The sequence below is a fragment of the Stenotrophomonas maltophilia group sp. RY12688 genome (assembly GCF_052149045.1).
In the GTDB taxonomy this organism is placed as follows: domain Bacteria; phylum Pseudomonadota; class Gammaproteobacteria; order Xanthomonadales; family Xanthomonadaceae; genus Stenotrophomonas; species Stenotrophomonas sepilia.
In genome coordinates, this window is record NZ_CP197389.1 from 1,895,502 (window position 1) to 2,803,564 (window position 908,063).

Annotated in this window: 821 protein-coding genes, 8 tRNA genes and 10 pseudogenes (2 of these 839 cut by a window edge); 357 read left to right on the forward strand and 482 right to left on the reverse strand. The window is 66.6% G+C overall.

Annotated elements, in window-relative coordinates:
• The 10 genes from hisF to cueR all read left to right on the forward strand — a co-directional run.
• Nucleotides 1-450 carry the 3' portion of an imidazole glycerol phosphate synthase subunit HisF gene (hisF, locus tag ACS0OT_RS08995; protein WP_065184991.1) on the forward strand. 327 nt of this gene lie to the left of the window's left edge, so the window shows 450 of its 777 coding nt (coding positions 328-777); its start codon lies off the left edge, out of view; its stop codon occupies nt 448-450.
• The gene (gene hisIE, locus ACS0OT_RS09000) at nt 440-1,060 is read left to right on the forward strand and encodes a bifunctional phosphoribosyl-AMP cyclohydrolase/phosphoribosyl-ATP diphosphatase HisIE (protein WP_164230043.1); all 621 of its coding nucleotides are present in this window, start codon (nt 440-442) and stop codon (nt 1,058-1,060) included. Before hisF ends, hisIE begins: the two co-directional genes overlap by 11 nt.
• A gap of 148 nt (nt 1,061-1,208) precedes the next feature.
• Nucleotides 1,209-2,798 carry a calcineurin-like phosphoesterase C-terminal domain-containing protein gene (locus ACS0OT_RS09005; protein ID WP_065177583.1) on the forward strand — a complete coding sequence of 530 codons (1,590 nt, stop codon included), beginning with the start codon at nt 1,209-1,211 and terminating at the stop codon, nt 2,796-2,798.
• Nucleotides 2,799-2,833: 35 nt separating this feature from the next.
• Nucleotides 2,834-3,118, forward strand: a complete 285-nt coding sequence (locus tag ACS0OT_RS09010; protein WP_005409434.1) for a hypothetical protein — start codon at nt 2,834-2,836, stop codon at nt 3,116-3,118.
• A gap of 84 nt (nt 3,119-3,202) precedes the next feature.
• Complete coding sequence (locus tag ACS0OT_RS09015; protein ID WP_065197007.1) at nt 3,203-4,225, forward strand: glucokinase; 1,023 nt, start codon at nt 3,203-3,205, stop codon at nt 4,223-4,225.
• A gap of 51 nt (nt 4,226-4,276) precedes the next feature.
• On the forward strand, nt 4,277-5,275 hold the full coding sequence (locus ACS0OT_RS09020) for a N(4)-(beta-N-acetylglucosaminyl)-L-asparaginase (protein ID WP_065177585.1): 999 nt from the start codon (nt 4,277-4,279) through the stop codon (nt 5,273-5,275).
• Entirely contained in the window at nt 5,272-6,009 is a 738-nt protein-coding gene (locus ACS0OT_RS09025) for a copper homeostasis protein CutC (RefSeq protein WP_442256284.1), read from the forward strand. The genes ACS0OT_RS09020 and ACS0OT_RS09025 overlap by 4 nt, the downstream gene beginning before the upstream one ends.
• A 405-nt stretch (nt 6,010-6,414) precedes the next feature.
• Nucleotides 6,415-9,372, forward strand: coding sequence for a TonB-dependent receptor plug domain-containing protein (locus tag ACS0OT_RS09030; protein ID WP_442256286.1), 2,958 nt, complete (start codon nt 6,415-6,417; stop codon nt 9,370-9,372).
• Between the two features lie 161 nt (nt 9,373-9,533).
• Complete coding sequence (locus ACS0OT_RS09035) at nt 9,534-12,035, forward strand: heavy metal translocating P-type ATPase (protein WP_442256288.1); 2,502 nt, start codon at nt 9,534-9,536, stop codon at nt 12,033-12,035.
• Nucleotides 12,036-12,046: 11 nt separating this feature from the next.
• Entirely contained in the window at nt 12,047-12,502 is a 456-nt protein-coding gene (cueR, locus tag ACS0OT_RS09040; protein WP_111202265.1) for a Cu(I)-responsive transcriptional regulator, read from the forward strand.
• A 77-nt stretch (nt 12,503-12,579) separates the two neighbouring features.
• Here the strand turns inward: cueR and ACS0OT_RS09045 are convergent, their stop codons facing one another.
• Both ACS0OT_RS09045 and ACS0OT_RS09050 read right to left on the reverse strand, forming a co-directional pair.
• Complete coding sequence (locus ACS0OT_RS09045) at nt 12,580-12,774, reverse strand: heavy-metal-associated domain-containing protein (protein WP_049438338.1); 195 nt, start codon at nt 12,772-12,774, stop codon at nt 12,580-12,582.
• Between the two features lie 189 nt (nt 12,775-12,963).
• Nucleotides 12,964-16,038 (reverse strand): TonB-dependent receptor, encoded by a 3,075-nt coding sequence (locus ACS0OT_RS09050; RefSeq protein ID WP_235649549.1) that lies wholly within the window; start codon nt 16,036-16,038, stop codon nt 12,964-12,966.
• 1,072 nt (nt 16,039-17,110) lie between these two features.
• Here ACS0OT_RS09050 and ACS0OT_RS09055 point away from each other — a divergent pair.
• From ACS0OT_RS09055 to ACS0OT_RS09080, 6 genes are all read left to right on the forward strand, one after another.
• Nucleotides 17,111-19,576, forward strand: coding sequence for a GH92 family glycosyl hydrolase (locus ACS0OT_RS09055; RefSeq protein WP_235649550.1), 2,466 nt, complete (start codon nt 17,111-17,113; stop codon nt 19,574-19,576).
• A gap of 96 nt (nt 19,577-19,672) precedes the next feature.
• On the forward strand, nt 19,673-20,722 hold the full coding sequence (locus tag ACS0OT_RS09060) for a LacI family DNA-binding transcriptional regulator (protein ID WP_005416345.1): 1,050 nt from the start codon (nt 19,673-19,675) through the stop codon (nt 20,720-20,722).
• A 60-nt stretch (nt 20,723-20,782) separates the two neighbouring features.
• A complete protein-coding gene (gene fucP, locus ACS0OT_RS09065) occupies nt 20,783-22,096 on the forward strand; it encodes an L-fucose:H+ symporter permease (RefSeq protein ID WP_235649551.1) in 1,314 nt (437 codons plus the stop codon).
• A 7-nt stretch (nt 22,097-22,103) separates the two neighbouring features.
• Nucleotides 22,104-23,099 carry a carbohydrate kinase family protein gene (locus ACS0OT_RS09070; RefSeq protein ID WP_164093669.1) on the forward strand — a complete coding sequence of 332 codons (996 nt, stop codon included), beginning with the start codon at nt 22,104-22,106 and terminating at the stop codon, nt 23,097-23,099.
• Complete coding sequence (locus ACS0OT_RS09075; RefSeq protein ID WP_329953610.1) at nt 23,096-24,322, forward strand: AGE family epimerase/isomerase; 1,227 nt, start codon at nt 23,096-23,098, stop codon at nt 24,320-24,322. Before ACS0OT_RS09070 ends, ACS0OT_RS09075 begins: the two co-directional genes overlap by 4 nt.
• A 90-nt stretch (nt 24,323-24,412) precedes the next feature.
• The gene (locus ACS0OT_RS09080) at nt 24,413-27,031 is read left to right on the forward strand and encodes a beta-mannosidase (RefSeq protein ID WP_442256293.1); all 2,619 of its coding nucleotides are present in this window, start codon (nt 24,413-24,415) and stop codon (nt 27,029-27,031) included.
• Between the two features lie 81 nt (nt 27,032-27,112).
• Here the strand turns inward: ACS0OT_RS09080 and mtnC are convergent, their stop codons facing one another.
• From mtnC to ACS0OT_RS09105, 5 genes are all read right to left on the reverse strand, one after another.
• The gene (mtnC, locus tag ACS0OT_RS09085) at nt 27,113-27,808 is read right to left on the reverse strand and encodes an acireductone synthase (RefSeq protein WP_061479251.1); all 696 of its coding nucleotides are present in this window, start codon (nt 27,806-27,808) and stop codon (nt 27,113-27,115) included.
• A gap of 3 nt (nt 27,809-27,811) precedes the next feature.
• Complete coding sequence (locus ACS0OT_RS09090) at nt 27,812-28,369, reverse strand: 1,2-dihydroxy-3-keto-5-methylthiopentene dioxygenase (protein WP_065177596.1); 558 nt, start codon at nt 28,367-28,369, stop codon at nt 27,812-27,814.
• Nucleotides 28,370-28,461: 92 nt separating this feature from the next.
• Entirely contained in the window at nt 28,462-29,103 is a 642-nt protein-coding gene (locus ACS0OT_RS09095) for a methylthioribulose 1-phosphate dehydratase (protein ID WP_139727037.1), read from the reverse strand.
• A 553-nt stretch (nt 29,104-29,656) separates the two neighbouring features.
• Entirely contained in the window at nt 29,657-31,084 is a 1,428-nt protein-coding gene (locus ACS0OT_RS09100) for an amino acid permease (protein ID WP_005416353.1), read from the reverse strand.
• An 82-nt stretch (nt 31,085-31,166) separates the two neighbouring features.
• Nucleotides 31,167-32,642, reverse strand: a complete 1,476-nt coding sequence (locus tag ACS0OT_RS09105; RefSeq protein ID WP_005416354.1) for an amino acid permease — start codon at nt 32,640-32,642, stop codon at nt 31,167-31,169.
• A 132-nt stretch (nt 32,643-32,774) separates the two neighbouring features.
• On the opposite strand from ACS0OT_RS09105, the gene ACS0OT_RS09110 reads away from it, so the two are divergent.
• Nucleotides 32,775-33,389 (forward strand): NUDIX hydrolase, encoded by a 615-nt coding sequence (locus ACS0OT_RS09110; protein WP_081275722.1) that lies wholly within the window; start codon nt 32,775-32,777, stop codon nt 33,387-33,389.
• Nucleotides 33,389-33,781 (forward strand): hypothetical protein, encoded by a 393-nt coding sequence (locus ACS0OT_RS09115; protein ID WP_065184959.1) that lies wholly within the window; start codon nt 33,389-33,391, stop codon nt 33,779-33,781. The genes ACS0OT_RS09110 and ACS0OT_RS09115 overlap by 1 nt, the downstream gene beginning before the upstream one ends.
• A 125-nt stretch (nt 33,782-33,906) precedes the next feature.
• Here the strand turns inward: ACS0OT_RS09115 and serA are convergent, their stop codons facing one another.
• The gene (serA, locus tag ACS0OT_RS09120; protein ID WP_005416356.1) at nt 33,907-35,148 is read right to left on the reverse strand and encodes a phosphoglycerate dehydrogenase; all 1,242 of its coding nucleotides are present in this window, start codon (nt 35,146-35,148) and stop codon (nt 33,907-33,909) included.
• Nucleotides 35,149-35,317: 169 nt separating this feature from the next.
• Here serA and ACS0OT_RS09125 point away from each other — a divergent pair, with 169 nt between their 5' ends.
• The 3 genes from ACS0OT_RS09125 (at nt 35,318) to ACS0OT_RS09135 (ending at nt 38,905) form a co-directional block, all read left to right on the forward strand.
• Nucleotides 35,318-36,706 (forward strand): FAD-binding oxidoreductase, encoded by a 1,389-nt coding sequence (locus tag ACS0OT_RS09125; RefSeq protein ID WP_139727038.1) that lies wholly within the window; start codon nt 35,318-35,320, stop codon nt 36,704-36,706.
• 62 nt (nt 36,707-36,768) lie between these two features.
• On the forward strand, nt 36,769-37,068 hold the full coding sequence (locus tag ACS0OT_RS09130) for a DUF2388 domain-containing protein (protein ID WP_065196996.1): 300 nt from the start codon (nt 36,769-36,771) through the stop codon (nt 37,066-37,068).
• Nucleotides 37,069-37,108: 40 nt separating this feature from the next.
• Nucleotides 37,109-38,905: a DUF7844 domain-containing protein gene (locus tag ACS0OT_RS09135; RefSeq protein WP_139727039.1), complete on the forward strand. Its 1,797-nt coding sequence runs from the start codon at nt 37,109-37,111 to the stop codon at nt 38,903-38,905.
• Here ACS0OT_RS09135 and ACS0OT_RS09140 read toward each other — a convergent pair.
• Entirely contained in the window at nt 38,883-39,959 is a 1,077-nt protein-coding gene (locus ACS0OT_RS09140) for an ATP-binding protein (protein WP_065177603.1), read from the reverse strand. The two genes, ACS0OT_RS09135 and ACS0OT_RS09140, sit on opposite strands and share 23 nt — an antisense overlap.
• Nucleotides 39,959-40,675, reverse strand: coding sequence for a response regulator (locus tag ACS0OT_RS09145; RefSeq protein ID WP_442256298.1), 717 nt, complete (start codon nt 40,673-40,675; stop codon nt 39,959-39,961). The genes ACS0OT_RS09140 and ACS0OT_RS09145 overlap by 1 nt, the downstream gene beginning before the upstream one ends.
• A gap of 129 nt (nt 40,676-40,804) precedes the next feature.
• Here ACS0OT_RS09145 and ACS0OT_RS09150 point away from each other — a divergent pair, with 129 nt between their 5' ends.
• The 4 genes from ACS0OT_RS09150 to ACS0OT_RS09165 all read left to right on the forward strand — a co-directional run bounded on the left by ACS0OT_RS09150 (nt 40,805) and on the right by ACS0OT_RS09165 (nt 46,288).
• Nucleotides 40,805-41,953, forward strand: coding sequence for an efflux RND transporter periplasmic adaptor subunit (locus ACS0OT_RS09150; RefSeq protein ID WP_442256300.1), 1,149 nt, complete (start codon nt 40,805-40,807; stop codon nt 41,951-41,953).
• A gap of 36 nt (nt 41,954-41,989) precedes the next feature.
• Complete coding sequence (locus ACS0OT_RS09155; protein ID WP_442256301.1) at nt 41,990-45,139, forward strand: multidrug efflux RND transporter permease subunit; 3,150 nt, start codon at nt 41,990-41,992, stop codon at nt 45,137-45,139.
• Nucleotides 45,120-45,512, forward strand: a complete 393-nt coding sequence (locus ACS0OT_RS09160; protein ID WP_095378816.1) for a nuclear transport factor 2 family protein — start codon at nt 45,120-45,122, stop codon at nt 45,510-45,512. Before ACS0OT_RS09155 ends, ACS0OT_RS09160 begins: the two co-directional genes overlap by 20 nt.
• A gap of 83 nt (nt 45,513-45,595) precedes the next feature.
• Nucleotides 45,596-46,288 carry a COG3650 family protein gene (locus ACS0OT_RS09165; protein ID WP_005416365.1) on the forward strand — a complete coding sequence of 231 codons (693 nt, stop codon included), beginning with the start codon at nt 45,596-45,598 and terminating at the stop codon, nt 46,286-46,288.
• Between the two features lie 162 nt (nt 46,289-46,450).
• Here ACS0OT_RS09165 and yeiP read toward each other — a convergent pair whose 3' ends face one another.
• The 5 genes from yeiP to ACS0OT_RS09190 form a co-directional block, all read right to left on the reverse strand.
• Nucleotides 46,451-47,017 (reverse strand): elongation factor P-like protein YeiP, encoded by a 567-nt coding sequence (gene yeiP, locus ACS0OT_RS09170; RefSeq protein ID WP_005409468.1) that lies wholly within the window; start codon nt 47,015-47,017, stop codon nt 46,451-46,453.
• 48 nt (nt 47,018-47,065) lie between these two features.
• Nucleotides 47,066-47,836: an SDR family oxidoreductase gene (locus ACS0OT_RS09175; RefSeq protein WP_442256304.1), complete on the reverse strand. Its 771-nt coding sequence runs from the start codon at nt 47,834-47,836 to the stop codon at nt 47,066-47,068.
• A 100-nt stretch (nt 47,837-47,936) separates the two neighbouring features.
• Nucleotides 47,937-48,833, reverse strand: coding sequence for a hydroxymethylglutaryl-CoA lyase (locus ACS0OT_RS09180; RefSeq protein ID WP_262089632.1), 897 nt, complete (start codon nt 48,831-48,833; stop codon nt 47,937-47,939).
• The gene (locus ACS0OT_RS09185) at nt 48,830-49,231 is read right to left on the reverse strand and encodes a VOC family protein (RefSeq protein WP_005416368.1); all 402 of its coding nucleotides are present in this window, start codon (nt 49,229-49,231) and stop codon (nt 48,830-48,832) included. Before ACS0OT_RS09185 ends, ACS0OT_RS09180 begins: the two co-directional genes overlap by 4 nt.
• A 2-nt stretch (nt 49,232-49,233) precedes the next feature.
• Entirely contained in the window at nt 49,234-50,022 is a 789-nt protein-coding gene (locus ACS0OT_RS09190; protein ID WP_005416369.1) for an enoyl-CoA hydratase/isomerase family protein, read from the reverse strand.
• A 119-nt stretch (nt 50,023-50,141) separates the two neighbouring features.
• Here ACS0OT_RS09190 and ACS0OT_RS09195 point away from each other — a divergent pair, with 119 nt between their 5' ends.
• The 3 genes from ACS0OT_RS09195 to ACS0OT_RS09205 are packed head-to-tail and all read left to right on the forward strand — an operon-like array spanning nt 50,142 to nt 52,503.
• On the forward strand, nt 50,142-50,396 hold the full coding sequence (locus ACS0OT_RS09195; protein ID WP_005416370.1) for a FeoA family protein: 255 nt from the start codon (nt 50,142-50,144) through the stop codon (nt 50,394-50,396).
• The gene (feoB, locus tag ACS0OT_RS09200) at nt 50,393-52,258 is read left to right on the forward strand and encodes a ferrous iron transporter B (protein ID WP_164230309.1); all 1,866 of its coding nucleotides are present in this window, start codon (nt 50,393-50,395) and stop codon (nt 52,256-52,258) included. Before ACS0OT_RS09195 ends, feoB begins: the two co-directional genes overlap by 4 nt.
• A complete protein-coding gene (locus ACS0OT_RS09205; RefSeq protein WP_065177612.1) occupies nt 52,258-52,503 on the forward strand; it encodes a DUF6587 family protein in 246 nt (81 codons plus the stop codon). Before feoB ends, ACS0OT_RS09205 begins: the two co-directional genes overlap by 1 nt.
• A gap of 67 nt (nt 52,504-52,570) precedes the next feature.
• Here the strand turns inward: ACS0OT_RS09205 and ACS0OT_RS09210 are convergent, their stop codons facing one another.
• On the reverse strand, nt 52,571-53,032 hold the full coding sequence (locus tag ACS0OT_RS09210) for a DUF4304 domain-containing protein (RefSeq protein WP_065177640.1): 462 nt from the start codon (nt 53,030-53,032) through the stop codon (nt 52,571-52,573).
• 143 nt (nt 53,033-53,175) lie between these two features.
• Between ACS0OT_RS09210 and dapB the strand changes: the two genes are divergently transcribed.
• The 5 genes from dapB to ACS0OT_RS09235 all read left to right on the forward strand — a co-directional run bounded on the left by dapB (nt 53,176) and on the right by ACS0OT_RS09235 (nt 60,144).
• On the forward strand, nt 53,176-53,895 hold the full coding sequence (gene dapB / locus ACS0OT_RS09215; RefSeq protein WP_442256308.1) for a 4-hydroxy-tetrahydrodipicolinate reductase: 720 nt from the start codon (nt 53,176-53,178) through the stop codon (nt 53,893-53,895).
• 335 nt (nt 53,896-54,230) lie between these two features.
• Entirely contained in the window at nt 54,231-55,358 is a 1,128-nt protein-coding gene (carA, locus tag ACS0OT_RS09220) for a glutamine-hydrolyzing carbamoyl-phosphate synthase small subunit (protein ID WP_442256310.1), read from the forward strand.
• A gap of 148 nt (nt 55,359-55,506) precedes the next feature.
• Nucleotides 55,507-58,749 carry a carbamoyl-phosphate synthase large subunit gene (carB, locus tag ACS0OT_RS09225; RefSeq protein WP_065177614.1) on the forward strand — a complete coding sequence of 1,081 codons (3,243 nt, stop codon included), beginning with the start codon at nt 55,507-55,509 and terminating at the stop codon, nt 58,747-58,749.
• A gap of 8 nt (nt 58,750-58,757) precedes the next feature.
• On the forward strand, nt 58,758-59,222 hold the full coding sequence (greA, locus tag ACS0OT_RS09230) for a transcription elongation factor GreA (protein ID WP_026347191.1): 465 nt from the start codon (nt 58,758-58,760) through the stop codon (nt 59,220-59,222).
• A gap of 4 nt (nt 59,223-59,226) precedes the next feature.
• Complete coding sequence (locus ACS0OT_RS09235) at nt 59,227-60,144, forward strand: phosphoglycerate mutase (protein ID WP_065184938.1); 918 nt, start codon at nt 59,227-59,229, stop codon at nt 60,142-60,144.
• Nucleotides 60,145-60,243: 99 nt separating this feature from the next.
• Here the strand turns inward: ACS0OT_RS09235 and ACS0OT_RS09240 are convergent, their stop codons facing one another.
• The gene (locus ACS0OT_RS09240) at nt 60,244-61,284 is read right to left on the reverse strand and encodes a DUF1176 domain-containing protein (protein ID WP_065184936.1); all 1,041 of its coding nucleotides are present in this window, start codon (nt 61,282-61,284) and stop codon (nt 60,244-60,246) included.
• A gap of 158 nt (nt 61,285-61,442) precedes the next feature.
• On the opposite strand from ACS0OT_RS09240, the gene recJ reads away from it, so the two are divergent.
• The 10 genes from recJ to ACS0OT_RS09290 all read left to right on the forward strand — a co-directional run bounded on the left by recJ (nt 61,443) and on the right by ACS0OT_RS09290 (nt 77,449).
• Nucleotides 61,443-63,200, forward strand: coding sequence for a single-stranded-DNA-specific exonuclease RecJ (recJ, locus tag ACS0OT_RS09245; protein ID WP_065185237.1), 1,758 nt, complete (start codon nt 61,443-61,445; stop codon nt 63,198-63,200).
• A gap of 143 nt (nt 63,201-63,343) precedes the next feature.
• On the forward strand, nt 63,344-66,256 hold the full coding sequence (locus ACS0OT_RS09250) for a VIT domain-containing protein (protein ID WP_164093549.1): 2,913 nt from the start codon (nt 63,344-63,346) through the stop codon (nt 66,254-66,256).
• Between the two features lie 79 nt (nt 66,257-66,335).
• Nucleotides 66,336-66,587: a hypothetical protein gene (locus ACS0OT_RS09255; protein ID WP_065177618.1), complete on the forward strand. Its 252-nt coding sequence runs from the start codon at nt 66,336-66,338 to the stop codon at nt 66,585-66,587.
• Nucleotides 66,510-67,635 (forward strand): peptide chain release factor 2 gene (gene prfB / locus ACS0OT_RS09260; RefSeq protein WP_111008336.1). Its coding sequence is split into 2 segments (ribosomal slippage): nt 66,510-66,584 and nt 66,586-67,635, totalling 1,125 coding nucleotides; the frame shifts between segments, so codons are not numbered across the junction. Before ACS0OT_RS09255 ends, prfB begins: the two co-directional genes overlap by 78 nt.
• Nucleotides 67,636-67,680: 45 nt before the next feature.
• Nucleotides 67,681-68,463, forward strand: a complete 783-nt coding sequence (locus ACS0OT_RS09265) for a helix-turn-helix transcriptional regulator (protein ID WP_065177619.1) — start codon at nt 67,681-67,683, stop codon at nt 68,461-68,463.
• Nucleotides 68,464-69,179: 716 nt separating this feature from the next.
• On the forward strand, nt 69,180-70,565 hold the full coding sequence (locus ACS0OT_RS09270; RefSeq protein ID WP_262220293.1) for an NAD-dependent succinate-semialdehyde dehydrogenase: 1,386 nt from the start codon (nt 69,180-69,182) through the stop codon (nt 70,563-70,565).
• Nucleotides 70,566-70,628: 63 nt separating this feature from the next.
• Nucleotides 70,629-72,269 carry an acetolactate synthase large subunit gene (locus ACS0OT_RS09275; protein WP_442256315.1) on the forward strand — a complete coding sequence of 547 codons (1,641 nt, stop codon included), beginning with the start codon at nt 70,629-70,631 and terminating at the stop codon, nt 72,267-72,269.
• Between the two features lie 147 nt (nt 72,270-72,416).
• Complete coding sequence (gene lysS / locus ACS0OT_RS09280; protein ID WP_053499438.1) at nt 72,417-73,928, forward strand: lysine--tRNA ligase; 1,512 nt, start codon at nt 72,417-72,419, stop codon at nt 73,926-73,928.
• 204 nt (nt 73,929-74,132) lie between these two features.
• The gene (locus ACS0OT_RS09285; protein ID WP_049435901.1) at nt 74,133-75,278 is read left to right on the forward strand and encodes a response regulator; all 1,146 of its coding nucleotides are present in this window, start codon (nt 74,133-74,135) and stop codon (nt 75,276-75,278) included.
• Complete coding sequence (locus ACS0OT_RS09290; protein ID WP_164230388.1) at nt 75,275-77,449, forward strand: response regulator; 2,175 nt, start codon at nt 75,275-75,277, stop codon at nt 77,447-77,449. Before ACS0OT_RS09285 ends, ACS0OT_RS09290 begins: the two co-directional genes overlap by 4 nt.
• Nucleotides 77,450-77,519: 70 nt before the next feature.
• Here ACS0OT_RS09290 and ACS0OT_RS09295 read toward each other — a convergent pair whose 3' ends face one another.
• From ACS0OT_RS09295 to betI, 5 genes are all read right to left on the reverse strand, one after another.
• The gene (locus tag ACS0OT_RS09295; RefSeq protein ID WP_065184932.1) at nt 77,520-78,392 is read right to left on the reverse strand and encodes a crotonase/enoyl-CoA hydratase family protein; all 873 of its coding nucleotides are present in this window, start codon (nt 78,390-78,392) and stop codon (nt 77,520-77,522) included.
• A gap of 161 nt (nt 78,393-78,553) precedes the next feature.
• Complete coding sequence (locus ACS0OT_RS09300) at nt 78,554-80,230, reverse strand: long-chain fatty acid--CoA ligase (RefSeq protein ID WP_065177624.1); 1,677 nt, start codon at nt 80,228-80,230, stop codon at nt 78,554-78,556.
• Nucleotides 80,231-80,452: 222 nt separating this feature from the next.
• Entirely contained in the window at nt 80,453-82,135 is a 1,683-nt protein-coding gene (betA, locus tag ACS0OT_RS09305; RefSeq protein ID WP_005416392.1) for a choline dehydrogenase, read from the reverse strand.
• Between the two features lie 101 nt (nt 82,136-82,236).
• The gene (gene betB, locus ACS0OT_RS09310) at nt 82,237-83,709 is read right to left on the reverse strand and encodes a betaine-aldehyde dehydrogenase (protein WP_005416393.1); all 1,473 of its coding nucleotides are present in this window, start codon (nt 83,707-83,709) and stop codon (nt 82,237-82,239) included.
• A gap of 38 nt (nt 83,710-83,747) precedes the next feature.
• The gene (gene betI, locus ACS0OT_RS09315; RefSeq protein ID WP_065177626.1) at nt 83,748-84,338 is read right to left on the reverse strand and encodes a transcriptional regulator BetI; all 591 of its coding nucleotides are present in this window, start codon (nt 84,336-84,338) and stop codon (nt 83,748-83,750) included.
• Between the two features lie 170 nt (nt 84,339-84,508).
• Between betI and ACS0OT_RS09320 the strand changes: the two genes are divergently transcribed.
• Complete coding sequence (locus ACS0OT_RS09320; protein WP_065184928.1) at nt 84,509-86,059, forward strand: BCCT family transporter; 1,551 nt, start codon at nt 84,509-84,511, stop codon at nt 86,057-86,059.
• Nucleotides 86,060-86,210: 151 nt separating this feature from the next.
• Here the strand turns inward: ACS0OT_RS09320 and acnA are convergent, their stop codons facing one another.
• Nucleotides 86,211-88,964: an aconitate hydratase AcnA gene (gene acnA, locus ACS0OT_RS09325; protein ID WP_065184926.1), complete on the reverse strand. Its 2,754-nt coding sequence runs from the start codon at nt 88,962-88,964 to the stop codon at nt 86,211-86,213.
• Nucleotides 88,965-89,266: 302 nt separating this feature from the next.
• Here acnA and ACS0OT_RS09330 point away from each other — a divergent pair, with 302 nt between their 5' ends.
• From ACS0OT_RS09330 to ACS0OT_RS09345, 4 genes are all read left to right on the forward strand, one after another.
• Nucleotides 89,267-89,491 (forward strand): AbrB/MazE/SpoVT family DNA-binding domain-containing protein, encoded by a 225-nt coding sequence (locus ACS0OT_RS09330; RefSeq protein WP_005409505.1) that lies wholly within the window; start codon nt 89,267-89,269, stop codon nt 89,489-89,491.
• A gap of 6 nt (nt 89,492-89,497) precedes the next feature.
• The gene (locus ACS0OT_RS09335) at nt 89,498-89,896 is read left to right on the forward strand and encodes a type II toxin-antitoxin system VapC family toxin (protein ID WP_005416402.1); all 399 of its coding nucleotides are present in this window, start codon (nt 89,498-89,500) and stop codon (nt 89,894-89,896) included.
• 44 nt (nt 89,897-89,940) lie between these two features.
• A complete protein-coding gene (gene acnB / locus ACS0OT_RS09340; protein ID WP_065177630.1) occupies nt 89,941-92,532 on the forward strand; it encodes a bifunctional aconitate hydratase 2/2-methylisocitrate dehydratase in 2,592 nt (863 codons plus the stop codon).
• Nucleotides 92,533-92,690: 158 nt separating this feature from the next.
• On the forward strand, nt 92,691-94,439 hold the full coding sequence (locus ACS0OT_RS09345; protein WP_329953696.1) for a WG repeat-containing protein: 1,749 nt from the start codon (nt 92,691-92,693) through the stop codon (nt 94,437-94,439).
• 96 nt (nt 94,440-94,535) lie between these two features.
• On the opposite strand, the gene ACS0OT_RS09350 is transcribed toward ACS0OT_RS09345, so the two are convergent.
• The 5 genes from ACS0OT_RS09350 to ACS0OT_RS09370 form a co-directional block, all read right to left on the reverse strand.
• Nucleotides 94,536-94,907, reverse strand: coding sequence for a hypothetical protein (locus tag ACS0OT_RS09350; protein ID WP_134731698.1), 372 nt, complete (start codon nt 94,905-94,907; stop codon nt 94,536-94,538).
• A gap of 238 nt (nt 94,908-95,145) precedes the next feature.
• On the reverse strand, nt 95,146-96,219 hold the full coding sequence (locus ACS0OT_RS09355; RefSeq protein WP_005409510.1) for a protein-glutamate methylesterase/protein-glutamine glutaminase: 1,074 nt from the start codon (nt 96,217-96,219) through the stop codon (nt 95,146-95,148).
• Entirely contained in the window at nt 96,216-96,812 is a 597-nt protein-coding gene (gene cheD / locus ACS0OT_RS09360; protein WP_005409511.1) for a chemoreceptor glutamine deamidase CheD, read from the reverse strand. The genes ACS0OT_RS09355 and cheD overlap by 4 nt, the downstream gene beginning before the upstream one ends.
• Entirely contained in the window at nt 96,809-97,678 is an 870-nt protein-coding gene (locus tag ACS0OT_RS09365) for a CheR family methyltransferase (protein ID WP_049416359.1), read from the reverse strand. Before ACS0OT_RS09365 ends, cheD begins: the two co-directional genes overlap by 4 nt.
• 37 nt (nt 97,679-97,715) lie before the next feature.
• Entirely contained in the window at nt 97,716-99,998 is a 2,283-nt protein-coding gene (locus tag ACS0OT_RS09370; RefSeq protein ID WP_065197374.1) for a methyl-accepting chemotaxis protein, read from the reverse strand.
• 588 nt (nt 99,999-100,586) lie between these two features.
• Here ACS0OT_RS09370 and ACS0OT_RS09375 point away from each other — a divergent pair.
• Nucleotides 100,587-100,880 (forward strand): transposase, encoded by a 294-nt coding sequence (locus ACS0OT_RS09375; protein WP_032954795.1) that lies wholly within the window; start codon nt 100,587-100,589, stop codon nt 100,878-100,880.
• A complete protein-coding gene (locus tag ACS0OT_RS09380; RefSeq protein ID WP_065185370.1) occupies nt 100,877-101,737 on the forward strand; it encodes an IS3 family transposase in 861 nt (286 codons plus the stop codon). Before ACS0OT_RS09375 ends, ACS0OT_RS09380 begins: the two co-directional genes overlap by 4 nt.
• Before the next feature lie 249 nt (nt 101,738-101,986).
• Here the strand turns inward: ACS0OT_RS09380 and ACS0OT_RS09385 are convergent, their stop codons facing one another.
• The 58 genes from ACS0OT_RS09385 to ACS0OT_RS09670 all read right to left on the reverse strand — a co-directional run bounded on the left by ACS0OT_RS09385 (nt 101,987) and on the right by ACS0OT_RS09670 (nt 162,225).
• On the reverse strand, nt 101,987-104,365 hold the full coding sequence (locus tag ACS0OT_RS09385; RefSeq protein ID WP_095379476.1) for a methyl-accepting chemotaxis protein: 2,379 nt from the start codon (nt 104,363-104,365) through the stop codon (nt 101,987-101,989).
• A gap of 101 nt (nt 104,366-104,466) precedes the next feature.
• Nucleotides 104,467-104,850 (reverse strand): hypothetical protein, encoded by a 384-nt coding sequence (locus tag ACS0OT_RS09390; RefSeq protein ID WP_005416411.1) that lies wholly within the window; start codon nt 104,848-104,850, stop codon nt 104,467-104,469.
• Between the two features lie 136 nt (nt 104,851-104,986).
• Entirely contained in the window at nt 104,987-105,478 is a 492-nt protein-coding gene (locus ACS0OT_RS09395; RefSeq protein WP_005416412.1) for a chemotaxis protein CheW, read from the reverse strand.
• Between the two features lie 179 nt (nt 105,479-105,657).
• Nucleotides 105,658-106,431: a flagellar brake protein gene (locus ACS0OT_RS09400; protein ID WP_005416413.1), complete on the reverse strand. Its 774-nt coding sequence runs from the start codon at nt 106,429-106,431 to the stop codon at nt 105,658-105,660.
• A 160-nt stretch (nt 106,432-106,591) separates the two neighbouring features.
• Nucleotides 106,592-108,841: a methyl-accepting chemotaxis protein gene (locus tag ACS0OT_RS09405; RefSeq protein ID WP_442256323.1), complete on the reverse strand. Its 2,250-nt coding sequence runs from the start codon at nt 108,839-108,841 to the stop codon at nt 106,592-106,594.
• Nucleotides 108,842-109,212: 371 nt separating this feature from the next.
• The gene (locus ACS0OT_RS09410) at nt 109,213-111,201 is read right to left on the reverse strand and encodes a chemotaxis protein CheA (RefSeq protein ID WP_442256325.1); all 1,989 of its coding nucleotides are present in this window, start codon (nt 111,199-111,201) and stop codon (nt 109,213-109,215) included.
• A gap of 45 nt (nt 111,202-111,246) precedes the next feature.
• The gene (locus tag ACS0OT_RS09415) at nt 111,247-111,612 is read right to left on the reverse strand and encodes a response regulator (RefSeq protein WP_005409521.1); all 366 of its coding nucleotides are present in this window, start codon (nt 111,610-111,612) and stop codon (nt 111,247-111,249) included.
• On the reverse strand, nt 111,609-111,917 hold the full coding sequence (locus ACS0OT_RS09420) for an STAS domain-containing protein (protein WP_065184917.1): 309 nt from the start codon (nt 111,915-111,917) through the stop codon (nt 111,609-111,611). The genes ACS0OT_RS09415 and ACS0OT_RS09420 overlap by 4 nt, the downstream gene beginning before the upstream one ends.
• Nucleotides 111,918-112,206: 289 nt before the next feature.
• Nucleotides 112,207-113,466, reverse strand: coding sequence for a chemotaxis protein CheW (locus ACS0OT_RS09425; RefSeq protein ID WP_442256327.1), 1,260 nt, complete (start codon nt 113,464-113,466; stop codon nt 112,207-112,209).
• Nucleotides 113,463-114,245 (reverse strand): ParA family protein, encoded by a 783-nt coding sequence (locus tag ACS0OT_RS09430; protein WP_065184912.1) that lies wholly within the window; start codon nt 114,243-114,245, stop codon nt 113,463-113,465. The genes ACS0OT_RS09425 and ACS0OT_RS09430 overlap by 4 nt, the downstream gene beginning before the upstream one ends.
• Before the next feature lie 4 nt (nt 114,246-114,249).
• Nucleotides 114,250-115,266 (reverse strand): flagellar motor protein MotD, encoded by a 1,017-nt coding sequence (gene motD / locus ACS0OT_RS09435; protein ID WP_065178540.1) that lies wholly within the window; start codon nt 115,264-115,266, stop codon nt 114,250-114,252.
• Nucleotide 115,267: 1 nt separating this feature from the next.
• Nucleotides 115,268-116,008: a flagellar motor protein gene (locus ACS0OT_RS09440; protein WP_049413360.1), complete on the reverse strand. Its 741-nt coding sequence runs from the start codon at nt 116,006-116,008 to the stop codon at nt 115,268-115,270.
• Nucleotides 116,009-116,098: 90 nt separating this feature from the next.
• Nucleotides 116,099-117,958, reverse strand: coding sequence for a chemotaxis protein CheA (locus ACS0OT_RS09445; RefSeq protein ID WP_164229460.1), 1,860 nt, complete (start codon nt 117,956-117,958; stop codon nt 116,099-116,101).
• 2 nt (nt 117,959-117,960) lie between these two features.
• Nucleotides 117,961-118,566 (reverse strand): protein phosphatase CheZ, encoded by a 606-nt coding sequence (locus tag ACS0OT_RS09450; RefSeq protein WP_442256330.1) that lies wholly within the window; start codon nt 118,564-118,566, stop codon nt 117,961-117,963.
• Entirely contained in the window at nt 118,566-118,958 is a 393-nt protein-coding gene (gene cheY / locus ACS0OT_RS09455) for a chemotaxis response regulator CheY (protein WP_005413247.1), read from the reverse strand. Before cheY ends, ACS0OT_RS09450 begins: the two co-directional genes overlap by 1 nt.
• Before the next feature lie 57 nt (nt 118,959-119,015).
• The gene (locus tag ACS0OT_RS09460) at nt 119,016-119,759 is read right to left on the reverse strand and encodes an RNA polymerase sigma factor FliA (protein WP_053498623.1); all 744 of its coding nucleotides are present in this window, start codon (nt 119,757-119,759) and stop codon (nt 119,016-119,018) included.
• Nucleotides 119,756-120,643 (reverse strand): MinD/ParA family ATP-binding protein, encoded by an 888-nt coding sequence (locus ACS0OT_RS09465; protein WP_032959426.1) that lies wholly within the window; start codon nt 120,641-120,643, stop codon nt 119,756-119,758. Before ACS0OT_RS09465 ends, ACS0OT_RS09460 begins: the two co-directional genes overlap by 4 nt.
• Entirely contained in the window at nt 120,630-122,252 is a 1,623-nt protein-coding gene (gene flhF / locus ACS0OT_RS09470) for a flagellar biosynthesis protein FlhF (RefSeq protein ID WP_164093470.1), read from the reverse strand. Before flhF ends, ACS0OT_RS09465 begins: the two co-directional genes overlap by 14 nt.
• Nucleotides 122,253-122,398: 146 nt before the next feature.
• Entirely contained in the window at nt 122,399-124,459 is a 2,061-nt protein-coding gene (gene flhA / locus ACS0OT_RS09475; protein WP_171974417.1) for a flagellar biosynthesis protein FlhA, read from the reverse strand.
• Nucleotides 124,460-124,503: 44 nt separating this feature from the next.
• Entirely contained in the window at nt 124,504-125,634 is a 1,131-nt protein-coding gene (flhB, locus tag ACS0OT_RS09480) for a flagellar biosynthesis protein FlhB (protein ID WP_442256332.1), read from the reverse strand.
• Between the two features lie 204 nt (nt 125,635-125,838).
• On the reverse strand, nt 125,839-127,971 hold the full coding sequence (locus ACS0OT_RS09485) for a putative bifunctional diguanylate cyclase/phosphodiesterase (RefSeq protein WP_442256334.1): 2,133 nt from the start codon (nt 127,969-127,971) through the stop codon (nt 125,839-125,841).
• A gap of 167 nt (nt 127,972-128,138) precedes the next feature.
• Nucleotides 128,139-128,930 (reverse strand): flagellar biosynthetic protein FliR, encoded by a 792-nt coding sequence (gene fliR, locus ACS0OT_RS09490; RefSeq protein ID WP_329953620.1) that lies wholly within the window; start codon nt 128,928-128,930, stop codon nt 128,139-128,141.
• Nucleotides 128,931-128,943: 13 nt separating this feature from the next.
• Nucleotides 128,944-129,213 carry a flagellar biosynthetic protein FliQ gene (locus ACS0OT_RS09495; protein ID WP_005413254.1) on the reverse strand — a complete coding sequence of 90 codons (270 nt, stop codon included), beginning with the start codon at nt 129,211-129,213 and terminating at the stop codon, nt 128,944-128,946.
• Nucleotides 129,214-129,272: 59 nt separating this feature from the next.
• Entirely contained in the window at nt 129,273-130,052 is a 780-nt protein-coding gene (gene fliP, locus ACS0OT_RS09500) for a flagellar type III secretion system pore protein FliP (RefSeq protein ID WP_049460579.1), read from the reverse strand.
• Between the two features lies 1 nt (nt 130,053).
• A complete protein-coding gene (gene fliO / locus ACS0OT_RS09505; RefSeq protein ID WP_171956126.1) occupies nt 130,054-130,452 on the reverse strand; it encodes a flagellar biosynthetic protein FliO in 399 nt (132 codons plus the stop codon).
• Nucleotides 130,453-130,469: 17 nt separating this feature from the next.
• Complete coding sequence (gene fliN, locus ACS0OT_RS09510) at nt 130,470-130,805, reverse strand: flagellar motor switch protein FliN (protein WP_005409543.1); 336 nt, start codon at nt 130,803-130,805, stop codon at nt 130,470-130,472.
• On the reverse strand, nt 130,802-131,806 hold the full coding sequence (gene fliM, locus ACS0OT_RS09515) for a flagellar motor switch protein FliM (RefSeq protein ID WP_005416434.1): 1,005 nt from the start codon (nt 131,804-131,806) through the stop codon (nt 130,802-130,804). The genes fliN and fliM overlap by 4 nt, the downstream gene beginning before the upstream one ends.
• A gap of 10 nt (nt 131,807-131,816) precedes the next feature.
• The gene (locus tag ACS0OT_RS09520) at nt 131,817-132,332 is read right to left on the reverse strand and encodes a flagellar basal body-associated FliL family protein (RefSeq protein ID WP_005416435.1); all 516 of its coding nucleotides are present in this window, start codon (nt 132,330-132,332) and stop codon (nt 131,817-131,819) included.
• A 127-nt stretch (nt 132,333-132,459) separates the two neighbouring features.
• On the reverse strand, nt 132,460-133,626 hold the full coding sequence (locus tag ACS0OT_RS09525; protein ID WP_442256336.1) for a flagellar hook-length control protein FliK: 1,167 nt from the start codon (nt 133,624-133,626) through the stop codon (nt 132,460-132,462).
• Nucleotides 133,626-134,093 carry a flagellar export protein FliJ gene (fliJ, locus tag ACS0OT_RS09530; protein WP_005416437.1) on the reverse strand — a complete coding sequence of 156 codons (468 nt, stop codon included), beginning with the start codon at nt 134,091-134,093 and terminating at the stop codon, nt 133,626-133,628. The genes ACS0OT_RS09525 and fliJ overlap by 1 nt, the downstream gene beginning before the upstream one ends.
• Before the next feature lie 3 nt (nt 134,094-134,096).
• The gene (locus tag ACS0OT_RS09535) at nt 134,097-135,482 is read right to left on the reverse strand and encodes a FliI/YscN family ATPase (RefSeq protein WP_065178546.1); all 1,386 of its coding nucleotides are present in this window, start codon (nt 135,480-135,482) and stop codon (nt 134,097-134,099) included.
• On the reverse strand, nt 135,479-136,120 hold the full coding sequence (locus tag ACS0OT_RS09540) for a FliH/SctL family protein (RefSeq protein WP_065178547.1): 642 nt from the start codon (nt 136,118-136,120) through the stop codon (nt 135,479-135,481). The genes ACS0OT_RS09535 and ACS0OT_RS09540 overlap by 4 nt, the downstream gene beginning before the upstream one ends.
• Nucleotides 136,117-137,103, reverse strand: coding sequence for a flagellar motor switch protein FliG (gene fliG, locus ACS0OT_RS09545; RefSeq protein ID WP_024958226.1), 987 nt, complete (start codon nt 137,101-137,103; stop codon nt 136,117-136,119). The genes ACS0OT_RS09540 and fliG overlap by 4 nt, the downstream gene beginning before the upstream one ends.
• A gap of 7 nt (nt 137,104-137,110) precedes the next feature.
• Nucleotides 137,111-138,757 (reverse strand): flagellar basal-body MS-ring/collar protein FliF, encoded by a 1,647-nt coding sequence (gene fliF, locus ACS0OT_RS09550; RefSeq protein WP_442256339.1) that lies wholly within the window; start codon nt 138,755-138,757, stop codon nt 137,111-137,113.
• 13 nt (nt 138,758-138,770) lie between these two features.
• Nucleotides 138,771-139,136: a flagellar hook-basal body complex protein FliE gene (gene fliE / locus ACS0OT_RS09555; RefSeq protein WP_005416441.1), complete on the reverse strand. Its 366-nt coding sequence runs from the start codon at nt 139,134-139,136 to the stop codon at nt 138,771-138,773.
• A gap of 335 nt (nt 139,137-139,471) precedes the next feature.
• On the reverse strand, nt 139,472-139,888 hold the full coding sequence (locus ACS0OT_RS09560; RefSeq protein ID WP_049460596.1) for a hypothetical protein: 417 nt from the start codon (nt 139,886-139,888) through the stop codon (nt 139,472-139,474).
• Nucleotides 139,889-140,074: 186 nt separating this feature from the next.
• Entirely contained in the window at nt 140,075-141,580 is a 1,506-nt protein-coding gene (locus tag ACS0OT_RS09565) for a sigma-54 dependent transcriptional regulator (protein ID WP_262090554.1), read from the reverse strand.
• Complete coding sequence (locus ACS0OT_RS09570; RefSeq protein WP_005409556.1) at nt 141,577-141,954, reverse strand: response regulator; 378 nt, start codon at nt 141,952-141,954, stop codon at nt 141,577-141,579. The genes ACS0OT_RS09565 and ACS0OT_RS09570 overlap by 4 nt, the downstream gene beginning before the upstream one ends.
• 14 nt (nt 141,955-141,968) lie before the next feature.
• Nucleotides 141,969-143,378 (reverse strand): RNA polymerase factor sigma-54, encoded by a 1,410-nt coding sequence (gene rpoN / locus ACS0OT_RS09575; RefSeq protein ID WP_164093465.1) that lies wholly within the window; start codon nt 143,376-143,378, stop codon nt 141,969-141,971.
• Between the two features lie 323 nt (nt 143,379-143,701).
• On the reverse strand, nt 143,702-144,334 hold the full coding sequence (locus ACS0OT_RS09580; protein ID WP_005413261.1) for a response regulator: 633 nt from the start codon (nt 144,332-144,334) through the stop codon (nt 143,702-143,704).
• A 92-nt stretch (nt 144,335-144,426) separates the two neighbouring features.
• A complete protein-coding gene (locus ACS0OT_RS09585; protein ID WP_069138606.1) occupies nt 144,427-145,005 on the reverse strand; it encodes a PilZ domain-containing protein in 579 nt (192 codons plus the stop codon).
• The gene (locus ACS0OT_RS09590; protein WP_005416446.1) at nt 145,002-145,295 is read right to left on the reverse strand and encodes a hypothetical protein; all 294 of its coding nucleotides are present in this window, start codon (nt 145,293-145,295) and stop codon (nt 145,002-145,004) included. The genes ACS0OT_RS09585 and ACS0OT_RS09590 overlap by 4 nt, the downstream gene beginning before the upstream one ends.
• On the reverse strand, nt 145,292-145,708 hold the full coding sequence (gene fliS / locus ACS0OT_RS09595; RefSeq protein ID WP_005416447.1) for a flagellar export chaperone FliS: 417 nt from the start codon (nt 145,706-145,708) through the stop codon (nt 145,292-145,294). The genes ACS0OT_RS09590 and fliS overlap by 4 nt, the downstream gene beginning before the upstream one ends.
• A 128-nt stretch (nt 145,709-145,836) precedes the next feature.
• Entirely contained in the window at nt 145,837-147,252 is a 1,416-nt protein-coding gene (gene fliD, locus ACS0OT_RS09600) for a flagellar filament capping protein FliD (protein WP_005416448.1), read from the reverse strand.
• Between the two features lie 441 nt (nt 147,253-147,693).
• Nucleotides 147,694-148,863 (reverse strand): flagellin, encoded by a 1,170-nt coding sequence (locus tag ACS0OT_RS09605; RefSeq protein ID WP_061478706.1) that lies wholly within the window; start codon nt 148,861-148,863, stop codon nt 147,694-147,696.
• 72 nt (nt 148,864-148,935) lie between these two features.
• Entirely contained in the window at nt 148,936-150,153 is a 1,218-nt protein-coding gene (locus tag ACS0OT_RS09610) for a flagellin (protein ID WP_005416451.1), read from the reverse strand.
• A gap of 399 nt (nt 150,154-150,552) precedes the next feature.
• Nucleotides 150,553-151,755: a flagellar hook-associated protein FlgL gene (gene flgL / locus ACS0OT_RS09615; RefSeq protein WP_053496687.1), complete on the reverse strand. Its 1,203-nt coding sequence runs from the start codon at nt 151,753-151,755 to the stop codon at nt 150,553-150,555.
• Nucleotides 151,752-153,632 carry a flagellar hook-associated protein FlgK gene (gene flgK, locus ACS0OT_RS09620; RefSeq protein WP_053496686.1) on the reverse strand — a complete coding sequence of 627 codons (1,881 nt, stop codon included), beginning with the start codon at nt 153,630-153,632 and terminating at the stop codon, nt 151,752-151,754. Before flgK ends, flgL begins: the two co-directional genes overlap by 4 nt.
• A gap of 8 nt (nt 153,633-153,640) precedes the next feature.
• Nucleotides 153,641-154,840, reverse strand: coding sequence for a flagellar assembly peptidoglycan hydrolase FlgJ (gene flgJ, locus ACS0OT_RS09625; protein ID WP_329953624.1), 1,200 nt, complete (start codon nt 154,838-154,840; stop codon nt 153,641-153,643).
• Between the two features lies 1 nt (nt 154,841).
• Nucleotides 154,842-155,984 carry a flagellar basal body P-ring protein FlgI gene (locus ACS0OT_RS09630; protein ID WP_032954158.1) on the reverse strand — a complete coding sequence of 381 codons (1,143 nt, stop codon included), beginning with the start codon at nt 155,982-155,984 and terminating at the stop codon, nt 154,842-154,844.
• A 2-nt stretch (nt 155,985-155,986) separates the two neighbouring features.
• Entirely contained in the window at nt 155,987-156,679 is a 693-nt protein-coding gene (gene flgH / locus ACS0OT_RS09635; protein ID WP_005416456.1) for a flagellar basal body L-ring protein FlgH, read from the reverse strand.
• 22 nt (nt 156,680-156,701) lie between these two features.
• A complete protein-coding gene (flgG, locus tag ACS0OT_RS09640; protein ID WP_005416457.1) occupies nt 156,702-157,487 on the reverse strand; it encodes a flagellar basal-body rod protein FlgG in 786 nt (261 codons plus the stop codon).
• A gap of 103 nt (nt 157,488-157,590) precedes the next feature.
• Nucleotides 157,591-158,340 (reverse strand): flagellar basal body rod protein FlgF, encoded by a 750-nt coding sequence (locus ACS0OT_RS09645; protein WP_139727063.1) that lies wholly within the window; start codon nt 158,338-158,340, stop codon nt 157,591-157,593.
• Between the two features lie 32 nt (nt 158,341-158,372).
• Nucleotides 158,373-159,596: a flagellar hook protein FlgE gene (gene flgE / locus ACS0OT_RS09650; protein ID WP_005416459.1), complete on the reverse strand. Its 1,224-nt coding sequence runs from the start codon at nt 159,594-159,596 to the stop codon at nt 158,373-158,375.
• A 32-nt stretch (nt 159,597-159,628) separates the two neighbouring features.
• Nucleotides 159,629-160,312, reverse strand: a complete 684-nt coding sequence (locus ACS0OT_RS09655; RefSeq protein WP_262220067.1) for a flagellar hook assembly protein FlgD — start codon at nt 160,310-160,312, stop codon at nt 159,629-159,631.
• Nucleotides 160,313-160,335: 23 nt separating this feature from the next.
• Complete coding sequence (gene flgC / locus ACS0OT_RS09660; RefSeq protein ID WP_005416461.1) at nt 160,336-160,743, reverse strand: flagellar basal body rod protein FlgC; 408 nt, start codon at nt 160,741-160,743, stop codon at nt 160,336-160,338.
• A gap of 3 nt (nt 160,744-160,746) precedes the next feature.
• The gene (gene flgB / locus ACS0OT_RS09665) at nt 160,747-161,142 is read right to left on the reverse strand and encodes a flagellar basal body rod protein FlgB (RefSeq protein ID WP_005409576.1); all 396 of its coding nucleotides are present in this window, start codon (nt 161,140-161,142) and stop codon (nt 160,747-160,749) included.
• 138 nt (nt 161,143-161,280) lie between these two features.
• A complete protein-coding gene (locus ACS0OT_RS09670) occupies nt 161,281-162,225 on the reverse strand; it encodes a chemotaxis protein (protein ID WP_005416462.1) in 945 nt (314 codons plus the stop codon).
• A 263-nt stretch (nt 162,226-162,488) separates the two neighbouring features.
• On the opposite strand from ACS0OT_RS09670, the gene flgA reads away from it, so the two are divergent.
• The 4 genes from flgA (at nt 162,489) to ACS0OT_RS09690 (ending at nt 165,173) form a co-directional block, all read left to right on the forward strand.
• The gene (gene flgA / locus ACS0OT_RS09675) at nt 162,489-163,145 is read left to right on the forward strand and encodes a flagellar basal body P-ring formation chaperone FlgA (protein ID WP_005416463.1); all 657 of its coding nucleotides are present in this window, start codon (nt 162,489-162,491) and stop codon (nt 163,143-163,145) included.
• 75 nt (nt 163,146-163,220) lie between these two features.
• On the forward strand, nt 163,221-163,526 hold the full coding sequence (flgM, locus tag ACS0OT_RS09680) for a flagellar biosynthesis anti-sigma factor FlgM (RefSeq protein ID WP_005409579.1): 306 nt from the start codon (nt 163,221-163,223) through the stop codon (nt 163,524-163,526).
• Complete coding sequence (locus ACS0OT_RS09685; RefSeq protein ID WP_014037132.1) at nt 163,523-163,861, forward strand: FlgN family protein; 339 nt, start codon at nt 163,523-163,525, stop codon at nt 163,859-163,861. The genes flgM and ACS0OT_RS09685 overlap by 4 nt, the downstream gene beginning before the upstream one ends.
• A gap of 91 nt (nt 163,862-163,952) precedes the next feature.
• A complete protein-coding gene (locus ACS0OT_RS09690) occupies nt 163,953-165,173 on the forward strand; it encodes an ATP-binding protein (protein ID WP_053496680.1) in 1,221 nt (406 codons plus the stop codon).
• 92 nt (nt 165,174-165,265) lie between these two features.
• Here the strand turns inward: ACS0OT_RS09690 and ACS0OT_RS09695 are convergent, their stop codons facing one another.
• Nucleotides 165,266-167,038: an EAL domain-containing protein gene (locus ACS0OT_RS09695; protein WP_005416466.1), complete on the reverse strand. Its 1,773-nt coding sequence runs from the start codon at nt 167,036-167,038 to the stop codon at nt 165,266-165,268.
• A 3-nt stretch (nt 167,039-167,041) separates the two neighbouring features.
• Entirely contained in the window at nt 167,042-169,144 is a 2,103-nt protein-coding gene (locus ACS0OT_RS09700) for a PAS domain S-box protein (protein ID WP_442256348.1), read from the reverse strand.
• Nucleotides 169,145-169,274: 130 nt separating this feature from the next.
• On the opposite strand from ACS0OT_RS09700, the gene ACS0OT_RS09705 reads away from it, so the two are divergent.
• A complete protein-coding gene (locus ACS0OT_RS09705; protein ID WP_262220066.1) occupies nt 169,275-172,034 on the forward strand; it encodes a bifunctional diguanylate cyclase/phosphodiesterase in 2,760 nt (919 codons plus the stop codon).
• Between the two features lie 136 nt (nt 172,035-172,170).
• Here the strand turns inward: ACS0OT_RS09705 and ACS0OT_RS09710 are convergent, their stop codons facing one another.
• The 8 genes from ACS0OT_RS09710 to ACS0OT_RS09745 form a co-directional block, all read right to left on the reverse strand.
• A complete protein-coding gene (locus ACS0OT_RS09710; RefSeq protein WP_180885748.1) occupies nt 172,171-173,256 on the reverse strand; it encodes a GAD-like domain-containing protein in 1,086 nt (361 codons plus the stop codon).
• 120 nt (nt 173,257-173,376) lie between these two features.
• The gene (locus ACS0OT_RS09715) at nt 173,377-173,883 is read right to left on the reverse strand and encodes a hypothetical protein (RefSeq protein ID WP_262220064.1); all 507 of its coding nucleotides are present in this window, start codon (nt 173,881-173,883) and stop codon (nt 173,377-173,379) included.
• A gap of 67 nt (nt 173,884-173,950) precedes the next feature.
• Nucleotides 173,951-174,166, reverse strand: a complete 216-nt coding sequence (locus ACS0OT_RS09720; protein WP_033835502.1) for a hypothetical protein — start codon at nt 174,164-174,166, stop codon at nt 173,951-173,953.
• Nucleotides 174,167-174,264: 98 nt separating this feature from the next.
• Nucleotides 174,265-175,455 carry a methyl-accepting chemotaxis protein gene (locus ACS0OT_RS09725; RefSeq protein WP_005416472.1) on the reverse strand — a complete coding sequence of 397 codons (1,191 nt, stop codon included), beginning with the start codon at nt 175,453-175,455 and terminating at the stop codon, nt 174,265-174,267.
• 216 nt (nt 175,456-175,671) lie between these two features.
• The gene (gene hflD, locus ACS0OT_RS09730; RefSeq protein ID WP_005416473.1) at nt 175,672-176,286 is read right to left on the reverse strand and encodes a high frequency lysogenization protein HflD; all 615 of its coding nucleotides are present in this window, start codon (nt 176,284-176,286) and stop codon (nt 175,672-175,674) included.
• A complete protein-coding gene (gene mnmA / locus ACS0OT_RS09735) occupies nt 176,283-177,425 on the reverse strand; it encodes a tRNA 2-thiouridine(34) synthase MnmA (RefSeq protein WP_262220063.1) in 1,143 nt (380 codons plus the stop codon). The genes hflD and mnmA overlap by 4 nt, the downstream gene beginning before the upstream one ends.
• The gene (locus tag ACS0OT_RS09740) at nt 177,422-177,883 is read right to left on the reverse strand and encodes an NUDIX hydrolase (RefSeq protein ID WP_049460786.1); all 462 of its coding nucleotides are present in this window, start codon (nt 177,881-177,883) and stop codon (nt 177,422-177,424) included. Before ACS0OT_RS09740 ends, mnmA begins: the two co-directional genes overlap by 4 nt.
• Nucleotide 177,884: 1 nt before the next feature.
• Nucleotides 177,885-178,358, reverse strand: coding sequence for a hypothetical protein (locus ACS0OT_RS09745; RefSeq protein WP_005416476.1), 474 nt, complete (start codon nt 178,356-178,358; stop codon nt 177,885-177,887).
• Nucleotides 178,359-178,470: 112 nt separating this feature from the next.
• Between ACS0OT_RS09745 and clpS the strand changes: the two genes are divergently transcribed.
• Nucleotides 178,471-178,797: an ATP-dependent Clp protease adapter ClpS gene (gene clpS, locus ACS0OT_RS09750; RefSeq protein ID WP_005416477.1), complete on the forward strand. Its 327-nt coding sequence runs from the start codon at nt 178,471-178,473 to the stop codon at nt 178,795-178,797.
• Between the two features lie 138 nt (nt 178,798-178,935).
• On the opposite strand, the gene ACS0OT_RS09755 is transcribed toward clpS, so the two are convergent.
• Complete coding sequence (locus ACS0OT_RS09755) at nt 178,936-179,748, reverse strand: APH(6) family putative aminoglycoside O-phosphotransferase (RefSeq protein ID WP_139727067.1); 813 nt, start codon at nt 179,746-179,748, stop codon at nt 178,936-178,938.
• Nucleotides 179,749-179,886: 138 nt separating this feature from the next.
• On the opposite strand from ACS0OT_RS09755, the gene clpA reads away from it, so the two are divergent.
• The gene (gene clpA, locus ACS0OT_RS09760; protein ID WP_262220062.1) at nt 179,887-182,172 is read left to right on the forward strand and encodes an ATP-dependent Clp protease ATP-binding subunit ClpA; all 2,286 of its coding nucleotides are present in this window, start codon (nt 179,887-179,889) and stop codon (nt 182,170-182,172) included.
• Between the two features lie 72 nt (nt 182,173-182,244).
• Here clpA and ACS0OT_RS09765 read toward each other — a convergent pair whose 3' ends face one another.
• The 4 genes from ACS0OT_RS09765 to ACS0OT_RS09780 form a co-directional block, all read right to left on the reverse strand.
• The gene (locus tag ACS0OT_RS09765; protein ID WP_065178565.1) at nt 182,245-182,625 is read right to left on the reverse strand and encodes a hypothetical protein; all 381 of its coding nucleotides are present in this window, start codon (nt 182,623-182,625) and stop codon (nt 182,245-182,247) included.
• 202 nt (nt 182,626-182,827) lie between these two features.
• Nucleotides 182,828-183,046, reverse strand: a complete 219-nt coding sequence (gene infA / locus ACS0OT_RS09770) for a translation initiation factor IF-1 (RefSeq protein ID WP_005409596.1) — start codon at nt 183,044-183,046, stop codon at nt 182,828-182,830.
• Nucleotides 183,047-183,132: 86 nt separating this feature from the next.
• Nucleotides 183,133-183,873: a leucyl/phenylalanyl-tRNA--protein transferase gene (gene aat / locus ACS0OT_RS09775; protein ID WP_442256354.1), complete on the reverse strand. Its 741-nt coding sequence runs from the start codon at nt 183,871-183,873 to the stop codon at nt 183,133-183,135.
• Nucleotides 183,874-183,938: 65 nt separating this feature from the next.
• Complete coding sequence (locus ACS0OT_RS09780) at nt 183,939-185,063, reverse strand: GNAT family N-acetyltransferase (protein ID WP_065196735.1); 1,125 nt, start codon at nt 185,061-185,063, stop codon at nt 183,939-183,941.
• Nucleotides 185,064-185,254: 191 nt separating this feature from the next.
• Between ACS0OT_RS09780 and ACS0OT_RS09785 the strand changes: the two genes are divergently transcribed.
• Complete coding sequence (locus ACS0OT_RS09785; protein WP_262220061.1) at nt 185,255-186,763, forward strand: N-acetylmuramoyl-L-alanine amidase family protein; 1,509 nt, start codon at nt 185,255-185,257, stop codon at nt 186,761-186,763.
• A 99-nt stretch (nt 186,764-186,862) separates the two neighbouring features.
• Here ACS0OT_RS09785 and trxB read toward each other — a convergent pair whose 3' ends face one another.
• Nucleotides 186,863-187,834: a thioredoxin-disulfide reductase gene (gene trxB, locus ACS0OT_RS09790; RefSeq protein WP_005416486.1), complete on the reverse strand. Its 972-nt coding sequence runs from the start codon at nt 187,832-187,834 to the stop codon at nt 186,863-186,865.
• Nucleotides 187,835-188,067: 233 nt separating this feature from the next.
• Between trxB and ACS0OT_RS09795 the strand changes: the two genes are divergently transcribed.
• The 5 genes from ACS0OT_RS09795 to ACS0OT_RS09815 all read left to right on the forward strand — a co-directional run bounded on the left by ACS0OT_RS09795 (nt 188,068) and on the right by ACS0OT_RS09815 (nt 195,240).
• Nucleotides 188,068-190,428, forward strand: coding sequence for a DNA translocase FtsK (locus ACS0OT_RS09795; protein ID WP_005416487.1), 2,361 nt, complete (start codon nt 188,068-188,070; stop codon nt 190,426-190,428).
• A gap of 39 nt (nt 190,429-190,467) precedes the next feature.
• A complete protein-coding gene (locus tag ACS0OT_RS09800; protein ID WP_262220060.1) occupies nt 190,468-192,411 on the forward strand; it encodes a DUF3857 domain-containing protein in 1,944 nt (647 codons plus the stop codon).
• 111 nt (nt 192,412-192,522) lie between these two features.
• Nucleotides 192,523-193,161 carry an outer membrane lipoprotein chaperone LolA gene (gene lolA / locus ACS0OT_RS09805; RefSeq protein ID WP_005416489.1) on the forward strand — a complete coding sequence of 213 codons (639 nt, stop codon included), beginning with the start codon at nt 192,523-192,525 and terminating at the stop codon, nt 193,159-193,161.
• A gap of 241 nt (nt 193,162-193,402) precedes the next feature.
• A complete protein-coding gene (locus tag ACS0OT_RS09810) occupies nt 193,403-194,680 on the forward strand; it encodes a replication-associated recombination protein A (protein ID WP_227836677.1) in 1,278 nt (425 codons plus the stop codon).
• A gap of 188 nt (nt 194,681-194,868) precedes the next feature.
• Entirely contained in the window at nt 194,869-195,240 is a 372-nt protein-coding gene (locus tag ACS0OT_RS09815; RefSeq protein ID WP_026346975.1) for a DUF805 domain-containing protein, read from the forward strand.
• A gap of 73 nt (nt 195,241-195,313) precedes the next feature.
• On the opposite strand, the gene ACS0OT_RS09820 is transcribed toward ACS0OT_RS09815, so the two are convergent.
• A complete protein-coding gene (locus tag ACS0OT_RS09820) occupies nt 195,314-195,688 on the reverse strand; it encodes a hypothetical protein (RefSeq protein ID WP_005416493.1) in 375 nt (124 codons plus the stop codon).
• A 320-nt stretch (nt 195,689-196,008) separates the two neighbouring features.
• On the opposite strand from ACS0OT_RS09820, the gene ACS0OT_RS09825 reads away from it, so the two are divergent.
• From ACS0OT_RS09825 to ACS0OT_RS09865, 9 genes are all read left to right on the forward strand, one after another.
• Nucleotides 196,009-197,037: an alpha/beta hydrolase gene (locus ACS0OT_RS09825; protein WP_197599023.1), complete on the forward strand. Its 1,029-nt coding sequence runs from the start codon at nt 196,009-196,011 to the stop codon at nt 197,035-197,037.
• A 122-nt stretch (nt 197,038-197,159) separates the two neighbouring features.
• On the forward strand, nt 197,160-198,536 hold the full coding sequence (locus ACS0OT_RS09830; protein WP_139727070.1) for a YncE family protein: 1,377 nt from the start codon (nt 197,160-197,162) through the stop codon (nt 198,534-198,536).
• A gap of 51 nt (nt 198,537-198,587) precedes the next feature.
• Nucleotides 198,588-199,634, forward strand: a complete 1,047-nt coding sequence (locus tag ACS0OT_RS09835; RefSeq protein WP_262090570.1) for a heme/hemin ABC transporter substrate-binding protein — start codon at nt 198,588-198,590, stop codon at nt 199,632-199,634.
• The gene (locus ACS0OT_RS09840; protein WP_235645915.1) at nt 199,631-200,674 is read left to right on the forward strand and encodes a FecCD family ABC transporter permease; all 1,044 of its coding nucleotides are present in this window, start codon (nt 199,631-199,633) and stop codon (nt 200,672-200,674) included. The genes ACS0OT_RS09835 and ACS0OT_RS09840 overlap by 4 nt, the downstream gene beginning before the upstream one ends.
• Nucleotides 200,671-201,432 (forward strand): heme ABC transporter ATP-binding protein, encoded by a 762-nt coding sequence (locus ACS0OT_RS09845; RefSeq protein WP_262090571.1) that lies wholly within the window; start codon nt 200,671-200,673, stop codon nt 201,430-201,432. Before ACS0OT_RS09840 ends, ACS0OT_RS09845 begins: the two co-directional genes overlap by 4 nt.
• A 64-nt stretch (nt 201,433-201,496) precedes the next feature.
• Nucleotides 201,497-202,246 (forward strand): hypothetical protein, encoded by a 750-nt coding sequence (locus ACS0OT_RS09850; protein ID WP_139727073.1) that lies wholly within the window; start codon nt 201,497-201,499, stop codon nt 202,244-202,246.
• A gap of 416 nt (nt 202,247-202,662) precedes the next feature.
• Nucleotides 202,663-204,699, forward strand: a complete 2,037-nt coding sequence (fusA, locus tag ACS0OT_RS09855) for an elongation factor G (RefSeq protein WP_005416500.1) — start codon at nt 202,663-202,665, stop codon at nt 204,697-204,699.
• Nucleotides 204,700-204,952: 253 nt separating this feature from the next.
• Nucleotides 204,953-205,225, forward strand: a complete 273-nt coding sequence (locus tag ACS0OT_RS09860) for a hypothetical protein (RefSeq protein WP_005409616.1) — start codon at nt 204,953-204,955, stop codon at nt 205,223-205,225.
• A gap of 110 nt (nt 205,226-205,335) precedes the next feature.
• Nucleotides 205,336-206,091: a SapC family protein gene (locus tag ACS0OT_RS09865; protein WP_053496662.1), complete on the forward strand. Its 756-nt coding sequence runs from the start codon at nt 205,336-205,338 to the stop codon at nt 206,089-206,091.
• On the opposite strand, the gene ACS0OT_RS09870 is transcribed toward ACS0OT_RS09865, so the two are convergent.
• From ACS0OT_RS09870 to ACS0OT_RS09920, 11 genes are all read right to left on the reverse strand, one after another.
• Nucleotides 206,048-208,417 (reverse strand): ATP-binding protein, encoded by a 2,370-nt coding sequence (locus ACS0OT_RS09870; RefSeq protein WP_442256361.1) that lies wholly within the window; start codon nt 208,415-208,417, stop codon nt 206,048-206,050. The genes ACS0OT_RS09865 and ACS0OT_RS09870 overlap by 44 nt on opposite strands.
• Nucleotides 208,414-209,040, reverse strand: a complete 627-nt coding sequence (locus ACS0OT_RS09875; RefSeq protein ID WP_053496660.1) for a response regulator transcription factor — start codon at nt 209,038-209,040, stop codon at nt 208,414-208,416. The genes ACS0OT_RS09870 and ACS0OT_RS09875 overlap by 4 nt, the downstream gene beginning before the upstream one ends.
• Nucleotides 209,041-209,355: 315 nt before the next feature.
• On the reverse strand, nt 209,356-209,889 hold the full coding sequence (locus ACS0OT_RS09880) for a lipocalin family protein (RefSeq protein ID WP_005416504.1): 534 nt from the start codon (nt 209,887-209,889) through the stop codon (nt 209,356-209,358).
• Between the two features lie 8 nt (nt 209,890-209,897).
• Nucleotides 209,898-210,971, reverse strand: coding sequence for an SAM-dependent methyltransferase (locus tag ACS0OT_RS09885; protein WP_005416505.1), 1,074 nt, complete (start codon nt 210,969-210,971; stop codon nt 209,898-209,900).
• Complete coding sequence (locus ACS0OT_RS09890) at nt 210,968-211,753, reverse strand: DUF1295 domain-containing protein (RefSeq protein ID WP_139727075.1); 786 nt, start codon at nt 211,751-211,753, stop codon at nt 210,968-210,970. The genes ACS0OT_RS09885 and ACS0OT_RS09890 overlap by 4 nt, the downstream gene beginning before the upstream one ends.
• Entirely contained in the window at nt 211,750-212,295 is a 546-nt protein-coding gene (locus tag ACS0OT_RS09895; RefSeq protein ID WP_139727076.1) for a DUF2878 domain-containing protein, read from the reverse strand. Before ACS0OT_RS09895 ends, ACS0OT_RS09890 begins: the two co-directional genes overlap by 4 nt.
• A 1-nt stretch (nt 212,296) precedes the next feature.
• Nucleotides 212,297-213,556: an SAM-dependent methyltransferase gene (locus ACS0OT_RS09900; protein ID WP_164093171.1), complete on the reverse strand. Its 1,260-nt coding sequence runs from the start codon at nt 213,554-213,556 to the stop codon at nt 212,297-212,299.
• The gene (locus tag ACS0OT_RS09905; protein WP_065178582.1) at nt 213,553-214,320 is read right to left on the reverse strand and encodes a DUF1365 domain-containing protein; all 768 of its coding nucleotides are present in this window, start codon (nt 214,318-214,320) and stop codon (nt 213,553-213,555) included. The genes ACS0OT_RS09900 and ACS0OT_RS09905 overlap by 4 nt, the downstream gene beginning before the upstream one ends.
• The gene (locus tag ACS0OT_RS09910) at nt 214,317-215,594 is read right to left on the reverse strand and encodes an NAD(P)/FAD-dependent oxidoreductase (RefSeq protein ID WP_053496656.1); all 1,278 of its coding nucleotides are present in this window, start codon (nt 215,592-215,594) and stop codon (nt 214,317-214,319) included. Before ACS0OT_RS09910 ends, ACS0OT_RS09905 begins: the two co-directional genes overlap by 4 nt.
• A gap of 1 nt (nt 215,595) precedes the next feature.
• Nucleotides 215,596-216,546 (reverse strand): acyl-CoA desaturase, encoded by a 951-nt coding sequence (locus ACS0OT_RS09915; RefSeq protein WP_139727078.1) that lies wholly within the window; start codon nt 216,544-216,546, stop codon nt 215,596-215,598.
• A gap of 81 nt (nt 216,547-216,627) precedes the next feature.
• On the reverse strand, nt 216,628-217,395 hold the full coding sequence (locus tag ACS0OT_RS09920) for a hypothetical protein (protein ID WP_065178596.1): 768 nt from the start codon (nt 217,393-217,395) through the stop codon (nt 216,628-216,630).
• 131 nt (nt 217,396-217,526) lie between these two features.
• Here ACS0OT_RS09920 and ACS0OT_RS09925 point away from each other — a divergent pair, with 131 nt between their 5' ends.
• From ACS0OT_RS09925 to ACS0OT_RS09935, 3 genes are read left to right on the forward strand one after another with little or no spacing between them, the layout of a single operon-like run.
• Nucleotides 217,527-218,150: a sigma-70 family RNA polymerase sigma factor gene (locus tag ACS0OT_RS09925; RefSeq protein WP_049414756.1), complete on the forward strand. Its 624-nt coding sequence runs from the start codon at nt 217,527-217,529 to the stop codon at nt 218,148-218,150.
• Nucleotides 218,147-218,821, forward strand: a complete 675-nt coding sequence (locus tag ACS0OT_RS09930; protein WP_065178584.1) for a ChrR family anti-sigma-E factor — start codon at nt 218,147-218,149, stop codon at nt 218,819-218,821. Before ACS0OT_RS09925 ends, ACS0OT_RS09930 begins: the two co-directional genes overlap by 4 nt.
• A 13-nt stretch (nt 218,822-218,834) precedes the next feature.
• Nucleotides 218,835-219,527 carry an oxidoreductase gene (locus ACS0OT_RS09935; RefSeq protein WP_065178597.1) on the forward strand — a complete coding sequence of 231 codons (693 nt, stop codon included), beginning with the start codon at nt 218,835-218,837 and terminating at the stop codon, nt 219,525-219,527.
• A 2-nt stretch (nt 219,528-219,529) separates the two neighbouring features.
• Here the strand turns inward: ACS0OT_RS09935 and ACS0OT_RS09940 are convergent, their stop codons facing one another.
• The 4 genes from ACS0OT_RS09940 to ACS0OT_RS09955 all read right to left on the reverse strand — a co-directional run bounded on the left by ACS0OT_RS09940 (nt 219,530) and on the right by ACS0OT_RS09955 (nt 225,329).
• The gene (locus ACS0OT_RS09940) at nt 219,530-221,929 is read right to left on the reverse strand and encodes a response regulator (RefSeq protein ID WP_329888897.1); all 2,400 of its coding nucleotides are present in this window, start codon (nt 221,927-221,929) and stop codon (nt 219,530-219,532) included.
• Entirely contained in the window at nt 221,922-222,389 is a 468-nt protein-coding gene (locus ACS0OT_RS09945) for a response regulator (protein WP_005416517.1), read from the reverse strand. Before ACS0OT_RS09945 ends, ACS0OT_RS09940 begins: the two co-directional genes overlap by 8 nt.
• A complete protein-coding gene (locus ACS0OT_RS09950) occupies nt 222,386-224,626 on the reverse strand; it encodes an ATP-binding protein (RefSeq protein ID WP_329888896.1) in 2,241 nt (746 codons plus the stop codon). Before ACS0OT_RS09950 ends, ACS0OT_RS09945 begins: the two co-directional genes overlap by 4 nt.
• A 115-nt stretch (nt 224,627-224,741) precedes the next feature.
• Complete coding sequence (locus ACS0OT_RS09955; protein WP_176556917.1) at nt 224,742-225,329, reverse strand: biliverdin-producing heme oxygenase; 588 nt, start codon at nt 225,327-225,329, stop codon at nt 224,742-224,744.
• A gap of 127 nt (nt 225,330-225,456) precedes the next feature.
• Here ACS0OT_RS09955 and ACS0OT_RS09960 point away from each other — a divergent pair, with 127 nt between their 5' ends.
• Nucleotides 225,457-225,750, forward strand: coding sequence for a hypothetical protein (locus ACS0OT_RS09960; RefSeq protein WP_065178588.1), 294 nt, complete (start codon nt 225,457-225,459; stop codon nt 225,748-225,750).
• A 16-nt stretch (nt 225,751-225,766) separates the two neighbouring features.
• Here ACS0OT_RS09960 and ACS0OT_RS09965 read toward each other — a convergent pair whose 3' ends face one another.
• Together ACS0OT_RS09965 and ACS0OT_RS09970 are read right to left on the reverse strand one after the other, a co-directional pair.
• On the reverse strand, nt 225,767-226,252 hold the full coding sequence (locus tag ACS0OT_RS09965) for a TspO/MBR family protein (protein WP_065184851.1): 486 nt from the start codon (nt 226,250-226,252) through the stop codon (nt 225,767-225,769).
• 73 nt (nt 226,253-226,325) lie between these two features.
• A complete protein-coding gene (locus ACS0OT_RS09970) occupies nt 226,326-228,521 on the reverse strand; it encodes a hypothetical protein (RefSeq protein WP_139727081.1) in 2,196 nt (731 codons plus the stop codon).
• A 133-nt stretch (nt 228,522-228,654) separates the two neighbouring features.
• On the opposite strand from ACS0OT_RS09970, the gene ACS0OT_RS09975 reads away from it, so the two are divergent.
• Together ACS0OT_RS09975 and ACS0OT_RS09980 are read left to right on the forward strand one after the other, a co-directional pair.
• Nucleotides 228,655-229,134 carry a GNAT family N-acetyltransferase gene (locus ACS0OT_RS09975; RefSeq protein WP_139727082.1) on the forward strand — a complete coding sequence of 160 codons (480 nt, stop codon included), beginning with the start codon at nt 228,655-228,657 and terminating at the stop codon, nt 229,132-229,134.
• A 70-nt stretch (nt 229,135-229,204) separates the two neighbouring features.
• Nucleotides 229,205-229,525 (forward strand): hypothetical protein, encoded by a 321-nt coding sequence (locus tag ACS0OT_RS09980; protein WP_139727083.1) that lies wholly within the window; start codon nt 229,205-229,207, stop codon nt 229,523-229,525.
• Nucleotides 229,526-229,814: 289 nt separating this feature from the next.
• On the opposite strand, the gene ACS0OT_RS09985 is transcribed toward ACS0OT_RS09980, so the two are convergent.
• Nucleotides 229,815-230,270 carry a DUF3693 domain-containing protein gene (locus ACS0OT_RS09985; RefSeq protein ID WP_442256370.1) on the reverse strand — a complete coding sequence of 152 codons (456 nt, stop codon included), beginning with the start codon at nt 230,268-230,270 and terminating at the stop codon, nt 229,815-229,817.
• A gap of 166 nt (nt 230,271-230,436) precedes the next feature.
• Entirely contained in the window at nt 230,437-231,189 is a 753-nt protein-coding gene (locus ACS0OT_RS09990) for a hypothetical protein (RefSeq protein WP_164229424.1), read from the reverse strand.
• A gap of 41 nt (nt 231,190-231,230) precedes the next feature.
• Here ACS0OT_RS09990 and ACS0OT_RS09995 point away from each other — a divergent pair, with 41 nt between their 5' ends.
• The 9 genes from ACS0OT_RS09995 (at nt 231,231) to ACS0OT_RS10035 (ending at nt 236,988) form a co-directional block, all read left to right on the forward strand.
• Nucleotides 231,231-231,461, forward strand: a complete 231-nt coding sequence (locus tag ACS0OT_RS09995) for a hypothetical protein (RefSeq protein WP_164229423.1) — start codon at nt 231,231-231,233, stop codon at nt 231,459-231,461.
• A gap of 101 nt (nt 231,462-231,562) precedes the next feature.
• Nucleotides 231,563-232,618 (forward strand): replication initiation factor domain-containing protein, encoded by a 1,056-nt coding sequence (locus tag ACS0OT_RS10000; RefSeq protein WP_164229422.1) that lies wholly within the window; start codon nt 231,563-231,565, stop codon nt 232,616-232,618.
• Complete coding sequence (locus ACS0OT_RS10005; RefSeq protein ID WP_231109266.1) at nt 232,615-232,878, forward strand: G5P family DNA-binding protein; 264 nt, start codon at nt 232,615-232,617, stop codon at nt 232,876-232,878. Before ACS0OT_RS10000 ends, ACS0OT_RS10005 begins: the two co-directional genes overlap by 4 nt.
• A 3-nt stretch (nt 232,879-232,881) precedes the next feature.
• Entirely contained in the window at nt 232,882-233,085 is a 204-nt protein-coding gene (locus tag ACS0OT_RS10010; protein WP_065184837.1) for a hypothetical protein, read from the forward strand.
• A gap of 8 nt (nt 233,086-233,093) precedes the next feature.
• A complete protein-coding gene (locus ACS0OT_RS10015; RefSeq protein WP_164229421.1) occupies nt 233,094-233,324 on the forward strand; it encodes a major capsid protein in 231 nt (76 codons plus the stop codon).
• Nucleotides 233,325-233,404: 80 nt separating this feature from the next.
• A complete protein-coding gene (locus ACS0OT_RS10020) occupies nt 233,405-234,847 on the forward strand; it encodes a virulence factor TspB C-terminal domain-related protein (protein ID WP_164229420.1) in 1,443 nt (480 codons plus the stop codon).
• A 2-nt stretch (nt 234,848-234,849) separates the two neighbouring features.
• The gene (locus ACS0OT_RS10025) at nt 234,850-235,161 is read left to right on the forward strand and encodes a DUF2523 family protein (protein WP_049405310.1); all 312 of its coding nucleotides are present in this window, start codon (nt 234,850-234,852) and stop codon (nt 235,159-235,161) included.
• Between the two features lies 1 nt (nt 235,162).
• Complete coding sequence (locus ACS0OT_RS10030) at nt 235,163-236,365, forward strand: zonular occludens toxin domain-containing protein (RefSeq protein ID WP_164229419.1); 1,203 nt, start codon at nt 235,163-235,165, stop codon at nt 236,363-236,365.
• A complete protein-coding gene (locus ACS0OT_RS10035; protein WP_164229418.1) occupies nt 236,362-236,988 on the forward strand; it encodes a TraX family protein in 627 nt (208 codons plus the stop codon). Before ACS0OT_RS10030 ends, ACS0OT_RS10035 begins: the two co-directional genes overlap by 4 nt.
• 93 nt (nt 236,989-237,081) lie before the next feature.
• Here ACS0OT_RS10035 and ACS0OT_RS10040 read toward each other — a convergent pair whose 3' ends face one another.
• From ACS0OT_RS10040 to ACS0OT_RS10070, 7 genes are all read right to left on the reverse strand, one after another.
• Nucleotides 237,082-237,474: a hypothetical protein gene (locus ACS0OT_RS10040; RefSeq protein WP_164229417.1), complete on the reverse strand. Its 393-nt coding sequence runs from the start codon at nt 237,472-237,474 to the stop codon at nt 237,082-237,084.
• A gap of 219 nt (nt 237,475-237,693) precedes the next feature.
• Nucleotides 237,694-238,371, reverse strand: coding sequence for a DUF3653 domain-containing protein (locus ACS0OT_RS10045; protein ID WP_442256375.1), 678 nt, complete (start codon nt 238,369-238,371; stop codon nt 237,694-237,696).
• A 258-nt stretch (nt 238,372-238,629) separates the two neighbouring features.
• Nucleotides 238,630-239,661 (reverse strand): hypothetical protein, encoded by a 1,032-nt coding sequence (locus ACS0OT_RS10050; protein WP_442256377.1) that lies wholly within the window; start codon nt 239,659-239,661, stop codon nt 238,630-238,632.
• Nucleotides 239,658-240,290, reverse strand: a complete 633-nt coding sequence (locus tag ACS0OT_RS10055) for a Cap15 family CBASS effector (RefSeq protein WP_442256379.1) — start codon at nt 240,288-240,290, stop codon at nt 239,658-239,660. The genes ACS0OT_RS10050 and ACS0OT_RS10055 overlap by 4 nt, the downstream gene beginning before the upstream one ends.
• A gap of 481 nt (nt 240,291-240,771) precedes the next feature.
• Entirely contained in the window at nt 240,772-241,479 is a 708-nt protein-coding gene (locus ACS0OT_RS10060) for an ATP-binding protein (protein ID WP_442256380.1), read from the reverse strand.
• Between the two features lie 68 nt (nt 241,480-241,547).
• On the reverse strand, nt 241,548-242,189 hold the full coding sequence (locus ACS0OT_RS10065; protein ID WP_442256382.1) for a hypothetical protein: 642 nt from the start codon (nt 242,187-242,189) through the stop codon (nt 241,548-241,550).
• Nucleotides 242,190-242,506: 317 nt separating this feature from the next.
• Nucleotides 242,507-243,217, reverse strand: coding sequence for a hypothetical protein (locus ACS0OT_RS10070; protein ID WP_442256384.1), 711 nt, complete (start codon nt 243,215-243,217; stop codon nt 242,507-242,509).
• A 165-nt stretch (nt 243,218-243,382) separates the two neighbouring features.
• On the opposite strand from ACS0OT_RS10070, the gene ACS0OT_RS10075 reads away from it, so the two are divergent.
• From ACS0OT_RS10075 to ACS0OT_RS10085, 3 genes are all read left to right on the forward strand, one after another.
• A complete protein-coding gene (locus ACS0OT_RS10075; RefSeq protein ID WP_442256386.1) occupies nt 243,383-244,138 on the forward strand; it encodes a tetratricopeptide repeat protein in 756 nt (251 codons plus the stop codon).
• 460 nt (nt 244,139-244,598) lie between these two features.
• Nucleotides 244,599-244,955, forward strand: a complete 357-nt coding sequence (locus ACS0OT_RS10080) for a hypothetical protein (RefSeq protein WP_442256388.1) — start codon at nt 244,599-244,601, stop codon at nt 244,953-244,955.
• Nucleotides 244,956-245,426, forward strand: a complete 471-nt coding sequence (locus ACS0OT_RS10085; RefSeq protein ID WP_442256390.1) for a hypothetical protein — start codon at nt 244,956-244,958, stop codon at nt 245,424-245,426.
• Nucleotides 245,427-245,487: 61 nt separating this feature from the next.
• Here ACS0OT_RS10085 and ACS0OT_RS10090 read toward each other — a convergent pair whose 3' ends face one another.
• The 9 genes from ACS0OT_RS10090 to ACS0OT_RS10130 form a co-directional block, all read right to left on the reverse strand.
• Entirely contained in the window at nt 245,488-246,156 is a 669-nt protein-coding gene (locus ACS0OT_RS10090) for a nucleotidyltransferase family protein (protein WP_442256392.1), read from the reverse strand.
• Nucleotides 246,132-247,193, reverse strand: a complete 1,062-nt coding sequence (locus tag ACS0OT_RS10095; RefSeq protein ID WP_442256394.1) for an XdhC family protein — start codon at nt 247,191-247,193, stop codon at nt 246,132-246,134. The genes ACS0OT_RS10090 and ACS0OT_RS10095 overlap by 25 nt, the downstream gene beginning before the upstream one ends.
• 9 nt (nt 247,194-247,202) lie before the next feature.
• Nucleotides 247,203-249,407, reverse strand: coding sequence for an aldehyde oxidoreductase molybdenum-binding subunit PaoC (gene paoC / locus ACS0OT_RS10100; RefSeq protein WP_442256396.1), 2,205 nt, complete (start codon nt 249,405-249,407; stop codon nt 247,203-247,205).
• Nucleotides 249,407-250,357, reverse strand: coding sequence for an FAD binding domain-containing protein (locus tag ACS0OT_RS10105; protein WP_139727106.1), 951 nt, complete (start codon nt 250,355-250,357; stop codon nt 249,407-249,409). The genes paoC and ACS0OT_RS10105 overlap by 1 nt, the downstream gene beginning before the upstream one ends.
• The gene (gene paoA / locus ACS0OT_RS10110) at nt 250,354-251,001 is read right to left on the reverse strand and encodes an aldehyde dehydrogenase iron-sulfur subunit PaoA (RefSeq protein WP_188238594.1); all 648 of its coding nucleotides are present in this window, start codon (nt 250,999-251,001) and stop codon (nt 250,354-250,356) included. The genes ACS0OT_RS10105 and paoA overlap by 4 nt, the downstream gene beginning before the upstream one ends.
• A 309-nt stretch (nt 251,002-251,310) precedes the next feature.
• The gene (locus tag ACS0OT_RS10115) at nt 251,311-251,826 is read right to left on the reverse strand and encodes an Ohr family peroxiredoxin (RefSeq protein ID WP_065186733.1); all 516 of its coding nucleotides are present in this window, start codon (nt 251,824-251,826) and stop codon (nt 251,311-251,313) included.
• Between the two features lie 47 nt (nt 251,827-251,873).
• Entirely contained in the window at nt 251,874-252,641 is a 768-nt protein-coding gene (locus ACS0OT_RS10120; protein WP_329843740.1) for an SDR family oxidoreductase, read from the reverse strand.
• A gap of 127 nt (nt 252,642-252,768) precedes the next feature.
• Nucleotides 252,769-253,800 (reverse strand): LysR family transcriptional regulator, encoded by a 1,032-nt coding sequence (locus ACS0OT_RS10125; RefSeq protein WP_134729277.1) that lies wholly within the window; start codon nt 253,798-253,800, stop codon nt 252,769-252,771.
• Nucleotides 253,797-254,105 (reverse strand): sigma factor-like helix-turn-helix DNA-binding protein, encoded by a 309-nt coding sequence (locus tag ACS0OT_RS10130; RefSeq protein ID WP_329843741.1) that lies wholly within the window; start codon nt 254,103-254,105, stop codon nt 253,797-253,799. The genes ACS0OT_RS10125 and ACS0OT_RS10130 overlap by 4 nt, the downstream gene beginning before the upstream one ends.
• Before the next feature lie 89 nt (nt 254,106-254,194).
• Between ACS0OT_RS10130 and ACS0OT_RS10135 the strand changes: the two genes are divergently transcribed.
• The 3 genes from ACS0OT_RS10135 (at nt 254,195) to ACS0OT_RS10145 (ending at nt 256,090) form a co-directional block, all read left to right on the forward strand.
• Nucleotides 254,195-254,674, forward strand: coding sequence for a carboxymuconolactone decarboxylase family protein (locus tag ACS0OT_RS10135; protein ID WP_164093111.1), 480 nt, complete (start codon nt 254,195-254,197; stop codon nt 254,672-254,674).
• A 54-nt stretch (nt 254,675-254,728) separates the two neighbouring features.
• The gene (locus ACS0OT_RS10140) at nt 254,729-255,133 is read left to right on the forward strand and encodes a cupin domain-containing protein (protein WP_329953354.1); all 405 of its coding nucleotides are present in this window, start codon (nt 254,729-254,731) and stop codon (nt 255,131-255,133) included.
• 75 nt (nt 255,134-255,208) lie between these two features.
• Nucleotides 255,209-256,090 (forward strand): RNA polymerase sigma-70 factor, encoded by an 882-nt coding sequence (locus tag ACS0OT_RS10145; protein ID WP_442256400.1) that lies wholly within the window; start codon nt 255,209-255,211, stop codon nt 256,088-256,090.
• 112 nt (nt 256,091-256,202) lie between these two features.
• Here ACS0OT_RS10145 and ACS0OT_RS10150 read toward each other — a convergent pair whose 3' ends face one another.
• The gene (locus tag ACS0OT_RS10150; RefSeq protein WP_164230081.1) at nt 256,203-257,123 is read right to left on the reverse strand and encodes an MBL fold metallo-hydrolase; all 921 of its coding nucleotides are present in this window, start codon (nt 257,121-257,123) and stop codon (nt 256,203-256,205) included.
• A gap of 481 nt (nt 257,124-257,604) precedes the next feature.
• Between ACS0OT_RS10150 and ACS0OT_RS10155 the strand changes: the two genes are divergently transcribed.
• A complete protein-coding gene (locus ACS0OT_RS10155) occupies nt 257,605-258,558 on the forward strand; it encodes an alpha/beta fold hydrolase (RefSeq protein WP_005416558.1) in 954 nt (317 codons plus the stop codon).
• Between the two features lie 237 nt (nt 258,559-258,795).
• Nucleotides 258,796-259,107 carry a hypothetical protein gene (locus tag ACS0OT_RS10160; RefSeq protein ID WP_061478249.1) on the forward strand — a complete coding sequence of 104 codons (312 nt, stop codon included), beginning with the start codon at nt 258,796-258,798 and terminating at the stop codon, nt 259,105-259,107.
• Nucleotides 259,108-259,150: 43 nt separating this feature from the next.
• Here ACS0OT_RS10160 and ACS0OT_RS10165 read toward each other — a convergent pair whose 3' ends face one another.
• From ACS0OT_RS10165 to ACS0OT_RS10175, 3 genes are all read right to left on the reverse strand, one after another.
• On the reverse strand, nt 259,151-259,432 hold the full coding sequence (locus tag ACS0OT_RS10165; protein WP_005416560.1) for a hypothetical protein: 282 nt from the start codon (nt 259,430-259,432) through the stop codon (nt 259,151-259,153).
• Between the two features lie 281 nt (nt 259,433-259,713).
• On the reverse strand, nt 259,714-259,983 hold the full coding sequence (locus ACS0OT_RS10170; protein WP_065196287.1) for a hypothetical protein: 270 nt from the start codon (nt 259,981-259,983) through the stop codon (nt 259,714-259,716).
• 56 nt (nt 259,984-260,039) lie between these two features.
• The gene (locus ACS0OT_RS10175; protein WP_139727110.1) at nt 260,040-260,255 is read right to left on the reverse strand and encodes a hypothetical protein; all 216 of its coding nucleotides are present in this window, start codon (nt 260,253-260,255) and stop codon (nt 260,040-260,042) included.
• A 187-nt stretch (nt 260,256-260,442) separates the two neighbouring features.
• Between ACS0OT_RS10175 and ACS0OT_RS10180 the strand changes: the two genes are divergently transcribed.
• The gene (locus tag ACS0OT_RS10180; RefSeq protein ID WP_235646125.1) at nt 260,443-260,691 is read left to right on the forward strand and encodes a hypothetical protein; all 249 of its coding nucleotides are present in this window, start codon (nt 260,443-260,445) and stop codon (nt 260,689-260,691) included.
• On the opposite strand, the gene ACS0OT_RS10185 is transcribed toward ACS0OT_RS10180, so the two are convergent.
• Together ACS0OT_RS10185 and ACS0OT_RS10190 are read right to left on the reverse strand one after the other, a co-directional pair.
• Nucleotides 260,688-261,008 (reverse strand): hypothetical protein, encoded by a 321-nt coding sequence (locus ACS0OT_RS10185; protein ID WP_231109146.1) that lies wholly within the window; start codon nt 261,006-261,008, stop codon nt 260,688-260,690. The two genes, ACS0OT_RS10180 and ACS0OT_RS10185, sit on opposite strands and share 4 nt — an antisense overlap.
• 79 nt (nt 261,009-261,087) lie before the next feature.
• Nucleotides 261,088-263,739 carry an excinuclease ABC subunit A gene (locus tag ACS0OT_RS10190; RefSeq protein WP_374082840.1) on the reverse strand — a complete coding sequence of 884 codons (2,652 nt, stop codon included), beginning with the start codon at nt 263,737-263,739 and terminating at the stop codon, nt 261,088-261,090.
• Nucleotides 263,740-263,917: 178 nt separating this feature from the next.
• Between ACS0OT_RS10190 and ACS0OT_RS10195 the strand changes: the two genes are divergently transcribed.
• Entirely contained in the window at nt 263,918-264,196 is a 279-nt protein-coding gene (locus ACS0OT_RS10195; protein ID WP_139727112.1) for a hypothetical protein, read from the forward strand.
• Between the two features lie 230 nt (nt 264,197-264,426).
• Nucleotides 264,427-264,924: a YciE/YciF ferroxidase family protein gene (locus tag ACS0OT_RS10200; protein ID WP_005416567.1), complete on the forward strand. Its 498-nt coding sequence runs from the start codon at nt 264,427-264,429 to the stop codon at nt 264,922-264,924.
• A gap of 39 nt (nt 264,925-264,963) precedes the next feature.
• On the opposite strand, the gene ACS0OT_RS10205 is transcribed toward ACS0OT_RS10200, so the two are convergent.
• The 4 genes from ACS0OT_RS10205 to ACS0OT_RS10220 all read right to left on the reverse strand — a co-directional run bounded on the left by ACS0OT_RS10205 (nt 264,964) and on the right by ACS0OT_RS10220 (nt 267,589).
• Nucleotides 264,964-265,698 carry a DNA-formamidopyrimidine glycosylase family protein gene (locus ACS0OT_RS10205; protein ID WP_188238590.1) on the reverse strand — a complete coding sequence of 245 codons (735 nt, stop codon included), beginning with the start codon at nt 265,696-265,698 and terminating at the stop codon, nt 264,964-264,966.
• Nucleotides 265,691-266,458, reverse strand: coding sequence for a DUF72 domain-containing protein (locus tag ACS0OT_RS10210; RefSeq protein ID WP_188238589.1), 768 nt, complete (start codon nt 266,456-266,458; stop codon nt 265,691-265,693). Before ACS0OT_RS10210 ends, ACS0OT_RS10205 begins: the two co-directional genes overlap by 8 nt.
• Nucleotides 266,455-266,922: a BLUF domain-containing protein gene (locus ACS0OT_RS10215; protein ID WP_005416570.1), complete on the reverse strand. Its 468-nt coding sequence runs from the start codon at nt 266,920-266,922 to the stop codon at nt 266,455-266,457. Before ACS0OT_RS10215 ends, ACS0OT_RS10210 begins: the two co-directional genes overlap by 4 nt.
• Nucleotides 266,923-267,208: 286 nt before the next feature.
• Nucleotides 267,209-267,589, reverse strand: a complete 381-nt coding sequence (locus ACS0OT_RS10220; protein ID WP_229765966.1) for a hypothetical protein — start codon at nt 267,587-267,589, stop codon at nt 267,209-267,211.
• A gap of 166 nt (nt 267,590-267,755) precedes the next feature.
• On the opposite strand from ACS0OT_RS10220, the gene ACS0OT_RS10225 reads away from it, so the two are divergent.
• A complete protein-coding gene (locus ACS0OT_RS10225) occupies nt 267,756-268,133 on the forward strand; it encodes a response regulator (protein WP_032954170.1) in 378 nt (125 codons plus the stop codon).
• Between the two features lie 15 nt (nt 268,134-268,148).
• Here ACS0OT_RS10225 and ACS0OT_RS10230 read toward each other — a convergent pair whose 3' ends face one another.
• From ACS0OT_RS10230 to ACS0OT_RS10260, 7 genes are all read right to left on the reverse strand, one after another.
• Entirely contained in the window at nt 268,149-268,577 is a 429-nt protein-coding gene (locus ACS0OT_RS10230) for a BLUF domain-containing protein (RefSeq protein ID WP_005416573.1), read from the reverse strand.
• Nucleotides 268,578-268,755: 178 nt separating this feature from the next.
• Nucleotides 268,756-269,445: a glycosyltransferase gene (locus ACS0OT_RS10235; protein WP_442255781.1), complete on the reverse strand. Its 690-nt coding sequence runs from the start codon at nt 269,443-269,445 to the stop codon at nt 268,756-268,758.
• On the reverse strand, nt 269,442-270,029 hold the full coding sequence (locus ACS0OT_RS10240) for a class I SAM-dependent DNA methyltransferase (protein WP_442255782.1): 588 nt from the start codon (nt 270,027-270,029) through the stop codon (nt 269,442-269,444). The genes ACS0OT_RS10235 and ACS0OT_RS10240 overlap by 4 nt, the downstream gene beginning before the upstream one ends.
• Nucleotides 270,026-270,784, reverse strand: a complete 759-nt coding sequence (locus tag ACS0OT_RS10245; RefSeq protein WP_032954171.1) for a PIG-L deacetylase family protein — start codon at nt 270,782-270,784, stop codon at nt 270,026-270,028. The genes ACS0OT_RS10240 and ACS0OT_RS10245 overlap by 4 nt, the downstream gene beginning before the upstream one ends.
• Nucleotides 270,772-271,713: an acyl-CoA dehydrogenase gene (locus ACS0OT_RS10250; RefSeq protein ID WP_442255783.1), complete on the reverse strand. Its 942-nt coding sequence runs from the start codon at nt 271,711-271,713 to the stop codon at nt 270,772-270,774. The genes ACS0OT_RS10245 and ACS0OT_RS10250 overlap by 13 nt, the downstream gene beginning before the upstream one ends.
• Before the next feature lie 109 nt (nt 271,714-271,822).
• The gene (locus ACS0OT_RS10255; protein ID WP_065186752.1) at nt 271,823-272,320 is read right to left on the reverse strand and encodes a hypothetical protein; all 498 of its coding nucleotides are present in this window, start codon (nt 272,318-272,320) and stop codon (nt 271,823-271,825) included.
• Nucleotides 272,321-272,330: 10 nt separating this feature from the next.
• Nucleotides 272,331-273,494: a zinc-dependent alcohol dehydrogenase gene (locus ACS0OT_RS10260; RefSeq protein WP_111128454.1), complete on the reverse strand. Its 1,164-nt coding sequence runs from the start codon at nt 273,492-273,494 to the stop codon at nt 272,331-272,333.
• Nucleotides 273,495-273,642: 148 nt separating this feature from the next.
• On the opposite strand from ACS0OT_RS10260, the gene ACS0OT_RS10265 reads away from it, so the two are divergent.
• The 3 genes from ACS0OT_RS10265 to ACS0OT_RS10275 all read left to right on the forward strand — a co-directional run bounded on the left by ACS0OT_RS10265 (nt 273,643) and on the right by ACS0OT_RS10275 (nt 275,124).
• On the forward strand, nt 273,643-273,831 hold the full coding sequence (locus tag ACS0OT_RS10265; protein ID WP_005409707.1) for a hypothetical protein: 189 nt from the start codon (nt 273,643-273,645) through the stop codon (nt 273,829-273,831).
• 99 nt (nt 273,832-273,930) lie between these two features.
• Complete coding sequence (locus ACS0OT_RS10270) at nt 273,931-274,569, forward strand: DUF6766 family protein (RefSeq protein ID WP_139727116.1); 639 nt, start codon at nt 273,931-273,933, stop codon at nt 274,567-274,569.
• A gap of 3 nt (nt 274,570-274,572) precedes the next feature.
• Complete coding sequence (locus ACS0OT_RS10275; RefSeq protein ID WP_139727117.1) at nt 274,573-275,124, forward strand: cysteine hydrolase family protein; 552 nt, start codon at nt 274,573-274,575, stop codon at nt 275,122-275,124.
• Nucleotides 275,125-275,139: 15 nt separating this feature from the next.
• Here ACS0OT_RS10275 and ACS0OT_RS10280 read toward each other — a convergent pair whose 3' ends face one another.
• The 4 genes from ACS0OT_RS10280 to ACS0OT_RS10295 all read right to left on the reverse strand — a co-directional run bounded on the left by ACS0OT_RS10280 (nt 275,140) and on the right by ACS0OT_RS10295 (nt 277,743).
• On the reverse strand, nt 275,140-275,373 hold the full coding sequence (locus ACS0OT_RS10280) for a hypothetical protein (RefSeq protein ID WP_442255784.1): 234 nt from the start codon (nt 275,371-275,373) through the stop codon (nt 275,140-275,142).
• A 147-nt stretch (nt 275,374-275,520) separates the two neighbouring features.
• Entirely contained in the window at nt 275,521-275,967 is a 447-nt protein-coding gene (locus ACS0OT_RS10285) for a Rap1a/Tai family immunity protein (protein WP_231114029.1), read from the reverse strand.
• Between the two features lie 45 nt (nt 275,968-276,012).
• Nucleotides 276,013-276,699, reverse strand: a complete 687-nt coding sequence (locus ACS0OT_RS10290) for a hypothetical protein (protein ID WP_095377586.1) — start codon at nt 276,697-276,699, stop codon at nt 276,013-276,015.
• Nucleotides 276,700-276,759: 60 nt separating this feature from the next.
• Nucleotides 276,760-277,743, reverse strand: a complete 984-nt coding sequence (locus tag ACS0OT_RS10295) for a LacI family DNA-binding transcriptional regulator (RefSeq protein WP_442255785.1) — start codon at nt 277,741-277,743, stop codon at nt 276,760-276,762.
• Between the two features lie 157 nt (nt 277,744-277,900).
• Between ACS0OT_RS10295 and ptsP the strand changes: the two genes are divergently transcribed.
• The 4 genes from ptsP (at nt 277,901) to ACS0OT_RS10315 (ending at nt 284,428) form a co-directional block, all read left to right on the forward strand.
• Entirely contained in the window at nt 277,901-280,414 is a 2,514-nt protein-coding gene (ptsP, locus tag ACS0OT_RS10300; protein WP_139727118.1) for a phosphoenolpyruvate--protein phosphotransferase, read from the forward strand.
• The gene (locus tag ACS0OT_RS10305) at nt 280,411-281,367 is read left to right on the forward strand and encodes a 1-phosphofructokinase family hexose kinase (RefSeq protein WP_065186396.1); all 957 of its coding nucleotides are present in this window, start codon (nt 280,411-280,413) and stop codon (nt 281,365-281,367) included. Before ptsP ends, ACS0OT_RS10305 begins: the two co-directional genes overlap by 4 nt.
• Before the next feature lie 86 nt (nt 281,368-281,453).
• On the forward strand, nt 281,454-283,160 hold the full coding sequence (locus ACS0OT_RS10310; RefSeq protein WP_279945699.1) for a PTS fructose transporter subunit IIC: 1,707 nt from the start codon (nt 281,454-281,456) through the stop codon (nt 283,158-283,160).
• Between the two features lie 14 nt (nt 283,161-283,174).
• Nucleotides 283,175-284,428 carry a carbohydrate porin gene (locus ACS0OT_RS10315; RefSeq protein WP_442255786.1) on the forward strand — a complete coding sequence of 418 codons (1,254 nt, stop codon included), beginning with the start codon at nt 283,175-283,177 and terminating at the stop codon, nt 284,426-284,428.
• An 89-nt stretch (nt 284,429-284,517) separates the two neighbouring features.
• On the opposite strand, the gene ACS0OT_RS10320 is transcribed toward ACS0OT_RS10315, so the two are convergent.
• The 7 genes from ACS0OT_RS10320 to ACS0OT_RS10350 all read right to left on the reverse strand — a co-directional run bounded on the left by ACS0OT_RS10320 (nt 284,518) and on the right by ACS0OT_RS10350 (nt 296,548).
• Complete coding sequence (locus ACS0OT_RS10320; RefSeq protein WP_442255787.1) at nt 284,518-285,363, reverse strand: aldose epimerase family protein; 846 nt, start codon at nt 285,361-285,363, stop codon at nt 284,518-284,520.
• Nucleotides 285,353-286,390 carry a glycoside hydrolase family 43 protein gene (locus ACS0OT_RS10325; RefSeq protein ID WP_442255788.1) on the reverse strand — a complete coding sequence of 346 codons (1,038 nt, stop codon included), beginning with the start codon at nt 286,388-286,390 and terminating at the stop codon, nt 285,353-285,355. Before ACS0OT_RS10325 ends, ACS0OT_RS10320 begins: the two co-directional genes overlap by 11 nt.
• 16 nt (nt 286,391-286,406) lie before the next feature.
• The gene (locus ACS0OT_RS10330; protein WP_065196305.1) at nt 286,407-287,891 is read right to left on the reverse strand and encodes an MFS transporter; all 1,485 of its coding nucleotides are present in this window, start codon (nt 287,889-287,891) and stop codon (nt 286,407-286,409) included.
• 59 nt (nt 287,892-287,950) lie between these two features.
• Nucleotides 287,951-290,578 carry a glycoside hydrolase family 3 C-terminal domain-containing protein gene (locus tag ACS0OT_RS10335; protein WP_442256430.1) on the reverse strand — a complete coding sequence of 876 codons (2,628 nt, stop codon included), beginning with the start codon at nt 290,576-290,578 and terminating at the stop codon, nt 287,951-287,953.
• A gap of 62 nt (nt 290,579-290,640) precedes the next feature.
• Nucleotides 290,641-292,335 (reverse strand): glycoside hydrolase family 43 protein, encoded by a 1,695-nt coding sequence (locus tag ACS0OT_RS10340; RefSeq protein ID WP_442256432.1) that lies wholly within the window; start codon nt 292,333-292,335, stop codon nt 290,641-290,643.
• 53 nt (nt 292,336-292,388) lie between these two features.
• Entirely contained in the window at nt 292,389-294,377 is a 1,989-nt protein-coding gene (locus ACS0OT_RS10345; RefSeq protein WP_442255789.1) for a sialate O-acetylesterase, read from the reverse strand.
• Nucleotides 294,374-296,548 carry an alpha-glucuronidase family glycosyl hydrolase gene (locus ACS0OT_RS10350; RefSeq protein ID WP_442255790.1) on the reverse strand — a complete coding sequence of 725 codons (2,175 nt, stop codon included), beginning with the start codon at nt 296,546-296,548 and terminating at the stop codon, nt 294,374-294,376. The genes ACS0OT_RS10345 and ACS0OT_RS10350 overlap by 4 nt, the downstream gene beginning before the upstream one ends.
• A gap of 92 nt (nt 296,549-296,640) precedes the next feature.
• Here ACS0OT_RS10350 and ACS0OT_RS10355 point away from each other — a divergent pair, with 92 nt between their 5' ends.
• Nucleotides 296,641-297,699 carry a LacI family DNA-binding transcriptional regulator gene (locus ACS0OT_RS10355; protein WP_032954175.1) on the forward strand — a complete coding sequence of 353 codons (1,059 nt, stop codon included), beginning with the start codon at nt 296,641-296,643 and terminating at the stop codon, nt 297,697-297,699.
• A gap of 8 nt (nt 297,700-297,707) precedes the next feature.
• Here ACS0OT_RS10355 and ACS0OT_RS10360 read toward each other — a convergent pair whose 3' ends face one another.
• From ACS0OT_RS10360 to ACS0OT_RS10395, 8 genes are all read right to left on the reverse strand, one after another.
• Entirely contained in the window at nt 297,708-300,266 is a 2,559-nt protein-coding gene (locus tag ACS0OT_RS10360; protein WP_164093091.1) for a glycoside hydrolase family 3 protein, read from the reverse strand.
• Nucleotides 300,263-301,672 carry a sugar porter family MFS transporter gene (locus tag ACS0OT_RS10365; RefSeq protein WP_005416600.1) on the reverse strand — a complete coding sequence of 470 codons (1,410 nt, stop codon included), beginning with the start codon at nt 301,670-301,672 and terminating at the stop codon, nt 300,263-300,265. The genes ACS0OT_RS10360 and ACS0OT_RS10365 overlap by 4 nt, the downstream gene beginning before the upstream one ends.
• Before the next feature lie 31 nt (nt 301,673-301,703).
• A complete protein-coding gene (xylA, locus tag ACS0OT_RS10370) occupies nt 301,704-303,038 on the reverse strand; it encodes a xylose isomerase (RefSeq protein ID WP_065196308.1) in 1,335 nt (444 codons plus the stop codon).
• 43 nt (nt 303,039-303,081) lie between these two features.
• Complete coding sequence (gene xylB, locus ACS0OT_RS10375) at nt 303,082-304,575, reverse strand: xylulokinase (RefSeq protein WP_329953182.1); 1,494 nt, start codon at nt 304,573-304,575, stop codon at nt 303,082-303,084.
• Between the two features lie 165 nt (nt 304,576-304,740).
• Entirely contained in the window at nt 304,741-306,273 is a 1,533-nt protein-coding gene (locus tag ACS0OT_RS10380; RefSeq protein WP_329889422.1) for a tryptophan halogenase family protein, read from the reverse strand.
• Between the two features lie 12 nt (nt 306,274-306,285).
• A complete protein-coding gene (locus ACS0OT_RS10385; RefSeq protein ID WP_081275824.1) occupies nt 306,286-307,308 on the reverse strand; it encodes a cupin-like domain-containing protein in 1,023 nt (340 codons plus the stop codon).
• Nucleotides 307,309-307,311: 3 nt separating this feature from the next.
• Nucleotides 307,312-308,070 (reverse strand): SapC family protein, encoded by a 759-nt coding sequence (locus ACS0OT_RS10390; RefSeq protein WP_139727123.1) that lies wholly within the window; start codon nt 308,068-308,070, stop codon nt 307,312-307,314.
• Nucleotides 308,071-308,200: 130 nt separating this feature from the next.
• The gene (locus ACS0OT_RS10395) at nt 308,201-311,329 is read right to left on the reverse strand and encodes a TonB-dependent receptor (RefSeq protein WP_069138494.1); all 3,129 of its coding nucleotides are present in this window, start codon (nt 311,327-311,329) and stop codon (nt 308,201-308,203) included.
• A 423-nt stretch (nt 311,330-311,752) separates the two neighbouring features.
• On the opposite strand from ACS0OT_RS10395, the gene ACS0OT_RS10400 reads away from it, so the two are divergent.
• Nucleotides 311,753-312,313 carry a fasciclin domain-containing protein gene (locus tag ACS0OT_RS10400; RefSeq protein WP_139727124.1) on the forward strand — a complete coding sequence of 187 codons (561 nt, stop codon included), beginning with the start codon at nt 311,753-311,755 and terminating at the stop codon, nt 312,311-312,313.
• A 96-nt stretch (nt 312,314-312,409) separates the two neighbouring features.
• Here the strand turns inward: ACS0OT_RS10400 and ACS0OT_RS10405 are convergent, their stop codons facing one another.
• On the reverse strand, nt 312,410-312,622 hold the full coding sequence (locus ACS0OT_RS10405; protein WP_005416609.1) for a hypothetical protein: 213 nt from the start codon (nt 312,620-312,622) through the stop codon (nt 312,410-312,412).
• Nucleotides 312,623-312,728: 106 nt separating this feature from the next.
• Nucleotides 312,729-313,910, reverse strand: coding sequence for a serine hydrolase domain-containing protein (locus tag ACS0OT_RS10410; RefSeq protein WP_005416610.1), 1,182 nt, complete (start codon nt 313,908-313,910; stop codon nt 312,729-312,731).
• Nucleotides 313,911-314,208: 298 nt separating this feature from the next.
• Here ACS0OT_RS10410 and ACS0OT_RS10415 point away from each other — a divergent pair, with 298 nt between their 5' ends.
• Complete coding sequence (locus tag ACS0OT_RS10415) at nt 314,209-315,456, forward strand: arsenic transporter (protein WP_442255791.1); 1,248 nt, start codon at nt 314,209-314,211, stop codon at nt 315,454-315,456.
• A 24-nt stretch (nt 315,457-315,480) separates the two neighbouring features.
• Here the strand turns inward: ACS0OT_RS10415 and ACS0OT_RS10420 are convergent, their stop codons facing one another.
• The 5 genes from ACS0OT_RS10420 to ACS0OT_RS10440 form a co-directional block, all read right to left on the reverse strand.
• Entirely contained in the window at nt 315,481-316,914 is a 1,434-nt protein-coding gene (locus tag ACS0OT_RS10420; protein ID WP_139727126.1) for an OprO/OprP family phosphate-selective porin, read from the reverse strand.
• Nucleotides 316,915-317,046: 132 nt separating this feature from the next.
• Complete coding sequence (locus ACS0OT_RS10425; protein ID WP_005409726.1) at nt 317,047-317,823, reverse strand: ABC transporter permease; 777 nt, start codon at nt 317,821-317,823, stop codon at nt 317,047-317,049.
• Nucleotides 317,807-318,640, reverse strand: coding sequence for an ABC transporter ATP-binding protein (locus tag ACS0OT_RS10430; RefSeq protein WP_005416613.1), 834 nt, complete (start codon nt 318,638-318,640; stop codon nt 317,807-317,809). The genes ACS0OT_RS10425 and ACS0OT_RS10430 overlap by 17 nt, the downstream gene beginning before the upstream one ends.
• Nucleotides 318,641-318,654: 14 nt before the next feature.
• On the reverse strand, nt 318,655-319,713 hold the full coding sequence (locus tag ACS0OT_RS10435; protein WP_139727127.1) for an ABC transporter substrate-binding protein: 1,059 nt from the start codon (nt 319,711-319,713) through the stop codon (nt 318,655-318,657).
• A gap of 75 nt (nt 319,714-319,788) precedes the next feature.
• On the reverse strand, nt 319,789-320,910 hold the full coding sequence (locus tag ACS0OT_RS10440; RefSeq protein WP_053496568.1) for a 4-oxalomesaconate tautomerase: 1,122 nt from the start codon (nt 320,908-320,910) through the stop codon (nt 319,789-319,791).
• A gap of 109 nt (nt 320,911-321,019) precedes the next feature.
• On the opposite strand from ACS0OT_RS10440, the gene ACS0OT_RS10445 reads away from it, so the two are divergent.
• Entirely contained in the window at nt 321,020-321,922 is a 903-nt protein-coding gene (locus tag ACS0OT_RS10445) for a LysR family transcriptional regulator (RefSeq protein ID WP_053496567.1), read from the forward strand.
• A 309-nt stretch (nt 321,923-322,231) separates the two neighbouring features.
• Here the strand turns inward: ACS0OT_RS10445 and ACS0OT_RS10450 are convergent.
• The 6 genes and pseudogenes from ACS0OT_RS10450 to ACS0OT_RS10475 form a co-directional block, all read right to left on the reverse strand.
• Nucleotides 322,232-322,439: pseudogene (locus tag ACS0OT_RS10450) on the reverse strand (hypothetical protein); the annotation flags it as partial.
• 44 nt (nt 322,440-322,483) lie between these two features.
• Nucleotides 322,484-322,954 (reverse strand): hypothetical protein, encoded by a 471-nt coding sequence (locus ACS0OT_RS10455; RefSeq protein ID WP_065177789.1) that lies wholly within the window; start codon nt 322,952-322,954, stop codon nt 322,484-322,486.
• Nucleotides 322,955-323,067: 113 nt separating this feature from the next.
• Nucleotides 323,068-323,445 carry a hypothetical protein gene (locus ACS0OT_RS10460; protein ID WP_139727129.1) on the reverse strand — a complete coding sequence of 126 codons (378 nt, stop codon included), beginning with the start codon at nt 323,443-323,445 and terminating at the stop codon, nt 323,068-323,070.
• Nucleotides 323,446-323,553: 108 nt separating this feature from the next.
• On the reverse strand, nt 323,554-324,081 hold the full coding sequence (locus tag ACS0OT_RS10465) for a DUF6622 family protein (RefSeq protein WP_139727130.1): 528 nt from the start codon (nt 324,079-324,081) through the stop codon (nt 323,554-323,556).
• Between the two features lie 88 nt (nt 324,082-324,169).
• Nucleotides 324,170-325,054: a methylenetetrahydrofolate reductase gene (locus tag ACS0OT_RS10470; RefSeq protein WP_262220008.1), complete on the reverse strand. Its 885-nt coding sequence runs from the start codon at nt 325,052-325,054 to the stop codon at nt 324,170-324,172.
• The gene (locus ACS0OT_RS10475) at nt 325,054-325,968 is read right to left on the reverse strand and encodes a LysR family transcriptional regulator (protein WP_188218354.1); all 915 of its coding nucleotides are present in this window, start codon (nt 325,966-325,968) and stop codon (nt 325,054-325,056) included. Before ACS0OT_RS10475 ends, ACS0OT_RS10470 begins: the two co-directional genes overlap by 1 nt.
• A 75-nt stretch (nt 325,969-326,043) precedes the next feature.
• Between ACS0OT_RS10475 and msuE the strand changes: the two genes are divergently transcribed.
• From msuE to ACS0OT_RS10490, 3 genes are read left to right on the forward strand one after another with little or no spacing between them, the layout of a single operon-like run.
• Nucleotides 326,044-326,637 (forward strand): FMN reductase, encoded by a 594-nt coding sequence (gene msuE / locus ACS0OT_RS10480; RefSeq protein WP_065177785.1) that lies wholly within the window; start codon nt 326,044-326,046, stop codon nt 326,635-326,637.
• 55 nt (nt 326,638-326,692) lie between these two features.
• Complete coding sequence (locus tag ACS0OT_RS10485; RefSeq protein WP_329843757.1) at nt 326,693-327,670, forward strand: DUF1852 domain-containing protein; 978 nt, start codon at nt 326,693-326,695, stop codon at nt 327,668-327,670.
• Between the two features lie 39 nt (nt 327,671-327,709).
• Nucleotides 327,710-328,744 carry a methionine synthase gene (locus ACS0OT_RS10490; RefSeq protein WP_442255792.1) on the forward strand — a complete coding sequence of 345 codons (1,035 nt, stop codon included), beginning with the start codon at nt 327,710-327,712 and terminating at the stop codon, nt 328,742-328,744.
• Here the strand turns inward: ACS0OT_RS10490 and ACS0OT_RS10495 are convergent.
• The 4 genes and pseudogenes from ACS0OT_RS10495 to ACS0OT_RS10510 form a co-directional block, all read right to left on the reverse strand.
• Entirely contained in the window at nt 328,701-329,336 is a 636-nt protein-coding gene (locus tag ACS0OT_RS10495; RefSeq protein WP_329953344.1) for a hypothetical protein, read from the reverse strand. The two genes, ACS0OT_RS10490 and ACS0OT_RS10495, sit on opposite strands and share 44 nt — an antisense overlap.
• A 78-nt stretch (nt 329,337-329,414) precedes the next feature.
• A complete protein-coding gene (locus ACS0OT_RS10500; RefSeq protein WP_164229174.1) occupies nt 329,415-330,218 on the reverse strand; it encodes a S1 family peptidase in 804 nt (267 codons plus the stop codon).
• A gap of 173 nt (nt 330,219-330,391) precedes the next feature.
• Entirely contained in the window at nt 330,392-331,000 is a 609-nt protein-coding gene (locus ACS0OT_RS10505) for a hypothetical protein (protein ID WP_138951294.1), read from the reverse strand.
• A 165-nt stretch (nt 331,001-331,165) separates the two neighbouring features.
• Nucleotides 331,166-331,330, reverse strand: a pseudogene (locus ACS0OT_RS10510) (PHB depolymerase esterase); the annotation flags it as partial.
• A gap of 215 nt (nt 331,331-331,545) precedes the next feature.
• Between ACS0OT_RS10510 and ACS0OT_RS10515 the strand changes: the two are divergent.
• Both ACS0OT_RS10515 and ACS0OT_RS10520 read left to right on the forward strand, forming a co-directional pair.
• Nucleotides 331,546-332,502 carry an NUDIX domain-containing protein gene (locus tag ACS0OT_RS10515; protein WP_329843758.1) on the forward strand — a complete coding sequence of 319 codons (957 nt, stop codon included), beginning with the start codon at nt 331,546-331,548 and terminating at the stop codon, nt 332,500-332,502.
• 49 nt (nt 332,503-332,551) lie between these two features.
• Nucleotides 332,552-334,396 carry a hypothetical protein gene (locus ACS0OT_RS10520; protein ID WP_442255793.1) on the forward strand — a complete coding sequence of 615 codons (1,845 nt, stop codon included), beginning with the start codon at nt 332,552-332,554 and terminating at the stop codon, nt 334,394-334,396.
• A 144-nt stretch (nt 334,397-334,540) separates the two neighbouring features.
• Here ACS0OT_RS10520 and ACS0OT_RS10525 read toward each other — a convergent pair whose 3' ends face one another.
• Nucleotides 334,541-336,115, reverse strand: a complete 1,575-nt coding sequence (locus ACS0OT_RS10525; protein ID WP_065186424.1) for a S15 peptidase family protein — start codon at nt 336,113-336,115, stop codon at nt 334,541-334,543.
• 159 nt (nt 336,116-336,274) lie between these two features.
• Between ACS0OT_RS10525 and ACS0OT_RS10530 the strand changes: the two genes are divergently transcribed.
• Both ACS0OT_RS10530 and ACS0OT_RS10535 read left to right on the forward strand, forming a co-directional pair.
• On the forward strand, nt 336,275-337,288 hold the full coding sequence (locus tag ACS0OT_RS10530; protein ID WP_065186425.1) for a DUF4034 domain-containing protein: 1,014 nt from the start codon (nt 336,275-336,277) through the stop codon (nt 337,286-337,288).
• A gap of 311 nt (nt 337,289-337,599) precedes the next feature.
• Nucleotides 337,600-338,340 (forward strand): DNA/RNA non-specific endonuclease, encoded by a 741-nt coding sequence (locus ACS0OT_RS10535; protein ID WP_442255794.1) that lies wholly within the window; start codon nt 337,600-337,602, stop codon nt 338,338-338,340.
• A gap of 16 nt (nt 338,341-338,356) precedes the next feature.
• On the opposite strand, the gene ACS0OT_RS10540 is transcribed toward ACS0OT_RS10535, so the two are convergent.
• Nucleotides 338,357-338,827: a hypothetical protein gene (locus ACS0OT_RS10540; protein ID WP_235649622.1), complete on the reverse strand. Its 471-nt coding sequence runs from the start codon at nt 338,825-338,827 to the stop codon at nt 338,357-338,359.
• A 131-nt stretch (nt 338,828-338,958) separates the two neighbouring features.
• Here ACS0OT_RS10540 and ACS0OT_RS10545 point away from each other — a divergent pair, with 131 nt between their 5' ends.
• Entirely contained in the window at nt 338,959-339,654 is a 696-nt protein-coding gene (locus ACS0OT_RS10545; protein WP_005416634.1) for an HAD family hydrolase, read from the forward strand.
• Nucleotides 339,655-339,661: 7 nt separating this feature from the next.
• Here ACS0OT_RS10545 and ACS0OT_RS10550 read toward each other — a convergent pair whose 3' ends face one another.
• The 4 genes from ACS0OT_RS10550 to ACS0OT_RS10565 are packed head-to-tail and all read right to left on the reverse strand — an operon-like array spanning nt 339,662 to nt 341,709.
• The gene (locus ACS0OT_RS10550) at nt 339,662-339,892 is read right to left on the reverse strand and encodes a hypothetical protein (RefSeq protein WP_235649623.1); all 231 of its coding nucleotides are present in this window, start codon (nt 339,890-339,892) and stop codon (nt 339,662-339,664) included.
• Entirely contained in the window at nt 339,889-340,314 is a 426-nt protein-coding gene (locus ACS0OT_RS10555) for a VOC family protein (protein WP_235649624.1), read from the reverse strand. Before ACS0OT_RS10555 ends, ACS0OT_RS10550 begins: the two co-directional genes overlap by 4 nt.
• 10 nt (nt 340,315-340,324) lie before the next feature.
• Complete coding sequence (locus ACS0OT_RS10560) at nt 340,325-340,786, reverse strand: helix-turn-helix domain-containing protein (protein ID WP_065196323.1); 462 nt, start codon at nt 340,784-340,786, stop codon at nt 340,325-340,327.
• Nucleotides 340,783-341,709, reverse strand: a complete 927-nt coding sequence (locus tag ACS0OT_RS10565) for a LysR substrate-binding domain-containing protein (protein ID WP_442255795.1) — start codon at nt 341,707-341,709, stop codon at nt 340,783-340,785. The genes ACS0OT_RS10560 and ACS0OT_RS10565 overlap by 4 nt, the downstream gene beginning before the upstream one ends.
• Nucleotides 341,710-341,800: 91 nt before the next feature.
• Here ACS0OT_RS10565 and ACS0OT_RS10570 point away from each other — a divergent pair, with 91 nt between their 5' ends.
• Both ACS0OT_RS10570 and ACS0OT_RS10575 read left to right on the forward strand, forming a co-directional pair.
• Entirely contained in the window at nt 341,801-342,841 is a 1,041-nt protein-coding gene (locus ACS0OT_RS10570) for a hypothetical protein (protein ID WP_442255796.1), read from the forward strand.
• Entirely contained in the window at nt 342,838-343,719 is an 882-nt protein-coding gene (locus ACS0OT_RS10575) for a TolB family protein (protein ID WP_065177771.1), read from the forward strand. Before ACS0OT_RS10570 ends, ACS0OT_RS10575 begins: the two co-directional genes overlap by 4 nt.
• Before the next feature lie 7 nt (nt 343,720-343,726).
• Here ACS0OT_RS10575 and ACS0OT_RS10580 read toward each other — a convergent pair whose 3' ends face one another.
• Nucleotides 343,727-345,082: a sigma-54 interaction domain-containing protein gene (locus ACS0OT_RS10580; protein ID WP_235649628.1), complete on the reverse strand. Its 1,356-nt coding sequence runs from the start codon at nt 345,080-345,082 to the stop codon at nt 343,727-343,729.
• 397 nt (nt 345,083-345,479) lie between these two features.
• Between ACS0OT_RS10580 and ACS0OT_RS10585 the strand changes: the two genes are divergently transcribed.
• From ACS0OT_RS10585 to ACS0OT_RS10655, 15 genes are all read left to right on the forward strand, one after another.
• The gene (locus ACS0OT_RS10585; protein ID WP_065177769.1) at nt 345,480-346,010 is read left to right on the forward strand and encodes a hypothetical protein; all 531 of its coding nucleotides are present in this window, start codon (nt 345,480-345,482) and stop codon (nt 346,008-346,010) included.
• Entirely contained in the window at nt 346,007-346,624 is a 618-nt protein-coding gene (locus ACS0OT_RS10590) for a hypothetical protein (RefSeq protein WP_353088299.1), read from the forward strand. Before ACS0OT_RS10585 ends, ACS0OT_RS10590 begins: the two co-directional genes overlap by 4 nt.
• Before the next feature lie 43 nt (nt 346,625-346,667).
• Entirely contained in the window at nt 346,668-347,984 is a 1,317-nt protein-coding gene (locus ACS0OT_RS10595; RefSeq protein ID WP_235649630.1) for an adhesin, read from the forward strand.
• Nucleotides 347,985-348,083: 99 nt separating this feature from the next.
• On the forward strand, nt 348,084-348,788 hold the full coding sequence (locus ACS0OT_RS10600; RefSeq protein ID WP_005416645.1) for a C39 family peptidase: 705 nt from the start codon (nt 348,084-348,086) through the stop codon (nt 348,786-348,788).
• 13 nt (nt 348,789-348,801) lie between these two features.
• Nucleotides 348,802-349,551, forward strand: a complete 750-nt coding sequence (locus ACS0OT_RS10605; RefSeq protein ID WP_262219995.1) for a hypothetical protein — start codon at nt 348,802-348,804, stop codon at nt 349,549-349,551.
• 49 nt (nt 349,552-349,600) lie between these two features.
• A complete protein-coding gene (locus ACS0OT_RS10610) occupies nt 349,601-350,905 on the forward strand; it encodes a transporter (protein WP_442255797.1) in 1,305 nt (434 codons plus the stop codon).
• A gap of 300 nt (nt 350,906-351,205) precedes the next feature.
• Nucleotides 351,206-351,496, forward strand: coding sequence for a RebB family R body protein (locus ACS0OT_RS10615; protein WP_005416648.1), 291 nt, complete (start codon nt 351,206-351,208; stop codon nt 351,494-351,496).
• Between the two features lie 43 nt (nt 351,497-351,539).
• Entirely contained in the window at nt 351,540-351,809 is a 270-nt protein-coding gene (locus ACS0OT_RS10620; protein WP_005416649.1) for a RebB family R body protein, read from the forward strand.
• A gap of 26 nt (nt 351,810-351,835) precedes the next feature.
• Complete coding sequence (locus tag ACS0OT_RS10625; protein ID WP_005416650.1) at nt 351,836-352,102, forward strand: RebB family R body protein; 267 nt, start codon at nt 351,836-351,838, stop codon at nt 352,100-352,102.
• Between the two features lie 60 nt (nt 352,103-352,162).
• The gene (locus tag ACS0OT_RS10630) at nt 352,163-352,435 is read left to right on the forward strand and encodes a RebB family R body protein (protein ID WP_005416651.1); all 273 of its coding nucleotides are present in this window, start codon (nt 352,163-352,165) and stop codon (nt 352,433-352,435) included.
• 70 nt (nt 352,436-352,505) lie between these two features.
• Complete coding sequence (locus ACS0OT_RS10635) at nt 352,506-352,742, forward strand: RebB family R body protein (RefSeq protein ID WP_005416652.1); 237 nt, start codon at nt 352,506-352,508, stop codon at nt 352,740-352,742.
• Nucleotides 352,739-353,323 (forward strand): RebB family R body protein, encoded by a 585-nt coding sequence (locus ACS0OT_RS10640; protein ID WP_329843772.1) that lies wholly within the window; start codon nt 352,739-352,741, stop codon nt 353,321-353,323. The genes ACS0OT_RS10635 and ACS0OT_RS10640 overlap by 4 nt, the downstream gene beginning before the upstream one ends.
• A gap of 47 nt (nt 353,324-353,370) precedes the next feature.
• Nucleotides 353,371-353,718 carry a hypothetical protein gene (locus tag ACS0OT_RS10645; RefSeq protein ID WP_005416654.1) on the forward strand — a complete coding sequence of 116 codons (348 nt, stop codon included), beginning with the start codon at nt 353,371-353,373 and terminating at the stop codon, nt 353,716-353,718.
• 20 nt (nt 353,719-353,738) lie between these two features.
• Nucleotides 353,739-354,818: a hypothetical protein gene (locus ACS0OT_RS10650; RefSeq protein WP_442255798.1), complete on the forward strand. Its 1,080-nt coding sequence runs from the start codon at nt 353,739-353,741 to the stop codon at nt 354,816-354,818.
• 206 nt (nt 354,819-355,024) lie between these two features.
• The gene (locus ACS0OT_RS10655) at nt 355,025-355,261 is read left to right on the forward strand and encodes a hypothetical protein (protein WP_065177762.1); all 237 of its coding nucleotides are present in this window, start codon (nt 355,025-355,027) and stop codon (nt 355,259-355,261) included.
• A 59-nt stretch (nt 355,262-355,320) separates the two neighbouring features.
• Here the strand turns inward: ACS0OT_RS10655 and ACS0OT_RS10660 are convergent, their stop codons facing one another.
• Entirely contained in the window at nt 355,321-356,814 is a 1,494-nt protein-coding gene (locus tag ACS0OT_RS10660; RefSeq protein ID WP_329953335.1) for a helix-turn-helix domain-containing protein, read from the reverse strand.
• Between the two features lie 667 nt (nt 356,815-357,481).
• Between ACS0OT_RS10660 and ACS0OT_RS10665 the strand changes: the two genes are divergently transcribed.
• The 8 genes from ACS0OT_RS10665 (at nt 357,482) to ACS0OT_RS10700 (ending at nt 365,001) form a co-directional block, all read left to right on the forward strand.
• Nucleotides 357,482-357,766 (forward strand): CD225/dispanin family protein, encoded by a 285-nt coding sequence (locus tag ACS0OT_RS10665; protein WP_329888856.1) that lies wholly within the window; start codon nt 357,482-357,484, stop codon nt 357,764-357,766.
• A gap of 132 nt (nt 357,767-357,898) precedes the next feature.
• Nucleotides 357,899-359,038: an SPFH domain-containing protein gene (locus tag ACS0OT_RS10670; protein WP_065196336.1), complete on the forward strand. Its 1,140-nt coding sequence runs from the start codon at nt 357,899-357,901 to the stop codon at nt 359,036-359,038.
• Nucleotides 359,039-359,058: 20 nt separating this feature from the next.
• Nucleotides 359,059-360,411 (forward strand): TFIIB-type zinc ribbon-containing protein, encoded by a 1,353-nt coding sequence (locus tag ACS0OT_RS10675; RefSeq protein WP_442255799.1) that lies wholly within the window; start codon nt 359,059-359,061, stop codon nt 360,409-360,411.
• Entirely contained in the window at nt 360,408-360,665 is a 258-nt protein-coding gene (locus ACS0OT_RS10680; RefSeq protein ID WP_005416661.1) for a hypothetical protein, read from the forward strand. Before ACS0OT_RS10675 ends, ACS0OT_RS10680 begins: the two co-directional genes overlap by 4 nt.
• Nucleotides 360,666-360,854: 189 nt before the next feature.
• Nucleotides 360,855-361,439 carry an AprI/Inh family metalloprotease inhibitor gene (locus tag ACS0OT_RS10685; RefSeq protein WP_095377544.1) on the forward strand — a complete coding sequence of 195 codons (585 nt, stop codon included), beginning with the start codon at nt 360,855-360,857 and terminating at the stop codon, nt 361,437-361,439.
• A gap of 69 nt (nt 361,440-361,508) precedes the next feature.
• Nucleotides 361,509-362,468 carry a cation diffusion facilitator family transporter gene (locus ACS0OT_RS10690; protein WP_095377543.1) on the forward strand — a complete coding sequence of 320 codons (960 nt, stop codon included), beginning with the start codon at nt 361,509-361,511 and terminating at the stop codon, nt 362,466-362,468.
• Between the two features lie 72 nt (nt 362,469-362,540).
• Nucleotides 362,541-363,167 (forward strand): DNA-3-methyladenine glycosylase, encoded by a 627-nt coding sequence (locus ACS0OT_RS10695; RefSeq protein ID WP_095377542.1) that lies wholly within the window; start codon nt 362,541-362,543, stop codon nt 363,165-363,167.
• Between the two features lie 115 nt (nt 363,168-363,282).
• A complete protein-coding gene (locus tag ACS0OT_RS10700) occupies nt 363,283-365,001 on the forward strand; it encodes a sensor domain-containing diguanylate cyclase (RefSeq protein WP_164092848.1) in 1,719 nt (572 codons plus the stop codon).
• On the opposite strand, the gene xth is transcribed toward ACS0OT_RS10700, so the two are convergent.
• The 3 genes from xth to ACS0OT_RS10715 form a co-directional block, all read right to left on the reverse strand.
• Nucleotides 365,002-365,793, reverse strand: coding sequence for an exodeoxyribonuclease III (gene xth, locus ACS0OT_RS10705; protein WP_442255800.1), 792 nt, complete (start codon nt 365,791-365,793; stop codon nt 365,002-365,004).
• 223 nt (nt 365,794-366,016) lie between these two features.
• The gene (locus tag ACS0OT_RS10710; protein ID WP_164092835.1) at nt 366,017-367,960 is read right to left on the reverse strand and encodes a MacB family efflux pump subunit; all 1,944 of its coding nucleotides are present in this window, start codon (nt 367,958-367,960) and stop codon (nt 366,017-366,019) included.
• Between the two features lie 2 nt (nt 367,961-367,962).
• Nucleotides 367,963-369,144, reverse strand: coding sequence for an efflux RND transporter periplasmic adaptor subunit (locus ACS0OT_RS10715; protein WP_065196346.1), 1,182 nt, complete (start codon nt 369,142-369,144; stop codon nt 367,963-367,965).
• A 237-nt stretch (nt 369,145-369,381) separates the two neighbouring features.
• Here ACS0OT_RS10715 and ACS0OT_RS10720 point away from each other — a divergent pair, with 237 nt between their 5' ends.
• The 4 genes from ACS0OT_RS10720 (at nt 369,382) to ACS0OT_RS10735 (ending at nt 372,904) form a co-directional block, all read left to right on the forward strand.
• A complete protein-coding gene (locus ACS0OT_RS10720; RefSeq protein ID WP_239499487.1) occupies nt 369,382-369,948 on the forward strand; it encodes a hypothetical protein in 567 nt (188 codons plus the stop codon).
• Between the two features lie 41 nt (nt 369,949-369,989).
• Nucleotides 369,990-370,706: a response regulator gene (locus ACS0OT_RS10725; RefSeq protein WP_032954218.1), complete on the forward strand. Its 717-nt coding sequence runs from the start codon at nt 369,990-369,992 to the stop codon at nt 370,704-370,706.
• Between the two features lie 3 nt (nt 370,707-370,709).
• Entirely contained in the window at nt 370,710-371,786 is a 1,077-nt protein-coding gene (locus ACS0OT_RS10730; protein WP_005416672.1) for an ATP-binding protein, read from the forward strand.
• A 191-nt stretch (nt 371,787-371,977) separates the two neighbouring features.
• Nucleotides 371,978-372,904: an ABC transporter six-transmembrane domain-containing protein gene (locus ACS0OT_RS10735; protein WP_065186450.1), complete on the forward strand. Its 927-nt coding sequence runs from the start codon at nt 371,978-371,980 to the stop codon at nt 372,902-372,904.
• Between the two features lie 128 nt (nt 372,905-373,032).
• Here the strand turns inward: ACS0OT_RS10735 and ACS0OT_RS10740 are convergent, their stop codons facing one another.
• The 3 genes from ACS0OT_RS10740 to ACS0OT_RS10750 form a co-directional block, all read right to left on the reverse strand.
• Nucleotides 373,033-374,145: a DNA glycosylase AlkZ-like family protein gene (locus ACS0OT_RS10740; RefSeq protein WP_329953330.1), complete on the reverse strand. Its 1,113-nt coding sequence runs from the start codon at nt 374,143-374,145 to the stop codon at nt 373,033-373,035.
• A 71-nt stretch (nt 374,146-374,216) separates the two neighbouring features.
• On the reverse strand, nt 374,217-374,843 hold the full coding sequence (gene lepB / locus ACS0OT_RS10745; RefSeq protein ID WP_139727150.1) for a signal peptidase I: 627 nt from the start codon (nt 374,841-374,843) through the stop codon (nt 374,217-374,219).
• 139 nt (nt 374,844-374,982) lie between these two features.
• Complete coding sequence (locus ACS0OT_RS10750) at nt 374,983-375,576, reverse strand: TetR/AcrR family transcriptional regulator (protein WP_139727151.1); 594 nt, start codon at nt 375,574-375,576, stop codon at nt 374,983-374,985.
• Nucleotides 375,577-375,830: 254 nt separating this feature from the next.
• Between ACS0OT_RS10750 and ACS0OT_RS10755 the strand changes: the two genes are divergently transcribed.
• A complete protein-coding gene (locus tag ACS0OT_RS10755; protein ID WP_111200970.1) occupies nt 375,831-378,026 on the forward strand; it encodes a TonB-dependent receptor in 2,196 nt (731 codons plus the stop codon).
• Between the two features lie 121 nt (nt 378,027-378,147).
• Here ACS0OT_RS10755 and ACS0OT_RS10760 read toward each other — a convergent pair whose 3' ends face one another.
• Nucleotides 378,148-381,495 (reverse strand): autotransporter outer membrane beta-barrel domain-containing protein, encoded by a 3,348-nt coding sequence (locus ACS0OT_RS10760; RefSeq protein WP_442255801.1) that lies wholly within the window; start codon nt 381,493-381,495, stop codon nt 378,148-378,150.
• Between the two features lie 191 nt (nt 381,496-381,686).
• Nucleotides 381,687-384,449 (reverse strand): autotransporter family protein, encoded by a 2,763-nt coding sequence (locus tag ACS0OT_RS10765; protein WP_442255802.1) that lies wholly within the window; start codon nt 384,447-384,449, stop codon nt 381,687-381,689.
• Nucleotides 384,450-384,738: 289 nt separating this feature from the next.
• Here ACS0OT_RS10765 and ACS0OT_RS10770 point away from each other — a divergent pair, with 289 nt between their 5' ends.
• Nucleotides 384,739-386,127 (forward strand): NUDIX domain-containing protein, encoded by a 1,389-nt coding sequence (locus tag ACS0OT_RS10770; RefSeq protein ID WP_139727154.1) that lies wholly within the window; start codon nt 384,739-384,741, stop codon nt 386,125-386,127.
• Between the two features lie 79 nt (nt 386,128-386,206).
• Here the strand turns inward: ACS0OT_RS10770 and ACS0OT_RS10775 are convergent, their stop codons facing one another.
• Nucleotides 386,207-386,578 (reverse strand): hypothetical protein, encoded by a 372-nt coding sequence (locus ACS0OT_RS10775; RefSeq protein ID WP_069138447.1) that lies wholly within the window; start codon nt 386,576-386,578, stop codon nt 386,207-386,209.
• A gap of 460 nt (nt 386,579-387,038) precedes the next feature.
• Nucleotides 387,039-387,704: a TraX family protein gene (locus tag ACS0OT_RS10780; protein ID WP_139727156.1), complete on the reverse strand. Its 666-nt coding sequence runs from the start codon at nt 387,702-387,704 to the stop codon at nt 387,039-387,041.
• 114 nt (nt 387,705-387,818) lie between these two features.
• Here ACS0OT_RS10780 and pip point away from each other — a divergent pair, with 114 nt between their 5' ends.
• The 8 genes from pip (at nt 387,819) to ACS0OT_RS10820 (ending at nt 395,899) form a co-directional block, all read left to right on the forward strand.
• Nucleotides 387,819-388,766 (forward strand): prolyl aminopeptidase, encoded by a 948-nt coding sequence (pip, locus tag ACS0OT_RS10785; RefSeq protein ID WP_065177733.1) that lies wholly within the window; start codon nt 387,819-387,821, stop codon nt 388,764-388,766.
• A gap of 206 nt (nt 388,767-388,972) precedes the next feature.
• A complete protein-coding gene (locus tag ACS0OT_RS10790; RefSeq protein WP_065177732.1) occupies nt 388,973-389,272 on the forward strand; it encodes a hypothetical protein in 300 nt (99 codons plus the stop codon).
• Between the two features lie 293 nt (nt 389,273-389,565).
• A complete protein-coding gene (locus tag ACS0OT_RS10795; RefSeq protein WP_005416698.1) occupies nt 389,566-389,865 on the forward strand; it encodes a hypothetical protein in 300 nt (99 codons plus the stop codon).
• Between the two features lie 64 nt (nt 389,866-389,929).
• Nucleotides 389,930-392,689 (forward strand): magnesium-translocating P-type ATPase, encoded by a 2,760-nt coding sequence (mgtA, locus tag ACS0OT_RS10800; RefSeq protein WP_164092827.1) that lies wholly within the window; start codon nt 389,930-389,932, stop codon nt 392,687-392,689.
• A gap of 31 nt (nt 392,690-392,720) precedes the next feature.
• Nucleotides 392,721-393,458: an MgtC/SapB family protein gene (locus ACS0OT_RS10805; RefSeq protein WP_065177730.1), complete on the forward strand. Its 738-nt coding sequence runs from the start codon at nt 392,721-392,723 to the stop codon at nt 393,456-393,458.
• 239 nt (nt 393,459-393,697) lie between these two features.
• A complete protein-coding gene (locus ACS0OT_RS10810; protein WP_164092826.1) occupies nt 393,698-394,753 on the forward strand; it encodes a sensor histidine kinase in 1,056 nt (351 codons plus the stop codon).
• The gene (locus ACS0OT_RS10815; protein WP_065186490.1) at nt 394,746-395,387 is read left to right on the forward strand and encodes a response regulator transcription factor; all 642 of its coding nucleotides are present in this window, start codon (nt 394,746-394,748) and stop codon (nt 395,385-395,387) included. The genes ACS0OT_RS10810 and ACS0OT_RS10815 overlap by 8 nt, the downstream gene beginning before the upstream one ends.
• A complete protein-coding gene (locus tag ACS0OT_RS10820) occupies nt 395,384-395,899 on the forward strand; it encodes a DUF1697 domain-containing protein (protein WP_235649203.1) in 516 nt (171 codons plus the stop codon). The genes ACS0OT_RS10815 and ACS0OT_RS10820 overlap by 4 nt, the downstream gene beginning before the upstream one ends.
• Here the strand turns inward: ACS0OT_RS10820 and ACS0OT_RS10825 are convergent.
• A complete protein-coding gene (locus ACS0OT_RS10825) occupies nt 395,896-396,288 on the reverse strand; it encodes a DUF3224 domain-containing protein (RefSeq protein WP_065177726.1) in 393 nt (130 codons plus the stop codon). The genes ACS0OT_RS10820 and ACS0OT_RS10825 overlap by 4 nt on opposite strands.
• A gap of 31 nt (nt 396,289-396,319) precedes the next feature.
• A complete protein-coding gene (locus ACS0OT_RS10830; RefSeq protein WP_329953813.1) occupies nt 396,320-396,754 on the reverse strand; it encodes an EamA family transporter in 435 nt (144 codons plus the stop codon).
• Between the two features lie 303 nt (nt 396,755-397,057).
• Here ACS0OT_RS10830 and ACS0OT_RS10835 point away from each other — a divergent pair, with 303 nt between their 5' ends.
• Genes ACS0OT_RS10835 through ACS0OT_RS10845 form a run of 3 tightly spaced genes read left to right on the forward strand, consistent with a single transcriptional unit; the run spans nt 397,058 to nt 401,205 of the window.
• A complete protein-coding gene (locus tag ACS0OT_RS10835) occupies nt 397,058-398,254 on the forward strand; it encodes a cell surface protein (RefSeq protein WP_139727160.1) in 1,197 nt (398 codons plus the stop codon).
• A gap of 13 nt (nt 398,255-398,267) precedes the next feature.
• Nucleotides 398,268-399,755 carry a DUF6384 family protein gene (locus tag ACS0OT_RS10840; RefSeq protein ID WP_188238646.1) on the forward strand — a complete coding sequence of 496 codons (1,488 nt, stop codon included), beginning with the start codon at nt 398,268-398,270 and terminating at the stop codon, nt 399,753-399,755.
• A 16-nt stretch (nt 399,756-399,771) separates the two neighbouring features.
• Nucleotides 399,772-401,205, forward strand: a complete 1,434-nt coding sequence (locus ACS0OT_RS10845) for a hypothetical protein (RefSeq protein WP_262090700.1) — start codon at nt 399,772-399,774, stop codon at nt 401,203-401,205.
• On the opposite strand, the gene ACS0OT_RS10850 is transcribed toward ACS0OT_RS10845, so the two are convergent.
• Together ACS0OT_RS10850 and ACS0OT_RS10855 are read right to left on the reverse strand one after the other, a co-directional pair.
• Nucleotides 401,202-402,380, reverse strand: a complete 1,179-nt coding sequence (locus ACS0OT_RS10850) for a low temperature requirement protein A (protein WP_139727163.1) — start codon at nt 402,378-402,380, stop codon at nt 401,202-401,204. The two genes, ACS0OT_RS10845 and ACS0OT_RS10850, sit on opposite strands and share 4 nt — an antisense overlap.
• A 9-nt stretch (nt 402,381-402,389) precedes the next feature.
• Nucleotides 402,390-402,656 carry a hypothetical protein gene (locus ACS0OT_RS10855; protein ID WP_005416705.1) on the reverse strand — a complete coding sequence of 89 codons (267 nt, stop codon included), beginning with the start codon at nt 402,654-402,656 and terminating at the stop codon, nt 402,390-402,392.
• Between the two features lie 203 nt (nt 402,657-402,859).
• Between ACS0OT_RS10855 and blaL1 the strand changes: the two genes are divergently transcribed.
• The gene (gene blaL1 / locus ACS0OT_RS10860; protein ID WP_065186493.1) at nt 402,860-403,729 is read left to right on the forward strand and encodes a L1 family subclass B3 metallo-beta-lactamase; all 870 of its coding nucleotides are present in this window, start codon (nt 402,860-402,862) and stop codon (nt 403,727-403,729) included.
• Between the two features lie 116 nt (nt 403,730-403,845).
• Here blaL1 and ACS0OT_RS10865 read toward each other — a convergent pair whose 3' ends face one another.
• Together ACS0OT_RS10865 and ACS0OT_RS10870 are read right to left on the reverse strand one after the other, a co-directional pair.
• Nucleotides 403,846-404,385: a DUF411 domain-containing protein gene (locus ACS0OT_RS10865; RefSeq protein WP_081275831.1), complete on the reverse strand. Its 540-nt coding sequence runs from the start codon at nt 404,383-404,385 to the stop codon at nt 403,846-403,848.
• A gap of 481 nt (nt 404,386-404,866) precedes the next feature.
• Complete coding sequence (locus tag ACS0OT_RS10870; protein WP_065186494.1) at nt 404,867-407,152, reverse strand: FdhF/YdeP family oxidoreductase; 2,286 nt, start codon at nt 407,150-407,152, stop codon at nt 404,867-404,869.
• Between the two features lie 244 nt (nt 407,153-407,396).
• Here ACS0OT_RS10870 and fdhD point away from each other — a divergent pair, with 244 nt between their 5' ends.
• The gene (gene fdhD / locus ACS0OT_RS10875; RefSeq protein ID WP_139727164.1) at nt 407,397-408,236 is read left to right on the forward strand and encodes a formate dehydrogenase accessory sulfurtransferase FdhD; all 840 of its coding nucleotides are present in this window, start codon (nt 407,397-407,399) and stop codon (nt 408,234-408,236) included.
• A 204-nt stretch (nt 408,237-408,440) separates the two neighbouring features.
• A complete protein-coding gene (locus tag ACS0OT_RS10880) occupies nt 408,441-409,439 on the forward strand; it encodes a TraB/GumN family protein (RefSeq protein ID WP_442255803.1) in 999 nt (332 codons plus the stop codon).
• Nucleotides 409,440-409,495: 56 nt separating this feature from the next.
• Here ACS0OT_RS10880 and ACS0OT_RS10885 read toward each other — a convergent pair whose 3' ends face one another.
• Nucleotides 409,496-410,032, reverse strand: coding sequence for a carboxymuconolactone decarboxylase family protein (locus ACS0OT_RS10885; RefSeq protein ID WP_065177715.1), 537 nt, complete (start codon nt 410,030-410,032; stop codon nt 409,496-409,498).
• Nucleotides 410,033-410,138: 106 nt separating this feature from the next.
• Between ACS0OT_RS10885 and ACS0OT_RS10890 the strand changes: the two genes are divergently transcribed.
• Nucleotides 410,139-411,020 carry an AraC family transcriptional regulator gene (locus ACS0OT_RS10890; protein ID WP_139727165.1) on the forward strand — a complete coding sequence of 294 codons (882 nt, stop codon included), beginning with the start codon at nt 410,139-410,141 and terminating at the stop codon, nt 411,018-411,020.
• Nucleotides 411,021-411,271: 251 nt separating this feature from the next.
• On the opposite strand, the gene ACS0OT_RS10895 is transcribed toward ACS0OT_RS10890, so the two are convergent.
• The 8 genes from ACS0OT_RS10895 to ACS0OT_RS10930 all read right to left on the reverse strand — a co-directional run bounded on the left by ACS0OT_RS10895 (nt 411,272) and on the right by ACS0OT_RS10930 (nt 417,895).
• Nucleotides 411,272-411,829 (reverse strand): TetR/AcrR family transcriptional regulator, encoded by a 558-nt coding sequence (locus tag ACS0OT_RS10895; RefSeq protein ID WP_065177713.1) that lies wholly within the window; start codon nt 411,827-411,829, stop codon nt 411,272-411,274.
• A 4-nt stretch (nt 411,830-411,833) separates the two neighbouring features.
• Nucleotides 411,834-413,366, reverse strand: coding sequence for an MFS transporter (locus ACS0OT_RS10900; RefSeq protein ID WP_262090707.1), 1,533 nt, complete (start codon nt 413,364-413,366; stop codon nt 411,834-411,836).
• A 150-nt stretch (nt 413,367-413,516) separates the two neighbouring features.
• Complete coding sequence (locus ACS0OT_RS10905; protein ID WP_329953595.1) at nt 413,517-414,260, reverse strand: hypothetical protein; 744 nt, start codon at nt 414,258-414,260, stop codon at nt 413,517-413,519.
• Nucleotides 414,260-414,880, reverse strand: coding sequence for a DUF3299 domain-containing protein (locus ACS0OT_RS10910; protein ID WP_235649212.1), 621 nt, complete (start codon nt 414,878-414,880; stop codon nt 414,260-414,262). The genes ACS0OT_RS10905 and ACS0OT_RS10910 overlap by 1 nt, the downstream gene beginning before the upstream one ends.
• A complete protein-coding gene (locus tag ACS0OT_RS10915; protein WP_065177709.1) occupies nt 414,870-415,421 on the reverse strand; it encodes a DUF3299 domain-containing protein in 552 nt (183 codons plus the stop codon). Before ACS0OT_RS10915 ends, ACS0OT_RS10910 begins: the two co-directional genes overlap by 11 nt.
• A gap of 2 nt (nt 415,422-415,423) precedes the next feature.
• On the reverse strand, nt 415,424-416,677 hold the full coding sequence (locus ACS0OT_RS10920) for an ABC transporter permease (protein WP_442255804.1): 1,254 nt from the start codon (nt 416,675-416,677) through the stop codon (nt 415,424-415,426).
• The gene (locus ACS0OT_RS10925) at nt 416,670-417,365 is read right to left on the reverse strand and encodes an ATP-binding cassette domain-containing protein (protein ID WP_329953597.1); all 696 of its coding nucleotides are present in this window, start codon (nt 417,363-417,365) and stop codon (nt 416,670-416,672) included. The genes ACS0OT_RS10920 and ACS0OT_RS10925 overlap by 8 nt, the downstream gene beginning before the upstream one ends.
• Nucleotides 417,362-417,895: a ZrgA family zinc uptake protein gene (locus ACS0OT_RS10930; RefSeq protein ID WP_329953598.1), complete on the reverse strand. Its 534-nt coding sequence runs from the start codon at nt 417,893-417,895 to the stop codon at nt 417,362-417,364. The genes ACS0OT_RS10925 and ACS0OT_RS10930 overlap by 4 nt, the downstream gene beginning before the upstream one ends.
• Nucleotides 417,896-417,927: 32 nt before the next feature.
• On the opposite strand from ACS0OT_RS10930, the gene ACS0OT_RS10935 reads away from it, so the two are divergent.
• A complete protein-coding gene (locus ACS0OT_RS10935) occupies nt 417,928-418,401 on the forward strand; it encodes a MerC domain-containing protein (protein ID WP_164229112.1) in 474 nt (157 codons plus the stop codon).
• A gap of 175 nt (nt 418,402-418,576) precedes the next feature.
• On the opposite strand, the gene ACS0OT_RS10940 is transcribed toward ACS0OT_RS10935, so the two are convergent.
• Entirely contained in the window at nt 418,577-419,479 is a 903-nt protein-coding gene (locus ACS0OT_RS10940) for a LysR family transcriptional regulator (protein ID WP_005416723.1), read from the reverse strand.
• 117 nt (nt 419,480-419,596) lie between these two features.
• On the opposite strand from ACS0OT_RS10940, the gene dkgB reads away from it, so the two are divergent.
• From dkgB to ACS0OT_RS10960, 4 genes are read left to right on the forward strand one after another with little or no spacing between them, the layout of a single operon-like run.
• On the forward strand, nt 419,597-420,400 hold the full coding sequence (gene dkgB / locus ACS0OT_RS10945) for a 2,5-didehydrogluconate reductase DkgB (RefSeq protein WP_065177705.1): 804 nt from the start codon (nt 419,597-419,599) through the stop codon (nt 420,398-420,400).
• A gap of 11 nt (nt 420,401-420,411) precedes the next feature.
• The gene (locus ACS0OT_RS10950; protein ID WP_329953599.1) at nt 420,412-421,386 is read left to right on the forward strand and encodes a TIGR03571 family LLM class oxidoreductase; all 975 of its coding nucleotides are present in this window, start codon (nt 420,412-420,414) and stop codon (nt 421,384-421,386) included.
• 19 nt (nt 421,387-421,405) lie between these two features.
• Nucleotides 421,406-422,344 carry a cyclase family protein gene (locus ACS0OT_RS10955; protein WP_442255805.1) on the forward strand — a complete coding sequence of 313 codons (939 nt, stop codon included), beginning with the start codon at nt 421,406-421,408 and terminating at the stop codon, nt 422,342-422,344.
• On the forward strand, nt 422,341-422,664 hold the full coding sequence (locus tag ACS0OT_RS10960; protein WP_065177703.1) for a MoaF-related domain-containing protein: 324 nt from the start codon (nt 422,341-422,343) through the stop codon (nt 422,662-422,664). Before ACS0OT_RS10955 ends, ACS0OT_RS10960 begins: the two co-directional genes overlap by 4 nt.
• A gap of 19 nt (nt 422,665-422,683) precedes the next feature.
• Here ACS0OT_RS10960 and ACS0OT_RS10965 read toward each other — a convergent pair whose 3' ends face one another.
• Entirely contained in the window at nt 422,684-423,637 is a 954-nt protein-coding gene (locus ACS0OT_RS10965; RefSeq protein WP_164229105.1) for a LysR family transcriptional regulator, read from the reverse strand.
• A 106-nt stretch (nt 423,638-423,743) separates the two neighbouring features.
• Here ACS0OT_RS10965 and ACS0OT_RS10970 point away from each other — a divergent pair, with 106 nt between their 5' ends.
• A complete protein-coding gene (locus ACS0OT_RS10970) occupies nt 423,744-424,487 on the forward strand; it encodes an SDR family oxidoreductase (protein WP_329953600.1) in 744 nt (247 codons plus the stop codon).
• A gap of 165 nt (nt 424,488-424,652) precedes the next feature.
• On the opposite strand, the gene ACS0OT_RS10975 is transcribed toward ACS0OT_RS10970, so the two are convergent.
• From ACS0OT_RS10975 to ACS0OT_RS10985, 3 genes are read right to left on the reverse strand one after another with little or no spacing between them, the layout of a single operon-like run.
• Nucleotides 424,653-427,730, reverse strand: a complete 3,078-nt coding sequence (locus tag ACS0OT_RS10975; protein WP_188238534.1) for an efflux RND transporter permease subunit — start codon at nt 427,728-427,730, stop codon at nt 424,653-424,655.
• Entirely contained in the window at nt 427,727-428,899 is a 1,173-nt protein-coding gene (locus ACS0OT_RS10980; protein ID WP_329888942.1) for an efflux RND transporter periplasmic adaptor subunit, read from the reverse strand. The genes ACS0OT_RS10975 and ACS0OT_RS10980 overlap by 4 nt, the downstream gene beginning before the upstream one ends.
• A complete protein-coding gene (locus tag ACS0OT_RS10985; protein ID WP_065177698.1) occupies nt 428,896-430,143 on the reverse strand; it encodes a TolC family protein in 1,248 nt (415 codons plus the stop codon). The genes ACS0OT_RS10980 and ACS0OT_RS10985 overlap by 4 nt, the downstream gene beginning before the upstream one ends.
• A gap of 62 nt (nt 430,144-430,205) precedes the next feature.
• Between ACS0OT_RS10985 and ACS0OT_RS10990 the strand changes: the two genes are divergently transcribed.
• A complete protein-coding gene (locus ACS0OT_RS10990; protein WP_065177697.1) occupies nt 430,206-430,880 on the forward strand; it encodes a response regulator in 675 nt (224 codons plus the stop codon).
• Entirely contained in the window at nt 430,873-432,246 is a 1,374-nt protein-coding gene (locus tag ACS0OT_RS10995; RefSeq protein WP_065177696.1) for a sensor histidine kinase, read from the forward strand. The genes ACS0OT_RS10990 and ACS0OT_RS10995 overlap by 8 nt, the downstream gene beginning before the upstream one ends.
• Nucleotides 432,247-432,389: 143 nt before the next feature.
• Here the strand turns inward: ACS0OT_RS10995 and ACS0OT_RS11000 are convergent, their stop codons facing one another.
• Nucleotides 432,390-434,741, reverse strand: coding sequence for a GH92 family glycosyl hydrolase (locus ACS0OT_RS11000; protein ID WP_329953603.1), 2,352 nt, complete (start codon nt 434,739-434,741; stop codon nt 432,390-432,392).
• Between the two features lie 461 nt (nt 434,742-435,202).
• Here ACS0OT_RS11000 and ACS0OT_RS11005 point away from each other — a divergent pair, with 461 nt between their 5' ends.
• On the forward strand, nt 435,203-435,448 hold the full coding sequence (locus tag ACS0OT_RS11005; RefSeq protein ID WP_188238532.1) for a hypothetical protein: 246 nt from the start codon (nt 435,203-435,205) through the stop codon (nt 435,446-435,448).
• A gap of 59 nt (nt 435,449-435,507) precedes the next feature.
• Here ACS0OT_RS11005 and ACS0OT_RS11010 read toward each other — a convergent pair whose 3' ends face one another.
• Nucleotides 435,508-435,831: a thioredoxin family protein gene (locus tag ACS0OT_RS11010; RefSeq protein WP_442255806.1), complete on the reverse strand. Its 324-nt coding sequence runs from the start codon at nt 435,829-435,831 to the stop codon at nt 435,508-435,510.
• A gap of 5 nt (nt 435,832-435,836) precedes the next feature.
• Nucleotides 435,837-436,253, reverse strand: coding sequence for a host attachment family protein (locus ACS0OT_RS11015; protein ID WP_065177692.1), 417 nt, complete (start codon nt 436,251-436,253; stop codon nt 435,837-435,839).
• A gap of 568 nt (nt 436,254-436,821) precedes the next feature.
• Between ACS0OT_RS11015 and proP the strand changes: the two genes are divergently transcribed.
• A complete protein-coding gene (gene proP / locus ACS0OT_RS11020; protein WP_188238530.1) occupies nt 436,822-438,309 on the forward strand; it encodes a glycine betaine/L-proline transporter ProP in 1,488 nt (495 codons plus the stop codon).
• Between the two features lie 84 nt (nt 438,310-438,393).
• Here proP and ACS0OT_RS11025 read toward each other — a convergent pair whose 3' ends face one another.
• From ACS0OT_RS11025 to ACS0OT_RS11070, 10 genes are all read right to left on the reverse strand, one after another.
• The gene (locus ACS0OT_RS11025; RefSeq protein WP_069138412.1) at nt 438,394-439,011 is read right to left on the reverse strand and encodes a hypothetical protein; all 618 of its coding nucleotides are present in this window, start codon (nt 439,009-439,011) and stop codon (nt 438,394-438,396) included.
• A gap of 63 nt (nt 439,012-439,074) precedes the next feature.
• Nucleotides 439,075-439,701: an AAA family ATPase gene (locus ACS0OT_RS11030; protein ID WP_065177689.1), complete on the reverse strand. Its 627-nt coding sequence runs from the start codon at nt 439,699-439,701 to the stop codon at nt 439,075-439,077.
• Between the two features lie 3 nt (nt 439,702-439,704).
• On the reverse strand, nt 439,705-440,046 hold the full coding sequence (locus tag ACS0OT_RS11035; protein ID WP_065177688.1) for a type II toxin-antitoxin system prevent-host-death family antitoxin: 342 nt from the start codon (nt 440,044-440,046) through the stop codon (nt 439,705-439,707).
• Nucleotides 440,047-440,116: 70 nt separating this feature from the next.
• Entirely contained in the window at nt 440,117-441,703 is a 1,587-nt protein-coding gene (locus ACS0OT_RS11040; protein WP_065196385.1) for a sensor histidine kinase, read from the reverse strand.
• A 9-nt stretch (nt 441,704-441,712) separates the two neighbouring features.
• Nucleotides 441,713-442,117: a response regulator gene (locus tag ACS0OT_RS11045; RefSeq protein WP_005416747.1), complete on the reverse strand. Its 405-nt coding sequence runs from the start codon at nt 442,115-442,117 to the stop codon at nt 441,713-441,715.
• 136 nt (nt 442,118-442,253) lie between these two features.
• Entirely contained in the window at nt 442,254-443,708 is a 1,455-nt protein-coding gene (locus ACS0OT_RS11050) for a surface lipoprotein assembly modifier (RefSeq protein WP_442255807.1), read from the reverse strand.
• Between the two features lie 90 nt (nt 443,709-443,798).
• Nucleotides 443,799-444,563 carry a Slam-dependent surface lipoprotein gene (locus ACS0OT_RS11055; RefSeq protein WP_442255808.1) on the reverse strand — a complete coding sequence of 255 codons (765 nt, stop codon included), beginning with the start codon at nt 444,561-444,563 and terminating at the stop codon, nt 443,799-443,801.
• Nucleotides 444,564-444,615: 52 nt separating this feature from the next.
• Nucleotides 444,616-447,738 (reverse strand): TonB-dependent receptor domain-containing protein, encoded by a 3,123-nt coding sequence (locus tag ACS0OT_RS11060; RefSeq protein WP_442255809.1) that lies wholly within the window; start codon nt 447,736-447,738, stop codon nt 444,616-444,618.
• A 182-nt stretch (nt 447,739-447,920) separates the two neighbouring features.
• On the reverse strand, nt 447,921-448,877 hold the full coding sequence (locus tag ACS0OT_RS11065; protein ID WP_442255810.1) for a FecR family protein: 957 nt from the start codon (nt 448,875-448,877) through the stop codon (nt 447,921-447,923).
• A gap of 82 nt (nt 448,878-448,959) precedes the next feature.
• Nucleotides 448,960-449,463, reverse strand: a complete 504-nt coding sequence (locus tag ACS0OT_RS11070) for an RNA polymerase sigma factor (protein WP_065177682.1) — start codon at nt 449,461-449,463, stop codon at nt 448,960-448,962.
• 321 nt (nt 449,464-449,784) lie between these two features.
• On the opposite strand from ACS0OT_RS11070, the gene ACS0OT_RS11075 reads away from it, so the two are divergent.
• Nucleotides 449,785-450,183, forward strand: coding sequence for an OsmC family protein (locus tag ACS0OT_RS11075; protein WP_065177680.1), 399 nt, complete (start codon nt 449,785-449,787; stop codon nt 450,181-450,183).
• 63 nt (nt 450,184-450,246) lie between these two features.
• On the opposite strand, the gene ACS0OT_RS11080 is transcribed toward ACS0OT_RS11075, so the two are convergent.
• From ACS0OT_RS11080 to ACS0OT_RS11105, 6 genes are all read right to left on the reverse strand, one after another.
• Nucleotides 450,247-450,576: a hypothetical protein gene (locus ACS0OT_RS11080; protein ID WP_053500994.1), complete on the reverse strand. Its 330-nt coding sequence runs from the start codon at nt 450,574-450,576 to the stop codon at nt 450,247-450,249.
• A 97-nt stretch (nt 450,577-450,673) separates the two neighbouring features.
• Nucleotides 450,674-452,419 (reverse strand): putative porin, encoded by a 1,746-nt coding sequence (locus ACS0OT_RS11085; protein WP_139727178.1) that lies wholly within the window; start codon nt 452,417-452,419, stop codon nt 450,674-450,676.
• Between the two features lie 43 nt (nt 452,420-452,462).
• A complete protein-coding gene (locus ACS0OT_RS11090; protein ID WP_065196393.1) occupies nt 452,463-453,128 on the reverse strand; it encodes a cell envelope integrity protein TolA in 666 nt (221 codons plus the stop codon).
• Nucleotides 453,129-453,167: 39 nt separating this feature from the next.
• Entirely contained in the window at nt 453,168-453,581 is a 414-nt protein-coding gene (locus ACS0OT_RS11095) for an ExbD/TolR family protein (RefSeq protein ID WP_065185671.1), read from the reverse strand.
• Between the two features lie 10 nt (nt 453,582-453,591).
• Nucleotides 453,592-455,376 carry a DUF2341 domain-containing protein gene (locus ACS0OT_RS11100; protein WP_442255811.1) on the reverse strand — a complete coding sequence of 595 codons (1,785 nt, stop codon included), beginning with the start codon at nt 455,374-455,376 and terminating at the stop codon, nt 453,592-453,594.
• A 38-nt stretch (nt 455,377-455,414) separates the two neighbouring features.
• Nucleotides 455,415-457,031, reverse strand: coding sequence for a ShlB/FhaC/HecB family hemolysin secretion/activation protein (locus tag ACS0OT_RS11105; RefSeq protein WP_442255812.1), 1,617 nt, complete (start codon nt 457,029-457,031; stop codon nt 455,415-455,417).
• A 201-nt stretch (nt 457,032-457,232) separates the two neighbouring features.
• Here ACS0OT_RS11105 and ACS0OT_RS11110 point away from each other — a divergent pair, with 201 nt between their 5' ends.
• The gene (locus ACS0OT_RS11110) at nt 457,233-457,568 is read left to right on the forward strand and encodes a hypothetical protein (RefSeq protein ID WP_053500982.1); all 336 of its coding nucleotides are present in this window, start codon (nt 457,233-457,235) and stop codon (nt 457,566-457,568) included.
• Between the two features lie 93 nt (nt 457,569-457,661).
• On the opposite strand, the gene ACS0OT_RS11115 is transcribed toward ACS0OT_RS11110, so the two are convergent.
• Nucleotides 457,662-458,138, reverse strand: a complete 477-nt coding sequence (locus tag ACS0OT_RS11115; protein ID WP_176556922.1) for a general secretion pathway protein — start codon at nt 458,136-458,138, stop codon at nt 457,662-457,664.
• Between the two features lie 103 nt (nt 458,139-458,241).
• On the opposite strand from ACS0OT_RS11115, the gene gspH reads away from it, so the two are divergent.
• From gspH to ACS0OT_RS11130, 3 genes are read left to right on the forward strand one after another with little or no spacing between them, the layout of a single operon-like run.
• On the forward strand, nt 458,242-458,688 hold the full coding sequence (gspH, locus tag ACS0OT_RS11120) for a type II secretion system minor pseudopilin GspH (protein WP_065196397.1): 447 nt from the start codon (nt 458,242-458,244) through the stop codon (nt 458,686-458,688).
• Entirely contained in the window at nt 458,685-459,047 is a 363-nt protein-coding gene (gspI, locus tag ACS0OT_RS11125; protein ID WP_005416768.1) for a type II secretion system minor pseudopilin GspI, read from the forward strand. The genes gspH and gspI overlap by 4 nt, the downstream gene beginning before the upstream one ends.
• Nucleotides 459,044-459,658, forward strand: a complete 615-nt coding sequence (locus tag ACS0OT_RS11130) for a prepilin-type N-terminal cleavage/methylation domain-containing protein (RefSeq protein ID WP_065185675.1) — start codon at nt 459,044-459,046, stop codon at nt 459,656-459,658. Before gspI ends, ACS0OT_RS11130 begins: the two co-directional genes overlap by 4 nt.
• Nucleotides 459,659-460,109: 451 nt before the next feature.
• Here the strand turns inward: ACS0OT_RS11130 and ACS0OT_RS11135 are convergent, their stop codons facing one another.
• The 15 genes from ACS0OT_RS11135 to ACS0OT_RS11205 all read right to left on the reverse strand — a co-directional run bounded on the left by ACS0OT_RS11135 (nt 460,110) and on the right by ACS0OT_RS11205 (nt 486,780).
• Nucleotides 460,110-472,493, reverse strand: coding sequence for a filamentous haemagglutinin family protein (locus ACS0OT_RS11135; RefSeq protein ID WP_442255813.1), 12,384 nt, complete (start codon nt 472,491-472,493; stop codon nt 460,110-460,112).
• Nucleotides 472,494-472,692: 199 nt separating this feature from the next.
• On the reverse strand, nt 472,693-473,868 hold the full coding sequence (locus ACS0OT_RS11140) for a substrate-binding domain-containing protein (RefSeq protein ID WP_235649225.1): 1,176 nt from the start codon (nt 473,866-473,868) through the stop codon (nt 472,693-472,695).
• Between the two features lie 270 nt (nt 473,869-474,138).
• The gene (gspF, locus tag ACS0OT_RS11145; RefSeq protein WP_065177670.1) at nt 474,139-475,338 is read right to left on the reverse strand and encodes a type II secretion system inner membrane protein GspF; all 1,200 of its coding nucleotides are present in this window, start codon (nt 475,336-475,338) and stop codon (nt 474,139-474,141) included.
• Between the two features lie 7 nt (nt 475,339-475,345).
• Nucleotides 475,346-476,779 (reverse strand): type II secretion system ATPase GspE, encoded by a 1,434-nt coding sequence (gene gspE / locus ACS0OT_RS11150; RefSeq protein WP_053499838.1) that lies wholly within the window; start codon nt 476,777-476,779, stop codon nt 475,346-475,348.
• Nucleotides 476,776-479,157: a type II secretion system secretin GspD gene (gene gspD, locus ACS0OT_RS11155; RefSeq protein WP_442255814.1), complete on the reverse strand. Its 2,382-nt coding sequence runs from the start codon at nt 479,155-479,157 to the stop codon at nt 476,776-476,778. The genes gspE and gspD overlap by 4 nt, the downstream gene beginning before the upstream one ends.
• A complete protein-coding gene (gspM, locus tag ACS0OT_RS11160) occupies nt 479,154-479,681 on the reverse strand; it encodes a type II secretion system protein GspM (RefSeq protein WP_171956491.1) in 528 nt (175 codons plus the stop codon). Before gspM ends, gspD begins: the two co-directional genes overlap by 4 nt.
• Nucleotides 479,678-480,841: a type II secretion system protein GspL gene (gene gspL, locus ACS0OT_RS11165; protein ID WP_279945784.1), complete on the reverse strand. Its 1,164-nt coding sequence runs from the start codon at nt 480,839-480,841 to the stop codon at nt 479,678-479,680. Before gspL ends, gspM begins: the two co-directional genes overlap by 4 nt.
• Nucleotides 480,838-481,743 carry a type II secretion system minor pseudopilin GspK gene (gspK, locus tag ACS0OT_RS11170; protein WP_032954238.1) on the reverse strand — a complete coding sequence of 302 codons (906 nt, stop codon included), beginning with the start codon at nt 481,741-481,743 and terminating at the stop codon, nt 480,838-480,840. The genes gspL and gspK overlap by 4 nt, the downstream gene beginning before the upstream one ends.
• 9 nt (nt 481,744-481,752) lie before the next feature.
• Nucleotides 481,753-482,190, reverse strand: a complete 438-nt coding sequence (gene gspG / locus ACS0OT_RS11175; protein ID WP_005416799.1) for a type II secretion system major pseudopilin GspG — start codon at nt 482,188-482,190, stop codon at nt 481,753-481,755.
• Nucleotides 482,191-482,250: 60 nt separating this feature from the next.
• A complete protein-coding gene (locus ACS0OT_RS11180; protein WP_442255815.1) occupies nt 482,251-482,829 on the reverse strand; it encodes a hypothetical protein in 579 nt (192 codons plus the stop codon).
• Nucleotides 482,830-482,949: 120 nt separating this feature from the next.
• The gene (locus ACS0OT_RS11185) at nt 482,950-483,501 is read right to left on the reverse strand and encodes a hypothetical protein (RefSeq protein ID WP_442255816.1); all 552 of its coding nucleotides are present in this window, start codon (nt 483,499-483,501) and stop codon (nt 482,950-482,952) included.
• 58 nt (nt 483,502-483,559) lie between these two features.
• Nucleotides 483,560-484,540, reverse strand: a complete 981-nt coding sequence (locus ACS0OT_RS11190) for a FecR family protein (RefSeq protein ID WP_095377489.1) — start codon at nt 484,538-484,540, stop codon at nt 483,560-483,562.
• 68 nt (nt 484,541-484,608) lie between these two features.
• A complete protein-coding gene (locus ACS0OT_RS11195; RefSeq protein ID WP_005416809.1) occupies nt 484,609-485,139 on the reverse strand; it encodes an RNA polymerase sigma factor in 531 nt (176 codons plus the stop codon).
• A gap of 16 nt (nt 485,140-485,155) precedes the next feature.
• Entirely contained in the window at nt 485,156-485,836 is a 681-nt protein-coding gene (locus tag ACS0OT_RS11200; RefSeq protein ID WP_329953560.1) for a TonB C-terminal domain-containing protein, read from the reverse strand.
• A 479-nt stretch (nt 485,837-486,315) separates the two neighbouring features.
• A complete protein-coding gene (locus ACS0OT_RS11205) occupies nt 486,316-486,780 on the reverse strand; it encodes an Lrp/AsnC family transcriptional regulator (protein WP_135274011.1) in 465 nt (154 codons plus the stop codon).
• 127 nt (nt 486,781-486,907) lie between these two features.
• On the opposite strand from ACS0OT_RS11205, the gene ACS0OT_RS11210 reads away from it, so the two are divergent.
• The 5 genes from ACS0OT_RS11210 to ACS0OT_RS11230 all read left to right on the forward strand — a co-directional run bounded on the left by ACS0OT_RS11210 (nt 486,908) and on the right by ACS0OT_RS11230 (nt 491,187).
• Nucleotides 486,908-487,639: an AzlC family ABC transporter permease gene (locus ACS0OT_RS11210; RefSeq protein WP_442255817.1), complete on the forward strand. Its 732-nt coding sequence runs from the start codon at nt 486,908-486,910 to the stop codon at nt 487,637-487,639.
• Entirely contained in the window at nt 487,636-487,950 is a 315-nt protein-coding gene (locus ACS0OT_RS11215) for an AzlD family protein (protein ID WP_005409898.1), read from the forward strand. The genes ACS0OT_RS11210 and ACS0OT_RS11215 overlap by 4 nt, the downstream gene beginning before the upstream one ends.
• Before the next feature lie 591 nt (nt 487,951-488,541).
• On the forward strand, nt 488,542-488,913 hold the full coding sequence (locus ACS0OT_RS11220; RefSeq protein ID WP_442255818.1) for a hypothetical protein: 372 nt from the start codon (nt 488,542-488,544) through the stop codon (nt 488,911-488,913).
• Nucleotides 488,914-489,232: 319 nt separating this feature from the next.
• Complete coding sequence (locus tag ACS0OT_RS11225) at nt 489,233-489,661, forward strand: PAS domain-containing protein (RefSeq protein ID WP_005416824.1); 429 nt, start codon at nt 489,233-489,235, stop codon at nt 489,659-489,661.
• On the forward strand, nt 489,658-491,187 hold the full coding sequence (locus ACS0OT_RS11230; RefSeq protein WP_329843816.1) for a sulfite reductase flavoprotein subunit alpha: 1,530 nt from the start codon (nt 489,658-489,660) through the stop codon (nt 491,185-491,187). The genes ACS0OT_RS11225 and ACS0OT_RS11230 overlap by 4 nt, the downstream gene beginning before the upstream one ends.
• A 138-nt stretch (nt 491,188-491,325) precedes the next feature.
• On the opposite strand, the gene ACS0OT_RS11235 is transcribed toward ACS0OT_RS11230, so the two are convergent.
• From ACS0OT_RS11235 to moaA, 19 genes are all read right to left on the reverse strand, one after another.
• Nucleotides 491,326-491,994: a sulfate/molybdate ABC transporter ATP-binding protein gene (locus ACS0OT_RS11235; RefSeq protein ID WP_065185683.1), complete on the reverse strand. Its 669-nt coding sequence runs from the start codon at nt 491,992-491,994 to the stop codon at nt 491,326-491,328.
• Nucleotides 491,984-492,667, reverse strand: a complete 684-nt coding sequence (gene modB, locus ACS0OT_RS11240; protein ID WP_065177657.1) for a molybdate ABC transporter permease subunit — start codon at nt 492,665-492,667, stop codon at nt 491,984-491,986. Before modB ends, ACS0OT_RS11235 begins: the two co-directional genes overlap by 11 nt.
• 3 nt (nt 492,668-492,670) lie before the next feature.
• Nucleotides 492,671-493,414 (reverse strand): molybdate ABC transporter substrate-binding protein, encoded by a 744-nt coding sequence (gene modA, locus ACS0OT_RS11245; protein WP_111128609.1) that lies wholly within the window; start codon nt 493,412-493,414, stop codon nt 492,671-492,673.
• A gap of 19 nt (nt 493,415-493,433) precedes the next feature.
• Nucleotides 493,434-494,210 carry a helix-turn-helix domain-containing protein gene (locus ACS0OT_RS11250; RefSeq protein ID WP_005416832.1) on the reverse strand — a complete coding sequence of 259 codons (777 nt, stop codon included), beginning with the start codon at nt 494,208-494,210 and terminating at the stop codon, nt 493,434-493,436.
• Between the two features lie 11 nt (nt 494,211-494,221).
• Nucleotides 494,222-495,436 carry a coproporphyrinogen III oxidase gene (locus ACS0OT_RS11255; RefSeq protein WP_442255819.1) on the reverse strand — a complete coding sequence of 405 codons (1,215 nt, stop codon included), beginning with the start codon at nt 495,434-495,436 and terminating at the stop codon, nt 494,222-494,224.
• A 195-nt stretch (nt 495,437-495,631) separates the two neighbouring features.
• Complete coding sequence (locus ACS0OT_RS11260) at nt 495,632-496,963, reverse strand: MFS transporter (RefSeq protein ID WP_442255820.1); 1,332 nt, start codon at nt 496,961-496,963, stop codon at nt 495,632-495,634.
• Nucleotides 496,964-496,986: 23 nt separating this feature from the next.
• Entirely contained in the window at nt 496,987-497,886 is a 900-nt protein-coding gene (locus tag ACS0OT_RS11265) for a peptidylprolyl isomerase (RefSeq protein WP_065177653.1), read from the reverse strand.
• Between the two features lie 3 nt (nt 497,887-497,889).
• Nucleotides 497,890-498,597 carry a respiratory nitrate reductase subunit gamma gene (gene narI, locus ACS0OT_RS11270; protein WP_005416840.1) on the reverse strand — a complete coding sequence of 236 codons (708 nt, stop codon included), beginning with the start codon at nt 498,595-498,597 and terminating at the stop codon, nt 497,890-497,892.
• The gene (gene narJ / locus ACS0OT_RS11275; RefSeq protein WP_005416842.1) at nt 498,594-499,274 is read right to left on the reverse strand and encodes a nitrate reductase molybdenum cofactor assembly chaperone; all 681 of its coding nucleotides are present in this window, start codon (nt 499,272-499,274) and stop codon (nt 498,594-498,596) included. Before narJ ends, narI begins: the two co-directional genes overlap by 4 nt.
• Complete coding sequence (gene narH / locus ACS0OT_RS11280) at nt 499,274-500,818, reverse strand: nitrate reductase subunit beta (RefSeq protein WP_065177652.1); 1,545 nt, start codon at nt 500,816-500,818, stop codon at nt 499,274-499,276. The genes narJ and narH overlap by 1 nt, the downstream gene beginning before the upstream one ends.
• A complete protein-coding gene (locus ACS0OT_RS11285; protein ID WP_235648679.1) occupies nt 500,818-504,561 on the reverse strand; it encodes a nitrate reductase subunit alpha in 3,744 nt (1,247 codons plus the stop codon). The genes narH and ACS0OT_RS11285 overlap by 1 nt, the downstream gene beginning before the upstream one ends.
• 72 nt (nt 504,562-504,633) lie before the next feature.
• Nucleotides 504,634-506,052 carry a NarK family nitrate/nitrite MFS transporter gene (locus ACS0OT_RS11290; RefSeq protein ID WP_053499738.1) on the reverse strand — a complete coding sequence of 473 codons (1,419 nt, stop codon included), beginning with the start codon at nt 506,050-506,052 and terminating at the stop codon, nt 504,634-504,636.
• 144 nt (nt 506,053-506,196) lie between these two features.
• The gene (locus ACS0OT_RS11295; protein WP_053499740.1) at nt 506,197-506,562 is read right to left on the reverse strand and encodes a hypothetical protein; all 366 of its coding nucleotides are present in this window, start codon (nt 506,560-506,562) and stop codon (nt 506,197-506,199) included.
• On the reverse strand, nt 506,559-507,101 hold the full coding sequence (mobA, locus tag ACS0OT_RS11300; protein ID WP_164093575.1) for a molybdenum cofactor guanylyltransferase: 543 nt from the start codon (nt 507,099-507,101) through the stop codon (nt 506,559-506,561). The genes ACS0OT_RS11295 and mobA overlap by 4 nt, the downstream gene beginning before the upstream one ends.
• Nucleotides 507,102-507,137: 36 nt before the next feature.
• Nucleotides 507,138-507,638 carry a molybdenum cofactor biosynthesis protein MoaE gene (locus ACS0OT_RS11305; protein ID WP_164093576.1) on the reverse strand — a complete coding sequence of 167 codons (501 nt, stop codon included), beginning with the start codon at nt 507,636-507,638 and terminating at the stop codon, nt 507,138-507,140.
• A 3-nt stretch (nt 507,639-507,641) separates the two neighbouring features.
• Nucleotides 507,642-507,902, reverse strand: a complete 261-nt coding sequence (locus ACS0OT_RS11310) for a MoaD/ThiS family protein (protein WP_065177647.1) — start codon at nt 507,900-507,902, stop codon at nt 507,642-507,644.
• Nucleotides 507,902-509,155: a molybdopterin molybdotransferase MoeA gene (locus tag ACS0OT_RS11315; protein WP_139727200.1), complete on the reverse strand. Its 1,254-nt coding sequence runs from the start codon at nt 509,153-509,155 to the stop codon at nt 507,902-507,904. Before ACS0OT_RS11315 ends, ACS0OT_RS11310 begins: the two co-directional genes overlap by 1 nt.
• Nucleotides 509,152-510,150, reverse strand: a complete 999-nt coding sequence (gene moaCB, locus ACS0OT_RS11320) for a bifunctional molybdenum cofactor biosynthesis protein MoaC/MoaB (RefSeq protein WP_139727203.1) — start codon at nt 510,148-510,150, stop codon at nt 509,152-509,154. Before moaCB ends, ACS0OT_RS11315 begins: the two co-directional genes overlap by 4 nt.
• Before the next feature lie 8 nt (nt 510,151-510,158).
• A complete protein-coding gene (gene moaA / locus ACS0OT_RS11325) occupies nt 510,159-511,139 on the reverse strand; it encodes a GTP 3',8-cyclase MoaA (RefSeq protein ID WP_164093577.1) in 981 nt (326 codons plus the stop codon).
• Between the two features lie 194 nt (nt 511,140-511,333).
• On the opposite strand from moaA, the gene ACS0OT_RS11330 reads away from it, so the two are divergent.
• Complete coding sequence (locus ACS0OT_RS11330; RefSeq protein WP_032954242.1) at nt 511,334-511,738, forward strand: hypothetical protein; 405 nt, start codon at nt 511,334-511,336, stop codon at nt 511,736-511,738.
• On the opposite strand, the gene ACS0OT_RS11335 is transcribed toward ACS0OT_RS11330, so the two are convergent.
• Entirely contained in the window at nt 511,732-512,061 is a 330-nt protein-coding gene (locus ACS0OT_RS11335) for a hypothetical protein (protein WP_005416862.1), read from the reverse strand. The two genes, ACS0OT_RS11330 and ACS0OT_RS11335, sit on opposite strands and share 7 nt — an antisense overlap.
• Nucleotides 512,062-512,634: 573 nt before the next feature.
• Between ACS0OT_RS11335 and ACS0OT_RS11340 the strand changes: the two genes are divergently transcribed.
• A complete protein-coding gene (locus ACS0OT_RS11340; protein ID WP_065185692.1) occupies nt 512,635-513,009 on the forward strand; it encodes a hypothetical protein in 375 nt (124 codons plus the stop codon).
• A 19-nt stretch (nt 513,010-513,028) separates the two neighbouring features.
• Here ACS0OT_RS11340 and ACS0OT_RS11345 read toward each other — a convergent pair whose 3' ends face one another.
• From ACS0OT_RS11345 to ACS0OT_RS11380, 8 genes and pseudogenes are all read right to left on the reverse strand, one after another.
• The gene (locus ACS0OT_RS11345; protein ID WP_231109062.1) at nt 513,029-513,649 is read right to left on the reverse strand and encodes a hypothetical protein; all 621 of its coding nucleotides are present in this window, start codon (nt 513,647-513,649) and stop codon (nt 513,029-513,031) included.
• Between the two features lie 10 nt (nt 513,650-513,659).
• Nucleotides 513,660-514,049 carry a hypothetical protein gene (locus tag ACS0OT_RS11350; RefSeq protein ID WP_065185693.1) on the reverse strand — a complete coding sequence of 130 codons (390 nt, stop codon included), beginning with the start codon at nt 514,047-514,049 and terminating at the stop codon, nt 513,660-513,662.
• 487 nt (nt 514,050-514,536) lie between these two features.
• Nucleotides 514,537-514,947: a hypothetical protein gene (locus ACS0OT_RS11355; RefSeq protein ID WP_235652616.1), complete on the reverse strand. Its 411-nt coding sequence runs from the start codon at nt 514,945-514,947 to the stop codon at nt 514,537-514,539.
• Between the two features lie 203 nt (nt 514,948-515,150).
• Nucleotides 515,151-515,591: a hypothetical protein gene (locus ACS0OT_RS11360; RefSeq protein ID WP_139727209.1), complete on the reverse strand. Its 441-nt coding sequence runs from the start codon at nt 515,589-515,591 to the stop codon at nt 515,151-515,153.
• A gap of 175 nt (nt 515,592-515,766) precedes the next feature.
• A pseudogene (locus ACS0OT_RS11365) lies at nt 515,767-516,283 on the reverse strand (RHS repeat-associated core domain-containing protein); the annotation flags it as partial.
• Nucleotides 516,284-516,297: 14 nt separating this feature from the next.
• On the reverse strand, nt 516,298-516,870 hold the full coding sequence (locus ACS0OT_RS11370; RefSeq protein ID WP_141750807.1) for a hypothetical protein: 573 nt from the start codon (nt 516,868-516,870) through the stop codon (nt 516,298-516,300).
• Nucleotide 516,871: 1 nt separating this feature from the next.
• Nucleotides 516,872-517,297, reverse strand: coding sequence for a hypothetical protein (locus ACS0OT_RS11375; RefSeq protein WP_204325523.1), 426 nt, complete (start codon nt 517,295-517,297; stop codon nt 516,872-516,874).
• A gap of 452 nt (nt 517,298-517,749) precedes the next feature.
• Nucleotides 517,750-518,490, reverse strand: a pseudogene (locus ACS0OT_RS11380) (RHS repeat-associated core domain-containing protein); the annotation flags it as partial.
• 577 nt (nt 518,491-519,067) lie between these two features.
• Here ACS0OT_RS11380 and ACS0OT_RS11385 point away from each other — a divergent pair.
• The gene (locus tag ACS0OT_RS11385) at nt 519,068-519,889 is read left to right on the forward strand and encodes an alpha/beta fold hydrolase (RefSeq protein ID WP_065185697.1); all 822 of its coding nucleotides are present in this window, start codon (nt 519,068-519,070) and stop codon (nt 519,887-519,889) included.
• Nucleotides 519,890-519,924: 35 nt separating this feature from the next.
• Here the strand turns inward: ACS0OT_RS11385 and ACS0OT_RS11390 are convergent, their stop codons facing one another.
• On the reverse strand, nt 519,925-520,719 hold the full coding sequence (locus ACS0OT_RS11390; RefSeq protein WP_058981714.1) for an AraC family transcriptional regulator: 795 nt from the start codon (nt 520,717-520,719) through the stop codon (nt 519,925-519,927).
• Nucleotides 520,720-520,789: 70 nt separating this feature from the next.
• Here ACS0OT_RS11390 and ACS0OT_RS11395 point away from each other — a divergent pair, with 70 nt between their 5' ends.
• From ACS0OT_RS11395 to ACS0OT_RS11440, 10 genes and pseudogenes are all read left to right on the forward strand, one after another.
• The gene (locus ACS0OT_RS11395; RefSeq protein ID WP_442255821.1) at nt 520,790-522,760 is read left to right on the forward strand and encodes an FUSC family protein; all 1,971 of its coding nucleotides are present in this window, start codon (nt 520,790-520,792) and stop codon (nt 522,758-522,760) included.
• Between the two features lie 4 nt (nt 522,761-522,764).
• A complete protein-coding gene (locus tag ACS0OT_RS11400; protein WP_005416886.1) occupies nt 522,765-522,974 on the forward strand; it encodes a DUF1656 domain-containing protein in 210 nt (69 codons plus the stop codon).
• A gap of 1 nt (nt 522,975) precedes the next feature.
• Complete coding sequence (locus ACS0OT_RS11405) at nt 522,976-523,860, forward strand: efflux RND transporter periplasmic adaptor subunit (protein ID WP_164093421.1); 885 nt, start codon at nt 522,976-522,978, stop codon at nt 523,858-523,860.
• Nucleotides 523,857-525,293, forward strand: a complete 1,437-nt coding sequence (locus ACS0OT_RS11410) for an efflux transporter outer membrane subunit (protein ID WP_164093420.1) — start codon at nt 523,857-523,859, stop codon at nt 525,291-525,293. Before ACS0OT_RS11405 ends, ACS0OT_RS11410 begins: the two co-directional genes overlap by 4 nt.
• Before the next feature lie 134 nt (nt 525,294-525,427).
• Nucleotides 525,428-525,775: an RcnB family protein gene (locus ACS0OT_RS11415; RefSeq protein WP_021204235.1), complete on the forward strand. Its 348-nt coding sequence runs from the start codon at nt 525,428-525,430 to the stop codon at nt 525,773-525,775.
• A 72-nt stretch (nt 525,776-525,847) separates the two neighbouring features.
• A pseudogene (locus tag ACS0OT_RS11420) lies at nt 525,848-526,069 on the forward strand (nuclear transport factor 2 family protein); the annotation flags it as partial.
• Nucleotides 526,070-526,186: 117 nt separating this feature from the next.
• On the forward strand, nt 526,187-526,861 hold the full coding sequence (locus tag ACS0OT_RS11425) for a response regulator transcription factor (protein ID WP_139727216.1): 675 nt from the start codon (nt 526,187-526,189) through the stop codon (nt 526,859-526,861).
• A complete protein-coding gene (locus ACS0OT_RS11430) occupies nt 526,858-528,090 on the forward strand; it encodes a HAMP domain-containing sensor histidine kinase (protein WP_164093419.1) in 1,233 nt (410 codons plus the stop codon). Before ACS0OT_RS11425 ends, ACS0OT_RS11430 begins: the two co-directional genes overlap by 4 nt.
• 59 nt (nt 528,091-528,149) lie before the next feature.
• Nucleotides 528,150-528,536 carry a diacylglycerol kinase gene (locus ACS0OT_RS11435; RefSeq protein WP_442255822.1) on the forward strand — a complete coding sequence of 129 codons (387 nt, stop codon included), beginning with the start codon at nt 528,150-528,152 and terminating at the stop codon, nt 528,534-528,536.
• A gap of 73 nt (nt 528,537-528,609) precedes the next feature.
• Entirely contained in the window at nt 528,610-530,421 is a 1,812-nt protein-coding gene (locus ACS0OT_RS11440) for a phosphoethanolamine transferase (protein WP_065185704.1), read from the forward strand.
• Here ACS0OT_RS11440 and ACS0OT_RS11445 read toward each other — a convergent pair.
• Entirely contained in the window at nt 530,325-531,248 is a 924-nt protein-coding gene (locus tag ACS0OT_RS11445) for a M14 family metallopeptidase (protein ID WP_032954249.1), read from the reverse strand. The genes ACS0OT_RS11440 and ACS0OT_RS11445 overlap by 97 nt on opposite strands.
• A gap of 146 nt (nt 531,249-531,394) precedes the next feature.
• Between ACS0OT_RS11445 and ACS0OT_RS11450 the strand changes: the two genes are divergently transcribed.
• Genes ACS0OT_RS11450 through ACS0OT_RS11465 form a run of 4 tightly spaced genes read left to right on the forward strand, consistent with a single transcriptional unit; the run spans nt 531,395 to nt 535,316 of the window.
• The gene (locus ACS0OT_RS11450) at nt 531,395-532,048 is read left to right on the forward strand and encodes a DUF3348 family protein (RefSeq protein ID WP_005416902.1); all 654 of its coding nucleotides are present in this window, start codon (nt 531,395-531,397) and stop codon (nt 532,046-532,048) included.
• Nucleotides 532,049-532,058: 10 nt separating this feature from the next.
• A complete protein-coding gene (locus ACS0OT_RS11455) occupies nt 532,059-534,323 on the forward strand; it encodes a DUF802 domain-containing protein (protein ID WP_139727220.1) in 2,265 nt (754 codons plus the stop codon).
• A complete protein-coding gene (locus tag ACS0OT_RS11460; protein WP_065179209.1) occupies nt 534,320-534,958 on the forward strand; it encodes an OmpA family protein in 639 nt (212 codons plus the stop codon). The genes ACS0OT_RS11455 and ACS0OT_RS11460 overlap by 4 nt, the downstream gene beginning before the upstream one ends.
• Entirely contained in the window at nt 534,948-535,316 is a 369-nt protein-coding gene (locus tag ACS0OT_RS11465; RefSeq protein WP_329953565.1) for a DUF2894 domain-containing protein, read from the forward strand. The genes ACS0OT_RS11460 and ACS0OT_RS11465 overlap by 11 nt, the downstream gene beginning before the upstream one ends.
• Nucleotides 535,317-535,699: 383 nt before the next feature.
• On the opposite strand, the gene ACS0OT_RS11470 is transcribed toward ACS0OT_RS11465, so the two are convergent.
• From ACS0OT_RS11470 to ACS0OT_RS11515, 10 genes are all read right to left on the reverse strand, one after another.
• Nucleotides 535,700-536,146: an REP-associated tyrosine transposase gene (locus ACS0OT_RS11470; protein WP_329953740.1), complete on the reverse strand. Its 447-nt coding sequence runs from the start codon at nt 536,144-536,146 to the stop codon at nt 535,700-535,702.
• A gap of 149 nt (nt 536,147-536,295) precedes the next feature.
• The gene (locus ACS0OT_RS11475) at nt 536,296-537,054 is read right to left on the reverse strand and encodes a 2,3-dihydro-2,3-dihydroxybenzoate dehydrogenase (protein WP_065185709.1); all 759 of its coding nucleotides are present in this window, start codon (nt 537,052-537,054) and stop codon (nt 536,296-536,298) included.
• Nucleotides 537,045-540,935 (reverse strand): non-ribosomal peptide synthetase, encoded by a 3,891-nt coding sequence (locus tag ACS0OT_RS11480; protein WP_164093416.1) that lies wholly within the window; start codon nt 540,933-540,935, stop codon nt 537,045-537,047. The genes ACS0OT_RS11475 and ACS0OT_RS11480 overlap by 10 nt, the downstream gene beginning before the upstream one ends.
• The gene (locus tag ACS0OT_RS11485) at nt 540,932-541,189 is read right to left on the reverse strand and encodes a phosphopantetheine-binding protein (RefSeq protein WP_065179204.1); all 258 of its coding nucleotides are present in this window, start codon (nt 541,187-541,189) and stop codon (nt 540,932-540,934) included. The genes ACS0OT_RS11480 and ACS0OT_RS11485 overlap by 4 nt, the downstream gene beginning before the upstream one ends.
• Nucleotides 541,189-541,821 carry an isochorismatase family protein gene (locus ACS0OT_RS11490; protein WP_139727224.1) on the reverse strand — a complete coding sequence of 211 codons (633 nt, stop codon included), beginning with the start codon at nt 541,819-541,821 and terminating at the stop codon, nt 541,189-541,191. The genes ACS0OT_RS11485 and ACS0OT_RS11490 overlap by 1 nt, the downstream gene beginning before the upstream one ends.
• Entirely contained in the window at nt 541,821-543,473 is a 1,653-nt protein-coding gene (locus ACS0OT_RS11495; RefSeq protein ID WP_139727226.1) for a (2,3-dihydroxybenzoyl)adenylate synthase, read from the reverse strand. Before ACS0OT_RS11495 ends, ACS0OT_RS11490 begins: the two co-directional genes overlap by 1 nt.
• On the reverse strand, nt 543,470-544,663 hold the full coding sequence (locus tag ACS0OT_RS11500) for an isochorismate synthase (RefSeq protein ID WP_442255823.1): 1,194 nt from the start codon (nt 544,661-544,663) through the stop codon (nt 543,470-543,472). The genes ACS0OT_RS11495 and ACS0OT_RS11500 overlap by 4 nt, the downstream gene beginning before the upstream one ends.
• On the reverse strand, nt 544,660-545,856 hold the full coding sequence (locus tag ACS0OT_RS11505) for an MFS transporter (protein WP_139727229.1): 1,197 nt from the start codon (nt 545,854-545,856) through the stop codon (nt 544,660-544,662). The genes ACS0OT_RS11500 and ACS0OT_RS11505 overlap by 4 nt, the downstream gene beginning before the upstream one ends.
• A 154-nt stretch (nt 545,857-546,010) precedes the next feature.
• Entirely contained in the window at nt 546,011-546,322 is a 312-nt protein-coding gene (locus tag ACS0OT_RS11510; RefSeq protein WP_005416915.1) for a DUF3817 domain-containing protein, read from the reverse strand.
• Nucleotides 546,323-546,499: 177 nt separating this feature from the next.
• Complete coding sequence (locus tag ACS0OT_RS11515) at nt 546,500-547,435, reverse strand: TIGR03571 family LLM class oxidoreductase (protein WP_139727231.1); 936 nt, start codon at nt 547,433-547,435, stop codon at nt 546,500-546,502.
• A gap of 66 nt (nt 547,436-547,501) precedes the next feature.
• Here ACS0OT_RS11515 and ACS0OT_RS11520 point away from each other — a divergent pair, with 66 nt between their 5' ends.
• The 5 genes from ACS0OT_RS11520 (at nt 547,502) to ACS0OT_RS11540 (ending at nt 551,565) form a co-directional block, all read left to right on the forward strand.
• A complete protein-coding gene (locus ACS0OT_RS11520) occupies nt 547,502-547,951 on the forward strand; it encodes a GNAT family N-acetyltransferase (protein WP_065185774.1) in 450 nt (149 codons plus the stop codon).
• Nucleotides 547,952-548,079: 128 nt separating this feature from the next.
• The gene (locus ACS0OT_RS11525) at nt 548,080-549,591 is read left to right on the forward strand and encodes a thioredoxin family protein (protein ID WP_442256437.1); all 1,512 of its coding nucleotides are present in this window, start codon (nt 548,080-548,082) and stop codon (nt 549,589-549,591) included.
• Between the two features lie 437 nt (nt 549,592-550,028).
• The gene (locus tag ACS0OT_RS11530; RefSeq protein ID WP_065179196.1) at nt 550,029-550,658 is read left to right on the forward strand and encodes a superoxide dismutase; all 630 of its coding nucleotides are present in this window, start codon (nt 550,029-550,031) and stop codon (nt 550,656-550,658) included.
• The gene (locus tag ACS0OT_RS11535; RefSeq protein ID WP_139727235.1) at nt 550,655-551,233 is read left to right on the forward strand and encodes a flavin reductase family protein; all 579 of its coding nucleotides are present in this window, start codon (nt 550,655-550,657) and stop codon (nt 551,231-551,233) included. The genes ACS0OT_RS11530 and ACS0OT_RS11535 overlap by 4 nt, the downstream gene beginning before the upstream one ends.
• Nucleotides 551,230-551,565, forward strand: coding sequence for a tetratricopeptide repeat protein (locus ACS0OT_RS11540; protein WP_139727237.1), 336 nt, complete (start codon nt 551,230-551,232; stop codon nt 551,563-551,565). The genes ACS0OT_RS11535 and ACS0OT_RS11540 overlap by 4 nt, the downstream gene beginning before the upstream one ends.
• Before the next feature lie 5 nt (nt 551,566-551,570).
• Here ACS0OT_RS11540 and ACS0OT_RS11545 read toward each other — a convergent pair whose 3' ends face one another.
• Complete coding sequence (locus tag ACS0OT_RS11545; RefSeq protein WP_005416924.1) at nt 551,571-552,719, reverse strand: fatty acid desaturase family protein; 1,149 nt, start codon at nt 552,717-552,719, stop codon at nt 551,571-551,573.
• Nucleotides 552,720-552,730: 11 nt separating this feature from the next.
• Nucleotides 552,731-553,801 (reverse strand): ferredoxin reductase, encoded by a 1,071-nt coding sequence (locus ACS0OT_RS11550; protein ID WP_176556924.1) that lies wholly within the window; start codon nt 553,799-553,801, stop codon nt 552,731-552,733.
• Between the two features lie 92 nt (nt 553,802-553,893).
• Between ACS0OT_RS11550 and fabR the strand changes: the two genes are divergently transcribed.
• The 3 genes from fabR to ACS0OT_RS11565 all read left to right on the forward strand — a co-directional run bounded on the left by fabR (nt 553,894) and on the right by ACS0OT_RS11565 (nt 557,525).
• Entirely contained in the window at nt 553,894-554,550 is a 657-nt protein-coding gene (gene fabR, locus ACS0OT_RS11555) for an HTH-type transcriptional repressor FabR (RefSeq protein WP_005416927.1), read from the forward strand.
• 277 nt (nt 554,551-554,827) lie between these two features.
• A complete protein-coding gene (locus ACS0OT_RS11560; RefSeq protein WP_442255824.1) occupies nt 554,828-556,987 on the forward strand; it encodes a TonB-dependent receptor plug domain-containing protein in 2,160 nt (719 codons plus the stop codon).
• Nucleotides 556,977-557,525, forward strand: coding sequence for a thioredoxin-like domain-containing protein (locus ACS0OT_RS11565; RefSeq protein WP_164093284.1), 549 nt, complete (start codon nt 556,977-556,979; stop codon nt 557,523-557,525). The genes ACS0OT_RS11560 and ACS0OT_RS11565 overlap by 11 nt, the downstream gene beginning before the upstream one ends.
• A 78-nt stretch (nt 557,526-557,603) precedes the next feature.
• Here the strand turns inward: ACS0OT_RS11565 and mntR are convergent, their stop codons facing one another.
• Complete coding sequence (gene mntR / locus ACS0OT_RS11570; protein ID WP_005416934.1) at nt 557,604-558,068, reverse strand: manganese-binding transcriptional regulator MntR; 465 nt, start codon at nt 558,066-558,068, stop codon at nt 557,604-557,606.
• Between the two features lie 117 nt (nt 558,069-558,185).
• On the opposite strand from mntR, the gene ACS0OT_RS11575 reads away from it, so the two are divergent.
• On the forward strand, nt 558,186-559,517 hold the full coding sequence (locus ACS0OT_RS11575) for an Nramp family divalent metal transporter (RefSeq protein ID WP_164093283.1): 1,332 nt from the start codon (nt 558,186-558,188) through the stop codon (nt 559,515-559,517).
• Nucleotides 559,518-559,603: 86 nt separating this feature from the next.
• Here ACS0OT_RS11575 and ACS0OT_RS11580 read toward each other — a convergent pair whose 3' ends face one another.
• From ACS0OT_RS11580 to ACS0OT_RS11595, 4 genes are all read right to left on the reverse strand, one after another.
• Nucleotides 559,604-559,930, reverse strand: a complete 327-nt coding sequence (locus tag ACS0OT_RS11580) for a thioredoxin family protein (RefSeq protein ID WP_005416939.1) — start codon at nt 559,928-559,930, stop codon at nt 559,604-559,606.
• On the reverse strand, nt 559,902-560,369 hold the full coding sequence (locus ACS0OT_RS11585; protein ID WP_080375118.1) for a flavodoxin: 468 nt from the start codon (nt 560,367-560,369) through the stop codon (nt 559,902-559,904). The genes ACS0OT_RS11580 and ACS0OT_RS11585 overlap by 29 nt, the downstream gene beginning before the upstream one ends.
• Before the next feature lie 25 nt (nt 560,370-560,394).
• Nucleotides 560,395-561,435: a ribonucleotide-diphosphate reductase subunit beta gene (locus ACS0OT_RS11590; protein ID WP_005416944.1), complete on the reverse strand. Its 1,041-nt coding sequence runs from the start codon at nt 561,433-561,435 to the stop codon at nt 560,395-560,397.
• Between the two features lie 71 nt (nt 561,436-561,506).
• On the reverse strand, nt 561,507-563,870 hold the full coding sequence (locus ACS0OT_RS11595; RefSeq protein WP_139727245.1) for a ribonucleoside-diphosphate reductase subunit alpha: 2,364 nt from the start codon (nt 563,868-563,870) through the stop codon (nt 561,507-561,509).
• 433 nt (nt 563,871-564,303) lie between these two features.
• Between ACS0OT_RS11595 and ACS0OT_RS11600 the strand changes: the two genes are divergently transcribed.
• On the forward strand, nt 564,304-565,281 hold the full coding sequence (locus tag ACS0OT_RS11600; protein WP_442255825.1) for a zinc-binding dehydrogenase: 978 nt from the start codon (nt 564,304-564,306) through the stop codon (nt 565,279-565,281).
• Between the two features lie 201 nt (nt 565,282-565,482).
• Nucleotides 565,483-568,110 carry a TonB-dependent receptor gene (locus tag ACS0OT_RS11605; RefSeq protein WP_164093282.1) on the forward strand — a complete coding sequence of 876 codons (2,628 nt, stop codon included), beginning with the start codon at nt 565,483-565,485 and terminating at the stop codon, nt 568,108-568,110.
• A 66-nt stretch (nt 568,111-568,176) separates the two neighbouring features.
• Here ACS0OT_RS11605 and betT read toward each other — a convergent pair whose 3' ends face one another.
• The 4 genes from betT to ACS0OT_RS11625 all read right to left on the reverse strand — a co-directional run bounded on the left by betT (nt 568,177) and on the right by ACS0OT_RS11625 (nt 571,506).
• Nucleotides 568,177-570,156: a choline BCCT transporter BetT gene (betT, locus tag ACS0OT_RS11610; protein WP_005416952.1), complete on the reverse strand. Its 1,980-nt coding sequence runs from the start codon at nt 570,154-570,156 to the stop codon at nt 568,177-568,179.
• Nucleotides 570,157-570,352: 196 nt separating this feature from the next.
• Nucleotides 570,353-570,733 carry a VOC family protein gene (locus ACS0OT_RS11615; protein WP_005416954.1) on the reverse strand — a complete coding sequence of 127 codons (381 nt, stop codon included), beginning with the start codon at nt 570,731-570,733 and terminating at the stop codon, nt 570,353-570,355.
• Between the two features lie 96 nt (nt 570,734-570,829).
• Nucleotides 570,830-571,153 (reverse strand): DMT family transporter, encoded by a 324-nt coding sequence (locus tag ACS0OT_RS11620; protein ID WP_065179190.1) that lies wholly within the window; start codon nt 571,151-571,153, stop codon nt 570,830-570,832.
• Nucleotides 571,153-571,506, reverse strand: coding sequence for an SMR family transporter (locus ACS0OT_RS11625; protein ID WP_005416959.1), 354 nt, complete (start codon nt 571,504-571,506; stop codon nt 571,153-571,155). Before ACS0OT_RS11625 ends, ACS0OT_RS11620 begins: the two co-directional genes overlap by 1 nt.
• Before the next feature lie 158 nt (nt 571,507-571,664).
• Between ACS0OT_RS11625 and ACS0OT_RS11630 the strand changes: the two genes are divergently transcribed.
• Nucleotides 571,665-572,516, forward strand: a complete 852-nt coding sequence (locus ACS0OT_RS11630) for a LysR family transcriptional regulator (RefSeq protein WP_005416961.1) — start codon at nt 571,665-571,667, stop codon at nt 572,514-572,516.
• Between the two features lie 33 nt (nt 572,517-572,549).
• On the opposite strand, the gene ACS0OT_RS11635 is transcribed toward ACS0OT_RS11630, so the two are convergent.
• The gene (locus ACS0OT_RS11635) at nt 572,550-573,470 is read right to left on the reverse strand and encodes a M14 family metallopeptidase (protein WP_005416963.1); all 921 of its coding nucleotides are present in this window, start codon (nt 573,468-573,470) and stop codon (nt 572,550-572,552) included.
• A 131-nt stretch (nt 573,471-573,601) separates the two neighbouring features.
• On the opposite strand from ACS0OT_RS11635, the gene ACS0OT_RS11640 reads away from it, so the two are divergent.
• From ACS0OT_RS11640 to ACS0OT_RS11650, 3 genes are all read left to right on the forward strand, one after another.
• Nucleotides 573,602-575,683 carry a TonB-dependent receptor family protein gene (locus tag ACS0OT_RS11640; RefSeq protein ID WP_139727247.1) on the forward strand — a complete coding sequence of 694 codons (2,082 nt, stop codon included), beginning with the start codon at nt 573,602-573,604 and terminating at the stop codon, nt 575,681-575,683.
• A 62-nt stretch (nt 575,684-575,745) separates the two neighbouring features.
• Nucleotides 575,746-577,518, forward strand: a complete 1,773-nt coding sequence (locus ACS0OT_RS11645; RefSeq protein ID WP_329888972.1) for a chloride channel protein — start codon at nt 575,746-575,748, stop codon at nt 577,516-577,518.
• 101 nt (nt 577,519-577,619) lie between these two features.
• Nucleotides 577,620-578,336, forward strand: a complete 717-nt coding sequence (locus tag ACS0OT_RS11650; protein ID WP_005416969.1) for an MgtC/SapB family protein — start codon at nt 577,620-577,622, stop codon at nt 578,334-578,336.
• A 1-nt stretch (nt 578,337) separates the two neighbouring features.
• Here ACS0OT_RS11650 and ACS0OT_RS11655 read toward each other — a convergent pair whose 3' ends face one another.
• Nucleotides 578,338-578,742 (reverse strand): MerR family transcriptional regulator, encoded by a 405-nt coding sequence (locus tag ACS0OT_RS11655; protein WP_005416971.1) that lies wholly within the window; start codon nt 578,740-578,742, stop codon nt 578,338-578,340.
• Between the two features lie 63 nt (nt 578,743-578,805).
• On the opposite strand from ACS0OT_RS11655, the gene ACS0OT_RS11660 reads away from it, so the two are divergent.
• Entirely contained in the window at nt 578,806-579,633 is an 828-nt protein-coding gene (locus ACS0OT_RS11660) for a class I SAM-dependent methyltransferase (RefSeq protein ID WP_005416972.1), read from the forward strand.
• 80 nt (nt 579,634-579,713) lie between these two features.
• On the opposite strand, the gene ACS0OT_RS11665 is transcribed toward ACS0OT_RS11660, so the two are convergent.
• The 4 genes from ACS0OT_RS11665 to ACS0OT_RS11680 form a co-directional block, all read right to left on the reverse strand.
• Nucleotides 579,714-579,977 carry a DUF6959 family protein gene (locus ACS0OT_RS11665; RefSeq protein WP_223224455.1) on the reverse strand — a complete coding sequence of 88 codons (264 nt, stop codon included), beginning with the start codon at nt 579,975-579,977 and terminating at the stop codon, nt 579,714-579,716.
• A 148-nt stretch (nt 579,978-580,125) separates the two neighbouring features.
• Complete coding sequence (locus ACS0OT_RS11670; RefSeq protein WP_329888973.1) at nt 580,126-580,962, reverse strand: OmpA family protein; 837 nt, start codon at nt 580,960-580,962, stop codon at nt 580,126-580,128.
• A 61-nt stretch (nt 580,963-581,023) separates the two neighbouring features.
• Nucleotides 581,024-586,405, reverse strand: a complete 5,382-nt coding sequence (locus ACS0OT_RS11675; protein ID WP_329888974.1) for an ESPR-type extended signal peptide-containing protein — start codon at nt 586,403-586,405, stop codon at nt 581,024-581,026.
• A gap of 235 nt (nt 586,406-586,640) precedes the next feature.
• Nucleotides 586,641-587,621, reverse strand: a complete 981-nt coding sequence (locus ACS0OT_RS11680; RefSeq protein WP_053500175.1) for an AraC family transcriptional regulator — start codon at nt 587,619-587,621, stop codon at nt 586,641-586,643.
• A gap of 690 nt (nt 587,622-588,311) precedes the next feature.
• On the opposite strand from ACS0OT_RS11680, the gene ACS0OT_RS11685 reads away from it, so the two are divergent.
• From ACS0OT_RS11685 to ACS0OT_RS11745, 13 genes are all read left to right on the forward strand, one after another.
• Nucleotides 588,312-588,500, forward strand: a complete 189-nt coding sequence (locus ACS0OT_RS11685) for a Flp family type IVb pilin (RefSeq protein ID WP_005416979.1) — start codon at nt 588,312-588,314, stop codon at nt 588,498-588,500.
• A gap of 89 nt (nt 588,501-588,589) precedes the next feature.
• Nucleotides 588,590-589,135, forward strand: coding sequence for an A24 family peptidase (locus tag ACS0OT_RS11690; protein WP_065185730.1), 546 nt, complete (start codon nt 588,590-588,592; stop codon nt 589,133-589,135).
• The gene (locus ACS0OT_RS11695) at nt 589,132-589,608 is read left to right on the forward strand and encodes a TadE/TadG family type IV pilus assembly protein (protein ID WP_005416981.1); all 477 of its coding nucleotides are present in this window, start codon (nt 589,132-589,134) and stop codon (nt 589,606-589,608) included. The genes ACS0OT_RS11690 and ACS0OT_RS11695 overlap by 4 nt, the downstream gene beginning before the upstream one ends.
• Nucleotides 589,609-589,633: 25 nt before the next feature.
• A complete protein-coding gene (gene cpaB, locus ACS0OT_RS11700; protein ID WP_139727253.1) occupies nt 589,634-590,668 on the forward strand; it encodes a Flp pilus assembly protein CpaB in 1,035 nt (344 codons plus the stop codon).
• Nucleotides 590,669-590,686: 18 nt separating this feature from the next.
• Nucleotides 590,687-592,045 (forward strand): type II and III secretion system protein family protein, encoded by a 1,359-nt coding sequence (locus tag ACS0OT_RS11705; RefSeq protein WP_164093279.1) that lies wholly within the window; start codon nt 590,687-590,689, stop codon nt 592,043-592,045.
• Nucleotides 592,046-592,073: 28 nt separating this feature from the next.
• Complete coding sequence (locus ACS0OT_RS11710; RefSeq protein WP_065185731.1) at nt 592,074-593,330, forward strand: AAA family ATPase; 1,257 nt, start codon at nt 592,074-592,076, stop codon at nt 593,328-593,330.
• Nucleotides 593,315-594,661 carry a CpaF family protein gene (locus ACS0OT_RS11715; protein ID WP_053500164.1) on the forward strand — a complete coding sequence of 449 codons (1,347 nt, stop codon included), beginning with the start codon at nt 593,315-593,317 and terminating at the stop codon, nt 594,659-594,661. The genes ACS0OT_RS11710 and ACS0OT_RS11715 overlap by 16 nt, the downstream gene beginning before the upstream one ends.
• A 2-nt stretch (nt 594,662-594,663) precedes the next feature.
• Entirely contained in the window at nt 594,664-595,620 is a 957-nt protein-coding gene (locus ACS0OT_RS11720) for a type II secretion system F family protein (RefSeq protein ID WP_005416988.1), read from the forward strand.
• Nucleotides 595,621-595,648: 28 nt separating this feature from the next.
• Nucleotides 595,649-596,584, forward strand: coding sequence for a type II secretion system F family protein (locus tag ACS0OT_RS11725; protein WP_005416989.1), 936 nt, complete (start codon nt 595,649-595,651; stop codon nt 596,582-596,584).
• Nucleotides 596,584-597,474 (forward strand): Flp pilus assembly protein TadD, encoded by an 891-nt coding sequence (locus ACS0OT_RS11730; protein ID WP_164229996.1) that lies wholly within the window; start codon nt 596,584-596,586, stop codon nt 597,472-597,474. Before ACS0OT_RS11725 ends, ACS0OT_RS11730 begins: the two co-directional genes overlap by 1 nt.
• Nucleotides 597,471-597,944, forward strand: a complete 474-nt coding sequence (locus tag ACS0OT_RS11735) for a DUF3613 domain-containing protein (RefSeq protein ID WP_065178480.1) — start codon at nt 597,471-597,473, stop codon at nt 597,942-597,944. Before ACS0OT_RS11730 ends, ACS0OT_RS11735 begins: the two co-directional genes overlap by 4 nt.
• An 8-nt stretch (nt 597,945-597,952) precedes the next feature.
• The gene (locus ACS0OT_RS11740) at nt 597,953-600,103 is read left to right on the forward strand and encodes a TadG family pilus assembly protein (protein ID WP_005416993.1); all 2,151 of its coding nucleotides are present in this window, start codon (nt 597,953-597,955) and stop codon (nt 600,101-600,103) included.
• A 99-nt stretch (nt 600,104-600,202) separates the two neighbouring features.
• Entirely contained in the window at nt 600,203-600,907 is a 705-nt protein-coding gene (locus ACS0OT_RS11745; RefSeq protein ID WP_032954256.1) for a DUF2968 domain-containing protein, read from the forward strand.
• Between the two features lie 74 nt (nt 600,908-600,981).
• On the opposite strand, the gene ACS0OT_RS11750 is transcribed toward ACS0OT_RS11745, so the two are convergent.
• Nucleotides 600,982-601,368 (reverse strand): hypothetical protein, encoded by a 387-nt coding sequence (locus tag ACS0OT_RS11750; RefSeq protein ID WP_005416995.1) that lies wholly within the window; start codon nt 601,366-601,368, stop codon nt 600,982-600,984.
• A 186-nt stretch (nt 601,369-601,554) separates the two neighbouring features.
• On the opposite strand from ACS0OT_RS11750, the gene ACS0OT_RS11755 reads away from it, so the two are divergent.
• Nucleotides 601,555-602,379 (forward strand): alpha/beta fold hydrolase, encoded by an 825-nt coding sequence (locus ACS0OT_RS11755; RefSeq protein ID WP_065196126.1) that lies wholly within the window; start codon nt 601,555-601,557, stop codon nt 602,377-602,379.
• A gap of 102 nt (nt 602,380-602,481) precedes the next feature.
• On the opposite strand, the gene ACS0OT_RS11760 is transcribed toward ACS0OT_RS11755, so the two are convergent.
• The 7 genes from ACS0OT_RS11760 to ACS0OT_RS11790 form a co-directional block, all read right to left on the reverse strand.
• A complete protein-coding gene (locus ACS0OT_RS11760) occupies nt 602,482-604,131 on the reverse strand; it encodes an MFS transporter (protein WP_005416997.1) in 1,650 nt (549 codons plus the stop codon).
• The gene (locus tag ACS0OT_RS11765) at nt 604,125-605,408 is read right to left on the reverse strand and encodes an alginate export family protein (RefSeq protein WP_442255826.1); all 1,284 of its coding nucleotides are present in this window, start codon (nt 605,406-605,408) and stop codon (nt 604,125-604,127) included. Before ACS0OT_RS11765 ends, ACS0OT_RS11760 begins: the two co-directional genes overlap by 7 nt.
• Nucleotides 605,387-607,234, reverse strand: coding sequence for an amidohydrolase (locus ACS0OT_RS11770; protein WP_171955791.1), 1,848 nt, complete (start codon nt 607,232-607,234; stop codon nt 605,387-605,389). Before ACS0OT_RS11770 ends, ACS0OT_RS11765 begins: the two co-directional genes overlap by 22 nt.
• Before the next feature lie 119 nt (nt 607,235-607,353).
• Complete coding sequence (locus ACS0OT_RS11775; RefSeq protein WP_005417004.1) at nt 607,354-607,779, reverse strand: DoxX family protein; 426 nt, start codon at nt 607,777-607,779, stop codon at nt 607,354-607,356.
• 2 nt (nt 607,780-607,781) lie between these two features.
• Nucleotides 607,782-608,438, reverse strand: a complete 657-nt coding sequence (locus ACS0OT_RS11780; RefSeq protein WP_005417006.1) for a hydrolase — start codon at nt 608,436-608,438, stop codon at nt 607,782-607,784.
• Nucleotides 608,435-608,878 carry a helix-turn-helix transcriptional regulator gene (locus ACS0OT_RS11785; RefSeq protein WP_050562701.1) on the reverse strand — a complete coding sequence of 148 codons (444 nt, stop codon included), beginning with the start codon at nt 608,876-608,878 and terminating at the stop codon, nt 608,435-608,437. Before ACS0OT_RS11785 ends, ACS0OT_RS11780 begins: the two co-directional genes overlap by 4 nt.
• Nucleotides 608,879-608,928: 50 nt before the next feature.
• Nucleotides 608,929-609,261 (reverse strand): hypothetical protein, encoded by a 333-nt coding sequence (locus ACS0OT_RS11790; RefSeq protein ID WP_005417009.1) that lies wholly within the window; start codon nt 609,259-609,261, stop codon nt 608,929-608,931.
• A 96-nt stretch (nt 609,262-609,357) separates the two neighbouring features.
• On the opposite strand from ACS0OT_RS11790, the gene ACS0OT_RS11795 reads away from it, so the two are divergent.
• Complete coding sequence (locus tag ACS0OT_RS11795; RefSeq protein ID WP_329889724.1) at nt 609,358-612,387, forward strand: sensor histidine kinase; 3,030 nt, start codon at nt 609,358-609,360, stop codon at nt 612,385-612,387.
• Complete coding sequence (locus ACS0OT_RS11800) at nt 612,380-613,033, forward strand: response regulator (RefSeq protein ID WP_065196123.1); 654 nt, start codon at nt 612,380-612,382, stop codon at nt 613,031-613,033. The genes ACS0OT_RS11795 and ACS0OT_RS11800 overlap by 8 nt, the downstream gene beginning before the upstream one ends.
• Nucleotides 613,034-613,632: 599 nt before the next feature.
• Here the strand turns inward: ACS0OT_RS11800 and ACS0OT_RS11805 are convergent.
• Nucleotides 613,633-614,826, reverse strand: coding sequence for an MFS transporter (locus tag ACS0OT_RS11805; RefSeq protein WP_032954258.1), 1,194 nt, complete (start codon nt 614,824-614,826; stop codon nt 613,633-613,635).
• A gap of 93 nt (nt 614,827-614,919) precedes the next feature.
• Between ACS0OT_RS11805 and ACS0OT_RS11810 the strand changes: the two genes are divergently transcribed.
• Nucleotides 614,920-615,849 carry a LysR family transcriptional regulator gene (locus ACS0OT_RS11810; protein WP_005417015.1) on the forward strand — a complete coding sequence of 310 codons (930 nt, stop codon included), beginning with the start codon at nt 614,920-614,922 and terminating at the stop codon, nt 615,847-615,849.
• Between the two features lie 93 nt (nt 615,850-615,942).
• Here ACS0OT_RS11810 and ACS0OT_RS11815 read toward each other — a convergent pair whose 3' ends face one another.
• Nucleotides 615,943-617,400: an amidohydrolase family protein gene (locus tag ACS0OT_RS11815; protein ID WP_164093505.1), complete on the reverse strand. Its 1,458-nt coding sequence runs from the start codon at nt 617,398-617,400 to the stop codon at nt 615,943-615,945.
• Nucleotides 617,401-617,454: 54 nt separating this feature from the next.
• Nucleotides 617,455-618,156 carry an ankyrin repeat domain-containing protein gene (locus tag ACS0OT_RS11820; protein ID WP_442255827.1) on the reverse strand — a complete coding sequence of 234 codons (702 nt, stop codon included), beginning with the start codon at nt 618,154-618,156 and terminating at the stop codon, nt 617,455-617,457.
• Nucleotides 618,157-618,271: 115 nt separating this feature from the next.
• On the opposite strand from ACS0OT_RS11820, the gene ACS0OT_RS11825 reads away from it, so the two are divergent.
• Nucleotides 618,272-619,153 (forward strand): LysR substrate-binding domain-containing protein, encoded by an 882-nt coding sequence (locus ACS0OT_RS11825; RefSeq protein ID WP_329888981.1) that lies wholly within the window; start codon nt 618,272-618,274, stop codon nt 619,151-619,153.
• Nucleotides 619,154-619,284: 131 nt separating this feature from the next.
• On the forward strand, nt 619,285-619,722 hold the full coding sequence (locus tag ACS0OT_RS11830) for a DUF3806 domain-containing protein (protein ID WP_005417026.1): 438 nt from the start codon (nt 619,285-619,287) through the stop codon (nt 619,720-619,722).
• A gap of 48 nt (nt 619,723-619,770) precedes the next feature.
• Here ACS0OT_RS11830 and ACS0OT_RS11835 read toward each other — a convergent pair whose 3' ends face one another.
• Complete coding sequence (locus ACS0OT_RS11835; protein ID WP_065196118.1) at nt 619,771-620,931, reverse strand: amidohydrolase family protein; 1,161 nt, start codon at nt 620,929-620,931, stop codon at nt 619,771-619,773.
• A gap of 183 nt (nt 620,932-621,114) precedes the next feature.
• Here ACS0OT_RS11835 and ACS0OT_RS11840 point away from each other — a divergent pair, with 183 nt between their 5' ends.
• The gene (locus ACS0OT_RS11840) at nt 621,115-621,756 is read left to right on the forward strand and encodes a hypothetical protein (protein WP_005417028.1); all 642 of its coding nucleotides are present in this window, start codon (nt 621,115-621,117) and stop codon (nt 621,754-621,756) included.
• Between the two features lie 78 nt (nt 621,757-621,834).
• Here ACS0OT_RS11840 and ACS0OT_RS11845 read toward each other — a convergent pair whose 3' ends face one another.
• Entirely contained in the window at nt 621,835-624,561 is a 2,727-nt protein-coding gene (locus ACS0OT_RS11845) for a TonB-dependent receptor plug domain-containing protein (protein ID WP_442255828.1), read from the reverse strand.
• 180 nt (nt 624,562-624,741) lie between these two features.
• Here ACS0OT_RS11845 and ACS0OT_RS11850 point away from each other — a divergent pair, with 180 nt between their 5' ends.
• A complete protein-coding gene (locus tag ACS0OT_RS11850; RefSeq protein ID WP_065185742.1) occupies nt 624,742-625,377 on the forward strand; it encodes a GNAT family N-acetyltransferase in 636 nt (211 codons plus the stop codon).
• Here ACS0OT_RS11850 and ACS0OT_RS11855 read toward each other — a convergent pair.
• A complete protein-coding gene (locus ACS0OT_RS11855) occupies nt 625,374-626,153 on the reverse strand; it encodes a CDP-diacylglycerol diphosphatase (protein WP_139727263.1) in 780 nt (259 codons plus the stop codon). The genes ACS0OT_RS11850 and ACS0OT_RS11855 overlap by 4 nt on opposite strands.
• 68 nt (nt 626,154-626,221) lie before the next feature.
• On the reverse strand, nt 626,222-626,881 hold the full coding sequence (locus ACS0OT_RS11860) for a hypothetical protein (protein ID WP_032954259.1): 660 nt from the start codon (nt 626,879-626,881) through the stop codon (nt 626,222-626,224).
• Between the two features lie 169 nt (nt 626,882-627,050).
• Between ACS0OT_RS11860 and ACS0OT_RS11865 the strand changes: the two genes are divergently transcribed.
• Nucleotides 627,051-627,347, forward strand: a complete 297-nt coding sequence (locus ACS0OT_RS11865) for a hypothetical protein (protein WP_005417035.1) — start codon at nt 627,051-627,053, stop codon at nt 627,345-627,347.
• Nucleotides 627,348-627,445: 98 nt separating this feature from the next.
• On the opposite strand, the gene ACS0OT_RS11870 is transcribed toward ACS0OT_RS11865, so the two are convergent.
• From ACS0OT_RS11870 to ACS0OT_RS11900, 7 genes are all read right to left on the reverse strand, one after another.
• The gene (locus ACS0OT_RS11870) at nt 627,446-628,330 is read right to left on the reverse strand and encodes a hypothetical protein (RefSeq protein WP_065178495.1); all 885 of its coding nucleotides are present in this window, start codon (nt 628,328-628,330) and stop codon (nt 627,446-627,448) included.
• 110 nt (nt 628,331-628,440) lie between these two features.
• Nucleotides 628,441-630,147 carry a D-lactate dehydrogenase gene (gene dld / locus ACS0OT_RS11875; protein ID WP_005417037.1) on the reverse strand — a complete coding sequence of 569 codons (1,707 nt, stop codon included), beginning with the start codon at nt 630,145-630,147 and terminating at the stop codon, nt 628,441-628,443.
• Complete coding sequence (gene lldD, locus ACS0OT_RS11880) at nt 630,144-631,283, reverse strand: FMN-dependent L-lactate dehydrogenase LldD (protein ID WP_065178497.1); 1,140 nt, start codon at nt 631,281-631,283, stop codon at nt 630,144-630,146. Before lldD ends, dld begins: the two co-directional genes overlap by 4 nt.
• A gap of 4 nt (nt 631,284-631,287) precedes the next feature.
• Nucleotides 631,288-632,052, reverse strand: a complete 765-nt coding sequence (gene lldR, locus ACS0OT_RS11885; protein WP_065185747.1) for a transcriptional regulator LldR — start codon at nt 632,050-632,052, stop codon at nt 631,288-631,290.
• A gap of 53 nt (nt 632,053-632,105) precedes the next feature.
• Nucleotides 632,106-633,764 carry an L-lactate permease gene (gene lldP / locus ACS0OT_RS11890; protein ID WP_053499572.1) on the reverse strand — a complete coding sequence of 553 codons (1,659 nt, stop codon included), beginning with the start codon at nt 633,762-633,764 and terminating at the stop codon, nt 632,106-632,108.
• Nucleotides 633,765-633,984: 220 nt separating this feature from the next.
• A complete protein-coding gene (locus ACS0OT_RS11895) occupies nt 633,985-634,437 on the reverse strand; it encodes an MgtC/SapB family protein (RefSeq protein ID WP_005413774.1) in 453 nt (150 codons plus the stop codon).
• 129 nt (nt 634,438-634,566) lie between these two features.
• Nucleotides 634,567-635,325, reverse strand: coding sequence for an SDR family NAD(P)-dependent oxidoreductase (locus ACS0OT_RS11900; protein ID WP_065185748.1), 759 nt, complete (start codon nt 635,323-635,325; stop codon nt 634,567-634,569).
• Nucleotides 635,326-635,645: 320 nt separating this feature from the next.
• On the opposite strand from ACS0OT_RS11900, the gene ACS0OT_RS11905 reads away from it, so the two are divergent.
• Entirely contained in the window at nt 635,646-636,599 is a 954-nt protein-coding gene (locus tag ACS0OT_RS11905; RefSeq protein WP_053499560.1) for a helix-turn-helix transcriptional regulator, read from the forward strand.
• A gap of 268 nt (nt 636,600-636,867) precedes the next feature.
• Here ACS0OT_RS11905 and ACS0OT_RS11910 read toward each other — a convergent pair whose 3' ends face one another.
• The 3 genes from ACS0OT_RS11910 to ACS0OT_RS11920 form a co-directional block, all read right to left on the reverse strand.
• Complete coding sequence (locus ACS0OT_RS11910; protein WP_164093513.1) at nt 636,868-638,778, reverse strand: CocE/NonD family hydrolase; 1,911 nt, start codon at nt 638,776-638,778, stop codon at nt 636,868-636,870.
• A gap of 222 nt (nt 638,779-639,000) precedes the next feature.
• On the reverse strand, nt 639,001-639,387 hold the full coding sequence (locus ACS0OT_RS11915; protein ID WP_005417047.1) for a DUF4440 domain-containing protein: 387 nt from the start codon (nt 639,385-639,387) through the stop codon (nt 639,001-639,003).
• Nucleotides 639,384-640,745: an MFS transporter gene (locus tag ACS0OT_RS11920; protein ID WP_139727265.1), complete on the reverse strand. Its 1,362-nt coding sequence runs from the start codon at nt 640,743-640,745 to the stop codon at nt 639,384-639,386. The genes ACS0OT_RS11915 and ACS0OT_RS11920 overlap by 4 nt, the downstream gene beginning before the upstream one ends.
• A gap of 106 nt (nt 640,746-640,851) precedes the next feature.
• Between ACS0OT_RS11920 and ACS0OT_RS11925 the strand changes: the two genes are divergently transcribed.
• Nucleotides 640,852-641,748 (forward strand): LysR family transcriptional regulator, encoded by an 897-nt coding sequence (locus ACS0OT_RS11925; protein WP_065178502.1) that lies wholly within the window; start codon nt 640,852-640,854, stop codon nt 641,746-641,748.
• A gap of 99 nt (nt 641,749-641,847) precedes the next feature.
• Here the strand turns inward: ACS0OT_RS11925 and ACS0OT_RS11930 are convergent, their stop codons facing one another.
• Nucleotides 641,848-644,643, reverse strand: a complete 2,796-nt coding sequence (locus ACS0OT_RS11930) for a beta-glucosidase family protein (protein WP_081275781.1) — start codon at nt 644,641-644,643, stop codon at nt 641,848-641,850.
• Nucleotides 644,644-644,981: 338 nt separating this feature from the next.
• Here ACS0OT_RS11930 and ACS0OT_RS11935 point away from each other — a divergent pair, with 338 nt between their 5' ends.
• Both ACS0OT_RS11935 and ACS0OT_RS11940 read left to right on the forward strand, forming a co-directional pair.
• Complete coding sequence (locus tag ACS0OT_RS11935) at nt 644,982-645,416, forward strand: VOC family protein (RefSeq protein WP_005417059.1); 435 nt, start codon at nt 644,982-644,984, stop codon at nt 645,414-645,416.
• Nucleotides 645,417-645,720: 304 nt separating this feature from the next.
• Nucleotides 645,721-646,425, forward strand: a complete 705-nt coding sequence (locus tag ACS0OT_RS11940; protein WP_065178503.1) for an AraC family transcriptional regulator — start codon at nt 645,721-645,723, stop codon at nt 646,423-646,425.
• A gap of 9 nt (nt 646,426-646,434) precedes the next feature.
• Here the strand turns inward: ACS0OT_RS11940 and ACS0OT_RS11945 are convergent, their stop codons facing one another.
• Nucleotides 646,435-647,313 (reverse strand): sterol desaturase family protein, encoded by an 879-nt coding sequence (locus tag ACS0OT_RS11945; RefSeq protein WP_442255829.1) that lies wholly within the window; start codon nt 647,311-647,313, stop codon nt 646,435-646,437.
• Between the two features lie 116 nt (nt 647,314-647,429).
• On the opposite strand from ACS0OT_RS11945, the gene ACS0OT_RS11950 reads away from it, so the two are divergent.
• The 7 genes from ACS0OT_RS11950 (at nt 647,430) to ACS0OT_RS11980 (ending at nt 656,244) form a co-directional block, all read left to right on the forward strand.
• Complete coding sequence (locus ACS0OT_RS11950; RefSeq protein WP_176556926.1) at nt 647,430-648,380, forward strand: LysR family transcriptional regulator; 951 nt, start codon at nt 647,430-647,432, stop codon at nt 648,378-648,380.
• Nucleotides 648,381-648,472: 92 nt separating this feature from the next.
• Complete coding sequence (locus ACS0OT_RS11955; RefSeq protein ID WP_053499638.1) at nt 648,473-649,123, forward strand: DsbA family oxidoreductase; 651 nt, start codon at nt 648,473-648,475, stop codon at nt 649,121-649,123.
• Nucleotides 649,124-649,159: 36 nt separating this feature from the next.
• Nucleotides 649,160-650,167, forward strand: a complete 1,008-nt coding sequence (locus tag ACS0OT_RS11960; RefSeq protein WP_065196109.1) for a cyclase family protein — start codon at nt 649,160-649,162, stop codon at nt 650,165-650,167.
• 338 nt (nt 650,168-650,505) lie between these two features.
• Nucleotides 650,506-651,120: a translesion DNA synthesis-associated protein ImuA gene (gene imuA, locus ACS0OT_RS11965; RefSeq protein WP_139727269.1), complete on the forward strand. Its 615-nt coding sequence runs from the start codon at nt 650,506-650,508 to the stop codon at nt 651,118-651,120.
• Nucleotides 651,121-651,129: 9 nt separating this feature from the next.
• Nucleotides 651,130-652,539, forward strand: a complete 1,410-nt coding sequence (locus ACS0OT_RS11970; RefSeq protein ID WP_005417086.1) for a Y-family DNA polymerase — start codon at nt 651,130-651,132, stop codon at nt 652,537-652,539.
• A 6-nt stretch (nt 652,540-652,545) separates the two neighbouring features.
• The gene (locus ACS0OT_RS11975) at nt 652,546-655,656 is read left to right on the forward strand and encodes an error-prone DNA polymerase (RefSeq protein WP_139727271.1); all 3,111 of its coding nucleotides are present in this window, start codon (nt 652,546-652,548) and stop codon (nt 655,654-655,656) included.
• Between the two features lie 81 nt (nt 655,657-655,737).
• Complete coding sequence (locus ACS0OT_RS11980) at nt 655,738-656,244, forward strand: hypothetical protein (RefSeq protein WP_005417089.1); 507 nt, start codon at nt 655,738-655,740, stop codon at nt 656,242-656,244.
• 30 nt (nt 656,245-656,274) lie between these two features.
• On the opposite strand, the gene ptsJ is transcribed toward ACS0OT_RS11980, so the two are convergent.
• Nucleotides 656,275-657,561, reverse strand: coding sequence for a MocR-like B6 salvage transcription factor PtsJ (ptsJ, locus tag ACS0OT_RS11985; RefSeq protein ID WP_053499651.1), 1,287 nt, complete (start codon nt 657,559-657,561; stop codon nt 656,275-656,277).
• 76 nt (nt 657,562-657,637) lie between these two features.
• Between ptsJ and ACS0OT_RS11990 the strand changes: the two genes are divergently transcribed.
• The 7 genes and pseudogenes from ACS0OT_RS11990 (at nt 657,638) to ACS0OT_RS12020 (ending at nt 661,155) form a co-directional block, all read left to right on the forward strand.
• Nucleotides 657,638-658,411, forward strand: coding sequence for a YggS family pyridoxal phosphate-dependent enzyme (locus ACS0OT_RS11990; RefSeq protein ID WP_065185754.1), 774 nt, complete (start codon nt 657,638-657,640; stop codon nt 658,409-658,411).
• Complete coding sequence (locus ACS0OT_RS11995; RefSeq protein WP_005417093.1) at nt 658,408-659,109, forward strand: glutamine amidotransferase; 702 nt, start codon at nt 658,408-658,410, stop codon at nt 659,107-659,109. Before ACS0OT_RS11990 ends, ACS0OT_RS11995 begins: the two co-directional genes overlap by 4 nt.
• Nucleotides 659,106-659,330 carry a hypothetical protein gene (locus ACS0OT_RS12000; protein ID WP_005417095.1) on the forward strand — a complete coding sequence of 75 codons (225 nt, stop codon included), beginning with the start codon at nt 659,106-659,108 and terminating at the stop codon, nt 659,328-659,330. The genes ACS0OT_RS11995 and ACS0OT_RS12000 overlap by 4 nt, the downstream gene beginning before the upstream one ends.
• A gap of 108 nt (nt 659,331-659,438) precedes the next feature.
• Complete coding sequence (locus ACS0OT_RS12005; protein ID WP_005417100.1) at nt 659,439-659,945, forward strand: hypothetical protein; 507 nt, start codon at nt 659,439-659,441, stop codon at nt 659,943-659,945.
• 125 nt (nt 659,946-660,070) lie between these two features.
• Nucleotides 660,071-660,277, forward strand: a pseudogene (locus tag ACS0OT_RS12010) (RNA polymerase sigma factor); the annotation flags it as partial.
• 1 nt (nt 660,278) lies between these two features.
• Nucleotides 660,279-660,449 (forward strand): annotated as a pseudogene (locus tag ACS0OT_RS12015) (ChaN family lipoprotein); the annotation flags it as partial.
• The gene (locus tag ACS0OT_RS12020) at nt 660,442-661,155 is read left to right on the forward strand and encodes an energy transducer TonB family protein (RefSeq protein WP_005417103.1); all 714 of its coding nucleotides are present in this window, start codon (nt 660,442-660,444) and stop codon (nt 661,153-661,155) included. The pseudogene ACS0OT_RS12015 and the gene ACS0OT_RS12020, both read left to right, overlap by 8 nt.
• Before the next feature lie 216 nt (nt 661,156-661,371).
• Here ACS0OT_RS12020 and ACS0OT_RS12025 read toward each other — a convergent pair whose 3' ends face one another.
• The 7 genes from ACS0OT_RS12025 to ACS0OT_RS12055 all read right to left on the reverse strand — a co-directional run bounded on the left by ACS0OT_RS12025 (nt 661,372) and on the right by ACS0OT_RS12055 (nt 670,809).
• Nucleotides 661,372-662,274: a cation diffusion facilitator family transporter gene (locus ACS0OT_RS12025; RefSeq protein WP_065178510.1), complete on the reverse strand. Its 903-nt coding sequence runs from the start codon at nt 662,272-662,274 to the stop codon at nt 661,372-661,374.
• Nucleotides 662,275-662,302: 28 nt separating this feature from the next.
• On the reverse strand, nt 662,303-664,591 hold the full coding sequence (locus tag ACS0OT_RS12030; RefSeq protein WP_164230172.1) for an Orn/Lys/Arg decarboxylase N-terminal domain-containing protein: 2,289 nt from the start codon (nt 664,589-664,591) through the stop codon (nt 662,303-662,305).
• Nucleotides 664,592-664,611: 20 nt separating this feature from the next.
• Complete coding sequence (adiC, locus tag ACS0OT_RS12035; RefSeq protein ID WP_005410068.1) at nt 664,612-665,964, reverse strand: arginine/agmatine antiporter; 1,353 nt, start codon at nt 665,962-665,964, stop codon at nt 664,612-664,614.
• 76 nt (nt 665,965-666,040) lie between these two features.
• Nucleotides 666,041-667,471, reverse strand: coding sequence for a DcaP family trimeric outer membrane transporter (locus ACS0OT_RS12040; RefSeq protein WP_139727273.1), 1,431 nt, complete (start codon nt 667,469-667,471; stop codon nt 666,041-666,043).
• Nucleotides 667,472-667,985: 514 nt separating this feature from the next.
• Nucleotides 667,986-668,825, reverse strand: a complete 840-nt coding sequence (gene dsbG / locus ACS0OT_RS12045) for a thiol:disulfide interchange protein DsbG (protein WP_139727275.1) — start codon at nt 668,823-668,825, stop codon at nt 667,986-667,988.
• A 30-nt stretch (nt 668,826-668,855) separates the two neighbouring features.
• Nucleotides 668,856-669,659: a redoxin family protein gene (locus ACS0OT_RS12050; RefSeq protein WP_032954270.1), complete on the reverse strand. Its 804-nt coding sequence runs from the start codon at nt 669,657-669,659 to the stop codon at nt 668,856-668,858.
• A gap of 82 nt (nt 669,660-669,741) precedes the next feature.
• Nucleotides 669,742-670,809, reverse strand: coding sequence for a GlxA family transcriptional regulator (locus ACS0OT_RS12055; RefSeq protein WP_005417111.1), 1,068 nt, complete (start codon nt 670,807-670,809; stop codon nt 669,742-669,744).
• Between the two features lie 186 nt (nt 670,810-670,995).
• Here ACS0OT_RS12055 and ACS0OT_RS12060 point away from each other — a divergent pair, with 186 nt between their 5' ends.
• The 7 genes from ACS0OT_RS12060 to ACS0OT_RS12090 all read left to right on the forward strand — a co-directional run bounded on the left by ACS0OT_RS12060 (nt 670,996) and on the right by ACS0OT_RS12090 (nt 672,332).
• Complete coding sequence (locus ACS0OT_RS12060) at nt 670,996-671,394, forward strand: heavy metal-responsive transcriptional regulator (protein ID WP_049415383.1); 399 nt, start codon at nt 670,996-670,998, stop codon at nt 671,392-671,394.
• A 103-nt stretch (nt 671,395-671,497) separates the two neighbouring features.
• A tRNA-Ala gene (locus ACS0OT_RS12065) sits at nt 671,498-671,573 on the forward strand.
• Between the two features lie 54 nt (nt 671,574-671,627).
• Nucleotides 671,628-671,703 (forward strand) — tRNA-Glu (locus tag ACS0OT_RS12070).
• 185 nt (nt 671,704-671,888) lie between these two features.
• Nucleotides 671,889-671,964: transfer RNA gene (locus tag ACS0OT_RS12075), tRNA-Ala, on the forward strand.
• 49 nt (nt 671,965-672,013) lie between these two features.
• Nucleotides 672,014-672,089, forward strand: a tRNA-Glu gene (locus ACS0OT_RS12080).
• Between the two features lie 44 nt (nt 672,090-672,133).
• Nucleotides 672,134-672,209: transfer RNA gene (locus tag ACS0OT_RS12085), tRNA-Ala, on the forward strand.
• A gap of 47 nt (nt 672,210-672,256) precedes the next feature.
• Nucleotides 672,257-672,332, forward strand: a tRNA-Glu gene (locus ACS0OT_RS12090).
• Nucleotides 672,333-672,427: 95 nt separating this feature from the next.
• Here the strand turns inward: ACS0OT_RS12090 and ACS0OT_RS12095 are convergent.
• Nucleotides 672,428-672,844 (reverse strand): GNAT family N-acetyltransferase, encoded by a 417-nt coding sequence (locus ACS0OT_RS12095; RefSeq protein ID WP_139727277.1) that lies wholly within the window; start codon nt 672,842-672,844, stop codon nt 672,428-672,430.
• Nucleotides 672,845-672,920: 76 nt separating this feature from the next.
• Here ACS0OT_RS12095 and ACS0OT_RS12100 point away from each other — a divergent pair, with 76 nt between their 5' ends.
• Nucleotides 672,921-673,877 carry an SOS response-associated peptidase family protein gene (locus tag ACS0OT_RS12100; protein ID WP_164230174.1) on the forward strand — a complete coding sequence of 319 codons (957 nt, stop codon included), beginning with the start codon at nt 672,921-672,923 and terminating at the stop codon, nt 673,875-673,877.
• Between the two features lie 123 nt (nt 673,878-674,000).
• On the opposite strand, the gene ACS0OT_RS12105 is transcribed toward ACS0OT_RS12100, so the two are convergent.
• Nucleotides 674,001-674,381: a response regulator gene (locus ACS0OT_RS12105; RefSeq protein ID WP_005417125.1), complete on the reverse strand. Its 381-nt coding sequence runs from the start codon at nt 674,379-674,381 to the stop codon at nt 674,001-674,003.
• A 132-nt stretch (nt 674,382-674,513) separates the two neighbouring features.
• Between ACS0OT_RS12105 and ACS0OT_RS12110 the strand changes: the two genes are divergently transcribed.
• Both ACS0OT_RS12110 and ACS0OT_RS12115 read left to right on the forward strand, forming a co-directional pair.
• Nucleotides 674,514-674,599: transfer RNA gene (locus tag ACS0OT_RS12110), tRNA-Leu, on the forward strand.
• A gap of 269 nt (nt 674,600-674,868) precedes the next feature.
• Nucleotides 674,869-675,076, forward strand: a pseudogene (locus tag ACS0OT_RS12115) (GGDEF domain-containing protein); the annotation flags it as partial.
• A 27-nt stretch (nt 675,077-675,103) separates the two neighbouring features.
• Here the strand turns inward: ACS0OT_RS12115 and ACS0OT_RS12120 are convergent.
• Nucleotides 675,104-676,930 (reverse strand): methyl-accepting chemotaxis protein, encoded by a 1,827-nt coding sequence (locus ACS0OT_RS12120; protein WP_065178516.1) that lies wholly within the window; start codon nt 676,928-676,930, stop codon nt 675,104-675,106.
• Between the two features lie 532 nt (nt 676,931-677,462).
• Between ACS0OT_RS12120 and ACS0OT_RS12125 the strand changes: the two genes are divergently transcribed.
• Nucleotides 677,463-678,551: a DUF5694 domain-containing protein gene (locus ACS0OT_RS12125; RefSeq protein WP_139727279.1), complete on the forward strand. Its 1,089-nt coding sequence runs from the start codon at nt 677,463-677,465 to the stop codon at nt 678,549-678,551.
• Between the two features lie 61 nt (nt 678,552-678,612).
• Nucleotides 678,613-678,906 carry a putative quinol monooxygenase gene (locus ACS0OT_RS12130; RefSeq protein ID WP_139727281.1) on the forward strand — a complete coding sequence of 98 codons (294 nt, stop codon included), beginning with the start codon at nt 678,613-678,615 and terminating at the stop codon, nt 678,904-678,906.
• Here the strand turns inward: ACS0OT_RS12130 and ACS0OT_RS12135 are convergent.
• The 15 genes from ACS0OT_RS12135 to ppsR form a co-directional block, all read right to left on the reverse strand.
• On the reverse strand, nt 678,848-679,150 hold the full coding sequence (locus ACS0OT_RS12135) for a hypothetical protein (protein WP_032954271.1): 303 nt from the start codon (nt 679,148-679,150) through the stop codon (nt 678,848-678,850). The genes ACS0OT_RS12130 and ACS0OT_RS12135 overlap by 59 nt on opposite strands.
• Before the next feature lie 62 nt (nt 679,151-679,212).
• Nucleotides 679,213-681,402, reverse strand: coding sequence for a PAS domain S-box protein (locus ACS0OT_RS12140; protein WP_065178518.1), 2,190 nt, complete (start codon nt 681,400-681,402; stop codon nt 679,213-679,215).
• Between the two features lie 208 nt (nt 681,403-681,610).
• A complete protein-coding gene (locus ACS0OT_RS12145; RefSeq protein WP_164093401.1) occupies nt 681,611-683,998 on the reverse strand; it encodes a Tex family protein in 2,388 nt (795 codons plus the stop codon).
• 207 nt (nt 683,999-684,205) lie between these two features.
• Nucleotides 684,206-684,421 (reverse strand): hypothetical protein, encoded by a 216-nt coding sequence (locus tag ACS0OT_RS12150; protein WP_005417149.1) that lies wholly within the window; start codon nt 684,419-684,421, stop codon nt 684,206-684,208.
• Between the two features lie 385 nt (nt 684,422-684,806).
• Nucleotides 684,807-685,211, reverse strand: a complete 405-nt coding sequence (locus ACS0OT_RS12155; RefSeq protein ID WP_088123871.1) for a hypothetical protein — start codon at nt 685,209-685,211, stop codon at nt 684,807-684,809.
• Between the two features lie 44 nt (nt 685,212-685,255).
• The gene (locus ACS0OT_RS12160; protein ID WP_194430536.1) at nt 685,256-685,414 is read right to left on the reverse strand and encodes a PspC domain-containing protein; all 159 of its coding nucleotides are present in this window, start codon (nt 685,412-685,414) and stop codon (nt 685,256-685,258) included.
• A gap of 112 nt (nt 685,415-685,526) precedes the next feature.
• Nucleotides 685,527-685,895 carry a YfeK family protein gene (locus tag ACS0OT_RS12165; RefSeq protein ID WP_139727283.1) on the reverse strand — a complete coding sequence of 123 codons (369 nt, stop codon included), beginning with the start codon at nt 685,893-685,895 and terminating at the stop codon, nt 685,527-685,529.
• Between the two features lie 33 nt (nt 685,896-685,928).
• Nucleotides 685,929-686,996, reverse strand: a complete 1,068-nt coding sequence (phaC, locus tag ACS0OT_RS12170) for a class III poly(R)-hydroxyalkanoic acid synthase subunit PhaC (protein ID WP_065196101.1) — start codon at nt 686,994-686,996, stop codon at nt 685,929-685,931.
• Nucleotides 686,993-688,042: a class III poly(R)-hydroxyalkanoic acid synthase subunit PhaE gene (gene phaE, locus ACS0OT_RS12175; RefSeq protein WP_139727285.1), complete on the reverse strand. Its 1,050-nt coding sequence runs from the start codon at nt 688,040-688,042 to the stop codon at nt 686,993-686,995. The genes phaC and phaE overlap by 4 nt, the downstream gene beginning before the upstream one ends.
• 22 nt (nt 688,043-688,064) lie before the next feature.
• Complete coding sequence (locus ACS0OT_RS12180) at nt 688,065-688,679, reverse strand: CDP-alcohol phosphatidyltransferase family protein (RefSeq protein ID WP_019660264.1); 615 nt, start codon at nt 688,677-688,679, stop codon at nt 688,065-688,067.
• Between the two features lie 529 nt (nt 688,680-689,208).
• Nucleotides 689,209-690,570, reverse strand: a complete 1,362-nt coding sequence (locus ACS0OT_RS12185) for an MATE family efflux transporter (RefSeq protein WP_065178522.1) — start codon at nt 690,568-690,570, stop codon at nt 689,209-689,211.
• 117 nt (nt 690,571-690,687) lie between these two features.
• Nucleotides 690,688-691,302, reverse strand: a complete 615-nt coding sequence (locus ACS0OT_RS12190; protein WP_032954272.1) for a DUF2239 family protein — start codon at nt 691,300-691,302, stop codon at nt 690,688-690,690.
• A gap of 143 nt (nt 691,303-691,445) precedes the next feature.
• The gene (locus ACS0OT_RS12195) at nt 691,446-691,934 is read right to left on the reverse strand and encodes an NUDIX hydrolase (protein WP_005417168.1); all 489 of its coding nucleotides are present in this window, start codon (nt 691,932-691,934) and stop codon (nt 691,446-691,448) included.
• Nucleotides 691,935-691,976: 42 nt separating this feature from the next.
• Entirely contained in the window at nt 691,977-692,486 is a 510-nt protein-coding gene (locus tag ACS0OT_RS12200) for a DUF1249 domain-containing protein (RefSeq protein WP_032954273.1), read from the reverse strand.
• A gap of 120 nt (nt 692,487-692,606) precedes the next feature.
• Nucleotides 692,607-693,428, reverse strand: coding sequence for a posphoenolpyruvate synthetase regulatory kinase/phosphorylase PpsR (gene ppsR / locus ACS0OT_RS12205; RefSeq protein ID WP_005417170.1), 822 nt, complete (start codon nt 693,426-693,428; stop codon nt 692,607-692,609).
• A 144-nt stretch (nt 693,429-693,572) separates the two neighbouring features.
• On the opposite strand from ppsR, the gene ppsA reads away from it, so the two are divergent.
• Together ppsA and ACS0OT_RS12215 are read left to right on the forward strand one after the other, a co-directional pair.
• Nucleotides 693,573-695,951, forward strand: a complete 2,379-nt coding sequence (ppsA, locus tag ACS0OT_RS12210; RefSeq protein WP_005417171.1) for a phosphoenolpyruvate synthase — start codon at nt 693,573-693,575, stop codon at nt 695,949-695,951.
• Nucleotides 695,952-696,096: 145 nt separating this feature from the next.
• Nucleotides 696,097-696,996, forward strand: coding sequence for a mechanosensitive ion channel family protein (locus tag ACS0OT_RS12215; RefSeq protein ID WP_154351034.1), 900 nt, complete (start codon nt 696,097-696,099; stop codon nt 696,994-696,996).
• Between the two features lie 129 nt (nt 696,997-697,125).
• Here the strand turns inward: ACS0OT_RS12215 and ACS0OT_RS12220 are convergent, their stop codons facing one another.
• From ACS0OT_RS12220 to tadA, 4 genes are all read right to left on the reverse strand, one after another.
• Nucleotides 697,126-698,241, reverse strand: coding sequence for an alkene reductase (locus ACS0OT_RS12220; protein ID WP_442255830.1), 1,116 nt, complete (start codon nt 698,239-698,241; stop codon nt 697,126-697,128).
• A gap of 207 nt (nt 698,242-698,448) precedes the next feature.
• Entirely contained in the window at nt 698,449-699,321 is an 873-nt protein-coding gene (locus ACS0OT_RS12225; RefSeq protein ID WP_005417175.1) for an EcsC family protein, read from the reverse strand.
• A 123-nt stretch (nt 699,322-699,444) separates the two neighbouring features.
• Entirely contained in the window at nt 699,445-700,017 is a 573-nt protein-coding gene (orn, locus tag ACS0OT_RS12230) for an oligoribonuclease (protein WP_053499815.1), read from the reverse strand.
• 75 nt (nt 700,018-700,092) lie between these two features.
• Complete coding sequence (tadA, locus tag ACS0OT_RS12235; RefSeq protein ID WP_005417177.1) at nt 700,093-700,617, reverse strand: tRNA adenosine(34) deaminase TadA; 525 nt, start codon at nt 700,615-700,617, stop codon at nt 700,093-700,095.
• 184 nt (nt 700,618-700,801) lie between these two features.
• Here tadA and ACS0OT_RS12240 point away from each other — a divergent pair, with 184 nt between their 5' ends.
• A complete protein-coding gene (locus ACS0OT_RS12240; RefSeq protein ID WP_065186149.1) occupies nt 700,802-701,239 on the forward strand; it encodes an acetyltransferase in 438 nt (145 codons plus the stop codon).
• Between the two features lie 34 nt (nt 701,240-701,273).
• Here ACS0OT_RS12240 and ACS0OT_RS12245 read toward each other — a convergent pair whose 3' ends face one another.
• Nucleotides 701,274-701,780 (reverse strand): GNAT family N-acetyltransferase, encoded by a 507-nt coding sequence (locus tag ACS0OT_RS12245; RefSeq protein ID WP_005417179.1) that lies wholly within the window; start codon nt 701,778-701,780, stop codon nt 701,274-701,276.
• A gap of 246 nt (nt 701,781-702,026) precedes the next feature.
• On the opposite strand from ACS0OT_RS12245, the gene ACS0OT_RS12250 reads away from it, so the two are divergent.
• The 3 genes from ACS0OT_RS12250 to ACS0OT_RS12260 are packed head-to-tail and all read left to right on the forward strand — an operon-like array spanning nt 702,027 to nt 704,720.
• On the forward strand, nt 702,027-702,698 hold the full coding sequence (locus tag ACS0OT_RS12250) for a hypothetical protein (protein ID WP_164093640.1): 672 nt from the start codon (nt 702,027-702,029) through the stop codon (nt 702,696-702,698).
• 43 nt (nt 702,699-702,741) lie between these two features.
• Entirely contained in the window at nt 702,742-703,395 is a 654-nt protein-coding gene (locus ACS0OT_RS12255; protein WP_065186150.1) for a hypothetical protein, read from the forward strand.
• Nucleotides 703,392-704,720, forward strand: coding sequence for an XVIPCD domain-containing protein (locus ACS0OT_RS12260; RefSeq protein ID WP_442255831.1), 1,329 nt, complete (start codon nt 703,392-703,394; stop codon nt 704,718-704,720). Before ACS0OT_RS12255 ends, ACS0OT_RS12260 begins: the two co-directional genes overlap by 4 nt.
• Nucleotides 704,721-704,772: 52 nt before the next feature.
• On the opposite strand, the gene ACS0OT_RS12265 is transcribed toward ACS0OT_RS12260, so the two are convergent.
• The 23 genes from ACS0OT_RS12265 to ACS0OT_RS12375 all read right to left on the reverse strand — a co-directional run bounded on the left by ACS0OT_RS12265 (nt 704,773) and on the right by ACS0OT_RS12375 (nt 727,972).
• Complete coding sequence (locus ACS0OT_RS12265; protein ID WP_374082868.1) at nt 704,773-706,041, reverse strand: hypothetical protein; 1,269 nt, start codon at nt 706,039-706,041, stop codon at nt 704,773-704,775.
• A gap of 97 nt (nt 706,042-706,138) precedes the next feature.
• Complete coding sequence (locus ACS0OT_RS12270) at nt 706,139-707,146, reverse strand: XVIPCD domain-containing protein (protein WP_065186153.1); 1,008 nt, start codon at nt 707,144-707,146, stop codon at nt 706,139-706,141.
• Nucleotides 707,147-707,203: 57 nt separating this feature from the next.
• Nucleotides 707,204-707,740 carry a hypothetical protein gene (locus ACS0OT_RS12275; protein WP_032954278.1) on the reverse strand — a complete coding sequence of 179 codons (537 nt, stop codon included), beginning with the start codon at nt 707,738-707,740 and terminating at the stop codon, nt 707,204-707,206.
• A gap of 799 nt (nt 707,741-708,539) precedes the next feature.
• Entirely contained in the window at nt 708,540-709,046 is a 507-nt protein-coding gene (locus tag ACS0OT_RS12280) for a DUF4189 domain-containing protein (RefSeq protein ID WP_081275803.1), read from the reverse strand.
• A gap of 662 nt (nt 709,047-709,708) precedes the next feature.
• Nucleotides 709,709-710,263, reverse strand: a complete 555-nt coding sequence (locus ACS0OT_RS12285; protein ID WP_321573200.1) for a DUF4189 domain-containing protein — start codon at nt 710,261-710,263, stop codon at nt 709,709-709,711.
• A gap of 24 nt (nt 710,264-710,287) precedes the next feature.
• On the reverse strand, nt 710,288-711,133 hold the full coding sequence (locus ACS0OT_RS12290) for a type IV secretion system protein (protein ID WP_442255832.1): 846 nt from the start codon (nt 711,131-711,133) through the stop codon (nt 710,288-710,290).
• Between the two features lie 379 nt (nt 711,134-711,512).
• Complete coding sequence (locus tag ACS0OT_RS12295) at nt 711,513-712,187, reverse strand: DUF4189 domain-containing protein (protein ID WP_329843970.1); 675 nt, start codon at nt 712,185-712,187, stop codon at nt 711,513-711,515.
• Nucleotides 712,188-712,312: 125 nt separating this feature from the next.
• The gene (locus tag ACS0OT_RS12300; RefSeq protein ID WP_231109097.1) at nt 712,313-712,549 is read right to left on the reverse strand and encodes a hypothetical protein; all 237 of its coding nucleotides are present in this window, start codon (nt 712,547-712,549) and stop codon (nt 712,313-712,315) included.
• 211 nt (nt 712,550-712,760) lie between these two features.
• Nucleotides 712,761-713,270, reverse strand: coding sequence for a DUF4189 domain-containing protein (locus ACS0OT_RS12305; RefSeq protein WP_329843972.1), 510 nt, complete (start codon nt 713,268-713,270; stop codon nt 712,761-712,763).
• A 642-nt stretch (nt 713,271-713,912) separates the two neighbouring features.
• Complete coding sequence (locus ACS0OT_RS12310; protein ID WP_353088666.1) at nt 713,913-714,467, reverse strand: DUF4189 domain-containing protein; 555 nt, start codon at nt 714,465-714,467, stop codon at nt 713,913-713,915.
• A 24-nt stretch (nt 714,468-714,491) separates the two neighbouring features.
• On the reverse strand, nt 714,492-715,664 hold the full coding sequence (locus tag ACS0OT_RS12315) for a type IV secretion system protein (RefSeq protein WP_329843973.1): 1,173 nt from the start codon (nt 715,662-715,664) through the stop codon (nt 714,492-714,494).
• A gap of 79 nt (nt 715,665-715,743) precedes the next feature.
• Nucleotides 715,744-716,541 carry a hypothetical protein gene (locus ACS0OT_RS12320; RefSeq protein ID WP_329843974.1) on the reverse strand — a complete coding sequence of 266 codons (798 nt, stop codon included), beginning with the start codon at nt 716,539-716,541 and terminating at the stop codon, nt 715,744-715,746.
• Nucleotides 716,542-716,586: 45 nt separating this feature from the next.
• Nucleotides 716,587-719,028, reverse strand: a complete 2,442-nt coding sequence (locus tag ACS0OT_RS12325) for a VirB4 family type IV secretion/conjugal transfer ATPase (RefSeq protein ID WP_329843975.1) — start codon at nt 719,026-719,028, stop codon at nt 716,587-716,589.
• An 81-nt stretch (nt 719,029-719,109) separates the two neighbouring features.
• Complete coding sequence (locus ACS0OT_RS12330) at nt 719,110-719,418, reverse strand: type IV secretion system protein VirB3 (protein WP_019660289.1); 309 nt, start codon at nt 719,416-719,418, stop codon at nt 719,110-719,112.
• Nucleotides 719,411-719,821, reverse strand: coding sequence for a TrbC/VirB2 family protein (locus ACS0OT_RS12335; RefSeq protein WP_329889486.1), 411 nt, complete (start codon nt 719,819-719,821; stop codon nt 719,411-719,413). The genes ACS0OT_RS12330 and ACS0OT_RS12335 overlap by 8 nt, the downstream gene beginning before the upstream one ends.
• 73 nt (nt 719,822-719,894) lie before the next feature.
• Nucleotides 719,895-720,878 carry a transglycosylase SLT domain-containing protein gene (locus ACS0OT_RS12340; RefSeq protein ID WP_425604521.1) on the reverse strand — a complete coding sequence of 328 codons (984 nt, stop codon included), beginning with the start codon at nt 720,876-720,878 and terminating at the stop codon, nt 719,895-719,897.
• Between the two features lie 3 nt (nt 720,879-720,881).
• Complete coding sequence (virB11, locus tag ACS0OT_RS12345) at nt 720,882-721,925, reverse strand: P-type DNA transfer ATPase VirB11 (RefSeq protein WP_021202793.1); 1,044 nt, start codon at nt 721,923-721,925, stop codon at nt 720,882-720,884.
• Between the two features lie 14 nt (nt 721,926-721,939).
• Entirely contained in the window at nt 721,940-723,211 is a 1,272-nt protein-coding gene (locus tag ACS0OT_RS12350; RefSeq protein WP_053500185.1) for a TrbI/VirB10 family protein, read from the reverse strand.
• Nucleotides 723,208-723,987, reverse strand: a complete 780-nt coding sequence (locus tag ACS0OT_RS12355) for a TrbG/VirB9 family P-type conjugative transfer protein (protein WP_014037652.1) — start codon at nt 723,985-723,987, stop codon at nt 723,208-723,210. Before ACS0OT_RS12355 ends, ACS0OT_RS12350 begins: the two co-directional genes overlap by 4 nt.
• On the reverse strand, nt 723,984-725,039 hold the full coding sequence (locus tag ACS0OT_RS12360) for a virB8 family protein (RefSeq protein WP_019660295.1): 1,056 nt from the start codon (nt 725,037-725,039) through the stop codon (nt 723,984-723,986). The genes ACS0OT_RS12355 and ACS0OT_RS12360 overlap by 4 nt, the downstream gene beginning before the upstream one ends.
• A gap of 89 nt (nt 725,040-725,128) precedes the next feature.
• The gene (locus tag ACS0OT_RS12365; protein ID WP_032954281.1) at nt 725,129-725,575 is read right to left on the reverse strand and encodes a hypothetical protein; all 447 of its coding nucleotides are present in this window, start codon (nt 725,573-725,575) and stop codon (nt 725,129-725,131) included.
• 424 nt (nt 725,576-725,999) lie between these two features.
• A complete protein-coding gene (locus tag ACS0OT_RS12370) occupies nt 726,000-727,679 on the reverse strand; it encodes a type IV secretory system conjugative DNA transfer family protein (RefSeq protein WP_061480696.1) in 1,680 nt (559 codons plus the stop codon).
• A gap of 35 nt (nt 727,680-727,714) precedes the next feature.
• Nucleotides 727,715-727,972, reverse strand: a complete 258-nt coding sequence (locus ACS0OT_RS12375) for a hypothetical protein (protein WP_005417248.1) — start codon at nt 727,970-727,972, stop codon at nt 727,715-727,717.
• Between the two features lie 130 nt (nt 727,973-728,102).
• Here ACS0OT_RS12375 and ACS0OT_RS12380 point away from each other — a divergent pair, with 130 nt between their 5' ends.
• The 6 genes and pseudogenes from ACS0OT_RS12380 (at nt 728,103) to ACS0OT_RS12405 (ending at nt 733,101) form a co-directional block, all read left to right on the forward strand.
• A complete protein-coding gene (locus ACS0OT_RS12380; RefSeq protein WP_005417250.1) occupies nt 728,103-728,522 on the forward strand; it encodes an HD domain-containing protein in 420 nt (139 codons plus the stop codon).
• A gap of 127 nt (nt 728,523-728,649) precedes the next feature.
• Entirely contained in the window at nt 728,650-729,861 is a 1,212-nt protein-coding gene (locus ACS0OT_RS12385; protein WP_005417252.1) for an MFS transporter, read from the forward strand.
• Between the two features lie 143 nt (nt 729,862-730,004).
• Nucleotides 730,005-730,274, forward strand: coding sequence for a hypothetical protein (locus ACS0OT_RS12390; RefSeq protein ID WP_005417254.1), 270 nt, complete (start codon nt 730,005-730,007; stop codon nt 730,272-730,274).
• A 124-nt stretch (nt 730,275-730,398) separates the two neighbouring features.
• Nucleotides 730,399-730,644, forward strand: coding sequence for a hypothetical protein (locus ACS0OT_RS12395; RefSeq protein ID WP_005417256.1), 246 nt, complete (start codon nt 730,399-730,401; stop codon nt 730,642-730,644).
• Between the two features lie 113 nt (nt 730,645-730,757).
• Nucleotides 730,758-731,006: a hypothetical protein gene (locus ACS0OT_RS12400; RefSeq protein WP_005417258.1), complete on the forward strand. Its 249-nt coding sequence runs from the start codon at nt 730,758-730,760 to the stop codon at nt 731,004-731,006.
• Between the two features lie 390 nt (nt 731,007-731,396).
• Nucleotides 731,397-733,101, forward strand: a pseudogene (locus ACS0OT_RS12405) (ATP-binding protein).
• A gap of 8 nt (nt 733,102-733,109) precedes the next feature.
• Here the strand turns inward: ACS0OT_RS12405 and ACS0OT_RS12410 are convergent.
• Nucleotides 733,110-734,633 carry an FAD-dependent monooxygenase gene (locus tag ACS0OT_RS12410; RefSeq protein ID WP_329888823.1) on the reverse strand — a complete coding sequence of 508 codons (1,524 nt, stop codon included), beginning with the start codon at nt 734,631-734,633 and terminating at the stop codon, nt 733,110-733,112.
• 79 nt (nt 734,634-734,712) lie between these two features.
• On the opposite strand from ACS0OT_RS12410, the gene ACS0OT_RS12415 reads away from it, so the two are divergent.
• Both ACS0OT_RS12415 and ACS0OT_RS12420 read left to right on the forward strand, forming a co-directional pair.
• Nucleotides 734,713-735,357, forward strand: a complete 645-nt coding sequence (locus ACS0OT_RS12415; RefSeq protein ID WP_065179539.1) for a TetR/AcrR family transcriptional regulator — start codon at nt 734,713-734,715, stop codon at nt 735,355-735,357.
• A gap of 72 nt (nt 735,358-735,429) precedes the next feature.
• A complete protein-coding gene (locus ACS0OT_RS12420; protein WP_442255833.1) occupies nt 735,430-737,571 on the forward strand; it encodes a TonB-dependent siderophore receptor in 2,142 nt (713 codons plus the stop codon).
• 49 nt (nt 737,572-737,620) lie between these two features.
• Here ACS0OT_RS12420 and ACS0OT_RS12425 read toward each other — a convergent pair.
• From ACS0OT_RS12425 to ACS0OT_RS12440, 4 genes and pseudogenes are all read right to left on the reverse strand, one after another.
• Nucleotides 737,621-738,943, reverse strand: a pseudogene (locus tag ACS0OT_RS12425) (Smlt3024 family type IV secretion system effector).
• 19 nt (nt 738,944-738,962) lie between these two features.
• Nucleotides 738,963-739,829: a Smlt3025 familytype IV secretion system inhibitor gene (locus ACS0OT_RS12430; RefSeq protein ID WP_065179542.1), complete on the reverse strand. Its 867-nt coding sequence runs from the start codon at nt 739,827-739,829 to the stop codon at nt 738,963-738,965.
• 76 nt (nt 739,830-739,905) lie between these two features.
• Nucleotides 739,906-740,313: a hypothetical protein gene (locus ACS0OT_RS12435; protein WP_065179543.1), complete on the reverse strand. Its 408-nt coding sequence runs from the start codon at nt 740,311-740,313 to the stop codon at nt 739,906-739,908.
• Nucleotides 740,314-740,800: 487 nt separating this feature from the next.
• Nucleotides 740,801-741,148: a winged helix-turn-helix transcriptional regulator gene (locus tag ACS0OT_RS12440; RefSeq protein ID WP_049471387.1), complete on the reverse strand. Its 348-nt coding sequence runs from the start codon at nt 741,146-741,148 to the stop codon at nt 740,801-740,803.
• A gap of 101 nt (nt 741,149-741,249) precedes the next feature.
• Here ACS0OT_RS12440 and acuI point away from each other — a divergent pair, with 101 nt between their 5' ends.
• The 3 genes from acuI (at nt 741,250) to ACS0OT_RS12455 (ending at nt 745,657) form a co-directional block, all read left to right on the forward strand.
• Entirely contained in the window at nt 741,250-742,239 is a 990-nt protein-coding gene (gene acuI, locus ACS0OT_RS12445; RefSeq protein WP_065186163.1) for an acrylyl-CoA reductase (NADPH), read from the forward strand.
• Nucleotides 742,240-742,390: 151 nt separating this feature from the next.
• Nucleotides 742,391-745,144, forward strand: a complete 2,754-nt coding sequence (locus ACS0OT_RS12450; RefSeq protein ID WP_065186164.1) for a UvrD-helicase domain-containing protein — start codon at nt 742,391-742,393, stop codon at nt 745,142-745,144.
• A 27-nt stretch (nt 745,145-745,171) separates the two neighbouring features.
• Nucleotides 745,172-745,657 carry a DUF6713 family protein gene (locus ACS0OT_RS12455; RefSeq protein WP_239499498.1) on the forward strand — a complete coding sequence of 162 codons (486 nt, stop codon included), beginning with the start codon at nt 745,172-745,174 and terminating at the stop codon, nt 745,655-745,657.
• Between the two features lie 43 nt (nt 745,658-745,700).
• Here the strand turns inward: ACS0OT_RS12455 and ACS0OT_RS12460 are convergent.
• Nucleotides 745,701-745,790 (reverse strand) — tRNA-Ser (locus ACS0OT_RS12460).
• Nucleotides 745,791-745,945: 155 nt separating this feature from the next.
• Nucleotides 745,946-746,938 (reverse strand): LysR family transcriptional regulator, encoded by a 993-nt coding sequence (locus ACS0OT_RS12465; protein WP_005410175.1) that lies wholly within the window; start codon nt 746,936-746,938, stop codon nt 745,946-745,948.
• 126 nt (nt 746,939-747,064) lie between these two features.
• Between ACS0OT_RS12465 and ACS0OT_RS12470 the strand changes: the two genes are divergently transcribed.
• The gene (locus ACS0OT_RS12470; RefSeq protein WP_061478956.1) at nt 747,065-747,652 is read left to right on the forward strand and encodes an FMN-dependent NADH-azoreductase; all 588 of its coding nucleotides are present in this window, start codon (nt 747,065-747,067) and stop codon (nt 747,650-747,652) included.
• A gap of 137 nt (nt 747,653-747,789) precedes the next feature.
• Nucleotides 747,790-748,140: a ligand-binding protein SH3 gene (locus ACS0OT_RS12475; protein WP_442255834.1), complete on the forward strand. Its 351-nt coding sequence runs from the start codon at nt 747,790-747,792 to the stop codon at nt 748,138-748,140.
• 141 nt (nt 748,141-748,281) lie between these two features.
• Here the strand turns inward: ACS0OT_RS12475 and serS are convergent, their stop codons facing one another.
• Nucleotides 748,282-749,562, reverse strand: coding sequence for a serine--tRNA ligase (gene serS, locus ACS0OT_RS12480; protein ID WP_139727319.1), 1,281 nt, complete (start codon nt 749,560-749,562; stop codon nt 748,282-748,284).
• Between the two features lie 113 nt (nt 749,563-749,675).
• On the opposite strand from serS, the gene ACS0OT_RS12485 reads away from it, so the two are divergent.
• Entirely contained in the window at nt 749,676-750,314 is a 639-nt protein-coding gene (locus ACS0OT_RS12485; protein WP_442255835.1) for an energy transducer TonB, read from the forward strand.
• 119 nt (nt 750,315-750,433) lie between these two features.
• A complete protein-coding gene (locus tag ACS0OT_RS12490) occupies nt 750,434-751,006 on the forward strand; it encodes an energy transducer TonB (RefSeq protein WP_065186166.1) in 573 nt (190 codons plus the stop codon).
• A 186-nt stretch (nt 751,007-751,192) separates the two neighbouring features.
• On the opposite strand, the gene aroA is transcribed toward ACS0OT_RS12490, so the two are convergent.
• The 4 genes from aroA to ACS0OT_RS12510 all read right to left on the reverse strand — a co-directional run bounded on the left by aroA (nt 751,193) and on the right by ACS0OT_RS12510 (nt 755,900).
• On the reverse strand, nt 751,193-752,500 hold the full coding sequence (aroA, locus tag ACS0OT_RS12495; protein ID WP_065186167.1) for a 3-phosphoshikimate 1-carboxyvinyltransferase: 1,308 nt from the start codon (nt 752,498-752,500) through the stop codon (nt 751,193-751,195).
• A gap of 76 nt (nt 752,501-752,576) precedes the next feature.
• The gene (gene pheA, locus ACS0OT_RS12500; protein ID WP_005417297.1) at nt 752,577-753,776 is read right to left on the reverse strand and encodes a prephenate dehydratase; all 1,200 of its coding nucleotides are present in this window, start codon (nt 753,774-753,776) and stop codon (nt 752,577-752,579) included.
• A gap of 51 nt (nt 753,777-753,827) precedes the next feature.
• Nucleotides 753,828-754,913 (reverse strand): 3-phosphoserine/phosphohydroxythreonine transaminase, encoded by a 1,086-nt coding sequence (gene serC / locus ACS0OT_RS12505; protein ID WP_164229468.1) that lies wholly within the window; start codon nt 754,911-754,913, stop codon nt 753,828-753,830.
• A 180-nt stretch (nt 754,914-755,093) separates the two neighbouring features.
• Nucleotides 755,094-755,900 (reverse strand): FHA domain-containing protein, encoded by an 807-nt coding sequence (locus ACS0OT_RS12510; protein ID WP_442255836.1) that lies wholly within the window; start codon nt 755,898-755,900, stop codon nt 755,094-755,096.
• Between the two features lie 125 nt (nt 755,901-756,025).
• Here ACS0OT_RS12510 and ACS0OT_RS12515 point away from each other — a divergent pair, with 125 nt between their 5' ends.
• The 3 genes from ACS0OT_RS12515 (at nt 756,026) to ACS0OT_RS12525 (ending at nt 758,115) form a co-directional block, all read left to right on the forward strand.
• The gene (locus tag ACS0OT_RS12515; RefSeq protein WP_087922984.1) at nt 756,026-756,301 is read left to right on the forward strand and encodes a polyhydroxyalkanoic acid system family protein; all 276 of its coding nucleotides are present in this window, start codon (nt 756,026-756,028) and stop codon (nt 756,299-756,301) included.
• A gap of 81 nt (nt 756,302-756,382) precedes the next feature.
• Nucleotides 756,383-756,874, forward strand: a complete 492-nt coding sequence (locus tag ACS0OT_RS12520) for a phasin family protein (protein WP_053497278.1) — start codon at nt 756,383-756,385, stop codon at nt 756,872-756,874.
• A 236-nt stretch (nt 756,875-757,110) separates the two neighbouring features.
• Entirely contained in the window at nt 757,111-758,115 is a 1,005-nt protein-coding gene (locus ACS0OT_RS12525) for a restriction endonuclease (RefSeq protein WP_164229469.1), read from the forward strand.
• A gap of 165 nt (nt 758,116-758,280) precedes the next feature.
• Here ACS0OT_RS12525 and ACS0OT_RS12530 read toward each other — a convergent pair whose 3' ends face one another.
• The 3 genes from ACS0OT_RS12530 to ACS0OT_RS12540 form a co-directional block, all read right to left on the reverse strand.
• Nucleotides 758,281-758,673 carry a type II toxin-antitoxin system HicB family antitoxin gene (locus ACS0OT_RS12530; protein ID WP_005417308.1) on the reverse strand — a complete coding sequence of 131 codons (393 nt, stop codon included), beginning with the start codon at nt 758,671-758,673 and terminating at the stop codon, nt 758,281-758,283.
• Nucleotides 758,674-758,959: 286 nt separating this feature from the next.
• Nucleotides 758,960-759,688, reverse strand: a complete 729-nt coding sequence (gene hutC, locus ACS0OT_RS12535; protein WP_065178642.1) for a histidine utilization repressor — start codon at nt 759,686-759,688, stop codon at nt 758,960-758,962.
• A 27-nt stretch (nt 759,689-759,715) separates the two neighbouring features.
• Nucleotides 759,716-761,086, reverse strand: a complete 1,371-nt coding sequence (locus ACS0OT_RS12540) for a formimidoylglutamate deiminase (RefSeq protein WP_139727323.1) — start codon at nt 761,084-761,086, stop codon at nt 759,716-759,718.
• 67 nt (nt 761,087-761,153) lie between these two features.
• Between ACS0OT_RS12540 and hutI the strand changes: the two genes are divergently transcribed.
• The 6 genes from hutI (at nt 761,154) to ACS0OT_RS12570 (ending at nt 770,337) form a co-directional block, all read left to right on the forward strand.
• Nucleotides 761,154-762,377, forward strand: a complete 1,224-nt coding sequence (gene hutI / locus ACS0OT_RS12545; RefSeq protein WP_139727324.1) for an imidazolonepropionase — start codon at nt 761,154-761,156, stop codon at nt 762,375-762,377.
• Entirely contained in the window at nt 762,374-763,915 is a 1,542-nt protein-coding gene (gene hutH / locus ACS0OT_RS12550) for a histidine ammonia-lyase (protein WP_005417317.1), read from the forward strand. Before hutI ends, hutH begins: the two co-directional genes overlap by 4 nt.
• Nucleotides 763,912-764,766, forward strand: coding sequence for an N-formylglutamate deformylase (gene hutG / locus ACS0OT_RS12555; protein ID WP_005417319.1), 855 nt, complete (start codon nt 763,912-763,914; stop codon nt 764,764-764,766). The genes hutH and hutG overlap by 4 nt, the downstream gene beginning before the upstream one ends.
• Entirely contained in the window at nt 764,763-766,430 is a 1,668-nt protein-coding gene (hutU, locus tag ACS0OT_RS12560) for a urocanate hydratase (RefSeq protein WP_065186172.1), read from the forward strand. The genes hutG and hutU overlap by 4 nt, the downstream gene beginning before the upstream one ends.
• A gap of 164 nt (nt 766,431-766,594) precedes the next feature.
• Nucleotides 766,595-768,031: a serine hydrolase domain-containing protein gene (locus tag ACS0OT_RS12565; protein ID WP_065186173.1), complete on the forward strand. Its 1,437-nt coding sequence runs from the start codon at nt 766,595-766,597 to the stop codon at nt 768,029-768,031.
• A 194-nt stretch (nt 768,032-768,225) separates the two neighbouring features.
• Nucleotides 768,226-770,337 (forward strand): TonB-dependent receptor family protein, encoded by a 2,112-nt coding sequence (locus ACS0OT_RS12570; RefSeq protein WP_164092726.1) that lies wholly within the window; start codon nt 768,226-768,228, stop codon nt 770,335-770,337.
• Between the two features lie 46 nt (nt 770,338-770,383).
• Here the strand turns inward: ACS0OT_RS12570 and ACS0OT_RS12575 are convergent, their stop codons facing one another.
• The 5 genes from ACS0OT_RS12575 to ACS0OT_RS12595 all read right to left on the reverse strand — a co-directional run bounded on the left by ACS0OT_RS12575 (nt 770,384) and on the right by ACS0OT_RS12595 (nt 773,042).
• Complete coding sequence (locus tag ACS0OT_RS12575) at nt 770,384-770,902, reverse strand: hypothetical protein (protein ID WP_164092725.1); 519 nt, start codon at nt 770,900-770,902, stop codon at nt 770,384-770,386.
• Between the two features lie 195 nt (nt 770,903-771,097).
• Nucleotides 771,098-771,877 carry a hypothetical protein gene (locus tag ACS0OT_RS12580; RefSeq protein ID WP_095377195.1) on the reverse strand — a complete coding sequence of 260 codons (780 nt, stop codon included), beginning with the start codon at nt 771,875-771,877 and terminating at the stop codon, nt 771,098-771,100.
• A gap of 153 nt (nt 771,878-772,030) precedes the next feature.
• A complete protein-coding gene (locus tag ACS0OT_RS12585; protein WP_239499502.1) occupies nt 772,031-772,282 on the reverse strand; it encodes a hypothetical protein in 252 nt (83 codons plus the stop codon).
• Nucleotides 772,283-772,284: 2 nt separating this feature from the next.
• Complete coding sequence (locus ACS0OT_RS12590; RefSeq protein ID WP_275427093.1) at nt 772,285-772,413, reverse strand: hypothetical protein; 129 nt, start codon at nt 772,411-772,413, stop codon at nt 772,285-772,287.
• Nucleotides 772,414-772,466: 53 nt separating this feature from the next.
• Nucleotides 772,467-773,042, reverse strand: a complete 576-nt coding sequence (locus ACS0OT_RS12595; RefSeq protein ID WP_005417331.1) for a TetR/AcrR family transcriptional regulator — start codon at nt 773,040-773,042, stop codon at nt 772,467-772,469.
• A gap of 69 nt (nt 773,043-773,111) precedes the next feature.
• On the opposite strand from ACS0OT_RS12595, the gene ACS0OT_RS12600 reads away from it, so the two are divergent.
• A complete protein-coding gene (locus tag ACS0OT_RS12600; RefSeq protein ID WP_012511531.1) occupies nt 773,112-773,657 on the forward strand; it encodes a thioesterase family protein in 546 nt (181 codons plus the stop codon).
• Nucleotides 773,658-773,660: 3 nt separating this feature from the next.
• Here ACS0OT_RS12600 and ACS0OT_RS12605 read toward each other — a convergent pair whose 3' ends face one another.
• From ACS0OT_RS12605 to ACS0OT_RS12615, 3 genes are all read right to left on the reverse strand, one after another.
• Nucleotides 773,661-774,383 carry a hypothetical protein gene (locus tag ACS0OT_RS12605; RefSeq protein WP_111127365.1) on the reverse strand — a complete coding sequence of 241 codons (723 nt, stop codon included), beginning with the start codon at nt 774,381-774,383 and terminating at the stop codon, nt 773,661-773,663.
• A gap of 96 nt (nt 774,384-774,479) precedes the next feature.
• The gene (locus ACS0OT_RS12610; RefSeq protein WP_164092724.1) at nt 774,480-775,262 is read right to left on the reverse strand and encodes an SGNH/GDSL hydrolase family protein; all 783 of its coding nucleotides are present in this window, start codon (nt 775,260-775,262) and stop codon (nt 774,480-774,482) included.
• A gap of 49 nt (nt 775,263-775,311) precedes the next feature.
• Nucleotides 775,312-776,277 (reverse strand): DUF2268 domain-containing putative Zn-dependent protease, encoded by a 966-nt coding sequence (locus ACS0OT_RS12615; protein ID WP_065196069.1) that lies wholly within the window; start codon nt 776,275-776,277, stop codon nt 775,312-775,314.
• Nucleotides 776,278-776,415: 138 nt separating this feature from the next.
• Here ACS0OT_RS12615 and ACS0OT_RS12620 point away from each other — a divergent pair, with 138 nt between their 5' ends.
• Nucleotides 776,416-777,399 carry a hypothetical protein gene (locus ACS0OT_RS12620; RefSeq protein WP_164092723.1) on the forward strand — a complete coding sequence of 328 codons (984 nt, stop codon included), beginning with the start codon at nt 776,416-776,418 and terminating at the stop codon, nt 777,397-777,399.
• Nucleotides 777,400-777,412: 13 nt separating this feature from the next.
• On the opposite strand, the gene ACS0OT_RS12625 is transcribed toward ACS0OT_RS12620, so the two are convergent.
• From ACS0OT_RS12625 to ACS0OT_RS12640, 4 genes are all read right to left on the reverse strand, one after another.
• Nucleotides 777,413-777,733 (reverse strand): hypothetical protein, encoded by a 321-nt coding sequence (locus ACS0OT_RS12625; RefSeq protein WP_005417358.1) that lies wholly within the window; start codon nt 777,731-777,733, stop codon nt 777,413-777,415.
• A 277-nt stretch (nt 777,734-778,010) separates the two neighbouring features.
• Nucleotides 778,011-778,775 (reverse strand): hypothetical protein, encoded by a 765-nt coding sequence (locus ACS0OT_RS12630; protein ID WP_235646232.1) that lies wholly within the window; start codon nt 778,773-778,775, stop codon nt 778,011-778,013.
• A 192-nt stretch (nt 778,776-778,967) separates the two neighbouring features.
• On the reverse strand, nt 778,968-781,430 hold the full coding sequence (locus tag ACS0OT_RS12635; protein ID WP_111127377.1) for a S9 family peptidase: 2,463 nt from the start codon (nt 781,428-781,430) through the stop codon (nt 778,968-778,970).
• A gap of 168 nt (nt 781,431-781,598) precedes the next feature.
• Nucleotides 781,599-781,928 (reverse strand): hypothetical protein, encoded by a 330-nt coding sequence (locus ACS0OT_RS12640; RefSeq protein ID WP_061480047.1) that lies wholly within the window; start codon nt 781,926-781,928, stop codon nt 781,599-781,601.
• A 239-nt stretch (nt 781,929-782,167) separates the two neighbouring features.
• Here ACS0OT_RS12640 and ACS0OT_RS12645 point away from each other — a divergent pair, with 239 nt between their 5' ends.
• Nucleotides 782,168-782,944 carry a HipA family kinase gene (locus ACS0OT_RS12645; RefSeq protein WP_065186184.1) on the forward strand — a complete coding sequence of 259 codons (777 nt, stop codon included), beginning with the start codon at nt 782,168-782,170 and terminating at the stop codon, nt 782,942-782,944.
• Nucleotides 782,922-783,329, forward strand: a complete 408-nt coding sequence (locus ACS0OT_RS12650; protein WP_061480045.1) for a DUF3037 domain-containing protein — start codon at nt 782,922-782,924, stop codon at nt 783,327-783,329. The genes ACS0OT_RS12645 and ACS0OT_RS12650 overlap by 23 nt, the downstream gene beginning before the upstream one ends.
• Nucleotides 783,330-783,623: 294 nt before the next feature.
• On the opposite strand, the gene ACS0OT_RS12655 is transcribed toward ACS0OT_RS12650, so the two are convergent.
• The 9 genes from ACS0OT_RS12655 to ligA all read right to left on the reverse strand — a co-directional run bounded on the left by ACS0OT_RS12655 (nt 783,624) and on the right by ligA (nt 796,743).
• Nucleotides 783,624-783,908 (reverse strand): hypothetical protein, encoded by a 285-nt coding sequence (locus ACS0OT_RS12655; RefSeq protein WP_442255837.1) that lies wholly within the window; start codon nt 783,906-783,908, stop codon nt 783,624-783,626.
• Nucleotides 783,909-783,955: 47 nt separating this feature from the next.
• Nucleotides 783,956-785,044 (reverse strand): lysozyme inhibitor LprI family protein, encoded by a 1,089-nt coding sequence (locus tag ACS0OT_RS12660; protein ID WP_442255838.1) that lies wholly within the window; start codon nt 785,042-785,044, stop codon nt 783,956-783,958.
• A 124-nt stretch (nt 785,045-785,168) separates the two neighbouring features.
• Entirely contained in the window at nt 785,169-787,697 is a 2,529-nt protein-coding gene (locus ACS0OT_RS12665) for a membrane-bound PQQ-dependent dehydrogenase, glucose/quinate/shikimate family (RefSeq protein WP_442255839.1), read from the reverse strand.
• A gap of 131 nt (nt 787,698-787,828) precedes the next feature.
• A complete protein-coding gene (gene gyrA, locus ACS0OT_RS12670; RefSeq protein WP_065178624.1) occupies nt 787,829-790,543 on the reverse strand; it encodes a DNA gyrase subunit A in 2,715 nt (904 codons plus the stop codon).
• A gap of 260 nt (nt 790,544-790,803) precedes the next feature.
• A complete protein-coding gene (mtnA, locus tag ACS0OT_RS12675) occupies nt 790,804-791,868 on the reverse strand; it encodes an S-methyl-5-thioribose-1-phosphate isomerase (protein ID WP_139727336.1) in 1,065 nt (354 codons plus the stop codon).
• Between the two features lie 47 nt (nt 791,869-791,915).
• Nucleotides 791,916-792,644: a DUF3011 domain-containing protein gene (locus ACS0OT_RS12680; RefSeq protein ID WP_053497330.1), complete on the reverse strand. Its 729-nt coding sequence runs from the start codon at nt 792,642-792,644 to the stop codon at nt 791,916-791,918.
• A 138-nt stretch (nt 792,645-792,782) separates the two neighbouring features.
• Nucleotides 792,783-793,739 carry an EF-P lysine aminoacylase EpmA gene (gene epmA / locus ACS0OT_RS12685; RefSeq protein ID WP_442255840.1) on the reverse strand — a complete coding sequence of 319 codons (957 nt, stop codon included), beginning with the start codon at nt 793,737-793,739 and terminating at the stop codon, nt 792,783-792,785.
• Nucleotides 793,736-794,221, reverse strand: coding sequence for a GNAT family N-acetyltransferase (locus ACS0OT_RS12690; RefSeq protein WP_053497333.1), 486 nt, complete (start codon nt 794,219-794,221; stop codon nt 793,736-793,738). The genes epmA and ACS0OT_RS12690 overlap by 4 nt, the downstream gene beginning before the upstream one ends.
• A gap of 50 nt (nt 794,222-794,271) precedes the next feature.
• Nucleotides 794,272-796,743 carry an NAD-dependent DNA ligase LigA gene (gene ligA, locus ACS0OT_RS12695; RefSeq protein WP_442256442.1) on the reverse strand — a complete coding sequence of 824 codons (2,472 nt, stop codon included), beginning with the start codon at nt 796,741-796,743 and terminating at the stop codon, nt 794,272-794,274.
• A 258-nt stretch (nt 796,744-797,001) separates the two neighbouring features.
• Between ligA and ACS0OT_RS12700 the strand changes: the two genes are divergently transcribed.
• The gene (locus tag ACS0OT_RS12700) at nt 797,002-798,126 is read left to right on the forward strand and encodes a pyridoxal phosphate-dependent aminotransferase (RefSeq protein ID WP_442255841.1); all 1,125 of its coding nucleotides are present in this window, start codon (nt 797,002-797,004) and stop codon (nt 798,124-798,126) included.
• A 186-nt stretch (nt 798,127-798,312) separates the two neighbouring features.
• Here the strand turns inward: ACS0OT_RS12700 and zipA are convergent, their stop codons facing one another.
• From zipA to ACS0OT_RS12730, 6 genes are all read right to left on the reverse strand, one after another.
• A complete protein-coding gene (gene zipA / locus ACS0OT_RS12705; protein ID WP_005417392.1) occupies nt 798,313-799,053 on the reverse strand; it encodes a cell division protein ZipA in 741 nt (246 codons plus the stop codon).
• Between the two features lie 46 nt (nt 799,054-799,099).
• On the reverse strand, nt 799,100-802,603 hold the full coding sequence (gene smc / locus ACS0OT_RS12710; protein WP_442255842.1) for a chromosome segregation protein SMC: 3,504 nt from the start codon (nt 802,601-802,603) through the stop codon (nt 799,100-799,102).
• Nucleotides 802,604-802,862: 259 nt separating this feature from the next.
• Nucleotides 802,863-803,312: a 50S ribosomal protein L9 gene (rplI, locus tag ACS0OT_RS12715; protein WP_005417398.1), complete on the reverse strand. Its 450-nt coding sequence runs from the start codon at nt 803,310-803,312 to the stop codon at nt 802,863-802,865.
• A 104-nt stretch (nt 803,313-803,416) separates the two neighbouring features.
• Entirely contained in the window at nt 803,417-803,647 is a 231-nt protein-coding gene (gene rpsR / locus ACS0OT_RS12720; RefSeq protein WP_002804494.1) for a 30S ribosomal protein S18, read from the reverse strand.
• 11 nt (nt 803,648-803,658) lie between these two features.
• Nucleotides 803,659-804,096: a 30S ribosomal protein S6 gene (rpsF, locus tag ACS0OT_RS12725; RefSeq protein ID WP_005417400.1), complete on the reverse strand. Its 438-nt coding sequence runs from the start codon at nt 804,094-804,096 to the stop codon at nt 803,659-803,661.
• A gap of 241 nt (nt 804,097-804,337) precedes the next feature.
• On the reverse strand, nt 804,338-804,676 hold the full coding sequence (locus ACS0OT_RS12730; protein ID WP_005417401.1) for a HesB/IscA family protein: 339 nt from the start codon (nt 804,674-804,676) through the stop codon (nt 804,338-804,340).
• 128 nt (nt 804,677-804,804) lie between these two features.
• Between ACS0OT_RS12730 and asnS the strand changes: the two genes are divergently transcribed.
• The 12 genes from asnS to ACS0OT_RS12790 all read left to right on the forward strand — a co-directional run bounded on the left by asnS (nt 804,805) and on the right by ACS0OT_RS12790 (nt 815,291).
• The gene (gene asnS, locus ACS0OT_RS12735; protein WP_005417402.1) at nt 804,805-806,199 is read left to right on the forward strand and encodes an asparagine--tRNA ligase; all 1,395 of its coding nucleotides are present in this window, start codon (nt 804,805-804,807) and stop codon (nt 806,197-806,199) included.
• Between the two features lie 30 nt (nt 806,200-806,229).
• Complete coding sequence (locus ACS0OT_RS12740; protein WP_005417403.1) at nt 806,230-806,529, forward strand: hypothetical protein; 300 nt, start codon at nt 806,230-806,232, stop codon at nt 806,527-806,529.
• 5 nt (nt 806,530-806,534) lie between these two features.
• The gene (locus ACS0OT_RS12745; RefSeq protein ID WP_005417404.1) at nt 806,535-806,849 is read left to right on the forward strand and encodes a hypothetical protein; all 315 of its coding nucleotides are present in this window, start codon (nt 806,535-806,537) and stop codon (nt 806,847-806,849) included.
• Nucleotides 806,850-806,856: 7 nt separating this feature from the next.
• Nucleotides 806,857-807,495 carry an FMN-binding negative transcriptional regulator gene (locus tag ACS0OT_RS12750; protein ID WP_005417405.1) on the forward strand — a complete coding sequence of 213 codons (639 nt, stop codon included), beginning with the start codon at nt 806,857-806,859 and terminating at the stop codon, nt 807,493-807,495.
• 72 nt (nt 807,496-807,567) lie between these two features.
• Entirely contained in the window at nt 807,568-808,230 is a 663-nt protein-coding gene (gene can / locus ACS0OT_RS12755; protein WP_005417406.1) for a carbonate dehydratase, read from the forward strand.
• Between the two features lie 20 nt (nt 808,231-808,250).
• A complete protein-coding gene (locus ACS0OT_RS12760) occupies nt 808,251-808,772 on the forward strand; it encodes a 3-hydroxyanthranilate 3,4-dioxygenase (protein WP_049439577.1) in 522 nt (173 codons plus the stop codon).
• A 137-nt stretch (nt 808,773-808,909) separates the two neighbouring features.
• A complete protein-coding gene (kynU, locus tag ACS0OT_RS12765) occupies nt 808,910-810,184 on the forward strand; it encodes a kynureninase (protein ID WP_065178616.1) in 1,275 nt (424 codons plus the stop codon).
• Between the two features lie 31 nt (nt 810,185-810,215).
• Nucleotides 810,216-811,583 carry an FAD-dependent oxidoreductase gene (locus ACS0OT_RS12770; RefSeq protein ID WP_111127397.1) on the forward strand — a complete coding sequence of 456 codons (1,368 nt, stop codon included), beginning with the start codon at nt 810,216-810,218 and terminating at the stop codon, nt 811,581-811,583.
• The gene (sbcB, locus tag ACS0OT_RS12775; protein WP_005417410.1) at nt 811,583-813,022 is read left to right on the forward strand and encodes an exodeoxyribonuclease I; all 1,440 of its coding nucleotides are present in this window, start codon (nt 811,583-811,585) and stop codon (nt 813,020-813,022) included. The genes ACS0OT_RS12770 and sbcB overlap by 1 nt, the downstream gene beginning before the upstream one ends.
• A complete protein-coding gene (locus tag ACS0OT_RS12780; RefSeq protein ID WP_262219823.1) occupies nt 813,019-813,705 on the forward strand; it encodes a DUF2461 domain-containing protein in 687 nt (228 codons plus the stop codon). Before sbcB ends, ACS0OT_RS12780 begins: the two co-directional genes overlap by 4 nt.
• Nucleotides 813,705-814,697, forward strand: a complete 993-nt coding sequence (locus ACS0OT_RS12785; protein ID WP_065178612.1) for an aldo/keto reductase — start codon at nt 813,705-813,707, stop codon at nt 814,695-814,697. The genes ACS0OT_RS12780 and ACS0OT_RS12785 overlap by 1 nt, the downstream gene beginning before the upstream one ends.
• A gap of 42 nt (nt 814,698-814,739) precedes the next feature.
• Nucleotides 814,740-815,291 carry a DUF2939 domain-containing protein gene (locus ACS0OT_RS12790; RefSeq protein WP_065186194.1) on the forward strand — a complete coding sequence of 184 codons (552 nt, stop codon included), beginning with the start codon at nt 814,740-814,742 and terminating at the stop codon, nt 815,289-815,291.
• Between the two features lie 117 nt (nt 815,292-815,408).
• Here ACS0OT_RS12790 and ACS0OT_RS12795 read toward each other — a convergent pair whose 3' ends face one another.
• Together ACS0OT_RS12795 and ACS0OT_RS12800 are read right to left on the reverse strand one after the other, a co-directional pair.
• Nucleotides 815,409-816,353: a 5'-nucleotidase gene (locus ACS0OT_RS12795; protein WP_005417414.1), complete on the reverse strand. Its 945-nt coding sequence runs from the start codon at nt 816,351-816,353 to the stop codon at nt 815,409-815,411.
• 47 nt (nt 816,354-816,400) lie between these two features.
• Nucleotides 816,401-817,174 carry an NAD kinase gene (locus tag ACS0OT_RS12800; protein ID WP_005417415.1) on the reverse strand — a complete coding sequence of 258 codons (774 nt, stop codon included), beginning with the start codon at nt 817,172-817,174 and terminating at the stop codon, nt 816,401-816,403.
• Nucleotides 817,175-817,666: 492 nt separating this feature from the next.
• Here ACS0OT_RS12800 and ACS0OT_RS12805 point away from each other — a divergent pair, with 492 nt between their 5' ends.
• Nucleotides 817,667-819,511, forward strand: coding sequence for a hypothetical protein (locus ACS0OT_RS12805; RefSeq protein WP_442255843.1), 1,845 nt, complete (start codon nt 817,667-817,669; stop codon nt 819,509-819,511).
• Nucleotides 819,512-819,627: 116 nt separating this feature from the next.
• Here the strand turns inward: ACS0OT_RS12805 and ACS0OT_RS12810 are convergent, their stop codons facing one another.
• Nucleotides 819,628-824,604 (reverse strand): NAD-glutamate dehydrogenase, encoded by a 4,977-nt coding sequence (locus ACS0OT_RS12810; protein ID WP_235649368.1) that lies wholly within the window; start codon nt 824,602-824,604, stop codon nt 819,628-819,630.
• Nucleotides 824,605-824,854: 250 nt separating this feature from the next.
• Between ACS0OT_RS12810 and ACS0OT_RS12815 the strand changes: the two genes are divergently transcribed.
• The 3 genes from ACS0OT_RS12815 to ACS0OT_RS12825 are packed head-to-tail and all read left to right on the forward strand — an operon-like array spanning nt 824,855 to nt 829,968.
• Entirely contained in the window at nt 824,855-825,511 is a 657-nt protein-coding gene (locus ACS0OT_RS12815) for a TetR/AcrR family transcriptional regulator (protein ID WP_005417420.1), read from the forward strand.
• Nucleotides 825,511-826,779 carry an efflux RND transporter periplasmic adaptor subunit gene (locus ACS0OT_RS12820; protein WP_262219821.1) on the forward strand — a complete coding sequence of 423 codons (1,269 nt, stop codon included), beginning with the start codon at nt 825,511-825,513 and terminating at the stop codon, nt 826,777-826,779. The genes ACS0OT_RS12815 and ACS0OT_RS12820 overlap by 1 nt, the downstream gene beginning before the upstream one ends.
• Before the next feature lie 15 nt (nt 826,780-826,794).
• Entirely contained in the window at nt 826,795-829,968 is a 3,174-nt protein-coding gene (locus ACS0OT_RS12825) for a multidrug efflux RND transporter permease subunit (protein WP_053499470.1), read from the forward strand.
• A gap of 152 nt (nt 829,969-830,120) precedes the next feature.
• Here ACS0OT_RS12825 and ACS0OT_RS12830 read toward each other — a convergent pair whose 3' ends face one another.
• Together ACS0OT_RS12830 and ACS0OT_RS12835 are read right to left on the reverse strand one after the other, a co-directional pair.
• On the reverse strand, nt 830,121-830,492 hold the full coding sequence (locus ACS0OT_RS12830; RefSeq protein WP_231109101.1) for a hypothetical protein: 372 nt from the start codon (nt 830,490-830,492) through the stop codon (nt 830,121-830,123).
• 60 nt (nt 830,493-830,552) lie between these two features.
• Nucleotides 830,553-831,701 carry an acyl-CoA dehydrogenase family protein gene (locus ACS0OT_RS12835; protein WP_005417433.1) on the reverse strand — a complete coding sequence of 383 codons (1,149 nt, stop codon included), beginning with the start codon at nt 831,699-831,701 and terminating at the stop codon, nt 830,553-830,555.
• Between the two features lie 152 nt (nt 831,702-831,853).
• Between ACS0OT_RS12835 and ACS0OT_RS12840 the strand changes: the two genes are divergently transcribed.
• The 4 genes from ACS0OT_RS12840 (at nt 831,854) to ACS0OT_RS12855 (ending at nt 837,904) form a co-directional block, all read left to right on the forward strand.
• The gene (locus tag ACS0OT_RS12840) at nt 831,854-832,783 is read left to right on the forward strand and encodes an ArsR/SmtB family transcription factor (RefSeq protein WP_049465810.1); all 930 of its coding nucleotides are present in this window, start codon (nt 831,854-831,856) and stop codon (nt 832,781-832,783) included.
• 13 nt (nt 832,784-832,796) lie between these two features.
• Nucleotides 832,797-833,888, forward strand: coding sequence for a homocysteine S-methyltransferase family protein (locus ACS0OT_RS12845; protein WP_065178607.1), 1,092 nt, complete (start codon nt 832,797-832,799; stop codon nt 833,886-833,888).
• A gap of 57 nt (nt 833,889-833,945) precedes the next feature.
• Entirely contained in the window at nt 833,946-836,630 is a 2,685-nt protein-coding gene (gene metH / locus ACS0OT_RS12850; RefSeq protein ID WP_279945922.1) for a methionine synthase, read from the forward strand.
• Nucleotides 836,631-836,716: 86 nt separating this feature from the next.
• The gene (locus ACS0OT_RS12855) at nt 836,717-837,904 is read left to right on the forward strand and encodes an MFS transporter (RefSeq protein ID WP_442255844.1); all 1,188 of its coding nucleotides are present in this window, start codon (nt 836,717-836,719) and stop codon (nt 837,902-837,904) included.
• Nucleotides 837,905-837,919: 15 nt separating this feature from the next.
• Here the strand turns inward: ACS0OT_RS12855 and ACS0OT_RS12860 are convergent, their stop codons facing one another.
• From ACS0OT_RS12860 to ACS0OT_RS12885, 6 genes are all read right to left on the reverse strand, one after another.
• Nucleotides 837,920-839,992 carry an acyltransferase family protein gene (locus tag ACS0OT_RS12860; RefSeq protein WP_164092712.1) on the reverse strand — a complete coding sequence of 691 codons (2,073 nt, stop codon included), beginning with the start codon at nt 839,990-839,992 and terminating at the stop codon, nt 837,920-837,922.
• Nucleotides 839,993-840,045: 53 nt separating this feature from the next.
• Nucleotides 840,046-840,726, reverse strand: a complete 681-nt coding sequence (locus ACS0OT_RS12865) for a DUF2058 domain-containing protein (RefSeq protein ID WP_139727353.1) — start codon at nt 840,724-840,726, stop codon at nt 840,046-840,048.
• Between the two features lie 10 nt (nt 840,727-840,736).
• Nucleotides 840,737-840,979, reverse strand: a complete 243-nt coding sequence (locus ACS0OT_RS12870; protein WP_005410256.1) for a SlyX family protein — start codon at nt 840,977-840,979, stop codon at nt 840,737-840,739.
• Nucleotides 840,972-842,321 (reverse strand): UDP-glucose dehydrogenase family protein, encoded by a 1,350-nt coding sequence (locus ACS0OT_RS12875; protein ID WP_053499456.1) that lies wholly within the window; start codon nt 842,319-842,321, stop codon nt 840,972-840,974. Before ACS0OT_RS12875 ends, ACS0OT_RS12870 begins: the two co-directional genes overlap by 8 nt.
• Before the next feature lie 23 nt (nt 842,322-842,344).
• Nucleotides 842,345-843,322, reverse strand: coding sequence for an FKBP-type peptidyl-prolyl cis-trans isomerase N-terminal domain-containing protein (locus ACS0OT_RS12880; protein ID WP_139727356.1), 978 nt, complete (start codon nt 843,320-843,322; stop codon nt 842,345-842,347).
• A gap of 96 nt (nt 843,323-843,418) precedes the next feature.
• Entirely contained in the window at nt 843,419-844,006 is a 588-nt protein-coding gene (locus ACS0OT_RS12885; RefSeq protein WP_262090939.1) for a glutathione peroxidase, read from the reverse strand.
• A 364-nt stretch (nt 844,007-844,370) separates the two neighbouring features.
• Between ACS0OT_RS12885 and ACS0OT_RS12890 the strand changes: the two genes are divergently transcribed.
• From ACS0OT_RS12890 to ACS0OT_RS12920, 7 genes are all read left to right on the forward strand, one after another.
• Nucleotides 844,371-844,607 (forward strand): hypothetical protein, encoded by a 237-nt coding sequence (locus ACS0OT_RS12890; RefSeq protein WP_032954303.1) that lies wholly within the window; start codon nt 844,371-844,373, stop codon nt 844,605-844,607.
• A 2-nt stretch (nt 844,608-844,609) separates the two neighbouring features.
• Entirely contained in the window at nt 844,610-844,969 is a 360-nt protein-coding gene (locus ACS0OT_RS12895; RefSeq protein ID WP_005417481.1) for a GntR family transcriptional regulator, read from the forward strand.
• Nucleotides 844,969-845,844 carry an ABC transporter ATP-binding protein gene (locus ACS0OT_RS12900; protein ID WP_005417484.1) on the forward strand — a complete coding sequence of 292 codons (876 nt, stop codon included), beginning with the start codon at nt 844,969-844,971 and terminating at the stop codon, nt 845,842-845,844. Before ACS0OT_RS12895 ends, ACS0OT_RS12900 begins: the two co-directional genes overlap by 1 nt.
• Nucleotides 845,841-846,869: an ABC-2 transporter permease gene (locus tag ACS0OT_RS12905; protein ID WP_065178601.1), complete on the forward strand. Its 1,029-nt coding sequence runs from the start codon at nt 845,841-845,843 to the stop codon at nt 846,867-846,869. The genes ACS0OT_RS12900 and ACS0OT_RS12905 overlap by 4 nt, the downstream gene beginning before the upstream one ends.
• A gap of 25 nt (nt 846,870-846,894) precedes the next feature.
• Nucleotides 846,895-847,782 carry a hypothetical protein gene (locus ACS0OT_RS12910; RefSeq protein ID WP_442255845.1) on the forward strand — a complete coding sequence of 296 codons (888 nt, stop codon included), beginning with the start codon at nt 846,895-846,897 and terminating at the stop codon, nt 847,780-847,782.
• 29 nt (nt 847,783-847,811) lie between these two features.
• Nucleotides 847,812-848,417 carry a hypothetical protein gene (locus tag ACS0OT_RS12915; RefSeq protein WP_065178600.1) on the forward strand — a complete coding sequence of 202 codons (606 nt, stop codon included), beginning with the start codon at nt 847,812-847,814 and terminating at the stop codon, nt 848,415-848,417.
• Between the two features lie 106 nt (nt 848,418-848,523).
• The gene (locus tag ACS0OT_RS12920) at nt 848,524-848,949 is read left to right on the forward strand and encodes a hypothetical protein (RefSeq protein ID WP_065186862.1); all 426 of its coding nucleotides are present in this window, start codon (nt 848,524-848,526) and stop codon (nt 848,947-848,949) included.
• 108 nt (nt 848,950-849,057) lie between these two features.
• Here the strand turns inward: ACS0OT_RS12920 and ACS0OT_RS12925 are convergent, their stop codons facing one another.
• Nucleotides 849,058-850,485, reverse strand: a complete 1,428-nt coding sequence (locus ACS0OT_RS12925; RefSeq protein WP_442255846.1) for a class II fumarate hydratase — start codon at nt 850,483-850,485, stop codon at nt 849,058-849,060.
• A 293-nt stretch (nt 850,486-850,778) separates the two neighbouring features.
• Here ACS0OT_RS12925 and purB point away from each other — a divergent pair, with 293 nt between their 5' ends.
• The 6 genes from purB to lpdA all read left to right on the forward strand — a co-directional run bounded on the left by purB (nt 850,779) and on the right by lpdA (nt 860,952).
• Nucleotides 850,779-852,146, forward strand: a complete 1,368-nt coding sequence (purB, locus tag ACS0OT_RS12930; RefSeq protein ID WP_065178598.1) for an adenylosuccinate lyase — start codon at nt 850,779-850,781, stop codon at nt 852,144-852,146.
• 729 nt (nt 852,147-852,875) lie between these two features.
• The gene (locus tag ACS0OT_RS12935) at nt 852,876-854,288 is read left to right on the forward strand and encodes a ribosomal protein uL16 3-hydroxylase (RefSeq protein ID WP_072168348.1); all 1,413 of its coding nucleotides are present in this window, start codon (nt 852,876-852,878) and stop codon (nt 854,286-854,288) included.
• Nucleotides 854,289-854,297: 9 nt separating this feature from the next.
• On the forward strand, nt 854,298-855,194 hold the full coding sequence (locus ACS0OT_RS12940) for a GNAT family N-acetyltransferase (protein WP_442255847.1): 897 nt from the start codon (nt 854,298-854,300) through the stop codon (nt 855,192-855,194).
• 186 nt (nt 855,195-855,380) lie between these two features.
• A complete protein-coding gene (locus tag ACS0OT_RS12945) occupies nt 855,381-858,212 on the forward strand; it encodes a 2-oxoglutarate dehydrogenase E1 component (RefSeq protein ID WP_053499858.1) in 2,832 nt (943 codons plus the stop codon).
• Between the two features lie 40 nt (nt 858,213-858,252).
• Nucleotides 858,253-859,452, forward strand: a complete 1,200-nt coding sequence (gene sucB / locus ACS0OT_RS12950) for a dihydrolipoyllysine-residue succinyltransferase (protein ID WP_053499860.1) — start codon at nt 858,253-858,255, stop codon at nt 859,450-859,452.
• Nucleotides 859,453-859,515: 63 nt separating this feature from the next.
• The gene (lpdA, locus tag ACS0OT_RS12955) at nt 859,516-860,952 is read left to right on the forward strand and encodes a dihydrolipoyl dehydrogenase (protein WP_005417523.1); all 1,437 of its coding nucleotides are present in this window, start codon (nt 859,516-859,518) and stop codon (nt 860,950-860,952) included.
• Nucleotides 860,953-861,307: 355 nt separating this feature from the next.
• Here the strand turns inward: lpdA and ACS0OT_RS12960 are convergent, their stop codons facing one another.
• The 8 genes from ACS0OT_RS12960 to ACS0OT_RS12995 all read right to left on the reverse strand — a co-directional run bounded on the left by ACS0OT_RS12960 (nt 861,308) and on the right by ACS0OT_RS12995 (nt 870,698).
• Nucleotides 861,308-861,520, reverse strand: a complete 213-nt coding sequence (locus tag ACS0OT_RS12960) for a hypothetical protein (protein WP_065178303.1) — start codon at nt 861,518-861,520, stop codon at nt 861,308-861,310.
• Between the two features lie 241 nt (nt 861,521-861,761).
• A complete protein-coding gene (locus tag ACS0OT_RS12965) occupies nt 861,762-863,192 on the reverse strand; it encodes a replicative DNA helicase (RefSeq protein ID WP_005417526.1) in 1,431 nt (476 codons plus the stop codon).
• A gap of 247 nt (nt 863,193-863,439) precedes the next feature.
• Nucleotides 863,440-864,000, reverse strand: a complete 561-nt coding sequence (locus tag ACS0OT_RS12970; protein WP_049410520.1) for an NADPH-dependent FMN reductase — start codon at nt 863,998-864,000, stop codon at nt 863,440-863,442.
• 66 nt (nt 864,001-864,066) lie between these two features.
• On the reverse strand, nt 864,067-866,010 hold the full coding sequence (gene asnB, locus ACS0OT_RS12975; protein ID WP_065196647.1) for an asparagine synthase (glutamine-hydrolyzing): 1,944 nt from the start codon (nt 866,008-866,010) through the stop codon (nt 864,067-864,069).
• Nucleotides 866,011-866,013: 3 nt separating this feature from the next.
• Nucleotides 866,014-868,293, reverse strand: a complete 2,280-nt coding sequence (locus ACS0OT_RS12980; RefSeq protein WP_442255848.1) for a transketolase C-terminal domain-containing protein — start codon at nt 868,291-868,293, stop codon at nt 866,014-866,016.
• A 61-nt stretch (nt 868,294-868,354) separates the two neighbouring features.
• Nucleotides 868,355-869,011, reverse strand: coding sequence for a glutathione S-transferase family protein (locus ACS0OT_RS12985; protein ID WP_032954328.1), 657 nt, complete (start codon nt 869,009-869,011; stop codon nt 868,355-868,357).
• A 175-nt stretch (nt 869,012-869,186) separates the two neighbouring features.
• Complete coding sequence (locus ACS0OT_RS12990) at nt 869,187-869,729, reverse strand: GNAT family N-acetyltransferase (RefSeq protein WP_005417537.1); 543 nt, start codon at nt 869,727-869,729, stop codon at nt 869,187-869,189.
• A 126-nt stretch (nt 869,730-869,855) separates the two neighbouring features.
• The gene (locus ACS0OT_RS12995) at nt 869,856-870,698 is read right to left on the reverse strand and encodes a glycine zipper 2TM domain-containing protein (RefSeq protein WP_065178309.1); all 843 of its coding nucleotides are present in this window, start codon (nt 870,696-870,698) and stop codon (nt 869,856-869,858) included.
• 163 nt (nt 870,699-870,861) lie between these two features.
• On the opposite strand from ACS0OT_RS12995, the gene ACS0OT_RS13000 reads away from it, so the two are divergent.
• Entirely contained in the window at nt 870,862-871,077 is a 216-nt protein-coding gene (locus ACS0OT_RS13000) for a DUF6116 family protein (protein WP_005417541.1), read from the forward strand.
• Entirely contained in the window at nt 871,074-871,847 is a 774-nt protein-coding gene (locus ACS0OT_RS13005; protein ID WP_138952032.1) for a TatD family hydrolase, read from the forward strand. Before ACS0OT_RS13000 ends, ACS0OT_RS13005 begins: the two co-directional genes overlap by 4 nt.
• 77 nt (nt 871,848-871,924) lie before the next feature.
• On the opposite strand, the gene ACS0OT_RS13010 is transcribed toward ACS0OT_RS13005, so the two are convergent.
• Nucleotides 871,925-872,752, reverse strand: coding sequence for a tRNA threonylcarbamoyladenosine dehydratase (locus ACS0OT_RS13010; RefSeq protein ID WP_065186068.1), 828 nt, complete (start codon nt 872,750-872,752; stop codon nt 871,925-871,927).
• A gap of 79 nt (nt 872,753-872,831) precedes the next feature.
• Between ACS0OT_RS13010 and ACS0OT_RS13015 the strand changes: the two genes are divergently transcribed.
• Both ACS0OT_RS13015 and ACS0OT_RS13020 read left to right on the forward strand, forming a co-directional pair.
• Nucleotides 872,832-873,266: a cytochrome c gene (locus tag ACS0OT_RS13015; protein WP_005417544.1), complete on the forward strand. Its 435-nt coding sequence runs from the start codon at nt 872,832-872,834 to the stop codon at nt 873,264-873,266.
• Nucleotides 873,267-873,402: 136 nt separating this feature from the next.
• Entirely contained in the window at nt 873,403-873,897 is a 495-nt protein-coding gene (locus ACS0OT_RS13020) for a glycine zipper 2TM domain-containing protein (protein ID WP_005417545.1), read from the forward strand.
• Between the two features lie 73 nt (nt 873,898-873,970).
• On the opposite strand, the gene ACS0OT_RS13025 is transcribed toward ACS0OT_RS13020, so the two are convergent.
• On the reverse strand, nt 873,971-874,180 hold the full coding sequence (locus ACS0OT_RS13025) for a cold-shock protein (RefSeq protein ID WP_005417546.1): 210 nt from the start codon (nt 874,178-874,180) through the stop codon (nt 873,971-873,973).
• 235 nt (nt 874,181-874,415) lie between these two features.
• On the opposite strand from ACS0OT_RS13025, the gene ACS0OT_RS13030 reads away from it, so the two are divergent.
• The 3 genes from ACS0OT_RS13030 to arsC all read left to right on the forward strand — a co-directional run bounded on the left by ACS0OT_RS13030 (nt 874,416) and on the right by arsC (nt 876,515).
• Nucleotides 874,416-874,901, forward strand: coding sequence for a DUF456 domain-containing protein (locus ACS0OT_RS13030; RefSeq protein WP_005417547.1), 486 nt, complete (start codon nt 874,416-874,418; stop codon nt 874,899-874,901).
• A gap of 118 nt (nt 874,902-875,019) precedes the next feature.
• The gene (locus ACS0OT_RS13035; protein ID WP_005417552.1) at nt 875,020-876,174 is read left to right on the forward strand and encodes a phospholipase A; all 1,155 of its coding nucleotides are present in this window, start codon (nt 875,020-875,022) and stop codon (nt 876,172-876,174) included.
• Nucleotides 876,174-876,515: an arsenate reductase (glutaredoxin) gene (gene arsC, locus ACS0OT_RS13040; protein ID WP_005417554.1), complete on the forward strand. Its 342-nt coding sequence runs from the start codon at nt 876,174-876,176 to the stop codon at nt 876,513-876,515. The genes ACS0OT_RS13035 and arsC overlap by 1 nt, the downstream gene beginning before the upstream one ends.
• Before the next feature lie 73 nt (nt 876,516-876,588).
• On the opposite strand, the gene ACS0OT_RS13045 is transcribed toward arsC, so the two are convergent.
• From ACS0OT_RS13045 to ACS0OT_RS13055, 3 genes are all read right to left on the reverse strand, one after another.
• The gene (locus ACS0OT_RS13045; RefSeq protein ID WP_005417555.1) at nt 876,589-877,224 is read right to left on the reverse strand and encodes a glutathione S-transferase family protein; all 636 of its coding nucleotides are present in this window, start codon (nt 877,222-877,224) and stop codon (nt 876,589-876,591) included.
• Between the two features lie 58 nt (nt 877,225-877,282).
• Nucleotides 877,283-877,621: a hypothetical protein gene (locus tag ACS0OT_RS13050; protein ID WP_005417563.1), complete on the reverse strand. Its 339-nt coding sequence runs from the start codon at nt 877,619-877,621 to the stop codon at nt 877,283-877,285.
• 122 nt (nt 877,622-877,743) lie between these two features.
• Nucleotides 877,744-879,261: a fumarate hydratase gene (locus ACS0OT_RS13055; RefSeq protein WP_005417564.1), complete on the reverse strand. Its 1,518-nt coding sequence runs from the start codon at nt 879,259-879,261 to the stop codon at nt 877,744-877,746.
• A gap of 147 nt (nt 879,262-879,408) precedes the next feature.
• Between ACS0OT_RS13055 and ACS0OT_RS13060 the strand changes: the two genes are divergently transcribed.
• From ACS0OT_RS13060 to ACS0OT_RS13075, 4 genes are all read left to right on the forward strand, one after another.
• The gene (locus ACS0OT_RS13060) at nt 879,409-880,305 is read left to right on the forward strand and encodes an RNA polymerase sigma-70 factor (RefSeq protein ID WP_065178295.1); all 897 of its coding nucleotides are present in this window, start codon (nt 879,409-879,411) and stop codon (nt 880,303-880,305) included.
• A gap of 36 nt (nt 880,306-880,341) precedes the next feature.
• Nucleotides 880,342-880,791, forward strand: coding sequence for a carboxymuconolactone decarboxylase family protein (locus ACS0OT_RS13065; RefSeq protein WP_442255849.1), 450 nt, complete (start codon nt 880,342-880,344; stop codon nt 880,789-880,791).
• 141 nt (nt 880,792-880,932) lie between these two features.
• Entirely contained in the window at nt 880,933-882,786 is a 1,854-nt protein-coding gene (locus ACS0OT_RS13070; RefSeq protein ID WP_442255850.1) for an ABC transporter ATP-binding protein, read from the forward strand.
• Nucleotides 882,787-882,866: 80 nt separating this feature from the next.
• Nucleotides 882,867-883,646, forward strand: a complete 780-nt coding sequence (locus tag ACS0OT_RS13075) for a ferredoxin--NADP reductase (RefSeq protein WP_005417572.1) — start codon at nt 882,867-882,869, stop codon at nt 883,644-883,646.
• A 76-nt stretch (nt 883,647-883,722) separates the two neighbouring features.
• On the opposite strand, the gene ACS0OT_RS13080 is transcribed toward ACS0OT_RS13075, so the two are convergent.
• Nucleotides 883,723-884,202, reverse strand: a complete 480-nt coding sequence (locus ACS0OT_RS13080) for a glutathione peroxidase (protein ID WP_065186066.1) — start codon at nt 884,200-884,202, stop codon at nt 883,723-883,725.
• 130 nt (nt 884,203-884,332) lie between these two features.
• On the opposite strand from ACS0OT_RS13080, the gene ACS0OT_RS13085 reads away from it, so the two are divergent.
• Nucleotides 884,333-886,501, forward strand: coding sequence for a M3 family metallopeptidase (locus ACS0OT_RS13085; protein ID WP_065186065.1), 2,169 nt, complete (start codon nt 884,333-884,335; stop codon nt 886,499-886,501).
• Nucleotides 886,502-886,628: 127 nt separating this feature from the next.
• Here ACS0OT_RS13085 and cfa read toward each other — a convergent pair whose 3' ends face one another.
• From cfa to ACS0OT_RS13100, 3 genes are read right to left on the reverse strand one after another with little or no spacing between them, the layout of a single operon-like run.
• On the reverse strand, nt 886,629-887,744 hold the full coding sequence (gene cfa, locus ACS0OT_RS13090; RefSeq protein WP_065186064.1) for a cyclopropane fatty acyl phospholipid synthase: 1,116 nt from the start codon (nt 887,742-887,744) through the stop codon (nt 886,629-886,631).
• A gap of 19 nt (nt 887,745-887,763) precedes the next feature.
• Complete coding sequence (locus ACS0OT_RS13095; RefSeq protein WP_005417582.1) at nt 887,764-888,645, reverse strand: DUF3298 and DUF4163 domain-containing protein; 882 nt, start codon at nt 888,643-888,645, stop codon at nt 887,764-887,766.
• Nucleotides 888,646-888,682: 37 nt separating this feature from the next.
• Nucleotides 888,683-888,985 carry a GNAT family N-acetyltransferase gene (locus tag ACS0OT_RS13100; protein WP_005417588.1) on the reverse strand — a complete coding sequence of 101 codons (303 nt, stop codon included), beginning with the start codon at nt 888,983-888,985 and terminating at the stop codon, nt 888,683-888,685.
• 208 nt (nt 888,986-889,193) lie between these two features.
• Between ACS0OT_RS13100 and ACS0OT_RS13105 the strand changes: the two genes are divergently transcribed.
• Nucleotides 889,194-889,355, forward strand: coding sequence for a hypothetical protein (locus ACS0OT_RS13105; RefSeq protein ID WP_162911592.1), 162 nt, complete (start codon nt 889,194-889,196; stop codon nt 889,353-889,355).
• A 48-nt stretch (nt 889,356-889,403) separates the two neighbouring features.
• Here ACS0OT_RS13105 and ACS0OT_RS13110 read toward each other — a convergent pair whose 3' ends face one another.
• Nucleotides 889,404-890,027, reverse strand: a complete 624-nt coding sequence (locus ACS0OT_RS13110) for a rhomboid family intramembrane serine protease (RefSeq protein WP_005417591.1) — start codon at nt 890,025-890,027, stop codon at nt 889,404-889,406.
• Nucleotides 890,028-890,034: 7 nt separating this feature from the next.
• Nucleotides 890,035-891,600, reverse strand: a complete 1,566-nt coding sequence (locus ACS0OT_RS13115) for a POT-type proton-dependent oligopeptide transporter (RefSeq protein ID WP_065186063.1) — start codon at nt 891,598-891,600, stop codon at nt 890,035-890,037.
• A gap of 162 nt (nt 891,601-891,762) precedes the next feature.
• Between ACS0OT_RS13115 and ACS0OT_RS13120 the strand changes: the two genes are divergently transcribed.
• Nucleotides 891,763-892,611: an endonuclease/exonuclease/phosphatase family protein gene (locus ACS0OT_RS13120; RefSeq protein WP_065186062.1), complete on the forward strand. Its 849-nt coding sequence runs from the start codon at nt 891,763-891,765 to the stop codon at nt 892,609-892,611.
• Between the two features lie 131 nt (nt 892,612-892,742).
• Here the strand turns inward: ACS0OT_RS13120 and ACS0OT_RS13125 are convergent, their stop codons facing one another.
• Entirely contained in the window at nt 892,743-893,354 is a 612-nt protein-coding gene (locus ACS0OT_RS13125) for a superoxide dismutase (RefSeq protein ID WP_005410310.1), read from the reverse strand.
• 219 nt (nt 893,355-893,573) lie between these two features.
• Here ACS0OT_RS13125 and ACS0OT_RS13130 point away from each other — a divergent pair, with 219 nt between their 5' ends.
• Together ACS0OT_RS13130 and ACS0OT_RS13135 are read left to right on the forward strand one after the other, a co-directional pair.
• Nucleotides 893,574-894,026, forward strand: coding sequence for a ribonuclease domain-containing protein (locus ACS0OT_RS13130; protein WP_065178290.1), 453 nt, complete (start codon nt 893,574-893,576; stop codon nt 894,024-894,026).
• Nucleotides 894,026-894,439 carry a barstar family protein gene (locus ACS0OT_RS13135; RefSeq protein ID WP_065186061.1) on the forward strand — a complete coding sequence of 138 codons (414 nt, stop codon included), beginning with the start codon at nt 894,026-894,028 and terminating at the stop codon, nt 894,437-894,439. Before ACS0OT_RS13130 ends, ACS0OT_RS13135 begins: the two co-directional genes overlap by 1 nt.
• A gap of 185 nt (nt 894,440-894,624) precedes the next feature.
• On the opposite strand, the gene ACS0OT_RS13140 is transcribed toward ACS0OT_RS13135, so the two are convergent.
• Nucleotides 894,625-896,385, reverse strand: a complete 1,761-nt coding sequence (locus ACS0OT_RS13140; RefSeq protein WP_329889471.1) for a hypothetical protein — start codon at nt 896,383-896,385, stop codon at nt 894,625-894,627.
• A 10-nt stretch (nt 896,386-896,395) separates the two neighbouring features.
• Nucleotides 896,396-896,995, reverse strand: coding sequence for an NfuA family Fe-S biogenesis protein (locus ACS0OT_RS13145; RefSeq protein WP_049417239.1), 600 nt, complete (start codon nt 896,993-896,995; stop codon nt 896,396-896,398).
• A gap of 90 nt (nt 896,996-897,085) precedes the next feature.
• Here ACS0OT_RS13145 and ACS0OT_RS13150 point away from each other — a divergent pair, with 90 nt between their 5' ends.
• The 3 genes from ACS0OT_RS13150 to zupT all read left to right on the forward strand — a co-directional run bounded on the left by ACS0OT_RS13150 (nt 897,086) and on the right by zupT (nt 898,756).
• Nucleotides 897,086-897,436 (forward strand): 4a-hydroxytetrahydrobiopterin dehydratase, encoded by a 351-nt coding sequence (locus ACS0OT_RS13150; protein WP_021203009.1) that lies wholly within the window; start codon nt 897,086-897,088, stop codon nt 897,434-897,436.
• Entirely contained in the window at nt 897,433-897,849 is a 417-nt protein-coding gene (locus ACS0OT_RS13155; RefSeq protein ID WP_065178285.1) for an energy transducer TonB, read from the forward strand. Before ACS0OT_RS13150 ends, ACS0OT_RS13155 begins: the two co-directional genes overlap by 4 nt.
• A 97-nt stretch (nt 897,850-897,946) precedes the next feature.
• Nucleotides 897,947-898,756, forward strand: coding sequence for a zinc transporter ZupT (zupT, locus tag ACS0OT_RS13160; RefSeq protein WP_065186060.1), 810 nt, complete (start codon nt 897,947-897,949; stop codon nt 898,754-898,756).
• Nucleotides 898,757-899,103: 347 nt separating this feature from the next.
• Here the strand turns inward: zupT and ACS0OT_RS13165 are convergent, their stop codons facing one another.
• On the reverse strand, nt 899,104-900,078 hold the full coding sequence (locus ACS0OT_RS13165; RefSeq protein WP_031269982.1) for an RluA family pseudouridine synthase: 975 nt from the start codon (nt 900,076-900,078) through the stop codon (nt 899,104-899,106).
• Nucleotides 900,079-900,486: 408 nt separating this feature from the next.
• On the opposite strand from ACS0OT_RS13165, the gene rne reads away from it, so the two are divergent.
• Complete coding sequence (rne, locus tag ACS0OT_RS13170) at nt 900,487-903,774, forward strand: ribonuclease E (protein ID WP_111200746.1); 3,288 nt, start codon at nt 900,487-900,489, stop codon at nt 903,772-903,774.
• A 165-nt stretch (nt 903,775-903,939) separates the two neighbouring features.
• On the opposite strand, the gene ACS0OT_RS13175 is transcribed toward rne, so the two are convergent.
• The 3 genes in view from ACS0OT_RS13175 to ACS0OT_RS13185 are tightly spaced (at most 2 nt apart) and all read right to left on the reverse strand, a layout consistent with a single transcriptional unit that may run on beyond the window.
• The gene (locus ACS0OT_RS13175) at nt 903,940-904,824 is read right to left on the reverse strand and encodes an endonuclease/exonuclease/phosphatase family protein (protein ID WP_053497851.1); all 885 of its coding nucleotides are present in this window, start codon (nt 904,822-904,824) and stop codon (nt 903,940-903,942) included.
• Between the two features lie 2 nt (nt 904,825-904,826).
• Entirely contained in the window at nt 904,827-907,994 is a 3,168-nt protein-coding gene (locus tag ACS0OT_RS13180; protein ID WP_065178281.1) for a discoidin domain-containing protein, read from the reverse strand.
• Nucleotides 907,991-908,063, reverse strand: partial view of a carbohydrate ABC transporter permease gene (locus tag ACS0OT_RS13185; protein ID WP_005417620.1) — the 3' end only. 764 nt of this gene lie beyond the right edge of the window; the window shows 73 of its 837 coding nt (coding positions 765-837); its start codon lies beyond the right edge, outside the window; it ends in the stop codon at nt 907,991-907,993. The genes ACS0OT_RS13180 and ACS0OT_RS13185 overlap by 4 nt, the downstream gene beginning before the upstream one ends.

Genomic DNA, 908,063 nt, shown 5'->3' on the forward strand with positions numbered 1-908,063 from the left:
CCGGAACTGATCACTGAACTGGCCGACGAGTTCGGCGTGCAGTGCGTGGTGGTGGGTGTCGACTCGGTACGTGAAGCGGACGGCCAGTGGCGGGTGCGCCGTTTCAGTGGCGACCCGGACAAGACCCAGGCGGTACCGCTGCGTACCCTGGACTGGATCGTCGAAGCTCAACGGCGTGGCGCTGGCGAGATCGTGCTGAACTGCATGGACAGCGACGGTGTGCGCCGTGGCTACGATGTCGTGCAGCTGCAGCAGGCGCGGGCACTGTGCCAGGTGCCACTGATCGCCTCCGGTGGCGCCGGTGCGATGGAGCACTTCGCCGAAGCCTTTGATCAGGCCGACGTCGATGGTGCGCTGGCGGCGAGCGTGTTCCACAGCGGCGCCATCGCCATTCCAGAATTGAAGCGCTACCTGCGCGGACAGCAGATCGAGGTGCGGGATGTCTATTGAAGTCAGGCCTTCGTTGGACGCATTGCAGGCACTGGACTGGGGCAAGGGTGACGGCTTGCTGCCGGCCGTGGTGCAGGATGCCGATACGCTGCAGGTGCTGATGCTGGGCTATGTCAGCGCCGAATCGCTGGCGGCCACGCTGGCCATCGGCCACATGACCTTCTTCAGCCGCAGCAAGCAGCGGTTGTGGACCAAGGGCGAGCAGTCCGGCAACGTCCTGGCGGTGCAATCGATCAGTGTCGACTGCGATGCCGACACGCTGCTGGTGACGGCACGCCCGGCGGGGCCAACCTGCCACACGGGTGCGGAGAGCTGTTTCGACCAGGCGCCGAAGGACTTCCTGGGCGGGCTGGACCAGTTGGTCGCGATGCGTGAGGCGCAGCGCCCGCCGGGCAGCTATACGACCCGCCTGTTCGAGGGCGGCATCCGCCGCATCGCACAGAAGGTGGGTGAGGAGGGGGTGGAGACCGCTCTGGCTGCGGTTGCGCAGGATGACGAGGCGCTGCTCGGTGAGGCTTCGGACCTGCTGTACCACCTGCTGGTACTGCTGCGCGCGCGCGGTCTGTCGCTGGACGATGCGCGGGCGGTGCTGGAAAAACGCCATCGTTGAAGCGTGGTAGTGCCGGCCGCTGGCCGGCAACCTCCTGATCGTCGGACATCCAAGGGTTGCCGGCCAGCGGCCGGCACTACCCGCCGGCAATGCAGCCGAGCGTGGCTCGGCTCTACAATACCGCGTCTCTTTCTGCCGGATGCCTCCCATGAAACTGCCTGCTGCCTGGCTGTGCTGCCTGTTGCTGACCTCGCCGGCCTGGGCTGCGGACACCGTGGTCACCGGCAAGGTCTATCTGGAGCGTGACGGCAAGCCGGGCCGCGGTGCGACCGATCCGGGCCTGGCCGGGGTGCAGGTCTCCAACGGCGAGACGATCGTCAAGACCGCCGCCGATGGCAGCTACAGCCTTCCGGTGCGTGACGGCCAGACCGTGTTCGTGATCAAGCCCGATGCGTATTCGTTCCCGAAGGCGACAGACGGCCTGCCTTCGTTCTGGCGCCACTTCCGCCCGAACGGCTCGCCGGCGCTGAAGTACGGCGGCATCGCCGCCACCAGCGATGTCACCCGCAACTGGGATTTCGCGCTGCAGTCGGATCGCCATGACAGCCGTCGCGGCTTCCAGATGCTGGTCTTCACCGACTCCCAGACCGCCAGCCTGAAGGACATCGGCTACTACCAGCAGTCGATCGTGTCGCCGCTGGTCGGCCAGACCAAGGCGCGCATGGGCACCACCCTGGGTGACATCGTCAACGACGATCTGACCCTGTATCCGGCAATCAACAAGGTCACCACGTCGCTGGGCGTGCCGTGGTTCCATGTGCCGGGCAATCACGACCTCGATTTCGATGCAGCCAGCGACGAGCATTCGCTGGACAGCTGGCGCAACATCTACGGCCCGGACACCTACGCGGTGGAAGAGGGCGGTGCCAGTTTCGTGTTCCTCGACGACGTGGTGTATGACCCCAACGCAAGGCCGAAGTATGTCGGTGGCCTGCGCGAAGACCAGTTCGCTTTCCTTGCCAGCTACCTGAAAGGCCTGCACAAGGACCGCCTGCTGGTGCTGGGCATGCACATCCCGCTGTTCGACGCCGCGCCGGGGCGCGAGACCTTCCGTCATGCTGACCGCCAGCGCCTGTTCGACCTGCTGAAGGACTTCCGCAACGTGCTGGTGCTCAGCGGGCACAGCCACACCCAGCAGCACGTCTACCACGGCAAGGCCGACGGCTGGAACGGTGACAAGCCGCTGCACGAATACAACGTCGGTGCCAACTGCGGCGCATTCTGGTCCGGGGTGAAGGATGCCGCCGGCGTGCCGGACAGCGCCATGAGTGATGGCACGCCAAAGGGCTACGCGTTGCTGGACGTCGCCGGCAATGGCAGCTACAAACTGCAGTACCGCGTGGCCGGCAAGCCGGCCAGCGAGCAGATCGGCCTGCATGCGCCGAAGGTGCTGCGCCAGGGGGCCTATCCGGCGTGGGGTGTCTACGCCAACGTCTACATGGGCGAGGACGCCAGCGTGGTCGAGTACCGCGTCGATGGCGGTGCCTGGCAGCCGATGAAGCAGGTCAGTCAGCCCGATCCGCGCCTGATGGTGGAGAACGTGGCTGACGATCTGGCTGACAGCCTGCGCGGCTACGACCGTTCGCCGGAGGCCACCGCGTCGCCGCACCTGTGGCGTGGCGCGCTGCCGACCGACCTGGCAGTGGGCAGTCACAAGGTCGAAGTACGCTCTACCCAGCCTGATGGTGCAGTATTCACCGCCACCACCCGCTACAGCCTGCAGACGGCACAGCCCTGATCCCCCGCATCTCCGCTCCAGCGAAAGGACCCCGCATGGATATCCGCTTCATGGCCGGCACCACGCCAGTCACCCTCAGCCGCCACTGGTTCACCGGCGCGATGCTGCTGCAGAGCGCCACCGAGAAGGTCTGGGTGCAGCATCCGCTGCATCCGGGCACCCACTTCTCGTTCTCGCTGGTACAGTCGTGGCTGCGCCACATCGCCGGCCATGAGGTGCTGGTCGAGCGCACCCGGCCGCTGTTGTTCGCCGGCTTCCGCCCGCAGCGCCTGCGCGTGCTGGTGGATGGTGTGCAGGTGGCCGAACAGGAAGGCATGTAGTCCAACCTGAACCGCCGGCGCGCTAGGCAAAGCCGCCCCGATGCCTGAGAATCGGGGCGATTCAATCGATCCAAGCAGGCCAGCGTGACCATCGCAGCAGCGTCTCCGGTTTCCACCGACTCCGCCCGCGGCGGTCTTCCGCGCAGTCTCGTTGTCGCCGATGTCGGCGGCACCTTCGCCCGTTTGGCGCTGGCTGAAACGCAAGCCGGCCAGGCACCACTGCTGGGCAGCCATCGCACCTACGCCTGCGCCGAGCACCCCAGCCTGGCCGCGATCCTGGCCGATTTCACCGCTGGCCTCGGCCAGCCGGTACAGGCCGCGGTGGTCGCCATCGCCGGCCTGCTCGATGGCGATGTGCTGATCAATTCCAACCTGCCGTGGACGGTCTCGCTGTCGGCCACGCGGGTGCAGTCCGGGCTGTATGAGCTGCAGCTGATCAATGATTTTGAAGCGGTGGCGTTGGCCATTCCCTACCTGCAGCCTGACACCCTGGTGCCGCTCAATGGCGATGCTGACCCGGCGCAGGCGTTCCCGGCGCTGGTGCTGGGCGCCGGAACCGGCCTGGGTGCAGCATTGCGCTTTGCCGACGGCGAGCGTCCGGTGCTGGCCAGCGAGATCGGCCATGCCGCGCTCGGCGCCGGCAACGCGCTGGAACTGCAGGTGCTGGACAAGCTGCTGCAGCGCTGGCCGCACGTGGACAACGAGCGCGTGCTGTCCGGCAGTGGCCTGATGAACCTGTATCCGTGCCTGTGCGAACTGCGTGGCGTCACTCCGGTGTGGAGCAGTACCGAGGCACTGATCGGTGCCGCGCGCAGCGGTGAGGATGCGCTGGCGGTGGAAACGCTGCAGGTGTTCTGTGCCTGGCTGGGCAGCCTGGCCGGCGACGCAGCGATCGCGGTGGGTGCGCGTTCGGTGTACCTGGCCGGGGGCATTTCCGCGCATGTGCAGGATTTCCTGGCCGATGGTCGCTTCCGTGAGCGCTTCCTCAACAAGGGCGTGCTGACCGAGGTGCTGCGCCAGGTGCCGGTATGGCGCGTGGAGCATGGCCAGCTGGGCGTTCTCGGCGCAGCGGTCTGGTACGCCGCACGGCAGCCCACGCACGACTGATCGGCGTGGCCGGCATCGGGCCGGCCGTGCATTGCAGACTGGGAGGGGAAGATGGTGGATCGCAGGCAGTTCCTGCAGGCCGGCGCACTGGCCGCAGGCATGGTGGCCTTGCCGGGCGTGCAGGCGCGCACGCAGGGTGGGGCCAGGGTGGTTTCGACCTGGGACTTCGGCGTGCCGGCCAACCAGGCCGCGTGGAAGGTGCTGGCGCAGGGTGGCAGCGCACTGGATGCAGTTGAAGCCGGTGCACGCTGGGCCGAGAGCGAGCTGTGCAACCCCACCGTCGGCCATTGCGGTAACCCGGATCGCGACGGGGTGCTGAGCCTGGATGCGAGCATCATGGATGGTGATGGCCGTTGTGGCGCAGTGGCCGCGCTGGTGGACATCCTGCATCCGGTGTCGGTGGCCCGCAAAGTGATGGAAAACAGCCCGCACGTGCTGCTGGTGGGCGAGGGCGCGCAGCAGTTCGCGGTGCAGCAGGGTTTTGAACGCAGGCACCTGCTGACGCCGCAGGCCGAAGCGGCCTGGCGCGAGTGGCTGAAGACCGAGAAGTACCAGCCGCAGATCAATGCTGAGCGTCGTAGTATTCCTGGCAACAGCGACAACCACGACACCATCGGCATGCTGGCGCTGGATGCCCGCGGTAAGCTGGCCGGCGCCTGCACCACCAGCGGCATGGCCTGGAAGCTGCACGGCCGGGTCGGCGACAGCCCGATCATCGGCGCCGGCCTGTATGTCGACAACGAAGTGGGCGCGGCCACTGCTTCGGGCGTGGGTGAGGAGATGATCCGCAACGCCGCCTCGTTCCTGGTGGTTGAGCTGATGCGCCAAGGGCGCTCGCCCGCGCAGGCCTGCCGCGAAGCCATCGACCGCGTGGTGCGCAAGCGCCCCGAAGCGAGCAGAACATTGCAGGTGTGCTTCCTGGCCATGAACAAGCAGGGCGAGGTGGGTGCCTACGCGTTGCACCGCGGCTTCGTCTACGCCGTGTGCGATGGACAGCGCCAGGACGACCTGCGCGACTCGCCGTCGATCTACACGAGCACTCAGGCGTGAGCACGCGGCTGACCCTGGAGATCGCTAGCAACTCGCTGGCCTCGGCGCTGGCCGCGCAGGCCGGCGGTGCCGACCGCATCGAACTGTTCGAGAACCTGGCCGAGGGTGGCACCACGCCGTCGTTTGCCACCATCGCGATTGCCCGGGAACGCCTGTCGATTCCGCTGTTCGTGCTGGTGCGCCCGCGCCCGGGTGATTTCCACTACGACGCATTGGAAACCGAACTGATGCTGCGTGACATCGCGCAGTGCCGCGCGCTCGGCTGCGATGGCGTGGTGATCGGTGCGCTGGATGTGCAGGGCGGGATCGATCTGGCGCTGTGCCGTGAACTGGTGCAGGCCGCCGGGCCGCTGCAGGTGACCTTCCATCGCGCCTTCGATGCTGCCCGCGATCTGCCGGCGGCGCTGGAGCAGGTGATCGGACTGGGTTGCCAGCGCGTGCTGACCTCGGGCGGCCAGGTCAGCGCCGAGGCCGGCGCCGATGTGCTGGCGGGTCTGGTCACCCAGGCGGCGGGACGTATCACGGTGATGGCCGGCGCCGGGCTGGGACCGGCCAACATCGCGGCCGTTGCGCGACGGAGCGGCTGCACCGAACTGCACGCCTCGGCCAAGGGCCTGCGGCGCTCGGCCATGCAGTTCCAGAACCCGGCGCTGCGCGGCCTGGACCCGGACTGGAGCCAGACCGCCACCGCCACCGTGGCCGCACTGCGGCAGGCGCTGGACGGCGCAAGGTAACCCGCTTCTCCTGTAGAGCCGAGCCAACGCTCGGCTGCGCTTTGCGACAAACGACAGCAACCGGGCACGGGCTCGGCTCTACAACGCCCCGCTGCCGCCGCACGCGACAACGCGGACAAAACCGTTCCGCGCGCGATTGTCGCGTTCGTGTCATTGTCGTGTGCGCCGTTCTCTCAGCGATGTTGCGCAACCCTTTGATTGTTCTGGATACCGGCAGCCGATAGCGGCATTCCGCCAGCGGTTGCTGCATCGCCGCATGCCCGGCGCTGTTCAGCTGTGCTTTAGTTTGGATCGATCCACAGGGGAGGGGCTGGGACGGTCGTGAACCGATCCCGGTACCCGGATCAGCCGTCGTGCTACGCCACCACCCGTCCGTGCGTCCACCCTTTCCAAGAGCAATCACCCATGGCTCAGTCCGTTCGCAAGCGTCGTCACCTGCTGTCCCAGGCACTGGTCCTGGTCCTGTTTCCCCTGGCCGCTGGTGCACAGGAAGCGGCCAGTTCGTCCACCAAGGACTTGGACGCGGTCACCGTTACCGGTTCGCGCATCAAGCGCGCCGCGGTCGAAGGTCCGGCCCCGGTCAACGTGATCACCGCGCAGCAGATCCAGAAAGAGGGCTTCGTCAGCGTGTACGACGCGCTGAAGACGCTCACCGAAGCGACCGGTACCGTCGAAGCCGCCTCGCAGTGGGGTTCGCACACGCCAAATGCCAGCGGGCTGAACCTGCGCGGGATGGGCCCGAATCGCTCGCTGCTGTTGGTCAACGGCCGTCGCGTGGCCGATTACCCGCTGCCGTATGGCGGTGAAACCAATTTCTCCAACTACGGCAACATTCCGGCCGCAGCGGTGGAACGCATCGAAGTACTGACCGGCGGCGCCTCGGCCATCTATGGTTCGGACGCGATCGCCGGCGTGGTCAACGTCATCCTCAAAACCAACTACGACGGCGACGAAGTGCGCGTGCGCGGCGGCACCTCCACCGAAGGCGGGCGCGACACCTGGGACCTGTCATGGGCCGGCGGCAGGACCGGTGACAACTGGAGCGTGACCTATGCGTTGCAGTACACCAAGCGCGATCCGTTGTTCGGCCGCGACCGCCCGCAGATGGACGATGCCGATGATGCGCCGTATGCGTCCTGGAACATGGAGCAGCGCAAGGTCGGCTTCCGTCCCACGGCCGGGCTGGCGCTGATCGATCCGACGACGGGCCAGCGCCTGGCGCCGCCCACCGGTACCTGCGAGAAGTTCGACGGTGAGTACTACACGGCCGATCGACTGGTCTACAACTACGCCGCCAACCGCATCACCAACACCGGCCGCCTGTGCGGCATGAGCGCCGACTACGCCAACTGGCTGCTGACCGGTGGTGCCGAGAACGTGTCCGGCAACCTGTATGCCACCTTCGATTTCAGCAGCGACCTGCAGGCCTGGACCAACCTGGCGGCGTACCGCTCCGAAGCGATCTGGGGCACCAATCCACCCAGCGTCTCGCTGATCGACGATGACAACGGCTACTACTGGGATGCCAACCGCAACCGCCCGATCCTGGGCGTGCGCCAGTTCACCCCGAACGAAGTCGGCGGCTTGGACACCCTGCGCAACACCAACCGCGAGCTGTCATGGGACTGGAGCGCGGGCCTGCGTGGACGCCTTGCCGACCGCTTCGACTGGAGCGCCACGGTGGGCCGTTCCTACTATCGCGTGGAAGAACGGCAGAACGTGGTCGACAAGCAGAAGTCGTACGACTACTTCCTCGGCCCGCGCCTGGGCACCACCGCCAACGGCGAGGCGATCTACGCGCTGAACGAATCGCGCTGGTGGAATCCGCTCACGCCGGACCAGTACTGGCAGATGGGTGCGGTGGCCAGGAACCGCGCGTCATCGTGGGTCAACCAGGCCTCGGCGGATATCACCGGCGAACTGTTCCAGGGCTGGGCCGGCCCGATCTCGTTCGCCGCCGTGGCCGAAGTCGCGCAGCAGGGCTATCACCTCAGCCCGGACCCGCGCGCCGGCATCGACTTCGATCTGCAGAACGTCGATCGCGGTGGCGGCGAGCGCACCCGTTACTCGGCCGGCGTCGAGTTCAAGATCCCGCTGCTGGAGAGCGTGACGGCCACCGCGGCCGCCCGCTACGACCGCTATGGCAACTACAAGGCCGATGACAGCAGTGAAACGCTGGATATCGGCAGCCAGAAGGAGACCACCTGGAACGTCGGCCTGGAATGGCGCCCGGTCGAATCGCTGCTGGTGCGTGGCTCGTACGCCACCAGTTTCCACGCGCCGGACATGCACTATCTGCTGGGCCAGCCGAGCAGTTCCGAAGTGCAGACCTATGACCGCCTGCGCTGCATCCAGAGCGGTGCCTACCTGGTCAACAACTGTGGCGTGGGCAACACCGATGTCTGGTACACCTTCGACGTGAACCGGCGTGGCACGCCGCTGCTGCGTTCGGAAACCGGCGATTCGTGGACGGTCGGCTTCGTCTGGGACGTGATGCCGAACCTGTCGGTCAGCGCCGACTACTGGGCGATCAAGCTGGAAGACATGATCGTCGATGTCGGCGCCGACGAGGTGCTGGCCAGCGAGGCCGGCTGCCTGACCGGCAAGAACATCGATGGCACGCCGTGGGCCAATCCGGCCGGTGGCGATTATTGCGCCGGCATCCTGGCCCGCGTGAACCGTGACAGCAGCGGCCGGCTGGTGTCGATCGAGCGCGGCCCGTTCAACCTGGCCAGCCGGGAAGTGCGCGGTATCGACCTGACTGCACGCTATCGCCTGGAAACCGCGCAGTGGGGCAGCTTCCAGCTGGGCCTGAACTACACCAACCAGATCTCGACCAAGGAACAGCGCTACGCCAACGACCCGAACCCGGAACGGCGCGACCGAGACCTGCGCAGCAAGCTGCGCGCGAGCCTGGCCTGGCAGCGCGGCAACTGGAACGCCAACGTCTATGCCGACCGCGTGGGTTCGGTGCCGGGCGTGCGCTATCACTGGGGCACCGATCGCCTGGACAATCCCGGCGGTTGCCTGCCGTTCGCCGACGGCTACGTGCCCAGTGACAGTCCGTCGCTGAACTGCCTGGAACCGGCACAGCTGCCGGATGGCTCGGTGAACCCGAACCCCAACGCGGGCCAGCAGACCTCGCGCTACTTCGGCCGGGTCGGGCCGTTCATCACCTGGAACGTCAACGTGGGTTACCAGGTGACCGAGCACGCCAAGGTCAATGTCTACGTCAACAACGTGTTCAATTCGGCCAGCTGGAACCACAAGGACCCGTACAAGCTGGACTATGACTTCGCCCCGACCCGGTTGCTGAGCGCGGTCGGCCGCGAGTTCGCATTGGAGTATGTGTTCACCTTCTGAGGAGACCGGCCTCCGCCGGTAGATCCACGCCATGCATGGATGCGGAAACGGAACACCGGGGGCGGCGCCCCCTTCAGGCATGCGGACAGGCTGGATTTGACCTTCCCACGATGGCAAGGTTTAGCCTGTCCGCATCCAGAAGGAAACCCGGGAATCCGATCATGAGCACGCCGCGCGCCGCTGCCGCCCCCGCCAGCCCCTCCACCATCAGCCTGCCCATCGAGGGCATGACCTGCGCCAGCTGCGTAGGCCGGGTCGAGGCAGCACTGTCCAAGGTCGAGGGCGTGGGCAGTGTCTCGGTGAACCTGGCCACCGAGCGGGCGGACATTCGTCCGTCGGGCCCGGTGGATCGCGCGGCGCTTGTCCAGGCAGTGGAGCGGGTGGGCTATGACGTGCCCGCAGCGACCACCGAACTGGCGGTCGAAGGCATGACCTGCGCTTCCTGCGTGGGCCGTGTCGAACGCGCGCTGTTGGCCGTGCCCGGCGTCAGCCAGGCCAGCGTCAACCTGGCCACCGAGCGCGCCACGGTGCGTGGCATGGCGGACGTGGCTGCGCTGGTCGCCGCGATCGACAAGGCCGGCTATGACGCGCGTGTGATCGAGGCGGGTGTGCAGTCCGATGATCAGGCTGCGGAAAAGAAGGATGCCGAGCGCGCCGAATTGAAGCGCGACCTGATCGTGGCCACCGCGCTGGCACTGCCGGTGTTCGTGCTGGAGATGGGTTCGCACCTGATTCCCGGCATGCACGAATGGGTGATGGCCACCCTCGGCATGCAGACCAGCTGGTACCTGCAGTTCGCACTGACGCTCCTAGTGCTGGCCATCCCCGGGCGCCGCTTCTACCAGAAGGGCTTCCCGGCGCTGCTGCGGTTGGCGCCGGACATGAATTCACTGGTGGCGGTGGGCACCGCCGCGGCGTTCGGTTATTCGGTGGTGGCAACCTTTGCACCGCGGCTGCTGCCGCCGGGCACGGTGAACGTCTACTACGAAGCGGCGGCGGTGATCGTCGCGCTGATCCTGCTCGGCCGCTTCCTTGAAGCTCGGGCCAAGGGCCGTACCTCCGAGGCGATCAAGCGTCTGGTCAACCTGCAGGCCAAGGTCGCCCATGTGATCCGTGACGGCCGTACCGTCGACATCCCGGTCAATGAAGTACAGAGCGGCGACGTGGTGGAAGTGCGCCCGGGCGAGCGCGTTCCGGTCGATGGCGAGGTGGTCGAGGGTCGCAGCTACATCGACGAGTCGATGATCAGCGGCGAGCCGATTCCGGTCGAGAAGCAGCCGGGAAGCAGCGTGGTCGGTGGCACGGTCAACCAGAAGGGCGCACTGACGGTGCGCGCCACGGCGGTGGGTGCGCAGACGATGCTGGCGCAGATCATCCGCATGGTCGAACAGGCGCAGGGCTCGAAGCTGCCGATCCAGGCGGTGGTCGACAAGGTGACGTTGTGGTTCGTGCCGGCGGTGATGCTGGCCGCGCTGGCGACCTTCGCGGTCTGGCTGATCTTCGGTCCATCGCCGGCGCTGAGCTTCGCGCTGGTCAATGCGGTGGCGGTGCTGATCATTGCCTGCCCGTGCGCGATGGGCCTGGCCACGCCGACCTCGATCATGGTCGGAACCGGTCGTGGCGCCGAAATGGGCGTGCTGTTCCGCAAGGGCGAAGCCCTGCAGTTGCTGAAGGACGCGCAGGTGGTGGCGGTGGACAAGACCGGCACGCTGACCGAAGGCCGCCCGCGCCTGACCGATCTGGAGATTGCCGCTGGCTTCGATCACAACAGGGTTCTGGCGGCAGTGGCCGCAGTGGAGTCGCGCTCGGAGCATCCCATCGCCCGCGCGATTGTTGATGCCGCGACCGGGCAGGGCATCGCGTTGCCGGGCATGGTCGACTTCGAATCGGTCACCGGCATGGGCGTTCGGGCCAGTGTCGAGGGTGCACGCGTGGAGGTCGGTGCCGATCGCTTCATGCGCGACCTGGGCGTGGACATCACTGCATTCGCAGCATTGGCGGCGGAACTCGGCACGCAGGGCAAGTCACCGATGTACGTGGCCATCGATGGACGCCTGGCCGCGATCATTGCGGTATCCGATCCGATCAAGCCGAGCACCCCCGCAGCGATCGCGGCGCTGCATCGGTTGGGCCTGAAGGTGGCGATGATCACCGGCGACAACGCCGGGACCGCACAGGCGATCGCGCGCCAGCTCGGCATCGATGAAGTGGTGGCCGAGGTGCTGCCGGAAGGCAAGGTCGAGGCAGTGCGTCGGCTGAAGGCCACGCATGGGCGCGTCGCCTTCGTCGGCGACGGCATCAACGATGCCCCTGCGTTGGCTGAAGCCGATGTCGGCCTGGCCATTGGTACCGGCACCGATATCGCGGTGGAGTCGGCCGACGTGGTGCTGATGTCGGGTAACCTGCAGGGCGTGCCCAATGCCATTGCGCTGTCCAAGGCGACGCTGGGCAACATCCGGCAGAACCTGTTCTGGGCGTTCGCCTACAACACCGCATTGATTCCCGTCGCTGCCGGCGTGCTGTACCCGGCCTGGGGCGTGCTGCTGTCGCCGGTGTTCGCGGCCGGTGCGATGGCGCTGTCCAGTGTGTTCGTGCTGGGCAACGCGCTGCGCCTGCGCCGCTTCCAGCCGCCGATGGCGGATGCCGCCGTTGCGACCCACTGAAGGAGAACCGCATGAACATCGGTGACGCCGCCAAGGCCTCCAGCGTGTCGGCGAAGATGATCCGCTACTACGAACAGATCGGCCTGATCCCCGCGGCCGATCGCACCGAATCGGGCTACCGGGCGTATTCGCGGGCGGACATCCATCGCCTGCGCTTCATCCGCCGCGCGCGCGATCTCGGCTTCCAGGTGGCCGAAATCAGTGACCTGCTGGGCCTGTGGAACGACACCGCGCGGCACAGTGCCGACGTCAAGCACCTGGCCGAGCAGCACATCGCCGACCTGGAACAACGCATCGAGAGCATGCGGCAGATGGCCGACACGTTGAAATCGCTGATCCGTTGCTGTGCAGGCGACGAGCGCCCTGAGTGCCCGATCCTGGAGCGGCTGGGTGAAGACGATGAGGCTCCGCTGTCGGTCGATGCAGCGAAGACCGGCGCGGTGCGGCGGCGCGCGCGCAAGCGCTGAGTTTCCATGTCGCGTACAAAAAAGCCCGCCCGGTGACAGTGCACGGGGCGGGCTTCGCTGTGGCAGAGGCCAGGGGATCAGGCAGTGCGCGGCGGGAAACCCGCATCGTTCAGCGCGGCGAACACCTGCTCCTGTGATGCGGTGGTCTGCACCTTGACCAGGCCGGTCGGCGGATCGGCCACCACACTGGCGTTCGGATCGATCTGCTGGATGGCGCGGGTCACGCTGCGCGCGCAGCCGCCGCAGGTCATGCCGTCAACATGGAATTCCATCTGTAGCTCCTTCGGTGCTCGTGAGATGAAACCAGTGTGCACCTTCCAACGATGGCAGGGTCAAGCAGGTGGCTGAACGGCGGCGCAGGCACCCATGAAAACGGCAGCCGCCTGTACCAGCGCGGCTGCCGTGGAGGACCATTCCCGCCGGGGCGGGCAAGACTGCGCCGGGCCAGGCCCGGCGCTGCCTCAGAACTTCCAGTTCACGCCGAAGTACAGCTGGCGGCCGGCGTACAGGTTGGACAGCAGGCGGGCCTGGCTGTCGTTGCCGATGTAGCTGCGCAGCTCGGACTTGGTGGCATTCAGCACGGCGGCGGTCACCGTCCAGTCCGGAGTGAGGTTGTAGGCCACGTTCAGGTCAAGCTGGCTGTAAGGCTTGGTGTAGGTGGTCATGCCATTGTTCAGGCCGCCGACCACTTCACCACGACGGTTGTACGAGGCGCGCGCCAGGAACTTGTCGTTCTCGTAGAACACCGTAACGTTGGCCTGGTTCTTGGCACTGCCGACCAGCGGCGAGGAGCCGATTTCCTCGCCATCCAGCACGATCGAGGCCAGGTTGGTGTCGTTGTAGGTGTAGTTGGCCTGCACGCCCAGTCCGAAGTCGAACGTGTACTGGCCATACAGTTCCACGCCCTGCGACACGCCATCGCGGCCGTTGGCCTGAGTCTCGTACTTCTGCACGGTGACCGACTGCCCGCCGACGTTCATCTGCTGGTCGCGCACCACCGGCACAGTGAAGTTGTCCACGTTCTTGCGGAACAGCGAAACACCTGCGACCGCGCCCGGCTTGAAGTACCACTCCAGGCCCAGGTCGAACTGGACTGCCTTGAACGGTTCCAGCGCCTTGTTGCTGCCCGAGCCGTACCAGCCGGGCGTGTCGGTGCCGCCGGTGACGCGGCGGTCGTTGGCGTACTCTTCGCTGATGTAACGCAGGCCACCGGGATAGGCGATGCTGGTGTAGCTCGGGCGCGCGACCACCTTCGATGCCGCGCCACGCAGCACCAGGTTGTCGGTGATGTCCCAGGCAATGTTGAAGCTGGGCAGCACGTCGGTATAGGTCTTTTCCAGCGACGACAGGGCATACACCTTGTCGCGCACCTGCGGATCGGGCAGGCGGACGAAGCCACCCTGGCAGCGCAGGTTCGGGTCGGCGGCCGGATCATCGCAGCTCATCGGCGCGCCGCTGGCGTTGTCGACGAAATAGTCGTTGAAGCGCTCGACCGAATCGCTGGACTGGGCGAACTGCTTGGTCCGCACCACGCGCACGCCGATGTTGCCGCGTACCCGCTCAGTGCGGAAGTTGGCCTGGAAGTAGCCGGAATGGATCTTCTCGTTGACGTCGTAGACGAAGTCTTCTTCGGTACGGTTGTGCGAGCCACCGTAGGTCTTGTTCAGGTAGTCGATGTAGGCCGGGTAGTTGATGCCCGGGAACACGTTGGCGTTGAACGCGCCGGTGATGTTGCTGATCGGGTTGGACAGGAAGAAGCCCGGTTGCGCATCGCCTGCGGTCGGATCGCAGCCGGCCTGGTAGCGATTGTTGTCATAGTCGGACGGATCCAGGCCCGGGCACACCCAATAGGTGTTGCCGGTGTTGCGGTGGACCTTGCCATCGCGGTACTTGGCGCCGAACTGGATCGAATCCAGCCAGCCGGCCTCGAACAGCTTGGTGACGTCGGCCTGGAAGTAGTTCTGCTTGACCTCGGTCTGCATCCACGACGAATCGGTCGAGCCGGTATCGACTTCGGCCACGCCCGCCATCAACTGCTGCTGCAGGTCCGGCGAGAACTGCACCGACGGCGTGCCGGTCAGGTCCCAGGCGGTGTACTGGTTGCCGGACTGCCACTGGTTGCCAACCTTGCGGCGCGGCTTGGCCGACATGCGGAAATTCATCGACGGACCACCTTCGGACCAGGTGCGGCCGCCGGTGAACGAGGCCTTCCACAGCGGGCTGATATCCCAGTCGATGGTCAGGTCGGCGGTCTGCGACAGTGCCTTTTCCTTGCTGTATCCACCGGTGAGCTGCGGAGTGGGGATGGTGCAGTCGTCCGGGCCCCAGCCACCGGGTTCCAGGCCGGCTGCCGCTGCTTCTTCCTCACTGCAGTAATAGGTCTTTCCGGCCAGCTTCTGGTACTGCGCACCCGTGACGATGCTGCCACTCGGGTCGAAATCCAGGCCGTTGAGCAGGCGGCCGCCGGCCCAGTTGCCGTCCTGGTTGTAGCGGGCCAGGTTCCACTCCGGCACCTTCAGCATGTTCTGGGTGTAGTCACCCTGCAACTCGAAGCGGAAGTAGTTCGCGGTCATCGTGACGTTGTCGACCGGCTTGAACTGGAAGGTCAGCTGGCCGCCCTTGCGCTCGCGCTTTTCTTCCTTCACCGCGAAGTTCACCGAGGTCGGCATGAAGAATTCGCTGTAGTTCTTGCCAGCCTGGTTGTTGAAGCCGGACTGGCCCCACCAGTAGTGGATGCCATCCTGCTCCAGCAGGTTGCCGTTGGCATCGCGGGCCGTGGTGCCATTGCCGTACCACTGGTAGTCCTCGGTGCTGGCTTCCATGGTGCGTGTGGTGCGCTTCTGCTGGGTCACGCCGACGAGGACGCCGAAGCGCTCATCCTTGCTGTGCCACGAGTACAGCGCGGACGCCTGCGGATCGACATCGTGGCTGGTATCGGAGGTGGTGCCCTCCAGGTTCACGTAGCCGGAGTTGGATTCCATGTCCAGCGGGCGACGGGTATGCAGGATGACCGTGCCGCCGATGCCGCCTTCGTCGATGCGTGCTTCCGGCGACTTGAACAGCTCCGCGCTGGACAACATGTTCGATGGCAGCAGGGTGTAGTTGAAGGAGCGTGTCGCTTCGTTGTTGGTCTCCGACGAGGCGACGAAGTTGCCGTTCAACTGGGTCAGGGTCAGGTCCGGCGCAAGGCCGCGCACACTGACGCTCTTGCCTTCGCCACCGCTGCGGGTGATGACCACGCCGGGCACGCGCTGCAGTGCGTCGGCCACGTTCTTGTCGGGGAACTTGCCGACGTCCTCGGCGGTGATCACCTCGACCACCGCGTTGGCGTCGCGCTTCTGCTCGAGGCTCTTTTCAATGGCGTAGCGGTAGCCGGTGACCTGGACGCTGTCCAGGGTGGTGGCGTCCTGCGCGCCGGTGGACGTGGCCTGTTGCGCGGCGGCGCCAGCCGGAATGACGGCGGCGGCCAAGGCCAGCGCGATGGCCAGCGACAATGCGTCGTGGCCGTGCGTACGTGTTGAATGCTTCATTCCCATCTCTCCCTCTCTTCTGGATTGATCCGGTGACGTGGCACGGACAACTTGAATCGATCTAATTTGAAGTGACATTACGGGTGTCGCCATGTGGGTGGCAGAGCACCGCGCGTGTGGCCTGGTACGTCCTGTTGCTGCTCCCCCAACTCCCGGCCATCGCAGTGTCGCTCTTGGATCGATCTAAGCGATGGGCGGGCGATTTTTAGCACGGGTCGCCCGTGGGCGCATGCTGCTCCGCAATATGGTACTGGCGTGGCGAAGGGATGACGGTTTGCTGAAAACAGTGAAATCGTTTTCGTGCGCAGGGGAAAGGGGCCGGCAGGGCTGCGCCCTGCACCTGCGGGTAGTGCCGGCCGCTGGCCGGCAACAGCCAAAGCCAAAGCCAAAGCGGCTCTGGGTTGTCTGTGGCTTGGCGGGGCGGTGTCGGATTGCGGGGACGCCGTAAACCCGTCCATGGGGGCTTGGCCGCGGCATCCATGCCGCGGACACCCCGCAATCCGACACCGCCCCACCTTCGACAGTTTCCCGGTGACGGTTGGATTGTCCTGGCGACGGAATGTGGAACGGCATGGGGTCAGATCCGTTTTCCGTTGGAAAACGGATCTGACCCCGATTGATTTCGTTATCCGACACAGATTCATCCACGCATGGCGTGGATCCACAGATCGCGGAAATCTGTCGAAGGCGGGGTGGGTCCGGTTGCGGGGGGCCAGATCAGTGAGCCGCATGGATGCGGCGACCGAGCTTACATGGACGTACTTGCAGCGTCCCCCGCAACCGGACCCACCCCGACTCCCCGCAGGAAACTGGCTTCTGCTGTTGCTGTTGCTGTTGCTGTTGCTCCAGCTCGTAGCAGGTGCAGGGCGCAGCCCTGCCGAACACCCCATCTCATGCTGCGCCGCAGAATGCATTCGGCTGAACCTGCATGCTCTACTTGAATCGATCTAAATTCACGGTCTGGTGGGTCGGGCGTCATTCCAGGGGGAGCTCTCTGCAGGTCAGGGCAGGGCTCAGCGGAACGGTGCCGGACGGCCCCGGCCGTCTGCCTCCGCGTCATCGACTACAGGAACCCGACATGCGTCCAGTGCCGTCCGCTCCCGCCGTCCCATTGTCCTCGCGCCCGCTGGTGCGCCTGGCCTGCCTGCTCGCGCTGTCGTCAGTGCCGGTGCTGCTGCAGGCCGCACCGGCCGCGCTGGAACGCGAGGTCAATACCTTCATCGGCAGCAAGGACGACGGCAACACGTTCCCGGGTGCGTCGGCACCGTTCGGCCTGATCCAGGTCAGTCCGATCGGCAGCCACTACTCGGGCTGGCGCTATGACGACGAGAAGATCCGCGGGTTCGGCCACTCCTTCCTGTCCGGCGCGGGTTGCTGGGAACAGGGCGGGCAGGTGTCGGTGCTGCCGGTGACCGGTTCGATCGGTCCGGGCGGCGATTTCGATACCGGCAATGCCAAGCAGTTCGACCACAAGGCCTACGCATCGACCTACACCCACGATGGCGAGGTCGGCCAGGCCGGCTACTACAAGGTGCGCCTGACCAGCTACGGCGGCATCGATGCGGAAGCCACCGCGCGCACCCGTGCCGCCGCCGAGCGCTACACCTTCAGCCAGCGCAGCGGCGATGGCCACGTGCTCGTCAATGTCGGCCAGGCCAACGAGCGCCATTCGGTGATCGGCAGCGTGGTCGATGTGGTCGGCGATCGTGTGGTGGAAGGCAAACTGGTCACCAAGAGCTTCTGTGGCGGCCACCAGTACACCACCTGGTTCCGCATCGAGTTTGACCGTCCGTTCAAGGCGCATGGCACCTGGGGTGAGGGCGGTGGCCTGCCGGGCGCGCGCCACAGCATGGAAGGCGAGCAGAAGCCGAACGGCGCCTGGCTCAGCTTCGACCTGGCCAAGGGCCAGTCGGTGACGGCGGTCAGCGCGATCTCGCACGTGGATGCCGAAGGCGCGCGCACCAACCTGCGCGCAGAAGGCATGCAGAATGGGGTGCTGCTCGGCTTCGACCGCATGCGTGCGCTGTCCCAGCAGTCCTGGCGCGAGCAGCTGGGCCGGGTGCGTGTTCAGGGCGGCACTGCCGACGACCGCGCGGTGTTCTACAGCGCGGTCTATCACGCACTGCTGCAGCCGATGACCGGCAACGACGCCGACGGCCGCTACCGCGGTTATGACGACGGTATCCACCGCGCCGATGGCTGGACCTATTACGAGTACTTCTCGCTGTGGGATACCTACCGCGCGCAGAACCAGTGGCTGGCGCTGACCCGCCCGGACGTGGCGCGCGACATCGGCCGTACCCTGCTGGCGATCGACGAACAGGTCGGTTGGCTGCCGCGCTGGGGTTATGCCAACTTCGAGACCAACATCATGACCGGCGATCCGGTCACGCCGTTCATGGTCGACCTGTGGCGCTTCGGCGCGCTCAAGGGCCGTGAATCACAGGCCTGGGATGCACTGCGCCGCAATGCCTTCGGCACGCCGCCACTGAACTCGCGCATGGCCGGACGCTCCGGCAACCCGACCTACCTGGACAAGGGCTATGTGGCCTACGACCGCGCGTTCCCGTCCAAGGGCATGGATGTCGATCCACACCATGGTGGTTCGGCCACGCTGGAGTATGCGTTGGCCGACTGCGCGCTCTCGCAGATGGCCGATGGCCTGGGCCATGCGCAGGATGCGGCGACGCTGCGTGAGCGTGGCCGCAACTGGCGCAAGGTGTGGGACCCGCAGGTGCGGGATGCCGAGACGGGTTTCACCGGCTTCCCGCGCCCGCGCACCGAGGATGGCCAGTGGTACACGCCGGCCGATGGCCACTACAGCCCGCGTTCGCACCACGGTTTCCATGAGGGCACGGCGTGGCAGTACCAGTGGCTGGCGCAGCAGGACGTGCCCGGCCTGGTCGAAGCGATGGACGGCCGCGAACAGGCCGGTCGCCGCCTGGATGCGTTCTTCGCGATGGACGCGCTGCAGGCCGATCCGCTCAATGCCGCCCGCAAGGCGTGGGTGGTGGGGCCGTACAGCTACTACAACCAGTTCCGCTACAACCCGAACAACGAGCCGGACCTGCACTCGCCGTGGCTGTACACGCTGATCGGCCAGCCGTGGAAGACCGCCGCCGTGGTGCGTGCCGCGCAGCAGTTGTTCACCAATGCCCCTAATGGCGTGACCGGCAACGATGACCTCGGCACGATGTCGGCCTGGTACCTGTTCAGCGCCATCGGCGTGTACCCGGCGGTGCCGGGCAGCGGCCAGTTCCTGCTGCACGCGCCGCGCTTCAGCAAGGTCGAAGTGGATATGGGCAATGGCCGAACCCTGCGCATCGACGCGCAGGGAGCCGATGGCCGCCGCCTGCAATACGTGCAGGGTGTGCGGGTCGACGGCCAGGCGCATGCACCGGTGTGGTTGGACTGGGACCGCCTGCAGCAGGGCCCGCGCCTGCAGTTCGCGCTCGACGCGAAGGCGCCGGAGCAGGGCTGGGGCACCGCGGTGAAGGACCTGCCGGTGTCCTGGTGCGCGGCACCGGGCAGCCAGCTGCGCTGAGCCGGACTGTGCCGTTCGCGCTGACCCAGCGAACGGCACGGCACGACACGGCCCTGATCCATTAGGCTTGAGCCTCCAGCGGAGTCCGGGAAGACGATGAACGACAACGGCAACAGTCCCAGCAAGCGCGCCGGCAAGGCGGTGACGGTGACCGACATCGCGCGCGCGATCGGCGTGTCACGGGCAACCGTGTCGCTGGTGCTGCGTGGCAGCCCGCTGGTCAACGTCGATACCCGCGCCAAGGTCGAGGCCGAACTGCGCCGCCAGCGTTACGTCTACAACCGCGCGGCGGCCAACCTGCGCCGTCGTACCTCGTCGAGCATCGCGCTGGTGATCAACGATCTCTCCAACCCGTTCTTCGCCGAGTTCGCATCGGGTGTGGACGAGGCGTTGGGCGGGCGTGGCTACGTGACCCTGCTCGGCAGCACGGGTGAATCGCCGGAGCGGCAGCAGGCGGTGCTGTCCACGCTGATGGAGCACACCCCGGCCGGCCTGATCCTGTCGCCGGCCGAGGGCAGCGATACCGCACAGCTGCGGCAGGCACTGGGTGCCAATGCCAACGTGCTGCTGTTCAACCGCGAACTGGCCGGGGCCGACTGGGACTTCCTGACCCTGGACAACCAGCACGGCGCCTATCTGGCCACGCGCCACCTGATTGAGCGCGGCCACCGCCAGATCGCGTTCTTCGGGGGCCACGCCGCATCCAGTTCCTGCCACCAGCGCCGCGCGGGTTTCCAGCAGGCGCTGGCCGAGGCCGGTCTTTCGCTGCCGCCGGGCTGGATGATCGAGTCGGCCCCGAACCGCCTGGAAGCGGCAGCGCGCACCGATGAACTCTTCGCCGACGGTCATCGGCCGAGTGCGGCGGTCTGCTACAACGACACCGTCGCGCTGGGCCTGATGCTGGGCTTGAACTCGCGCGGCATCCGTCCGGGCGGCGATTTCGCCGTCACCGGCTTCGATGATATTTCCGAGGCGGCGGTGGCCGTACCGCCGTTGACCACGCTCACCGCCGACCCGCGCGAGCGTGGCCGCCAGGCTGCGGCGCTGCTGCTGCAGCGGCTGGACGAACCCGACGCGCCGCCTCGGCGCACGGTCGCGCCGGTGCAGTTGCGCATCCGCGAAAGCAGTGCCGCACGACCGAACTGATTCCTTCCGCATACCCCTTCCACGCAACAACGACCTTCCGCGCATCGAGGCGCGTACCGCATGCCGATCTCCGCAACGCCCCGTCCATCGGGTTCTTCGGGCAACGCACCCGCCGTCACCAACGGCAAGGCGTTGGCTGTCGTGACCACGATCTTCTTCATGTGGGGCTTCCTGACCTGCCTCAATGACATCCTGATCCCGCACCTGAAGGCGGTGTTCGAACTGAACTACGCCAAGGCGATGCTGGTGCAGTTCACCTTCTTCGGTACTTACTTCCTGATGTCGCTGCCGGCGGGCCGCCTGGTGGCGGCGCTGGGCTACAAGAAGGGCATCGTGGCTGGACTGGTGATCGCCGGCATTGGCGCGCTGGGCTTCTGGCCGGCGGCCGAACTGCGCGTGTACGGCGCCTTCCTCGGTGCGTTGTTCGTACTGGCCACGGGCATTACCGTGCTGCAGGTCGCCGCCAACCCGTACGTCGCGCTGCTGGGCCCGGAACAGACCAGTTCCAGCCGCCTGACCCTGGCGCAGGCGCTGAACTCGCTGGGCACGGCCATCGCGCCGATCTTCGGCGGCATGCTGATCCTGTCCAACACTGTCAAGAGCGCTGACGACATCGCGGCGCTGCCGGCGGCCGAGCAGCTGGCCTACCGTGCCGCCGAGGCGCAGGCCGTGCAGGGACCGTACGTGGGCCTGGCCGTGGCGCTGGTGCTGCTGGCGCTGTTCGTGTTCCTGTTCCGCCTGCCGGCGCTGAGCGACGCCACCGAGCAGGCCGACCAGGGCCACCACCACAGCTACCTGGATGTGCTGCGCAAGCGCCACCTGCTGCTGGGCGTGCTGGGCATCTTCTTCTACGTCGGCGCTGAGGTGTCGATCGGCAGCTTCCTGGTCAACTACCTGTCGATGCCCAACATCGGTGGCTTCAGCGAACAGGAAGCCACGCACTACGTGTCGGCCTACTGGACGATGGCGATGATCGGCCGCTTCGCGGGTTCAGCGCTGCTGGCGCGCTTCTCGCCCAGCCGCCTGCTGGCGATCTTCGCGCTGGTCAACGTGGCGCTGCTGGTCACGACCATGCTGAGCTCCGGCAACATCGCGCTGTACTCGGTGGTGGCGATCGGCCTGTTCAACTCGATCATGTTCCCGACCATCTTCGCGCTGAGCATCGAGCGCCTGGGGCCACTGACCAACAAGGGCTCCAGCCTGCTGATCATGGCCATCGTCGGCGGTGCCGTGGTGCCGTACCTGCAGGGCGTCCTGGCCGACCACATCGGTGTGCAGGCCAGCTTCATCCTGCCGCTGCTGTGCTACGGCTACATCATTTTCTACGGACTGGTCGGCGCGCGTACGCCGGCCTCCGCAACGCAGGGAGGCTGAGTCCGGAATGGGTGGCATCGTTTGCTTCGGCGAAATTTTGATCGATCTACTAGCGCAGCCGCCGGCCTCGGCCGACACGCCGCGCGCCTTCCTGCAGTACGCCGGTGGTGCACCGGCCAACGTTGCCGTTGCGGCCGCACGGTTGGGTGCGAAGACGCAGTTCGTCGGCACGCTGGGCCGCGACATGTTCGGCGACTTCCTGGCCGACAGCCTGGTCGAGCACGGCGTGGGCACGGATTACATCGTGCGTACCGATGCGGCCAAGACCGCACTGGCCTTCGTCGCACTGGATGCCAGCGGCGAGCGCAGCTTCAGCTTCTATCGCCCGCCGGCAGCCGACCTGCTGTTCCGTGACAGCGACTTCCAGGCGGCGTGCTTCGACAGCGCACAGTGCTTCCATGTCTGTTCCAACAGCCTGACCGAAGCGGCCATCGCCGAGGCGACCTTCGCCGGCATGGATCGTGCGCGCGCGGCTGGTGCGGTGGTCAGCCTCGACCTCAATCTGCGTCCGGCGCTGTGGCCGGCGAACGAGGATCCGACACCGCGCCTGTGGCAGGCGCTGGAACGCGCCGACCTGGTCAAGCTGTCGCGCGAGGAGCTGGACTACCTGGCCGCGCCGCTGGGTGCCGATGGCGAGGCAGCGGTACTGCGGCGCCTGCTCGCTGCGCGCGCGCGCTGGGTGATCGTCACCGACGGTGCGGCCACGCTGCACTGGTACACGCGCGACAACCACGGCACGATCACAAGCTTCCGCGTGGCTACCGTCGACACCACGGCGGCTGGCGATGCTTTCGTCGGTGGCGTGCTGGTTGGGCTGCTGGAGCGCGGCGGCGCCGGTGCCGGTTTTGCCGCCTTCTGCAAGGACCCGGAGGCGATCACCGCCACGCTGCGCTTCGGTGCTGCGGTCGGTGCGCTGGCTGTTACCCGCAAGGGCGCGTTCGCCGCGATGCCCTCGCTCGATGAAGTGCAGCAGCTGCTGCAGGCCCAGGACATTACCGCATGAGCACCTCCCCCGACTTCCGTTCGCCCGCGTTCCTGCGCGCGCATATCGCCGACACGATGGCGTTCTACCACCCGCGCTGCATCGACCCGAACGGTGGCTTCTTCCACTACTTCCGTGACGACGGCAGCATCTACGACGCCAACCATCGCCATCTGGTGAGCAGCACGCGTTTCGTCTTCAACTATGCGATGGCCTACCGCGAATTCGGCAACGCCGAATACCGTGAGGCAGTCGAGCACGGCGTGCGCTACCTGCGCGAGGTGCACCGCAACCCGGCCACCGGCGGTTACGCCTGGACCCTGCGCGATGGCAAGGTCGAGGATGACATGAACCACTGCTACGGCGTGGCGTTCGTGCTGCTGGCCTACAGCTGCGCACTGAAGGCCGGTCTCGAACAGGCCCGCGCATGGATGGACGAGACCTGGCAGCTGCTGGAAGCGCGCTTCTGGGAGCCGCAGCACGGCCTCTACAAGGACGAAGCCGATGGGCAGTGGAATTTCACCGGCTACCGTGGCCAGAACGCCAACATGCACATGTGCGAGGCGATGCTGGCCGCCTTCGAGGCCAGCGGCGAACAGCGCTATGTGGAGCGCGCGCTGCAGCTGGCCGACAACATGACCCGCCGCCAGGCCGCCAAGGCCGGTGGCCTGGTGTGGGAGCACTACGATTCCAACTGGGAGATCGACTGGGACTACAACCTGGACGACCCCAAGCACCTGTTCCGCCCGTGGGGCTTCCAGCCGGGCCACCAGACCGAATGGGCCAAGCTGTTGTTGATCCTGGACCGCCATGTGCAGGTCGACTGGCTGGTGCCGACCGCGCAGCACCTGTTCGACGTGGCCTTGGCGCGCAGCTGGGACGAGGCGCGGGGTGGCCTGTACTACGGTTTCGCGCCGGAGTCGCGCCGGCAGCCGGGCATGGATGGCGCCCCGATCGGTGGCGACAGTTTCGTCTGCGACGACGACAAGTATTTCTGGGTACAGGCGGAGACGCTTGCGACCGCCGCACTGATGGCCAAGCGTACCGGCGATGACCGCTATTGGCAGTGGTACGAGCGTATCTGGGCGTATTCGTGGGAACACTTCGTCGATCACCGGTACGGCGCCTGGTTCCGCATCCTCGATGCCGACAATCGCAAGTACAGCGACGAGAAGAGCCCGGCCGGCAAGGTGGATTACCACACCATGGGTGCGTGCTACGAAGTGTTGAACGTGGTGCGTTGAGGTTGGCGCGCCGGGCATGGCCCGGCGCTGCCGTGAACTGGACTTGCAGGTAGCGCCGGACCATGCCCGGCGGAAAGACAGGAGCATCCCGTGCATCGCCTTCCCCTCGTTGTCCGCCTGCTCCTGCTGCTGATCGCGGCGTCCGCCTTCCCGGTCGCTGCCACGCCGCTGCAGGCGCAGTGGGAGTTCCGTATGCTGCCCGGCGACGCGCAGGGCGCCGCTCATCCAGGTCTGCAGCAATGGCGGGCGGCGACGGTGCCGGGCAGCGTGCACACCGACCTGCTGGCTCACGAACTGATCCGTGATCCGTATGTCGGCGCACCAGAGGCCGAACTGCAATGGATCGGCCTGGCCGCCTGGGAGTACCGCGCCCGCTTCGACGTGGATGCGGCGACGCTGGCCAAGCCCAATGCCGAGCTGCGCTTCGACGGTCTGGATACCTACGCCGACGTCAGCCTCAACGGCAAGCCGCTGTTGCGCGCGGACAACGCGCACCGGACCTGGCGCGCGCGCGTGAATGGGCGCCTGCGGGCCAGGGACAATGAACTGCAGATCGTGTTCCGTTCGCCTATCCGCACCCTGCTGCCGGGCGTGCAGGCAATGCCGCACAAAATCGCTGGCAACTACCCGTCGCCGTATGGCGATGAGCCGAAGGAGGCGATGGTCGGCAACTTCGCGCGGAAGCCGGCCTACCACTTTGGCTGGGACTGGGGGCCTCGCTATGTCACCGCCGGCGTCTGGCGCGGGGTTGACCTGCAGGCCTGGGAGGCTCACCGCCTGACCGATCTTGCGGTGCGTACAGATGCATTGAGCGCGGAGCAGGCGAAGCTGGCCGTGCTGCTGCAAGTGGAGCAGGGCGCGGCGGCGGGCTCGGCCGTGGTGAATGTGGATGTGCGCGATCCGCAGGGCCGCAACGTGGCCCAGGTGCAGCGCACGGTGCTGCTGAAGCCCGGCCAGAACAGCATCGAGGTTCCGGTTGAACTGGCCGATCCGCGGCGCTGGTGGCCAGTCGGCCACGGTGCGCAGGACCGCTACGTGGTGCAGGCCCGCCTGGACCAAGGTGGCACGCCGGAGCTGGCGCGCGAACAGCGCATCGGCCTGCGCACGGTCGAACTGCGCCGCGAGGAAGACCGCAAGGGCGGGCAGGGCTTTGCCTTCGTCATCAACGGCGTGGAGATCTTCGCCAAGGGCGCCAACGTCATTCCGTTCGATGCCTTTCCCGCTCGCGTCGATGCCGCACGTCTGCGCCAAGTGCTGACGGCCGCGCGCGACGCCAACATGAACATGCTGCGCAACTGGGGCGGCGGCTACTACGAGGACGACGCGTTCTTCGACATCGCCGACGAACTGGGCCTCCTGGTCTGGCAGGACTTCATGTTCGGCGGCGGCATGCAGCCGGGCTACGATCCGGCGTTTCGTGCCAACGTGGTGGCCGAAGCACGCGACAACGTGCGCCGTCTGCGCCATCACCCCAGCATCGTGCTGTGGTGTGGCAACAACGAGGAAGAAACCGCCTGGAAGGACTGGGGCCACGGCCGCGACCTGAAGGCGGCCAACCCGGCATTTGCGGCGAAGGTCTGGCAGGGCTACGTCGACCTGTTCGGCAACGACCTGCGCCAGGTAGTGGGCGAGGAGGGGCTGGGCGTGCCGTACTGGTCCAGCTCACCGAGCAACGACCTTGACGAGAAGGCCAACGATTCAACGCGTGGCGACAAGCACTACTGGCAGGTCTGGGGCAATCCGGCGTTGCCGGTGCAGGCCTACCTGCGCGAGACGCCGCGCTTCATGTCCGAGTACGGGCTGCAGGCGTGGCCGTCGGTGGCGACAGTGGACCAGATCGCCACCCGCGCCGAACAGCGCATCGACAGCCCGGTGATCCGCGCGCACCAGAAATTCATGGCCGGCGAGGGCAACAGCCGCCTGCTGCACTACATCGAACTGGGTTACGGCACGCCGAAGGACTTCGAGGACTTCGTCTATCTCAGCCAAGTGATGCAGGCCGATGGCATCGCACTGGCGGCGCTGCATCATCGCGCCTCGCGGCCATACACGATGGGTTCGCTGTACTGGCAGCTCAACGATGTCTGGCCCGGCGCCTCGTGGTCCAGCGTGGACTATTTCGGCCGCTGGAAGGCGCTGCACTTCGCCGCGCGGCGTTTCTTCGCGCCAGTGACGGTGGCAGCGCTGCGCGACGAGGGCAGCACGCGGGTGCGCCTGATCAATGATGGCGCCTCACTGGAAGCGCGCTGGCGTCTGCGGGTGATGGACGTGGAGGGGAAGGTGCTGCGTCGTCGCGAGGAAACGGTGACGTTGGTGGCGGCGGGTGTCACCTCGATGGGCGATTTCAGCGATGCAGAGCTGCTGGCCGGTGCCGACCCGACGCGTACGGTGGCGGTGTTCGAGTTGCTGCAGCACGGCGACGTGAGCGCGCAGCAGGTGGTCGGTTTCGTTGAGGCCAAGGACCAGCTGTTGCCGCGGCAGAAACTCAAGGCCACGTTGTCCATCGAAGGGGACCACTATCGTCTGCGGCTGGAAAGCGCGGCGTACGTGCGCGCGGCGTGGATCGACTTCGGCGCGCTGGATGTGCAGGTCGAAGACAACCTGCTGGACCTGCTGCCGGGCGAAACACGTGATATCGCGGTGCGCGGCCCGGTGGATCTGGTTACCCTGCGCGAAGCGCTGAAGGTGAAGACCCTCAACGACCGTTGAGGGGTTTCCCGCTTTGGTAGGTGCCAACCTTGGTTGGCACACCAGCAGCATGCCAACCAAGGTTGGCACCTACCATTTTGCTTACAGCTGGATCTGCTGGAAATTCTCGACCCGTTCGTGGCCGTTGGCGGCCTGGCCGGTACGCGGCATCGGGTAATCATCCAGGCGATCGATCAGGCGGGTCTGCAACCCGGCTTCGCGGGCGGCATCCAGTTCTTCCACCACATCGGACAGGAACAGGATCTCGCCGGCCGGTACGCCGATGGCCTGCACGATGCGGCGGTAGCTGTCGGCCTCGCGCTTGCCGCCGACTTCGGTATCGAACCAGCCCGACACCAGCGGGCTGAGGTCGCCGGCGTCGCTGAACCCGAAGAACAGCTTCTGCGCCGGCACCGAGCCGGAGGAGTACACGTACAGCGGCAGGCCGGAAGCGTGCCAGCCCTTCAGCACCGGCGCTACTTCCGGGTAGAAGTGCGCGGTGTAGTCGCCACGGCGGTAGCCTTCGTCCCAGATCAGCCCCTGCAGCGCCTTCAGTGCGGTGTGCTTGCGGTCCTGGTCGATCCAGCCCTGCAGCGTCTCGGCCACGAGGCTGTCCTGGCAGGCACCGCCGATCTCGGTAGCCACCGCATCCAGCCAGCGGCGGACGTCCGGCTGCTGGCCATGCTCGGCGACAAACGCGGGCAACGCCTTGCGCGCATAGGGGAACAGCACGTTCTTGACGAACGAGATGCTGCTGGTGGTGCCTTCGATGTCGGTCAGGATGACGCGGGCTTGCATGGATCAGGACGCCTGGGTGGGTACGTAACGAGGGAACTTCTGCGCGATGTCGGTGCCGGTGAAGTGACCGACCCAGCCGTCCGGCTCGGTGAAGAAGCGGATCGCCACGAAGCTGGGTTCCTCGCCCATGTCGAACCAGTGGGTGGTGCCATCGGGCACGGCGATCAGGTCGTCCTTCACGCATTCGATCTCATAGACCTTGTCACCCACGTGCAGGGTGAACAGGCCCGAGCCAGCAACGAAGAAGCGCACTTCGTCTTCCTTGTGGAAGTGCTCGTCGAGGAACTTCTTGCGCAGCTCGGCGCGATTCGGGTTGTCCGGGGCGATCGAGGCTACGTCCACGCTCTTGAAGCCGCGCTCGGCGACCAGGCGGTCGATGTCAGCGCGGTAGGCGGCGAATACTTCCTCCTGGCTGGCGCCCGGTGCGACGGGCGCGGTGGCCTGCCAGCGCTCGAAGGTGACGCCGATCTTCTGCAGCTCGGCAGTGATGACCGCGCCGTCCTGGGTGTCCAGCAGCGGCGAATCGGGGCGGGTGTCGTCGTAGATGCGCAGTCGGCTCATGGCGGCAGCTTGAACGTCTTGGGGGGAAGACAGGGTAGCAGGGTGGGTGTAGGGCGCAGATTCCGGATCAGCATCTGCACCTGCGCGCCGGTTCAGCCGCGCAGCCTGCGCAGCTCCAGTTCGCAGTGGAACAGGAACTCGAACGCTTCCAGGTGGCGGCGTGCCTCGGCCATGTCGCGGCCCCAGGCGTACAGGCCGTGGCCATCGATCAGATAGCCCCACAGGTTCTGCCGGTCGAGCAGGTTATCGACCTGCTTCGACAGCACGTTCATGTCCTGGGTGTTGGCGAACACCGGCACATCGATGGCCATTTCGTGAGTACTGTTGCCGGCGAAGGCCTTCAACAGCTCGTAGCCTTCCAGGCGGATATGACCCTGCGGCGCGTACAGGCGCGAGGCGATGGTCTGTACCGGCGAGTGCGTATGCAGCACGCAGCCGACGTCCGGGAAGCGGCGGTACAACTGGGTGTGCAGCAGGGTCTCGGCGGACGGGCGCAGCGGACGGCCGACGGCCTGGCCGTCGAAGTCCACCACCATGATGTCGTCCTCGATCAGGCGGCCCTTGTCCTTGCCGGACACCGTGATCGCGGCGTGGCGATCGTCCAGGCGGTGGGAGAAGTTGCTGCTGGTGGCCGGGGTCCAGCCGGCGTGGGCCAGTTCGCGGACGTTGTCGATCAGCAGCTGGGCCAGTTCGCTCAGGCGCGCGGTGTCGTAGGGGAAGGTGGGGGCGTTCATGCCGACGATTTTACTGGATTCGGCCAACGGCTGAGCCCCTCGTGGCGGGTCGTATAGAGCGGTTCATGGGCGGGGCGGGGCAGGTGGGCCGTGCAGGGGACGCTGCAAGTACGTCCCTGTAAGCTCGATGGCGCCATCCATGGCGCCAGCGCCCCTACACGGCCCACCCGCCCCGCCTCTGACAGGTTCCGGTGTACGGCCGGCCACGGAGTGAAGAAGGAAAAGCGAAAAGCGGGTCGCGGCGCTGCGCTTGCTCGGAGCCGAGCATGGCTCGGCTCTACAGGGAATTCATCGACCGGAGAGAATTCATCTCTCAGACGCAATTCATCCACGCATGGCGTGGATCTACCGGACGTGCCAGGAGACTGTCGGAGGCGGGGAGGGGGGAGGTTGCGGGGGCGTGAGCCGCATGGATGCGGCGACCGAGCTTACAGGGATGTACTTGCAGCGTCCCCCGCAATCTCCCCCCTCCTCGCCAAACCCTCAGTCCAGCTGTTGCTGTTGACGTTGCTCCAGCGGGTGCAGGGCCGCAGGCCCTGCAATGCAAAAAACCCTACTTCACACGCAGCCGGCTGTGCCTGAAGCCGTAGCAGAAATAGATCACGAAACCGACGAAGGTCCAGACGCCCATCAGCATCCAGTTGTGCATCGTCATCGCCGACAGCAGGGCAACGCAACTCAGCACGCCCAGGCTGCAGATCAGCCAGGCCATCGGCATGCGGAACGGGCGCGGCAGGTCCGGCTGGGTGCGGCGCAGGATCAGCACGCCGGCACACACCGCCGCGAACGCGATCAGCGTGCCCATCGAGGTCAGCTCGCCAAGGATGTCCAGTGGGAACAGCGCCGCCAGCAGCGCGATGCCGATGCCGGTGATCACCGTGTTGATGTGCGGGGTGCGGTACTTCGGGTGGATCCTGGTGAACACCGGCGGCAGCAGGCCGTCGCGCCCCATGATCATGAAGATGCGCGGCTGGCCGATGATCATCACCAGTACCACCGAGGACAGGCCGACCAGCGCGCCGACCTCGACCACCCAGCGCAGCCAACCCAGCTGCGGATGCGCGGCCACCGCGGTCACCACCGGTTCGTCGGTGCCCAGCAGCTGGAACGGCACCAGGCCGGTCATCACCGCCGCCATCGCGATGTAGAGCACGGTGCAGACCACCAGCGACAGCATCATGCCGATCGGCATGTCGCGCTGCGGATTCTTCGATTCCTGCGCCGCCACCGACACCGCCTCGAAGCCGATGTAGGCGAAGAACACCATCGCCGCGCCACGCAGCACGCCTTCCATGCCGTACTTGCCGGGGCCTTCATTGGCTGGGATGAACGGCGTCCAGTTGCTGGTGTCCACGTACTTCCAGCCGACCACGATGACCAGCAGGATCAGGCCGGTCTTGAGCACGACCATCGCCATGTTCATTGCCGATGACTTGCTGATGCCGACGTAGCACAGCCAGGTCAGCAGCAGTACCAGCGCAGCGGCCGGCAGGTTGGCGATCGCGCCGGTGGGGCGCAGCTGTGCATCGAGTGGCGCACTGACCAGCGCCGCCGGTAGATGGATGTCGAACTGGCTGAGCAGGCTGAGGAAATAGCCGGTCCAGCTGACCGCCACCGCCGACGCAGAGACGCCGTACTCAAGCACCAGCATCCAGCCGATGAACCAGGCCGACAGTTCGCCGAAGGTGGCGTAGGTATAGGTATAGGCGCTGCCGGAAACCGGCACCATCGAGGCGAACTCGGCGTAGGCCAGCGCGCAGAAGGCGCAGCAGATGGCGGCCAGCACGAACGACAGCATGATCGCGGGGCCGGCGTGATTGGCGGCGGCCTGGCCGGTGATGACGAAGATGCCGCCGCCGATCACGGCACCGATGCCGAGGGCGGTCAGGCCCCAGGGGCCGAGGTGGCGGCGCAGGCTCAGGCCGTTGGCGTCTTCATGGGCGGCATGCGGGTGCTTGGTGGCCCACAGTTGCTTGAACATGTCTGGTGGTCTTGTCGAAGCGCGCCGTGTCTGGCGCGCGGGGAAAACGGACGGGCCGGCACAGGGCCGGCCCGTAGGCGGATCAGGGTGACTTGGCCAGCTTGCTGTTGCGCATGCCATAGCCGAGATAGATCAGCATGCCCAGCACGGTCCAGCCGACGAACAGGTGCCAGTGCACCACGAACGCCTGCCAGAACAGGAACAGGCAGGCCGCAGCGCCAAGCGGGCAGATGATCCACACCGCCGGCACGCGGAACGGGCGGTGGATCTCCGGCTTGGTATAGCGCAGCACCAGCACGCCGATGCAGACCGTGGCGAAAGCCAACAGGGTGCCCATCGACACCAGTTCGCCCAGCACGTTCAGCGGCACCAGGCCGGCCAGTGCGGCGGCGATCACGCCGACCACGATCGTGGCCCAATAGGGGGTGCGGAAACGAGCGTGGACCTTGCCGAAGAACTTCGGCAGCAGGCCGTCGCGGGAAATGGTGTAGGCGATGCGGGTCTGGCCCATCATCATCACCAGCACCACCGAGGACAGGCCGGCGATGGCGCCGATCTCGACCAGGGTCTTCAGCCAGGACAGGGTCGGGTAGGGCTCCAGCGCGGTGGCCACCGGCTTGTCGGTGCCCAGCAGGTGGTACGGCATCATGCCGGTCAGCACCGCGCAGACGATGATGTAGACGATGGTGCACACGGCCAGCGAGCCGAGCAGGCCGATCGGCATGTTGCGCTGGGGATCCTTGGTTTCGCCGGCGGCGGTGGAGACCGCGTCGAAGCCGATGTAGGCGAAGAACACGATGGTGGCGGCGCGGAAGATGCCGCTCCAGCCGAACTCACCCGGCACGCCGGTGTTTTCCGGAATGAAGGGCTGCCAGTTGGCCGGATCGATGTGGGCCGCGCCGATGCCGATGAACAGGCAGATGACGGTGACCTTGATCGCCACGATGATGGCGTTGACGAACGCCGACTGGGTCACGCCCACGTACAGCAGGCCGGACACCGCCGCCACGATCAGCACCGCCGGCAGGTTGAACAGCTTGCCGGAAGAGACGAACTCGCTGCCGGTCCAGGCGATGGGCGCGGCGCTGAGCAGGTCCGGGAAGGGCATGTGCAGCGTGGTGGTGATGAAGCTGATCAGGTAGGCCGACCAACCCACCGCGACCGACGCCGAGGCGAACAGGTACTCCAGCACCAGGCACCAGCCGATGAACCAGGCCATGCCCTCGCCGAGGGTGGCGTAGGAGTAGGAGTAGGCACTGCCGGAGACCGGCATCATCGCCGCGAACTCGGCGTAGCACAGGCCCGCCAGGGCACAGGCGAAACCGGCCAGCACGAAGGACAGCATCACCGCCGGGCCGGCGTGGTTGGCCGCGGCCTGGCCGGTCAGCACGAAGATACCAGCGCCGATCACCGCACCCACGCCCAGCAGGATGAGGTGTTTAGCCGTGAGGGTCCGTTTCAACGTGGCTTCGCCGTCCAGGCTGCCTTCGATGGGTTCGCCGGCATCGACGTGCCCGGCCGGCTGGACCGGCTTGACCCTCAACAGAGCTTTCAGCATGCAGTACTTCCTAATGATCGGATGGGGTGGGCCGCCGATACGTTGCCGGCAACCTTGAATGGTGAAGGCCGTGCGAACGGCCCGCTGTACCTTAGCCAAAGCTGAAGCCAACGCACAAGCGCAATCGCAACAATGAACGGCGATAATGAGCAGTATTTTTCCGAACCGCCCCCATTCATGCGCCAGATCGCCGAAACCCTTGCCGTGCTTGATGATCGCCTGCGCGGTCTGTTGCGGGACTATGCCCGCCGCGAGCCCGCCCACGACGCACTGGCTGCCGAATTCGGCACATTGCTGGACGATCCAGAAGATCCGTTCCGTCGCGAACGGCTGGCCGGGCATTTCACCGCCAGCTGCTGGCTGGTCAGTGCCGACGGCCAGCGCCTGCTGCTCACCCATCACCGAAAGCTGCAGCGCTGGCTGCAGCTGGGCGGTCACGCCGACGGCGACCGTGATCTGGCGCAGGTGGCGCTGAAGGAAGCCGAGGAGGAGTCCGGGCTGAGCGGCCTGGTACTGGAGGACCCGGCCATCTTCGATCTGGACAAGCATTGGATTCCGGAGCGCAAGGACGTGCCGGGGCACTGGCACTACGACGTGCGTTTCGTGATCCGGGCGCTGGGTGGCGAGGCCTTCGTGCTCAGCGAGGAATCGCTCGACCTGGCCTGGCGGCAGGTGACCGAAGTCGCGGCCGACCCCGAATCGGATGAATCCATGCAGCGCATGGCGCGCCGCTGGCTGGCACGTTGATGCTCTCGGACGGCTGTGCCGCGTTTGTTGCGGCTCATGCGTGTGGCGAGGCGAAGCAGGATGCTGCCCTTGCGATGATCAAGGCTGCATTGCCAGTCATCACATCCATCGACTGGGAGCGCGTGCCATCACGCCTGGAGGTCCCCGGGGTGGGGCGGGAGCGGCTGGCGCAGGAGTTGAGCGACATTGCAGATGCTGTTGGCTTGCCAAGCGAGGCTGCGTTGACGGTTGTCCAGGTGGATGGGGCGGTACCTTCGCTGGGCAGCCGCCTGCAGGACTGGCTGGTTCATGCCGAGGAGCTGGATTTCGTCGATACGCTGTTCCTGTCGATGGAAGACAGGGTTCTGATCCATTGGGACTTTTACAAGAACCTCCACGCCGTAAGGTTCTGAGGTGTTCCATCCACGCATGGCGTGGATCTACTGCGGGATCGCGCGAAACGCCAGTAGATCCACGCCATGCGTGGATGGCGCGATGCCGGAAGCACTCCGCCGGGGTATGCCCGGCGACGCCTTGCTCAATACAGAATGCGCGTCCGCAGCGTGCCCGGAATCGCGGCCAGCTCGTCGCGCACGGCGGCGGCCTGTGCCTCGCTGGCGGTGATGTCGATCACCACGTAGCCCACCTTCGGGTCGGTACGCAGGAACTGGCCGTCGATGTTGACGTTGTGGCGCGAGAAGATCTCGTTGACCCTGGACAGCACGCCCGGCACGTTCTGGTGGATGTGCAGCAGGCGCAGGCTGTCTTCGTGTTCGGGCAGGGTCACTTCCGGGAAGTTGACCGCCGACAGGGTGCTGCCGTTGTCGCTGTAGCGCACCAGCTTGGCTGCCACTTCCACGCCGATGTTGTCCTGCGCTTCCAGCGTGCTGCCGCCCACGTGCGGGGTCAGGATCACGTTGTCGTGGCGGGTCAGCGGCGACTCGAAGATATCGCCGTTGCCCTTCGGTTCGACCGGGAACACGTCCAGCGCGGCACCGCCGACGTGGCCGCTGGCCAGCGCAGCATCCAGCGCATCGATGTCGACCACGGTGCCGCGCGCGGCGTTGATCAGGTGCGCACCCTTGCGCATCTTCGCCAGCTCGGTGCTGCCGATCATCCACTGCGTGGCCGGCGTCTCCGGCACGTGCAGGGTGACGATGTCGGCGCGCGCCAGCAGGTCGTCCAGGCTGGCCGCGGCACGCGCATTGCCCAGCGCCAGCTTGGTTTCCACGTCGTGGAAGATCACCTGCATGCCCAGCGATTCGGCCAGCACGCCGACCTGGGTGCCGATGTGGCCATAACCAATGATGCCCAGCGTCTTGCCACGCACTTCATGGCTGCCGCTGGCCGACTTCGACCAGCCGCCGCGATGGCATTCGGCGTTCTTCTGCGGGATGCCGCGGGTCAGCATGATCGCCTCGGCGATCACCAGCTCGGCCACGCTGCGGGTATTGGAATAGGGCGCATTGAACACCGGGATGCCGGCCAGTTCGGCCGCATCCAGGTCGACCTGGTTGGTGCCGATGCAGAAGCAGCCCACCGCGATCAGGCGCTTCGCCTCGGCCAGCACCTCGGCGCTGAGCTGGGTGCGCGAACGGATGCCGACAATATGTGCCTCGGCGATGCGCGCCTTCAACTCGTCCTCGGGCAGCGCCTTGGTGTGTGCCTCGATCTGGCTGTAGCCGGCGGCGCTGAACACCTCCACGGCGGTCTGGCTGACCCCCTCCAGCAACAGCACGCGGATATCCTGCTTCGGGAACGAGGTCTTCTTCGGCGACATGGGGCAACACGGCCAGTGGGACAGGGGCCAACCACTATGCCAGATCACGGCGCTCATGGTGCAGTGCGCAATTGGTTGCATCCGTAGCTATCTGCCTGTCTGCAGGGCTGGACGCTGGCGCGTGCCGCTGGCACGCTTGCCCGTTCTTCACGCCCCGCGCTGGACCGTCATGACCGATTCCCGCATTGCCTCGCTGCAGCAGGCCTGTCCCGGCCTGAAGCTGAAGACCGACCCGGCCGACCTGGAGCATTACGGGCGCGACTGGACCCGGCGCTGGACGCCGGCGCCGCTGGCGATCGCACTGCCGGCCACGGTCGAGGAGGTACAGGCGGTGATGCGCTGGAGTGCCGCCGAGGGCGTGGCGGTGGTGCCGTCGGGCGGCCGCACCGGCCTCTCGGGTGGCGCGGTGGCGGCCAACGGCGAGCTGGTGCTCAGCCTGGAGAGGATGAACAGGGCGCTGGACTACGACGCGGTCGATCGCACCCTGGTGGTGCAGGCCGGCATGCCGCTGGAGGCCGTGCACAACGCCGCGCTGGACCACGGCCTGATCTACCCGGTGGATTTCGCCGCGCGCGGCTCGTGCACGATCGGCGGCAACATTGCCACCAATGCCGGCGGCATCCGCGTGATCCGCTACGGCAACACCCGCGAGTGGATCGCCGGGCTGAAGGTGGTCACCGCCAGTGGCGAACTGCTCGAGCTCAACAAGGGCCTGATCAAGAACTCCAGCGGCTATGACTTCCGCCAGCTGTTGATCGGTTCGGAGGGCACGCTGGGCGTGATCGTCGAAGCCACCGTTAAGCTGACCGACCCGCCGCCGGCCAGCAACGTGATGCTGCTGGCAGTACCCAGCTTCGAAGTGCTGATGCAGGTGTTCGCCGCGTTCCGCGCGCGCCTGCAACTGCAGGCCTTCGAGTTCTTCACCGACCGCGCGCTGGAACATGTGCTGGCGCACGGCGCGCAGGCGCCGTTCGACGAGGTGCACCCGTACTACGTGGTCACCGAGTTCGCCGCCAACGACGAAGCGCAGGAAGCGGCGGCGATGGCGGCCTTCGAGGACTGCATGGGCAACGGCTGGGTCAGCGACGGGGTGATCAGTGCCAGCGACGCCCAGGCCGCCCAGCTGTGGCGCCTGCGCGAAGGCATCACCGAATCGCTGGCGCGCTACAAACCCTACAAGAACGACGTCTCGGTACGGATCTCGGCGATGCCGGCGTTCCTGGCCGAGACCCAGGCGCTGATCGGGCAAGCCTACCCGCACTTCGACGTGGTCTGGTTCGGCCACATCGGCGACGGCAACCTGCATATCAACGTGATCAAGCCCGACGACACCAGTGACGCCGATTTCGTGGCGCAGTGCGAGCACGTCACCAAGCTGCTGGCGCAGGTGCTGGCGCGTTTCGATGGCAGCATCTCGGCCGAGCATGGCATCGGCCTGGTCAAGAAGGGCTACCTGGACAGCACCCGCGGCCCGGCCGAAATCGCGCTGATGAAGGCGGTCAAACGCGCGTTCGATCCCCAAGCGCGGCTGAATCCCGGCAAGCTGTTTGACGCCTGAGCCGGGCAAATCCTTCACGCACCCGTTACGCTCCACCCATCCTCACAACCGGCTTCGAACCGATGACCCGTCCGCTTCTGCTGCTCGCCCTGCTGTCCCTGCCGCTGGCCGGCTTTGCTTCCAGCTTCGCCGGCACCTCGGCCGGTTCTGCCACCGGTGCTTCCTCCGGCTCCTCGGGCAGCAGCTCGGGTGACGACAAGGTGGTGCTGGCCGCGCGCGACGATGCCGCTGCGTTCGTTGCCAGCGACGGCCAGATCCGTGGCGCCCGCCTGCAGGCCGCACTGGCCCACCTGCGTGAGCAGAGCGCCGCCGCGCAGCAGCAGAGCGACCTGGAACTGGCCCGCACACTGCTGGCGCGTTGATCCGGCCTTCGGGTAGTGCCGGCCGCTGGCCGGCAATTCCATGACATCTGCACGGAACGCCGCCACGCTTGGCGTGGCTCTACTGCTGACCGCCCACGTCGCGTCTGCAGCTGATCGCCTGCAGCTTGATCCGTCCGGTCTCGATCCGGCGCAGCAGCGGCTCGCCAGCCAGACCCTGGCCGACGTGCAGTCACTATTGCCGGACGGCCTGCTGGCTGCGTTGCCGGCGCAGGTACGGGTGCGCTGGACGGATGACCTGCCGGCCGATGTGCATGGCCGCACCTTCGCTGGCCGTATCGCGTTGCGCCGGAGTCTGCTGGGCGACAGTGCGCCGGGCGCCCGGCGCGCACGCCGCAGCGCGCTGGTACACGAACTGACGCACGTCGCCGACCGTGGCGGTGCGAACTGGTCGCAGAGCATGCGATGGCGTGACCTCGCGGGTTGGCAGCGCAAGCCCTGGCATCTCGGCCGTGGCGACAACGACTTCCGTGACCGCAGCCCCGATGCGTATGAACTGAAGGACCCGGCCGAGTACCTGGCAGTGAACGCCGAGCATTTCGTGCTCGACAGCGAGTTCGCCTGCCGGCGCCCGGCACTGGCGCGGTGGTACCAGGCCCATTTCGGAACCCCGCCATCGCTGCCGCAGTCGCACTGCGCGACCGCGTTGCCCTTGCTGCAGGCCGAATCGGAAGAGGGGGCGGCATCGCTGCTGCAGCTCGACCCCGCGCGTGTCTACGCCGTGGATTACCTGTTCGCCGAAGGCAGCGCGCAGCCGATGAGCCGCTGGGGCCACAGCATGCTGCGATTGGTGATCTGCAGGCCCGGGCGCGCGCCGGGACCGGACTGCCGGCTGGATCTTGAATACCATCGCGTGCTGTCCTTCCGCGCGTTCGTGGGCGACGTACAGATATCCAACTGGCGCGGCTTGACCGGCGGCTACCCGTCGCGGCTGTTCGTGCTGCCGCTGCAGCAGGTGGTGGACGAGTACACCAAGGTCGAACTGCGCGGCCTGCAGTCGCTGCCATTGCGGCTGCAGCGCGATGAGATCGCCAGCCTGCTCGAGCGCACCGCCCAGGTGCACTGGAGCTATGACGGGCGCTATTACTTCGTCAGCAACAACTGTGCGGTGGAGACCGCCAAGCTGCTGCAGGCCGGAGTGCCGCGGCTGGGCGAGGCCGGGCTGGCCCAGCTGAGTCCGCGTGGTCTCAAGCGCCGGCTGGCGCGGCTGGGCATGCTCGACGAGCGGGTACTCACGGACCGCAACGCCGCGCAGGCACAGGGGTATTACTTCGCTTCCGCGCGCGACCACTACCAGCAGTTGTTCACAGTGGCGGCGACCCAGCTGAGCCTGCCTGCCCGCGATGTGCGCGGCTGGTTGAAGCTGCCGGCGGAACAACGGGCACCGTGGCTGCTGAAGGGCGACCTGCGCGCCAGTGCCGGCCTGCTGTTGCTGGAACAGGCCGCACAGCGGCGTGCCGAGCTGCGGGCACGCGATGTGCTCAAGCGGCAGCTGCTGGCTGCTGCGGACAGCGCGGAAACCCGCAGCCTGCGCGGCCTGCTGGCGCAGAGTGGGCAGTGGTTGCGCCCGGGGACGCTGCTGCAGGACGGCGGCTATGGGTTGCCGCTGGGCGACGAGCAGGTACTGCTGTCTGCGGCCGTGGCCACTGCCAGTGCGCAGGCGGTACCGGCATGGCAGGCATTGCGTGTGCAGCTTCGCCAGCAGTTGCCGGCGCAGCAGCGTGAGGAAATGGATGCGATCGACGCCAATCTGGCCGCGCTGGGAGCACACCTGCGCACGCAGGCCGCTGGTCCGGCTACTGGCGCGGCAGTTCGATGACGAAACGGCTGCCGCCGCAGCTGCCGGGCGTGCAGCAGGCACGGCCACCATGTGCATCGGCGATGGCCTTGACCACCGCCAGGCCAAGCCCGCTGCCACCGCCCTGGCGCGAACGTGAGCCGTCGGCGCGCATGAACGGAGTGAAGATGTCGGCATGCAGTCCGGGATCGATCCCCGGGCCTTCATCCTCGATGGCCACCTGCACATGGCCCGGCGTGTCATGCACGGCGATGCGCACCTTGCCTGGGCTGGCATAGCGACGCGCGTTCTCCAGCAGCGCCAGCAGCGCCTGGCGCAGGCGCGTGGGATCACAGTGCGCGTTGTGTTCCTCGCGGCTGGTTTCCAGTTCCAGCACGAAGCCCGCAGCGCGGAACTGCGGGTCGACCAGCGTCATCACCGAATGCACCTCGGCCACCACGTCGGTGCGTGCGCGACGCACGTCCAGCCGCGCATTGTCGGACAGGCTCAGCACGCGCAGATCTTCAATCAGTCGCGACAGCCCTTCGACCTGGGCGAGCAGGCTGCGGAACTGCGACTCGTCCGGCTGGAACACGCCCTCGGCCAGTCCCTGCAGGCGGCCGCGCAGGATCGTCACCGGAGTACGCAGCTCATGTGCGATGGCCGCATGCCACATCGCGCGCTCGCTCTCCATGTGCTGCAGGCGGCGCGCCATCGCATTGAAGTCCTCAACCAGGGTTGCCACTTCGCCCGGCGAATTCTCCTCGACGTTGGCGCGCGCCCCAAGGTCACCGCTGGCGAGCGCACGCACGCTGTCCACCAGCGAATTCAACGGCGACAGGATGCGGTGGGCGAGGCGGAACGAGGCGGCGATGGCCAGCGCCAGGCCGGTCAGGATCACGCCCACCATCCATGCAAGCTCCGGCCCGGTCGGCAGCCAGCTTTCCGGCTCTTCGGTACTTCCGGGGAAGAACTCGACCAGCACCGCGTACAGCAGCCACGACGACAGGATCATCATCACGATGACGCCGATCACCATCAGCGACATCGAGACGATGATGTGGCGGCTGAGCCCGGAACGGCGCAGTCGGGCCATCAGCGGTCAGCCATCAACCGGTAGCCGACGCCGCGCACACTGGCCGGAACATTGACCATGCCCACTTCGTCCAGCTTGCGGCGCAGCTTACTGACATGGCTGTCGACAGTGCGCTCCAGCGCTTCGCTTTCCGGCAGGCATTCGTGCATCAGCTCGCTGCGGCTGAAGATGCGGGTCGGTGCCAGCGCCATGCAGTGCAGCAGCTTGAACTCGGTGAGCGTGAGCAGCACTTCGTGACTATAGCCTTCGCCCTCCACGTGCACGGCGTGGGTGGCCGAGTCGATCAGCAGCGGGCCGACGCGCAGCGCAGTGGGCGCGTCCACGCGCGAGGCGCGCAGCGTACGCCGCAGCACCGCGCGCACGCGCGCCGCCACCTCGGCCGGGTTGAACGGCTTGACCACGTAGTCGTCGGCACCCATGCGCAGCGCGGTCAGCTTGTCCAGGTCCTGGTCCAGCGCGGTCAGCATGATCACCGGCGTCTCACCACGCTGGCGCAGCTGGGTCAGCACGCTCCAGCCATCCAGGCGTGGCAGCTGTACATCGAGCAGGACCAGGTCGGGGCGGGCGCTGCGATGCAGGTCCAGTGCGCTATGGCCATCGGCCGCGCGCCGCGTGCGCAGTCCTTCGCGTTCCAGGTAGGCGCTGAGAATATCGGCGATCTCGGCCTCATCCTCGACGATCAGGACCAGGGCGGCGAGGGCGGGGGAGGCATGCATGCAGGGGCGGGGCCGTAAGGTGCTTGCCTCCATCGTATCTCCACAGTTCCTCCATCGAAACCCCATCATTGCCACGCACACTGCGCGCTTCAGAACCTATCCGCCGCCTGCGCGGCATTGTGCACAGCAATGAGAACCTTCAGGACTCCGGTCGCGTTGATCGCGGCCCTCGCCCTGGCCATGACGGCCTGCTCAACCCCCGAAGCCACTCCCGAAGCCGCACCGCGTGTCAGCGTGGTCACCGTCGGCCCGCAGGTGGTACAGCGCGATGACGAACTGCCCGGCCGCGTGGCTGCCGTGCGCACCGCACAGATCCGTGCCCAGGTGGGCGGCATCGTGCAGCGCCGCCTGTTCGACCAAGGCGCAGAAGTGAGCGCCGGCCAGGCCCTGTTCCAGATCGATCCGGCGGCGTTCCGTGCAGATGTTGATTCGGCACTGGCAGCCCTTCAGCGCAGCGAAGCGGCGCTGGACCGCAGCCGCGTGCAGTCGCAGCGCCTGCATGCGCTGGCCGCCGCACAGGCGGTCAGCCAACAGCATCGCGACGATGCCAGTGCCGAGTACGAACAGGCCCGTGCCGCGGTGAACGAAGCGCGCGCGATCCTGGCCCGTCGCCAGCTTGACCTGCGCTATGCCACGGTCAGCGCGCCGATTGCCGGCCGCATCGACCAGGCGCTGGTGACCGAAGGCGCACTGGTGGGCGTGGCCGATGCCGAGCCGATGGCAGTGGTGCAGCAGATCGACCAGGTCTACGTCGATGTGCGCCAACCGGCGGCGCAGCTGGAGTCTCTGCAGCGCAGTGCCGCCGGTGGCGGCGAGCTGCCGGTGACGATCATCGGTGCCAGCGGCAAGCCACTGCCCGAACGCGGCCAACTGCTGTTCTCCGGCATCAATGTCGATGCGCGAACCGGTGATGTCATCCTGCGCATCCTGGTCGACAACCCGCAGCGACAGCTGCTGCCCGGCATGTACGTGCGCGCGAGGGTGCCACGTGGCGCGCCGGCCAGTGCATTGACCGTGCCACAGCAGGCGGTGCTGCGCAGCGCAGGTGGCCAGGCCTATGCCTGGGTGATCGGCGCCGACGGCAAGGCGGTGATCCGCACGCTGGAAGTGGACGGCAGTGTCGATCGCCAGTGGCTGGTGCGCACGGGCCTGAAGGCCGGCGAGAAGGTGGTGGTCGAGGGCCAGGAGCGCCTGCAGGAAGGCGTGGTGGTCGATGCGCGCGACTGGCAGATGCCGGTCGCCAGCGCCGGTGCAGTGCAGGCCGGCAGCAAGGGCTGAGCCTTTCCGGGGCCGGTCCCTCCAGGGAAATCCAACATGGCACGTTTCTTCATCGATCGCCCGGTGTTCGCCTGGGTGCTGGCGATCTTCATCATCCTGGCCGGCGTGCTGGCGATCCCGCGGCTGGCGGTGGAGCGCTATCCAGCAGTCGCCCCGCCCAGCGTCAGCATCTATGCCAGCTACCCGGGTGCCAGCCCGCAGACGCTGAATGATGCCGTGGTTGGCCTGATCGAGCGCGAGCTGTCCAGCGTCAAGCACCTGCTGTACTTCGAGTCGTCGGTGGACGCGTCCGGCGAAGCGTCGATCACTGCCACCTTCAAGCCCGGCACCAATCCGGAGCTGGCGCAGGTGGACGTGCAGAACCGGATCAAGGCGATCGAACCGCGGCTGCCGCGCAGCGTGCGCCAGAACGGGCTGTTCGTGGAGGCCGCTGATTCCGGCTTCCTGATGCTGGTCGGCCTGCGTTCGCCCGATGCCAGCGTCAGCGAGGCGGCGCTGGGCGATTTCATGGCGCGCAACATCATCGAAGAGCTGCGCCGTATCGATGGCGTCGGCCGCGTGCAGTTGTTCGGTGCCGAGCAGGCGATGCGCGTGTGGCTGGACCCGACCCGGTTGACCGGCTACGGCCTGACCATGGGCGATGTGGCAACCGCGATCGAGCAGCAGAACCTGGAGATTTCGCCAGGACGCATTGGTGATTCGCCGGGTGTTCCAGGCCAGCGCATCACCGTGCCGCTCAGTGCCGACGGCCAGTTGTCCACGCCGGAACAGTTCGCGGCGATCGTACTGCGTGCCGGCGCCGACGGTTCACGGGTGGTGCTGGGTGATGTCGCCCGCGTCGAGCTGGGCGCGCAGAGCTATGCCTGGGGCACCCGCGAGGACGGCCATCCAGCCACCGCCGCCGGCGTGCAGCTGCGCCCGGGCGCGAACGCGGTGCGTACCGCTGCGGCGGTGCGTGAGCGCATGGCTGAGCTGGCGCCGCTGCTGCCGCGCGGGGTGGAAGCGAGCATCCCGTTCGACACCGCGCCGTTCGTGGAGATATCGATCCAGAAGGTGGTGCAGACCCTGCTGGAGGCGATGCTGCTGGTGTTCGCGGTGATGTACCTGTTCCTGCAGAACTGGCGTTACACGCTGATCCCGGCGCTGGTCGCACCGATCGCGCTGCTGGGTACGTTCGCGGTGATGCTGGCGCTGGGCTTCTCGATCAACGTGCTGACCATGTTCGGCATGGTGCTGGCCATCGGCATCATCGTCGACGACGCGATCGTGGTGGTCGAGGGCGTGGAGCGGATCATGGCCGAGGAGGGCCTGCCGCCGCGCGAGGCCACCATCAAGGCGATGCGTGAACTGACCGGCGCAGTGATCGGCATTACCCTGGTGCTGACCGCGGTGTTCATCCCGATGGCGTTCGCCAGCGGTTCGGTGGGCGCGATCTACCGTCAGTTCACCGTGGCGATGGTGGTGTCGATCCTGTTCTCGGCGCTGCTGGCCCTGAGCCTGACGCCGGCGCTGTGCGCGACCCTGCTGCGCCAGGCCAACCACGGCCATCACGGTCGCGGCGGGCTGTTCGGCGCCTTCAACCAAGGCTTCGAGCGGATGACCGGGCGTTACCAGCGTGGTGTGGCGACGGTGCTGCAGCGGAGCGGGCGGGTGATGGGCGTGTTCGCCGCACTGGTGGCGGCGTTGCTGCTGGGCCTGCACTGGCTGCCGGGCGCATTCCTGCCGGAAGAAGACCAGGGCTATTTCATGACCTCGATCCAGCTGCCGGCCGAGGCGACGGCCGAGCGTACGCTGGCCGTGGTCGAAGCCTACGAACGGCACGTGGCCTCGCGTCCGGGCATCGGCTCCAACCAGTCGATCCTCGGCTACAGCTTTTCCGGTTCCGGCCCGAGTGCGGCGCTGACCTACACCATGCTGAAGGACTGGGGTGAGCGCGCAGGCGCAACCGCGGCCGGTGAGGTGGAGGCCGCGCAGCAGGCGATGGCCACGATTGCCGAGGGCGAGGTGATGAGCGTGATGCCGCCGGCCATCGACAGCCTGGGACGTTCGTCCGGCTTCTCGCTGGCGCTGCAGGCGCGCACCGGGCAGGGCCAGGCCGAACTGCGCGCGGCCCTGCAGCAGCTGCTGAAGCTGGCCGAAGCCAGCCCGCTGCTGTCGGAGGTGCATGCCGATGGCCTGCCGGCCGGCACCAGCGTGCGGCTGGACATCGACCGGGCCAAGGCCGAGGCAATGGGCGTGGGCTTCGAGCAGATCAGCAGCACGCTGTCGGCAGCCATGGGCTCGCAGTACGTCAACGACTTCCCGAACAAGGGACGGCTGCAGCAGGTGATCCTGCAGGCCGATGCGCCGCACCGGATGGAGCTGGAAGACGTGCTGAAGCTGTACGTGCGCAACAGCGAGGGCGGCATGGTGGCGTTGTCCGAGCTGGTCACCCCGCACTGGACCGAGGCGCCGTTGCAGCTGCAACGCTATCTTGGTTTCCCGGCGCTGAACCTGTCCGGCGCCCCGGCCTCTGGCGTGTCGACCGGCCAGGCCATGGCGGAGATGGAGCGGTTGGCCGAAAAGCTGCCGTCCGGCTTCGCCCTGCAATGGACCAGCCAGTCGCTGCAGGAGCGTGAGTCGGGGGCGCAGGCGCCGTGGCTGCTGCTGTTGTCGATGCTGGTGGTCTTCCTGGTGCTTGCCGCGCTGTACGAGAGCTGGTCGATTCCGTTGGCGGTGCTGCTGGTGGTGCCCCTGGGCCTGCTTGGCGCGGTCGCCGCGGTGCTGTTGCGCGGCATGCCCAACGACGTGTTCTTCAAGGTCGGCATGATCACCGTGATCGGGCTGTCGGCGAAGAACGCGATCCTCATCGTCGAATTCGCGCGGCAGCTGCAGCAGCAGGGGCGCGGCCTGGTTGAAGCAGCGCTGGAGGCGGCGCGGCTGCGCCTGCGTCCGATCGTGATGACCTCGCTGGCGTTCGCGCTGGGCGTGGTGCCACTGATGCTGGCACAGGGCGCGTCGAAGGAAACCCAGCAGGCAATTGGAACCGGCGTGTTCGGCGGCATGGTCAGTGCGACCGTGCTGGCGGTGTTCTTCGTGCCGGTCTTCTATGTAGTGGTGCAGGGCGCGCGGCAGTGGATCGCGCAGCGCCTGCGCAGGCGCCGGCCGATGCCGGGAGGAACCGTGGATGGAACGGAACATCGTTGAAGATCTGCATGAGCAGCAGTTGATGGCGCTGGAGCAGCGCCTGTGCGCAGCGCTGCTGGATAACAATCACGATGCGTTGAACGCGCTGGTATCGCCGGCCCTGTTCCTGATGGACGGCCACGGTGGCCGCATGCTCGATCTGCCGTGGCTGGGTGATTGGTTGGCCGGTGACCTGCAGGTACGAAGCCTGCAGCTGCACGCGGTGGAAACGCTGCTGTGTGGCCGTCTGGCGTTGCTGTCCAGCGACGTGCGGATGTCGGTGTGGCGGCAGGGCCGGGAGCGTGAACTGAAGCTGCGCCTGTTGCGGGTCTGGACCTGCAGTTCCGGCGGCAGTGGCGCGCAGCTGCTGTCGATGGCGGTGCTGGCCGCATGAGTGCGGTCAGGCTGTTTTCAGGCCCCGCTCACCGCGAGGTGGTAGGGTCGAGCATTCCTGTAGTGTCGACAAGGAGTCGAGCCATGCGTGTAGTTCCCAGTCTGTTGGCAGCCTCCCTGGGGTTGGTCCTGGCCGCGTGCCAGCCGGCCCAGGCACCCGCGGCGGGCAGCAATGACCCCTCGCCTGCCACGCCGAAGCCGAGCGCCAACACGGAAGGTGGCAGCGAGACCGCCTACCAGTGTGGTGATCTGAGCGTGCGCGCGACCTTCAATGGCGAGGATGCTGCCACGGTGGTGATCGGCGAGCGTAGCTTCGCCATGACCTCCGAGCGCGCGGCATCCGGCGCCAAGTACAGCGATGGCCTTGGCAACAGCTTCTGGACCAAGGGCAGCGATGATGGCCTGCTGAGCCTGAAGGGCGAGCCGGATCGCGAGTGCCATGCGGTGGAAGCTGGCGAAGGCGATGGCAGCGCCGGCAATGCCGCGTTCCGTGCCACCGGCAATGAACCCGGATGGCTTGCAGTCGTCGATGGCGATATGCCGGGCCTGCAGGTGGAAGTTGACTATGGCGAGCGCCGCTTTGACGTGGCCAAGCCAACCAAGGGTGCCGACGGCTGGAGCGGCAAGGCGTCCGATGGTACCGACGTCAAGCTAAGTTTCCAGCGCACTACCTGCCAGGACGATATGAGCGGGGAGGCGTTCGAGGCGAAGGTGATGCTGACCGTAGGTACCCGCCAGTACCACGGCTGCGGCAATTTCGGCGCGAAGCAGCCGTAAGTTACCTGTAGAGCCGAGCCCACGCTCGGCTGCAGTACCTGTCCAACCCACCGCAGCCGAGCACGGGCTCGGCTCTACACAACTAATGTCAGCGATGCGCTGCTTGCTGCCTGCGGCGAACTTGCCGCAGGCAGCGATCGGCAGGCGATCGGCGCAGGGTGCTTAGTCGGCACGGCCGGCGAATTCGCCGGTGGCGGTGTTCACCAGCACGCGCTCGCCGTTGACGATGTACTCCGGCACCATGATCTCGATGCCGGTGTTGAGCTTGGCCGGCTTCGGGCGCTTGGTGGCGGTGCCACCCTTCAGTTCCGGCGGCGTCTCGATCACTTCCAGCACCACGGAGGCCGGCAGCTGGATCGCCACCGGCTGCTCGTCGATCACCTGCACGTAGATGCCGGTCAGGCCGTCGGTGATGTAACCGGCGTCATCGCCGATCACGTCCGCATCCAGGGTGTACGGGGTGTAGTCCTCGTCATCCAGGAACACGAAGGCATCGCCGTCCTTGTACGAATAGGTGGACTGGCGGCGCAGCAGTTCGACCTCGACCAGGTTGTCGTCGGCATCGAAGCTGGCGTCGAGCTTGTTGCCTCCCGGCACGCTGTACATGATGAAGCGGAAGCGGACGTTGCCGCCGCGACCCTGAGGCGAGCTGCGCTCGATGTCGCGGATCTGGTACACGCCGTTGTTGTACTCGACGACGTTGCCCTTCTTGATGTCGTTGGCTTTCATGGTGATCTAGGTCGTTGGGGGAGGGCGCCGTCCCGGCGCCCGGGGGAATCACTTCGGAGCGAGGCGGGTAGCGCCGTCCAGGCGGATGGTCTCGCCGTTGAGGTAGGTGTTGCCAAGGATGAAGCCGACCAGGCTGGCGAAGTCTTCCGGCTTGCCCAGGCGCGGCGGGAACGGGATCGAGGCGGCCAGCGACTGCTGCACGGCTTCGGGCATGCCATCGACCATCGGCGTCCAGAACACGCCCGGGGCGATGGTATTGACGCGGATGCCGAAGCGCGACAGTTCGCGTGCCATCGGCAGCGTCATCGACACCACGCCGCCCTTGCTGGCGGCATACGCGGCCTGGCCGATCTGGCCCTCATAGGCGGCGATGCTGGCGGTGTTGATGATCACCCCGCGCTCGCCATCGATGCCGGCCTCGTTGTGCTGCATGCGGTTGGCGGCGGCCTTGGCGACATTGAAGCTGCCGACCAGGTTGACCATCACCGTGCCCTGGAAGCCGGCCAGCGGCATCGGGCCTTCTTTGCCCAGCACGCGGCCGGCGCCGAGGATGCCGGCGCAGTTCATCGCCACGTTCAGGCCGCCGAGGAAATCGTGGGCCTGGTCGATGGCTGCCGAGACGGCCGCTTCATCGCTGACGTTGACGTTGAAATAGCGGGCCTTGTCGGCACCCAGATCGGCAACGGCGGCGGCGCCCTTGACGTCGTTGAGGTCGAACAGGGCCACCTTGCCGCCCTGGGCGACGAGGTGCTGGGCCACGGCCAGGCCGAGGCCGGAGACGCCGCCAGTGATCACGGCACGTACGGAAGACAGCTGCATTGAACGGTCCTGCAGGTTCGAGAACCGCCGATTCTAACGGAAGCCGTGACCGCCGCTGTTGTGCACTGCGCCGCCGGTGCAGGGCGGCGCACTGCAGCGGTCAGCCGGCGGCGGCCAGCGCCTGGCCGGTGCGGCTGGCGGTGGCGCGACCGAGCAGGCCGGCCAGCCAGCGGCCGGTCTCGGCCAGTGCCGGCAGGTCCACGCCGCTGTCCAGGCCCAGGCCCTGCAGCAGGTAGACCACATCCTCGCTGGCGACGTTGCCGCTGGCGCCCTTGGCATACGGGCAGCCACCGGCGCCGGAGACCGCGCTGTCGACCACGCGCACGCCTTCTTCCAGGCAGGTGGCGATGTTGGCGATGGCCTGGCCGTAGGTGTCGTGGAAGTGCACGGCCAGTGCCGTCATCGGAATCTCGGCGGCAACCGCCTGCAGCATCGCCCGTGCCTTGCGCGGGGTGCCGACGCCGATGGTGTCGCCCAGTGAGATTTCGTAACAACCCATCTGGTGCAGCGCGCGCGCCACCCGCACCACGTAGGCCAGCGGCACCTCGCCCTGGTAAGGGCAGCCGAGCACGGTGGAGACGTAGCCGCGCACGCGCACGCCATCGGCGGCGGCGCGGCGCAGGATCGGCTCGAACCGGGCCAGCGATTCGTCGATGCCGGCATTGGTGTTGGTGCGGTTGAAGGCCTCGGACGCAGCGGTGAACACCGCCACTTCCTCCACGCCCACCGCGCGGGCGCGGTCGTAGCCCTGTTCGTTCGGCACCAGCACCGGGTAGTGCACGCCCGGCCTGCGCTGGATGCCGGCATAGACCTCGGCGGCGTCGGCCAGTTGCGGGATCCACTTCGGGCTGACGAAGCTGGTCGCCTCGATGCTGCGCAGGCCGGTGGCCGACAGGCGGTTGATCAGTTCGATCTTGTCGGAGGTGGACACCGACTGCTTTTCGTTCTGCAGCCCATCACGCGGGCCGACCTCGACGATGCGGACGTAATCGCTCATGCGGCTGCCCCATCGGACGGACGGTGGCAGACCGCTTCGATGTTGTTGCCGTCCGGGTCGAGCACGAAGGCGGCGTAGTAATCCGGGTGGTACCACGGGCGCAGGCCCGGGGCGCCGTTGTCGCGGCCGCCGGCGGCGAGCGCGGCGGCATGGAAGGCATCCACCTGCGCACGGCTGGCGCAGGCGAAGGCCACGTGCACGCCGTGACTGGTGGTGCCGCCATTGCCGAGCCAGAAGAACGGCTTGCCGTCGCTGCCGAAGCCGATGTGGTCGTGGTCACCGGTTTCTTCGGCGCTCACTTCCATCACGACGCCGATCTGCAGCGGCGCCAGTGCCTGCAGGAAGAAGGTCCTGCTGCGCGCCAGGTCGGCGCTGGTCAAACCAAGATGATCGAGCATGTTCAGGCTTCCGTGACCCAGTGGGGGGCGCGCTTGTCGAGGAAGGCGCCCAGGCCCTCCTGGCCCTCGGCGGAGACCCGCAGGCGCGCGATCAGGGCGGCATTATCCCGATCCAGCGCGTCGCGGTCATGGCTGTCGCGGACCTGCCGCACCAGCTGCTTGGCGGTGGACGAGGCGATCGGGCCGGCCTTGTCGAGCAGGGCCAGCTGGCGTTCCAGGGCTTCGTCCAGGCGTTCGGGCTCGACCAGCTGGTGGACCAGGCCGATGCGCAGCGCGGTGTCGGCATCGAAGTGCTCGCCGGTGGCGAACCAGCGCCGCGCCTGGCGCGGGCCGATGGCCTCGATCACGTAGGGCGAGATCACCGCCGGCAGCAGGCCGAGGCGGCTTTCGGTCAGGCCGAAGCGGGCCGAGGTGCTGGCGATGGCGATGTCGCAGCAGGCGACCAGGCCGACGCCGCCCCCGAAGGCGGCGCCATGGACCCGGGCCAGGGTCGGCTTGGGCAGCTCGTCCAGGGTGCGCATCAGCCGCGCCAGGGCCAGCGAGTCCTCGCGGTTGTCGGCCTCGCTGGCGGCGGCCATGCCGCGCATCCACTGCATGTCGGCACCGGCCGAGAAGGAAGCGCCGTGACCGGCGACCACCACGGCCCGGACCGAATCATCGCCGCCGGCGGCTTCCAGTGCGGCAGTCAGCCGGGCGATCAGGCTGGCGTCAAAGGCGTTGTGCAGCTCCGGCCGGTTCAGCCAGAGGGTGAGGACAGCGCCACGGCGCTCGATCTGCAAAGCATCGTTCATGGGATTCCAGGGTCACTCCATACCTGTATGGATCATAGCGGGCCATTGGTCATGGGCCATGACGCGACGCGGGAATGTTAGAATCGAGAACCATTTACATCCAGCAGAGAACACGCTAGATGACGCTGTCCGAACTGCCGCTGCACACCTCGGCCGTGGTCGAGTCCGTGCAGGACCTGCATGCCAACGATGCCATTGCCCGTCGCCTGCGCGAGCTGGGTTTCGTGAATGGCGAGGAAGTACGCTTGGTGGCCAAGGGCCCGGTGGGGGGCGAGCCGCTGCTGGTGCAGGTCGGGTTCACCCGGTTCGCGCTGCGGATCAGTGAAGCCAAGCGCGTCGTGGTCGACGCTGCCAGCCAGGAACGACGTGCATGACCGCCACTGTCTCCGCCTCACCGCTGCGCATCGCGCTGGTCGGGAACCCCAACAGCGGCAAGACCGCGCTGTTCAACCAGCTGACCGGCAGCCGGCAGAAGGTCGCCAACTACACCGGCGTCACCGTAGAGCGCAAGGAAGGTCGCCTGCGCGCGCCGTCCGGCCGCGAATTCGCCGTGCTCGACCTGCCGGGTGCCTACAGCCTGCATCCGGCCAGCCTGGATGAGGCGATCACCCGTGACCTGTGCCGGGGCTTCTACCCGGGCGAAGCTGCGCCGGACGTGCTGCTGTGCGTGATCGACGCCACCAACCTGCGCCTGCACCTGCGCTTCGCGCTGGAGCTGCGTGAGCTGGGCAAGCCGATGGTGGTCGCCCTGAACATGGTCGATGCGGCCCAGCGCCGTGGCATCCAGGTGGACGTGGCCGCGCTGGAGCGCGAGCTGGGCGTACCGGTGGTGGAGACCGTAGCGGTGCGCAAGCAGGGTGCCAAGGCCCTGGTCGAACGCCTTGATGCGATGGTGCCGCATCTGGATGCACCGGTGCCGGCCCCGGAAGGTGGCATCGACTACCACGCCAAGGTGCGCGAGATCCTGTCGGTCGCCGTGCGGATGCCGGCGCGGACCGCGAAGATCGACGACGCGCTGGACCGCTGGCTGCTGCACCCGGTGTTCGGGCTGATCAGCCTTGCAGTGGTGATGTTCCTGATCTTCCAGGCGGTGTACGCCTGGGCGACGCCGTTGATGGATGGCATCGAGGCTGGCTTCGCCTGGCTCGGTGCTCTCGTTGGCAGCGTGTTGCCAGAGGGTCCGCTGGCCAGCCTGCTGACCGATGGCATCATCGCCGGCGTCGGTGGCGTGGTGGTGTTCCTGCCCCAGATCCTGATCCTGTTCTTCTTCATCCTCGTGCTGGAGGAATCCGGCTACCTGCCACGTGCGGCGTTCCTGCTCGACCGCATGATGGCCGCCGCCGGCCTGTCCGGCCGCTCGTTCATCCCGCTGCTGTCCAGCTTCGCCTGCGCGGTGCCGGGCATCATGTCCACGCGCAGCATCCAGGACCCGCGTGACCGCCTGGCCACCATCCTGGTCGCACCGCTGATGACCTGCTCGGCGCGCCTGCCGGTGTACGCCCTGCTGATCGGTGCGTTCATTCCGCAGAAGACGGTGTGGGGGGTGTTCAACCAGCAGGGCCTGGTGCTGTTCGGCCTGTACGCCGCCGGCATCCTCAGTGCGCTGGCGATGTCGTGGATCATGAAGAAGTGGCGCCGCGACAAGAGCGAGCATCCGCTGATGCTGGAGCTGCCGTCGTACCGCCTGCCACATGTGCGTGACCTGGCGGTGGGCCTGTATGAGCGCGGCATGATCTTCCTCAAGCGTGTCGGCGGCATCATCCTGGCGCTGACCATCCTGCTGTGGGTGCTGCTGTCGTTCCCGGCGGCCCCGGCCGATGCCACGATGCCGGCCATCGACTACAGCTACGCCGGCCGGATCGGCCATGCGATGGCGGTGTTCTTCGCACCGCTGGGCTTCAACTGGCAGATCTGCATCGCGCTGATTCCGGGCCTGGCCGCGCGTGAGGTGGCGGTGTCTTCGCTGGCCACCGTGTATGCGCTGTCGGCCGCCGATGACGATGCCGCCAGCCAGGCGCTGACCCCGTTGATCAGCGATGGCTGGTCGCTGGCCACGGCCCTGTCGCTGCTGGTCTGGTACATCTACGCCCCGATGTGCATCTCGACGCTGGCGACCATCAAGCGCGAGACCAACTCCTGGAAGCAGATGGGCTTTGCCGCGTTCTACCTGTTTGCCGCGGCTTACGTGGCCGCGCTGATCACCTATCAGGTGACCAAGGCGCTGGGAGGCGGCTGATGGATACCGGGCTGCTGATCCAGTACCTGATCATCGCGGTGGCCGTGCTGGTCAGTGCCTGGGTGGTGCTGAAGAAGCAGTTCCCGGGCACCGTGCGCACGCTGCGCGGGGCCTTGGCGCTGGCCCTGCTGAAGCCGGGTCGCGCGGCCTGGCTGCAGGCGCTGGGGCGGAAGATCGCACCGCCGGCCAGCGGTGGGGGCGGTGCCTGTGGGGGGTGCGACAGCTGCGGGCCGACCAAGAAGTAGCGTCCAGCCATGCGCGACCGCGGCTGTCCGGAGGTCGCGAACTTTCGACCCGCACGCTTTCCAGGGTTCAGACCTCTCTGCGGATGATCGCGCGGAAGTTCCCGCCCTGATTCAATCGCCGCACCGATTCGCGGTTTCCATGGGCTGCTGCGAAACCCGCCACGTCGGCCAGGGCATCGAGCAGCAGGGCCTTCAGCGCGTCGCGGTTGCCGGCCTCCAGCAGGTCATCAAGATCCTGCTGGATGAAGGTCCGGCGCAGGCCCGGCGTTTCTTCGATCCGCCAGTCGACATGGGGCGTGGGAATGCTGGAGCGGTACCGGAAAGCCGTTTCAAGATCGTCAGGCGCGAGGGGATACGCGAGCAGCTCTGGAAAGTAGAGTCCAGCATTCACATAGAAGCCCCGGCTTTCGCTGGCGCGCTGGTGATTAACGACAAGCAGGGCGGCATCCAGCAAGCGGTAGCGCGTGGTCGACGTCCCGGCATAACCGGTCTTCCTGGCGCATTTGCTGAAGACGGTCGAGGATTTCATGGGTTTTGCCCGGGCTGAGGGAAGGGCCACAGACTTGAAGGGGAGCGTTGCCGCGTCCAGTGGCAAACCCGTCACCGCAGGGGCATGCAGCATCGCAGCGATGGCGCTTGCCGGAGCGGGCGTGCTGCCGCTAGCCTGCAGGCATGAACCAGACTCCTCTGCGATTGCTCATTCACGGTGCCTCCGGGCGCATGGGCCAGGCCCTGCTGCGGCTGGCCGCCGAACATCCCGAAACCCTGCGGATCGTGGCCGCCGTGACCGGTCGCGCGCCGGCCCAGCGCGTAGTCGACGGTGTGCCGTTCTTCGCGGCCAGCGAATTGCCCGGTGCGCCGGTGTTCGACGTGGCCATTGACTTCAGCCTGCCGGAGGGCTTCGACCCGCTGCTGGCGCTGTGCGTGGATCGCGGGGCCGGGCTGGTGTCGGGTACCACCGGCATCTCCAGCACACAGCGCCAGGCGCTGGACGCCGCGGCGGCGAAGATCCCGCTGGTATGGGCCTCGAACTTCAGCCTGGGCGTGGCGGTACTGGACGAACTGGTGGAGCGCGCGGCGCAGGCGCTGGCCGGCTGGGACTGCGACATCGTCGAATCGCACCACACCCAGAAGAAGGACGCGCCATCGGGCACTGCATTGACCCTGGGCGCGGCCGCGCAGCGGGGCGGGGCGGAGCCGCACTACGCCAGCCTGCGCGCCGGCGACATCGTAGGCGAGCATCTGGTGCAGTTCACCGGGCTGGGCGAGCGCATCGAGCTGGTACACCGGGCCACCAATCGCGACATCTTCGCCCGCGGCGCCCTGTTTGCCGCCCGCCAGCTGCAGGGCCGGGCCCCGGGCAGCTACCGCGTGCGGGACCTGCTGCAGTAAGGCGGGCTGATTCCTGGGGCTGGATCCCTTTCCAGCGGAGAGGGCTCTGACCCCATCCGAGGGCGCCTGGGGTCAGAGCCTTTCCCATTCGGGAATGGATCCGACCCCGCCTCCGGCCCGCATACGCCGCCGGATTGAAATGAATGCGCAATCGCCTGTTCACAATGCGCGATAACCGCTGGCGTGAGCGCCCCGGCAGCGCTACAATTCGCACTCGCCGAATCACGAAAGCCGGACCGGTCCCAGACCGTACGTCCGCGCTTTTTTGCAACCGGATTTCCGTGAAGCGCAGGCGTGACTTCGGCAGCCCCCTCGGTAGCCAAAGTGAGATTCCCGTGACCCAAGCCGCAATCCTCGTCCTCGAAGACGGCACCGTATTCGAGGGCGAATCCGTAGGCGCGCCCGGCCTGTCCGTCGGTGAAGTGGTGTTCAACACCGCCATGACCGGCTATCAGGAAGTGTTGACCGACCCGTCCTACGCCCGGCAGATGGTCACGCTGACCTATCCGCATATCGGCAACACCGGCATGACCGACCAGGACGACGAAGCGTCCAAGGTGTGGTCGGCCGGCCTGATCGTGCGCGACGTTCCGCGCCGCCCCAGCAACTGGCGCAGCCAGGTGTCGCTGCAGGACTGGCTGATCCAGCGTGGCGTGGTCGCCATCGCCGGCATCGACACCCGCAAGCTGACCCGCATCCTGCGCGAGAAGGGTGCGCAGAACGGTGCGCTGATGGCCGGCGACATCGACGTGGAAAAGGCACTGGAAGCCGCCCGCAAGTTCCCGGGGCTGAAGGGCATGGATCTGGCCAAGGTCGTCACTACCGAGAAGACCTACACCTGGACCGAGGGCCAGCTGAACCTGGATGCCAACGCCTTCGTCAGCGTGCCGGCCAAGTACAAGGTCGTGGCCTACGACTTCGGCGTGAAGACCAACATCCTGCGCATGCTGGCCGAGCGCGGCTGCGAAGTGACCGTGGTGCCGGCGCAGACCCCGGCCGCCGAGGTGCTGGCACTGAAGCCGGACGGCGTGTTCCTGTCCAACGGCCCGGGTGACCCGGAACCGTGCGACTACGCCATCGAAGCGATCAAGACCTTCATCGATGTGAAGATCCCGACCTTCGGCATCTGCCTGGGCCACCAGCTGCTCGGCCTGGCCTCGGGCGCGCAGACCATGAAGATGGGCCACGGCCACCACGGTGCCAACCATCCGGTGCAGGACCTGGACAGCGGCCGGGTGATGATCACCTCGCAGAACCACGGTTTCGCGATCGATGAAGCAACCCTGCCGCCGACCCTGCGCGTGACCCACCGTTCGCTGTTCGACGGCACCAACCAGGGCGTCGCCCGCACCGACGTGCCGGCGTTCTCGTTCCAGGGCCACCCGGAAGCGTCGCCGGGCCCGCACGACGTCGGTCCGTTGTTCGACCGTTTCGTGGCGCTGATGGAGCAGGCCAAGGCGTGATCAGTACGCCGCCGGCCTGCCGGTGGCGTCGCGATGGACCGTAAACCCCGCATCGCTGCTGCCCCCGGCGCGGCGCTGCGGATCAAGATTCCTGATCGACAGCGTGCGATCACCCCCCTTGTCACGCTGTACTGACTTAGAGAAGAAAATGCCCAAGCGCACTGACCTCAAGACCATCCTCATCATCGGTGCTGGCCCGATCGTCATCGGCCAGGCCTGCGAGTTCGACTACTCCGGTGCCCAGGCCTGCAAGGCCCTGCGTGACGAGGGTTACCGCGTGGTGCTGGTCAACAGCAACCCGGCCACGATCATGACCGACCCGGAGATGGCCGACGCCGTCTACATCGAGCCGATCAACTGGCAGACGGTCGAGAAGATCATCGCCAAGGAAAAGCCCGATGCGCTGCTGCCGACCATGGGTGGCCAGACCGCGCTGAACTGCGCGCTGGACCTGGCCGACCACGGCGTGCTGGAGAAGTACAACGTCGAACTGATCGGCGCCAAGCGCGAAGCGATCCGCATGGCCGAAGACCGCGAGCTGTTCCGCGTTGCCATGGGTGAGATCGGCCTGGAGTGCCCGACTGCCGCCGTCGCCCACACCCTGGACGAAGCGCTGGAAATCCAGACCCGCGTCGGCTATCCGACCATCATCCGCCCCAGCTTCACCCTGGGCGGCAGCGGTGGCGGCATTGCCTACAACCGCGAAGAGCTGGTCGAGATCGTCAGCCGCGGCCTGGAACTGTCGCCGACCACCGAAGTGCTGGTGGAAGAGTCGGTGCTGGGCTGGAAGGAATTCGAGATGGAAGTGGTCCGCGATACCGCGGACAACTGCATCATCGTCTGCTCGATCGAGAACCTCGACCCGATGGGCGTGCACACCGGTGACTCGATCACCGTGGCCCCGGCCCAGACCCTGACCGACAAGGAATACCAGCGCCTGCGCGATGCCTCCATCGCCGTGCTGCGCAAGATCGGCGTCGATACCGGTGGCTCGAACGTGCAGTTCGGCATCAACCCGAAGACCGGCCGCGTGGTCGTCATCGAGATGAACCCGCGCGTGTCGCGTTCCTCGGCGCTGGCTTCCAAGGCCACCGGCTTCCCGATCGCCAAGGTCGCCGCCAAGCTGGCCGTGGGCTACACCCTGGACGAACTGAAGAACGAAATCACCGGCGGCCTGACCCCGGCCTCGTTCGAGCCGTCCATCGACTACGTCGTCACCAAGATCCCGCGCTTCGCCTTCGAGAAGTTCCCGGCCGCCGATGCCCGCCTGACCACCCAGATGAAGTCGGTGGGCGAGGTGATGGCGATGGGCCGCACCTTCCAGGAGTCGGTGCAGAAGGCCCTGCGTGGCCTGGAAACCGGCAAGGTCGGCTTCGACCCGACCGGCCTGGACCTGGGCAACGAAGACGACCTGCAGACCCTGCGTCGCGAGCTGAAGGCGCCGGGCCCGGAGCGCCTGTTCTATGTGGCCGATGCGTTCCGCGCCGGCATGAGCGTGGAAGAGATCTACGCACTGTCGTTCATCGATCACTGGTTCCTGGACCAGATCGAGGAAATCATCGCGGCCGAAGCCGAAGTCGCTGCCGGCGGCATCGATGCGCTGGATGCCGCACGCCTGCGCAAGCTGAAGCGCGCTGGCTTCTCCGACGCGCGCCTGGCGCAGCTGACCGGCACCAACGAAGCCGCCATCCGCGCGCTGCGTCGTGCGCACAAGGTGCGCCCGGTCTACAAGCGCGTGGACTCCTGTGCCGGTGAGTTCTCCACCGGTACCGCCTACCTGTACTCGACCTACGAGGACGAGTGCGAGGCCGCGCCGAGCAACCGCGACAAGATCATGATCCTGGGCGGTGGCCCGAACCGCATCGGCCAGGGCATCGAGTTCGACTACTGCTGCGTGCACGCGGCACTGGCGCTGCGCGAGGATGGCTATGAAACCATCATGGTCAACTGCAACCCGGAAACCGTGTCGACCGACTACGACACCTCCGACCGCCTGTACTTCGAGCCGCTGACCCTGGAAGACGTGCTGGAAATCGTCGAACTGGAACAGCCGAAGGGCGTGATCGTGCAGTACGGCGGCCAGACCCCGCTGAAGCTGGCGCGCGCGCTGGAAGCCAACGGCGTGCCGGTGATTGGCACCAGCCCGGACTCGATCGACCTGGCCGAAGACCGCGAGCGCTTCCAGCAGCTGGTGGACAAGCTGGGCCTGAAGCAGCCGCCGAACCGCATCGCCCGCAATGATCAGGAAGCCCTGCTGCTGGCCCGCGAGATCGGCTACCCGCTGGTGGTGCGCCCGAGCTACGTGCTGGGCGGCCGTGCCATGGAAATCGTCTACGGCGAAGCCGACCTGGCCCGTTACGTGCGCGACGCTGTGAAGGTGTCCAACGATTCGCCGGTGCTGCTGGACCGCTTCCTCGACAATGCTGTCGAGTGCGACGTCGACATCATTGCCGACAAGGATGGCAACGTCCTGATCGGTGGCGTGATGGAGCACATCGAAGAAGCTGGCGTGCACTCGGGCGATTCCTCGTGCTCGCTGCCGCCGTACTCGCTGTCGGCTGAAACCCAGGCCGAACTGCGCCGCCAGGTGGTGGAGCTGGCCAAGGCCCTGAACGTGGTCGGCCTGATGAACACCCAGTTCGCGATCCAGACCAGCGACGAGGGTGCCGACACCATCTACCTGCTGGAAGTGAACCCGCGTGCCTCGCGCACCGTGCCGTTCGTGTCCAAGGCCACCGGCATGGCGCTGGCGAAGATCGCCGCCCGTTGCATGGCTGGCAAGAGCCTGGCCGAGCAGGGCGCGACCAAGGAAATCGTGCCGGACTACTACTCGGTGAAGGAAGCGATCTTCCCGTTCGCCAAGTTCCAGGGCGTCGATCCGATCCTCGGGCCGGAGATGCGCTCCACCGGCGAGGTGATGGGCGTCGGCCGCACCTTCAACGCCGCCTTTGCGCGTGCGCAGGAAGCCGGTGGCATCAAGGCACCGCCGGTCGGCAAGGCCTTCGTCTCGGTCCGCGACCCGGACAAGAAGCGCGTGCTGCCGGTGGCCAAGGCGCTGCTGGCGCGTGGCTACAGCCTGGTCGCCACCCGTGGCACCGCCGCGTGGCTGCAGCAGCACGGCATGGACTGCGAGATCATCAACAAGGTGGTCGAAGGCCGTCCGCACATCGTCGACTCGATCAAGAACGGCGAGATCGTCTACATCGTCAACACGACCGAAGGTCGTTCGGCGATCAACGACTCGTTCTCGATCCGCCGCGAGGCGCTGCAGCATCGCGTCACCTACTCGACCACCATTGCCGGCGCCAAGGCGCTGGTGGATTCACTGGAATTCCGCGGCACCGGCCCCGTCTGGTCGCTGCAGGAGCTGCACAAGGAGTTGAATGCATGAGAGCCCCCATCACCATGAAGGGCGCGCAGAAGCTGCGCGACGAACTGGATCACCTGAAGTCGGTCAAGCGCCCGAAGGTCATCGCCGCCATTGCCGAAGCGCGTGAGCACGGTGACCTGAAGGAGAATGCCGAGTACCACGCCGCGCGCGAGGAACAGGGCTTCATCGAAGGCCGCATCAAGCAGCTGGAGGGCGAGCTGTCGCACGCCGAGATCATCGACGTGAGCAAGCTCAATGCCGGCTCCAAGGTGGTGTTCGGCGCCAGCGTGACGCTGGCCGACGTGGAAACCGACGAAGAGAAGAAGTACCAGATCGTCGGTGACCTGGAAGCGGACATCAAGCTGGGCCTGATCGCGATTTCCTCGCCGGTGGCGCGGGCGATGATCGGCAAGCTGGAAGGCGATTCGATCGTGATCGACGCCCCGGCCGGCCAGCGCGAGTACGAGATCGTCAGCGTCAGCTACGTGGACTGACCGCGTGGCGACGGCGACCCTGCTGTTGCCTGCACGCAGCCGCTTTGCCGCGGCTGCGCTGCCGGACGATGTGGCACGCGCGCTCGGCCGTGCCACGACGGTGCAGGTCGTGCCGGGCGAGCGCGCGCAGCTGACACGCCATTTCTCGGTTGCCGCGCCGCACTGGCCGGTGGCCGCGTTGACCCGCCAGCGCGACGTCGGCGATGCCGCCGGCGCCAGCTGGCTGCGTGCCGATCCGGCCTGCATGGTGCCGGACATGCACGGCGCGCGGATGATGGCCTACGGCGAAACACTGCGGCCGACGCTGGCCGACAGCCTCGCGTTGCTGCCGGTGCTGCAGCCATTGTTCGCCGATGCCGGCTTCGTGCTCGACGCACCCGATCCCTCGCGCTGGTACCTGCGGCTGCCGATCGACAGCGAGCTGCCGGACTTCGACAGCCCCGACGAGGTCCTCGGCGATGACCTGTTCTCGCATCTGCCCGAAGGCGAGGGCGGTCGTCGCTGGCGGGCGCTGATGACCGAGGCGCAGGTGCTGCTGCACAACCATTCCTGGAACCAGCAGCGTGCCGCACAGGGACAACAGCCGATCAATTCGCTGTGGTTCTGGGGCGGTGGCGTGATGCCGGTGTCGGTCAGCACGCCGCACGCGCAGGTGCGCAGCCGGGACGCGCTGCTGCAGGGCCTGGCCCTGGCGGCTGGTGTGGCCGTGGATGGCGAGCAGGCGGTGGATGCGCTGGTCGACCTGCGCCAGCTGCGCTCTTTGCAGCAGCTCGGCAATGATGCGATCCGGCCGCTGCTGGCCGCGCTCAAGCGTGGCGAACTGCAGCGGCTGGTACTGGACTTCGAGGACGGCCTGCAGTTCCAGCTGGACCGTGGCCAGCGCTGGCAGTTCTGGAAGAAGCCGCGCCAGCTGCACGACTGACCGGGGTCGGATCCGTTTTCCATCGGAAAACGGCTCTGACCCCCCAGGGTTTGTCGGGGTTGCCGGCCAGCGGTCGGCACTACCGCAGGTAGCGGCGCCTCAACGGACCTCGCTGACCACCGTCGGCAGCGTCCAGTGCCCACCCGCAACGCCCCGGCACTGCCCGGTGGTGAACTCGCTGCTCTTCACGAATCGCGCGCCATCCCAAGCCCAGTCGTGGCCGGAGAAGCAGTCACCGACGCCGCGCCCACGGAAGCGACCGCTCAACGTAGCGTCGTCGCGATCGAAGTCTTCTGCATCGGAGGTGACGAAGCGTGCTTCGTACGGCGGCTTGTCCTGCACTACCCAGTAGCCGCTGCTGAAGTTGTAGGCACCCACGAAGCAGCTGGTGCCTGCCAGCACATGTTGGGCGTCCAGTCGCTGGATCTCGATTTCATCTGTCCCGCCATCGCTCAGGCGGCCGCACTCATCCGGCTTGGGCAGGCTGGCGATCAGTGCCTTGCGCAGGCCCGGTGCTTTCGCCAGTGCCGCGTCCGAGGCGCGCGGTGCCACCAGCGTGCCGCGCACGATCACTGGCACCGGCAACGCCGCAGGCACGCTTGCTTCGGGCTTGTCGCCACGCCGCACCAGCGCACCGGGGGTGCCCAGCCGGCCCTGTGCCTCGTCCATCTTCAGCAGTACGGCCGCTGCACCGCGGTCGGAGATCGGCCAGGCCTTGCCCTTGCCGTCGATGATCTCGATGCGTGCCTGGCGCGGCAGTGCGGCGACCAGTGCATCGGTCTGTGCCTGCTGCAACAACACTTTGTCCCCGTCGCCGGTGTCGCGCACCGGGCCCAGGTCCTTGCCGTTCAGGCGCAGGCGCAGTGCCCCGGTCGGCGTCGGGCTTTCGCCATCCTCGCCATTGCGCAGCCGCGCGATCACCTTCGCACCCGGGCCGCCGGCGCGCTCAAGCATCAGGCTGAGCAGGTTGCCGGGTTCTTCCGGACTGTAGCCGGCGGCGCGGCAGGTGCGGGTGTTGTCACAGGCCAGCGACCAGTCGTTGTGTTCGAATTCGACCCCGGGCCTGGGCTCAGGCGTCGCGGAGTGGGCGGCCGGGGCCACGGTGAGTGCCATCAGCGCGGTCAGCAGGGTGCGGGTCATGGATGGAAGTCCGTTCCAGGGCAGGCAAGCATGGAAGATGCGGTCGTGAAATCCAAATGCTGCTGGCCGAAGAGCCAGGTTGCCTCGTCAGCAGCGGCAGCCGACCGGGGGAGCGGTGCACGTTATGATGTGCGGGTCTTTCGTAACCGGCGATGCCGATGTCCCTTGCCGCCGATGCTGCGCAGCCGCCCTCTGATACACCGCTGATCCGCCGCCGCGATGCGGTCGTGCCCGGCAGCTGGCCAGAGGGCACGCTGCCATTGCTGGCCCGACTCTATGCCAGCCGTGGTGCGGGAACGCCAGAGCTGGCGCTGCCGAAACTGGGCAGCCTACACGCGCCCGAGCTGCTGACCGGTATCGATGATGCAGTGGGCCTGCTGATCGAAGCCATCGCCAACGACAAGCGCATCCTGGTGGTCGGCGATTTCGATTGCGATGGCGCCACCGCCTGTGCGGTCGGCGTGCGTGGCCTGCGCATGCTCGGCGCGCAACACGTCTTCCACGCGGTGCCGAACCGCATGGTGCATGGCTATGGCCTGTCACCGTCGCTGGTGGAAGAGTTGGCCGCGCTGCAGCCGGACCTGCTGGTCACGGTCGACCACGGTATTGCCTGCCATGCCGGTGTCACCGCGGCCAAGGCGCGCGGCTGGCAGGTGCTGGTCACCGACCACCATCTGCCGGGGCCGCAGCTGCCGCCGGCCGACGTGATCGTCGATCCCAACCTGGATGGCGATGCCTTCCCCAGCAAATCGCTGGCCGGTGTTGGTGTGATCTTCTATGTGCTGATGGCGCTGCGCCGGCATATGCGCGAGGCCGGCGTCTTCGCAGATGGCAAGGGGCCGGACCTGACCACGCTGCTGGATCTGGTGGCGGTGGGCACCGTTGCGGACCTGGTAGCGCTGGACCCGAACAACCGTGCGCTGGTCAGCGCAGGCCTGCGCCGTCTGCGCGCAGGGCAGGGCTGTGTCGGCCTGCGAGCACTGATCGAAGCCAGTGGCCGGGATGCCGCGCGACTGACCGCCACCGACATCGGCTTCGCACTCGGCCCGCGCCTGAACGCGGCGGGCCGGCTGGAAGACATGGCGCTGGGCATCGCGCTGCTGCTCACCGAAGATCCGCGCCAGGCGCGCGAGATCGCGCAGACGCTGGAGCAGATCAACGCAGAACGCCGCGCGGTGCAGCAGTCGATGACCGACGATGCCGAGCAGGCCCTGACCCGCGTGGTGCTGGACATGGCCGGGCAACGGCCGGTGGCCGCCTGCCTGTTTGATGCCGACTGGCATCCCGGTGTGGTCGGCCTGGTCGCTTCGAAGATGAAGGATCGCCTGCATCGCCCGGTGATCGCCTTCGCTCCGGCCGAACCGGGCGCCGACACGCTGCGTGGCTCTGCGCGCTCGATTCCCGGGCTGCACATCCGTGACGCGCTGGCGCTGGTCGATGCGCGCCATCCGGGCCTGATCGACCGCTTCGGCGGTCACGCCATGGCGGCCGGCCTCAGCCTGCGGCTTGACCACGTTGATGACTTCAAGGCCGCCTTCGTCGCCGTGGTGCTGGAAATGCTCGACCCGGCGGCACTGCAGCAGCAGGTGCTCAGCGACGGCGAACTGGCCGCGGACGAGCTCGATCATCGCCACGCCGATGCGCTGCGGTTGGCCGGCCCATGGGGCCAGGGCTTCCCCGAACCCCTGTTCGACGGCCACTTCGAAGTGGCCAACTGGCGCGTGCTGAAGGAGCGCCACCTGAAGCTGGAACTGCGCCTGCCGGGCGTGCCTGGCACGATCAACGCGATCCACTTCGGCGGCTGGCACGGCAATGCGCCCGGCCGACACGTGCACCTCGCCTACCGGCTGGCCTGCGACGACTATCGCGGCGGCAGCGCCATCCAGCTGATCGTGGAGCACTGCCTGCCCGCCTGAGAAAAAGGGGACGGAGGGGATTAAGTCGCAACTGGCAAACAGGGCATAAGCGACTTAATTCCCTCCGTCCCCTTTTTGGGTCTCCCAACCCCGTTACGGCTGCTGGTGCGTTCAAGGGTCCACGATCCCACTGGAGTCCGGTCATGGTCTTCGCCCGTTGCTGCATTGTGTTGTTGCTGGCCCTTGCGGCCTGGCCCGCTGGCGCGCAGTCGCCGCCGATCTCCCGGCCGCAGGCCGCCACGCCGCTGCTGATCGCACCGGCGGCTGAGCAGGCGGTCCAACTGCGACACGCCCGCATCGAGGGCGGGGTCCAGGCGGGCATCGCCCAGACCCGGATCATCCTGGAATTCCACAACCCGAACCGGCGCGTGCTGGAGGGCGAGCTGCAGTTCCCCCTGGCCGATGGCCAGCAGATCAGCGGCTTCGCGCTGGATATCAACGGCGAGATGCGTGACGCGGTGCCGGTGCCGAAGGACCGCGGCCGCCAGGTGTTCGAGGAGATTGCCCGCCGCGGCGTTGACCCGGGCCTGCTGGAACAGACCGCCGGCAACCAGTTCCGCCTGCGCATCTATCCGCTGCCGGCCGGCGGCAGCCGGCGCGTGCAGCTGGTGATTCGCGAGCCGTTGGCCTTCGCCGGCCAAGGCTGGCAGTGGACGCTGCCGCTGCAGTTTGCCGCCGGTGCAGCCTCGGTTGAACTGAAACTGCAGGCACCTGGCACGACCACCGCAGGTACGGCGCCATTCCGCATCAGCGCGGGCCAGCTGCAGTGGCAGGGCAAGGGGGCGCAGCTGCCGAAGCAGCTGCAGTGGGATCTGCCGGCGACCCGCCAGGCACAGGTGCAGGTGGCGCCCTGGCAGGATGGCCACTATCTGCTGGCGCAGCTGCCGGTGGCGGCCAGCAGCACGCCGCGCAAACTGCCGAGCGAAATCGGCCTGCTGTGGGATGGCTCCGGTTCGGCGGGCCAGCGCGATCACACACGTGAGTTCGCCCTGCTGGATCGCTATTTCGCTGCGCTGCGCGACGGCACCGTGGCCTTGACCGTGCTCCGCGATCGCGCCGAGCCGGTGCGTCGCTTCCGCATCCGCGCCGGCAACTGGAGTGAACTGCGCGCAGCCCTGCAGGCCGTGCTCCCGGACGGTGCCAGCGCGCTGGCACAGTGGCAGCCGCAGCCGGGCGTGAAGGAATACCTGCTGGTCAGCGATGGCCTGCTGACCTATGGCCCGGAACAGCTACCGGCGATGGCACCCGATCAGCGCCTGTTTGCGGTCAGCAGTGCGGGTGCGCGCACCGATGCCGTGCGACTGCGTGGTTGGAGTGAGGCGCATGGCGGTCGCTTCATCGCGCTGGGCAAGGATGTCGATGCGGCGGCGCACGCGTTGCTGGCGTCGCCGATGGATGTGCAGGTCGATGCGGGACGCGGCGTGCAGGATGTAGTGATCGATCGCCGCAGTGAAGCCCACGGCTGGCTGTGGCTGCACGCACGACTGGCAGCCGACGGTGTGCCGATGCGGGTGCGCGTGGGCGACGGCGAGTGGGAAGCGCTGCCAGCGACGCAGAAGAGCAAGGACGGTGAACTGCTGGCCGGTTTGTGGGCGCAGGCGCGCCTGCAGCAGCTGGCCGCCGACCGTCGTGGCAACCGCGAGGCGATGCAGCGCCTGTCACAACGGTTTGGCCTGGTGGGGCCGGATACCTCGCTGATCGTGCTGGAGACGTTGGAGGACTACCTGCGCTATGCGATCCGTCCTTCGGGCACGCTGCGCGCGGAGTACGACGCCAGGTTTGCAGTGCAGGTCAGGGATCGCGCCGCTGGGGATCGCCAGCGCCTGGATGAAGTGGCCGCCCGCTGGAAGGAGCGCCAGCAGTGGTGGAGCCGTAGCTGGCCGAAGGATGCGCCGCCGCAGGCCAAGGAAATGGCGCTGGACGTTGCATCCGCAGACTACGCAACCGAATCCGCACCCGTGGCGATGCTGGCAGCCCCTGCACCTGCTGCTCCGCCCGCCCCTGCACCGACGGCAGCAGCGGCCGAGCAGCGTATGCAGGCCGCCAGCGCACGCGCGCGTCGTCCGGCGCCCGCGTCGGAGAATGCACTGGATGCGATTGTGGTCACCGGCGGCACGGTCGATGCCGCTGCGGCCGCCAACGATGGCCAGCTCGGCATCCAGCTGGCGGCCTGGCAGCCGGACTCGGCCATCGCCCGGCGCCTGCGCCAGGGCCCGCCGTCGCAGCTCTATGACCGCTATCTGGCCGAGCGCGATGCCCACGCCGACAGCAGCGCCTTCTTCCTCGATGTGGCCGACCTGCTGCTGGAGCAGGGCCAGCGCGAGCTGGCACTGCGGGTGCTGTCGAACCTGGCCGAAATGGATCTGGATAACCGCCACCTGCTGCGCGTGCTCGGTTACCGACTGATGCAGGCCGATGCTCCCGCACTGGCGGTGCCGGTGTTCGAGCAGGTGCTGGCGATGGGCCAGGAAGAACCGCAGAGCTTCCGCGACCTGGGCCTGGCGCTGGCAGCGGCCGGCAAGCCACAGCAGGCACTGGCGCCGCTGTACCAGGTGGTGGTGCGGCCGTGGGACAGCCGCTTCGATGGCATCGCCCTGATCGCGCTGGATGAGCTGACCAACCTGGTGGCCGGCAGCACGCCCCGGCTGGATACCACCGGCATCGACCCGCGCCTGTTGCAGGCGATGCCGCTGGACCTGCGCGTGGTGCTGTCGTGGGACGCCGACAACAGCGACATGGACCTGTGGGTAACCGACCCGAACGGCGAGCGCGCCTACTACGGCAACCGGCTGACCTACCAGGGCGGGCAGATGTCGCAGGACTTCACCGGCGGCTATGGCCCCGAACAGTTCTCGCTGCGCAACGCCAAGCCGGGCAAGTACAAGGTGGAGGCGAACTACTTTGGCAGCCGCCAGCAACTGGTCACCGGCGCGACGACACTGATGCTGCGTCTGACCACTCATTGGGGCACGGCCAAGCAGAAGGATCAGATGGTGACGATGCGACTGAAGGACCGTGCCGAGACCGTGCTGGTGGGCGAGTTCGAGGTTAAATAGTCAACTGCCCCAAATGGCCGTCCGAGGGTGGGCCAAGGAAGACCCTCGTCGACGCCGCTCTGGGGCAAGGAGGCCCTGTGTGGGGGCGGCTGCAGCCTGGCTGGCTCCCCGCGCCAAGGCGGGTACCGCCTGCCTGAATGCAGCGCCGACGCATCACGCTCGCGCCTCCCCGGCGCAGGCCCAGGCCCTCATTCCGGGCGCCCACGGCCTGCGGTATCATTACCAGTCATCTTTTGAATGCATAACCGCCGACATGATCGAACTGAATCCTGTCCGCCAGCGCATCACCGATCTGACCGATCGCGTGCTGTCGCTTCGGGGGTATCTTTGACTACGACGCCAAGAAAGAGCGTCTTGAAGAAGTAACGCGGGAGCTGGAAAGCCCCGACGTCTGGAACAACGCCGAGTACGCCCAGAACCTGGGCCGCGAGCGTTCCAGCCTGGAAAAGACCGTGGGCGGGATCGCCTCGGTGCTCGATGGCCTGAACGACGCCACTGAACTGCTGGAGCTGGCCGAGTCCGAGCAGGACGAGGAGACCGCACTGGCGGTGGTCGCCGACCTCGACAAGCACCAGGCGCACGTGGAGAAGCTGGAGTTCCAGCGCATGTTCTCCGGCGAGATGGACAATGCGGCGGCGTTCGTCGACATCCAGGCCGGTGCCGGTGGTACCGAAGCCCAGGACTGGGCCGAGATCCTGCTGCGCATGTACCTGCGCTGGTGCGAATCGCGCGGCTGGAAGACCGAGCTGATGGAAGTCTCCGGTGGCGACGTCGCCGGCATCAAGTCGGCCACGCTGCGCGTGGAAGGCGACTATGCCTATGGCTGGCTGAAGACCGAGACCGGCGTGCACCGCCTGGTGCGCAAGTCGCCGTTCGACTCCGACAACCGCCGCCACACCAGCTTCACCTCGGTGTTCGTGTCGCCGGAAATCGATGACAACATCGACATCACCATCAACCCGGCCGACCTGCGTACCGACGTGTACCGCTCGTCCGGTGCCGGTGGCCAGCACGTGAACAAGACCGAGTCGGCGGTGCGTATCACCCACATCCCGACCAACATCGTTGTGGCGTGCCAGACCGGCCGCAGCCAGCACCAGAACCGCGACAACGCGATGAAGATGCTGGCCGCCAAGCTGTACGAGCTGGAGATCCAGAAGCGCAACGCCGAGAAGGACGCGGTGGAAGCCACCAAGTCCGACATCGGCTGGGGCAGCCAGATCCGCAACTACGTGCTGGACCAGAGCCGTATCAAGGACCTGCGTACCGGCATCGAGCGTTCGGATACGCAGAAGGTGCTGGACGGCGACCTGGACGAGTTCGTCGAGGCCAGCCTGAAGGCCGGTTTGGCCGTGGGCTCCAAGCGCGCCGATGCCTGATCGACGCGCCTGCGCGGATATCATCGCCTTCCGCAGCGGAGGGCGATGATGCGCAGCGAAAGTGAACGCAAGGAACTCGGTAGCTTCCTGAAGGCCTGCCGCGCCCGTGTCGACCCCGCCACGCTCGGCCTCCCGGCCGGGCGGCGGCGCACCCCGGGCCTGAAGCGCGAGGAAGTGGCGCTGGCCATCGGGGTCAGTGTCAGCTGGTACACCTGGATCGAGCAGGGCCGTGAAGTGCGCGCCTCGCCCGAAGTGCTCGAGCGCCTGGCCAAGGTGCTGCGCATGAGCGACGACGAACGCGCCTATGCATTCGCGCTGTCCGGCTATGGCGTACCGCTGGAATCGCCGGACGAGAGCGTGACCGACGGCCTGCGCCAGCTGGTCGAAGCGATGCAGCCGATCCCGGCCTATGTGCGCAACACCCGGTTCGATATCCTGGCCTGGAACCCGGCCATCGCCGATCTGTTCGTGGACTACAGCCAGCTGGCGCCGCATGAGCGCAACACGCTGCGGCTGATGTTCCTGTACCCGCCGTACCGCACGCTGATCCTCAACTGGGAAGAAATGACCCGCGGCCTGCTGGCCGGCTTCCGCGCGGCGATGGCGCAGGCGCCGGACAAGGCGCCGTTCCTGGCGCTGGTGGAGGACATCGCCGCGCACAGCGAGGCGTTCCGGCGGTGGTGGCCGGAGCACGACGTGCGGCGGTTCGATGAAGGTGCGAAGAAGCTCAACCATCCCACGCGGGGATTGCTGGACCTGCAGTACGTGGCGCTGGTGCCGGAGAGCCGGCACGACCTTTCCCTGGTGACCTACCTGCCGCGAAAGTAGGGGTGTTCGGCAGGGCTTGCAGCCCTGCACCCGCAGAGGCCGAGCAACAGCAACAGCAACAGCGGGCATTCCGTTGGATGGCGGGGCGGTGTGGGTTGGCAGGACACGCCGTAAACCCGTCCATGGGGGCTCGATGGCGCCATCCATGGCGCCAACGGTCCTGCCAACCCACACCGCCCCACCTCTGACAATTTCCCGCGGCTGTTGGCAGGTGTCGACCTTGGTCGACACATCTGTCAGATATCGAAAGAAATTCCGGGGTCAGATCCGTTTTCCCATGGAAAACGGATCTGACCCCAAGAGTATTTCCAACAGATCGCGGAAAACTGTCGAAGGCGGGGTGGGCCCGGTTGCGGGGGCGTGAGCGCCATGGATGGCGCGACCGAGGCTACATGGGTGAGGGCGCTTTGCTTGCGAAGCACTGCTTCGCAAGCGCCCGAACGCCCAGCCGCCGGCGGCTGGGCCGGACCCCGGAGGGGGATTCACGCCGTCCCCCGCAACCGGACCCACCCCGCCATCCCACGGAATGCAGGCCTTTGACCTTGACGTTGCCTTGGCCTCTGCGGGTGCAGGGCGCAGCTCTGCAAACAGCCCCATTCAGACAGGTAAGTGCAGGTCACAGGATAAGCAGACGCCTTGTTGCCTCCGCCAATCGGGTTCACATTCCTGTGCAGAAGACGGGCCGCTGCCCGTTGCCGAGACAACAGGAGCCCTGCATGTCCGCTGCCCCCACCACCGCCATTTCCCGTGATCCGGCCACCGGCCAGCAGATCGCCAGCCACCCCTTCGCTACCGACGCCGAACTGGAAGCCATCCTCGATCGCGGCCAGGTCGGCTTTGCGGCCTGGAGCGTCAAGAGCCTCGAACAGCGCGCAGACGTACTGCGTGCGATGGCCGCCGTACTGCGGCGTGACCGTGAGAAGCTGGCCGCGCTGGCTACCGCCGAGATGGGCAAGGTGCAGGCCGAATCGCTGGCCGAGATCGAGAAGTGCGCCGTGCTGTGCGACTGGTACGCCGACCACGGTGCGCAGTTCCTGCGCGACGAGCCGACCCAGGTGCCCGACGACAAGGCCTATGTGGCCTACCTGCCGCTGGGCGTGGTGCTGGGCATCATGCCGTGGAACTTCCCGTACTGGCAGGTGATGCGTGCGGCGGTGCCGATCCTGATGGGCGGCAACGGCTTCCTGCTGAAGCCGGCCGAGAACATCGTCGGTACCGCGCAGCTGCTCGACGCGGCCTGGCGCGATGCCGGGCTGCCGGAAGGCACCTTCATCGCCGCCAACATCAGCCGCGAGGGCACCAGCCGCGCGATCGCCGATGATCGCATCGCCGCAGTGACCCTGACCGGCAGCGTGGCCGCAGGCCGCAGCATCGGCGCCCAGGCCGGGCAGGCGCTGAAGAAGGTGGTGCTGGAGCTGGGGGGCTCGGATCCGTTCATCGTGCTGGCCGACGCCGATCTGGACGCCGCCGTTGATGCGGCGGTGGCCTCGCGCTTCCAGAACACCGGGCAGGTCTGCATCGCCGGAAAGCGCATCATCGTCGAAGACGCGGTCTACGATCGTTTCGTGGCGCAGTTCTGCCAGAAGGTGCAGGCACTGACCATCGGCGATGGCCGCGACCCGGCCAACCGCATCGGCCCGATGGCGCGCCAGGACCTGCTGGAGCAGCTCGATGCGCAGGTACGGGCTTCGGTGGAGGCCGGTGCGCGGCTGCTGGTTGGCGGCCACCCGCTGGATCGCCCTGGAGCCTTCTATGCACCCACCGTGCTGGCCGACGTAGAGCCTGGCATGCAGGCCTTCGATACCGAGACCTTCGGGCCGGTGGCCTCGATCAGTCGCGCCCGCGACGCCGACCATGCGGTGGAACTGGCCAACCAGAGCGAATTCGGCCTGAGCGGCAACCTGTGGACCGGCGACCGCGCACGGGCCATGCAGCTGGCGCGCCGGCTGCAGACCGGCGGCGTGTTCGTCAACGGCTTCTCCGCTTCAGACCCGCGCGTGCCGATCGGCGGCGTGAAAAAGAGTGGCTTCGGTCGTGAGCTCTCGCACTTCGGCATCCGCGAATTCGTCAACGCGCAGACGGTGTGGTTCGACAAGCGTTGACGCGCGGCTCTCATCCTTCCTGCAACGATCCACCACCAGTCCAGCGAAAAGGACGGCATTCCAATGTCCAAGGGTTCAGATCTGCTTGTCGCCGCGCTTGAGAACGAAGGCGTCGAGCGCATTTTCGGTATTCCCGGCGAAGAGAACCTCGACGTGGTCGAGTCGCTTCGTCATTCCAGCATCGAGCTGGTCATCACCCGCCACGAACAGGCAGCGGTGTTCATGGCTGCAACCTATGGCCGCCTGACCGGCAAGCCCGGCGTGTGCCTGGCCACGCTCGGCCCCGGCGCGCTCAACTTCACCACCGGCGCCGCCTATGCGCTGCTGGGTGCGTGGCCGGTGATCATGATCACCGGCCAGAAGGGCATCGTCGCCAGCAAGCAGGCGCGCTTCCAGATTGTCGACATCGTCGGCACGATGAAGCCGCTGACCAAGCAGGCGCGGCAGATCGTCTCGGCGCGCACGATCCCGACCATCGTCCGCGAGGCGTTCCGTGTCGCTCAGGAGGAGCGCCCGGGCCCGGTGCTGCTGGAGCTGCCCGAAGACATCGCGGCCGATGAGGTCGAGGGCGTGGCGCTGATTCCGCCGCATGCGGTGGACCGTCCCATTGCCAGCCCGGAGGCGCTGGATCGGGCGGCTGAGATCATCCGCAATGCCAAGCGGCCGTTGTTGATGATCGCATCGGCGGCGTCGCGACCGCAGTCCAGTGAAGCGCTGTCGGCCTTTGTGTTGCGCGCCGGCATCCCGTTCTTCACCACGCAGATGGGCAAGGGCGCGGTGGCCGGAGGTTCGGGCCTGTACATGGGCACCGCCGCGCTGACCGAGCGTGACTACGTGCACATGGCGATCGACCAGGCTGACGTGATCGTGACCATCGGCCACGAGGTGACCGAAAAGCCGCCGTTCGTGATGCGCCCGGGTGGCCCGACCGTGATCCATATCGGCTACTCGCAGGCGGCGGTGGAACAGGTGTACTTCCCGCAGGTGGAGGTGATCGGCGACATCGGCCGTTCGCTCACCCAACTGGCCGACCGCATCGAAGGCGCGGTGCCGAACGCCTATGCTTTGCTGCCGCTGCGCGCGACCATCCTCGAGCATCTGGCCGACCGCGCCGAAGAGGCCGGGTTCACACCGCAGCGGCTGGTGCACGACGTGCGCCAGGTGATGCCGCCGGACGGCATCGTGGCGCTGGACAACGGCATGTACAAGATCTGGTTCGCCCGCAACTACCGTACCCAGGTCGCCAACACATTGCTGCTGGACAACGCGCTGGCGACCATGGGCGCGGGCCTGCCATCGGCGATCATGGCCTCGATCCTGTATCCACAGCGGCGGGTGCTGGCGGTGTGTGGTGATGGTGGTTTCATGATGAACAGCCAGGAGCTGGAGACAGCGCGCCGGCTGGGGCTCAACCTGGTGGTGCTGATCCTCAATGACGGCGCCTACGGCATGATCCGCTGGAAGCAGGCGGTGGATGGCTTCACCGACTACGGCATGACCTTCAGCAACCCCGACTTCGTGAAGTATGCCGAGGCCTATGGCTGCAAGGGGCATGAGGTGACCGCCATCGAGCAGTTCATCCCGACCCTGCAGGCGGCCTTCAACGAGGGCGGGGTGCACCTGGTGTCGGTGCCGATCGATTACTCGGAAAACCAGCGGGTGCTGGTGGACGAGCTGCGCCAGGCGTTCCCCGGGAACGCGTAGGCGCCGATCCGCTGATGGGGTCAGATCCCTTTGCTGCGCAAAGGGATCTGACCCCTCTCCCGGCTTGGGCAGGGCGGTTTTGGTATGCTGGGCAACCGGCTGTGCCGGGCGCAGCATCCCCCCTCACTACACGATTCCCGCAGATCCATGAGCGAAGCTACCGATACCCCCCCCGTCGACGAGAACAAGTTGATCGCCGAGCGCCGTGAGAAACTCAAAGCGCTGCGTGGGCAGGGCATCGCGTACCCGAACGATTTCCGTCGTGAGGACTTCGCCGGCCGCCTGCAGGACGAATTCGCCGATGCCGAACAGTGGACCGCCGAGGCGCTGGAAGGCAACGGCCGCCAGGTGAAGATGGCCGGCCGCCTGATGGCCAAGCGCATCATGGGCAAGGCGAGCTTCGCGCAGATCCAGGACGAGTCCGGCCGCATCCAGCTGTTCCTGCAGGGGGCCGTGCTGGGCGATGCCTACACCGCGTTCAAGGGCTGGGACGTGGGCGACATCATCGCCGTAGAAGGTGGCCTGACCCGCACCAAGACCGGCGAGCTGTCGGTCAAGGCCGAGTCGATCCGCCTGCTGACCAAGTCGCTGCGTCCGTTGCCGGACAAGTGGCATGGCCTGGCCGACGTCGAGCAGCGTTACCGCCAGCGTTACGTCGACCTGATCGTCACCCCGGAGTCGCGCGCGGTCTTCATCAAGCGCTCGAAGATCATCCGCGCCATGCGTGCGTGGCTGGACAACCGCGACTTCCTGGAAGTCGAGACGCCGATGATGCATTACATCCCCGGCGGCGCGGCGGCCAAGCCGTTCACCACCCACCACAACGCGCTGGACCTGGACCTGTACCTGCGCGTGGCGCCGGAGCTGTACCTCAAGCGCCTGACGGTGGGCGGCCTGGAGCGCGTGTACGAGATCAACCGCAACTTCCGCAACGAAGGCGTCAGCACCCGCCACAATCCAGAATTCACCATGATGGAGCTGTACGAGGCCTATGCCACGTACAACGAGATCATGGACCTGACCGAAGGCGTGATCCGTGACGTGGCCAGGACAGTCAACGGCAGCACCGAGGTCGAGTGGGACGGGGCGAAGATCGACCTGGGCCCGGCGTTCCGCCGCTGGCGCATGGACGAAGCCGTGCGCCACCACAACCCGGAAATCTCGGTTGCCGACTGCACCGACCGTGACGCGCTGCTGCGCCATTGCGAGCGCTTGAACATCCGCGTCAAGCCGTCCTACGGCTGGGGCAAGCTGCTCCTTGAGATCTTCGAGGCCACCGTCGAGCACACCCTGATCCAGCCGACCTTCATCACCGACCATCCGGTGGAAGTCTCGCCGCTGGCCCGTGCCAACGACAATGATCCGGGCTACACCGACCGCTTCGAGCTGTTCGTCAACGGCAAGGAGCTGGCCAATGGCTTCTCCGAGTTGAACGACCCGGAAGACCAGGCCCAGCGCTTCCAGGCCCAGGTGGCCGCGAAGGAAGGTGGCGACGACGAGGCCATGCACTACGACGCCGACTACATCCGTGCGCTGGAGTACGGCATGGCCCCGACCGGCGGCCTGGGCATCGGCGTCGATCGTCTGGTGATGCTGCTGACCGGCAGCAGCTCGATCCGCGATGTGCTGCTGTTCCCGTACATGCGTCCGGAGCAGTAAGTCACCTTTTTGACTCCCGATTGTGCGCGCCGTCCCGAAACGAGACGGCGCGATTGACGCGTCCCGCACTCGGCGTATCGTAATTGCACTACCTTGACGCCTGCTATGGCTTGATCGGCGTTAGGGGAGGGCACGGTGTGGGGAGTCCGCTTCACATTGTGATGACGATCATGAATCGGGATGCACGACACGGGAGTCAGGCCGATGCAGGGTGCGAGCGTTCGCAGCGGCAGAGTATCCTCGCCTGCTGATGATCCAGCGTGGTCGAAAAACCAGGCAGAGTACGCGTTGAATATCGTCATCGTTGATGACCAGACTTCCGCCCGGACGATGCTGCGTCACGTCATCGAAGACATCGCGCCGGAACTGAGCGTGTATGACTTCGGCGATCCGCTGACCGCATTGGCCTGGTGTGAAGCCCATCCGGTCGACCTGCTGCTGCTCGATTACCGCATGCCGGAGATGGACGGGCTGGAATTCGCTCGCCGTTTCCGTCGGCTGCCCAAGCACCGCGACATTCCGGTGATCCTGATCACCGTGGTCGGTGACGAGCCGATCCGCCAGGCGGCACTGGAAGCAGGGGTCATCGACTTCCTGGTCAAGCCGATCCGCCCGCGCGAACTGCGTGCGCGCTGCTACAACCTGCTGCAGCTGCGCCAGCAGACCGAGAACGTGAAGCAACGGGCGCTGTCGCTGGAGCAGCGCCTGCTGGCCAGCATGCATGAGGTCGAAGAGCGGGAGCGCGAAACGCTGTCGCGGCTGGCGCGCGCGATCGAGTTCCGTGATGCCGGCACCAGCGCCTACCTGGAGCGCATGGCACGTGTGGCCGGCCTGATTGCCGAACAGCTCGGGCTGCCCGAGGAGGAGGTGCGCCTGATCGAAATGGCTGCGCCGCTGCATGACATGGGCAAGATCGCCATTCCCGATGCGGTGCTGCTCAAGCAGGGCAAGCTCAACGAGGAGGAGCTGGCGATCATGCGCCGGCACCCGCGGATTGGCCATGAACTGCTGAGCGGCAGCCAGAATCGTTTCATCCAGGTTGGCGCGTTGATCGCACTGCGTCATCATGAGCGCTACGACGGCAGCGGCTATCCTGATGGGCTGGTCGGCGATGCGATTCCGCTGGAAGCGCGCATCGTGGCTGTCGCCGATGTCTTCGACGCCCTGATTTCGCCCCGTCCGTACAAGGAAGCATGGACCATGGAAGCCACCCTGGCTTATCTCTACGCCCAGCGTGGACGGCTGTTCGATCCCCGATGTGTGGACGCGCTGCTGCGCGGCCGCGAACAGCTGGACCAGATCTGCGCCGAGCATTCGATGGCGTCCGCGCGCCCGGGGCTGGGCGCGTGAAACGGCTGTTGTCGCAGCTGCGGCTGCGCCTGTCCCAGCGCCAGGACAGCGAACACGGCCAGCAGATCGTCCGTATTGTCCTGATCAGCCTGATCCTGGCCTACGTGCTGTTGCCGGCGCCGCGCCACGATCTGCCGCACACGCAGTACGTGGGCGTGCTGGCGATCGTCTTGACCGGCCTGAGCCTGTCGCTGCTGCTGTTCGGCTGGCTGCTGTGGCGGCCGGCGCGTTCCGATCCCCGCCGCGTGCTGGGCATGCTCGCCGACTATGGCCTGATCGCTGCCGGCATGGTGCAGATGGGCGAGCCGCTGGCCTGGGTCTACATCGTGGTGATGTGGGTGACGGTCGGCAACGGCATGCGCTTCGGCAACCACTACCTGTACGTGGCGGTGGCGATGGCGATGGTGAGCTTCGGTTGCACGGTGCTGCTGACGCCTTACTGGCAACAGAATTTCCGTCTGGCCATCGGCCTCTGGCTCGGCCTGGCGGCGGTGCCGCTGTACTTCTCGACACTGCTGCGGCAGCTGACCGAAGCGATGGCCGAGGCGCGCCGTGCCAGCGAGGCCAAGAGCCGTTTCCTGGCCAACATGAGCCACGAGTTCCGCACGCCGTTGAACGGCCTCAACGGCATGACCGAAGTGCTGGCGACCACGCGCCTGGACGATGAGCAGCGCGAGTGCCTCAACACCATCCAGGCGTCGTCGCGCAGCCTGCTGGCGCTGGTGGAGGAAGTGCTGGACATCTCGGCCATCGAGGCCGGCAAGCTGCGCGTGGTGGCCGAAGACTTCGCCGTGGCCGACGTGATCCAGGCGATCGGGCTGATCCTGTTGCCGCAGGCCAAGGCCAAGCGCCTGGATTACCGGGTGAAGGTCGCCGATGGTGTGCCGCCCCGCGTGCGCGGAGACGTCGGGCACCTGCGGCAGATCCTGCTGAACCTGGCCGGCAACGCGGTCAAGTTCACCGATCACGGCCGGGTCGAAATCCGTGTCAGCGTGGTGCAGGCCGATACCAGTGGCGCGGTGCGGCTGCGCTTCGACATCCTCGACACCGGCATCGGTGTAGCGCCGGCCATGCGTGCGCGGCTGTTCGATGCCTTCGAGCAGGCTGACGTCAGCATGGCGCGTCGCCACGAGGGCACCGGGCTGGGCACGACAATCGCCAAGGGCCTGGTCGAAGCAATGGACGGCGATATCGGTTATCTGGAAAACCCGCCGCGCGGCAGCCATTTCTGGGTCGAGCTGCCGTTCGCGCCGCCGCAACCGCAGGTGCCGGGTGCGGTGCCGAGCCTGACCGGCGACGACGACGCGGGGCCGGGTGGCAACGTGATCGCATTTGCCGACCCGTTCCTGCGCCATCGCGCCCGCGTGCGCAGCATGCAGATCCTGGTGGCCGACGACCACGAGGCCAACCGCATGGTTCTGCAGCGCCTGCTGCAGAAGGCCGGGCATCGCGTGCTGTGCGTGGACGGCGGTGAGGCAGTGCTGGATGCGCTGGCCGACAGTGAGTTCGATGCGGTCATCGTCGACCTGCACATGCCGGGCATGAGTGGGCTGGACATGCTGAAGGAGTTGCGGGTGATGCAGGCCGGCGGCGGTCCGCGCACGCCGGTGCTGGTGCTCAGTGCCGATGTCACGCCCGAGGCGATCCAGCGCTGCACCCAGGCTGGAGCGCATGCTTTCCTGGCCAAGCCCGTGGTGGCGGTGCGCCTGCTCGATACCCTGGCCGAGATCGCCAGCAACGCCCAGCTGAAGACCATGGCCGCACCGGTGGTGCGACCGATGGCGCTGCAGGATGGGGTGCTCGACAGCAGCGTGCTGGACGAGCTGGCCTCGCTGGGGATGGGCGAGGGCTTCGAACGTGAGTTCATCCGCCAGTGCCTGGAGGACGTGGCGGGCTGCATGGGCAAGGCCGAGCAGGCCGGTGAGGCCACGCAGTGGGATGTGTTCCGCGAACAATCCCACGCGATCAAGGGCGTGGCCAGCAACCTTGGCCTGATGCGCGCGTCCAACCGTGCCGGCGAGCTGATGCGGATGGCCGACTGGCAGCTGAAGACCGAATGGCGCCAGCGCCTGGGCATCCTGCAGGAGGCGATCAAGGAAGGCCGGCGCGCGCTGGAGGCACGGGCCGAACGCCGGCTGCGCGGCGCTGCCGACGATGGCGAGGCGCGTTGAACCACGGCAGGGTGCATAAAAAAAGCCCGGTGGCCAACCGGGCTTGAACCCATCCTGGGGGAGGGATGAATCAGGCCGCGTCGAGGCTGGCGCGACGGGTCTGGGCCTTGATCAGGCGGTCCATGGTGCGCAGCGAACGGTCGCCGAGGGCCAGGGCGGAATCGACCCAAACCTTGGTGATCTCCAGCAGTTCGTCGTAGCTGACCGGCTGGGCGATGGCGCGTGCGGCGTTCATCGCCAGATAGGACTGCGGTGTGCGCTGCTGCTGGCGGATCAGTTCTTCCACCGCCGCCCGGCCTTCGCCCTTCTTCACCAGCACGTCGACCACGCCCATCGCGTGCATCTCCTCGGCGCTGTAGACCCGGCCGTCGAGGATGATCTTCTCGGCGAGGTGGGGGGACACGCGCCGGCACAGGAAGGAGTACGCACCCATGCCCGGGAACAGGCCGAACAGCACCTCCGGCAGGCCCAGTCCGCTGCCTTCCTCGGCGACGATGGTGTGGCAGGCCAGGGCCATTTCCAGCCCGCCGCCGAGGGCGTCACCCTGGATCAGGGCGATCGAACGGACGTCGCCGCCGAACCCGGTGTGCAGGTGGTGCACGCCCTCCACGCAGCGCTGGGCATAGTTCAGCAGGAGGTCGCGGTTGCCTTCGCGGATCAGGCGTGTGAACAGGTCCAGGTCGCCGCCCAGATTGTAGGCGACGGCATCGGAGGCCAGCACGAAATGCCGCAATGTTCCGCTGTGGCGTTCGGCAGGGCTGCGGGTGATGGCCGCCATGTAGCTCCACATCTCGTCGAGCATGTCCTTGCGGCAGCAGGGGCGGATCCCGGTGGCGGCATCGGCGTGCATGAACAGCCAGTGGGCAGCGCCGCCGGCGCTGTCTTCGGTGCGGATGGTGGCGAACGGTGAGCCGCTTGAAGGCAGCTTTTCGATGGTACTCATGGAAGGGTCCTCGGCATGCGGCCCGCAGTGTCAGGTGGGTGGCCGGCGGGCCGAACGGTCCACACACGCGGCGATGCTACACCGCCCCAGGGGCGTCGCATGCGAAAGGGCCCGGGACGTTTCCGCCCCGGGCCCTGCATCGTTCAAATTGCCGCAAACCCTTACTGGGCGGGCGTATCGCGGAGTTCGCGGCGGAGGATCTTGCCGACATTGGTCTTCGGCAGCTCCTTTCGGAATTCAACGATTTTGGGGTGCTTGTAGCCGGTCAGGTTGGCCCGGGCATGCTCCTTGACCATTTCGGCGGTCAGGTTCGGGTCCTTCTTCACGATGACCACCTTGACCACTTCCCCGGACTTTTCGTCCGGCACGCCGACCGCGGCCACTTCCAGCACGCCCGGCATCATCGCGATCACGTCCTCGACTTCATTTGGGTACACGTTGAAGCCGGACACCAGGATCATGTCCTTCTTGCGGTCGACGATGTAGAAGAAGCCGTGTTCGTCCATCTTCGCCATGTCGCCGGTATGCAGCCAGCCGTCGGCATCGATCGCCTTGGCGGTTTCCTCCGGGCGCTGCCAGTAGCCCTTCATCACCTGCGGGCCCTTGATGCAGAGCTCGCCGACCTCGCCCAGCGGCAGGATGGCGCTGTTGTCGTCCTTGATGCAGGCATCGGTGGACGGGATCGGCAAGCCGATCGAGCCGTTGTATTCGGTCAGGGTGAGCGGGTTGATGCAGGCCGCCGGCGAGGTCTCGGTCAGGCCATACGCCTCGACCAGGGTCACCCCGGTGACCTTCTTCCAACGCTCGGCCACGGCGCGTTGCACCGCCATGCCGCCGCCCAAGGTGACCTTCAGCGAGGAAAAGTCGACCGTGTCGAAGCCGGGGGTGTTGAGCAGGCCATTGAACAGCGTGTTGACGCCGGTGATGGCGGTGAAGCGCACCGACTTGAGCTCCTTGACGAAGCCCTTCATGTCACGCGGATTGGTGATCAGGTGGTTGCAGCCACCGAACTTCATGAAGACCAGCCCGTTCGCGGTCAGTGCGAAGATGTGGTACAGCGGCAGGGCGGTGATGATCCACTCCTTGCCCATCTCGATGCCCGACGCACTGATCCAGGCCGAGGCCTGCTGCATGTTGGCGATCAGGTTGCGGTTGGTCAGCATCGCGCCCTTGGCCACGCCGGTGGTGCCGCCGGTGTACTGCAGGAACGCAATGTCGTCGTGGTCGATCTCGACCTGGGGCAGGCTGTGGCGGCTGCCGATCTTCAGCGCCTGGCGGAAGCGCACCGCGCCCTTGAGATGGTAGTTGGGCACCATCTTCTTGATGTACTTCAGCACGAAGTTGACGATCACGCCCTTGGCGCCAAGCAGGTCGCCCAGGCCGGTGGTGATCACGTGCTTGACCGGCGTATCGGCGATGACCTGCTCGACGGTGTCGCCGAAGTTGTCGACCACCACCAGTGCGGTCACGCCGGCATCGATCAGCTGGTGCTTGAGCTCGCGCGCGGTGTACAACGGATTGACATTGACCACGGTCAGGCCGGCGCGCAGCACGCCGAAGGTGGCCACCGGGTACTGCAGGCAGTTGGGCATCATCAGGGCGACGCGGTCACCCTTCTTGAGCTTGAGCTCTCCCAGCAGGTAGGCCGCGAACTGATTGACCAGCGCGTCGGTCTCGCCATAGGTGAGGACCTTGCCGAAGCTGGAGTAGGCGGGACGGTCGCGGAATTTCGCGACGGAAGCGTCGAAGACCGAAGCTACCGAATGGAACTCGTTGACGTCGATCTCGGCGGGAACGCCTTTCGGATAGCTCTGCAGCCAGGGACGATCCAGACTCATATTCCCCCTCCAGGAATCGTGATGTATTAGGTTCCGGCCCTGAGCGTATCGACAATGGCCGGTCATTGCAGCATACCCCGCCGTAGGGAAAACGCGAAGAGGCCCCGAAGGGCCTCTTTGCTGGGTAGTGCCGGCCGCTGGCCGGCATCTGTGCTCGATCGGGATTCCGGTTGGTGCCGGCCAGCGGCCGGCACTACCGTGGCGCCAACCGGGCCGCTTGCGTCAGCCCTGCTTGCGCACCGGTGCGCCGTTGGCCTTGTAGTACGGCGCAGTGCTGCGGGCCAGCGGGGTGCGGCCGCGGATCACGTCGGCCAGCTTCTCGGCCATCATGATGGTCGGCGCGTTGAGGTTGCCGGTCACCACCTGCGGCATGATCGAGGCATCGACGATGCGGAGGCCTTCCAGGCCGTGCACGCGACCCTGGCCATCGACCACCGCCATCGGGTCATCAGCATGGCCCATCTTGTTCGAGCACGACGGGTGGTAGGCGGTTTCGGCATGCTCGCGCACGAATGCATCGATCTGCGCGTCGGTCTGCAGTGCACTGCCCGGCGAGATCTCGCGGCCGCTGTACGGGGCCAGCGCCGGCTGCGCGAAGATCTCGCGGGTGATGCGGATCGCCGCGCGGAATTCGCGCCAGTCCTGCTCGTGCGACATGTAGTTGAACAGAATGCTCGGATGTTCGCGCGGGTCCTTCGAGCGCACATGGATGCGGCCACGGCTGGGCGAGCGCATCGAGCCGACGTGCATCTGGAAGCTGTGCGCCTTGATCGGGTTGGAGCCGTTGTAGTTGATCGCCACCGGCAGGAAGTGGTACTGCAGGTTCGGCCAGTCGAACTCGGCGTCGCTGCGGATGAAGCCACCGGCCTCGAACTGGTTGCTGGCGCCGATGCCGGTGCCCAGGAACAGCCACTCGGCACCGATCGCCGGCTGGTTGTACAGCTTCAGCGCCGGCGCCAGCGACACCGGCTTCTTGCATTCGTACTGCAGGTACATCTCAAGGTGATCCTGCAGGTTGGCGCCGACGCCGGGCAGGTGGTGCACCAGGTCGATGTCCAGGCTGCGCAGCAGGTCGGCCGGGCCGACACCCGAGCGCTGCAGGATCTGCGGCGAGGCGATGGCGCCGCCGCACAGCAGCACTTCGCGGCGGGCGGTGGCGCGCTGCGGCTGGTCGTTGTGCAGCCACTGCACGCCCACCGCGCGCTTGCCCGAGAACAGGATGCGGTCGGTCAGCGCGTGGGTGACGATGGTCAGGTTCGGGCGTGGCTTGGCCAGGTCCAGGTAGCCGCGGGCGGTGCTGGAACGACGGCCGTTCGGGGTCACCGTGCGGTCCATCGGGCCGAAGCCTTCCTGCTGATAGCCGTTGAGGTCGTCGGTGCGCGGGTAGCCGGCCTGCACGCCGGCTTCGACCATCGCAGCGAACAGTTCGTTGTTGCCGGCCTTCGGCGTGGTCACCCGCAGCGGGCCATCACCACCGTGGTAGTCGTTGGGGCCGATGTCGCGGGTTTCGGCCTTGCGGAAGTAGGGCAGGCAGTCCAGATAGGTCCAGTCTTCCAGGCCCGGCATGCTGGCCCAGTTGTCGTAGTCCATCGCGTTGCCGCGGATGTAGCACATGCCGTTGATCAGCGACGAGCCACCCAGGCCCTTGCCGCGGCCGCAGTCCATGCGGCGGTTGTTCATGAAGGGCTCCGGATCGGTCTTGTACGCCCAGTTGTAGCGCTTGCCCTGCAGCGGGAAGGCCAGTGCAGCCGGCATCTGGGTACGGAAGTCGAGCCGGTAGTCCGGGCCACCGGCTTCCAGCAGCAGCACGCTGACATCGGCATCTTCGGTGAGGCGGGTGGCCAGCACGTTGCCGGCTGAACCGGCGCCGATGATGATGTAGTCGTACTCGTTATGGGTGCTCATGGGTGTCTCCTGCAGGCCGGGGCGCGCTGCATGCAGGCGTCCCGGCGGAATGTCGGATCGGCGCGGTGGCCGGACGATGGGGCGTGCTCGGGGCGCGCCGGTCAGAACACGCTGGCGTAGTCGCCCAGCTCGACCTGCACCGACTTGATGCGGGTGTAGTGGCCGAGGGTGGAGATACCGTTCTCGCGGCCGACGCCGGATTCCTTGTAGCCACCGACCGGCATTTCGGCCGGCGATTCACCCCAGGTGTTGATCCAGCAGATGCCGGCTTCCAGGCGATGGATGATGCGGTGGGCGCGGCTGATGTCCTTGCTGACCACGCCGGCAGCGAGGCCGAAGGTGGTGTCGTTGGCACGACGCACCACTTCGTCTTCGTCGTCATAGGCGAGGATGCTCATCACCGGCCCGAAGATCTCTTCCTTGACGATGGTCATGTCATCGCGGCAGTCGGAGAACACGGTCGGCAGCACGTAGGCGCCCTGGGCCAGCGCACCTTCGGTGGCACGGCCGCCACCCGTCAGCAGGCGGGCACCTTCGGCCTTGCCGCTCTCGATGTAGCGCAGCACGTTTTCCATGTGCGGGAAGCTGGTCAACGGGCCGAAGTTGGTGTCGGCGGCCATCGGGTCGCCGATGCGGATGCGCTTGACGCGCTCGACGACGGCCACCTCGAATGCGGCCAGCATGCTGCGCGGCACGAACACGCGGGTGCCGTTGGTGCAGACCTGGCCGGAGCTGAAGAAGTTGGCCATCACCGCAATGTCGGCGGCGCGGTCCAGATCGGCGTCATCGCAGATCACCAGCGGTGACTTGCCGCCCAGCTCCATGGTCACTTCCTTCAGCGACGAGGACGCCGCGCTGGCCATGACCTTCTTGCCGGTGGCGACGCCACCGGTGAAGGAGATCTTCTCGATCACCGGGTGCTCGGTCAGCCACTGGCCGATCTCGCGGCCCGGGCCCTGCACGACGTTGAACACGCCGGCCGGCACGCCGGCTTCGGTGTAGATTTCGGCCAGCCGGATCGCGGTCAGCGGCGTCACTTCCGACGGCTTGAACACCATCGCGTTGCCGGCAGCCAGCGCCGGCGCCGACTTCCACATGGCGATCTGGATCGGGTAGTTCCATGCGCCGATGCCGGCGACCACGCCCAGCGGCTCGCGACGGGTGTAGAAGAAGCTCGATTCGCGCAGCGGCAGCTGGATGCCTTCGATGGCGGTGGCCAGGCCGGCGTAGTACTCGACCACGTCGGCACCGGTGACGATGTCCACGGTGGTGGTCTCGGCCAGCGCCTTGCCGGTGTCCAGGGTTTCCAGGTGGGCCAGTTCGTCATTGCGCTCGCGCAGGAGCTCGACGGCGCGGCGCAGGATGCGCGAGCGCTCCATGGCGGTCATCGCGGCCCACACCTTCTGGCCTTCGGCTGCGCTCTGCACGGCACGTTCGACGTCGGCCTGGCTGGCGACCTGCACCTCGGCGATCACCTCGCCGGTGGCCGGGTTGACGGTCTTGAAGGTCTTGCCGCTGGTGGCATCGACGCGCTGGCCGTGGATGTAGAGCTGTTGGACGGGCAGGGTGGTCATGGGGCGTACTCCTTGGAAGGGGGCGGGCGCTGAAGCGCTTATAGCGCGGCAGCCTGCAACTGGAAGTCGATGTAGCCGTAAGCGATGCGCCGGGACTTCTCGGCGTTGAACTGGCCGCCGACCAGGCTGCCGCGCAGCCACAGGCCATCGATCATCGCGGCCAGGCCGCGGGCGGCCAGGCGGGCCTGCGGGTGGGGCAGCAGGCGGTTGAACTGGTGGCACAGGTTGGAGAACAGGCGCTGGTCGTTGGCGCGCTGCAGCCGGGCCAGTTCCGGCTGGTGCATGCTGGCGGCCCAGAAGGTGAGCCAGACGCGCATCGCGGTGCCGTTGATCTGGCTGTCGTCGAAGTTGCCATCGACGATGGCGCGCAGCTGCTCGCGCGGGTTGTCGCTGGCGTCTGCGCGATAGCGGGCGACGGCGTCCTTCAGTTCGCGCAGGATCTGCCGCATTGCAGCATTGAGCAGGCCGTCCTTGTCGCCGAAGTAGTGGGCGACGATGCCGCTGGACAACCCCGCCTTCTTCGCGATGGTGGCGACGGTGGCATCGGCCATGCCGATCTCGTCGATGGTCTGGAAAGTGGCCCGGATCAGCTGTTCGCGCCGTACCGGTTCCACGCCTTTCTTCGGCATTGTCTCTCCACGGTTTGCGACCCGAAGGATCGGGCTGCCCGCCATTATGCTTTTTATTGATTGAACGTTCAATCAATAAACCATAGGATGCGCTCGCGCCCCACGCCATGGGCCCGGTTTACCGGTCCGGCCCCGCCCATGTGCTCCCTCGGACTTGATGAGACGACCCCATGTCTTCCCTGGCTCATCCCAAGCGTTCGCCCCTGCGCTTGAACCGTTTTGTCTTCCTCAGCTCCTCAGTGTCGATCGGCATCCTCGGGCTGCTCACCGTGCTCTATCCCGAAGGCAGCGAGCACTGGCTGCAATGGGCGCAGGCCGAGGTCTCGGCCGCGTTCGGCTGGTGGTACATGCTGCTGATCGTGCTGTGCCTGGGCTTCGTGCTGTGGCTGGCGTTCTCGCCGTACGGCCGCATCCGCCTGGGCCACAACGAAGAGTCACCGGCCTTTGGCTATGTTGCCTGGGTCTCGATGCTGTTCTCGGCCGGCATCGGCATCGCGCTGCTGTACTACGGCGCCTATGAGCCGCTGGACCATTTCCTGCACCCGCCCGGGCAGCCCGGCGGCACCGTGGCCGCCGGCCGCGAGGCGATGGTGCTGACCTTCCTGCACTGGGGCCTGCATGGCTGGGCGCTGTATGCGCTGGTCGGCGTGGCACTGGGCTATTTCGCCTATCGCCGGGACCTGCCGCTGGCGCTGCGCTCTGCGTTGTACCCGGTCTTCGGTGAGCGAATTCATGGCCGCATCGGCGACATGGTCGATGGCTTCGGCATTCTGGCCACGCTGATCTCGATGGTGACCAACCTCGGCATCGGCGCCCTGGTGGTGCAGTCCGGCCTGGTCTACCTGTTCCACATCCCGGATACGCCGCAGGTGCTGGTGGTGATCGTGCTGGTGATGATGGTCGTGGCCACCATCGGCGTGGTCGCTGGCGTGGAAAAGGGCATTGCCTGGCTGTCCAACCTCAACGTGCGCCTGCTGTGTGGCCTGCTGCTGTTCGTGCTGGTCACCGGCCCGACCCTGCACCTGTTCGATGGCCTGATCCAGAACACCGGCGATTACCTCGGCGCGTTCGTGCGCAAGAGCTTCGACATGTACCTCAACGACCCCAAGGGCCGTGAGTGGATGGGTTCGTGGACGCTGTTCTACTGGGCGTGGTGGATCGCCTGGGCGCCGTTCGTCGGCCTTTTCGTGGCGCGCATCTCGCGCGGCCGCACCATCCGCGAAGTGATCTTGGGCGTGTTGCTGATCCCGCTCGGCTTCACCCTGGCCTGGCTGTCGATCTTCGGCAACACCGCCATCGACCTGGTGCTCAACCATGGCCAGGCGATCCTGGGTGACGTGGCCCAGCACGATGCAGCGATGACCTTGTTCAAGCTGCTGGAATACCTGCCTGCGGCGCCGTACGTGGCCGGTGCTGCGGTGGTGATCGGCTTCGTGCTGTTCCTGACCCCGGTCGACTCGGGCACGCTGATGATCGCCAACCTGTGCACCCGTCGCGTTGACGATGGCGTGGAAGATGGCCATGACGCGCCGATCTGGCTGCGCGTGTTCTGGGCCGCCGGCATCACTGTGGCCAGCGTCGGCCTGCTGCTGGCTGGCAATTTCAGCGCGATGCAGACGGCGGTGGTGCTGTGCGGCCTGCCGTTCTCGTTCACCCTGGCGTTCTACATGTGGGGCCTGTTGAAGGCCCTGCGCACCGACCCGGATGCGCCGCGCCGCTGAGCGGGCATCCGGCATCCATCCCGATGCCGCCGATGAGGCAGTAGAGCCAGGCCATGCCTGGCTGCGGTGAAACAGCAAGGGCCGGATCCGTGAGGATCCGGCCCTTGCTGTTTGCTCCCGGGATTCGCCGGGCATGGCCCGGCGTTACCCATTACTTGGCTGCCAGCTGGCGAAGCACGTACTGCAGCAGGCCGCCATGACGGAAGTACTCGACTTCCTTCGGGGTCAGCAGCATTACCGAGACCTCAAAGGTCTTCTTCGTGCCATCGGCCTTGGTCGCGGTGACCGTGGCGCGCTTGCTGGCACCGTCCTGCAGGCCGGTGATGTCGATCACTTCCGAGCCGTCCAGGCCCAGCGTCTGTGCGTTCTCGCCGTTGCGGAACTGCAGCGGCAGCACGCCCATGCCGACCAGGTTGGAGCGGTGGATGCGCTCGAAGCTCTCGGCGATGACCGCCTTCACCCCCAGCAGCAGGGTGCCCTTGGCCGCCCAGTCACGCGACGATCCGGTGCCGTATTCCTTGCCGGCCAGCACCACCAGCGGCACCTTGTCGGCCTTGTACTTCATGGCCGCGTCGTAGATCGCCAGCTTTTCCGGCTGGCCACCACCGGTCGGGTAGTACAGGGTGTTGCCGCCTTCCTCGCCACCGAACATCAGGTTCTTGATGCGGATGTTGGCGAAGGTGCCGCGGACCATCACGTCATCGTTGCCGCGACGGCTGCCGTAGCTGTTGAAGTCGGCCGGCTGCACGCCGCGCTCCTGCAGGAAGCGGCCTGCCGGCGAGTCCTTCTTGATGTTGCCGGCCGGGGAAATGTGGTCGGTGGTGATCGAGTCGCCGAACAGGCCCATCACGCGTGCGCCGTGCACGTCGTCGATGCTGCCGGTCTGCATGGTCATGCCATCGAAGTAGGGCGGGTTCTTGATGTAGGTGGAGGCGTCGCTCCACGCGTACAGGTTGCCGTCCGGCGAGGCGATGGTGTTCCAGCGGGTGTCACCCTTGAACACATCGGCGTAGTTCTGCTTGAACATCTCCGGGCCAATGGTGGCGGCGATGACGTCGCCGATTTCCTTGTTGCTCGGCCAGATGTCGCGCAGGAACACCGGCTGGCCGTCGCTGCCGGTGCCGAGCGGCTGGGTGGTCAGGTCGATGTCGGTGGTGCCGGCGATGGCATAGGCCACCACCAGCGGCGGGCTGGCCAGGTAGTTCATCTTCACTTCGGGGTGCACGCGGCCCTCGAAGTTGCGGTTGCCCGACAGCACCGAGGTGACCACCAGGTCGCCGGCGGCAATGCCGGCGCTGACTTCGGTCGGCAGCGGGCCGGAGTTGCCGATGCAGGTGGTGCAGCCGTAGCCGACCACGTAGAAGCCGATCTTCTCCAGCTCCTTCAGCACGCCGGCCTTTTCCAGGTAATCGGTCACCACGCGCGAGCCTGGGCCGAGCGAGGTCTTGACCCACGGCTGGCGGTTCAGGCCCTTGGCGGCCGCGTTGCGGGCCAGCAGGCCGGCACCGATCATCACCGCCGGGTTGGAGGTGTTGGTGCAGGAGGTGATGGCCGCGATCACCACCGCGCCATCCTTCAGCCGCACCTTGCGGCCTTCGATCTCGATGTCGGCGAAGCCCTTGGTCAGCTGCTCGTTGCCGACCGCGGCGCCGCCGCCTTCGTTGACGAAGGTGGCAACGTCCTCGCTGCGCTTGTCACGGTTGGCGGTCATGCCGACCAGCGCTTCGCGGTAGTTCTTCTGCACGTCTTCCAGCAGCACGCGGTCCTGCGGGCGCTTCGGGCCGGCGAGCGACGGCTTCACCGTGCCCATGTCCAGTTCCAGCGTGCTGCTGTATTGGGCGTGCGGGCTGCCGGGTTCGTGCCACAGGCCCTGCGCCTTGGCGTAGGCCTCGACCAGGTTGATCTGCTCTTCGCTGCGGCCCGACAGGCGCAGGTAGTTCAGCGATTCCGCGTCGATCGGGAAGATGCCGCAGGTGGCGCCGTACTCCGGGGCCATGTTGCCGATGGTGGCGCGGTCGGCCAGCGGCAGGTGCTGCAGGCCGTCACCGTAGAACTCGACGAACTTGCCCACCACGCCCAGCTTGCGCAGCATCTGGGTGACGGTCAGCACCAGGTCGGTGGCGGTGGCGCCCTCGGGCAGCTTGCCGGTCAGCTTGAAGCCGACCACCTGCGGGATCAGCATCGACGACGGCTGGCCGAGCATGGCGGCCTCCGCTTCGATGCCACCCACGCCCCAGCCGAGCACGCCGATGCCGTTGATCATGGTGGTATGGCTGTCGGTACCGAACACGGTGTCGGGGTAGGCAATGTCCTTGCCATCCTTCTGCGCGGTCATCACCACGCGGGCCAGGTTTTCCAGGTTCACCTGGTGGACGATACCGGTGTTGGGTGGCACCACCTTGAAGTTGTCGAAGGCCTTCTGGCCCCAGCGCAGGAAGCCATAGCGTTCCTGGTTGCGCTGGAACTCGATCTTGCCGTTGAGGTCCAGCGCGTCGGGCTTGCCGAACACATCGACCTGCACCGAGTGGTCGATGACCAGTTCGGAGGGAATCTGCGGATTGATCTGCTCCGGCTTGCCGCCGAGCTTGACCACCGCATCGCGCATCGCGGCCAGGTCGACCACGCAGGGCACGCCGGTGAAGTCCTGCAGGACCACGCGCGCCGGCATGAACGCGATCTCGGTGTCCGGCTCGGCCGCCGGGTTCCAGCGGGCCACGGCTTCGATGTGGTCCTTGCCGACAGTGATGCCGCCGTCCTCGTGCCGGAGCAGGTTCTCCAGCAGGATCTTCATCGAGTAGGGCAGGTGGGAGATATCGAAGCGCTGGCCCAGCGTGGGCAGGCTGAAGTAGTCGTAGGTCTTGCCACCGACGTTCAGCTGGCTGCGGGTGGAGAACGAATCGCTCATGCGGGGTAACTCCTTCTTGCGGATGGCTTGCTCTGGCCCGCACATGAGCGGGCCTGCTTGCGGTCGCCGCGGGCCTGGCGGCCCCGGTGGTCCCAGTATGAACTCCAGACTGAATGGATTCATCCGGGCCGGGTTCCGGCCTGCGGCATCGGTTCCAGACTACAGGGGAAGGTGTATGGCGTATGTCACGTTTGTGGCCGATCCTTTGCGAGGCAAGGGCTGGCGGTGCGCCGGTCCTGTTCAGGGTGGAAGTATGCCCGGGGAAGTATGTATAATTTGTGCATACTCTGGAGGGCCTACTGATGGAAGCCACCGTTGCAGAACGCGGACAGATCACCCTGCCCAAGGCGGTGCGTGATGCCCTCGGCCTGACCAAGGGCACGCTGCTGAAGGTCGAGCTGGACGGCAGCCGCATCATCCTGCGCAAGAGTGTTGACGATGCCATTTCACGGGCGCGCGGCAAGTTCGCGCTGGACGGCTTCGAGTCATCCGACGCGGCCGTGCGCGCGGTGCGTGACGAGGAGTAAGCCGTGATGATCGCCGTCGATTCGCCGGTGCTGGTCGAGCTGCTCAGCAATGGCCCGCAGGCCGATGCCGTGGAAGCCATCCTCCGGCAGAGCCTGGTCGGTGGCCGCGTGGTGGTCTGTGGCGCAACCCTCGCCGAAGTGTGCGCATCGCTGCGCGGTGGTGCCGAGGTGCTCGAAGCGCTGGAAGAGATGGGCGTGCACTTCAACCCGATGGAAGCCAAGTCGGCGCTGCGCGCCGGCGAGATGCACCGCCGTCACCGCCAGCGCGGCGGTAGCCGTCGCAGCCTGGACGAATTCATGGTCGGCGCCCACGCACTGCTGCAGTGCGACGGCCTGATCACCTGGAACGACACGTTTTACCGCGACTACTTCAAGGGCCTGAAGCTGATCGTGCCGCACGCCTGAGCCCACTTTTGATTTTTCAACCTACGCATTACCCGGGAGTTGTCATGTTGGAAGCCTACCGCCACCACGTCGCCGAGCGCGCTGCGCTTGGCATCCCGCCGCTGCCGCTGAGCGCGCAGCAGACGGCCGATGTCATCGAACTGCTGAAGAACCCGCCGCAGGGCGAGGCCGAGTTCCTGCTCGACCTGCTGACCCACCGCGTGCCGGCCGGCGTCGATGACGCGGCCAAGGTCAAGGCTTCGTACCTGGCGGCGATCGCGCTGGGCAGCGAGCAGAACCGGCTGATCAGCCGCGAGCGCGCCACCGAACTGCTGGGTACCATGCTCGGCGGCTACAACGTTGCACCGCTGGTGCAGCTGCTGGACGACGCCAGCGTCGGCACCATCGCCGCCAACGGCCTGAAGAAGACCCTGCTGGTGTTCGATGCGTTCCATGACGTGCAGGAGAAGGCCAAGGCCGGCAACGCCAACGCCCAGGCCGTGCTGCAGAGCTGGGCCGATGCCGAGTGGTTCACCAGCAACCCGGAAGTGCCGCAGAGCCTGACCGTCACCGTGTTCAAGGTGCCGGGCGAAACCAACACCGATGACCTGTCGCCAGCACCGGACGCGACCACCCGCCCGGACATTCCGATGCACGCGCTGGCGATGCTGAAGAACAAGCGCGACGACGCGCCGTTCACCCCGGAAGAAGACGGCAAGCGCGGCCCGATCCAGCAGATCCTGTCGCTGAAGGACAAGGGCCACCTGGTCGCCTACGTCGGCGACGTGGTCGGCACCGGCTCCTCGCGCAAGTCGGCCACCAACAGCGTGCTGTGGTGGACCGGCGATGACATTCCGTACATCCCGAACAAGCGCGCTGGCGGCGTGTGCCTGGGCGGCAAGATCGCCCCGATCTTCTACAACACCATGGAAGATGCCGGTGCGCTGCCGATCGAGCTGGACGTGTCGAAGATGGAGCACGGCGATGTCATCGAGCTGCGTCCGTACGAAGGCAAGGCGCTGAAGAACGGCGAAGTGATCGCCGAGTTCCAGGTCAAGTCCGACGTGCTGTTCGACGAAGTGCGTGCCGGTGGCCGCATCCCGCTGATCATCGGCCGTGGCCTGACCGGCAAGGCGCGCGAAGCGCTGGGCCTGGCCCCGACCGACCTGTTCCGCCTGCCGGTGCAGCCGGCCGATACCGGCAAGGGCTTCTCGCTGGCGCAGAAGATGGTTGGTCGCGCCTGTGGCCTGCCGGAAGGCCAGGGCATGCGCCCGGGCACCTACTGCGAACCGAAGATGACCTCGGTCGGCTCGCAGGACACCACCGGCCCGATGACCCGTGACGAGCTGAAGGACCTGGCCTGCCTGGGCTTCTCGGCCGACCTGGTGATGCAGTCGTTCTGCCACACCGCCGCTTACCCGAAGCCGGTGGACGTGAAGACGCACCACACTCTGCCGGAGTTCATCTCCACCCGTGGCGGCGTTTCCCTGCGCCCGGGCGACGGCGTGATCCACAGCTGGCTCAACCGCATGCTGCTGCCGGACACGGTCGGCACCGGCGGTGACTCGCACACCCGTTTCCCGGTGGGTATTTCGTTCCCGGCCGGCTCGGGCCTGGTCGCCTTCGCCGCTGCCACCGGCGTGATGCCGCTGGACATGCCGGAGTCGGTGCTGGTGCGCTTCAAGGGCAAGATGCAGCCGGGCGTGACCCTGCGTGACCTGGTCAACGCGATCCCGCTGTACGCGATCAAGTCGGGCCTGCTGACCGTGGCCAAGGCGGGCAAGAAGAACATCTTCTCCGGCCGTATCCTGGAAATCGAAGGCCTGCCGGAGCTGAAGGTCGAACAGGCGTTCGAACTGTCCGACGCCTCGGCCGAGCGTTCGGCGGCCGGTTGCTCGGTGCGCCTGAACAAGGAACCGATCATCGAGTACCTGACCAGCAACATCACCCTGCTGAAGTGGATGATTGCCGAGGGTTACCAGGATCCGCGCTCGCTGCAGCGTCGCATCGAGAAGATGGAAGCGTGGCTGGCCAACCCGCAGCTGCTGGAGCCGGACGCGGACGCCGAGTATGCCGCCGTCATCGAGATCGACCTGGCCGACATCCACGAGCCGATCGTGGCCTGCCCGAACGACCCGGACGACGTGAAGACCCTGTCCGAAGTGGCCGGTGCCAAGATCGACGAGGTGTTCATCGGTTCGTGCATGACCAACATCGGTCACTTCCGCGCCGCCGCCAAGCTGCTGGAAGGCAAGCGTGACCTGCCGACCCGCCTGTGGGTGGCCCCGCCGACCAAGATGGACGCCTCGGAGCTGACCAAGGAAGGCGTGTACGGCACCTTCGGCGCTACCGGCGCACGCATGGAAATGCCGGGCTGCTCGCTGTGCATGGGCAACCAGGCGCAGATCCGCGAAGGCTCCACCGCGATGTCGACCTCGACCCGCAACTTCCCGAACCGTCTGGGCCGCAACACCAACGTGTACCTGGGTTCGGCGGAACTGGCGGCGATCTGCTCGCGCCTGGGCCGCATCCCGACCAAGGAGGAGTACATGGCGGACATCGGCGTGATCAACGCCAATGGTGCGGAGATCTACCGCTACATGAACTTCGACCAGATCGAGGAATACCAGGACGTGGCCAGCACGGTCGCTGCCTGATGCGGTAGTGCCGGCCGCTGGCCGGCATCCCGTTGAAAGGAAGAACCCCCGGTGAGAACCGGGGGTTTTTTGTGGACGGGCCACTTTCGTAGAAGTTGCATTTCAGTAGAGATGCATCGCGCCTACCGTGGATGCCCACAATTTCGGTCCTGCGCAAGATGCGCCGCTCATTCCTGCTGCCTCCCAGTCCTACCCATCGCCGCACCGTCACCACCCAGGCGTTGGGCATTCTGCTGGCCTCTGCACTTCTGACCATTGCGCCATCGGCAGGGGCAACGTCGGCGCCTGCAATGCTACAGCCCACCGAGCCGCCGCCACGTTTCGACAGGACTACACGCCACGGCCTCTGTCATGAGGGCCGCTGCGTGGTGCTGGATGGCACCGGTCGGCAACTTGCCGAGCATCGGGGAATGCAATACCTCCGCCCCTTCAAAAATGGGGTGGCGGTCTTCGAAAGGGGGGAGAACAGGGGCGTCATGAATTCAGAAGGGCGTATCGTCCTTGAAGCGCATTACGACTCGGTTGAGGTACATGGCAACGGGATGATCGAAGCCAAGGTATTGCTGCGGAGCCCGCCCAAGGCGTACACGCGAATCGACTTCTTCAATGCACGAGGCCGATTGGTGCGTCGGTTTGAGGAGAAAGGCGAGATCGATCTCCTGCGCTCGGCGTCCTGGGCAGGAAACCCGGCTGTAGAACTCTGCAACAGTGAAAAGCGGCGCTGCACGACCCACTTCCTTGACGCAAAGGGCAGGTCCGGTCCCGTTTTCAGTGTCATTGGTAGCTTTGGTCCCGTGGGTCATGAGGGGGAAGTGGCCATCGCTTCGCGCGATGGTGTCCACTTTGGCCTGGTTGATCGATCACTGGCAGGCATAGGGCGCCAGGACTACGATCAGATGACCTTCAACAGTTCGGGTTTCGCGCTCGCCACCCAGGGCGGGAACGACACGGTGCTGGATCCCCACGGGGTGCAAGTGGCGCCCATGGGTCGATATCGGTTCAAGTTTGGTCGGGGTGGGTACCTGCTTTCTGCGGTAGCCGAAGACGGCCAGTGCCTGCATTTCACGCGCGCGGGTTTGATGTTTCCGACGCCTGCAGGCCACTGTATGAAGACAGATGAGTTCGCTGAACGAGTGGGGTATGTAATCTTCAGTTCGGAAGATGATGAATACGTTGTAGGCCTGGATGGGTCGCTGCGCTCCCTGCAACGCGCTGCAGGCCTGCATCCGTTGAACCGCAGGATCGTCGAGTATCAAAAGCCCGGCGAAGCGGGGGTGCGTTTCATGATGCTGGAAGATGGCAGCATCTCGTCTTCCCTGTACTACCGACTTGCGCCTTTTCAAACCGCGGAAGGGCTGGATGACCAACTGCTGTTGGCCCAAGCCGATGGAGGATGGGGTGTAATAGATGCTACGGGTGCTTGGCTGATTCCTCCTCGCTACCGTCGAATAAGACCATTGGGTCCGAATCTGGTCGCGGCATTCGAACGGCCGGGATATGACCCCGGGTATCACATACTCGATCTGCGTGGCAATGCGGTGGCCGATTTCACGCTGCATGATCCCTTGCCGGATTTTTTGGCGGATGGAACAAGAGTCTATGCGCTCTCACTACGTGGCCGTTGGGGTCTTCTGGATGAGTCGGGGCGGTGGAGGCTGGCGCCCCGCTACGGCTACGTGAATGTTTCGAAAGGCCTGGTTTCAGTGCGTGAGCGAAACAGTGCCGGTGATATTACGGTTAATTTTCTTGACCCGGACACAGAAACGACGCTGTTCGAACAGGGATTTCTATCGATTCATTCTCGACCGGATGGTCTGTTTGAGACGTTGAAGACAGATCAGACCTTGGAGCTGATCAAGCTCGACGGGACCGTTCTGGGGCGTCTGCATCCTCGTCCCAGCCAATAGTCGGACCATTGACTGCTTGGTATGGCTGGAGCCTGGTGCGATCCAAATGAAAGATCTGGGCGTGTTGGAAACAACGCAACGCTCAGGCTTCCGGCGCTACTGCACGGTCCAGTCTGCGCTGCCTTCCAGCCGACGGCCGCCGATCAGCACGTTGCCGCTCTTACCGGAGACATCCATCTCGAACCAAGGCAGTCCATCTCGGTCAAGTGGACGCACGTAGGCCTGGCGCTTTGCACGGTTGAATTCGATGTAGTAGCGGCGATGCACGTTGGGGTACGGCGGGATAGACGGGCCTTTCCAGCTGACGCTTACCGCGCCGGGATCTTCGCGACCCACCAGCATCAGCATGAAGAACACATCACCCTGCTTGGCCTCGAAGTAGAACAGATCGCCACTGGCGCTGGCGGGTGCCAGTGGCAATGAAAGCAGTACGGCCGCCAGGGCGGCCTTCCATATGCCTTTGATCATGTGCAGCATTCCTTGTGCAATACCGCTATCAAAGCACACATGCGGGTAGCGCGTTGAAACGAAGAACCCCGATGAAAGCCGGCACCTTTTCTTGTTGCCTGATGGCCTGTAGCGCCGAGTCCATGCTTGGCTGCTGTTCGTGCGATGCGCGATGAGTCGAGCGCGGCTCGACTCTACAAAGGCATCCACGCATGGCGTGGATCTACTGCCCGCGGTGTCCTTGAGCCGGGGCGCGCTATCAGCCGCGAGCGAGCGCCAGCAGCCGCTCGGCAATCCGTTCCAGTGGCACCTGTTCCTCAGCGGCGCCGAGTTTGAACGCTGCACCGGGCATGCCCCAGACCACGCTGGTGGCCTCGTCCTGCACCAGCGTCGGCGCGCCGGCCTGGCGCATTTCCAGCAGGCCGCGCGCGCCATCGTCACCCATGCCGGTGAGGATGGCGCCGATGGCGTTGCCGCCCGCGCTCTGCGCGACCGAACGGAACAGCACGTCCACCGCGGGCTTGTGACGGTTCACCGCAGGGCCATCGTCGACGCGGCAGCGCCAGCGCGCACCGTCGCGGATGATCCGCAGGTGCTTGCCACCCGGTGGCAGGTAGGCATGGCCAGGCAGCACTGCCTCGCCGTCGCTGGCCTCACGCACGGCCATCGCGGAGTGCCGGTCCAGGCGCTCGGCGAAGGCGCTGCTGAAGCTGGCAGGCAGGTGCTGGGTCATCACCACGGCAGGCGCATCGGCCGGCATGCCTTCCAGCACCACGCGCAGCGCCTCGGTGCCGCCGGCCGAAGAACCAATCGCGATCAGGCGGTCGGTGGTGCGGAACTGCGGTGCAGCCGGGCGCATTGCAGGAGCTGCTTCCAGCAGGAGTTTCGGAGCGGCAGCACGCACCAGCGGGCGCACCCGCGAGCGCGCCGCCATCTTCACCTTGGCGATGATCTCGTCGGCGTAGCCCTGCAGGCCGCGTGCGACGTCCAGCTTGGGCTTGGAGACGAAGTCCACGGCACCCAGTGCCAGTGCCTGCAGCGTGGTATCGGCGCCGCGCTCGGTCAACGAGGAAATCATCACCACAGGCAGTGGATGCAGCCGCATCAGGTTTTCCAGGAAGGCGAGGCCGTCCATGCGTGGCATTTCCACGTCCAGCGTGATCACGTCCGGGGCCAGGCGCTTGATCTTCTCGCGTGCCAGCAGCGGGTCGGCAGCGGTGCCGACCACGTCGATGGCCGGATCGCTGGACAGGATTTCCGTGAGCATCTGGCGCACGACGGCGGAGTCGTCGACGATCAGGACCCGGCAGGGGGCGTTGCCGGTCAGGGTCATTCGAACAACTCCACGCCACCGGTGACCGGGGCCTTGGACAGGCGCGCACGCACTGCCGATTCGGTGGCAGCCACTTCGGCTTCGTGGGCATGCGGCAGGCGTTGCACCACCACGCGGCCGGTGTCGGCGAAGAACCAGATCTTGCGCGGATGGATGCCGCACAGATCCTCGGCGATGATAGGAATATGCTCGGCCTGCAGGTACTGGCGCACGAACTCGGCGTTACGGGTACCGACCGGATTGCTGGTGAAGCCCTTCAGTACGTTGGCGCCGCCGAACACCTTGGCCTCGATGCGCTTGCGGTGCGCGCCGCGCTTGAGCATGTCGTTGATCAGCAGTTCCATCGCATAGCTGCCGTAACGCGCGGGCGCGCCGTCGCCGGCGTTGCCCTCGGGCAGCAGAAAGTGGTTCATGCCGCCGATCTTCAGCACCGGGTCGCGCAGGCAGGCGGCCACGCACGAACCCAGGGTGGTGGTCAGCGCGGTGGTGTCATCGACCACCAGGTACTGGGTGGGCAGCAGCTTGGCGGCAAGGGTCTGGAAGCGTGCATCCTGGTAGCGCATCACGTCGTCGGTACGCAGTGAGGCGTTCATGCGCCGGCCTTTGCCGCGCGGCGGTACAGGGTGCGCCCGCAGGGCTGGATCAGGTCGGCGGCGTGCAGGTAGTTCTCCGAGTGTCCGGTGTAGAGCAGGCCATCGTCGGCCAGGTGTTGCACCAGGCGGCCGAGGATCGCGCGCTGGGTCGGCTTGTCGAAGTAGATCATCACATTGCGGCAGAACAGCGCGTCGAACGGGCCGCCGACGTCGTAGCGCGGGGCGAGCAGGTTCAGTGGACGGAACTCGATCAGCTCGCGCAGCGCCGGCAGCACGCGGCACTGCCCCTCGTTGGGACCGCTGCCACGCTGGAAGTAGCGGCGGCGCAGGTCCGGATCGAGGCTGGCGACGCGATCGATGTTGTAGACGCCACGGCCGGCGGTGGCCAGCACCTGGGTGTCGACGTCAGTGGCGATGATGCGTACCGGCGGCTTCAGGGTGCCAAAGGCCTCGCACGCGGTGATCGCCATCGAATAGGGCTCTTCGCCGGTGGACGCCGCGCACGACCACAGCAGCAACGGCGTGCGGCTGGAGCGCTGCTGCAGTTCTTCGCGCAGCTTGTCGAAGTGGTGCGGTTCGCGGAAGAACGAGGTCAGATTGGTGGTCAGGGCGTTGGTGAACGCCTGCCACTCGTCACCATCTTCCTGCTCCAGATGGTCCAGGTACTGCTGGAAGCTGCGCATGCCCAGCGTGCGCAGGCGGCGCGAAAGGCGGCCATAGACCATGTCGCGCTTTGCCGGCGCAAGCGCAATGCCCACGCGCTGGTAGATCAGGTCGCAGACGCGGCGGAAATCACGGTCGGCGAACTCGAATTCGCGTGGGCCGGTAACGATGGGAGTAGGACTTTGCACGGGGGACGTGTCCATCGGCGGGGGCAGCGGCCGAAGCCGCTACGGGTGGGTCTCAGAATTCCTGCCAGTCGCTGTCGCTGGCGACGAAGGTGCCGGCGTTGCTGCTACGACGTGGCGATATCGGTGCAGGTGCTGCCGCGCGGCTTGGCTGCGGAGGTGCCACGGTGGTGACTCTCGCCGGCTCGACCCGCGCGGCAACGGCCTGCATCGCGGCCGAGACCTGGTTGTCGAGCCGGAAGATCGCCACGGCATCTGCAAGCTGTGCGGCCTGGTCTTCCATCGCACGTGCGGCAGCGGTGGCTTCCTCCACCAGCGCGGCGTTCTGCTGGGTGGTTTCGTCCATCTGCACCACGGTCTGGTTGACCTGCTCGATGCCCGCGCTCTGCTCCTGCGAGGCGGCGGAAATCTCGGCCATGATGTCGGTCACGCGCTGCACCGAGGCGACGATCTCGCCCATGGTGCTGCCGGCCTGGTGGACCAGGCTGGAGCCCTCGGCAACCTTGCCGACGGAGTCGTCGATCAGGCCCTTGATCTCTTTGGCGGCAGCCGCCGAGCGCTGGGCGAGGGTGCGCACTTCGCTGGCGACCACGGCGAAGCCGCGGCCCTGTTCACCGGCACGCGCGGCTTCCACGGCGGCATTCAGCGCCAGGATGTTGGTCTGGAACGCAATGCCGTCGATGACGCTGATGATCTCGGCGATCTTCTTCGACGAGGCTTCGATGGCCGACATGGTGGTGACCACTTGGCCGACGACTTCACCGCCCTGCGAGGCGACGCCATGGGCGCCGATGGCGAGCTGGTTGGCCTGGCGGGCGTGCTCGGCGTTCTGGCGCACGGTGGAGGTCAGTTCCTCCATCGAGGCCGCGGTTTCCTCCAGGTTGGCGGCCTGCTGCTCGGTACGGCGCGACAGGTCGCTGTTGCCCGAGGCGATCTCGCCGGCGGCCAGGGTGATGCTGGAGGCGCTGGCCTGGATCTGGCCGACGATCTGGGTCAGCTGCGCGACCGTGGCGTTGGCATCGTCGCGCATGCGGGCGAACACGCCCTGGTAATCGCCGTGCATGCGCGCGGTCAGGTCGCCCTCGGCGATGGCCGACAGCAGCTGCGACAGCTTGCCGAGGTTGTCATCGCTGACCGCCATCATCGCGTTGAGGTTTTCCAGCATCAGGCGGAAATCGTGGTCGAAGCGCTGCGCATCGCCTCGGCGGCTGAAGTCGCCGGCAGCAGCGGCGCTGGCCAACTGCTTGATCTCGGCGTTGATGCGGCCGAGGTTGGCCTTGACGGTGTCGACGGTGGTGGTCATCGCCGCCTTCTCGCCCGGGTAGCGGGCGATGTCGCGGCTCAGGTCACCAACCGCGTACTGCTGCACCACGTCCAGCACATCGTGCAGGGTCTGCACGTGGCTACCCACCAGGGCGTTGGTTTCCTGGACCATCAGCCCGTACTCGCCGGGGAAGGCGCTGGCGTCGATGCGGTAGCTGAGTTCGCCACCGTCGTGGCGGCGGGCCATTTCGCGCTGGCCGGTGATTACGGCATGCAACTGCTGCTGCATGCCGGCCATGGCGTCCAGCAGGCGGCCGGTTTCATCGTGCGGCTGCGGGCCGATATGGCTGTCGAGCTTGCCGGCGGCGATGCCCTCGGCGACGGCCGTGGCCTGCTTCAACGGCACGGCGATGCGATTGCCGATGACCCAGCTCAGGGCCAGTACGATCAGCACCAGGACGCCGCCGGAGACTGTCATGATGGCAGTGAACACCAGCGCCTGCTTCTGCACGTCGTCCATGTAGACGCCACTGCTGACCACCCAGTTCCACGGCGCAAACAGGCCGGCGTAGGCGACCTTCTCGACGTCGCCCTTGCTGCCCGGCTTGGCCCAGCGGTAGTTGACGAAGCCGCCGCCGGCGCGAGCCGCTTCGACCTGGTCGTAGTAGATCCGTACGCCGTCGTCGGTGTGGAAGTCCTTCATGTCCTTGCCGACCAGGTCCTTGCGGAACGGGTGCATCAGCAGCCGGTAGCCGGTGTCGTAGACGTTGAAATAGTAGGTATCGCTCTCTGCACGCATCACTTCCAATGCCTGCAGCGCGGCGCGCTTGGCAGCCTCTTCGCTGAGTTCGCCGGTAGCGGCCAGGCGGTGGTAGTGCTGCAGGATGCCGTAGCTCAGTTCGACCTGGGTCTTCAGTGCGGTCTTGCGGGTCTCGGTGAGATCCAGGTACTGCATGCGCGCGGCGATCACCGAGAGCGCGATCACGCCGAGCGCGATGAGCAGCGTCAGCAGGTTGAGCTTGCGCCGGACGGAAAGATTGCTGAAGTAGTGTTGCCAGCGATGCAGGAGATTCATCGAGCAGGACCAGGTCGAAGCGGGCGGGCGGCGCCGTGCCGGTCACGGCGGGACAAGCGGTGACAACCCCGTTATCGGCCGTCAGGGCGGGGGATTGAGGTGCGGTGTCCGAACGCATTCAGGTTTCCGTGCAGCGGCGGCTGCGGCGCTGCCTGCGGCAGGCTGGTTTTGAAGCAACAGCAACAGCAACAGCAGTTGGTCGGCGCTGGATTGTCAGTAGGTGGCTGGGCCGGGGTGGGCAGCCAGGACACGCCGTAAACCCGTCCATGGGGGCGCGATGGCGCCATCCATGGCGCCAACGGTCCTGCCTACCCACCCCGGCCCAGCCCTCTCGGCATTTCGGTGTCGGACGGAAAGAGCGTTGGGGTTCCAGGTGGAAAGAGGGGGCAGATCCGTTTTCCGCAGGAAAACGGATCTGACCCCGGAAGTGACCTGGCTTTTGTTTTTTGCTCTTCTTTCTTCAATCCGGGGTGGACGCGCACGGAAACTGTCCGTGGCCGGGAGGGTGGGTTGCGCAGGGGTGTCTGATCTGGCCCCCCGTCAGCGGACGCCAAGAAGCGATACTTTGATCGCACTTGGAGGTCCCTTATGTCCCGTATCACCCGTCGTAGCTATACCGATGAGTTCAAGCACCAAGCCGTGGAGTTGGCCGAGTCGCTCGGGCCTGCCGCAGCAGCCCGTCAGCTGGAGATGTCGGTCAAGACGCTGGCAAATTGGCTTGACGCGGTCCGTGCTGGCCGGTCTCTGACCTCTGAGGCTCGCAGGCCAACCACCGACCTGGAAAGCGAGATCAGCCGCCTTCGGGCCGAGAACGCCAATCTGAAGATGGAGCGGGAAATCCTAAAAAAAGCGGCGGCGTTCTTTGCCAGAGAGTCCAAGTGAGGTACGCCTTCGTCGCCAGTCAAAGGACTCACTACCCGACCAGGTTGTTGTGTCGGGTTCTTGGGGTTTCTGTCTCTGGATTCCATGATTACCTGCGTCGGCAATGTGCCCAAGCGTGCGATGCCGATTCGGCCCTGCGTACCGAGCTTCGGGCCATTCATGTGACCAGCAAGCGCAGTTATGGGCGACGTCGGCTGGTCAGGGCCTTACGAGCCAGGAATCATCCAGTCGGCCACAAGCGCGTGGCACGGTTAATGGCCGAGGAGCGAATCCAGGGCAAGACCAAAGGCCGATTCCGACCCAAGTCCTCCGGCGGCTCATCTCAGCTCGCCCCCAACCTGCTGGATCGGCAATTTGCCCCCGGAACCGGACCGACGGCGTGGGTCGGGGATATCACGTATGTCCCCACCCGCCAGGGATGGCTGCATCTGGCCGTGGTCATCAGCGTCCAGACCCGGCAGGTGCTGGGCTACAGCGTTTCCAAGCGTCTGACTGAAGAGCTGGTGGTGAAAGCATTTGCCAATGCCTGGGCTCTGCATCCACAACGACCCGGCCTGATCTTCCATTCAGATCGTGGTGGGCAGTACTGGGGGAACGAGTTTCGCCAGCTGCTGCAGTCCCATGACGTGGTCCAAAGCATGAGCCGGCCTGGCAATTGCTGGGACAACGCGGTGGCCGAGAGCTTCTTTGCGACGCTCAAGACAGAAGAGGCTGCCGAGCCTTACGCCAGTAGGGAACAAGCCAGCCAGTGCATCGCTGCTTACATCCACGGCTTCTACAATCCAGCCCGGCTACACTCGGCGCTGGGCTACCACTCGCCTAACAACTACGCCCGGCAGCTCCGGGCTGCCGCCTGAAACGGCTTCATGGCGTCCGTTTTCAGGGGGCCAGATCAGTCCGCGGCATGGATGCCGCGGCCAAGCCCCCATGGACGGGTTCACGGCGTCCCCTGCGCGACCCACCCTCCCGGCCCGAGCGAAGGAAATCCGCAGCTTTCCGTGACCACCCCGAGGGGCTTCGCCGTTGGCTGGATATCCAGATACCCCGTAAACAAAAACGCCCCAGCACAGGGCCAGGGCGTGTTCGTGGATCAGGTCAGGCCGGCATCAGAATTCCTGCCAGTCTCCGTCGGCCAGTTCGGTGGCCATCGGGCGACCGCCGGCGGTGCGGCGGGCCGGCGGTGCGACCGGTGCCGGGGCGGCCGGCGCGGTGGCTCGCGGGGCCGGGGCTGCGGCGACGCGCGGGGCGGCGACGACCTCGGCCTCATCGACCACGAAGATCGACACCGCTTCGCTGAGATGGCCGGCCTGTTCTTCCATCGCACGTGCGGCAGCGGTGGCTTCCTCCACCAGCGCGGCATTCTGCTGGGTGGTTTCGTCCATCTGCACCACGGTCTGGTTGACCTGCTCGATGCCGGCCGACTGTTCCTGCGAGGCGGCGGAGATCTCGGCCATGATGTCGGTCACGCGCTGCACCGAGGCGACAATCTCGCCCATGGTGGCGCCGGCCTTGTGCACCAGCGCCGAGCCATCGTTGACCTTGCCGACCGAGTCGTCGATCAGGCCCTTGATCTCCTTGGCGGCGGCGGCCGAGCGCTGGGCGAGGGTGCGCACTTCGCTGGCAACCACGGCAAAGCCGCGGCCCTGTTCACCGGCACGCGCGGCTTCCACGGCGGCGTTCAGTGCCAGGATGTTGGTCTGGAACGCAATGCCGTCGATGACGCTGATGATCTCGGCGATCTTCTTCGACGAGGCTTCGATGGCGGACATGGTGGTGACCACCTGGCCGACGACCTCGCCACCCTGCGAGGCGACGCCATGCGCGCCGATGGCGAGCTGGTTGGCCTGGCGGGCGTGCTCGGCGTTCTGGCGCACGGTGGAGGTCAGTTCCTCCATCGAGGCCGCGGTTTCCTCGAGGTTGGCAGCCTGCTGCTCGGTGCGGCGCGACAGGTCGCTGTTGCCCGAGGCGATCTCGCCGGCGGCCGAACTGATCGCGCGGCTGGACTGCTTGATGCGGGTGACGATCTCGCTCAGCTGCGCGGCGGTGGCGTTGGCATCGTCACGCATGCGGGCGAACACGCCCTGGTAGTCGCCGTGCATGCGCACGGTCAGGTCACCCTGCGACAGTGCCGCAAGCAGGCCGGAGATCTGTTCGATGCTGCCAGCGTTGGCATCCAGCAGGCCGTTGATCTGCTGGGCCAGCTGCAGGAAGAAGCCTTCCTTGTCGGTCGCGTCGATGCGGCCGGACAGGTCGCCGGCGGCAGCCTGGGCGATCACGCGGGCCACTTCGGCTTCGACCTGCGCTTCCTGGGTACGGTCGCGCCATTCCACCACGTAGCCGACGGTGTCGCCGCCTTCATTGCGGATGGTCGAGACCACCTGGGCGAACTGGGCATCGCCATACTGCATCGGGCGACGGGCGACGCCGTGTGCCTTCAGGTTACCCAGCAGGGTCTGGTCCATCTCGCCGCGGTGTTCAAGCACGGTGACCGGCTTGCCGATCAGCGAGGCCTGGGCATCGAAGTCCGGCAGGTCGCGGCGAACTTCGTCCTGGTACTGGCTCAGGGTCTGCTGCAGGGCGCGGTTGCTGTAGACGATGGTGTTGCTGGTGTCGGTCAGGTACACGCCGGTCGAGCTGTAGTCCAGCGCGGTACGGATGCGCAGATTCTCGCGGGCCACGGCCTGGTCGGTCTCGATGCGCTCGCGGAGGTCGCGCTGCATGCGCTGCATGGCCTGCATCAGTTCGCCCACTTCGTCCTGGCGGCTGACGTCGATATGACCATCGAGCTTGCCACCGGCGACGTCGTTGGCGACCGAGACGGCGCCACGCACGCTGCCGACCAGTGCGCGGGCGAACAGCCACACCAGCACCAGGCCGAGTGCGGCGCCACCCAGCAGGGCGACCACGGTCAGTACGGCCGAGGCGGAATAGGTGGAGGCGGCCTCTTCGCGCGAGGCGCGGGCGAGGCGGTTGTCTTCGGCGATCAGCGCTTCCAGCGCCGATGCAGCCTTGCGGTGCTTGGTACGGGTTTCGCCGACGAAGGTATCGATGGCATCGTCCGGCAGGTCAAGTTCCAGCATCTCGGTGACGCTGTCATAGGACGCCAGCGCATCCTTCCATTCCTTGGCGAAGGTGTCGAACAGCTTCTTCTGTTGCGCGTTGTCGACCAGCTTCGGATAGTCCTTGATCGACTTGTCCATGCTGGTGCGCAGGTCGACGGCCTGCTTGCGCGCATCGGACTTGACGTCGTCGCTGGCGCGGATCAACTGCTGGTAGGCGGCATTGCGGTATTCGCCCAGCATGCCGCGCATCTCGCCGGCGAGGCGGATGCTCTCCATGCGTGAACCGGCCAGCTCGGTGGTGACGTTGTTCAGCGAATGCAGGCCGCGATAGGCGACGATGCCCTGCAGCAGCATCACCAGCAGGAGGACGCCGAAGGTCAGCAGCAGCTTCGGCATCAGTTTCAGGTTGTTGATCCACGGCATGGGCGTTGCGAGCTCCTAAGGCAGACGCGCCCGGGCATCGGGCCCGGTTGCAGCAGAAACCACGCCGGCACCAGGTCCGGCGTGGTTCGACGGACAGCGGATTACTTGATGTTGGCCAGCTTCAGCCCAGCCGGCGAGCTGACTTCGATTTCCGCGCGCGAGGCGTCGCGCTGGATCTTGCCGATCACGCAGACGGTCTTGCCTTCCAGGGTTTCCAGCGGGAAGGAGAACTTGCCGCGGTTCTCGCCGGCGATGCGGGCCGAGAAGGTGTGGCGCGGGAAGGCGCCGCCCATGTACAGGAAGGTCGGCTGGCCTTCGGAACCTTCTGCGTAGCGGGCCTTTTCAACCTTGCCACAGACCATGCCGTCCTTGCCGACCGAACGCGGGGCCAGTTCCGGCGGGATCATGTCAGCCGACTGGGCGAAAGCGGAGGCGGCGGTGGTGGCCAGGACAGCGGCCGAAACGAACGCAAGCAGGGACTTCATCGAGGGGTATCTCCGGGGATGGTAACGGTCGGGCCGGCCCTGCGCGCTCCTGCGCGGCCGGCTTCTGTCCCCCTATCGGCATCGCCGGGGGGAACTGAAGGGTTTTGTGACCGGAACGTGAAGCAGTTCCGTTTACTCAGGCGGCGACGTCTTCGGTGAGGCTGGCCTGGCCCATGTCGGCGCTGTCGAGCAGGGTCTCGATGTCCAGCAGGATCAGCATGCGATCGTCGTGAGTACCGATGCCGGAGATGAAGCGGGTATCGACGGCGGCACCGAATTCCGGGGTCGGTCGGATCTGCTCGGCCGACAGTGGGATCACGTCGGAGACGCTGTCGACGACGATGCCGACCACGCGGTCTTCGACGTTCAGCACGATCATCACGGTGAAGGCGTCGTAGCGGGCGTTGTCCAGGCGCAGCTTCAGGCGCAGGTCGATCACCGGGACGATGGTGCCACGCAGGTTGATCACGCCCTTGATGTAGTCCGGGGCATCCGGCACGCGGGTAACCGCGTCGTAGCCACGGATTTCCTGCACCTTGAGGATGTCCACGCCGTAGTGCTCGTCACCAAGGGTGAAGCTGAGGAATTCGCCACCGGTGCTGGCGGCGGAGCTGGTCTTGTCGTTCATCGAGGGGTCCTGGTTCTGCCGGAAGTCCCGGTGTCAGGCTCGATATCGGCCCCGCTGGGGGGGACTTTAGGTGCCCGGGCAGTGGATGGGGTCAGATCCCTTTTCAGGGAAAAGGGATCTGACCCCGGCATGCGTTCCAGGGTTGACGGCCATCGGCCGGCACTACCGGTCGGGCCGCCTCAGAGCTCGCCGTTGCGGCGTGCCTTGCGTTGGCGGTCGATGCGGAAGATGTAGCGCTGGATGGCGCTGTCGGCGCCGCGCGGCAGGCTGTCGAAGCGCATGCCCACGCGCTTGACCTCGATGCCGTTGGGCTGGCGCTGCGGCAACAGGTTGCAGACCACCAGCGCGATGTCCAGGTCGGGACCGTCGGGCAGGGACAGCTGCGCCGGATAGCGCTTCTGCAGGCCGAACACCGCGCAGTCATTGGGAACCACCACGGCCAGGCCACCGCCACTGATGTCCACCACGCGCATCGACAACGCTTCGGCGCGCGCTTCGCCGGGGGGCAGCAGCAGCTGCGGTGAGTCGGTGACCGGGGTCTCCAGCCGATACAGCTCGCGGCGCTGCAGGTGCACCAGTTCTTCCGGAAGCGGAGCGCGGAAGGCCACGTGGCCGTCGTTGTCCACGCGCTGCAGTTCGTGCAGGCGGAAACGCACCAGCACCCGTTCGAGCTGGGCGAAGCACAGCAGGTGATCGGCCTGCTCGGCGGCGCGGTTGGAGGCTTCCTGCGGGCTGCCATCGAGCAGCAGGTAGTCCTCGTCCTCGTCGAGGTCGAGCAGCGCAGTGGGGAACGAACGGTCGCGGCCGTCGATGTGCGCGTTGATCAGTGATCGCTGGTCGATCAGCGAGCGCAGCAGCTGCCGCAGCTGGCGCGGGTTGCGGACCAGGAAGCGCTCGTCAGCGGCGTCGGCCGCGTGGACATCATGCACTGCAGTGTCGTTGCCGTCGGACATGGAATCTACGGTCAGGGGCGGGCGCCAGCACGCGTTGGTGCGAGGCTCGATGGGGATATCGGCCTCTGCACCGGATTATGAAGTGAGATTTGCATCACTTTCCACGCGTAAGGGGTCAGATCCCTTTCCCGCGGGAAAGGGATCTGACCCCGTGGTTCTGTCAGAATTCCTGCCAGTCGCCGTCCGCAGCCAGTGCCGGCTGGGCTGTCGCGGTGCGCAGCGCACGTGCCGGGACCGTTTTTTCCGCCGGTGCGGCGGCGGCGACCTGGCGCGGTACCGGTGCCGCCAGCGGGCGTGCCGGAATGGCCGTCGTGCCGTGCGATGCCAGCCGGAAGCGGGCCACGGCTTCACCCAGCTGCACGGCCTGGTCCTCCATCGCACGTGCGGCAGCGGTGGCTTCCTCCACCAGCGCGGCATTCTGCTGGGTGGTTTCGTCCATCTGCACCACGGTCTGGTTGACCTGCTCGATGCCCGCGCTCTGTTCCTGCGAGGCGGCGGAAATCTCGGCCATGATGTCGGTCACGCGCTGCACCGAGGCGACGATCTCGCCCATGGTGCTGCCGGCCTGGTGGACCAGGCTGGAGCCCTCGGCAACCTTGCCGACGGAGTCGTCGATCAGGCCCTTGATCTCCTTGGCGGCAGCCGCCGAGCGCTGGGCGAGGGTGCGCACTTCGCTGGCGACCACGGCGAAGCCGCGGCCCTGTTCACCGGCACGCGCGGCTTCCACGGCGGCATTCAGCGCCAGGATGTTGGTCTGGAACGCAATGCCGTCGATGACGCTGATGATCTCGGCGATCTTCTTCGACGAGGCTTCGATGGCCGACATGGTGGTGACCACCTGGCCGACGACTTCACCGCCCTGCGAGGCGACACCATGGGCGCCGATGGCGAGCTGGTTGGCCTGGCGGGCGTGCTCGGCGTTCTGGCGCACGGTGGAGGTCAGTTCCTCCATCGAGGCCGCGGTTTCCTCCAGGTTGGCGGCCTGCTGCTCGGTACGGCGCGACAGGTCGCTGTTGCCCGAGGCGATCTCGCCGGCGGCCAGGGTGATGCTGGAGGCGCTGGCCTGGATCTGGCCGACGATCTGGGTCAGCTGCGCGACCGTGGTGTTGGCATCATCACGCATGCGGGCGAACACGCCATTGAACTGACCTTCCATGCGCGCGGTCAGGTCGCCGGTGGCGATCGACTGCAGCAGCTGCGAGAGCTGGCCCAGGTTGCCGTCAGCCACCTGCATCATGGTGTTGAGGTGCTCGATCATCAGCTTGAAGTCGTACTGGAACCGCTGTGCGTCGCCGCGCTGGCTGAAGTCACCGGCGGCGGCCGCCGCAGCCAGGTGCTGGATCTGCGAATTGATGGCCAGCAGGCTGGCCTTGGCCGCGTCCATGGATTCGTGCAGGATCGCGCGGCTGCCGGGCAGGCGGCGTGCATCCGGGCTCAGGTTGCCGATGGCGTACTGGTTGAGTACTTCAATGGCATCGACGATCGCATCGAGGTGTTCGAAGATCACCGTGTTGATGCCGTTGGCCAGCTGGCCGTAGACACCCGGGAAATCTTCCGGGATGCGATGGCTGATGTCCGGGCCAGCGTGCATCTGTGCCATCAGCTGTGTCTGCTCGCTGAAGCGTCGCAGCATCGCCGTCATCTCGGCGGTGGCAGCGAGCATCCTGCCGGCTTCATCCTTGCTGGTGGCCTGGGTGCTGACGCTGAGATCACCGCGGGCAACGGCCTGGATGGCATGCACGGCCTTGCCGAGTGGGCCGGTCACTGCCCGCGAGATGACGATGGCCAGCGCGGCAGCGACCAGCGACAGCAGCACGATGCAGCCGATGATGGCAATCATGCTGGTGCGGTGGGTGGCGTTGGCGTCGGCAATCTTGCCGTCCATCTGGCCGGCGATGTGGGTTCCCAGTGCCTTCATTGCAGCGAAGAGGTCGCGACGCGCCGGGCGCGACTGCTCGTCGGAGATCTGCTGGGCCTGTGCGCCATCACCGGCGGCCACGGCGTCGCGCATCGCCTTGTTTGCGGAGAAGTAGCGGTCCAGCTGCGCGCTGGCCGCGCGATACAGTTCACGCTCCTTGTCCAGCGCCGGCAGCGCCGCGTACGCCGCCAACTCGTCATGCACGGCCTTGGCGGTGTCGTCCATGCGCTTGTTGTAGTCGGCGACCTTGTCCGGTTGGTCGAGCATGCTCAGCTGGGCCAGTTCGTAGGTGCGGAACTCGCCCAGCTGCGAGCGTGCCTCGCCCAGATGCTGGACCGAGGGGATATCGTTGCCAGCCATCTCGCGCAACTGCGCGTTGGCCTCGCTCAGGCGCAGCAGTGCGAAGGCGCCGAGGATCAGGGTCATCAGGGTGGTGAGGGTGAACCCCACGGCCAGCTTGCGGGCGATGGGCAGATCTTGGAACCACTTCATGCAGGGTGCTCCAGGTGGGCAGAGTGCCGGCGTCTGTGCGCCGGTTTGGGGGTGGTTGCAGAGCGAACGGGGGTGCCCGGTGGGGTTCGGTGACGACCGTCAAAGCGAAATAACGGCGCCGTCCGTGCGGACTTTATGGACGCAGATCACATTCGGTTGCGTAGGGATGACGGCGCGAAAGTGCTGGTCTGGCGGGGCTTGCGCTCGGATGACGTGGTTGCGCGCGAAACCATCGCCTCGACGGAGTTCACAGAAGGGATGGGGTCAGATCCCTTTTCCCTGAAAAGGGATCTGACCCCGGCTGGAATGGAGCACACAAACAAAACCGCCGCCCCGAAGGGCGGCGGTCCATGACCCGCATGCGGCGTGGATCACGCGGCCTGCGGCATCCGCAGCGAGCGCACCAGTCCGCCGATGTCGACGATCAACGCGACGCGGCCGTCGCCAAGGATGGTGGCACCGGACACCCCGCCGATACGGCGGTAGTTGTTCTCGATGTTCTTCACCACCACCTGCTGCTGGCCGACCAGTTCGTCCACTTCCAGCGCGATTTTCTGGCCATCGCCTTCCACCACCACCACCAGCGATTCGCTGCCCGGTGCGCGGTTGCCGTAGCCGTAGTACTCGCTCAACGACAGGATCGGCAGGTACTCGCCGCGCACGCGCAGCACGCGGCCTTCGCCGGCCATGCTGCGGATATCCTCGGGCTGCGGCTGCAACGCCTCAAGCACGTAGGCAAGCGGCAGGATCAGGGTTTCGCCGGCCACGGCCACCGTCATGCCATCGAGGATGGCCAGGGTCAGCGGCAGGCGGATCAGCGTGCGGGTGCCGGTACCGAGGCTGCTTTCGATCTGCACCTCGCCGCCCAGTGCCTGGATGTTGCGGCGGACCACGTCCATGCCGACGCCACGCCCGGACAGGTCGGTGACCGCATCGGCCGTGGAGAAGCCAGGTTGGAAGATCAGGTCCCAGACCTGCGAATCGGTCGGGTTGTCCGGCACGGCCAGGCCGCGTTCGTGAGCCTTGGCCAGGATCTTGGCGCGGTCCAGGCCGCGACCGTCGTCGCTGACTTCGATGACGATATGGCCGCCCTGATGCGAAGCTGCCAGCGTGATCGTGCCGGTCTCGTCCTTGCCCGCACCGCGGCGGACGTCGGGCATTTCCAGACCGTGGTCGATCGAGTTGCGCACCAGGTGCACCAGCGGATCGGCGATCTTTTCGATCAGGCCCTTGTCCAGTTCGGTGCCTTCGCCGACGGTGCGCAGGCGCACCTGCTTGCCGAGGCGGCTGGACAGGTCACGAACCAGGCGCGGGAAGCGGCGGAACACCGCATCGACGGGCAGCATGCGCACGCCGATCACCGCTTCCTGCAGGTCGCGGGTGTTGCGTTCAAGCTGGTCCAGGCCAGCGAACAGGCTCTCGGCGTGGACCGGGTCCAGTGCGTGCGAGACCTGCTTGAGCATGGCCTGGGTGATGACCAGTTCGCCAACCAGGTTGATCAGCGCATCGACCTTGTCGACGCTGACGCGGATCGAGGTTTCCGCTTCCTGGCTGGCACCACCGTTGGCAGCAGGCGAGGCAGGTGCAGACGGGGCCGCTGCGACCGGAGCGGGAGCCGCCGCGGCCGGCGCCTGGGTGGCCAGGCTCGGCGGCGCGGCGGGACGGATGTCCAGCTCGCAATCGTCCAGCACCCAGGCGAAGGTGTCTTCGATCTTGCTGCGCGGCACCTTGCCAACCAGGCCCAGGTCCCACGCAAGATGCGCTTCGAGCGGATCAAGCTGGGCGAAGCCCGGCAGGCGCTCCATGCGCGCGGCGACCTGCAGCGAACCGAGGTGTTCCAGTTCGCGGATGATGCGCAGCGGGTCGTTGCCGCTCATGAACAGCGACGGCGCTGGAGTGAAACCGATCTGCCAGGCTTCCGGCGTATCGTCCACCTTGGCTGCGGCGGCCGACGGGGCGCTCGCTGCGGCCTGGCCGGAAAGAACCGCTTCCAGGCGCGCCTTCACCGCAGCGACTGCAGCCGGATCGGCAGCCTGGCCGTGTTCGGCTTCGCGCAGCAGGGCGCGCAGCACGTCCACCGAGGACAGCATGGCGTCGACGGCGTGGCCTTCCAGGGCCCGCTTGCCGGCGCGCAGCTCATCGAGCAGCGTTTCCAGCACGTGGGTCAGGCCGGCGATCGCGTCGAAGCCGAAGGTGCCGGCGCCGCCCTTGATCGAGTGGGCGGCGCGGAATACCGAATTGATGATCTCCGCGTCCTGCTGCCCCGATTCCAGGGCCAGCAGGCCAGCCTCCATCGCATCGAGGCCTTCGCGGCTCTCCTCGAAGAAGGTGGCGTGGAAGCGTTGCAGGTCCATGCTCATGGCAGTGGTGATCCGGAAGCGAAGAGGGGGAGCGGCGCCGGGCGATCAGCCCAGCACTTTCTGCACGGTGGCGACCAGCTGTTCGGGATTGAACGGCTTGACCAGCCAGCCGGTGGCACCGGCGGCCTTGCCTTCGGACTTCTTGTCGGCGGCCGATTCGGTGGTCAGCATCAGCAGCGGGGTGAACTTGTAGTCCGGCAGCTGGCGCAGTTCGCGGATCAGCGCGATGCCGTCCATGTTCGGCATGTTGACGTCGGTCACCACCGCATTGAAGCGCTGGCCCTTGGCACGACCGAGCGCGACCGCGCCGTCTTCAGCTTCTTCGACGGCAAAACCGGCCGAGGTGAGGGCGAAGGACACCATCTGGCGCATCGACGCCGAATCGTCCACCACCAAGATACGTGCGCTCATGCAGCGTTCTCCACAGATTTCAGGTTGTCATGGGTTACGTCCAGGCCCAGGGCCTGGGTGACGCCCAGCAGGCGCGCGGCGTCACTGAAGGTTGCAGTGCAACCGTGGAAGCCGGTGCCCAGGCCTGCCTCGCGGCGGGCCTGCACGAACGCACACAGCACCTGCACGGCGGCCGTGTGGATGCGAGCGACCTGGCTGGCATCCAGGGTCAGCTCGCCAGCCTGGTCCACGAGTGGGGCGAGGCGGTTCTTGAGCTCGGTAGTGCTCTCGATGCCGAGATCCCCACCCAGTTCGACAGTGCTCATCGTTGCTCCGGACAAACGGTTCCGTGATCCATAACGGCACCCCGGTGGGGTTCTTTAGAAGAATCGACGCGGTACGTCGATGCGGTCGCTGCTTAAAAGGGGACGGAGGGAATCAAGTCGCAATCGACCTGGCTCTACTGCAGCTCCCTCGGCAACGGCGACCGCGCAGTGGGGACGTAAGGTGTTGATCCAACGGATCAACTCCTTGCGTCCCCGACAGGCACCCCTTCGGCGCAAAGCGCCGGGTCAGTCGCGACTTAATCCCCTCCGTCCCCTTTTTCTTGGCGGCTCAGCTCAACAGCCGGGTGGCGTCGAGCAGGATCATCGGCCGCTGGCTGACCCGGGCCACGCCGCGGAACAGGTCGTTTGAGATCTGGCAGATGCGCGCGGTATCGGGCGGTTCGATCTGCGAATCGGTGAGGTTGGCGACATCTTCGACCGCTGACACGCGCAGGCCGATGGTTTCGCCGTCCTCCTCCAGGACCACGATGCGGGTCTGTGCGTCGTCTTCGGCGGCCGCGGCGCCAAGGTGCAGGCCCAGATCCATCACCGGTACCACCTGGCCGCGCAGGTTCATGATGCCGAGCATGGCCGCTGCAGTGCCACGCAGTGGCAGCAGCGGCACCGGCAGCACCACTTCCTGCACCTTCAGCAGTTCCAGCGCATAGGCCTGGGTGCCGCAGCGAAGGCGCAGCCAGCGTGAAGTGCGTTCGCCGGCGCGTCGGTTCTGCGGATGCGGGCTGCGAGCCGGTTGGTGGGCCTGCGCCTGCAGCTCCTGCCAGGTGCCGGGACGGTTGCCTGCCGGGGCATCGACGGCGGCGCGCGGCGGCGGAGTGGCGGTGCGCGCGGCCTGGGCCGGGGCTGCAGGTGCAACCGTCGGGGCCACCGGAGCTGCGACCACGGCGGGCGGTGGCGTGGCTACGTCTTCGCCACCGGCGGCCGCTTCGAACGCGGCCTGCAGGCCGGGGCTGTCGGTGTGGGCGAGGCGATGGCTGTCGGCCGGATCGGTCTCGTAGATCACCTCGTCCGGCAGGTCGTCCCAGGTAGGTTCCGGACCGGCGTTTGCAACGACGGCGGGTGCCGGCGCGGTTTCGTGGATGACCTCCTCAGGCAGGTCATCCCAGGTCGGCTCGCGTTCGGAAACCGCTTCTCCCGCCGGACCCTGCCCAGCGCTACCGGAAGCGGCAGCGCTCTCGAAGGCCGCTTCCAGTGCTGCGTCGTCCCGGCTTTGCGCGGCGGCGACGGATTCTGTTTCGTAGATCACCTCGGCGGGCAGGTCATCCCAGGTGGGTTCGCGCGTGGGTGGTGCGGCGCTCTCGAAGGCGGCTTCCAGCGCAGCGCTGTCCCCGCTCGGCGTGGCGGCGATGGTTTCGGTTTCGTAGATCACTTCGGCCGGCAGGTCGTCCCAGGTCGGTTCGCGTTCGGCGACTGCTTCGATCGCCGGGCCTTGCCCGGCGCCTGCGTGCGGCAGCACGGCAGGCGGCGGCGCGACCATCGCTTCGCCCAGCAGTTCGTCCAGGTAATCGTCGAGGATGCCGGTGCTGTTCATGCGGCCTGCTCCAGGGCGCGGGCATCCTCGCCGAGGATCCAGTTCAAGGCGCGCCGGTAGGCGGCCAGGCCACGGCCCGGGTAGTCCTCGCCGGCGCTCGGCAGGGTCAGCCCGGCGGCGTTGCTGATGCGGGTATCGATCGGAATGGCGTCTTCCCACACGCGGCTGCCATGGCGGTCCTGCATGGTGCGCAGCGACTCGTTGCCGGCGCGGGTGCGTCGGTCGAACAGGGTCGGCAGGATCGAGATCGGCAGCAGGCGGCGGCGCGAACGCTCGACCATCTCGCCGGTGCGGACCATGCCATCCAGGCCGTGCAGGGCCAGGGGTTCGGCCTGGGTCGGGATGATCAGGCGATCGGCGGCAGCCAGTGCGTTGATCATCAGCAGGCCGAGGGTGGGTGCGCAGTCCAGCAGGATGTAGTCGTGCTGGCCCTGGTGGCGCGCCAGCGCGTTCTGCAGGGCCAGGCCGAGGCCGGGCTGGTTGGCGCTGCGGCGTTCCAGCGTGGCCAGCGCCGACTGTGCGCAGACGTAGTCCAGGCCATGGATGTTGCTGGCATGGCACAGGCTGGACAGGTCCGCTGGCGGTGTGCCGAACAATTCCAGTACGCCGGCCGGCGGCGGGTCCACCGGCACGCCGAAGGCGCGGCTGAGCGAGGCATGCGGATCGAGGTCGATCAGCAGCACGCGATGGCCGAGCGCGGCCAGACCGCGGCCGAGGGCGAGGGTGGTGGTGGTCTTGCCGACTCCGCCCTTCTGGTTGGCGACTGCCCAGATGCGCATCGGATTACTCCTTCATTGCCGGGGGAACGGCGGCGCCGACGCGGCTGCCAGCCGGCACCGGCGGCAACTTCACCGGTGCGATGGGGGAGGTGGGGGCGCTGGCCGGAGTTGCGTCGGCCTGTTCGGTGACGGTGCTGTCGGTGGCGCCGGTGGCTGCGTTCAGGCGTTGGCCGAGCGGATCCACCGAGTGCGACGTGTCGGCCAGGATGATGACCATCACCCGGCGGTTGCGGTTGCGGCCCTGTGCGCTGTCGTTCTCTTCGCGCGGGCGGAACTGGCCATAGCCGACCATCGCCAGCCGCGACGGCTGCACGCCCTGGTCGGCGAACAGGTGCACTACGCTGGCTGCGCGCCCGGCCGACAGTTCCCAGTTCGACGGGAAAGTGGCGGTGGCGATCGGCACGTTGTCGGTGTGGCCTTCCACGCGCACGCTGTTGGGTACGTCGCGCAGCACCTCGGCCAGGCTGGCCAGGGTCTGCCGCGCATGCACGTCAAGCGCGGCCGAGCCGGTGGGGAACAGGATGTCGCTGTTGATCTCGACTTCGATCCACAGTTCGGTGCGGCGCACGCTGATCATGCCGCGGTCGATCAGCGGCGCCAGTGCGGCGGTGAGGCGATCGGCAATCGTGTTGAGCTGGCGCTCGGCACGGGCGATCTGCTCCTGGTTGTGCACCGACACCGGCATGCGCATCTGCGAGGCCATCGACGGCAGCAGGGTCGGGTCGTGCGAGGGCGCCGGCGCGGAGGGACCGATCTTGGTGCCGGACTTGATCACCGAGGGGCTGTCCCAGCCGCCGCCCTGCACCTGCTTGTTGCCCACCTGCACCGGGTTGATGGTGCGCGGTGCGCCACCGAAGGCATCGGTCAGCGCGTCGGCCATGATCCGGTACTTGCCCTCGTTCACCGAGGAGATCGCGTACATGACCACGAAGAAGGCGAGCAGCAGCGTCATCAGATCGGCATAGGGGATCGCCCATGCTTCGTGGTTGGCGTGCTCTTCGTGGTGCTTGCGGCGGGCCATGTCAGTGCAGGAAGCCGGAGAGGTTGGTTTCGATGTTGCGCGGGTTCTCGCCCTGGGCGATCGAGATCAGGCCTTCGATGACCATCTCGCGGTCGCGCGTGTTGTGCGAGATCACACTCTTGAGCTTGGCGGCGATCGGCAGGAACAGCAGGTTGGCCGAAGCGATGCCGTAGATGGTGGCGGTGAACGCGGCGGCGATGCCGTGGCCGAGCTTGCTCGGGTCGGCCAGGTTCTTCATCACCGCGATCAGGCCCAGCACGGCACCGATGATGCCGAGCGTCGGTGCATAGATGCCCATCGCCTCGAACACCTTGGCGCCGGCCTGGTCCTGGTGCTCTTGGCTGCCCAGTTCGATTTCCAGCATGTGCCGCATGGATTCGGGCTCGACGCCGTCCACCAGTAGCTGCAGGCCCTTGCGCAGGAACGGGTCCTGCTGTGCTTCCACCTGCGATTCCAGGCCCAGCAGGCCCTGGCGGCGGGCGATGTTGCTCCACTCGACGATCTGCTGGATCAGCTCGCGGCGGTCGCTGTGCGGTGGACGCACGACCCAGCGCACGATGCTGAACGCGTGCTTGAACACCGCCGGCGAGGTGTGCAGCAGGATCGCGGCGACGGTGCCGACGATGACGATCACGAACGCCGCAGGCGACCACAGCGACGCCAGGCCGGCGCCCTTGAGGATGCTGCCGCCGACCAGCGAGGCCAGGGCGAGAAAGAGTCCAATGAGGCTGAGTCTATCCATGGATCCGGTATCGGCTTGTATGAATGGGACTTGAGACACCGGTACGGGCTACTGGTGCGACTTCACGGTTTTACGGGTTCAGCAAGCGGGTCAGTCGTGCGGGCTGCGCAGGCCGTCCACATCCAGGATCAGCGCCATGCGACCATCGCCGATCAGGGTTGCACCTGCGTAACCGCGCAGGCCGCGCAGGGCTTTCGGCAGTGGCTTGATGACCACTTCCTCGCGCCCACGGACCTGGTCCACGACCAGGCCGAAGCGCGCTTCGCCGGCCTGCAGCACCACGATCGTCAGCAGTGTCGACGCGGCGGGCGTCACATCCAGCCACTGGCGCAGATCGACCAGTGGCAGCGTGTGCGAACGGCGGTCGAGCACGGCGCGGCCATCGAACCAGCCCAGCGAGGTGCGCGGTGCGTGCAGCACTTCCATCACGCGCGCCAGCGGCAGCGCATAGACGTCTTCGCCGGCCTGCACCAGCAGGGTCGGCAGGATCGCCAGGGTGAGCGGCACGCGGATCAGGAAGCGGCTGCCGCGGCCCAGCTCCGACTGGATCTGGATCTGGCCACTCAGTTCGCGGATGCGCGACTGCACCACGTCCATGCCAACGCCGCGGCCGGAGATATCCGTGACCTGCTGCTTGGTCGAGAAGCCGGGCAGGAACACCAGGTGCAGGCACTCCTCGCTGCTCAGGCGGGCGGCGGCCTCCGGATCGATCAGGCCCTTCTCGCGTGCCTTCGCGCGCAGCTTTTCCGGGTCGATGCCGGCGCCATCGTCCTGCACCTCGATGCTGACGTAGTCACCTTCCTGCTGCGCCGACAACCGCACATGGCCCATCCGCGGCTTGCCCTGTGCTTCGCGCAGGTCGGGCATTTCCACGCCATGGTCGATGGCGTTGCGGACCAGGTGCACCAGCGGGTCGGCCAGCGCTTCGACCAGGTTGCGGTCGAGCTCGGTCTCGGCGCCGATCAGCTCCAGGTCCACTTCCTTCTTCAGCGAGCGGGCAACGTCTCGGGCGACCTTGGGGAAGCGCGAGAAGACCTTGCCTACCGGCTGCATGCGGGTACGCATCACCGCCGACTGCAGGCGTGCGGTGGCGATGTCCAGGGTGGACACGGCGCGGTCCAGTTCCTCGTCGCGCAGGCGCGCACGCAGGGTCTTGAGCCGGTTGCGTGACAGCACCAGTTCGCCGATCAGATTGACGATCGCGTCCAGGCGCTTGGTGTCCACGCGCACGGTGTGTTCGGCTTCGGCCAGCGGCTTGGCGGCCGGCTTGGTCGCCGCTGCAGGTGCCGGTGCGGCTGGTGCGGCCAGTGGGCGTGGTGCCGCGATCGGTGCGGGCGCTGCCGCAGCGATGGGCTTGGCGCCGGGTGCGGCGCCACCGTGCAGCTGGTCGAGCAGGGCTTCGAACTCGTCTTCGCTGATCAGGCCGTCGTCGGCCTTCCTTGCCGGCGCCACCGCAGTCGGTGCGTTGCCGCCGTGCAGCTGGTCGAGCAGGGCCTCGAACTCGTCGTCGGTGATCAGGTCGCTGCCACCCGCAGCGGGAGCTGCTGCGGCGGCGGGTGCAGCCAGGGCACCGCCATGCATGTCGAACTGGGCGATCAGCTCCGGCGGCGCATAGCCCGGCTCGGTGCCGGAGGAAACTGCATCCAGCATCGCTTGCAGGTAGTCCAGCGATTGCTGGGCGGCATCGAAGTGATGGGCCTGCAGCACGGCCTGGCCCGCGCGCGCGATGCCCAGCGCTTCTTCGGCGGCGTGGCACAACTCGACCATGGCGGTGACGCCGAGGAAGCCGGCGCCGCCCTTGAGCGTGTGGTAGCCCCGGAACACCGCGTTGAGTTGCTCGGTGTCCTGTGGTGCCTGCTCCAGCGACACCAGCTGTTCGCCCAGGCGATCCAGGATTTCCTGCGCCTCGATGATGAAATCGGCAGTGATGTCGTCGGATACCGCGCTCATGCTTACAGCCCCAGGTCCGACAGCAGGTCGTCGGCGTCGTTCTGCGAGACCGCGTGGCGGTCCAGTCCCTTCAGTGCCGGCCCGGCCAGTTCCGGATCGGTGCGATGCTGTTCCGGCGGCAGGCCGAGCGCGCCGAAGCCCTCATGCACACGGCGGACGATGCCGACCACGCGACGGATGATCTGCCCCGTCAGGTCCTGGTAGCTCTGGGTCAGGGCGATCTCGGTGAGGTTGTGGCGGATGCGCTCGAGCTGTGCATCCTGGCCCGGCTGCAGGCCTTCGGCGCGCAGCTGTTCGGTCAGGCTGCGGCATTCCTCGGCCAGGTCCAGGGTGCGGTGCGTCGCCTGTTCGGTCATCGCCACCACGTGGTCCAGGCGTGCGCAGGCATCGTCCAGTTCGCCGGCCTCGCTGGGCACGGTCGGCAGTTCACCCAGGGCCTGCCCGAGCTCGCGGGCCAGCCGCGAGAGGCCGCTCATCATCGGCTGCGTGCGCAGCGCGACCAGTCCGTCGATGCGTTGCCGCCAGGCGGTTTCGTCACCGGACTCCAGTGCGTCCAGTGCTTCCTGCAGGCGCAGGGCGAGGGCATTCCTGTCGAACGTGGTATCCATCAGGCACTGGCCGCCAGGCGTTCGAAGATCTTGCCGAGCTTCTCTTCCAGCGTCTGCGCGGTGAACGGCTTGATGATGTAGCCGTTCACGCCGTTCTGGGCCGCTTCGATGATCTGCTCGCGCTTGGCTTCGGCGGTGACCATCAGCACCGGCAGGGTCTTCAGCTTGGCGTCGGCACGAATCGCCTTGAGCAGCTCGATGCCGGTCATGACCGGCATGTTCCAGTCGGTGACCACGAAATCGAACGGCTGGCTCTGCAGCAGCGACAGCGCGGCATGCCCGTCCTCGGCTTCGGCGGTGTTGGTGAAGCCCAGATCGCCCAGCAGGTTCTTGACGATGCGACGCATGGTCGAGAAGTCGTCCACGATCAGGATGCGCATGTTCTTGTTCAAAGCAGAGTTCCTTTGTTGTTCATTCCGGGCGGCCGGGGGCAGCTGCCTCGGGGATGTTCATTCTTCGAGGCCGGCGTCGACGGCCTCGAATACCTTCAGCCGGCCGCGCAGGCGCAGCACGGCCTGGCCGTGGATCTGGCAGACCCGCGACTCGCTCACGCCGAGCACCGCGCCGATCTCCTTCAGGTTGAGTTCCTGCTCGTAGTAGAGCGAGAGCACCAGCTGTTCGCGCTCGGGCAGATGGCCGATGGCCTTGCCCAGCTCGCGGCCGAACTCGCTGCGCTCCAGTACCTGCTGCGGGGTCGGGCCACCCTGGGCGACCGTGTCCAGCTCGCCCTGGTCCTCGATGCGCGACTCCAGGCTCAGCACCTGGCCACGCGCGGCGTCTTCCATCAGGCGCAGGTACTCGGGCAGTGGCATCTCCATCGCGGCGGCCACTTCGGTGGCGCTGGCGGCTCGGCCGCTGCTCTGTTCCAGGCGGCGGATGGTGGCCGCAGCATCGCGTGCACGGCGGTGCACCGAGCGCGGCACCCAGTCGCCACGACGGATCTCGTCAATCATCGAGCCACGGATACGGATCGAGGCATAGGTCTCGAACGAGGCGCCCTGGTCGGCGTCGTAGCTGCGCGAAGCCTCGATCAGGCCCATCATGCCAGCCTGGATCAGGTCGTCGACTTCGACGCTGGCCGGCAGGCGCGCGGCCAGATGGTGGGCGATGCGCCGCACCAGGTCCGAGTGCTGGGCGATGACGTCGTTGGCCGCCGAGCGTTGGACTTCCCTGTACTGGGCCGCGCCTTTCATGCCGCCACCCCGCGCTGCTTGAGGATGCGTTCGAGGAAGAACTCGACGCCGCCGCGTGGTTCGGTCGGCGCCTGCCAGCGGGCCGTGCGGCGCGCGATCTCGGTGATCGCCAGTGCGGACGGGCTGGACGGGTAGGCCTTCACCACCGGCTGCTGGCGCTGCACCGACAGGCGCAGCCAGTCATCCTGCGGCACGCAGCCCAGGTAGTTCAGCGAGACATCGGCGAGGAACTTCTCGCAGACGCGGGTCAGCTTCTCGTACAGCACGCGGCCCTCGTTGGGGTCGCGCACCATGTTGGCCACCACCTGGACGCGGTCCACGCCCCGTTCACGCGACAGCACCTTGATCAGCGCGTAGGCGTCGGTGATTGAAGCCGGCTCGTCACAGACCACCACCACGGTGTCCTGCGCGGCCTGGCAGAAGGTCAGCACGCCGTCGGTGATGCCCGCGGCGGTGTCCACCACCATGATGTCCAGCTCGCGCTCCAGCTCGGAGAACACGTTGACCAGGCCGACGTGCTCGGCCGGGGCCAGCTCGGCCATGTGCCGGCGGCCGGACGCGGCCGGGACCACCAGCACGCCGTTCGGGCCTTCGACGATGACATCGTCCAGCGAGCAGCGGCCGGCCACCAGGTCGGCCAGCGTAAAGGTGGGGTTCAAGCCCAGGATCACGTCGATGTTGGCCAGGCCGAGGTCGGCGTCCAGCAGCAGCGTGCGCTTGCCCATGCCGGCCAGCGCCACGGCCAGGTTGGCCGACACGTTGGTCTTGCCCACGCCGCCCTTGCCGCCGGTCACGGCGATGGTGCGCACAGGGCCGAGCGGCTCGCTGCGGGTGGCCGACAGCGGGAAGGTCTTGGTCAGCTTGGCGTACTCACGCGACGGCATGGTTCAACTCCGGGTTGCAGGGCATATCGGCCGCTCGGCGCAAATCTTCAAGGCGAAGTACGAGATTGGCCGCACTGGCCCGGTGCAGGTCGTCCGGAACGTCCTGGCCATCGGTCACCCAGGTGATCGGCAGGGCATGGTCCACGGCCACCGACAGGGCGTTGCCGAAGCGGCCGGTTTCGTCCAGCTTGCTCAGCACCAGGCCCTGCAGGTTGGCGGCACCGAAGCGGCGGACCACCTCGTCCATGTCGCCGAAGCTGGTGTTGGCCGGCAGCACCAGCAGGGTGCGCACCTGGCGGGCGGCGCGCAGCCACTGCAGCTGGGCGGCCAGCGCGCGGTCGCGCGGGCCCAGCCCGGCGGTGTCGATCAGTACCAGCTTGTAGTCCTTCAGGCGTTCCAGCAGCTGGTCCAGGTCGGTGCCGCTGTTGGCCTCGTGGACGGCGATGCCGAGCTGCCGGCCGTAGCCATACAGCTGCTCGCGGGCGCCGATGCGGGTGGTGTCGGTGGTGACCAGGGCGACGTCACGCGGCGCGTGCCTCTCGGCGAACCGCGAGGCCAGCTTGGCGATGGTGGTGGTCTTGCCGGCGCCGGTCGGGCCCACCAGCGCGATCACGCCGCCTTCCTCCAGCGGGTCGACCGGGGCAATCGGCAGCTTGCGCGAGATCAGCCCCAGCATCAGGCCGCGGCCTCGGTGCGCCTCGGTCTCCAGCGGAATCTGCATGGCGACGTCGCGGGCCAGGCCAGCATCGAAGCCGTACTCGTCCATCAGGTCCAGCGCGGTGGCGCGCACCGGGCAGCCGCGCAGGCGCTCGTCGGTGAAGCGGTTCATTTCGCGCTCGATCACCTGGCGCATGCCGGCCACTTCCTGGCGCAGCTGGCGGATCTCGGCGTCGTCCTGGGCGACCACAGTCAGCACCGGGGCTGGGGCGAGCGTCGGCGTCGGCGCGGCTTCGACGGTGGCATCGGCCAACGCCGGTTCGCTGACGGCGACCTCCGGCTGCGTTTCAGACAGGGCTGCGGTCGGCAGCGGCGGCGGCTGCACCGCCGGCGCCACGCTTTCGTGATGTGCCTGGTGCGGCGGATCGATCTGGAAACGGGCGCGGTTGGCCGGCGTGGCGCTGGCGGGTGCCGGTGCGACGATGGCTTCGGCGAACGGGGCGAAGATCTGGTCCGGCAGCGCCGGCTCATTGACGGCGGCGCGTGCCAGCGTGGCGGCGAAGCCGGTGCTGCCGCGGGTCGGCACGATCTCGTCGGCGCTGTCCAGGGTGCGGCCGGTAGCGCCCACTGCCGCACGGGCGAGGGCGGCCACCGCCGAGGTGGTCGCGGCAACCGGTTCCGGTGCCGGGGTGCTGCTGCGGCGGCGGGTGACGGCGGCGATCACCGCGTCGGCGGCGGTACGCGGCTTGGGTGCCGGCGGCGGTGCGACGTCACGGCGCGAGGCTTCCAGCGCACGCTGCACCGCGCTCTCGTCGTAGTTGGCGGCGGCGACGATCTCGATGCCTTCCTCGATCCGGCGGTTGGACAGGATCACGGCGTCAGGACCATGTTCCTTGCGCACCAGGTTCATGGCCGAGCGCATGTCGGCGGCGACGAATCGTTTGATTTTCATGCTGTGGTCACGGGGCGAAGACGGCGGGGTGGCGGTCGGGGAACTCGGGTGGTCGGTGGTTTGCACGGTGCGGGTTCCCCTTGGTGTCTGTCAGTTGCGTTGGTTCGAAAGCGGTGTCTGTTTTCTGGCGCATCGGCGGGCGGGCGTCAGCTGATCGTTCCGACCAGCTTCAGGCGCTTGTCCTCCGGCACCTCGCTGTAGGCCAGCACCGACAGCGACGGAACGCTGTGGCGGACCAGGCGGGCCAGCGCGGCGCGCACCGGGCCAGGTACCAGCACGACCGCGGGCTCGTTGCGGGCTTCCTGCTTGCTGACACATTCGGCCAGGCTCTGGTGCAGTCGCTCAGCGAGTCCGGGTTCCAGCGCGGCGCCGTTGCCCTGCGTGGACTCCTGCAAGACACGTTCCAATTGCGGGTTGAGGGTGAACACCGGCAGCTCCGCCGACATTCCGGCGATCTCCTGCACGATGAAGCGGCCCAGTGCGGTGCGCACCGCGGCGGTCAGCACGGCCGGGTCCTGGCTGGCGGGCGCATGTTCGACCAGCGCTTCGGCGATCTTGCGCAGCTGGCGGATCGGAATGCGCTCCACCAACAGGTTCTGCAGCACGCGCACCACCGCCGACAGCGGCAGCGCCTTGGGCGTCAGATCTTCGACGAGCTTGGGCGCGCTCTTGGCCAGGTTGGCCAGCAGGTGCTGCACTTCTTCGTGGCCGAGCAGTTCCGGCGCGTGTTCGCGGATCAGGTGCGACAGATGGGTGGCGACCACGGTGGCCGGGTCGACCACCGTGTAGCCCAGCGTTTCGGCCTGGGCGCGCTGGTGCGGCTGGATCCAGGTGGCATCCAGGCCGAACGCGGGATCCTTGCCGGCAATGCCCTCCAGTGCGCCGAGCGCGCTGCCTGGATCCAGGGCCAGCTCGCGGTCGGGGTGGATCTCGGCGGTGGCCACCGGTACGCCGTGCACCAGCACGCGGTAGCCGTTGGCGGGAAGTTCCAGGTTGTCGCGGATGTGCACCGACGGGATCAGGAAGCCGACATCCTGGGTCAGCTTGCGACGCACGCCCTTGATGCGCGCCATCAGTTCGCCGCCCTGGTTGCTGTCCACCAGCGGAATCAGCCGATAGCCGACCTCCAGGCCCAGCGGATCGACCGGGCGCAGTTCGTCCCAGCTCAGTTCGGCGGTGGGGGCCGCGGCGGCCGGGCGGCCGAGCGCAGTGAGCGCGGCGGCATCGGTGCCACTGCCTGTCGCATCGGCAGCCGGTGCCTTGGTCTTGCGATACAGCTTCCAGGCGATGAAGCCGAGGATCGAGGCCAGCGTCAGGAAAGCGACGTTGGGCATGCCCGGCACCAGGCCGACCAGGCCGATGATGCCGGCGGTGATCGCCAGCGCCCGGTACTGGCCGAACACCTGGCCGGTCATGGCCTGGGCCATGTCCTGCGAGCGCGAGGCGCGGGTGACCAGCATCGCCACCGCGCTGGAGACCAGCAGCGCCGGCAGCTGTGCCACCAGGCCGTCACCGATCGACAGCAGGGTATAGGTGGCGGCGGCTTCGCCGAACGGCATGCCATGCTGCAGCACGCCCACGGCCAGGCCGCCGAGCATGTTGATGAACAGGATCAGGATGCCGGCGATGGCGTCGCCGCGGATGAACTTGCTGGCACCGTCCATCGCACCGTAGAAGTCGGCTTCCTCGCGGACTTCCTCGCGGCGCAGCTTGGCTTCTTCACGCGTCAGCAAACCGGCGTTGAGGTCGGCGTCGATCGCCATCTGCTTGCCGGGCATCGCGTCGAGGATGAAGCGCGCGGTCACTTCCGAGACGCGGCCGGCGCCCTTGGTGATGACCACGAAGTTGATGATGGTCAGGATCGCGAACACCACGATGCCGACCGCGTAGTTGCCGCCGATCACGAATTCACCGAAGGCGGCGATGACCTTGCCCGCGGCATCGTGCCCGTTCTGGCCATTGAGCAGGATCACGCGGGTGGAGGCCACGTTCAGCGCCAGCCGCAGCATGGTCGTGATCAACAGCACGATCGGGAAGATGGTGAAATCCAGCGGGCGCTTCACGTAGACCACCGCCAGCAGCACCATCAGCGAGATGGCGATGTTGAAGGTGAACAGCGCATCGAGGACAGGCGCGGCCAGTGGCACCACGACCATGGCCAGCAGGGCCAGCACGATCAGCGGCGCGCCAAGGCCCTGGCGGATCATTTCCAGGGCGCGGCGGGTGTTGAATCCGGTGGCGGGCTGGGCGCTCACGGGCGGCCTCCCTTGCCGAATTCATCCACCTGGATGTGCGGGGCGTCCGGCATCGGGCCAGTGCGCCAGGCGCGCAGCTGGTAGACGTAGGACAGGACCTGGGCGACGGCCGAATACAGTCTCACGGGAATTTCCTTTCCGAGTTGGCCTTCCCGATACAAGGCGCGTGCCAAAGGCGGGGCGGAGACGATCGCGACCTTGTTGCCGTCGGCCACTTCACGGATGCGCAGGGCGGTCTCGTCCACGCCCAGCGCGACCACGGTGGGGGCGTTCATGGCGCCGCCTTCGTACTTCAGGGCCACCGCGTAATGGGTGGGGTTGACCACCACCACGTCGGCGGTGGGCACCGCTTCCATCATCCGGCGGTTGGCCATCTGCTGCTGCAGCTGGCGGATGCGGCCCTTCACCTCGGGGCTGCCTTCGCTTTCCTTCATTTCCCGGCGCAGCTCTTCACGGGTCATCTTCAGCTTGCGCATCCAGTTCCAGCGCTGGTACGGCGCGTCGATGGCGGCCAGCACCAGCATCGCGCCGGCCGTGGCCAGCAGCAGGCGCAGGGTGAAGCCGAGGCCGTCGGTGATGGCGGTCTCCAGCGGGTGGTGGATCAGCCCGCGCAGGGTGTCAAAGCCGGTCCAGACCACCAGCCCGGCGGCCACACCGACGAAGGCCACGCGCAGCAGCGACTTGGTGAACTCGGCAATCGCCTCGGGGCCATACAGGCGCTTGAGCCCGCTCATCGGGTTCATGCGGTTGATGTCAGGCAGCAACGCCTTCTGCGACCAGCGCAGGCCGCCCATCACCAGCGGGGCGACGAAGCTGGCCAGCAGGCAGACCAGCACCAGCGGTGCGATCACCAGCATGAACTTCAACAGCAGGTCGCCGAAGTGGCCGAACAGTTCCTTCGGGTTCTGCCGCAGGCTCTGTTCCGGGCTGAGCGCCTGCTTCATCCAGGCCGTGGCGCCACGGCCGATCGAGCCGCTCATGGCCATCACCGCCAGCACACCGCCGCCGAACACGGCGGCGGTGCCGAGTTCGCGCGAGCGCGGCAGGTTGCCCTGTTCACGGGCGTCGCGCAGGCGTTTTTCGGTCGGTTGTTCGGTCTTTTCTCCGGCGGATTCGTTCTCGGACATCACGGGCACTGCGGCTGGGGTTGCCCAGGTGCGTGCAAGAACTGTTCCACGCGTGGCGTGGTGCTGCCCACCGCCGGTGTTGTAGGGTCGAGCCCACGCTCGGCTGCGGTTGGGTCCAGGCGAGAAGCGCAGCCGAGTGTCGGCTCGGCTCTACAGGAACGTGTCGCAGGAACTGCTGCGTGATGGGGCGCGCGCGGCCCGGAGTCAGCCGGGCGGGTGTTGCGGCGGTGGGCTCTGCGCCAGTTCCACCCGCGGCCGGGGCAGGTCGTGCAGCTGCATGAAGCGCGCCGCGTCGACCGGGCGGCCGAGCAGATAACCCTGCAGGAAGTCGCAGCCCAGGCGCTCCAGGTAGGCGCGCTGCGCGGCGGTTTCCACGCCTTCGGCGACGATGTCCATGTCCAGGGCATGGCCCAGCGCCACGATCGCAGAGACGATCACCACGTCCTCCGCACTGTGTTCCAGGTCACGCACGAACGCGTGGTCGATCTTGATCTCCGTGGCGGGCAGCCGCTTCAGGTACAGCAGGCTGGAATAGCCGGTTCCGAAATCGTCGATGGAGATGCCCACGCCCAGCGCCGACAGCGCCTGCAGCAGGCGAAGGCTGGTATCGGTATCGCGCATGACCGTGCTTTCGGTGATCTCCAGCACCAGGTGGCGCGGGGCAATGCCATAGCGTTCGATCACTTCACGCACATCCTGCAGCAGGTGTGGCGAACTGAACTGCACCGGCGACAGGTTCACCGACATCGACCAGCCTTCATGCCCGGCGTCGCGCCAGCGCCGCAGCTGCTGGCAGGCCTGGTCCAGTGCCCAGCGACCGATCTCGTTGATCGCGCCGCTGCGTTCGGCCAGGCGGATGAAGCGGTCCGGTGGGATCAGTCCGTGCTCCGGGTGTTTCCAGCGGATCAGCGCTTCGGCACCGGCCACCTTCTGGGTGGCCACGCGGATCTTCGGCTGATAGTGCAGGAACAGCTGCTCGCTGCCGATCGCACGGCGCAGGTCGGCCAGCAGCCGGAACTGCTGCTCGGCACTGTCGTTCATCCAGTCGGCGAACAGCACGAAGGCGTTGCGTCCGGATTCCTTGGCCTGGTACATCGCCGCGTCGGCGAAGGCCATCAACTGGCGCTCGCTGGCAGCGTGGTCGGGGCAGATCGCCACGCCGATGCTGGCGGTCACTTGAAGTTCGTTGTCCGGCAGCAACGGGCCGCTGCCCACCGCCTGCAGGATGCGCCGGGCGAGGGTGGGCAGGTCCTCGTCGTGCTCGATGCGCACCACCAGCACGAATTCGTCGCCGCCCAGACGGGCGAGCATATCGTTGGGCCGGAGCAGCTGGCGGGTACGCTCGGCCACCGCCACCAGCAGTGCGTCGCCGGCCTGATGGCCGTAGGCATCATTGACCTGCTTGAATCCGTCCAGGTCCATGAACATCACCGCGAAACGGCTGCCGCCCTGTTCGGCTTCGGCCAGCACCTGCACGATGCGCCGCTGCAGCAGCAGGCGGTTCGGCAGGCGGGTCAGCGGGTCGTGCAGTGCGGCCTGGGTCAATTCCTGCTGGGCATCGGTCAACGAGGTGCTCAGCATCGAGTTGCGAAGCCGCAGCAGCTGCGCCTCCACACGCTGGTCCAGCCACGAGACCACCAGCACCACCGCCAGGATCGCAACCGTCAACACCACCACCAGCATCGCCAGCCACTCGCTCTGCAGGCCATCACCGACCGCGGCGCCGCAAATGCTGCCTTCCGGGAAACGCGCGGCGGCCATGCCGGTGTAGTGCATGCCGACGATGGCCAGGCCGAGCAGGCCGGCGGCCGCCAACCGGTCACCGACGCGGGTGCGCTGCGCGCGCAGGCGGAACGCCACGTACAGCGCGGTCCACGAAGCGGCCACCGCCACCACCAGGGAGAGCAGCAGCCAGCCCGGGTCGTAGTCGATCCCGGGCTGCATGCGCATCGCTGCCATGCCGACGTAGTGCATGCCGGCAATGCCGGTGCCCATCAGCAGGGCACCACCGGCCAATCGAGGATGGGGCAGGGTACGCAGTGAGACCAGCCACAGTGCGAACACCGACGAGGCGATCGCCAGGGCCAGCGAGAGCAGGGTGATGGGCAGGTCGTAGCCCAGTGCAATGGGCAGATCGAAGGCCAGCATGCCGATGAAGTGCATCGACCAGACACCCAGGCCCATGGCGAATCCGCCCCCCAGGCGCCACCACCAGGCGGCTGCCCTGCCCGGGGCGGTGACCGTGCGCCCTGCCATGGCCAGCGCCGTGTACGACGCCATCACGGCGACCAGCAGTGAGATCGCCACCAGCCACGGGTTGTACGTGCCTACCAGCATTCGTCAGTCTCCCGGACCTGCCTGTCGACGGAAACCACGGTGGGGCATGCATGAGGCAGGCCAACGCGAACGGGCGCCGGCCAGGTGCGGCATCCCCCCGGTTGCCGCGCATTCACTCTAACGCGCAGACCGGGGGGGACTTCAAGCGGCAATACGTGATGACCGGGTCAGCGTGTGACCGCGTCCGCGGCCTGGAAGGCGGCGTCGAACAGGCGCTGTACCGGCGGCCCCATTTCCCCGGCCAGCAGCGCCAGGAGGAACAGGCCCAGCAGCAGCGAAACCGGCAGGCCCAGCTGGATCGGGTTCAGCGCAGGGGCGGCTCGCGCCAGGACACCGAAGGCCAGGTTCACCGCCAGCATCGCCACGGTCAGCGGGATGGCCAGGGTCAGCGCACCGCGCAGCACGGTCAGCAGGAAGGTTGGAGCGATGCTGAAGAAGGCATGGGGATCAGGCAGCGGGGCGCCAATCGGCAGCGCGCGATAGCTGTCCACCAGCAGCGAGATCAGCGCCAGGTGGCCGTTGGCGGTGAAGAACAGCAGCCCGAACAGCAGATAGAACCACTGTCCGATCACGCCGGAGGTACCACCGCGCAGCGGGTCGCTCATCTGCGCGAAGGCCAGGCCGGTGCCCTGCGCGATCAGTTCGCCCGCCATCGCACCGGCTTCGAACACCAGCCGCAGCAGGAAACCGATGGATACGCCAATGGCCAGCTCGCGCGCGATGGTCAGCACCGTGGCGGCGTCGAAGCCGGTCCAGTCCGGCACCGGGGGCAGCAGCGGGGCCAGTGCGATGGCCAGGGTGCCAGCCAGCACCACGCGCACCCGTGACGGGACGGCGCGGGTCCCGACCATGGGCATGGCCATGGCCACAGCGCCGATGCGCAGCATGGTCCACAGTAGGGTGCCGATCATGCCGAAGGCCTGAAGGCCGTCGGCAGCCATCTGGGTGGCGGCGTCCATCGAAGCGCGTGTCCTAGCCGATCAGGTGGGGAATTCGCTGGAACAGCAGCGTGGTGAATTCAACCAGGTGGCCGATCAGCAGGCTGCCCAGTGCGAACAGCACCGCGGTCAGTGCTGCAGCTTTGGCGACGAAGGCGATGGTCGGTTCATTGAGCTGGGTCGCGGCCTGCACGACACCAACCACCACGCCCACCACCAGTACGGTGAGCAGCAGCGGGCCGGCCACCCACAACACGGTGATCAGGCCGCCACGCAGTTCAGTCAAGGCAAGTTCGGGAGACATTCGGATTCCATCTGCTCATGTAGAGTCGAGCCCTGCTCGACTGCGCGTTACGGGGGATATCAGGCCGGATTGAAGCTCGCCGCCAACGTACCCACGGTCAGCACCCAGCCATCGACCAGCACGAACAGCAGGATCTTGAAGGGCGCCGAGACCAGCATCGGCGACAGCATCATCATGCCCATCGACATCAGCACGCTGGCAACGACCAGGTCGATGATCACGAACGGGATGAAGATCAGGAATCCGATCTCGAAGGCGGTCTTCAGTTCACTGGTGACGAACGAAGCGACCAGCACCGGGAACGGGATCGCGTCGGGGCTGGCGTAGGTGCCATGCCCGGCGATGCCGGCAAAGGTCATCAGGTCGGTCTCGCGGATCTGCGCCAGCATGAAGCCGCGCAGTGGCTGCGTGGTCAGCGTCCATGCGGTCTGGAAGTCGATGTCGCCGTTGAGGTAGGGCGCCATGCCCGCGCTCCACGCCTTGTCCCAGGTCGGCATCATCACCATTGCGGTGAGGAACAGGGCCAGGCCCAGCAGCACCTGGTTGGACGGCGTCTGGCCGGTGCCCAGCGCCTGGCGCAGCAGGCCCAGCACGATGATGATGCGGGTGAACGAGGTCAGCACCAGCAGCATTGACGGGATCAGGGTGATCGCGGTCATCAGCAGCAGGGTCTGCAGCGGCAGGCTGACCGGCTGGCCGCCGATCTTGCCGACGTTGACGTCCGGCAGAGGGGTGGCCGGCGCGCCGGGCGCGGCCAACGCCAGCGCCGGCAACAGGCACAGGGCAAGCAACAGCAGCCACGGCATCAGGGTGGCAAGTCGGGTACGGGTGACACGCATGTCAGGGATCCTTGCGCAGCCGCTGCTGCAGCAGCTGGGCGAAATTCGGCAGGTTCTTGAAGTCCGGCACGCGCACCGGTGCCGGTGGCGGCAGCGGCTCGGGCAGGGTATGCAGGGTATTGATGCCGCCGGCGGTGACGCCCAGCAGCAGTTGCTGGCCATTGACCTCCACCACCACCACGCGCTCCTTGGCGCCGACACTGAGGCTGGCTACCAGCTTCATGCCTTCGGCCGGGCGGAAGCCGCTGCCAGGCATGCGCTTGAGCAGCCAGCCCAGGCCGATCACCAGCGCCAGCACCGCCAGCAGCGCCAGCACCGCACCGAACAGGCTGGGTGCGGCGGCCGCATGCTGGCCGACCTGCGGGCCGATCGGCGCGGCGGCCTTGCCGACCGCGAGCAGGGTGGAGGCCAGCAGGCTCAACGCAGTCTCCGGATACGCTCGCTGGGGCTGACCACGTCGGTCAGGCGCACGCCGAAGCGGTCGTTGATCACCACCACTTCGCCGTGGGCGATCAGGGTGCCGTTGACGAACACGTCCAGCGATTCGCCTGCACCGCGTTCCAGTTCCACCACCGAGCCCTGGTTGAGCTGCAGCAGGTTGCGGATCGGCAGGCGGGCACGACCGACTTCCAGCGACAGGGTCACCGGCACATCGAGGATCACGTCCAGGTTCAGGTCCGGACCATTTGCCTCATCGGCCTGCAGGCTGCTGAACTGGGCCGGGGTCGGTTCGAGGGCGTCGATATCGTTCATTGCGGGTCTTCCTGGATGACGGGTACGCGCGGGCGGGTGCCCGGCGGATGGGTAGCGGTGATCTTCACGGCGTTCATGCCGTTGGCGATGCCGAACTCGCCGGTGAACACGGGGATGTTCTCCACGCATAGCGGCACCTGCGGGCTGAGCTCGATCGGCAGGATGTCGCCGACCTTCAGCTGGGTCAGGTCGCGCAGGGTCATGCGCTTGCTGGCCAGCACGCTGGACAGGGTGACTTCGGCGACGTTGAGCTGCTCACGCAGGGTCTTGCCCCAGCTCTCGTCGCGGTCGTTGCGGTCGCTCTGGATGCCGGCGTCGAGCAGTTCGCGGATCGGTTCCAGCATCGAGTAGGGCAGGGTGACGTGGATGTCGCCGCCGCCACCGTCGAGCTCGACGTGCAGGCGGCACACCACCACATATTCGCGCGGGGTCACGATGTTGGCGAAATGCGGGTTGATCTCCGAGTTGATGTACTCGAAGTCGACATCCATCACCGGTGCCCACGCTTCGCGCAGATCGGCGAAGGTCTGCTTCAACAGCAGGTGGATGACCCGCATTTCAGTAGCCGTGAACTCGCGGCCCTCGATGCGGGTGGGGTAGCGCCCGTCGCCGCCGAAGAAATTGTCGACGATGGCGAACACCAGGGTCGGCTCGAACACGATCAGGCCGGTGCCGCGCAGCGGCTTGAAGCGGATCAGGTTCAGGTTGGTCGGTACATACAGCGAGTGCATGTAGTCGTTGAACTTGATCAGTTCGATGCCGCGCACCGACAGTTCGGCCGAGCGGCGGATCAGGTTGAACAGGCCGATCCGCCACAGGCGCGCGAAGCGCTCATGGACCATTTCCAGGGTCGGCATGCGACCACGGATGATGCGGTCCTGGCTGGCGAAGTCGTACGAGCGCGCTTCGCCTGACGGGGGTTCCGCATCGGTCTCGACCGCGCCACTGTCCACGCCGTGGAGCAGGGCATCGATCTCGTCCTGGGACAGCAGATCATTCATCGGTGGGCCCTTACTGGGTCACGAAGCTGGTGAACAGCAGATCGTCGGCGCCGTTGCTGCCGGTCTCGGCCTTGAGTACCTTCTGCACCTCGGCCAATGAGGCGGCCTGCAGCTTCTGCTTGCCGGCGACATCGGCGATCTGGTCCGGGCTGACCTGCGAGAACAGCATCAGCAGGCGCGCACGGATGGCCGGGGCGTGGGTCTTGATCGCTTCCAGCGCGGCCGGGTCGCGGGTCATCAGCTGGACCTCCAGCTGCAGGTAACGCGGGCCGTCGACCGGGCCATTGAGGTTGACCACGAAGGCCGGGTCCAGCGCGAAGTACTGTGCCGGGGCTGGGGTCGCGCTCTTCTTCGGCGCCTGCGCGGTCTTCTCTTCGTGCTTGGACTGGGTGAAGAACCACACGCCGCCACCGGCGGCAGCGGCGGCCAGTACGGCCACCAGCGCGGTGATCAGGATCGGACTACGCGGCTTGGCGGCCTTGTCCTTCTCTGCGGTCTTCTTGGTTTTGTCAGCGGCTGCGGCCACGGGTGAAGCTCCTGAGGGTTGCTTCACCGGGATATGCAAGGGGCGTGCCGAAGGCCGGGCAGCGGGATGCGACGGAATTCCGTCGGAAACCTGCGCTGGTGGGTGCCGACCCTGGTCGGCACGGCTGTCAGGCGTAGGCGTCCAGCAGTCCGCGCTGGCGGATCAACTGCGCCGACGACACGCTGGCATCGCCCGGCGTCGGTTCTCCGTCGCCGATGATGCCGCTGCCACCGGGCTGGCCCGGCGCATTGCCCTCACCACCCGGTGACTGGTGGCCGACATCGGCGTGGGCCAGCTGGAAGCCCTGTTCGCCCAGCAGCTCGCGCAGGCGCGGCAGGCTGCTTTCCAGCGCTTGCCGCACGTCCACGTGCGGGCTGCTGAAGCTGGCATGCACCTTGTCGCCGTTCAACTGCAGGCGCACGTCGACCGGGCCCATGTCGTCCGGGCTCAGGCGGATGTGGGCGTGGCCGATCTTCTGGTCGGCCAGCCAACCCAGGCGTGCGCCGATGGCCTGGTCGAAGCCATCGTCACCCAGCACGGGTTTCGGCGTCGGCTCGCCATTGAAGATCGCATTGCCGGCGGCGAGCGCCGCCTTGAGGTCCTGTACGGCGGCTGCTGCCGGGGCGTGCAGCAGGGGTGTGCTGGCGCGGTCGCCAACGGCGGCCACGTCACTGCCTTCGCCGCGCTCGCTGCGCTTGCCGGGCAGGATCATCTCCGGCAGTGGCAGCGCCGTGGCATCGTCCGCACTGGTCGCCGCCGGTTTGGCGTCAGCCGCCACTGGGGTTGTGGTGGCCGTCGCCGGTGCGTCTGCAGGCAGTGTCGGGTTCGTGGCGGGGGCAGCAGCAGGCAGCGCGCTACCGTCGCTGGCCAGCGCCGGTGCAGCGGTGGTCGGCAGAGCAGCGGCCGGATCGGCAGGCATCGGCATCGCCAGCACCAGGCCGGCCAGGCCGGGCGGTGGCCACGGGGCGTCCTCGGTCGCGGAGGGCTTGTCCTTCTCGGTGCCGGGTCCCGCTGGGGTCGCGGCAACGGGTGGCAGCGACGTTTCAGCAGTTGCCGCTTCGGCGCCCGCATTGCGTTCATCCGGTGCCTGGCCATTGCTGTCGGCAGTCGATGGCGGGCTCGGCGTGGATGGCGTCGGCGTCGTGGCGTTTCCCGCAGACGCGGGCGCGCAGGGCGCACCGCCCTGCAGCAGCTGGCTGAAGTCCTTTCCGCCTTCGCTGCGCGAGGCGCGTGCGGCACTGTTGCTGGTGGCGGGCGTGGCCGTGTTGGCGCTGCTGGCGAGCGGGGCGGGCATCACGAGCGGCCTCCCTGCTCGGCGCCGTCCTGGTCTTCGGCCTGCACCAGGCGTGCACGCCGTGCGCCAATGTCGTCCATCTCGCGCTGGTCGCGGCGGTCGGTCACCACCTTTTCCTGCGCCCGGTAGCTGGCGGCCAGCTGCTCCAGCACCGCCTTGTCACGGCTGGCCAGGATCAGGCGTGCGCGCTCGGCCTCCACTTTTTCGCGGTTGCCATTGACCGTGGCCTGCTGCTGCTCGACCGCGCTGTCCAGTCGATCGAGGAAGGCGCGGCGGTTGAGCAACTGTGCCGGGCTGGTCGCCGCCATCTGTGCGTTGGCGTACTCCTCGGCATAGCGGCGCAGTTCGTCCAGTCGCGACAGATGGGTGTCGAGCACGCGCTGGCGTTCGGCCAGGTCGCGGGCGACCGCGTCCTCATGTTCCTGGGCCCGCTTGAGCAGGGGATCGATGCGCTTGGACTGGTTCATGGCTTAACTCTCTTGTTCCACCAGGCGCTGCAGCGCCGCCTGGCTGTGCGGGAGATCTGCGGCCTTGGCAACGTCCTGGCCGAGGAACTCCATGATTTCCGGCCAGCGTTCCAGGGCTTCGTCGGTGGCCGCGTCGTTGCCGCGCTGGTAAGCACCGATCGCGATCAGGTCCCGGTTGGCCGAATAGGCCGAGACCAGTCGCTTCAACTTGCGGATGCGCAGGCGCCACGGTTCGTCGGCGATTTCAGTGACCACGCGGCTGACCGACGACTCGACGTCGATGGCCGGGTACAAGCCGCTGTCGGCCACGCGGCGCGAGAGCAGGATGTGGCCGTCGAGGATCGCGCGCGCGGCATCGGCGATCGGATCCTGCGGATCATCGCCTTCGGTCAGCACCGTGTAGAACGCGGTGATCGAGCCACGGCCCTTGGCGCCATTGCCGGCGCGTTCGACCAGTGCCGGCAGCTTGGCGAACACCGACGGCGGATAGCCGCGGGTGGTCGGCGGTTCGCCGACCGACAGGCCGATCTCGCGCTGCGCCTGGGCGAAGCGGGTCAGCGAGTCCATCAGCAGCAGCACGTTCAGGCCCTGGTCGCGGAACCACTCGGCAATGGCGGTGGCGCGGTAGGCACCATGCAGACGCGCCAGCGGCGGCCGGTCGGCAGGGCTGGCGACCACCACGGCGCGGCGCAGGCCTTCCTCGCCCAGCGTGGTCTCGACGAAATCGCGCACTTCGCGGCCGCGTTCACCGATCAGGCCGACCACGATCACGTCGGCGGCGGTGTAGCGGGTCATCATGCCCAGCAGCGTCGACTTGCCGACGCCGGATCCGGCGAACAGGCCGACGCGCTGGCCGCGGCCGATCGGCAGCAGCGCGTTGATCGCGCGCACGCCCACGTCCAGCGGCTGGGTGATCGGTTCACGCGCCAGCGGATTGATCGACACGCCGGCCATGCCAACATGGCCCTCGGCGCGGATCGGGCCCTTGCCATCCAGCGGCACGCCGTCGCTGTCGATGACGCGGCCGAGCAGGCCTTCGCCCACTTCCACGCCGCCCCGGCGCGCCGATGGCACCACCCGGGCATTGGGCAGCAGGCCATGCAGTTCGGCGCTGGGCATCAGGTAGGTGCGCTCGCCGGCAAAGCCGACCACTTCTGCATCGACCCAGCCACCGTCGACCACTTCCACCTTGCAGCTGGCACCCAGCGGCGCTTCGCAGCCGACCGCTTCCAGGGTGAGCCCGACCGCACGGCGCAACACGCCCTCGCGGATCAGGCCGCGACCATGCGCGGTGTCCACGCGCAGGCCATCCAGGCGCCGCGCCAGGCGCAGGTTGCGGGCTACGGCCCAGTCGGCCGGCGGCGGAGTGGTTTGTGGTCCGGCACTCATGCCGTCGCTCCGGTCTGGCGGATCACCGCATCCAGCGCACCGCGCAGGCGGGCTTCCAGGGTGCCGTCGATGCGCACGGCTTCGGCGTGCACGCGCAGGTCGCCACGGCTGAGGCTGGTATCCGGTACCAGGCGCTGCGTCGGCGAAAGATTCAACAGCGGGGCGAGGGCAGCGATGTCATCCGGATGCAGCCGCACTTCCACCTCGCGGGTGCTGCCGCCCACGGCGTCGATCGCTTCGCCGACCAGCTGCGCCAGCAGTGCCGGCTCGGCTTCGTAGGCGCGGCCGACCAGTGCGCCGGCGATGCGAACCGCCAGTTCGCCGAGTGCACCGACCACTTCGTTCTCCAGCCGCACCAGCGGCCGGCTGAAGTTGTCCAGGATCCCTTCGATCTGCGCGGCGAGGCGACGTACTTCGGCCTGGCCCTGGCCGTAGCCGTCGGCATGGCCCTGTTCGAACCCTTCCTTCTCGGCGTTGTCCTGGATCGCCTGGATCTCTTCAAGGGTCGGCAGCTGCAGCGGCGGCTCCGGTTCGTGTTCCGGATCCGGCTCGGTGAGTTCGAACGCATCCTCCTGCTCCAGCACTGGTTCGGGCTGGGCCAGCAGGTCCGGGGCAAGCCAGCGCACGACGTTGCTCACAGCATGGCCTCCGCGCTGCCACCGATGGTGACGGTGCCTTCATCGGCCATGCGCTTGACGATCGCCAGGATCTCGCGCTGTGCGCCTTCCACGTCGGACAGGCGCACCGGGCCGCGGGCTTCCATGTCCTCCAGCAGGATCTCGGCCGCGCGCTGCGACATGTTGCGGGTGATCTTGTCGCGCACCTTGATGTCGGCGCCGCGCAGGGCCAGGCCCAGGCGCTCGCCGCTCACCTCGCGCAGCACCAGCTGCATCTCGCGATCGTCCAGGTCGACCAGGTCGTCGAACACGAACATCAGGTCCTGGATGCGGTTGCTCAACGGCGCATCGATGCGCGCGATTTCGCCCAGGATTGCCTGGTCCTGGCCGCTGTCCATGAAGTTCAGGATGTTGGCCGCGCACTGCACGCCGCCGATGTTCGATGACTTCAGGTTCTGGTTGCCCGCGAACTGGCGCTCCATGATCTCGTTGAGTTCATTGAGCGCGTTCGGCGGAATACCGTCGAGGGTGGCGATGCGCAGCAGCACATCCACGCGGGTACGGTCCGGCAGCAGCTTCAGCGCGTCGGCGGCCTGGTCGGTTTCCAGGTGCGCCATCACGATGGCGATGATCTGCGGGTGCTCGTTGCGCACCAGGTCGGCCACCGCACGCGGGTCCATCCACTTCAGCGCGTCCAGGCCGGTGGTGTTGCGGCCGAGCAGGATGCGGTCGATCAGGTTGCCGGCCTTCTCGCTGCCCAGCGCCTGCACCAGCATGTTGCGGATGTAGTCATCCGAGCCCACGCCCAGCGAGGTCTTCGAGCCCAGTTCCTGGCCGAACTGGTCCATCACCCGCTCCACCTGCTCGCGGGTGATGTCGGTCATGGTGGCCATGGCGATGCCGATCTTCTGTACTTCCTTGGGTTCCATGTGGCGCAGCACTTCGGCCGCATCCAGCTCACCCAGCGAAAGCAGCAGCACGGCCGCGCGCTGTACTCCGGTCAGTTGTGCCTCAGTCATTGGCCACCCAGCCTTTGACCACCTGGGCCACGCGCTTGGAGTCGGTCTTCACGGCTTCACGCGCCATCCGCAGTCGTTCCTCATATGAATCCACCGGCAGTGCGAGCGCATCCGGTCCGCCCAGGCTTGCCCGCTCGGTGCCCAGCGCTGGCAGCGCAATGCCATCGTCATCGACCAGCTGCACATCCGCGGTGTGCGGTTCCAGGGCCTGTTCGTCATTCTTCTTGCTCTGGCCGGTGATCGCGCGCAGCGCCGGGCGCAGCACGCCGAACAGCAGCGCCAGCACCACCACCGCGCCCAGCAGCATGCGGCCTGCATCGTGCACCCACGGCAGCTCCCACCAGGCCGGGCCTTGTTCGGGCGTGGTCTCGCGCACGAACGGGGCATTCATCACCGACACGGTGTCGCCACGCTCGGCGTTGAAGCCGACGGCCTGCTTGACCAGCGCCTCGACGCGGGTCAGTTCGGCGGCCGACAGCGGCTGCGGGCTCATCTTGCCGTTGGCGCCGGCGCGCGGCACGTTGTCCACCAGCACCGCCACCGACACGCGCTTGATGCGGCCGGCCGGCTGGCGGGTGTGCTGCAGGGTGCGGTCCAGCTCGTAGTTGCGGGTGGCGTTCTTGCTGCTTTCGGTCGGGGTCTGCGCGGTGGCCGGCGCGGCCTGCTGGCCCGGCGGACTGTTGCTGGTGGCACCCGGCACGCCCTGCGGACCCGGCGTGCTGGTGGTGTTCTCGCTCATCTGCTCGCTGCGCAGCTTCTGCGGTTCACCGTTGTAGAGCTCACGGGCTTCCTCGGTCACCGAGAAGTCCATGTCCACGCTCACTTCCGGGTTGACGCGGCCGGGGCCGGTCATCGGCTCCAGCAGCTCGCGGATGCGCTGGTTGAACGAGGTTTCCTGGCGCCGCACCTGCTCGAACTGCGCGGCGTTGACCGCCGCCTCGCTGTTCGGGTCGGTGATGCTGAGCATGCGCCCGCTCTGGTCGACCACGGTCACCCGTTCCGGCGCCAGGTCCGGAATGCTGGCCGCGACCATGTGCACGATGGCGTCCACCTGGCTGCGTTCCAGCTGCTGGCCGCCCCGCAGTTCCAGGGTGACCGAGGCGCTGGCCACGTCACGCTGGCGGGTGAAGGCGCTGGGCTTGGGAATGGCCAGATGCACGCGTGAATCACGTACCGGGCGCAGCGTGTTGATGGTGCGCGACAGCTCGGTTTCCAGCGCGTGCTGGTAGCGCGCGCTTTCCACGAACTGGCTGACGCCGAAGCCCGGGTCGCGTTCCATCAGCTCGAAGCCGAGCTTGCCACTGTCGGTCAGGCCGGAGCCGGCCAGCTTCAGGCGGGCGTCGTGCAGGTTCTTTTCCGGCACGGTGATGCCACCGGTGGCCGGATCGAGCGCGAACGGAATCTGCGCGGCGCGCAGCAGGTCGGTCGCTTCAGCGGTCGCCTTCTGGTCCAGGCCGGTGTAAAGCGGGACCATGCCCGGCTTCTGTGACCAGAAGAACACGGACAGGCCTGCCGCCACCGCCACCGCGATCATCGCCATCAGGCCCAGCCGACGGGTGATCTGCAGACTCTGCAGGCGGTCGAACCATTGCCCGGCCTTTTCGGCGTTCAGGCTGTCCTTGGAGAGCGTCAGTGCCATGCGTCTCTATTCCTTACAGCGGCATGTTCATCACGTCCTGGTAGGCCTGGACGAGACGGTTGCGGACTTCCACGGTGGCGCGGAAGGCGATCTGGGACTGCTGCGAGGCGACCATCACCTTGGCCAGGTCGGCGCTGGGGTCGCCCATTTCAAAGGCCTTGGCGAGGGCGCCGGACTTCTGCTGCGCATCGTTGACGCCGGCAATCGCACCACGCAGGGTTTCGGTGAAGCTGGCCGGCTGGGCCTGCGGTGCTTCCAGCACCGTGCCCGGCAGGGCATTGCTGCGCGGCGTTTCGCCCAGCGGGTTGAGCGCCGGCTGCCCCATCTGGGTCTGATAGGAGCGGATCTGCGAAAGGATCGAAGTGACGGAGTGGGACATCTGCAACGGTTCCAGAAACAGGGATGGGGTTGTCTGCTGGAGCAGGTGCAAGTGCCGTGCCGAAACCGGTTTTCGATTCAGTGACGTGAGGGTCTGGTGTGTGTGTGCTGGCAGGGCTGCGCCCTGCACTCGCCGAATCAACGTCAACGTCAACGTCAAAATCGGGCTATCCGTGGGGTGGCGGGCTGGGTCCGGCGACAGGTGGCCGCGATCTGTTGAAACCTGCTACTGATGGTGGGTGCCGACCGTTGGTCGGCACGGGGTCGGATCCCGTTGCAACGCAACGGGCTCTGACCCCATTGAAGGCGCCATTTAACCGGCGTCGGTTTTCTGGCCTACGGCTGCAGGGTCCAGTGGCCGGAATTCTGGCGCTGGCGCGGGGCGATGGGGCCGTCGTGCTGGGTGTAGATGAAGCGGCCCTGGCGGTCGCTCAGGCAGGTCAGCAGCAGGGTGTAGCGTGCGGGGCCGGCCGGGTGGCTTTCGCTCATCTGGATCTCCGCGATATGCGGGGCCAGGCGCTGGTAGCGGTAGCTGCCGCCGATGCGCAGGTCGGTGCCGAGGATATCCAGCACGTACTGGTTGCCGGTGAAGCTGACCTGCACCATGCGTCCGGCGTTCGGATTGTCCGGCGCATACAACGGATCGCTGAGGTTGGTGAAGTGGCGCTGGTCCAGCGTGACAGGTAGCGTGCAGTTGGCCGCGGTGGCCAGGGCCGGGCAGAGCAGGGTGGCGAGCAGGGCAAGGCGATGCATGGTGGAACCTCCTTGGGGGTGTCCTCGCCATGCTCCGCACTGCGGCGGTGTTGTCTCTAGGAAAACGTGCAAAAGCAATGGGCTCAGATCCCGCTCCGCAGCAAGGGGATGTGAGCCCAGGCGCCCAAAACACCAACGCCCGGGCGAGCCCAGGCGTTCGTGCCCCCTTCATGCTGGTGGCGCGGTTCAGCCGGCCAGTTCGGCCTGCTCGCGTTCGATGCCGTACTTGCGCAGCTTTTCCACCAGGGTGGTGCGGCGCAGGCCAAGCAGCTGGGCGGCGTGGGCGACCACGCCCTGGGTGCGTTCCAGTGCTTCGTTGATCAGGCCCAGTTCGATGCTGGCCATGTGGTTGCGCAGGTCCATGCCCTCGTCGGGCAGTGCGGCCGGTGCCGCCGGGCGATTGACGGCGATACCGTGTTCCAGCGCCGGCTGGTTGCCGCTGCCGGGTGTGTGGAAGGAGAAGCTGCGCAGGTCCAGTCGCTCTTCGCTGGCGGCGGGCGGTGCCGGCGCCAGCGCAGCGACGGCGGCCAGTGCCGCATCGCCACGATAACGGGCCGGCAGGTCCTGTACGCGCACCGAGCCACCCGGATGCAGTACGGCCAGTCGTTCGACCAGGTTGGTCAGCTCGCGCACGTTGCCCGGCCATTCGTAGCCGGCCAGCGCCTGCAGGGCTTCCGGGGTGAAGCGCACTTCGCCACGGCCAGTGCGGGCCAGCTGCGCGGCGATGGTTTCCACCAGTGCCGGCAGGTCTTCGCGACGCTCGCGCAGCGCGGGTACTTCAATCGGGAACACGTTGAGGCGGTAGAACAGATCCTCGCGGAACTTGCCCTCAGCGATGCGGGTCTCCAGGTCGCGATGGGTCGCGGCCACCACGCGCACGTTGCAGCGGATGGTCTGGTTGCCACCCACGCGCTCGAAACTGCGCTCCTGCAGCACGCGCAGCAGCTTCACCTGCATCGGCAGGCTCATGTCGCCGATTTCGTCGAGCAGCAGGGTGCCGCCCTCGGCCATTTCGAAACGGCCCTTGCGCGCGGTGAGCGCGCCGGTGAAGGCGCCCTTCTCATGGCCGAACAGTTCGCTTTCCAGCAGGTCGGCCGGAATGGCGCCGCAGTTGATCGCCACAAACGGTCCGTCACGGCGTGGCGAACGCTGGTGGATGGCGCGCGACACCACTTCCTTGCCGGTACCGGATTCACCCAGCACCAGCACGGTAGTATCGAATGCGGCCACCTGCTCGATCATGGTGCGCAGGGCGCTCACTGCCGGGCCGTTGCCGGTGGGTCCCTGGTCCTGCGCGGCGCCGGCCTGATGCTCGGCATCCAGGCGCTTGAGGCTGGCGCGGCGCAGCAGGGCTTCCATCTGCGCGTGGCGCAGCGGCGTTTCCAGCGGCCAGATATTCGCTTCATGCAGCCCGTGCTGCTGGGCAAACACTGCGGCATCACCATCGGCCAGCAGCACCGGAGGCGGCAGGCTGCTGCCGCCCAGCCAGTTGTACAGCGCGGTGCTGGCGGGGCTGTCGTCCAGGCTGCCGACGATCACCGCCATCCAGTCGTTCTGGCGCTGCCGGCCCAGGTCGAAGTCGGCCGCGTCGGACACCCAGCGCGGATTGAAGTCCATGAATTCCAGCAGGGCAACGGTGCGCTCTGCGCGCACGGCGTCGTTGTCCAGCACCAGGATGCGCGATTCACTCACGACTGTTCCTCCCTGAGGCCTTCCAGGATCGGCATGACTTCCTGGATGTAGGACAGCTTGCTGACAAAGTTGTCGGCACCGGCACGCAGCGCGTGTTCGCGGTGCTCGGCGTCGTCGAAGTGGCTGGCGATCACGATGTACGGTGCATCGTCCTGCGACTTGATCAGGCGGGTGGCCTGCAGGCCGCCCATCTCCGGCATGGCCAGGTCCATCAGCACCACCTGCGGGCGCAGCGTTTCCGAGCGCTCGATCGCTTCCAGGCCGTTGCCGGCACTGCCGACGATCTGCAGCCAGTCGATCTTGCGGAAATGGCGCATCGCCGCGTTGATGAAGCCCTCGTGGTCATCGACCAGCAGGACCGTGAGCTTGTTCATGTCCAACATCCTTTTCAGCCCACCCGGGCCAGCTGCGGTTGCCTGGCGCTGAGCCGGCGCCGTTCGCGGGCCGGGGCGATATCCAGTTGTTCTCGGTATTTTGCGACGGTTCGGCGGGCAATGTTCACCCCCTGGCGTGACAGCAGGCCGGCAATGGCCTCGTCGGCCAGCGGACGGCCGGCGGGTTCGGCGTCGATCAGGCGGCGGACCATGGCTTTCACCGCCTGGCCGGAGACGCTGGCGCCTTCCAGGCGCACGGCGAAGAAGTGCTTCAGTTCGAAGGTGCCGCGCGGGGTCTGCAGGAACTTGCCGGTGGTGATGCGCGAGACGGTGGACTCGTGCATGCCGATTTCCTCGGCCACTTCCTTCAGGGTCAGCGGCGCCATCGCCTCTTCGCCACTCACCAGGAAGGCGGCCTGGCGCTCGACGATCACGCGCGCGGTGCGCAGCAGGGTGTCGTAGCGCATCGACAGGCCGCGGCTGAACCAGCGCGCCTCCTGCAGCATCTCGCGCAGTGCCGGCGCGGCTTCGCTGGTTTCGGCCAGCGCCTGTTCGTACTGGCTGTTGATCGAGACGCGGCGGCTGGTGGCCGGGTTCAGTGCCACCTTCCATTGCCCATCGGCGTGCCAGGCGACGACGTCCGGCACTACCACAGCGTTGCGTTCGGGCAGCAGGCTGTCGCCGGGGCGCGGCTGCAGCGAGAGGATCAGGCGCACCGCCTCGCGCACGTCGTCGATCTCGGCGTCGTGCTGGCGGGCGAGGGCGGGGTAGTCGTGCGCGGCCAGTGCCTCGAGCGCGCCAGCGAGGATGCGGGCGGCCAGGTGACGCGCGGGGACCACGCCGTGCAGGCTGCGCAGTTGTGCCTGCAGGCCTTCGCGCAGGTCCTGCGCAGCCATGCCAGCCGGTTCACCGTGCAGCAGCTGCTGGCGGATGGCCTCGACGCCTTCGGCGGCGATGTCGAACTGGGCGCTGGCCAGCAGCTGCAGCTGCGCCAGTGGCGCCTGCAGGTAGCCTGCCTCGTCGCAGTGGTCGAGCCAGAACGCGGCCACCGCCAGTTCGCTGTCGTCCATGTCCAGCGCCAGGCGCTGCAGCACGCGCAGCTGAGGGTCGGTCGACTCACCGGCGGCAATGCGCGCCATGCGGTCGTCGTCGCCGTCCTGCCAGCTGGCGCCGGCCACGTCCCACATCGAAGACTCCGGCAGCTCGTCGAACGCGGCGGTTTCCAGCGTGGTGGCGCTGACCTCGGTGGCATCAGCGGCCGGCGCTTCGGCCTCTTCGATCTCCAGCAGCGGGTTGGAGTCCAGCAGGCGCTGGATTTCCTGTTCCAGGTGCAGGCCATCAAGCTGCAACAGCCGTATCGACTGCAGCAGCTGCGGGGTGAGGTGAAGTTGTTGGCCCAGCTGGGTCGAGAGTGCAGCCTTCATCGTGGTTCCCCGGCGCCGCTCCCCGGCGCCTTGTGGAACGCATCTTGCTTTTGATCCGGCGTGGGCGGAATCGGGGGGTTCCTGAGGGGATTCGTGGTTGTCCCGACAGGATGTAGGGGTTATCCCTACATTGGCTCGGGATATTGACGAAACGGGCCGCCAAGTCATTGATTCGTCGTGCCGACGCAGCGGGTTTTGCAGCGGCCGGTGTACGGATTCCTGTCAGGGAATGTCGGGGTGACGGGAATTCGTCGCCGGTGCAGTGCCGGGCAGGGGTCAGATCCCTTTCCTGCGGAAAGGGATCTGACCCCATTCGCAGGCAATCACTCCAGCTCGTGCTGGTGGCGCGCGGCCAGCAGCAACAGGTCATTGGCGCGGCGGCAGCCCAACGACTCCATCATGCGTGCGCGATGGGTTTCCACCGTCTTCACGCTGATGCCGAGGTCCGCGGCGATTTCCTTGTTGCTTTCGCCCTTGCCGATGCGGCGCAGGATCTCGCGCTGACGCGGCGACAGCGCGGCAATGCCGGTAGGCTTCTCGCGGCCCAGCATGGGTGCCAGCATCTTGGCCGAGATCTGGGGACTCAGGAACACCTGGCCGGCATGCGCGGCGCGCAGCGCCAGTTCCAGCTCCTGCGGTGCTGCATCCTTCACCACGAACCCGACCGCACCGCGATCCAGGGCGTCGCGCACATGGGCGGCATCGTCGTGCATGGTCATCATCACCACCCGGGTGCCCGGGGCGCGCAGGCGGATGTCGCTGAGCGCTTCCAGGCCGGTGCGGCCCGGCAACGAGAGATCCATCAGCACCACATCCGGCGCATGCTGCAGCGCCAGCTGCAGTGCCTGTTCGGCGTTGCTGGCCTCGGCGACGAGCTGCACGTCGGCAAACCCCTGCAGCAGCCGCGCCAGGCCGGCGCGGACGAGGGTGTGATCGTCGACGATGAGAACTCGCACAGGCACGCAACAGATCCGTGTAGGGGAGTCCACCTTAACTTAGCTGAACGGGCGCGCCAAGGCTTGCCCGCCAAGCGTGATGGTGGCAGCTTTCAGCGCGCCCGGCGCGCCTCGGCCACCTGGCGGCGGTGCAGTCGGAACAGGTGCCGTTCCATTGCCATTTCCAGGCCGTCGCCGAGGCGCTGGAAGCGCAGCCACAGGAAGTGGCCGCCGCTGCCGTCGGCTGCCTCGGCGATCACTTCCACCGGCAGGTCGATGTGGTCGGGCAGCCAGTCGCTGGGCTGCAGGCGCACCACGCCGGCCTGTCCGGGGCTGGCACCACTGCGCGGGCCCAGCTGCAGGCGGATGCCACGGCGCGACCAGCGCACCGGGCGCAGGGGCAGTTCCAGGCCCTGCTGGCGCACCAAGCGGCCGAGCAGCACCATCGCCAGGTCCAGCTTGGCTTCAAGGCGTTGCAGCTGCAGGGTGGCCTCGTTGCGCTCGTCGTGCTCGTCAACACGGCTGTCTTCGACCAGTGCCAAGCTGCGCAGCAGGCCTTCGGCACCGCTGGTGCGTCCGGCCGCGCTGCCCGCCTGGAACTCGGCCGGCAGGGCCAGCTCGCAGCTGAGCGTTTCGTCGAACAGCTCGCTTTCGGCAGGATGGTGCAGCGACGTGGTCGGCAGCTGGGTCATGCCAGCGATTCTGCCTGCAGGTAGGCATGGGCGGCGCGAAGAGAGCGCTGACCGTCATTCATCAGTGCGGCTGCTGCATCGCGGCGCTGGCGCAGCAGGCCCAGAAGGCTCTGCTGGCGCTCGAACAGGGCGCTCAGCGGCGCGTGGTCCGCAGCGGTCAGCGGCTGGCTGAGCAGGGCATGCAGGGTGCTGTCGTGCCCGTCGAGCAGGCTGTCGGCCTGGTCCAGGGCGTCATCGCCCAGTGCCTTCTCGAAGGCATCCAGCTGCGCGTGCAGTTCGGGCAGGCTCATGGCGCCACCGCGGCCGGGCGGCGCTGTTCGTGCGGGATCGCGTTCCAGGCGCTGTCGATCTCGCCCAGCAGCTGCAGCGATTCATCCAGCGCGGCGCGGTCGTTGTGCAGGTTGGCTTCGGTCAGGCGCTGCAGCACGTAATCGTACAGGGCCGACAGGTTGCCGGCGATCTCGCCGCCGGCCTCATGGTCCAGCGAGCCGTTGAGGTGGCCGACGATCGCGCAGACTTCGCCGATCGCCTTGCCCTTGCCGGCCTGGTCGCCGCGCTCGAGGCTGGCCAGGGCGCGACGCACGCGCTCCAGCGCGCCGGCCAGCAGCATCGCCACCAGCTTGTGCGGATCGGCATCGGCGACCGCACTGGTCACTCCCACCTGGCGGTACTGCTCGGCATATTGACGGCTGGAACCGTACATTCGTGATTCTCCTTGCGCGGGGTGCCGCCGGGCGATCGTGGGGATCGGTGCCGGCGGCGCGGCGATGATTGCTGTTGCGTCCGTTATCGGTGCATTGCGCGGCAAACTTGAGTGCCACGCACGCATCGTCAGCGGTTCAACTGTGCCAGCTGCTGCTGCAGCGCCGTGTTGCTCTGCTGCAACTTGCCCATCAGGCTGTCCAGCGCGATGAACTGCTTCTTGTAGCGCTCTTCCACGCTCTTCATCCGCGTGTCGAGATCCTTGCGGCGCTTGTCGATGTTGTCCAGCGTGGTGTTCAGTCCCTTGGTCCGCGCGACGAACGCGCCTTCCTTGCCGACCGTGGTGCTGACATAGCCGTCGACCAGCGTGTACAGCTTGCCGGCACCGCCGGTATCTCCGGTGATCGCCTGGCGCATCTTCTCCGGCTGGCTGGCCAGTGCGGCGGCGAACTTGGTGGTGTCCAGGATCAGCGTGCCGTCGGCATTGGGGTAGCCGCGGGTATCCAGACCGATCGCCTTGGCATCGAGCTTGTCACCAGCCAGGTCCTTGAGCACGCTCGACATCACCGAGCGCAGCTGGCTGGTGGCGCCGCGCATCTGCGCATCACCGGTCAGCGTGGAGGCTTCCTTGGTCTTGGCGTCGTACTTGGTTTCGGTGTTGATCGCCGCCAGTGCGGCGTTGTAGGCGGTGACGAACTCCTGCATCACCTTGGTGGCTGCCGCAGTGTCGGTGCTGATGGTCACCGTGCTGGTGCCCGGCATCTTCAGGTTCAGGGTCAGGCCCGGAACCGCATCGGCCACCGTATTGCTGGCGCTTACGACCTTCACGCCATCGATGGTCAGCTCGGCGTCGGCGGCGGCGGTGTTCTGCTTGAGGCTGTTGACCAGTCCCCCCAGCTTGGCGTCGCTGCCTGCGTATTCGAGCTTGATCGCGTTGGCGGCACCGGTCTTCTCCTGGGCGATCGACAGGTACTGGTTGTCGCCGGAGCTGATCAGGGTGGCCTGCACGCCTTCCTTGCGGCCAGCCGCATCGATCTTGTTGCGGATGGTGGTCAGCGTGTCGCCGTCCTCCACCTCCACGTTCATGGTCTTGGCCTTGTCGCCCACGCCAACGGTCAGCGTCAAGGTTCCGGCAGCAAACGTGTCGGTCTTGGGTACCGAGGTATCGGCGATCAGTTTGTGCGCGGTGGCCAGCGAGGTGACATTGACCACGTGCGTGCCATTGGAGGCGGCAGCCTTGGTTGTGCCGACGTCATACAGCGCGACCGACGCCGTCAGGATCTCGTCGGTGCCCTTGTCGCCGCCTTTGCTTGCGGTCACGGTGCGCGTGTCGAACGCCGTGGTGGCCTTCAGTGCGGTCAGCGCCGTCTTCAGCTTGTCGAAGGCCGAGGTGATGGTGCCGATCGACGACAGCTGCATCTTGGCCTTGGACTGCTGCAGGTTCAGCGCATTGTCGGCGGGCTTGCGGTCGGCTGCGACCAGCTGGTTGACGATGTCCGAGATGTTGAGCCCCGAGCCAATGCCACCGTATCCAAAGTCTGCCACGTCGTTTCTCCTGGTATCCGGGCCCGGCCGTCGTGCGCTGGCCCGTCGTCAACGAAAATAGCGGCCTGCGCCGCTGGGTCTTGAGGACTTCGTTGATGCACGTGCCGTGCCAATCGCCTGGCGCGGGTTCTGGCACGCGGGTTGCAGGTGGGCTGGGGCAGGGTGCGGGTGGGTTCACCGCGGGCTGCCGGGAGTCTGCAAAAAGCCCTCCCCCAATGCAGGGGAGGGATCAGACTACTGACAATCGGGGGGAGACGAAGCCGCCCGGTACGTACAGTCAAAGGTACAGCGCTGAAAGAGAGGTCCGCAGGAGCGGGCGATGCCAAGCCGGTTCGGGACTCATCCCGGGCCGGGCATGGCCCGCGCCTTCGTGCATCGTGGCTTCCCGGTTGCCGCTACCGTCGGTTCGACCCGACGGTAGCGGCGCCTTCTTGCCGTGGATCAGCGCAGCAGGCTGAGCACGCCCTGCGGCACCTGGTTGGCCTGGGCCAGCATGGCCGTACCGGCCTGCTGCAGGATCTGGGTGCGGGTCAGCTCTGCGGTTTCCTTGGCGAAGTCGGTGTCCTTGATGCGGCTACGCGAAGCCGACAGGTTTTCCGACGAGGTCTGCAGGTTGGCCACCACCGAGGTGAAGCGGTTCTGGATCGCACCGAGGTCGGCACGGGTGCTGTTGATCGCACCCAGGGCCTTGTCGACCACTTCCATCGCCTGCTGTGCACCCTTCACGGTGGACACGTCGATCTTGTCGGCGAACTTGGCGGTCGGCGCGGCACCTGCGGTGAACCCAGCGATGGTGCTGCTGAAGGCCGTGAAAGCACCGGCATTGTTGACGCTGTCCTTGACCGAGGTCAGGGTGAGCGCGCCGGCCGCGTCGGCTTCGGCATAGACGCCGGTCTCGCCGATCTTGGCATTGATCGCGGTTGCGACGGCCTTGCCGGCTGCCGCGGTGTTGGCGGCCGCATCGCCGACGCTCTTCACGGTCATCGCGTCGAAGTTGACGACGGTGCCCTTGCTGTCGGTGATGGTGAACGCGGCAACAGCGGTATCAACGTTGTCGGCACCGGTGACGGCAGCAGTGGCCGTGGCGAACTGGGCACCGCCCAGGGCGTTGGCCTTGGCGTCGATGGTCTTGTCGATGGCGATGGCCTGGCCGGCGTTGGCACCGACCTGGAACAGCTGGCTGGAGAACGAGCCGTCCAGCAGCTTGGTGCCGTTGAAGTCCGACTGCTTGGCAACGCGGTCGATTTCCGAGACCAGCTGGGTCACTTCGGCCTGCAGCGCCTTGCGGTCGCTGGCCGAGTTGGTGGCGTTGGCGGCCTGCACCGACAGCTCGCGGACGCGCTGCAGGTTGTTGCCGATTTCGGTCAGCGAACCTTCGGCGACCTGGGCCAGCGAGATGCCGTCGTTGGCGTTGCGGATGGCGACGTCGGTACCGCGGATCTGCGTGCCGAAGCGCTCGGAGATCGCCAGGCCGGCGGCGTCGTCCTTGGCGCTGTTGATGCGCGAACCGGAGGACAGGCGCTGGATGGTGGTAGCCAGCGAGCTGCCGCTGGTGCTCAGGTTACGCTGAGCATTCAACGACATCGTATTGGTGTTGATGACTTGTGCCATGAGGAGAGGTCCTTGAGCGGTTGCACGTGAGTTGGGTCAGACGCCCCCGACGTGCCCCGGGGGCGGCTCATGTCAGCGCTGCAACAGGCTGAGCACGTTCTGCGGTACCTGGTTGGCCTGGGCCAGCATGGCCGTACCGGCCTGCTGCAGGATCTGGGTGCGGGTCAGTTCGGCGGTTTCCTTGGCGAAGTCGGTATCGCGGATGCGGCTGCGCGATGCGGACAGGTTCTCCGAGGAGGTCTGCAGGTTGGCGACCACCGAGGTGAAGCGGTTCTGGATCGCGCCGAGGTCGGCGCGGACGCTGTTGACCGATTCCAGGGCCTTGTCGACGATCGACATCGCCTTCTGTGCGCCTTCGGCGGTGGTGACGTTCAGGTCCTTGACGAAGCTGGCTGCTGCACCGGTCAGGGTGCCGCCGTTGGTGCTGGTCTCGGTCAGGCCCAGGCCGGCGATGGTCGCGGCGGTGACGCCGGCCGGCGGGGTTGCCGCGCTGACGCCCAGGGCGAAGGTCTGGCCATCCTTGACCGAAGCCAGGCTGATGACGCCGGCATTGACCGAGGCCACCACGCCGGTTTCACCCAGCTTGTTGTTGATCGCCGCAGCGGTGGCCGAGGTGATCGACTCGCCGGCCTTCACGGTGAAGTCGCTGATGGTGACCGTGGTGGCGGTGCCGCCCGGCGGGGTGACCGAGACCTGCAGGCCGGAGTAGGTGGTGTCGGCCGTGGCCTTGTCCACCGCCAGCGCAGTACCGGTGTAGCCGTTGGCGAAGGTGGCAGCCCCCAGCGAATCGGCCTTGGCGTTGACCACGCTGTTGATGGCGATGGCCTGGCCGGCGTTGGCGCCCACCTGGAACAGCTGGCTGGTGAAGCTGCCGTCCAGCAGCTTGGTGCCGTTGAAGTCGGCCTGCTTGGCCACACGATCGATTTCCGAGACCAGCTGGGTCACTTCCGCCTGCAGGGCCTTGCGGTCGCTGGCCGAGTTGGTGGCGTTGGAGGCCTGCACACCCAGTTCGCGGATGCGCTGCAGGTTGTTGCCGACTTCGTTCAGCGAACCCTCGGCGACCTGGGCCAGCGAGATGCCGTCGTTGGCGTTGCGGATGGCCACGTCCAGACCGCGGATCTGGGTGGTGAAGCGCTCGCTGATGGCCAGGCCGGCCGCGTCGTCCTTCGCGCTGTTGATGCGCAGGCCGGACGAGAGGCGCTGGATGGTGGTAGCGAGCGAGCTGCCGCTGGTGCTCAGGTTGCGCTGAGCGTTGAGCGACATCGTATTGGTGTTGATTACCTGTGCCATGGGGTCGTCTCCTCTTATATGGAACCCGTTGGTGAATGAAACGAAGCGCCGCCTGTTTTTTTGTGTGGCTGTGTGCTTCGCCGTTGCCAAATGAATAACGGCGCTTTGTCAACAACCTTTAGCCGTGAATTCCGCTGAAGCCGGAATTCGTTGCCTGAAGCTGTTTTCCCGGGGTTTTCAGCCCTGTTGCCAGGATGGAAGCGACCCCGGGCGGGGCGGTCGGGCAGGGCCTGACCAGCGCTGATGAAGGTATCGGCGGGGTGCGACCCGGCTTGATGGGCAATCACGGAGAATCGGCCGGAGATGGCCAGAGGGCCGCGTGGTGGCGGGCAGGCGCGCAAACGAAAAAGGCCGCGATGCAGGGCATCGCGGCCTTTCAGGGGTGACGCAGGAGAGGCGTCAGCGCAGCTTGTTGAACAGCGACATCGACTGCATCTGCGAGAAGATCGTCTGCGCCGCCTGCAGTGCGGTGCTCTGCAGCTGGTACTGGCTCAGTGCATCGGCGTAATCCAGGTCGCGCATCTGCGACAGCGTGGTCTTCAGGGTCACGCCATTGGCCTCGCGCATCTCCGCCGCGTTGTCCAGCGCCTTCAACTGCGCACCACCGGCAGCGCGCGAATCGATCATCCGCTCCGAGGCGCGCGCCACGTCGCGCAGTGCGCTCTGCAGCTGATTCTGCTGCGCAGTCATCTGCGCGGTGGTACCGGTGTCGGCACCCAGCGCGGCGACCAGGTTGTCCATGGTGGCGAAGATGTCGCGGCTGCTGGCGGCCTGTACGCTGAAGCTGTCGCCCGCTGCGGGTGCGCCGGTGATGCGCAGGCGCACACCGTTCACTTCCAGGTCGTCGCCAGCCTTGTAGGTGCCGGTGCCGGTCACGTTGCCCGCACCATCCACCACCTCGTACTGGGTGCCGGTGGTGAAGCGCACGCTGAAGCCCTGGCCGTTCCAGCTGTCGCTGCCGTCGCGGGTGATGTTGGTCAGCACGCCGTTGCCGGTGTTGCCGGCCGCGGCGCTGCCGTCAACGAAGCCGTCGCCGGTGGGGATGCGCATGAAGATCTCGCTGCCGGGCAGGGCGTCGCGAACATAGGTATCGGGGCCGACTTCAACCTGGCGCTGGGTCTGGTCGCCGCGATAGACGACCTTGCCGTTGATCTTGGCGAACGGCGGGTCACCGTCGTTGGTGCCACCGAACACGTAGCGGCCGGTACCATCGTCGGCGTTGGCCAGCGACAGCAGGCCATCGCGGATCTGGTTGACCTCGGTGATCAGCGTCTTCTTGTCGGCCGCGCTCAGTGCCGGATTGCTGGCCTGGATGGTCAGATCGTTGACGCGCGCCATCAGGTCGTTGACCTGCGCCAGGGTGTTTTCCTGCACGCCCAGGCGGTTCTGCACATTGCCGGCGTTGAGCTTCATGCGGTCCAGTGCGGCCAGGCTGCGGTCAAGGCCGACTGCAGTGCCGGCGGCAACCGGATCGTCCTTGGCGCTGACGATCTTGCTGCCAGTAGCAATCTGCTGCTCCAGGTGGCTGAGCTTGGCCTGCTTGGCCATCATCAGCGACACCGACTGGTTGAACATCATGCTGGTGGAGATTCGGCTGCTCATCGGCGGACGGCTCCCAGGATGGTCTGGAACATGCTGTCGGCGGTGGAGATCAGCTGCGAGGCGGCCTGGTAGGCCTGCTGCAGGCGCAGCATGTCGGCGGCCTCTTCGTCCAGATTCACGCCGGAGACCTCGTCGCGGGCTTCCTGTGCCTTGTCATTGATCACCAGCTGCGCATCGAGCGAGTACTCGGCCGAGCGGGCGGCGGCGCCGACCTGGGTGGTCAGGCCACCCAGTGCACCGTTCAGTGTCACCGTTCCGGCGTTGAAGGCCTTCGTGCTTTCCACCTTGGCCAACCTGGAGGCGTTGCTGTTGTCCGACGAACCAGCCGGGGTCGGGGTGATGTTGAAGGTATCGCCCACCTTCGGCGCACCGTCCAGTACGAAGCTCCAGCCGTTGGCACTGATGGTCTGGCCAGGCGTATAGGTCTGGGGCGGGCCACCGTCGATGGTGTAGGTGGTCGCCGAGGTGAACACGATCGCCGACGGATTGCGCAGGTTCGCGTTGGCCGAATCGGTGACGGTGACGCCGCTCAGTTTGCCGGTACCGGTGTTGGCGGTGGCGGCTGCGCCCTTGACTGCGGCGGCCGCGGCAATGCGCGACGGATCGGTGATGGCCATCTCCAGGCTGCCGGCCACGCCGGCGGTGGGCTGCAGCAGGAAGCGGTCATTGGCCGCCGGGGTGCCGCCGACGACCAGGTTCACGCCGTTGATCACCAGCGGATCGGCGGCGGTGCCGGTACCGGTCAGGGGAATGCTGGCGCCGGTGTCGGCGCGGCTGGCCTTCCAGGTGGTGCCATCGAACTGCAGCACCACGTTCTGCGCGTCCAGTTTGCCCAGGTCGCCATAGGTGGCGCTGAGGCTGGCGGTTCCGGTATTGCTGTTGTTGCCGGTCACGCGCGGGCTGCCGATGTTGAAGAAGTCCCCGCCCATCTGGCCATACAGATCCACACCCTGGTGGTGGACCTGGTTGAAGCTTTCGGCCAGGCCCACCGCCAGCTTGCCCAGTTCGGCCTGCGCAGGCGTCAGCACGGTGTCGCGGAATTCCAGCAGGCCACCGATCTGGCCACCGACCGCCTTCGGGTCGAGACGGATGGTGTTGCCCTGGGTCTCCAGTGCCAACTGCAGGCGCTCGGGCTGGTAAGGATCGGCCACGGTGGTGACCTTGGTCGCCGTGGTACCCACCACCAGCGCGTTGCCGCCGGCAGTGTAGACATTCATGATGCCGCCGTCCTGGATCACCGCGGTGCCACCGGTGTAGCCGATCAGCTGGGTGATCAGCTGATCGCGGCGGTCGAGCAGGTCCGGTGCAGCCGAGGCAATGTTGGTGCCGATGGCACCGTTGATCTGCGCGATCTCCTGCGCAAGGCGGTTGACCTCGGTCGCACCGGCCAGCAGGCCGTTGTTGACCTCGCTGTTGAGATTGTTCAGGTGCGTGTTGAGCTGCACGAATCGGTTGGCCAGCGCCTTGCCACCGTCGAGCATGTTCTGGCGGTCGGCGGTGCCGGCCGCGTTGGACGACAGGCCACTGACCGAGTCGAAGAAGTTCGACCAGACGCCGGCCACGTTGGTGGCAGCATCGGAGAACAGGGCGTTGACCCGGTCGGCCATGCCCGAAAGCTGCTTCAGGCGCGCCAGCTCACCGCTGCTGTCGAGCAGGCGCGAGATCGCCAGCTGGTCGGCCGTGCGACGGATGTCGGTGATGCGGGTGCCGTTGCCGACCGTGCCGTAGCCATAGTTCTGTGGATCGGCGGTGGCGAAGTTGACCTTCTGCCGGCTGTAGCCGGGTGTATTGAGGTTGGCCACGTTGTGGCTGGTGGTCGCCAACGCTCGCTGGAAGGCGAGCAGGGCACCGGTACCGGTGGAAAGTACGCTGGACATGGTGTTCCTCAACGACGGGTGATACCCAGCGCCGCGGTCGCGGTGCTGGCGAAGGTCTGGCCAAGGCGCGAGCCGGCGTCGGCCACGGCGGCTACGGCGCGCTCGATGGTCGGGCCGCCGGCGATCGCAGCGATCTTGGCGGCGTAGCGCGGATCGGTGGCGTAACCGGCGCGCTGGAGGCCACGGGCGAAGCCCTGCACGTCGGTGCCGGCCTGCAGGGCCTGCTGGTAGCGCGGGCTGGTCTTCAGCAGGCGCACGTAGTCGGCAAAGCTCTCGGCCGCTGAACCGTAGGCGCGGAAGCTGGCGGTTTCGTTGCGGCGCACGCCATCGACATATTCATGGGTGCCGGCCGTGGCGCGCTGGCCGTTCCAGCCAGTGGCCTTGATGCCGAACAGGTTGTGCGAGGTGCTGCCATCGGCATGCTTGATGTGGCGCTTGCCCCAGCCGGTCTCCAGCGCGGCCTGCGCGACCAGGGCGCGGGCGTCCACGCCCAGTTCCCTGGCCGCGCTCTGTGCGTGCTGCCAGATACTGGCGACGAAGCCCTCCGGGGTATGCTCGCCGAGCTGGGCGACCGCGGTGCGCGTGGCCAGGGCATCGGCCGGGCTCACGGCCGTGCCGCGATTGCTGGCCGTCGCCGTCCACTGGTCGCTGTTGGCGGCCCAGTCCTCGCCCTGCAGGCTGCCGATGTACGGATCCTCGGTGCCCAGCGAGCGGTGCAGGCCGCTGCTCTCACGGCCGGCGATCAGGTCCAGTGCCTGCTCCATCGGTGCCAGCGCGGCCTGCGCACCGTGCTGCGCGCCTGCGGCCATCTGCTGCAGTATGCGCACGGCCTGGCTGCCATCTTCCAGGGGCAGCGACGGTGCCGGCCTGGCCGGCGCGTTGAGCTGGTAAGCGCGGCTGGCCTTGGCCGGATCCACGCGGGTATCCAGTGCCGGACCTTCGGCGGCCTGGCCGGACAGCTGGCGGGTGATCATGCCGGACAGGCCCAGGCCCTTGCCGCGGGTCATCGCCTCGGCAATCTTCTGGTCGTACATGTCGCGGAACATCTTGTTCTCGCCGGGAAACAGCGAGTCGCCGAAGCTGGCATCGCGCATGCTCTTGACCAGCATCTGTGCGAACTGGCCTTCCAGCTGGCGAGCGACCTTGTCGATCTTCGCCGGATCGTTCTGCTGCGCCGGGTGCAGGTCGAATGCGGGATTGATGCGCATGTCAGATCACCTCAAGCTCGGCACTCAGTGCGCCGGCCTGCTTCAGGGCTTCCAGGATCGCGATCAGGTCGCCCGGTGCCGCGCCTACGGCGTTCACCGCATGCACGATTTCGTCCAGGGTGGTGCCGCCGCTGAACTTGAACATGCGGCTGCCGTCGTTGGTGGCGGTGATGGTGGACTGCGGGCTGGCAACGGTACGGCCGCCCGACAGCGCATTGGGCTGGCTGACGTTGGTGTTTTCCTGGATGGTCACGGTCAGCGAACCATGCGATATCGCGGCCGGCCCCACGCGCACCTGCTGGCCGATGACCACGGTGCCGGTGCGTGAATTGACCACCACCTTGGCCGGGGCGCTGCCCGGGGTCAGTTCCAGGTTCTCGATGCGCGCCAGCAGGCCGATGCGTGCGCCCGGATCGGTCGGTGCGGTGACGGCGACGGTCACGCCATCGATCGCGCGCGCCGCGCCTTCGCCGAATGCGTTGTTCAGCGCGGCGACCATGCGCGAGACCGTGGTGAAATCGTTGTTGTGCAGGTTCAGGGTGATGTCGCCGCCGTTGGCCAGCGGATCGGGCAGGGCACGCTCCACGGTGGCGCCGTTGGGAATACGGCCGACGCTGGGCACGTTCACCGAGACACGGGAGCCGTCCTTGCCCTGCGCGCCAAAGCCACCCACGATCAGATTGCCCTGGGCGATGGCATAGATCTGGCCATCGGCGCCGCGCAGCGGGGCCATCAGCAGCGAGCCGCCGCGCAGCGACACCGCGTTGCCGATCGAAGACACCGTGATGTCGATCGGCTGGCCCGGCTTGGCGAACGGCGGCAGTTCGGCGTGGATCGCCACGGCGGCCACGTTCTTCAGCTGCGGATTGACGTTCGGCGGCACGTTCACGCCCAGCTCGCCAAGCAGGTTTTTCAGGCTCTGCACTGTAAAGGGTGCCTGGCTGGTACGGTCGCCGCTGCCATCCAGGCCGACCACCAGGCCATAGCCCACCAGCGCATTGCCGCGCACGCCGCCGACCTGGGCCAGGTCCTTGATGCGCTCGGCGCTGGCAGGCGCAGCCATTGCCAGCAGAAGGAAGAATGATCCGTAGAGCGACGCCATGCGTCGCTGCCACGTAGAAGAGAAGAGAGCTTTCATGGCCATACTCAGAACGGCGTCAGGCCGGAATTGAAGAAGCGGCTCAGCCAGCCCATCGCGTTGGACTGCGCGACCGGGCCGCGGCCGCCGTAGACGATGCGGGCCTCGGCCACGCGGCTGGAAGGGATGGTGTTGTCCTGGCTGATGTCGCCCGGGCGCACGATGCCCTGCACCTGCACCAGTTCATCACCCTGGTTCAGCCGCAGGTTTTTCTGCCCCTGCACCACCAGGTTGCCGTTGGGCAGGCGCTGGATCACCGTGACCGTGACGCTGCCCTGCAGGCGGTTGCTCTGCGCGCTGTTGCCCTTGCCGGTGAAGTCACGCGCGCCCTTGGCCGTCGCACTGAGGATGTCCTTGCCGCCCAGGGTGACCGGCGCACCAAGGATGGACGGCGTGCCCAGGCTCAGGTTGGATTCCTTGTTGGTGGCTGTGTTGGCGCTGGTCTGCGCGGTGGTGTTTTCCAGCAGGGTGATCGTCAGCAGGTCGCCGACATCGCGTGCGCGGCGGTCCGAATACAGCTGCAGGGTCGGGCCAGCGGCGTAGATCGCACCGGCCGTGGGCGCGGCCTGCGGCGGCATGATCGGCTGGATCGGTGCCATCGCCGGATAGGGGCGCACGTCGCCCGCGATCACGCAGCCACCGAGCAGGGCGACCACGGTGCAGGCGAGGGCAGTACGGGCGAGGTTGGAAATGGGCGACATGGCGGTTTCCCGGTTGGGCCGGTCAGATCTTGTTGTTGAGATAGCCGAGCATCGAGTCGGTGGTGGAGATCGCCTTGGCATTCATTTCGTAGGCGCGCTGGGTTTCGATCATCGACACCAGCTCTTCCACCACATTGACGTTGCTGCCTTCCAGCGCACCCTGCACCACGGTGCCGAGGCCGTTCAGGCCGGGATTGCCGTTCTGTGCCGGGCCCGAGGCCGTGGTCTCCAGGAACAGGTTCTCGCCACGCGCCTGCAGGCCGGCCGGATTGACGAAGTCGGTCAGGGTCAGCGCACCGACTTCCACCGAGGCGGCGTTGTCGGCCATCTTCACGCTGATGGTGCCGTCGCTGCCGATGGTGACCGACTGCGCGCCCTCGGGAATCTGGATGCCCGGCTGCACCGGGTAGCCGCTGTTGGTGACCAGCTCGCTGTCCTGGTTGATCTTGAACGAGCCATCACGGGTGTAGGCCGAGCTGCCGTCGGGCATCTGCACTTCGAAGAAGCCGCGTCCGTTGACCATCACGTCCAGTGCGCGGCCGGTCTGCTGCTGGCCACCCTGCTCGAAGTTCTTGGCGGTGGCGACCACGCGCACGCCGGTACCCAGCTGCAGGCCGGTCGGCAGCTGCGTCTGCGCCGACGAAGAGCCGCCCGGCTGGCGCACCTGCTGGTACAGCAGGTCCTCGAAGCTGGCGCGGTCCTGCTTGAAGCCGGTGGTGTTGGTGTTGGCGAGGTTGTTGGAAACCACCGACATGCGCATCTGCTGCGCATCCAGTCCGGTTTTCGCGATCCACAATGCCTGGTTCATCTTCGGAGTCCTGTCTGGGTGAAGCCGGCCGCGCAATGCGGCCCTTGGTAGCGGGTGTGCAAGCGGTGTGCCAGCGCCGCGCCCGGGCGGCGCCGGAAATCCGTCAGCTGCCCAGGCGGAGCAGGCTGTTGGCGCTGCGCGCGTTGTCGTCGCCGTGCTTGATCACCTGAACCTGCATTTCGTACTGGCGCTGCAGCTGGATCATCTGCACCAGCGCACCGGCGGCATCGACGTTGCTGCCCTCCAGTTGCCCGCTGTGCACGGCGGTGCCCTGTGCCGGTGCGAACGGCTGGCGCGGGTCGGTGTTGCGGAACAGGCCATCCAGGCCGCGCTCGAGGCGCTCGTCCGGCGCCTGCACCACCTTGATCCGGCCGATCTGCGCCATCGTCTGCGGGCCTTCGCCCTGCGGGATGATCGAGATCGTGCCGTCGGCGCCGATCTCCATCGCCTGGTAGGGCGGAATGGCGACCGGGTTGTTGTTGTCATCCAGCACCGTGCGGCCGCCAGAGGTCACCAGCTGGCCGTTCGGCGTCACCGACAGGGCTGCGCCACGCGTATACGCTTCGCTGCCATCGCTCGCCTGCACCGCCAGCCAGGTGCCGCTCTGCAGTGCAAGGTCCAGCGGTTTGCCGGTGATGTGCTGCGCGCCGGGCCGGCGGTTGAAGCCGGCGTCGACGTGCAGCGCATCCACCCGCGAGGCAAAGCCCGGACCCTTGATCGGGAAGGCTTCGGTGTTGGCCAGCGCTTCCTTGAAGCCAGGAGTGTCCGAGTTGGCGAGGTTGTGGCTGAGCGTTCCCTGCGCCTGCAGGGAGGCGCGGGCACCGGTCATCGCCACGTAAAGGGCTTTATCCATGCGGGGAGTTCCGTGACAGGGTCAGCAGCTCATCAACGGATGTTGATGACGGTCTGGGTGATCTGGTCCTGCGTGGTGATCATCTGCGCGTTGGCCTGGAAGTTGCGCTGCGCGGTGATCATGTTGACCAGCTGCTCGGTGAGATCGACGGTGGACGCTTCCAGCGAGCCGGCCTGGATCTTGCCGAGATTGGAGGTGTCCGGCATTCCGGTGCGCGGCGTGCCTGACTCGAAGGTCTCCACCCACAGGTTGTTGCCCTTCGATTCCAGTCCCTGGGTGTTGTTGAAGGTGGTCAGTGCGACCTGGCCCAGCGGCTTGTCGTCGCCGTTGGAGTAGCGCGCATAGACCACGCCCGACTCGGACACAGTGATCTCGTTGAGCTTGCCGGCGGCATAGCCGTCCTGCTGGGTGTTGCGCAGGGCGAACTTCTCGCCGTACTGGGTCGAACCGCTGATGTCCAGCGTCATGTTCAGCTGGCCAGCGCCCGTGGTCGGGGTGAAGGTGCCGAGGCCAACCTTGCCGTTGGCCGGGGCGGTCAACTTGCCGCTGTTGTCGAAGGTGACCGCGGTCGGGGTGCCAGCGGGCTGGCCATCGACATAGTTGTGCACGGTCCATTCGTTGGGGTTGGCGCCCTTCACGAAGTACGAGACCTGGATGTGGCTCACGCCCAGCGAGTCGTACACGGTGATGCCGCCGCTGGAGTGGTTGTAGCTGTTGGAGTCGGTCGGGTCGAACGTGGCCACGGTCGGCTGCTTGGCGTTGGCCGGCAGGGTGAAGCCCACCTTCACTTCGCTGGTCTGCTTCGGCGGGCTGTCGGTGGTCAACAGCTGCAGGTCGACCAGGCGGCCGGCGTCGAAGTTGGTGCCATCGGCATTCGGCGCGAACACCTGCAGGCGCGCGCCCTGCGGATTGACCACGTAGCCGGCCGAATCGGTCTGGAAGTTGCCGGCACGCGAATACACACGCGAACCGTTCATGTTCATGGTGAAGAAGCCCTCACCGGAAATGGCCATGTCCAGGCTGCGCCCGGTCTGCTCGTTGTGGCCCTGGATGAACTGCTGGGCGACGTTGGAGACGCGCACGCCCGAGCCGGTCTGGTTCTTCGACAGGCCATAGCTGGTGGAGGCGAACAGATCGGCGAACTCGGCGCGCGACTGCTTGAAGCCGGTGGTGTTGACGTTGGCGACGTTGTTGGCGGTGACGCTCAGGTCGGTGTTGGCGGCATTGATGCCGGACAGCGAGACATTGAAGCCCATGGGATGCTCCTGGTTGATGCGGGATGTGCGGCTCAGCTGACGCGGAGCACGTAGTCGATCGGGGCCGTGCCCAGGCCCTTGAGGTTCAGGTACAGGCCGTCGGATCCGACGGTCACGCTTTCCACCGGCGCCTGCACATAGGTGGACAGCTTGGTGCTCTTGCCGGCGGTATCGACATGGTTGGCAACGATGGAATACTTGCCCGGTTCCATGCGCTTGCCGTTGGCGTCCTTGCCGTCCCACTGGAAGGCGGTTTCGCCTGCTGCCTCGGCTTCCACGCTCAGCGAGGTGACCTTGGCGCCGGTGGCATCGGTGATATCCACGGTGATGATGCCGGCCGACGGCGCGGCCACCGTGCCCTCGACGCTGCCTTCCTTCTCCAGCACCAGCTTTTCCGATGGCACCAGCACCTGGTGGCCGACCAGCGCCGCGCCACGCAGCACCTGGTCGCTGGCCATCGATTCCTGGAAGCCCTTCACCGTCTTGTTCAGATCGGTGATGCCCTGCACGGTGGACATCTGCGCCATCTGCGCGACCATCTGCGTGTTGTCCATCGGCTTCAGCGGATCCTGGTGCTGCAGCTGCTCGGTCATCAGGCGCAGGAAGTCGGCCTGGTCGAGCGTGTTCTTCTTTTTCGTGGCGTTGCTGTTGGGGGCGTTCAGGCCCAGCGCGGAATAGACGTCCTGGCTGGTCTGGTTGTTGACGGCGGTGGTCATGGCGGTATCCGGTGCTGCGGGCCTCAGCGGCCCATGGTCAAGGTGGCCAGGGCCAGTTCCTTGGCGGTGGTCAACATCTCCACGCCGGCCTGGTAATTGCGCGAGGTCGAGATCAGGTTGACCATCTGCGCCACCGGATCGACGTCGGGCTGGTAGATGTAGCCATCGGCGTCTGCCAGCGGGTGGCCCGGCTCGTAGCGCTTGATCGGCGCCGCCTCGCTCTGGGTGATCTCCTTCACCTTCACCGAGGTGATGTTGGGATCGTTCTTGCTGGTGACGGCCTGGAAGATCGGCTCCAGCGGCTTGTACACGGCGTCGGCAGAACCGGCGACGGTGTCGGCATTGGAGAGGTTGGAGGCGATGGTGCTCATGCGCACCGACTGCGCCTGCAGCGCGGAGCCGGCGATATCGAAGATCGGCAGGTTGCTCATGGCTTATTGCCCCGTGATCGCGGTCAGCATGGAACGCACCTTGCTCTCGACGAAGCTGAGCGAGGCGCGGTACTCGAGCGCGGCTCGGCCATAGGCGGCACGCTCGGCATCGGGATCGACGGTGTTGCCGTCCAGGCTGGGCTGCACGCCCTCGCGCGCGATCTGGAACGGGTTCAGGCCACTACTGATTTCGTAGTGCTGCTCATGGGTGGTGGCCATCAGGCCGTTGGCATCCTGCCCCTGGGCATGGCGCAGGGCGGCATCGAAGTCCAGGTCCTGGGCCTTGTAGCCGGGCGTGTCGGCATTGCCGAGGTTGCTGGCGATCAGCTTCATCCGCTGTTCGCGCAACGGCATGGCCTGGGCGTGGACGCCCAGGTAGTCGGTAATCAGGTTGCGCACGGTGCACTCCCACGGGAACGTTGCCCGGGAAGCTGCAAGGGGTGTGCCAAATTCGAGAGGGTAGTGCCGGCCGCTGGCCGGCTCCCCGATGGATCTGCGGTTGCCGGCCAGCGGCCGGCACTACCGGATCAGTGGCCGTCAGGCCGCCATCGCCACCTTGCGCAGGCGGTCCAGCACGAAGTCAGCCAGCTCGTGCGGCGAGTACTTGGCGACGAAGGCGTTGGCGCCGACACGCTCGACCATGGCGTTGTTGAAGACACCCGACAGCGAGGTGTGCAGCAGCACGTAGAGGCCGGCCAGGCCCGGATGGCGCCGGATTTCCGTCGTCAGCGTGTACCCGTCCATGGCCGGCATCTCGATGTCGGAGATGACCATGGCATAGCGTTCGGCGGGGTTTTCGCCCGAGGCTTGGATCTGCAAGAGGTGGTCGAGAGCCTGCTTGCCATCGGAAAGCAGGGTGGCACCCACGCCCAGCTGATCCAGCACGCTGCGGATCTGCTGGCGGGCCACGCGCGAGTCGTCCACCACCAGCACCTGCAGCTGGGGGCCATCGGCGGGCATTGCCATCGCCGGATCGAGTACGGCGTCACCGCGGACCTGGGCGATATCGGCCAGCACGCTTTCAACGTCGATCACCTGGATCAGCTCACCCTGGAAGCGGGTTACCGCGGTCAGGTAGCTCGACTCGGCGCCAAGCTCCGGCGGCGGGTGGATGTCTTCCACCGCGATGTTGACGATGCGTTCGACGCCGCTGACCAGGAACCCCTGGATCGAGCGGTTGAACTCGGTGACGACCAGGTAACCCGGCGAGGTATCGGCATCGGGCTCACGTTCGGGGTGGCCGATGGCCAGGCCCAGGTCCAGCACCGGCACCGAGCGGCCGCGCACGTCGGCCACGCCGGCGAACTGGCTGGGCAGGCCGGGTACCTGGAACAGCTCCGGGCGCCGCAGGACTTCCTGCACCTTGAAGACATTGACGCCAAAAAGCTGACGTCCGCCGAGACGGAACAGCAGCAGCGCCAGGCGGTTGTGGCCGGCCAGGCGGGTCCGCTGGTCGATCCGGTTGAGCAGGTCATGGGACATGGCTGCTGTATCGGCGCGTTGGGCGCCAAACTTGAGGGCGCTCTGCCACCTGTGCGCTCCACACTGCGTTTGTAGAGTCGACTGTCAGTCGACTGCTCTTCGATCCGATCACGGGAAACCCCGCGCTTCGCGCGAAAGTCGACTGGCAGTCGACTCTACCCATCCGGTCGCATCCCCATCCCGGATCCGATCAACGGGCCCCGGCGCTCTGGCACACCCCTTGCACTCACCTGGGCCAGCTCTTGCCGATTGAAGGAGGCGCCATGTGCCGGGTCACATCTCTATTCGCCATCGCGCTGGCCGTGGCCTCGCCGTGGGCGGCTGCCGCCGACTGGCAGCCGGTGGCAAGCATCCGCGCGGCGGCCTTGTCGACGCTGCCGGCGGGCAGCGAGGGCGAGGCCCAGGTGGCCGATGCGCTGCGCCTGCCGAAGTGCGGGGGGGCGTTACAGGTGCAGCCCACCGCCAACACCACGGTGGAGGTCAGCTGTCCGGATGCGGGCGGCTGGCGCCTGTTCGTGCCGGTAAAGGTGCGGCGCAACCAGACCGTACTGGTGCTCAACCGCGGAATCGGCACTGGAGAAACCCTCACTGCCGCCGATATCACCACTGCCCAGCGTGACGCTGCCCGGATTGCCGGCGCGGTGCTGTCCGATCCCAATGCAGCGATCGGCCGCGTCGCCCGCCGTCCGTTGCAGGCCGGAGCCCTGCTGTCGAACAACGATCTGGTGGTGCAGCGTCTCATCAAGCGAGGAGACAATGTGGCCCTGGTGTCGCGTCGCGGCTCGGTCGAGGTCCGCATTGCCGGCCGTGCGATGGGTGATGCCGGTGAGAACGAACGGGTCTCGGTCGAGAACCTGTCCTCGCGGCGGATCGTGCAAGGCACGGTCGATGCCGCAGGTGACGTAATCGTGGCGCGTTGAATTACCGCAAAATATCCCTAAAGATCACGGCCCTGCGGCCGTTATCCCTTGTGAACGGCAACTCCAGGACACCCCATGAGCCAGAAAATCGACGGCAACCTGCAGGTCCCCCAGGCACTGCGCAGCGTGACGACCCCGGCCAACAAGCCCGGTGTCAGCACCGATGCGGCGGCGCGCCCGGTCGAGGCGGCCGACAGCCTGCGCCTGACCGGCGAGGCCACCAATCTGCAGGCCATCGAGCGCGAGCTGACCACCGCCCCGGCGATCGACGCCCAGCGCGTGGCCGCCGTGCGCGAGTCGCTGCAGAACGGCACCTACAAGATCAATCCGGACGCGATCGCATCGCGCATGCTCGATCTGGACCAGCAGCTGCACGGATGACTGCGGCGATGAGCGAGCCGCTGCAGCGTCTCGCCCAGGCCCTGGACGTTGAACGCCAGGCCCTGGTCGAGCACGACGTGCACGCCCTGATCCGGGCTACCGGCGCCAAGCTGGAAGCGTTGCGTGCGCTGGAAGGCGCGCCACCGGTGGGCGAGGGCGAACAGCTGCAGGAACTGGCCGAGCGCAACCGGGCCAACGGCGTGCTGCTGTCGCGCCGCCGCCGCGAGGTGAACTGGGCGCTGCGCCAGCTCGGCCGCACCGAAGACGCCTCGGCCTACGATGCCAAGGGCCAGTCGCACACGGTCAGCATCGGCCGGCCCCTCGCCGTCGCCTGAGGCGACGGCGGTCGCATAACCCCTCCCGGCGGGCTGAAGCCCGCTGCATGACCGCGTATATTGGGCGCCTGTTCGAACGTCCCGAGTCGCCGTGTCCGCTGCCAACGCCCTGGTTACCGCCCCCCTTCCGCCGCAGCCGGTGCTGCAGGCCCTGCTTGAGCGCCTGCGCGAAGGCCTGCTGCTGTTCACCGATGACGGGCGGGTGGCCCTGGCCAATCCGGCCGCACAGAACCTGCTGGCCAGTGGCGAGGACGGCGGGTTGCCGCCGCCGCAGCGCCTGCGCGAACTGCTGCCGCCCGATGCGCTGGAACAGGCTCGCCAGCATGGTCACTGGAATGGCAGCCTGCCGCTGGGCGAGGGCGTGGTCATCGCCCATCTGTACCACCATGGTCCGGTCGGCCAGGGGCATTTCCTCGCCCTGTTCCGCCACATCGAAGGGCAGGAAGACTACGAACGCGAGCTGCAGCAGCGCCATGCCGAACTGCGCCAGGCCTACCTGCGCCTCAATGGCACCCAGGAAAAGCTGCTGCAGTCGGAGAAGATGGCGTCGATCGGCCAGCTGGCCGCCGGCGTCGCGCACGAGATCAACAACCCGATCGGTTACGTGCACTCCAACCTGGGCAGCCTGCAGGAATACCTGCGCAGCCTGTTCACCGTGATCGAAGCCTACGAGCGCGCCCTGCGCGCGCCGGACCCGAAAGCGCTGATTCCGGAAATCGATGATATCCGTGACCGTCTGGATATCGATTTCATCAGCCGCGACCTGCCGCAGCTGATGGCGGAATCGCGCGAAGGCATCGAGCGGGTCACCCGCATCGTGCGCGACCTGAAGGATTTCTCGTATTCCGGCCGCGACGAGTCGTGGAAGCTGGTCGACCTGCACGCGGGCCTGGAATCGACCATCAACATCATCTGGAACGAACTCAAGTACAAGGTCACCCTGGTGCGCGAGTTCGGCCAGTTGCCCCTGGTGGAGTGCCTGCCATCGGAGTTGAACCAGGTCTACATGAACCTGCTGCTCAACGCCGGCCATGCCATCGCCGAGCGCGGCACGATCACGGTGCGTACCGGCGTTGATGGCGATCACGTTTGGGTCGAGTTCGAAGATACCGGCGGTGGCATCTCGCCGGAACTGCGCCAGCGCATCTTCGATCCGTTCTTCACCACCAAGCCGGTTGGCAGTGGCACCGGCCTGGGCCTGTCGATCTCCTACAGCATCATCAACAAGCACCACGGCCGCATCGACCTGGACAGCACGCCCGGCGTGGGCTCGCGCTTCCGCGTGGTGCTGCCGGTCAAGCAGCCGCGCTGACCGCTTCTGGCAGTGCCGGCCGCTGGCCGGCAACCTCATTGAACCCGATTTCCAGAGCAGCCGGCCAGCGGCCGGCTCTACCAGAGGGGTGGTTACCGCAATGGGCGATCCTCGCCGCCATCTCCGCTCTCCACCGGCGCCGGGCCGGCATTGCTGCGGCGCTGTTCCTCGTACGTGCGGAACGCCTGGTGGATGTGCTTGCGCAGCTCGTCGTCGTTCCACGGCTTGGTCAGGAAGCGATAGATCGCGCCGCGGTTGATTGCATCGGTCACCGTGTTCAGATCGGTGTAGCCCGACAGCACCAGGCGGATCGTATCCGGGTACAGCATCTTCACCCGGCCGAGGAACTCGGTGCCGCTCATGTCGCTCATTCGCTGGTCGGACAGGATCACCTGCACGTCGTTGATCGCCAGCAGGTCGAACGCATCGCGCACGTTGCCGGCGGCCAGGATGCGGTAGCCGTCGCGGCGGAACAGGCGCACCAGTGAGCGCAGCACGTTTTCCTCATCATCCAGCAGCAGCAGCGTCCGGTCCGGACGTGTCTCAGCGAAGGCTTCCGGGCGCAGGTAGCGGCGGCGCAGGGTCATGCCGGCGGCATCGGCCGACATCGGTTCGCCGAACAGGTAGCCCTGGAACACGTCGCAGTCGTTGCGGCGCAGGAAGCCCAGCTGCGCCTGCGATTCCACGCCGTTGGCAATCACGGTCATGCCCAGCTGGTGGCCCATGGCGATGATCGCGCGGGCGATGGCCGCTTCACGATTGCCGGCCGGCGCGCTCTTGATGAAACTGCGGTCGATCTTCAGCTTGTCCACCGGGTAGCGCACTAGCGCGCTGAGGCTGGAGTCGCCGGTACCGAAGTTGTCCAGGCTCAGGCTGATGCCTTCGTTGCGCAGGTTGGCCAGCGTTTCGTGGACGAAATTGACGTTGTTGGTCAGCGCACTCTCGTTGATCTCCAGCGTCAGCATGTGCGCCGGTACGCCCGCCGCCTGCAGCAGTGACATCACTTCGGCGAAGAAGTTCGGCCGCAGCAGCTGCAGGGTGGACACGTTCACTGCGATGGTGAAGTCATCGAAGCCCTGGTCGCGCCACAGCCGCGCCTGCTTCAAGGCGCCTTCCAGCACCCAGGTGCCGATCTGCACGATGATCCCCAGGCGTTCGGCGGTGCGCATGAAGCGCTCCGGCACCAGCATGCCCAGGGTCGGCGACTGCCAACGCAGCAGCGCTTCCATGCCCACCACGTGGCCGTCGCGCGCGCTTACCAGTGGCTGGTAGCGCAGCTTCAGCTCGCCATTGGGAATGGCATCGACGATCTGGCGCGCGATGATGCTCTCGCTGTGCGCGCTTGGCGGGGTGTCCACCGCATGGATGCGCACGGCATTGCCGCCTTCGCGGGCGGCCTGGTACAGCGCATCCTCGGCATGGTCGAGCAGGCGCGAGGTGCTGCTGGCATGTTCCGGGCACAGGCTCACGCCCAGCTTGCCGGTCATGAACAACGTGTACGGCAGCACCGACAGCGGCAGCTCCATCTGTTGGCGGATCTCCTCGGCGAAATCCTCCGGCAACGGCAGATCGGCGGTGCGCGGCACCGCGATCAGGAACTCGTCGCTGCCATGTCGCCACAACTTGCCGCGCCCGCGCAGGTAGGACTGCAGGCGCTGTGCCACCAGCACCAGCGCCTGGTCGCCCACTTCGGCACTCATGTTTTCATTGACCGATGCGAAATGGTCGATGTCCACGTGCATCAGCATCAGTGCGATGCCGCCTGAGGCTGCCTCGGCAACCATTGCCTGCAGCTCGGGGTTGCCGGCGCCAAGGCGGTCGGGAGCGTCATCGATGCTGACCGGGGGCAGGTTGGGATTCCACATGGTTCAGTATTCCGGTGAATCGACGGCAGCCCTGCTGGCCGCCTGGTAGGGGAGGTGGACATCGACCAGGGTGCCTTCGCCATGCGCGGATTCAATCCGCACGTGGCCACCGACGCTCTGTGCGCGCTCGCGCATCACGATGAGGCCCAGGCCGCGCGGGCCGTCCGGATCGAAGCCTTCGCCGTCATCGCGGATCTGCAGGTGCAGGCCGCGCTGGCCGACATCGCGCAGCTGCAGCAGGACCTGGCTGGCGCGCGCATGGCGCAGCGCATTGGTCAGGCTTTCCTGTGCGATGCGGAAGCAGGCCTGTTCGATGCTGTTGTCGGGGCGATGCGGCAACGGCTCGATCTCGGCCAGCAGCTCCACCGGCGAGGAGCGGAACAGAACCCGCGCCTGCCAGCTGAGCGCTGCCTCCAGGCCCAGTGCATCCAGCTGCGGGGGGCGCAGCAGGGTGGAGATGTCGCGCAGTTTGGCCACGGTGGTGTCGGCCAGGCTGACGATCTGCGCCAGATCCTGCCCACGCCGCTGCGGATCGTCCTCTTCCAGCGCGGCGTGCGCCGACAGCTTGATCGCGGTAATGGCCTGGCCGATGTCATCGTGCAGGTCGCGCGAAATCGCACGACGCTCGTCCTCCTGCAGCGAGAACAGCCGCCCGGCCATCGCCTGCAGTTCGCGGTTGCTGGTTTCCAGCGCGCTGCGGATGCGCTCGGAATCACTGAGGTCGCGCACGATCAGCAGCTTGCAGTCGCGGCCACCGTAGCGCACGTCGCCCACCGCCAGGCCGGCATGGAAGCTGCGGCCGTCGCCGCGCCGCATGGCCACCACGCTGCTGTGGCCCGGTCCCAGGTGCGGCTGGCCGGCACGCAGCTGGCTGCGCACCCGCGGCAGGTCTGCGGCAGCGACCAGCGCCGACAAGGGCTCGCCCAGCAGGGTATGGCTGCCGTAGCCGAACAGGCCGGCGGCCCAGGCGTTGGCGTACAACACATGTTCGTCGGAGAGGATCACCACGCCGTCGGGCAGTACCCGCACCAGCTCGCGGAACTGCTCCTCGCGCTCGCGCAGCAGTCGCCGCGACTGCTCGCGTTCGGTCACGTCCTGCAGGGTGCCCAGCACGCGGTTGCGGCCAGCCTCATCGAGACCGCTGGCGGCGCGCAGGTGCACCATCAGCGCGCGCCCGTCCATCGACAGCAGCGGCAGCAGCACGTCCACCTGTACCGGCTCGCCGGAGCACAGCTCGGCCAGCAGCTGCTCGGTCTGGGTGGCGGTGGCCGGGTCGGCCGGCACCAGCAGTTCGTCGAAGCGGTGCCAGCGGCGGGCTTCGGGCGGGCGGCGGCCGAGCAGGCGATAGACCTGGTTGGAATAGCGGCCCAGCCCGGTGGACGGGTCCAGCTCCCAGGCGCCGATGCGGGCCAGTTCGTGGGCTTCTTCCACCCGTGCCAGCGCCTGGTCGCGACGCAGCTGGGCCAGGTCCTCGGCAGTGCGATCGATGGCGATCAGCAGGCGCGCATTGTGACCGTCGTAACTGATCGCGTTGGAGCGCAGTTCCATCTGCCGCAGCGCGCCATCGCGCAGCTGCAGCTGCGCGCGCAGGATGCACAGCTCGTCGGGCGCCTCGCGGATCGCCTCCAGCTTGGCCTGCAGCGCCTGGCCCTGGCCGGGTGTCCACAAGGCGTCGATGGTCTGTTCCAGCAGCTCATCGCGCTCCCAGCCGAAAGCGGTGCAGGCGGCTGGGTTGGCGTCGAGGATCGCCAATGTGTCCAGGTCATAGACGAGGATCGGGCCGGGGTTGCCCTCGAACATCTGCCGCAGGCGCAGCTCCGAGGCCTGCTGGCGGGCGTGGGTATGCAGCACGTGCTCGGCCAGCGGGCGCAGCAGCAGGTACAGCAGGCCCGCGCTGGCCAGGGCGAAGAACGAGCCCTTCAGGCCCTGCCACAGGGCCGCCTGCTGCGGATCGGGCACCAGCGCCTGCACCACGCTGTCGGTGGAGATCATCCAGGCCAGCGCCATCACCAGGTAGCTCAACACCACCCGCCGCCGGTCACGGCTCAGTGCCTGCGCCATCCGCGGGTCGGGAACTGGGGCGTTGCCGGTCGGTTCTGCGGGCATGGACGGGGTGGGTGAAAGGGGCGCCGGTCATCTTACCCCGCAGCGTGCCGTCACCACTCAATTATCCGCCGCAGGCGCCGTTAACCACTGCGTGCCCCGCTGACGGGCGAGTCATCCGGAGCAAGATCGCGTGGACCAAGGGATCATCGCCAGCCTGCTGCAGCACCCGCTTTCGTCGGCGCTGGTCATCGTCGACCGTACCGGGCGCCCGCTGGCGGCCAATCCGGCCGCGCGCGAGCATGGCCTGCCGGCCACCGTGGCTGCCTATGCGCCAATGCTGGAAGATCTGCGCCTGATGGCCGCTGATGGCGGCATCGTGCCCTGCACGCTGCCAGGCGGCCCGCGCGGCCACTACGACGGCCACCTGCGCGCCGTGCATGACGGTGCCGGCAACCTGCTGGCGTTCACCCTGAGCATTCCCGAGCCGGTGCCGGTCGATGGGGGTGGGCGCTGGGAACTGGCACTGGACAGCGCCGGCCATAGCCTGTGGGACTGGGACATCCCCAGTGACCGGGTGGCGCGCACGCCGGCGCTGGGCGACGAGACGGCCACCGAACTGCTGTCGCGCGTGCACAGCGAGGACATCGACCAGGTGCGTGCCGCGCTCGACGAGCACCTGCGCGGGCGCAGCGAGCAGTACAGCGCACAGTTCCGCTTCCGCCAGGCCGATGGCCAGTGGCGTTGGGTGCTGGATCGCGGCCGCGTGGTCGCGCGCACCGCCGATGGCCAGCCGCTGCGCATGGTCGGCACGCATACCGATATCGAGCAGCAGAAGCAGCTCGAATCGCTGCTGCAGGAACAGCAGCTGCACCTGAGCGAGGCCCAGCGCATCGCCAGCATGGGCAGCTGGTCGTTCGACCCCAACAGCGGGCACTTCTGGTGGTCGCCGGAACTGCGCTCGCTGCTGGCGCTGGAGCACGGCGCCGTGCCCGGCCAGCGGCGCTGGCTGAAGCAGCTGCATCCGCGCTCGCGTGGCGCGTTGCGTGCGGCATGGCGGCGGCTGTGGCGCGATGGTCGTGCCGCCAATCTCGAGCTGGAGCTGACCCGTGGCCATGAGCCATCACAGCACCTGCGGCTGTGGATGCAGCCGCTGCTGGACATGGACGGGCAGCCCAAGCGCCTGCTCGGCCAGGTGCAGAACATCACCGAACAGCACCAGACCGACGCGTTGATTCGCTGGCGCACCGAACTGCTGAACCGGGTTTCCGCGCTGGGCCGCATCGGCGGCTGCGAGATCGAAGTGCAGACCCGCAGCATGCAATGGACCGAGGAGTGCTACCGCATCCATGGCCTGCGCAAGGAACCGATCACCCTCGACCAGGCGCTGGCGCTGTACACGGAGGACTCGCGCAACGCGTTCGAGGCGGCGCTCGCCCGTATCGCCAACGGCGGCCTGCCCGAGCAGCTGGACCTGTGCTTCTACCGCCAGTCCGGCCTGCGTGTCTGGGTGCAGGTGCTGATCGAACTGGATCGTCGTGACGGACTGCCGCCGCGCTTCGTGGTGCTGTTCCGTGATATCACCCGCGAGCGCGAGGCCAACGAGCGCATTGAACTGCTGGCCCACTACGACCTGCTGACCGGCCTGCCCAATCGCGTGCTGCTCGGCGAACAGACCGCCGAGGCCATCGAGGAGGCGCGTGATCGCGGCACCTCATTGGCGATGCTGTTCATCGACCTGGACGGCTTCAAGACCATCAACGACAGCTTCGGCCACGCCACGGGTGATGCGCTGCTGAAGGCTGCCGCGACCCGCCTGCACCAGAACCTGCGCAACAATGATCTGTTTGGCCGTTTCAGCGGCGACGAGTTCATCGTCGTACTGCGCGACCTGGCTGAGCCCGAGGATGCGGGACATGTCGCCCGCAAGCTGATCGCCTCGCTGGCCGAGCCGCTGCGCCGTGGCGAGACCACGCTGAAGGTCGGTGCCAGTGTCGGCATCGCGATGCTGGGCGATGCGCAGACCGATTTCGATTCACTGCTGCGCGCTGCCGACGCCGCGATGTACGCGGCCAAGGAAGCCGGACGCAACACCTACCAGTATTACAGCCAGGACGCACTGGCCCGCATCCAGCGCAGGCTGGAGCTTGAGCACGCGCTGCACGGTGCGATCGAGCGCGAGGAGTTCAGCCTGGCCTATCAGCCGCTGCTGCATGCCCACCAGGGCGAGCCGCCGGCAATTGAAGCACTGCTGCGCTGGCATCGCCCCGGCATCGGCTATTGCAGCCCGGCCGAGTTCATTCCCATCGCCGAGAAATGCGGCGAGATCGTACGCATCGGCGACTGGGTACTGAACGAAGCCTGCCGTCAGGCAACCGCCTGGGACCGGGCTGGACTGCACTTCGACCGCATCGCGGTCAACGTATCGGCGGTGCAGCTGCGCGACCGTGGCTTCGCCGAACGTGTGATCGAGATCTGCCATGCCCACGGCTGGCCGCCGCAGCGGCTGGAGCTGGAGCTGACCGAATCGGCGCTGATCCGTGACACCGACATCCTGCGCCACTGCTTCGACGTGCTCGAACGGCACGGCGTGCCGCTGGCGGTGGACGACTTCGGTACCGGCTTCTCCAACCTCAACTACCTCAACCGCTTCCCGGTGGGTCGCCTGAAGATCGACCGCAGTTTCGTGCAGGGCATGCTGCACGACTCCGGCACGGCCGAAGTGACCCAGGCCATCGTGCACCTCGGCCACGCGCTGGGCATGAAGGTGGTGGCCGAGGGCGTGGAAACGCACCAGGAAGAAGACATGCTACGCCGCCAGGGCTGCGACGAAATCCAGGGTTACCTGTACTCGCGCCCGCTCAGCCCGCGCGACCTGGCGCAGTGGCTGCGTCAGCAGCGTCCGTTACCGATGCGCACCGACGCCAGCAGCGAAGCGATGCTGGTGCGCTGACCACCCGACGCTGGTAGGTGCCGACCGTTGGTCGGCACGGTTGCCGCATGGCGTGGATCTACTCAAAGAGCCAGCATCTGGTAGTTGCCGACCTTGGTCGGCGTGCACGCTGGTTCGCCCGTTGATGTGTCCGCCGTCAGCGACGCTGCGCAAGCTCTGCGAGCACATCCAGCGCCTTGCGTTTTACCAAGCTGCCTAGCCGCCAGCCGTGCTCTGACACCGGCTCCTTCGAGCTGTAAATCTCTCCGTCGCCCAGCGGCCCCAACATCTCACGGGCTCGCCAGAACATTGGCTCCCCGTCCTCGGCCAGAACATCCAGTTCGGCAGCATCCAATGCAAGCAGGAAGTCGTGCAGGCGTCTGTCGCGGTCGATGTTGCTTGCTGGAAGAGTCAGTGTTGCAGGCGCGCATAGGTAACCTTCGTGGGGTTCAAGCGTGAGTTCGACTCCGGTTCGCCCGCCACAGATCAGCATCTGGCCGAATGGCGAGATCGCATAGACATGGAAATCATCTTTGCCCCATAGAGGGCTGCCCGCCAGAAGGGCGGCGAGCACCGATTCGTACCCCGCAGGGTTCACCAAAGCCAGTCGATCATCGTGATAGCGCGCAAGACCGTCGCGCTGCCACAGTGCCAACAATGCGTCCGGGAACCTGCCTTTCCAGAGCGTCAGCATGGTGTCAGCAACAGGCGAGCCTGGAGTACTGGTTTGCAGTTGATCCAGAAGGCTCGTCGTGAAGAGGGCAGAAGTATCGGTATCCACGACTGCCGAGACGGTCTCCGGGTGGTCCCGGCCCTCCGGATCTTCCGGCAGCAGGTCGAGGAATGTCAGCATGCTCTCGGCCCGTGCAAGCTCCAGGTTCGATTCCTCGCCCGGAATGGCGCTTGCCTTGCTTCCGGAGACAAGCAACAAGGCGCCCGTTGGAAGCTCATGCCACGGGGCTTCAAGGATCAGATAACGTCGCGGCGCCTGTTCGGCATCATCGTCAAGGATGATGACTGGCGGGCCGTCTTGCACGCACCCCGCGGACACTTCAACTGCTGCATCGATCACACCCGCTTCAGGATCGTACGCATCGATCGGAGCGGAGTAGGGCTGCTGGAACGCTCCAAACGTCTTCAGCGCCTGCTGAAGTGCCCCAAGGGAATCGGGATCCACGGTCAATGGGACAGGGGTTGCCGGAAGCTGCAAAGCAACTGAGAGGCAGAGAAGGGCGCTGGTCATCGGGCTGGTTTGATCTGAACCCCAATCGGCCCCTTCACGATGAAGGGCGCATGGTTCACGGTCCATGCAAACAGTCGGAAATGCTGGCATGGCGGGGCATCGTCCACGCGTGGCGTGGATCTATTTCGGAAACTCCGCCTTCAACTGCATGCGCAGCGCCTCGACAATGGCCGCATAGCGCCGCTTCTGCACCAGATAGCTGGCCAGGAACAGTGGCAGCACCAGCAGCATGGGCGCCACCATCGGGCGCATCGCCACCAGCGGCAACAGCAGCAGCGACAGGATGGCCACGAACCAGCTGCACAGTCCGATCACCCGCACCTCGTGCCGTCGCGCGTTGAGTACGATGCGACCGCGCATCACCGGGAAGTAGCGCAGGCCGAAGCTCGGCGCAAAGCTCTCACGGAACGCCATGCTGCCGTCAGGCAGCGCATGGAAGGCCAGTTGCAGCCACTTGTCCTGCGGCAGGTCACGTTCCAGGCTGCCCAGCGAGAGGCGGGCCTGCATGGCGGGCGACGCTGCGATGCGTTCGTTGAACAGGGCGATGCCCCAGCTGAAATAGCCGGTCACCCAGGCCATCAGAAGGACGGTCTCGATCAGGAGCACTGCGATCAGGGCGATGGCCATCGGTCTTCCATGAACGGGACCTGGGCATCATGCCATGCGGGACGGTCCATCCACGCATGGCGTGGATCTACTTCAGGGCTTCGCCATCCAGCCCGAGATCCCAGGCCAGGCCCAGCAGCGCCTCGTCCGCCCGCGACGGGGCAGGGCGCGCGTCCGCCAGCTGCTGCAGCTCGCGGATCTCCTCGCGTGCCACATCCTCCAGCTGTTGCAGCTGCTCACGCACGCTCGCGTTGCGCGGGCGCTCGGTGTCGGTGAGGGCGGGCAGGGCGCGGATCAGGGTCATGGTGCGCGTACAGGATGCATCCAATGGCGGGTTACAGGCAAAAGCCCCGGACGAACCGGGGCCTTGCGGGCTGCCGGCGAGGGCAGCGGACGTCAGGATCAGAACAGCTCTACCGTGCCGGCACCCATGCTCTGCTGGGCAACCGGCTTGTGCGGCGGGCGTTCCCATTCGCTGCGCAGTTCGCGCAGGCGGTTGCCGGTGCGCTGCAGGGCCGTGGCGATCTCTTCGTCGAACACGCCGCCATTGCGGTGCAGCAGTTCCTGCAGGGCCACCGCTTCACGGTTGATCGCGGTCAGGCGGTCCAGGTGGGTGTGCACGCCGCCCAGCGCCTGGGTGGCGATGTCTTCGAACTGCAGGGCGCGCACGGCTTCGGCCACGCTGCCATCGATCGCACGTGCGCACTCGGAGACTTCGCGCATGCCGTCGCCGAGCGAGGCATTGATCTGCGCGACATTGTCGAGCATTGCCGCCGCTTCCTGGCGTGCTTCGCGGGAGCGGTCCATGTCACGCGAGGCCATGTGCGAGACCGTCTCGCGCACCTTGGCGATGGCGTCCTTGGAGCTGTGCGCCAGCTTGCGGATCTGCTCGTTGAAGGTGGTCGAGCGCTCGGACAGGTTGCGCACTTCGTCGGCGACCACCGCGAAGCCTCGGCCGGCTTCACCGGCACGCGCGGCTTCGATGGCGGCGTTCAGGGCCAGCAGGTTGGTCTGGTCGGCGATCGACTTGACGTCTTCCAGCAGCGCGAAGATGCCATCCAGGTGCTGTGCCATCTGGTCGATGTGCTGCACGGTGGTGCTGCTCTGGCCGCTCACCTGTTCCAGCGCTTCCACCAGCTGTTCCATGCGGTGGCTGGCGTGCTGGGCGAAACGGGCAACGTCGAGGCCGGCATTGCCTTCATCGCCGGCGCGGTCGACGATGCGCGACAGCGCCTGGCTCTGCTGGCGCGACTTGCGGTTCATCGCATCGAAGCTGCCGCCCAGGCTGGAGACCGCCTGGCGGATCAGGTCGCGGGCGCGTTCCACTTCACCACGCGAACCGTCGATTTCGTTGCCGACGAAGTTGCGCAGTTCGGTCAGCAGCTGGTCCTGCTCACGCAAGACACGGGCATGTTCCGGGGAACGATGCGCCTGGGCGCGGGTGGTCCACCACGCAAAGCCGAGCCAGCTCAGCGTCATCGTGGTCAGGATCGCCCAGCGCAGGGCGGCCGGCCATTCGAAACCGATGGCGAAGGGGAGCAGCAGGGTCAGAGCCAGGGGGGCGGCCAGACGGATGAAAATGCGTGAGTACATGGACGTTCTCGGGAGGTGCACGGAGGATGTATCGGCCGTACCCCCTTTCTCTTTAACGTCGATGTGCTTGGAAGTGCATTCTGAATGCGCCGGTTTTCCGGCGCTTGGCGGCTTCGGGGTCTGAGCCCTTTCCGTGCCGGAAAGGGATCCGACCCCTGGGTAGGCAGCGGCGGGGTCGGATCCCTTTTCATGGAAAAGGGCTCTGACCCCACACCCTTACGCCAGCTGCCGGTCCACGGCCTCGATCATCGCCTTGCGGCCGAACAGGAAGTCCCAGTAGCTGCCGCCCAGCTGGCGCCACAGCACTGCCGAGCGCACCGCGGCCAACAGCAGGGCACGGATCTCGGCCACCACGCCGGCCTGGCCCAGGTAGTGCGGGTTGCCCTGCACCATCACCCGCGGCTTGAGGTGGCTGATGGTGTCCGCGTACAGGCTTCCCAGGCTGGCCAGCACATCCGGGTGGCCGCTGTCGCCCAGTTCGGTGGCCTGGCGCTGGGCACGCTCGATGCCCGAAGCAACCTTGTTCACGGTGGCGCCATCCTGAACGAAGCGGCGCTCCAGCTGCAGCACCGACAGCGCCAGTTTCGGCAGGATCGGATCCTGGCCCTGGTTGCGGAAATAGTTGTGCAGCAGGCGCAGCCCGGCCTTCAGTGCATGGCGGTCACCGAACACCGCCTGCGGCGAGGACGCATCGACACGGAACACGCTGTCCACGGCGGTGCGCACGGCGGCGGCGTCGGAATGGCCGGTATCGGCGATGCGGCGTACCTGCTGCAGGGCCTGGGCAATGCCGGCCAAGGCCAGGACGCGGTCGTCGACAGTGAAACTCATGCAGCGATTACCTCAAAAGGGGAGGGGGTGGTGCGCAGGCGCTGTTCCAGCGGCGCATCGGTGGCGGCGATCACCGCGCCACCCAGGCACACATCACCGTCATACAGCACCAGCGATTGACCGGGGGTAACGGCACGCTGCGGGCGCGCGAAGGTGACCAGCACGCTGCCATCGTCCAGCACGTCGACGGTACACGGCTCATCGGGCTGGCGGTAGCGGGTCTGGGCGGTGCATTCGAAGCGTCGCGCGGGTGGCGAGCCCGAGATCCAATGCGCCGGCTCCGAGCGCAGGCGCTCGGACAGCATCCATGGGCTGTCGCGGTCCTGGTCGACGTACAGCACGTTGCTGGCCACATCCTTGCCGACCACGTACCACGGTGCGGCCGGGCGGCCGCGTACGCCGCCGATGTTCAGGCCCTCGCGCTGGCCCAGGGTGAAATAGAACACGCCCGGATGTTCGGCGATCACGCTGCCGTCGGCCGGGTCGAGGATCTGGCCGGGCCTGGCCGGCAGGTAGCGGCCGAGGAAGTCGCGGAAATCCCGCTCGCCGATGAAGCAGATGCCGGTGGAGTCCTTCTTGGCATGGGTCGGCAGGCCGACGTCGCGCGCAATCCGTCGCAGGTCGGTCTTCTCCAGGTCGCCGATCGGGAACAGGGTGGCCGCCAGCTGCTCCTGGCCCAGCTGGTGCAGGAAGTAGCTCTGGTCCTTGGAGCGGTCGGCGCCGCGCAGCAGCAGCCACTGGTGGCCGCGCTGGGTCACCCGCGCGTAGTGGCCGGTGGCGATGCGCTCGGCGCCCAGCTCGCGGGCGGCATCCAGGAAATGCTTGAACTTCACCTCGCGGTTGCACAGCACGTCCGGGTTCGGCGTGCGGCCAGCGGCGTATTCGGCCAGGAAGTGCTCGAACACGCCCTGCCAGTACTCGCTGGAAAAGTCCCGGAAGTGGAACGGGATACCGAGCAGGCCGCATACGGCGACCGCATCGCGGCGGTCATCCTCGGCACGGCAGTCACCGCTGCCGTCGTCGGCCCAGTTCTGCATGAAAAGGCCGGCCACGGCCTCGCCCTGCTGGACCAGGCGCCAGGCGGCGACCGAAGAGTCGACACCACCAGAGACGCCCACCATCACGCGCGGCGTGCTCATGCGACCTCCCGGACCAGCGAAAGCGGATGGCGCTGGCCACCCAGGTAATCCGCCACCACCTGCCAGACCAGCGGGCTGCGCTGGCGCTCGCCGGCGGCCTGCAGCTCGGCCGGGGTCAGCCACAGCGCGCGGTCGATGCCGGTGTCCAGCGGTTGGGCCGGGTCGTGCGAGACCGGGTGTGCTGCGTAGCAGAAGCGCAGGAAGGCGGTGCCGTCGCCGGCAGTCCACTGGTAGCAGCCGATGAAATGGGTCAGCTGCACGGTCCAGCCGGTTTCCTCCCGGGTCTCGCGCAGGGCTGCCTCGGCCAGGCTTTCGCCTGGCTCGAGGTGGCCGGCCGGCTGGTTCAGCACCTGGCGGCCTTCAATGGTCTCTTCGACCAGCAGCACGCGGCCGCCGTCAACCACTACCGTGGCGACGGTGGCGTGCGGTGCCCAGCGCGGGTCCGGCGTGGCGTTCAACTCAGAACTCGTCCTTCTTGGTCAGCTCCAGCTCCATCGCGTCGGCGGTGCGGATGGCCGCATCGATGGCGTCGCTGAGCTGGTCCGGGGTGGCATCGGCGTCGATCTTCACCACGAACATGGCGGTGGTGTCCTGCTTTACCCAGCCCCCCATCTTGGCGTCCTGCGAATCCTCCAGCAGGCGGTTGGCCACGGCCACCGGGAACTGCTTGGTCTTGGCGTTGTAGGCCGGCGACCAGATCTCACGGATGTTGTGGCTGCCGAAATCCTCCACCGCCGAGCGCACGTAGACCATCTGGGTGCGGTCACCCTCGACGTCGAACACCATGCGGTAGTCGCCATCCTCGTCGACTTCGTAGGTATAGCCCAGCTTGTCCAGATGGCGGGCCACGGACTTGTCGGCGCTGGTTGCGGCAGTGGCAGAGCCGGCAGCGGCCAGCGCGATCAGCAGGGCGGGAAGAAGGGTCCTTTTCATGAAGATCCTGTGAAACAGTGTTGGGAGAGGGTGCAATTGTGACGGTGGGCGTGCGTGCCGTCCAATCTGCGGCGGGCCGACGCAGGCCTGCCCGAGCCCCTATAATGGATGGATGCCCCATGAGTCCTCCCCCGATTCCCAGCACGAGCACGGCGTTGCCGTAGAGCCCGCGCGCCCGGAAGTGGCGCCGCCGCCGTTCTACCAGGTGATGCTGCTCAACGACGACTACACCCCGATGGATTTCGTGGTGGATGTGCTGCAGCAGTTCTTCAGCATGGACCTGGACAAGGCCACCCAGGTGATGCTGCACGTTCATACCCGCGGCCGCGGCGTCTGCGGTGTCTTCACCCGCGAAGTAGCCGAGACCAAGGTTGCCCAGGTCAACGAGTACTCGCGGATGAACCAGCATCCGCTGCTGTGCACGATGGAAAAGGCCTGACCGGCTGCCGATTCGCGTCCGGGCACATCGATCCCGGACCCAGTGTGCCCACCAAGGTGGGCACCTACCAAAGCAGAGGCCTGTATCGATCGTGGATGGAGCGCCCCCAGCAAGGTAGGCACCTGCCAAGCGCGGGTCTCAGCTCTCCGCCAGCGCCTCCAGCGCCATCCGCGCCACCGCCTCGTCCACGTCGGCCGGGTCGCCGTCATCCCTGAACCACACTGCCGACAGCGCCATGCTGGCCGCGATCCAGCGCAGCAGGCGCGTGCGTTCCAGGCCGGCCAGTGCGCTGACCTGTTCCAGCCGGGCAGCAAACCGCTCCGGCCGCGTGGCCACAAGGATGCCCGGGCCACAGAGATCCGGATTGCTGAACATCGTCGTGTAGTCGAACGCACGGTCGCCCAGCAACCGCTTCGGGTCGATCGCCAGCCAGCCGCGCGCGCCGAAATCGAGCACGTTGTCGTGGTGCAGGTCGCCATGCAGGGGCCGGACCTCGCGCTCTTCCTGCAGCAACCCCTCCGCCAGTGATCTGCACTGTTCCAGCAGTGGCGGCAGCGCAGCCCTTGGCTGCAGCAGATCGGCGAACCATTTACGCAGGCAGACCAGTTCCGCTGGCGGCGCGCTCCGTGGCCGGTGCAGCCGTTGCAGGACCTGGCACAGGATCGTGGTGCAGGCCTCATCGTCGCCCTCGATCGAGCGTTGCCTCAGCGAGTCGCCGCCGGCACGTTCGATCAGGATCGCCGGCCCGGCGTGGGCCAGCAGGCGGGCAGCGCCGTCGCCGTCCCACCAGCGCAGCAGGCGGTGGCTGTTCTGCTCCTCGGTTTCGCTGCTGATCTTCAGCATCGCCGGCGTGCCGGCAGCGGTCAGCACCGGCCAGAGCCGGGCATGGGCCGTTTCGATGGCCGGGCCATCACGCCGCAATCGCCAGCGGCTCAGGTAGGGTTCGCTCATGCCGGTTGAGGTCTTCTGGAGTGAACGAAGATCAAGCGTTCTGCAGTGCTAACGCCATCTGAACGCAGCAATCCGCTAGGGTGATGGAAATCGCGTAGTCAGGCCGCATATTGTTCCCATCTGCCGCCGGAGTAATCCATGTTCAGCAAAGACCTCGAACACACCATCGGCCAGTGCTACAAGCGCGCCCGTGAGGCCCGGCATGAGTTCATGACGGTCGAACACCTGCTGTTGGCACTGCTCGACAATCCGTCCGCCCAGGCCGTCCTGAAAGCCTGTGGTGCCGACGCCGAACGCCTGCGCCAGGAGCTGGAGCAGGCCATCGAGGCCTCAGTGTCGCGCCTGGCCGAAGATGACGGTCGCGATACCCAGCCGACCCTGGGCTTCCAGCGCGTGCTGCAGCGGGCCGTGTACCACGTGCAGTCCTCGGGCAAGAAGGAGGTCACCGGCGCCAACGTGCTGGTCGCCATCTTCGGCGAGAAGGACTCCCACGCCGTCTACTACCTCAACCAGCAGGATGTGACCCGGCTGGATGTGGTCAATTACCTGTCCCACGGCATCGCCAAGCTGGGCGAGGAAGGCGAGCAGCCGTCCTCCTCCTCCGACGGCGAGGGCCGCATGGAAGGCGGGGAGGGTGAGCCGAAGGGTGATGCCCTGACCGAGTTCGCCAGCAACCTCAACGAACAGGCCCGGTCCGGCCGCATCGATCCCCTGGTCGGTCGTGGTGACGAGATCGAGCGCACCATCCAGGTCCTGTGCCGTCGCCGCAAGAACAATCCGCTGTACGTGGGCGAGGCCGGCGTGGGCAAGACCGCCATCGCCGAGGGCCTGGCCCGCCGCATCGTCGAGGGCTCGGTGCCCGACGTGCTTGCCGACGCGGTGATCTATTCGCTCGACCTGGGCGCGCTGGTGGCCGGCACCAAGTACCGTGGCGACTTCGAGAAGCGCCTGAAGGGTGTGTTGACCGCGCTGAAGAAGGTGCCCAACGCAGTGCTGTTCATCGACGAGATCCACACCATCATCGGCGCCGGCTCGGCGTCGGGTGGCACCATGGATGCGTCCAACCTGATCAAGCCGGCCCTGGCCTCCGGCGAGCTGCGCTGCATCGGTTCGACCACTTTCCAGGAATACCGCGGCATCTTCGAGAAGGACCGGGCACTGGCCCGCCGCTTCCAGAAGATCGACATCGTCGAGCCGACCGTTGGCGAGACCTACGAGATCCTGCAGGGCCTGAAGTCCAAGTACGAGCTGCACCACGGCGTGACCTACTCCGACGAGGCGCTGCAGGCGGCGGTTGACCTGTCGGTGAAGCACATCGGCGACCGCCTGTTGCCCGACAAGGCCATCGACGTGATCGACGAGGCCGGTGCCCGCCAGCGCCTGCTGCCGGAAGGGCAGCGCAAGGAACTGATCGACGTCGAGGAAGTGGAGGCGATCGTGGCCAAGATGGCGCGGATCCCGACCAAGCAGGTCAGTGCCACCGACAAGGACGTGCTGCAGCACCTGGAGCGCAACCTGAAGATGGTGATCTTCGGACAGGACCCGGCCATCGAGACGCTGTCCTCGGCAATCAAGCTGGCCCGTTCGGGCCTGGGCAATCCGGAAAAGCCGATCGGCAACTTCCTGTTCGCCGGCCCGACCGGTGTCGGCAAGACCGAGGTGACCAAGCAGCTGGCGCTGCAGCTGGGCATCGAGCTGGTCCGCTTCGACATGTCCGAATACATGGAGCCGCATTCGATCAGCCGCCTGATCGGTGCCCCTCCAGGCTACGTCGGCTTCGATCAGGGCGGCCTGCTGACCGAGAAGATCGTCAAGACGCCGCACTGCGTGCTGCTGCTGGACGAAATCGAGAAGGCGCACCCGGACATCTTCAACATCCTGTTGCAGGTGATGGATCGCGGCGTGCTGACCGATACCAACGGTCGCGAGGCCAACTTCAAGAACGTGGTGCTGGTGATGACCACCAATGCCGGCGCGGCGCAGGCCTCGCGGCGCTCGATCGGCTTCACCAAGCAGGACCATGCCACCGATGCGATGGAGACCATCCGGCGCAGCTTCACCCCGGAATTCCGCAACCGCCTCGACGCGGTGGTGCAGTTCCAGGCGCTGGGCTTCGAGCACATCCTGCGCGTGGTCGACAAGTTCCTGATCGAGCTGGAGATGCTGCTGCAGGACAAGCACGTCAGCCTGTCGGCCACGCCGACCGCGCGCGACTGGCTGGCCCACCACGGCTTCGACCCGCTGATGGGTGCGCGTCCGATGGCCCGGGTGATCCAGGACAGGATCAAGCGTCCGCTGGCCGACGAGCTGCTGTTCGGCAAGCTGGTCAACGGCGGCAAGGTGAGCATCGATGTGCGCGACGACGAGCTGGTGGTCGAAACCCAGGCCGAACCGGAGCGCCTGCTGCCGGCGACTGTGGAGTGAGCTGACACCGGGCCTGGCCCGGTGGACCTGAAACAACAAGGGCGGCTTCGGCCGCCCTTGTCATGTGCCCCGTCAGCGGCTGCGCTGGCGGGCCTTCTTCTTGAAGGTGGCCTCGTCGACTGGCTCGATCTGCGACACGATGCAGCGACTGGAATCGGTGAGCAGCTGGCTGCGGCCGGCAGCGCACAGCAGGCCCTGCTGGCCGTCCGTAGCGAAGCTCAGTTTCCGCGAGTAGCCTGCCGCCGAGCAGTCGTCCTGGAAATGCACGACGTAGTGGTCCTGGCCATTGCGCAGCAGGATGTTGCGCGAGGCGCCGGCTCGCACCAGTTGCTGGTCGCTGCCCAGCTGGACGCAGTCACTGGAGGTGGAAAGAGTGTCGGCGGCGTGCACGGGCGCTGCGCTGGCGGACACGGCAAGGGCGACGAGCAGAGCGGTCAGCGGGAGCATGTTCATGGCGGGGCAGGGGATGGCGATCCGGACTGGATCGGGTCCCACGATGCCGCCACGGATGCAGATGCGAATCTGCCGCAAGCAGGGCTGACCGACGTCACGGTGAGTTCGGTCACGATGACCTCCGGCAGGGCCGGATTGCAGGCATGACAAAAGGCCAGCAACCAGGGCTGGCCTTGTCGAAATGGCGCAGCGCGCCGACCGCTTACTTCATGCGGTAGGTGATACGACCCTTGGTCAGGTCGTACGGGGTCATTTCAACCTTGACCCGGTCACCGGTGAGGATGCGGATGTAGTTCTTGCGCATGCGGCCGGAGATGTGGGCGATGATTTCGTGCCCATTTTCCAGACGAACGCGGAAAGTGGTGTTCGGCAGCGTCTCGCTGACGGTGCCCTCGAACTCGATGGAATCGTCTTTCGACATGTAGTCCTGTGCGGTTCAGAAAACGGCCACGCTGGGCCTAAGGCGCGGTATTTTACGCGTGACCGGCCCAGCTTGCAAAGTTTGTGTTAACCGCCGGCCAAATGCTGGGCTGGCAAGCGTCCGACGGCCTGTGTCCACGAGCCTTCACGGCTGTCACGGCGCACGGCCTGGCGCACGTGCTGCAGGAATTCCGCGCGCGGCAGGTGTTCGGCGCCCATCCGCAGCAGGTGCGGATTTTCCACCTGGGCGTCGATCAGCTCCCAACCCCAGCCGTGAAGCGTGGACGCCAGTGCCGCCAGCGCGATCTTGGAACCACCGCTGGCGCCACTGAACATGCTCTCGCCGAAGAACATTGACCCGATGGCCACCCCGTAGATGCCGCCGACCAGCGACTGACGGTCCCAGACTTCGAAGGAATGGGCGAAGCCGAGGTCGTGCAACTGGCTGTAGGCCTCGACCATGGCCGGGCTGATCCAGGTGCCGTCCTGGCCGGGCCGAGGTGCCGCCGCACAGGCGCGCATCACCTGGCTGAAGGCGGTGTCCGCGCTGACCTCCCATGTACTGCTGCGCAGCTGGCGGCGGAAGCGGCTGGACAGGTGCACGCCGTCGGTGCGGAACACCATGCGCGGATCAGGCGACCACCACAGGATCGGCTCGCCCCCGCTGAACCACGGAAAGATGCCGCCTGCGTAGGCGTTGAGCAGACGCGCTGGATGCAGGTCACCACCCACCGCGAGCAGGCCGTCGGGCTGGCGCAGGGCGGTCTCGGCAGGAGGGAAGGGAGCGTCCGGCGCATCGGCCAGGCGCCAGGGCAGCTGGCGGGTCATGCCGGCATTGTAGTCGTCGCGGCCCCGCGCGAATGCCGTGGTAGATGCCAACGCTGGTTGGCTGGTCACCCGTCCGCGCGAAATGGGCTGTGCCCCAACAGCTCCTGCCGGTACCGCCGCACATCGCGCCGCTCCTGCCGGCACCACTCCTGCAGCGCCTCGGCGAAATCCGCGTCGGCCACCCAGTGCCGGCTGCGTACCAGCGTCGGCAGGAAGCCTCGCGCCAGTTTGTGCTCGCCCTGTGCGCCCGGCTCGAAACGGCTCAGCCCTTCGCGCAGGCAGTATTCGATGCCCTGGTAGTAGCAGGCTTCGAAATGCAGGCCGGGCAATGTGGCGCCACCCCAGTAGCGACCGTACAGCGTGTCACCACCGCGCAGGCAAAGTGCGCCGGCGATTGGCTGGCCTTCCTGCTCGGCCAGGAACAGCACCAGCCCACGTCCCAATGAAATGGCCAGATGGCGCAGGAAAGCCTCGGTCAGCGCCGGGGCATTGCCGTACTCAAGGAAGGTCTGCAGGTAGAAGCGATACATCGCCTGCAGGTCGGCGCGGCTGGCCTCGTCGCCATGCACCACGCGGAACGTGATGCCCTGGCGGGTGACCTTGGCCCGTTCCTGGCGGATGTTCTTGCGGTGCTTGTGGTTCATCGCGCCGAGGAACTGGTCGAATGTCGCCCAGTCACCCGGGTTCTGCCACTGGAACTGCACGTCCTCGCGCAGCAGCCAGTCATCGCCGAACAGCGCCTCGTCCGCTGCGGTGTGGAAATTGATATGGGCCGATGACACCTCCAGTGCTGGCAGTGCATCACGCAACACCGAAAGCAACGCGGTGCGATCTGAATCGTGACGGGCCAGCAGGCGCGGCCCGGTGACCGGCGAGTACGGCACCGCGCCCAGCCACTTCGGGTAGTAGTCGCGGCCATGGCGGGCGTAGGCGTTCGCCCAGGCATGGTCAAACACGAATTCGCCGTGGGAGTTGGTCTTCAGGTAGCCCGGAATGGCGCCGATCAGGCGCTCGCCCTCCCACAGCGTGCAGTGCCGGGGTTGCCAGCCCCAGTCCTCGCGGAGGCAGCCGTGCTGTTCCAGGCCTGAAAGGAAGGCGTGGCTGACGAACGGGTTCTGGCCGTCGTGCAGGGCATCCCAATCGGTGGCGGGAATGGACTGCAGGGAGTCGAGGAAGCGGGGGGAGGGCATGGTTGGCAAGGATAGGCCAGGTGGATCGCGAATGGTGTTGGCGGGGCTGGGTTGGTTTGTTTCGGTTGGAGGTGAGGAAAATTTGAATTCTCCATCCGTGTGCGCTGGGTTGCGGAATGCCTGAATTCGAAAGGACAGAGTGAGCTGCGCCGCTGGAGCGGTGCATTCACTCTTTGCATGGAGTAGCCAAAATGAACCAGAAGCTTCGCCTTGGATCCCTTTCTGTTCTGCTGTCTCTTGTGGGCGGCGGACTGTTGATCAGCCCCGCGCAGGCCGTTGACGCTCCTCGTGCGGTGGAGCAGGACACTGGGCTCGACATCCTCTTGACCCAGAAGGCACGCGACATTCTGGAGCGCGTTCGTCTTGTGGATGGCCAGGCGCGCAGTCGCCGGGTTGAGGTATCAGCAGATATCGCCAACGGTGTAGTGACCGTGGCGCTGGATCGGGTCTTCCTTCCTGCCGATTACGGGCCGTCGTTCGAGGATCAGCGAAGCGAGATCAGTTTTGGACTACTGCATTGGGCCGAGCAGGCGGCTCCGTTCAGTCGTGTCGTTTTTCTGTATGACGGGAAAGAGATCGAATACTACTTTCCTGAGATAAAGGCTGCGGACGATGCGGCGCGGGAAGCGGGGGAAGCGCTGCGGCGGACGCGTGGAACGCCTGGGTCCGGGATGGCGTTTGTCGCAGCCGGGCATGGGTATTTCTACAGCTACAAGGACAACCGGTGGGTGACCTCAAGGGATGAATGGAATGGCGTCTCGGAGGGGCTCTTGACTCCGTCGTACGCCGCGGACCTGAAGGCGATGATCGAGCAAAGGAGCCAAATGCCTGTCATCCGCCCGCGCGTTCAGATCACGGGAACGACTCATCCTCCGAGTGGTGAGGAGTGGTGGACCATAGCTGCGCGCTACGCGATTGCCGAGCAGTATTCGGCCGAGACAAAGATATGGAACACGTACGCAGGCAGTACGCTTTGGGATCGGGAGGAGCGTGAAGACATCAACAGTCGGCCGCTTCTCGCAAACCACCACGGAGCTGAGGTGGCGATTCATCTGCACAGCAATGGAGAACCCTCGGGGGCCGCGCGCGGTACTCGTGTGATCGTGCAACCTGGTAGGCCGATGGATGCTGCTCTTGCAGAGAGTGTCCTGTGCTCGATGAAGGAGCTGATTCACTCGCTACCTGAGTATGCGGCATTCACCGTGGCTCCCGCTCCGCACGCGCTGGACAAGGGGGAGAACCGAGAGGCGCACATGCCATCGATCATCGTAGAGACGGCGTTTCACACGAATCCGGATGATGCCAAGGCGCTGCAGGACCCCGTCTTCCGCTCGGCGTCGATGAAAGGGGTGGAGAAGGGCTATCGCCTGTGGGCATCAGGAAAGACCTGCGAGCCCCTGGCATTGCATCCGGTGCCGGATACCGACGTGCCGATCCAAGCGGCCCGGGACATTGAACTTGGATATGCCGGGAATCCCCAGTATCCGGTGTCGGTTGAGCTCTCGCTGGCGTCCTGTTCGGAGGAAGGTGCGTGCACGCCATCGGCGACGACGTTCGATGACCCTGCCAAACCGCTGACCATCAATCTCGCCTGCAATGGCCCAGACCCGGGTGTCGCGCGCTGGAGTGCTGTACTGCGCGACGCGGATGGCGTTGCCACGGCACCGGTCGAGTTCTCGCAGGCGTGCGTACGGGCGTGAGGGCAGGCTTCGGTCTGCCAGGCATGGCCTGGCACTACTGAAAGCACAAAGGCCGGCGCTCTCGCGCCGGCCTTTGGTCGGGGTCGAGCATGGCTCGACTCAGCTGGCCTTGCCCTGCGCGTCCAGGTAGCGCTCGGCGTCCAGTGCGGCCATGCAGCCGAAGCCGGCCGAGGTGATCGCCTGGCGGTAGTGCTGGTCGGCTACGTCGCCGGCGGCGAACACGCCTTCCACCGAGGTCTGGGTGGCGTTGCCGCCCAGGCCCGAGCGGATTTCCAGGTAGCCGTTGTTCATCGCCAGCTGGCCGTCGAACAGGGTCGTGTTCGGATGGTGGCCGATGGCCACGAAGAAACCGTGTGCGTCGATGTCGCGGGTGCTGCCGTCCAGGGTGGACTTCACGCGAACGCCGGTCACGCCGGCATCGTTGCCCAGCACTTCCTCCACCTGGTGGTGCCAGACGGTCTCGATCTTGCCTTCGGCGACCTTCCTGAACAGCTTGTCCTGCATGATCTTCTCCGCCTTCAGAGTGTCGCGGCGGTGGACCAGGTAGACCTTGCGGGCGATGTTGGACAGGTACAGCGCCTCTTCGACGGCGGTGTTGCCGCCGCCGACCACGACCACGTCCTGGTCGCGGTAGAAGAAGCCGTCACAGGTGGCGCAGGCGGAGACGCCGCGGCCCTTGAAGGTCTCTTCGGTCGGGATGCCCAGGTATTTGGCGGTGGCGCCAGTGGCGATGATCAGCGCGTCGCAGGTGTACTCGTGACTGTCGCCGATCAGCTTGAACGGGCGCTGCGACAGGTCGGCGGTGTGGATATGGTCGAAGATGACCTCGGTCTCGAAGCGCTCGGCGTGCGCCTGCATGCGCGCCATCAGGTCCGGGCCCATCAGGCCGTGGGCGTCACCCGGCCAGTTGTCCACCTCGGTGGTGGTCATCAGCTGGCCACCCTGCTGCAGGCCGGTGATGACGACCGGCTTCAGGTTGGCACGGGCGGCGTAGACGGCGGCGGTCCAACCGGCCGGGCCGGAACCGAGGATGACGAGGCGCTGGTGGCGGGAGGGCAGGCTGGTGCTCATGTAAACTCGCGAAAAGGTAGATGGGACAAGGCGCTGGCGATGTTTGCGCAGCATCCATGGCTGCTCATAGAGTGGCGGCTGGGGCAGGGCGATTCAAGCCGATGAACAGAACGCCGTCATCCAGCGGTGGTTCCGGGCCTCGGATTGCCTTGCCGGACGTCGCATAACTGAAAACTGACGCCGTCTCATTTATTATCAATCACTAACAGCGCATTCCAAAGGTATGGTCTAAGGTGGCGAAGCAGGTCCCTGAACGCTCCAAGTCGGACGACAGCAAGGCGTCACGTCGCACGGCCGCGGCGGCGACGACCGACAATCCACGCCGCCAGCGCCTCTGGCGCGATCTGGGCCTGATCGCCATCGCGCCGGCCCTGCTGTACCTGGCGGCCAGTCTGTTCACCTATTCAGCCACGGATCCGGGCTGGTCGCATACCGGCAGCGTGGTCGCGCCGGTGCATAACCTCGGCGGCCGCGCCGGGGCCTGGATTGCCGACGTGCTGCTGCAGCTGTTCGGCTACATCGCTTTCCTGTTGCCGGTGGTGCTCGGCGCACTGGCGTGGATCGCCATGTTCGGCCTCAAGCGCGAGAGCAAGGGCGAGAACGATCTGGACCCGGCGCTGCGCCTGGTCGGTCTGGTCGGTTTCCTGATCGCCGGCACCGGCTTCCTGCACGTGCGCCTGTTCAGTGGCGATGTCGCCAGTGCCGGCGGCATTCTCGGCAAGCTGGTGGGCAATTCGCTCACGGTGGGCTTCGGTGCGCTGGGGGCGAACCTGTTCGTGCTGGTATTGCTGCTGGCCTCGATCACCCTGGCCACCGGGCTGTCCTGGTTCACGGTGATGGAGAAGATCGGCCGTGGCGTAATGTCGCTGGCACCGCTGCTGGAGCGCAAGAAGGAAGAAGTCAGCGAGTGGAAGCAGACCCGGGTGATGCGCGAGGAGCGCCAGGAAGTGCGCAAGGCCGACGCCGAGGTGCGCGCCAAGCGCGAGCCGGTAAAGATCGAACCGCGCCCTGAGCCGGTGATCGAGAAGAGTGATCGCGCCAAGCGCGATACCCAGATTCCGATGTTCCGTGGCGTCAACGGCGATGGTTCCGACCTGCCGCCGCTGGCGCTGCTGGATGATCCCAAGCCGCAGCCGAAGGGCTACGACGAAGAAACGCTGGAAACGCTGTCGCGGCAGATCGAGTTCAAGCTGAAGGACTTCCGCATCGATGCGCAGGTGGTCGGCGCCAACCCTGGCCCGGTCATCACCCGCTTCGAGATCGAGCCGGCACCGGGCATCAAGGTCAGCCAGATCAGTTCGCTGGACAAGGACATCGCGCGCGGCCTGTCGGTGAAGTCGGTGCGCGTGGTCGACGTCATCCCGGGCAAGTCGGTGATCGGCCTGGAAATTCCCAACGTCACCCGTGAGATGATCTTCCTGTCCGAGCTGCTGCGCTCGAAGGAATATGACAAATCGGCCAGCGTGCTGACCCTGGCGCTGGGCAAGGACATCGCCGGCCGCCCGACCGTGGCCGACCTGGCGCGCATGCCGCACCTGCTGGTGGCCGGTACGACCGGTTCGGGCAAGTCGGTGGCGGTCAACGCGATGGTGCTGAGCCTGTTGTTCAAGGCCTCGCCGAAAGACCTGCGGATGCTGATGATCGACCCGAAGATGCTCGAGCTGAGCGTCTACCAGGGCATTCCACACCTGCTGGCGCCGGTGGTCACCGACATGAAGGAGGCCGCCAACGGCCTGCGCTGGTGCGTGGCCGAGATGGAGCGCCGCTACAAGCTGATGAGCGCGGTGGGCGTGCGCAACCTGGCCGGCTTCAACAAGAAGGTGAAGGAAGCCCAGGACGCCGGCCAGCCGCTGATGGATCCGCTGTTCAAGCCGAACCCGGAGCTGGGCGAGGCGCCGCGTCCGCTGGAAACGCTGCCGTTCATCGTCATCTTCATCGACGAATTCGCCGACATGATGATGATCGTCGGCAAGAAGGTGGAAGAGCTGATCGCGCGCCTGGCACAGAAGGCGCGTGCGGCTGGCATCCACCTGATCCTGGCCACGCAGCGCCCGTCGGTGGATGTGATCACCGGCCTGATCAAGGCCAACATCCCGACCCGCATCGCCTTCCAGGTCAGCTCCAAGATCGACTCGCGCACCATTCTCGACCAGTCTGGCGCGGAGACCCTGCTGGGCCACGGCGACATGCTGTACCTGCCGCCGGGCACCGCGCTGCCCGAGCGCGTGCATGGTGCGTTCGTGTCCGACGACGAAGTACATCGCGTGGTCGAGCACCTCAAGGCGATGGGCCCGGCCGACTATGTCGACGGCGTGCTGGACGAAGTGCAGACGATGGGCGACGGCGTGGTCGTCGGCGCCACTGGCCTGCCCGAGACCAGTGCGGCCGGCGACGAGTCCGACCCGCTGTATGACGAAGCGCTGCGGGTGGTCACCGAGACCCGCCGTGCCTCGATTTCCGGCGTGCAGCGCCGGCTGAAGATCGGCTACAACCGTGCAGCGCGACTGATCGAGGCCATGGAAGCGGCCGGCGTGGTCAGCCCGCCCGAGCACAACGGCGACCGCACGGTGCTGGCACCGCCGCCGCCGAAGTAAGACCCGACGTATCCCCCACGACGTCCAAGGAACCGACGCATGCTTCACCCCGTACCAAGCGCGCTGGCGCTGGCGCTGGCTGCCCTGATGGCTGCCGGCCCGGCACTGGCAGAAACCGCCACCTCCGCGCCCGCCACGGCGCCGCCTTCCACCAGCGGCGATACCGAAGCCAGCAATAATTTCAGCATTGTCCGTTACCGCGCCGACTACCAGGTCCGGCCGGATGCGGGCAATGTGCAGACCGAAACCTACGAGGTCCTGCTCAAGACCAAGGCCTCGGTCGAGCAGTTCAGCCAGGTGCGGCTGAGCTACAGCGAGAAGATGGAAACGCTGGAGGTGCTTAGCGCCTACACCATCACCGCCGACGGCCAGCGCCGCGACGTGCCGGCCGACCGCATCTACACCCAGGAAAGCTACTCCAGCGCCTCGGCGGCGATGTATGCCGACCGCAAGGTGCGGGTGATCGTGTTCCCGAACCTGGCCCCGGGCACGCGCCTGTACTACCAGGTGCGTCGCACCCAGGCTACGCCGTACTTCCCGGGCTATTTCGGCCTGTGGGAGACCTTCAACGTCTTCACCGAGTACGAGGACGCCGAGGTCACCCTGAGTGCGCCGGCCAACCTGCCGATGTTCGTGGACAGCCGCGGCGTGCAGGGCAGTGACCGGCCGACAGTGAAGAATGGCCAGGCGCAATGGCGCTGGCGCTACCAGCGCCGCGAGGCGATGCCGGCGCAGAACTGGTCGGCGGCGGGCTGGGAGTTCGGCCCGAACATCATGGCCAGCACGTATCGTGACTGGTCGCAGATGGGGCGCGCCTACCAGCTCAAGGCGGGCCCGGCGGCCGAGGTGACCCCAGCGCTGCAGGCGCTCGCTGATGAGATCACCGCCGGCATCAGCGACCGCCGCGAACAGGCTGATGCGCTGTATCGCTGGGTCGCGCAGAACATCCGCTATGTGGCGGTGTACCTGGGCAACGGCGGCCTGGAGCCGAACAGCGCGCAGAGCATCCTCGACAATCACTATGGTGACTGCAAGGACCACGTGACGATCCTCGAGGCGCTGCTGGCGGCCAAGGGTATCGCCAGCTCGCCGGTGCTGATCGGTGCGGGGGGCGGCCCGACGCTGCCGAGGATTCCGGTGCTGGGCCGCTTCAACCACGCCATCACCTACATCCCCGAATTCGATCTGTACCTCGATTCGACCACCGCGTGGGCGCGCTTCGGCCAGCTGCCGGAGGGTGACCTGGGTGCGCCGGTGATGCGCACCCGGGACGCCACGCTGGCGCGCACTCCGGCCAACACGCCGGAGCGTAACGCCACCTCGATGGAAGTGCGTTTCACCTTCGACGCCAACGGCAACCTGCGCGGCGAGACGATCCCGAAGCTGGGCGAGAACGCCGAGATCGGCATGCGCGCGCAGTTCTCACAGCTCAACGCGCAGAACCGTGCGCGCGCTGAGGAGCAGATCATGGCCGCCTCAGGATTCGATGGGCGAGGGCAGCTGCAGATCCAGGGCGTACCGGTCGACCTGACCCGGCCGTTCGGCTACCGCATGGCCTTCCAGGCCGAGGACTACGCCGACTTCAGCGTGGCCGGCGGCATGGCCGTGCCGGACCCGCCGGGTGGCGAGTCGGTGCGTGGCTTGTACGCCACCGCCTCGGCGCCGGCCAACGAGACGCCTTTCTACTGCAATGCCAGCCTGCGCGAGGAAACCTATCGCCTGCAGTTCCCGGCCAATGCGCCGATCATCGCCATTCCGGCCAGCCAGCGCTTTACCAATGCCGCTGGCGAATACCGGGTGGACTGGAGCCGCGAGGGCCAGGAGGTGATCGTGCACCACCGCTTGCAGCAGAACGCGGTGCGTGGCCCCGAGGCGCTGTGCCTGCCGCAGGACTATCCGGCGTTCCGCGCGCTGTACCGCGAAGTGCGTCGCGGCTTCCGCGGCCAGGTGCTGTACGGCAAGCTGCCGGCATCTGGCGGCTGAATCGCCGATGGACGTTCAGGGCGGCATAATGTCGCCCTGATCGCCCATTCATCTTCCCCCGGGCACACTGGCAACCACCTTTCCTGGCGCCCGCGCCCACAGGATTTCCGCATGAACTTCCGCTTCCGCCGTTTCCTTGCCACGACTACCCTGGCCGTCGCCTGTGCCGCTGCCGGCAGTGCCTGGGCCGGTGCCCGCGATGACCTGAAGACTTTCACCAGTGGCCTGAAGGGCCTGGATGGCCAGTTCAGCCAGCAGGTGTTCGACAGCCGCGGCAAGGTGAAGGAATCGACCAGTGGCCGCGTGGCCCTGTCGGCGCCGCGCCTGTTCCGCTGGGAATACGTGCGCCCGCACGAACAGCTGATCGTGGCTGACGGCAGGAAGGTCTGGATGTACGAGCCGGACCTGGAGCAGGTCACCGTGCGCGAGCAGGGCAAGGAAGAGCAGAACAGCCCGCTGACTGCGCTGATCAACCCGGCGCTGCTGGAACAGCAGTACGACGTCAGTGAAGAGGCTGCGCAGCGTGATGGCCTGCAGTGGCTGTCGCTGTCGCCGAAGCGCGAGACCGAAGCCAGCTTCCAGTACGCCGCGCTGGGCTTCAATGCCCAGGGCCTGGCCAAGATGGAGATCACCGACGCGGTCGGACAGCGCACCGTGATCAGCTTCAGTGGCTGGAAGCGCAATCCAGGCTTTGCTGCCGGCACCTTCAGCTTCACCCCGCCGAAGGGCACGGACGTCATCGGTAATTGACCGAGGATGCCGGGCATGACCCGGCGCCACCTGCTCCGGTGGGTGTCAACCGGCACCGCCTTGGTGGGTGTCAACCTTGGTTGACGCAATTTTGATCTGCCGGCCAGCGGCCGGCACTACCGGAATCGTCGTCACCTTGTCGCGGTACAATGTGCGGGTGGCAAGACATCGTTCAACTTCCTTCCCCGGCCCCGATCTGCTAAGCGTTGATCGGGAACATCTGCGCCCGCTGGCCGAGCGCATGCGCCCGCGCACCCTCGACGAAATGGTCGGGCAAAAGCGCCTGCTGGCGCCGGACAGCGCGCTGCGTCGCGCGGTCGAATCCGGGCGCGTGCATTCGATGATCCTGTGGGGCCCGCCGGGCTGCGGCAAGACCACGCTGTCACTGCTGCTGGCCGAGTACTCCGATGCCGAGTTCCGTGCCATCTCCGCCGTGCTGTCCGGCTTGCCGGAAGTGCGCCAGGTGCTGGCCGAGGCTGCGCAACGGTTCGCCGAGGGCAGGCGCACCGTGCTGTTCGTGGACGAGGTGCATCGCTTCAACAAGGCGCAGCAGGATGCCTTCCTGCCGCACATCGAGCGCGGCACGATCCTGTTCGTCGGTGCCACCACCGAGAATCCGTCGTTCGAGCTGAACTCGGCGCTGCTGTCGCGTTGCCGCGTACATGTGCTGGAAGCGGTATCGCCAACCGATATCGTCGAGGCGCTGGAACGCGCGCTGGGCGACCGCGAACGCGGCCTGGGCGAGGAGGGTATCGAGGTTGCGCCCGAGCTGCTGCTGGAAATCGCCACTGCCGCTGATGGTGACGTGCGCCGCGCACTGACCCTTCTTGAAATCGCCGCCGAACTGGCGGGTGGGGAAGGGGGTCGCATCACCCCGCAGACCCTGACCCAGGTGCTGGCCGATCGTACCCGCCGCTTCGACAAGGGCGGCGAGCAGTTCTACGACCAGATCTCAGCGCTGCACAAGTCGGTACGCAGTTCCAATCCGGATGCCGCGCTGTACTGGCTGACCCGCATGCTCGATGGCGGTTGCGATCCATCCTACCTGGCACGTCGACTGACCCGCATGGCGATCGAGGACATCGGCCTGGCCGATCCGCGCGCGCAGAGCATGGCGCTGGAAGCCTGGGACATCTACGAGCGGCTCGGCAGCCCGGAAGGCGAGCTCGCGTTCGCCCAGCTGGTGCTGTACCTGGCCAGCACCGCCAAGTCGAACGCGGGCTATGCCGCGTTCAACCAGGCCAAGGCCGACGTGCGCCAGAGCGGTACCGAAGAGGTGCCGTTGCATCTGCGCAATGCGCCAACCAAGCTGATGAAGGAGCTGGGCTACGGCGCCGAATACCAGTACGACCACGACGCCGAAGGCGGCATCGCGCTGGACCAGACCGGTTTCCCGGATGCGATGGGCGAACGGGTGTACTACAACCCGGTGCCGCGGGGCCTGGAGATCAAGCTGAAGGAAAAGCTTGATCGGCTGCGCGCCGAACGTGAGGCGGCGAGGGCCGCGAAGGGCCGTTGAGCTGGCTTATGTAGCATCGAGCGATGCTCGACTCCGCTCTGGACCGACCCAGCAGCACCTGCGGAAACAGCAGCCGGGCATGGCTCGGCGCTACAGGGGTAATGGCAGTCGAGTGTGGTTCGTCACCACATTGTCCTGCGGGCGCTCCTTTGGCACACTGCGCGGCTGCTTTTTCAAGGATTGATGCCGTGCAGGAAATGATTCTGCCGTTGAAGCGTTATGCCCAGTTCGAGGGTCGTGCCAACCGTCGCGAGTACTGGATGTTCCAGCTGTTCCTGTTGATCGTCTCCGCCGTGCTGATGGTGCCGCTCATCGCCGGGCTGGTGATGCAGTCCGACGTGCTGGGCATCGCGTCGATCATCCTGTTCGTCGTGTTCTGGCTGGCCACGTTCGTGCCGGTCATCGCCGTCACCGTGCGCCGACTGCACGACTGCAACCAGTCGGGCTGGATGTACCTGCTGGCCTTCGTTCCGTTCGGTGGCCTGGTGATCTTCGTGTTCGCGCTGCTGCCAGGTACACCGCAGGAGAACGTCTACGGCCCGGTGCCTGCGGGGCCGTGAGACTGCGTGAGTCGAGCATGGCTCGACTTCTACAGGGCGGGAAAACGAAGCCGGCGTTTCGCCGGCTTCTTTCTTACTTGATGCTGCAGTCGCCGAAGGAAAGGTAGTCCGTTCCCGAGCTGAACTGCAGCGTGCAGCTTGCGGTGAAAGTCGCGCCTTCTTCCAGCGCGCCCAGCTTGGCCGCCTGGTGCTCGTCGTCGCTGGTCAGCCGGGCCAGGACATTGCCCTGGTCGTCGCCGGCCTCGATCAGCGGCTCGCCCGCCAGGTTGCTGGAGACGCCCAGGGCAACGGCAGTGAATGTCACCGTCTGGTTGAGTTCTTCCATGCCCAGTGACGAATTGCCGGCCTCTTCAAAGGCCTGGTAGAGCGTTGGCAGATCCTGTGCGGCATGGGCGGCCAGCGGTGCAAGCAGGCCGAGGGAAAGGGCGATCAAGGCGGTGCGCTTCAAGGTGTTCTCGCAGTCACGGGATTCATTCCCGTGGATGGTGGTCAGTAGATCCACGCCATGCGTGGATGGGTTTGGCAAAGGACAGGGCGCGGCCGGCGACTCGATTGCCCATCCATCCGCAGCCCTGCGAGGGAAGGGCGCTCCTGCGCCCCGCTGCCCGGCAAAATAGTGGATCCGGTGTTTCCGGCGCAACCGGGAAAATGAATGCATCGCGCGCGTGATACACAGCGTGACGTTTGATCGATGTGATAATCATTCGCGTTTAAGGTAGACTGCGGTCCCCTGAGAACCGGCGGCCTTGGCCGCTCCTGCCGCCACTGATGAAGCTTTTCGTCCTGCCTTCGCGCCGTGGCCCATTGGCCCGCGGCCTGGCTGCCATGATGATGGGTCTGCTCCTGGCCACTCCTTACGCCCATGCGCAGCAGCGTAATCCGCTGCAGAAGATCGGCCACACCGTGCTCGACGAGCCGGCGGCCAGCTATCGCTTCGAGCGTTTCGTGGTGGACAGCCCGGACCAGCAGCGCCGTTGGCGGGTGAACCTGGCGATCCCGGCCAAGGCCGGCAAGACCCCATCCCCGGTGCTGTACGCGCTGGATGGCAATGCCGTGGCCATGGTGCTGGACCAGCGGCTGCTGGCCGAGCTGGCTGCGCGCAAGGCACCGCCGGTACTGGTGCTGATCGGCTACGACAACGACCTGCGCATCGATTCCAGGGCGCGTACCCGCGACTACACCGCGTGGATCGACCGTGCCGACGACGAGAGCGGCACGACCCAGGCCGTCGGCGGCGGCGCTGCGGCTTTCCTTGATGTGATCGAGCGCCGCATCAAGCCGGAAGTCGAGCGTCGCGCACGCATCGATACGCAGCAGCAGGCGCTGTGGGGCCATTCGCTGGGCGGGCTATTCGTGCTCAATGCGCTGTACACGCGACCTGCCGCGTTCCAGTCCTATCTGGCAGCCAGTCCGTCGCTGTGGTGGAGCCAGGGCGCGGCGCTGGGTGATCCGGAGCAGCAGTTCGTGCAGAACGTGCACGGCCAGCCGGCCAAGCTCTGGCTGATGCTGGGCGGCGCCGAGCGCGTCGGTGATCGCGGCAAGCGCGATATGAGCAACCCGCGCGTGGTTGCGCACCTGCGCCGGATCAGTGGCGCCACCCCGGATGCGGCGATGCAGTTGTCCGAGCGGCTGGGCAAGGTGCCGGGCCTGAGCGTGCAGTACCGCGAGTTCGACGGCCTCGGCCATGGCCCGATGCTGCCCGCGTCGTTCCATGCCGCGCTGCATGAGTTGTACGGCGTGACCGACCGCAGCGCCGGCGATGGCGTGCCCAATGGCGGTGACAGCGCCGCCGAGTGAATCCCTTCGCACGCGCTGCCGTGCGACCCCACTACCCAGGCGAGGCTGCCGGCGTGCAGCGGCCCAGGCAACCGATGAATCCCGCGCCACGTGGCGCGGCCTACGTGTGCAAGGAGCCTGCCATGTCGTTCCGTCCGTCTTTCCGTCTCACCTCTCTCGCCGCCGGCCTTTTGCTCGCGGTGACCGCCACCGCGCAGCCGGTGTTCGATCAGCCGGCCAACGCCACCTTCAAGGGTGAGGTCGTCTCGCGCGGTGAGAACGTGGTTCCCGGCAGCACCGCCGACGTGGTCGGCCGTGGCTTCGTGCCGGGCCAGAAGGTCAGCCTGCTGCGTGGCGACAGCGTGCTCAACGCACAGCCGGTGGTGGTCGATGCCGATGGCAACTTCAAGACCCAGCTGAGCATTCCGACCGACGCGGTGCCGGGCACCCACCCGGTGGTGGTGCGCGCCAGCCAGCCGGCTGCAGCCACCGTGCTGAAGCTGCGCGTGTCGCCGCAGCTGCCGCTGTCCGGCCAGGCGCAGTTCGCCACCCAGTCCAACAAGCTGGTGCCGGGGCTGTATCAGTCCGCTTACAGCGCCGCCAGCAATGCCGTGTTCGTGACCTCGGCGGTGGGCCGTCCGCCGGTGACCCAGTCGCAGCTGCTGAAGCTGGATCCGAAGTCGCTGAAGGTGATCAAGGCGATCACCCCGGCGCAGGTGCCGGGCAGCACCAACGGCGCGGTCTATGCGGTCTACGGTGTGGGCGTGGATGACGCCAATGGCAATGTCTGGGTCACCAATACCCGGCAGAACTCGATTGCGGTCTACCGCCAGAAGGACCTCTCGCTGGTCCACCAGTTCCCCGTCGACACCGTGCCGCATGCGCGCGACGTGGTGGTCGACGGCACCCACGGCAAGGTGTTCGCCTCGGCCACGGGTGAAGACCACCTGTCGGTGTTCGATGCGAACACGTTCAAGGAACTGCCGCAGGTGACGCTGGAGTCCGGCGTGGATGATGGCAAGTTCACCCCGATGAGCCTGGTGCTGGACGAGAAGGGCGGCAAGCTGTTCACCGTCAGCATCGGTACCCCGGAAGCGGCGGTGATCGATGTGGCCAGCGGCAAGGTCGACAAGGTCATCGACCTGGGCAATTCGATCAGCGCCTCTGGCGTGGCCTTCGACGCAGCACGCAACCGGCTCTATGTGGCCTCGCAGGGCACCGACAACCTGCTGATCGTTGACGTGGCCGCCGGCAAGGTGCTGCATGACGTGCCGGTCGGCGCCGGCGCGCTGAACGTCGCCTTCGATGATGCCTCCGGCCTGGCCTATGTCAGCAACCGTGGCGCTGGCACGGTCACCGTGGTGAATGGTGACGGCAAGGTGGTGGCCAACCTCGATGGCGGCACCCTTCCGAACCATGTGCGTGCCGACGGCAAGGGCAACGTGTTTGCGGTGAACAAGTCACGTGGCACCGAAGATCCGAAGGGTGACCGCATCACCCGCATCACCCCGAAGCAGTAAGTCACAGGGCAGGGCGGCGTGCGCGTCGCCCTGCCAGCAAGGAGAACGTCCATGAACATCGCGTCCCGTCTGCGCCCGTGTGCGCTTCCGTTGGCTGTTTCGCTGGCGCTGGCCGCCTGCAGTGGCTCGTCAACGCCGTCTGATGGCCACAAGACTGCCGAGCCGCCTGCCGCAACAGCTGCTGCCGAAACCGCGTTGCCGGCAGGCTGGCAGCGCGTGGCCGGTGCCGAGATGCCAGCGGTGCATGAACAGAGGGCCGTGCTGCCGGCCAAAGTGCATTCCGATGACGGTGCTGACATTGAAGTGTCCGACACCAGCCGGATCATTGCCGGTGGTGACGACGTCATCGCGGTGATCGATGCGCTGGGGCTGGGCAAGCAGGTATTCGCTGCGCCAACCAACACCACCACCCAGGCCGGCCTGGCTGCCCCGCACCAGTTCCTGTTCAACCGCACCACGGGCGTGGAAGGCGTGCTGAGCCTGCAGGGCTCGCTGTTCCTCGGCAACAGCCTACGCCGCCACACCGAGCTGGCGAAAAAGCTGCGCGAGGTGGGCGAGCCGGCGGTGGTCATCGATGACCTGCAGCCGGCGCCGGACAAGGTGCGCAAGGTCGCTGCGGCACTAGGGCTGGCCGAAGCGGGGCAAACACTGGCCACGCAGGTGCAGCGCCAGCTCGACGAGGCTGCAGCGATTGGCAAGGGCCTGGGCCATGCGCCACGACTGATCCACGTATCGGCGACCGGCGCTGGCGGCTCGCCCACCGTTGCGGGTGCCGACAGCGCCTCGGCGCAGCTGATCGCCCTGGCCGGCGGCATCAACATCGGCACCGAGGCCGGGGTGAAGAACTACTCGCAGCTGAGCAACGAGGGCGTGGTCGCGGCGGCACCGGAAGTGATCCTGGTGACCGAGCACGACCTGCAGCTGTTCGGCGGTGCCGATGGCCTGTGGAAGGCGTACCCGACGCTGAAGCAGACCCCGGCCGGGCAGGCCAACCGGGTCTGGGTGATGCCGGATGTGCAGCTGAAGTACACCAGCGTGGGTTCTGGTGCGGGCGCGCTGGCGCTGGCCAAGGCCCTAGCAGCGTTGCCGAAGGCATGAGTCCGGCGGATCGGCGCCGCCGTCGCGGGCGGGCGATGTTGATGATGGCCTTGCTGGCCCTGCTGGGGGCGGTGCTGGCGTCGTTCGCCGTGGGCCCGCTGCGGTTGCCACCGCTGGAGGTGATGCAGGCGCTGGCGGTGAAGCTGGGCCTGCTTGATCCGCAGGCGGTCAGCAGCCGCGATCTGGCGGTGGTCTGGCAGCTGCGTATTCCGCGTGCCCTGTTGGGCGCGATGGTCGGTGCGTCGTTGGCGATGGCCGGTGCCAGCCTGCAGGGCCTGTTCGGCAATCCGTTGGCCGACCCCGGCATCGTCGGTGTCAGCCAGGGTGCTGCACTGGGTGCGGTGGCCGCCATCGTGCTGGGCGCCGCCGGTGCGGCGGGCTGGCTGGTGCCTGTGGCCGCGTTCGTCGGCGGTGCGCTGGCGATCGGCCTGACGTATGCGTTGGCACGGCCCGGCAAAGGCGCGGGTAACGCCACGCTGCTGCTGGTCGGTATCGCGATGGCCGCGTTCTGCTCGGCGCTGATTGGTTTCCTCACTTACATCGCAAGCGAAAGCGAACTGCAGTCGCTGGTATTCTGGCAGATGGGCTCGCTGGCACGTGCCAACTGGGCCGATGTGGTGGCGGTGGTGCCGCTGTTTGCGATTGGCGTGTTCGCGTTGCAGCGACTGGCAACGCCGCTGGACATGCTGGCGCTGGGGGAGCGCCAGGCACAGCACCTCGGGCTGGATGTCACCCGCACGCGGCGTCGCCTGGTGGCGTTCAGCGCGCTGCTGGTGGGCGCGGCGGTGGCGTTTGCCGGTTCGATCAGTTTCGTTGGCCTGGTAGTGCCGCACGTGGCACGCCTGCTGGTCGGCCCGGGTCATCGCTGGTTGCTGCCGTTGTCCGGCCTGCTGGGTGCAGTGCTGATCGTAGTGGCGGATACCGCGGCGCGCACGCTGGATCCACCCGCTGAGATTCCGCTGGGCCTGTTCTCGGCGGCGCTGGGTGCGCCGTTCTTCCTCTGGCTGGTGCTGCAGCAGCGCCGCAAGGCGGTGCCATGAGTGTGCTGTTGAAGCTGCACGAGGTGGTGGTGCGCCGCCAGCAACGTGAGATCCTGCACGGCATTTCCTTGGCGTTCGAACCGGGTACGGTGACCGCGCTGGTGGGCCCGAACGGTGCGGGCAAGTCCACGCTGTTGGCGGTCGCGGCCGGCGACCTGCGCGCCGATGCGGGCGAGGTGAGCCTGTTGGGCAGGCCGCTAGCCAGCTACAAGGCAGGGCCGCTGGCGCGCGAGCGCGCGGTAATGCCGCAGGAGCACGGCGTGCGTTTTGCTTTCAGCGTCGAAGAGGTGGTGGTGATGGGGCGATTGCCGCATCCGCCGGATCCGCGTGTGGACGACGCGCAGGTGGAAGCTGCCATCGATGCCGCCGAACTGCAGGCCCTGCGCCTGCGCGAGGTGCAGCAGCTGTCCGGTGGTGAGTCCGCCCGGACCACGTTCGCGCGCGTGCTGGCACAGGACACGCCATTGCTGCTGCTGGATGAGCCCACTGCTGCGCTGGATCTGCGCCATCAGGAGCGCACGCTGCGCAGTGTGCGTGCCTGTGCACAAGCCGGTGCGTGCGTGATCGTGGTCCTGCACGACCTCAATCTGGCCGCAGGCTATGCCGACCGCATCGTGCTGCTGGAGCAGGGCACGGTGGCGGCCGATGGCACGCCATTGCAGGTGCTCACCGAAGACAACCTGCAGCGCGTGTACCAGCAGGATGTAGTGGTGCTGGAGCATCCGCGTCGTGGGGTGCCGCTGGTGGTGGTGACCTGAGCGAACGTCCGCCAGGTTGCTCCGGGTATCATGGCGGCTTCGTTTTCTTCAATGGACTGACGCCATGTTCCGCACGGTTACCCGCAGCGTGCTGCTTGCCGCGATGATTGCTTCCGTTTGCGCAGCCCATGCAGCGTCGACCTCCCAGGTTTCGCTGACCAACGCGGCCGAGAATGCCTCGCTGATCGAAACCCGGCATTCCAGTGGCGACGGTGCCGCAGTGACGTCGATGAAGACGCGGTACTTTGCCAACGAGGAAATGTCGGTGAGCTGGGACGGCCAGCAGGTACTTGTGCTTTGCAGTGAAGCGGCGTACCTGCAGATTCCTGCCGCCAAGCTCAAGGCCGGAGCGCTGACTACCGAGCAGCGGCAGATGATCGTCTATCAGGCACTGATGTCCGGCTTGGGGGCTGTCGCGGGCGTTGTCGGGCCGGCCGGCGAGGTGGTAACCGTGGCGGATGACGGTAGCGAGACCCGCAGTGTTGGCGAGAACAGCTGGGCATACGGTATCGAGCGCTACGACGTGATCAGTCAGCGGCTGCCGGATGGTGCTCTTCGGGTCCGGACCCGTAAGACGGAAACCGTGAATACCACGCCGCCGGCGGGCCCGGACGACACATTCAGCACCGAAGATGATCAGGCGGCACGCCTGTCCGAGCTGGCGCCGGTGGGGAGCTGGATCGAGGTCGTGATTCATGGTGGCCCACGGCTGCCGCACGTGGACCCGGCGATTTCGTTGAAGGGCTGGATGTCGATGGGGGATGACCAGCCTGCAACAGTGGCCGAGGCGCGCAAGCTGCACGGCTGCAAGTGAGGGCTGCCAGGGGTCAGATCCCTTTGCCAGGGGCAAAGGGATCTGACCCCGATCTTTGCTGGTCTCATCGTTCTATTTATGTTTGCAATATTCACTTGCGCGCCAGATTGATAGGTCTAGAATGCGCCCCATGAACCGGATGCCGCTCCTGAAGTTTTTCACCCTGACCCGCGCAAGTGCGGAACGGGCGTGTCTGCCTGGAGCTCCACAGGGCCGCTGAAGCGGCTATCGGTGGATCATCCACAGAGCGCCCTTCGGGGCGCTCTTTTCGTTTCTGCAGTTTCATTTCCGCTAACCCGATGTACCGCAAGGAGAACGTGCCATGCACCAGATCGCCGAGACCGAACGCTAGCCGCGCACCCTGTCGCCAACCGGGGTGCGCGGCCCCCGAAGTTGGCTTTGCAGGAACCTTTCTCATGAACACCCAAGTCCTTTCCCGCCGCCGCAACCTTGGCATCATTGCCCACATCGATGCCGGCAAGACCACGCTGACCGAACGGCTGCTGTGGAAAAGCGGCGAAATCCATCGCGTCGGCGAAGTGCACGACGGCAATGCGACGACCGACTTCTCGGCGATCGAGCGCGAACGTGGCATCACCATTGGCGCGGCCGCCGTGCAGGCGCAGTGGGCACCGCGCGACCTGCCGGCGCATCGATTGACCCTGATCGATACTCCCGGCCACATCGATTTCGCCATCGAAGTCGAACGTTCACTGCGCGTGCTCGACGGTGCCGTGGCCGTCTTCTCGGCCGTGGACGGCGTGCAGCCGCAGTCCGAGACGGTGTGGCGCCAGGCGCGTCGCCATCGCGTGCCGCTGATCGCTTTCGTCAACAAGATGGACCGCGTAGGCGCTTCGTTTGAGCGCGTGCTGGAGCAGCTGCAGGACAAGCTGCGCGCGCGGCCGTGGGCGCTGGGCGTGCCGTTGGGCAGCGAAAGCGGCTTCAATGGCTGGGTCGATCTGGTCGATGAGCGCATGCTGCAGTGGCAGGAAGGCGGCGCAACCACGGTGACCCCCTGGGACGAAGCGGCGCGCGCCCAATGGCAGGCCCAGCGCGATGCGCTGGTCGAAGCTGTGGCCGATCATGACGAAGAACTGGCCGATGCCTGGCTGGAAGGTCGCGTGATCGATGCCGGGGCGCTGCGCGCGGCAATCCGCCGGGCGACGCTGGCAGGTGCAGGCGTGCCTGTGCTGGCCGGTGCTGCGTTCAAGGACAAGGGCATCGAGACGCTGCTGGATGCCGTGGTCGATTACCTGCCGTCGCCGCTGGATCGCCCTGCTGTCAGCGCCGAAAGCGATGAGGGCGAGGTGATGCTGCCGCCGGATCCGGACGGTCCACTGGCAGGCCTGCTGTTCAAGATCACCCACCAGCAGCACGGCGCGCTGAGCTTCGTGCGGCTGTACTCGGGCACCTTGAAGGTGGGCGACGCGGTGGCCAGTTCGCAGCATCCTCAAGGGCGGCGTGTCAGTCGCCTGGTGCGGGTGCAGGCCGACCAGACCCATGACATCGAGCAGGCCGTGGCCGGTGACATTGTCGCGGTACTGGGCTGGAAGGATGCGGTCAGTGGCGAGACGCTGAGCAGCCGTGCGCAGCCGCTGCGGCTGGAGAACATCCAGGCCCAGGCGCCGGTGCTGGCCTGGCGGTTGGAGCCGGCGCGTGCGGCGGATCTGATCCGGATGGCGCAGGGACTGGCCAGCCTGGCCCAGGAAGACCCCTCGTTCCGTGTGGAAACGGACCGGGAAACGGGTGAAACCCTGGTCTGGGGCATGGGCGAGCTGCACTTGGAAGTGATGGTCGAGCGCCTGCGCAGCGAATGGAAGGTCGACGTGGCCGTAGGTGCGCCACGCGTGGCCTACCAGGAGACGCCGATGCGCCCGATGACCGGTGTCGTCGGGCGGCTGGTCAAGCAGACCGGTGGCCAGGGCCAGTTCGCGCACGTGGTGCTGGATGTGACGCCGCGCGACGACGACCTTGTCGTGTTCAACGACCGCATCGTCGGTGGCGTGGTGCCGCGCAGCTTCATCGCGGCGGTGGAAAAGGGCGTGCGTGCTGCGCTGTCGGAAGGTCCGCAGGGACATCCGGTGGTCGGCATCGAGGTCAGTCTTGTCGATGGCCAGACCCATGCCAAGGACTCTTCGGAGATGGCATTCCATCGCGCAGGCGCCGAGGCGATCAAGGCGGCGCTGGCCGAGGGTGGCACGCAGCTGCTGGAGCCGGTGATGGCGGTGACGGTGCATTCGCCGTCGGCATCGGTGGGTGATGTGGTCGGCGACCTCAACCGGCGCCATGGCCGCATCGCCCGCATCGAGGACCAGGACGGTCGTGCCGAGGTCAGTGGTTTCGCGCCACTGGCGCAGTTGGTGGGTTACACCACCTCGCTGCGTTCGCTCAGCCAGGGGCGGGCCAGCAGTGAGGCGCACCTGCACGGCTATGAGCCAGTACGCGCGGCATAGGCAAGGTGAGGGGAGCCCGTTCGCGGGCTCCCATTTTTTTTGTCCGGGTTTCCGTATCCACGCATGGCGTGGATCTACCGGGTGACCGGGTCGCGAGCTCTGCAGTAGATCCACGCCATGCGTGGATGGATCCGCACCGACACGGCAACATTGGCGCTGCATCGCACCAAATCTGTAGAAAAAGCTGGATTAAAGTGATGCCTCACGATAAATTGCGCACCCCCCGTTGCTCGCCGCCGCCCGCACCCCTCTCATGCGTGATGACAAAGACCCCGGAACCCTGGAGCTGACCCTGCCGCGCAAGCGCGGTCGTCCGCCCAAGTTCGGGTACGCGATGAGCGATGCGCAGCGGGCGGCGCGCTATCGTGCGCGCAGGGCAGGGCAGGCCAACCATGCCGACGTGCGTTCCTGCAGCGACATGGTGCTGCTGGACAAGATCCGTGCGGCGGTCAGTGCCCGCGACACCGAGCTGGCCGGTTTCCTGGTCCACGTACTCTGGCAGCGCTACCCCCTGCAGCTGAAATAGTTCGCCGGTGGGGTGGCCGTTGTCATCGAGCTTGTTGATAATGCGGGATTCAGGTTGTTCCCGCTGGCGTGCCCGGGATGGCAGGCGCGCATGATCGAACGGTTCCCAACATGACCACCACCAGCGACACCACCACCGAAGCGGCGCCGAGCGGCGCCCCCCTGTTCTATACCCGCCCGGTGCCGCTGCAGGCCGATGTGCATGCCGATCTGCGCATCCTGCCGGGCAAGCTGGAGTTCGCCGCCGGCAACAATGCCATTCCGCTGGTGCTGGGCGAGTTCTCGCTGGCCCTGCACCACTTCCCGATCCTGTTTGCCGGCCCGAGCGCGGTTCCGATGGCTGCCGTGGGCGTGTCCGACCAGAACCTGTTCATCAAGGATGGCCTGTGGGAAGACGAGGCCTACATTCCCGCCTACCTGCGCCGCCACCCCTTCATCTTCATCGACACCGGTGCGGAGAATGATTTCCTGCTGGGCATCGACGAAGAGAGCCCGCGCGTGGTCAAGGGGGGCGAGGAAGGCCAGCCGCTGTTCGTTGACGGCAAGGCGACCGAGATGGTGCAGCAGGCCCTGGAATTCTGCGGCCAGTACACCCGCGAACACGAACAGACCCAGGCTTTCTCCAAGGCCCTGGTCGACAACGGCCTGCTGGTGGAGCGCAACGCCACCGTGCGTATCCCGGATGGCCGGGAGTTCAACCTCAACGGCTTCCTGGTCGTGGACGTCGAGAAGTTCGTGGCGCTGCCGGAAGCAACCGTGGTCGAGTGGCACCGCAGTGGCTGGCTGGCACTGATCCACCAGCACCTGATGTCGCTGGGTCGCTTCAATGACCTGACCCGTCGCCAGGTCGAGCGTCTGGCCGCGTGATCAAGGGGTTGGGCAGGGTTCCCGCGACGCGGGCGCCCTGTCCGGCCTGCAGTACGCACAGCAGGCGACGTGCGTCGGTCCAGTCCGGCGTGGCGTCCTGCGCCAGGTCGACCAGCTCGGCCGCGACGGCGGCGTGCTCGCATTGACCCAGCATCTGTAGCGCGCCCTGCAATCGGTGCGCGTGATGACCGAGCGCCGATGCGTCTGCACGATCGACAATCCGCTCGATCCTGCTGAGTTCATCGCAGATGTCGGCGCTGTAGGCCGCGTCCATTTCAGTCGCCGGCTCAAGCGCGTCCAGGCTCCCCAGCGCCGGAATGCCCAGAGCAGCGAGCAGTTCGGCGGCGCGCAACGGCTTGGCCAGCACCGCATCGAAGCCCGAGCGACGGCAACGTGCGTGGTGACCTCGCCCGGTGCGGGCGGACAAGGCGATCAGGCGGAGCGGATGCCCGTTACGGGCGCGCAGTTCGCGTGCCAATGCGTAGCCATCGATGCCACGCAGCCCGATGTCGATCAACGCGGCAGGGCGGGGGTGGCGTATCTGTTCGGCCAGCGCGCTGGCCGCATCTTCCAGGGCACATACCTCGGCGCCCCAGCGCCGCAACTGTTCGGCAATGACGTGGCGATTGAGTGCGTGGTCCTCCACCAGCAGCAGTTGCAGCCCGGCCAATGGCGTGCCCTCCACGGGCATGTCCCGGACACTCTCGGCAGAGTCAGCTGCGCACACCGGCAGGCGCAGGATGAAGCGGCTGCCGCGACCGAGGACGCTGTGCACGGTCAGATCGCCTCCCATCGCACGCGCCAGCTCGCGTGCAATGGAAAGCCCGAGGCCACTACCGCCACGCTGATGCCCCTCGCTGCCTTGACGGAAAGGCTGGAACAGTTCGGCTACCTGTGCGGGCGCGATCCCGATCCCGCTGTCGATCACCTCCATCAGCAGCTCCTGCGGCCGCGCTGCTGGAAGCAGTTGCAGGCGCAGCTCGATGCCGCCGATATCACTGAACTTCACCGCATTGGCCAGCAGATTGCTGGCAATCTGGCGTAGCGCATCAATGTCCACCCGAATGATCGGCGAAGGTTCGGTCGGGGCATCAAGATGCAGTTGCAGGCCTTTCTGTTGCGCCTGAGGCCGAATGGCCTCCAGTGCCTGCCGGCAAAGCCGGGTCGCATCACAGGCTTGTGCATGAGGCCTGAAAGCGCCGCTGGCGAGACGCGAAAAGTCCAGTGCGCGATTCAACAGGCCGCGCAGGGATTGGCTGGCGCTGCTGGCAGCGGCGAGCAGATCGCGCTCGCCTTTCGGCAGTGCCGATTGTCCAAGCAGCTCGATCGAGGCCAGTACGGCCTGCGCAGAATTGCGCATCTCGTGACTGATCATCCCGATGGCCTGCGCGCTGCGGCGGTCGCCCCGTACCCGCAGGTGACGGGTCATGGGCCACAGCAGCAGGGCGACCAGCAGAGGGGCCAGCAACAGCCAGCCGCGCGGGGGCGAGGCCTGCATCCAGTCCAGTGCGTTTCCCGCCGCTGCTGGCAGGGTCTGGCCTGCCCACAGGTGGAGCAGGCTCGCATGCTCCTCGAGTGTGATCTCCCGCAATGCCTGTCCGATGCGTTCAAGCAGCTGCTGGTCTTCCTGGCGGACGAGCAGGTAGAGGTCGGTGGAGAAGTCGCTGTCGAATGGCTGCAGGCGCAGGCTGCCGTTGAAATGGCGTCGAACCAGCGGGCGCAGCGTGGATTCCAGGCCAATCGCCACGTCGGCCACGCCGGATTGCACTGCCGCCAATGCTGCGTACCGATCAGGCAGGGGCTGCAGCCGGATCTGAGGGTGATGCGCGCGCAGCCAGCCGGCGTAGGGCCCGCCTTCAACCACGGCCACGACCCGGCCGTCGAGCCCGCGTATCTCCCGTGGCAGCCATTCGCCGGCGCGCCCTGCCAGCAGAGTGGCGCCACCCCGGAAGCGGCTGGACGCGGCAAGGTCGGGGCAGGGTAGCTTCTGGTGTCTCGCACCGCCAAACACCATGACCAGGTCGGCCTCGTGATGGCACACAGCGAGGATTGATGCGGCGGTCGTCGGGTAGGGCTGTTCCAGGAAGCTGAGTTGGGCGTGACGCGCCACCAGGTTGGCGTAGCCATGGGCGAGCGTCGGCGGTGATGACGGATCGGCCATCGCGGCGGGCGCGGGGCGTAGGGACGGGGCGGTGGAGACCCGCACGCTGCTGCCCGGCAACCAGCGTGGTGACCGGATATCTTCCGCCGACGCAGCGGGAAGGAGAAGCAGCACCAGCAACCCGAGGATCAGCAGGCACGGGCGCAATGGCGCATGGCGCCTCACGGAGACTCCAGCCGTTCACGCAGCGCATAGATCTCCACATCGCTGCGCAATCCCAGCTTGCGCAGCACCGCGACCTTCTGTGTGCTGACGGTCTTGATGCTGCGGTGCCGGCGCAGCGCGATCTCCGATACGGTCAGGCCTTCCAGCAGCAGCTCCAGTACCTCCCGCTCGTTGCGGCTGAGCTCGCCACGATCACCGGCCAGCCTGACGTCCGGCGGAATCCGGATCAGGCCCTGGAAGACGCGCACGATGGCGTCGGACAATGCCGCAAGGGGTTCGGCCTTGCTGACGAACCCACCGAGTCCGGCATCGATCAGGCTGTTGAGATTCGTGGTGGGAGAGAGCGTGGCGAAGGCCAGCATTGGTGTGCGCGGGAATTCGCGACAGAGCAGCGTAACCAGCTCGATGCCGCCCAGGTCGCCACGGGCGAGCGTGAGATCGATGATGGCCACATCCACGGGCAAGCGGTGCAGGCTGTCGATCAGCGCACCGCTGCAACCATGGCTGGCGACGATGTCGAACCGGAGATCGCCTGACAGGTGCAGGGCGGTGCCGCGACGGACGACTTCATGATCGTCCAGGAGCGCCAGGCGAAGCCGGCGCGGTGCAGGAAATCCATTCATGCGCGGGAGGTGGTCAGCGCCCGTGGGCGTGGCCGCCATTCTGGCGCCGCTGTCGCGTCGAACATCGAATTTGTTGCGTTTTTACGACTATTCCTAAAGATCGATGTATGAGCTCCATCGATAAGAGCTGATCCATGGGCTGGACGTATCGTCAGGTTGAAAGCCGTGTGGACGCAGTGTCCTGGCGCGCTCTCGCTGGGTACAGCTGGCCTGGGTTGCAGGGCTGCCGGCACCCTTCGAGGGGGGGGTATTAATGTGACGCGTCACGCCGAAGTGCCTGGTCACCCGCGAGCCGAGTGGTGGGCGGTTGGCGATCTATCGCACCGACTGAGGTACGCGCCTGAGCCTGCCGGTGTCGTAGCCCATGGCCGCGATGCGCTCCACGGCGTGCTGGTAGTCGCTGTCCGACACGTGCGGGGTACGCGCCATATACCAGACATAGTCGCGCTTGCTGCGTGCGACGATGGTCTGGCCATAGTCGTCGTCCAGCCAGGCAATCACATACTCAGCCTGGATCGGCCAGACGAACTGCATGCCCCAGATCGCGCCATTGCCGTTCTTCTCCACCCGGCCAACCGGGTGCATCGACTTCTGCGGGGCGTCGAAACTGCCCTTGCGATAGGTGAAGGTCGTCTGGATGCGCCCGTCCGGCCGCAGTGCATAGCTCTCAACCGCGTCGAAGGCCTCGCGCTCCGGCCATGAGGGTATGTGGGCGATCACATACCAGTCGCCCATGAAGCGCGGCACGTCCACCGAGGGCGGGCGGGGCAGAGGACGGGTATCGCTGGAACTGCAGCCGGAACCGAACAGGCTCAAGGCCAGCAGGGGAAGCAGGGAGCGCATGCGCATGTCACACCTCAACGGGGACGGAACAGATAGTGGGCAACCAGCCACTGCTGGCCATCGTCGTAGCCGAACAGCTCGGCGCAGGCCATCCAGAACATGCGCCAGCGCTGCCACCAGATCTTCGCCGCCGCCTGGCCGTAGGTTGCGACCAGAACCGGCATCACCGCCTCGCGGGCCGCATCCTGGTTGGCCAGCCAATGGTCGGCGGTGCGCTGGTAGTGGGTGCCGTCCAGCAGCCAGCGCTGATCGAGTCGCAGGTCGCGCTGGAAATGCAGCAGGGTGTCAGCGGCCGGCATCAGGCCGCCGGTGAAGAAGTGGCGCCCCATCCAGTTGTCGCCGCCCTCGGTCTCGAACGGGTACATCAACGTGCGATGGGCGAAGATGTGCACGAACAGCGCACCGTCGGGCTTCAGCCACTGCGCGATGTGCGCCAGCAGTCGCTGGTAGTTGCGCACATGCTCGAACATTTCCACCGAGACACAGCGATCGAAGCGTGCCGTGGGCAGCTCAAGCTGGTTGACGTCGCGGGTCAGTACCTCGACGTTGTGCAGGCCCCTGGCCTGGCATTGCGCCATGATGTGCTGGCGCTGGCTGTGCGAGTTGGACACCGCAGTGATGTTGGCCTGCCGATAGCGTTCGGCCATCCACAGGGTCAGCGAACCCCAGCCACAGCCCAGTTCGAGAATCTGCTGGCCGTCGGCAAGTCCGGCACGCTGGCCATAAAGTTCCAGCATCGCCTCCTCGGCCTGGTCCAGCGTTTCGCGCCCGGTGGGGTAGTAGCAGCTGCTGTACTTCAGCCGCTTGCCCAGGCAGGCCTGGAAGAATGCCGCGGGAACTTCGTAGTGCTGGCGGTTGGCCGCGTCGGTATGCAATGCGAGCGGACTGTCGGTCAGTTCTGCGATGCGACGGCTGAAGCGCGCGGACTGTGCCTCGATACCTCCCGCCGATTCCTCATGCAGGCGTTGCGCGCACAGGCGCCGGATGCCGGCACGCAGCGCCGCATCGGGAACCAGCCCGCGTTCGGCCCAGGCGATCAGCCCGGTTTCCGCATCTTCGGCCGGATTCAGTGACGGGATCGCGCTCATGCGGAATGCTCCTTGGAAGAACGGGGGAACCAGGGAAAGAACATGGGCGTGCTGCGCTGGTAGGCACGGTAGTCGTCGCCGCGGCTGCGCAACGCCTGCTTCTCGGTGAAGGGGATACCGCTGAGATAGCGCAGGAACAGATACATCAGCAGCGGCCCGGCCCACGCCAGCCACCACAGGGGGGAGCCGACGGCAAGCAGCACATAGGTGAACCAGTGCAGCCACTCGAAGAAGTAGTTGGGGTGGCGTGAATAACGCCAGAGCCCTTCGCGGCAAGTGAGGCCCTTGTTCGCCGGGTCGGCGCGGAAACGTGCGAGTTGGCGGTCGGCCAGGCTCTCGCCGCCGACGCTCAGCAGCCAGGCCAGGGCTGCGGCGACTGTCCACGGTGTCAGGCCAGCATGGGGATTGGCTGCCACCGCAACGAAGGGCAGGGCGAACAGCACGACCAGCAGCGCCTGCGCCATGAAGAAGCCAAAGATCTTGCCCTGGTGGCTCTGCCAGTGTTCGCGCAGATAGCGGTAGCGCCCGTCTTCGGGTTCACTACGGACCCGGCGCCACAGGTGCAGCGCCAACCGGCCGCCCCACAGGCCGCCGAGCAGGCCCAACGCAACCCGAGGCAACATCGCGCCATCGCCGAGCAGCGCCAGCAGCAGGGCCGAGGCACCCACGCACTTGGCCCAGAGCACGTCGACAACGCCGATGTTCTGGTGGCGGCGCTGCCAGGCCCAGCCCCAGCTCATCACCAGCACGGCATACAGCAGTACCCACAGCAGATTGATCATGACGATGCTCCGGCCAGGGAGGGCGGGGTGGTGCGAGAGCCGCGACGCGCGGTGACGCACAGCAGCGAAAGCGCGATGCTCCAGCCCGCACCCAACACCAGCAGGCCCTGCCACGTGGGTGCGGCGAAACGGACCGCATCGAAACCGCGCGCTGCGGAGAGGTAGGCCAGCGGTGCCAACAGCAGGCCGAACAGGGCCGGCAAGGCAGGGTGGCGCAGCAGGAAGCGCATCGAGGTGGTCAGCGTCATCGCGAACGCGGCCCACAGCGCCATGATCCAGGGAGGCGGCACCCAGCCCAGCGGGGCGGCGGCGTAGCGCACGGTGCCGCTGGCGGCAGCACTGGCGTCGACCAGCCATGCGCAGGCCAGTGCCAACACCATCAACCGAAGATCCAGCCGTGGTTGCGGCGACGTCAGCAGCTGGCTGCCGATGTAGAGAGAGGCTGCCAGCAACGCCGGCCACTGCCAGCCGCGCCCGGCGCCGGCCACGGCGCACACCCAGACCAGTTGGTTGCCGAGCAGATTGGGCCAGAATCTGCGCATCTCAGCTGCCTTGGCCCGATGAGGCGCCCGGGCGATGCCCCGGGCGCGCCATCAGCAGATGGGAGACCCCGATCGAGCGCTCCAGGAAGCCGCCCTCGCAGTAGGCCAGGTAGAACTCCCAAAGGCGGCAGAAGCGCGTATCGAAGCCTTGCGCCTGCACGTCGGGCAATCGGTCAAGGAAGCGCTGGCGCCAGGCGCGCAGTGTCAGCGCGTAGGAGTGGCCGAAGTCCTGCTGGGCGATCAGCTGCAGGTCGCTGGACCGCGTTTTGGCGGCCATGATCGCGTTGATCGACGGAATGAAGCTGCCGGGGAACACATAGCGCTTGATGTAGTCGACGCTGCGCCGGGCCTGCTCGTAGCGATGGTCCTCGATGGTGATGGCCTGCAGCAGGGCAACGCCATCAGGCTTGAGCAGGCGCTGCAGCGTGGCCATGTAGGTGTCCAGGTATTCTGCGCCGATGGCTTCGATCATCTCGATCGACACCAGCTTGTCGAACTGGCCCTGCAGGTCGCGGTAGTCCTGCATCAGCAGCGTGACCTGGTCCTGCAGGCCGGCCGCCTGCACGCGCTGGGCAGCCAGCGCGTGCTGCTCGGCGGAGATGGTGGTGGTGGTGACGTGGCAGCCGTAGTGCTGCGCCGCGTGCAGCGCAAAACCACCCCAGCCCGTGCCGATCTCCACCACGCGATCGCCCGGCTTGAGCTGGAGCTGCTGGCAGATGCGGTCCAGCTTGCGCCGGGAGGCGGATTCCAGCGACTCGTCTTCTGTGTCGAACAGGGCGGAGGAATACATCAGGTCGGGCGACAGGAACAGGGCAAAGAAGTCGTTGCCGAGGTCGTAGTGCGCGGCAATGTTGCGGCGGCTGCCTTCACGGCTGTTGCGGCGCAGCCGGTTCCAGCCGCGCAGCAGCCAGCCACCCACGCGGGCCGGGCCGCGCTCCATGCCGTCGAGCAGGTCGCGATTGCGCACCAGCAGCCGGATCAGCGCCACCAGGTCATCGCAGTGCCATTCGCCCTGGATGTAGCTTTCACCTGCGCCCACGCTGCCTTGCGCTGCAACCTTGCGGTAGAACGCCGGGTCATCGATGGTGACGGTCACCTGCAGTTCGCCATGGGCTTCGCCCAGCCAGACTTCGCCGAGAGCATCACGCACGCACAGGCGGCCGTCGCGCATGGGGGCAAGCTGTTCCAGCAGGCGGCGGCGCAGGAAGGCATCCAAGGCGCCGGGACGCGGCAGGGCGACCAGGGGAGTCATCGAGTTCATCGCGGTTTCTCGGCAAGGGCAGGGTGGTCATGCACGGGGTTGCGCTTCAGCCACAGCCGCAGCGCGTGCCAGTGGATGGCGGCCATCACCTGCAGGGTCATCAAGGGATAGCAGGCCAGGACCCGGGCCAGCCCGCGGCCATCCAGCGCGTGCCGCTGCATGGTCTGGGTGGCATCAAACTGGCGAACGCCTTGGCGCCAGACCTGCATGTGCACGCGCAGATCATCATCCGGGCAGTTGAACCGCCAGTCGTAGTGGCAATCCATCGGCATGAACGGTGAGACATGGAAGCGCTTGTCGAACCGCCAGCGCAGCGAGGCGCCTTCGTGGGTGGCCGTGGCGACTGGCAGCACATAGGCGTGCCGTTCCTTCCAGGGCGTATTGGTGATCTCGGCGACGATGCAGTCCAGGGTGCTGCCATCGGACTGGTAGCAGTAGTAGAAGCTGACCGGGTTGAATACGTGCCCGGCGAAGCGAAGATGGGTAAGCAGGCGTACCGGGCCGGTAGGCCGATAGCCCAGGGTGGCCGCGGCACGGTCGCGCACCGCATCGGCCAGTGGTTGTGCGGGATTGCCGAAGTAGTCGCTGCGGCGGAACTCGGCCAGGTTGCGGCGATTGACCGACCACAGCCAGCGCCCGGCGAACACGGTCTCCAGCTCGTCCAGATCGAGCAGCAGCTGCGCGATCGGATAGCGGAATGCGTGGGGCTGCGGATGATGCCGTCGGTGCATCACCTGCCCGAAGTAGAGTGCGCTGGCACTCACGCTGCCACCTCGCCGGGCACAACGCTGTCACGGTGCGCGGTGCACTCGCGCATCGCGTCCACCACGCGGCGGGCGCTGCGGATGCCGTCTTCGTGGAAGCCCCAGCCCCAGTATGCGCCCGCGAACCAGGTGTGGCGGCGGCCCTGCAGCTCTGCCCAGCGCTGCTGGGCACGGATAGCGGCATGATCGTGCACCGGGTGGGCATAGTGCAGCCTGCGCAGCACCTTGGCCGGATCGATCGCCTCGCTGCGGTTGAGGGTCACGACCAGCGGGGTGTCACCGGGCAGGCCCTGCAGGAGGTTCATGCAATAGCTGACCGTACAGGGCGCGCCTGGATCCCTGGGAACGTGTGCATTCCATGCAGCCCATGCCTTGCGGTTGCGCGGCAGCAACGATGCATCGGTATGCAGTACTGCTTCGTTGGGCTGGTAGCGGATGGCGCCGAGCACTTCGCGTTCGGCCGGATCGGCGTCACGCAGCAGGGCAAGCGCCTGGTCGCTGTGGCATGCCAGGATGACCTCGTCGAAACCCTCCACGCCCGCCGCGCTGTGCACGCGCGCGCCCCACGGCATGCGTTCGACCGAGTGAACCGGGCATTCCAGCCGCTCGCGCACCCGCCAGCGGGCGCGAAGGGCATCGACATACCGTGCCGAGCCACCGCTGACTACCCGCCAGGGTGCGCGCCCGGTCATCTGCAGCATCTGGTGGTTGGCCATGAACTGGGCCAGGTAGCGGGCCGGGAACTGCATGACCGTGGCGGTCGGTGACGACCACAGTGCCGAAGCCATCGGCAGCAGGTGCTCGTCGATGAAAGCGGTGCCGTAGCGCTGGCTGCGCAGGTACTGGCCCAGTGTCGGGCCTTCGTCTTCCGCCAGCAGCAGCGGCGCATCCCGGTAGAACCGGCGCAGGTCGGCCAGCATTCCCCAGAAGCGCGGCGAAACCAGATTGCGACGTTGGCAGAACAGGCCATCCAGCGAAGTGGCGTTGTACTCGACGCCACTGCGCTCGCTGTGCATCGAGAAGCTCATGGTGGTCGGCTGCGAGGCCACACCCAGTTCTTCGAACAGTGCCGTCAGCAGTGGGTAGTGCAGGGGATTGAAGACGATGAAACCGGTATCCACCGCCATGCGCGTGCCGTCCACCTGCACGTCATGGGTGTGGGTATGCCCGCCCAGGTAATCGTTGGCCTCGAACAGCGTCACTTCGTGTTCGCCGTCCAGCCACCAGGCACTGGCCAGGCCGGCAATGCCGGAGCCGATGATCGCGATGCGCATGTCAGTACCTCGCCTTGACCAGTACCCACTCGGGGATGGGCTTGAGTCCCCTTACCAGGCCCATGGCCGCCATTGCGCGCAGCCCGTACCAGGTCAGGTCGATCTCCCACCAGCGGAACCCCTGGCGGACGGTCCCAGGGAAGAAATGGTGGTTGTTGTGCCAGCCTTCACCGAAGGTAAGCAGCGCCAGCCAGAGGTTGTTGCGGCTGTCGTCACGGGTCTCGAAGCGCCGCCGGCCAAAACGATGGGCCAGCGAGTTGATGGTAACGGTGGCGTGGAACAGCACCACGGTGGAAATGAAGAAGCCCCACACCAGCAACTGCGGGCCAGAGGTGTGCAGTCCGGGCGCCCAGCGCTCCAGGCCGGCGCCGAGTGCGTACAGCGCGGCAGCCAGCAGTACCGGCACCGCCGTATCAAAACGGTCCAGCCAGCGCAGTTCCGGGAAGCGCGCCAGGTCAGGCACGCGCGATAGATCCGTGGCGAATGCCTCGCGGGTGAGGAACCAGCCCATGTGGCTGCGCCAGAAGCCGCCTTCGCGCGGCGAGTGCGGGTCCAGCGGTTGGTCGGCATGCCGATGGTGATGGCGATGGTGGGCCGCCCACCACAGCGGCCCACGTTGCACGCTGGACGCGCCGATCACCGCGAACACGAATTGCACCGTTCGCGATGCCTGGAACGTCCGGTGCGAGAAGTAGCGGTGGTAAAAGGCGGTGATCGCAAACATGCGTACTGCGTAGAGGGCTGCGGCGACGATCACTGCGGTCCACGAGATACCTACCCAGATCACCGCGATGCAAGCCAGGTGCATCAACGCGAACGGTACGGCGCGCAGCCAGTCGATGCGTCCGGGCTCGCCAGCGGCGTGGTCTGCAGCGCTGCCGGTGTCGACCCAGCGCTTCAGGGTGCGCAGCAGGCGCCAGCGTCGGCGGGGGAGGGGCGCTACAGAGGCCATGGCGGATCTCGGCGGGTGTCGTGTCTTCCTCTACGCAGCAGTGCGCGCAATGGATGCGGCCGGCTGTGGAGAATTTCGGCTTCACTTGGGCATCACGCTGCAGCGCCCGACCAGGGGTTGCGTCCAGGCCTGTTGCCATTCGTTGGCGGACCGCTCGGCCACCGGCGAGCTGAAGCGCACCGTGACCTGTGGGTAGGTGCCGCGGGTATCGCGCAGGTTGCTGGTTCCGCGGAATTCCAGCAGGCGGCGGTCGGTGCTGGCATAGACCAGCGACAGGCGCGGCGCGATGCCGCCGTACCAGGTGTCCAGACTGACCTCGATGGCCTGGGCGTCGATGCCCTGCCAGCGAACCGGGCCGGTGTGCCGCACCTGCACCGGGAAGAAGCGCTGCCGCCCCGGCACCAGGAAAGGCAGACTGATGCGTTCACCTCGCAGCAGCGCTGGCCAATGCTGGCGCACCGCGGCGTCGAAGCCCGTGTCGATCACCGCATCCGGAGCCAGCTCAAGCCGACGATGACGCAGCTCACTGGCGGCATCTTCTTTCCAGGCGATGGACACCGACTCGCCACTGGCGTCGACGTCAGCGGTTTGCCCACTACGGCTGTCCTGCAGCGAATAGCCCCGGGCCTGCGGGCGGGCGCTGGCCGGCAGATGCTTGCGGGCGAAGGGGCGGCCATCCGGGCACTGATAGAGCACCCAGCGCTCGGCACCCTCCGATGGGCCGCGCCGCCAGTGCACTTCACGATAGAGCAGATCGCCCTGCGCCGAGGTGGCCACGCCCTCGTTGCGCAGCCAGGGCGCCGCCAGCGCGGCATGGGGCAGGCACAGCAGCAGCCAGGCAGTGCGCATGGTGTTCATCCGGTCGGGAGGCTCAGGTCATACGGCGGGCGCGGCTGCTTGGATGCACAGTGCCTGCTGCATCCAATGGCCGCCCCTGCGCGTAGAGAGGACAGACCTTCACCTGCCCGCCGCTCACGCAGATGTACCCTGACGCTGCCAGCACCCTCCTCAACTTCGATACCGCACGCACCGTGTCCAGTTCCCAGCAGCCCAGCAGCGAGCCGACGAACTGGGCCGATGACATGGACAGTGTGGCGCGGCTGCGCGACCGCGACTGTTTCATGCGGATCTATGACTACTTCATGCCGCGGCTGTGCGTGTATCTGCGTGGCCTGGGGGCACCCGACGCCGTGGCCGAGGAAATGGCGCAGGAGTGCCTGCTGCGCCTGTGGTTGCGGGCGGCCGAGTATGATGCGGCCCAAGGCGCGCTGAGTACCTGGCTGTACCGGATCGCGCGCAACCTGCATATCGACCGCATCCGTCGAGAGCGCAGCTGGATGCAGGTGCAGGCAGCGGTGGAAGACGCCGCGGCCGTGGACATGATCGAGCGCAGCAGCGCCGAGCAGTTCGCCGACCAGGCGCGCCTTCGCCAGCGCATCAACGAGCTGCCCGCCGTGCAGGCGAGGCTGGTGCGGATGTCCTATTTCGAGGCGAAGAGCCACAGCGAGATTGCCCAGGCGCTGGGCATGCCGCTGGGAACGGTAAAGTCACACCTGCGACGTGCGTTCCTGCAACTGCAGGCCAAAGTGGGAGGTGCGCTGTGAATCCGCATCACCACCTGCACGAATCCACGCTGATGAGCTATGCCGCCGGCGCGCTGCCGGCGCCGTTGAGCATCGTGGCCGGTGCCCACCTCGAGCAGTGCCCCCACTGCCGGCAGCGCCTGCGCGATGCCGAGGCGATCGGCTCGGTGCTGCTGGAGCAGACCCAACCGCCCGCGGCCGACGCGCGTCGCGAGCAGTTGCGCGAGGCCATGCTGGTGCAGCTGGCCTCGGACGCGCCGAGCGCCATCGCCGGAGCCAGGCGCCCGGTGCCGAGGGAGCGGCCCGAGGCCGATCCGGACCATCTGCCCGCCTCGTTGCATCCTTACTTCGGCGCTTCGCTCAGTGCCCTGCGCTGGCGCTGGATGGCGCCCGGCGTGCACTGCATCAGGGCTGAGCAGATGCCCTCGCTGATCATGCTGAAGATTGCCCCGGGCAAGTGCCTGCCGATGCACAGCCATGGCCGCAGCGAACTGACCCACATCCTTCGAGGCTCGTACAACGACGCGCTGGGGCTGTTCGCGCCGGGCGACGTGGCGGACCTGGACGAGGAGGTGGAGCATCAACCGGTAACTGCCCCGGGTGTTCCCTGCATCTGCGTTTCAGCGCTGGACGCGCCGTTGGTGTTCAGTGGCTGGCTGGCGCGGAAGATCCAGCGTTTCGTGAAACTCTAGCGTGGGTGCGACCATGGCCGGGAAAGGTGCGTTGAGGATTCTGTTGACCGGTGCCTCGGGCTTGGTCGGGCAGGGCGTGGCGTTGGCCTGCCAGCGCTCGCCGCAGGTCGGCCATCTGGCCGCGCTGGTGCGGCGCCCGGGCAGCCTCAGCGGAGCGGGTAGGGAGCTGGTTGTTCCTGACTTCCTGCATATCCAGGGGCGCTCGGATGAACTGGCCGGGTTCGACGCATGCTTCTACTGTGCCGGTGCGCCACCGGTCGGCACGGCTGAGGCCGAGTATCGACGCGTGACCCGGGACATCACGCTGGCGGTGGCCCGCGCCTGGGCAACTGCGAATCCCGAGGGATGTTTCCTGTATGTATCCGGTGCCGGCGCGGATCCACAGAGCAGATTGATGCCGTTGAGGATCAAGGGCGAGACCGAGGTGGCATTGCAGGCCCTGCCGATGCGCTCGGTGATGCTGCGCCCGGGGGGCGTCCGGCCGGTGCCGGGAACCGGCACGCGTCACGGCTTGCTCAAGCCCCTGTACTGGGGTGGCGCGCCGTTGATGAAGCTGGCCGGCGCCGTTGCGCCGTCGTTGATGACCAGCAATCTGGCGCTGGGCCAGGCGATGATCGCACTGGCCGGGCGGGAGCATCCGCCGGGCACGGTGGAATGCGCGGACATCAACCGGATCGCTGCTGGCGCGCGCGATCCGGCGTCCTGATCTCAGAGTGGCACCGTCTCCAGCGCGGTGCGCACCGCCGTCGCCAGGTCACTGCGGGTAAACGGCTTCGGCAGCAGTGCAACGGCCCGTCCCTGGCTGCCCACCTGGTCGTGGTCGCGCGGATAGCCCGACGTGAACAGGACGGCGACTTCCGGCCAGCGTTCACGGACTTCACGCACCAGCTCCCAGCCCGACATGCCGGGCATCACCACGTCAGAGAACAGCAGGTCCACTTTGGTATCAGGGCGTTCCAGCAGCCGCAGTGCGGAGGGGCCGTCGTGGGCTTCCAATACCCGGTAGCCCAGCAGCCGCAGTGCATCCACCGTGTGGGCGCGGACATCGTCGTTGTCCTCGGTCACCAGGATGGTTTCCTCGCGCGGCGAGTAGCCCGCCAGGCCGGTCTGCGGGGGACGCGCTTCGGAGGGCAGGGCCAGCGGTGAGCGCGGGAACATCATGGTGATACTGGTGCCGCCGCCTTCCACCGAATCGATCAGTACGTGGCCGCCTGACTGCTTGACGAACCCGTGCACCATCGACAGGCCCAGGCCGGTGCCACGGCCAACCTGCTTGGTGGTGAAGAAGGGTTCGAAGACCCGGGCAAGCGTCGCCGCATCCATGCCGTGGCCGTTGTCACGCACCCGCAGCATCACGTACTCGCCCGGCGTCGCATCCGGGAACAGCGCAGCGTAGTCGTGGTCGAGGTGGCTGTTGTCGACCTCGATCACCAGCCGGCCGCCGTGCGGCATCGCATCGCGGGCATTCACCGCCAAGTTCAGTACGGAGGCCTCCAGCTGGCTGACGTCGATCTCGACACACCAGATGTCCTCGGCGCTGCGGATCTCCAACTGCACCAGCTCACCCAGCGCACGCTGCAGCATGTCGTGCATGTCCAGCAGGCGCTCGTTGAGGTTGGCGGCCTGGCTGCGCAGCGGCTGGCGGCGGGCAAACGCCAGCAGGCGCTGGGTCAGGCTGGCGGCACGGCCCACCCCCTTCAGCGCATTGTCCAGCGCACGGCCCACCAGCGCACCGGCCTCGCCAGCCCTTTCACTGAGCAGCATGGCGTGCTCGACATTGCCGGAAATGACGGTCAGGATGTTGTTGAAATCATGTGCGATGCCGCCGGTGAGCTGGCCGACCGCCTCGATTTTCTGCGACTGGCGCAGGGCATGCTCAGCCTGCACGCGCGCGGTGGTTTCCACGGCCTCGGAGACCACAGCGGTGACCACCCCTTCCGTATCGAGCAGTGGACGGAACGAGAAATCGAAGCTGCGCCGCCCGGTCGGGAGTTCCAGTTCCAGCGCATGCAGTGAACTGCGGCCCTGTACGGCTGCGGCCACGGCCCGATCGATCAGCGCGCTGATGCCCTCGGTGGTGCCGAACCAGACCGATTCGGCGAAGCGTTGGCCAACGACGTCCTTCTTGTCTGCCAGCACCGCGGCCAGTGACGCGTCATTGGCATCGACCACGCGTCCGGACAGATCCAGCAGCACCTGGTGCTGGAAACTGGATTCGAAGATCGTCTGCAGGCGCCGCTTGCTGGCGCGCAACTCGGCCGTGCGTGCCTGTACCTGCTGCTCGAGCAGCTGGTTGTCTTCGCGCAGGGCCAGCTCGGCCTGTTTCAGCAGCGAGACGTCGCTGCCCAGGCAGATATACCCGGCCACGCTGCCATCGGCGGCATGCTCAGGCACGCAGTCCATCTGCACGAATCGTGATTCGCCACTGCGATGGATCAGTTCGACCTGGAAGCGGGTGCGCTCGCCCTGCAGTACGCGTTCCAGGCTGGGCAGGGCGTGCTCGAAGGCGGAAATGCCGCTGACATCCCGAGCCGGCCGACCCAGCAGTTCTGCAAGGCTGAATCCATGCCAGTCCAGGAACGCCTTGTTGGCAAACCGGTAGCGATGGTCCTTGTCCAACTGGGCGATCAGCGCCGGGACGGCATCGGTCACCTTCTGCAGCTGGGCCTGGCTTTCGTTCAGCGCGGCCTGCGCATTGGCCAGCTGGGTGCGCTCGTGCGCCTCCTGGCGAGCGCGGCGGATGGCGTCGGGCAAGCGTTGCAGGCGTTGCTTCACCACGTAGTCGCGGGCGCCGCGCGTGAGTGCCTGTACCGCCAGTTCCTCGGTCAGGGTGCCGGAAACAAAGATGAAAGGCGTCTGCGGCACGCGCTCGCGCGCCAGGGCAAGTGCTGCGTCACCATCGAAGCCTGGCAGGACATGATCGGCGAGGATCACGTCGAACGGGCGGTTTTCGATGGCCTCGATGAACGCGTTGCGGGTCCACAGGCGCTCGGCCTCGAAATCGAGGCCGGCACGCTGCAGCTGGGCGCTGATCAGCTCCGCATCAAGCGCGCTGTCCTCCAGCATGAGGATGCGCAGGCGCTCGCTGCGGCGCGATCCATCACGCATTGCGCTGCCCCGAACCGTTGGGCCGATGCGGTGGCGGCTGGTTGGTGATGCCCCAGAACATGCCCAGGCCCTGGATGGCGTCGAAGAATTCCTTGAAGTCGACCGGCTTGACCACGAATGCGTTGACGCCCAGTTCGTAACTGCGCACCAGGTCCTGCTCTTCGCGCGAGGAGGTCAGCATCACCACCGGCGTGCTGCTCAGGTACGGGTCGCCACGGACCTGCTCCAGTACCTCCAAGCCATTGACTTTGGGCAGCTTCAGGTCCAGCAGCACGACCACCGGGCCGCCGTGCATGGCACCGGCGAACTTGCCTTCGCAGCGCAGGTAATCCAGCGCTTCGGCGCCGTCGCGTACATGGATGACATCGTTCAACAGCTGGCAGCGCTCAAGCGCGGCCATCGTCAGCTCTGCATCCTTGGGGCTGTCCTCTACCAGGAGGATCGGCCGCAGGTCCCTCATGGGTGTTCTCCTGTGGAGCGGGGTAGGGTGAAGTGAATGGTCGCGCCCTTGCCGGGCTCGCCCTCGGCCCAGGTACGGCCGCCATGGCGGCCGATGATGCGGCGCACGTTGGCCAGGCCGATGCCGGTGCCTTCGAACTCTTCGATGTGATGCAGGCGCTGGAACACGCCGAACAGCTTGTCGACGTAACGCATGTCGAAGCCGCAGCCGTTGTCGCGCACGAAGAAGTGATCTTCGTCGTCGCTGCGGCCGTGCCCAATCTCGATCATCGCGTGCTCGCGCTCGCGGGTGAACTTGATCGCGTTGCCCAGCAGGTTCTGCCAGACCAGGCGAAGCATCGTCGGGTCGGCTTCCACCTCCGGCAGCGGCGCGAGCGTCCACTGCACGTCGCGGCCGGCGTAATCCAGCGCCAGGCTCCGGCGCACGTCCTCGGCCAGCGCAGCCATGTCCAGACGCACCCGCCCAAGCGTGGAGCGTCCCATCTGCGAGAAGCTGAGCAGGTCGTCCACCAGTGTGCCGGCGGACTTTGCTGAATCGACGATCGTATCCAGGAAGCGGCGCTCGGTCTCGTTGAGGCGGTCGCCCGCCGAGCTGCCAAGCAGCTCCGAATAGCCCACGATGTGGCGGAAGGGGGCGCGCAGGTCGTGGCTGACCGAATAGGAAAAGGCTTCCAGTTCCTTGTTGCTGCGCAGGAGCTGCTCGTTCAGTTCCGCCATCTCCTCGGCCTTGCGCAGCACGATATCGACGATGGCCGTGCGCATCTCGTGTGCCGCATCGCAGTCGGCGTCGGTCCACGGCAGGCTGCGCTGCCGCACGGTCTCTTTCCAGGCGTCGAAGGAGCTCCGCGGGGAGAGTGCGACGCCGGGCGCTGCGGTCTTGCGGGGGTCTCCCCCCCAGCGCACGGTTCGCACCACCTCCGGCCGGAACCACATCAGGTAGCTGTCATGCAGCTGCGAAATGGACACTGCCAGCAGGCCGCTGGCTACATCGGCCAGGTGCGCGGCAGGCGACCAGTCGGCGGCAAGGTGGTCGGTGCAGTAGGTTTCCTGCCCGGCCTGCCGGGTAGCCAGCCAATCGGCCAGGGCCAGCACGTCGCTGGCCGGTGGGCACTCACCCACGCGCATGCAGTCGCCCTTGTGCACGATGGCAGCCCCGGCCGCGCCGGTCAGCGACAGCAGGCTGCCTTCGTCCTGGCGCAGGGCCGCCATGAATTCTTCGTCGCCGGCCATGCGGCCCAGCAGCTTGACCAGTATCGAGCGACGCGCGACGCGTTCTTCAATCGCGAGCGCGCGCTCCTTCAGTGCAATCTGCAGCGACAGGATCTGGCCCATGAACTCGCAGGCGGTACGCACGTGGTAGGGCAGGCGGCGTGGCTGCACGGTGTGGCAGGACACCAGGCCCCATAACCGCCCCTCATGTACCAGTGACACCGACATCGACGCCCCGGTCCCCATGTTGCGCATGTACTGAAGATGCACGGGGGACACGCTGCGCAGCACGGCCAGGCTCAGGTCGGTCGGTGGCGCCTCGCGGTGGTCTTCGGCCCGCATCAGCGGGGTAGGGGTATAGTTGTTGTCTGCGATCAGGCGCACCCGGTTCCGGCGGTACAGTTCGCGGGCCTGTGCGGGAATGTCCGACTCGGGAAAGCGCAGGTCCAGGTAGGACGGCAACAGGCCATTGCCATCTTCGGCCACCACGATGCCATTCCAGCCAGCATCGAATTGATAGACCAGGGTGCGGTCAAAGCCGGTGAGCCGCCGCATGTGCGCGGCCGCAAGCCTGCACAGGTCTTCCACCGTCGCTGCCGATTCAATGCCGGTCATCAGCTCGCGGATGGCTGGATACAGTTCTTCCAGCGAACCGGGCTGGCCGGGAACCGGCGCCTCCAGCTCGACCAGAAGATCCGTGGCGGAGCGGTGCACGAGCAGCTGATGGCGGCCGTGCCCATCCAGGTGCACCGCACCGACATGCGCGCTGCTGCCCACCGTCGCCTGTTGCAACACGCCCTGGAACGGTGCCAGCACGCCGCCCAGCACTTCACTGACGTGCTGCATCAACGGTTCGCCGAACTGTTTCAGCAGCCCGGGGTGGCTGATGGCGCGCTCGCGTACCTGCAGGGACTGCGGTTCAACGACCAGAAGCACACCGTAGGGCTGGATCGCGCCAGGGGTGTGGATCGGTTCGCGCGCGCAACGGGACAGGGCAGTGTCGTGCGCGGATTCGGTAGGAGGCGTCAAGGGCGGGACTCATGATTCGTGGATGGCTGGAACGGCCCAGCACTGCATCCGGTGTGCATGGATGGTGAAGCAAAAGCGTGCCGCCGCATACCACCACGTGAATGTGAAGGGTCTTTCATTCAAACCTGAATTCTTCATCTACGCAGCGACGGATGAACTGGAAGGCGTCTGTCGCGCCCCTGCATGCCTGTGCGCGCTCCTGGCCACTTAAAACGAGGGCATCCAGTTCCTCCCGCTCGCGTCTCCAGTATTCGGCCACACCGAGGTTGGAAGGGCGCAGGTGGCGCGCTCCGTATCCGGCATGAAGCTGCAACGCAGCGGCCATCTTCAACAGCACGGCCGCCCCCAGCGTCGAGCCCTCCGCCACGTAGCGCCAGCCCAGAACAGTCGCTTTCGAGAACACATGCGGCTGCGGTTGCCAGGCATGGGGTGCCGGCATGGAAGCGCCGAGGTCGCGAAGATCCTCCTCGATCAGCGGCAAGCGGGTCGCGCCCGGATCCTGCATCCGGTACAGCGGCGCAACAGCGCTATGGAAGTGCCATTGCACGCGCAGGAAGCAGAGGTAACGCTGGCGCGACGCGAAGATGTGTTGCTGCAACAGGTGCTGGTCGAGGCGATCGTGGGCCGCTCGGGTGTGCGCTTTCAGGGCGGCGCTGAGGGCAATGGGGTGATCGGGTTGTGCTGGCAATGTGGATGTAGGCATCGGCGCGCACCCTAGCAGATTTCGATGCAGAGACCGGTGCAGGTTTCGCGGCCAGCACATCTGCGCTGCACGCCAGCTAGACAGCGGCTGCCCTACGGTGACTGCACTTCCAACAGATGCCACGCCCGTGAACCTGCAGACCGCACCCGCGCCCCAGTACCGTATGCTCCCTGACAGCTGCCAATTTGAATTGCTGGATGTGGATGCACTGCAGGATCCAGCCAGTGGCCGGCTGCTGCACCTGTACTCGCTGGTAGCGCGTTGCCTTTCCTGCGAGACGATCTTCAAGGCAGAAGAAGGGCAGGGCCTGGTCAGCCATACTGCAGCGCGAGTGGTGCGGTGCCCCACCGGTTGCGGGCAGCAGGCGTTCAAGCCGGGCCTGTTGCGGACCTGGTGCCCACAGGCCGTGGCCCAGGCCTGAACGCTGGATCCGCGTGTCACAGCAGCCCTGGATTGGCCCGCCAGACGGCGAAGTTGAGCGCCGAGGCGAACAGGATCCAGGCGAGATAGGGAAGCAGCAGCACTGCCGCGGCCGGGCGGGTACGCGCAAACGCGACGATCGTCGCGCACACCAACACGATCAATACGAGAATGTCGGCGAAGGCAAGCGCGCCCAGCTTCCAGCCGAAGAACAGCCAGCTCCACAGTGCGTTGACGGCCAGCTGCACCAGATAGAGCAGCAGCGCGGGTCGTGCCCCGCGCCAGCCACGTTCGCGCCAGACCAGCCACGCGGCAACCGCCATCATGGCGTAGAGCAGCGTCCACACCGGACCAAAGACGCTGGCCGGTGGCGCCCATGCCGGAAGCGTGAGGGTAGCGTAGAAGCTTGCCGCGGACGTGGACGCCCACGCCCCCAAGGCTGCCGCGACGAAGGTGATCGCCACCCATCCCAGAAATCCGGAAACCTGTGAACTCCGCTTCATAGCGTGCAGCTCCCTGATGCTTGTGCTGCCTGTCTACGCACAGGGGCAGCGAACGGATGCAGGTTGCTGGCCTTCAATCTGAAGAACCGACGGCACCCGCTCCCTGGCTCGCTGGCAGCAGGGAAGGTCGCTGGTCAAACCACTCCCTTGCTTTCGCCAGGTGCCATTGGCGCTGGTCACCGTCCAGCTCGATGCCCGCACCCAGCAGCCCCCAGCGCAGATAGAGATCACCGCGCTTGCGCTGGTCGAGCAGATCCAGCCGCGCGCGTACCGAAAGCCGATCGTTCTCGGCCTGCAGTCCATCGATGATCAGATGGCCCGGGCGCCAGCGCAGCGTCGCCCGTGCCTGCACCTGGCCGGAATCCAACAGCGACAGGGTCCAGCGCGGGTAGTCGGTACGCTCTGCGAACAGTGCAAGCAACGGCCGGGCATCGCTGAGATCCAGATCCGTGGTGGCATCGACCTGGAAGGGCGACTGCGCGTCGATGCGGCCACGCTTGAAGGCCACGCGGCCTTTCCATGCGCTTGCCCGCTCTGCGCCCGCCACCTGCACATTGCGAAGTTCGACGGTGGTGCCGGACAGATCGAAATGACGCTGATTGAAGTCACCGCGGCGCAGTGTTGCCTTCACGTCGACGTCGCCGCCCATGTCCAGCCCTGCCACCTTGGCGCTGGCATTGCGCCCCAGCAGCCGGGCAGTGCCATGGCCGACGCGTCCATCGGTGTCGAGCGTGGCATCGCCGCTCAGGCTGCCGGTGCCACGGAGCAGCCGCACCTGCGGCGAGCCCAGGTAACGGTTGTAGGCGGCCAGGTCGGGAATGGTTGCCTGGCTGAATCGCAGGTGCGCGCGGACACCCTTGCGCAGCTCCTGCAGGCGACCATCGCCGCTCAGGTCCAGGGCCAGATCACGGCCGTCGAACAGGCGCACATCCTTGGCATCGGTTGGCCGTGCAGTGAATCGTGGCAGCCGGACAGCCAGCTGTGCCTGGCTGGGGCTGCCGGCCTTCAGTTCGCCATGGGCGCTGGCCGTGCCCGCCAGTCGTACGCCGGCGACTTCGGCCACGGCTTCGGCGGCCGGAATGTCCACAGTGCTGCCTTCGATCAGTTCGCCGTTGCGCACGCGCAGATCCGCTTTCAGCGTGCCACCGCCGTCCAGCTGCAGCCACGGCTTGCGAACGAACAGGGCAGGGATCCAGTTGAGCGAAGTGAACGTCCATTCGCCGCGCACGGTACCAGAGCTGCGTTCCAGCAGCTGGGCGGGCTGCTGGAAGGGGATGTCCCGGCCACGGACGTGCAGATCCGCATCCACTTCACTGCCTGAGCCGGGTTTGGGCGGCAGGCGGGCCTGCAGGCGCAGGTCGTTGGACACATTGAGCTGCAGCGCCAGCACGCCGCGATTGGGGGCACCATCACCCAGGTAGAGCGGCACCTGCCAGATGGCGCGGTCCCCGGGCTGCAGCTGGCCGTCGATCAGGTGCAGCGCCAGCTGCAGGCGTCCGGGCACGGGGGCGCTGGAGATCTTCGGCGTTGTGGCATCCGTGTCCATGCGCAGGCCCTGGCTGCGGGCGTCGACCTCAAGCTGGGCATGCAGCAACTTCAACTTGGCCAGACCGGGCGCCTGGTCCCGATAGTGGCGCGGATAGCTGAAGCGCGCGGTGAGATCCATGTCGCCCAACAGCTGCACGCCGTCAAAACTGGTGTCCGCATCGCTGAACGCCACCTCGGATTCGAAGAGCTCCGACGGCCCGCCGCGCAGCTGCTTGAGAAAGCCCACCGTACCCCGGCCCTTGCCAATGATCAGCAACTTGCCAAAGCGTGCGCTGCGGATGCTGTCGCTGTGGATGGCGTCGAAACGGAGCGTCCAGCCGCGGTCGCTGCGCGGTGGTGGCGGGATGGCTTCTTCGACGCGGCTGATCTCGGCGGAAACCCCCGTCGCCTGCAAGCGCGGAACCCGCACCTCGCGCTGGAACAGGGGCAGCACCGCCAACCGGGCGCTGGCGCGCTCGGCATGCAGCACGTAGACCGTGTGGTTCACGTGGCCGCGCATGTGCACGTTCCAGGCGATGACATGGCCGGGCAGCAGCGTGATGGCCGGGCCGGTGGTCATCACGAACTTGTGCGGCTTGCGGTTGGTGACCTGATCGAACAGCGGGGTATTGAGGAAGATGTTGCCGGCCAGCAGGTACAGCAGGTAGATGCCCAGCAGGACGTACGCGGGAACGCGCCACCGTCGAAGCCGCTGCGGGATGTGCACGGAAACAGGAGACATCTACTGCTCTGAGGGCCGGAATTTCCACAACTATTGCGGAGCCGATGGCGGTGGCGCGTGAAGCAGCTACGGGGCAGGCGCTGGATTCTGGTAGTGTCCGGCCTGGTCACCACCACAGATCTGCAGGAGACGCATGGAGATCCGGCCCGCCCGTGCAGGCGATTTCGACGCGATGTGGGGCATGTTCAAGGCGGCCATTGCGGCGCAGGATGCGCTGCCTTTTGCCTCCTCTTTTGAGGTCGAAACCTTTCGCGCGCATTGGTTCCTGTCGCAGACACCTTATGTGGCCGTTCTGCAGGGCCGGGTGGTGGGCATGTACAAGATGGGCCCGAACTTCCCTGATCTGGGGGCGCATGTGGCGAGCGCCACGTATGTGGTGGATGTTTTCGCACAGGGGCAGGGCGTGGGCCGGGCCTTGGTGGAACACAGTCTGGAACGGGCGAGGGCGGAAGGATTCCTCGCCATGCAGTTCAATTACGTGGTCAGTACCAATGCCCCGGCGGTGGCACTGTACAGGAAGCTGGGGTTCGAGGTGGTCGGTACGTTACCCAAGGCGTTCCGGCATGGGACGCTGGGTCTGGTGGATGTCTTTGTGATGCACAGGTTCCTGTGATGCGATGCGTCCGCCGCGCGTGGTCGGCGATATCCAGCCGAGCTGGCTGCACAATTCCTGAGGATGTCCCTTGAATCCATTGGTACAGTTTTTGCTGAGTCTGCTGGCGGGCGCGTTCCTCCTTCTGTTGGCTGTGGGGCACGACTACTGGAAGCGCCTGCGTTGGCTCTTCGGATGGGATCCCAATCTGGGCCATGAATCTGCAGACAAGCTCATTTCCATCGCCAACAGGACGGTGCTGGTGACGGCCGCCTTGCTGTTGGTTTGGGCGGTGACAGGCCCATCCCCGTACCGGAGGAACTGGGAGATGGAGGTTTGGGGTTTGCCGGCCGGCACGTTGATTGCGTATGTGGCGCTCATCCTCAGCGCATCGACGCGGTCCCGCGCCTAGATGGCATGGAGCTCGCCGGCATGGAACGGCCCAATAGCGTGACGCGTCACGACCATTGAGTGGCTACGGCTGGGGTGCCAGAACGCGCTCCTGAGGCCTCGGTTGTTGGTGCCGAATCGGCGAAAGCGCTCTTGCCAGGCTGGCGTGCAGCCACGGCAAGATCAGCGGCAAAACTACGCCCGCAAAGCCGTCTTTACCCGCCACTGTCAGATCCGCAAGATCCTTTGCCATTCCTGCAGAGGTTGAGGGAAGCCCAAAGGGCGGTTGGCAGTGATCGAATCACTGACAATCAGGCCGGCGCCTGGAGTGGATCAGGGGCGTGACTGGTGAAGCCTGGATCGGGCAATGGCGTAATGAACATAATATACATACCGCCGTTCTCGGTACCGCTAACCGCCTGAATTTGGCCGGTTTTTGCGTTCGCGAGACCTGGCATCGACAGCGCTACCAGCGCGACGACCGCAGCAGCCGCGCTCAACCTGTCCAACATCGATTTCCACATCGCGCGCTCGGCCGGGGATGCCGCCCGCTCAGCATGGATGCGTGCCGTCCATGCCGGTCCATCGAGCTTTGCCATGGCGCAAAGCTGCGCAATTCGCTCATCAGGAATGGGATTCCGGGCCTGTCGCCAATTCGAGACGACGGCGCGGGTGACCCCCATGCGCTGAGCTAAAGCATTGTCTGAAGGGAGATTTGTTCCGACACGGGCTTGGTCGAGCAGCTGGTTGACGGCGTCCATGTACACGATTCCGTTGACAGGGTGTATTCGGGAAACTATACATCGACCCCGTATGCGGGATCGCATACGCCCGCCACCGGCACCCCAAGGCCGCTGGCGGGCCCCCTTGGGGGTACTTGGGGAGGGAGGGCACGTCGTGGTCCGTTTTGCAATGGATTCCGGATACACGCAATCAATCAGTCAGCTTGCGATCATCCCTTGCGATTCGAGCACCCAGCGTGTCGATAAGAGCGTTGGATCTCTTCGCATCGTCGTTCAAGGCGTTCTGCATTTCGACCAAGACGCCGTAAGCGAGGTCGACATACGTAAGCACTTCGTCCAGCAACCGGCCACTTTCTTTCTCTCTTGTGTCGCTCAGTTCTTGCCGCAAAGAGTTGTCGTAGAGCGCAATAACGTCGTTGAGTCTTCTAAGTACGTAGCGGACCTTGGACACGACGTTTGCAGTGGCATCGCTGACGACGCCCTCTTGTTCAGCGCCCCACTTCATTTCAACGATGTGATTAGCGAGATGCTTCAGCATTGGATGCGCCCTATTGGCGTCTCTGTCCTCTGCGGAACGGAGCTTCCTGGTCACCGTCATCAGCTGCAACTGCATAGGTACAAGCCAACTGGCTATCTCTCGGAGGCGCGTGTGTTCCGCCTTTGCCTCCCTGAGGCGCTTCTCTCGTCGCTCATGCAGTTTGAGCTCGCGATCACCTGCTGCCAGTCGCATCGCCCCGAATCCGATTACCCAGGTGCCGACGGCTGCAAACCAATCCGCAGCAGAGCCCGCGTCTTCAAAGACCGACAGCCCGAAGGGGCTGAAGAGTCCCGCTGCGATGATGCCAAGGATCGCCAGCAGCGAGGCCAAGAGGATCGTGCTCTCGGTCGAAACGCTCTTCCACGCAGCGCACAATCTGATCCAGAAATAGGTTTGTTTAGCCATAGCTCTCCAGGCGCCGAAGATGTGAACTGGGGGATTTTGGCATGACCGAGCCCTTGCTGGCATTTGCGCTGCTGGGCGCTATTGCCGCCGTCTCCATCGGTGCCGCTCGCATCGTGTCGTGGCTGCTGGACCGGCGGGATCGTGCAGCCGTCCAGCGTGCCAAGGAAGCGGCCATCGTCGTCCAGGCACGCGCCGAACTGGCCGCATCAGGCTGGACCGCTCAGGACGAAGACGGCTACCAGTCCCGACGCCACGGTGGCTGCCGTGGGTGAACTCCTGCGCGATCCGTTGGTTGTGGTTCTGATCGGGGGCGTCCTACTGACAGCCCTGTACTGGACGCTCGTGCTCGTGCTGCGAGGCAAGGGGGCTGGCAATGGCCGTTGATCGCGCTCGCTTCCGCATGGCCGTCAGCGGCGGGGCAGGGGGCTTTTCCCCGCTTTCGCCCGGTGAAAAGGGGCAGAGGGCGGCGGCGGAGATTGGCCCGGGGAGTAACACGGGCCAAAAGGGTCAGCAGGACGCAATCATTGACTACCTGACCATTGTGGTCCCGCTCTCCGCCCTTGAAGAGGTGAACTGCAAGAAACTGGACCTCTTGCTGTTCCGCATCTTCGGCTTCCGTGGCGAGGTTGTTGCCGGTGCCATTCGCGAGAAGAACTGGAACTTCTACGAACAGTCGGCGGTGCTCATCGACCGGGAAAACGAGGTGGTTGGTCGTGTCGGCATCGGGGGCAAGAAGAGCACCGTTTGCCTGAGCCTCACCGGCATGGGTTGCAAGTGGATTCGTGACTGGGCGCGCGTCTACAAGCAGTGCGCGATGCTGGACGCCAAGATTACCCGCGTTGACTGCGCGCACGACGACTACGAAGGCGAACGCCTGGACGTGCATGCGCTCCGCGAGGTTGCCGCGCAAGGCGGCTTTACCGAGGGCGGCTGCCCTCCACGTCACCGTTTCATTTCCGATGAAGGTCACAACACCGGCTGCACGCTGTACGTCGGTGGCAAGGGCCACAAGGAACTGTGCGTATACGAGAAGGGTAAGGCCGAGGGCCTGCCGTCCTCGCGCTGGGTGCGCGCGGAAGTGCGCCTGTACGGCAAGCACATGGAAATCCCGCTGGATGTGCTGTTGAACCCCGGCGCGTATCTGCGCGGTTCGTACAGCGCGCTGCAGGACCTCATCAAGGGCGTGTGCACTCGACTGCGCACGATCCGCAAGCACGTCGAAGTTTCTGCCGAGGCAATGGTGCTCTGGATGGAGCGCCAAGTAGGCCCGGCCCTCAGTGTTCTGCATGGAGCGTTCGGTGATTCGTTCACTGACTTCCTGTTGGCCCGCATCGTCCGTGACGGTCACCCCGGACGTTTTCGCGGCATTGCAAAGGGTGAACCACTCCATCGCTATGTGAGAGAAGAACTATGCCTATCTGCCGCGTGAAGTCCGCTGCCGTCGAAGAACGGCACAACAGCAAGACCAACTCCATCATCCGCTCCCAGATGGTCGGCCTCGATTTCGGCAACGGCTTCGAGCTGCCGTTCCGTGTCGGCCTGGGCTCGCGCCCGCCGTACCCCCCGGGTGAATACGACATTGACCCGCAGTCGTTCGCACTCAGCCAGTACGGCGACCTGATCCTGAAGCGTTACGTGGACCTCGTTCCGCTGCAGGCGAAGGCCGCAGCCGTGCAGGCGAAGCCGTAAGCCATGGCCGTGCTGATCCCCGCATGCCGCGAAGCCGACCTGGACACGGCCACGGGGACCTGCACGGCTGTGATCTGGATTCCTCAACCGGCATTACTGCCGGAACTGCCGATTGAGGATGCACAGGCCATCGGCGCAAAGATCGCGCTGCTGTGGGCTGTCGCGTACGTGTTCCGGCTCATCCGCAAGAAAATCGAACAGTCCTAGGAGGACACATGCACAAGATGTTCAACGCCCTGAAGGGTAAGGGCACCGCTTTGGCGGCTGCCGGCACCGCCGCGCTGGTTTCGGCGCCTGCATTCGCCTCGGGTGGTGGTGGCGTGGACGTGGGGCCGGTGGTCACGGCCATCAACGCCGCGCTCGGCCCCGTTGGCCAGATCGGCGCCGCTGTGCTGATGGTGCTGGTCGGCGTCAAGGTCTACAAGTGGGTGCGCCGCGCGATGTAACGGCAACCGGGGGGCAGGGCCGACTCCCTCCCCCCGGTCTTTCAATGCCCTGGACAGGGCAGGGGGCTTGGAATGGAAGGGTGGATCTGGCTCTGCGCATGGCTGGTGGCTTGCGCGATCATCTTTGTGGACTTCAGCTGATGCTCTTGCCATTCAAATGCAGCCGCGCTCTGAGCGCGTTTTTGCTCGCGTTGGCAGCAATGCTGTTCCTGTACTCGGAACCTGCCCAGGCCACCGTCTGGTACCCCGACGAAGGCGCGGCCTACGCTGGTTGCATGGCACTGGCGGCCAGCACACCTACCGATACTTCGTATGGCGCTGCTACATGTACGAGGCTCGGCACAAACATGTTCAACTGTCAGCAGCCGTTTATCGGTTCGGGGTCCACTGGCCCGCGTGGCTGTGGCTTGGCGTTCGAGCCGTATAAGGATTCAAACCACGGCTTCCCGGAAGGCAAGGATTGCGCGAGCCGTCCCGACTGGAACGGGCCATATCCGTACCTCAACGGGGGCAAGCCCAAGAACGGCTCGGTGACCTGCAACGCCGGCTGTAAGCAGGCTTGGTACTCGACCGGAGATGGCTACTTCAACGGCAAGTATACGTCCGATCCCGGCATCTGCTCCAACTATGATGAGGACAAGTGCAACGCCCAGTTCCCCGGCTATCACTGGAACGCGGGTATGTCCGCGTGCGAGCCGGACGATGGAAAGTGCAAGGACGGTGGTAAGCAAAATTCGCTCGGGCAGTGCGCGCCTGAGCCGTGCCCTGATGGCATGGCGCAGCAGTCGGACGGCACGTGCAAGAAGAAGGACAACGAATGCCCGGCAGGCCAGGTGCGCTCGCCGGACGGAAAATGCCTACCTGGTGATGGTCAATGCGCCAGTGGTGAGGTTCGCGGGCCCGATGGTACCTGCAAGAAGGATGGCGACGGCGACGGTAAGCCGGATGAGCCCGGCGATAAGGACACGTTTTCAGGGGGCGATGACTGCAGCTCTCCGCCTTCGTGCAGCGGCTCGCCGATCATGTGCGGGCAGGCACGTATTCAATGGCGGATTGAGTGCAACACGCGTAGGAATCGAAATATAGCCGGTGGCCTGTGCAGCACGATGCCTGTTTGCACGGGTGAGAAGTGTGACGCCATGGAGTACGCCGGACTCCTGATGCAGTGGCGCTCGGCTTGCGCGCTGGAAAAGATGGCGAGCAATACGGGTTCTGGCGGTGGCGACGGAGACGTAAAGGCGATTCGTGACGCGCTCACCGGCACGGGAGGCTCTGTCACAACACCAGCTGATCGGCCCGCTTCCGATGTCTGGACGCCGAGTAGCGGACAACCAACGCGGCCTGATGCATCGGGCTATGGCTGGGGCAGGGGATGCCCGCAACCGCCAGCGATTGACGTTATGGGCAAGACCATCGCGTTCGACATTACGCCGCTTTGCCGGTGGCTTGGCCTCGGCAGCTACTTCGTCGTGGGCCTCGCCGCGCTGTTCTGTCTCCGAATCATCGCCAGTAGGGATGCCTAGCCATGCCAATGCTCATCAGTACGTTGCTGACCGCGCTCGCTGCGCTGTTCCGTTCAAAGTGGGGTCCATGGGTGGCCGAGGCGATGGTCTGGCTCGGTATCTCCTGGGCAACTAATGAATTCCTTGTAGATCCATGGATCAGCCAGATGGAAGACGCAATGCGTGCCGGTGCGCCGGGTGGTGAGTGGGGCGCGCTGGTGGTGTCCTATGCCGGCATTATGAAATTCGATGTGGCGTGCACGATGATCGCCTCCGCTGTGACGGCAAAGTTCGCTGTCGGCGCCGCTAAGACGTTCCTGACGAAGCGGACCTGACATGCCAATAGAACTGTTCACCGGGCAGCCCGGCAACGGCAAAACTGCGCTGATGATGGAGCGCCTTGTTGCGGAAGCAAAAGCGGCGACTCGTCCGATTTTCGCTATCGGCATCGATGGCCTTGATCCCGGCCTTGCCACTGTGCTCGATGACGCGCGGCACTGGAACGACAAGGATGCTGAGGGCAATTACATCGTTCCGGACGGCTCGCTGATCTTCGTGGACGAAGCGTGGAAGTGGTTCGGCCATCTCCATGATGCCTCTCGGCAGCAGACACCGAGGCACGTGCTGGAGCTGGCCGAACACCGGCACCGTGGCCTGGACTTCGTGTGGACCACGCAGCAGCCGAACCAGCTGTATCCGTTCGTGCGCGGCCTTATCGGTGCGCACTCGCACGTGGTGCGGCGCTTCGGAACGAAGATGCTTGACGTCTATCGCTGGGGCGAACTCAACGAGGAAATCAAGTCACTCGCAAAGCGGGATATGGCCCAGCGCACCACACGGTTGTTGCCCTCGCAGGTGTTCGGACAGTACAAGTCCGCTGAGGTACATACGATTAAGGCGCGAATCCCGTTCAGGGTGCTGCTGCTTCCGGCAGTGATCGTCGTTGGCGCTGTGTGCGCCTATTTGGCTTACCGGTCTCTCGTTCCATCTGCGCTCACAGCTGGCGCGGGCAAAGAAGGGACGCAATCGGCGTTAGCCGATGCGGCCCCTTCGCCGCCGGGCGGCGGATCGCGCAAGGAAGACGCTCCGCGCTGGCCCTCAGCCGCTGCCTATGCAAAGGACCATTTGCCGCGCATCAGCACCATGCCCTGGACTGCGCCGGTATTCGATGATCGACAGGCGCGATCCGATCCGCAGTTGGTGTGCATGTCGTCCATGGAAGGGTTGGACGCGCAGGGCGTGCGCCAAGAGGCGAGCTGCCGTTGCCTCACTGAGCAAGGGACAGCATATGAACTGAGTCAGCCCGAGTGCCGCACGCTTGCGCGCAACGGGCCTGTCTACAACCCATATCGGGAGCGGTCTGAGGATCGGCGGGACCAGCGGTTTGACGCGGCAAGCCAGCCACGCCCGGTGGAATCGGTGGCGGTGACGGGCAGCGTGGTCCAGCACGTAGAGCGGGCCATGGGGAGCTTTCCAGAGTCGCCGCCGTTCCCAACCGATAGCTACATGACCACGGCACCGGGACCGAACAAACTATGACCAGCAGCGCCCGCGAAGTGCTGAAGTGGTTGGCCGTGGTTCTCATGACGTGCGACCACGTGGCTAAGGTCATCTACGGTGGCTATGTGCCAGGTCTCAGCGAGGCGGGCAGGGTAGCGTTCCCCTTGTTCGCACTGGTCATGGCCTACAACCTCGCCCAACCCGGCGCTGACGTGGTCAAGTCGATGCGCAGGCTCGGCCTGTGGGGGCTGGTCGCGCAGCCCGTGCATGCCTTGGCGTTCGGATACTGGTTGCCGTTGAACATCCTGCTCACGTTCGCGCTGTGTGCTGCTGTCATCTACGCAGCCGGCCAACGTAGGTGGGCAGGCCTGGCTTTAGCCGCGGCTCTATTGCCCCTGTTCGTGGACTACCAGTGGGCCGGGGTAGGGTTCGTGTTGCTGGCATGGCTGGCCTTCCATCGGCGCCAGCACTGTTTGCTGGTTCCGGCATTCGCCGCGATCTGCTGGTTCAACGGCAACCTGTGGGCGCTGGCGGCGATTCCGGTGGCGCTGGGCCTGTCTCGGGTGGCGTGGCTGATGCCCCGTGGCAGGTGGGCTTTCTACGGCTACTACGTTGCGCACCTTGCGTGCATTGGGCTGCTGGCGCCTATACTGCGGCCATGAACCTGCGCCGCTATCTCGACGTTCACTACTGGGTTGCCCGATGGATGGATTGGGCGTTCGCGCGTCAGCAGGCGCGCAGGAAAAGCTAATCGTTCACGGGCAGGTTTCGCCCGGTACGTTCTCCCAGCCCCCAGGAATACGGCGGAACGCAACGCCACTGATGCAGCGTAGTTCCTCGCGTTGCCTTTTCGCCTCGGCATCCCTTTCGGCAGCTGCTCGACGCAGTCGAATTTCCGCGATTTTTGCCTGCTTTTCAGCTTCGCCAATCACGCCGGGCGGAGGGATCGCGGCATTGCGTGGCATTACCGGTGGCGCTGCTTCGGTGTTCCGCGCGAATCGTGCGTTCCATGCGTCACCTGTCTTCAGGTGCAGCCAAATTCCAGCACCGGCCATGCCCAGTAGCAGTACTGCCCACAGGCCGAGCCACGGGAACTCCCAGCGTGCGCGCGGGATGGGTTGTAGGTACTCCGGTCGTTCGCGCTCCATACGGCTCCCCAAGGCGTCCTGTGCGGATTGTAGCCGGGCTGCGCCGTGGTATGGTTCGCGCGTCAGGTGGCTGCTTTGCAGTGGGCTGGTTTGCCGGTCTGTACGCGCGATGGCCGATACGCGCGCCCCTCGGGTTCCTAACGCATTCTTGGTTCTCCGACACCTGACACTTTTTCCGCGCATGCCGGGGTGTAGGGGCAGCGCCCCTACGGAAGCGCCTCACACGCGCTGGCGGCGTTTCGGCCCCGGTACTGGCAGGACTGCTGCGGGAGGCTCGGCGTCGGGGCCAGCCATCGCCACCGATGACCGCATTTTCCGGCGCTGTGCCAGGGCATCGGAGAGGTTCACCACGCTGGCGGCGTTGACGGACAAGGGTTTCCGAGGTTTGCCGATCGGGCGGCCGTTCTCCATCATCCGGCGCCATTCCTGTGCCTGTGCAGCAGTGAGCGACAGCCAGGCCAGGTCCTGCGGTTCCAGCTCGCGGCCTTCGGGTGTGACCAGTCGACCAGCCTTAAACGAAAAACCGGCCCAAGGGCCGGTTAGGTTCCGATCACGCACAATCAGGCTCCATGCCGCAACAGGGACAGGGGGCGAGGCAAAAGCCGTGCCAGCCACCCCCGCATCATTCTGAACATAATATACATTATGCGAAATGCCGTATCCGCCGAATCTGGGCTTTTGCTGGCTCCGCATGGTAATGGCTAGGCCTGTGGCTCGGCTTTTGCCGGCGTCCTCAGGCCCGGCCAGGGATGAGATCGCGGCCTGATTGAGTTCGACCCGCACCACAGTATCGACTTGACCGGCCCTTGGGCCGGTTTTTCTCTCCCGGGCAACCTTCTGATTGCGCCCGAAGGCTGCGAACTGTTGCCTGAGGGGCTTGGCTTGGTTGTCGCTCACTGCGCGCCAGGCGCAGGAATGGGGCGCTGCCGCTACACCCGGCTAGAATTCGCCCAGGACGATGACAGGCAGGGCCACCACCAACGCGGCCACACACCGGTTTGATGGCCGCGCTCCTGGCCTCGGCCCCGATGAGAATACGGCCGGGGCGCGCCATTCTCATCGGACGATCAGTTGCTCCACCGCGCGGCGGCTGCTTTCCAGGCTTGGAGATTCCTGCAAGTACAGGACCGCATTCTGTTCCCGCGCCACCTGCCGCTACAATTTGTCCATCTCCATCGATAGTTGCCTCAACGCGATGACTTTCTCGGGCGTGTCCAGAATACGCCGCGAGCCATCGGGCGTCATCAGCGCTTGAGCTTCTGCGGGATGGTGATAGCACCAATCCAAGTGCCGTTGCGTTTCCGCCAGGATGCCCAGCTCCCATTGCGCACCGGCGCGCAGCGCGGTCAGGTCCGCGTGATAGAGCAAGCCGGCGATCTCAAAGCTGGATAAACCGATCACCCTGCCCTCCTCTTCTGAATCGGCTTTGACGTTCTTGCACAGCCGGATAGCTTTGCGAAGGCTGCCGAACGCAACAACGTCTCGGTCTGACACCCGCTTGATATGGAGAAATGGAAGATTATCGATCGTGACGTTGTCAAACTTGTGGTAGATCGAGACGCCGCGATCATGTTCCAGGCCACTGAGCTGGTACTGCACCGTATCCCACCAGACCGCCGGGACGACATCGACAGGGCGAGCCAGCGAGCCGCCGCTGAGCTTGATGGCCTTGGCGTTGGTCGTGTCCACGTCGACCGCCGGGAAGGCGGCGCGCAAGGCTGGCTCACTCATGCGACGTAGATCGCACAGCAACGCTAACGTGTCGCGCAGCGGAGGGGCGTAATCACCGCGCTGGGCCCGCACGCCGGCCGGTGCGTAATACAACGAGCCTAGCCCGATCGTCAGCAGATCCACATCGCTGACGCCTCGAATGTGAACATTCAACGGCACAGAACCCTGCAAGCGGTAGGTGGTACTGAGCCCTTCGGCCGCTAACCGCTGCCGCAATTGATTTTCGACACGTTTGGCGGTCTCGACGCTGATACGCGTGTAGTCGGGATCGACCTCCTGCATGGCACCCAAAGCGTAGCGGGTGAAGGGTTTGCCCCCGGCCCGTCGCTCATAGGCCTCCCCCAGCAGCTGCTTGCGCAGGATCTCAATCTGCTGATCCGTGGCCACTGCGGTGGCGCGGTCAGCGCCCGATCTCCTGGCGCGTAGCTTCTGGAGCCGTTGATCGATCGCGGTCATGGCTGGCGCCTCCAGCGCATTCGACCGTAGGTCGCGCGTCCCCGTCCATTGAAGTAGTCACCTTCGGCCTGCTGCTGGTCCGCGCTCACAGTCATGTCGCAGAAACCCACGTGGTTAGCAAGCTCAGGCTGATCGATGCGTGCATCATTGCGATAGTTGTAAAACAGCCGGTAGCCACCAGCCTCATCGTGCAACAGTGCTGCGACCACGCTGTCGGACCCGGATTGCTCGGTGGTCAAGCGGATGCGTAATCTATCCCAGCTCTGGGCGATGGACACGGTACCCGTCCAGTCTCGGGCCGACGCATTGTCTGCCCCGCCATACGAAGTGCCCTCGCACCGCCATTGCCCCTGCAGATCGGGGACTTTTAGCAAGCCTGCCAGCCAAGGTATGCGCCAGAGATGGCGGTCGAATAGCCAATAGAGGATCAGATACACGGTACCAGCTCCGATGAGTGCCATCACCGAGGGCGTCAGATGCGCAGGTAGGCCGTACCTTCCAGCTAGATCGATCACCCGTAGGACTAAGTAAACAATACCCGCTGAAATGGCCGCCGCCACCGTCCCCAAGTAGCGGCCAATCTTCGCTCGGCTGATCCCGTCCAGCAGGACGTACTCATGACTCCTCATGCTCTCTACCCCACTACTTGAACACTCAAAGCGCCGCGCCGCATTGGGCGCCCCCCTAAACGTTACTGAGCCACCATAGTCGGGGCCAGTCGCACAAACTGAGACAGGCGCCAAGGCTGCGGGACCGGCGTTGAAGGGGCCCGTACGATCCTGAGGACACGACTACTCCCCGCCCCTGGAGCATCTCTGTCAGGCATCCGTATGGGGCCAGATAGGGCGGAGTGGTGACTTTCGACGCCCGCTTCTCAAGGATACATATGAGAAGGCAGGCCCGAGCCACGAGAGTTGTTGACCCTCCGCGCATGGCGCCTTTGGGGCAGGAGCTACCATGCCCTACCCCCGATAAATCTTCCTAATCACCCCCCCCTTGCCCTAGCGCCGTGGTCCAGCAGTACACGTTCAACGCCCAAATTAAGCCGTCCCGCACGATGTTACCCGGTCACGCCCGACGTCGCGAAGCGGGCTTGGCTTGGCTGACTTGTCAGATATGTGCTCGAGGAACTTTCAATGCCACCTTGAATGGCGCGTGCGGAACGCCGTTCACACTATAGGAGCTGGCGGAAGGAGAAATTTCTAGATCAATCTGATTTAGGTCACAAACGAATTTGGCAAAATGAAGCCCAAACCCCGTGCCGGGAATGCCTATCGCTTTTGCACACTCTCCCCGGAAATTCTTTTCCGTTAACTTGTTCCTCTCATCATCTTTGACGAGCGGGCCGTGCGATTCAATTAATACGTCAATAGATTGCGGTCGTTCGCTAAATGTCACAACCACTTTTGACTCTTTTGGGGAGTATTTTATGGCGTTCTCAAGCAGTAGAAAAGGTACTATATCGAACACAGGATACAGATCTGACTTATTGAATGACTGGCCTGATAACTCAACTTCTACCCGCTTTTCCCGAGCCTTGGTGCGAAGCATTTTTCGGGCCTTGTCGAACTTGGCAAATACGCCCAAAGAAATTCGCTGTTCATTGGTGAACGAATCTGGGTTTGTCTCAAGGTCAATTAGATCGAGGCGCGCGGAAAGCATTTGCGCGGTCTCAAGAATTGCGATCGCGTGATTTCGGACATTCTTGGCGTTGTCGGCTGATAGTTGAAGCGGGCCATCTTCCTCGATGCGCAACTGCCGAGTAAGCATCTCTGAATTTGCCTTAACGATCCTGTTGAACTCTCGCACTTCGTGCATGGTGTCTCGAAGAGCTTGCTTAAGCTCCGCAAGACTTAGGTTTTCTAAGATGTCAGACTCGTCGACTCTCATAAGGCGCCCGCAACTCCCTTTGTCAATATGTCTGTGAAAACTGCGGTAGCAAACGCTTTTACGAGCTCGGACGTTTGAGTAGAGACCTGAATATCGACGAGAGATTCAATTATTCTGGCCTTGTTTCCTTGCTGAATGGAGCGGATGAACCCTTGCTCAAGTGTAAGGACATCCCATAGCTCCAGGTTGGCATGCTCAAGAAGGTATTGCCGCAAGCGGAGCCATCTCTTTGTTGGGTCGGCCATGACCCCAACAGCCTGATCCAGAACACTCACCCACGCTTCTGAATCGGTGTCCTTTTTTAAAGAGATGTCCGCATACTTGAAATATTCGTTGTATGTCGGATCGTAGCGGTATCCGGTAAAAGCAATGATGTACTTCTCAGGATATGCGCGCCGAATCTCTCTGAAAAGATGCGCGCCCTCATGCCTCCCGCCCAAGTGGGCTCCAACGCCCTTAATGTCGCAAACGACAATTGGGTAGCTGGCCGCCATCGATGTGCTTTGGATGTCTTGCGCATGAGTGATAGCGAAGCCGTGGCTAGATAAAATCTCTTTTAGTACAAACGGCTGATCGTCAATCACTAATATTTTCTGGCCTTCCCTGCCGCTTCCGTGCAGGTGCAGCGCCTTAGACATCTCCTTCAGAGGAGTAGGTCTTCCAAACCTTATGAACATACTTTTCTTCTCTGGTAAATCCAACTGCCAAATAGGCGGGTCCGCAGACCCGGTTTACGCAGCGTGCCCAATGGCGGGAGATCTCCTGGATGCGTCTCGATCTTAAGGCTCAGGAGTACAGCCGACAAGTGGATTGAAGCCCGGACAGTAGCGTGCCCCGAGACGGGCTCTTATGAGCCCAGGGTAGGCCTGCACTGCCCTCGATAAACATCCCTTATCGCTATCCCCGTACTGAAGTGCAATGCCACTCTCAGCTTGGCGCTTGCCGAGATCCAACCCTATTGGGTTGCCGGAACAGGAATCACACCCTTTCGCAGAATCTCCAACCTCCCAACATCGCCAACAGGCACAAGCACTGTAGCTTTCCGCGCCGGGTCCCACAGTGCATAGCTGTCACCAAGACGACCAATCAGGCTTAGGTCGCCCTGCACCTTTCCATCAACAGTCACAGCCGTCACGTGCTTGCCGCCACCAGAGGAAATCTTCTCGGCACGCTGGGAGCCAAGCATGCTTGACGCTATCGAGACGTAGACCAGCATCACCAAGGCGTAGATCAGCCAAGGGGAATCTTTCACTGCGGTGGGCACCACCGGCGAAAGATGCACGATCAACGCACAGATGACCGTCAGAAGAACCCCTATCAGAAGAGGCCACGTGTTCGACCACCAAAGCAGCAGCCCCAGGACAGTGAAGAAAGGCACTGGAAACAGCCATGCGAACAGCTTGCTTTTGGAGCTGCCGCTCGTGACCTTCATCTCCACCCAGCCGCCAAACAGCGAGGCCAGCAGCATGAGAAGTAACACCATGCCGATCCCAGCAAGCCCTGCCAGTGCAAGCTCACTCACCGCAACAAACTGAAAGGGATCCAGGCCGAAGTGCCCCCAATACTCCTTTAGGTACAAAGCCCCTTGAATCAATCCAAAGGTGACGAGCGCCGAACCCCATCCAGCAACATCAGCCATCGTTAGCGTCTTCTGCGTACGTTCCATGTATCCCCTTCCATCAATGCAGCCGAGCCACATAGTGGCACGCTGCGCTCCGCCCTGCAGAACCCAGTCTATTAACGTGACGCGTCACGCCGGATCACCCAGCCCATTGGCGCCCCACCCCTCCCCCACTATAGTTCCACCCCTCACAAGGACGAGGCACCCCACATGCCCTATATCGGAATCGGACTCCACGTACTGGCAGCCATCTACTTCGCGGTGCACGCCATCCGCTCGGGCCAGAACCTCTACTGGCTCATCCTGCTCTTCTCGTTCCCACTGCTCGGCAGCGTCGTCTACTTCCTGGCGATCTACTTCCCGGAAGTCCGTCACTCGCGCGGCGCTCGGCAGGTCGTCCGTTCCGCCAAGCAGCTCATGGACCCGGGCCAGGACCTGCGCAACGCCCGTGCCGAACTGGCGCGCACGCCCACCGTGCAGAACCGGGTTCGCCTGGGCATGACGCTGCTGGATGCCGGCCAGGCCGAGGAAGCCAGAACCCTGCTTGAGCAGGCAGCCAGCTCGCCGCTGGGCGACGATCCCTACATCCTGACCGGCCTCGCCCGTGCCCGCCTCGAGTCCGGGCACGCTGCGCTTGCGGTGGAGACGCTGGACGGCCTGTTCGCCCGCCATCCGGACGTGCGTCGCAAGCCGGAACAGACCCTGCTTTACGCGCAGGCACTGGCGGCCACCCAAGCGCCCGGCACCCGTGCCGCGTTCGAGCGCGCCGTGGAATGCGGAAACGATGCGGCCGCTCGCTGCCTCTACGCCGAATGGCTGATGGCACAGCCGCAACCCGACGATCGCGAGCAAGCCCGCATCCTGTTCGCCAGCATCATCGACGATGCCCAGCATTGGTCGCGCCACGCACGGAGCCACAATGCCACATGGCTGGAGCGGACCAAGGTTGCGTTGAAGGGCTACTGACGCCTAGCAGCCGTTGGCAATCCTGTCGCATTCGCCTCGCTCACAGCCTCGCCGGGCAGATGCCGACACTCGCTAGGCTTGGACCACGGACATCGCCGATAGCGTTGCAGCGCAAGGCTCCAGCTTCGTTGCGTCGTATGCAACGATTCTGAAAATGTTGAATGTGGTGACGGCATCGGCCTTACTGCATTGGCATCGCGCACAACCGGGCGTATTTCTTTGCGTGCCACCGAAAACGGGTGGTCGAGGCCTCGAAATCCTCGGTTCTGCAATCGTAAAAAGCGCTTGCCAGTCGGCACCACCGCCGCGTGGTGCCGACTGGCAATCCGTCAGCCGGCTATGGCGGGCGGTGCGTGGAGGCCTGGTGCCTGCCGGTCTGATTGCACACCGGATTTCGAGCCACGCATCGTCCGCCACCTTTATCGGTGGCGGCTTCTGCATGCACGCAAGGAGCCCAGCCATGACCCAGCCCCACTCCCCTGCCCCGCACCCCATCCACGACGCGCCTGCGAATGGCCCTGCGCTCGACCCGAACACCCTCATCGCCCTGCTGCACAGCATCGGCTCCGGCGCCGCCTCCGATGGTCAGCCCTGGCCGGAGCGCCACCAGATGCCGGGCCGACGCGTCGCCTTGGCGGATACCGATTGCTCGCTGGCCGGGCTTCGCGTGGTCCTGGAGATTCTGCTGGCCGCGCAGCGCGCCCGCGAAAATGGCGAGCTGGAGCAGTACGTTGGCCCGCGCGTGATGGAGGGGCTGATCATGGCCGGAATCGGCCTTACCGCACACGCCAGTACCCGACTGCACCCGGAGGGCTGAGTGGCGTGGTGCCGCTGGGCGGCCAACGCGCTCTGTCTTGTGGTGGTGGTTGCGGCACAGGCGCTGTGGCAGGCGCCGCCGGTGCCCTCGCCTGTCGCGTTCCAAAGCATCAACGATGATCGATTCTCACAACTGCGCCGCCAAGCCGTTCAGTTCGTGGAGGCTCGGCCACGACAGGGCTTCCAGTTCGTCGAGCGGCATCGAGATGCCGAGTTCCAGGTTCATTGCCGAGGCATACCCGTGCTGTGGCTGGAGAGGCGCCCGCAACTTCTGCTGTTGCAGGTCTCACTGGACGCGAAGCTGCGGGCGCCTGCCGTTGTGCGGTTGCGGGCGCTCCTCCAATGGCAGTTGGAGCCGTTGGATTACCTGGAGCAGGTACTGGCTGGCGTGCCGGAACCTGTTCTGTTGGATCGGTTGCTGCAGATTCTTGCCAGTGATGTGCCTGATGGGGCGCGATGTGGCGTGCCGTAGTCGAGCGTGGCTCGACTCTACAGGGCTGCGGGCAGCGAGGGTTCGGGCTCCGGCTCTGCCGCTAGTCATCTGCTTGACGGGCGTTGGCACCGTGATCGTGCGACTCGACCTGGGCATCGATCCAGCCCGCATCGCGCGCACGCGCAAGATCTTCTGGCGTATCGATATCCAGGCCCAGTTCCGGTGCCTGTAGGACATGCGCCGTATCGACAGGAAGTTGCCGCAGGCGCGCTCCAAAGCCGCGGTCACCGGTTGCACCGACGTGGGCGAACCAGGCACGCGGCACAACTGCAGGAATGCCAAGCGCGTCTCCATGATGGGTACCCGCGCACCCTGACGCCGAGACGCGGGCACCCGAAAGCAGCGCCTGCAGATGGGAGCGCTCGATTGCGGGCTGGTCGCATGCCACGACCATCACCGCAGTCACCGTGGGCAGCAGGTGTGCGCCGGCAACCTGCAGGCTGCTCGCCAGGCCGCGTTCCCAGTGGGGGTTGGTTACCGGTGTGGCATCCAGCCCGGCAATGCTGGATGTCACGGCCTGTGCGTTCGCGCCCACCACGACCAGTACCTGCGCTGGCGCGACCTCGCGCGCCAACCGCACCACGCGATGTACCAGGGTCTCGCCCTGCCGGGTCAGAAGCTGCTTGGGCTGGCCGAGCCGGGTGCTCCCGCCCGCAGCCAGCACGACGACCGCATGCGCGCCAGTCACGTGCCGTGCGCGCTTCGCCATTGCTGCAGCTGCGCGGCGATGCTGAGCGAAATCGCCTCTGGCCCTCGGCCGCCGATGCTCAGGCCGACCGGTGACCGAAGTCTCGGGGACAGGCGGTGGCGCTGTTCCGGTGTCAGCAGCTTGAACAGGTCCTCGCGCCTTCGCCGCGGCCCCAGCAGTCCAATGAACGCGACGTTGGTATCAGCCAGGGCCACCAGCGCCTCCCGGTCCAGTTCGAAATCGTGATGCATCACCAGTGCCGCGTCGCAACGGTCGCGATGAAGGGCATCGGCCGGGCTGGTCTGAAGATGCGCATCCGCGCACTGCCCGGCTGAGGCCCAGCGCGATCGCCGTTCGGCCACGCTGACCCGCCACCCCAGGCCGCGCAGCAACGGAACCAGGAAGGGCGTTTCGGGGCCGCCCCCCAACACCAGGGCCCGCGGAAGCCGGAGCAACGGCAAACGCCACGCACCCTCGCCAAAGGGCTGCGTACCCTCCATCGGATGCAGCTGCCACGCCTGCTCGTGATTGCCGGCACGGAAAACGACCTGCCCCGACGTGCGCAGGTCGCGCTGGAGTGACACGCCATCGCGGAGCCAGGCCTCGATGACATCGTCGATGCCTGCCATGGCACGCAATGGCAGGAGCGCAATCCGCAGCCGGCCGCGGCACCCGAGGGCGGACCCACTCAACAGGTCGTCGTCACTGCGGGTGTCGATTTCGATCCAGTCGACCTGCCCTGCCGCGCTCACCTGCTCCGCGCGTCGCGCGAGCTCGGGCTCCAGGCATCCGCCGCTCAGCCAGCCGACCTGGCTGCCGTTGCAGAACAGCAGCATGTCGCCGGCACCGGCGTAGGTGGAGCCATCGGTTTCCAGCACCAGCGCGAGCACGGCGTGCTCGCCCGCGCGCACGCGCGTCAAGGCCGTCTCGAGTACGCCGCGCGGGCTGCCTTCGGCGAGGAAGCCCGGCGCTGCCGACAGGTGCTCGGCAAGATCGCAGGGCTCCCCTCCGCCTGCGGCGGAGGCCTCCAGAGTGGGCGAGGCTGCGGGACGGTCCATGCGCAAGAGTCAGCCCACCTCGGGCAAGCCGGGCAGCAGCTTGTCCAGGGTGATGGGATAGTCGCGCACGCGCACGCCGGTTGCGTTGTAGACCGCATTGGCGATCGCGGCGCCGACCCCACAGATGCCCAGTTCACCTACACCCTTGGCCTTCATCGGCGAGATCACCGGATCCAGCGTGTCGAGGAAGACCACTTCCTGGTACGGGATGTCGGCATGCACGGGAACCTCGTAGCCGGCCAGGTCGTGGTTGATGAACAAGCCAAGCCGTTTGTCGACCACCAGCTCCTCCATGAGGGTCGCGCCCGCACCCATCACCATCCCGCCGATGACCTGGCTGCGTGCGGAGAGCGGATTGAGGATCCGGCCGCCATCGCATACGGCAAGCATGCGGCGGATGCGCGTCTCTCCAGTGTAGGCATGCACGGCAACCTCGCAGAAATGCCCTGCATAGGTGCCGACGTCGTAGCCTTGCTTGAAGTCGCCGAAGGCAATGCCGTCCTCCGCCGACAGTGTCCCCGCCTCTGCCAGCTTGATCGTCCGCCCACCCGCCTGGATGCGGCCATTGGCGAAGTCTGCGGTGTCGCCGTCGAAGCCCAGTTTCTCGCCCACCTTGCGGCGCAGGCTGACGCACGCCGCGTACACGCCTGCGGTGGAGCTTGCCGCGCCCCACTGGCCGCCGGAACCAGCGGAGGCGGGATGACGGGAGTCGCCGAGGGTCACCTGGACCCGCTCCAGCGGCACGCCCATGGTCTCGGCTGCCGTCTGCGCGATGATCGTGTAGGAGCCGGTGCCGATGTCGGTCATGTCGGTCTCGACAATCACCCCGCCCTGGCCGTCAAGCCGGACCCGCGCCGCCGACTTCATTGTCGGTGCGCCGCGATAGCCCGCAGACACGCCCATGCCGACCAGCCAGTCCCCTTCCCTGACCTGCGCCGGCCTGGGGTTGCGCTTGTTCCAGTTGAAGCGCTCCGCTCCTTCGCGCAGGCAGCGCACCAGGTTGCGGTCGGAGAACTTCTTGGACGGATCGCCGGGTACCACCTCGGGCTCGTTGAGGATGCGGAACGCGATCGGGTCGAGGCCCAGCTTCTCGGCCATTTCGTCCATCGCCACTTCCAGCGCCATGTGGCCCGGTGCTTCGCCCGGTGCGCGCATCGCATTGCCTTCGGGCATGTCGAGCGTGGCGATGTAATTGGCCACCAGGCGGTTGGCGCCTGCATAGAGCTTGGGCGTCTGCAGGGTACCGTTCTCGCCGTCCTCGCCGTTGATGTTGCCCGACCAGTTCTCGTGGGCGATGGCGGAGATCCGGCCATCCTTTGCGCAGCCGATCCGCACGCGCTGGAGGGTGGCGTGCCGGTGCGTGGTGTTGTTGGGCATCAGCGGGCGTTGCAGCGCGATCTTCACCGGCCGCCCGACCTGCTTGGCCGCCAGCGCGGCCAGCACCGCGTCGGCACGGATGAACAGCTTGCCGCCGAAGCCGCCGCCGATATAGGGCGAGTCCACGCGCACCTTGGCAGGATCGATGCCGAGGATCGCCGCCATGCCCTGCCTGGCCCAGTCGATCATCTGGTTCGCCGTCCACAGCGTGAGCGTGTCACCCTCCCAGGCGGCGATGGTGGCGTGCGGCTCCATCATCGAATGACTTTCGTCGGAGGTGTGGTAAGTCTCGTCGAGCTTGACCGCGGCGCTCGCGTAGGCAGTGTCGAAATCGCCCAGCGCCTGCCGGTCGGGCTTGCCGTCACGCCCCTTTGCCAGCGGCGCGGACGGTGCCAGAGCCGGGAAATCGAAGCGGCCCTTGCTGCGCTCGTAGCGGGTGCGGATCAGCGCCGCGGCGGCGCGGGCCTGCTCGAAGGTCTCTGCCACCACGCAGGCGATGGCCTGGTGGTAGTGGGCCACCTCGGCTCCGCCGAACAACGGTGCATTGTTCCAGTTCGATTTGCCGACCGGCTTGGTTTCCGGTGCGGCGATGACCGCCAGTACGCCGGGCGCGGCACGTGCGCGGGAGGCATCCATCGAAATGATGCGCCCCTTGCCGATGCCCGCACCGACGATGTAGCCGTAGGCTTGGTTCGGCGCCACGTCATGGCGCTCGTAGGCATAGGGGGCGGTACCGGTGGTCTTGCGTGGACCGTCGATGCGCGGCGTCGACTTGCCGACGACCTTGGCCTTGTCGAACAGGTTGTCGCCGGCGGGGGCGTTGAATTCAAGGGGCATCAGCGCTCTCCTTCCACCAGCACCGCCGCGAGGGTGCGCTCGGCGAGCGCGATCTTGAACGCGTTCTCCCGCGTCGGACGGGCACCGGCGAACACCTGCCGGGCCGCGGCCTTTACGCCGTCGCGCAGCAGCGGTTCGGCTGCCTCGACGCGCCACGGCTTCGGCGCAACTCCACCGAAGGCGAACCGCGCCGAGCCGTCACGCTGCACGACCGCGGCGACCGACACCAGTGCGAACGCATAGGACGCGCGGTCACGCACCTTGTGGTACACGTGCCGACCGCCCAGGGGCTTCGGCAGCGTGACGTGGGTGATCAGCTCACCGCGCTGCAGCACGTTGTCCTGCTGCGGCTTGTCGCCGGGGGAACGATGGAAATCGGCAATCGGGATGCTGCGCGTACTGCCGTCACCCCTGACGGTCTGGATCGAGGCGTCCAGCACCCGCAGGGCCACCGCCAAGTCGCCCGGATAGGTGGCGATGCAGCTGTCCGAAGTGCCGATCACGCCCATCTGCCGGGAGAACCCCTCGAGTGCGCCGCAGCCGGATCCGGGCAGGCGCTTGTTGCAGGGCAGATTGGGGTCGTAGAAATACGGGCAGCGCGTGCGCTGCAGCAGGTTGCCGCCGGTGGTGGCTTTGTTGCGCAACTGCCCGGAGGCACCTGCCACGATCGCGCGGGTCAGCACCGCGTAGTCGCGGCGCACGCGCTCATGCGAGGCCAGTGCGGTATTGGTGACCAGCGTGCCGATGCGCAGGCCGCCTTCGTCGGTGGGTTCGATCCTGTCCAGGCCGATGTCCTGCACATCGACCAGGTGCGCTGGCGTCTCGACCTCCAGCTTCATCAGGTCGAGCAGATTGGTCCCTCCAGCCAGGAATTTCGCGCCCTCGGTACCGGCGACGGCCCTGGCGGCCTCGGCCGGGGATTTCGCGCGTTCGTAACTGAAGGCCCTCATGAGCGCCTCCCTGCAGAGGTCACGCCAGCGACCTCTGCCATCGCCTCGGCAATGTTGGAATAGGCGCCGCAACGGCAGAGGTTGCCGCTCATGCGTTCGCGCATTTCCATGTTGGTGGCCCGGGGGCGTGCGCTGACATCCGCCTGCACATGGCTGGGCACACCCCGCTTGATCTCGTCCAGTACCGCCACCGCCGAACAGATCTGCCCCGGCGTGCAATACCCGCACTGGTAGCCATCATGCTTGATGAAGGCGGCCTGCATCGGATGCAGGTCATCGGGGGTTCCGAGGCCTTCGATGGTGGTGATGGCATCGCCCTGGTGCTGCACCGCCAGGCTGAGGCAGGCATTGATGCGCTCACCGTTGACCAGCACGGTACAGGCACCGCATTGACCGTGATCGCAGCCCTTCTTGGTCCCGGTCAGCTTCAGATGTTCGCGCAGGGCATCGAGCAGCGTGGTCCGGGTGTCGAGTTCAAGCTCCCGCCGCTTGCCGTTGACGGTGAAGGCCACCGTGCTGATGACCGGCGGCCTGGGCGGCGGGGGCGCGGCCAGTTCGGCGGCGAGCGATGATGCCCCCGGTGCGGCGGACATTGCCACGGTCGTGACGCCGCCGGCGATCACCTGGCGACGCGTCAACTTCATTCCTTCATCACAACTTGGCACAGTGACCTCCTGGCGTTCGGGGAAACCCCGTGGCTGGATGGACGCGCTCACACTACCGAAGGGCCACTATGCCCATCTGCGGGGTACAGATCTGTGAAGTCGGCGAAATGTACGACCCGACCGAGGCAGGCAACCAGCCTGAGTGCCAGAAGAACATGTTGTAGCAAGTCCGAAGAAATCGACTGCATCCAGCCCTTTCAAAGACACCCGGACTCATTCCCAGCCTGCAGGCCAACTACGGCGGGCTTGTCTGAGTTGCCACTTCCCATGGTCGAGCATGGCTCGACTCTACAGAGGCGAAGCCTGCGGGCCGACCCGCACATGCACCGCATGGCTGACGCCACGATGGAACATCTTGGCGTATGGGCAGACGCGTTCGGTGTTGCGAACGAGTTCGCAGGCCAGGTTCTCATCCATGCCGGGAAGATGTACCACGATCTCGGCCGACAGCAGGTACAGCCCATCTGCTGGATCACGGGCGAAGGTGACCGCCACTTCGATGCTGGGGTTGTGCAGCAGCAGGCCGGCGCGCGCGGCCACCAGCACCATGGCGCCGTGGAAGCAGCCGGCATAGCCCGCAGCCAGCAGCTGCTCGGGATTGGCGCCGCCGCCAGGCCCGCCGAGCTCCGGCGGCAGGCGCAGGTCCACCGCCAGTGCACCGTCGTCCGATCGCACGACGCCGGACGCCCGCCCATGCTGGGCCTGGCCTCCGCTCACCCGCACGCGGCCGGTGTACAGCGGCTTCACGTCGTCGCCCTGGTAGCGGTCCAGCATGGCAGGCGAAGGCGGCTTCAGCTCGGTCATTGCACGGCTCCATCAAACGCAGCTGCGGCAGGCGATCGATTCGCCGCTCAGGCAGGCTGCCGCTGCAACAGACCGGACTGCTGCAGCCAGGCTTCGAAATCGACCTGCCCCAGCCACGCGTGTCCGACCGGCACCAGCGTGTCGATCTGCAGCGGCGCACCGAAGTACAGCGCCTCGGTATCCGCAACGACCTGCCGGGGATCACCCGTCAGTTGCAGATACCGCCTGGCCAGATCCGCCATCGCGCTGCGCTGCGGCCCGGCGATTTCCAGCACGCCATTGGCCGGCGGCCGCTGGGCGATGCGTGCCACCGCTTCGGCAACATCCTCGGCGGCAATCGGCTGCACGTCGGCGGCCGGCAGCCGCACGGCCCTACCGTCGCCGGCGGACTGGATGATGCCCGGCAGGAACTCGAAGAACTGCGTGGAATGGATGATGGTGTACGGTAGGCCCGAGTGGCGGATCAGCCGCTCCTGGGCGATCTTGCCGCGGAAGTAGCCACTGGCGGCAAGCTTGTCGGTGCCCACAACAGAAAGCGCGACATGGTGGCGCACGCCGGCACGGGTGGCGGCCGCAAGTATGTTGTGGCCGGCGGTCACGAAGAACGAAAGCACTGCTGCGTCTTCGAACGAGGGCGAGTTGGCCAGGTCCACCACCACGTCGACGCCGTCCATGGCGGCATCCAGGCCCTCACCGGTCAGCACATCCACCCCGGTGGAGGGCGCTGCCACCACGATCTCATGCCCGGCGACACGCAGGCGCTCCACCACCTTGCTGCCGATGCGGCCGGTACCACCGATGACGAGGAACTTCATTGCGTGTCTCCTGGAATATAGAGGGGCTACCGGCGTGTGGCCGGGCGCAGGCATCGTAGGTGGCGCGGGCGCGAGGGAGTAGGTCCGTGACCGGCTGCGCACTGTTGCCCGGCACGCACCAGTACGCTCAGGCCAAGGCAGGCTGTGCGCCTGGCTTCAGAGGGGTGGCCTGCTGGCGTGCTTCCCAGTGCGAGATCACATCCAGTTCGAGCGCGCGCACCCGCTGCGTGCTGAAGTCGATGAAGGCACGCACGCGCTTGGGCAGCTGGCGGCGGCTGAGGTAGCACAGGTAGTGGCCGCGATCGAGCGGCGCATGCCGATCCAGGCAGGTCACCACCCTGCCCGCCCACAGCGCTTCACGCACCTGATAGCTGGGCAGCTGGGCGATGCCCAGCCCGTCGATGACGGCCTGCAGGGCCAGGTCGGCATCGTTGAACACCAGTGCAGCAGGCGGCTGAAGGTGTACTTCGGCACCGTCGACACGGAATTCCCAGGGCTGCATGCGTCCGCCCGGCAGGCGCCGCCCGATGCAGGCATGCGTGGGCAGCGTGTCCACCGACGCGGGTAGGCCGTGCACTTGCGCGTACGCCGGTGATGCACATACGACCAGCTGCATCGGCACCAGCTGCTTGGCGATCACTTGGCTGTCTTCCAGTAGGCCGTCGCGAAACGCCACGTCGATGCGATCACCGGCCAGGTCGGGGGCCTGCTCGTCCAGCAGCAGCTCCACGGATACCTGCGGGTACTCGGCACGGAAGGCTGCCAGCAAGGGCGCAATCACCCGACGGCCGAAGCCGTGGCTGGCACTGATGCGCAGGTGCCCGCGCGGCGGGCCCTCGCGCAGGTCGCGCATTTCCTCCAGCGCCTGCAGGATGCAGGTCACGCCCGGGTTGCAGCCCTCGAGGAACAGCTCGCCTTCGCGGGTGAGCGTGGTCGAGCGCGTGGTGCGCAGGAACAACCGCACGCCCAGCTGGCTTTCCAGCTTCTGCACGCTGCGGCTGACGGCCGAGCGGCCGATGCCGAGGCGGTCGGCCGCGCGCGCGAAGCTGCCCTCGGACGCCACTGCAATGAAGGCCAGCACGCCGGCGTAGCTGGTGGAGAAGGACGCATTGAGCGCATCGTGGCCGTCGCTGGCCAGGCGGGGCGTTGCGGCGTTCATGGGTGGCCTGGCTCCAGGCGGGCACGTTGTGCGTGCAGGTGGCTCCGCGCCAGCGCCAACCGTTGCCTGCACGCGGCAAGATCGAGCCCCAGCAGGGGCTCGATGTCCTCGAATCCGGCACCCAGCACGTCGTGCAGCAACAGCACCGCACGTGCATCGGGCGGCAATTCGCGCAATGCGGCGAGGAAGGCCTGCCAGACCTGTTCGCTGGCAGGGCGCGATGCGGTGCGCAGGTGCGATGAGGTGTCCATGCCCGGCAGACGGCCGAGCATCGGCCGCTGTGACAGGACATTGGTGTCTTTCATGCAACAGCGTGCGTCCCGGCCCCCGCCTACCGGCATTGCGAATGCAGGCCTAGCCTCGCTGTGCCCTTCACACGCTACAGGAACACACCATGACCGCACGCCTGGATTACGCCGCGCAATCCCCCGAACTGTTCAAGAAGCTCGGCCTGTACTCGCATGCCGCCCACACCGCCTCGATCGAAGCGGCCATCATCGATCTGGTCAACATCCGTGCATCGCAGCTCAACGGCTGTGGCTTCTGCCTGGACATGCACGTGAAGGAGGCCACCCTGCGTGGTGAGCGCCCGCTGCGCCTGCATCACTTGGCGGCATGGCGTGAATCGACGCTGTTCAGCCCGCGCGAGCGCGCCTGCCTGGCCTGGACCGAAGTACTGACCCAGCTGCCGGCGCAGGGTGTGCCCGACGAGCTGTACGCGCGCGTGCGCGGCCAGCTGTCCGATCAGGAAATTGTCGACCTCACCCACGCGGTGATGGCGATCAACGCCTGGAACCGCGCCAACGTTGCCTTCCGTACCACGCCCGGCACCCTGGACGCAGTCTTTGGCCTGGACAAGGCCGGCCTGGCCTGATCCTTCCGCCGCTGCCCCATGCTGCGGCCCCCTTTACCGCTTTGGAGACCTGCCATGCGTCGTTCTGTTCTGGCCCTGCTTGCGCTGCTGCCACTGTGCGGCGGTGCCGCCACCCCGCCCTCTCCCGCGCCCCAGCCCTTGGTGCGCGAGGTGATGACCCGCGCCCTGCCGGAGCAGCCCGGCAAGGAAGCGCTGATCCTCACCGTGGAGTACCCGCCGGGTGGCGCCGATCCTGTCCACCGCCACGATGCCCATGGCTTCGTCTATGTCCTGGAAGGGCGGATCGTGATGGGTGTGGCCGACGGCAAGGAAGTCACCCTTGGCCCGGGCGAGGCCTTCCATGAGGGCCCGGCCGATCTGCACACCGTAGGTCGCAATGCAAGCGCTACCGAGCCGGCGAAGTTCGTGGTGTTCCTGATCAAGGACATCGGCAAGCCGGCGGTGCTGCCGCCGCACTGATCGCACGTCCGGCGCTGGCACCAACGACAGGTTCCCGGGTGTCACAATCCGGGGACCTGTCCCGTCTACGCTGGCATGGACGAATCCACTGCGCTGTTCTCACGCCTCCGCCCACGCCTGTTCGGCGTGGCCTACCGCATGCTTGGGTCTTCGCACGAAGCCGAAGACGTGGTGCAGGATGTCTGGCTGCGCTGGCATGGCACCGACCAGTCACAGATCGAGAATCCGGAAGCCTGGCTGGTGGCGACCACCACCCGTCGTGCCATTGATGGCCTGCGCTTGGCCCGGCATGCGCGCGAACACTATGTGGGCATGTGGTTGCCCGAGCCGCTGCTGACCGATGACGCCGCCACGCCCGAGTACGTGCTGGAAACCGCCAGCGATCTGTCGGTCGCCTTCCTCAGTGTGCTGGAACGGTTGGCCCCGGATGCGCGTGCGGCTTTCCTGCTGCACGATGTGTTCGATCAGGATTACGCGGTGGTCGCGCGTACCCTGGACAAGACAGAGGCCGCCTGCCGGCAGATCGTGCATCGCGCGCGCCAGCAGCTCAGGCAGGAGCGCCCGCGCTACAACGTCCCGCAGGACGTGCACCAGAAACTGCTGCGCCGCTTCGCCGAGGCTGCATCCAGTGGCGATTTCCGCACGATGAAGGCCTTGATGGCCGAATCGGCCGAGCTGGTGGGTGACGGCGGCGGTATCGTCACCAGCTTCCCCGGGCCGATGGTCGGGGGTGCACGCATTGCCCAGCTGCTGTATGCCCCGCACCTGCGGCGCAGCGCGCAGTTGCGGATGGTGCCGGCCATGCTCAACGGACGGCTGGGACTGCTGCGCTATTTCGACGATGAACTGGAGGCGGCGATGGCCTTCGAGACCGATGGCGAACGGATCACGCAGATCCTGGTGCAGCGCAATCCGCACAAGCTGCAGCGGTTGGCTCGCCCGACCGCCATCCAGTAGTTCCACGCCAGCTAGGGATAGCGTCCGTTGTCGGCCGCCCTTGCGGGATTCGAGCGGGGCGCCGATGCGCCCCGTCGAAAACCCTTGCTTGCGCTGTATCCGCAGGATCCGATCAGAAGTCCCAGAACACCGGCACCCAGCGGAACGTCTCGCCGTCCAGCGACACCCGGCCCACTGACGGGAACGGAAGATGCGTGGCCACCAGCAGTTCGCCGGTGCCGGCCAGGTCCTTCAGCAGAGCGACGCGAACGCGTGCGGATTCCTCCGGATCGTGCTCAAAACCGTTGTGCCAGTTCGGCTGGTCGAAGCCGACCGCGAACACCGCGTCACCGGCAAAGGTCAGGGCCTGCCCCGCGGACGCTACGCGCACCACGCAGTGGCCCGGGGTATGCCCACCGGTACGGCGGGCCGTCACGCCCGGCGCGATCTGCTGTTCGTCCTGGAAGGTGTGCACATAGCTGCTGTACTCGGCCCAGAAGTGCTTGGCCGTGGCGCGCAGTGCATCGGGGAAGCCCTGCGGCATGTTGGTACGGCTGAAGTCCGGCGACTTCCAGAACTCCACTTCCGCGGCTGCGACGTGGATTTTCAGGTCCGGGCGCAGCCGTTCCTTTACGCCTTCAACCAGCAGGCCGCCGACGTGGTCCATGTGCATGTGGGTAATCACCACGTCGGTGATTTCGCCCAGGTTGATGCCGGCGGCACCGAGGCGGCGGATCAGCTGGCCGGCGCGCGGCAGCTGCAGGTCCGGGTCCATGCCCAGGCCGGCATCGATGAGGATGGTGCGATCACCGCTGTGCACCACCATCACGTTCAATGCCCAGTCGAAGGCATCCTGGGGCAGGTACATCTCTTCGAACCATTCGGCACGGTCGGCGGCCGGCACGTTGTGGCCGAGCATCTGGGTGGGCAACGGCAGGACGCCATCGCTGATCACCAGCACCTCGACGTCGCCCACTTTCAGGGCGTAGCGCGAGGGCACCAGTTCATCGAGGGCGGGAGCAATGGGCGCGGCGGTGTTTTCCATACTGAACATGAGGGATCTCCACGAAGAGCCATTTGGCGGGCAGCAATGCAAGGCTGGCGCGAACGAATCCGGGCGCTTGCCCATGGCGCAGGCAGTGGCAATGCCAGGGCACGGTTGCCTGGCAGGCCAGCGCTGCGGAGTTCATGGGAAGACGGGCCACTGCGCGGGCAATGGGCCCGGAACACGGCAGGTGCCGTGTGGGATCAGCCTAGGCAGCACGCCGCAGGTGCGGTAGCGCCGTGAAGGGGTACGTCATGTTGCGTTCCGGGAAGCAATGCGGAACCGGCTGCAATGCCACCATTGCAAGCGCCTCTGGCTCGTTCGGTAGTGCGCAGGCCCAGGTCAGGCAGCTTCGGATGATCATCCAGTCGACCCCACTGTGGGTCCGCGCAATCAGGACGATCTATCAAGAAATTCGGACTTGTCATATCCCAGATGCCTGATCGCTGGCGCAAAGTACGTCTCACCACCCACCCATGAGAGTTCCCGCATGAACACCTTCGCCCGTACCCTGGCCGTTGCCACCCTCGCCCTCTCGGTCCAGGCCGGCCTGTCCGCGCAGGCTGCCGAACCGGCCACGCCGGCGGCAGTCACCAGCATCGCGCGCACCGCCAGCTACATCACTACCGCCGATGGCGTGCAGCTGTACTACAAGGACTGGGGCCCGAAGAACGGCCCGGTCGTGACCTTCAGCCACGGCTGGCCGTTGAACTCGGACAGCTGGGAATCGCAGATGATCTTCCTGGCCAACCACGGCTACCGCGTCATTGCCCATGACCGTCGCGGCCACGGCCGTTCCAGCCAGCCGTGGGATGGCAACGACATGGATCACTACGCTGATGACCTGGCCACGGTGATCAATACGCTGGACCTGCACGATGTGACCCTGGTGGGCTTCTCCACCGGTGGCGGCGAAGTGGCGCGCTACATCGGCCGGCATGGCACCGGGCGGGTGAAGAAGGCCGTGCTGATCAGCTCGGTACCGCCCTTCATGCTGAAGACCGCCGACAACCCGAACGGCCTGCCGATCGAAGTGTTCGATGGCATCCGCAAGGCACAGATGGATAACCGCGCGCAGCTGTACAAGGACATTCCGTCGGGCCCGTTCTATGGCTTCAACCGCCCGGGCGCGAAGGTGTCGCAGGGGCTGATCGATGCGTGGTGGGCACAGGGCATGCAGGGCGGCCACAAGAACACCTACGACTCGATCGCTGCGTTCTCGGCCACCGATTTCCGCGCAGACCTGAAGAAATTCGATGTGCCCACCCTGGTCATCCACGGTGACGACGACCAGATCGTGCCGATCGATATCTCAGGCCGCCAATCGGCGAAGCTCATCAAGGGCGCAAAGCTGATTGTCTACCCGGGTGCGCCGCACGGCCTGACCGACACCCACAAGGACAAGGTCAACCAGGATCTGCTGGCGTTCCTGCAGGAAAAGTGAGTGTACGGGGCTCCGTCGTGACGGCGGAGCCCTTCCTGCCCAGAGGCAGGGCCGGCACCGGACGAGCGCCGGCTGCCACGTCAGTGCACGATTGCGGCCGTGGGATTTCAGGCCAGTCATGGCGCGCGGTGTGCACCTTGATGAAGGGTTAACCTCCAACAAAGCACACTGCGCTCTCACGGCTCTTCTCCGGCGCAGAATCCTTTGCTCCCGTGTCCAGCCCCAGACGACACGGCCATGCATCCTCCCAATGCCTTCCGGATCCACGCGATCCAGCCCCTTCTTGCGCGCAATGGCGCCATCGTTCGCCTCGATCAGTTGCGATCGACCTGCAAGAGCTGCGGCTTGCGCTCATCAATGACTCAGGACGAGGGCCTCAAGACGAGTCCATTGGGCACGACGCTCACGTGCCCCGCGTGCGGTGCCACGGGGCTGATGGACGAGGTGGAGATATGGCACCACTGGCTCGAACAGTGCCGGCGGGAACGGATGCTGGCGCTCTTCGATCCCGCACCTGACGAACCTCTGGAGCCTGATGGCCCCGAATGAGAGCGACACATGGACTGTCCGGCCGGCGCCCCAGCGCCGCGCCTCAACCGTCGCCGGGGTGACGCCCTGCCAGGCTACCCATCGTGAAGGCGTAGCCCGCCTCCTCCAGCAGCGCTCTCATGCGCAGCTCCACACGCCGGGGGGAAAGCAGGCTGTTGGGCGCGTACAGGGCATAGACGTAGCCTGCGCCGTCGATGATCTCGCGGCGCACGGCGCACTCATTGGATTCGGCAGCCTCGGACCAGACGGACATCAACCTGGCGGGACTGATGGATTGGCCGTTGCGAAGACGGAAGAACAGCCAGCGCACTCCCAGGGAACGCACCGGATTCAACCTAGCCACTGCGAACCCCCGATGCGCCGGAAAAGGTCCCTCAGGACCTCTGGATCCAAGCGTGGATGCTCGTCTTTCGAAGAGCGCGGAAGGTCGATACGTGCGGCGCCGTTCACCAGCGTGGGCAGATCGGACTGAAGGTCGATCCACCACCCCGTGGGCAGCCGGAGCCCCGTGCCCGTTCTATCGTAGATGCAGATCGGAAAAGTCATGGCGTTGCTCCTGGATGACCCGAGCATACGCCTGCGCGATGTCAGGTCTGGATGCGACGCCTAGGAAGATGCCGCATCGACGCGCTTTGCGCATTCGAATACGTGTGCTTCGTCCTGCTGGACCCTGCGGAACGACTCCAGCCAGCCGAACGCTGCGCCACGATTGTGAATCGTTTCGCCAAGCCTTCCGGTCAGGCACCGTGCGCACTCCATCCCGCCAGGACTGGGCGCATCGCAGCAACGGCATTGCGCCATCGTCGTCGTTCTCTCCGGGCGGCACTGGTACATGATCTTGGTCATCAGGCTGATCGCCTGGCTTTGCGAGGACATGCGCGCTCCCTGTCTGCTGCGGAAGCAGCCGCGCGGCGCGCGGCTCCTCCTGTTCCTCAGCGGCGGGTATCGCCGCCGAGACCGCCCTTCTTTTCATCCGCTGGCTTCGGGCTCTCGATATCCTTGTTGTCCTGCTGCTGTTGCTGTCCTTGCTTGCCGGGCTCCTCCCCGCCGGGTTCGCCCCCCTCGCCCCGCCCCTGCGGTGCAGGCTGCTCTGCTTCAGCGGACGCGTTGGAGCGGTCATTCCTGTTCTGTTCGGGGACGCTGTTCATTTCGATTCTCCGCCGCAGCAAGTCTGCTGCCGATTGACTGTGGGCGTGTCGCCGTTACGGGAACGTGCCGGCAAGCGCGTTGTATGAATGGTTGTGATGAACAGGCTCCCGGCAGCGAGCGTGTACAGTGAGGTTTCGAACAGGGGTAGGCGCCGTGAGCCACGGAAGAAGCAAGCACGTTGTCGATGTGGAGCGCGAGCTGGCCCACTGGGAAACCGCGTTCAATCTGGGTGCGCTGCCCGCGATGAGTTTCCGGCACGAAGTGGCGCCGGTCATCCGGCTTGCCTGCGATATCTATGTGAGAGATCCGCATGGCACCCGGTCGGCATGGATCGACGATCTGCAGTGCCGCCTTGCGAAACGATCAAGCCTGCGCGGCAACCCTGGCGCGGCAGAGATTGCCGATCGTTGCTGGTCCCTGCTTGGCTGCGCCTAGGCGCGGCTGGCTGCGTGATTCCGCTCGCGCATCAACTCATCATTCAGTACGTTGACAATGGACATCACCGCGTCGGCAAGTCCACGAGAATCGCTGATGGATCCGTAGAAGTAGATCCTGGCGCCTTCAATGCGAACATCCGCCAGCTGGAGCTGGGACGCCAGGGCCCTGCACTTGATGAGGAACATCTCTGTCCAGCGAGCGCCCGGCGCCAGATCCAGCAGCGCGGTGATGGCTTCGTCGGTGGATGCGTCTACACGCTCATGCAACAACGGGACATCGAAGCCGACGATTCTTGGGAGCATGGAAGCGTTCACCTGACCATCCTCTCGCTGATGGGCGCTGTGAGTACTCCCACAGTACAACAGAATGCATGCAGCCCCAGATGAGATGGCGTCAGCTGGCCTGCCCCAGCTCGCGCGCAAGGAACGGCGCAGTCCTGCTGCCCTTGGCGTGGGCCACCTGTTGCGGCGTGCCCTTCGCCACGATGGTGCCGCCCGCGCTGCCAGCGCCCGGGCCGACGTCGATCACCCAGTCGGCCTGTGCGACAGAACGCATGTCGTGCTCGATCATCACCACCGTGTTGCCTGCGTCCACCAGCCGCTGAAGCTGCACCAGCAGCCTGTCCGCGTCTGCTGCATGCAGCCCGGTGGTGGGTTCGTCCAGCACGTACAGCGTGCGCCCGCGCTGGCTGCGCTGCAGCTCTGTGGCCAGCTTGATGCGTTGCGCCTCACCCCCTGAAAGCTCCGTGGCCGGCTGGCCCAGCCGCAGGTAGCCCAGGCCGATCTCCTGCAGCAACTGCAGCGGGCGGGCGATGGCCTCTTCTTCGGCGAAGAACGCATGGGCCTGGTCCACCGTCATCTGCAGGACCTCGGCAATGTTGCGGCCGTTCCACTGCACCTTCAGCGTGGCCTCGTTGTAGCGGGCGCCGTGACAGGTGGGGCACGGCGCATAGACGCTGGGCATGAACAGCAGTTCGACGCTGACGAAACCCTCGCCTTCGCAGGTTTCGCATCGGCCCTTGGCCACGTTGAACGAAAAGCGGCCCGCGTCGAAACGGCGGCGGCGCGCGTCGGGTGTCGCGGCGAACAGCTTGCGCACGTGGTCGAACAAGCCCGTGTAGGTAGCCAGGTTGGAGCGTGGCGTACGCCCGATGGGCTTCTGGTCTACCTGTACCACGCGTTGAATGGCGTCTACGTCGCCGGCCAGCTGGCCCCGAGTGGGTTCGATCACGGCGGGTCCATCCGTGGGCGCGCTGTCGGCGCCGTCGTCTGCTGTCTCATGCCCGAGGTGCAGCAGCATCAGCTCAGGCAGCGCCTGCGCCATCAGACTGGACTTGCCCGATCCGGAAATGCCGGTCACTGCAGTCAGCAACCCCAACGGCACCTGCGCATCCACGCCGTGCAGGTTGTGGCGATGGATGCCTTGCAGCGCCAGCCAGCTGTTGGCACTGCGCTGCCGGCTGGCCGGCGCGGGCACCCGGTCGAACAGGTACTGCGCCGTGCGCGAATCCTGAACGTTGCGCAGGCCGTCGGGCTCGCCACTGTAGAGAACGCGTCCGCCATGCTCTCCTGCCTGCGGGCCCACATCCACCAGCCACTGCGCGCGGCGCATCAGCTCCAGATCATGTTCAACAACGAACACCGAGTTACCGCCGTCGCGCAGCCGTTCCAGTGCGTCGTACAGCGCCTGGCTGTCGGCCGGATGCAGGCCGGCCGAGGGTTCGTCGAGCACGTACAGCACGCCGAACAGCAACGAGCTGAGCTGCGTGGCCAGGCGCAGGCGCTGCAGTTCGCCGGCCGACAGTGTGGGCGTGGCGCGGTCCAGTGAGAGATAGCCCAGGCCGAGCTCGCGAAGTTGTCGTACCCGCGCCATGACCCCACCCGCCAGCCGTTGTGCCGCCAGGCGCTTTTCCTCGGACAAGGCTGAGGTCAGACGCACGTCGGGTGCGCCGGCGTGGGTCGCGCGGCCACTTGCTGCCCGCTTGGCGCGATCGCTGGGCGTTGCACGCCTGCTGGTACGCGCGCCGTGGCTGTGTGCACTGAAATCGCCCTGCGCGATGGGCTCGAGCAAGGCCGCCAGCTGGTCCAGCGGCAGCCGCATGAACTCGCCGATGTCCACGCCGGCGAAGGTGACCGAAAGCGCTTCCGGCTTCAGGCGCTTTCCCTGGCAAGCGGGGCACAGCCGGCCTTCCATGTAGCGGGAAACACGCTTGCGCATCAGCGCGCTCTGGGTGTTGGCAAAGGTGTGCAGCACGTAGCGGCGTGCGCCGGTGTACGTGCCCATGTAGCTGGGCTCCAGCTTGCGCTTGAGCGCGGCGCGGGTCTCGGCCGGCGTGAAGCCGGCATAGACCGGCACCGTGGGCGTTTCCTCGGTGAACAGGATCCAGTCCCGGTCCTTCTTCGGCAGCTTCTTCCACGGCACATCGACGTCATAGCCCAGCGTGACCAGGATGTCGCGCAGGTTCTGGCCATGCCATGCCGGTGGCCAGGAGGCGATGGCGCGCTCGCGGATGCTCAACGACGGGTCCGGCACCATCAGCGCTTCGGTCACCTCGTAGACGTGCCCCAGGCCGTGGCAGGTGCTGCAGGCACCCTGTGGGGTGTTGGGCGAGAAGTCTTCGGCGTACAGCATGGGCTGGTGGGCCGGGTAGGCCCCTGCCCGCGAGTACATCATGCGCACCAGGCTGGACAACGTCGTCACGCTGCCCACCGATGAGCGCGCATTGCTGGCACCGCGTTGCTGCTGCAGGGCGACCGCCGGTGGCAGCCCGTCAATGGCATCCACGTCGGGCACGCCGGCCTGATCGATCAGGCGACGCGCGTAGGGCGCGACGGATTCGAAGTAGCGCCGCTGCGCCTCGGCGAAGACCGTGCCGAAGGCCAGCGAGGACTTGCCGGACCCCGACACGCCGGAGAACACCACCAGTGCATTGCGTGGAATGGAGACATCGACATTCTTCAGGTTGTGCTCGCGCGCACCGCGGACCTCGATGCAGCCGCTGGCTGCGGCAGCACATGACGATTCGCCAAAGGGGGTGTTGGACATCTCAGCATTCCTGCATTCGGTGGGCGGATCGCGCATGGTGCGCCCGAGCGGCCATTGTCACCGGTCCGGAGTGAATGGCGCGAGGGCGCCGGAGGCGGGATGCTGTCTTCACCTCTCGTTCGTACGGCGTTGCCCAGCCAAGGGCTAGCGTGGGGCTGCCCACACACCGGAGGCCCTCATGCACCCCGACATACTTGGCTGGGCCGCCACGGCGGTACTGATGGCAACCTTGATCCGGCAGATGGTGAAGCAGTGGCAGTCGTCCAACCCGGAAGCCGTATCCAGGTGGCTGTTCGCAGGCCAGATGACCGCATCTGCGCTGTTCACGGTGTACAGCGCGATGCTGGGCAGCGTGGTCTTCGTGGTGACCAATGCGATGCTGCTGTTGACGGCGGTGGTGGGCCAGGTGATGGCGTGGCGCCGCCGCGGCCGACGCCGGGCTCCCCCGCCCTGCTGATTGTTAATGCGCGTTGCCTGAAGGTTTGACATTACTTTCCCCCACCGTTGATGGGGCCGGACCGTCACAGGGATGAGGAGGCCGCTGCATGCCGTACGGTTCTGGCGCACTCTCGTAAAGACCGTGCGGAGTAATCCTGCGGGCGCTCACATGCCGCCTTCACCTGGCCCCTGCCCGATCGCAACCGGGCAGGACCTACGCTGAGCACTCCACTCACTGCGGAGCCCAGTATGGCTATCAAGACGGCGGAAGACCTGTTCATCCACGAACTCTCGGATATCTACAGTGCCGAGAAGCAGCTGACCAAGGCCCTCCCGCGCCTGGCCCGTGCGGCCGAGAACCCGGACCTGGCCGCAGCGTTCGAAACGCACCTGGAAGAAACGCAGGGCCAGATCGAACGCATCGATCAGGTGGTGGAGGTGCTTGGCATTCGCCTGAAGCGCATCAAGTGTGCGGCGATGGAGGGCCTGGTGGAGGAAGGCAAGGAAGTGATCGACAGCATCGACAAGGGGCCGGTGCGGGATGCGGCCCTGATCGGCGGCGCGCAGAAGGTCGAGCATTACGAGATTGCGTCCTACGGCACCATCGCCGCGCTGGCCAAGCAACTGGGCTACAAGGATGCCCTTCCGCTGCTGCTGGAGACGCTGGAGGAAGAGAAGGCCACCGACGAGAAGCTGACCCTGCTGGCCAAGGGCGGCGGCAATGCCAAGGCTGCACAGGCCGCCTGATCGGCGCGCCGCGGAACCCGGCTGCCACGGACGGCAGCCTCAGGTCCCGTACAGTACCTGATCATTGGGACAGAAGAACGTGCGTCGCCGCGTGGTCCCCAGATAGAGCTTGCTGATCGGGCCACCACACAGGGGACAGACCTTTTTCGTGTGCACCTGCCAATGCTTCTTCAGCTCGAAACGGCGCTTCCACTCCAGGAAATCAAAGCTGTAGGCGGGGGCCTGCTCGATTATGGCGGTAAGCCTGCGTGGTGGCAGGTCGCCCAGCCGGGTGGCCGGATGCACGCCTATCCGGAACAGCACCTCGTTCTTGATGATGTTGCCCACGCCGGCGAAGACGGTCTGGTCCAGAAGCGCATCACAGACCATGACATCCGGCATGGCCTTCAGCTTGCGCCGGGCCAGCTTTGGATCCCAGGCCTCGTTCATCACGTCCGCACGCCAATCGTAGATGTCGTCCAGCGGCTGGTCGATCAGGCGCACGGAACACGCGTAGAAGTTCAGCTCACCGTTGTCGAACACCAGCGATACCCGTGCCGGGCCTGGCTTCCGTCCGTCGATGCGCCAGCTGCCGAACATCATCAGGTGGATGCGCAGCGTGTGGCGGCTGAACTCCAGCAGGAAGTGCTTGCCCCAACTGCGGACCGCCTTGACCCTGCGGCCCTGCAGCGGTGACAGGTCGATGCGGCTGTTACCGGACACGGTGCGGACCACGTGCCCCTTGAAATGGCTTGCGGCTTCGCGCAACAGCACGATGGAAGGGCCTTCAGGCATGTGCGTTCTCCTGCAGCAGCGCCTGCAGGCGCAGCGCGTTGCCGGTGGCATGGCCCAGTGCGGTATTGTCCAGTACGCACCAGGCCGGCCGTTGCGCATCGGCTTCGCGCCGCAGCGGCTGCACCAGCTCCGCCAGGCTCTGCTCGCTGTACGCACTGCGATACATCTGCGGCTGGCCGTGCCAGCGCCAGTAGCTCCACGTGCGGTCACCGCCGGGAATCGCTGCAACCGGCACACGTGCCGGATCCGCAGCGACCCGTGCCACGCCATGCGCACTCAGAAGTGCATCCACTTCCGGCGTGAACCAGCTCGGGTGGCGCGGCTCGCACGCCACATCGGCCTGGGTGCGTGAACGCAGGCCCCGCAGGAATTCCCTGGTCGTGGCCGCGTCGTACACCAGGCTTGGCGGCAACTGCAGCAGTAGCGGCCCCAGCTTTCCACCCAGCTCCAGCACGCCATCCAGGAACTGTTCGAACGGCTGCATCGCATCGCGCAGCCGGCGCTCATGGCTGATCTCCCGCGGCAGTTTCACCGCGAACCGGAAGCCCTCCGGAACGCTCACCGCCCATCGCGCGTAGGTGCTGGGCTGGTGCGGTCGATAGAAGGACGAGTTGATCTCCACCATCGGCAGGCGTGTGGCATAGCGCTGCAGTGCGCTGTCGCCCGCGCCGAACGCTTCGTGAACCGCCCGCGGCAGCGACCAGCCCGCACAACCGACGCGTGGTGGGGCGGGCGCAACCGGGGCGGCTGTGGCCTTCATCGTGCCAGCTGCCCGTCCGGTTCGGTGATGCCGCCCGCACCTGCCTCCGTGTGCGACTGCGAAATCGACAGCAGACGATCCAGTGCACTCTTGCCCGAGTCGAGCGCCGACGCGCTGCGCACGAAGCCGGTCCAGTCGGAGATGGCGATCTTTCCCAGCGCCAGTTCGTCCACCCGCACGCTGCGCATCCGCCAGTGCGGAAACTGTCGGCGCCCCACCCTGCCCCGGTTCAGCTCGACGATCCCACTGTGGCTGCAGGCCGCGAGAATGCGCGTGTACGCCGCATTGATCCCGGCCTCCGGGCCCTCCAGATACTGCAGGAAGCGCGAGCCATCGAACAGCAGCGTGCCGGTGACATCGACGGATTCGTTGAACTGCACCGCTTCGGCCACAAGCTGCTGCAGCCGCGCTGCGGTCAGGTTGCGGGAGGCTTCACTCACGTAGGCAATCGCACGAAGAGGCATGGCACCACCGATGGTTGCGGACCGCTTTACCTTAGCGATGCCGGTCGTACGCGCGGTGAGTCCGGTGTGGAGGCTGCGTCGAGTTGCGGCGCGTCCACGCCGCTTGGGCATGACGCGCTGATCGGGCACAAGCCGCAGACCACCGCAATGTCCGGCGCGCCCGGTACGCAGCCACCTCAGCAGGGGACCGCCTCGTCGGGAGGTGTGAACCGCCCAAGGTGTGCGCTGCACGCAGCCCTGATGCAGCGATAGCATCTACGGACTTCGGGATGGCCCTGGTCTGCGCTCAGGGCATCGGGCTGGACAGTGCCGTGCCGCCGGCTCGACTTCGCAGGCTGCCAGCCGGAGCGCGCGGAGCGTCCGCTGCCACCAGCGCCTGTACCACACGATGTTGCATACGGTGAGCGCCGCCTTCCACGCCCACGACATACACGAAGCGCCCATCGAACTTGGCGTGCGCGTCCTCCAGGACATCGTCGGCCTGCAGCGCCCGCTTGAGCGACTTCATCCACGTCCGTTCAGGCATGCGGTCCAGTTCCACTACGACGGCCGTGCCACCGCAGTCCAGCGGCATGCACTCGACACGCAGCACGCGGGGGGAAGCAGAATCGGTTCCGGATAGCGGCATGAGAAAAGCTCCGATGCGGGGGACGGCGGCAGTATCCATGGCACGTGCCAAGGCGCCGTCAACAAACTCCATCCGGCCCTGCACGCTGCCTATACGGTGCTGGAAGCGCGCTTCACGGGCTTCGCGCCGGGCTGACAAGCCGCACGCACCGTATTGATGCTACACAGCACAGACTGGCGTTCCCGAAGCAACACAGGCTGCACACATGCAATCCGGATTGAGCCAGCGCAGATGCAACCTGCTGCTGGTGGAAGACCAGCTCGACCTGGCAGCACTGATGGAACATGCACTTGAGGACGCTGGCGACCAGGTGACACACGCCTACAGCGTGTTCGACGCGCTGGGACTGCTGGATACCCAGCGGTTCGACGGCGCCGTGCTGGACGTCGAGCTTCGAGACGGCGTGGTATTTCCAGTCGCTGATCGCCTAGCGGAACTTGGCATCCCCTTTCTTTTCGTCTCTGCGGTCTATGACCAGCTGGTGCCACAGCGCCACCGCCGCGCCGCCTTCGTGACCAAGCCATTCCACATCGATCAGTTGCAGGACACTGTGCGGCGTGTGATCAGCTGCACAACATGCTAGCACCCGTCCCGCACTTCAAGCGGCGTTCGCGTAGGGCTCAACGACTGCAAGCAGCTTCTCCATCGCTTCGGCTTCGTCCTGGCTCGTTACCGCCCGCTGGATGAAACGGCTCCAGTCAGCAAGGGCGATCCTCTGCAGCTCGCCCGCGCTGACCGACAGGCAGCGCATCGGCCAGAACGGCAACCGCCGCTGCCCGACACGGCCACGCCCGAGTTCGGTCAGTTCGGTGTGGCTGCGGGCGCCGCTTACGCGGGAGAAGGCAACATCCAGCCCGTCCGCGGGGCCTTCCATGTATTGCAGGAAGCGCTGCCCGTCAAACAACAGGACCCCGGTCACGCCCGCTGATCGATTGAAGCGGGCCGCATCTTCCATCAGTGCAGCCAGGCGTTCCGGCGTGAACCCGGGGGCAGCCCGGCTGGCGTAGACAATCGCGCTGTTCGGCATCGGCCGCTCCTGCTCTCCGAGCCGATCAATCTAAGGTCGGCAGCGTTCACGCGCCGTAAACGCGTACAGGGAGCGCGTCACATATCGGCCGATGTGCCCGGGTTTCATGGGATTCGGCCTGAATCGGAGACGCCTGACGGCGCGCCCCCCTGCTGCGGTGCGGCGAAATGGCCGGTGTTTACGCAATGGCCGGCCCGGTCAGCACGGCAGGGGCACCCGCCGCCCCCATTTCAGCCAAATAGGCTGAAAATCCCCCTGCGGCGCGCCCTTCCAGACGCGCACTGGTGAAGACGACGGGAGCACCGGCCCAGCGTACATCCGCGCCGCAGGCCTGCAGCGCCCTCACCATCCGAACGTCTTCCCCGCAGCGCAAGGCAGGAAAACCGCCGACCGCACGATAGAAATGGGCAGAGACACCCAGGTTGGCACCATGGATGCGCCCGTGACCTTCCCCCCACTGCTGCCGCCCCTGGAATACCCTGCGCAGGCGATGTTCGGACGGGCAGCGCGCCGCAATGTCCACCAGTCCGCAGAAGGCGTCACACGGCTGCTCCAGTTGTCCAACCAACCAGTCGCCAGGGACCTCGCTATCAGCGTCGGTGCTGGCCAACCACCTGGCGCCGCGACCCAGCAGCTCGACGGCGGCCGCTGCGCGGGCAATCCCCACGCAGCGTGCATCCAGCCGCACAATGCCGACGCGCTGTTGGTGGCAGATGGACGCCGTCGCATCCGAGCAAGCGTCCAGTGCAACCACCACTTCGACCGCTTCGCCGCCCAGGCCCGGGTGCAGGGCCGCCCTTCGGATCGATTGCAGGCAGCGCGCCATGCTGGCTGCCTCGTTGTGCGCGGGGACCAGAACGCCTATCACCGCAGGCCCTCGTTGCGGGCCAGTGACAGCGTGCCGCGCGTCCAGCCCTGCAGCACGAAGTCCGCATCGCGATAGTGGAAGGCTTCGTGCAGGCCGTCGGCAAGGCAGCGATGCACGACTTCGGTCCGGCTCACCCGCCCGGGGAACGAGGGCAACCAATGGCAGGCGACCAGCAATCCGTCGTCACGAAGTGCTTGATCGATTCCGGCCCGCAGCTCGCGAAGGGCCCTCGTCCCCAGGTAGTAGCCCATCTCACCGCAGACGATCAGGTCGAAGCGCCCCGGCGGCCATTGCTCGGGGTGGCTGGCGCAGTGGACCTGCACGTGCGGCAGGTAGGCCAGGTTGCGGCGGGCCCGGAACGCTGCGCGCGGGCTGATATCGGTGGCCAGCAGGCGCTCACAGCGGGCCGCCAGGGCCTCGGTCAGCACGCCGTTGGAGCATCCCAGCTCCCAGCCACGATTGAACTGGCGCTGGCTCAGGCTGGCCAGCAGCAACGCACGCTTGCGTTCTTCATACCACCGACTGCGGTAGCCAAAAGGGTCTTCCTGCTCATGCAGTTCATCGAAGTACGGTTGCGCGCTCATGCCAGAAATACCTCGTAATCGCGGAAAAATCGGGCCAGTACATGGGAAGGCAGCACCGGCGGGCTGTTCAGGCCCGGCACGTTGCCCGTCTGCGTCCGGAACCGGGCGATCGCACTCCGTTTTACCGACGCTGCTGCGGAAATGTCGACAAGTCGCGGCAGCTCCCACGCCATGTGCGCGCAGGCCGGATCCAGCCAGTGCCAGCCCCATACCGGGTACTCCAGGCGACGGCAACCCACTGCGCGCGCGGCGCGGCAGGCTGCACGCCCTGCCGCTTCGTGATCGGGGTGCCCATCGAAGCGCCAGGGCGCCAGTACCAGATCGCCCGGCTGCAGGTGCTGCTGCAGCCAGTCCTGCAGGCCCTGTTCGTGCTTGCTGACCGCGCCATCGCCGATGCCGAGATGAAACGTCGCGTCGGCCGCAATCCCAAGTTCCGCCAATGCCGCAGCAAGCTCTGCCCGACGCGCCGACCGCAGGCGCTCCGGTGTCCACCACGGTTCACCCGGATAACACGCTTCACCATCGGTCACGGCAATGACGCCAACCTCCATGCCCTGTGCCGCGGCATGATGGAGCAGCCCACCACAGCCAAGAATCTCGTCGTCGGGATGCGGCGCAACGACCACAAGGCGGTCGTGGCCGGCGCACAGTGAACGGGCGGGCGTGGACGGTTGCTGCCAGAGCCAATCGCAGCGCAGCCAGGCCTGTTCCTGAGTTCCCTGTCCTTGCAGGGGTGTGCTGGCTACAGCGCCCATGCGGTCTCCTCGGCTGCCCGCTGCTCACCCAGCCACTGCCAATCGCGATCGGCATGGCACTGCCTGAGGAACACCGTCAGGTCCGCCCAGCGGCGGGCGTGACCGTCTTCCAGGCACATCGGCGCCGGACCGAGCGCCCGGCCTGCAAGGTCCAGGACGCGCGTCGCCGCCCGTTCGACCACGCAGCGCAGCCGCACTACGTCTTCCCGATGCGCCGATTGAGGCGCGTCGTCGATGCGTGCGGCCACTTCGCGAAGCAGCGCCGCAGCCGACCCCAGCACAAGGTCCGCTGCACCCAGCAGCCGTGCGCGGTTGCCGTCGCTGCAGGCCGGCCGCATGCGTTCAGCCAGTGCCACCGCTGCGCCAAACCAGACCGCCGCGATACCGGCTCCGCCATGCCAGAAGCCCGGCCGTTGCAGGTAGGCGTCGCGCGGTCCCAGAATCGTCATCGGTGCGCCGTCGAAGCGCACCGTCGTGGACGGAATGCCGGCCATGCCAGCCGCCGGCCAGGGCTCACCCGAAAGCGTGCACCAATGCTCCGCCGGCACATGGCACAGCCACACGCCGTGTGTGTTCCGCACGGTTACCAGTGCCGCATCCACCCACGCGCTGCCTGAACACCAGGGCTTGTCACCATACAGTCCACCGCCGGCGTCGATGCGCAGGGTGTTGGCTGGGCCTTCTGCGGCCCACACCGCCAGCAGCTGCCCTTCAGCAACCCTAGGCGCGTTCAGCTCGGCAATGATCGCCTGGGCGTCGTAATGCGCTTCCAGTACCTTGGCCAAGCAGAGGTCCTCTGCCCCCCACGCCGCCAGCGCCCGCCAACGCTGCAGCGTGTGGCCACTTCCGGGCAAAGGCAGCGCGGGCTGCTGGGCGAGAACCTGGCGCGCGCGGTTGAACAGCGAAGAAGGCGACGTCACATCCTGCATGGCCGGTCTGCAATGAAGATAGGTCATGAACGTAGGCGCCCTGCGGTCACATCACTGTCTTGGCGATGTGGCGGCCACATGAATACCTGGCGCAGTGTTCCTCACGCGGTCACCGCTGGCGCTGTTCGCTTGCACGCACGCACTGGCGCAGTTCCCATAGCCACGGCAACACCACCAGGCCAAGCGCCGGCAGCAATACAAACCCCCACAGCGCCGGTGCTGCCGGTGCCACATTGACTGCCCAACGAGGCTCGGCCTGCCACGCCACTCCGCCCAGCAGCACCCAGGGAGCGGCGTCGAGCACACTGTGCACGTGCTGCTCGGCCGGGCTGATGCGTCGCCGCCCGTCCGCGCTGACGGTGTCGAGGTAGCCGGCGATTGCATGCGCGATGACCAGGACTGCCAGCAGCGTGACGAGCAACCACGTGCTTTCCAGCACGAGCCACGCCAGCACGCCGCTGCCGATGAGCAGCAGCTGCAGCCCATGCAGCAGGCTCTCGCGCATCGCGGACGTGTGCGGCAGATCGGTACGCCGGTGAAAGTGGAAGTCCAGCGCACCGGCGGTCAACCAGACTGCGTAGACACAGGCCATGACAATCCCGCTCATGACGGCTCGCTCAGGGTGTCAATACGATCTTGCGGCAGTCGTCGTCCTTGGCATCGAACATCGCATAGCCTTGCGCTGCATCGGCCAGGCGCATCCGGTGCGAGATGATGTCCCCCGGATCCAGCTTTCCTTCGATGATTGCGTCGAGCAGTTCCGGCATCAGTCCCTGCACGTGGGTCTGTCCCATCTTGAATGTCAGCCCCTTGTCGAACGCATCGCCCAGCAGGAACCCGTGGATGAAACCGGCATAGACACCGGGAATGCTGACCACGCCGCCGCGGCGGGCGGCAGCGATGCACTGACGGATGGCCACGCCGCTGCTGCCTTCCAGTTTCACGGCGGTCAGCGCTGACTCCAGGGCACTGCCCTCGGCCTCGAAACCGACGGCCTCGATGCAGGCATCCACGCCGCGTCCACTGGTCTGGGTCAGGATGTAATCGGCCGGGTCCTCGATCTCCTTGAAGTCGATCGGCGTCACACCATAGGCACGGCGCGCGTAGTCCAGGCGGTAGCGAAGATGGTCGACCATGAAGATGGTCTCCGCACCCAGCAGCCGGCAGCAGGCCGCGCTCATCAGTCCCACCGGACCGGCACCGAAGATGGCTACTGTCGAGCCCGGCTTGACCCCAGCGTTCAGCGCGGCCTGATAGCCGGTGGGCAGAATGTCCGACAGGAACAGAACCTGTTCGTCGGCCACGCCTTCCGGAATGCGCAGTGGGCCCACATTCGCCTTGGGCACGCGCACGAATTCGGCCTGTCCGCCTGCCACGCCGCCATACAGATGGCTGTACCCGAACAACGCCGCCGGAGGCAGAAGGCCCTTCTGGTTCAGCGCAGCGCCCTTGCCCGTGTTGGTGGTCTCGCAGGCGGCATACTCGGCCAGCCGGCAGTGGAAGCACTCGCCACAGGCGATCACGAAGGGGATCACCACGCGATCGCCCGGCCTCACCTGCGTTACGCCGCTGCCGACCTCTTCCACCACGCCCATGAATTCGTGGCCCAGCACATCGCCGTCGTGCAGATCGGGAATCTTGCCCCGATACAGGTGCAGGTCCGAACCACAGATGGCGGTGGCGGTAACCCTCAGGATCAGATCGTCCTCAGCCGCCAGCACCGGGTCCGGCACGGTCTCGACGCGCACATCCTTGCGGCCGTGATAGGTCAATGCCTGCATCGTGCTTCTCCAGAAGATCGGAACGACAGCATGTCAGGGACGTCCTCCCGCCCCGGTGACATCCAGGTGTGCGCAGCGTTCATTCCGCGGCGTCGTGGCGTTAACCCCGCCCGGGCCACGCTGCGAACACCCGCCACAGGAGCCCAGCATGAACGACAAGCTGCCTTTCAATCCAACAACAGACGTGGACGATCAATCGAAAGCGCACACGCCGGACAAGCGACGCAATGATCGAGCGAAGTGGAAAGAGCACGACATGCCGGACGACGGCGATGGCCCCAAGGCCGTGCCCGAGGACTACGAGCGTCCCGATCCCGATCCGACGGGCAAGCGTTGAGGCCGCCTCACATCCTGGATGCGCCGGATTCACGCGTCATGGTGCGCTGCCGGCGCAAGCTGCATGCACGATTTCTGGTCGGCCTGAACGAGGTGTTGCATGTGGAAACGCAACGGTCTCTCGCTGGTACTGCTTGCACTCACTGTCGTCTTCATTGCCGGGCAGGCAGTTGCGGGACATCACGTGCACAATCAGGGGTTGACCCAGCACGGACGCGCGCCGGTCGACCTGTGGCACTACCTGGCGACCGGGCATTTTGTCAGCGCTACATTCGAAAACTGGGAGAGCGAGTTCCTGCAGATGGGGATGTACGTTCTTCTGACCGTCAGTCTGCGCCAGCGTGGCTCAGCCGAATCCCGGCCGCTGGACCCCGCGCAGGAGCAGAACCGCGTGGAGCCGGGACCTGCGCCGTGGCCGGTTCGTCGCGGCGGCGCATGGAAGGTGCTTTACGGTCACTCGCTTGCGATCGCCTTCGGGCTGTTGTTCCTGCTCAGTTTTACATTGCACGCCTTGGGTAGCTGGCGCGCCGATCAGGTCGAGCAGCAGTTGCAGGGGTTGCCGGTGCCGGGTTTCCTGGAGCATCTGGGCAGCAGCACGTTCTGGTTCGAATCGATGCAGAACTGGCAGAGCGAATTCCTTGCCGTGCTGTCCCTGGTCGTGCTCACGATCTTCCTGCGGCAGAAGGACTCACCGCAATCCAAGCCGGTCGAAGCTCCGCACGCGCAGACAGGGGATTGAACCATGGGAAATGCTCCGTCAACCGCCTTGCTGATCATCGACATGTTCAGTCGCTTCGACTTCCCGGGCGCGCAGGCGCTGGCACCAGCAGCGGAGCGGGCGGCCGCACAGATCCGACGCTTGAGAGACCACTTTGATGGCCACGGATGGCCGGTCATCTACGCCAATGACAACTTCTCCGACTGGAAGCGTGACTTCCGCCAGCAGGTAGCACAGTGCCAGCGGGATGGAGGACCGGCCGGGCGGATTGCCGACCTCCTCTCTCCCCTGCCCGGCCACTACTTCGTGCTCAAGCCCAAGCATTCGGCGTTCCTGGCCAGCCCGTTGCCGATTCTGCTGGCGAAGCTTGGCGTGCGCAGCCTTTGGCTCGGTGGGATGACGGCCGATTCATGTGTCCTGGCTACCGCGCTGGACGCCAACGCCAGGGAATTCGACGTAGTGGTGGCACGGGAGGCTGTGGCGGGGACGCCGGCCCGGAAACAGTGTGCGATGGCGCTGCTCGCCGATTCGGGCGCGGCCCGGGTCGCGCGGCTCGCCTCGCTGGTCCCGGCATGACCGGCCGGAGCGGGCTCAGGCCCGGTCTGCGATTCCCTTTACACCGGCGTGACCGGCGCAATGTGCGCAGCAGAAGATATGACCGTTTCCTTCAACGCCATGCCCGATGATCGCGCAGTCGCAATGTGCGCAGCGCGGTGCGAACGCAGGGATGGCGCACTCGAACGAATCGAAGGTGCCGCTGCGTCCACCCTGCTGGAGGGTGAAGCTCTTGTCGTAGTCATTGCCGCAGACATCACAGGTAGCCATGGGGCACCTCATGCGGAGAAAGGAGCATGCAGTGTCGCGGGCGCGGGGGTCGGCGGTCGTGAATGCATCGTGTCGCCAGCGTGCAGAACACCGATGTGTTCATTACGCAGGCTGCAGCCCGCGTTGCCAACGCCCAGTCCACGCGTCTCAGCGTGCCTTGCCGGGCTCGGCACTGCCACCAGGCGATGTGCCGCGACCACAGGGAAACGCCGCGCGCAGCCCTTCGACAACCAGGGGAGACGCATCCTGTTGCAATCGCTCGCGGGGCAGCTGCCGGAGATGGGAAGACACCTGATCGACCAGTTCATGCGGAAGGATCCGGCCCTGCCCACACCACTGACCGCGGCTGGCATCGGCGACACCCAGGATATAGCTGCTGGCCCGGGCGCTGGACAGCCCCCGGCAGTGTTCGCCATCGCAGAACCCGTCAGCGCCTTTGCCCTGCAGCAGCGTGATGAGCTCGGCCCCACTGACAAGCCAAGTGCGTTCCGGTTGCGTTGTGCCTGCCACGGCGGGTCCCACCAGGGCGCCGAGGCACAGTGTCAGGAGCCAACGCATGCGGCGGTGCGCGAGGCGGGCGTGATGTCCTTTCATATCGGGGTCCTGGCTGTCGTTTTTCTGGATTCCACGCGGCGCCGGTCAGAGTTGATCAAGCTGGTTGCGTGGTTGAAACGCCGGGTCGTCCTCAGCTTCCAGCATGGCTTCCACCAAGGCGTCGAAGGGCGCGGCAGCGGTATCCAGGTCCGTGGAAGAAAGGAATCCGGATTCCCCCTGGCCGGCCAGGGCAATCGCGGCAACGGTCTCGCGCTCACCTTCCTCTGCCCAGAGATAGTCGTGGACCAGTGCCACCCCATGGTCGCCCGCCTTCAGGAAATCGGCCGCGCCCCGTGCCACAGCCAGAAACGCGATGAGATCGTAGAGGCTTTCCGAATACGTCAGCGATCCCGCAACAAAGTGCGTACCAGTGCGGTCATAGGCGGCAACCTGGATATTCTCGGCCTGCGCGGATGCAAGGAAGGCCTTCAATGCGGCGCGATTGTCGGGGTAGCGGGCCAGCAGGGCCTGGCAGGCTATGAGCAGTTCATCCAACGCCTCGTCGCTTGAAGACGCCAGGCATTCACCGTTGCCCAAGCGCCACGGCCCGGCGATGCATCGCCAGTCGGACCATCGGGATGGCGAAGGCAGGGGCGCCGCCAGCCATCTGGAGAGATCTTCGTGGCGCAACTGCAGGCGCAACAGCGCTGAATAAGGCTCTGACAAGGCGATGACCCATCCGGTCTGCGTGTCCAGATGGCTTTTAGCAGACAACGCGCGCCCCGCCAACACCCCAGTGCCAGCCTCATGGACTGCGACTGCGACTGCTACTGCCGCAGACGCTGCGCCGGACTATCGCGCAGCCGTTGACCCTCTCACCACGCATCTTCCCGTCATCACCAGTCTGCGTACCGGCAGCTCCGGCATGCGCAGGCGCTCCAGCAACAACGACATCGCAGCCCGCCCCATCTCTTCAACCGGCTGCTCGACCACGGTAATACCCGGTTCGACCAGCTCGGTCCATCGCTCGTTGTCGAAGCCTGCCAGCGCCAGCTCTCCTGGAATCGCAAGCCCAGCGCTGCGGGCCGCTTTCAATGCGCCCATGAGCAGCAGGCTGTTGCTGGCGACCAGCGCATCGGGACGCGAAGGACTGGTCAACCACTGCTCGACCGTTGCGATGGCGGCCTCGGCCGTGGGCTCTACCTCGCGGTAGTCCGGTTCCAGCCCGTGCCTGCGCATTGCAGCGATATAGCCGTCGCGGCGTTCGGCCGCCGTGGTACTGGTGCTGCCGAACAGGCCACCGATGCGGCAATAGCCGCGCTCGGCCAGGTGTTCGACCAGGCCCGCCATCGCCGCTGCGTTGTCGAGGACCACGCTGTCGATCGAGCCACCGGGTGCGGCACGATCGACCAGTACCGTCGGGTAATCCAGCGTGAGCCGGTCCAGCCGCCCCACCGTGGTCCGGGTGGGCGCAAAAATCAGCCCACTGATGCGTTCCTCATGCATCAACTGCAGATACAGCGCCTCGCGCTCGGGGTCCTCATCGGTGTTGCAGAGCGTGACGCGAAGGCCTTCCCGGTACGCGACTTCCTCCACGGCGCGGATCAGCGCGGTAAAGAACGGGTTGCGGATATCGGCCACGATCAGGCCGATGATGCCGGTATGCCGGGCGCGCAGGCGTCTTGCCTGCAGGTTGGGGTGATATCCGGTCTGGCGAATCGCCGCCTCCACCCGGCCGCGCACGGTCTCGCTGACCGGGCCGCCGCCGAGCACCCGCGACACCGTGGACTTGGATACCCCCGCCACGCGTGCGACGTCATTGATGCTGATGCTCACTGGTATCGTTCCCGGAATCGAGCGCTTTTCTGGGCCGGACGGCCGTCCAGGACCATGTTAACGCCAAAGGACTATTGGATTTTTGTGCACTGCACATTGAAATGGCGAGTGGGAACGTTCCCAATACATCTCAGCCACCCCTTCCGCGGAGCCCCCTTTGTCGCCCCAGACCTCCCCTTCCCCGGCCAGCCGAGAACTGATCCGCCTGGACGCGCGGGCGCAGGACAAGACCGATGCCATTGCGCAGGTCGCCCAGATGCTGGTCGCGTCCGGCTGCGTGGCGCCGGGTTACGAAGCCAGCATGGGGCGGCGCGAAACGCTGGCGAACACCTTCCTTGGACACGGCGTAGCAATCCCGCACGGGCTTGGCGAGGACCGCCATCTGGTGCTCCGCGATGGCATCGCCGTGCTGCAGTTGCCGCAAGGCGTGGAATGGAACCCGGGACAGATCACCCGTCTGGTGGTCGGCATCGCTGCCCAGTCGGATACCCACATCACGGTGCTGCGCCGCTTGACCCGGCTGATCCAGGACGAGTCCACGCTGCAGCGGCTGTTCACCACCACCGAGGCGGGTGAGATCATGAACGCGCTGGCCGGCGATGTTGCGATTGCCGCCACCCACGCGCCAGCGGTGGATCTGGCCGAGCGCTTCGAATGGACCATCGCCTACCCCAACGGACTGCACGCCCGTCCTGCCACGCGCTGGGCCGAGACGGCGCGCGGCTTCGCAGCCCGCGCGCAGGTCCGCGCAGGCGATCAGGTGGCCGATGCCAAGAGTCTGGTAGCGCTGCTTCAGCTCGGGCTGCGTGAGGGCGATGCCGTGCGTGTTTCTGCCGAGGGCGCCGATGCCCCCGCGCTGCTGGCTGCGCTGCGCAAGGTCATGGATGGATTGGTCGCACAGGAAAGGGCTGATGCCGAGCGTGCAGCCCAGCGCAAGGCAGCAGCCCCTGTCGCCGGGTGGAAACCGCCCGAAGCGCAGGCGACGATCATTGGCATCGGCGCCAGCCCCGGATTGGCGATCGGCCCGGTGCATGTGCTGGCCAGCACGCAGGCGGAAGTCACCGACCGTCCTGCCCCGCTTGGCGAGGGCGGCGCACGCCTGCAGGATGCACTCGGCCGCACCCGCCAGCAGCTGGCCGTCCTGCAGGACGACACCCAGCGCCGCCTTGGCGCTTCGGATGCGGCGATCTTCAAGGCGCAGGCCGCGCTGCTCGACGACACCGACCTGATCACCCGCACCTGCCAGCTGATGGTCGAAGGCCATGGTGTGGCGTGGTCATGGCACCAGGCCATCGAGCAGATCGCCTCCGGGCTGGCGGCGCTGGGCAATCCGGTGCTGGCCGGGCGCGCGGCGGACCTGCGTGATGTCGGCCGACGCGTGCTGGCGCAGCTTGACCCTTCTGCTGAAGGTGGTGGCCTGGCGGATCTGCCGTCGCAACCGTGCATCCTGATCGCCACAGATCTGTCGCCTTCGGATACCGCCAATCTCGACACCGGTCGCGTGCTCGGCCTGGCCACCGCGCAGGGCGGGCCGACCTCGCACACCGCCATCCTCTCGCGCACGCTGGGCCTGCCGGCGCTGGTGGCCGGCGGCGCCGGGCTGTTGGCGATCCAGCCAGGCCGCGAAGCGATCCTGGACGGCAGCAGCGGACGGCTCTACCTGTCCCCCTCCGAAGCCGATCTCGCCTCGGCACGCGAATGGATCGCCGAACAGCAGCAGATCCGCGAGCGCGAAGCCGCGCAACGCGCGCAACCCGCCCAGACCCTCGACGGCCACCGCATCGACATCGGCGCCAACGTCAACCTGCCCGACCAGGTGCCACTGGCACTGGAACAGGGTGCGGAAGGCGTCGGCCTGATGCGCACCGAGTTCCTGTTCCTCGAACGTGGCAGTACGCCCAGCGAGGAGGAGCAGTACACCACCTATCTGGCGATGGCCAAGGCACTCAACGGCCGCCCGCTGATCGTGCGCGCGCTCGACATCGGCGGCGACAAGCAGGTGGCGCACCTGGAACTGCCACGCGAGGAGAACCCGTTCCTCGGCGTGCGCGGCGCGCGCCTGCTGCTGCGCCGCCCTGACCTGCTGGAGCCGCAACTGCGTGCGCTGTATCGCGCCGCCAAGGACGGTGCACGCCTGTCCATCATGTTCCCGATGATCACGTCGGTGACCGAGCTGGTCGCACTGCGCGCCATCTGTGAGCGCCTGCGTGCCGAGCTGGAGGCGCCGGTGGTGCCGATCGGCATCATGATCGAAGTGCCGGCTGCCGCCGCTCAGAGCGACGTACTGGCGCGCCATGCCGACTTCTTCTCGATCGGCACCAATGATCTGACCCAGTACGTGCTGGCGATCGACCGCCAGAACCCGGAACTCGCCGCCGAGGCCGACAGCCTGCATCCGGCGGTGCTGCGCGCGGTCCGCGCCACGGTTGAAGGCGCACGGCTGCATGGGCGCTGGGTCGGCGTCTGTGGCGGCCTGGCCGGCGATCCCTTCGGCGCCATGTTGCTGGCTGGCCTGGGCGTGGACGAACTGTCGATGACCCCGAACGACATCCCGGCGGTGAAGGCGCGCCTGCGTGGCACCGCGATGACCGAACTGCAAGCGCTGGCCAGCACCGCACTGGGGTGCGAAACCGCCGAGCAGGTGCGCGGCCTCGATGGAGCGCGCGCATGACTGCCCGCGCCGTCACCGTGACCCTGAACCCGGCCATCGACCAGACCGTGCGCCTGGCCCGCCTGCAGCCAGGCCGCGTGCATCGCGCCGGCAGCTCCCGCGACGACGCAGGCGGCAAGGGCATCAACGTGGCGGCCTGCCTGGCCGACTGGGGCGTGCCGATCACCGCGCTGGGCGTGCTGGGCGACGGCAACGACGGCGTGTTCCGCACGCTGTTCCGTGAGCGGGGCATCATTGACGGCTGCCTGCGCGTTCCGGGCCATACCCGCACCAACATCAAGCTGGTCGAAGAGGCCAACGGCGAAACGACGGACATCAACCTGCCAGGCCTGGCCGTGGACGCTGCCGATCTGGACGCGGTGTCGCGCCAGCTCGGCGCCCTGCTCGCGCCCGGCCTGCCGGTCGTGCTGTCCGGCAGCCTGCCGCACGGACTACCGGCCGATGCATGGGCGCGGTTGCAGGCGCAGGCCGGAACGGCCGGTGCGCGCGTGCTGCTGGACACCAGCGGCGATGCGCTTGCAGCTGCGCTGGACGGCGCGCGGGGCGCGCTGCCCTACGCCATCAAGCCCAACCGCCACGAACTGGAGGCCTGGACCGGCACGTCGCTGCCGGATCGCAGCGCACTGCGCGCTGCAGGCCAGGCCTTGGTCGAACGCGGTGTCGCACTCGTCGCCATCTCCATGGGGACCGACGGCGCGCTGTTCATTGATCGCGCCGGCGCACTGGTCGCGCGACCGCCGCGTCTGGCCCAGGGCAGCACGGTGGGCGCCGGTGATGCCATGGTCGCCGGCATCGCCGCCGCGCTGTTGGAGCGCTCCCTCGACCTGGCCGCCTGTGCACGACTGGCCACGGCGTTCTCGATGAGCCGGCTGGATAGCGGAGACGCGCGGCGGCTCGATCCGGCGCAGGTGCGCGCCGGGGCCGGCGATGTACTGATCGAGCGGTTGGATTGAAACACCTGCCGGAGGAGCAGCGGTTGGCTTCGGGCCACCCGCGATGCCTCCGGCAAGGACGAACCCGAAGCATTCCAGGAGTTCCCATGCACGCTTCCACCGTAGTCATCGCCGCTGGCGAACGCAGCATCGAGGCGGTACTTGCCGCCGAGGCCCTGCGTCGCGCGGCCCGCCAGCGCGGGCTTGAGCTGATGATCGAAATCCGCAGCGACCAGGGCGTGACCGGCGCGCTGCCCGCCTCGGACGCCGCCACCGCGACCCAACTGCTGCTGGTGGGCGATGGCGAGGCAGACATCGCACGCTTCGGCAATGCCCGGATCGTGCATGCCAGCCTGGGCGAGGTATTGGGCGATCCGGTCGCCGCGCTTGCACCGCTCGCAGCCGCGCCGGCCAGTGTCCCCGCCACCGGGGCTGGCAAGCGCATCGTTGCCGTCACCTCCTGCCCCACCGGCATCGCTCACACCTTCATGGCGGCAGAAGGCCTGCAACAGGCTGCCAAAGCGCTGGGCCATGCGATCCGGGTGGAAACACAGGGCTCGGTCGGCGCGCAGGATGCGTTGAGCGATGCGGAAATCGCCGCTGCCGATGTGGTGCTGATCGCCGCCGACCGCGAAGTCGATCTGGCGCGTTTCGCTGGCAAGCGCCTGTTCAAGAGTGGTACCAAGCCGGCGATCAATGACGGCCAGAACCTGATCCGCAAGGCGCTGGCCGAGGCCGGCGTGCACGCGGGGACAGCGGCTTCGGGCCGTACCGCAGAAAAGAACAAGAGCGCCGGCCCTTACAAGCACCTGATGACCGGGGTGTCGTTCATGCTGCCTTTCGTGACAGCCGGCGGCCTGTTGATCGCCCTGGCGTTCGCGCTCGGCGGCATCTATGCCTTCGACGATGCCCACAAGGGAACGCTGGCCTGGTCGCTGTTCCAGATCGGCGCCAAGTCCGGTTTCATGCTGATGGTGCCGGCGCTTGCCGGCTACATCGCCTACTCCATCGCCGACCGCCCCGGCATCGCGCCCGGCATGATCGGCGGGCTGGTTGCGGTCAACATGGACGCAGGTTTCATCGGCGGCATCCTGGCGGGCTTCATCGCCGGCTATGGCGTGCACTGGATCAACCGTGCGCTGCGCCTGCCGCGCAGCCTGGAAGGCCTCAAGCCGGTGCTGATCCTGCCGGTGCTGGGCACGCTGCTGGTCGGCCTGCTGATGATGTACGTGATCGGCACGCCGGTGGCCGCACTGCTGGCCTGGCTGACCGACTGGCTGCGCGGCATGGAGGGCAGCAGCGCGATCCTGCTCGGTTTGCTGCTGGGCGGCATGATGGCCGTTGACATGGGTGGACCGGTCAACAAGGCGTCCTACGCCTTCTCCACCGCCCTGATTTCCAGCCAGGTCTACACGCCGATGGCGGCGACCATGATCGGCGGCATGACGCCACCGCTGGGCATCGCGCTGGCGACGTGGTTGTTCAGCAACCGCTTCACTGCCGAGGAGCGCGGCACTGCCGGTGCCGCCGGCGTGCTCGGCCTGAGCTTCGTGACCGAGGGGGCTATTCCCTACGCGGCACGCGATCCGCTGCGCACCATTCCTGCGCTGATCCTCGGCTCGGCCGTGGCCGGTGCGATCTCGATGGCCGCAGGCGTCGAGTTGAAGGTGCCGCACGGCGGTGTGTTCGTGCTGCCGATCCCGAACGCGGTCACCCATCTTGGTGTCTACCTGCTGGCGCTGTTGGCCGGCGTGGCGGTCACCGCGATTGCACTGCGCATCCTCAAGAAGCCGGTCACGGCCCCCACCCTGTAAAAGGAACCCCGCCCATGACCTGCCCTTCCTGCCGCCTGGTGCCGGTAGCGATCCTGCTGACCCTGCCCTCACTGACCGTAGCTGCCAACGCGAGTGATGTCCTCACTCCCAAGCTGGCTTACACCGGCGAGGCGGCCGCCACGCTCGATGGCGGCAAGCACAGCGGCACCGCTTACGCCGGCCAGCTGATGTTCGGCGCCGATGTTGACCTCGACGCTGCGTTCGGCTGGCGGGGGGCCACGATCAAGGCCTATGGCATCAATCGCCACGGCACCAACCTCGCCAACAGCAGCACCGGCAACAGCACCTCGGTGCAGGAAATCTACGGCGGCCAGGGGACCCGCCTGGCCAACCTGACCCTGGAACAGAAGCTGTTCAACGACCGGCTGGTGCTGGAGGCCGGTCGCAGCGTCGCCAACATCCACCAACTCGGGTCGGAGCTGTGCCAGTACTTCCAGGGCAACTCGGCGTGCGGCAACCCGACCTACGTTTTCCGCACCAGCAACTTCACCTGGTGGCCGGTGTCGAGCTGGATGGCCGACGCCACGGCCTGGGTGACGCCCGATGTCTATGTCCGCATCGGTGCCTACCAGGTCGATCCCAGCCAGGCCGAGGATGGCCAGCATGGCCTGAAGTGGAATACGAACCAGGCCACCGGGTGGATCGTGCCCTACACGATCGGCTGGCGCAGCCCGGCTTCGGCACGACTGAATGCCCGCTACGAACTCGGTGGCTGGCAGGACAACTCGACCTATCGCGATCCGCTGCGCGATGCCAACGGCATTCCCGCGCTGCTCAGTGGCCAGGAGTACGCGGCACGCCACGGTCGCTCCGGTGCGTTCGCGCGCTTCGAGCAGCAGCTTACCGGCGATGGCAATGGTCGCGGCCTGACCCTTTTCGGCGCCGCGCTCAAGGGTACCTCCGGGCAGCTGATCGAGGATCACTTCCTGCAGGCCGGGCTTGTGCAGAAAGGCACGTTCGCCCGCCGGCCGCAGGACAGCATCGGCTTCGTCGTCACCCGGCAGAAGTACAGCGGCATCGCGCTGGAGAACCTCCGCCTGGCCCGCGCTGCCGCCGGCGGCAGCGGCACCCCGCACGGAAGCCAGGTGATGATGGAGCTGAGCTATGGCATCCAGCTCACCCCGCAGCTCAGGATTGCACCGAACCTGCACTACATCGTGCATCCGGACCCGTTCAACGAACCTGCGCGGCAGCGGGACCTGCCGAATGCACTGATCGCGGGCATGCGGGTTGACTGGAACCTGTAGCAGATCGCACGTGGTGGTGAGGCGCAGCCCGTGCCAGGCACCAGGGTCCACACCCGCTCCGGGCGGCGTACCGACACTCCGGCCGGGCTTCAGCTGCTGTCCGCCACCCACGCCAGTTCGAACGTCAACGCGAGGCGCTGGCCAGGCTCCAGCCGGTGCGGCGCCAGCGTGAAGCCGTCCGGCGGGCCACTCTGCGGTTCGACACAGGTGGCGTGCGGCGCAGCGTCGTAGACCACCCAGTGGTCGTGGTCCGACCTCAGCCGCAGGCGTTGGCCTTCGCGTACCAGCGTGATGTCACCGTCGGCAACGAAGCAGTCATCCCAGGGGCCGGTGGTGGGCTCCACGTGGGGCAGCGTGGCAATACCTTCCCTGTCCCGCGGATACATCGCGCGAGGATTGAACAGCAACCGGTCCGGCTTCCTGAACCAGGGGTGCCAGCCCAGCACCGCCGGCATCGCTTGCTCGCCGGCCTGGACCGAAAGGCGCAGCTGCAGGGTGTGCCCCTGCAACCGCAGTTCCAGCATGGCAATGCCACCGAAGGGCCAGTAGCTGTCGCGCGGCAGCTGCAGCGACACCTCGGCTGCGGCCGCATCCAGCCGGTCGATCTGCCAGGGTCGCGAGAAGCCCACCCCATGGATGGCATGCCCGTCGAAGTTGAGCGGCAGCCGATGCGGCCTGCCCTCAAAACGGAACTGTCCACGGCGGATGCGCCCGGCCCACGGCACCATCGGGTAGCAGCCCCAGGCGATCGCCGCCGCCCCGGTCTCCTGCGCGTCCACCAGCCATTCCACGCCCCGGTAACGCAGGTGCGCCACGCGCCCGCCCGCCGCTGCGGCGAGCGCAACCTCCAGTTCCCCGCACCTCAGCCAGTGCAGCTCACCGGCCGCCAGCGGGGCCAGCGCATCATCCCTGGGCAACATGCGCTCAGGCCCCATAGGGATTGATCGTGCGGATGCTTCCGTCCGGCTCCATGTGCAGCGGCGTGCACTTGGCCGAGCGCAGGTGGGTAATGCCGCCGGACATCAGCGCATCGTGATAGAACAGGTACCACTGTCCCTGGAACTGGCAGATGGAGTGGTGGGTGGTCCAACCGACCACGGGGGTGAGGATCACGCCAGCATAGGTGAACGGCCCGTACGGGCTGTCTCCCACGGCGTAGCACAGCTGGTGGGTGTTGCCAGTGGAGTACGACAGGTAGTAGCGACCCTGGTACCTGTGCAGCCACGGGCCTTCGAAGAAGCGGCGCGCGTGGTCGTCCGCACGCAGCGGCTGGCCATGCTCATCCAGGATCTGCACTTCGCGGGTAGGCTCGGCCAGCTCGGTCATGGCGGCATCCAGGCGGCCCACGCGCGGCCCCAGGGCCGGCGCGCTGCCCTCGGGTTCCTCGTGCGCTTCGCTGTACTGGTTGTCACGATACTTCTGCAGCTGCCCGCCCCAGATGCCGCCGAAGTACAGGTAGTGGCTGCCATCGTCGTCCTCGAACACGGCCGGGTCGATCGAGTACGCGCCCTTGATCGGCTCCGGCTGGGGCACGAACGGGCCCTCCGGTCGCGCACCGATCGCCACGCCGATCCGGAACCGGCCCCCGGCATCCTTGGCCGGAAAGTAGAGGTAGTAGCGGCCATCACGGCAGGCGGCATCGGGGGCCCACATCTGTTTCCGCGCCCAGGGCACGTCACGCACGTGCAACGCCATGCCGCAATCGACGGCAGTGCCGTTGGGCGTATCCATCTTCAGCACATGGTAATCCTGCATGCCGAAATGGCCGCCTTCATCGTCGAAGGGCTGGCCACCGTCGATGTCGTGCGACGGATAGATGTACAGGCGTCCCTCGAACACGTGCGCCGAAGGGTCGGCGGTGTAGATGTGGGTCACCAGCGGTTGCGAAATGGCGTGTGCGCTGAGCTGCGCAAGACGGGCTTCGCTGGCCTGGCCGTCTTCACCGGCAGAGAGGTCGATCATGGTTGTCATCTTGGCGTTACGCGGAGGCGTCGGCGGAACGGCGACGCAGGTGGAGATCCTGCTCGATGCGCGTTTCCGCGCGCTTGTCGATCCGGTAGAAGAACAGCAGCGCCACGGCGAGCAGGAACGGAAGGGAGCAATAGACGCTTACGGTCAGGCGGATGCCCTGCACCACGGCCTCAGGCTGCTGCACCAGGCCTGCCTGGTAGCCGTAGTGGGCAAGGATCGCGGCGACCAGTGCGCCACCCACGCTGAGGCCGATCTTCAGGCCGCACAGCATCGCCGAGAAGATGATCGCAGTGGCCCGGCGATGATTCTTCCACTCGGAGTAGTCCGCGACGTCGGCGATCATCGCCCACAGCAGCGGGATGGTGATGCCATAGCAGAAGCCATGCAGCATGAAGGCTGCGAACGCCACCGCCACCGCCGTGGGTGGGAACAGGTAGAAGGCCAGCAGGAACAGGGTCGAAACAAACAAGGCGCCACCGAAGACATCGCGCTTGCCGAAGCGATCCGCCAGCCGCCGTGATGCACCAATACCCACGATCATGCAGAGGATGCCGCACGCGTTGAACAGGCTGAACGCCGAGGTGGCCGCGTCCTTCGGCCAGGTGAACGCCGCGAAACCGGCGCTGGCGAGGGCGCCATTCAATGCACTGATCAGGCCATTGAAGCCTGAGTTTTCCAGGAAGCTGGCCAGCGCCGCTTCGCTCATGTAGTACTGGAAGTAATAGATGTAGGTGCCGCCTTTCAACGCCAGGTTGATGAACACCAGCACGGTCAGCGCCAGCATCACCTGCCACGGGCGGTTGTGCAGCAGGTCCGACAGGTCCTGCACTATGCCGCCGGTCTGCTCGCGCGTCGGTACGATGCGTTCGCGGGTGGTGGCGAAGGTGATCAGGAAGAACACTGTTCCGATCAGTGCGAAGGCGGTCATGACCTGTTCGAAGCCGCGCACCCGGTCGCCGTCACCCAGAATCAGCACCAGCGGCATCAGCAGCACCTGGATGATGAACTGCGCGATCATCACGGCCACGAAGCGGTAAGCCGAAAGGCTGTTGCGCTGGGCCATGCTGCCGGTCAGCACGCCGCTCAGCGCCGAGTACGGCAGGTTGTTCGCGGCGTAAACACAGACCAGCAGCGCGTAGGTGCCCAGTGCATAGATCACCTTTCCGCGCTCGCCCAGGTCCGGGGTGCTGAACGCCAGCAGGGACAGTACGCCAAAGGGGATGGCCGTCCACAGGATCCACGGGCGGAAGCGGCCCCAACGGGTGGACGTTCGGTCGGCCGCGATGCCGATCAACGGCGTGAACACGAACGCGCCCAGCAGGCCGACCACAAAGATGATCGTGGCCGCGGTCGCCGCCGGCAGGCGGTAGACGTCGGTGTAGAAGAATGCCAGGTAGGTGATCAGGGTCTGGAAGATCAGGTTGGCAGCGAGATCGCCCAGGCTGTAGCCGAGCTTCTCGCGAACCGACAGCGCGTGTTCAGTGCTTGCCATGCAGCGGACGTCCTGGAAAAGGGATCTGGTCGAAGGGGAATCGATGCCAACGAGGGCGATCAGCCATGCGCGGGCACCACGGTGAACCTGCCCTGCGCACGAATATCGGCACTGGACGCCCCTACCCTGACCTCGTAGGCACCGGGCTGCACCGCGTACGCCGCACGCGCTTCGTCATAGTGGCGCAGGGCCTGCGCTGCCTCCAGGGTGAACGTCACCGTGCGGCGTTCGCCCGGAGCCAGATGGACCCGCTGGAAGCCGCGCAGTTCCTGCACGGCATCACCGCCACCGGCGTGTTCGCGCCGCACGTACAGCTGTACCACTTCGTCACCGCTGCGCGTGCCTGCGTTGGCCACATCCACCGCCACGCCCAGGCGGCCATCGGCGCGGAGGCTGTCTGCATCGAGGCGAAGCGTTCCATAGTCGAATCGCGTATACGACAGACCGTGACCGAACGGATACAGCGGCGTACCGCGGAAGTAGCGGTAGGTGCGGCCCTCCATGGCGTAGTCTTCGAATGCCGGCATTGCTTCGCCGGCCTGGTAGAACGTGACCGGCAAACGGCCAGCGGGATTGACATCGCCGAACAGCGCCTGGCCGACGGCGGTGCCGCCGCGCTGCCCGGGGTACCAGCTCATCAGGATCGCCGGCAGATGCGCCTGCGCCCAGTCCACCGCGATGGCCGAGCCGCCGGTGAGTACCATCACCACCGGCTTGCCGGTAGCGTGCAGGGCCTCCAGCAGGGTGCGCTGCGGCGCGGGCAACCGCAGGTCGGTGCGGTCGCCACCGGCAAAGCCCGGATAGTTGACCGTCATCTCCTCGCCTTCGACATCGCCGGTAAGGCCACCGACGAACACCACCACGTCGGCATCGCGTGCGGCATCGAGCGCTTCATCGAACGGCGCCTTGGCGCCGGGCATGCGCCAGCCCAGGCGCACGCCGGCATCGCGCTGGTCGTCGTAGTATTCCAGCTTCAGGTCATAGGCACGCCCCGCCTGCAGATCGAGTTCGACACCCTCGGCATGCAGGCGATCCGTGTTCACCCAGTGATCGATCACACGCTTGCCGTCAAGGTACAGGCGGTAACCATCATCGCCGGCCACCTCCAGCCGGTAGCGACCGGACACGCGGGGCAGCAGTTGGCCGCTCCAGCGGATGCTGAAGCGGTCGTTGGGAATCCCCTGCCCCGGTGCCGCTTCGCCGCGTGCCAGCAGGTTGTCGGTCGGCGAGCCCCGGTCCCAGCGGAAGCCGATCTGCGCGTCGGTACGCACCAGGGCCGGAGTGCCAGACAGGTCGGGCGTGCGGAAGTACTCGCCGCGCAGGCCGCGCTCGGGCGAGTCCGCCGAGGGCCGCAGGAAGGTCGGCTCGATCAACGGCGTTGCACCGGGATCGTCGCGCCCTTCCACCAGGTCCACGCCACGCGCATACCGCACCTCAGCGCCCTTGGCCGCCTCGCGTATGCCCTGCAGGATCGTGACCGGCGCGGCCGGTGTGCCGAAGTAGTTGCCGAGCAGCGCCATGGTGTCGTCGGCGGTGGGTCCAACCACGGCAATGCGCCTGGTGTCGCGCGACAGCGGCAGGATGCCATTGTTCTTCAGCAGCACCAGCGAGGCCTGCGCTGCCTTCAGGGCAAGCGCATCATGGGCCGGCGCCTGGTTCACCGAGGCCGGAATGCGCGCCCAGCGCACCCGCTCCGGCGGATCGAACATGCCCAGGCGCATCCGTGCGGTGAACAGGCGGGTCACCGCATCGTCGATCTCCGCTTCGCTGATCAGCCCCTGGCGCACTGCCGCAGGCAGCGTTGCGTACTCCTGGCCGCATTCCAGCTCCGTGCCGTTCCTGACCGCCAGCGCCGCGGCGGCTTCGCGCGTGCCGACGATACGGTGGTGCTTCCAGATGTCGACGATGGCCCAGCAGTCCGAGACCACGTAGCCCTTGAAGCCCCAGTCGCGTCGCAGCAGATCACGCAGCAGGAAGCGGCTGGCGCTGGCGGACTCGCCGTACACGCGGTTGTAGGCGCCCATGACCGCATCCACTTCGCCTTCCTTCACCAGCGCCTCGAACGCCGGCAGGTAGGTGTCGTAGAGGTCGCGCCGGCTGGGGCGTGCATCGAAGTGATGGCGGTCGGCCTCCGGTCCGCTGTGCACGGCCAGGTGCTTGGCGGTGGCGTCCAGCTTGCGGTAGACGGGGTCGTCGCCCTGCAGGCCGCGTACGAAGGCCACGCCCATGCGCGCGGTGAGGTAGGGATCCTCGCCGTAGGTCTCCTGTCCGCGACCCCAGCGCGGGTCGCGGAAGATGTTGACGTTCGGCGACCAGAAGGTCAGGCCCTGGTAACGGCCATGCGCGCCTTCGCGGAGGAACTGGTGGTGCTTTGCGCGGGCCTCGTCGCTGATGGTCGTGGCCACCTGCCCCATCAACGGTACATCGAAGGTCGCGGCCAGGCCGATTGCCTGCGGAAACACCGTGGCCTGCCCTGCCCGTGCCACGCCATGCAACCCCTCATTCCACCAGTCGTAGGCGGGCACACCCAGCCGTTCGATTGCCGGCGCGGCATTCTGCATCTGCGCGGCCTTCTCTTCCAGGGTCATCTGCGCGACGAGTGCGGCGGCCCGTTGCTCGAAGCTTGCCGAGACATCCAGCCAGGGCCGTGGCGCGGCCGCGGATGCGGCGGCCGCCACGCAGCTCAGGACGAACACGGTGGCCCGTCCACGCCACGTACGGCGGCGGGCCCTGGACGAAATCGACAGTCTCATTTGCTTCTCCCGGTGCGCTCGTCGCGCGCGAAGGGACCCAGCAGTGCGCCCACGAAGCCGCCTGCCCGGTCCGTACTCAGAACGGTGCCGTCCACGTCGCCTGCGAGCAGTTGCCAGCCCTGCCCGTCGCCGGTGTCGAACGAGAACGCGTAGTCGCCCTCGTTGCCGGCAATCTTCAGGCGCAGCGCTGCAGACGCCGGCACGTCATGGCTGGCCAGCGTCCGCGTGCTGCCACCCCCGTCACGCGCTTCGAGGAAGAGCGAGAGGCGCCCCCCGCCAAGGTCACGAACGCCGAGGAAGTACCAGTACGCCTCGCTCTGGAACGCCGCCAGACCGGCGGCGACACCGGGGGCTGGCGGGGTCATCGCGGTGCTCGCCTCAAAGCGCAGGTGCTGCTGGCGCCGGCCAAGAAATGCCGGATTGCGCAACGTGTCCAGATCCTCGGCAAGCGGGTGCACGGCCAGCATCCCGGGGCGCTTGTGCAGGTCAGCCCAGGCATGCCTGGGCACGCGCACGCGCAGCCACTGGCGATCGAGCGCTGGGCCATCAAAATTGTCGCGCACCACGAAATTGCCGGTCGACGGGGCCTGCGATGCCTCGCCCTGCATCCATGACGGCGCCTTGGCCACGTAGGGAATGGCCTGGTCGGCCGGCAGGATCTGCGGCCAGCCATCCTGCCAGCGCACCGGCAACAGGTAGGTCTCGCGCCCGGTGTTGTAGTGGCGCTTCTGATAGTTGCGGCTGGCCAGGAACACCGCCCACCACGAGCCATCCGGGCCTTCGACCAGGTCGGCGTGGCCGGCATTGGTGATCGGAAGCGGACGGTCGTCCGGCAGCTCGCGCTGGGTCAGGATCGGATTGCCCGCATAGGCAACGTAGGGTCCCCACACCGTGCGGCTGCGCAGCACCACCTGCGAATGCTGCGGCCCGGTACCCCCTTCAGCGTCGGACAGGTAATACCAGCCCTCCCGCTTGTAGATGTGCGGTCCCTCGATCCAGATCGGATTCTTCGCTGGCTCCACGCCTCCATCAACCAGCACCCGGCGTGGCCCGACCGGCTTGAATGCCGCCAGATCGATCTGCTGCATCCAGATGGCGCGGTGCCCGTCGTAGCGCGGCGGACCGGGCGGTGCATCGTTGTTGATCAGGTACACCTTGCCGTCGTCGTCGAAAAACAGTGATGGATCGATGCCATCGATGCCGGGCAGCCAGTGCGGATCGGACCACGGCCCGGCCGGGTCGCGCGCAGTGGCAATGAAGTTGCCGCCGCTGTCGGTGGCCGTGGTCACCACGTAGAAGACCCCGTCGTGGTACTCGATTGTGGGGGCAAAGATGCCGCGCGAGACGCTCAGCCCGTCGAAATCCAGCTGCGTGGGGCGGTCAATCACATTGCCGATCTGCTTCCAGTGCACCAGGTCAGCACTCTCGAACACCGGAATGCCCGGGAAGTAGGTGAAGCTGGAATTGACCAGGTAGAACCGGCCGTTCGCGCGCACGACGCTGGGATCGGCATGGAAGCCGGCCAGGACAGGATTGCGGTAGTGGCCGGCCGGCAGCGGCACTTCAAACGCCTGGTCATTGCCGCGGTACTCGAACCAGTCGAAGTACACCGGGGGAGCATCCGGCGGCGCGCTGGCCCGGGTGGTTGCGGCCGACAGCAGGAACAACGCCCCCAGCAGGTGGCGCGCCATCGACCTCAGGCCGGCCCTGTCGCGGGCCAGAGGGGACTGCTTGGACAACGTCATCATCGTCGGGCCTCGGCTTCGGCAATGGGAAGTTCGAACGGGCCGGCCGGCGCCCCGCTGCGGTCGCGCAGCGTGCACACCGGGCCATCGGCCCAGCAGTAGCGCACATGCGTTGCACGCGTGGACAGCGGGCCGCGCAGCAGGATCCGGCGCGCATCCAGTTCGGCGTCGGCGTACTCGCAGTGGCGCGCATGGCCCTTGGCCTCGCACAGTTCAAAGCCGATCGGACGCAGCGAACCGCTTGCGGTGAGCGCGCCTTCGACATCCTCGAACGCAATGGCCACGGCCGTGGGCGTCCGCACGGCCGTGACCGCCCGCGGACCTGACGGTGCCAGATCCTGCTCGCCGTACACCACGTGGCGGGCCACGCGCGCCAAGCGGCGCCCGAGCTCCTGCTTGTTCGGCGGGTGGATGTCGTAGGCATCGCCGATGTCGATGGCGATGGCGAGCCCGCTCTGCGCATCCTCGGCGGCGACGCGCCGCTGCGCCTCGCGCACCTGCGCCCAACCGCTATCGGCGGGCGAAACCGGTGCCTGGCCATAGCTGGCCAGCTGCGCGAGCAGCAGTGGCGTGCGCGCACCGAACTGACGCCGCCAATCGTCGCGCAGCGCACGCAACCGCGCCGCGTACGCCGCGCCATCACCGGTGTTCGATTCACCCTGGTACCACAGCATGCCGCGCAGCCCAAAAGCGCCGAGCGGTGCGATCATTCCGTTGTACAGCGTCGACAACCCGGTGGCGGCCTGCCAGGGGGCAAATGGCGGCGCCTGCTGGCCTGGCGCCACCCGGTACTTCCACGGACCCTGCAGTGCCACCCGCTCACCGTCGTCGAACTGCAGGCCGTATGCCGTGGCGGGGCCGGCCAGGCCGCCTTCGCCGTAGGTGTCCAGCACGTTGACCGCAATGACGTTGGATCCTGCCTTCAGCAGGCCACGTGGCAACGGGTAGCGCCTCTTGCCGGCGCCGTACTGGCTGCCGACGGCGACCCCGTTCACCCAGGTCACGTCCACCTCGTCGGCCGATGCCAGCTCCAGGGTCGCGCCGCGTGCAGCCTGTTCAGCGCTCAGCATCACCTGCGTGCGATACCAGACCATGCCGTTGTAGTCGGCAAGCGCGGGCTCGTTCCAACGCTCCCATGCGCCCAGTGTGGCCGGTGCGCGCGACCATCCTCGGTCATCGGCATCCGCGCGCCATGGGGCGTCGCCGGGCAGCGTGCCGTCGCGTGTGGCCCACCAGTGCTGCCAGTAGCGGCCCCAGGCTGCGCGTGCCTCCAGCGGATCACGCGCAGACCGCGCGAGGATATCGAGGGCCTCATCCAGGCCGCCCTGCCCGCGCAGCGCACCAACGCTGGTCCAGGCCTCGATCCGCGAGCCACCCCACGCTGCCTCGATCAGCCCCATCGGCACGTCGACCGTGCGCTGCAGTTCGCGCGCGAAGTAGAAGCAGGTGGCGGAGAAATCGCGCACCGTATCAGGCGTTGCCGATGTCCAGGCAGTGCTGCCGTTGAAGCTCTCCCGTGCCTGCACGGCGGCGTGCTGCGGCACGGTGAACAGCCGGATCCGTGGCATCGTGGCTGCGGCGATCTCGCTGGCTGCGTTGAGCGAGCGCCACACCGGCAACTCCATGTTCGACTGGCCCGAGCACAGCCACACGTCGCCGACCAGCACGTCGCGCGCCATCTCCCGATGCGTTCCGGCGTTTACCTCCAGCGTGTAGGGACCGCCAGCGGCGACCGGGTACAGCGTCGCCTGCCAGCGGCCTGCGGCGTCCGCCCGGGTGCTTACCGCCTGCCCGGCAAACGTCACGGAAACCGGCTGCCCAGGGCCTGCGTGCCCCCAGACCACAATGGGCCGGTCACGCTGCAGGACGGCGTGATCGCTGAACAGCGGATGCAGCAATCCCGTCGTTTCCCGCGCCGCGGCCGGCATCGCCACCACTGCCACAGCCATCATCAACAGCGCACACCCGACCGCTCCGAACCTGCTCATCGGCCATCCCCCGGTGCGGACGGAAACTGCAAGGCCTGGTAGTACGACAACGGATGCGGCGGTGGCTGTTCGCCCGCGGGCAGCGGGCGGCCACTGAGCGACTGGAAGTACGCCACGCTGGCGTCACGCCACCATTGCGCTTCGTCGTGCTGGATCTGCAGGAACGCCGCGACGTGCCGATGCCGCTGCGGATCGATCCGGTCGCGCAGGCCGGCCCAAGTCGCCTGCATCGACAGCACCTGGCGCACGCCGCGCGAATAGCGCCCGACCAGCTCATCCCAGAGCGTCCTGCCCGAGCGCATGCGGCGGTCCCACGGCACATGATGGAACCACAGCAGCAGCGACTCGGGCACCCGCTCGGGGTCGCCATAGACCTCGGCGACCTGCGGGGCGTACTGGCCCACGGCGTTGCTTCCGCTGGCGCTGCGGTCAAAGCCGATGCCCTTGCTATCGGCTCGGTGGTAGTAGACCGACGTCCAGTCCGCACGCGGGCCGCCGTCCACCCAGGGGCCGGGGCCGTAGTGATGGCCGCGTGCCATGAGGTGATGCAGGCCCAGCGGCGTCATGTAATCCACCACCGCCTCGCGCGAGTCCATCATCATCCGCACGATCGGGCCGGTCACCTGCGGGTCGGGCGAGAACGTCAGCGCTGCCCAGTCTTCGGCAATCGCGCGCGCGGATTGCTGCGGGTTCCATGCCAGTCGGCCGAAGGCGTACCAGTTGGCCTGGTCGAAGTGCGAGCCACTCCAGGTACGGTCCATGCCGATGTTGGCGACGCCGGCGATACCGGTCAGTGCGTGGCCCTCCAGCGAACCATCGACCACGCGGGCAACCGTGGAGCCTTCGCCGCGGGCATGCGTGTCGGCCTGCAGCACTTCCTCGTAGAGCGTTCCCAGGTAGACCAGATGCGTCGCAAAACCCAGGTATTCCTTGGTGATCTGCAGTTCCATCATCAGCGGCGTGCGTGGCATCGCGCCGAACAGCGGATGGAACGGCTCGCGCGGCTGGAAGTCGATGGGGCCGTTCTTCACCTGCACGATCACGTTGGGCCGGAAGGCGCCGTCCAGCCCGACAAACTCGCTGTACGCCTGCTTGGCACGATCCTCGGGGACCTCGTGCGAATACACGAAGGCCCGCCACATCACCACGCCGTTGTAGGGCGCCAGCGCGTCGGCCAGCAGGTTGGCGCCGTCGGCATGGGAACGACCGTAATCCTGCGGGCCGGGTTGCCCCTCCGAGTTCGCCTTGACCAGGAAACCGCCGAAATCCGGAATGCGCGCATGGATCTCATCGACCTTGTCGCGCCACCAGCGCCGCACGTCGGGATCCATCGGGTCAGCCGTCGCCAGGCCGCCGAGCTCGATGGGCGCACTGAAGCGTGCGCTCAGGTAGACGCGGATGCCATAGGGGCGGAACAGGTCAGCCAGCGCGGCGGCCTTGGCCAGATAGCCCGGCGACAGGCTCAGCGCACTGGCGTTGACGTTGTTGAGGACGGTGCCGTTGATGCCGAGCGAAGCGTTGGCACGGGCGTAGTCGGTGTAGCGCGGGTCACGCCATTGCGGCAACGTCTGCCAGTCCCATAGCGACCTGCCCGCATAGCCACGCTCGACGTAGCGGTCCAGGTTGTCCCAATGGTCGAGCACGCGCAGTGCGACCCGCGGCGACTCCCGCACGTCCAGGCCCTGCAGCGGCATGCCACGCTGCAACAGGCGCAGCAGGTGGAACATGCCATACAGCACGCCGACATCCCGGCGTGCCGCCACCAGCAGCACATCGCGCCCCCCGGTCCGGACCTGCCGGATCAGGAAGCCCTCGTCGCCCAACGTGGCGATCTCGTTGCCGAACGCGGCAACCAGCGCCGAAGACTGCGGCGTACCCAGCACCAGGGCATGGTCAGTAGTGATTGCCGTTCGCATTGGCGGGGCCGTTTCCAGCAATCCAGAAAGGCCCCGCGCAAGCTCGTCGCGGGTGGCGCGCTGCATCGGCGTGCCATCCGGGGCCACCACTTCGGCCAGCTGCCGCCGGTAGACGGCAGCGACCGTTGTGGCAACCGGCTGGTAGCGCATCCACAGCCTGTAGCCATCCTCCGCCCCTGCCCCGCCAGCACAGGCCAGCAGTGCGAGCACGGCGCACAGGCGCGTGCCGACAGCACGCAACAACGGCGTTAACATGCGCCTTTGTAAACTACGTTCGGGCCCGGGGCAGCGCATCATCGTCCTTCGCACCCGCGCGGCAGCGCCACCAAGAACAAAGGGATCGTGCATTGGACAAGCCGAAGAAATCGGTTCGCCGCAGAACCGCAGGCGTGACGATCGACGAGGTTGCGGCCCTTGCCGGCGTTTCGCCGATGACCGTGTCGCGGGTGATCAACCAGGGCAAGGTGCGCGACGTCACCCGCGAGCGCGTGCTGCGCGCCGTGCGTGAGCTCGGCTATACACCCAATCTTGCCGCCAGTTCGCTGGCCGCCGCACAGCACACGCGCATTGCGCTGATCTACACCAACCCCAGCGGCGCCTACCTGCGCGAACTGCTGGTGGGCCTGCTGCGCGTCGCCTCCAGTTCCGCCATCCAGCTGGTCATCGACTACTGGGACAACCTGGATGCCGAATCCGAACGCAAGGCGGCGCGTGCGCTCGCCGGACGCGTCGACGGGGTGATCCTGCCGCCACCCCTGTGCGAATCGCAGGCCGCCGTAAGCGAACTGGTCAAGGCAGGCATTCCGGTCGTGGCCATCGCATCGGGGCGCCTGAGCGAGGCCCTGTCCTGCGTCCGCATCGACGATTTCAGTGCCGGCAAGGAAATGACCGATCACCTGCTTCGGCAGGGACACACCCGCATCGGTTTCATCCGTGGGCGCGATGACCTGAGCGCAAGTGCGCTCCGCTACGACGGCTTCGTCACCGCCCTGCGCGAGGCCGGGCTGGCGGTGGAGCCTGGCTTGGTCCAGCACGGTGACTACACCTACCGGTCCGGCTTGGCTGCCGCCGAAAAGCTGTTGTCCCAACGCCGCCCACCGACCGCGATTTTCGCCAGCAACGACGACATGGGCGCTGCCGCCATCTCCGTCGCGCACCGGCGCGGGCTGGAAGTGCCGCGCGACCTGTCGGTCGTGGGTTTCGATGACACCTCGGCCGCCACCACCGTGTGGCCGGAACTGACCACGATCCACCAGCCCATCGCCTCGATGGCCAACGCGGCCGTCGACATCCTGCTGCGCACCATCCGCCGTCCGGCGGCGGACGCAACGGTGCTGCGCGATCATGTGATGCCGCATCGGCTGATCGCACGCGATTCGGTCGCCGCGCCGCCCCGGCGGCGGTAGCGCAGGCATCATGCTCCGCATCCGAGGGTGACCTCGGCTTCGTTCAGCGCACCCAGCGCGACGCGTGACACGGAGATCGTCATCGCATCGCCCGTCACCACCGACCACGGTCGGTCGATCGCGTCCATCCTTGCACCCGCCCTGGCCAGGCACTTCAGCGGCACGCCGACACGCTTCCACTGGCCCTGTGGAAGCGCCGCCAACGCCGGCCCGATGGCGACGCGCGCCGAGCAGCCCGCACTGCAGCCCACCGACAGCCACGCCTCACCCTTCGGGGCTGCGTCCACCCGTAGCGTGGTCAGCAGCATCAGGTCGCCGTTGGATTCGCGCTGCAGGTCCAGCGCCGTGTGCGACTGCAGTGCAGCGACGGCCTCGCCCTTGCCCGACCAGGCCAGGCGTCGCCCATCCTCCTGCGCCAGATGATCCACGCCGGTGATCTTCAGCCGATCATCGGGCAATGCATCCGGCACGCGGGTCACGGTCAGGCCCTGGCCTGCGGCCTGCTCAAGGCGCAGCGCCATGCCGGGACCTGCATCACCGCGCGCGAAGAACACGCCGGTCGCGCCCTCGTTGCCGGTCACGCCCGATGCTTCCGGCAGCGCGGCCAGGTCGCCGTTGTCGGCGTAGGTCAGACCGAAGCCGAACGCAAACAACGGATCGTAGTCCTTCTGGCCCACGTTGTTGGCGTACTGGGTGGCAGTGCGCGGCCAGCTGAAACTGAGCTTGCCCTTGAAATCGTGCTGCACGCGGCCATCGCTTCCGCGCAGCAGCACATCGGCAATGCCGGCGCCTTCCGAGCCCGGCAGCCATGCAGCCACGAAGGCATCGGCGGCATTGATTTCCCGGTTCACCCAGAGCGGTCGCCCGCTCAGGAAAACCGCAACAACCGGTATGCCTTCGGCCTTGAGCCGCTTGAGCAGCGCCAGGTCCGTTTCGTTGCCGGGCTTGTAGGCCAGCGTCGGCCGGTCTCCCTGGAACTCGGCATAGGGGTCTTCGCCAAACACCACCACCGCCACGTCGGGCTTCACTGCATAGCGTCCGTCGACGGCAAGCACGGCTTCACCACCCGCCGCGCTGGCCTGGCGCGCGATGCCCTCGTAGATCGTGTCCGCATTGGGGAAGTCCTTGCGGGTGGTGCCGGTGCCCTGCCAGTTGAGCGTCCAGCCGCCGGCCTGCTTGCCGACATCGTCGGCACCGTCGCCGGCCACGAGGATCCGCTGCTTCGGCGACAGCGGCAGGAGGCCGTTCTGGTTCTTCAGCAGGACCAGCGACTCGCGCACGGCCTGCCGGGCAACCGCGCGATGGGCCGGCGCGCCGATCAGTGCGAACTGCCCGCCGACGGCCCGCGTGGATGGCCTGCCGGCCTCGAACAGCCCAAGGCGGAACTTGACCCGCAGGATCCGGCGCACCGCATCGTCCAGGCGTTGCGGCGTGATCCGCCCATCCTTCACCGCAGCCAGCGTCGTCTCGTAGAACCCTTTCCAGCTGTCCGAGGCCATCGCCATGTCCAGGCCCGCGTTGATCGTGGCCGGGCAGTCTGTGGTGGTGCAGCCCTTGACCTGTCCATGACCATTCCAGTCACCCACCACGAAGCCACCGAAGTTCATGCGGCCCTTGAGCACATCGGTGAGGTAATGCCGGTGCCCATGCATCTTTTCGCCGTTGACACTGTTGAACGACGCCATCGCGGTCTGCGCGCCGGCGGCGATTGCCGGCGGATATCCGGCGGCGTGGATGCGCACCAGATCTGACTCGCTGATGCGGGTGTCGCCCTGGTCCTTGCCGTCAGTGGTGCCCCCATCGCCCAGGAAGTGCTTCACCGAGGCGATCACATGGCGGCCATCGAGGAACTCCGGCGTTCCCACCCTGCCCTGCAATCCCTCCACCATGGCGGCGGCATAGCTGGCCACCACGTCCGGCGATTCGGAGTAGCCTTCGTAGGTGCGTCCCCAGCGATCATCCTGGGGTACGGCAACGGTCGGCGCGAACGTCCATTCCATGCCGGTGACGCGGGTCTCCAGCGCGGTGATGCCACCGATCTGCCGCAGCAGCCCCGGATTGCGCGTGGCGCCCAGCCCGATGTTGTGCGGGAACAACGTGGCGCCAATGATGTTGCTCTGCCCGTGCACGGCATCGATGCCGAACAGCAGCGGAATGGCCTTGCCGCCTTTCGAAGTGTCCATCGAGGCGTCGTAGAAGGCGTCGGCCAGCGCCAGCCATTCGGCCGGCGACGCGTCATAGCGGCCACCGGGATCGGAGTTGCCACCGGCCAGGATCGAGCCGAGCCGGTAGCGGCGCACATCGTCGGGGGTGACGCTGGCGATGTCACCCTGCACCAGCTGGCCGACCTTGTCCTCCACCGTCATGCCGGCCATCAGGTCGGTGATGCGCTTCTCCAGTGCCGGGTCCGCAGCCAGCGGCCAGGTGACCTCCGGCCAGGGATCGTTGTCGTTGGCTGCGGCGGCGGCAGCCCGGTCCTGGCCGCGGCAGCCGAGCAATCCCAGCATCAGTGCGGCGACCAGCGCGCCGCTGCGGTTTACGAAGGTCTGCGATGTCATGGCGCTCATCCTTCCATCTGCTCCAGTTCCTTGCCCTTGGTCTCGTGCACATGCCGGACGACGAAGATCACCGAGATCACGGCAGCGGCCAGGTAGATGCCGTAGGTGGCTGCCAGCCCTGCCGCGGCCAGCAGCATCGGGAACGTCACCGTGACCACGAAGTTGGAGGTCCACTGCGCCGCGCCGGCGACCGCCAGTGCCGAACCCCGGATCTGGTTCGGGAACATCTCGCCCAGCATCACCCACATCACCGGCCCCCAGGACAGATTGAAGAACACGACGTAGGCATTGGCCGCCACCAGCGCCAGCGTGCCCATGCGGCCGGGCAGCTGCAGATGCCCGTCGGCCAGCGAACCGCTGGCAAACGCCACCACCACCAGTGCAAGCGACAGCGACATCCCGGCCGAGCCGAACCACAGCAGGGGCTTGCGGCCGATCCGGTCAATCAGCAGCACGGTGACCACGCAGGCGCCGATGCTCAGTGCGCCGGACAGCACGTTGATCAGCAGTGCGTCGTTCTCGGAAAAGCCGACCGCCTGCCACAGCACGGCGCCGTAATAGAACACCACGTTGATGCCGACCAGCTGCTGGAAGCAGGCCAGCCCGACGCCGACCCACACGATCGGGCGGATCCGCCCGGTCAGCGTGCTCTTCAGGTCCGACAGTCGCGGGCGATGATGGTCGTTGGACAGCGAGGCATCGATCTCCTCGAGCGTGGCCCTGGCCTTGTCGCTGCCCAGCAGCCGGGTCAGTACCCGCAGGGCGTCGTCCTTGCGTCGTTTCACCACCAGGTAGCGCGGGCTCTCCGGAATGGTCAGCAACAGCAGCAGGAACACCAGTGATGGCGCGGCCTGCATCCAGAACATCCAGCGCCAGGCGGCCTGCCCGCCCCACAGCGGTTCGGTCGACGCGCCCGCTGCGGCCGCCAGCAGGTAGTTGGACAGGAACGCGGCGGTGAGGCCGGTGATGATCGCGATCTGCTGCACGGTAGCCAGGCGTCCGCGGTAACGGGCCGGAGCGACCTCCGCAATGTAGGCCGGCGAGATCACGCTGGCCGCGCCGACCGCGAATCCACCCACCACCCGCGCGGCAATGAACCAGGCCGACGAGACCGCCGCCCCGGCACCGAGTGCCGACAGCAGGAACATCACTGCCGACAGGATCAGCACGTTGCGGCGGCCCAGGCGATCGGCCAGCCGGCCTGCACTGAACGCGCCCACCGCACAGCCCAGCAGCATCGACGCGATCTCGAACCCCTGCATCCATTCACCGGACCGGAACGCCTGGTGCAGGCCATCCTGGGTACCGTTGATCACGCCGCTGTCGAAGCCGAACAGAAAACCGCCAATCGTCGCCACCACGCTGATCAGTACGATCAGCCGCGTGTTCTCACCGCTGCCTGCTGCCTGGTTCATCCCCATCCCCTTGAGTGCACCGTGGCCGCGCTCAGCGCAGCAGGTACTGGTTGAGCAGGTTTTCGTAACGCTCCTGCTTGCCGCTGGCCTGGCGCGGTTCGCCGAGGCGGGCGGCCAGTGCCGCAAGGTCCGGCAGGCTGAGCGTGCCACGCTCGAAATCCTGGCCGGCGCCGGAATCGAAGCTTGCGTAGCGCTGCGCACGCCATTGCTCCCACGGCGACTCGGTCAGCAGTGCATGGGCAACCTCCAGCCCGCGTGCGAACGCATCCATGCCGCCGATATGGGCAATGAACAGATCCTCCAGGTCGGTCGACTCACGGCGCACCTTCGCATCGAAGTTCAACCCGCCCTCCAGCCCGCCCTGGCGCAGCACGACCAGCATTGCGCCCACGGTGTCGTACAGATCGCTGGGGAACTGGTCGGTGTCCCAGCCGTTCTGTGCGTTGCCGCGGTTGGCATCGATGCTGCCGAGCAGGCCATGATCGGACGCGACCTGCAGGTCGTGCTCGAAGGTATGGCCGGACAACGTGGCGTGGTTGGCCTCGATGTTGAGCTTGAAGTCCTTGTCCAGCCCGTGTTCCTTCAGGAAGCCCACCACCGTGGCACTGTCGAAGTCGTACTGGTGCTTCATCGGCTCCATCGGCTTGGGCTCGATCAGGAAGTTGCCCTTCAGCCCGATGCTGCGGCCATAGTCGCGTGCCATGGTGAGGAAACGTGCGAAATGCTCGATCTCCCGCTTCATCTGGGTATTGGCCAGCGACGCATAGCCTTCGCGCCCGCCCCAGAACACATAGTGCTCGCCACCGAGTTCGACCGTGGCCTCCAGGGCGGCCTTGACCTGTACGGCTGCACGCGCGACCACCGCGAAGTCGGGATTGGTCGATGCGCCGTTCATGTAGCGCGGGTGCGAGAACAGGTTGGCCGTGCCCCACAGCAGCTTGACGCCGGTGGCCTCCTGGCGCGCCTTGGCCAGGCCCACCATATGCGAGAGGTTTTTCTGGTACTGGGCGATGTCGTCGGCATCCGGCGCCAGGTCGATATCGTGGAAGCACCAGTACGGCACCCCCAGCTTGGTGAAGAACTCGAACGCCGCGTCCACCTTTGCTTCGGCCGTGGCCAGTGGCGAGGCGGCCTCCCACGGGAACTGCCGGGTGCCCGGGCCGAACGGATCGTGCCCGGCATTGCAGAAGGTGTGCCAGTAGCACACGGCGAAGCGCAGATGCTCCTGCATGGTCTTGCCACCGATGACCCGGTTGGCATCGTAGACCTTGAAGGCAAGCGGATTGTCCGAGCCCTTGCCCTCGAACGGAATGCGGCCGACGCCGGGGAAGTATTCCTTGGCGCCGATGAAGGGCTGCGTGCTCATGGTGCGTGCTCCTGTCGTTGTACGGGGTGTCGTGGAGGAGTCATCAGCCGCGCTGCAGCGGCGTGATGGCATCGAGATGACTGAGGAAGCGTGCGTAGGCCCGTGCATAGGCATCGCTGCGGGCCGGATCCGGCCGTGCGGACAGCGCGGGATCGACGGTGACGTGGCGCGCGGTGATGTCGCTGATCGAGGTGGCGTCTCCCTGCGCCCGGGCGAGCGCCCACAGCGCCTGCAGTGCCGCACCAAACGCCGCACCTTCGGCCTGCACCGGGACGTCCACCGGCAGGCCGAACACATCAGCCACCAGCTGACGCCAGGCAGCGCTGTTGCTGCCACCGCCGGTGAGCACGATGCGATCGAACTGCATGCCCGCGCGGACGAAGGCGTCGTAGCCGTACTTCAGGCTGTAGGTCGCGCCCTCCATGGCGGCGCGGTACACATGCGCCGGGGTGAAATTGGCAATGTCCAGGCCAGCCAGCACGCCCTTGCCCAGCGGCAGGTCAGGGGTACGTTCGCCATTGAGGAACGGCAGCATCACCAGGCCCCCTGCCCCCGGCGGCGTTGCGCGAAGATGCGCGTCACCGTCGCGGCTGCTGAAACCGAAGGCGCTGGCCACGCGTTCGGTGGCCACGGTGCAGTTCATGGTGCAGATCAGCGGCAGCCAGCCCCCCGTGGACGAGCAGAACGCCGCCCACGCGCCGTCCGGATCGATCACCGGCGAGCCGGAATACGCAAACAGCGTTCCGGAGGTTCCCAGGCTCATCGCCAGCCGTCCTTCCGTGACGCAGCCGGTGCCGATTGCCGCCATCATGTTGTCGCCGCCACCCACGGCAATCTTCACGGCCGCCGGCAGCCCGAACTCGGCGGCTGCCTTCGGCGCGATATCGAACAGGGCATCGGGCGCAGCGATCGGCGGCAGGCAGGCAGCAAGATCACGATCAGGATCGGTTGCGCGCAGCAGTTCCTGCGACCATGTGCGTGTGCGCACGTCCAGCCAGCCGGTGCCGGACGCATCGCCAAGCTCGCAGAACCGCTGCCCGGTCAACACGAAATTCAGGTAGTCGTGTGGCAGCAGGATGGTCGCCAGCCGCGCATAGGCGTCGGCACGGTGGGTCCGGGTCCAGGGCAGCTTGGAGGCCGTGTAGCCGGCCAGGATCGGATTGCCCGCCAGCGCGATGGTCCGTTGGAACCCACCCACGGCGTCCATGATCTGGATGCATTCGGCCGAGGTGCTGGTGTCGCACCACAGCTTGGCCGGCGCCAGTACCTCGCCAGCATCATCGACCGGCACGAACCCATGCTGCTGCCCCGATACCGCCAGCGCGACGATGCGTGCGCGCAGCGAGAGATCGATCCGGGCAAAGCAGTCGCGCAGGGCCGACACCCAGTCGGCCGGCGCCTGTTCGCGGCTGCCGTCGGCACCGCTGTCCAGCGCGAGCGGCGCGCCGGCCGAGGCCACCACCGCCTGCTTCCGCGGGTCATAGACCAGCACCTTCAGGCTCTGCGTCCCTGCATCGATCCCTGCAACCAGACCCATCGAAACCGCCTCCGATCAACAAAAAGGTAGCGCTAACATTCCGTGGACTCAAAAAGGGGGCGTGGTGTCCGGCCCCCTCGTTGCCACCGCGCGCGTCATCGCCAGCGGTGTTGCCGCACTGTAACCAGCTGCCGCGGAAAAAGCGTGCTGCAACGCAAAACCCTGCTACGCGCTTGCTGCCGTCGAACGCCACACGTCCACGCCGGACCTGCAGTACTGCGCGATGAACTCCGCCTGCGCCGGCATCTGCGCGGCGGCCTGCTGCACAGGCCGTTGGATGCCCTTCAACAAGGTGCGCAGATCGACATCACTCACGGCCTGCGCCAGCGGGTGCGCAGGACCGGGCGCGATGCCCTGCCCGAGCAGCACGCTGGTCCAGGATTCGACGCGGAACAGCTCGCCGGGGTCCTGCCACGCATGCGCACGCTCGCGCCACGCCTGCAGCCGCTGCTGCAGGGACTCGGGCACGCGCATCTCGCGACAGGCCTTCCACATCGGTTCGCTGCGCTGCGTGGCGTGGTAGTGCAGGATGATGAAGTCGCGCACGTGCTCCATTTCCTGGCGGCTGACATCGTTGTACAGCTGCACCAGCGACGCACTGATGCCGTCGAACGGGAACAGCTGGATCAGGCGCACTACCGCGCTGATCGTCAGATGGATGCTGGTCGACTCCAGCGGTTCGATGAAGCCGCTGGCCAGCCCGAGCGACACCACGTTCCTGTTCCAGGCCTTCAGCCGGCGTCCACTGCGGAACGGCACCTTCCATGGATCGCGCAAGGGTGGAGCCCCGGCATCGCGCACCAGTTTCGCGGCGGCCTCGTCATCGGACAGATGGCGGCTGTCATACACCAGCCCGCAGCCAACGCGGTGCTGCAGCGCGATGTGCCAGCGCCACCCCGCCTCGTGGGCGATCGCCCGGGTATAGGGCACCGGGGGCGCCACCGCTTCGGTCTGCACTGCCACGGCCCGGTCGCACGGCAGCCATTCGCGCCAGTCCTCGTAGCCGGTGCCCAGTGCCTGCTCGATCAGCAGGCCGCGGAAGCCGGTGCAGTCGATGAACAGATCGCCCTCGATCACCTGGCCGTCGTCCAGCACCAGCGCCCGCACCGACCCGTCGTGCGCGTGCTGCCTGACCTGGGCGATCCGGCCTTCGATCCGGCGCAGGCCGTGGGCCTCGGCCCTGCCGCGCAGGAACCGCGCATACAGCCCGGCATCGAAGTGATACGCATAACTGGCCTGCGGCTGGGTGTGCAGCGAGAAGCGGTCGCCACGCGAGGCGATGCTCTCGAGGCAGAAGTCGCCCAGGTCCGAGGGCATGCCGCGGCGCAGGCTGTCCAGCCAGAAGTGATGGAAGGGGGCCGCCCAGGTGCCATGGCCGATGGTGCCGAACGGATGGAAGAAGCGATCGCCCGGCAGGCGCCAGTTCTCGAACGAGATCGACAGCTTGAAGGTGCCGGCCACCGCGCGCAGGAACTCCTGCTCGTCGATCTGCAGGAAGCGGTGGAAGGTGCGGATCGGCGGCACAGTGGACTCACCGACACCGACCGTGCCGATCTGCTCGGACTCGACCAGCGTGATCTGCAGCTGGTCACGGAACTGGTGCGCAAGCGCGCAGCCGGCCAGCCAACCCGCCGTACCGCCACCGGCAATGACCACCTTGCGGATGCGCCCTGAGGGCGTGCTCTGGGTATCCAACATGGTGCCCCTCTCTCAACGGTTGAGCCTGCCCAGCAGCATCGCGCGCATGCGGCGGGCGCGCTGCTCGTCAAACGGTGCCAGATCCCCGCGCGCCGCGTCAGGCAGGTGCTGCCCCGCGCGCTCGCCAGGGCCGAATGCGTAGTAGCGAAAGAGCCCTTCCCAGGCCTGCTTTTCGCGCGCCGGCAGATCACGCACGGCCCACATCGCGTGGTGCAGCGCCGCCAGCGCGGATCCCAGCCAGGCCGGCGAGCTTCGCCACCAGTAGTTCACCAGCACGTTGAACGGTTCCAGGCTGCGTACATGGTGCCACCACATGCTGGGAATGAAGATCGCATCGCCGGGCCCAAGCACCGCACTGCGCGCCTGCGCCAGCGCCTCGCGGAAACGTGGATGCCGATCGAAGTCTGGCTGTTCGAAGTCCACCACGCTGACCACCTGTCCGCCCGGCGTGGGATCGAGCGGGCCCGGATAGAGGTTGTCGATCTGGGCGGGCGGGAACAGGGTGAACTCGCGCCGCCCCACCGCGCAGCAGGCGAGGTTGTCGGGTGTGTCGAAATGGCACGAGGCCGTCACCCGGTTGCCGATCCAGATGCTGGCGGTGGCGTCGATGCCCTGCTTCGCCAGACCGGCGTCGTTGGCCTGCGCGAATGCCGGCAGCAGTGCCCGCGCAATCGGCAGCGAGGCCACGTAGTAAGTGGGCGGTTGCGGTGCATGCAGCGTCATGGCGATCTCTTCCAGCACCTGGGCCAGCACGCCGCGCCGCACTTCGAAGTTCAACCGGGTGAAGTCCGTGCTGTAGAACGGGCGCCCCCCGATCTCGGCGCCGCCGAACGAGTACTGGATGGGTGCACCCGCATCGACGCTGCACAGGTACGCCATTGCATCCTGCACCCCGCCCAGCCCGGCCTGGACCAGTGGCCAATCGGTGGCGATGCCACGCAGTACGACCGGCTCACCGGCCTCCACCAGGTCAGCCAGTGGCAAGGCGGCAGGATCGATGCCTTCCAGCATCCGCATCGGCAGGGTGGCCTGCACCGGTCAGTTCCTGGCCGCCTGCGCGGTGCCGTCCTGGACGCGGAGACGGCGCTGCTTCTCGGCGATCAGGTGGCGCATGTTATGCAGCGAGGCAAGCATCAGGTACGCACCCTCCAGGTAACCGGCGCGGTTCAACGCAGCCAGGCGTGGACTGTCCAGCGCAGCCAGGCGCTCGCGGTCGATGCCGTGCAATCCGCTCACGCTCACCCGGTGGTGCGGCGCGAGCTGCACATCGAGCGTGACCGGCTGGATGAGCCCGCAGTCGTCGAGCATCGTGAACATACTGGCCGCGAAGGCACTGCCCTCGTGGATGCCGCGCAGAACGCCGGCGATGTGGTCCAGGTAGGGCGTGTTGCCGCCCTGCGGCAGGAACACCGGCTCACCGGCGCCGTCGGTGACGCGCGGATGGTCCAGGTCCACGTGCATCACCGAATCCTGGGTGAGCACGCCATCCACGTAGTGCTCCTGGAAGCCGATCAGGAACGGCCCTTTGGCCGCCGCGCCTGGCAGGTAGGAAGCATTCCAGCGCCCGTCCTGCAGGAACAGGTTCTCGTGTTGTTCGAAACCCAGCAGGGCCACGGACTGCCACGCCTTCGTCCCGGTATCCCTGCGCAGGAAGATCGGATACTCACGCTGCAGTTCGGCGAACTCGCTGGGATAGGCCGGCACCATGCCCACGGCATCGCCGAACTGCGGCCCGAATCCGGTGGCGACCCTCAGGTCCCGATGCGCGATGTTGTTGAGCATTTCGTAGCGGGCCATCAGGGTATCCAGTCCAGTGCGGGGTGGCTGGCCGGCAGCGTAGCGCAGGCGCGACAGGTGCGGCGACACCGTCCCGGCACGGCACCGCTGGCGGGCAGTGGTGCCATGCCGGACGCATCGGCAACCAGGCTCAGAACTTGTAGCGGACGCCCAGCATGTAGCGCGGGCTCTGGTCTGCCAGCTTGACGATCATCTGCGAGGTGCGCGAGCGCCACCGCACATCCTCGCCGGTCAGGTTGATCGCCTCCAGGCTGAAGGACCAGTGGTCATCCAGCGCATAGTTGACGCTGAGATCCCACTGCTCGTACGGCTCCACATAGTACGGATTGCGGCTGGAGCCCTGGTTGGCCAGGATCAGGTACTGGTCGCGCCAGTTCCATGCCAGGCGTACCGACCACCCGTACTTCTCGTACATCAGCATGGCGTTGGCGGTGTCGCTCAGGCCGGTGAGCGAGAACTGGTCGATGCCCGGGTCACCGCCATTGTTGTAGCCGACATCACCTTTGACCACCGTGTAGTTGGCCAGCACGCCGAAGCCGGTGTCACCGAAGAAGTACTGGCCGCCCAGCTCCCAGCCATGCAGCTTGGATTTGTTCTGGTTGATCGGGCGATTGACGTTGAACTGGTACAGCGGATCGTTGGGCTGCCCATACAGATCGTAGGCCGCTTCGGTGGCCAGCACCTGCGCATCAGTGCCGTTGTAGGCGCCGAGGCCGGCAGGATTGTTGCGCAGCAATGCCAGCGCGGTGAACAGCGAGGTGTCGTTGGCCGAGCAGGCGGCCGCATTGGCCGGCCCGACCTGGGCGACGCAGGCGCCGCTGGTCAGGAAGTCCAACGCCGCCCGCGCATCCGGCCCGGAGGTCGGGTCGGTGAGGCCGTACAGGCTTTCCTGCACGACGGTGTTGCCGATGAAGTTGCTGACCGACTTGTTCCAGTAGGTCAATGACACATAGCTGGCGTCGGCGAAGTACCACTCCAGCCCCAGGTCGAGGTTGTCCGATTCCAACGGCTTCAGGCTCGGGTTCTGCGAATTTCCGCTGGCGCGCGACGAGGGATCGATCAGCACCGAGCCGAACGGCTGCTGGGCCCCGGGTCCTGCATAGAGATTGCCATACGGCGCGCGGGCGATGCTTTTGCCGAACGAAACGCGGCCCTTCAGCTCCTCGGTGAGGTCGATGCTGAAATCAAGGTTGGGCAGGATGTAGCTGTAGCGCGCCTTCTCCGTGAAGGGCTGCTGCTCATCGGACAGCACGATGCGGAAATCGTTGTTGGCCTGCCACTCGATGGACTCGGGGACGGCAATGACCGAGGTCGACACCACGTCAGTGGTTTCATAGCGCACGCCCAGGCGGGTGTTGGTGCGCATGCCACCCAGCTCCCCGTCCAGCTCCACCTGGAAGTACGCCGCCTTGGTCTTCTCTTCCACGAAGTTGTCGGCCGCGCGTTGCGGGTTCACACCCAGGCCGACGCCGTACTCGCGCGATGCCCATTGCGCGAGCTGCCCGGCATTGCCGCGCCAGGCGGGCCAGCTGTTGGCACTGTAGTCGTCGAACAGGCCGACGATGCTGACCGGCTGCAGCAGGTCCATCAGGCCTGCGGCGGTATCCCGGTCCACGTTGGCCACGCCCCAGTCGCCCAGGGTCGAGTAGGCCTCGGCGGCCTGGATGCGGTGGGTGGTGGACTTGTTGGTGTCCACGCCGAACTGGAAGCGCCCGTGGTCGAAGTTCCATTCGCCATCGACGCGCGCCTGCTTGATCTCGCTGATCTGGGTCTGCGCGTTGACGCGCAGCACCTGCGTGCCGACCTCGCCTTCCTGGAAGCCCGGATTGACCACGCCATTGGTCCCGGCGAGCGCATCGGCGGTGCTGGGATACCAGACCTGGGTGCCAACCGGCAGGCCATTGTTGAAGTTCAACTCCTGCACCCAGGAGCCACCGCAATGCGGGCCACGGGTGCAGTTGTTGGTGCCGGCGATGCTCATGAAGATCGAACCACCGCCGGTGAGCGGGTCATTCGGGCGGCTCTCGTTCTTCGAGTTGTGCGCATCGAAACTGAGCTTGAAGCGGTCGCTGACATTCCAGACGGCATTGAAACCCAGCGAACCCAGCTTGTATTCCTGCATGCTGCGCTGCTGTTCCAGGCCGAAATCCTTGGTGCCGGCGATTTCACGGATGTATACCGGCGTCGCGACGGCGCCACTGGTGTCGAACTCGACGTTGGTGTAGTTGCTGTTCTGCAACCACATGCCCTGCTCGCCGCGATTCTCGGTGATCTCGTTGGTCGAGTAGGTGTAATCCACGGTCAGGGTCAGGCTGTCCGTCGGTGCGAACTGCAGCACGGCCTGGCCGTTGACGCGTTCGCGCTCGAATTCGGAGAACGCGTAGCGCAGGTCGTTGGGCCGCGCGTAAAGCTGGCCGACGGCCGGGGCATTGACCACGGTCGGATTGCCCGGCATCGACCCTGTCCACGGCTGCACGTTCCAGTAGTTCTCCGTGGCCTGCACCGAGCCACCCTTGCGCTTCTGCTGGCTCGCGCTGAGGCTGACGCCAAAGGTCTTTTCCGGATTGCTGTAGCTGAAGATGCCCGACAGCTCCGGTGTCAGGTCATTGTCGAACGGCTGGCTCTGGTCGGACACCAGCTTCGCCCCGGCGTTGGCCACGATGCCGGCGTGATCGAGCGGGCGCGAGGTCAGGATGTTGATCGTCGCACCGATGCCACCGCTGGGCACCTGTGCCTGGCTGGTCTTGTAGACCTCGATACCATTGATGGCCTCGGCGGCCAGCTGCGCGAAGTTGAAGGCGCGGGTGCCGCCGTCGACACCGCCGATGGCGACCTGTCCAGAGGCACCGAATGCATCGGCACCCGGCATCTGCCGACCGTTGAGCGTGACCATGTTGAACTGGGGGCCGAAGCCACGCGCGGTCACCTGCGCACCCTCGCCGTCACGGCGCTCGATGGAGATGCCGGTGATGCGCTGCAACGACTCGGCAAGATTGGTATCGGGGAACTTGCCGATGTCCTCAGCGCTGATCGCGTCGACCACGCCCGCCGAGTCGCGCTTGATGTCCATGGCCTGGCTCAGGCTGTTGCGTATGCCCGTGACCTGCACTGCATCGAGCTGGGTGGGCTGCGACTGGCTCTGCGGCTGCTGCCCGGTCGCCGGTGCTGCGTCCTGCGCAAAGGCAGGATTGATGACCAGGGCGCCACCCACGAAGGTGAACATGGCCCGGGACCGGAACTTCGCCAATGCGCGGCTCATGAACCGGACCTCGGGGCCAGGGTGCCGCGGAAACTGCAAGTGCTCATGAAAGTCCCCTCTGACATACGATCGAATGGATGTACCGCCCCCTCCCAGGGGCACGCACGGGCGTGGCCCGCATTCCAAACCGAACAGCACGGGTGCTCGGGCACGCCGCGACTTACACTTGCTTTTCAAGCCTGCCAGGACAAACACGCGGCAAAGAAGGCAGCCTCCCGGACCCTGGATCCCCGTCCGACTGGTAGCGCTACCATCGCGTTGCAGCGGAGAGTAATCACCGAGGTTCGCCGTTGTCACCATGCAGCGCAGCAAAACCGCCTGCGGGCCAAACAGCTGATGACTCGGCCGTTGCTGCATCCGGTCACGCTCACCCGACGTAGGAAAAATGCCCGCACTTGCGGGTCATCCAGAAAGGAACGCACCGTGAACGCTCTTCAGCGCATCGCCGCCGCAGTCGGCTTCGCCGTACTCGTTTCGTCCGGCTCCTCGGTTTTCGCCGCCAACACCGTCATCGTGGGCGGGGCAGAAATGTACCCCGCCAGGACCATCGTCGAGAACGCCGTCAATTCCAAGGATCACACCACGCTGGTTGCAGCGGTCAAAGCAGCCGGCCTGGTCGACACCCTCAACGGCGCCGGGCCCTTCACTGTTTTCGCGCCCACCAATGCGGCCTTCGAAAAGCTGCCTGCAGGCACTGTCGAGACACTGGTGAAGCCTGAAAACAAGGCACAGCTGACCCGGATCCTGACCTACCACGTCGTCCCGGGCAACTACAGTTCCGCCCAGCTTCTGGCCGATGCCCGCAAGCACAGCGGCAAGGCCACCCTGAAGACCGTGCAGGGTGAGCCTCTCACCGTGGCGCTCCACGATGGCAAGCTCTGGCTCATCGACGCAAAGGGTGGAAAGGCAGGCATCAGCATTGCAGATGTCGGCCAGTCCAACGGCGTCATCCACGTGGTCGACACCGTGCTGATGCCCAAGTAAGCGGCCTCACGCAACGGGCATCCGGCGCGATGCCCGTTGCCCGGGCCGGTCATCCCGACGTCACCATGCGGATCCCTGCCCGGCATGGCGTCGTGGCTACCACTCCGGCCCGAGCAGCTTGGTCACCTCGGCCTCCAGTTTCTGCGCGGCCTCATCCTGGGAGGCGACCTTGATGCTCAGCCCCGACTGCGCCGGCCCCGGCACCAGCTGGTAGCGGTTGATGGTACCGCCACCGTCGCCGTCCAGCGCTACCCGCGCCACTACCGTGCGGCCATTGGCGTGGAAGGTCCAGTCCTGATAATCAAACATGCTTCAGTAGGTGTGCGGCCAAGATGTCATCCCACTTTTAGCGGCACGGCAGTGAAGAACGCTCCAGGAGGATGTTCAGAGCGCGTGGACATGATGACGACAGGGCCTATTGCAGTGTCCGCGCCAACTGCAGGACATCGGCGAAGAAGGAGGGATAGTCGTCCTGTGGAGCGCTGTGGGTCTCGCGCCGGTGAACCAGACGCACGGCGACCACGCGCTGTTCCGGGACGATCATCAGGTATTGGCCCAGGTAGCCGTTGGCGGCAAAGCCGACGACCGGTCCCCGTGAGATGTCGTAGAGATCGGCGAGCTTCAGGCCGCGCGCGGAGATCTGGCTGCCGTAGCGCTGGGACCAGTCCGCGCCCAGCTGATTGGCGAGGAAGGCGACCAGTGCGCTGCGGCTTTCGAATACTCGCCCTGCGCTGGCCTGCAGTGCGCGCTGTACGTCGTCATCCACGCCCCTTTTCACCAGCAGATCCCGTAGCCGGGGCTTGAGCTGGTACCGTTCCCAGGCCGGTATCCGCCACCACAGCAGCCCAACATCTGGCGCACGGGCGCTTTCGGTCGTCATCAACGCGACCGACTGCTCACTCAGGAGACGCCTGCCATCCGGTGCCACGCCTCCGTCCAGCAACAGTTGCCCGATGGCGGCAAGATCGGCCGCGCGCAGGGACAGCCCGGCCATGCCCAGCGGGGTGCCTGCCTCATCCTTCATCCAGGTGTAGTGGGCAATGCCCAGGGGCTTGAACAGCCGCGCGTCCAGATACGCGTCCACAGGCTCGCCTGCCAGGCGCTCGACAATGCCGGGCAGCAGGTTGGTAGCCTTGTTGTTGTAGGAGAACACGTTGCCCGGGTCATCGCTCAGCTCGGCAGCCAGTGCCAGCTTGACCAGGTCCGGGGCCCCTTCCAGCTCTTCGCCCGCGTTCGCCACGTTCTGCAGGCCCGAGGTATGGTCCAGCAGCATGCGCACGGTAATGGCGCTCTTCCTGCCCTGCTTCCATTCGGGATAGATCCGGCTGACCGGCGTATCGATCGAAGCCAGCTTTCCTTCGTCCAGCAGCAATGCAATGGCCAGCGCGACGACCGACTTGGTGGCCGACATCAGGTGAACGGATTCCTGCCCGGCGGCGGGCTTCAGCTCAAGCAGCGTCTCCCGCTCATGCATCACCAGGACCGCATCGGAATGCGCGGCGCGTGCATTGCGCTCAATCGCGGCAAGGGCATCGGCACGTGTCGCCGCTTGGCTGGGCCCGGCGATGCCGAACACCAGGGCCAGGGCGCAGGACAACCAGCAGGATCTTGGCATCGCAATCTCGTCCAATGGGTGTGTGCGTAGATTGACTACATGTGTAGTCACGCTGCAGTGCCTGAAGTCATGGCGCGCTTGAGTGCTGAACGTGGGCTGGGCGCCGCCCCCCGGCCCACCTGCAACGCGGTCGACGGCAGCGGTCGCCAAGCCGCGCCGCACGGTATGATGCGGCGACCCGGAACCTGCGATGATTTGCAGCGGCCGCCCATCCGCTGATCGCGCGCGCCAGGCCCCACCTGCGCCGGGGTCGCTGCAGGTGCCGCTGAAGCCCCACTCCATGCTCGCCCCCCAAGCCCCCCTCGTGATCTGGGCAGCGGTCGCCGTTGCCACCCTCGGTCTGCTGTTCCGTCCTTTGCGCATCCCCGAATATGTGTGGGCGTTGGGCGCTGCCGCCCTGTTGCCGTTGCTGGGCGCGGTGTCGCTGCATACCGCATGGGGTGCGGTGGCCGAAGGCCGCGACGTCTACCTGTTCCTGGTCGGCATGATGATGCTGGCCGAACTGGCGCGGCGCGAAGGCCTGTTCGATTGGGTCGCGTTGTACGCGGTGCGGCATGCGGGCGGATCCGGGCGACGCCTGTTCGACCTGGTGTTCCTGGTCGGCACGCTGGTGACGGTGTTCCTGTCCAACGATGCAACGGCCGTAGTGCTGACGCCGGCGGTCTACGCTGCCTGCAAGGCGGCGCGCGCCAATCCCCTGCCCTACCTGTTCGTCTGTGCATTCATTGCCAATGCGGCCAGCTTCGTGCTGCCCATTTCCAATCCGGCCAACCTGGTGGTGTACGGCCAGCACCTGCCGCCGCTGCTGCAATGGCTGGCGCAGTTCGCGCTGCCGTCGGCGGCGGCGATCGGTGCCACCTATCTGGTCCTGCGCTGGGTGCACCGGCGCGAGATCGCCCAGCCGCTGGTGGCCGCGCCGGCGCATCGCCCGTTGACCGACGGCGGCCGACTGAGCGCACTGGGCGTGCTGTTCACCGGCACCGTGTTGCTGGTCACGTCCGCCTTGAACGGGCCATTGGGCCTGACCACGTTCTGTGCGGGCACGCTGAGTGTGGCCGTGGTGGCGATCCGCCAGAGGCGCAGCCCGCTGCCACTGCTGCGACACGTGTCCTGGGGCGTGCTGCCGCTGGTGGCGGGACTGTTCGTGCTGGTGGAAGCGGTGGCGCAGACCGGTGTCATCCAGAGCGCGGCCAGCGCGCTGCAGGCCGTGGCGCAGGCGTCTCCACGCCAGGCCAGCTGGCTGGCCGGTGGCGCGGCTGCGCTGCTGAGCAACGTGGCCAACAATCTGCCGGTCGGCCTGGCCGCCGGTTCGCTCGGGCAGATGGCCGACCTGCAGGCGCAGACCCGTGCCGCATTGCTGGTCGGCGTGGATCTGGGACCCAACCTGTCGGTCACCGGTTCGCTGGCGACGATGCTGTGGCTGGTGGCGCTGCGCCGCGAGGGCGAGCATGTCAGCGCGCTCGACTTCCTGCGCGTCGGCGCGCTGGTGATGCCGCCGGCGTTGATCGGAGCACTGCTGCTGCTCTGATCGGCGCACGAGCGGCATGCGCTTCTAGAAGGCCACCTGCAGGCGGGTGTTGAAGGTGGTGCCTTCATCCCTGCCCTGGCCGGTGCCGCTGCGGTTGCGGGTCTGCCAACGGATCGCCTCGAACATCACGCGGCTGAAATCGTTGAGATACCAGTTCGCACCCAGCGTCCACGCGTGGCCGGTACCGCCACTGGGCAGCTCGGCATAGTCCACATCCTCGTAGCGCCCCTTCAGTTCCCATGCCCCGGCACCGCCGCGGGTGACAGGATCGGCCACCTTGACCCGGCCCCAGGTGCCGGCCTTGCCCGAATAGGCCGGCCTTGCACCGGCCAGGAACCAGCCAGCCGAGATCGCCCAGGCCTGGTGGTCCAGATCGTAGCGCCCGCTGGCGTCGGCCCCGCGCAGGTTGCGCGTACCCCATTCGCCGGTCGCCCAGGCCGGCCCGAAGAAGCCTGCCAGTTCCGCGCCATAGGCCGTGCTGCGCTCGGCGCCCAGCAGTGTGCCCGGCGCGATCTTGACCAGGTCGTTGAAGTGCCCGGCGATGGCCGAACTGCGGACGACGCCGCTGGCGCCTGCGGCGATCTCCTCGTGGAAGGCCCAGGCCCCCAGGTGCACCGTGACCGTATCATTGGCCACCGGGTTCCAATGCACGCGCGTGGCCCAGGTCTGGCTGTCGTTGTCGGTGCCGGCGTTGTTGAGATCGTTGCCGGCCACCGACAGGCTGGCATGCCAGTCCTTGCCGTACACGCGCTCGGTCAGGCCGACACCGAACAGCCCGCGCTGCGGCAGCATCAGCGTGCCGACCACGTTGCGGTCCTGGAACGGCGTGTTGGAAGTGCTGCTGGAGCCGTCGATACCCCGGTCGTTGAGGCGGTTGCCCACGGTCAGGTCGGCCGGCAGCCCGAACAGGCGGTGGTCCACGGTGGCGTAGACCGACTTCCACGCCACCGCGTTGTCGGCGAAGTCACCTTCCACCGCCCAGCCGAGGATGCCATAGCGGCCTTCGGCGCCCAGCCGCACCGAGCGGATCTCGGTACCGGAGATGTTGCGGTCACTCACTGACGATCCGTCTGTGCTGGATGCGTCGACGAACAGGCGCCCGCGCGGACGGAACGCCACGCTGCCATCGGCACTGCTGAACTCCGGTGCGCCCTTGGACCAGGTGACCTTGGGCGCCTTGGCCTGGCTGGATTCCAGTGCGGCGACGCGGGTGTCCAGCGCGGGGCCCTGCGTTGCGGGCACAGCACCGGCGGTGCTGTGCCCGCCCTCCACGGCACGCAGGCGCGCCTCCAACTGCTGGATCTGCAGCGCCTGCTGCTGCACCAGGCGTGAGAGTTCGGCCTGGCTCAGTGGTGCGGGCAGCGAAGACGTGGACTGGGCGCCAGCATGGCCACTGGCCAACAGCAGGCCGAGCGCGACCGACAGCGCTGCCAGCGGCAGCACGGTGGAATGGTTCATGGACTCTCTCCGGCCAGCCGGCCCCCTGGCCCGGCGCTGGCCTGTTGCGGTGGTGCGGGGGAAGATCGGGGGAGGAAGCGCGCGCCGCCGGATCGGCCCGGCGGCGCGGCAGGCGGGCTCAGCCCGGCCCGGTCAGCTGGTGGCCTGGGCCTGGGCGTTGGGACGCCAGGTGATCAGCTTGTTCTCGACCACGTCCAGCAGCGCGTCGATGACCAGCACGAAGGCGGCAAGGATGATGATGCCGGCAAACACACCGACGGCGTTGAAGTTGCCTTCTGCCTGCGCGATCAGGTAGCCCAGGCCCGCCGAGGCGCCGAGGTACTCACCGATGATCGCGCCGACCACGGCGAAGCCCACCGAGGTGCGCAGCGAGGACAGGATCCAGCTGGCCGCTGCCGGGAAGTAGACATGGCGTAGCAGGTCGCTGCGGCTTGCGCCCAGGATGCGGGCATTGGCCAGCACCACCGGATTCACCTCGCGTACGCCCTGCATGGCATTGAAGAACGTGGTGAAGAACACCAGGGTGACCGCCAGCGCCACCTTCGACCACAGGCCCAGCCCCAGCCACAACACGAAAATCGGGGCCAGCACCACGCGCGGAATTGCGTTGAAGCCTTTGATGAAGGGATCGAGGATGCGCGCCGAGCGGCGGCTCAGGCCCAGCCAGACACCGCCGGCCACGCCGAGGCCGGTGCCGATGATGTAGCCCAGCGCGGTTTCGGTCAGCGTGATGTAGACGTGCTGGTAGAACGAGGTATCGGACAGCCAGGTCCAGGCCTGCTGCACGATCGCCGTTGGCGATGGGAAGAAGAACGGATCGATCACGCCCAGCGCGATGCCGCCCTCCCAGCCGCCGAACACGGCCACAACCAGGGCCAGTTGGATGAACTTGTCAGTCTTGGCGTGCATAGCTCTTCTCCACTTCGCCGCGCAGGCAGGCCCAGATGTCGCGGTACAGGTCGGTGAAACGGTCATCCAGCTTGATTTCGGCCACGTTCCGCGGCCGTTCCAGATCCACGTCGAAACTGCGCACGACACGGCTGGCCGGGCCGGAGGACAGCACCACCACGCGGTCGCCCAGGGCGATCGCTTCTTCCAGATCGTGGGTGATCAGGATCACCGAGCGCCGGTCCTCCTGCCACAGGCGCAGCAGCTCGTTCTGCATCAGGTGCCGGGTGTGGATGTCCAGCGCCGAGAACGGCTCATCCATCAGGATCACCTTCGGCTCGACGATCAACGCCTGCGCCATCTGCACGCGCTTGCGCTGGCCACCGGACAGCTGGTGGGGGTAGCGATGCTCGAAACCGGCCAGGCCGACCTTGGCCAGCCACGCGTTGGCCTTGGCCTTGCGTTCGGCTTCGGGCACGCCACGGAAACGCAGGCCGAGCTCAACGTTCTGGTACGCGGTCTTCCACGGCAGCAGCGCGTCCTGCTGGAACAGGTAGCCCACCGACTCCTGAACGCCGCTGACCGCACGGCCGTCGATGCTGACCTGGCCGGACGACGGCTTCAGCAGGCCCGCCACGGAATTGAGGATGGTGCTCTTGCCGCAGCCGGTTGGCCCAACGATGGCAAGGAACTCGCCATCACCTACCTGGATGTCGACATCACGAACGGCGGTGAATTCGCCGAAGGACATGGTCACCTTGTTGAGCGCGACCATGGTCTGTGCAGGCTCCAGCTGCGGTGCGCCATTGAGCTGGCGCACGGTGGCATTGAGGGCCATGGGGTTACCTCCGCTTACGGTTGGGCAGCCGGCGCCGCGGCGTTGGCACGCTCGACGAAGGCATTGGTGTAGGTGCGGGACAGATCGATGTCGGCCTTGGCCACGTCCGTATTGAACTCGCGCAGCACCTTCAACGGCGTTTCCAGATCAGCCGGCGTGAAATGACCGTCGCGGGTGAAGATTGCGCGGGCGTTCTCCACTGCGCGGGCATAGGTGGCGCGGTCGCCGGAGACGTAGCTGTCCGGCAGCGCCGCAACGATGTCTTCAGCACTGTTGTCGGCAATGAACTTCAATGCCATCTGCTCGGCGCGGGCGATCTTCTCGGCCGCTTCGGGGCGCTTGTCCAGGAAGCTCTGGTTGGCGTACATCACCGAGGTTGGATAGAGGCCGCCATAGACCTGGCGGGCGCCGTCGTCGCTGCGCGCGTCGAGGAGGATCCTGCCGACCTTGCGTTCGGTGATCAGGGTGGCGGCAGGATCGTAGTTGACCAGCAGGTCGATCTTGCCCTGCTCCAGCGCGGCTACCGCTGCGGCGCCCGAGCCGACGCCGATCAACGAGATGCTGTCAGCCGGAATATCGTGCTGGGCGAGGAAGTGACGGACGAAGAAATCCGACGATGAGCCCGGTGCGGTAATGCCGACCTTCTGGCCCTTGATGGTCTCCGGGCCGGCCGGATCGAAGGTGGCATCCTCGCGGCCGGCCATCACCAGGCCGGAGTTGCGCGAGAGCAGCACGAAGGCCACCACGTCCTTGCCCTTGGCCTGCATCTGGATGGTGTGGTCGTAGAAGCCGACGGCCACGTCGGTGGAATTGGCCACCAGCGCCTGCAATACCTTGGAGCCGCCCTGGGCGAAGTTCTCGGTCTTCACCTGCAGGCCGACGTCCTTGAAGTACCCCTTGGCGTCGGCGATGAAGAACGGCAGGTTGTTGAGGTTGTAGGAGCCGACGCTGATGCGTACCGGTGCATTGTCACCACCGCCGGCGGATGCGCCTTCGGTGCGCCCGCTGTTGCTGCATCCGGCCGCGGCCAGACCAGCCGCGCACAGCGCGGCCATCAAGAACTGCTTGTACATCATCCCTCCCAGGAGTGAAGCATCTACGTTGTAATGGCGGGCATGCGCACCTGCGCCGGCCCGTCCGGGTTCAGATCATGCCGCTGACGTCCATTGGCGGGCTTGGGTGGAACCGGCCACGGCAAGTGCTGGCGTGGTGGCAAACACGCGGCCCTCGAACAGGCGGCGTGCGGTGCGCACGACGCTGGCAACGACCGGCGCATCCTGCGAGCTGCGACTGAGGCCCACCTCCAGGGCCCCGCTCGGATGTTCGAGGGTAATGCTGCCGGGAACGGACAGGCATCCGACCAAAGTGTGGGCCAGCGTGCCCGGCGTAACGGCGGCGGTGGCCAGGCCAACCGCGCCGGTAATGGCCAGCGCGGTGTGGCATTGATGCGGCATGAAATAGCGCACCTGCAGATCGCCCCCATGTTGCGGCGCCGACAGCAGCACCGGCTTCGGAATGACCTTGTTGCCGGCGTCGGCGATGCCCATGCGGGCGCCTGCCTCGATGCGCAGCGCTTCCAGCCGGCGCATGAATACCGCGTCCGCGTTCAGTTCGGCGGGCGGGGCATCGCCGCGCACGCCCAGGTCTTCGGCACGTACCAGCATCATCGGCATCGCGCAGTCCACCAGGCTGACCGGCACGCCATCGATGGTCTCCTGCGCGTGCCCGCTGGGCAGCAGCTTGCCGGTGCGGGCACCTGCCGCATCAAGGAAGGAGAGCCTGACCGGCGAGGCCGAGCCCGGCGCGCCGGCAATGCGCGTATCACCGCGGTAGACCACATTGCCGCCCGGCGTTTCCACCGTGGCGATGATCAGCTTGCCGGTGTTGACGTTGTGGATGCGCACCTCGGTCTGCGGATCCTGCGCCTGCACCAGCCCACGCTCGATGGCATACGGGCCTACGGCCGCCAGCATGTTGCCGCAGTTCGGCGAGGTATCCACCACCTGCTGCTCTACCCGTACCTGGGCGAACAGGTAATCGACATCGGCGTCCGGACGGCTGGAGCGGTCGATGATCGCCACCTTGCTGGTCAGCGCGTTGCCACCGCCGATGCCGTCGATCTGCAACGGATGGCCCGAGCCCATCACTTCCAGCAGCAGGCGATCGCGTTCAGCGATGTCCATCGGAAGGTCGCTGGCCAGGAAGAACGGGCCCTTGGAGGTACCGCCGCGCATGAGCACGCAGGGAATGCTGAGCAGATCGTTGGACATACGTGTGCTAGATTGATGCGTATAGGGAATGAATGACCCCTCTGTGATTCGATACTGGCATGACCGCAATTGATCTGTGAATTGCTGATTTTCGGATGATTGATACCCAATGAGCATCAATTGCGAAATCCTGGATCTGCGTGCGTTCCTGCTGGTCTCGGAGACCCGCAGCTTCCATCGCGCCGCGGAAATCCTGCACGTCTCCCAGCCAGCACTCAGCCGGCGGATCCAGAAGCTGGAGCAGGCCGTGGGTTCGCCACTGCTGGAGCGCACCACGCGCAGCGTCAGTACCACCGCTGTCGGCGAGAACCTGCTGCCGCTGGTACGCCGCATGCTGGAGGAATTCGATGGCTCGCTGTTCTCACTGCGCGGCCGGGAGGACACCCGCGGCGCCACCGTGACCATCGCGTGCCTGCCGACGGCGGCGTTCTACTTCCTGCCCAGCGTGATGGCGCGTTTCCACGAAGCGCACCCGAACGTGCGCTTCCGCATCCTGGATATTCCGGCGACGGAGGGTCTGCAGGCAGTGGAACGTGGTGAAGTCGAGTTCGGCATCAACTTCATGGGCGCCAACGATCCGAATCTCGATTTCGACGTGCTCGCTGAAGATCCATTCGTGCTGGCATGCCGCCGCGATCATCCTCTGGCACGCAAGCGCAAGGTGGAATGGGCCGACCTGGCCGAGCACCAGCTGATCACCGTGCATCGCACCAGCGGTAACCGCACGCTGCTGGATGGTGCGCTGGCGCGCGAGAACCTCAAGTTGAGCTGGCACTATGAAGTGACGCACCTGTCGACGTCACTGGGCATGGTCGAGGCCGGTATCGGCGTGTCGGTGCTACCGAAGATGGCCACGCCGGACGGGGATCACCCCACCCTGGTGACACGCGCGATCGGCAATCCTGTGGTATCGCGCACGATCGGGATCGTCCGTCGCCGGGGCGCCCTGCTCTCGCCCACGGCGGAGCGCTTTCTGCAGATGCTGATGAGCCAGTGGCGCGGGACCGTCTAAGGCGCTGGACATCTGGCTGGGCTGCTGCGCAGGCTGGGCTTCCGCCATGCACCCTGCCTGATCACCGATGCGTCGGACAGCGACCTGTCCGACGTGCCGTTGCCCGCGGCGGTCAAACAGGATCGGCTGTTCTATCTGGGTGCTTGGCGGCCACCGCTGTTCAAGGACTACCTGGATCCCCGCCTGACCTGCACCGTGCCGGTCACCCGCAAGCACTATGCGCTCAGGGCCAAGCTTGATCTGCAGAGGATCACGATACCCGCTCTCTAGCGACAGCCGCTTTCGCGTGAAGTGGCCATGTTGGTGGAACTGGTTGGCCGGGTAGGCGCCTGCGCGCGAGTACATCATGCGCACCAGGCTGGACAGCGTGGTCACGCTACCCCACCGATGATCGCGCATTGCTGGCACCGCGCGGTTGCTGCAGAGCCACCGCCGGTGGCGGCCCATCGGTGGCATCGACGTCGGGCACGCCCACCTGGTCGATCAGGCGGCGTGCATAGGGTGCGGCGGATTCGAAGTCAGGAGATCAATGCGTTTGGCGCACTTCAATCGCCCCTGGATTCAATGGCACTGCTGCGCGACATCGATGCCGTCTCGATGCTTCATGATGAGCGCCTCCAGCCCCGAGGGCTCTCCAGAAATCGGGCCGGGCTTGCCGGGCTGACCCTCCGGGATCAGTCTCGATATCGTCTGATCCTGAAACTTGGCAATGCCTGGCGCACGTCGGTCTGCGTATCCAAAGATATCGAGGGTGAGCAGGTCATGCCCGTTCTCGACCAGGAGTAATGGAACCTCTCTGCACCGAAGTTCGAACACGCTCGATTGCGGGGGGCCTGCTTCGATGGCAATGCCTTTCGATGCGTTCGCCCGAGCGAAGGCGATCGCATCGTCGCGAAGCATCTTGAATGTTTCTGGTGGAAGTGAGCGGAATGTTCTGAGCTCAGATTCGAGAGAGGTTGGATACGTTATCCAAACGATTCCTGCCGCAACCACCAGGCCCAGGAACATGAGGGAAGAGATCAGAATCTTCATCTTGGAGCCTTCATTTAACCTGTCTGACCCTTGGACTTTGCGGATTCGCAACCTTCCGCCCCAGCCGGTGGACAGCAGCTTCCGTGCGTTGCCGCGCCTACAGAACGCCCTCGTCACGAAGCCACGAAGATCGACGCAATACCCGCGAGCGATCCCACGGCCACCCACGAGAGCGTGGCGAATGCAACCAGCAACACCTTCCGGTGGACGACCTGCGCTTCGTTCCGGGACTCCGGCCGCCGCGCATAGGGCCTGGAGAAACCCAGCAGTTCGCCAGTGACTGTCAGCGCCCCCATCAGGATCAGCGCGGTTACGCAGAAGCCGAACATGGCGCTGATGAAGGCCAAATACCGGGTATCACCGATAGCCGGCTGCGTCCCGGCCAGCGCCTCCACAAGTTGCCCCGTCCACCGTGCGGGCAGCCAGGCCAGGGCGGCGACAATGCTGAAGTGACTGACCACGTTGATCCAGAACCAGGATGTGGTCTTCATGACGTCAGCGTTTCCGGTGGTGGCCAGTGGCGGGCATCGTGACGCCTGCGCCAGCGCCGCACAACCCTGCCTGGGGCCGCGGGCCAGCGGCCGGCACGCCTCGGACAATCAGCCTGCGGTTTCCAGCCCCTTGCCCGCCGCATCCATCCGCAGCGAGCCCAGGTACCGGCAGTATTTGCCCACGAAGATGCCAGTGAACCCGCCCGTCAGCAGCAGGTAGGCGGCACTGAAGCCGGCATGGGCGGACAGCGACGGCGACACCGCAAATGCGACTTCGAAGCCGTACTTCACCAGGAAGGTGGCCAGCAGCAGCGGCAGCAGGCTGAAGTCCGCGCTGCGCCAGAGCTTGCCGGTGCTGCGGTCCAGCGTCAGCTTCAATCGATTCAACAGCAGCCAGGCAAGCGTCGCGCCCGTGGCGATGCCGGCCAGCCATTCGCTCCAGGCGCTCAGCGAAGCGCCGAAGCGATGACTGACCGACCACGCACCCCAGACGGCGAACAAGGCGGGTACGATCGCAAGCTTCTGCAGCGAGGTCTCGGCCGGCTTCATGGCGGCGATGCCACGGGTGATCAGGAAGGCCAGGAGCAGCCACACCCAGATTGGCGTCTGCGAGGCGAGGTGCTGGAGCATGTTCATGAGCGGTCCCCTTGGTGAGTGGTGGCGAGGCGCCCTCGCCTTGGCGCTCACTATTCGCTTCCGCCCGGGTTGCAGCCAGTGACAGCTGTCAGCCTTCGGGGATTACGCTGCGGGCACTGGAAATGCGCCGCCGGTACCGCGCCATCCACTCCAGCGACGGCGCAACACCGCCGAACGGGAAGAAATGCGGGCTGACCGGGCCATGGGCGCTGGTCAGCCCCTTCACCAGTCGATCGACGAACACCTCCGGCCCCGCCGTGCCGAGCAGCCGGCCGATCGAGATGCCATACCGGGCCAGCATCGATGCACTGGCGCCTACGCCGCACATCGCGGCGTATCGCAGCAGCCGGGTGATGCTGGCTGGACCCGGCACACCGACCAGCACCGGAACCGCGATGCCACGCGTGCGCAGTGCATCCAGCCAGGTCAGCACGGTATCGGCATCGAAGGCGAACTGGGTGACGACCAAGGGGGCCATGCCACGTGCTTCGATGGCCTGGCATTTACCCTCCAGCGCCTGCCAGCGTTCTTCACTGCGCATTGCCGGATGCCCTTCCGGGTGCCCGCCGATAGCAACGACCTTGATGCCGCATTGCTCCAGAACACCGGTCTGGATGATCGAAGCACTGTCGGCAAACGGTCCGGCAGGTGTGGCCAGGTCACCCGCGACCAGCAGGCAACGCGCGACCCCGGCTTCGCCGGCAGCACGCTCCAGGAAGCGCTCAAGCGCTGCGTTCGAGCCGATGCGGCGGGCAGAGAGATGCGGCATCGGTTCGAATCCGAGCGCGCGCACCGTGTGCGCGGCGGCCAGGCGGGTGTCGTCATCCTCGCTGGCCAGGTAGGGAATGGAGATGACCGTACCGCGCGGGATCCGATCCGCCTCGGCGCACAGCGCGGGCATGGCCTTCGCACTGACTTCCAGTGAAAAGGCGTTGATGAACGCGTCCGCCCGCAGTGACAGGCCTGCCGGCATCAACGCGCTCCGCCCACATTGCCGGCAAGCGGCGAGCTGTTACGGGCCAGTTCGATGAAGGCCTGCAGGTAGTCGATGCCGGTATCGGCCTCGCGCGCACCCAGATAGATCTGCTTGGGAATGCCCTTGGCGCCCAGGCGCACCGGCACCACGTCCATGCGCGCGGCGTACTCCTCCACCAGCCAGCGCGGCATGGCGGCCACGCCGCGGCCGCTGGCCACCATCTGCATCATGATGTCGGTGGTTTCGATGGCCTTGTGGCGCCGCGGGGTGATGCCGGCCGGCAGCAGGAACTGGTTGTAGATGTCCAGGCGCTCGAACGGCACCGGGTAGCTGATCAGCACTTCCTGGCTGAGCTGGCGCGGCTTTACGTGGTCGACCTTGGCCAGGGCGTGGTTGCTGGCCACCACCAGCACCTGCTCGTAGTCGAACACCGGGATGAACTTCAGGCCCGGCTTCAGCAGTGGATCGGGCGTGACCAGCAGGTCGATCTCGTAGCCGAACAGCGCGCCGATGCCGCCGAACTGGAACTTCTGCTTGACGTCCACATCCACGTCCGGCCACGCGGCCAGGTACGGCGAGACGATCTTCAGCAGCCACTGGTAACAGGGGTGGCATTCCATGCCGATGCGCAGCGCGCCGCGCTCGCCCTGGGCAAACTGGCGCAGGCGCTCCTCGGCCAGGTCCAGCTGCGGCAGCACCCGGTTGGCGACTGCCAGCAGATATTGCCCGGCCTGGGTCAGCCGCAGGCTGCGGCCTTCGCGCAGCCAGACATCGGTACCCAGCTGCTGCTCCAGCTTCTTCATGCTGTGGCTGAGCGCCGACTGGGTCAGGTTGAGCACGCCGGCAGCAGCGGTGAGCGAGCCCTGCTGCTCGACCTGCTGCACGATGCTGAGGTGGATCCGCTCCAACATTAAGATGAATCTCACTCATGGATAGGTGAAGTAATACCATTTTACGTCATGGAAAGGCATGACTAGGATCGGGTCATGCCTTCATCCCAACGCCCCCTCCGTATCGTCGCCGTTTCCGGTGGACTGCAGCGCCCCTCCCGGGCCGCCACCCTCGCCGAGCACCTGCTGGGCCTGATCGGCGAGAACATGCGCAGCGAACAGCAGCTGATCGAACTCGGCGAACTGGCGCCGCAGCTGGCCGGTGCGCTGTGGCGTTCGCAGCTCCCGGAGGTTGTCGAGCGCCAGCTGGTGGCCGTCGAACGGGCCGATGTCCTCGTGGTGAGCACGCCGGTCTATCGCGGCTCCTACACAGGGCTGTTCAAGCACTTCTTCGACTTCATCGACCAGGACGCGCTGGTCGATACCCCCATCCTGCTGGCCGCGACCGGCGGCAGTGACCGCCATGCACTGGTGATCGATCACCAGCTGCGGCCGCTCTTCAGCTTCTTCCAGGCCCGCACCCTGCCCCTGGGCGTGTATGCCACCGACCGCGATTTCACCGAGGGGCACGTGCACAACGAAGCGCTGATCCAGCGCGCACGACTGGCGGTGCAGCGCGCAATGCCGCTGCTTGCGCTGTCCCATCGTGGCGCGCCAGTCGCCGCCGCCGAGGCCATCGAAGCCCTTTGAAGCCAGATGCCGCCGACCTGCATCTGGATGTCACCCCGCAAACGGAACGCCGCCCATGACGAACGACGCCTTCACCTTCAGCATCACGCGCATCCCCTTCAACGAGGATTACCAGCCGGCCGAAGGCACGCGCATCACCACCAACTTCGCCAACCTGGCGCGCGGTGCGTCCCGGCAGGAAAACCTGCGCAACACCATCCGCATGATCAACAACCGCTTCAATGATCTGGCGCATTGGGACAACCCAAGCGCCGATCGCTACGCGGTCGAGCTGGACATCATCTCGGTGGAGATGCACATCGATGGCAACGCGGGCAGCGACCCCTTTCCCTTGATAGAAGTGCTGCGCCCGACCATTGTCGACACGCACACCGGCGCACGCACCGAAGGCATCGTCGGCAACAACTTCTCGTCCTATGTCCGTGACTACGACTTCAGCGTGGTGCTTCCGGCCAGCAACGAAGGCAAGGACACCTTCGGCATTCCGGAGGGCTTTGGCGACCTGCATGGCAAGCTGTTCAAGCACTTCCTGGAGTCTGACGCCTACCGCGCCAACTTCAGCAAGGGACCGGTGATCTGCATCAGCGTTTCCAGCAGCAAGACCTACCACCGCACCGAGAACCACCATCCGATCCTGGGCGTGGAATACCGCCAGGGCGAGTCCTCCCCCACTGACCAGTATTTCGACAAGATGGGCCTGCAGGTGCGCTACTTCATGCCACCGGGCAGCGTGGCGCCGCTTGCCTTCTACTTCCAGGGCGACCTGCTGGGAGACTACTCGAACCTGGAACTGATCGGCACCATCAGCACGATGGAAGCTTTCCAGAAGATCTACCGCCCGGAGATCTACAACGCCAACTCCGTGGCCGGCAAGGTCTACCAGCCCAGCCTGAAGCACCAGGACTATTCGTCCACCCGCATCGTCTACGACCGCGAAGAGCGCAGCCAGCTGGCGGTCAAGCAGGGCAGGTTCACCGAAGAACACTTCATCAAGCCATACCGCGCCGTGCTTGAGCAGTGGGCCGCCCGCTGATTCATCGATTTCCCATTCGCCCCCAGGACACACCACACGATGCCGACGAAGACGCTGCTCCCCACCTCCACCGCAGGCAGCCTGCCCAAACCCTCCTGGCTGGCAGAGCCCGAGAAGCTCTGGTCACCCTGGAAGCTGCAGGACGAAGGCCTGATCGAGGGCAAGCAGGACGCCCTGCGCCTGTCCCTGCAGGAACAGCAGCATGCCGGCATTGATATCGTCAGTGACGGCGAGCAGACCCGCCAGCACTTCGTCACCACCTTCATCGAGCATCTCAGCGGCGTCGACTTCGAGAAGCGCGAAACCGTGCGCATCCGCAACCGCTACGATGCCAGCGTGCCGACCGTGGTTGGCGCCGTGAGCCGCCCCAAGCCGGTATTCGTCGAGGATGCGAAGTTCCTGCGCCGCCAGACCACGCAGCCGATCAAGTGGGCGCTGCCCGGCCCGATGACGATGATCGACACGCTGTACGACGCGCACTACAAGAGCCGCGAAAAGCTGGCCTGGGAGTTCGCGAAGATCCTCAACGAGGAAGCGAAGGAGCTGGAGGCCGCCGGCGTTGACATCATCCAGTTCGATGAACCGGCCTTCAATGTGTTCTTCGACGAAGTGAATGATTGGGGCGTAGCCGCACTGGAGCGCGCGATCGAAGGGCTGAAGTGCGAGACGGCGGTACACATCTGCTACGGCTACGGCATCAAGGCCAACACCGACTGGAAGCAGACCCTGGGGTCGGAATGGCGCCAGTACGAGGAGTCGTTCCCGAAGCTGAAGGCCTCCAACCTCGACATCATCTCGCTGGAATGCCACAACTCCCACGTGCCGATCGACCTGATCGAGCTGGTGCGCGGCAAGAAAGTGATGGTGGGTGCCATCGACGTGGCCTCCAGCACGGTGGAGACCGCCGATGAAGTAGCCAGCACCCTGCGCAAGGCGCTGCAGTTCGTGGACGCCGACAAGCTCTACCCGAGCACCAACTGCGGCATGGCGCCGCTGGCGCGCGATGTGGCCAGGGGCAAGCTGCGCGCGCTCAGCGCGGGGGCGAGGATCGTGCGCGAGGAACTCTCGGCATAAGCCTGGCCGGGGAGGCATTGCCGTTGGAATTCCGGCTTGACCGAGCCTGCCCGGGTATCGACCAGGCTCCACCTCGCCCCTGCAGCTCCGGCCGGGTCTTCATCGCGGGCTGTCGCGGCGCCAGTGCCTGTTTGATCCGTACCACCTCACCCGCCCCGGCCTCGGCCAGGCGGCGGGCCTGCTGCCGTTGTTCCCGCGAAAGTGCGGGCGACGGCGCAGCGCTTGTTTCCGGCGCCACGTCCACCAGGCGTGCCACCGCCTCGCGCAGCCGCAGCTGTGGGCAGAGCCGCGCGGCACACCAGCGCTCGGCGTAGCGCCTGGCCTGTCGCACATTCGTGGCGGCCACCACCTTGGTCTGGGACATCTTGCGTGCGTCCAGGTACACCCGGAACCCGAGCACGGCATGCGGCACGATGTTGGCCACGGAACGCCCGTTCCACCACAGGTCCCAACGCTCGCCGCTCTGCACCCAGCCGGAGGGCCGGGTGACCGTCATGAACTCTGGAAGATCGAAGGGAGAACTCATGCAGGGAAGGATACGAGCGCCCGTCGCACCGGCTGAGATCCGCGCCGTGTGCTTGTTCTTGACCATGAATCGTTAAGGCGCGCTTCCCTCCGCTATGCCTGCTCCGCGCCGTCGCGCCAGGGGCACAAGAACTGAAGTTTCGCGTCACGCATCGATGATGCTTTCGATCCAATCGATGTAGCGGGACACGCGCACGTTGTAGACCACCTGCCCGTAGAAACCCGCCTCCAGCGCATGCTCGGGAACGGCGGTGATCCAGGAACCGAGGCCCACCAGCTGCCAGGCCCCATCTTTCCTGATCACCAGCGGGCCACCGCTATCGCCGTTGCCGAGCACGCCTTCAAGGGGAAGGCCCTGCGGAGGCGGATCGAAACGGTACCAGAGATAACGCGCGTTGCCGCCGGTGATCGCGTTGCAGGCCCGACGCAGGGTCGTACGATGTGACCCGCCGGGTACCAGTCCAGTCGCACCGTTGCCGGTGGCGCCCTTCCCTATCAGGGCGGCGACCTGCGTGACCTCGTCGGCGCCACGGTAGAGTGCGACCGGCGGAACATCGCTCACCGGTGCGGCAAGTTTGATCAATGCAATGTCATCGGACGCCGCCAGAAACGCGTGGATTTTCGACGCACTCCCCGTTGCCATGGCTTCCTCGCCCAGCGCCTCGGGCATCCTGCGGTAGCCGGGATGCAGGAAGACACGCTCGACGCCGTAGCTCTTCCCATCGAGGGTGATGGTGGCGCCCATCCCCTCCATCGGTGCGGCATGCGCTGCGGTCAGCACCCAGCGCGGTGCGATCAGGACGCCGTGCCCCTCGCCTGGCATGTCCGCCAGTGCCGGGAACACCGATGCGTCGATCTGGTACCTGGCATCGTCAACATCATCGCGGATGACCACGGCACCGGCAGCGAACGGGAGCGTGGCCAATGCCAGGAGAATCCAGCGGTTCATGATGACCTTCATCCTCGTCTTCGATCAGACCAGCCTAGCCGAACATATCCAGCATGGGGATGTCGTACGACCAGACCCTGGCACGGGTCGATGAAGCGGCAGAATCGGGCCATGAAACCCACGATGCTGCACGAGCCGCCCTGCGCATCAACACAGGAGCGGCCCGGGAGCGGTCAGGACCGGATCGGACCGACGTCGCTGATGCCGCTGCGATCGCAGAGCTCAAGAACCTTGCCTGGCTCCTTCACTTCGCCGCATGACACCCAGTTCGGACGCAGCCCCAGCACATGCTCGACGCGATCATGGAACAGCTTCAGATCGGCCGTGCCCTGGCGTCCGTCCAGCGGAAGATCGTGACGGAAGCTGCTGTGAATGGCCGGGACAGCAGGGTTGGCCCAGTACGAAGCCTGATCGTCGGCACGCGTCTGCAGCGCAAACCGGGCCCGCGTACCACCGGCCTCTTCAGAAAGCGCAACGGTGTACCAGCTGACCGCCGTCATGTTGACGTTGTAGAACGTCGTCATGGTGCCCTGGTAGCCCATGCGGCGTTCGACATACCCATAGGTGCGCTTCGCCGCGATACCGGGCGCGCCAGCATCGAATTCCATCTTTCCGGGCGCCAGCAGGTTCAAGACCTCGATTGAAGCAGCCCTGACCTGGTCGATCGATTTCCCGGGATAGAAGCGGGATGCCGCCACCGCCTGCTCGGGCGTTTCCTTCTTCGGAAGCATCCCGCACCCACTGATGGACAACGCCAGCGCCAGAACAACAATAACTCTCACAGAACTACATCCTTATATGTGGGCGAGAAGTACCCAATCGAGCGGGCACCATGCCCGCCCCTGCGCATTAGCGACCATCGGCAGTACTTCTTGAGCCCTGCGACCGCCCTGCGAGGCGGTTCGTGGGGCGGTGGCGTGCATGGTTCTGCGCAACTGACCTGCGCCTGCATCCGGCCCCTTGGGATCGGTGAACGGCAGGTCCGACTGGCTGCCGCTCCATGCATGCCCCATCCCCTGCACCACATAGTGCTGCACCAGCGTCCTGCCGCCGTAGGCATAGGTATCGACCGTGTAGGCGCGCCCATCCGGCACCTGTCCGTGGCAGGAAGAAGCTGCGTGGACTGCATGACCCGGAGGCAGGCGCCGGGAGTCGTTGACGCCCGGGCGGCCACGGGCTTGGCCCCAATGCGGGGAAATCAACGCCCCCTGCCCTCCTGCTCCGTCGGTTCCACCGCATACATCATCGCTACCGCCGATTCTCCCTCGCCTCCCGCTCCTACAGTGGATCCACCGCGCCCGCCCCGCGCTTGATGGAGGACTGAATCATGCCCCAGGTCTATGCTGCGCTCTGGAACGGAACCCATTACCTGATCACCCGCAAGCGGGTCATCAACAACTGGTGGGCGTCCAATTCGGTGATGGTGCTGACTGCAGAAGCACTGGACGCTGCCCTGACAGTCGCCGCATCACCCGCATTGCCGCGGGACGAGGACTGGCAGCCTGCGCTTGCGTTGCTCCAGAGTGCCCAGGTCGCTGCCACATCCGCCGGCTACGCAGAGACGACCCAAGGCCAGAGCATCCTGGTGAATCTCAGCAATGCCGTCCAGGCGATGCAGGCGTCACCGCCGAATCCGGACCAGGTTGGATCTGCTGTCACCCACCTCACCCGCAGATTGTTCCGTCAATCCACGCTGCCAGAGCGCATCAGGAACCTGGCAAACACGTTGCCGGTGTTCTCGCCGGATTCATGGGGGCCCGCGCTGCTGACGGCACAGAACCTGGCCCGGGACACCCGCGCATGGGCGGCGCAGGTTCCCATGGTTGTCGTCAACCAGGCTGGGCAATGGACGCTCCCTGGCGGCCGCAGGCATGACAACGAGACCGAGGAAGATGCTGCCCGCCGGGAGTTCATGGAGGAAACCGGCATCTCCCTCGACACCGTCAACTTCCCGCGGGATCTGCTCAAGCCTAATCGACGCTATGCATTGGTCCGCTTCAGGACGGTTGCCCGGGATCTGCAGAACATCACCGATGCAGTCTGCGCCAACGTGCGGGCAAGGCCCAGTGTGATGCGCCCGACCGCCAGTGAGGTGACCGATTGGGAAATCGATCATGCACAGCTGGTGGCGGCCGCCGATCTTGGCAACTACCTGGGCGCACGCGCGGCGGTCACGCCACCCAGCACGCAGGATTTCGCCACCATGCTGCAGCAGATGTCCAGGCCCTACAGCCAGTCGATTGACTGGTACGCCACGATGGCCGCATCACTGTCTTCCAGCTGAGAGGGCCCTTCGCCCCCCTGCCCGCCCCTGCACCCCAGCGAGGCCCACCATGAAAGAGAGCACGCCCGAACGCGAGGCCCGGCGCCACATCAGCAAGCAGCTCACCGCGCAGATCAACAACGCGCAGGTGTATCCCGACGTCCGCTCGGTCGTGGTGAAGGCCCTGGCCGACATCAAGGACCAGCTGCGCAGCCTGTCCAGCAAGGTACGGCGGGATTACAGCCTGAAACCCGGTGAGCCGTTGATGTTCTTCTACGTCAAGGGCGGCAATGCGCTGGACGCACTGCTTGAACGCCCGGCAGACCCGCCGCCGACGCTGTTCGATTTCGGCAGGTCCGACTGGGACACGCAGGTGGTGATCAACCCCTGGATCCCGATCCCGGCACAGGACGCCCTGCACGGCGGTGTTGAAGACATCGTGATCGACGTGATGCAGGGTGCCGGCCTCAACATCGCGCTGGAGATCAGCGTCTTCCCACCCAACCAGAATCCGCTGGCCGGCCAGGTGGTGGATCTTGCATCGGTGGACATCCATGTGCCGCCCGGCCAGCAGTGCCTGGTGACATGTGACAACCCGCAGACGTTCCGGAAGGTGTACGAACGTGACCGCGCGGGCCTGCATCTGTTCACCAGCGAGCCATTGAAGGGCATCGGCACGTCCGCGCCGGTAACAAGCCCGTCCGTGCTGCCCCCTCCGCAGCCACCGTTGCCGCAGCCCGTGCAGCCGCCGCCTGTCCCTCCGCCGCCACCCGGCATCATCCTCAACGACGGCATCAAACCGTTCGTGCTGTATCGCATGGGCTATACCTGGCACGCGCGATGGGTGAAGGATCCGAAGGCGCCTGCCGGCGATGACCCGGTGACGCCGCGGCCGATCCTGATGGAACTGATCGATGTCACCACGCCGCGCCGCGATACCGTGGAGGCCGTGACAGTGTGGTCGGACATCATCCGCAACCACCTGGTGATTGCCGAGGATGCCGGTTCTGAAGAGCGCTGGCGGCTGCCCCTGCCCAGCATGGAGTACCACCTGTGGGAAGGCCTGACCATGCTGTGCGAGATCGCTGCCTATCCCGGCTGGCCAGGCGCGGACAAGCTGCAGAAACGTCGCCGCAACGTGCAGCGCATCCACGACTGGTACCGCGACCAGCAGGGCGACCTGGCGACGTTCGGCCGGGTGATCGATGGCATCGCGGCGGCGCCGGTGTTCGCCGATGACACGGACTGCATGCAGCAGGTCGATGCCTGCATGCGTATGGTCAAGGCGCGCATGCAGGCGTCAGCCTCGGGATTCGATCACGGCGCGCTGTCGGCCACCCACGCGCAGCGTCTGGCGCACGGGCGGCAATGGGGCGTGCAACGGGTCGCAGCGCTGCTGCAACGCCTGGGTGCACCTGCCGCTTCGTCCGGCTACAGCGACGATCTCGCCTTGATCGGGACACTGGCACAGAACCCGTACCTGGATGTCACCCAGGTGCCGATCTCCGGCGTCGACTGCGCGATGATCATCCGCACCGACCCTGCAACGCTGCGCAAGGCGACGGCGGCCAACTGCTTCCTTGCGCTTGCCCAGGATCTCGGCGCGCACATGACCATCGAGGATTCCCTGCACTCGACCGTACGCGCCACAGGTGTCAGCTACGAGCGGACGCTGGTGCTCTTCGATGCGCCGCATTCGCCGTCGGCGCGCGTGGCCAAGGCAATCCTGACGTTGACCACTGCAGGCCCGATCGATTGCCCATTCCACGACAGCCCCCATGGTTCCGGACAGGCCATCGCACCGTTGCTGGACATGGACAACCAGCGCAAGGTGGCGGCCTCGATCATCCAGGGTTTCGTGCAACGGGCGAACCTGTCCAGGCAGCACGATATGATCCGAGTGTTGCTGCCGTAGGGGGAGTGAGCCGCGCCCCCCCTGCCCTGCACCTGGATCGCATCGATCGCGCACACTCCGCCGCAGCACAGGTGCGGAGCAACTGATCCACCGGGAAACGCCTTCGCCCGGCATGGCGTCGAGCGAAGGCCGTGTGGCTTTGAATCAATGCAGCGGCACCTTCAGCACCGAAGGCGCGTTGGCCGGCGAGCTGAAGGTCACCGCCCCCCCCAGCTGGCTGATGCCCGCATAGCGCAGGTCCACGGTATCGACCACCAGGGTCAGCCGGCTGCCGGTCGGGAGGTTCCAGCTGCTGGCTTCCAGGCGAAGATCGATGGTTCTCGGCTGGCCGGGCGTGGCACCGCGCAGGGTGTACGGCTTGTGGCTGATCAGCTGGCCGTTGCCCAGCATATCCTCGGCATACAGGTAGGCATACAGCGTGGTGTTGGCGCGAGTGGGCGTCACCGTCAACCGCACTTCCGGTGCGCCATCCAGGCGGCGTGCACTCCAGTAGATCGGGCCCTGCCAGACGCCTGCGGCGTTGCGGCCAACGAATGGTACATAGGCACCGGGCGGCAGGTTGAACATCTGCAGCGCGCCGGACGCCATCACCACGCCGGAGTTGGCGGCAGTCAGCAGGCCGCTGCCGATCCGGTAGTTCCAACCGGTGCCGCCACCGCTCTCGGCCAGCCCTCCGGTGGGCAGCAGAAGCCCGGTCGGCGCGGTCAGCCCGTAGCTTACGGCACCGGTAGAGGTGGCCTGCCAGTCCGGATAACGGCTCCAGCTGCCCTTCTGCGACTTCAACTGCACCGCCGGCTGGCGATCGATGCCATTGGCGACGCCCTTGAGGTAGTGGTCGAACCAGTCGCCCACCGTGGCATAGACCTCATTGGGAATGCCGAGCGCACCGAAGGCTTCGTTGAGGGCGTGGTCGCCATGGCGCAGCTGCAACTGCTTGGGTCCCTTCAGGCGGGTGAAGAAGTCGACCAGCTGGCCCGGCGGAAACAGGCTGTCGTTGAAGGCGTTGGCGAGGAATACCGCGGGTTGGTTGGCATTGATCTCATCAAGGCTGCTGGCCGGGCTGCGCTGTGCCGCCACCGGCAGCAGCGAGTCCACCGCCCCCTGGTAGTTGCCGACCAGCACATTGCCGTTGATGGTGGCCAGCTCCGCCCCGGGGCGGCCAGTGGCCAGGCCGGCTGCCACCAGCAGGGCAATACCTTGCGCGCTGGGCGTGTCATGGCTGTAGAGCGACGCCTGCAGGTCGGCCCAGCCGCTCAACGCGGCAACGGCCTTGATGCGCGGGTCGCGTGCTGCCGCCAGCAGGCTGGTGCCGGCCCCATAGGAGATGCCCGATACACCGATTCGTGAGGGGTCGGCACGGGTGTTGTCCAGCGCCCAGTCAATCAGTGCACTGACGTCCTCGACCGTGGCCGGCCCGGCGATGTCGATGCTGCCGCCCGACTCCCAGAAGCCGCGCGAGCTGTAGCTGATGACCACATAGCCGCGCTGCGCCAGCGACTGTGCCACGCCCACGTACTCCACGCTGGGCACTGCCCAGCTGCTGGGCATCACCAGCAGCGGATAGCGGCCACTGCCGGCCTCCTGGGGTTCGATGACGAAGGCCCCGAGGGGCGTGCCATCCCAGCTGGGGATGGTGCGATGAGTGGTCTTGACCGTGGTCGCCAGGGCCGTGGGCGCCAGCCCGGTCAGCAGGATCAACAGCAGCAGAACCTTGCGCATCGTTGTCTCTCCCCGTCGGTGGTGGTGCAACGGGTCGGACCGTACCAGTGCGAATGGTGGCTGGCACCTTGCGACGCAACATGCCGCAAAGCGCGCCTTGCTATGCTTCGAGGCACTGCGGGCCCTCCGCAGTCTCCCATCAAAGCAAGGACGCCCCCGATGCACAGGATGCTCGTCGCAGGCACGCTCTCCAGCGTTGCCTGCCTGTTCGCCCCTTCAGTGTTGGCAGAAGATGCCCCCGAACCCGCCAACGACTGCGCGGAGATTGCGCGGCTGATGGCCAACGACGACTTTGCGGCACTCGACGCGATGGCCGCGCGTTTCCGCAAGGGCGAGCTCAACGCCGCCGGCCAATCCCGGCTCGGCCGTTTCTACATCTGCATGTCGCGTGCAATCGGCACGTCGCGGCAGGACGTTCAAGCCTGGAACGACTGGTCTGCATGGGCGGCGCGCTGGGTTCAGCACGCGCCGAAGTCTGCGGCGGCCCACCTGATCACCGCACGGATTCCACTCAACCTGGCCTGGAGCTACCGCGGCAACGGATACGCCAACACCGTCAACGACGAAGACTGGGCACAGTTCCATGAGTACAACGCGGTTTCGCGGGCCTACCTGCAATCGCATGAGGATGTTGCCGGCGGCGACCCGTTCTGGCACGAGATGAACGTGCTGATCGCGCTGCGCGAAAGCGCGGATGACGACGAAATGCTGGCGCTCGTTGATCGAGCAGCGAAGGCCTTCCCCGACTACGAACCACTGCACCTCATTGCCATGGAGTACTTCACGCCGGCCTGGGGCGGCAGCGCGCAGAAGATGGAAGCCTTCGCGCGGCACTCGATGGCCAGCGCACCAAAGAAGAAGCGGGCCATGCGCTACGCACGGCTGTACTGGTCGGCCACCGAGTATTCGCCCGATCACTTCCGCGCGGCGAAGCCCGATTGGCCGCTGATGCGCCAGGGACTGGACGAAATCGCTCAGCAGTACCCGACCATCGACAACCTGGAATCGATCGTCCGCTATGCCTGCCTGGCACGCGACAGCGACGCACTGGTCCGCTGGAATCGTTTGTGGTTGAGCCGCAGCGGTTTCGACGAGGCGGCCATTGCGAGCTCGACCGAGCAAAGCAAGGCCGCATGCCTGGCGCCGGACGAAGAACAGGAAGCATTCCTGTAGCGCCCGCCGCCGCAGGCCCTGGCGCGCAGCTGGCAGGCCTGCCAGGCGCCTAGCACGCGCGCGTGTCATCCACGCGCCGCGTGATCTGACATATCACCAGTGCTTGCGCATGATCACAGCTTCGCCCTTTCGTCATTGACCACAAGGCGCCAGCTTGTGACGCTTATGACACCGCAGGGCTGATGGCCCAACAACGCGGCCAGGCTCCACCGCAATCCGCAGCATCCGTCTCCGCAGCATCTCCGCATGTCCTCGCCCCGGCCAGGTCGTGACGGGCGGCTGCGCCCTGAATCTTCTGCTGGAGAATCGAAATGCGCCTTGCAGGCTTTGTCTTTGCCATCGTACTCAGTGCTTTTGCCGGTGCTGCACAGGCCCAGGTGGTCACCCTCAACAAGGGCGGCTTCGTGCTGACCTACGACTGCAGCATCCACAGCGCCACCCGCTACGAGTACACGCTTACCGCCGATACCGGTTCGGCCGCACGGCCGTCCAGCTTCTACAAGGACCCGGACCTGCCGGCCGGCTGCCTGGGCCAGACCAGCACCGCGTCCTACGCCAGCATCAGATCCGGCTATGACCGTGGCCATCTGGTCACGTCCAACCACATGGACTACGACGTGACCTACATCCGTCGCGCCAACTACATGACCAACATCGTGCCGCAGGTGTCCAGCTTCAACCAGGGCATCTGGGTGAAGGCCGAAAACGTGGCCGAGTGCTACCGCGACATCGCACCGGTGGACGTCTACGGTGGTGTGGTCTACGGCGACGCCGCCAACGATTACTTCCTCGCCAGCCATGGCATCCCGACCCCGGAGTTCTTCTGGAAGACGATCATCACCCGTGACCCGAACACCGGAACCGCCAAGGCGATCAGCTGGATCATTCCCAACGAGGCCAACCTCGCCAGCCTGGACAACTACCTGGTGACGATTGCCGATCTGGAGGAGCTGCTGGGCGCCAGCTATGTGGCGATCAACGCACCGGCCTCGCTGAAGAACATGCTGCCGGCCAGCACCTGGCCACAGCCTGCAGGGTGTGACCTGGGCTGATCGGCAGGCGGAGGAATCACGATGCCTGCACGCGCAGCCATCGTGACGCCAGCACTCTGGCAAACAGGAACTGCACTGCGGCGCCGACGACGGTGGCAACGACAAGCCCGCGCCCTGTCGTTGGCGCCCCGCCGGACAGCATTCGCATCAGGTAGGCCATGCTGGCCAGGATGATCAGCAGCGTCGTGGCAAGCAGGATCAGCGACGCCACCATCCTGCGCGCCGTCGATGCGGGTTCTGGCGACGGCGCGCTGGCCCACAGGCCGGCAAACGTGGCCAGTGCGCAAGACCCCAGCAGGACCAGGCTGGCAATCTGCAACTGCGCGGCGCCGTCGGCGACGGGCATGATGAACTCGCCTGGCGAGAATCCCGCAGGCAGCAGCAACACCAGGACGGGGAGCAGGCAGCTGCCGGCCAGCGTCACCGCGCCGGCGATGCCGGCACTGATGAGGCGATGGTGCCGGGCCTGGGATCGCACTCGGTTCAAGGGGTATTCCCGTGCAGGCGCTGGGTGGGGTGGCCCGGCAGTCTAGCGTTCCTGTGGCCAACGTGCCCTGCCCGTCCCGCTATGGGAAAATGGCGGGCGCTTCGCCCTTTTGGCTGTTCCCGGAGTAGTAGATGTCCCGTTTCCCCTTCGATGCCGTGCTGTTCGACTGCGACGGCGTACTGGTCGATTCCGAGCCGCTGGTGGCCCGCGTGCTCTCGGAAATGCTGACCGCACGCGGCTGGCCGCTGACCCCGGCGCAGGCCGGCGAGGTCTTCCTGGGCCAATCCGTGGCCCATCTGGCCGGGCTGATCGCAGAGCGCACCGGCAAGCCGTTCACCGAGGAATGGCTGGAGGAGTTCCGCCAGCAGCGCAACCGGGCGCTGGAACGGGATCTGGAGCCGATCCGGGGGGCGCCCGAGGCCGTGCGTGCGATCGCCGCAGCGACCGGTGGCCGCATTGCCTGCGCGTCCGGTGCCGACCTGATCAAGGTGAAACTGCAGCTGGGCAAGGTCGGCATCCTCGATGCCTTCGGTGACCACGTCTACAGCGGCCAGGACATGCCGAACACCAAGCCGCACCCGGACGTCTACCTGGCGGCCGCTGCCGCGCTGGGTGTGGATCCGAAGCGCTGCGCGGTCATTGAAGACACCGTGACCGGAGCGACCGCCGGCGTCGCGGCGGGTGCCACCGTGTTTGGCTTCAGCGAGGGCGGCCCGCACCACAGCACGCCGGAGGCCCTGCGCGCTGCGGGTGCGAAGGTGATCTTCCAGCGCATGGACCAGCTGCCGGCATTGCTGGCGGCCTACGCCGCCGACGCTGCCGCCTGAGGCGGCCTCAGCCTGCAGCGCCCAGTGCGGCGCTGCGGCGTTTCCCGGTGTAATGCAGCACGAACAGGTACAGGCCAGTGAACAGCTGCAGGAACAATGGCGGCAGCGGCGAATAGGTGATCCACGCTGCCGGCTCGCCCTGCCCCAGCCCGCGAGCGGCGAAATTGGCGATCACCGCCAGGGTGAAGAGGATCGAGGTCCAGCGATGCACGGGCCGTGCCCAGCCACCCCGGCTCATTGACGGCGCCTCGCTTCGGAGCGGGCTTCGATCATCTTCCAGCCATTGCCGGACGGGTCACGGAATCCGGCATCGACGGCGCCGTAGCGTTCGACCGGCTCCTGGGTGAACTCGACGCCCCGTGCCAGCCATTGCGTATAGCGCGCCCGACAGTCATCGACGGCCAGCACCAGCGGCGGCATTGCGCCTTTCGCCACCAGCTGCTGCAGTGCCTGCGCGGTGGCCGCATCGTGGGTGGGCGGGCCCGGAACGAACAGCCCCAGCTGGAATCCGTCCTGGCCGGGGCTGCGTACCGTCAGCCAACGGTAGCTGCCATTGCGCACATCGGTGTGCACTTCGAAACCGAGCATGCCGACGTAGAACGCGAGCGCCTCATCCTGGTCGCGCACATACAGGCCGACCGTGTTCACAGTGTTTGTCATGGGACCTCCCTCAGGTGGGGTCCACGTTAGCAACCGCCTGGCGACGGCGCTTCTCCAAAACTGCGATGTTCAGGTCCGGTCGCTGCGCGGCACGCGCATGGCATTCCGGCACGCTGGCCGGGGTCACCTGGCCAGCGCGCTCGCGCTCGCGCACGTTGCCGGGGCTGTCGCCGGTGATGTCACGGAAGACGCGGCCGAAGGTGCCCAGGCTGCTCCAGCCGGTCTGCGCGGCGATCTCGGTGACCGGCAGGTCGGTGTCACGCAACATCGCCACGGCCCGTTCAATGCGGCGGCTGAGCAGGTAGCGGTGCGGCGGCAGCCCGAATGCCTGCTTGAACGAACGCGCGAAATGCGCCGCGGATACGGCACTCACTTCGGCCAGGCGGGCCACCGGCCAGTCCTCGTGGCTGGCATGGTCCATCCGGTCCTTGGCACGCAGCAGGCGTCGCAGCAGTTCGGGGCTCTGGCTCATGCCGCCACCATGCGCGCCAGATGATGTCGCGCCGCATGCCTGGCCTGCGCGGCCTGCTCGCCCAGCCAGTCACCGAATGCAATGACCTTGGCGCTCCGGCTGCGCGCCGTCGGTGCCACGAACCAGAAACCACGCCCGTCGCTGGCCACACCGGGATGTGCCTGCACCAGGCGCCCGCTGTCCAGTTCGGCCTGGAACAGGATTGGCGAAGCAATGGCGATGCCCTGCCCGGCAATGGCCGCGCCGACGTCCAGATGCTCTACCGCAAAGGGGGTGATGAAGCTCTCTGCGGCCGGCGGCGGGACGGCACCATGTGCGGAGAACCACAGTGCCCACCAGTCGGGCCTGCCGAGCAGCGGAACGTCCAACGCCCGGCGACCGAGCCCGTCTGCCGCCGGCAGCAGCGCTGGCGCGCACAACGGGGTGAAAATGCTGGGGAACAGGGGCGTGGCCTGCAGCCCGGGCCACCCGCCATGCCCATTGCGGATGGCGGCATCGAAACGCCCGGCGGCCAGGTCCTGGGGCTCTGCCGACAAGTCCAGTTCCAGCACGATGTTCCGATGGCGGGCACGAAAGCTGCCCAGCCGCGGCGTCAACCAGCTGGTGCCCAGCGTGGGCAATACGGACAGACGCAATCGCGCCGCATCCATGTCAGCGGCACGCATGAAACTGGCACGAAGCGCGTCGAAGGCCCGGGTGGCCTCCTGCGCGACGCTGGCACCCGCTTCCGTCAGCTCCACATGCTGTGCATGGCGCAGGAACAGGCAGGTACCGGTCTGGGCCTCCAGCCGGCGCACGTGGTAACTCACCGATGCCGCACTGGTGTCGAGCTCCTCGGCGGCACGGGCAAAACTGCCCAGCCGCGCCGCCGCTTCGAAGGCGCGGATGGCGGCAAGCGATGGAAGCTGGCGTTGGCTCACCATAAGTGTGGCTTAGCCTGAGCCCGGATATCTGCGTGGTCAATCCCCCTCGCACCCGCAACGATGGAGGCACTTCCGGCAAGGGGTCACGCACATGGATCGACGGCAGTTCCTGGCCACCTTGGCCGCAGTGGCAGCCTCAAGCGCCCTACCCTCGGGGCGGCCCCTGTCCAGCCACAGCGAAGACTGGAAATGGTTGCAGGGCAACTGGCAGGTCCGGCACCAACGCCTGAAGGAGCGCCTGGTGGGCGACACCCGCTGGGAAGCCTTCACCGGCGCCAGCGCGGTCTGGCTCACCCTGGGCGGGCTCGGCACCATCGATGACAACGTCATGGCGCTGCCTTCGGGCCCGTACAGAGGCCTGGGCGTGCGTGCTTTTGATCCGGTGTCTTCCACGTGGTCGATCTGGTGGATCGATGGGCGCAACCCTGCCCATATCGAAGCGCCCGTGCGCGGCGTCTTCGAAGGCGATGGCGGCAGCTTCCGTGGTCGTGATCACTTCAAGGGACGCCCCATCGACGTCTGGTTCCGCTGGCATGACATCCATGGCGATGAGCCGTGGTGGGAACAGGCGTTCTCCGACGATGCCGGCGCGCACTGGGAAGTGAACTGGCGCAACTGGTTCCGCCGCACTGCGGCGGTCCCCTCTCCGCTTCCGAAGCTGCCGGATGCACCGCGCGACTTTGATTTCCTGGTGGGCCATTGGAACGTGCGCCATCGTCGCCTGCGCGCTCGGCTGGCAGGCAGTGATGCGTGGGACGCGTTCAACGGCACCCTGCACAACTGGCCGGTACTGGGAGGATTCGGCAACGTAGGCGACAACCTGATGGACGTGCCGGGAACACCGCTGCGCGGCATGGGTATCCGCGCCTGGAGTGCGGCTGAGCAGCACTGGCTGAGCTGGTGGCTGGATGGTCGGGAGCCGACCCGGATCGGTGCGCCGCTGCGCGGTGGTTTCGAGGCCGGTGTCGGCCGCTTCTTCGGCGAAGACCATCACGACGGTCGATCAATCCAGACGCGGGTGATCTGGTCACGCATCACCCCGCGCTCGGCGCGCTGGGAACAGGCGGCTTCGACCGATGGGGGACGCAGTTGGGAAACCAACTGGGCCAGCGACTTCGAGCGGCAGGCATGAAAGCGCGGCTGGCCGTGATGCTGCTGGTTGCTGCGTCGCCCCCCGCGACTCCCTCAAGCGTGCTGCAGATCGTCGGCTCCGCTGAACGCTTTGCGCCGGGCGTTGCATCCACGCAGTACGACGAGATTCGACTGACCCTGAGCCCGGACGGAAACACCGCGCTGTGGTTCAGCCGCAACCGTCCCGGCGGTCCGGGCGGGTATGACATCTGGGTCTCCCGCCACGATGGGCAGCGCTGGCGGCCGGCGACGCCGGTCTCGTTCAACACGCCGGGACGAGACTTCGATCCCGCCTTTTCTGCCGATGGCCGCACGGTGTATTTCTGTTCGGATCGAGCAGGCGGTCAGGGCGGCGACGATCTGTACCGGGTCAGCATTGGACGTGACGGTCGATTCGGCGAACCGGAGAATCTGGGCCCCGCGGTGAACAGCGCGGCCGACGAGTTCGCGCCGATGCTCTCGCCGGACGGTCGTACGCTGCTGTTCTCCAGCGATCGCGCGGGCGGTGCCGGCGGCCATGACCTCTACAGCGCCACGATGATCGGCGGCGTGGCGCAGCTGGCGCGGCCGCTGGCGGGTGGCATCAATACCGCCGCACAGGAGTTCGATGCCACGTTCCTCGGCAACGGCCAAACGGTGGTGTTTGCCCGCGCCCTGGACTTCGCCACTGCACCGGTCCGCCAGTTCATTGCCTACGAGCGTGGAGGCCGTTATGACGCGGGCCATGCATTGCCCTCCCCGGTGAACGAAGCCTCCGGCGACAGCTACGGTGCGATGCTGGATGGCTCGCAACCTGACACTTTGACCTATTCGGCGCGGCGCGCAGACGGTGCGGGGTTGGACCTGTACCGCATCCGCTACCGTTCGGGCGAACCATGATCCGCACTCAACGCTGCGTCGGCAGTTCCAGACGATGCTTGCGGCACAGCCGATACACGGTCACCCGCGAGATCTGCATCTGCCGTGCGCACTCGGAGACGTTGTAGCCGGTCTGGCGCAGGGTCTGCAGCAGCACATCGCGCTCGGCCTGGCCGCGAGCATCCTGCAGCATCGCGCCCGGCGGCGCATGCTCGGCCCCACCCAGTTCAAGGTCACGCTCGCTGATCAGCTCGCCTTCGGCCATGATCGCCGCCCGCTGCACCCGGTTGAGCAGTTCACGCACGTTGCCGGGCCAACCGAAGCGCCGCATCGCCTGCAGCGCAGCGGGCGCAAAGCCACGTGCACGCACGCTGTGGCGCAGGCGGAAGCAGCGCAGGAAGTGCTCGGCCAGCAGCTGCACATCGGCGCCACGCTCGCGCAAGGGCGGCATCAGCAGGCGCAGCACATTGAGCCGATAGTAAAGATCGCTGCGGAACCGCCCCTGCGCCACCGCGTGCTCCAGTTCGACGTGGGTGGCCGCGAGTACACGCACGTCGGCCCGCAGCGGCTGGCTGCTGCCGACGCGCTCGAAGGTGCCTTCCTGCAGCACGCGCAGCAGGCTGGTCTGCGCCTCCGCCGGCAGGTCGCCCACCTCGTCGAGGAACACGGTGCCGCCGTGTGCGGCTTCGAATACGCCGATCTGGCGCTTGTCGGCGCCGGTGAACGAGCCGCGCTCGTGGCCGAACAGCTCCGACTGCACCAGGCTGGCCGGAATGGCACCGCAGTTGATCGCGATGAACGGCTTGCCCGCACGGCCAGACAACGCATGCAGCGCGTGAGCCGCCAGCTCCTTGCCGGTACCGGTTTCGCCGGTGACCAGCACCGGCAGTTCGACCGGCGCGAACTTGTGCAGCACGCTGCGCACCGCATGCAACGCAGGACTCTCGCCGATCAGTGCGCGTGGTCCCTGGCCGCCGCATACCTCGCTGGCAGAAGGATCATCCGCGTCGAACTGCTGGCGCATCGCAGCCACCAGGTCCTGCAGGCCGAAAGGCAGCGTGAACCGCGAGATGCAACGCTGCAGTAAGGGCAGCCACGCTGCAGGCGTGGGCCCTGCACCGGGTGGCAGCACCGCAAGCCAGGGCAGATGCACGTGCTGTTCGATCCATGGCGCCAGCAACTGCAGCGCGGGCGTATCCAGATGGCGAAGATCCAGCACAGCGACCAGCCGATCACGCCCGCGCAGCCCGATCGCCATCGCCGGGTCGGGATGGATGCGGCGCACGTACCAGCCTGCGGCCGCCAGCGCGCTGCGCTCGTTCGCCAGCGGCTCGCCGAACCAGAGCACGCAACGTGATGTAGAAGCCTCCGGGACCGCCGCCATGCTTCCCCCAGCATCCGGACACCGTCGGCGGACTGTCAGGCAATCACCGGCGTGCCGCCCTCCGCCGGGACCCTCTACGGCCACCGCAGCGGCCTTTGATGGGCGGATCCTAGCGCTGCGCTAAACGGCGGCGCAATAAGCGCCGCGTCAAGAGACCACCGGCTGAAGCGGCATCGTTACAGTCCGCGACGGCACCTGTAACACCCGTGTGACAGTCGGGCGCCCGCCTTGCCCTGCGGCGCGTGGTACAGCGCGATCCCAACATTTTTCCGACGCCGCTGTAACAGCGCGGCAGCAGCCCCCTGCGCCTGCCAGCGCCTGACGCCAAGGCAGCCAAGCCTTGCAGGGTTGGCACGGTTGATGCGTGCTTCCGCCCCACCCACCACGGGAGATCGGCATGGACGGCATCACCCCCATTCGCGGCCTGCTGGCAACGCTGGCTGTGGCCCTGCTGTCGGTTGGCGCGAGCGCCTCTGCCTCCGGTGCACGCCAGGGCGTGAAGGCTCAACCGGGCGAAATCGTCCTGTTGCGTGATGTGTCCGCACGCCCGGCCTATCGCATGGCGCCGCCCGGCATGGCGCTGATCGCCGACCCGAAACCCCAGCGCGAGATCGCGGCGGCCCTCGGTGCGGGTGCCCCGGCAAACGGGATGGACGAGCTGAGCGATGAGGACTACGCAGACATGGGGGCAGGTCAGGCCGCCACAGCCACCGCACCCGCAGGCACCACGGTCGAACGTGTGACGCAGCAGGCATTGCGCGGTACGCTCGGCCGCAACGGTGACGGCATGGTCGGCAGCAGTCTCGGTGGCGCCATGAGCGGGCCGCTCGGCGCGGTCGGCAACAGTACCCGCGGCATCGGCGAGACCGTGCGCGGCGCGCTCGGCCAGTTCCCGCTGCAGGGCATGGCCCCGGCAGGTGGCAAGTGAGGCAGGCGCACTGGCTGCTGCTGATCCTGCCTGCCACGCCGTTGATCGCGCAGGCCGATGACTACAGCGGCATGCTCGCCTACCTCGACGTTGCCCGCATCGACGGCCATGCACTGGCCGGCGCGAACGGCGCCATCGCGGTCAACCAGGCGGCCGGCGACCTCAATCTGCAGGCCAACCTGCGCGGCATCGCCACGGGCGAACATGCCGACGTCTCGATCGGCAACCGACAACTGCGCGGTGGCAACCGCGTGCTGGGTGCACCGATGCACGCCACTGCCGTCATCGATGGCAAGGCGCTGGCCGGTGCCAGCGGCATCGCATCCATCAACCAGGCCAGCGGCATCGCCAACACGACGCTCAACGTCGTCAGCGCGACGCTGGCCCGACAGGGCATACGCGAAACCGACGATACGGCCTTGGCCGCCGAGGGTTCCGCGTTGGCAGGGGGGCGGGACGACGCCGGTCGCGGCGTCGCGGCGGGCACCCGCAGCGCCGGTGTCACCAGCACCGCGCTGCGGGGATTCGACGGGGTCCTGCAACTCAATCAGATCGCGGGCAGCGGCAATGACACGGCCAATGTGCTGGGCCTGGTCGTGCAGGACCGCCCGTGACAACCACCCAACCGATGCACCACCTGATGAGAGAGAGGGCACCATGAAAGCGACCGTCAAACGGACCATGCTCGCCATGGCGATTGCCACTGCCTCGACCGCCGCTGCGGCCAATGGCTGGGACAACCAGAACGCCAACGCGAACATCAACCACACCCACACCGTCAGCGAAACCCGCAACGAGACGCACAACCACACCGACAACGACGTGCGCAACCGCACCGTCAACGTCAATGTGCAGAAGCACAGCACCATCCAGGCCGACGAACGCAAGGAAAAGAACAACCACGGCGTCGACGTGAACCTGGAGAAGGACCTGCGACTGAGCACCGACATCAATTTCTCCGGCGACCCGAACATCACCGGCGACATCGACCTCGACTCGGCGGCCATCGCCGTGATCGACAACCGCCAGTCGATCAGCAACAACGCCACCAGCAACAGCCTGGTCACCAACAGTGCCTCCATCGGTGACAGCGTGGGTGCAGGTGCCTCCGGCAACCTGGGCTTCAACGTGGTATCGGGCGACAACAACGCCCAGGACAATGCCGCCTCGTTGTCCGCCGCCGACGCGTCCTTCAGCTTCGGCATGGCCGACGCCGAGGTGTTCGTCAACCAGGCCGGCTTCGGCAACGCGACCATGAACTCCGGCGTGACCAATGCCGCAGGTCTCGGTGGCAATGCCTTCGGCGGTGCGTCCGGCAACATCGGCGTGAACATCGCCTCGGGCAACAACAACGAGCAGAAGAACGCGCTGGCGGCGTCGGTCGCGACCACCGCGGTGGCGCAGTCGAGCATCAGCTCCAACCAGGTCGCCACCGGCAACACGGTCAGCAACGCCGGCTTCGTGCAGTCCTACACCGATACCGTGCAGGTCGGCATGCGTGGCGGCGTCAGCGGCCTGACCCTGGCCTATGGCGCCGGCACCTACCGCGGTACCGGCAACGCCTACCAGATGGCCAACTACTATCTGGATACCTGGAGTGGCGAGCTGCCACACCCGGGTGGCAGCAGCACCGGCCACATCGACCTGGACGACGAAATCCAGAACGCCACGATGAACCCCAACCGGCCGGGGGTGGGTGGCCTGGGCTTCGATACGCGTGAGAGTGGCACCAGCCAGTTCGTCGAGCTGGGCGTGGCCGACCTGTATGCCAGCCTCAGCGGCACGGTCAGCACCACGCGCTGGGTGAACGTCAACGCGACCAACACCTCGGCCTTGTCGGGCAGCGCCTTCTCCGGCGCCTCGGGCAACATCGGCGTGAACGTGGCCGCGGGCACCGGCAACCTGCAAGCCAACAGCCTGGCCCTGGCAGTCGCCCAGCCCAGCACCGGCGGCGGTGGTGGCAGCGGCGAGTAAGCGCAACACCCCGGCCGTCCGCCAATGGCCGGGTTCCCGGGAGCTCCTGTTCCTCCTCCCCCTTGGGACAGGGGCTCCCCCTTGCTGCCGGAGAATGCGATGTTCGGCCACCGTCTCTCGATACGCCTGCTGGCCTGCCTGCTGTTGCTGGGCGGCGCGTCTGCGCGGGCGGGCGACGTCGGCTTCGCCGGCGTACTGCCCAATGGCGCGCTGCTGCAGCAGAAGGTGGAGAGCATGCAGGAACGGCGCTACCGCAACGTGGTACGCCAGCACACCGATTACAGCTGCGGAGCGGCCGCACTGGCGACCATCCTGCGCCATGCCTACCACCTGGACACCGACGAGGCGACGGTGATCGAAGGGATGATGGGGGTGTCCGACCCGGCGCTGGTGGCCGAGCGCGGTTTTTCACTGCTCGACATCAAGCGCTATGTGGAATCGCTGGGCATGCGTGGGCGCGGCTATCGCATCGATGAGGCACGCCTGCGCACGCTTCGCGTTCCCGGTCTTGTCCTGATGGACGTGCGCGGCTTCCGCCACTTCGTGGTGCTCAAGCAGGTACGCGACGGCGTGGTCGAGGTGGCCGATCCCATCCTTGGCAACCGCAGCCTGGCGCTGCCTGAATTTCTCGCTGCCTGGCCATCGCGCGCCGTATTCGTGGTGATCGGCAGCGATTTCGATCGCAACACAGTCCTGCTGCAACCCAGCGAACGACCCAGTGCCCGCGCGCTCTACGCGCGACAGGGGCCGATCACCGATGCCGAACTGGTCGACTTCGGCTTCAGCCACGCCGACCTGTTCTGAAGGAGGCTCCGCCATGTTCCGCCACCGACTGTTGATGGCCCTGCTGCTGGCCTGCCCCGCCCTGCCCCTGCAGGCAGCGGACGCGGCGCCCGGGCGTGGCCTGAAGGAAATTCCGGATCCCGAACTGAACCTGATGCGCGGCCGCTACACCGTAGGTGGCAATACCGTGGCCTGGTTCGGAGTGACGATGGTCTCGCAGTGGCAGGCCAGCAACGGAAGCGTGCTGCAGGGTGCGTTGACCCTGGGCATGGACTTCCGCGGCGGCGGCAGCCCGAAATTGAGCTTCCAGCCCAGCGTGCACGTGACTGCTGCAGATGCGCCGCTGCCGGACACGCAGGGCCGCCATATCGACAGCACCGGCCTGGCCAACGCCAATGGCCTGGTGCAGAGCGTGCAGGTGGCCGGCGATGGCAACGTTGCCCGCAATTCGACCACGCTGGTGGTGCGCAACGGCACGGTGCCGGGCCTTTCGGATGACGGTGCTCATTCGCTCAGTGCGCAGGGTGCAGGCGTCTCGGCCTCCGCAGTGCTGGACGGCAACCAGGCGCGCCTGCAGCTGCAGGTGGAGGGCCAGGGCATGGTCCAGCAATGGATACGTAACGGCAGCGTCGGCCAGGGCATCGCCCTGGCCGGTGACGGCCAGATCGCCAGCAACCAGCTGCGGCTGGAGCTGGTGCGGGATACCGCGGGCGGCAACCTGCCGTTGAGCCAGAACGTGGCCCAGGCGATTGCGATGAACCGCGGCATGGGGCCGGGCCGCTAGCACCACGGCACGGCGTTGGGGGAAGTGTTCCACAACGCAGGACACGAACATGCACACCTTGATGAGGATCACCCCGTTGGCGCTGGCGGCGCTGGCGGGCACCGCCTTCGCCGCACCGCCAGCGGCGGACGATGGCGCCGACGTGCAGGCACTGGCCAGCCAGCTGGAGCAGCTCAAATCCAACTATGCACAGGAAGTGCGGCGGCTGCGCGAACTGGACATGCAGGTGCAGGCGATGCAGGCGCGATTGAGTGGACGCACCGGGCCCACCGGGCCGGGAACGGCGGCGGCAACGGGCGCCGCAGTCGAGCATGGCTCGACACTACAGACGTCGCAGGGTAGCGAGGGCTACGCCAGCACGGCGGCCGAGGCACAGCAGGCGAAGCAGGAATCGCGGCGCAGCGTGGATGATGTGAAACAACAGCAGTCGGCGCTGTTCTCGCGCCGCTTCACCGTCGAGAACAGCCTCACCTACGCCCGCTACGACCGCAAGCAGCTCACCCTCAATGGTTTCCTGGCGCTGGACGCGATCTTCCTCGGCAACATCGCCATCGAGAACGTTGAATCCGATTCGCTCACCTACAACCTGGCCGCACGTTGGGGTGTCAGCCCGAACCTGACGCTCAACCTGGACGTGCCTTACCTGGCGCGGCGCACCGTCTACCAGAAGGGCGGCGCCGGCGGTGCGGCGGCCGCGATCGCGCAGGAAGAAACCAATGGCAACGGGCTGGGCGATATCGGCCTGAGTGCGAATTACCGCTTGTTCGGCGAACGCGGCTGGCGCCCGGAGACCGTTCTCACTGCCGGCGTGACCGCCCCTACCGGGCGCGCACCTTACGGTCTGGACTGGAAGGTGATCCAGCGAGACGACGATGACTACATCCGCTTCGCCGTACCCAGGGAACAGCCCACCGGCAATGGCGTGTGGCAGGCCAATGTGGGCCTGTCGATGGTCAAGACCGCCGATCCGGCGATCCTGTTCGCCAACGTCGGCTATGTGCATTCGTTCCCGCGTGGTTTCAGCGACATCGACAGCAACCCCGACACGGTCAACCCGGGTGACGTGAAGCTCGGCGGCGCGGTCTACTTCGGCGCTGGCGTGGCCTTTGCGTTCAACGAGCGCACCAGTCTCAGCCTGTCCTTCAGCGACCGCATCAGCGCCCGCGCTTCCACCCGTTTCCAAGGCGGGAAGTGGATGAAAGTGATCGGCAGCGACGCCAACGCGGCATCACTGAATCTGGGCGTGACCTACGCGCTCAACCAGCACACCACACTGGTGACCCTGCTGGGCATCGGGCTGACCCCGGATGCACCGGACTTCACGCTGGCGTTCAAGATCCCTTACATGCTCTGAGCGGCCGGATCCGGCGACGACGTGGCCACGGCCCGTCGCCGCCGGATCGCGCTACCCATGCGCAGCCTCTGTGTGTGCCCCAGGGCAACCCGCAAGCGCTGGCGACGACGGCGATGATCATCAGTTCCGCCGCATTCACGCCGCACCTTCACGGTGATCCCCCCGCATTCTCCGTCGATTCCGCCAATCCGGCGGCGACGCCATTTCCTACTCTGGCCCCACGGTGAAGCCCAGGCCGCTGCAGGCGACGCACCGTGACACTGGATACCACGCACTTCCACCCTTTCGCAGGAGCAGGACATGGCATTTCCAACCGCGGTAAACGACCAGATCACTGATTCGGTCACCCAGGCCAACACCAAGGTGCTGGGCGATGCGCCCGCCGTGGCAGTGGGCAATCTGTACCAGGCCACCGCACAGGCGCTGGCCAATGCCGCCCACAACGCCACCAACGCGCAGCAGCAGTCCTACGTCACCGCGCAGTCGGCCACCACCATGGGCGTGGCCACCCTGTACTCGATCGATACCGCCACCACGGCGGTGGCGAGCAAGGAAATCCTCAGCACCCGCGTTCGCGGCCTGGGTTCCTGACCTGTCGTTCCGTAGCTGATCCGCCAACCTCAAGGAGATCGACATGGCATTCCCGACCGCTGTAAACGACCAGATCACCGATTCGGTCACCCAGGCCAACACCAAAGTGCTGGGTGACGCGCCCGCCGTCGCCATGGGCAATCTGTACCAGGCCACCGCACAGGCCCTGGCCAACGCCGCCCACAACGCCACCAATGCGCAGCAGCAGTCCTATGTGACGGCGCAGGCGGCCACCACCATGGGTGTGGCCACGCTGTATTCGATCGACACCGCCACCACAGGCGTGGCCACCAAGCAGATCCTCGGCGCGTGATGCGCCGGCAGGCAAGGAGCTGAGCCATGGCATTTCCCACGGCCGTCAACGACCAGATCACCGACTCGGTCAGCCAGGCCAACCTGCAGACGCTGGGCGTGGCGCCTGCCACGGCAATGGGCACGCTGTACCAGGCCACCGCGCAGGCACTGGCCAATGCCGCCCACAACGCGACGCTCGCCCAGCAGCAGATGTATGTCACGGCGCAGGCCGCGACCACGATGGGCGTCGCGCTGCTCTACGCCGTCGATACCGGCGCCACCGGCGCCGCCACCCGGAAGATTCTCGGCTGATTCCATTGAGTGCCGGCAATCTCCGTTCCTGTAGTGCTGTCCACCCTAGGAGCTTCCACCATGGCATTTCCCACCGCCGTCAACAGCCAGATCACCGATTCGGTCTCGCAGGTCAACACCAAGGTGCTTGGTGATGCGCCGGCTATCGCAATGGGCAACCTGTTCGTGGCCACCAGCCAGGCGCTGTCCAACGCCGCGCACAACGCCACCAACAACCAGCAGCAGTCCTACGTGACCATGCAGGCGTCGACCACCCAGGGGGTGTCCACGCTGTATGCGATCGATACCGCCTCCAACGGCGTGGCCACCCGCGAAATCCTGGGTCTGCGCTGACGTGTTGGCCCGGCGTGACGCCAACCACCGCGCCCCCGCTCAGGGCGGCGTCACGCCGGGCCCCTGATCGATGGCCGCATCGCCCGCCACCGGCTACCTGCTGGCCGCCACCAGCGCCGGATCCGGTGTGGCGATCGCCCTCGCCCCCTCGTTCGCGATGTCCGCCACCTACCTGGCGATGGCCGACAGCCTCGGCCTGGCAATGCAGAACGCGGTGGCCAACCAGCAACGCGGCCAGGTGACCGCCGGCGCAAGCCTGGCCCAGGTCCTGGCCCTGATCATCCAGAAGGGAGCCGTTCCGTCATGAGCAGTGAGAACACCGTCAACAGCCAGATCGTCGACAGCGTCAGTGCCGCCTCGACCCTGCTGGTGGCCCAGGGGCCGGCGCAGTCCTTCAGCATGCTGGACATGGTGATGCTGGAGACGCTGGGCACCGCCATGCACAACGCTGTCGCACGCCAGCAGGGTGCCGGCATGGTCAGCAACGCAGCGGTCACCGCGACCTGCGCGAAGATGATCAATGCCCCCTGGCCGGTGCCACCGCCTGCTCCGGACCCCCCTCCGCCGCCACCGCCGCAGGTCATCCCCCTGCCCGGCCCGGTGCCGGCGCCCCCTTCGCCTGCGGCCGTGATCGCCGCGGCCACCGCAGAAGGAAAGACCGCCATCAGCGTCCTGCAGGCACAGACCCACGGTGCCACTGCCGACGCTGCGGCCGCCACCAGCAGCCTGCATGCACTCCAAACGCTTGCAGGCAATGCGGCAGCGCCTGCGCCCGGTCCTGCGCCCGACGCCGCGTCCGGTCCGGATCCGGACGCAGGTCCCGCCCAGGATCCCGCGCCAGATTCTCCTTCTTCTTCCCCGGCAGCCGACGCTGACGCCGGGGCCTGACACCCTGCAGGCCGCCTGCGGCCCCACCCGCCCATCAAGGAGCCCGTATGGACCCGAGCAACGTCAACGCCCAGGTCATCGATGTGATCAACCAGGTGCAGACGGCCACCATGTCCGCATCCGTGGTGAAGACCAGTGGCGCCGGCAAGGCCTACCAGTCGGTGGCCCAGTCTGCCGCGATCGCCGTGCAGGATGCCGCCGACGCCCTGCGCAATGTCTCAACCATCGCGACCACCGCGGCCGGCGTGGCCATGGCCCAGTACCTGGCGACGGGGGACGAAAAGTATGCAAGGGTGCTCACGCAGGCGCAGAACATGATGCAGGGGGCCACCGACGACTTCAATCGCGTCGGCAATGCCGCTGCGACCGTCCTAAAGGAATTTCCGGCCCAGTGAGGCCGCCAGGAGAGCCACGCATGAGCGTTTTCATTGCCGGTCGTTCCATCCCCCAGGCCAACCAGATCAGCCAACCCTGCAGGCATGTCCTTCAGTTCATCGACGGTGGCGAGCAATGGCTGAAATGGGCCATGGAATCGCATGAGCACCGTTACGCTTTCTCCGACGAGGGCACGATGCTCGATGGGGTGCAGCAGGGTCTGCATGGTTCGCGCATGACATGGTTGCCACGCCTCGGGTTGCAGGTCGGCCCGATCAAGCTGCTCAGCCTTGGCGCCAGCGACCTCGGTGCCCTGCGCAACATGGAGTTTGACGAAGAAACACGCCTGTCGCACAACGAGGCGCAGCGGGTACTGGACAAACACCAGCTGCTGACCAACACCGACCTCGGGGCCTCGCGCGCGTTCCTGGCGGCGATCGGTGCGGCCGCTGCTCCCCTGCTGCAGCAACTGGATTTTCGTGAGTCGCTGGCGCTCCACCAACTGGCCGGTGAGGTCGGCATGCCTGCCACAGGGCGCGATGACCTGGCCGACGCTGCCCACTTCGCGCTGCTGCACGCGCGCAGGCCCATCGAGTTTGCCGACTACTTCCGTTTCTACCAGCGGGTGAGCGCAGGTGGCGGCAGTCGCGAGCATCGGCTGGCGCATGCCACCCGCGCGTTGCAGCAGGTGCTGCCGATCCTGTTCGGCTTCCTGGACGGGCCGCAACTGCCACAGTTGCCGTCGCCAGAGCAGGTGCGTGAGGCGATCGACGCAAGCCTGGCCGCGAACCGGCAGATCGGCTACGCCCGCATCTCGCTGGCCGCCCACCAGATGGCAGCCTGCTTCGACAACGATCCCGACCTGCTGCAGGATGACAGCCGGCTGCGCGAGGCCGTGCGCTGGCAGCTGCGCGATGCACAGGAATTCCTCAACGAACATCCGGTCTCCCGTGGCCGACTCGGCCAGGATGGTGCCAGCGTGCAGTTCCCGATCGATGGCTCCAGAGCCAAGGCGGTGGTGCAGGTGGAGGACAATGTCATCACCCTGCAGGACTACCGCCGAACCGGCGGCTACCTGGGCGATGAAGGGACGCTGGATTACCGGGCGGACGCGGTGTGAACCCGGTCCCGGCACCAGGTGGTGATGGCGTGCAGGCAGCTACGGAGGCGCTCGCGTCGGCAGCCGGCGCGGCCGTTGCTGCCGGACGCCTGGCGGCCCGGAAACAGGCGCAGAAGATCCTGGCCGATGCCCAGGCGGCATTGCGCCACATCCTGGGGGAACGCAGCGACGGTGTTCCCCCCTCATCCCCAGCAGGAGCACCGACGATGACCTTCCCGACCCCGCTTCCCGGCAAGCCCACTCCCGCCCATCCGGCGGGCAAATCCCCGATGCAGATCGCCCAGGAGCTGGCGGACGCCGCGATGGCCGCCAGTGAAGACGGCATCCGCGCCGCGATGGAGGTCTCGCAACGCGCGGTCGACGCTGCCGCCGAGGCGGCACGGCGCGCCGACGAAGCCGCCGAGCAGGCCGTGCAGCGCGCTGCAGAAGCAAACGCACGGTAACGCTGGATCTGCCACCCCAGCGCCCCGGGCAGGCCCGCGCCTGCGCCGGGGCGTTGCTTTTACTGGTGCGGGGTTCGCCGGTAGCTGCGCGGGCTGACCCCTACCGCGCGCCGGAAGCTCTTCTCGAAGTGGCTCAGGTCACCGAAGCCGACCTGCAGCGCGACATCGGTAATGCGCAGGCGCTGCCCATCCCGCAGCAGCTGCTTGGCATGCTCGATGCGAAGTTGCTGCAGCAGCAGCTTGAACGTCGTGCCCAACTCGCTGCGGAACAGGAATCCCAGGTGCGACTGGCTCACATGGGCCTGGCGAGCGAGGTCGCCCAGGGTGAGCGGCTCCGCAGCATGGTCCTTCAGATAGGCCAGCGCACGTTTCAGGCCGTCGTGCAGGCCCTCATGCGCTGCCCGCACCGTATCCGGCTGCACGGGCTCAGGAGCGACGATCTCCTCAAGCGTGGGCAGCCGTTGCGGCGCGCACCCGGCACCGCTGGCGACGTGGCCTGCTGCCAGATCCGGCGCGTGGCGTGCAAGATCCTCGCGGCGGATGCATCGGCCACCGGTCATCACCGCCAGCCGTACCACCACCCGCTCCATTTCCAATAGATTGCCGGGCCAGTCATGCGCGCACAGGGCTTCCAGCACATCGTCACCCAGTACGCGGGGATTGAATCCATGCAGCTCAAGCGAACGCGCCGCCAGCGAACCGATGTCCTCCACCCGTTCGCGCAGCGGTGGAATATCCACTGTCAGGAACTCCAGCCCGGCCAGCAGGGCGCGCGAGAACTGCTTTTCTCTCACCCGTTGTTCCAGGTCCGCGCTGGTCGAAGCGATCACCCGTATCGGGCCGGCCGCCAGCGCTTCAGCATGGGCAGCAGGCAGCCCACGCATGCGATGTGACAGCTGGCCCTGCAGCGGCACCGGCAGTTCGTCGACTTCGTGGAAGTACAGCGTCCCGCCCTGTGCGCGCGCGAACCAGTCGCTGGCTTCGCCCTGCGGGTGGACACAGTTCACTTCGACGAACGGGCCCTGCCTGCAAGGGCCGCCACTGTGGAGGGCAGCGGCCAGCTCCATCTTCTCGGTACCGAACTCGCCGCGCAGCAGGACCGGCAGCGGGCTGGCCGCCGCGCGCTCGACGAATTCATCCATCTGTTTCAACGCCTCGCCAGCGCCGACCAGCAGCAGCGGCCGGCTAAGCGCCTGTTCGGCCCAGTCCTTTGCCTCGTAGCGCTTGATCAGGTGCGCGCAGCGCTGGGCAAACTGCTCCCCCAGCGCCAGCGCACTGCCATCCAGCCGCCCCCCCTCACTTTCCAGGTGCAGTTCACCCAACAGCTCGCCGCCATAGCGGATGGGAACCCGCTGCAAGCAAACCTCTTCCGCATTCCCGGACGCCGCCGGCAACCCCGCTGCCGCCCCTGCCACCGCACCACGCAACCGCACTTGACCACCACGCATCACCTTGTGCCGGGACAGCTCCTTCACGAACGCGCCCAGCAGGTCGGGCAATGACGGATAGGGCCGATAAGCGCGCTGCAGCATCTCACTGACTTGCCTGTGCATCGAAACTCCCCTTTGGAATGGCGACCCGATGCATCTGCAACGGGCGATCTCGCGATGCAGGCCCTCCGGCATCATCGCGGGATGCTGCGACGTCCACGCCGCACGCCGTGCCCGCTGGTCGAACCGCTGTTGCCGTGCACGCTTTCCGCTCCCGCGGTGCCGGGAACTGCCATCGCTGCTGGAGGTCGGCAACGCGGACGTCGTCCAGGCCTGGGTCGTGCGCCACAGGGCGGCACTGCCTGTGACGCGGCGCTCCCTGTGTTCCGGCCATCGCGTCCCTGGATTATGGAGAGCGAGTTTCCAGAAAATAAGCATGATAATGACGTGAATATCCGCGCCGGATATTTGTCGCCCACGTTTCCCTGCGCCGCTCGCCGCTCGCCGCTCGCCGCTCGCCGCTCGCCGCAAAGCAGGTGAAGGCAAGCCGCCGAAATCCCGTCCACGCTTATGATCAGCGCGTCTGCCCGAACCAGAGGCGGGCACGTGTTGCGCCGCCATGACGGCTACACCGCCTGCTCGCCCAGCCCCGCAGGCCACCGCGCATGCCTGCCGCGTCGCCGCCCCCGATCAATGACCATTCGACGAGCAGAAGATTGCGCACCACGCACGGGGGGCATGCCTTCCGCTGCGATTGGCCTGTCGGCATACTCGCGCTCCCGGCCGCAGCATGATCAACGAGATCGACCGCATGGACCGCACCCCGCCACCCGTGCCCCCCAGGAACTACCTGATGTGGGCCATCCTGAGCATCATCGCCGGCTTCTGGCCGTTCGGCATCGTCGCCACCGTCTACGCCAACCGCAGCACGTCACTGGCCGCCAGCGGCCAGATCGGCGCGGCCACCGAGGCTTCGCGCAAGGCCCTGCGCTGGATGATCGCCTCCTTCGTCACCTTGCCACTGTGCCTGGCACTGATGATCGGCTATGCCCTGATCGCGCGCGGCATGGCCTGATTGCCTGCTGCCGCCGTCGCGCCATGATGAATGGGAAGCGCGCGCGGCGGTGGCGGCGGCCCATGCCGCTCCTCTATAGTCAGTCCAGCTCGGCAGGCATGGTGCCTGCCCTCGAATCACAGGGAGTTGGACATGGGTCTGGTACAGGCGGTGAAGGGTGCAGTCGGTGGTGTGCTGGCCGACCAGTGGAAGGACTTCTACACCGTGCCCACAGGCCTGCCCTCGACGGCGGCCCTGTTCGCCGCGGTGCCGCGCGGCACCAACGCCGGCCGCGGCTCCAACACCAGTGGCTCGTCCAACATCATCACCAACGGCTCGAAGATCATCGTGCCGGAGGGCTACGGCCTGCTGCTGTTCCAGGACGGCGCGATCACCGCGTTCGTCGCCGAACCGGGCGGCTACGAGTGGCGTTCGGACGATCCCAACTCGCAGTCGATCTTCGCCGGCGACGGTCTGGTCAGCACCTTCATCAAGCAGAGCTGGGAACGCTTCAAGTTCGGCGGCCAGCCCGGTTCGCAGCAGGCGGCTTATTTCGTCTCGCTGAAGGAGCTGCCGGACAACCGCTTCGGTACCCAGTCGGAAATCTACTGGGACGATGGCTTCCTCAATACCCAGGTGGGCGCGGTCACGCGCGGCTCGTACACGCTGAAGATCGTCGACCCGATCCTGTTCGTGAAGAACTTCGTGCCGGCCAGCTACCTGCAGCCGGGCCAGGTGTTCGACTTCACCGACCTGGACAACGCCGCCGCCAGCCAGCTGTTCAATGAAGTGGTCGGTTCGCTGGCACCGGCCTTCAGCCTGTACACGAACGATCCGGGCAAGGGCAACCGCATCACCAAGCTGCAGCAGGACTCGCTGGGCTTTGCACAGAGCCTGTCGGCCGCCGTCGAGCAGGGCTACCAGTGGAAGTCCGATCGCGGCCTGGCCATCGTCAAGACCGCCATTGTCTCGATCGAGTACGACGCCAACACCCGCGAACTGCTGAAGACCGTCCAGCGCGCAGATGCGCTGTCCGGCTCGCGCGGTAATTCCAACCTGCAGGCGAGCGTCGCCCAGGGCATCCAGGCGGCCGGCGAGAACGGCGGTGCGGCTGGCCTGGTCGGTGTCGGCATGGCCTCGGGCATGTTCGGTGTCGGCGGCATGCAGCAGCCGGTCACGCCGGCTGCCGACGATCCGGTGGCCAAGCTGAAGAAGGCCAAGGAAATGCTGGACCTGGGCCTGATCACCCAGGGCGACTACGACGCCCTGAAAGCAAAGGCACTGGGCCTGTAACAGCAGGACGCACAACGAACATGTCCGATCCCCGAAACGGCCCACCGCCGCTGCCCGGATCCGCGCCCGCGCCGCCGCCGCCCTTGCCGGCGGCGTCGTTGGATGGGCCCGGTTCGCCGCAGGACGTCCCTCCCCTGCCCGGCAGCTTCCCGCTGGACACCTCGAAGCTGCCCCAGGCCATCCGCGATGAAGTGGAAGCGCCCGATCCTGTAGCCATCGATACCTCAGCCAGCGAGCTGAAGGACGGCCTTAACCGCTGCCCGAAGTGCGGCGCCACCGACATCCGGCCCAAGGCCGGCACCGATATCCTCGTCTGCCTGTACTGCCGTCACGAATGGCATGGCGCGCGCGTCGAGGAGGAATTCGGGCTGGGCGAGGCCATCGACCAGCTGCGCGGTACGGTCATCGCCTCCGGCGCGCGTGACATCGACGCCGACACCTCGGCGCTGATGACGTTCAAGTGCACGGGCTGCGGTGCCGAAGTCACGGTCAATACCGAAAGCACGATGACGGCGCGCTGCCACTGGTGCCGCCACGTCTTCGGCGTCAACGAACAGATCAGCAATGGTGCGGTGCCCGATGCGGTGCTGCCCTTCCACATCAAGAAGGACGATGCGGTCGCGCGCATCCGCCAGTTCGTCGACAAGCGCCGCATGTTCGCGCTGAAGGCGTTCAAGGAGCAGTTCACCCCGGAAAACGTGGTGGGCGTGTTCCTGCCCTACATGATCGTGGACAGCAATGTCAGCGCGGCCGTGGCCGGCAAGGGCGAGATCCAGACCCGGCAATACACGGTCGGCAGCGAGAAGAACAAACGCACCCTGTACGACGCAGATGTCTACCAGGTCGAACGCCAAGTGGATTTCACGGTTGATGACCTGCCCCTGGAATCCTCGGCCGAGCGCGGCAATCTGGATACCCGCGCCAACACCAACAACATCATCAACACCATCTTGCCGTTCGACACCAAGAACGCGATGAAATGGAACGCCTCATACCTGGCCGGCTTCACCTCTGAGAAGCGCAACCTGGACGTGGAGAAGCTGCGGCCGCGGCTGGAAGACCAGCTGCTGTCGATCGCCCGCGCGCAGGTGGAAGGTTCGGTGAGGCGCTACAACCGTGGCGTGCGTTGGGAACAGGAGCAGCTGGAGGTGCATGGAACGCGCTGGGTGTCGATGTACCTGCCGGTGTGGCTGTACTCGTATCACCAGCCCGGAAAGAACGGCGGCATGCTGCACTACATCGCAGTGAACGGCCGTACCGGCGAAACCATGGGCAGCGTGCCCGTGCAGCAATGGAAGATGCTGCTGGCGGCCCTGGCCACCGGCACCGTCATTGAAGCCCTCGCAATTGCCTTCCTGGTGGCATCGACATGAGCGACGACAGTGGCCTCTGGCTGTTGGCGGCAGGTCCAGCCGGCGCAACCGCGCTGTACTGGGCGCTGTACCGCTATTACCGCAACACCGACAAATCGCACTCCTTCGAACATGAGACCGAGATCGAGGCCAAACCGGTCACCGGCTCGGACCAGCAGGTCGGCCGGATCACCGGCACCGAGGACAAGCGTATCCGCGGTGACAACGTGTATGAGTACCGGAAACGGGTGGCAAGGGTGAAGCCGGATCAGTAGCGCCAGGCGATGCCTGGCTGCGGGAAGTGCCGGCCGCTGGCCGGCATTCCTTCGGTTTCTGGGCGCCAAGTGGGAGCCGGCCAGCGGCCGGCACTTCCCTTCGCTGGGCTGCGCCAGCGCACACCCTCACACCGTCTCCCGCCCCACCGGTTCGATACTCGCGCGGTTCACCCTCCCGAGGATGCTGCAATGGCTGCCGTGCTCGCCCGTACCTGCCTGTCCGCGTTGTGCTGCCTGGCCCTGCCCGCCCTGGCTCAGGACGCCTCGTTCGGCTTCGGCGAACAGATCACCCACACCGACCAGACCACGCAATCCAGCAGCACCCAAACCCAGAGCAGTGGCGCGGTGACCACCCAGGCCACCACCAGCGGCAGCTCGCAGTCCGGGTCACGCAGCGAAAGCAAAGAGATCGACGTGGGCTTCGGTTTCCACGACGACAACGACGACTGGGGCCACGACCGCCACCGTGGCGGCCGCGATGTGCGCGACAGCGATCTGTTCGGCAGCTGGACGCTGGGCCAGGAGAACGGCAACACCTGCTCCATCGAGCTGAAGAGTATCGAGTGGTTCGGCGGCTACAGTGCTTACGTGCCCGCCGGCTGCCCGGATGGCTTCTTCTCGGCCAACCGTTGGGTACTGTCGGGCAATCAGCTGCTGCTTACCGACACCAGCAACACCGTGTTCGGGCGCTTCCGCGCGTCAGGCGGTGGGCGCTGGACGGGCTACCGTGAATCGGATGGGGCGCGTTTGTACCTCAATCCCAAGGGGCACTGATCGCGCCGTGCACGCAATGGGCACGCGCTGATCGGGAAGATCAGGCGTCCGCCCCGCCCCGCCGCCGAAATGTCCGCTCCCACCGGTTCCCGTCTGGTCATCTATGCCGCCCTCGCGGGTAACCTCGCCATTGCCATCGCCAAGTTCGTCGCTGCCGGCATCTCCGGCAGCTCGGCCATGCTCAGCGAAGGCGTGCATTCTCTGGTCGACACATTGAATGAACTCCTGCTGCTGTACGGCCTGCGCCGCGCCGGCAAGGCGCCGGACCCGGTACATCCCTTCGGCTATGGCCGCGAGCTGTACTTCTGGAGCTTCATCGTCGCCCTGCTGGTGTTCGCCGCTGGTGCCGGCGTCTCGGCCTACGAGGGCATCCAGCACATCCGCCGGCCGGAGCCGGCCACCAACCATGCGTTGAGCTACAGCGTGCTGGGCATTTCCATCCTGTTCGAGGGTGCTTCCTGGTGGGTGGCGCTGCGCGAGTTCCGGCGTACCAAAGGCAAGCTTGGCTACTTCGAAGCCTTCCGCCGCAGCAAGGATCCTTCCACCTTCACCGTACTGCTGGAAGACAGCGCTGCATTGCTCGGGCTGGGCTTCGCGTTGATCGGCCTGGTGGCCGCGCAGGTGCTGGACATGCCGGTGCTTGATGGGGTCGCCTCCCTTTGCATCGCCGGCGTGCTGGCCGCCACCGCCTTCCTCCTGGCCCGTGAAACCAAGGGCCTGCTGGTCGGAGAGCCTGCACATCCGGCAGTAGCCGAGCGGATCATGGCGGTGGCCGAAACCGATCCGGATCTGCGCCGCGCGAACGGGGTGACCACCATGCAGATGGGCCCGGAACAGGTGGTGGCCATGCTCAGCGCCGAGTTCGAGGACGATCGGCGGACCCCGCAGATCGAAGCCTGCATCACCCGCATCGAAATGGCGGTGAAGCGCGAGCATCCGGAACTGGTGGCACTGTTCATCAAGCCGCAGACGCCCGAGATCTATGCCTCCCGCCGCGCGGCACTGGCCGCTCCGCCTGCACCGGAATGACGTGGCGTCTGCGCACGTTTCACCTCGCCAGTGCCACAGTGCCAAGCTCTCTCGCCCGAACCTGCCACTCTCGTGCCGGACTGGTTGCCCGTTTCCCTGCAGAGCCTCCCGCGCGGCTTCTACCGGCGCCCGCCAACCGAGCTCGCCCCGGAGCTGCTCAACAAGCTGCTGGTGCGCAACGATGGTCGCGTCGGCCGCATCGTCGAGGTTGAAGCCTATGCCGGCAGCGACGATCCGGCCGCGCACTCTTATCGCGGGGCAACGCCGCGCACGGTCAGCATGTTCGGTGAGGCGGGCCATCTCTATGTCTACTTCACGTACGGTATGCACTGGGGCAGCAACGTTGTCTGCGGAGAGATCGGCGAAGGCGTCGCCGTACTGCTTCGCGCCATCGAACCTCTCGAGGGGCTGGACCAGATGCGGGCGCGGCGTCCCGCCGCACGCCGCGACCACGATCTGGCCAGCGGCCCCGGCAAGCTCTCGCAGGCCTTCGGGCTGGACCGCAGTTTCGACGGCGCCGATCTGGTGACAGGCAGCCACGGCATTGTCATCGCCAGCGATGGCGTGCCGCCTCCGGCAGATCCGGTGATCGGGCCCCGCATCGGCATCACCCGCGCGGTGGACTTCCCCTGGCGCTGGCATGTTCGCCACCACCGTCACGTTTCAGTGCGGCCCTCGCGCGGGCCCCGCAAACTCTGACCGCGATGCGTCACGCCGGCATCACCCTGCCATGGCGATACATAACGCCGCATGCATTACCGTGGTCTCAGACAGCCGCCGCAACCGCCCTCGCCACCCAGCCCTGAAAAGCGCCATGGACGAAGCCGAACGACTGCTCGAAATCGAACGACTGCACCTGTTGGATACGCCCCCGGAGCCGGTGTTCGATGCCATCGTCGCCGCCGCCCGCGCCGCAACCGGCATGACCATGGGCCTGATCAGCGTGGTGGCCGAAGACCGCCAGTGGTTCAAGGCCAACATCGGCCTTGAAGGCGTCAGCGAAACGGCCCGCGAAATTTCCTTCTGCACCCATGCCATACGCCAGGACGAGCTGTTCGAGATACCCGATGCGCGCCAGGACCCGCGTTTTTCCACCAATCCACTGGTGACGGGTGGGCCGCGCATCCGGCACTACGCTGGCATCCCTCTGGGCTCGGCGCACGGGGCACGTATCGGCACGCTGTGCCTGCTCGATCCGATGCCCGGCGTGCTGTCTCCGTCCCAGCGCGAGCTGATGGTGCACCTTGCCCGGGTCACCACCCAGGTGCTGGAGCAGCGCAGCACGCTGATGGCGCAGGTGGGCCAGGCCAAGGCGCTGCATCGTGAGCTGAAACGCAGCGAGGACTTCCTGGAGCGCACCAACCGTGCCGCCCGGGTGGGCGGCTGGGAGATGGACCTGGTCACCAACGAAGTGCGCTGGACCCGCGAGACCAAGCAGTTGCACGGCGTGCGCGGCAACTTTGAACCGACGCTCGACACCGCGCTGTCGTTCTATCGCGAAGACAGCCGCAACATCATCCGGGCAGCAGTGCAGCGTTGCATCGACGAAGGCACGTCCTGGGAAGTGCAGCTGCCGATGACCACGGCCGACGGTCGCTCGATCTGGACGCGCGTCGTTGGCAGCCGGCAACAGATCGACGGGCATCCGCGCCTGGTCGGGGCGATCCAGGACATCACGGACGAGCGAGCCGCGCTCGATGCGCTGGAAGCGAGCGAAACCCGCTATCGGCGACTGTTCCACTACAGCCTGGGCCTGATCTGCACGCACACGCTGGACGGAACATTGACCTCGGTGAATCCGGCGGCCGTGCAATCACTGGGTTTCGAGGAAAGCCAGATGATCGGGCGCAGCCTGTGTGAACTGATGCCGCCGGAAAAACGCGCGGGCTTCAATGCCTACCTCGCTCGGATCCAGGCAAACCACACCGACGCTGGTGTGATCGAGCTGATCGCCGCGGACGGAACGCGCCACTACTGGGCGTATCACAACGTGCTCGACAACGAAGCCAGCCCGCCCTACGTGCTGGGACATGCTCAGGACGTCACCGCGCTGCGGATGCAGGAGCAGCAGCTGCGCGAAATGTCCTTCAAGGATCCCCTCACCCAGTGCTACAACCGGCGCTACCTGCACCGGCTGGATGAACTCATTGACGAGCGCTGGGCCTGCGTGATGTTCGACCTGGACCACTTCAAGCACATCAACGACACCCAGGGCCACCGGCGTGGCGACGCCGTCCTGGTCGAGTTCGCCACGTTCCTGCGCTCACCACTGGGCAAAGATGAGACGGTGGTGCGACTGGGCGGCGACGAATTCATGGTGGTACTGGTCGCGCCTGTGGACGGCCGGTTGAGCGAACTGGAGCATTGGTACCAGGACCACGCCGCGCTCGCGCCCAGCGCGTTCTCGATGGGTGCGGCCATCAACACGCCCGGCGAGCCGGTGGCCGACACCATCCAGAAAGCGGACAGCCGCCTGTACCGCACCCGCGCACGGGTACGCCGCGAGCGACGCGAGGACCCAGCCGCGCGTTGATCACGCGCTTACCGTCACCCAGGCCGGCGCGTGGTCGCTGGCCTTTTCCTGCAGGCGTACCCAGCGGTCGACGCCAGCGTCCTTCAGTCGCCCCGCCAGTATGGGGTTCAACAGCAGATGATCGATGCGTAACCCACGGTCGCGCTCGGCATGCTGGCGGAAATAGTCCCAGAAGGTGTAGATCGTGGCGTCGCCGTGCACCTTCCGCACCGCATCGGTCCAGCCCTGCGCCAGCAGTCGTTCAAAGGCCTCGCGCACCTCTGGCTGGAACAGCGCATCGCGGCGCCAGGCCTTGGGGTCGTAGACGTCGGCGTCGGTGGGAATCACGTTGAAATCACCCAGCAGCAGCGCAGGGTGCGGCTGCTCGACCAGGCTGCGCGCATGCCGGATCAGGCGCTCCATCCAGCGTAGCTTGTAGTCGAACCTGGGCCCGGGCTGCGGGTTGCCGTTGGGCAGGTAGAGTGCACCCACCACAATGCCATGCGCCGCCGCCTCCAGGTAGCGGCTCTGGGTGTCCTTGGGCTCGCCCGGCAATCGGCGGCGGCTCTCGACCGGCGTGGTCCCTCGTGCCAGCAGCGCCACGCCGTTCCACCGCGCCTCGCCCTGCCAGAGCGCGCCGTAGCCAGCCTCTTCCAATGCCGAAGCCGGAAACGCGGCGTCGGTCGCCTTCAGTTCCTGCAGGGCAACCACATCCGGCGATCCCCTGTGCAGCCAGTCCAACAGCTGCGGCAGGCGTGTGCCGATGCCGTTGACGTTGAACGTGGCAATGCGAAGCATCTTGCGACGGGCCATGCGGGAAGTCTCCTCGGCGCATCGGGTGAGCGTTCAGTGTGCGCGCCCAGGCATCCAAGGACCGTGGATGCCGCGTAATGATGCGGTGCAATCCGGTTCACCGACCGCTGCCTTGCCGCGCAGCAGGCTGGTCACCGTGAACCCGGCATCAGCCGCCTGTGGCTGCTGCCGTTCTACCGCAACGCCGGCCGTGATGGCGGCTACGATGTCACCGGGTGCGCCCCTACTCCGCCGCCAATGCCTGGATCGGGTCCAGCTGCGCGGCAGTGCGTGCCGGAAAGTAGCCAAAGCCCAGCCCGATGGCCGAAGAGCACGCCAGTGCGGCGAGCACCGGCCCCGGCGAGAACAGGAACGGCACGCCCAGCGACAACAGGCTCGACAGCGCACCCACAGCGAACGCGAGCAACACCCCCAGCACACCGCCGAACAGGCAGATCAGCACCGCCTCGATCAGGAACTGGCGCAGGATGTCGTTCTGCCGCGCCCCCACCGCCAGTCGCACGCCAATCTCGCGCACGCGCTCCTTCACCGACACCAGCATGATGTTCATTACGCCTACGCCGCCCACCACCAGCGCCACCGCCGCGATCGCCGAAACCAACGCGGCCAGGGTCTGGCTGGACTTCATCACCGCCTTGCGGATCTGGTCGGCGTTGTAGATGAAGAAGTCACGACGGCCATGCAGGCGCTCCAACTCGGCGCCCAGCGAGGCTTCGGCGGCATTGGTGGGTACGTTGTCGCGTACGCGCACGGTGATGCTCTCCAGGCGTTGGCTGCCCAGCAGCCGGGAAGCCGCCGAGGTGTACGGCACGTAGATCGTGGGGGTTGCACCACCGGCGAACGCATTGGGACCGACCGCGCCGATCACCTCGACCGGCATGCCACCCAGCAGCACCGTGCTGCCGATGGGATTGCCAGTGAACAGCGCCTTCGCCGCCTTCTGGTCGACCACGCCCACTGCGCGGTGCGCATCGACTTCGGCGTCGGTGAAGAAGCGGCCGGCCTTCAGCCGCAGCCCCCGCACGCGCGGCATGTCGGCCCCTACGCCCAGCACCTGGGTGTTGGCACGACGGCTGCCCTGCAGTGCCGCCACCGATCCCGTCAGGTTCGGACTGGCGCTGTCCACATAACTCAACGCCGCAAGATGGTCCGCGTCGGCCACCACCAGCGTTTCGACTTCCGCCGAGCGCGGGTCACCGAAATCTGCGCCCGGGAAGATCTCCAGGGTGCTGGCGCCCAGCGCGTTGATCTGGGATTCAACCTGCGCTTGTGCGCCCTTGCCCAGCGCAACCACGGTCACCACCGCGGCCACGCCGATGATGATGCCGAGCATGGTCAACAGCGTGCGCAGGCGATGGGCCAGCATCGAACGCGCCGCCATGCGTGCCGCTTCGCGGACCGCATCCCTGCGTGCGCGGCGCTCGGCGACCGGCGACGCGCCGCGTTCGGTCCCGCATCCTGCGGCCGCAGCCAGCAATCCCGGCTCGGCGCGGTCGGCCACCACCCGGCCGTCGGCGATCTCGATCACCCGCGCCGCGTTGGCGGCGATCGCCGCATCATGCGTCACCAGGATCACCGTGTGGCCCTGCGCGTGCAGGCGCTTCAGCTCGGCCATCACCTGCTGGCCACTGGCGTGATCGAGCGCACCGGTCGGCTCGTCGGCCAGCACGATCGCGCCGCCGTTCATCAGCGAGCGGGCAATGGACACGCGCTGCTGCTGGCCACCGGACAGCTGACCCGGCCGGTTCCCGGTGCGTTCGCCCAGCCCCAGCGCTTCCAGCAGCGTGCGTGCGCGCGCAGTGCGCGTCTGTGCGTCCACGCCCGCATAGACTGCCGGCAGCGCTACGTTCTCGGTGGCACTCAGGTTCTCCATCAGGTTGTAGCGCTGGAAGATGAAGCCGAAATGCTCACGGCGCAGGCGTGCCAGCGCGTCCGGCGCCATCTGTTCGCTGGCCTCGCCGTTCACGCGATAGCTGCCCTCGGTCGGCCGGTCCAGGCAGCCCAGGATGTTCATCAGCGTGGACTTGCCCGAACCCGAGGGGCCAATGATGGCGATGAACTCGCCGGCGTTGATGCGCAGCGAGACCTCCTTCAGCACCACCACCTCGCCGGCGGCCGAGCGATAGGCGCGCGATACGCCCTCCAGTTCCAGCAGTGCATGGGCCATGCTCACATCCCCAGCAGGCTGGCGGGTTCGGCGTCGCCACCGCTGGGCGCCTGGCCAACCACCACGTTATCGCCCGCTTTCAGGCCAGACAGGATCTGCACGGCGGTGGCGGTGCGCAGGCCGGTCGTCACCGCACGTTCCTCAGCGCGGCCCTTGGCATCGACCACGCGCACGGTGCCGCGGTTGCCATCCTTGTCATCCGGCTCGGCCAGTGCCGTCAATGGCACCTGCAGCGCGTTGGCGACCCGCGCCAGCTGCAGGGTCACTTTCACCGTCATCGAAGGCTTCAGCTTCAGGCCAGGATTGGCTACATCGAACAGCCCGGCGTAGTACACCGCTTTCGGCGTCTGCGCAGAGCCGCCCGCATTGCCGGAAGCGGCCTCGGCAATCGAGGTCGGCGCTGGCTCCAGCTGCTGCAGATGGGATTCATAACGGCGCCCGCTCGGCCCCAGCGTCGAGAACCACAACGGCTGGCCGGGTGCGACCAGTTCCACATCCGCCTCGGCGATCTCGGCACGCACGGTCATCGTATCCATCTGCGCCAGCATCACGATGGTTGGCGTGGTCTGCATCGAGTTCAACGTCTGCCCGGCCTTGGTGACGATGGCCACGATGTAGCCGTCGCTGGGCGAGACGATGCGGGTATAGCCCAGATTGATCCGTGCAGTTTCGACCTGGGTCACAGCCTGGTCGATCTGCGCCTGCAACGAGGCCACCTCCGAACGCGCCGCATCGCGTGCCACGCGCGCGGCTTCGAAGCCTTCCTGCGACACCAGGCGCGATGCCACCAGCTGCGACTGGCGCTGGTAAGCACGACTGGCCTGCGCATAGCGCGCCAGGCTGGCCGCATGCTGGGCACGCAGCGTATTGGTGGCCGCCTCGGCGCTTCGCAGCGCGATCCGCTGCGGTTGTGAATCGACCTCGGCGATCAGATCGCCGGCCCGCACGCGCTGGCCCAGCACCACATGCAGGCGCTTGACCTGGCCGGACACCTGCGCGCCCACCGCCACCAGCTCCTTCGGATGGACCCGGCCGACCGCCTGTACGGTCTTCTCCAGATCCGCCACCCTTGCCGGCGCGGTGATCAGCGCGGCATCATCGCCGCCTGCAAACGTCCACCATCCAGCACCGGCGGCCAGCGTGGCCACGGCGGCAGCAATCATCCAGGTCCTGCGGTTGCTCATCGAAACGCCCGGTTGCGGGCAGTCACCCAATGCGACCGCCGGAGCCGCAGTCTGGAAGACACTGATGGACGTTTCTTGGAGCCACCGTGGAGATTGCATGGAGGCGCCGCGGCCGTTCAGGCACCAGCGCCACGCCTGAACGCGATAGCTCCGCGTCCACGCAATCTCGACACAATCTCGACCGAATCTCCATCAACGGTCGCTAGCCTCGTCGGCCTCGCCGACCGCCTGTTTGCCGTGTCCCTTTCCTACCCGGACCTGCCACCCATCGATGTGCGCCGTGCCTACCTGGCATGGTGTGCGCCTTCGCCATGGTTGATAGCACTGGTGCTGGCATCGACCAGCACGTGGATGTGGGTCACGCCGTATCCGGGCCTGCCATTGCTGGCCGGCTTCGGGGCCGCCGCACTGGTGGGGTTCGGCAGTGATGGGCCCGGCCGCACCCGCCGCACCGGGTCCCTCGCATCGCTGGCCTTGATCGGCCTGGCGGTCTGGGCGGCAATGCACCCGGCCGCCAACGTCAACCTGCATCTGCTGCTTGCCCTTGCCACCACCGTGGTGTCCGCCCTGCTGGCAGCGCGCCTGCACACCATCGCGCGCATGGCTGCACGGCTGCAGGCCCGGGTGGACGCCACCCCGATGGCCTCGCGCTGGAGCAAGCTACCCTCGGCGGTGTCCACCCTGATGCAGCAGCAGCTGCGCGGCGCGGCTGCGGTGGAACCCAGCCTGCAGCGCACGCTGGTGCTGGCCACACTGGCCTGGGCAGCCAACGAGGAAGCACAGGCCATGGAGCGCCGCCGATGACCCAGCCCCTTCCCGCCCTGCCCTCGAACCCGCAGCACGCAATGAGACATGAACTCCGTAGCCGACCCGCGCCCCTGGTCCTGATTGCCGAAGATGAAGGCGAAATCGCCGATATCCTCGGTGCCTACCTGGCCCGTTCCGGCCTGCGCAGCGCACGCGCCGCCGACGGCGAGGCGGCGCTCGCCAGCCATCGCCAGCTGCGCCCGGACCTGGTGCTGCTGGACGTGCAGATGCCCAGGCTCGATGGCTGGCAGGTATTAAGCGAACTGCGGCGGCGCGGCAACACGCCAGTGATCATGCTCACCGCGCTCGACCAGGACGTGGACAGGCTGACCGGCCTGCGCGTGGGTGCCGACGACTACGTGGCCAAACCATTCAATCCCGCTGAGATCGTTGCACGCATCCAGGCCGTGCTGCGCCGCAGTGCCCCCACCGCCGCCGAAGAACCCAACGGGTTGATCCGCCAGGGGCCGTTCGAGATCGATCTGCGCAGCCACGAGGTGACGGTGCGCACCGGCGAGCAGGTGCACGCACTGAGCGTCACCCTCACCGAGTTCCGGCTGCTGGTGCATATGGCGCGCGCGCCGCGCCAGGTGCATGCGCGCGCGGACCTGCTGCATGCCTGCCTGCCCGAAGGTGATGCGCAGGAACGTACCGTCGACAGCCACGTCAGCAAGCTGCGGCGCAAGCTTGAAGAGGTGGGCGTGATCGGCATTCCCGCCACCATCCGTGGCGTCGGCTACCGTTTCCTGGACTGATCGATGAATCCCAAAGGCAAGAGCATCGGCCGCCAGATCACCCTCTCCATCACGGTCGCCTCGTTGTGTTCGACGGTGCTCTCGATCAGTGGCTTCTACCTGTTCTATTACCTGCTGGAGGTGTTCTATCCGCGCTGGTACGACGCGCCGGAAACGATCATGCCGTCCGGGCTGGAATGGCTGTGGATCGGCTTGACCGCCACCGTGGTGGTCATCTTTGCCACGCTGGTCGCCTCGCGCCTGACCCGGCGCATCATCACCCCGTTGAACTCGGTGGCCGAGAGCCTGCGCCGGGTGGCCAGCGGGGATCTGGAAGCGCGTGCACGTGGCGGCAACACCACGATGGCCGAAGCGGCCACGCTGGTCAGTGATTTCAACTCGATGGCCGAACGGCTCAGCCGGATGTCCGAGAACCGTGTGTTCTGGAACGCGGCGATCGCGCACGAACTGCGCACGCCGATGACCATCCTGCGCGGCCGCCTGCAGGGTATTGCCGAGGGTGTGTTCGAGCCGGGCCCCGAGCAGTTCAACAGCATGCTCACCCAGCTCGAAGGACTCACCCGCATCATCGAAGACCTGCGCGTGGTCAGCCTGGCCGAGAGCGGTCACCTCGATCTGCGCCTGCAGCGCAGCGACGTCAGCGTGCAGGTGGCCGCGGTGGTGGAAGCAATGTCCGACGCACTGGCCGAAAGCGGGTTTTCGGTGACCCTGGAGGCACGGCCGTCACTGGCGGACTGCGATCCGGCCCGCATCCGCCAGGCGGTGCTGGCGCTGCTGGAAAACGCACGACGCCATGCCGTCCCCTGCCCACTGCGGGTTCGTGTCACGCTGGCTGAAGGCCATTGCACCGTGACAGTGGAAGACGGCGGCCCCGGCGTGCCCGACGAGCTTCGCGACAGCATCTTCGAGGCGTTCCAGCGCACCGATGTCTCGCGATCGCGACAGAGCGGAGGCTCCGGCCTAGGCCTGGCCGTGGTGCGGGCGATTGCCGTGGCCCATCACGGAACGGCGCAGTGCCGCCCGACCGAACGCGGCGGCAGCGCGTTCGAGCTCCGTTGGCCGGTGCATGCGCGTCGTTGAGGACGCGGCAGACGCTGCCCTGGTAGCGGCCCACCTTTGATGGGCATTCGCTTCGCTGAACGGCGCCGGTTTCTCCACGCAATCTCCATCGATCCTCCATGCCCGCTCCAAAGGGCCGCAGATACTGGGCGCAACCCGGGAGATGGCAGGCATCCGTCCCCTGCCCTGTCCCCGACCCACCCAGGCATCCCATGAAACACCCCAACGATCCAGCGGCAGCCGCCGGCAGCATCGGGCAGCAGAATGCGGCCGCCACTCTGAAGGCGATCCTGCGCACCTATCCCTGGCAGCTCACCGGCACGTTCTCGCTGGTGGCGCTGGAGAACACCCTGCTGCTGGCCTATCCGTTGTTCGCCGGCTTCGCGGTGGACGCGATCATCAGCGGCAACATCGGCCATGCCGTTTCCTATGCCGGCGTGGTGCTGTTGTTCTGGTTGGTCGGCGCCGCCCGTCGAGCGGTCGATACCCGCACCTTCACCCGCATCTATGCCGATCTGGCAGTGAGCGTGGTGCAGGCACAGCGCCGCCTGGGCCAGGCCACGTCCACCTCGGCGGCACGCGTGGTGCTGGCCCGCGAGTTCGTCGACTTCTTTGAAAAGCACGTCCCGATCATCGCCACCGCGCTGGCATCCATGTTCGGTGCGGTGGCCATGCTGCTGGCGATCGAACCGATGGTCGGTGCCGCTGGCCTGGTCACCCTGCTCGGGGCCCTGCTGGTACTGCCGTCGTTCGCACGCCGCAACGAGCAATTGCATGGCCGGCTGAACAACCGCCTGGAACACGAGATCCGCCTGGTCGACCGGGTCAGCCCCTCGGTACTGCGCCGCCACTACACCACGCTGTCGCGCCTGCGCATCCTGCTGTCCGATCGCGAAGCCGGCGCCTATGTGGTGATCGGGCTGGCTGCTGCGGCATTGTTCGCGCTGACCATCGGCCGCCTTGCCACCACCGACGGAGTTACCCCGGGCCATGTGTACGCGGTGATGACCTACCTGTGGACGTTCGTCGGCAGCCTGGATGATGCACCGTCGATGGTGGATCAGCTGGCACGGTTGAAGGACATCGGCCGCCGCGTCAGCCCCGGCATGGAGGATGCGGAGCGCAAGGACGCCGCTTGACCGGTAGATGCCCACCTTGGTGGGTACCGGTGGAAGCCAGCGCCAACCAAGGTTGGCGGCTGACAGGAGCGATGAACGTTGCTTCGATTTTCTGGCCCGCGCGAAGAACAGCCGAGCATGGCTCGGCTCTACAGAAAAGCTGCCATTCGCTGCAGTTCGTCTTCAAGCGCGCCACGAAACACCTTGTCGCGGGCCAGCGACTTGCCGGCATAGCCCACGCTGGACACCAACTCACCCTCGCGCACGCTGAGATTGGCCCAGCCCACCACCTGGTCGTGCCACAACACCGGCAGTGCGTAGTAGCCGTACTGGCGTTTCGGCGCAGGCGTGTACGCTTCGAACCTGTAGACCCAATCCCACAGCAACTCGAAACGGCGCCGGTCCCACACCACCGGGTCGAACGGCGCCAGCAGGCGCACCTGATCGTCTGGCGCGTGCCTGCGCGAACGCGGATTCTCGTCCGCCGGCCAGTACCAGGTGGTGCCCTCCAGCGTGCAGCTGGCCAGCTGCTGCTTGGCCAGCGCCAGTGCCTTGCGGGTCTGCTCGGCCAGATGCGGTGCACCATAGCCCAGCAGGCGCACCAGATAGGTCAGGCTGGCCGATGGCAGCGGCGCGTACTTGCGCACCACCAGGTCGATCAGCGCGGCCGCGCGCTCAACCTGCGCTTGTTCGCTGGCATCTGGCTCGGCATGCGCGGCCACTGCATAGATGCGGGTGCCACTGTCGCGCCGCTGTACGCGCAGCAGGCCGCGGTAGTGCATGCCGTCCAGCAGGTGCGTGCTGGCATTGCTGGTGCCGCCCCAGTAGTTGGTCACCCGGCCATGCGCAAACGCCTGGTCAACCTCGCGGGGGTGCACACTGCCGCGCTCTCGCACGAACGCCAGCACCTCGGCAGCGCGGCGATGGGTCTCGGCGTCCCACTCGCGCTTGGCCGCGCGCGGGTGCATCAACGCCAGATGCTCGCGCGGCAGGAAGCCGTAGTTCACCAAGCAGTCCTCTTCCACCGGCAAGCGGCTGTAGCGCCGCTCAAGATCGCCTGAGCGGTAGTCCTTCACACGGTGCCGCAGGGTCAGGTCCTGCGCGCGTGCCGGTGCCCGGATCGGGTCGGCCTGCACGAAGCCCAACCGCCGAATCGCGGTCAGCAGCGTGGTCGGCCTGAACAGGGTGCGCGCCACTGCATAGCGGCGAAGGTCATCGAGGGTGGGCGTAGCTGGCATGGCCGCATTGTAGATCCACGCCATGCGTGGATGGGAACACGGCAATTCCCCCGAGGGCTAGCGCTCATCGCACCCGGACACTTCACCGGGCCCAACTACAGGCGCTGCCAGACCACGCCTTCACCGCGGCGAAAGTACACCGCCACGGCGCGGCCGTAGATCCGGTCCGCATCGACCCAGCCGAAGAAGCGGCCGTCCAGGCTGTTGCCACGGTGATCGCCCAGCACCAGCACCTTGCCGGCAGGTACCCGCAGATCGGCAATGTCCGGGCCTCCGCCATGCGTTAGATCCAGTCGGGCCTGCCGCTTGCCGAACCGTTCCACGTCAGTCATGGCAGTCATCTGCAAAGGCTGGCCATTGATGGTCAATCGTCCCTCCTGCAAGCGCACGCGGTCCCCGGCTACTGCGACCACGCGCTTGATCATGCGCACGCCATCGGCCGGGGAAGCGAACACCACCACCTCCCCGCGTTGCGGCACGTTGTCGCCCATCAGCTTCAGCCCGGTGAAAGGCAGGCGCAGGCCGTGCGCCCGCATGTCGACAACCACACGATCACCCGGCTGCAGGGTCGGCTGCATTGAACCGGTTGGCACCACGTAGTGATTTGCCAAGGTGTCGCGTGCAGCCAGGAACAGGCTCAGCAGCATCAGCAGCGGCAAAGCCTGCTTCTTCAGCCACAGCAGCGCTCGCTGGGGCAACGGCGCGCGGGAAGGGGCATGCATTGAGGGCTCCGGAAGATGATGGAAGGGTCCAGCCCCCAGCCTAGACGTACGGCTCTGGGCCATGCATAGGACAAATTCCAGATGTCCTCCCTGGGCGCATGAAGTGCCCATCCGGAGGGCTGTCCGGCCTGGCTCGACGTTACAGCGCGCCGTCCGCATCCAGCATCTGCAACGACCCGATCACCAGCGCCCGCATGCCCTGCTTGAACTCGGTGATCACCTGGCCCTCTTCGTCATCCGCAATCGCGTAGATGGTGTCGGCGCCGGCGATGCAGTAGAACGCGATTGTGGCCAGCAGCCAGCGTGCCTTGTCCATCGGCAGGCCGAAGACTTCGGCCACGTGCGCCTGGTGGGAGGCGATCTTCTCCAGCATCGGCGCGGTCGCCACCGTGCGCCGCAGCAGGTACGGCGGCAGCCCGGGATGCGCCTTCACCACCTCGCACAACGATTCCACGAACACCATCAGATAGCCCTGCAGGCCGCCCGCCGCATCGGCCGAGGCGCGCGGAATCTGCCAGCGCTGGAACACCGCCTCGGCCACCAGGCGCTTCAGCGCCTCCAGGTTGGCCACGCGCTTGTACAGCGCGGCCTGGGTCACCGCCAGTTCGGCGGCCACGTTGGCCATGGTCAGGTTGGGCAGGCCCAGGCGGATGCCGATGTCGGCCAGGCGCTCGGGGGTGATGGTGGGCGGGCGGCCACGGGTCGGCGCCGTTGGATCGGGGTGCGGGCTCATACGGTGCGTGTTCATACCCTGCCGAGGGTGCCAGCAAAGGGACCCTCTTGTCCGCTTCGGTCTATTTAGTTTAATTTACTCAACTAATTCGGAATGCGTCTGGTTCGCACTCATGGCGCCGCCCGAACCGAGCCCCAGGCTCACTTCCCGCCAGGTCCCCACCCAGCCGACAACCCTGCGCTGCGCGCTCTTCCCGTGCTTGCCGAAGGCAGCGCGCCAGGCGCGCTCGCCCTCGCGATTCACAGGACTCTGGCATGACCGTGTACCCCTTCTCCTCTCCACAAACCCGAGCTGCCGCCGCGTCCTGCAGCCAGCCACTCCCACACGGCCTGGCCCGGCGCTACCGCGCATCGGCGCTCGCGCTTGGCCTGATGGCATCGTGCGCCGCGCTGGCCGAAACCGCGCCGTCCACCCTGCCCTCGGTGCAGGTGCAGGAACAGCGCCGGGTCACCGCAGACTATGCCGGCGGTCAGGTGGCCGCCGGCGGCCGTATGGGCCTGCTCGGCGACAAGGATTTCATGGACACGCCGTTCAGTACGGTCAGCTATACCGAGTCCTTCATCCGCGACCGCCAGGCCAAGGACCTGACCGACGTCATCGCCGCCACCGACCCCACCGTCTTCAGCAACGGCGTCACCGGCGCATGGAGCGAGAACTACGCGATCCGCGGCTTCGCCTCCAGCACCAGCGACACCACCTTCAACGGCCTCAGCGGCATGGCGCCGTACTACCGTACCTCGCCGGAGATGTTCGAACGCATCGAGGTGCTGAAAGGCCCCTCCGCGCTGCTCAATGGCATGCCGCCGGGCGGCTCGGTGGGCGGCGCGGTGAACCTGGTGCCCAAGCGCGCTGGCGAGCAGCCGCTGTTGCGGGTCAGCGCCAACTTCGCCTCCGATGCGCAGTTCGGCACCCATGTGGACATGGGCCGTCGGCTCGGCGCCGACAAACAGTTCGGCATCCGCTTCAACGGCGCGTACCGTGATGGCGATGGCGCGGTCGGCAAGCAGCGCAAGAAGGTGCAGCTCGGTTCGCTGGCACTGGACTGGCGCGGCGAGCGTGCGCGGCTGTCGGCCGATCTGTACAGCGCCGATGACCGTGTTGATGGCCCTGCACGTGGCGTCGGCCTGGCGCCCGGCGTCGCCATTCCGCGGCCGCCGCGTGGCGATACGCTGATCAACCCGGACTGGGCCTACGTGGACAGCCAGGACAAGGGCGCGATGCTGCGCGGCGAACTGGACATCAACGATAGCCTGATGGCCTACCTCGCGTACGGCACCAGCAGGACCGACTACCGCTACAACGGCTCGATCAGCGCGCAGATCCTCAACCCGGCGGGTGACTTCACCACCGTGATCGGCCAGCTCGCGTTCGACATCAAGAAGCAATCCGGTGACGCCGGCCTGCGCGGCAGCTTCCGTACCGGCAGCGTGGGCCACCAATGGGCCGCCAACGTGACCCACTATCAGCATACCCAGAACGACTACGGCCGCCGCAGCGTGCCGGGCTGGGACTGGACCACCAACCTGTACAACCCGGTGTGGGGCCCGGCCGCGCCGTTCGTAGCACCACACATCTCGCATACCGAACTGCGGCTGGACAGCATCGGCTTCGCCGACACCTTGTCCTTTGCCGATGAACGTGTGCAGCTGACGCTGGGTGTGCGCCGCCAGCAGGTGGTCAGCGAGACCTTCAACGTGGCCACGGGTGCACGCACCTCACGCTACGACGAGAGCGCCACTACCCCGGCAGCGGCGCTGCTGGTGAAGGCGACCGACACGGTCTCCCTCTACACCAACTACATCGAAGGCCTCAGCCAGGGCGCCACCGCGCCGATGACCGCTGCCAATGCCGGTGAAGTGTTCGCACCGTTCCGCACCAGGCAGAAGGAGCTGGGCCTGAAGCTGGACCTGGGCCGCTTCGCGCACACCTTCAGCGTGTACGAGATCAAGCGGCCGAGCAGCTACACCGACCCGGTCACGAATATCTTCTCGTTTGGCGGCGAGCAACGTAACCGCGGTGTGGAATGGGGCTTCTTCGGCACACCCATCGACGGCGTGCGTCTGCTGGGTGGCGTGGCCTACGTGCAGCCGAAGCTGACCCGCACGGCAGGCGGCGTGAATGAAGGACGCATCGCCACCGCCGTGGCGCAGCGGCAGGCCAAGCTGGGCGTGGAGTGGGATGTGCCTGCGCTGGAAGGCCTGACCCTGACAGGTAATGCCACGTCGATGTCGAAGCAGTACATCAGTGCCGACAACCGCCTGTCGGTGCCGGGGCGCACGTTGTTCGACGTGGGCGCGCGCTACAGCACCACGCTAGCCGGGCGGCCCCTTGCGCTGCGGGCCACCGTGAACAACGTGACCAACAAGTCTTATTGGGGCATGCCGTTACTGTCCAGCCTGGCACTGGGTGCACCGAGGACGGTGCTGCTGTCGGCAACGATGGATTTCTGAGAAGGCATCCACGCATGGCGTGGATCTAATGTGGAGCCGAGCATAGGCTCGGCTCCACAGCAGAAGTTGGGGCCGGATTCCGTTGCCGAGCCAAGAGGATGAGACCCCGATGCAGGCTCACCTACCAGGCCATGCGCAAGCCCACTTGGCCACCCACGTTCCGATAGCCGCGGTCACCGCGCTGCACGCTCACGCCACCCCACGCACCCCAGCGCTGGCCCAGCTTCAGCTCGGCACCGGCCTGCACCTCGTAGCGGTTGCGCGGCACGTCCGCACCCGGCGTGTCACCGTTGAACTGCAACGTGCTGGCGCCGCTGTCACGCAGCCAGTTTACGCTGAGGTAGGGCTGCACCGTGTTGCCCGCTGCAGTCGCATGACCAAACACGCGCACGCCCAGGCGCCCGCTCAGGCCACCGGCATCGGCATGGTCAATCACCGTGCCATTGCTCTCCACGTGGCGATCGGCGCGGAAGTCGACATGACTCAGCTGCAGCTGCGGCTGCACGTACAGCGCGCTGGCGTTGCCCTGCCACACGTTGAAGGTGTAGCCGGTCTCCAGCGACGCACTGGCCATGCGGGAGTCGTAGTGCTCCGGCGCCAGGCCCACGCCCTGCACGCGGTTATCGAAACGGCCGTACTGCAGGGCCGCATCGATGTATGCACCCTGCGTGCCGTCAGCCGCCTGCAACCAGGTGCCGTACACACCTAGCGCGCTGCCACGCACCCGACCCTTGGCGCTGTAGCCGGTCAGATCGGACACTGCGCTGCTGTCGGCACGCCCCGTACCCAACATCACGCCGAATGCAGCGTTGCCTCGGCGAACAAGGTCACTGCCGATCTGCAGCACCGAGGTGTTGCCATCGATCGACAGCTGACCGCCGACCGCGCTGAAGTCCGCCTGCTGCCGGCCCACGAGCGCCCACGCGGCACGGCCTTCATCCAGCGGGACGGTACCGATGCGGTCGTTCATACGATGGGAAAACATGTTGATGGCTGCCGACTGGTTTGCCAAGTACGCACCGGCTTCCGGGCGCAGCAGCCGAGGCGGAGTGATGGGGTCAACCGGATCGATCGGGTCAATCGGCGCACAGCCCGGCAGCGACGGATCGACCTGGCACGGGTCGGGCGTCGTCGGCAGTTCGGAACGCAGGTACCAGTTGCCCTCGCCACCAGCCACACCACCCTTGTGCAGGAAGTACTCATACGTACCGGCCACGGCACGTCCGGCCAGCGTGTAGCGGGCCAGCGACGCGCCATCAACCCGGATCAGTTCGATCCCGTCCAGCGTTTGCGCACCGAGGCCACCGACGTTGTTTACCACCACCTGCGCATCGCCCCGCGCGTCGCCATGCACGTAAAGGCGGTCGATGGCCGAATCGTCCCCCTGCAATGCACCGTTGAACAGGAACGTCGCAGCGGTCGTATCCAGATCACCGGCCACGGTCAACGTGTTGAAACCGCGCCCGTCGGACAGTGCAAGGCCACTGCCGTTGACCTGCAGCGATTCGACCGCAGTATCACCGGTCAACGTCCATTGGCTGCCACTGTCCAGCGAGACGCCGTGCAACCGATCCGAGCGGCCCACCCACAGCGAGCCCTCCGTCAAGTGCACGTGCAGTTCCGACTGCGGCACCCGGCCCGCCGCCAGATCGTCGGGATTAATGACGATGTCGCCCTGCATCCGCGCGCCCTCCGCCAAGGCCACGTCGAAGCGACCGGCCACGGCCGCATCCAGCTGCACGGCGATGCCGTTGCCACCGTACAGCACCGCGCCCTTGCCCAGCGCCAGTCCGGCATCACGCGTGGAACGGATCCAGGCGCCGCCGTGCTGCTGGCTTACCAGCGATCCGCCATCGATCTGCAGGCGGCCGCCATCGTTGACCACTGTCGCCCACGAGCCCTCGCCTTCGGTCAATACGTGGGTGTCGTGCAGCACAACGTCGCCGGTGCCACCGGCCATCACGCCGGTCGCGTCTGTACCGGTGGTACGCACCACCGAGCCGTCCAAACGGATAGTACCGCCCTGTCGCGCAACCACCGCCGAAGCCTGGTCGCCCTCGGTCGTGATCCAGGAACCCACCATGTCTACCGTGGGAGGCGTTGCGCCGACACGGCTGCCATCAGCCAGGAGGGCCGTTGCTCCGTGGCCCGATGCCTGCAACGCACTCTCGTGGACCGTGGCCTTGCCACCTTCCAACCACAGGGCCACACCGGAATCGGCCAGCGCGCTGAGGCTGGAACCGCGCACCTCCAGCGCGTTGTTGCCCGACGAGCGAATACCGTTCCCGCCACTGATGAAACTCGATTCAACCTTGGCCGTATTGCGCTCTCCGGTGATGGAGAGGCCTGTGCCGGATCTGGCGCCTTCTACGCCTGCAGCAGCCTCAAGCCGGCTCTCGCCGACCAGGACGGTATGGTCACTACCCGTTATTGATACTGCATTGCTCCCGCTGGAAGAAACAATGCTGTTTCCAAGGGTGAGCTGGCTTCCGTCGCCGCGGACGTCGACCGCTATGTAGGTAGCGCTCAGCTGGCTGCCGGATACCGTGCCCATGCCACTGTTCAGGTCCAACGCGATGACCCCGCTCAGCTCGCTGCCGGCGATATCCAGCTGCCCCTTGTAGATACGTGCCGCCACGCCGCCTCCAGCATGAATCCGGCTGGCGTAGACCTGTGCCATCCCTCCGTCGGCCAGCGACAGGCCCGCCGGACTGAAGAATTTCTCCTGGTCACTCAAGACGATCTCAACGCCATGCAGCGCCAGCCGCGCACTTTCGCGCACAACAATGCCCCGGGGTTCGAAGAACGACCCCGGTGCAGCCGGTTTTTCAACGATGCGGACATTCCGCAGCACGACCTCCGATGTACCCGTGGCCAGGATGCCGGTGCCCGAATTCCCCTGCAGGTCCACCTGCACGCCCTCCAGCAGCGACGTTCCACCGGTCGCTACGAAGGCCGTGTCGCTGTTCGAGGTGATCTTCCCGCCCCGCATCTGCAGGCTGCCGTCCTGTACCGAGATACCAGCGCCACTGCTTTCGGCCGTCGTGATACCGACGTTCTCGAGGATAACGTCCCCTCCGTCCACCGAAACTCCGGTGCTTCGCAAACCTCCTACCGAAATGTCCATGTTCGAGACATGCACCGATGCCGCGGACCTCGCGGAAATGCCGTGTGCATCGCTGCCATTGGTCTGGATGCTGCCGCCATCCAGCACGATCCGGCTGCCGTCGCCTTCCGCCAGGACCGCTGGACGGCCGCTGCCCGACTGGTACAGGTTCACCGCGCCTGCGGGGACGATGGAACCGCCGTTGAGCGCGTGGAAGAGTGGACGGCTGGAGGCTCGATAGTCACCGGCTGCAGGCGTCTGCTCATCGCCATCGGCGATGACCTGCTGCGCCAGCACCGGGAAGCCGGCGAGCACGCCAGCAAGCAGCCCCAAAGAGGGGACGACACGTTGATTGCGACACATGAAAGCACTCCGACGAAAGGCAATGTCGCAAATGGTCCTTTCTGTCGCGGAGGCCATCCATGCAACTTGTTGCAATCAGGCAGTACAGGGGTCGGCGGGTTCATCTGGCGTTGCGCGGCCCGCATTGCAGACCCGCGCTGGCAGCCAGGAACGCCGCCGGGCGTAGGCCCGGCGCTACAACGATGCTGTTGCTACCAGCGCCGTGCCACGCCCAGCTGTGCGCTCGTCTGGCGGTAGCCGTGATCACCACGCGAGACGTTGAGGCCACCCCAGGCGGACAGGCCGCTCCGGAACTGGATGCGTACCCCACTTCCCACTTCGTAGCGACTGCGCGGTGCAATACCGGCGATTGTCTCGTTGCCGAAACCGAGCTCGGATCGGCCAGTATCGCGATACCCGTGGGCGGCCAGCCATGGACTGACCACTGCGCCCTGTCCTCCGGCACCCTGCCCCTCCAGGCGCAACCCCAGGCGCCGTGACCACGCGGTACTGGTTGGATGTGCGATCGGGGTGCCGGTTGCCTCCACGTGCAGGTTGCCGCGATCGCGGAACTGGACGATCTGTACATCCGGTTGCAAGGTCAGCACGGTGCCGCCAAGCGTGCCCAGCGGCAGGCGGTAGCCGGCCTGAAGCGATGCCTGGCGTGCACGCGACCGGTAGTGCTCGGGTGCCAGCGCATCACCCTGCACGCGATTGCGGAAGCGCGCATGCACAACTGCAGCATCCACATAAGCGGCCTCACCCTGCCAACCGGCGTACACGCCGAGGGCATTGGACTGCACCCGGCCGCGGGCGGCATAGCCGGTCAGGGACGAGCGCGACTGCGCATCGGCACGCCCGGACGACAGCAGCACGCCAGCGCGGCCACGCCCGGCGTCGAACACGCCCAGGTCGGCGCCCAGCTGCAGGCTGTTCCACTGCGCGGATTGCTGCAGCTGATCCACCAGTCCCGGCAGCTGCGCCTGACCACTCTCGACCCGGGTCCACCCGCGTACGCCCTCCCGCCCCTCATTCGTGGCCAGAGGCTGGCGTGGCTGCAGCAGCGCCTGTCGCACCCACCGGTTGGCCAGATAGGCACCCGCTTCCGGTCGCAGCACGCCTGCCGGGTCAGGCAGCGATGGAACTTCCGGGGTTGGATCAGGCCCCGGCTCCGGTGTCGGATCGGGTGTCGGCTCCGGCGCCGGATCGGGATCGGGTACTGGATCGACACCGCAGCCGGGCAGGGTCGGATCGTCATCGCATGGGTCAACGGCGGACAACTGCGAGCGCAGGTACCAGTCACCATCCGCGCCATCGTGATGCAGGAAGTACTCATACATGCCGCCGACCGCACGACCGGACAGGGCCAGCGTCGCCAGCGACCGCCCGCCCACGGTGATCAAAGGGATTCCCTTGTCGGTTGCGGCCCCGTCGCCAACGCCGACCACCGAGACCGTACCATTGCCCAGGAAATCGCCCTGGACGTCGAAGCGATCACTGGCCGCAGCGTCGCCGCCAAGCACCGTATCCAGGTGCAGGTGACCTTCATCAAGAAGCAGATCGCCGCGCACGACGAAGCGATCACCTGCATGGCCGTTGGCCAGCGACACCTCGCTGCGCTGCACACTCAACTGATCGACCATGGCGTTGCCGTCCACCTGCCAGACGCTGCGCTCGCGCAATGCGACATCGAGCCGGCCAACATCCGCGACGCGGGCGCCCCCCCGCATCAGGCTGCCCTGCAGCTGGACATCGGCCGCGGCGAAGCGGCCGATATCGAACAGTGCACCGCGCTCGTTCGCAAGTACGCTGCCCGCCTGCGCGCGCAGCTGCACCCGGGTATCGGGTGCCTCCAGGACGATCGCCGCAGCCCCTCCGCCAAGCAGCTTGGATGCGTGCAGGTTCACCCGCACCTGACCATGCCCAACCGCCATACGCAGCGCCGCGTCGCTGCCCTCTGCCACGCTGTTGATCATGTCCAATCGATTGGCATCGCCATCGAGGAAGCGCACTGCATCGCCCTGCAGCGCCTGTACCTGGCTGTCCTGCAACATCAGTTCGGCGCCCATGCCTGCACGGCCCGCGTCAGCCCCGCGATAGCCTGCGATGATGCCGCTGCTGCCGCTGCCCTCAACGCGAACCTGCACGCCGTACAGCTGGGCACGGCCCGCGTAGGCGTACGACGGGCCTCCGAAACCAATGTGACCCGACTCGACGTAGAGCCCCGTACTGTCTTCCCCCGCTGTGCGAATGCTGCCGCCCTGCATGGCCACATCCGATCGATAGTTCCAGAGGCCGAACGCCCTGTCACCCTGGGTCGCGATGTCCACGTTGCGCAGCTGCAGCCACGCACTGGGCTCGAGCGCGACGCCCGCACTATCCTGGCCCTGCGTGAAGATCGAGCTGTCGATCACGGTGGTCGTATTCGCCTTGGCGATGAATCCTGACGCGTCCGGCGAAATATTGCCTACGTACAGCCCCGTCGAAGCCTCGCCGGAGGTCCGCAGGTGCGACCGGCTGATCCTTGCGCCGTCCACATGGTTGCTGGTCATCACCAAGGCGTCGGACATCGTCCCTGCAGTCTCGACCAGGCTGTCTTCCATCACCAGATAACCACGCTGATTGATATCCATCTCCACGCCTGGCCAGCGATCGCGACTGCCGATCACGGTGGCGTCGTAGACCTCCAGCGACCGATCGAACCAGAGATCGTGGGCGGCGATTTCAACGCCACACAGGTAGGACACCTCTACAGCAGGATCACCCGGATCAGCCGGGCGCGGAATGCTCGGGCAGGGCACGCCGGGAGGAGCGGCGGCAACCGATGCTGCGGGTAGAACCAGGGCCAGCATCAATGCTGCCGCCAGAGGCTGTCGGGTGAGGTTGTTCATGGCGTCCAGGAATCGAAAGGTGGTATAGGCAGGAACTTTCGCCCCGTACGCCACCGAATGCCATGCAACTTGTTGCAAATCCATCCGCAGTACGAAAGCTGCAACCAGCCAAACAAGACATGCGCCATCGCGATTGTCTTTTCTCGCAGTACGCCCGCACAGCGCTGTTCCTGTAGCGCTGAGCCATGCAAGGTTCCGTCTGGTCCGAGGAGCCGAGCGCGGGCACGGCTCTACGGATCGTCAGGCAATCCGCGATCGGCATCCACGCAGGGCGTAGATCTACAAAAGCGCACTGTCGGGTTCGTACGAATCCGATAGTGTCCTTCCCGGCCGGACTCCACCATCGGCGTGACCCTCCTCACGCGGTGGTGCCATGCGCCTTCCAGCCTTTCCTTCGTTCACCACGTCGTTGCGACATGTGCTGCTCGCAACACTCCTTCTCGTACCCTCGCTGGCAACCGCCGCCTCGATCTGTGTCATGCGCTCGGGTGAGCGCCTGCTGCTGGTGCAGGATGTCACCTCGCGCTGGCAGCTGCCTGGCGGAACGGCAGAACACGGTGAATTGCCGCAACAGACCGCTGCCCGCGAAGCGCTGGAAGAAACCGGGCTTGCCGTCGCCACCACCGACCTGCTGGACGACAAGTTGGGTGTGCATGTATTCGCCTGCCGTGCCCTCGAACCCGTCCAGGTGCACGGCAATGCGGTGAATGTGCTGGATGCGCCGCACCTCGGGCGGGAGATCATCCAGGCGCGCTGGGTCAGCCGCGACGAGGTGCGTACACTGCGCACGCGTTTCCCGCAGCAGTTGGAGCGCGCGTATCAGCGGCTGCACGCAGTAGCCGAGAGTGAAGTACGCCCCGTCGCGCGCTTCGGGGCCGCCTCGGCCTTCCGCCAAGCGGAACTGGATTGCGTGCAGCGCACCCAGCAGTGGCCGGTGCGCGGGCTGGCGATGATTGGCAACGTCCTGGGCGAATTCTGGTTCTATCTGCTGGCAATGCCCGTGTTGTGGGTTGCGTTCGGCGCGCAGGCATCCCGCCTGATGCTGATGGCGTTGATGGTGGTCACGCTGGCCGTGCAGAGCATCAAGGTCTTCGCACCGGTGCCACGCCCCTTCAGCTTCGACGCCACGCTCAGCCTGGCCGGTGCCGCCGGCCCTTCCCTGCCCAGCGGACACACCACCAGCGCCACCTGCTTCTTCGTGCTGGTCGCGCTGTGGTTGTTGGCACGCCAACACATCACCGGAAGGTTCAAACGCTCGGCAGTGCTGGGTATCGCGCTGCTGGCCGGGGTGATCGCTGGAATGGCCCGGGTCTGGCTGGGGGTTCACTATTGGAGCGATGTTGCTGCAGGGTTGCTGTTGGGTAGTGCGATCGCGGCGGGAATCCATGCGCTGGGGACATCGCTGGCACGCCACGAACACCCGGCGGTGCGCGAGCGGATCTGCTGGGCTGCCATTGCCTGCGTCAGCCTGGCCGTGGGTGTGGCCTGGCAGGCCCTGCCGCTGCTATTGCCGTTCTGCGTAGCAGCCGCCTGCGCGGTGCTGCCGCGTGCAACCCGGGAGCGAGCGTCGATGGGCTCGGCAGCATGGCTGCTGGCCGGCCTGCTGGTGCTGGGTGGCGTATGCCTGCCGATGGCACAGCGCGCCGAACCGTTCGTGCTTGCGGCCGGCCTGCAGGCGCTGGACTACGTGGGGCTGGGCGCGTGGGTGGCGTGGGGTGCCAGTGCGGCTGCCGCGTGGTGGCCGCTGAGGTACCCGCGGTAGCGTCCACGCATGGCGCCGAGCCATGCTCGGCTGCGTTTTGTCCGGCTCTATATGAACAGCATCCGCGCATGGCGTGGATCTACTCGGGGTGCAGCCGGAAGATGGCGTGGTTGGTCAGCGCCAGCGCGGCCAGCTTCAGCCCTTCCATCACGCGGTCGCCCACGTAGTGCTCCGGGCCGCCGTTCTGGCGGGCGCGCTCGGCGGCCAGCAGGATCTCGTTGATGATGCGCAGGCCGGCCAGGGCGCCATCGCTGTCGGCCAGCGCCAGGCAACGGCCCGGCAGCTGGTGACGCTCGGGCCAAGGCTGGCCGTCCGCGGCCACGCCGCGGCCGATCTGGTGCAGCAGCGCGATCAGGTTGTTGGGGTCGGGCGTTGCGCTCGCTTCCTCGCCTTCATCGGCGTTGGCCGGGGCGTACTGGGTGCGCAGAGGGGGAATGTCCGAAGGGTTCATGGCAAGTCTCCGTACAAGGCTACGGTGCCACCGCCCTTAACAAAGGCGGCGGACGGTACGTGGCTGGAAATCCGGCGGTCGCGTAAGCACTAACCGGCAGGTGGGCTATCGCCCACCTCCACGCACCGCCCGCCATAAAGCACGGGCGAATTGCCAGCCGGCACCGCACAAAGCGGCGCCGGCTGGCGTGCGCAAACTACACGCGACCAACGGGGTTTCCAGGCCCCGGCCACCCTTTTCCGGCGGCACCCCATCATGTGCACAACGGGGTGGCAGGCGCCAACAACCCACGTGCAAAGACAGCAACGTTCACGCAGTGGCAGCATTGTCGCATATCGACAATCGAGCCGAAATTCAACAACTTGCACCATGCCGATGGCGCCTGGCTTCACCTGCATCGGCACCATGCGTTCCTTGACCGCATCCGGCTTTCAAGACGCGCGACACGCCAGTTCCGACATTACGCAAGCAGATGTGCAATCAACGCCAGCACCGCCAGATGTCCCACGTAGTACCCGTAGAACACCCACCGCCAGCGCGGCAGTGGCCATGTCACCCGCGCGGCCAGCAGCACCACCGGTACGGCCAGCAATGCCCAGCCGTTGTGGTTCGCCCAGCACACCGCTGCGAGCCCGACCAGCAGCAGCCACCACGCGCGATGCCGGAACGCGATCCATCCCAGCAGCACGCAGCCGACACCCGCCCACTGGTAATCCACGAACATCGGCAGCACGCCGGCAGCCAGCAACAGCTGAACGGGCCGATGGTTCGCCAGCGCATGAACGGCCACCGCAGCCAGGGCAAAGGTCAGCAGGATGTTGAGCGGCAGCCAGGAACCAAACGCGAATGCGTGCACTGGCTGCGCGATCAGCCCCCACAGCGCGAGCCGACGCATCGACTTGCGCAGGTCGGCCCCGGGCTGGGCCAGGTTGCAGGCCATCACCAGCGCGAACAGCGGGAAGGCAATGCGCCCCAGTTCGCTGACCACCGGTACGTAGCCGCCAAAGACCACCTTGGCCACGTGATCACCGGTCATGGCCAGCAGTGCGATCCACTTCAGCAGCTCGCGCGCGCCGCTGCCAAGGGTGAAGTTGAAGGTTGACGTCCCGGTCGTGGTCGCTTGCATCGCGGAAGCTTATGCGCATCGGCCAACCCATTTCCAGCGCCGCGCAGGAGTCCGTCGCTGCAGCCCGCAGGTGGCGGCGCTATGCTGGCCGCCCCAGCTTGTGAGACACCTGCCATGCGTACCCTGTACCCCGCCATCGAACCCTACCGCGAGTTCACCCTGCCGGTGAGCGATCTGCACACGCTGCATGTCGAAGAGTGCGGCACACCGGACGGCATTCCGGTGGTGTACCTGCACGGCGGCCCAGGCGCGGGCATTTCACCCACCCATCGCCGTTTCTTCGATCCGGCACGCTACCGCATTGTGTTGATCGACCAGCGTGGCAGCGGCCGCTCCACCCCGTTCGGCGAGCTGCGCGACAACACTACGCAGGACCTGGTGGCCGACATCGAGAAGGTGCGTGAGCACCTGGGCATCGAGCGTTGGCTGGTCTATGGCGGCTCCTGGGGGTCGACCCTGTCACTGGCCTACGCACAGGCACATCCCGAGCGCGCCACCGGCCTGATCGTGCGCGGCGTATTCCTCGGCCGCGAAATGGAAAACCGCTGGTTCGCCGAAGCCAACGGCGGTGCGCGCTGGATCTTCCCGGAGCGCTGGGACCGCTATGAGGCCTACATTCCGGAAGCCGAGCGCGGCGACATGATCGCAGCCTACTGGAGCCGCATGGACAGCCCGGATGTGGCGATCCGGATCGAAGCCGCGCAGGCCTGGCTGGGCTGGGAGGACAACGCGGCCACCCTGCAGCACGACGTGGATGCGCAATCCACCGACGACCCGCTGGACACATTGGCAAAGGCCCGCATTGAAGCGCATTACTTCCGCAACAGCATCTTCCTGGAGCCGGACCAGCTGCTGCGCGATATCGATCACATCCGCCACCTGCCCTGCGTGATCGTGCAGGGGCGCTACGACATCATCTGCCCGCCGCGCAGTGCGTGGGATCTGGCCAAGGCCTGGCCGGAAGCCCGGCTGGAGATGGTGACCTCCGGCCACAGCGCGAACGAGCCGGCCACGGTGGATGCGCTGGTGCGGGCCACGGACGCCTTTGCCGACCGTTTCTGAGCAGATGGTAGTGCCGGCCGCTGGCCGGCATCCCACCGTTCGAGGGTAGCTTCGACTCCGCGCAATCGCTGCTGCGCGGCCAGGTGAATGGCGACCCACCGGCAACGGTCCACGGCCCCATTCTTCGCAGCCCGCTTACAGCTCCGCGCAGAAGATCCGGCGGTGACCACCGCACCGGTGGTTCGCCCTTTCCCCAGGAGCACGCCATGACCGGTTATCGCTGCCTTCCCATCGCTCTCTCGCTATCTGCGGGCCTGCTGCTGGGCGCCTGTTCCAATCCCCAGGAGGCCAGCAAGGCCACCGCCGCCGAGGACGTGACAGAAGTAAGGCTCATCCCTGCCTACGAATCGCTGGACAAGGACAAGGACGGCATCGTCACCCTGGCGGAAGTCGATGCGGTAGCACCGGACTGGGCCGAACGGCTGCATGCCTGCGATACCGACCGTGACAAGACGTTGACCCGTGGCGAGTACGACGTGTGCAAGCAGACCAGCGCTTCGCATTGATCCATCACTGAACCCTCGATTGGCGCTGTGCATGCCCGGCTATACCAAGGTATAGCCGGGCTAACCCACGAGTCTCTAGGCCTGTCCCATTCAGGGGCGGACAATAGCACCACTGGCCAGGGCAACCCTGGCTGCCAACTTCCCCTCATGGAGACGCAGATGGACCCCGACCCTGCCGGGTGCGCCGCACCCCGGATCACCGCCTGTTGCCTGTTCCTGGCGCCTGCCCGCCGGTCCCTGCCTGCCTGAGTGACGGGGGACCGCCAGGCGCCGCCTGCCTGGAGATCGCCCCCATGTCCTACAAGATCCTCTACATCACCCTGCGCCGCCTGATCGGCGAGCGCGATGTTGCCGCCCTGCGCAGCCAGCTGCTGCAATACGGCCCGGTCATGTTTGCCCGTTCGCTGTCGCTCGGTTCGCCGCGCGTGGTGGCCGACGCCTTGTCGCTGCTGCCGATCAGCGAGCGCATCACTGTGCTGCGTCATCTGCCCTATCCCCTGCGCGATGCGATGAAGCCGCTGTGCATCGGTGGCAGCCAGCGGCTGCACATGCAGCCATGGTCACCGGCGGTGCTGGCGATGCGCCACGCCTGACCTTGTTCCAACTGTTCCGTTCGTGTTCCGGCCGCGGCCGGCTCTGACATTCGAGGAGAGTCCCATGAGCCTGCTCAACGCCTGGTTCAACGCCTTCCTGCGCAGCCGTCGCGCAGGCAACCTGTTCCGTCGCCGTGCGATGCCCGAAGCCGGGTTCGGCCCGGGCAGCGCCGAAGCAGCGCCGTTCGCGCTCACCACCGGCCTGGTCACCCTCGCCCAGCAGGAGGAAGCCGAGCTGCTGGCGACGCTGGAATCGCACGCCGACGGCCTCAGCCCGCATGAGGCCGAGGAGCGGCTGGCCACGCTCGGTCCCAACGAGGTGGATCACGAAAAGCCGCTGCCGTGGTGGCGCCATCTGTGGCAGTGCTACCGCAATCCGTTCAACCTGCTGCTGACCGTGCTGGCGGCGGTGTCCTGGCTGACCGAGGACATCAAGGCCACCGTGGTGATCGGTGCGATGGTATTGCTGTCCACGCTCATCCGCTTCGTACAGGAGGGGCGTTCGAACCGTGCCGCCGAGCGGCTGAAGGCACTGGTCGGCAACACTGCGCGCGTGCTGCGCCGCAATCCCGGCACCGAGGCTGCGGATGTGGCAGACCAGTACTTCGGCGCGCGCCTGCACAGCCGTCGCCCTGCACGCCTGCTGGACCTGCCGATCCGTGAACTGGTGCCCGGCGACCACATCGTGCTGTCGGCAGGCGACATGATTCCGGCCGATTGCCGCGTGCTGAATGCCAAGGACCTGTTCGTCGCCCAGGCCGCGATGACCGGCGAATCGCTGCCGGTAGAGAAGTTCGCGCACCCGGGCGACGGCCTGGCCGGTCTGCTGGAGCAGCACAACCTGCTGTTCATGGGTACCAATGTGGTGTCCGGCACCGCCACCGCCATTGTGCTGGCCACCGGCAACCGCACCTACTTCGGCACGTTGGCCCAGCGCAGCACCGCCACCGACCGTGCGCCGACCGCATTCCAGGCCGGCGTCAACAGTGTCAGCTGGCTGCTGATCCGCTTCGCGCTGGTGATGGTGCCGTTCGTGCTGCTGATCAACGGCTGGACCAAGGGTGACTGGACCGAGGCGTTTCTGTTCGCGCTGTCGGTGGCGGTGGGCCTGACGCCGGAAATGCTGCCGATGATCGTCACCTCCACCCTGGCCAAGGGTGCGGTGCTGCTGTCGCGGCGCAAGGTGATCGTCAAGCGCCTGGATGCGATCCAGAACTTCGGCGCGATGGAAGTCCTGTGCACCGACAAGACCGGCACCCTCACCCAAGACAGGATCGCACTGGAGCGTCACACCGATGTGTTCGGCCACGATTCGGAAGACGTACTGAAGTTCGCCTATCTCAACAGCCACTTCCAGACCGGGCTGATCAACCTTCTGGATCGCGCGGTGCTGGAGCACGTGGAGCTGCAGAGCTCGCTGCGGCTGTCGCAGGACTACCACAAGGTGGACGAGATTCCGTTCGACTTCGAGCGCCGCCGCATGTCGGTGGTGGTCTCCGAGCGCGAGGACCATCATGAGCTGATCTGCAAGGGGGCAGTGGAAGAAATGCTGGCGGTGTGCAGCACCGTGCGCGAGAACGGCCAGGACATGCCACTGGACGAGCGCCGCCTGGCGCGGGTGCGGCAGACCACCGAGGAACTGAACGAACAGGGCCTGCGCGTGGTGGCGGTGGCGATGAAGGAGACCGCAGCCAGCCAGACCACCTACTCGCAGGCGGACGAGTGCGGGTTGACCCTGGTCGGCTACGTGGCGTTCCTCGACCCGCCGAAGGAATCGGCCGCGCAGGCGCTGCAGGCGCTGGCCGCGCATGGCGTGGAGGTCAAGGTCTTCACCGGCGACAACGAACTGGTGACCGCGCGTGTCTGCGCGCAGGTGGGGCTGGACGCCGACACCATCCTGACCGGGCCGCAGATCGAGCGCATGGATGACGGCGCGCTGTCGCGGGCGCTGCACCACCATTGCGTGTTCGCCCGGCTGACGCCGCTGCACAAGGAGCGCCTGGTGCGCGAGCTGCGTGCTCAGGGCAAGGTGGTCGGCTTCCTCGGCGACGGCATCAATGATGCACCGGCGCTGCGCGCAGCCGATATCGGCATCAGCGTGGACAGTGCGATGGACATCGCCAAGGAGGCCGCCGACATCATCCTGCTGGAAAAGAACCTGATGGTGCTGGAGGAAGGCGTCATCCAGGGCCGGCGCACGTTCAACAACATGCTGAAGTACATCCGCATGACCGCCAGCTCCAACTTCGGCAATGTGTTCTCGGTGCTGGTGGCCTCGGCCTTCCTGCCGTTCCTGCCGATGCTGCCGCTGCAGCTGCTGGTGCAGAACCTGCTGTACGACATCTCGCAGATCGCCATTCCGTTCGACAACGTGGACGAAGAGCTGGTGCGCAAGCCGCTGAAGTGGAACCCGGCGGACATCGGCCGCTTCATGGTGTTCTTCGGGCCGATCAGCTCGATCTTCGACCTGAGCTGCTTCGCGCTGATGTGGTACGTGTTCGATGCACGCACGCCGGCCGACCAGGGCCTGTTCCAGTCCGGCTGGTTCGTGGTCGGCCTGCTGACCCAGACCCTGATCGTGCACATGATCCGCACGCCGAAGCTGCCGTTCCTGCAGAGCATCGCCGCGCCGCCACTGCTGCTGATGACCGGCCTGATCATGGCCATTGGCGTGGCCCTGCCGATGAGCCCGCTGGCCGGCTACTTCAAGCTGCAGGCGCTGCCGGCCGGCTACTGGCCGTTCCTGGTGGCGATCCTGTTCGGCTACGCGGTGCTGACCACTGCGCTGAAGCGGTTCTACATCCGTCGTTACGGCTGGCAGTAAGCGCCCGCCGCTTTGTCCAGGGAGAAACACAATGGACATCAATCCGAACCTGCCGGCGTTCGACGCCGGTGCCACGCTCAGCTCGCTGATCAGCCTGTCGGTGGCGTTCGTGCTGGGCACGGTCATCGGCCTGGAACGCCAGCTGCGGCAACGCACCGCGGGCCTGCGTACCAACACGCTGGTGGCGGTGGGAGCGGCGGTGTTCGTCGATCTGGCCGTGCGCTTCCATGACCTGTACGGCGGCCCGCCGTCACCGCTGCATGTGGTGGCCTATGTGATCTCCGGCGTCGGCTTCCTCGGTGCCGGCGCGATCATGAAGGACGGCGCGCAGGTGTCCGGCCTGAACACCGCCGCTACCCTGTGGGGATCGGCGGCGGTGGGAGCATGTGCCGGTATCAAGCTGCTGCCCGAAGCAGTGCTCGCCGCGGTGTTCGTGCTGGCCGCCAACACCCTGCTGCGGCCGGTGGTGAACCGCATCCAGCGGCAGCCGCTGCCGGAAGCGTTCAGCGAAGCGACCTATGCGATCAACGTGGTCTGCCAGCGCGAGCAACAGGCAGAGGTGCTGGATCAGCTGTTGCTGCTGCTTGAGCAGGCGCAGTACCCGGTGCGCGCGGTGGACCAGCGCCCGTTCGGCGAGCGCGACGTGGAAATCGAAGCGGTGCTGTATGCCACCACGGTGGATGCCGGCGAACTGGATGCGGTACTGGCGACGCTGGCGACCACGCCCGGCGTGCTGCAGGGGTTCTGGAACGCCAGCCTGGAGGAGTAGTGCCGGCGGCTGGCCGGCAACCTGATGATCCGCGGACGCCCCATGCATCGCCTCGGCATGCCCACCGCTGGGGGTAGTGCCGGCCGCTGGCCGGCAACCCCGTGATCTCCGGAAGCACCGTGCAGATGCCGGCCAGCGGCCGGCACTACCAGGCATCGCTTTGACCGGTGCCGACCAAGGCCGGCATCCACCGATGGCGGCTTTGCTATCCTTTCACCCCACGCCAGGGAGCCGTCCCGATGCCATCGCTGTCGCCCCGCCGCCCACTGGTGCTGCTGGTCCTGATCGTTGTGATGGCGGCGATCTTCCTGATCGACACCGTCACCGATTACGCGGTTGCCGCCGCCTGCTTCTACGCGGCGGTCATCCTGGCCGCATCGCGCGTGCTGGGCGCACGCGGGTTGATCACGCTTGCCCTGGCCTGCATCGCGCTGACCGGGCTGAGCTTCTTCCTGACCCGCTTCGGCACCTACCGCATCGGCCTGGTCAATTCGGTCATCGGCATGCTGGTGATCGGCATCACCACCTACCTCGCGCTGAATATGGAAGCGGCCAAGGCCGCCGTGCAGGAAGCACAGGGCCGCCTGCTGCGGGTAGCGCGCGCCTCCACCGTGGGCGAGCTCACCACCTCCATCGCGCATGAAGTGAACCAGCCGCTGGCGGCCATCGCCAGCAGCGCCGAAGCCTGCCAGCGCTGGCTCGCGCAGGACCCACCGAACGTGGACAAGGCACGGCAGACCGTGGCCCGCATCCTGGCCGATGCGCATCGCGCCGGCGACGTGATCGCCCGCATCCGCGGCCTGACCCAGGGCGCGGCACCGCAGCGACGCGCCTTCGATCTGAACCAGGCGGTGGAGGAAATGCTGGCGCTGTCGCGCAGCGAGCTGGACCGGCATGGCGTGGCCGTGGCGCTGCTGCTGGACGCCGAACTGCCACCGGTGCAGGCCGACCGCGTGCAGGTGCAGCAGGTGATCGGCAACCTGATCCTCAATGCGGTGGACGCGATGGAGACCGTGCCCACCGCCGACCGGCGCTTGTCCCTGCTGACCCGGCGCGACGGCCAGCGGGTCAGCCTCAGCGTCCGTGATCGCGGTGTCGGCCTGCCCGCCGACCATCCCGAACGCGTCTTCGATGCCTTCTGGACCACCAAGTCGCACGGTCTGGGGCTGGGTCTCAGCCTGAGCCGCTCGATGATCGAAGCCAACGACGGCCAGATCCGTGCCGAACGACCGGCAGGCGGCGGTGCCTGCTTTGTGTTCGACCTGCCCATTGCCACGGACGCCCACCATGCGTAAGCCCACTGCCGCCAACCCCGATCCGGCACCCATCGTCTATGTGGTCGACGACGATCCGTCGGTGCGCGCGGCACTGGAAGACCTGCTGGCCTCGATGGGCCTGCAGGTGCGGGCCTTCGCCTCCACCCAGGCCTTCCTCGAACACGCGCTGGAAGACGCACCGGCATGTCTCGTGCTGGACGTGCGCATGCCCGGCCAGAGCGGTCTTGAATTCCATCGCACGATGGGCAGCCACGGCCTGCAGCTGCCGGTGGTGTTCATCACCGGCCACGGCGACATCGCGATGGGCGTCAACGCGATCAAGGACGGCGCCATCGAATTCCTCACCAAGCCCTTCCGTGATCAGGAACTGCTCGATGCCATCCACAAGGGCATCGAGATCGACCGCCAGCGCCGCCGCGAGGGCGAGGCACTCGGCGCGCTGCAGCTGCGCTGGGACACCCTCAATGCCGGCGAGCGCGAGGTGGTCGATGGCGTGGTGCGCGGCCGCCTCAACAAGCAGATCGCCGGCGACCTGGGCGTCAGCGAGATCACGGTGAAGGTGCGCCGTGCGCAGGTGATGCGCAAGATGGGCGCACGCACCCTGGTTGACCTGGTGCGCATGTACGACCGCCTGCAGGCGGGTACGCCATGAACGTCCACGTCGCGCTGCTGCGCGCGGTCAACGTCGGCGGCACCGGCAAGCTGCCGATGCGCGAACTGGTGGCGATGTGCGAGGACGCAGGCTTCGCCGATGTCCGCACCTACATCGCCAGCGGCAATGTGGTGTTCCGCAGCGGGCTTGATGAATCCACCGTACGGGAGGCCCTCGCCCAACGGCTGCAGGCGTACGCCGGCAAGCCGGTGGGCGTGCTGGTGCGCTCGGCCAACGAGATCGTAGGCGTGGTGGCACGCAACCCGTTTGCGCAGGCCGCCGGCAACCGTGTGGTCGCGCTGTTCCTCGACGGCAGCCTGCCTGCCGATCCGCTGGACGGCGTGACCGGCCGGCGCGATGAACAGCTCGCACTCGGCACGCGCGAGATCTTCATCCACTACGGTGCCGGCATGGCCGACTCGCGCTTGCGTATTCCCGGTTCGGCACAGGGCACGGCACGCAATCTCAACACCGTCGCCCGGCTCGCGGCGATGGCAGCGGAACTGCGCTAGCGCTCTTCCGGCAGGCTGTACAGGAGCCGGTAGTCATGGCGACCCTCGCTGATGGTGATCTCCAGCGTGCCGACCAGGCCCAGCAAGCCGTCACTGCCGGAATCAGGCACCACCACCACGCTCAGCTGTGGCGTGCCACGGGTCATCAACCCATTGTGCTGCAGGGTGAACGCGCCGTGGCGCCCGGCCAGCGTGGCCGTCACCCGCTCCATCGCCACGTAGCCGGCCGAGCCCTGCACCGGTGTGCGGAAGGCCAGCATCTGGCCGACGCTGCTGCCGTGCAGGTCGCCGGCAAAGGTCTTGTTGATCGACATCACCGCGATCGGGCCGTCATTGCCACCGATCGCTCGCAGATCCACTTCAAACGTACCGTGTGCTTCACCCTGCATCCTGCTCTCCCCTCTGGTCGCTTGAACGCTGCTACTTCTTCGTGGCCGGCACGATCACCCCGGTCAGCACCAGGCCGATGCCGCTCCACTCCCGCAGGCTGGGCCGCTCGCCCAGCAGAAGATAGGCCAGCACGATCACCAGTACCACGCTGAACTTGTCCACCACCGCCACCTTGGCCAGCTCACCGCTCTGCAATGCGCGGAAGTAGAACAGCCACGACGCTCCGGTGGCCAGCGCCGACAGCACCAGGAACAGCCGGGTGCGCCCCGGCAGCAGCAACGGGTTGGACCATTTGCCGGTGACCACCACCAGCGGCAGGACTACCGCTGCCACCACCAGGGTGCGGATGGCCATGGCCAGGTCCGAGTCGACGCCCTTGACGCCGACTTTGGCGAACAGCGCGGTCATCGCCGCGAAGGCGGCAGACAGTCCAGCCCATATCAACCACTGCGGTACGTTCTGCACGAAGCCCTCGCTTGCCGGAACGGATGAGCGTGCGCCAACGCTACTCCACCCTGCCATCGGTGGGGCTTCACCTGCCCATCACCACCGCTACAATGGGTGAGGAATCGCCAGGGGGGCGATCTGCAGGGAATGCGCCATGCGTGAACAGGACACCACCCTCGCCCTTGCCGGGCCGTCGTCCCTTGACCGGGCCCGCCTGCCGTGCACCGCACGGCTGCTGCTTCCCCTCCCCTTCGTTTCGCAGCAACCTGCCCGTTCCGCATGGCAGGTTCCTCATCGCTTGCCCTGACCGGAGCCGTCGAAATGCCCGAGAACACCCTCCTTGCCACGCCGGCCGCCACCGCGCCGATCAAGTACCTCGACCGCGCCATGGCCACGCTGCGCAGCCTGGGCCTGGCCGCCCCCCAGGACAACAACGCACCGGCCATCGCGCTGGTCTCGCAGCTGTCCACCCTCGACCAGGGCCGCGTGGTGGCCATTGCCCGCGTGCTGCAGCAGTCCGGCCATTTCAATGCCGTGATGCGTGATGAAATCAGCTCGGCCAAGGTGTCCGACCGCTATACCGAGATCATCCGCGCCTTCGACAGCATCCGTGATGACGCCAGCACCATGGTCGAGCAGGTGCGTGACGGCAAGATCGACATGGGCGAGCGCCTGCAGAACCTGTGGATGAAGGTCACCCGCGGCGACATTCCGAGTCGGTTCGAGAAGATCCGCCGTACGTTCCTGGACGTCAGCCGCGATTCGGCCGAGCAGCTGCAGCGTGAGTCGCGAGTGCTGGAGATGTACGGCGACTTCCGCCTGTCGATCAAGGATGCCGAGATCCAGGCCCATGAGCTGTTGAAGCTGCAGGAGCAGGCGCTGGCCGATGCGCGCGAGGCGCTGAAGCAGGCGCAGCAGCGCGTGGAATCGGCCGACCCGTCCGCCGATGCCGCCGACACCGGCCGCCTGGTCATGGCCCGCGACGAGGCCCTGCGCAACAACCAGGCCGAGGAGTCGCGCTACCAGCTGGCCAAGGACCTGGCCGAGAACCTGCAGGTGAACTACGCCACCTCCGAGGCGATCATGCTGCGCGTGCACCAGTCGCATGAGGTCAAGCGCCGCGTCAACGAGCGCTCGGTGGTGTTCTTCTCCACCAATGAGACCAGCTTCACCGCCTTGAACCTGGCATTCACCACGCAGATGGGCCTGCATGAGTCCACGCAGGCGCTCAATGCGATGACCGAGGGCACCTCAAAGGGCCTGGAAGCGGTGGCCAACATTGGCGACGACGTGCTGCACGAGGGCCTGAAGGCCGGCTACGGCGCCACCATCGGCGTCGATTCGGTGCGCAAGCTGGTCGATGCGGTGGTGCGCTTCCAGGAGACCTCGCTGCAGGAGATCGAGCAGCTGCGTGGACAGGCCACGCGCGATTCGGCGGAGATCGCCGAGTATGTCGAACAGGGCAAGCAGCGTTTCGCTGCCCTGCTGCAGGCACCGCCGAGCCCGGAGTCGCGCTGAGGTGAGTGCGACGATGGCCCCTGCCGAGCTGCAGGATGCGCTGCTGACCATGGATGTGGTCGACCAGCTGCGTTACCGCAATGCCGAAATGAAGGCGCTGGCCGACAGCGGCCATGACAAGGCGACGCTGAAGCAGCGCCTGCTTGAGTTGTACCGCTCGCAGGGCATCGAGGTCTCCGACGAGATCCTCGAGGCCGGCATCCAGGCCCAGCGTGAGCAGCGCTACCTCTACACCGCGCCGCGAGGCTGGAAGGCCTGGCTGGCGCGGCGCTGGATCGACCGCAGCCGGCTGCTGAAATGGGCGCTGATGGTAGCCCTGGTGCTGCTGATGCTCGGTGTCCTGCTGGTGATGGCGCGCAGCTTCGGCGCGTTCGTGCACGAGAGCAACGTGCAGAAGAACGTGCAGCTGCTGAACGACAAGGTGGCCGCGCAGCAACAGGAGGCTGCCGCAGCGCGCGCCCTGCTGGCCTCACAGGAACAGGCCCTGCAGGGACTGCTGCCACGTGCCACCGCCAGCGGCGAGCGCCTGCAGCCGCTGACCGAAGGTGCACAGACCGCGCTGGCCGAAGCACAGCGGCGCTTTGCCGACGTTCCCGCCGCGATGGCAACGCTGCCGACCCTTGTGCGCAAAGACAAGCTCACCCGGCTCAGCAGCGGTGGCAGCGCCACCGGCGAGCAGGCGGCCGCGCAGGTGGAACAGCACCGACTGGCAGCGGCGCAACTGCTGGCGCAGGCCAAGGACACCCTGCCTCCGCTGACCGAGCGGGTGAACACCCTCGGCCAGGCGATCGAGGCCAGCGAGCTGCTGGATACCACCAACGCCGCTGCAAAGGCAGCACGCCTCGCGCCGGATGCCGAGCAGGTGCGCGCACGCGCCTACACCGGCGGCGACGTGGCACTGCGCGCGGGCGACATCGCCGCAGCCGGGCAGGCGGTAGCGACCCTGAAGGACCTGATCGGCAGCGCCGACAAACTGGCCGCGCTCAGCGAGCGCCTGGCCCAGCTCAAGGCCGATGGCCTCGCCACCGGCGTCACCGGCGAAGACCGCAAGCGCTTCGAGCGTGCGCTGGAGCAGGCCGCCCGCCTGATCCGGGTCGAGACGCTGGCCGAAGCCGGGCCGGCCCTGGACGAGGCCAGCCAGCTGGTGGCGCTGCTGTCGCAGACCCTGGTCTACCGCATCGTCAACCGCGACGATGAACGCACCGGCGTCTGGCGCTACAACGAAAAGGCCAACGGTGGCCGCAATTACTACCTGGTGACCGAAGCACTGGACGAGGCCGGCAAGGCCACCGAACTGCTGATCCGCAACGAGGAAACCGGCAAGGACGAATGGACCTCGCTGTTCGCCGTGCGCGTGCCCGAGGCCACCTACAACCGCGTTGCCGCCGACAAGCAGGACAACGGCATCATCGAAGACGACCAGATCGGCAGCAAGCCGCGCGGCAGCCTGTCGCCGCGGTTCCGCATGCCCACCACCGGCGGCTACATCACCGAATGGTGATGGGTAAGGAACTGACATGAGAGATCTGAACGAGGCCATTGCTGATGTCGAAGCCGATATCGGCCAGGTGCAGGCACAACTGGCCGCGCGTGGCGACCAGTGCCGGGAACTGATCAAGGAACAGGAAGCGCTGCACGGCGGGGTCCGCGACGACTTCAACACCTTGGCCCGCCTGCAGGCCGAGGCCGCTACCGATGCGCCGCCGATGCTGGCCCGGGACCTGCTGCAGCAGTCCAGCGCCGATCTGCAGCGCCGTGACCGCAAAGCGGCGGTGCTGGCCGACGAACTGCAGGCGCTGCTGGACATCGAGCAGTCGCTGCAGCAGCGGTCGCAGGAGGCCGTTACCGCGCGCGACGCCGCCGGTGGACGCTGGCAGGCCCTGCAGGATCAGGTGGACACCGCGCTGCAAGCGGAACCCACCTACAGGGCCCTGCAGGACGATCTGCAGCTGGCCGTGGCGCGCGCTGACACGGTGGAGCGGATGGCCGCCTCCGCGCAGTCGGAGCGTGACGCCAAGGCCGGCGCCTACCAGGCCGACCCGATCTTCATGTACCTGCATCGACGCGGCTTCGGCAGCACGGCCTATCGCGGTTGGCCGCTGGTGCGCACCGTCGATGGCTGGTTGGCCGAGCTGTGCGGCTTCGACCGTGCCCGCCGCGAGTACGCCACGCTGGTGGAGCTTCCGCCCTATCTGCAGGAACATGCCGGACAGGCCCGTGCCGACATCGAGGCGGCCCGCCAGCCGGTACAGCAGGCCCGCGACGCCGCTCTCGCCCATGCCGGTGGCGACCCGCTGCGCCAGCAACTGCAGGCGGCACAGAGCGCAGTGGCGCAGGCACTGTTGGCCGAGCAGCTGCATCGGCAGACCGTGGATGCCAAGCAGGCACAGATCGATGGCTTCCGCAGCTGGACCGATGCCGAAGGCGGCGCCCTGCTCACCGCGCTGGCGCGCACGCTGTCTGCCAAGAGCATGGACGACCTGTACCGCCGCGTCGCCGCCACCGCCTCCGGCGAGGACGATGCCGTGCTCGAACGCATCCATGGCAGTCGCCTGCGCCTGGGCGAGATCGACGGCATGGTGGCTGAGCACACCCGTGAAATGGCCGTGCTGAAGAAGCGCCTGGACAGCCTGCAGGCTGCGCGCAGGAGCTACCAGGCAGCAGCAGACATCGAACGCCAGGCCTACGAGGCGCCGAGCTACCGGTCCGCCGCGCCGGCCACCGTCGCCGCATCCTTCTTCAGCACCACCCGCGGCCAAAGCACCACCCGCTCCTCTGGCAGCCTGTTCGACCTGCTTTCGGGCGGTTCCAGCAGTTCCAGCTCGAGGTCAAGCTCGCGTTCGAGTTCCAGCTCAAGCTCCAGTTCCGGTTCCAGTTCCAGCGGCAGCAGCTTCCACAGCGGCGGCGGTATCAGCGGCGGCGGTGGCTTCAAGACCGGCGGCGGGTTCTAGCCCGGCAACGACCGGGTGCGCCGCTTCAGCCGCGCATCCAGCACGCCCACGCCCAGCAGCACCAGGCTGGTCAGCCATCCGGCGGCCAGCAGGTGCGTCCATGGCAACACCAGGCACAGCACCAGCAGCGCGGCAGCGCCCAGCAGATGCGAGCGCGGCGCGTGCCCATAGACCACGCGCTTGTACAGGGCACTGCCCAGCAGATAGATCAGCGGGCCTGCCACCATCACGGTCACGTAAACCGGGGTGACGGCCACCCCCGGATGGTCCATGACCAGATCATTGCCCACCGCCGTGGCGATGATGCCGGCGATCAGCAATGCATGCACGTAGTGGAAGTTGGCGCCCATCCGCCCGGGGTCTTCGGCGTGGGTGATGGCCTCTGTGGCATCGCGGCTGGAGATGCCGAAGTACAGCCACCACATGGCAATCGTGCCGGCGAAGGTGGCCAACACCGCTGAAACCACTTCCAGGCTCCAATGCTCGACGTCGCTGAGCACGCCCCCGGTTGCCAGCAACGTCTCGCCCAGTGCGACGATGACGAACAGCTGGCAGCGTTCGGCCAGGTGTCCGCCCTCGATGGTCCAGTCGCGGGTGTGCGAACGGCCCATGCCCGGGAACGCGAAGCCGAACATCGGCGAGATGTATTCGCAGGCCACCGCCACCGCCCACAATGCCAGGCGGAGGTTGCCCTCGGCCGCCGCGCCGGCCAGCCAGAAGCAGGCCGACACGCTGACCCAGGCCAGCATGCGGCGGAAGTTCGGTGCCAACGGATGGCTCCGGCCGACCTCCAGCAGCACGAACGCGGTGCGTCCGACCTGCATCGTGGCGTACGCCCCGGCGAAGATCCACGCACGATCGGCAAACGCCTCGGGAATGGACGAGGACATCAACAACGCCAGCAGCATGGTGGCGAACAGCAGGCCGCGGATGCGCGGCACCTCCGGGTCGAACCAGTTGCTGACCCAGCACGCGTACTGCCAGCCGAGCCAGACCGCGAACCACAGCACCAGCGTCTGCAGTACACCGGCCAGGTCCAGGTGGTGCAGCAGATGGTGGCTGAGCTGGGTGACCGCGAATACGTAGACCAGATCGAAGAACAGTTCTTCGTAGGTCACGCGGGCATGGTGGCCGTCGCGGTGGCGCAGCGCGGGCAAGCGCAGTCGGGTACGCATGGAACTCCTTCAGCGCGCCAGGCGCCAGTACAGGAAACCGGCCAGCAACGCCGGCGCGGCAAACACCAGCAACAGGATCGGCAACTCCTCGCGTACCGCGTAACCGGCCTTGCTGACCCCCACCCACATGTTGGCCACGGCCACCAGCAGCCAGGTAGCGATGAAGGCGATCAGTGCCGTGGGCAGCTGCGAGGTGCCCACGCTCCAGAGACGGCCAAACAGCAGGAACACGCCCAGCAGGAGCACGCCGCCGAGCATCACCATGAGCACATGCATGGTCCACCTCCTTGAGCCTGGGAACAGGCTAGCCCCGGCCGATTGTGCGCAACAGCCCGTGGAGATGGATTCACAGTCCAGAGCAAGCGAACAATCCCGGCATCGGCTGCGGCGAACCTTATGGCAGCCATGAGTTATTCGCGAAACGGGCCGTCCAGGGTACGTGCTAGCTTCATCCGACCCTATCCAGACCCCTCTCCGCCATGCGCCGTTGCCTGACGACCCTTGCCCTGACTGCCACACTTGCCTTTGATGTCACTGCCGCCGACACACCGCTGCCACAGCTGCAGGCCTACACCGTAGACCCATCCTGGCTGCAGCCGATGGCGCCGCTGCAGATCGCCGACCATACCTGGCAGATCGGCACTGAGGACCTGACCGCGCTACTGGTGCAGACCGCCGACGGCGCGGTGCTGCTCGACGGCGGCATGCCGCAGATGGCCAGCCACCTCATCAGCAACATGAAGGTGCGCGACGTGGCGCCGCAGGACCTGCGCTTGATCCTGCTCAGCCATGCGCATGCCGACCATGCGGGCCCGGTGGCAGAACTGAAGCGCCGTACCGGTGCGATGGTGGTAGCCAACGCCGAATCAGCGGTGCTGCTGGCGCGCGGCGGCAGCAACGACCTGCACTTTGGCGACAGCATCACCTTTCCGCCGGCCAGCACCGACCGCATCATCATGGATGGCGAAGTGGTCACGGTGGGTGGCATCGCGTTCACTGCACACTTCATGCCGGGGCACACCCCGGGCAGCACCGCCTGGACCTGGACCGATACCCGCGATGGCAAGCCGGTGCGCATCGCCTACGCCGACAGCCTGAGTGCGCCGGGCTACCAGCTGCAGGGCAACGCCCGCTATCCCCACCTGGTCGAGGACTACCGGCGCAGCTTCGCTACGGTGCGCGGCCTGCCCTGCGACCTGTTGCTGACCCCGCATCCGGGCGCCAGCAACTGGAACTATGCCGCTGGCAGCAAGGCCAGCGACAAGGCACTGAACTGCAAGGCCTACGCGGATGCGGCCGAGAAGAAGTTCGACGCGCAGTTGGCCAAGGAAACGGCCGCAGCACGCTGATCCCGTAGAGCCGAGCCCATGCTCGGCTTGCCGGCCAAACACAGCCGAGCGTGGGCTCGGCTCTACACAGGATGCGTCGAAGAGTGCCGGTCAGAACGACCGGCACCCGCCGTCCATCAGCCACCCTGTCCGTGCTGGGCGAACGGCTCGGTGCTGCCGTCGGTGCGCACCAGCTCGACGGTGTACGGCTGCACGTAGCCATCCGGCATTTCCATGCCCGGCGAACCGGCCGGCATGCCGGGCAGCACCAGCCCGCGCGCGGCCGGGCGTTCGGCCAGCAGGCGCTTGATGTCCTCGGCCGGAACGTGGCCCTCGACCACATACCCGCCGATCTCGGCGGTATGGCAGGACGCCTTGCCGACCGGCACGCCCAGGCGAACCTTGATCGGGTTCATGTCGTCGGTGTCATGCACCTCCACCTGGAAGCCGGCGGCCTTCAGGTGGTCGACCCAGATGCCACAGCAGCCGCAGCTGGCGGTCTTGTGCACGATGGCCACCGGCAAGGCCGGATCGACCTTGGCCGGGCTGGCCTGGATCGGTGCCACCGGTGCTGCGCTGGCGATCGGTGCGGCGGCGGATTCTTCGGCGGCACGTGCACAGGCGGTCGTGGCCAACACGGTACCCAGCAGCAGGCCGAGGGAGAGAGTACGGTTCATTGCGTGATTCCTTTGCAGAGGCGGGCAACGCGGCCCGTCGCCCGCGCATCGAAGGCACAGGCAGAGTCGAGAAAAGTCGAGCAACTACGGCAGGCGCTTGAGGCCTGCAGGGAATCACGCGATAGGGGGCCGCAACGGGTCCGGCATCGGCGGCGGTGCGCGTTGCCGGGTACTGGCGGCTACCGGCGCCTCGCGCCACGGCGAGGCGGGCATACCGCTCGACATGGCCAGCATGCCAAGGCAGGCCGGCGGGCATTCACACTCACCACTCTGGCAGGCCGCCGGGGCCGCATCATCGCAGCAGCCGGCTGCCGCCATCGCGGCCGAGTGCGGTGCAGCGCAGTGATCCTGGTTGGCCGACCCGCTGTACGAAGATGAGGCAAGCGCGAGCGCCGGTGCATTCAGCACCAGGGCGACAAGCAGCATCCATCGCAGCAGCAGGCCAGGCAGGTTCACCTGCCGATGATAGCCGATGCGCGTGTCACGCAGTCGCCGCCGCCATTGCACTCATCCGCACCGGAATCGACTTGGCAGCGGGCGTGCCGCTGATGCGGTCGTAGTAGTCCAGTGGCAACAACGGGTTCAGTTCCGGGTAGTACCCGGCCAGCGCGCCGCGCGGCATCGGGTAGTCCAGTACGGTCAGGCCCTCGACGCGCCGCTGCACGCCATCGCGGCTGATCGTCTCCAGGCTGACCAGCGCCTCCTTCTCCAGACCGCGCGCCAGCCGGTCCTCGATGTTCATGAACAGCACCATGCGATCGTTGTACACGCCGCGATAGCGATCATTGTAGCTGTAGATGGTGGTGTTGTACTGATCATGCGAGCGCACGGTGGCCAACCGCAACATGTCCGGATCGTGCACCGGATCGTCCACGTCCAGGCCGGGCATCACCAGGATGTTGGCCTTGCCATTGGGCGTGGGCCACACGCGCCGGCGCGGCGGAATGTCCAGATGGAAACCGTGCGGCTGCTGGATGCGCGCGTTGAAGCCGGTGTAGATCTCCGGGTACACGGCAGCGATGAGTTCGCGAATAGGTGCATAGTCGTGCATGCAGCGCGCCCAGTCGACCTTGCTGTGCGGCAGCGCAGCCATCGCCATGCGGCAGACGATCTCGACCTCGGGCAGCACCTCCGTGCTGACCGGTTCGAGCACGCCGCGCGAGGCGGTCACGTTCGACATCGCGTCTTCGATGGTGACGAACTGCTCGCCGGCCGGCGTGACGATGCGCTCCGAGCGCGCCACTACCGGCAGGATCAGCGCATCGCGGCCATGAACCAGATGACCTCGATTGAGCTTGGTGGCGATGCCCACGGTCAGGTCCAGCCCACGCATCGCTTCATACGCGCGAGGCGTATCGGGCACCGCATGGATGAAGTTGCCCCCCAGGCCGATGAACACCTTGGCGCTGCCGTCCAGCATCGCCTCGATGGACTCGACCACATGGTGGCCATGCTCACGCGGCGGATCGAAGCCGAACACCTGCTGCACGCGGTCCAGGTAGGCCGGCTTGGGCTTCTCGTCGATGCCGACGGTGCGGTCGCCCTGCACATTGGAATGACCACGGATCGGCCCTATGCCAGCACCGGGCTTGCCGAAGTTGCCACGCAGCATCAGCAGGTTGGCGACCTGCTGCAGCAGGCGCGAGCCGTACTGATGCTGGGTCAGGCCCATGCCGTAGCAGATCACGGTGGCCTTGGAGCGGATGTAGATCTCCGCACAGCGGTGTATCTGCGCCTGCGAGATGCCGGATACCTGCACGATCTGGTCCCAGTCCTGCGCCAACACATCCTCGCGCAGCGCCTCCAGGCCCACTGTGTGTTCTGACAGGAAATCATGGTCGAGCACGCGCTCGCCCTGCGCCTCGCGCTCGAACATCACCTTCATCATGCCCTTGATCAGGGCCAGGTCGCCGCCGATGCGGATGTGCACGAACTCGCTGGTGATCTCGGTCGAACCGAACGTGGCCATCTGCACCACGTCCTGCGGCTCGGCAAAGCGGATCAGCGCGCGCTCGGGCATCGGATTGACCGCCACAATCGGGATGCCGCGTTTGCGCGCATCGACCAGGTTGCTCATCATCCGCGGTGAATTGGTGCCGGTGTTCTGGCCGATCACGAAGATCGCCTCGGCGTGCTCGAAATCCTGCAGCACGATGGTGCCCTTGCCCACCCCGATGGCCGGCGGCAGCCCGCGGCTGGTCGGCTCGTGGCACATGTTCGAGCAGTCCGGGAAGTTGTTGGTACCAAACTCGCGCACGAAGATCGAATACAGGAACGCCGCTTCGTTGGGCGTGCGCCCGGAGGTGTAGAACTCGGCCTGGTGTGGGCTGTCCAGCGCCTGCAGGTGGCGACCGATCAGTGCAAAGGCATCGTCCCAGCTGCACGGCACGTAGTGGTCGGTGGCTGCGTCGTAGCGCATCGGCTCGGTCAGCCGGCCCTGCATCTCCAACCAGTAGTCGGTCTGCGCCATCAGCTCCGTGACGGTGTGGCGGGCGAACAACTCGCGGCCGGCCCGGAACTCCGTAGCCTCCCAGGCCAGTGCCTTCGCGCCGTTCTCGCAGAACTCCAGCTTCCTGCGTTCGTCGGCATCGGGGAACGCGCAGCTGGGGCACTTGAAGCCACCGGGCTGGTTCATCGCCAGCAGCGCCTTCGACCCCTTGCCGATCACACTCTGCTGCAGCAGCACCTTGGCGGTGGCACCGGCGGCACCCCAGCCGCCGGCAGGCTGGTTGTAGGGCTTGTAACGCGGCGGTTTCTGCTCGGACATGTTCGGGAACCTTACGGAAGGAACGCAGCAACAATCGGCACAACGCGGTCCGGCGGCGCAGTCAATGGCACGACCAGCCGCACAGTCAAGCACGGCCTGCGCGGCTTCGCCAGAGGGTACAGGCGGTTTTCAGCACAACCTGCCATGGCAACGGTTACAGCCGCGTCTGCGCGCGACCACTGCGCTATCCTCGAAACCGCAGGCGGTGGCCCGCCCGCGTTTCTCCCTTGTCCGGACGCGCTGCATGCCTGATTCGATCCCGCCGCACACCCCACCTGCCGGCACCGCCCAACGCCCGCTGCAGCGCTGGCGCAACGAGGGGCAACAGCAGCAGGTCGATGTGGTGGCCGAAGAAGTGCCGGTGGCGCTGCGCTACAACGGCGCCGCCTTTGCGGTGATGATGGCCACACCGTGCGACCTGGAAGACTTCGCGCTCGGCTTCTCGCTCAGCGAAGGCCTGATCGACACCCCCTCGCAGCTGCTGTCGATCGAGATCCGCCCGCAGCTGGAAGGCATCGGGTTACAGATGACCGTGGCTGAGGAGGCACCCGGTGCCGACCTGGACCCGTCCAATGGACGCCTGCTGCCCGGTCGTGGTGGCTGTGGCCTGTGCGGCACGCGCCAGCTGGAAGAAGTGCTGCGCCCACTGCCGCAGATCCGCGAGCGACGCAGCTACTCGCCCGCCGCTCTGCAGCGCGCGCTGGCCACGCTGACGCAGCACCAGCCGATGAATGCGGCAAGCGGCTCCACCCACGCCGCGGCCTGGGCCGATGCCAGTGGACGCATCGGCTGGGTGCGGGAGGATGTCGGACGCCACAATGCACTGGACAAGCTGATCGGTGCGCTGCACCACAACGAACACGCCATCGAAGGCAGCCTGCTGGTGATTTCCAGCCGGGCCAGCTACGAAATGGTCAGCAAGGCGGTGCGCGCCGGTGCCAGCGTACTGGCTGCAGTCTCGGCACCGACCGCGCTGGCGATCGACCTGGCCCGCAGTGCCGGCCTGTGCCTGGTCGGGTTCGCGCGGGAGAGCGGGTTCAATGTGTATACCCATCCGGACCGGTTGCAGGCGGACGACCGGTAATCTCCGCTGCGTAGGGTCGACTATCACTCGTGGCGCGAGGTTTCCGGGCACCTGAAGGACGAGCAGTCGATTAACTGTCGACTCTACCGCAACGGCTTCCGGGCCCCTCGCCCAGCCAAGGCGAAATCGTCGTAGTTCGATAGCCAGCAATCGGCGCGCCACGCACCATCGAGGACACTCATCATGGTCCTTTCTGGAGTTCCCATGTCGGCTGCCCGGCAACCACGTTCACTGCTGTCGGTTTCCCTTGATGTTTCCGTGCACCGTACGTTGGCAGGTGCGCCGGCTTCCGGAAGCCGCGGAACCAAGGTAACGGATGCCCTGCCTCCCCCCACGATCCGTGCAGAAGGTCCGGCGCTCTGGCAGGGAAGGCGTGAAGAGGCCCACCTGTGGATCCTGCCCGTCCCCACCGCGCTACCCGGATCGATGCGATGCGTGACGGGCGAAGCAGGACGCATTGCCGCGGTTGCGCACACCATTCTGGGCCGGCCGAAGGTGGACATCACCGGCAGATGGGAGGGCTCGGGACTGAGCGCGTTGTTCACACTGGCCCGTGCGGTGTCTGAAGCCGAAACCATCCACCACAATCCCGACAACCTGACCCTGAAGGATGTTCTGCCGGCGGACGTCCATGCAGAATGGCAAGCGGCATTGAATGAGTGCGGAATCGATCCAATCGAGCTGGAACGCCTGCGTCCCCACTTCGCGGCCAGAGCGCTGCGCAAGGCCGTCATGGCCAGGCATCAGCTGGAGTCGCCGAAGGCATTCTGCAAGGAGCTGCGCAGGATAGGACGCGCGGGTGGAGCCCGCTACTTCGTGCCGCGCACTGAACTGGCTATCGACATCGCGGCAGCTGACGACTGCGGCAAACCGCATCCTGCACTGGATGACACGACACGGTTTGCGGTGCAGGTCGAACGACTCCGTCGCCTTCACGATACCGCCCGTGTTCAGTCCAAGGCCTGGGCGCATGGCGATGCCCTTGGCATGGGTGGGCATGACGTGCCTATGGATATGCACGTGACAGCGACTGGCAGCAACGAGCTGGACACGCTTCGACGCGAGGCCTGGCTCAGCGCAGTGGAAGCCGTAACTGCGGGAAGATCAACCACGCTTGCGATGCTCGATATTGCAGATGCGTTCGACGGGAACGGCTACATCAGAGCGCTGCGCGAACGCGGTTTCAGCTTCCAGCCGGCGTAGCCACTGAGCTGCGGGCCTGAGTCCGGGCAGCACTCTGCTGCCCGGAGCAATTGCACTCAGCGCAGCGCGACCTTCGGGAAGTCCACCGGCACGTCGAACGCCACGTTGACGTAGTTGGTGAACAGGTTGAGCGCCACATGCGCGAGGATCTCCACGATCTGCTCATCATCGAAGCCAGCCGCGCGCAGCGCCTGCACGTCGCCGTCGGCGATCTGCGCACGCTGCTCGACCACCTTCAACGCGAAGTCGAGCGCCGCCGCAGTGGCCGGGTCGCTGGACTGGCCGATTTGCGCGGCGGTCATCTGCTCGCTGCTGGCGCCGGCCTTGCGGCCCAATGCCGTGTGCGCGGCCAGGCAGTACTCGCAGGCGTTGCGGTTGGCGATGGCCACGGCGATCTGCTCGCCCAGCAGCGGCGACAGGCGACCGCCGCCCAGCGCGCCGAACGAACCCCACATGCTCTGCAGGGCGGCTGGCGAGTTGGCCACGGCGCGGAACATGGCCGGGGTGGCGCCGAAAGCGGCGTGGACCTGACCCAGCAGGGCCTGGCGGTCGGCGGTGGTGTTGGCGGCATCGATCAGGGGGACACGGGACATGGTGGATCTCCTTGGGAAAGCGCCCGGGATTGGACGACCCGCTCATCCTAGGTAGACTCGCTGGACGCTTCAGGCGCAATCAGCCACACATGTTGTCCATTCATCCATGAGCACGCCCACCGACACCTCCCCACCCGACCGTCTCTCCTCCCTGCTGGAGCGCTTCCGGGTGCAGGCCGCGCTGTTCCACAGTGGTCCGCTGTGCGGGCGCCATGTCTTCGAGCCGCAGCCCGGTCGTGCCTTCCTGCACATCCTGCGCCAGGGTGAAATGGAGGTCCGTCATCCCGACGGCGATATCGCGCTGCCCCGGTTGAAGATCGACACACCCAGCCTGCTGCTGTATCCGCAACCGCTGCACCATGTGTTCTTCAATGCACCGCTGGAAGGCCCGGATTTCACCTGCGCCACGCTGGATTTCGATGGCGGCGCGCGTAATCCGATCGTGCAGTCGCTGCCGCCGGTGATGGTGGTGCCACTGGCCGCGATCGGCGAACTGGATGAAACCCTGCAGCTGCTGTTTGCCGAGGCCGATCGCCAGCGCTGTGGTTCACGGCTGCTGACCAATCGCCTGTTCGAGGTGGCGCTGATCCAGATCCTGCGCTGGGTGGTCGACCACCCGGATGCAGCGGGTGTCAGTCATGGACTGATGCGCGGGCTGTCCGACGCGAGGCTGGCACGCACGCTGGTGGCGATGCACCAGGCACCGCAGGACGAATGGACGCTGCCCCGTATGGCCGCGATCGCCGGCATGTCGCGCAGCGCATTCGCGGCAGTGTTCAAGGAGGTGATGAAGGCGACGCCGGCCGCCTATCTGCTGGACTGGCGGCTGAGCCTGGCCTGCGCGCAGCTGCGGGCCGGCGTGGCAGTCAAGCAGGTGGCGGTCGAGGTGGGGTTTGCCGATACCGCGTCGTTGTCGAAGGCGTTCCGCAAGCGGTTGGGGGCGTCGCCCAGGGCCTGGTTGGCCGCGAGCGCCGCCCAGGCTGGGTAAAGGGTGAGGGGGTAGAGTCGGCCGCTGGTCGACTATCGCGCGACGCGCGGGATGTTCGTTGTCCGACCGAAGGACAGTCGACTAACGATCGACTCTACCGATGTGGCATTTTCGTGATCTGACCGAAGAGCAGCCGACCAGCGGTCGGCTCTACCACGGACGATCGAAGCGGCATTTTCATGGCCTGACCGAAGGGCAGCCGACCAGCGGTCGGCTCTACCACGGGCGATGTCTGCGCGCCGACCGGCCGCTCAACGGGACGTGCCGTCAGACTTCGCCAGCAGCCCGGCGATGCGCTCGGCCACCTGGGCGCGCACGCCTTCATCCAGCTGCCCTTCGTACATCGCCTCGTAGATCCACAGGCCGTCGGCGGCCAGCCGTGCTACGAAATTGTCGAGCGCGGCCGGGTCATTCAGCCCGGCCGACGGCGGCAACGGCGCCCAGCGGCGTACCGCCGGGCCCCACGGGCGCTCATCGGCGTCCGGGTCGGCCGATTCGAGCATGAACATCAGCTCGGCACGGGTAGCGCTCTGCGCCGAGACGCGCACGAAGGTCTGGTAACGCTCCAGCGCCGAGGCTTCGTCCGCACGCTTGCCCAGCAGCGTTTCCATCGACGACTCCCAGGCCTGCACCAGGTGCTCGTCGATGCCGCGCAGCAGTGCCTCGCGCGACGGGAAGTGGTACAGCAGGCCGCCGCGGGTCAGCTTGGCCTCGGCCGCCACCGACTCGAAGGTCACCGCTCGCACGCCATCACGATTGATCACGTTGACGGCGGCGTCGAGGATGCGGTCGCGTTTGCTGGTTCTCATCGTTTCATTTTACGCGATCGGCCGCGCCCTCGCGGCCGCCGATGCGGCCGCGCAGCAGGCGCGCGATGATCGCCGCGCCCACTGCCAATACCGTCGTGATCACCAGCAGCACGATCTGGTAGCCACGGTCATACGCGGCCGCAGCCAGTGCGAACCACTCACCCTGCCCGCTCTCGCGCGCGACATGCAGCGCCTGGGTGAAACCCTCGCGGGCAAGCACCGGCATATCGGCCGAGACCGGCAGGAACGCGCTGTACATCGCCGCGCTCAAGCTGCCCAGCATCGCCACCGCCAGCAGGCCACCGAATTCGTAGGATACCTCTTCGACCGACGAGGCCATGCCTGCGCGGTGTGCCGGCACATTGTTGAGGATGGCGGTGGATGCCACCGAGATGGCCGAGCCCATGCCGAAGCCGGTGATGGCCATACCAGCCACCACCCAGCCAAGGCCGTGCGGGAAGCCGAACGCCACCATGCCGACGCCCAGCGCACCTGCGGCCAGGCCACCACAGATCAGCGGGCGCAGGCCCACCCGGTGCAGGATGCTGCCGCCCAGAAGCGCGCTCGGAAGGCTGCCCATTGCCGCCACCGAGACCAGCAGACCCGCCTGCAGCGGCGTGAAGCCTGCCACCAGCTGGAAGCGCTGGGTGGTGACCAGCTGCAGGCCGGCCATCGCGAACAGGGTGAACACTGCCGACAGCGTGCCGGCCAGGAACGCAGGATTGCGGAAAATCGCAAAGTCCAGCAGCGGGTACGGCAGCTGTTGCTGGCGGCGCGCGAACGCCGCACCGCTGATGACGGCCAACAGCAGCGCGCCTGCGCCCAGCGCGTACGACGGCGGCGTAGCGATCAGCGACTTGATCGCCAGCACCAGGCCGGACAGTGCGGCCAATGCCAGCACCGAGGACACAAGGTCCCATGGCCGCGAGGTGTCACGCTGTCCTTCCGGCGCCAGCAGCAGCGTGGCCACGAACGCGACCACCACCACCGGCACGTTGATCAGGAACACCGAGCCCCACCAGAAGTGCTGCAGCAACCAACCGCCAATGATCGGGCCGAGCGCCGCACCGATGATGGCCACCGAACCCCAGATCGCGATGGCGATGTTGCGTTCGCGCTCTTCGTGGAAGCTCAGACCGATCAGCGCCAACGTGGCTGGCATCATCGCTGCGGCACCGACTGCCAGGAGGGCTCGTGCGGCAATCAGCTGAGCTGCGGTGTCGGCGAACGCCGCGGCCAGCGAGGCGACGCCGAACACCACCAGGCCGATCAGGAACATGCGGCGATGACCGATGCGGTCGCCCAGCGTGCCCGCACCCAGCAGCAGGCCGGCCATCACCAGCGGATAGGCGTTGACGATCCACAGCGCCTGGCCGGCACTGGCCGAGAGTTCCTCGGTCAGCGTAGGCAGTGCGGTGTAGAGCACGGAGTTGTCGAGCGTGACCAGCAGCAGGCCGGCGGCGACGGTAAACAACAGCGCCCAGCGACGGGCACGCGACAGGGCCGGAGCACCGGCCAGGGGCTGGGACAAAGCCATGGGGAAACCTGATGGGGAGCGGAAAACGGCCATAACTATACAGGATGTCCTGTATAGTTATGAAAACAGCGCCGCCGATTCAGATTGGGGCCCGGGCAATGTTCATGTTGTCGTGCCCTCATGCCGGGTCGTGCCCGGTGTCAGGGATCATCACCGACAGTCTTCCGGCAGCGCGGCAACCGCCGATACCACCGCCGCCTGCATGCCCTTCCCCACAGCCATGTCCAGTTCCCCGCTAGTTCCGCCATGCTGGCGCCGCAGTTCGTCCTCGCACAGCCCGCGCACCCGCGCACGGGCCTGTGCGCGCAGGCTGCTGCACCGCCAATCGGTGCCGCCCAAAGGCAACACCGAGTACACCACGCTGTTGCAGGCATTGCCGGCGCGCTGCTGCAACGACAGCCCGCCGAAATCCCGCGGTTCGCTGCTGCGTTGCGGGTCGAAGTAGCTGTCCGGGAACGTGCGCGCGTACTGTTCGATGTCCACGGCCATGCGGCGTCCACCGGCCAACGGCATCTGCAGCGTCTGCCCGCACGGCGTCGCGTCGGCGCGATGCTGGATGTACTGGTAGATCGGCCGGTCCAGCGATGGATCCTGCTGGGTCACCGCGCTGACTGCCGCCAGCACAGGCAGCGATGCACGATTGGCCATGCGCGCCAACACTCCCGCCTGCGCCGGCTGGCAGCGGTCGCGCAATGTTGCCGCGAGCAGGAACAGCACGTCGTTGCGGAATGCGTGGTCGTCACCCAGGCGCTGTTCGATGCGCTGGCTGGCATTGGACGTCGGCGCCGGAAACGCGACCGCAGGCGGCGCGATGGGTGCGCGCTGCCGCTGCCACCAAAGCAGCACCCCCGCGCCCAGCAGCACCCCGGCAGCCATGATCCAGCGCCGCGGCATCAGTTGTGGATCGCCGTCAGCGTGGCCGCCGCAGCATCGTAGGACGCGCTGGCGATGTCCGCGTCGAAACGCTTCACCTGCAGGCGGCCGGCAAGCCGGTACGGATCCCACAGATCGCCCAACGCGATCGGCGTCGCCAGGGTCACGTGGATGATCTGGTTGGGTGGCGGCGGCGGCACGTGGATGCAGGCCCCGTAGAACGGCACGAACAGCAGTTCATCGACCAGGCCGGCATCGTTGGTGCCGAGCGGCACCACGTAGCCATCCAGATCGACCGCGCGACCATCGACAGCGTCGACCACGCGCGAAGAGCCGAACTGCTTGGCGCGGTCCGGGCTGGAATGGTCGATCTCCTGCCCCGGCGGCGTGCCCGAGCCGGTGTCGTCGATCAGGCCACCCACGCCCTCCATCCCATTGCGTGACAGGCCGATCTGAGGGGGCGGTCGCTGGTAGGTCACTTCGTCGGGCCGCAACGCGTCCCAACGGTCGATGGGGGCTTCGCCCGTGGCCGAGGGTGCCGCTCTGTCCTGCGGCGTGACCACCACGGCGTCGCTGCCCGGCGCCGTACAGCCCGCCAGCCACAGGCATCCCAGCATGAGCAGCAGGTGGCTACGGTTCATAGGGCCTCAGCTGTGCATCACGCATGGTGTAGGCCGAACCGGCCAGATCGTCATCCAACCGTTCGGCACGCAGTGTGCCGGCCAGGAAGAACGGCGAGTACATGTCGGGCATGTCGATCGGGCGTGGCAGCACCACGTGCACGATCTGGTTCGGCGGCGGGGGTGGCACGTGGATGCAGGCGCCGTAGTACGGCACGAACAGGAATTCAGTCAGCCGCCCGTCCTGCGCGTTGGCCAGCGGTACCACGTAACCCGGCAGGCGAACCGGTCGCTGCAGCACCGTATCCACCGTACGGAACGTACCGAACTGCGGCATGCGCCGGTTGCCGTTGTGCTCGACCTCCGGGCCCTCGCCCCGCTCCAGCGCGGCCAGCTCGTCCTTCGGCATCATCTGCAACCAGTCCAGTTCCTGCTCTGCCGCATCCGCAGCGTCAGCGCGGTCGACAACCGGCGAGGGTGGCAAGGCCTGCACACCGGTATCCACCGGCCGCTCGCAGGCGGCCAGGGCCAACACCATCGGCAGCGACAGCATCCAGCGCATGCTCAGCCTCCCGGCGACAGGCCATCGGCCAGCGTGCGCCGGTAGGCCAGCAACGCCGGCACCAGCCCGGCCACAGCGCTGATCGCCAGCACGCCTGCCACCCAGGCCAGCTCGCGGCCGTCCGGCCAGACATGGGTGATCGACAGGCCAAAGTTGGCCAGCGCCCAGCCGCGCCCGGCAATGCTGGCGGCAACCAGAAGCACCAGCGCCAGCGCGCAGGCCACCGCGCTGGTCGCCACCGCCTCCACCACCAGCAGGGCAGCGATGTAACCCGGCCGTGCCCCGGTGGCACGCAGGATCGCCATCTCGCGCCGCCGCTCCTGCAGGGTCGAGACCAGCAGCGCCACCAGCGAGACCATGCCCAGTGCCACCACCATCGCGCTGATCAGCTGCAGCGCCCGTTCGGCCATGCCCAGCGACTGCCACAACTGCCGCAGCGTGACGCCGGGCAGGATCGCCAGCATCGCCTCGTCGGGATACTCGTTGATCCTGCGCTGCACCGAAAACGTGGCAATGCGCGAGTTCAGGCCGAGCATGAAGGCGGTGATGCTGGTCGGGGTCAGATCCAGATGACGCGCCCGCTCGGCGCTGACGCGCTGGCTGCGCAGCCGCACGCCCGAGCGCCAGTCGACGTGGATCGCCTCGATGGCCGCCAGCGAGACCAGCAGCGACGAATCCACCGGCGTGCCGGTGCGCTGCAGGATGCCGGCAACACGGAACGGCTTGTCGGCATGCGTGACCAGGGTGACCGCGCCGGTACCGTGCGCCAGCACGATCTCATCGCCGAGGACGACCTTCTGTGCCTGCGCCACCTCGGCACCGATCACCACGTCATACAGGTCATCGAACGGCCGTCCATTGGCGAACGCAAGCGCATGCCCGGCGCCATAGCGGTAATGCTCGAAATAGCCATCGCTGGTACCGACCACGCGGTAGCCGCGCCAGGAATCGCCCAGCGACAACGGCACCGCCCACTTCACCTGCGGTAGCGAGGATAGCTCCTGATACGACTGCCAGGACACGTTGTTGGTCGGGTCGCCGATATGGAACACCGAGTACAGCAGCAGGTTCACCGGCCCCGAACGCGCACCGACGATCAGGTCGGTGCCCGATACGGTGCTGGCGAACCCCTCGTGCGCCTGCGTGCGTACACGCTCGACGCCCAACAGCAACACCACGCTGAGGGTGATGACCAGCACGGTCAGTCCCACACTCAACGCACGGCTGCGCAGGCTGGCCCAGGCAAGCTCAAGCATGGCCGGCACCTGCCTGGTTGATCTCGGACAGTGAAATCGTGCGGTCGAACAAGGGCTGCAGGCTGTCGTCATGGCTGACCACCAGCACCGTGGTGCCGGCCGCCTGGCACTGCGCGGACATCAGCTTCAGGAACGCGGTTGCCGCGTCGCGGTCAAGCGCCGAGGTGGGCTCATCGGCCAGCAGCAATGCCGGACGACCGATCAGGGCGCGTGCTGCCGCCACGCGTTGTTGCTGGCCGACACTGAGCGTGCCTGCGCGCCGCTGCATCAGCGCCGGGTCCAGCTGCAGGGCCTGCAGCAGGCGGGCGATCTCGGCATCCAACGGGCCACTGATGCGTGCGCTGCGCAGGCGCGAGAAGCGCAGGCCCAGCGCGATGTTGTCGCGCACGGTGAGGAACGGCAGCAGGTTGAACTGCTGGAAGATCACACCCAGGTGGTCGGCGCGGAAGCGGTCCCGCGCGACACCACGCATCGCCTGCAGCGCGTGACCGGCGACCTCGATGCTGCCCTTGCAGGGCAGCAGCACGCCCGCGAGCAGGCCCAGCAGCGTGCTCTTGCCACCGCCACTGATCCCGCGCAGCAGCACGCTGCTGCCCTGCTCGATCCACAGCCGCGGCACGTCCAGCACCAGCTGCCGGCCGTAGCCGAACTGCACGCCATCCAGCGCGATCACCGGTCGCATGCTCACGGAGCCAGCACCACGCGCAGGTTGTCCGGGGTCAGCACGCTGCGGTTCTGGCCATGGGCGGTGGCGCTGTTGACGATTACTTCGTGCAGGCCCGGGAACAATGCGGGCAGGCGCACGACAATGGCCCGCAGCTCGGCAGGCTTGGCGCAGTGGTACTGCAGCGTTGCGCTGAACCCCGCGTGCCGATGCTGACCTGATGGCGGTGCGGCAGCCGTCGCATCGAATCCCTCGGCCTTGGCATCGTTGCCTGAAAGGCGGCAGCCCGCGGCGGTAGGCAAGGTGACCCAGCTGCCGCCCTGCAGCAGCGCAGTCGCATGCGCCAGCGCGGACTGCTCGGCCGCATTGGCCGGCGGCCGCTCGAAATCAAGGATGCCGATGCCGGGGGCCTGCAGGGCGAATTCCAGCGTCTGCTGGTCAAGCGCAACATCGACGCTGGCCTGGCCGTGCACGTGCGGTGCGTGCTGGCGGATATCGTGGGCCTGCGCGGCGCTGGCGGCCAGCAGCAGGAAAAGAGCAGCAGAAAGCTTCATGGGGGACACTCCAATTGTTACTATGTAACATTATGGACCACATGCCCACGACGCCCGCAAGGGCCCTGGCCCAGCCGCCAACTTCGGCACGCTGGCACCCCCGCTTCGATCTTGCCGGTGCCTGGCTGTCCCTGGCCTGCGCCGCCCACTGCATCGCCCTGCCCCTGCTGCTGGCCTTCGTACCGGCGGCGATGATGGCGCTGCGTTCGTTCCAGCACCCCGGCCATGGCGCGATGACGTTGCTGCTCGCGATGTCACGCTGGGAATGGCTGTTCGCGCTGCTGGCCTCGTCGCTGGCCTTGGCGAGCACCTCGGCCGGGCTGCACCGGCACGGGCGCGGGCGGCCCCTGCGGCTGGCGTGCGTCGGCGCGATCCTTCTACTGTCAGCCTCGCTGTACCTGCCGCTGAAGGAATCACTGCTCTGGCATGGCGTCACCACCGCGTGCGGCGGCATGATGCTGGCGGCAGCACACATCGGCAATCGGCGGGCGCTGCACAACCGCTAACACCGGCTGCGGGTCGGTTGGAACACGCCATCCACGCATGGCGTGGATCTACTGAAACATGCAACACAGCCAACGGTAGTGCCGGCCGCTGGCCGGACGGAAAACACCATCCACGCATGGCGTGGATCTACTGATGCACTCCCGGCAGCCGGCCAGCGGCCGGCTCTACCCCTCCTTATTCGTCAAACGGACGCTGCCCCAGCGTCTGCGTCACATGGTCGACGAAGCAGGTGATGCGCGCAGCCAGCGCGGTGTTGCGGTAGTACACCGCGTTGATTGGCTGCCGCACCTCCTGCGTCTGCCTGGCCAACAGCTGCACCAGGCGGCCATCACGCCGGTCCTGACGGGTCAGGAAGTCGGACAGGCAGGCGATGCCCAACCCGGCCACCGCCATCTGCCGCAGCGTCTCGCCGCTGGATGAAGCGATCGCCGGCTCGATCACGAAAGGCCCGCCATCGGCATCGTGTAGTGGCCATTCGTTCAACGAACTGGGCTGGGTAAAACCCAGCAGGTCGTGCTCGCGCAACTGCTCCACGCGCGTCGGCGTGCCGTGCCGTCGCAGGTACTCGGGGCTGGCCACCACGCGGATGCGGCTGTGACCGATCGGTCGCGCATGCAGGGTGGAATCGCGCAGCACGCCGATGCGGAACGCCACATCGGTGCGCTTTTCGATCAGGTCGGTGATGCCCTCGTTGGAATTCAACTCCAGCTCCACCTGCGGGTAGCGATCACGGAAGCCCTCCAGCAGCGGCACGATCACGTGCAGCATGAACGGCGTGGCCGCGTCCACGCGCAGGCGCCCGACCGGCTGCAGCCGCCGCGCCGCCATCTGTTCCTCGGCCTCGTCCACCGTGGCCAGGATCGTGCGCGCGTACTCCAGGAACGCCGCGCCCTCCTCGGTCAGTTCCAGCCGCCGCGTGGTCCGCCGCAGCAGGGTGGTCTGCAGCTTGTCTTCCAGCCGCGCCAGGGTGCGGCTGGTGGCCGAGATGGTCAGCTCCAGCGCCTCGGCCGCCGCCGTGATGGAGCCACCATCGACCACCGCCACGAAGGCCTTCAGCTCATCCAGGGTGGTTTTCATTATTTACCTCGCCGCAAAAGCATTTCCCATATACACGGCTTAATCAACAAATGTAAAGCGCCCACACTTCGCCCTGTCCCGAGCCGCCGGCTCGCAACGAAATCCTTGGAGTCCATCATGAGCGTTCCTTCCTTTGGCGTCGGCACCTTCCGCCTGAGCGGCCAGACCGTCATCGACTCGGTACGCAACGCGCTTGACGTCGGCTACCGTGCCGTCGACACGGCGCAGATCTACGGCAACGAAGCCGAGGTCGGCCAGGCCATCGCCGAATCCGGCGTGCCACGCGACCAGCTGTTCCTGACCACCAAGATCTGGGTCGACAACTACGCTGCCGACAAACTGATCCCGAGCCTGCGCGACAGCCTGGCCAAGCTGCGCACCGAGTACGTCGACCTGCTGCTGATCCACTGGCCGGCGCCGGGCAATGGCGTTGAGCTGCGCGAATACATGACCGCACTGGCTGAAGCCAAGACGCTGGGCCTGACCCGCCAGATCGGTGTGTCCAACTTCAACATCGAACTGACACGGCAGGCCATCGAGGTGGTCGGCACCGGCGAGATCGCCACCAACCAGATCGAACTGAGCCCCTACCTGCAGAACCCGGCGCTGACCGCCTTCCTGCAGGAGCAGGGCATCGCGGTCACCTCCTACATGACCCTGGCCTACGGCAAGGTGCTGAAGGACCCGGTGCTGGCCGGCATCGCCGACAAGCACCAGGCCACCGTGGCCCAGGTCGCGCTGGCGTGGGCCCTGCAGCGGGGTTACTCGGTCATTCCGTCCTCGACCAAGCGCGAGAACCTGGCCAGCAACCTGCTCGCCCAGGACCTGCACCTGGATGCCGATGACATGGCCGCGATCGCCGCGCTTGACCGCAACGGCCGCGAAGTCGATCCGCCGGGCCTGGCCCCGGACTGGGACTGAGGCGCCTCGCCATGGGCAGTGCGTTGACGCGTCTGCAGGCCGGTGGCTTCAGCATCGGCATCGAGGCACCGCTGGACAATGACTGGACGCCGCTGGGCGAACAGGCACGACGCGCCGCGCGACGCCTGCCCGGCGAACCGGACCTGCAGCGCCATGCGGAACTGGCACGGCTGGCCGACCGCCTCGGCTTCCGTGCGCTCTGGGTACGCGACGTGCCGGTGTACGACCCGGCCTTCGGTGATGCGGCGCAGGTGTTCGAGGTATTCAGTTACCTCGGCTACCTGGCCGGCATCACCGAGCACATCCTGCTGGGCACCGGTGCGGTGGTGTTGCCGATCCGGGAGCCGTTGCTGACCCTGAAGTCGGCGCGCAGCGTGCAGCGGCTCAGCGGCGACCGCCTGCTGCTGGGCGTAGCCAGTGGCGACCGCCCGGTGGAGTACCCGCTGTTCGGCCGCGACTTCGACAGCCGTGGCCGCCGCTTCCGCGAGCAGATCGCACTGCTGCGCGAAGGCGCCGCTGCGCACCTGCCGCAGGGCTTGGACGTGCTGCCCGCAGATGGCCCGGCCCTGCCGTTGTTCGTGGCCGGCCTGGCCCAGCAGCAACCGGCATGGATCGGCCAGCACATGGAGGGTTGCCTGGCCTACCCGGGCACGCCACAGGACCATGCGCAGCGCGTGGCGGCCTGGCGCGCCGTGGCCGGCAACAAGCCGTATGCCAGCTTCATCCACCTGGACCTGGTGGCCGATGCTGATGCCCCCTTGCAGCGCTGGCGCTTCGGCCTGCGTGGCGGCCGCAACGCCCTTTTGGCCGAGCTGCACGCCATGCAGGCAGCCGGTGTCGACCACATCGGCCTGCAGTTCCGCCGCAATGAACGGCCGTTGGCCGAAACCTTCCACGAAATCGCCGAGTACGTGCTGCCGCACTTCCCGGCCCATGCCGGCGCCGCTGCGCCGCATGCCCCGCTTGCCGCCGCCGCGACGGCCTGACAGTTACCGGAGCTTTGCCATGAAGATGAAGACCCTGGCCGCGCTTGCGCTGGCCACCCTGCCGCTGTCCTTCCAGGCCACCGCCGAGGACTGGTATCCCTCCGCCTACGGCGCCGACGACGAGATCGGCGCGGCCAACCTGCTGACCGCGGACGTGGTCAAGCACGCGGTCTCGCTGGTCAGGACCGGCAAGACCTATCCTCTGGCGGTGCCGGTGGACAAGAACCTGCCCGCGTTCCGCCACCGCAGCTTCCGCCTGTACAACGTTCAGGTCGGCCAGCAGGCCGGCAAATCGCTGGGCCCCAACAGGTTCACCTTCAACGATGAACTGGTGAACGCCTGGACCGGCGTTGGCACCCAGCTCAACGGTATCGGCCATATCGGCATCGACAACGTCTACTACAACGGCAACAAGGCCGCCGACTTCGTCACCGTGGACGGTGTGCGCAAGCTCGGCGTCGAGAAGGTGCCGCCAATGGTCACCCGCGGCGTCGTGCTGGACATGACCGCGTACTACGGCAAGGCGATCGTGCCCGGTGGCACCGAGTTCACCGTGGCCGACATCCAGGCCGTGCTGAAGAAGCAGGGCCTGAGCCTGCGCAAGGGCGACGTGGTGCTGTTCAACACCGGCTGGCTGGAACTGATCGGCAAGGACGACAAACAGTTCCAGGAAGTGGAACCGGGCATCGGCATGGAGGCGGCGAAGTGGCTGGCCGACCAGGGCATCGTCGCCTTCGGTGGCGACACCTGGGCCTCGGAGGTCTACCCGAACCCGGACGGTGCCGAGGAGTTTCCGATCAACCAGTACATGCTGGCCAAGCGCGGCATCTACAACCTGGAGCTGATCGACAGCCGGGCGCTGGTGCGCGACAAGGCCTGGGAATTCCTGTTCGTGCTCGGCCAGCCGCTGTACGTCGGCTCGACCCAGGTGAACATCAACCCGGTGGCGATCCGATGAACACCGCCGCTGACCTTCCCGTGTTCGCCGGCCGCCGCTTCCGCGTCAGCTATGACGGCCTGGCCGCCGACAATGTCTACAGCGCCGATGGCCGCCACGTGCAGTACGCCATCGTCTCCGGCGCCCATGCCGGTGCGCAGGGCGAAGCCGCCTGCGAGTGGCAGCGGATCAGCGACGGGGTCTATGCCATTTCGTGGCAGGAAGCCGATGGCGCTACGGTCGTGCATGTCGACGATTTCGTGGGCGGGCGTTCGCTGGCCTGGTTCACCGCCACCGATGGCAGCTTCCATCGCATGCAGGGGCCGTTGGCAGCGCTGTGATGCCGGCCAGCGGCCGGCACTACCCCCTCCGGTCGGACAGCTTCGCGTGCTGTGTCGGTAGAGCCGGCCGCTGGCCGGCATCCTCGAACGAGTCGAACACTCCGGCCACCCAGTCGATGAACACCCGAAACCGGGGCGACGGCGTGCGATTGCGCGGGTAGACCAGGCTCAACGGACTCGGCGTCGGCGGCGCCTCCGGCAGCAGCTCCACCAGCTGCCGGCGCGCGATATACGGGTCCATCCGGTAGCGCGGTGCCTGGATGATGCCCAGGCCCGCCAGCGCAGCGCCGAGGAACGCATCCGCACCCGACACACGCACCCGCGCCGGCAGCGGCAGGTAGCGCACCTGCCCGCCCTGCTGGAACTCCAGCGGAATCAGCTGGCCGCTGGCGCTGGAGCGGAAGCCGACCATCTGGTGGCCGTCCTGCAGGGCATCGATGCTGCCCGGCACGCCCCTGGCCTGCACGTAGCCAGGCGAGGCGACCGTCACCTCGCGCAGCATCGTCAACCGGCGCGCCGCCAGATCGCTGTCGGCCAGCGTCCCGACCCGCAACGCCGCATCCACGCCTTCGCGCAGCAGATCGACATAGCGGTCGCCTTCGCTGACCTCCAGTTCGATCTCGGGGTAGCGCTGCAGGAATTCCGGCAAGTGCGGGAACAGCAGGTGCCGGCCCAGCGTGCCATGCACTTCAATGCGCAACGGGCCGCGCGGCGGCGCGTCACGGAACGCGGCCTCCGCATCATCCATGTCGGCGATCAGGCGCAGGCAACGGCCATAGAAGGCCTCGCCTTCCAGCGTTGGCACCACCCGCCGCGTGGTCCGGTGCAGCAGGCGCACGCCCAGCCGCTGTTCCAGTGCCTTGATCGCGTCGGTCACCGTGGCCCGTGGCAGGCCGAGGTCTTCGGAGGCCCGGGTGAAGCTGCGGCGCTCGACGATACGGACGAAGGCGCGCATGGCCGTGAAGCGATCCATTGTTCGGTGATCCGGATGATGTTGGCGGATTATGCAGGATTATCCGAACGGGCAATGTCGCGAAGATAGTCCTGCGCCACTCCGGCGTGCCCGACTGGAAGCCACCATGACCCTCTCCCCCGCCCGCCCTGTCGCCCTGGTCACCGGCGGCTCCCGTGGCATCGGCGCCGCCATTTCCCGCCGGCTCGCCGCCGATGGCCACGCTGTCGCCATCAACTATGCAGGGCGCCGCGACGACGCCGAAGCGCTGGCGGCCGAACTCAACGAAGCCGGCGCACAGGCCATCGCGCTGCAGGCCGATGTCGCCGATCCGCAGGCGGTGCGGCAGCTGTTCGATGCCATCGAAGACCGCTTCGGCGGCATCGACGTGGTGGTCAACAGCGCGGGCGTACTGCAGCTGGCGCCGCTGGCCGACACCGACGACGCCCTGTTCGATCGGGTGATCGGCATCAACCTCAAGGGCGCCTTCAATGTGCTGCGCGAAAGTGCACGACGGGTGCGCGACGGTGGCCGGTTGATCACCCTGTCCACCAGCGTGGTCGGCATCCGGCTGGAGAACTACAGCGTGTACGCGGCCAGCAAGGCGGCGGTGGAAACGATGGGCGCGATCCTCAGCAAGGAGCTGCGCGGGCGCAACATCACCGTCAACGCGGTGGCGCCGGGCCCGACCGCCACCGACCTGTTCCTGGACGGCAAGTCACCGGAACTGATCGAGCGGTTGGCGAAGATGAATCCTCTGGAGCGGCTGGGTACGCCGGAAGACATCGCCGGCGCGGTGGCGTTCCTGGCCAGTGCCGATGGAGGATGGATCAACGGCCAGGTGCTGCGCGCCAACGGTGGGATGGTCTAGATCGCGCGGACGGCATCCACGCATGGCGTGGATCTGCTTGGGAAACCGTGGCGGTTGATCGAATCCACGCAGGACGCGAAGCCGGTGTAGAGCCGAGCCCATGCTCGGCTGCTCTTCGCGCGAAGGCCAGATGCAGCCGAGCGCGGGCTCGGCGCTACCGTCAGGTCAGGCGCCATGGGCCTCGCGGCGCTGGTGTACCCAGTAGTACAGCGTGGGCAGTACCAGCAGGGTCAACAGCATCGCCGACAGCAGGCCGCCGATCACCACCACCGCCAGCGGCTTCTGCGTCTCGGCACCAATCGCATGCGAGGTGGCCATCGGCAGCAGGCCGAACATCGCCAGTAGTGCGGTCATCAGCACCGTGCGCAGGCGCTGCAGCGAACCTTGCACCACCGACTGCAGCAGGTCCATGCCCTGCTCGCGCAGCTGGGCGAAGCGACTGAGCATCACCACCCCGTTCAGCACTGCTTGCCCGAACAACGCGATGAAACCGATCGCCGCCGACACCGACAGCGGAATGCCGGTCAGCCACAGGGCCAGGATGCCGCCGATCATTGCCAGTGGCACGTTGGCCAGGATCAGCGCAGCGCTGCTGATGTCCTTGAAGGCATCGAACAGCAGCACGAAGATGATCAGCACCGACAGCGGAATCACCCAGCCCAGCCGCTCCATCGCACGCTGCTGGTTCTCGAACTCGCCAGACCACTCCAGCCGGTAGCCGTCCGGCAGCTGCACGCTGGCGTCCACGCGCTTGCGCATGTCGGCCACCACGCTGCCCATGTCGCGGCCGGCGATGAAGATGCTCACCGCCTTCACCCGCTGTGCGTTCTCACGCGAGATGTTGATCGCGCCACTGGCCATGCGGAACTCGGCCACGTCGGACAGCGTCACGGTGTGGCCATCGCCAATGCCCACCGGCACCGTGCGCAACCGTTGCAGGTCACGGTCGGCGTCGTCCAGGCGCAGCGTGATCGGGAACCTGCGGTCACCTTCCCACAGTTCACCAACCTGGCGCCCGCCCAGTGCGGTCTCGATCACCTCGTCGATGTCGCGCACATTCAGTCCATAGCGTGCCGCACGATCGCGGTCGATCTCGATCTGCAGCTGCGGCAATGAGCCGTCACGATCAATGAAGGCACTCTCTACGCCCTCCACGCCACGCACCTGCCCCAGGATCGCCTGCGCGTGCTGGTTCAGTACATCCAGGTCCGAGCCGCTGACCTTGATCACCACCTGGCCCTTGATCTGCGAGATGCTCTCCAGGATGTTGTCGCGCACCGGCTGCGAGATCGAGAACTCCGGCCCGGGAATCCGCTGCTCCAAGGTGCGCTGCAGATCGCTCACCAGCTGGCGCTTGTCCACGCCCTTCGGCCATTCCTTCTCAGGCTTCAACGCCACCAGCGCCTCGATCTGGTTGGCGCCCTTGGCATCGGATCCGTCTTCCGGGCGCCCCAACTTGGCCACCACGGTCGATACCTGCGGGAAAGTGCCGACCAGCTCACGGATGCGCCGCGACTGCTGCTGCGCCTCGGCCAGGCTGGTGCTCGGGTCGAGCGTGGCGGTCAACCAGATCGAGCCTTCGTCCAGCTCGGGCAGGAACTCCGAACCCAACCGGGTGCCCAATGCCAGCGTGCCGACCAGCAGCGCAACTGCGGTCAGTACCACCGCACGCGGGCGGGCCAATGCACGCTCCAGGATCGGCTTGTACCAGCCGGTCAGGCGGTCCATCAGCGGATTGCCATCGCGCATGCGGTCGCGGCGCAGCCACCAGTAGCAGAACAGTGGCACCACGGTCAGTGCGAGGATCAACGCACCGATCAACGCCGAGGTCACCGAGTACGCCATCGGTGCGAACATGCGGCCTTCCTGGCGCTGGAGGGTGAAGATCGGGATGTGTGCGGCGATGATGATCAGCATCGAGAAGAACGTCGGGCGCCCCACTTCGGAGGCTGCCGAGAGTACGGTAGAGAAGCGCGTCTTCCTGTCAGCGTTCGGCGGCAGCTTCGACAGTCGCGAGACGATGTGTTCGGTGACGATCACCGCGCCATCGATGATGATGCCGAAGTCCATCGCACCCAGCGACAGCAGGTTGGCCGGCACGCCCCACAGATGCAGGCCGAGGAAGGTCGACAGCAGGGCCAGCGGCATCATCGCCGCCACGATCAGCGCGGCGCGGGCGTTGTACAGGAACAGCCACAGCACCAGGAACACCAGCACTGCGCCTTCCAGCAGGTTGCGGAAGACGGTTTTCAGCGTGGTCGAGACCAGCCACGAGCGGTCGTAGAACGGCTCGATGCTGACACCGGCCGGAAGCTGGTTCGCTTCGATCTCGGCGATGCGCGCATGCAGGGCATCGAGCACGTCGGACGGGTTCTCGCCCTTGCGCATCAGCACCATGCCGAACACCGCATCGTCGTTGTCATCCTGGCCGACCAGGCCCTGCCGGGGCAGGCCGGTATCGGCGATGCCGGCCAGGTCGCGCACCAGGATCGGCGTGCCACTGCGCTGCGCGACCACCACGTTGCCGATGTCGGCCGGCGAACGCATCAGACCGACGCCGCGGATCAGGAACTGCTGCTGGCCGCGTTCCACATAGCCGCCGCCCGCGTTCGAACTCCCCTTCTCCAGCGCCTCGGCGAACTCACCGAGGCTGATGCCGCGGTCACGCAGCTTGTCCAAATCCGGTTTGACCTGGAAGGTGCGCGCAAAGCCACCGAAGCTGATCACATCGGCCACTCCAGGAACGGTGCGCAGGCTACGCTCCATCGTCCATTCCTGCACGGTGCGCAGCTGGGTCGGGGTCAGGTGCGGGCCTTTCAGCACATAGCGGTAGATCTCGCCCACCGCCGAGCTCATCGCCTCCAGCTCCGGGGTCACCCCTTCCGGCAGCTCCACGCCCTGCAGGCGCTCCAGCACCTGCTGGCGTGCGAAGTAGTCATCGGCCTTGTCGTCGAAGGTCAGGATGATCATCGACAGGCCGAACTGGGTGTGCGAGAACACCCGCACCGAATGCGGAATGCCAGACAGCGCCACTTCCAGCGGCATCGTCACCTCGCGCTCGACCTCTTCGGCGGCACGGCCCGGGTGCAGCGACACCACCGTCACCTGGGTGTCGGACACATCCGGGAAGGCTTCCACCGGCAGCACGCGGAACGCGGCGATGCCAGCGCCGATGAACAGCAGCAGCGCCAGCATCACCATCAGCGGCTGGCGCAGGCAATAGGCAATCAGGCGATCGATCATGGCGCGGCGCGCCCCGTGCCGGTGCTGACGGCTGCCGGCGCGCTGTCCACCAGCTGTTGCAGCAGCAGGCCACCCTCGACGACCACTCTGCTGCCCGGCGCCAGGCCTTCACGCACCCACAGGCGGCCGTCACCCAGCTCCTCGGCGTGCACCGCGTGGCGCACGAAGCGGCCCTTGCCTTCCTCCACGAACACCACCTGCTTTCCGTCGATCAGCAACACCGCGGCGTCGGGCAGCGAGACACCGCCCTCGGACGGCAACGCCACCTGGGCGCGCACGTACTGCCCGGCCTTGAAGCCACGTGCGCGGTTGTCCAGCTCGGCACGCGCCTGCACCACCCGGCGTTCGCTGTCGATGAAGTCATCCACGTGCTGCAGCGTCGCCTGCAGCGGCTGTCCATCGGCGCCGGGCACGCTCACCTGCATGCCGGCCTTCAACCGCCCTGCCAGGCTTTCAGGAACATCCAGCAGCAGCCACAGGCGGTCCGGATCGCCGATCACTGCCAATGGCTGCTCGCTGTCGGGACTGACCGACATGCCCGGGTTCATCCGCCGCTCCACCAGCACGCCATCGATGGGGGCGCGCAGCGGCAGGCGCTGGTCCACGCGCTGGCCATTGCCATAGGCCCGGGCGAATGCAGTCGCGCGCGCATGATCGGCCTGGCTGCCGGCAAAGCTCGCTTCGGCTTCATCCAGTTCACGGCCCGACGCCACTCCCGCGGCGTGCAGCTCGCGGGTGCGCTCCAGCTCCTTGCGTGCCTGCTGCAGTTCGGCACGGCCACGCGCGCCCTCGGCCTGGGCCTGGCCGAACTCCGGCGAGGTGATCCAGGCGATCACCTGCCCTGCCTTCACTCTCTGCCCCGGCTGCGCCTCGATGCGCGCCACCTGACCCGGCAACGGCGTGCGCAGTGCACTGGAGCGTGTCTCGTCCCAGGCCACCCGGCCCGGCAGCTGCAGGCGGGCGCTGGCGCCGGCGGTCACCGCCTCGCTGCGCAGCACGTCCAGCTGGCGGCTGCCGGCTGGAAACTGGATCTGGCCGGCACTGACCTGCGGCGCGTCCTCGGTATACGACGCCGGTTCGCGGCCGCAGCCGCCCAGCAGGGCCAGCGCCAGCAGGGCCGGCAGCACGGCATGTCGCGCACGCAGGCGACGGGCGACGGTGGACTTCATCGGGACTCTCCTTCAACAACGGATGTGGCCGCTTCCCAGCGCGCCAGGGCAATGGCATGGTCGGCACGCGCTTCGATCAACGCGGCCTCGAATTCGCGCCAGCTGCGGCGCGCATCCAGCAGATCGGTCAGGCTGGCGGCGCCGCGCCGGTAGGCCAGTTCGATGCCCTGTACCGCCTTGCGCGCGGCGTCGGACTGCAGTCCTTCGTAGTCGCTGCGGCGCTGCGCGGCGGACTGCGCGCTGGCCTGCAGCAGGTCAAGTTCGGCGCGCGCTTCGCGCTGCAGCACCTGCAGTTCCAGCGCCGCACTATCACGGTCGGCCTCGGCACGCTGCATCGCGCCGCGTGCACGCGATGGGCCACCGAGTGGAATGGTCAACGACACGCCCCAGGTCACACCGCTGATGTCGGTCGGCTCGCGTTCGGCTTCCACACCCAGCTGGACATCGCGATGGCGCTCGCTGCGCGCCAGTGCTACACCGGCATCGGCCGCGGCCAGGCGCGAACGCGCTGCGCGCAGATCGGCACGCTGCTGCGGATCGAACGCGCGCGTTGCGGCAACGCCTGCGAGGTCCGGCCAGGGATCATCGGCGCTGAGGTCACCGCTGTCGTCACGCCCGAGCAGGAGGCCCAGCGCATGCCGTGCATCGCGCAGATCCAGGGCCGCCTCGCGCGCCGCGTCGGCCACCGCCAGGTCGTCCACCGCCAGCCGCGCGCGGTCGACCGGCGCCATCGCCCCGGTGGCAACCTGCTTGTCGGCTGCCGCCATCTGTTCGGCCGAACTCTGGCGGTTGGCCTCGGCAATCTGCACCCGCTCCTGCGCGCGCTTCAGGCCGAAGTAGGCCTCATGCAGCGCCACCTGCTGGCGACGCCGCGCATCGAGCATCTCCAGCCCGGCCACCTCCAGCAGCGCATCGGCCTGGCGGATACGCAACGCGCGCTTGCCACCGCGTTCCCAGGTCCAGCCCAGGCCCACGGTGCTGTCCATCCGCTTGTCCTGCCAGCGGCCCGGGCCGACGCCGTGCCTGGGGCTGAGCTTGCTGGTGCCGATCGACAGCTCGGTCGCTGGACGCAGCGCCGCCGTCTGCGCGTCGCCCTGCACGCCACGCAGCGCCAGTGCCGCCACACGCAGGTCCGGGTTGTGTGCTTCCATGGCGCGCTGCGCCTCCTGCAGGGAAAGTGCCGACGCCGCAGGTGCGCACAGGAGGGCGGCCAACACAGCCGCAAGGCAAGGGAAGAAGTTCATGCGCGTCACGGTAAGGTGACGCACTTGCGCCAAACTTGCCCCAACCTTGCACGAAGCTTGCAATGCGAATCCTGCTGATCGAAGACGACGCCGCCCTGGCCGATGGACTGATCCGTGCCCTGCAGGGCGCGGGTCATCTGTGCGACCACCTCTCGCGCGGGCTGCATGCACCCGCTGCACTGGCCAGCGCGCCATATGACGTGATGGTGCTCGACCTTTCATTGCCCGACGTCGATGGCCTCGACCTGCTCTCGCGCCTGCGCAACGACGGTGTCACCCTGCCGGTGCTGATCCTCACGGCGCGCGATGGCGTGGAGGACCGCATCCTCGGCCTCGACCGGGGTGGCGACGACTATCTCGCCAAGCCATTTGCACTGGGGGAACTGGAAGCCCGCCTGCGTGCGCTGTCGCGTCGCCGCAGCGACGCACCGGCGCAGAAGCGGTTGGGCCGTTTGTGCTTCGACAGCATCCGCAATGAGGCGCAGGTGGACGGCCAGCGCATCGAACTGACCGCCCGCGAGCTGTCGCTGGTCGAAGCACTGATGCAGCATCCCGGCCGCACCGTCACCAAGCAGCGCCTGTTCGACGCTTTGTACAGCTGGGACCACGAGGCCAGCTTGTCGGTGATCGAAGTGCATGTCAGTCGCCTGCGCCGCAAGCTGGAACACGCGCGTGCCGGCGTCGGCATCCGCATGCTGCGTGGCCTGGGTTATCGCCTGGAGGCCAGCGGTGACTGAGCGCGTGCACAGCCTGCGGAGCCTGCTGCTGCGCCGCCTGTGGCTGCCGCTGCTGGTGCTGCTGATGTGCAGCGCGGTGGGTTCCTTCGCGCTGGCGCGCTTCTACGCCGGTCAGGTCTATGACCGCTGGCTGCTGGACTCGGCGATGTCCCTGTCCGAGCTGGTGACGGTACAGGAGGGTCATGCATCAATCGAGATCACGCCCGCGGTGTCACGTATGTTCAGCTGGGACACCGCCGACGAAGTGCATGGCGAAGTGGTCGATGCTGCGGGTGGACGCTTGTATGGCGACTTGGCCGAAGCGCTGCCGCGCCCGGCCACCGCCGCATCAAGCGACGACGCGGTTTATTACGATGCGCGCCTGCGCGGGCAGCCGGTGCGCATGGTCGAAGTCCTCGTCAGTGCCGGACCGGGCCACGATATCCGGCTGCGCGTAGCCGAGACGCTGCGCAAGCGCCACCGGCTGGAGCGCAAGCTGCTGCTGACCAGCATCCCGTTCCAGGCTGCGATCCTCACGCTTGCCGCGTGGCTGGCCTGGTCCGGGACCGGCGCGGCCGCACGCCATGCCAACCAGGTGGCGCGGCGCTTGGCCAGCCCCCGCCCGGACCCACTGGCGCCCCTGGAACCCGCGCAGGAGGCGCCACGCGAGCTGTGGCCGGCGGTGGAGGCCTACAACGCGCTGTTGCAACGACTGGACGCCATGCAGGCCGCGCAACGGCGCTTCGTCAGCAATGCCGCGCACCAGCTGCGCACGCCGCTGGCGGCAATGCAGGTGGAGCTGGAGAGCTCACTCCGCCACCAGGATCCGCAGGCCCAGCAGCTGGCGTTGTCCGGCACGCTGGCCGGGCTGGCACGGCTGCAGCACCTGGTCAACCAGCTGCTGATGCTCAGCCGCTCGGAAGATCCACAGGGCAGCGCACTGCCGCTGCAGCCTCTGGATCTGGCCGCGCTGGCGCGTGGCGTGGTCGAGCGCTACGCTGACCGTGCGTTGGCTGCGGGCGTGGACCTGGGTTACGACGGACCCGACGACGGCGTGCAGCTACAGGGCGATGCGCAGTTGCTGCGCGAGGCGCTGGGCAACCTGCTGGACAACGCGCTGCGCTACGGCGCCACGCCCGGAGTCATCACCCTCGGCGTTCGGCAGGGAACCGACGGCGTGCAGGTATGGGTGGACGATGACGGCGCCGGCATCGCCGAAGCCGAACGCGCGCGCGTCACAGAACGCTTCTACCGGGCCAGCAGCGAGGGCGACGGCTGCGGGCTCGGACTGGCGATTGTGGCCGAGATCGCGCAACGGCATGGCGCGACCTTGATGATTGATACCGCCCCGATCGGCGGTGCGCGGGTGGGGTTGCGGTTCCGATGAGCGCTGTTGAACCGCCCTTGTAGAGCCGAGCCCATGCTCGGCTGCTCCTGGCACGATGCCTGAGCCGAGCATGGGCTCGGCTCCACAGGTTCCTGGTCACCCGTGAAGCGTGCCGACCAAGGTCGGCACCTACCGAGTGCGCGTCACCGGCTCATCGAATAGGGCGCCTGCGCGCCCTGCCCCGGCCAGTCCTTGTTCGGCTCGGCCTGCATGCTGAAGCGCAGTTCGCCACCGGCCAGGATCTCGTCGTGGCGCAGGAAGGTACGCTGCAGCGGCTTGCCGTTCAACGTCACGCTGCCCACATACGTGTGCGCGTCATCCAGCCCCTCGGCCACGATGGTGAACGTCTTGCCGTTCGGCAGACGAATCGCGCTCCTGGGCAGGAACGGACGGCCCAGGATGTACTCGCCCGAGCCCGGTGCCACCGGGTAGAAGCCCAGCGCGGTGAACACATACCACGCCGACATCTGGCCGACGTCATCGTTGCCGGCCAGGCCATCGGGACGGTCGGCATACTGGGTATCCATGATCTGCTTCAGCCGCGCCTGGGTGCGCCACGGCTGGCCGGCGTACGAATACAGGTAGGCCACGTGGTGGCTGGGCTCGTTGCCGTGCGCATACCAGCCGATCAGGCCGGTGATGTCTTCCATGTGCTCGAAGATCGATGGATCCACCTTGGCGTTGAACACCTCGTCCAGGCGCGCGAGCAGCTTGTCGCTGCCCCCGTGCGCGGCGGCCAGGCCAGCGACGTCCTGCGGCACGTACCACGAATACTGCCATGCGTTGCCCTCGGTATAGTCGGTGCCGTAGCCGCTGGCGCTGGGGTCGAAGGGCGTGCGGAAACTGCCATCGCGCTTGCGCGCGCGCATGAAGCCGGTGTCCTTGTCGAAGGCATTGCGCCAGTTGCCTGCGCGCTTGTCGAAGGTCGCCGCGATATCGGCCTTGCCCATGGCCTGCGCCATGCGTGCGATGGTCCAGTCGTCGAAGGCGTACTCCAGCGTCTTGCTGGCCGCTTCACCTTCCTCGTCGATCGGCACATAGCCCAGCTCACGGTACTGCGCGATGCCGTCGTAAGGGCCGTAATTGGCGGTCTCGACCATTGCCTTCAGCGCCTTGTCGGCATCGAAGCCACGAATGCCCTTCACGTAGGCATCGGCGATCACCGGCACGGCGTGGTAGCCGATCATGCACCAGTCCTCCAGGCCGTGGAACGACCACACCGGCAGCATGCCGTAGGGGCTGTGCTCGTGGTGGGCCAGCATGGAGTTGATGAAGTCGCTGTTGCGCTTTCCCGGCTGCACCAAGGTCAGCAGCGGGTGCAACGCGCGGTAGGTGTCCCACAGCGAGAACGTCGAATAGTGCGTGAAGCCATCGGCCTTGTGCACGGCATTGTCCGCGCCGCGGTACTGGCCATCGGCATCCATGAACAGCGTCGGCCCCAGCATCGTGTGGTACAGCGCGGTATAGGCACTGCGCCGCGCATGTTCCGGCGCGTCAATGTCCAGCACGGACAGTGCCTGCGTCCACTCCTGCTTCGCCTGTGCACGCACGCGGTCGAAATCGAAGTCGGCCACTTCCGCGTCGAGGTTGGCGATGGCACCGGCTTCACTGACCGGCGAGATCGCCACCTTCACCACCAGCGGTGCATCGAGCTTGCCGAAAGCGAACGTACCAACCAGCTGACGACCCTCGATCTGGGCGCGCTGTGCCGGGTCCTTTTCGCCCGGCGGCGGAAAGCCCTTGTAGACGATGTCCTGCTCGGTGTTGTGCAGCTCATGCCCGGCCAGCGGGCGTGAGAAGCGCATCGCAAAGTACAGCTGGCGGCCCGGCGCCCAGCCTCGGGTTTCGCGGAAGCCGGTCACCGTGCCATCGGCGCGCACCCGCACCCGCGACCACAGCACCTTGCCCGGGTAGTCGTACATGCTGGTACGCATGTCCAGCAGCACCTTGGCGTCGGTGCCCTTGGGGAAGGCGTAGCGATGCACGCCCACGCGCGCACTGGTGGTCAGCTCGGCACGCACCTTGTAGTCATCCAGGGTGACTGCGTAGTAGCCCGGCTCGGCCTTCTCGTCAGCGTGGCGGAACCGTGAGGCGTAACCGCTGCGCGGCTTCTCCGGATCGCCGCGCTCCAGCCCGGGATTGCCGGTGAACGGCATCAGCAGGACGTCACCCAGGTCCGAATGACCGGTGCCGGAAAAATGCGTATGCGAGAAACCGACGATGCTGCTGTCGTCATAGCGGTAGCCCGCCGCCCAGCCATAGGCCTTTTCACGCGGCTGGATACGCGTGTCCGGGCTGAGCTGGACCATGCCGAACGGCACCGTGGCGCCGGGGTAGGTGTGGCCCTCGCCACCGGTGCCGATGAACGGATCGACCGAGGCGTATGCCTTGTCGGCGGCGGTTCTGGCTGGGGCCGCACTGGCCAGGCCGGAAGCGAACATCGCCGTGGCGGCGACAGCGATCAGGAGACGACGGTCCAGCGTGGGCATCGGCATTTGGATCGATTCAGGTGGTGGTCAGAGAGTAGCACCGGCCCTGCCCTGTCGCATGCTGCAGTGCGGCCGCCGGAACCGGCACGATGATTTGCACATAATTGCATGGCCGGACGACGAATCGCCTCATAGGCTTCCGGCTTCCCGCTTCCAGATCGGTGCCAATACGGCAGTGGATCTCCACACATGCACTTCTGAAAAACCGCGCCTTCGGAGCGGGACAAAGCGAGACGAACCATCAATTGGTGCGCAGCGCCTCGATCTGCCCAGAATGGCGCCGCAGCGGACATCCCGCTGCCGGGATTGGAACCCCCGAAAAGAAGGACAGAGATAGCTCGTCGTAACTGCGGCGGGCGCTGCGTGTGGCCGTCAGGCCCTCCGGTTTTCTCTGTTCCTTCCGGGAGTTCCAAACACGCATCGCCCGCCACCCTTGCGGTGGCCCTCGCTTCCCAAGGAGTTTCCGCATGAAACACACGCGTCCGCTCAGCCCGGCCATGGAATCGCTGTTCCAGCGTATCGAACATGCCCTCAACAGTGCCGAAGGCATGGCCATCCTCATCGGCGAGCAGTGCGGCCCCGAGCCGAAGCCACCCGCACCGATGGGCTACAACGCCAAAGAGATCGCCGACGCGATGGTCATGCTGAGCCAGCATGGTCGGTCGTTGCTGCAGAAGCCGCGTGCGGAAGCGGAAAAGGTGACCTATCACTAGACCGCGACGCAGCCGAACCTGCTCGGCGCCGTGCGCACCGCACGCAGCGATTGCTGCCCTCAGCCCGGCAATGCGCCCTGCAAGGTGGCGAGGTCGGCGCTGTCGATCGGCCTCACCACCCGCGCCACCTCCTGGCCGTCATGCAACAGCACCACGGTGGGCCACAGTTTTACGTTGAAAGCACGCCCCAGCGGCTTTCCCTTGCCATCCTCGATCTTCCAATGCACCGGATCGTGGGCGTCGACAAGCGCCTGGAGTGCGGGCTGCGCGGCCTGGCAGTGACCACACCAGGGTGCACCGAACTCGAGCAGCAGCCAGCCCGCCTGCGCGTCCACGTCCGCGCCAGCGGGCTCCGTCGCCAGGTAGTCACGCATGAACGGCATGCCGGTTACGCCGCCAACGCTTTCTGGATATCCGCCAGCGGGGCGTTTGTCAGGTCCTTGGCAATGTCGCCCAGCAGGCGGGCCTGGACCTCCTTGTGCAGCAGCGGGCGGATACGGCCCAGCGTGGTGGGGTCTGCCACCAGCACCAGGTGTGCAAAGCGGTTGTTGAGCGCATCTTCGTTCAACTGCTCCGCCACCTGCTTGGCGAACGTCGCCTCGTTGAGCTGCGAAATGGACATGTCTTTCGGCACCGCACCGGCCGGCCCCTGCCCGGAGACACCCTGCTCGCTGATGTCCTGCAGGCGCAGTTCGCCTTCCTGCTTCAACGCCAGTTGATGTTCGTTGCCGACGTTGGTGAACACGCGGGCCGAACCACCATCGGCGACGATGATCAGCGTACCTTCGGGAATGCGACGGGTCATGCGATGCTCCTTCTCGATTGCGTTCAGCGCTACCGTAGACAGCGTTGCGTGAGCGCTGCGGCCAGAGTTCGTTCAACGCATGTCAGTGCACGCTGCGCGGATGAACAGGCGTGATGGAACACAGCGTGCAGATCAGGCCGCTTCTCTGCATGCTCACGCCGATGCCGTTATGATGAACGGATGATCGACACGACCCACTACGTGACGGGCGCACCTGTTACGTGGAAAGCACTGCCGACCGGCGCTTCGCTTGCCACGATGGCTCCCGCCCTGCCCTTCCACCGCCTCGCGCTGGATCCTGGCGGATGACGCCCGCAGGCGCTCTGGCCTGCCCTCCCTACGCTGCTGTGACCTCCGGCCGCTGACTGCGCGACCGCAGTGATCCTGTTGCTGCGTTTCCGCCGTTGCGGCGGTGCGTTGCCGTGCGCGTGGCGTCGTGCCTGCACACATTCCCCGGCCCCCACGCCACTCACCGATGCCCCTGCGCCACCTGCGCCTGCATCGCCGTTTCCGATTTCCGGGACCTAGCCCACCGTCTATTCACCTCTTCCACTTACAAGGGAGCCCCATGCAGGACACCCCCGAGGCACACGCCCACTTCGGCTGGTTCAAACGCCGCCGCCACCTGAAGGTCGATGAGATCACCGTCGTCGACAAGCCCATGCTCAAGCGCGCCGTCGGCGCGGCCGCACTTGGCAATGCCATGGAGTGGTTCGACTTCGGTGTCTACGGCTATCTGGCGGTCACCATCGGCCAGGTGTTCTTCCCCTCCAGCAATCCCACCGCGCAGGTGATCGCCGCGTTCGCCACGTTCACCGTAGCGTTCCTGGTACGGCCGCTGGGCGGCCTGGTGTTCGGCCCGCTGGGTGATCGCTACGGCCGCCAGAAAGTGCTGGCGTTCACCATGGTCCTGATGGCGCTGGGCACCTTTTCGATCGGCCTGATTCCCGCCTACGAGCGCATCGGCATCTGGGCACCGGTGCTGTTGCTGCTCGCACGCGTGGTGCAGGGCTTTTCCACCGGCGGTGAATATGGCGGCGCGGCGACCTTCATCGCCGAATACTCCACCGACCGCAACCGCGGCCTGATGGGCAGCTGGCTGGAGTTCGGCACGCTGGGCGGCTATATCGCCGGCGCCGGTACCGTGACCGCGCTGCACATGGTGTTGAGCAGCGAACAGATGCTGGACTGGGGCTGGCGCATTCCGTTCCTGGTGGCCGGCCCGCTGGGCCTGCTCGGCCTGTACATGCGCATGAAGCTGGAGGAAACCCCGGCGTTCCGCGCCTTCGCCGAGGAAGCCGAGAAGCGTGAGCACGATCGTCCCGGGCTGGGCGCGCTGTTCCAGGTACACGGTCGCCAGCTGCTGGTATGTATGGGCCTGGTGCTGGTGTTCAACGTCACCGACTACATGCTGCTGACCTACATGCCCAGCTACCTCAGCGTCACCATGGGCTATGCCGAGAGCAAGGGCCTGCTGCTGATCATCATCGTGATGCTGGTGATGATGCCGCTGAACATCGTCGGCGGATTGTTCAGTGACCGGCTGGGCCGCCGGCCGATGATCATTGGCGCCTGCATCGCGCTGCTGGTGCTGGCGGTGCCCTGCCTGCTGCTGGTGGGCAGCGGCAATGACGGACTGATCTTCCTGGGCCTGATGCTGCTGGGACTGGCGCTGGTGTGCTTCACCAGCTCGATGCCGTCCACGCTGCCGGCGCTGTTCTACACCCCGGTGCGCTACAGCGCGCTGTCGATCGCCTTCAATGTGTCGGTGTCGCTGTTCGGTGGCACCACGCCGCTGGTGACCGCGTGGCTGGTGGAGCGTACCGGCGACCCGCTGGTGCCGGCCTATTACCTGATGGGCGCGGCGGTGATCGGCCTGGTGACCATGCTGTTCGTGAAGGAAACCGCCGGCCTGCCGCTGCGCGGTTCACCGCCGGCCGTCGGCAGCGACAAGGAAGCGGCCGCGCTGTTGAAGAGCGATGTGCCGGTGACGGTGGACCCGACCTTGCCGCCGCTGCCGGATGTTGCCGAGCCCGAGCAGGTGAAGCCTGCCTGAGGCCGGGTGCAGAATGCGATCCACGCATGGCGTGGATCGATGGGCCAAGTGGCGCCGGGTGGATACGCCCGGCGCTGCATGGCGCTACGTCTTGATGCGGGTCAGCTTCCCCGGCGTCCAACGCAGCGTCCAGGTGTAGTTTCCGTCCGGCGGACAGACGTGGCGGAAATCGCGGGGAATTTCGCAGACCGTTGCGCCTGCGGTAACGGTGAAGGCAACGATGATCCGGTTGCCTTCGATTCGGATCGACTGCACCGCGCCCGGAATCTGGATGCCGGCATCATCGCCATAGCCATACCTGCGGATGGCGGCATAGTCCTCTGCCTCCACCGGCGACAGGCTCTTCGGGTTCTCCTGGCCACGCGGATCGTTCGCTGTCAGCGCCGTCATCACCGCCACCACATTGCTCTGCGCGAAGCTGCCGCCGGTGTAGGTGGACGTGTAGAAATACACGACCTCGGCACGGCCATCGCCATCGAGATCGGCAACAGCGGTCCACACCGGACGGAACTCGGATTCAATGTCATCGCCGGGAATCAGCCGCAGATTGGCTTCGGCGGCCCGATACGCCTGTACCAGGCTGGGCGGCGCCACCACCCGCTTGGACGCGGCCGGCGCGGCCATCGCCGTCAGGCTGGACAGCGCCAGCGCAGCAAGCGCCAGGCAGGTCGAAGTGGAGCGGAACATCGCAGGTCCGTGCATGTCATCCTCCTTGGGTGTGCGGCCAGTCTAACCACAGCCAAGGCATCCCCGCATGGCGTGGATCTAGCGCGGGGTGTTCGATTCCATTGCACGCATCACGATGGGCTTGGCCCAGCCGGGCGTGTGCAGCAGGTCGGCTACGGCAATCGGGTACTGCAGTTCGCCTGCAGCCATGGCCAATACCGGCAGCGGCACCACGCAACCCTGCGCGTCGGCCGGTGCGCTGTTGTCGTAGACGTGCAACTCGGCCAGGTGCGGCAGCAGCTCCAGCAGGTTCGCGCGCGCGGAATCGAAACGCGCGCGGATCTTCTCGACTGGAATGTCATGGCCACCGGCGGCCACCCGCGCAGCAACACGGGCGATATGCAGCTCAACATCGGCCAGCCCACAGAACCAGATCGCCACCTGATGCCGTTCGCAGGCCTCACGCAGCAGGCGCGGAATGGTGTTGCCGCCGAGCGTCGTCTCGAAGGCGAAGTCGGTGCCATCGGCCATGGTCTGGCGCAGGCGGCGGGTGCCTTCCTGCCATGCCTCGGCGTTGGCCTCCGGCAGCGACCAGCCGGCGTCGACCAGGCGACGGGTGAACGCGTCCGGGTTGAACCAGCTCAGCCCTTCGGCGTCCAGCCAGGTGCCCAGCAGCGAACTCTTGCCGGCGCCATTGACACCGGCCAGCGCCAGGATGCGTCCCATCGATCAGAGCGGGCGGCCGAGGGTGACCTTGCGGCCGCGCCGGATCGGCTGGCCCAGCACCTTGCCCAGCCCTTCACCGCGCTGCAGCCCGGCCAGGGTCTGGTCGAACTCGTTGCGCAGGCGCTGCAGTTCCTCGTTGCGCTCACCGGCATCGCCGCCAGCGGCCTTGGCCAGCAGTTCCTGGTAGGTGCGGATGTCCACGATCACCGCTTCCGGGTGATTGTGGTTGGTGATGACCAGCGCCTGCTTTTCGCGCACGGTGCGCATCAGGCTCGGCCAGCCGCGGGTCTTCACCGACGAGGCCGGGGCCTTTTCGAGGCCAGGCAGATCCAGCGGCAGGGTCATGGCACGGCTCCAGGCGGGGCGGATGGGAACCACTATACCCAATTTGGCCAAATTGGAGATAAATGCCCTTTTACCCAGGCAGCCCGGTGTCCGGGGCGTCGGTCTGCAGCAGGCTGTCGCGATCGCGCAGCGGGAAGCGGATCCAGGCATCCAGGCCTTGCGGGGTAAAGCGCAGCTCGCCGCTGCCGGCCAGTTCATAGGGCACCCGCTGCTCGATCAGGACCCGGCCCAGGCCACGCTGGCGTGGCATCTCCCACCCCTCCACCTCGGCATGGCGCTCGCACCAGTGCAGGCCCAGCCACGGCTGCCCGTCCTGCACCTGCAGGTGCCAGCAGACATCGACCCGCCCGTCCTCGTGGGCCAACGCGCCGTGCCGGAGCGCATTGGCGGCCAGCTCATGGATGGCCAGCGACAGTACTTCGGCCGCCTTCGGTGGCAACAGCACATCCTCGCCCTGCAGGTGACAGGCGGCGGCCGCCGGTGCCTGCGCCGCGATCTCCTCCTCGAGCATGCCGCGCAGGCAGACCCCTACATTGGCGCCGCGGGTCAACAGGCTCTGCGTGCGCGCCAGTGACATCAGCCGCGCGCACAGGCGCTCGGCATACTCGTCCACGCTGCCGACCGATACGCGGGTCCGCCAGGCAATGGCATGGATGGTCGACATGATGTTGCGCACCCGATGCTGCAGTTCGGCCAGCAGCACCGACTGGCGCTCGGTGGCACGCTTGAGATCGTCGATGTCCACTGCGATCGCGAACACGCCACTCACCGCGCCATCGGCATCACGCAGCGGTGCGGCGGCGACGCGTGTCCAGCGCGCGCGCCCGTCGTCATGGATGAACTGGAACTCCAGGCCCGGGACCATCGTCTCCCCCCGCAGGGCGCGGGCGATGGCGAAATCGTGGGGTTCGATGCGCGAGCCATCGGGATGCACCCCCTGCCACCGATAGTGGTTGGGGCGATCCGTGGAGGGCACCTTGCCGGTGGGAAGATAGGTCCGCATCTGGTCGTTGGACAGCTGCAGGTTGCCGTCGGCGTCGACAATGCAGACACCCACCGGCAGCACCTTGAAGGCCAGCGCCAACCGGCGGTCGCTCTCACGGCGCTTCTGTTCCTCGCGTTCGCGGGCCGCCTGCGCGACGTGCGCAGCGGTCGTTTCGAACATGGTCACCAGCACGCCGTTGATGCACCCGTCCTCCCCGCGTATGGGGCTGTAGGTGATGGTGAACCAGACATCCTCCAAGCGCCCACGCCGCGCCAGCGGATAGAGCTTGTCCTCATAGGTGATGGTCTCGCCCTGCCACACACGCTGGTAGATCGGGCCATTGATGTGCCAGACCTCGGGCCAGCACTCGCGCGTCGGCTGGCCCAGTCCGCCAGGATGCTTGTCAGCCAGGATCTCGGCATAGCCATCGTTGTAGAGCTGCACCAGCTGCTCGCCCCACAGCACAATCATCGGGAAGCCGTGCGCAAGCATCAGGTCGACGGTGGCGCGCAGGTGCGGCGGCCATTGCTCGATCGCACCCAATGGCGTGCCTGACCAGTCGTGCCGGGCAATGCGGGCGGCCATGCCGTCATGGCGCGCATGGGCCTGCAGCGACGGCGGCATGCCTGCCGGGCGCTCAACGGCCCGGAGGCCTTCGGTGCGGCGCGACATGCCGCGCAATCAGGCGATGCCCGCAGGGGCCTGCGGCGTCGCCACCAGTCCTGCCAGCTGCTGGACCAGGGCCTCGATGTGATAGGGCTTGGTGCAGCGAGGCGCATCCGCGAAGCGGCTGGGCAGGTTGTCATCGTAGCCAGAGGTCAGCATGAACGGCGTACCCGCTTCGGCCAGCCGGTCGGCCAGCGGATACACCTGTTCACCGCCCAGGTTGATGTCCAGCAGGGCCACATCGATGGGGTTGTCATCCAGCAGCCGGCCGAGTGCCTGCAGGTCCCCGGCCGGTCCCACCACCTGCGCGCCCTTCAGCTCCAGGTAGTCCACCAGGAACATCGCGATGGCGAATTCATCTTCCGCCACCAGTACTCTCAACCCTTTCAGGCCTTCTGGTTTGTTGCCCGCTTCCAGCACGACCGGCGCTCCTCGATACACGCGGCCCACCTCCGCCGCAACGGTCGTAGGATGCGCGAACCGGGCTACAAGGGCGCGTGATGATCGATGAAGATCGCAGCCGCGGCGCATTCACTCCGGCATGGCAGCGGTGCGTTCAGAACGCACGCTCCCATTTCAGGCTGAGCAGGCTGCGGTCATGGCTGTACAGCCAACCGACGTTGCTGTCGATGCAGGCGTAGCGCAGGCTCAGGCTGGGCACCAGCCCGCCCACCGCCAGCCGCTCGCTGCGCACGATGGCGATCAGGTTCTGTTCGTCGTCCTGCCTGCGCGCCTCCAGCAAAGGACTCCAGGCACCATAGTCACGGTGACGCAACGACACGAACACCGTGGCCGTGGTGCCACTCCACTGCCGTGCCGCGCCCAGCCGCAGGCCGTGCTGGCGGTAGCCGTTGGCCGGGTCGGCTGCGCTGCTGTCGGTCAGGTCCACGCCCGCGAACAGGGTCCAGCGCGGGTTGAGCGCGCGGAACCAGGTGGCATACAGCGCGGCCAGTTCGCCATCGTAGTTGTCGGCCAGGCCCGGCTGCCGGTAGCGCTGGCGTTTCCAGTCGGCCTCCAGCTTGAGCAGGCTGCGCGCGTCCAGGGCGTACTGCCATTCGCCGTGCACACCACTGCCGCCCTGCAGGGCGTGGTTGCCCAGCGCCTGGTAGTCATGGCTCGGCGCCAGCTGCAGGGTGTGCCGTGCACTGCGCCAGCTGTAGCCGGCCTGCACGCTGGCGTTGAGCTCGTTGTATGCGCTGTAGCCACGCCAGGCCTGGCCGAACGCCAGCCCACGCACGTACAGGCCATGATGGCCTGGCAACGCCCAGCGCCGTTCCAGGCTGGCGTCGTAGTCCAGGCCGGTGGCGCGCTGCGCTTCGGGCAGCGTGCGTTCGATCAGGCAGGTGTCGCCGACACCGAACAGGCAGGTGCGGCTGGCCGAACTGCGGTTGATGTTGTCGCTCCATGCAGGCCCGGCGGCGACCGCACCCTTCCAGCGCCCGCGTGCCTGCAACGCGTCCAGATAGCTGTCCACGCGTGCGCGCACACCCGCGGTGGCCGGATCGTTGCTGTCGATACCGGCCTTGATAGCACCGAACAATGCCACCGCCTCGCGGTCGCGCTGGTCTTCGGCATAGACACGCGCCAGTTCCAGGCGGGCGGGCAGGAAGTCCGGCTGCGCTGCCAGCAGCGCTTCGTACTCCTGTGCAGCGCGCGAATGGTCGCCGGCCACGCGGGCCAACGCACCCTGCGCATAATGGCGCAGCAGCGGGTCGTGCCCCGGAAGCTCGATATATTCGGCGAGGAACGCCGCGGCGGCTGGCCACTGCTGATGCTGCAATGACAAGTAGAGAGCCTGGCCGAGATCATCGACGGTGCGCTCCACCCGCACGGTCTGGCCATCGATGGTGAGCGTCGGCCGTTGCGATTCGGCCTGTTGCAGACGCTGCTGGTCCTGCTGCTGGTGGCGCAGTTCGCTGCCCTGTTCGAGCACGCGGCGCAGATCATCCTGCTGGGCGCGCACGTCGGCGGCAACCAGCAGCAGGAACACAAGGAAAATGGGGGGGCGCATGGGCGATCTGTGGTGGTGCATGCAGCGGGCCGAAGCAGGGACTGGCGGATCGCGGCTTGTCCCTGCCCTGCCCCGTGAGGGGCGTGGCGATCAGTTCTTGCTGCCGCCGAAGGCGGTGTCGTACTGGCTGTTGCCGGCGAACGTAGCGATACCGGCCAGGGTGGCCGCGTTGGCGCCGAAGAACTGGCCCTGGCTGTTGCCGGTGACCGAACCGTTGACCACAGCGGTGCCGGCGAAGGACGCATCGGCGCTGTTGATGTTGGCGCTGATCGCCAGGGTCTGGCCACCACCGGTCAGGCCGCCGGTCAGCTTGCCGGTACCGAAGTTCGCGGCGAAGGTGCCGCTGAGCAGGTTGCTGCCGTTGAACTTGTTCAGGCCAGCCACCGCGTACGTGGCGGTGCCGCTGGGCAACGTGGTGCCCGCACGGTCGCCAGCGAAGTACACCTGGCGATTGTTGAAGCCGCCTGCGGCGCCATCCTTGGACCATTCACCGAACCAGACATCGCCACTGCCCACCTTGACGAAGTTGAAGTGACCCATGCCGGCATGATTGCCCGGGGTGCCGGTGATCGGCATGGCCAGCGTACGTACGGTCACGTTGCCCACGGTGGTGGGGGCCGAGTATGCGGCCAGGCCCTGGAAATCGACCGGCTTGGCGTTGGAGACGGTGCCGACACCGATGCCGGCCTTGCCTGCGCTGTGCGGGCCGCCATTGACTTCGGAGGCACCGACCTTGACGTACAGCTGCGAATCGGTGGCCGGGCTGGCCGCACCGACGATGTCGGCGGCCTGGGCGGCACCGGCCAGGGCGAAGGTGGCGGCCATGGCCAGTACGGAACGGGAGATCATCTTCATGGAACTACTCCTTGGGTTGAGGGAACAACGGGTACAACAACGAGGCAGGTCATCAGAAGCGTGCAGTGACACCGAGCTTCAGCGTGCGCCCTGGCGCCGGCAGCGTGGAGCGCGTGGCCGGGTCGACGTAGTAGCGGTTGCCGAGGTTGGTGCCGACCAGCTCGACGCTGGCATGGTCGTTGATGCGCCAGCGCGCGTAGGCATCGACGGTGGTGATGTTTCCCCAGGTGAACGGCACGTTCTGCCAGATCAGGCCACCACTGCCGGCGTACAGGCGGTCACGGTAGGCCTGCAGGTCCGGGTTCTGGTGGCGCTGGTAATGCACGATGCGGCTGCCCAGCTCCAGGCGCTCATCGAACAGCCGGGTGCCCAGCGACGCGTTCACCGACAAGCGGGGAATGGCCTGGGTCAGCAGGTAGCCGCTGACGAAGCCGTCCTGCACGCAGTTGGGCACCTTGCCGGCGAGTGCGTCGAGCTGCACCGCCATGCTTTCATCACAGACCTTGTTTTCCAGCATGCGGGTGATGCCCAGGTCGGTGAAGAAGCGGCGGTTGTCGAAGCGCGCCTGCAGCTCCACGCCGCGGATGCGCTGCTTGTCCAGGTTGTCGAACAGGAAATTGCCGTCGCGCTCGATCACGTTGCGGGTCTTGTGCACGTAGTAGGCCAGCTTCACGTCGGCATCAGCGGTGTTGCCGAACAGCGCCGACAGGTTGTGCACATAGCCCACTTCGTAGTTGTAGGCGTGCTCGGGCTTGAGCGGGTACAGCGGGTTCAGGCTGCTGGAGAACGCGATGGTGCTCTCGAACATGCTGGGGAAACGCACCGCCTCGCTATAACGGACGTAGGCGCGCGCATTGGGCGAGAAATGCGCGGTGGCCGAGAAGGTCGGCAGCCAGGTATGGTCGCGCCTGCGCTCATTGCGCCCGGACACCGTCTGCGGCCGTCCGCTCTGGATACTGCACAGGATCTGCGACCCCTGCACCGGCAACAGCCCGGGAATGGCCGCCACCTCGCCATTCAGGCAGGGGTTGCTGGCACGGCTGTAATTGCCGTCCGCATCCGGCAGCCACGGAATGGCGTGGTCCACCGCAACCGGCGTCTCATACCTGCTCAGCAGGCCCTTCAGCAGATCATCAACAATGAAGCCCATGCCGATGCTGTCCCAGAACGCGCGCTGCGACTCGATGGCGTCGATCTCGCCCTGCAGGCTGGCCGGGCGTTCGGGCAGTTCGTTGACGCGGTAGCGGGCCTCCTTGGGGAACACCGAGGTGGTCATCAGCTCCGGGTGGTCCTGCAGGAAATCATCGAAGGCCCAATAGCGCGCGTAGCGCACGCCGGCACTCAGGGAGAGGAAATCCACCGGCCGCCAGTCCAGCACCAGGTAGCCCTCGCCTTCCTGGCGGCGCCCCGCGCGCGGATACATGCGCCAGCCATCGCTGACGCCGAAGTACGGGTCCGCCGAGCGCAGTTTCTCGAACTGCCAGTTGCCGCCCACGGTCAGGTCCAGGGTGGAATGCAACGCGAAGCGGTTGCTCAGGGTCAGGCCGGTGCGGTCGTTGCGGGCATTGGCCAGCGCGGTATTGCGCAGGATCGGGCTGCTGCCGGGGTTCCAGTCGGGGTTGCTGGCAAAATTGGGGAAGCCGCCAGCGGTGTACGTATCGCTTGTGGTTTCGGTGCGCCACAGGTTGGCACGCAGGTCCAGCCAGCGGCTGCCGGCGGGCTGCCAGTGGTATTCCAGGTTCCAGGCATCGGCATCGACGCGGCTGAGCGGCCACTGGATGCGACCGTAGTCGGGCGCTGACAGGATGCGCGAGGGCATGATCTCGCCGTAGTGGGAGAGCGTACGCCGCCAGGTCGCGCGCAGCTGCTGGTCGTCGCTGATCTGCCAGGTCGCCTTCAGCAACCACGACTCCTGCTCGCTGGAGGTGTTGGGCACCTCGTCGCCGGGCTTGAAGTAGCGCGCCAGCGTGGTGATGTAGTCCAGGCCCTTGTACTCGAACTGCTCGCGCGGATCCCGGTCGTAGTACGCCGCGCCCCGGGTGCCGGAAAAGTAGTTGCCCCGCTTGCGCCAGGCATAGGCCGCCATCAGGTCCACGTGTTCGCCACGCAGGCCCAACGCCAGCCGCCAGGCCTGGTCTTCCCCGGCGAACACATTGGTTTCAGAACCGCGCGACTTCACCGGCACCAGCAGCGTGCTGTCGGCATAAGGTGCCGAGGGCGAGCCCTGCGGGAACCCCGGCACCGTGCGGTAATCCTCGCCGGTATGCAGCCGCGGCAGGCGTGGCGCCACCGCATTGCTGCTGCCTTCGATCTTCAGCTCCCCGCCGAAGCGCTCGCCGGCAGCAACAATGTCGTCAACATCGATGGTCTTTATCACCAGCGCGCCACCGATCCCGCTGTGCACATCGCGCACCAGCCCTGGCCCCTTGATGACCTGGATGCCACCGATCAGGTTGGGATCGATGTAGTTGCGGTTGCTGACGCCGTTGTAGCCGCGCCAGACCGTGAGCGCCTGCTCGCCACCGTCGATGCTGACCGGCACCCGCCCCGGCCCCTGGATGCCGCGGATGTTGATGTCCAGCGCGCCGCTGTTGCGCGCATCACCGCTGAACACACCGACCAGATCCTTGACCACGTCGGCCGGGTTGGAGCCGCGATAGCGCTCCACACGGTCGCGCCCCGAGTACGCTGTGGTCAGATCCAGCGCGAACACATCATCGTAGCCGCGCCGATCACGCGCCTCGCCCCCGTCCGACTGCAGGCGACCGGCCACGTCCAGTGTTTCGGTCACCCGTACCCCTTCCCCGTCCCCTTCCCCCGCCTCCGCTGCGGCGCGCAGGCTCCAGGTGCCATCCATGCCGCGCTGGGCACGCACCCCACTGCCGCGCAGCAGCTGCTGCAGGGCCTGCATCTGGCTGTACTCGCCGCTCACCGCGCTGGATCGACGGCCCTCCACCAGGTCACTGCGGAAGACCACCTGCACATCGGCCTGGCGGCCAAAGCTGCGCACGGCATCGGCCAACGGTTGTTCCGGAATGGCGTAAGTGCGCAGCGGTGCGCCCAGTGTGGCTTGCGCCTGCACCACCGGCACCCAGGCCAGCGGCAGCAATGCGGTGGAGATGGCCAGGGCCAGGACGGTAGCGCGACGATGACAGGCGGATGCCGTGGACGGCATGGACAGGAACCCCTCAAGCGGGGCGGGACCACGGGCACGTCCGGTGCCCGGTGGTGTGTCTGGCTTGAGAAGAAACGCGGTTTCGCTCTGGCTATACCTCTATAGACAGCGGGGTACGACGACTGCCCACGGTTTTTTCATGTTTTTTCATGCAGCCGGTTCATGCGTGCTCCGCGGGCGCTTCACCACACCAGCAACGCACCACCGGGCAAGCGCTGCACCCGCAGTCCCGCCTGCGCGGCCACGGCGTCGATGGCCGTGTCCGGCTGCTGCAGATGGAACAGGCCACTGACCCGCACGCGTGTGCCCTGCCCGCCCACCACCCAGACCGGGGCACGCCGGTAGCGGCAGAGATCGGCGATGGCCTGCGCGGCAGGCAGACCGTCGATCACCACCTCACCACGGCGCCACGGCGCCATCGCCTCCGGCGCGGCCTGCCGCAGCGGCTGCAACCAGCGCCCGTCACGGAACGCGCGCACCTGCCCGGCGCGCAGGCGCTGCACGCTGCCATCGCCCGGGCGCACATCGACCACGCCCTCGCTGACTTCGGTGGTGATGGTGGCGCCCTGCATCGACACGCTGAACGCCGTACCGATATCGCGGATCTGGCCACCGCCGGCCTCGACCTGGAACGGTCGCTGCTCATGCGCCACCTGGAACCAGGCCTGCCCGCGCAGCAGCTGCACGCGCCGCTGCTGGCCATCGAACGTGAATGCCAGTGCGGTGCCGGCATCGAGTACCGCCGTGCTGCCGTCGTCCAGCCGCACCACGCGCGGCGCATCACTGCTGCGCACATCGCTGCGCGCCAGCAGCAACGCGTGCGGTGCGGCCGCGACCATCAGCACTGCGGCCGCAGCACTGGCGAGCAGCCAGGGCAGACGGCGGCGCGGTGCGATCGGGCGCAGCCCCTGCCGATCTGCGGTCAGCTCGGGCAGCGCTGCCAGCACCTCCGGCCCGGCAGCGTCCAACCGCTGCCAGAAGGCCTGCTGCTGGCGCCAGGCCCGCGCGTGGCGGGGATCGGCCTGCAGCCAGCGCTGCAGGGCTCGTTGCTGGCGTTCCGGCAGCGGGCCTGCACTGCGCAGTATCACCCAGCGCAACGCCTGCCTGGCCTGACGCGGCGAGGGTTCGGAGGTGGTCATGATTGTGGCCTGCCGCACCACGAACGGGTGCGCTTTCCTGTTGTGACAACGGCGGGCGCGATCTGCCCACGGTAATCGCCGCTCATCGACGCATTCCCTGCTGCTGTTGTTGGATCAGCAGCGCTGCGCGCAGCACATGCTTGCCGACCAGGCTCTTGGAGATTCCCAGGCGCGCGGCGATTTCGCGCTCGCTCAGGCCCAGGTAGCGGTTGAGCACGAAGCACTCGCGCACCTGGGCCGGCAGGGCGAGGATGGTCTGGGTGATCTCGCGCAGCTGCGCCTGGTCCAGCGCCTGCGCCTCGCCATCATGCCCTGCATCGCCCATGTCGACGGCGTACTCGGCCATCGCTCGCCGCTCGCGCGCGTCGGCCTGGCTGCGGTTGAGCGCGTGATGGTAGGCCATCCGGTACAGATAGCCGCGCGGCTCCAGGATGGGCGGATCGCCGGGCACGCTGCTGGCCTTCAGGTAAAGGTTCTGCAGGGTGTCCTCAGTACTGGCCGGGTCGAGATAGCGTGCGATGAAGCGGGACAACGCACGGCGCTCGCGGATCAGCAGCTCGACCAGCGCCAGGGCATTGGGAGACATAGGTGCCAAGGCCGGACCGGGGAATGATGGGCGTGATGGCGACGGTCCGGACGTGGATTGTGGGCTGCGCGGCCGTGGGCGGCAAGCCGCGGGCTCGCTCATCCACGCATGGCAGGTGCTCTGCGAACTGCAGCGCGACTGGGCCCGCTCGGCAACGGTCCCGGATTTCATGAACCTCTTCATCGCAACCGGTGGTACCGCGGGCATCCAGTTCTCGTACGATCGTACCGAGTGATGGGGTGGCGGCCCCGGTCCTGGCTGGGGCCGCCCTTTTTGGCGCAGTCGAGCGTGGCTCGACGCCACAGACAGATGGAGAACGTGATGGCCTACGCACGCATTGTTTCGACCGCCGACGACTATCTGCACCACATCAGCAACGGCAGCTTTGATGTGGATGCGGACGAGCCTGCCTCGCTGGGTGGCCAGGGCAAGGGCTTTGCGCCGTTCGACCTGTACCTGGCCTCGCTGGCGGCGTGTACCGCCATCACCCTGCGCATGTATGCGCAGCGCAAGGGCTGGGATCTGGGCGAGTTCCATGCCGAGCTGCGCTCGGAACGTGACGAGGATGGACGTTTCCACGTGCACCGCGTGCTGCATGCCAGCGCCGAGCTGAGTGATGCGCAGTGGCAGCGGTTGCTGGAGGTGGTGGAGAAGACCCCGGTGACCCTGGTGATGCGCGAGGGTGCACGCATCACCAGTGAGCACGGGGGTGCTGCGTAACCCCATCCACGCATGGCGTGGATCTACTGTAGAGCCAAACCCATGCCCGGCTCTGCAAAAGGCTCAGCGCCGTGAATGCAGTACGGTGCGCTGGCGCATCGCGTTGAATTCCTGCTCTACCTGCTGGATATCCTCGGCCTGGAACCCGGCCGCGTCCAGCAGTTCGTCGGCGGCGGCGGCGGCCAGCGGATCATCGTCACGCTGGCGCCAGCAGCGCGCTGGCAGGAAATACCCCACTTCGCTGCGCCCGCGCATGATCACCACCGGCCGGCCTGCGTACAGCAGGAACTCCGCCAGGTGCTGGCGCAGCCCCTCCACCGAGACATAGGCCGGGCCGATGCCCAGCGATCGGCTGGACGGTTCGGAACTCTCGAACAGCTTGCGACGGCTCATCCACTCCTCCTTATGTGCAGCGCGTGGTCTCCTTTCCTTAGACGGGCGCATCGCTGCGCCCCCGCCACGCACTACGTGATCCACATCACGCCGTCACTCAGAACCCGGTATTGAACTCCAGCTGGAACACATCGATCGACAGTGGAGCACCGGACACTTCCTTGGCCGCCATCCACTTGCCGCTGATCCAGCTGCGCGCGTCCAGCGCGTAGGCGCCGCCCACGTAGTAGCCGCGGGCATTGGTGCCTCCGAGGTGGAAGTTCGGGTCGTTGTAGGCGTCCGGCAGCGCATCGGCCTCGATGCGCTTGTAGCCCAGCAGCGCCTGCCACTGGCCCTTCTCCTTCAGGTCGGTGGCACCGAAGGTGGCCTGCACCATCCAGGCGGTGTCGCCGCTGCGGAAGGTGTCGATGCTGGCGGTACCACCGGCGCCGTAGTTGTTGACGATGCCGTTGTTGGCGCGGCTGAACATCGCCTGCTTGTCGTAGGCCAGGTTGCGGATGTAGTCGCCGTCTAGGCGCAGGCCGATGCCCTGGGCCAGCTGCGTATCCCAGCGCAGGTTCAGCGTGGCCAGGCGGAATGCCGAGGCCAGGCCGACGTACTGCGGGGTGGGCGTGTTGGCTGGATCCAGCGGGTTGCGTGCGATGTCGCGGATCAGCATCAGGGTGTTGCCCTTCTGCATGAACGCCGGGCGCGACCAGTCGGTATCGCAGCCCACCGCGCCCGCATACAGCGCGCACGGCGAGGACAGGCGGCCGCTGATGTTCTTGAAGTCGTAGTAACCCAGCGCCGCGCGCAGCGCGTTGTCATCGTTGAAACGCCAGTTCACGCCGACCTGTGCACCGGACAGCCACTTGTTCTCGTTCGGGGTCTTGACCCGGCTCTGGCTGGGCGCGCTGTCGGAGGTGTACTCCAGCGGTACCACCGCCAGATTGCCGAACAGGCCAAGGTCACCGCCGTCGAAGTCGTACTGCAGGTTGGCGGCCAGGCCATCGAAGTTCAGGTCGTTGGAGAACAGCGTATCGCTGGTCCAGAACGGATTGCCGAAGCGGCCGCCGCGCACCGTCACCCAGTCGGCCGGGCTATAGGCCAGCCAGGCCTGGTCCAGCCACACGTCCTTCTTGCTCAGGCCACCACCCAGCTGCTCGGTGGTTGACACCGGGCCATTGCTGCTGCCGCTGGCCAGGCGCACGCCAGCCGTGGTGTGCTGGCCGATGGTCGCCTCGATGCCGAGGCGGGCGCGGATGCGCCACAGGTTGCGGCGGTCCTGGCGGGTGTTCAGCAGCGGTGGCAGCTGCAGGTTGGTGTTGGTATTGGTGTCGAAGCCGTTGCCGGAATTGATCGACGACCAGTTGCTGACGATGTCGCTGTTGCGTTCGGAGAAGAAGCGCGACTCGCTCCGCACGCGCATGTCACCGGTGACCTTGATGCGCTTGGTCCACTCAGCCACTTCGTTCGGCGCCGCCCAGCCCTCGGACCTGGCCTGCGTCATCACCTCCTGGCGCACTTCGTCACGAATGCCGTCGCGCACGCTCTGCGGTACGTACGGCACGCGCACGTCACCGGCCTCCAGGGCCACGCCACCACTGGCGGCCGGTGTCCCGGCGGCCGCGGTGTGCTGCAACGCTGCTGCTTCGGCCTGCGCCTGCACCAGCAATGCCTGGCCGTCTTCGGGTTTCAGTGCACCGCTGGCGATCAACCCCTTGATCAGCTTGACCATGGTGGTTTCGGCGGCCATCGCGCCGGCCGGGGCGGCCAGGTTGAGCAGCACGGCGCAGCACAGCAGCGCCCGTCGGGCCGGCCGCGGGCGGCGGGAATCGGTTCGTGCGCGGACGTGGTCGTTCATCACGGTTCTCATCGAATGAAGGGAAATCATGGAGGTCGGGGAATCAGGCCCCGGGCCGGCGGCCCTGGATCAGGACGCGGGCGGGGAAATCAAGCGACGGCGGCGGTGCCTGGTCGACCTTGCCGATGCGACGCAGTGCATCGAGCACGGCCGCGTCGGCCTCCTCGTTGCCACTGCCACGCACCAGCTCGACCTTTTCCAGGCGACCATCGCTGGCCAGCCACACATTCACCTGCAACTGGAACGCCAGGCGCTTGACCTTGTCGTCGCGCGAGATCGCCTGCTGCATCAGGTAGCCGAGGTAGCGCCCATAGGTGGCGTTGCCGGCACCGCCACGACCGACACCGGACGAACCGCCACCACTGCCGGACTGGATGCCGAAGTTGTCGCCACCGGCCTGCGCGTCGGCGTTCATCGTCACCGGATCGCTGTTGTCCGGGGTCGGCGTCGGCTCTTCGGCCGGCGTCGGCTGATCCAGCGGCTCCGGTTCGGGCATCGTCTCTTCCGGCGGCGTTTCCGGTTCCGGCGGTTCTTCCGGTGGCGGCGGGGGTGGCGGAGGCGGTGGCGGCAACGCCAGCATCGGCGGCTGCACCACCGGCCGGCGGGTGCTTGCGGTGTCCTTGAACAACAGCCACCACAGCGCGACGCCAAGCACCAGCAACGCGACCAGCACCAGCGCGACGGTCACCAGCAACGGGCGACCACGCATGCCGGGCTCCGGCCGAGGGGGTTGATGGGCGGTCATGCCTCAGCCCTGCGCCTTGCCGGTGACCAGGCCGACCTGAGCCAGCTCCAGGCGCCGCAGCAGGTCCAGCACCTCGACCACCCGGGCGTACTGCACTTGCGCGTCACCGCGCACGATCACCGGGAAATCCGGCGTGGTCGCGCGCTCGGTGCGCAGGCGGTCTTCCAGCTCGGCCATCGTCACCGGGTAGGCATCCAGGAACACCTGGCCGCTGGGGTCGATGGTGATCGCCTTGGTCTTCGGCTTCTCCAGCGCCACGGCGTTGCTGGCCTTCGGCAGGTTGACCTCGATACCGGGGACGGAGGCGTTGCTGGTCAGGATGAAGATCACCAGCACCACCAGCAGCACGTCGACGAAGGGCGTCACGTTGATGCCCTTCTCGCGCTTCTTGATGCCGAACTTCGCCTTCTGGCCCATGGCGCGCTCCTCAGCCCTGGACCGCGGCCGGGCCGCGCCCGTCCTGCTCTTCAGCCAGGCGCGCGGCGAACTCGTCGATGAACACCGCCATGTCCGCGCCGATCGCTTCGGCACGCGCGCCCAGGTAGTTGTAGCCGAACAGCGCCGGGATCGCGACGCCGAGGCCAGCCGCAGTACACAGCAACGCTGCGGCCATGCCGGGTGCCACCGAGTTGATGTCGACCGCGCCAGCCATCGCCGCCACCACGAACACCAGCATGATGCCGATCACGGTGCCGAACAGGCCCACATACGGGGCCCCCTCGATGGTGGTCGACAGCCAGTTCATGCGCCGTGCCATCGCCTCCTGCTCACGCACCATCACCGCATCCATCGAGGCACGGATCGCCGCGATGGTGGCACCACTGAGGTAACCGCTGTTGCCATCGCGCTGGTGGCGCTGCTGCATTTCATCGATGGCCACCTGGTAGATGCGCCACAACGAGCCATCGTGCATCGCGGCCGGCGCCTTGCCCTGGCGGTCCATGTCGGACAGGGTGCGCAGCGGCACGCCGGACAGCTTGCCGAAGCTCTCGGTGAACACCGCATTGGCCTTGCTGATACGGCCGAAGTGCCGCCCCTTGGCGATCATGATCGCCCACGACAGCAGCATCATCAGGCCGAGGATCGCGACCACCACCCAGGCATCGAACGGCATCGCCTTGAGGATGAAGGCGAAGTGGCTCTGCCCGGCTGACTGCTCGTCCGCGCCGTAGCTGATCAGCCGCGAATCGGCACCCTGTGCGGTGGCATCGGCCAGCAGCAGCGCGGCCGGCCGTGCCACGCGCGAGACGCGCAGTTCATCCAGCGCACCTTCGAAGTTGGCCAGTGGCTGCACCGCCCCCGGCGCATCGGCACCCACCACCGGAGCCGTGCCCAGCGCCGGCAGCGCACCGCTCAGCTGGGCAACGACGCGCCCGTTGAGGTACAGCTGCAACGCGCCCTTCTCTGCCGTCAGTGCAACGTGTGCCCACTGTCCTTCCGGAACCGGCTGCGCGGGCGTGCTGCGCTGGCCATTGAGCTGCACGAACGGCACGCGGTTCTCGATGCCCAGCACCAGCTCGGATGCGCCGTCGCGACGCGCATAGATCGCCTGCGCCGCAGTGTTACCGCCCGGCTTGATCCAGGCTGAAACGGTGAGCGGCGCGCCCGCTTCCTGAGCCAGCGATGCGCTGGCCGGCAGCGGCAGCGGACCGGCGCCCAGCTGCACGCCACGGCCGATCACCGAGCCTTCCGACGGCGGCACCACCGCACCGGCATTGTTGCCATAGGCGGTGGTGTCGCGTGCCGGCGCATTGGCCTCGGCAAAGTGGTAGACCAGCGTGTAGTCCGGATCGAACACCTGCTGGCCGTTGCCGCTGGCCGGTGCCTTCTCATTGCCGTAGTACATCCAGATCGTCTGGGGCGCGGCAGCGCTGACTGCCGGTACGTCGACCCAGACCAGGGCCAGGCCCATCCTGGGATCGAACTGTTCGATCTGGTGGGCCAGCACGGTACGGCCATCACCCGAGACGAAGCGCAGGTCGTTGCCCGCATCCTGGGTTCCGTCGAAGCCGAAGTTGCCGGTATGCAGGCGCAGCAGCAGCGGCGTGCGGCCCGGGTCACCGGCCAGGCCCGCGCCCTGCGGGCCGGCGTCGATGGTGATCGGCTTGCGGTACTTCCATTCGGCCTGCCACCAATTGGCATCGGCCGCAGCCACCGGCAGCGCAACCAGCGCGGCCAGCAGCAACAACACTCGGGAAAGCAAACGGTCCATGCGAAGGGTCTCCGGAGAACGCATGTTCAAGGGAAGGGTCAGTAACTGGTGCTGATGTTGAAATGCAGGCGCGGGTCGTCCTTGCGCGTGACCGGGCCATCGGCATACGGCCAGGCGTAGTCCAGGCGCAGTTGCAGGTGTTGACCCAGGCGCAGCTGCGCGCCCAGGCCGACCGAGGCCATGTTGTACTTGTCGCGCTGTTCGGGCAGCGGCTGGCGCAGGCGCAGATAGGCCGCGTCGGCAAAGCTGTAGACGCGCAGGTCGGTGCCGCGCCACAGTGACCACGCAGGCGTGCGCCATTCCAGGCTGGCCAGGCCGCCGTAGTCGCCGATCGCCTCGGCCGACAGGTAGCCGCGTACGGTGTACATTCCACCTGCGGCGAACTGCTCGGCCGACACCAGTGGCGCATCGGTTACCTGCAGCGAGCCGCGCGCATACCATTGCCAGTCGCTGCCGAAGGTATGCGTGTTGGCCACGTCGGCCTTGAACGCCACGAAACTCGGGTCGGCCCAGTAGCGCTTCTGCCCGAACGCGGTGGCGTCACTGCCGTAGCCGAACAAGCGACGCGTACCGGCCACCAGCTGGGTGTTGATGCTCAACTGATCCTGCTCGCCCTGGCGTACACCGACAAACGCCAGAGTGATCGGCGCGTACCTCAGCGGCGTCTTCAGGCTCTCCTTGCCCATCTGCGTGTCTTCCTCGGTGTCCTTGAAATCCACGCCGAGGCTGAGCTGGCGCCACCACTGGCTGCTGCCCGGCAGGCGGTAGTTGAGCTTGAGGCCGATCGAATGGCCGTTGCCGATCACATTGGTGCCGGTGCCGGTACCGACCTGCCCACCTGCATTCAACACGCGGCTGTCGGATCTGTAGCCGGAGGCTTCCAGGCTCCACGGCGTACCTTCGAACGGCATCGTGTACGAGGCCGAGAACACCTTGGCCTGCTTCGTGTCTTCCGGCGCCAGATACACGCCGAGGTTGGCGCTGTGCCCACGCTTCCACAGGTTGTCGTAGGCCAGCGATGCACTCAGGCGCAGCTTCTCGGTGTCGGCGCTATGGTCGTTGTTGAGTGACGCACTGGCACGCCACGGCGACTTCTCCTCGACCTGCAGGTCCACATCCATCGTGCCCGGCACCTGGCCTTCGCGCACCAGTGGCATCACCTGGCGACGTCCGCCTTCGTTCAGTGCGGTCAATTCCTTCTGGGCCTGGTCGAAGTCAGGCACCTTGCCCTCGGCCAGCGCCGGTACACGTTCCCGAATGCGTTCGGGCGACTCGTGGCGGGTGCCGACCACGCGCAGCTGGCCGATCGGCGTCTGCTGCACCTTCAGCAGCACCACGCCCCCACTGACCTGCTGCTCGGGTAGCTCGACGTAGACCGACTGGTAGCCGGCCTGCTGGTAGAGCGCATGGACCGCATCGCGCGCCTTCTCAACATCGGCCAGGGTCTTGCCCGGGCCGAGGAACGGTTCTACCGCACGTTCAATCTGCCGCGGATCGAGCACCGTGTTGCCGCGCACGACGTATTCGTTGATGTTCACGCTGGGCGCGGGTGCTGCCTCCTGCGCGAACAGCGGCAGCGGCATCGCGGCCAGGGCCAGCACCAGCGGATGCAGGCGCAGCGGAAGGCGAACGGCTCGGCACGGAACAGGATTCATCGAAGGCATCGCGTCGTATCGAAGGGAGGGGCCAGGGAGCGGCGCGTGGATCTACCAACAGGACGTGTACATCGCGTCAAAGCCGCCAACAGTTTTGTGACAGCACTGTCATCTTTTGAAAGCGCCGCAAAGCACGCAGGCGGACCCTGCCTTGGCCACCCGTCTTCATTGCAGGACATCGATTGCTGCGGGAGATTCGAGATGTGTGAATCGTTGATGCCGGACCTGCGCGCTGCCCTCGCCCTCGCCCTGCTGCTGGCGCTGCCATCGGGTCGCGCCGACGAGGCGAAGAAGCAGGAAGAAGCTGCGCCCTGCATCGAAGTACTGGTCAACGGCGAGCGGATTCCGGCCTGGGACTGTCTGCAACGCAAGCTGGCGCCTGCGACAAGGCCGGCGAAGTCGGCGGCGCTCCCCGAAGCCGAACGCCTGATGCAGCAGCCCGGCAACCAGCTGATGCAGTACAACCTGGAAGGCACGCGGCAGCGCATGGGCGATGCGTTCGGTCGCTCGGTGGTGCCGCAGCGACCTGCGCGCTGAGCCTCCGCAGCTGTGGGGCTGAGCGCGCGCTCGGCTGTCTTTGCATTCATCGGCGATGCCACGGCGCGAAAGCCGCCGACCGCAGGCTCGGCGCTACTGCGTGCCGCTCTGCCGACCGGCCGGCACGATGCCATCGCTTGGTACCGGCGGCAGCTCGGGAACCGGCAGGCTGCGCAACTGCCCCGCCTGGTTCAGCTCCACCGCGTTGGCGCTGATGCTGGCGAGAACCGTGCAGGGCCCCAACCGCTGACCCGGCGCGTACGCTTCGGCAGGACGCCCATCCACCGAAAGCAGCGCCAGCGGTGCGTGGTCGCCGGCCAACACGCCCAGCACCACCACCTCGGTCTGCACTGCGCCGGGGGACAACAGGCGCACCAGCGGCAGGCTGGCCACTGCATCGAACATCGGCCGCACCGGCGCCTCGGCTTTCGCCTCGCTGGCCACGGCCGCCGGCGCCACCGCAGACAGGGTGACGCTCCAGTAGGCCACCACCGCCAGCAGCAGCGCCGCCGCCAGCAGGGCCAACATGCGATTGCGATCCCAGCGCCTGCCGTCCATGTTCCGCACCATCGCCACGTTCATGTCTGCCCACGCTAGCAGGTGCGGCTGACGCTTTTGTTTCATCATGCGGGCCTACGCTGGCAGGCATCGACCCGGACAGGAGGCAACGTCGATGCAGCGCGTGCCGCGTGGTTTCACCCTGCTGGAACTGATGGTGGTGCTGGTGATCATCGGTATCTGCACGGCGGGTATCGGGCTGGGCCTGGGCAGCCTGCTCGACCCGGGCCGGCAACTGCGACAGGAAGCCGAACAGTTGGCGCAGCGCCTGCAGGTGGCGCGCGACGAGGCCCGGATCGATGGCCGCCCCCTGCGCTGGCAGGCCGACGCCGCCGGCTACCGCTTCAGCCGCCGCGAAGGCACCCGTTGGGTGGATGTGCAGCGCGACGACCTGCTGCGCCCACAACCATGGCAGCTGGCGGGCATCGCGGTGCAGCCGACCACGCCGATTGAACTGAGCCCCGAATGGATTGGCGTGGCGTGGGAGTTGACGCTGTCGTTGCAGGGCCGCCAGCTGCGTCTTCGTGATGATGGCAGCGGACAGTTGCAGGTCGTGCAGTGAAGCGGAACAGGCACGGGTTCACCCTGATCGAAGTGCTGATCGCATTGGCGATCGTTTCAATCGCACTGGCGGCGGTGATGCGTTCGGTGGCGGTGGCTACCGACGATCAATCGCGCCTGCGCGACCGTCGGCTGGCACTGATGTGCGCGCAGGACCGCTGGCAGGAGCTGCGCCTGGCTGGGCAGCCGCCGCAGGATGCACGGCAGCGCTGCGTGCAGGGGCGCAGCACGTTCCTGGTGCTGCAACATCTCGGCACCGGCAGCGACAGCCAGCCGCAACTGGAACTGAGCGTGGTGGCCGAAGATGCACCGCAGCAGTCCCTGGCGCGGATGCAGCTGCCATGGACCACCATGCAATGAAGCGGGTCGCGCGTGGCTTCACCCTGATCGAAGTGATGATCGCGATCACCATCATGGGTGTGCTGGCGCTGATCTGCTGGCGTGCGCTGGACAGCGTGGCCAGCAGCGACCAGCGCCTGCGCCGGGCCGATGCCGAAACCACGACGGCGCTGCGCATCCTGCAGCAGTTCCAGCGCGATATCGAGATGCGTGCCGACGACGCGCTGATGAATGGTGCAGTGCGTCCGGCCGATCAACCGCAGCGGCTGCTGCCTCCGTCCCTGGTAAGCGAACGGCACCCGGATGGCAGCTTCGCGCTGGAGATCACCCGCAGTGTCGGCAGTGATGGACTACGCTGGCAGCGGGTGCGCTGGTGGCGGCAGGGCAATACGCTGTGGCGGGCCAGTGGCGCGGCGACGGATCGATACCCCCTGCCCGCGCCTGAGCCGTCGAAAGGCATTGCGGTGGCCAGGGATGTGCAGCGGTTCGAGATACGCGCCTGGCAGCCGGGCGCGGGGTGGGCGCTGTTGCCGAGCGAAGGCGAGGTGCTGCCGGCCACCGGGCTGGAACTGCGGTTGGGCCTGCGCGATGGGCGTGGGCCGCTGAGCTATCGGCGGGTGCTGGAGCTTTAGGATTCCTCCCAGGCAAAGCATCCACGCATGGCGTGGATCTACTGCCGAGCGGCTTCTACTGCCCGGCCTGCTTTGGTGGGTGCCGACCTTGGTCGGCACTGATGCTGGCCCAGCCATCCACGCATGGCGTGGATCTACTGCCGAGCGGCTTCTACTGCCCGGCCTGCCCTGGTGGGTGCCGACCGTTGGTCGGCACTGATGCTGGCCCAGCCATCCACGCATGGCGTGGATCTACTGCCGAGCCTGCCGCCGGGTGCTTTCCTGCGCCCGGCGGCGCCGTGTCGGTGGTCCTCACCGCTGAAGGCCGCTCCCTGCCCTCCGTGCCGTCCTGGCTGGGGCCGCCACCATTCCCTGGCGGCTGGCCCGATGCTGTCCGTTCTTCCTGGTCAGTCCCATCCACGCATGGCGTGGATCTACTGCCGGCCGCGATCGTGCCGATCAGGGTCGGCACCTAGCGGCGCTGCGTGCCGTCGTCGCGGCTGGCCTGCGGGAACTGGAATGCGCTGTCGGCGTCGTAGCCGCTGTTGGCGGTAGTGCCACGGGCCGGCGGCGCTACGCTGCTGGTGCCGCTGCCGAAGCCCAGAATCTGCACGCTGATCACTGACGGCTGGTTGCGCCGTGCGTCGTCCTGGCTCTTGCGCATCACGTCCTGTGCCGCCTGGCTGGCGCTGTTGGCTGCCGCACTGGCCGCGGCCAGCGCATTGACGTTGACCGATGCCAGCACCGGCAGACCCTTGCTCTCGCCCTGCACCTGGATGTTGGCCGCGTTGAGCACCTGCAGCGCGGCCAGATTGATGTTGCCGGAGACGCGTATACCGGCCTCGCCCGCATCGATGGTGCCCAGCGGTGCGATCAGATCGACGTCGCCCGGCGGCACTTCGGCGATGGGGTTCAAGGTCGCGATGCCAGCACCGCTGGCCGGGGCCTGCGGCGACAGGATCACATTGCCCCAACCGTCATAGACGCGGCGCGGTGGCGTGTACAGCAGGGTCGTGCGCGAACCACGACCGGCATTGATGTCACCCTGCTCCGACCACGCCAGGATGTCGCCGCCGAACGTGGTCATCACCCGCGACAGGCCCAGCAGCACGCTGTCCTGGCCGAACAGCCGGATATCGCCCTGCCCTTGGGTCACCAGTCCGGCACTGGCCGGGGGCACCACGCCCTGCACACCGATCACGATCTGCCCACCCGGCGCCATCAGCTCGATGTTGCCACCCGCTTCGGTGCGCACGCCGGAGCCGCCGTACATCACGATGTCGCCGGCACGGTCGATCGTCGCGCCGGTCGCAGCCTTGTCTGGCATCAGCGTAGCGATGGCCTCTCGCCCACGCAGGTAGGAGCCGAAGCGGGGTCCTTCTGCATCGGTATATTCCCGTCCACCTTCGCGCAGCTCGGCGTAATAGATCTGGCGCAGGAAGATGTGCTGCTGTTCCTGCGGCAGCGCATCGAAGGCAGCCAGCGCCCCGTCGCCGTCGGCAGCCACGCCGAAGCGCTGCTGCAGCCACTGCTTCAGTTCCTGGTCGTAGACCTTGACTGCCTTGCCCGGCTGCGACGCAAGCGATTGCGCGGGATCGGCAAGGTTGACGGGGTCCAGATAGCGGGCACGCAGGGCCGCGAAATCGATCTGCTGGTTGCCGGCCGTCAGCGCGATGCTGGCGCCGGGACGGGTGTCGCCCTGCACGATGCCACCGAGGCTGACGATGCTGCCCGCATCCTCCTGGCGCAGCTGGCGGCCGGCACTGATCTCGGTGTTGCCGGGGCCGGCGATGGTCGCGTTCAGATGCACGACGTCGCGGCCCGCCGCTGCCACCGTGATATCGGTGGGCGCGGTGTTCAACGCGGTCATCAACACCCCGAGGATGTCCCGGCCTGCCCGCAGTTGCACGGCGCCGGCGGCCTCGAACCAGTTCAGCTGGGTGCGCTGCCCCACGTTGGGATCCAGCGTGCGCCGGGCGCCGGTGGCCAGACCGATGATGTCGCCCTGCACCGCGTAGAAACGGCTCGGCGCCAGGGCCGCAGACACGGAGGACAGCGGAGTATTCGGACCGAACGCAAACAGCGGAAGCGACGCGTCCGGCGATGCAATGTTGCCGTCGACCGACAGGTTGTGCCGCGAGCGGGTCACATTGCCGCCGGAATCCCCCAGCTGGGCCAGGAATGCGGGGTCGAAGGGTCCCGGCAGGCGCGCATCCGCGCCCGAGCGCGCGATCTGGGTCGCGCCACGTTGGGCGAAGATGCTGCCACCGGCCAGCACGTCCAACCGTCCCGTTGCCGAGGGTGCCAGCAGGATCACATCCTGCGTCCCCGGCGTGGCGCTGATCCGGTCCAGCTTGATGTCGCCCTGCGCAGCAATGGCGCTGAAGCGCGAAGGATAGAGCCAGTAATTCAGCAGATCATCACCACCACGCACATCAAGCTGGACCTGCTCGCGCCACAGATTGCTGCCGGTCACGTTATCCGGCCCGGCGAGGCCTGGCGCGAGGTCACCACCGGCACTGAACAGATCCACGGCCGTGCTGGCGGTCCACAGGGAAAACCACGTGCTGCCTGCAGCGCGCGCGCCATCATCCTGCAGCACCGCGCTGTAGTTGGCCAGCGGAACCCGGCCTGCATCGGCGACCCCGCCAAGCACCACATCGCCCCGTGCCTGTAGCTGCGCGACCGCATCGCCCAGCACCAGCACCGGTCCGCCCATTGCGCGGGCGGCGTCGGGCGCAAACAGGTCTGCCGCGCGCTGCTGACGCAGCGTCGCGTAGTTTTCCAGGGTGACGCCCATTGCACCGATGCGCCCGGCATCGAGCTGCAGGCTGCCACGCAGATTGCTGAAGGTACCGTTGAGGTCGAGATTCTGTCCCGCCCTGGAGGGATTGAGGCTGGAGATCGTCGCCTGCAGATTCGGATTCAGTGCGCCACCGATGCGCAACCGCAGGTCGCCGCCACCGGTCAGGTGCAGCTGGCCATTGCTGACGCGGCCGGTCGATCCCACCGCCGCGATGATCGCGCCCGAGCGTGGTGCGCTCAGCGAGCCCAGCGCGTCGCCCATCGGATCGCGGACGCCGGCATTTCGCCCGGCCTCAAGCGTCAGGTCGCCGCCACCCAAGGTGCCGAAGCCGGTGAAGCCGACCATCCGCGGAGAGGCGCCAGCGGCAGCGGACACGTTGGTGTAGGTACCAAAGTTCACCCACCAGCTGGTCGGCACCGGCTCCACGCCGGTGGTGCTCCCGGTTCCCTGCCGCCACAGCCAATTGCCGACCGCGGCACTGGAGTACAGCGCCCAGTCGCGCTCGCTGGTGCCCGACTCCGCGCGCGCGGTCCAGGCGTCGCCGACGATATCGCGCCCGGCTTCGACCCGCAGGTTGCCACCATGATCGGGATACCAGGCCTGGTAGCCTGCGATCGCTGCGTCATAGCTGCCCGGCACCAGGTTCGGCCCTAGCAGTGCGGTGTTCCAGGGAGCCGCTGCACGGGGCGAATTGAAGGCAGCGTCGTGGCCCCCACCCAGCGCGGTGGGAGTGCCGGCGGTGTAGACACCGAAGCCTGACTTCATCACGACGTCACCGGCAGCGAGCAGTTCCATGTCCCCCTTGCCGGTGCGCAGCACGCTCCACGCCGGCGTGCCCGCGCGCTTGCCGTAGGTGGTCACTTCGGTCTGCGTGCCGCCGCCGGCGCAGTAGGTGGGCGCGGTACTGCAGAACTCGTCTTCGGTCATGCCGAACATCGCGGCGAAGTCCTTCGCAGGGGTGCCCACGTAGGACTCGTCACCCCAGTAATCCAGCGAGCCCTGCGCGGCCACCTGGCGGGGTGCCGGGCCGCAGTAGTCGGCCGACATCGCGCAGAACTCATCTTCGGTGAAGCCGAACATGTCGGCCAGCTCTGCGATCGGGCGGCCCGCATAGGACGTGTCGCCGATCCAGTCCAGCGATGCCCGCTCGGTCAACGCACGATCACCCACCCAGATGATCTCGGTCTTGACCGTACCGATCGAGCCCTGGTGGGTATCGGCCAGCACCACGCTGCCTTCGCTGCCCCAGCGCCGGCTGCGTGGATCGGCCGCCCCGACATCGGCACCGGCAACCACGGTCAGGTCCCAGGAGGTGGTGCCCTCGGCCAGCATCGGCGCCAGCGCCCAGTTGCGCCCCTGGTTGCCGTTGGCATCGGCCGGCCGCAGATTCACTGGCGCGTCGCCGGGCAGTTCCACCTTGGTCAACGAAGGAATGTACGCGCCCACCTTGAGCGCGACTTCCCGTGCCAGGCGCAGCGCAACCGGCAACACCGCGCCGGCGGGCCACTCCTGTGCCGCCACCTGTACCGCACTGCGCAGGCGGAAGCCGGCTCCCAGCCGCGCACCTGCCGCCAGCACCAGCGGCTCCTGCAGCACGGTGCCCGCGGCCAGCGTCTGCCCGGAGTCGGTGGTCACTGCCGCACCCAGTACAGTACCCGCGGGCAGGCGCAGATTCTGCGAGATCACCATCGGCGCGGGCAGCACGGTACCAACCGGAAGCGTTACCGATTCGACCGGCACGTCGTAGTTCAGGCGGGTGCCGGCCTGGAACTCGGTGCCGGGCTGCAGCTTCACTCCGTCCACCGGCACCACCAGGCCGCTGCCGAAGGGGGTGTGCCCCGCGCTGCCATTGCGACCCTCATACAGCTGCCAGCCCCCCTCATCCGGCGTGGACGGCGGCGGTGCGAAGCCATCGTTGATGCTGCCGTAGACGTTGATGTTGCCTTCGGCCCGCAGCACCAGCGAGGCCGATTCGCCGAAGCCACGCCGCGATGGATCGGCGCGGTTGGCTTCGGGTCCGTAGCGGTAGCCGGACAGATCGATGTCGCCGGCAATGGTCAGGTCGCCGTCCGGGTTGGCGTCGCTGCGCCGCGCCACCACCTGCACGCCGGGACGAAGGCGGACGTCACCCAGCGCGCGCGTGCGCTGCTGCAGGTCCGGGTTGCCCAGCGCACCATCGATCCACGCCACGCTGTGCGGATCGACCACCTGGTCCAGCCACTGCTGGGTCACCAGCTGCGCGCGATTGCCGCGCACATCAGCGGTGCTGGCCAGGGGCGCATCGTCGTAGCGGCGGACACCATTGAGCTGGATGTCGGCCGCGCCATCGATGCGCAGGCCATTGGCCGCGGCAATCGCCGCGTCGTTGCTGCCCACCCGCGGCACATCGATCTTCAGCGAGCCCCGCGCCATGCCGTCGTTCTGTCCAGCGCCGTCGCCGACGGCCACGCCGCTGCCGGCACGCAGGTCCAGGTGCGCCGCGCTGCCCAGACCCACGGCGCCTTCGGCGCTGCCCAGCGTGATGGTGGCCCGGTTCGGACTGTCGACGATCTTGCCATGGCTGTCCACGCGCAGGCCGGTACCGTGCGCGTCCAGCGTGCCGTCCACCTGCAACTGGTCGCGGGCGTACAGGCGGATGCTGCCGACCTGCTCGCCGCTGGCATCGATGCGGCCGGCCACGGTCAGGCTGCCCGCGTCGACACTGATGTCGACCCGGCGCGCCTTCACTTCGTCGCCGATCCGAAGATCGCCTTCACCGATCTGGAAGCTGCGGCCGCCGACGACACCGCCGGCGGTCAATCGCTGGTTGAGGCCGGCGAAGTCCTGCAGCTGGCGTGCCCGCACCACCAGTTCGCCACCGTCGTAGGGCACCAGCGTGCCGCCGGCATCGTAGCGGCCACTGGCGGCACCCTGCAGAACACCGGCCAGATCGGCTTGGCCGGCCACTGCGGTGACCGTCATGCGCCCGGCGCGGTTGTTGCGGGCAGAAACATCGATGCGGGAGGCAGCATCGGTGCGGATGTCACCCGTGTCGCTGGACAGCAGGACATCACCGCCCCAGCTGAACTTGTCCACGTCGTACAGCGGGACCTTGCGCCCGGCCAGGTCCAGCACCGCCCGGCCGCCAAGCGTGATGCCCTGGCGTGCGCTCGCCGACAGCCGTCCTGACGCCAGCGCGATCGTGCTGTCCAGCGTGATCCGGTTGGCGTCGATGCTCAGCTCACTGCCCAGTGCATCGCCACCCGCCTTGCCGGTGCCCCCCTGCAGGCGGAACTCGCCGCCAGTGCGCACGCGCAGCTGCGCGGCGGGATCGGCGGTCAACAACGGGGTATCGATGCCGAGGCTGCCTCCGCTGTACTGCCAGCCCTTGTCGGCCAGATAGTCGCCGCGCTGCTGGAACACGTCCAGCGTGCCCTGCGCGGAGAACGACAGCTGCTCCGAAGCACTCAGGTTCAGCGCACTGAATCCGAGCACCTGCCGGTTCGCAGGTACTTCAGAGCTGGGACGGCTGAATGGTGCCCGCCCGAGCTGCAGCTGGCGGGTGACGAGGTCCAGCTGCCCGGCGCCGAGCCGGTCCACCATCGGATCGGCCGGCGGCACCGACGCGTCGCTGCCCGGCGCCTGGCTCGCCGCCAATGCGCCGTCCCAGACCAGCGTGTCCACCAGGATGCGCGCACGGTCGGTCGCCGCGCCGTAGCCGCGGATGGCCTGCGCACCCAGCACAAGCGTCTGCAGGCCACTGCGGCCGGTGGCACTGTCGCGCGCGTCCAGGTCGACGCTGCCGAACACGTTGACAGACTCCCGCGCGACCAGGCTCAGCGTGTCCAGCGCCGGCGCGCCGGTGGCATCATTGCCGCGCAGCAGTTGCTGCAGCACGGACTGGTTCATGGTCATGCCACTGGGCAGTGCCCCTGCCGCAGCGGCCTGTGCGATCGCTTCGGCACTGCCGAGGTTCAGCGCCGCCATGCTCAGGCCGAGCTGACGGGTGCCATAGCTGACCGAGTCGCGCATCTGCAGCGTGCCATCGGTCGCTACCGCGATGCTGCCATCGGAAACCAGCCGGGCCTGGCCGTCGCACGCCGCCTGGCACCCCCCGATGTCGATCGCCACCGGACCGGCCTCCACGCCCGTGGTGCCGGTGATCAGGTTCAGGCGCTGGTTGGACACCGCCAGCAGGCCGCCGGAGACCTGGTAAGGCAGCGTCGCGCTGGCACCCGCGTTGGCGGTTGCGAACGGCAGTGTATCGAGGGTCGCACCGGCCTCGACCAGCACGCCGCTGCCACCGGAGGCCGCTGCCACCAGCACTTCCGGTGCGTTCAGGGTGACGCCGGAACGGATCGCCACACTGCGCGCCTGGCCGGTCACCGCCACCTGCGAGGCCTCCTGGCTGAACTGCCCGCCGATGATCATCCGCGCAGGCAGGAAGGCATTGAGCGCGTCGTCGCTGAAGGTGGCGCCGCGATCACGGGCCTGCGATTGCGCGCTACCGTCAACGATCTCCAGTGAACCGACCGCCGGGCTCGCCAACGTGGCTGCCAGCGTGCCGCCGCGCCCATTGTCGGTGGCGGCGCCGAACCGCGCGGTGCCGGCGAAGCGGATGGCAGGCGTGTCTGCACGACCTGCACCTTCGCCCAGCGCTAGGGTCAACCCGAGCGCATCGATGGTCTGCCAGCCACGCGACTCGCCGCGGCGGTCGGCCACCGACTGCGCGAAGCTGTTGTAGGAGGTTTCGTTGTAGCCCGAGTGCCGGCGTACCACTGCGGCGGGCGTCAGCAGGATGTCGGTGAGCAACGGCGAGATTGCCGCGCCCAGCGCCGTGCGCTGCTGCCCGGACACACGCCAGGTGCCGGTGCCGGTCGCAATCGGTTGCACGATGCCAGAGGTGCCGGTAGCGCCCAGCTCCACCCGGAATGCACCGGGCTGCAGCGCATAGCTTGCCGGCATCAGCGTGTAGGTGCCGGCCGCCAGGCCGGGCACGCCAGCCGGCACGGTGATCTGCTGGCCCACCGCCGGAGCTGCGAATCCTTCTTCGCCGCTGGGGGCGAACGCCTCGGCGCGTCCCGGTACGATCGCGTACACCGGGTTGCCCGACGCACTGAACGCGTAGCGCGGATTGGCGTCGGCCAACGCCGTGCGCAGCACGTCGACGGAGCCGCCGCGCCCGGACACGAAGGCGGCACCGGTCAACTCACCACCGCCGGACATGTCCAGCAGTGCCCCCGACGCCACCTCGATCTCGTTGGCCTTCAGGGTCACCCCCATCGAGGAGATGCCGGCCGGCGCCAGCGAGCTCAGGCTGCGCGTGCCTACCCGCCAGTCGACACCATCGACGGTGCCACCATAGGGCAGCGACAGGCCGGCACCGCTGGTGGAGGTAACGCTGCCTGGCAGCAGTTCCACCCGGCTGCCGATGGTTCCGTTCTGGATCAGGCCGCCCAGCTGCAGCGTGCCCATCGGCGCCTGCACGTTGCCGCCCTGCTGCACCGTGGCGGCCACCAGGCGAAGCGTGCCCAGCGCCGATTCCGGCGCCGGCTGCGTGGCCGCACCTGTGCCGTGGATTCGCAGCACGGCAGCTGGATCGGCCCAGTAATCAGCGGTCTGCACGGTCTGCGCCGAAGCGCCGGCCACCAGTGTGCCGACCGCGCCTGCGGTGGGGTACAGGCGCGCAGCGGTGACGTCCATCGAACCGGCCGTCATCAACGCGCTGGTGTTGCCACTGCTGGCAATGCCGTTGGTCAGGCGCACGTCACTGCGGCTTTCCAGCGCCACGTGGTCGAACCCGGGCAGCCAGGTGACGTCGCGGATGTCGATCAGCGCGGCCTGCACCGCCAGCGCGTGATCGTCCGGCCCGGCCGAAGCGACCGCCGCAGTGCCCTGCAGGTTCTCGCCCGCCAGCTGGCCCCAGCGCGCCTGCGCCAGGCGGACGTAGGGCGCACTCAGCCGCAACGCCGACGACGGCCCGGCAGCCACGGCCATGCCCAGGCTCGAAGTGCCCTGGCCATGGATGCGCAGGCTCTGGGCCAGGCGCAGGTCGACATCGCCAACGGCGCGGATGTCACCGAACACGGACAGGTTGTCGAAGCCGCCCGCCTGCAGCTGCTCGACCGACAACGCGGCGTGGCCATACTCCAATGCGGCCGGCAGTGGCTGCACCGGTGCGCTGTGCTGGCTGAGGGTGATCGCACGTGCCCGCAGTACCTCCTCGCTGGCGCTACGTGCATGGATGCTGCCGCCGAAGGCCAGCCCAAGCGTGCCACCGCGTGCGCCGGCACCACCGGCGGCCGCGTCCATTCCGCCCTCCAGATACAGCGCATTGGCCGAGCGCAGCACGATCTGCCCGCCGTCGCTGTCCACGCGTACACGGCCTTGGCCGTCGATATCCAGCTCGGCCGACGCCCCCCGCGCCTGCAGGCGCGCGCCGCTTTCGACCACTACGAACGCTTCCGGTGGTCGGTTGTCGACGAATGCTGCGGTCTCCCAGTCCAGCGCCCCGCCGATCTCGATGCGTCCACCCGCGCGCACCTGCCCACGCAGACGGCCGCTGGGATCGGGCAACGAGATCGCGTCTGCATCGGCATCCAGCAGCGCGCCTTCGGCGAAACGCCAGGTGCGTTCGGTGCGCTGCCCGGCGTACAGCGCATTCTGCGGACGCACATCGTCGATCACGATACGGCCGCCCTTCGCAAGCAGTGTGCCTTCAACATCGATGTTGCCTGCACCCAGCAGCGAGATCGTCTGCCCTGGATCGACCGCCACCAGCGCATCCTTGCCGACGCGCAGGTCACCGCCCACGCTGTTGCGGTCCGAACGCAGGCTGATACTCGCACCGGCGCGCTGGCTGACGCGCCCGTTCAACGGATCGGCGCTGTACAGCGGCACATCCCACGCCGCCAGTGCGGACGCCCGATCGGTTGCCATCTGCGCGTCCTGGGTCAGGCGCAGGCCTGGCAGGGCAGCGACCAGCCGCGCGCCGTCGGCCACCGCCACGCCTTGGTGGCCGTTGATGTCGTACTGTGCGAAGCCACTGCCGAACAGGCCGGGATCCAGTCGCAGCGACGCGCCCGCCGGGTCCGCATCGCCCACTCGAACGCGGCCACCGGTTCCCAGCGAGAAGGCACCACTGCCCTGTCCTCGGCCACTGAACCGGCTCCCCTCGCCCAGTTGCACCCGGCCACTGCCGTCCGTCGTAACCGTGCTGCTGTTGGCCTGCAGGCTGACGCTGCCCCCTTTGCCGATGCGGCCCTTGCCGCGCAGGTCCAGCGCGGCGCCGGCCTCGACGTCCACCGTTGCCTCGGCGCCCACGACCACGTCATGACTGTTGCTCAGGCTCAGGCGGCCGCCATCCGTCCAGGCACCGCTGGCGTCGAGCGGCATCGCCAGTGACGCGTTGCTCCATTCACCGGAGAGATCGATCCGCGTGCCGCCGGCAATGGCGGTGCGGGCGCGGCCATCGTGCAGCAGCGCCGTCGGCCGCCCCTGGACATCCAGCAGGTTGCCCGCCGACAGCTGGCCGCCGGCAATGCCGATGTCGCCTGCCAGTTCCACCTCGCTGCCGGTCAGGTTGAGCTGTCCACCTGCCTGAAGCCGAAGGCTGCCGTCGATGCGGATGCGATCGGCGGTCGCCAGGTCGATCCGTCCCCACTGCTGGGCACTCAGCGCTGCGAAATCCAACCACACCGTGTCACGCCGCTCCTCGTTGACCGGAGCCAGCAGCGACCACGCCGCCTTCGCCGGAGCCTTGTCATCCAGGCGCACATCCGAGCCGAACACACCACTGCGGCCCTGGCCGTCGTAGCGCCCCAGGTACAGCTGCGCATTGCGCGCCACTGCCGTCTGCGCCTGCGCATAGCCATCCAGCGCGGCCTCCGGCCTGCGGTTCTGCTGCGCGCCCTGGAAGGTGGTCGTCTCAACCTTCCCATCCAGCACTGCGGTCGGTGCGGAGACGATCAGCCGACCTGCATCGCGGCCGACGGTGTATCCGTTATCGACACGCTGCGCCGCGAATACGATCGGATCACGGAAGGTCTCAGTGATGCCCCAGCGCTCCTGCTTTACTTCATGGCCGCTGTACAGGCCATCGAACAGCATCTCCGCCGGCGCCTCATCAAGGCGGTAGACCTGGCCGTCGACGCCGCGCACCCAGCTCTGCCGGACCACGCCGCTCTGCACATCCAGGCTGCCGCCGGCAAGGTTGATGCGTGAGCCACCGTTCGTGATCACTTCCCTGCCACCCAGCAGGACGGTGCCTCCCTGCGCAGCCCACTCGCCGATCGAGTGCCCCTGGTTGTCGAGGTAGCCACCCACCTCCAGCAGGCCGCCTGCAGCGTACCAGCGCTCCCCCTCGTAGCCCCCGGTACCGGCCGGAACGTGGACCAGCCTGCGGCGATCGACCCAGACTTCACTGCTGGTCAGCTTGCCGCTGTCGCGGTTGTCCAGGGCATCGCGCAGTTCGTTGCCCTGCACCTTGACCTGGACATTGTTGCTTTCCATCGACACCTGCACGCCCACTGCGCCGGACACGTCCACGCGCGCGGCGTCGTCTACGTAGCTGCGGGCCGCCGCATCGGCGATGATCTGGCCGCCCGTGGCAACCGTCAGCGAATCCCTGCTGAAATGGATGTTGCCACCCGAGACGATCTCCACCCGCGACTGGTCCCGGCGATCATTGTGCTGGGACAGATTGTCGAAGGTTGCCGAGCGCGCGCCAGCGCGGATCGCGTCCTGCTCTGCCGACTCCTTGATGAGGCTGTCGCGCTGCGTATCCAGCACCGTGGCCTTGCCATCGTCCTCGATCAGCACCGCCGTAGTGGCGCCATCGGCCAGCGTGACGCTGCTGCCGGCATCACTGGCCGAGGCCAGAAGATGCACGGTGCCGCGCTGTGCGAGCGTGGTGCTGGCCACGGCCACACCGGCCTGCTCGACGCTGCGCCCGGCCAGAGTCACGTCACCCTCAAGCGCGCGCAGCAGGCCGGTGTTGCGCACGCTGCCAGCCGTGCTGCCGGCGATGAAGCGCGGCGCGATCTCATTGCCCCGGGTGGTGGAGCTGGTGTTGGTGGCCGTACCCACGCCGCGCCGGATCACGAAACTGTCTCCCGCAGCGAGCTGCACCTGGCCCTTGCGCGCCTCGATATGGCCAGCATTCTCCACTCTGTGCCCGGCCAGCAGCACGTAGCCACCGCCGCGCGTCGCACTGGTCGGCTCATGGGTCGCGATGCGGGCACCCTGCTCCACCATCACCTTGCCGAATGCATCGCTGAGCGTGCTGCTGCTGGCGTCGGGGCTGTACAGGCCATTGTCGCGGAACTGCGCATCGCTGATCCGTGCTGCAGCCGCCAGCAGATTGCGTACATTAACCTGGCTGTTGTTGCCGAACACCACGCCGTTGCGGTTGGCGACGAACACCGTGCCATTGGCCTTCAGCTGGCCCAGGATCTGGCTGGGACGCGCCTGCGGATCGTTGACGCGGTTCAGTACTGCCCAGTCAGGGTGCTGCAGGAAGTTCAGCGTTGTGTTGCCGCCGATGTTGAAGGTCTCCCAGTTCAGGATCGCCTTGTCCGCGGTCTGCTCGACCGTGACCTGCACCCGCCCGTCGCTGCCCTGCGACTGGATCGCCTCGCGCGCATTGAGCCAGCCACGGGTCAGCGGATTCTGGTCGACGCTCAGGCCGTCCTTGCCGAGGCCATCGGCAACGATGAAGCCAGCTTCGCGGCGCGCCTGCCGCGCCTGTTCCTGCAGGCGCTGCTGCAGGGCAATCGCCTGCGCCGCCGTGCCAAGATTGTCGATCGACTGCTGCAGCTTCTGCCGTGCTGCGTCCTGCTGCTGGGCCGGCAACTGGAACTGGATCGGCACGCCGTTGGGCATCCGGCCACTCTGTGCCGCGCTGCCCTGGGCCGCGCCTCGTTCGGCGAACCAGCCCGGACTGAACGCCTGCTGCGCTTGGCTGGCCGGGGCCACCATGCTCCCCAGTGCGACTGCGATGGCCCACGCCATCGGATGATTGCGGCGCATCGACGCGGCCGGACGAACAACGGACGGGAGCGGGTGCGACATCGGAACCTCATCAACCTGGTGGGCCGCGGCTGCGGCGACGATCGGGGAGGCACGCGCAACGCATGCCCTGCCACTGATAGACGGTTCACGTGGCACGAAACCGACAGCGAAACACTGCGGTGGCGGCACCGTCGCGGAAATGGCGACGCCGGCCCAGAGGCCGGCGTCGCGTCAAGCAGGATTCAACCGGTGCTGCGGATTACAGCGGACGACCGATGCCGGCGCAGGTGCTGGGGTTGTTCAGGCCGGCCGTGCTGCTGGCCAGCACGAAGCGGTTGCGGATCGCATCGCGCCACGCCTTGGTCAGCGGAATGAAGCCGTGGTCGGTGATCGACTTCTCATACGTGACGGTGTAGGTGGCCGGATAGTGGCGGGCCAGGAAGCCGCGCAGGCTGGTGGCAACGCTCGAATCCTTGTAGCACTGGCCGATCACCAGGTTGGTGTAGCCGGCGATCGGATAGCCAGCCGACGGGTTGCCGAACACCGGCACCCAGTTGGCGGGGTTCTCAGCATCGGTGCCGGTCGGCGGAGCGACGGTGTCCAGGGTGGCCTGCACGCTCACCTGGTCCGGCGAGAAGCCCTTGACCTTGGCGACCTTGGTCGCATCGGTCAGGCTCGGGATCACGTCCGGGCCGACGTAGCCGATACGGCCTTCAGCAGCGTAGACCGTGTTGTACAGCGAGGTGCCACCGGTGGCCGGGGCGGCCACCAGGAACGCCGGCAGGTTGCCGTTGGCATCGCGCTTGTACAGGTCGGCGAAGGTCGACTTGATGGCGAACTTGCCGCCCACCAGCTTCGAGGTTTCAGCGTTCTCAGCGGCACAGGCCGCGGTCAGGAAGCGGCTGAACATTTCGCTGGTACCGCTGCTTTCCGCGCGGTACACCACCTGGATCGGGCCACTGCGGTTGGCATCGATGGTCGACCAATCGCTGATCGCACCCGAGAACACGCCGCAGATCTGCGCCACGCTCAGGTCCACCGCCGAACCGGCCTTGTTGAACGGAATGGTGACCGAGGTGGCCACCGACGGCACCTGGATCAGCGCGCCGTAGCGGTTGGCGTTGGTCGCCTGGTTGAAGTTGGTGGTGTAGTTGCTCAGCTCGGTGCTGCTCAGCACCGAATCGCTGCCGGCGAAGTGCACGGTGCCGGTGGTCGAGAACAGCGCCGAGTTGTTTTCCAGGAAGGCCTTCTTGCCGGTACCCGAACCGGTCACGGCGTAGGTGAAGTTCGCCGGCAGGATGCTGTCGGCCGAACCCTTGTAGAGGTCGGCCGGCAGCGAGGCACCGCCGCCGGTAACGGTCTGCGCCGAGGCGGCGCCCACGGTAGCGAGCAGCGCGGTGGCAACCAGCGCGGCCAGGGTCTTGTACTTGGTCATGATCTTCTCCTGAAGGGTTTACTGCGAAGGGAAACGCCAAGGGAGGAACGGTCACTACACGCCTGCTGCCGCCGAGGGCCTCCCAGCCCACTCTGCGGCGACGGGTCCATGCTGGTCCGCGCCGATGACAGGCCGCTTAAGAAACCTGTGGAAGATCGGAAAAAGGTGTGGAGGATTGTGTGGAGAAATCCAGGCACCAGTAGATCCACGCCATGCGTGGATGTGCCGCCCATGCGCGCGTCGGTTGATCCATCCACGCATGGCGTGGATCTACTGCACCAGCTGATTCATTTCCATGATCGGCATCAGCACGGCCAGCACGATCGTCAGCACCACGCCACCCATCACCAGGATCATGGTCGGTTCCAGCAGGGCGGTCAGCGCCATCGCGCGACGCTCGATCTCGCGCGAGATGGTCTGCGCGGCGCGATCCAGCAGCGGCGCCAGCGAGCCAGTCTTCTCTCCGCTGGCCACGAGATGCACCAGGATCGGCGGATACACTTTCTGTATTTTCAATGCAGAACCCAACGCAGCGCCTTCGCGTACGCGCGCGGACACATCATCGGCGCAGCGCGCCAGCAACGCGTTGCCCAGGGTCTGCCGCGCCGCCTCCAGTGCACGGAGAAGCGGCACGCCGGCATCGAGCAGGATCGCCAGCGTCGAGGCGAAACGCGCACTGTTCACGCCCAGCACGAAGCGCCCGACCATCGGCAGCCGCAGCAGCATCGCGTCCCAGCGCAGGCGCAGTTCCGGCCGGCGCAACGCCAACCGCCATGCCACCACCAGCGCAGCGATGCCGAGCCCCACCCACATGCCCCAGCTGCGCACGAACGCGCTGGCGGCCAGCATCACCTGGGTCAGCATCGGCAGCGTCTGCCGCGCCTGCACGAATGCGGTCACCACCTGCGGCACCACGTAGCTGAGCAGGAAGATCACGATCGCCACCGATACCAGGCTGATCGCCGCCGGGTAGATGAAGGCGGTCAGTACCTTGGCCTGCAGCGCATTGCGTTCCTCGATGTAGTCGGCCAGACGCTCCATCACCCGCGCCAGATCGCCGGAATCCTCACCTGCACCCACCAGCGCCCGATAGATCGGCGGGAAATCGCGTGGCCGCGCGGCCAGTGCCACGGTCAGGCGCTGGCCGGCGCGCACGTCGGCGCGCACAGCGGTGAGTGCCTGGGCCACGTGCGGGCGCTCGGCCTGTTCGATCACCGCACTCAATGCAGCTTCCAACGGCAGGCTGGCCGCCAGCAGGCTGGCCAGCTGGCGCGTGGCCCAGGCCAGCTCGCTGGCCGACAGGCGGCGAGCGCCCCAGCCAGTGCCTGCACTCCGTGCCGCGCTGACCTGCACGGGTGTCAGACCGCGCCCACGCAGCAGCTGGCGAGCACCGCGCGGGCTGTCGGCGTCCAATTGACCCTTCTCGATGCGGCCCTGCGCGTTGGCAGCCTGGTAGTCGAACAGTGCCATGCAGGCCTCAATCGTCGCCGGTGACGCGCAGGATCTCTTCCAGCGTGGTCACCCCGCTGTCGACCCAGCGCTGGCCGTCCTGCCGAAGGGTCCGCATGCCGGCCCGCCGCGCCGCCTCGCGTAGCGCAGGCTCACCCTGCCCTTCATGGATCAGTGCGCGTACCCGGTCGTCCACCACGAACAGCTCATGGATGCCCGTGCGTCCGCGATAGCCACTGTTGGCACAGGCCGTGCAGCCCACTGCGCGCCATACGGTCCGGCCTTCGCCATCCAGCTCGGCACGCCGGCACTGCGTGCACAGCCGCCGCACCAGCCGCTGCGCCAGCACACCGCGCAGCGACGAGGCCAGCAGGAACGGTTCCACGCCCATGTCGGCCAGGCGGGTCACCGCCGAGACCGCATCGTTGGTGTGCAGCGAAGCCAGCACACCGTGCCCGGTCAGCGACGACTGCACCGCGATCTGTGCGGTCTCCAGGTCACGGATCTCGCCGATCATGATGGTGTCCGGATCCTGGCGCAGGATCGCGCGCAGTGCGGTGCCGAAGCTCATGCCGATGCGCGCATTGACCTGGATCTGGCCGATGCCGGCAAAGTCGTACTCCACCGGATCTTCCACGGTGAGGATGTTGCTGGTGCTGCTGTCGAGCTGGCCCAACGCGGCGTACAGCGACGTGGTCTTGCCGCTGCCGGTCGGCCCGGTCACCAGCACGATCCCATGCGGCTGGCGGATCAATCCGGTGAACGTGGCCAAGGTGTCATCGGCCATGCCCAGGCGCTGCAGCTGCAGGCGGCCGGCATCCTTTTCCAGCAATCGCAGCACGGCGCGCTCGCCATGCCCGGTCGGTACAGTGGAAACACGGATGTCCAGCGGCCGCCCGCCCACGCGGATCGCGATGCGCCCGTCCTGCGGCAACCGCTTCTCGGCGATGTCCAGGTGGGCCATGATCTTGATGCGCGACACCAGCGCCGCGTGCAATGCGCGCCGTGGCTGCACCATGTCGCGCAGGGTGCCGTCCACCCGGTAGCGCACTACTGAATGGGTCTCGAATGGCTCGATATGCAGATCGCTGGCGCCATCGCGCGCGGCCTGTGCCAGCAGCGCATTGATCATGCGGATCACCGGTGCATCGTCCTGCGCATCCAGCAGGTCGGTGACCTCCGGCATGTCCTGCATCAGCCGGTCCAGATCGACTTCGCTTTCGGCGGCACCGACCACGGCAGCGGCATCACCGCCGTCACGGTACTGCTCACCCAACCGCTGCTGCCAGGTCGCGGCATCCAATGCCTGGAACGGAAGCGGGCCATGCCGCCGGCGCAGCTCGGCCACGGCCCACGCTGCGGTATCGTCCGTTCCCAGCAGCACCGGCTCGCCACCGGCTTCGGTCAGCATCACGCCGTGGCTGCGCACCCACGCGTACGGCAGCGGCACAACGGCGCTCACGGCCCGATCACCAGTTCCGGCGTGTAGCCCAGCCCGCGCAGCTGCTGCAATGCCGGGTCCAACTTCACCGGATCACGCGGCAGCCGCACGCGCAGGCGTTGCCCACTCTCGCCCGGCGTCGCCTCCGCGTAGGCCTGCAGGCCCAGCGCCCGCACCTGCGCCACGCCCTGGCTGGCACGGCTCGGCTCCAGCCCCTGTGCGAACTGCACCAGCTGCGCATCGCCGTCACCGGCCGGATACAACGCTGCCAGGCTGGTGTTCTGCAACGGCTGGCCGTGGCCATCGCGCGCATTGCCCTGGCCGAGTACCGACAGGTCCTGCGGTGGCAGCTGCGGCGCCGACAGCGCGGGCAAGGCCCAGCTCTGTACGGGCTGCGCGCCGGCCTGCGCATTGCGCATGTAGTCGTAGCGGTCGCGGGTCAGGCGCTGTCCTGCGGCCGGGTCGCGTACCACGTGCGGACGCAGGAACACCATCAGGTTGGTCTTGGCGCGCTTGCGCGAGTCGCTGCGGAACAAGGCACCCAGCACCGGGATCTTCCCCAGCCCCGGCACCGCATCACGGCCGTGGCTGACGCTGTCTTCCAGCAGGCCACCGAGCACCATGATCTGGCCATCGTCCAGCAGCACGCTGGTATCGAGTGCGCGCTTGTTGGTGATGATGCCGGCCGTGCTGTTCGCGCTCTGCGCGTCGATGCTGCTGACTTCCTGGTAGATGTCCAGCTTCACCGTACCGCCCTCGGAAATCTGTGGGCGCACCCGCAGCTTCAGGCCCACGTCTTCGCGCACGATGGTCTGGAAGGGGTTGTTGCTGCCGCCGCCACCGTCGGTCACGTAGCGGCCACTGACGAACGGCACGGTCTGGCCGACCATGATGCTGGCTGCCTCGTTGTCCAGCGTCATCAGGTTCGGCGTCGACAGGATGTTGGCGCCGCCCTTGCTCTGCAGCGCAGTGGCCAGCGCCTTCATGTTGAGGATCTGGCCGACACCGGGCAGATTGATGGTGCCGTCGATCACGCCGATCTTCAGGCCATCCTTGGGCAGCACGTCCAGCGTGGTACGCGCACCGGTATTGAGCCCGCTACCGCCGGTAGCGCCCCCGAAATGGGTGCCGCCAAACGTACGGCCGTTGCCCAGCATCCACTGCACGCCCAGCTCGGCCGCGTCGGTCTGGTTGACCTCCACGATCAGGCTTTCCACCAGCACCTGCGCACGGCGCTGGTCGAGCTGGTCGATCACCCGCCGAAGGTTGCGGTACACCGGCTCCGGCGCCGAAATCAGCAGGGTGTTGGTGGCCACGTCCGCCTGTACCGAAATGCCGTTCTGGCTGAAGCCGGTGCTTCCTGCATCGATCGGGTCGCCCCGGCTCGGGTCCAGCCGCTGCGATTCCAGCGCATCGCCCCCGGGCTTGGCCTGCTGCGGCTGCGACGTCTGGGTGGGCGTGGGACGGTTGGCGTCACCCGGCAGCGGGGTGATTCCTTGGTTGCTGCCCATTGCCGGTGCATCGCTCTGTCCGGCTACCACGCCACGCAGCACACCGGCCAGCTGGTTGGCCTGGGCGTTGCGCAGGTAGACCACATGCAGGTTGCCGGACTCGTCCTGGGCACGGTCCAGCTTTTCCACCAGCTGCCGCGCCAGGCGGGTGCGGCCCGGGCTGCTGGAACGCAGCAGCACGCTGTTACTGCGCGGGTCGGCCATCACCACCACCTTCTGGCCCGGCTCGGCACCCTGCGCATCCAGCAGCGGTGTGACCATTGCCGCCACGTCCACCGCAATGCCCTGCTGCAGCTTCACCACATCGGTGTCCATGCCGGCGGGCGTGTCGACGCTGGCGATCACCCGCGCGATGCGATCCAGGTTGTCGGCGTAGTCGGTGATCACCAGGGTGTTGTTGCCTGGATTGGCGGTGATCGGATTGTCCGGGCTGATCATCGGCCGCAGCACAGCCACCAGCGCCGCCGCATTCTCATAGCGCAGCGCAAAGGTGCGCGTGGCGATCTCGCCCCCTGCACCACCGCTGCCCACCCGTCCACCGAGCAACTTGGCATCGGCCTGCGGCACCACCCGGCTGACGCCGCCGTTCTCGACCACGGCGAAGCCACGCATGCGCAATGCGCCCAGCAGCAACTGGTAGGCCTGGGTACGGCTGACCGGGCCATCGGAAACCACCGTCATCTTGCCGGTCACGCGTGGGTCGACCAGGAACTGGCGCCCGGTGAAGCGCGCGGCCATGCGCAGCACGCCGCCGATGTCGGTGTCGACCAGGTTCAACTGCACCGGTTCATCGCGGGTGTCCTGCGCCAGCACGGGTGCCGGCGCGTGGCCCATGCACACGATCAGCGCCAATGCGGCACTGCAGGCAAGGCTGCGCATCGCCCTCATGGATGGGCACCCGCAGTTGCCACCATCACGATGTGTCCTGAAATCCGTGCCGCCGGCATGTTCGCATCCCCTGTGCGTGTCAATTGCAGCTGCTGCAACTCGATGGCCGGGTCGGCCAGCAGCGGCAGCAGCCAGTTCCATAGCGCATCGGCGGGTACGGCCCGTACCTGCAGGTGCCAGCGCCCGTCGCGCGCTTCGATATGCAGGCCGTCGGCCAGACCGGCAGCCTTGATCTGGTCACGCAGCCCGGCCAGGGTCGGATGCTGGCCCTGCGCCAGCTGCTGGCGCTCACGCGCGCGCAGCAGCGGCGCCAGTGCGCGGGACTGCGCCTGCAGCCGTGGCAGTTCGGCCTGCCAGTGCATGCGCTGCTTCAGCAGGGGCTCCAGCCATAACGACCACAGGCCCGCTACCAGCAGCGCCACCACCATCACCCACAGCATCAGCCGGTCGCGCGGTGGCAGGCGTTGCCAGCGCTGCTGCAGGCCCACCAGCCCCTGGCCCAGCCGCAGGGTTCGGGTCGTCACTGTCCCGCTCCGCTCACCCGCAGGCGTCCACCGGTATCGCGCGCCAGGTGCAGTCCCTGCGCCTGCATCGCTTGCTGCCAGCGCTCAAGCCGCTGTGGATCGTCGGCCAATGCCTGGGCATCGGCGTCCAGCTCCAGGTACACCTGCCCGGGTTGGTAGTGCAGGCTGTGCACCTGACCCGCCAGCTCCGGAACCGCGTGCAGCGTGCTGGCGATCTGACGTTGCAGCGCCGGCAACGGCGGCGTCGGCGGTGGAACCGCAAGGGCTCGCCTTGCCTGCAACACCGGGTCCACCACATCGGTGACCTCCGGAAAGCGTGCGCTGAACTGCCGTGCCATGCCCTGCTGCAGCGCCTCACCCTCGATCCGCCAACGCGAGACCTGCCACTGCAGGCCAAGTGCAGCCAGCAGCACCGCCGCCAGTGCCAGGCCGATCGCCAATCGCGGCGCTTGACGGCCTGCGCCGGGCAGCGGCAATGACCAACCCGGCAACGGACCACAGGCCTGCTGCTCATGTGCAACGGCGCTGGCCGGCAGGCTGTCCGGCCACGCCGGCGGTACGCTGTCGATCCATTGCACGGCCCGCACCCCGGCCTGTTGCAGGCGGGGGGCCAACGCCTGCATCACCGCGGACGCGTCACGTCCGCCATACCATTGGACAAGTCCCCGATCGCGCCCGCTGCGCACCAGCAGATGCTCGCCGCTGACCTGCAGCGTGGCGTGGCCGCGCTGCCAGGGCAACAGCAGTGGCGTCGGATACAACGCCTGCAGCTGCAGCGCACACGAGGCCAGCAGCTGCTGCACCTGCGAGATGACCTGCTGGCCGAGCCAGGCCACCGGAACCGTACCGTCTGCCGCCTGCGGACCGTGGGCCAGCGCCACGTCCTGCAGGTCATCCAGCAGCATGGCCTCAACCTCACCCTGCAACGCCGCCTGCAGGCGGCGCCCGGACAGCGGCGGCAGCTGCAGTTCCAGCAGGATCAGGTCGTTCGGGTCAAGGCAGGCATGCACTGTGGCCCGCGGATGCCGCAGACCCAGCGCGGCCAGCGTTTCGCGGCCGTGTGCCACTACCTCGTCCTTGTGCAGCTGCGCCCAGTCCACCGCGCTGTCGGCGCGCAGGTGCGCCAACGGCGGCAGGCGCACCCGAAGCTGCACCGTCATGCGCCGATCCTCGTCCACACCCGTTGTACACGTACCCCGTCGTCGCGGTACTCGCGCCAGAGCAGCGCGCGAAAATCAACCGCGCTGCCGTCAGCCTGCACCCGGCCCACGGCCAGGAACCACTCGCTATGGATACCCAGCGGAAGCACGGCCATCTGTTCGTTGCTCAGTTGGAGTCGGTTGGCGATGTCACCGCGGTTGAGCAGCCAGTGGCCGGCGTCGCGCTCAGCGAGCAGCGCCTGCAGCCTTGCCGGTTCCACCGCAGGCGCCACCGCCTGCAGGACGCTCAGGTCGCAGGTGTTGGCGTTGACCAGGGTCTGCGCCGGCAACACCACTGTGCGCCGCACCAACGCCTGCAACGCCACCGGGTCAGCGCCGACCAGCGCCTGTTCGATCAGTGATTCGCGCGGCAGCGGTGCCTGCGCCTGCACATCGCCGTCGCGCAGGCGCGCCTGGATGTGGTCCACCGCGGATGCGCAGGTGCCCTGGCCCAGCCCCTGCCCGGCGCACAACGCGACGAACGCGCCCCGCGCCTCGGGGTCCGGTCTGCCCTGTGCCAGCAGGTTGCGCAGGTTGAACATCGACTGCGCATCGACCAGTTGCAGCTGCACCGGCAATGGCGCCTGCAGTTCCAACGGGCGCGCCCAGCGCCCGCTGCGCACCGTGGTCAGCTGTTCCTTGACATCCTCACGCAGCTGCTGCGCCGCACGCTCCAGCGTCGCATCCACCGCCATGCGTACCTGTGCGCGCAACTGGTCGCCGCGAAGCGCGCGCAGCTGCGCCGACTGCCGGGTCAGCAGCGCAGTGGCAATCACGGCCACCAATGCCACCACCAGCAAGGCGACGATCACCGCCACGCCACGCTGGTGGATGCATGAAATCGAACGCGTCCGGGCTGCCATCAGCACGCCTCACAGCTGCCAGGAGCCGATGTCTGCGTTCCCGGCGTCGCCACCGGGCTTGCTGTCCGCACCCAGCGAGAACACATCGATGTCGCCATGAGTGCCTGGAACCTGGTACTGGTACGGATGGCCCCACGGATCATTCGGCAGGCGATCCAGATACGGCGTCACCGGCAACGCACCGCTGCCCTGCGGCGGCTTCACCAGCGCCTGCAGGCCCTGTTCGGCACTGGGATAGCGCCCATTGTCCAGCTTGAACAACTTCAGCGCCTGCATCAGCGCCGCGATGTCCTGGCGCGCCGCCACCACACGCGCCTGGTCCGGACGGTCCATCAGCCGCGGCACGATCAGCGCGGCAAGGATGCCGATGATCACCACCACCACCATGATCTCGATCAGGCTGAAGCCCTGCTGCCGAGCCCTGCGACCACCTGCCTGCCTTGCCATTGTTCCGCCCTCGTCATCCTGGAAGAGACCGCTGCACCATGGTCAGCGGTGCATGTGTCACTACGATAAACATCCGCCTGCGATTCGCTGCGCGGTTGCCTGTGCGGCCGCTCGTGCAGCCGGCGCGCGCGCCGCCTCGAACAGGTGAGGCGGCACGCTGGCCAGTGTTTCGTCGATGCATTCGCGCAGCAACGGATGCACGCATGCCTGCAACAGGCGCACGCACTGCGTCGGCGACCACGCGGTGCCGTGGTCGAGGCCAATGAACATCCGGTAGGCCTGGTGGTAGCGCAGGTCGTCGTACACACGCTGTGCACTGTTGAGATCACGCACGACCAGCAGCAGCGCTGCACGTTGCAGCAGCCGCGCATCGGCTGCGCCAAGCGGCAGCGCGCTCATGGCCGCGTCGGGCCAGGGCCACAGCCGCAGGTCGAGGGCCTTTCGAAGTGCCGCCAGTGGATGCGCACTGCTGTCCAGTGCCGCCCAGCGTGCCGCATCCACCCAGGCGTCACTGGACAGCACCCAGACCCACGAGCGCCCGTAGCGCTGCACGTTCAGTGGCGTGTGCCGTGCCTGTTCCAGTGACTGGCTCAGGTGGCGATCCAGCTCCAGCATGCTGATCCTGCGACTGTCTTCCATCTGCGCCGCCCGTGCTCCGCGACGCGTGGTGCGTCGTACTCTGGAGAAGACGTCAGCAAGGCAGGTGAAGCGACACCGCGAATGCAACTCTGTGCACGGGGTGGCGCTTCATCGGCAACGTCATCGCAGCGTCATCCGCCTGCAGGCTTCGCGCTGCAGCCGCGGTGCGTCACCCCCACAACGGCGGGCCAGTACCGCCACGTCGCTGCGGGCAGCGAATGCGACCAGTGCATCGGTCATGTCCACGTCATCGCACCATGACGCCAGCGCGACGCGCAGTGCGGGCAGCTGCCACCCGTCCATCACCCCATGGGTGCCCGCCACGAACCAGTGCCAGAGCCGATGATGCAGCACCTGCTCATGCAGCTGCGTGAGATCGTCGATGCCATGGATGTCCGCCAACAGCAGTGCGCGTGCGAGCGCCGCAGGCGGCAGCGCCCCGGATTCGACCAGGGGCATCTCCTGCTGCTGCAACCGCAGCAGCATCGCCAATGGGTGTGACTGCGGATTGAAGTCCAGCAGCACCGCCTGCTGCTGCCACTGCGCGTCGGACACCACGCACACCCAGGGCGAACCATAGCGATGCACCATCAAGGGCCTTCGCTGGGTGGTTTCCAGCAATGCAGACAGATTGCGACGCAGATCGAGCACACCGATGGTCTCGTTGCGCATCCTTGGCCTCTCCTCGCTTGCAACAGCCCTGCGCGGCGCGCACGGCCAGCGTCGTCATCTATCCAAGGACGGCGATGCCACCCGGAAAGCGACGCAGATCCAGCGACATCGTCAGTCGCAGCTGCTCCAGTGCCGCGTCCGGATCATCGATGCGGAAGCGGCCACTGACCGGCGCGCGCGCCAATGCCGATTCACCCAGCAGTACCTTGCCCCGCCGGTAACGGTTGATCTCGTCCACCACCTCGCCCAGCGGTGCGCGGCGGAACACAAGCATGCCTTCGGTCCAGGCACTCACTTCCGAAGCTACGGCCTCGGCCACGACGCCACTGAGGCGCTCGTCGAACCGGGTCTGCTGGCCGGCCTGCAGCTGCAGGCGGCCCTGCGGGTGCTCGATACGGGCGCTACCCTGCAGGCAGGTCACCCGTACCTGGCCGTGGGTGTTGCGCACGTCCAGGCGCACCGCACCTTCATCGGTAATCACGCAACCCGGGCCCGCGAACAGCGCTAGGCGCAGGCCAGCGCCGGTTTCGATCGCGGCCTGGCCCTGCACCAGCTCGAAGCCTTCGCCCTGCGCGTGCGCGCGGCGGCGCAGGCTGCTCTGCGTATCCAGTTCGATCTTGAGCTGCGGCAAGGGCGCGATCTGAAGTCGTTCACCTGTGCCGGTGTGGAAGTCGGCCGCCATCGCCGTCACCGAGGGCCACAATCCCAGCGGCGGGCGGAGCGCCGCCGCCACCACCAGACTGGCTGGCGCTGCCACCGCAGCGCCCAGGAAGGCGCGCCGACTCCAGCGCTGGGCCGGCGTCGGCGCGACCGGTTGGCGCGCGCCGGCGGGCAGTCGCTCGCCGGCCAGCCGCACCTGCTCCCACTGCCGGCGCGCACGGCCAAACGCTTCACGATGACGCGGGTCGGACTCGCACCATGCACGGAACCGGCGCCCATCGGCAGCGGTCGCCTCGCCCGAGGTCAGCCGCACCACCCACGCATGGGCCTGACGCTCAACGGCATCCAGCGGGCGTTGCGGGCGGTCGTCAGGATCCATGGGTCTCATGCCGGACCCGCACGCTGCGGGGTTCTGCTCGGCGTCAAAGTGTAGACGGATGCCGTCGCTCAGAACCGCACCTGGCGCCCCTGCCCGCTGCGTTCGGCCAGGTAGTCCTGGGCTGCCTTCAGCTCCCGCTGCACCAACCGCAGCGACACACCGAGGTGGTCGGCCACGTCGCGCTGCTGCAGGCCATCAACGCGGATCGCCAGCAGGATGCGACGACGGCGCTCGGGCATGCGCTGCAGCAGGCCGACCATGTCTTCCAGCGCGAAGTCCAGCTCGGCCGCCTGCGCCGGCCCCGGCCCCGGGTCGGCCATGTCCATCAGCGTATCCACCTCTTCCAGGCTCAGCAGGCGGTGGTCTGCCCGTTGGCGGTCGATCACGGTGTTCATCGCCATCCGCAGCAGGTAGGCCGCAGGGTTCTGCACCGCGTCCAGGCGGTCACGGCGCGCACTCAGGCGCATCCACGTGTCCTGCAGCGCGTCGCCGGCCAGCTCTTCCGATCCGAGCTTGCGCACCAACCGGCGTTTCAGCTCGTCGTAGGCACCCAGGAGGTGGTCCATCAGATCAACCGCCCCAGCCGTACCGTTGCTCATGTTCGAATCCTTGAAGTCATGGAAGGGGCGCGCGCCGGCCGCAGTCGTGGTCGGTGCCGGAAGGACGGATCTGCAGCGTCACCGGCTGTGGCAGCGCGGCGGCCTCGGTCGCCAGCACCAGGCCTTGCAGCGCCTGCAGCAGGCGTGCGTCGCGGCGATCACTGCCACTGCCGGACAGCAGCTCCGGCTCGCTTACCTGGCCCGCGCCGTCGATGCGGAAGCGCAGCGTTGCGGCATAGCGGCCGGGCGCAATCTCCGGGTCGTCACAGAACGCCGCACGCAGCCGCTGCTGCAACCCGCCGTAGCGACGCCGGCGTTCGGCCTCGGGAAGCCCCGCGCCAATACCGGGTTCCGCGGCCGAGGGTTTGCCCCGGCGCAGCACCACACGCTGCTCGCCGATCACCTCTGCCTCGATCCCGGTGTCCTGCAGCAGCGACTCCAGCGCCACAAGCGGCGCCAGGCTCCCGCGCAGCGCATGGCTGCTGCGGCCCGAAGCAAGGTCGCCGGGGTACATCACCGACCACCCACTGATGACACTGAAGCGCTCGACCGCCTGTTCCAGCGGCTGCGCAGGGATGTCGTAGGCGTGAACCGCGTCCTGTGCGGCAGCGGCAAAGGACAGCAGCAGCCATGCGGCGATGGCCACCTTCCAAGTTCTGACCGCATGGTGTCCATTCAGCCCCCTGACGTAGAACACATGACCCTCGGCAGCGACAGCAGCTGCAACGGTCGCGCACCACAACCGGAACCCCGGCCCACGCGCGACCCGCAAGCGGGCTCAAACCGTACCGAGGGCACATGTCATTGCGATGACCGCCGCCACGGCTGACGCCGAGGCAGGCTCCGTGGGGCCAGTCACGCATCAGGAATCAATGAATCGAACAGACATGATCATCTGCCCCTGGGGTCAGAGCCCGTTGCGCAGCAACGGGATCCGACCCCGACAGGTCGTGGGAAACTGTCGAAGGCGGGGTGGGTCCGGTTGCAGGGGTGTCCGCGGCATGGATGCCGCGGCCAAGCCCCCATGGAAGGGTTTACGGCGTCCCCTGCAACCGGACCCACCCCGCCATCCCACGGAATGCACGCTGTTGCTTCGGCCGTTGCTTCTGAGGTTGCCGGCCAGCGGCCGGCACTACCCGCGGGTGCCGGGTGCAGCCCGGCCGCAAACCCCATCCCTCAAAGCGGCAGCTGGGTCGTCTGCTTGATCCGCTGCATCGGAATCTCGGTCTTGGTGTTCTGCACTCCGGCGATCCGGTTCAGGTGCTGCATCTGGAACTGCCGGTAGGCATCAAGGTCGGCCACCGCCACCCGCAGCAGGAAATCGCAGTCACCGGCCATCAGATGGCATTCCAGCACTTCCGGGAAAGACTTGATGCTGTTGATGAAGTGATTGGTGGTGTCCTCGTCCTGCCCGCGCAGCCACACCCGCACGAACACGGTGAAGCCGCGGCCCACCTTGACCTCGTTCAACAGCGCCACATAGCGGTCGATGTAGCCGCCCTCCTCCAGCAGACGCACCCGGCGCAGGCAGGCCGACGGCGACAGCCCGACCAGACGGGCCAGCTCCAGGTTCTGCAGGCGGCCGTCGCGCTGCAGGGCGTCGAGGATGCGGCGATCAAGGTTGTCGAGCTGGTACTGCATGAAATTTCGTCCTGGTCGACTCTTGCCGCATGGAATATCAATCATCCAGAATCCAGTGGCATCAACGCAACCCGATTTCGTGATCGGACCGCTAGCATGGGCCACCCCCACCTCGTCGTGCCGTTCCATGGACGCCCGTACCACCCTCCCCCTGCCAGACACCTGCGATACCGCGCCGCGTGCCGAATTCCTGCGCGGCCTGCGCGCCGCCGTACCGGTGATGATCGGCTTCATTCCGTTCGCCCTGGTGCTCGGCGCGCAGGCGGCCCAGAAGGGCCTGAGCGCACTGGAAGTACCGCTGATGACCGGCCTCAACTTCGCTGGCGGTTCGGAGTTCGCCGCCGTCGAACTGTGGACCTCGCCACCGCACATCGCACTGATCGTGGCGATCACCGCGCTGGTCAACAGCCGCCACCTGCTGATGGGCGCCAGCCTGGCCCCGCTGCTGCAGCACCTGCCGCGCCGCCGCGTGCTGCCGGCGCTGTTCTTCATGTGCGACGAAAGCTGGGCAATGGGCGTGGCCGATGCGCGTCGACGCGCGCTGGGCTTCAGCCTGGCCTACTACCTGGGCGTGTCGGCAGGCCTGTACACCGTCTGGGTGGCCTGCACCGCACTCGGTGCGATCGTCGGGCCGATGTTGGGCGACATCCACGCCTATGGCTTCGACATGGCTTTCCCCGCCGTGTTCCTGGTACTGCTGCGCGGCATGTGGCAGGGCATGAAGGCGGCTAGACCGTGGCTGGTCAGCCTGGTCGTCGCCGCCGCCACCTACGTGCTGATCCCGGGCGCGTGGTACGTGGCCAGCGGCGCATTGGCCGGCCTGGCCGCCGCCTGGCTGCTGGCGGAGGACCCGGCATGATCTTCAATGGACTGATCCACTGGACCTCGGTGTTGACCATCGTGCTGATGGCTGCCGCCACCTACCTGACCCGCATCGTCGGCTTCCTCGCGCTGCGCAACCGCACGTTGAGCAAACGCGCCGTGACGGTGATGGAAGCCGCGCCGGGCTGCGTGCTGATCTCGGTGATCGCCCCGGACTTCGTCGCCGACAAGCCGGCCGACCTGGCCGCACTGGCGATCACCCTGCTGGCCGCCACGCGGCTGTCGATGCTGCCGACGGTGCTGATCGGCGTGGTCTCGGCGGGTGTGCTGCGCTATCTGATGGGCTGACGCGCCCGCGACTTCCCCACAGGGTGTGACTGGATGCGCAAGTGTCGCCATTGGCGCGACCTGCGCATGTCTCTGGTGCATCGAATGTGACCCGGAGCCAACTACTGCAGGTGTTTGAAACAATTCCGATTGCCTGATCGAGCCAGAGTCGATACGCATTGAGTACCGAGCCAGCGAGTTGAACTGATCGGTCAATCGACGTCAAACCTGGAGAGTACCAATGAGCAATCTACGAGCTATCGTGGCAGCAATCGGTATCGCCCTCATCTCTGCTGGCGGGCTGACCCCCTGATGCAGCGCCGTCAGCCCAAGCGTACCCAATCGGGCTCCGCCCTCGGGCTCTATGCTGGGCTGGCGGCAATCCTTCTGGCCACAAGTGCGTGCCAATCCATCCAACTGCCTCCCCGGGACCTGGTCAGTCCCGATGGAGGGTATGCCACCCTGCTGCGAGGCCCATCCTCACATCTGAAGATCAGCACAGTGTCGGTGCTACCCGGCCCGGAAAGCTCGGAGTATCCCAATCGGTCCATCGAGTGCGGGTGGTCATCCGTCGCAACTCGACTTCTCTGGGCAGATGGAGCGCTTTCGGCCATGCAAGCATCACAGCTCTGCGAGTCCGCTGCACGATCCGCTGGACTGCCGCTCGAGGCCAATGGGCAGGAACGGACGCCTGTGCATTATCAGCTCACGATCGTAAGTGACGGAGGCGGCATCTGGCGACAACTGCCAGGACCAGAGCGGCCGGGCCAGGTGGTCAGCTTCTGGTTTCCCTCCGGCCCGGACGCTGATTCGCTGCGCAGGCGCGTGATCGCCACCACCGCTCATGAGTTCCAGCATATCGCCACCGCATTGTCAGGGCAGCCTCGGCGCGGCCGGCAACGGGAACCAGTCGCCTATCTGGCTGGCGCATGTGCGCAGTTGCTGATCGAAGGCACCCTTGCGCGCGCGAACCTCCCGGGCTGACACGATCCGCGAGCTGATCCGTTCCTGCCATCTGCAGCCAGACGCTCCGCGCACGCGGGCAGTACGACCGGGGCAGCACTGCTGCGGTTCTTCGGTGACGCAGACACCTTGCACATCAATGAGGGAGGTCGCCACCTCGTGCAGCATTGCCACAAGACGATCGGCTTTCCCCTGCAGCAGTGAACGCTCCCTGCGACACCCGGTCGCAGCTCTTCGCGCCACCCGCTTGACCAATGTCAAACCGCCCGCTGCGGTGCGGGCGTATCTCTATGCAGGACCCGAACACGCCGGCGTTACCGGCATCCACAAGGACCCTGCGATGAGCTACACCCCCGACAACGCCCAGCTGCTGAACGCCATGCAGAACGTCATGGTGATCTCCACCACCGACCTGCAGGGCAACATCACCTATGCCAACGACCTGTTCTGCACCCTCACCGGCTTCGCCCGCGAGGAACTGATCGGCCAGCCGCACAGCATCGTGCGCCACCCGGATGTGCCCAAGGCGGTCTACAAGGACATGTGGGACACCATCAAGGCCGGCAAGACCTGGACCGGCATCGTGCCCAACCTCGGCAAGGGCGGCGTGCTCTACGTGGTCGACACCACCGTGCAACCGCTGTTCGACGCCGACGGCAACATCACCTCCTACATCAGCATCCGCCGCGTGGTGAACGACCTGATGCAGAACTACGAGCTGGTCGAGTTCAGCAAGGAAAAGTTCGACGACTTCTACGAGGCCGCGTGAACGCCCTCCCGACCAGTACGCCCTTCAGCCGCCTGCTGGTGGGTTTCGCGTCCGAGTCGGGCAATGCCCGCGCCCTGGCCCAGCGCCTGGGCGCGGACCTGCAGCCGCACGCGCCGCAGGTGCTCCCTTTCAACGACATCGAGGTGGCCAGTCTCGGTCACGGCGACGTGCTGCTGGCGATTTCCAGCTCGTTCGGCGATGGCGAACCGCCGGCCAATGGCGAACAGTTCTTCGAAACACTGCGCCAGACCCCGACGCTGGCTGGGCTGCGCTATGCAGTGTTCGGCCTCGGTGACACCGGCTACCCGAGCTTCTGCGGCTTCACCAAGGCGCTGGATGCTGCACTGAGCGAGCGCCAGGCGCAGCCGCTGCTGCATCGGGTGGACGCCGACCTGGGCTACGAGCAGTTCTTCCAGCAATGGCGGCCGGTGCTCGGCCAGGTGCTGGAGGGCGACCTCAACGCTGGCCAGGACCTGCGCCTGCAGGTCACCGCCTATGGCGAAGACAATGCGTTTGCCGCCCCCATTCTCGAACGTCGCCGCCTGAACAGCAGCGACCCCGCTGCCTGGCACCTGCAGCTGGACATTGCCGGCAGTGGCATGGCCTACCGCGCAGGTGACACCCTGCACGTGGTACCCGAGAACGATCCCGCCCTGCTGCAGGCATTGGCTGCCTGGTATGGCGACACCGCCGCCGTGGCCGCCCTGCACGACCGCGAGCTGCGCCTGCTGAGCAAGGGCGTACTGCGCGAACTGGCCAGGCTCGGCGGTAGCGAGGTACTGAAGGGCCTGTTGAAGGTCAGCCAGAAGCGCGAGCTGGACGCCTACCTGCACGGCCTGGACCTGCTGGACGTGCTGCAGGACCACGCCACCCCGGACAGCGTTCCTCTGGCCCGGCTGCGCGGGCTGCTGTCACCGCGGCTGCCTCGCGCTTATTCCATCGCCTCTCACCCTTGCGACGACCAGCTGAGCCTGTGCGTGCGCGAAGTGCGCTACACCCTGCGCGACCGCGAGCGCTTCGGCACCGCCACCGGCAGCCTGCTGCACGGCGGCGACCACGCCCGGGTGTACTGCCGTTCCAACCCCGGCTTCCACCTGCCCGATACCGGCCAGGCACCGCTGCTGCTGGTCGGCACCGGCACCGGCATCGCACCGTTGATGGGCCTGATGCAGGAACTGCAGGCCAACGCCTGCGAACGTGAAGTGCACCTGGTGTTCGGCGAGAAGCACCGCCAGCACGACTACCTGTACCGCGACCAGCTGCAGGACTGGCACACGCGAGGCGTGCTGGCCGGCCTGCATACCGCGTTCTCGCGCGATGGCGCCGAAAAGGTCTATGTGCAGCACGTGCTGCAGCAGCGCGCCAGCGAGGTGCGTGATGTCCTGGCCCGCGGTGGGCACCTGTACCTGTGCGGCAACAAGAGCCACCTGGAAGGCGCGGTGCGCAAGGCCATCGATGCCATCGGTGGTGAAGGGCACTGGGACGCGTTGCGGGGCGAAGGCCGCACCCACTGCGAGTTGTACTGATCCATGACCACCGGACCGCACGGACCTTGAACCGGTAGAGCCGGCCGCTGGCCGGCTGCTCAGGATTCCGTGGTTGCCGGCCAGCGGCCGGCACTACCATCAGATGTGACCAACCATCGCCGGTGCGTCCATCACGGGTCAATTGCCGACAATGCGGCCGTCCACCATGCGCGCCACCTGCTGGCCGAACATGGCCACGTCCTGCGGGTCGTGGCTGATCAACAACAACGGGATCCCGGTCCGGTCCAGCACGGTTTCCAGCTCCTGGCGCAGGTGCTGGCGCAGGTCGTGGTCCAGTGCGGAGAACGGTTCATCCAACAGCAGCGCCTGCGGTTGCGTCACCAGCGCCCGCGCCAGTGCGGTGCGCTGGCGCTGCCCGCCGGAAATCTGCGAGGGCAGCAGATCACCCACGGTGTCGATGCGGAAGGCGTGCAACCACTGCTCCACCGCACCGAAGCGCTGGCGGTTCCGTGGATTCAACCACCCCTTCTCCAGCCCGAACGCCACGTTCTGGCGCACGCTCAGATGCGGGAACAACGCGTAATCCTGGAACACATAGCCCAGCCGGCGGCGCTGCGGCGGCAGATCCACGCCGGTGGCCGCATCGAACAGGGTCTGCCCCTGCACGCGCACATGACCCTGGCCCGGCCGCAGCAGCCCGGCCACCGCCTTCAAGGTCAGGCTCTTGCCCGCGCCCGAAGGCCCGAACAACACCACCTGCCGCTGCGTGCACTGCAGCGATACGTCCAACACGAACTCCTGGCCGGCCGCCTGCAGGCGACGCTGCACCTGCAGGTCAAGCCACATCGCGCAGCTCCCGGCGACGCCCGCCCACCAGCCGCGCGGCCAGCAACAGGATCACGATGCAGACCACCGAGGTGAGAATCACCAGCGCATTGGCCTTGCCGTCCTGGCCGGCCTGTACCGCCTCGTAGATGGCGATCGACAACGTCTGCGTCCGGCCCGGAATGCTGCCGGCCACCATCAGCGTCGCGCCGAACTCGCCCATTGCGCGCGCAAACGCCAGCAGCAGGCCGGCGAGGATGCCGCGCCACGCCAGTGGCAGCGTGATGCGGAAAAACACCGCCACTTCGGACACACCCAGCGTGCGTGCGGCCTGCTCCAGCTGCCCGTCCACTTCCTCGAACGCCGCGCGTGCCGGCTTGAACACCAGCGGCAGCGAGGCCACCGCAGCAGCAATCACGGCCGCCTGCCAGGTGAACACCAGGTTGATGCCGAACCACGACTGCAGCCACGCACCGATCGGACCATTGCGACCGATCAACACCAGCAGGTAGTACCCCAGCACCGTCGGTGGCAGCACCATCGGCAGGGTCAGCAGCGAATCCAGCAGCTCGCGCCCGGGGAAGCGACGGCGGGCCAGCAACGCGCCCAGCGCCACGCCCAGCACCAGATTGATCGCGGTGGCCCAGCCGGCCACCTTCAGCGACAACCCCAGCGCGGTCCAGTCCAGATCCATGCCTCAGGGCTTGCCGAACCCATGCTTGGCCAGAATCGCCTGGCCCTGTGCCGAACGCACGAAGGTAGCGAAGCGCCGTGCCTCTGCCGGCTGCGTACTGGCCCTGGTCACCGCCAGCGGATACGCAATGCGCCCGGACACCGGCACCGCGAACGCACGGCGCACCCGGTCGGGCATCGCCTGCGCATCGGTGGCATAGACGAAGCCGGCATCCACTTCACCGCGCGCCACGTAATCCAGGGACTGACGCACGTTCTGCGTGGTGATGGTCTTGCCCTGCACCGACGACCACAGGCCCGCCACTTCCAGCGCACCCTTGGCATAGCGGCCGACCGGCACGCTGTCCGGGTTGCCCAGTGCGATGCGCTGCACACCGGCACCGGCCAGGTCCTTCAAGGTACGCGGCGCCGCCTTGGCCTGCGGCGGCACCACCACCCACAGCGCGTTCACTGCAAACACCTCGCGGGTGCCGGCCGCCAGCAGATCCTGCTGCTGGGCCTGGTCCATCGTGGTTTCGTCGGCCGACGCGAACACATCCACCGGCGCACCGCGGCTGATCTGTTGCAGCAACACGCCGGACGCGGCGAAGTTGAAATCAACCTTGGTGCCCGGGTGTGCCTTCTCATAGGCATTGCCCAGTTCGCGGAAGCTCTCGGTCAGGCTCGATGCGGCCGAAACGGTCAGCGTGGCCGCCCAGGCCGGCACCGTGGCCAGCAGGCCCAGCAACAACAGTCCAGCTCGCTTCATCGTCGGCTCCCGGCCAGGTTCAGTTCGGATCGGATTCGTCGGCCACCGCCAGCGCGGCCAGGCGCTCGGGCTGCAGCAGCAGGATCTCACGCTGCTTCACCGCGATGATCCCATCATCGCTCAGGCGGCGCAGCACGCGGCTGGCGGTTTCCGGCGCCATCCGCAGGTAGTTGGCGATCTCGGTACGCGCCATCGTCAGGTTGAAGCGCGTGGCAGAAAAACCGCGCCGCGCGTAGCGCTCGGACATGTCCAGCAGGAATGCGGCCATGCGCTCTTCGGTACGGTGGTTGGCGGCCAGCGTGGCGACCTTGCCGATCTCCGCACTGAGCAGGCTGAACAGCTTGGCCTGCAGCCCGGGCATGCGCGTGGCCAGCGAGCTCAGCTTTGGGAACGAGATGCGGCACAGATGCACCGTATCCAGCGCCACCGCATTGCAGGGGAAGCGCGAACCGTGGATCGCATTCAGGCCGATCACTTCGCCCGGCAGGCTGAAGCCCAGCACCTGCTCGTTGCCCTGGCTGTCGTCGACGAAGGTCTTGACCATGCCGGCGCGCACCGCAGCAATCGAATCAAACGACTCGCCAGCGCGGAAGATGTAGTCACCCGCATGGAACGGACCGACGTGGTCGACCAGCACGTGCAGATCGCCCAGTGCGGTCTTGTCGTAGCCCTGCGACATGCAGGCGTCGGAAAACGCGCAGGTGCTGCAGAAGTGCAGCGCGTCGCCGTCATCGGCGGCGGCGGGGTTCGGGGTGGCCTGTCCAAGGCGGCCGTGCGAAGGCGGATTCGAAGACATCTGGGCAAGACTCAAGCGATGGCGGCCGCCGGCCGGAAGCATGCGGCCATCATACGCCACAGCAGGCGCCCTTCTTCGGCCAGCCGCAGCACGCGCGCATCCCAGTGCGCCCAGCCGCGCGCCAGCAACGGTGCCAATGCTGGCAGCTGCCCGGCGAAGCATTCTTCGAATGGTTCATCGTTGCGCCATTCGAAGGCAACCGCATCGAGCGCGTGATCGCAGGCGATACTCTGCGCCACCTCGGCCGCCAGTCGCTCGTCTTCGGACAGGATCAATCCGGCAGACACGCCCATATGCCCGGCCTGCAGCCGCGCACTCCATTCGCCCAGTTCGTCCTCCAGGCGGTAGAACACCTCGCCGATCTGGCTGCAGGCGGACAGGCCAAGCCCGATGAAATCGCTGCGGTCGCGGCGTGGCACGCCGGCCAGGTCACAATGACGCTGGCCATCGCCCGGGCCATGCGGGATCGGCAGGTCGCCGCGCTGGTAGTGGTCACCACCGATCGGTTCGTAGCCTGCTGCGCGCAGCAGGCGCCAACTCTGCAGCCATCGTGCCGCCGAGGGATGCTCTGGCAGCGCGCAAGGCGCCGGCAGCAGGATGCGCTCGGGCGCTTCGGCCAGCACCTCATGCAGTCGTTCGATGAAGCCGGTATCCGCGCTGCCGGGCACCCGCAACTGGTAGTAGCGCGCGGTAAAGCCCACCTGTCGCGCATGCGCCAGCAGCGTCGGCCCGGGTGCATCGGCGCGATCGATCACGTTCAGGCGGGTGCAGCCCACCGCACGCAGTTGTGCCGGCGCCAGCGTGCTGCCCGCGTCCAGCCGCACCTCCACCTGTGGCCGCGCCACGGTGCGCAAGTACTGCGGCACGGCATCCAGCAGCTGGCCCAGCTGCGGTGGCGGCAGCGTCTCGGCCAGCCCCAACTGCAGCACCATTGCCACCACCTCGCGATCTTCAGCCAGCGCGCCGGCCTGCAGGCGCAGCGCCAGCAGCAGGGTGTCCAGATACGCCTGCGGTGGCACGTCGCGCCCGCCACGACCCGCCTGGAAGCCGAGCGTCAAACCACGCGGGATCAGGTGCTCGTTGCTGGCGCGCACGGCGGCGCGCCACCCGCTTTCGCCAAAGCCGGTACTGAACTGGTCAGCCGGCGGAAACAGCACGTGCCGTGGCTGCCGCAGCAATGCCGCCTGCAGCGCAGTGTCCTCGCTCTCGTCAACGTGGAAGCTCATGGCAGACATCTTCGGGCGTTCCTCTTCGCGTGGCCCTGATTGAAATCAAGCGTGGCGCATCTGATGGTTCCTGCCGGCCAGCGGCCGATACTACCCTTTCACCCACCACTCGGTCGTGCCGGCCGCTGGTCGGCATCACCCCTTCACCCGCCGCGTATCGTCCTGGTAGTGCCGGCCGCTGGCCGGCAGCACCCTTCACCCGCCGCGCACCCGCTCGGCGGCGGCCGCGTCGATGGCTTCGGGCAGGTCGGTTTCGCGGTCGATCTGCGGGAAGTGGCGACGTTCCATGCGGCGGATCGCGAAATGCATCCACGCCAGTGCAGCCGCCACCAGCACGAACAGCAGCATGAAGCAGCTGCTCCAGATGCCCACCGCATCGTTCAACGCGCCAAACACGATCGGCAGGACGAAGCCACCCAGGCCGCCGATCATGCCGACCACGCCGCCCACCGCGCCCACATGCCTTGGGTAATACACCGGAATGTGCTTGTAGACCGCGGCCTTGCCCAGCGACATGAAGAAGCCCAGCACGAACACCAGCACGGTGAACATCACCACGCCGATGGCCAGATGGAAATGGAGCGGCCCGTGGATACCCTTCACCACATACTCGGTCTCCGGGTAGGCCAGCAGGAAGGTGCAGATGGCCGACACGCCGAAGGTCCAGTACATCACCCGGCGCGCGCCCATCCGGTCCGACATCCAGCCACCGACCACGCGGAACAGGCTGGCCGGGATCGAATAGCACGCCGCCAGCATGCCGGCGTGGCCCACGTCCATGCCATAGGCGCCAACCAGGTAGTGCGGCAGCCACAACGCCAGCGCCACGAAGCCGCCGAAGACGAAGAAGTAGTACAGCGAGAACCGCCATACCTGCAGGTTCTTCAGTGGTGCCATCTGCTCGGCGAACGGCACCGGCTTCACGCCTTCGCGGCGGCGCTGTTCCAGAGACGGGTCTTCCTTGCTGAAGAGGAAGAACAGCACCGCAGTGACCGCCAGCGCGACGGCCCAGACCTTGGCAACCATGGTCCAGCCGGCCGCCACCATCACCAGCGGCGCCAGCAGCTTGGTCACCGCCGAACCGATGTTGCCGGCACCGAAGATGCCCAGCGCAGTGCCCTGCTTGCTGGCCGGGAACCACTTCGAGACGTAGGCCACGCCCACCGAGAAGTTGCCGCCGGCGATACCCACGCACAGCGCGGCAACCAGGAACTGGCTGTAGGTCTGTGCGTAGGTCAGCATCCAGGTAGCGACTGCACCACACAGCATCACCAGCACCATCACCTTGCGGCCACCGAACTGGTCGGACCAGATGCCGAGGAAGACGCGGCTGACCGAGCCGGTCAGCACCGGCGTGGCGATCAACAGACCGAACTGGGTGTCATTCAAGCCGAGCTGTTGACTGATCTGGATACCAATGATCGAGAAGATCATCCACACCGCAAAGCACACGGTGAAGGCGAACGTGCTCAGCCACAGCGCACGTTGCTGCTGCCCGGCACTGGCGGGGGCAAGGGCCTGGTTCATGAATTTTCCTCGTTCAAAGGGGTTCAGCCGATATCCGCTTCGGCTTCGATCTCATCCAGCCCGCGCACCGGGTAGCGTTCCTGCAACTGCAGCAGGTAGGCCTGCACCTCGCGCTGCCGCACCTGCAACTCCAGGTAGTCACGCAGCTGCGGCAGCACGGCCTCGAACGGCTGCGGCTGGCCTTCCTCGCGGGCATCGACGCAGACCACGTGGTAGCCCCAGCGCGATTCCACCGGGAAACCGGCCAGGCCTTCGCGCAGGCGGAACACCTGTCGGTCGAACTCCGGCGTGGTCTGCCCACGCTGCAGCCAGCCCAGGTCACCGCCTTCGCTGCTGGACGGGCAGCGTGAATGACGCAGGGCGAAATCGGCGAACAGGTGCGGCGACTCCTTCAGCAGTCCGACCAGCCGCTCGCCCTCGGTGCGTGCAGCGAAGCGCCCGGCCACGTCGTCGGCCGGTGCGGCCAGCAGGATATGGCGCAGGCGCACACGGTCGGGGGAGCGGAAGCGCTCCGGGTTCTGCTCGAAGTAGCGCCGGCAGTCTTCATCGGTCGGCACGCGGTCTTCGATCGCGTCTTCCAGCAGCTGCTGGATCAGCACTTCCTCGTCACTTACCCGGTTACCCTCCGGCGCCTGCAGGCCCAGCCGCTGCGCTTCCAGGCGCAGCAGTTCGCGCACCACCAGTGCGCGTGCCGCTTCGGCACGTGACTGTTGCGGGCGCATCGCCCGGTGGTGCTGCATCTCGCGGGCGATGTCGGCCTCGCTGATCGCGGTCTCGTCCACGAACAGCCGGCACGGTGCCGGCTGCCCGAGCGAACGCGGCCCCTGCGCCGCCGCGTCATGGTGGTGCGAATGCGCCTCGGCGGGAACCGGTGCGGCGGAGTCGATCACGGTAATCGGCAGGAATTTCGGCAGGCTGCGCATGGTTTACTCCCGCGGCCCATAGCGCAGCGTGGCCTGACGGCGGCGCACCACCTGGTAGGGCCGCCACAGGTAACTGATCGGAATGCTCCATACGTGCACCAGGCGGGTGAACGGCGCGATCAGGAACAGGGTCAGGCCCAGGAAGATATGCATCTTGTAGACCCAGCTGACGCCCTCGATGTAATCAGCGGCTCCGGCACGGAAGGTCACGATGTGCTGCGCCCACTCGGCCAGCTGCACCATCACCCCACCGTCCAGGTGACCGGACGAGACGCGGATGCTGTACAGGCCCAGGCACAGCTGCGCGAACAGCAGCACCAGCACCAGGGTGTCACCGAAGCTGCCGGTAGCCCGAACACGCGCATTGAACAGGCGGCGTACCAGCAGGATGCTGATGCCGATGAAGCACAGTGCGCCGAACACACCACCGACCACCATCGCCAGCATCTGCTTCTGCGAGGAGGTGATGAAGTGCTCGTACACCGCGTGCGGCGTCAGCAGCCCGACCAGGTGGCCGCCGAGGATGGCCAGGATGCCGATGTGGAAGCAGTTGCTGCCGAGCCGCATGCCCTTGTCCGACAGCATCTGACTGGAGCCGGTGCGCCAGGTGTACATGGCCTTGTCATAGCGGGCCCAGCTGCCGATCAGCAGCACTGCCACGGCGATGTACGGGTAGTACTGGAAGGCGAATTGATGCAGGGAGTAACTCATGGCTGGACCTCACGATGCGAAGGACGGGCCGGCGAACGCACGGGCGGCTTGCAGTCTTCGGCAGGGGCTTCGGCGCCGAAGCGCACCGCCTCCTCCTCCCACAAGCGGTCCATGGCCTCGGCGGTATCGTCGCGGACTTCCTCGCTGGCACGCTGGCGCAGCGCCTGCAGATCGGCCTTGCCGTCACCGGCTTCGACCAGGATCTCGAACAGCACCCGGTGCGGCAGCTCACGCTCGGCGGCACGCGCGGCCAGCATGCCGGCGATATGGCCGATGTGGTGCAGCCACTCGCGGGCCTCGCTACCGGGGCGGTGGGCCAGGAACTCCAGCAGCAACGGCAGGTAATCCGGCAGCTCGCGGGCATCCAGTTCGAAGCCGTTGCGGCGGTAGGTTTCGACCAGATCGACCATGGCCTGGCCGCGGTCGCGCGACTCGCCATGGATGTGTTCGAAAAGCAACAGGCTCATCGAACGGCCGCGGTCGAAACTGGCCAGCCACGCCGCCTGTGCATCCAGCGCATCGGTGGCCAGCAGCTGCTGCACGAAGCTGCGCAGCTGCTGGCGGCGGGCGGGGTTCAGCGCCGGGTCGTCACAGGCGGCGAGCAGCTCCTCGCCGTGCTCCCACAGTTCCTCGCGGGGGTAGTCCAGCAACACCCCGACCAGCTTGAGCACGCTCATCACACCACCTCCTTGCGGCGCTGGTTCGGGCCTTTGTCCACCACGAAGGTGGTGGTCTTGCGCTGCCCGAACAGGTCCGCCGGGCTGTCACCATTGCAGCCGTTTCCGAAGCTGAAGCCGCAGCCGCCGCGCTCACCGAAGGCGTCGTTGGCGTACTCGCGGTGGCCGGTCGGAATCACGAAACGGTCCTCGTAGTTGGCAATGGCCAGATAGCGGTACATCTCTTCCACCTGGGCGATGCTCAGCCCGGTCTGTTCCAGCACGGCGGTGTCTTCCACGCCGTCCACGTTCTTGGCCCGGCGCCAGGCACGCATCGCCATCAGCCGCTCCAGCGCGCGTACCACCGGCGCCTCGTCACCGGCCGTCAGCAGGTTGGCCAAATAGCGCATCGGGATGCGCAGCGACGCCACGTCCGGCAGCTCGCCGCTCATGCCCACGCGGCCACGCTCGGCGGCGGACTGGATCGGCGACAGCGGCGGCACATACCAGACCATCGGCAGCGTGCGGTATTCCGGGTGCAGCGGCAGCGCCAGCTTCCAGTCGATCGCCAGCTTGTACACCGGCGACTGCTTGGCCGCATCCAGCCAGCTGTCCGGGATGCCTTCCTTGCGCGCGGCGGCGATCACTGCCGGATCGTTCGGGTCCAGGAAGATGTCCAGGTGGGCCTGGTACAGGTCCTTCTCGGCGGCTACCGAAGCGGCCTCGGCGATGCGGTCGGCGTCGTACAGCATCACGCCCAGGTAGCGGATGCGGCCCACGCAGGTTTCCGAGCACACGGTTGGCTCACCCATCTCGATGCGCGGGTAGCAGAAGATGCACTTCTCCGACTTGCCGCTCTTCCAGTTGTAGTAGATCTTCTTGTACGGGCACGCCGACACGCACATGCGCCAGCCGCGGCACTTGTCCTGGTCGATCAGCACGATGCCGTCTTCCTCGCGCTTGTAGATCGCGCCCGAGGGGCACGCCGAGACGCACGCCGGGTTCAGGCAGTGCTCGCACAGGCGCGGCAGGTACATCATGAAGGTCTTTTCGAAGGCGCCGTAGATCTCCTTCTGCACCTGGTCGAAGTTGTAGTCGCGTGAGCGCTTGCTGAACTCCGAACCGAGGATCTCCTCCCAGTTCGGGCCCCACTCGATCTTCTGCATGCGCTCGCCACTGATCAGCGAACGCGGGCGTGCGGTGGGCTGGTGCTGGCTGTCCTTGGCGGTGTGCAGGTTCTGGTAGTCGAAATCGAACGGCTCGTAGTAGTCGTCGATCTGCGGCAGGTCCGGGTTGGCGAAGATCTTGGCCAGCATGCGCCAGCGGCCACCTGCGCGTGGCACCAGCTTGCCGGCGCGGCTGCGCACCCAGCCGCCGTTCCACTTGTCCTGGTTCTCCCATTCCTTCGGGTAGCCGATGCCCGGCTTGGTTTCCACGTTGTTGAACCAGGCGTACTCGACGCCCTCGCGCGAGGTCCAGACGTTCTTGCAGGTGATCGAGCAGGTATGGCAGCCGATGCACTTGTCCAGGTTCAGCACCATCGCGATCTGTGCACGGACCTTCATCACACCACCTCCTTTACAGCTGCAGGTACTGCCTCATCGTCCAGCCAATCGATCTTGTCCATCTTTCGCACGATCACGAACTCGTCGCGGTTGGTTCCGCAGGTGCCGTAGTAGTTGAAGCCATAGGCCAGCTGCGCGTAGCCGCCGATCATGTGAGTCGGCTTGAGCACGATGCGGGTCACCGAGTTGTGGATGCCGCCGCGGGTGCCGGAAATCTCCGAGCCCGGCACGTTGATGATGCGTTCCTGCGCGTGGTACATCATCGCCATGCCCGGCATCACGCGCTGGCTGACCACCGCACGCGCGGCGATCGCACCGTTGACGTTGAACAGCTCGATCCAGTCGTTGTCGACGATGCCGGCACTGCGCGCGTCATCCTCGCTGATCCACACGATCGGACCACCGCGCGACAGCGTCTGCATGATCAGGTTGTCGCTGTAGGTGCTGTGGATGCCCCACTTCTGGTGCGGGGTGATCCAGTTCAGCACGATCTCCTTGTTGCCGTTCGGGCGCTGGTTCAGCAGCGGCTCCACCGTGCGCGTGTTGACGGGCGGGCGATAGCTCATGAAGGCCTCGCCGAAGTCGATCATCCATTCGTGGTCCTGGTAGAACTGCTGGCGACCGGTCACCGTGCGCCACGGAATCAGCTCGTGCACGTTGGTATAGCCGGCGTTGTAGCTGACGTTGTCGTCTTCCAGTCCCGACCAGATCGGCGAAGAGATGATCTTGCGCGGCTGCGCCTGGATGTCACGGAAGCGGATCGCCTCGTGCTCCTTGCCCACCGCCAGATGCGTATGCTCGCGACCGGTGAAGGCGCCCAGCGATTCCCAGGCCTTCACCGCCACGTGGCCGTTGGTTTCCGGCGCCAGGTGCAGGATTACTTCGGCCGCGTCGATCGCGGTCGAGATGGCCGGGCGCCCCTGGCTTATGCCTTCTTCGTGCACGGTGTGGTTCAACTTGCCGAGGAACTCGACCTCGTGCTTCGTGTCCCAGCTCATGCCCTTGCCGCCGTTGCCCTGCTTGTCCAGCAGTGGGCCGAGCGAGGTGAACTTGCGGTACAGGTTCGGGTAGTCACGCTCCACCACCGTCATCGACGGCATGGTCTGGCCCGGAATGGCCTCGCACTCGCCCTTCTTCCAGTCGGCTACGCCGAACGGCATGCCCAGCTCGTTGGGGGTGTCGTGCAGGGTCGGCACCAGCACCAGGTCCTTCTCCACGCCCAGCACGCCCGGCGCCATCTCGCTCACGGTGCGGGCCACCTCCTTGAAGATGTCCCAGTCGCTGCGCGATTCCCACGCAGGGTCCACCGCCTTGGACAGCGGGTGGATGAACGGGTGCATGTCCGAGGTGTTGAGGTCGTCCTTCTCGTACCAGGTTGCCGTCGGCAGCACGATGTCCGAGTACAGCGCGGTGGTGCACATGCGGAAGTCGAGCGTGACCAGCAGGTCCAGCTTGCCTTCCGGCGCCTCGTCGCGCCACTTCACCTCCTGCGGCTTCACTGCGCCCATTTCGCCCAGGTCCTTGCCCTGCAGCCCGTGGCGCGTACCCAGCAGGTGCCGCAGCATGTACTCGTGGCCCTTGCCCGAGGAACCGAGCAGGTTCGAGCGCCAGATGAACATCATGCGCGGGTGGTTCTGACTGGCGTCCGGGTCGGCGAAGGCGAAGTCCAGCGAGCCATCCTTGAACTTGCCCAGCGCGTAGTCCGCCGGGGCCACGCCGGCCGCTTCGGCCTCGCGCACCAACTGCAGCGGGTTGCGGTCCAGCTGCGGGGTGCTCGGCAGCCAGCCCATGCGCACCGCGCGCAGGTTCAGGTCAGCCAGGCTGCCGCTGTACTTGCGGGCATCGGCCAGCGGCGACAGCAGCTCGTCCACCTGCAGCTTCTCGTAACGCCACTGCCCGGTGTTGAAATAGAAGAACGAGGTGCCGTTCATGTGGCGCGGCGGCTTGCTCCAGTCCAGGCCGAACGCGAGCGGCTGCCAGCCGGTCTGCGGGCGCAGCTTCTCCTGGCCCACGTAATGCGCCCAGCCGCCGCCGGTCTGGCCCACGCAACCACACATGATCAGCATGTTGATCAGGCCGCGGTAGTTCATGTCGTTGTGGAACCAGTGGTTCATGCCCGCGCCGACGATGATCATCGAGCGGCCGTGGGTCTTGTCGGCGGTACGCGCGAACTCGCGGGCGATCTCGATCACCTCGGCGCGCGACACGCCGGTGATGCGCTCCTGCCACGCCGGCGTGCCCGGCACCCTGTCATCGAAGCTCGATGCCACGTTGCCGCCGCCAAAGCCACGGTCCACGCCGTACTGGGCCAGCAGCAGATCGTAGACCGTGGCCACCAGCGTCTCGCCGCCGTCGACCGTGGCCAGGCGGCGCACCGGAATGTTGCGGTCCAGTACGTCTTCGGCCGGTGCGGCGGTCCAGCCGTCGCTTTCAATGCCACCGAAGTACGGGAAGCTCACCGCCTCGATGCCGTCATTGGCGTCGGACAAGCTCAGGCGCAGGCGCGTGTCGGCGCCATTGCTGGCCTTCTCTTCGATGTTCCAGCGGCCCTTTTCACCCCAGCGGAAACCGATCGAGCCATTGGGCACCACGATCTGGCCGCTGTTCTCGTCGTAGGCCAGGGTCTTCCAGTCCGGGTTGTTGGCTTCACCCAGCCCGCCCAGCTCACTGGCGCGCAGGAAGCGGCCCGCCACCAGGCGGCCATCGTCGCGGCGCTCCAGGCGCACCAGCATCGGCATGTCCGAGTACTGGCGGCAGTAGTCCTGGAAATACTGCGAGGGCGAATCGACATGGAACTCACGCAGGATCACATGGCCGAACGCAAACGCCAGCGCAGCGTCGGTGCCCTGCTTGGGGTGCAGCCAGTGGTCGGTCAGCTTGGCCAGCTCGGAATAGTCCGGGCAGATCGCCACCGTCTTGGTGCCGTTGTAGCGCGCTTCGGTGAAGAAGTGCGCATCGGGCGTACGCGTCTGAGGCACGTTCGAGCCCCAGGCGATGATGTAGCGGCTGTTGTACCAGTCGGCCGATTCGGGCACGTCGGTCTGCTCGCCCCAGATCTGCGGCGAGGCCGGCGGCAGATCGCAGTACCAGTCGTAGAACGACAGGCAGGCGCCGCCCAGCAGCGACAGGTAACGCGCGCCGGCGGCGTAGGACACCATCGACATCGCCGGAATCGGCGAGAAGCCGACCACGCGGTCCGGGCCGTACTGCTTCACCGTGTACAGATTGGAAGCGGCGATGATCTCGTTGGCCTCTTCCCACTGCAGGCGCACGAAGCCGCCCATGCCGCGGCGGGTCTTGTACGAACGCGCCTTCTCCTTGTCTTCAACAATGCTGGCCCAGGCATCGACCGGGGCCTTGCTCCTGCGCGCTTCGCGCCACAGGCGCAGCAGCGTGCCGCGGATCAGCGGGTACTTCAGCCGGTTGGCGCTGTACAGGTACCAGGAGTAGCTGGCGCCACGCGGGCAGCCACGCGGTTCATGGTTGGGCAGATCCGGACGCGTGCGCGGGTAATCGGTCTGCTGGGTTTCCCAGGTGACCAGGCCGTTCTTGACGTAGATCTTCCAGCTGCAGGAGCCGGTGCAGTTCACCCCATGGGTGGACCGCACGATCTTGTCGTACTGCCAGCGGGCGCGGTAACTGTTTTCCCAGTCGCGGCCCTCGCTCTTGGCAAATCCATGGCCATCGGCAAAGGTCTGGGGGTCACGCTTGAAGAACTGCAAGCGATCGAGGAAATAACTCATCGGGGATCTCCCTTTGCGGACATCGGCATCGTGGCTGTGTGTGTCATCTGGATGCGGTGCGTTTTCATGTCGTCAGCAGGGTGTCTCGGCACCGCGCCGGTAGTACCACCACCAGGTCACGGCCAGGCAGGTGACATAGAAAACAACGAATCCGTACAGCGCCATGTCGGGGCTGCCGGTCAACGTAATGGACGAGCCGTAGCTCTTGGGAATGAAGAAACCGCCGTAGGCGCCGATCGCACCGGAAAAGCCGACCACCGCAGCCGACTCGATGCTGGCCTGGTGCGCGGCGGTAGCCTTGCCCTCGGCGTTGTCGTTGGCCGACCAGCGCTCATGCAGCGTGCGGAAGATCACCGGGATCATGCGGAAGGTCGTGCCGTTGCCGATGCCACTGAGCACGAACAGCGCCATGAAGCTGAGCAGGAAGCCATGGAAGTTGCCGCCCTGGCCATCGCTGGGCAGGAAGTGCAACACACCGAACACCGCGGCGATCATCAGCGCGAACACCCAGAAGGTCAGGCGTGCGCCACCCCAGCGGTCGGCCATGCTGCCACCCACCGAGCGCATCAGTGCGCCCAGCAGCGGGCCGATGAAGGCGTAGGCCAGCGGGTTCACGTCCGGGAACTGGCTCTTCACCAGCATCGGGAAGCCGGCCGAGAAACCGATGTAGGAACCGAAGGTACCGATGTACAACCAGCACATCAGCCAGTTGTGCTTGCGGCGGAAGATCACCGCCTGCTCGGAGAACGACGAGCGGGCGCTGGTCAGGTCGTTCATGCCGAACCAGGCCGCGATGGCGCACAGCGCGATGGCCGGCACCCAGATGAAGCCGGCGTTCTGCAGGAACAGCGGTGCCCCACCCTCCACCGTGGGCTGCGGTGCACCACCCAGCGCACCGAACACGCCTACAGTGATGACCAGCGGGATCACCGCCTGCGCCACCGACACGCCCACATTGCCCAGGCCAGCGTTCAGGCCCAGCGCCAGGCCCTGCTTCTGCTTGGGATAGAAGAAGGAGATGTTGGACATCGACGATGAGAAGTTCGCGCCACCGAAGCCGCACAGGATCGCGATGGCCACGAACACCCAGTACGGCGTGGCCGGGTCCTGCACCGCAAAGCCGAGCCAGAGCGTCGGCGCCAGCAGCGAGGCGGTCGACAGCGCGGTCCAGCGGCGGCCGCCGAAGATCGGGATCACGAACGAATAGAAGATGCGCAGGGTCGCGCCGGACAGGCTGGGCAGCGCCACCAGCCAGAACAGCTGGTCGGTGCTGAAGTTGAAGCCGATCTTCGGCAGGCTGATCGACACCGCCGAGAACAGCACCCAGACCGAGAAGGCCAGCAGCAGCGAGGGGATCGAGATGACCAGGTTGCGGGTGGCAACCCGCTTGCCGGTGCGCTCCCAATAGCCGGGGTCCTCCGGCGTCCAGTCGCTGATGACGCGACCCGGACGGGCAGTGCTGCGGACAACAGGATCGCTACCGACGGTCATACATGGCTCCAAGGCTGTGGAATGACGTGGGTATTGCTTTCAAGTTGTGACCCGTCGTCGTGCAGCCATTAGGCCGTGCGGCAACTACGACGGGGTTGATCTGGATCAATCAGGGGCCGGTTTTCACCCTGCCCCTGACAAATGTCAAACCGATGAAGCGGTATTGCGGCGCGTGACTCCGCGCTGGCGCACGCTGTCGCGCACGTCCACATCGAACTGCAGCTGAAGCCGGCTGCCATCTTCCAGGGCAATGTCGAATGGCAGGCCATCCCGGCACGGCAGCCGCGCCGCCAAGGCCTCAACCGCCGGGCGCGGCAGCACCAGGCGGCAGAAGGTGCCACCATCGAGCAGCACCGGCCGCTCGCCGCCATGCAGCGACACCGCCATGCCCCAGCCCTCGATACCGCCGAAGCGGGTCATGTTCTCGACCGATTCACCGGCCAGCAGGCGCGCCAGTTCGGCCTCGTCCAGGCGAAGCCGTACCGATTGGTCCTGCAACTGCACTTTCATGACGCAACATCCTCCCATTGTTCGGGGGTATTGCAGTTGACCAGCCCGGCCTCGTCAACCGGCGCCAGGGCCACGGAATTCACGCCAAGACGGCGCTGCAGGGCCTGCAGCGAGCGCGGGCCGTCCGGGTCATCCAGCATCGATCCAAGTACGTTGCGGCAAGCATCGTCTATATCCACCAGCATGGGCAGGGGGTGGCCCGCAAAGATCGTGCATGGACCGCGATGGCCGTCACGCAATTGCTGTAGCAATCGCGGCGGCAGCAGCGGTGTATCCACCGGCACCACCCAGGCCGGGCCATCGGGCATGCGCATCGCTACGCTGTAGAACCCGCCCAGCGGCCCGCAACGTGCCAGGCGGTCCGGTATGCCGCCGAACGCCGGGTAATTTCCGCTGACCCAGACCTCGCGTGCGCCAGCCTGCATCAACAGGCCCCGCATGTGTTCCAGCAGCGTGCGCCCCTGCCACGGCAGCAGCGCCTTGTCGCGGCCCATCCGGGTGGACAGGCCACCGGCCAGCACGATGCCGGTGATGCTCATCGCAGTAGAGCCACGCCATGCGTGGCTGCGCCGGCATCAATGTTGATGATCGTGCGCATGGTCATGGGCATGTGCAGGTTCACTGTCCGCGTGGCAGAGGCTGCAGCCCTCGCTCCACGCGCTGTCGCCGTCTTCGTAATGTTCCTGCTTCCAGATCGGGCACTGATGCTTGACCACCTCGATCAATTGCCGGCAGGCGCGGAACGCCTCGTCACGGTGCGGGCTGCCGGCGGCCACCACCACCGCCACATCGCCGATGCCGAGCCGGCCCTTGGCATGGGCCACATACAGCTTCAGCTTCGGGCCAAACATCGCCTCGACCTCGGCGGCCAACCGCTTGAACTCGTTCAACACCAGCGGCTCGAACAGGTCGTAGGTGATCCCGGTCACCGGCCGGCCGATGTTGACGTCGCGCACCTTGCCGATGAACACATCGATGCCGCCGAAGCCCGGATCGGAGACCGCCGCGATGCCTTCGGCCGGATCGATCGCCGCCTGCGCGCGGTCCACCACCTTGGCAATGATCGTCTCGCTCATCGCTCAGCCCCCGCTCACCGGCGGCAGGATCGCCACCCGGCCATCGTCGGGCAGCGCCTCGTCGTCGCGCAGCACGCGTTGCTGATCGGCGAATGCCGAGTAATCCAGCAGGCCGGCACGGAAACCCGGCCAACGCAGTGGCAGCAGCTCGCGCAGCGCCTGGCGCAGATCGGCCACGGTGCCACCAGCCACCTCCACCGCGATTTCACGGCTTGCATCCAGATCGGAAAACGCACCGAACAACTGCAGATTCACCTGTCTCATCACGGCTCCTGGCTCGCCAGCTGCACCGGGTCCTGATGACCCCAGCCCTGCACGCGCACTGGCGTGCCGGCAGCGGCCACGCTGCCCTCGCCTTCCAACACCACCCAGGCGTTGGCCTGCAGCATGGACATCAAACGGAATGATTCCTGCCCGGACAGCACGCGCGCACTCAGGCGCCCCTGCGCGTCCACTTCCACCCGCGCCCGCGCGTGGAAGCGCAGGCCCGGCGGCGTGCGCACGTCGGCCTGCAGCGGCAACGTCAGCACCGGCTCCGGTGCCAGCCCCAGCAGGCGGCGCAGCACCGGCTCGACGAAGAAGCGCTGGCCCACGGCCGCCGAGACGGGATTGCCCGGCAGGCCGAAATACAGCGCGCCATTGGGCAGCACCGCAAACAGCAACGGCTTGCCGGGGCGGATCGCCACCTTGTGGAACACGATGCGCGCACCCCGTCCGCGCAGCGCGTCGGGAACGAAATCGTAGCGGCCGGCCGACACCGCGCCGGTGCTGATCAACAGCTGCGCACCCGCAGCCAGCGCTTCATCCAGCACCGCATTGAACGCGGCCACGTCGTCGCCCACCGTGCCCTGCCACACCACCTCGGCACCGGCGGCCTGCAGGCGGCCGACCAGGTATGGCCGGTTGCTGTCACGGATCTGGCCGGATTCCAGCGTCTGCGCCGCCTCGGTCACCAACTCCTTGCCGGTAGCGATCACTGCCGCCTTCGGCCGCGCCACCACCGCCACCTCGCCCACGCCGATCGCATGCAGCAGGGTGCGCGCATTGATATCCAGCACCTGCCCGGCCTGCAGCACACGCTCGCCTTCGCGTACATCCTGGCCGCGCAGGCGCACGTTCTGGCCCGGCTTCACCGTGCCCTTCAGGGCGATGCGGGTCGGGCGCCCCTCCTCGCTGGCGAGGATGTCCACGTTCTCGACCGGCACCACCGTATCCAGCCCCGACGGCATGCGCGCACCGGTCATGATTTCCCAGGCACCCTCGCCGCCTTCGGCGCCGGCATCGCCGGCCGCCTGCCAGCCCTGCACCGCGAATTCGGTACCGGCCTCGAACGTCGCGCCGTTGGCGCGCAGCGCGAAGCCGTCCATTGCCGAATTGTCGAACGGCGGCAACGACTGCCCGCTGTGGATGTCACTGGCCAGGGTACGGCCGCCGGCCTCATGCAGCGGCAGGCGCTCGGCCGGCAGCGGCGTGGCCGCGTCCAGCAGGTGCTGCAAGGCCTCGCTGTAGGGAATCATGCGTGGCCATCCCCCTCGACCATCGCCAGGGCGTGGCCCAGTACCGGCGCCAGGATGTCCAGGCACTGCGCCGCCGCCTTCGGGCTGCCGGGCAATGCAAACACCAGCATGTTGCCCAGCTGCACCACCTCGGCGCGGCTCAGCCAGGCCATCGGCGTGTGCTGTGCACTCAGTGCCCGTACCATCTGCGCCAGGCCATGCACCGGCCGCGCGTTCAAGGAACGCAGCGCCTCCGGGGTCAGGTCACGCGGGCCCAGCCCGGTACCGCCGGTACACAGGCACAGGCGCACGCCCTCGGCGGCCAAGGCCTGCAGGCGGCCCACCAATGGCTCGATGCCATCGGGCAAGACCTCGGCGGCCACTACGTCGCCACCCAGCTTTTTCACGCCGGTCACCAGGGTTGGGCCGGACACATCCTCATAGGTGCCTTCGCTGGCGCGATCACTCAGCGTGATCACCGCGCAGGCCGCGCCCTCCAGGCCCTTCGGCGCACGCGGCTTGAAACGCGTGCGCTCGGCATCGTCCATGCCGTCGGGGTGCAGCCAGACACCGCGCTTGCCACCTTCCTTGAACAGCAGGCGGATGCCTTCGATGCGCAGCGCCGGTTCCACCGGCTTGCTCAGGTCGTACAGGGTCAGCAGCGCCGCGTTGACGCCGGCCAGTGCCTCCATCTCCACGCCGGTGCGCGCCTCGCTGGCGCACTCGCACCACACGCGGATCGCCTGCCGCTCCGGCACCGGTGCGCAGAACACCTGCACCAGTTCCAGCGGCAGCGGATGGCACAGCGGCATCAGCATCGACGCCATCTTGGCGCCCTGCAGGCCGGCAATCTCGGCCATCACCAGCGCATCGCCTTTGGGCAGGCGGCGCTCGACGATCAGCGGATACGCCACTGGACCGGCATGCAACTCGCCCACCGCCACCGCACGGCGGCGGGTGATGCGCTTGTCACGGACATCGGCCATATGGAAGGCCGCATTCAATTCCCCACTCATCGTGTTGCTCATCCTCCGATGGAGGCCAGGTGCGGGGTCAGCCCGGTCTGGCCCTGGTGCAGTCCATGCCCGGCCGCTTTCAGGCCAAGCTGGGTGGTGATGCGTGCCAGCAGCGCGTCGCGGTCCTCGTCGCGCTGCAGCAGCGGGCGCAGCGGAACGCCGAACTCGCCAAACAGGCACAGCCGCAGGTCGCCCCTGGCGGTCACCCGCAGGCGGTTGCAGCCCTTGCAGAAGTCACGCGAATACGGCGCGATGATGCCGATGCTGCCGCGATGGTCGGGGTGGCCGAACTCGCGCGCCGGGCCGGCATCGGCCGCGCGCGGGCGCTCGTGCCAGCCCGCGGCCAGCAGCTGCTCGATCACCACGTCGGCGCGCAGGTGGTGGCGCTGGAAATAAGCTTCGTTGTCGCCGGTGCGCATCAGCTCGATGAAGCGCACGCTGAAGGGGCGGTCGCGCAGGTAGTCCATCCACTGCGGCAGCTCGTCGTCGTTCAGGCCGCGCAGCAGCACCGCGTTGAGCTTGATCGCCGGCAGGCCCAACGCCTGCGCCAGGGCCAGGCCCTGCTGGATCTCCGGCAGGCGGTCATGGCCGGTGATGGTCTTGAAGCGTTCGCGCTGCAGGCTGTCCATGCTCACGTTCAGCGCAGTCAGGCCTGCCCGGTGCCAGCCCGGCAGGCGCCGCGGCAGCAGCGTGCCGTTGGTAGTGATGGCCACCTTGCGGATGCCCGGCACCGCCGCCACGGTGGCGATGATCTCGTCCAGGTCCTTGCGCAGGCTGGGCTCACCGCCGGTCAGGCGGATCTTGCTCATCCCCAGCGCGGCAAAGGCCCGCACCAGGCGGCCGATCTCCTCCACCTGCAGGAAGCGCGGGCGGCCATCGGCTTGGTAACCGTCGGGCAGGCAGTAGCTGCAACGGAAGTTGCAGGCTTCGGTCAGCGACAGGCGCAGGTACGGAAAGCTGCGTCCGAAACCGTCGGTGAGTTGGCTCATGGCTGGTCCACCTTGTTGCTCCACCGTCTTGCCTGTGCCCGGAACGGCCCGGATACCCTCGCCTGCTGGAACGATTGCCAGAGTACGCGGCCTTCAGTTCCATCGGCATGACTTAAATCAATCGCGTTCGGCCCCGCGCGGCAGGCGTTGTGGCAGCATGCGGCTTTCCGTGCAGCGGGCGTGTGACAACCCTCATGATGATGAACGATTTCCAGCAACTGCTGCACGCCGCCGGCGAGCAGGCTGAACCGCAACGCCTGCTGTTCGTATTCGTGCGCGCCGAGCTGCCCGAATCGCCCACCAGCGACCAGCGCGACCGTCATGACCGCCGCGAGGGCGGCACCCTGTCGCCGGTGCTGTGCGTGGACAAGCTGCCGGCCGAGGTGCCCAGCTTCCAGGCGCTGGCGGCCGAATCGACCACCACCGGCATCGACTGGGACCTGGTGTTCGTAGCGGCGCTGGATGGCCGTGGCGGTTTCGCGCCGAACAGCGACGAAGCCGCGCGCCCGTTGCGGCTGATGGTCAACGCCATCCATGACGGTCAGATCGGCCGCTTCGCCGCCTTCGACCGTGGCGGCGAGCCCGTTCAGTTCTATTGAGCCACCAGCTGCAGGGTCAGGAAGAAGATCACCAGCACGGTGTTCAGCCCCCAGGCCACGGTCAGCCCGCGCGCCGCCACGCCCAGGTTGGGGTTGTGCGCGGTGGGCGCCGCCCGCCAGACCGCCGGGATGATCCAGCCGGTATAGAGCAGCAGCACGGCAAATACCCCCAGCAGCAGCGTGGTGCGCTGGTTGGCCAGCGCCCAGAGGGCCACCGCCCACAGAATGTTGCTGGGAATGACGCCCTGCAGCCAGAACACACTCCACAGGCGGGAACGGCCTTGGGTGTCGGGGGTGGGGTGCAGCGAAGCGGTGGCGGTCATAAGTCTCCTTCTGTTTAGGAAACGTGCTGAGCAAGCCTGCGCTTGGTGGCTGGGAACGTCAACCCGAGTCGCACGTCACGCTTTGGCACCTGTAGACGCGGGCCGTGCTCGACACAGGTCGCTCCCCGCAGAGCCTGTCGTCATCGCCCCTCCCCCCCTTGTTCCCTAACGCCCCCCAACCTCGACATCTGTCGCAGATTGCACGGTGCGGGCGGACCGCCGCGCCAGCCAGCGCTGGCAGTGCTTAACAGCATGGGAGAATGCCGAAAGCGTCTCCAATCGAGTGATGTTTACAACTCTTCTGATTGGCATTGCACAGCGCCAGGGGCTCAGATGGCGTGCCACCGGAAAAGGGTGGCCGGGTTTCGAATCCCGAGTTGGTCCTGAGTGATTGCGCTTGCCAGTCGGCGTCCACATTCCGTGGCGCCGGCTGGCAATCCGTCTGCCGGCTATGGCGGGCGGTGCGTGGGGGCGTTCGCGCCCACCGGCTTGGGACCAACCCGGATTCGAACCACGTACCGCCCGCCACTTTTATGGGTGGCGGCTGCCGATTGCCCTGCACGGAGCCTTGCCATGAACGAATCGGACTTCCCGCCTCTGCACGCCTACCGCAGCGCCGCCACTGACGACGGTTCGCCACCGGCTTCGCCTGCGATTGACCGGAACACCTTCATTGCCAACCTCCACCGCATCGGCTCCGGTGCGGCGGCCGACGGGCAGCCCTGGCCGGAGCGTCACCAGCTGCCCGGCCGCTGCCTCGCCCTGGCCGACGCCGATTGCGCATTGACCGGGTTGCGGGTGGTGCTGGAAATGCTGCTGGCGGCCGAACGCACCCGGCAGAACGGCGAACCCGGGCAGTACGTGGGCGACCGGGTGATGGAGGGGTTGGTCATGGCCTGCCAGTCGTTGTGCGCCCAGGCGGTGGGGCGGTTGCAGCCCGAAGGGTGAATGTCATGTGCAACGGACTTCAACGAGAACCGCCTTCCACCCGACATGCCAGCGGCGTAGCGCCCTTCGCCGAGCGAATCGCGAGTACATTCCAGCGCTCGGCCAAGGTGCGTTCGACGCGAACAGAAAATGACCGTGCCTCGGCGGGCATCTTCCCTTCAGAGAAGCCGATAGCTATCTCGAAGCGATCCAATCCGAGGTTCCCCGCCTCCAGTCCTGAGCCATCTTCCCGCTTCACTCCGACGTAGACGACAGGGCGCTTCACGTCCACCTTTGCCCTGGCAAGCTGGCGATCCAATTCAGCGCTGCCATCGAAGTACTGCATTCCTTCGTCCTTGGCGATAGAGCTGAGGGTCTGCTTGAACCGATTCACGCCCTCTTGGTCATGCACGCAGAACTGGATCATCTTGAAGGGCCGCTTTCCTACAGCCCATGCACCGCCAGAGAATCCAAGTCCGAATCCAATCAGAAGTAGTGCTGTCAGGATCCTCACCATCATCAAGACCCCAGTTTGCAGAGTGTGGCGGACAACGTCGCCGCAGGGCCAAAAATCATGACCCCAAGCACATCTCCGCTCGTTCTTCACAGACCGCTTCCCCTGGATGAGGGAGACCTTGTCGGGGGTGAGGAATCTGGGCACGGAATATCCTTCAGGACACTGCACCCGCCATCGGCAGATGCTCGATCCGCCATGTCCTGGCGTAGATGAGAATTACGCTTCCGGTCGAGGTAGTCTCGATACGGAAACACTTCAGGCCGGACAACGGATAGCCGACCGCCTTCCAACGATCAAGAAGATGAGCAAGCCCCGGCTCGTCGTCCTCGACCCTGGCGAACTCTATTCCCTCCTCCCCCAGTACGCCGAAGTTCATGAGCGCCGAGCACCCGTAGGCTTCCGAGAAGCAGACGGTTGCCTGCCGGCCGTCCGGCCAGCGCACGTGGACCTTTACCTCGTCGCATACGCCAGGTTTGCTCCTATCAATGTTGATGGCCAGCAACGTGGCGTCACACCATTCGAGGGAGTTGAAATCTTGGTTCATCTACTGGAATCCACCAGATGCATACCACGGTGGTGCGACCTCGTCCGCCCCTTCCTCTCTCTCACCACTCCTGAAGCTCCCCAAGGTTGAGATCCCGAGCATAGGAGCGCCGACTACTGATCAGCACCGGCTTGGATGCGAACCTCCGGCCGTCCGTGCATTCAACGGCGAATTGGTAGCTCTGGGGTTCCGGACCTGCAACGACCATCATGGGGACCGAGAATGTGCTTCCAACCGGTTTCGACGAAACTACACCTTCGCCCTCCCCGAGCATGCTCAGCTCACAATCCAGAGCGCGAACGTCACCCTGACCTGGCGGCACGCTTCCCGAGACGCGCACGATCATATCGCCACCCAATGTTGCACAGCCAGCCAGAACCAGACCGGCCATGACAGCTGCGGCACACCTCACCTTTGGCATCCTCGGATCCTCAGTACGCACTGCGACGTCTCACGCATACAACCATTCAGGTACGCATCAACCTCATCAATAGATACCCGCCATGATACGAAGGTAGTCGTCGAGCGAATCCACCCGCCGATTGACTGCAATACCCCGTTCTTTCGCGAGCGATTGAAGCTCGAATATTAAAACTCCATATCCCGAGTCCCAGCCATCAGCTTCACCAGGCGACAGTTCCTTCGAAAATCGATCTCCAGGACGGAGCTTCCCGGAGGGCAAACGAAGCTCGTCTGCAACATGCTCCAGCAGCTCCACTACGGTTTCCTGATCCAGGCCACTGTCCGCATAGTATTGGTCATAGAAGCCAGTTGGCGACAGCGCCTCTCTTTCTCTCATTTTTTCTTTCATTTCTATTCGCCTCCATCCACCGCCTGCGCTGCAGCCGCAATAGAGCATGGAGCCGACATCCCAGATCCCCTCCCATACAGTCGTCATCACGGCCACGCGCCCCAGGACCTGCCGGAACCTGCGATGCTCTGACAGCGCCTTCCCATTCGCGAACATGGCCAGTGGCGAGGTCGATGTGACCCATGCCCGACCTCGACGCTCGGCCGGAAAGTAGCGAATCAGGCACCGGGAAAGGACATCGCAAAGTACCAGCCGCGCATTTCGCTTCCCAGGCGAGACCGCCCAGCCACTTATAGCGCTATTCCGCTGTAAACAAGGCCCAGCTCTTCATCGCGCATGACCCAGCGACCAACATCACCCTCCGGGCACAGATAGAACTTCCCGGAGTAGCTTGATGCTCGTGACCACGCGCTGCGGGCAAACTGAGGAAATCTCCGCATGACTCGCGCGCCGGACAGCTCCGGCCTGCTCACCAGCCTACATTCTTCGGGCAAAGTAAGAACCCCGCTGGTCAGGTGGAAAACCAGCCACGATTCATTTGTGTCAATGTCGTGCGACTCGCGTATATTGACTGCATCTTCTGGCAACCATGAAGGCAACCATTTGGATTCACCGATTGCTTGCCTTGAGACGGCTTGATTGCGGTCTGCATACTCGGTGCTGGCAACTTCCATGCAACCAGAAAGTGCGATTGACAGCGTCACGATTGGGAGCAGCTTGGGGGCGTACATCTGAGGCATCCGAGTCATCAGCAAGGGAAGTTTCCACCGGGTCGATAGCTCCCGCACATCTGCGAGCAACTCCGCGTACGGCTCATTTGTCCAGATGATCGTCCGAGGCGGTTTGCCAGCTGATCCGCAGCGGAGTCAGCGGTGGAGTCGCCCTTGATGTTTTGATCGAACCACTATAGTTGTAGAACCACCCGCTCGCATCCGTGGCCTGCTGGCCCGGGAAGCGCAACGCCAGCTCGAACACCACACCATCGCCATCCGGATCGGCACTCGGAAGCTGGTTGCCGAATACCTCGCTCTTGTTGCTCCACTCCCAGATCGCCACATCGCGCACCGGATCGATCACCACGTGCGGTGTGCCCAGATGATCCGGCTGCACGTAGGCCAGCTCCGGCACGCCGGTAGCCGGCACATTGATCAGCGCCACCGGGTAGTTGTCCAGCCAGATGGCCAGCTGCTCCGCCTGGCCGGTGGCCGAGTAGTTGCCCAGCCACTGCCCTGCTTCGTCGTACAGGGTGATCTGCGCTACGCCACTACCCGAGGTAGGCAGCACGCGCACGCCGCGATGGTTGTAGGCGTTGCTTTCCTGCACGGCATTACCCTGCTTCACCGCGTTCATGCGGTTGGTATCGCTGCAGGTAAACGATCTGCTGTCAGAGCGTGGTATTCCCTGCTGCATTAGGGCTGCGTGCAGCGCGACGATTCGCTACCGTCCGCTGCCCCAGGAGCTGCCACCCACTAATCGATCCGTCTGAACAGACCACGCCTCCAAAAGATGCTGCGCGCCGGATTCACCACCATTCTTCAGTACAGAAAGAATCGCATCTAATCTACTTTTAATAGCATTGGACATTGGCAACTTCAAAAGCGTCTTCAGCGTCGCGTCCGCCGCCACGAAATCGCCAAGCCGGATGGCGGATATGTATTTTACCCATTCCGAATAGTCGCTTGTGAAGTCAAGACTGTCGACATAGAGCAACAAGTCTGCCGCCGTTCTCACTGTCTCAAGCTTTTTGGCATGCGCCTCATGCATTCCACAGAAAAAACCTTTATCCACTTCCGCGCTTGCAATCCTCTGACCTAGAGACATGTGCAGGTAGGGCAAATCATCATATGTCGGAATTACGAAGGTCCATACATAGGTAGAGGATGGCGCAGGATCCAACGTGAAACCTGAGATAACATCGCGCGTATGTAACGCAATCAAAAAATTGCCAACGACTCGCAGACCGCTCCTCTTGGCCTCGCGCTTCATTCTCCAAAGCGCAATGGACTTCATGCTAGGGCGCCGACTGTTCAGAAGAACCAGAGGCGGCGCCTGGCCGGCGATCGTACAAAGCGATAAATGCCTCCCAGCCGAATTCCTTCTCAATGGCTTGCCGCACCAATCCCGAAGTCGCGAACCAAGAGGTATTGGTATGCATGTCAAGACCTTCAGGGCCGAACTCGTCCAAGAGGTAGAGCATCTTTCTTCTAGACATCTTCGCCCTCTCGTCCCGAAGAATTGCGCGACGATGTTTTTTCATAAGCAGCCTGAACTGCTTGGCCGTTGTAACACCTAGCCGCGCAAGCTCATCCAGCAGTTCTTCGGGCTCGAAATCACCATAGTCGTGCCGGCGATGGAACAGACTCCCCACTATTTTTCTTAGAGCCCTTGCGGTCAAGGGCGCCAAGTCAATCTTCGCTCGCGAATGCAATGACTTCACTATCAACTCCACGTCCTGTCATCTACAGGCATGCTGCGAACCATCACGGAATCCAGGCCGCATTGTGCCTGGAACCATGAAGATCGACGGATCACTGCCTATCACTGCAAATTCAACGACGGCCCCTCAGTTGAACACATCGCTACATTGGGTCCGGCGAAGTCAACATTGCCACAGACCTCAGGGAACAGAGTACAGAGCGTCTTGCAGGAGGCAAGGTCGCCATTCTCACAGGCTACCTGAAGGGCAACCCGGAGGACCAGACCCGGCCCGATTGCCTTTGGGGGAAGCAGGTAGTGCGGTCTCTTTTTGTACTTCGGCTTGCCTGAATGGCCATCCAGCTGCCAACCCCATCCTGGCCGCTTGGGATCATCCTTCCAATGCTTATCCGGGTTGCCTGTGCCATCTGGCGAGCGAGTCAAATTGCGCTCACCTTTGCGTCGCGACATTTCCCCTAGAGGATCAACATAGGACAGAGGATTGCTTTCAGCGTAAGAGAATGTGGAGATGCCGCCATCCAGCCCGATGGGATCACTCTGAGAGTAGCGCCCCACGGATGGGTCGTACTCGCGCTGATAGTTGTAGAACAACCTACTCGCACTCGTTGCCTGCTGACCCGGGAAGCGCAGTGCCAGTTCGAACGCCACACCATCCCCGTCCGGGTCTGCACTCGGAATCTGGTTGCCGAATACCTCGCTCTTGTTGCTCCACCCCCAGATTGCAACATTCCGCACCGGATCGATCACCACGCGCGGCGTACCCAGATGATCTGGTTGGACGTAGGCCAACGCCGGCACGCCGGTAGCCGGCACATTGATCAGCGCCACCGGGAAGTTATCCAGCCAGATGGCCTGCTGCTGCGCCTGGCCCGTGGCCGAGTAGTTGCCCAGCCACTGTCTTGCCTCGTCGTACAGCGTGATCTGCGCCGCGCCACCGGCCGGGGTGCGCAGCACGCGCTCACCGCGATGGTTGTAACCGTAGCTTTCCAGCACGGCATCACCCTGCCTCACCGCGTTCATGCGGTTCGCATCGTTGTAGATGAACGTCTTGCTGCCGATGCTGGTGGTATTCCCCGCTGCGTCATGGTTGCGTACCTCGCCATCCACCGCAGCCAGGCGATGGCTGGTTGGGGGATAGGTGTAGCTGGCGGTGCCTGCCGAAGTGGTCAGCGGGGTGCGATTACCGGTGGAGTCAAGATTCTCAAGCCCCCCCCTTCGAAGAGGGGGCTGAGAAGGCACGCTACTCTTGTGATCCACCAGCCAAATGCTGCTTTCTCCTCAAGGCAACGAGAAAGAAGGCTGTCGCAGCTAGCAACGCGCCACACGCATCCCAGATTCGGTCAAGCCACAGCATCAAAGTGAAAATGGCCAGCCACATTACAGATAGTGCAAGAAACCATCCGCGCGTCAGCTTCATAGGGCTCAATACACAGTTTGAATTCCAACCATAGCGCAGACGATACCCAATGCAACCCAATAGATTGCCGGCATCCCTTCCTCCAACTGCTGCAACGCCGGCGACAAAGGGCAAAAGCAGCGTCAGATCCGACGCACCAGATGCCGGCAAGGTCAGCCGCGTTGATAGGGGGGCGGAAGAACCCGCAGCGCAGGCGCAGCGACCTCATGCACCATGACTTCCTGCACAGGGAGCAGGTGTTATACCTCACTACATTACCAGCACGACCCGTCGCGAGGTCGCCAGGCTGTGGCACTCCGCTGCAGACCTGACCCATCGGAAGGACTGGCACGCGCACGGCCCAGGGGAACGGCAATGAAGAGCAGCCGAGTGACGTTGTGGGCGCTGGCCGCGATGATGGCCGCAGTGGGCACCGCGCACGCAGGGGAAATCCAGGTGGATCGAGGCGCTTACGCACTGCAGGCCGAAGAAACGGGGTCAGGCCCGATCACCGTGGTCTTTGAATCCGGTTTCGGCCAGGGCGCGGGCGCCTGGAAGGAGGTGGTCGCGGGTCTGGGGCGCGACTATCACAGCATCACCTACGCCCGTGCGGGACTCGGCAAGTCCGGCAGCGACGGTCACCCCAAGCGCATCGATGCGCATCTGGCCGACCTCACGGCCGTGATCGATACGCTCGCTCCCGGTCGCCGCGTGGTGCTGGTGGGTCACTCCTATGGCGGCCTGCTGGCCACGGAGTTTGCACGCCGCCATCCGGAGCGGCTGCAGGGCCTGGTGCTGGTGGACCCGGCCACGATGGGGCAGCGCCATGCGTTCAAGCAGGCCGACAGTGCACGCGTGCAGGCAGACGATGCCCAGCTGCAGGCAATGCTGCCGCCGGCCATGGCCGCCGACTATGCCGTGCTGACCGAACAGCTGGATGCACCCGGTGCGGAAACCCCGCGCACGATGCCGGACGTGCCGGTAGCGCTGCTGACTGCAACCCAGCTGGCTGCCGAACCGCTGTTCTTCGAAGAGACCGCAGCGGGCAAGGCGCTCTGGAAAGCACAGCACGCCCTGCTCTTCTCGGGATTCACGCGCGGCTCGCATCGCTACCTGGCGACCGGGCACACCCTCCAGCGCGAGGATCCTGCTGCGGTGGTGGCCGCGATTCAATCTGTCTCAGGCACTTTAAAGTAGCTGTTCCAGGCAGGGGCTTCCCCCGCTGTTCCCTGCTACTGCCCACGCAGGCGCACCGCAAAGTACCGCGCCGGGGAAAGGCCAAGCGCCTTCTTGAACATCGTGATGAAGGCCGTCACCGACTCATAGCCCAGCGTCTCGGAAACGCGTTGTACGGGTGCACCGGCGGCGAGTTCCCGAATGGCGATGAGCAGGTGCAGTTGCTGCCGCCAGCGCCCGAAAGACAGTCCCGTTTCCCGTTCGATGAGGCGGGTCAACGTGCGCTCGCCCAGGGCCAGGCGCACGGCCCACTGGCCGATGGTGCTGCGGTCTGTCGGATCCGCAGAAAGCGCCGCAGCCAGCGCACGCACCTTCGGGTGATGGCTGACCGGCAGCGACAGATGCTCAGCCGGCATCTGTACCAGCTCGTCCAGCAACACCCGCGCCAGCCGGTCGGTGTGGCTGCCATGCGGATAGTCCAGCGGCGCGTCGGCCAGGTGCAGGATCATCTCGCGCAGCATCGGCGAGATGGCCAGCGTCACGCACTGCGCCGGCAGGTCGACGATGCCGGGCTCGACGAACAGGTAGCACAGGCGCGCGTTTGCGGTGGCGCGGTTGCTGTGCGGCATGCCGCCCGGAATCCAGACGCCACACTGGGGCGGCACGATCCACAGCGCATTGGCCACTTCGCAGGTCACCGCCCCATGCAGCGCAAGAATGAGCTGGCCCTTGCGGTGCTCATGCACGGGAATCTCTGCGTCGTGCTCGGCCACCTGCAGGCGGCTGGCGACCGCCGGGCGATCGGTCTCGTCCGGGTCCAGGTCAAAGCCGGGGAGCGAAATGCGAGCCATTCTCACATTGACCTGTTTTAGCGATTGGTTGTCATTGTAGCGAAATTCGCCAGTGCGGCCGATCACTAGCATGAGCCGCATGCCCTCCCCCACCCCTTTTCGTCCCCATGTGTTCCAGGCATTCGGCCGGTTGAAAAGCCCTGCCCTCAGGACCGACCAGGAAGCAGCGCTGTTCTCGCTCAAATGCCTGCTCGCCGCGTCACTGGGGCTGTATGTCTCTCTGCGGATCGGCCTGAATCGCCCGTTCTGGGTGATCGGCACGGTCTATCTGGTGTCGCAGCCCCTTTCCGGGGCAACACTGAGCCGCGGCCTGTTTCGCCTGCTCGGTACCGTGGGTGGGGCCGTCGCCACCGTCGCGCTGGTGCCACGCTTCGCCAATGCCCCCCTGGTGCTGAGCGCCGCGCTCGCCACCTGGATGTCACTTTGCCTGTATCTGGCAATGCTCGACCGCACGCCACGTGCCTATGCGTTCCTGCTGGCCGGCTATACCACCAGCCTGATCGGGTTTCCTGCGGTGATGGTGCCGGCAGACGTGTTCACCATCGCCATCACGCGGGTGCAGGAAATCGCCATCGGCATCCTGGCCGCAACGCTGGTCCATGGGCTGGTGCTGCCGCGCCGGGTTTCGTCGCGCGTGCACGCACGGGTCGCTGCCGTGCTGGATGACGCGGAACGATGGACACGGGACATGCGCGCCGGCGCATCGGACACGGTGCTGGCGACGGACCGCTCGAAAGTGGCGGCGGACCTGCTCGAGCTGCATGTGCTGTCGATCCACCTGCCCTTCGACAGCGCCCACGGCGTGGCCCAGGTACAGATCCTGCGCGCCCTGCACGACCGGATGCTGGACGTCCTGATGCTGTCCAGCGCGGTGGAAGATTCCATCGACCGGCTGCGTTCACCACAGGCCGGCGCGATGGATGCAACGGGCTGGCGCGATCTGCTACAGGCCGGCCTCGCCGCGCAACAGACGGAGCTCGACCTCGCCCACGCCGACTGCCGCGTGCTGCAGGCGCAACTGCACACCGCCAGGCCCCACTGGCGTCGGCATGTACCTGCCCGCCTTGCGCGACATGTGCAGGGTGCGGTACTTCACCGGGATCATCGGCTTGCCCTGCGCAGCGCGCTGGGCGCGTTCGTCGGCATCCTGCTGAGCTGCGTTCTGTGGATCGTTACCGGCTGGTCGGACGGCGCCACGGCGGTGTCCATCATCGGCACGGCGTGCGTGCTGTTCGGCACGATCGAAGCGCCTGCGCCGCATGTCATGCGCTATCTGGTGGGGTCGTTGATCGGCGTTGCCGTCGGCCTGCTCTACGGTCTGCTGATCTTCCCCGCGCTGTCCGATTTCGTCGGCCTGATTGCCGCGCTGGCGCCTGCGCTGCTGCTGTGCGGATCGTTCCTGGCCCGGCCTCCCTTCATCATGGCTGCGCTGGGCGTGGTGCTGACGTTTCCGCTCATCGCGGGACTGGGCGCGACCAATACGGTCAACATCGTCGGCGCACTCAACAACAGCGTTGCATTGTTCATCGGTACGACGGTGGCACTGTGCAGCATGCAGCTGTTCCAGACCGCCGATGCGGGCCGCAACCGCGCTCGGCTGGAGCGTTCGATCCGCCGGGACATCGCACGACACGCCGCCGGACAAGGTGATGTGACACGCGCCTGGCTCAGCCGCATGCTGGATCGAATCGGGCTGCTCGCTCCCAGGCTGCAGGGCCGTTCCAGCGCAGGACACGACCTGCGGGCATTGTTTGCGGATGTTCGTGCGGCACGTGCATCCAGCCAACTCCGCGCACTGGAAAGGTGCCTGGACAATCCGCAGGTCCGGGCGCTTCATGCACTGCTGATCGAACGCATCGCCGAGCATTTCAGGGTTCGTGCCCACCCGCCGCGCCGTATCGACACCCATCTTCTGGAAGTGCTGGACCGAATGCGCGAAGCAGTGGTTACCAGCAGTGGGGCTGATCGGGAGCATCTGTCGCACCTGCTCTGCGGGTTGCGCCGCGACCTTCTCGTACCTTTGTTCACCCACCGGCGCTGACCTCATGCTTCCTGATCTTTCGATTGACGGCGTGCTGATTCCCGGCCTGCTTGCGGTGGCCGTCGCCGCGCTGGCGCTGTCGGTACTGACCTCACGTTTCCTCGCCAGCCTCGGTCTGTACCGGTTGTTCGCCGCGTGGCCACTGGTGGGCCTGTCCCTGTTCGTGATCCTGGCGGAGCTGATGATCCGGCTCGCGCCCCTGTTCGAGAAATGAAATGAAACACCTGCTTGCCGTCATCGGGCGCTGGAGCACTACGCTGGTTGTATTCGCGATTGCTGTCGTTGCCGCACTGTCCATCTGGAAGCGTTACGAAACACGCCCGTGGACGCGCGATGGACGGGTACGCGCCGATGTGGTGCGCGTTGCGTCAGACATGGGCGGGCTGGTCACCCAGGTGCTGGTGCACGACAACCAGCGGGTCAGCGCCGGACAGCTGCTGCTGGTGCTGGACCAGCCGCGCTTCGCTGCCGCACTTGAGAAGGCCGACGCAGCGGCCAGCAGCGCACGCGCCACGCTGGCACTGGCCCGCCGCGAATCGACGCGGGACAACGCACTGGGCAACCTGGTCGCTTCGGAAACCCGCGAACGCAATGCCGCCAAGGTCGATACCGAGCTGGCCGCCCTGGCGCAGGCGCGGGCCGAACAGCGCGTTGCCCGGCTCAATGTGCAACGCACCGAGGTGCGTGCGACCACCGATGGCATCGTCACCAACCTGGACCTGCACGCGGGCGACTACCTGCAGCCGGGGGCACAGGCGCTGGCGCTGATCGACACCCGCAGCCTGCGCATCGAGGGCTATTTCGAGGAAACCAAGCTGGCCTGCATCACCGAGGGCGATGCCGCCGTGGCCCGGCTGATGGGCGACGACCACGACGTGCGCGGGCACGTGGATACCATCGCCGCCGGCATTGCCGACGATCAGCGCTCAAGCACCCACAACCTGCTGCCGGCGGTGGCGCCGACCTACACCTGGGTGAGGCTGGCACAGCGGATCCCGGTACGCATCCGCATTGATGATGCGCGGCCGGATACCCGCCTGATCGTCGGTCGCACTGCGAGTGTGACCATCACGCCCTCGGCACAGGGAACCTGCAAGTGAGCCTGCGAACACTACGCGGTGGGCTGCTTGCCCTGCTGCTGCCGATGACGGCCTGCGTCTCCGGCCCCGACTATCACCTGCCTGCGAATGCCGTCGCTGCCTCCACACGCGCGGCGCAGGCGTTCGTCTCGGGCAAAGAGGCATCGTTCAGCCACGACCCACCACCGGATCGGTGGTGGGAACTGTATGGCGACCCCCAGCTTGACGCCTACGTACGCGATGCACTGGCGGCCAATACCGACCTGCGCGCCGCCGATGCCAACCTTCGGCGCGCCAGCGCTGCCGTGCTGGAGTATCGCGCGCGCGGTGCCGTGCAGGCCGACGTGGATGCATCGGGCACGCTCGTCCATGCCGGTGGCTACACCCAGGCGTCGGCCGCGCCGCAGTCGTACGCGCTGGGCCTCCACCTCTCCTATCCACTGGATCTTGCAGGTGGCATCCGCCGCGGCATCGAAGCCGCCAACGCGGACGCGGAGGCGGTTGCTGCGGCACGCGACCAGGTCCGCGTGGTCGTCGCTGCGGCCGTCACCCGTGCCTATCTCCAGGTGTGCACAAGCAATCACACGCTCGCTGCAACCCGGCAGGTGCTGGCGATACAGCGCGCCACGCTGGAGGCAACCCGACGCCTGGCTGCGGGCGGACGCGGAACGGACTTCGATGTCAGCCGTGCCGGTGCAGCCGTCAATCGCAGCGCGGCGGCGGTACCGCACCTGCTGGCGGAACGGCAGGCCTCACTGTTCGAACTGGCCGCACTGATGGGCAAAGTCCCGGCAGACTATCCCAGGGAGGCCGAAGGGTGCCCACAGCCCCCTGAGCTGCAGCAGGCATTGCCGGTCGGTGACGGCTGGCAGCTGCTCCAGCGGCGCCCTGACGTACGCGCAGCCGAACGCAGCCTGGCCGCCGCGACTGCAATGATCGGTGTCGAGACGGCGGGTCTCTATCCGCAGATCACCTTGGGCGCCTCTTCGGGCGTGGCTGGCACACCGGCGCATCTGCTTTCCGCCGACAGTTTCGGGGCGAGCGTCGGGCCGCTGCTGTCATGGCACTGGCCCAACCGCCGCGTGGCCAAGGCCCGCATCGCAGCGGCCGGTGCCAATGCAGATACGGCTCTTGCTTCCTTTGACGGCGCGGTGCTGCAGGCACTTCGCCAGACCGAGACTGCGCTTTCTGCCTGCACGCAGGCGCTTGAACGCGAGCGCAGCCTGGCACAGGCGCATGGGGACGCAGCGCGGGCCGCGGGACAGGCGCAGCAGCTCTACCGTTTCGGCAGGATCGATTTTCTCGACCTGCTTTCGGCCCAGGCCGCGCTGGCAGATGCGGAGTCCGCATTGGCCGTCTCGCGCGCGGAGCGCATTGACCGGCAGATGGATCTTTTCCTGTCGTTGGGTGGAGGCTGGGCTGCAACAGATTCAGCCCCGGGCGGGGTCCAGTGACCCGTTGACTGGCAGCGGCTGCAGGCCGCGCCGTCTGTTCAGAAAAGTGCCGCCCAAACCCGTATTCATTCACACTGACTGCCCTATATTCCCGCCACAGCGGCGCATGCTGCGGCCATGACGGAGGCACTTCCATGAAGACCACACGTTTGCTTGCCATCGCTTTGACCACCGCCACCGCGTTGGCTGCGGCCCCCGCCTTCGCTGACCCGCCGCATCACGCCCGCGGCAACGGCCCGCCGCCGCATGCTGGCGGCCCGCACAACCGTGATGCGCCGCCGCCCGGCTGGCAGAAGAAGGCCTGGCGTCGTGGCGACCGCCTGCCCTGGGCCGAAGTGGACCGCCGCTACTGGGTGGACGATTACGCGCGTTATGACCTGCGCAATCCGGGTCGCGGCCAGCGTTGGGTGCGCCAGTCCGACACCGAGTACCTGTTGGTGGAGATCGCGACCGGCTTGATCATCGACGCGCTGCATCGTTGAATGCGGAGCGCGCCGGGGCCCTGTAGCCGTGGCCCCGGCGGCGCTTCCACCCTACGAAGGCCGTCATGAACGATGCGAACGACCGGAATCCAGAACGCGCTTCTCGCTGCGTGCCTCGCCGCAGGCCTGCCGGCACACGCAAGCCAGCGCCCATCATCGGCTGATGTGAATGCCATCGAACAGGTGGTCGAATCGTTCCGCACCTCGTTGATCAACAAGGACAAGCCGACCTACATGAGCCTGTTCTTTTCGGACAAACCGGAAGATATCGGCTGGCAGTTCGTTTCCGAAGATGCCGGCCCATTAAACGTCGCTTGACGCGGCCGAACCCAGGCCGCGATCCATTCAGCATGCGCATTGGCAATCAGTCAGGGATCGGGCACAGTTCGGCCACGCGCAAGGACGCACGCCATGACCCGCCTGCTGATCATCGAAGACAACCCCGAGCTCGTAGCCAACCTGTACGCTTTCTTTGAGCCTATCGGCTACGTGCTGGACGACGCCCGCGACGGTGCCAGCGGCCTGCGTCGGGCCACGCAGAACGACTACGATGCCATCCTGCTGGACCTGATGCTGCCACGCCTGGACGGGATGGCGCTGTGCCGGAAGCTGCGCCAGGAGTTCCAGAATCCGGTGCCGATCCTGATGCTGACGGCGCGCGATCCGGTCGAAGACCGCGTGCAGGGCCTGGCGCTGGGCGCGGATGACTATCTGGTCAAGCCCTTCTCGCTGAAGGAGCTGGATGCGCGGATCAAGGCCCTGGTGCGACGCGCCCAGGGCCGCCAGGTCGACAGCGTACTGGCGTGGAAGGACCTGCAGGTCGATACGCGGTCGCCGCAGGCCTGGCGGCAGGGACGCTGCATCGCGCTGACGCCTACGTCGCACAAACTGCTGATGTGCCTGGTACGCGCGGCCCCGGCCGTGGTGCGCAAGCAGGAGATGGAATACCTGGTCTGGGGCGACGAGCCACCGGACAGCGGCGCGCTGCGTACCCACATCCATGAACTGCGCCTGCAGGTGGACCGCAGCTTCGACACCACGTTGATCGCCACGGTGCACAGCGTCGGCTGGCGCATGCCGGCGTGACCCCTGCCGCTCTCTACCGCCGCCTGGCCCTGCGTACCCGCATCACGATTTCGTTCGTGCTGCTGATGGCCGGCGCGATGGGCTTCATCGTCCTGGCCGAACAGGTGGACTACGACCAGGTCAGGGCCGCGGTCATCGCCCGGACCCAGGACAGTGCCGTGCACAAGCTGCAGGCGGCACTGGCCCGTGGCGAGCGCCCCGCCCTGCCCCCGGGCAGCCACCTGTACGACAGCCATAGCGTGCCGATGGTGCTGCGCCAGTACGGCCTGGGCTACCACGGCGAAGCAGGACCCGACGAGTGGCACCTGCGTGTGTTCGACAGTGGCGGCCAGCGCTACTACCTGCTGCAGGACGCTGCACCCTATGGCTACCTGGAACACCTGATCAATGCCTTTGCCGCGGTGGTCATTTCGATCTGCGTGCTCGGCGCCTTCCTGATCGGTCGCAGGGTGGCATCGCACGTCATCGCGCCCATCACGCAGTTGGCCGATGCCGTGCAGAGCGGGCGGAAGCCCTTTCCCTGTCAGGACGCCCGCGACGAGATCGGTGTACTCGCCCGTGCCTTCGCCCGGCACAGTGATGAGCTCGAACGGTTCCTGCATCGCGAGCAATGCTTCAGCGGCGATGCCAGCCATGAGCTGCGCACGCCCTTGGCCATCATCGGCGGCGCTGCGGAAACCCTTGCCTGCCAGCTTCCGTCCGACAGCCACCTGGTCCCCAGCGCGGAGCGTATCCTGCGCACTACCCAGGAGATGCAGCGCCAGCTGTCCTGCCTGCTGCTGCTCTCACGTACCCCCGGCTCCGTGCCGCGCAACAAGGTGGCCCTGCGCCCATTGATCGAATCCTGCATGGAGCGCTGCCAACTGTGGATTTCCGGCAAGCCGGTGATCGTTGCGTTTGATGCCCGGCATGACGCCGTGCTGGACACCAACGCAGATCTGGCACACAGCGTGATCTGGAACCTGCTGCGCAACGCCTGCCAGTACACCGAAAGGGGCGAAGTGAGGATCACCCTCCACGACACCGCACTCACCTTCGCCGACACCGGACCCGGCCTGCCCTCCAGTATCGACCCACAGCAGTTCCAGCGCTTCGTGCCCGGCAGCCCGCACAGTGGCGAGGGACTGGGGCTGTCCATCGTGCAGCGCATCGTCGAGCACCTGGGTTGGAGGATGACGGTGCACTCCTCGCAGCAGGGATGCCGGTTCAGCCTGGAATGGCCCGCCTGACGGTTTCCTGACACGTGCGTGCACATGCTGGGGATTGCTCACTTCACGGCGGAAACGGCATGCAGCACCCCAAGCACAGCGGCAAGTATCCGCACGGCAAGATCGGCCTGAGCCGCATCTTGCACACCCTGGTCCATTCGCGCGATGGCTTCATCGCGACCTTCCGCGGCGAGGCCGCCTTTCGCCAGCTGCTGCTGCTGCACGCGCTGTTGATCACTGCGGCGTTCGTGCTGGACATCAGTACAACCGAGCGCGCGTTGGTGCTGGCGGTCTGCTTCATCAGCCTGCTGGTGGAACTGCTCAACTCGGCAATCGAGGCCGTGGTTGATCGCATCTCGCTGGAGCAGCACCCGCTGTCGAAGAACGCCAAGGACATGGGCAGCGCCGCACAGACCACCGCGTTGTTGATGGTCGGCGCGGTGTGGGGCGTGATCCTGCTGGGCTAGGCCGGCAATCCTGACAACTTCCTGATAAGGCCGTTTCGATACTGCGCGCACTCCTGTTCCGCGGACCCTGCTCGTGCGTCAATGCCTCCGTTTTCCACGGCCCCATCCGATCATCCTGGTCTGGGCCGCAGCGTTTTTCTTCACCACGATTGGAAACATCGCCCTCTGGAAGTCGCTGTGGGAACTGACCGATCTCAACGGTGTGCGCAGCATCCTGTTCCTGGCCAGCCTGCCGCTGGTGTTGTTCTGCCTGTTCAATCTGCTGCTGACGCCATTGCTGGCACTACCCTTCGTGCGCAAGCCGCTGCTGGCCGTACTCATCGTCACCAGCGCCGCCTGCAGCTATTTCATGCTGCACTACAACGTGCTGATCGATCGCAGCATGGTGCAGAACGTGTTCGAGACCAATCAGGCCGAACTGAACGCCTATCTCTCGCTGCCGCTGCTGTTGACCCTGCTGGCGCTGGGCGCGATGCCCGCTGCAGCGCTTGCCCTGGTGCGCACCGCCAGCGGAGCGGGTTCGATACGGTCGCTGCTGGTGTGGCCGGCCAACGTTCTGGCGTCACTGGTGATGCTGCTGGTGATCGGCTTTGCGTTCTACAAGGACTACTCCTCGCTGCTGCGCAATAACCGCTACATCCGCGACCAGGTACTGCCGTTGAACGTGATGCGCCATACCCACGGTTACCTGAAAAGCCTCCATAGCACCCGCCAGCAACCGCTGCGCCCGATCGGCATGGACGCGCGGCGCATACCCGGCCCGCGCCCGAAGCTGGTGGTCATGGTCGTCGGCGAGACCGCGCGGTCACAGAACTTCCAGCTCAACGGCTACCCACGCGCAACCAATCCCCGGCTCTCACGCACGGAAGGCGTCATCAGCTTCAGTGATGTCTCCTCGTGCGGAACCGCAACGGCCATCTCGGTGCCGTGCATGTTCTCGCAGATGACCCGCCAGCAATACGACAACGTTCGCGCGGCGACCGAGGAGAACGTGCTCGACATCCTGCAGCGTACCGGCGTCAGCGTGCTCTGGCGCAACAACAACAATGGCGGCTGCAAGGGCGTGTGCGAGCGCGTGCCGACCGAGGACATGCCTGCGCTGAAGGTGGCGGGCCAGTGCGTCAACACCGACGGCACCTGCTACGACGACGTGCTGCTGCACCAGCTTGGCACACGCATCGACGCGATCAACGGCGACGGCCTGGTCGTGCTGCATCAGCTGGGCAGCCACGGCCCGACCTACTTCGAGCGCTATCCGGCTGCCTCGCGGGCCTTCAGCCCGACCTGCGACAGCAACCAGATCCAGCATTGCAGCAACGAGGCGCTGGTCAACACCTATGACAACACCCTGGTGCATACCGACCGGGTGCTGGCGGAGACCATCGACCTGCTGCAAGGCTATTCGGACCGGCGCGACGTTGCGCTGATCTATGTGTCCGACCACGGCGAGTCGCTCGGCGAACGCGGCATGTACCTGCATGGCACGCCCTACTTCATCGCCCCGCGCGAACAGACCCAGGTGCCGATGGTGATGTGGTTCTCATCGGACTTCGGCCGCAACGCGGGCCTCGACATGGCCTGCCTGCGTGGGAATGCGCTGCAACGGGCGCACAGCCACGACAACATCTTCCACTCGCTGCTGGGCCTGTTCGGGGTCAGCAGCACGGTGTACCAGCGTAATCTGGATGTGTTTGCCGGATGCCGCCCGTCGGGTTCGCCGGCTGTGGCCGCCGCGCCGGCGAAGAAGCGGCACCGGCTGATGCCGGTCACCGCCCGCAACGTGGCGCGCTACTGCGCCGCCAGGGCGAAATCCAGGCCCGCACACACCGCCGCCACCTGGGCGTCGTTGCATTCCTGCGGGTTGGTGCGCGGGCTGTCCGGGTAGACCTCGGTGGTGGTCGCAAAGCGTGCGTCGGTGAAGCCGGCGCAGGCGCCGATCGAACGCGACTCGCCCCAGACCACGCCCGGCGACTGCAGCGGCAGGCCGACCAGGTTGCCGTCGGCATCGGCCGGGGCGATGTGGGTGATGGGCGCCACTGCGGCAATCAGGGCCTTCTGGAACTCGGCCTGCGGATCTTCGCTGTTGCCGATCACATAGAAGCCATCGGGAATCGTGTCGCGCTCGAACAGCTTGCCGTCGCGCGCGCAGCGCGCCGGATCGAACTCGTTCAGGTCGCTGTCGGTGGTCTCGTGCAGGTCCAGGTGCACCAGCAGGTTCGCCTTGCGCTCGCCCACCCAGGCCATCAGTGCGGCGGCTTCCTTGATCTGGCCGCCGTCACGGAAGCTACGGTTCGGATCGATCGCATCCGGGTTCCAGCGCTGGATGCGCTCGTAGCCCCACGGGCTGACGCATGGCGCGACGATCAGGTTCAGCCGGCCCAGGTAACGCTCGGCCTGCTGTTCCAGGAACTGCAGGGCGCCGTGCACGCCGCTGGTTTCGTAGCCATGCACGCCGCCGGTGATCAGCGCGGTCGGCAGCGCCGGGTTCCAGTCGTGGTTGACCACGGCGAACAGCGGGTAATGGTCCGGTGCATAGTCCAGCTGGCCGTACTGGATCACGTCGAAAACGCTGTCGTCCAGGCGCTCAAGGGCGGCCACCACGTCATCGTGGTAGCTGCGCTGGCGCTGCTGGCGGGCCCGCCACTGTGCGCGTTCCGCGTCGCCCCAGGGCTGTCCGGGGGTGCCGATCGGGTAGAACTGCGCAACAGTCATGGGGGTACTCCAGGGGTCGAACGGGGGGATGCAGCCGGACATTCTAAGCCTTGTCGCGCCTGTGGGTACCGCCACCCAGGCCCCGCCTTCATCCAGCCGGGGTCATCTGGTTGTAAAATCAACGGTTTTTGGCCCCTCACCCCTTGATGGCGAACGCAGCGCAGCCGGTCCTGGGTGGACCGGAGTTCCTCCGCCTGCTCGCCCGTCTCAGCGACGGCGCGATGCCGGCCAGCAGTCCCGCCCTGACCGATCGCCTCGGCCAGTGGGTGGACTGGAGCCGTGCCGTGGCCCTGTCCGGCGCGTTGGGCGGACGCCTGCCCGAGCCCGGCGAAGCTGCCGAGGGGGCCGAGGATGTACTGGCCGACTGCGCCCAGGCCCATGCCAGCCTGCTGGCCTCGATCCGCGAGGACGCCGAGGCCGAGCGCCTGCTGGACCTGGCCGAGGCCGCTGCCGCACCCAACTTCGCTTCGCTGCGTCAGCGCTACCGGGTGCTGCAGCAGGCCATCCAGACCGCCACCGGGCGCCTGCGCGGCCGCCTGCGCGACCAGCTGGTACAGGTCTCGCCGGAGCTGGCGCGACTGGCCGAGGTTGATGCGGTGATGGAACAGACACTCACCCCGCGCGAGCACAGCCTGCTGGCCACCGCGCCGGCGGTGCTCGGCGCCCGTTTTGAACGCGTGCATGGCCAGCCCGGCTGGCGCGCGGCCTTCCGCCATGACATGCGCACGCTGCTGCTCGCCGAGCTGCAGCTGCGCTTCCACCCGATCGAAGGGCTGCAAGACGCCCTGCGCTCCCACTGACCGGAACACCATGTCCAGAACTGCTCTCCATGTCGTTGTTTTCCTTGTCGGCCTGCTGGCCGTGTGCTGGATCGGCATTGGCTACGTTTCGGTGCATCCGCTGGGTGCAGCGGTGGCGGCGATCATTGCGGCCTGCTACATCGCCGGCGGCGTGGAGCTGTACCGCTACCGCCAGGCCAGCAACGGCCTGCGCGCCGCACTGAATGACCTGTCCAGCGCGAAGGAAAGCCTCGCCCCATGGCTGGAGCGCGTGCCGGTAGGCCTGCGCAACGCCGTGCGCCTGCGCGTGGAAGGCGAGCGCACCGCCCTGCCCGCACCGGTGCTGACCCCGTACCTGGTCGGCCTGCTGGTGCTGCTGGGCATGCTCGGTACCCTGCTGGGCATGATGGACACGCTGCGTGGCACCGGCCTGGCCCTGCAGAGCGCGACCGACATGGCCGCGATCCGCGGCTCGCTGGCCTCGCCGGTGCAGGGCCTGGCGGTGGCCTTCGGTACCTCGATCGCCGGTGTGGCCAGCTCGGCCATGCTCGGCCTGCTGGCGGCGCTGCTGCGTCGTGACCGTCTGCTGGCCGTGCAGCAGCTGGACCGCGCCATTTCCAGCGACCTGCATCCGTACTCGCAGGCCTGGCAGCGTGCCGAATCGCTGCGCCTGCTGCAGGCGCAGTCCGCAGCGCTGCCGGCGCTGGTCGACCGCCTGCAGGCGATGACCAGCACCTTTGAACAGCACAGTGCCGCCGCCAATGAGCGCCTGCTGGCTGGCCAGGCCGAGTTCCTGACCCAGAGCCAAGCGCTGCAGGAACGCCTGGCCCTGTCGCTGCAGCAGTCGCTGCGCGAAGGTGCTGAAGCCAGCGCCGCGGCCATCGGTGGCGCGCTGCAGCCGATGGCCGAGACCACCCTGGCTGGCCTGGCCCATCACGGCGAAGCACTGCATGCCCGCGTCGAGCAGGCCGTGCAGCAGCAGCTGGCCGGCCTGAGCGACGGTTTCGAACGCAGCCGGGTCGCCACCGAAGCCAGCTGGGCCAAGGTGGTGAGTGAACAGACCCAGGCGCAGCAGGCGCTGGTGAGTGATCTGCGCCAGCACCTGCAGGCCTTCAGCGATGGCCAGGGCACGCATGCCGAAGCGTTGATCGCGCGCCTCGGCGAGCGCCTGCAGGCCGATGCACAGAGCAATGCAGACGCCTTGCGTGCCGCCGCCGAGCAGCAGCAGGCCCTCAACAGCGCGCTGGTCGAGCGCCAGCAGCAGGCGTTGATCGCCGCCAGCGAACATCTGGATGCGCGTGCGCAGGCGCTGCTGCAGGCACTGGAACAGCAGCACAGCGCCAACCAGTCACTGCTGCAGGATCATGAAGCGCAGCGCTCGCAGCAGTGGCAGGCCGCGCAGGCCGCCGCCGCGACTGCGCACGCCGAACTGCAGGCCAGCCTGGACAGCCGCGAGCAGCAGCGCCAAGCGCGCTGGGACGCGGTCAGCGCCGAGTTGCAGCAGGCCCACGCCGCCCTGCAGGCGCAACTGCAGGCTGGCGACGAACAGCGCCTGCAGCGCTGGAGTGATGCCCTGCAGCACGTTTCCACCGAGCTGGCCGAGCGCCTGCAGGCCAATGGCGAACGCCTGGCTGCGCAGCAGCAACAGGTCTGCGACACGCTGGCGGCGACCGCGCAGCAGATCGGCGAGAACGGTCGCGCGCAGGCCAGCGCCACGCTGGCCGAAGTGTCCACCCTGCTGCAGACCGCGGCAGCGGCACCGAAAGCTGCTGCCGACGTCATCAACGAGCTGCGCAGCACGCTCTCTGAAAGCCTGGTGCGTGACAACGCGATGCTGGAAGAGCGCGGTCGCCTGCTGGCCACCGTGCAGACCCTGCTGGATGCAATCAACCACGCATCGCACGAACAGCGCACCGCGGTGGACGCACTGGTTGGCGGTTCGGCCGAGCTGCTGGAGCGTGTTGGCAACCGCTTTACCGACCATATCGCGGCCGAGACCGGCAAGCTGGATGGCATTGCGGCAGCACTCACCGGCAGCGCGGGTGACGTCGGCCAGCTGGCCGGCGCCTTCGGTGAAGCGGTCGCGCAGTTCGGCAGTGCCGCCACCGCGCTTTCCGGCCGCCTGGAACAGATCGGTGGCGCACTGGATGCCTCGCTGGCCCGTAGCGATGAGCAGCTGGCTTATTACGTGGCGCAGGCGCGCGAGGTGGTCGACCTCAGCCTGCTGTCGCAGAAGCAGGTGATGGAAGAACTGCAGCAGCTGGCCACGCGCCGCGGCAAGGCCGGTAGCGCATGAGCGACGAGCTGGAGGTCGATGGCGGCTCGCACGCACCGATCTGGGCCGCCTTCGGCGACCTGATGTCGGTGCTGCTGGGTGCGTTCGTGCTGATCCTGGTGGGTGTGGTCGCGGTGCAGCTGGAGCTGTCGCAGCGGCTGGACCAGGAAATGAAGCAGCGCCAGGCCGAAGCCAAGCGCCTGCAGACCCTGGAACAGGCGCTGGCCGGCCCACTGGCCGCCGGTCGCGTGACCCTGGTCGATGGCCGCATCGGCATCAGCGGCAGCGTGCTGTTCGCACTGAACTCGGACCAGCTGCAGCCGGAGGGCCAGGAGCTGCTGCGCAGCCTGGCCGCACCGCTGGCCGCCTATCTGGGCAGCCGCGAAGAGATCCTGATGGTCAGCGGCTTTACCGATGATGCGCCGGTGCGCGAAGGCAACCGCCGCTTCGCCGACAACTGGGAGCTGTCCGCGCAGCGGTCGCTGACCGTGACCCGCACCCTGATCGCCGATGGCGTACCGGCTGACGCCGTGTTCGCCGCCGCGTTCGGCAGCGAGCAGCCGGTCAGTTCCAACGCCAATGAGGAAGGCCGCGCGCGCAATCGCCGTGTGGAAATCGCGCCGATCCCCAAGCCCAAGGCGGCGGATGGCAAGTAAGCCGCCCGCGCTGGAAGGCCTGCGCGCATTGGTGCGTGACCTTGATGCGGGGTCGCGCTCGCTGCCGCATTACCCACAGGTGCCGATGCTGCAGCAGGTGCAGCGCGAATGGTCGGAGCTGCGCAGCGAACTTCAGGTGCGCCGCTCGCTGCGCGCCGAGGCCCCGGCTGACGGCGGCCCGCTGAACTCAGCGGTGCTGGTGCAGCGCATGCTCGACATGATGCAGGCCGCCAGCCCCGGCTACCTGCGCCACTTCATCGACTATGTGGACACATTGTCCTGGCTACAGGCGCTGCAGGATGGCGCCGCCAGCGGCGGTGATACCGCAAGGCCGAAACGGACACGAAAGCCGCGCTGACCGTTGAATGGTAGTGCCGGCCGCTGGCCGGCAGCTACGCACCTCCGCGCGGGTCATGTCGTTGCCGGCCAGCGGCCGGCACTACCATCGCGGGTGCTCTGTGCGCAGTAACGGAATCTGCGCTGCGCTTCGGTTCCGCTGTGGTAGTGCCGGCCGCTGGCCGGCATCACATCCAGGCCGACCACGCCCAAAGCGCGCGCAAGCGCCGCTGAACAGCGAATGGCCGCGCTGAACACTGAATGGCAGCGCCGGCCGCTGGCCGGCAGCTACGCATCTCCTCGCGGGTTCCTGCGGTTGCCGGCCAGCGGCCGGCACTACCCTTACGGATGCTCTGTGCACCGGAACGGGATCTGCGCTGTGGTAGTGTCGGCCGCTGGCCGGCATCACTCCCAGGCCGACCACGCATACGGATACTCGCCAATCTGCCCAGCAAGACCGGCGCGCACCGGATTCCCCAGGATGTACAGGGCCTGCCGCGCCAGCGACTCTTCGGTCCTTACTGCATGATCGAAGTAGCCGGGCTGCCACACCGTACCTCGACGGCCCGCCAGGCGATTCAGGGCAAGTGCGCTCGACGATTTCATCCGGCGCGCGACGTCTGGAAGGTGAACTGCACGCAGCTCGAGCATCCAGTGGACGTGATCCGGCATGACAACCCATGCGTGTGACCATACGAGCCCGCGCTGTTCGATGTAATGGAACTGGTCGATTACACAGGCTGCTGCAGCCTCGCTGTCGAGGCATCGGCGGCGCTGGTGGGTCGTGGTTGTCAGGACATAGGCCTGGCCGATGATCGAGTGACGGCCCAGGCGGAGGCGATGGCTGCTCATGCGCCATGGTGGGTCGATCATTGGGCGTTGGCTGTCAGGCCAAGCCTCGATGGGGGTTGGGAGATGTCTGAAGTTGAATGAGGTTGCCGGCCAGCGGCCGGCACTACCGGGGCCATGGGTTGCCGGCCAGCGGCCGGCACTACCAGACCTCAGCCGCGCAGGGTGGCGCCGCCGTCCACGTACAGGTCGCTCATCGCTACGTGCCCGGCCTGCTCGGAGAGCAGGAACATCGCCGAGTGCGCGATGTCTTCCGGGGTGGCCAGCTTGCGCAGTGGGATGCCGGCCTTGTAGGTCTCAAGGTTGCCGGCGATCACCCGTTCGGCGCCGTGCTCGTCCTGCCACATGCCGGTCTGCATCGGGGTCAGCGTGGACCCCGGGGCGACGATGTTGCAGCGGATGCCCAACGGCGCCAGCTCCAGCCCGAGGCAGCGTGTGAACATCGTGGCGGCGGCCTTGGATGCCGCATAGGCGGCCATGCCATGCCTTGGCACACCGGCCGCATTCGAGCTGACGGTAACCATCGCGCCCTGCCCGCGCGGCGACATCACCCGCGCCAGGGCACGCCCGACATGGAACACCCCGTCGGTGTTCACCGCGAACACCCGGCGCCAGTCGTCATCGCCGGTCTCGGTCACGCCGCCCACATGCAGCACACCGGCTACGCTGGCGGCCAGCATGATCGGCCCGATGCTGGACTCGACCTGATCCACCAGGCCGTCCACGGCGGCACTGTCGGTCACATCGAGCGCAAAGGTGTGCACACGCACATCTGCCGTAACAGGCGCCTCGCGATCGGTCGCCACTACGGTGCAACCGGCCTCGGCCAGCAACCGCACCAGTGTCTCGCCGATGCCACCGGCGGCGCCGGTCACCAACGCCACGCGGCCTTTGAAACCGGTCAACTGCATGTTGCGATCTCCTGTTGTTCGTCCCATTGGCGCAAGCGTGCCGACAACCACGGCGCCAGCTGCGCCACTGCATCGCGTCCGGTCAGCTCTGCGTGCAGGAATGGCAGTTCCAACGACTGCACCCTTCGCGCGTGTGCCCGCCACAACGCCGACCGCAACTGTGGCCGCGCCTGGTGATCTCGACCGGCACGCACATGCACCAGCGTGCCATCGAACGGCCGGTGGATATGTTCACGGATCAGTCGATTGGTGCCGGTCACGGCGCGCACCACGCCATCCAGCACGACATCCGGCAGGCTACCCAGCGCACTGCCGCCACGACGCAGGAACGCGAGAATGCGTTCCCGGCTGTCCAGTTCCGGATGCGCATCCGGGTCATGACCGGCAATCGCCAGCAGTGCCCGCAATGCGGCGATGGCATCGGGCTCCGGCTCGGCCCGCCAGCACTCGCTGGGATAGGCGTCCAGCAGTACAAGTTCGCCGACCTCGCGCCCGATCTCATGCAGTCGCACCGCCATCGCCTGGGCGAGGATGCCACCCACCGACCAGCCCAGCAGATGCACCGCCCCCGTCGGCTGCAATGCGACCACACGCTGTACGTAGTCGTTGGCCATCGCCTCGATACTGCTCGGCAGCGGCTGCCGCGCGTCCAGTGCCGGCGACTGCAGGCCATATACCGGGCGTGCCGGCTGCAGTGCCCGGGCCAGGGCGCGGTAGTTCCAGGCGATGCCGCCGGCCGGGTGCAGCACGAACAGCGGCGTAGGCCCGGCCGGTTCGGTCGCGGCCAGCGCAATCACCGGCCCCAGTGCGTGATCGGCCAGCGCGGGCGGCTCGGCAATGCGAACCGCCAGCGCAGCCACGGTGGGCTGGGCAAACAAGGCCCCCAGACCGAGATCGCAGCGCCAGCGCTGTTCGATCGCCAGCAGCAGGTGCACCGCCGACAGTGAGTCACCGCCGAGACTGAAGAAATCCGCATCCACCGCCACCGGCGCATCTCGCCCGAGTGCCTGGGCAAACAGCGAAGCCAGCTCCTGTTCCAACGGCGTGCGCGGCGCCAGCCCGGCGATCTCCTGCCGCGGTGGTACGGGCAGCGCGTTGCGATCCAACTTGCCGTTGGCGGTCACCGGCCAGTGATCCACGCCAACGAAGGCGGACGGCACCATGTAATCCGGCACGCGTGTGGCCAGATGACTACGCAGCATGCTGGCGTCGGCCAGTGCCGACGGCACATAGGCTACCAGCCGGGCATCGCCGGGTGCGTCGTGGCGCAGGAGCACTTCCACCCGCTCCATGCCCGGCAGTTCGCGCAAAGCCGCCTCGATCTCGCCCAACTCGATGCGCAGGCCGCGCAGTTTCACCTGATGGTCGCTGCGGCCCAGGTACTCCACCGCGCCATCGCTGCGCCAGCGCGCTATGTCGCCGGTGCGGTAGATGCGCTCGCCCGCCAGGAAAGGATCGGCAAGGAAGCGTTCGGCAGTCAGGTCCTCGCGACCGAGATAGCCACGCGCCAGCTGCACACCGCCCAGATAAAGGTCACCGGCCACACCGACCGGCACCGGCTGCATCCGCGCGTCCAGCACGTAAAGGCGGGTATTCCAGACCGGGAAGCCGATCGGCACCGGCCGCGATCGATCCTGCGCCGACGCCGGCCAGTAGCTGACGTCCACCGCGGCTTCGGTCGGGCCGTACAGGTTGTGCAGCTCGGCGTGCATGCGCGCGTGGAAGCGGTCGCGCAACGCGGCGTCCAGCGCCTCGCCACTGGTGAATACCCGTCGCAGCTGCAGGCCTTCGGAGGCCGGTGCAGCGAGGAAGGCATCGAGCATCGACGGCACGAAATGCGCCGTGGTGATGCCATGCCCGCGGATCAGCCGCGCCAGTTCGGTGGGGTCGCGATGCGCATCGGGCCCGGCAACCACCAGCGTGGCTCCGCACAGCAACGGCAGGAAGAACTCCCAGACCGAGACATCGAAGGTGGCCGGGGTTTTCTGCAGCACGCGGTCATCGGCGCGGATGCCGTAGTGCTCGCGCATCCACAGCAGGCGGTTGACGATGGCACGGTGTTCGACGACCACGCCCTTCGGTTCCCCGGTCGAACCGGAGGTATAGATCACATAGGCCGCATCGCTGGGCGCCGGATCGGCCCACGGCGCGGCGAAGCTCAGCGCGGTCCACTGCTCCGGCGCGAGCACCGGTACGCCGGCCATGCGCGCCGAAACCTCCGCCGCAGCCAGAACGCACACCGGCTGCGCCGAGGCGAAGATCCGCGCCAGCCGCTCGTCGGGATGGGCAAGGTCCAGCGGCAGGTAGGCCGCGCCTGCGCGCAGCACGGCCACCAGCGCGATCACCAGCGCCAGCGAGCGCGGCAATGCCACCGCCACCACGCTGCCCGGGCCGACACCCATCGCCCGCAGCTGTGCCGCCAGCGCGAAACTGCGCGCTTCCAGCGTTGCGTAATCCATGGCAGCATCGCCGAACACCAGCGCAGGCGCGTGCGGGTCCCGATCCATGCCCTGCTGCAGCAATTCAACCAGGGTGGTCTCAGGAAGCGCGTGCGCGGTGGCGTTGAAACCCTGCAGCACCTCTTGCGCCTCCATGGGCGTGGCCAAGGGTACGGCTTCGATATCGTCAGCCTGCAGCGCCGCCGACACGAAATTCAGCAGCCGCGCCGCGTGCGCCTCGACATCCTCGCGACTGTACAGCGCGGGATTGGCCTCGATCTCCAGATCCAGCAGGTGCTGGCCATCGCCACGGAAACCCAGCGCCAGGTCATCCACCGGCCCGGTGCACAGCACCTCCAGCGCCGCCTGCACGCCGGGCAGGGCCGGCGGCCTGTAGAACGGCTGCACATTCACCAGCGGGCCGTGCAGGCGCTGCTGCGTGCCGACCAGGCCCAGGTCCCGGCGCAGCTGCTCGCCCCGGTAGCGGCCGTGCCTGCGGCCTTGACTGAGCTGGCGACCCAGGCCCCGGGCAAAGGCCTCGACGCTGCCCTCGCCGGCCGCCACGCGCAGCGGCAACACATTCATCACCATCGCCGGCACCCGCGCCGACGCGTTGCCCAACCGCCCCATGTAGGGCACGCCCAGCACCACTTCATCGGCGCCACTCATCCGCCGCAGGTACTCGGCCGCCAGTGCGACCAGCACATCCGGCCAAGGCTGCAGCCAACGCACCGAAGCCTGCAGCAACAGCTCACGGAATGCCGCATCGAGCGGCTGCACCCAGCGCAGCGCGTCGTCACTGGCCGCGAGCGTGCCGGCCAGGCCTGCGCCTGCCGGTGCGCCCTGCATGTGCTCACGCCACCACTGCCCGGCCTGCACGCGGCGCGGATCGGCACGGTAGGCGGCATCATCGGCCAGCACAGCGGACAGTCCTGGCAGTGGCTCACCCTTGCGGCCGGCGTACAACGCGCACACGCGATCGGTGAACAGCGCCATGCCGTAGCCATCGGCAGCCAGATGATGCACCCGCAGGTACCAGACCCAGCGCTGCCCACCCAGTTCAAGCAGCACCTGCTGGCTGATCCGGTCGCGGGTGGGATCGACCGGGCTCAGCCGGTCGGCGTGCATCAGGCTGCGTGCCGCAGCGGCGGGATCCGCCTCGGCGGACACATCGCGTACGGAAAGCAGCGGTACGTGTACCGGGTCATGCCACTGTAGTGGCTGGCCATCGGCACCTTCGGCAAAGCGCAATGCGAAAGCCTCGGCCTCGCGCGCAGCCCGGTCTGCCGCTGCGACGAACGCGGCCACGTCCAGCGGGCCGTCGATCCATACCGCGTGCGCGGTATTGAATGACGGATTGTCCGGTGCCAGCCGCTGTGCAAACCACAGCCCCGCCTGGGCCTCGGTCAACGCCACCGGCGTGGCCAGCGCTGCGGCGTTCATGCGTTCTGCGCGGCCTGCAGTTGCTGCACCACACCCCACCACTGGCGCAGCGTGGTGTGCTCGGCCAACTGCGAGAACTCCAGCGGAAGGCCATTGTTGCCCCAGGCCAGGACCAGGCCGAGCATGCGCATCGAGTCCAGGTCCAGGTCGATCAGGTTGTCGTCGTCACCGATCTCGGCCGGCGTGCACTCCAGGACACGCGCCACGTCGGCACGCATCCGCTCCAGATCCAGCGCCTCACCCATGGCAGCCATCACAGCACCTCCAGCAGCTGATCGGTGGTCATCGGCACACCACAGGTGCGCGCGATCCAGTGCAGCGCCTGATCGTGATCGGCACGCGAGAAGTCGGCCACCGCATCAGCGGCGATGAAGGCCTCGATATCACGCTGGAAGGCATCGACCACGGTCGCGGTACAGCCGATATGGGCGTACACGCCGGTCACCAGCAGCTGATCACGCCCACGTACCCGCATCAGCGTCTCCAGGTTGCTGCGCTGGAAGGCGCTATAGCGATGCTTGACCAGCACATGCTCGCCCGGCTGCGGCGCCAGCGCCTCGATGATCGGCTCATGATCGGCGCTGCGACGCATGCCCGGTCCCCACAGGTCGGCCTGAAGGCCGCGGTCGCGACGGTCCTGGTCACCGTGCTGGGCGGTGTAGAACACCGGAATGCCCTGCGCGCGGCAGTGCGCCAGCAGGCGCACGATGTTGTCCACCGCCGGCCGCAAGGGCGTGCTGCCGGCGTCGAATGCCGCCAGGAAGTAGCGTTGCATGTCGTGCACCAGCAAAGCCACACGATCGCGCTGCGGGCGCCACGGGCCACGCGCCTGCGGCAGTTCGGCGGCGGTCGGCAAGGGATAGTCGGTGATACGGGGCAGCGCCATCAGCGCGTTCCTCCTGTCTGTTGCAGATGACGCGCACGCAGCTGCGCGCGCAATTCGCGGCGGCTGATCTTGCCGACCGCCGTGGTATTGAAACTGTCGACGAACACGATCTGGTCGGGCACCTTGAACGCCGCCAGGCCGCGCCCGCGCATCCAGGCCTTCAGTGCCGGCGCCTTGAACGGTTCGCCCTGCGGGATCACAAAGGCGCAGCTGCGCTCGCCCAGGTACTCGTCGGGAATCGAGACCACGGCCGCATCGAACACGCCCGGATGTGCCAGCAGGTGGTCCTCTATCTCTTCAGCAGAGATCTTCTCGCCCGCCCGGTTGATGTGGTCACCCGCACGCCCCTGCACCACCAGGTAGCCTCCGGGCAGCTGCTGCACACGGTCACCGGTACGGTAGAAGCCGTCATCGGTGAACGAGCGCGCATTGGCCACCGCATCGTTGTGGTAGCCACGGATGGTGTACGGGCCACGGGTGAGCAGATGCCCCACCTCGCCTTCGGCCACCGGCTGGTCATGGTCATCGACCACGCGCACTTCGTCGTCCGGACTGATCGGCCGACCCTGGCAAGCCACGATCAGGTCCTCCGGATCATCCAGCCGCGTGTAGTTGACCAGGCCTTCGGCCATGCCAAACACCTGCTGCAGCGTGCAGCCAAGGCCGTCGATCACTCGCCGTGCGGCTTCCGGCACCAGTTTGGCACCGCCCACCTGCAGCACCTGCAGGCTCGACACGTCATACTTGCTGGTGGCGGCGGCCTGCGCCCACAGCAGCGCCAGCGGCGGCACCAGGCCGCAGCAGGTCACCCGCTCCCGTGCGATCAGCGGGAATGCGGCGTCCGGCCCGGGGCCGGGGCTGAGCACCACGCGGGCACCGGCATACAACGCGCCGAAGAAGCCGGGCGAGCTCATCGGGAAATTGTGCGCGGCCGGCAGCGCGACCAGGTAGACGCTGTCGCGGTCGATGCCGCAGATTTCATTGCTGGCACGGAACGAATAGATGTAGTCGTCATGCGTGCGTGGAATCAGCTTGGACAGCCCGGTGCTCCCACCGGAAATCTGCAGGAACGCCACAGACTGCGGGTCCGGATCGGCCGGCAACCGGCTGCGATCGCCCTGCAGTGCCTCCACCCCAATGAACTCCGCCGCATCGCCGTCGATCACTACATGGCGAACCGCCGGCACGTCGGCCTGCAGCGCCCGCGCCAGTCCGCGATGGTCGAAGCCATCATGCAGCCCGGTGGTGATGTAGGCACTGGCTTCGGCCTTGTTGGCGAAGTGCACCAGCTCGGTGATGCGGTGTGCCGGCAACGCGTACACCGGCACCAGTCCGGCGCGGAACAGGCCACAGACCGTTGTGACGAAGCCTGCCGTGTTGCCCAGCTGCACCAGCACCCGCTCCCCTGGCTGCAGGCCGAGCGTCAGCAGGCCGGCACCGATCCGCCCGGCCTCGTGCCACAGCTGCGCATAGCTCAGGCGCACGTCGCCGGCGACCACCGCAATGTCATCGGCATAGCGTTCTGCACGTTCGCGCAGGAACCCCGGGAAGGTCTCGCCACGCCAATGCCCAGCCTCGCGATAGCGCGCCATCAGGTCATCCGGCCACACCTGCTGCAGTGGCAGGCGGGAAGCGTCAGTGGAGGTAGTCATGCGGCAGGCTCGATCGCAGGCGCGGATTCATGGACACCCAGCGCATTCAGCAGGGCGGCGAACTTCGCAGCGGTCTCGGCCACCTCGGCCTCGGGCTGCGAGTCGGCAACGATGCCGGCGCCGGCGAACAGGCGCAGCTGCATTCCCTGCAGGCGTGCGCAGCGGATTGCCACATACCAGTCGCCGTCACCCTGCGCGTCCAACCAGCCCACGGCGCCGGCATAGAAGCCGCGCGGCACCGGTTCCAGCTCGCGGATGCGCTGCAGCGCCGCCAACCGCGGCGTACCGCAGACCGCCGGCGTAGGGTGCAGTTGCGCCAGCAGCTCGGCGGCCGACGTGTGCGGATCCTTCAGCGTGGCATGGATGCGTGTGCCCAGATGCCACATGCTGGCGGTGGCATGCAGCGCCGGGCGCGGCTGTGCATCGATGTGGCTGCAATACGGCGCCAGACCCTCGACGATCGCCTCGACCACATGACGGTGCTCGTCATGGTCCTTGGTCGAGGCCAGCAGGTTCTGCGCGGCGCGCTCGTCCTCGGCAGCATCGGCGCAGCGCCGCGCAGACCCCGCCAGCGGGTGCGACAACAGCTCAGCACCACGCTTGCGCAGCAGCAATTCCGGGGTCGCGCCCACCAGCCACGCTGGCGCCTGACCCACTTCCACCGGCAGCGGAACCGCATAAGTCGCCACCGAAGGATCCGCGCCCAGCCGTGCCAGCAGCACGTCCGGAGACAGCACCCGGTGGGTGCGTGCCACCAGGCTGCGCGCCAGCACCACCTTCTGAAGGTCCAGTTCGGGCGCGCGCAGTGCCTGCACCGCCGCAGCCACCGACGCCGCGTACGCCTGCGCCGAAGGCTCGGCCTGCAGGGCACCCTCCAGCGCTGGCGCGGCCTGTGGCTGTAGTGCCAGCGCTGGCAGCAGGCGCTCGGGCTGGTACAACGCGTCGTCGGCACCGGGTTCGAATGGGACTGCGCCAACCAGCAGGCCCGGGCCGCCGCGCTGCTGGGCAAAGAACACCGAAACGCGTTCCGCCAACGTCGCCAGCGCACCGGCCGGCAGCGTGGCGCGGCAACCGCGTGCGTGCACGTGCTGACCAGCGTGCTGCAGCAGGAACAGCGTCGCGTCGTCGCTGCTCTCCTGCGGCGCTGGCGCAGCCTCCGGCCACGCGCCCTGCATCAGGGAATCGTTCATGGGGTCTCCTTCATCCGATGCACTGCGGCCAGCGCGCACAGCAACAGCAGCAACGCGCCGACCAGGAGGTATGGCAGGCTGGGCCCGCCGCGATACACCAGCGTGCCGAGCATCGGCCCGGCCACCATGCCCAGTCCCTGCGCGGCAGCGACAGTACCGGCGGCGGCGCCCTGCTCGTGCGCCTCCACCGCGTCGGCGGCCAATGCCTGGAACGAAGGGAATACGAAGCCCATGCCGAATGCAGCCAGTGCGTAGGCCGCAGGCAGTTGCCAGGCCTGCTGCACGCCCGCCACCGAAGCAAAGCCGATGCCTGAGATCACGGCGCCGAGGGCGATCCAGCGGCGCGGATGAACCTCCAGCTTCATCACCAGCGCCTGCGCCAGGATCAGGCCAACGCCGACCGCCGTCAGCGCGATGCCGGCCATGCGCGCACCGGCCGCCGCATCCAGGCCCAGGCGATCAATCGCGAAGAAGCCAACCGTGACCTGCGCGATGGTCACGGAAACCATGGCGATGAACGCCGCCAGCTGCGGCAGGCGCAGGCGCGGGTCGAGGCGGCTTATCGGCGCACGGCGCTGGGCGGAAACGCCCATTACAGGCGCTGTGGCCGGCAGTCGCCAGGCCAGCAGCGCCAACGCCAGCAGTGGCAACAGTGCGGCCACGTACAGCGCCAGCGACAGGTTCGTATAGGCCAGCCAACCCGCGGCAGCCGGGCCCAGCACCATGCCCAACGCGTTGGCGCTGCCCAGGCGGGCGAGGAACTTCGCACGCTGCCCGGTCGGTGCCTTGTCGGCGATCAGCGCAGCTGCGGTAGGAGGCACCGCTGCGTAGAACAGGCCGATCAGGCCGCGCGCAGCGACCAGCACCAGCACTGACACCAGCACCGGCGGCACCGCCTGCAGGGCCACGTCGATGAACACCGCCAGCGCGATGTAGACCACGGTGTAGGCACTCATCGCCAGCATCAGCACGCGCTTGCGGCCGATGCGGTCGCTGAGCTGGCCCCAGGGGCGCGCGGCCAGCATCCACAACACGCCTGCGGCGGTGACTGACAGCCCGGCATGCCACTCGGACAAACCGAGCATGCGGACCACCGGGCCGATCACGGCGACGAAGGACATCATCGCCATGGTGCCAATCAGGGCAGCCAACACCAGCGCCGGCAAGCCGGGAACGACGGGACGTGCGTGCATGAAACACCAGCCGTAACAGGAAAGGATTGGCCGGGCGCGCCTGCGCGCCCCACCCGGCACCGACCCTGCTCAGGGCCAGATGCCACCCTCAAATGATAACGGCTCGTATTTGCATTTGATACCCATTCTCTTGAATGGGCGCGCAACACTGGGTTCAGCGCATTGCACGCAGGCCGAGCAGGCCACGGCGCTTGAACCACCACTCCAGGGGCAGTGTCACCAGCGGCGGGATCGCTGCCAGCAGGGCCAGGGCACTGGCCCACCACGGCCAGCGCAGGCGCACCGCCGCGAGCAGCGTCACCGCCACATAGACGAGGAAAGCCACGCCGTGCAGCGGCCCGAACACCTTCACCAGGGCCACGTTGGCCATCGGGCCGTACTTCATCCACATGCCGATGAGCAGGCCGGCCCAGGTCACGGCCTCGATGAAAGCGACCGCAGCGAACAGGCGTCCGGTCGGGTGCATGGGGGAACGTTGGGTCACGTGGGGCTCCGGCATCGGGGTATCAAATGCGAATGATACGCAGATGCGCGCTGCATGTAGAGTCGAGCCGTGCTCGACTGCTTCTGTCTCGGCCACTGAAGGAAACACTCAGCAGTTCAGCGGGCGCAGCGGCGAGAGCGTGTCCACCAAGGTGGACACCTACCCGGGCATATCCGGCAGAACCTGCTCCCCGATCTCGCGCAGCACGTCATCCATCGTCCGCCCGTTATCGATCAGGTTGAACATCACATGCGCCACGCCCTGCGCATGCACGCGCAGCAGATACTCACGCAGCCCATCGCGGCCGACCTTCAGGCCCAGCGGCAGCGGCTCGGGCGGCGCCTGCGGATCTGCCTGCAGGTCCAGCAGCATCGACTGCACGAACGGCTTGCCTGGCCCGCCGCGCTGCGCCAGCGCCTGCTGCCACAGGCCGATGCGCCCTTCCTGCGCGGCCTCTTCGCGGTGATAGGTGGCCCAGCCTTCGGCCTCACGCGCTATCCACTGCAGGCTCTGCCGCGCGGTACCCACCACCAGCATCGGAATGCGGGTTGCCGGCGCTGGCAGCACGTCGAAGCCACCAGTGGCCTGCAATACGGCGGTGCGCTCATCGGCGGCCGGTGACAGCGCCGCCCGCAACAACGTCCAACGCTCACGGAAGGTCGCCGCCCTGCCCTCCAGATCCTCGCCGAATGCGGCGAACTCTTCCGGGCGGTCACCCGAACCCAGGCCCAGTACGAAGCGTCCGCCGCTGATCCGGTCCAGGCTCAACGCCGACTTCGCCACCTGCAGGGGCTGGCGCAATGGCAGCACGATGGCCGCGCTGCCGACCACGATGTGCCCCGTCGCGGCCGCCAGCATGCCCAGCCACAGGAACGGATCGTCCAGCGCACTTGCTGTCGCGTCCGGACCCTGCGGCACCATCAGCGGCACATCGCGCGCCCACAACGCGGCGAAACCAAGATCGTCGGCCAACCGCGCGATGCGCCGCGCCTGATGCGGATCGGCCAGCCCCTGCGACGCCACCGGCGTCATCAGGCCCAGGCTCAAGCCCTGCCCTGGAAACAACGCAGCGTACGCGGGATTGAAATCACTCATGCCTGCAGCTTAGCGTGCAGGCATGGGGCAGCGATGACGCGCAGCCCGCCACGGGAAGAACACTGCATGCCGACGATCCGCCCTGCCCGCGTCGATGACCTGCCCGCGATCAGCGCGGTGTGCCTGGCCGCGTTCACTGCGGCGGTGGCGCCCTCGCTCAGCGCAACCGGCATCGCCACGTTCGGCAATGTCGCCGCCGCCGATGCGTTCGGTGAACGCCTGCACGGCGACAACCATATCCTGGTGGCCGAGCAGGACGGCCGTATCATCGGCGTGGTCGAGCTGAAGGAAGGTCGCCACCTGGCGATGCTGTTCGTCGATCCCGGCTGCCAGGGACAGGGCATCGGCCATGCACTGTTCGAGGCGGTGCTGCCTCAGGTACGCGCGCCGGCCCTGACCGTACGCGCATCGCTCAACGCTGTGCCGACCTATCTGCGCTATGGCTTCGTGATTGACGGTGAGGCCGGCGAGTTCAACGGACTGGTCTACCAGCAGATGGTGCGGGCAGCCGCCTGAAGGCACGGGCCCCGGCCAATGCCCGGGGCGTCATGCCCCGGCGCATGTCCGTCATGAGCAAACTGAATCAGCGGGTTCCCTGCGCGTTCCTACAATGCCCTGTCACCCTGCCCTTCGAGATCCTGCCGATGCGCGTCGCGCTTTCCGTGTTGCTGCTGGCTTCGGCGCTGAGTGCCTGCGCCCCGGCCCCGGTTTCCACCGCCAACTCCGCCGAGGCACCTGCGCCGGCCAAGGGAATCGCGTGGCGCCAGGGTGACGTCGATGATGCCTTCGCCGAAGCCGCAGACAGCGGCAAGCCGGTGCTGCTGTACTGGGGCGCGGTCTGGTGCCCGCCGTGCAACCAGCTCAAGGCCGGCCTGTTCAAGGACCCGGCCTTCATCGCCTTGACCGGCAAGTTCGTGCCGGTCTATCTGGATGGCGACGAGGAAGGTGCGCAGGCCTGGGGCGAACGCTTCGGGGTGCGCGGCTACCCGACCCTGATCGTACTGGACCCACAGCGCAATGAACTTACCCGCGTGGCCGGTGGCAACGACGCCGCCGAACTGACCCGGGCGTTGACCGTTGCCGCCGGGCGCCGCAGTGCAATCGCTGCCACTCTGGCCACCGCCCTGGCCACGCCGGAGAAGTTGGCTGCAGAAGACTGGCAGGTACTGGGCGACTACGGCTGGGAAGTCGACGCCAACCGCCTGGCCGGCGAGCGCAGGAGTCAGGATGTACTGCGCCAGCTGTCCAAGGCGGCACCGGATGCCGCCCTGCAGCGCCGCTTCGCCCTGCTGGCCTTGGCCACCGCCGACACGCCCGCCAGCTCGCCTACCGAAGTACGCGAGCTGCTGCAGGCCGTGCTGGCGCAGCCGGCCGAAGTCCGCCGCAACCGTGAGTTGCTGGGCTATGCAGGCGCACAGCTGGTCACGCAGGCCAGTACTGGGCCGGCCACCCGCAACACGCTGGGCCAGCAGCTGCTGGTCGCGCTGGAACGCGCAGATGCCGAGCGCGGCGACCGCGCCGACGACGCATTGTCGCGCGCACTGACGGAAGTATCGCTGGCCCGCCAGCAGCAGCCGAAGGGCGCACTGCCCGCGCCGCTGGTTGATCGGGTCAAGCAGCGCGTGGCCGCGGCCGACGCCACCGCCACTGATGCGCATGCACGCCAGGCCACGATCAGCAGCGCGGTCTACGCACTGCGCCAGGTCGGTGACGACGCCGGTGCCGAGGCGTTGTTGCTGGCGGAGCTGAAGCGCAGCGAGCAGCCCTACTACTACATGCCCGAGCTGGCCGAACTGGCCGAGCAGCGCGGCGACACTGCCGGTGCGCTGGAGTGGTTGAAGCATGCCTACGACGGTGCGCAGGGCCCGGCCACCCGCGTGCAATGGGGCGTGCTGTACGTGGAAGGGTTGCTGAAGCTGGCGCCGAACGACGCGCCGCGCATCGAGCAGGCCACCGCCTCGCTGATCGCCGAACTGGAGGCGCAGCCGTCGGGTTACCACCAGCGCACCCGCCAGCGTTTCGAGCGCCTGGCCGGGCAGCTGAAGGCGTGGAGCGGGAAGCACCAGGGTGCCGAGACGCTGGCGCGATTGCAGCAGAGGATGCAGCAGGCGTGCGGTGAACAGGTGGATGGCGCGTGCAAGGACTGGTTGAGTTGAGTTGATGAAAACGCGGGCGGCTGGTTCGCCTGCCGGCGCCTTTGTTGATGCCGGTTGTGGCCGGGGGAGGGGCTGGCCGGGACACGCCGTAAACCCATCCTTGGGGGCTCGATGGCGCCATCCATGGCGCCAACGGTCCCGGCCAGCCCCTCCCCCCGCCACCGGACGGTTTCCTGCGAGCGCGGGCAGCACTTCAGCGCGCCGGTGAGGTTCGAAAAGCGGGTTCTGGTAGTGCCGGCCGCTGGCCGGCAACCCGACCTTGCCAGCATGCCGGCCAGCGGCCGGCACTACCATTCCGCTCGTGCTGTCCTGCAGGAAGAATCAGAGCGATGAACGCGCACGCACCTCAATCCCGCCCCTTGACCTCAACCAATGTTGAGGTGCGATAACGATCTCCCCACGGCCAGCCCCCTGGCCTTCCCACGGAGATTGCTTCGATGTCGTACTCGCTTCCCCCGCTCCCCTACGCCTACGACGCCCTTGAGCCGCATTTCGATGCGCGCACGATGGAGATCCACCACAGCAAGCACCACCAGACCTACGTCAACAATCTCAACGCCGCCATCGAGCAGGCCGGCATCGCCGAGCAGCCGGTCGAGGCGCTGATCGCCAACCTCGATGCCGTGCCCGAGGCCCAGCGTGGCGCGGTCCGCAACAACGGCGGCGGCCACGCCAACCACAGCCTGTTCTGGACCGTGCTCAGCACCACCGGTGGTGCACCCGATGACGAACTGGCCGCCGCCATCGACCGTGACCTCGGCGGTTTCGATGCTTTCAAGGAGGCCTTCACCAAGGCCGCGCAGACCCGCTTCGGCAGTGGCTGGGCCTGGCTGACCAGCGATCGCGATGGTCGCCTGCAGGTGGAAAGCAGCGCCAACCAGGACAGCCCGCTGATGGGTGCAGCCGTAGGCCTGTCCGGCCACACCCCGATCCTCGCACTGGATGTCTGGGAACACGCCTACTACCTGCACTACCAGAACCGCCGCCCGGACTACATCGGCGCCTTCTTCAACATCATCAACTGGGCCGAAGTCGGCCGGCGCTACCACCAGGCCCGGGCCTCATGAGCGGCGAGACTCTGCCCTACGCCGGGCCGTGGGCCGGGGTGTTCCCCGCCCCGGCCCCGGTGCCATCGGTCGAGATGCCGCCGCGTGCCCTGCGGCGGCTGCTCGGCCATTTCCCGACCGGCGTGGCCATCGTCTGCGCGCGCGATGCACAGGGCAAGCCGGTCGGCCTGACCATCAACTCGTTCGTGCCGGTCTCACTGCAGCCACCGTTGGTGCTGTGGAACCTGGCGTTGCACGCACAGAGCCTGTCCACCTTCCAGCGCGCCACGCGCTTTGCGCTCAGCGTGCTGGCGGCCGACCAGGAAGCGCTGGCCCGGCGCTTCGCCGATCCGCAGGTCCGCAACCGCTTCGACGGCCTGGCATTGCTGGATGACGATGAGGACGCCCCACCCCGCATCACCGGTGCGGTCGCCCATCTCACCTGTACCCGCCACGCGCAGTGGCCGGTGGGCGATCACCTGCTGCTGGCCGGTCGCATCATCGAAGTGCACGAGAACGGCGGCGCGCCGCTGCTGTTCCATCGCGGTCGGTTCCAGCCGGGTCCGGCCGAACTGCTGGTGGAGGTACGCGGATGAACATCGAAGCACTGGAATGCATGCTCGCCGCCGGCAAGGACGGCGCGCTGCTGCGCTTCGGCCTGGGCAAGGGCTGGCTGGATGCCGGCAACCCGGTACGCGCGGCAACCCACCTGGGCCGTTGCGTGGTGCTTGATCCGCAGTACTCGGCGGCCTGGAGGCTGCTGGGCAAAGCCTGGCTGGCCAGTGGCCAGCCACAGGCGGCCCGTGAGGCGTGGCAGCGCGGCTTGAGCGTGGCCGGCAGCAAGGGCGACCAGCAGGCACGCAGGGAAATGCAGGTGTTCCTGCGCCGCCTGGACCGCGAGCAGGCGGCCCTGGCGAAGGCGGGCTGAGTCGATCAGCCCGCGTTGGCCGATGCCGGTGCGGACATGATGTCCGGCATCGGCAGGCGGCGCGGCTTGCTCGGGAATGCGTGGCGCAGGATGCGCCAGACCACCTGGCCGAACTGGCGCGGCAGCGAGCCGTTGTTGTAGTGCTGGCCGTAGCGGCGGCAGATGTCCTTCACTTCCTTGGCGATGGCCGCATAGCGGTTGGCCGGCAGATCCGGGTAGAAATGGTGCTCGATCTGGTGGCTGAGGTTGCCCGACAGCACGTTGATCAGGAACCCACCGCTGATGTTGGACGAACCGCGCAGCTGGCGCAGGTACCAGTGGCCGCGCGACTCATTGCGCAGGCACTCCTTGGGGAAGGTTTCCGATTCGGCGGTGAAGTGCCCGCAGAAGATGATCACGTAGGTCCAGATGTTGCGCAGGCCGTTGGCGACCAGGTTGCCCAGCATCACGGTGAGGAAGAACGGACCCGCCAGCAGCGGGAAGAACACGTAGTCCTTCAGCACCTGGCGCAGCATCTTGCGCGCCACCGGGCGGGTCTGCAGCCACATCGCACGGGCACTCATGCGGCCCTTCAGCCAGCGGCCAAGGCGAAGGTCCTGCGCCGCCACACCCCACTGGAACAGCAGTGCGAAGATCGGCGCGATGATCGGCTGCAGCAGGTAGAACGGCTTCCAGCGCTGTTCGGGGAAGATGCGCAGCAGGCCATAGCCGATGTCATCGTCCATGCCACGCACATTGGTGTAGGTGTGGTGGCGGAAATTGTGGGTCTTGCGCCAGTTGTCGGCGGTGGCAACGATGTCCCACTCGTAGGTGTTGCCATTGAGCTTGGGATCACCGGTCCAGTCGAACTGGCCGTGCATCACGTTGTGGCCCAGCTCCATGTTCTCCAGGATCTTCGACAGCGCCAGCAGCAGCGTGCCGGTGATCGCGGCCGGCCACAGCAGCGGCATCCAGAACAGCGGCGAAAACGCTGCCAGGAACAGCAGGCCACGGCCACCCACGCCGAACCAGCGCACGGCGGCGGCCACGCGGCGGATGTAGCGGGTATCGGAGGCGCCGAGGCTGCCGATCACACGGTCGCGGATCGCGTCGAGTTCCTCGCCGAAGGCATGCATCTCGGCAGTACTCAGGGCACGGTCGGTGGCGCGGGTCATGGCAGGCGTCCTCAGAGATCCAGGGTCAGGTCGGTGGTCGGTGCGCTCACGCAGATCCGCACCGGCTGTGCCGATTCGGACTGCAGGTCGCCGGTGCGCAGGTGGCGGGTGGCGCCACTGACGCGGTCACAGCTACAGGTATTGCAGATGCCCATGCGGCAGCCATGCTTGGGCTTGATGCCATGGGCTTCGAGGCTTTCCAGCAACGAGCGGCCGCGCGGCACGCTCAGCTGGCGGCCACTGCGGGCAAGGGTCAGCGACACTTCGCCTTCGCTGCTGGCGTCGCGCAACGGCGCCGGCGGAGTGAACGCTTCCGCCTGGAAACCCGCGACCTGGTGCGCCAGGCGTTCGCGCGCAGCGGCAACGAATCCATCCGGGCCACAGGCCAGCACGTGGCGCTGCGCCAACGGGGTGTCATCGCCGGCGACCTGCAGATCGTGAGTATCGATGCGTGCGGCAGGCGCATCACCCTCGCGGGTGGTCAGCAGGTGCACACGCAGGTTCGGCTGGCGCGCGGCCAGCGCCTGCAGCTCATCACGGAACTGCAGCTGGGCGGCACTGCGCTCCCAGTAGAACAGGTCCACCGGCGCGGCCAGCGGGCGCTGGCAGGCGTCGCGCAGCAGGCTGCGCATCGGCGTGATGCCACTACCGGCCGCCAGCAGCAATACCGGAGCCGCGGCCGGCAACTGGAATTCTCCGAACGCAGCCTCCACGCGGAACAGCTCGCCCGGCTGCGCATGGTTGACCAGATGCTGGCTGACCCGGCCGCCCTCGACCGCCTTGACGGTGATCGCCAGTTCGCGCGGTCCCAGTGCGGTGGGGCTGTAGCTGCGCTGCCACAGGCGTCCTTCAATCTCCACGCCGAGGGTGACGTGCTGGCCCGCGCGCATGCCGGCCCAGTGCCGGTTGGTGCGCAGGACCAGGGTCGCCGCGCCCTCGCCGGCCGGCTCGCGCCGGACCAGGCGGGCCACCGGCTCGCGCAGGGTCCACAGGGGATTGAGCTGGCCCGCCCAGAAATCGAACAGCGACGGCGAGAGCCAGCGGTACGGAGAGAACAGGGATGGACGGACGACAGCGCTCATGGGCGCACTATACGGGCGCACATACACCTGTGTATACATGTGTATATTGAACCGGATTGGGTATGATTCAGCCTCGCCCCACCGGAACCGTCATGGCCGCCGCCACCGTCTTGTCGACGCCTGAAGATGCCAACAGCCCGGCCCGCCGTACGGTGAGCCGCGAAGATCTGCTGGCCGCCGCCCTGAAGCTGATCGGGCCGCACCGCAGCCTGTCCACGCTCAGCCTGCGCGAAGTGGCACGCGAGGCCGGCATCGCGCCGAACAGCTTCTACCGGCAGTTCCGCGACATGGACGAACTGGCCGTAGCGCTGATCGACGCAGCCGGCCGCTCGCTGCGCACCATCATCGGCGAGGCCCGCCAGCGCGCCACCTCCACCGCCACCAGCGTGGTGCGGGTTTCGGTGGAGACCTTCATGGAACAGCTGCGCGCCGACGACAAGCTGCTGCACGTGCTGTTGCGCGAAGGCGCGGTCGGCTCGGACGACTTCAAGCACGCAGTCGAGCGCGAGCTGCATTATTTCGAGGAAGAGCTGCAGCACGACCTGGTGCGCCTGGCCGCACTGGATGGCGCGGTGCTGCACGCTCCGGAACTGGTAGCCAAGGCCATCACCCGGCTGGTGTTCGCGATGGGCGCCACCGCCATGGACCTGCCTCCGGAGAAGGATCCGGAGCTGGTCGAACAGATCTCCACGATGATCCGCATGATCATCGTCGGCGCCCGCACGCCCGCCGCATTCCGCCGCGGCTGACGATCGCGCCCTGGGGTCGGATCCCTTTCCAAAGGAAAGGGCTCTGACCCCAACCTCACTGCCCACACGGCAACTCCATCCTCCGGACATGACCACCGGCAGGTTTGTGGTTGTTTTATGTAATGTTATAACACTCCCTGATCTGACCCGGCCGGCGCTCCACTCGGAATTGCTGCGGCTTCGTTATATAGCGCTTGCTATATTGATAAGCCGCTGCTTCCATATGCATCAGCCAGGTCGCCCTCGCCGCCTTTCTTCCCCCAAGGACGACGCCCTCATGTGCTCTATCCCCCACCGCTTCCGAAGGTTGCCGCTGGCCGCCGCCATTACCCTGGCCCTGCCGCTGCCTGCACTGGCTGACACTCCGAAACCGACCGAACTGGACCGTGTGCAGGTCAAGGTCAGCACCGCCACGCGCAGTGAACGCCTGCTGTCGGACGTGCCGATCCGCACGGAAGTGCTGCGCAAGGAAGACATCGCGCTGCGCGCGGCCACCGACTTCTCGCGCGCCGCCGAGCTGATCAACGGCCTGCGCGTGGAGAGCAACTGCCAGAACTGCAACACCAGCGAAGTACAGCTGCTGGGCCTGCCCGGCGCCTACAACCAGCTCCTGTTCGATGGCATCCCGCTGCTGTCCACGCTGGGCAGCGTGTACGGCCTGGAACAGATCCCGGCCGGGTTCGTCGACCGCATCGAAGTGGTCAAGGGCGGTGGATCGGCGCTGTACGGACCGGGCGCGGTTGCCGGTGTGATCAACCTGATTCCGCCGCTGCCGGCGCGCAGCGGCGGCCATGTGCAGGCCGGCGTGGATGTGCTGGAGGGTACACCTCAGAAGAACGCCGACGTTCGACTGGACCTGGTCGCCAAGGACGCAGACGCCGGTCTGTCGGTGATTGCCCAGCGCAACTGGAACAACGGCATCGACTACAACGGTGACGGCTACACCGAGATCACCCGCAAGAACCTCAAGGTCGGCGGGCTGCAGGCCTGGTACGCGCCCACGCCGGGCACGCGGCTGCGCCTGGACCTGCAGGTGACCGATGAAACCCGCCGCGGCGGCAATCGCCTGGACCAGCCAGAGTACCTGACCAACATCGCCGAATCGCTGGATACGAAATACCGCCGCGGCAGTGTGTCGTGGGACCAGGAGATCACCGCCGACGTCGATTTCCGCCTGGCCTACGCCTTCGCCGACATCGACCGCGACAGCTTCTACGGCGGCCTGGGCGACGTGGTCACCGATCCCTCGGCGCCCGGCCATGACCCGTTGCAGCTTGACCGCAACCTGGCCGGCAGCGCGGCCTCGCGTTCATGGCGCCAGTACGGCCACACCCACAACCCGCTGCACTACATCGACAGCCAGTTGAACTGGCGGCTGGGCGCGCATGCACTGGCCTTCGGTGTGCAGTACAAGCACGAGGCGCTGGGCGACGACAACCGTACCGGTGATGGCCAGCGCCTGGCGGTGCTGGAAGACGCCACCTTCCACAACATCGGCGCCTTCATCCAGGACGAGTGGAGCCTGCGCGACAACGTCGACCTGGTATTGGGTGCGCGCGTGGACAAGAGCTCGGAACTGGACAGCGCAGTGTTCTCGCCGCGTATCGCGCTGGCCTGGCAGGCGACCCCGAACCTGAAGTGGCGCGCCGGCATCGCCACCGGCTTCCGTGCCCCGGAGATCTTCGCCGAGGACGTGCATGTCGATACGCTGGGTGGCGAGCAGGTGCGCGTGCGCAACACGGACGGTCTGAAAGAGGAACGCGCGTTGACCACCCTGTTCGGCTTCGACTGGCGTTCGGACCCGGCCAATCCGGTGTGGAGCTGGGATGCCACCGCCTCCTATGCACGCATCCGCGACACCTTCGCGCTGGGCGAGATCCAGCGCGGCGATGACGGCCAGCTGAGCCAGCTGCGCTACAACGCTTCCGGCTCCAACGTGCTGGGCGCGGAAACCAACCTCGGCTGGCAACCCTCGCCGCAGTGGCGCCTGACCGCCGGTGCCTCGTGGTACCGCTCACGCTTCCGCGAACCGCAGCGCATCTTCGATGACACCGGCGACGGCGGTGACACCGTGATCGAAAGCCGCGACTACCTGAAGACACCGCGCTGGACCGGCCTGGCACAGCTCAGCTGGATTCCGGCCGAACCGTGGGAGACCTTCGTCGCGCTGCGCCATACCGGGCCGATGTCGGTGCTGAACAACCGGCTGGGCGAGCTGCACCGCACACGTTCGTTCCTGGTCACCGACCTTGGTGCGCGCTGGCACCGGCATCTGGGCGCACAGGCGCAGCAGGAAGTGTCGGTAGCTGCGGGCGTCAAGAACGTATTCGACCAGCGCCAGAAGGACCTCGAAGTGGGCGCGCTGCGGGACAGCGACTATGTCTACGGGCCGCGCTTCGCGCGCTCGTGGTACCTCAACCTGCGCTATGCGTTCTGAAGCACTGCGGACGCTGTTGCTGACCGGCGCGCTCCTGCTGGCCGTACCGGCGATGGCGGCAGACCTGCACGCGCAGGTCGCCGCCTCGTTGATGCGGCCAGAACAGCGGTCACTGCGGCCCATGCAATGGTCGCCGCCACCGAAGCTGGTGGCGCTGTACTTCGGCGCCGACTGGTGTGCACCGTGCCATGCCTTCGTACCCACGCTGCGCAGTGTGCGCGACGCGTTGCGCGAGACCGGCGCCGATACCGAAGTGGTGTACGTCAGCCTGGATGAGAGCGAGGCTGCATTGCGGCGCTACATGCACGCGCAGGACATGCCGTGGCCGGTACTGGACCCGCGCCGCGCCGCGCGCATGCCCGCACTGCAGGCACTGGCCGCGCTGGGACCACCGAACCTGGTGCTGATCGATGCGGATGGGAAGGTGCTGGCCAACGGATGGCAGGGCCGGCGCTATGAAGGCCTGCAGCCAGTGTTGAAGGAATGGACGAAACGCGCGTGCGCGCAACAGCAGGCGCGCTGCCCGCCTGGATTGTAGATCCACGCCATGCGTGGATGCTCCCTGTCATCGCGCGAACAGCAGCCGAGCATGGCTCGGCTCTACAGGAAACGTGGCTCAGCCGCCCTCGGCCCTGCGCACGAATGCCTCGAACAACGCCAGCGTCTGTTCGCTGACATGGTGCTCGATGCCCTCCGCATCGCGCCGCGCGGTGTCTGCGTCCACGCCCAGCGCCAGCAGGAAACGCTCCACGGTCTGGTGCCGCTGGCGGCTGGCATGGGCCAGCGCCTCGCCTTCCGGGGTCAGGAACACGCCGCGGTACGGCCGCTGCACCACCCAACCATCACGGGCCAGGCGCCGCAGCATCTTCGCCACGGTGGGCTGGGCCACACCCAGGCGCGTGGCAATGTCGACCTGGCGGGCCTCGCCGCCATCGGCCAGCAGGTCCGAAATCAGCTCGACATAGTCCTCCACCAGTTCCATCCGGTGCGCCTCGCGCACTTGCCGGAAGCTCTCGACCTGGCGCTCGGCCTCGATCAAGGGGGTGCTTTTCAGCGATGTCGAATCGTCGGTCTTGCCCACGCCTGCGCCTGTCCTTCCGGGGTGATCCAGTGTTGAACCTGAATTCTGGACCAGTAACGCGATAAAGACGATTGTTTCACATTGCTAATGACTATAGCAGGAGCTATATTCGGACCCATGAACACCCTGGCGCCCCGCGACCCTTCGGCCTCCACTCCGGCCAGCCTGGGTGCGCTCAACGCCTCGGTCGCGGTGCCCGACAAGGGCCAATGGTGGTTCCGCCTGCTGGCCTTCCTTGGTCCGGGCTACATGATCTCGGTCGGATACATGGACCCAGGCAACTGGGCCACCGACCTCGCCGGCGGTTCGCGCTTCGGCTACCTGTTGCTGTCGGTCATCCTCATTTCCAACCTGATGGCGGTGATCCTGCAGGCGCTGTCGGCACGGCTCGGCATCGCCACCGGCATGGACCTCGCGCAGGCCTGCCGCGCCCGCTACCCGAAGCCGGTGAACCTGGCGCTGTGGGCGCTGTGCGAGGCGGCGATCATCGCCTGCGACCTGGCCGAGGTGATCGGCACCGCGATCGCGCTGAAGCTGCTGTTCGACCTGCCACTGCTCTGGGGCGCGGTGATCACTGCGCTGGATACGCTGCTGGTGCTGCTGCTGATGAACCGCGGCTTCCGTGCGCTGGAAGCCTTCGTGATCGCGCTGCTGATGGTGATCTTCGCCTGCTTCGTGGTGCAGATCGCGATGGCTGCGCCGCCAGTGATGGCGGTGCTGGGAGGCTTCATTCCGCGCGCGCAGGTGGTGACCGATCCGCACGCGCTGTACATCGCGATCGGCATCATCGGTGCCACGGTGATGCCGCACAATCTCTACCTGCATTCGTCCATCGTGCAGACCCGCGCCTACCCGCGTACCAATGAAGGCCGCCGCAGTGCGCTGCGCTGGGCGGTTACCGATAGCACTCTCGCGTTGACACTCGCATTGTTCATCAACGCCAGCATCCTGATCCTGGCGGCGGCGGTGTTCCATGCCAATGGTCGTTTCGACGTGGAAGACATCGAGCAGGCGCACCAGCTGCTGGCGCCGATGCTGGGCGTGGGCGCGGCGGCGACGTTGTTTGCGATCGCGTTGCTGGCCTCCGGCCTGAACTCGACGGTGACCGCGACGCTGGCCGGCCAGATCGTGATGGAAGGTTTCCTGCACCTGCGAATGCCGCCGTGGCTGCGACGGCTGATCACCCGCGCACTGGCGATCATTCCGGTGGTGGTGGTGATCCTGCTGTTCGGCGACCAGGGCGCGGTGAAGCTGCTGGTGCTGAGCCAGGTGGTGCTGTCGATGCAGCTGCCGTTCGCGATCATCCCGCTGGTGCGGATCGTGACCGACAAGGTGACGATGGGGGCGCTGGTGGCCCCGCGCTGGCTGGGCGCGATCGCCTGGGTGATCGCGCTGGTGATCGTGGTGTTGAACGTGAAGCTGCTGGTGGATACCTTCAACGGCGCATAGCGTGAAATGCCAAGGCGCCGTTGAAGAGTCGAGCCATGCTCGACTCATCGCACCCGGCACGAACAGCAGCCGAGCATGGCTCGGCTCTACAAATGTAACGCGATCGCGGCCTCGATCTGCTGCGGCGACTGGAACCCGGCCAGGCGCGTGCGTTCGTTACCATCACGGAACAGGGACAGCGTCGGCGTCTGCCGCAGCCCCAGTTCCCTGAAGAACGCCTCACCCAGCACTTCCAGCTGCACGCGAAGCAAGGTGGTGCCCTGCCCCGCCACGCTGTTGGCCACGCGGTGCAGCGACACTTCCAGCATCCGGCACCCGGGGCACTGGTCCTTGTGGAAATCCACCAGCACCCGCGGGTGCTCGGCCAGCAGCTGCTGGAACTGCTCAGGCGTGGTGGCGTCGATGATCTGCATCGTGGTTGCTCCAGTAGTGGGCCAGGACCGCATCGGTCCAGGCGTCGATGGCTTCGGCATGACGCTCGCCATGCGGCATCTGTTCGATCTCCAGCGGCGGGTAGTCGCTGCGGAAATAGCGGATCAGCCGGTGCACGGCACCACAGTAGTACTCCTGCCCCCACTGCGTTTCGCCGGTGCCGAACACCGCCAGCTGGCGTGGCTGCTGACCGCGCTCGGCAATGCCAGCCACCCACGCCTTCATCTCCGCTGGCGTGCGCCCGGCGTTGTCGGTCCAGCAGCCCAGCAGCACCAGGTCGGCCTCGCCGGCAGCCAGCGGCGGCGCCTGCCGCAGGTCGTCGGCCTCCTGCCAGTGCACCGCATGACCTGCGGCGCGGCAGCGCTCGGCGATCTGCCGGCCGAGCTCGCGGGTGTTGCCGCTCAAGGAGGCGACCACCATCAGGATGCTCAGCGCGGTGCCGGGCTCAGAGGTCGTCGAAGCCGTTGTCGACGTTGGTCTTCTTGTAACTTGCATTGCGCATCTCGAAGAAGTCGGTCTTGGTCTCGGTGAAGTTGTCGGCGTAGGCCCTGATCCAAGGCATCACGTTGTCGGTGGTGTCGCTGTACAGGCGCTCGATGCCGAGCATGCCGGCCATCTTGTTGGCGCGGTACTTCACGTAGCGCACCATCTCGTCCACGTCGATGCCATCGATGCCATCCAGCACCTCCGACGACCACTGCGTCTCAAGCTCGATGGCATGTTCGAATGACTGGTGCACATAGGCGGTCAACTCATTGGTCTGCAGCTCGGGGTTTTCGCCGATGATGGCGCGGATCAGCTCGCTGATGAACTTGGTATGGGCCAGCTCGTCGCGATTGATGAAGCTGATGATCTTGCCGGTGCCGTTCATGCGGTTCTGCCGCACCATGTTGTAGAAGTACGCGAACCCGGAATAGAAATTGATGCCCTCCAGGATCGAGGACTGGATCAACGACTTGAGCAGGGTCTCGGCGGTCTTCTCGCGCATGAAGTCGTCGTACGCACCCATGATCGGGGCATTGCGCTTGATGATGGTCGGGTGGGTGCGGGCGATCTCGAAGATCCGGTTCTGGTTCGGCAGGTCGGTGATCGAGGCCAGCACGTAGCTGTAGCTCTCGTTGTGGATCACTTCCTGCTGGCCGATGATGGCTGCGTTGGCATGCGCGGCCGGGTCGGTGATGTACTCGGCCACGTTGTAGATGAAGCGCGTCTGCGGTGAATCCAGCGTGGCCAGCAGGCCGATGATTGAATCGTAGGCGTTCTTTTCGCGCCCTGACAGCTCGCCGTACTGGCGCGCATCCAGCTTCATGTCCACTTCGTCGGGAATCCAGAAGTTGGTCGACAGCTCCTTGTAGGCCCGATAGAACGACGGGTACGGGATATCGTTCCAGTTGAGGATGCCGCTGGTCTGGCCGTTGATGATGCCGGTGCTGCGGTTGGGATGGCGCGGTTCGAGGATCTTGATGCGGTCGAGGGGGGTTGCCATGGGCTTCTGCCTTCGTTCTCTTTCTATCGTGTTGCCGGCCAGCGGCCGGCACTACCGTGGGTCGCCGGTGGTCAGCTGGCGCACCACTCGCATTCGCTGATGTCGATGTCGTTGGAGCGCACGTAATAGGTGGTCTTCAGGCCTTCGCGCCAGGCGCTCAGGTGCAGCTCCAGCAGCGTGCTCGCACGGATGGTGCTGGGCACGTACAGGTTGAAACTGATCGACTGGTCGACATGCCGCTGGCGGCGCGCGTTCTGGCGCACGCTGGCGAACTGGTCGACCTTGTAGGCGCCCTTCTCGTAGTACGGCCAGGTCTCCAGCGACAGTCCCGGTGCTGCCACCGGCCGCCGGAAGTCCTTCTTCTCCTCGTAGTAGAACGCGCTGTAGATCGGGTCGATCGAAGCGGTGGAACCGGCAATCTGCGCGGTGCTCATGTTCGGCGCCACGGCCAGCAGCCATCCGTTGCGCAGGCCGTGCGTGGCGACCTCGCGGGCCAGGCTGTCCCATGCGGCGCCAGTGTAGTCGCGGTCACGGAAGTAGCGCCCGTTGTGCCAGTCGCTGCCCGCGAACATCGGGTAGCTGCCCTTCTCCTGCGCCAGTTGCGCGCTGGCCTGGATGGTCAGGAAGTTGATGCGTTCGTAGAGACGGTCGGCCAATTCTTCGGCATCCGGAGATTCCCACTGGATCGCCTGCTGCGCCAGCAGGTGGTGCCAACCGAACGTGCCCAGGCCGATGGCGCGGTACTTGCGGTTGGTGATCGTGGCCTGCGGCACCGGCAACGCATTGAGGTCGATCACGTTGTCGAGCATGCGCACCTGGATCGGGATCAGGCGCTCCAGCACATCGGTGGCCAGCAGGTCATCCGGCGCACTGATCGCCCGGCCGAGGTTGATCGAGGACAGGTTGCAGACCACGAAGTCGCCCGCACGGCGCGTGGTGACGATCTGGTCGCCGCTGACGATCTCCTGGATCATCCGCGTCGGGCTCATGTTCTGCAGGATCTCGGTGCACAGGTTGCTGGAATAGATCATGCCTGCGTGCTTGTTCGGATTCCTGCGATTGACCTCGTCGCGGTAGAACAGGAACGGGTTGCCGGTCTCCAGCTGGCTGAGCATGATCCGCTTGAACAGATCAATGGCCTTCACCGTTCGGCGGCTGATGCTCTCATCGGCCACCAGCTCGGCATAGCGGTCGCGGAAGCTGCCCGAACCGCGCTTCTCATCGTAGAAGTCCTGCAGGTACCAGCCCTTGGCCTGCTTCACCTCGTGCGGGTCGAACAGGTACCAGTCGGCGCGGCGCTCGACCGCTTCCATGAACAGGTCGGGTACGCACACCGAGGTGAACACATCGTGCGCGCGCAGGCGCTGGTCGCCGTTGTTCAGGCGCAGGTCCATGAAGGCTTCGATGTCGCGATGCCAGATGTCCAGGTACACCGCCACTGCGCCCTTGCGCTGGCCAAGCTGATCAACCGACACCGCCGTGTTGTTGAGCTGCTTGATCCACGGCACCACGCCGCCGGAGGAGTTGGCCACGCCACGGATCGGTGCGCCGCTGCTGCGCACGTAGCCCAGGTAGGCGCCAACACCGCCGCCGTGCTTGGACACGCGCGCGATATCGGTGTTGGAGTCATAGATGCCCTGCAGGCTGTCGTCCACCGTGTCGATGAAGCAGCTGGACAGCTGGCCGCCCACCTTGCCGGCGTTGGCCAGGGTCGGCGTAGCCACCGTCATGTACAGGTTGGACAGCGCCCAGTACGCCTCGCCGACCAGCTGCATGCGGCGTTCGCGCGGCTTTTCCTCCTGCATCAGGTACAGCGCAATGGTCAGCCAGCGCTCCTGCGGCAGTTCATAGACCTCGCGGCTGCGGTCGCTGGCCAGATAGCGGGTGGCCAGCAGGTACAGGCCGTTGTAGGCGAACAGGCGGTCGCGTTCCGGATCGATCATCTCACCGGCCTGCTGCAGCTCTTCCTTCGAATAGCAGCGCAGGATGTCGTTGCTGTAGATGCCGCGGTCAGCCAGGCTTTCCTGCAGGCCCACGTAAGAGCCGTACTTCAGGCTGACATCGTAGAAGCGGTTGCGGCTGGCACGCTTGTACAGGCGGCGCAGGTAGATGCGCGCGGCGAACTGTTCCCACTCGGGCGCGACCAGGTCCACCCGCGATTCGGCCTCGCGGATCAACAGATCGACCAGGTCATCGGCGCTGATGCTGGGCTTGCGCTCGACCATTGCCTGCACCACGCGGCGGTAGTCGCTCACATCCAGCTGCGGGAACTCGGCATGCACGGCATCGATGCTGCGCTGCAGGCGCTCGGCGTCGAACGGCAGGCGGCGGTTGCCGGCCTCCTTGGTGATCCAGGTCCGTACGCGCTCGCCACCGGCGCGCAAGGCGTCGCCAGCGCCGGCCGGATCGGCCACGCGGAAGGTACTGTCGGTCATGGTGGTGAAACTCCAGGCTCGCACGCGCATTGGCGCTCGATGCCATGGCGGCCCTGGACGCGATACCGGCGCACGGGGCGAACGGGTGGATTGCCAGGGTGCGGGAACGTAGGTCGTCGGCATCTGCCTGCGCCTGCGGCCGGTATCCGGGCCGTGGGGGGCGACCTGCGTCCGCACGATGGCGGCCGCGTCGACACGGCAAGCCTTCAGGGGCGGGCCGCGGGACGTTTGCTGCATGTCCGGCGGCGGCGGCTGACCGGGAGTGACGGCCACAACATAGTGGGGATGACGCGCACCGTCAACACAAGATGCGGTAATCACGACATGCCGCGACGATCAGTCGCAGGATGCCGTGTTGCAGCGGCGACGCCTTGTCGACATGCCCTGCGTCCCCAGTTCGGTACAACATCCACTTTCCCCGGAACACCGCCCCATGCGCGCTGCCCAGTACTCCTCCTTCGGCAACCCGGCCGACGTCCTCGCCATTGCCGATGCCGCCCTGCCCGAGCCCGGCCCCGGCGAGGTGCGCATCCGCACCGTGCTGGCCTCGATCCACAACCACGACCTGCTGACCGTGCGTGGCCTCTACGGGTACAAGCCGACATTGCCGGCGATCGGTGGCAGTGAAGCACTGGGCGTGGTCGATGCACTCGGCGATGGCGTGGACGGCCTGCAGATCGGCCAGCGGGTAGCCGCCGCCTCGGTGCACGGCACCTGGGCCGAGGCCTTCGTCGCACCGGCACGCATGGTGATTCCGATGCCGGAGGCGATCCCGGACGAGATGGCCGCACAGTTGATCGCGATGCCGCTGAGCGCGCTGATGCTGCTGGAATTCCTGCACGTCCAAGCAGGCCAGTGGATCGTGCAGAACACCGCCAACGGCGCGGTCGGCAAGTCGCTGGCGATGCTGGCAAAGGCGCGCGGCGTGCACGTGGCCAACCTGGTGCGCAATGCCGCGGCCGTAGCGCAGTTGCAGGCGCTGGGCATCGATCATGTATTCGACACCTCGGTGGACGGCTGGAAGGATCGCGTGCGTGAGGCGACCGGCGAAGCACAGGCCGCGGCCGCAGTGGATTCCATCGGCGGCGACGCCAGTGGCGATCTGGTCGACCTGCTCGGCCACCACGGCACGCTGGTGTCGTTCGGTGTGATGAGTGGCGAACCGATGCACATTCTCGCCGGCGGCCTGATCTACAAGGAGGCCACGGTGAAGGGCTTCTGGGGCAGCAAGGTCAGCCAGGCGATGGCGGTGGAGGACAAGCGCCGGCTGGTCGGCGAGCTGCTCAAGCGCGCGGCCAGCGGCGAACTGACCTTGCCGGTGGAGCAGATCTTCGCGCTGGACGATATCGCCCAAGCGGCGAAGGCGGGCGCCGGTTCGGGCCGTAACGGCAAGGTGCTGCTGCGGCCGTGATGGCCGGACAACCGGGGTCAGATCCTTTTCCAACGGAAAGGGATCTGACCCCCAGGAGGAGTGCGGACCAACGGTCCGCACCCACCGAGTCGGCTCGTTAAGAACCTGTGATGTATAACTGAATGCGCTTTCGTCATTGGAAGGCGCAGGTACCTGCATGCGGTACTGACGGCTCCTCCCCCGTTCGGCGTTGCCGCTTCCATGTACCGCACCACCCTGAACCTGCTTGCCGGCGCGATCGCGCTGGGCCTCACTGCTGGCACCGCCAGCGCCTCTGAAACCACCGATGCCGGCAAGGACAGCACCACCCTCGGCGCCGTGCTGGTGACCGGCTCCAACATCAAGCGCAGCGATACCGCCGGGCCCAACGCGGTGCAGATCGTCAGCCGTGAACAGATCGAGCAGACCGGCCGCTCCACCCTCACCGACGTGCTGCGCAATCTGTCGGCCAATGCCGGCAACAGCTTCGACGAGCAGTACACGGGCAGCTTCGCCGCCGGCTCTGCATCGATCGGCCTGCGTGGCCTGTCGCCGAAGAACACGCTGGTGCTGGTCAACGGCTACCGCGTGTCCAACTTCGGCTTCGCGCTCAATACCCAGGACACGTTCGTCGACCTCAACGCGCTGCCGATCAGCGCAGTCGAGCGCATCGAAGTGCTCAAGGATGGTGCTTCGGCGGTGTATGGCTCCGATGCCATCGCAGGTGTCATCAACATCATCCTGCGCAGGAACTTCCAGGGCGTGGAAGTGGGTGGCGGCTTCGGTACCGCCACCCAGGGCGGCCTGAACGAACGCAAGGCCAACCTGCTGGCCGGCTTCGGCGACCTCGAACAGCAGGGCTGGAACGTGCTGTTCGGCTTGGACCTGCTCAAGCGTGATCGCCTCGACGCCGACCAGCGCGCCTATACCCGCAGCGGCGATTTCCGCGACAAGCCCGGCGGACGCCTGGCCGGCTGGTCCACCGCCGGTGGCAACTGGCTGTCCAACCCACGTGCACCTCAGCCGTTCGCCAACTGCCCCGAGGGCAGCCAGCTGCGCCCGTACAGCGACTTCGGCAGTACCCTGCCCGGCCAGGCCTGCGCCTTCAATGCGCAGCCGTTCAAGACCCTGCAACCCGGCGCCGAGCGCCTGCAGGCCTCGTTGAGTGCAACCTACCGCTTCAATGACAGCGTCGAGGCCTTCGCCGATATGCTGTACAGCCACAACAAGGCCGACCAGATCTTCAGCGCGCCGCTGACCGTCGGCCCCGGCCTGCGCGCGTACAACCCGGCCACCGGCACGCTGATTGACGTGCCGGCGGTGCTGCCGGTCGGCCACCCGAACAACCCGGGCAGCACGCCGCTGCCGTTCGAGTACACCTTCTTCGATCTCGGCCCGCGCCTGAAGGACAACACGCAGGTGTTCTACCGTGCCCTGGCCGGCGTGCGCGGCAGCGGTGAACGCTGGGACTGGGAAGTCGCGGCGCTGACCTCGCAAAGTGCGCAGCGCGAGTACGTCGACAATTTCGTCAACCGCTATGCGTTCGAACAGATCCTGCGCGACGGCAGCTACAACTTCCTCAACCCGTCCGCCACGCCGGGCGCGCTGGATGCACTGCGTCTGCAGACCAAGCGGCCAGGCTGGTACAAGCTGCACGCGTTGAACCTGAAGGCCTCGACCTCGCTGTGGCAGATGCCCGCCGGTACGGTCGGCTTTGCCTGGGGTGCCGAGTTCCGCAAGGAATCGCTTGACGCGCGCACCAGCGCGCAGGTGCTGTCGGGCACCGAACTGCGCCCGGCCATCAACGTGGTCAACGGCGAGCGCCAGGTCAGTGCCGCCTATGCCGAACTGAGCGTGCCACTGCACCGCACGTTGGAGCTGCAGGCGGCTGGCCGCGGCGATCACTATGACGACTTCGGCAAGGCGTTCTCGCCGAAGGTGGCGCTGCGCTGGCAGCCGCTGGACAGCCTGCTGCTGCGTGGTTCGTTCTCGCGTGGCTTCCGCGCCCCCTCGCTGCCGGAGATCGCGCCCGGCCAGACCGTCAGCTACGGCTCGGTGATCGATCCGCTGGATCCGCTGCAGCCCGGCGGCAGCCGTGGCGTCACCAACATCCGCACCGGCAACCCCGACCTGAAGGCCGAACGCTCGCGCAACTTCAACGTGGGTGCGGTGTGGTCTCCGGATGGTGATACCAGCATCGGCCTGGACTGGTACCGCATCGAGCAGGACAACCTGGTCAAGCCGGACAGCGCGCAGTTCATCGTCGACAACCCGACCCTGTTCCCGGGCCGCGTGCAACGTGATGCCCAGGGACGCATCCAGTTCATCTCCAACCAGTATGCCAACCAGGGCGAGTTGACCACCTCGGGGCTGGACCTGGACGCCAGCCGCACCTTCCGTACCGACGGCTGGGGCAACTTCACCGTGGCCGGCAGCTGGACCCACCTGCTGAGCTTCAAGCAGCCGCTGGTGGCTGGCCAGTCGCCGTACGAAGGCGCCGGCAACAACCGCCACGGCGCACTGCCGCGTACGCGCGGCACCACCTCATTGAACTGGGCGGTGGGCGACTGGAGCAGCACGCTGAGCCTGCAGTACGTGAGCGGCTACGACCAGCGCGTGGCGACGGCGACCAGCAATCCGGGGCTGCGTAACCGCGTCAAGCCGTATCACCAGCTGGACCTTTACGTGGCGTACGAGGGAATTCCGAATACCACGCTGTCGCTGTCGGTGCTGAACCTGACCGACAAGGATCCGCCGTTCGATCCGGCTGGCGGTTCCAACGGCTTCGACATCAGCCAGTACAACCTTCGCGGACAGTTCGTCTCGCTGGGTGCGCGCTACCGGTTCTGATGCGCCAACGGGGCGGCGATGGTGCGCCGCCCCGTTCGCGTTGCCGGCCAGCGGCCGGCACTACCATCACCGGCTCAGGTGCAGGAACTGCAGGTGCCGTTCGTACTGGCTGATGATGTCGTTGATGATCTGCTTGCGGCTGTAGCCCACCAGGTCGTAGTCCTGGCTGCCTTCGAACAGATGCACCTCGGCGCGGTAGTAGCGCTGGTTGCGCAGCTGCTGCGCGGCAAACGACGGGGTCAGGTAGCCGCTCAGGATCACCCGGTACAGGAAGTCCTGCTGCTCGCCGTGGTTCACCGTCAGCTCCATGTCGCCGGCCTCGAAGCGGGTGGATACATCCCAACCCTGCCCGCGCAGCTGTTCGGCCACCGCCTCCATCGCCGGCTTCACGGTGTCATCCATGAAGCGGTAGACCTGGTCGCGCACCGGGAAGTGCATGGCCTGGCTCAGGCGCTGGCGCCAGCCCTGATGATGGCGATCGTCTCCGATCAACGGCGAAGGCCGGTACTGCAGCGCGCGCTTGCGGTGCGACTCGTCACTGAACGCGCGGGTCAGGCCCCACATCATCAGCAGCAGGATCGCCGAGAACGGCAGCGATGCCAGCACCACCGCCGATTTCAATGCATCGATGCTGCCGGCCAGCAACAACCCTGCGGTCAGCACCGCAATCACTGTGCCCCAGAACACGCGCAGCCAGCGCGGACCATCGTCTTCGGGTGATCCACCATGCGACGACAGCGTGGACAACACCACCGCTCCCGAATCAGCGGAGGTCACGAAGAAGATGAAGCTCACCAGCACCGTCACCGCGATCACCGTGCGGCTCCACGGGTAGCCATCCAGCAGTGCATACAACACGGTCGGTGGGTCATCCACCGCCAGCTGCGCCAGTTGCTGCTGGCCGTGGTGGAGCACCTGGTCCAGCGCGCTGTTGCCGAAGATCGACAGCCAGGCCAGGGTGAAGCCGAGCGGGATCAGCAGCACCCCGAACACGAATTCGCGGATGGTACGGCCACGTGAGATGCGCGCGATGAACAGGCCGACGAACGGTGCCCAGCCGATCCACCAGGCCCAGTAGAACACCGTCCAGCCGCCCAGCCATTCCGGTCGGCCGCCATAGGCGTACACATCGAAACTCTTGCCGACCACGCTGCCCAGGTAGTCGCCCAGGTTCTGCATCAGCGTGCTGAACAGGTACTGCGTCGGCCCGGCGAACAGCATGAACAGCACCAGCGCGATCGCCAGCAGCATGTTGATGTTGGCCATCCAGCGCACGCCCTTCTCGACGCCGGACACGGCCACGGCCACGGCCGCGCCCATCATGCTGACCACCAGGATGATCTGCACCAGGTTGGAGTGCGGAATGTCGAACAGGTGCGAGAGGCCGGCATTGAGGTGCAGCACGCCGAAGCCCATGTCGGCACCGATGCCGAATACGGTGGCGACGATGCCCAGCGCATCCACGGTGTAGCCGATCGGGCCATTGATGCGCTTGCCGATCAGTGGGTACAGCGCAGAGCGCAGGGCCAGTGGCAGGTTGTGGCGATAGGCGAAGTAGGCCATCGCCATCGCCGCCAGCGCGAACACGCCCCAGCCGTGCAGGCCCCAGTGCAGGAACAGCAGCTGCATGGCCTGGCGCGCGCCAGCCTCGCCTGCGGCCGGATCGCCCTGCGGCGGCTGCAGGTAGTGGGTCAGCGGTTCGGATACGCAGAAGAAGAACAGGGTGATGCTGATGCCGGCGGCGAACAGCATGCCGGCCCATGAGAGGTAACTGAACTCCGGCTCGTCATGGTCGGCACCCAGCTTGATGCCACCGTACTTGGACAACGCCACGCCCACCACGAACACCAGGTACAGGGTCATGGCCAGCAGGTAGTACCAGCCGACGTTGAGGGCGGCCCAGTCCTGTGCCTTGAGCAGAAGGCGGCCCGCGCCGAGCGGGAACAGGCTGACGAACAGCGCGAACGCCACGACAACGATCGCCGCGAAGGCGAACACAGGCCGAAGGGTGCGCACCGGGGATTGTTGCGGCTCCAGTACTTCCATGGGGCGGCGTTCTCCGGAAGATCAAAGGGTTAGCCGACCGAGTCTGGCTGAACCGCAGTGGACAGAGCATGAAGTTGCGGCCTGTGGTCGCAGGCCCGTCCGCTCATTCCGTGGTATCACGCGCGCGCTGCGACGCACCCTTGCTTGCGCGGGCCGCGCGCACCGCCTGCGGCGCGGCCACGCGCATCCTGTCCGATCACGACATTACATGCACCGCACACAGCTTGTTGCCATCCGGGTCACGCAGATAGGCCAGGAACACCTGCCGACCGGACATGTTGCGGACGCCGGGCGGATCTTCGATGGCGCTGCCACCGTGAGCCACTCCAGCTTCCTGCCAGGCACGCACGGCCTCTGCACTGCCCAGACTGAAACCGATGGTGCCGCCGTTGGCATGGCACGCTGGCTGCCCATCGATCGGCGCGGTTACACCGAACATCCGCCCATCCTTGAAGTACAGCAGCCGTCCCTTCTCGTCGAATACGCCCGCACGCGCGTCCATCGCGGCGAACAGGGCGTCGTAGAAGCGACGTGCGGCATCCATGTCGTTCGTCCCTACGGTGATGTGGCTGAACATGCGGGCACTCCATGTGGAAAACCGCAGTGTCGATGAGCGCGGGCGACTTCGCAAATCGCTGCACCCTCGCCGCCCCGCTCGCGACCGGGCGTGCTGCTACTTGGCGGTGCTGAGCAGCAGTACCGCCGCCGTGACCAGACCGATGCCGACCCAGCCGATCGGCCGCAGGCGGTTGCCGAACAACAGGCGGCCGCAGCTGGCGGTGCCGATCACGCCGATCGCCCCCCACATCGCATAGGCCGTGGCCAGATCCATGTAGCGCACGGCCTGGCCCAGCAGGGCGAAGGCGATCCAGACCAGGACGATCGCACCGACGCCCCAGCGCCAACGACGGAAACCTTCCGACTTGGCCACCATCATGTTGGCGGCGACGTCGATCAGCGCCGAGCAGATCACGAAAAACAGGGCCAGGGTGTTCATCAGTGCGCCTCCCCGAGGGTGACGCAGACGATGCCGGCCACCGCCAGCATCAGGCCGGCCAGCTGCTGCAGCGACAGGCTCTCGCCGAACACGGTGAGGCCGACCACGGTCAGCAGGGTCAGGCCGAGGCCTTCCCACACCGCGTAGGCCACGCCCACAGCAATGCGGCGCACCGACTGCGCGAGGAAGAAGTAGGACAGCGCCAGCGCGCCAGCCATGATCAGGTAGCCGCTCCAGCCGCCGTCGCGGGCGGCATGGGCCATGAACGAGGTGCCGACCACCTCGGCGATGATCGCCACGGTCAGGCAGGCCCAGGCGGCCAGCGCGCCACGGGCGGGAACAGTACGGGACATGTGAAGCTCCTTGCAGGCGGGGACCGCGCCGCCTCTTCAATGGGTCCACGGCATGCGTGGAGGGTCCGGAACGCCCGCAGACAGGGGCGACGGCGGCCAGTATCATCGCCTTTTACGGTGGCACCAAAATGGATCCCATCGACAGGAGCGATGGATCAATGCCCTATTCCCCCGAATCCCTGCAGGCCTTCGTGGAAGCGGCCGCGCTGGGCTCGTTCTCGGCGGCGGCGCGCCGCCTGCGCAAGACCCAGTCAACGGTCAGTACCGCCATTGCCCATCTGGAGGCCGACCTGGGCGTGAGCCTGTTCGACCGCAGCGGGCGCTACCCCCGGTTGACCGAGGCCGGGCGCCAGGTGCTCGGCCATGCCCAGGAAATCCTCGCCGCCGATGCCCGCCTGCAGCAGTTGAGTGTGCGCCTGGCCGCGCCGGTCGAAGCGCGGCTGACCGTGGTGTTCTCCGACGTGTACCAGCTCGATCCGGAGCAGCGCGTGCTGCAGCGCTTTGCCGAAGCATTCCCGGAGATCGAACTGGAATGGCTGGATGCCGAAGGCGATGACGTGCTGGAGCTGGTCGGCAGCGGCCGCGCCGCGCTGGGCCTGCTGCCGCAACAGGAAAGCTATCCGGATGGCCTGATGGCCCGGCCGTTGGCCCATCACAGCGAACTGTCGGTGTACGTGGCGCGCGAGCACCCACTGGCCAGCGCCGGCCGTCGCAGCGCCGCACAGCTGGCGCGGCACCGGCAGGTGCGATTGAGTGCGGAGGTCGATCAATCCCACATCGTCACCGGCCTGGCCTGGACCGCCACCGACTATCTGATGGTGATGGAGATGGCCGAGGACGGCATCGGCTGGGCCGAGCTGCCGCGGGCACTGGTGCAACGTTATGACCGCGGGCGACTGGTGGAACTGACGCTGCCCGGCTGGCCGCGGCGCATCCACAGCGACCTGCTCTGGCGCCGCGACGCGCCGCCGGGACCGGCCGCACTGTGGTGGGCCGACGCGTTGGGGTGATACGAGTTGCCGGCCAGCGGCCGGCACTACCGGTCAACGATGGGCGAGCGCGTAATCCAGTGCCGCGCACACCGCGGCCACCTGCGCGTCGTTGCACTGCTGCGGGGTCGCCCGGGAGCTGTCCGGGTAGACCTCGGTGGTGGTAGTGAACTTCGCACCGGTGATGCCCGCGCACAGTCCCAGCTTCACCAGCGGATATTCGATCACGCCGTGGGCCACCAGCGGCGAACCGATGATCTCGCCCTTGTCGTCAGCCGGCGCGATGTGGGTGACCTTCTCCACCGCGGCGATCACCGCCTGCTGGAAGACCGGCTGCGGGTTCTCGCTGTCATCCACCAGGTAGAAGCCATCGGGGATCAGGCCCGGTTCGAACGGCCTGCCGTCACGCGCGGCCAACGCCGGGCGGAACTCGCTCTCGTCGCTGTCGGTGGTCTCGTGCAGGTCGATGTGCAGCACGAACTGGCCCTTGTACGGCGCGATCAGATCGATCACCGCCGTTGATTCACGCGCCGGGCCGTCGGCGCGGAAGTTGCGGTTCGGGTCGATCGCATCGAAGTTCCAGCGGTTGATGCGCTCGAAGCCCCACGGATTCACGCACGGTGCCACCAGCAGATTGGCCTTGCCGGCGTAGTCGGCGGCGTGCTTTTCGAGGAATTCCAGCGCGCCCATCACGCCGCTGGTCTCATAACCGTGCACGCCACCGGTAACCAGGGCAGCCGGCAGCACCGGGTTCCAATCGCGGCTGCGCAGAGCGAACAGGGTGTAGGTCTCGCCAGCGTAGTCGAGCTGGCCGTAGGCCACCTTGTCGAAGCGCGAGGCCAGCGCCTCGATGCGCGGCAGCACTTCCTCGTCATAGCGACGCAGGCGCTGCTGGCGGCCACGCCACGTCTCCCGTTCCGCCGCTCCCCACGGCTGGCCAGGGGTTCCGACGGGGTAGAAGGCGGCTTGGGACATGGCAGATCTCAGCGAGTCAGGAAGCGATCGCCCACTCTACCACTGGGGGAACAGCGTGAACCGGCGGCGCATTCCATTGGCGAATGGAATCAGCAATAATTCTCATTTACCGCCTTCCACAGCCCGCACCGATGCCCATCCCTGCCCTGCAACCGGCCCGCCTGCCGCTGGCCGCCGCCCTTACCCTGTGCCTGCTCCCGGCCGCCACCGCCTTCGCCCAGGACGGCGCCACCACGCTGGACAGCATCCAGGTCTCGGGCAGCTGGCTGGGCACCGGCCTGCATGACAGCGTGAAGAGCTTCGCCGGCGCGCGCACCGTGGTCGACCGCCAGCGCATCGAGGCCAGCGGCGCGGCCAGCCTCGGCGATGCGATGCGCCGCATCCCCGGCGTGCAGGTCACCGACAACTCCGGCACCGCGGGCAGTTCGGTGTCGCTGAACATCGGCGTGCGCGGCCTCACCGGGCGCTACTCGCCGCGCTCGACCGTACTGTTGGACGGCGTGCCGCTGGCGGTGGCGCCGTATGGCCAGCCACAGCTGTCGTTCGCGCCGACCAGCCTGTCCAACATCGAGTCGATCGACGTGGTGCGCGGCGGCGGCGCGGTGCGCTACGGGCCGCAGAACGTGGGCGGCATCATCAACTTCAGCACCCGCTCCATTCCCACCGAGGCCGGCCTGCACGGCGAAGCCGGCATGCGCTACACCGCCTACGACCATGGCGGCGGTGACAGCACCCAGTACAACGCCTTCCTCGGCGGTACCGGCGACAATGGCCTGGGCGCGGCCCTGCTGTACTCCGGCCAGGATGGTCGCGGCTGGCGCCGGGGCAGCGATGACCGCTTCAATGATCTCGCGCTGAAGTTCGCCTACGCCATCGATGCGCAGCAGGAACTGCGCGCCAAGCTGTCCTACTACGATGTGCGCTCACTGACCCCGGGCGGCCTGACCCGCACCCAGTACGAGGCCGATCCGTTCCAGAACACCCGCCCCACCGATTTCTGGAAGGGCCACCGCACCGGCGTCGACCTGGGCTACACCAACACGCTGTCGGCCAACAGCGAGTTCGAGGTGCTGGCCTATTACAACGAGAGCACCCGTGCCAGCTCGCTGATCAACGCCGCCAACACCCAGCTGACCGTGCAGCCGCGCGACTACCGCGTGCTCGGCATCGAGCCGCGCTATACCCAGCGCCTGCACTGGGGCAGCGCGATGCATGACATCACCGCCGGCTACCGCTTCCTGCGCGAGCGCGGCAACGACCGCAGCTACACCGTCGCCCGCCGCACCGGCGCGGCCAGTGCCACCACCCGCTTCGACAACGCCACCGACGCGCACGCCTTCTACATCGACGACCGCATCGCGATCGGCCAGTGGCGGATCACCCCGGGCGTGCGCATGGAGTGGATCGACATGGACCGCCGCCAGACCGGTGGCGCGGCGACCTTCAGCAGCCGCAACGACAAGGCTCTGCCCTCGCTCAACATCGCTTATCTGCTGACTCCGCAGCTGACCGTGTTCGGCAACTACACCACCTCGTTCGGGCCGGTGCAGAACATCCAGCTCAATTCGCAGACGGCCAACAACCCGCTGAACCCGGAAATCGCCAGGACCACCGAGCTGGGCGCGCGCTGGCAGGACGGCGCCCTGCGCGCGGAAGTGACCGTGTTCAAGATGCGCTTCGACAACCAGATCCTGCAGGTGCCGGGAATCACCCCGCCGACCTTCCAGAACATCGGCGCCACCGACCACAAGGGCGTGGAGAGTGCACTGGAGTACCACTTCGCCGAGGACAGTGCGCTGGCCGGGTTGGAGCTGTACGCCAACTACACCTGGACCAAGGCGATCCAGCAGTCGGGCGACAACCGTGGCCTGGACGTGCCGTTCTACTCGCGCGACACCGACAGCGTCGGCGCCCGCTACGCACTGGCCGGCTGGACCTTCAATGTCTCCAGCACCCACCAGAGCGGCCAGTTCTCCGATGCCGCCAACACCTGGGAAGAAACCGCCGATGCGCGCGTGGGCCGCGTGCCGGGCGTGCGCCTGTGGAACGCGCAGGTGGCCTGGCAGGTGCCGGGCCTGGGCGACAGCGAGATTGCGCTGGGCGTGAACAACCTGGCCGACAAGCGCTGGTACACCCGCAACGTTGATGGCAACGCCGGCCGCATGGTGGCCGCGCCGCGCACGTTCTACGTGCAGGGCCGCTACCGCTTCTGAGGCGGTAGCCACCCGATGCGGTGACGGTGGCGCTCACGGTGGCGGCGTATCATGCCGCCACCATGTCACTGCCTGTTTCGCCATCGCGCCTGCATCTGGCCTTCCAGGGCCTGCGCCTGCGCCTGCGTGGCAGCGACCTGTGGTTCATCGCGCTGGCGTTGCTGGTCGGCTTGATCGCCGGCTACCTGACCCTGCTGCAGTCGGGCATCGCGCGCTGGCTGCAGGGCACGCTGTATGGGCTGGACGACGGTATGCGCCTGAGCTCCCTGCCCTCGCTGACATGGACCGCGCTGCTGGTGCTGCCGCTGGGTGGCCTGCTGGTCGGCCTGGTCAGCCTGGCCGCGACCCGGCTCAAGCGGCCCCTGCTCGATGCGGTGGAAGCCAATGCCCTGCATGGCGGCCGCATGTCGATGCGCGACAACCTGATCGTACTGACCCAGACCCTGCTGTCCAATGGCTGCGGCGCCTCGGTGGGTCTGGAGGCTTCGTATACGCAGATGGGCGCCGGCAGTGGTTCGCAGCTGGGCCGGGTGATGCGCCTGCGCCGCAATGACGTGCGCATCCTGGTCGGCGCCGGTGCCGCCGGCGCCATCGCCGCCGCCTTCGGTGCGCCACTGGCGGGCGCGTTCTATGCGTTCGAGATCGTCATCGGCGCCTACACCCCGGCCGCACTGGCGCCGGTGGCGGTGGCTGCACTGGCCGGCGCGTTCGTGGCCGACCAGGCTGGCATCGAGGCCTACCTGCTGCCCGCTGCCTCGACCATCGACGTTCGCGCCGCCGACTACGCCATCTACGGTCTGCTCGGCTGCTGCTGCGCGATGGTCGGCATTGCCATCATGCGGCTGATCGCCTCGATCGAGGGCACGGTCAAGCGCAGCCCGCTGCCTGCCTGGGGTCGGCCGGTGGTCGGTGGACTGCTGCTGATACCGCTGGCCCTGGCCAGCCCGCAGGTGCTGTCGTCCGGACATGGCGCCCTGCACCTGGACCTGACCACGCACCTGCCGCTGATCTGGATCGGCGGCCTGCTGACCCTGAAGTGCCTGGCCTCGGGCATCTCGCTGGGCTTCGGCTTCCGTGGCGGCCTGTTCTTCGCCTCGCTGTTCATGGGCACCCTGGTCGGCGCGCTGTTCGCCGGCCTGCTGGCCATGGCCACCGGCGTGCCGGCGGTCGACGCCACCTCCGCCGCGCTGGCCGGCATGGCAGCGCTGGCCGCAGCCGTGGTCGGCGCGCCGATGACCATGGCCATGCTGGTACTGGAAGGCACCCACGACTTCCTGCTGACCAGCGTGGTGATGAGTGCGGTGCTGGTCTCCAGCACGCTGGTACGGCAGTGGTTTGGTTATTCGTTCTCGACCTGGCGCATGCACCTGCGCGGGGAGACCATCAAGAGTGCCCGCGACGTGGGCTGGGTACAGAACCTCAACGCCGGCCGACTGATGCGCAAGGGCGTGGCCACCGCCCCGTCCGACCTTGACGCCGCCACGTTCCGCCAGCGCTTCCCGCTGGGCTCGGGCAGCCGGGTGATCCTGATCGACAGCGAGGGCCACTACGCCGGCATCGTGCAGATTCCGCGCGTCTACGGCGACGGCGTGAAACCGGAGACGGCGATTGGCGAGCTGGCCGAGAACCGTGACGTGTCGCTGTCGCCGTCCGCGGACGTGGTCAGCGTGATGCAGCGCTTCGACCAGACCCAGGCCGATGAACTGGCCGTGGTCGGCGCCGACGGCCAGGTGCTGGGCGTAGTGTCCGAAGCCTTCGTACGCAAGCGCTACGCTGAGGAGCTGGACAAGCGCCAGCGCGAACTGATGGGCGAGCGCGTCGACGACACCGACTGACCCGACAAAAAGGGGACGGAGGGGATTAAGTCGCTTCTGGCACTTTCGAAATCCACGCATGGCGTGGATCTACTGTCACCTCGACCGGGTAGACTCCGGCCATGCGCTTCATTGAGACTTTCCAGGCAGGTCCCTTCGCCGACACCGTGGTCAGCCTGCTGGCCGCCTTCGTGCTGGGTACGTTGATCGGTGCCGAGCGCCAGTACCGGCAACGCACCGCCGGCCTGCGCACCAACGTGCTTGTGGCAGTCGGCGCCGCCGCCTTCGTCGACCTGGGCATGCGCATCGCCGGCAGTGCCGAGGCGGTGCGGGTGATCTCCTACGTGGTCTCCGGTGTCGGCTTCCTCGGCGCCGGCGTGATCATGAAGGAAGGCATGAACGTGCGTGGCCTGAACACCGCCGCCACCCTGTGGTGCTCTGCAGCGGTCGGCAGCTGCACCGGCGCGGACATGCTGGCCGAAGGCGTGCTGCTGACCGTGTTGATCATCGCCGGCAACACCCTGCTGCGGCCGTTGGTGAATGCCATCAACCGCATTCCGATCAACGAGGCAGCGACCGAAGCCACCTACGAGGTGCGCCTGAGCGTGGATGCCGACGCCGTGCCGCGGGTGCGCGAGCGCCTGGTCGATGCGCTGGAAGCGGCGCAGTATCCGGTGGGCGATGTGCAGGTGGTCGAGCATGCCGACGCGCCTACCGATGTGATCGCGGTGCTGGTCAGTACGGCCGTGAGTGCCGATGAACTGGACGTGGTGCTGGCACGGATGGAGCAGGTGCCGGGCGTGCTGCATGCCACGTGGGAAGTCAGTACCCGCGATTGATTCAACCGCCCATCCGCTGCTGTGCGCGCAACAGTTTCCGGAACGAACCGCACTTGCGGGCATCCTCCGCCTGCGGGCAGGCCGCTGCGCGCTGCAGGTGCCGGCGCACCCGCTGCAACCGGGTGATCTGCCGCTGCAGCACCTCGGCTTGTGCCAGCAGTGCCTCGCGGTCGAGTGAGATGCACCCCTGCTGCGACGGCAGCGATGCACCGATCTGCTGCAGCGACAGCCCGGCCGCCTGGCCCAGGCCGATCAGCGCCAGCCGTTCCAGCACCTGCGCGTCGTACTGCCGGCGCAGGCCGCGGCGCCCCAGCGCCTGCAGCAACCCCAGCTGTTCGTAGTAGCGCAGGGTCGAGGCCGGCACGCCACTGCGCTTGACCACCTCGCCGATATCCAGTTCGCGCACGGGCTTGACCTCAAGTGACCTTCAAGCACCAAGCTATGGGCAACTACCCGGCGAGGCAAGGCCATGGCAAGCACATCTCCCATTGATCAGAACGCCCTGTGGAACGGCCCTGGCGGCCAGGCGTGGGTTGCGCAACAGGCTGTTCTTGACGGCCTGTTCCAGCCGATGGCTGACCTGCTGGTCACCGAACTTCCTGAGACCGTTACCGAACTGCTCGACATCGGCTGCGGCACCGGCGCCAGCCTGCTGGCCGCGGCCGCAGCGCGTCCCGCGGCACATTGCACCGGCCTGGACATCTCCGCGCCGATGCTGGCGCTGGCCCATCAGCGCGCCAAGGCGGCAGGACTGGACGCGGACTTCATCGTGGCAGACGCGCAGCGCCATCCGCTGCCGCCCGCGCACTTCGACTGGATCCAGTCGCGGCTGGGCGTCATGTTCTTCGAGGACAGCCAGGCCGCGTTCGCCAACCTGCATCGTGCCAGGACACCGGGCGCTGGGCTGCGCTTCATCGCGTGGCGCAGTGCCGGGGAGAATCCGTTCATGACCACCGCCGAGCGCGCCATTGGCGATGAACTGGATCTTCCGCCCCGCGTACCCGGCGCACCGGGACAGTTCGCTTTTGCCGATGGCGAGCGCGTGCAGCGCCTGTTGCAGGCCGCCGGCTGGAATGACGTGGAAGTGGTTGCGGTGGACCTGCCCTGTTCGCTCGCCCGCGAAGACCTGCCGACCTATGTCGGTCACCTGGGACCGTTGGGACTGGCCCTACGATCGATGCCGGAAGCCCGCGCCGCAGTGCTTCGCGAAAAAGCATTGGCCGCATTCGCGCCGTTCATCGAAGGTGACCGCGTTCGCGTGGATGCCGCATGTTGGTTGATCCGCGCCCACGCTTGAAAAAAGGGGACGGAGGGGATTAAGTCGCATATGCCCCGGTTGTGCCGGAAACGACTTAATCCCCTCCGTCCCTTTTTCTGCTAGAGGGCCTCGCCGGCGTCGGCCAGGCGCGATTCGATCAGTGCGTACCACTGCTGCAGCACGTCGATCAGCATGTCCAGCTCGGCATCGGTGCGCTGTGCGCGGCCACTGCGCAGGCAGGCCTGGGCTTCCTGCAGCTGGGCCAGGAACCCGGCCACGGTATCGGCCTGCAGGATCAGGCCCGGCAGGCGCCGCCCGGGGATGCGCACCACGGCATGGTTGCCGAGCTGGCCGTACACGCTGAGCGTAGCTTCCGTCTTCATGGAGAGGGGCAGGAATTGGGCATTCATCGCGTGCACCGTTTGGAAACCTGAGCCGCGGGCAGGCGTGGACGACGGGGGAGACGTTGCCACGCCTGCCGGCGGTCAGGGGGGACTCGGGATGCCGGGGCATCGCCCCGGCGCAGGAAGGTCAATGTGGCTGTGCCATCCCGGCGATCTGCACGCGCCGGTTCGGCGCCAGGCAGGCAATCAGCTCGCGCCGGTTGCGCTGCTCGCACTGCACGATCGGCTCGGCCGCACCGTGCCCTTCGGCACTGATGCTGGCTGCAGGCACGCCCCCCTGCACCAGCGCGTTGCGCACGGCATCGGCGCGGCGCTGCGACAGTGCCTGGTTGTAGCTGGCGCTGCCAATGCGGTCGGTGTAGCCGGTTACCTTGATCGACTGCACCTGCGCGGCCTCGCGTACCTGCGCCAGGATGCCCTGCACCGCCTGCTGGCCTTCGGCGCTGAGTACCGCGCTGTCGAATCCGAACAGCGCGTCGGCCGACAGCCGCAGGGGCTGCTCCGGCAGCGGTGCCGGTGCCAGCGGCGCTGGTGGCCGCGGCGGTTCGAGCACGGCCGCGCACGACTCCGGCTTCCAATAACCGCCCTGCGCGATGCCCTTGCTGTCGAAGCGCACCTGGAACTGGCAGGTGAAGTACTCCGCGCCCTGCGCGGTGCGGAAGTTGAACAGGTAGTTCCACTCGCGCACGCCCCACATGCCTTCATTGAAGTGCGGTGTGCCCAGCAGCGTGTACAGCTGCCGCTTGCTCATGCCCGGCGCGAAGCGGCGCAGGTCGGCGACGTCGGGATAGATGCCTTCCTTCAGCGAGGCCTTGGAGGCCTCCGGGAAGTGCACGGCGGTAGCTTCGGCAGGACCGTCGGCGGCCGGCGCATGGCTGCGGCAGGCGGCCAGCAGGCCCATCCCCAGGATCAGGCCCAGCGTGGCGGCACATTGGCCGGCGCGGGCGATGCGATGCTGTTTCATGTCGTTCCCCCTGTAGACGTTTCCGCGATGCCGGGCCGCGGGTGCGGCCCGGCGGCGGGGATCACCACTGGATGCCGGCACCGACGGCCACACCGGCCTCGCCACGGCTGTTGGTCGAACCGCTGAACTTGTAGATCCAGCGGCCGCCTTCGGAGACACCGGAGATACCGACCGCCACGCCCGATTCGCCGTTGTAGCTGCCGGCGGCGATCGAGGCCATGCTGCGGCCCGCCTCGCTCGGCTGCGGCAGCGCTGCGGTGGCCATCGCCGACGCGATACCGGCCGAAGCACGATTGTCGGTCTTGCGCAGGTCGCGCTCGAAGCCGCCCATGCGCTCGTCGGTGTAGGCCTTGGACCAGTCCAGGGTCTGCGCCATGCCCGACTTCAACTGGTCCACATTGACGGCATCGGTGCCAGCAGTACCGGCGGCGACGTTGCGCACCGTGGTCGGGCCGCTGCTGGTGCTGCCCAGGGTGACACTGTTGTAGTTGGTCGCGCCGTTCACCGTGGTGTCGTAGCGGATCGTGCCCTGCTGCGAAGCCTGCAGCTGGCGCACGTTGACCGCATCGGTGGCCTGCGAGCCGTCTGCCACGTTGACCACCTGGCGTTCGGCACCGGCGGCACCGACAGAGACCGTGTTGGCCCGGTTCGCCACCGAACCCGCACCCAGCGCCACCGAGTTGTCGGCCTGCGCCTGCGAACCATTGCCCAGCGCGGTCGAGTTGGCACCGGCGGCGGTGGAGCCTGCGCCGCCGGCGGCCGAGTTGGCGCCGCTGGCGGACGGATCGGCCAGGTTGTTGGTGTTGTTGGCGCGGAAGCTGCCCGCCACGTTGGTGATGTTCTGGATCTTCTGGTCGGTGTACTTCTTCGACTCGTCGATGGCGTAGTTCACGCCGTTCTTCAGTTGGCCGACATTGGTCGCGTCATAGGTGTCCGAGCCATCGGCTACGTGGGTGATCTTGCGTTCGCTGCCACTGCTGCCGACCGAGACCTCACCGGCCGAATTGCTGGCACCGGTCTGCCCGTAGGCGCCGGTGTAGCCGCTCTGTGCACCGACGCTGGCGACCGAACCGGCACCCAGCGCCACGCTGTTGCCGGCACTGCTGCTGGCACCGTTGCCGACCGCCACGCTGTTCGCACCGGCTGCGCTGGCCTGCGGGCCGACCGCCACCGCTTCCGCACCTGCCGCGGTGGCTGCGGCCGCCGTTGAGTTGACCGCCAGGTACGCACTGCCACCACCGCCATTGGTGATGCGCTGGTTTAGGACCTTCAGCGAGCCGTCGACAGCGGTGAAGGCGGCGGTGACGTTGTTGTAGTCGCCGCTGGTGAAGGTGCCATCGGTGGCGATGCTGGAGATGCTGAACGTCGGCGCGGTCCACACGTTGGTGGTGCCGTTGTAGGCGGTGGTGCCGCCGAAGTAGGTGGCGATGGTGCTGTTCGTGCTGAACAGCTGGTCGCCGGTGATGGCATCACTGCTGCCAGCCAGGATGCTGCCGGCGGCGACGTTGGTGATCTTCACCGCGCCGGTGCCGGTACCCGTCAGCGTCACGCTGTTGAGCACGTTGCCACTGCCATCGACGTCGTACTTCACGGCCAGCTTGTCGATCTCGCCGGTCTGGTCGGCAACGTTGGCCAGCGAGTTGCTGACGGCATCGAACGCGGTGCCAACATCGTTGTAGCTGCCCTTGGTCACGGTGCCGTTGGCGGCGACGTTGTTGATCGAGTAGGTCGGTGCGGTCAGTACGCCGTTGGCATCGACCGCGGCACCACCGCCCAGATGGGTGGCTACCGCCTGGTTGGCGGCAAACAGCTGGGCACCATTGATGGCCTCACTGCTGGTGGCACTGACCTGGCCCGGGCCAAGGTTGCGCAGCGTGGTTGCCGTGCCGGTCTGGCCCAGCGTGGCGCTGGCGTAGTTGACACTGCCATCGGCGTTGAGGTCATAGCGCAGCGCGCCCTGTTCCGATGCCTGCAGCTGGCCAACATTGACCGCGTCGGTCGCAGCAGTACCGGCCGCCATGTTGGTGACCTGGCGCTCGGCACCGGCCGCACCGATGGACACGCTGTTGGCACGGTCGGCCAGGCTGCCGGCACCCACCGCGATACTGTTGGCGGCAGTGGCGCGGGCGTTGGTACCGACCGCGATCGAGTCGGCGCCGGTGGCCAGCGCCTCGGTACCGGTCGAGTTCACCCGCAGGTACTTGGTGCCACCGTTGCGGATGTCGGTGATCTGCGTATTGAGGTTGACCAGCGAGCCATCGACTGCGGCGAAGGCATCGGTGGCATTCTCATACAGGCCCTTGGCGATGGCACCACCAGTGGAGATCGTGCTGATCTCGAACAACGGTGCAGTAAAGATGCCGCTGGCCGGATCGAAAGCCGCACGACCACCGAAGAAACTGGCGATGGCACTGTTGGTAGCCGCCAGCTGGCCGCCGTTGACCGCCTCCAGGCTACCGGCGGTGACCGCGCCGGCGGCAAGATTGCCGATGGTGGTGGTGCCGGTGCCTGCGCCGAGCGTGACCCGGCGATAGTTCGGGTTGCCCGAGCCGTCCAGGTCATAGGTGACCGCTGCGGAGGCCACATCGTCGATCAGACTGATGGCGCCCTTCAGCTGGGCCACGTTGACAGCATCGGTATTGGCGCTGCCCGCGGCAAGGTTGGTGATCTGGCGCTCGCCGCCACCGGCCGTGCCCACCGACACTTCGCCGGCCGAGACCTGGGGTGCGGTGAGGCCGTACGCGCTGTAGCTGGCCTGAGCGCCGCGCAGTGCAGCGGAGCGGTAACCCAGCGCGACCGAGTTGGCCTGGTTAGAAGTGGCTTCGGCACCCAGCAGGGTCTGTCCGTTGGCGGTGCCCACGGCACTGTCACCGACGACGACCGAGTGGCCCATGCGGGCGGCATAGTCGGCCGTCGGCACGCCGGTCGGATTGCTGGGATCGTTCACGCCATCGCCGGGGAAGGCGACATTGGCATCGACCTTCGGCAGTTCATGGCGTGCATTGGCACCGATCACCACTTCCTTGGACCCGTTGGCGAAGGCGCCATCGCCCATCAACACCTGGTAGTCCTGTGCCGCGTTGACCGCCCAGCAGGAAATATCGGCCAGCGCGATGTCCAGGCACTTGGCCGCCCACGCCGGCGAGTCGGTTGGCAGAAGGAGGCCCAGCAGGCCACCGGGATTGCCGTTGTTGATGTTGTAGATGTAACTGTCGGAAGTCACGCCACCGATCAGGGTCAGGTGCGAGCTGCCGCCCGTGGCTGCGCCGCCCAGGCCATTGAGCGTGCTGCCGACCGGCGACAGGTTGACCACAGGCAGGCCCAGCACATTGACCGTCGAATAGGTCTGCATGACGTTGGCGTTGCTGAGCTTGAGATTGCCGTTGCTCAGGTAGCCGTTGCCGCCGAACAGGCTGGTGGTGGTCGGCCCGATCAGCTGGCCGACATTGCCGACCAGGCCACCGGTGCCGATGATCAGGCCAGCATTCGGGTCGGCCGGCGCGGGCGCCTTCGGACTGGTTGGCGGAATCGCCGAGGGTTGGGTCAGGCCGAGGCTGCCCAGCGTGCCTCCCACCAGGCCACCCACGGCGCTGCCCAGGTTGCCGACGGTGCCATTGAGATTGCCGTTGAGCAGGTTGCCCACCGCGCTTCCGACACTGCCCAGCGTGCTGCCCAGCACGCCGCCCAGGCCGCCGGTGGGGCTGCCGGTGGTGCCGTTGAGAATGCCGCCCACGGCGCTGCCGACCTGGCCAACGGTGCCGTTCAGTGCGCCGCCCACTGCACTTCCAACGGTACCGACAGTGCCGTTCAGAGCACCGTCCACGGCGCCGCCGACCTGGCCGACGGTGTTGTTGAGCGTGCCACCCACGGCGCCGCCAACCTGGCCGACGGTGCCGTTCAGTGCGCCGCCCACTGCACTTCCAACGGTACCGACAGTGCCGTTCAGAGCACCGCCAACTGCGCCACCGACTGCGCCGACCGCGTTGTGGAGCGTGCCGCCCACTGCACTTCCAACGGTACCGACAGTACCGTTCAGAGAACCGCCAACTGCGCCACCGACTGCGCCCACCGTGTTGTTGAGCGTGCCACCCACGGCGCCGCCAACCTGGCCGACGGTGCCGTTCAGTGCGCCGCCCACTGCACTTCCAACGGTACCGACAGTACCGTTCAGAGCACCGTCCACTGCGCCGCCGACTGCGCCAACCGTGTTGTTGAGCGTGCCGCCCACGGCGCTGCCGACCTGGCCGACGGTGCCGTTCAGTGCGCCGCCCACTGCACTTCCAACGGTACCGACAGTGCCGTTCAGAGCACCGTCCACTGCGCCGCCGACTGCGCCTACCGTGTTGTTGAGCGTGCCGCCCACGGCGCTGCCGACCTGGCCGACGGTGCCGTTCAGTGCGCCACCCACCGCGCTACCAACTGCACCCGCGGCACTGTGAAGCGTCCCACCGACAGCACCCACCGCACCACCCACCAGGTTGCCGACGCCCAGTGCGCTGTGCTGCGCCGCGACGGTCGCCTGTCCGGCCAGCTTCAGGTTGCGATCGGCCACTACCTCCTGACCGTCCGGCGCCTGCACGCGCACCTTGCCGGCGACGCCGGCATCGAACGCGGCGCTGATGGCACGATCATGGGTTTCACCCGGCAGCTCCTCCTTGGCCGGCAGCGTGACTGCCGCCGTCGCCCGGGCCTGGCCCTGCCCTTCGATGTGATGGCCAGCGACCGCCAGATGCGTGTCGGCCTTGCCGTCGACGGTGGCTTTCAGCCCAGGCAGTGATCCGGCGGCTGCACCGCTGAGGCCGGCGGCCGCCCGGGCACCCGTATCGATCGAAGCGACCTGGCGGCCAGCGATGCCGACCTTGGCCCTGGCGCGCGCATCGGCAGCGACGCCCAGCGGCGCCTGGGCGCCGGGCGCAACGTGCGCAGCCAGCGATGCATCCACCTGTGCCGCCCTGGCCGCAGCGTTGCCCACGCCAACATTGGCGCGGACATCAGCCGCCAGCGCCGGCACGGCCACTTGCTTCGGCACGGTGTTCGCTGCCAGCTTCACCTGCACGGTGGCCGGCAACACGTCAGGTACCAGCGGCAGCGACGTGGTATTCAACTGCAGGCCCAGACGAGCATCCGCACTGATTGCGGGGCTGTTCTGCGCCTGCCGCGCGGCGGCAGCCAGGGCCACTTCCGCGTCAACCTTGACCGGCATCGGCTGCGCATACTTTGCCGCGAGTGCTTGCAGGTCACGCAGCGATTGATTGGTTTCCGAGGCCCCAGCGTGACCGCTGGCCAGCGCACACAGCAGTGCCAGCGCCAGGGCCGTGGGCATCAGCAGGAAGGCGCGCGGATCGCGTGCGGCGCTGCCGCCGCTGTCGCCGGTGGCCAGTTCCGAGGCCACAACCAGAGCATTGAGCTGGCGGTTCCATACACGCCGGTAGATGCGGTTCATGAGCATTTCCCCCGTAGGCGAACAACTGGAATGTCAGTGGACTTGCCGCTAGGCAGGTGACTGACATTTCAGCGGTTGCAACGAGGGCGGTGCACTTCAATCCGGCACGGCAATCGCGCATTCCGGCAAATCCACGGCCGGAATCGGCAGCCGGCTATGCATAAGCGGCAACACGATCGGCAAGCGGATACGCAATTCCGGCATAAACACCGCGAAAACCCTCGCCGGGCCTGGATCAGGCCGGTTGGCCGATCTGCGCGGGTGCGCGCATCAGGGTGTCGCGCGGCAGTTCGCCGAATACCTTGCGGTAGTTGTCAGCGAAGCGCGACAGGTCCCACAGCCCGCAGCTCAGGGCGATCGCCTTCACCGAGCGACGGCTGGAGTCTGCCATAGACAGGCTGCGGCAGGCCGCGCACAGGCGCAGCATGGAGAGGTAGCGGTTCGGCGAGGTTCCAAACAGGTCCTCGAACGCATAGCGCAGGCCGCGCTCGCTGACGCCGGCGGCATCGCAGATCTCGTTCATGTAGATGTTGCGACGCAGGTTGAGCCGCATGAAGTTCTCTGCACGCTGCGCGATCAGATAATGCGTGCGCCGCGCACGGGTGCAGCCCGGGCGATCCGCCGCACCGGCGCCCAGCAGGGCCTGCACATGCTCATGCAGCAGGTTCTCGGTTTCATCCGGCTGCAGCCCTGCCCCCTGTCCCAGCTGCAGGTGCAGCTGCTGGTAATGGCGCGCCAGCGGCGTGGCGTCGCTGGCCAGGTTGAACAGCGAAAGTGCCTGGCCAGCAGGTGGCGTGCTGCGCAGGCTCAGTTCGGTCAGCTTGCGCTGGACGCGGGCCACCGGCACCAGCATCAGGGTCATGTGCGTGCCCGGGCTCAGGGTGAACTCACTGATGCCCTCCGGCATGATCGTCAGCGCCATGCCCGGCGTGAGCGGCACGCCGTGGCACCAGCTCATCGTTTCATCGGTGGCGTGCAGGTACCCCAGCATCGCCCAGTCCGGCGGCAGCATGAAACGGCCACGGCAATGGAAGCCGCAGCTGATGCTGCAGAACAGGGCTTCCTCGTGCACGCGCGAAGCGAACGCCGCCCGTGGCCCGTTGCCATCCAGCAGCAGCAGTTCGACATCACAGACGCGAAGCACGCCGCTCAGCGTGGCCAGGTCTATCGACCGAAGGCCGCTGTCGTCGCTGTCCTCTACCCCACCATCGACCATGACAGTGTTGTCCCCCCGTTGATCCGCCATCCGCTGCGGCCCCCACTGCCTGACAGGGCGCGCAACGATCCAGAATCCATTTCCGTTGCCACGCCGGCGGCGCCGGCGTCGATGCGATCGTACAAATCAATGCAAGAGCTTGAATGCGAGTATGCCCAATAATCGGCAAAGGTAAACCCGCGGCCCGGCATGATGAAAATGGATACACAAGTGAAGAAAATGTCGGAGCGGCTGGCACGGTTTTCGCATGGACCACAAAGCGAATCACATTATCTGCACGACAATGAATCGTTTTGCGTGCGAAAGGATTTTCGTCACAGAAACCGTCTGAAATTTTCAGGCTTCCGGGGTTTCTGCCGAATTTGCATATAGGTTCCGGTTGCAGCCAACCGCCATTCAGGCAAAGTCGACATTACGGTGATCCGGCCACCTGATCTGGCCGCACCCAGGGGGACAGCATGACCACGCACGCATCACTGGATGCCTCGACCACCGGCCCCGGGCCGTCCGGTCGCGACCGTGCGGCCGATGTCCCGCCTGGAAGCGATCACCCTGCTTGAGCACAGCGGGCCAGTCCCGCCGTGCCTCCTCCGCCAGGACGCGCGGAGGCCCACGGACGATCCCGGCGGAGCCGGGCCACCGCCCAACGCAGGTGTACTGCATCCGCAGACAGGTAGAGGGAGATTGGTCATGAACGCATCGATCCGCAAATTCCTGAAGGAAGAAGACGGCGTCACCGCGCTCGAGTACGGGCTGCTGGCTGCCGTCATCGCTGGCGTCCTGATTGCGGTCGGCAACGACCAGATCAAGGGGTTCTTCGAAACGCTGTTCAAGAACCTCTCCGCACTGGCCACCAAGGCGTCGGGCTCGACGACCTGAGCGGCGACCGCGCGCGGCCGGCAGGGCCGCGACGGCGGGGCGCATGGAACCAGGCGAAGACCGTCCAGTGACGGACGATGGAGTGTGCGATGACAGTGCTGGGATTGTTGGCCATCGGCGTCTGCCTGCGGATCGCGATCAGTGATCTGTATGCCCGTCGGGTGCCCAACACCTGGCTGGTCGCCGCATGCGTGATCGCCACTGCGGTGATCGTGGTCGGCCAGTTCAGTGCGCCGCGCCAGCCGTGGCTGCCCCACCTGGCCGGCGCGGCGATCGGCCTGTTGGCGCTGCTGCCGTTCCATGCCCTGCGCTGGATGGGCGCCGGGGACGTGAAGTTCTTCGCCGTGGTGGGCCTGATGCTGGGCTGGCAGGCGCTGCTGCCGGTCTGGCTGGTAGCGAGCCTCGCGGCTGGGTTGCATGCCGTGCTGGTGCTGGCCGGTCGCCGCCTGGGCGTGCTGCTGCCCGGTCACCTGCAGATGCAGGTCAACCGCACCAGCACGCAGTGGCAAGCGCATCCGGTGCTGCGTGACATGCAGGCCGCCCGCCAGGGACGACGTGGCATTCCCTATGCAGCCTACCTGGCACTGGCCGCCATCGGCTGGGTGCTGGCCAGCATCTACGGAGGTGCACCATGAACATCCGCAGCCCACGCCTGCAACGCGGTGTCGCCAGCATCGAGTTCGCCCTGATGCTGATGCTCGGCCTGTTGCCGCTGCTGCTGTTCACCTTCTCCGGGGTGATGATCATGGCGGCGCAACAGACCCTGGCCACCGCCTCGGCCGAAGGCGCGCGTGCCTCGCTGCGCTACGGCACCGCCAGCGAACGACGCACAGCCGCCTGCGTCGCCGCACGCACCTCGATGCAATGGTTGCTGCAGTTTTCCAGGCAGAACGTGGACTGCAGCGCGGGGGGCAGCAACGCCATCGTGGTGTCGGCACAGGCGCCCTGCGCCGGTCTGGCCACGGCCCAGTGCATGACCGTGACGGTCAGCTACGACTACGCCAACCATCCCTTCCTGCCCGGCACCGCCACGCTCTACAAGTGGGTGATGCAGGCCCCCATCCGCAGCGTCGCGGTCGCGCAGCTCGATCTCGGCAGCGGCAATTGATGATCGGTACTTTGGAGACGGTTCCATGCTCAAGTTGACCCGCATCGCTGCCGTCGCCCTGATCGGCCTGGCCGTGCTGCTGGCGCTGATCGCCTTCATGATCGGGCGCAAACCCGCCGCACCTGCAACGGTCGCGCCAGTCGCTCACAACGAGGCCCAGGCGATCACCGTGGTCGAAGCCGTGGCACGCCTGCCTGCGGGCGAGCCGATCAGCGCCAACGGCCTGCGCCTGGCCCAGCGCACCTCACCCGTCCCCGGCGCCGCTACCAGCATTGCCGCCGTGACCGGCAAGGTGCCGGTGCAGGACATTGCCGAAGGCAGTGTGATCAACGGCAGCGCGTTGGCTCAGGGCTTCTCGCTGCAGCTGCGGCCGGGCGAGCGTGCCCTGGCCGTACCCGTGGACGAACTGGTCGGTGCCGGCAACCGCATCCTTCCCGGTGATTTCGTCGACGTCTTCCTCAACCTCCGCAACGCCCAGCCCAGCATCAACAGCCCTGGCGAAGCGGCGCAGACGCGCCTGCTGCTGTCGCGCCTGCGCGTCCTGAGCTACGGCCAGCAGGACATCGTGCCGCTGGCCACAGAGACTACTTCCGACAGCGAGGCCGACACCCGCAACGACCCGCGCGCTGCCGACATCACCGGAAGTGGCAGCACGCACAGCAGCAATGAAGCGCCGCAACCCGCACGCAGCGCGGTGCTTGCGGTACCGGTGGCCGACGCCAACCGGCTGCTGCTGGGTGCGCAGCAGGGCAAGCTTTTCCTGGCCCTGCGCAATCCCGCCGATACCGGCCTGCCCGACCTGGCGTTGTTCCCGCAATCGCGCGGAGTGATCGACCCGCTGCGTGGGCTCGACGCCGAACAGCAGCTCGCCCTGCAGCGGCCGGAGAACCACGCCTTTGCCGGTATCGACAGCGACGCGCTGGCCGGACGTGGCAGTGCACCGCCACGCAGCACCCCGGATGCACCGGCGCGCGCGCCGGCGTCACGTCGCAGTGCACCGCGCGCGTCGGGGATCGAGATCATCCGCGGCGACAGTTCCGCATCCCGTGCCTCCCTTTGACCTGCATCGAGTGCATCCATGACCGAACGTCGCCGCCGTCCACGCCTCTCCCTCCGCCAGCGCTGGCTGGCCCTGCTGCTGGTGCTGCTGGCGCCGGCAACGAGCGTGGCCGCCGATGACCTGGTGCTGCAGGCGCGCGAGCAGCGTCCCTGGAACCTGCCGGCCGACCTGGAGCGGGTGGCCATTGCCGACCCGGGTGTGGCCGACATCGTGATGCTGCGCGGGCAGCGCCAGGCGCTGCTGGTCGGCAAGACGCCTGGCACCACCACCCTGCTGCTGTGGCACCACAGACAGGCCGAGCCACAGCGGTTGACGGTACGGGTGCAGAGCGCCGTACAGGGCGCTGCCAGCACCGGCGGTACCGGGCTGGTGTTCACCCAGCAGGACCAGCAGGGCCTCCTGCAGGGAAGCACCGACAGCATGCTCACGCACATGCAGGAACAGCGCACTGCGGCGATGGCGCTGGGCAAGGACGGCATGCTTGCCGATGCGTCCACCATCAACAGTGGGGGCGTGGTCCAGGTCGAGGTCAAGGTGGTCGAGTTCAACAAGACCGCGATGAAGCAGATCGGCATCAACTTCCAGAACCGCAACGGGGGCTTCGCCTATGGCTTCGCGCGGCCCGGCACTGGCCTGCCCGGCAATACCGGCCTGCTGCCCGGCATGAAGGAAGGCAACAGCAGCAACGAGGCCGTGTCGCCGATTTCCTCGGCGTTCCGGCTGGTGTTCGGCTCGACCAAGGGACTGTGGAACGCCGATGTCGAACTGCTGCAGAGCAATGGCATGGCCCGCGTGCTGGCCGAGCCGACGCTGGTGGCACTGTCCGGCCAGAGCGCCAGCTTCCTGGCCGGTGGCGAGCTGCCGATCCTGGAGCCGCAGGGGCTTGGCACCACCACCATCACCTACAAGCCCTTCGGCATCGGCCTGACCGTGACCCCAACGGTACTGGCGCCGAACCGGATCGCGCTGAAGGTGGCGCCGGAGGCGAGCGACCTGGACTACAGCAACGCGATCGTGCTCAACAACGTGCAGATTCCCTCGATCACCACCCGTCGCGCCGATACCACGGTCGAGCTGGGCGATGGCGAGAGCTTCGTCATCGGTGGCCTGGTCAGCTCCAACATCGTCTCCAACGTCAACAAGATTCCACTGCTGGGCGACCTGCCGATCATTGGTTCGTTCTTCCGCAACTTCGACTACAAGCGCCAGGACAAGGAGCTGGTGATCATCGTCACCCCGCGTCTGGTGCAGCCGCTGGCACGCAATACCGAACTGCCGCTGCCTGGCGAGCGCGAAGCCAAGCCGCATCTTCCCGAATGGGGATCGTGGTTGCTGGGGCCGGTCAGCCAGGACCCGGTGCCCGGCTTCTCGCGCTGACTTCCATGATGCCTGTAGAACCACGCCCATGCCCTACGCCACCGCCCAGCCGCTGCATCCGCAAGGACCGCCGATGAACCTGGTCCTGTACGGCATCGACCGCGAACTGCTGCCCCGGCTGGCCGCCAAGCTGCCGCCGACCACCACCCTGCACTGGCAGGACAGCAGTGCGCCAACGTCGGCGCAGGACCTGCAACGCGGCCCGCAGAGCCTGGTGCTGCTTGACTTCCGGCCCGAGCACGCGGCTGCCTCGAGCGTACTGGCACAGCAGCTGCAGCAGACCCAACCGGACCTGGCGCTGGTCGCGGTCGGCGCCACCAGCGCCGGCCAGGTCGAAGGCGTGGTGATCGCGCTGCGCGCCGGCCTGCGCGATGTGCTGGACCTGGACAGTGACAACGCCGGCATCGAGGCGGCACTGCGGCGCGCACTGTCACCGCGCCCGGCCGCGGTGGCGCAGCATGCGCACAAGGCGCGCCTGATCGTGCTGCTGGGCGTGCGCGCAGGCGTCGGCACCAGTACCCTGGCCGCACATCTTTCGGTGCTGGCGCAACAGACGCGGGCCCTCGCCCAGGGCGATGCAGTGCAACAGGACGGCCTCCTGATGGAACTGGCACAGCCCACCGGTGACCTTGCGCTGTACCTCAATCTCGACAGCCGCTTCCACTACGAGGATGCGCTGCGCAACGCCAGCCGCATCGACGCCACCCTCGCACGCACCGCGATGGCGCGCCATGACTCCGGGCTGGTGCTGCTGGACCGTGCCGGCGGCAGTGATGCCGTGCCCCCGTCCGACCCTGGCGCGCTGCTGCAGCGCCTGCGCGGGGTGTTCGCCAGCGTGCTGTGTGATGCCGGCGGCTGCCCGCTGCGGCAGCTGCCGCCGCTGTTGCTGGACCAGGCAGACGAGATCTGGCTGGTCACCGATGCGTCGATCGCCACGCTGGTCTCGCTGGACCAGGCACTGAAGCATCTTGCAGGCCAGCGCGAGCGCGAAAAGCGCCTGCAACTGGTGATCAACCGCCACGACGACAGCAGCGGCATGAGCCCGGAACAGATCGCACGCCGCTTCGAACTGCCGTTGCTGGCGACATTGCCTGAACGACCGCGTGTGCGCCTTGCCGCCAGCCAGGGCCGCCTGCTGCTGCAGGATGCGCCGCGCGATCCCTACCTGCGTGCCCTCGCCCCGCTCGTGTCACGGCTGGACCCGGCTGCCTGCCCGGTCCAGCCGCATGGCCTGCGGGAAAGACTCTCCCTTGCCCTGGGTGGATCGCAATGGAAGACAAGGTAACCCCGTTCCCGCATGCCGTTGCCCGCCCGCTGCTGCACGAAAGCCCGGGCCACCTGCCGTTCGCACAGACCGAGCAGTACCAGAAGGTGCTGTCGGCCGCGCATGAGCACCTGCTCAACAGCATCGAGGACGAGCGCATCGACATCGATTCCTGGGCCCCGGATACCATCGCCCGCTGGGTGCAGGTACAGACCGTGGGCTTCATCCAGGAATGGCGCATCCCGATCAACGAAGAAGAGATGCAGGTGGTTGCCGAGGGCCTGGTCAAGGAGCTGACCGGTTTCGGCCCGCTGGACGACCTGCTCCACGACCCCTCCATCGAAGACATCCTGATCAACGGTTTCAAGGACGTGCACGTTTCGCAGGGTGGCCAGCTCCGGCGTGCCACCCAGCGCTTCACCGATGACACCCACCTGCTGCGCATCCTGCGCCGCATCCTCGCGCCGCTTGGCCGCCGGCTGGATGATTCCAATCCGATGGTCGATGCGCGCCTGCCCAACGGCGGCCGCCTCAACGCGATCATCTCGCCACTGGCGGTGGACGGGCCGATGGTGTCCATCCGCAAGTTCCGCAAGGACCCGTTCACCCCCGACGAGCTGCTTGCCAAGGGCACCTTCGACGCACCGATGCAGGCCCTGCTGAAGGCGATGGTGCTGGGCCGCTGCAACATCCTGGTCTCCGGCGGCACCAGTTCCGGCAAGACCTCGCTGCTGAATGCACTGGCCAGCTACGTGCCACCCAGCGAGCGCGTCATCACCGTGGAGGACACCGCCGAGCTTTCGCTGAACCATCCGCACGTGGTGCGCCTGGAAAGCCGCATCGGCGGCGCCGAGGGCCAGGGCGCGGTCAGCATCCGCGACCTGGTGCGCAACAGTCTGCGCATGCGCCCGGACCGCATCGTGGTCGGCGAAGTGCGCGGCGCTGAAGTGCTGGAAATGCTGCAGGCGATGAATACCGGCCATGACGGATCGATGGCCACCATCCACGCCAACACGCCACGCGACTGCCTGTACCGCATCGAGATGCTGGCAGGCTTTGCCGGCTTCCAGGGCAGCGAGGACAGCCTGCGCCGGCAGATTGCCAGCGCCATCGACTTCATCGTGCAGATCTCGCGGCTGGGCAGCGGGCGCCGGGTGCTGGTCTCGATCACCGAGATCACCGGGGTCAGCGACAACCTGATCACCACCCAGGAAATGTTCCGCCACGAGGTGCAGATCGACGCCACCGGCCGCGAGACCGACCGCTGGATCGGCCTGGGCTTCCATCCGCACTCGCACAAGCTGGAGCCGTTCCGCCAGCAACTGCGTGAATCGCTCTACGGGGACTTCTGAGCATGGGCACCGGCCTGCTGCTGGGCGTGTTGAGCATCATCTCGGTGCTGCTGGCGCTGGCCGTCTGGCTATGGGGCACCGCCGCCAGCCGTGAGCAGCGCCAGGCCTCGCTGCAGCATGCCGAGCAACAACTGGCGCGCGGCAGCGCGGCCGGCGCTGTACCGGCCGGGCCTGCCGTTGCGGCGGCCAACGATTCGACCCGCCCAGCCAGCACCGGAACCCGTGTACTGCCGTGGGACGGTGTCCTGCAGCGCGCCGGCCTTCCGCCGGGCTGGAAGCTGCCACTGATGCTGCTGGTGCCGGGACTGATGCTTGCGGTCGTGGCGGCGATGCGGCTGGGCACGGCCTGGATGTTTCCGCTGACCCTGCTGCTGTACCTGCTGGGCTGCTGGCTGTGGGTGATGCGCCGGATCACGAAGCTGCGCGCGCAGCTGCTGCACCAGATGCCGGACTTTCTCGACAACCTGGTCCGCCTCACCGCGCTGGGCAACAGCCTGCAGGCCGCGTTCCAGGTGTCTTCGATGCAGACCAGCGCACCACTGCGCGGCCTGCTCGACACCACGGTGCGCTATGCGCGCAGCGGCATGGACCTGGATCGTGCATTGAGCCTGGCCGCGCAGCCGTACCGGATGGACGTACTGAAGGTGCTGGCAGTGGTGATCGGCGTGAGCGTGCGCATCGGTGGCCGCGCCGACCAGATCCTGCAACGCATGGGCGATTTCATGCGCGACCTGGAACAGGCCCAGCAGGAACTGGCGGCCACCACCTCGGAAACACGGATGTCGGCCTGGGTACTGGGGCTGCTGCCGCCCGCCAGTGCGGTGCTGATGGCAATCTCCAGCCCGGCGTTTTTCCAGCCGGTGCTGCACGACCCGCTCGGTCACAGGATCCTGTTGATCGCGCTGGGCCTGGAACTGCTAGGGGCGTTCCTGCTGTACCGCCTGGCCAAATCACTATGACCGCCCACAGCCGCCCCGGAGGTGCCCGATGAGCGCCAGCGCCTGGTTCGCCCTTTCGCTGCTGGTGCTGGCGGCCGGCGTCGCCCTGCTCGGTATTGCCGGCTGGGTGCGCAGCCATCGCGAGCACCGCACCTCAGCCACACTGAAAACCGCCCTGCAGCCGCGTGAGGAAGGCCGCGACACCGAGGCCACGCGCCGCGACTCGCTGGGCTGGATCGAGCGTTTCGGGCGCTCGCTCAGTGGCGGCCGCCTGGAGGCTGCGCTGCTTGCCAACGAAGACAAGCTGCTGTTGGACCTGGCTGGCTGGAACACGCGCCGTGGCACCGCGATCTATCTCGGCCTGCGCCTGCTGCTTGCCCTGTTGGTGCTGGCGCTGGCGCTGGCGTTCAGCAGCGCGCACGGGCTTGCCAAGGTGATGGTGGTGATCGGTGCGCTGGCGGCCGGGCTGCTGCTGCCGAAGTTCGTGCTGTCGTCGTGGGTCAAGCGCCGCCGCCGTGCGGTCGAGAACGAGCTGCCCCTGCTGATCGACCTGCTGCGCCTGCTGCAGGGCGTGGGCTTCAGCATGGACCAGAGCCTGCAGACGCTGGGTGACAAGCTGCGCGATGCATTGCCGGTACTCGGCGGCGAACTGCAGGAAGCCAATGTGGCCTATACCCATGGCCGCACGCGCGCGCAGTCGTTGCGGCGTCTGAGCGAGGTCTACGCCGATGATGACCTGGCCAGCCTGATGCAGTTGATCCTGCAGGTGCATGCGCACGGCGGCGCAGTGCAGGAGCCGTTGCGCCAGTTCAGCATCCGCCTGCGCGAACAGCGCCGCAACGCGTTGAAGGAAAAGGTCGGCAAGCTCTCGGTGAAGATGACCGTGGTGATGATGCTGACCCTGTTGCCGGCACTGATGCTGGTGCTTGCCGGCCCGGCGCTGGTCGCGCTGGCCACCACCCTGTCCAAGATGGGATCTCCCTGATGCCTGCCCTGCGCACCTCCTGCCTGCTGCTTGCCGTCGCCCTCGCCGCCCTGGCCAGTGGCTGCGCCTCGACCACACCGAAATATGTGCGGGCGCCCAGCCTTGCGCCGCCGGAACCCGATCCGCAGGACAGCCGCAACGCCTATCTGGAGCTGATCGAACGCATGCAGCAGCAGGGCGCCTGGTATGCCTCGCTGGCCCACGTGGAGGCCTTCCGCCAGCGCTATGGTGATCGCCCTGCCCTGCGCCTGCTGCAGGCCGACGCACTGCGCGAGACCGGCCAGGCCGACGCGGCGGTCGCGCTGTATCGCGAGCTGTCCAGCGGGCCGCAGGCCGCGGCGGCCGCCCACGGCCTGGGCCTGATCGCTGCACGCCGCGACGACGACGCCGGAAGCGAACAGGCGCTGGCGCGCGCCACGCAGCTGCAGCCCTTGAACACCGACTATCTGGGCGACCTGGGCTATGCACGGCTGCGTGCCGGCCAGTTCGATCAAGCCCGCGAGCCGCTGGCCAAGGCCCTGGAACTTTCACCGGGCAACGCCAAGGCAACGGCCAACCTTGCACTCTGGGCGGTACTGCGCGGCGACCAGGCCACGGCGGAGCGGCTATCGGCACAGGCCAGCCTCAACGAGGAAACGCGCCGAAGCATCCAGCAGCAGGCCCAGCAGATCCGCACGCGCCTGCAGCAACGACAGGCCGCTGCCGCCGCCAACGCAGCCACACCTGCACACACGGCGAGCGTCGAGAGTGGCGCTCGTGCATCGGGCGGCGCACGGCTGGCGAGCGAACCCCGCCGCGACCCGCGCGACCAACGCGATCCGCAGCGCCTGCCACCCTCGATGCTGGAACGCTTCAGCGCCACCGACCACCCGACCGGAAGCACACCATGACCACGATGCGCCAGATCCGACGCCTGTTGCCCGTGCTGTGCTGCCTGCTTGTGGCCGGTGCCGTGCAGGCACAGCAACAGCCATTGACCGGACAGATGCTCGGTGGCCCCTCACTGTCGGCACCGGCTACAGCGCCGATGCAGGCCGAACCGCTCCCCACCGTGGAGTTGGCCGCACCGGCTGCATCCGCCGAGGTGACTGGAGCGCAAGCGTCGACCATCGCGACCGACGTCGCACCTCTTTCAGCACCGCCCGCCGCACCACGTGCACGCCTGCAGAGCGGCGAGGCGACCCGCAACCTGTTCCGCCTGCAGGCCTCCGGGCAGCAGGCCGGCCAACGGCTGCCGATCCTGGGTGACCAGGCCACGCTGAGCTATGCGCGTTACCTGAAGAGCTTTGAACACGAGATCCCGGACTTCTTTGAGACCGATGTCTCCCGGTCCAGGGACGCCTCCTCCTCCGGACGCTGAGGTCGGCCATGAAACGCCCACGACAGTTCAGTTTCAGCCGCGCACGCGGCGGCATGTCGGTCACGATGATGCTGGTCATGCTGGCGCTGGTGGCCATGCTGGGCCTGATCGAGATCGGCTATCTGTTCTGGGCCAAGCGTGACGCGCAGAAGGTGGCCGACCTTGCCGCACTGGCCGGCGCACAGCGGCTGGAGCTGTGCAGCCCGGACAACAGCGACAACAGCGCTGCCCGGCAGAATGCGGTGGTCCAGAACGGGTTCGCAGGCACCCTGCAGATCCGCTGCGGCAACTGGAGCGCCAGCCGTGGCACCGGCACCCGCTTCGTCACCAGCGTCGATGCCAGCAATCCCCGCAATGCGGTTCAGGTGATCGCCGAGCGCAGCGTGCTGCCCTTCTTCGGTCAGACTTCCAGCCTGCCCACCGTGAGCGTGCAGGCCGTGGCGCGCCGTGCCGAACCCACCGCGGTGTTTGCGGTCGGCTCGCAGCTGCTGCGGACCAATGGCGATTCAGTGCTGCTGTCCACCCTGCGCCTGGTTGGCCTGGACGTCACCAATGCCACGGTGCTGTCCTATGACGGCCTGGCGCAGGCCAACGTGACTCCGTCCGGCCTGCTGAAAGCGCTCAACATACCGGTAAGCGCCAACCTCAGCGTGGCCGACTTCAATCGCCTGCTGTCGGTCAACAAGATTTCGCTGGCACAGCTGGTCGATGCTACCGCCACCGTAGTCGGCCGTGACTCCGCAGTGGGGGTGCAGCTGCGCGCCCTGTCCGATCTGGTTGCCACCCAGCTGGACATCAACAAGCTCAACATCGTGCTTGGCAGCCAGTCCGGCGGCGGTGGCCTGTTTGCCGAAGTTGTCTCGCCCGACGGCACGGTCGGCAGCGCACTGGAGTCACAGATCAACGTGCTCAACCTGATCAACACCGCGATCTCCATCGCCAACGATGGTAACGGCGTGGCGGTCAAGGGACTGGACCTGCTGGGCATCAGGATCCAGGCCGGCGTGGTCGAGCCGCCATCGATCGCCATCGGCGGCGTCGGCAGCCGTGCCTACAACGCGCAGGTGCGGCTGATGGCGGACGTGGACAGCAACAACCTGTTCGCGCTGGGGCCGCTGCTGAACCTGCTTGGCACGCGCCTGCACCTGCCGTTGCACGTCGACGTGGCCAACGGTATGGGCACCTTGACCGGCATCCAGTGCGGCGGCAGTCCACCCAAGGCCACGATCCAGGTGGACTCGTCGGTGCTGCGCGCCTGCGTCGGCAATGTCGACCCCGCACAGCGCTTCTCCAAGGCCAATGTCTGCGATGCCACGCTGCAGGACGAACAGCTGCTGAAGCTGCTGGGCCAACCATTGATCAACGACAGGATTACCCTGCCCGCCCTGACCAGCACGCAGACCCTGACCCTGGCCGCCGGCGAGACCGGCTCGACCCGGTTCAATCCGCTCGCAATTGGTGACGCAGTGTCGAGCCTGGTCAACGAACTGCTACGGGTGCTGTCGGGCATGCTCAATTCGCCCAAGCAGGGCATGAACGCCAACGACACCGCCAAGGCGCTGGCCGATCGCTACCTGCAGGCGGCCTTTCCGACTGGCGGACGCTACAACGTCGACCAGGTCATCCCGCTGCTGCGCGATGGCGATCCGGCGCGCAATCTCGCCCCGCTGGGCAACTGGACGGTGAAGAATGGCGTCCCCAAGCCTTGCCTGCTGGGCCTGACCACCTGCTGGGAAGACGGTTCGGTGTGGACCGGTTACAGGACGACCGTCACCGGCCAGGGCCTGGGCCTGCTCGATGGCCTGCTTGGCTCGCTGGTCGGCGGCCTGCTGATCAACCGCTGCGACAGCCTGCTCGGCAACCTGATCGATTACAACGGCTGCGTGCGCAACAATCTGGCGTCCTACATCCAGACCGCACCGGCCGGCTTTCTCGATGGTGCCGGGGGAACGGGTGTCACCAACCCCGATGGCAGCGTCAGCTGCAGCGGACTGCTGTGCACCCTGCTGAAGCCGATCCTGGCCGCACTGCGGCCGGTGCTCAACAGTATTGGCACCCTGCTGACCAACCTGCTGGCCAGCGTGCTGGGCGTTGAACTGGGCCGGACCGACGTCAATGTGCAGTCGATCCAGTGCAGCGCCGCACAGCTGGTCTACTGACCGGTGACGGGCGCCCTTGGCGGCGCCCACACCCATGCTAGACTCCCGGCGGGGAACCACCTTCATCTCAACCCACACTCATCCGTGGATGGTCTAGACATGCGAGAAACTTCAGGGGGCGCGGTCTTTGCCCGGCACGCGCGCAGCGCGGCAGTGCTGGCCGTGGTCATGATGCTGGTGGCACCGGCAGCGATGGCTGCACGTGGCGACCGCGAGGCGGCAGCCGAACCGGCGCGCAGCGCGCCTGTGGTGCGCAATACCGTGGACGAACTCAAGCAGTTGATGGACTCGCGCCAGCTGACCGAGCTGCGCACCACTTACAACGGCAACTACGGCGCCAGCCTGCTGTTCAATGCCAACACCCTGACCTACTACGTCGCCCTGTTCCAGGAGAAGAACTTCTGGCGGGTGATCAAGACCGATGCGGTGGACAACGCCGAGCGCGTCTACCGCACCTTCGCGCAGCAGTCCGAACAGCTCGCCCAGGTCTACATCGACACCACCCGTCTTGAAGCCGGCAAGCGCTACACCGAGCGCCTGGTGGCCTACAACGAAGAACGCCTGCGCACCCTGCAGCAGGAAATGGAACAGCAGCAGGCGCAGTCGGCACAGGTCAGCGCGGCCCTGCAGCAGGCCCAGCAGCAGGCCGTGAGCCTCAGCACCGACGTGCAGAGCACCAACAGCCAGCTGGACGCCCTGCAGCGCCGCATCCAGATCCTGCAGGCCGAACAGGGCAACCCGGAGTTGAGCCTGCCCAAGCCGGACAGTGTGCCCGCACCGGCCGCCGCAAGCGACGGTCGCTGAGAGCTGCACTCACGGTACTCACGCGACGGCGCCCTATGGCGCCGTTGTCGTTTTCGACACTTCAGCGTCCCGCATCACTGGCAGGCGTCGTAGACCGCGTCATCCAGCTGCCGGCGCTGCACGAAATCCAGGCGCCGACGCTTGAGCAACGCCTTCTCACGATCACGCCGGGCACGCTCGCAGGCTGCCGCATCCGTGCTGATCGTGATCAGCGCACCGTGCGCCCGCGCCGCACGCCGTGGCCGCGGCGTTGGCTTCGGTGTCGAGGCCGCTGGCGCCACAGCGCCGCGGGACAATGACTGCTCCGCGGGCACGTCCCAGCGCCATGCGGCACGCCCCTGGCAGGGTGTCTGCTGGTAGACCGGGTGCGGTCCATCCACGCACTTGTAGACATGGGTCTGTGCCGGCGCTGCCATGGGCAGCAGCAGGCACAGCATCAGCGACCATCGCATGGCGGGCATCCGTGCGTTCCTGTGGCGGGCTGCGCTCATCCTCGGCATACGGCTCCCGTCCTGCCAGAGCGATACGCGTCACATCCGATGCAATCCAGCACAGCCGTGCAAGTCGGTCGCCTGCGCCTGCGCTGTACTGCCGAAGGCACCGGCATCCTGCCGAAGCCTTCCCTCCCTTCCGCCAAGGAACCTGCAATGAGCAACTTCGTCACCGTCGCCGATGGCGCCCGCATCTTCTACAAGGATTGGGGCACCGGCCAGCCGATCGTGTTCGCCCACGGTTGGCCGCTGTCTTCCGATGCCTGGGATCCGCAGATGCTGTTCATGGGCCAGAACGGCTTCCGCGTGGTCGCCCACGATCGCCGCAGCCACGGACGCTCCAGCCAGACCTGGAACGGCAACAACATGGACACCTATGCCGATGACCTGGCCGCGGTGATCGAAGCGCTGGACCTGAAGGACGCGATCCTGGTCGGCCATTCCACCGGCGGCGGTGAAGTGGCCCATTACATCGGCCGCCACGGCAGCGCGCGCGTGGCCAAGGTGGTGCTGGTCGGCGCCGTGCCGCCGCTGATGCTGAAGACCGCTGGCAACCCCGCCGGCACCCCGCTGGAGGTCTTCGACGGCATCCGCAAGGGTACCGGCGGCGACCGTTCGCAGTTCTTCAAGGACCTGACCACCCCGTTCTTCGGCGCCAACCGGGATGGCAACAACGTCACCCAGGGCATGCGCGATGCGTTCTGGCTGCAGGGCATGCTCGGTGGCGTCAAGGGCCAGTACGACTGCGTGCACGAATTCTCGGAAGTGGACTACACCGAGGACCTGAAGAAGATCGACGTGCCGGCGCTGGTCGTGCACGGCGATGACGACCAGATCGTGCCGTTCGATGCCTCGGCCAAGCTGTCCTCGCAGATCATCAAGGATGCCGAACTGAAGGTGTACGCCGGTGCGCCGCATGGCCTGACCATCACCCACGCCGACCAGTTCAACGCCGACCTGCTGGCGTTCGCACGCAAGTGAGGTATCGCGGCGGCGCTACCCAGCGCCGCCGCAAAAAAGGGGACGGAGGGGATTAAGTCGTTTGTGCACAAACGACTTAATCCCCTCCGTCCCCTTTTTGTGTCAGATATCGCTGTGATGGTGTGGTACCCCGGTCTTCGGCAGCGGATCATGGCCACCCACGAAGTGGCGTACCACCGGTGCGCGCTCACCGCGATGCAGTTCCCGCAGCACTTCCTGGATCGCCTTGTCGTCGGCGGTGATGCGCTCATGCTGGCGCAGGTGCTCCAGCCACGACGGGGTCACGAAATACTCCAGGTGGATGCCCGGGCTGGCCACGTCCTCGACCACGCCCCAGACCACGGCGCCATCGCGGCGGCGGATCGTGCCCAGCGCGCGCATCTGCGCCTGGAACGTGGCACGATCAGCATCATCGATGCGGTACTCGATGGTGACCAGCACCGGGCCTCGATCGTTCGACACCGGCACCGACAGCTCGGGTGCCGGCCAGTGCCCGGCCGGGCGCAGGTTCAGGTCTTCGGTGCCGGCGATGCGCACGCGCCACACCAGCAACCCACCGATCACCGCACCGGCCGCTGCCACCAGCAATGCCAGTTCGGGCGAGGTGCGCTGAGCGAGCGCGCCCCAGCTCAGGCCGCCGGCGGCCATGCCGGCAGAGAACACCATGATGTACAGCGCCAGCGCACGCGCACGTACCCATGCCGGAACCGCAGTCTGCGCAGCGATCTGCAGCGACGACAGCACGGTGATCCACGCAAGACCATTGACCAGCATCACCGCCGGAAGCACGTACCAGCTGCGGGTCAGCGCCAGCCCGACCAGGCTCAGGGCCAGCGACAACGTCGCCAGCAGCACCAGCAGGTCGCGATCCATCCGTGCGCGCAGCTTCGGCAGCAGCAACGCACCACCCACTGCGCCGATGCCGATGCAGCCCAGCAGCATGCCGTACTGCCCCGCCCCACCCTGCATCTGCCCACGCACTACCACCGGCAACAGCGCGTTCATTGCCGCGGCGAAGAAGAAGAAGCCGACCGACTTGATCAGCACCGCCTGCAGCCGTCCGGCACGGCTCGCGTAGCGCAGGCCCGCTTTCAATCCGGCACCGAAGCCTTCCGGCGGCAAGCTCGACTGCTTTGGGTCGCGCTTCCAGCCCCACACCACGAACAGCATCGCCGCGAAGGTGATGGCATTGAAGCCGAACGCCCAGACCGCACCCAGCTGGGCGACGATCACGCCGCCGATGGCCGGGCCGATCGAACGGGCGATATTGATGCCGATCGAGTTCAGCGCCACCGCCGAGGCCAGCATCGGCTGTGGCACCAGTTCGGAGACGATGGCGGCCTGCGCGGGCATTGCCATCGCCGCACCGCAGCCCATGCAGAAGGTCAGCAGCACCAGCAACTGCGGGGTCAGCAGGTCCATCGCGGTCAACGCAGCCATCGCTGCGGCCACCAGCAGCATCCAGCCCTGGGTCGCCAACAGGTACTTCCGACGATCGACAATGTCGGCCAGGGTGCCGGCAGCGAGCGCCAGCAGCACGATCGGCACCGTGGTGGCCGACTGCACCAGGGCCACCATCAGCGGCGAACCGGTGCGCTCGGCCATCACCCAGGCGGCGGCCACATCATTGACCCAGGTGCCGATGTTGCTGGCCAGGATTGCCAGCCAGATCGAACGGAACATCTGGATCTTCAGCGGGGACCAGGCACCTGCGTCCTGTACGGGGGGTTGCGACGCGGTTGCGTTCACCATTGCCATGCTCCAACGATCGAGGCGAACAGCGTGTCCTGGCCTCCAGCCTGCTTCAGTGCAGGACCGGCGTCGACCCAGGCCAGCTGCAGCTGCCATTGCCAGTGTTCGCTGGCCTGCCAGCGGGTTTCGGATTTGTACTGGGTGCCGATGCGGCGCGCGCCACCGGCGCTGCCCGGCAACGCCACCAGCGGCGCCGGCGTGGTGTAGACCGCATCGGCACGACGATGCTTCCAGGCCATCTGTACGCCCAGTTCCGTCGTCACCGCGTCGTGCAGGCGCAGGGTCAGGGTCGGCTGCAGGTCCATCAGATTGGCCGGGGCCAGCAGGCTGGCCTCGCTGAAGTAGGCCGATTTCGGGAACAGTGCATTGAAGGTGCCCAGTCGCCGGTCGTGCAGGTTGCCATCGCCACTGGCGATGTCGGCCTTCAGCCCCAGCCGCGGTTGCAGTGGCCGCTCCCTCCAGCGCCAGCCCGTGTCGGTCGCCAGCGTCCAGGCACGGACGTCGAGTGGGCCGGTGGCGGCACGCAGTTCACCGCCCTGCGCCACCAGCTCACTGTTCCAGTCCAGCAGACCTGACTGGCCGAACCAGCGCGCACCGAGTGTCTGCCGGCGCTCGGTTCCCGAGCCCGCCGCAAAGCGCGCACCGTCGCGACGATAGTCCAGCAGGTACAGATCCCACTGTCCCACGCCCTGCCCGCGTGCCGCGGTGGCATAGGCACCCCACAGGTGCGCACCGTGTTCGCTGCGATCATCAAAGGCACCCGGCCGGCTCTCGACCGGCCGCAGGGCCATCAGGTCAAGCGTGCCGAGCCGCCCCTTCCAGCCCAGGCGCGCACCATCGAAGGCCAGGCGGATGTTCGGCCCATCGCGTACCGACAACAGCCGCGAGCTGCCATAGCCGGCTTCCTGCCGGCCGAGCTGCACATGGAAGCCACCGCGCTGCCAGCGCCAGTACGCCTGCTGCACGTCCAAGGCACCACGGTCGGTGCGGCCCGGGCCGCCTGCCTTGCCATTCTCGGCATGCACGCCCAGCTGCAGTTTTGCCTGCCAGGTGTCCTCCACATAGGTGGCCGAAGCCAGTGCGCGCAGCAGGCCATAGCCATCTTCGCTGCCGCCGATACCAAACCGGGTCGGGTCGTAGTACAGGCCACGCAGGCGCAGCGATGCGTCCAGCTGCAGCTCGCCGTTGCCCGCGTCGCTGCAGCGGCCGCCCTCGCAGGCCAGCGCCAGCGAGGGCACGGACAGCAGCGCCAGGCTCAGAACGCGAAGCACGAGCATCCCATCGCGCCCCAGAACCCGGCCAGGTCATCGGTCGGCGCCGCGTGATGCGCGGCATGACCGTGAGCACCATGCGTACTGCAGGCCACACCGTGATGGTGGCGATGGGCAGCGGCCAATCCGGTGGCGGCACCACCAACGTGGTAACCACCGAACCGGTTGACCGGCGACCAGTCCGGCATCGCCGGCGGCAGCTGCGGCGCCAGCCCAGCATAATCGCCGTCGGCGTGCACGATGCGCCCGCCGACCACGGTCAGCATGCTGGTGATGTCGGCGATCTGCGCGTCGTCGACGCGGAAGAAATCGGCCGAGAGCAGGATGAAGTCGGCCAGCTGACCAACCTTCAATGTCCCCTTCACTGCTTCGTCGCCGGAGAACCAGGCGCTGCCCTGGGTCCACAGGCGCAGCGCCTGCTCGCGTTCGAGCAGGTTTTCCTCGCCATACAGGGCCAACCCGCCCACGGTGCGCCCGGTCACCAGCCAGGACAACGCCACCCACGGGTTGTAGCTGGCCACGCGGGTGGCGTCGGTGCCTGCGCCCACCGGCACGCCCTCGGCCAACATGCGCTTGACCGGCGGCGTGTGCCGTGCCGCCTGCACGCCGTAGCGCTCGACGAAGGCTTCGCCCTGGTAGGCCATGCGGTGCTGCACGGCGATACCCCCACCCAGCGCGCGGATGCGCTCGATATTGCGCGGAGTGATGGTCTCGGCGTGGTCGATGAACCAGTGCAGGCCATCGAATGGCACCTCGCGGTTGACCTGTTCGTATACATCCAGGATGCGGGTGATGCTCTCGTCGTAGGTGGCGTGGATGCGGAACGGCCAGCGCTTCTCGACCAGCAGCTTCACCACGTCGTGCAGTTCGGGCTCCAGCTCCGGCGGCAGTTCCGGGCGCGGCTCGTTGAACAGTTCGAAGTCGGCGGCGGAGAACACCAGCATCTCGCCCGCGCCGTTGTGGCGCAGCAGGTCATCGCCCTGGCGCGGCTGCAGGATCTCGCTCCAGCCACGGAAGTCATCCACTTCCCTGCCCTTGTTCTGGGTGAACAGGTTGTAGGCGATGCGCACCGTCAGCTGGTCATCGCGATGCAGCTGCTCGATGACCTGGTAGTCCTCGGGGTAGTTCTGGAAGCCACCGCCGGCGTCGATCACCGAGGTGATGCCAAGCCGGTTCAGTTCGCGCATGAAGTGGCGCGTCGAGTTGGCCTGGTACTCGATCGGCAGGCGCGGGCCCTTGGCCAGCGTCGCGTAGAGGATCAGCGCATTCGGCTTGGCCAGCAGCAGCCCGGTCGGGTTGCCCAGCGAATCGCGCACGATCTGGCCACCCGGCGGATCCGGTGTGTCCTTGCTGTAGCCGCAGGCGCGCAGCGCGGCGCGGTTGAGCAGTGCGCGGTCATACAGGTGCAGCAGGAACACCGGCGTATCCGGCGCGATGTCGTTGAGCTCCTGCAGCGTCGGCAGGCGCTTCTCGTTGAACTGCGCGGCGGTAAAGCCACCGACCACGCGGACCCACTGCGGCGCGGGAGTACGGTCTACCTGGGCCTTCAGCATGTCCAGGGCGTCGCCCAGCGAACGCAGGCCGTCCCAGCGCAGTTCCAGGTTGTAGTTCAGGCCACCACGGATGAGGTGGGTATGGCTGTCGTTGAGGCCGGGCAGCAGGCGCCGGCCCTGCGCGTCGATCAGCGTCGCTTCATTGCCCCAGCCGCGCATGATCTCCTCGTCGCTGCCGACGGCCACGATGCGGCCTTCCTGTACAGCCAGCGCCTGCGCATGCGGCTGCTGCGGGTCGAGGGTGGTGATGCGGGCATTGCGGATGACCAGCGTGCTCATGCGACGCTCCTTGGAAGTGGAATCGAGTGCGGCACCGGCGCGACCTGCCAGGCCGAGCGCAACAGCGGCGCCGCTGGCCAGCACCACGTTGCGGCGGCCGTGATCGAGGGGATCGTGACTCATGCGAATTCTCCCGGAAAGCGTTGGCCGTCCAGCGCCCAGGCGCCGGGGCCGGCCAGCGCGAGGGCCAGCAGCACCGTGGTCCACATCAACGGGTACTCACTGCCGCCGCGCATCCAGAACCAGCCCTTGGGCAGGGCCAACAGCACGGTGAAGCCGATGAAGGCAGCCGCCGCAAGCGCGGCGATGCGGGTCTGCCACCCCAGCAGCACGGCCAGCCCGGACAACACCTGCAGCAAGGCCAACAGCAATGGCAACGGTGCCACTGCCGGCAGCCCGAAACCGCGCAGCTCGGTGGCGAAGCCGGAAAGCCCCGGCCCCCCGAACCAGCCGAACAGCTTGCCCAGCGCGTGCGGCAGCAGGAAGCCTCCTGCCGCCACGCGCAGCATCAGCAGGGCCAGGTCGAGGCCATGGCCGGCAACCATGCTCAGTGCCCGCCTTCCTGCGCACCGAACATCCGCTTGGCGTACTGGATGCCGATGCCGTAGCCGCCAGCGTGATCGCGCGCAATGCCGGTGGTCAGGTCGTAGGTTTCACCCCGTGCCCAGTCGCGCTGCAGTTCGAGCAGGTACTGCACGCTGGTCATCGGCACCGCGCCGGCCTGCACCATGCGGGTGATCGCACGCTCGTGCGCTTCCTCGCTGACGTCGCCACAGGCATCGGTGATCACATACACCTCAAAGCCCTGCGCCAGCGCCGACAGTGCCGGGCCGACGATGCAGACGCTGGTCCACAGGCCGGCGATGACCAGACGGCGCTTGCCGATGCGGTTGATCTCATCGATCACAGGCTGGTCTTCCCAGGTGTTCATCGAGGTGCGATCGAACACCGTCTGGCCCGGAAAGATCTGCGGCAGTTCCGGGAACATCGGCCCGGAGAACGATGCCTCGGCGACCGTGGTCAGCACGACCGGTACATTGAAGCCCTTGGCGCCCTTGCCGATCAGCGACACGTTGTTGCGCAGCGCGGAAATGTCGATGGTGTGGGTGGCGAACGCCATCTGCGACTGGAAGTCGATCAGCACCAGGGCGTGGTCGGTCGGCGACAGCAGCGCCGGGGCGGGAGTGGCGGTGGCAAGGCTCATGGGTGGACTCCGTTGGAAACACGATCAAGGGGATGCAACAGGGCGGCATCGCCGGCAACGTACTGGCCGGGGCTGCAGCCGGTCTCCGCGCGGAAGCTGCGGACGAAATGGCTCTGGTCGAAGAAGCCCAGCTGCTGGGCCAGGCAGGCCATCGGCAGCTGCGCGCCCGGCAGCAGCTGGCGCGCGCGCTCGATGCGACGGCGGCGGACATAGCGCAGCGGGCTGGCGCCGGTACCGGCGCGGAACAGGCGTACCAGATGGAAGCGGCTGACGCAGGCGGCCGCCGCCAGCTCGGTCACCCGCAGCGGCTGCGACAGATGCTCATCGACATAGCGCAGGGCGCGCTGCAACGCGGCGGCCTGTTGCGGTGCCAGTGAAGCGGCGGGCGGATCAGGCGGGAAGAGGGTGGCCATGCGGGACGCCGCGAAGGGGTGCCCCATGGTGCGTGACCCCTGCGTGATGCCCCACCCCCGTCGGTCGAGGCCAGCACCTACCCGAATGGGGGAGGCCGACGGCCGAGCAGGCGGCGCCCGAACAACCGCGCATCCAATGAATAGGCGCCAGGGCCCAGCATCAACAGCGCCAATGGCAGCACCGCCTGCGGCCACGGCGCCTGCTGCGCGAACATGCCCACGGCCGCCATCAGCGCCGCCAACGGCGTCAACGCGCCCAGCACGAGCATCAGCACTGCCAGCAGGCACAACGCCGACCACCCGCCCGCCTGCATGCCGGGCGTGAACAGCGCAGCGGACAGGCACAACCGCAACCACAGCAGGCCGATGCCCGGACCGCGGTCGGGGAACATCACGAACAGGCGCTGCATGGCGGGGCTCCGGAGGGCATGCCGGCGTGATAGCCGACGCCGGCGCACGCCGCCTACCCCGTTCGGGTCACCCCGGACTGCCCCACACCTGCCAGAATGCGCGCCATGCGTGGCCGCCCCTTCCCGTCCGTGCGTCGCCTGCCGACGCTGCTGACGTGCCTGCTGCTGTTGACCTCCCTGCCCGCCTTTGCCGTGCAGCGCCCGCCGGTGAGCGGCGGGCTGCCCGATTACGAACACACCGCCTGGCGCGTCGGCCAGGGCGCGCCGGGCGATATCTGGGACATTGCCCAGGACCGTGAGGGCCTGTTGTGGCTGGCTACCGGCTCGGGCCTGTACCGCTTCGATGGCCGTCGCTTCGAACGGCAGGCAGCGCCCGCCGGCAGCCAGTTCCCGTCCACCAACATGGTCACGCTGGCGCATGCCGCCGGCGGTGCGCTGTGGATCGGCTACTTCCAGGCCGGCATCAGCCAGTTCACGCATGGGCAGCTGCGCAGCTACGGCCGCGAGCAGGGGGTGCCGGTCGGCGTGGTCCCACGCTTCAGCCAGGATCGCCAGGGCCAGCTCTGGGCGGCGATCAATGGCGGGCTGCGCCGCTTTGACGGACATCGCTGGCAGCCACTGCCGGCCGCTGCCGGCCTGCCAGAGCGCCGTGTGCAGTGGGTGCTGCACGACAGCCGGGGCAGGTTCTGGGTGCTGGCCGACCTGAAGATCTGGATGCGTGCGGCGGGCCAGACCGCGTTCGAGGACACCGGCATCGCGGTCTCGCAGATGGCGACGCTGGCCGAAAGCCCGCAGGGTGAAGTGTGGCTGGCCGACCGGGTGAGAGGCACCTCGCCGCTGGCCAACGCGCAGGGTCTGCTGGCAGACAGCGAACGTGAGGCGCGGCGGTTGCCGGAACTGGTTGCTGCGCGCCTGCAGTTCACTGCCGATGGCGCGCTGTGGGCCACGATGAGCCCGCACGGCGGCGTCGCCCGCATCACCTTCGACGGCACCCGGGCCGTGCGCATGGAACGCTTCGATTCGCCGCAAGGACTGACCGCCACATCGGCAGTGCCGATCATCGTCGATCGCGAAGGCAATCTCTGGATTGGCACCAATCTCGGCCTCAACCGCTTCCGCGCACGCAGCGTCCACACCCTGGCGGTGGGCCCAAGCGATCCGTACCGCTCGCTGGTGCGGGCCAGTGATGGCCGCGTGTATGGCTATGGCGAAGACCTCAAGCCCTACGACCTGCGGCGCCCCCTGCTGGATGGCAGCGCCACGCAGCTGCAGGCCGCCGCTCGGCAGGCACCCACGCCGATCTGGCAGTTCGACTGGGTCAACCTCGCGCGCACGGTCGCCGGCCACACCACATTGATCCCGCTGCCGGCGCCGTTCACCGGGCAGCCGCTGCATGCCCTGTTGTTCCCCGATGACGGACAGGCCTGGGTCTGCGCCGGAGAACGCGGGGTGCTGCACTACCAGCATGACCAGTGGCAACGTGAAATCCGCCTGCCAGAGCAGGCCTGCTCATCGCTGGCGCTGGATGCCGATGGCCAGCTGCTGCTCGGCTATGCCGATGGCCGCCTGCGCCGCCTGGGTACGAATGGCACCGAGACCTTCGACGCCGGGAACGGCCTGTCGGTAGGGCCGATCACCGCGATGCTGCACCACCGGGACCTTCTGCTGGTCGCCGGCGAAGCGGGGCTGGCGGCACGGCTGGACAACGGCCCGTTCGTTCCGGTGCGCACCGACATGGCCGGTGTCCTGGAGGGCATCACCGGCATGGTCGCCGATGCCAATGGGCACCTGTGGCTAAACGGCAGCCGTGGCCTGGTACGGATGGAAAGCGGGTTGCTGCGCCGTGCCCTGCGCACCGGTCTGCCAGTGACGCCACGCCTGTTCGATGCCATCGACGGCATGCCCGGCATCGCCCTGCAGAGCGGACCGATCGCTACCGCCGCCCTGGCCGACGACGGCCTGCTGTGGCTGGCCACCAACCAGGGCCTGGCCTGGCTGGACACCACCCGCTCGCACGTCAATACGATGGCTCCCAGCGTGCGCATCGGCGAGGTGCTGTATGGCAGCGAGCACGCGCCGCTACGCGATGGCCTGCGCCTCCCGGCCGGCACCAGCCAGCTGCAGATTGAGTACGTGGCGCTGTCGTTGGCACGTCCGGAGCGCAACCGCTACCGCTACCGCCTGTCGGGCGTGGATGACGGCTGGCAGGACGCTGGCAGCAGCACACGTGCGTACTACACCAACCTCGCGCCCGGCAGCTACCGGTTCGAGGTGGAAGCCGCCAACGAGGACGGCATCTGGAGCACCGCACCGGCCAGCCGCAGCTTCCGCATCGCTCCCACCTTCATGCAGACAGTGTGGTTCAAGCTGCTGTGCACCGCCGCCGTGCTTGCACTGCTGGTGCTGGCGGTACGCATCCGCAGCGGGCAGCTGGCCGCACTGTTCCGCGCCCGACTGCAGGAACGCAACGGCGAGCGCGAACGCATCGCGCGCGACCTGCACGACACCCTGCTGCAGGGTAGCCAGGGCCTGATCCTGCGCCTGCACGCGATCAGCCAGTCAGCGCGGACACCGGAGCCTGTGCGCAGTCAGCTTGAGTCAGCGATGCAGCTGGCCGAGCGCAACCTGGCCGAGGGTCGCGAGCGGGTCAATGCGCTGCGCGAGGCGCCGTTCGCGGGCCGCGACCTCGCTTCGGCGCTGGCCGACGTGCACGCCGAATACGCCGGGCATGGCATCAATCCCCTGCGCCTGACCGTGGAAGGCGCGACGCCACCGCTGCAGGCCGACGCGGCCGAAGAGGTGTTCCTGATCGGGCGCGAGGCCATCCGCAATGCGTTGCGCCATGCCAATGCCAGTGCCATTGAAGTGGAACTGTCCTATGGCACGCGTTGTTTCCTGCTGCACGTGCGCGACGACGGCGCCGGCATTGCCGACGAGAACGCCGGCCATGGCCATTGGGGCCTGCAGGGCATGCGTGAGCGCGCCCAGCGCCTCGGCGCGGAACTGCAGCTGTGGACCCGCCCCGGGCTGGGCACCGAGATCGCGCTGGCGGTTCCCGCCCGTCGCCTGTATCACCGCCGCCCATCGCGTTGGCGCTGGCCCTGGAGTAGAACGAGCCATGACTGAATCGCCTACCCCGATCGGCGTACTGGTGGTCGATGATCACCCGTTGCTGCGTGACGGCCTGGCTGCGCTGCTGGGCGCCCATTCCGACCTGCGCCTGCTCGGCGAGGCCGCCGATGGCGAGGAAGCCATCGCGCGCTATCAGCAGCTGCAGCCAGACGTGGTACTGATGGACCTGCAGATGCCACGCCTGGATGGTGTGGAAGCCATCGTGCGGATCCGCACGATGGATCCGCGCGCGCGCATCATCGTGCTGACCACCTACCGTGGTGACGTACGTGCGGTGCGGGCGCTGCAGGCCGGCGCCAGCGCGTACCTGCTGAAGGACATGCTGCGCCATGAACTGGTCGACACCATCCGCATGGTCGCCGGCGGCCGGCGCGCACCGATTCCCCCGGCCGTGGCGGCCAGCATCGCCGCGCATGTAGTGGAAGATCGCTTGTCGCCGCGCGAGACCGAGGTACTGCGGCACGTGGCCGGAGGGCTGTCGAACAAGCGCATCGGCGAGCGCATGCAGATTTCCGAGCAGACGGTGAAGGCGCACATGAAAAGCCTGATGGACAAGCTCGGCGTGGGTGATCGCACGCATGCGGTAACCCAGGCGCTGCGGCGCGGCATCATCAGCCTGGACGACAGCGGTCACGATTAGGGGGTTGTCCGGCAGGGCTTGCAGCCCTGCACCCGCGGTAGTGCCGGCCGCTGGCCGGCAACTTCAACAGCAAAATCAAAAGCGCGCTCTCCGTGGGATGGCGCGGCGGTGTCGGAGTGCGGGGACGCTGCAAGTACGTCCCTGTAAGCTTGGCAGCCGCATCCATGCGGCTGACACCCCGCACTCCGACACCGCCCCACCTCTGACAGATTCCTGCGGCTGTCGGTAGGCGTCGACCTTGGTCGACACTTCTCTCAGATATCGAAATCAATCTGGGGTCAGATCCGTTTTCCTCCGGAAAACGGATCTGACCCCAAGAGCCATTCCAACAGAAGGCGGGGTGGGTCCGGTTGCGGGGGCGTGAGCGCCATGGATGGCGCGACCGAGCCTCCATGGGTGAGGGCGCTTCGCTTGCGAAGCATTGCTTCGCAAGCGCCCGAACGCCCAGCCGCCAGCGGCTGGGCCGGACTGGGGATTCACGGCGTCCCCCGCAACCGGACCCACCCCGCCTCCCTACAGGAACCCCGCTGTTGCTGTTGCTGTTGCTGTTGCTGTTGCCTCCAGCAGGTGCAGGGCTGCAAGCCCTGCCGAACAACCCCCTACTTCAAACGCAGTGCCAGGCTGCCCCCCGCACACACCACCGCCAGCCAGGCCACGCCGTGCCACCCCCACTGCGCCAGCGCCAGGCTCCCCAGCGCACCACCGGCGGCCATGCCGATGAACATGCCGGTGAACAACAGCGCATTGAGCCGGCTGCGTGCCGGCGGCACCAGCCCGTAGACCAGGGTCTGGTGCGCCACCAGCGCCGACTGGAAGCCGAAGTCGAACAGCAGCGCACTCACCACCAGCAACGGCAACAGCGCGGCGGCCGGCAACCAGGCTTCGGCCAGCAGCAGGCCGAAGCCCAGCAGCGCCACCGCAATCGCCAGCCGTGCCACCGCATGGCACCCCAGTCGATCAGCGAAACGGCCGGCAAACGGCGCGGCCAATGCACCGGCCGCACCGGCGATACCGAACGCACCCGCCGCCGCACTGCCGAGGCCCAGACGTGCATGCAGCATCAGCGCCAGGGTCGACCAGAACGCGCTGAATCCCACGGCCAGCAGCGACTGGCTGGCCACCGCACGGCGCAGCTGCGGCTGCTCGCGCCACAACGCCAGCAACGAACCCAGCAACGCCGGATAGCGCAGCGTGCTGGTCGGCGCGAAACGCGGCAGTGCACGCGCCATCACCGCGCCCATCGCCGCCACGGATACCGCCGCCAGCACGAACTGCGTGCGCCAGCCCCACGCTTCAGCCACCACGCCACTGACCACCCGCGACAACAGGATGCCGAGCAGCAGGCCGGTCATCACCCGGCCGACGATCTGGCCGCGCTGCGCATCCGGTGCCAGCACCGCAGCGGCGGGAACGATGTCCTGCGCCAGCGTTGCCATCAGCCCGACCAGCAGGCTGGCCATCAGCAGGCCCGGCAGGTGCCCGGCCATCGCGGCGGCGCCCAGTGCCAGCGCCAGCAGCGCGGACTTCAACAGGATCAGATGGCGGCGGTCGAAGCGATCGCCCAGCGGTGCCAGCAGCAGGATGCCCAGTGCGTAGCCGAGCTGGGTCAAGGTTGGCACCAGGCCGGCGGCGCGCTCACCGGCGCCAAGGTCCTGGGCGATCAGGCCCAGCATGGGCTGGCTGTAATACAGCGACGCGACCGAGAAGCCGGCACCGGCCGCCATTGCCAGCACCAATGGGGCGGAAGGCACGGTCGCCGGTGCGGCCGCAACAGACAGCGAGGGGGTAGACATGGGGGAGCCCCGTAGAGGAAGTGGGCGTATCCTGCCTGTATTCGCCAAACGTCTGTAGTAGGCTCTGGCACATATATTTCATACGCCACACGCATGAATGACCTCGCCACCGGCGCTGATCGCCTGGATCTGCTGCGCACCTTCCTGCGCATCGTCGATGCCGGCAGCCTGTCTGCTGCGGCCCTGCAGCTGGGCACCACCCAGCCGACGGTCAGCCGACGCCTGCAGGCACTGGAGCGGCAGCTCGGCCTGCGTCTGCTGCAGCGCTCCACCCATGGCCTGCAACTGACCGAGGACGGCCTGCGCTGCCAGCGTCATGCGCAGCGCGTGGTCGACGAATGGGAGTCGCTGCAGGCCGAGCTGAACGGCGAACCGGAAACGCTGCGCGGACGCCTGCGGGTGATGGTGCCGCACGCCTTTGGCCAGGCGCAGCTGCTGCCTACCATGCTCGCATTCCTCGCCCAGCACCCGCAGCTGAGCCTGGAGTGGATCCTTGAAGATCGTCGCCCGGATTTCATCGCAGAAGGCATCGACTGCGCGGTGCGGGTGGGCCCTGTCGACGAACCGCGCATGGTTGCACTGCCGCTCGCAGAAGTGCCGCGCATCGTCGTGGCAGCGCCCTCGCTGGTGGACGCCACGGCGGTCAGTACGCCGGAACAGGCACAGTCACTGCCGTGGATCTCGCTGGTCACCTACTACCGCGAACGCCTGCTGCTGCATGATGCGCAGGGCCGGGCGCATACGCTGTCAATCAGCCCGCGCCTGCTCAGCGATAACCTGTTCGTGGTACAGCAGGCTGCGCGCGCCGGGCTGGGCGCAGCGGTGGTCTCGGCCTGGCTGGTGGCCGACGACCTCGCACAAGGGCGGCTGGTGCAGCTGCTGCCGGACTGGCAGGCACCGGCACTGCCGGTACACGTCGTGTTTCCTGCCGCGCGCCAGCAGCCGCCACGGCTGCGCGCCTTCATCGATGCGATGAAGGCCGCACTGCCGCAGTTGCACGGCATGCGGCCGGCACCGCGCTAGGTCACCGGCCCCATCATCCACGCATGGCGTGGATTTCGTTCAAGACCACAGGGTCAGAGCCCTTCCCGTTGAGAAGGGATCCGACCCTGTCGATCATTGCGCCTTCGCAGCCTCGGCATTCCACGCCGCGACCTTGGCCTTGGTGTCGGCCAGCATCTTGTCCAGCGCGGCGCGGTCATACACGTGGCCGCGCAGGATCACGCTGTCGATCTTCTCGGTGGCGGCGATGTCCTGCAGTGGGTTGGCGGTCAGCAGCACCAGGTCGGCGGCCTTGCCCCGCGCGACATCACCGTAACGGTCCATCTGGCCGAACCAGGCCGGGCCGGAACGGGTTGCGGCCGACAGCGCCTGCGGCGCGCTCAGGCCCTCCTTCACGAACAGCTGCAGTTCCTGGTGCAGGGCGATGCCCGGGAAGTTGAACGAGTTGAGGAAGCCCGCATCGGTGCCGGCAATGATCGTCACGCCCGCCTCCTGCAGCAACGGCAGCACGGCCGCCACCTGGTGGTACTGCGCGTGGCGCGCCTCGATCTGTGCCGGCGTCGCCTTCGCGGCGCGGTCCACGCGCCACTGGTAGGTCGCGCGCAGGCCCGGGCCGATGTAGGCCAGGTACGGATCGTTGGCGTGGTCATCCTGGTCCAGGAAATCGAGGATACGGCCACCGTTGAGGGTCGGGGTCACGAATACGCCGCGCTTGGCGAAATCACGGTAGGCGTGCATCGCGGTGTCACGGTCGAAGCTGGCGTCGAGGCGGCGATTGGCTTCCGCGCGGTCGATGCGGCCGGCGCCGAAGTCGGCGGCGATCTTCGCTTCGTCCTTGCTGCCGGCCTTGAATGCGTAGTCCAGGTGCTCGATCGAGGCCAGGCCGGCATCGACCGCCTGCTCCACCGTCAGCGCCATCGGAATGTGGCCCGAGGCCTTGAAGCCGGCCTTGCGCGCTGCGCTGGCCGAATACAGGAACAGATCCGGCTTCAGCGTGCTGTCGGTGATCTTCACGAAATCGACCTTATCGTGCTGCAGTCGGGTGATCGCCTTGTCGACGTCGGCCTCGCTACCCACTTCGATCGTGCCCTTCCAGACCGGCTTGATGCCTTCGATCTTCGCGCCCGAGCTGAGCAGGCGCGGGCCGAACAGCGTGCCCCTGGCGATCTCACCACGCCACTGCAGCACCTGCTCGGGCAGATCGCCGGAACAGTCACGCACGGTGGTGATGCCGTGCGCGATGTACAGCGGCAGCAGCGCCTTGTTCTCTTCGATCAGCGCCGGGCCGCCACCGAAGTGCACATGCATGTCCCACAGGCCCGGGATCAGGTATTTGCCCTTGGCATCGATCTGGCGGGCCGCGCTCCACTGGCCGCGCAGCTGCGCGTCCGGGCCCACCGCGACGATGTCCTCGCCGCGGATCACCACGCTCTGCCCGGCCCGCGCGCTGGCGTGCTCGACGTCGACCACGATGGCATTGCGGATCAGCAGGTCGGCGCGCTCGGCAGCAGATGCCGACAGCGGCGCCACCGCAAGAAGGATGGCAAGGGACAACGGGCGGGAACGGAACATGATGGACAGCATCCTGGTAGGCACGGCCAGCGTGCGGGTGGAAGGAGTAGCGGTTCAGCGCGCCGCGCCGTGCTGGCGCAGCAGGGTTTCAATGCCGGCATAGCCACGCCGGCGCGCGTGCGCCAGTGGCGTTACGCCATCGCCGTCGGCCAGCTCCGGGTCGGCACCGGCCTCCAGCAACAGCTGCACGATCTGCACATGGCGTTCACCACCGTCGCCAAGCAGGATCGCTTCCAGCAGCGCGGTCCAGTGCAGGCGGTTGACGTGGTCCACCGCCACACCTGCACGCAGCAGCATGCGCACGGTGGTGACGTGGCCGCGCTCGGCGGCCGGAATCAACGCAGTGCCCCCATAGCGGTTGGTGCTGCGCAGATCGGCGCCGTGCGCCAGGGTCATCGCCAGGATCTCATCCAGGCCGCGCGCGCCGGCATACAGGTAGGCACTGTCCTGCAGCGCATCCTTGGCATTGACGTCCGCCCCGGCCTCGATCAGTTCGCGCGCGGCATCCACGTTGTTGCCCTGCGTGGCCAGCAGCAGCGCCGTGCGGCCCTGGCCATCGCGCGCCTCAAGATCAGCACCATCGGCCAGTGCGCCGCGCACCGCCTCGGCATCGCCGCGGCTGGCGGCATCACGCAGGCGCGCGTCTGCGTCGGCTCTGGAGCTGGCAGTGCAGGCAGGGGTGACCATGGCCAGCAGACACAACAACAGCACGCGCGTGAACGGTGCAGGCCAGCCAGCAGGGCAATGGAAGCGCATCACGGTGTCTCCTTTTCTCGATCGCCGCAGCGAGATGGTCGCAGGGGCCGCGCATTGCCGGCCCCTGCCCCGCATGGTAGAAGTCGGCCTGGGTATCCAGAAGTGAAATGTTCAAATGCAAGACAGTGCCAAATCGAATAGAACCCTGTTCGAACTGGACCTGCTGCGGGCGCTGGTGATGGTGGCCGACTGCGGCAGCTTCACCACGGCGGCCACGCGCCTGCATTCGACGCAGTCCACGGTCAGCCAGAAGGTACGGCGGCTGGAGGAACTGGCCGGGCATCGCCTGCTCGAGCGCGGCCACCGCGATGTACACCCCACCGACGCCGGCCACACCCTGCTCGGCTATGCGCGGCGCATGCTCGACCTGAACGAGGAAATGGCACAGGCGCTGGCCGGCGCGACGGTGGAAACTGCGGTCCGCATCGGCGTACCCGAAGACTTCGTCAACCCGCAGACCACCCGCATGCTGGCCGCCTTCAGCCGCCGCCACCCGCAGGTGAAGCTGGAGATCAGCAGCGGCCTGAGCCGTGACCTGGCCCAGGGCTTCGACCACGGCGAGCTGGACCTGGTGCTGGTCAAGCAACGCCGCAACAGCCGCCAGGCGGTGCATTGCCGGCACGAGCCGATGCACTGGATCGACAGCCTGCGCAGCAGCTGCCTGCAGCAGGACCCGCTGCCGCTGGTCACCTTCCCGCCGCGAGGGCTGTACCGCGACGAGATGATCCACGCCGTGGAAGCGCTGGGCCTGCGCTGGCGCATTGCCTTCACCAGTTCGTCGCTGAGTGGCATCCAGGGCGCGGTGGCTGATGGCATCGGCGTCAGCCTGCTGCCGCGCCGCGCGTTCACGCGCGAGCACCGCATCATCGATGGCGAGCGCGGGCTGCCGGTGATCGACAACTACGAAATCGGTCTGCTGCATCGTGCCGATGCCGATGATGCGGTGCGGGCACTGGCCAGCGAGCTGTGGCGGCAGGTACAGCGCGAACCGGACTGACCACGATAGATCCACGCCACGCGTGGATGCCTTTCGCGCATTGATCATCGATATCTGATCAATCTTGCCGCACGGCGGGAATCATCGCCTCGTACAGTGCCCCCTGCTTCCGTGCTCCACGGCGCCTCGCCATGTCCGACCAACCCCCGACCCGATTCGATCCCCTGCCTGCAGCCCTGCAGACGCACCTGCAGCACCAACGTGCACGGATCGCCTCACGCGTGGCCGCCAGCTTCCCGACGTTGCCGGTGCAATGGCCGCTGGCCGCCAGCACATTGCAGCGCGTGGTCGATGCCGAACTGATCGATCGTGACGACTGCGGCGGCTGGGAAGCGCTGGGCGTGGCGTTCGGTGACATTCTGGCCCAGCGCGTGCCGGGCCTGGCCTGGATGCAGGTCACCGATGCCTGGGGCATCGATGCGGTGCTGCGCTATGCCGACAGCAGCCTGCAGATCGGCGCCAGCACCCTGCTGCTCAAGCGCGTGGAGCAGGGCGAGGTCATCGACATCGCCCATCTGCTGGCGTGGCTGGAAGAATTCGTCGCTACCCGCGCCGACGATTACGCCTGAAAGCCGCCGGGCATGGCTCGGTGCTACAGAGGTTGGCGCGGCCTGGATCTACAGCCAGCGGCCGTCCACCACCACGCGTCGCTCCACCGGCACTGCGGCCACGGCCGCCGGACCGTGATCGGCGCGCACCGCCACGAAGGTGGCCGGCAGGCCTTCGGCAATGCCGTGCTGCGGCAGCCCGATCACCTGCGCGGCGTGGGTGGTGACCATGTCCAGCGCCAGCATCAGGTCGGCATCGGTGTAGAAGCCCGAGCGGTAGCCCAGCAGCATCGCCCGCTGCAGCAGATCGCCGTTGCCGTACGGCCACCAGCAGTCACGGATGTTGTCATTGCCAGCGAACACGCGCACGCCGGCATCATGCAGCGCACGCAGCGGCGGGAACGGATGATCCCCCGGCGCGTTGCTCATGATCGCTACGCCCGCCGTCGCCAGCGCCTCGCCCACCTGCACCGCGCGCGCCAGCGGCACTTCGCCCAGCGAGTAGGCATGACTGACCGCCACCCGCCCCTGCAGGCCAGCGGCCCGGGTCCGCGCGGCAATGCGCAGCAACTGGGCCAGTCCGGTTTCGCCGGGCTCGTGCAGGTGGATGTCCAGGCGCACGCCATAGCGCTCGGCCAGGCCGAACAGCAGTGCCAGTTGGCCTTCGGCATCGCCATCCAGCGTGGTCGGGTCGATGCCTCCCAGCACCTCCACGCCCGCTGCAAGGGCCTGCTCAAGCACGGCGGCGGTACCCGGACAGGACATCACCCCGGCCTGCGGGAACGCTACCAGCTGGATGCGCATGAGGCCGGCACAGCGGAGCGAGGCCTCGCGTACCGCCTCGAGATGACGCAGGCCCGTGCTGCCGTCGATGTCGACGTGGCAGCGCATGGCCACCGTGCCGAAGCTGCTGCACTGGCGGATCAATGCCTCGGCACGGTCCACCATCGGCGCGGCACCCGCTACCGCGGCCTTCTCCACCGCCAGCCGCTCACGCAGGCTGTTCACCGGCTGATGCGGGTGCCAGCGGTCGCCGACAAAACTCTTGTCCAGATGGATGTGGCCGTCGACCAGCCCGGGCAGGACCGCGAAGCCCTGCAGGTCGACGCATTCCGCCCCGTCGGCCGGCGAGGCCTCGCCATTGAGGCCGCTGATGCGGCCATCACGGATATGGAAATGCAGCGGCGCACCGTTGCGGTCGACACCGCCATGGACGAACTGGAGGGTCATCGGGAACTCCTGGAATGCCAAGACTGCCGCCATCGTGCGCCCCGCTGCACCCATCGACCAACGAAATATCTGGATGGCACGCATTCACCAGGACGATGATTGCGCCTGCGACAACCGGTCGCAGCCACGCCGTGCACACCCCTGAACAGGTAACATGGGCGCCTGTTTCCGTTGTGATGCCGCATGGGCCCGTCCGACCGCCACGATCGTCTCCGCCGCTGGCAGGCCGCATCCCTGCTTGCCGCCGCCCCGATCGCCAGCCTGTCCGCCACTGATGCTGCGGCCGCTGCACCGCTGCAGTCGCCGCCGGGCCAGCAGCGCATCGCACCGGCTGCACTGGTCGAGCGCCTGCACCAGCGCGTGCTGTCCGGGCAGAGCGCCACCGCCACGCTGGAACACTGGTGCGCCGAACATGGGCTGGCCGAACAAGCCCGGGTGCGCGCGGTGCGCGTGCACGGCCAGGACAAGCCTGCCCCCGCCGACGTTCTGCAGGCGCTGGGCGCGACGCCGGGTACCGAACTGCGCTATCGCCGCGTACAGCTGGTCTGCGGCAGCCGCGTGCTGTCCGAGGCCGACAACTGGTACCTGCCTGGCCACCTCAGCCCGGCCATGAACCAGGTGCTGGACAGCACCGACGAACCGTTCGGTCGCGTGGTCGGCCCGCTCGGTTTCCAGCGCCAGACCCTGGCTGACCAGACGTTCTGGCCGCCGCGGGGCGAAGGCGATCACGGCGTGATCCTCGAGGTGCGTGCCTTGTTGCGCGACCGCCAGCAGCAGCCTTTCAGCTACGTCATCGAGTCGTACCTGCAACAGGCGCTGCCCTAGGCGACCGCGCGCGCCATCACCGCGGTGTCTAGACAGCAGAAGGCCCGGCATTGCCGGGCCTTCTGTCTGCCCGCCCGGTCAGCGGAACCGGTAGTCCAGCTGCAGCCAGTATTGGCGGCCATACGGGTCGTAGTTGCCGACCGGGTAGAACGGCCAGCCGCCCCCGTTCCTGTCTGCCGGCGGGCGGCTGTCACGCAGGTTGTTGACGATCACGCCCACCGACAGGTTCTCGCCGAACTGGCGGAACACGCTGGCGTTGTAGGTCATGTACGGCGCGATGCGGCCACTGCCATCGGTCTTCGGCAGTGAACCGAAACGATTGCCGTACAGCGTGGTGGTCCAGTCACCCTGGTTCCAGGTGATGCTGCCATTGGCCTTGCTGCGCCACTGGTAATCATCCAGCGAATTGCGGATGTCACGCTCCGGATCATCGGAGAACTGCCGGTACTTGTGCTCCAGCACCACGGTGTAGGCCAGGCGCGTGGTGAAGCGGCCATAGCGGCCGGCATCGAAACGCCAGTTGCCTTTCAGGTCCAGGCCACGCACCGATTCGGAGGCCGCGTTGATCGGATTGATCAGCACGCGGGTCACCTGGTCCGGCTGCACCGTGGCGTTGGACGGATTGCGGATCACCCGCGACAGTGCGTCCTGGCACAGCGGTGAACCGATATCGCGCGCTTCGCCGCCCAGCGTGCGGCCCAGGCGGCAATCGGCCTCGTCACGCAGGATACGGCTGGTATCGAGGCTGGTCACCTCGTTGTCGATGCGGATGTCGTAGTAGTCGGCGCTGAAATCCAGCCCGGACAGCGGCGACCAGACCACGCCGAAGCCGTACGACTTTGCGGTTTCCGGCTGCAACTGTGCGTTGGCGCGGTTGCTGTAGTCGATCGACAGGCCGTTGTAGTCGCAGTTGTCGTACGACTGGCCTGCAGTACGGCAGCGCCAGTAATCGGTCATGCCCGGGTTGTAGCCGCGGGTCTCGGTGGCGAACACGTAGTTCATGTCCGGCGCACGGAAGCTGGTCGCGGCAGAGCCGCGGATCAACAGGCTCTCGATCGGGCGGAACTCGACGCCGAAGCTCCAGGTCGCCTTGCCGATGTGCTCGCCGCCTGCGCGGTACTGGTCGTAGCGGCCGGCCAGCGTGGTGGTCAGCGATTGCAGCAACGGCAACTGCAGTTCAACGCCGGCCGCATAGCGATCGCGATCACCGCCGGCACCGATACCGGCGCTGGTGTTCCAGAACTCGCCGGTGCCCAGCCGCGGGTCCGGGCGGTTGCGGTAGCCCTGGCTGCCGGCCTCGACCACTGCGGCCAGCGCAGCATCGCCGCCCGGCAGTGCGAACAGGCGGCCATTGACACTGGCACTGAAGGTCTGCAGCCACGCCGCGTTGCGACTTTCCTGATAGTCGGACAGGCCCGCATACTCGTTCGGAGTCAAAGGCTTGAACAGGCGCACCGGGTCCGGCGCATAGACCTCCACGCCATTGCGCACGCCCAGCTTCGGGCCCAGCAGGTACTCGTTGATGCCGGCCAGCAGCACCGGGCGACGGGTTCGGTTCTCGTAGCGCGACCGGCTGTAGACCGCCTCGTAGTCCCAGCCGCTGTCGCCGATCTGGCCGCGTGCGCCCACGTTGAACGACCACGAGTTCTCCAGGAACCGATTGGCATTGCGCGGCAGGCCACCGATTTCTTCCGGCGCGAAGCGGCGGTACCAGCTCTCCAGGTTTCCGCTGTTCTGGTTGTAGAAGTAGTTGCGTGAGGACGTCCAGGTCGGCGCGCGCGTGTTGTTGTAGATGCGCGCGCTGCCCACGGCGACATCGGCGAACAGGTCGGTGGTGTCGTTGACGTGGAAGGTCAACAGGCCATAGCCATTGAGGTTGCGCTTCTGGGTCTGCATGGTCCAGTAGCTGGCGGCGGCCTCGTTGCTGCCGCAGTACCAGCCCTGGCGCGGGTTGTTGGCACGGAACACGCTGCCGCCATAAATGCCCGACGCTGCGTCGCAGCCGCTCACGCCCGGATCGATGTTGCGGCCGGTGGCAGCATTGCGGCGATAGGCGATCGCGGTCGCCTGCGGCGCCTTGCCGGCCGGATCATCGTCCAGTGAATCCATGAAGTCGCGTTGGCGCGCGTGGATCGCCTTGCGCACGTCGAACTCGAAGCCGAACAGCGCATCCCAACGCTCGCCGGAACTGCCACCGACCACCTGCGCGCGCTGGTTGTCACCCCCGCCCTGCTGGGTGCCGCCGGCGCGCACGTTCACGTCCACGCCTTCAAAGCGGTCCTTGAGGATGATGTTGACCACGCCGGCGATGGCATCGGAGCCATACACCGCCGACGCACCCGCGGCGAGCACCTCGATGCGCTCGATCAGGGCGCTGGGAATGTTGGCGAGGTTGACCACGTTCACCGAGCCCTCGTAGGCCAGCGGGTAGTCGGCCTGGCGGCGGCCGTTGACCAGCACCAGCGTGCGGTTCGGACCCAGTCCACGCAGGTTGATGGTGTTGGCGGCCGGCGTGAACGTATTGCCGAAGTCCTCGCCCTGCACGTTGCCGGTGTTCTCGGTCAGCGCGCTCAGCGCGTCGAAGGCATTGCGGTAGCCCTGCGCATCGATCTGCTCGCGGCTGATCACCGTCACTGGCGAGGACCCCTCGACACTGGCACGGGGAATGCGCGAGCCGGTGACCTTCACTTCCTGCAATGTGGTGGGTGCGCTTTCCTGCGCGAAGGCCGGCAGCGAGACCAGCATCAGGGACGACAGCGCGAGCACCAGCGGACGCGGGCGCAACGCCTTGTAGGAGGCGGACATGGGCTTCCTGGGGGAGTGGGCGGGTGTACGGGGGAGCCGTGGCCTGTGCGGCACATAACGATCCCGTAACGAAAGTGTCCTGAATGGGTGGTTTCAACGGAAATGACCAGCCCTGATGGGCTTATGCCTGAACCGAATCAGACGGACCCACGGCACCGCCACACTTTTGCAATGAATTGCATGGTCTGGCGCGCTTCCGATACGCATCGTGCATGGATGACCAACCGCGCCACCTACACTCACCTCGCCCCGCTGCGCCCCGTCCTGCGCCGCCACCTGCTGCACCTCCAGGCAACGCCCATCACCCTGCGTTCCTTCCAGCGCACCGATCTGCCGCGCTGGCGCACCTTCGACGACCGTCGCCAGCGCGGCCAACGGCCTTCCTACGGCATTGATGAAGAGGCCCGCTTCCTCGCCAGCGTCCATCGTTCACGCCTACAGGAAGACAACGATCTGCTGGTACTGGGCGTGTTCGACGACGCGCAGGGCATCCTGCACGACCAACTGCATGTCCGCCTGCAGTCACTGCATTCGCGCTGCGCAGAACTGCAGTCGCTGCAGCACCGCAACGCCCATCCACAGGCCGCACTGCGCGCGCTGTGCCCGTTCCTGTTCGACAATGTCGGCCTGCATCGCATCTTCGTACTGCTGCCACCGGGTTGCACCACCCCTTTCGCCCAGGCACTGCAGGCCCTGGGCTTCATGCGTGAAGGCATCCTGCGCGACTTCCACCTGGACGCCGAGGGATGGCATGACCGCCAGTTGCTGGCGCTTACCGCGCCAGCGTGGCGCAGCCACCTGCAGCGGATCGGCTAGCGCACCCGCTCCAGTGCCGCACCCGCGCCGGTCAGCACCGTGCAGGCGTGATCCTGCAGTTCTTCGCCGCTGGCATCGTTGCCGCTGGCGGCATCCACGCGGGTGGCCAGCAGGATGAAGCCGGGGCCACCCTGCACGTCATCGCGTCCGGCCACCACCAGGCTCCACTGGCCCACATCGCCTACGCCGCTCAGGCCATAGGCCAGCAGGTTGAGCGGATTGGCGGTCATTTCCGCACCGGGCAACAGATAGGCCTGGTACTGATGCCCGCGCAGAAGCACCGGCAACGGTGACCAGCGTGGCCCCAGGGCGCCGGCGTGTGCATCCAGGGCCTGCAGCACGTCCGTGCGCAGGCAATCGACATGGATATGCAACTGGTGCTGCGACCGTCCGTGCGGTGAATTCAGCGCCAGGCTGGCTACGTTGCGCGGTAATGGCTGGCCCAGGGCCTGTTCGGTGCGCGCGCGCGCCTGCCAGGCGGCCGCGAAATAGTTGGGCGCCCCACGCTGGTAAAGACCGCGGTTCTCGATGCCACTTACCTTGTCCAGCGGCATCAGCAGGAACTGGTAGTCACCGTGTGCATCCTTGACCAGCACGTCACGGCGGCCGGCCGCCGTCTCCACCCGCAGGCAGCTGCCGCGCGGGCCGTCAGCTGCCTGGCAGTCACGCTCGATCAGGCGCCACAGCGCATCGGAATGGGCGGGCGGCGGAGGCGGCGCGCTCGCACAGGCGGACAACAGCAGCAGCGGCGACAGCAGCAACGAGCGCAGGGACACGGCGGCGACTCACGGAACAGGCACGGCAGGCGGCGCCGCACTGCATTCTAGCCAGCGCGGTGCTGCAATCAGTAGGTGCCGAACGGCACTTCAACCACGATCGGAGCCACGCCCTCGCCCGCCTGCAGGGTGTAGCGGTCCAGTGCGCCATCATCTTCGGCGTGCGGCTGGCGCTGGAAATGCAGGGGATAACGGTCATCACCCAGGCGCACGGCGCTGCCATCGGCCTCCAGCGCGGCACCTTCGGGAATCAGCAGCCCCCCCAGGTCGCTGTAGGCCCCCGGCACATCGGTGAAACCATAGTCAGCCAGTTCATCCACGCGCTGCATCGCATAGACGTGCGGCAGGTAGGGGCGTGCCGGGCTGCGGCCATTGCTGAGGTCGGTCACCCAGGCCTGTGGCAGGTGGTATTGCTCGCGCAGTGCGGCCACGCCCAGCGACGGGCTGGCCACCTGCAGGCAGCACACCGCGCGCTTGCCCTCACGATCGACAATGGCGAATCGATCGCCGCGGGTGGCGGCCTGCGGCAGCATCGCGAACGCCAGGTTGCGCTGGGCGGGTGCGTAGCCTGCCTCGGTCTGCAGGTTGCGCCAGGCACCGAACACCGGCGCTTCCGCAGCGGCGTCCGGCGTCGGCTCGATGGCAGAGGCGGCAAACGCCACGCCCAGCACCGACACTGCCAGTACTCTTCTCGCCCTGCGCTTGTCGCGCAAACTGCCTGCCGTCATAGCGTATCCAACACCTGCACCGGAATGGCCCGGCCTGCCCGCTGGCGTGCTGCCAGCCATCCCTCCCACTATGCAATGACCACGCTGTGCCGGCAATGACCGGAGTGCTGACGCCTTTCGCGCGACGGGTGCTATCGTTCCACCATCTTCCCTGCGCAGGAGCGCTCGCATGTCCGCCTTCCGTCTGTCCCTGTTACTGCCTGCGTCGGCCCTGCTGCTGTCGGCCTGCGTCAGCACCCCTGGCCCGCAGGTCAAGGGTACCGGCCACTGCGATGCCAGCCAGCTGGGCTGGGCAATCGGCCAGCCGGCCAACGAACCCAACATCCGCCGCCTGTCCAGCGAGAGCGGCGCCGGCCTGGTCAACCCGATCGGCCCCAGCACCATCACCACGAAGGACATCCGCCAGGATCGCCTGCGCGTGTACGTGGACAAGGACAACATCATCACCGCTACCCGTTGCGAGTAAGCGCCGCCTCAGTTTTTGTAGAGCCGAGCCCACGCTCGGTTGCTCTGCGGTCGGGCCACGCGAGAACCCGAGTCGAGCATGGCTCGGCTCTCCAGGGCTCAGGGTTCGGTATACCCCGCGCAGTCCGGCAGCGCCTGGTCGGGGTGGAACACCCCATCATTGAAGCGGAACAGCCGCGTGTAGCTGCATGCCGGGTCCTGCTCGGTGCGCAGGTCCTTCTTCTTCAGCGGGCCCTTGGCCAGCGAATCCTCGAAACGCGAAACGCCCGCCGGAAAGCGGGTTGCCACCGTCTGGTAGCGCAGCACCGGCATGCCCTCGGCCACCGGATCCAGCCCGAGCCTGGCCGAGAACCCGTATTCGTCGTGGCAGGCGCCTGCGCGCTGCTTCATGTCCTGCTCGCTGAAACACGCACGGATCATCGCATTGCCCAGCCATGGCACCGTCAGCACGTCGTCGTCCACCTGGATGTCGTCCTGCAGGTGGCGCACGCGTGCCAACTGCAGCGTGGACGCGTCGGCACCTCCACCGGAGTACATGGTGCTGAACTTGACGATGCCGCCTACCAGCACATTCTGGTGGGCGCGCTGCTGCGGGTCGGTCACCGGCTCATCGCTGCCGATACCCGGAGCCAGGCGCACGATCCACGGCCACAGCGACAGCTCGCTTTCCTGCGGCACGTCGATGCTGACGTGGTAGGTATGCGCTTCGCTTTCGCCGGCCACCCGTTCAGAGACTTCCAGCGTCGTTGGCCGATCACCGTCCTCGGCCACCAGTTGCACACGCACGCACCAGACACGATCAAGCGTGCAGTACTGCGTGCGTACTTCGCCCTGCCCGCCCTGTTCCAGCACCTGCCCCAGCGGTTCCATCACGTTGCCGGCGGCATCGCGCTGCTGCGGCAGGATAGAAGACTGCGCCAGCACCAGCAGCGGGGTCGCCAGCAATGCAGCGCACAGGGCGGCGCGGACGGGAATGGAAGGCATGGGCGGCTCCTGTGGCTGGGATTCCGATGGTAACCGTTACCCGGACGGCGGCGGACCTGCCCGGCATCGCCCTTGTAGCGTCGAGCCACGCTCGACTGCCCTGTCCGTCCTCAATGCCCACTGCAATCGCAGCTGCCCCACCCCTTCGCCTTCGACGTCTGGCCAATACCCGGGTTGAAGGTATTGCTCGGGTCCAGCTGCCGGTAGAAACCTGCCAACGCCGGCTTGGCCGGGTACAGGTGGCCGACGTTGTGCTCGGCCGGATACTCGGCGCCACGCTGGTCCAGCAGCGCCCACATCGCATGCTCGATCGCCACCGGGTCTTCGCCCTTGCGCGCGATGTAGTCCTGGTGGAACACGTGGCACAGGAAGTGGCCGTAGTACAGCTTGTGCAGCAGGCGGCCGTCGATATCGGCCGGCAACTGCTCGAACCAATCCGTATCGTCGCGGCGCAATGCGATATCCAGCGCGACGATGTCCTGCACCTGCTCACGATGCACTTCACGATAGCGGACTGCCGCACCGGCCACCGCGAAGCGATGCAGGAACGCCTTGCGTCCCTCCTCGGCCGTGCAGTGGAAATAGCCGCCTTCGTGCCCGGCGAAGAACCCGCGCAACCAGGCCTCGGTTTCCGCAGCGTCCTGGGCAGAGACCTTCAGCAACAGGTGATGCTCGTAGCGTTGCCGGAACTCGCCCATGCGCTTTGGCAGGTGCGAGGGCAGCAGGCCGGTCAGCACCTGCATCACCCGGTCGGTCACCCCGCGCAGGCCCAGCCGTTCGAACCAGCCATCGACGCGGCTCTTCAATGCGAACGCCGCGGGCACACGGGAGGTACCGAGGCGATCGATCAGCAGGAAGCTGTCCTTGCCGTAGCGCTCGCCGATGTCATAGGCATCGCGGTGAATGTACTCGCCCGCGATCGGCAGGCGCTCGAAGCCGGTCAGCAGCTGGCGACGGATCGCGGTGAGGCTGTCGGTGCGATTGCTGCCGATATAGAAGACCTCGGCAGCCTCCTTCTCGAAGGTGTCCAGGCGCACCGCGAACACTGCCAGCTTGCCGGCAGATCCCGCTGCCTCGAAGTGGCGGCTGGGATCCGCATTGAAGCGTGCGGGAGTATCGGCACCGACTTTGCGTACTTCCTCGGCATAGCGTGGATCGGAAGCCGCACGGCCGTCGCCATCGCCCACGTCGGCGGCCGTGTAGTCACCGGCCTGCAGGCGCTGCAGGATCTGCTCGGGCGTATCACCCAGCGCGATGCCCAGATGGTTGACCAGCTGCAACTGGCCCTGCGCATCGACCTGCGCATACAGCGCCAGCTCGGTGTAGGCCGGGCCACGTCGCACCAGCGCGCCACCGGAGTTGTTGCAGATGCCGCCCAGCACCGAGGCACCGATGCAGGACGAGCCGATCACCGAATGCGGTTCGCGACCCAGCGGGGCCAGCGTCTGCTCCAGGCGGTCCAGCGTGGCACCGGGCAGGCACAGCACCTGGCGGCCTTCGTTCAACAACTGGATGCCGGTCAGGCGCAGCGTGTTGACCAGCACGATCGGCCGGCCATAGTCATCGCCGTCCGGGGTCGAGCCGCCGGTCAGGCCGGTGTTGGCCGCCTGCAGGATGATCGCCGCGCCGCCCTGCACCGCTGCCTGCAGCACGCGCCACAGTTCCAGCAGCGTCCCCGGGCGCACCACCGCCAGCACTGGGCCATCGCCGAAACGGTAGCCGCGGCGGAAGCGGCGCGTAGCCTTGTCGCCGGTCATTACATGGCGATTGCCGACCGCATCGCGCAACTGTGCCAGCACGGCGTCGTGGCCGCTCATGGCAGGCTGACCAGCGAGTCGCGGCCGATGTCGGCGATGCGGCGCGCACCGGTCAGGGTCATCGCCACGCGCATTTCCTTGGCGATCAGGTCCAGCAGGTTGGCCACGCCGGCCTCGCCCTGCGCGGCCAGCGCATAGATGAAGGCGCGGCCCAGCAGCACGGTATCGGCCCCCAGCGCCAACATGCGCACCACGTCCAGGCCAGTGCGGATGCCGGAATCGGCGAGGATCTTCAGGTCGCCCTGCACCGCATCGGCGATGGCCGGCAACGCACGTGCGGTGGACAGCACGCCGTCCAGCTGGCGGCCACCGTGATTGGAGACCACGATGCCATCGGCACCGAACTTCACCGCATCACGCGCGTCATCCGGGTCGAGGATGCCCTTGATCACCATCGGGCCCTTCCAGAATTCGCGGATCCACTCCAGGTCCTTCCACGAAATGGAGGGATCGAAGTTGCTGCCCAGCCAACCGATGTAATCCTCCAGCCCGGTCGGGTTGCCGCGGTAGGTGGAGATGTTGCCGAGGTCATGCGGGCGGCCGAACAGGCCCACGTCCCACGCCCAGTGCGGATGGGTGATGGCCTGGCCGATACGGCGCAGCGAGGCATTCGGGCCGCTCATGCCCGAGTGTGCATCGCGGTAGCGCGCGCCCGGCACCGGCATGTCCACGGTGAACACCAGCGTGGTCACGCCGGCGGCCTGCGCCCGCTCCAGCGCGTTGCGCATGAAGCCACGGTCACGCAGCACGTACAGCTGGAACCACATCGGCCGCTGGATGGCCGGTGCCACTTCCTCGATCGGGCACACCGACACCGTGGACAGGGTGAACGGGATGCCGCGGCTGTCGGCCGCGCGCGCCGCCTGTACCTCGCCGCGCCGCGCATACATTCCGGTCAGGCCGACCGGCGCCAGCGCCACCGGCATCGCCAGTTTTTCGCCGAACAGCTGGGTTTCCAGGCTCAGGTCGGACATGTTGCGCAGGATGCGCTGGCGCAGCGCGATGTCGGACAGGTCGGAAACGTTGCGCTTCAGCGTGTGCTCGGCATACGCGCCGCCATCGATGTAGTGGAACAGGAACGGCGGCAGCCGGCGTTCGGCAGCAGCACGGTAATCGGTGGAGGCGGAGATGATCATGGGGTCAACCGTGGGGGGAAGGCAGGCGCGAGGCCCGCGCACGCCGGGCTTCGTTGTCATCGAGGGTGCGCAGCGTGGTGTGCACGAACTCGAGGTGGGCATGCGCGGCGGCGCGCGCGCGTTCGGGGTCGCCGGCCAGCACCGCATCCATCATCTCGCGGTGCTGGTCGGACAGCGGCGAGAAGGTCTTCGCCGAGGTGTAGAGCTTTTCGCGGCTCTGCGAGATGTTGGTCTGCAGCAGTTCGAACAGCCCGCGCATCACCTGCAGCAGCACCAGGTTGTGCGAGGCCTCGGCGATGGACAGGTGGAAGGCCGCGTCGGCCTCCGCCTCGCCGGTGGGGTCGTCCTTGCCGTGCGCGTCCATCATGGTCTGGAAGGCCTGTGCGATGCGCGCGCGGTCCTCGTCGGTGGCACGCAGCGCCGCATGCCAAGCGGTGGCACCTTCCAGCGCGTGGCGGATCTCCAGCACGTCGAAGCGGTATTCCGGGTCGCCCTGGAACAGCGGCAGGTACGGCGCCAGCGGTTCATCCAGCGCCTGCCGCGCGCGTGCCGCAGGCTCGGCCACGTAGGTGCCGCCACCGACCCGTGCGGTCAACAGGCCCTGGCTGGCCAGCTGCGCGATGGCCTCGCGCAGCGCGGTGCGCGAGACCCCCAGCTGCACCGCCAGGGTGCGCTCGGCCGGCAGCCGGTCGCCCGGCCGCAGCTGTTGTTCCTGCACCAGGCCGCGCAGCTGCGCAGCCACCTTGTCCGAAATACGTTGCGTGCTCATGGCGCCATTGTGGCCCGAAGCGCGCAGCGGGTGGTCGGCCAGCCGCGCATGGCTCAGGGAATCATCCAGGTCAGCCAGTAAGCCTGGGCCAGGGTGATCAGGCCGACCATCGTGGTGAAGATCAGGCTGTGCTTGACCGTGAAGCGGAACAGATCCGACTCCTTGCCGGCCAGGCCGACCGCCGCGCAGGCAATGGCGATCGACTGCGGTGAGATCATCTTGCCGGTGACACCGCCGGTGGTGTTGGCCGCTACCAGCAGCACGTCGGACACGCCGATCTGCTGTGCGGTGGTGGCCTGCAGTGCCGAGAACAAGGCATTGGACGAGGTATCCGAACCGGTCAGGAACACGCCCAGCCAGCCCAGGAACGGTGAGAAGAACGGGAACGCGTCGCCGGTATGCGCCAGTGCCAGGGCCAACGTGGCAGACAGTCCCGAGTAGTTGGCGATGAAGGCGAACGCCAGCACCATGCCAATCGAGTAGATCGGCATGCGCAGCTCACGCACGGTCTCGCCGAAGGTCTGCAGCGCCGAACGTGCAGGCATGCGCAGCACGATGATGGCAATCACCCCGGCCAGGATGATCGAGGTACCGGTGGCCGAGAACCAGTCGAACTTGTAGATGGCGTCATAGCTCAGCGGCGCATCCACGATCGGTGGCATCTTCTGCACCAGCTGGTCCAGGCCCGGCACTGGGATCTTCAGCACCCAGCCTTCCAGCGGACCGCCCGCCGCGAACAGCGACTTGAACGGCTTGATGCTCCACAGCGTGACCATCGCGGTGAGGATCAGGAACGGCGACCATGCCCTGGCGATCTGGCCGACGCTGTGGCGCGGTGCCTCCAGTGCCTGTGCGGCCGCCTCGGCGCTGGTTTCGGTGTCGAAACGGAAGATCCGCACCGGCTTCCAGCGGCGCAGGAACAGGGTCAGGCACACCAGCGACGCGAGCGACGCGGTGATGTCCGGTAGTTCCGGGCCGATGAAATTGGAGGTCAGGTACTGCGCGATGGCGAACGAACCACCCGCAACCAGCACCGCCGGCCAGGTCTCCTTGATACCGCGCCAACCATCCATGATCGCCATGATCCAGAACAGCACGATGATGGTCAGGAACGGCAACTGGCGGCCGGCCATCTGGCCGATCTCGAATGCGTCCAGGCCGGTGACCTGCCCGGCCACGATGATCGGAATGCCCATCGCGCCGAACGCTACCGGCGCGGTGTTGACGATCAGGCACAGGCCGGCGGCATACAGCGGCTTGAAGCCCAGCCCGACCAGCAACGCTGCGGTGATCGCGACCGGCGCACCGAAACCGGCTGCCCCTTCCAGGAAGGCGCCAAAAGCGAAGCCGACCATCAGCATCTGCAGGCGCTGATCTTCGGTCACCGAGAGGATCGAGGCCCGGATGATGTCGAACTGCCCGGTCTTGACCGAAACTTTGTAGAGGAACACCGCACCGATGATGATCCACGCGATGGGCCACAGGCCGTAGACGAAACCGAAGCCGGCCGCGCCCAGCGCCTGGGGCACCGGCATGCGGTAGAACAACAGGGCCACGCTGAGTGCGATGGCCACGGTGATCGTGCCGGCCAGCCAGCCCTTCATGCGCAGCACTGCCAGGGCAACGAAGAAGAACGCGATCGGCAGCAGCGCGATCAGGCTCGACAACCACAGGTTGCCGGCGGGGTCGTACAGGTGTTGCCAGGGCTGCATGAAGACTCTCGACTGGAAACGGAAGGAGCCCACCGCAGGCGGTGGGTCGCCGTGGCCGTCGATCATTGGTATTACCATTAATGATCGAGATCAGACCACTTGCAGCGGATTTAACCGCCTCTCCGACGAAGAGCCTATTAGACCATAGGGCTAGCCTTCATATTGGTCCGACCATTAGAGCCATTATGGTGCCGGCCGCTGGCCGACAACTCGACCTTCCCTACGAGATCCGTTTCTCCAACCGCCGCATCACCGCCAGCACCAGCACGCACAGCACGCTGACCCCGATCGCGATCACGTACTTGCTGATCCCCACCGCAATCCCGATCGCCGCCGCCATGATCAGCGAACTGGCCGTGGTCAAGCCGCTGACCTGGTCCTCGCGTGAGCCGCGCAGAATGGTGCCAGCGGCCACGAAGCCGACACAGGCCACCACCGCTTCGATCAGGCGCACCGGATCAACCTGCAGCAGATCGCGGTAACGCTCCTGCTGGAAATGCTCGGCCACCGAGTCGCCGAGACCGACGATCAATGCCGCCGCTCCGGCAATGAGCATGTGCGTACGCAGGCCGGCGGCGTGCTTGCCCATTTCCCGCTCGACACCGAGCACACCGCCGAACAGCATCGCTGCGGCTACGCGCAGCAGGATCGAGACATCCTGGGTGAGTTCCATGGGCAGGCTCCGGGTATTTCCCCGAGCGTCGCGTGGCATGCGTGGCACAGAGGTGAAGACCACCCCACAGTGCGTTCACCCGGTAGCGCCGGGCGATGCCCGGCGACGCCGCAACCCGCGTTCAGCGCATCACTGCGCGAGGTAGCCACCATCGATGGCGTAGTACGTGCCGGTCGCGAACGAGGCATCGTCGCTGGCCAGCCAGGCTACCAATGCGGCTACTTCCTCCGGCGTACCCAGCCGCTTCAACGCGTGCCGCCCTTCCAGCGTGGCGCGCACCTTCGGGTCCATCTTCTCCAGCAGCGGTGTGCTGATGAAGCCCGGGCCGACCGCGTTGACACGAATGCCGTCGGCCGCATGCTCCCAGGCGGCGGTCTGGGTCAGCCCGACCACGCCGTGCTTGGCCGCCACGTACGCAGTGGAACCGGCATAGCCCACCTGGCCCAGGATCGAGGCCATGTTGATGATGCTGCCGCCCGTGCCGGCCGCGCGCATGGCCTGGATCTGCGCACGCTGGCACAGGAACACGCTGGTGAGGTTGACATCGATCACGCGCTGCCAGCCATCAATCGGATAGTCGCCGCTGCTGGCCGCCGGCCCGCTGATGCCGGCGTTGTTGACCGCCACGTGCAGGCCGTCGAGTTCCTTGATGGTGCGCTGCACCGCTGCCTCCACCGCCGCGTCGTCGGTGACGTCCAGCGCGATGCCGATGGCCTGTGTGCCGGTGCTGCGCAACTGCGCCACGGTGGCATCCACTGCATCCTGCTTGAGGTCCCAGACCGAGATACGGGCACCGGATGTGGCCAGTGTCTGGGCCACGGCCAGGCCGATGCCCGACACGCCGCCGGTCACGATCGCGGTCTTGCCGGTCAACTGGTAATCAATCATCTCCATTCTCCATCGGTGGGGGTATCAAAGTGGCCTGCAACAGCCAACCCACCCACCCTACGCGCACGCCCGTGATGGTCGGGCTGACATCGCATCTCCAGATCGTTCCAGCCATGAAACCTCAACCGCAGTTTATGTATGGAACTACGTACGGATATGCGTGCAGAACGCCGGCGTATGTTCTTCGGCATTTTCACTTTGGCCGTAATCGCCAATCGTTTTGACCTTATCGAAGTCAAAAGCGCGCGAATCGCGGCGACAATGGGAAACGCTTCCAGATTCTTCGACACATTCAATTCAACCTGTGTTTGCGCAGAGCGATGTCCCGATATTTCACTTTTGCTGATTACCGCCAGTTCGGCGAACGCCATGGCTACGACTACCGGATCGAAGGGAGTGAACTGCGCGACGACCAATGGGCAGGGCGTGGCGACGTCCACGAACAGTCACTGCGCGGTGGCCTGGGCCTGATCGCCTCGGACGTGCACAACCGGTTCACCTACACGGCCACCGCTGTGCACGGTGCCGGCCTGACCATCCGCCTGATGCTTCAGGGCGAAGTGGATGTCCAGTTTCCTCGTCGCAAGGGGTTCACCCTGCGCGCCGGCACAGGCATGACCACCAGCCACCATGAACCTGTGTCGATGGCCGGGCTGCATCCCGGTGGCAGCCACCTGCGCGGGGTCAGCTTGAGCGTACCGGCCGATCTGGACGTGGACATGCTGCGCCTGCCGGCACTGCAACGGGTCCTTCATTCCCCTCTGCAGTGCCGCCACTGGGCCATTCCGCATGCCTTGCTGCCGACGCTCGCCCAATTGTTCGACAGCCCCTGGCAGGACGACATCGATGCGCTGTGGCGCGAAGGCGTGGCCCTGCAGGTGTTGGCCGTCGGCCTGCAGGCCGAGGATATGCAGACCGAGCATATACGCACGCTGCGCGCCGGCCAGCGCGAGCGGCTGGAGCGAGTGCGCAGCTATCTGCATGACGACCCCAGCCATGCCCACAGCCTGATCGAACTGGCCCAGCTGGCCTGCATGAGCCCCAGCTCCTTGCGCCGCCATTTTGCCCAGCAATATGGAAGCTCGGTGTTCGACTACCTGCATGAGCAGCGCATGCGCCATGCCGAACAGGGCCTGCGCGAAAACGGATGGACCGTCGAGCAGGCTGCCGCCGCCAGCGGCTACCGCCACCCCAGCAACTTCGCCGCCGCGTTCCGCAAGCGCTTCGGCCTGGTCCCCAGCCGCTGGCGTACGGGCCCCTCGAAGGTCGGCTGAAAGCCTCTGCCCGGTAGGTGTCGACCTTGGTCGATCGGCATGCCATGGCCCAGCTTTGGTAGGTGTCGACCTTGGTCGACACGCTCCTGCGCCATCGCCGATGCCGGCCAGCGGCCGGCACTACCACACCCGCCTAAATCAACCTGCCATGACTCAGCCCCGGTAGGTGTCGACCTTGGTCGACACGCTCCTGCGCCATCGCGGATGCCGGCCAGCGACCGGCACTACCACGTGCTACCAGGCACGGCCCGGCGTCACCCTGCGGGCCTCAATACACCGGTAGATCGATGTAGCTGGCCTGCGCCGCGCTGTGCCACACGCGCTGCGTGGCCTTCTGGTAATCGCCCGGCTTGGCCAGGTAGATGTTCGGCACGTAGGTCTGCGGGTTGCGGTCGTACAACGGGAACAGGCTGGACTGCACCTGCACCATCACCCGGTGGCCCTTCTGGAACGTGTGGTTGGCGTTGGGCAGGTCAAAACGGTACGGCAGCACCTGGTTGGCGGGCAGCGGCTTCGGATCGCTGAAGCTCTCGCGGTAGCGGCCACGGAAGATCGCCAGCGACACCGGCAACTCATAGCCCCCCATTTCCGGCGTCGACGCTTCCTGGTCCGGATACACGTCGATCAGCTTCACCACCCAGTCGCTGTCGGTGCCGCTGGTCGAGGCCTGCAGGTGCACCACCGGCGCGCCGCCGATGCGCAACGGCGCGGTCAGCGGTTCGGTGATGAAGGTCAGCACATCCGGACGACCATCGACAAAGCGCTGGTCCTTGACCAGCCAGGTGGTCCACATGTCGCGGTCACCGAAGCGGACCGGGCGCGGCACGAACGGCACCGGCTTGGCCGGGTCGGACACGTATTCCTCGAAGTCGCCCTCGCCCGCCGCCGGTGCCTGGAACGCCAGCTTGCCGCCGGCGCGCAGGTACAGCGGCTTGCTGCTGGCGGCACAGCCCTTGTCGCAGCTGCGCGGCCAACCCTTCAGGCGGTCCCAGTGGTTTTCGCCGGTGTTGTAGATCAGCACCGGCGGCGTATCGGCCTTCGGCGCGCCATCCACCAGGTACTGGTCGAAGAACGGCTTGAGCACATCGCGACGGAACTGCAGCGCGGTATCGCCATCGAACTTCAGCGCACCGAGCTCGCTGCCGCCGTAGTTCACCTGGCTGTGCCGCCACGGGCCCATCACCAGGTAGTTGCGGTTGTTGCCGCTATCGCGTCCTTCCATCGCCTGGTAGGCGTGGTTGGCACCCCACATGTCTTCCTGGTCCCACAAGCCCTGCAGCCACATGGTCGGCACCTTCAGCGGTGTCTTGGCCATCACCGCGTCCAGCGCCTGGCCCTGCCAGAAGCCATCATAGGCCGGATGCTCGACCAGCTTCTTCCACCAGGTCAACTGGTCCACGCCGGTGAAACGCGCGTAGTCGCCTGCCGAACCGATGCGCAGGAAAGTGCTGTAGTCGTCGTAGCCGAGGCTGGGCAGCGGCGTACCCTTGCCGCGCTTCTCGGTCTGCATGGCGAAGTAGTTGAAGTTGACCTGGCGGAACGCACCGTAGTTGAGCCAGTCGTCGCCCATCCAGCCATCGACCATCGGGCTCTGTGGTGCGGCCACCTTCAGTGCCGGGTGCGGGTCGGTCAGCGCCATCACCACGGTGAAGCCCTCGTACGACGAGCCGAGCATGCCGACCTTTCCATTGCTCTCCGGTACGTTCTTCACCAGCCAGTCGATGGTGTCCCAGGCGTCGGTGGAATGGTCGACTTTGGTGTTGTTCAACGGCCCGCGCAGCGGCCGGGTCATCACGTAATCGCCCTCGGAACCATACTTGCCGCGGATATCCTGGAACACGCGGATGTAGCCGCCGTCGACAAACACCTCGTCACCCTGCGGCAACAGGTCGCGCATGCGCGGCGAATCACTGCGGCTGGCGCGACCGGCAGCATCATAGGGAGTCCGGGTCAGCAGGATCGGCGCATTGTGGGCGCCCTTGGGCACCACGATCACCGTATACAGCTTGGTGCCATCACGCATCGGCACCATCACCACGCGCTTGTCGTAGTCGCGACCGACATCGGGGGCAACGAACGGCTTGCCGCTGATATCCGGGGTCATCGGCGGGGTATCGGCGGCCAGCACGGTGCTGGACAGGCAAAGGGCAATGGCTACAGCGACGGCACGCACACGCATGGACAACCCCTCCCGGCAGGAAAGCCCCAAGCCTACTCCTGCCTGGCGCCGTGAAGTGTGTGCAGGCTTTGCATTCTTCGGTGGATGCGGGCAGGACTGATGGCACATGTGCCTGCGGTGCCGCTGCGCTCGTCGGCGAAAGGTAGTGCCGGCCGCTGGCCGGCAACCGCGTAACGCGCCCCAGGATCATGAAGTTGCCGGCCAGCGGCCGGCACTACCCGATCAGGCTGCCGTTACTTCATGCAACGCCAGCCAACGCCAACGGCCGTCTTCCTGCCGCAGCACGGCCAGTGCTTCACGCCAGGCCATCCCACCTTCAGCAACGCCCTGCCCTTCACGGTAGCGCAGCATTGCCAACGGTGCCGGCACCGCAATGAACTGCAGGGCATCGATTTCGATACACAGGCCCGGGCGGGCACCGTGGCCGCCAGCGAACATGCCGGCCAGTGCTTCGCGGTCCAGGCGCTGCCCAGCAATACCGACCATGCTGAAGTCGGTGCAGAAATGATCCATCAGCGCATCCAGCGTACTGGCGGCTGCTTCCGCACGGAACCAGGCCTGCAGCTTGGCGATCAGATCATGGAACTCGTTCTCTGCGGTCATCGTCATTGCATTGTCTCGGGTTGGGAAAGAGAGATCGATTGCGAACGGCGCAGCAGCGCCATCGGCAGCAGCGTCATTGCAGCGGCCAAACCCAGCGCCACGCTGGTGGCGCGTGCCGGCAGCCATTGCATGGCCAATGCCAGCAGCAGTGCGATGGCGGCGGTGCCGAGGCAGAAGCTGAGCTGGCGGTTGAGGTTCCAGAGTGCACTGGCATCGCCCAACGCCTCACCTTCCACGCCATGGAAGGCCAGCGTCTGCGCGGTGCTGCTGCACAGGCTGCCGCCGGCGCCCATCAGCGCGAACAACAATCCGGCCAGCACGAAGGCCGGCTGCGGCAGCAGCGCCATCAACAACAGGCCGCTGGCCTGCAGGAGCATGCCGGCGCGCAGTACCGCGGCCGGACCGAAGCGAGCCAGCAGGCGCTTGCTGGCCATGATCGCGATGGCCGCAGCCAGCGCCCAGGGCAGCATCAGCGCGCCGATGCGTGCCGCGCTGTAACCGGCGTGGTGCAATTGCAGGGTACTGACCAGTTGGCTGCCGATGAACACACCGGGTACGGCGAGATACACCAGCATCGCCAGCCGCAGCCCGCGATGGGACAGCAACGACCAGCGCAGCAGTGGCTGCGCCTGCCGACGTGCATGCCGCAGGTGCGTCGCCGCCAGCAACAGCGCGGCCAGCAGCAACACGGCACCTGCACCGCGATGTCCCGATTCGCCCAGCCAGGTCAGCGCCAGCAGCAGCGCGCCCAGCGCCAGCATCGCGGTGGACAGGGCATAGGCCTGCAGGCGCGGCGCACTGCGCGCGCAGTCGGCCGGCATCCAGGCCAGCACCAGACCGATGGCCACCACCGCCAATGGCAGGCTGGCCCAGAGCACGCCGCGCCAGGACAGCCACTGCACCAGCAGCCCGCCCAGTGCCGGTGCCAGGGCCGGCACCAGAAGCGCCACCAGCAGGATGCGACGGGTCAGCGCGCCACGTTGCCCGGCCGTGCATTGCCGGTACGCCGCGGCTTGCGCCACGGGAATCAGCAGACCGCCGGCCAACCCCTGCAGCAGGCGCCATCCGAGCAGCCAGCCGATCCCCGATGCGGAACCTACCAGCGCAGCGGCAACCGCGAACAACAGCAACGCCACCAGCAGCAAGCGACGCTCGCCACAGCGCGCGGCCAGCCACGGCGCCAGCGGAATCACCACGCTCAGGCCCAGCATGTACGCCGTGCCGACCCAGGCCAGGGTGCTGACGTCGGCGTGCAGCTCCGCTGCCAATGCCGGATAGGCCACCGTGGCGATGAACATGTTGACCAGATCCAGGGCGAATACCAGCAGGAAAATCGCCTCATGGCGCAGGCGGGGGGACGGCATCGGCGGCGCTCCAACAGAGAAGCCATCAGCATGCCGCCCGGGGGGTTGTTGGAAAAACACGACAGCACCTGCGACACTGTCAAAACTGTTTTGACAATGAATCGCCATGGTCAGCCTCGATCGCTTCGATATTTTCCGTGCCGTGGTCGAAGCCGGCAGCCTGACCGCTGCGGCCGATCGGCTCGGCCTCAGCCGCGCGGTGGTCAGCTTCAACCTGAAGCGGCTGGAGCAGGAGCTGGGCGTGACCCTGCTGTTGCGCAGCACCCGCCACTTGGCCCTGACCGAGGCCGGCGAGCAGTTCCTGCAACATTGCGTGCAGGCATTGGATGCTGCGCAGGCGGCGATCGATGCCGCGCGCCGCGACCAGCACCAGCTGCAGGGCGTGCTGCGCCTGACCACCACACCGGAGTACGCCCAGCTACGCCTGATTCCCGCGTTGGAGGCGTTCCGCGCGCAGCACCCGGCCCTGCAGCTGCACCTATCAACTTCTCCAGCGCCAGCGGACCTCATTCCCGAACGCTTCGACCTGGCGATCCGCCTCGGCCGCCTGCCGGATTCGGGCCTTCACGCCAGTGAATTGGAGCGCCACCCACTGTGCGCGGTGGCCGCTCCCTCGCTGCTGGCGCGTCTGCCCTCTGCCGAGGCTGCCGATGACCCGGCACAGCTGGGCACCCTGCCCCGCCTGGGCTATCCGCGCCTGGCCGATGTGCCGGTGATCGCGCCTGATGGCAGCGGCGCCCTGTTTGCCACCAACCCGGGCAACGCGGTGGTACGCGTGGATGGTGCCAGCAGCCTGCGCGCGTTCGCCCTGGCCGGCGCCGGGGTCACCGTGCTGCCACGCTGGCTGATCGAGGACGACCTGGCCCAGGACCGGCTGCGCCCGGTGCTGCGCCAGCACCGCTTCCCGCAGCAGAGTGTCTACGCGGTCTACCCGCACAGCACGCAGCCCTCACCGAAGGTACGGCAGCTGATTGATTTCCTGCGCGACCGGTTCGCCACATAAAAAGGGGACGGAGGGGATTAAGTCGTTTATGCATAAACGACTTAATCCCCTCCGTCCCCTTTTTCAGACACGGCCCTGTGCGGGCCGTGTCGTCAGGCATCAGCGCAGCACCTGCTCCACCAGCTGCACGTCCACGGTCTGCAGCGGCTCGGCGGCATTGCGCGCCAGCTGCACCTGGTAGGTGCCACCGTCGATCTTCCACTGGCGCGCCTGTGCATCGTAGTGGGCCAGGGTCTTCGGCTCGGCTTCGATGCGGATGCGGCGCTGTTCGCCCGGCTGCAGGTTCACCTTGTCGTAGCCGATCAGGCGGATCGGGGTGGTGCTGCCTGCCGGCAGCTTCAGGTACAGCTGGGCCACATCGGCGCCGGCGCGCTTGCCGGTATTGCGGATATCGACGCTGGCGACCAGGCGCGAGCCTTCCACGCTCACCTTCAGGTTGTCATAGGCGAACGAGGTGTAGGACAGGCCATGACCAAAGGCGAAGGTCGGGGTCAGGCCCTTGACCGCCATCCACTTGTAGCCGACGTTGGCGCCTTCGATATCGAAATCGAACACATCACCGAACGGCTTGGCCGGCTTGAAGCCGAGGCCATCGATATGCGGGCGCGGCAGCTGCGATTCGTCCGTCACCCAGGTCACCGGCAGGCGGCCCGACGGATTGACCTGACCGGTCAGCAGCGCGGCGATGCCTTCGCCGCCGCGGATGCCCGGGTACCAGGCCTGCAGCATCGCTGGCACCTGCCCCAGCCAAGGGGTGCGCACCGGGCCGTTGGTTTCCAGCACCAGCACGGTCTTCGGGTTTGCCGCGGCCACCGCCGAGATCAGTGCGTCCTGGTTGTCCGGCAGCTGCATGTCCGGCAGGTCCACCGATTCGGCGGCCCACTGCGTGGCAAACACAATGGCCACATCGGCCTGCGCGGCGGCCCTGGCCGCAGCGGCGGCATTGGTCCCGTCCACATACTCGATGGTTGCGTCAGGGCGCGCCGCACGCAGCGATTCCAGCGGCGAGGACGGGTGGAAGATCACCGGGCCCGGCCAGGTGGTCGGCAGTACGCCCGGCACCGCGTTGGTGCCCTTGGCGGTCACGCCCACCATCGACGAACCACCGCCACCGATCACGCCCTTGTCGGCGTGGCCACCGATGATGACAATGCGCTTCACGCTGTCGGCCAGCGGCAGCAGGTTGCCTTCATTGCGCAGCAGCACGCTGCCCTCTTCCACCGTGCGCTGGGCCACGGCGAAGCCGGCCTCGGCATCCACCTTCTGGTGCTGCGGCGGGTTGTCGAAGTTGCCGTGCAGGAACATCGTGCGCAGGATGCGCGTGACCATGTCATTCAGGCGCGCCTGCGGCACCACGCCGCCATGCACGGCCAGACGCAGCGGTTCGTCGAAGAACACCGCTGCGTCGAACACTTCACCGGCCGACTGCTGGTCCAGGCCGGCCAGCGCCGCCTTCGAACCGCTGTGCACGCCGCCCCAGTCGGACATCACGAAACCGGGGAACTTCCATTCCTGCTTCAGCACCTGGTTCATCAGGTAGCCGTTCTCGCAGCCGTAGGTGCCGTTGATCTTGTTGTACGAGCACATCGCCACGCCCGGGCGGCCAGCCTCCAGCGCAATCTCGAACGCCAGCAGGTCCGACTCGTGCATGGCCTGTTCGCCGATGCGCACGTCGTGGAAGTTGCGCCGGGTCTCCATGTCGTTCAGCGCGAAGTGCTTCATCGAGGAGATCACGTGCTGGCTCTGCACGCCCTGGATCAGCGCGCCGACCATCGAACCGGCCAGCAGCGGGTCCTCACCGGCATATTCGAAGTTGCGGCCGTTGCGTGGATCGCGCTGCAGGTTGACGCTGCCCGACAGCAGGATGTTGAAGCGCTGCTGCCATGCCTCGCGGCCCATGGTCGCGCCACCGGCGAAAGCCACTTCGCGGTTCCAGCTGGACGCGGTGGATGGGCCCGATGGCATCGCCGTGGCGAAATCACCCGGGCGGATGCCGCCCGGATTGGTCACGCCGACACCGGCATCGGCCGACTGCTGCGACGGAATGCCCAGCCGCGCCACGCCCGGCACGAAACCGGCCGAACCGACCGCGCCTTCCGGCAGTGGGCCACCATCCTTGCCCAGCCCGAAGTAGCTGTGCAGCATCTGGAACTTCTCATCCTCGGTCATCGCCTTCAGCAGCAGCGCGGCGCGCGCATCGGCGTTGAGGGTGGTGTCCATCCACGGCCTGTCGCCATGCGTGTCGGCGGCATAGGCCAGTGTCAGCAGGGTGGCGCGCAAGGCGCTGCCTTCCACCTTGAACGGCGCGCTGCTGGCGGCCTGGAAACCATCGCTGAAATAGCTGGCATCGGCTTCCAGCGCCACACGCGCCGGATCGAAGCCGGCGGCCTTGGCCGATTCACCGGCCACCGCGCCGAGCAGCACCGCCGGTGCACCCAGCCGCGAACGGGTGACCAGCGCTGGCAGCTGCGCGGCACCTGCACCGGCATCGGTATAGACCGCCACGGTGTGGCGGCCATCGTCCAGGCGCAGGTAGTTCAGGCCCGGCTGGTCCGGGCCGGATTCAGCGGCGATCGGCAGCCGGGTCAGTACGGCCTGGCCGCGCTGGGTCTGGCCATCATCCCTGCCCGCGGCAATGAAGCGGTATTCGTAACCCAGTCCGTCGGCCAGCACCTGCAGCGGATCGACCTGGCCGATGCCGCGCTGCACCTGGCGTACGCTCACCGCGTCCACCTGCAGGGTCTTCAGCTGGGCGGCCAGGGCCGGCATCGCCTCGGCGGTCGGGGCCTGTTCCAGGGTCAGCACGGTGAACGCGGCAGGGTCGGCCCAGGCCGGAGCGGCCAGTGCAGCGGACAGGGCCAGGGACAGTACAAGCTGCTTTGTAAACGTTTTCATCGACGGGCGTAATTCCGTTGCCAAGGCAATCGGTCCAGGGAAAGTGCCGCCGAAGGGTGCAGCGTTCATGCCGCGCAGGGGTTGCCAGGCAACCTCCCGCAGGCCGAAGGACGGGCCGGTCTGCGCGCGGGACCCTCCTCCCGCCGTGACAACCTGCCTGCCCGGGCCGCGCAGGGCGACCCAATCCTGTGAAGATTGTGCGAGGGCGTTCACACCTGTCAACAGGACCTAAGTCACAGGGGCGATCCCAGCCTGCAGTTATCAGGCCATCACCGGCGGTCATCAGCGCGCCGTGCGAGGCTGCCGATAATGAAGGTCCCTGGCCACGAACCGAGCCCATGACCGTCCACCGCGACTTCGACCATCTCTGGCGCGACCGCTGCGATACCTCCAGCCAGCGCGCACCGCGCGTGCTGATCCGGGTGTTCGTGGCCCCCGGTGAGCTGGAACGCAGCGTGTCCTTCTACGAGCAGCTGCAGGGCGTGGTGGCCGATGCGGGCTTTCCGTTTCCGGAGGCCGGGCTGCGCCTGGCCATGGTCGGTGCGTTCCTGTTGATCGAGGGCAGCGAGGCGGCGCTGGCGCCGTTCACCTCGACCACGGGGACACTGCTGGTCGATGACGTTCGGCCTTATCACGACAAACTGGTTGCCGCCGGCGCCGAGATCATCTTCCCGTTGCAGGTGGTCCCGACCGGGGCGGCGTTCAATGCGGTGCATCCCGATGGCACGGTGGTCGAGTACGTGCATCACCGGCCGGATCCGCAGGGGCGGTGAGGGGGCGAACGGCCAGGCTGCGCCCGGCCCCCGCGGTAGTGCCGGCCGCTGGCCGGCAACCTCAGAAGCAACAGCCGAAGCAAAAGCGGGCTTCCTGTGGGATGGCGGGGTGGGTCCGGTTGCGGGGGACGCCGTGAATCCGTCCCTGGAGGCTCGGTCGCGCCATCCATGGCGCTCACGCCCCCGCAACCGGACCCACCCCGCCTTCGACAGTTCGTCGCAATCTGCAGTAGATCCACGCCATGCGTGGATGCTCTTCGATCAATCGTCGAATTACTCGATTTCGATGGAGATTCATCCACGCATGGTGTGGATCTACAATCCCTCCATGCCCTCCCCCGCCCTGCCCTGGAATGGCACGCTGCTGCTGGATGCTCACGTGGCCGTGTTGCAGGGGCGTGCCGGTGACAGCGATGTACACGCGCACTATGCCCATCAGCTGCTGTTGAGCGAAGCCACTCCCTGGCACGTCGAGATCGACGGTGTGCGCCAGCAGGGCCAACGGCTGTGGGTGCCGTCGTTCCGGCCGCACGCGATCCTGTCGGCACCGGACGCGGGCTGCACGGTGTTCCTTGAGCCGGCGCATGCCGACCTCGAACAGATCCAGCAGCACCTGCACTCGCTGCCCGGCACTGCGGCCGGGCTGCACCGCTGGCTGCCACGGCTGAGCCGCGCGCAGCCACTGGACCGGCGGGTAGAGGCGGCGCTGGCCCGCATCAGCCACTACCTGCCTGGCCCGGTGCCGGCTGCCGACATCGCCGGAGCCGCGCACCTGTCGACCAGCCAGCTGCACCGGCGTTTCCAGTCCGACCTGGCGGTGACCCTGCGCGGCTGGGTGCTGTGGCAGCGTTTGCGTACCGCGCTCGCGCACCACCTGCAGGGGCACAGTCTGACCGCCAGCGCGCATGCCGCCGGCTTCGCCGACCTGGCCCATCTCTCGCGCAGCCTGCGCCGCATGTTCGGCATCGGTGCCGCACAGCTGCAGGGCCTGCAGTTGCGCGCGACCTGACACGGCCGATCACCCACGCCTGCGCAGGCCTTCGGGCAGCTCCGGCACCTCGCCATGCGGCAGTTCACGAAACGGCGCCAGCAGCTGCCCCGCGTAATCGCGTGGATAGTCAGGTTGGCTGCCGATGCCGAGGTCGCGTTGCTGCAGTCGATAGCCCGGCGCATCGAAGGCGGTCCCCAGCAGGTGATCCCAGACGGTCAGGAACAGGCCGAAGTTCACGTCACCGGCGGTGCCGTAACGTATGTGATGGAAGCGATGCAGCGGTGCCCACGCCATCACCCGGCCCAGCACACCCGGGCGCATGTCCACGTTGGAGTGCTGCAGCAGCAGCTGGATGGCGATGGCAAACGCCAGCACCGCCGCCACCGGCATCGGCAGGCCCAACAGCAGCAGCGGCAGCACGCCGCCCACCGCTTCGGCGGCCTGGTGCAGTGGGTGTTTCATCAGCCCGTTGAAGCCATACATGCGGGTCACGCTGTGATGCACGGCATGCAGGCGCCATAGCCAGCCGATGCGATGGCTGGCGTAGTGCACCAGGGTGATGCCGAGATCGGCAGCGATGATCGCCACCAGTAGCTGCAGTGCGAACGGCCACTGCAGCGGCCACAACTGCCACGGAATGATCGCCGCCAGCAGCGGCACCGCCGCGATCAACAACAGGTTCAGGCCTTCGTTGACCAGCGCGTGCAGGGCGTCACGCACACGGTCGCCGTGGTCACGGTTGAACGCAGGGTCATACGGCCAGGCGCGCTCGGCGACGAACGAAACCGCAATGGCGATCGCCAGCAGGGTCAGCAGCCACAACGGATCGCCATGGCAGTGGCCCACCCAGACGACGGCAGTGGCGACGAATCCAAGCAGGAACAGCGGGGCATACAGGCGGAGCATCCAGTGCTTCATGGGCAACCCGGGAAGTGAGGGGCCTGCATGCTGGCGTGGCGTGTGGGTTGCTGGCTTGAACAAACGGCGCAACCCTGCGGGCACCACGCTTCCCACATCCACGCATGGCGTGGATCTACAATGACGCTCTCATCGCGCCCGGGACCGGCATGGACTCCTTCAACCTGATGCGCGCCTTCCGCCGCATCGTCGAACGCGGCGGGCTCGCTCGTGCCGCCGAAGACCTGGGCATGTCGCCGGCCGGCCTGAGCAAGCAGTTGCGCACGCTGGAAACGCATCTGGGCGTGGTGCTGCTGCAGCGGACCACGCGGCGCATGAGCCTGACCGAAACCGGCCACGCCTATTACCGCGAATGCTGCCGCCTGCTCGACGAGCTGGAAGCGCTGGAACGCGGCATCGCCGAACAGCGCGGCGAGGTGGCCGGGCGCCTGCGCGTGAACGCGCCGCAGTCATTCGCACTGAGCACGCTGTCGCCGCTGCTGCCGCGCTTCCTGCAGCAGCATCCACAGTTGTCGCTGGACCTGGTGATGGAAGATCGCCTGCTCGATGCAGTCGGTGAGGGTTTCGATGTGTCGCTGCGGCTGCGTGCCGAGCTGGATGATTCACGCTTGGTGGCACGCCGGCTGGCCTCGCTGCAGCAGGTGCTGTGCGCGGCGCCCTCCTACCTGCGGCAGCATCCGGCACCGCAGGCAGTAGGGGATCTGCAGGCCCATAGCGTGCTGGCCTACAGCCTGTCCGACTCACCGGGCAGTTGGCCGCTGCTCGGCCCGGATGGCCAGGTGACGATCACCCTTCCGGCACGCGTGACCGTCAACAACAGCCTGCTGCTGCGTGACCTGCTGGTGGCGGGCATGGGCATCGGCGCCCTGCCTTCGTTCCTGGCCGCGCCGGCATTGGCGCGGGGCGAACTGCAGCAGGTGCTGCCCGACCACCGCTATCCGCCGCGCTTCGTGCATGCGGTCTACCCCACCTCGCGCCACCTGCAGCCCAAGGTGCGTGCCTTCATCGACTTCCTGCACGCCGAGCTGCCCGGCTGCGCCGGCCTGGATTCGTAACTGCCAGCGAAAACTGAGCTGTCCGCAGCGTGCTGTTTCGGCCACGCCGCGCTGCCTACTCTGCCGCCTCTCCTCTCACCGATGGCAGGCAGATGTCTCCCGTTCCTTCCCCCGCCACCGCAGCGCCGGTGGTCGATTTCTTCCACGACGTGGTCTGCGGCTGGTGCTTCGTGCTGGCCCCGCGCCTGCAGCAGGTCTCCGCCGAACTCGGCATCCAGGTGCGCCACCGCAGCTTCGTGCTGCAGGACTCGCGCGCGCAGATGGTCGAGGTGTTCGGCTCGATGGCGCGCGCCAAGGCGATCATCCTGCGCCACTGGACCGACTGCGCCGCGCATGAAGACATCGCGCGCATCGATATCGAAGGCATGCGCGCACAGGACTTCGAGTATCCGTCCGGCTGGCTCGGCGCACTGGCCTGCCAGACCGCAGGGCTGATCGGTGGCAATGATGCCCATGGCGCGATGTTCGACGCGGTGCAATGGGCGCACCTGCACCAGCACCGCAACATCGGCGATGCCGAAGTGCTGCTGGATATTGCCGAATCGCTGGGCCATCCACGTGGCGCCTTCGCTGACCACATGCGCAGCGACGCGGTGCGCCAGCGCGTGCAGGCCGATCGCGCCGAAGCTGCCGCGCTCGGCATCCGCTCCATCCCCACCGTGATCGGCGGCAACGGCCTGCGCCTGCAGACCCTGCCGCTCCCACACCTGCGCCAGGCCCTGGCGCCCCTGGTCGCGGCCTGAGCCGCCCCCTCCCCCACCCTGCAAGGAGATTTCCCCATGACCCCACGTACCCTGTCCACCGCGCTGGCCCTGCTGCTGGCCGCCACCGCCGCGTCCACCACCGTGTCCGCGCACGAACGCGTTCCCTCCGGCCAGCAGGTCGGCACCAGCCCGTGGGGGCCGAAGGACGAGATCGGCCGCCTCAACCTGATCACCGAAGCCTCGCGTGCGGCGATCCTGTCGCGGGTCAGCGGCGGCAAGGCCTATGACCTGGCCACCGACTACTACGTCGGCATGCCCAGCTGGCAGGATGCCGGCGACCCGCACTACCAGTTCTGGATGACCCACACCCCGCGCGGCACAGTGATGGACGATCCGATGGGCGTGGGCGAGGCCATGAACCTCACCCGCAGCTACACCGGCACCGCGTTCTCGATGTACAGCCACACCGGCACCCACATCGATGCGCTGAACCACTTCGGCATCCACGGGAAGATCTGGAACGGCTTCGAGGCCGACAAGCACCTCGGCGACCGCGGCTGGAATGTCACCGGCATCGAGAAATTCCCGCCGCTGATCGCGCGTGGCGTGCTGATCGACGTGGCCGGCGCCAAGGGCGTGGACATGCTGCCGGACAGCTACCGCGTCACCCGCCAGGACCTGAAGGATGCGCTGGCACGCCAGAAGGTGAAACTGCAGCAGGGTGACGTGGTGCTGATCCGCACCGGCCGCATGCGCCTGTTCGAGCAGCCCAGGGCCTACATGGCCAACCCGCCGGGCATGGGCCTGGACGCGGCACGCTTCCTGGTCGAGGACGGCGGCGCGATGATCGTCGGCGCCGACAACCTCAGCTTCGAGACCTTCCCTTCGGAGGTGTCCGACGACTACGTGCCGCTGCACACCTACCTGCTGGCACAGCAGGGTGCGCCGATCATCGAGCTGGTGGCGCTGGACGAACTGGCCCGCGACAAGGTCTACGAATTCGCCTTCATCGGCGGCCCGCTGAAGATCCGCGGTGGCGATGCCGCGCCACTGCGCCCGGTGGCGCTGCCGGTGCGCCCGTAACCAGGGGCATCCCCGGGTAGCAACGGGCCATGCCGGGTGGGTGCCGACCTTGGTCGGCACCGCTCTTTACCGCTATCCACGCATGGCGTGGATCTACCAGGCTGCGGCATGGATTTGCCGTGGCTCTCCAGTAGATCCACGCCATGCGTGGATGCTTTCCCCCTTCAGCAACCTGAAACCGGACCCTCCGATTTCATTAGTAATTCTACTTACAACGCGAGTAGCATGTCTGGTCTCAGCCCCTGATACCGGCTCGTCGATACTCGCGCCATGCCCGCCGTTTCCGCCCGTTCCTGCCGCTTCCAGCCCACCCGGCGCCTCCCCTGGAGGATCGGCTGATGGGTGCGGTCGTTGCCCTCGACCGGCTGCTGGACGGGCGCCAGCTGTGGCGCGGCCCGGCCCGCCAGGGCCCAGCCAGCGACCATCTGGCCAGCGGCCATCCGGCACTGGATGCACGCCTGCCCGGCGGCGGCTGGCCGGCCAGCGGACTGTGCGAGGTACTGCAGGCGGTGCCCGGCGTTGGCGAATTGGCGCTGGTATGGCCGGCACTGGCCAGGCTGAGCCAGCGCGACCGCCCGATCGTGCTGGTCGCTCCGCCCTATCGCCCGCACGCTCCGGCCTGGGCAGCGGCCGGGCTGGAACTGGCCCAGCTGCAGGTCATCCAGGCCACGCCGAAGCAGGCACTGTGGGCCGCCGAACAGTGCCTGCGCTCTGCGGCCTGCGCGGCGGTACTGTGCTGGCCGCATCAAGCCGACGACCGCGCCCTGCGCCGCCTGCAGGTGGCCGCCGACAGCGGCCAGTGCCTGGGTTTCGTGTTCCGCGAGGCGCAGGCCGCGCGCAATCCCTCCCCGGCCAGCCTGCGCCTGCAGCTCGACCACGGCCAGGTGCGGGTGCTGAAGTGCCGTGGCGGCCTGCCGCCGGCACAACCGTTGCCGCTGGCCATCGCCCACTGAGGACGCGCCATGCACTGGGCCTGCCTGTTGTTGCCGCAGTTGGCGCTGGACAGCGTGCTGCGCCTGCAGCCCGACCCACAGCGGCCCTTGGTGCTGCTGCAGGGGCCGGCACAGCGACGCGTAGTGCGTGCAGTCAGCCCGTCAGCACGCGCCGCGGGGTTGCGCCCGGGCATGCTGCTGTCGGCTGCACAGGTACTGGTGCAGGACATGCACCTGCACGACTACGACCCCAATGCCGAACAGCACACCCGGCAGCTGCTGGCCAGCTGGGCCTATGCCTACAGCTCGCAGGTCAGCCTCGATTTTCCGCATGCGCTGGTGCTGGAAATCGGTGCCAGCCGCGCCCTGTTCGGTGACTGGCTGACGATCCAGCAGCGCCTGCGCAACGAACTGCACGAACTCGGCTTCCGCCACCGCCTGGTGGCCGCGCCTACCCCACATGCCGCGCGCGTGCTGGCCAACGTCCACGATGGCCTCGGCCTTGATGCGCAGCAGCTGCCGGCGGCGCTGGCGCAGCTGCCCCTGGCGCGCTGCGGCCTGCCCAGCGAGGCGGTGACGGTGCTTGGCCGTTCCGGCCTGCGCACGTTGGGCGCGGTGCTCAAGCTGCCGCGCGACAGCCTGGCCCGGCGCTTCGCCCCCGAGGTCCTGCAGCAGCTGGATGCATTGCGCGGGCTGCCCACCGCGCCATTGCGCTACTACCAGCCACCGGACCGTTTCGATGCGCGCATCGAATTCGAATACGAGATCGAATCCAGCCAGGCCCTGCTGTTCCCGCTGCGCCGCCTGCTGCTCGACCTGGCCGCGTTCCTGTGTTCGCGCGATGGCGGCGTGCAGCGCTTCGACCTGCATTTCGAGCATGACCTGTTGCCGGCCAGCGTGCTGACCATCGGCCTGTTGGCGCCCGAACGCGATCCCGCGTTGCTGTTCGAGATCGCGCGCAACCGCATGGAAGCGTTCGCCCTGCCGGCCGGCAGCCGCGCACTGCGCCTGCAGGCCGAACAGCTGCCGCCGTTCGTGCCCGCCGCGCGTGACCTGTTCGATACCCGTCCGGCGCAGGCGATGCCGTGGAACCAGCTGCGTGAGCGCCTGCGCGCGCGGCTCGGCGATGACGCCGTGCAGCCGCTGGCAGTGCAGGCCGACCATCGCCCCGAACGCGCCAGCGGCACCCAGCCAGCAGCCAGGCCACCGGCATACTGGCCACTGCGCCCCGGTTGGCTGCTGGACGCTCCACAGCCGCTGCGTGACCCGCGCCTGCGCATCATCGCCGGGCCGGAGCGGATCGAATCGGGCTGGTGGGACCAGGCTGACGCGCGCCGCGACTACTACGTGGTGGAAACCGCGCATGGCCAGCGCGGCTGGGCCTTCCGCGCGCGCAACGATCCGCATGCGCCGTGGATGCTGCACGGCTGGTTCGGCTGAGCCGCCATGCGCAGCGAACTGCCCGGCTACGCCGAACTGCACTGCCTGTCGGCCTTCAGTTTCCAGCGCGGTGCTTCGATCGCCGAAGAGTTGTTCGCGCGCGCCGCTGGCCAGGGCTACCGCGCGTTGGCGATCACCGACGAATGCTCGCTGGCCGGCATCGTGCGTGCCTGGCAAGCGGCGAAGGCGCATGGCGTGGCGCTGATCGTCGGTGCCGAATTCCAGGTCGAGGACGGGCCGAAGCTGGCCCTGCTGTGCACCGACCAGGCCGCCTATGCCGGGCTCTGCCAGTTGATCACGACCTGCCGGCGGCGGGCTGCCAAGGGCGAGTACCTCTGCCTGCGCGAGGACCTGCTCGGCCTGCCCAACGGCCTGCTCTGTCTATGGCTGGACCGGCAACCGGCCGCTACCGACCTGGAACTGCTGCGCACCGGCTTCAATGATCGGCTGTGGCTGGCGGTGGAACTGCACCGCGAACACGATGACGCACGCCGCCTGCAGCAGCTGCAGGCCTTCGGCGAACGCCACCGCCTGCCCCTGGTCGCCAGTGGCGACGTGCACATGCACGTGCGACGCCGCCGCGCCCTGCAGGATACGCTGACCGCGATCCGCCACCGCTGCAGCGTGGCCGAGGCCGGCTGGCGCCTGTTTCCCAATGGCGAGCGCCACCTGCGCCCGCGTACCGCGCTGGCCCAGCTGTATCCGCCCGAACTGCTGGCTGAAACCCTGCGCATCGCCGAGCGCTGCCACTTCACCCTGGAACAGCTGCAGTACACCTATCCGCGCGAGCTGGTGCCCGAAGGACACGATCCGGACAGCTGGCTGCGCGTGCTGGTCGAGCGCGGCATCCAGTGGCGCTGGAAAGGCGGCATCGAAGCGAAGCAACGCACGCAGATCGAGCACGAACTGGCGCTGATCAAGCAGAAGAACTATGCCTCCTACTTCCTCACCGTGCAGGACATCGTGCGCTTTGCGCGCAGCCAGGACATCCTCTGCCAAGGCCGTGGCTCAGCGGCCAACTCAGCGGTGTGCTTCGTGCTGGGCGTGACCGAGATCGACCCGGCACGCAGCAACCTGCTGTTCGAGCGCTTCATCTCCGCCGAGCGCGACGAACCACCGGATATCGACATCGACTTCGAGCACGAGCGGCGCGAGGAGGTGCTGCAGTACGTGTTCAAGCGCTACGGCCGCGAGCGCGCCGCACTGACCGCGGTGGCGATCAGCTACCGTGGCCGCAGCGCGATCCGCGACGTGGCCCGCGCGCTGGGCCTGCCGATGGACCAGGTCAACGAACTGGGCGCGGCGATGGACCACTGGGGCGGCAACATCCCGCTGCCGGAAACCCTGCGCGAGCGTGGCTTCGATCCGGACACGCCGTTGATGCGGCGCCTGCTGGCACTCACCGCAGAGCTGATCGATTTTCCGCGCCACCTGTCGCAGCACCCGGGCGGTTTCGTGATTTCCGAGCATCCACTGTCGACCCTGGTACCGGTGGAGAACGCGGCGATGGCCGACCGCACCGTCATCCAGTGGGACAAGGATGACCTGGATGCCACCGGCCTGATGAAGGTCGACTGCCTGGCATTGGGCATGCTCACGGCCATCCGCAAATGCCTGGCGATGCTGAAACAGCATGGCCTGCACAGCGGGCGCATGGATGCGATCCCCGACGAAGACATCCCCACCTACGACATGATCAGCGCCGCCGACACCATCGGCGTGTTCCAGATCGAGTCGCGCGCACAGATGGCGATGCTGCCGCGCATGCAGCCACGCAACTTCTACGATCTGGTGATCGAAGTGGCGATCGTGCGTCCCGGCCCGATCCAGGGCGACATGGTGCATCCCTACCTGGAGCGGCGCCGGATCCTGCGCGAACAAGGCCCGGACGCGTTGAACGACCCGGACAACCCGCTCTACCCACCGCAGCTGGAACGCGTGTTCGCGCGTACGCTGGGCGTGCCATTGTTCCAGGAGCAGGTGATGCAGCTGGCGGTGGATGCGGCCGGCTACACCCCGGGCGAGGCCGATGCCCTGCGCCGTTCGATGGCGGCCTGGAAGCGCCGCGGTGGGCTGGAACCACATCGCGAGAAACTGCTGGCCGGCATGCTGAGAAACAACTTCAGCCGCGAATACGGCGAGCACCTGTTCGAGCAGATCAAGGGATTCGGCGATTACGGTTTCCCGGAAAGTCATGCCGCCAGCTTCGCCCTGCTGACCTATGCCAGCTGCTGGCTGAAGTGCCATCATCCCGCCGCGTTCACTGCCAGCCTGATCAACAGCCAGCCGCTGGGTTTCTACAGCCCTGACCAGCTGCTGCAGGACGCGCGGCGGCATGGCATTACCGTTCTTCCCGTGGACGTACGCCACAGCGACTGGGACTGCACGCTGGACTTCAGCAGGGGGCCGGCGGCGATCCGTCTGGGCCTGCGTCTGATCGACGGCTGCAACGAAGATGCCGTGCAGGCCATCATGCGCGAGCGCGCGCGGCGCCCGTTCGACGACGTCGGCGACCTGTGCCAGCGCACCGCGCTGGACCGCCGCCAGCAGGGCCTGCTGGCCGATGCCGGCGCACTGCGCGGGCTCAGTGGCCATCGCCATCGTGCACGCTGGGATATCTCGGGCGTAGAGAACCGGCTGCCGCTGTTCGACCAGGCCCGTGCCACTGCCGAAGCCCGCGTGCCCCTGCCACTGCCCAGCGCCTGGGAGGACATGCAGGCCGACTACCGCAGCACCGGCACCACCCTCGGCCGCCACCCGATCTCGTTCCTGCGCGCGCAGCTGCGCAGCCGCGGCTGCCTGGATGCCGCGCAGCTGGCCGGGCACGGCCATGGCCGCCGCGTGCGCATCGCCGGACTGGTGCGCATGCGCCAGCGCCCGCAGACCGCCAGTGGCGTTACCTTCCTCACCCTTGAAGACGAGACCGGGATGGTCAACGCCGTGGTCTGGCGCCACCTGGCCGATCGCCAGCACCGGGTGCTGGTCGACACCCAGCTGATGCAGATCGATGGCCGCCTGGAGCGCGTTGATGGCGTGCAGCATGTCATCGTGCAGCGCATGCACTGCCTGGATGAGCTGCTGCAGGGACTGCGCAGCCACAGCCGCGATTTCCACTGACGATACAGATCGTCACACAACGAACTGGCCTTTGCCCGCTGGCATCCGCTATCGTCGGCCTATCCAAGGAGGGACGACCCGATGCCCCGTGTGCTGCTGCTGACCACCCTGGTGGTCTCGACCCTTGCCCTGCTCGTTTCCGGCTGGACCGCCTGGAGCCTGCATCGCAGCCAATCGCCTGAGCGGATCATCGAAGCGCGCGGCCTGGTCATCCACGATGGCACTGGCCAACCACGGCTGATCCTCGGTGCGCCGGTGCCGGACCCCCTCAGCAGGGGCCGCACCCAAGGACCGCGTGCAACCGCGCTGTCCGGCCTGATCCTGCTTGGCCCCGACGGTTCCGAGCGCGGCGGTTATGGCACCAGCGACCGCGGGGGCGAAGCCCTACTCACTCTGGACGATGCCACCGGCACCACCGAAGTCTTCAAGGTCGTCGCCAATCCGGACCGTGGCGCCAGCCTGATGGTCAAGCACCAGAACAATACCGGCGCCATGCTCACGTCCTGGCAGGGCAAGCCGGAGCTGATGTTCGTCGATGACAGTGGCCAGTCCTACTACGTGCGCCCCAACGCCAACGCCGCGCCCTGATCTGCTTCTAGCGTCGAGCATGGCTGGGCGCTATACCCCACACACCGCCGCCAGGTCATCGGCCAGCTGCCGCAGCTGCGCCGCCCCCAGCGCCGCGCAGGTGATGCGCAGGCCATGCGCTGGTGCAGCCACCGCAAACACTTCGCCAGCACGCACATGCCATCCGCGCGCAGCCAGCGCCAGCACCTGTGGATGGCTGTCGGCCGGCAACGGCAGCCACAGGTTCAATCCCTCCATCGGCAACGGCGTCGGCACGCCACGCACGCGCAGCAGTTCCTGTAGCGACTGCAGGCGCTGCTGGTACCGCTCGCCTGCCGAGGCGATCTTTGCCCGCTGCGGCGCCGATGCCAGCACCGAAGTGGCGGCATCCTGCAGCAGATGACTGACCCAACCGATGCCGGACGCCAACCGCAACCGCAACCGCATCGCGGTCTCGTCATCACAGGCCAGCCAGGCCAGGCGCAGGTCGGGGCCGAGCGGCTTGGACAGCGAACGCAGCAGCGCCCAGCGCCGGCCATCCAGCGGCAGTACCGAGTGGTAGGCCTGCTGCGAGAGCAGTGCGTAGTGGTCATCGATCAGCACCGCCACCTGCGGATAGGCCGCCAGCAGCTGGCGCAACGCCCGTGCCCGCTTCGCATCCAGGCTGGCCCCGGTCGGATTGTGCGCCCGTGGTGTCAACAGCACCGCGCGTGCACCGGCCTCCAGCGCCTGTCGCAGCGATTCGACCTGCATGCCATGCGCATCCATCGTCACCGGCAACGGCGCATGGCCGACGGCATTGAGCACATTGAGGCTACCGAGGAAGCATGGATCCTCCACCGCGATGCGATCGCCCGGCAGCAGCCATGCCGCCAACAGGCGCTCGATGCCATCGACCGCGCCATGGGTCAGCTCCAGCGCGTACCCCTCGGGGCAATCCGCATCCAGCGAGGCGCGTGCCAACGCCTGCAACCTCGGGTCGACCGTGCCCACGCCATACAACCGCGGTGCCGCCGCGGCCAGGCGCAGGCTGGGCAACAGGCGCGGATCCGGGTTGCCACCGGCCAGGTCCTGCAGCGCCAACCCCGGCGTACTGCCCTCGCGCGCCAGCATCGGCGGCAGGCCACGCACCACCGTGCCGCGCCGGCCTGCGGTGCTGGCCAGGCCGGCCGCGTCCAATCGCTTGTAGGCGGCGGCCACGGTGTTGCGATTGACCCCCAACTGATCGGCCAGATCGCGAACCGGCGGCAGCACGCTGCCGGCCGGCAGACGGCCTTTGCCGATGCCATCGCGGATGCTGTCGAAGATCGACTCGGCGCTATGCCCGGTGATTTTCATTTTGTCCTATGCCAAAATAATTCTTGTCCTGTGCCAGTGTATCCCACCCTGGCCGCCCTGCATTGGAGGTGCCCGCATGCCCCTTGCCGCCGCCGACTGGCCCGTCGCCCAGTCTGTTGAACAGATCGCCGCCAACCTGGTCACGGTGCGCCAACGCATCGCCGATGCGTGTGCCCGCGTCGGCCGGGACCCGGCCAGCGTGCGCCTGCTGCCGGTCAGCAAGACCGTCGATGACGCCCGCATCCGCATGGCGGTGGCCGCCGGTTGCCGCGAGCTGGGCGAGAACAAGGTGCAGGAGGCGCAACGCAAGGCCGAGACGATGGCCGATCTGGGCGTGCACTGGTCGGTGATCGGGCATCTGCAGACCAACAAGGCGCGCTACGTGGCGCGCTTCGCCAGCGAGTTCCAGGCGCTTGACAGCCTGCGCGTGGCCGAAGCGCTGCAGCAGCGCCTGCAGCTGGAAGACCGCACGCTGGATGTTTTCGTGCAGGTCAACACCTCCGCCGAACCCAGCAAGTACGGACTGGAACCCGCTGCCGTCGAGGCATTCGTGCAGCAGCTGCCAGTCTTCGACCGGCTACGCGTGCGTGGCCTGATGACTCTGGCCATCTTCACTCCCGAAGTCGAACGTGTGCGCGCGTGCTTCGTGCGCCTGCGCGAACTGCGCGAGCAGCTGCAGCGTACCGCCCCACCCGGCATCGACCTGTCGCAGCTGTCGATGGGCATGTCCGGCGACTTCGAAGTGGCCATCGAGGAAGGCGCCACCGTGGTCCGTGTCGGCCAGGCCATCTTCGGCGCACGCGCCACCCCGGACAGTTTCTACTGGCCCAGCAATGGAGCCCCGGCATGAAGCACGCGGTTGTCCTGCAACACGTTGCCTTCGAGGACCTTGGCACCCTGCAACCGTTGCTGCTGGCCCAGAGCTGGCAGCTGCAGGTGCTGCAGGCGGGTGTAGATGCACTCGATCCGGCCGAAGCGGCTGACCTGCTGGTGGTGCTGGGTGGCCCGATCAGCGTCAACGATGTTGATGTTTACCCGTTCCTCAACGATAGCATCGCGCTGTTGCAAGGGCGTTTGCAGCAGCAGCGGCCCACGCTGGGCATCTGCCTGGGCGCGCAGCTGATGGCACGTGCACTCGGTGCCGATGTCGCCGCCAGTGGTGGCAAGGAGATCGGCTTTGCGCCACTGCTGCTCACCGATGACGGTCAGCGCTCGCCACTGCAGGCCCTGCAGGGCATTCCGGTACTGCATTGGCATGGCGAGGCGTTCGAACTCCCAGCGGGTGCACGCCGCCTGGCCAGCACGCCGGCCTGCCGCCACCAGGCCTTTGCCATCGGTAACCATGCGTTGGCACTGCAATGCCATCCGGAGCTGGACGCGCGCCAGTTCGAGCGCTGGCTGATCGGTCACACCCTGGAACTGGCGCAGGCCGGCATCGATCCGAACGACCTGCGCACGCAGGCGCGTCGCTATGGCGCGCCACTGGCCGCGGCCGCCACCGCGATGTTCGACCATTGGCTGCAGGACCTGCCGGAGCTACCGCGATGAACTACCGATTGCAGATCCACCGCGATGGCGCCTACTGGGGCCACTTCGACTGCAGCGGCCCCGATGCCATGCAACGCATGGACGCCATCGCCGCACAGCTGCCTGCAGACCAGGGCTTCCAGCTGAAACGGCAGAAAGGCATCGGCGAAGAGCGCATCCTGTCCAGCAATGCCGATGGCCTGCGCGTACTGGCTTCGCAGATCCAGTACCGCGACCTCTGACGATCGTCACGGTAGTGCCGGCCGCTGGCCGGCACCTGACGGGCAACAGATTTGCCGGCCAGCGGCCCGCACTACCCCGGCTGTTCGCCCGCGTGCGAAGCTTCACCCATGCTGACCCTGCAACGCGGCAGCCACCACGGACTGCTCATCGCACCGCGCTGGCCCTCTACCCGCATCCAGCTGGAAGAAGAAGTGCTGCAACGTTTGCTCGACGCGCAGGCATTGCTGCCTGCCGGGCTGGGCCTGCTCGTCACGCGCGGCTTCGAACCCAGCCACAGCCGGCTCGGCGGCTTCCGTCGTGGCGTGCGTTGGCTCGGCATCGCGGTGTTCCGCGCCTGCTATCCGCAGCGCCATGATGAAGTCGATGCCATCTTCGGCGCCAACGGCCACGACATCGATGGCCGTCATATCGATGTCTCAGTGGTATTGCACGGCAAGCGGCTGCGGCTGCTGCCACTGGGCGTGTTCACCCCGCCGCGCTGGCAGCAGCGTCGCACCGCCCGCCATGCCGAAGCGATCGCCCGGGTGAAGCGCAGCCTCCAGCACTGCGGTTTCGAGCTGCATCACAACCCCACCGAAGCCCTGCAGATCCACTGCGACTTTCGTCCGCGCTGACCTCGCAGTCGGCCACGCATGCCGCGCCTCGCGCCCATGGATGCAAATGATTCTCTTTTGCTGTAAGGTGTAGCCGCTGCCCTTGCCGCCGCGGGCTGTTCCCTTTCCCAGTTGTCGCCCGCCCCGTGTCCACGCCTGTCGAACCGACGGATGTCGCGCAGCTGTGCGCGGCCCACTACCAGCCGCTGCACGCCCATGTCCGCCGTAAGCTCCCGCAACGCAGCGACGCCGATGATGTCGTCCAGGAGACCTGGCTGGGCGTCGTCAGAATCGCCGCCAGTGGCCTGCTGAGCAATGGCCGCGCCTACCTGTACCGCGTCGCCCACAACCTGAGCCGCGGCACCCGCGCTGCTGGTGGCCGGTCGCTGGCATGTACTGCGCGGTACTGGCATGCCGGGCTACCTGCCAGCGGGCACACCAGCGCTGGTGATCGCGCTCGCTTCAGTCGGTGCATCCGTCGATGCGACCGACGCCGACCTGCTATGGGTGCTGGACGATGAGTGAGCGCGGCCAACACTGGCAGGCGATCGCCATCAGCATCGGGCTTCACCTGTTGCCCCTGCTGCTGTTGGTGCACTGGGTGGCCGCGCCGCCATTGCTGCCGCCGCCCGAGCAGGACGTGCGCATCAGCCTGCGCCTGCTGGCACCGGCGACGCCGCCGCAGCCAGTGGAAGAACGCCAGGCCGACACCCCCAGCCAGGCGCAGCAGGCGCGCGCATCCCAACCCACGAAGTCGCCCCCTCCACCGAAGCCCACCGCAGCACGCGAGGGCGAAGTGGCCGCCAGCGAACGCAGTGGCGCTGGCCGGCAAGCCCTGCCGGTCGCCCCGCCTGCGGCCGCGACCGATGCAAGTCCCGCACCGGCATCGATCACGGCCGCGCCGCCCGCTCCCGACGCCCCACCGGCGGACTTCCAGGCCGGCGCCGCCAGCGACCAGTGGGAAGCCCGCCTGATGGCGCGGCTGGAGCGCTATCGCTACTACCCTGCTGCGGCCCGCTCACGGCGCCAGCAGGGCACTGCCTGGGTCAGGGCCAGCATCGATCGCCAGGGACGCCTGCTGGCCCTGCGGTTGGAGCAGTCCAGTGGCCAGCCGATGCTTGACGGCGCCGCACTGCAGACCTTCCGCCGCGCGCAGCCGCTGCCGCCCATTCCCGATGAACTGAAGGCACCACAGGAACTGGTGGTGCCGGTGGAGTACTACCTGCGCTAGGCGTTGTGGAACTGTGCTGCAGTCTGCAACCTCAACCCAGGTTCAGGTCAAACACATCCGGCGCAACAGAGCAGTCCGCCGTGTGCAACGATCGCAGCGTGCTGTATCGCCGGGCCCATGCCCGGCTGCTCCATGCGAACGGCAGCCGAGCATGGGCTCGGCTCTACAGGGGAACAGAACCTGGCCGGGCGAGGCCCCGGCGCGAAAGAGGCAGGGCTACGTCCACGCCGGATCCGCAGTGAAATCGATGGTCAACCAGAACGTGCTGCCCCGCGCATCCAGCCGCACGGCGATCTCATCGCGCATCGCATCGACCTCGCCCACCGAGCCCAATGGCGTACCGGGGTCTGCCAGCACATGGATCTCGATGAAGCGCATCCGCCCCATCTTCGCCACGTGGCTGGTGAAACCGGCATAGCCACGCTCGGACACGAATGCCTGCATTACCTGCTGCACGCGCCGGTCCAGGTCATCCGGCGCCACCTGCAGCACTTCGCGCATGGCCTTCCATGCACTGCGCGCCGGCACTGGCAGTACCGCCAGGCTGATCAACGCCAGCACGATCGAATCCAGGTACGGGACCCAGTGGTGCCACTTGCCGCCATGCAGGACAAGGGCCAGCACGAAGGCCAGCACCACCGCCAGGCTCATCAATCCACCCAGCAGCCAGCCTCTTACATCCAGCCACAACAACGCCGAGCGCAGGCGCCGCGCACGCTGCGCGACGAACGTCGCCATTGCCAGGTTGCTGGCACTCAGCAGCGCCGCCCACCACAGCGCGGGCCCGAATTTCACTTCGTGCCCGCCCGTGGTCAAGCCGATGACCGCGTTGGCCAGCGCGTACACGCAGGCCAGCGACAGGATCACCCCGCCGAGTGCCTCGACCATCGGCTCCAGATGCCAATAGCCGTACTGGAAGCGCGGGCTCTGCTCCCGCGCCACCAGCCGCAGTACCGACAACGACACCAGGGTCAAGGCAACGTCGACCAGGCTGTACACGCCGTCGAACAGGATGGCCTGCGATCCCACCAGCAGGCCACCGATGAAGCCGACCGCGCTCACCGCGATGGTCACCCCGATGGAGAATTTCAGGATGCGTTGCTCGCGCGCGGTATCCATCGCTCGCCGAAGGGCCGACCGTCGCCGGTCAGGCCTTCAGCACCTCCACCTTGTACGAGGTCACATCGCCATCGTGCTCGATGATGAGCCCGTGCACATCCGACTCGAAGCCCGGGAAGCGCGCATTCTGTTCACGGGCAATACGCAGTGACTGGATGATCGGTTCGTCGCTGTCGCCGAATCGCTCGCCCGGCATGATGGTCGGAATGCCCGGCGGATACGGCACCAGCATGGTCGCCGCGACGCGACCACTGAGCTGCTCGATGTCGACCCGCTCGATCTCGCCCTTCACCAGGTGGTTGTAGGCATCGGCCGGGGTCATCACCGGCGTCGGCAGATCCACGTACATCTCGCGCATCACCTTGGCGACCTCGAATTCCTGGTTGAACGCGTGCAATGCATCGCACAGGTCACGCAGTCCCCAGCCAGCGTAGGCAATCGGATAGTCCGCCGCCAGCGTCGGCAATGCCTGGCTCAACGGCGCGTTGCAGTCGTACAGCTCCTTGAAGGCCATCAGCTCGGTGACCAGCGTGCTCCACTTGCCCTTGGTGATGCCCATCGAGAACAGGAACAGCACCGAATACAGGTTGGTCTTCTCCACAGTGATGCCGCGGCCCCACAGGAACTTGCTCAGCACCGCCGCCGGAATGCCCAGCTTGCCCATGCTGCCGTCCATCGCCAGGCCCGGGGTCAGCAGGGTCACTTTGATCGGGTCGATCAGCACGTAGTCATCGACCAGATTCTCGAAGCCGTGCCAGTGCGCATCCGGCTGCAGGTACCACTCCTCGCGCTTGGCCACCAGCGGAGCCGGCGTATCGCCCTTGTCCAGGCTGCGCTCGACCTTGGTCGGCTGCCAGACACTGAACCACCAATCGTCGCGCCCGAGGTCGTCACGCACGTGCAGCATCGCGCGGCGGAAGGCGATCGCCTCGTCATGCATTTCCTGCACCAGCGAACGGCCGGCCTCGCCCTCCATCATTTTCGAGGCCACGTCACAGGCCGCGATCACCCCATAATGCGGGCTGGTCGAGGTGTGCATCATGAACGACTCGTTGAAGCGCTCGGCATCTAGGTCGCGCTGCGCCGAGTTGCGTACGTGGATCATCGACGCCTGCGAGAACGCGGCCAGCAACTTGTGGGTGGAATGCGTGGTGAAGATGATCGCATCCTGCTCGCGCGGCTTGCCCTTGGCCATGCCGTAGTGGTTCTCATAGAACGGATGGAACGCGGCGTAGGCGTACCAGGCTTCGTCGAAGTGCAGGAAGTCGACCGCGCTGCCGATTTCGTCGGCGATCTTCTCGGCGTTGTAGCACAGGCCGTCGTAGGTCGAGTTGGTCACCACCGCAATGCGCGGCTTGGAACCGGCCTTGTAGGCCTGGCTGGCCAGCGGGTTGGCGGCGATGCGCTGCTGCAGCGATTCCGGTGTGAACTGATCCAGGCTGATCGGGCCGATGATGCCGTGTGCGTTGCGGCTTGGGGTGAAATACACCGGCACCGCGCCGGTCATGATCAGCGCGTGCAGCAGCGACTTGTGGCAGTTGCGGTCGACGAACACCACGTCGCCGCGGGCCACCGTGCCATGCCAGACGATCTTGTTGGCGGTGGAGGTGCCATTGGTGACGAAGAAGGTATGGTCGGCACCGAAGTTGCGCGCCGCCTCTTCCTCGGCATCCTTGATCGGGCCGGTGTGATCCAGCAGTGAGCCCAGCTCCGGCACCGAGATCGACAGATCGCTGCGCAGGGTGTTCTCACCGTAGAACTGGTGGAACGCACGGCCGACCGGCGACTTGGTGAATGCCACGCCGCCTGCATGGCCCGGCGTATGCCAGGAGTAGTTCGACTCTGCCGCATGATGGATCAGCGCCTTGAAGAACGGCGGCAAGAGATTCTTCATGTAGTCTTCGGCCGCGCGCATCACCTGCCGCGAGATGAAGCTCTTGGTGTCTTCAAACAGGAAGATGAAGCCGTGGATGTACTTGAGCAGCTTGCTCGGCACCTTTTCGATGGTGCGGCGCTCGCCGTACAGGAACACCGGCAGGTTGGCGCGGCGCGCACTCTGCTCGCGCAGGAAGGCGGTGAGGCGTTGGAACTCGCCATCCACCTCTTCGCTGCCATCGATCGAGATCAGAACCGCCGAGGCCGCCACGTAGGTACGGGCTCCGGCACGCGCATCATCCAGGTTCAGCCCGCACAGCACCCGCTGGTCGTTGCTGCGCAGCTCTTCCACCAGGGCGCGGATCAGGATGCCGCCGATGCGCGGCGACTCGTAGTCGTTGTCGATGACAATGACCGGGTAGTCCAGGGACTTGAAGTACACGTTGATTCTCCTTGTCGAACTCAGGAACGCTGGGCGCCGGCGCTGATGGCCGATGCCTCGCGGGCGCGCTGCCGCTGCTGACGGCGCTCCTCGCTGAAGAAGGGATAGAACACGGTGATGAACAGCACGAACAGGAAGGCGTACTGCACGATGGTTCCCGACGAGCCGTAGATCGCCCACAGGCAGTACACGACGGTCAGGCTGGTGAGGGTCCAGAACGCACCGGTATGGACCAGGGTGTGCGAACGCTCGACCACGAAGTAGCAGGCCACGCACGAGTAGATGTAGGGCAGCAGGGTCAGCACCACGGCCGCCGACGTGATCACGTCGAACTGGGCCGACGCGGTTTCCGAGGTGGACGTCACCAGCACCGCCAGGGTCATCAGCACCGCCACGATCAGCACGCCCTTGACCGGCACGTCGTCCTTGTTGGTCTTGCTGAAGATGCTCGGGAACAGGCCATCATCCGAGGCCGCCTTGGCACTCTGCGCGGTCAGCAGGATCCAGCCGCCCAGCGAACCGGCGGCGCCGATGAAGGCGCACAGGCTGACCAGCGCGCCGCCCCAGCCGCCGACCGCCTTGGCCGCCGCCAGCGCGAACGGCGCGTCGGAGGTCTGCAGCTCGCCATTGGGCACCATGCCCATGATCACTGAGGAACTGGCGATGTAGGCGATGGCAGCCAGGAACACACCGGCCAGAGTGGCACGGGCCACGTTCTTCTCCGGGTTCTCGACCACGCCAGCCGTGACCGAAGCCGATTCGACACCGATGAAAGCCCACAGGGTCAGTGCCGCGGCACTGGAGATCGCACCGAAGTTGGACTCACCGGACACGTTGTAGGCGCCCTTGAAAATGTCGGCATCGAAGAAGAACCAGCCGAAAATGGCGATGCCCAGGATCGGCACCAGCGCGAAACTGGTGGTGACCGTCTGCACACGGCTGACGAAGGCCGGGCCGATCACGTTGGCAAAGCTCAGCGCCCACACCAGGATCAGCACCGCGATGCAGCGCACCAGCGGCTCGGACAGGATCGGGAAGAAGTAGCTGAAGTAGCCCACCGCGGCAATCGGTATGGCAACGTTGCCGATCCAGTTGGCGAACCAGTAGATGGTATTGGTCTGGAAGCCCATGTAAGGCCCGAACCAGTCACGCGCATAGGCATACGGACCGCCCGCCTTCGGCGCCAGCTTGCCCAGCTTGGCGAATACGAAGGCCAGCAACAGCGCACCGGCCGTGGTGATCAGCCAGCCCCAGATCGATGCGGTACCGATCTTGGCCAGGCTGGACGGCAACAGGAACACGCCTGAGCCCATCATGTTGCCGGCGACGAGGAAGGTGGCTCCGACCACCCCGATTTTCTTTGCTTCTGCCATGACAATCTCCTGTACTGGCATGAGCCCGGTGCGGCCGGGCGTGGGGACGGTTGCGCTGGCGTAACGCCGCTGGCGCTTACTTGATGAAGTTGTATTGCAGGCTGCCCTGCACCCGGACCGTGTCGCCGCGCGCGCCGCCCTGCTGTTCCAGGCGGCCGTACAGCAGCTCCATGCCCATCGTCCACGACGGCGCCGGGCTCCAGATCAGGTTGAACACGCCGTATCGGCTCTGCCGGAAGGCGTCGGCAGCGAGTGCCGCGTTCCGCTCCAGGGTCAGCTGGCCGAAGATCAGGTTCGAACGCCATAGCTCGGACCAGTAATGCGTGTAGCCGACGAAGCCGCCGTGCAGGTCCAGCGCGTCGAGACGGCCATCGGCACCGACCACCGCGTCCAGCCCGGAGCCGGTCAGGTCCGCGGTGTAGCGGCTGAGGCCGCGCCCGCCGAGCGCGCCGAACAGCAACAGATCGCGCTCGCCTACCGATGCCGAGCCACTGAACTGCAGGCCGCCGGCCATGCGCCGGTCGCGCTCGCCCTCACCGTCATAGGCCAGGCTGCGCGCCACCGCGCCCAGCTGAAGATGGCCCCAGTCACGCTCCATGCGTGCGGTCACGGTCACATCCGGCAGCCGGTTCACTGCGGCCCGTTCATCACTGGCACCGGCCAGTTCGGTCTGGGGGTCTTCGGCGGCCAGCGTCAGGGTGTTGCCCTTGCCCATCGCGAAGCTGTGGTGGATGCCGGCCACCAGCAGATAGCCGGCGCCGCCGGGACCGGCGAAGTCGAGCGTGTCGGGCAGGCTGTCCGGGTCCATGAAACTGGAGTAACCGTAGCCGGCATAGGTATTGCCAAGCTGGCCATACGCGTGGCGCAGGCGGAACGCGTAGCCATCGCTGCTGCCGAAGAAATCATTCTCCAGGTAGAAGCGCAGGTTGCCGTGCGTGGTCGGGCGCCGCGCCTCGAAGCTGAAGCGGGTCTGCTTGGCGTGGATGTTGAAATTGGAAACATCGCGATGGCTGCCGCCCACCGGCATCGACGAAGGGATGAACTGATCCTCGTCACCGGCCGCACGCGAATCTGCAATCGCATCGAGCTTGGCATAGCCGCCAATGCGGATCACCGTGTCAGTACCTGGAATGGCAAAGAAGCCCTTCAGATCCGGGTCGGTCGGCCCAGCAGCGCTGTCGGGACGCGAGGCCGCCGTTGAGGGATCGGCCACCGATTCGCGTTGCGGCAGCACCGGTTGCGCCACACCCGGCACCTGGGTGGGATGCAGCAGGTTGGCGCTGCTGCCAGGTGGTGTCACCGGCGCCGCTACCTGCGCAGCGGCCGCGACAGCGCCCTCGCGTTGTTCGAGCTGATCCAGGCGCTTCTGCATGCCCTCCAGTGCCTGCCGCATGGCAGCGATTTCCTGGCGCAATGCGTGCGCATCCTCCTGGCCATTCTGCTGCGCAGATGCTGGCGTGACCGCCAGCGCGGTCAGGCAGGCCAGACTCAGTACCGCAAAGCGCATTGCATCCTCCCTGGACGAACATTCGCAGCGCACTGACGGCGCGCGCGCAGGCGCAGCTCCGACGTTGCGTTGCCGTTGCTGGAAATGCGGGTACTGCGTCGACGACACCGGCCAGCCTGCGCGTGGCAGGCAACAGGACGATGACACTGCCCCGCCCGTACCGATATCGACGCCATCAGGGCCGCACTGCCGGAGAGGTGGCGACCGCAGCGGTCTGGGTAACAACCAGGGAGTGAGAACGTCGTGAATGGCTGTGCCGACTGCCCCGGTTCAGGGCGTGTCAGGCGCGGCATCCCTGGCGCGTTGACGCTGTATTCCATGCGTCACAGGCTAATCCGCCTGTCGTTTTTGGCCTTGATTGGAATCAAGGCGCGATGCTTGATGTCAGTCACGATTCAGACGTGACGACGAACAGGAGGTGCGCAGCCTGCATCACCCGCACAGGTGACGAAAAGCAACAGGCCCGCATGCTGCCATGCGGGCCTGTGGTGTCGCATCACGGCGTGGGTGCCGGTCAGCGCGGGCCCAGCACCGTCTGCAGGTCAGCGCCCTGTGGCAGGCCGGCGCGACGCTGCACCTGGCCCTGTGCATCCTGGAACAGGATGCCCGGCGTGCCCTGGAAGCCCATTTCAATCATCAGCACCTGGTTGGCATCGAGCTTGCCGGCGATCTCGCGGCTGATGCTCGGCAGGGCCTTGATGCCACCACGGTCGAACTGGTGTTCGTTTTCCAGCAAGGCCGCACTCGGGTCACGCGCAGACAGGATGGCCGCAGCCTTGGCCGGGCTGTCCTCGCGAATCACGCCGACCATGATGTGGCGCAACTGCACCTTGCCGGCGTCGACCCACGGACGCGCTGCTTCCCAGAACTTGTGGCAGTACGGGCAGTTGGCATCACTGAAGGTATAGACCACGCGCGGCGCATCGGCCTTGCCGTCACGCACCCAGGCACTGGCCTCCAGCTTGGTCCACATCTTGGCCGACATCGGTGCTGCGACCAGCTTCTCCACCGCCTCGGCGGCCACGTCGTTGCCCTCGGCATCGAACAGGCTGCCTACCAGCACATGCTTGCCGTCGGCGGTGACATAGGCTGCGGCCGGCTGCTGCCCGCCCACCACGCCAGCGAATCCACGCAGGCCACCCGGCGCATCGAACTCGGCAACGACTTCAAAACCGTGCTTCTCGATGCCTTTCAGCACTGCAGGGCGCTCGCCCTTGGGCGCTGGGGCCTGAGCGCTCGCTGCCGGCGCGGCCGCCTTGCCCGGCGGGGTCTGGGCCTGGCTGCAGGCGGCCAATGCCAGCATGACCGGCAGCAACAGCACCGCCGGAGCGATGCGCAGGGAAGTCGACAACATGGGAACTCCGTAGTGAGATGCCCGCGCAGGCTACCGCAGCCGGCGCAGTTTGTGTTCAAGACCCGCCGCCGTCAGTTCGCCAAGGTGCAGTTCACGCAGGCGGCCTTCGGCGTCGAAGAACAGCGTCGACGGATAGGCCTGTACACCCAGCACGGTTGACGCCGACGCGGTATCGTCCAGCAATACGTTGCCCAGCCAGAGCTGTTCGGATGCGATGAAACCCTTCACTTCGTCCAGGGTTTCCCCCTGGTTGAGGAACACGAACTGCACGTCAGTGTGGGTCTGCTGTGCGGATGCCAGTACCGGCATCTCGCGACGGCAGGGACCACACCAGCTGGCCCAGAGATTCAGCACCACCGGTTTGCCACGGAACTGCTGCAGATCGATCCTGCGCCCCTGCAGATCGGCCACCTGTACTGCCGGTAGCGGCATCCGCTGCTCCTGCCATGTTGCCAGCAGGTGGCTGCCCGCCGCCCACAGCACCACACCCACCAGCGCCCCCGCCAACACCGGCGCACGTAACGCGCGCCACAACCGCAGCCGCCAGGTGCCCCACGCTAGGCCCGCAACCAGCACGACTGCAAGGTGATACCCACCGTCGGCGATCTGCAGGATGCTCCAGGGGGCCTCACGGTAGAGCGCGAAGTTCAAGGCCACGAAGCTGATGCGTCCACACAGCAGGCCGATCAGCAACATGTCCAGGACCAGGCTGGCCCCGGAAGGCACTGCCATCCCGTCCTTCGGCCGCGGCCACAGGTGTGCCACCGCCATGGCCAGCAGCACGCACATCAGGATCAGCACCACCGGCATCGGCACCGGTCCAACACTCGACATCAACCCACCTGTCCCATCATCTCGTTGCCTGCATGGTCAAAGCGTCGCGCCCAGGTTGCAAGTGCGACGCCCAACGCCGGCTTCAGGCCGCGCTGCGCGGCATCTGCATGCCAGGCGCCGGTTGCAGCCCGCGCAGGCTGCCCGCCACCGACGACAACAGCGGCCGTTCGCGCCGTTTGTTGTTGACCTGCCGGCGATAGTTGGCCGGCGTCATTCCGACAATGCGCAGGAACAGGCGGCGGAATGCGCTCTGGTCTGCATAGCCCACGCCCCAGGCCACTTCATCGATACCCGCCCCCTGCTGCAGCAATGTCTGCGCCTTGGCGATACGCAACCGCTGGCAATACTCGATCGGACGCAGGCCGGTGGCCTTCAGGAAGCGCCGCTGCAGAGTCCGCGGTTCCAGTCCGGAAACCTCGCAGATCGCTCCGAGCGTGGCCCCACGCGCAGCGGTGGTATGCAGCCAGCGTTGCGCCTTCAGTACGTCGCGATCGCCGTGGGCGAAGTTGGCACTGAAACGCTCCAGATCCTGCTGGATCGCCGCGGGCACCGTGATCCCCAACTGCTGCGCCACGGAACTCGCTACGCCCTGGCCGTGCAGCCGGTACAGCAGCCGCAGGGCGAGGAAGCGCCAGGCCTGGGAACCGGCCACTGTCAGCAGATCACCGTCGTCGACCAGCGCGCGCTCACTGGGCACCCAGCTGGCCGACTGCCCCTGCAGGCCCGGATGGCGCCCGAGGTCCGGCCCACTGACGGTGCGCCCGGCAAGCAGACCCGCGCGTGCCAGCATGCTGACACCATCGCTGGCAGCTGCCAGCAGACTGCCGCCATCGTAATGCGCGCGCAGCCAATCCAGCAGGACCTCATCGGCGCGCAGGCAGACGCCTTGACTGATCTGGCCAGGCACGGCGATCACGGCGGGAATGTCCGCCTCGAGCATCTCCGCGCCGGCAATGCGATGCACGCCGGTCTGGCTGGCTGGCACGACCCAGCGGGTCACCAGGACACGCTTGAACGGGCGACGCTGCTGCTGGGCAAGCCGGTTGGCGACATGTGCCATTTCGGTCAGCACAGAGGCGGCCGACGGGTCGCCTCCCGGGTACTCGACCACCGCGACCTCTACGAATCCTTCGTTCCTGAATCCTTCCACAGAGCATCTCCTCGGTTCGTTGCGGGCCATCCAGCGGCCGGTTCAGGCGCAGGGTAGGAACTGCCACGACGGCGGGGCTATGAAGAAAGTTGCAAAGTGCGCTGAATGCGCCGTCAGCGACGGGAGCTTGACCCTGGACCTGACTCCAGGCTTCAGAATGACCGGCAGCATCCGCAGGAATCCGCCATGAACATTGGTCAACTGGCGCGCCAGGCCGGCGTACCGATCGATACCGTGCGCTACTACGAGCGCCAGCAGTTGCTGCCCACCGCGGCACGCTCGGCCGGGGGCTACCGCATCTTCGGTGAGCAGGACCTGCGCCGGCTGCGCTTCATCCGCCGCGCCAAGACGCTGGGCTTCAGCCTGGAACAAATCGCCGAACTGCTGGCACTCAGTGATCGCCATCCGCAGGACATGGGCAGCGTGCGCGACGCGGCGCAAGCCCGACTGCAGGACATCGCGCAGCGCATGGCTGAACTGCAACGCATGCACAGCGCGCTCTCGCAGCTGGTCGACGCCTGCCCCGGCCACGGCACCCTGGATCAGTGCCCGATCCTGGCGGCGCTGACCGACGGCGCCGACTGAGTACGTGCGATCGTCGCCCCCCTCGCAACGCACGTGAAGAAAAGTGCAACAAATGCTTGCCAACCCTCTGGGGCAAGGCTATTATTTCGCTCCTCAGCGACGTGGGGCCATAGCTCAGCTGGGAGAGCGCCTGCATGGCATGCAGGAGGTCAGCGGTTCGATCCCGCTTGGCTCCACCAATCTTTCGGCATTAGGCCGTCGAAAGGTCGCTAAAGAACATTGATGAGAATTGCGTCCCCATCGTCTAGAGGCCTAGGACATCACCCTTTCACGGTGGCGACCGGGGTTCGAATCCCCGTGGGGACGCCACTCATCACGAACAACGAGGACCCGGCCGATAACCGGGTCTTTTTTGTTCACCGCCTACCGGCATTCAGGTTGTGGCGTTGCGGTTCCCCTGCCCTTGGTGGCGAAGGTTGAACCGGGACGAAAAAAGTTCGAAAAAAGCTTCCACAAACGTGAACACGCAGGTATGATAGGCGGCTCGGTAACACGGGGCCATAGCTCAGCTGGGAGAGCGCCTGCATGGCATGCAGGAGGTCAGCGGTTCGATCCCGCTTGGCTCCACCACTTTCGACATTAGGCCGTCGAAAGTTCTACAACTTGAAGTTTTTCGTGCGTCCCCATCGTCTAGAGGCCTAGGACATCACCCTTTCACGGTGGCGACCGGGGTTCGAATCCCCGTGGGGACGCCAGTTTCAAGACGGACTCTGCTCCTGGCAGATATCCAGAGTTTCATGGGGCCATAGCTCAGCTGGGAGAGCGCCTGCATGGCATGCAGGAGGTCAGCGGTTCGATCCCGCTTGGCTCCACCACTTCGACATTAGGCCGTCGAAGGATCTACAACTTGAAGTTTTCGTGCGTCCCCATCGTCTAGAGGCCTAGGACATCACCCTTTCACGGTGGCGACCGGGGTTCGAATCCCCGTGGGGACGCCAATTCTTGAAAACCCCGGCTTCGGCCGGGGTTTTTCTTTGCCCGCGATCTGCCATCAAACCGCCCTGCGCGTAGATGACTTCACCCCGCCCACGGCTCAGAACCGCCGATACATCCCGATCGATGCCGGCGCAGTCGGTGCGAAACCAAACTGTGCATACAGCCGATGCGCCTCGCCATCGGCCAGCAGGCTGACGTAAGCCGACGGCGGCAGGTTGGCCTGCATCCAGCCGTCCAGGCGCCGCATCACCTCCTTGCCCAGACCCTGCCCCTGCAACCGCGGCAGCACCGCGATGTCGCAGACCTGCAGGTGGCAGCCGCCATCGCCGACGATACGCCCCATCGCCACAAGTTCTGCACCCTGGTAGGCACACACGCCGAACAGCGTATTGGGCAGCGCGCGCGCAGCTGCTTCCCGGGTCTTGGCGCTGAGGCCTGCGAGCACACGCAACTGGCAATAGTCCTCGACCGTGGGCACGGCTTCGCGGAACTGGCAGGTGATGGAATCATTCATGCGACATCTCCGGATGGGTCGGGCTATCCTGCCGCATCCACGTCGCAGCCGCTGCGACCCAGGCCCAAAGAGTCCCATGTGCTATTCCGCCCTGATCCGCGCTGACTACGCCAAGCTGGTACGCGAGTTCGGCGCCATCCTGTCGCTGGAGGACTTCGCCGAGCTGTACGCACACGATCCGGGCAAGAAGCGGCCGAAGACCCCGAAGGCGATGGATGACGGATTCGCCGGTGCGCGTACCGAACAGGGGCGGGACATCGTGGTGAAGATCCAGCAATGGCATGCGCAGGAGCAACAGGCACTGGAGGCCGAACTGGCCCGGCAACGCGAACGACGCGATATTGCCCATGCCACGCTGGCCACCCGGCCCACGCAGAAGGCGCGCAACGACCTGCGCGTGGCCGGCAACCGCATCGAGCGCGCACAGGCCCGGCTGGAAGACCTGCATCGGGTGCAGCTGCTGCCGCGTGACAACCGCATTTTCCCCGGCACCTACGCACCGGTGATGGTCAGCGAGAACGGCCAGCGCGTGATCAGGCCGATGCGCTACCAGTGCCGGCTGCCGGACAAGCCGGCGCGCAACGACGTGCTTTACCCCGGCACCTACAATGCGCGGCGCGACAGCCTGGAAGGTTACTGGCGGGGTGCGTTCGGACTGCGCCATGGCGTGGTGGTGGTACAGGCGTTCTACGAGCACGTGCCCCGCCACGCCATCGCCGGCCGCACCCTCGGTGCCGACGAAAAGGAACAGGACGTGGTACTCGAATTCCGTCCCGATCCGCCGCGCGACCTGCTGCTGGCCTGCCTCTGGGCAGAATGGGAAGGACCGGAAGGCCGCCTGCTGTCGTTTGCCACGATCACCGACGCACCGCCCAGCGACGTCGCCGCTGCCGGGCATGACCGCGGCGTAGTGCCGATCCGCAAGGAACACCTCGACGCCTGGCTCAACCCCGAACCGGATGACCTGGCGCGCCAGTACCGCATCCTCGACGACCGCGAGGAGATCCGTTACGTGTACAAGGAAGCGGGCTGAGCGCCGGACGCAATTGAAAAACCCCGCCTGGGCGGGGTTCCTGGATCAGGGGTTGCCGCCGAACATCGCAGACGCGAGCATTCACCCCCCGGCAGTATCCCCTGCAGGTCCGTGGCGGACGGCTCAGGCCTTGACGCTGGAGCGACCCACCGCACGCGCCAGCGCGCGTGACAGATCGGCCGACAGGTAGGGCTTGACCAGCAACAGGCCGGCCAACATCGGTGTTGGCAGCTGCTCGGCCAGCGTTCCGGTGGCCAGCACGAACGGAATGCCACGTGCCGAAAGCGCTGCAGCCACCGGTTCACTGGTCTCGTTGCGGGCCAGCCGGTAGTCCAGCAGGGCCACGTCCGGGGTGCTCTGCTCCAGCAGCTGCAGGGCTTCGGACACGCTCGCTGCAAGCCCGACCACAGTCGCGCCGGCATGCACCAACTGCATCTGCAGCAGGGCCGCACTCATTTCGTCGTTCTCGACCACCAGCACCCTCAGGTCCTGCAACACTGTCATCGGCTACCGCTCCTGGAGGCAATTGCACGCTGGGAGTATAGCTATCAAGGGGCCAATGCCGACAGGAACCGCCCTCATAGGCCCTCCTACTATGCATCGCCTGCCGACCTCGGTTACACTCGCACGCTGCCTGCCGGTGTGGCGGAATGGTATACGCAGCTGACTCAAAATCAGCCGGGGGTGACCCCATGAAGGTTCGAGTCCTTTCACCGGCACCACTGCATCAAAGGCCAGGTCCATGACCTGGCTTTTTGCATTTCCCGGGTCCGAGCGCCCGACACTGGCAAGCATGCCCCAGCATGCCCTGCCCGCGCGCTGCCCCTCCTGCGGGCGTCCGACGCCGTCGCCCGGTCCCACTACTTCTCGCTGCCAGGCGTGATCGAGCACACCAGCTGGGGCGACGTTTCCGAACGGGCGATGGCGCTGCAGATCGCCCGCCATCTGCCTGACGTATCCGATCAGCGCCGGGCGCTGGGACGCCAACAACCTGCAGGCGGCTGCCGCGATCCTCGACGGCTGCCCGCAACGCGGTGATGACCTGCTGGCCCGCGACGGCGGCGAGGAATTCATCGCCGCCCTGCGAGCGCCTGCGCGCCGCCGTGGAAGCCACCGCGCTGCCCGCCGCTGAGGCCCATGTGACCATCAGCATCGGCGTAGCCTGGCAGGTTGCACATGAGCAGGCCGCCCAACAAGGCCGGGGAACAGCACTCCGACCGCCGGGCCTAGACCGCGCGCAGCACCGCCCCACCGTGCAGGTGCCCGGCCCCGCCCTGCACCCGGAAGCTGGCCACCGTCTGCAGCAGCTGCGCCGACTGCTCTTCCATGCTGCGCGCTGCGGCCGAGGCTTCCTCGACCAGCGCGGCGTTCTGCTGGGTGCCCTGATCGATCAGATCGACGGCATGATTCATCTGCTGAATGTCGTCGCTCTGCTGCTGCGCGGCCGTGCTGATCTCGGACATCAGATCACTGACACGGCGCACATTGACCACGATCTCGTCCATGGTGCGTCCGGCGCTCTCAACCTGCGCGGTACCGGCGCCGACATTGGCCACCGACGCATCGATCAGCTGCTTGATCTCCTTCGCGGCACTGGCCGAGCGCTGCGACAGTTCGCGGATCTCGGTGGCGACCACGGCGAAGCCACGCCCGTGTTCGCCCGCACGCGCTGCTTCCACCGCCGCGTTCAACGCAAGGATGTTGGTCTGGAAAGCAATGCCGTCGATCACGCCGATGATGTCGACGATGCGCCGCGAGGACGCGTTGATCACGGCCATGGTCTCGACCACTTCGTGCACCACGTTGCCACCGCGGGCAGCGACATCAGCAGCACCACCGGCCAGCTGACTGGCCTGCCGTGCGTTGGTCGCGGTGCGCTGCACGGTCTCGGCCAGGCCCTTCATCGACACCGCGGTCTCCTCCAGCGACGCGGCCTGCTGCTCGGTGCGCTGCGACAGATCGCTGTTGCCCTGCGCGATCTCGGTGGCACCGACGGCGATGGTGTCGGCGGCGAACTTGATCTGGGCGATGATCGCGGCCATCGCCTCCACCAACGAATTCACGCCTTCGCACAGCTCGGCGATCGGCCCGTTCTTGTCGGCAGTGGCCACGCGCCGGGTCAGGTCGCCCTCCTTCGCGGCCGCCACCACTTCACGGGTCTGCGCCACGGCACGTTGCATGGCCTGGTTCTCATGCACCTGCGCGGTGATGTCGGTGGCGTACTTGACCACCTTGAACGGCTTTCCGTTGAGATCCAGGATCGGGTTGTAGGACGCCTGGATCCAGACCTCGCGCCCGCCCTTGCCGAGGCGCCGGTACTGGCCGGCATCGTATTCGCCACGGCCGAGCTTCTCCCAGAACTGGCGATACTCGGCACTGCCACGATACTCGGGCTCGACGAACAGCGAGTGGTGCTGGCCACGCACGTCGTCCAGGCTGTAGCCGGTGGCGGCCAGGAAGTTGTCGTTGGCCGAAAGGATGCGGCCGTCCATGCCGAACTCGATCACCGCCTGCGACTTGTCGATCGCCGCCAGCTGCCCGGCCGAGTCGGCTGCCTGCAGCTTCTGCGCAGTGATGTCGGTGGCGAACTTGACCACCTTGTATGGCCGCCCCTGCCGGTCCAGCACCGGGTTGTACGAGGCCTGGATCCAGATCTCGCGCTGGCCCTTGCCGAAGCGCCGGTACTGGCCAGCGTCATATTCGCCACGCCCCAGCCGCGCCCAGAACTCGCGGTACTCGGCGCTGCGCGCCTGCTCGGGATCGACGAACAGGGAATGATGCTTTCCCTGGATCTCCTCCAGCCGGTAGCCCATCGCCTGCAGGAAGTTGTCATTGGCCTGCAGGATGGTGCCATCGAGGGCGAACTCGATGACCGCCTGGACCCGGTGCAGCGCCGCGACCTGGGCTTCCAGCTCGGCACGGCCATCGGACACGGCCTCGGCGCCGGTGCGGTGCTGGGGAGCCAGCGCGCCCAGCAGGGCACGCCACGGCGACCAACGGGTATGCAGCTCGGCCGGCGCCTGCGCGCCCGCCGTGAAGCCTGGAATGAGCATTGTCTGATCCTCGGTGTCCGGTAAGCGGTTGCGACCCGACGGGCGGGATGCCCGGCGGCAACTTCAGGTGCCAGGGACTACAGGTGCCAACCGGCACCTCTCGAGCGACTGCCACGAACGTCTGCTGCGGGTGCGATCGGCATCTGGGAGCGGCGGAACACACAGCGCGGGCCGCCCATCGGGGACGGCCTGGGGTCCTGCGGCGGGTGACTGGAGCGGGATCCAGAGGGAGTATCGGCGAGGCGATCGGTGGCTTTAGCCGGATTACGCGACGTCCGTCGCAACTTCAGATGCGGCTGCAGGGACGCGGTAGACAATCGCGATGTACTTCACATTCTGCTCACGCTCGGCGGGGCACGGGGTGTCGTCACGGAACATATCGCGCGTTGCCGCCGTCACTGGGCATAGCCTTGCCCGGCACGCCGATGCAGTTCAAGCCCAAAAGGTTTGCATGACCAACGGGCGATTCCATGGCAGGTGAAAATGGCCAGCATGCAGCGAACCGCAGGACGCTCACTGACACGGAGATCGCATGTTCCCACGCTTGGCCAGCTTCCTGATCCTGGGCCTGTGCAGTACTGGCGCCCTCGCTGCCGATGCCACCTATCGGCCCGCCTTCCAGCCGGACCAGCTGAAGGGGCCGCCTGCAGGGCGACCGAACGAGGTACTGGTACTGGGCACCGCCCACCTGTCCGGCCTGCCCAAGTCCTTCCAGCCCGCCTTGCTTGAACCGTTGCTGCAGCGACTGGTCGCCTGGAAGCCCGGGCTGATCGCCACCGAAGACCTGTCCGGCCTCCAGTGCGATTCCATGCGTCGCTACCCGGAACGCTATGCGGAGAGCGTGGCCACCTACTGCTTCGACACCACCGCTGCGCAGGCTGCCACCGGCCTGGACGTGCCTTCAGCGAACGCCCAGGCCGAGCGCCTGCTTGCGACCTGGCCGGACGAGCCGACGCCCGCCCAGCGTCGTCGGCTCGCCGCATTGTTCCTGGCTGCGGGCGAACGCGGCTCGGCGCAGGTGCAATGGCTGCGCCTGCCTGCGTCCGAGCGCAAAGCCGGCGATGGGCTGACGCCGGCCCTGGTCGAGATCCTCCGCAAAGGCCTGGTCCGCCGCAATGAAACCAGCCTGATCGCCGCCGTCGTTGCCGCCCGCCTCGGGCATGAACGGCTGTGGGCCGTGGACGACCACACGGCCGATTCTCCCACACCGGCGGAGGATAAGGCGGCGGCCAGTGCAGCCATCACCGGTGCCTGGAACAATACGTACTTGCGGGCGCGACGGGAGGCCGATGAACGCCTCGTGGCCAATCTGGACAAGCCCGGTGGCGTCATGGCGCTGTATCGGGATTACAACAGCCCGGCGGCAGCGATGGCAGCGTACCAGAGCGACTTCGGCGCGACGCTCGTCGAGCCGTCCTCCAAGGCGTTCGGCCGGATGTATGTCGGTTACTGGGAAACCCGCAACCTGCGCATGGTCGCCAACATCCGCGACGTGCTGGGCCTGCACCCTGGCAGCCGAATGCTGGCCATCGTCGGTGCCTCGCACAAGGGCTACTACGAGGCCTACCTCAATCAGATGCACGACGTGCAGCTGGTCAGTACGGACGCAGTACTGCGTTGACCAGGATAGGTGCCGGCCATGCGCTGGCACTATCCTGCAAGGCCCGTCTGCAGGTGCCGACATGCTGAAAGTGATCGCCGAGGATTTCATCCATCCCGATGCCGTGGATACCGTGCTTCCCCTGTACCGCGAGCTGGTCGCATGCACGCAGCGAGAGCCGCTCTGCCTCGGCTATGAACTGTTCGTCGACGACCAGAGGGACCCCGGGCATTTCGTCTTCATCGAGCAATGGCCGGACCGCGACGCACTGGATATCCATTGCGCCAGCGAGCACTTCCAGCGTCTGGTGCCTCAGATCAACGCGTTCCAGCGCGCACCGTGCCGGGTCCTGCTGATGGACGCCGCACGGGTGTAGTGCCGGAAGCGAGACGCCCGCCGACGCTGCGGCCATGCCGCCACAGCAACAGGCAGGCTGCAACCGTGCACGCCAGGCTCAGGACCAGCAGCGCGACCGCGCCTTGCTGCAGCACGGGCAACAACGCCTGCGCGTACGGGTCGCCGCGCAGCTGTTCGGCGCGCAGGCAGGTGGCCAGCGCCAGGCACCAGCCGATCAGGGCCGGAATGAACATGCGCACCGCAACCGGGTTCCAGGCATTCATGGGTTCACCTGCTTGAGTGGAGATGCGCGCAGTATTCGCGCGCGTCCTCTCACAGGCTGAGATCAGTCCTGGGCGGCATCGGCATCGTCGCCTGGAAGCCCCGACAGCTCGCCCTGCACCTGCACGTTGTTGCGCCCCAGCGCCTTGGCCCGGTAGCACTGTGCATCGGCAGCGGCCACTGCCTGGTCCACGCTCATGCCCCCCGCCAGGGGCGCGATGCCGATGCTGGCACCGACCCGCAGCCGGTGCTGATCCCATGGAATGGACAGCGCTGACAGGGTCTGCAGGAGCTCACCGCCGATCCGTGCGGCACGACGCGGCGTACACCCGGACAGGATCACCGCGAACTCGTCGCCGCCCAGCCGCGCCACCACGTCCGAATCACGCACACCATGTCGCAGCACACTGGCCACCGCCCACAGCACGGCATCGCCGGCCAGGTGGCCCCAGGTGTCGTTGACCGGCTTGAAGCGGTCCAGATCGATGTACATCAGCGAGGCGGCCTGCCCGGTGCGCTCGACGCGGGTGATCGCCTGCTGCAGGTGCACCTCGAAACCGCGGCGGTTGCTCAGTTCGGTGAGTGGATCGATCTCGGCCAGGTGGCGGGCTTCGCGCTGCCGCGCCCGCTGCTGGGTGTCGTCGCGCAGCACCCACACCGCGCCGCGCACATGGCCTTCGTCATCGCGCAGCCAGGCCCGCGTCAGATCCACCGGCACCGTTGCCGTGCCCAGGCGCAGCAGCAGGTCGGCATGCAGGTCCACCGCGTTGCTTTCCGGGTCCAGGAGTACCTGCACATCCAGCACCGAGCCGGGCGCGTACTCGGTGGTCAGCGCCAGCACGTCCTGCACCCTGTGCCCGGCCAGCGACAGCGCGCCATCACCGGCCAGGGTGCGTACCGCGGCCGCGTTGGCATAGTCGATGCGGCCGTCAAGGTTGACGCTGAGCACCAGGTCGGCCACCGCATCCAGGGTGATGCGACTGCGCTGTTCGCTCTCGAACAGGCGTTGCTCACTGCTGCGCTGGGCGGTGATGTCCTGGATCTGCGACACGAAATGCAGTGGCTGGCCATGCTCGCTGCGCACCAGCGACACTGACAGCCGCGCCCAGATGATGCGGCCGTCGCGGTCGAGATAGCGCTTTTCAAGGTGGTAATGGCTGCGCCGTCCGGCCAGCAGGTCCTGCACCAGGGCCAGGTCGGTCTGCAGGTCATCGGGATGGGTCAGGCGCTGGAAGTCGACCTGCAGCAGCTCTTCGCGCGGGTAACCCAGGATCCGGCACAGCGCATCATTGACGTCCAGCCAACGCCCCTCCAGCGACACCAGCGCCATGCCCAACGCCGCCGACGTGAATGCACCGGCGAACTTCTCCGCCGACAGCCGCGCCTCAGCCCGTGCCTGCAGGATCTCGGTGATGTCGATGGCCATGCCGACGTAGCCGATGCGTGCGCCATCGGCACCTTCCATGCGGCTGATCGACAGGCGCACCTGGCGTGGCAGGCCCTCCTTGCGCAGCAACGTCCACTGCCGCGAGTAGGTCTGCCCGTCAGCGCGAGCACTGAGCGCTTCGAACACGTCGGGAAGGTTGCCCTCGGCATCGGCCAACGGCTCCAGCCAGGCTTTCAGTTCCTCCGGATCGTGGAACGCATCGAGCCGGCGCTGGCCGACCACCTCCGCTGCGCTGTAGCCCAGCAGGCGCTCCGCACCCGTGTTGAACAGGGTGATGGTGCCATCGGTATCGGTGGCGATCACCGCTACCTCATCGGACGCATCGACCACGGCCTGCAGGCGTTGCCGGGTCTCGGCCGCGTCCTGCCTCGCCTGCTGCAGCTCGGTGACGTCAGCATGCGCGCCGGCCATCCACAGCGGCTTGCCCTGCCCATCCCATTCGAAGACCCGCCCGCGGTCCTGGATCCAGATCCACTGCCCGTTCTTGTGGCGCATGCGCAGCAGGCAGGCGTAGTTGTCGCTGCGGCCTTCGAAATGCTCATCCAGCGCCGCATCGGACAGCGCGATGTCATCGGGATGGACCAGCTTCAGGAACGTCTTCTGGCAGATGGGTTGCAGCTCTTCCAGGCGGTAGCCGACGATCTCAGCCCAGCGCGCGTTGACCCGCATCTCGCCGGTCTGCACGTTCCATTCCCAGGTTCCCGCGGCGGTACCGTCGATGATCATCGCCAGGCGGCGACGCTCTTCCGCCAGCTCCTGCAGGCGGCGCTCCAGCAGTCCATTGCCGTGGGTGCCCTGGCCCGGCATCAATCCGGTCCCCTGCCGGCACGGGCAGGCGCCGACCGCAGCGGAACGCTGCGGCCTGCAACGAAGATGGCGGGTCGTGCTGGCGTCATGGCCCTCCCCAGCAACAGCGGGGTGGCCGGACGCCTCCCCTCAAGCGCAAGTGTGCGCAATCACGGGGAAAATCGACAAGTCCCCCGCCACGAATCAAGTGTGACGGGGAACGCGGTCCTCAACTGCGCTTGGCGCGGGCGAAGGCCTCGGCCAGGGCGTTGTTGGCCGGCGGCGCGGGCGCGGCGGGACGGCTGCCATTGCCTTGGCCCCGGTTCGGCCCGCGGTTCTGGCCGCCTGCATCGCGGCGCGGACCCTGCCCATGGCCGCGCTCATCACGCTGGCCCGGGCGGCTGGTCGCTTGCCCGGGGGTATCGTCCAGGCGCCGGGTCAGGGCGATGCGCTTGCGCGCCACGTCCACCTCCAGCACCTTCACCTTGACGATATCACCGGCCTTGACCACGTCGCGCGGGTCCTTCACGAACGTATCGGAAAGCGCCGAGATGTGGATCAGGCCGTCCTGGTGCACACCGATATCGACGAAGGCACCGAAGGCCGCCACGTTGCTGACCACACCCTCGAGCACCATGCCCTCGCGCAGGTCCTTGATGTCCTCGACGCCCTCGGCGAAGCGTGCCGCCTTGAACTCGGGACGTGGGTCTCGGCCCGGCTTCTCCAGTTCCTTGAGGATGTCACGCACGGTCGGCACGCCGAAGGTGGCATCGGTGAACTGCTCGGCCTTCAGGCCGCGCAGGAAGCTGCCATCACCGATCAGCGCCTTGATCGGGCGCGCGGTGCTGGCCACGATGCGCTCGACCACCGGGTAGGCTTCCGGGTGTACCGCCGAAGCATCCAGCGGCTCATCACCGTCGGCAATGCGCAGGAAGCCCGCGCACTGTTCAAAGGTCTTCTCGCCCAGGCGCGCGACCTTCAGCAGGTCCTTGCGGCGCTTGAACGGGCCGTTCGCATCACGGTGGCGCACGATGTTCTCGGCCACCGTGGCCGACAGGCCGGACACCCGCGACAACAGTGCAGCCGAAGCGGTGTTCACGTACACGCCCACCGCGTTCACGCAGTCCTCCACGCGGGCATCCAGCGCGCGCGCCAGGCGGTACTGGTCCACATCGTGCTGGTACTGGCCGACACCGATCGCCTTGGGTTCGATCTTCACCAGTTCGGCCAGCGGGTCCTGCAGGCGGCGGGCGATCGACACCGCCCCACGTAGCGACACGTCCAGCTCCGGGAACTCCCTGGCCGCGAACTCGGACGCCGAATACACCGACGCCCCGGCCTCGCTGACCACTGCCTTCTGCAGCTTCGGGTTGGCAGCGGCCTTGATCGCTTCACCAGCCAGCTTGTCGGTTTCGCGGCTGGCGGTGCCGTTGCCGATCGCGATCAGTTCCACGTTGTGCTTGGCGCACAGCTGCTTGATCGTCTGCAGCGACTGCTCCCACTGGCGACGAGGCTCGTGCGGGTAGATGGTGTCGGTGGCGACCAGCTTGCCGGTGGCATCGACCACGGCGATCTTGCAGCCGGTGCGGATGCCCGGGTCCAGTCCGAGCACGGTCTTCGGGCCGGCGGGTGCCGCCAGCAACAGGTCCTTCAGGTTGTCGCCGAACACCGCGATGGCTTCGGCTTCGGCCTTTTCGCGGGCCTGGTTGAACAGGTCCAGCAGCAGATGGGTGTGCAGCTTGGCGCGCCAGGTCAGCCGGCACGCATCCAGCAGCCAGCGGTCGGCGGCGCGGCCCTGGTCGGCGATGCCGGCCTTGCGCGCCACGCGTCCTTCGGCGTACTGATGGCCAGCCTCGGCATCGCTGCCCGGGTCCAGTTCCAGGAGCAGGATCTCCTCGCGGCGCGCACGGAACAGTGCCAGCAAGCGATGCGACGGAATCTTCGCCAGCGCCTCGGCATGCTCGAAGTAGTCGCGGTACTTGGCGCCCTCGGTTTCCTTGCCCTCGGCGACGCGGGCACGGATCACCCCGTTCTCGCCCAGCCAGGTGCGCAGTTCACCGACCAGCGCGGCGTCTTCGCCCCAGCGCTCCATCAGGATCGCGCGCGCGCCTTCCAACGCGGCCTTGGTGTCGGCTACGCCCTTGTCGGCGTCGACGAAGGTGGCCGCGAACGTCTGCGGGTCCTGCGTCGGGTCGGCCAGCAGGCCATCGGCCAACGGCTCCAGGCCGGCCTCGCGGGCGATCTGCGCACGGGTGCGGCGCTTGGGCTTGTACGGCAGGTACAGGTCTTCCAGCCGGCTCTTGGTGTCGGCCGCCAGGATGTCATTGCGCAGCTCGTCACTGAGCTTGCCCTGCTCGCCGATGCTGGCCAGCACCGCCGCACGGCGGTCCTCCAGCTCGCGCAGGTAGGTCAGCCGGGTTTCCAGGTTGCGCAGCTGGGTGTCGTCCAGGCCACCGGTCACTTCCTTGCGGTAGCGCGCGATGAACGGAACGCTGGCGCCTTCGTCGAGCAGGCCGACTGCGGCGCGTACCTGGGCGGACTGGGCACCGATTTCGTCGGCGATGGTCTGGGCGATCTGCTGGGCGAGCGCGCTCTGGGCGTTCTTGGCGTCGTGCATTGCTTCAGGTCTGTGCCGCGTTTCGGGAAGCCCCCATTCTGGCAATCCGCGACGGAGCCGGACAAGGCATTGACAGGGGGCGAGGTTCAGCGGCGAAGCCGGATTGGACGCCGGCATCCTGGCAAAGAGCGGGCTCGGACTGGCCCGGGGCTGGGATGCCGGCGCGGGCGCGCGATGGTGGGCGCGCCCTGCCGCGTGTTGCGACGGTCAGCGGTAGTGGCGGGCGGCGCGCTGCATGACGATGTCGTCACGCATGCCTTCCAGGGCCATCAGGCGGACCTTGCCGACACCCTGCAGTTCCATGAACCGCTCCGTGTAGAACTCCGGCCCCAGCGCGGTGTCGGCGCGGGATTTGCTGAAGCCGTAGGGCACCACGCCCTTCTCGCCATCCTTGCTACCACCGACATAAAGAACGATTGCCATGTGATGTATTCCTCCAAATTGCTACTGCGTACTGCGCTCGATGAGCGATGCTGCGAGCTCATCAAGGAAGAGCTTACCGCGTCGAACCTGACTGGAACGTCACGAAGGCTAATGACGATCGGTTGCATGCAGATGACTGCGGGATCGCAGCAGAATGCTTACGGATCTTTAACTTCCGGCTAACGAATCGGTGGGGGATTCCCGCCAACGGCGCAGCCCCTCGTGGGTGGTTTGGTTGGTCGCGGAAAGCCGGTTTCCTGTGGGCTGGCCGGGAGGGTGGGTAGGCCGGGGACGCCGTGAACCCAACCCGACCGACCAGCGCGAGGGTTTTGCATTTGACAACCAGGCATCACCACCCACGAGGGGCTGCGCCGTTGGCTGGAAACTACGGCCACCAACCACGCCCGAACCGGGCGAAATGATCGGCCGCGCGTTCGAACGGATTGCGTGCACTCACCCCGCCGCACAGCAGGTACACCGGCAGGTACAGCGGCCCCAGCACCATGTACTGGTAAACGTGCGCGCGCTCGTGGTCGTCCAGCCGGATCAGCGGCTCCACGCCCCACCCCGCCTGATGCGCATAGGTCCGGCAGCAGATGCCGAGGTCATGGCCGGTATGCAGGATCACGTTGCCCAGGGTGATCGCACCGCCCGGCCCCCACGGCCAGTGATCGAACACCACGGCGCAGTCCCGCCCGCTCCATCGCAGCGTCGCGCCGCCAAGCATGCCGGCCAAGCCGCCGATCAGGCCGATCAGTGTGTTGGGCAGCGTCCATGCGGCGCCCAGCATCTGCAGCGCGCGCAGCCAGAGCGGCCAGGATCGAGCGGCGGTGTTCAATCCGCCTCGTTCGGAATCAGCAGCCACAGGATCAGGTAGATCAGAATGCCGGGGAAGGCGGCCGAGCCGATCGATACCAGCACGAACACGATCCGCACCAGGGTGGGGTTCCAGCCGAAGCGATGGGCAATGCCGCCCATCACGCCGGCAATCATGCGGTCGTTCAATGAACGCGACAGCGTCTTGGGCGTGGTGTTCACGGCGGTGTCTCCTCGGCTTGCGGGCAGAATCAGTCGAGCACGCCGCGACTCTACACCGCCTCCGTGTCTACGGCGTGCGGAGACGCAGCGCCTGCAGGCGCGCACCGAACCAGGCGGCCGCGGTCTGTTCAGGCTGCCCCGGGCACTGGATGCGGTAAGGCTTCCCGCTCATGCTGCTCTGGCTGGCGGCGCGCTCGATGAACTGCTCGGCGCTGTCCACCATGTCCTTCTTCAGCAGGTAGTCGTACTTGCGCTGCAGATGGGCGCGCGCATCGCTGCCGTCGTACCAGCTGCCATTGCGCTGGAACCGGCACTGCGAGCCGTCCAGGCTGGAGATCAGCTGGGCGATCTCCCGGCGTGCATCGGCACTGGGTGCGGCGTGGACAAGTGGTGCTGCCAGCAGTGGCGCAAGAATCAACAAAGTCCGGTACGTCATCATCCCCCCAGGTCAGTCGAGCATGGCTCGACTCTACAGGTCGCGTGCCTTCAACCAGCCATCAATCGTGGCCGGCACTTCGCGCTGGGCGCGGCCGGACACATAGATACCAATGTGGCCACCGCGGAAACTGGACTCGGTGTAGTCGTCCGTGCCCAGGCGCCCACGCATCGCGCGCGAGGCGTCCGGCGGTACCAGATGGTCCTGCTCGGCATAGATGTTCAGCACCGGCAAGGTCACCTGCGACAGATCCACGGCTTCCTCGCCGATCCGCACCGTACCGTTCACCAGGCCGTTGCCCTGGTAGAACTGCTTGATGAAGTCACGGAACGCCTCGCCCGCCAGGTCCGGCGAATCGAAGATCCATTTTTCCATGCGCAGGAAATCCTCCAGCGCCGCCTTGTCGTCGAGGATATCGAGCAGACCGACGTACTTCTGCACGTTCAGGCGGAATGGCTTGAGCATCAGGTAGCTGGCATTCATCAGGTCAGCCGGTATGTTGCCCAGCGTATCCACCAGCAGATCCACGTCCACCTGCCGCGCCCAGTGCGAGAGCATGTTGTCGGCCGTCTGGAAATCGACCGGGGTGACCATGGTGATCAGCTTGCCCAGCTTCTCCCGGCGCAGCGCGGCATAGCACAGCGCGAACACACCGCCCTGGCAGATGCCGAGCAGGTCGATCGGGCCGCCACTGCGCACGCGCAGTGCATCCACCGCACCATCGATATAGCGCAGCAGATAGTCCTCCAGCGTCTGGAAGCGCTCCGAACGATCCGGGTAGCCCCAGTCCAGCACGTACACGTCCTGCCCGAGCGCCAACAGCTTCTGCACCAGGGAGCGGTCGGCCTGCAGGTCGACCATGTACGGCCGGTTGACCAGCGCGTAGACGATCAGCAGCGGCGTGCGCCGGGTCGGCGCCTGTTCGCCGACGAAGCGGTAGAGCACCACCTTGCCGTCGCGCCACACTTCCTCGCGGGCGGTCACGCCATAGTCAACGTCTTCCACCTGCGGCAGCAGCTTCAGCCCTTCCATCAGCTTGCGCTGCATCGCCATGGTTTCCTGCATCAGGTCATCGGCGTTGAAGCCCAGCGGTCCCTTCATCGGTCACGTGCCCGTGAGGTGGTGCGAGATTCGGACTTTTTGGCAGCCGCCTTCTTTGCCGGCGCGGCCCTCTTCGCGGCCTTGCGGGCGGCTGGCTTCACCTTCGCCGGCGTCGGCTGCGCCACCGGATCGACCGCAGCGGTTCCAGCCAGCACCGCCACTTGTGTCTGCAGCCGGCGCAGGCTGCGCTCCAGCTCGGCGATGCGGCGGTGTGCGGCATCCATCTCGCTGCGGGTCGGCAGGCCGATACGTTCACTCATCTGTTCCACCTCGCGCTGCAGGCCGGCGCGCAGACGCATCTGCGCGTTGCCCAGCGAGGCGTACACCTGCTGGAACGGTTCGGACATGGCGACCTTGGCGTAGGCCTCCTCGGCCACTTCGATCCACAGGTCGAACATCGCGCGGGCGCTGGTCAGCTGGCTGCCGGGCTGCTCGTGCTCGGCCAGGCGCTGCTCGAACAGCGCGAAGGCCTCGTCCAGTGCCTGCTTGATCTGATCGACATAGGCGCGCGAATGCTGCTGGTATTCCTCCTGCGCACGCAGCAGGGCCTGCCAACGCGCCTGGTGCTCGCGGCCGGGGCCGAATGCCGGGCTCTGCAGCCACGGGCCCGCCTGCAGCTGGAACTGCTGCAGCCAGGCGGCGAACTCCGGAACCGCGGCGCCGGCGTGGGTGCTGCCACGGGCGCCCTGCAGCATCCATTGCAGCATGCCGTCGCCCTGCCCCTGCACCGCCTCGCGCCAGGCCTGGGCGACGTCGGCACTGCTGGCGTCGCGGCCGGCAAACCGTGCGGCGACCTCCTGCATGGTGCCGTACCAGCTGCCCGCCTGTTCGCGGAACCGGCGCACGGCATCTTCCGGCGCGCCGGGCGCCTGTTCGGGCAGCAATTGGCCCCACCAGTCAAACAACCGTTGCCAGCTGCCGGGGTCGTCACCGGCAGGTGCAGCGGGCGCGCCCGCATGGCGCAGAGCATCACCCCAGGCGCCGAAGTACTGCCGGGCCAGCGTCTCGAAATCGCTACTGCCGGCATCGTGGGCCGAGCTGGTCATCGCAGGCCTCCGCAGGGCTGGCTCATGGCTTGGGGATACGCAGGGTCTTGCTGATCATCAGCGACCCGGACAGGGCGAACAACAGCACCATCGGGTGCAGCTGCCACGGTCCGATCTGCCACTGGCCGAACCAGATGTTCTGGCCGATGGCATCGGTGCCCGCGGCGATCGCCAGTACGATCACCAGCACCAGGCTGGTCGGGATCGGGGTGCCCTCGAAATACGTGACCTTGCCCTCATCGCCGGTCATTGCCTCGGCTGTGACGTTGTAGCGTGCCAGGCGGCTGACGCCGCAGCAGACGAAGTAGCTCAGCACCAGCCAGTCCCAGCCACCCTGCATGCCGCAGGCATAGGCCAGCGCCGCTGGGGCCACCCCGAAGGAGATCACGTCGGACAGCGAGTCCAGCTCGCGGCCCAGGGTGGAGCTGGACTTGCGCCAGCGCGCGATGCGCCCATCAAGGGCGTCGAAGATGAAGGCCAACGGGATCAGCGCCATGCCGAACAGCAGGTAGCCACGCTCGCCGTCCTGCAGGAAGCGCATGGCGGCAAATACCGCACCGGTGCCGCAGAAAGCATTGGCCAGGGTGAACCAGTCGGCCAGCTGGAACTCGCGCAGCATCGAGAAGTGACGTTTCATGGGGACTCACGGAGCATCAAGGCCCACAGGTTACCGCGAGCGCCGTCGCTGGTGACAGCGCTGACGGGGTCCACCCTTCACCGCCCCCTCACCCGCCCTCACCGGCGGTGAATTTTTCGCCACCCATCTTGACAGCCTAGGGGGGTGGCGCCTGTCGCGGCTTATCCACAAAGTTGCCCACGCGTAATCCACACCCCCTGTGGACAACCAGATCTCACCGACTGCGACGGTGGACATTTCCTCATCACCCTGACGCGGGGTTTCCCTACTTCCCAAGCCGCGAGGTCGGCGCTATGGTCACCGGCGGGCCCGCCGCCGCCACGCCCGATTCCTGGTGACGGGCGATGATGATGCCGGATGCTTCCACCCTGGCCGCGCAGCTGCGAAGGCCCCGCCGCAGCGCCGCACTGGCGGTCAACACCCTGTGCTTGTACTTCCGCCTGCTGCTGGCGCAGCGGCGCTGAAGTGGTAGAGCCGGCCGCTGGCCGGCTGCCCCTGCCATTCCGGGGTGCCGGACGGCGGCAGGCAACTACCCAGCCTGCACCCGCCGCCAACGCGCGAAGCACAACACCTGCAGCACCAGCATGGCCAGCAACCCCAGCGGCCACGCCCACCACACGCCGGCCAGCCCGTGCTGCGCCTGCATCCACATCGCCAGCGGCAGTTCCACCAGCAGCACCGCTGCCATACCCAGCAACGCTGGCAACCATACCGTGCCGCTGCCGCGCATCACCCCGACAAGCACCGCGCTGATTCCCATCGCCAGCACGCCCCACACCACAGTGCGCAGCTGCAACGCAGCCAGCTCGCGCACGTCGGCTGCCGCCAGGATCAGCCCGGTCAGCCCGCGCGCCAGCGCCACAACCAGCACCACCACCACGCTCAGCGTCGCCAGCGCCACCAGCACACCAGTCCGGGCGATGGCCGGCAGCCGTGCTGTACGCCCGGCGCCCATCGCATGCGCCGCGAGGATGGTGGCGGTGATCCCCAACGACATTGCCGGCAACTGCACCCAGTTCATCAGCTGGTTGACCGCACCGTAGGCGGCCGTAGCGGTGTAGCCGTAACGGTTGATCCAGCCCAGCAACACGATTTCGGCGACGGCCAGGCTGAGCATCTGCAGCGAGGAGGGTATGCCGATGCGCAGCATCGATCGGATGATCGCGCCATCGAAACGAATGGCATGCAACAACTCAGGGCCCGGTGCCAGGGGATGTCCTGCCCGATGCCAACGCAACAACAGCCAGCCCAGGGCCAACAGCGAGGCAAACGCCGCCGACACCGCCGCACTGGCCGATCCCAGCCGCGGCAGGCCGGCCCAGCCCAGAATCAGCAGCGGCGTGCACAGCAGGCCCACCGCCGTGGCCAGCAGCAGCGCATGCAGTGGCGTCTTCGCATCGCCTACTGCGCGGCTCACGGCAGTGGCCAGCCACAGGAGGAAGAACGCCGGCGCCGCCAGCAGCAGCACGCGCGCGTAGACGATGGACTCACCGAGGATCGGTGCCGGTGTACCCAGTGACATCAGAAGCTGTGGTGCGAAACCGCTCCCCAGAGCCATCACCAGCACCGACAGCACAAGGATCAGCGCCACCGCACTGCCAGCCACCGCGCGCACCTGCTGCGGCCGACCCGCGCCCCAGGCGTGCCCGATCAGCACCATCGCGCCGGTCGCCAGGCCCATCACCAGGGCCAGCAGCAGGAAGAAGACCGGGAAGAACGCAGCGGCCACGGCCACCGCCTGGGTACCGAGCAGATGGCCGAGGTAGATGTTGTCCAGCGTGCCTGCGGCCAGCTGCAGCGCATTGGTCAGCAGCATCGGCAGCAGCAGGGCCAGGTAGGTGCGCCACAGAGGCGGCGCGACCAGGGGCGTGGGATGTACAGGGGAGTTCATGGGGTTCTCTGGGCAAGGCGCTGCCCTGCCCGGCGTTTCCACCAGCAAAGCAAGCACAGGGGACCGGGCCGTGGCCCGCGATCAGGTGGCGCCGCCGTTCAACGACGGCGCGATGGATCAGCCGTCAGCGCTGTCGAACGCCAGACGCAGGGCGTGGTCGCGCACATCCCTGGGCCAGGAATGCAGCACCGCTTCCAGGCCCGCACGGTCGTGCGCGAACAGCACGCGGATGGCCTCCTCGAAGCCCGGCAGGTCACCGGCGATGGTCTGCAGGAAGAGATAGGCGCGCTCGGCATCGCGACGCCGGCGGTCCTTGTCCGCACCGGCGCGGCTGGCCGCCTCCACCAGTTTTCGCAATGCCACCGAGGCGCCGCCCGGCTGCTCGGCCAGCCAGGCCCAATGGCGCGGCAGCAAGGTCACTTCACGGGCGACCACGCCCAGCTTGGGGCGGCCACGGCCACGCGGGGTCGCAGCGTCTTCGGCAGTGATTTCGGCATCCGCCTCGCCAGAGGGGGAAAACGCTTCGGTTACCCGCGCCAGCAGTTCCTCGTCACTGCCGCGCGTATCGAAATCGCGGGTGCGACCGGTGGCGTTGTCGAACACCAGCAATGGGCCGGCAGCGTTGTCGGCGCGCAGCCGCTTGAGCGCCAGTGCCGCCACTTCCGGGCTGCCGCAGGCAACGAGGCGATGGCCGTCGAAACAACTGAAGGGAGGGAGTCGGGACGCAGGCATGGCAATGGCATCAGAGGTGATGCGCGAATATTGCCCGGGTAATTTATGGCTGTCAATATTGCCCGGGTATTAATCGACCAAAAGAGCGTGCCAACCCAGATTGGCACTCCCCGGAATGGTTGGCACCTCGCCGATTCACCGGGTCACAGCCGGCTGTAGGACCAACTGACCATGCGCCCGTCCTTGTACGGCATCACGCCGTGGAACGGGCGCGGGTCGGCGTCGAACACCAGCGGCAGGAAGTTGCGGTCGCCTTCCCACATCGGCAGCGTGTCCAGCTTGTCCAGATCTACCCACTCCAGCGTACCTTCGTGGTTGCCGCCGTGCGGGGTACCTTCGAAGCTGTCGATGACGAACACGAAGCCCAGCCAGTCTTCGCCGTGCTTGCCGAAACCGGGCCAGCTGAGAGTGCCGCGCAGGCGCATGCCGGTGCAGTCGATGCCGGCTTCCTCGGCAATCTCGCGGCGCATGCTGGCCGCCACGTCCTCGTCCGCTTCGATCTTGCCACCCAGGCCGTTGTACTTGCCGAGGTGATGGTCACCGGGGCGCGTATTGCGATGGATCATCAGCACCTGGCGACGATCGGGCGACAGCACATAGCCCAGAGTGGCGACGATCGGGGTGTACGGCATGGGGCGGCATCCAGCGGCAGGTCAGCCCTGGATTATGGCCGATCAGCGCACGAGCGACAGGCGGCGCTCGGCAGGCGCACCGGCGCCATCGGGGTCACGGCGCAGCGTTGCGACGCCGTGGCCGCGCTCGGCCAGGTATTCCAGCCACTTGCCGAGGAAGGTGTTCATCCGCATGCGATGACTGATCAACTCCGCCGGCGGCGGGTACAGGCCCATGGTGTCCTGCCAGCGGCGGCCGACGTAGCAATGGGTGGTCTCGGCCTGGCGCGCGTCACGGTACAGGCGAACATAGGCCGAGGGATCCGGCTCGCCGGTGACCGGGTCGGCAATGTCGTAGGTCAGCCGCAGTTCCACCGTATAGCGGTGGCACTCGATCACGTCCAGGCGGACATCCAGGCCGTCGCCGATCGAGGAAATGTAGCTGCCCGCCGCCAGTCCCGCCGGTTCGAACAGGCGCACCAGATGGCGGTAGTTCTCCGCGTACAGGCCCATGAGCCAGCTCAGCCGGCTCAGGCGGGGAATGCGTTCGGTACGGGGCAAGGCTCGGGCCATGGGTCGATCCTACACGTTGGTGCTTCAACGTGGGGGCGCCTCAAGCCACAGCCAACCCGACGGTCGCTTTCATCGTGGTAGTGCCGGTCGCTGGCCGGCAGCCCCGCAGTGCGAAAAGGGTCAATACAGCTCGCGCTGCAGCCCCAATGTGGCCAGCACCTTGCTGGAAATCTCCTCGATCGAGGTGTGGGTGGTGCTCAGGGTCGGGATCCGCTCCATGCGGAACATGGTCTCGGCCGCGGCCACCTCCCGCTTGCAGGTGTCCAGGTTCGCGTAGCGCGAGTTCGGACGGCGCTCCTGGCGGATCTGCTGCAGGCGGTCCGGATCGATGGTCAACCCGAACAGCTTGCGCCGGTAGTTGCGCAGGCGCGGCGGCAGGCGATCGCTTTCCAGGTCTTCGTCGGTCAGCGGGTAGTTGGCCGCGCGCACTCCGTAATGCAGGGCCAGGTAGATGCAGGTGGGCGTCTTGCCGGCGCGCGACACCGCCACCAGGATCACGTCGGCATCGTCATAGTTCACTGCGATGCCGTCGTCATGGGTCAGGGCGAAGTTCATCGCGTTGATGCGGCGGTGGTACGTGTCGAAATCGACCATGCCGTGGGCCTGTCCGACCCGGGCCAGGCGCGGGCTGGCCAGTTCGCGCTCCAGCGGCTCGATGAACGGCGCGAACACATCCAGCATCAGGGCACCGCTGTCGGCCAGGATCAGACTCAGGCTCTGGTCCACGCAGGAGTTCACCACGATCGGCCGGACCTGGTACCGCTCCCCCGCCGCCTGGATCCGGGCGCAGGCTTCACGCGCTTTTTCAGGGTCGTCGACAAACGACATCCGATCGGTAATGAAGCTGAACCCGGAGAACTGGGTCAGCAGGCTATGCCCAATGGTTTCAGCGGTGATACCGGTTCCATCGGAAACGTAGAACACCGGACGGATGGTCGACATGCGCGCTTTTACCCCCTACGAAGCTTAAAAAGGCCGCCAGCACAAGCTTGTGCCGACGGTGCTCTGCCCGGCATCATATCGGCTTCTTCCTACGGACGCGGCCACTCAGCCCGCCTCGGGCGATGGCCAAACGGAGCATCGCGCTTGAACGAGAACATCCTGTGGTTGCACGAACTGCGTCTGGCCGATCTGGCCCGCGTAGGCGGCAAGAATTCGTCCCTGGGCGAGATGATCGGCAACCTGGCCGGTCTGGGCGTTTCGGTGCCGGGCGGTTATGCCACCACCGCTGAAGCCTTCAAGGACTTCATCGCGCACAACGACCTGTCCAAGCGCATCTTCGACAGGCTGGCCACGCTGGACGTCGAGGACGTCAACGCGCTGACCGCCGCCGGCAAGGAAATCCGCGGCTGGGTAATCGACGCCCCGCTGCAGCCGCAGCTGGACCAGGACATCCGCACCGCCTACGCCAAGCTGAGCGCCGAGAATGGCGGCGGCGACGTGGCCGTGGCCGTGCGTTCGTCTGCCACTGCCGAGGATCTGCCGGATGCGTCCTTCGCCGGCCAGCAGGAAACCTTCCTCAACGTGACCGGTGCCGACGACGTCGTGCACAAGGTCAAGGAAGTGTTCGCCTCGCTGTACAACGACCGCGCCATCGCCTACCGCGTGCACCACGGCTTCAAGCATGAGGACGTGTTCCTGTCCGCCGGCGTGCAGCTGATGGTGCGTTCGGGCGTCGGTTCCTCCGGCGTGCTGTTCACCCTGGACACCGAGTCCGGCTTCCGCGACGTGGTGTTCGTCACCTCCTCGTTCGGCCTGGGCGAGATGGTCGTGCAGGGCGCGGTCAATCCGGACGAATACTACGTCTACAAGCCCACCCTGCAGGCTGGCAAGCCGGCGATCCTGCGCCGCTCGCTCGGCAGCAAGGCGATCCGCATGGTGTATTCGGATGTCCCCGGTGAGCGCGTCCGTATCGAAGACACGCCGGCCGAACTGCGCACCACCTTCTCGATCAGCGACGAGGACGTGCAGGAACTGGCCAAGCAGGCGCTGGTCATCGAAAAGCACTACGGCCGCCCGATGGACATCGAGTGGGCCAAGGACGGTGTCAGCGGCAAGCTGTTCATCGTGCAGGCGCGCCCGGAAACGGTGAAGTCGCGCAGCCACGCCACCCAGATCGAGCGCTTCGCGCTGACCGAGAAGGGCGGCAAGGTGCTGGCCGAGGGCCGTGCCGTCGGCGCCAAGATCGGTTCGGGCGTGGCCCGCGTGGTGAAGACGCTGGACGACATGAACCGCGTGCAGCCCGGTGACGTGCTGATCGCCGACATGACCGATCCGGATTGGGAACCGGTGATGAAGCGCGCCTCGGCCATCGTCACCAACCGCGGTGGCCGCACCTGCCACGCCGCGATCATCGCGCGCGAGCTGGGCGTGCCGGCCGTGGTTGGTTCGGGCAACGCGACCCAGGTCATCGAAGATGGCCAGCTGGTCACCGTCAGCTGCGCTGAAGGCGATACCGGCTTCATCTACGAAGGCAAGCTCGGCTTTGAACGCACCACCACCGATCTGGGCAACATGCCGCCGGCGCCGCTGAAGATCATGATGAACGTGGCCAACCCGGAACGTGCCTTCGACTTCGGCCAGCTGCCGAACGCCGGCATCGGCCTGGCCCGCCTGGAAATGATCATCGCCAGCCACATCGGCATCCATCCGAATGCGCTGCTGGAATACGACCGCCAGGACGCCGCTACCAAGAAGAAGATCGACGAGAAGATCGCCGGCTACGGTGATCCGGTCAGCTTCTACGTCGACCGCCTGGCCGAAGGCATCGCCACCCTCACCGCCTCGGTCGCCCCGAACGCCGTGATCGTGCGCCTGTCGGACTTCAAGTCCAACGAGTACGCCAACCTGATCGGCGGCAGCAACTACGAGCCGCACGAAGAGAACCCGATGATCGGCTTCCGCGGCGCCAGCCGTTACGTCGACCCGAGCTTCTCGGCCGCCTTCGCGCTGGAGTGCAAGGCCGTGCTGCGCGTGCGCAACGAAATGGGCCTGGACAACCTGTGGGTCATGATTCCGTTCGTGCGCACCCTGGAAGAAGGCCGCAAGGTCATCGAGGTGCTGGAACAGAACGGCCTGAAGCAGGGCGAGAACGGCCTGAAGATCATCATGATGTGCGAAGTGCCGTCCAACGCACTGCTCGCCGATGAGTTCCTGGAGATCTTCGACGGCTTCTCGATCGGCTCCAACGACCTGACCCAGCTGAGCCTGGGCCTGGACCGCGACTCGTCGATCGTCGCGCACCTGTTCGACGAACGTAACCCGGCAGTGAAGAAGCTGCTGTCGATGGCGATCAAGGCAGCACGTGCCAAGGGCAAGTACGTTGGCATCTGCGGCCAGGGCCCGTCCGATCACCCGGATCTGGCCGAATGGCTGATGCAGGAAGGCATCGAGTCGGTGTCGCTGAACCCGGACACCGTGGTGGATACCTGGCTGCGCCTGGCCAAGCTGAAGGCCAACGGCTGATGCCGTGATGGGCTGACGTCGCTTTCATCGACGTCCGCCCATACTGCTGCTGCACGCAAGCCCCGCCTCTGCGGGGCTTGCTGTTTCTGGCGTCCACGCACGCCCGGCCCCACGCAGACATCGCTACGCAGCAAAGGACTTCCGCATGATCGCCGCCGCACCTCCCGCCCCCGCCCCCGCCGCAACGCCCTGGTTCCACTCGCTCAACTGGGAGCGCCTGCTGGAAACCTACGGTGTGCCGTTACTGGCCGCCATCGTGGTGCTGCTCGTGGGCCTGTGGGTGGCGCGTCGCCTGTCCAACGCGATGCCGCGCGCCACAGCGCGCATGGGCGTGGACCCGATGCTGGGCAGCTTCCTGCGCAACGTGGTGTACGCCGCATCGCTGGTGATCGTGGTGGTGCTGGCCATCGGCACGCTGGGCGTGCAGATCACCCCGTTGCTGGCCGTGCTCGGTACCGCCGGCCTGGCCGTTGGCCTTGCCCTGAAGGATTCGCTGTCCAACATCGCCTCGGGCGTGATGCTGGTGACACTGCGGCCGTTCCGCGTCGGCGACGTGGTCACCGTTGCCGGACAGACCGGCACGGTGCGCGAAGTGCGCATTTTCCAGACCGTCATCACCGGTGCCGACAACCAGCACACCACCATTCCGAACACGCTGATCACCGCCGCACCGATCATCAACCTGACGGCCGAGCCGACCCGCCGCGTCGAACTGGTGATCGGCATCGGCTACGAGGACAACATCCAGCTGGCGCGCGATACCGCGCTGGCGCTGATGAAGGCGGACCCGCGCGTGCTGCAGACGCCGGCACCGGACGTGGTGGTGTACGAGTTGGGGGCGCACGCGATCAACCTCGGCATCCGCTGCTACGTGAAGTCGGCCGACTGGTTCGGCACCAAGGTCACGCTGCTGGAGCAGCTGAAGCTGGGCTTCGACAAAGCCGGCATCAACATCCCGTATCCGCAGCAGGACATGCACCTTTACCTGCATGGCAAGGATGGCGGCGTGGTCGAGGCGGACGCGCTGGTGCGCGACAAGCCCTGATCCATGCCGGTAGTGCCGACCAACGGTCGGCACCCACCCATCGGCGATACGACATTGGAATGCCGGCCAGCGGCCGGCACTACCCCTCGCCCACTGGTAGTGCCGGCCGCTGGCCGGCAGCCTTCAGGATCAGGCCGCGACGATCTCTTCCAGCGCCGGGTAGTCGATGAAGCCCACCGCACCACCGCCAAAGAACGTCGCCCGATCCGGCGGGTTCAATTCCGCCCCCAGACGCAGACGCTCCGGCAAATCCGGGTTGGCGATGAACGGGCGGCCGAAGCCGATCAAGTCGGCCCAGCCTTCAGCCAGTGCCTGCTCGGCGCGCTCGGCGGTGTACTTGCCGGCGTAGATCAGCGTGCCCGGGTAGACCATGCGCAGCGCCTGCTTGAACGCCACCGGCATCAGCGGTGCATCGTCCCAGTCGGCCTCGGCGATATGCAGGTAACCCACGCCCAGCTCACCCAGCAGGTGCGCCGCGGCCAGATAGGTGGCCTGCGGCGTATCGTCCACCGCACCCTGCAACGTGGTCAGTGGCGCCAGGCGCACGCCGACGCGATCACCACCGACCACCGCAACCACCGCCTGCACCACCTCGCGCAGGAACCGCAGGCGGTTCTGCAACGCGCCGCCATAGCCGTCGGTGCGCTGGTTGGCCTGCGAGTCGATGAACTGGTTGATCAGGTAGCCATTGGCACCGTGCAACTCCACGCCATCGAAGCCTGCGTCCAGCGCGCTGCGTGCCGCCTGGGCGTAGTCGGCGACGATGCCGGGAATCTCGTCTTCGCGCAGCGCGCGCGGCATCGAATGCTGGATCATTTCGCCCACCCCGGCTTCGGGACCTGCCCCGGTCGGGTCGACAAACACCTTCACGCCTTCCGCCAACAACGCCGACGACGACACCGGCGCGGCGCCACCCGGCTGCAGCGCCACGTGCGAGACCCGGCCGACATGCCACAGCTGGGCGTAGATGCGACCACCGGCAGCGTGCACCGCATCGGTCACCCGACGCCAGCCCTGCACCTGTTCCGGGCTGTGGATGCCCGGGGTCCAGGCATAGCCCTGGCCCTGCGGGCTGATCTGGGTGCCCTCGCTGACGATCAGGCCGGCACTGGCGCGTTGGGCGTAGTAGGCGGCCATGTCCGCGGTGGCGACGTTGCCGTCGGCGGCACGCGAGCGGGTCATCGGCGGCATCACGATGCGGTTGGGCAGGGTCAAGGCGCCCAAGCGGTGGGGAGTGAACAACATGGCGGCGATCTCTTGCGGGGGGACTGCCGCAAAGGATGGGGATGCCAACTGCCAGGCAACAGGCATGCACTGGCAAAACAGTTGTTCCCCGAAGGCAAGGATGGCCAGCCGGGGGGCAGAGCCCCTTCCTGCGGAACGGGATCCGGCCCCGCGCGCAACCGGGGTCGGATCCCTTTGCACCGCAAAGGGCTCCGACCCCGAAGCCGGTTACAGCGTGGGTTCGATCAGCACGCCGCCATGCGCCACGCGGTCATAGCAGGCGCGCACCACATCTTCCCCATACTTCAACTCCAGCCGGCGCACGATGAAGTGACCACGCGCCATGTCCTGGTAGTAGTCGGTGAACATGGTGTTCAGCGTTGCACCCGCGGCGGCACCAACGATCGGCACCGCCTGCGCGGCGAACTTCTCGGTAACGACCACGCCGAAGCGCGCCGCCACCTTCTCCACCATCTTCGCCAGCAGCTTGCCGGCTTCCTTCGGCGCCACGCCCAGCGTCAGGTCGCGGCCGGTCACCACCCGCCCGGCCAGCTCGGCCGACAGGTGGCGCATCACATCGGTGGTGAAGCCGCGGGCCAGGTAATAGCCCGTCTCGCTGGCGTCATCACGCGGCGAGTTGCCGCCCAGCGCGAACACTTCCAGGCACGCCTGGCGGGTGCTGAACTCGGACAGGTCAAACCCCTCGCTGCGGGCGACGTCGGCCACCGCACGCATCATGATCGTGGTCGACACCGGCAACTCGATGAGCAGGGCGGCAAAGCCGAAGGCACCGCCGACCGCACCGGAGGTGGCTGCCGCCAATTTGTGCCAGCGGGTCGACGCTCCCTTGCCGGGCGAGTTGTCCATGCTCCACAGGGCTGCCTGCGCCGACTTGGACAGTGCCGCCTGCACCGCACCGTGGATGCGGTTGGAGACCGAACTGGGCAGCGCCTTCACCGCGAACTCCAGCGGCGTACCGACCAGGTTCGCCATGCGCGCGGTCAGGGTCGGCGCTTCCAGCAGCGCCACCGCGCGCTGCAGGTCGGACCAGTCGCGGGCGTCATGGGCGATGTCGCGGGGAAGCAGGATGGGCTCGTTCATGGCGCCGATCTTAGCGCCCGGAAGTTGAACGGTTCGTCGTGGGTCACGTCAGAAGGGGCGGATCCGGCGCCTTGCCGGCCAGCGGCCGGCACTACCCGTGGGCGTGTCACCCGGCGGCGTCGTTCAGGCAGCCGGCAGGCCCGACAGCGCGCCCATGAACTGACGGTAGTGGCGCAGCTCGGCGATCGAATCGTGCACATCGCTCAACGCGGTATGGTTGCTGTTCTTGCCGACGCCGGCGGCCACGCTCGGCGCCCAGCGCTTGGCCAGTTCCTTCACCGTGGACACGTCCAGGTTGCGGTAGTGGAAGTACTTCTCCAGCCTCGGCATCTGGCGGTGCAGGAAGCGGCGATCCTGGCAGATCGAGTTGCCGCACATCGGCGAAAGACCGGCCGGAATCCACTGCGCCAGGAAGTTCACCGTCTGCGCTTCGGCCTGGCCCAGGGTGGTGGTGCTGTCCACCACGCGCTGCCACAGGCCGGAACGACGGTGCTGGTTGCGGTTCCACTCATCCATCGCTTCCAGCGTTTCCAGCGGATGGTGGATGGCAAACTCGGGGCCTTCAGCCAGCACATTGAGCTGGGCATCGGTGACCACGGTGGCGATCTCGATGATCGAATCGTTGTCGGTATCCAACCCGGTCATCTCCAGGTCGATCCAGATCAGTCGCTCGTTGGCCGCGCCGGTGTCCGCCATTGTGTCGCCTCGTTGCTGGGCAGGCGCGCGGCCTACCGGTGAAGGAAAGAGGCGCCCATCATACCCGTTCGCCCCTCAGCCCTCGCCCGCATGGTCTTCCAGCAGCAACGGCGGCTTGCCGCGCTTGGCGCGGAAATAATTGGTCAGGCGCATGCTGGCCTCCTTGGCCAGCACCCCACCGTGGATTTCCACCCGGTGATTGTGCCGGGCATCACCCAGCAGGTCGAACACGCTGCCGCAGGCGCCGGTCTTGGGGTCGCTGGCGCCGTAGACCAAGCGGGCGACGCGTGCATGCACGATGGCCATCGCGCACATCGCGCAGGGTTCGAGGGTCACGTACAGGGTGCTGCCGAGCAGCCGATGATTGGCCAGCCGCGTGCCGCCGGCGCGCATGGCCACGATCTCGGCATGCGCACTGGGATCGTGCGAGGCGATGTTGAGGTTCCAGCCCTCGCCCAGCAGCTGGCCATCGGCGCCCACCAGTACCGCGCCGACCGGAATCTCGTCGAACTCGCGCTGCGCACGCTCGGCCAGCGCCAGCGCATGGCGCATCCAGTGTTCATCGGCGTCGTGCACCGGTACACCCAGGGCATCGGTCATGGCGGTTCTCGCGTGTCTGCAGGGCCAGGACGGCCGCCGGGGCCGCATTGTACGCCCGCGGCCGTGCAGGCGGCGCGCGTACAGGCGGTGCCATTGCGCGCGACCGGCGGTCCAAGCAGCGAGCGCGCTGAAGCCAGGCTGCAGGCCTCATACTGGGCCCTTCCGCAAGCACCTTGGTGAACCCATGACCACCCTTCGCCCCTCGCGCGCCGACGACGGCGCCGCCCTCGTCGACCTCTGGCGCCGCGCCGTCGACGCCACCCACGACTTCCTCAGCGCCGAAGACCGGCAGGCCATCGATGCCGAAGTCGCCAGCTTCCTGCCGCAGGCGCCGATGACCGTTGCGGTCGATGCACAGGATCGGCCACTGGGCTTCATGCTGATCGACGGCACGCACATGGAAGCGCTGTTCATCGATCCGGACGTGCGCGGCACTGGTATCGGCCGGCAACTGCTGCAGCACGCGCTGGCCCGGCATCCGCAGCTGAGTACCGACGTCAATGAGCAGAACGCACAGGCCGTTGGCTTCTACCTGCGCATGGGCTTCGTCGAAACCGGCCGCTCACCGCTAGATTCGCAGGGCCGTCCGTATCCTCTGATCCATCTCCGGCACGACGGCTGACATTGGACGGATATTCGAGGCCCGCCCCCGATCATCAGGCCGTGGCTTCGAATGCCGGTGAGTACTGCACCTCTCCCTGCGCCATCGACGGCCTCAGGTGCAGCGCCTGGAAGTACTCTGGCGGCACACCCGGTAGCACCAGGCCGGGCTCGGCGCGGAATCCGAATCGACCGTAGTACGCGGGTTCTCCCAGCAATACGCAGCCCTGCGCCCCCTGCTCACGCAGTGCATCAAGCGCCGCATGCATCAGCGCCGCGCCGACACCCTGCCCCTGCCATCCGGGCAGCACCGAGATTGGTCCCAGGCCAAACCAGCCCGTACTGCCATCGCTGATCGTCACCGGCGACAAGGCAACATGCCCGACGACCTGCCCGTCCTTCTCGGCGACCAGCGAGAGACTCAGCTCTCCACGCGAACGCAGTGCATCCACAATAAACTGCTCGGTGTGGCTGCTGTGCGGGGCTTCGCGGAAGGCTGCCTCGGTGAGTGCGTGGATGACAGCGCGGTCTTCGCGGATTTCAGGGCGGATCGTGCAGTTCAAGGAGGGCGCCTTCAATGAAGTGATGGACATGTGAATGATTGATTTCAGTCACGGATTCAGCCGCAGACCTGCCTCCGGCAGCAATGCCAACGTGATGATCGCGAGCCTTGTGCGGCAAGCGATCCGCCCGGGCAATGCTTCCCCGGGGCGTCAAAAATCCGTCTCCAAGGGTGGCACAGCGCTCCCGGCACGTTCCATAATCGAGATACCTGCCACCCAGGAAGGATAGATGGACATGGACGCACGATGCAGGCTCGCGCCATGGGTGTAGCTCGCCCCGAACCCAGGGGGCGGCCGCTCCTGGCATTGCTCGCCCTCGTCCCGCTGGCGGCATGTTCGCCCTACGCCGACGCCGAGCGTGACGTCGCCGCGGGTGGACGCGGCCTGGCCAAACTCAACCCGGCGCCGAAGCAGGCCTACGAACTGGTGCTGACACTGAAGGACGCGCCGGGCCCGTTCGCGATCGTGGAGGGCGTGGCCCAGTACGACGTCAGTAACTACGAAGACTGCGGGCGGATCATATGGTCCACCGGTACGGCAAGCCGCATTACCAGCCAGGAACCGGTGGAACTGCGCAGGGTTGGCGAGAACGAATACCGCGGTACGTTCTACCTCGACCGCATGCAGGATCAGGACTATTACGATCGCGGTACGTGCCACTGGACGCTGACCGGTGTTGGCGCGATGTTGCGTGCGACGAACGGCGAAGCCGATACGCGATTCCTGACCTACGTCAATAAAGAGCGCATGGACGCAGGATCGCCGCTGACTCTCTACTACCCGAAGACTGCCTATCCCCGCGCCGAGCTTGCTGCCAACTTCCCTGCCAGCGGTAAAGAAGATCCGTCAGCCTACAGGGAGGATCTACGCAATGCGCTGTTCTCATCTACCACCACTGTGCAGAAGCTTGTGCCATGAACTGCCAGTGTCACATTTACACCTACCCCCAAGGAGGCCGACATTGCGCCACAAGATGATTCCGTGCCTTGCTCTGCTTCTGTTGACCGCCTGCCATCCGGAGACCGCCATGAACCAGGAACGTGCCGCTGCTGAAGCCGATGTCGCCCAGGGTGGGCGCGGGCTCGCAAAGCTCAACCCCAGCCCGCGCAAGGCCTATGAACTGGTGCTGCGCCTGAAGGACGCCCCGGGTGATTTCGCTGTGGTTGAAGGCGTGGCCCAGTACGACGTCACCAACGAAGACCAGTGCGGCCACATCGAGCCGGCCACCGGCACGGCTGCACGGATTACCAGCCAGGAACCGGTGGAACTGCGCAAGGTCGCCGATGGCGAGTACCGGGGCACGCTGTATGTGGACCGCATGCTGGACGAGGACTACTACGGTCGTGGTGTCTGCAAATGGGAATTCACCGGTGCAGGCGCGATGCTGAAGGCAACGGGTGCTGAAGAGGAGACCCGCTTCCTGACCTTCGCTGACGCGGAACCGCTGATCGAAGGGAAAACGCACACGCTTTTCTATCCTGATCTCGTCTATCCGCGGACAGACCGTGTTCCCAATTTCCCGGCAAGTGGCGAGTCCGATCGCAGCGGTTATGCCGTCGATCTGCGGGACAATTTGTTCACGATCAGTCTTTCTGCAAGTGAGGTGGCCCCGTGACCATCACCTCACAAGACTACGCCGCCTTATCCAATGACGCATACAAGGATCGCGCTGTCGGTCGACGCGCCCCTGGTCAAGAAGAGAAGGTCATACTGAACGGCCATGAGTACAAGATCCTTGAGCATGTCGACAATCGGCTCAATGGTTATCAAGGTACGGTCTATCAACGCGTAGACAGCAAGGAAATCGTCATTGCACATCGGGGCACCGAGCAGATCGGACGCGATGGCATCCTGACGGATGGAGGCATGGTCGTCGCCCGCACCAATGTGCAGGCACCTGACGCGATCGCATTGACGCAGAGAACGCTCGAAGCCGCAGCGGCGCAGTCCCGCTTGAGCGGCGGACCAACTCCTCAAGTCACCGTCACCGGTCACTCCCTCGGTGGCGCTCTGGCCCAGATCACCTCGCACCATTTCAACGTCAAGGGCGAAACCTTCAACGCCTATGGCGCGGTCAGCCTCGGCTACCGCATCCCGGAAGGCGGCAACACCATGATCAACCATGTCATGGCCTCCGATCCGGTCAGCGCGGCGTCGCCGCACTTCGGCCAGGTGCGCATCTACGCCAGGACGAATGAAATCAGCACGCTCGCCGCGAACGGTTTCAGCAATCACTCGTTGCGCGCCCTTATCCCCGACCGGCCGATCATCGCCGCAGGCAGCTCGTTCGGCGCGCACAAGCTGGGCAACTTCCTCGGTGACGGCTCGGTGCTGCAGCACCCGGAAACGCAGAAGCTGGCAAAAGACAACGCCAGGATGATCGAGGAGTACCGCGACGACGTTGAATCACTGCGCCGTGGTGTCACCCGCGCGGCGCGGGGCATTCCAGGCGGCGCCGTCGACCTGTACGACCACATCCGCGGCCCGCTGCAGCCCGGTGAGCCGGCACGCCGCGAAGCGGAGAAGAACGGCCATCACACCAGCATGCTGCGAATGGACGATGCCAACCATGTGGGCAACCCACTGTTCAACGACGCGATCCGTGGCGTGCACGCGCAGGATGTCCGCGTCGGCCGGGTACCAGACGTGATGAGCACGCAACTGGCAGGCAGCCTGGCCGCCGAAATGCACGCAGCAGGCGGCAAGCGCATCGACGAAGTGGTCATGAATGCCGATGCCTCGCGCAGCTTCGCCGTGCAGGGCCAGGGCGGCGACCCCGCCCACCTTCGCGTATCGGTCGATACGGCAGTGGCGATGAACACCCCGCTGGAACAGAGCAGCCAGCGCATCGACCAGCAGGCCGCCGACCAGCGCGTTACGCTGGAGCGCGACCAGCAGCTGGAACAGCAGCGGAACCAGACCCGCAGCCTGCAGGCCTGATGCAGCGCGGGAGCCGGTCAGCCCGGCTCCCGCATCACTTCGAGACTCCGGCTCAGGGGCCGGACGCTGCCATTGGCACGGATGCTGCGGCCGTCACGAACAGATCGGGCCCGGAATCCGGGAATCCGCCACAGGCGCGATCGCCGGGTGCCACCGGGTCACAGGGCCACTGCGCGCGCGCGACCTTCTCGCGCAGCTCGAAGCGATCACCGGTCCAGACCACGAACGCGATGTGCTCACGGTTCCAGTCACTGTAGGCGCGCGGACCACCCTTCTGCGCCGACTCCGGGTATTGCACGAACCAACGCATGGCCGGGCCGTACTGCAGCTTGCTGTGGTCCAGGCTGATCCGGCCCTCACGCGACAGCTGGCGCGCACGATCGGCCTCCGTGACCGGGGGCATCGTCGGCATGGCATCGGCGGTCACATCCCTCGGCGCCGCATCCCCGCGGACCTGGTACACACGCTGGGCTACATAAGCCTCGCGGCAATCACCCGCTGGCACACGAACCGGCTCCGCGCCGTACTCATCACGGTTGGCGACCTGGTCGCTGCAGGTGAACGGCGCCGACACCAGATAGAACGTGCTGTCGGCGTCGCGCCCTTCCAGCGAACGCACCCAGATGTCGCCCATCCGCACGATGAAGTCCGGGCGCTGGCCATAGCCCGGCACAGCCTTGAACCAGGCCTTCTGCCGCACCTCACGCTCGCGCCAGCTGCGCGGCAGGTGGATGTCCTGCGCGGGCAGCGCGACCAGCAACGCGGCCAGATGCGCCGGCATGGTGCCCTGGCAGGCGCCAATCAGCAGGTCGCCCTGGGTCGCCAGCCGCCCGGCCAGATCCACCGGGCAGCGGGCACCGAGCGCCCGCTCGGTCGCCTGCTCTGGCGGCAACGGCACGATGGCCAATGCGGGCGGAGCGGGCGCTACTGCGGGAACGGTTGGCTCGACGGAGGCGGGCGGTGCAGCCACAGGTGCCGCCGCTGCGGGCGCAACGGGCGCCGGCGCCGGATCCGCAGCCGGCGCCGGCTGCGCGTCCACCCGCGGTGTCGCAGGGCGAGTCACGGCAGCCGGCACTTCGGGAGCGGGCGCCGCGACAACGGCGTTGGCCGCCGCGGGCGCTGCAACGGGCGCCGCCTCTGCAGGCGCCTCAACGGTAGCCTCGGCAGCGGGGGGCGTCCCCACCACAGGTGCCGCTGCCTCCTGAGCCTGTGCCGACGCTGCGGCAAGTCCAAGTGACAGCAGCCAGAGCGGCGGCAGGCGGCGCACGGATGCAGTGCAGCGGGCAGCGGCGTGCCGGGTATTCGAGGGAACGATTCGCATGTGGTGTCCTTACGAGTGGGTTTCCATGTCGGCGCCAAAGGGCGCCACGCGTCGTACGTAAAGCGCCGGCGGGCACTCTGCCCGCCGGCATCAGGTGCTACAGGGATCGAGAGCGCTGCTCCTGCTCGCGGGCGAGCGCGGCCGCGAGGTCCTGCTGGGCGACACTGGCGGCCAACTGCTGGCTGCTCTGCGCCAGCGGCTGCTGCGCCGCCTGTTCGCGCTCGACCGAAGCGCGCAGCATGGCCGGGTCACCCAGCGCGCCCTGCACGGCAAACAACGTGCGGCCGTCGTTGCCAGCCAGGAGATGATCGATGCGCGACATCCCCGCCTTCTGCGCGCTCAGCGCCAGTGCGCCGGCAGCATTGTCCAGTTCCTGCACGCTGCGCAGACCGCTTTGTGGTCCCATCTGCTGCAGATGGTGGCGGGCGCCCTGGAACAGGGCATGCCCCGGCGCGCCAGGCTGCGACATGTCGCGCACGGTGGCCTGCTGGGCCGGCGCCCCGACTTCGCCCCGCTCCAGCCGCGCCATCACATCAGGCGTCAACTTCTGCTGCCACACCTCGAATCGCTGCTGGCGGGCCTCGATGCCGTTCAGGCCACCATTGATCGCGCGCGTCGCTTCGCGCACGTCCTCGCGCGCCGCTTCCGGCACCCGCGTCTGCCACTGCCACACGGCAATGCGGCCTGCCTGCTCGGGCTGCGCGGCCAGTTCCGGGTGATTCACCAAGTCCAGATCCAGCGCCTTGCCGGCACGCTCGTAATTCTCCTTGCCGACCAGAGGCAGATAGCCACGGCCGTGATACTTCAGCGCATCGCCAGGCGCGTCATTGCCCATACGCCCGCCATACATCAGTTCGGCCAGGTTCTCCGGCCGCCCACGCAGCGCCTCCTGGCGCGCGCTCTCAAGCGCACCATTGCCATTGCGCCACGCCGCTTCCACCGGGATCTGCGAGATACCCCGGGTGAAGTTGAAACTTTCATTGAGCCGGCTCAGGCCACGGGACTCGTGCCCGGCCTGCGCCATGAAGTTGGCCAGTTCCCGGGACGAGGTCATGCCGGCCTCCGTGGCCTGCCGCAACAGCTGCGACTCCCTATCCTGCGACACGGTGAAACTCCTGCTCGATCATCGTTGGATACTCCCGCCTCCTCACCGGCATGGCACTCAGGGCAAGCTGACGTCGGCGACGACGGACGGATCGAAATCCTCGAACCGCACCCGGCCAAGTTCGGCAGCCGAGAAGTCACGCGTATGGGTGGCCTCGGTCTCGGTGTCGACCACCCTGCGCTGCACGCCATGCACCCAGCACGCCTGCTCGGCAGGTGCATACCGGAACGTGTAGACGCTGCTCCAGCGTTCGCGACTGCCGCCGTTGGTGATCACACTGAACGCACCATCCTCGATGGTCACGTACGCGAAAGGATCGCCGGCAATGCCTCCCCGGGTGGAACACGGCACCAGCTTGTCGTTGCGCGCCGCCAACTGCCATCGGCCCGTGGCGTCGCCCAGCAGCAGCAACAGCACCCGGTTGGGACCGTGCTCGCCGGGCAGCAAGCCCTCCGGAGGAGGTTGGTCGATCACCAGGAGCTGGTCCTGGAAACCATTGCCGGTCAGATCACCGCGCACGGCTTCCAGCAGGTTCGCGCCGGACGGAACGAACGCCAAGGCATTGTCCATGTGTACGCCACTCCCCTTCTCCATCCCCTGCAACTCCTTCAATCCCGTCTTGCCAGTTCCCGAGCGGAGGCCGGAAACGGGGCGATGCCTCGCACGTGCCCTGCGGCCGCCATGGCGGATGATAGCCCCGAGCCCACGGCAACCGCGATGGTGGCAAGCGTCACCCGCATCGCGGGGGGACACAGTCCTCATGGACGGAAAAGCTCCTGCGTTCGATGGCACCGGCGCGTCGGGATTTTGACGCGCACGCAGCTTACTTCGAGGAGGCGGCGCTCGTCGAAGGGGGCTTGGGATGAAAAAGCGCACTTGATCACAGAAAAAGCGCGGTTAACGTGAATGGATGCCCACTTGGAGATGACGGCAGCGCTGATCAGGCACTTAACACTCGTGCAGACGCAAGCGGAACGGGGGCGGCGAACACGGATCGGGTGACACACGCCACGCAGTCATCGTCCCCGCAAGCGAGCCCGAGCTTCAATGTGGAACGGAGCCCAGCCGTAGCTGAGAACCGCACGCGTCTTCAATTTTCCGGCGGGCAAGAAGCCGGGTGATTAAGCCATGGATTGAATCCGGAGAGCACCGTCTCCCGACGCATTCACCACCAGTTGAACATGCTCAAGCGGGCAAAGCGCTTCTGAACAAAACTGACGCTCGTTCCAAGTAACGACAACTCAAAGATCAGGGGCCGTAACGAACCCGCCCGAACACAAGCCCCATTGCGGCGCTCGGCATCAGTCGTTTGCGGTGAAAATTTCCAAAGCCTTGAAGCACTACGGCCGGGCCAACGAAACAACCAGCGCGCTAGCCCGGCGCTATCCTCGCTTCAATTCCGCACATACTCAGGAACTGAGCACGCGGTGTACACGACATGGCATCCCTGACCCCCATCCCTTATACAAAGACGAGTTGCCAATTGAATTGCTTCATCAACAGTCGCCTTTCCACCAAAGCTGGTGCCGCCGGAACCCGAACTGGGGACCACCGCAGCAACGCATTGATTCTCGTAGGAGAAAGAAGTTCGACAGGCACGACCACCTGATTGCCGGCATTGCATCACAGCCTCTGCCTCTGCGTCAGACTTACTACGCCTCCCGGTAGACACTCCAGACGCGCCCTCAGGAGAAACAGAGATCGCACCCCACGTTTTGATCCACTTCCCTGCCGGTTGCGGCGTCTTGAGCGATCCGTCACCCGCCCCAGGGATCGGAGCGCAGCCGCCTACTCCTTGGCCGCCAATCGGGTACTGTCCAGGCGGACAACGCCCCTCCGCATATGCACTTGCAGAGAACGCGAGCAGCAGAACTAACAGGATCACTTTCTCAATTTTCATAAGCTCTACTCAACGACCAAGACAATTCGGTGCAACGGCCATCATGGAGGAAGGAGGACCTAACGATTTGCTCCCCGAAGACCCGTCTCCTGTACTCCAATCGTCGAGTTTTGCGGCAAACCCATGCGTGATACTCCAGCGGTCGCATCCTGAGTACCGGTTGAAACACCAGCATTGGCGGTTGCCCGTTCGGGCCCGGCGCCGGCGCCAAAGGGCTGCCACCTATCTGAGAATATGCCATGAAGCTACCCGAGGTGCCCTGGAAGAACATGGCTGCCATTGGGGGCGCAGTCGGGAAACGCGTCGTTAAGATCGGACCTATGCCGCCCTGCCAGATCGTCGATTGGTCATGTTACCGGTGGACGCGGCCGTACGCGGGAACCTCTTCACAATCGCTGTCACGCATAACGGGGCAGACACGCGGGTCAGCGTGTGCAGCACCATCGACACCATGACCACAGGAATCGCCCTCATGCCCAAGGGCGTTTGCTGCATGCAGAATCAGTCTGACCTGACAATTGGCGACATTTCCGGTTGGCAGAAAGCTAGCGTCCGAGGCGCGCAACCGAAAAAGGAAAAGGCATTGATCAGGCCCCTTTTTCTCGAAAAATCACAGCATAATTGTAACGAGCAACAGAGCTCTACTGCCGCTAGAACTCACATCAACGGAATGACTTGAACTCAGACATGCTACATGCCGAATAGATCAACTCACAGCGCGCAGCATTACCATGCGCTTGGCATTCACGCAGCGAATTCGTTTTTGCCTCACTCTCCGATGGAGCTCTCGACGAATATGTTGCCCCCCCTTTCATCCTGAACTCACTTACTTCTGGCCCAGCGAGTGCAACACATTGATTGTGGTACTCCATTAAGATTTTACAACTCGCGCCCCCAGCTTTAGCACACTGCGAAATTGCGACCGAAGCCGCCTCTCGCTTCGAAGCCCTCGACTCCGAGACGCCGATTGCGAGCATCGCCCCTTGCGCAGGAGAGGTATCCTGAGCAATCGCTCCCCAGCGAGTCTCCCATCTCCCGGTAGGTACAGGAGCACTTGGCTGAGCACTGCCTTGACTCTGGCCGCCAGGAATCGGCGCACATCCACCAACCCCCTGTCGATCATCGCCAATGGGGTACTGACCAGGAGGGCAGCGCCCTTCCGCCCACGCGAACGAGGGAGCGATAAGCAGATAGACCAGAAGGAACATTCTTTTCATGGCAGTCAACTCCAAACAATCAACTCAACTTCCAGCGCTCATTCCAGCGTTCCCGAATTTGCCTACCTGCTGCTGCGCACCTTGACCCGCATTGTGGCTGCCCATGACCGTATATCCAGCGCCAGCCCCTGAGGCTCCACTTGCTGTGTTCGCACTACTGCCGTCCTTCGTCTGCGCCGGCGTATAACTACCCGGCGGCTGCCCATTCGGGCCCGGCGCCTGCGCCACCGGGCTGCCACCTATCTGCGAATATGCCATGAAGCTACCCAGCGTGCCCTGGAAGAACATGGCCGCCATTGGGGGCGCAGTCAAAATCAAGGTAGTCAGGATCAATCCCATGCCGCCCTGCTGCATCGCCTGACTGGTCATGCCGTCACTGGACGCGCCCATGAGCGGGAACTTGTTCACAAGCGCCGTCATCCAGAACGAGGCCGACACGCGGATTACCATGTCCAGCGCGATCGAGACCATCGCCGCCAGCACCGCCATGGAGAACATGGTTCCAATACCGTAGAACAGCCATCGCTGGAACAACTGCTTGGTCTGATCGAACAGCAGGCACAGAATGAACAGTGGTCCCAAGCCGATGAACAGGGCCATGGCGACCTCATACAGCAGCAACATGGAACCTGCCGTCACCGCAGGGCCACCCGTGCCCAGGCCGATGAACCACATCGCGCGGGTCTTGTCAGCCTGCAGCTCGGGATCATTGAGAATCTTGATCCCATCGATGCTGGACAGCGCCACCTGCATCCAGGCAAGGCTCTTGTCGATCTGCGCCTCGGGCTTCTCGTCCTTGCCGGTCACAACGTGCGTGATCAGCCCCTTCACGTCTTCCGTCAGGAATTCATGGAGGTCGCGACCGAACATGCCCATGCTCGTCGCCACCGCCACGATCAGGGCTGGCGTTCGTCTCTTGAATCACCAAGGCCATCATTGATGAGCCGATATCCCTTGAGCACTTCCCACGAAGTGAGCCCAAGCTTAACAATCCAATGCGCGCTCAGCGTATACGCGCATCATCAGAAACACACCCACAGGATTGCACGCGGGATAGCGGTACGGCCTGACGAACTTGGAGGCGATTCGCGACATCATATTGAGGAGCCCAACTGAATTAAGCCTTCTCAACTAAACGGACGCCACTTAAATCTAGCGCCAACGCGCACCACCCGTCAGCCCCAGACCCCACCTGCCAAGCAGGCATACTTGCAAGCCAGTCTCAAAATTCGCTCACGCTGAAGTTCCACTAGTACTCCTGAAAAATCGGATCAGAGCATGCGGAATAAAATACTTTACACCCTGCGCTTCCCCGCTTTGTGCATTCATCCATTGCAAGTTTCGTCGCGAGAGCCTCCGTCTCGGCTCGCCACGTCACCGCTCCTCCTCTTTCGAGACTCGAAGGGGTAACCATTGCAGCGCATTGGTTTTTGTAGGACATCGTCACTCGGCAATCACTAGCGCCTCCGCGGGCACACTGCGAAATAGCTTCTTTTTCTGCAGCGCCTTTCGAACTCTGACCCGTTGATGCACCGGCATCACCGCTCGGAGCAGTGGCAATAGCTCCCCAAGTTTTCAACCAGCGGCCTGTTGGCCTAGGCGCCGCCGTTGCATTCGCCCCACTGTCCCCGCCCGGAATCGGTGTACACCCCCCCACGCCCTGCCCACCAATGGGATATTGTCCGGGTGGACAACGACCTTCTGCGCTAGCGGACGGAGCATCCACCAAGAAGAGGATCAACAGCAAAGACAGCATCGAGGCGTACGCTGCTACCAGTTGCTTCGCCCTGAATTTATTCGCTGCACGCATCACAATCACCTTGGCTCTATCTCGGTTTATTGCCAATCCCCATCCTGCCTGGATCATGCTCGGGCGTGGAGTTAGAAGGACCGGTGAACATCTTTGTTGGAGCACCAACTTCATTAGCGCCTTCACTTCCCTTGCTCGTCGAAGGCTTATCCGGCGTGTAGTAGCTACCCGGCGGCTGCCCGCTCGGGCCAGGCGCCTGTGCCACCGGGCTGCCACCTATCTGCGAATATGCCATGAAGCTACCCAAGGTGCCCTGGAAGAACATGGCCGCCATTGGGGGGCGCAGTCAGAATCAAGGTCGTCAGGATCAATCCCATGCCGCCCTGCTGCATCGCCTGACTGGTCATACCGTCACTGGACGCGACCATGAGCGGGAACTTGTTCACAAGCGCTGTCATCCAGAACGAGGCCGACACGCGGATCACCATGTCCAGCGCGATAGATACCATCGCCGCAAGAACCACCATCGAGAACATGGTGCCTATGCCGTAGAACAACTACCTTTGAACAGCTGCTTGGCCTAGGCAAACAGCAGACAGAAGATGCACAGGGACCGCAGGACGAAGAACAAGGCCCAAAGCGACCTCGTACAGCAAACGCTCTGAATGTTGGTTTGGTCAATACTCGCTAACAAGCCGTAATGCGACCTCTAACAACTCATGCCTGTACGCCCCGGTCGCACTTCGCTCAGTAAGACTTGAAGAGCGGCTCAGTGCAGTCGGTATAGAGCACCTTGCATTGCCCAATGCTCTCCTTACTGCACGCAGCCAGCACATTCTGGGTTGCACTTTCGCGCGATGCTCCCGTGTTCGTCCTTACCTTCCGTCCTTCCTGCGCGGTCGCGTAGGCAACGCACTGGTTCTTGTAAGTTGTCAGGACTTTGCAGTCGGTCGCCCCATACTGCGCACATCGCTCTTGGGCTTCTGTCTCGGCTGCCGACTTATCCTTATGACCCTTGGATGCCCCCATGTCACCGGACGCAGGTGACAGAGAGATGGCACCCCACGTCTTGATCCAACGGCCGTCGGGCCTGGGCGCAGATGTGCCGCTCTCCCCCCCAGTTGGAATCGGGGCGCACCCACCGACACCCGGGCCACCGATTGGGTACTGACCTGGCGGGCAACGCCCTTCTGCAAATGCTTGGCCGGCAGCTACCAACGTAATCATCAGAAGAATCACGCGCGAAGCCAAAGACATATTTACCTCTTCATCAATTGCCGCTGATCTTATTCGCAGCCCGGAGCCCAGTCTCCTGGGGGGCAGCAGCCCCCCTTGCGGAACAGTGAGCCTGCCATTCCCAGCTGAATTACTGGTTTCCGGATTGACAGAATCCTGCTTCGAAGGAGCAGTTGGTGTATAGGTGCCGGGTGGACGCCCATCCGCACTCGGTAGTAGCGGCTGCGCTATCACCTATCTGCGAATATGCCATGAAACTACCCAAGGTTCCCTGGAAGAACATGGCTGCGCAGTCAGGGGCACGGTCGTCAGGATCAATCCCATGCCACCCTGCTGCGTTGCCTGACTGGTCATACCGCCACTGGGCGCGCTCACAAGCGGTAACCGCTTCAAAAGCGCTGTCATCCATAACGGGACAGACACGCGGGTCAGCATGTGCAGCACAATCGGCACCCTGACCACAGGAATCGCCCTCATGCCCAAGGGCGTTTGCTGCATGCAGAATCAGTCTGACCTGATAATTGGCGACATTTCCGGTTAGCACAAAGCTAGCGCCCTAAGCGCGCAACCAAAAAAGGAAAAGGCATTGATCAGGCCTCCTCTTTGAAAAATCACCGCAAAATTGCAACGAGCGACAGAGCTCTACTGCCGCTAGACCTCACATCAACGGAATGACTTGAACTCAGACATGCTACATGCCGAATAGATCAACTCACAGCGCGCAGCATTACCACGCGCTTGGCATTCACGCAGAGAATTCAATTTTGCCTCACTCTCCGATGGAGCTCTCGACGAATATGTTGCCCCCCCCTTCATCCTGAACTCACTTACTTCTGGCCCAGCGAGTGCAACACATTGATTGTGATACTCCATTAAGATTTTACAACTCGCGCCCCCAGCTTTAGCACACTGCGAAATTGCGACCGAAGCCGCCTCTCGCTTCGAAGCCCTCGACTCCGAGACGCCGATAGCGAGCATTGCCCCTTGGGCAGGAGAGGTATCCTGAGCAATCGCTCCCCAGCGAGTCTCCCATTTCCCGGTAGGTACAGGAGCACTTGGCTGAGCACTCCCTTGACTCTGGCCGCCAGGAATCGGCGCACATCCACCAACCCCCTGACGATCATCGCCAATGGGATACTGACCAGGAGGGCAGCGCCCTTCCGCCCACGCGAACGAGGGAGCGATAAGCAGAGAAACCAGAAGGAACATTCTTTTCATGGTAGCCAACTCCAAACAATCAACTCAACTTCCAGCGCTCACTCCAGCGTTCCCGAATTTGCCTACCTGCTGCTGCGCACCTTGCCCCGCATTGTGGCTGCCCATGACCGTATATCCAGCGCCAGCCCCTGAGGCTCCACTTGCTGTGTTCGCACTACTGCCGTCCTTCGTCTGCGCCGGTGTATAGCTACCCGGCGGCTGCCCGCTCGGGCCAGGCGCCTGTGCCACCGGGCTGCCACCTATCTGCGAATATGCCATGAAGCTACCCAAGGTGCCCTGGAAGAACATGGCCGCCATTGGGGGCGCAGTCAGAATCAAGGTCGTCAGGATCAATCCCATGCCGCCCTGCTGCATCGCCTGACTGGTCATACCGTCACTGGACGCGCCCATGAGCGGGAACTTGTTCACAAGCGCCGTCATCCAGAACGAGGCCGACACGCGGATCACCATGTCCAGCGCGATCGAGACCATCGCCGCCAGCACCGCCATGGAGAACATGGTTCCAATACCGTAGAACAGCCATCGCTGGAACAACTGCTTGGTCTGATCGAACAGCAGGCACAGAATGAACAGTGGTCCCAAGCCAATGAACAAGGCCATGGCGACCTCATACAGCAGCAACATGGAACCTGCCGTCACTGCAGGTCCGCCCGTGCCCAGGCCGATGAACCACATCGCACGGGTCTTGTCAGCCTGCAGCTCGGGATCATTGAGAATCTTGATGCCATCGATGCTGGACAGCGCCACCTGCATCCAGGCAAGGCTCTTGTCGATCTGCGCCTCGGGCTTTTCATCCTTGCCGGTCACAACGTGCGTGATCAGGCCCTTCACGTCTTCCGTCAGGAATTCATGGAGGTCGCGACCGAACATGCCCATGCTCGTCGCCACCGCCACGATCAGGGCGGCGCGCGCCATGTTGGTCACCAGGATCATCATCGAGTCCCGGCTGCGGCCGGTGACGATCCGATAGCCCTGTACCAGCACCCACAGGGTCATCAGGGTCAGCGCGATGCCGCCGACCCACGTCATCATGTTCTCCATCAAATGGAAGCCGAACTTGCCAATCCTGTCGCGCAGGTAGTCAAGAATCAGCTTGAAGAACACGAAGTCGCCGATCGACTGGATACGCACAGCGTGCTCCATCAGATCCTGGAACCCGCCCGAAAAATCAAAGTTGGCAATCGACCTGATCGTCATTCCTGCAATCCCTTGGTAATACTGCTTTTCCACCGGTGGCGACGCCCATGCACTTGCTCCGCCTACCCCACCGCCGGCCTTAATCGATGGACAGTGCCGTCTTCAGCGCGACGGTCTTCACCAGATCGCTCGCAAGAGTCTTGGTGGGATCACCCTTGAGCGCCGCCTGTGCCACAATCTTCTGGTTGGCTTCCATGACTTCGATGTAGGCATCGTAGGAACGCATCCGTCCTTCCCAGCTTTGTGCTGCCACTTCCAGATTGTTGGCCATGCGCGTCGCTTCGCTGTCCGAACCCTGGACGTTGCCTTGATCATTGCTGAGGATGCGCAGATCGAAAATTTCCTTCAGGCCCGACTCCATCTGGGGAATGGACTGCACGAGGAACATCACCGAATCGTTGTACTTGCGATTCTGCATCATGCGGATGTTCACGCAGATCTGGGTCTGCTGCTCCTTGATGTCCCCGGTCGGATTGAACACAAGGCTCTTGAAGAGATCACCGGGCGAGAAACTGCTCTTGCTGCCACAGGTCTCCGCCACCAGATAGTCCGCAGGCACGGGTACCAACGGCTGCCCTTCCGGCAGGCCGATCTTGCGCATCTGCGCCTGCACCTTCACCAGCGCCTGAGCGTACTGGTCCAGCGTCCTTTTCCAACGCTCTGCCTGCTCGGCATACTCGGCAGCGTCGGCCGCGTAACTGGTGATCGAGTTCTTGTACTCATAGATGGCCTGCATCAGGTTCGAGTAATCAAACACCGGCCAGCCTGCGTTCGCCGTCGTGGTTGCCAACGACATCACGGCGCCCAATGCCAACGCGCTCAGTCTCGTGCTGCGCGGCATACCGGCCTTCTTCCTGTTCTTGCTCAGACTGTTCATCATCGTCTCCATAGTCGGTCGTTCAAGAGCGTCGGGACACCCGACTCACGCCACAGCTTCCGTACTTGCCGTCTTGCCCGAACCCTTTCGATTCTTGTAGAAATCTTCCAGCCACTGCTCCGGCGTCAGCTCATCCACGGTGATCCGGTTGCGGACTGCAGCGGTCTGCAACACCCGATGCATGATGTCGATGTTGTCGGTCGAGGCCGAGATCACCGAGAGGATGTCGTCCATGCCACGCAGGTTGAGCTGGCAGACGCTGGACGCATGGCCCTGCTTGACCAGGAAGCAGCGCGAGCGCTCGTCCAGGGCGGTAACCACCCTGAACTCGGCCTCGGTCAGCTTCAGGCCGTCCATGTAATCGCTCTTGCTGGCGTTCGGGTTGGGCAGAAGGATCAGCGTGGCGGTCTGTTCAATCAGCGCGGCGGAGATGTCACTCTTCAGTGCATCTTCCGGGCTCTGCGTTGCGAAGATGCCCAGACCGTTCTGCTTACGGATGGTCTTCTGCTTGTTCTTCGCGAATTCCTTCAGGCCACCCTCGCCGTCCAGGATCTTCCAGAATTCGTCCATCACGTAGATCAGCGGACGACCATCGATCAGCGACTCCAGGCGGTGCAGCAGGTAATTGATGACCGGCACGCGCACTTCGGGGTTGTCGATGATGTCGGTGTAGTCGAAGCCGATGATATTGGCCTTGCTCAGGTCGACGGTATCGACCGGATTATCGAACACCCAGCCCAGCGAATTGCCCGAGGTCCAGCGGCGCATGCGCGCGTAGAGGCCATCGTCGCCCATGTTGGGCAGGCTCTTCTGGAAGTTGGTCATGCTGCGCAGGTGCATCGGCGTATCGAGCATGCTCTCCACTGCGCGGTAGATGTCCTCTTCCTCGCGGGCGCTGTACTCACGCTTGCCGGCCAGCACCTTGATCAGGTCGGCCAGGAACTGCACGTTGGCTTCATTGTTCTCGCACTGGAACGGGTTGAAGCCGGTCGGCGCGCCGTTCTCCAGGGCCAGATAGTTACCACCGCAGGCGCGCACGAAGATCTCCGCACCACGGTCCTTGTCGAAGAAGAAGATGGTCGGCGACGGCTCGTACTTCTGAACCTGGCTGAGCAGGAAGTTGATCAGCGCGGTCTTACCGGTACCGGACTTACCAATCACCATGGTATTGGCGATCGCCTTCTCGCCCAGCGAGTTCTCTGACGGATGGGTCGCGTGGAAATTGAAGTAGTACGGCTGGCCGTTGGTGGTCTGCAGCGTGGTGACGCAATCGCCCCACGGGTTGTTGTGCTGCTTGCCGGTCGCGAAGTTATGCAGCGGCGACAGGCCCAGGAAGTTCAGCGAGCTGACATTGGCCAAGCGTGTGCGATAGCGCCAGTTGCCCGGCAGCTGCGAATAGAAGGACGAGGTAACCGCCAGGTCTTCCTTGGTCGACACGAAGCCGGCGTTGGATAGCTCTGCGCGGGTCGAAGCGACGTTCTGCGACAGCTTGGCCTGGGTGTCGCCGTAGACCGCCATGATGAAGTGGTATTCACCGAGCACGAAATTACCCGACGAGAGCTGATCCATCGCCTGGTCCAGCTCGACGATCTGGCTGACTGCCTTGTCGCCGGAGGAGATCATCATGCCCTTGGTGCGGTCGAGCACCTTGAGCGCGTCCTGACGCCCCATCGGGCTGAACGAATGGGTGATGACGTACTCGTAGTCCAGGTACTTCAGGCCGTTGAGGATGCCCGGGTAAGTTCCCTCGGCATACTCCTTGATGTTCAGGATGGCGCCGAAGTGGTTGGCACCATTGGGGGTATTGATGACGAAGTCACCGGTCTTGGACGAGAACATGTGCCGGCTGACCGGCAGGTAGTCCTTGATTGGTGCCGACAGCACCGGGACCGGCTCGTCAATGCGATTGATCAGGTAGCCGAACAGCTCCAGCGTTTCCGAGAACACCACGCCATTCTTGGCCTCATACATGCCCAGGCGATACGGCGCGTAGTCGCGGATCACGGCCTCGACGTTGCCGGCCAGTTCCATCAGCTTTTCGACTGCCTGCTCCTGCTCCGCGCGCAGCTTGTCCACGTTCGCCGACTTCTCGACGAAGCGCTTACCCGCCACCACGGGGCGATAGATCATGGTCAGGTACAGCTCGTTCTGCATGATGCGCTGCGAGGACAGCATGCCCATGTACTGATCGGACACGTCCTGGTTGAAGCGCTGCTTGTAGTTGCTCTTGCCCTTCAGCGTGCGGCGACGACGGATGTCATGCACCCAGAACGCCACGTTCACGAAGTCGGGAGCACGCAGCGTCTGCAGCAGGCGGTTGAACGTGTTGTGGCGATGCTCCAGCTCCCACTCCTCACGGCCGACGAACGGCAACCCTTCCAGATGCCAGGTCAGCAGGTAGTCGCCGCCCGTGGTCTTGACCACGTTCGGGGCGACGTGCGACGACAATGGAATGAACTCGCTGATGGAGGTGTCTGGGCTGAACATACGACTGCTTCCAAAGAGGTACTGCCAAGAAGTTTCAACAGACCCGACGGGCGCTGGCGCCCGCCGGGCCGGATCCGGACCTCAATCCATTCGGGCCGGCTTGTCGCGGTAATGGTTGGGGTTGAACACCCACATGCCATCGTGTTCCTGCACGTTGCGGACTTTCAGCTTGAACATCAGGCGCAGGCCCAACAGGCGGAAGATCATTTCGTCACGCTTGGCCATCTGCCGCATGATGAAGACCGCCACCGGGATGGTGAGCAGGAACCAGAAGTTCGTGTACATGCTGAGCAGCAGCAACCCACCTGCCACCATGAAAAATGGCAGGTAGGGCACGCCCAGGAACATTGCTGGGCGCGTGCAGCCGCGGAACACAACGTTCTTATGCACTGTAGTACTGGATCGCGTTGTTGATCAGGTAGTAGGTAGTGCCGGTGCCGCCACCGCACTTGCCATCACTGCCTTCGCCCAGCAGCATGCGCGCGATCTGGCCTGCGGCACCGATCAGCACGCCACCGATCAGGATCGGCGCGACGTCACCGATGCGCTTGTGCGCGAAGGCGATCTGGTAGCCGGCGAAGATCACCGCAATGGTCACGACGGCGATGGAGGCCATGTTCAGCAGGCCGTTGATGTTGGAGAAGAAACCGCAGACCTTCTTGTCGGTACCCCCGAAGTCGGTGCCGGTGGCGAACACCTGCGGGGCGAACAGTGCGCCAACGAAGATCGTGGCCATCAGCAGGGTCTTCAGCGTGCGCTGGGCCTGGACGAGGTCGAGATTGGATCGCTTCATGGATTGATTTCCTTGTTGATGGACTAACACAACTGAATCGACCAGCCGGGGGACTGGCCGCACCACGACTTCGTCAGAACACGAAGGCCGCATCCCCTGCGGGAATCTGCTGCACCGGCGCAGCCTGCACCGGTGCGTTGAATGAATTGTCGCCACCGGCGACAGGCTGGTTGCGCTCGCTCCAGGGCCGCAGCATCACGGGCCCCTCATTGCCGGCGCCGGCAGCGCCTGGCAACTGCTGCGGCATGGCCATCGCCTGCGCAGCACGCTGCTGAGGCAGCTGCTGCGGCATGCCACCGGCCTGTTGCTGGGGATAGATGGCCCCTTGGCTGGGTTGCGCCTGGGGCTGCATCATCCTGTCCACCGAACCCAGCACCACCTTGGACAGCGCCTGGTCGGCGAGATTCAGCAAACTACCCCGCGCCATCGCCCCGGTGGACGGGTACAGCACATAGGCGCGTGCGGGGTCTTCGGACGGCACGTACACCGGGCCATTGGATTGAGCAACGATGCGCGCCTGCGCCGGCGAAGCGAGCTGCGGGTGATGCTCGACCTTCACTGTACGGCGCTCACCGCGACTGACCACGTCGATCGGCGCAACACCATTGCTGGCAACCTGTTGGCCGCGGCGGATCGAGTCGTAGATCTTCTGCACGTAGCCGTGACGGAAGCCGGTCTCGAAATTGCCCGAGTAGTAGCAGCTGAACGACTTGCCCCAATCCCCCCCGGAGCGCTTGTAGCACTCGGCGAGGATGCGCGAACCCGCCTGCAGGTTCGGGCACTGCTGGAAGGCTTTCTCGTAGGAATCCAGGCCGTACTTGCCCAGGTTGTAGCGATTGACCTGGGCCAGCCCGATCGAGAAGTTGTAGCCCTTCTCTTCCAGCATGCGCACCGTCGCCAGCGCTTCATCCAACGCCTTGGGCTGCCGCACCAGTGCACCGCCGACCACGCCGATGGCGTAGGGATTGCGCGACGATTCGACGTTGATGACGTGCTGCATCACATCCATCGACACGGCCATCTCTGGGCACGCCATCATTTCCAGTCCTGGCAGCATCCCTCAGCCCTCCTGCCCCTGGGCACGCCCAGGATTGAAGTCGATGCCGGTGATGTAGCGCGAGCCGGCATGCGCCTTGATATGCACAACGATGTCGATGGTCATCATCAACAGCCGCTTGATCACGTTGAACTCCAGGCCCGAACCTTCGGCTGAAGCCTTCACCATAAGCGCCAGCTGGTCCCAGGTCTGCTCCGGGCTGCCGGCATGGCAGCTGGTGATCGAGCCCGGGTGGCCGGACGCGCAGTTGCGGATGAAGTAGAACGCTTCGTCACCGCGCAGCTCGGCCAGGATGATGCGCTCGGGCTTCATGCGCAGGCAGGCTTCCATGCAGCTCTTGGCCGTCACATTGCTGGTGCTCTGCCCGCCCTTGGAATACAACAGGTGCACCACGTTGGGCTGGGTCAGGAACAGCTCGCGTGCGTCCTCGATGGTGACCAGGCGCTCGTTGTCCGGGATATGGTTGACCAGCGCCTTCATGAAGGTGGTCTTGCCACTGCCGGTCGCACCGGATACCACGATGTTCTTGCGGTACATCACCGCACGTCGGAAGAACTCGGCGTACTCGCGCGAATGACGCAGCTCCAGCAGCTCGCGATCCTGCTCGCTGATGCTGCCATCGCTTTCCAGGATCTGATTGAAGAAGCCGTCTTCGTGATACTGCGTGAGCGACTTGGTGTGCTTGGACGGCAGACGGATGGTGATCGACACTTTCCCCGCGTCACAGGCCGGCGGAATCACGAACTGCGCACGCTGGCCGGTGGGGAACGTGAGCGACACCACCGGATCGGCATCGGTGATGCGCTGGCCGGTGTTGCTCTCGTTCACCACTGCCGTACAGAACTGCCGGGCCCGCTCGAACGTCAGGCTCGGCACGTCTACCCGCTGCCACCCCGCCCGGGTTTCCAGGTACAGCTCACCGGGACGGTTGATGCAGATTTCCGTCACTTCCGGAGAGGTCATGTACTCGGCGATGCCCAGCACTTCGTACTGATAGCGCAGGAAATCGCTGGAGACGAGGGCGAGGGGTGACACTTCGGCGTCCATGATCGTTCGTTGGGTTACCGGCGGGGGTGCAGCACGTTGGTGAAGTCGACGTCCTTGGCGACGTAGACGTTCACGATCGTGCCCTGGTTGATGGTGACGGTTGGCGGACGACGGTTGCTGCTGAGTGCCTCGTTGGCCAGGCGCTCCATCGTGCGTGCGGTAGCACTCTCGTAGGGCGACTGCACCGTCATGCCATTGTTGGCGATGGTCGTGGTCTCCGGACCGTGCTCGGCGGCCGCATACTTGAAGGCATCGGAAATCAGGCTGATCATCAGCGCCGATGCGATACGGCTACCCCAGTGCGCGCTGTACTGGCCCGGATGACCGGCGCCACCCAGCTGATCCACGCCCGGGCTGGACATCGCAACGTCGATGCCATTCGGTGTGGTGATGCGATCCCAGATCACTTCCACGCGCTTGCCCATCGGACCGCCGCCGTAGGCGCCATAGATCTTGGAACCCTTCGGCAGCAGCAGGTTGCGACCGTTGATCGAGTACACCGGCTCGGTCAGCAGGCACGAGGTGTAGCCGGCGAGGTCGGTGATGATGCGGGTTTCCAGCACGCAACGCAGGTAGGTGCCACGCACCAGCAGCGCATCGGGGCTTTGGATGTAGGTGGCGCTGGAGACATCCTCGACGTCCGGGCCGCGGCGAACCTTTGCGGGAGCGGTGTTGCCGTTCTGCGCCTGCAGCGTGGCGAGCATGGCCTGTTCGTAGGATGAAGGAGGACCCCCAGCCTGACCCTGCCCTTCACCCATGCCACCCACGCCACCGCCAGACCCGGCAATGCGGCGATCAAGCAGCGAGGGGCCACGCTCGATCTCGCGCTCCTGACGCGTGCCCATCATCGCTGGCGAAATGGCATTGCTCTCCTGCGGCGGCAGCGGTGGCAGCATCGGAATCGGGTCAGCGGGCTGCATCGCCTGCGACGGAACCGGATCCGTCTGCACGGCGTCCGGCAGCGTCGGCGTAGACACGCGCGCAACTTCCGGCACCTTCTGCACGGCATTCTTGTCATCCTGCCCCTTCCGGAACAGCAGGAAGCCCATGGCCACCAGCAGCAGCACGATACCGCCGAGGAACAGCAGCGCCTTGCGGTTCAACCGCTGCTCTTCGGCAGAGCGCAGCTGCGGTGCGGCCGCATCCAGATCCGGCGCAGGCTCGGCCTGGGTCGTGCCGAAGTAGGGATTCGACGGCGCGTCCGCGGCACCCTGTGCGCCGTACGGGCTCTGGCTTTCGTCGCGTCCGTTGTTCGGGTCGTTTCCGGGAGTGTTCTGCTGGCTCATTTCTTCACGTTCCTTCGCAGGCCGACGACGAAGTCGCCGTGGCGGATGACCAGGTACGGGTGCGTCCCGTGCACGATCAGCGTATTGCCTTCAACCGTGGTGTTGACCACGAAGTCTTCACCGTATTCCGTTTCACGACCGAACACCGCCGGGAAGATGCCGGTCTTGTACTCCGGCGAATTCGGCAGTTTCAGGTAGGTGAAACGACCATCGTCGTAGGCGTTGACCGGGATCAGCCACCCCATCTTCTTCGCCTTGCTGGTCGAATAGGAGTAGTTGAAGTTGTACTGCCGGTCCTTGGCCAGTTCCGAGCTCAACAACGGCTTGGCCTCTTCTTCGACCGCTTCCTGGGCGACACCGAACACGGTGTCGTTGGGATAGACGAAGGCGATCTTGTACTGCACGCCTGCACGGCGTGCCTGCTCCAGCTGGCGCCAGTCGGTGGCCACCACCTTCAGTTCGAAGATGTAGGAATGGGTCTCGGTGCGCACCATCATGTTGGTGTCGACGTCGACGTTCTTCGGCTTGAGGTAGAACACGTTCTCGCGACGGGTCAGTTCCCAGCCGCTGCTGAAGCCGGTGCTGTAGTCGAGGATCTTCTCGTTCGGGCTCAACTCGATCTGGGTGGTCAGGCCCAGGCCGGTGCGAACCGGATAGATGCGGTCCTTCTCGTACTCGTAGTGGTCAACCGCCTGCGCCATCGCCGCTGCTGAGAACAGCAACGACAACATCGACAGCAGCGCCAGCGCGCTTCCCCTGATATTTCGACTACTCATCGGTTGCTTGCTCCATCAGCAGTTCCGGTGGAATTGTTCTGCGCCGGCCTCATGGCCGGCTGTCCGGGCATGGCCTGCCCCGGCATTGCTTGCCCCTGCACCGGCTGACCCGGCATCGGTTGGCCCTGTACAGGCTGTCCCGGCATTGCCTGACCCGGTACCTGGCCGTTGGCTGGCACCGCGACCGGCTGGCCGGTGGCCGGGTCGATCATGGTGGCCGCGGCCGGATTGTTGGGATCGTAGACACCCTGCGCCTGCTGCGCGGCCTGCGCGGCCTGCTGCGCCTGTGCCTGCATGGCGCCGTCATCCGGCACCGGCACGCCACGCGAGTAGTCGTTGTCGACGCGGTACTCGGTGACCTGGAACGCCAGCGGATTGAGGATGCGATCCTGCTCGGACAACGCCAGGTTCTGGTTGTACTCGAAGCGCATCGTCACCAGCTGGTTGTCCAGGTAGGTAGAGACGCCGGTGCGCTTGTCCAGCAGGCTGCGCTGGATGCGCACCGAAGCGCCGCGGAAGCTGCCGTTCGGTTCTGCGCCCAGCGGCGTGATGCTGAGGATCTTGACCCGGATCGCGCGTTCGCGGCCATACATCACGAACGGGTTCTGCGGATTGTTGCCGGCATAGCGGACACGCATGGACTGCGCCACCGGATCGGTGGACATCACGAACACCAGTTCCCAGTCACGCAGCCCCATCACCGCCGAGTCGTACGATTCGCGCGCGAGCACGTACTGGGCGACGTTGCTGCGATTGATCGCTTCGTTGGTGGTGATCGTCTCGCCCTGGAAGGTGCCACTCAGGCGCGCGACGGTCGCGGTACCCGTGTAGGCATCGGCCATCACCAGGAACGGCACCTTCTCCTTCAGCGGCAGCATGTAGTAGTAGCCGCCCGCCAAGGCGAGCGACATCAACAACGAGCCCGTGGCGACCCACCACGCGCGCCGCTCGCTGCGGCGCGCCATGTCGGCCACGGTGATCTCGTAGCTGACCGCCTTGGCGACCGACTGCTCGACCTTGGGACTATTGCCGGGATCCTTCTTGCGGAACATGGATTCTTCCGTACTGCTGAAACATCAATGGGCGTGGCACCCCTGCGACAGGCGCGGGGAGCGGCACGTTCGATGATTTCGAGGTGGACTCAGGTGCCGCTGTTGGAATCAGCGCCCTGCGCCGACGCGGTCGGCGTCGAGCCAGCGCTCTGCACAACGATCTGGTTGCCAACGATGGAGACGGAGATGCCCTGCGCCGCATAGGCTGCGGTCAGATCGATCACGGCCTGCTGTGCGTTGGTGGTGTCGATGTTCGAGACCGCGCCATACAGGGTGAAATCCGAGCTGAGGCGGTAGTCCAGCGTGCGCCCGGAATCCTTGGCCCAACGCTCGAGCATGGCTTTGAGCGTGCCATCCATCGGCGAGGCCTGGTAGACGTAGCTGGAGTACAGCGGAATTTCGGTCGTCGTCGCAGCAAAGCGGTTGACCGGCTTCCAGCGGCCTCCGAAATCCGGAGCGGACTTGGTGGCGCAACCGGCCACCATCAGCGCCGCCACTGCGGCGATGGACATTTTCGCGATAAACGCCTGATTCATACGGGCTTCACTTTGACGTACGAAAAAGCAGTCCCGAGCATTGGTCCCCTGGTCGTCCGGCGCTGCATCGCGCACGCCGGAATCGGAGGGACACGCTGTGTGCAGCGCACCCACTCCGGCTCCCCTGCAGCCCAAAGGCTGCCAACCAGGTCGCGGGGCCATCGGCGCAGCCGACAACACATCCGCATACCTCACCAACGTCGAAACCATCCTTGTTTCCATGGCACAAACTCCTGGCCACCCTGCTGCTACATCTTCGACATCCAGCACACACTTCTGGACGACATGCACAGGGTCGCACAACCACGCGTCAATTCCATGTCAGACAAGTCTGAAAATCCATGAACAAATGCCAAATTCTTGACCGAAATCACGAATTCACATTCTTAACTTCGAATCAAATTCACAAATTAAGCGTCGTGAATTAGACGTTCAGCATCGGAACGTCCACCTTCGGCAGCAGCCTCGAAGTGAAGTAGCGGTCCTTGTAGTAGCGGATCTTGTCGCACTTCACCGGATGCGGTATGCCCTCATACAGGAACACCTCCATGTCCGGCCCCATCGCCTTCAGCTCCTGCGGCAGCATCAGCGCGCGCCGTTCCTCGGTGAAGTTGTGGGTCTTTTCGCGGGCATGGGTGACGTTCTTCTTGCGCACCGTGGTGTAGCCCAGCATGTCCGAATAGTCATTGGCATCCTGTTGCTCACGCGGCGCGTACAGGATCTGCAGGGCATGGTTGGTGATGATGGTGCGTGACACTTCCCGGCCATAGGTGGCGTCGAGCTGGGACATGCTCTGGATGATCGGCAGCAGGCGGATGTTGTAGCCAGCCATGTACGACACCGCCGAGGCGATGATCTCCACTTTGCCGATCGAGGTGAATTCGTCCATCAGCAGCAGGCACTGGTACTTCAGGTCCGGGTTGGACTTGGGCAGTTCCTTGGTGTTGAGGTTGATCAGCTGGCTGAAGAACAGGTTGATGATCAACCGGCTCTCGGCCAGCTTGTTCGGCTGGATGCCGATATAGATGGTCATCTTCTTCTTGCGGACATCGGTCAGCAGGAAGTCGTTGCAGCTGGTGGCCTTGTCCAGCACCGGATTGATCCAGGGATTGAGCGGTTCCTTGAAGGTGCCCAGGATCGAGGCGAAGGTCTCATCGGCCTGCGACAGCATGTTGGCGAACGCCGAACGGGCGTTGGCGCTGAGGAACGGCCGCTCCGACAGGGTCTTGAGGTACTTCTTCAGGTCGGTGCCGTCGCCGGAGGACAGACGGTACACCGCACCGAGCGTGGGGGTGCCGGCGCCGCCCGGGAAACCGCTGCTGCGCTCGTCGTCCCAGTTCTCGAACAGGTACAGGGTGAAGGCCATGAACGCGTTGCGCGCCTGGCTGACCCAGAATTTCTGGTCCTCGGCCCCGTCCGGATACAGCATCGCGGCGATGCTCATCAGGTCCGAGACGCGGAAGGCCGGATCATCGGAGACGTAGCTGAGTGGGTTCCAGCGGTGCGTGCGCCGGTCCTCGGCGAAGGGATTGAACAGGTAGATTTCCTGGCCCTGGCTGGCGCGCCAGCCACTGGTCAGGTCGAAGTTCTCCTGCTTGATGTCCAGCACCACCAGCGATTCGCCGTACTCCAGCAGGTTCGGGATGACCACGCCCACGCCCTTGCCCGAGCGGGTCGGCGCGGCCAGGATCACGAACTGCTGGCCATCCAGGCGCACCAGCTTGCCGCCATGGCTGCCGACCACGATGCTCTGGCCGGTCTTCTTGAACATGCCGTGCTTGGCCAGGTCGGCGCCGGTGGCGAAGCGCGCGTCGCCGTGCAGCGAGCGCTTGTCCTTCTTCAGCAGCAGCACCAGGCCGGCCACCAGCAGCACCAGCAGGGGCAGGCCGAAGCCCACGTAGCCAGCCCATTTGATCTTGCCCACGAAGGGCGCGACCTGCGGTTGGCCGATGGCGTGGACGTACTGGTAGTAGGTGTTCCAGGTGAACAGCTGGGTGTCCAGCCCCAGGAACAGCAGGGTCAGATAGCCGGAAAACACGAAACCGAGCAGCAGGGTCGCCAGCGTGATGATGGCGATGAGCAGATACTTCTTACTGGGCAACACCCGAATCCTCCATGATGCGCACGCGGCGCGACGGCCTAGCGGTGGCGCCAGCGCGACGCCTTCTTCCGCAGGTGGTTCTCGTTTTCCAGCCCGGGCTCCTCGCCCTCTTCACGCACCAGTTGCAGCAAGCGTTGGCGCGCTTCGGCCAGTGATATCAGGTCGGTCAGACGATCCCCATCGTCGGCGACGACCGCATGGCCGACCACATCGCCGGGAGCGTACACCGGCTCGTAGGACACCGCTACCAGCTGATAGCGCCCACGGGTTTCCAGCACATGCCTGAATTCCTGCATCTCACTCCTCCTTGTCGGGGCAACACTGCGTCCCCTGCCTCGCCATCATGCCCGTGGCAGCGTCATGGGCGCATCCACAACCGCTGCGGCTCTTGCGCGAAACTGTGCGCGGATATCCAAGGAGACTGCAATGGACTGGGTAGCACTTGCCCGTACGCTGGCCACCGAGGCGCACGCGGGGCAGTTCGACAAGGCCGGCCAGCCTTATATCGGCCATGTGGCGCGGGTGGCGGCCGCCGTGCGCGGCGACGATGACGCCGAAGTGGTGGCCTGGCTGCATGACGTGGCCGAGGACTGCCCGGCGTTTGCCGCGCGGATCGAGGTATTTCCGGCGCCGCTGCGCGAGGCGGTGCAACTGCTCAACCGCGATGCGGCTCCTGACGCGGACAGCTACTACGCGCGCATTGCCGCCCACCCGCTTGCATTGAAAGTGAAGCGCGCCGATCTGGATGACAACGCCGATCCACAGCGGCTGGCGATGCTGGACGGGACCACGGCAGGGCGCCTTCGCGACAAATACGCTCATGCCCGGGCGGCGCTGGGCATCTGAGCCCGCCGCGAGGCGGCGCGGAGGGCCGGCGTGTCACCGATCAAACGCTGATTTACCCTGAGTGCTGCTGCTCCTGTTGCAGTGCAGCAGTACAATGGACGGCTCCCCCGCCCCATCGCGCCTCCGCATGAGCCCCAACTCTTCCCTGGCTGCGCGTCTGACGCCCCGCCAGCGCACCCTGATCATCCTCGCCCTGTCGCTGGGTGGATTTGCCATCGGCACCAGCGAATTCGCCAGCATGGGGCTGATGCTGGAGATCAGCCGCGGCCTGTCGATTTCCGAAACCCAGGTCGGGCACCTGATCAGCGCCTACGCCATCGGCGTGGTGGTCGGTGCCCCGATCCTCGCCTTCGTGGGTGCCAGCTTCCCGCGCCGCAAGCTGCTGTTGGCGCTGATGGGCTTCTACGCGATCGGCAACCTGGCCAGCGCGCTGGCACCGAATTACGGCACGATGCTGGTGGCACGCTTCGTCGCCGGCCTGCCGCATGGCGCCTACTTCGGCGTTGCGATGCTGGTGGCCGCTGCGATCAGCCCTGCCGGCCAGCGCGGCCAGGCGATGTCGCGGGTGCTGCTGGGCCTGTCGATCGCGATCCTGGTCGGCAATCCGTTGACCACCTGGCTGGGCCAGCAGTTGAGCTGGCGCACCGCCTTTGCCCTGGTCAGCGTGCTGGCCATTGCCACGGTGGCGATGATCGCGCGCTTCCTGCTGCCGGACCCGGACGAAGTGCGTACCTCGCCGATGCGCGAACTGCGCGCCTTCAACACTCCCCAGGTGTGGCTGGCGCTGGCGATCGGTGCGGTCGGCTTCGCCGGCATGTTCTGCGTGTTCACCTACCTCGCACCCACCCTCGTGCAGGTCACCGGCGTTGCCGAATCGTGGATGCCGCTGGCAGTAGGCGTGTTCGGCATCGGCGCGATCATCGGCAACATCGCCGGTGGCTGGCTGGTGGACAAGTTCCATTTCAAGGCCGCCGCCGTGGTGCTGCTGTGGTCGATCGTGATGCTGCTGCTGTATCCGCTGGCCGCACAGTCGGTGTGGACCATCGGCCCGATGATCATCACGGTCGGCACCATGGGTGCGCTGGCGGCGGTGCTGCAGACGCGCCTGATGGACGTGGCCGGCGAAGCGCAGACGCTGGCGGCGGCCTCCAATCACGCCGCCTTCAATACCGCCAACGCACTCGGCCCGTGGCTGGGCGGCATGGCGATCAGCGCCGGCTTCAGCCCGGCCAGTACCGGCTATGTCGGTGCAGCCACCGCGATCGGCGGCCTGCTGCTGTGGTGCGTGGCGGTGATGCTGGACAGGAAGCGCAAGACCGTCGCCGCCGGCAACCACTGAAGAACGGACGACCGCATCCACAGGTCAACCGTTCGACTGAGCCGGCTTCGTCGCGCTCCTGACGCGCGATGAACACATTTCGTGGATGTGCATTTGGGCACAGTGCAGCCGACGCCGTTTTCTAGGCCTGCACCGGACCCGCAATGCACCACCCTCGCGCCCCTGCCCGCCACGATGCCATCGCCTTGCAGGCCGGCATGCTGGGCAGCGTGTTGGGGGTGGCGTTGTCCAAGGCCATCGCCTTGTCCGCGTTGGCAGCCGATTCGATGATGGGGATCGGGCTGTGGGTGGTGGCCTGCGCACTGCTGGCTGCCTGGGCGCTCGCAGCCTATCTGGCCTGCCTGGCGCTGAGCCGTCGTGTGTTCGTGCTGATGGTGGCGCTGTGCATGGTGCTGATGATCTGCATCGCCTGACCCAGCAGGGGCCGGACTATCGCGCATTTGTTACAGAATAACAAGTGCAATGGGTCCGATTGTGCATGCCCGGCGTCACGGATTTGAATTCCATGACCATCCTGGCATTACCCGAGGCCACCCCATGAACCTGCAGCCTTCATTCCGCGCCACCCTCACTGCCATCGCTCTGGCGTCGCTCAGCGCCTGCGCCACCTACGACGACAGCGCCATGCATCCGACCTGCCAAGAGTCACCCCATCTGAAGGATCTGCCACGCGAGGTCGCTGCCCGCGAGAGCCGTTGCAACAAGGGTGTGGAAGTGTGGTCGAGCGAGCGCGGCGGCAGTGACAAGCCGCTGGACCTGAGCGGAAAGAAAAAGGATCTCTGAAATGGAGCGCTGCCGGTTGCCGCAGCTGGCTTGATCATGTCCATGCACCTGGCTGACTGGCCCATCACAACCGGCGCGCGACGATGAGGTCTCCCCACCCTGTCGAGATTCAGATGCCGGACACTGCCCACCCTGTCATTCGCGCGTTCGAGGCCGTGTTCGATCTGTCAGGGGGCGTGCAGCGCATCACCGCGCTCACGGTCACCTGCCGGCATTGCACATCGACCAGTTCGGCCAGTGAGGACAATCTGGTGCACTTGCCAGGTGGAGCATTGTTCCGCTGCGACGGGTGCGGCTGCCATCAGCCGGTCAGCCATGCCAGGCTGTCGGACTGGCAACCGGCGTCGTTGCTGGGTATCTGAGGACCGCGACGTGATAATGACTGCGGAACAGCGGAAAATACTCCAAGCGATCGCCGCTGCAGAACCGGTGCGCGGTGATGCCGCAACCTGGGCGGTGACCGCCGGATGGGCTGTACAGGCAGAGGACGGGGATATCGATCTCACCGAGGCTGGCCGGGATGCGCTCACCGCGCAGGCAGGTCGTGAGGGCTAGACCCGCCGCTCAGGCCAGCTCCGCCTCCCTTCGCGCTGCGCCGCGATAGCGGCAACCTGCGGAACAAGGGGTGCATCGCTGCCACGTCGGCGGCGAAGTGGCGAGGCCTTCATGTCGGCGGTGTGCAGAGCGTCATGACATGCGCTCGGCTATGCTGCGCCACCTTCCTGCGCCACCTTCCTGCGCCAATGGCGGCCATGCATCCTTTTCCCCTGCCAGTCTCTGCACCTGATCAGCTCGCCTACCGACTGCTGCAGGACAGTGACTGGGCCCGCTCGGCCACTGCCGCAAGCGCACCCGCCGAACTTCGCACGTTACTGGCGATGATCCTGGATTCGCCAGAACCCCTGTGGCTTGCCTGGGGCAAGGAAGACAAGGCGTTCTTCTTCAATGATGCGTACCTGCCCATGCTGGGGGAAAAACTGCACCGCGCGATGGGCAATCGCCTGGAGGATGTCTGGGAGGACGTATGGCCGGACGTGGTGCAGGCCGTCAACGATGCCTTCGCCGGCACCAGCCGCAGCTTCAAGAACCTCCCGTTGATGATGGATCGCGACGGCACGCTGCGTGAAACATTCTGGACGTTCTCCTATTCGCCGCTGCGCGTCGGCTGCGGCAGTGTGGCCGGCATCCTGTGCGTGGTCAGCGAACAGACCGAACGGGTGATCGAGCGCGACCTGCACAGCCGCCAGGTCGCGGCGATCACCGAGCAGGCGCGGGAGGCCCATCTGGAACTGGTGCGCGCCCGCGAGCAGCTGCGCCAGTCGCAGAAGCTGGAGGCGATCGGCCAGCTCACCGGCGGGGTGGCCCACGACTTCAACAACCTGCTGCAGGTCATCACCGGTTCGGTAGACATGCTCCTGCACACGTGGCCGGCAGACGACACCCGGCGCCGCTACATCCAGGCCATTGCAACAGCGTCGGACCGCGCCACCAAGCTGACCGCGCAACTGCTTGCATTCTCGCGTCGCCAGAGCCTGTCGCCGGAGGTCTTCGACCTCTGCGAAAGCGTGCACGCGCTCTCGGATATCATCACCACGGTACTTGGCGCGCGCATCCAGGTGTCGTTGACATTGCCCGATACACCGATGCCGGTACTGCTGGACCGGACCCAGCTGGACACCGCATTGATCAACATCGCGGTCAATGCCCGCGACGCGATCGAGGGACACGGCCGGGTGACCATCGAAGTGGAACGGGTAACCGCCGTGCCTTCGGTGCGCTTCGCCGCGCCGATGAAGGGCGACTTTGCCGCGATCAGTGTGACCGACACCGGAGCGGGCATCGACCCTGCCGGTGGTTGACCGCATTTTCGAGCCGTTCTTCACCACCAAGAGCGTGGGCGCTGGGACCGGACTCGGTCTCAGCCAGGTATTCGGCTTCGTCAAGCAGTCAGAAGGCGAGGTGGACGTGCAGAGCCAGGCCGGCGCCGGTACCCGCTTTACGCTGTATCTGCCACTGGCGCAGGCAGGAGAAACGGCGGAACGGCCGGCGGCGCAATCGGGGCTGCAGCATGGTCATGGCGTCTGCGTGCTGGTGGTGGAAGACAACGTCGACGTGGCCGAATTTGCGGTGGGCGCCCTGCGCGAACTCGACTACAGCGTGGTCCTTGCACGCAATGCGGACGAGGCCCTGGCCGAGCTGGAACGGGATGCCGCGCGCTTCCATGTGGTGTTCAGCGACGTGGTAATGCCAGGCATGAACGGCCTGGATCTGGCCCGTGCCATCCGCGCCCGCTTCCCGGAGCTTCCGGTGATCCTCACCAGCGGCTACAGCGAATTGCTGGCGCGGGATCCTGGCCATGGCTTCACCCTGCTGCGCAAGCCGTACTCATTGAAGCAGCTGGCCTCGGTGATGACCGAGACCGGGCACCGCGCCCAGGCCATGATGGCATCCCCCTAGCGCGCCGTTCACCACGGCAAACCGAACCAGCGTTCCAGCGAAGACTCCAGCCCCGACGTGTCGCCGCCAGCATCGCAGGCCCAGGCCACAATACCGTCAGGGCGGACCAGCAACGCACCCAGTCCCATCGCATCGCGCGCCGTGGATATCACGCAGGGAACCGAGCGTTGCCAGCGCGCAAAGACCGGGCCGAGTGAAACGCCGGTATCGAGCCCCAGCAGCACGCCCTTCCCTGCGCGCAGGAGCTCCCCCATGCGATCGCCATTGGCCAGCTGGACGTCAGGCACGCTTTGGCCAACCCACGGATGCTCGCCGTTGAACACCGGTGGTTGTGCCACGCCCCACAACCGCTCAGCGAGATAGGTGGCACCGTCGCGGGTCGCGGCCAGGTCGGCGAAGACCGCCGCCAGCGCGCGCTGCCCTGGGCCTGGTCGCATCAACGCCACCTGCGCACGCGACCAGTCGAGCACCCGCGCGCCGATCGGATGGCGCTCCGCCTGATAGCTGTCCAGCAGCGTCTCGGCGGCGTCGCCTCGCGCCACGGCGGCCAGCTTCCACCCCAGGTTCATCGCATCGCCGATGCCGAGATTCAGGCCCTGCCCTCCCAGCGGCGAATGCATGTGCGCCGCATCACCAGCCAACAGCACGCGGCCGCTGCGATAGGCCGTGGCCTGGCGCGCGGCATCGGTCCATGTGGTGGCCAGATGCAACGCGGTGATCGTTGCCTGGCGCCCGGACACCCGCCGCAGCAACGCCTGGGCGGCGTGCAGGTCCAGTGGCCCGCGGTGGCCTGCGCCACCGTCGAAATCGGCCAGCGCCAGCACGCCCGGCGGGTTGAAATTGCACATGCCGTATTCGGTGAACTGACGCCCCGGGGTGAGCACCGACGGATCGGCCAGTTCAACCTGCAGCGTGTACCCGGTGAACTCGGGCGCCGTCCCTGCGAACTCGAAGCCGGAGTGCTTGCGTACCGTGCTGCGGGCGCCATCGCAACCGACCAGCCATCGGCCCCGCATCAGCCCGCGACCGGTCTGCACCTGCATCTGTGCGTCGTGTGCCTGCACTGCCTGCACCGAACAGCCACGCTCGATCTGCACACCCAGCGACACTGCGCGCTCGGCCAGCACCGTCTCCAGCGACTGCAGCTCCACCGCCATCTGGGTGGGTACCGGGGTCGGCAGGCGATCACGCCAGCGCCCGCTTTTCACGTCATCCAGCGCGAACGGAATGCCGGCGAAGTGGCCTCCCAGCGGCCGCGGTTGTGCCAACCAATGGGCGGTGCCGGGCGGCGGTGCGCTCTTGTCCGGCTTCAGCACCTGGCGGGCTGCGACCGCGTCCAGCAGGCCGCGCCGATCCAGCGCTTCCAACGTGGGCGCGTTCAAGCCGCGCAGGCCAAATGGCAGGCGCTTCAGGGCTGAATCGGGCGACTCAGCCTGCTCCAGCAGCAGGACCGAACAGCCGGCCTGGGCCAGCTCGCAGGACAGGAACAAGCCGACCGGGCCGGCCCCGGCAATGACAACGTCGTACAGCATCAGGTTCCCCCCTGCGCCGGCCCGGCGCTGTGGTGCGCACAATGTTACACTCGGTGTACGTTTACACAAGCCAACCGCCATGACCCCGCCCCAAGGCCGTCGCGAGCAACGCAAGGCACAGACCCGACAGGCAATTTCCGATGTCGCCACCGCGCTGATCATCCGGCGTGGCTTCGAGGCGGTGTCGATGTCCGAGATCGCCAAGGCCGCCGGGGTCTCGCGCAAGACAGTCTTCAACTATTTCGCCAGCAAGGAGGACCTGGTATTCGACCGCGACGAGGAGGCGCGGGCGTTGCTGCGCGAGGGCATGGCGGCGCGCCGCGGCATGACGCCGCTGGCCGCCTTCCAGTCTCTGGTGAGGGAGCTGCTCGACAGCGGCCATCCCCTGTTGCGGATCAACTCCGGTGCAGCGGCCTTCTGGGCCACCGTGGCCGACAGTCCGGTGCTGGTCGCGCACGCGCGACGGCTGCAGGCACTGCTGGCCGACGACCTCACGCTGTTGATGGCAAGCGCGGTCGGGCGGCCAGCGGATGATGCCGAGGCACGCCTGGGTGCGGCGATGCTGCTGGCGTCGATGGTGGCGGCCTATCAGGGAGGCCTGGCCAGCCAGCAGGAGGGTGAGGATCCGCGCCAGGCGGTGCTGCAGCTGATCGTACGCGGCGGCACCGGCGTGCTGGTGGCCCTGGCCGGCACCCCGTATACCGACCCGGGCCCGCGTCCATAGTGCATCCGGGGGATAGGTCCCGAAGCACTGCAAATGCTAATCTTTCTCATTTGCAGCCCAGCCTCGTCCCTCATGCCCTTTCCAACCCCGCTCAAGCGCGCCCTCTGCCTGGCGCTGCCCCTTTCCCTGGCTACACCTGCACTGGCTTCCGAGGCCTTCGCTGACCCCCCGAAGGACCTGGACAAAGTGGAAGTCCGCGGCCGCGCGCAGACCCTGTATCGCACCAACGATGCGGCCGTCGGCACCCGCACCGATACCCCGCTGGAACTGGTACCGCAGTCGATCCAGGTCGTGCCGCGCGAGCTGATCGACGACCAGGCGGCGCGCCAGGTCACCGATCTGTACCGCAGCATCAGCGGCATCAGCTTCTTCAGCTATGCCGGCGTCACCCTCCGCGGGTTCCGCCAGGAGAACGTGCTCTACGACGGCCTGCGCGGTGATCCCTATGCAGGCTTCTCGGTGCCGCAACTGTTCAATATCGAACGCGTGGAAGTGCTGAAAGGTCCGGCCGGTGCGCTGTACGGCGGTGGTGATGCGGGCGGTGTCATCAACTATGTAACGCGCAAGCCCAAGGCGCGCGCCGAACGCCGCATCGAGCTGCAGGCAGGCGACAAGGACTTCCGCGCCGGATCGATCGAAGGCACGGGCCCCTTGAATGCCAGCGGCAGCATTCGCTATCGCGCCGGCCTGTATGCCGACAGCGAGCAGGGCGTGCGCTGGAATGCCGACAGCGAAAGCGTGATCGGCGATGCCTCGCTGGCCTTCGATGTCGGCCAGACCGGCGAACTGGTGCTGCAGTTCACCGACATCACCCAGAACCTGGGCGGCAACCGCCTGCGCGGCGTGCCGGTGAACGATGCCGGCAGCTTCCTGACCGACCGGCGATGGAACCACAACGAGGCCAGTGACTTCCTCGACATGCGCGCCAAGGTCGCACTGGCGCAGTATCGTTTCGCACCGCGCGACAACCTGGACGTGGACATTGCCGCGCGCTGGTTCAGCAACAACGAGCACCAGATGTACCACGAGCCGATGGGGCTGATTGATCGTGATCGCGACGGCGTGGCCGAGTGGATGACGCGCCAGCTGCGCAACCAGATCCGCGACAACGAGGCCTTCACCGCCAGCGGCAATGCCGTCTGGCGGATCAACACCGGCCGTATCGAACACAAGGTGCTGTTCGGTGCCGACGTGTATCAGCTCGACGCCGACTTCACCGCGCAGACCGCCAACAGCGCCGACCTGGCACGCGGCGCCGGCCCTGTGCGCGGCATCGACCTGTTCAACCCGGTCTATGGCGCGAGCACCTGGCACGACTACAACCTGGCCGCACTACCCTGGCGCAGCACCGCCACCCGCAGCAAACGCTACGGCGGCTATCTGCAGGATGAGCTTGCACTGGGCACGCGCTGGCATGTGCTGGCCGGACTGCGCTGGGATGGCTTCAAGGATGAGGACCGCATGGGTCGCAGCAGCGTCGATGGCAATGCGCTCAGCTGGCGTCTGGGCAGCACCTTTGCCGCCCGGGACGGCGTGAACCTGTACGCCAACGTCGCCAGTGGCTTCGTGCCGCAGAGTGCCGCCAACCAGAATCCGTCGGCCGGTGGGCCCTTCGACGCTGAGCGCAGCAGGCAATGGGAAATCGGCCTGAAATCCCTGCTGGCCGACCGTGTGACCCTGAACATGGCGGCCTACCGCATCGACCGCAGCAACATCGTGCAGGCCACCGGCGAGGTGATCGGCGGGGTAAACCAACTCGCTGCACTGGGCCTGGTACGCAGCACGGGCATGGAACTGGACCTGCTGGCCGACGTGACCGAGCGCTGGGTGGTGAACCTGACCTACGCCTACAACGACGCACGGGTGAAGGATGCCGGACCGAACGGCATCACCAATGCCTCCGGCGACCGCTTCGCCAATGCGCCACGCAACAAGCTCGGCGTGTGGACGCGCTACGACCTGCCGTCAATCAACTCGGCCATCGGCTTCGGCGCCGACCATGTGGGCGAGCGTGTCAGCCTGGATGGGCAGGCGGTCAAGGCATACACGGTATTCGACATGAGCTGGAAGACCACGTGGAAGCAGTGGCAGTTCCAGGCCAACGTCAAGAACCTGTTCGCCAAGGTGTACGCGGCCAGCGGCTTCATCGAGCGCAACGGGCATTTCCCGGGCGAGCCGCGGCGGGTGTATGTGCAGGCGGCTTACAGCTTCTGAGAAGGCCTTCCAGCAGAGCCGGGCGCCCGCTCGGCTCTGCTGCGTAACCTCAGCCCATCCGCATCGCAGGGTTGTCACGCGCGTGGACGTCGTTGTCCTGCTGGCGCTGCATGGCCGCCTGCTGTCGTTCCAGGCTGGCGGCCTCGATCTGCCGCAGCGAGTGTTCGACCGGCGTCTGCACTGCCGTGTCCGTAGGCATGACCGCTCGCAGATGCGCGGGATCGCTCATCTCGCCCTGCACCACGAACACGTTGCGGCCGGCCGGATGCTCGGCGGTCTGCGCGCTCAGCAGCACATGGTCGGCCCGTTCAAGCTGGTTGCGACGGGCCAATGCCATCACGCTCGCTACGAGGCGCTCGCTGTTCTCGTCGTGGGTACGCCCGGCGCCGGCATCGATCGCGGCCACGCCTTCGCGCACCTGTTGCATCAGTGCGTAGTCGCGGTGGCCCGGACCAATGTCGGCCAGGCGGGTCGGTGCCTGCGAGAAATCCGGCACGTCGTCCACGGCTGCGGTCAGCGGGCTGCGGGTGATGGTCCGGTACGGGTCGTCCGGGTGGAACTGGGTGCGTTTTTCCTGGCGCTCCAGACGAACCTCGCGCGCGTCGTTGAGCTCGGCGATGCGGGCCGGATCGGTGATCTCCCGCATCGACATGTGGCCGCCGCCCGCGCTGACACTGGCCCACTTCCTGTCCGCTGCGAAGTACATTGCGTAGTAGCTGTTGCCACCGATGACGTTCGGATCGACCGCCGAGCGCCCTTCCAATGCCTGAGTGGCTTCCAGCACGCTCAACCGGGTGAGGTACTGGCCGCCCTTCGCCCATCCCATCTGGCTGATGGCATCGACACTGGTATTGCCTACGCGCGGGCCGCCGGCGTAGTCGTTGTTGAGCATGTTGGTCCAGATCTGCTCCAGCTTCTCGGGGCCGCTCTTCTGTTCAGCCGCCTGCAGCAACACGCGCGGCGTCCAGCAGTTGGGATCGAGTTCATGCCGTTCAAATGCGCGGTCGTGAGCCAGCATCACGTCTTTGCCGGGAAGATTCAGTGCCAGGTCGGATCGCCCCTGCTCCATCCAAAACAGGCGTCGCTCCAGGTCCTGGCGCAGAAGCGTCTGCCCAAACATCTCCCATTGGCGCTCGCTCAGCTGCGCGTCGGGAAAGCCGGAGCCCTTGCCTTCCTAATGCCGGGCATACTCCTGTGCATAGCTGTTTGCAACGCGGCCAGGCAAGCTGTCGTTGCGAACCACGCCCAGCGCAAGCGTCCCATAGCCATCCGCGTCCGGCAGCTGCGACAGATAGTTCCAGTACAACTCGCGGTTTCCAGCCTTGGCATAGCTGGCCAGAATCTTGAGATTTTCTTGCGTCAATCCGCCCATCGCCTGCTCCTGAATGCACTCACTTCCGGACCCGGGAGCGCGCGAGAACATCCCGCACCGCATCTTCCATCCGCTTCCAGTCCGCCAGGAAGGCCCGCTTGTAGTTCAGCGAGATGGAAAGCTTGTTCTCCACATCCGAGAAATAGTGGAAGCACCCCGCGGCGGCTTGTCCCTGCTCACTGATGACCTGATCGCCCTGCAGTCGAACGCCGTCCCCCCGGAACGCCGTGTTTTCGCATTTGATGAATGTGGTCAGGTTGCCGTTGGGAGCGCGCGCGATGTACCAGTCATCTTCATAGGCAGGATTGCGGGTGGGCGGTTGTCCATAGCGTGCTTCGTACTCCTTCGAGAAAACCGCCATCCTCGTTTCATCGATGGCGTAAGGCGTCAGGCCCATGACATCGGGCTGCGCAATCCGCAGATCGAGCCGATCCCGAGGATCCTTTCGCTCCACCGACCCCTCCTCGGTGGATGCCTGGTTGGAGGACAAGCGCTCCAATGATGTTTCGATTGGCGCACGATCGATGTAGTCGATCGCCACAGCAATCTCCTTCCGGAAATCATTCGTACGCGGATTGGCCCGGGCGCCCGGCGCCGTCGGCTTCATGTCCGGCCACTCGATGACCAGCGTCACGCCCTCGCCTGGCCACGGTGCGATCTGGCTGTCCAGGTAGTTGGCCGGAATGCGGAAGGTATTCGGCCCGAGCTTCACGTCCACGGGCGCATCGGTATAGGTGTGGCCGTTGATCGTGCGGCCGGTCTGCGTTGCGCCGGACATGGCGGGATTCCTTTCGTGTTCGGTGGACGGTGACCGTGCACATGCGCTGGCGCTCACCGCGACGGCAAGTGCAAGCGTCAGGCAACGGCTCGGGGACATCACGTGCATGGGCATTCCATTGCAGGGTTCCAGCGCCACTATAAGGAGCCGGGCGTCAACCGAACAGGAACCGCATCGCAGCCCTTCATGGAACCAGGCAGCGCTCTACCTGCAGTGACAGCACTTGGCAGGCGTTGAACAGGCCCTCGACCACGGCGGCGGAGGGACAGCAGGCGGGATCGTCGCTCTCCCGCGCCACATGCGCAGCGTGCAGCACCGCGGTCAACGCCGTGATGCCCGAAATGCTGCGGGTCGCCAGGGCCATGTCGAAGGCGCGGCCGGGGCTCAGGCACATTTCACTCCAGGCCTCGCCATCAGCGCGCAGGTTCCTGCCGTGGCCTGCCAGATGTGCAAAGAATGCCGATGGCGTGACGAACTCGGCGGATTCGCGGAGCGCGTCCTCCAGCGTCTCGGCCAAGGCAGCGGGAAGATCGCGCACGGCGGCGCCCAGCAGCGCATGCAGGCGGGGATGGTCGGGAAGACGTTCGGGCATGACGGCAACCTCACGATGTGGCCACCTGCAGATGCAAGGTGGCGGACGGTGCGGGTTGGCGTGCCGGATACGTAGTACGAAAGCCGACGGGCCCTAAGACCCCCACGCACCATCCGCCATGAACTGACAGAAGGTGCATTGTCGTGATCGCAACATACGTTGCAACTACGACGCCTTGTACTACGTAAGTTCGGGACGCCAATCCCGGCCACGGCGAATGCCTTGGCGCGGACATGGTTACCGCCCTGAACCGGCGGTGGAAAGCAGGGAAATCCTGATCGATCACGTCGCTACGTTAGTTGCGTCAGTGGATGTCGAGTTGTCCATTGACTGGCGTTCTTCGCCAGCAGGCGACTACCATCGACGCGTACTTTCCGGACGCCCTATCCAGCCGTATACGACATGCGCGCTCGCGGTGCCAAAGACCCGCCGATGGCTGTAGGCATTCGCGAAACCCGCATGCGGCAAGCGCAACGCCGCGCAGCCTTCAGCTATCGCCTTGGGTGCTCTGATAGCCGCGGTAGGTCTCGCCCCACTCGCGCATCGCCAGCAGCACCGGCGCCAGCGTGCGGCCGAACTCGGACAGCTCGTATTCCACTTTCGGCGGCACTTCCGGATACACGTGGCGGATCACCACGCCATCGGCTTCCAGTTCACGCAACTGGCTGGTCAGCATGGACTGGGTGGCATTGGGCACCCGCCGCGTCAGTTCCATGAAACGCCGCTTGCCGGTCATCAGGTGAAAAAGAATGATCGGCTTCCACACGCCGCCGATCACCGACAGCGTGACTTCCACCGCGCAACCGCTTTTGCCGTCCCACCGTTTGCTACGCATGCATACTCCGGAAAACCATAGTACCTACGGAAAATCATCGTTCTTGTTGCAATAGTGGCACGAGCCTAGCATGGCCCCATTCCATCAATGTGAGGCCATCCATGACGTTCAAAGCCCTGCTGACCGGCAAGACGAACAACCAGCTTTCGACCGAGCTGGTCGATTTCGACGAGGCGGACCTGATGGACGGCGACGTCCTGGTGCAGGTCGAGTACTCCACGCTCAACTACAAGGATGCGCTTGCGCTCACCGGCAAGAGTCCGATCATCCGGACATTCCCGCTCATTCCCGGCATCGATCTGGCAGGCGTGGTGCTGGAATCCAGCAGGGCCGACTTCAAGCCAGGCGACCGCGTCGTGCTCAATGGCTGGGACCTGAGCATGGGCCACCACGGCGGCCTGGCACAGCGCGCCCGCGTACGCGGCGAATGGCTCAACCGGATTCCCGGCAACCTGAGCACCCGCGATGCCATGGCCATCGGCACCGCTGGCTATACCGCGATGCTGTGCGTGCTGGCCCTGGAACATGCCGGGGTGACGCCCGAGAAGGGCGATGTGCTGGTGACTGGCGCCAACGGTGGCGTCGGCTCGATTGCGGTGGCGATCCTGTCGAAGCTGGGCTATCGCGTGGTAGCCGCCACCGGACGCCCGGAGCATGCTGAGTATCTGCACAACCTGGGTGCGGCCGAGATCATCGATCGTGCGCAGCTTTCGGAGCCGCGCGAGCGGCCGGTGAGTGCCGAACGCTGGGCCGGCGTGGTGGATGTGGCCGGCGGCCCTACCCTGGTCAACGCCATCGCCGAGACGAAGTATCGCGGTGCCGTGGCCGCGTGCGGCCTGGCGCAGAGCGACGCTCTGCACGGCTCGGTATTGCCCTTCATCCTGCGCAACGTGACCCTGGCCGGCGTGGATTCGGTGAATGCCCCACAAGAGGTTCGCCAGCGCGCCTGGGATCGGCTTGCGACCGACCTGGACCCGCAAAAGCTGGAAAGCACCGTGCAGCAGATCGGCCTCGCCGAGGTGCTGGATGTCTATGAGCAGATCATCCCCGGCAAGGTGCGCGGCCGCATCGTCGTGGATGTGAACGCCTGAGGCCTGTCGCGCTGGCGAGGGTGCAATGCCATCGCTGGCTCACGCGCGCGACTGACCGGAAAACGCAGCGTGCCACGCCAAGCCGCCTTATCATGGGGCGGCAAGGGCGCTTTACGCCCGGTGACGTACGCAAGGCAGTATCTGGATGTCTATGGAATGGCGCCCCTCGGTCTGGGGCCAGCGTGTCACCCGCTCGCCGGACTGGCAGTTGCGGCTGGATGGCGAACAGCTCGCGCTTTTGATCGACGGCAGGCAATACCACCAGCATGTGGCGAACGAACACAGCGTGCGGGTCGTTCGCGGCGTGCTCTGGTCCCGGGTCGAACTGACGACCGAGCACGGTGAAGCACTGTCCGTGGATGGGCTGCCGAACAGCCAGGGCTCCCGGCTTGCCGCTGCCGTTCAGCACGTGCTTTTCGCGCGCTCCAGACGAGGGCGCAAGGCACTGTTTGAGCACGTTCTGGCGCAGATCCAGGCGTGGCTGGCCGAGGCAGATGCGCTTACCGACCGAGGCACCACCGGCCGCCGCTGGATCACGTACGAACAGCAGCAGGCGTTGCTGGCCGAACGCCCGTCCCTGCCCCTCCCGTCAGCCGAGCTGGAGCAGCTGTTCCTCGACGAGGAGGTGCATGACGACCTGCACTCGGACCGCCACCGCATGGCACTGGATGCACTGCACGACTGGCAGCTGGATTGGCCCGCCATGTGGGCGGACGCCAATGAGGCAATGGCGACCCGTGAACTGGGTCTGGCCAAGCCCTTCCTGGACCGGGTCGAGAGCAGGCCGCTGACCGCGGAGCAGGCCCGCGCCGTCATCTGCTTCGACAACCGGGTGCAGGTCGTGGCCGCGGCCGGCTCTGGCAAGACCTCCACGATGGTTGCCAAGGCCGCCTATGCCATCGATCGCGGCTTCGTGGAGCCCGAACGGATCGTGATGCTCGCCTTCAACAAGGACGCCGCCAAGGAGCTGGAAGAGCGCGCGCAGCGATGCTTCGACCGGCTCGGCATGGGCGACACCGTGGTGGAAGCCCGGACCTTCCACGCCCTGGGCCTGTCCCTCATCGCCAAGGCCACAGGGCGCAAGCCCGATATCCCGGAATGGGCGGTCGACGCAACGCTGGGCTTCAACAAGCTGGCCGAACTGGTGGACGACCTGAAGGACCGTTCGACCCACTTCCGCACCCAGTGGGACATGTTCCGCCTGGTGTTCGGACGCGATCTGCCGCCGTTGGGTGCCGACATGATGGCCGATGGTTACGACCGCGATGGCACACCCTACATACGTACACTGCAGGGTGAGCGGGTGAAGAGCCTGGAAGAGTGCGTCATCGCCGACTGGCTGTTCTACAACGGAGTGGCGTACGACTACGAGCGGCGCTACGAGTTCGATACCGCGACGGATACCCACCGCCAGTATCGTCCGGACTTCTACTATCCGGACGCCCGGCTGTATCACGAGCACTTTGCGCTGGATGCCGATGGCCATCCGCCGAAGCACTTTGCCAACTACAGCGAAGGGATGCACTGGAAGCGGCAGCAGCATGCGGCACGCGGCACCGCACTGGTCGAAACGACGTCGTTCGGCCTGCGCAGTGGACAGGCCCTGCAGCATCTTGCCGAGCGGCTGGGTGCGTCTGGTGTCGAACTCGACCCGCACCCGGACCGCGAGCTGCCTGACCAGGGCGCCAAGCCGATGCCGGATGCAGACCTGATTGGCCTGATGCGCACCTTCATTGCGCATGCCAAGAGCAACTGCCTGACGCTGGATGACATGGCGGCGCGCCTGCGGCAGATGCCCGAGGATCAGTTCAAGGAACGCTACCGGCGCTTCCTGGAGATCGCCGGGCCGGTTTTCCAGGCCTGGGACAACGCGCTGGCTGACGAGCGCAGCATCGACTTCGAGGACATGCTCAACATGGCCGCCGGGCTGCTGGAACAGGGCCACTATGAATCACCCTACGATCTGGTGATGGCCGACGAATTCCAGGATGCCTCGCGCGCCCGTGCGCGCCTCTGCCGTGCGCTGGTCAGCCAACCGGGCCGCTATCTGTTTGCGGTGGGCGATGACTGGCAATCGATCAATCGCTTCGCTGGCGCCGACGTTTCGGTGATGACCGGATTCCGTGAATGGATGGGGCATGGCCAGGTGCTGAAACTGGAGCAGACGTTCCGCTGCCCGCAGGCACTGTGCGACGTCTCCAGCCGCTTCATCAGCCGCAACCCCGCGCAGATGGCCAAGAAGGTCCGCTCTGCTGCGCCGGCAGTCGGCCCGGTGCTGCAGGCGTTCCAGATGAACCGGCGTGAGGAGGTGCAGGATGGCGTTCGCCAGTACCTTTCGAAGCTGCACCAGCAACTGTTGTCAGGCGCGGTGGCGCAGGGCCGCAATGGACGCGTGACGGTCTTTGTTCTGGGGCGGTATCGCGCGGATCGCGGTGCAGTGCCTTCGGATTGGAAGACGGCCTTTGGCAGCACGATGGACGTCGAGTTCCTGACCGCACATCGATCGAAGGGGCGCGAGGCGGACTACGTGATCCTGCCGGGCATGATCAACCGCAGCTTCCCGAACCTGCGCGCGGATGACCCGGTGCTTTCGCTGGCGATGCCGGACGGCGATACCTATCCGCTGAGCGAAGAACGGCGCCTGTTCTATGTCGCGCTGACGCGTGCGCGACGGTCGGTTGCGATGTTCACCCTGCAGGGCAGGCACTCGCCATTCCTGGATGAGCTGGTGAAGGACGGGGCCGTAGAAGTGACCGCGATTTCAGGCGCGGCCATCCACGAAGAGCGCTGCCCGGTGTGCAAGGTGGGCGTGTTCGTGGACCGCAATGGGCCGCATGGGGCGTTCCGGTCGTGCTCGAGTTACCCGTTGTGCCATAACAAGCCGAAGGGTGAGCGTCGTGGGTGAGCGTATTCTCTGCGCTTACCTGGCGATGTGCGCACTGCCCTCACCGTCACCGTGAGCTTCGCCCAGGCGGAGATCGACTACTCACTCCGGCTGCTAGACTTTGCCGACATTCAAATGGACGACCCCATGGAACGGTGGTATCTGGCAACACTGCTGGCGTTGCTCCTGCACCAGATTGATGCAGCGTTCTGGCACGAGTGGGCCCTGTTCGGCGTTCCCGGCGGCATCCAGGGGTTTCTGGCTTTCAACCTGATCGCTGTGGGCGCCCTGCTGCATGGCTATCGCCAGGTTGTGCTGGCCAAGCCCTCCGCGCGGGCGTATGCCAGCCTGTGCGGGACAGTTGGCGCCGGCACCGCCATGATTCATGTGGGCTTCGCCGCGGCCGGTCGTGACGAGTTCCTGCTTCCGCTCTCCATCGCAACGCTGGCGGCCTGCCTCGTGGCCGGCGTCGGGCTCCTCATGCAAGGCCGCCGTGCTACCCCGGCTCGCGTGCAGATCGATGGCGTGGACTGACGAGACGAAAAAGCCCCTGAATCCAGGGGCTCTTTGAATCAACTGGCGGAGAGAGTGGGATTCGAACCCACGGAAGGTTTGACCCTTCGCCGGTTTTCAAGACCGGTGCCTTAAACCGCTCGGCCATCTCTCCAATCGGGTCCCGGTCGCCCGGGCAGCGCCGTATTCTCGCACGTGACGGGCATTTGCCCAAGACCACCATGCCCCTGCCCTCCGCATCCGGCACGGTGGGGCCTTCGCCGTAGAACAGCAACGCCGGACATCGCCCGGCGCTGCCTTCAAGACCTCTCAGCCCGCATCCACCGCCAGCGCACCCAGCGCACTGGCCTTGATCCGCTCCTTGGCCTTTTCACAGGCGCCACCGCAATCCAGGCGCGAGGCCTCCAGCTGCGGCGGCAGGTGCTCGGCCAGGAAGTCGATGAACACGCGCACCGCCGGCAGCAGGCCGCGGCGCGAAGCGAACACGGCGTGGCACACGCCCTGCGGCAGCGACCAGTCCGGCAGCACCACTTCCAACTCGCCGTTGCGCACGGCGTCGGCGCACACGGTCTCCGGCAGCATGGTGATGCCGAAACCGTCCTTAACCATGCTCTGCAGCAGCGGGAAGTCGAAACCGGCCACGCGCGGCTGCAAGTCGACCCGGCGCACTTCGCCTTCCGGGCCATGCAGTTCCCAGCGCTGGCGTGCTTCGTCTTCGCTGATGCTGAGGGTGACGTGCTGGGTGAGCTCTTCCGGGTCCTTGGGGCGTCCGGCGCGGTCCAGGTACTTGGGGCTGGCCACCAGCAGTTCCTGCACCTGGCCGAAGCTGCGCATCACCAGGCTGCCGTCGTCATCCAGGCGCGAACGCACGCGCAGGGCGACGTCGTAGCCTTCATTGATGATATCCACGCGGCGGTTGCTGATGTTCAGCTGCAGCCGCACCTTCGGGTACTGCTCAAGGAACTTGGGCAGCAGCTTGGGCAGCTGCATCTGCGCCAGTGACACCGGCACGCTGGCGCGCACCACACCGCGCGGCTCCGCGCTGAGGCGGTCCACCACTTCGCGTGCGGCCTGGGCCTCGGCCAGCATCGTCTGCGCATGGCGGTGCACGCTGGTGCCGACATCGGTGACCGCGAAACGGCGCGTGGAGCGCTGCAGCAGGCGTACGCCCAGGTCGGTTTCCAGCTGGCTGATGCGGCGGCTCAGGCGCGACTTGGGAATACCCAGTGCGCGCTCGGCGGCGGCGAATCCGCCGTGGTCGACCACCATCGCGAAGTAATACAGGTCATTCAGGTCATGCATACCCGAGTTCCATATCTAGAACAATACGTGGCATTCAATCACCTTTATCCCGCCTTTGCAACAACCTATCGTTCTCTCCGTCGGCGGGGCCCCCCGCCCCTTCCTCCCAGAACACAGGTGACTGCCATGAAGCTTCTGCATCTCGACGCCAGCGTGCTTGGCGACAACTCCGTCTCGCGCCAGCTGTCGGCCGCCGTGGTCGCCCGCTTCGCCAGCCAGATTGATGGCCTGCAGGTCGATTATCGCGATCTTGACGCCAATCCGGTACCGCATCTGCGCAGCAGCTCGCTGGCCAGGACCGACGCGGCCGAGGCGACCGATGCTGAACAGGTGATGCAGCAGTTCCTGGACGCCGACATCGTGGTGATCGGCGCGCCGATGTACAACTTCAGCATTCCGTCCACGCTGAAGGCCTGGATCGACCGCGTGGCCGTGGCCGGCCGCACCTTCAAGTACACCGAGAACGGCCCGGTGGGACTGGCCGGTGGCAAGCGGGTGATCATCGCCAGCAGCCGTGGCGGCATCTACACCGACTCGCCGGCCGACTTCCAGGAGCCGTTCCTGCGCCAGGTGTTCGCCTTCATGGGCATCAACGAGGTCGAATTCGTGCGCGCCGAGGGCATCGCCTATTCGCCGCAGCACCGTGAAGACGCCATCGCCGGTGCGCTGGCAGCACTGCCGTCGCACGAAGCGGCCGAACCCGTCGCCGCATAACGCGTTCCAACGTTCGGCGCCCCTCTCTCCTCGTCTGGGCGCTGAACGCGGGCCGGGATCCCCTCCCCCATCCCGGCCCACCCTGGCGGCCCCGCTGTGCGGGGCCGTTTTCTTTTGCGACGCGCTAGGCTGGGGGCATGAACTACATCGTGACGGCTGCGCACCGCAGCGAATTTCCGCACCCGATCACCCTGCGCCGTGGCCAGGCGCTGGTGGTGGGCGAACGTTATGAAGGCCCGGAGGGCTGGGAAGACTGGTTCCTGTGCCAAGCCGAAGGGCAGCAGCCCGGTTTCGTGCCGGCGCCGGTGATCGGTCACGATGCGCAGGGTGACGCCTATGCCACGGAGGATTACTGCGCGCGGGAGCTGGATGTGGATCCCGGGCAGATCTTGCGCGGGCTGCGCCCCCTCAATGGCTGGGCGTGGTGCGTGCCGGAGACCGGCGAACCGGGATGGGTACCGCTGGAGAAGCTGCGCGCTGTGGAGTGATCGCGGGGGTTCATCCACGCATGGCGTGGATCTACTGGGGCATCGTTGAATTCATTCCCGGCGCGTGCAACATCCTCAAGTAGATCCACGCCATGCGTGGATACGGTGCCATGCAAGCATGGCACCCACCCAGCCAGAGAATCAGGCGATGGTTTCCAGGCCGCCCATGTACGGGCGCAGGGCCTCCGGCACGGTGATGCTGCCGTCGGCGTTCTGGTAGTTCTCCATCACCGCGATCATCGCGCGGCCAACCGCCACGCCCGAGCCGTTCAGGGTATGCACCAGCTCAGGCTTGCCGGTGGCCGGGTTGCGCCAGCGCGCCTGCATGCGGCGGGCCTGGAAGTCACCACAGTTCGAGCACGAGGAGATCTCGCGGTAGGTCTCCTGCGACGGAAGCCAGACTTCCAGGTCGTAGGTCTTGATGGCCGAGAAGCCCATGTCGCCGGTGCACAGCAGCACCTTGCGGTACGGCAGGCCCAGCTTTTCCAGCACTACTTCGGCACAGCGGGTCATGCGCTGGTGCTCGGCGTCGCTGTCTTCCGGGCGGCTGATCGAGACCAGCTCGACCTTCTCGAACTGGTGCTGGCGGATCATGCCGCGCACGTCGCGGCCACCGCTGCCGGCCTCGGCACGGAAGCACATCGAGTGGGCGGTCATGCGCAGCGGCAGGCGCTCGGCGTCGACGATCTCGTCGCGCACGATGTTGGTCAGCGGCACTTCCGAGGTCGGGATCAGGTACCGCGTGGAGTCGCCCACGGCGGTCTTGAACAGGTCGTCCTCGAACTTCGGCAGCTGGCTGGTGCCACGCAGCGAATCGGCGTTGACCAGCAGCGGCACGTTGGTTTCCTCATAGCCGTGCTCACCGGTGTGCAGGTCGACCATGAACTGGGCCAGCGCACGGTGCAGGCGCGCGATCGGGCCGCGCAGTACGGTGAAGCGCGAGCCGGACAGCTTGGCCGCGGTCTCGCCGTCCAGCCAGCCGTTGCGCGCACCCAGCTCAACGTGGTCGAGCACCTTGAAGTCGAACTGGCGCGGAGTACCCCAGCGCGCCTGCTCGACATTGTCGTTCTCGTCGGAACCGGCCGGCACGTCATCGGCCGGCAGGTTCGGAATCCCCATAGAGATCGCTTCGATCTTCTCGCGCAGCTCGTCCAGCGCCACTTCCGAGGCCTTCAGCTCGTCGGCGAATGCAGCGACCTCGGCCATGATGGCCGACACGTCCTCGCCCTTGGCCTTGGCCTGGCCGATAGCCTTGGAACGGCTGTTGCGCAGGCTCTGCAGCTCCTGGGTACGCACCTGGATGCGCTTGCGATCGGCCTCCAGGGACTCCAGGGCAGACACGTCGAGCTCGAAGCCGCGGCTGGTGCGCAGGCGTTCGGCGAGGTCGGCGGGCTGGTGGCGGAGCAGGGCTGGATCAAGCATGGCAGGTGTCGTGGTGGGTATCAGGGATGGGATTATCGCTTGTTATACGGATTTCTGCCGCCCGGTTCATTCCCGCCGTGGCAGAATCGGGGCATTCCGTACTGGTCCGGTCCATGTCTGCACCCCGCTCGTCGTCCGCCAAGTCGTTTACCGTGCATATCCCGCGCAACGCCCTGAAGATCGCGGGCATCGCCTTCGGCGTGGGCGTGCTGCTGTTCGTGCTGGTCTGGTACACCGGTCGCGACAAGGAATTCTTCCGCGCCGACCCGGCCGCACAGACCCCGCAGGCGACGGCGCAGGTGGAACCGCTGCCCGAACCGCTGGCTGCGGCCGCCGGTTCCAGCGACATGCCCGATGCCAAGCCGGCCCCGGTCGAGGAGGAAGCCCCGAAGCTGGTCGAAACCCCGCCGCCACCGCCGGCGCCCGTCGCTGAAGCGGCCCCGGTCGCACCGGCCCCGGCGCCGGCTGCTACAGGCAACAGCCAGCCGATGCCGATCGCCGGCCAGTCGCCTCCACCGGCCTACCCGGCCGCCGCGCTGCGCGCCGGCGAGACCGGCAGCGTGGTGGTGCGCGTGGACGTGGATGCCACCGGCTATCCGAACAATGCCACGGTGATCCAGCGCAGCGGCTCACGCGAGCTCGACCGTGCCGCGACCGATGCGGTGCGCCGCTGGCGCTTCACCCCGGCGCAGAGCAACGGCCAGGCCGTACCGGGCAGCATTGAAGTGCCGTTCGACTTCAAGACCCAGTAACTGAACGTTTCCCGGCAGGCAAACTGAACCCTGCCGGTCGCGTTGACGCAACGCTGACACTTCCCGCCACTGGCCCGCGCAACACTCTCCCCGTCGTCCATTGACGGAAGGAGTTTGCGATGACCGCCACCACCCACGAAGACCTTCATTCGCCGCAGCTGCAGCAGGACGCCAGCGAACAGCACAAGCCCACGTCGCCCTGGATGTGGATCGCGCTGATCGTGGCGATGTTTGCCGCCGCGCTGCTCTGGCTGCGTCACTCGAACCAGGAAGACGTGGCGCCGGCACCGGTCGGCGAGCGCATGCTGCCCGCGCCCGAGCAGGCGCCGGTCGCCGATGTACAAGAGCCTGCGGCCCGCCAGGCCGCAGCGGCCGGCAACCAGCGCAAGGCCCCCCCTGCCGTACGCAATCGCGAGGCACGCCCGCTGGCAGGCAACAGCAAGCCGACCTACCCCGCTGCCGCGCTGCGCAATGGCGTGCAGGGCAGCGTGATCGCCAGCCTGAATGTCGATGCCCGCGGCCAGGTCACCAATGCTGCGATTGTTTCGCGCAGCGGCGAGCGCAGCCGTGACCTGGATCGTGCGGTGCTGAACGCCGTGCAGAACTGGAAGTTCCAGCCGGCGATGCATGAAGGCCGTGCAGTGGCCAGTGTGGTGCGGGTCCCGGTGGATTTCCGTACCGGACAGCGTTGATCGCGGACGAGGGGTTCGTGATGTTTAGACGGAGGCTTCGGCCTCCGTCCTTTTATGCGGAGAAGCGTGCCGACCAAGGTCGGCACCTACCGGGCGATGTGAGCGCGCCGACCGAGGTCGGCACCTACCGGACAGGGGGCGCGTGCCAACCATGGTTGGCACCTACCGGAAAACCTGATCGGCCGATCAGGCCAGGTTGAAGCCGGCGCTGCGTGCCAGGCCGTCGAAGTCCGGGAAGGAGGTGGCGACGTTGGCGACGTCGTTGATGCGCACTTCGCCGTCGCTGATCTGGCCGGCAATGGCAAACGCCATGGCAATACGGTGGTCACCGTGGCTTTCGATGGTGCCACTCCCCAGCCGAACGCCGCCGTGCAGGGTGGCGCCGTCTTCGGTCTCGTCCACCTGCATGCCCAGCGCACGCAGGCCGGTGGCCATCGCCGCAAGGCGGTCGGATTCCTTCACTCGCAGTTCGGCCGCACCGCTCACCACGGTCTGGCCCTCGGCGGCCGCGGCGGCCACGAACAGCGCCGGGAACTCGTCGATCATGTCCGGCACCAGTTCTTCCGGAATGCGTGCGCCCTTCAGCGGGGCGTAGCGCACCACCAGGTCGGCCACCGGTTCACCGCCCTGTTCTGCCGGGTTCTCTTCGCTGATGTCCGCACCCATCAGGCGCAGCGCATGCAGCAGGCCAGTGCGACGCGGATTCAGGCCGACCTGCTTCAGGCGCAGCTCGGAACCGGGAATGATGCTGGCGGCGACCAGGTAGAACGCGGCCGAAGAGAAATCGGCGGGTACCACGATATCCGTGGCGCGCAGGCGCTGGCCACCGCGCAGGCGGGCCTTGCCCGGCGAAAACGCGATGTCCACGCCGAATGCGGACAACATGCGCTCGGTGTAGTCGCGGGTCGGGTGCGGTTCGGTCACGCTGGTTTCGCCCTGCGCATACAGCCCGGCCAGCAGCACCGCCGACTTGACCTGCGCACTGGCCACCGGCGAGGCGAAATCGATGCCGTGCAGCGCTTGGCCACCATGCACGTGCAGCGGCGGCGTGCCGTCGTCCTGGGTGTCGATCCTTGCGCCCATCTGCGACAGCGGGCCGGTCACGCGGCGCATCGGTCGGCCGGACAGCGATTCATCGCCGATCAGCGTGCAGTCGAAGGCCTGGCCTGCCAGCAGGCCCGCCAGCAGGCGCATGCCGGTACCGGCATTGCCGCAGTCCAGCGGTGCCTGCGGTGCTTTCAGGCCGTCGATACCCACCCCATGCACGATGCGCTGCGACGGGCTGGGGGTTTCGATGCGCACCCCCAGCTGGCTGAAGATGCGCGCGGTGGCGCGGGTGTCTTCGCCTTCCAGGAAGCCCTCGATGTGCGAGGTGCCATCGGCCAGCGCGGCAAACATCACCGAGCGGTGCGAGACCGACTTGTCGCCGGGAATGGTCAGGCTGCCCTGCAGCGGCTGGCCCTTGCGGGCTATCCAGTGTTGCGCGTTGCTCATCGTTCGATCATTCCGTAAACACCGGCAGCGCCGGCGATGCATCAGGGAGTGGCGGCTGTTGCCGCCGCAGCAGCACTCAGGGCACGGCCACCGGATAGGAGCCCAGCACCTTGATCTGCGCCGAGTGCGCTTCCAGTTCGGCCAGCGCAGCCTGCATCGGCGCGTCGTCGATGTGGCCGGCCAGGTCGATGAAGAAACCGTACTCCCACTTGCCGTGGTGTGACGGCCGCGACTCGATGCGGTTCATGCTGATGCCGTGGCGGGCGAACGGGCTGAGCACGTCGAACAGCGCACCGGGCTTGTCATGGATGAACACCAGCACCGAGGTGCGGTCGTGCCCGGAGGTCGGGAAAATGTTGCGACCCACCACCAGGAAGCGGGTGGTGTTGTCGGCATCGTTCTGGATCGGCTTGGTGACCACCTTCTTCAGGCCGTACACGTGGCCGGCACTCTCGCCGCCGATGGCCGCCGCGTCGTCGGCGTTGCGCGCACGACGCGCGCCTTCGGCGTTGCTCGACACCGGAATCTTCTCGGCCTTCGGCAGGTTGGCGCGCAGCCACGCCGAGGTCTGCATGAACGACTGCGGATGCGCGTAGATGCGCTCGATGTCCTCGATGCGGCCGCTGCGCGACATCAGGTACTGCTGCACGCGCAGTTCCACTTCGCCGCAGATCTTCAGGTTGGAAGTCAGGAACATGTCCAGGGTGATCTGGATGGTGCCCTGCCCCGAATTCTCCACCGGCACCACGCCGAAATCGGCGTTGCCCGCTTCCACTTCCTGGAACACCTCTTCGATGCTGGCCATCGGCAGGCCCAGCGCCGAGCGGCCGAAGTGCTTGAGCACGGCCTGCTGGCTGAAGGTGCCTTCCGGGCCGAGGTAACCGATCTTCAGCGGCTCCTGCTGGGCCAGGCAGGCCGACATGATCTCGCGGTAGACGTGCACCAGCAGTTCATCGCTGAGCGGGCCTTCGTTGCGGTCCACCACCATGCGCAGCACCTGCGCTTCGCGCTCGGGGCGGTAGTAGTCGACGGCAGCGGCCAGCTTGCCCTTGGCCTTGCCGACCTGGTGGGCGAAGCGCGCGCGCTCGGCGATCAGGCTCTGGATGTCGCGGTCGATCTGGTCGATCTTCGAGCGCACATCGGCCAGCGCCAGCGGCGCCAGGGTGGGTGCCGGGTTCGAGGTGGCCTTGGCCTTGCCCTTCGCCTTGGTGGGCACGCTGTCCTTGGCCGGTTCGGCCTTCTTCGGCGCCTTCTTGCTGGATTTGCTGCTTGCCATCGGAATTCCTTGTTGCGGGGCACGCACCCGACGGTGCGCGCCGTTCATTGCTCAGCCGTGACGCTGCTGGAAATCGGCCATGAAGGCGACCAGCCCCTCGGCCCCGGCCAGCGGCATGGCGTTGTAGAGCGAGGCACGGATGCCACCGACGACCTTGTGCCCCTTCAGCGCCAGCAGGCCAGCGGCCTTGGCCTCGGCCACGAAGCGGGCATCGAGATCGGCATCGGGCAGGAAGAACGGGATGTTCATCCGCGAACGGGCCGCGTGTGCAACCTCATTGCGGTAGAAGCCGCCGGAACCGTCGATGGCGCCGTACACCAGCGCGGCCTTGGCGGCATTGCGCCTGGCGAACTCGGCCACGCCGCCCTCGGCCAGCATCCACTTGAACACCAGGCCGGCCAGGTACCAGTTCCAGGTTGGCGGGGTATTGAGCATCGAATCGCGGGCGACATGCGAGCGGTAATCGAAGATGTCCGCGCGCGGCTGGCCACTGCGCTCGAGCAGGTCGCGGCGGATGATCATCACCGCGATGCCGACCGGGCCCAGGTTCTTCTGCGCGCCGGCATAGATCACGCCGTAGCGGCGCACGTCCAGCGGCTCGCTGGCGATGGACGAGCTGAAGTCGGCGATCAGCGGAACGTTGCCGGTGTCGGGCACATCACGGAACTCGACGCCGTGGATGGTCTCGTTGGCGGTGATGTGCACGTAGGCGGCATCGGGTGACAGCTGCCAGTCGGCGCGCGGCGGCAGCGTGCGATAGCCATCGGCCTCGCTGCTGGCGGCGATGTTGACGTCCACGTAGACACCGGCCTGCCTGACCGCGGTCTTGCCCCAGTGGCCACTGACCACGTAGTCGGCACGCTGGCCGGGGGCGGCGAAGTTCAGCGGGATCAACGCCTGCTGGGTGGTGGCACCACCGGACAGGAACAGCACCGCGTAGTCTTCGGGGATATCGAGCAGGCGACGCAGGTCGGCCTCGGCCTCGGCGGCCACGGACATGAATTCCGCGCCGCGATGGCTCATTTCCACGATCGAAGCGCCGGACCCGTGCCAGTCCAGCATTTCCGCCTGCGCCTGGCGCAGGACCGATTCCGGCAAGGTCGCAGGGCCGGCACTGAAGTTGAACGCGCGCGTCATGTCACACCTGTGGGGCAAGACCCCTAGTATGCCGCAGTGCACCAGCCTTGCGGCCTTGTGCGGCAAGGGAAATTTGGTTTCATTGGAATCCATCGGCAACGCGACCGGGTAGTGCCGGCCGCTGGCCGGCAACCTAACGGATTCGGGGCGGCGGTTGCCGGCCAGCGGCCGGCCCTACCGTCAGCGCGCGCCGAACCAGAGCAGCAGGCTGAGCAGCGCGGCCAGCAGCAGCGCACTGACCAGCAGCCCCGGCCAGCGCCGCACCCTGCGCGGCGCGGCCGGCAGCACCGGCGCCTGTTCCACGTCCTCGCCCGACTCGTCCTCGACCGGCAACGACCGTCGGCGCGGATCATGCGGCACTTCCAGCACGAAACGGTGCTGGCCATCGAACACCACCTGGTCGCCGGCCTGCAGCCAGCAATGGCGCACGGCCACGCCATTGACGCGGGTGCCGTCGGCACTGCCGAGATCGCGCAGCAGCACGCGTTCGCCGTGCACTTCCACGCGGGCATGCTGCTCGGCAAAAGCCGGGTCATCGATGGCGATGTCGGCCTCGTTGCCACGCCCGATCAGGCGGGCCCGCGACAGGGTGAAGCTGCGGCCATGATGGAGACCGCCGACACCGCGCAGCAGCCGCTGCTGCTCGTCGCTGCCATCTTCGGCTTTCGGCGCAGGCGCCTGCAGCAGGCTTTCGACCTCGCCCTGCAGGACCATCTCCACGCCATCCACATACACCGCATCGCCTGCACGCAGCAGGGCCATCCGGCGTACCGGGCGACCGTTGACGTGGACGCCGCGGATGCCGTTGCCGACCTGCAGCCAGAGGCCGCGATCATCCATGCAGAACTGGGCCAGCAGCAGTGCGCCGTGGCCAGGATCTCCGAGCCGCACGCTGCCGTTGGCCTGGCGCACGATGCGCTGCACCCCGGGCCGCAAGGGCTGGTCGGGCTGTTGTTGTTGACTGAAGTGAACAAGCAGGTTCTGCACGCGGCGCAGCCTAGCAGGTTGGTCGCCAACGAAGAAGAACCCACGATGAGTGCTTGGCGCGGCGGCCCTTGATGCGCACAATGCTTGCCCTCTTCGACCATCCCCGCCCTGCGCCAGGAGCCTGCATGTCCACCATCGATGTCCGCCACGCCCACGCCCTGCCCGATGCACAGGCGCGCGCCGCGATCGAACAGGTCGCTGCCAAGCTGTCCGAGCGCTTTGGCCTGAAGTCGTCCTGGACCGCCGACGTACTGAACTTCTCCGGCAGCGGCGTGGACGGTGTGATCGAACTGCAGCCGGGCGCGGTGCGCGTAACCGCCAAACTGGGCTTCCTGCTGTCGGCGATGAAGGGCATGGTCGAAGGCGAGATCCAGCGTGTGCTGAAGGAAAAGCTGGGCTGAACCCCGGCGGCGGCCGTCACGGCCGTGCAACGCCGGTGCGCGCTACTCTCGGGGGCAGGCCCAACTCCCACGGGAAGTGCGATGAACCACTACGAGAACGACGACCGCCGCAACGACGATGCCTCTTTCGGTGACCAGGCCGAGCGCTTCTCGCGCAAGCTGAGCGATTCGGCCCAGCAGGTCTGGCTGGCCGGGTTGGGTGCGCTGGGTCGCGCCCAGGCCGAGGGCAGCCGCTTCTTCGACGGCCTTGTGAAGGAAGGCGAAGCCTGGGAAGCCCGCCGCCGTGAACGCAACGGCGACCAGGGCCCGGGCTGGCGTGACAATGTCGAGACCTCGCTGGACGAGGCCCGCGAGAAGGCCTCCGGCACCTGGAACAAGGTCGAGAAGGCCTTCGATGACCAGGTGCAGGGCGTACTCAAGCGCCTGCATGTACCCACCGCCGACGAAGTGACCGCGCTGGAGGCGCGCATTGATGCCCTGCACGCGCGCTTGGCCAAGCTGGAAAACCGCGCCGCGTCCGGCACCGATGCCCCTGCTCCGGGCAGCCATCAGTCACCGGACAGCGTGCCCTGACCACGATTGTTGCAATGCAATAAAAATTGATTGACAATCGCGAGCAACCCGCCAATCGCTTCGGCTGCCGTTTGTTCCCTCCCCTCACGGCTTCAGGATTGGCGGGTTTTTCGTGCCCGCTGTACGCCGATCTGCGTGCTCCATCACGCTTTCTGTCAGGAACATCCTGACCCGGCCAGGCACCGCGACCTTTACACTGTCGTTCTCCGCTTTCGCCCCTTCCGCCCTACTCCTGCATGCTCCCCTGGATCCTGGCCCTGCTGTCGGCCCTGCTTAGCTGTTTCCTGGCCGTTGTCTATCTGTGGTGGGTCAAGCGGCGGCAGAAGGAGATGCAACTCGGCCTGCAGGCCCTGGCGGGCATGCATTGGCGCGAATTCTCCGTTCTGGTCAAGCGCATGCTGCGCGAACAGCGCGGCCTGCGTGAACTGATCGATCCGGCGGAAGAAGCCCGCGAGCCAAGCAGCGATTTCATGCTCAGCGATGGCCCCAACCACTGGCTGGTGTCGTGCAAGCATGGCCTGGCCTACCGCATCGGCACCGCCGCAGTGAACGAGCTGGGTGCGGCCGCGCGCCTGGCCGGCGCCAAGGGCGGCGTGCTGCTGACCGAAGGCCGCATCGAGCGCGACGGCCGCAGCGCCGCCGAGAAGCAGGCGGTTGAAGTGCTGGACGGCCCGCGCCTGTGGCCATTGCTGCAGCCTTACCTGCCCGGCGACATCGAAGCGCGCGTGCGCGCCAGCGCCCGGCACGAAGCGCTGCGCCGCATCGCCATCGCCGCACTGGGTTCGGCAACGCTGGGGCTGCTGGTTGGCCTGGGCCTGCAGGGCCTGCGTGTGGAAGAGGCCGCGCCGGTTGCTGCAGCGTCGGTGGTGGCGACGCCTTCAACCGCGCCTGCGGCGGAACCTGCTGGCACCGCGGCAGTGCTCCCGGCCGCCTCTTCACCCGCGGCTGCCGTCGCCCCGGCGGCCGACCCGCGCAGCAACCCCAATCCGGATGCAGCCACGCTGGATCGCTACCAGGCCGATCTGGCCCGTGCCCTGGCTGGCAAGCCCGGCATCGCCAGCGGTGTCTGGCTGACCCGGCAGACGCTGGCGATCAACCGCACCGGTGAACTGGAAAAGGTCTGGCCGCAGGTCTGTGAGGAAGTGCTGCACTACCCTGCCCTGCGCAACGTGCGCATCCAGCTCAATGCCCGCCCCGGCGTGGATGAGCCGGTGCGCTGGCGGCAGTGCGCTACGTATTGATGGGGCAACATCCACGCATGGCGTGGACCTACTGAATCCCGACACACGAATCTCTGGTAGATCCACGCGATGCGTGGATGCCTTTGCAGAGTCGAGCCACGCTCGACTCATCGCGCAACGCGCGAACAGCAGCCGACCATGGGCTGGGCTCTACAGGGCGCCCGCTCAGCCCAATGCTGCGAGATGGGCGATGTAACTGGAGCGGGATTCGCCGGCCGCCCTGGCCTGCGCATCCAGCCTGGCCAGGATGCGACGCGGCAGGCTGATGTTGACCCGTTCGATGGTGTCGTCCAGCAGAGATGGATCAATGCAGATGTAGGCAAGAATCCAGGCCGTACCACTGGGAGCCTCGGCGACGATCTTCTGTGGCGCAGAAGGACTCGGAATCGAGCGCCCCTCATCCAGGGCCGCATCGATCCAGGCAAGCGCAGACTCCTCGGCCGCGCTGAGTGCATCGTCAAGCGTGTCGGCTGCCGAGAAGCACCCCGGCAGATCGGGAACGATGACCCCCCACGCGGTGCGTTCATCGCCGGCCTCAATCAAGACTGGATAGCGCATGGGACCTCCTACGTCAGTCCTGCGAGCTTCCGCAACGCCTGAACCAGCCCCTTGCCCAGATCCTTTCTGGGGTGAGGCACGGTGATGATGTGAGGCCACTGCGAGGTGCACGAATACATGATGGGATCCGCGAATCCTGCAACAGGTCCAACCTGCCGCCTCCAGACCCCGGATGAGGTCCCTGCTCTTCATGCAGGGACGATACACATCGCACACACGCACCAACAGAGTTCAAGACGACAGCCGTACCGGACCAGTAGATCCACGCCATGCGTGGATGGAATCCCTAGCGAGCGCCCGGCGCGAAGCGCGCAACCAGGTCCCAGGCATCCCCCAGGAACACCTGGCGCACGCGGGTGATCGGCTGTTCACCGCGCCAGGTCAGGCGCTCGATCACCAGGCAGGCGGTGCCCGGTTTCACGTCCAGCAGCCTGGCCGTGGCGGTGTCCGCACCCCAGGCACTGATGCGATGCTGCGCGCGCGTCCAGGACACGTTCTGCAGCAACCAGCTGCCCGGCGCGGTGGTACTGAAATCGACTTCCAGTACCTCGGGCACGCCCACCGGACTGATCAGGCGATGCTCCAGCGCCAGCGGACGGCCATCGGCCAGGTGCAGGCAGCGCATCGCCAGCAGCTTCTCGCTGCCGGCCAGCTCCATTTCACCGGCATTGCCGCCGTCGGCCAGGCGCAGCTCGCGCTGCAGCAGGCGGTACGCGTACTGGTGGCCGCGCGAACCGACCTCCATCGCGATATCGGGAATCTCCAGCGCTACCTGCTCCAGGTGCGGCGGCTGACGCGCCACGAATGAACCCGCACGACGGCGGCGTTCGATCATGCCGCTCTCGGCCAGTGCGGTCAGCACCTTGTTCACCGTCATCCGCGAGCAGCCGTACTGCTCCATCAGTTCGTGCTCGTACGGAATCCGGAAGCCCGGCGCCCACTCCCCACTGAGGATGCGGCTTTCCAGATCGCTGCGGATACGCTGGTTGAGCGTGGCGGACTTGCTGGCCTTCACGTAATGGGATCCCGGTGGCGGAGACGATCAGCCCAGCACGCCCTTCAGGGCGGCGGCGAAGGCGGTGGTGATCGCCTCGCGCTGCAGGTGGCGGCCGTCGGCCACGCACTGGCGGCCATGCCGCCAGACCGATCGCAGCGCGCCATTACGTGCGGCGAACACCCAGCTGTCAAGCCATGCGTCATCCTGTCGCGCCTGCAGCGCCGGGTGTGCGGCATCCAGTTCGACCAGATCGGCACTGGCGCCCACCTGCAGGCCAGCGGCCACGCCCAGCGCCTGTGCGCCACCGTGCAATGCACCTTCAAACAGGAAACGACCGGTGCTGCGGGTGGCATCCGGCGCCAGCACGTTGCGTCCGCGCAGGGTCAGCCGCTGGCCGTACTCAAGCAGGCGCAGTTCTTCAGCTGCATCGATCAGCACATTGGAATCGGAACCGACACCGAAGCGCCCGCCCTCGCGGGCGAACGCCTGCATCGGGAACAGGCCGTCGCCCAGATTGGCTTCGGTGATCGGGCACAGGCCGGCCACAGCCTGGCTGGCGACGATGGCCGCGCGCTCGTCATCGGTGATGTGGGTGGCATGCACCAGGCACCAGCGCGCATCGACCGGTGCATGGTCGTACAGCCACTGCACCGGGCGCTGGCCGCTCCAGGCCAGGCAGGCCTCGACTTCACGCACCTGCTCGGCGATATGGATGTGCACCGGGCCGTCGGTCAACGGCAGCAACGCGCCCAGTTCCTCGCCGGTGACCGCACGCAGGCTGTGCGGTGCAATGCCGAGCACCGCATCGGGCAGCGCGGCCAACGCCGGCTTGGCGGCGTCCAGCAGCTGCGCGAAACCGTCCACGTCGTGGATCAGGCGGCGCTGCGCCGGATTCGGCGGCGCGCCACCGAAATCGGCATGCGCGTAGAACACCGGCAGCAGGGTCAGGCCGATGCCGGTCTGATCGGCCGCAGCGGCAATCCGCGCGCTCATCTCGGCGCGATTGGCATAGGCATGGCCATCGGCGTCGTGGTGCAGGTAATGGAACTCGCCGACGCGGGTGAAGCCGCTTTCCAGCATTTCCATGTAGGCCTGGGCGGCGATGGCCTGCACCGCGTCCGGACGCAGGTGGGCCAGGAAGCGGTACATCAGCTCGCGCCAGCTCCAGAAGCTGTCACCGTCACCGCCGCCGATCTCGGTCAGGCCAGCCATGCCGCGCTGGAAGGCATGGCTGTGCAGGTTGGGCAGGCCCGGCACCAGGATGCCGGCGCGGGTGTCGCCGTGCTGGGCGCCCTGCCCCGTACTGATCGCCGCAATACGACCGTCCTGTACCTGCAGGCGGACATCACGGGCCCAGCCATCGGCCAGGAGGGCGTGGGCGGCATGGAAACAGTGCGGGGAACGCGAATCGGACATGGCTGGACAACCCGAAATGGACACCTATATTGTATAGACATATAAGCACAGCCGCGTTGTGGATGCCATGCACGTCGATACCCTCTGGTCCAACGTCCACCTGATCACCCTCGATGGCGAGGGCCTGGGTGTCATCCGCGATGGCGTACTGGCCTGCGCCGAGGGCCGCATCGTCCACGTCGGCCCGGCCGGCAGCGATGCACAGCTGCAGCCGACCACCCGCATCGATGGCGAAGGCCGCTGGATCTCGCCGGGCCTGATCGACTGCCACACCCACCTGGTCTACGCCGGTAACCGCGCCAACGAATTCGAGCAACGCCTGCAGGGCGTGAGCTATGCCGAGATCGCCCGTGCCGGCGGCGGCATCGTCTCCACCGTGCGCGCCACCCGCGCTGCCACGCCCGAGCAACTGGCCAGCGAGAGCCGCCCGCGCCTGCTGGCGATGCGCGCCGAAGGCGTGACCACGATCGAGATCAAGTCCGGCTACGGCCTGACCCTGTCCGACGAACGCAAGCAGCTGCAGGTTGCACGCACGCTGGGCGAGCAATGCCGGGTCAACGTGGTGACCACCTTCCTCGGTGCACACGCGATTCCGCCGGGCCGCGAGGCACAGGAGTACACCGACGAGGTGTGCGAGGTGATGATTCCGGCCATTGCTGCCGAAGGCCTGGCCGAAGCGGTGGACGTGTTCTGCGAGAACATCGCCTTCTCGCCCGCGCAGGCGCGGCAGGTATTCGAGGCCGCCCGCGCGAACGGACTGGCGTTGAAGATCCACGCCGAACAGCTGAGCAACCAGCACGGTGCCGAACTGGCGGCCAGCTTCGGTGCACTGTCGGCCGACCATATCGAACATCTGGACGATGCCGGGATCGCCGCGATGGCCGCTGCCGGTACCGTCGCCGTGCTGCTGCCCGGTGCTTTCTATTTCACCCGCGATACCACCCTGCCGCCGATCGCCGCGCTGCGTGCGGCCGGCGTGCCGCTGGCGCTGGCCACCGACAGCAATCCGGGCACCTCGCCGCTGACCAGCCCGCTGCTGGCGATGAACATGGGCGCGACCCTGTTCCGCCTGACCGTGGACGAGTGCATCGCCGGCTTCACCCGTGAAGCAGCGCGCGCGCTCGGCCATGGTGAGCGCATCGGCCGCCTCGCCGTCGGCATGGACTGTGACCTGGCGATCTGGGACATCGACGCCCCTGCCGACCTGGTCTATCGCATTGGATTCAACCCGCTGCACGCGCGCGTGGTGCGCGGCCAGCCCGACCTGCCTGCCTCCTGGAGCAACACATGAGCAACACCCTGGTTCTTCGCCCCGGCCATGTCACTCTCGCCCAATGGCGGCAGGTCTATCGCGGTGCGCCGCTTGCACTGGACCCGGCCGCGCTGCCGGTGGTGCGCGCCAGTGCCGCAGCCGTCGCCGCCATCGTCGCCAAAGGCGCACCGGTGTATGGCATCAACACCGGCTTCGGCAAGCTGGCCAGCGTGCGCATCGAGCGCGAAGACCTGGCCACCCTGCAGCGGAACATCGTGCTCTCGCATGCCGCCGGGGTGGGCGAGCCGATGCCGGCCAGCGTGGTGCGGTTGATGATGGCGCTGAAGCTGGTCAGCCTGGCGCAGGGCGCATCGGGCATTCGCGAGGAAACCCTGCTGCTGCTCGAAGCGATGCTGGTCAAGGGCGTATTGCCCGTGGTGCCGGCACAAGGCTCGGTGGGTGCCTCGGGCGATCTGGCGCCGCTCTCGCACCTGGCCAGCGTGATGCTGGGCGTGGGCGAAGCCTTCATCGATGGCGAGCGCCTGCCGGCGGTCGATGCCCTGGCACGTGCCGGCCTGCAGCCGATCGAACTGGGAGCGAAGGAAGGCCTTGCGCTGCTCAATGGCACGCAGTTCTCCACCGCCTACGCGCTGGCCGGCCTGTTCGAGATCGAGACCGTATTCCAGGCCGCACTGGTCACCGGCGCGCTGTCGGTGGAAGCGGCCAAGGGCTCGGACACGCCGTTCGACCCGCGCATCCACGCCATCCGCGGCCAGCGCGGGCAGATTGCCACTGCCGCGACGCTGCGCGCGCTGATGCAGGGCTCGGACATCCGCGAATCGCACCGCGACAACGATGTGCGCGTGCAGGACCCGTACTGCCTGCGCTGCCAGCCGCAGGTGATGGGCGCGGCGCTGGACATCCTGCGCCAGGCCGCGACCACGCTGGAAATCGAAGCCAACGGCGTCTCCGACAATCCGCTGGTGTTCACCGACACCGGCGAAGCACTGTCCGGCGGCAACTTCCACGCCGAGCCGGTCGCCTTCGCCGCCGACATGCTGGCGATGGCGGTGTGCGAGATCGGCTCGATCAGCGAGCGCCGCCTGGCGATGCTGGTGGACCCGGCGCTGTCCGGCCTGCCGGCGTTCCTGACCCCGCGCCCGGGCCTGAATTCCGGCTTCATGATTCCGCAGGTGACCGCGGCTGCACTGGTCTCGGAAAACAAGCAGCGCGCCTACCCGGCCAGCGTTGATTCAATCCCGACCTCGGCCAACCAGGAAGACCATGTGTCGATGGCCGCGCACGGCGCACGCCGCCTGATGCAGATGGCCGAGAACGCCGCCAACGTGATCGGTATCGAACTGCTGGCCGCAGCACAGGGCTGCGACTTCCACGCCCCGCTGCGCTCCAGTGCCGCGCTGGAAAGCGTGCGCGCCAGCCTGCGTGCGCAGGTGCCGACACTGGAAGAAGACCGCTACTTCCATCCGGACATGGTGACCGCCACGAATCTGGTGCGCAGCGGTGCGCTGGCGCAGGGCCTGGGCGATCTGTTGCCGACCGTGGAACCGCAGGCATGACGACCCTTCCCGAATGGCTGACGGTGCACGAGGGCGACGCCCCCCTCATCGTCAGCTTCCCGCATACCGGCAGCGAGCTGCCGCACGACCTGATCGGCGACTACCACTCGCCGTGGCTGGCACGCCGCGACGCCGACTGGTGGGTGCACGAGCTGTACGACTTCGTGCGTGGCATGGGCGCGACCACGGTGCGCTCGGCAATCTCGCGTTCGGTGATCGACCTCAACCGCGATCCCAGCGGCGTGTCGCTGTACCCGGGCCAAAACACCACCGGCCTGTGCCCGCTGACGACCTTCGACAACCAGCCGCTGTACCACGCCGGGCGCGAACCGGACGACGCAGAAATCGCCCGTCGCCGCGACACGTATTTCCTGCCTTACCACGATGCGCTGGCTTCGCAGATCACGCGCCTGCGTGCACGCCACGGCACCGTGGTGGTGTACGACGCGCACTCGATCCGCTCACACATCCCGCATCTGTTCGACGGGGAGCTGCCGCAGTTCAACCTGGGCACCGCTGGCCCGTCCGGCGCACCTGACACGTCCTGCGACAACGCCTTGAGCGACGTGGTGGAGAACCTGCTGAAGATCAGTGGCATGAGCCAGGTGCGCAACGGCCGTTTCAAGGGTGGCTGGATCACCCGCCACTACAGCAACATCGCCGGCGGCGTGCACAGCCTGCAGATGGAGCTGGCCTGCCGCGGCTACATGCACGAACCCCTGCCGGACCAGGTGGACGAGCACAGCTGGCCCACGCCGCTCGACCCCGACCACGCCGCACCGCTGCGCCACACCCTGGCGCAGGTGCTCAATGCCTGCCTTGAATTCGCTACGAACCGGAGCGCCGCATGACCCGCAACGACCCGTCCCGCACCATCGCCGCGCCGACCGGCACCACGCTCAACGCCAAGAGCTGGCTGACCGAAGCGCCGCTGCGCATGCTGATGAACAACCTGCACCCCGATGTGGCCGAGCGCCCGCAGGAACTGGTGGTGTACGGCGGCATCGGCCGCGCCGCACGCGACTGGGAGAGCTTCGATGCCATCGTCGAAACGCTCAAGCGCCTGGACGACGACCAGACCCTGCTGGTGCAGTCGGGCAAGCCGGTGGGCGTGTTCCGCACCCACGCCGATGCGCCGCGCGTGCTGATCGCCAATTCCAACCTGGTACCGCGCTGGGCCAACTGGGACCACTTCAACGAGCTGGATAGGAAGGGCCTGGCCATGTACGGCCAGATGACCGCAGGCAGCTGGATCTACATCGGCGCGCAGGGCATCGTGCAGGGCACCTACGAGACCTTCGTGGAGATGGGGCGCCAGCATTTCGGTGGCGACCTGACCGGGAAGTGGCTGTTCACCGGTGGCCTCGGCGGCATGGGCGGCGCACAGCCGCTGGCCGCCGTGATGGCCGGCGCCTCCTGCCTGGCCGTCGAGTGCCGCAAGAGCAGCATCGACATGCGCCTGCGCACCGGCTACCTGGACACCTGGACCGACAACCTGGACGAAGCGCTGCGCCTGATCGATGAAGCCTGCAAGGCCGGCACGCCGAAGTCGGTGGGCCTGCTCGGCAACGTCGCCGACGTGCTGGCCGAACTGCTCAAGCGCGGCGTGAAGCCGGACCTGCTGACCGACCAGACCTCCGCGCACGACCCGGTGAACGGCTACCTGCCGCAGGGCTGGACCGTCGAGCAATGGGACGAAAAGCGCGTGTCCGCGCCGAAGGAAGTGGAGAAAGCAGCGCGCGCGTCGATGGCCAACCATATCCGCGCCATGCTCGGCTTCCACGCACTCGGCGTGCCGACCGTGGACTACGGCAACAACCTGCGGCAGATGGCGCTGGAAGAAGGCGTGGAGAACGCGTTCGACTTCCCCGGCTTCGTGCCGGCCTACATCCGCCCGCTGTTCTGCCGCGGCATCGGCCCGTTCCGCTGGGCAGCACTGAGTGGCGACCCGGAAGACATCGCCAAGACCGATGCCAAGGTGAAGGAACTGATTCCGGACAATCCCCACCTGCACCGCTGGCTGGACATGGCCGCCGAGAAGATCAAGTTCCAGGGCCTGCCGGCGCGCATCTGCTGGGTCGGCCTGGGTGATCGCGATCGACTCGGACTGGCGTTCAACGAGATGGTCGCCAACGGCGAACTGAAGGCGCCGGTGGTGATCGGACGTGACCACCTGGACAGCGGCAGCGTGGCCTCGCCAAACCGCGAAACCGAAGCGATGGCCGATGGCTCCGACGCGGTGTCCGACTGGCCGCTGCTGAACGCCCTGCTCAACACCGCCAGCGGCGCGACCTGGGTCTCGCTGCACCATGGCGGCGGCGTGGGCATGGGCTTCTCCCAGCATGCCGGCATGGTGATCGTCTGCGACGGTACCGAGGCAGCGGCGAAGCGGATTGGCCGCGTGCTGTGGAACGACCCGGCCACCGGCGTCATGCGCCACGCCGATGCGGGGTATGACATCGCGATCGACTGCGCGAAGGAAAAGGGACTGGATCTACCGGGGATCCTGGGCTGATCGCAGGGGTGCCGGCCAGCGGCCGGCACTACCCGGAAACACCTGTAGAGCCGAGCCATGCTCGGCTCATTTTTCCGGGTGCATGATGCCTGGCCCGAAGGCAGCCGAGCATGGGCTCGGCTCTACATGCCAAGATGCGCCATCACCGCTGATGGATCACCGCGATGTACCGCACCTTTGCTGCTGCATTGCTCTGCGTCCTGTTCGCTGCTCCGCCCGCATCAGCGAGTGACCTCTCCGCCGGCCTCTCTACCCAGCTTGACGCCCAACTGCAGGCCAACCTCGAACGCTACGGCATCGCCGGTCAGGCGGTACTGGTCGCCCACAACGGCCAGGTGCTGTACCAGGGCGCCAGCGGCGAACGTGATCGCGCTACGCACACACCTGCCACCGTCGATTCCATCTTCGCCGCGCAGTCGATGGCCAAGCTGCTGACCAGCACGCTGGTGATGCAACTGGTCGATCAGGGCAAGGTGGATCTGGATGCGCCGGCGAGCCGCTATGTGCCGGACCTGCCGACTGCATGGCAGGCAATCCACGTGCGCGACTTCCTCAACCACAGCTCGGGTATCGGCGAGTACTACAACCGGGTGGATAACCGCTGGGTGAGCAAGGGCTACCCCGGTGTAGCGCCTGACCTTGGCACTGCGCTGAAGGTGGCCGGCGCTGTACCGATGCAGTTCGCCACCGGCAGCCGCGTGCAGTACACCCAGGCCAACTACCTGGTGCTGACGGCGTTGCTGGAAGCGCACTACCGCAAGTCCTACCCGGCCATCGCGCGCGAACGCATCCTGCAGCCATTGAAGATGGCCAGCACCTCGTGGGGCGTTGCCAGCGTGCCGGCCCGGCGCGCGGCGGTGCCGTACATCGGCAAGGATGGCCAACTGCAGCCTGCCAATGAAGATCCCTGGCCGGACTACGGCTGGGGCCATGCCGATCTGCAGACCACCGTGGGCGACATGAACCGCTTCCTGCAGGCGCTGGCGACCGGCACGCTGGTGCGTACGAAGACCCTGGAAAAGCTCTGGCAGCCGCAGAAACTGAGCGGTGGCGGCAGCAATTTCTTCTCCACGGGATGGGACACCACCCGCAGCGACGGCTACACCCAGGTCGGCCATGATGGCGGCACCCGTGTACGTGCGCGGCTGGCGTACAAGGACACGCTGGCCAGCGGCTACTGGGTGTTCGTGTACCTGACCAACGGCAGCGCCCGCAATGTCTGGTCCAGCACGCTGGTGGAGAGCACGATGGCGGTCGCGGCGCCGCAGGCGTTTCCGCACGCGGTGCTGTCCGAGGGGCTGGTCGCGTATGCGCTGGATGATGATGCAGGCGCTGCCCAGGCGATACGCAGTTGGTTGCGCGATAACAACCGGGTGGCGGGCAGCGAGCTGGAACGAGCGATCAACGCCAGCGGGTATGCCATCCGCGAGAGCCTTGGTGCACGCAGGGCGTTGAAGGTATTCGCCCTCAACACCGAGCTGTATCCGGATTCGGCCAATGTGTGGGACAGCCTGGCCGAGTGTCATGCGGCGCTGGGCGATGCAGAGATTGCCAAAGCGCTGTACGCGAAGGCCAAGGCGCTGGCGAAGCCTTCGCCGTAAACCCTGCTGTAGAGCCGAGCCCATGCTCGGCTGCTCTTCGTGGCGATCGCAGAGAACCCGCGCTGCGCGCGATAGCCGAGCATGGGCTCGGCTCTACAGGGCCACCACAGGTGGCCATACGCAGGTGGAGGGTGACGTGGGGGCCACCGACCTGTTAACTTGCTCGCCACTTTCGTGGTTTACAGCATTTCCGCATGTCGCTCTCGTCGTACCGCCCCATCCCCTCGCTGCTGTCTCTGACCGTTTCCCTTGGCCTCGCCTCCACTGCCGCTGCAGTCCCGCAGGCCACCACGCTGGATGCGGTGCAGGTCACCGCTGCTGGCGATGCCAGCGCGCAGGCGCGCGAGTCGCTGAAGCGCGTACCCGGCGCCAGCAACGTCATCGACGTGGCCAAAGCCGACAGCCGACTGTCCAGCAGTGCCGATGTGCTGGCCTACCAGCCGGGTATCAGCGCGCAGTCGCCGGGCAACGAGGGCACCAAGATCTCGATCCGGGGCTCGGGCATCAACCGCGGGCCGGGCGCGCATGCCTCGGGCATTGCGGTGTCGATCGACGGCCTGCCGCTGACCGGCCCAGGTGGCACGCCTTACGAACTGCTGGAACCGCTGTGGCTGTCGCGCGTGGAAGTCCTGCGCGGCGCCAACGGCTTCGAGCGCGGCGCGCTCGCGCTGGGCGGTGCCATCGACTACGTCAGCCGCAGCGGCCGTGATTCGGCGGGCGTGCAGCTGCACTACGAAGCCGGCAGCCGTGGCTACCAGAAGCGCGGCCTCAGCTGGGGCGGCGTCAACGGCGATGTCGACTACTTCCTGGCCTACACCGATACCGAGTTCGACGGTTACCAGCGCCATGCGCACGGCGACGGCAAGGGCGCGATGGCCAACATCGGCTGGCAGATCACGCCCGATCTGCAAACGCGCTTCTTCGTGCGCTACCGCGAAACCAATCACGAAACGCCCGGTCGCTTGACCCGCGACCAGATCCGCAACGATCCACATGCCGCGAATGCGGCCAACCTGGCCATCGATGCGCGCCGCCCGCAGCCGGGCAGCACTTGGGTGGGCAATGTCACCACGCTGCAGATCGATGAGGATTCGTCGCTGCAGGCCGGGCTGGTCTACCACACCTACCCGATGGACTTGAACGAGAGCCTGTACCGCCAGCAGCTGGACTACGCCAACCTTAACGCCACGCTGGACTACCACCACCGCCACCGGCTGTTCGGCCTGGACAGCGAAACCACGGTTGGTCTGCGCGTCACCCACGATCTGGACGCCGATGTGCGCGAGTCGCTGCGCTTCGCCAGCAACGGCTATGCCGCCGGTACGCGCACGCGTGACTTCCGCCACCACGGCACCGACAGCACGCTGCACGTCAGCAACACCCTCACCTTCAACGACCGCCTGCGCATGCAGACCGGGCTGGCACTGATCAACACCCGCCGCGACGTGCAGGTGACCTGGCCGAGCAGCGGAGGCCGCCTGCGCGACCACCACTGGGACTACGCGCCGCGGCTGGGCTTCACCTGGCAGCACAGCGCGCAGACGCAGTGGTTCGGCAACCTCAGCCGTTCGGTGGAGGCGCCGCACCCGTGGTCGATGATCTGGGGCTCGAACCAGTACTTCGGGCCGGGCAATGGCCCGTCTACCGGCCGCCAGCGCGCGCCGGTGCCGATGCAGAACCAGACCGCCACCACGCTGGAACTGGGCGCGCGCGGTGACGCGGCGCTGGGTCGCTGGGAACTGACCGGCTACTACGCCCACGTGAACCACGAACTGCTGAGCGTCGAACTGCAACCGCTGCCGAACCTGTTCATCGCCGAGAACAATGCCAGCCCCACCGTGCACCGCGGTATCGAGGCCGGATTGGACAGCACGCTGTGGCAGGCTGCACCGGGCCGCCTGTCGCTGCGCCAGGCGTATACCTTCAGCGACTTCCGCTACCGCCACGATGCGCGCTTCGGCGGCAACCGCCTGCCCGGCCTGCCGCGCTACGCCTACCAGGCCGAGCTGCGCTTCGATCATGCATCCGGCCTGTACGCGGCACTGAACACCGAATACGCCTCGCGCATCGCGGTGGACTATGCCAACAGCTACTGGGCCGACAGCCATGTGATCTTCGGCAGCCGCATCGGCTACAACGCCCCCGGCGGTCGCTGGCAGGCCTGGGCGGAGATGCGCAACATCGGCAACCGCCACTATGCCGCCACGGTCACACCGGGCTACGACGATGCCGGCAAGGATGTTGCGCGCTCGACCCCGGGCGAAGGTCGTGGCCTCTATGCAGGCGTGCGCTGGCGCTTTGAGTGATTGCCGCAGGCGGCGCCGGGTGTGATCCGGCGCCGTCGTTCCAGGGTCAGCCGATACGCCAGGACGGCAGGCGCTCGCTGCGCTTCCAGATGGAAGGCGCCAAGCCGACCAGCACCAGTGCCGCCAGCCACTTCGGTGAGGTATTGAGCAGTGTCGAGGTGAGCGAGCCATCGACGGGAGCCGCCATTTCCTGCCACGGGTTGTAGCCCAGGTAGACGACGCTGCCAGCCCACCACGACAACGCCAGGCCGATGCCCACCAGCAGCAGCGCCAGCGTGCGGCAGGTCCAGCGCTGCGAGGTGGTTCCCCACTCGCGGGACACCGCTACCAGCAGACCCACCACCAGCAGCGACACCAGTGCCACCAGGCCGATATCAACCTTCGGTCCAATGCGCTCATAGGCGCAGGCGCGGCATTGCGCCTCTTCCGCGGCAGTGCCGGCTTCAGCGCCATCGCCCTGCCCGGCTGCCGGCTGCGCCAGTGCTGCAAACGGCAACAACACCGCCAGCAGCGTCACCATGATCCAACGAAACAACGTCCTGTTCCTGCGTGCAGCGACATCCATGCGCTCTTCCTCGTCAGTGGTTGTGTGTCTCAGTGGGCGTTCGGCCATCCAGCGCCCCGGTTCCCGATGCAGTACGACAAGCTCCGGATAGGTGAAACCGCCAGGACACGAATCCTCGGCGACCGCGATCATAGCCCACTGTTCAGGGCGGCTGAAAACAGGTCGGGACCGGGCCATATGAAGGAAGCAACCGCATTACAGCCCCTGGATGACCTGCAGCAGGTGGCTCGCACCCGGCACGAGTTCCTCAGCAAGCCAGCCCAGCACCGCGAAGAACAGCAACAGGCCGATCAGCGGCCAGACCGTGTGCGACACGCATACCCGCCACCATCCCTGCTCGTGCATGCCCTGCATGCGCCGGTACAGGCCGCCGGCGATCGCCGCGTCCACCAGCAGTTCGGCCATCAGCACCGGCGCCGACCACACCACCCACACGCTGGCCAGCAGGACGGTCGCCACCAGCGCGACGATGCCGAGGATGGCCAGCAACGGCAAGCCCGCTTCGTCTTCAGCGAGCCCGGCCAACGGCAGCTCTCCGGCGTCGCCACTGCTCACCGATGCCGGCTCGTTCCACGAGGCCGACGCACCGCCACCGCCGGAACGGCCGCCCGCGCCGCTCCACGGTGATTCCACGGCACTGCCGCGAGGGGATGGGCTGCCACCGCCCACATCCGGCGACAGGCCATCCAGTACGTTGTCCCAACGCCAGCGGATCCAGATCCACATCAGCAGCAGGAACACGCCGTAGGCCAGCACGACGGCCATCGGATAGCGAAACCACATCGCGTCGATACCGGCCAGGCGCAGCAGGTGCGAGGCAAGAAAACCTGCAGCGCCAGTCAGGGCGACGATCAGCGCCATCTGCAGGCGTGGCCAACCGCGCTGCTGCAAGTGCCTGCGCGCACGCACGACTTCGCTGCCGCGGTTCATCGGCAATGTCAGTGGGCTGCGTGAAAAATGGCGCGAGCGCTTCATGCCGCCGCCAGGGGGCGGGAGGCATCGCGGCCAGGGACCTCGGGAACCTGATGCTGCATGCGGACATCCTTGCCGGGCACGCGTAGGCGGTGTTGGGCGGATTCTACCGCGGGCAGCTCCGCTGTCCAGACGGCGGTTCCAAGCGGCCGATCCTCAGCTGCGATCAATGATCCGTTCGATGCGGCCACCCGCGAACACGAACTCGCTCTGGCCCTGCAGTTCCAGCTCAGTGCCCGCACGCGGTCCATCGGGAACATCCTGCGCGAACACGCCGCGCCAGCCAATCGTCGCCGTCGCCTGGTCGCCATCGAACACCAGCGCCAGCAAGCGCTGTTCGCGCTCCCGGAACAGGCGCGCAGACTGGCGTGCCAGTTCGCCAAAGGCATCGACGCCTTCGGTGACCATCGTCAGCTGGCCGCCGCTGTGGTTCTCGAAGCGTACGTTGTGCGCCGCACCGCCAGCATGGCGTCGATATCGAAGCGGTTGTAGGCCTGCAGGTAGTGCTCGATCAACTGACGATGGTGCAATTCGTCCATGGCGGCATCCAGTCGTGGGCTGCTGGCGAGTCTGGCCTGTCGGCACCGGCCGATCAAGGCCGCGTGGCCGCCTTCAGCAGCTGCGCGGCCACCTGATCGAACGGGGCGATGTCCTGCAGCGCACGGCACATCGCCACCGCCCCCTCCACGCTGGCGATCACCAGGCTGGCCAGCTCAGCCGCTGCTGGCGGGGCGTGTCCTTCGGCGACGAATGCCGAGGCGAGGTGGCCGTGCCAGCGTGCGAACACCTCGGCGGCCGCCGCGCGGGGTTGGCTGGGTGTCGCCTCCACCGGCTCCTCCACGGCAGCGGCCAGCACCGGGCAGCCAGCGCGGAACCCGGAACGCAGCAGACGCTCGCGCCACATCGCAAGGAACTGCTGCAGGCCCTGTACCGCCCCATCCTTCAACAGCTCCACCAGCAGCGCCTCCACCTTGTCGCCGGCCATGTGGGTGGCGCGCGCCAGCAGCTCCTGCTTGCCGCCGGGAAAGTGATGGTAGGTGGAGCCCAATGGCGCCTCGGCCAGCTTGGTCACTTCGCGGATGCTGGTGGCATTGAGGCCCACCCGCGCCAGCATCTGCGCCGCGGCATCGATCACGCGCTGTGGGGCATCGGACGGTCGCGGGCTCACGGCGGTCTCCTTGCTAAGACAGTCGTCATAGATTAGCGTACCGGCGATTCTATAACAGTCGTCATAGCCATGAATCTCTGGTTCCGTCTGCTCCACCTGCTGCTGTGCAGCCTGTTCCGGCCGAAGCTGGAGGCCCCGTTCGGGGTCTCGCGGCTGCAGTTCCGGGTGCTGCCCAACGACCTGGACAGCAACCTGCACATGACCAACGGCCGCTACTGGAACATCTTCGACCTGGGCCGGCTGGACCTGATCCTGCGCATGGGTCTGGGCCGGGTGGCGCTGCGCGAGAAATGGGCGCCGATCGTCGGCGCCGGCACCATCCAGTTCCGCCGCGAATTGAAGCCGTTCCAGCGCTTCACGCTGGAAACACGACTGGTGGGCTGGGTCGGCTCGCGCGGCATCATGGAGCAGCGCGTGCTGATCGGTGCCGAGCAGAAGATCGCCACGCGCGCGTTGCTGGTCACCGGCATCTACGACCGCCGCGCGCGCCAGTTCCTGGGCATGCCGAAGATGATGGAAGCGATCGGTGTGGTTGCCCCGCCCTCGCCGCCGCTCAGTGCGGCCGCCGAAGCGTTGCTGGCGGCCGATGCAGCGTTGAAGCAGGACGATGCCTGAGCTTCAGGGGGCGGCCAGCGGCACCGCGTGCAGTTTGCGCGATACGACCTGGGTGCGCCCTCCCACATGCAGCACGTACTCGAAGGACTGCCGCATGCGGCTGTACGCGCCACCCTCCGGCACGCCGTAGTTGGCGCCCACGCTGAGGGTATGCCGGCCTGGCGGCAACGGCTTGAGCATCACCCAGTAGCCGTCGGCGGCGGCCAGCCGTGAGTCTGCGTCATCGTCATCCATGCGGAAGCAGCCTTCACTGCGCACCCGATGCATGCGCATGTCGCCCAGGGGTTGGCCATCCAGCAGCACTACTGCACTGATCAGATAATCGTTGTTGACCGCCGCCCCCGCCTGCAGCTCCTTGCAGGACACAGACTCATCCACCTGGTAGTGCGCCATGTTGATGATCGGCAGCAACAGGTACTTGCCCGCCGGCACCACGCATTCGCGATGTGGCCGGAAACGGCCATTGGTGCCGGCCAGGTTCCAGACCGGGCCTTCCTGGCCCACATCGCATACACGGCCATCCGGGTCGAGATAGGGCGCGCCGCCCTGGGCGTCGGCCCAGCGCCACCAGCGGGCGGTCCATTCGGCCAGTGAAACTCCGGCCACCGGCTCACGCGTCAGCGGCGAAGGCGCCGCCGTGTCTGCACTGAACGCCGGTACGGCCGCCAGCAGCAGTGCCATCGTTGCGCCGCTGCGGCGCAGCCATCCCTGGATTCCCTTCCGCATCACCCACCCCATCGTCCCTGGCGGCCACGCTGCGTGGCCGGCTCCGGAGCCATTTTACCTCGACGGGCTGGACGCTGTGCATTGCGGGTGCTGTGCCTAGTCCGGCGCCATTGCGCGCCTGATTGCAGCCTCCGCCAGCGGCGCCATCACCGCATAGCCCTTCGTCGTGGGATGCACGCCATCCTCGGCCAGCTGCGGATCCAGCCCTCCGGCGGCATTGGTCATCGGCGTGTAGTAGTCCAGATAGACCAGCTGCTTCGCATCGGCATAGCGCTTCAATGCCGCGTTCAATGCGCGCACCTTGGGAGCAGGTGCCGTGCCCGGCAACCACGGGTAATCGCTGACCGGCAGCACCGATGCCAGTACCACGGTGATGCCATGTGCGCGTGCCAGGTCCACCATCGCGTGCAGGTTGTCTTCAATCATCGCCTGCGTGGACGGGCCGGTGTTGCCGGCAATGTCGTTGGTGCCGGCCAGGATCACCACCACCTGTGGCTTCAGGGCCAGCACGTCCTGCGGGAACCGCACCAGCATCTGCGCCGTGGTCTGGCCACTGATGCCGCGGTTGAGCCAGCCCTTGCCGGGAAAGAACGATGCGCTGCCTTCCCTGCCCCAGCCTTCGGTGATGGAATCACCGTAGAACACCACGCGTGGTTGCCCCGGTACAGCGGCAGGCAGTCGCGCGTTGGCGTCGCGATAACGCTGCAGTTGCGGCCAATCGGCCAGGCGCTGCTGCATGAAGCGCACTTCGTCCGCGCGCAGGCTTTCGACAGGCTCCAGCAGCAAAGGGTTGATCGCGGGCATCTCGGCCGCCACCCCGTGGGCGCTCAGCGCGATACCGATGGCAACTGCGGCCAGGCCGCCGGACAAGGAACGCATGGGGTCTCTCCCTTGAATGTCCGGGCCAGTCTAGCGCGCGGCCCCGCGCTTACCGCGCCGCCGACCGCGCGGCCACGCCGGTCACCTTGGCCGGCATCCACATGCCGGGCGTCCAGCCACTGGCAGCCAGGATTGCCTTCGGGTTGTCCTGCTGGATCAGCGCACGCACTGCATCGCGCTTGTCCTTGGCCTGCAGGTAATAGGCCTTGGCGATGCGGTAGCCCACCCAATACCCGAGGTCATAGGGCTCCTGCGAACCGGGCTTGTAGTTGTACAGCCACGGCGACAGATCGGTACTGTCCACATCCAGCGCAAAGGCGCTTTCAATGTGGACCTCGCGGCCGCGCGTCCATGCCGCATGGCGACTGTTGCCGACGTTGCCGGAAATCAATTCGGCGATGAATTCGGCGATGCCTTCGCCCAGCGAAACACGCAGCACCGTCGCATGCGGGTCGCCGGGCTCGAAATCGGTCAGGCCGGTCTGCTGGATGTGCACGTACTCGTGCGCGATCACGTGCACGAAACGGTCCTGCACGTTGGGATTCATGAAATCGGCTGCACACAGCGCTTCCAGGCCGATGATCACCCCACTCTTCGAGGTCAACCCGACCGGCCGACCACGGCCGACCGCAAGAGTCACCGGAGGAAACGCGGCCTGCGGATAGATCGCCTGCAGGTTGCCGAACACCTGCACCAGGCGCTGCTTCACCGCCGGCAGCTCCGCCAGGCAGCTGCGGCCCTGCACATACACCCCGGGCTGGCTGGCAATGGCTTCGGCCATGCGTTCGGGCGTGACCCGGCGCGCCTTCGCCAGTTCACTCAGGCCCGGACTGCCTTCGGCCAGGTAACCGGCCAGCTGGGCGACGCTGGGCTTGCCGCCGGTGCTGTCGTAGAGCGCGTAGAAGCGGCTGGCATCGGTGGTGAGGATCTGCGGCCCCGGCGGGGTACCCGCCGACGCCACGCCGACCGCCCCGGCACAGGCCAGGGCAAGCAGGCAACGCAGGAAACTGGACATCGCTCCGTCCTTGGTGGAGTGCATGCGAAGCGCGCAATCTATCACTCCGCCCCGGCCACCGCAGCGGGCACATGCAGGCCCTTCGGGGCTGTGCCAGACTCACTCAGGCACCTGCCATGGATGATGGAGCACCGCACGATGATGATCGTTCCCGCGTACTGGGCCGAAGCCCGCCTGCAGGCCCGTTTCCGTGGCCGGCCGGTGGTCGTGCGCCGCTTCGGCTGGTCTGACGAGGGCCCTGCCGAGGCCCAGGCTCACGCCGACCGCCGTGCCAACGAAGCACTCAATGCCATCCTTGCCGGCCAGGTGCTGCCGCGACGCGAAGTGCGCAGCAACTACGGTGTGGAAGGTGTACCTATCCGCGAGCAGATCGTGCAGCGCGACGGCGACGTCATCATCACCCGCAACAGCTATGGTGCGTTGTGCCTCAACAGCCCCGACGTGCTGTTTGCCGACATCGACCATGCGCAGCCACCGGCCGGCTGCGTGATACCGGCCATCGTGGCTGCGATCGTGCTGCTTGCCGGCGCCGTCATCGGCACCCTGCTCTGGCACTGGCTGGTGGGCCTGGTACTGGGCGTGGCGGCAGTGCTGCTGGTCAACGCGACACTGTTGATGCGGCGGAAGCAGCGCCTGGCCGCCGCCGGCGGTGCTGAAGGGCTTGCGCTGAAACGCGTGGACGCCTTCAGCGAACAGCATCCCGATTGGCACCTGCGTGCCTACCGCACACCCGCCGGACTGCGCGTGCTGGCGATGCATGCCACCTTCTCGCCCGAGGACGAGCAGCTCCAGGCATTCTTCAAGGCACTGGGCACCGACACCCTGTACGCGCGCATGTGCCGGCTGCAGCATTGTTTCCGTGCGCGACTGACACCGAAGCCGTGGCGCGTCGGCCTGAAGTACCGCATCCGGCCGCCGGTGGCCGCGTGGTCAGCCGAACAGGCCAACAATCCGGATCGACTGGCCTGGATTGCCGAGTACGAAAAGAAGAGTGCCGGCTTTGCCGCGTGCACCTACCTGCGCAGCTTCGGCGACACCTCCCGGGTGCATGCCAAGGCCGAGCATGTGCGCGAGCTGCACGATCGGCTGTCGCACGCGCAGGACCGGTTACCGCTGGCCTGAACGCAATGAGCGCTCAGTCCACGCCCTGCACGAACGGCTGCCCTGCCAGGGTAGTGCCCAGCCGCACCGCGATCTGCTGACCTTCCTTTTCGAAGGTCGTCGCGCACTGCTTGGCGCCCCTTTGGCATCCGACTTCCGGAAAGCCCTCGAGTGACTCAGGCGCGCCCTGAACCGGACTCACCTGCCACCCTGCCGCATCCATGAGGCGCTTGGCCTTGGCATAAGGCATGCCGGCGACAATGCCCAGCTGCGCCAGTTCGGAGGGGAGTGATTGGCCATGCAGGCTCGGCGTCATCACCAGCGCCAACACTGCGACAACACGTTTGGACTTCATAGGTGAAACCCATGGCAGACAGCAACAGGCCTGCAGCGTATCGCAGCTTCCGCACGCCATGGCACCCGCATCACATATGGTTACGCAATCGCAACGGCCAATGACACGAGGTCACCCTCCGGATCCATCAGGTACTGTTGAGAACCGCCACGGGGGCCTCGCGTGCCACCCGCCGCACCGGTACCCAGGCGGCCAGCTGCGCAGCCTCTGCACCTTCCTGCCCGGCTCCTGCCGCATCACGGACTGCCGCGCAATGCAGGCAGGCCGAAACAGGCGATCAAGCCGCTGTACCAGCTGCGATGCCAGGCCCGTGGCCCGGCATCGGGCATTCCCTCTGGACGCTCCGCAGGAACTGGCGGACATCACGCTCGATATCGCGCCAGTGTGGCAGCAGGTTCTGACGATACCTGATGCTCAGGTGGACCTGCTTCAGATTGGCATCTTCCAGCGTCGCCTCGCAGAGCGGCGTCCAGTGCGGAGGTCGGTACTGCGGCCCGGTCATGCAACGAATCAGCACGTTGGGCGTTGCCCCGATCGCGAAGGTATCGGAATAATTGATCCGATTCCAATTGTAGCTCTTGGGCTCGGAAACGCTGGGCCGTGCCATCTCAAGTCCCAAGGTCTCATCCCATCCGAACTCGAGCGAAACCTGGTATGGCATCCCCCATGCCGGATCACGACCGAGCGCACGCTCCCGCGTTCCCTGCAACGAGACGATCTCCCCCGGTCCCCCTTGAGACATCCCAATCTCGATCCACTGTGAATCACCCGTTCCACCGGAGTGATGGGTGTTGTAATCGTCGCGGTTGGCTTTCGTACGAGGAGCCATCTCGGGCCAGCGCAACTGGAAGGTTGCACTGCGCAGGGTCGGCCCGCATGGCGTGATGCCTTGGTTATCAGCTTCCCGATCGAGCTCCCAGATCCAGACCGCCTGGGCTCTGGCATTCAGTGCAGTACCACCGATGACCCCCGTCAACCTTTCCTTGGCCCGCTCGGCTTCACTGCGTCCGCAACCGGCCAGTGACACAAGCAGGACGACCATCAATGCCCTCCGTGCCGGGCCGTCCATGACAATCCATCGCTCCCGATCCCGCATGCCGCTCCTAGATGCTGCCTGACGCTGCGATCATCCGAAAGGAGCTGACTCTCTGTCAATGTGCAATGAATTCAACGTGCAGGGTCTGACTCCCTCCTCCGATACGCCAAGGCCGCCCGGAGGCGGCCTTGGCGTTCTTTACTTGGCGTTCTTCACGTAGGTGTCGAACCAGTTCAGCATTTCCGCCACCAGCTGCTCGTTCGATTCCAGCGCGGTGTACCAGTGCGGTTCGTTCGGCAGCATCACCAGCCGCGTGATGCCACCGTTGCCTCGGATCGCCTGGTAGAGCTTGCGCGACTGGAACGGCTCGGTGCCCGGGTTGGCGTCGTCCTCGCCGTGGACCAGCAGCAGCGGCAGCTTGATCTTGTCTGCGTAGAAGAAGGGCGAGGCCTTCAGGTACACGTCCTGCGCCTGCCAGACCGAACGGCGTTCGTTCTGGAAACCGAACGGGGTGAAGGTCTTGTTGTACGAACCGCTGGTCGCCACGCCAGCCTTGAACAGGTTGGTATGGGCGATCAGGTTGGCGGTCATCAGGCCGCCATGGCTGTGGCCGGTCACGCCGATGCGGTTGCGATCGACCACGCCCATGTCCACCGCCTTGTCCACCGCCGCCTTGGCGTCAGCTTCCAGCTGCTCCAGGTAGGTGTCGTAGGCGTTCTTCGGGTCACCTACGATCGGGAACGAGGCGTTGTCGATGATCGCGTAGCCGGCCAGCAGCATCAGGCGGTACGGCTGCAGGCGGGTGAAGGTCTGCTGCGAACCGGACACCTGCCCCGCCTGCGCGGCGTTGGCAAAGTCGGCCGGGTAGGCGTACAGGATCGCAGGCACACGCTGGCCTTCCTTGTAGCCCGGCGGCGTGTACAGGGTGAACGACAGGTCCACGCCATCAGCACGCTTGTAGGTCACCAGCTGCTTCTTGATCTGGCGCACTTCCGGAGTCGGGTCGACCAGCTTGGTCAGCGCGGTGGCGGTGGACGCGAACTGCGCCTCGCCGGTCTTCGCATCGGCCACCGCCTCACCCTGCTGGCGGATGAAGGCATTCGGCGGATCGATCACCGACTGGTGCCAGGTCAGGTAGCGCCCAGGCGTATTGCTGAAACCAAGGAACTGCTCGTAGGCATCGGCGCTGCTGCGGAACAGGCGCTCGCTCTTCAGCGTGCCCAGGTCGAGGCGGTCGAGGAACGGACGGTCGCCCTGCGGCGAGGCGCCACGGCCGCTCAGGAACACGTGATCGCCCTCCCGGCGCACGACCTGCGCGCCATTCGGCAGGCGGGTGAAGACCAGGTTGCCGGGGTTGCCGTACAGCTCATCGCTGGACATGTCCCACAGCAGGCGGCCTTCCTTCTTCGGCTGATCCACATCGACGATGCGGGTCTGCATCCAGTGGCGGTTCTCGTCGTTCTCGTACTGGAACGCCACGGCCGGATCGGCAGTCCACGCGAAGCCTTCGAAGCGCTGTGCGGTGCGGGCGATCTCGACCGGCTTGCCGTTGAACGGCGCCTTCAGCATCAGCACCCGGTCGCGATGCGGCACGTTGACCTTCCAGTCGCCCTTGTCCAGCGCTTCGGCATAGACCAGGGTGGCCGGATCGGTGGCACGCCAGTCGAAACCACGCGGGCCTTCCGGTACGCCGTGCACCGGCACGCGGTCGGCCAGCGGCAGGCTGGCGATCGGCGTGGACTTGCCGCTGGCGATATCCAGCACGGCCACGTCGTTGGCGAAGCGCTGGTAGGTCACCGCATGCGAGTACGGCGCCTTGATCGATTCGGTCAGCACGTGCACGCCATCGGGCGCGGCGCTGACTTCGTTGAACAGCGCCGGCTGCCCGACCGGACGCACGCTGTTGGCGGCAGTATCAACCACGGCCAGCTGCGAGGCGCCGTAATAAGCGAACAGCTTCTCGTCATGCACGCTGGTCAGCGTGTCGCGGGCTTCGTAGGTGCTGCTCTCGCCACTGCTGCCCAGCGACTCCTGTGCATCCGGGCCGGTCGGTACGCCACCGTTGGACGGTGCTGGGCCCTGGTTGGCCGGCACCAGCTTCACCAGCAGGTTCTGGCTGCCGCCCAGCCACTGCACGGTATAGCCGAAAATCGGGTTCAGCTGGACGTTCGGCACCTGCTTCACCTGGCCGGTAGCGGCATCGCCCACCCACAGCTGCACGCTGGTATCGACCGCGTTCTGGAACGCAAAGTGGCTGCCATCGGCCGACCACAGCGCGCCGGTGGCACAGCCCTGCGGCAGGTTGACCTTGGTCTGCTGGCCACTGCCGATGTCGACCAGGGTGAAGTCGGCCACGCAGGCCGGGATGCCATAGCCACCGGGGGTGTCATGCCGGCTGCGGTTCTTCGGTTCCAGGCGCACGCCAGCCAGCTTCAGGTACGGCTGGGCGACACGGCTGATCGACGGGTAGGTCTGCGCAGTGGTCAGCAGCAGGCGCTGGCCACCCGGGGCCACGTTCGGCGCCGGCGGCGGCGGTGCCTTCAACACCTTGAGCAGGTGCTCCGGCGGCTTCGCGTAGTCTGCAAGCGCCGGGCCAGCGGCCAGCAGGCCGAAGGTGGCAACGGCAACGGCCGCCGCCAGAGAGGTTCGACGGATGAGCATCCTTATCCCCTGGGTGTGAATGGGTACCCGGAATCGGGCAAGGTCCCGAATCTAGCACCGCAGGGGTTGTCGTGAATGGGCCGGAAGGGCTAGTGGCCGGATGGGGCAAAGTGGGACACGCCCGGAGAGGCCGGCAATGGACCGGCATCTGCCAGGCGTGGTCTGTCGTCACTGCTGGGCGTGCAGGTCCCAGGCAGTCAGGTAATCGGGGTCGACCACGATCATGCCACTGTTCCGCATGCGGTACTCGCCGGGCTCGGCGGGCAGGTACTGGTCGAGCATCGGCGGCAGATAGCGCTCATGGCCGTCATTCTCGTCCGCCAGCACCACGCCTTCGTCGGCGCTGATGCGCAGCACCGTACCGGCGTATTGTTCCAGCCCCTGCACCTGGCCGTCACCGCCATAGCGGGTGACGCCCACCAGCACCACCTTGCCGATCATTTCCTCGACCTTGGCATCGTCCAAGGGCGGCAGCATGGGAGTGAATTCATCGCTCATCGGTGCACCTCCGTAGCCTGCTGGACATCGTGGATGAGGTTTCCGCTTCGCAGTGCGCGTCGCTGGCAGCCGAGCAGGTGCCCAGCCCGAAGCCTCGGCATCGAGAGTGCCAGTGCGCCCATGAACCCAAGGGTTCCTGGAGCACGATGCTGCCATCGCGGGCGGAAGGGACAGGTGAAGGCCGAAATCGGTCCTCGCCGATCAGAGGGTTGTACCTGCACCCACGCTAGAATGCGCCCATGCGCACCGTACATGCCCTCCGCTACATCACCCCGTTACGGGAAGGCGGCTCCCTGCCCGCCGTGGTCGAGACCGACGACGACGGCATGGCCGTGCTGAAGTTCCGCGGCGCCGGCCAAGGCCCGAAGGCGTTGATCGCCGAGCTGATTGCCGGTGAGATGGCACGCACGCTGGGCCTGCCGATTCCGGAAATCCTGTTCGTCGAGCTGGACCGCGAGTTCGCCCGCACCGAGCCCGACCCGGAAATCCAGGAGCTGATCCGCGCCAGCGAGGGCCTGAACCTGGGCCTGGACTACCTGCCGGGTGCGATCAATTACGATCCGGCGGCGATGCCGGTGGATGCAGACCTGGCCTCGCGCATCGTCTGGTTCGATGCATTCACCAGCAACGTTGATCGCACCACGCGCAACCCCAACCTGATGGTATGGCACCGCAGGCTGTACCTGATCGACCACGGTGCGGCCATGTATTTCCATCACGACTGGGCCAACGCCGGCGATGCCTGCGAAAAGCCGTTCGTGCTGATCCGCGACCATGTGCTGCTGTCGTTCGCCAGCCGCATCGCCGGGGTGGATGCCGAACTGGCCGCGCGCCTGAGCGATGCCGAGATCGAGCGCATCGTCGGCCTGGTGCCGGACAGCTGGCTGGTCAACGAGCCGGCATTCGACAGTCCGCAGGCCTATCGCCAGGGCTACATCGACTATCTCAAGCATCGCCTGAAAGTGCGTGCGGTGTTCGTGCAGGAGGCCGTCCGTGCCCACGCTGCACACGTATGACTATGCGGTCATCCGCGTGGTACCGCGGGTGGAACGCGAGGAGTTCATCAACGTCGGAGTGATCGTCTCCTGCCCCGGCGCGCGCCATCTGGAAGCGGCCATCGAGATCGATCCGGCACGCCTGCACGCGTTCGCTCCAGCGCTTGATCAGGATGCGTTGCAACCGTGGCTGGATGCGATCGTGGCCATCTGCCGTGGTGACGCCAGCGCCGGACCCATCGCGCAGTTGCCGGCGCGTGCGCGCTTCCATTTCCTTACCGCCAAGCGCAGTTCGGTTGTGCAGATGTCGAGCACGCATGTCGGCCGCACTGCCGACCCGGCGGGTGTGGTGGAACACCTGATGACGAAGATGGTGCGGGTACCGGCACCAACCGAGCAACATTGATTGGGTAGAGTCGACCGCTGGTCGACTGCCGTTCGCGGGAAGCAGGCGCACCGTCTTCGTGGCCGTACCGGTGCTCCCTACCCTCGCCCTGCACCACGAAACCAAGCCATACCAGCCCTTGTGGTTCTGCGCCGTGGTGGCCCGCTGCAGCAATGCAGGTGAGACCAGCGCTCCGCTTTGCAGGCCTGGGCGAGCTTCATCTTGTCCGGCGTTTCAGCGCCCACGATCTGGAACCGCTTCACCTGCCGCAGATTGGCCAGGTCCATGACGGTCGTCACCCCAGCTGCATCCACGCTAGGGACTCTGCCGCAACACCTCGACCGTGACGGCGAACGCCTCGATGCGATGCCATTCGATCCGCTCATACGGCAGCGATTCCACACCCAAGCCGATCTGGTACCGCACCGCTTCCTCGGGCGCGGCGAAATCCCGCGATTCGTGCTGCGCTGTGGCCAGCACATAGGCAATCTGCCGATGGTCGGTAATGCCGTTGTCGATGCTGGTACGCACGATCATCTCGACCGACTGGTCCCGGGTCAGGCCGAAGCCCACCCCACCTTTTCCATAGCCTTCGCTCATCCTTCAGCTCGCCAGTTCCGGAACGCATCCGTTCGTCGGGGGAAGACCTACTTCAGCAGGTCCGATTCGGTAGGGGCCTCGCCCCTGCAGGTGTCATAGCGGCGCTGCAGCAGCGTGCGTGGCCCGGTTCCGCGCAGCTGGATGACCTTGTCCTCGCGCTCGCACGGGCTGACCTTCGCGCGCAGCACGAACCGCCCATTGTCGATATGGTCGATGTCGCGCCCGCCGATGGCCGCTTCCAATGCCTTGGCACGCACATAGCGGTTGACCTTGGCGTCGAACAGGTAGAACGCATGCGCCGGAACGTTGTAGACACCGTTGTTGTCCTGCCACACCTGCAGGTCCGGCACGCCATCGCCATTGAAATCCGAAACGGTCAGCAGCACGGCCGCCGCACCCTGGGCATCGGCGCCAGCGCGGGTCAGGCGCGGCTGCACGCCCGTGACCGCCACGTTGCGCCCGCCACGGGTCACGCCCATGCTCCGCACCCTGCAGGTCGTCACGTTGTCGGTGCCGCCGCAGTCGGCCACCTGGAAGACCACCTGCAATGCAGGCGTGATCCTGCCCTCGCCGGGCCGCAGGACGATCCTGCCCTGTTTGTCGGGCGCGGCATCGGCGGTATGCACAGCGGCCTGCGCCGGCGCCGGGGCCGCCCTGGCTTCCGCCACCAGCGCCGCCGCACCGCCGCCCTGCAGCTGGCGGGCACGCAGCAGGGTCATGTGCGTGCGGCATTGCTGTGAATCCAGCTGGGCAACGGCCGTGCTGCCTTCCGGGCAACGACTGTCGCGCTGGCGCAGCCATTGCCGCTGCAGATCGCGCAGCACCTGCTGATCACTGGCGGTCAGCGTGGAGCGCGCCGCACTGTAGGCGGCGTTGAGCGCATCGTCGTGCACCTTGAATTCAGCGTCGACACAACGACGACGGGCGTCCAGTGCGGTGACCGCGGCCGCCATGCAGGGCGCATAGGCAGGGCTCAGAAAGCGTGCATCGCCGGCAATCAGTTCGGCACCACTGGGCACCTTGCGTGCGGCGGGCTGGGGCTGCGCCTGAGCGCTTGCCCACAGGCAGGGGCCAAGCAGAAGCAGTCCTGCCAGCAACCGGGTGCCACGCCCCGATAGGCGTTCAGAGTTCAGCATGCGTTTCCTTCCCTGGGGGGGTTGGCCGGCCCCGTCCTGTTCCGATGATGGATGCTGCCCGGTCGCCAGCGCAACTTCGGCTACAGCGGTCACAGCCCCGCGTGCGTGTTCAGGCCGGCGATCGCTAGTTCGGCAGGGCAAACGCCATCACGTAATCGCCGTTCGGGGTTTCCATGAAATGGTGGCCGCCGGCCATGATCACCACGAACTGGCGTCCGTCCTGTTCATACACCATCGGCGTAGCCTGCCCGCCCGCGGGCAGCGCCGCGTGCCACAGCTCCTTGCCGGTCTTCAGGTCGATGGCGCGCAGCAGATCATCGGTGGCGGCGGCGATGAAGATCAGCCCGCTGGCGGTTACCACCGAACCGCCGTTGTTCGGCGTGCCGATCTCGATCGGCAGGCCGGAACGGATGCCGAACGGCCCATTGCCGCGCGCACTGCCAAACGGACGATCCCACAACAGCTTGCCGGTGCGCAGGTCGATGGCACGGATGCCGCCGTAGGGAGGCTGCTTGCACAGCAGACCCGTGAACGGCAGCCGCCAGCCAGCGTTGACCTGGATGCCATACGGCGTTCCCACCTGCGGATCGCCGGCCCCCTCGCCACCGCCCCTGTCGGCACGGATTTTCTCGCGCGGCAGCCAGCCCAAGCGATCGGCTTCGGCACGTGGCACCAGCCGGTTGTAGTTGGGCATATCGTTGTAGTTGGCCACGATCACGCCGCGGCGCGTATCGATGGAAACACTGCCCCAATCCGAACCGCCGTTGTAGCCGGGGTATTCGATGGAATGGCGATCACTGCTCGGCGGCGTGTAGAAGCCTTCGTAATAGGCCTTGCGGAACTGGATGCGGCAGATCAGCTGGTCGATCGGGGTGATGCCCCACATGTCGCGCTCGGTCAGGTCATGCTCGCGGCGCAGCGTGTGGTACAGCGAGAACAGCTGCGTGGGTGAGCGCTGTTCCGGTTCGACACCGCCGACCGGCACCTTGCGCTCTTCGGCAGCGGTCAGCAGCTGGCCGTTGCGGCGGTCGAGGATGTAGAGATCACCCTGCTTGGTCGGCAGCAGGAGTGCCGGCACCTTGCCTGCCGCCGTCGGGTAATCGATCAGGCTGGCCTGCGAACCCAGGTCGTAGTCCCACACGTCCTTGCGCACGGCCTGGAAATGCCAGGCCGGCTTGCCGGTGGCCACATCGATCGCCACCAGCGACGTCGCATAGCGGTTCTGGTTTTCCGTACGCGAACCACTCCAGTAGTCGGCCGCAGAATTGCCCAGCGGCAGATAGACCAGCCCCAGCGCCTCATCACCGGTCGCGGTGGTCCACATGTTCGGCGTGCCACGCGTGTAGGTCTGCCCATGCGGCGGCAGGCCGCTGCGCTCGGGCTGGTCCATGTCCCACGCCCAGCGCAGCTTGCCGGTGATCGCGTCGTAGGCCTGGATCACGCCCGATGGCGCGTCGCGGCGCTGACCATCCAGCACCTGGTGGCCGGTGACGATCACGCCGCGCACGATGGCCGGGGGCGAGGTGATCGACACATAGCCGGGTGGCACCTCACCCATGCCGAGGGTGATGTCGACCTGGCCGTTGTTGCCGAAGTTCGCGCACGGGCGACCACTGTCCGCATCCACCGCGATGATGCGCCCGTCCAGCGTGCCTTCGATGATGCGCGCCCAGCACGCCGGACGACTGCCCGGTGCAGCGCTGCGGCTCACGCTGGGTGGCGGCTCGGGCAACGCCAGATCGGCCGCGGCATCGGCCAGGGTGGCATCGGCCAGGATCGGCGCTGCCGGTTGCTCGTAGTAGCTCACACCACGGCAGGCCGCGGTGTACGGGATCGAGGCGTCCTTCACCTTCGGATCGAAGCGCCACACTTCCTTGCCACTGGCGGCGTCGAGCGCGATCAGGCGGTTACGGGCAGTGCACAGGTACAGACGGCCGCCGATCTTCAGCGGCGTGGTTTCCGCACCCCAGCGCTTCTTCGGCAGGTCACCGGTGCGGAACTGCCAGGCCAGCTGCAACGTGGCCACGTTGGCCGGGGTGATCTGCTGCAGCGGCGAATAGCGGGTGGCGGCATTGCTGCGGCCCCACGCCGGCCAGTCCCCTTCGGCAGGCAGGTCGGCCGGTTGCAGGCCGGTGGTATCCCGCGTGGGTTCCAGCCCGGCGCTGGCCGCGCCTTCCGGGAACGGCTGGTGGCCGTCCACTTCGCCGTGCGGCGCGAACGCCAACCCGAACGCCGCAACGAACACCAGCATCAGGACGCCCGCCACGCTGCGCGACAGGCGCTTTGAAACCGGTTCGCGAAGGGTCGGCGCGAGCAGCGCCAGCACGATGCCGAGCGCGGTCACCAGGCCCAGCCGCGGCACCCAGCGCCAGTAGTCGCTGCCCGATTCCCACCAGGTCCACAGCAGCGTGCCGACGAACACCAGCGCATACAGCAGCGCGCCGCTGCGGCGATTGCCGAACAACAACAGGCCACTGGCCAGAAGGCCGGCCCCGGCGATGGCGTAGTACGCAGACCCGCCCAGGCTGAGCAGCCACGCGCCGAGCCCGCCGATGACCAGGCCGAGCACGACCAGCAGCAGCGACAGCACGGTAACGAGAGGGTGCCGGGAAGCGCGGACGGGAGCAGGAGCGGACTGCGGCGTGGCGGACATCGTCGATCTCCGGGGGCAGCATGCGTCGTTATCCCACCGCCTGCGTGAAGCGCGCGCGTATGCGTGGCATCCGGATACGACGACGCCGGCACAGGGCCGGCGTCGTCGGGTGCCTCAGGCTCGCGGCAGGATCAGTCCTGTGCGGCGTCCTCGCTGCTGGCCGCAGCCGGGGCGCTGTCGGTCGTGGCCGGGGCGGCGACTGCCACCTCGTCCTCGTCCTCGTCGATCGAGGCGTCCATGCGCTCCACCGCCTGCAGCTTCTCGTCCTTGGACAGGCGGATCAGGGTCACGCCCTGGGTGTTGCGGCCGACGCGGCTGATTTCCGAGCCACGCGTACGCACCAGCGTACCGCCGTCGGAGATCAGCAGGACTTCGTCGCGGGAGCCCATCAGCACTGCGGCGACCAGCTTGCCATTGCGCTCGGTGGTCTGGATGCCGATCACGCCCTGCGTGCCACGGCCCTTGCGCGGGTAATCCGGCAGCGGGGTGCGCTTGCCGTAGCCGTTCTCGGTGGCGGTGAGGATGTACTGCACGCTGGCGTCGTCGGCACTATCGATCACCGCATCACCCGTGGCGGCGGCTTCCTCGACACCGTTGTCGTCCTCGTTCTCGTCCTCGATGCCACCGGCACTTTCGGCCACGATCAGGCTGACCACTTCCTCGCCGGCCGGCATCCTGATGCCACGCACGCCGGTTGCGGTACGGCCCATCGAGCGGACTTTGTCCTCGCCGAAGCGCACGGTCTTGCCGTTGGAGGCGAACAGCAGGATGTCGCGCTGGCCGTCGGTCAGGCCGACGCCGACCAGCGCATCGCCCTCATCGAGGTTGATCGCGATCTTGCCGCGGGCCAGACGGAAGGCGAACTCGCCCAGCGGGGTCTTCTTGACCGTACCGTTCTTCGTGGCGAAGAACACGAACTGGCCATCGGCGTACTCGCGCACCGGCAGCACGGCCTGCACGCGTTCGCCCGGTTCCAGCGGAATCCAGTTGATGATCGGACGGCCGCGGGCGTTGGAACCCGCTTCCGGCAGCTGGTAGACCGGCAGCCAGAACACCTTGCCCGAGCTGGTGAAGGTCAGCAGCGTGTCGTGCGTGTTGACCAGCCACAGCTGTTCGATGAAATCCTCTTCCTTGGTCGCCGCCGCACTGCGGCCACGCCCACCGCGGCGCTGTGCGCGGTACACGCTCACCGGCTGCCGCTTCACGTAACCGGCATGCGACACGGTGACCACCACGTCTTCCGGTGCGATCAGGTCGAGGATGTCCAGGTCTTCTTCGCTGTGGCGGATTTCGGTGCGACGTTCGTCGCCGAACTCGGCCTTGACGTTGACCAGCTCCTCGCGGATCACCTGCAGCAGGCGGTCGGGATCTTCCAGGATGTGGATCAGCCCGGCGATCACTTCCAGCAGCTGCTTGTACTCGTCGGTCAGGCGGTCCTGCTCCAGCCCGGTCAGGCGGTGCAGGCGCATTTCCAGGATCTGGGTGGCCTGGATCTCGGTCAGCTGGTAGCCGCCCTCGATCAGGCCCACGCCCTTGGGCAGGTCTTCCGGGCGCGAGGCTTCGGCACCGGCGGCACCCAGCATCGCACCGACCAGGCCCGGCTCCCACACGCGCGCCAGCATGCGCTCGCGTGCTTCGTTCGGGTTCGGCGAGGTCTTGATCAGTTCGATCATCTCGTCGATGTTGGCCAGCGCGACGGTCAGGCCTTCCAGCACGTGGGCACGGGCGCGCGCCTTGCGCAGCTCGAACACGGTGCGGCGGGTGACCACTTCGCGGCGGTGGCGGACGAACGCCTCCAGCATCTGCTTGAGGTTCATCAACTGCGGGCGGCCATCGACCAGCGCCACCATGTTGATGCCGAACACCGATTCCATCTGCGTCTGCTGGTACAGGTTGTTCAGCACAACCTCGGCAGATTCACCGCGCTTGATCTCGATGTAGATGCGCATGCCGTCCTTGTCGGACTCATCGCGCAGCTCGCTGATGCCTTCGATCTTCTTTTCCTTGACCAGCTCGGCGATCTTCTCGATCAGACGCGCCTTGTTCACCTGGTAAGGAATTTCAGTGACGATGATCGACTCGCGGCCATTGTCGGCCACTTCGATATCGGCCTTGGCACGGATACGCACGCGGCCACGGCCGGTGCGGTAGCCAGCGACGATGCCGGCGGTGCCGTTGATGATACCGGCAGTCGGGAAATCCGGGCCCGGGATGTACTCCATCAGGCCGTCGACGTCGATCTCCGGGTTGTCGATCAGCGCAATGCAGGCGTTGATCGATTCACTCAGGTTGTGCGGCGGGATGTTGGTCGCCATGCCCACCGCGATACCGGCCGAGCCGTTGACCAGCAGGTTCGGGAACCGGGTCGGCATGACCGTCGGCTCCAGTTCCTTTTCGTCGTAGTTGGGCTGGAAGTCGACGGTTTCCTTGTCGATGTCGGCCATCAGCTCGTGCGCGAGGCGCGACATGCGCGCCTCGGTGTATCGCATGGCCGCGGCGGAGTCGCCATCGATGGAGCCGAAGTTACCCTGGCCATCGACCAGCATGTAGCGCAGCGAGAACGGCTGCGCCAGGCGCACCAGCGTGTCGTACACCGACTGGTCGCCATGCGGGTGGTACTTACCGATGACGTCACCGACGATACGCGCCGACTTGAAGTAGGGCTTGTTGCTGTGTGCGTTGAGCTCGTTCATCGCATACAGCACGCGGCGATGCACCGGCTTGAGGCCGTCGCGCGCATCCGGCAGCGCGCGGCCCACGATCACGCTCATGGCGTAATCGAGGTAGCTCTTGCGCATCTCGTCTTCCAGGTTGACCTGGATGATTTCCTTGGCGGTTTCTGCCATTCGGGTTCCGTTGTCTGGTAGCGGTCCAGTCCGGCGCAACCCTCTGCGGGAGGGGGTCGTGCCGGAACCTCGATTCAACCTGTGGATACTACCACAACAGGCCGTTTTCCGCCTGCCTTTACGGGGATTTTACCGGCACAAATCAGGAACTTAGGGGCCCCACCTATCCTGTAGAGCCGAGCCCATGCTCGGCTGCGGCGGATTCGCTGGCTGAGCCGAGCGTGGGCTCGGCTCTACAGACATCCGCAACCCTGCCCGCCTCAACCGCCGAAGGCGGCGCGCATGTTCTCGGCGGTCGGGTTCAGGATCACCCCGCGCTCGGTCACGATGGCGTCGATCAGCTCGCCCGGGGTGACATCGAACACCGGGTTCCAGGCGGCAATGCCTTCGGCCACGGTGCGGGCACCGCCCACGCCATACAGCTCACCCGGGTCGCGCTGCTCGATCTCGATCTGGCTGCCGTCAACGGTCTCCATGTCCACGGTCGAGGACGGCGCCACCACCATGAACTTCACGCTGTGGTGGCGTGCGGCAATGGCCAGTTGGTAGGTGCCGATCTTGTTGGCGGTATCACCATTGGCGCAGATGCGGTCTGCGCCCACGATCACCCACTGCACGGCACCGGTCTTCATCAGGTGCGAGGCCGCCGAGTCGGCGATCAGGGTGGCATCGATACCGTCCTGCTGCAGCTCCCACACGGTCAGGCGTGCACCCTGCAGCCACGGCCGGGTCTCGCCGGCGAACACGCGCGCGATGCGGTGCTGGGCCATGCCGGCGCGAATGACGCCCAGCGCGGTACCGAAGCCGGCGGTGGCCAGCGAGCCGGTATTGCAGTGGGTCAGCACACCGCTGCCAGCCTCGATCAGGCCAGCGCCCAGTGCGCCCATGTGGCGGTTGGCCGCCAGGTCTTCCTCTGCGATCGCCTGCGCTTCGGACTCCAGCAACGCCTTCCAGTCGGCGCCGGCAGCGTTCAGGCAACGGCGCATCCGTGCCAGCGCCCAGGCCAGATTGACCGCAGTAGGGCGCGATGCGTTCAGGCGCTGCAGTGCCGGCTCCAGCTGCTGCAACGCGTGCGCACCGTCGGCGGCCTGCACCTCGCGCGCGGCCAGCACCACGCCCCAGGCGGCGGCAATGCCGATCGCCGGCGCGCCACGCACGGTCAGTGCGTGGATGGCGCTGGCAACCTCGTCACTGTCATGGCAGACCACGTGCTCGACCACGAACGGCAGCTTGCGCTGGTCCAGCAGTTGCAAGGCATCGCCGGTCCACAGGATCGGGCGGATGTGGTCGTAACGGGCGTAGTCGATGTCGGAGGCAGTGTTCATGGGCCCATTGTAGGGCCACGCCCCGCGTGGTTGGAGCCTGCCCCGGCTCAATTCACCGAGAATTCGGCGCGGCAGCCGCCATCCACCCAGATCCCGTTGCGGTTCCAGCCCCAGGTGCTGCCTTCCTCGCAGGGCGTGCTGGACAGCTGCTCGGAGACCACAGCACCCACCGAGATGCTCGCGCCGCAGAAGCGGCGCTTCTTCGACTTCGATTCGCAGGTCAGGCGGCGCGGCACATCGACGAAGCGGCCATCCTCGTCGGCCACCTCGAAATCGCCCTGGCAGCCACGGCTGGTCCAGACTTCATTGCGCTTGTAGCCCCATCCCTGGCCTTCCCGGCACGGCAGCACCGACAACTGGCGAAGCAGGCGCACCGGCGCGCCATCCAGGCGTACCGGGCAACTCTGCGGACGGCCATTGGATTCGCAGCGCACCACGCGGCGCACCAGGCGCTTGCCTTCCGTTGCCGCAGGTGCCACACCCTGCGCACGGCGCGCCCGGAATTCGGCGCGGCAGCCAAGGGTGACCCACACGCCGCTGCGGTCGGTGCCCCACTCGCTGCCGCGGATGCAGCTGTTGCTCGAGAGCTGGCGCACCAGATCGACGCCGTTGGCTACGTCGATGTCGCAGTGCACCCAGCCCATGTCGCGGGACTCGCAGGTCACCACTTCATCGTCGTAGCCCACCTGCTGGGCCGACGCCGGCGACGGCAGCCAGGCACCCCAGAGCGCAATGGAGTACATCGGTGCAGCGACAACCGCAAACCACTTGACCAAAGCCTTCCCCAGCAGGAATGGATGAACTGCATGCCAGTGTCCGGCATTGGCCGTGATAAAAGCATCATCCCGCTTGCCGACGCAAGCGCGCAGAACCCGCGTTTCGTTCAGCCTGGGATGTTCAGCAACGCGCGGGCGTCACGCGTGGGCAAAGTCGTAGGCCAGCACATCGGCAATGCGTGGCGTGCGGTTCATCGCCATCAGCAGGCGATCGACACCCAGCGCCACGCCGGCACAGGCCGGCAACGCTGGCAACGCCGCCAGCAGCGCCTCATCCAGTGGCGGCTGCACCTGCCCGCGTTCGTGGCGGCGCTGCTGGTCGCGCCGGAAGCGGGCGCGCTGCTCGTCGGCGTCGTTCAGTTCGTGATAGCCGTTGGCCAGCTCCACTGCACCCAGGTAGAGCTCGAAACGCTCGGCCAGCGGCGGCGTGCCGGCGCGGATGCGTGCCAGCGCGGCCTGGCTGGCTGGCCAGTCATGCACTACGGTCATCACCGCGTCGTCGAAATGCGGCTGGATACGATGGGTCATCAGCAGGTCGAGCCAGTCATCACGGGTCAATCCGACCGGGTCAATGTGCACCTCGCCCAACGCGGCACGCAGCGTGGACTCATCCGCCTCGAACGGATCCACGCCAAGGTGCTGCTGGAACAGCTCGCGGTAACTCAGCACGCGCAGGGTCGCACGGTGTCCAACCAGGGCCAGCGCCTGCCCGATCAGCTCGGCGGTCTCCTGTACCAGCCGATGGTGGTCCCAACCGACCCGATACCATTCCAGCATGGTGAATTCCGGGTTGTGGCGACCACCGGCCTCGCCATTGCGGAACACCCGGCCCAGTTCGTAACAGTCGCCCACGCCGGCAGCGAGCAGGCGCTTGAGCGGATACTCCGGCGAGGTGCGCAGCCAGCGGCGGCGTCCGCCGGCATCGACATGGCCGGTGAAGTCGGTATGGAAGCTGTCGATGTTCGGCTCGGTGTTGCCCGCGACCGACAGGATCGGCGTTTCCACCTCGAGCACATCGCGCTCTGCAAAGAAGCGGCGCACCAGCGCGTTGAGCGCAGCGCGCTGCTGCAGCGCGCGCAGCAGGGCCTCGCTCACAGAATGCCCTCCGGGCGCGGATGGTCGAGCGGCAGGGTCAGCAGATCGCGCGTATCGTCGATGTAGCCGCTGGCCAGGTACAGGCGTCGGGCCAGTTCGTTGTGGTGGTTCACTTCCAGGCGAAGGCGGCTGACGCCACGACCACGAGCGCGCTGTTCGCAGATGGCCAGCGCCTGCTTGCCGCGGCCACGACCGCGCGCGCGATGGCTCAGGTACAGCTCGTCCAGCAGCATGAAGTGGCCGCCCTGCTCCAGGCTGAAGCCCATCGCGATCACCGCGTAGCCGACTACCTCGCCCGCCTCGTCCATCCACAACAGCACTTCGCCATTGCGCGGATCGGCCAGCAGCGCGTCCACGCCGCGACGCACGCGCGCGTCATCGAAGTCGATCCTGTCTTCGGCGTAGAACTCGCGCATCAGCGCGATCAACAGCTCCTCGTCGGCACGGGTGGCCAGGCGGAAATCCAGCGGGGCGGTCTGCATCGGTGTTCCTTTGTGTTTCATGCCGGGCGCGGGGACACCCGGCGGGATCGTCACTCGTGTTCGGCCAGATAGGCCAGCAGGCGGTCTTCGTCCCACACCGGCACGCCCAGCGACTGCGCCTTGTCCAGCTTGGAACCGGCTTCGGTACCGGCGACCACGAAGCTGGTCTTCTTCGAGACGCTGCCGGAGACCTTTGCACCGAGGGCCTCCAGGCGCTCCTTGGCGGCATCGCGGGTGAGCTGGACCAGGGTGCCGGTCAGCACCACGGTCTGCCCATCCAGCGGGCCGGCCACGATCTCGGCCAGCGCCGGTGCCTTGGCCAGGATCTGCTGCATCGCCTTCTCGGCTGCCAGCAGCATCGCGCCATGGCCCTCGCTGTCCAGCCACTGGGCCAGGCCACGCGCCGTGTCGTCCGGTAATCCTGCGTTGACGAACTGCCCATGCTCGGCGTCGAGCACCGCCTGGGCACCGGGCAACGCGGCCACCAGTTTCTCCGCGCGCAGGCGGGTGATGCCGGGAATCTCTGATTCGACCAACAGCTGCGCCAGGTCCAGCCCCTCGCGCAGCCTGGCGCTGGGCGCGTGCACATCGCTGATGCGGACTTGGCCGACCTGCAGCAGGTCATCGATGGCCTGCTGGTTGCCCTGCTGTTCGAAGAAGTGGCCGAGCGACCGCGCCACTTCGCCACCGATGTCCGGCACGCGCTTGAACAATGGCCACGGCAGGTGGCGGATCAGTTCCAGGTCACCGAACCACTGCGCCAGCGCCTTGGCCGTGCTCTCGCCCACGTGCTCGATGCCCAGCGCGAACAGCAGCCGTTCCAGCGTGGCGGCACGACTGGCGTCGATGGCCGCGATCAGGTTGTCGGCCCACTTGGTCGCGATCTTCTTCGTGTTCCATTCGAAGCGGGCCGGCTGCGCCAGCGCCTGCGCGCGCCAGCCCGGATCGTTGCCGTCCAGCCTGAGCACCGCATTGAGCACCGCGCCACTGCCTTCGGCCGGCAGGTGCAGCTTCAGTGCGGCGGCCAGCGCCGAGGGATCTTCAGCGTCCAGCACCAGCTTCAGGTGCAGCAGCTGGTCACGACTGAGCCGGTACAGGTCGGCCACGCTCTTGACGATGCCAGCGTCGACGAGGGTTTCGATGTATTTGTCGCCCAGGCCGTCGATGTCCATCGCGCGGCGAGAGGCGAAATGGGCGATGGCTTCCTTGCGCTGCGCCGGGCAGGACAGCTCGCCCGAGCAGCGCCATGCGGCCGCCCCTTCCTCGCGCACGATCTCCGAGCCGCACACCGGGCAGCGCGTCGGCATCTGCCAGGGCGTGGTGCCCTGCGGGCGGCGATCGAGGATGACGCTGACCACTTCCGGGATCACGTCGCCGGCACGGCGCACGATCACGCTGTCGCCGACGCGCACGTCGAGGCGTGCGATCTGGTCGGCGTTGTGCAGCGTGGCGTTGGACACGATCACGCCGGCCACGGCCACCGGTGCCAGCCGCGCGACCGGTGTGGCCGCACCGGTGCGGCCGATCTGGATCTCGATCGCCTCCACCGTGGTGCTCTGTTCCTGTGCCGGGAACTTGTGCGCGATGGCCCAGCGTGGCGCACGCGAGACAAAGCCCATCGCCTGCTGGCCGGCACGGTCATCGAGCTTGTAGACCACGCCATCGATATCGAACGGCAGGCCGTCGCGGCGCTCGCAGATATCGCGGTAGTAGCCGAGCAGGCCGTCGGTGCCTTCCACCACCTTGCACAGCGCGCTGACCGGGAAACCCCAGGCGCCGAGCTGCGCCAGCGTGCCCGAATGGGTATCGGGCAGCTCGCCGCCCTGCACTTCACCGGTACCGTAGGCAAAGAAGCTCAACCTGCGCTGCGCACTGATCTTCGGGTCGAGCTGGCGCAGCGACCCGGCCGCCGCATTGCGCGGGTTGGCCAGCACCTTGCCGCCGTGCAGGCGCGCACGTTCGTTGTATGCCTCGAAATCGGCACGCGCCATGTAGACTTCGCCGCGCACCTCCAGCACGTCCGGCCAGTCCTTGCCGTGCAGCCGCTTGGGAACATCGCCGATCTCGCGCAGGTTGGCGGTCACGTCCTCGCCGGTGCTGCCATCGCCGCGGGTCGCGCCGAGCACGAAATGACCATCCTCATAGCGCAGGCTGATCGCCAGGCCGTCCATCTTCGGCTCGGCCGAAAACTGCAGGCTGCGGCGGCCCAGGCGTTCATCGATGCGGCGCACGAAATCCGCCACTTCCTCATCGCTGAAGGCGTTGGACAGCGACAACATCGGCACCGCATGGCGGACTTCGGGGAAACGGCCGGAGGGACGCGCGCCGACCTGCTGGGTCGGACTGTCGGCCCGGGCCAGTTCCGGATGTTCGCGCTCCAGTGCTTCCAGCTCGCGCACCATCCGGTCGTAGTCGATGTCGGGGATCTCCGGGGCGTCCAGCTCATGGTAGGCGCGGTTGGCCTGGGCGATCTGCCGGCGGAGATCTTCGGCGCGTTCGGCGGGGCTGGAGCTCATCGGAATCCGCTGGTTCTGGGATGGCCGGGGATTCTACCGCGCCCGGCCGTCAGGCCCTGTAATGCCCCCCCTTCGCAGCGCCGAGCCATGCTCGACGGGCGCCCCCCCTGCCCTGGTGGATGCCTACCATCTCCCCGCCCCGGCAGGTGCCCAACCTTGGTTGGCACACCTGCAGCCGACCATGGCTCGGCACTACAAAAAGCGGGCTTGCCGCCCACCGCAACCAGCGCTAGCGTGCGAAGGCTACTCCTCGGAATCCCACCCGTGACCCTGCCTGCTTCCCGTAGACGCTTCCTGCAACTGGCCGGTGCCGGCCTCGCCGTCGCTGGCAGCGGACTGCCGCGGCTTGGCCAGGCCCAACCTGCGGCCGCCGTCGCCCCGGCCCCTGCCGAAGGCGTCGTACTGCTGAACTTCAACGAGTGCCCCTACGGCCCCTCGCCGGCGGCCCAGCAGGCCGCGCGCGACAGTATCGCCAGTTGCGGCCGCTACCGCTTCGCCCTGGCCGCACAGGTGCGCGATGCCTTCATCGAGCAGGCACGTATTCCGACCGACCACGTGCGCCTCTATCCCGGCTCAAGCGAGCCGTTGAACCGCGCCGCCACGGTGTGGACCGGGCCGCAGGCGGGATTGGTGGTGGCCGACCCGACCTTCGAGACCCTGGGCGAGGTCGCCGCTGCTCGCGGCGCCCATGTGCAGAAGGTGCCGCTGCGCGACGACGGCGCGCATGATCTGCGTGCGATGGCCGCCGCCGCGCAAGCGCGCCCGACCGGGCTGGTGTATGTGTGCAATCCGAACAACCCGACCGGTTCGATCAGCCCACCGGATGAGCTCGCCTGGCTGCTGGCCCACAAGCCCGCATCGACCCGCGTGCTGGTCGACGAGGCCTACCTGCAGTACAGCGAGCAGCCGAGCCTGATCGCGCAGGTTGCGCAGCGCGATGACCTGATCGTGCTGCGCACGTTCTCCAAGCTGTACGGCATGGCCGGCCTGCGCCTGGGCGTGGCGGCCGCACATCCCGACCGCCTGCGCGAACTGGCCAGCCTGGGCGACAACCCACTGCCCGTGGCAGCACTGGCCGCAGCACTGGCCAGCCTGCAGGATCCCCAGTTGATCGCGCAGCGGCGCCTGCAGAATGCCCAGGTGCGGCAGGCCACCATCGCGTGGCTGGGCAAGCGTGGTTTCAGCTGCGTCCCGTCGGAAGCGAACTGCTTCGTGGTGGATGTGCAGCGCGACGGTGCCGCCTTTGCCAAGGCGATGGCAGACAACGGCGTGATCATTGGCCGCAGCTGGCCGATCTGGCCACAGCGCGTGCGCGTGACCGTCGGCACCGAAGACGAGATGGCCGCATTCCGCCGTGCGTTCGCCAAGGTGGCCGGCGTACCGGCCTGACCCCGTTGGTGGGGGCGAACTTGGTTCGCCCCATCCACGCATGGCGTGGATCTGCTGTTGTGGATGCCGACCATTGGTCGGGGTGGATGCCGACCGTTGGTCGGGGTGGATGCCGACCGTTGGTCGGGGTGGATGCCGACCGTTGGTCGGGGTGGGTGCCGACCGTTGGTCGGCACGCCATGGCGCTCACCAGCGCGGGGTCTTGGTCAGCGGCGGTGCCTGGTGCTGGCGGTCGTAGGCACGCAGCTCGTCGCGGATGTGCGCGATGCGCTGGCGGCCCAGGGCATTGCGGCTGTCATCCAGCACCACGCCATCGAGCAGCTCGGCCATGCGCTGCACGGTCGGCAGCATCTTCTCCCAGGCATCAAGCGCGGTCAGCGGCGCCGGCAGGGTCAGGAAGAAGGCGATGGCCGGGGTTTCCATGGCACGGATGTTGGCCATGTCGAAGCTGCCCGGCTTCATGATGCTGGCCATCGAGAAGATCGGGCCGCGCTCGGGGTGGCCTTCCACCAGGCGGTGGAACACGTTCATGTGGCCGAATACCAGGCCGGTCTTCTCCGCCGCCACCACGATGTCTTCGCCGCGCAGCTGCTCGCCGGCACGGGCGGCCACGAACAGCGAGACGATCTTGTCGAAATCCTGGGTGGTGCGCTTGCCGAGGTCGTTGGCCGCGCCCGGATCGGTGTCGGCCAGGCCAAGTTCGGCCTGCTCGCCTTCGCCGCGCATGCCCGGTTCGACGCGGCCCTCGGCCACCACGACGCCGTCCTCGCCCAGGACCGGTTCGCGGCGCTCGCCACTGGCCGGTTCCGCGTTCTCCACGCGACGGCCCTGGGGCTTCTTCTTCGGACGGCCAAACAGGAAGATCGCGGCGATCAACAGCAGGCCGGCGGCCAGGATGCCGATGCGCAACAGTGCCGTGTCGGACATTCGATAGGTTCTCCGGCTAATTCATTCAGGTAACTAGGATGGCACGTCAGGCCGCGCCCGCCAATCGCGCCGCTTCTTCCAGGTCCACGCTGACCAGGCGGCTGACGCCCGGCTCACGCATGGTCACGCCCGACAGCTGGTGCGCGGCCTCCATCGTCGCCTTGTTGTGGCTGACGAACAGGAACTGCACCTTCTCGCTCATTTCCTTGACCATGTTGGCCAGGCGGCCGACGTTGGCTTCGTCCAGCGGCGCGTCCACCTCGTCCAGCAGGCAGAACGGGGCGGGATTCAACTGGAAGATGGCGAACACCAGCGCCACCGCGGTCATCGCTTTCTCGCCGCCGGACAGCAGCGAGATGCTCGACACGCGCTTGCCCGGCGGGCGCGCCATGATGGTCACGCCCGTGTCGAGCAGGTCTTCACCGGTCAGTTCCAGGTAGGCGTGGCCGCCACCGAACAGGCGCGGATACAGGGCCTGGACGCCGGCGTTGACGCGGTCGAAGGTGTCCTTGAAGCGCCCGCGGGTCTCGCGATCGATCTTGCGGATGGCATCCTCAAGTGTTTCCAGCGCCGTGGTCAGGTCGGCGTGCTGCGAATCCAGGTAGTCCGAACGCTGCGAAGCCTCGCCGTACTCGTGGATGGCGGCCAGGTTGACCGGCTCCAGCCGGCGCATGCGTGCGTCGATCTGGTGCACGGCCTGCTCCCAGTCGCCCAGGCGGGCGTCCTCGGGTAGTGCATTGAGCACGTCCTGCAGCACGAAGCCGGCCTTTTCCACCGCCGCCTGCAGGGTGTCGGCGCTGAGCACCAAGGCCTGCTGGTCGAGCTTGCGCTGCGAAATGCGCTCGCGCTGGGCCAACGCCTGCTCGTCGCGCTGATGGCGGGTCTGCTCGTAGCTGCGCAGCTCGGCGTCGATGCCGTCCAGCAGCGTTCGCGCCTCGGTCAGCACACGGTCGGCCCGCACGCGCTCTTCCAGCGCGTTCTGGTGTTCGGCCTGCAGCGATTCGACCGGCGAATCCCCTTCGTCCAGCTGCGAGTGCAGCTCGCCCAGCCGCGCGTCCAGCTGCCCGCGCTGGGTGCCCATGCGTTCCAGCGCCTGGCTCAACGAGTCCAGCTGCGCGCGCTGCGATTCCAGGGTCAAGGCCAGCGAATGCGCGCGCTCGCGTACCGCGCGGGCGGCATCGCGGGCCAGGTCGCGGGCCTCGGTCAACTGCCGACGTTCGCCCTCCAGCCGCTGCCGGGTCGATTCCAGGTCGCCCATGCTGCTGACCGCACTCTCCAGCCGCGAGCGCGCTTCACGCGCCTGCTCGTTGTTGGCTTCCAGCGTTTCCTGCAACTGCTTCAGCTCGCCCTCGATGCGGTCGATGCGGGTGCGTGCCGCTTCCACCTTGCCCTGCTGGCCCTGCAGCTGGCCGGCCAGCTCGGACACCGCGCGGTGGGCCTGGTAGAGCGCGCGCTGCGCGTCCTCGCGCTGCTGCTCGGCCGCCTGCAGCTGCTCACGGAAACCGCTCAGCTGCTCTTCCAGCTCGGCCTCGCGGTCCTGCAGCTGCTCGATCTGCTCACGCAGTTCGTTGATCTCACGCTCGCGCAGCAGCGCGCCCTGCTCGGCGGCACCGGAGCGCGACACGCGCAGCCAGCCCTGGCCCAGCCGCTCGCCGCCCTGGGTGATGATCGAATCGCCTTCCGGCAGGCTGGCCTGCAGGGCCTTCGCCTCGGACAGGTCCTTCGCACCATGCAGGTGCGCCAGCAGCCGACGGATCGCCGCCGGGCCGCGCACGCGTGCCGCCAGCGAGGTCGGCGCCACCTTCAGTTCAGCAGCATCGTCGGCGACCAGCGCAATGTGGCCTTCGCCAAGTTCGCCCAGCGCGCCGACCAGGCTGGCCGGGTCATCGACCAGCACGCCTTCGATCAGCTGGCCCAGCGCACTTTCCACCGCGTTCTCCCAGCCGGCATCCACGTCCAGGCGTTCGCCGACGCGCGCCGCCGAATCCAGCCCGCGCGCCTTCAGCCAGGCCACGGCTGCACCCTGCTCCTGGCCCAGCGCGGCCTGCTGCAGGGTTTCCAGCGAGGCCAGGCGACCGCGCAGGCCGTTGGCCTGCTTGCGCAGTTCAGCCAGTTCGTTCTGGCCATTGCGCTGCTGTTCCTGCACTGCCGTCACGCCCTGCTTGCGCAGCTCGACGTCTTCACTCAATTCATCCAGTGCGGCCTTCTGCGTGTCGTGCTGCAGCTGCAGCTGCTCGAAGGCTTCTTCCAGCGCGTCCACGTCCAGGCCTGCGCGTTCGGCGGCCAGGGCCTCGCGACGCCGGTCGGCGTCGAGGATCTGCTTGTCCAGGTAGTCCACGCGCGTGCGCTCGACATCGCCGGCGCGCGAGGCTTCCGAACTCTGCGAGGTGTGCTGTTCCCAGCGCTGCTGCCAGCTGGCCAGCCGCTCTTCAGCCTCACGCAGGCTTTCCTGCTTGATCTCGTTTTCTTCCTGCAGTGCTTCCAGCTGCGGAGTGGCGGCCTCCACCGCCTCGCGCAGCACCCTCAGTCTGGCCTCGTCGCCGCTGATGTGCTGGCCCAGTTCAGCCAGCGCCTGCTGGGTTTCATCGCGCGCCTTGTGCAGGCGCTGCGACAGCTCGCGCTGGTGCTGGATCTGCTGTTCCAGGCGCGCCAGCGTACTGCCGACCTGGTAGACCGCAGCCTGCGCGGTGTTCAGCGCGTCGGCGGCCTCTTCGCGCCGCGCGCGCGAGGTCTCGATGCGCGCCTCGGCATCACGCTGGTCGGCGATCAGCTGCTGCAGCCTGGTCTCTTCCTGCGACAGGCCTTCGCGCAGCTTCGACAGGCGCCCGTCGAGGCCGCGGAATTCCAGCGCCTTCCACTCGGCATCCTTGACCCGGCGCTCTTCCTGCAGGGCCTGGTACTGCTCGGCCTGCTTGGCCTGGCGCTTGAGGTGCTCCAGCTGCTTGCTGATCTCGTCGCGCAGGTCGCCCAGCCGGTCCAGGTTCTCGCGGGTGTGGCGGATGCGGGTCTCGGTCTCCTTGCGGCGCTCCTTGTACTTGGAGATGCCGGCCGCCTCTTCCAGGTAGACGCGCAGGTCTTCCGGGCGCGCCTCGATGATCTGGCTGATCATGCCCTGCTCGATGATCGAGTAGCTGCGCGGGCCCAGGCCGGTGCCGAGGAACAGGTCGGTGATGTCGCGGCGGCGGCACTTGGTGCCGTTGAGGTAGTAGTTGCTGGTACCGTCGCGGCTGACCGTGCGCTTGACCGAGATTTCGTTGAACGCGGCGTACTCGCCGGAGATCGTGTGGTCGGAGTTGTCGAAGATCAGCTCGACCGTGGCCTGCGACACCGGCTTGCGGGCATTGGAACCGGAAAAGATCACGTCGGTCAGCGAGTCGCCGCGCAGGCGGCTGGCCGAGCTCTCGCCCATGACCCAGCGCACGGCGTCGATGATGTTCGACTTGCCGCAGCCATTGGGGCCCACCACGCCGGTCATGTTGGTCGGCAGGTGCAGGGTGGTCGGATCGACGAACGACTTGAAGCCGGACAGCTTGATCGTGGAAAGACGCATAGGGGTTCCGGACTGGGGCCGGCAAGCGGCCTGCGTTTACCCTCCAAGTCATTGATCCTGTTGGGATCGATGCCCGTGGAACGGGTGTGACGCCCTGAGTATACCGATGTGGCCGTGTTCTACGAATGGGCGTGGAACATTGCCCGGCCCTGCCCCGCCGGCCGCACGTGGCCCGAGCTGGCGAAACGGAACCATAAAACAAAACGGGCACCCTTGCGGGCGCCCGTTCTGCGGTGATGCCAGGCCTTGCGGCGTGGGATCAGGCTTCGGCGACGACGACGACCTTGACGGTGGTCTCGACGTCGGCGTGCAGGTGGACCAGCACGTCGTATTCGCCGATGTTGCGGAAGGCGCCTTCACCCAGGATGACTTCGCTCTTCTCCAGCGGCAGGCCGGCGGCAGTGAAGGCTTCGGCGATGTCGCGCGGGCCGACCGAGCCGTACAGCTTGCCTTCGGTCGAAGCGTTGGCGGCGATGGTCACGCTCGCGCCTTCCAGCTTGGCCTTGCGGCCTTCAGCTTCTGCGTGGATGGCCTGGGCCTTGGCTTCGTACTCGGCGCGCTTGGCTTCGAACTCGGCCTTGTTGCTCTCGGTGGCCGGCACGGCCTTGCCCTGCGGCACGAGGAAGTTACGGCCGTAGCCCGGCTTCACGTCGACCAGGTCGCCCAGGTTGCCGAGGTTGGTGACTTTCTGCAGGAGGATCAGCTGCATGGTATTGCTCCAGATGAGTTATTCGTTAGCGAGGCGATGCCCCGCAACAAAGGCTGTCCGAATAGCTGGCACAGCGGGGGCGGCACCGGGCCGCCCCGCCGGCATCAGACGTCGTGGTTGTCGGTGTACGGGATCAGGGCCAGGAAGCGGGCGCGCTTGACGGCGGTCGCCAGCTGGCGCTGGTACTTCGACTTGGTACCGGTGACGCGGCTCGGCACGATCTTGCCGTTCTCGGTCAGGTACTGGCGCAGGGTGTTGAGATCCTTGTAGTCGATCTCCTTCACACCTTCAGCAGTGAACTTGCAGAACTTGCGGCGACGGAAGAACTTGGACATGGGAAGGCTCCTTAGGCGGCGGAAGCGGCGTCGTCGCCGGCTTCGTTGTCAGCGGTGGTGTTGGACTCGCCTTCTTCGTCGTCACGACGACGGCGCTCACCGCGCTCCGGCTTGTCACCCTTCTCGTCCTTGCTCTTCATGATCAGCGACTGCTCGGTGTCAGCCTCGTCACGCTTGATGACCAGGTTGCGCAGCACGGCGTCGTTGAAGCGGAAGCTCTCGGTCAGTTCGTTCAGAACGGCCTGGTCGGCTTCGATGTTCATCAGCACGTAGTGGGCCTTCACCAGGTTCTGGATCGGGTACGCCAGCTGGCGGCGGCCCCAGTCTTCCAGGCGGTGGATGGTGCCGTTGCCGTTCTCGACCAGCGACTTGTAGCGCTCGATCATGGCCGGGACCTGCTCGCTCTGGTCCGGGTGGACCATGAACACGATTTCGTAATGACGACTCATGTTTTTTCTACCTTTCGGATGTGGCCTTTCGGCCGGACAGCCCCCCGCCGTTGAGACCGCGGTGGGGCAAGGATTCCCGCCAGGAAGGCAGGAAGCCGCGCATTATGGCGCAGATGGGGATGGCGGGCAACCGGGGGCACCCGACCTTCTGAACCGGGATGCCCTGCCCCGGTACCGATCAAGGTCGGCACCCACCAGGCGGGTAGCGCCGGCCATGCCCGGCGGGCGCCAAAGCCGCGCGTCAGGCCTTGTCGGCGTCGGTGGTGAAGCTTTCGCCGCAGCCGCACTCGGCGGTGGCGTTCGGGTTGCTGAACGTGAAGGTCTCGCTCAGGCCATGCTTGCCGAAGTCGATCACGGTGCCGTCCACCAGCGCCAGGCTCTTGGCGTCGACATAGATCTTCACACCGTCCTGGTCGAACACGGTATCGCCCTCGCGCTCGTCGCGGGCCAGGTCGGTCACGTGGCCCCAGCCGGAGCAGCCGGTCCTGGTCACGCCGAAACGCAGGCCCAGCGCGCCGGGGGTCTGGGCGACGAAGCGCTGCACGCGCTCGAAGGCAATGGGGGTCAGGCTGACGGCCATGGGGCTACTCCAGAGGTACGGGGACATTATAAGGAGCCGTTGCCACGAAAAATGCCTCGCAAGCAGAACGCTGCAACCGGTAAACTCCCGTGTTCACAGATCGAGTCGATCAGCAGAGGATTCAAGTCATGACGGTGGTCAGCGTTGAACATGCGCTTGCCGGGAAGATCCCGGAAGGCGGCGAAGTCACGGTACGCGGATGGGTGCGCACGGTGCGCGGTTCAGCGAATCTGGCCTTCGTGAATGTGAGCGACGGCTCCTGCTTCGCCCCGATCCAGATCGTGGCCAACGACACCCTGGCCAACTTCGACGAGATCAAGCGCCTGACCAGCGGCTGCTCGGTCATCGGCACCGGCACCCTGGTGAAGTCGCAGGGCAAGGGCCAGTCGTTCGAGATCCAGGCCAGCGCACTGGACGTGGTCGGCTGGGTCGAAGACCCGCTCACCTACCCGATCCAGCCCAAGCCGATGTCGCCGGAGTTCCTGCGCGAAGTGGCGCACCTGCGCCCGCGCACCAACCTGTTCGGCGCAGTCACCCGCATCCGCAACTGCCTGGCCCAGGCCGTGCACCGCTTCTTCCACGAGAACGGCTTCAACTGGATCAGCACCCCGATCATCACCACCTCCGATGCCGAAGGCGCCGGCCAGATGTTCCGCGTGTCCACCCTGGACATGGTGAACCTGCCGCGTGACGAGAAGGGCGCGATCGACTTCAGCCGCGACTTCTTCGGCAAGGAAACGTTCCTGACCGTGTCCGGCCAGCTGAACGTCGAGGCGTACTGCCTGGCGCTGAGCAAGGTCTACACCTTCGGCCCGACCTTCCGCGCCGAGAACAGCCACACCACCCGCCATCTGGCGGAGTTCTGGATGATCGAGCCGGAAATCGCCTTCGCCGACCTGGCCGAAGACGCACGCCTGGCCGAAGAGTTCCTGAAGTACCTGTTCCGCGCCGTGCTGAACGAGCGCAGCGACGATCTGGCCTTCATCGCCGAGCGCGTGGACAAGAACGCGATCACCAAGCTGGAAGATTTCATCAACGCACCGTTCGAGCGCATCGACTACACCGATGCGGTCAGCCTGCTGCAGAAGTCCGGCAGGAAGTTCGACTTCCCGGTGGAATGGGGCCTGGACCTGCAGACCGAGCACGAGCGCTGGCTGACCGAGGAGCATGTCGGCCGTCCGGTGGTGGTGACCAACTATCCGGAGCACATCAAGGCCTTCTACATGCGCCTGAACGACGACGGCAAGACCGTTGCCGCGATGGACGTGCTGGCCCCGGGCATCGGCGAGATCATCGGTGGCAGCCAGCGTGAGGAGCGCCTCGACGTGCTGGACGCGCGCATGGCCCAGTTCGGCCTGGATCGTGAGCACTACAGCTGGTACCGCGACTTCCGCCGCTATGGCTCGGTGCCTCACGCCGGCTTCGGCCTGGGCTTCGAACGCCTGGTGGTGTACGTCTGCGGACTGTCCAACATCCGCGATGCGATCCCCTACCCGCGCGCCCCGGGCAGCGCGGACTTCTAAGCCCCACACGTCCACGGAGGTACGGCTCCCATGACCCTGTTCTTCGCCCTGTGTTTCGTCGGCGTTGCAGTGGCCGGGTTCAGTGCCTTCGTGATCTTCTGGCCGCTGACCCTGGTGCACGTTCGCGACCGCCATCCGGCGCTCGCCGAGCGCTTCGGCAGCGGCGCCTTCCTCAAGCCCGATGCCCTGGCCTGGCTGTTGCGCCGCGACTATCGCCAGCAGCCGGACCGCTCGCTGTCCGGGCTGGCGACGCCGGCCTGGGTATCGCTGCTGACCCTGCTGGCCGGACTGGGCATGGCCGCCCTGCTCTGGCTGGCCTCGCTCTGGTAACCCCCATGAATGACATTTCCGCCTCGCGCGACAGCTGGTGGCTGGCCAGCCTCGGCAACACCCTGATCTGGGCGCGCCTGCGCGTTCGCCCGGCCGGCACCGCTGAGGTGCTCGACAGCGACGGCAATACGCTGAGCTATGACAGCGAAGACACCGCCCGTTCGCAGCTGTTCGACGCCGAATTCGTCGAGTATGACGGTCTGGACGAGGAAGACGCGCTGGTGCGCGGCTTCAGCCTGCACGAAGTGCAGCCGCCGCAGGCCGACAACGACGAAGGCCTGCGCGGCCGCATGATCCAGTCGCTGGGCGCGCGCGCCTGATCCAGGCATGTTCACTCCACGCGCCTTCGCCGAGACCGACCTGCTCTGGCTGGACCGCCTGCTGGCGCGTGATCCATTCGTCACTGTGCTCACCCCCGGCAGCGATGGCCTGCCGGAGCTGACCCGGATGCCGGTGCTGTACCGGCGCGAGGGCGAGCGCATCGAGCTGCGCGGGCACTGGGCCCGCGCCAACCGGCAGTCGCGCCACGGCGGTGCGGCCAAGGTGCTGGTCGACGGACCACACGGCTACGTCTCGGCCAGCTGGTATCCGGACAAGGAGCCTGCCGCACGGGTGCCGACCTGGAACTACGCCGCCGCCGAGCTGCGTGGCCAGTTGCACACCTTCGACGACACCGATGCGCTGGCCGGGCTGGTCGGCGCGATCAGCGACCACTTCGAAGCCAGCGTCGGCCAGGCCTGGCAGTTCGATGCCACGCGTGCCGAACATGGCCCGGAACTGCGTGCCATCGTCGGCTTCCGTTTCCAGGTCGAACACGTGCAGCTGAAGCTGAAGCTGAGCCAGAACCATCCCGACGCCAACCAGCGCGCCGTGATCGCCGAACTGGAACAGCTGGGCACCCCTTCCTCCACCGAGTTGGCGCAGTGGATGCGCTGGCACCGCGAACAGGCCGCCCGCAGCGGCTGAACGCCCCCGATTCCCGCGACGTCGCAGCTGGATGGCTGCGGTGCGCCCCCACCCGACGCCAGGGACCCGAACATGAAAGACATCCACAAGCTGCTGCAGAACAACCGCGACTGGGCCGACCGCATCGAGAAGGAGGACCCCGACTTCTTCCACCAGCTGGCCAAGCAGCAGCATCCCGAGTACCTGTGGATCGGCTGCTCCGATTCGCGCGTGCCGGCCAACCAGATCATCGGCATGGCGCCGGGCGAAGTGTTCGTGCACCGCAACGTCGCCAACGTGGTCGCCCACACCGACCTTAACTGCCTGAGCGTGGTGCAGTACGCGGTGGACCAGCTGAAGGTCAAGCACATCCTGATCGTCGGCCACTACGGCTGCGGCGGCGTGCATGCCTGCCTGCACAACACCCGCGTCGGCCTGGCCGACAACTGGCTGCGCCATGTCGGTGACGTGGTGCAGAAGCACCAGGGCATCCTCGACGCCATCGAAGACGACGAACTCAAGCACGCCCGGCTGTGCGAGCTGAACGTGATTGAGCAGGTCGCCAACCTCTGCCGCTCGACCATCGTGCTGGATGCCTGGGCCCGCGGCCAGAAGCTGATGGTGCACGGCTGGGTCTACAGCCTGAAAGACGGACGCGTGCGTGAAATGGGCATCGACGTCGGTTCGCTGGAAGAGCTGCAGCCAGCGTATGAAAAAGCGCTGTCCTTCGTGCCGCGCAAGGGCCGTCGCGACTGATCCCCACACGGATGACCACCATGCTCGCTCCACCGATCAACCTGCACGCCTGGATCGAAGAGAACCGCCACCTGCTGAAGCCGCCGGTGGGCAACAAGATGATCGACAACGGCGATTTCATCGTGATGGTGGTCGGCGGGCCGAACTCGCGTACCGACTACCACTACGACGAAGGCCCCGAGTGGTTCTACCAGCTCGAAGGCGAGATGGTGCTGAAGGTGCAGGAGGACGGCGCGGTACGCGACATTCCGATCCGCGCCGGCGAGATCTTCCTGTTGCCGGCGAAGGTGCCGCACTCGCCGCGGCGCCCGCCCGGGGGCATCGGCCTGGTGGTCGAGCGCAAGCGGCTGCCGCATGAGATGGACGGCGTGATCTGGCACTGCGAGCGCTGCAACCACAAGCTGCACGAAGAGTATTTCCCGCTGCAGAACATCGAAACCGACCTGCCCAAGGTGTTTGCGCGCTACCACGCCAGCCTGGAACTGCGTACCTGCAGCCAGTGCGGGCACGTGGATCCGCTGCCGGTGCCGGCGGCGGGCTGAGCACCTGCCCCTGTAGAGCCGAGCCCATGCTCGGCTTCGTGGCCCGGCAGCCGAGCATGGGCTCGGCTCTACAGGTTCGGCGGCAGGCACGCCCCAGGCGCTACACTGGCGGTCCCGTTGCAGCCTGTTGCCCGACCATGTCCGACCTGCTCAGCCGCACCCACGCCATCGCCCTGGACGCCGCCGATCCGCTGCGCCCGCTGCGTGGCGAATTCCTGATTCCGCGCCATGGAGGCGGCGAGCAGACCTACTTCGTCGGCAACTCGCTGGGCCTGCAGCCGCGCGGTGCGCAGGCAGCGGTGCAGGAAGTGATGAAACAATGGGGCGAACGGGCGGTGGAAGGCCACTTCACCGGCCCGACGCAGTGGCTGTCCTACCACCGCCTGGTGAGCGCGCAGCTGGCGCGCGTGGTCGGCGCACTGCCCAGCGAGGTGGTAGCGATGAACACGCTGAGCGTGAACCTGCACCTGATGATGGTCAGCTTCTACCGGCCGACCACGCAGCGCCCGGTGATCCTGATGGAAGCCGGCGCATTCCCGACCGACCGCCACGCGGTGGAAGCTCAGATCCGCTTCCATGGTTTCGACCCGGCCGAGTGTCTGGTGGAAGTGCAGCCGGACGAAGCCAACGGCACGATTTCGCTGGCCGCGATCGAACGCGCCATCGCCGAGCACGGCCCGCGCCTGGCGCTGGTGCTGTGGCCCGGCGTGCAGTACCGCACCGGCCAGGCCTTCGACCTCGATGCGATCACCCGCGCCGCACGCCTGCAGGGCGCACGCATCGGCTTCGACCTGGCGCACTCGGTTGGCAACCTGCCGCTGCGCCTGCATGAGGTGGCGCCCGATTTCGCCGTGTGGTGCCACTACAAATACCTCAACAGCGGCCCGGGCGCGGTGGCCGGCGCGTTCGTGCACGAGCGCCACCATCGCGACACCACCCTGCCGCGCTTTGCCGGCTGGTGGGGCCATGAGGAATCGACCCGCTTCCAGATGGCGCCCCAGTTCACCCCCGCCATCGGTGCCGAAGGCTGGCAGTTGAGCAATCCGCCGATCCTCGGCCTGGCACCACTGCGTGCCTCGCTGGACCTGTTCGAGCGTGCCGGCATGGAGGCGCTGCGCAGCAAATCGCTGGCGCTGACCGGCCTGCTCGAAGCACTGGTCCGCGCACGCCTGCCGCAGGTGCTGGACATCATTACCCCGGCCGATCCGCAGCGCCGCGGCTGCCAGTTGTCGCTGCGCGTGATCGGTGGCCGCGAGCGTGGCCGTGCACTGTTCGAGCACCTGCGCGGCATCGGCGTGCTCGGCGACTGGCGCGAGCCTGACGTGATCCGCATCTCGCCCACCCCGCTCTACAACCGCTACCTGGACGTGCACCATTTCGTCGAGGAAGTGGAAGCCTGGGCCGGCCTGTAAGCCGCCCCCTCCCCTGCTGCTGGACAGTTCGTTGATCGCACACGCCTCCCGCTCGTTGAGCATTATCGGTGCCGGCCTTGCCGGGTCCCTGCTGGCCATCCTGCTGTCACGGCAAGGCTGGCGCATCACCCTGTACGAACGCCGTGGCGATCCCCGCATTGCCGACTACGAGAGCGGTCGTTCGATCAACCTGGCGTTGGCCGAGCGCGGGCGCAATGCACTGCGCCAGGCTGGCGTGGAAGACGAGGTGATGGCGCGCGCGGTGATGATGCGCGGGCGCATGGTGCATCCACGCGACGGCGAACCGCAGCTGCAGCGCTATGGCCGCGACGACAGCGAGGTGATCTGGTCGATCCATCGCAGCGATCTGAACACCACGCTGCTGGAACTGGCCGAACAGGCCGGTGCCACCGTGCACTTCCATCGCCGCCTGCATACCGTGGATTTCGATGCGGGCTACGCGCGTTTCATCGATGACCGTGACGACAGCCCGCACGACATCCGCTTTGACACCCTGATCGGTGCCGACGGCGCGGGCTCGGCACTGCGCGCGGCGATGAACCGTCGTGCGCCGCTGGGCGAGGACATCGCCTTCCTTGACCATTCGTACAAGGAACTGGAGATCCCGCCGGCCGCCGACGGCGGCTTCCGCATCGAGCGCAATGCGCTGCACATCTGGCCGCGCGGCCACTACATGTGCATCGCGTTGCCCAACCACGAAGGCACTTTCACGGTCACCCTGTTCCTGCCCAACCAGGGCGATCCCAGCTTTGCCACGGTCAACACCGGCGCGCAGGCCGAGGCGCTGTTCGCGCGCGAGTTCGCCGATACCCTGCCGCTGATTCCCAACCTGCGCAAGGACTGGGAACAACACCCGCCGGGCCTGCTCGGCACGCTCACCCTGGAACGCTGGCATCAGCAGGGCCGCGCCGTGCTGATCGGTGACGCCGCGCATGCGATGGTGCCGTTCCACGGCCAGGGCATGAACTGCGCATTCGAGGACTGCGTTGCACTGGCCCGCCAGCTGATGGAGGCCGATGACCTGGAAAGCGCGTTCGCCGCGTTCGAAGCCGAGCGCAAACCGAATGCACGTGCCATCCAGCAGATGGCGCTTGAGAACTACCTGGAGATGCGCGACCGCGTGGCCGACCCTGCATTCCTACTGCAACGCGAGCTGGAGCAGGAACTGCAGCGGCGCTGGCCGACCCGCTTCGTGCCGCATTACACGATGGTCACCTTCCTGCACACGCCCTACGCCGAGGCGCTGCGCCGCACCGAACTGCAGCGCGACCTGCTGGTTGCAGCCACCGCCGGTCACGATTCACTGGACAACATCGACTGGGCCGCACTGGAAACGCAGGTCCACGCGCAGTTGCCGGTCCTGGAGGGCGCGCACTGATGGCAGACAGCTTCCTGTTCTACGACCTGGAAACCTTCGGCCAGGACCCGCGGCGCACGCGCATCTCGCAGTTCGCCGCGATCCGCACCGATGCCGACCTCAACGAGATCGACACGCCGGTCAGCTTCTTCGTGCGCCCGGCAGACGACCTGCTGCCCTCGCCGATGGCCACCCTGGTCACCGGCATCACCCCGCAGCAGGCCCTGGCCGAGGGCATCAGCGAGGCCGAAGCCTTCGACCGCATCAACGAGCAGCTGTCGCGCCCCGGCACCTGCGCACTTGGCTACAACACCCTGCGCTTCGACGATGAGTTCGTCCGCTACGGGTTGTTCCGCAACTTCCACGATCCCTACGAGCGCGAGTGGCGCAATGGCAATTCGCGCTGGGACCTGCTGGACATGCTGCGGCTGATGCGCGCGATGCGCCCGGACGGCATCCGGTGGCCGCTGCGCGAAGACGGCGCCACCTCGTTCAAGCTCGAGCACCTGGCCGAGGCCAACAACGTGCGCGAAGGCGATGCGCACGAAGCGCTGTCAGACGTGCGCGCCACCATCGGCATGGCTCGGCTGTTCAAGCAGTCGCAGCCGCGCCTGTGGGAGTACGCACTGAAGCTGCGCGACAAGCGCTTCGTCGGCGGCCTGCTGGACGTGGCCGCGATGAAGCCGGTCCTGCACATTTCCATGCGCTACCCTGCCAGCCGCCTTTGCGCCGCACCGGTTCTGCCCTTGGCCGTACACCCGACCATCAACAACCGGGTGATCGTGTTCGACCTGGAAGGCGAGATCGACGACCTGCTGGAGCTGCCGGCCGAGGTGATCGCACAGCGCCTGTACATGCGGGCCAGCGAGCTGCCCGAAGGCGTGACACGCGTGCCGCTGAAGGAAGTACACCTGAACAAGGTGCCGGCACTGATCGCATGGAACCACCTGCGCGCCGACGATCATGCGCGCCTCGGCCTGGACGTGGCCGCGATCGAGGCCAAGGTGGAACGGCTGCGCGCGTTCGCTCCACAGCTGGCCGAGAAGGCACGCCAGGTCTACAACCAGCCCCGCGTCGCGACCGTGGCCGATGTCGATGCCTCGCTGTACGACGGATTCCTCGGCAACGGCGACAAGCCGCTGCTCGCGCTGGCACGCACCACCGCGCCGGAGCAGCTGGCCGCGCTGGAAGGCCGCTTCCGCGACCCGCGCCTTCCAGAGCTGCTGTTCCGCTACCGCGCACGCAACCATCCCGGCAGCCTCGCGCCGGCCGAACACCAGCGTTGGCAGGATTACCGCCGCCAGCGCCTGCTCGGCGACGGCGGCCTGGGCGAACTCAACCTGCCCCAGTACCAGCAACAGCTTGATGCACTGGCCGCCGAAGCGCCCGGCGACGCGCGGCGCCAGGCCCTGCTGCAATCGTTGAGAGACTGGGGCCAGCACCTGCAGGAGACGCTGTGAGCACCTATTTCTCGGACGCCAGTTTCAAGTTCCTGCGCAGCCTGGCGCGGCACAACGACAAGACCTGGTTCAACGACCACCGCCAGCAGTATGAAGACCACGTCCGGCAGCCGTTCCTGCGCCTGCTGGGCGACCTGCAGCCGGCACTGGCCGAGGTCAGCGAGCACTTCCGCGCCGATACCCGCGGCGTCGGTGGCTCGCTGTTCCGCATCCACCGTGACGCGCGCTTTTCCAACGACAAGTCACCGTACAAGACCTGGCAGGGTGCGCGCCTGTTCCATGAGCGCCGCCGAGAGGTGGCCGCGCCGTCCTTCTATGTGCACCTGCAACCCGGCGAGAGCTTCGTCGGCGCCGGCCTGTGGCATCCGGAACCGGAAACCCAGCGCCGCGTGCGCCATTTCATCCTCGACAACCCGGGCAGCTGGGAGGCCGCCGCGCACGCGCCGGCCCTGCGCAAGCGCTTCGATTTCGAGGAGAGCGAGAAGCTGGTGCGTCCCCCTCGTGGCTTCCCGGCCGACTTCGAGTTCATCGACGACCTCAAGCACCGCAACTGGGTGATGTGGCGCTCGCTGGACGACGCCACGATGACCGGCCCACGCCTGCTGTCCACGCTGGGCAAGGACCTGGCCGCGCTCGGCCCGTTCGTCGACTACCTGTGCGCTGCGCTGGACCTGGAATTCTGATGTCGCAGAATCTTCCGCTGGCCCGCCAGCGGCGCGTGCTCGGCCGCACCAGCCTGGCCGTTTCACCGATCGGATTGGGCTGCTCCGGCTTCTGGGGTCATCGCCGCTTCCCCGAGCATGAGGCGGCTGCTGTGGTCGAACATGCGCTTGCCCACGGAGTGAACCTGCTCGATACCGGTCACAACTATTCCGGCTTCCATGCCGAGCCGCGCCTGGGCCGCATCCTGCGCCCGTTGCTGAAGCAGTACCCGCGCGATTCACTGGTGATCTCAAGCAAGGGCGGCACGCTGACCGGCCAGGCCGGCATCAGCGGCGCCGAGCAACGCAACTTCTCGCCCGCGGCCATCACCGCCAGCTGCGAGGCGTCGCTGCGCAACCTAGGCCTGGACCATCTTGATGTCTACCAGCTGCATGGCGCCAGCGAACACGACATCAGTGACGACCTGCTGGCGGCACTGCAGCGCCTGCGCGAACGTGGGTTGATCCGGTACACCGGCATCAACACCCACTCGGCCTCGACCCTGCGCTGGATGATCGCCCATCCGGACGCCTTCGATGTGGTACTGCTGGACTACAACGCCCTGCAGCAGGACCGAGAACCGCTTATCGATCGGCTGCAGGCAGTGGGCATCGGCGTGCTGGCCGGCACCGTGCTGGCGCAAGGACACCTGCTGCCCGCGCGTGCGCGCCTGCCACGGCTGGCCGATGGCTGGTATCTGGCGCGCGCGTGGCTGAAGCCCAGCAGCCGCCAGCTGATGCGCAGTGCCCGCCAGATGCGGCGCGCGGTGGCCACGATCCACAGCCAGCGCCCGGCCCAGACCGCCTTCGCCTATACGCTGGGCCATCCCGGCGTTGCCAGCGGCATCCTCGGCACCACCCGCACCCGCAGCCTGGACGAAGTGCTGGCGACGCGGCTGGAGGCGCTGACTCCGGCGGAACGGCAACGGCTGGTCGATGCCTTCGGTGATGGCCGTGGTTCGCCCAGTCAGTGAGTCTTCACCCGGCACTGCCGCCGTTGCGGCAGTCTGTCCGGCATGAAGAAGCTCACCGCACTGCTTGTGCTGCCGGTCCTGGCCTTGGCGGCCTGGTGGTTCGGCGGCCCGTACCTGACCGTCAATGGCCTGTCCAAGGCCATCGAGCAGCGCGACACTGCGCGCCTGGAGCGCTACGTCGATTTCCCGCGCGTGCGCAGCAGCCTGCGCGCGCAGCTCAATGACTACCTGGTGCGCCAGGCCGGGCCAGACGTGGCGGCCAGCCCGTTCGGCGCCCTCCTCTACGGCCTCGGCGACCAGCTCGGGGGGGCCGCGGTGGAAACCATGGTGACCCCGACCGGGATCGGCGCGATGCTGCAGGGCCACGTGCTGTGGAAGCGTGGCCGCAATGAACTGCAGGGTGGCGACGCCTTCGGCGCAACTGAACCGGCGCGGCCGTTGAAGAATGCCGAACATCATTTCGAAGCGCTGGACCGCTTCGTGATCGATGTGGATCGCGGCCCCGGCCAGCCACCGATGAAGGTGGTGCTGGAGCCGCAGGGCCTGCGCTGGAAAGTGGTGGACCTGCAGCTGGGGATGTCGGGCAGCCCGTAGCCCCATGCCGCTGCGCTCGCCGGGCATGGCCCGGCGCTGCCGCCGCCTTGTACCCCGCTCTGGTAGACGCCCACCTTGGTGGGCGCGGCTGCGCCGCGATGCCAACAGCTACCGGGCTCAGCCCTCGTTGGCGACGCCGTGCGGTACGTGGCCGGCGGCTACATGCTCGCGGGCACTGTCGATGTTGTGCTGCGAATCATCGAAGAAGATGTCGGCACCGAAGGCCTGCAGGAACGGCCCCTTGTGCCGGCCGCCGAGGAACAGTGCTTCGTCCAGGCGCACGCCCCACTCCCGCAGGGTACGGATCACCCGCTCGTGCGCCGGGGCCGACCGCGCGGTCACCAGTGCGGTACGGATCGGCGCGCTGTCGCCAGCCGGGAACACTTCCTGCAGCGTGTGCAGGGCCGACAGGAAGCCGCGGAAGGGGCCGCCACTGAGTGGCTCGCGGGCGCGTTCGCGTTCGTGGCGGCCAAAGGCTTCCACGCCCTGCTCGCGCGAAATGCGCTCACTCTCGTCACCGAAGATCACTGCGTCACCGTCGAAGGCAATGCGCAGCTGGCCGGCCGGGCGACCGGTATCGATCTGGTCGGCCGCTGCCGCAGCGGTCTCGCCCGGTGGTTTGGGCAGGATGGTCGCCGCCGCGATGCCATGGCGCAGCGCACTGCGCACCGATTCCGGGTTGGCCGACAGGAACAGGTCGGTGCCGAACGGCTTCACATACGGCCAAGTCGGCTCGCCAGCGGTGAACGTCGCACGGATGATGCCCAGGCCGTAATGCTGGATCGAGTTGAAGATACGCAGGCCGGTATCGGCCGAATTGCGCGACAGCAGGATCACCTCGACCCGCGGGTTCTCCGGGCTGGCGCCCTGGTTCAGTGCCAGCAGCTTGCGCACTACGGGAAAGGCCACGCCGGGACCGAGGATGTCGTCCTCATGTTGGCGCTGGAACTCGGCATAGGCCGCCACGCCATCGCTCTCGAACAGCGCGTGGCTTTCCTCGAGGTCGAACAGCGCGCGCGAGGTGACCGCGACGGTCAGCAAACGGGGGGAGTTGTCGCCCATCGGTGGGGGTCCTTCAAGCGGTCGGCGGGGCCGGCCGCCCATTGTCCTCAAAAAACGAACTGTTCGCTCAGGATCCGGTCTTCCAGGTTGTGCTCCGGGTCGAACAGCAGGGTCACACGACGGTCCCTCGACTCGCGGATGGTAACCTCGACCACATCGCGGGTCTCGTGCGAATCAGCGGTGACGCTGACCGGACGCTTGTAGGGATCGAGCACGCGGAAGCGCACTTCGGTGTCGGCCTTGAGGATCGCCCCGCGCCAGCGTCGCGGCCGATACGGAGCCAGCGGCGTCAGCGCGATGGTATGCGACCCCAGCGGCAACACCGGGCCGTGCGCGGAATAATTGTAGGCGGTACTGCCGGCCGGGGTGGCCACCAGCACGCCGTCACCGATCAGCTCGGCCACCCGCTCCTGGCCGTTGAGGTCGATGCCGATATGGGCCGCCTGCCGGGTCTGGCGAAGGAGCGAGACATCGTTGTACGCCAGCGAGCCGGTGCTGGTCCCGGACTCGGTCAGCGCCACCATTTCCAGCGGGCGCAGGTTGGCCGGTTCGGCACGCGCAATGCGGGCCTGCACGTCATCGTCGCCACGGTACTGGTTCATCAGGAAGCCAACGGTGCCCAGCTTCATGCCGAACACCGGCTTGCCCAGGTGCCCGTGCCGGTGCAGGGTCTGCAGCATGAAACCGTCGCCACCCAGCGGGCACAGCACGTCGGCCTGCTCGGGCGCGTGATCGCCATAACGCGAGATCATCGCCGCGCGGGCCATCTGTGCAGGTTCGGCGGTGCTGGCCAGGAAAGCGATGCGGGGGGTGTCGCTCATCAGGCGTGGGGCCCTGGAAGTGTGGATAGAGCATACCTCGCCACTGCTCCAACGCAACTGAGGTTGCCGATTCCAATGCTGCCTGTCTGACTTCCGATTCCCAAGCGATGCCCTCCTCTGCACGCCACCAAGTAGAACGCCTGGGCGACGGCGGCCACAGCCCTCCAGAACCGGCCTACGCCCAAGGCTGATTGTTCCTTCGCTCCCTGGATGTGCGGGGAAACAATCGCGTTGGGCCCGATACCAACTACATCGTGGATGACGGAAGCCGCACTTTTGCGGGCAGCCGTGACCGCTTGGCACACGCGAACAACGTCGCGGAGGTTTCCATCTGCTCGAGGTGACTCTGTAAAAAATCCAACACATCGAAGGCTGCTCGCATCGTTTACCGACAACGTCCGATAGCTCCCGTCCGGTACTGCACCGACCATGCAGCAGCGTACTCGCCGTTCCGCGGCTGATTGCGCTCCACCCTTCAGAGAGAGAGGACACATGAACTTCAAGCACCTCAGCCTTGCGTTGGCGGCACTACTGCCGTCCTGGGCCAGTCTTGCCCAAGACGCAGCCACTTCTCAGCAAACCGCAGCGGCAAAGGCCCATATCGGCTTCCTGAGCCCGGCATCAAACGCCTACCGCGAGCTGCTGCCGGGCAACTATACGAATCTGTACTTCACGCTACGCAATGATGACTGGCAGGACCGGGTGCGGCTGCCCACCTCGCTGTCGTTGTCCGAGCGTTCCATCTATCTGGCCAACCTGGCGACATCGCCCCGCCATCTGGAGGTCGACGGTGTATTCACCCATCTGCCCTCAGAGGTCAGAAAGGTGATGTTGCCCGCCGGCCAGAACCTGGCCGTCAGCAACAGGATGAGCATGGCCTGGCGCCTGTCCCCGAAGCACCTGCGCGAGATCAATGGCCCGAACGAAGCGCGCTGGCGCATTCCTTCAAACGGACGCAAGCTCGCAACGGTACTCAATCTCCGTGATGGGCAGCATGTCGGCCAGGTGGGCCTGCCCGACGGCGCACACTCCTATGACACGGTTACCATTCGGCACACGGCAACGTGGCCGAGCTCGGTCATCGCAGCCGATACGCAGTTCCCGCGCTCGAACCTGCGGATCGAGTCGGGTGACGTGCACCACTACGTCTTTGATCCCTTCTTCCGCGTGTGGAAACTGAATCATGCAACCTATCGCCCCGTACTTCCGAATGACGCATCGCGAAAGACGAGTACGGCACGCACACTGGTCACGGCCACCAACGAGAACTTCCGGGGCTACCATCTGAATTTCCCCGATAGCCCCTCGGACCGTGATCGCCGGAGGTTCAAGATCGCTGACTCGAAGGTGATCGACCCAGGCTATGGACTGAAGATCAGCGCTGGCAACATCTTTGATCGCGAGGCCCACATCTGGACCCGCCCTGGCGAAGCGTTCGAGTTCATCTTCGTCAACGACAACGGCCCTGGCTCCGGTTACTGGCACGCACTTCGCTTCCCGGTACAGCGCATCGACGTCGACAAGGAGCGTGGTGGCGAGGTCGACAACGCCGCCGCACAGCTCACCTGGGTGTCCACGGGCGGGGGCACGGTCACATTGCCGAATGCGCACCAGCGCCTGACACGCTTGGTGGTGGAGAATGTCACCGGCGTCCGGCCGCATCCGACACCAAGGACGACCACGATTGTCGGCCCCGGAGTGTCGGACAAAATCCTGCCGGGCGAGCAGGTGTCCTATCGCCTCAGGGACTACAAGTGGATTCGTGAAACGACCACTGTCGACGTGGTGTTTGCCGTTTCCGACCGCCTCGGCGAGATCGGTTCGAAGGACATGGCACTGGAATTAATGCGTGAAAGCCTGAAGAAGACGAACGATGCACTGGACAACTCCGGCGCGACCTTCCGCTTCCGTGAAGCGGCGGTGCGAAATATCACCGTGCCGTACTACCTGCCGACCTATGCCATTCCCGAGTGGATCGCCAACCACGCATCGCAAGTGATCAGCGACAGCGGTGCCGATGGGGTCTTCTTCGGTGGCGTGGCCGATGGCTGCAACGGCGTCCACCACTCCAAGCCGCGCAAGCAGTTTGCGGTGGCAATGAACCTGCTCTGCTCCACCGACATGCTTCGTGAGGAAATGGGCAAGGCACTGGGCTTGAAGGTCAATGGCATGCAGGGCGTTCCGGTCATCGGCGCCGGCAACAAGCTGCCGCTGTACCCGACGCCGTTGCGCTTCGTGGACGATGGCAACCGCGCCATCAACCCCGGCCAGCGCGACGAAGTGCAGCACATGAACGGTGTCGCCGCCGAAGTCGCCCGCTACGGCCACGCGCGTTGATGGACTGATTGCTGGCAGCCATCGGCGGCCAGCGGCCCCGGATACAGAACGGCCCCGCTTTCGCGGGGCCGTTCCTTTTCTCCACGCACGCCGGGCACGGCCCGGCACTACGTCACTTATGCACCATGCGCGGCCAGCTGGCCCAGGCGCTGCACCGCGACCGAGACGGTCGGGTAGTCCAGGGTCTTCTGCTCGGCCAGTTCGGCCAGCATCGCCAGGGTGAAGCGCAGGCTGTTGTCGTCGCGGCCCATCCAGGCAGCGACCTTGGCCTCGGCACTGTTGCCCTTGGTGCCCAGCACCTGGCCGGCCAGGTTGCGGTGGTTGGCTGCCAGCTCGTCACGCAGCACGCCACGCGCCACCGCGTGCCAACGACCGTTGACCTCCAACGCGTCGACCTGCTCGAACAACCACGGCAGCTGCAGGGCATCGCCCAGGCGGAAGTGGACCTTGGACACGTCCACCGGCTTCAGCTTGCGGGTGCGGGCCAGTTCGATGATGTCGAACGCCGGCTCGAGGAAGTGCAGTTCGGCCAGCTGCTGTGCCAGCGCGGACGGCAGGCCCTTTTCCTTCCACTCGGCCACCAGGGCTTCGTAGGTCGGACGCTGCGAATCCGGCAGCACGCCCGAAGCAACGCGAATGTCGTTGAACGGGCCCTGGTAGCGGTTGACCGCCTCGGTGATGCCCGGCATCGCGCCCGGGCGCGACAGCAGCCAGCGCACGAACGAACGCTGCAGCTTCCAGATCACTTCCAGTGCGTCGATCTGCACCGACTCCGGCACCTTGCCGTCGAGCGCGTCGATCTGCGCCCACAGTGCGCGTGCATCAAGCGTTTCACGGCTGATGGTGTAGGCCTTGGCGACCTCGGCGATGGAACGACCGGTGTCTTCCTGCATGCGCATCAGGAAGGTGGCGCCCATGCGGTTGATGGTCTGGTTGGTCACGGCCGTGGCGATGATTTCGCGCTTCAGGCGGTGACGCTCCATCGCGTCGGCGTACTTCTTCTGCAGCGGGGTCGGGAAGTAGCGCTGCAGTTCCTTGGACAGGTACGGGTCTTCCGGGATGTCCGAATCCAGCAGCTGGTTGAACGCCACCAGCTTGGAGTAGGACAGCAGCACCGACAGTTCCGGACGGGTCAGGCCCTGGCCGCGTGCCTTGCGCTGCGACAGCTCGGCGTCGGACGGCAGGAACTCGATCTGGCGGTCGAGCAGGCCCTGCTGTTCCAGGGTGCGGATGAAGTGCTGCTTGGAACCCAGGCGCTTGACCGCCATCCGCTCCATCAGGCTCAGCGCCTGGTTCTGGCGGTAGTTGTCGTTGAGCACCAGCTCGGCGACTTCATCGGTCATCGACGCCAGCAGCTTGTTGCGCTGCTCGACGGTCAGCTTCTTGGCCCGCACCACATCGTTGAGCAGGATCTTGATGTTGACTTCGTGGTCGGAGGTATCGACGCCGGCCGAGTTGTCGATGAAGTCGGTGTTGAGCAGCACGCCGGCCTGGGCAGCCTCGATGCGGCCCAGCTGGGTCATGCCCAGGTTGCCGCCCTCGCCCACCACCTTGCAGCGCAGCTCGCCACCGTTCACGCGCAGCGCGTTGTTGGCGCGATCACCGACATCGCTGTGCTGCTCGCTGGCGGCCTTGACGTAGGTACCGATGCCGCCATTCCACAGCAGGTCGACCGGTGCCTTCAGGATCGCGCTCATCAGATCGTTCGGCGACAGCGCCTTGACGTTCTCGTCCAGGCCCAGCGCTTCGCGCACCTGCGGGGTGATCTCGATCGACTTCAGGCTGCGCGGGTACACGCCGCCGCCCTTGCTGATCAGCTTGGTGTCGTAGTCCGCCCAGCTCGAACGCGGCAGGGTGAACAGGCGCTCACGCTCGATGAACGACGTGGCCGCATCCGGATTCGGATCCAGGAAGATGTGGCGGTGGTCGAACGCAGCGACCAGGCGGATATGGCGCGACAGCAGCATGCCGTTGCCGAACACGTCGCCGGACATGTCGCCGACGCCGACCGCAGTGAAGTCCTGGCTCTGGCTATCACGACCCAGCGCACGGAAGTGGCGCTTGACCGATTCCCACGCGCCGCGCGCGGTGATGCCCATGCCCTTGTGGTCGTAACCGACCGAACCACCGGAGGCGAACGCATCGCCCATCCAGAAGCCGTGCGCGATGGCCAGGCCATTGGCGATGTCGGAGAAGGTCGCCGTGCCCTTGTCCGCGGCCACCACCAGGTACGGATCGTCCATGTCGTGGCGCACGACATCCACCGGCGGCACGATCTTGTTGTTGACGATGTTGTCGGTGATGTCCAGCAGGCCCTGGATGAACAGCTTGTAGCAGGCCACGCCGTTGGCGAAGATCGCATCGCGGTCGCCGTTCACCGGCGGGGTCTTGGCGAAGAAGCCGCCCTTCGCGCCGACCGGCACGATGACAGTGTTCTTGACCATCTGTGCCTTGACCAGGCCCAGCACTTCGGTACGGAAGTCTTCGCGACGATCCGACCAGCGCAGGCCGCCACGCGCAACCGCGCCGAAGCGCAGGTGGGTACCTTCCACGCGCGGGCCGTACACGAAGATCTCGCGGTACGGGCGCGGCTTCGGCAGGTCCGGCACCAGCGCCGAATCGAACTTGAAGCTGATGACATGGCCGTGCTGGCCGTTGGCATCGGTCTGGTAGTAGCTGGTACGCAGGGTCGCGTCGATCACGCCCATGAACGAGCGCAGGATGCGGTCCTCGTCCAGGCTGGACACGCGATCCATCAGCTTCAGCAGTGCATCGCGCGTGGCCTGCATCTGCGCGTCGCGGTCCCCCTTGCGGGCATCGACCACGCTCTTGAGCACCTTCAGGGTGGCATCGTCGCCAGCGGCCAGCACATCGAAGTGGGCCTTCAGCTGGGCCTGACCGGCCGCGATGTCGTCCTTGCTCTCATGGCCGGTGGCCGGATCGAAGCGGGCCTCGAACAGTTCGACCAGCAGGCGGGCCAGCAGCGGGTAACGCGCGAAGGTGCCTTCCACGTAGGCCTGCGAGAACGGCACGCCGGTCTGCAGCAGGTACTTGCAGTAGCCACGCAGCATGGCGACCTGGCGCCAGTGCAGGCCAGCAGCCAGCACCAGGCGGTTGAAGCCGTCGTTCTCGGCGTCGCCGTGCCAGACGCGGGCGAAGGTCTCGCCGAAGGCTTCATCGACACTGGCGGCATCGATCACGCCAGCGGTCGACTCGACCTCGAAGTCCTGCACGTACACCGGCGCGTTGTCGACCGACAGGCGGTACGGACGCTCGGCGATCACGCGCAGGCCCATGTTTTCCATCATCGGCAGCGCGTCCGACAGCGGGATGTCATCCAGCTGGCGATACAGCTTCAGGCGCAGGCCATCGCCGCTTTCGCGCGGCACGGCCTGCAGGCTCAGGCGCAGGTCGTCCGGGCCGGTCAGCGCGTCGAGCTGGCTGACATCGTTGGCGGCAACGGCGGTGCTGTTGTCTTCGATGTAGCCGGCCGGCAGCGCCTTGCCGATGCGGGCGGCGATGCGCAGGCCTTCGGTCTCGCCGTGGCGGCTCACCAGCGCTTCGCGCAGGTCGTCCTGCCAGTTGCGCAGCACCTGGGCCAGCTTCTGCTCCAGTTCGGCGGTATCGACGTCGAGCATTTCACCCGGCTTCGGGCGCACGATCAGGTGAACCTGCGCCAGCGGCGATTCGCCCAGCACCACCGAGCTGTCGACGAACTCGCCGTGCAGCGCGTCCTTGAGCATCGCTTCGATGCGCAGGCGCACATCGGTGTTGAAGCGCTCGCGCGGCAGGTAGACCAGCGCGGAGATGAAACGGCTGTACTTGTCACGGCGCAGGAACAGGCGGCTGCGCACGCGTTCCTGCAGGCCCAGCACGCCCATCGCGGTGCGGAACAGTTCGTCCTCGCTGGACTGGAACAGTTCTTCGCGCGGCAGGGTTTCCAGGATATGGCGCAGGGCCTTGCCACTGTGGCTGGCCGGGGCCAGCCCGGACTGCTTCATCACATGCTCGTGGCGCTGGCGCACCAGCGGGATTTCCCACGGGCGACGGTTGTAGGCGCTGGAGGTGAACAGGCCGAGGAAACGCTGCTCGCCGATGATCTTGCCCTTGGCGTCGAACTCCAGCACGCCGATGTAGTCCATGTAGCCGGCGCGGTGCACGCGCGAACGGGCATTGGTCTTGGTCAGGATCAGCGCATCCTTCAAACCGGACGTGGTATTCAGGCCCTGCGCGGCCAGCGTCTTGACCGGACGGGCGGCGGACTTGTCCTTGCCGCGCATCAGGCCCAGGCCGGTGTCGTTCAGCGGCGCGAGCACCTCTTCCTTGCCCTGCTTCTCGACGCGGTACTCGCGGTAGCCGAAGAAGGTGAAGTGGTTGTCAGCGGCCCAGCGCAGGAACTCCTGTGCTTCCTTGCGCGACGCGTCGTCGACGGGCAGCTGGCGGCTGCCCAGGTCGTCGGCCAGTGCCAGCGCCTTGTCCTTCATCGGCTGCCAGTCGCGCACGATCGCACGCACTTCATCCAGCGCCTTGTTGATGGCCTGCTCGATGGCGGCCATCGCATCGGCCGGCTGGCGGTCGATTTCCAGCAGCATCACCGACTCGGCATCACCTTCGCCGACCTTGACCAGCTTGCCGGCCTTGTCGCGGGTGAAACGCAGTACCGGGTGGCCCAGCACGTGGACGCCCACGCCCTGCTCGGCCAGTGACATGGTGACAGTATCGACCAGGAACGGCATGTCGTCGTTGACGATCTGCAGCACGGTATGCGGCGATTCCCAACCGTTGGCCTTCGCGGTCGGATTGAACACGCGGACGTTGGCCTTGCCAGCCTTGCGGGCCCGGGCGAATTCCAGCGTCTCAGCCGCGAGAGCGGCCCACTCTTCAGCGCTGTGGTGCGGGAACTCGTCCGACTCCATGCGCTTGTAGAAGTCAGTGGCGAAGGCCACTGCTTCGGCCTGTGCGGCCGCGGGGTAGCGCTTGCGCAAGGCCGTGTACACCGGCTCCAGGGAGAAACCAGCGGTCACTGCGACCTCCGACTCTGCTGGTTTCGTCTTGTTTTTCACGGTCTTGGCTGCGGTTTTTTGCGGTTTCATGGCAGAGCGATGCGCTTGCTCAGTTGGGAAAATGAAATTGTAGCCCTACCGCACGAAAAGGCCTTGCTGCAGGACGGAATAAGCAGATTCGGGTTTGCTGCGGTTTAGACGCCTATTCAGTTCGCTCCGGTATGGAGCTGGCGCCTGCTTCAGCACTGCCGACAGGATCGGCAAAGCGTGTTACCGGAAGACACACGCGGCGACGCCGATTCGATTCCACAATCCTGAACTGGACGGTATAGTCCACCGCGTGAACCCGGCCTACCTCCCCGTTGCCCTCGACGCACGCGATGAGCGCGTGTTCGATGCCGTGCGCGAACTGCTGGCCCAGCAGGGCATCCAGATGAGCATGGACGCGGTGGCCCAGCATGCCGGCTGTTCCAAGCAGACCCTCTACTCGCGCTATGGCAGCAAGCAGCAACTGCTGCGCCGGGTAATGCAGCGCCACGTCGGCCACGCCACCGGGGCCATGGTTCGTGCACTCCGCAGTGACGACCTGCGTGCCAGCCTGCTCCAGTTCGCCACCGACTTCCTGGAGCATTTCAACCAACCGCACGTAGGGCAGGCCTGCCGGCTGATCGCGGCCGAGGCGGCCCAGTTTCCCGAAGAGGCGCGTACGCTGTACCGGCATGGTGCCGGCGCGTTGTCGCTTCATCTTGCTGAATGGATTGAAACCGTTTGCATGCAGGGCCAGCTCCGGCATGACGACCCGCACTTCATGGCCGAACTGCTGCTGAGCATGATCGCCGGTCAGGATTTCGACAAACAGCGCTTCCATACCCCCCACCGTGATGACGCGCTCTTGCGTCGGCGCTGGGCAGAGTTCTCCGTCGACAGCTTCCTGCGCGCCTTCGCGCCTCAGCCGTCGCCGGCCCCGTCTACAAACCAACCCCGGAGTTCCTCCTGATGACCGCCCCACTCCGCACCCTTGCCTTGACGTGCGCCGTTGCTGTCGCGCTGGCTGCCTGCAAGAAGCCGGAACAGCAGACGCCCCCGCCGCCGGAGGTGGGCGTGATCGACGCCAAGCCGCAGACCCTGCCGCTGCAGCGCGAACTGGTCGGCCGCCTGTCGCCGTTCCGCAGCGCCGACGTCCGCGCACGCGTGCCCGGCGTGCTGCTCAAGCGCGTCTACCAGGAAGGCTCGCAGGTCAAGCAGGGCCAGACCCTGTTCCTGATCGACCCGGCGCCGCTGCGTGCCTCGCTCAACGCCTCCGAGGCCCAGCTGGCCTCGGCCCGCGCGACCTACGCCAACGCCAAGGTCGCCGCCGACCGCGCACGCTCGCTGGCCCCGCAGCAGTTCGTCTCCAAGTCCGACCTGGACAACGCCGAATCGGCCGAGCGCACCGCGCTGGCCGCGGTCAAACAGGCCGAAGCGGCAGTGACCTCCTCGCGGATCAACCTGGGCTATGCCGAAGTGACCGCGCCGATCAGTGGCGTGGCCAACAAGCAGCAGGTCACCGAGGGCGCGCTGGTGGGCCAGGGCGATGTGACCCTGCTGACCACCGTCGACCAGCTCGACCCGCTGTACGTCAACTTCTCGTTGAGCGTGGACGAGCTGACCCAGCTGCGCGCGCAGCAGGCCAAGGGCGCGCTGGCGCTGTCCGGCGACGGCAAGGCCACGGTCAACGTCAAGCTCGCCGACGGCACCACCTATGGTGAGCCGGGCACGCTGGACTTCTCCTCGACCACGGTCGACCCGGCCACCGGCGCCGTGTCGTTGCGCGCGCTGCTGCCGAACCCGCAGCAGATCCTGCTTCCGGGCGCCTTCGTCAGCTTCCAGGCCAACCTGGGCGAGCGCAACAACGCCTTCCTGGTGCCGCAGCAGGCGCTGCTGCGCGATACCACCGGCGGCTACGTGATGGTGGTCGGCGCCGACGGCAAGGTCGTGCGCAAGAACGTGAAGACCGATGGCGCGCAGAACGGCAACTGGCTGGTCAGCGACGGCCTGGCCGCCGGTGACAAGGTGATCGTGGCCGGCGTGCAGAAGGTCAAGGAAGGTGCACCGGCGGTGGCCAAGCCGTGGACCCCTGGCCAGGACGCCAACGGCAAGCCGGCCGCAGGCGGCGCCGCCCCGGCGGGCGCTGCACCGGCTGCAGGCAAGGCACCGACCGACGCGGCCAAGCCCGAGCAGGCCGATGCGGCCAAGCCGGCCGCCACCGATTCGAACAAGCAGTAACGGGAACCTTCCGTCATGCCTAAATTTTTCATCGAACATCCAGTCTTCGCCTGGGTGGTTGCGATCCTGATCTCGCTCAGCGGCGTGATCGCGATCCTCAACCTGGGCGTGGAGTCCTATCCCAACATCGCCCCGCCGCAGGTCACCGTCTCGGCGACCTATCCGGGCGCCAGCGCCGATACCACGGAAAAGTCGGTCACCCAGGTGATCGAGCAGCAGCTGACCGGCATCGATCACCTGCTGTACTTCAGCTCCTCGTCCGCCTCCAACGGCCGTGCACAGATCACCCTGACCTTCGAGACCGGTACCGATCCGGACATCGCCCAGGTGCAGGTGCAGAACAAGGTCTCGCTGGCCACGCCACGCCTGCCTTCGGAAGTCACCCAGCAGGGCGTGGTGGTGGCCAAGGCCAACGCCGGCTTCCTGATGGTGGTGGCGCTGCAGTCCGATACCCCGACCATCAACCGTGACGCGCTGAACGACATCGTGGGCTCGCGCGTGCTCGACCAGGTCTCGCGCATCCCCGGCGTCGGCAGCACCCAGCAGTTCGGTTCCGAGTACGCCATGAACATCTGGCTGAACCCGGAAAAGATGCAGGGCTACGGCCTGTCGGCCAGCCAGGTACTGGCCGCGGTGCGTGCGCAGAACGTGCAGTTCGCCGCCGGCGCGCTGGGTTCGGATCCGTCGCCGGAAGGCCAGCACTTCACCGCCACGGTCTCGGCCGAAGGCCGCTTCAGCTCGCCGCAGGAATTCGAGAACATCATCCTGCGTGCCAACGCTGATGGCTCGCGCGTGCTCCTGAAGGACATCGCCCGCGTCGCCTTCGGTGCCAACAACTACGGCTTCGACACCCAGTACAACGGCAAGCCGACCGGCGCCTTCGCCATCCAGCTGCTGCCGGGCGCCAACGCCCTGAACGTGGCCGAAGCGGTGCGCGCCAAGATGGACGAGCTGCAGCCCAGCTTCCCGGCCGGCGTCACCTGGTTCTCGCCGTACGACAGCACCACCTTCGTCAAGATCTCGATCCAGGAAGTGGTCAAGACACTGTTTGAAGCAGTGTTCCTGGTGTTCCTGGTGATGCTGATCTTCCTGCAGAACTTCCGCGCCACGCTGATCCCGACCCTGGTCATCCCGGTGGCGCTGCTCGGTACCTTCCTGGGCATGTGGATGATCGGCTTCACGATCAACCAGCTGACGCTGTTCGCGATGGTGCTGGCGATCGGCATCGTGGTCGACGACGCGATCGTGGTGATCGAGAACGTCGAACGCATCATGACCGAGGAGGGCCTGGCGCCGAAGCCGGCCACGCAGAAGGCGATGACCCAGATCACCGGCGCGGTGGTGGCGATCACCGTCGTGCTGGCCGCGGTGTTCATCCCCTCCGCCCTGCAGGGCGGTGCCGCCGGCGAGATCTACAAGCAGTTCGCGCTGACCATCGCCATCTCGATGGCGTTCTCGGCGTTCCTGGCGCTGGGCTTCACCCCGGCGCTGTGCGCGACCTTCCTCAAGCCGACGCACAACGACAACCCGAACATCGTCTACCGCACCTTCAACAAGTACTACGACAAGATCAGCCACACCTACGTGGGGCACATCACCTCGGCGGTGCGCCATGCGCCGCGCTGGATGATCCTGTTCGTGGTGCTGACCGCGCTGTGCGGCTTCCTGTTCACCCGCATGCCGGGCAGCTTCCTGCCGGAAGAAGACCAGGGCTATGCGCTGGCGATCGTGCAGCTGCCGCCGGGCTCGACCAAGGGCCAGACCAACGAAGTGTTCGCGCAGATGCGTGGCATCCTGGAAAAGCAGGATGGCTATGAAGGCATGCTGCAGGTGGCCGGCTTCAGCTTCGTCGGTTCCGGCGAGAACGTGGGCATGGGCTTCATCCGCCTGAAGCCGTGGGAGGAACGCAAGTTCACCGCGCCCGAGTTCATCCAGAACATGAACGGCGCGTTCTACGGCATCAAGGAAGCGCAGATCTTCGTGGTCAACCTGCCCACCGTGCAGGGCCTCGGCCAGTTCGGTGGCTTTGACATGTGGCTGCAGGACCGTAGCGGTGCCGGCTACGAACAGTTGACCCAGGCCCGCAACATCCTGCTCGGCCAGGCCGCGCAGAAGCCGGACCACCTGGTTGGCGTGCGCCCCAACGGCCTGGAAAACGCGCCGCAGCTGCAGCTGCACGTGGACCGCGTGCAGGCGCAGTCGATGGGCATGTCGGTGTCGGACGTGTACAGCACCATCCAGCTGATGCTGGCCCCGGTGTACGTCAACGACTTCTTCTACGAAGGCCGCATCAAGCGCGTGACCATGCAGGCCGATGGCCCGTACCGCACTGGCCAGGAATCGCTGAAGAGCTTCTACAGCCCGTCCAGCCTGACCCAGAACGCCGATGGCACCAACGCGATGATCCCGTTGAACACGGTGGTCAAGTCCGAATGGGTGTCGGCGCCGCCGTCGCTGAGCCGCTACAACGGCTACTCGGCGATCAACATCGTCGGTTCGCAGGCACCGGGCACCAGCTCGGGTGAGGCGATGCAGACCATGGAAGGCATCGTCAACGACGACCTGCCGGCCGGCTTCGGCTACGACTGGTCGGGCATGTCCTACCAGGAAATCCTGGCCGGAAACGCTGCGACCCTGCTGCTGGTGCTGTCCATCGTGGTGGTGTTCCTGTGCCTGGCCGCCCTGTATGAAAGCTGGTCGATCCCGGTGGCGGTGCTGCTGGTGGTGCCGCTGGGCGTGCTGGGTGCCCTCGGCCTGTCGATGCTGCGCGGCCTGCCCAACGATCTGTTCTTCAAGATCGGCCTGATCACCGTGATCGGCCTGGCGGCGAAGAACGCGATCCTGATCGTGGAGTTCGCGGTGGAGCAGCGCGCAGCGGGCAAGAACCTGCGTGATGCCACCATCGAAGCGGCGCGCCTGCGTTTCCGCCCGATCCTGATGACCTCGTTCGCGTTCATCATGGGCGTGATCCCGATGGCGATCTCCACCGGTGCCGGCGCCAACTCCCGCCACGCCATCGGTACCGGCGTGATCGGCGGCATGCTGTTCGCCACCCTGCTCGGCCTGCTGATGATCCCGGTGTTCTTCGTGGTCGTGCGCCGCATGCTGGGCGACAAGCTGGACGAACCGTCCAAGGAGTTCATGGAACGCCAGCGCGATGCGGATGCCGCACATCGTCCGGATCGTTGATCCGGTGCTGCGCTGAGAACGAGAAGGCCCCGGAGCGATCCGGGGCCTTTTTATTGCCACAGTTGAATTCATGCCAACCCAGGTTGGCATCTACCGGAACAACGGCATTGCCGGTAGCCGCCAACCTTGGTTGGCGCTGTTCGGGCAACGCCTCAGCGCATCACCGCGACCACGGCGCACACCGCCACCAGAATCAGCGAGGCCCACTGCATGGGTACGAAGAAGAAATGGTGGGGCGCGGCCTCCCCCTTCCGCCGCGGCGCACGGTTGAGCCACAGGCCCAGCACCACGTTCACCGCTGCGCCGAGGCCTGCGCCCAACAGAACCTGTGACAGCGGAGTATTGCCCCTGGGGCCGTCATGCGGAAAGAAGTACGCCAGCAGCAGGATCGCTGCAATCGGCGTCACCAGCGTCATGATTCCCCAACCGCGATAGATCACGTCGTCATCCTCGAAGAAACGGACTGCATTAGAGCAGCATGCGTCTCTGCAGGCCAACGGCAATGACGTCATCTGGATGACCATCATCCACGCGTGGCGTGGACCTACCGCCGCGCCGCCATTGCGGCGGCGCGGCCCTGCGACTCAGCGCAGCCCGGTTTCGTTGCGGGCGATCACCAGGCGCTGGATCTCCGAAGTACCTTCGTAGATCTCGGTGATCTTGGCATCACGGAAGTAGCGCTCCAGCGGCATTTCCTTGGAATACCCCATGCCGCCGTGGATCTGCACCGCCTGGTGGGTAATCCACATCGCCGCCTCAGAGGCGGTCAGCTTGGCAATGGCAGCCTCATTGCTGAAGCGCTTGCCCTGGCCCTTCACCCACGCCGCGCGCAGGGTCAGCAGCAGCGCTGCGTCCAGCTTGCACTTCATGTCGGCAATCTTGGCCTGGGTCATCTGGAAGGTACCGATGGCCGCGCCGAATGCCTTGCGCTCCTTGACGTATTCAATCGTCGCTTCATAGGCGGCACGGGCGATGCCGATGGCCTGCGAAGCGATGCCGATGCGACCGGCATCGAGCACGCTCATGGCGATCTTGAATCCCTCGCCTTCCTGGCCCAGCACGTCTTCGGCCTGCGCCACGTAGTCGTTGAACTCGATCTCGCAGGTGGCCGAGGCGCGGATGCCCAGCTTGGGCTCGGTCTTGCCACGACCGAAACCGGCCTTGTCGGTATCGATGATGAAGGCGGTGATGCCGCGCGCGGCCTTGTCCGGCTCGCTCATCGCGAACAGCACGATGTACTTGGCCACCGGACCGGAGGTGATCCAGCTCTTCTTGCCATTGATGACGAAGGTGCCGTCGGCCTGCTTCACCGCGCGGCAGCGCATGGCGGTGGCATCGGAACCGGACTGCGGCTCGGTCAGCGCGAACGCGCCGATGGCCGTGCCTTCGGCGATGGCACGTACGTAGGTCTGCTTCTGCTGCTCGGTACCGTGGGTCAGGATGCCGTTGCAGAACAGCGAATTGTTGACCGACATGATGGTCGAATGGGCTGCGTCGGCGGCGGCGACCTCCACCATCGCCAGCACGTACGCAACCGGGTCCATGCCCGCACCGCCGTATTCGGTCGGCACTTCAATGCCCATCAGGCCGTTCTCGCCCAGCAGGCGGATGTTGTCCAGCGGGAACTCGCCGGTGCGGTCATGATGCTCCGCACTGGGGGCGATCTTTTCCTGCGCGATGCGCCGCGCAACGTCCTGCAGCATCAACTGCTCTTCGGTAAAGCTGAAATCCACAACACCCTCCCGGGTACATGAAGTTATGGGCCGCATACGGCGCGCCCAGGTGCTCCGATTGTACCGGGGCCCGGCAGTTTCCGTACGCTGGCGACTTGACCGCGACAGCCCCTTCAGCGAATATATCTCTATATCGCGATAGGTAGATGTTTATGGATCTGGAAGACTGGTCGACCCGCCTGAAGGTGTTCGCCGATGCCACTCGCGTGCGCCTGCTGGCGCTGCTGGAGCAGGAGGAACTGACCGTGGCCGAACTGTCGGCGATCACCCGGCTGGCGCAGCCGCGCGTGTCCACCCACCTGGCACGCCTGAAGGAAGCCGGCCTGGTCCGCGACCGCCGTGCCGGCGTGTCGGCCTACTACCGCTTCGACGAGGCCCAGCTGGACCCCGCGCAGCGTGCATTGTGGCATGCCTTGAGCAACGGAAGCGATGACCCGCTGCTGCGCCAGGACGCTGAACGCGTGGCCGCCGTGCTGGCCCACCGCGCCTCCGACCAGAACTGGGCCGACAGCGTGGCCGGCGACATGGAACGCCACTACTCGCCGGGGCGCACCTGGGAGGCGCTGGCCCGCACCGCGCTGCCGCTGCTTGAGACCGGCGACGTGCTGGATATCGCCTCTGGTGATGGCGTGCTGGCCGAACTGGTTGCCCCGCATGCCAAGCGCTACATCTGCATCGATACCAGCGCGCGCGTGGTTGCCGCCGCCAGTGAACGCCTGCGCCGCCTGCCCAATGTGGAAGTGCGCGAGGGCGACATGCATGCCCTGCCGTTCAAGGACAGCAGCTTCGATCTGGTCGTGCTGATGCACGCGTTGACCTACGCCAGCAAACCGGCGCAGGCAGTGACCGAAGCCGCGCGCGTACTGCGACCGGGTGGCCGCCTGCTGCTGTGCAGCCTGGCCCGGCACGAGCACAAGGCGGCCGTGGAGGCCTATGGCCACGTCAACCTCGGCTTCAGCGACAAGGAGCTGCGCAGGTTCGTCGACAAGGCCGGCCTGCAGGTGTCCAGCCTGGAGACGGTCACCCGCGAGAAGCGGCCGCCGCACTTCGAAGTGATTTCGCTGATCGCCAACAAGCCCTGAGCCCGAGACCGCCATGCCCGCCCTGCCCTGGTTGCATCCAGATCGTGCCAACGCCCTGCTCGACGCCCTGCGCGAGCGGATCCTGATCATCGATGGTGCGATGGGCACGATGATCCAGCGCCACGGCCTGCAGGAAGACGATTACCGTGGCGAACGCTTCGCCGGTGGCTATGACCATCTGCATGGCTCCGGCTGCGATCACGCCACACCGGAAGGCCATGACCTGAAGGGCAACAACGATCTGCTGCTGTTGACCCGGCCGCAGATCGTCGCCGACATCCACACCGCCTACCTCGAGGCCGGTGCGGACCTGGTCGAAACCAACACCTTCAATGCAACCTCGGTCAGCCAGGCCGACTACCACCTCGAGCACCTGGTGTACGAGTTGAACAAGGCCGGCGCTGCGGTCGCGCGCACGTGCTGTGATGCAGTGGCCGCAACCACCCCGGGCAAGCCGCGCTTCGTGATCGGGGTGATCGGCCCGACCAGCCGCACCGCTTCGATCAGCCCTGACGTCAACGATCCCGGCTTCCGCAACACCAGCTTCGACGAGCTGCGCGACACCTACCGCGAAGCCATCGAGGGCCTGATCGACGGCGGCGCCGACACCCTCATGGTCGAGACCATCTTCGACACGCTCAACGCCAAGGCCGCGCTGTATGCGCTGGAGGAAGCGTTCGATGCGCGCGGCGCGCGGCTGCCGGTGATGATCTCCGGCACCATCACCGACGCTTCCGGTCGCACCCTGTCCGGGCAGACCGCCGAGGCCTTCCACGCATCTCTCGCCCACGCCCGGCCGTTGTCGATCGGCTTGAACTGCGCGCTGGGTGCCGATGCGATGCGCCCGCATGTGGAAACCCTCTCGCAGGTCGCCGACTGTTACGTCAGCGCCCACCCCAATGCAGGCCTGCCCAACGCGTTCGGCGAGTACGACGAAACCCCTGAAGAGATGGCCACCACCCTGCGCGGCTTCGCCGAGGATGGCCTGTTGAACCTGGTCGGCGGCTGCTGTGGCTCCACCCCCGAGCATATCCGTGCAATTGCCAATGCCGTGGCCGGACTACCGCCGCGCGCACTGCCCGGCACCCGGGAGCAGGCCGCATGAACGTTGCCGCCACTGTCCCGCACTTCCCGCCCTACTGCTGTTGAGCCGACGCCTGCCATGACGCCTGTCCGCCCTACCCGCCTGTCCGGCCTGGAACCTCTGGTCATCACACCGGACCTGCTGTTCATCAATGTCGGCGAACGCACCAACGTCACCGGCAGCGCGCAGTTCCGCAAGCTGATCAAGGAAGGCCGCTACGAGGAGGCGGTGGACGTGGCCCGCCAGCAGGTGGCCAGCGGCGCGCAGATCCTCGACGTCAACATGGACGAGGGCCTGATCGATTCGGAAGCGGCGATGACGCGCTACCTCAACCTGATCATGTCCGAGCCGGACATCGCGCGCATCCCGGTGATGGTCGACTCCTCCAAGTGGAGCGTGATCGAGGCCGGCCTGAAATGCCTGCAGGGCAAGAGCGTGGTCAACTCGATCTCGCTGAAGGAAGGCGAAGCGCTGTTCCGCGAGCACGCGCGCAAGGTGCTGCGCTATGGTGCCGCGGCAGTGGTGATGGCGTTTGACGAGGCCGGGCAGGCAGACACCTGTGCGCGCAAGGTCGAGATCTGCACACGCGCCTACCGCATCCTGGTCGACGAGATCGGCTTCCCGCCGCAGGACATCATCTTCGACCCGAACATCTTCGCCGTCGCCACCGGCATTGAAGAGCACGACAACTACGCGGTGGACTTCATCGAAGCCACCCGCATCATCAAGCAGACCCTTCCGCACTGCCATGTCTCCGGCGGCGTCTCCAACGTCTCGTTCTCGTTCCGAGGCAACGAAACCGTGCGCCAGGCCATCCATTCGGTGTTCCTGTACCACGCGATCGCCGCCGGCATGGACATGGGCATCGTCAACGCCGGCGCGATGCCGATCTACGACGAACTGGAGCCGGACCTGCGCGAGCGTGTCGAGGACGTGATCCTCAACCGCCGAAGCGATGCCACCGAGCGCCTGCTGGAGATCGCCGAGCGCTACAAGGGCAAGAAAGGCGCGGCGAAGACCGAAGATCTGGCCTGGCGCGACAAGCCGGTGGCACAGCGCTTGGCACATGCCCTGGTACACGGCCTGGATGCCTTCGTCGAGGAAGACACCGAACTGGCCCGGCAGGCCTCCAGCCGCCCGCTGGACGTGATCGAAGGACCGCTTATGGACGGCATGAACATCGTCGGCGACCTGTTCGGCGCCGGCAAGATGTTCCTGCCACAGGTGGTGAAATCCGCGCGCGTGATGAAGAAGGCCGTGGCCTACCTGCTGCCTTACATCGAAGCGGAAAAGGCGCGCAGCGGTGACACCGCCAAGAGCAACGGCAGGATCATCATGGCCACGGTGAAGGGCGATGTGCATGACATCGGCAAGAACATCGTCGGCGTCGTACTGGCCTGCAACAACTTCGACGTGGTCGACCTCGGCGTGATGGTGCCGGCGCAGAAGATCCTCGATGCTGCCCGCGAGCACAACGCAGACCTGATCGGCCTGTCCGGGCTGATCACCCCGTCCCTGGAGGAGATGAGCCACGTCGCCCGCGAGATGGAGCGCCAGGGCTTCGACCTGCCGCTGCTGATCGGGGGCGCGACCACTTCGCGTGCGCATACCGCGCTGAAGATCGACCCGCACTACAAGGCGCCGACGGTGTGGGTGAAGGATGCGTCGCGCGCGGTTGGCGTGGCGCAGTCGCTGATCTCGCGTGATCTGCGCGAGGCCTTCGTTGCCGCCAACGAAGCCGACTATGCCGAAATCCGCGCACGCCACCGCAACCGGGGCGACGCCAAGCGCCTGGTCACGCTGGAACATGCGCGCGCGCAGAAATTCCATGGCGGCTGGGACAACTACACTCCACCGACACCGAATCAGCCCGGCCTGCACGTGTTCGACGACTATTCCCTGGCCGAACTGGTCCACTACATCGACTGGACGCCGTTCTTCCAGGCTTGGGAGCTGGCCGGCAAGTTCCCGGCGATCCTCACCGACGGGATCGTCGGTACCCAGGCCAGCGAGCTGTACAAGGATGCCCGTGCGATGCTCGAGCGCATCGTCGGCGAGAAGTGGCTGACGGCCAAGGCCGTGTTCGGCCTGTGGCCGGCCAACAGCATCGGCGACGACGTCCGCGTGCAGCACGCACAGGGCGAAACCACCCTGCACTTCCTTCGCCAGCAGGTGGACAAGCCAGCCGAACGCCCGGATTTCTGCCTGGCCGATTTCATTGCGCCGGCCGACAGCGGAAAGCAGGACTGGATCGGCGCCTTCGCCGTCACTGCCGGCATCGGCATCGACGCCCACGTCGCGCGCTTCGAAGCCGAGCACGACGATTACAACGCGATCCTGCTGAAAGCACTGGCCGACCGCTTCGCCGAGGCGCTGGCCGAGCGCCTGCACCAGCGCGTGCGTACCGAATTCTGGGGCTACGACCGCGCCGAGACGCTGGACAACGAGGCCCTGATCGACGAGCAGTACCGCGGCATCCGTCCGGCACCGGGCTACCCGGCCTGCCCCGAGCACAGCGAGAAGCGCCGCCTGTTCGACCTGCTGCAGGCTGAGAAGAACGCGGGCATGGAATTGACCGAGAGCTTCGCGATGCTGCCCACGGCCGCTGTCTCGGGCTACTACTTCAGCCATCCGCAGAGCCAGTACTTCGTGGTCGGGCGGCTCAGCCGCGAACAGGTCACCGACTATGCCCGGCGCAAGGGCGTGGACCGCGCCCAAGCCGAACGCTGGCTGGCCTCCAACCTCGACTACGACCCCGAATGACACAAAAAGGGGACGGAGGGGATTAAGTCGTTTGTGCATTAGCGACTTAATCCCCTCCGTCCCCTTTTTTGCTTCATCATTCGGCGATGACCGTTCCCGTTGCCCGCCTCTCAAGTTTCTACCTGTTCTACTACGCGGCGCTCGGCGCGTTCACGCCGTACTGGAGCCTGTTCCTGACCGCGCGCGGCATGAGCGTGACCGCGATCAGCGTGATGATGGGCCTGTGGTACGCCACCCGCGTGATCGCACCCAGTACCTGGACCTCGCTGGCGGCCGCATCACCGCGGCCGATCCGCCTGCTGCGCGTCGGCTGCGTGCTGACCCTGCTCAGCTTCGCTGCCTTCCTGCTGCCACTGCCGCAGCCGTGGATGTACCCGGCGATGATCGTGTTCTGCTTCTTCTACAACGCGGTGATGCCGCAGTTCGAGTCGATCACCGTCACCCACCTGGGAAACGACAGCCACCGCTACGGGTTGATCCGGGTCTGGGGTTCGCTCGGCTTCATCGCCGTGGTCACCTTGTTCGGCTGGCTGATCGAAGGCGATGGCGCCGGCAACCACGCCGGATTGTTGCCGTGGATGATGCTGCCCCTGTTCGTGCTGCTGGTTGCCTCGGCCTTCAGCAACCACTACGCGCGCGGCATCGGCAAGACTGCGGGTGACACCAGCGGCTTCTGGCAGATCGTGCGCCGACCGCCGGTGCTGGCGTTCTTCCTGGCCGCCTTCATGGAACAGCTGTCGTTCGGCCCGTACTACACGTTCTTTTCGGTCTACATGGACCATCACGGCTACCGTACCTCCACCCTTGGCCTGCTGTGGACCATCGGCGTGGTCTTCGAAGTGGGCGTGTTCTTCACCATCGGCCGCTTCTTCCGCCGCTACGACGCCAGCTGGATGCTGCTGATCGCGCTGGTCAGTTCCTGCCTGCGCTGGGCCGTGACCGCACTGTTCCCGGAGAACCTGCCGGTGATGCTTCTGGCGCAGACCGCGCACGCGCTGGGCTTTGCCGCGTTCTTCGCTGCAGCGATGCAGATGCTGGCGACCTACTTCCCCGGTCGTCTCAACGGCCACGGCCAAGGACTGCTGTACGGCTTTTCGTCCGGTGTCGGCGGTGTGCTGGGCGCGCTCATTGCCGGCCAACTGTGGAAGATCGACGACGGCCGCACCGCGTTCCTGGCCGGCAGCGGCTTCGCCCTGATTGGCGCCCTGCTCTGCTTCTTCGCGCTGAGCCTGCCGTTGATCCGTGCGCGGCGCAGCGGCGCACGCACGGGTTGAGCGCTCTGCCCCGCTTCAGTGCTGCCGCAGTACCTGCAGCAGCGACGGCAGCAGCACGCGGTTGCCATAGCCACTAAGGTGATCGCCATCGAAGTACAGCGGCCGGCCATCGCGCTGTGCCGGGCACAGGGTGGCATCGCACAACACCGGCAGCGGATCCCACATCACTGCGCCGGGCAGGCCATCAACCACCTGCTGCAGGCTGCCCAGCATCGGTGCACGCAGCGCATCCATGTCCGCGCGGGTGCTGTCGACACCATTGCGACAAATGGCGTTCCTGGCGTTGAAGGTGTCTGAACAGCGATACGGCGGTGCCGGCAATACCGGCTTGGGCGCTTCCAGCACGATACGCACGCCCTGTTCGGCCACAGGCTTCCACAGCGCGATCTCCTCGGGCACCTCGGCCGAGCGCAGTTCAGCCGCACGCGGCGATCGTTCATCCGCCAGCTTCTCGGCAGCATCGAAGAGGATGTACTGGTCGGACAGGCGCGGCATGCGCAGCGACACCAGCACTACCGCATCGCCTGCCCGTGCCTGGTGCTGGATGTCGGCGCGCACGGCAGCATCGTAGTCGCTGCAGCCACCACCAGCCCCCCGCCATCGCTGCAGGCTTACCTGCGGGCAACCACCGCGCCCGTACAGGATCACGGTAGCGCCCGTCTCAAGGGCTACGCGTCTCAACAGTTCGGTATATGCCATCGCATGCGAGTCACCGGCGACGAAGATCCGTTGCGGGAAACCCTCGACCCGCGCGTGGTCGCATGCGCGACGCGCGAATGAGCGGGCATTGCCGCCAGCGAACGGATGCTTGCCTGCCACCAGTTCGCAACCGGGATAGTCAGCCGCCGCACCGCGACCTTCCGGATACCAGTCGGCAGGATGTCGGGTGACCGTGCTCAACGAAATCCAGTGCGCCTCGCGATAGAGGCCGAACTGGATCCCGCCGGCACCTACCAACACTAGCGCCCCCATCACCACCCAGCGCAGCGAAGTCGCCCGCGGCGCCAACGGGCCACGGAAAGGCTGTTCCACCCAGCGCCACGACAGCCAGGACAACACGCCCACCAACAGCATCGCAAGAAGCATCTGCAGCGGCGTATCCAGGCCCACGGTCCAGCGCATCAGTACGAACACCGGCCAATGCCAGAGGTACAGCGAGTAGGACAGCAGGCCGATGCGGCGCATGGGCGCGCAGGCCAGCACGCGGCCGATCCAGGCCTGCGGATGGTTGTGCAGGGCCCACAGCAGGCCCGCCGTCGCGAAGGCCGGCAGCAGGCCGTCCGGCCAAGGTGAATGCCCGGCGCGCGCCGTCCACAGCGCCCAGCCCAGCAGGGCCAGCGACAGCGCGGCCAGCAGCGAGAACACCCACCTGCTGCGGGCCAGCGAGCGCTGGGTCAGTGGATCGAGCGATGCGCGCACGTGCAACAGCTGGAACAGCAGCACACCTGCGCCCAGCTGCCACAACCGCGTGGTCGTTGCGTAGAAGGCCCAGGAAGGCGGGGCCTCGCGCAGGCCCAGTACCGCCGCATGCAGCAGCGATGCGACGCTGACCAGCGCGAACAGGCCCACGCTGAGCCAGCGCCCACGCGCGCCCCGTGCCCAAGCCAGGAACAGCAGCGGAAATAGCAGGTAGAACTGCTCTTCCACACCCAGCGACCAGGTGTGGGTATAGGGATTGAACTCGGCCTTGGGCGCGAAGTAGTCGTTGCCCACCGCGGCCAACACCCAGTTGCTGAAGCCGAAGAAGGCCATCAGCCCGGTCTTGTCACTGGCCTCGCTCAACCACGATTCGGGGATGAACAGCACGCTGGCCACCGCGGTGACCATCAGGCAGGCAACCAGGGCCGGAGCGATACGGCGGATGCGGCGCGCGTAGAAGCGCAGCATCGATGCCCCCAGCGACAGTGGCGGCAGGCGGTGCACCGAAGCACTCACCACGAAACCGGAAATGACGAAGAACACGTCCACGCCGGTGAAGCCACCCGGGAGCCAGGCCGGATCCAGGTGGAACACGATCACCGCCAATACGGCGATCGCGCGCAGTCCATCGATGTGCGGTACGTAACCGCGCCCTGCATCAGCCGTCATCCTGCCCCTCCCCCAACTGCCACGTCGGCGGGCGTGGCAGGCAACTCAGTCCATTACCAGACCAGGTCGTCCGGCACCTGGTATTGCGGGTCCGCGTACGGATCTTCCTCGGCCGGCGCGTTCGGATCGACCTTCAGCGCCACCGATGCGGCGAACACCGCCTCGGACTGCGCCAGCACCTCGGCGGTCACCAGCAGGTAGCGGCCATTGAGCTGGACCACGCCCAGCTCACCGGCGTTGAGCGCGGTCAGCTGTTCGGCGGTCACATAGATGCGCTTGATCTTGCCGCCATATGGGAAGTGGCGGGCGATATCGGCCACTTCCGAGTTCAGGCTCTTGTCCTTCAGCAGTTCTTCCAGCTTGGCCTTGGCCTCGCGGCGCACACGCGCTTCTTCCTGCTTCAGGCGCTCGGTCTCGATGCGCTCTTCCTTTTCCTTCTGCGCGCGGATGGCATAGGCCTTGGCCAGGTCCATCTCTTCGGCGCTGCGCGGCTTGCGCGGGCCCTGCTGGCCCGGGCCACGCGACTGGCCGGGCTTGCCCGGGCCGCCATGGCCATGTCCACGACGCTCGCCGGGCGTGTGCTCGCCCTTGCCAGCGCCCTGCGGCTTTCCATTGCCGTTGCCACCCTTGCCCTGCGGGCGACCATCACGGCGGGGGCCATCATTCTTGCGCTCGGGCTTGGGCGCAGGCTTGAAGCCCAGGCCCATCAGCTGGTCGCGGAGGGTATCGCTCATAGGATTCGGATCAGTAGTGCGGCGGCGGCGGTTCGCTCGCCGGATCGGAAGAATTCAGCGCGTTGCGGACCTTGCCCAGGTCTTCCAGCAGCACGCGCAGCACGTCGGCGTTGCGCATGCCCTGCATGCGGGCATCGGCCAGCGCATCGCTCAGTTCGGCCAGCGCCTGTTCCTGGAAGGACACGCGCATTTCCAGTTCGACCAGGCGCGCTTCCAGCGCCTGCTCGCGTTCGGTTGGCAGCAGATCAGACATGCAGCGAGCGCCCCCGGCCAATGCCGTAGTACGCCAGGCCCGCCGCTTCCACATCCGCCGGCTCGTACAGGTTGCGGCCGTCGAACACCACCGCGTCCTTCAACTGCTCGCGCAGCATCTGGAAATCGGGGCTGCGGAACTGCTTCCACTCGGTCACCACGACCAGTGCATCGGCCCCCTGCAGCGCCTCGTCGGCACTGCTGCAGAACACCAGATCATCGCGCTCGCCGAAGATGCGCTGCGACTCGTGCATCGCTTCCGGATCGTAGGCACGCACCGTCGCGCCGCCTTCCCACAGCTGCGCCAGCAGGCGACGGCTGGAGGCTTCGCGCATGTCATCGGTGTTCGGCTTGAACGCCAGGCCCCACACGGCAAAGGTCTTGCCACGCACACCTTCGTCTTCACCCTTGTCGTAATGACGCTGGATGAGAGCGAACAGATGGCCCTTCTGCGCGTCGTTGACCGCTTCCACGGCGTTCAGCAACTTCGGCTCCAGGCCGGCCTGCTGCGCGGTGCGGGCCAGCGCCTGCACATCCTTGGGGAAGCACGAGCCGCCGTAACCGGCGCCCGGGTAGATGAAATGCCAGCCGATGCGCGGATCCGAGCCAATGCCCTGGCGGACCTGCTCGACATCGGCGCCGACACGTTCGGCGATGTTGGCGATTTCGTTCATGAACGAGATCTTGGTCGCCAGCATCGCGTTGGCGGCGTACTTGGTCAGCTCCGCCGAACGCACGTCCATTTCCACCACGCGGTCGTGGTTGCGGTTGAACGGTGCGTACAGGCGCCGCATCACCGCCACCGACTCGGCGCTGGTCGCGCCGATGATGATGCGATCCGGGCGCATGCAGTCGGCGACAGCGTCGCCTTCCTTCAGGAATTCCGGGTTGGACACCACATCGAAGGCGATGTCCGCGCCACGTGCCGCCAACTCTGCGGCAATGGCAGCACGCACCTTGTCGGCGGTGCCCACCGGCACCGTCGACTTGTTGACCACCACGGTCGGCACGCTCATGTGCCGCCCGATGGTACGGGCCACAGCCAGCACGTACTGCAGATCGGCACTGCCATCCTCGTCCGGCGGCGTGCCGACGGCGATGAACACGACCTGGCCGTGGCCGATCGCGGCCGCGGCATCGGTGGTGAACGCCAGCCGCGACGCCGCGTGGTTGGCCTTCACCATCGGTTCCAGGCCCGGCTCATAGATCGGGATGATGCCCTGGTTGAGGCCATCGACCTTGGCCTGGTCGATATCGACGCAGACCACCTGGTGGCCGACGTCGGCCAGGCAGGTACCGGTCACCAGCCCTACATAACCGGTACCGAAAATCGCAACGCGCATGTCCGTGCAGGCTCCGTGGTCGCTTACGGCAGGACGCCCAGCAGCTCGACGTCGAAGGTCAGAGTCGCGTTCGGGCCGATCGGGCCACCCGGGGTGCCGTTCTCACCGTAAGCCAGCTCACCCGGGATCCAGAAGCGGTACTTCGAACCGACCGGCATCAGCGCGACGCCTTCGGTCCAGCCCTTGATCACCTGGTCCAGGCCGAACTCGGCCGGCTGGCGACCATAGGAGCTGTCAAACACGGTGCCGTTGAGCAGCTTGCCTTCGTAGTTCACACGCACCTTGCTGCTCGGCAGCGGGCGCTCGCCGCTACCCGGGCGGATGATCTGGTACTGCAGGCCAGACGGGGTGGTCACCACGCCCGGCTGGGTCTTGTTCTTGGCCAGGAACGCGTTGCCTTCCTCGCGGTTGGTCTGCGCAGCGGCGGCGGCCTTGGCCTGCATCTCGGCCTGCTTGCTGCCCATGAAGGCCTGGATGGTGGCGGTCGCGTCAGCTTCCGTCATCTTCGGCTGGCCCTTGCTCAGGCCTGTGCTGATCGCGTCAAACAGCGAGGCGACATCGATGTCGTCCTTCAGCTGTGCCAGCGACGGGCCGACCGAGTACGAACCGATCATCTGCGACACTTTGACGCGATCGACCTTCGGCGGCTGCGAACCCGGCGCCATGCCCGGCACCTGCTGGCCACTGCGGGCCATCACGACCTGGCGCAACGCGGCATCGGTGGCCTTGGCCTGTTCCTGGGTGATCTGCGGCTGCAGGCCTTCGAACGAACGCTCCACGGCAGTGCGCAGCGCGGCCACATCGATCTCATCGGCGATCGGGGTGAACGACTTGGCGACATCAAGGCCGATGGCGTAGCCGAGCTTCTGCTTGGGGGAATTCAAGGTTGCGGTCTCCTTGACGGCTGCGGGGGCAGCCGGTTGTTGCGACAGAGCGACACCCGAAGTGCCCATCGCCAGAATCAGAACCGACGCCGCGGCGCCGCGCATTCCCATCTTCATTCGCTGCATTCCTGGAAGTGTCTGGGCGCCGACGTCGGCGCGAAAAGAAACATTGTCGCACGCATGCCGTCGATGTCGAGGCATCCGTGCCGGATATCAATGCGTGGCGGCTGCGGCCAGCGCCTTGTCGATGGCGGCGGTCAGCTGCGGATCGTCCGGCGTTACCTTGCTGGCGAACTGGGCAATGACCTTGCCATCGCGGCCGACCAGGTACTTGTGGAAGTTCCAGCCCGGCGCCACGCCGGTGGCCGCGGTCAGCCTCTGGTACAGCAGCGTGGCCTGTGCACCGACGACATGCACCTTCTCGAACATCGGGAACCTGACGCCGTAGGTGAGCGTGCAGAAATCCTGGATCTGCTTTTCGTCACCGGGCTCCTGGCCCTTGAAATCGTTGGACGGGAAACCGAGCACGGCAAAGCCGCGGCCGGCATAACGCTTCTGCAGCGCCTCCAGGCCTTCGTACTGAGGGGTATAGCCGCACTTGCTTGCGGTATTGACCACCAGCAGTACCTGCCCGTGGTAGCGCTGCTGCAGGTTGACCTGCTGCTTGCTGGCCAGTGGGCGGTACTCCAGGTCCAGCAGATCGGCCGCCAGCACATGGCCGGAACCGGCCAGGCCGGCCACCAGCAGGGTCAGCAGGGACAGGCCGCGCAGGCGGCGCGGGATAACGGTCGGCAGGGGCATCGAGAGCGGTCCGCGGTAGCCATTCACAGGGCCGGCCGGTAGCGGCCGGGAATCGGCCGAACTATAGCACCGCCCCCCGCCCCCCCGTTGCGGCAAGCGCCAGCGGCTTTGCGCGGCGTGGCGTCTTCCCGCTGGCCTTGCCAACGACGGCGCAGTGATGACATAGCATGGACAACACTGAATGGCAGGCGGAACTGGACCAGCCCGCACATCAAATTTATTTCCCTTTCCAATCAAATGGATAAGAGGATATTTCAGCAATTTGACCACCCCTGCCATCAGTTGGGGACGGCAGGGGGTTGCACCCAGGCGTGCCGGTGTTATAGTTGCATACAACACCAGTCACCTGAGACAGGGGGAAGCCGTGAACGCCCGCATCCGTCGCAACCTCACCGCACCCGCGGCCGCTGCTGTTTCGACCCTGATCGTGCTGGCCTGGCTGGCCACGCCCACCACCCCCGCCTCTCCCGACAGTGCGCAGGACGCAACCGCTGCACCGGCCGGGAACGCCGATTCCTCCCCCCCTCCCCCGCGTCGGCTGCACAGCTCCCTGTCCATGCCGTATTTCTCGTTCGCCCAGCCGCTGACCCCACGGAGCTGAATATGAGCGACATCCAGTGGAGCGACGGCGCTCCCATCTACCGTCAATTGAAGGAGCGCGTGATCGCCATGATGCTCGACGGAATCCTGAAGCCGGGCGATGCCCTGCCTTCGGTGCGCCAGGTGGCCGCCGACTATCAACTCAACCCCATCACCGTTTCGCGCGCCTACCAGGAACTGGCCGATGAAGGCCTGGTCGAGAAGCGCCGCGGCCTGGGCATGTTCATGACCGAGCAGGCGGCCACGCAGCTGCGCAGCAGCGAGCGCGAGCGCTTCCTCAACGAAGAATGGCCCGCGGTGCTGGAGCGCATTCAGCGCCTGGGCCTGAGCCTCGACGAATTGCTGCCCCAGGGGAACGTCTGATGAACAGCACTGCAAGCGAACCCGTCATCACCGCGCGAGGCCTGCGCAAGGCCTACAGGACCACGGTAGCCCTCGACAACGCCAGCTTCAGCATTCCGAGCGGGCGCATCGTCGGCTTGATCGGCCCCAACGGCGCCGGCAAGACCACCGCACTGAAGGCCATCCTCGGCCTCACCTCGGTGGAAGGCGACCTGAGCGTGCTCGGCCGCGATCCGCGACTGCATCGCGACGAGCTGATGAATGACATCTGCTTCATCGCCGACGTCGCCGTGCTGCCGCGCTGGCTGAAGGTGCGCGAGGCGATCGACTTCGTCGCCGGCGTGCACCCGCGCTTCGACCGGGCCCGCTGCGAGCGCTTCCTGGCCAATACCAAGCTGCAACCGAAGCAGCGCGTGCGCGAACTGTCCAAGGGCATGATCGTGCAGCTGCACCTGGCGCTGGTGATGGCCATCGACGCCCGCATCCTGGTGCTGGACGAGCCCACTCTCGGCCTGGACATCCTCTATCGCAAGGAGTTCTACCAGCGCCTGCTGGAGGACTACTTCGACGAACAGAAGACCATCATCGTCACCACCCATCAGGTGGAAGAGATCGAGCACATCCTCAGCGACGTCATGTTCATCCGTGATGGCCGCATCGTGCTCGACGCGGACATGGACGACGTCGGCCAGCGCTACACCGAGCTGCTGGTCAACGCCGACCAGCTGGAGACCGCGCGTGCGCTGAAGCCGATCGACGAGCGCAGCCTGGCGTTCGGAAAGACCGTGATGCTGTTCGATGGCGTGCCGCGCACCCAGCTCTCCACCCTTGGCGAGACCCGCAGCCCGGGCCTGGCCGATCTGTTCGTCGCCATCATGAAGGGGACCTACGCATGAATGCCGTCAACCACCCCGTCAGCCCGATGGGCACCCTGCGCTGGCTGCTCAAGCGCGAGTACTGGGAGAACCGTGGCGGTTTCCTGTATGCACCGTTGATCGCCGGCCTGATCTCGCTGGTGATGAGCACCATCGGCATCGCCTTCGGCCTGTTCGCCCTGCACCGGGCCGCGCGTGATGGTGGCCTGCACATCGACGGCGAAGACGTGAACATCAACGGCCTGGACCTGGCCCTGCTGACCCGCGACATCAGTGCCAAGGACCTGGCTGACCTCGGCAACGGCCTCGACCTGACCCTGGTGCTCAGCTCGGCCTGGCCGTTCCTGGTACTGGCCTTCGTGGTGTTTTTCTACTGCCTGGGTGCCCTGTACGACGACCGCCGCGACCGCAGCATCCTGTTCTGGAAGTCACTGCCGCTGTCGGATACCCAGACCGTGCTGTCCAAGGTGATCAGCGCACTGATCGTGGCCCCGCTGATCGCGGTGATCGCCGGCATCATCACCATGTTCGGCTTCATGCTGGTGATCAGCATCGTCGCGCTGATGCACGGCGGCAGCCCAATGACCCTGATCTGGGGCCCGGCCAGCCCGCTGACCCTGGCCGCCGGCCACCTGGCCTGGATCCCGGTCTACGCCCTGTGGGCCCTGCCCACCGCCGGCTGGCTGCTGCTGTGCTCGGCCTGGGCCCGCAGCAAGCCGTTCCTGTGGGCGGTGATGCTGCCGCTGTTCGCCGGCGTCATCGTCAGCACGACCAAGGTGATGCCGCTGATCGGCCTGACCACGGGCTGGTTCTGGCAGAACATCGTTGGCCGGCTGCTGCTGGGCGGCGTACCGGGCACGGACCTGGTGTATCGCCTCAGCGCCGAGGAAGGCACGCGTCGCGACCTCGAATCGGTGGTCAGCCTGATGTCGCCGGCCTCGCAGCTGAAGTCACTGGCGATGCCGGAACTGTGGATCGGCGCCGCCGTCGGCGCCGTGTTCATCGTCCTTGCCATCCGTCTGCGCAAGCGCGCCGGCGAGATCTGATTCCATCCACCCGGAGGCACCACCCATGCGTTCCCTGCTCGCCTGTTCTGCGTTGTTGCTGTTGCCGCTGTCGGCGCTGGCCGCCGATGCTCCGAACTGCAAGTTCACCGCCGCCCGCACGCTGAAGCTGGATGTGGCCGGTGCCAGGGCTGTGGTGCTCGAGGTCAACCAGCACGACCTGAAGGTCGTCGCCGGCAAGGGCACTGGCCAGCTCGATGGCCGCGCCTGCGCGTCCAGCCAGGAATGGCTGGACCAGCTGGTACTGGACCAGCGCAGGGTGGGCGACAAGCTGGTGGTGAGCCTGCGCCGCGAGGGCCGCGACAGCGGCATCAGCCTGGGCAGCAGCTACGCCTGGCTGGACATCCGTGGCAGCGTGCCGGACAACCTGCCCCTGCAGCTGAGGGTCGGCTCCGGCGACGCCAGCGTGGACAACGCGCAGTCGCTGAGCGTGGATGTCGGCTCCGGTGATGCCATCGTGCGTGGCACCCGCGGCAGCATCCACGCAGCGGTGGGTTCGGGCGACCTGGACATTGATGGCGGCAGTTCGCTGAACCTGCTTTCGCTGGGTTCCGGCGACGTCAAGGTGCGCAACATCGGTGGCGATGCGGTCACCGGCACTGTCGGTTCGGGTGACCTGAAGATCAGCGATGTCCGCGGCAACGCACGACTGGACACGGTCGGTTCCGGCGACATCGGGTTCAAGCGCGTGCAAGGCAACGTCGAGGTCGGTGTGGTCGGCTCGGGCGATGTTGATCTGTCCGACATCGGCGGCAATGTGCATGTGCGCAGCCACGGCTCGGGGGACATCCAGGTCGATGGCGTGCGCGGCAGCCTGACCGTCGACCACAGCGGCAGCGGCGATGTCGGCCACCGCAACGTCAGTGGCACCGTCACCCTGCCCCGTAAGAAGTAACCGCTAACGGATCGATCGAGGAAACTGCCATGAATCTGCTGCGCGTGCTGCCTGCCACCCTGCTGTGCCTGCCGCTGATCGCCTGCGGCGGCACTTCTTCCGCACCCGACAAGACCATCGGCAAGAGCGTCGCCGAGGCCACCAGCGGCGTCGGCCAGACTGTCAAGGAGGCCATGGACGATGCCCGCAAGGACATCACCGAGGGCAACATCAAGATCTCGGCCGACAAGCAGCCGCGTGCCGAGATCACCCCGGATGGCCGCCTGCTGATCGCCGGCAAGGAAGTGGCCGCCAACGAAACCCAGCGCCGCCAACTGCAGGAGTACCGCGGCCACGTGGTCGCCATTGCAATGGACGGCATGGATGTCGGCCTGGCCGGTGCCAAGCTCGGCGCCAGTGCTGCCGGAGAGGCCCTGAAGGGCATCTTCAGCGGCGACAGCGAGGGCATCGAGAAGCGGATCAATGCCGAGGCGGAGAAGATCGAAGCCCAGGCCAAGCGCATCTGCAACCGCATGCCGGCGATGCTGGCCAGCCAGCAGGCGTTGGCCGCTTCGCTGCCCGCGTTCAAGCCCTACGCCACAATGGACCAGAGTGACGTCGACGACTGCGGCAAGGACACCGTGGTCCAGCGCTAGGCCTGTGACAGATCAGCGCACCCGGCCGGCAGCGGCGCCCCGCTGCCGGCCGTCACGTGCCGACCGGCTTACAATGTCGGCCCCGGACGCCCCCGAACCGAATGCCATGAAGAAGTTGTTCCTGCTGCTGGCCGCCCTGCTCTGCCTGGGCCTGGTCGGCTGTGACAAGGATTACCGCAATCACCGCGCCGAGCGCGGCAAGCCCAAGATTTCCGTCAGCGAAGGCATGGTGACCGTGCGTCGCCCGCCGGCACCGAACATCATCATCCTCGGCGATGGCACGATGAAGCTGGACGAGATCCAGATCCCGCTGGACCAGGGGCAGAAGCAGATGCTGCAGACGATGTTCGGCAAGCTGCAGGTGCTGCGCCAGAACACCCTGGTCGCCGCCCCGGCCGATCCCAACATGCAACCGGTGAAGATCCAGCCGCCGGAGGGCATGGAAGTGATTCCGGCGGACCTGGTCCAGCGCATACCCGAGTTCAAGGATTACACCGACACGTTCGGCAACATCGTCGCCGACCGTCGCTGAAGCAGAAACGCCGCCCCAGGGCGGCGTTTCCTCTTGTAGAGCCGAGCCTATGCTCGGCTGCTGCCCGGAACCTGAGCCGAGCATGGGCTCGGCTCTACAACCAGCAGATCAACCGCCGGCGCCACCACCGCCAGCCTGGATGCCACCTGCGGTCAGTGCGGTCGGATCCAGCAGGCGCCGCAATTCGGCCTCCTCCAGCCCGCTGTCTTCCAGTGCCACGTCCAACACCGGGCGTTGTTCCTTGTAGGCACGCTTGGCGATGGCCGCGGCCTTCTCGTAGCCGATGATCGGATTCAATGCCGTGACCAGGATCGGATTGCGCGCCAGCGCTTCGGCCACACGGTCCTCGCGCACTTTCAACCCGGCGATCGCGCTGTCGGCCAGCAGCCGCGACACATTGGCCAGCAGGCCGATGCCATCGAGCAGGTTCACCGCGATCAGCGGCAGGGTGACGTTGAGCTGGAAGTTTCCGGTCTGCCCGGCCACGGTGATTGCCGTGTGGTGGCCGATCACCTGCGCGCAGGCCATCACGGTCGCTTCCGGAATCACCGGGTTGACCTTGCCCGGCATGATCGAGCTGCCCGGCTGCAGCGCCGGCAGTTCGATCTCGCCCAGCCCGGCCAGCGGACCGGCATTCATCCAGCGAAGATCATTGGCGATCTTGATCAGCGCCACGGCCAGTGCATTGAGCTGGCCCGACAGTTCCACGGCATCATCCTGCGCGGCCAGGCCCTCGAACTTGTTCTCGGCGCTGTCGAACTTGAAACCGGTCTGTTGCTTCAGTGCCTTGGCCACCTGCGCGCCGAAGCGCGGGTCGGCATTGATGCCGGTGCCGATGGCGGTGCCACCCAGCGGCAGGCGGCGCACGCGCCTGAGGCTGTCTTCGATCCGCTCCTGCGCCGAGGCCAGCTGTGCCGACCATGCGCCGAACTCCTGCTCGAAGGTCAGTGGCATCGCGTCCATCAGGTGGGTACGGCCGGTCTTGACCACCTTGCGCAGGCTGCGGCCCTTCTTGTCCAGGGTCTTGCGCAGGTGCACCAGCGCCGGCAGCAGCTGCTCATGCGTCGCCAACACCGCCGACACGCGCAGCGCGGTCGGAATCACGTCGTTGGAGCTCTGCCCCTGGTTGACGTGGTCATTGGGGTGCACGGCGGTCTTGCCCGCCTTGCCGGCACGGTTGGCCAGTGTGGCGATGACCTCATTGGCATTCATGTTCGACGACGTGCCCGAACCAGTCTGGTAGACATCGATCGGGAACTGCGCATCCCAGTTGCCGGCGGCCACTTCGGCGGCAGCGGTCTGGATGGCCTTGGCCACGTTCTTCGGCAGATGGTCCAGCTCCGCGTTGACGCCCGCGGCGGCGCCCTTGACCAGGCCCAGGGCACGGATGAAACCGCGCGGCATGCGCTGGCCCGACACCGGGAAGTTCTGCACGGCACGCTGGGTCTGCGCGCCCCACAGGGCGTCGGCAGGCACCTGCAGCTCGCCCATGCTGTCGTGTTCGATTCTGAAACCCTTGCTTGCAGCTTTGCTCATTGCATCAACTCCGCACTACTTCAGTTGGGGAAAGGGAAGCGGCGGCTGGCAGGGTGTCGCTTCCCGGGCTGGCGGCTGCGCCAACGATACTCCCTTGCCCGCAGCGTGGGATGACGAGCGCGGGCCAGATCGTTCCGTCTGCACGGCCGTTGTGCACGCGCAGGGGTAGTGCCGGCCGCTGGCCGGCAATCCATGGAAGCGTAGGCCGGGCGTGGTTGCCGGCCAGCGGCCGGCACTACCTGACCGGCACGTCGTAGAATATGGCCCCCGCCGCTCGCCCCAGCCCTGCCGACATGTCCGATTCCGCCCTGCTCGCCCTGTCCCCGCTCGATGGCCGCTATGCCGGCAAGGTCGACGCCCTGCGCCCGATCTTCTCCGAGTACGGCCTGATCAAGGCCCGCATCACGGTCGAGGTGGAATGGCTGCTGGCGCTGGCCGCCGAGCCGGGCATCGTCGAACTGGCCCCGTTCTCCGACGCCGCCGTCGCCCGCCTGCGCGCCCTGGCCGCCAGCTTCAGCCCGGCCCAGGCTGCACGCGTGAAGGAGATCGAGCGCACCACCAACCATGACGTCAAGGCGGTGGAGTACTTCATCAAGGAACAGCTGAAGGACGACGCCGAGCTGGCTCCGGCGCTGGAATTCGTGCATTTCGCCTGCACCAGCGAAGACATCAACAATCTCAGCTACGGCCTGATGCTGGAACAGGCCCGCCGTGAAGTGCTGCTGCCGACCCTGGACGGCATCGCCAGCACCCTGCGCAGCCTGGCCCACGCCCAGGCCGGCCAGCCGATGCTGTCGCGCACCCACGGCCAGACCGCCTCGCCGACCACCTTGGGCAAGGAACTGGCCAACGTGGTCGCCCGCCTGGAGCGCCAGCGCAGGCAGATTGCCGCGGTCGAACTGACCGGCAAAATCAACGGTGCGGTCGGCAACTACAACGCCCACATCGCCAGCTACCCGGACGTGGACTGGCCTGCCTTCGCCGAGCGCTTCGTGACCGGCCTGGGCCTGGTATTCAACCCGTACACCACGCAGATCGAGCCGCACGACAACGTGGCCGAGATCGGCGATGCCGCACGCCGCGCCAACATCATCCTGATCGACCTGGCCCGCGACATCTGGGGCTACATCTCGCTGGGCTACTTCAAGCAGCGCCTGAAGGAAGGCGAAGTCGGCTCGTCGACGATGCCGCACAAGGTCAATCCGATCGACTTCGAGAATGCGGAAGGCAATTTCGGCATCGCCAACGCCCTGTTCGAGCACTTCAGCGCCAAGCTGCCGATCAGCCGCTGGCAGCGTGACCTGACCGATTCCACCGTGCTGCGTGCGCTGGGCACCGCGTTCGGCCACAGCCAGGTGGCGCTGGATTCGCTGGCCAAGGGCCTGGGCAAGCTGGAGGTGAACCCGCAGCGCCTGGATGCGGATCTGGACGCGGCCTGGGAAGTGCTGGCCGAGGCCGTGCAGACGGTGATGCGCCGCCATGGCCTGCCGAACCCGTACGAGCAGCTGAAGGCGCTGACCCGCGGCCAGGGCATCACGGCCGAGTCGATGCGTGCGTTCGTGCAGGGGCTGGAGCTGCCGACGGATGCGAAGCAGCGTCTGCTCGAGATGACCCCGGGCAGCTACACCGGCCTGGCCGAGGCGCTGGCAAAGAAGATCTAAGGGGTTTGCTTGCGGCGGCGGCCGCGGGCGCTGCCTGCGGCAGGCTTAACTGCAACTGCAACGTCAAAGGCGGCTCTGGGTTACTGCCTCGCTTGGCGGGGCGGGTTGGGTTCGCGGGGGACGCCGTGAACCCGTCCCTGGGGGCTTGGCCGCGGCATCCATGCCGCGGACACCCCCGCGAACCCAACCCGCCCCACCTCTGACAGTTTCCCGGTGACGGATCGAAGAGCATTGGGTTGTCGGGACGGAATTTGAAAGAGGGACGCGGCTTCGCCGCGTCCCTCTTTGTTTGAGGGTCTTTTGTAGAGCCGAGCCCGTGCTCGGCTGCTTTTGGGCACGGGCAACAGCAAGCCGAGCGTTGGCTCTGCTCTACATGAGCAAGCGCAGCGCGCGACCCGCTTTTGCCTTTGATTTTCTTCTTTCATTCCGTGGCGGGCCGCGCAGGAAACTGTCAGGGGCCGGGCTGGTGGGCTGCGCGGGGGTGTCCGCCGCATGGATGCGGCGGCCAAGCTTACAGGGACGTACTTGCAGCGTCCCCCGCGCAGCCCACCAGCCCGGCCAAGCGCGGCTTTTGCTTGTGAACCCGTCCCCGCCACGAGGGGCTCCGCCGTTGGCCGGACACCCCGCGACAAACCACCACACGTGCGCAATCCCCACGAACGTCGGACAATGGAGACCTCGGCGGCCCGCCACGCCGCCCCTCCCGCTTTCCGCTGCAAGGATTCCCCCATGGCCGCCCGCAAGTCCTCCGCCCCCCTCATCGAAGTCACCGCCCGCCCCGGCCAGCCGCTGGGCATGGCGCCGGCCACCTTCCTGCGCGACTTCTGGCAGAAACGCCCGCTGCTGATCCGCAACGCCTTCCCCAACTTCCAGACCCCGGTGCAGCCGGAAGACCTGGCCGGGCTGGCCTGCGAGGAAGGCGTGCTGGCGCGCCTGATCGAGCACGACAAGACCCGGGACGGCTGGCGCGTGCGCACCGGCCCGTTCCAGGAAGACGTGTTCCCCGCCCTGCCCGACCACGACTGGACCCTGCTGGTGCAGGACGTGGACAAGTGGGACCCGGATGTGCGCGCCCTGATCGAGCACTTCAGCTTCCTGCCGCGCTGGCGCATGGATGATGTGATGATCAGCTTCGCCGCTACCGGCGGCTCGGTCGGCGCCCATGTCGACCAGTACGACGTGTTCCTGCTGCAGGCCCACGGCCACCGCCGCTGGCAGATCGACGCCAGCGAATCGATCAAGGGCAAGCAGCCGCCGCTGGGCTTCCGCCCGGACGTGGAACTGAAGCTGCTGAAGGTGTTCAAGCCGACCCACGACTGGGTGCTGGCGCCGGGCGACATGTTGTACCTGCCGCCGAACGTGCCGCACCACGGCGTCGCCGAGGATCCCTGCCTGACGTTCTCCTTCGGCATGCGCGCGCCGTCCTCGGCCGAACTGATCAGCGACTACCTCGACACCCTGATCGCCGATGCCGACGAGAACATCCGTTACCAGGATGCCGACCTCAAGGTGCCAGCCGACCCGAACGAAATCGACACGGTGGCGATGGCGCGGGTGATCACCGCGCTCAACGCCATCCGCATGAACGACCCGGACAAGCTGGGTGACTGGTTCGGTCGCTTCATCACCACCTACCGCGCCGCCGGCGAAGTGATGGCCCACCAGGCCGCGCCGGCTCCGGAGGAAGTGGTCCAGGCACTGGCCTCCGGCCTGCTGCTGCAGCGCCACCCGTGGGCACGCCTGGCCTGGCGCCGGGCCAAGCGCGGCGCCAGCCTGTACGTCAGCGGCCAGGACTTCGCGCTGCCGGTGAAGGACGCCCAGCGCCTGGCCGGCGCCGAGCAGCTCGACGCCGCCGCCTATCGCGGCCTGTCCGACAAGGGCCGGGCCGTGCTCCAGCAGCTGCTGGTCGGCGGCGTGTTCCAGCTGATCGATCCCAGCGAAATGTATGACGCTGAAGACGAGGACGACGGCGAAGACGCCGTGGTCCTCGGCGAAGTGGTCGAAGGCCGTGACCGCGTCGACGCGATCGACGCCGACGCGGTGTCCGACGATGTCCACTCCGTGACCGTGCACGACGACGGTATCGAGGTCATCGTCAACTTCGAGGACGACGACGAAGACGACAGCACGGGCCGGGCCTGAGCCCTCACCATGGTCCGGGTCCAGCAGGTCAGCCACGCCGACGCCCACGTTGCCATCCACGACGTGCGCCAACGCGTGTTCGTGCAGGAACAGGGCATCGCCGCGGAACTGGAACGCGATGCGCTGGACCCGGTCAGCGTCCATGTGCTGGCACTGGACAGTGACAACCAGCCGGTCGGCACCGGCCGGCTGGCCCCGGACGGCCGCATCGGCCGCATGGCGGTGTTGGCCAGCCATCGCAGCCACGGGGTCGGTGAGGCCCTGCTGGAGGCACTGGTCGAGGCCGGGCGCAGGCTCGGCCTGGCCGAGCTGCACCTGCACGCCCAGCTGCCCGCCCGCGATTTCTATGCCCGCCAGGGCTTCCTGCCGGAAGGCGAGGTGTTCGAGGAGGCCGGCATCGGCCACCAGCAGATGCGCCGCCGGCTGGGCGCGACCAGCGCGATCGACCGCCGCGAGCAGGCGGTGGCCATCACCACGGCCATCGTCCACCGCGCCCGCCGCCAGCTGTGGCTGCACAGCCGCCAGCTGGACCCGGGACTGCTCGACGCGGCGCCGGTGCAGGCCGCCCTGCGCCGCTTCGTCACCGCCCGCCACGACAAGCAGCTGCGGGTGATCGTGCACGATGCCGCTGCGATCGCCTCTGCCGGGGCACCGCTGCTGGCGCTGGCCCAGCGCTTGCCGAGCGTGATCCAGTTCCGCGAGGTCAGCGACCCGGTCGACCGCGCGCTGGCCTCTTCCTGCCTGCTCAACGATGCGGGCGACTTCTACTTTCGTCTGATCGGCCATCGCCTCGACGGCGAGGCCGGTATCGCGCTGCCGGCACGTTCGCAGCCGTTCGGGCAGCAATTGCAACGCGTCTGGGACCGTTCGCGCGATTGCAGCGAACTGCGCGCGCTCGGCATCTGAGCCGGCACCGCTGACCCAACCTGTCTGGAACCGGCACCAGCGGACGCGGGATACCTGTGGTGGTGCCCCTTCGTGTCCCGTTGGGGGTACAATTTGGCTGTTTGAACGCGCCCGCGCAGGGCTATTCATCTTCCTGCCGGGTCCTTCTGAAGCCATACCCCACAAAGCGAATCAACACCCTCCATCGTGGACAATCAACTGAAGCAGTTTGCGCAATCTTCGCAACTCGCCGGCGGCAACGCCTCCTATGTCGAGGACCTGTACGAGCAGTACCTGGTCTCCCCGGATAGTGTCGATCCCAAATGGAAAACCTACTTCGACGGCTTCAAGGGCCGCGAAGCAGGTGACATTCCGCACTCGGCCGTCATCTCCCACATCGCGGACGCGGCCAAGGATGCGCTGAAAGCTGGCACCGGCACCGGTGCGGGCGACGAGCGCGAGCGCAATGTCGGTCGTCTGATCACCGCCTACCGCTCGCGCGGCCACCTGGACGCCCGCCTCGATCCGCTGGGCCTGGCCGCGCCGGTCAACACCCCGGACCTGGGCCTGCCGTTCCACAGCCTGTCCGATGCCGATCTCAACAGCGAGTTCAGCACCGGCGGCGTCGGCGGCCAGCCGCGCATGAAGCTGCGCGACCTGCTCGCACGCCTGAAGGCGACCTACACCGGCTCGATCGGTGCGGAGTTCATGCACATCTCCGAGGTCGAGCAGCGCCAGTGGATCTACAAGAAGCTGGAAGCGGCCGGTGGCAACTACCAGCTGGACGCTGACACCCAGCGCCGCACCCTGGAGCGCCTGACCGCGGCCGAAGGCCTGGAGCGCTACCTGCACACCAAGTACGTCGGCCAGAAGCGCTTCTCGCTGGAAGGCGGCGACTCGCTGATCCCGATGATGGACACCATCATCCGCAGCGCCGGCAAGGATGGCGTCAAGGACGTGGTGATCGGCATGGCCCACCGCGGCCGCCTGAACGTGCTGGTCAACACCCTGGGCAAGAACCCGCGCAAGCTGTTCGACGAATTCGAAGGCAAGTTCGAGCACGACGAGCACGCGTCGGCCGGCGACGTGAAGTACCACATGGGCTTCTCCGCCGACGTGGCCACCGACGGTGGCCCGGTGCACCTGGCGCTGGCGTTCAACCCGTCGCACCTGGAAATCGCCGACCCGGTCGTGGCCGGTTCCGTGCGTTCGCGCCAGGAGCGCCGCAAGGACACCGCACGCAAGCAGGTCATGCCGATCCTGATCCACGGCGACGCGGCCTTCTCCGGCCAGGGCGTGGTCATGGAGCTGTTCCAGATGTCGCAGGCCCGCGGCTTCGCCGTCGGCGGCACCGTGCACATCGTGGTCAACAACCAGGTCGGCTTCACCACTTCCAACCCGCTGGATACGCGCTCCACGCGCTATGCCACCGACGTGGCGAAGATGATCGCCGCCCCGGTGCTGCACGTGAACGGCGATGATCCGGAAGCCGTCGTGTTCGCCGCGCAGCTGGCCTTCGAGTTCCGCCAGAAGTTCGCCAAGGACGTGGTCATCGACCTGATGTGCTACCGCCGTTGGGGCCACAACGAGGCCGACGAGCCGGCGATCACCCAGCCGCTGATGTACCAGGTGATCCGCAAGCACCCCACCACCCGCGAGATGTATGCCGAGCAGCTGGAAAAGGCGGGCGTGATCGCCGCCGGTGCCGGCAAGGCCATGGTCGATGCCTACCGCGAGAAGCTGGACGCCGGTGAAGTGACCACCGAGCTGGCCAAGGTCGAGAAGACTCCGCCGACCAGCCCGCTGTTCGTCGATTGGCCGAAGCTGCTGGAAGGCAAGCTGTCCGACCCGGTCTCGACCAAGGTCGAGAAGAACAAGCTGGTCGAGCTGGCCAAGCTGATCAACACCATCCCGGACGAAGTGCAGCTGCACTCGCGCGTGGCCAAGGTCTACGACGACCGCCGCAAGATGGCCGCCGGCGAGATCGCGGGCGACTGGGGCTTTGCCGAGAACCTGGCCTACGCCACCCTGCTCGACGAAGGCCACGCGCTGCGCCTGGTAGGCCAGGACGTCGGCCGCGGTACGTTCACGCACCGCCATGCGATCCTGCACGACCAGAAGACCGACAACTACTACATGCCGCTGCGGCAGCTGGTGGACTCGCCGGAGAAGGCCACCGTCATCGACTCGCTGCTGAGCGAAGAAGCGGTGATGGCCTACGAGTACGGTTTCTCCACCACCGATCCGAACACGCTGTGCATCTGGGAAGGCCAGTTCGGCGACTTCGCCAACGGTGCCCAGGTGGTGATCGACCAGTTCATCGCCGCCGGTGAAGCCAAGTGGGGCCGCATTTCCGGCCTGACCCTGCTGCTGCCGCATGGCTATGAAGGACAAGGCCCGGAACACAGCTCGGCGCGCCTGGAGCGCTTCCTGCAGCTGTGCGCCCTGGAGAACATGCTGGTTGTCGTGCCGTCGACCCCGGCGCAGGCCTTCCACATGCTGCGTCGCCAGCTGCACATGACCACCCGCAAGCCGCTGGTGGTGATGTCGCCGAAGTCGCTGCTGCGCCACAAGCTGGCCGTGTCGACCCTGGACGAACTGGCCAATGGCGAGTTCCAGCACCTGATCGGCGACGCCAATGCCGATGCCAAGAAGGTCAAGCGCGTGGTGCTGTGCTCGGGCAAGGTCTACTACGACCTGCTGGAAGACCAGACCAAGCGTGGCCAGGACGACGTGGCGATCATCCGCGTGGAGCAGCTGTATCCGTTCCCGCGTGCGCTGCTGGCTGCCGAGCTGAAGAAGTACGGCAAGGCCACCGACGTGGTGTGGACGCAGGAAGAACCGCAGAACCAGGGCGCGTGGTACCAGATCCGCCACCACCTGCAGTTCTGCCTGGCCGATGGCCAGAACCTGCACTACGCCGGTCGCGCACGTTCGGCGTCGCCGGCTGCCGGTCACATGGCTGACCACGTCCGCGAGCAGCAGCAGCTGATTGCCGACGCACTGGTCAACCCGTTCAACGACACGTTCGCTGAATAATCCTCCCCCTATTTAGAAGACAAACCAGGAAGCTCCCGCAATGGCCACCGAAGTCAAAGCCCCGGTACTGCCCGAATCCGTCGCCGACGGCACCATCGCCACCTGGCACAAGAAGGTGGGCGACGCCGTCAAGCGCGACGAAAACCTGCTTGACCTGGAAACCGACAAGGTCGTGCTGGAAGTGCCGTCGCCGGTTGACGGCGTGCTGAAGGAAATCAAGTTCAAGGAAGGCGATACCGTGACCTCCAGCCAGGTCGTGGCGATCATCGAAGAAGGCGCCGTGGCTGCGGCTCCGGCTCCGGCCGCTGAAGAGAAGAAGGCTGAAGCCGCACCGGCCGCCGCTGCTCCGGCCGCTGCCGCCGCTCCGGCTCCGGCTGCCAAGTCGGCCGCCGACACCCTGCCGCCGGGCGCCCGCTTCACCGCCATCACCGAAGGCGTGAACCCGGCCGACGTCGACGGCACCGGCCGTCGTGGTGCAGTGACCAAGGAAGACATCGTCAACTTCGCCCGCAACGGCGGCGCCGGCAAGGCCGGTGGCGCACGTCCGGAAGAACGCGTGCCGATGACCCGCATCCGCAAGCGCATCGCCGAGCGCCTGATGGAGTCGAAGAACTCCACCGCCATGCTGACCACCTTCAACGAAGTCGACCTGTCCAAGGTGTCGGCGGCGCGCAAGGAGCTGCAGGACGAGTTCGTCAAGGCCCACGGCATCAAGCTGGGCTTCATGAGCTTCTTCGTGAAGGCCGCTGCCAACGCGCTGCAGCGCTTCCCGCTGGTCAACGCCTCGATCGACGGCGACGACATCATCTACCACGGCTACTCGGACATCTCGATCGCCGTGTCGACCGAGAAGGGCCTGGTCACGCCGGTCCTGCGCAACGTCGAGCGCATGTCGTTCGCCGACATCGAGAAGACCATCGCCGACTACGCCAAGAAGGCACGTGACGGCAAGCTGGGCCTGGAAGAACTGCAGGGCGGCACCTTCACCGTGACCAACGGCGGCACCTTCGGTTCGCTGCTGTCGACCCCGATCATCAACCCGCCGCAGAGCGCCATCCTGGGCATGCACGCCATCAAGGAGCGTCCGATCGCCCAGAACGGCCAGGTCGTGATCGCGCCGATGATGTACCTGGCGCTGTCCTACGACCACCGCATCATCGACGGAAAGGACTCGGTGCAGTTCCTGGTGGACATCAAGAACCAGCTGGAAAACCCGGGCCGCATGCTGTTCGGCCTGTAAGAAACCTCCCGCCCCTCCGCGCCTGCGCGGAGGGGTTCTGGTAATGCATCAAGGAATAATTCAATGGCTGAACAATTCGACGTCGTCGTCATCGGTGCCGGCCCGGCCGGTTACCACGCTGCCATCCGCGCGGCCCAGCTGGGCCTGAAGACCGCCTGCATCGACGCAGCGCTGGGCAAGGACGGCAAGCCGGCCCTCGGCGGCACCTGCCTGCGCGTGGGCTGCATCCCGTCCAAGGCGCTGCTCGATTCCTCGCGCCAGTTCTGGAACATGGGCCACATCTTTGGCGACCACGGCATCAGCTTCAAGGATGCCAAGATCGACGTCGAGGCGATGATTGGACGCAAGGACAAGATCGTCAAGCAGTTCACCGGCGGCATCGGCATGCTGTTCAAGGCCAACAAGGTCGCCGCCTACTACGGCTTCGGCCAGCTGCAGCCCGGCAACGTGGTCAAGGTGAAGCAGCACGACGGTTCGGAAGTCGAGCTGAAGGGCACCAACGTCATCATCGCGGCCGGTTCGGATTCGATCGAACTGCCGTTCGCCAAGTTCGACGGCGAGACCATCGTCGACAACGTCGGCGGCCTGGACTTCACCGAAGTGCCGAACCGCCTGGCGGTGATCGGTGCCGGCGTGATCGGCCTGGAACTGGGCAGCGTGTGGAAGCGCCTGGGCGCTGAAGTCACCATCCTTGAGGCCATGCCGGAGTTCCTGGCGGCTGCCGACGCCGAAGTGGCCAAGGCCGCTGCCAAGGAATTCAAGAAGCAGGGCCTGGACATCAAGCTCAATGCCAAGGTTTCCAAGACCGAGATCACCGGCAAGGGCAAGAAGAAGGAAGTCATCGTCACCTACACTGACGCGGAAGGCGAAAAGACCCTGACCGTGGACAAGCTGCTGGTGGCCGTCGGCCGTCGCGCCGCCACCAAGGGCCTGCTGGCCGAAGGCACCGGCGTCAAGGTCAACGAGCGCGGCCAGATCGAAGTCGACGCGCACTGCCACACCGGCGTCAACGGCGTGTGGGCGGTCGGCGACTGCGTGCGCGGCCCGATGCTGGCGCACAAGGGCTTCGAGGAAGGCATCGCGGTGGCTGAGCTGATCGCCGGCCTGCCGGGCCACGTCAACTTCGACACCATCCCGTGGGTCATCTACACCGAGCCGGAACTGGCCTGGGTCGGCAAGACCGAAGCCCAGCTGAAGGCCGAGGGCATTCCGTACAAGGCCGGCAGCTTCCCGTTCGCCGCCAACGGCCGTGCCGTAGCGATGATCGAGCCGGCGGGGTTCGTGAAGATCCTGGCCCATGCCGAAACCGATCGCATCCTCGGCATGCACCTGGTTGGCGCCAACGTCTCCGAACTGGTGCACGAAGGCGTGCTGACCATGGAGTTCAGCGGCTCGGCCGATGACCTGGCCCGCATCTGCCACGCCCACCCGTCGCTGTCGGAAGTGATCCACGACGCCGCGATGGCGGTCAGCAAGCGCGCCATCCACAAAGCGAACTGATCGTCCACCTGGTAGTGCCGGCCGCTGGCCGGCTTCACCCGGATTCAAGAAGCCCCGCCTTGGCGGGGTTTTTTGTTGCTCATTTTCCTGTAGCGCCGAGCATTGGGCTCGGCGCTACACCTTTCCAGCGGGCTTCTTCGGTGGATCGTCACAGATCCGATGCTGCACCACCGTCTCGCCGACCTTCCATTCCTTCGTGACCCGGCAGCGCTCCCTGTCCCCGGGCCTCGTCGAAGCCTTCGCCCCAGCAGCATTCGCTTCGTCGGCACCGGCTGCCTGCTGGCGCTCCAGCCACACCGAAGGCGGTGCTGGAGCGGGCCCGCCAACAGGGCCAGACCGACCAGCACCACCGCCCTCATGCGGGCACCGTCCGGCCACCGAGCATGCGCGCCGGCAGCATGAACAGCGCGCGCAGGAAGGCGAACAGCGCCGAGAAGGTGATGCCGACCAGTCGGAACGGCAGGCTCAGCAGCCACACGAACGGCCAGGCGATCAGGGCGAGGATCGCCAGCGGCCAGCACAGTACGAACAGCAGGCACCACACACCGAGCGCGAACAGGGTCTTCATCACGGTCTCCTTGGGACGGCACCCTGCCGCCTGCGGACACCTTGGCGCCCTACCCTGGCGCCGGCAAACAGTTTGCGACGAAACCGGGCTGGCGGCGATGAAACCGGTCCAGCGCAGCGCAACGCCACGCCCACGCGCGGCTGCGCTTCGTGGCGACCGCATGGAACCCGCGCTGACAGCAGCTCCTGCCGGTGCCTTGGCTCGCCCGATGGTGGTTGCCGGCCAGCGGCCGGCATGACCGCTATTCGAACGAACCGACCGAGTCGTGGGCCAGGTTGTCGAAGCGGGTGTACTCACCGAAGAACTTCAGTTTGCACGAGCCGGTCGGGCCACCACGGTGCTTGCCGATGATGATTTCGGCCAGGCCCTTGTCCGGCGAGTTTTCCTTGTTGTAGTAGTCGTCGCGGTAGATGAACACGATCATGTCCGCGTCCTGCTCGATTGCGCCCGATTCGCGAAGGTCGGCCATCACCGGGCGCTTGTCGGTACGCGTTTCCAGCGAGCGGTTGAGCTGCGACAGCGCGATCACCGGCACGTTCAGTTCCTTGGCCAGGCCCTTCAGCGAACGCGAGATTTCCGAGATTTCGGTCGCGCGGTTCTCGCTGTTGCCCGGCACGCTCATCAGCTGCAGGTAATCGATCACCACCAGGCCCAGGTCATGCTCGCGCTTGAGGCGGCGGCACTTGGAACGCAGCACTTCAGGCGACACGCCCGGCGTGTCGTCGATGAAGATCTTGGTTTCCTTCAGCATCTTGATCGCGCTGGTGACGCGGCTCCAGTCCTCGTCCTCCAGCTGGCCGGTACGCAGGCGCTGCGCGTTGATGCGTCCATTGGAGGAAATCAGGCGCATCGCCAGCTGCGACGCCGACATTTCCATCGAGAACACCGCCACGCCCTTCTTCGACTTGATCGCCGCGTACTCGGCGATGTTCAGCGCGAAGGTGGTCTTGCCCATTGCCGGGCGCGCCGCGAGGATGATCAGGTCGGTCGGCTGCAGGCCAGCGGTCATCGCGTCGAAATCGTTGTAACCGGTCGGCAGGCCGGTGATGTTGCCGCCGTTCTCGAAGCGGTTGCGCAGCTCCTCGAAGGCATCCTTCAGTGCACCGGGCATGGCCACGAAATCGGTACGGCCACGCGCACCCTGTTCGGCGATTGCAAACACGCTCTTTTCCGCCGAGGCCAGCAGCTCGCTGCTGTCACGCCCCTCCGGCTGGAAACCGTCGTTGACGATGTCGGTGCCGACCTGGATCAGCTGCCGCAGCACCGCCTTGTCGCGCACGATCTCGGCGTAGGCCACGATGTTGGCCGCTGACGGCGTGGTACTGGCCAGTTCGATCAGGTAGGCGCCGTCACCCACCAGTTCCATCTTGCCCTGCGATTCAAACCACTCGCCCAGCGTCACCGCGTCGAACGGCCGTTCGCGCTCGGACAGCTCGCGGATCGCACGATAGATCATCTGGTGATCGCGACGATAGAAGTCGCTTTCGGTCAGCTGGTCGTTGACACGGTCATACGCCTCGGGCGCCAGCATCAGGCCACCCAGCACCGCCTGCTCGGCTTCCACCGAATGGGGCGGTACCCTCAACTGGTCGATGCGCGACTCGTCGCGATCGCGATCGAAGCCATCACCGCGCTCTCTGCGGTTGGAACGGAAGCCGGGACGAGCGGACATGCTGCGGTGTTTCCTGCAAAAGTGGGCCAGACGAGTGTAGGCATGTGCCGACCCCGGCAGCCATGGACAAGCCTGTGGATAAGCCGTGGGAAAACGGGGGATATCCGCCGGTACCTGGCCAGACTGGCGTGAAAGCGTCGCACTGCCTGCGACGGGCCCCGTTGCGGCGCCCGAGCGGGACATTATCGCAGATCAACGCCCCGGGGTCGGATCCCCTGCGACGCAGGGGACTCTGACCCCGCAGGCGTCAATCGCCCTTGACGTGCACTGCGATCAACGCCAGGAACCGGTCCACGTAGCCCTGCAGGAACTTCTGCGTGCCTTCGTTGTGGATCGTGCCATCGGCATCGATCAGGCCGTCCTTGAAGTGGATGAATGCCTCGGGCTGGCCCAGCACATGCATGTCCAGGAAGGCCAGGCTGTTGCGCAGGTGCTGCTGGGCCACGGCGGTACCGATCTGGCCGATGGAGGCGCCGATCACCGCCGCCGGCTTGCCGGCAAACGCACTGTCACCGTACGGGCGCGATCCGATATCGATGGCGTTCTTGAGCACGCCGGGCACCGACCGGTTGTACTCGGGTGTCACGAACAGCACCGCGTCGGCGGCGCGCACCTGATCCTTCAGCCGGGTGCCCTGCGGCGGATAATCAGCGTCGAAATCCTGGTCGTACAACGGCAGATCGCCGATCTGCACGTACTGGAAGCGCGCGCGATCACCGGCGAGCTTCTCCAGCGCATGGGCCAGCTTGCGGTTGCAGGAATCCTTGCGCAGGCTGCCAACGAACACGGCGATGGTGGGGACGGACATCGGGACATACTCCTCACGGTGCGGGAGGCCCAGCCTAGTCGCCAGGCCCGTGCCATCCGGTGAAGATCAGCCGCCGGTCACGCCGGTCCGCGCCTGCCGCCAATGCGCCTGCCAGGCCTGGAACATCAGCACGTTCCACAAGTGGGTATGCCACTTGCGCTGCCCCGCCAGGAACTGCTGCCACAGCGGCTGCACCGCCGCCGCCGACAGCACGCCCTCACGCTCCAGCCGCGCCGGCTGCAGCAGGTCCTCTGCCCAAGGTCGCAGGTCGCCCTTCAACCAGTCACTGACCGGTGCTCCAAAACCGCGCTTGGGACGGTGCACCATTGAATGCGGCACGTAACGGCCCAGCACGCGCTTGAGCAGCACCTTGCTGGTCGTCTCACTGCGCTTGAAGCCCAGCGGCAGCGACCAGGCGAACTCGGCCACGCGCCAGTCCAGCAATGGCGCGCGCGCCTCCAGGCTGACTGCCATCGAGGTCCGGTCGACCTTGCACAACAGGTCATCGGGCAGGTAGGTCACGAAATCGGCCAGCATCATCGCGTCGGCCGGTGTCCCCGCGCCGTGCAGCGGATCGGCCAGGTCGTAGAAGCTGCCGGCCGCCTGCGCACCGGGTACCGCCGCGGCAGGGTCGCGCCAGCGCGAGATGCGGTTGCGGTAGACGTCGCCGATGCCACGTGCGCCTGTCTCGGCCAGCAGCGCCGCCAGGCCACCGGTCCGCGAGGCCTCGCCCTGCTGCTGCGAGCGTGCGCCCATCCAGCGCCGCAGCGGCCCCGGCACGCGTCCGAGCATCTGCCAGTTGCGCAGCGCGCGTACATAGCGGGTGTAGCCGAAGAACAGCTCATCGCCACCGTCGCCGGACAGCGCGACGGTCACGCCCTGCCGTGCCAGCCGTGCCACCAGCGCGGTCGGCACCTGCGACGCATCGGCAAAAGGTTCATCGAACATCGCCGGCAACTGCGGCACCACCGCCAGCGCGTCGGCGCCACTGACGTACAACTCGGTGTGATCACAGCCGAGATGAGCCGCCAGCTCCCTGGCCAGCGGAGCTTCGTCATGTCCCGAGTCGGTGAAGCCGATGCTGAAACTATGCACCGGCTGCCCGCTCTGCGCCTGCATCAGCGCTGCCACCAGCGATGAGTCCGTGCCGCCGGACAGGAATACGCCGACCGGCACGTCGGCCACCATGCGCAGCGCCACCGCATCGCGCAGCAGCGTATCCAGCTGTTCCTCGGCCTCCTCGATGCGGCCCTGGAACGGGGCGGCCAACGCCGCCTGCATGCGTGCGCGCGCATCCCAGTACGGGCGCTGCGCCTGCTCCGGGCGGTGTGCCGCGGCGCCTGCGGCCACAGCCGCTGCATCCAGCCGCAGCACTCGGCCCGGCATCAGCTTGTAGCAGCGCTGGTGGATGCTGTGCGGCGCCGGGATGTAATCCAGCCGCAGCAGCAAGGTGAGCGCATCGCGGTCGATGTCGTTGTCGAACGCCGGATGTTGCCAGAGCGCCTTCAGTTCCGAACCGAACACCAGCGTGTCGCCGGCCCAGCCGTAGTACAGCGGCTTCTTGCCGACGCGGTCGCGGGCCAGCCACAGGCAACGATCCTGACGGTCCCACAGCGCGATGGCGAACATGCCGTTGCAGCGCTGCAGGGTGTCTTCGACGCCCCACTGCAGGATTGCCGCCAGCAGTACTTCGGTGTCGGAATGGCCGCGGAAGGTGTGCCCCAGCGGCTCCAGCTGTTCACGCAGGGCCGCGAAATTGTAGACCTCGCCGTTGTAGGCCATCACGTAGCGGCCGTCCGCCGAGGCCATCGGCTGGTGGCCCAGCGGGGACAGGTCGAGGATGCTCAGGCGTCGATGCGCCAGCGCGATGCCCGCCTCGGCATCGACCCAGCTGCCGCCATCATCCGGCCCGCGATGGTGCAGCGCCTGGCCCATGGCCAGCGCCTGCGCCTGCAGCGCCTCGGCCGACGCCAGCGGCGCCGGCAACAACATTCCCGCCAATCCACACATGCATCAGGGTTCCTGCGCCAGGTCGAGGGCGGCGCCAATCACCGCATTGTCGCTTGGAAGCCCGAACATTGCTGCCCCTGCCAGTGGCGTGTAGGTGTCGGCGCCACAGACGCGGCGCAGCGGCAGGTGACCAAAGCCGGCCTCGACCAGTGCCGTGACCACGCCCTCACCCACTCCGCCGCTGTGGCGGCCTTCGTCCAGCACCAGCACCCGCCGCGCGCTCGCGGCCTGGGCCGCGATGAAGCCGGCATCCAACGGTACCAGCCAGCGCAGGTCGACCACCCGCACCTGCCAGCCCAGCTGCTGCTCGATCGCCCGCGCCGCGCGCAACCCCATCGGCACGCCATTGCCATAGGTGTAGATCACCAGGTCTCCGGCCTCTGGTGCATACACCCGGCCCTCGCCCGGCACCAGCGCCTGGCCCTGTGCCGGGTAGTCGAACAGCCACTGGCCATCCCCTGCTTCGTGCAGGTCCTTGCTCATGTACAGCGCGATCGGCTCCAGGAACACCGCCACGCGCCCATCCACCCGCGCCAATGCGGCCAGCGTGCGCAGCATCATCACCGCATCGTCACCGCGCGAGGGGCAGCCGACCACCAGCCCGGGGATGTCGCGCAACGCGGTGATCGAGTTGTCGTTGTGGAAGTGCCCGCCGAAACCCTTCTGATAGCCCAGCCCGGCCACCCGCACCAGCATCGGGTTGCGGTACTGGTCGTTGGAGAAGAACTGCAGCGAACAGGCTTCACCACGCAGCTGGTCGATGGCGTTGTGCAGGTAGGCCAGGTACTGGATCTCCGGAATCGGCAGCATGCCCAGGTTGGCCAGGCCCTGCGCCATGCCCAGGATCATGGTTTCATCCAGCAGCGTGTTGAACACCCGGCGTGGACCGAAGCGGCGCAGCAGATCCTTGGTGACGGTGTAGACACCGCCCTTCTGAGCCACGTCCTCGCCGAACAGCAGGCTCTGCGGATACTTCGCAAGCAGTTCCAGCAGGCCGTGGTTGATCTGGATCGCGAGATGCCGTGGCGCCTGTCGTTCCGGCAAGGCCTCGGTACCGCCATAGAGTGCCTCGCGCGCTTCGTCGGCGACCTCGCGCCGGGCTTCGGCCTGCACCGCTGCGGGCGTATAGGGTGCCAATGGCGCCATGACCTCCTGCAGCGACTGCAGCTTCGCACTGCCTTCGGCATCGGCAGCGGCGGCCATGCAGCGCGCGCGCATCGTCTCGTAGGCCACTTCGATGGCGGCTGCATCCATCCAGCCCGATTCCAGCGCGATCTGCGCCGAGCGCAACAGCGGATCCTGTGCCTCGGCCGCGCACAATTCCGGCAATGCACGCCATTCCACCTCGAAGTCGGTGCCGGCGTGGCCCATCAGGCGCGTGGTGCGCAGATGCAGGAAGGTCGGTCGCCGCGTCCGCCGGCAGTGGTCCACTGCGGCCTGCACCTGGGCGTGCCCAGTGGCCAGGTCGAGGCCATCGGCAAAGAAATAGTCCAGCCCTGGCTGGTGGCTGAAGCGCTCGGCAATCCAGCCGTCCGGCGTCTTCACCGAGATGCCCAGCCCGTTGTCCTCGCAGACGAACAGGATTGGCGCCGGCAGTCTCTGGTAGGCCGCCCACATCCCGGTGTTGAATGCGGTCTGCGCAGTGGCATGGTTGGCCGAGGCGTCGCCGAACGAGCACAGCACGATGCTGTCGGCCGGAATGGGAAGCGCATGGCCCAGCCGCTTGCCACTCTCGATGGCCAGCGCGGTGCCCAGCGCTTTCGGCAGGTGCGAAGCGATCGTCGAGGTCTGCGGCAATACCCACAATGGCTTGCTGCCCCACACCTTGTGCCGGCCGCCACTGGCCGGGTCATCGGCGCTGGCCGCGAATGAAAGCGCCGCATCGCGCAACGGGTCGATGCCCGGCACCTGGCGCGAGCGCTCTACCATGAAGGCGCCGGAGCGATAGTGCAGGAATGCGGGGTCGGTATGCCGGCAGGCCCGCGCCAGCAGCGCGTTGCCTTCATGGCCGGACGACCCGATGGTATAGAAGACCTTGTTCTGCACGCGCAATACGCGCGCCATCAGGTCCAGCTGGCGGCTGGCCAGCTGGGAATCGAACAGCTCACCGAAGGCCGCAGCGCTGAGCGAGCTGCCCGGCAGGATCGGCGCGTCCGGTGCAGGACGTGCGCGCGGTGTGCCTCGCCAGCCACGCACCGCGTCGAGGAAATTGGCGTCGCACACTTCGGCGCGGTTGAGCACGCGCATGCGCGCAGGAATCGGATCTGGGACCACAGCAAACATCGAACACCCTCCGTGTCGTTGTTGCATTCCACCCGGCAACGCCGGGCGCTACCCTGTGGGATCAGGCAGCCTCGAAACGCGCGCGCACCTCGGCGGTCACCGCTGGCATCGCCACGAAGCGCGGCTGCGCGCGCACGCGCTGCAGCCAGGCGCGCACTTCCGGGAAGGGCGCCAGGCTGATGCCGCCCTCGCCTGCGACGTCGGTATAGGCGAACAGCGCAATGTCGGCGATACCGTATGCGCTGCCGGTGAACCACTGCGCTTCGCGCAGGTGCTGCTCCATCACCGCCAGCGCGGTGGCGGCGCGCTCGTGCAGGCGTGGCAGTTCAGCACGGCGCGGTGAATCGGGCGGTGTCCAGCCGCGGATGAAGCGCGCTACCGCCACGCATGGCTCGTGCGTGTACTGCTCGAAGAACATCCAGCTCAATGCCTGCGCGCGTTCCCAACCGTCGGTAGGCAGGTAGGGCGTCCCTTCGGCCAACCAGAACAGGATCGCATTGGATTCAGTCAACACGCGGCCATCGTCGCGGACGATCAACGGCACCTTGGCGTTGGGATTGAGCGCAAGGAACTCGGCGGTGTGGGTCTGGCCATGGGCACTGTCCACTTCCACCCAGCGGTAGCGGCTGCCGAGCTGCTCCAGCAGCAGGCGGACCTTGTGGCAATTGCCGGACACCGACATGCCATGCACCGTCAACGGGACGCGCTCTTCCACCATTGCCTGCTTCCTCGGATCCGGCCGGCGGCCAGCTGCACGCAGTCTGGCAAGCCCGCCGGTGAATGCCAAGCGCGGATGCAGCATGGCAACACGGTAACGCTGGCCGCTGGCCGGCAATCGCACGAATCCTGCCACATCGAGGTTGCCGGCCAGCGGCCGGCACTACCGGCAACGCTCAGCGCACGCGCTGCCGCCACTGTTCTCGCGACTGGCCCCAGATCTGCATCGGCTTGTCGTTGTACGGCGGCGGCAGCTCTCCCATGCGCAGCAGCGTGCTGCCCAGCTTGCGCGCGACCGCCCTCGAGTTGTCGTTGTTCTCGGCGATGGTGTGGATCACCTCGTCCCAGCCCAGCGTGTCAAATGCCCAGTCGATGGCAGCAACCGCCGCTTCCGGTGCATAGCCCCGGCCCCAGCTGGCATGCCGAATACCCCAACCGACCTCGGTTCCAGGCCAGTCCTGCGGCTGCCACGGTCCCATCCGGCCGATCCAGTCACCGCTGGATTTCTCGATCACGCTGAACATCGAGAAGCCGAACAGCTGCCAGGCGCCGGCCAGGCTGCAGAAGCCGCGCCATGCCACCGAGGGCGGTTGAACACCCCCCAGGGTGCGCATCGTTTCCTCGTCGGCACAGAATGCCAGGTACGGTTCGTAGTCCTCGCGCAGCAGCGGGCGCAGGATCAGCCGCTCGGTTTCCAGGCGCAGGTCGAAGATGCTCATGCCGACTCCTTGTCGAAGGGGGGCATCCATCATGGTCGATTCCCTTTCCCCACGGATCAATGCCCGTGCGCACAACGAAACGGGCCGGCATGAGCCGGCCCGTCGGGTGCAGCAGGGTGTTCTGGATTACTGGCGCGTGGCCGCAGTGGCGCCGGCAGCAGCGGTCTGCGTGACCAGCTGGCCATCGACCACCGGCAGGCGATCGCTGGCCGGCTTGTTGTCCATGCGCACGGTCTTCTCGGCGCCATCATAGCGATAGGTCACGTTGTAGCCCTTCACCACATCATTGGTACCCATGGCGATGCGGCTGCCCGGCTTGCTGGCCATGCGCATGGTGCCGGTGGTGCCGTCTTCGTTGCGATAGGTCACGTTGTAACCGGTGACGCGGCTCGACTCGGACGTTGCGGTTTCGGTGTGGCACTGGCGCTCGGTACGATTGACCACGCGGCCGCCCACATGGCGCTTGTCGATCTGGTTGCCGATGAAGCCACCGGCCACCGCACCGGCTGCGGTCGCGGCCTTCTTGCCGTTGCCGCCACCGACCTGGTTGCCGAGCAGGCCACCCACCACCGCGCCGACCACGGTACCGCCGACGTTGCCATCACGCTCCGGCAGGCGTTCCTGCACCGTCACGTCCTGGCAGACCTCGTGCGGAGTCTGGGTGGTGGAGGTCTCGCGCACCGGATCGGTGCCGATCACGGTGGCATAGGCCTTCTGCTTCTCGGTGATCGGGTCGACCTTCAGCACATCGGCATATTCCAGCCCGCGCGGCGCGGACGGGTCAAGCTTGTCACCACGTACGCCATCGTCGGTGGCGTTGCCATCGACCAGGCGCGACTCGCCATTGGGGGTTGCGGCGCTGATGGAGTCGGGCGAGCGGTCGCCACTCTTCATGAAGGCGGCAGTGGCGATGCCACCAACCAGCAGCGCGCCCGCTGCGACCAGGACAGTTGTAGTTGTGCTTTTCATGACCTGCTCCTTGCGGACCATCCGCAACGTTCTCGGGACAGATTGCAGCACGCGCTGCCTGAACGGAATCTCCACATTTCCTGCTCATTGCTGTAACCCATTCAGCATCGGGAAATGCAGGGCCCGTGGTAGCGTTTGCATATTCCCCACGAGGATCCCCGCCATGGCCAACCCGATGCTGCTGCCAGTACTGCAATGGGCGCGCCGGCTGCGCTACCCCACCCTGTTCAAGCTCACCGCCGGCCTGTTCGTGCTGACGCTGTTCATCCCGGACCCGATCCCGTTCATCGATGAGCTGGTGCTGGGCTTCGGCACGCTGCTGCTGGCGAACTGGAAGAGCCGCAACGCCACCACGCCACCGCCGCTGGAACAGCGTTGAGCGTGCTGGTCGACAGCCACTGTCATCTCGACGCGAGCGCGTTCGACCCTGACCGTGCCGCGGTGATCGAGCGGGCGCAGGCCGTGGGTGTGCGCCAACAGGTGGTGCCAGCGGTCACCGCTGCCAGCTGGCCGAAACTGCGCGAGGTCTGCCAGCAGGCGCCCGGGCTGTACCCGGCCTTCGGCCTGCACCCGATGTTCCTGGCCGATCACCAGCCTGGGCACCTGCCACTGCTGCGCGAGTGGATCGAGCGCGAACGCCCCTGCGCGATCGGCGAATGCGGCCTCGACTTCTTCGTCGAAGGACTGGATGCCGAGGCTCAACAGGCGTATTTCATCGGCCAGCTGGAACTGGCCCGAGAATTCGATCTGCCGGTGATCGTGCACGCGCGACGCGCGGTGGATGCGGTGATCGCCGCGATCCGTCGCGTCGGCGGCCTGCGCGGCGTGGTGCACAGTTTTTCCGGCAGCCCCGAACAGGCCGCGCAACTGCACAGGCACGGCTTCCTGCTGGGCCTTGGCGGTCCGCTGACCTACGAGCGGGCGCAGCGCCTGCAACGGCTGGTACGCGGGATGCCGCTGGAGCAGCTGCTGCTGGAAACCGACGCGCCCGACCAGCCCGACGCAGGGGTCCGCGGCCAGCGCAACGAACCGGCACGGCTGGCAACCATTGCCCGGCACGTGGCCGCGCTGCGCGGAATGGAGCTGGAGGCCCTGGCACAGGCCACGACAGAGAATGCACGGCGGCTGTTCGCGCTGCCGGCAATGTGACGGCGGGGGCCCGACCTTGGCCGGCACGCTGTAACGACGGCGACGAACCCGATGCCGGCCAGCGGCCGGCACCACCGTCACGCGTCGGCGTAAGCCTCGGCCACCTCGGTTTTCGCCTTCTTCGGCTCCAGCAGCATCTCAAGCGCCTTGCCCACCGCCGCAAAGGCGAACGCGCCGGTGATGTGGGTCGCCGCGCCCAGACCGGCGCCGCAGTCCAGCTTCAACGCCGCATCGGCACCCAGGTTCGGACGAATGCCGCAGACGCTGCCATCGGCCTGCGGGTACTTCACATTCTCCAGCGAATACACCGCCGGCACGCCGAAATAGCGCTTGGCGTTCTTCGGGAAGTTGAACTCGCTGCGCAGCTTCTTGCGGATCAGCGCCAGCATGGCGTCATGCTCGGTGCGCGAGACATCGCGGATACGTACCAGGGTCGGGTCGGTGCGGCCACCGGCAGCGCCGATGGTCAGCAGCGGCAGCTTGCGGCGGCGGCACCAGGCGATCGTCTCGACCTTGACCCGGAAGCTGTCGCAGGCATCGATCACCAGATCGAACCCGCGGTCCAGCAGCTCAGCCATGTTGGACATCGTCAGGAATGCCTGCACGGCATCGACGTCGATCCCCGGATTGATCGCACGGCAGCGCTCGGCCATCGCCTCGGCCTTGTTGCGCCCGTAATTGCCTTCCATCGCCGGCAGCTGCCGGTTGGTGTTGGACACGCAGATGTCGTCGGCATCGATCAGGGTCAGATGACCGACCGCCGAACGGGCCAGCGCCTCCACCACCCACGAGCCGACGCCGCCCATGCCGACCACCGCCACGCGGCTGCCCTGCAGGCGCTCGAGCGCACCCACGCCATACAGCCGTTCGATGCCGGCAAAGCGTTGTTTGACCTGTTCGTTCATCGGGCTATTTTAACGTGCAGGTGCCAGCGCCCAAAGCACGCCGGCGTCGAACCCACCGTTGCACGCCCGGAGAGCCCGCATGAACGCCAGCCCGCCCCGCCGCCTGTCCCCTGCCCATCGCTACCTGTTCGTACTGTGCCTGGGCCTGCTGATCGGCCTGGTCGCCACGGTGATGGTAGGCCGCGCCCTGCAGGCGCGTCGCGACCCGTTCCCGGACAGCCTGATGCAGGTGATGCAGCGGCAGTCGCAGCTGCTGCAGCGGGCCCAGCAGCAGAACCGCTGCAGCCTGGCCGACAGCGTGCCGCGGCTGCAGGCGCTACGCCTGTTGTCCAATGACCTGGACCTGGCGTTTCCCGGGCTGAAGGACAGCACGCAGTTCCAGCAGCACGCCAGCCGACTTCGCGGCAACCTCAACACGGCGCTGGCTGCACCGCCAGGCGACTGCAGGGCCTTGGCCCAGCTCGTGGAAACGCTGCAGGCCGATTGCCGGGCCTGCCACCAGGATTTCCGCTGAGGCGCGTTCATCCTGCAGCCGGGCATCGGGTGCGTGGTTGGCGCGTTGTTCACGTTCGAAGGGAGAGGATTCGTCCACCCTGCTGCATGACGCAGTACCACCCAACATACCCGCCTTCACGGCCAGGAGACGCCCCATGAAGATCCAGCTCATCGCCGCCAGCGCCATCGCTACCCTCGCGCTGGCCGGTTGTGCCACCTCGCCCGGTTACAGTGGCGGTGGTTACAACAACGGCTACAACAACGGCGGCTACGGCAACAACGGCGGCTACAACCAGGGCCGCTGCGCGGACTGTGGCATCGTCACCCGCATCAACACCGTGCCCTCGGGCCGCACCGCGCCCAGCGCGACCGGTGCGATCCTCGGCGGCATCGTTGGCGCCGTGGCCGGCCATGAAATCTCCGACCACACCGGTGGCAGCCGTGGCAACAAGAACATTGCCGCCGCTGCAGGCGCGGTCGGTGGCGCCCTGGCCGGCAACCAGATCCAGAAGAATGTGACCAGCGATACCTACGACATCAGCGTGCGCATGGATGATGGCCGCACCATCGTGGTCAACCAGCGTGACCTGGGTGGCATCCGTGAGAACACCTATGTGCGCGTGGTCAACGGCAAGGTCATCCTGCGCTGACCTGCAGCGGGCCAAAGGCAAAGAAAAAGGCCCGCTTGCGCGGGCCTTTTTTCATGCCGACGGACGGCAGGTGTTACATCGGCTGGACCTTGTCAGCCTGCAGGCCCTTCTGGCCCTGCACGACTTCAAAGCTCACACTCTGGCCTTCCTTGAGGCTCTTGAAGCCCTGGGTCTCGATGGCGCGGAAGTGCACGAACACGTCCTCGCCATTCTGCCGGCTGATGAAGCCGAAGCCCTTCGCATCATTGAACCACTTTACCGTACCGGTCTCGCGATCAGCCATCTCACTAACTCCCTTTGACTCTCTCTTGTTGTTGGAAACGCCTGGTGGGCGGCTGACAAGCAAGGGGGAAGCGAGGTGCATCGATGCAGCGGATCGGGAAGATCTTGCTTCATCAGGCCACGATCCACGGTGACCTTGCCAAGCTCAGCGACTGCAACTTAACCCGGCCAAAACGAAAAAGCAACTGGCAAAATCTTTCACTGTCAACCCCAAAACGGACTCCATACGGGACAGCATGGGACTCTCATTCATCTTGTATCTGCTAGCGGTCATTTTTGTCCTGATAGGCATCGCCGGCATCATCCTGCCGGCCCTCCCGGGCATCCCGCTGGTGTTCATCGGACTGCTGCTGGCCGCCTGGGCCGACGGCTTTGCCCACGTCGGCTGGCCTACCCTGGTCGCGCTTGGGGTACTGACCCTGCTTTCGCTGCTGGTGGACGTGCTGGCCACGGTGGTCGGCGCGCAGCGTGTCGGTGCCAGCCGCAAGGCGCTGTGGGGAACCTTCGTCGGCAGCATCGTCGGCCTGTTCTTCATGCCCATCGGCCTGTTCGCCGGACCGCTGGTCGGTGCCCTGCTCGGCGAGTACTGGCACACCCGCGAACTCGGCCGCTCGACCAGGGTCGGTCTGGCCACCTGGCTCGGCATCCTGCTTGGCCTGGCACTGAAACTGGCGGTTGTGATCGCGATGCTGGGCCTGTTCGCGTTCGCCTGGTTCTTCTGAGCCACCGGGCCTTCACGCCACGCGCACGCTGTGACCGTGCATAAACCGTGGGGCTGGCCGCGATCCGGCACAGCCGCCACACTGTGTGATTCCCGAATTCATCGAAGGGCCTGCTGCAATGACCCTCCCCACGCTGTCTCCCCGTCTGGCGCCGCTGGCGCTTGCCCTGGCCAGTGCACCGCTGGCTGCGCAGGAGTTCGCGCCTACCGCCGATACCTCACCGGCCGCCTGCGCGGCAATTACCACCGACGCGGCCCGGCTGGCCTGCTATGACCGCCTGTTCGGGCATACCCCGGAGGCTACCGCCGCCGCTGATGCTGCCGCCGAAGCGGCTGCACAGGCCCGCCGCGAAGAACGGCAGACCGCGCGCGTGAGCCAGGGCGAGGAAAAGCTGCGCGAGCGGGTGAGCGACCTGTTCCGCCCGGCGACGCCGGACAGCGCGCTGGCCAACGCCGGCCGCGGTTCGCTGCTGGACAGCCGCTGGGAACTGGCCGAGGACTCCAAGCTGGGGCCGTTCCAACTGCGCGCCTACAAGCCGGTGTACCTGCTGCCCGCCTTCTGGACCAGCGATCGCAACACCATGCCGCACTCGCCGAACCCGGCCAACAGCGTAACCACCCCGCAGGTACTCGACAGTGCCGAGCTGAAGTTCCAGATCAGCTTCAAGACCAAGATCGTCGAGAACCTGTTCGGCGACAACGGCGACATCTGGGCCGGCTACACCCAGAGTTCGCGCTGGCAGGCCTACAACAGCGAGGATTCGCGCCCGTTCCGCGAAACCAATTACGAGCCGGAAGTGATGATGGTGTTCCGCAACGGCTACTCGATCGGTGGCTGGCGCGGGCGCATGACCGGCATCGCGCTGAACCACCAGTCCAATGGCCGCGCCGACCCGCTGTCACGCAGCTGGAACCGGGTCATGCTCAACATCGGCCTGGACCGCGAGAACTGGGCGCTGGTGCTGCGTCCCTGGTACCGCATTCCGGAAAGCCGCAGCGAAGACAACAATCCGGACATCGAGGATTACATGGGCCGCGGCGACGCCACCCTGACCTGGAACCGCAATGGGCATGAGGTCTCGCTGATGGCGCGCCATTCACTGCGCACCGGAAGCCGTTCGCACGGTGCGCTGCAGCTGGACTACGGCTTCCCGATCAGCAACCTGCTGCGTGGCCATGTGCAGGTCTTCGACGGCTACGGCGAAAGCCTGATCGACTACAACCACAAGGCCACCTACGTGGGTGTGGGCGTGTCTCTGCTGGAGTGGTTCTGATGGACGTGACGATCTGGCACAACCCGGCCTGCAGCAACTCGCGCGGCGCACTGAAACTGATCCGCGATGCGGGCTTCGAGCCGGTGGTGATCGACTACCTGGGCAACCCGCCGGACGCAGCCACGCTGCGCCAGGTACTGGCCGAATCCCGGCTGCACGCACAGGAACTGGTACGCAGCAAGGAGGCGCTGTTCGCCGAACTGGGCCTGGACGGCGCCGACGACGCCACGCTGCTGGCGGCGATGAGCGAACATCCCCGCTTGATCAATCGCCCCGTGGTGCGCACGACCAAGGGCACGCGGCTGTGCCGCCCACCGGAAACAGTGCTGGAGATCCTGTAACCCGGAAAAGGGGACGGAGGGAATTAAGTCGTTTGTGCACAGACGACTTAATTCCCTCCGTCCCCTTTTTTGGTTACCGCCAGTCGGTGATGCCTTCGCGGCGGTAGACCTCGGCGAACGCCGGGCGCGCCTTCATCGAGGTGGCATGCGCCTTGAGCACCGGCCAGGTGTCACTGGGCCTGGGCATGTTGCGCGACCAGCGCATCAGCATCACCAGCATGTAGTCGACCACGCAGGGCGTGGCGCCCAGCAGGTACGGGCCGTGCGCCTGCAGGTGAGCGGCAACGTGCTGCCAAGCCGCTTCGAGCCGCTGACGCGCCCTCTCGCGGCTGGCCTCGACGTTCGCCTGGCCGGCCATTTCATGCGGATAGAACCAGGCCCGATAGGCCGGCTGCAGCGTATTGGCACACCAGAACATCCAGCGGTAGGCATCGCCACGCTGCGGCGTGCCCGGTACCGGGAGCAGGCCGGCCTCCGGGTGGCGATCGGCCAGGTACAGGGCGATGGCCGCCGCTTCGGTCAGTACCAGGCCATCGATCAACAGTGTCGGCACCACACCGGCCGGATTGAGCGCCAGGTACTGCGCCGACTTGTGCTCGCGCGCGTCGAAATCCAGCAGCACCAGTTCATGCTCGATGCCGAGCTCGATCAGCAGCCAGTGCACGACCAGCGCGGCGGTACTGGTCGAACCATACAGCGTGGTGCTCATGCGGAAGATCCTGTGCGGGTGGATCAGCCGATTATGCGCCCACGCGCGCGATCATGGCTCAGCCGCAGCTGCTCATGCAGGAATCCCGGCGCTCGCCACAGGACATCATCGGCGCGCGCATCGCGCAGTCGTGCGTCTTCAGTTCGCAGGCACGGCGCAGGTCCGGATTGTCCACGTCCTTGCAGCGCTTGTCCGGCGCCGGCACCACCTGCTGCTCGCAGTTGCTCTGGCGGCTGCCGAGGGAGTCATTCTGCGCCATGCAGCTGCGATAGCCGGCCTGGCACTGCACGCGGCATTGCGCCGATGCGGGGAAATCCGCGCCTTCGTACGACGCCGGGGTGCTGCAACCGGCCAGGGCCAGCAGCACGCCTACCACGATGAACCGATGCAGGGCCATGGACACGTCCTGTGCGAGGGTGTTCCGACCGTAGCAGAACAACCGCTACCGGAACATCAATATTTTTGCCCACACAACAACGGCGCCACAGGGGCGCCGTTGTCTGGTCCGGGATGAAGGGCTTACTCCACAACCACCGGAATCTTGCCGATGCGGGCCTGCCATTCGCGCGGGCCGGTCTTGTGCACCGATTCGCCGGTGGAATCCACCGCCACGGTCACGGGCATGTCCTGCACGGTGAACTCGTAGATCGCTTCCATGCCCAGGTCGGCGAAGCCAACGACCTTGGCCGCCTTGATCGCCTTGGACACCAGGTAGGCCGAACCACCAACGGCCATCAGGTAGGCCGACTTGTGCTTCCTGATCGCCTCGATGGCGGCCGGGCCGCGCTCGGCCTTGCCGACCATGCCCAGCAGGCCGGTCTGTGCCAATACCTGCTCGGTGAACTTGTCCATGCGGGTCGCCGTGGTCGGGCCGGCCGGGCCCACCACTTCGTCGCGCACCGGATCGACCGGGCCGACGTAATAGATGAAGCGGCCCTTCAGGTCGACCGGCAGTTCCTCGCCCTTGTTGAGCATGTCGACCATGCGCTTGTGCGCGGCATCGCGGCCGGTCAGCAGCTTGCCGTTGAGCAGCAGGGTCTGGCCCGGCTTCCAGCTGGCCACGTCCTCTGGGGTGATCGTGTCCAGGTCCACCCGGGTGCCCTTGGACGCGTCATAGGTCAGTTTCGGCCAGTCTTCCAGCGACGGCGGGTCCAGCATCACCGGGCCACTGCCATCCAGGGTGAAGTGCGCATGGCGGGTGGCGGCGCAGTTCGGGATCATCGCCACCGGCAGGTTGGCCGCATGGGTCGGATAGTCGTTGATCTTGATGTCCAGCACAGTGGTCAGGCCGCCCAGGCCCTGCGCACCGATGCCCAATGCATTGACCTTCTCATACAGCTCCAGGCGCAGCTCCTCGATGCGGTTGGAGGCACCACGGGCCTGCAGCTCGGTGATGTCGATCGGTTCCATCAGCGCCTCCTTGGCCAGCAGCATCGCCTTCTCGGCGGTGCCACCGATGCCGATGCCGAGCATGCCCGGCGGGCACCAGCCGGCGCCCATGGTCGGCACGGTCTTCAGCACCCAGTCGACGATGGAGTCGGACGGGTTGAGCATGGCGAACTTGGTCTTCGCTTCCGAACCACCGCCCTTGGCGGCAACGATGACGTCGACCTTGTTGCCCGGCACCACCTTGACGTTGACCACACCCGGGGTGTTGTCCTTGGTATTGATCCGCTTGCCGGCCGGATCAGCCAGCACCGAGGCGCGCAGCTTGTTGTCCGGATGCATGTAGGCGCGGCGAACGCCTTCATTGGCCATGTCTTCCACGCCCATGGTGGCGTCATCCCAACGCACGTCCATGCCGATTTCCAGGAACACGGTGACGATGCCGGTGTCCTGGCAGATCGGACGGTGGCCTTCGGCGCACATCCGCGAATTGATCAGGATCTGGGCCATCGCTTCCTTCGCGGCCGGCGACTCCTCGCGCTCGTACGCGGCGGCGAGGTTCTTGATGTAGTCGACCGGGTGGTAGTACGAGATGTACTGCAGCGCGTCGGCGATGGACTGGATGAGGTCTTCCTGCTTGATCGATGTCACGGCTTGCTCGCTTGCTCGAGGCTGGCGGGGGTAATCCGCCCATTTTACCCCCTCCCCCGGCCCCGGGGTGGTAGTGCCGGCCGCTGGCCGGCAAGATTCCCCCCGACGCTCTGTCACGCCACGCGCCACTGCGGCGTCCTTGCACACATGAACGCCGAAACCGTTTTCCAGACCCACCGCCCGCGCCTGATGGCGCTGGCCTATCGCCTGCTCGGCAGCCGCGCCGACGCCGAAGACGTGGTGCAGGACGCCTGGCTGCGCTGGTCCGGCGCCGATCCTGCCAGTGTCCGCGATGCAGAGGCCTGGCTGGTCACCACCACCACCCGGCTCGGCCTGGACCGCCTGCGAGCGGCCAAGCGCGAGCGTGTCCACTATGTCGGCCCATGGCTGGCCGAACCGCTGGCGGTCACCCTGGAGCCTGACCCCGCGCCCGGCCCGGCCCAGCTGCATGCGCTGGCCGACGAGGTCTCGGTCGCCTTCCTGACCCTGCTCGAACAGCTCGGCCCCGAAGAACGCGCCGCCTTCCTGCTGAAGGAGGCCTTCGACCACGACTACCGTGAGATCGCCGACCTGATCGGCCACAGCGAAGCCAACTGCCGGCAGCTGGTGCACCGTGCCCGGCAGCGCCTGCAGGCCGGACGGCCGCGCTTCAACGCCGACGCCATCCAGCACCGGCAGTTGCTGGCGCGCTTCATGGATGCCTCGCAGCGCGGCGACAGCGAAGCGATCCAGGCCCTGCTGCACGCCAATGCGGTACTGGTCTCCGACGGCGGTGGCGTAGTCACTGCGGCGGTACGGCCCCTGCTGGGCGCCGAACGCATCGGCCGCCTGTTCTGGGCCATCGCCCGCCGCGGCGCGGCGCATCCGGCGCAGCTGGGCTACGTCAACGGCGAACCGGCGATCCTGCGTTTCCAGGGTGACCGCCTGCACTCGATCACCACCATCGAAGTGGTCGATGGTCGCATCGCCAACGTGTACAGCGTGCTGAATCCAGAAAAATTGCCGAAGGTTGTCACGCACCACGACGCTGCGGCGTCCTTGTGATGAAAGGCGGCCATCGTGGCCGCCGTGGAGCCCACGATGTCCGATCACACCTTCCCCCGCGTCCCCTACACCCGCCTGGCCGCCGAGGCCTTCAAGGGCCTGCTGGCCACCAGCCAGGCGGTGCATGACAGCTCGATCGACCCGACCCTGATGGAACTGGTGTTCCTGCGCGTGTCGCAGCTCAACGGCTGCGGCTACTGCATGGACATGCACGGCACCGCGCTGCGCAAGGGTGGCATCGAGCCGCGCAAGCTGGACACCCTGCCCGCCTGGCACGAAAGCCGCTTCTTCGATGCGCGCGAACGCGCAGCACTGAGCTGGGCCGAGGCGCTGACCCGCTTGACCGACGGAGCGCCGTCGCAAGCGGCGTTCGATGCACTGGAACCGCACTTCGATGCGAAGGGCATCAGCGACCTGAGCATGGGCATCGCGGTGATCAATGCCTGGAACCGGCTGGGTGTGGGGCTGCTGCCACCGCTGCCGTAACGGAGAGCGGGGTCGGATCCCTTCGCATGGCGAAGGGCTCTGACTCCGAGGCGCGGTGGCGGGATCAGAGCCCTTTGCGCTGCAAAGGGATCTGACCCCATATGACCCCATCTGCACGCCGTGCGCGCGCACAATGGCGGCATGCCTACTGCCGCCGCGAAGAAACCCAGCCTGCGCCAGCGCTTCAGGGCGATGCGCAATCTGCCCCCCTTCCTGCGCATGGTCTGGAAGACCAGTCCGGCGCTGACCCTGGCCAGCCTGGGGCTGCGCCTGATCCGTGCGCTGCTGCCGGTGGCGATGCTCTACGTCGGCAAGCTGATCATCGACAGCGCCCTGCACCTGAGCCAGCACGATGCCGGCTTCCCGCCGCTGGGCGAGGCGCTGTCCAGCGGCCTGCTCAATCCACTGCTGGGCCTGCTGGCACTGGAATTCGGCCTGGCCATCGCCTCGGACCTGCTCGGCCGGCTGGTCAGCTACGCCGACGCTCTGCTTTCCGAACTGTTCGCCAACGCCACCAGCATCCGCCTGATGGAACACGCCGCGACGCTGGACCTGGAGGATTTCGAAGACCCGGACCTGCAGGACAAGCTGGACCGTGCGCGGCGCCAGACCATGGGCCGGATGAACCTGATGAGCCAGCTGTTCGGCCAGGTGCAGGACGCGATCACCGTGGCCAGCCTCGCCGTCGGCCTGCTGGTCTACGCGCCGTGGCTGATCCTGCTGCTGGCGCTGGCACTGGTGCCGGCCTTCATCGGCGAATCGCACTTCAACGCGGCCGGCTACAGCCTCAACTTCCAGTGGACGCCCGAGCGCCGCCAGCTCGACTACCTGCGCCAGCTGGGCGCCAGCGTGGAAACGGCCAAGGAAGTGAAGATCTACAACCTGCACCGCTTCCTGGTGGAGCGCTACCGGCGCCTGTCGGTGGCATTGTTCCAGGCCAACCGCGCCCTGGCACGGCGCCGCGCGTTCTGGGGCACGCTGCTGGCTGCGCTGGGCACGCTGGGGTATTACACCGCCTACGCCTACATCGCATGGCGCACGGTGCGTGGGGACTTCTCGATCGGCGACCTGACCTTCCTCGCCGGCAGCTTCCTGCGCCTGCGCCAGCTGCTGGAAGGCCTGCTGATCGGCTTTTCGCAGGTGGCCAGCCAGGCGCTGTACCTGGATGACCTGTTCTCGTTCTTCCAGATCCAGCCGGAAATCCACTCGCGCGATGGGGCCGTGCGCGTGCCGCAACCGATCCGCCAGGGCTTCGTATTCGAGAACGTCGGCTTCCGCTACCCCGATGCCGAACAGTGGGCGGTGCGTCACCTGGATTTCCAGCTGCACGCCGGCGAAGTGCTGGCCCTGGTCGGCGAGAACGGCGCCGGCAAAACCACCCTGGTGAAGCTGCTGGCGCGGCTGTACGAACCGGACGAAGGCCGCATCCTGCTCGATGGCCGCGACCTGCGCGATTACGACCTGGATGACCTGCGCGCCAACCTCGGGGTGATCTTCCAGGACTTCGTGCGCTACAACCTCAGCGCCGGCGAAAACATCGGCGTCGGCCAGGTCGAGGCGATGGACGACCAGGCACGCATCGCTGACGCGGCGCGACGCGGCATGGCCGAGGAAGTCATCGACGACCTGCCCGGCGGCTACGACCAGCAGATCGGCCGCCGCTTCAAGCAGGGCGTGGACCTGTCCGGTGGCCAGTGGCAGAAGATCGCCATTGCCCGCGCATGGATGCGCAATGCGCAGGTGATGATCCTGGATGAGCCAACGGCAGCGCTGGATGCCCGCAGTGAGTTCGAGGTGTTCCAGCGGTTCAGGGAACTGGCGGATAATCGCACCGCAGTACTGATTTCCGACCGCTTTTCCTCGGTACGCATGGCCGACCGCATCCTGGTGCTGGCCGATGGCCGGATCGAGGCCAGCGGCACCCATGCGCAGCTGATGGCGCAGGGCGGCCGCTATGCCGAGCTGTTCGAGCTGCAGGCGGCGGGTTACCGCTGAGAACGCCTCTCGTTCCGCCCAATGAGAACTTGTCTCATTTGAGATAGAATTACCCCCGACGACTTTCGATAGATACGCCCATGTCCTCCGCTTTCGGCGCCGAAACGGTGCTTGAGGTCCGTCACTGGACCGATGCCTACTTCAGCTTCACCACCACCCGCGACAGCGGCTTCCGCTTCGAGAACGGCCAGTTCGTGATGATCGGCCTGGAAACCGAGGCGCGACCGCTGCTGCGCGCCTATTCCATTGCCAGTGCCAACTGGGAAGAACAGCTGGAGTTCTTCAGCATCAAGGTGCAGGACGGCCCGCTGACCTCGCGCCTGCAGCACATCAAGCCGGGCGACAAGGTACTGGTCGGCAAGAAGCCCACCGGCACCCTGCTGATCAGCGACCTGCATCCCGGCAGGAACCTGTACCTGCTGGGCACCGGCACCGGCCTGGCGCCGTGGCTGTCGGTCATCAAGGACCCGGAAACCTACGAGCGCTTCGAGAAGGTGATCCTGTGCCACGGCGTGCGCTACGAAAAGGACCTGGCCTACCGCGATTACTTCGAGAGGGAACTGCGTGAGCACGAGTTCCTCGGCGAGATGATCGGCGACAAGCTGCTGTACTACCCGGCCGTCACCCGCGAGCCGTTCGCCAACCAGGGCCGCCTGACCCAGCTGATGGAGAGCGGCGAGATGCAGCGCACCCTCGGCCTGCCGGAACTGAGCCCGGAAAACGACCGCGCGATGATCTGCGGCAGCCCGCAGATGCTGGCCGACCTTCGCACCGTGCTCGATGCCCGGGGTTTCCAGGTTTCGCCGCGCATCGGCCAACCGGGCCACTACGTGTTCGAGCGCGCGTTCGTCGAGAAATGATGCTGCAACGGCAGTGCCGGCCGCTGGCCCGCGCTTCCTGGCACCATGGGATTGCCGGCCAGCGGCCGGCACTACCTCACAGCAGCGCTTCGATCGCGCTGCGCAACTGCTCCGGCCTGGTGGTGGGCGCATGCCGCGACACCACCTGCCCCTGGCGATCGACCAGGAACTTGCTGAAATTCCACTTGATGCGGGCACTGCCGAGCAGGCCACGCTTTTCGTGCGTCATCCAGGCCCACAACGGATCAGCGCCCTCGCCGTTGACCTCGATCTTCTCCGACAGCGGAAAGCTGACCGGATAGTCCAGCGAACAGAACTGGCGGATCTGCGCCGCGCCCCCCGGCTCCTGCGCACCGAACTGGTTGCACGGGAAGCCGATCACCACCAGGCCGCGCTCGCGGTAGTCCTGCCACAACTGTTCCAAGCCGGTGTACTGCGGGGTGAAGCCACAGCGGCTGGCGACGTTCACCAGCAGCAACGGGTGGCCCTGATAACGGGCCAGCGCCTGCGGCTGGCCGTCGAGGTCACGGAAGCTGAAATCGTAGGCGCTGGTCATGATGGCGGGCCGTGGGTGGTGAATGCATGGTACCCGCGCCCGGAGCCGGCAACATGCCTTTTGACACAAGTGCGGGCGCCGCCGGCCGGGTTACCCTCGGGCCCTTGTTTGCCTTACCGGAGTCCCTGCCTTGACCACCCGCCTTGCCCTTGCCGTGGCCATGTCCCTCGGCCTTGCCCTGCCCGCCTTCTCGGCCAGCGCCGTCACCCCGTCTGCCAGCACCCATGCCCAGCAGGCCAATCCGTTCTTCGCCGAAAGCCCGCTGCCCCTGCATTATCCGCAGTTCGACAGGATCAAGGACAGCGACTTCGCCCCGGCCTTCGACGCCGGCATGGCGCAGCAGCTGAAGGAAGTGGAGGCCATCGCCAACAACAAGGCCAAGCCGACCTTCGACAACACCATCATCGCCCTGGAAAAAAGCGGTGACATCCTCGACCGCGCGACCACCGTGTTCTTCAGCCTGGTCGGCGCCGATACCAACGACACCCGCAAGAAGCTGCAGGCCGACTACTCGGCGAAGTTCGCCGCGCACAGCGATGCGATCGCGCTGAACGGCAAGCTGTTCGCCCGCATCCAGGCGCTGTATGACACCCGCAGCCAGCTGGGCCTGGACGCCGAAGGCGTGCGCCTGGTCGAGAAGTACTACGACAACTACGTGCGCGCAGGCGCCAAGCTGTCCGAGGCCGACAAGGCCAAGCTGAAGGAGATGAACGCCGAGCTGGCCAACCTCGGCACCAAGTTCAGCCAGAACGTGCAGTCGGAAGTGAACGCTTCGGCAATCACCGTCGACGACGTCAAGGCGCTGGACGGCCTGTCCAAGGAGCAGATCGCCGCCGCCGCCGAAGCCGCCAAGGCCCGCGGCCAGGACGGCAAGTACGTGATCACCCTGCTCAACACCACCGGCCAGCCGCCGCTGACCAACCTGGCCAACCGCGCCCTGCGCCAGAAGATCTACGAAGCGTCGGTCAGCCGTGGCAGCCGTGGCGGTGAGTTCGACAACACCGCGCTGGTCTCGCGCATCATGCAGCTGCGTGCCGACAAGGCCAAGCTGATGGGCTTCCCGAACTTCGCCGCCTACAACCTGACCAACCAGACCGCCAAGACCCCCGAAGCGGTCAACGCAATGCTGGGCAAGCTGGCCCCGGCCGCGGTGGCCAACGCCAAGCGTGAAGCCGCCGACCTGCAGGCGATGATCGACCAGGAACAGAAGGCCGCCGGCAAGCCGACGTTCAAGCTGGAACCGTGGGACTGGGCCTTCTACAGCGAGAAGGTGCGCCAGGCCAAGTACAACTTCGACGAGTCGCAGCTGAAGCCGTACTTCGAAATGAAGAACGTGCTGGAGAACGGCGTGTTCTACGCCGCGGGCCAGGAATTCGGCCTGACCTTCAAGCAGCGCACCGACCTGCCGGTCTACCACGATGACGTCACCGTCTACGACGTGTTCGACGCCGACGGCAGCCAGCTGGCGATCTTCATCTTCGACCCGTATGCACGCGCCTCCAAGCGCGGTGGTGCGTGGATGAACTCCTACGTCTCGCAGTCCAAGCTGACCGGCTTCAAGCCGGTGGTCGCCAACCACCTGAACATTCCGAAGCCGCCGGCCGGCCAGCCGACCCTGCTGACCTGGGACGAGGTGAACACCACCTTCCACGAGTTCGGCCACGCCCTGCACGGCATGTTCTCCAACGTGAAGTACCCGTATTTCTCGGGCACCTCGGTGCCGCGTGACTTCGTCGAGTTCCCCTCGCAGGTCAACGAGATGTGGGCTGACAACCCGGTCATCCTGAAGAACTACGCCAAGCACTACCAGAACGGTTCGGCGATGCCGCAGGCGCTGCTGGACAAGGTGCTGGCGGCGGCCAAGTTCAACCAGGGCTTCGCCACCACCGAGTACCTGGGTGCGGCCATGCTGGATCAGCGCTGGCACCAGATCGGCCCGGACCAGGTGCCGGCGGCCAAGGACGTGATGGCCTTCGAGCGCGCCGCGCTGGAGAAGGACGGCATCTACTACGCTCCGGTTCCGCCGCGTTACAAGACCCCGTACTTCAGCCACATCATGGGCGGCTATTCGGCCGGCTACTACGCCTACATCTGGTCGGAAGTGCTCGATGCCAACACCCAGAAGTGGTTCAAGGACAATGGCGGCCTGAGCCGCAAGAACGGCGACCACTTCCGTGCCACCCTGCTGTCCAAGGGCGGCAGCGTCGACGCGATGCAGCTGTTCCGCGATTTCGCCGGCCACGAGCCGCAGATCGAACCGCTGCTGGAAAAGCGTGGCCTGACCGGCGCCGGCAACTGATCACCTGCGCGGTAGCGTGAAACGAAAACCGCCCGGGAGACCGGGCGGTTTTTTTGTTGTGGTTGGGGTCAGAGCCCTTTTCTGTGAAAAGGGATCTGACCCCGGGGTCTCCGACCCCGCGCTGGCTTCATCGTGGCGCCACGTACCCACCCGGCACGCCTTCCGGCGACAGCACCAGCTGCCACAGTTGCGCGTGCCGGCAGCGGAAGGTGGCCATCGACCCGGCCAGGTAGAAGCGCCACATGCGGCGGAAGTGCTCGTCGTAGCGCGCATCCAGCCGTGGCCACGCCGCCTCTACGTTGCGCCGCCAGGCCTGCAGGGTCAGGTCGTAGTCGGTGCCGAAGTTGTGCCAGTCTTCCAGCACGAAACGGCCTTCGAACGCCCGGGTGATCTGCGCCGCCGACGGCAGCATCGAGTTGGGAAAGATGTAGCGCGCGATCCACGGATCGGTGCGATGCCGGGAGATGTTGGTGCCGATGGTGTGCAACAGCAGCAGGCCGCGCTGCGACAGGCAGCGCTTGGCCACCTCGAAAAAGCCCGCGTAGTTCTTGTCACCGACGTGCTCGAACATGCCGATCGAGAAAATCGCATCGAACGGTTCGTCCAGCTCGCGATAGTCCTGCAGTCGGATCTCGATCGGCAGGCCCGCGCACAGGTTCCGCGCGAACTCGGCCTGCTCCTGCGAAATCGTCACGCCGACGCCACTCACACCGTAGCGCTCAGCGGCGAACTTCAGCGCTTCGCCCCAACCGCAGCCGATGTCCAGCACGCGCTGGCCCGGGCGCAGGCCCAGCTTTCGGCAGACCAGGTCGAGCTTGGCTTCCTGTGCGGCGTCGAGATCATCGGCGTTGCGCCAATAGCCGCAGCTGTAGACCAGGCGCTGGCCCAGCATGGCCTGGTAGAGATCGTTGCCCAGGTCGTAATGACGGCGCCCGACCTCGTAGCTGCCCTGCCCCGCCTGCAGGTTGAACAGGCGCGCCTTCAGCGCATCGGCCACTTCGCGCCAGCCGTGCACCCGTTCATCCAGGTGCGCCTGCATCAGGTGGGCGAGGAATTCATCCAGGACGTTCGCATCCCACCACCCTTCCATGTAGCTCTCGCCCAGGCCGAGCGAGCCTTGGCCCATGACCCGCGCGAAGAAGCGCGGGTCATGCACCTGGATGTCCTGTGGCTGGGTACCGCCGATGCGGACCCCGGCTTCGTGGAGCAGGCCGGCGACCCGCTCCTGCAACCCTGTATCCACGTCACCTCCTCGACTGCGGTCAACCGCGTGCGAACAGCTCCACGTAGTCCTTGGCCACGTGCGGCAACAGCACCGCCGCCGGTACATCGGCGGTCTGGGTGCCGTCCGAGTATGGACCCACCTGGTACGGAGGGAAAACAAAGCGCAGCGCGGTGATCTGCCCCTTGTCGTCGGTCAGTGGCTGGAACTGGCTGAAATTGTCGGCCTGCGGGCCAGTCCCGTCGGCGATCATGCGCGATGCGTTGCGCAGCGATTCCTGCAGTTGGGCCGGGTCCATGTCCTCGCCGCTGAGCCGCGTGGCCACGCGTTCGCGCAGCTGGTCGGAGACGAAATCGCTGATTGCCTTCCAGCCCTTGGCATCGGTCACCAGCTTGTCGGCACTGAGCATCTGCTGCTGCTGCGGCAGCCATACGAAGCGCGCCACCAGCGGTTCGCCATGGGCGCCACCGGTGTAGCGGCTGCCATCGGCACTGACCACCACCAGCTGCGGGGTTTCCAGCAGCTTCTCGAAGCTCAGCGACAGCTCGTAGGGCATGGTCGGCTTGTCATTGCCCAGCCCGTCCAGAGCCTGCTGCAGGTCACTGCGTGCACTCGTCGCATAACTCTGCAGCGCGCGCGCCAGGCCGGGGTAGCGGTCGATACCGGCCGGGTAGCTGATGCCCACCACTTCGCGCTCGTTGTTTTCGATCACGTCGCGCAGGTCCAGCGGCGCTTCCGTGGCCGGCGTCTCGCCGGCGGCGGTGGCTTCGGCGGCGGGCGCCGCGTCGGTTACCGGCGCCGGCTCGCTTTCACGCTGGCAACCGGCCAGCAACAGCACGCCCACCACGCCGGCCAGCACGCTGCCGTGCAGTGGCCGGTTGTTTCCAATCTTCATCGGGATCCCCTGTTCATGTTTGTACATCATCGCCTGCCATGGCTGAAGCGTGGCCCGCTGGCATTCAGCCAACGAGCAGGTCGTGGTACTCCTCGTGCCGCTGCAGGAAGGCCTCGGCGTAGGAACATGCCGGCACCACCTTGTACTTCTGCTCGCGGGCGAAACGCAGTGCCACGCGGGTGAGTTCACCGGCGATGCCACGGCCGGCGATCGGCTCAGGCACCTCGGTGTGGGTGATGACCATGCGCTTGCGCTTGATCTGGTAGTCCAGCACCGCCAGCTGTCCTCGCACACGGGCGGTGAAGCGGTGGTTGGCCAGATCGTGTTCGACCTCGTAGGCCAGACCGGGGGGCGTGACCGAAGCCATGGAACTGTCTCCTGCGGCGACTGCGTGGATGGTGCGCAGCCGGGCGCCATGATCGCGTGAAGCCTGAACAGGGGCAAGTCCAGTCCATTCACGTCAGTTTTCGCCCTCAAGCTGGAGGGTCGCCGGCCGCTATCGCCTATGGCGGGGTACGGCTAGGCTGGCACGACCCTTGCGACCGTTGATCATGCGCACCACCGTGGAGGCTCCCATGCACGCCAGCGATTCCCATTCCGATACCGACCGCGCCCTGCTGGAGGGCCTGCTGCAACTGGCGGTGGAAGGGCAGACCGAGGATCAGGATTTCCAGCGCATCGGCGAGGAAGTATTCGCCCGCCTGCTGGATACCTACGGCCACACGACCCAGGCCTGAAACCGGATACGCCGGGGCCGGATCCACAGGATCCGACCCCGGCACGCTTCAGCCGCCCAGGCGGAAGGTCGGGTTGGAGAGTTCGCGCAGGAAGTGGTTGAAGATGCTCGGCTGCATGGCCAGCATGAAGATCACGCCGAACGCCGCACCTGCCAGGTGCGCGCTGTGGTTGATGCGATCGCCGCCGCGCTTGTCCATCCAGATGCTGTAGCCGACGTAGAACGCGGCATAGATGATCGCCGGTGCCGGGATGAAGAACACCAGGATGATCGACCACGGCTTGATCAGGATGAAGGCGAACAGGACCGCCGACACCGCACCGGATGCCCCGAGGCTGAGGTAGTTCGGATTCTTCTGGTTCTTCAGGTAGCTGGGCAGGATCGAGACCAGCAGCGCGCCGATGTAGAACGCCGGGTAGGTCAGGTAGCTGCCGGTCAGCTGCACCATCACGCTCTCGATGAATCCCCCGAAGAAGAACAGGGTGATCATGTTGAAGATCAGGTGCGACCAGTCGGCGTGGATGAAGCCATAGGTCACCAGCCGGTCGTACTGGCGATGGCGGTCGACGGCCGGCGGCCACAGGATCAGGCGATCGGCCAGCTTGCGGTTGTTGAACGCCATCCACGACAGGATGGCGGTGATGGCGATCAACAGCAGATTGACGGGGGTCATGTCAGGCTCAGGCGCTACGGTAGTTGTCGACCATACGATAGCGTTTCGCGTACCAACCGAAGGCCAACGCCGCGACGAAGGCGAAACCGGCAAAGAAGAACATCAGGAACGCCGCTTCGCTCAGGCCCGTACTGGCAATCCTGTGGGTCACGGCATCGTTGCGCACGGCAGCGTTCGACAGCAGCACCCACAGGTTGCCGATGGTGGTGGTCAGGTTCCAGAAGCTCATCACCACGCCCTTCATCGCCTGCGGCGCCTGGCTGTAGGCGAACTCCAGGCCGGTGGCCGAGACCAGCACCTCACCGAAGGTCAGCAGCGCATACGGCAGCATCTGCCAGAAGATCGACATGGCGTTGCCGCCGTCCATCACCACCTGGATGCCGCCGACCACGATCCAGGCCAGGCCGCTGAAGGCGATGCCGGCGGTCATGCGGCGCAGCGCGGTCGGCTCGAAGCCGAAGCGGCGCAGGGCCGGGTACAGCACCAGGTTGTTGAACGGAATCAGGATCATCACCAGCAGCGGGTTCAGCGCCTGCATCTGCGAGGCGGTGAACCAGCTCGGCATCTGCATCTGCTGACCCTGCAGGACCCAGGTCGAGGCCTTCTGGTCGAACAGCGAGAAGAACGGCGTGGTCAGCGCGAAGATCACCAGCACGCGCAGCACCGAGCGCACGCCTTCCACGGCTTCGGCCGGATGCTGGCCGCGGGCGCGATCGAGCTGCAGCCAGGTGCCACCACCGATGCCCGCCAGGATCGACACCAGCGCCAGGCACAGGCAGATCACGATGCCCAGCGAGCCGACCAGGCCGAACGAGGCTGCAGCCAGCGCCAGGCCGAGCACGGCGATCACCAGGCCCGGACGGCCCTGGCCGGCCACGCGCGTGGTCAGCGCGGTACGCACCACATTGGCGAACGAATGCGGATCCTTCGGCGGCAGCGGCACCAGCACGTAGCGCTTGCGGCCCAGCCAGAACACGAAGGTTGCAATGAACATCAGGATGCCCGGGATACCGAACGCCCACTGCGGCCCCCAGTTCTTCAGTGCCAGCGGGATCAGCAGCGAGGCGAACAGCGAGCCGAAGTTGATGATCCAGTAGAAGGCGTCGAAGACGATCTTGGCCAGGTGCTTGTTGCTCTGGTCGAACTGGTCGCCCATGAACGAGGCCACCAGCGGCTTGATGCCACCGGCACCCAGCGCGATCAGGCCCAGGCCAAGGAAGAAGCCCTCGCGGCTGTTCTCGAACAGCGCCAGGCACAGGTGGCCGGCGCAGTAGACCAGGCTGAACCAGAGGATCGTGTGGTACTTGCCGAAGAACCTGTCGGCCAGCCAGCCACCGAGCAGCGGGAAGAAATACACGCCGATCATGAAGCTGTGCATGATGTCCTTGGCTTCACCGGCACGGCCTTCCGCGGTGATTTCCTGCAGCAGCAGCGAGGTGATCAGGAACTGCACCAGGATGTTGCGCATCCCGTAGAAACTGAACCGTTCGCAGGCCTCATTGCCGATGATGTACGGAATCTGGCGCGGCATCTTTCCTTGGCCGGCGATGGGGGCGACTGCGTCGTGGCTCATCCTGTAAGGCATTCCTGCAAAGCGAAAGGCGCAAGGTTACCGGAACCGGGGCTTGCGAAGCACGCTGCAGGGCTGCATGACAACGGTGCCAATCCGTGGCAGGCAGTGCAGGCCCTGCCGGAAGTCACGGCACCTGCACGGCAAAAGCGTAAACTTATCGTTATGCGCCCCCTCGCCCCCGCCCGCCTCCTGCTCAGCTGCCTTGCGCTGTTGCTGGCATTGCAGGCGCAGGCACGACCACAGGCGCCGGCCGCCGTTGCCCGTGAGAGCGAACCTCGGCAGCTGACGGTAGCCGCGCTGGAGCTGCCCAGCCGCGATGACGCGCAATGGAAGCAGCGCCGCGAGCAGGTCGCACAACTGCTGACCGACCTGCAGCCGGACGTGATCTCGGTGCAGCAGGTGCTGCAGCAGCAAGGCCGCAACCCGGCCTGCTGGCTGGCCAGCCGGCTGCGCTACAGCTGCGACTTCGTCACCGCCGACCCACCCAGCCAGCCACTGCGCCATGGCAACGCCATGCTGACCCGGCTGCCGGTGAGCGAGGACGGCGTGACCCTGCTGCATCCTCCCGGCACCTTCAGTGCGGCCGGCATGATGCGGCTGAAGCTGGGCGAGGCGCTGGTCAACATCTATGTGGCGCGGCTCCGCCCGGACCCGGACGAGGCCACCGCCCGCCAACACCAGACCAGCGACCTGATGACCTGGATCGGCGCCACCGCCGAAGGCATGCCCAGCCTGATCGCGGGCGACTTTTCGGCCAGCACGGTTGAGCTGGTGCGTAGCACGCCCGGCTTCCAGCCGGCACGGCGCAATCCCGGCGGCCGCGCCGAGCCGCCTGCAGCCAGTGGTGGCGGCGCCAGTGGCCACGGCTTGGACGTGCTGTTCCAGGTCAAGCACTTCGGCGGCATCCGCCAGCAGCCGATCCTGCTGCCCGCCGACGGCGACCTGCCCGGACTGCGCCTCGGCGTGTTGGCAACCCTGCGCCTGCAGGACGATACGGCCACTGCCGAATAGGTCGTGCCGGCCGCAGGCCGGCTCCCCGGGGACCACACGATTGCGGGCCAGCGGCCGGCGCTACCGAATGAATCCTGCAACAGGAAAGGCCGGGGTCTCCCCCGGCCTTTCCACTCATCCCATCACCGCAATCAGGCGATCGCTTCCTGGTAACGGCGCTCGACTTCATTCCAGTCGATGACGTTGAAGAACGCGCCGATGTATTCCGGGCGGCGGTTCTGGTACTTCAGGTAGTACGCGTGCTCCCAAACGTCCAGGCCGAGGATCGGCGTGTTGCCTTCCATCAGCGGGCTGTCCTGGTTGCCGGTGCTCTCGACCACGACCTTCTTGTCCGGGGTCACGCTCAGCCATGCCCAGCCACTGCCGAAACGGGTCAGCGCCGCCTTGGTGAAGGCATCCTTGAACTTGTCGAAACCGCCCAGGTCCTTGTCGATGGCCTTGGCCACGTCACCCACCGGGTTGCCGCCCGCGTTCGGGGCCATCACGGTCCAGAACAGCGAGTGGTTGGCATGGCCACCACCGTTATTGCGCACCGGACCCTGCAGGTTCTCCGGCAGCGACTTGAGCTTCTTCACCAGCTCTTCGACCGGCAGGTCAGCGTATTCGGTGCCTTCCAGCGCCGCGTTGACGTTGTTGATGTAGGTCTGGTGATGCTTGGTGTGATGGATTTCCATCGTCGCCGCATCGATATGCGGCTCCAGCGCGTCGTAGGCGTAGGACAGCTTGGGCAGGGTGTAGGCCATGATGCATCTCCTGATTGCGAGGGCACCCGACGATGTCGGGCGGTGCGCCGTGAATGATGGGGACAGACCCGCAGATTACCAAGGGGGATGTAAAGGAAATTGCGTCCTGCCAGTGAGCACGACGGCAATTGTTACGCAGCAGTGACGCGGCGCCCTCCTCATGTGCCATGCAGCGCGCAGGCGCTACAGTGCATGTACCACCCTCGCCCGCCCCTGCCCATGCGCAACCCCCGGCTGCTGATCACCGCCATCGCCCTGCTGCTGCTCGGCCTGGTCGCCAACCATTTCCTGCAGCGGCCGCCGACGCCACAGTTCGCACCGGACCTGCAGGGAACACCGACCGCACGGGCGCCTGCCACGGCCACGCCCGGACGGGACAACGGCCTGCCCGCGTTCCTGCCCACCGAAGCACGCCAGACCATTGCCCTGATCCAGCGAGGCGGTCCATTCCCGCACCGACAGGACGGCACCACCTTCGGCAACCGTGAACAGCAATTGCCGCAACGTCCGCGTGGCTACTACCGCGAGTACACCGTCGACACCCCCGGTGCACGCACGCGTGGCACGCGCCGCATCGTCACCGGCGGCGATCCGCCGGAGGCGTGGTACTACACCGACGACCACTACGAATCGTTCCGCAGCTTCACCGTACCGGCCCAGGGAGCGCAGTGATGAGCCACGATGATTTCGGCCTCGGCCTGCATGACATCAACAATGCCGGCGTCTATGCCATCGACAGCGATGACATCGGCGCGCTGGCCGCAGCAATGCGCGATGCCAGCCTGAAGGTGATCCGCATCGATCTGGAGGGCGTGACGGACAAGCGCACCCTGCTCGCCCGGCTCGCCGCGCAGCTGGATTTCCCGGCCGGTTTCGGCGGCAACTGGGATGCACTGTCGGACAACCTGCGTGATCTGCAATGGCTGCCAGCCAACGGCTACGCGCTGTTCCTGGCCGACGTGGATGCACTGCGTGCCAACGCACAGAGGGACTTCGCCACCCTGCTGGACGTGATGGATGAAGCCAGCCGCGATTGGGTCGGTCGCGATGTACCGTTCTGGGTGTTCCTGTCACAGAGCACGTAAGGTCAGTGCCTGGGTAGAGGCCGACCTTGGTCGGCGCTTGTGTGCCAACCAAGGTTGGCATCTACCAAAGCACGCCAGCACGACCGCCACATCCCGCTGTGGGTCCAGCGAAAAGCCCCCTTGTTGTTCAAGGGGGCGCGCCAACGGCGCGGGGATAAGGGAACATGCGTGGACAACGGCAGCCGCTAGCGGCTGCCGTTGTCTTCCTGCAGTTCTTTCTTGAACGGAATGTCCGGCGGCGGCCGTGCCACGGCCGGCTGGTCCTGCATGTTGGGGTTGGTCAGGCCACAGCCACCGCCGGCCTGCAGGATCGAAATGACGCAGGAAATCCTCGTGTTGGTGCCCGGCAGTGGAATCTCCATCGCCTTGACGCCCTTGCGCACCCATTCGGCCAGCAGCGATTCCTGTGGCACCCAGTACTTGTCGAACGACGTCGGCGTGTAGTCGTACGGCGGACGTTTCAGCCATGTGCCCGATTGCGCGATGCGCTCCTTGCTCCAGCCGTCGTTGGCGCCACCGGGCGCACCTCGCTCGGCGTGGCCGTCGCCGTCCTGGCCCGGCACGCGTACGCTGCCATCGGCATTGAACAGGCCATTGCCCCTGCCGGCGGCACTGGCCTGGCGGGCACCGCCATTGCTGCCGTCGCGGCTGCGGCTGGAAGATCCCCAGTCATCGCCCTTGGCCGGTGTCGCCCAGTTGCCGGGATCGGGGGCCGGGCGCGCTCCTGCGTTTGCCGGTGTGCTGCTGGAGGCTGACGGACGCGTGCTGCTGCTCGTCTGCGCCGCGCGGCCTTGGGCCGCAGCCGCAGGCGTCACGGTGGCACTGCCACTGGAGGATGCCGGTGCCACCGCCGGTGCCGGGGCCACTTCACGCTCCCGCACCTGTACATCACGGCCGGTGGGCGCGCGTACGGCGGGCTCACGCCCGGCCACCGCCGCCATCCGCACCTGCGGATCGGCCACGGCCTGCACTTCACGTTCACGCACCTGCACGTGCTGCTGTGGCACGCGCACCTGCATTTCAGGGCTGCGCAGCGGTTTGGGCGCGACGGGCGCTTCGACGATGCTGACTTCGCGTTCGCGCACCTGGATGTCACGCACCTGCGGCGTGCGCACGGCCAGTTCCGGGCTGCGCATCTGGCTTGGCGTCGGCGGCGCCTGCACCGGCTGCACGCTGCGCTCGCGCACAACGGGCGTGCTGTCACGTGGTACGACGCTGACTTCGGTTCGCGGCACGCTGACCGGCGGCACCACGAAATCCGTGCTGGCCTGCGCCACCTCGGTGGCCTGGACCGGTGAAGGCGGCGGCGCGGCAACCGGCGCCGGCTCGGCTTCGGCTGGCGGCGGAGGAACACCGGCGGTCGGCGCGGATGCAGGGGAAGATGCGGCGGCTTCGGCAGCCGCCGGACGCGGGGCAGGAGCTGTGGCGGCGTCCGCCTGCTGCCCCGTCGCAACCCGACCTGCCGCAGCGGCCGCAGCGACTTCGGCGCCGGGCTGATCGCCCCCGCCTTCCTGGGTCGCGCGGCCGACGAACTCCACCTGCACGCGCTCGCCCTCGGCGCCCTCTTCGTCTGGCGCAGTGGTGCGGATCACCGCCACCCACAGCAGCAGCATGAAGAACAGCAGGTGCAGCAGTGCGCTTATCAGCGCCGAGGTCCAGCGCATCCAGCGCTGGTCGCGCGGCGCAGCGTCCCAGTCCTGCCAGAACAGACGGCGCAACGCCTGCCACGGTGACAACTGCGGCGATTGGCCTGGCCGGCCGGGCAGCGGACGCGGCAGCAATACCGCAATCACTTCGCGGGCATGCAACGGCCGCGGCAGCGGCCCCAGCGAGCGCAGCCACAGCGCCCAGCCATAAGGCAGGCGCGTGGTCTTCTCAAGGACGGCGCGGGGCTGCTGGCGGGCCAGCAGCAGATCGATGAGTTGCTCGGCCCGGGTCAGAGGCACGCGTCAGCGATCAGGCGACGTTGTCGCGCGGGATGTACGGCGCGTGGCCGCTGTCGTGGTCGGTCGCGTCGCGCACGGCGGTCACGCCCGGCACACGGCCCATCAGGGTCTTTTCGATGCCCTGCTTGAGCGTCACGTCGGCCATGCCGCAGCCCTGGCAGCCACCACCGAAGCGCAGCAGCACCACGCCGTCGGCCGAGACTTCCTGCACGGCCACCTTGCCGCCATGCGAGGCCAGCTGCGGATTGACTTCGTTCTCCACCACCCAGTGCACGCGCTCGACCAGCGAGGCCGCATCACCGGGCGCTTCACCCTTGATGCGCGGCGCCTTGATGGTCAACTGCTGGGCACCGGCGGTGCCGGCGACGATGTCGATCTCGGCACCGTCGAGCCAGCCAACGCTGCCAGCATCGACATAGAGGGTGAAGCCATCGCAGTCCACCGCCCACTCGTCGCCCAGCAGGTCGGTGGGTTCGGCGAATTCCAGCCGGGCGTCGGCGCGCGGGGTACCGGGGTCGACCGCGCTCAGGCGCACGCCCATGCCAGGCACGCCCTCGCGTTCGATCAGCTTGCGGAAATGGGTCTGGGCAGTGTCGGAGATCTGGATCATCAGGCTATTCTAGCCAAGTAAGCGTCAGCCGCTCATTCGGTTTATACACCGTCCGGCGCATTGTTCAGTCAACACGAGGTGGAGATTCCCATGGCCGACCTGATTCCACTGGCCCAGGCCCGTTGCGTGCCACGCAAAGGCAGCGACCACAAGCTCGGCGAAGCCCGCCTGGCCGAACTGCTGCCGCAGGTTCCCGGCTGGGAGCTGAGCGAGGGCGGGCAGGCCCTGACGCGCACCTTCCGCTTCAAGGATTACTACGCCACCATGGCCTTCGTGAACGCGCTGGCCTGGATTGCCCATCGCGAGGACCACCATCCGGACCTGGGCGTGCACTACGACCGCGCGGTCGTGCGCTTTTCCACCCATGACGTGGGCGGTCTGAGCGAGAACGACTTCATCTGCGCGGCCAAGACTTCGGCCCTGACGGAGCAACTGCCATGAACGTACGCTTGCTGAGCCTGTCCCTGATCGCTGCGGCCGGCCTGGCCGGCTGCGGCTCGTCCGAACCGCCGGCACCACCGCCGCCGCCGCCAACCGAAGTCGCAGCAGTGAAGACGCCGCCGCCGCAGTACCCGCTTGAACTGGCCTGCATGGGCGTGGGCGGCACCAGTACGTTCAAGGTGACCATCGGCACCGACGGCAAGCCGAGCGAGGTCGCCCTGCTGACTGGCGCGGGCAACCCGCAGCTGGACGAACTGGCCAAAACCGCCGTGCAGGGCTGGCAGTTCAAGGCCGCGACACGCAATGGCCAGGCGGTGCCGGCCACCATCCAGGTGCCGGTCAGCTTCAACCCGCCGCAGCCGAAGCCGGACCAGTGCTTCGCCATTGAAGAGCGCCTGCGCCGCGGCGGCTGATCGCACGCACCCGACGAGGCCAGCCGGCGCCCGCCTCGCCCTCGCCGCCCCGGCCCTGTCCGGGGCGGTTGTCTGTTGACCAGGACTGCGTCGGTAGATGCTGCAGATTCCCCCCGAAAACATCTGGATTGCGCTGGCGGTCACCCTCGCGGCCGGCCTCGCCACTGCGATCGGCAGCCTGCTGGTGCTGTTCTCGCGCCGCCCCAACCCGCGCCTGCTGGCCTTCGGCCTGGCCTTCGCCGGCGGCGCGATGGTCTATGTGTCGCTGTCGGAAATCCTCAACAAGTCCATTGCTTCGTTCGCACTGGCCCATGGCGAACGCACCGGTTTCACCTACGGCACCCTGGCGTTCCTGCTGGGCGTGATCGTGATCGTGCTGATCGACCACTTCATTCCCAACCCGCATGACAGCCTGGACAAGCAAGATCCTGCGTTCCGCGAGAACAGCCGCGAGTACCTGAAGCGGGTCGCGCTGCTGACTTCCGTCGCGATCACCGCGCACAATTTCCCGGAAGGGCTGGCGACCTTCTTCGCCACGCTGGAAAGCCCGTCGGTGGGCATGCCACTGGCCTTTGCGATTGCCATCCACAACATCCCCGAGGGCATCGCGATCGCGGTGCCGGTGTACTTCGCCACCCAGAACAAGGCCTATGCATTCAGCGCCAGCCTGCTGTCGGGTCTGGCCGAGCCGGTGGGCGCGGCGCTCGGCTACTGGTTGCTGTCCGGGTCGCTTTCGCACGCCACCTTCGGCTGGGTGTTCGGGCTGATTGCCGGCGTGATGGTGTTCCTGGCACTGGATGAACTGTTGCCGGCCGCCAAGCGCTATGCGAAGGGCCACGAGACCGTTTATGGGCTGGTGGCGGGCATGGGCTCGCTGGCGATCAGCCTGGTGCTGTTCAAGTGGTGAGGGATTTGCAGCCAACGGGCTGAGCCCCCTCGCGGCTGGTACGTCCCACAGTATCGAGAGGTCACGGGCGGGTATGGGCCTACGCTGCGGATGTCCGGGTCCGCCTTGTAGCGAGCCGAGCACCGCAGGTCCGGCGAGGGCGAAGAGGCGCGGGTGTCTGAGCGCAGCGAGTTCCGCGCCGTCCCTCGGCGGACCGAGGAGCGCAGGGCACCGGCGCGCGGCGCCGGCTCGCGGATGGCGGCGTGTTTCTTTGGTTACTTTCTTTGCACGAGCAAAGAAAGTGACAAGCCCACTCTCCGCAGGGAAGCGACGGCGCCGACCAAGCACCCGGCGCCGCCGAACCGCCGTCAGCGCAGCCGGTCCAGCGCCTCGACCAGCTCATCGGCCAGCGGCGCGTTCAGCACATACGGACTCTTGCCGTCGTCCAGTGCAAACTCCAGCGAGGCCGCGTGCAGAAACAGTCGCTTCAGTCCGATCTGCTCACGAAGCCGCTTGTTGACCGCAGGATCGCCGTATTTGTCGTCACCGGCCACCGGATGGCCCAGATGCTGGGCATGCACGCGGATCTGATGGGTGCGGCCGGTTTCGATGCGCACCTCGCAGTACGAATGGCCGCCGCGGCGCTCCAGCACCCGGAAGTGACTGATCGATTCCTTGCCGATCGCATTGACCTGTACATGGCGCTCGCCGCCCTGGCGCAGGCCCACGTGCAGCGGCGCGTCGACGGTCATCACGCCGTCCGGCATGCGGCCGGCCAGCAGGGTCAGATAGCGCTTGCGGATGCCGGCGCCGTGGTCTTCACGCAACAGCGCCTGCAGTTCGCTCAGTGCCGAACGCTTCTTGGCCACGATCAGCAGGCCCGAGGTGTCGCGATCCAGCCGATGGACCAGCTCCAGTGTCTGTCCCGGGCGCAAGGCGCGCAGGGTCTCGATGGCACCGAAGCTGATGCCGCTGCCGCCGTGGCTGGCCACGCCGGAGGGCTTGTTCAGGGCCAGCAGCCGGGCGTCCTCGAAGACGATGGCCTGCTCCAGGCGGCGCATGAACGCCTCTGGCGGACCGGCCTTGTCTCCTTCCTCGCTGAGACGGACCGGCGGCACACGCACCTCATCGCCCGCCTCCAGCTTGCGCTCGGCCTTGGCGCGGCCGCCGTTCACCCGAACCTGCCCACTGCGCACCAGCTTGTACACCAGACTGCGCGGGGCTCCCTTCAGCTGGCCGAGCAGGAAGTTGTCCAGGCGCTGGCCGGCGCGGTCGGCGGGAACGGTGATCATGCGCACGGAAGGCTTGTCGCCAGCGGGTTTGGTCGGGTCTTGGGCGGTCATCAGGCTGTTTATTCTGTTACACTCGGGGGGCGAGATAAGGGATTGATTTCGTTGGAAGTTACTCAGGGCCAGAAGCCCAGCTTCCGACGAATCCGGCACAGTGCGCGACCACCGCCCGCGGGGCGGCCATGTTAGCGGCTCACCGGCCTTCCCGGCCATCGCCGGATGCCTGACACGCAACCGTGCTGAACATGTCCCGCGTGGCGCTCCAGCCTGGCTGACAGCTGCCTGCGGCCCTGCAACACCCAAAAACCCATAAGAGTGAAGCGCTCCCGCGGCCTGCCGTGGTGTCGTAGCGCTGGAAACCCAAGCCGCCCTCCCCGCGCTTGCGCGAATGGGCGGCGAGCCGTGTCCAGAGGCGAAACCCCATGGCGTTCCGCGCGGTAGCCGCTTGCGAGGAACGCAACAATGAAGCGAATGCTGATCAACGCCACGCAGGCTGAAGAGCTGCGTGTTGCCATCGTGGATGGCCAGTCGTTGTATGACATCGACATCGAACAGCCGTCGAAGGAACAGAAGAAGTCCAACATCTACAAGGGCCGGATCTTCCGCATCGAGCCCTCGCTGGAAGCCGCCTTCGTCGAGTATGGCGGTGGCCGCCATGGCTTCCTGCCGCTGAAGGAGATTTCCCGCGACTACTTCCAGGCCGGTGTCGACCACAACAAGGCCGGTATCCGCGAGCTGCTGAAGGAAGGCCAGGAGATCGTTGTCCAGGTCGACAAGGAAGAGCGTGGCAACAAGGGCGCCGCCCTGACCACGTTCATCTCGCTGGCCGGCCGCTACATGGTGCTGATGCCGAACTCGCCCAGCGCCGGCGGTGTGTCCCGCCGCATCGAGGGCGAAGACCGTGCCGCGCTGAAGGAGGCCCTGGACAAGCTGAACATTCCCGACGACATGGGGGTGATCATCCGCACCGCCGGCGTCGGTCGCGATGCGGAAGAGCTGCAGTGGGACCTGGACTACCTGCTCAACGTCTGGCGCGCCATCGCCGAAGCCGCACTGAGCAAGCCGGCCCCGTTCCTGATCTACCAGGAATCACGCCTGATCGTGCGCGCCCTGCGTGACTACCTGCGCGCCGACATCGGCGAGATCCTGGTGGACACCGAGGAGATGTACGAGCACGCCCGCGAGTTCATGCAGCAGGTGATGCCGCAGACCCTGCGCAAGCTCAAGCACTACAAGGACGACATCCCGCTGTTCAACCGCTTCCAGATCGAGTCGCAGATCGAAGGTGCCTACGAGCGCAACGTGCGCCTGCCGTCGGGTGGCTCGATCGTGGTCGACCAGACCGAAGCACTGACCGCAGTCGACGTGAACTCCTCGCGCGCCACCAAGGGCAGCGACATCGAGGACACCGCGTTCCAGACCAACCTGGAAGCGGCCGAGGAAGTGGCTCGCCAACTGCGCCTGCGCGACCTGGGCGGCCTGGTGGTGATCGACTTCATCGACATGGCCTCCAACAAGCACCAGCGCGAGGTCGAGAACCGCCTGGCCAACGCGCTGAAGTACGACCGTGCCCGCGTGCAGGTCGGCCGCATCTCGCGCTTCGGCCTGCTGGAAATGAGCCGCCAGCGCCTGCGCCCGAGCCTGGGCGAATCCAGCCAGATCGTCTGCCCGCGTTGCGACGGCCACGGCCGCATGCGCAGCGTCGAGTCGCTGTCGCTGTCGATCATCCGCGTCGCCGAAGAGCACGCGATGAAGGAGAACACCGGGCAGGTGCTGGTCCAGGCGCCGGTGGAGATCGCCAACTACCTGTTGAACGAGAAGCGCAGCGCCCTGCGCGAGATCGAGCAGCGCCACGAAGCGCCGATCGTGATCGTCGCCGACGAGCAGCTGCACACCCCGCACTATGCCGTCACCCGCCTGCGTGAGAACGAGCTCGGTGAAGAGAGCAGCAAGCCCAGCTACCAGCGCGGCACCCCGCGCAAGCTGCCGGTGCACGCCCTGACCAAGGGCCAGCTGAACATCCCGCCGCCGGCCGTGACCCAGGTCAAGCACACCTCTCCCGCCCCGGTGCGCGAGGAAGCGGCTCCGGCTGCAGCCGCTCCGGCTCCGGTCGTGGCAGCGCCAGTGGCGCCGGCTTCGAGCGGCGGCGTGATCGGTTGGCTCAAGCGCGTGTTCGGTGGCGAGCCGGCACCAGCGCCGGCTCCGGCCGCCCCGGCTCCGCGCCAGCAGCAGGACGGTGGTCGCAAGGACCGCAACAAGGATCGCAACAAGGATCGCAAGGACCGTCGCGACGAAAACCGTGGCAACGGTGGCAACGGTAACGCGCAGCAGCAGAAGGATGGCGGCAACCGCAAGGACCGTGGTGAGCAGCGCAACAAGGACGGCCGCAACGGCAACAACGGCAATGCCCAGCAGCAGCCACAGCAGGGCAGGCAGAAAGAACCGCAGCAGAAGGATGGCCAGCAGCAGCCGCAGCAGCAGCACAAGCCGCGCAACGAGCAGCAGGGCCAGAACCAGAACCAGAACCAGCCGAAGCTGAAGCAGCCCAAGCAGCCGCGCCAGCAGCAGGACGGTGACAAGCCGGCCGAAAAGCCGCAGCGCAGCGCCGCCGAGCTGCCGGCCGAGGCCGTGGCGGCAGCCGTAGCCGCTACGGCCGTCGCTGCCAACGTCGTGACCGCGCAGGAAGCCACTGCGCCGGTGGCGCCGGTTGCACCGGCTGCCTCCGCTCCGGCGGCAGTCACTGCACCGGCCGACAGCACTGCCAACGCCGCCAATGAGGCCGAGGCGATTGCCGTGACCGGTGAAGAGGCTGCCCTCGACGCCAACGGCGAGCAGGCCGGTGAAGGCGCAACCCGCCGCCGCCGTGGCCGTCGTGGTGGCCGTCGCCGCCGTCGTGGTGGCGCCGAGAACGCTGCCGGCAGCGATGGCCTGGGCGATGATCAGGACGACGCGGACGACGGTGATGACACCGATGCCGCTGATGTCGCCGGGCAGAGCAACGACAGCGTTGCCGGGACCACTCCGGTGGCCGCGGCACAGCCGGCGCGTTCGCAGCCGGAGTTCGAATTCGATGACGAAGCCGAACCGACCGCTGCCGAAGCCGAGAAGCCGGTCCGCGCCGCCGCCGCTGCTGTCGCCGCACCGGTCGCGGTGGTGAGCAGCGCCGTGATCGACGCTCCTGCACCGGTCGTGGCGAAGGTACAGGCTCCGGTCGAAGCCGTCGCCAAGGCCGAACCGGCGGCGTCGCCGGTGCAGACCAGCATGCTTGATGCCATCGACGCTGCAACCCCGGCCCAGCCAGCGGTAGCGGCAGCCCCGGCGGTCGAAGCGAAGCCGGTGGTGGTTGAGGCTGCCCCGGTCGCTGAAGCCACTGCGGTGGTCGAAGTGAAGTCGGCCGTGGCCGAGGCCGAGGCTGCTGCGGTCGTGGAATCGAAGCCGGAGATCGCTGAAGCCGCTCCGGCGGTCGAAGCCAAGCCGCTGGCCGTTGAGGCTGCCCCGGTGGCGGAAGCCGCTCCTGCATTTGAAGCCAAACCGGTCGTCGAGACCGCACCGGTCGCCGAACAGCCGGTCGCGCCGGTGGCAGTTGAAGCGGCACCGGTGGAAGCTGCGGCCCCGGTTGCCAATGCAGTGGTGACACCGTCGATCGATCCGGTCGCCGATGGCCACGCCGATGCGGCAGCCCAGGCGGCCGAAGCCAAGGCCGACGAAGAAGGCGAAGAAGGCGCCAAGCGCACGCCGCCGGCGAACTGATCGCGCTTTGATCGCGTGAAAAAGCGGCGGGGATCGATGATCCCCGCCGCTTCTGTTTGTGCGCTGGGCGCGTGCAGCGCTCTGGGAGGCCAACCCTGGTCGGCGCCGTTGTTGGAGCGAACGCGGACACGTCCGTGCCAACCCAGGGTGGCACCTACCAGGACATCAGCGCGTCGGAGCGAACTGCAGGCGGGTCCACACGCCGTAGTGGTCCGAGGCCCAGCGACCGCTGTCATCGGGCTGGTCGAACAGGAGCTTGGCCTCACGTGCAACCATCGCGTCCTGCTGGAAGAAGATGTGGTCGATCCGCGAGGCCACCGGGTAGTAGTGCCTGTTCAGCGTACTGACCCCGGCCAGGTCGGTGTTGACGTGCACGCTGCCGTAGCTGTCACCGTAATGGCTGCGCAGCTCGCTCAGGTCACTGGCATCGACCAGTGCGTTGAAGTCGCCCGCGATCACCACCGGTGCGCCGGCCGAGGTGCTGGCGATGAAGCGCAGCAGGTCCTCGACCTGGGTGCGACGGATGCGCTGGCCATTCTCGTCGCTGCGCTCGTTGAAGTGGGTGGCATAGACGTTGACCGCCTTGCCGTCCACATCGATGCGCAGATGGGCGACCGTCCGATAATCGTCCAGCGGCCGCAACAGGTGCTCACCTTGGGCGAGGATCGGGCGCCGGCTCAGCAGCGCGTTGCCGTAACGTTTCGGCGCGCCCACCGGATCGGTGGAGACGAAGATGTACCTGTAGCCCAGCTGGCTGGCCAGCCACTGTGCCTGGTTGCGCACGTTACGGCGTTGGATCACCTCCTGCAGGGCAACCGCATCCGGCTGCAGGCGCTTGAGTTCGGCCAGGATGGTGCGGCGGCGGCTCGGCCAGTCCTCGCGGTCGTGATGCAGGTTGAAGGTCACCATGCTCATGCCTGGCGCGCTGGCGACGTCAGCCGCCGTCGCGGCGGTTGGCACGGCTGCCATCACGGCACCCGGCAATGCCAATGCAATGGCCAGTCCCAAGGCACGCACGGCCGTGCGCACCCTTGCCCCCTGCTGCTTCATCGTTACTGCCCCTTGCGCTCGGCGCGGCGCACCGCGCCCGGTACATCGATCTCGACCCGCGCCGGCAGCTGGTGCACGTGCAGTTCCCTGTTGGTCCATTCGGCCGCTTCGCCGTTGATGGTCGCCTCGCCCGGATCACCGGCGTACGGCCACGGCAAGACCACGCCACCGACCGGTGGCACCAGGCCCGGCTGCACCTCCAGCACCAGCTGCTTGTCGCTGCGCTGCAGGTGGTAGTTGAGCTGGCCCTGCGGCGTGCGCAGGCCCTGCACGGCGATGCCCTCGCCCTGCAGCCAGGCGGTCGGAATGCCGGCGGCCAATACCAGCGCATCGTCCATGTCACGGCTGTAGGCGAACATGTCCAGGGCCGAGCGCACGAAGTCCGAGGCCACCCAGGCATGCGGCAGGTCACCGACGAAGAACGGCTTGCGTGGCGTGCGCGAGACCACTTCGGCCCACTGGTTCCAGGCCTGCGGCGTACGGTCCTTGAAGAAGAACTCAGTCGCCTGCCAGGCGCGATCGCGCCAGCCGAGGCGGACGAAGGCGGCCACGTTGCGCCACTCGTAGGGCGTGTAGTCCTTCCACTCGCGCTTGCCATCGCGACGGGCCACGAACTCCTTCCAGTAGCGCTCGAAGGTGGCATCGAGCGCCTGCTGCGGAAGGCGCCCCTGTTCACCGCCCGGAGCCAGCGCGATGGTGGTCGAGGTCGCATCGAAATCGCCCAGCTCGGCCGAGCCCGGCAGGTAATCGATGTTGTGCTGCTGCATCGCCGACAGCAGTGAGGCCTGCAGGTCATCACGGAACTGGTCACGCGATTCGGCAATCTGCATGGCTTCGACCTTGCCCAGCTGGGCCGCCAGCGATGCCGCATCCTTGTAGCCGCGCAACGCCCAGAAATTGTCCCAGTACGAATGCATCGGCTTGGCCGAATAGCCTTCATGGCTGATAGAGGCCGGCATCATCCCGTAGAACGCCGGATTGCGCGCCCGATTCTCGTCCGTGCGCTCGCTGGCGCGCAGTTGCTCCATGTAGTTATAGGCGCCCTGCACATGCGGCCACATCAGTTCGGCGAAGGTGCTGTCACCGGTATAGCGCCCATATTCGGCAATGCTGTAGATCAGCTCGCCATGGCTGTCGTTCTCCGGCACCGGATCGCTGCCACGTGCATCGACACAGCACGGCACCTTGCCATTCTCGAACTGATAGGGCGCATACCAGTTGATGTAATCACGCACCGCATCACTGCGCCCCATGCGCAGCAGGCCCTCGGAAATCATCGCGCCATCGCGGATCCAGCTGCGCGCGTACGAGCGCGTGCCCGGCTGCAGGCGCGGGCCGACCCGCGAGATCAGCATATGCGCCACGGCGGTGCGCAGGGTATCGACCAGCGCCTGGCCCGCAGCCGGTACCTGCAACGAGACCACCCCCAGCTTCTGCCGCCACTGCTCTGCGACCTGCGCCTGCGCCTTGGCCACATCCAGCGCCTGCGGCGCCCAGCCTCCGGTCTGTGGCAACACCACCGCCACTTCTCGGCTCTGGCCAGGCTCCAGCCTGATCGTATACAGCAGCGCACCGGACGCCATGCCGGTGCTGTCCTTCACCGCCGTGCTGGCCGGGTATTTCCCGGAGGCCAGATGCATCGCGTCGAGCTTGCCATCGAACGTGCTGGCGAAGCGCGCATCCGGCACTTGCAACGGATAGATGCGCGGCTCACCGTTGATGCGCACCAGCTGTTCGCCCACATCCAGCGCATCGATGCGACTGAAGCCGCCGACGGTGTTGAGGAACTGGGTCGGCGGGTTCACCTGCCACGGCCGGATCGCCAGCGCCAGGGTGTACTCGTGCGCCACCTTGTCCGGATTGCTCAACCGGTAGCGACCGATCAGCTGCGCGCGCTCCGGCGTGCCCTGCACGAAGCTGGTTACCGCCAGGCCGGCCTTCTCATGCACCCAGTCGACATTGGCGATGGGCAGGTAGCGATCCTGCAGCGACTGGGTGATGGCCACCTTCGACCAGTCCAGCAACTTGCCGTCCACGCGGATGAACGGCTCGATGCTGAAACTGCCCTTGGCCGGTTCCAGCGCACCGTCCTCGCTGATCAGTGCCTGCTCCTGGCCGCCATCGAGGCCGAGCAGGGTCCAGTACGGCTGTTCGCCCACATATGCGCGCGGCAGCGAGCCGCGCGGCAGGTCGGCCGCCACCGAGGACAGGAATGCGTTCGGCGTGGCCGCGAACGCCAGCGGCTTGAGCGTGATGTCACGGATGCCATAGCGCCAGTTCGGGCCATCGTGCAGATCGAAGCGCACGTAGCGCGCGTCGGTATCCGGCAGCGCCAGCCAGTCGCGGCCGCCCGCACCGCCGGCCACCTCGCGCACGGTGCGCCAGTCCCGGCCATCCTCGGACGTACGCACGGTGTAGCGATTGGCTTCCAGGTTCGGCAGCCAGTCAATCACCGCACCGCCGATCTCGCGGCTCTTGTGCAGGTCCAAGCTGATGGTCTGCTGCTTGACCCCGCCACTGATCCAGAACGTATCGCTCTTTCCGTCAATCATCCGGTCCTGCAGCGCGGTGGCGGTGTCGGCGATCACCGATGGCACCAGCGCCGAATCATCCTGCGGCGGCAGGCCCTGCAGGGTCAGCTTGTCGAAGCACACCGTGCCGCGGCCGCCGACCTTGCTGTAGATCGTGAACTCGACCGCAGCGCTGCGCGCCATCTCCTTCTCCGGCGACGGCCCCCACGCCTTGTCGATCTGGCGACGGCGGTATTCGACCGGCGTCCACGCCTTGGGGAAGCTGTAGCCCGGGTGATTGACCCACCAGACATTATCGCCGCTGGCATCGATCAGCTTGAACTGCAGGTCGTTGCCCGGCGAATCTCCCCGCAGCTGGAAGCCGAAGCGGTAGTTGGCCGGGTACTCGATGCCCAGCGCGCGGCGGATGCCGACGTAGCCCGACACCTTGTGGAAATCGTAGTCCAGGCACAGCGCGCGGCCGCCACCGGCACCGCTCACCGGCCGCAGCGAACCGCTGACCTGGTCGGACAGCACCAGCTTCCAGGCGCCGATGTCGTCGAAATCGTCCAGTACCTTCGGCGCCGGCAGTGCCGGTGGTGCGGCGATCGCCAGGGAAGTCCACAACAGGCCCAGTCCAACGGCGATCGCTCGCTTCATCCCTTGACGCTCCCCAGCAACAGACCTTGGATGTAGTAACGCTGCAGCACCAGGAACAGTGCCAGCACC

What these genes read in the sequence shown, in the direction of transcription:
- hisIE (WP_164230043.1), top strand. Translation starts at nt 440, where the DNA reads ATGTCTATTGAAGTCAGGCCTTCGTTGGACGCATTGCAGGCACTGGAC.
- ACS0OT_RS09005 (WP_065177583.1), top strand. Translation starts at nt 1,209, where the DNA reads ATGAAACTGCCTGCTGCCTGGCTGTGCTGCCTGTTGCTGACCTCGCCG.
- ACS0OT_RS09010 (WP_005409434.1), top strand. Translation starts at nt 2,834, where the DNA reads ATGGATATCCGCTTCATGGCCGGCACCACGCCAGTCACCCTCAGCCGC.
- ACS0OT_RS09020 (WP_065177585.1), top strand. Translation starts at nt 4,277, where the DNA reads ATGGTGGATCGCAGGCAGTTCCTGCAGGCCGGCGCACTGGCCGCAGGC.
- ACS0OT_RS09030 (WP_442256286.1), top strand. Translation starts at nt 6,415, where the DNA reads ATGGCTCAGTCCGTTCGCAAGCGTCGTCACCTGCTGTCCCAGGCACTG.
- ACS0OT_RS09035 (WP_442256288.1), top strand. Translation starts at nt 9,534, where the DNA reads ATGAGCACGCCGCGCGCCGCTGCCGCCCCCGCCAGCCCCTCCACCATC.
- cueR (WP_111202265.1), top strand. Translation starts at nt 12,047, where the DNA reads ATGAACATCGGTGACGCCGCCAAGGCCTCCAGCGTGTCGGCGAAGATG.
- ACS0OT_RS09045 (WP_049438338.1), bottom strand. Translation starts at nt 12,774, where the DNA reads ATGGAATTCCATGTTGACGGCATGACCTGCGGCGGCTGCGCGCGCAGC.
- ACS0OT_RS09050 (WP_235649549.1), bottom strand. Translation starts at nt 16,038, where the DNA reads ATGGGAATGAAGCATTCAACACGTACGCACGGCCACGACGCATTGTCG.
- ACS0OT_RS09055 (WP_235649550.1), top strand. Translation starts at nt 17,111, where the DNA reads ATGCGTCCAGTGCCGTCCGCTCCCGCCGTCCCATTGTCCTCGCGCCCG.
- ACS0OT_RS09060 (WP_005416345.1), top strand. Translation starts at nt 19,673, where the DNA reads ATGAACGACAACGGCAACAGTCCCAGCAAGCGCGCCGGCAAGGCGGTG.
- fucP (WP_235649551.1), top strand. Translation starts at nt 20,783, where the DNA reads ATGCCGATCTCCGCAACGCCCCGTCCATCGGGTTCTTCGGGCAACGCA.
- ACS0OT_RS09070 (WP_164093669.1), top strand. Translation starts at nt 22,104, where the DNA reads ATGGGTGGCATCGTTTGCTTCGGCGAAATTTTGATCGATCTACTAGCG.
- ACS0OT_RS09075 (WP_329953610.1), top strand. Translation starts at nt 23,096, where the DNA reads ATGAGCACCTCCCCCGACTTCCGTTCGCCCGCGTTCCTGCGCGCGCAT.
- mtnC (WP_061479251.1), bottom strand. Translation starts at nt 27,808, where the DNA reads ATGCAAGCCCGCGTCATCCTGACCGACATCGAAGGCACCACCAGCAGC.
- ACS0OT_RS09090 (WP_065177596.1), bottom strand. Translation starts at nt 28,369, where the DNA reads ATGAGCCGACTGCGCATCTACGACGACACCCGCCCCGATTCGCCGCTG.
- ACS0OT_RS09095 (WP_139727037.1), bottom strand. Translation starts at nt 29,103, where the DNA reads ATGAACGCCCCCACCTTCCCCTACGACACCGCGCGCCTGAGCGAACTG.
- ACS0OT_RS09100 (WP_005416353.1), bottom strand. Translation starts at nt 31,084, where the DNA reads ATGTTCAAGCAACTGTGGGCCACCAAGCACCCGCATGCCGCCCATGAA.
- ACS0OT_RS09105 (WP_005416354.1), bottom strand. Translation starts at nt 32,642, where the DNA reads ATGCTGAAAGCTCTGTTGAGGGTCAAGCCGGTCCAGCCGGCCGGGCAC.
- ACS0OT_RS09110 (WP_081275722.1), top strand. Translation starts at nt 32,775, where the DNA reads ATGAACGGCGATAATGAGCAGTATTTTTCCGAACCGCCCCCATTCATG.
- ACS0OT_RS09115 (WP_065184959.1), top strand. Translation starts at nt 33,389, where the DNA reads ATGCTCTCGGACGGCTGTGCCGCGTTTGTTGCGGCTCATGCGTGTGGC.
- serA (WP_005416356.1), bottom strand. Translation starts at nt 35,148, where the DNA reads ATGTCGCCGAAGAAGACCTCGTTCCCGAAGCAGGATATCCGCGTGCTG.
- ACS0OT_RS09125 (WP_139727038.1), top strand. Translation starts at nt 35,318, where the DNA reads ATGACCGATTCCCGCATTGCCTCGCTGCAGCAGGCCTGTCCCGGCCTG.
- ACS0OT_RS09130 (WP_065196996.1), top strand. Translation starts at nt 36,769, where the DNA reads ATGACCCGTCCGCTTCTGCTGCTCGCCCTGCTGTCCCTGCCGCTGGCC.
- ACS0OT_RS09135 (WP_139727039.1), top strand. Translation starts at nt 37,109, where the DNA reads ATGACATCTGCACGGAACGCCGCCACGCTTGGCGTGGCTCTACTGCTG.
- ACS0OT_RS09140 (WP_065177603.1), bottom strand. Translation starts at nt 39,959, where the DNA reads ATGGCCCGACTGCGCCGTTCCGGGCTCAGCCGCCACATCATCGTCTCG.
- ACS0OT_RS09145 (WP_442256298.1), bottom strand. Translation starts at nt 40,675, where the DNA reads ATGCATGCCTCCCCCGCCCTCGCCGCCCTGGTCCTGATCGTCGAGGAT.
- ACS0OT_RS09150 (WP_442256300.1), top strand. Translation starts at nt 40,805, where the DNA reads ATGAGAACCTTCAGGACTCCGGTCGCGTTGATCGCGGCCCTCGCCCTG.
- ACS0OT_RS09155 (WP_442256301.1), top strand. Translation starts at nt 41,990, where the DNA reads ATGGCACGTTTCTTCATCGATCGCCCGGTGTTCGCCTGGGTGCTGGCG.
- ACS0OT_RS09160 (WP_095378816.1), top strand. Translation starts at nt 45,120, where the DNA reads ATGGAACGGAACATCGTTGAAGATCTGCATGAGCAGCAGTTGATGGCG.
- ACS0OT_RS09165 (WP_005416365.1), top strand. Translation starts at nt 45,596, where the DNA reads ATGCGTGTAGTTCCCAGTCTGTTGGCAGCCTCCCTGGGGTTGGTCCTG.
- yeiP (WP_005409468.1), bottom strand. Translation starts at nt 47,017, where the DNA reads ATGAAAGCCAACGACATCAAGAAGGGCAACGTCGTCGAGTACAACAAC.
- ACS0OT_RS09175 (WP_442256304.1), bottom strand. Translation starts at nt 47,836, where the DNA reads ATGCAGCTGTCTTCCGTACGTGCCGTGATCACTGGCGGCGTCTCCGGC.
- ACS0OT_RS09180 (WP_262089632.1), bottom strand. Translation starts at nt 48,833, where the DNA reads ATGAGCGATTACGTCCGCATCGTCGAGGTCGGCCCGCGTGATGGGCTG.
- ACS0OT_RS09185 (WP_005416368.1), bottom strand. Translation starts at nt 49,231, where the DNA reads ATGCTCGATCATCTTGGTTTGACCAGCGCCGACCTGGCGCGCAGCAGG.
- ACS0OT_RS09190 (WP_005416369.1), bottom strand. Translation starts at nt 50,022, where the DNA reads ATGAACGATGCTTTGCAGATCGAGCGCCGTGGCGCTGTCCTCACCCTC.
- ACS0OT_RS09195 (WP_005416370.1), top strand. Translation starts at nt 50,142, where the DNA reads ATGACGCTGTCCGAACTGCCGCTGCACACCTCGGCCGTGGTCGAGTCC.
- feoB (WP_164230309.1), top strand. Translation starts at nt 50,393, where the DNA reads ATGACCGCCACTGTCTCCGCCTCACCGCTGCGCATCGCGCTGGTCGGG.
- ACS0OT_RS09205 (WP_065177612.1), top strand. Translation starts at nt 52,258, where the DNA reads ATGGATACCGGGCTGCTGATCCAGTACCTGATCATCGCGGTGGCCGTG.
- ACS0OT_RS09210 (WP_065177640.1), bottom strand. Translation starts at nt 53,032, where the DNA reads ATGAAATCCTCGACCGTCTTCAGCAAATGCGCCAGGAAGACCGGTTAT.
- dapB (WP_442256308.1), top strand. Translation starts at nt 53,176, where the DNA reads ATGAACCAGACTCCTCTGCGATTGCTCATTCACGGTGCCTCCGGGCGC.
- carB (WP_065177614.1), top strand. Translation starts at nt 55,507, where the DNA reads ATGCCCAAGCGCACTGACCTCAAGACCATCCTCATCATCGGTGCTGGC.
- ACS0OT_RS09240 (WP_065184936.1), bottom strand. Translation starts at nt 61,284, where the DNA reads ATGACCCGCACCCTGCTGACCGCGCTGATGGCACTCACCGTGGCCCCG.
- recJ (WP_065185237.1), top strand. Translation starts at nt 61,443, where the DNA reads ATGTCCCTTGCCGCCGATGCTGCGCAGCCGCCCTCTGATACACCGCTG.
- ACS0OT_RS09250 (WP_164093549.1), top strand. Translation starts at nt 63,344, where the DNA reads ATGGTCTTCGCCCGTTGCTGCATTGTGTTGTTGCTGGCCCTTGCGGCC.
- ACS0OT_RS09265 (WP_065177619.1), top strand. Translation starts at nt 67,681, where the DNA reads ATGATGCGCAGCGAAAGTGAACGCAAGGAACTCGGTAGCTTCCTGAAG.
- ACS0OT_RS09270 (WP_262220293.1), top strand. Translation starts at nt 69,180, where the DNA reads ATGTCCGCTGCCCCCACCACCGCCATTTCCCGTGATCCGGCCACCGGC.
- ACS0OT_RS09275 (WP_442256315.1), top strand. Translation starts at nt 70,629, where the DNA reads ATGTCCAAGGGTTCAGATCTGCTTGTCGCCGCGCTTGAGAACGAAGGC.
- lysS (WP_053499438.1), top strand. Translation starts at nt 72,417, where the DNA reads ATGAGCGAAGCTACCGATACCCCCCCCGTCGACGAGAACAAGTTGATC.
- ACS0OT_RS09285 (WP_049435901.1), top strand. Translation starts at nt 74,133, where the DNA reads ATGCAGGGTGCGAGCGTTCGCAGCGGCAGAGTATCCTCGCCTGCTGAT.
- ACS0OT_RS09295 (WP_065184932.1), bottom strand. Translation starts at nt 78,392, where the DNA reads ATGAGTACCATCGAAAAGCTGCCTTCAAGCGGCTCACCGTTCGCCACC.
- ACS0OT_RS09300 (WP_065177624.1), bottom strand. Translation starts at nt 80,230, where the DNA reads ATGAGTCTGGATCGTCCCTGGCTGCAGAGCTATCCGAAAGGCGTTCCC.
- betA (WP_005416392.1), bottom strand. Translation starts at nt 82,135, where the DNA reads ATGAGCACCCATAACGAGTACGACTACATCATCATCGGCGCCGGTTCA.
- betB (WP_005416393.1), bottom strand. Translation starts at nt 83,709, where the DNA reads ATGACCACCCTGCCCGTCCAACAGCTCTACATCCACGGCCAGCGCGTC.
- betI (WP_065177626.1), bottom strand. Translation starts at nt 84,338, where the DNA reads ATGCCGAAGAAAGGCGTGGAACCGGTACGGCGCGAACAGCTGATCCGG.
- ACS0OT_RS09320 (WP_065184928.1), top strand. Translation starts at nt 84,509, where the DNA reads ATGTCTTCCCTGGCTCATCCCAAGCGTTCGCCCCTGCGCTTGAACCGT.
- acnA (WP_065184926.1), bottom strand. Translation starts at nt 88,964, where the DNA reads ATGAGCGATTCGTTCTCCACCCGCAGCCAGCTGAACGTCGGTGGCAAG.
- ACS0OT_RS09330 (WP_005409505.1), top strand. Translation starts at nt 89,267, where the DNA reads ATGGAAGCCACCGTTGCAGAACGCGGACAGATCACCCTGCCCAAGGCG.
- ACS0OT_RS09335 (WP_005416402.1), top strand. Translation starts at nt 89,498, where the DNA reads ATGATCGCCGTCGATTCGCCGGTGCTGGTCGAGCTGCTCAGCAATGGC.
- acnB (WP_065177630.1), top strand. Translation starts at nt 89,941, where the DNA reads ATGTTGGAAGCCTACCGCCACCACGTCGCCGAGCGCGCTGCGCTTGGC.
- ACS0OT_RS09345 (WP_329953696.1), top strand. Translation starts at nt 92,691, where the DNA reads ATGCGCCGCTCATTCCTGCTGCCTCCCAGTCCTACCCATCGCCGCACC.
- ACS0OT_RS09350 (WP_134731698.1), bottom strand. Translation starts at nt 94,907, where the DNA reads ATGATCAAAGGCATATGGAAGGCCGCCCTGGCGGCCGTACTGCTTTCA.
- ACS0OT_RS09355 (WP_005409510.1), bottom strand. Translation starts at nt 96,219, where the DNA reads ATGACCCTGACCGGCAACGCCCCCTGCCGGGTCCTGATCGTCGACGAC.
- cheD (WP_005409511.1), bottom strand. Translation starts at nt 96,812, where the DNA reads ATGAACGCCTCACTGCGTACCGACGACGTGATGCGCTACCAGGATGCA.
- ACS0OT_RS09365 (WP_049416359.1), bottom strand. Translation starts at nt 97,678, where the DNA reads ATGGACACGTCCCCCGTGCAAAGTCCTACTCCCATCGTTACCGGCCCA.
- ACS0OT_RS09370 (WP_065197374.1), bottom strand. Translation starts at nt 99,998, where the DNA reads ATGAATCTCCTGCATCGCTGGCAACACTACTTCAGCAATCTTTCCGTC.
- ACS0OT_RS09375 (WP_032954795.1), top strand. Translation starts at nt 100,587, where the DNA reads ATGTCCCGTATCACCCGTCGTAGCTATACCGATGAGTTCAAGCACCAA.
- ACS0OT_RS09385 (WP_095379476.1), bottom strand. Translation starts at nt 104,365, where the DNA reads ATGCCGTGGATCAACAACCTGAAACTGATGCCGAAGCTGCTGCTGACC.
- ACS0OT_RS09390 (WP_005416411.1), bottom strand. Translation starts at nt 104,850, where the DNA reads ATGAAGTCCCTGCTTGCGTTCGTTTCGGCCGCTGTCCTGGCCACCACC.
- ACS0OT_RS09395 (WP_005416412.1), bottom strand. Translation starts at nt 105,478, where the DNA reads ATGAACGACAAGACCAGCTCCGCCGCCAGCACCGGTGGCGAATTCCTC.
- ACS0OT_RS09400 (WP_005416413.1), bottom strand. Translation starts at nt 106,431, where the DNA reads ATGTCCGACGGCAACGACACTGCAGTGCATGATGTCCACGCGGCCGAC.
- ACS0OT_RS09405 (WP_442256323.1), bottom strand. Translation starts at nt 108,841, where the DNA reads ATGAAGTGGTTCCAAGATCTGCCCATCGCCCGCAAGCTGGCCGTGGGG.
- ACS0OT_RS09410 (WP_442256325.1), bottom strand. Translation starts at nt 111,201, where the DNA reads ATGAGCATGGACCTGCAACGCTTCCACGCCACCTTCTTCGAGGAGAGC.
- ACS0OT_RS09415 (WP_005409521.1), bottom strand. Translation starts at nt 111,612, where the DNA reads ATGAGCGCACGTATCTTGGTGGTGGACGATTCGGCGTCGATGCGCCAG.
- ACS0OT_RS09420 (WP_065184917.1), bottom strand. Translation starts at nt 111,917, where the DNA reads ATGAGCACTGTCGAACTGGGTGGGGATCTCGGCATCGAGAGCACTACC.
- ACS0OT_RS09425 (WP_442256327.1), bottom strand. Translation starts at nt 113,466, where the DNA reads ATGAACAGCACCGGCATCCTCGACGATTACCTGGACGAACTGCTGGGC.
- ACS0OT_RS09430 (WP_065184912.1), bottom strand. Translation starts at nt 114,245, where the DNA reads ATGCGCATCTGGGCAGTCGCCAACCAGAAGGGCGGAGTCGGCAAGACC.
- motD (WP_065178540.1), bottom strand. Translation starts at nt 115,266, where the DNA reads ATGGCCCGCCGCAAGCACCACGAAGAGCACGCCAACCACGAAGCATGG.
- ACS0OT_RS09440 (WP_049413360.1), bottom strand. Translation starts at nt 116,008, where the DNA reads ATGGATAGACTCAGCCTCATTGGACTCTTTCTCGCCCTGGCCTCGCTG.
- ACS0OT_RS09445 (WP_164229460.1), bottom strand. Translation starts at nt 117,958, where the DNA reads ATGAGCGCGGTATCCGACGACATCACTGCCGATTTCATCATCGAGGCG.
- ACS0OT_RS09450 (WP_442256330.1), bottom strand. Translation starts at nt 118,566, where the DNA reads ATGGATACCACGTTCGACAGGAATGCCCTCGCCCTGCGCCTGCAGGAA.
- ACS0OT_RS09460 (WP_053498623.1), bottom strand. Translation starts at nt 119,759, where the DNA reads ATGAAAGGCGCGGCCCAGTACAGGGAAGTCCAACGCTCGGCGGCCAAC.
- ACS0OT_RS09465 (WP_032959426.1), bottom strand. Translation starts at nt 120,643, where the DNA reads ATGCCGTCGCGTGAGTACGCCAAGCTGACCAAGACCTTCCCGCTGTCG.
- flhF (WP_164093470.1), bottom strand. Translation starts at nt 122,252, where the DNA reads ATGAAAATCAAACGATTCGTCGCCGCCGACATGCGCTCGGCCATGAAC.
- flhA (WP_171974417.1), bottom strand. Translation starts at nt 124,459, where the DNA reads ATGATCCGCCAGGGCCTTGGCGCGCCGCTGATCGTGCTGGCCCTGCTG.
- flhB (WP_442256332.1), bottom strand. Translation starts at nt 125,634, where the DNA reads ATGTCCGAGAACGAATCCGCCGGAGAAAAGACCGAACAACCGACCGAA.
- ACS0OT_RS09485 (WP_442256334.1), bottom strand. Translation starts at nt 127,971, where the DNA reads ATGCTGGTAGGCACGTACAACCCGTGGCTGGTGGCGATCTCACTGCTG.
- fliR (WP_329953620.1), bottom strand. Translation starts at nt 128,930, where the DNA reads ATGGACGCCGCCACCCAGATGGCTGCCGACGGCCTTCAGGCCTTCGGC.
- ACS0OT_RS09495 (WP_005413254.1), bottom strand. Translation starts at nt 129,213, where the DNA reads ATGTCTCCCGAACTTGCCTTGACTGAACTGCGTGGCGGCCTGATCACC.
- fliP (WP_049460579.1), bottom strand. Translation starts at nt 130,052, where the DNA reads ATGCGTGTCACCCGTACCCGACTTGCCACCCTGATGCCGTGGCTGCTG.
- fliN (WP_005409543.1), bottom strand. Translation starts at nt 130,805, where the DNA reads ATGAACGATATCGACGCCCTCGAACCGACCCCGGCCCAGTTCAGCAGC.
- fliM (WP_005416434.1), bottom strand. Translation starts at nt 131,806, where the DNA reads ATGAATGATCTGCTGTCCCAGGACGAGATCGATGCCCTGCTCCACGGC.
- ACS0OT_RS09525 (WP_442256336.1), bottom strand. Translation starts at nt 133,626, where the DNA reads ATGCCCGCCCCGCTCGCCAGCAGCGCCAACACGGCCACGCCCGCCACC.
- fliJ (WP_005416437.1), bottom strand. Translation starts at nt 134,093, where the DNA reads ATGAACCAGTCCAAGCGCATCGATCCCCTGCTCAAGCGGGCCCAGGAA.
- ACS0OT_RS09535 (WP_065178546.1), bottom strand. Translation starts at nt 135,482, where the DNA reads ATGAGTGCCGGACCACAAACCACTCCGCCGCCGGCCGACTGGGCCGTA.
- fliF (WP_442256339.1), bottom strand. Translation starts at nt 138,757, where the DNA reads ATGGCACTGACGCTCTCCAAGGACAGCCTGAACGCCGAAAAGGCCGGG.
- fliE (WP_005416441.1), bottom strand. Translation starts at nt 139,136, where the DNA reads ATGTCCCACTCCGTCACTTCGATCCTTTCGCAGATCCGCTCCTATCAG.
- ACS0OT_RS09560 (WP_049460596.1), bottom strand. Translation starts at nt 139,888, where the DNA reads ATGCATCGCCTTGCCCTGCTCGCCACCCTGCTCTGCCCGGCCCTGGCC.
- ACS0OT_RS09570 (WP_005409556.1), bottom strand. Translation starts at nt 141,954, where the DNA reads ATGAACAAGCTCACGGTCCTGCTGGTCGATGACCACGAGGGCTTCATC.
- rpoN (WP_164093465.1), bottom strand. Translation starts at nt 143,378, where the DNA reads ATGAAGGCTGCACTCTCGACCCAGCTGGGCCAACAACTTCACCTCACC.
- ACS0OT_RS09585 (WP_069138606.1), bottom strand. Translation starts at nt 145,005, where the DNA reads ATGACCCAGCTGCCGACCACGTCGCTGCACCATCCTGCCGAAAGCGAG.
- ACS0OT_RS09590 (WP_005416446.1), bottom strand. Translation starts at nt 145,295, where the DNA reads ATGAGCCTGCCCGAACTGCACGCGCAGCTGGATGCCTTCGAGAAGGCA.
- fliS (WP_005416447.1), bottom strand. Translation starts at nt 145,708, where the DNA reads ATGTACGGTTCCAGCCGTCAATATGCCGAGCAGTACCGCCAGGTGGGA.
- ACS0OT_RS09605 (WP_061478706.1), bottom strand. Translation starts at nt 148,863, where the DNA reads ATGGCACAAGTCATCAACACCAATACGATGTCGTTGAATGCTCAGCGT.
- ACS0OT_RS09610 (WP_005416451.1), bottom strand. Translation starts at nt 150,153, where the DNA reads ATGGCACAGGTAATCAACACCAATACGATGTCGCTCAACGCTCAGCGC.
- flgL (WP_053496687.1), bottom strand. Translation starts at nt 151,755, where the DNA reads ATGAGCAGCCGAATCTCCACCAGCATGATGTTCAACCAGTCGGTGTCG.
- flgK (WP_053496686.1), bottom strand. Translation starts at nt 153,632, where the DNA reads ATGTCCAGCGTACTTTCCACCGGTACCGGTGCCCTGCTCGCCTTCCAG.
- flgJ (WP_329953624.1), bottom strand. Translation starts at nt 154,840, where the DNA reads ATGCGCATCAATCCCGCATTCGACCTGCACCCGGCGCAGCAGAACGAT.
- ACS0OT_RS09630 (WP_032954158.1), bottom strand. Translation starts at nt 155,984, where the DNA reads ATGGCCATGAAAGCTCTCTTCTCTTCTACGTGGCAGCGACGCATGGCG.
- flgH (WP_005416456.1), bottom strand. Translation starts at nt 156,679, where the DNA reads ATGTCGCCCATTTCCAACCTCGCCCGTACTGCCCTCGCCTGCACCGTG.
- flgG (WP_005416457.1), bottom strand. Translation starts at nt 157,487, where the DNA reads ATGAACCAGGCATTGTGGATCGCGAAAACCGGACTGGATGCGCAGCAG.
- ACS0OT_RS09645 (WP_139727063.1), bottom strand. Translation starts at nt 158,340, where the DNA reads ATGGATAAAGCCCTTTACGTGGCGATGACCGGTGCCCGCGCCTCCCTG.
- flgE (WP_005416459.1), bottom strand. Translation starts at nt 159,596, where the DNA reads ATGGGCTTCAATGTCTCGCTGTCCGGCATCAATGCCGCCAACACCGAC.
- ACS0OT_RS09655 (WP_262220067.1), bottom strand. Translation starts at nt 160,312, where the DNA reads ATGACCACCGCCGTCAACAACCAGACCAGCCAGGACGTCTATTCCGCG.
- flgC (WP_005416461.1), bottom strand. Translation starts at nt 160,743, where the DNA reads ATGAGCAACCTGCCGATCTTCGATATCGCCGGCTCCGCGCTGCAGGCG.
- ACS0OT_RS09670 (WP_005416462.1), bottom strand. Translation starts at nt 162,225, where the DNA reads ATGTCCCATGACCTGCTCAACCGGATCGACCAGCGGACCCGCCTGGCC.
- flgA (WP_005416463.1), top strand. Translation starts at nt 162,489, where the DNA reads ATGTGCCGGGTCACATCTCTATTCGCCATCGCGCTGGCCGTGGCCTCG.
- flgM (WP_005409579.1), top strand. Translation starts at nt 163,221, where the DNA reads ATGAGCCAGAAAATCGACGGCAACCTGCAGGTCCCCCAGGCACTGCGC.
- ACS0OT_RS09685 (WP_014037132.1), top strand. Translation starts at nt 163,523, where the DNA reads ATGACTGCGGCGATGAGCGAGCCGCTGCAGCGTCTCGCCCAGGCCCTG.
- ACS0OT_RS09695 (WP_005416466.1), bottom strand. Translation starts at nt 167,038, where the DNA reads ATGTGGAATCCCAACCTGCCCCCGGTCAGCATCGATGACGCTCCCGAC.
- ACS0OT_RS09700 (WP_442256348.1), bottom strand. Translation starts at nt 169,144, where the DNA reads ATGCCCGCAGAACCGACCGGCAACGCCCCAGTTCCCGACCCGCGGATG.
- ACS0OT_RS09710 (WP_180885748.1), bottom strand. Translation starts at nt 173,256, where the DNA reads ATGACCAGCGCCCTTCTCTGCCTCTCAGTTGCTTTGCAGCTTCCGGCA.
- ACS0OT_RS09715 (WP_262220064.1), bottom strand. Translation starts at nt 173,883, where the DNA reads ATGGCCATCGCCCTGATCGCAGTGCTCCTGATCGAGACCGTCCTTCTG.
- ACS0OT_RS09720 (WP_033835502.1), bottom strand. Translation starts at nt 174,166, where the DNA reads ATGACCCTGATCCGCGCCCTGCCCGCCCTCACCGACACCGAGCGCCCG.
- ACS0OT_RS09725 (WP_005416472.1), bottom strand. Translation starts at nt 175,455, where the DNA reads ATGTACTCACGCATTTTCATCCGTCTGGCCGCCCCCCTGGCTCTGACC.
- hflD (WP_005416473.1), bottom strand. Translation starts at nt 176,286, where the DNA reads ATGAGTTTCACTGTCGACGACCGCGTCCTGGCCTTGGCCGGCATTGCC.
- mnmA (WP_262220063.1), bottom strand. Translation starts at nt 177,425, where the DNA reads ATGAGCACGCCGCGCGTGATGGTGGGCGTCTCTGGTGGTGTCGACTCT.
- ACS0OT_RS09745 (WP_005416476.1), bottom strand. Translation starts at nt 178,358, where the DNA reads ATGAAAAGGACCCTTCTTCCCGCCCTGCTGATCGCGCTGGCCGCTGCC.
- clpS (WP_005416477.1), top strand. Translation starts at nt 178,471, where the DNA reads ATGCCCCATGAGTCCTCCCCCGATTCCCAGCACGAGCACGGCGTTGCC.
- ACS0OT_RS09755 (WP_139727067.1), bottom strand. Translation starts at nt 179,748, where the DNA reads ATGAGCGAACCCTACCTGAGCCGCTGGCGATTGCGGCGTGATGGCCCG.
- clpA (WP_262220062.1), top strand. Translation starts at nt 179,887, where the DNA reads ATGTTCAGCAAAGACCTCGAACACACCATCGGCCAGTGCTACAAGCGC.
- ACS0OT_RS09765 (WP_065178565.1), bottom strand. Translation starts at nt 182,625, where the DNA reads ATGAACATGCTCCCGCTGACCGCTCTGCTCGTCGCCCTTGCCGTGTCC.
- infA (WP_005409596.1), bottom strand. Translation starts at nt 183,046, where the DNA reads ATGTCGAAAGACGATTCCATCGAGTTCGAGGGCACCGTCAGCGAGACG.
- aat (WP_442256354.1), bottom strand. Translation starts at nt 183,873, where the DNA reads ATGACCCGCCAGCTGCCCTGGCGCCTGGCCGATGCGCCGGACGCTCCC.
- ACS0OT_RS09780 (WP_065196735.1), bottom strand. Translation starts at nt 185,063, where the DNA reads ATGCCCTCCCCCCGCTTCCTCGACTCCCTGCAGTCCATTCCCGCCACC.
- ACS0OT_RS09785 (WP_262220061.1), top strand. Translation starts at nt 185,255, where the DNA reads ATGAACCAGAAGCTTCGCCTTGGATCCCTTTCTGTTCTGCTGTCTCTT.
- trxB (WP_005416486.1), bottom strand. Translation starts at nt 187,834, where the DNA reads ATGAGCACCAGCCTGCCCTCCCGCCACCAGCGCCTCGTCATCCTCGGT.
- ACS0OT_RS09800 (WP_262220060.1), top strand. Translation starts at nt 190,468, where the DNA reads ATGCTTCACCCCGTACCAAGCGCGCTGGCGCTGGCGCTGGCTGCCCTG.
- lolA (WP_005416489.1), top strand. Translation starts at nt 192,523, where the DNA reads ATGAACTTCCGCTTCCGCCGTTTCCTTGCCACGACTACCCTGGCCGTC.
- ACS0OT_RS09810 (WP_227836677.1), top strand. Translation starts at nt 193,403, where the DNA reads ATGCGCCCGCGCACCCTCGACGAAATGGTCGGGCAAAAGCGCCTGCTG.
- ACS0OT_RS09825 (WP_197599023.1), top strand. Translation starts at nt 196,009, where the DNA reads ATGAAGCTTTTCGTCCTGCCTTCGCGCCGTGGCCCATTGGCCCGCGGC.
- ACS0OT_RS09830 (WP_139727070.1), top strand. Translation starts at nt 197,160, where the DNA reads ATGTCGTTCCGTCCGTCTTTCCGTCTCACCTCTCTCGCCGCCGGCCTT.
- ACS0OT_RS09835 (WP_262090570.1), top strand. Translation starts at nt 198,588, where the DNA reads ATGAACATCGCGTCCCGTCTGCGCCCGTGTGCGCTTCCGTTGGCTGTT.
- ACS0OT_RS09840 (WP_235645915.1), top strand. Translation starts at nt 199,631, where the DNA reads ATGAGTCCGGCGGATCGGCGCCGCCGTCGCGGGCGGGCGATGTTGATG.
- ACS0OT_RS09845 (WP_262090571.1), top strand. Translation starts at nt 200,671, where the DNA reads ATGAGTGTGCTGTTGAAGCTGCACGAGGTGGTGGTGCGCCGCCAGCAA.
- ACS0OT_RS09850 (WP_139727073.1), top strand. Translation starts at nt 201,497, where the DNA reads ATGTTCCGCACGGTTACCCGCAGCGTGCTGCTTGCCGCGATGATTGCT.
- fusA (WP_005416500.1), top strand. Translation starts at nt 202,663, where the DNA reads ATGAACACCCAAGTCCTTTCCCGCCGCCGCAACCTTGGCATCATTGCC.
- ACS0OT_RS09860 (WP_005409616.1), top strand. Translation starts at nt 204,953, where the DNA reads ATGCGTGATGACAAAGACCCCGGAACCCTGGAGCTGACCCTGCCGCGC.
- ACS0OT_RS09865 (WP_053496662.1), top strand. Translation starts at nt 205,336, where the DNA reads ATGACCACCACCAGCGACACCACCACCGAAGCGGCGCCGAGCGGCGCC.
- ACS0OT_RS09875 (WP_053496660.1), bottom strand. Translation starts at nt 209,040, where the DNA reads ATGAATGGATTTCCTGCACCGCGCCGGCTTCGCCTGGCGCTCCTGGAC.
- ACS0OT_RS09880 (WP_005416504.1), bottom strand. Translation starts at nt 209,889, where the DNA reads ATGCGCATGCGCTCCCTGCTTCCCCTGCTGGCCTTGAGCCTGTTCGGT.
- ACS0OT_RS09885 (WP_005416505.1), bottom strand. Translation starts at nt 210,971, where the DNA reads ATGAGCGCGATCCCGTCACTGAATCCGGCCGAAGATGCGGAAACCGGG.
- ACS0OT_RS09890 (WP_139727075.1), bottom strand. Translation starts at nt 211,753, where the DNA reads ATGATCAATCTGCTGTGGGTACTGCTGTATGCCGTGCTGGTGATGAGC.
- ACS0OT_RS09895 (WP_139727076.1), bottom strand. Translation starts at nt 212,295, where the DNA reads ATGCGCAGATTCTGGCCCAATCTGCTCGGCAACCAACTGGTCTGGGTG.
- ACS0OT_RS09900 (WP_164093171.1), bottom strand. Translation starts at nt 213,556, where the DNA reads ATGAACTCGATGACTCCCCTGGTCGCCCTGCCGCGTCCCGGCGCCTTG.
- ACS0OT_RS09910 (WP_053496656.1), bottom strand. Translation starts at nt 215,594, where the DNA reads ATGCGCATCGCGATCATCGGCTCCGGCATTGCCGGCCTGGCCAGTGCC.
- ACS0OT_RS09915 (WP_139727078.1), bottom strand. Translation starts at nt 216,546, where the DNA reads ATGGCCTCTGTAGCGCCCCTCCCCCGCCGACGCTGGCGCCTGCTGCGC.
- ACS0OT_RS09920 (WP_065178596.1), bottom strand. Translation starts at nt 217,395, where the DNA reads ATGCGCACTGCCTGGCTGCTGCTGTGCCTGCCCCATGCCGCGCTGGCG.
- ACS0OT_RS09925 (WP_049414756.1), top strand. Translation starts at nt 217,527, where the DNA reads ATGTACCCTGACGCTGCCAGCACCCTCCTCAACTTCGATACCGCACGC.
- ACS0OT_RS09935 (WP_065178597.1), top strand. Translation starts at nt 218,835, where the DNA reads ATGGCCGGGAAAGGTGCGTTGAGGATTCTGTTGACCGGTGCCTCGGGC.
- ACS0OT_RS09940 (WP_329888897.1), bottom strand. Translation starts at nt 221,929, where the DNA reads ATGCGTGATGGATCGCGCCGCAGCGAGCGCCTGCGCATCCTCATGCTG.
- ACS0OT_RS09945 (WP_005416517.1), bottom strand. Translation starts at nt 222,389, where the DNA reads ATGAGGGACCTGCGGCCGATCCTCCTGGTAGAGGACAGCCCCAAGGAT.
- ACS0OT_RS09955 (WP_176556917.1), bottom strand. Translation starts at nt 225,329, where the DNA reads ATGCCTACATCCACATTGCCAGCACAACCCGATCACCCCATTGCCCTC.
- ACS0OT_RS09965 (WP_065184851.1), bottom strand. Translation starts at nt 226,252, where the DNA reads ATGAAGCGGAGTTCACAGGTTTCCGGATTTCTGGGATGGGTGGCGATC.
- ACS0OT_RS09970 (WP_139727081.1), bottom strand. Translation starts at nt 228,521, where the DNA reads ATGTCTCCTGTTTCCGTGCACATCCCGCAGCGGCTTCGACGGTGGCGC.
- ACS0OT_RS09975 (WP_139727082.1), top strand. Translation starts at nt 228,655, where the DNA reads ATGGAGATCCGGCCCGCCCGTGCAGGCGATTTCGACGCGATGTGGGGC.
- ACS0OT_RS09990 (WP_164229424.1), bottom strand. Translation starts at nt 231,189, where the DNA reads ATGGCTAAACAAACCTATTTCTGGATCAGATTGTGCGCTGCGTGGAAG.
- ACS0OT_RS09995 (WP_164229423.1), top strand. Translation starts at nt 231,231, where the DNA reads ATGACCGAGCCCTTGCTGGCATTTGCGCTGCTGGGCGCTATTGCCGCC.
- ACS0OT_RS10000 (WP_164229422.1), top strand. Translation starts at nt 231,563, where the DNA reads ATGGCCGTTGATCGCGCTCGCTTCCGCATGGCCGTCAGCGGCGGGGCA.
- ACS0OT_RS10010 (WP_065184837.1), top strand. Translation starts at nt 232,882, where the DNA reads ATGGCCGTGCTGATCCCCGCATGCCGCGAAGCCGACCTGGACACGGCC.
- ACS0OT_RS10015 (WP_164229421.1), top strand. Translation starts at nt 233,094, where the DNA reads ATGCACAAGATGTTCAACGCCCTGAAGGGTAAGGGCACCGCTTTGGCG.
- ACS0OT_RS10025 (WP_049405310.1), top strand. Translation starts at nt 234,850, where the DNA reads ATGCCAATGCTCATCAGTACGTTGCTGACCGCGCTCGCTGCGCTGTTC.
- ACS0OT_RS10030 (WP_164229419.1), top strand. Translation starts at nt 235,163, where the DNA reads ATGCCAATAGAACTGTTCACCGGGCAGCCCGGCAACGGCAAAACTGCG.
- ACS0OT_RS10035 (WP_164229418.1), top strand. Translation starts at nt 236,362, where the DNA reads ATGACCAGCAGCGCCCGCGAAGTGCTGAAGTGGTTGGCCGTGGTTCTC.
- ACS0OT_RS10040 (WP_164229417.1), bottom strand. Translation starts at nt 237,474, where the DNA reads ATGGAGCGCGAACGACCGGAGTACCTACAACCCATCCCGCGCGCACGC.
- ACS0OT_RS10050 (WP_442256377.1), bottom strand. Translation starts at nt 239,661, where the DNA reads ATGACCGCGATCGATCAACGGCTCCAGAAGCTACGCGCCAGGAGATCG.
- ACS0OT_RS10055 (WP_442256379.1), bottom strand. Translation starts at nt 240,290, where the DNA reads ATGAGGAGTCATGAGTACGTCCTGCTGGACGGGATCAGCCGAGCGAAG.
- ACS0OT_RS10060 (WP_442256380.1), bottom strand. Translation starts at nt 241,479, where the DNA reads ATGCACGAAGTGCGAGAGTTCAACAGGATCGTTAAGGCAAATTCAGAG.
- ACS0OT_RS10065 (WP_442256382.1), bottom strand. Translation starts at nt 242,189, where the DNA reads ATGTCTAAGGCGCTGCACCTGCACGGAAGCGGCAGGGAAGGCCAGAAA.
- ACS0OT_RS10070 (WP_442256384.1), bottom strand. Translation starts at nt 243,217, where the DNA reads ATGGAACGTACGCAGAAGACGCTAACGATGGCTGATGTTGCTGGATGG.
- ACS0OT_RS10075 (WP_442256386.1), top strand. Translation starts at nt 243,383, where the DNA reads ATGCCCTATATCGGAATCGGACTCCACGTACTGGCAGCCATCTACTTC.
- ACS0OT_RS10080 (WP_442256388.1), top strand. Translation starts at nt 244,599, where the DNA reads ATGACCCAGCCCCACTCCCCTGCCCCGCACCCCATCCACGACGCGCCT.
- ACS0OT_RS10090 (WP_442256392.1), bottom strand. Translation starts at nt 246,156, where the DNA reads ATGGCGAAGCGCGCACGGCACGTGACTGGCGCGCATGCGGTCGTCGTG.
- ACS0OT_RS10095 (WP_442256394.1), bottom strand. Translation starts at nt 247,193, where the DNA reads ATGGACCGTCCCGCAGCCTCGCCCACTCTGGAGGCCTCCGCCGCAGGC.
- paoC (WP_442256396.1), bottom strand. Translation starts at nt 249,407, where the DNA reads ATGCCCCTTGAATTCAACGCCCCCGCCGGCGACAACCTGTTCGACAAG.
- ACS0OT_RS10105 (WP_139727106.1), bottom strand. Translation starts at nt 250,357, where the DNA reads ATGAGGGCCTTCAGTTACGAACGCGCGAAATCCCCGGCCGAGGCCGCC.
- paoA (WP_188238594.1), bottom strand. Translation starts at nt 251,001, where the DNA reads ATGAAGTTGACGCGTCGCCAGGTGATCGCCGGCGGCGTCACGACCGTG.
- ACS0OT_RS10115 (WP_065186733.1), bottom strand. Translation starts at nt 251,826, where the DNA reads ATGACCGAGCTGAAGCCGCCTTCGCCTGCCATGCTGGACCGCTACCAG.
- ACS0OT_RS10120 (WP_329843740.1), bottom strand. Translation starts at nt 252,641, where the DNA reads ATGAAGTTCCTCGTCATCGGTGGTACCGGCCGCATCGGCAGCAAGGTG.
- ACS0OT_RS10125 (WP_134729277.1), bottom strand. Translation starts at nt 253,800, where the DNA reads ATGAACGCCGCAACGCCCCGCCTGGCCAGCGACGGCCACGATGCGCTC.
- ACS0OT_RS10130 (WP_329843741.1), bottom strand. Translation starts at nt 254,105, where the DNA reads ATGAAAGACACCAATGTCCTGTCACAGCGGCCGATGCTCGGCCGTCTG.
- ACS0OT_RS10135 (WP_164093111.1), top strand. Translation starts at nt 254,195, where the DNA reads ATGACCGCACGCCTGGATTACGCCGCGCAATCCCCCGAACTGTTCAAG.
- ACS0OT_RS10140 (WP_329953354.1), top strand. Translation starts at nt 254,729, where the DNA reads ATGCGTCGTTCTGTTCTGGCCCTGCTTGCGCTGCTGCCACTGTGCGGC.
- ACS0OT_RS10145 (WP_442256400.1), top strand. Translation starts at nt 255,209, where the DNA reads ATGGACGAATCCACTGCGCTGTTCTCACGCCTCCGCCCACGCCTGTTC.
- ACS0OT_RS10150 (WP_164230081.1), bottom strand. Translation starts at nt 257,123, where the DNA reads ATGTTCAGTATGGAAAACACCGCCGCGCCCATTGCTCCCGCCCTCGAT.
- ACS0OT_RS10155 (WP_005416558.1), top strand. Translation starts at nt 257,605, where the DNA reads ATGAACACCTTCGCCCGTACCCTGGCCGTTGCCACCCTCGCCCTCTCG.
- ACS0OT_RS10160 (WP_061478249.1), top strand. Translation starts at nt 258,796, where the DNA reads ATGCATCCTCCCAATGCCTTCCGGATCCACGCGATCCAGCCCCTTCTT.
- ACS0OT_RS10170 (WP_065196287.1), bottom strand. Translation starts at nt 259,983, where the DNA reads ATGTCCTCGCAAAGCCAGGCGATCAGCCTGATGACCAAGATCATGTAC.
- ACS0OT_RS10175 (WP_139727110.1), bottom strand. Translation starts at nt 260,255, where the DNA reads ATGAACAGCGTCCCCGAACAGAACAGGAATGACCGCTCCAACGCGTCC.
- ACS0OT_RS10190 (WP_374082840.1), bottom strand. Translation starts at nt 263,739, where the DNA reads ATGTCCAACACCCCCTTTGGCGAATCGTCATGTGCTGCCGCAGCCAGC.
- ACS0OT_RS10195 (WP_139727112.1), top strand. Translation starts at nt 263,918, where the DNA reads ATGCACCCCGACATACTTGGCTGGGCCGCCACGGCGGTACTGATGGCA.
- ACS0OT_RS10200 (WP_005416567.1), top strand. Translation starts at nt 264,427, where the DNA reads ATGGCTATCAAGACGGCGGAAGACCTGTTCATCCACGAACTCTCGGAT.
- ACS0OT_RS10205 (WP_188238590.1), bottom strand. Translation starts at nt 265,698, where the DNA reads ATGCCTGAAGGCCCTTCCATCGTGCTGTTGCGCGAAGCCGCAAGCCAT.
- ACS0OT_RS10210 (WP_188238589.1), bottom strand. Translation starts at nt 266,458, where the DNA reads ATGAAGGCCACAGCCGCCCCGGTTGCGCCCGCCCCACCACGCGTCGGT.
- ACS0OT_RS10215 (WP_005416570.1), bottom strand. Translation starts at nt 266,922, where the DNA reads ATGCCTCTTCGTGCGATTGCCTACGTGAGTGAAGCCTCCCGCAACCTG.
- ACS0OT_RS10220 (WP_229765966.1), bottom strand. Translation starts at nt 267,589, where the DNA reads ATGGATACTGCCGCCGTCCCCCGCATCGGAGCTTTTCTCATGCCGCTA.
- ACS0OT_RS10225 (WP_032954170.1), top strand. Translation starts at nt 267,756, where the DNA reads ATGCAATCCGGATTGAGCCAGCGCAGATGCAACCTGCTGCTGGTGGAA.
- ACS0OT_RS10230 (WP_005416573.1), bottom strand. Translation starts at nt 268,577, where the DNA reads ATGCCGAACAGCGCGATTGTCTACGCCAGCCGGGCTGCCCCCGGGTTC.
- ACS0OT_RS10240 (WP_442255782.1), bottom strand. Translation starts at nt 270,029, where the DNA reads ATGAGCGCGCAACCGTACTTCGATGAACTGCATGAGCAGGAAGACCCT.
- ACS0OT_RS10245 (WP_032954171.1), bottom strand. Translation starts at nt 270,784, where the DNA reads ATGGGCGCTGTAGCCAGCACACCCCTGCAAGGACAGGGAACTCAGGAA.
- ACS0OT_RS10250 (WP_442255783.1), bottom strand. Translation starts at nt 271,713, where the DNA reads ATGCAGGATGTGACGTCGCCTTCTTCGCTGTTCAACCGCGCGCGCCAG.
- ACS0OT_RS10255 (WP_065186752.1), bottom strand. Translation starts at nt 272,320, where the DNA reads ATGAGCGGGATTGTCATGGCCTGTGTCTACGCAGTCTGGTTGACCGCC.
- ACS0OT_RS10260 (WP_111128454.1), bottom strand. Translation starts at nt 273,494, where the DNA reads ATGCAGGCATTGACCTATCACGGCCGCAAGGATGTGCGCGTCGAGACC.
- ACS0OT_RS10265 (WP_005409707.1), top strand. Translation starts at nt 273,643, where the DNA reads ATGAACGACAAGCTGCCTTTCAATCCAACAACAGACGTGGACGATCAA.
- ACS0OT_RS10270 (WP_139727116.1), top strand. Translation starts at nt 273,931, where the DNA reads ATGTGGAAACGCAACGGTCTCTCGCTGGTACTGCTTGCACTCACTGTC.
- ACS0OT_RS10275 (WP_139727117.1), top strand. Translation starts at nt 274,573, where the DNA reads ATGGGAAATGCTCCGTCAACCGCCTTGCTGATCATCGACATGTTCAGT.
- ACS0OT_RS10280 (WP_442255784.1), bottom strand. Translation starts at nt 275,373, where the DNA reads ATGGCTACCTGTGATGTCTGCGGCAATGACTACGACAAGAGCTTCACC.
- ACS0OT_RS10285 (WP_231114029.1), bottom strand. Translation starts at nt 275,967, where the DNA reads ATGAAAGGACATCACGCCCGCCTCGCGCACCGCCGCATGCGTTGGCTC.
- ACS0OT_RS10305 (WP_065186396.1), top strand. Translation starts at nt 280,411, where the DNA reads ATGACTGCCCGCGCCGTCACCGTGACCCTGAACCCGGCCATCGACCAG.
- ACS0OT_RS10310 (WP_279945699.1), top strand. Translation starts at nt 281,454, where the DNA reads ATGCACGCTTCCACCGTAGTCATCGCCGCTGGCGAACGCAGCATCGAG.
- ACS0OT_RS10315 (WP_442255786.1), top strand. Translation starts at nt 283,175, where the DNA reads ATGACCTGCCCTTCCTGCCGCCTGGTGCCGGTAGCGATCCTGCTGACC.
- ACS0OT_RS10320 (WP_442255787.1), bottom strand. Translation starts at nt 285,363, where the DNA reads ATGGGGCCTGAGCGCATGTTGCCCAGGGATGATGCGCTGGCCCCGCTG.
- ACS0OT_RS10325 (WP_442255788.1), bottom strand. Translation starts at nt 286,390, where the DNA reads ATGATCGACCTCTCTGCCGGTGAAGACGGCCAGGCCAGCGAAGCCCGT.
- ACS0OT_RS10330 (WP_065196305.1), bottom strand. Translation starts at nt 287,891, where the DNA reads ATGGCAAGCACTGAACACGCGCTGTCGGTTCGCGAGAAGCTCGGCTAC.
- ACS0OT_RS10340 (WP_442256432.1), bottom strand. Translation starts at nt 292,335, where the DNA reads ATGGCGCGCCACCTGCTGGGGGCGTTGTTCCTGCTGTCGGCCGCAACC.
- ACS0OT_RS10345 (WP_442255789.1), bottom strand. Translation starts at nt 294,377, where the DNA reads ATGAGCAGGTTCGGAGCGGTCGGGTGTGCGCTGTTGATGATGGCTGTG.
- ACS0OT_RS10350 (WP_442255790.1), bottom strand. Translation starts at nt 296,548, where the DNA reads ATGTTAACGCCGTTGTTGCGTGCTGTCGGCACGCGCCTGTGCGCCGTG.
- ACS0OT_RS10360 (WP_164093091.1), bottom strand. Translation starts at nt 300,266, where the DNA reads ATGAGCGCCATGACATCGCAGACCTTCGTAAACCGCAGCGGCGCGCTG.
- ACS0OT_RS10365 (WP_005416600.1), bottom strand. Translation starts at nt 301,672, where the DNA reads ATGAACCAGGCAGCAGGCAGCGGTGAGAACACGCGGCTGATCGTACTG.
- xylA (WP_065196308.1), bottom strand. Translation starts at nt 303,038, where the DNA reads ATGAGCACGCAGCCCTTCATCGGCGCCAAGGAATACTTCCCCGGCGTC.
- xylB (WP_329953182.1), bottom strand. Translation starts at nt 304,575, where the DNA reads ATGGGTCTGGTTGCAGGGATCGATGCAGGGACGCAGAGCCTGAAGGTG.
- ACS0OT_RS10380 (WP_329889422.1), bottom strand. Translation starts at nt 306,273, where the DNA reads ATGTTGGATACCCAGAGCACGCCCTCAGGGCGCATCCGCAAGGTGGTC.
- ACS0OT_RS10390 (WP_139727123.1), bottom strand. Translation starts at nt 308,070, where the DNA reads ATGGCCCGCTACGAAATGCTCAACAACATCGCGCATCGGGACCTGAGG.
- ACS0OT_RS10395 (WP_069138494.1), bottom strand. Translation starts at nt 311,329, where the DNA reads ATGAGCCGCGCATTGGCGAAGTTCCGGTCCCGGGCCATGTTCACCTTC.
- ACS0OT_RS10405 (WP_005416609.1), bottom strand. Translation starts at nt 312,622, where the DNA reads ATGTTTGATTATCAGGACTGGACCTTCCACGCCAATGGCCGCACGGTA.
- ACS0OT_RS10415 (WP_442255791.1), top strand. Translation starts at nt 314,209, where the DNA reads ATGCTCGCCCCCCAAGCCCCCCTCGTGATCTGGGCAGCGGTCGCCGTT.
- ACS0OT_RS10420 (WP_139727126.1), bottom strand. Translation starts at nt 316,914, where the DNA reads ATGAACCATTCCACCGTGCTGCCGCTGGCAGCGCTGTCGGTCGCGCTC.
- ACS0OT_RS10425 (WP_005409726.1), bottom strand. Translation starts at nt 317,823, where the DNA reads ATGCACGCCAAGACTGACAAGTTCATCCAACTGGCCCTGGTTGTGGCC.
- ACS0OT_RS10430 (WP_005416613.1), bottom strand. Translation starts at nt 318,640, where the DNA reads ATGGCCCTCAATGCCACCGTGCGCCAGCTCAATGGCGCACCGCAGCTG.
- ACS0OT_RS10435 (WP_139727127.1), bottom strand. Translation starts at nt 319,713, where the DNA reads ATGTACAAGCAGTTCTTGATGGCCGCGCTGTGCGCGGCTGGTCTGGCC.
- ACS0OT_RS10440 (WP_053496568.1), bottom strand. Translation starts at nt 320,910, where the DNA reads ATGTCCAACGATCTGCTCAGCATTCCCTGCGTGCTCATGCGCGGCGGT.
- ACS0OT_RS10445 (WP_053496567.1), top strand. Translation starts at nt 321,020, where the DNA reads ATGAGCATCAATTGCGAAATCCTGGATCTGCGTGCGTTCCTGCTGGTC.
- ACS0OT_RS10455 (WP_065177789.1), bottom strand. Translation starts at nt 322,954, where the DNA reads ATGAAGATTCTGATCTCTTCCCTCATGTTCCTGGGCCTGGTGGTTGCG.
- ACS0OT_RS10460 (WP_139727129.1), bottom strand. Translation starts at nt 323,445, where the DNA reads ATGAAGACCACATCCTGGTTCTGGATCAACGTGGTCAGTCACTTCAGC.
- ACS0OT_RS10465 (WP_139727130.1), bottom strand. Translation starts at nt 324,081, where the DNA reads ATGAACATGCTCCAGCACCTCGCCTCGCAGACGCCAATCTGGGTGTGG.
- ACS0OT_RS10470 (WP_262220008.1), bottom strand. Translation starts at nt 325,054, where the DNA reads ATGCCGGCAGGCCTGTCACTGCGGGCGGACGCGTTCATCAACGCCTTT.
- ACS0OT_RS10475 (WP_188218354.1), bottom strand. Translation starts at nt 325,968, where the DNA reads ATGTTGGAGCGGATCCACCTCAGCATCGTGCAGCAGGTCGAGCAGCAG.
- msuE (WP_065177785.1), top strand. Translation starts at nt 326,044, where the DNA reads ATGCCTTCATCCCAACGCCCCCTCCGTATCGTCGCCGTTTCCGGTGGA.
- ACS0OT_RS10485 (WP_329843757.1), top strand. Translation starts at nt 326,693, where the DNA reads ATGACGAACGACGCCTTCACCTTCAGCATCACGCGCATCCCCTTCAAC.
- ACS0OT_RS10490 (WP_442255792.1), top strand. Translation starts at nt 327,710, where the DNA reads ATGCCGACGAAGACGCTGCTCCCCACCTCCACCGCAGGCAGCCTGCCC.
- ACS0OT_RS10495 (WP_329953344.1), bottom strand. Translation starts at nt 329,336, where the DNA reads ATGGTCAAGAACAAGCACACGGCGCGGATCTCAGCCGGTGCGACGGGC.
- ACS0OT_RS10500 (WP_164229174.1), bottom strand. Translation starts at nt 330,218, where the DNA reads ATGAACCGCTGGATTCTCCTGGCATTGGCCACGCTCCCGTTCGCTGCC.
- ACS0OT_RS10515 (WP_329843758.1), top strand. Translation starts at nt 331,546, where the DNA reads ATGCCCCAGGTCTATGCTGCGCTCTGGAACGGAACCCATTACCTGATC.
- ACS0OT_RS10520 (WP_442255793.1), top strand. Translation starts at nt 332,552, where the DNA reads ATGAAAGAGAGCACGCCCGAACGCGAGGCCCGGCGCCACATCAGCAAG.
- ACS0OT_RS10525 (WP_065186424.1), bottom strand. Translation starts at nt 336,115, where the DNA reads ATGCGCAAGGTTCTGCTGCTGTTGATCCTGCTGACCGGGCTGGCGCCC.
- ACS0OT_RS10530 (WP_065186425.1), top strand. Translation starts at nt 336,275, where the DNA reads ATGCACAGGATGCTCGTCGCAGGCACGCTCTCCAGCGTTGCCTGCCTG.
- ACS0OT_RS10535 (WP_442255794.1), top strand. Translation starts at nt 337,600, where the DNA reads ATGCGCCTTGCAGGCTTTGTCTTTGCCATCGTACTCAGTGCTTTTGCC.
- ACS0OT_RS10545 (WP_005416634.1), top strand. Translation starts at nt 338,959, where the DNA reads ATGTCCCGTTTCCCCTTCGATGCCGTGCTGTTCGACTGCGACGGCGTA.
- ACS0OT_RS10550 (WP_235649623.1), bottom strand. Translation starts at nt 339,892, where the DNA reads ATGAGCCGGGGTGGCTGGGCACGGCCCGTGCATCGCTGGACCTCGATC.
- ACS0OT_RS10555 (WP_235649624.1), bottom strand. Translation starts at nt 340,314, where the DNA reads ATGACAAACACTGTGAACACGGTCGGCCTGTATGTGCGCGACCAGGAT.
- ACS0OT_RS10560 (WP_065196323.1), bottom strand. Translation starts at nt 340,786, where the DNA reads ATGAGCCAGAGCCCCGAACTGCTGCGACGCCTGCTGCGTGCCAAGGAC.
- ACS0OT_RS10565 (WP_442255795.1), bottom strand. Translation starts at nt 341,709, where the DNA reads ATGGTGAGCCAACGCCAGCTTCCATCGCTTGCCGCCATCCGCGCCTTC.
- ACS0OT_RS10570 (WP_442255796.1), top strand. Translation starts at nt 341,801, where the DNA reads ATGGATCGACGGCAGTTCCTGGCCACCTTGGCCGCAGTGGCAGCCTCA.
- ACS0OT_RS10575 (WP_065177771.1), top strand. Translation starts at nt 342,838, where the DNA reads ATGAAAGCGCGGCTGGCCGTGATGCTGCTGGTTGCTGCGTCGCCCCCC.
- ACS0OT_RS10580 (WP_235649628.1), bottom strand. Translation starts at nt 345,082, where the DNA reads ATGGCGGCGGTCCCGGAGGCTTCTACATCACGTTGCGTGCTCTGGTTC.
- ACS0OT_RS10585 (WP_065177769.1), top strand. Translation starts at nt 345,480, where the DNA reads ATGGACGGCATCACCCCCATTCGCGGCCTGCTGGCAACGCTGGCTGTG.
- ACS0OT_RS10595 (WP_235649630.1), top strand. Translation starts at nt 346,668, where the DNA reads ATGAAAGCGACCGTCAAACGGACCATGCTCGCCATGGCGATTGCCACT.
- ACS0OT_RS10600 (WP_005416645.1), top strand. Translation starts at nt 348,084, where the DNA reads ATGTTCGGCCACCGTCTCTCGATACGCCTGCTGGCCTGCCTGCTGTTG.
- ACS0OT_RS10605 (WP_262219995.1), top strand. Translation starts at nt 348,802, where the DNA reads ATGTTCCGCCACCGACTGTTGATGGCCCTGCTGCTGGCCTGCCCCGCC.
- ACS0OT_RS10610 (WP_442255797.1), top strand. Translation starts at nt 349,601, where the DNA reads ATGCACACCTTGATGAGGATCACCCCGTTGGCGCTGGCGGCGCTGGCG.
- ACS0OT_RS10615 (WP_005416648.1), top strand. Translation starts at nt 351,206, where the DNA reads ATGGCATTTCCAACCGCGGTAAACGACCAGATCACTGATTCGGTCACC.
- ACS0OT_RS10620 (WP_005416649.1), top strand. Translation starts at nt 351,540, where the DNA reads ATGGCATTCCCGACCGCTGTAAACGACCAGATCACCGATTCGGTCACC.
- ACS0OT_RS10625 (WP_005416650.1), top strand. Translation starts at nt 351,836, where the DNA reads ATGGCATTTCCCACGGCCGTCAACGACCAGATCACCGACTCGGTCAGC.
- ACS0OT_RS10630 (WP_005416651.1), top strand. Translation starts at nt 352,163, where the DNA reads ATGGCATTTCCCACCGCCGTCAACAGCCAGATCACCGATTCGGTCTCG.
- ACS0OT_RS10635 (WP_005416652.1), top strand. Translation starts at nt 352,506, where the DNA reads ATGGCCGCATCGCCCGCCACCGGCTACCTGCTGGCCGCCACCAGCGCC.
- ACS0OT_RS10640 (WP_329843772.1), top strand. Translation starts at nt 352,739, where the DNA reads ATGAGCAGTGAGAACACCGTCAACAGCCAGATCGTCGACAGCGTCAGT.
- ACS0OT_RS10645 (WP_005416654.1), top strand. Translation starts at nt 353,371, where the DNA reads ATGGACCCGAGCAACGTCAACGCCCAGGTCATCGATGTGATCAACCAG.
- ACS0OT_RS10650 (WP_442255798.1), top strand. Translation starts at nt 353,739, where the DNA reads ATGAGCGTTTTCATTGCCGGTCGTTCCATCCCCCAGGCCAACCAGATC.
- ACS0OT_RS10655 (WP_065177762.1), top strand. Translation starts at nt 355,025, where the DNA reads ATGACCTTCCCGACCCCGCTTCCCGGCAAGCCCACTCCCGCCCATCCG.
- ACS0OT_RS10660 (WP_329953335.1), bottom strand. Translation starts at nt 356,814, where the DNA reads ATGCACAGGCAAGTCAGTGAGATGCTGCAGCGCGCTTATCGGCCCTAT.
- ACS0OT_RS10665 (WP_329888856.1), top strand. Translation starts at nt 357,482, where the DNA reads ATGATCAACGAGATCGACCGCATGGACCGCACCCCGCCACCCGTGCCC.
- ACS0OT_RS10670 (WP_065196336.1), top strand. Translation starts at nt 357,899, where the DNA reads ATGGGTCTGGTACAGGCGGTGAAGGGTGCAGTCGGTGGTGTGCTGGCC.
- ACS0OT_RS10675 (WP_442255799.1), top strand. Translation starts at nt 359,059, where the DNA reads ATGTCCGATCCCCGAAACGGCCCACCGCCGCTGCCCGGATCCGCGCCC.
- ACS0OT_RS10680 (WP_005416661.1), top strand. Translation starts at nt 360,408, where the DNA reads ATGAGCGACGACAGTGGCCTCTGGCTGTTGGCGGCAGGTCCAGCCGGC.
- ACS0OT_RS10685 (WP_095377544.1), top strand. Translation starts at nt 360,855, where the DNA reads ATGGCTGCCGTGCTCGCCCGTACCTGCCTGTCCGCGTTGTGCTGCCTG.
- ACS0OT_RS10690 (WP_095377543.1), top strand. Translation starts at nt 361,509, where the DNA reads ATGTCCGCTCCCACCGGTTCCCGTCTGGTCATCTATGCCGCCCTCGCG.
- ACS0OT_RS10700 (WP_164092848.1), top strand. Translation starts at nt 363,283, where the DNA reads ATGGACGAAGCCGAACGACTGCTCGAAATCGAACGACTGCACCTGTTG.
- xth (WP_442255800.1), bottom strand. Translation starts at nt 365,793, where the DNA reads ATGGCCCGTCGCAAGATGCTTCGCATTGCCACGTTCAACGTCAACGGC.
- ACS0OT_RS10710 (WP_164092835.1), bottom strand. Translation starts at nt 367,960, where the DNA reads ATGGCCCATGCACTGCTGGAACTGGAGGGCGTATCGCGCGCCTATCGC.
- ACS0OT_RS10715 (WP_065196346.1), bottom strand. Translation starts at nt 369,144, where the DNA reads ATGAGCAACCGCAGGACCTGGATGATTGCTGCCGCCGTGGCCACGCTG.
- ACS0OT_RS10725 (WP_032954218.1), top strand. Translation starts at nt 369,990, where the DNA reads ATGAGACATGAACTCCGTAGCCGACCCGCGCCCCTGGTCCTGATTGCC.
- ACS0OT_RS10730 (WP_005416672.1), top strand. Translation starts at nt 370,710, where the DNA reads ATGAATCCCAAAGGCAAGAGCATCGGCCGCCAGATCACCCTCTCCATC.
- ACS0OT_RS10735 (WP_065186450.1), top strand. Translation starts at nt 371,978, where the DNA reads ATGAAACACCCCAACGATCCAGCGGCAGCCGCCGGCAGCATCGGGCAG.
- ACS0OT_RS10740 (WP_329953330.1), bottom strand. Translation starts at nt 374,145, where the DNA reads ATGGCGTGGATCTACAATGCGGCCATGCCAGCTACGCCCACCCTCGAT.
- lepB (WP_139727150.1), bottom strand. Translation starts at nt 374,843, where the DNA reads ATGCATGCCCCTTCCCGCGCGCCGTTGCCCCAGCGAGCGCTGCTGTGG.
- ACS0OT_RS10750 (WP_139727151.1), bottom strand. Translation starts at nt 375,576, where the DNA reads ATGAGCCCGCACCCCGATCCAACGGCGCCGACCCGTGGCCGCCCGCCC.
- ACS0OT_RS10755 (WP_111200970.1), top strand. Translation starts at nt 375,831, where the DNA reads ATGACCGTGTACCCCTTCTCCTCTCCACAAACCCGAGCTGCCGCCGCG.
- ACS0OT_RS10760 (WP_442255801.1), bottom strand. Translation starts at nt 381,495, where the DNA reads ATGTGTCGCAATCAACGTGTCGTCCCCTCTTTGGGGCTGCTTGCTGGC.
- ACS0OT_RS10765 (WP_442255802.1), bottom strand. Translation starts at nt 384,449, where the DNA reads ATGGATTTGCAACAAGTTGCATGGCATTCGGTGGCGTACGGGGCGAAA.
- ACS0OT_RS10770 (WP_139727154.1), top strand. Translation starts at nt 384,739, where the DNA reads ATGCGCCTTCCAGCCTTTCCTTCGTTCACCACGTCGTTGCGACATGTG.
- ACS0OT_RS10775 (WP_069138447.1), bottom strand. Translation starts at nt 386,578, where the DNA reads ATGAACCCTTCGGACATTCCCCCTCTGCGCACCCAGTACGCCCCGGCC.
- ACS0OT_RS10780 (WP_139727156.1), bottom strand. Translation starts at nt 387,704, where the DNA reads ATGCAAGCGACCACGACCGGGACGTCAACCTTCAACTTCACCCTTGGC.
- pip (WP_065177733.1), top strand. Translation starts at nt 387,819, where the DNA reads ATGCGTACCCTGTACCCCGCCATCGAACCCTACCGCGAGTTCACCCTG.
- ACS0OT_RS10790 (WP_065177732.1), top strand. Translation starts at nt 388,973, where the DNA reads ATGACCGGTTATCGCTGCCTTCCCATCGCTCTCTCGCTATCTGCGGGC.
- ACS0OT_RS10795 (WP_005416698.1), top strand. Translation starts at nt 389,566, where the DNA reads ATGTCCTACAAGATCCTCTACATCACCCTGCGCCGCCTGATCGGCGAG.
- mgtA (WP_164092827.1), top strand. Translation starts at nt 389,930, where the DNA reads ATGAGCCTGCTCAACGCCTGGTTCAACGCCTTCCTGCGCAGCCGTCGC.
- ACS0OT_RS10805 (WP_065177730.1), top strand. Translation starts at nt 392,721, where the DNA reads ATGGACATCAATCCGAACCTGCCGGCGTTCGACGCCGGTGCCACGCTC.
- ACS0OT_RS10810 (WP_164092826.1), top strand. Translation starts at nt 393,698, where the DNA reads ATGCCATCGCTGTCGCCCCGCCGCCCACTGGTGCTGCTGGTCCTGATC.
- ACS0OT_RS10815 (WP_065186490.1), top strand. Translation starts at nt 394,746, where the DNA reads ATGCGTAAGCCCACTGCCGCCAACCCCGATCCGGCACCCATCGTCTAT.
- ACS0OT_RS10820 (WP_235649203.1), top strand. Translation starts at nt 395,384, where the DNA reads ATGAACGTCCACGTCGCGCTGCTGCGCGCGGTCAACGTCGGCGGCACC.
- ACS0OT_RS10825 (WP_065177726.1), bottom strand. Translation starts at nt 396,288, where the DNA reads ATGCAGGGTGAAGCACACGGTACGTTTGAAGTGGATCTGCGAGCGATC.
- ACS0OT_RS10835 (WP_139727160.1), top strand. Translation starts at nt 397,058, where the DNA reads ATGCCCGAGAACACCCTCCTTGCCACGCCGGCCGCCACCGCGCCGATC.
- ACS0OT_RS10840 (WP_188238646.1), top strand. Translation starts at nt 398,268, where the DNA reads ATGGCCCCTGCCGAGCTGCAGGATGCGCTGCTGACCATGGATGTGGTC.
- ACS0OT_RS10845 (WP_262090700.1), top strand. Translation starts at nt 399,772, where the DNA reads ATGAGAGATCTGAACGAGGCCATTGCTGATGTCGAAGCCGATATCGGC.
- ACS0OT_RS10850 (WP_139727163.1), bottom strand. Translation starts at nt 402,380, where the DNA reads ATGCGTACCCGACTGCGCTTGCCCGCGCTGCGCCACCGCGACGGCCAC.
- ACS0OT_RS10855 (WP_005416705.1), bottom strand. Translation starts at nt 402,656, where the DNA reads ATGCATGTGCTCATGGTGATGCTCGGCGGCGTGCTCCTGCTGGGCGTG.
- blaL1 (WP_065186493.1), top strand. Translation starts at nt 402,860, where the DNA reads ATGCGCCGTTGCCTGACGACCCTTGCCCTGACTGCCACACTTGCCTTT.
- ACS0OT_RS10865 (WP_081275831.1), bottom strand. Translation starts at nt 404,385, where the DNA reads ATGAACCGTACTCTCTCCCTCGGCCTGCTGCTGGGTACCGTGTTGGCC.
- ACS0OT_RS10870 (WP_065186494.1), bottom strand. Translation starts at nt 407,152, where the DNA reads ATGTCCGAGCAGAAACCGCCGCGTTACAAGCCCTACAACCAGCCTGCC.
- fdhD (WP_139727164.1), top strand. Translation starts at nt 407,397, where the DNA reads ATGCCTGATTCGATCCCGCCGCACACCCCACCTGCCGGCACCGCCCAA.
- ACS0OT_RS10880 (WP_442255803.1), top strand. Translation starts at nt 408,441, where the DNA reads ATGTCGGCTGCCCGGCAACCACGTTCACTGCTGTCGGTTTCCCTTGAT.
- ACS0OT_RS10885 (WP_065177715.1), bottom strand. Translation starts at nt 410,032, where the DNA reads ATGTCCCGTGTCCCCCTGATCGATGCCGCCAACACCACCGCCGACCGC.
- ACS0OT_RS10890 (WP_139727165.1), top strand. Translation starts at nt 410,139, where the DNA reads ATGAGCACGCCCACCGACACCTCCCCACCCGACCGTCTCTCCTCCCTG.
- ACS0OT_RS10895 (WP_065177713.1), bottom strand. Translation starts at nt 411,829, where the DNA reads ATGAGAACCAGCAAACGCGACCGCATCCTCGACGCCGCCGTCAACGTG.
- ACS0OT_RS10900 (WP_262090707.1), bottom strand. Translation starts at nt 413,366, where the DNA reads ATGGCTTTGTCCCAGCCCCTGGCCGGTGCTCCGGCCCTGTCGCGTGCC.
- ACS0OT_RS10905 (WP_329953595.1), bottom strand. Translation starts at nt 414,260, where the DNA reads ATGCCGCGGCGCTGGATCATGGCTGCCGGGGTGCTGCTGGGCGCGGGG.
- ACS0OT_RS10910 (WP_235649212.1), bottom strand. Translation starts at nt 414,880, where the DNA reads ATGAACCGTAGCCACCTGCTGCTCATGCTGGGATGCCTGTGGCTGGCG.
- ACS0OT_RS10915 (WP_065177709.1), bottom strand. Translation starts at nt 415,421, where the DNA reads ATGCGCTGGATGCTGTCGCTGCCGATGGTGTTGGCCCTGGCCGCCTGC.
- ACS0OT_RS10920 (WP_442255804.1), bottom strand. Translation starts at nt 416,677, where the DNA reads ATGCTTGAGCTTGCCTGGGCCAGCCTGCGCAGCCGTGCGTTGAGTGTG.
- ACS0OT_RS10930 (WP_329953598.1), bottom strand. Translation starts at nt 417,895, where the DNA reads ATGAAGCTTTCTGCTGCTCTTTTCCTGCTGCTGGCCGCCAGCGCCGCG.
- ACS0OT_RS10935 (WP_164229112.1), top strand. Translation starts at nt 417,928, where the DNA reads ATGGACCACATGCCCACGACGCCCGCAAGGGCCCTGGCCCAGCCGCCA.
- ACS0OT_RS10940 (WP_005416723.1), bottom strand. Translation starts at nt 419,479, where the DNA reads ATGAAAACCACCCTGGATGAGCTGAAGGCCTTCGTGGCGGTGGTCGAT.
- dkgB (WP_065177705.1), top strand. Translation starts at nt 419,597, where the DNA reads ATGAGCGTTCCTTCCTTTGGCGTCGGCACCTTCCGCCTGAGCGGCCAG.
- ACS0OT_RS10950 (WP_329953599.1), top strand. Translation starts at nt 420,412, where the DNA reads ATGGGCAGTGCGTTGACGCGTCTGCAGGCCGGTGGCTTCAGCATCGGC.
- ACS0OT_RS10955 (WP_442255805.1), top strand. Translation starts at nt 421,406, where the DNA reads ATGAAGATGAAGACCCTGGCCGCGCTTGCGCTGGCCACCCTGCCGCTG.
- ACS0OT_RS10960 (WP_065177703.1), top strand. Translation starts at nt 422,341, where the DNA reads ATGAACACCGCCGCTGACCTTCCCGTGTTCGCCGGCCGCCGCTTCCGC.
- ACS0OT_RS10965 (WP_164229105.1), bottom strand. Translation starts at nt 423,637, where the DNA reads ATGGATCGCTTCACGGCCATGCGCGCCTTCGTCCGTATCGTCGAGCGC.
- ACS0OT_RS10970 (WP_329953600.1), top strand. Translation starts at nt 423,744, where the DNA reads ATGACCCTCTCCCCCGCCCGCCCTGTCGCCCTGGTCACCGGCGGCTCC.
- ACS0OT_RS10975 (WP_188238534.1), bottom strand. Translation starts at nt 427,730, where the DNA reads ATGATCGATCGCCTGATTGCCTATTGCCTGCGCCAGCCGCTGATGGTG.
- ACS0OT_RS10980 (WP_329888942.1), bottom strand. Translation starts at nt 428,899, where the DNA reads ATGAAGTCCACCGTCGCCCGTCGCCTGCGTGCGCGACATGCCGTGCTG.
- ACS0OT_RS10985 (WP_065177698.1), bottom strand. Translation starts at nt 430,143, where the DNA reads ATGAACTTCTTCCCTTGCCTTGCGGCTGTGTTGGCCGCCCTCCTGTGC.
- ACS0OT_RS10990 (WP_065177697.1), top strand. Translation starts at nt 430,206, where the DNA reads ATGCGAATCCTGCTGATCGAAGACGACGCCGCCCTGGCCGATGGACTG.
- ACS0OT_RS11000 (WP_329953603.1), bottom strand. Translation starts at nt 434,741, where the DNA reads ATGCCGATGCCCACGCTGGACCGTCGTCTCCTGATCGCTGTCGCCGCC.
- ACS0OT_RS11005 (WP_188238532.1), top strand. Translation starts at nt 435,203, where the DNA reads ATGAAACACACGCGTCCGCTCAGCCCGGCCATGGAATCGCTGTTCCAG.
- ACS0OT_RS11010 (WP_442255806.1), bottom strand. Translation starts at nt 435,831, where the DNA reads ATGCCGTTCATGCGTGACTACCTGGCGACGGAGCCCGCTGGCGCGGAC.
- ACS0OT_RS11015 (WP_065177692.1), bottom strand. Translation starts at nt 436,253, where the DNA reads ATGACCCGTCGCATTCCCGAAGGTACGCTGATCATCGTCGCCGATGGT.
- proP (WP_188238530.1), top strand. Translation starts at nt 436,822, where the DNA reads ATGCAGGACACCCCCGAGGCACACGCCCACTTCGGCTGGTTCAAACGC.
- ACS0OT_RS11025 (WP_069138412.1), bottom strand. Translation starts at nt 439,011, where the DNA reads ATGCACGGACCTGCGATGTTCCGCTCCACTTCGACCTGCCTGGCGCTT.
- ACS0OT_RS11030 (WP_065177689.1), bottom strand. Translation starts at nt 439,701, where the DNA reads ATGGGACGCATCCTGGCGCTGGCCGGTGTCAATGGCGCCGGCAAGAGT.
- ACS0OT_RS11035 (WP_065177688.1), bottom strand. Translation starts at nt 440,046, where the DNA reads ATGACCCTGCCGCTGGATCTGCCTGGCCTCGAAAAGGCCCCGGCCTCG.
- ACS0OT_RS11040 (WP_065196385.1), bottom strand. Translation starts at nt 441,703, where the DNA reads ATGTCGCGCCGCACCGAAGGCCTCCGGGCCGTTGAGCGCCCGGCAGGC.
- ACS0OT_RS11050 (WP_442255807.1), bottom strand. Translation starts at nt 443,708, where the DNA reads ATGCGCCCCCCCATTTTCCTTGTGTTCCTGCTGCTGGTTGCCGCCGAC.
- ACS0OT_RS11055 (WP_442255808.1), bottom strand. Translation starts at nt 444,563, where the DNA reads ATGAAGATGATCTCCCGTTCCGTACTGGCCATGGCCGCCACCTTCGCC.
- ACS0OT_RS11060 (WP_442255809.1), bottom strand. Translation starts at nt 447,738, where the DNA reads ATGCCGTCCACGGCATCCGCCTGTCATCGTCGCGCTACCGTCCTGGCC.
- ACS0OT_RS11065 (WP_442255810.1), bottom strand. Translation starts at nt 448,877, where the DNA reads ATGACCACCTCCGAACCCTCGCCGCGTCAGGCCAGGCAGGCGTTGCGC.
- ACS0OT_RS11070 (WP_065177682.1), bottom strand. Translation starts at nt 449,463, where the DNA reads ATGTCTCCCAATGCCCTGGCGCTGGTCGAGCTGCTGATCCGCGAGCGC.
- ACS0OT_RS11075 (WP_065177680.1), top strand. Translation starts at nt 449,785, where the DNA reads ATGGCCTACGCACGCATTGTTTCGACCGCCGACGACTATCTGCACCAC.
- ACS0OT_RS11080 (WP_053500994.1), bottom strand. Translation starts at nt 450,576, where the DNA reads ATGAGCCGTCGCAAGCTGTTCGAGAGTTCCGAACCGTCCAGCCGATCG.
- ACS0OT_RS11085 (WP_139727178.1), bottom strand. Translation starts at nt 452,419, where the DNA reads ATGAACGACCACGTCCGCGCACGAACCGATTCCCGCCGCCCGCGGCCG.
- ACS0OT_RS11090 (WP_065196393.1), bottom strand. Translation starts at nt 453,128, where the DNA reads ATGCGTGGTCGCCCGTTGCTGGTGACCGTCGCGCTGGTGCTGGTCGCG.
- ACS0OT_RS11095 (WP_065185671.1), bottom strand. Translation starts at nt 453,581, where the DNA reads ATGGGCCAGAAGGCGAAGTTCGGCATCAAGAAGCGCGAGAAGGGCATC.
- ACS0OT_RS11100 (WP_442255811.1), bottom strand. Translation starts at nt 455,376, where the DNA reads ATGGACCGTTTGCTTTCCCGAGTGTTGTTGCTGCTGGCCGCGCTGGTT.
- ACS0OT_RS11105 (WP_442255812.1), bottom strand. Translation starts at nt 457,031, where the DNA reads ATGAATCCTGTTCCGTGCCGAGCCGTTCGCCTTCCGCTGCGCCTGCAT.
- ACS0OT_RS11110 (WP_053500982.1), top strand. Translation starts at nt 457,233, where the DNA reads ATGTGTGAATCGTTGATGCCGGACCTGCGCGCTGCCCTCGCCCTCGCC.
- ACS0OT_RS11115 (WP_176556922.1), bottom strand. Translation starts at nt 458,138, where the DNA reads ATGGTGCGGAACATGGACGGCAGGCGCTGGGATCGCAATCGCATGTTG.
- gspH (WP_065196397.1), top strand. Translation starts at nt 458,242, where the DNA reads ATGCAGCGCGTGCCGCGTGGTTTCACCCTGCTGGAACTGATGGTGGTG.
- ACS0OT_RS11130 (WP_065185675.1), top strand. Translation starts at nt 459,044, where the DNA reads ATGAAGCGGGTCGCGCGTGGCTTCACCCTGATCGAAGTGATGATCGCG.
- ACS0OT_RS11135 (WP_442255813.1), bottom strand. Translation starts at nt 472,493, where the DNA reads ATGTCGCACCCGCTCCCGTCCGTTGTTCGTCCGGCCGCGTCGATGCGC.
- ACS0OT_RS11140 (WP_235649225.1), bottom strand. Translation starts at nt 473,868, where the DNA reads ATGACCAAGTACAAGACCCTGGCCGCGCTGGTTGCCACCGCGCTGCTC.
- gspF (WP_065177670.1), bottom strand. Translation starts at nt 475,338, where the DNA reads ATGGCACTGTTCGACTACCAGGCTGCCAACGCGCAGGGCCGCATCGAG.
- gspD (WP_442255814.1), bottom strand. Translation starts at nt 479,157, where the DNA reads ATGAGGGCGATGCGCAGCCTTGCCTGCAGTGCCGCATTGGCGCTGATC.
- gspL (WP_279945784.1), bottom strand. Translation starts at nt 480,841, where the DNA reads ATGACGGTGCAGCTTCGGGTGCGCCTGCCGCCGTTGGCGCACCTGCGC.
- gspK (WP_032954238.1), bottom strand. Translation starts at nt 481,743, where the DNA reads ATGGCAGCCCGGACGCGTTCGATTTCATGCATCCACCAGCGTGGCGTG.
- gspG (WP_005416799.1), bottom strand. Translation starts at nt 482,190, where the DNA reads ATGGCAAGGCAGGCAGGTGGTCGCAGGGCTCGGCAGCAGGGCTTCAGC.
- ACS0OT_RS11180 (WP_442255815.1), bottom strand. Translation starts at nt 482,829, where the DNA reads ATGGAAGACAGTCGCAGGATCAGCATGCTGGAGCTGGATCGCCACCTG.
- ACS0OT_RS11185 (WP_442255816.1), bottom strand. Translation starts at nt 483,501, where the DNA reads ATGCGCAACGAGACCATCGGTGTGCTCGATCTGCGTCGCAATCTGTCT.
- ACS0OT_RS11190 (WP_095377489.1), bottom strand. Translation starts at nt 484,540, where the DNA reads ATGGATCCTGACGACCGCCCGCAACGCCCGCTGGATGCCGTTGAGCGT.
- ACS0OT_RS11195 (WP_005416809.1), bottom strand. Translation starts at nt 485,139, where the DNA reads ATGAGCAACGGTACGGCTGGGGCGGTTGATCTGATGGACCACCTCCTG.
- ACS0OT_RS11205 (WP_135274011.1), bottom strand. Translation starts at nt 486,780, where the DNA reads ATGCAGTACCAGCTCGACAACCTTGATCGCCGCATCCTCGACGCCCTG.
- ACS0OT_RS11210 (WP_442255817.1), top strand. Translation starts at nt 486,908, where the DNA reads ATGGACGCCCGTACCACCCTCCCCCTGCCAGACACCTGCGATACCGCG.
- ACS0OT_RS11215 (WP_005409898.1), top strand. Translation starts at nt 487,636, where the DNA reads ATGATCTTCAATGGACTGATCCACTGGACCTCGGTGTTGACCATCGTG.
- ACS0OT_RS11220 (WP_442255818.1), top strand. Translation starts at nt 488,542, where the DNA reads ATGCAAGCATCACAGCTCTGCGAGTCCGCTGCACGATCCGCTGGACTG.
- ACS0OT_RS11225 (WP_005416824.1), top strand. Translation starts at nt 489,233, where the DNA reads ATGAGCTACACCCCCGACAACGCCCAGCTGCTGAACGCCATGCAGAAC.
- ACS0OT_RS11235 (WP_065185683.1), bottom strand. Translation starts at nt 491,994, where the DNA reads ATGTGGCTTGACCTGCAGGTGCAGCGTCGCCTGCAGGCGGCCGGCCAG.
- modB (WP_065177657.1), bottom strand. Translation starts at nt 492,667, where the DNA reads ATGGATCTGGACTGGACCGCGCTGGGGTTGTCGCTGAAGGTGGCCGGC.
- modA (WP_111128609.1), bottom strand. Translation starts at nt 493,414, where the DNA reads ATGAAGCGAGCTGGACTGTTGTTGCTGGGCCTGCTGGCCACGGTGCCG.
- ACS0OT_RS11250 (WP_005416832.1), bottom strand. Translation starts at nt 494,210, where the DNA reads ATGTCTTCGAATCCGCCTTCGCACGGCCGCCTTGGACAGGCCACCCCG.
- ACS0OT_RS11255 (WP_442255819.1), bottom strand. Translation starts at nt 495,436, where the DNA reads ATGAGCTTCCACGTTGACGAGAGCGAGGACACTGCGCTGCAGGCGGCA.
- ACS0OT_RS11260 (WP_442255820.1), bottom strand. Translation starts at nt 496,963, where the DNA reads ATGAACCAGGCCCTTGCCCCCGCCAGTGCCGGGCAGCAGCAACGTGCG.
- ACS0OT_RS11265 (WP_065177653.1), bottom strand. Translation starts at nt 497,886, where the DNA reads ATGCGCAGCCTGCCGAAATTCCTGCCGATTACCGTGATCGACTCCGCC.
- narI (WP_005416840.1), bottom strand. Translation starts at nt 498,597, where the DNA reads ATGAGTTACTCCCTGCATCAATTCGCCTTCCAGTACTACCCGTACATC.
- narJ (WP_005416842.1), bottom strand. Translation starts at nt 499,274, where the DNA reads ATGAGCGTGCTCAAGCTGGTCGGGGTGTTGCTGGACTACCCCCGCGAG.
- narH (WP_065177652.1), bottom strand. Translation starts at nt 500,818, where the DNA reads ATGAAGGTCCGTGCACAGATCGCGATGGTGCTGAACCTGGACAAGTGC.
- ACS0OT_RS11285 (WP_235648679.1), bottom strand. Translation starts at nt 504,561, where the DNA reads ATGAGTTATTTCCTCGATCGCTTGCAGTTCTTCAAGCGTGACCCCCAG.
- ACS0OT_RS11290 (WP_053499738.1), bottom strand. Translation starts at nt 506,052, where the DNA reads ATGACCGTCGGTAGCGATCCTGTTGTCCGCAGCACTGCCCGTCCGGGT.
- ACS0OT_RS11295 (WP_053499740.1), bottom strand. Translation starts at nt 506,562, where the DNA reads ATGAAAGTGCAGTTGCAGGACCAATCGGTACGGCTTCGCCTGGACGAG.
- mobA (WP_164093575.1), bottom strand. Translation starts at nt 507,101, where the DNA reads ATGAGCATCACCGGCATCGTGCTGGCCGGTGGCCTGTCCACCCGGATG.
- ACS0OT_RS11305 (WP_164093576.1), bottom strand. Translation starts at nt 507,638, where the DNA reads ATGAGCGAGACGATCATTGCCAAGGTGGTGGACCGCGCGCAGGCGGCG.
- ACS0OT_RS11310 (WP_065177647.1), bottom strand. Translation starts at nt 507,902, where the DNA reads ATGAGACAGGTGAATCTGCAGTTGTTCGGTGCGTTTTCCGATCTGGAT.
- ACS0OT_RS11315 (WP_139727200.1), bottom strand. Translation starts at nt 509,155, where the DNA reads ATGATTCCCTACAGCGAGGCCTTGCAGCACCTGCTGGACGCGGCCACG.
- moaCB (WP_139727203.1), bottom strand. Translation starts at nt 510,150, where the DNA reads ATGAGTGGGGAATTGAATGCGGCCTTCCATATGGCCGATGTCCGTGAC.
- moaA (WP_164093577.1), bottom strand. Translation starts at nt 511,139, where the DNA reads ATGAGCCAACTCACCGACGGTTTCGGACGCAGCTTTCCGTACCTGCGC.
- ACS0OT_RS11330 (WP_032954242.1), top strand. Translation starts at nt 511,334, where the DNA reads ATGATGATGAACGATTTCCAGCAACTGCTGCACGCCGCCGGCGAGCAG.
- ACS0OT_RS11335 (WP_005416862.1), bottom strand. Translation starts at nt 512,061, where the DNA reads ATGACCGCCACCGCTTCGCTGCACCCCACCCCCGACACCCAAGGCCGT.
- ACS0OT_RS11340 (WP_065185692.1), top strand. Translation starts at nt 512,635, where the DNA reads ATGAACGAATCGGACTTCCCGCCTCTGCACGCCTACCGCAGCGCCGCC.
- ACS0OT_RS11350 (WP_065185693.1), bottom strand. Translation starts at nt 514,049, where the DNA reads ATGAACCAAGATTTCAACTCCCTCGAATGGTGTGACGCCACGTTGCTG.
- ACS0OT_RS11355 (WP_235652616.1), bottom strand. Translation starts at nt 514,947, where the DNA reads ATGACGACTGTATGGGAGGGGATCTGGGATGTCGGCTCCATGCTCTAT.
- ACS0OT_RS11360 (WP_139727209.1), bottom strand. Translation starts at nt 515,591, where the DNA reads ATGTACGCCCCCAAGCTGCTCCCAATCGTGACGCTGTCAATCGCACTT.
- ACS0OT_RS11370 (WP_141750807.1), bottom strand. Translation starts at nt 516,870, where the DNA reads ATGAAGTCCATTGCGCTTTGGAGAATGAAGCGCGAGGCCAAGAGGAGC.
- ACS0OT_RS11385 (WP_065185697.1), top strand. Translation starts at nt 519,068, where the DNA reads ATGAAGAGCAGCCGAGTGACGTTGTGGGCGCTGGCCGCGATGATGGCC.
- ACS0OT_RS11390 (WP_058981714.1), bottom strand. Translation starts at nt 520,719, where the DNA reads ATGGCTCGCATTTCGCTCCCCGGCTTTGACCTGGACCCGGACGAGACC.
- ACS0OT_RS11395 (WP_442255821.1), top strand. Translation starts at nt 520,790, where the DNA reads ATGAGCCGCATGCCCTCCCCCACCCCTTTTCGTCCCCATGTGTTCCAG.
- ACS0OT_RS11400 (WP_005416886.1), top strand. Translation starts at nt 522,765, where the DNA reads ATGCTTCCTGATCTTTCGATTGACGGCGTGCTGATTCCCGGCCTGCTT.
- ACS0OT_RS11405 (WP_164093421.1), top strand. Translation starts at nt 522,976, where the DNA reads ATGAAACACCTGCTTGCCGTCATCGGGCGCTGGAGCACTACGCTGGTT.
- ACS0OT_RS11415 (WP_021204235.1), top strand. Translation starts at nt 525,428, where the DNA reads ATGAAGACCACACGTTTGCTTGCCATCGCTTTGACCACCGCCACCGCG.
- ACS0OT_RS11425 (WP_139727216.1), top strand. Translation starts at nt 526,187, where the DNA reads ATGACCCGCCTGCTGATCATCGAAGACAACCCCGAGCTCGTAGCCAAC.
- ACS0OT_RS11435 (WP_442255822.1), top strand. Translation starts at nt 528,150, where the DNA reads ATGCAGCACCCCAAGCACAGCGGCAAGTATCCGCACGGCAAGATCGGC.
- ACS0OT_RS11445 (WP_032954249.1), bottom strand. Translation starts at nt 531,248, where the DNA reads ATGACTGTTGCGCAGTTCTACCCGATCGGCACCCCCGGACAGCCCTGG.
- ACS0OT_RS11450 (WP_005416902.1), top strand. Translation starts at nt 531,395, where the DNA reads ATGGCGAACGCAGCGCAGCCGGTCCTGGGTGGACCGGAGTTCCTCCGC.
- ACS0OT_RS11455 (WP_139727220.1), top strand. Translation starts at nt 532,059, where the DNA reads ATGTCCAGAACTGCTCTCCATGTCGTTGTTTTCCTTGTCGGCCTGCTG.
- ACS0OT_RS11460 (WP_065179209.1), top strand. Translation starts at nt 534,320, where the DNA reads ATGAGCGACGAGCTGGAGGTCGATGGCGGCTCGCACGCACCGATCTGG.
- ACS0OT_RS11465 (WP_329953565.1), top strand. Translation starts at nt 534,948, where the DNA reads ATGGCAAGTAAGCCGCCCGCGCTGGAAGGCCTGCGCGCATTGGTGCGT.
- ACS0OT_RS11470 (WP_329953740.1), bottom strand. Translation starts at nt 536,146, where the DNA reads ATGAGCAGCCATCGCCTCCGCCTGGGCCGTCACTCGATCATCGGCCAG.
- ACS0OT_RS11475 (WP_065185709.1), bottom strand. Translation starts at nt 537,054, where the DNA reads ATGCAGTTGACCGGTTTCAAAGGCCGCGTGGCGTTGGTGACCGGCGCC.
- ACS0OT_RS11480 (WP_164093416.1), bottom strand. Translation starts at nt 540,935, where the DNA reads ATGAACGCCGCAGCGCTGGCCACGCCGGTGGCGTTGACCGAGGCCCAG.
- ACS0OT_RS11485 (WP_065179204.1), bottom strand. Translation starts at nt 541,189, where the DNA reads ATGGCTGCCATGGGTGAGGCGCTGGATCTGGAGCGGATGCGTGCCGAC.
- ACS0OT_RS11490 (WP_139727224.1), bottom strand. Translation starts at nt 541,821, where the DNA reads ATGGCGCTGCCCCGTATCACCGACTATCCCTTGCCGACCGCCGCCGAA.
- ACS0OT_RS11495 (WP_139727226.1), bottom strand. Translation starts at nt 543,473, where the DNA reads ATGACTACCTCCACTGACGCTTCCCGCCTGCCACTGCAGCAGGTGTGG.
- ACS0OT_RS11500 (WP_442255823.1), bottom strand. Translation starts at nt 544,663, where the DNA reads ATGAACGATTCCCTGATGCAGGGCGCGTGGCCGGAGGCTGCGCCAGCG.
- ACS0OT_RS11505 (WP_139727229.1), bottom strand. Translation starts at nt 545,856, where the DNA reads ATGCACGCACGTCCCGTCGTTCCCGGCTTGCCGGCGCTGGTGTTGGCT.
- ACS0OT_RS11510 (WP_005416915.1), bottom strand. Translation starts at nt 546,322, where the DNA reads ATGCACCCGACCGGACGCCTGTTCGCTGCGGTCGCTTTCATCGAGGCC.
- ACS0OT_RS11515 (WP_139727231.1), bottom strand. Translation starts at nt 547,435, where the DNA reads ATGAGTGATTTCAATCCCGCGTACGCTGCGTTGTTTCCAGGGCAGGGC.
- ACS0OT_RS11520 (WP_065185774.1), top strand. Translation starts at nt 547,502, where the DNA reads ATGCCGACGATCCGCCCTGCCCGCGTCGATGACCTGCCCGCGATCAGC.
- ACS0OT_RS11525 (WP_442256437.1), top strand. Translation starts at nt 548,080, where the DNA reads ATGCGCGTCGCGCTTTCCGTGTTGCTGCTGGCTTCGGCGCTGAGTGCC.
- ACS0OT_RS11530 (WP_065179196.1), top strand. Translation starts at nt 550,029, where the DNA reads ATGTCGTACTCGCTTCCCCCGCTCCCCTACGCCTACGACGCCCTTGAG.
- ACS0OT_RS11535 (WP_139727235.1), top strand. Translation starts at nt 550,655, where the DNA reads ATGAGCGGCGAGACTCTGCCCTACGCCGGGCCGTGGGCCGGGGTGTTC.
- ACS0OT_RS11540 (WP_139727237.1), top strand. Translation starts at nt 551,230, where the DNA reads ATGAACATCGAAGCACTGGAATGCATGCTCGCCGCCGGCAAGGACGGC.
- ACS0OT_RS11545 (WP_005416924.1), bottom strand. Translation starts at nt 552,719, where the DNA reads ATGACCCGCGCCACCGACCGTGCCCTGAGTACTGCCGAGATGCATGCC.
- ACS0OT_RS11550 (WP_176556924.1), bottom strand. Translation starts at nt 553,801, where the DNA reads ATGAGCGCTGTCGTCCGTCCATCCCTGTTCTCTCCGTACCGCTGGCTC.
- fabR (WP_005416927.1), top strand. Translation starts at nt 553,894, where the DNA reads ATGGCCGCCGCCACCGTCTTGTCGACGCCTGAAGATGCCAACAGCCCG.
- ACS0OT_RS11560 (WP_442255824.1), top strand. Translation starts at nt 554,828, where the DNA reads ATGTGCTCTATCCCCCACCGCTTCCGAAGGTTGCCGCTGGCCGCCGCC.
- ACS0OT_RS11565 (WP_164093284.1), top strand. Translation starts at nt 556,977, where the DNA reads ATGCGTTCTGAAGCACTGCGGACGCTGTTGCTGACCGGCGCGCTCCTG.
- ACS0OT_RS11575 (WP_164093283.1), top strand. Translation starts at nt 558,186, where the DNA reads ATGAACACCCTGGCGCCCCGCGACCCTTCGGCCTCCACTCCGGCCAGC.
- ACS0OT_RS11580 (WP_005416939.1), bottom strand. Translation starts at nt 559,930, where the DNA reads ATGCAGATCATCGACGCCACCACGCCTGAGCAGTTCCAGCAGCTGCTG.
- ACS0OT_RS11585 (WP_080375118.1), bottom strand. Translation starts at nt 560,369, where the DNA reads ATGGTGGTCGCCTCCTTGAGCGGCAACACCCGCGAGCTCGGCCGGCAG.
- ACS0OT_RS11590 (WP_005416944.1), bottom strand. Translation starts at nt 561,435, where the DNA reads ATGGCAACCCCCCTCGACCGCATCAAGATCCTCGAACCGCGCCATCCC.
- ACS0OT_RS11595 (WP_139727245.1), bottom strand. Translation starts at nt 563,870, where the DNA reads ATGACCGACAGTACCTTCCGCGTGGCCGATCCGGCCGGCGCTGGCGAC.
- ACS0OT_RS11600 (WP_442255825.1), top strand. Translation starts at nt 564,304, where the DNA reads ATGCGCGCTGCCCAGTACTCCTCCTTCGGCAACCCGGCCGACGTCCTC.
- ACS0OT_RS11605 (WP_164093282.1), top strand. Translation starts at nt 565,483, where the DNA reads ATGTACCGCACCACCCTGAACCTGCTTGCCGGCGCGATCGCGCTGGGC.
- betT (WP_005416952.1), bottom strand. Translation starts at nt 570,156, where the DNA reads ATGGAAGTACTGGAGCCGCAACAATCCCCGGTGCGCACCCTTCGGCCT.
- ACS0OT_RS11615 (WP_005416954.1), bottom strand. Translation starts at nt 570,733, where the DNA reads ATGTTCAGCCACATCACCGTAGGGACGAACGACATGGATGCCGCACGT.
- ACS0OT_RS11620 (WP_065179190.1), bottom strand. Translation starts at nt 571,153, where the DNA reads ATGAACACCCTGGCCCTGTTTTTCGTGATCTGCTCGGCGCTGATCGAC.
- ACS0OT_RS11625 (WP_005416959.1), bottom strand. Translation starts at nt 571,506, where the DNA reads ATGTCCCGTACTGTTCCCGCCCGTGGCGCGCTGGCCGCCTGGGCCTGC.
- ACS0OT_RS11630 (WP_005416961.1), top strand. Translation starts at nt 571,665, where the DNA reads ATGCCCTATTCCCCCGAATCCCTGCAGGCCTTCGTGGAAGCGGCCGCG.
- ACS0OT_RS11635 (WP_005416963.1), bottom strand. Translation starts at nt 573,470, where the DNA reads ATGTCCCAAGCCGCCTTCTACCCCGTCGGAACCCCTGGCCAGCCGTGG.
- ACS0OT_RS11640 (WP_139727247.1), top strand. Translation starts at nt 573,602, where the DNA reads ATGCCCATCCCTGCCCTGCAACCGGCCCGCCTGCCGCTGGCCGCCGCC.
- ACS0OT_RS11645 (WP_329888972.1), top strand. Translation starts at nt 575,746, where the DNA reads ATGTCACTGCCTGTTTCGCCATCGCGCCTGCATCTGGCCTTCCAGGGC.
- ACS0OT_RS11650 (WP_005416969.1), top strand. Translation starts at nt 577,620, where the DNA reads ATGCGCTTCATTGAGACTTTCCAGGCAGGTCCCTTCGCCGACACCGTG.
- ACS0OT_RS11660 (WP_005416972.1), top strand. Translation starts at nt 578,806, where the DNA reads ATGGCAAGCACATCTCCCATTGATCAGAACGCCCTGTGGAACGGCCCT.
- ACS0OT_RS11665 (WP_223224455.1), bottom strand. Translation starts at nt 579,977, where the DNA reads ATGAAGACGGAAGCTACGCTCAGCGTGTACGGCCAGCTCGGCAACCAT.
- ACS0OT_RS11670 (WP_329888973.1), bottom strand. Translation starts at nt 580,962, where the DNA reads ATGAAACAGCATCGCATCGCCCGCGCCGGCCAATGTGCCGCCACGCTG.
- ACS0OT_RS11675 (WP_329888974.1), bottom strand. Translation starts at nt 586,405, where the DNA reads ATGAACCGCATCTACCGGCGTGTATGGAACCGCCAGCTCAATGCTCTG.
- ACS0OT_RS11680 (WP_053500175.1), bottom strand. Translation starts at nt 587,621, where the DNA reads ATGGTCGATGGTGGGGTAGAGGACAGCGACGACAGCGGCCTTCGGTCG.
- ACS0OT_RS11685 (WP_005416979.1), top strand. Translation starts at nt 588,312, where the DNA reads ATGAACGCATCGATCCGCAAATTCCTGAAGGAAGAAGACGGCGTCACC.
- ACS0OT_RS11690 (WP_065185730.1), top strand. Translation starts at nt 588,590, where the DNA reads ATGACAGTGCTGGGATTGTTGGCCATCGGCGTCTGCCTGCGGATCGCG.
- ACS0OT_RS11695 (WP_005416981.1), top strand. Translation starts at nt 589,132, where the DNA reads ATGAACATCCGCAGCCCACGCCTGCAACGCGGTGTCGCCAGCATCGAG.
- cpaB (WP_139727253.1), top strand. Translation starts at nt 589,634, where the DNA reads ATGCTCAAGTTGACCCGCATCGCTGCCGTCGCCCTGATCGGCCTGGCC.
- ACS0OT_RS11705 (WP_164093279.1), top strand. Translation starts at nt 590,687, where the DNA reads ATGACCGAACGTCGCCGCCGTCCACGCCTCTCCCTCCGCCAGCGCTGG.
- ACS0OT_RS11710 (WP_065185731.1), top strand. Translation starts at nt 592,074, where the DNA reads ATGCCCTACGCCACCGCCCAGCCGCTGCATCCGCAAGGACCGCCGATG.
- ACS0OT_RS11715 (WP_053500164.1), top strand. Translation starts at nt 593,315, where the DNA reads ATGGAAGACAAGGTAACCCCGTTCCCGCATGCCGTTGCCCGCCCGCTG.
- ACS0OT_RS11720 (WP_005416988.1), top strand. Translation starts at nt 594,664, where the DNA reads ATGGGCACCGGCCTGCTGCTGGGCGTGTTGAGCATCATCTCGGTGCTG.
- ACS0OT_RS11725 (WP_005416989.1), top strand. Translation starts at nt 595,649, where the DNA reads ATGAGCGCCAGCGCCTGGTTCGCCCTTTCGCTGCTGGTGCTGGCGGCC.
- ACS0OT_RS11730 (WP_164229996.1), top strand. Translation starts at nt 596,584, where the DNA reads ATGCCTGCCCTGCGCACCTCCTGCCTGCTGCTTGCCGTCGCCCTCGCC.
- ACS0OT_RS11735 (WP_065178480.1), top strand. Translation starts at nt 597,471, where the DNA reads ATGACCACGATGCGCCAGATCCGACGCCTGTTGCCCGTGCTGTGCTGC.
- ACS0OT_RS11740 (WP_005416993.1), top strand. Translation starts at nt 597,953, where the DNA reads ATGAAACGCCCACGACAGTTCAGTTTCAGCCGCGCACGCGGCGGCATG.
- ACS0OT_RS11745 (WP_032954256.1), top strand. Translation starts at nt 600,203, where the DNA reads ATGCGAGAAACTTCAGGGGGCGCGGTCTTTGCCCGGCACGCGCGCAGC.
- ACS0OT_RS11750 (WP_005416995.1), bottom strand. Translation starts at nt 601,368, where the DNA reads ATGCCCGCCATGCGATGGTCGCTGATGCTGTGCCTGCTGCTGCCCATG.
- ACS0OT_RS11755 (WP_065196126.1), top strand. Translation starts at nt 601,555, where the DNA reads ATGAGCAACTTCGTCACCGTCGCCGATGGCGCCCGCATCTTCTACAAG.
- ACS0OT_RS11760 (WP_005416997.1), bottom strand. Translation starts at nt 604,131, where the DNA reads ATGGTGAACGCAACCGCGTCGCAACCCCCCGTACAGGACGCAGGTGCC.
- ACS0OT_RS11765 (WP_442255826.1), bottom strand. Translation starts at nt 605,408, where the DNA reads ATGCTCGTGCTTCGCGTTCTGAGCCTGGCGCTGCTGTCCGTGCCCTCG.
- ACS0OT_RS11770 (WP_171955791.1), bottom strand. Translation starts at nt 607,234, where the DNA reads ATGAGCACGCTGGTCATCCGCAATGCCCGCATCACCACCCTCGACCCG.
- ACS0OT_RS11775 (WP_005417004.1), bottom strand. Translation starts at nt 607,779, where the DNA reads ATGGTTGCCGGCCATGGCCTCGACCTGGCCCTGCTGATGCTGCGCGTG.
- ACS0OT_RS11780 (WP_005417006.1), bottom strand. Translation starts at nt 608,438, where the DNA reads ATGAGCCTTGCCACCGCCACTCCCGCCCCGGCGCTGCTGTCGCCGACC.
- ACS0OT_RS11785 (WP_050562701.1), bottom strand. Translation starts at nt 608,878, where the DNA reads ATGGGGCACCCCTTCGCGGCGTCCCGCATGGCCACCCTCTTCCCGCCT.
- ACS0OT_RS11790 (WP_005417009.1), bottom strand. Translation starts at nt 609,261, where the DNA reads ATGCAGCGCCTGTTCGTGATGTTCCCCGACCGCGGTCCGGGCATCGGC.
- ACS0OT_RS11795 (WP_329889724.1), top strand. Translation starts at nt 609,358, where the DNA reads ATGCGCGCCATGCGTGGCCGCCCCTTCCCGTCCGTGCGTCGCCTGCCG.
- ACS0OT_RS11800 (WP_065196123.1), top strand. Translation starts at nt 612,380, where the DNA reads ATGACTGAATCGCCTACCCCGATCGGCGTACTGGTGGTCGATGATCAC.
- ACS0OT_RS11805 (WP_032954258.1), bottom strand. Translation starts at nt 614,826, where the DNA reads ATGTCTACCCCCTCGCTGTCTGTTGCGGCCGCACCGGCGACCGTGCCT.
- ACS0OT_RS11810 (WP_005417015.1), top strand. Translation starts at nt 614,920, where the DNA reads ATGAATGACCTCGCCACCGGCGCTGATCGCCTGGATCTGCTGCGCACC.
- ACS0OT_RS11815 (WP_164093505.1), bottom strand. Translation starts at nt 617,400, where the DNA reads ATGTTCCGTTCCCGCCCGTTGTCCCTTGCCATCCTTCTTGCGGTGGCG.
- ACS0OT_RS11820 (WP_442255827.1), bottom strand. Translation starts at nt 618,156, where the DNA reads ATGCGCTTCCATTGCCCTGCTGGCTGGCCTGCACCGTTCACGCGCGTG.
- ACS0OT_RS11825 (WP_329888981.1), top strand. Translation starts at nt 618,272, where the DNA reads ATGCAAGACAGTGCCAAATCGAATAGAACCCTGTTCGAACTGGACCTG.
- ACS0OT_RS11830 (WP_005417026.1), top strand. Translation starts at nt 619,285, where the DNA reads ATGTCCGACCAACCCCCGACCCGATTCGATCCCCTGCCTGCAGCCCTG.
- ACS0OT_RS11835 (WP_065196118.1), bottom strand. Translation starts at nt 620,931, where the DNA reads ATGACCCTCCAGTTCGTCCATGGCGGTGTCGACCGCAACGGTGCGCCG.
- ACS0OT_RS11840 (WP_005417028.1), top strand. Translation starts at nt 621,115, where the DNA reads ATGGGCCCGTCCGACCGCCACGATCGTCTCCGCCGCTGGCAGGCCGCA.
- ACS0OT_RS11845 (WP_442255828.1), bottom strand. Translation starts at nt 624,561, where the DNA reads ATGTCCGCCTCCTACAAGGCGTTGCGCCCGCGTCCGCTGGTGCTCGCG.
- ACS0OT_RS11850 (WP_065185742.1), top strand. Translation starts at nt 624,742, where the DNA reads ATGGTCTGGCGCGCTTCCGATACGCATCGTGCATGGATGACCAACCGC.
- ACS0OT_RS11860 (WP_032954259.1), bottom strand. Translation starts at nt 626,881, where the DNA reads ATGACGGCAGGCAGTTTGCGCGACAAGCGCAGGGCGAGAAGAGTACTG.
- ACS0OT_RS11865 (WP_005417035.1), top strand. Translation starts at nt 627,051, where the DNA reads ATGTCCGCCTTCCGTCTGTCCCTGTTACTGCCTGCGTCGGCCCTGCTG.
- ACS0OT_RS11870 (WP_065178495.1), bottom strand. Translation starts at nt 628,330, where the DNA reads ATGCCTTCCATTCCCGTCCGCGCCGCCCTGTGCGCTGCATTGCTGGCG.
- dld (WP_005417037.1), bottom strand. Translation starts at nt 630,147, where the DNA reads ATGAGCGGCCACGACGCCGTGCTGGCACAGTTGCGCGATGCGGTCGGC.
- lldD (WP_065178497.1), bottom strand. Translation starts at nt 631,283, where the DNA reads ATGATCATCTCCGCCTCCACCGATTACCGTGCTGCTGCCGAACGCCGG.
- lldR (WP_065185747.1), bottom strand. Translation starts at nt 632,052, where the DNA reads ATGAGCACGCAACGTATTTCGGACAAGGTGGCTGCGCAGCTGCGCGGC.
- lldP (WP_053499572.1), bottom strand. Translation starts at nt 633,764, where the DNA reads ATGCAGCCCTGGCAACACCTGTACGACCCCGCCGGCAACCTGTGGTTG.
- ACS0OT_RS11895 (WP_005413774.1), bottom strand. Translation starts at nt 634,437, where the DNA reads ATGGAACTCACCCAGGATGTCTCGATCCTGCTGCGCGTAGCCGCAGCG.
- ACS0OT_RS11900 (WP_065185748.1), bottom strand. Translation starts at nt 635,325, where the DNA reads ATGATTGATTACCAGTTGACCGGCAAGACCGCGATCGTGACCGGCGGC.
- ACS0OT_RS11905 (WP_053499560.1), top strand. Translation starts at nt 635,646, where the DNA reads ATGTCCCGATATTTCACTTTTGCTGATTACCGCCAGTTCGGCGAACGC.
- ACS0OT_RS11910 (WP_164093513.1), bottom strand. Translation starts at nt 638,778, where the DNA reads ATGCGTGTGCGTGCCGTCGCTGTAGCCATTGCCCTTTGCCTGTCCAGC.
- ACS0OT_RS11915 (WP_005417047.1), bottom strand. Translation starts at nt 639,387, where the DNA reads ATGACGATGACCGCAGAGAACGAGTTCCATGATCTGATCGCCAAGCTG.
- ACS0OT_RS11920 (WP_139727265.1), bottom strand. Translation starts at nt 640,745, where the DNA reads ATGCCGTCCCCCCGCCTGCGCCATGAGGCGATTTTCCTGCTGGTATTC.
- ACS0OT_RS11925 (WP_065178502.1), top strand. Translation starts at nt 640,852, where the DNA reads ATGGTCAGCCTCGATCGCTTCGATATTTTCCGTGCCGTGGTCGAAGCC.
- ACS0OT_RS11930 (WP_081275781.1), bottom strand. Translation starts at nt 644,643, where the DNA reads ATGAAAACGTTTACAAAGCAGCTTGTACTGTCCCTGGCCCTGTCCGCT.
- ACS0OT_RS11935 (WP_005417059.1), top strand. Translation starts at nt 644,982, where the DNA reads ATGACCGTCCACCGCGACTTCGACCATCTCTGGCGCGACCGCTGCGAT.
- ACS0OT_RS11940 (WP_065178503.1), top strand. Translation starts at nt 645,721, where the DNA reads ATGGTGTGGATCTACAATCCCTCCATGCCCTCCCCCGCCCTGCCCTGG.
- ACS0OT_RS11945 (WP_442255829.1), bottom strand. Translation starts at nt 647,313, where the DNA reads ATGCTCCGCCTGTATGCCCCGCTGTTCCTGCTTGGATTCGTCGCCACT.
- ACS0OT_RS11950 (WP_176556926.1), top strand. Translation starts at nt 647,430, where the DNA reads ATGGCGTGGATCTACAATGACGCTCTCATCGCGCCCGGGACCGGCATG.
- ACS0OT_RS11955 (WP_053499638.1), top strand. Translation starts at nt 648,473, where the DNA reads ATGTCTCCCGTTCCTTCCCCCGCCACCGCAGCGCCGGTGGTCGATTTC.
- ACS0OT_RS11960 (WP_065196109.1), top strand. Translation starts at nt 649,160, where the DNA reads ATGACCCCACGTACCCTGTCCACCGCGCTGGCCCTGCTGCTGGCCGCC.
- imuA (WP_139727269.1), top strand. Translation starts at nt 650,506, where the DNA reads ATGGGTGCGGTCGTTGCCCTCGACCGGCTGCTGGACGGGCGCCAGCTG.
- ACS0OT_RS11970 (WP_005417086.1), top strand. Translation starts at nt 651,130, where the DNA reads ATGCACTGGGCCTGCCTGTTGTTGCCGCAGTTGGCGCTGGACAGCGTG.
- ACS0OT_RS11975 (WP_139727271.1), top strand. Translation starts at nt 652,546, where the DNA reads ATGCGCAGCGAACTGCCCGGCTACGCCGAACTGCACTGCCTGTCGGCC.
- ACS0OT_RS11980 (WP_005417089.1), top strand. Translation starts at nt 655,738, where the DNA reads ATGCCCCGTGTGCTGCTGCTGACCACCCTGGTGGTCTCGACCCTTGCC.
- ptsJ (WP_053499651.1), bottom strand. Translation starts at nt 657,561, where the DNA reads ATGAAAATCACCGGGCATAGCGCCGAGTCGATCTTCGACAGCATCCGC.
- ACS0OT_RS11990 (WP_065185754.1), top strand. Translation starts at nt 657,638, where the DNA reads ATGCCCCTTGCCGCCGCCGACTGGCCCGTCGCCCAGTCTGTTGAACAG.
- ACS0OT_RS11995 (WP_005417093.1), top strand. Translation starts at nt 658,408, where the DNA reads ATGAAGCACGCGGTTGTCCTGCAACACGTTGCCTTCGAGGACCTTGGC.
- ACS0OT_RS12000 (WP_005417095.1), top strand. Translation starts at nt 659,106, where the DNA reads ATGAACTACCGATTGCAGATCCACCGCGATGGCGCCTACTGGGGCCAC.
- ACS0OT_RS12005 (WP_005417100.1), top strand. Translation starts at nt 659,439, where the DNA reads ATGCTGACCCTGCAACGCGGCAGCCACCACGGACTGCTCATCGCACCG.
- ACS0OT_RS12020 (WP_005417103.1), top strand. Translation starts at nt 660,442, where the DNA reads ATGAGTGAGCGCGGCCAACACTGGCAGGCGATCGCCATCAGCATCGGG.
- ACS0OT_RS12025 (WP_065178510.1), bottom strand. Translation starts at nt 662,274, where the DNA reads ATGGATACCGCGCGCGAGCAACGCATCCTGAAATTCTCCATCGGGGTG.
- adiC (WP_005410068.1), bottom strand. Translation starts at nt 665,964, where the DNA reads ATGGCAGAAGCAAAGAAAATCGGGGTGGTCGGAGCCACCTTCCTCGTC.
- ACS0OT_RS12040 (WP_139727273.1), bottom strand. Translation starts at nt 667,471, where the DNA reads ATGCGCTTTGCGGTACTGAGTCTGGCCTGCCTGACCGCGCTGGCGGTC.
- dsbG (WP_139727275.1), bottom strand. Translation starts at nt 668,825, where the DNA reads ATGTTGTCGACTTCCCTGCGCATCGCTCCGGCGGTGCTGTTGCTGCCG.
- ACS0OT_RS12050 (WP_032954270.1), bottom strand. Translation starts at nt 669,659, where the DNA reads ATGTCGAGTGTTGGACCGGTGCCGATGCCGGTGGTGCTGATCCTGATG.
- ACS0OT_RS12060 (WP_049415383.1), top strand. Translation starts at nt 670,996, where the DNA reads ATGAACATTGGTCAACTGGCGCGCCAGGCCGGCGTACCGATCGATACC.
- ACS0OT_RS12095 (WP_139727277.1), bottom strand. Translation starts at nt 672,844, where the DNA reads ATGAATGATTCCATCACCTGCCAGTTCCGCGAAGCCGTGCCCACGGTC.
- ACS0OT_RS12100 (WP_164230174.1), top strand. Translation starts at nt 672,921, where the DNA reads ATGTGCTATTCCGCCCTGATCCGCGCTGACTACGCCAAGCTGGTACGC.
- ACS0OT_RS12105 (WP_005417125.1), bottom strand. Translation starts at nt 674,381, where the DNA reads ATGACAGTGTTGCAGGACCTGAGGGTGCTGGTGGTCGAGAACGACGAA.
- ACS0OT_RS12120 (WP_065178516.1), bottom strand. Translation starts at nt 676,930, where the DNA reads ATGCTCATTCCAGGCTTCACGGCGGGCGCGCAGGCGCCGGCCGAGCTG.
- ACS0OT_RS12125 (WP_139727279.1), top strand. Translation starts at nt 677,463, where the DNA reads ATGTTCCCACGCTTGGCCAGCTTCCTGATCCTGGGCCTGTGCAGTACT.
- ACS0OT_RS12130 (WP_139727281.1), top strand. Translation starts at nt 678,613, where the DNA reads ATGCTGAAAGTGATCGCCGAGGATTTCATCCATCCCGATGCCGTGGAT.
- ACS0OT_RS12135 (WP_032954271.1), bottom strand. Translation starts at nt 679,150, where the DNA reads ATGAATGCCTGGAACCCGGTTGCGGTGCGCATGTTCATTCCGGCCCTG.
- ACS0OT_RS12140 (WP_065178518.1), bottom strand. Translation starts at nt 681,402, where the DNA reads ATGCCGGGCCAGGGCACCCACGGCAATGGACTGCTGGAGCGCCGCCTG.
- ACS0OT_RS12145 (WP_164093401.1), bottom strand. Translation starts at nt 683,998, where the DNA reads ATGCACGACGCCAAGAACGCCCAGAGCGCGCTCGCCCAGCAGATCGCC.
- ACS0OT_RS12150 (WP_005417149.1), bottom strand. Translation starts at nt 684,421, where the DNA reads ATGGCAATCGTTCTTTATGTCGGTGGTAGCAAGGATGGCGAGAAGGGC.
- ACS0OT_RS12155 (WP_088123871.1), bottom strand. Translation starts at nt 685,211, where the DNA reads ATGCTGGGCGCCGCATGGACGCTGCCCAACACACTGATCGGCCTGATC.
- ACS0OT_RS12160 (WP_194430536.1), bottom strand. Translation starts at nt 685,414, where the DNA reads ATGATTGCCGGCGTGATGGGCGGCATTGCCCATCGCTTCGGCTGGAAC.
- ACS0OT_RS12165 (WP_139727283.1), bottom strand. Translation starts at nt 685,895, where the DNA reads ATGACGTACCGGACTTTGTTGATTCTTGCGCCACTGCTGGCAGCACCA.
- phaC (WP_065196101.1), bottom strand. Translation starts at nt 686,996, where the DNA reads ATGAAGGGACCGCTGGGCTTCAACGCCGATGACCTGATGCAGGAAACC.
- phaE (WP_139727285.1), bottom strand. Translation starts at nt 688,042, where the DNA reads ATGACCAGCTCGGCCCACGATGCCGGCAGTAGCGATTTCGAGACGCTG.
- ACS0OT_RS12180 (WP_019660264.1), bottom strand. Translation starts at nt 688,679, where the DNA reads ATGAAACGTCACTTCTCGATGCTGCGCGAGTTCCAGCTGGCCGACTGG.
- ACS0OT_RS12185 (WP_065178522.1), bottom strand. Translation starts at nt 690,570, where the DNA reads ATGAACTCCCCTGTACATCCCACGCCCCTGGTCGCGCCGCCTCTGTGG.
- ACS0OT_RS12190 (WP_032954272.1), bottom strand. Translation starts at nt 691,302, where the DNA reads ATGCCTGCGTCCCGACTCCCTCCCTTCAGTTGTTTCGACGGCCATCGC.
- ACS0OT_RS12195 (WP_005417168.1), bottom strand. Translation starts at nt 691,934, where the DNA reads ATGCCGTACACCCCGATCGTCGCCACTCTGGGCTATGTGCTGTCGCCC.
- ACS0OT_RS12200 (WP_032954273.1), bottom strand. Translation starts at nt 692,486, where the DNA reads ATGGCCCGAGCCTTGCCCCGTACCGAACGCATTCCCCGCCTGAGCCGG.
- ppsR (WP_005417170.1), bottom strand. Translation starts at nt 693,428, where the DNA reads ATGTCGACCATCCGTCCGGTGTTCTACGTTTCCGATGGAACCGGTATC.
- ACS0OT_RS12215 (WP_154351034.1), top strand. Translation starts at nt 696,097, where the DNA reads ATGATCGCCGCCGCACCTCCCGCCCCCGCCCCCGCCGCAACGCCCTGG.
- ACS0OT_RS12220 (WP_442255830.1), bottom strand. Translation starts at nt 698,241, where the DNA reads ATGTTGTTCACTCCCCACCGCTTGGGCGCCTTGACCCTGCCCAACCGC.
- ACS0OT_RS12225 (WP_005417175.1), bottom strand. Translation starts at nt 699,321, where the DNA reads ATGAACGAGCCCATCCTGCTTCCCCGCGACATCGCCCATGACGCCCGC.
- orn (WP_053499815.1), bottom strand. Translation starts at nt 700,017, where the DNA reads ATGGCGGACACCGGCGCGGCCAACGAGCGACTGATCTGGATCGACCTG.
- tadA (WP_005417177.1), bottom strand. Translation starts at nt 700,617, where the DNA reads ATGACCGATGCCCTGGGTGTACCGGTGCACGACGCCGATGAACACTGG.
- ACS0OT_RS12240 (WP_065186149.1), top strand. Translation starts at nt 700,802, where the DNA reads ATGACCACCCTTCGCCCCTCGCGCGCCGACGACGGCGCCGCCCTCGTC.
- ACS0OT_RS12250 (WP_164093640.1), top strand. Translation starts at nt 702,027, where the DNA reads ATGCAGGCTCGCGCCATGGGTGTAGCTCGCCCCGAACCCAGGGGGCGG.
- ACS0OT_RS12265 (WP_374082868.1), bottom strand. Translation starts at nt 706,041, where the DNA reads ATGCGAATCGTTCCCTCGAATACCCGGCACGCCGCTGCCCGCTGCACT.
- ACS0OT_RS12275 (WP_032954278.1), bottom strand. Translation starts at nt 707,740, where the DNA reads ATGGAGAAGGGGAGTGGCGTACACATGGACAATGCCTTGGCGTTCGTT.
- ACS0OT_RS12280 (WP_081275803.1), bottom strand. Translation starts at nt 709,046, where the DNA reads ATGAAAATTGAGAAAGTGATCCTGTTAGTTCTGCTGCTCGCGTTCTCT.
- ACS0OT_RS12285 (WP_321573200.1), bottom strand. Translation starts at nt 710,263, where the DNA reads ATGAAAAGAATGTTCCTTCTGGTCTATCTGCTTATCGCTCCCTCGTTC.
- ACS0OT_RS12290 (WP_442255832.1), bottom strand. Translation starts at nt 711,133, where the DNA reads ATGTTCGGTCGCGACCTCCATGAATTCCTGACGGAAGACGTGAAGGGG.
- ACS0OT_RS12295 (WP_329843970.1), bottom strand. Translation starts at nt 712,187, where the DNA reads ATGAAGTTGGTGCTCCAACAAAGATGTTCACCGGTCCTTCTAACTCCA.
- ACS0OT_RS12300 (WP_231109097.1), bottom strand. Translation starts at nt 712,549, where the DNA reads ATGTTCTCGATGGTGGTTCTTGCGGCGATGGTATCTATCGCGCTGGAC.
- ACS0OT_RS12305 (WP_329843972.1), bottom strand. Translation starts at nt 713,270, where the DNA reads ATGTCTTTGGCTTCGCGCGTGATTCTTCTGATGATTACGTTGGTAGCT.
- ACS0OT_RS12310 (WP_353088666.1), bottom strand. Translation starts at nt 714,467, where the DNA reads ATGAAAAGAATGTTCCTTCTGGTTTCTCTGCTTATCGCTCCCTCGTTC.
- ACS0OT_RS12315 (WP_329843973.1), bottom strand. Translation starts at nt 715,664, where the DNA reads ATGACGATCAGGTCGATTGCCAACTTTGATTTTTCGGGCGGGTTCCAG.
- ACS0OT_RS12320 (WP_329843974.1), bottom strand. Translation starts at nt 716,541, where the DNA reads ATGAACAGTCTGAGCAAGAACAGGAAGAAGGCCGGTATGCCGCGCAGC.
- ACS0OT_RS12325 (WP_329843975.1), bottom strand. Translation starts at nt 719,028, where the DNA reads ATGTTCAGCCCAGACACCTCCATCAGCGAGTTCATTCCATTGTCGTCG.
- ACS0OT_RS12335 (WP_329889486.1), bottom strand. Translation starts at nt 719,821, where the DNA reads ATGAAGCGATCCAATCTCGACCTCGTCCAGGCCCAGCGCACGCTGAAG.
- ACS0OT_RS12340 (WP_425604521.1), bottom strand. Translation starts at nt 720,878, where the DNA reads ATGCTGCCAGGACTGGAAATGATGGCGTGCCCAGAGATGGCCGTGTCG.
- virB11 (WP_021202793.1), bottom strand. Translation starts at nt 721,925, where the DNA reads ATGGACGCCGAAGTGTCACCCCTCGCCCTCGTCTCCAGCGATTTCCTG.
- ACS0OT_RS12350 (WP_053500185.1), bottom strand. Translation starts at nt 723,211, where the DNA reads ATGAGCCAGCAGAACACTCCCGGAAACGACCCGAACAACGGACGCGAC.
- ACS0OT_RS12355 (WP_014037652.1), bottom strand. Translation starts at nt 723,987, where the DNA reads ATGAGTAGTCGAAATATCAGGGGAAGCGCGCTGGCGCTGCTGTCGATG.
- ACS0OT_RS12360 (WP_019660295.1), bottom strand. Translation starts at nt 725,039, where the DNA reads ATGTTCCGCAAGAAGGATCCCGGCAATAGTCCCAAGGTCGAGCAGTCG.
- ACS0OT_RS12365 (WP_032954281.1), bottom strand. Translation starts at nt 725,575, where the DNA reads ATGAATCAGGCGTTTATCGCGAAAATGTCCATCGCCGCAGTGGCGGCG.
- ACS0OT_RS12375 (WP_005417248.1), bottom strand. Translation starts at nt 727,972, where the DNA reads ATGCAGGAATTCAGGCATGTGCTGGAAACCCGTGGGCGCTATCAGCTG.
- ACS0OT_RS12380 (WP_005417250.1), top strand. Translation starts at nt 728,103, where the DNA reads ATGGACTGGGTAGCACTTGCCCGTACGCTGGCCACCGAGGCGCACGCG.
- ACS0OT_RS12385 (WP_005417252.1), top strand. Translation starts at nt 728,650, where the DNA reads ATGAGCCCCAACTCTTCCCTGGCTGCGCGTCTGACGCCCCGCCAGCGC.
- ACS0OT_RS12390 (WP_005417254.1), top strand. Translation starts at nt 730,005, where the DNA reads ATGCACCACCCTCGCGCCCCTGCCCGCCACGATGCCATCGCCTTGCAG.
- ACS0OT_RS12395 (WP_005417256.1), top strand. Translation starts at nt 730,399, where the DNA reads ATGAACCTGCAGCCTTCATTCCGCGCCACCCTCACTGCCATCGCTCTG.
- ACS0OT_RS12400 (WP_005417258.1), top strand. Translation starts at nt 730,758, where the DNA reads ATGCCGGACACTGCCCACCCTGTCATTCGCGCGTTCGAGGCCGTGTTC.
- ACS0OT_RS12410 (WP_329888823.1), bottom strand. Translation starts at nt 734,633, where the DNA reads ATGCTGTACGACGTTGTCATTGCCGGGGCCGGCCCGGTCGGCTTGTTC.
- ACS0OT_RS12415 (WP_065179539.1), top strand. Translation starts at nt 734,713, where the DNA reads ATGACCCCGCCCCAAGGCCGTCGCGAGCAACGCAAGGCACAGACCCGA.
- ACS0OT_RS12420 (WP_442255833.1), top strand. Translation starts at nt 735,430, where the DNA reads ATGCCCTTTCCAACCCCGCTCAAGCGCGCCCTCTGCCTGGCGCTGCCC.
- ACS0OT_RS12430 (WP_065179542.1), bottom strand. Translation starts at nt 739,829, where the DNA reads ATGCACGTGATGTCCCCGAGCCGTTGCCTGACGCTTGCACTTGCCGTC.
- ACS0OT_RS12435 (WP_065179543.1), bottom strand. Translation starts at nt 740,313, where the DNA reads ATGCCCGAACGTCTTCCCGACCATCCCCGCCTGCATGCGCTGCTGGGC.
- ACS0OT_RS12440 (WP_049471387.1), bottom strand. Translation starts at nt 741,148, where the DNA reads ATGCGTAGCAAACGGTGGGACGGCAAAAGCGGTTGCGCGGTGGAAGTC.
- acuI (WP_065186163.1), top strand. Translation starts at nt 741,250, where the DNA reads ATGACGTTCAAAGCCCTGCTGACCGGCAAGACGAACAACCAGCTTTCG.
- ACS0OT_RS12450 (WP_065186164.1), top strand. Translation starts at nt 742,391, where the DNA reads ATGGAATGGCGCCCCTCGGTCTGGGGCCAGCGTGTCACCCGCTCGCCG.
- ACS0OT_RS12465 (WP_005410175.1), bottom strand. Translation starts at nt 746,938, where the DNA reads ATGCATGACCTGAATGACCTGTATTACTTCGCGATGGTGGTCGACCAC.
- ACS0OT_RS12470 (WP_061478956.1), top strand. Translation starts at nt 747,065, where the DNA reads ATGAAGCTTCTGCATCTCGACGCCAGCGTGCTTGGCGACAACTCCGTC.
- ACS0OT_RS12475 (WP_442255834.1), top strand. Translation starts at nt 747,790, where the DNA reads ATGAACTACATCGTGACGGCTGCGCACCGCAGCGAATTTCCGCACCCG.
- serS (WP_139727319.1), bottom strand. Translation starts at nt 749,562, where the DNA reads ATGCTTGATCCAGCCCTGCTCCGCCACCAGCCCGCCGACCTCGCCGAA.
- ACS0OT_RS12485 (WP_442255835.1), top strand. Translation starts at nt 749,676, where the DNA reads ATGTCTGCACCCCGCTCGTCGTCCGCCAAGTCGTTTACCGTGCATATC.
- ACS0OT_RS12490 (WP_065186166.1), top strand. Translation starts at nt 750,434, where the DNA reads ATGACCGCCACCACCCACGAAGACCTTCATTCGCCGCAGCTGCAGCAG.
- aroA (WP_065186167.1), bottom strand. Translation starts at nt 752,500, where the DNA reads ATGAGCAACGCGCAACACTGGATAGCCCGCAAGGGCCAGCCGCTGCAG.
- pheA (WP_005417297.1), bottom strand. Translation starts at nt 753,776, where the DNA reads ATGGCAAGCAGCAAATCCAGCAAGAAGGCGCCGAAGAAGGCCGAACCG.
- serC (WP_164229468.1), bottom strand. Translation starts at nt 754,913, where the DNA reads ATGACGCGCGCGTTCAACTTCAGTGCCGGCCCTGCGACCTTGCCGGAA.
- ACS0OT_RS12515 (WP_087922984.1), top strand. Translation starts at nt 756,026, where the DNA reads ATGTCCACCATCGATGTCCGCCACGCCCACGCCCTGCCCGATGCACAG.
- ACS0OT_RS12520 (WP_053497278.1), top strand. Translation starts at nt 756,383, where the DNA reads ATGAACCACTACGAGAACGACGACCGCCGCAACGACGATGCCTCTTTC.
- ACS0OT_RS12525 (WP_164229469.1), top strand. Translation starts at nt 757,111, where the DNA reads ATGCTCCCCTGGATCCTGGCCCTGCTGTCGGCCCTGCTTAGCTGTTTC.
- ACS0OT_RS12530 (WP_005417308.1), bottom strand. Translation starts at nt 758,673, where the DNA reads ATGCGCTATCCAGTCTTGATTGAGGCCGGCGATGAACGCACCGCGTGG.
- ACS0OT_RS12540 (WP_139727323.1), bottom strand. Translation starts at nt 761,086, where the DNA reads ATGTCCGATTCGCGTTCCCCGCACTGTTTCCATGCCGCCCACGCCCTC.
- hutI (WP_139727324.1), top strand. Translation starts at nt 761,154, where the DNA reads ATGCACGTCGATACCCTCTGGTCCAACGTCCACCTGATCACCCTCGAT.
- hutH (WP_005417317.1), top strand. Translation starts at nt 762,374, where the DNA reads ATGAGCAACACCCTGGTTCTTCGCCCCGGCCATGTCACTCTCGCCCAA.
- hutG (WP_005417319.1), top strand. Translation starts at nt 763,912, where the DNA reads ATGACGACCCTTCCCGAATGGCTGACGGTGCACGAGGGCGACGCCCCC.
- hutU (WP_065186172.1), top strand. Translation starts at nt 764,763, where the DNA reads ATGACCCGCAACGACCCGTCCCGCACCATCGCCGCGCCGACCGGCACC.
- ACS0OT_RS12565 (WP_065186173.1), top strand. Translation starts at nt 766,595, where the DNA reads ATGTACCGCACCTTTGCTGCTGCATTGCTCTGCGTCCTGTTCGCTGCT.
- ACS0OT_RS12570 (WP_164092726.1), top strand. Translation starts at nt 768,226, where the DNA reads ATGTCGCTCTCGTCGTACCGCCCCATCCCCTCGCTGCTGTCTCTGACC.
- ACS0OT_RS12575 (WP_164092725.1), bottom strand. Translation starts at nt 770,902, where the DNA reads ATGGATGTCGCTGCACGCAGGAACAGGACGTTGTTTCGTTGGATCATG.
- ACS0OT_RS12580 (WP_095377195.1), bottom strand. Translation starts at nt 771,877, where the DNA reads ATGAAGCGCTCGCGCCATTTTTCACGCAGCCCACTGACATTGCCGATG.
- ACS0OT_RS12585 (WP_239499502.1), bottom strand. Translation starts at nt 772,282, where the DNA reads ATGGTCACCGAAGGCGTCGATGCCTTTGGCGAACTGGCACGCCAGTCT.
- ACS0OT_RS12590 (WP_275427093.1), bottom strand. Translation starts at nt 772,413, where the DNA reads ATGGACGAATTGCACCATCGTCAGTTGATCGAGCACTACCTGCAGGCC.
- ACS0OT_RS12600 (WP_012511531.1), top strand. Translation starts at nt 773,112, where the DNA reads ATGAATCTCTGGTTCCGTCTGCTCCACCTGCTGCTGTGCAGCCTGTTC.
- ACS0OT_RS12605 (WP_111127365.1), bottom strand. Translation starts at nt 774,383, where the DNA reads ATGCGGAAGGGAATCCAGGGATGGCTGCGCCGCAGCGGCGCAACGATG.
- ACS0OT_RS12610 (WP_164092724.1), bottom strand. Translation starts at nt 775,262, where the DNA reads ATGCGTTCCTTGTCCGGCGGCCTGGCCGCAGTTGCCATCGGTATCGCG.
- ACS0OT_RS12615 (WP_065196069.1), bottom strand. Translation starts at nt 776,277, where the DNA reads ATGTCCAGTTTCCTGCGTTGCCTGCTTGCCCTGGCCTGTGCCGGGGCG.
- ACS0OT_RS12620 (WP_164092723.1), top strand. Translation starts at nt 776,416, where the DNA reads ATGATGATCGTTCCCGCGTACTGGGCCGAAGCCCGCCTGCAGGCCCGT.
- ACS0OT_RS12625 (WP_005417358.1), bottom strand. Translation starts at nt 777,733, where the DNA reads ATGAAGTCCAAACGTGTTGTCGCAGTGTTGGCGCTGGTGATGACGCCG.
- ACS0OT_RS12630 (WP_235646232.1), bottom strand. Translation starts at nt 778,775, where the DNA reads ATGGTCGTCCTGCTTGTGTCACTGGCCGGTTGCGGACGCAGTGAAGCC.
- ACS0OT_RS12635 (WP_111127377.1), bottom strand. Translation starts at nt 781,430, where the DNA reads ATGCTCATCCGTCGAACCTCTCTGGCGGCGGCCGTTGCCGTTGCCACC.
- ACS0OT_RS12640 (WP_061480047.1), bottom strand. Translation starts at nt 781,928, where the DNA reads ATGAGCGATGAATTCACTCCCATGCTGCCGCCCTTGGACGATGCCAAG.
- ACS0OT_RS12645 (WP_065186184.1), top strand. Translation starts at nt 782,168, where the DNA reads ATGCGCACCGTACATGCCCTCCGCTACATCACCCCGTTACGGGAAGGC.
- ACS0OT_RS12655 (WP_442255837.1), bottom strand. Translation starts at nt 783,908, where the DNA reads ATGAGCGAAGGCTATGGAAAAGGTGGGGTGGGCTTCGGCCTGACCCGG.
- ACS0OT_RS12660 (WP_442255838.1), bottom strand. Translation starts at nt 785,044, where the DNA reads ATGCTGAACTCTGAACGCCTATCGGGGCGTGGCACCCGGTTGCTGGCA.
- ACS0OT_RS12665 (WP_442255839.1), bottom strand. Translation starts at nt 787,697, where the DNA reads ATGTCCGCCACGCCGCAGTCCGCTCCTGCTCCCGTCCGCGCTTCCCGG.
- gyrA (WP_065178624.1), bottom strand. Translation starts at nt 790,543, where the DNA reads ATGGCAGAAACCGCCAAGGAAATCATCCAGGTCAACCTGGAAGACGAG.
- mtnA (WP_139727336.1), bottom strand. Translation starts at nt 791,868, where the DNA reads ATGAACACTGCCTCCGACATCGACTACGCCCGTTACGACCACATCCGC.
- ACS0OT_RS12690 (WP_053497333.1), bottom strand. Translation starts at nt 794,221, where the DNA reads ATGCAGACCGCCCCGCTGGATTTCCGCCTGGCCACCCGTGCCGACGAG.
- zipA (WP_005417392.1), bottom strand. Translation starts at nt 799,053, where the DNA reads ATGTCCGACACGGCACTGTTGCGCATCGGCATCCTGGCCGCCGGCCTG.
- smc (WP_442255842.1), bottom strand. Translation starts at nt 802,603, where the DNA reads ATGCGTCTTTCCACGATCAAGCTGTCCGGCTTCAAGTCGTTCGTCGAT.
- rplI (WP_005417398.1), bottom strand. Translation starts at nt 803,312, where the DNA reads ATGCAGCTGATCCTCCTGCAGAAAGTCACCAACCTCGGCAACCTGGGC.
- rpsR (WP_002804494.1), bottom strand. Translation starts at nt 803,647, where the DNA reads ATGTCCAAGTTCTTCCGTCGCCGCAAGTTCTGCAAGTTCACTGCTGAA.
- rpsF (WP_005417400.1), bottom strand. Translation starts at nt 804,096, where the DNA reads ATGAGTCGTCATTACGAAATCGTGTTCATGGTCCACCCGGACCAGAGC.
- ACS0OT_RS12730 (WP_005417401.1), bottom strand. Translation starts at nt 804,676, where the DNA reads ATGGCCGTCAGCCTGACCCCCATTGCCTTCGAGCGCGTGCAGCGCTTC.
- asnS (WP_005417402.1), top strand. Translation starts at nt 804,805, where the DNA reads ATGACGGTGGTCAGCGTTGAACATGCGCTTGCCGGGAAGATCCCGGAA.
- ACS0OT_RS12740 (WP_005417403.1), top strand. Translation starts at nt 806,230, where the DNA reads ATGACCCTGTTCTTCGCCCTGTGTTTCGTCGGCGTTGCAGTGGCCGGG.
- ACS0OT_RS12745 (WP_005417404.1), top strand. Translation starts at nt 806,535, where the DNA reads ATGAATGACATTTCCGCCTCGCGCGACAGCTGGTGGCTGGCCAGCCTC.
- ACS0OT_RS12750 (WP_005417405.1), top strand. Translation starts at nt 806,857, where the DNA reads ATGTTCACTCCACGCGCCTTCGCCGAGACCGACCTGCTCTGGCTGGAC.
- can (WP_005417406.1), top strand. Translation starts at nt 807,568, where the DNA reads ATGAAAGACATCCACAAGCTGCTGCAGAACAACCGCGACTGGGCCGAC.
- ACS0OT_RS12760 (WP_049439577.1), top strand. Translation starts at nt 808,251, where the DNA reads ATGCTCGCTCCACCGATCAACCTGCACGCCTGGATCGAAGAGAACCGC.
- kynU (WP_065178616.1), top strand. Translation starts at nt 808,910, where the DNA reads ATGTCCGACCTGCTCAGCCGCACCCACGCCATCGCCCTGGACGCCGCC.
- sbcB (WP_005417410.1), top strand. Translation starts at nt 811,583, where the DNA reads ATGGCAGACAGCTTCCTGTTCTACGACCTGGAAACCTTCGGCCAGGAC.
- ACS0OT_RS12785 (WP_065178612.1), top strand. Translation starts at nt 813,705, where the DNA reads ATGTCGCAGAATCTTCCGCTGGCCCGCCAGCGGCGCGTGCTCGGCCGC.
- ACS0OT_RS12790 (WP_065186194.1), top strand. Translation starts at nt 814,740, where the DNA reads ATGAAGAAGCTCACCGCACTGCTTGTGCTGCCGGTCCTGGCCTTGGCG.
- ACS0OT_RS12795 (WP_005417414.1), bottom strand. Translation starts at nt 816,353, where the DNA reads ATGGGCGACAACTCCCCCCGTTTGCTGACCGTCGCGGTCACCTCGCGC.
- ACS0OT_RS12800 (WP_005417415.1), bottom strand. Translation starts at nt 817,174, where the DNA reads ATGAGCGACACCCCCCGCATCGCTTTCCTGGCCAGCACCGCCGAACCT.
- ACS0OT_RS12805 (WP_442255843.1), top strand. Translation starts at nt 817,667, where the DNA reads ATGAACTTCAAGCACCTCAGCCTTGCGTTGGCGGCACTACTGCCGTCC.
- ACS0OT_RS12810 (WP_235649368.1), bottom strand. Translation starts at nt 824,604, where the DNA reads ATGAAACCGCAAAAAACCGCAGCCAAGACCGTGAAAAACAAGACGAAA.
- ACS0OT_RS12820 (WP_262219821.1), top strand. Translation starts at nt 825,511, where the DNA reads ATGACCGCCCCACTCCGCACCCTTGCCTTGACGTGCGCCGTTGCTGTC.
- ACS0OT_RS12825 (WP_053499470.1), top strand. Translation starts at nt 826,795, where the DNA reads ATGCCTAAATTTTTCATCGAACATCCAGTCTTCGCCTGGGTGGTTGCG.
- ACS0OT_RS12830 (WP_231109101.1), bottom strand. Translation starts at nt 830,492, where the DNA reads ATGGTCATCCAGATGACGTCATTGCCGTTGGCCTGCAGAGACGCATGC.
- ACS0OT_RS12840 (WP_049465810.1), top strand. Translation starts at nt 831,854, where the DNA reads ATGGATCTGGAAGACTGGTCGACCCGCCTGAAGGTGTTCGCCGATGCC.
- ACS0OT_RS12845 (WP_065178607.1), top strand. Translation starts at nt 832,797, where the DNA reads ATGCCCGCCCTGCCCTGGTTGCATCCAGATCGTGCCAACGCCCTGCTC.
- metH (WP_279945922.1), top strand. Translation starts at nt 833,946, where the DNA reads ATGACGCCTGTCCGCCCTACCCGCCTGTCCGGCCTGGAACCTCTGGTC.
- ACS0OT_RS12855 (WP_442255844.1), top strand. Translation starts at nt 836,717, where the DNA reads ATGACCGTTCCCGTTGCCCGCCTCTCAAGTTTCTACCTGTTCTACTAC.
- ACS0OT_RS12860 (WP_164092712.1), bottom strand. Translation starts at nt 839,992, where the DNA reads ATGACGGCTGATGCAGGGCGCGGTTACGTACCGCACATCGATGGACTG.
- ACS0OT_RS12865 (WP_139727353.1), bottom strand. Translation starts at nt 840,726, where the DNA reads ATGAGCGATACCCTCCGCGACCAGCTGATGGGCCTGGGCTTCAAGCCT.
- ACS0OT_RS12870 (WP_005410256.1), bottom strand. Translation starts at nt 840,979, where the DNA reads ATGTCTGATCTGCTGCCAACCGAACGCGAGCAGGCGCTGGAAGCGCGC.
- ACS0OT_RS12875 (WP_053499456.1), bottom strand. Translation starts at nt 842,321, where the DNA reads ATGCGCGTTGCGATTTTCGGTACCGGTTATGTAGGGCTGGTGACCGGT.
- ACS0OT_RS12880 (WP_139727356.1), bottom strand. Translation starts at nt 843,322, where the DNA reads ATGAAGATGGGAATGCGCGGCGCCGCGGCGTCGGTTCTGATTCTGGCG.
- ACS0OT_RS12885 (WP_262090939.1), bottom strand. Translation starts at nt 844,006, where the DNA reads ATGCCCCTGCCGACCGTTATCCCGCGCCGCCTGCGCGGCCTGTCCCTG.
- ACS0OT_RS12895 (WP_005417481.1), top strand. Translation starts at nt 844,610, where the DNA reads ATGAGCGACATCCAGTGGAGCGACGGCGCTCCCATCTACCGTCAATTG.
- ACS0OT_RS12900 (WP_005417484.1), top strand. Translation starts at nt 844,969, where the DNA reads ATGAACAGCACTGCAAGCGAACCCGTCATCACCGCGCGAGGCCTGCGC.
- ACS0OT_RS12905 (WP_065178601.1), top strand. Translation starts at nt 845,841, where the DNA reads ATGAATGCCGTCAACCACCCCGTCAGCCCGATGGGCACCCTGCGCTGG.
- ACS0OT_RS12910 (WP_442255845.1), top strand. Translation starts at nt 846,895, where the DNA reads ATGCGTTCCCTGCTCGCCTGTTCTGCGTTGTTGCTGTTGCCGCTGTCG.
- ACS0OT_RS12915 (WP_065178600.1), top strand. Translation starts at nt 847,812, where the DNA reads ATGAATCTGCTGCGCGTGCTGCCTGCCACCCTGCTGTGCCTGCCGCTG.
- ACS0OT_RS12920 (WP_065186862.1), top strand. Translation starts at nt 848,524, where the DNA reads ATGAAGAAGTTGTTCCTGCTGCTGGCCGCCCTGCTCTGCCTGGGCCTG.
- ACS0OT_RS12925 (WP_442255846.1), bottom strand. Translation starts at nt 850,485, where the DNA reads ATGAGCAAAGCTGCAAGCAAGGGTTTCAGAATCGAACACGACAGCATG.
- purB (WP_065178598.1), top strand. Translation starts at nt 850,779, where the DNA reads ATGTCCGATTCCGCCCTGCTCGCCCTGTCCCCGCTCGATGGCCGCTAT.
- ACS0OT_RS12935 (WP_072168348.1), top strand. Translation starts at nt 852,876, where the DNA reads ATGGCCGCCCGCAAGTCCTCCGCCCCCCTCATCGAAGTCACCGCCCGC.
- ACS0OT_RS12940 (WP_442255847.1), top strand. Translation starts at nt 854,298, where the DNA reads ATGGTCCGGGTCCAGCAGGTCAGCCACGCCGACGCCCACGTTGCCATC.
- sucB (WP_053499860.1), top strand. Translation starts at nt 858,253, where the DNA reads ATGGCCACCGAAGTCAAAGCCCCGGTACTGCCCGAATCCGTCGCCGAC.
- lpdA (WP_005417523.1), top strand. Translation starts at nt 859,516, where the DNA reads ATGGCTGAACAATTCGACGTCGTCGTCATCGGTGCCGGCCCGGCCGGT.
- ACS0OT_RS12960 (WP_065178303.1), bottom strand. Translation starts at nt 861,520, where the DNA reads ATGAAGACCCTGTTCGCGCTCGGTGTGTGGTGCCTGCTGTTCGTACTG.
- ACS0OT_RS12965 (WP_005417526.1), bottom strand. Translation starts at nt 863,192, where the DNA reads ATGTCCGCTCGTCCCGGCTTCCGTTCCAACCGCAGAGAGCGCGGTGAT.
- ACS0OT_RS12970 (WP_049410520.1), bottom strand. Translation starts at nt 864,000, where the DNA reads ATGTCCGTCCCCACCATCGCCGTGTTCGTTGGCAGCCTGCGCAAGGAT.
- asnB (WP_065196647.1), bottom strand. Translation starts at nt 866,010, where the DNA reads ATGTGTGGATTGGCGGGAATGTTGTTGCCGGCGCCGCTGGCGTCGGCC.
- ACS0OT_RS12980 (WP_442255848.1), bottom strand. Translation starts at nt 868,293, where the DNA reads ATGTTTGCTGTGGTCCCAGATCCGATTCCTGCGCGCATGCGCGTGCTC.
- ACS0OT_RS12985 (WP_032954328.1), bottom strand. Translation starts at nt 869,011, where the DNA reads ATGGTGGAAGAGCGCGTCCCGTTGACGGTGCATGGCATGTCGGTGTCC.
- ACS0OT_RS12990 (WP_005417537.1), bottom strand. Translation starts at nt 869,729, where the DNA reads ATGAGCATCTTCGACCTGCGCCTGGAAACCGAGCGGCTGATCCTGCGC.
- ACS0OT_RS12995 (WP_065178309.1), bottom strand. Translation starts at nt 870,698, where the DNA reads ATGAAAAGCACAACTACAACTGTCCTGGTCGCAGCGGGCGCGCTGCTG.
- ACS0OT_RS13000 (WP_005417541.1), top strand. Translation starts at nt 870,862, where the DNA reads ATGGCCAACCCGATGCTGCTGCCAGTACTGCAATGGGCGCGCCGGCTG.
- ACS0OT_RS13010 (WP_065186068.1), bottom strand. Translation starts at nt 872,752, where the DNA reads ATGAACGAACAGGTCAAACAACGCTTTGCCGGCATCGAACGGCTGTAT.
- ACS0OT_RS13015 (WP_005417544.1), top strand. Translation starts at nt 872,832, where the DNA reads ATGAACGCCAGCCCGCCCCGCCGCCTGTCCCCTGCCCATCGCTACCTG.
- ACS0OT_RS13020 (WP_005417545.1), top strand. Translation starts at nt 873,403, where the DNA reads ATGAAGATCCAGCTCATCGCCGCCAGCGCCATCGCTACCCTCGCGCTG.
- ACS0OT_RS13025 (WP_005417546.1), bottom strand. Translation starts at nt 874,180, where the DNA reads ATGGCTGATCGCGAGACCGGTACGGTAAAGTGGTTCAATGATGCGAAG.
- ACS0OT_RS13030 (WP_005417547.1), top strand. Translation starts at nt 874,416, where the DNA reads ATGGGACTCTCATTCATCTTGTATCTGCTAGCGGTCATTTTTGTCCTG.
- ACS0OT_RS13035 (WP_005417552.1), top strand. Translation starts at nt 875,020, where the DNA reads ATGACCCTCCCCACGCTGTCTCCCCGTCTGGCGCCGCTGGCGCTTGCC.
- arsC (WP_005417554.1), top strand. Translation starts at nt 876,174, where the DNA reads ATGGACGTGACGATCTGGCACAACCCGGCCTGCAGCAACTCGCGCGGC.
- ACS0OT_RS13045 (WP_005417555.1), bottom strand. Translation starts at nt 877,224, where the DNA reads ATGAGCACCACGCTGTATGGTTCGACCAGTACCGCCGCGCTGGTCGTG.
- ACS0OT_RS13050 (WP_005417563.1), bottom strand. Translation starts at nt 877,621, where the DNA reads ATGGCCCTGCATCGGTTCATCGTGGTAGGCGTGCTGCTGGCCCTGGCC.
- ACS0OT_RS13060 (WP_065178295.1), top strand. Translation starts at nt 879,409, where the DNA reads ATGAACGCCGAAACCGTTTTCCAGACCCACCGCCCGCGCCTGATGGCG.
- ACS0OT_RS13065 (WP_442255849.1), top strand. Translation starts at nt 880,342, where the DNA reads ATGTCCGATCACACCTTCCCCCGCGTCCCCTACACCCGCCTGGCCGCC.
- ACS0OT_RS13070 (WP_442255850.1), top strand. Translation starts at nt 880,933, where the DNA reads ATGCCTACTGCCGCCGCGAAGAAACCCAGCCTGCGCCAGCGCTTCAGG.
- ACS0OT_RS13075 (WP_005417572.1), top strand. Translation starts at nt 882,867, where the DNA reads ATGTCCTCCGCTTTCGGCGCCGAAACGGTGCTTGAGGTCCGTCACTGG.
- ACS0OT_RS13080 (WP_065186066.1), bottom strand. Translation starts at nt 884,202, where the DNA reads ATGACCAGCGCCTACGATTTCAGCTTCCGTGACCTCGACGGCCAGCCG.
- ACS0OT_RS13095 (WP_005417582.1), bottom strand. Translation starts at nt 888,645, where the DNA reads ATGTACAAACATGAACAGGGGATCCCGATGAAGATTGGAAACAACCGG.
- ACS0OT_RS13100 (WP_005417588.1), bottom strand. Translation starts at nt 888,985, where the DNA reads ATGGCTTCGGTCACGCCCCCCGGTCTGGCCTACGAGGTCGAACACGAT.
- ACS0OT_RS13105 (WP_162911592.1), top strand. Translation starts at nt 889,194, where the DNA reads ATGCACGCCAGCGATTCCCATTCCGATACCGACCGCGCCCTGCTGGAG.
- ACS0OT_RS13110 (WP_005417591.1), bottom strand. Translation starts at nt 890,027, where the DNA reads ATGACCCCCGTCAATCTGCTGTTGATCGCCATCACCGCCATCCTGTCG.
- ACS0OT_RS13115 (WP_065186063.1), bottom strand. Translation starts at nt 891,600, where the DNA reads ATGAGCCACGACGCAGTCGCCCCCATCGCCGGCCAAGGAAAGATGCCG.
- ACS0OT_RS13120 (WP_065186062.1), top strand. Translation starts at nt 891,763, where the DNA reads ATGCGCCCCCTCGCCCCCGCCCGCCTCCTGCTCAGCTGCCTTGCGCTG.
- ACS0OT_RS13125 (WP_005410310.1), bottom strand. Translation starts at nt 893,354, where the DNA reads ATGGCCTACACCCTGCCCAAGCTGTCCTACGCCTACGACGCGCTGGAG.
- ACS0OT_RS13130 (WP_065178290.1), top strand. Translation starts at nt 893,574, where the DNA reads ATGCGCAACCCCCGGCTGCTGATCACCGCCATCGCCCTGCTGCTGCTC.
- ACS0OT_RS13135 (WP_065186061.1), top strand. Translation starts at nt 894,026, where the DNA reads ATGAGCCACGATGATTTCGGCCTCGGCCTGCATGACATCAACAATGCC.
- ACS0OT_RS13145 (WP_049417239.1), bottom strand. Translation starts at nt 896,995, where the DNA reads ATGATCCAGATCTCCGACACTGCCCAGACCCATTTCCGCAAGCTGATC.
- ACS0OT_RS13150 (WP_021203009.1), top strand. Translation starts at nt 897,086, where the DNA reads ATGGCCGACCTGATTCCACTGGCCCAGGCCCGTTGCGTGCCACGCAAA.
- ACS0OT_RS13155 (WP_065178285.1), top strand. Translation starts at nt 897,433, where the DNA reads ATGAACGTACGCTTGCTGAGCCTGTCCCTGATCGCTGCGGCCGGCCTG.
- zupT (WP_065186060.1), top strand. Translation starts at nt 897,947, where the DNA reads ATGCTGCAGATTCCCCCCGAAAACATCTGGATTGCGCTGGCGGTCACC.
- ACS0OT_RS13165 (WP_031269982.1), bottom strand. Translation starts at nt 900,078, where the DNA reads ATGACCGCCCAAGACCCGACCAAACCCGCTGGCGACAAGCCTTCCGTG.
- rne (WP_111200746.1), top strand. Translation starts at nt 900,487, where the DNA reads ATGAAGCGAATGCTGATCAACGCCACGCAGGCTGAAGAGCTGCGTGTT.
- ACS0OT_RS13175 (WP_053497851.1), bottom strand. Translation starts at nt 904,824, where the DNA reads ATGAAGCAGCAGGGGGCAAGGGTGCGCACGGCCGTGCGTGCCTTGGGA.
- ACS0OT_RS13180 (WP_065178281.1), bottom strand. Translation starts at nt 907,994, where the DNA reads ATGAAGCGAGCGATCGCCGTTGGACTGGGCCTGTTGTGGACTTCCCTG.